This window comes from Snodgrassella alvi wkB2 (assembly GCF_000600005.1).
Classification (GTDB): Bacteria; Pseudomonadota; Gammaproteobacteria; order Burkholderiales; family Neisseriaceae; genus Snodgrassella; species Snodgrassella alvi.
This window is the reverse complement of sequence record NZ_CP007446.1, coordinates 1,323,201-2,245,946: the sequence shown is the minus strand read 5'-3', so window position 1 is coordinate 2,245,946 and position 922,746 is coordinate 1,323,201. Positions and strand designations below refer to the sequence as shown.

Annotated in this window: 809 protein-coding genes, 23 tRNA genes, 1 other RNA gene and 2 pseudogenes (1 of these 835 cut by a window edge); 464 read left to right on the top strand and 371 right to left on the bottom strand. The window is 41.1% G+C overall.

The features are described 5' to 3' along the window. Positions 1-700: 700 nt before the first annotated feature. Together SALWKB2_RS12735 and SALWKB2_RS10245 are read right to left on the bottom strand one after the other, a co-directional pair. The gene (locus SALWKB2_RS12735; RefSeq protein WP_370530648.1) at positions 701-913 is read right to left on the bottom strand and encodes a GNAT family N-acetyltransferase; all 213 of its coding nucleotides are present in this window, start codon (positions 911-913) and stop codon (positions 701-703) included. Positions 914-1,445: 532 nt separating this feature from the next. Continuing rightward, positions 1,446-2,363: a DMT family transporter gene (locus tag SALWKB2_RS10245; protein ID WP_025331583.1), complete on the bottom strand. Its 918-nt coding sequence runs from the start codon at positions 2,361-2,363 to the stop codon at positions 1,446-1,448. A gap of 603 nt (positions 2,364-2,966) precedes the next feature. On the opposite strand from SALWKB2_RS10245, the gene SALWKB2_RS10240 reads away from it, so the two are divergent. The 3 genes from SALWKB2_RS10240 (at position 2,967) to SALWKB2_RS10230 (ending at position 4,373) form a co-directional block, all read left to right on the top strand. Next, the gene (locus tag SALWKB2_RS10240) at positions 2,967-3,560 is read left to right on the top strand and encodes a DUF2975 domain-containing protein (RefSeq protein ID WP_025331582.1); all 594 of its coding nucleotides are present in this window, start codon (positions 2,967-2,969) and stop codon (positions 3,558-3,560) included. 12 nt (positions 3,561-3,572) lie between these two features. Further along, positions 3,573-3,800 carry a helix-turn-helix domain-containing protein gene (locus SALWKB2_RS10235; RefSeq protein ID WP_025331581.1) on the top strand — a complete coding sequence of 76 codons (228 nt, stop codon included), beginning with the start codon at positions 3,573-3,575 and terminating at the stop codon, positions 3,798-3,800. Between the two features lie 102 nt (positions 3,801-3,902). Beyond that, on the top strand, positions 3,903-4,373 hold the full coding sequence (locus SALWKB2_RS10230; RefSeq protein WP_025331580.1) for a hypothetical protein: 471 nt from the start codon (positions 3,903-3,905) through the stop codon (positions 4,371-4,373). A gap of 40 nt (positions 4,374-4,413) precedes the next feature. Here the strand turns inward: SALWKB2_RS10230 and SALWKB2_RS10225 are convergent, their stop codons facing one another. The 7 genes from SALWKB2_RS10225 to SALWKB2_RS10195 all read right to left on the bottom strand — a co-directional run bounded on the left by SALWKB2_RS10225 (position 4,414) and on the right by SALWKB2_RS10195 (position 13,146). Continuing rightward, positions 4,414-5,181, bottom strand: a complete 768-nt coding sequence (locus SALWKB2_RS10225; RefSeq protein ID WP_025331579.1) for an SDR family oxidoreductase — start codon at positions 5,179-5,181, stop codon at positions 4,414-4,416. A 20-nt stretch (positions 5,182-5,201) separates the two neighbouring features. Further along, on the bottom strand, positions 5,202-6,365 hold the full coding sequence (locus SALWKB2_RS10220) for an isochorismate synthase (protein ID WP_025331578.1): 1,164 nt from the start codon (positions 6,363-6,365) through the stop codon (positions 5,202-5,204). A 163-nt stretch (positions 6,366-6,528) separates the two neighbouring features. Further along, positions 6,529-7,317 (bottom strand): 4'-phosphopantetheinyl transferase family protein, encoded by a 789-nt coding sequence (locus SALWKB2_RS10215; protein ID WP_025331577.1) that lies wholly within the window; start codon positions 7,315-7,317, stop codon positions 6,529-6,531. A 63-nt stretch (positions 7,318-7,380) separates the two neighbouring features. Next, the gene (locus tag SALWKB2_RS10210; RefSeq protein ID WP_025331576.1) at positions 7,381-8,973 is read right to left on the bottom strand and encodes an ATP-binding cassette domain-containing protein; all 1,593 of its coding nucleotides are present in this window, start codon (positions 8,971-8,973) and stop codon (positions 7,381-7,383) included. Then, the gene (locus SALWKB2_RS10205) at positions 8,970-10,571 is read right to left on the bottom strand and encodes an ATP-binding cassette domain-containing protein (protein WP_025331575.1); all 1,602 of its coding nucleotides are present in this window, start codon (positions 10,569-10,571) and stop codon (positions 8,970-8,972) included. The genes SALWKB2_RS10210 and SALWKB2_RS10205 overlap by 4 nt, the downstream gene beginning before the upstream one ends. 54 nt (positions 10,572-10,625) lie before the next feature. Continuing rightward, positions 10,626-11,501, bottom strand: coding sequence for an isochorismatase family protein (locus tag SALWKB2_RS10200; protein ID WP_025331574.1), 876 nt, complete (start codon positions 11,499-11,501; stop codon positions 10,626-10,628). Between the two features lie 31 nt (positions 11,502-11,532). Continuing rightward, positions 11,533-13,146: a (2,3-dihydroxybenzoyl)adenylate synthase gene (locus SALWKB2_RS10195; protein WP_025331573.1), complete on the bottom strand. Its 1,614-nt coding sequence runs from the start codon at positions 13,144-13,146 to the stop codon at positions 11,533-11,535. A 221-nt stretch (positions 13,147-13,367) separates the two neighbouring features. Here SALWKB2_RS10195 and SALWKB2_RS10190 point away from each other — a divergent pair, with 221 nt between their 5' ends. Further along, positions 13,368-16,232, top strand: a complete 2,865-nt coding sequence (locus tag SALWKB2_RS10190) for a condensation domain-containing protein (protein WP_038649053.1) — start codon at positions 13,368-13,370, stop codon at positions 16,230-16,232. Positions 16,233-16,293: 61 nt separating this feature from the next. Beyond that, positions 16,294-17,610, top strand: coding sequence for a putative histamine N-monooxygenase (basC, locus tag SALWKB2_RS10185; RefSeq protein WP_202806258.1), 1,317 nt, complete (start codon positions 16,294-16,296; stop codon positions 17,608-17,610). Positions 17,611-17,667: 57 nt separating this feature from the next. On the opposite strand, the gene SALWKB2_RS10180 is transcribed toward basC, so the two are convergent. From SALWKB2_RS10180 to SALWKB2_RS10160, 5 genes are all read right to left on the bottom strand, one after another. Continuing rightward, on the bottom strand, positions 17,668-19,932 hold the full coding sequence (locus SALWKB2_RS10180; RefSeq protein ID WP_025331570.1) for a TonB-dependent receptor: 2,265 nt from the start codon (positions 19,930-19,932) through the stop codon (positions 17,668-17,670). Between the two features lie 112 nt (positions 19,933-20,044). Beyond that, complete coding sequence (locus tag SALWKB2_RS10175; protein ID WP_025331569.1) at positions 20,045-21,031, bottom strand: siderophore ABC transporter substrate-binding protein; 987 nt, start codon at positions 21,029-21,031, stop codon at positions 20,045-20,047. After that, positions 21,028-21,804 carry an iron ABC transporter ATP-binding protein gene (locus tag SALWKB2_RS10170; protein ID WP_025331568.1) on the bottom strand — a complete coding sequence of 259 codons (777 nt, stop codon included), beginning with the start codon at positions 21,802-21,804 and terminating at the stop codon, positions 21,028-21,030. The genes SALWKB2_RS10175 and SALWKB2_RS10170 overlap by 4 nt, the downstream gene beginning before the upstream one ends. Then, positions 21,801-22,748 (bottom strand): iron chelate uptake ABC transporter family permease subunit, encoded by a 948-nt coding sequence (locus SALWKB2_RS10165; protein ID WP_025331567.1) that lies wholly within the window; start codon positions 22,746-22,748, stop codon positions 21,801-21,803. The genes SALWKB2_RS10170 and SALWKB2_RS10165 overlap by 4 nt, the downstream gene beginning before the upstream one ends. Continuing rightward, positions 22,745-23,686, bottom strand: coding sequence for an ABC transporter permease (locus SALWKB2_RS10160; protein WP_025331566.1), 942 nt, complete (start codon positions 23,684-23,686; stop codon positions 22,745-22,747). The genes SALWKB2_RS10165 and SALWKB2_RS10160 overlap by 4 nt, the downstream gene beginning before the upstream one ends. A 430-nt stretch (positions 23,687-24,116) precedes the next feature. Here SALWKB2_RS10160 and SALWKB2_RS10155 point away from each other — a divergent pair, with 430 nt between their 5' ends. Next, positions 24,117-26,216, top strand: a complete 2,100-nt coding sequence (locus SALWKB2_RS10155; RefSeq protein WP_025331565.1) for a condensation domain-containing protein — start codon at positions 24,117-24,119, stop codon at positions 26,214-26,216. A gap of 63 nt (positions 26,217-26,279) precedes the next feature. Here the strand turns inward: SALWKB2_RS10155 and SALWKB2_RS10150 are convergent, their stop codons facing one another. Then, on the bottom strand, positions 26,280-28,157 hold the full coding sequence (locus tag SALWKB2_RS10150) for an AMP-binding protein (RefSeq protein WP_025331564.1): 1,878 nt from the start codon (positions 28,155-28,157) through the stop codon (positions 26,280-26,282). A gap of 533 nt (positions 28,158-28,690) precedes the next feature. On the opposite strand from SALWKB2_RS10150, the gene SALWKB2_RS10145 reads away from it, so the two are divergent. Together SALWKB2_RS10145 and SALWKB2_RS10135 are read left to right on the top strand one after the other, a co-directional pair. After that, positions 28,691-28,972, top strand: coding sequence for a hypothetical protein (locus tag SALWKB2_RS10145; RefSeq protein WP_144353298.1), 282 nt, complete (start codon positions 28,691-28,693; stop codon positions 28,970-28,972). 261 nt (positions 28,973-29,233) lie between these two features. Further along, positions 29,234-29,527: a hypothetical protein gene (locus SALWKB2_RS10135; RefSeq protein ID WP_025331561.1), complete on the top strand. Its 294-nt coding sequence runs from the start codon at positions 29,234-29,236 to the stop codon at positions 29,525-29,527. A gap of 157 nt (positions 29,528-29,684) precedes the next feature. Here the strand turns inward: SALWKB2_RS10135 and SALWKB2_RS10130 are convergent, their stop codons facing one another. Both SALWKB2_RS10130 and SALWKB2_RS10125 read right to left on the bottom strand, forming a co-directional pair. Next, positions 29,685-29,978 carry a hypothetical protein gene (locus SALWKB2_RS10130; protein ID WP_025331560.1) on the bottom strand — a complete coding sequence of 98 codons (294 nt, stop codon included), beginning with the start codon at positions 29,976-29,978 and terminating at the stop codon, positions 29,685-29,687. Positions 29,979-29,980: 2 nt separating this feature from the next. After that, positions 29,981-30,916 carry an RHS repeat domain-containing protein gene (locus SALWKB2_RS10125; RefSeq protein ID WP_051506492.1) on the bottom strand — a complete coding sequence of 312 codons (936 nt, stop codon included), beginning with the start codon at positions 30,914-30,916 and terminating at the stop codon, positions 29,981-29,983. Here SALWKB2_RS10125 and SALWKB2_RS12405 point away from each other — a divergent pair. After that, the gene (locus tag SALWKB2_RS12405; RefSeq protein WP_025331559.1) at positions 30,893-31,093 is read left to right on the top strand and encodes a hypothetical protein; all 201 of its coding nucleotides are present in this window, start codon (positions 30,893-30,895) and stop codon (positions 31,091-31,093) included. The two genes, SALWKB2_RS10125 and SALWKB2_RS12405, sit on opposite strands and share 24 nt — an antisense overlap. A gap of 94 nt (positions 31,094-31,187) precedes the next feature. On the opposite strand, the gene SALWKB2_RS10120 is transcribed toward SALWKB2_RS12405, so the two are convergent. After that, positions 31,188-31,637, bottom strand: a complete 450-nt coding sequence (locus SALWKB2_RS10120) for an SMI1/KNR4 family protein (protein ID WP_025315295.1) — start codon at positions 31,635-31,637, stop codon at positions 31,188-31,190. A gap of 9 nt (positions 31,638-31,646) precedes the next feature. Next, a complete protein-coding gene (locus SALWKB2_RS11740; RefSeq protein ID WP_051506491.1) occupies positions 31,647-32,477 on the bottom strand; it encodes an RHS repeat-associated core domain-containing protein in 831 nt (276 codons plus the stop codon). Between SALWKB2_RS11740 and SALWKB2_RS12590 the strand changes: the two genes are divergently transcribed. Then, positions 32,478-33,059 carry a hypothetical protein gene (locus SALWKB2_RS12590; protein ID WP_051506489.1) on the top strand — a complete coding sequence of 194 codons (582 nt, stop codon included), beginning with the start codon at positions 32,478-32,480 and terminating at the stop codon, positions 33,057-33,059. A 59-nt stretch (positions 33,060-33,118) separates the two neighbouring features. On the opposite strand, the gene SALWKB2_RS10110 is transcribed toward SALWKB2_RS12590, so the two are convergent. From SALWKB2_RS10110 to SALWKB2_RS10090, 5 genes are all read right to left on the bottom strand, one after another. After that, positions 33,119-33,499 carry a hypothetical protein gene (locus tag SALWKB2_RS10110; RefSeq protein WP_025331557.1) on the bottom strand — a complete coding sequence of 127 codons (381 nt, stop codon included), beginning with the start codon at positions 33,497-33,499 and terminating at the stop codon, positions 33,119-33,121. A gap of 3 nt (positions 33,500-33,502) precedes the next feature. Next, positions 33,503-34,183 carry an RHS repeat domain-containing protein gene (locus SALWKB2_RS12650; RefSeq protein WP_269146759.1) on the bottom strand — a complete coding sequence of 227 codons (681 nt, stop codon included), beginning with the start codon at positions 34,181-34,183 and terminating at the stop codon, positions 33,503-33,505. A gap of 125 nt (positions 34,184-34,308) precedes the next feature. Then, positions 34,309-34,812: a hypothetical protein gene (locus tag SALWKB2_RS10100; RefSeq protein ID WP_025315292.1), complete on the bottom strand. Its 504-nt coding sequence runs from the start codon at positions 34,810-34,812 to the stop codon at positions 34,309-34,311. Further along, positions 34,812-39,191 (bottom strand): RHS repeat-associated core domain-containing protein, encoded by a 4,380-nt coding sequence (locus tag SALWKB2_RS10095; protein WP_025331555.1) that lies wholly within the window; start codon positions 39,189-39,191, stop codon positions 34,812-34,814. The genes SALWKB2_RS10100 and SALWKB2_RS10095 overlap by 1 nt, the downstream gene beginning before the upstream one ends. A 234-nt stretch (positions 39,192-39,425) precedes the next feature. Continuing rightward, positions 39,426-39,501: transfer RNA gene (locus SALWKB2_RS10090), tRNA-Phe, on the bottom strand. 285 nt (positions 39,502-39,786) lie between these two features. Here SALWKB2_RS10090 and ampD point away from each other — a divergent pair. The 4 genes from ampD to galU (SALWKB2_RS10070) all read left to right on the top strand — a co-directional run bounded on the left by ampD (position 39,787) and on the right by galU (SALWKB2_RS10070) (position 45,125). Next, positions 39,787-40,371: a 1,6-anhydro-N-acetylmuramyl-L-alanine amidase AmpD gene (gene ampD, locus SALWKB2_RS10085; protein ID WP_025331554.1), complete on the top strand. Its 585-nt coding sequence runs from the start codon at positions 39,787-39,789 to the stop codon at positions 40,369-40,371. Between the two features lie 106 nt (positions 40,372-40,477). Further along, positions 40,478-41,728, top strand: coding sequence for a cell division protein ZipA C-terminal FtsZ-binding domain-containing protein (locus SALWKB2_RS10080; protein WP_025331553.1), 1,251 nt, complete (start codon positions 40,478-40,480; stop codon positions 41,726-41,728). 91 nt (positions 41,729-41,819) lie between these two features. Next, a complete protein-coding gene (gene ligA / locus SALWKB2_RS10075; protein ID WP_037394192.1) occupies positions 41,820-44,246 on the top strand; it encodes an NAD-dependent DNA ligase LigA in 2,427 nt (808 codons plus the stop codon). Positions 44,247-44,252: 6 nt separating this feature from the next. Continuing rightward, a complete protein-coding gene (gene galU, locus SALWKB2_RS10070; RefSeq protein WP_025331551.1) occupies positions 44,253-45,125 on the top strand; it encodes a UTP--glucose-1-phosphate uridylyltransferase GalU in 873 nt (290 codons plus the stop codon). Positions 45,126-45,218: 93 nt separating this feature from the next. Here the strand turns inward: galU (SALWKB2_RS10070) and SALWKB2_RS10065 are convergent, their stop codons facing one another. Beyond that, positions 45,219-45,623, bottom strand: a complete 405-nt coding sequence (locus SALWKB2_RS10065; RefSeq protein ID WP_025331550.1) for an EthD domain-containing protein — start codon at positions 45,621-45,623, stop codon at positions 45,219-45,221. Between the two features lie 75 nt (positions 45,624-45,698). On the opposite strand from SALWKB2_RS10065, the gene SALWKB2_RS10060 reads away from it, so the two are divergent. Next, positions 45,699-46,040, top strand: coding sequence for a MerR family transcriptional regulator (locus SALWKB2_RS10060; RefSeq protein ID WP_025331549.1), 342 nt, complete (start codon positions 45,699-45,701; stop codon positions 46,038-46,040). Between the two features lie 79 nt (positions 46,041-46,119). Here the strand turns inward: SALWKB2_RS10060 and rtcR are convergent, their stop codons facing one another. Next, the gene (rtcR, locus tag SALWKB2_RS10055) at positions 46,120-47,751 is read right to left on the bottom strand and encodes an RNA repair transcriptional activator RtcR (protein ID WP_025331548.1); all 1,632 of its coding nucleotides are present in this window, start codon (positions 47,749-47,751) and stop codon (positions 46,120-46,122) included. Positions 47,752-48,070: 319 nt separating this feature from the next. Here rtcR and SALWKB2_RS10050 point away from each other — a divergent pair. The 3 genes from SALWKB2_RS10050 to SALWKB2_RS10040 all read left to right on the top strand — a co-directional run bounded on the left by SALWKB2_RS10050 (position 48,071) and on the right by SALWKB2_RS10040 (position 51,271). Further along, a tRNA-Trp gene (locus SALWKB2_RS10050) sits at positions 48,071-48,145 on the top strand. 273 nt (positions 48,146-48,418) lie between these two features. After that, entirely contained in the window at positions 48,419-49,993 is a 1,575-nt protein-coding gene (locus tag SALWKB2_RS12580) for a slipin family protein (protein WP_025331547.1), read from the top strand. A gap of 45 nt (positions 49,994-50,038) precedes the next feature. After that, positions 50,039-51,271, top strand: coding sequence for an RtcB family protein (locus tag SALWKB2_RS10040; RefSeq protein ID WP_025331546.1), 1,233 nt, complete (start codon positions 50,039-50,041; stop codon positions 51,269-51,271). A gap of 85 nt (positions 51,272-51,356) precedes the next feature. Here SALWKB2_RS10040 and gyrB read toward each other — a convergent pair whose 3' ends face one another. From gyrB to dnaA, 3 genes are all read right to left on the bottom strand, one after another. Then, a complete protein-coding gene (gene gyrB, locus SALWKB2_RS10035) occupies positions 51,357-53,747 on the bottom strand; it encodes a DNA topoisomerase (ATP-hydrolyzing) subunit B (RefSeq protein WP_025331545.1) in 2,391 nt (796 codons plus the stop codon). A 309-nt stretch (positions 53,748-54,056) separates the two neighbouring features. Beyond that, complete coding sequence (gene dnaN, locus SALWKB2_RS10030) at positions 54,057-55,160, bottom strand: DNA polymerase III subunit beta (protein ID WP_025331544.1); 1,104 nt, start codon at positions 55,158-55,160, stop codon at positions 54,057-54,059. Between the two features lie 15 nt (positions 55,161-55,175). Next, positions 55,176-56,798 carry a chromosomal replication initiator protein DnaA gene (gene dnaA, locus SALWKB2_RS10025; protein WP_025331543.1) on the bottom strand — a complete coding sequence of 541 codons (1,623 nt, stop codon included), beginning with the start codon at positions 56,796-56,798 and terminating at the stop codon, positions 55,176-55,178. A 222-nt stretch (positions 56,799-57,020) separates the two neighbouring features. Between dnaA and rpmH the strand changes: the two genes are divergently transcribed. From rpmH to yidC, 4 genes are read left to right on the top strand one after another with little or no spacing between them, the layout of a single operon-like run. Further along, positions 57,021-57,155, top strand: coding sequence for a 50S ribosomal protein L34 (gene rpmH / locus SALWKB2_RS10020; RefSeq protein WP_004283944.1), 135 nt, complete (start codon positions 57,021-57,023; stop codon positions 57,153-57,155). A gap of 8 nt (positions 57,156-57,163) precedes the next feature. After that, positions 57,164-57,523 carry a ribonuclease P protein component gene (rnpA, locus tag SALWKB2_RS10015; RefSeq protein ID WP_025331542.1) on the top strand — a complete coding sequence of 120 codons (360 nt, stop codon included), beginning with the start codon at positions 57,164-57,166 and terminating at the stop codon, positions 57,521-57,523. After that, on the top strand, positions 57,520-57,729 hold the full coding sequence (yidD, locus tag SALWKB2_RS10010) for a membrane protein insertion efficiency factor YidD (protein ID WP_025331541.1): 210 nt from the start codon (positions 57,520-57,522) through the stop codon (positions 57,727-57,729). The genes rnpA and yidD overlap by 4 nt, the downstream gene beginning before the upstream one ends. Before the next feature lie 19 nt (positions 57,730-57,748). Further along, the gene (gene yidC, locus SALWKB2_RS10005) at positions 57,749-59,404 is read left to right on the top strand and encodes a membrane protein insertase YidC (RefSeq protein WP_025331540.1); all 1,656 of its coding nucleotides are present in this window, start codon (positions 57,749-57,751) and stop codon (positions 59,402-59,404) included. A 130-nt stretch (positions 59,405-59,534) separates the two neighbouring features. Here the strand turns inward: yidC and SALWKB2_RS10000 are convergent, their stop codons facing one another. Further along, positions 59,535-60,230 (bottom strand): OmpA family protein, encoded by a 696-nt coding sequence (locus SALWKB2_RS10000; protein WP_025331539.1) that lies wholly within the window; start codon positions 60,228-60,230, stop codon positions 59,535-59,537. A gap of 317 nt (positions 60,231-60,547) precedes the next feature. Between SALWKB2_RS10000 and cysS the strand changes: the two genes are divergently transcribed. Both cysS and rpmE read left to right on the top strand, forming a co-directional pair. Then, the gene (gene cysS, locus SALWKB2_RS09995; protein WP_025331538.1) at positions 60,548-61,957 is read left to right on the top strand and encodes a cysteine--tRNA ligase; all 1,410 of its coding nucleotides are present in this window, start codon (positions 60,548-60,550) and stop codon (positions 61,955-61,957) included. A 259-nt stretch (positions 61,958-62,216) separates the two neighbouring features. Beyond that, on the top strand, positions 62,217-62,432 hold the full coding sequence (gene rpmE, locus SALWKB2_RS12005) for a 50S ribosomal protein L31 (RefSeq protein ID WP_037394224.1): 216 nt from the start codon (positions 62,217-62,219) through the stop codon (positions 62,430-62,432). 353 nt (positions 62,433-62,785) lie between these two features. On the opposite strand, the gene SALWKB2_RS09990 is transcribed toward rpmE, so the two are convergent. Then, positions 62,786-63,748 (bottom strand): urea transporter, encoded by a 963-nt coding sequence (locus SALWKB2_RS09990; RefSeq protein ID WP_025331537.1) that lies wholly within the window; start codon positions 63,746-63,748, stop codon positions 62,786-62,788. 454 nt (positions 63,749-64,202) lie between these two features. Between SALWKB2_RS09990 and SALWKB2_RS09985 the strand changes: the two genes are divergently transcribed. Continuing rightward, complete coding sequence (locus SALWKB2_RS09985) at positions 64,203-64,679, top strand: hypothetical protein (protein WP_025331536.1); 477 nt, start codon at positions 64,203-64,205, stop codon at positions 64,677-64,679. Positions 64,680-65,178: 499 nt separating this feature from the next. After that, positions 65,179-66,156, top strand: a complete 978-nt coding sequence (locus SALWKB2_RS09980; RefSeq protein ID WP_025331535.1) for a TerC family protein — start codon at positions 65,179-65,181, stop codon at positions 66,154-66,156. A gap of 102 nt (positions 66,157-66,258) precedes the next feature. Here the strand turns inward: SALWKB2_RS09980 and SALWKB2_RS09975 are convergent, their stop codons facing one another. After that, positions 66,259-66,810, bottom strand: coding sequence for a flavodoxin family protein (locus SALWKB2_RS09975; protein ID WP_025331534.1), 552 nt, complete (start codon positions 66,808-66,810; stop codon positions 66,259-66,261). Between the two features lie 486 nt (positions 66,811-67,296). On the opposite strand from SALWKB2_RS09975, the gene SALWKB2_RS09970 reads away from it, so the two are divergent. The 3 genes from SALWKB2_RS09970 to SALWKB2_RS09960 all read left to right on the top strand — a co-directional run bounded on the left by SALWKB2_RS09970 (position 67,297) and on the right by SALWKB2_RS09960 (position 70,260). Beyond that, positions 67,297-68,688, top strand: a complete 1,392-nt coding sequence (locus SALWKB2_RS09970; RefSeq protein WP_025331533.1) for an NAD-dependent succinate-semialdehyde dehydrogenase — start codon at positions 67,297-67,299, stop codon at positions 68,686-68,688. Positions 68,689-69,018: 330 nt separating this feature from the next. Next, entirely contained in the window at positions 69,019-69,801 is a 783-nt protein-coding gene (yaaA, locus tag SALWKB2_RS09965) for a peroxide stress protein YaaA (protein WP_025331532.1), read from the top strand. Between the two features lie 120 nt (positions 69,802-69,921). Further along, positions 69,922-70,260, top strand: coding sequence for a zinc ribbon domain-containing protein YjdM (locus SALWKB2_RS09960; protein ID WP_025331531.1), 339 nt, complete (start codon positions 69,922-69,924; stop codon positions 70,258-70,260). A gap of 118 nt (positions 70,261-70,378) precedes the next feature. Here the strand turns inward: SALWKB2_RS09960 and SALWKB2_RS09955 are convergent, their stop codons facing one another. From SALWKB2_RS09955 to hutW, 3 genes are read right to left on the bottom strand one after another with little or no spacing between them, the layout of a single operon-like run. Continuing rightward, positions 70,379-71,023 carry an NAD(P)H-binding protein gene (locus SALWKB2_RS09955; RefSeq protein WP_025331530.1) on the bottom strand — a complete coding sequence of 215 codons (645 nt, stop codon included), beginning with the start codon at positions 71,021-71,023 and terminating at the stop codon, positions 70,379-70,381. Positions 71,024-71,033: 10 nt separating this feature from the next. Next, a complete protein-coding gene (hutX, locus tag SALWKB2_RS09950; RefSeq protein WP_025331529.1) occupies positions 71,034-71,537 on the bottom strand; it encodes a heme utilization cystosolic carrier protein HutX in 504 nt (167 codons plus the stop codon). Positions 71,538-71,577: 40 nt separating this feature from the next. After that, on the bottom strand, positions 71,578-72,960 hold the full coding sequence (gene hutW, locus SALWKB2_RS09945; protein ID WP_051506487.1) for a heme anaerobic degradation radical SAM methyltransferase ChuW/HutW: 1,383 nt from the start codon (positions 72,958-72,960) through the stop codon (positions 71,578-71,580). A 362-nt stretch (positions 72,961-73,322) separates the two neighbouring features. On the opposite strand from hutW, the gene SALWKB2_RS09940 reads away from it, so the two are divergent. Together SALWKB2_RS09940 and SALWKB2_RS09935 are read left to right on the top strand one after the other, a co-directional pair. Continuing rightward, positions 73,323-73,961: a hypothetical protein gene (locus SALWKB2_RS09940; protein WP_144353297.1), complete on the top strand. Its 639-nt coding sequence runs from the start codon at positions 73,323-73,325 to the stop codon at positions 73,959-73,961. 447 nt (positions 73,962-74,408) lie between these two features. Then, positions 74,409-75,491 carry an ADP-ribosylglycohydrolase family protein gene (locus SALWKB2_RS09935; protein ID WP_025331526.1) on the top strand — a complete coding sequence of 361 codons (1,083 nt, stop codon included), beginning with the start codon at positions 74,409-74,411 and terminating at the stop codon, positions 75,489-75,491. 54 nt (positions 75,492-75,545) lie between these two features. On the opposite strand, the gene SALWKB2_RS09930 is transcribed toward SALWKB2_RS09935, so the two are convergent. Continuing rightward, positions 75,546-77,051 carry a glucosyltransferase domain-containing protein gene (locus SALWKB2_RS09930; RefSeq protein ID WP_025331525.1) on the bottom strand — a complete coding sequence of 502 codons (1,506 nt, stop codon included), beginning with the start codon at positions 77,049-77,051 and terminating at the stop codon, positions 75,546-75,548. A gap of 424 nt (positions 77,052-77,475) precedes the next feature. Beyond that, positions 77,476-79,317, bottom strand: a complete 1,842-nt coding sequence (glmS, locus tag SALWKB2_RS09925; protein ID WP_025331524.1) for a glutamine--fructose-6-phosphate transaminase (isomerizing) — start codon at positions 79,315-79,317, stop codon at positions 77,476-77,478. On the opposite strand from glmS, the gene SALWKB2_RS09920 reads away from it, so the two are divergent. After that, positions 79,307-79,579, top strand: a complete 273-nt coding sequence (locus tag SALWKB2_RS09920) for a hypothetical protein (protein WP_025331523.1) — start codon at positions 79,307-79,309, stop codon at positions 79,577-79,579. The two genes, glmS and SALWKB2_RS09920, sit on opposite strands and share 11 nt — an antisense overlap. 173 nt (positions 79,580-79,752) lie before the next feature. Here SALWKB2_RS09920 and SALWKB2_RS09915 read toward each other — a convergent pair whose 3' ends face one another. The 6 genes from SALWKB2_RS09915 to SALWKB2_RS09890 form a co-directional block, all read right to left on the bottom strand. After that, positions 79,753-80,025 (bottom strand): FeoC-like transcriptional regulator, encoded by a 273-nt coding sequence (locus SALWKB2_RS09915; protein ID WP_025331522.1) that lies wholly within the window; start codon positions 80,023-80,025, stop codon positions 79,753-79,755. A gap of 145 nt (positions 80,026-80,170) precedes the next feature. After that, positions 80,171-82,495 (bottom strand): Fe(2+) transporter permease subunit FeoB, encoded by a 2,325-nt coding sequence (feoB, locus tag SALWKB2_RS09910; protein WP_025331521.1) that lies wholly within the window; start codon positions 82,493-82,495, stop codon positions 80,171-80,173. Beyond that, on the bottom strand, positions 82,492-82,734 hold the full coding sequence (locus SALWKB2_RS09905) for a FeoA family protein (RefSeq protein WP_051506485.1): 243 nt from the start codon (positions 82,732-82,734) through the stop codon (positions 82,492-82,494). The genes feoB and SALWKB2_RS09905 overlap by 4 nt, the downstream gene beginning before the upstream one ends. A gap of 326 nt (positions 82,735-83,060) precedes the next feature. Continuing rightward, a complete protein-coding gene (gene glmU, locus SALWKB2_RS09900; protein WP_025331519.1) occupies positions 83,061-84,431 on the bottom strand; it encodes a bifunctional UDP-N-acetylglucosamine diphosphorylase/glucosamine-1-phosphate N-acetyltransferase GlmU in 1,371 nt (456 codons plus the stop codon). 81 nt (positions 84,432-84,512) lie between these two features. Beyond that, positions 84,513-84,782 (bottom strand): hypothetical protein, encoded by a 270-nt coding sequence (locus tag SALWKB2_RS09895; protein ID WP_025331518.1) that lies wholly within the window; start codon positions 84,780-84,782, stop codon positions 84,513-84,515. 72 nt (positions 84,783-84,854) lie between these two features. Beyond that, the gene (locus tag SALWKB2_RS09890) at positions 84,855-85,499 is read right to left on the bottom strand and encodes a pyrimidine 5'-nucleotidase (RefSeq protein ID WP_025331517.1); all 645 of its coding nucleotides are present in this window, start codon (positions 85,497-85,499) and stop codon (positions 84,855-84,857) included. Between the two features lie 97 nt (positions 85,500-85,596). Here SALWKB2_RS09890 and SALWKB2_RS09885 point away from each other — a divergent pair, with 97 nt between their 5' ends. The 4 genes from SALWKB2_RS09885 (at position 85,597) to fba (ending at position 90,422) form a co-directional block, all read left to right on the top strand. After that, positions 85,597-86,604, top strand: a complete 1,008-nt coding sequence (locus SALWKB2_RS09885) for a thiamine ABC transporter substrate-binding protein (RefSeq protein ID WP_025331516.1) — start codon at positions 85,597-85,599, stop codon at positions 86,602-86,604. Between the two features lie 145 nt (positions 86,605-86,749). Further along, positions 86,750-88,300 carry an ABC transporter permease gene (locus SALWKB2_RS09880; RefSeq protein WP_025331515.1) on the top strand — a complete coding sequence of 517 codons (1,551 nt, stop codon included), beginning with the start codon at positions 86,750-86,752 and terminating at the stop codon, positions 88,298-88,300. Next, positions 88,294-89,229, top strand: a complete 936-nt coding sequence (locus SALWKB2_RS09875) for an ABC transporter ATP-binding protein (protein WP_025331514.1) — start codon at positions 88,294-88,296, stop codon at positions 89,227-89,229. The genes SALWKB2_RS09880 and SALWKB2_RS09875 overlap by 7 nt, the downstream gene beginning before the upstream one ends. A 128-nt stretch (positions 89,230-89,357) precedes the next feature. Then, on the top strand, positions 89,358-90,422 hold the full coding sequence (fba, locus tag SALWKB2_RS09870; RefSeq protein WP_025331513.1) for a class II fructose-bisphosphate aldolase: 1,065 nt from the start codon (positions 89,358-89,360) through the stop codon (positions 90,420-90,422). 100 nt (positions 90,423-90,522) lie between these two features. Here the strand turns inward: fba and hpaC are convergent, their stop codons facing one another. From hpaC to ffh, 5 genes are all read right to left on the bottom strand, one after another. Next, on the bottom strand, positions 90,523-91,053 hold the full coding sequence (gene hpaC, locus SALWKB2_RS09865) for a 4-hydroxyphenylacetate 3-monooxygenase, reductase component (protein ID WP_025331512.1): 531 nt from the start codon (positions 91,051-91,053) through the stop codon (positions 90,523-90,525). Between the two features lie 4 nt (positions 91,054-91,057). After that, on the bottom strand, positions 91,058-91,507 hold the full coding sequence (hpaR, locus tag SALWKB2_RS09860) for a homoprotocatechuate degradation operon regulator HpaR (RefSeq protein ID WP_025331511.1): 450 nt from the start codon (positions 91,505-91,507) through the stop codon (positions 91,058-91,060). A 313-nt stretch (positions 91,508-91,820) separates the two neighbouring features. Further along, complete coding sequence (locus SALWKB2_RS09855; RefSeq protein WP_025331510.1) at positions 91,821-94,667, bottom strand: valine--tRNA ligase; 2,847 nt, start codon at positions 94,665-94,667, stop codon at positions 91,821-91,823. Between the two features lie 421 nt (positions 94,668-95,088). Next, positions 95,089-95,136, bottom strand: a complete 48-nt coding sequence (locus tag SALWKB2_RS12730; protein ID WP_370530647.1) for an SEC-C metal-binding domain-containing protein — start codon at positions 95,134-95,136, stop codon at positions 95,089-95,091. Positions 95,137-95,444: 308 nt separating this feature from the next. Then, entirely contained in the window at positions 95,445-96,803 is a 1,359-nt protein-coding gene (ffh, locus tag SALWKB2_RS09850) for a signal recognition particle protein (RefSeq protein ID WP_025331509.1), read from the bottom strand. 224 nt (positions 96,804-97,027) lie between these two features. Between ffh and SALWKB2_RS09845 the strand changes: the two genes are divergently transcribed. The 20 genes from SALWKB2_RS09845 to SALWKB2_RS09740 all read left to right on the top strand — a co-directional run bounded on the left by SALWKB2_RS09845 (position 97,028) and on the right by SALWKB2_RS09740 (position 112,769). Beyond that, positions 97,028-97,828 carry a cytochrome C assembly family protein gene (locus SALWKB2_RS09845; protein WP_025331508.1) on the top strand — a complete coding sequence of 267 codons (801 nt, stop codon included), beginning with the start codon at positions 97,028-97,030 and terminating at the stop codon, positions 97,826-97,828. 49 nt (positions 97,829-97,877) lie between these two features. Continuing rightward, the gene (locus SALWKB2_RS09840) at positions 97,878-99,275 is read left to right on the top strand and encodes an MFS transporter (RefSeq protein WP_025331507.1); all 1,398 of its coding nucleotides are present in this window, start codon (positions 97,878-97,880) and stop codon (positions 99,273-99,275) included. 80 nt (positions 99,276-99,355) lie between these two features. Then, positions 99,356-100,348, top strand: a complete 993-nt coding sequence (locus SALWKB2_RS09835; RefSeq protein ID WP_025331506.1) for a nucleoside hydrolase — start codon at positions 99,356-99,358, stop codon at positions 100,346-100,348. 238 nt (positions 100,349-100,586) lie between these two features. Beyond that, positions 100,587-101,426: a MurR/RpiR family transcriptional regulator gene (locus tag SALWKB2_RS09830; protein WP_038649038.1), complete on the top strand. Its 840-nt coding sequence runs from the start codon at positions 100,587-100,589 to the stop codon at positions 101,424-101,426. Between the two features lie 143 nt (positions 101,427-101,569). After that, the gene (locus SALWKB2_RS09825) at positions 101,570-102,028 is read left to right on the top strand and encodes a hypothetical protein (RefSeq protein WP_025331505.1); all 459 of its coding nucleotides are present in this window, start codon (positions 101,570-101,572) and stop codon (positions 102,026-102,028) included. A 97-nt stretch (positions 102,029-102,125) separates the two neighbouring features. Next, entirely contained in the window at positions 102,126-102,779 is a 654-nt protein-coding gene (locus tag SALWKB2_RS09820) for a YiiX/YebB-like N1pC/P60 family cysteine hydrolase (RefSeq protein ID WP_038649035.1), read from the top strand. 485 nt (positions 102,780-103,264) lie between these two features. Next, entirely contained in the window at positions 103,265-103,972 is a 708-nt protein-coding gene (locus SALWKB2_RS09815; RefSeq protein ID WP_038649031.1) for an AzlC family ABC transporter permease, read from the top strand. Next, positions 103,965-104,267, top strand: coding sequence for an AzlD family protein (locus SALWKB2_RS09810; protein ID WP_025331502.1), 303 nt, complete (start codon positions 103,965-103,967; stop codon positions 104,265-104,267). Before SALWKB2_RS09815 ends, SALWKB2_RS09810 begins: the two co-directional genes overlap by 8 nt. Before the next feature lie 343 nt (positions 104,268-104,610). Beyond that, a complete protein-coding gene (locus SALWKB2_RS09805; RefSeq protein WP_025331501.1) occupies positions 104,611-105,210 on the top strand; it encodes a nitroreductase family protein in 600 nt (199 codons plus the stop codon). 1,824 nt (positions 105,211-107,034) lie between these two features. Then, positions 107,035-107,295, top strand: coding sequence for a hypothetical protein (locus tag SALWKB2_RS09795; protein ID WP_025331499.1), 261 nt, complete (start codon positions 107,035-107,037; stop codon positions 107,293-107,295). 342 nt (positions 107,296-107,637) lie between these two features. After that, positions 107,638-107,889, top strand: a complete 252-nt coding sequence (locus SALWKB2_RS09790; protein ID WP_025331498.1) for a hypothetical protein — start codon at positions 107,638-107,640, stop codon at positions 107,887-107,889. A 43-nt stretch (positions 107,890-107,932) separates the two neighbouring features. Continuing rightward, entirely contained in the window at positions 107,933-108,133 is a 201-nt protein-coding gene (locus SALWKB2_RS09785; RefSeq protein ID WP_144353296.1) for a hypothetical protein, read from the top strand. 221 nt (positions 108,134-108,354) lie between these two features. Beyond that, on the top strand, positions 108,355-108,615 hold the full coding sequence (locus tag SALWKB2_RS09780; RefSeq protein ID WP_025331496.1) for a hypothetical protein: 261 nt from the start codon (positions 108,355-108,357) through the stop codon (positions 108,613-108,615). Positions 108,616-108,836: 221 nt separating this feature from the next. Then, on the top strand, positions 108,837-109,097 hold the full coding sequence (locus SALWKB2_RS09775; protein ID WP_025331495.1) for a hypothetical protein: 261 nt from the start codon (positions 108,837-108,839) through the stop codon (positions 109,095-109,097). A 222-nt stretch (positions 109,098-109,319) separates the two neighbouring features. Next, a complete protein-coding gene (locus SALWKB2_RS09770; RefSeq protein WP_025331494.1) occupies positions 109,320-109,580 on the top strand; it encodes a hypothetical protein in 261 nt (86 codons plus the stop codon). A 234-nt stretch (positions 109,581-109,814) separates the two neighbouring features. Then, on the top strand, positions 109,815-110,093 hold the full coding sequence (locus tag SALWKB2_RS09765; RefSeq protein WP_144353295.1) for a hypothetical protein: 279 nt from the start codon (positions 109,815-109,817) through the stop codon (positions 110,091-110,093). A 564-nt stretch (positions 110,094-110,657) separates the two neighbouring features. Further along, positions 110,658-111,317 (top strand): VENN motif pre-toxin domain-containing protein, encoded by a 660-nt coding sequence (locus SALWKB2_RS09760; protein ID WP_025331492.1) that lies wholly within the window; start codon positions 110,658-110,660, stop codon positions 111,315-111,317. Between the two features lie 57 nt (positions 111,318-111,374). Continuing rightward, positions 111,375-111,929, top strand: a complete 555-nt coding sequence (locus tag SALWKB2_RS11995; RefSeq protein WP_025331491.1) for a DUF6883 domain-containing protein — start codon at positions 111,375-111,377, stop codon at positions 111,927-111,929. 7 nt (positions 111,930-111,936) lie between these two features. Next, positions 111,937-112,134 (top strand): DUF4926 domain-containing protein, encoded by a 198-nt coding sequence (locus SALWKB2_RS09750; protein ID WP_025331490.1) that lies wholly within the window; start codon positions 111,937-111,939, stop codon positions 112,132-112,134. 266 nt (positions 112,135-112,400) lie between these two features. Further along, the gene (locus SALWKB2_RS09740; RefSeq protein WP_025331488.1) at positions 112,401-112,769 is read left to right on the top strand and encodes a hypothetical protein; all 369 of its coding nucleotides are present in this window, start codon (positions 112,401-112,403) and stop codon (positions 112,767-112,769) included. On the opposite strand, the gene SALWKB2_RS12725 is transcribed toward SALWKB2_RS09740, so the two are convergent. Continuing rightward, the gene (locus tag SALWKB2_RS12725; RefSeq protein WP_370530646.1) at positions 112,749-112,970 is read right to left on the bottom strand and encodes a SymE family type I addiction module toxin; all 222 of its coding nucleotides are present in this window, start codon (positions 112,968-112,970) and stop codon (positions 112,749-112,751) included. The genes SALWKB2_RS09740 and SALWKB2_RS12725 overlap by 21 nt on opposite strands. A gap of 294 nt (positions 112,971-113,264) precedes the next feature. Here SALWKB2_RS12725 and SALWKB2_RS09735 point away from each other — a divergent pair, with 294 nt between their 5' ends. The 16 genes from SALWKB2_RS09735 to SALWKB2_RS09655 all read left to right on the top strand — a co-directional run bounded on the left by SALWKB2_RS09735 (position 113,265) and on the right by SALWKB2_RS09655 (position 138,866). Further along, positions 113,265-113,675: a hypothetical protein gene (locus SALWKB2_RS09735; protein ID WP_025331487.1), complete on the top strand. Its 411-nt coding sequence runs from the start codon at positions 113,265-113,267 to the stop codon at positions 113,673-113,675. Then, a complete protein-coding gene (locus SALWKB2_RS09730; protein ID WP_025331486.1) occupies positions 113,645-113,995 on the top strand; it encodes a hypothetical protein in 351 nt (116 codons plus the stop codon). Before SALWKB2_RS09735 ends, SALWKB2_RS09730 begins: the two co-directional genes overlap by 31 nt. A gap of 483 nt (positions 113,996-114,478) precedes the next feature. Then, positions 114,479-114,745 (top strand): hypothetical protein, encoded by a 267-nt coding sequence (locus tag SALWKB2_RS09720; protein ID WP_198431269.1) that lies wholly within the window; start codon positions 114,479-114,481, stop codon positions 114,743-114,745. Between the two features lie 218 nt (positions 114,746-114,963). Further along, entirely contained in the window at positions 114,964-115,185 is a 222-nt protein-coding gene (locus SALWKB2_RS09715; protein ID WP_025331483.1) for a hypothetical protein, read from the top strand. Positions 115,186-115,389: 204 nt separating this feature from the next. Next, on the top strand, positions 115,390-116,973 hold the full coding sequence (locus SALWKB2_RS12395; RefSeq protein ID WP_025331482.1) for a VENN motif pre-toxin domain-containing protein: 1,584 nt from the start codon (positions 115,390-115,392) through the stop codon (positions 116,971-116,973). After that, entirely contained in the window at positions 116,974-117,264 is a 291-nt protein-coding gene (locus tag SALWKB2_RS09705; protein ID WP_025331481.1) for a hypothetical protein, read from the top strand. A 643-nt stretch (positions 117,265-117,907) separates the two neighbouring features. After that, the gene (locus SALWKB2_RS09695; RefSeq protein ID WP_051506483.1) at positions 117,908-118,093 is read left to right on the top strand and encodes a hypothetical protein; all 186 of its coding nucleotides are present in this window, start codon (positions 117,908-117,910) and stop codon (positions 118,091-118,093) included. A gap of 1 nt (position 118,094) precedes the next feature. Next, a complete protein-coding gene (locus tag SALWKB2_RS09690) occupies positions 118,095-118,427 on the top strand; it encodes a hypothetical protein (RefSeq protein WP_025331479.1) in 333 nt (110 codons plus the stop codon). Between the two features lie 149 nt (positions 118,428-118,576). After that, a complete protein-coding gene (locus SALWKB2_RS11985) occupies positions 118,577-118,933 on the top strand; it encodes a colicin D domain-containing protein (RefSeq protein WP_025331478.1) in 357 nt (118 codons plus the stop codon). Beyond that, positions 118,930-119,196 (top strand): colicin immunity domain-containing protein, encoded by a 267-nt coding sequence (locus tag SALWKB2_RS09680; RefSeq protein WP_025331477.1) that lies wholly within the window; start codon positions 118,930-118,932, stop codon positions 119,194-119,196. The genes SALWKB2_RS11985 and SALWKB2_RS09680 overlap by 4 nt, the downstream gene beginning before the upstream one ends. 200 nt (positions 119,197-119,396) lie before the next feature. After that, the gene (locus tag SALWKB2_RS09675; protein ID WP_025331476.1) at positions 119,397-119,633 is read left to right on the top strand and encodes a hypothetical protein; all 237 of its coding nucleotides are present in this window, start codon (positions 119,397-119,399) and stop codon (positions 119,631-119,633) included. Positions 119,634-119,692: 59 nt separating this feature from the next. Further along, a complete protein-coding gene (locus tag SALWKB2_RS09670; RefSeq protein WP_198431270.1) occupies positions 119,693-120,130 on the top strand; it encodes a hypothetical protein in 438 nt (145 codons plus the stop codon). Positions 120,131-121,012: 882 nt separating this feature from the next. Beyond that, positions 121,013-122,779, top strand: a complete 1,767-nt coding sequence (locus SALWKB2_RS09665; protein WP_025331474.1) for a ShlB/FhaC/HecB family hemolysin secretion/activation protein — start codon at positions 121,013-121,015, stop codon at positions 122,777-122,779. Positions 122,780-123,051: 272 nt separating this feature from the next. Further along, a complete protein-coding gene (locus tag SALWKB2_RS09660) occupies positions 123,052-132,957 on the top strand; it encodes a two-partner secretion domain-containing protein (protein WP_025331473.1) in 9,906 nt (3,301 codons plus the stop codon). An 18-nt stretch (positions 132,958-132,975) separates the two neighbouring features. Next, positions 132,976-133,152 (top strand): hypothetical protein, encoded by a 177-nt coding sequence (locus SALWKB2_RS12275; protein ID WP_158500020.1) that lies wholly within the window; start codon positions 132,976-132,978, stop codon positions 133,150-133,152. Positions 133,153-134,198: 1,046 nt separating this feature from the next. Then, the gene (locus SALWKB2_RS09655; protein ID WP_025331472.1) at positions 134,199-138,866 is read left to right on the top strand and encodes a hypothetical protein; all 4,668 of its coding nucleotides are present in this window, start codon (positions 134,199-134,201) and stop codon (positions 138,864-138,866) included. 126 nt (positions 138,867-138,992) lie between these two features. Here the strand turns inward: SALWKB2_RS09655 and SALWKB2_RS09650 are convergent, their stop codons facing one another. After that, entirely contained in the window at positions 138,993-139,505 is a 513-nt protein-coding gene (locus tag SALWKB2_RS09650; RefSeq protein ID WP_025331471.1) for a ClbS/DfsB family four-helix bundle protein, read from the bottom strand. 339 nt (positions 139,506-139,844) lie between these two features. Between SALWKB2_RS09650 and ubiU the strand changes: the two genes are divergently transcribed. Genes ubiU through ubiT form a run of 3 tightly spaced genes read left to right on the top strand, consistent with a single transcriptional unit; the run spans position 139,845 to position 142,219 of the window. Beyond that, positions 139,845-140,855 carry a ubiquinone anaerobic biosynthesis protein UbiU gene (gene ubiU, locus SALWKB2_RS09645; protein ID WP_025331470.1) on the top strand — a complete coding sequence of 337 codons (1,011 nt, stop codon included), beginning with the start codon at positions 139,845-139,847 and terminating at the stop codon, positions 140,853-140,855. A 16-nt stretch (positions 140,856-140,871) separates the two neighbouring features. Next, complete coding sequence (locus tag SALWKB2_RS09640) at positions 140,872-141,795, top strand: U32 family peptidase (protein ID WP_038649765.1); 924 nt, start codon at positions 140,872-140,874, stop codon at positions 141,793-141,795. Then, positions 141,782-142,219, top strand: coding sequence for a ubiquinone anaerobic biosynthesis accessory factor UbiT (ubiT, locus tag SALWKB2_RS09635; protein WP_025331468.1), 438 nt, complete (start codon positions 141,782-141,784; stop codon positions 142,217-142,219). The genes SALWKB2_RS09640 and ubiT overlap by 14 nt, the downstream gene beginning before the upstream one ends. A 75-nt stretch (positions 142,220-142,294) precedes the next feature. Here ubiT and ubiG read toward each other — a convergent pair whose 3' ends face one another. The 4 genes from ubiG to SALWKB2_RS09615 form a co-directional block, all read right to left on the bottom strand. Continuing rightward, a complete protein-coding gene (gene ubiG / locus SALWKB2_RS09630) occupies positions 142,295-143,044 on the bottom strand; it encodes a bifunctional 2-polyprenyl-6-hydroxyphenol methylase/3-demethylubiquinol 3-O-methyltransferase UbiG (protein ID WP_025331467.1) in 750 nt (249 codons plus the stop codon). Between the two features lie 5 nt (positions 143,045-143,049). Then, positions 143,050-144,672, bottom strand: a complete 1,623-nt coding sequence (locus tag SALWKB2_RS09625) for an ArnT family glycosyltransferase (protein ID WP_232348086.1) — start codon at positions 144,670-144,672, stop codon at positions 143,050-143,052. A gap of 154 nt (positions 144,673-144,826) precedes the next feature. Next, a complete protein-coding gene (locus SALWKB2_RS09620; protein WP_363119075.1) occupies positions 144,827-146,239 on the bottom strand; it encodes an amino acid permease in 1,413 nt (470 codons plus the stop codon). Positions 146,240-146,549: 310 nt separating this feature from the next. Further along, positions 146,550-147,620 (bottom strand): metallophosphoesterase, encoded by a 1,071-nt coding sequence (locus SALWKB2_RS09615; protein ID WP_025331464.1) that lies wholly within the window; start codon positions 147,618-147,620, stop codon positions 146,550-146,552. Between the two features lie 306 nt (positions 147,621-147,926). Between SALWKB2_RS09615 and SALWKB2_RS09610 the strand changes: the two genes are divergently transcribed. After that, positions 147,927-148,002: transfer RNA gene (locus tag SALWKB2_RS09610), tRNA-Arg, on the top strand. A gap of 314 nt (positions 148,003-148,316) precedes the next feature. Then, positions 148,317-149,210, top strand: a complete 894-nt coding sequence (locus SALWKB2_RS09605) for a DMT family transporter (protein WP_025331463.1) — start codon at positions 148,317-148,319, stop codon at positions 149,208-149,210. Between the two features lie 95 nt (positions 149,211-149,305). Here the strand turns inward: SALWKB2_RS09605 and SALWKB2_RS09600 are convergent, their stop codons facing one another. The 3 genes from SALWKB2_RS09600 to SALWKB2_RS09590 all read right to left on the bottom strand — a co-directional run bounded on the left by SALWKB2_RS09600 (position 149,306) and on the right by SALWKB2_RS09590 (position 151,627). Next, positions 149,306-149,629: a rhodanese-like domain-containing protein gene (locus SALWKB2_RS09600; RefSeq protein WP_025331462.1), complete on the bottom strand. Its 324-nt coding sequence runs from the start codon at positions 149,627-149,629 to the stop codon at positions 149,306-149,308. 777 nt (positions 149,630-150,406) lie between these two features. After that, the gene (locus SALWKB2_RS09595) at positions 150,407-150,634 is read right to left on the bottom strand and encodes a ChaB family protein (protein WP_025331461.1); all 228 of its coding nucleotides are present in this window, start codon (positions 150,632-150,634) and stop codon (positions 150,407-150,409) included. 336 nt (positions 150,635-150,970) lie between these two features. Beyond that, positions 150,971-151,627, bottom strand: coding sequence for a protein-L-isoaspartate O-methyltransferase family protein (locus tag SALWKB2_RS09590; protein ID WP_025331460.1), 657 nt, complete (start codon positions 151,625-151,627; stop codon positions 150,971-150,973). 590 nt (positions 151,628-152,217) lie between these two features. Between SALWKB2_RS09590 and tpiA the strand changes: the two genes are divergently transcribed. The 4 genes from tpiA (at position 152,218) to SALWKB2_RS09570 (ending at position 154,580) form a co-directional block, all read left to right on the top strand. Continuing rightward, positions 152,218-152,973 carry a triose-phosphate isomerase gene (gene tpiA, locus SALWKB2_RS09585; protein WP_025331459.1) on the top strand — a complete coding sequence of 252 codons (756 nt, stop codon included), beginning with the start codon at positions 152,218-152,220 and terminating at the stop codon, positions 152,971-152,973. Between the two features lie 14 nt (positions 152,974-152,987). Next, entirely contained in the window at positions 152,988-153,350 is a 363-nt protein-coding gene (secG, locus tag SALWKB2_RS09580; RefSeq protein ID WP_025331458.1) for a preprotein translocase subunit SecG, read from the top strand. A gap of 19 nt (positions 153,351-153,369) precedes the next feature. Then, positions 153,370-153,455: transfer RNA gene (locus SALWKB2_RS09575), tRNA-Leu, on the top strand. Positions 153,456-153,590: 135 nt separating this feature from the next. Continuing rightward, on the top strand, positions 153,591-154,580 hold the full coding sequence (locus SALWKB2_RS09570) for a tyrosine-type recombinase/integrase (protein ID WP_025331457.1): 990 nt from the start codon (positions 153,591-153,593) through the stop codon (positions 154,578-154,580). Here the strand turns inward: SALWKB2_RS09570 and SALWKB2_RS09565 are convergent. From SALWKB2_RS09565 to SALWKB2_RS09470, 20 genes are all read right to left on the bottom strand, one after another. Then, entirely contained in the window at positions 154,569-154,838 is a 270-nt protein-coding gene (locus tag SALWKB2_RS09565; RefSeq protein ID WP_025331456.1) for a hypothetical protein, read from the bottom strand. The genes SALWKB2_RS09570 and SALWKB2_RS09565 overlap by 12 nt on opposite strands. 82 nt (positions 154,839-154,920) lie before the next feature. Next, complete coding sequence (locus tag SALWKB2_RS09560; RefSeq protein WP_025331455.1) at positions 154,921-155,391, bottom strand: class I SAM-dependent methyltransferase; 471 nt, start codon at positions 155,389-155,391, stop codon at positions 154,921-154,923. Positions 155,392-155,414: 23 nt separating this feature from the next. Next, complete coding sequence (locus SALWKB2_RS09555) at positions 155,415-155,870, bottom strand: hypothetical protein (RefSeq protein ID WP_025331454.1); 456 nt, start codon at positions 155,868-155,870, stop codon at positions 155,415-155,417. A gap of 22 nt (positions 155,871-155,892) precedes the next feature. Further along, positions 155,893-156,786 (bottom strand): DNA-methyltransferase, encoded by an 894-nt coding sequence (locus SALWKB2_RS09550; protein ID WP_025331453.1) that lies wholly within the window; start codon positions 156,784-156,786, stop codon positions 155,893-155,895. A 41-nt stretch (positions 156,787-156,827) separates the two neighbouring features. After that, positions 156,828-157,508: a hypothetical protein gene (locus tag SALWKB2_RS09545; RefSeq protein WP_025331452.1), complete on the bottom strand. Its 681-nt coding sequence runs from the start codon at positions 157,506-157,508 to the stop codon at positions 156,828-156,830. Between the two features lie 65 nt (positions 157,509-157,573). Continuing rightward, entirely contained in the window at positions 157,574-157,876 is a 303-nt protein-coding gene (locus SALWKB2_RS09540) for a hypothetical protein (RefSeq protein ID WP_025331451.1), read from the bottom strand. 58 nt (positions 157,877-157,934) lie between these two features. Further along, a complete protein-coding gene (locus SALWKB2_RS09535) occupies positions 157,935-158,405 on the bottom strand; it encodes a single-stranded DNA-binding protein (protein ID WP_025331450.1) in 471 nt (156 codons plus the stop codon). A 10-nt stretch (positions 158,406-158,415) separates the two neighbouring features. Continuing rightward, the gene (locus SALWKB2_RS09530; protein ID WP_237749807.1) at positions 158,416-159,063 is read right to left on the bottom strand and encodes a translocation protein TolB precursor; all 648 of its coding nucleotides are present in this window, start codon (positions 159,061-159,063) and stop codon (positions 158,416-158,418) included. Position 159,064: 1 nt separating this feature from the next. Next, on the bottom strand, positions 159,065-159,949 hold the full coding sequence (locus SALWKB2_RS09525) for a recombinase RecT (RefSeq protein WP_025331448.1): 885 nt from the start codon (positions 159,947-159,949) through the stop codon (positions 159,065-159,067). Between the two features lie 29 nt (positions 159,950-159,978). Next, complete coding sequence (locus SALWKB2_RS09520) at positions 159,979-160,383, bottom strand: zinc-finger-containing protein (protein ID WP_025331447.1); 405 nt, start codon at positions 160,381-160,383, stop codon at positions 159,979-159,981. Between the two features lie 225 nt (positions 160,384-160,608). Further along, the gene (locus SALWKB2_RS09515; protein ID WP_025331446.1) at positions 160,609-161,520 is read right to left on the bottom strand and encodes a recombination-associated protein RdgC; all 912 of its coding nucleotides are present in this window, start codon (positions 161,518-161,520) and stop codon (positions 160,609-160,611) included. A 67-nt stretch (positions 161,521-161,587) separates the two neighbouring features. Next, positions 161,588-161,818, bottom strand: a complete 231-nt coding sequence (locus SALWKB2_RS09510; protein WP_025331445.1) for a hypothetical protein — start codon at positions 161,816-161,818, stop codon at positions 161,588-161,590. Between the two features lie 37 nt (positions 161,819-161,855). Continuing rightward, a complete protein-coding gene (locus SALWKB2_RS09505; RefSeq protein WP_025331444.1) occupies positions 161,856-162,173 on the bottom strand; it encodes a hypothetical protein in 318 nt (105 codons plus the stop codon). A 134-nt stretch (positions 162,174-162,307) separates the two neighbouring features. Then, complete coding sequence (locus SALWKB2_RS09500; protein ID WP_025331443.1) at positions 162,308-162,964, bottom strand: hypothetical protein; 657 nt, start codon at positions 162,962-162,964, stop codon at positions 162,308-162,310. Between the two features lie 32 nt (positions 162,965-162,996). Next, positions 162,997-163,440 carry a hypothetical protein gene (locus SALWKB2_RS09495; protein WP_025331442.1) on the bottom strand — a complete coding sequence of 148 codons (444 nt, stop codon included), beginning with the start codon at positions 163,438-163,440 and terminating at the stop codon, positions 162,997-162,999. A gap of 64 nt (positions 163,441-163,504) precedes the next feature. After that, positions 163,505-164,194 carry a bactofilin family protein gene (locus SALWKB2_RS09490; RefSeq protein WP_025331441.1) on the bottom strand — a complete coding sequence of 230 codons (690 nt, stop codon included), beginning with the start codon at positions 164,192-164,194 and terminating at the stop codon, positions 163,505-163,507. A 43-nt stretch (positions 164,195-164,237) separates the two neighbouring features. Next, positions 164,238-164,588 carry a hypothetical protein gene (locus SALWKB2_RS09485; protein WP_025331440.1) on the bottom strand — a complete coding sequence of 117 codons (351 nt, stop codon included), beginning with the start codon at positions 164,586-164,588 and terminating at the stop codon, positions 164,238-164,240. 95 nt (positions 164,589-164,683) lie between these two features. After that, entirely contained in the window at positions 164,684-164,905 is a 222-nt protein-coding gene (locus tag SALWKB2_RS09480; protein ID WP_025331439.1) for a hypothetical protein, read from the bottom strand. Between the two features lie 479 nt (positions 164,906-165,384). Beyond that, entirely contained in the window at positions 165,385-166,125 is a 741-nt protein-coding gene (locus SALWKB2_RS11725; protein WP_025331438.1) for a S24 family peptidase, read from the bottom strand. 110 nt (positions 166,126-166,235) lie between these two features. Continuing rightward, entirely contained in the window at positions 166,236-166,970 is a 735-nt protein-coding gene (locus SALWKB2_RS09470; protein ID WP_025331437.1) for a S24 family peptidase, read from the bottom strand. Positions 166,971-167,129: 159 nt separating this feature from the next. On the opposite strand from SALWKB2_RS09470, the gene SALWKB2_RS09465 reads away from it, so the two are divergent. From SALWKB2_RS09465 to SALWKB2_RS09270, 39 genes are all read left to right on the top strand, one after another. Next, positions 167,130-167,351, top strand: a complete 222-nt coding sequence (locus tag SALWKB2_RS09465; RefSeq protein ID WP_025331436.1) for a transcriptional regulator — start codon at positions 167,130-167,132, stop codon at positions 167,349-167,351. 12 nt (positions 167,352-167,363) lie between these two features. Beyond that, positions 167,364-167,573 carry a helix-turn-helix domain-containing protein gene (locus SALWKB2_RS09460; RefSeq protein ID WP_025331435.1) on the top strand — a complete coding sequence of 70 codons (210 nt, stop codon included), beginning with the start codon at positions 167,364-167,366 and terminating at the stop codon, positions 167,571-167,573. 8 nt (positions 167,574-167,581) lie between these two features. After that, positions 167,582-168,475 (top strand): helix-turn-helix domain-containing protein, encoded by an 894-nt coding sequence (locus SALWKB2_RS09455; RefSeq protein ID WP_025331434.1) that lies wholly within the window; start codon positions 167,582-167,584, stop codon positions 168,473-168,475. Next, positions 168,475-169,116 carry a hypothetical protein gene (locus SALWKB2_RS09450; protein ID WP_025331433.1) on the top strand — a complete coding sequence of 214 codons (642 nt, stop codon included), beginning with the start codon at positions 168,475-168,477 and terminating at the stop codon, positions 169,114-169,116. Before SALWKB2_RS09455 ends, SALWKB2_RS09450 begins: the two co-directional genes overlap by 1 nt. 14 nt (positions 169,117-169,130) lie before the next feature. Further along, on the top strand, positions 169,131-169,391 hold the full coding sequence (locus tag SALWKB2_RS09445; RefSeq protein ID WP_144353293.1) for a hypothetical protein: 261 nt from the start codon (positions 169,131-169,133) through the stop codon (positions 169,389-169,391). Continuing rightward, positions 169,384-169,734 carry a hypothetical protein gene (locus SALWKB2_RS09440; RefSeq protein WP_025331431.1) on the top strand — a complete coding sequence of 117 codons (351 nt, stop codon included), beginning with the start codon at positions 169,384-169,386 and terminating at the stop codon, positions 169,732-169,734. The genes SALWKB2_RS09445 and SALWKB2_RS09440 overlap by 8 nt, the downstream gene beginning before the upstream one ends. Then, on the top strand, positions 169,664-170,011 hold the full coding sequence (locus tag SALWKB2_RS09435; protein WP_025331430.1) for a hypothetical protein: 348 nt from the start codon (positions 169,664-169,666) through the stop codon (positions 170,009-170,011). Before SALWKB2_RS09440 ends, SALWKB2_RS09435 begins: the two co-directional genes overlap by 71 nt. 2 nt (positions 170,012-170,013) lie before the next feature. Continuing rightward, positions 170,014-170,613 (top strand): DUF1367 family protein, encoded by a 600-nt coding sequence (locus tag SALWKB2_RS09430; protein WP_025331429.1) that lies wholly within the window; start codon positions 170,014-170,016, stop codon positions 170,611-170,613. A 2-nt stretch (positions 170,614-170,615) separates the two neighbouring features. Further along, the gene (locus tag SALWKB2_RS09425; RefSeq protein ID WP_025331428.1) at positions 170,616-170,909 is read left to right on the top strand and encodes a DUF1364 domain-containing protein; all 294 of its coding nucleotides are present in this window, start codon (positions 170,616-170,618) and stop codon (positions 170,907-170,909) included. Positions 170,910-170,919: 10 nt separating this feature from the next. Then, positions 170,920-171,444 carry a hypothetical protein gene (locus SALWKB2_RS09420; protein ID WP_025331427.1) on the top strand — a complete coding sequence of 175 codons (525 nt, stop codon included), beginning with the start codon at positions 170,920-170,922 and terminating at the stop codon, positions 171,442-171,444. A 243-nt stretch (positions 171,445-171,687) separates the two neighbouring features. Further along, complete coding sequence (locus SALWKB2_RS09415) at positions 171,688-172,248, top strand: ParB/Srx family N-terminal domain-containing protein (RefSeq protein ID WP_025331426.1); 561 nt, start codon at positions 171,688-171,690, stop codon at positions 172,246-172,248. Next, complete coding sequence (locus tag SALWKB2_RS09410) at positions 172,227-172,910, top strand: ATP-binding cassette domain-containing protein (protein ID WP_025331425.1); 684 nt, start codon at positions 172,227-172,229, stop codon at positions 172,908-172,910. The genes SALWKB2_RS09415 and SALWKB2_RS09410 overlap by 22 nt, the downstream gene beginning before the upstream one ends. Further along, complete coding sequence (locus SALWKB2_RS11980; protein WP_080690463.1) at positions 172,850-173,296, top strand: GNAT family N-acetyltransferase; 447 nt, start codon at positions 172,850-172,852, stop codon at positions 173,294-173,296. The genes SALWKB2_RS09410 and SALWKB2_RS11980 overlap by 61 nt, the downstream gene beginning before the upstream one ends. Positions 173,297-173,319: 23 nt before the next feature. After that, entirely contained in the window at positions 173,320-173,781 is a 462-nt protein-coding gene (locus tag SALWKB2_RS09405) for a helix-turn-helix domain-containing protein (protein WP_025331424.1), read from the top strand. Beyond that, positions 173,756-175,042 (top strand): terminase large subunit domain-containing protein, encoded by a 1,287-nt coding sequence (locus tag SALWKB2_RS09400; protein WP_025331423.1) that lies wholly within the window; start codon positions 173,756-173,758, stop codon positions 175,040-175,042. The genes SALWKB2_RS09405 and SALWKB2_RS09400 overlap by 26 nt, the downstream gene beginning before the upstream one ends. A gap of 4 nt (positions 175,043-175,046) precedes the next feature. After that, positions 175,047-176,453, top strand: a complete 1,407-nt coding sequence (locus tag SALWKB2_RS09395) for a DUF4055 domain-containing protein (protein WP_025331422.1) — start codon at positions 175,047-175,049, stop codon at positions 176,451-176,453. Further along, the gene (locus SALWKB2_RS09390; protein ID WP_025331421.1) at positions 176,425-177,378 is read left to right on the top strand and encodes a structural protein; all 954 of its coding nucleotides are present in this window, start codon (positions 176,425-176,427) and stop codon (positions 177,376-177,378) included. The genes SALWKB2_RS09395 and SALWKB2_RS09390 overlap by 29 nt, the downstream gene beginning before the upstream one ends. 45 nt (positions 177,379-177,423) lie before the next feature. Next, entirely contained in the window at positions 177,424-178,194 is a 771-nt protein-coding gene (locus SALWKB2_RS09385) for a DUF6651 domain-containing protein (protein WP_198431282.1), read from the top strand. Positions 178,195-178,208: 14 nt separating this feature from the next. Beyond that, a complete protein-coding gene (locus SALWKB2_RS09380; protein WP_025331419.1) occupies positions 178,209-179,183 on the top strand; it encodes a major capsid protein in 975 nt (324 codons plus the stop codon). Positions 179,184-179,193: 10 nt separating this feature from the next. Then, entirely contained in the window at positions 179,194-179,571 is a 378-nt protein-coding gene (locus SALWKB2_RS09375) for a hypothetical protein (protein ID WP_025331418.1), read from the top strand. After that, positions 179,552-179,962: a DnaT-like ssDNA-binding protein gene (locus SALWKB2_RS09370; protein ID WP_025331417.1), complete on the top strand. Its 411-nt coding sequence runs from the start codon at positions 179,552-179,554 to the stop codon at positions 179,960-179,962. Before SALWKB2_RS09375 ends, SALWKB2_RS09370 begins: the two co-directional genes overlap by 20 nt. A gap of 1 nt (position 179,963) precedes the next feature. After that, positions 179,964-180,320 (top strand): hypothetical protein, encoded by a 357-nt coding sequence (locus tag SALWKB2_RS09365; protein ID WP_025331416.1) that lies wholly within the window; start codon positions 179,964-179,966, stop codon positions 180,318-180,320. Then, positions 180,317-180,772 carry an HK97 gp10 family phage protein gene (locus SALWKB2_RS11720; protein WP_025331415.1) on the top strand — a complete coding sequence of 152 codons (456 nt, stop codon included), beginning with the start codon at positions 180,317-180,319 and terminating at the stop codon, positions 180,770-180,772. Before SALWKB2_RS09365 ends, SALWKB2_RS11720 begins: the two co-directional genes overlap by 4 nt. A gap of 2 nt (positions 180,773-180,774) precedes the next feature. Continuing rightward, a complete protein-coding gene (locus SALWKB2_RS09355; protein ID WP_025331414.1) occupies positions 180,775-181,158 on the top strand; it encodes a phage tail terminator-like protein in 384 nt (127 codons plus the stop codon). Positions 181,159-181,160: 2 nt separating this feature from the next. After that, on the top strand, positions 181,161-181,709 hold the full coding sequence (locus tag SALWKB2_RS09350) for a hypothetical protein (RefSeq protein WP_025331413.1): 549 nt from the start codon (positions 181,161-181,163) through the stop codon (positions 181,707-181,709). Positions 181,710-181,750: 41 nt separating this feature from the next. After that, positions 181,751-182,101, top strand: coding sequence for a hypothetical protein (locus SALWKB2_RS09345; RefSeq protein WP_025331412.1), 351 nt, complete (start codon positions 181,751-181,753; stop codon positions 182,099-182,101). An 11-nt stretch (positions 182,102-182,112) separates the two neighbouring features. Further along, positions 182,113-182,328 (top strand): hypothetical protein, encoded by a 216-nt coding sequence (locus SALWKB2_RS09340; RefSeq protein ID WP_143555382.1) that lies wholly within the window; start codon positions 182,113-182,115, stop codon positions 182,326-182,328. A 255-nt stretch (positions 182,329-182,583) separates the two neighbouring features. Continuing rightward, on the top strand, positions 182,584-183,165 hold the full coding sequence (locus tag SALWKB2_RS11715) for a hypothetical protein (RefSeq protein WP_025331409.1): 582 nt from the start codon (positions 182,584-182,586) through the stop codon (positions 183,163-183,165). A gap of 2 nt (positions 183,166-183,167) precedes the next feature. After that, on the top strand, positions 183,168-185,300 hold the full coding sequence (locus SALWKB2_RS09325; protein ID WP_025331408.1) for a hypothetical protein: 2,133 nt from the start codon (positions 183,168-183,170) through the stop codon (positions 185,298-185,300). 1 nt (position 185,301) lies between these two features. Then, positions 185,302-186,810: a hypothetical protein gene (locus tag SALWKB2_RS09320; RefSeq protein ID WP_025331407.1), complete on the top strand. Its 1,509-nt coding sequence runs from the start codon at positions 185,302-185,304 to the stop codon at positions 186,808-186,810. A gap of 86 nt (positions 186,811-186,896) precedes the next feature. Continuing rightward, positions 186,897-187,694 (top strand): J domain-containing protein, encoded by a 798-nt coding sequence (locus tag SALWKB2_RS09315; protein ID WP_025331406.1) that lies wholly within the window; start codon positions 186,897-186,899, stop codon positions 187,692-187,694. 661 nt (positions 187,695-188,355) lie between these two features. Continuing rightward, the gene (locus SALWKB2_RS11710) at positions 188,356-189,213 is read left to right on the top strand and encodes a Rha family transcriptional regulator (protein WP_051506478.1); all 858 of its coding nucleotides are present in this window, start codon (positions 188,356-188,358) and stop codon (positions 189,211-189,213) included. Positions 189,214-189,290: 77 nt separating this feature from the next. Continuing rightward, positions 189,291-192,758, top strand: a complete 3,468-nt coding sequence (locus tag SALWKB2_RS09305) for a tape measure protein (protein ID WP_025331404.1) — start codon at positions 189,291-189,293, stop codon at positions 192,756-192,758. A 94-nt stretch (positions 192,759-192,852) separates the two neighbouring features. Next, positions 192,853-193,419, top strand: coding sequence for a hypothetical protein (locus tag SALWKB2_RS09300; RefSeq protein WP_144353292.1), 567 nt, complete (start codon positions 192,853-192,855; stop codon positions 193,417-193,419). 65 nt (positions 193,420-193,484) lie between these two features. Next, positions 193,485-194,054: a hypothetical protein gene (locus SALWKB2_RS09295; RefSeq protein ID WP_025331402.1), complete on the top strand. Its 570-nt coding sequence runs from the start codon at positions 193,485-193,487 to the stop codon at positions 194,052-194,054. After that, the gene (locus SALWKB2_RS09290) at positions 194,051-195,145 is read left to right on the top strand and encodes a hypothetical protein (RefSeq protein ID WP_025331401.1); all 1,095 of its coding nucleotides are present in this window, start codon (positions 194,051-194,053) and stop codon (positions 195,143-195,145) included. The genes SALWKB2_RS09295 and SALWKB2_RS09290 overlap by 4 nt, the downstream gene beginning before the upstream one ends. 65 nt (positions 195,146-195,210) lie before the next feature. Beyond that, on the top strand, positions 195,211-195,687 hold the full coding sequence (locus SALWKB2_RS09285) for a hypothetical protein (RefSeq protein ID WP_025331400.1): 477 nt from the start codon (positions 195,211-195,213) through the stop codon (positions 195,685-195,687). Next, entirely contained in the window at positions 195,687-196,019 is a 333-nt protein-coding gene (locus SALWKB2_RS09280) for a hypothetical protein (protein WP_025331399.1), read from the top strand. Before SALWKB2_RS09285 ends, SALWKB2_RS09280 begins: the two co-directional genes overlap by 1 nt. Before the next feature lie 527 nt (positions 196,020-196,546). After that, positions 196,547-197,086, top strand: coding sequence for a TIGR02594 family protein (locus tag SALWKB2_RS09270; RefSeq protein WP_025331397.1), 540 nt, complete (start codon positions 196,547-196,549; stop codon positions 197,084-197,086). A 294-nt stretch (positions 197,087-197,380) separates the two neighbouring features. On the opposite strand, the gene SALWKB2_RS09265 is transcribed toward SALWKB2_RS09270, so the two are convergent. Both SALWKB2_RS09265 and SALWKB2_RS09260 read right to left on the bottom strand, forming a co-directional pair. Beyond that, a complete protein-coding gene (locus tag SALWKB2_RS09265; protein WP_038649015.1) occupies positions 197,381-198,460 on the bottom strand; it encodes an XRE family transcriptional regulator in 1,080 nt (359 codons plus the stop codon). Between the two features lie 163 nt (positions 198,461-198,623). Further along, entirely contained in the window at positions 198,624-198,908 is a 285-nt protein-coding gene (locus SALWKB2_RS09260; RefSeq protein ID WP_025331395.1) for a hypothetical protein, read from the bottom strand. Between the two features lie 936 nt (positions 198,909-199,844). Between SALWKB2_RS09260 and SALWKB2_RS09255 the strand changes: the two genes are divergently transcribed. The 9 genes from SALWKB2_RS09255 (at position 199,845) to SALWKB2_RS09220 (ending at position 210,449) form a co-directional block, all read left to right on the top strand. Continuing rightward, entirely contained in the window at positions 199,845-201,869 is a 2,025-nt protein-coding gene (locus SALWKB2_RS09255; RefSeq protein WP_370530641.1) for a prolyl oligopeptidase family serine peptidase, read from the top strand. Positions 201,870-202,117: 248 nt separating this feature from the next. After that, positions 202,118-202,357 (top strand): acyl carrier protein, encoded by a 240-nt coding sequence (gene acpP, locus SALWKB2_RS09250; protein ID WP_025331393.1) that lies wholly within the window; start codon positions 202,118-202,120, stop codon positions 202,355-202,357. Between the two features lie 95 nt (positions 202,358-202,452). Next, a complete protein-coding gene (gene fabF / locus SALWKB2_RS09245; RefSeq protein ID WP_025331392.1) occupies positions 202,453-203,700 on the top strand; it encodes a beta-ketoacyl-ACP synthase II in 1,248 nt (415 codons plus the stop codon). Between the two features lie 326 nt (positions 203,701-204,026). Next, positions 204,027-205,004, top strand: a complete 978-nt coding sequence (locus SALWKB2_RS09240; protein WP_025331391.1) for an NAD(P)H-dependent glycerol-3-phosphate dehydrogenase — start codon at positions 204,027-204,029, stop codon at positions 205,002-205,004. A 94-nt stretch (positions 205,005-205,098) separates the two neighbouring features. Continuing rightward, the gene (locus tag SALWKB2_RS09235) at positions 205,099-205,431 is read left to right on the top strand and encodes a hypothetical protein (protein ID WP_025331390.1); all 333 of its coding nucleotides are present in this window, start codon (positions 205,099-205,101) and stop codon (positions 205,429-205,431) included. Further along, entirely contained in the window at positions 205,424-205,726 is a 303-nt protein-coding gene (locus SALWKB2_RS09230; protein WP_025331389.1) for a cell division protein ZapA, read from the top strand. The genes SALWKB2_RS09235 and SALWKB2_RS09230 overlap by 8 nt, the downstream gene beginning before the upstream one ends. A 6-nt stretch (positions 205,727-205,732) precedes the next feature. After that, positions 205,733-205,912, top strand: a non-coding RNA gene (ssrS, locus tag SALWKB2_RS11975) — 6S RNA. A 458-nt stretch (positions 205,913-206,370) separates the two neighbouring features. Beyond that, a complete protein-coding gene (gene dnaE / locus SALWKB2_RS09225) occupies positions 206,371-209,817 on the top strand; it encodes a DNA polymerase III subunit alpha (RefSeq protein ID WP_025331388.1) in 3,447 nt (1,148 codons plus the stop codon). A 323-nt stretch (positions 209,818-210,140) separates the two neighbouring features. Further along, a complete protein-coding gene (locus SALWKB2_RS09220; RefSeq protein ID WP_025331387.1) occupies positions 210,141-210,449 on the top strand; it encodes a GIY-YIG nuclease family protein in 309 nt (102 codons plus the stop codon). A gap of 38 nt (positions 210,450-210,487) precedes the next feature. Here SALWKB2_RS09220 and SALWKB2_RS09215 read toward each other — a convergent pair whose 3' ends face one another. Next, on the bottom strand, positions 210,488-211,504 hold the full coding sequence (locus SALWKB2_RS09215; protein WP_025331386.1) for a L,D-transpeptidase: 1,017 nt from the start codon (positions 211,502-211,504) through the stop codon (positions 210,488-210,490). A 116-nt stretch (positions 211,505-211,620) separates the two neighbouring features. Between SALWKB2_RS09215 and rlmD the strand changes: the two genes are divergently transcribed. From rlmD to SALWKB2_RS09200, 3 genes are all read left to right on the top strand, one after another. Continuing rightward, positions 211,621-212,934, top strand: coding sequence for a 23S rRNA (uracil(1939)-C(5))-methyltransferase RlmD (gene rlmD, locus SALWKB2_RS09210; RefSeq protein WP_025331385.1), 1,314 nt, complete (start codon positions 211,621-211,623; stop codon positions 212,932-212,934). Positions 212,935-213,100: 166 nt separating this feature from the next. Next, the gene (locus SALWKB2_RS09205) at positions 213,101-213,676 is read left to right on the top strand and encodes a YceI family protein (protein ID WP_025331384.1); all 576 of its coding nucleotides are present in this window, start codon (positions 213,101-213,103) and stop codon (positions 213,674-213,676) included. Between the two features lie 314 nt (positions 213,677-213,990). Continuing rightward, entirely contained in the window at positions 213,991-214,437 is a 447-nt protein-coding gene (locus SALWKB2_RS09200) for a GNAT family N-acetyltransferase (protein WP_025331383.1), read from the top strand. A gap of 97 nt (positions 214,438-214,534) precedes the next feature. On the opposite strand, the gene SALWKB2_RS09195 is transcribed toward SALWKB2_RS09200, so the two are convergent. Genes SALWKB2_RS09195 through SALWKB2_RS09175 form a run of 5 tightly spaced genes read right to left on the bottom strand, consistent with a single transcriptional unit; the run spans position 214,535 to position 217,355 of the window. Then, on the bottom strand, positions 214,535-215,296 hold the full coding sequence (locus SALWKB2_RS09195; RefSeq protein ID WP_025331382.1) for a peptidylprolyl isomerase: 762 nt from the start codon (positions 215,294-215,296) through the stop codon (positions 214,535-214,537). A gap of 55 nt (positions 215,297-215,351) precedes the next feature. Beyond that, the gene (locus SALWKB2_RS09190) at positions 215,352-216,218 is read right to left on the bottom strand and encodes a peptidylprolyl isomerase (RefSeq protein ID WP_025331381.1); all 867 of its coding nucleotides are present in this window, start codon (positions 216,216-216,218) and stop codon (positions 215,352-215,354) included. A 39-nt stretch (positions 216,219-216,257) separates the two neighbouring features. Beyond that, the gene (locus SALWKB2_RS09185) at positions 216,258-216,533 is read right to left on the bottom strand and encodes a BolA family protein (protein ID WP_025331380.1); all 276 of its coding nucleotides are present in this window, start codon (positions 216,531-216,533) and stop codon (positions 216,258-216,260) included. Beyond that, positions 216,526-216,819 carry a YciI family protein gene (locus SALWKB2_RS09180; RefSeq protein ID WP_025331379.1) on the bottom strand — a complete coding sequence of 98 codons (294 nt, stop codon included), beginning with the start codon at positions 216,817-216,819 and terminating at the stop codon, positions 216,526-216,528. The genes SALWKB2_RS09185 and SALWKB2_RS09180 overlap by 8 nt, the downstream gene beginning before the upstream one ends. Further along, positions 216,819-217,355, bottom strand: a complete 537-nt coding sequence (locus SALWKB2_RS09175; protein WP_025331378.1) for a septation protein A — start codon at positions 217,353-217,355, stop codon at positions 216,819-216,821. Before SALWKB2_RS09175 ends, SALWKB2_RS09180 begins: the two co-directional genes overlap by 1 nt. Before the next feature lie 431 nt (positions 217,356-217,786). Between SALWKB2_RS09175 and SALWKB2_RS09170 the strand changes: the two genes are divergently transcribed. The 9 genes from SALWKB2_RS09170 (at position 217,787) to accD (ending at position 228,967) form a co-directional block, all read left to right on the top strand. Beyond that, complete coding sequence (locus SALWKB2_RS09170; protein WP_025331377.1) at positions 217,787-220,147, top strand: FimV/HubP family polar landmark protein; 2,361 nt, start codon at positions 217,787-217,789, stop codon at positions 220,145-220,147. 470 nt (positions 220,148-220,617) lie between these two features. Beyond that, positions 220,618-221,469 (top strand): tRNA pseudouridine(38-40) synthase TruA, encoded by an 852-nt coding sequence (gene truA / locus SALWKB2_RS09160; RefSeq protein ID WP_025331375.1) that lies wholly within the window; start codon positions 220,618-220,620, stop codon positions 221,467-221,469. 37 nt (positions 221,470-221,506) lie between these two features. Then, the gene (locus tag SALWKB2_RS09155) at positions 221,507-222,130 is read left to right on the top strand and encodes a phosphoribosylanthranilate isomerase (RefSeq protein WP_025331374.1); all 624 of its coding nucleotides are present in this window, start codon (positions 221,507-221,509) and stop codon (positions 222,128-222,130) included. Between the two features lie 819 nt (positions 222,131-222,949). Continuing rightward, a complete protein-coding gene (trpB, locus tag SALWKB2_RS09145) occupies positions 222,950-224,152 on the top strand; it encodes a tryptophan synthase subunit beta (protein WP_025331372.1) in 1,203 nt (400 codons plus the stop codon). Between the two features lie 18 nt (positions 224,153-224,170). Beyond that, a complete protein-coding gene (locus SALWKB2_RS09140; protein ID WP_025331371.1) occupies positions 224,171-225,349 on the top strand; it encodes an MFS transporter in 1,179 nt (392 codons plus the stop codon). A gap of 89 nt (positions 225,350-225,438) precedes the next feature. Then, entirely contained in the window at positions 225,439-225,714 is a 276-nt protein-coding gene (locus tag SALWKB2_RS09135) for an ACT domain-containing protein (protein ID WP_025331370.1), read from the top strand. A gap of 9 nt (positions 225,715-225,723) precedes the next feature. After that, complete coding sequence (locus tag SALWKB2_RS09130; RefSeq protein WP_025331369.1) at positions 225,724-227,085, top strand: PFL family protein; 1,362 nt, start codon at positions 225,724-225,726, stop codon at positions 227,083-227,085. 156 nt (positions 227,086-227,241) lie between these two features. Next, positions 227,242-228,027, top strand: a complete 786-nt coding sequence (gene trpA / locus SALWKB2_RS09125) for a tryptophan synthase subunit alpha (protein WP_038649010.1) — start codon at positions 227,242-227,244, stop codon at positions 228,025-228,027. 67 nt (positions 228,028-228,094) lie between these two features. Continuing rightward, a complete protein-coding gene (gene accD / locus SALWKB2_RS09120; RefSeq protein ID WP_025331368.1) occupies positions 228,095-228,967 on the top strand; it encodes an acetyl-CoA carboxylase, carboxyltransferase subunit beta in 873 nt (290 codons plus the stop codon). 108 nt (positions 228,968-229,075) lie between these two features. On the opposite strand, the gene SALWKB2_RS09115 is transcribed toward accD, so the two are convergent. Together SALWKB2_RS09115 and SALWKB2_RS09110 are read right to left on the bottom strand one after the other, a co-directional pair. Further along, positions 229,076-229,423, bottom strand: coding sequence for a DUF488 domain-containing protein (locus tag SALWKB2_RS09115; protein WP_025331367.1), 348 nt, complete (start codon positions 229,421-229,423; stop codon positions 229,076-229,078). A gap of 219 nt (positions 229,424-229,642) precedes the next feature. Further along, positions 229,643-230,497 carry a DsbC family protein gene (locus tag SALWKB2_RS09110; RefSeq protein WP_025331366.1) on the bottom strand — a complete coding sequence of 285 codons (855 nt, stop codon included), beginning with the start codon at positions 230,495-230,497 and terminating at the stop codon, positions 229,643-229,645. 299 nt (positions 230,498-230,796) lie between these two features. Here SALWKB2_RS09110 and SALWKB2_RS09105 point away from each other — a divergent pair, with 299 nt between their 5' ends. The 3 genes from SALWKB2_RS09105 to SALWKB2_RS09095 all read left to right on the top strand — a co-directional run bounded on the left by SALWKB2_RS09105 (position 230,797) and on the right by SALWKB2_RS09095 (position 233,504). Beyond that, complete coding sequence (locus tag SALWKB2_RS09105; RefSeq protein ID WP_025331365.1) at positions 230,797-231,594, top strand: 3'-5' exonuclease; 798 nt, start codon at positions 230,797-230,799, stop codon at positions 231,592-231,594. A 58-nt stretch (positions 231,595-231,652) separates the two neighbouring features. Continuing rightward, positions 231,653-232,516, top strand: coding sequence for a prephenate dehydrogenase (locus SALWKB2_RS09100; RefSeq protein WP_025331364.1), 864 nt, complete (start codon positions 231,653-231,655; stop codon positions 232,514-232,516). Positions 232,517-233,093: 577 nt separating this feature from the next. Further along, positions 233,094-233,504 (top strand): ACT domain-containing protein, encoded by a 411-nt coding sequence (locus SALWKB2_RS09095; RefSeq protein ID WP_202806257.1) that lies wholly within the window; start codon positions 233,094-233,096, stop codon positions 233,502-233,504. A 124-nt stretch (positions 233,505-233,628) separates the two neighbouring features. Here SALWKB2_RS09095 and SALWKB2_RS09090 read toward each other — a convergent pair whose 3' ends face one another. From SALWKB2_RS09090 to SALWKB2_RS09075, 4 genes are all read right to left on the bottom strand, one after another. Then, positions 233,629-233,898, bottom strand: coding sequence for a hypothetical protein (locus SALWKB2_RS09090; protein WP_025331362.1), 270 nt, complete (start codon positions 233,896-233,898; stop codon positions 233,629-233,631). Positions 233,899-233,958: 60 nt separating this feature from the next. After that, positions 233,959-235,167 carry an MFS transporter gene (locus SALWKB2_RS09085; protein ID WP_025331361.1) on the bottom strand — a complete coding sequence of 403 codons (1,209 nt, stop codon included), beginning with the start codon at positions 235,165-235,167 and terminating at the stop codon, positions 233,959-233,961. Between the two features lie 220 nt (positions 235,168-235,387). Then, a complete protein-coding gene (locus SALWKB2_RS09080; protein WP_025331360.1) occupies positions 235,388-236,269 on the bottom strand; it encodes a LysR family transcriptional regulator in 882 nt (293 codons plus the stop codon). Positions 236,270-236,546: 277 nt separating this feature from the next. After that, on the bottom strand, positions 236,547-237,050 hold the full coding sequence (locus SALWKB2_RS09075; protein WP_025331359.1) for a phenolic acid decarboxylase: 504 nt from the start codon (positions 237,048-237,050) through the stop codon (positions 236,547-236,549). Between the two features lie 120 nt (positions 237,051-237,170). On the opposite strand from SALWKB2_RS09075, the gene SALWKB2_RS09070 reads away from it, so the two are divergent. Beyond that, positions 237,171-238,046: a LysR family transcriptional regulator gene (locus SALWKB2_RS09070; protein WP_025331358.1), complete on the top strand. Its 876-nt coding sequence runs from the start codon at positions 237,171-237,173 to the stop codon at positions 238,044-238,046. A gap of 47 nt (positions 238,047-238,093) precedes the next feature. Here the strand turns inward: SALWKB2_RS09070 and SALWKB2_RS09065 are convergent, their stop codons facing one another. Then, on the bottom strand, positions 238,094-238,558 hold the full coding sequence (locus SALWKB2_RS09065; RefSeq protein WP_025331357.1) for an Lrp/AsnC ligand binding domain-containing protein: 465 nt from the start codon (positions 238,556-238,558) through the stop codon (positions 238,094-238,096). 177 nt (positions 238,559-238,735) lie between these two features. On the opposite strand from SALWKB2_RS09065, the gene SALWKB2_RS09060 reads away from it, so the two are divergent. The 9 genes from SALWKB2_RS09060 (at position 238,736) to metG (ending at position 249,384) form a co-directional block, all read left to right on the top strand. Further along, complete coding sequence (locus SALWKB2_RS09060) at positions 238,736-239,992, top strand: D-amino acid dehydrogenase (protein WP_025331356.1); 1,257 nt, start codon at positions 238,736-238,738, stop codon at positions 239,990-239,992. 257 nt (positions 239,993-240,249) lie between these two features. Then, positions 240,250-241,308 (top strand): alanine racemase, encoded by a 1,059-nt coding sequence (gene alr / locus SALWKB2_RS09055; RefSeq protein WP_025331355.1) that lies wholly within the window; start codon positions 240,250-240,252, stop codon positions 241,306-241,308. A gap of 119 nt (positions 241,309-241,427) precedes the next feature. Continuing rightward, positions 241,428-242,585 carry a succinyl-diaminopimelate desuccinylase gene (gene dapE / locus SALWKB2_RS09050; RefSeq protein WP_180297654.1) on the top strand — a complete coding sequence of 386 codons (1,158 nt, stop codon included), beginning with the start codon at positions 241,428-241,430 and terminating at the stop codon, positions 242,583-242,585. A gap of 10 nt (positions 242,586-242,595) precedes the next feature. Next, positions 242,596-243,594, top strand: coding sequence for an ornithine carbamoyltransferase (gene argF / locus SALWKB2_RS09045; RefSeq protein WP_216353325.1), 999 nt, complete (start codon positions 242,596-242,598; stop codon positions 243,592-243,594). Between the two features lie 35 nt (positions 243,595-243,629). Continuing rightward, positions 243,630-244,853, top strand: a complete 1,224-nt coding sequence (locus tag SALWKB2_RS09040; protein ID WP_025331352.1) for a multidrug effflux MFS transporter — start codon at positions 243,630-243,632, stop codon at positions 244,851-244,853. Positions 244,854-244,923: 70 nt separating this feature from the next. Next, complete coding sequence (pheA, locus tag SALWKB2_RS09035) at positions 244,924-246,000, top strand: prephenate dehydratase (protein ID WP_025331351.1); 1,077 nt, start codon at positions 244,924-244,926, stop codon at positions 245,998-246,000. A gap of 63 nt (positions 246,001-246,063) precedes the next feature. Then, positions 246,064-246,669, top strand: coding sequence for an LOG family protein (locus tag SALWKB2_RS09030; protein ID WP_025331350.1), 606 nt, complete (start codon positions 246,064-246,066; stop codon positions 246,667-246,669). After that, entirely contained in the window at positions 246,663-247,226 is a 564-nt protein-coding gene (locus SALWKB2_RS09025; RefSeq protein ID WP_025331349.1) for a ubiquinone biosynthesis accessory factor UbiJ, read from the top strand. The genes SALWKB2_RS09030 and SALWKB2_RS09025 overlap by 7 nt, the downstream gene beginning before the upstream one ends. Positions 247,227-247,326: 100 nt before the next feature. Continuing rightward, positions 247,327-249,384 carry a methionine--tRNA ligase gene (gene metG / locus SALWKB2_RS09020; protein WP_025331348.1) on the top strand — a complete coding sequence of 686 codons (2,058 nt, stop codon included), beginning with the start codon at positions 247,327-247,329 and terminating at the stop codon, positions 249,382-249,384. Positions 249,385-249,529: 145 nt separating this feature from the next. Here metG and SALWKB2_RS09015 read toward each other — a convergent pair whose 3' ends face one another. The 4 genes from SALWKB2_RS09015 to SALWKB2_RS09000 form a co-directional block, all read right to left on the bottom strand. Continuing rightward, the gene (locus tag SALWKB2_RS09015; protein ID WP_025331347.1) at positions 249,530-250,816 is read right to left on the bottom strand and encodes a dicarboxylate/amino acid:cation symporter; all 1,287 of its coding nucleotides are present in this window, start codon (positions 250,814-250,816) and stop codon (positions 249,530-249,532) included. Between the two features lie 336 nt (positions 250,817-251,152). Next, positions 251,153-251,229, bottom strand: a tRNA-Pro gene (locus SALWKB2_RS09010). 82 nt (positions 251,230-251,311) lie between these two features. After that, positions 251,312-252,025, bottom strand: coding sequence for an SAM-dependent methyltransferase (locus tag SALWKB2_RS09005; protein WP_025331346.1), 714 nt, complete (start codon positions 252,023-252,025; stop codon positions 251,312-251,314). After that, positions 252,022-252,612, bottom strand: coding sequence for a Maf family protein (locus SALWKB2_RS09000; RefSeq protein WP_025331345.1), 591 nt, complete (start codon positions 252,610-252,612; stop codon positions 252,022-252,024). Before SALWKB2_RS09000 ends, SALWKB2_RS09005 begins: the two co-directional genes overlap by 4 nt. A 51-nt stretch (positions 252,613-252,663) precedes the next feature. Between SALWKB2_RS09000 and SALWKB2_RS08995 the strand changes: the two genes are divergently transcribed. The 8 genes from SALWKB2_RS08995 to fabG all read left to right on the top strand — a co-directional run bounded on the left by SALWKB2_RS08995 (position 252,664) and on the right by fabG (position 258,767). Continuing rightward, entirely contained in the window at positions 252,664-253,167 is a 504-nt protein-coding gene (locus tag SALWKB2_RS08995; RefSeq protein WP_025331344.1) for a YceD family protein, read from the top strand. A 32-nt stretch (positions 253,168-253,199) separates the two neighbouring features. Next, positions 253,200-253,379 carry a 50S ribosomal protein L32 gene (gene rpmF / locus SALWKB2_RS08990; RefSeq protein ID WP_025331343.1) on the top strand — a complete coding sequence of 60 codons (180 nt, stop codon included), beginning with the start codon at positions 253,200-253,202 and terminating at the stop codon, positions 253,377-253,379. A 163-nt stretch (positions 253,380-253,542) separates the two neighbouring features. Next, positions 253,543-254,070: a phosphoribosyltransferase gene (locus tag SALWKB2_RS08985; RefSeq protein WP_025331342.1), complete on the top strand. Its 528-nt coding sequence runs from the start codon at positions 253,543-253,545 to the stop codon at positions 254,068-254,070. Between the two features lie 9 nt (positions 254,071-254,079). Then, positions 254,080-255,099 (top strand): phosphate acyltransferase PlsX, encoded by a 1,020-nt coding sequence (plsX, locus tag SALWKB2_RS08980; protein ID WP_038649732.1) that lies wholly within the window; start codon positions 254,080-254,082, stop codon positions 255,097-255,099. Between the two features lie 79 nt (positions 255,100-255,178). Continuing rightward, positions 255,179-256,141, top strand: coding sequence for a beta-ketoacyl-ACP synthase III (locus tag SALWKB2_RS08975; RefSeq protein ID WP_025331341.1), 963 nt, complete (start codon positions 255,179-255,181; stop codon positions 256,139-256,141). 24 nt (positions 256,142-256,165) lie between these two features. Then, the gene (locus SALWKB2_RS08970) at positions 256,166-257,029 is read left to right on the top strand and encodes a hypothetical protein (RefSeq protein WP_025331340.1); all 864 of its coding nucleotides are present in this window, start codon (positions 256,166-256,168) and stop codon (positions 257,027-257,029) included. Between the two features lie 38 nt (positions 257,030-257,067). Then, entirely contained in the window at positions 257,068-258,012 is a 945-nt protein-coding gene (gene fabD, locus SALWKB2_RS08965) for an ACP S-malonyltransferase (protein ID WP_025331339.1), read from the top strand. 11 nt (positions 258,013-258,023) lie between these two features. Then, positions 258,024-258,767, top strand: coding sequence for a 3-oxoacyl-ACP reductase FabG (gene fabG, locus SALWKB2_RS08960; RefSeq protein ID WP_025331338.1), 744 nt, complete (start codon positions 258,024-258,026; stop codon positions 258,765-258,767). Positions 258,768-258,844: 77 nt separating this feature from the next. Here the strand turns inward: fabG and SALWKB2_RS08955 are convergent, their stop codons facing one another. After that, positions 258,845-259,795, bottom strand: coding sequence for a CysB family HTH-type transcriptional regulator (locus SALWKB2_RS08955; protein WP_025331337.1), 951 nt, complete (start codon positions 259,793-259,795; stop codon positions 258,845-258,847). A 466-nt stretch (positions 259,796-260,261) separates the two neighbouring features. On the opposite strand from SALWKB2_RS08955, the gene SALWKB2_RS08950 reads away from it, so the two are divergent. Together SALWKB2_RS08950 and SALWKB2_RS08945 are read left to right on the top strand one after the other, a co-directional pair. Continuing rightward, a complete protein-coding gene (locus tag SALWKB2_RS08950; protein WP_025331335.1) occupies positions 260,262-260,990 on the top strand; it encodes an OmpA family protein in 729 nt (242 codons plus the stop codon). A 406-nt stretch (positions 260,991-261,396) separates the two neighbouring features. Then, the gene (locus SALWKB2_RS08945; protein WP_025331334.1) at positions 261,397-262,194 is read left to right on the top strand and encodes a C40 family peptidase; all 798 of its coding nucleotides are present in this window, start codon (positions 261,397-261,399) and stop codon (positions 262,192-262,194) included. Between the two features lie 201 nt (positions 262,195-262,395). Here the strand turns inward: SALWKB2_RS08945 and SALWKB2_RS08940 are convergent, their stop codons facing one another. Continuing rightward, positions 262,396-263,073 carry a phytanoyl-CoA dioxygenase family protein gene (locus SALWKB2_RS08940; RefSeq protein ID WP_038649729.1) on the bottom strand — a complete coding sequence of 226 codons (678 nt, stop codon included), beginning with the start codon at positions 263,071-263,073 and terminating at the stop codon, positions 262,396-262,398. Between the two features lie 573 nt (positions 263,074-263,646). Between SALWKB2_RS08940 and SALWKB2_RS08935 the strand changes: the two genes are divergently transcribed. Beyond that, positions 263,647-264,744 (top strand): hypothetical protein, encoded by a 1,098-nt coding sequence (locus tag SALWKB2_RS08935; RefSeq protein ID WP_025331332.1) that lies wholly within the window; start codon positions 263,647-263,649, stop codon positions 264,742-264,744. Between the two features lie 425 nt (positions 264,745-265,169). Here SALWKB2_RS08935 and argG read toward each other — a convergent pair whose 3' ends face one another. The 3 genes from argG to ychF form a co-directional block, all read right to left on the bottom strand. Then, positions 265,170-266,522, bottom strand: a complete 1,353-nt coding sequence (gene argG / locus SALWKB2_RS08930; RefSeq protein ID WP_025331331.1) for an argininosuccinate synthase — start codon at positions 266,520-266,522, stop codon at positions 265,170-265,172. 40 nt (positions 266,523-266,562) lie between these two features. After that, positions 266,563-267,828, bottom strand: coding sequence for a tyrosine--tRNA ligase (gene tyrS, locus SALWKB2_RS08925; RefSeq protein WP_025331330.1), 1,266 nt, complete (start codon positions 267,826-267,828; stop codon positions 266,563-266,565). A 453-nt stretch (positions 267,829-268,281) separates the two neighbouring features. Continuing rightward, positions 268,282-269,373: a redox-regulated ATPase YchF gene (ychF, locus tag SALWKB2_RS08920; RefSeq protein ID WP_025331329.1), complete on the bottom strand. Its 1,092-nt coding sequence runs from the start codon at positions 269,371-269,373 to the stop codon at positions 268,282-268,284. Positions 269,374-269,635: 262 nt separating this feature from the next. Here ychF and SALWKB2_RS08915 point away from each other — a divergent pair. Next, positions 269,636-269,712 (top strand) — tRNA-Met (locus SALWKB2_RS08915). A gap of 230 nt (positions 269,713-269,942) precedes the next feature. Here the strand turns inward: SALWKB2_RS08915 and cysE are convergent. From cysE to sppA, 4 genes are all read right to left on the bottom strand, one after another. Next, positions 269,943-270,737 (bottom strand): serine O-acetyltransferase, encoded by a 795-nt coding sequence (gene cysE, locus SALWKB2_RS08910; RefSeq protein WP_025331328.1) that lies wholly within the window; start codon positions 270,735-270,737, stop codon positions 269,943-269,945. Between the two features lie 29 nt (positions 270,738-270,766). Then, on the bottom strand, positions 270,767-272,263 hold the full coding sequence (gene rng / locus SALWKB2_RS08905; protein WP_038649004.1) for a ribonuclease G: 1,497 nt from the start codon (positions 272,261-272,263) through the stop codon (positions 270,767-270,769). A gap of 217 nt (positions 272,264-272,480) precedes the next feature. Continuing rightward, positions 272,481-273,551 carry a quinone-dependent dihydroorotate dehydrogenase gene (locus SALWKB2_RS08900; protein WP_025331326.1) on the bottom strand — a complete coding sequence of 357 codons (1,071 nt, stop codon included), beginning with the start codon at positions 273,549-273,551 and terminating at the stop codon, positions 272,481-272,483. A gap of 259 nt (positions 273,552-273,810) precedes the next feature. Further along, entirely contained in the window at positions 273,811-274,770 is a 960-nt protein-coding gene (gene sppA, locus SALWKB2_RS08895) for a signal peptide peptidase SppA (protein ID WP_025331325.1), read from the bottom strand. Positions 274,771-275,214: 444 nt separating this feature from the next. Between sppA and SALWKB2_RS08890 the strand changes: the two genes are divergently transcribed. Beyond that, positions 275,215-276,864, top strand: a complete 1,650-nt coding sequence (locus SALWKB2_RS08890; protein WP_025331324.1) for a dihydroxyacetone kinase subunit DhaK — start codon at positions 275,215-275,217, stop codon at positions 276,862-276,864. 169 nt (positions 276,865-277,033) lie between these two features. Further along, positions 277,034-277,915 (top strand): UTP--glucose-1-phosphate uridylyltransferase GalU, encoded by an 882-nt coding sequence (gene galU / locus SALWKB2_RS08885; RefSeq protein ID WP_025331323.1) that lies wholly within the window; start codon positions 277,034-277,036, stop codon positions 277,913-277,915. A 32-nt stretch (positions 277,916-277,947) separates the two neighbouring features. Here galU (SALWKB2_RS08885) and SALWKB2_RS08880 read toward each other — a convergent pair whose 3' ends face one another. Next, the gene (locus SALWKB2_RS08880) at positions 277,948-278,943 is read right to left on the bottom strand and encodes an RluA family pseudouridine synthase (RefSeq protein ID WP_025331322.1); all 996 of its coding nucleotides are present in this window, start codon (positions 278,941-278,943) and stop codon (positions 277,948-277,950) included. 565 nt (positions 278,944-279,508) lie between these two features. Between SALWKB2_RS08880 and SALWKB2_RS08875 the strand changes: the two genes are divergently transcribed. The 3 genes from SALWKB2_RS08875 (at position 279,509) to SALWKB2_RS08865 (ending at position 285,900) form a co-directional block, all read left to right on the top strand. Further along, positions 279,509-282,268 (top strand): Rne/Rng family ribonuclease, encoded by a 2,760-nt coding sequence (locus SALWKB2_RS08875; protein WP_025331321.1) that lies wholly within the window; start codon positions 279,509-279,511, stop codon positions 282,266-282,268. A gap of 518 nt (positions 282,269-282,786) precedes the next feature. Next, a complete protein-coding gene (locus SALWKB2_RS08870) occupies positions 282,787-283,884 on the top strand; it encodes a porin (RefSeq protein WP_025331320.1) in 1,098 nt (365 codons plus the stop codon). A gap of 867 nt (positions 283,885-284,751) precedes the next feature. Next, positions 284,752-285,900: a porin gene (locus SALWKB2_RS08865; RefSeq protein WP_025331319.1), complete on the top strand. Its 1,149-nt coding sequence runs from the start codon at positions 284,752-284,754 to the stop codon at positions 285,898-285,900. A gap of 177 nt (positions 285,901-286,077) precedes the next feature. Here the strand turns inward: SALWKB2_RS08865 and SALWKB2_RS08860 are convergent, their stop codons facing one another. Next, a complete protein-coding gene (locus SALWKB2_RS08860) occupies positions 286,078-286,641 on the bottom strand; it encodes a DedA family protein (protein ID WP_025331318.1) in 564 nt (187 codons plus the stop codon). Positions 286,642-286,731: 90 nt separating this feature from the next. Next, the gene (gene pyrE / locus SALWKB2_RS08855; RefSeq protein ID WP_025331317.1) at positions 286,732-287,370 is read right to left on the bottom strand and encodes an orotate phosphoribosyltransferase; all 639 of its coding nucleotides are present in this window, start codon (positions 287,368-287,370) and stop codon (positions 286,732-286,734) included. 76 nt (positions 287,371-287,446) lie between these two features. On the opposite strand from pyrE, the gene SALWKB2_RS08850 reads away from it, so the two are divergent. Continuing rightward, a complete protein-coding gene (locus SALWKB2_RS08850) occupies positions 287,447-288,232 on the top strand; it encodes an exodeoxyribonuclease III (protein ID WP_025331316.1) in 786 nt (261 codons plus the stop codon). 285 nt (positions 288,233-288,517) lie between these two features. On the opposite strand, the gene SALWKB2_RS08845 is transcribed toward SALWKB2_RS08850, so the two are convergent. From SALWKB2_RS08845 to atoD, 6 genes are all read right to left on the bottom strand, one after another. After that, positions 288,518-289,912 carry a sigma 54-interacting transcriptional regulator gene (locus SALWKB2_RS08845; RefSeq protein WP_025331315.1) on the bottom strand — a complete coding sequence of 465 codons (1,395 nt, stop codon included), beginning with the start codon at positions 289,910-289,912 and terminating at the stop codon, positions 288,518-288,520. Positions 289,913-289,932: 20 nt separating this feature from the next. Further along, positions 289,933-291,753, bottom strand: coding sequence for a two-component system sensor histidine kinase AtoS (gene atoS / locus SALWKB2_RS08840; protein WP_025331314.1), 1,821 nt, complete (start codon positions 291,751-291,753; stop codon positions 289,933-289,935). Positions 291,754-291,965: 212 nt separating this feature from the next. Further along, positions 291,966-293,147 (bottom strand): acetyl-CoA C-acetyltransferase, encoded by a 1,182-nt coding sequence (locus SALWKB2_RS08835; RefSeq protein ID WP_025331313.1) that lies wholly within the window; start codon positions 293,145-293,147, stop codon positions 291,966-291,968. 19 nt (positions 293,148-293,166) lie between these two features. After that, positions 293,167-294,513 (bottom strand): TIGR00366 family protein, encoded by a 1,347-nt coding sequence (locus SALWKB2_RS08830; RefSeq protein WP_025331312.1) that lies wholly within the window; start codon positions 294,511-294,513, stop codon positions 293,167-293,169. A 5-nt stretch (positions 294,514-294,518) separates the two neighbouring features. Next, positions 294,519-295,175, bottom strand: a complete 657-nt coding sequence (locus SALWKB2_RS08825) for a 3-oxoacid CoA-transferase subunit B (RefSeq protein WP_025331311.1) — start codon at positions 295,173-295,175, stop codon at positions 294,519-294,521. A gap of 12 nt (positions 295,176-295,187) precedes the next feature. Continuing rightward, positions 295,188-295,844 (bottom strand): acetate CoA-transferase subunit alpha, encoded by a 657-nt coding sequence (gene atoD, locus SALWKB2_RS08820; protein ID WP_025331310.1) that lies wholly within the window; start codon positions 295,842-295,844, stop codon positions 295,188-295,190. A 674-nt stretch (positions 295,845-296,518) separates the two neighbouring features. Here atoD and SALWKB2_RS08815 point away from each other — a divergent pair. After that, a tRNA-Asn gene (locus SALWKB2_RS08815) sits at positions 296,519-296,594 on the top strand. Between the two features lie 2 nt (positions 296,595-296,596). Next, positions 296,597-296,672, top strand: a tRNA-Lys gene (locus SALWKB2_RS08810). A gap of 198 nt (positions 296,673-296,870) precedes the next feature. Here SALWKB2_RS08810 and SALWKB2_RS08805 read toward each other — a convergent pair. The 8 genes from SALWKB2_RS08805 to SALWKB2_RS08770 form a co-directional block, all read right to left on the bottom strand. Then, complete coding sequence (locus SALWKB2_RS08805) at positions 296,871-298,073, bottom strand: Wadjet anti-phage system protein JetD domain-containing protein (protein ID WP_025331309.1); 1,203 nt, start codon at positions 298,071-298,073, stop codon at positions 296,871-296,873. 153 nt (positions 298,074-298,226) lie between these two features. Next, positions 298,227-301,610 carry an ATP-binding protein gene (locus SALWKB2_RS08800; protein ID WP_025331308.1) on the bottom strand — a complete coding sequence of 1,128 codons (3,384 nt, stop codon included), beginning with the start codon at positions 301,608-301,610 and terminating at the stop codon, positions 298,227-298,229. After that, positions 301,603-302,397: a DUF4194 domain-containing protein gene (locus SALWKB2_RS08795; protein ID WP_025331307.1), complete on the bottom strand. Its 795-nt coding sequence runs from the start codon at positions 302,395-302,397 to the stop codon at positions 301,603-301,605. The genes SALWKB2_RS08800 and SALWKB2_RS08795 overlap by 8 nt, the downstream gene beginning before the upstream one ends. Next, on the bottom strand, positions 302,394-303,845 hold the full coding sequence (locus tag SALWKB2_RS08790) for a DUF3375 domain-containing protein (protein WP_025331306.1): 1,452 nt from the start codon (positions 303,843-303,845) through the stop codon (positions 302,394-302,396). The genes SALWKB2_RS08795 and SALWKB2_RS08790 overlap by 4 nt, the downstream gene beginning before the upstream one ends. Before the next feature lie 602 nt (positions 303,846-304,447). Beyond that, the gene (locus tag SALWKB2_RS08785) at positions 304,448-304,993 is read right to left on the bottom strand and encodes a cysteine hydrolase family protein (protein ID WP_025331305.1); all 546 of its coding nucleotides are present in this window, start codon (positions 304,991-304,993) and stop codon (positions 304,448-304,450) included. Between the two features lie 525 nt (positions 304,994-305,518). Beyond that, positions 305,519-308,425 (bottom strand): type III restriction-modification system endonuclease, encoded by a 2,907-nt coding sequence (locus SALWKB2_RS08780; RefSeq protein WP_025331304.1) that lies wholly within the window; start codon positions 308,423-308,425, stop codon positions 305,519-305,521. Between the two features lie 2 nt (positions 308,426-308,427). Continuing rightward, positions 308,428-310,398 carry a site-specific DNA-methyltransferase gene (locus SALWKB2_RS08775; RefSeq protein ID WP_025331303.1) on the bottom strand — a complete coding sequence of 657 codons (1,971 nt, stop codon included), beginning with the start codon at positions 310,396-310,398 and terminating at the stop codon, positions 308,428-308,430. Between the two features lie 472 nt (positions 310,399-310,870). Continuing rightward, a complete protein-coding gene (locus tag SALWKB2_RS08770; RefSeq protein WP_025331302.1) occupies positions 310,871-312,739 on the bottom strand; it encodes a site-specific DNA-methyltransferase in 1,869 nt (622 codons plus the stop codon). 802 nt (positions 312,740-313,541) lie between these two features. On the opposite strand from SALWKB2_RS08770, the gene SALWKB2_RS08765 reads away from it, so the two are divergent. Then, positions 313,542-314,129 carry a type I restriction-modification enzyme R subunit C-terminal domain-containing protein gene (locus SALWKB2_RS08765; protein WP_025331301.1) on the top strand — a complete coding sequence of 196 codons (588 nt, stop codon included), beginning with the start codon at positions 313,542-313,544 and terminating at the stop codon, positions 314,127-314,129. A 212-nt stretch (positions 314,130-314,341) separates the two neighbouring features. On the opposite strand, the gene SALWKB2_RS08760 is transcribed toward SALWKB2_RS08765, so the two are convergent. The 9 genes from SALWKB2_RS08760 to SALWKB2_RS08720 form a co-directional block, all read right to left on the bottom strand. Beyond that, a complete protein-coding gene (locus tag SALWKB2_RS08760; RefSeq protein WP_025331300.1) occupies positions 314,342-315,604 on the bottom strand; it encodes a Y-family DNA polymerase in 1,263 nt (420 codons plus the stop codon). After that, positions 315,588-316,985 carry a 3'-5' exonuclease family protein gene (locus tag SALWKB2_RS08755; protein ID WP_025331299.1) on the bottom strand — a complete coding sequence of 466 codons (1,398 nt, stop codon included), beginning with the start codon at positions 316,983-316,985 and terminating at the stop codon, positions 315,588-315,590. The genes SALWKB2_RS08760 and SALWKB2_RS08755 overlap by 17 nt, the downstream gene beginning before the upstream one ends. A gap of 10 nt (positions 316,986-316,995) precedes the next feature. Then, positions 316,996-317,619 (bottom strand): LexA family protein, encoded by a 624-nt coding sequence (locus SALWKB2_RS08750; RefSeq protein ID WP_025331298.1) that lies wholly within the window; start codon positions 317,617-317,619, stop codon positions 316,996-316,998. Positions 317,620-317,828: 209 nt separating this feature from the next. After that, positions 317,829-318,071 (bottom strand): hypothetical protein, encoded by a 243-nt coding sequence (locus tag SALWKB2_RS08745; RefSeq protein ID WP_025331297.1) that lies wholly within the window; start codon positions 318,069-318,071, stop codon positions 317,829-317,831. Between the two features lie 34 nt (positions 318,072-318,105). After that, positions 318,106-318,711, bottom strand: coding sequence for a Maf family protein (locus SALWKB2_RS08740; protein ID WP_025331296.1), 606 nt, complete (start codon positions 318,709-318,711; stop codon positions 318,106-318,108). Positions 318,712-318,869: 158 nt separating this feature from the next. Continuing rightward, on the bottom strand, positions 318,870-319,862 hold the full coding sequence (gene acuI / locus SALWKB2_RS08735; RefSeq protein ID WP_025331295.1) for an acrylyl-CoA reductase (NADPH): 993 nt from the start codon (positions 319,860-319,862) through the stop codon (positions 318,870-318,872). Positions 319,863-320,032: 170 nt separating this feature from the next. Continuing rightward, a complete protein-coding gene (gene acuR / locus SALWKB2_RS08730) occupies positions 320,033-320,653 on the bottom strand; it encodes an acrylate utilization transcriptional regulator AcuR (protein ID WP_025331294.1) in 621 nt (206 codons plus the stop codon). Between the two features lie 49 nt (positions 320,654-320,702). Beyond that, positions 320,703-321,545, bottom strand: a complete 843-nt coding sequence (locus SALWKB2_RS08725) for an SDR family NAD(P)-dependent oxidoreductase (RefSeq protein WP_025331293.1) — start codon at positions 321,543-321,545, stop codon at positions 320,703-320,705. 205 nt (positions 321,546-321,750) lie between these two features. Beyond that, on the bottom strand, positions 321,751-322,710 hold the full coding sequence (locus SALWKB2_RS08720; RefSeq protein ID WP_025331292.1) for a PhoH family protein: 960 nt from the start codon (positions 322,708-322,710) through the stop codon (positions 321,751-321,753). 242 nt (positions 322,711-322,952) lie between these two features. Between SALWKB2_RS08720 and hisB the strand changes: the two are divergent. The 13 genes and pseudogenes from hisB to SALWKB2_RS08655 form a co-directional block, all read left to right on the top strand. Continuing rightward, positions 322,953-323,543, top strand: a pseudogene (hisB, locus tag SALWKB2_RS08715) (imidazoleglycerol-phosphate dehydratase HisB); the annotation flags it as partial. A gap of 527 nt (positions 323,544-324,070) precedes the next feature. Beyond that, positions 324,071-324,718 (top strand): imidazole glycerol phosphate synthase subunit HisH, encoded by a 648-nt coding sequence (gene hisH / locus SALWKB2_RS08710; protein WP_025331290.1) that lies wholly within the window; start codon positions 324,071-324,073, stop codon positions 324,716-324,718. A 49-nt stretch (positions 324,719-324,767) separates the two neighbouring features. Beyond that, positions 324,768-325,505: a 1-(5-phosphoribosyl)-5-[(5-phosphoribosylamino)methylideneamino]imidazole-4-carboxamide isomerase gene (hisA, locus tag SALWKB2_RS08705; RefSeq protein WP_025331289.1), complete on the top strand. Its 738-nt coding sequence runs from the start codon at positions 324,768-324,770 to the stop codon at positions 325,503-325,505. 146 nt (positions 325,506-325,651) lie between these two features. Beyond that, entirely contained in the window at positions 325,652-325,981 is a 330-nt protein-coding gene (locus SALWKB2_RS08700; RefSeq protein WP_025331288.1) for a hypothetical protein, read from the top strand. A gap of 34 nt (positions 325,982-326,015) precedes the next feature. After that, the gene (gene hisF / locus SALWKB2_RS08695; protein WP_025331287.1) at positions 326,016-326,783 is read left to right on the top strand and encodes an imidazole glycerol phosphate synthase subunit HisF; all 768 of its coding nucleotides are present in this window, start codon (positions 326,016-326,018) and stop codon (positions 326,781-326,783) included. 51 nt (positions 326,784-326,834) lie between these two features. After that, positions 326,835-327,251, top strand: coding sequence for a phosphoribosyl-AMP cyclohydrolase (hisI, locus tag SALWKB2_RS08690; protein WP_025331286.1), 417 nt, complete (start codon positions 326,835-326,837; stop codon positions 327,249-327,251). Positions 327,252-327,263: 12 nt separating this feature from the next. After that, positions 327,264-327,611 (top strand): phosphoribosyl-ATP diphosphatase, encoded by a 348-nt coding sequence (locus tag SALWKB2_RS08685; protein ID WP_025331285.1) that lies wholly within the window; start codon positions 327,264-327,266, stop codon positions 327,609-327,611. An 84-nt stretch (positions 327,612-327,695) separates the two neighbouring features. After that, positions 327,696-327,896 (top strand): Sec-independent protein translocase subunit TatA, encoded by a 201-nt coding sequence (gene tatA / locus SALWKB2_RS08680; RefSeq protein ID WP_025331284.1) that lies wholly within the window; start codon positions 327,696-327,698, stop codon positions 327,894-327,896. Between the two features lie 9 nt (positions 327,897-327,905). After that, entirely contained in the window at positions 327,906-328,382 is a 477-nt protein-coding gene (gene tatB, locus SALWKB2_RS08675) for a Sec-independent protein translocase protein TatB (protein ID WP_025331283.1), read from the top strand. A gap of 13 nt (positions 328,383-328,395) precedes the next feature. Further along, positions 328,396-329,163 carry a twin-arginine translocase subunit TatC gene (tatC, locus tag SALWKB2_RS08670; RefSeq protein ID WP_025331282.1) on the top strand — a complete coding sequence of 256 codons (768 nt, stop codon included), beginning with the start codon at positions 328,396-328,398 and terminating at the stop codon, positions 329,161-329,163. A gap of 111 nt (positions 329,164-329,274) precedes the next feature. Then, positions 329,275-331,083 (top strand): PglL family O-oligosaccharyltransferase, encoded by a 1,809-nt coding sequence (locus SALWKB2_RS08665; RefSeq protein WP_025331281.1) that lies wholly within the window; start codon positions 329,275-329,277, stop codon positions 331,081-331,083. Between the two features lie 162 nt (positions 331,084-331,245). Beyond that, positions 331,246-331,929, top strand: a complete 684-nt coding sequence (locus SALWKB2_RS08660; protein ID WP_025331280.1) for a response regulator transcription factor — start codon at positions 331,246-331,248, stop codon at positions 331,927-331,929. Positions 331,930-331,971: 42 nt separating this feature from the next. Beyond that, complete coding sequence (locus SALWKB2_RS08655; RefSeq protein ID WP_025331279.1) at positions 331,972-333,402, top strand: sensor histidine kinase; 1,431 nt, start codon at positions 331,972-331,974, stop codon at positions 333,400-333,402. Positions 333,403-333,534: 132 nt separating this feature from the next. Here SALWKB2_RS08655 and yihA read toward each other — a convergent pair whose 3' ends face one another. Then, the gene (gene yihA, locus SALWKB2_RS08650) at positions 333,535-334,182 is read right to left on the bottom strand and encodes a ribosome biogenesis GTP-binding protein YihA/YsxC (protein ID WP_025331278.1); all 648 of its coding nucleotides are present in this window, start codon (positions 334,180-334,182) and stop codon (positions 333,535-333,537) included. A 274-nt stretch (positions 334,183-334,456) separates the two neighbouring features. Between yihA and SALWKB2_RS08645 the strand changes: the two genes are divergently transcribed. After that, positions 334,457-336,022 carry a TerC family protein gene (locus SALWKB2_RS08645; RefSeq protein ID WP_025331277.1) on the top strand — a complete coding sequence of 522 codons (1,566 nt, stop codon included), beginning with the start codon at positions 334,457-334,459 and terminating at the stop codon, positions 336,020-336,022. A 63-nt stretch (positions 336,023-336,085) separates the two neighbouring features. On the opposite strand, the gene SALWKB2_RS08640 is transcribed toward SALWKB2_RS08645, so the two are convergent. The 8 genes from SALWKB2_RS08640 to SALWKB2_RS08605 all read right to left on the bottom strand — a co-directional run bounded on the left by SALWKB2_RS08640 (position 336,086) and on the right by SALWKB2_RS08605 (position 341,637). Then, positions 336,086-336,289 (bottom strand): glycine zipper 2TM domain-containing protein, encoded by a 204-nt coding sequence (locus SALWKB2_RS08640; RefSeq protein WP_025331276.1) that lies wholly within the window; start codon positions 336,287-336,289, stop codon positions 336,086-336,088. 194 nt (positions 336,290-336,483) lie between these two features. Further along, positions 336,484-336,822 carry a ribosome hibernation-promoting factor, HPF/YfiA family gene (hpf, locus tag SALWKB2_RS08635; RefSeq protein WP_025331275.1) on the bottom strand — a complete coding sequence of 113 codons (339 nt, stop codon included), beginning with the start codon at positions 336,820-336,822 and terminating at the stop codon, positions 336,484-336,486. Between the two features lie 64 nt (positions 336,823-336,886). Next, complete coding sequence (gene rpoN / locus SALWKB2_RS08630) at positions 336,887-338,263, bottom strand: RNA polymerase factor sigma-54 (RefSeq protein ID WP_025331274.1); 1,377 nt, start codon at positions 338,261-338,263, stop codon at positions 336,887-336,889. Positions 338,264-338,269: 6 nt separating this feature from the next. Continuing rightward, a complete protein-coding gene (gene lptB, locus SALWKB2_RS08625; protein ID WP_099048791.1) occupies positions 338,270-339,013 on the bottom strand; it encodes an LPS export ABC transporter ATP-binding protein in 744 nt (247 codons plus the stop codon). A 9-nt stretch (positions 339,014-339,022) separates the two neighbouring features. Beyond that, complete coding sequence (gene lptA / locus SALWKB2_RS08620) at positions 339,023-339,526, bottom strand: lipopolysaccharide transport periplasmic protein LptA (protein ID WP_038648995.1); 504 nt, start codon at positions 339,524-339,526, stop codon at positions 339,023-339,025. After that, on the bottom strand, positions 339,507-340,091 hold the full coding sequence (gene lptC / locus SALWKB2_RS08615; RefSeq protein ID WP_038648992.1) for an LPS export ABC transporter periplasmic protein LptC: 585 nt from the start codon (positions 340,089-340,091) through the stop codon (positions 339,507-339,509). The genes lptA and lptC overlap by 20 nt, the downstream gene beginning before the upstream one ends. Further along, positions 340,088-340,621 carry a 3-deoxy-manno-octulosonate-8-phosphatase KdsC gene (kdsC, locus tag SALWKB2_RS08610; protein WP_025331270.1) on the bottom strand — a complete coding sequence of 178 codons (534 nt, stop codon included), beginning with the start codon at positions 340,619-340,621 and terminating at the stop codon, positions 340,088-340,090. The genes lptC and kdsC overlap by 4 nt, the downstream gene beginning before the upstream one ends. A 41-nt stretch (positions 340,622-340,662) precedes the next feature. Then, positions 340,663-341,637, bottom strand: a complete 975-nt coding sequence (locus SALWKB2_RS08605) for a KpsF/GutQ family sugar-phosphate isomerase (RefSeq protein WP_025331269.1) — start codon at positions 341,635-341,637, stop codon at positions 340,663-340,665. Between the two features lie 206 nt (positions 341,638-341,843). Here SALWKB2_RS08605 and tal point away from each other — a divergent pair, with 206 nt between their 5' ends. Further along, entirely contained in the window at positions 341,844-342,899 is a 1,056-nt protein-coding gene (gene tal / locus SALWKB2_RS08600) for a transaldolase (protein WP_025331268.1), read from the top strand. Positions 342,900-343,405: 506 nt separating this feature from the next. On the opposite strand, the gene SALWKB2_RS08595 is transcribed toward tal, so the two are convergent. Beyond that, positions 343,406-345,112, bottom strand: coding sequence for a formate--tetrahydrofolate ligase (locus SALWKB2_RS08595; RefSeq protein WP_025331267.1), 1,707 nt, complete (start codon positions 345,110-345,112; stop codon positions 343,406-343,408). Between the two features lie 445 nt (positions 345,113-345,557). On the opposite strand from SALWKB2_RS08595, the gene SALWKB2_RS08590 reads away from it, so the two are divergent. From SALWKB2_RS08590 to SALWKB2_RS08570, 5 genes are all read left to right on the top strand, one after another. Continuing rightward, positions 345,558-346,496, top strand: coding sequence for a retron St85 family RNA-directed DNA polymerase (locus SALWKB2_RS08590; protein WP_025331266.1), 939 nt, complete (start codon positions 345,558-345,560; stop codon positions 346,494-346,496). 2 nt (positions 346,497-346,498) lie between these two features. After that, positions 346,499-348,127, top strand: a complete 1,629-nt coding sequence (gene ptuA / locus SALWKB2_RS08585; RefSeq protein WP_025331265.1) for a retron Ec78 anti-phage system effector ATPase PtuA — start codon at positions 346,499-346,501, stop codon at positions 348,125-348,127. 13 nt (positions 348,128-348,140) lie between these two features. Next, the gene (ptuB, locus tag SALWKB2_RS11705; RefSeq protein WP_025331264.1) at positions 348,141-348,785 is read left to right on the top strand and encodes a retron Ec78 anti-phage system effector HNH endonuclease PtuB; all 645 of its coding nucleotides are present in this window, start codon (positions 348,141-348,143) and stop codon (positions 348,783-348,785) included. 862 nt (positions 348,786-349,647) lie between these two features. After that, a complete protein-coding gene (locus SALWKB2_RS08575) occupies positions 349,648-350,811 on the top strand; it encodes a sugar transporter (RefSeq protein ID WP_025331263.1) in 1,164 nt (387 codons plus the stop codon). Positions 350,812-350,869: 58 nt separating this feature from the next. Continuing rightward, the gene (locus SALWKB2_RS08570) at positions 350,870-351,925 is read left to right on the top strand and encodes a nucleoid-associated protein (protein WP_202806256.1); all 1,056 of its coding nucleotides are present in this window, start codon (positions 350,870-350,872) and stop codon (positions 351,923-351,925) included. Between the two features lie 428 nt (positions 351,926-352,353). Here the strand turns inward: SALWKB2_RS08570 and SALWKB2_RS08565 are convergent, their stop codons facing one another. The 4 genes from SALWKB2_RS08565 to SALWKB2_RS08550 form a co-directional block, all read right to left on the bottom strand. After that, a complete protein-coding gene (locus SALWKB2_RS08565) occupies positions 352,354-353,940 on the bottom strand; it encodes a phosphoethanolamine transferase (protein WP_025331261.1) in 1,587 nt (528 codons plus the stop codon). 307 nt (positions 353,941-354,247) lie between these two features. Further along, positions 354,248-354,322 (bottom strand) — tRNA-Arg (locus SALWKB2_RS08560). 48 nt (positions 354,323-354,370) lie between these two features. Beyond that, positions 354,371-355,345, bottom strand: coding sequence for a polyprenyl synthetase family protein (locus tag SALWKB2_RS08555; RefSeq protein WP_025331260.1), 975 nt, complete (start codon positions 355,343-355,345; stop codon positions 354,371-354,373). A gap of 402 nt (positions 355,346-355,747) precedes the next feature. Further along, positions 355,748-356,113, bottom strand: a complete 366-nt coding sequence (locus tag SALWKB2_RS08550) for a serine hydrolase (RefSeq protein WP_025331259.1) — start codon at positions 356,111-356,113, stop codon at positions 355,748-355,750. Positions 356,114-356,361: 248 nt separating this feature from the next. Here SALWKB2_RS08550 and rplU point away from each other — a divergent pair, with 248 nt between their 5' ends. From rplU to obgE, 3 genes are all read left to right on the top strand, one after another. Continuing rightward, positions 356,362-356,670 (top strand): 50S ribosomal protein L21, encoded by a 309-nt coding sequence (gene rplU / locus SALWKB2_RS08545; protein ID WP_025331258.1) that lies wholly within the window; start codon positions 356,362-356,364, stop codon positions 356,668-356,670. A 20-nt stretch (positions 356,671-356,690) separates the two neighbouring features. Beyond that, on the top strand, positions 356,691-356,963 hold the full coding sequence (gene rpmA, locus SALWKB2_RS08540) for a 50S ribosomal protein L27 (protein ID WP_025331257.1): 273 nt from the start codon (positions 356,691-356,693) through the stop codon (positions 356,961-356,963). Positions 356,964-357,139: 176 nt separating this feature from the next. Beyond that, complete coding sequence (gene obgE / locus SALWKB2_RS08535; RefSeq protein WP_025331256.1) at positions 357,140-358,273, top strand: GTPase ObgE; 1,134 nt, start codon at positions 357,140-357,142, stop codon at positions 358,271-358,273. An 88-nt stretch (positions 358,274-358,361) separates the two neighbouring features. Here obgE and SALWKB2_RS08530 read toward each other — a convergent pair whose 3' ends face one another. Then, complete coding sequence (locus SALWKB2_RS08530; RefSeq protein ID WP_025331255.1) at positions 358,362-358,916, bottom strand: hypothetical protein; 555 nt, start codon at positions 358,914-358,916, stop codon at positions 358,362-358,364. Positions 358,917-359,238: 322 nt separating this feature from the next. Between SALWKB2_RS08530 and SALWKB2_RS08525 the strand changes: the two genes are divergently transcribed. The 6 genes from SALWKB2_RS08525 (at position 359,239) to argJ (ending at position 365,706) form a co-directional block, all read left to right on the top strand. Further along, the gene (locus SALWKB2_RS08525) at positions 359,239-359,748 is read left to right on the top strand and encodes a HugZ family pyridoxamine 5'-phosphate oxidase (protein ID WP_025331254.1); all 510 of its coding nucleotides are present in this window, start codon (positions 359,239-359,241) and stop codon (positions 359,746-359,748) included. An 86-nt stretch (positions 359,749-359,834) separates the two neighbouring features. Then, positions 359,835-361,364, top strand: coding sequence for a ubiquinone biosynthesis regulatory protein kinase UbiB (gene ubiB / locus SALWKB2_RS08520; RefSeq protein ID WP_038648989.1), 1,530 nt, complete (start codon positions 359,835-359,837; stop codon positions 361,362-361,364). A 237-nt stretch (positions 361,365-361,601) separates the two neighbouring features. Further along, positions 361,602-362,363, top strand: a complete 762-nt coding sequence (locus SALWKB2_RS08515; RefSeq protein ID WP_025331253.1) for a phosphatidylserine decarboxylase — start codon at positions 361,602-361,604, stop codon at positions 362,361-362,363. Between the two features lie 75 nt (positions 362,364-362,438). After that, positions 362,439-363,614 (top strand): GTPase HflX, encoded by a 1,176-nt coding sequence (gene hflX / locus SALWKB2_RS08510; protein ID WP_025331252.1) that lies wholly within the window; start codon positions 362,439-362,441, stop codon positions 363,612-363,614. Positions 363,615-363,645: 31 nt separating this feature from the next. Then, a complete protein-coding gene (gene pssA, locus SALWKB2_RS08505) occupies positions 363,646-364,428 on the top strand; it encodes a CDP-diacylglycerol--serine O-phosphatidyltransferase (RefSeq protein WP_051506468.1) in 783 nt (260 codons plus the stop codon). A gap of 60 nt (positions 364,429-364,488) precedes the next feature. Continuing rightward, positions 364,489-365,706, top strand: a complete 1,218-nt coding sequence (argJ, locus tag SALWKB2_RS08500; RefSeq protein WP_025331250.1) for a bifunctional glutamate N-acetyltransferase/amino-acid acetyltransferase ArgJ — start codon at positions 364,489-364,491, stop codon at positions 365,704-365,706. Between the two features lie 52 nt (positions 365,707-365,758). On the opposite strand, the gene SALWKB2_RS08495 is transcribed toward argJ, so the two are convergent. Then, positions 365,759-366,118, bottom strand: a complete 360-nt coding sequence (locus tag SALWKB2_RS08495; RefSeq protein WP_025331249.1) for a RidA family protein — start codon at positions 366,116-366,118, stop codon at positions 365,759-365,761. A 259-nt stretch (positions 366,119-366,377) separates the two neighbouring features. Between SALWKB2_RS08495 and ybaK the strand changes: the two genes are divergently transcribed. Beyond that, the gene (ybaK, locus tag SALWKB2_RS08490; RefSeq protein WP_025331248.1) at positions 366,378-366,866 is read left to right on the top strand and encodes a Cys-tRNA(Pro) deacylase; all 489 of its coding nucleotides are present in this window, start codon (positions 366,378-366,380) and stop codon (positions 366,864-366,866) included. A 67-nt stretch (positions 366,867-366,933) separates the two neighbouring features. On the opposite strand, the gene SALWKB2_RS08485 is transcribed toward ybaK, so the two are convergent. Then, the gene (locus SALWKB2_RS08485; RefSeq protein WP_025331247.1) at positions 366,934-367,971 is read right to left on the bottom strand and encodes an NADH:flavin oxidoreductase/NADH oxidase; all 1,038 of its coding nucleotides are present in this window, start codon (positions 367,969-367,971) and stop codon (positions 366,934-366,936) included. 244 nt (positions 367,972-368,215) lie between these two features. Next, positions 368,216-369,400, bottom strand: coding sequence for a class I SAM-dependent methyltransferase (locus tag SALWKB2_RS08480; protein ID WP_370530640.1), 1,185 nt, complete (start codon positions 369,398-369,400; stop codon positions 368,216-368,218). A gap of 253 nt (positions 369,401-369,653) precedes the next feature. Between SALWKB2_RS08480 and mraZ the strand changes: the two genes are divergently transcribed. The 20 genes from mraZ to SALWKB2_RS08380 all read left to right on the top strand — a co-directional run bounded on the left by mraZ (position 369,654) and on the right by SALWKB2_RS08380 (position 394,329). Further along, on the top strand, positions 369,654-370,109 hold the full coding sequence (gene mraZ / locus SALWKB2_RS08475) for a division/cell wall cluster transcriptional repressor MraZ (RefSeq protein WP_025331245.1): 456 nt from the start codon (positions 369,654-369,656) through the stop codon (positions 370,107-370,109). Beyond that, positions 370,106-371,050 (top strand): 16S rRNA (cytosine(1402)-N(4))-methyltransferase RsmH, encoded by a 945-nt coding sequence (gene rsmH / locus SALWKB2_RS08470; protein ID WP_038648986.1) that lies wholly within the window; start codon positions 370,106-370,108, stop codon positions 371,048-371,050. Before mraZ ends, rsmH begins: the two co-directional genes overlap by 4 nt. 24 nt (positions 371,051-371,074) lie before the next feature. Then, positions 371,075-371,347, top strand: a complete 273-nt coding sequence (gene ftsL / locus SALWKB2_RS08465) for a cell division protein FtsL (protein WP_025331244.1) — start codon at positions 371,075-371,077, stop codon at positions 371,345-371,347. Between the two features lie 69 nt (positions 371,348-371,416). After that, the gene (locus tag SALWKB2_RS08460; protein WP_025331243.1) at positions 371,417-373,159 is read left to right on the top strand and encodes a peptidoglycan D,D-transpeptidase FtsI family protein; all 1,743 of its coding nucleotides are present in this window, start codon (positions 371,417-371,419) and stop codon (positions 373,157-373,159) included. Between the two features lie 76 nt (positions 373,160-373,235). After that, entirely contained in the window at positions 373,236-374,714 is a 1,479-nt protein-coding gene (locus SALWKB2_RS08455) for a UDP-N-acetylmuramoyl-L-alanyl-D-glutamate--2,6-diaminopimelate ligase (protein ID WP_025331242.1), read from the top strand. A gap of 22 nt (positions 374,715-374,736) precedes the next feature. Beyond that, positions 374,737-376,095: a UDP-N-acetylmuramoyl-tripeptide--D-alanyl-D-alanine ligase gene (locus tag SALWKB2_RS08450; RefSeq protein ID WP_025331241.1), complete on the top strand. Its 1,359-nt coding sequence runs from the start codon at positions 374,737-374,739 to the stop codon at positions 376,093-376,095. Between the two features lie 150 nt (positions 376,096-376,245). Then, the gene (gene mraY, locus SALWKB2_RS08445) at positions 376,246-377,331 is read left to right on the top strand and encodes a phospho-N-acetylmuramoyl-pentapeptide-transferase (protein WP_025331240.1); all 1,086 of its coding nucleotides are present in this window, start codon (positions 376,246-376,248) and stop codon (positions 377,329-377,331) included. Positions 377,332-377,395: 64 nt separating this feature from the next. Continuing rightward, the gene (gene murD, locus SALWKB2_RS08440; protein WP_025331239.1) at positions 377,396-378,742 is read left to right on the top strand and encodes a UDP-N-acetylmuramoyl-L-alanine--D-glutamate ligase; all 1,347 of its coding nucleotides are present in this window, start codon (positions 377,396-377,398) and stop codon (positions 378,740-378,742) included. After that, a complete protein-coding gene (gene ftsW, locus SALWKB2_RS08435) occupies positions 378,739-379,893 on the top strand; it encodes a putative lipid II flippase FtsW (protein WP_025331238.1) in 1,155 nt (384 codons plus the stop codon). The genes murD and ftsW overlap by 4 nt, the downstream gene beginning before the upstream one ends. A 37-nt stretch (positions 379,894-379,930) precedes the next feature. Continuing rightward, a complete protein-coding gene (murG, locus tag SALWKB2_RS08430; RefSeq protein WP_025331237.1) occupies positions 379,931-380,998 on the top strand; it encodes an undecaprenyldiphospho-muramoylpentapeptide beta-N-acetylglucosaminyltransferase in 1,068 nt (355 codons plus the stop codon). A gap of 78 nt (positions 380,999-381,076) precedes the next feature. Next, positions 381,077-382,489 (top strand): UDP-N-acetylmuramate--L-alanine ligase, encoded by a 1,413-nt coding sequence (murC, locus tag SALWKB2_RS08425; protein WP_232617002.1) that lies wholly within the window; start codon positions 381,077-381,079, stop codon positions 382,487-382,489. Positions 382,490-382,554: 65 nt separating this feature from the next. Further along, positions 382,555-383,466 carry a D-alanine--D-alanine ligase gene (locus SALWKB2_RS08420; RefSeq protein WP_025331235.1) on the top strand — a complete coding sequence of 304 codons (912 nt, stop codon included), beginning with the start codon at positions 382,555-382,557 and terminating at the stop codon, positions 383,464-383,466. Beyond that, positions 383,450-384,226, top strand: a complete 777-nt coding sequence (locus SALWKB2_RS08415) for a cell division protein FtsQ/DivIB (RefSeq protein WP_025331234.1) — start codon at positions 383,450-383,452, stop codon at positions 384,224-384,226. The genes SALWKB2_RS08420 and SALWKB2_RS08415 overlap by 17 nt, the downstream gene beginning before the upstream one ends. A 42-nt stretch (positions 384,227-384,268) precedes the next feature. Continuing rightward, positions 384,269-385,504 carry a cell division protein FtsA gene (ftsA, locus tag SALWKB2_RS08410; RefSeq protein WP_025331233.1) on the top strand — a complete coding sequence of 412 codons (1,236 nt, stop codon included), beginning with the start codon at positions 384,269-384,271 and terminating at the stop codon, positions 385,502-385,504. Positions 385,505-385,618: 114 nt separating this feature from the next. Then, the gene (ftsZ, locus tag SALWKB2_RS08405) at positions 385,619-386,797 is read left to right on the top strand and encodes a cell division protein FtsZ (RefSeq protein WP_025331232.1); all 1,179 of its coding nucleotides are present in this window, start codon (positions 385,619-385,621) and stop codon (positions 386,795-386,797) included. 346 nt (positions 386,798-387,143) lie between these two features. Then, the gene (gene parC / locus SALWKB2_RS08400; RefSeq protein ID WP_025331231.1) at positions 387,144-389,462 is read left to right on the top strand and encodes a DNA topoisomerase IV subunit A; all 2,319 of its coding nucleotides are present in this window, start codon (positions 387,144-387,146) and stop codon (positions 389,460-389,462) included. Between the two features lie 6 nt (positions 389,463-389,468). Then, positions 389,469-391,043, top strand: a complete 1,575-nt coding sequence (locus SALWKB2_RS08395; RefSeq protein WP_025331230.1) for a two-component system sensor histidine kinase NtrB — start codon at positions 389,469-389,471, stop codon at positions 391,041-391,043. Continuing rightward, complete coding sequence (locus SALWKB2_RS08390; RefSeq protein ID WP_080690460.1) at positions 391,036-392,520, top strand: sigma-54-dependent transcriptional regulator; 1,485 nt, start codon at positions 391,036-391,038, stop codon at positions 392,518-392,520. The genes SALWKB2_RS08395 and SALWKB2_RS08390 overlap by 8 nt, the downstream gene beginning before the upstream one ends. Next, positions 392,520-393,281 carry a class I SAM-dependent methyltransferase gene (locus SALWKB2_RS08385; RefSeq protein WP_025331228.1) on the top strand — a complete coding sequence of 254 codons (762 nt, stop codon included), beginning with the start codon at positions 392,520-392,522 and terminating at the stop codon, positions 393,279-393,281. The genes SALWKB2_RS08390 and SALWKB2_RS08385 overlap by 1 nt, the downstream gene beginning before the upstream one ends. Before the next feature lie 70 nt (positions 393,282-393,351). Then, a complete protein-coding gene (locus SALWKB2_RS08380) occupies positions 393,352-394,329 on the top strand; it encodes a hypothetical protein (protein WP_025331227.1) in 978 nt (325 codons plus the stop codon). A 70-nt stretch (positions 394,330-394,399) separates the two neighbouring features. Here SALWKB2_RS08380 and amgK read toward each other — a convergent pair whose 3' ends face one another. Continuing rightward, positions 394,400-395,404 (bottom strand): N-acetylmuramate/N-acetylglucosamine kinase AmgK, encoded by a 1,005-nt coding sequence (amgK, locus tag SALWKB2_RS08375; RefSeq protein WP_025331226.1) that lies wholly within the window; start codon positions 395,402-395,404, stop codon positions 394,400-394,402. A gap of 59 nt (positions 395,405-395,463) precedes the next feature. Between amgK and SALWKB2_RS08370 the strand changes: the two genes are divergently transcribed. From SALWKB2_RS08370 to SALWKB2_RS08315, 12 genes are all read left to right on the top strand, one after another. Beyond that, positions 395,464-397,800: an LPS-assembly protein LptD gene (locus tag SALWKB2_RS08370; RefSeq protein ID WP_025331225.1), complete on the top strand. Its 2,337-nt coding sequence runs from the start codon at positions 395,464-395,466 to the stop codon at positions 397,798-397,800. Further along, the gene (locus SALWKB2_RS08365) at positions 397,800-398,759 is read left to right on the top strand and encodes a peptidylprolyl isomerase (RefSeq protein ID WP_025331224.1); all 960 of its coding nucleotides are present in this window, start codon (positions 397,800-397,802) and stop codon (positions 398,757-398,759) included. Before SALWKB2_RS08370 ends, SALWKB2_RS08365 begins: the two co-directional genes overlap by 1 nt. 135 nt (positions 398,760-398,894) lie before the next feature. Then, complete coding sequence (gene pdxA / locus SALWKB2_RS08360; RefSeq protein WP_025331223.1) at positions 398,895-399,887, top strand: 4-hydroxythreonine-4-phosphate dehydrogenase PdxA; 993 nt, start codon at positions 398,895-398,897, stop codon at positions 399,885-399,887. A gap of 75 nt (positions 399,888-399,962) precedes the next feature. Further along, entirely contained in the window at positions 399,963-400,763 is an 801-nt protein-coding gene (locus tag SALWKB2_RS08355) for an ABC transporter ATP-binding protein (protein ID WP_025331222.1), read from the top strand. Next, complete coding sequence (gene mlaE / locus SALWKB2_RS08350; protein WP_025331221.1) at positions 400,763-401,539, top strand: lipid asymmetry maintenance ABC transporter permease subunit MlaE; 777 nt, start codon at positions 400,763-400,765, stop codon at positions 401,537-401,539. The genes SALWKB2_RS08355 and mlaE overlap by 1 nt, the downstream gene beginning before the upstream one ends. A 24-nt stretch (positions 401,540-401,563) precedes the next feature. Then, entirely contained in the window at positions 401,564-402,073 is a 510-nt protein-coding gene (gene mlaD / locus SALWKB2_RS08345) for an outer membrane lipid asymmetry maintenance protein MlaD (RefSeq protein ID WP_025331220.1), read from the top strand. Positions 402,074-402,130: 57 nt separating this feature from the next. Beyond that, positions 402,131-402,727 (top strand): MlaC/ttg2D family ABC transporter substrate-binding protein, encoded by a 597-nt coding sequence (locus SALWKB2_RS08340; protein ID WP_025331219.1) that lies wholly within the window; start codon positions 402,131-402,133, stop codon positions 402,725-402,727. Positions 402,728-402,729: 2 nt separating this feature from the next. Beyond that, entirely contained in the window at positions 402,730-403,014 is a 285-nt protein-coding gene (locus tag SALWKB2_RS08335; protein ID WP_025331218.1) for an STAS domain-containing protein, read from the top strand. Next, a complete protein-coding gene (locus tag SALWKB2_RS08330) occupies positions 403,011-403,931 on the top strand; it encodes an MlaA family lipoprotein (RefSeq protein WP_025331217.1) in 921 nt (306 codons plus the stop codon). Before SALWKB2_RS08335 ends, SALWKB2_RS08330 begins: the two co-directional genes overlap by 4 nt. A gap of 78 nt (positions 403,932-404,009) precedes the next feature. Further along, positions 404,010-404,372, top strand: coding sequence for a hypothetical protein (locus SALWKB2_RS08325; RefSeq protein ID WP_025331216.1), 363 nt, complete (start codon positions 404,010-404,012; stop codon positions 404,370-404,372). Between the two features lie 222 nt (positions 404,373-404,594). Further along, positions 404,595-405,218, top strand: a complete 624-nt coding sequence (locus tag SALWKB2_RS08320) for a lytic transglycosylase domain-containing protein (RefSeq protein ID WP_025331215.1) — start codon at positions 404,595-404,597, stop codon at positions 405,216-405,218. An 84-nt stretch (positions 405,219-405,302) separates the two neighbouring features. Next, a complete protein-coding gene (locus SALWKB2_RS08315; protein WP_025331214.1) occupies positions 405,303-405,839 on the top strand; it encodes a single-stranded DNA-binding protein in 537 nt (178 codons plus the stop codon). 252 nt (positions 405,840-406,091) lie between these two features. Here the strand turns inward: SALWKB2_RS08315 and SALWKB2_RS08310 are convergent, their stop codons facing one another. After that, positions 406,092-406,526, bottom strand: coding sequence for a hypothetical protein (locus tag SALWKB2_RS08310; protein WP_025331213.1), 435 nt, complete (start codon positions 406,524-406,526; stop codon positions 406,092-406,094). A gap of 647 nt (positions 406,527-407,173) precedes the next feature. Between SALWKB2_RS08310 and greA the strand changes: the two genes are divergently transcribed. After that, a complete protein-coding gene (gene greA / locus SALWKB2_RS08305) occupies positions 407,174-407,650 on the top strand; it encodes a transcription elongation factor GreA (RefSeq protein ID WP_025331212.1) in 477 nt (158 codons plus the stop codon). Between the two features lie 86 nt (positions 407,651-407,736). Here greA and yhbY read toward each other — a convergent pair whose 3' ends face one another. Continuing rightward, positions 407,737-408,027, bottom strand: a complete 291-nt coding sequence (yhbY, locus tag SALWKB2_RS08300) for a ribosome assembly RNA-binding protein YhbY (RefSeq protein ID WP_025331211.1) — start codon at positions 408,025-408,027, stop codon at positions 407,737-407,739. Positions 408,028-408,325: 298 nt separating this feature from the next. On the opposite strand from yhbY, the gene SALWKB2_RS08295 reads away from it, so the two are divergent. The 6 genes from SALWKB2_RS08295 to SALWKB2_RS08265 all read left to right on the top strand — a co-directional run bounded on the left by SALWKB2_RS08295 (position 408,326) and on the right by SALWKB2_RS08265 (position 415,658). Continuing rightward, a complete protein-coding gene (locus tag SALWKB2_RS08295; RefSeq protein ID WP_025331210.1) occupies positions 408,326-408,880 on the top strand; it encodes a hypothetical protein in 555 nt (184 codons plus the stop codon). Between the two features lie 177 nt (positions 408,881-409,057). Further along, a complete protein-coding gene (locus SALWKB2_RS08285) occupies positions 409,058-409,678 on the top strand; it encodes an RlmE family RNA methyltransferase (protein WP_025331208.1) in 621 nt (206 codons plus the stop codon). An 86-nt stretch (positions 409,679-409,764) separates the two neighbouring features. Beyond that, positions 409,765-411,807: an ATP-dependent zinc metalloprotease FtsH gene (gene ftsH, locus SALWKB2_RS08280; protein WP_025331207.1), complete on the top strand. Its 2,043-nt coding sequence runs from the start codon at positions 409,765-409,767 to the stop codon at positions 411,805-411,807. 752 nt (positions 411,808-412,559) lie between these two features. Beyond that, on the top strand, positions 412,560-413,420 hold the full coding sequence (gene folP, locus SALWKB2_RS08275) for a dihydropteroate synthase (protein WP_038649692.1): 861 nt from the start codon (positions 412,560-412,562) through the stop codon (positions 413,418-413,420). Between the two features lie 182 nt (positions 413,421-413,602). Then, positions 413,603-414,946: a phosphoglucosamine mutase gene (glmM, locus tag SALWKB2_RS08270; protein WP_025331205.1), complete on the top strand. Its 1,344-nt coding sequence runs from the start codon at positions 413,603-413,605 to the stop codon at positions 414,944-414,946. A 37-nt stretch (positions 414,947-414,983) separates the two neighbouring features. Beyond that, positions 414,984-415,658 (top strand): DedA family protein, encoded by a 675-nt coding sequence (locus SALWKB2_RS08265; RefSeq protein WP_025331204.1) that lies wholly within the window; start codon positions 414,984-414,986, stop codon positions 415,656-415,658. A gap of 71 nt (positions 415,659-415,729) precedes the next feature. Here SALWKB2_RS08265 and plsY read toward each other — a convergent pair whose 3' ends face one another. Continuing rightward, positions 415,730-416,332, bottom strand: coding sequence for a glycerol-3-phosphate 1-O-acyltransferase PlsY (gene plsY, locus SALWKB2_RS08260; protein ID WP_025331203.1), 603 nt, complete (start codon positions 416,330-416,332; stop codon positions 415,730-415,732). A gap of 58 nt (positions 416,333-416,390) precedes the next feature. Between plsY and folB the strand changes: the two genes are divergently transcribed. Together folB and SALWKB2_RS08250 are read left to right on the top strand one after the other, a co-directional pair. Further along, complete coding sequence (folB, locus tag SALWKB2_RS08255) at positions 416,391-416,750, top strand: dihydroneopterin aldolase (protein ID WP_025331202.1); 360 nt, start codon at positions 416,391-416,393, stop codon at positions 416,748-416,750. A gap of 33 nt (positions 416,751-416,783) precedes the next feature. Then, a complete protein-coding gene (locus SALWKB2_RS08250; protein ID WP_025331201.1) occupies positions 416,784-417,404 on the top strand; it encodes an NAD(P)H-hydrate epimerase in 621 nt (206 codons plus the stop codon). Here SALWKB2_RS08250 and SALWKB2_RS08245 read toward each other — a convergent pair. Further along, positions 417,401-418,024 carry an NUDIX hydrolase gene (locus SALWKB2_RS08245; RefSeq protein ID WP_025331200.1) on the bottom strand — a complete coding sequence of 208 codons (624 nt, stop codon included), beginning with the start codon at positions 418,022-418,024 and terminating at the stop codon, positions 417,401-417,403. The genes SALWKB2_RS08250 and SALWKB2_RS08245 overlap by 4 nt on opposite strands. A 155-nt stretch (positions 418,025-418,179) precedes the next feature. Here SALWKB2_RS08245 and SALWKB2_RS08240 point away from each other — a divergent pair, with 155 nt between their 5' ends. Further along, positions 418,180-418,335, top strand: coding sequence for a hypothetical protein (locus tag SALWKB2_RS08240; protein ID WP_202806255.1), 156 nt, complete (start codon positions 418,180-418,182; stop codon positions 418,333-418,335). Between the two features lie 126 nt (positions 418,336-418,461). Here the strand turns inward: SALWKB2_RS08240 and hemN are convergent, their stop codons facing one another. After that, entirely contained in the window at positions 418,462-419,847 is a 1,386-nt protein-coding gene (gene hemN, locus SALWKB2_RS08235) for an oxygen-independent coproporphyrinogen III oxidase (RefSeq protein ID WP_025331199.1), read from the bottom strand. 263 nt (positions 419,848-420,110) lie between these two features. On the opposite strand from hemN, the gene fnr reads away from it, so the two are divergent. After that, positions 420,111-420,851: a fumarate/nitrate reduction transcriptional regulator Fnr gene (gene fnr / locus SALWKB2_RS08230; protein ID WP_025331198.1), complete on the top strand. Its 741-nt coding sequence runs from the start codon at positions 420,111-420,113 to the stop codon at positions 420,849-420,851. A gap of 128 nt (positions 420,852-420,979) precedes the next feature. On the opposite strand, the gene SALWKB2_RS08225 is transcribed toward fnr, so the two are convergent. From SALWKB2_RS08225 to SALWKB2_RS08205, 5 genes are all read right to left on the bottom strand, one after another. After that, complete coding sequence (locus tag SALWKB2_RS08225) at positions 420,980-421,762, bottom strand: BUD32 family EKC/KEOPS complex subunit (RefSeq protein ID WP_025331197.1); 783 nt, start codon at positions 421,760-421,762, stop codon at positions 420,980-420,982. Positions 421,763-421,829: 67 nt separating this feature from the next. Further along, positions 421,830-423,146 (bottom strand): NAD(P)/FAD-dependent oxidoreductase, encoded by a 1,317-nt coding sequence (locus SALWKB2_RS08220; RefSeq protein WP_038648969.1) that lies wholly within the window; start codon positions 423,144-423,146, stop codon positions 421,830-421,832. A 77-nt stretch (positions 423,147-423,223) separates the two neighbouring features. Continuing rightward, positions 423,224-424,105 carry an ABC transporter permease subunit gene (locus tag SALWKB2_RS08215; protein ID WP_025331195.1) on the bottom strand — a complete coding sequence of 294 codons (882 nt, stop codon included), beginning with the start codon at positions 424,103-424,105 and terminating at the stop codon, positions 423,224-423,226. Beyond that, positions 424,098-425,066, bottom strand: coding sequence for an ABC transporter permease subunit (locus SALWKB2_RS08210; RefSeq protein ID WP_025331194.1), 969 nt, complete (start codon positions 425,064-425,066; stop codon positions 424,098-424,100). Before SALWKB2_RS08210 ends, SALWKB2_RS08215 begins: the two co-directional genes overlap by 8 nt. A gap of 19 nt (positions 425,067-425,085) precedes the next feature. After that, complete coding sequence (locus tag SALWKB2_RS08205) at positions 425,086-426,216, bottom strand: ABC transporter ATP-binding protein (RefSeq protein WP_025331193.1); 1,131 nt, start codon at positions 426,214-426,216, stop codon at positions 425,086-425,088. A 523-nt stretch (positions 426,217-426,739) separates the two neighbouring features. Here SALWKB2_RS08205 and coaBC point away from each other — a divergent pair. Further along, positions 426,740-427,936 (top strand): bifunctional phosphopantothenoylcysteine decarboxylase/phosphopantothenate--cysteine ligase CoaBC, encoded by a 1,197-nt coding sequence (gene coaBC / locus SALWKB2_RS08200; RefSeq protein WP_370530639.1) that lies wholly within the window; start codon positions 426,740-426,742, stop codon positions 427,934-427,936. An 82-nt stretch (positions 427,937-428,018) separates the two neighbouring features. After that, positions 428,019-428,480: a dUTP diphosphatase gene (gene dut / locus SALWKB2_RS08195; RefSeq protein ID WP_025331191.1), complete on the top strand. Its 462-nt coding sequence runs from the start codon at positions 428,019-428,021 to the stop codon at positions 428,478-428,480. A gap of 146 nt (positions 428,481-428,626) precedes the next feature. Here dut and ppk1 read toward each other — a convergent pair whose 3' ends face one another. The 9 genes from ppk1 to aroQ all read right to left on the bottom strand — a co-directional run bounded on the left by ppk1 (position 428,627) and on the right by aroQ (position 437,339). Continuing rightward, positions 428,627-430,687, bottom strand: a complete 2,061-nt coding sequence (gene ppk1 / locus SALWKB2_RS08190) for a polyphosphate kinase 1 (RefSeq protein WP_025331190.1) — start codon at positions 430,685-430,687, stop codon at positions 428,627-428,629. A gap of 86 nt (positions 430,688-430,773) precedes the next feature. After that, positions 430,774-431,388 (bottom strand): serine acetyltransferase, encoded by a 615-nt coding sequence (locus tag SALWKB2_RS08185; RefSeq protein ID WP_202806254.1) that lies wholly within the window; start codon positions 431,386-431,388, stop codon positions 430,774-430,776. Positions 431,389-431,394: 6 nt separating this feature from the next. Then, positions 431,395-431,667: an oxidative damage protection protein gene (locus SALWKB2_RS08180; protein ID WP_025331188.1), complete on the bottom strand. Its 273-nt coding sequence runs from the start codon at positions 431,665-431,667 to the stop codon at positions 431,395-431,397. Between the two features lie 62 nt (positions 431,668-431,729). Next, positions 431,730-433,067, bottom strand: a complete 1,338-nt coding sequence (gene argA, locus SALWKB2_RS08175; protein ID WP_025331187.1) for an amino-acid N-acetyltransferase — start codon at positions 433,065-433,067, stop codon at positions 431,730-431,732. After that, a complete protein-coding gene (locus tag SALWKB2_RS08170; protein WP_025331186.1) occupies positions 433,064-433,864 on the bottom strand; it encodes a hypothetical protein in 801 nt (266 codons plus the stop codon). Before SALWKB2_RS08170 ends, argA begins: the two co-directional genes overlap by 4 nt. A gap of 121 nt (positions 433,865-433,985) precedes the next feature. Next, positions 433,986-434,882 (bottom strand): 50S ribosomal protein L11 methyltransferase, encoded by an 897-nt coding sequence (prmA, locus tag SALWKB2_RS08165; RefSeq protein ID WP_025331185.1) that lies wholly within the window; start codon positions 434,880-434,882, stop codon positions 433,986-433,988. A gap of 91 nt (positions 434,883-434,973) precedes the next feature. Further along, positions 434,974-436,332 carry an acetyl-CoA carboxylase biotin carboxylase subunit gene (accC, locus tag SALWKB2_RS08160; protein ID WP_025331184.1) on the bottom strand — a complete coding sequence of 453 codons (1,359 nt, stop codon included), beginning with the start codon at positions 436,330-436,332 and terminating at the stop codon, positions 434,974-434,976. Between the two features lie 45 nt (positions 436,333-436,377). Continuing rightward, a complete protein-coding gene (gene accB, locus SALWKB2_RS08155; protein ID WP_025331183.1) occupies positions 436,378-436,839 on the bottom strand; it encodes an acetyl-CoA carboxylase biotin carboxyl carrier protein in 462 nt (153 codons plus the stop codon). 41 nt (positions 436,840-436,880) lie between these two features. Then, the gene (gene aroQ, locus SALWKB2_RS08150) at positions 436,881-437,339 is read right to left on the bottom strand and encodes a type II 3-dehydroquinate dehydratase (RefSeq protein ID WP_025331182.1); all 459 of its coding nucleotides are present in this window, start codon (positions 437,337-437,339) and stop codon (positions 436,881-436,883) included. Between the two features lie 253 nt (positions 437,340-437,592). Between aroQ and queA the strand changes: the two genes are divergently transcribed. From queA to pntB, 6 genes are all read left to right on the top strand, one after another. Continuing rightward, a complete protein-coding gene (gene queA / locus SALWKB2_RS08145; protein WP_025331181.1) occupies positions 437,593-438,633 on the top strand; it encodes a tRNA preQ1(34) S-adenosylmethionine ribosyltransferase-isomerase QueA in 1,041 nt (346 codons plus the stop codon). Positions 438,634-438,650: 17 nt separating this feature from the next. Beyond that, entirely contained in the window at positions 438,651-439,037 is a 387-nt protein-coding gene (gene gloA, locus SALWKB2_RS08140; protein ID WP_025331180.1) for a lactoylglutathione lyase, read from the top strand. A gap of 239 nt (positions 439,038-439,276) precedes the next feature. After that, positions 439,277-439,594, top strand: coding sequence for a quaternary ammonium compound efflux SMR transporter SugE (sugE, locus tag SALWKB2_RS08135; protein WP_025331179.1), 318 nt, complete (start codon positions 439,277-439,279; stop codon positions 439,592-439,594). A gap of 142 nt (positions 439,595-439,736) precedes the next feature. Further along, entirely contained in the window at positions 439,737-440,678 is a 942-nt protein-coding gene (locus SALWKB2_RS08130) for a siderophore ABC transporter substrate-binding protein (protein WP_025331178.1), read from the top strand. A gap of 346 nt (positions 440,679-441,024) precedes the next feature. After that, positions 441,025-442,560 (top strand): Re/Si-specific NAD(P)(+) transhydrogenase subunit alpha, encoded by a 1,536-nt coding sequence (locus SALWKB2_RS08125; RefSeq protein ID WP_025331177.1) that lies wholly within the window; start codon positions 441,025-441,027, stop codon positions 442,558-442,560. A gap of 12 nt (positions 442,561-442,572) precedes the next feature. Further along, entirely contained in the window at positions 442,573-443,952 is a 1,380-nt protein-coding gene (gene pntB, locus SALWKB2_RS08120; RefSeq protein WP_025331176.1) for a Re/Si-specific NAD(P)(+) transhydrogenase subunit beta, read from the top strand. 213 nt (positions 443,953-444,165) lie between these two features. On the opposite strand, the gene mog is transcribed toward pntB, so the two are convergent. Then, the gene (gene mog / locus SALWKB2_RS08115) at positions 444,166-444,741 is read right to left on the bottom strand and encodes a molybdopterin adenylyltransferase (protein WP_025331175.1); all 576 of its coding nucleotides are present in this window, start codon (positions 444,739-444,741) and stop codon (positions 444,166-444,168) included. A gap of 71 nt (positions 444,742-444,812) precedes the next feature. On the opposite strand from mog, the gene moaC reads away from it, so the two are divergent. Both moaC and SALWKB2_RS08105 read left to right on the top strand, forming a co-directional pair. Further along, positions 444,813-445,298, top strand: a complete 486-nt coding sequence (gene moaC, locus SALWKB2_RS08110) for a cyclic pyranopterin monophosphate synthase MoaC (protein WP_025331174.1) — start codon at positions 444,813-444,815, stop codon at positions 445,296-445,298. A gap of 1,275 nt (positions 445,299-446,573) precedes the next feature. Continuing rightward, positions 446,574-447,335 carry an XRE family transcriptional regulator gene (locus SALWKB2_RS08105; protein ID WP_038649681.1) on the top strand — a complete coding sequence of 254 codons (762 nt, stop codon included), beginning with the start codon at positions 446,574-446,576 and terminating at the stop codon, positions 447,333-447,335. Between the two features lie 232 nt (positions 447,336-447,567). On the opposite strand, the gene SALWKB2_RS08100 is transcribed toward SALWKB2_RS08105, so the two are convergent. Continuing rightward, positions 447,568-447,840, bottom strand: a complete 273-nt coding sequence (locus SALWKB2_RS08100; RefSeq protein WP_025331172.1) for a DksA/TraR family C4-type zinc finger protein — start codon at positions 447,838-447,840, stop codon at positions 447,568-447,570. A gap of 449 nt (positions 447,841-448,289) precedes the next feature. Between SALWKB2_RS08100 and SALWKB2_RS08095 the strand changes: the two genes are divergently transcribed. Continuing rightward, a complete protein-coding gene (locus tag SALWKB2_RS08095) occupies positions 448,290-448,619 on the top strand; it encodes a four-helix bundle copper-binding protein (RefSeq protein ID WP_025331171.1) in 330 nt (109 codons plus the stop codon). Between the two features lie 180 nt (positions 448,620-448,799). On the opposite strand, the gene dapB is transcribed toward SALWKB2_RS08095, so the two are convergent. Beyond that, positions 448,800-449,612 (bottom strand): 4-hydroxy-tetrahydrodipicolinate reductase, encoded by an 813-nt coding sequence (gene dapB, locus SALWKB2_RS08090; RefSeq protein WP_025331170.1) that lies wholly within the window; start codon positions 449,610-449,612, stop codon positions 448,800-448,802. 3 nt (positions 449,613-449,615) lie between these two features. Next, complete coding sequence (locus SALWKB2_RS08085; protein ID WP_025331169.1) at positions 449,616-449,975, bottom strand: outer membrane protein assembly factor BamE; 360 nt, start codon at positions 449,973-449,975, stop codon at positions 449,616-449,618. A 129-nt stretch (positions 449,976-450,104) separates the two neighbouring features. Between SALWKB2_RS08085 and fur the strand changes: the two genes are divergently transcribed. The 3 genes from fur to dapD are packed head-to-tail and all read left to right on the top strand — an operon-like array spanning position 450,105 to position 452,191. Continuing rightward, on the top strand, positions 450,105-450,539 hold the full coding sequence (gene fur / locus SALWKB2_RS08080; protein ID WP_025331168.1) for a ferric iron uptake transcriptional regulator: 435 nt from the start codon (positions 450,105-450,107) through the stop codon (positions 450,537-450,539). Positions 450,540-450,568: 29 nt separating this feature from the next. Then, a complete protein-coding gene (gene aat, locus SALWKB2_RS08075) occupies positions 450,569-451,357 on the top strand; it encodes a leucyl/phenylalanyl-tRNA--protein transferase (protein WP_025331167.1) in 789 nt (262 codons plus the stop codon). Between the two features lie 15 nt (positions 451,358-451,372). After that, complete coding sequence (dapD, locus tag SALWKB2_RS08070; RefSeq protein WP_025331166.1) at positions 451,373-452,191, top strand: 2,3,4,5-tetrahydropyridine-2,6-dicarboxylate N-succinyltransferase; 819 nt, start codon at positions 451,373-451,375, stop codon at positions 452,189-452,191. Between the two features lie 73 nt (positions 452,192-452,264). Here the strand turns inward: dapD and SALWKB2_RS08065 are convergent, their stop codons facing one another. From SALWKB2_RS08065 to SALWKB2_RS08055, 3 genes are all read right to left on the bottom strand, one after another. Continuing rightward, positions 452,265-452,552: a hypothetical protein gene (locus tag SALWKB2_RS08065; RefSeq protein ID WP_025331165.1), complete on the bottom strand. Its 288-nt coding sequence runs from the start codon at positions 452,550-452,552 to the stop codon at positions 452,265-452,267. Beyond that, positions 452,549-452,965: a phage holin family protein gene (locus SALWKB2_RS08060; protein ID WP_025331164.1), complete on the bottom strand. Its 417-nt coding sequence runs from the start codon at positions 452,963-452,965 to the stop codon at positions 452,549-452,551. Before SALWKB2_RS08060 ends, SALWKB2_RS08065 begins: the two co-directional genes overlap by 4 nt. 86 nt (positions 452,966-453,051) lie before the next feature. Then, entirely contained in the window at positions 453,052-453,366 is a 315-nt protein-coding gene (locus SALWKB2_RS08055; RefSeq protein ID WP_025331163.1) for a DUF883 family protein, read from the bottom strand. Between the two features lie 222 nt (positions 453,367-453,588). Here SALWKB2_RS08055 and SALWKB2_RS08050 point away from each other — a divergent pair, with 222 nt between their 5' ends. The 5 genes from SALWKB2_RS08050 to SALWKB2_RS08030 all read left to right on the top strand — a co-directional run bounded on the left by SALWKB2_RS08050 (position 453,589) and on the right by SALWKB2_RS08030 (position 457,318). Further along, positions 453,589-454,452 carry a phosphoribosylaminoimidazolesuccinocarboxamide synthase gene (locus tag SALWKB2_RS08050; RefSeq protein ID WP_025331162.1) on the top strand — a complete coding sequence of 288 codons (864 nt, stop codon included), beginning with the start codon at positions 453,589-453,591 and terminating at the stop codon, positions 454,450-454,452. Between the two features lie 578 nt (positions 454,453-455,030). Continuing rightward, complete coding sequence (locus SALWKB2_RS08045; RefSeq protein WP_025331161.1) at positions 455,031-455,828, top strand: polyamine aminopropyltransferase; 798 nt, start codon at positions 455,031-455,033, stop codon at positions 455,826-455,828. Between the two features lie 64 nt (positions 455,829-455,892). Next, complete coding sequence (locus SALWKB2_RS08040; protein ID WP_025331160.1) at positions 455,893-456,228, top strand: (2Fe-2S) ferredoxin domain-containing protein; 336 nt, start codon at positions 455,893-455,895, stop codon at positions 456,226-456,228. 5 nt (positions 456,229-456,233) lie between these two features. Next, on the top strand, positions 456,234-456,869 hold the full coding sequence (locus SALWKB2_RS08035; protein ID WP_025331159.1) for an alpha/beta hydrolase: 636 nt from the start codon (positions 456,234-456,236) through the stop codon (positions 456,867-456,869). A 266-nt stretch (positions 456,870-457,135) separates the two neighbouring features. Further along, positions 457,136-457,318: a YdcA family protein gene (locus tag SALWKB2_RS08030; protein WP_025331158.1), complete on the top strand. Its 183-nt coding sequence runs from the start codon at positions 457,136-457,138 to the stop codon at positions 457,316-457,318. Positions 457,319-457,458: 140 nt separating this feature from the next. Here SALWKB2_RS08030 and purM read toward each other — a convergent pair whose 3' ends face one another. The 5 genes from purM to rpsP form a co-directional block, all read right to left on the bottom strand. Beyond that, the gene (gene purM / locus SALWKB2_RS08025; protein WP_025331157.1) at positions 457,459-458,493 is read right to left on the bottom strand and encodes a phosphoribosylformylglycinamidine cyclo-ligase; all 1,035 of its coding nucleotides are present in this window, start codon (positions 458,491-458,493) and stop codon (positions 457,459-457,461) included. Positions 458,494-458,876: 383 nt separating this feature from the next. Then, positions 458,877-459,242 carry a 50S ribosomal protein L19 gene (gene rplS, locus SALWKB2_RS08020; protein ID WP_025331156.1) on the bottom strand — a complete coding sequence of 122 codons (366 nt, stop codon included), beginning with the start codon at positions 459,240-459,242 and terminating at the stop codon, positions 458,877-458,879. 13 nt (positions 459,243-459,255) lie between these two features. Further along, the gene (trmD, locus tag SALWKB2_RS08015) at positions 459,256-460,002 is read right to left on the bottom strand and encodes a tRNA (guanosine(37)-N1)-methyltransferase TrmD (RefSeq protein ID WP_025331155.1); all 747 of its coding nucleotides are present in this window, start codon (positions 460,000-460,002) and stop codon (positions 459,256-459,258) included. Then, positions 460,002-460,514 carry a ribosome maturation factor RimM gene (gene rimM, locus SALWKB2_RS08010; RefSeq protein WP_025331154.1) on the bottom strand — a complete coding sequence of 171 codons (513 nt, stop codon included), beginning with the start codon at positions 460,512-460,514 and terminating at the stop codon, positions 460,002-460,004. The genes trmD and rimM overlap by 1 nt, the downstream gene beginning before the upstream one ends. Before the next feature lie 16 nt (positions 460,515-460,530). Further along, positions 460,531-460,779, bottom strand: a complete 249-nt coding sequence (gene rpsP / locus SALWKB2_RS08005; protein WP_025331153.1) for a 30S ribosomal protein S16 — start codon at positions 460,777-460,779, stop codon at positions 460,531-460,533. Positions 460,780-461,184: 405 nt separating this feature from the next. Here rpsP and SALWKB2_RS08000 point away from each other — a divergent pair, with 405 nt between their 5' ends. The 5 genes from SALWKB2_RS08000 (at position 461,185) to groL (ending at position 466,605) form a co-directional block, all read left to right on the top strand. Beyond that, entirely contained in the window at positions 461,185-462,144 is a 960-nt protein-coding gene (locus SALWKB2_RS08000) for an acetyl-CoA carboxylase carboxyltransferase subunit alpha (protein WP_025331152.1), read from the top strand. Further along, entirely contained in the window at positions 462,122-463,435 is a 1,314-nt protein-coding gene (gene tilS / locus SALWKB2_RS07995) for a tRNA lysidine(34) synthetase TilS (RefSeq protein ID WP_025331151.1), read from the top strand. Before SALWKB2_RS08000 ends, tilS begins: the two co-directional genes overlap by 23 nt. Before the next feature lie 80 nt (positions 463,436-463,515). Beyond that, complete coding sequence (locus SALWKB2_RS07990) at positions 463,516-464,112, top strand: sigma-70 family RNA polymerase sigma factor (RefSeq protein ID WP_025331150.1); 597 nt, start codon at positions 463,516-463,518, stop codon at positions 464,110-464,112. A 497-nt stretch (positions 464,113-464,609) separates the two neighbouring features. Continuing rightward, positions 464,610-464,897 (top strand): co-chaperone GroES, encoded by a 288-nt coding sequence (gene groES / locus SALWKB2_RS07985; protein ID WP_025331149.1) that lies wholly within the window; start codon positions 464,610-464,612, stop codon positions 464,895-464,897. A gap of 61 nt (positions 464,898-464,958) precedes the next feature. Continuing rightward, the gene (gene groL, locus SALWKB2_RS07980) at positions 464,959-466,605 is read left to right on the top strand and encodes a chaperonin GroEL (protein ID WP_025331148.1); all 1,647 of its coding nucleotides are present in this window, start codon (positions 464,959-464,961) and stop codon (positions 466,603-466,605) included. Positions 466,606-467,230: 625 nt separating this feature from the next. On the opposite strand, the gene SALWKB2_RS07975 is transcribed toward groL, so the two are convergent. Continuing rightward, a complete protein-coding gene (locus tag SALWKB2_RS07975; RefSeq protein ID WP_025331147.1) occupies positions 467,231-468,499 on the bottom strand; it encodes an MFS transporter in 1,269 nt (422 codons plus the stop codon). Between the two features lie 139 nt (positions 468,500-468,638). Between SALWKB2_RS07975 and SALWKB2_RS07970 the strand changes: the two genes are divergently transcribed. Next, positions 468,639-469,520, top strand: a complete 882-nt coding sequence (locus SALWKB2_RS07970; RefSeq protein ID WP_025331146.1) for a LysR family transcriptional regulator — start codon at positions 468,639-468,641, stop codon at positions 469,518-469,520. A gap of 50 nt (positions 469,521-469,570) precedes the next feature. On the opposite strand, the gene SALWKB2_RS07965 is transcribed toward SALWKB2_RS07970, so the two are convergent. The 6 genes from SALWKB2_RS07965 to SALWKB2_RS07940 form a co-directional block, all read right to left on the bottom strand. Continuing rightward, on the bottom strand, positions 469,571-471,100 hold the full coding sequence (locus SALWKB2_RS07965) for a class I adenylate-forming enzyme family protein (RefSeq protein WP_025331145.1): 1,530 nt from the start codon (positions 471,098-471,100) through the stop codon (positions 469,571-469,573). After that, complete coding sequence (locus tag SALWKB2_RS07960; protein WP_099048807.1) at positions 471,100-471,927, bottom strand: SDR family NAD(P)-dependent oxidoreductase; 828 nt, start codon at positions 471,925-471,927, stop codon at positions 471,100-471,102. The genes SALWKB2_RS07965 and SALWKB2_RS07960 overlap by 1 nt, the downstream gene beginning before the upstream one ends. Positions 471,928-472,236: 309 nt before the next feature. Then, positions 472,237-472,698 carry a hypothetical protein gene (locus SALWKB2_RS07955; RefSeq protein ID WP_025331143.1) on the bottom strand — a complete coding sequence of 154 codons (462 nt, stop codon included), beginning with the start codon at positions 472,696-472,698 and terminating at the stop codon, positions 472,237-472,239. A gap of 714 nt (positions 472,699-473,412) precedes the next feature. Beyond that, a complete protein-coding gene (locus tag SALWKB2_RS07950) occupies positions 473,413-474,123 on the bottom strand; it encodes an EcsC family protein (protein ID WP_025331142.1) in 711 nt (236 codons plus the stop codon). A gap of 69 nt (positions 474,124-474,192) precedes the next feature. Further along, complete coding sequence (gene rnhA / locus SALWKB2_RS07945) at positions 474,193-474,630, bottom strand: ribonuclease HI (protein ID WP_025331141.1); 438 nt, start codon at positions 474,628-474,630, stop codon at positions 474,193-474,195. A 31-nt stretch (positions 474,631-474,661) separates the two neighbouring features. Further along, positions 474,662-476,068 (bottom strand): FAD-binding oxidoreductase, encoded by a 1,407-nt coding sequence (locus tag SALWKB2_RS07940; RefSeq protein ID WP_025331140.1) that lies wholly within the window; start codon positions 476,066-476,068, stop codon positions 474,662-474,664. Positions 476,069-476,197: 129 nt separating this feature from the next. Between SALWKB2_RS07940 and SALWKB2_RS07935 the strand changes: the two genes are divergently transcribed. The 6 genes from SALWKB2_RS07935 (at position 476,198) to purF (ending at position 481,713) form a co-directional block, all read left to right on the top strand. Further along, complete coding sequence (locus tag SALWKB2_RS07935; protein ID WP_025331139.1) at positions 476,198-476,557, top strand: hypothetical protein; 360 nt, start codon at positions 476,198-476,200, stop codon at positions 476,555-476,557. A gap of 6 nt (positions 476,558-476,563) precedes the next feature. After that, on the top strand, positions 476,564-477,049 hold the full coding sequence (locus tag SALWKB2_RS07930; protein WP_025331138.1) for a protein YgfX: 486 nt from the start codon (positions 476,564-476,566) through the stop codon (positions 477,047-477,049). A 4-nt stretch (positions 477,050-477,053) separates the two neighbouring features. Continuing rightward, a complete protein-coding gene (folC, locus tag SALWKB2_RS07925) occupies positions 477,054-478,358 on the top strand; it encodes a bifunctional tetrahydrofolate synthase/dihydrofolate synthase (RefSeq protein ID WP_025331137.1) in 1,305 nt (434 codons plus the stop codon). A gap of 43 nt (positions 478,359-478,401) precedes the next feature. Then, complete coding sequence (locus SALWKB2_RS07920; RefSeq protein WP_025331136.1) at positions 478,402-479,580, top strand: SPOR domain-containing protein; 1,179 nt, start codon at positions 478,402-478,404, stop codon at positions 479,578-479,580. A gap of 14 nt (positions 479,581-479,594) precedes the next feature. Continuing rightward, positions 479,595-480,092 (top strand): CvpA family protein, encoded by a 498-nt coding sequence (locus SALWKB2_RS07915; protein WP_025331135.1) that lies wholly within the window; start codon positions 479,595-479,597, stop codon positions 480,090-480,092. Positions 480,093-480,177: 85 nt separating this feature from the next. Then, on the top strand, positions 480,178-481,713 hold the full coding sequence (gene purF / locus SALWKB2_RS07910) for an amidophosphoribosyltransferase (RefSeq protein ID WP_025331134.1): 1,536 nt from the start codon (positions 480,178-480,180) through the stop codon (positions 481,711-481,713). Positions 481,714-481,893: 180 nt separating this feature from the next. Here the strand turns inward: purF and SALWKB2_RS07905 are convergent, their stop codons facing one another. After that, the gene (locus SALWKB2_RS07905; RefSeq protein WP_025331133.1) at positions 481,894-482,964 is read right to left on the bottom strand and encodes a zinc-dependent alcohol dehydrogenase family protein; all 1,071 of its coding nucleotides are present in this window, start codon (positions 482,962-482,964) and stop codon (positions 481,894-481,896) included. Between the two features lie 305 nt (positions 482,965-483,269). Then, entirely contained in the window at positions 483,270-483,851 is a 582-nt protein-coding gene (locus tag SALWKB2_RS07900; RefSeq protein WP_025331132.1) for a ferritin-like domain-containing protein, read from the bottom strand. A 619-nt stretch (positions 483,852-484,470) separates the two neighbouring features. Here SALWKB2_RS07900 and SALWKB2_RS07895 point away from each other — a divergent pair. The 4 genes from SALWKB2_RS07895 (at position 484,471) to SALWKB2_RS11700 (ending at position 490,103) form a co-directional block, all read left to right on the top strand. Then, positions 484,471-487,533, top strand: coding sequence for a S8 family serine peptidase (locus SALWKB2_RS07895; protein WP_025331131.1), 3,063 nt, complete (start codon positions 484,471-484,473; stop codon positions 487,531-487,533). A 243-nt stretch (positions 487,534-487,776) separates the two neighbouring features. Beyond that, a complete protein-coding gene (locus SALWKB2_RS07890) occupies positions 487,777-488,244 on the top strand; it encodes a YcxB family protein (protein ID WP_025331130.1) in 468 nt (155 codons plus the stop codon). Positions 488,245-488,992: 748 nt separating this feature from the next. Then, a complete protein-coding gene (locus SALWKB2_RS07885; RefSeq protein ID WP_025331129.1) occupies positions 488,993-489,694 on the top strand; it encodes a hypothetical protein in 702 nt (233 codons plus the stop codon). Then, a complete protein-coding gene (locus tag SALWKB2_RS11700; protein ID WP_025331128.1) occupies positions 489,681-490,103 on the top strand; it encodes a hypothetical protein in 423 nt (140 codons plus the stop codon). The genes SALWKB2_RS07885 and SALWKB2_RS11700 overlap by 14 nt, the downstream gene beginning before the upstream one ends. An 80-nt stretch (positions 490,104-490,183) precedes the next feature. Here SALWKB2_RS11700 and hrpA read toward each other — a convergent pair whose 3' ends face one another. The 9 genes from hrpA to SALWKB2_RS07835 form a co-directional block, all read right to left on the bottom strand. Continuing rightward, on the bottom strand, positions 490,184-494,206 hold the full coding sequence (hrpA, locus tag SALWKB2_RS07875) for an ATP-dependent RNA helicase HrpA (protein ID WP_025331127.1): 4,023 nt from the start codon (positions 494,204-494,206) through the stop codon (positions 490,184-490,186). 282 nt (positions 494,207-494,488) lie between these two features. Continuing rightward, entirely contained in the window at positions 494,489-494,728 is a 240-nt protein-coding gene (locus SALWKB2_RS07870) for a hypothetical protein (RefSeq protein WP_025331126.1), read from the bottom strand. 11 nt (positions 494,729-494,739) lie between these two features. Further along, entirely contained in the window at positions 494,740-495,498 is a 759-nt protein-coding gene (locus tag SALWKB2_RS07865; protein ID WP_025331125.1) for an iron ABC transporter ATP-binding protein, read from the bottom strand. 60 nt (positions 495,499-495,558) lie between these two features. After that, positions 495,559-496,515 (bottom strand): iron chelate uptake ABC transporter family permease subunit, encoded by a 957-nt coding sequence (locus tag SALWKB2_RS07860; protein WP_051506563.1) that lies wholly within the window; start codon positions 496,513-496,515, stop codon positions 495,559-495,561. Between the two features lie 7 nt (positions 496,516-496,522). Continuing rightward, positions 496,523-497,491 carry an ABC transporter permease gene (locus SALWKB2_RS07855; RefSeq protein ID WP_025331123.1) on the bottom strand — a complete coding sequence of 323 codons (969 nt, stop codon included), beginning with the start codon at positions 497,489-497,491 and terminating at the stop codon, positions 496,523-496,525. A 91-nt stretch (positions 497,492-497,582) separates the two neighbouring features. Then, entirely contained in the window at positions 497,583-498,551 is a 969-nt protein-coding gene (locus SALWKB2_RS07850) for a siderophore ABC transporter substrate-binding protein (RefSeq protein WP_025331122.1), read from the bottom strand. Positions 498,552-498,632: 81 nt separating this feature from the next. Next, complete coding sequence (locus tag SALWKB2_RS07845; protein WP_025331121.1) at positions 498,633-499,439, bottom strand: siderophore-interacting protein; 807 nt, start codon at positions 499,437-499,439, stop codon at positions 498,633-498,635. A gap of 1 nt (position 499,440) precedes the next feature. Then, positions 499,441-500,382: an alpha/beta hydrolase gene (locus SALWKB2_RS07840; protein ID WP_025331120.1), complete on the bottom strand. Its 942-nt coding sequence runs from the start codon at positions 500,380-500,382 to the stop codon at positions 499,441-499,443. Between the two features lie 315 nt (positions 500,383-500,697). Next, a complete protein-coding gene (locus SALWKB2_RS07835) occupies positions 500,698-502,926 on the bottom strand; it encodes a FepA family TonB-dependent siderophore receptor (protein ID WP_025331119.1) in 2,229 nt (742 codons plus the stop codon). A gap of 430 nt (positions 502,927-503,356) precedes the next feature. Between SALWKB2_RS07835 and SALWKB2_RS07830 the strand changes: the two genes are divergently transcribed. The 5 genes from SALWKB2_RS07830 (at position 503,357) to SALWKB2_RS07810 (ending at position 507,566) form a co-directional block, all read left to right on the top strand. Beyond that, positions 503,357-504,100, top strand: a complete 744-nt coding sequence (locus SALWKB2_RS07830; protein ID WP_157785000.1) for a hypothetical protein — start codon at positions 503,357-503,359, stop codon at positions 504,098-504,100. A gap of 282 nt (positions 504,101-504,382) precedes the next feature. Beyond that, positions 504,383-504,832, top strand: coding sequence for a pilin (locus SALWKB2_RS07825; RefSeq protein ID WP_025331117.1), 450 nt, complete (start codon positions 504,383-504,385; stop codon positions 504,830-504,832). A 150-nt stretch (positions 504,833-504,982) separates the two neighbouring features. Further along, positions 504,983-505,444: a pilin gene (locus tag SALWKB2_RS07820; RefSeq protein ID WP_025331116.1), complete on the top strand. Its 462-nt coding sequence runs from the start codon at positions 504,983-504,985 to the stop codon at positions 505,442-505,444. Positions 505,445-505,591: 147 nt separating this feature from the next. Beyond that, positions 505,592-506,053: a pilin gene (locus tag SALWKB2_RS07815; protein ID WP_025331115.1), complete on the top strand. Its 462-nt coding sequence runs from the start codon at positions 505,592-505,594 to the stop codon at positions 506,051-506,053. A gap of 523 nt (positions 506,054-506,576) precedes the next feature. Continuing rightward, positions 506,577-507,566 carry a sulfatase-like hydrolase/transferase gene (locus tag SALWKB2_RS07810; protein ID WP_144353290.1) on the top strand — a complete coding sequence of 330 codons (990 nt, stop codon included), beginning with the start codon at positions 506,577-506,579 and terminating at the stop codon, positions 507,564-507,566. A 186-nt stretch (positions 507,567-507,752) separates the two neighbouring features. On the opposite strand, the gene waaA is transcribed toward SALWKB2_RS07810, so the two are convergent. The 3 genes from waaA to SALWKB2_RS07795 form a co-directional block, all read right to left on the bottom strand. After that, positions 507,753-509,042, bottom strand: coding sequence for a lipid IV(A) 3-deoxy-D-manno-octulosonic acid transferase (gene waaA, locus SALWKB2_RS07805; RefSeq protein ID WP_025331113.1), 1,290 nt, complete (start codon positions 509,040-509,042; stop codon positions 507,753-507,755). A gap of 136 nt (positions 509,043-509,178) precedes the next feature. Continuing rightward, positions 509,179-512,658 (bottom strand): chromosome segregation protein SMC, encoded by a 3,480-nt coding sequence (gene smc, locus SALWKB2_RS07800; RefSeq protein WP_025331112.1) that lies wholly within the window; start codon positions 512,656-512,658, stop codon positions 509,179-509,181. A gap of 125 nt (positions 512,659-512,783) precedes the next feature. Then, positions 512,784-513,191: a MerR family DNA-binding protein gene (locus SALWKB2_RS07795; RefSeq protein ID WP_025331111.1), complete on the bottom strand. Its 408-nt coding sequence runs from the start codon at positions 513,189-513,191 to the stop codon at positions 512,784-512,786. A gap of 116 nt (positions 513,192-513,307) precedes the next feature. Here SALWKB2_RS07795 and SALWKB2_RS07790 point away from each other — a divergent pair, with 116 nt between their 5' ends. The 4 genes from SALWKB2_RS07790 (at position 513,308) to SALWKB2_RS07775 (ending at position 519,552) form a co-directional block, all read left to right on the top strand. After that, on the top strand, positions 513,308-513,508 hold the full coding sequence (locus SALWKB2_RS07790) for a heavy-metal-associated domain-containing protein (RefSeq protein ID WP_232335929.1): 201 nt from the start codon (positions 513,308-513,310) through the stop codon (positions 513,506-513,508). Between the two features lie 38 nt (positions 513,509-513,546). Continuing rightward, a complete protein-coding gene (locus SALWKB2_RS07785; RefSeq protein WP_025331109.1) occupies positions 513,547-515,757 on the top strand; it encodes a heavy metal translocating P-type ATPase in 2,211 nt (736 codons plus the stop codon). Between the two features lie 286 nt (positions 515,758-516,043). Beyond that, positions 516,044-517,795 carry an ABC transporter ATP-binding protein gene (locus SALWKB2_RS07780; protein WP_025331108.1) on the top strand — a complete coding sequence of 584 codons (1,752 nt, stop codon included), beginning with the start codon at positions 516,044-516,046 and terminating at the stop codon, positions 517,793-517,795. Further along, positions 517,795-519,552: an ABC transporter ATP-binding protein gene (locus tag SALWKB2_RS07775; protein WP_025331107.1), complete on the top strand. Its 1,758-nt coding sequence runs from the start codon at positions 517,795-517,797 to the stop codon at positions 519,550-519,552. Before SALWKB2_RS07780 ends, SALWKB2_RS07775 begins: the two co-directional genes overlap by 1 nt. Positions 519,553-519,975: 423 nt before the next feature. Here the strand turns inward: SALWKB2_RS07775 and SALWKB2_RS07770 are convergent, their stop codons facing one another. Continuing rightward, positions 519,976-520,581, bottom strand: coding sequence for a TetR/AcrR family transcriptional regulator (locus SALWKB2_RS07770; protein ID WP_025331106.1), 606 nt, complete (start codon positions 520,579-520,581; stop codon positions 519,976-519,978). Between the two features lie 205 nt (positions 520,582-520,786). Between SALWKB2_RS07770 and SALWKB2_RS07765 the strand changes: the two genes are divergently transcribed. The 3 genes from SALWKB2_RS07765 to SALWKB2_RS07755 all read left to right on the top strand — a co-directional run bounded on the left by SALWKB2_RS07765 (position 520,787) and on the right by SALWKB2_RS07755 (position 527,743). Then, on the top strand, positions 520,787-521,797 hold the full coding sequence (locus SALWKB2_RS07765; RefSeq protein WP_025331105.1) for an SDR family oxidoreductase: 1,011 nt from the start codon (positions 520,787-520,789) through the stop codon (positions 521,795-521,797). A 254-nt stretch (positions 521,798-522,051) separates the two neighbouring features. Next, positions 522,052-523,284: an MFS transporter gene (locus tag SALWKB2_RS07760; protein ID WP_025331104.1), complete on the top strand. Its 1,233-nt coding sequence runs from the start codon at positions 522,052-522,054 to the stop codon at positions 523,282-523,284. An 838-nt stretch (positions 523,285-524,122) separates the two neighbouring features. Next, positions 524,123-527,743 (top strand): SIR2 family protein, encoded by a 3,621-nt coding sequence (locus SALWKB2_RS07755; protein WP_025331103.1) that lies wholly within the window; start codon positions 524,123-524,125, stop codon positions 527,741-527,743. A 112-nt stretch (positions 527,744-527,855) separates the two neighbouring features. Here SALWKB2_RS07755 and SALWKB2_RS07750 read toward each other — a convergent pair whose 3' ends face one another. The 6 genes from SALWKB2_RS07750 to SALWKB2_RS07720 all read right to left on the bottom strand — a co-directional run bounded on the left by SALWKB2_RS07750 (position 527,856) and on the right by SALWKB2_RS07720 (position 535,733). Next, positions 527,856-531,686, bottom strand: coding sequence for a DUF3683 domain-containing protein (locus tag SALWKB2_RS07750; RefSeq protein ID WP_025331102.1), 3,831 nt, complete (start codon positions 531,684-531,686; stop codon positions 527,856-527,858). A 295-nt stretch (positions 531,687-531,981) separates the two neighbouring features. Further along, on the bottom strand, positions 531,982-532,668 hold the full coding sequence (locus SALWKB2_RS07740) for a DUF799 domain-containing protein (protein WP_025331100.1): 687 nt from the start codon (positions 532,666-532,668) through the stop codon (positions 531,982-531,984). Then, positions 532,668-533,024 (bottom strand): DUF4810 domain-containing protein, encoded by a 357-nt coding sequence (locus SALWKB2_RS07735; protein WP_038648955.1) that lies wholly within the window; start codon positions 533,022-533,024, stop codon positions 532,668-532,670. The genes SALWKB2_RS07740 and SALWKB2_RS07735 overlap by 1 nt, the downstream gene beginning before the upstream one ends. Positions 533,025-533,056: 32 nt before the next feature. Continuing rightward, complete coding sequence (locus SALWKB2_RS07730; protein WP_025331098.1) at positions 533,057-533,719, bottom strand: CsgG/HfaB family protein; 663 nt, start codon at positions 533,717-533,719, stop codon at positions 533,057-533,059. 113 nt (positions 533,720-533,832) lie between these two features. After that, positions 533,833-534,579, bottom strand: coding sequence for a pseudouridine synthase (locus SALWKB2_RS07725; protein WP_025331097.1), 747 nt, complete (start codon positions 534,577-534,579; stop codon positions 533,833-533,835). Then, entirely contained in the window at positions 534,576-535,733 is a 1,158-nt protein-coding gene (locus SALWKB2_RS07720) for a THUMP domain-containing class I SAM-dependent RNA methyltransferase (protein WP_025331096.1), read from the bottom strand. The genes SALWKB2_RS07725 and SALWKB2_RS07720 overlap by 4 nt, the downstream gene beginning before the upstream one ends. 203 nt (positions 535,734-535,936) lie before the next feature. Between SALWKB2_RS07720 and SALWKB2_RS07715 the strand changes: the two genes are divergently transcribed. Further along, positions 535,937-536,221 (top strand): YciI family protein, encoded by a 285-nt coding sequence (locus SALWKB2_RS07715; protein ID WP_025331095.1) that lies wholly within the window; start codon positions 535,937-535,939, stop codon positions 536,219-536,221. Between the two features lie 122 nt (positions 536,222-536,343). Here the strand turns inward: SALWKB2_RS07715 and SALWKB2_RS07710 are convergent, their stop codons facing one another. After that, positions 536,344-537,402 (bottom strand): bifunctional transcriptional activator/DNA repair enzyme AdaA, encoded by a 1,059-nt coding sequence (locus SALWKB2_RS07710; protein ID WP_025331094.1) that lies wholly within the window; start codon positions 537,400-537,402, stop codon positions 536,344-536,346. 335 nt (positions 537,403-537,737) lie between these two features. Between SALWKB2_RS07710 and SALWKB2_RS12135 the strand changes: the two genes are divergently transcribed. The 7 genes from SALWKB2_RS12135 (at position 537,738) to SALWKB2_RS07675 (ending at position 551,010) form a co-directional block, all read left to right on the top strand. Next, positions 537,738-540,764 carry an SEL1-like repeat protein gene (locus tag SALWKB2_RS12135; RefSeq protein ID WP_025331093.1) on the top strand — a complete coding sequence of 1,009 codons (3,027 nt, stop codon included), beginning with the start codon at positions 537,738-537,740 and terminating at the stop codon, positions 540,762-540,764. 313 nt (positions 540,765-541,077) lie between these two features. Then, positions 541,078-543,141, top strand: a complete 2,064-nt coding sequence (locus SALWKB2_RS07700; protein ID WP_025331092.1) for an SEL1-like repeat protein — start codon at positions 541,078-541,080, stop codon at positions 543,139-543,141. 168 nt (positions 543,142-543,309) lie between these two features. Next, positions 543,310-544,500, top strand: coding sequence for an SEL1-like repeat protein (locus SALWKB2_RS07695; protein WP_025331091.1), 1,191 nt, complete (start codon positions 543,310-543,312; stop codon positions 544,498-544,500). A gap of 175 nt (positions 544,501-544,675) precedes the next feature. After that, entirely contained in the window at positions 544,676-546,070 is a 1,395-nt protein-coding gene (locus tag SALWKB2_RS07690) for a tetratricopeptide repeat protein (RefSeq protein WP_025331090.1), read from the top strand. A 270-nt stretch (positions 546,071-546,340) separates the two neighbouring features. Continuing rightward, on the top strand, positions 546,341-547,414 hold the full coding sequence (gene mutY / locus SALWKB2_RS07685; protein ID WP_025331089.1) for an A/G-specific adenine glycosylase: 1,074 nt from the start codon (positions 546,341-546,343) through the stop codon (positions 547,412-547,414). Between the two features lie 440 nt (positions 547,415-547,854). Beyond that, positions 547,855-550,545 carry a magnesium-translocating P-type ATPase gene (gene mgtA, locus SALWKB2_RS07680; RefSeq protein WP_025331088.1) on the top strand — a complete coding sequence of 897 codons (2,691 nt, stop codon included), beginning with the start codon at positions 547,855-547,857 and terminating at the stop codon, positions 550,543-550,545. A 222-nt stretch (positions 550,546-550,767) separates the two neighbouring features. Further along, on the top strand, positions 550,768-551,010 hold the full coding sequence (locus SALWKB2_RS07675; RefSeq protein ID WP_025331087.1) for a helix-hairpin-helix domain-containing protein: 243 nt from the start codon (positions 550,768-550,770) through the stop codon (positions 551,008-551,010). A 101-nt stretch (positions 551,011-551,111) separates the two neighbouring features. Here the strand turns inward: SALWKB2_RS07675 and SALWKB2_RS07670 are convergent, their stop codons facing one another. The 8 genes from SALWKB2_RS07670 to SALWKB2_RS07635 all read right to left on the bottom strand — a co-directional run bounded on the left by SALWKB2_RS07670 (position 551,112) and on the right by SALWKB2_RS07635 (position 562,173). Further along, the gene (locus SALWKB2_RS07670) at positions 551,112-552,380 is read right to left on the bottom strand and encodes a glycerate kinase type-2 family protein (protein WP_025331086.1); all 1,269 of its coding nucleotides are present in this window, start codon (positions 552,378-552,380) and stop codon (positions 551,112-551,114) included. A 31-nt stretch (positions 552,381-552,411) separates the two neighbouring features. After that, positions 552,412-553,269 carry a LysR family transcriptional regulator gene (locus SALWKB2_RS07665; RefSeq protein WP_025331085.1) on the bottom strand — a complete coding sequence of 286 codons (858 nt, stop codon included), beginning with the start codon at positions 553,267-553,269 and terminating at the stop codon, positions 552,412-552,414. A gap of 567 nt (positions 553,270-553,836) precedes the next feature. After that, the gene (locus tag SALWKB2_RS07660) at positions 553,837-554,289 is read right to left on the bottom strand and encodes a hypothetical protein (RefSeq protein WP_025331084.1); all 453 of its coding nucleotides are present in this window, start codon (positions 554,287-554,289) and stop codon (positions 553,837-553,839) included. Between the two features lie 583 nt (positions 554,290-554,872). Beyond that, positions 554,873-555,271 (bottom strand): DUF3592 domain-containing protein, encoded by a 399-nt coding sequence (locus SALWKB2_RS07655; protein ID WP_025331083.1) that lies wholly within the window; start codon positions 555,269-555,271, stop codon positions 554,873-554,875. A 219-nt stretch (positions 555,272-555,490) separates the two neighbouring features. Then, on the bottom strand, positions 555,491-555,688 hold the full coding sequence (locus SALWKB2_RS07650; protein WP_025331082.1) for a hypothetical protein: 198 nt from the start codon (positions 555,686-555,688) through the stop codon (positions 555,491-555,493). Positions 555,689-555,842: 154 nt separating this feature from the next. Beyond that, a complete protein-coding gene (locus tag SALWKB2_RS07645) occupies positions 555,843-556,292 on the bottom strand; it encodes a DUF3592 domain-containing protein (RefSeq protein WP_080690458.1) in 450 nt (149 codons plus the stop codon). Positions 556,293-556,441: 149 nt separating this feature from the next. Then, positions 556,442-560,335 (bottom strand): translocation/assembly module TamB domain-containing protein, encoded by a 3,894-nt coding sequence (locus tag SALWKB2_RS07640; RefSeq protein WP_025331080.1) that lies wholly within the window; start codon positions 560,333-560,335, stop codon positions 556,442-556,444. Then, complete coding sequence (locus tag SALWKB2_RS07635) at positions 560,335-562,173, bottom strand: autotransporter assembly complex protein TamA (protein ID WP_038649639.1); 1,839 nt, start codon at positions 562,171-562,173, stop codon at positions 560,335-560,337. Before SALWKB2_RS07635 ends, SALWKB2_RS07640 begins: the two co-directional genes overlap by 1 nt. A gap of 338 nt (positions 562,174-562,511) precedes the next feature. Between SALWKB2_RS07635 and kdsA the strand changes: the two genes are divergently transcribed. Further along, the gene (kdsA, locus tag SALWKB2_RS07630; protein ID WP_025331078.1) at positions 562,512-563,351 is read left to right on the top strand and encodes a 3-deoxy-8-phosphooctulonate synthase; all 840 of its coding nucleotides are present in this window, start codon (positions 562,512-562,514) and stop codon (positions 563,349-563,351) included. Between the two features lie 81 nt (positions 563,352-563,432). On the opposite strand, the gene SALWKB2_RS07625 is transcribed toward kdsA, so the two are convergent. Beyond that, entirely contained in the window at positions 563,433-563,999 is a 567-nt protein-coding gene (locus tag SALWKB2_RS07625) for an adenine phosphoribosyltransferase (RefSeq protein WP_025331077.1), read from the bottom strand. 195 nt (positions 564,000-564,194) lie between these two features. Here SALWKB2_RS07625 and SALWKB2_RS07620 point away from each other — a divergent pair, with 195 nt between their 5' ends. Further along, on the top strand, positions 564,195-566,405 hold the full coding sequence (locus SALWKB2_RS07620) for a RelA/SpoT family protein (RefSeq protein WP_051506559.1): 2,211 nt from the start codon (positions 564,195-564,197) through the stop codon (positions 566,403-566,405). A gap of 128 nt (positions 566,406-566,533) precedes the next feature. Here SALWKB2_RS07620 and SALWKB2_RS07615 read toward each other — a convergent pair whose 3' ends face one another. Continuing rightward, the gene (locus SALWKB2_RS07615) at positions 566,534-567,310 is read right to left on the bottom strand and encodes an N-acetylmuramoyl-L-alanine amidase (RefSeq protein WP_025331075.1); all 777 of its coding nucleotides are present in this window, start codon (positions 567,308-567,310) and stop codon (positions 566,534-566,536) included. Positions 567,311-567,776: 466 nt separating this feature from the next. Between SALWKB2_RS07615 and SALWKB2_RS07610 the strand changes: the two genes are divergently transcribed. Beyond that, positions 567,777-569,684, top strand: coding sequence for a phosphoethanolamine transferase (locus SALWKB2_RS07610; protein ID WP_025331074.1), 1,908 nt, complete (start codon positions 567,777-567,779; stop codon positions 569,682-569,684). 2,535 nt (positions 569,685-572,219) lie between these two features. Here SALWKB2_RS07610 and uvrC read toward each other — a convergent pair. Both uvrC and SALWKB2_RS07590 read right to left on the bottom strand, forming a co-directional pair. Further along, positions 572,220-574,082 carry an excinuclease ABC subunit UvrC gene (gene uvrC / locus SALWKB2_RS07595; protein WP_025331071.1) on the bottom strand — a complete coding sequence of 621 codons (1,863 nt, stop codon included), beginning with the start codon at positions 574,080-574,082 and terminating at the stop codon, positions 572,220-572,222. Positions 574,083-574,186: 104 nt separating this feature from the next. After that, the gene (locus SALWKB2_RS07590) at positions 574,187-574,633 is read right to left on the bottom strand and encodes a DUF4124 domain-containing protein (protein ID WP_025331070.1); all 447 of its coding nucleotides are present in this window, start codon (positions 574,631-574,633) and stop codon (positions 574,187-574,189) included. A gap of 182 nt (positions 574,634-574,815) precedes the next feature. On the opposite strand from SALWKB2_RS07590, the gene guaB reads away from it, so the two are divergent. The 4 genes from guaB (at position 574,816) to carB (ending at position 581,749) form a co-directional block, all read left to right on the top strand. Continuing rightward, positions 574,816-576,276 (top strand): IMP dehydrogenase, encoded by a 1,461-nt coding sequence (guaB, locus tag SALWKB2_RS07585; protein WP_025331069.1) that lies wholly within the window; start codon positions 574,816-574,818, stop codon positions 576,274-576,276. Between the two features lie 307 nt (positions 576,277-576,583). After that, the gene (gene carA, locus SALWKB2_RS07580) at positions 576,584-577,717 is read left to right on the top strand and encodes a glutamine-hydrolyzing carbamoyl-phosphate synthase small subunit (RefSeq protein ID WP_025331068.1); all 1,134 of its coding nucleotides are present in this window, start codon (positions 576,584-576,586) and stop codon (positions 577,715-577,717) included. A 57-nt stretch (positions 577,718-577,774) separates the two neighbouring features. Continuing rightward, positions 577,775-578,455: a leucine efflux protein LeuE gene (gene leuE, locus SALWKB2_RS07575; RefSeq protein WP_025331067.1), complete on the top strand. Its 681-nt coding sequence runs from the start codon at positions 577,775-577,777 to the stop codon at positions 578,453-578,455. Positions 578,456-578,527: 72 nt separating this feature from the next. Continuing rightward, positions 578,528-581,749, top strand: a complete 3,222-nt coding sequence (carB, locus tag SALWKB2_RS07570) for a carbamoyl-phosphate synthase large subunit (RefSeq protein ID WP_025331066.1) — start codon at positions 578,528-578,530, stop codon at positions 581,747-581,749. A 154-nt stretch (positions 581,750-581,903) separates the two neighbouring features. Here carB and SALWKB2_RS07565 read toward each other — a convergent pair whose 3' ends face one another. Beyond that, positions 581,904-582,734: a hypothetical protein gene (locus SALWKB2_RS07565; protein WP_025331065.1), complete on the bottom strand. Its 831-nt coding sequence runs from the start codon at positions 582,732-582,734 to the stop codon at positions 581,904-581,906. Between the two features lie 98 nt (positions 582,735-582,832). Further along, on the bottom strand, positions 582,833-583,657 hold the full coding sequence (locus SALWKB2_RS07560) for a hypothetical protein (RefSeq protein WP_025331064.1): 825 nt from the start codon (positions 583,655-583,657) through the stop codon (positions 582,833-582,835). Between the two features lie 274 nt (positions 583,658-583,931). Between SALWKB2_RS07560 and SALWKB2_RS07555 the strand changes: the two genes are divergently transcribed. The 4 genes from SALWKB2_RS07555 to SALWKB2_RS07540 all read left to right on the top strand — a co-directional run bounded on the left by SALWKB2_RS07555 (position 583,932) and on the right by SALWKB2_RS07540 (position 586,720). Next, complete coding sequence (locus tag SALWKB2_RS07555) at positions 583,932-584,684, top strand: Nif3-like dinuclear metal center hexameric protein (protein WP_025331063.1); 753 nt, start codon at positions 583,932-583,934, stop codon at positions 584,682-584,684. A gap of 158 nt (positions 584,685-584,842) precedes the next feature. After that, the gene (locus tag SALWKB2_RS07550; protein WP_025331062.1) at positions 584,843-585,448 is read left to right on the top strand and encodes a glutathione S-transferase N-terminal domain-containing protein; all 606 of its coding nucleotides are present in this window, start codon (positions 584,843-584,845) and stop codon (positions 585,446-585,448) included. A 24-nt stretch (positions 585,449-585,472) separates the two neighbouring features. Further along, positions 585,473-585,922, top strand: coding sequence for a ClpXP protease specificity-enhancing factor (locus SALWKB2_RS07545; protein WP_025331061.1), 450 nt, complete (start codon positions 585,473-585,475; stop codon positions 585,920-585,922). A gap of 510 nt (positions 585,923-586,432) precedes the next feature. After that, positions 586,433-586,720, top strand: a complete 288-nt coding sequence (locus SALWKB2_RS07540) for a hypothetical protein (RefSeq protein ID WP_025331060.1) — start codon at positions 586,433-586,435, stop codon at positions 586,718-586,720. A 118-nt stretch (positions 586,721-586,838) separates the two neighbouring features. Here the strand turns inward: SALWKB2_RS07540 and SALWKB2_RS07535 are convergent, their stop codons facing one another. Next, the gene (locus SALWKB2_RS07535) at positions 586,839-587,438 is read right to left on the bottom strand and encodes a DUF2238 domain-containing protein (RefSeq protein ID WP_025331059.1); all 600 of its coding nucleotides are present in this window, start codon (positions 587,436-587,438) and stop codon (positions 586,839-586,841) included. 434 nt (positions 587,439-587,872) lie between these two features. Here SALWKB2_RS07535 and ahpC point away from each other — a divergent pair, with 434 nt between their 5' ends. Both ahpC and ahpF read left to right on the top strand, forming a co-directional pair. Further along, entirely contained in the window at positions 587,873-588,439 is a 567-nt protein-coding gene (gene ahpC, locus SALWKB2_RS07530; protein ID WP_025331058.1) for an alkyl hydroperoxide reductase subunit C, read from the top strand. 158 nt (positions 588,440-588,597) lie between these two features. Beyond that, complete coding sequence (ahpF, locus tag SALWKB2_RS07525; protein WP_025331057.1) at positions 588,598-590,166, top strand: alkyl hydroperoxide reductase subunit F; 1,569 nt, start codon at positions 588,598-588,600, stop codon at positions 590,164-590,166. A gap of 266 nt (positions 590,167-590,432) precedes the next feature. Here ahpF and cueO read toward each other — a convergent pair whose 3' ends face one another. The 10 genes from cueO to gmk form a co-directional block, all read right to left on the bottom strand. After that, positions 590,433-591,983: a multicopper oxidase CueO gene (gene cueO / locus SALWKB2_RS07520; RefSeq protein WP_025331056.1), complete on the bottom strand. Its 1,551-nt coding sequence runs from the start codon at positions 591,981-591,983 to the stop codon at positions 590,433-590,435. Positions 591,984-592,154: 171 nt separating this feature from the next. Then, a complete protein-coding gene (locus SALWKB2_RS07515) occupies positions 592,155-598,070 on the bottom strand; it encodes an autotransporter outer membrane beta-barrel domain-containing protein (protein WP_100115205.1) in 5,916 nt (1,971 codons plus the stop codon). A gap of 968 nt (positions 598,071-599,038) precedes the next feature. Then, a tRNA-Ile gene (locus SALWKB2_RS07510) sits at positions 599,039-599,114 on the bottom strand. A gap of 101 nt (positions 599,115-599,215) precedes the next feature. Beyond that, positions 599,216-601,171, bottom strand: a complete 1,956-nt coding sequence (gene rpoD / locus SALWKB2_RS07505) for an RNA polymerase sigma factor RpoD (RefSeq protein ID WP_025331054.1) — start codon at positions 601,169-601,171, stop codon at positions 599,216-599,218. Between the two features lie 60 nt (positions 601,172-601,231). After that, a complete protein-coding gene (dnaG, locus tag SALWKB2_RS07500; protein ID WP_025331053.1) occupies positions 601,232-603,016 on the bottom strand; it encodes a DNA primase in 1,785 nt (594 codons plus the stop codon). Positions 603,017-603,098: 82 nt separating this feature from the next. Then, positions 603,099-603,542 carry a GatB/YqeY domain-containing protein gene (locus SALWKB2_RS07495; RefSeq protein WP_025331052.1) on the bottom strand — a complete coding sequence of 148 codons (444 nt, stop codon included), beginning with the start codon at positions 603,540-603,542 and terminating at the stop codon, positions 603,099-603,101. 173 nt (positions 603,543-603,715) lie between these two features. After that, a complete protein-coding gene (rpsU, locus tag SALWKB2_RS07490) occupies positions 603,716-603,928 on the bottom strand; it encodes a 30S ribosomal protein S21 (protein WP_025331051.1) in 213 nt (70 codons plus the stop codon). A gap of 274 nt (positions 603,929-604,202) precedes the next feature. Continuing rightward, entirely contained in the window at positions 604,203-606,731 is a 2,529-nt protein-coding gene (locus tag SALWKB2_RS07485; protein WP_025331050.1) for a RelA/SpoT family protein, read from the bottom strand. 15 nt (positions 606,732-606,746) lie between these two features. Next, on the bottom strand, positions 606,747-606,950 hold the full coding sequence (gene rpoZ / locus SALWKB2_RS07480) for a DNA-directed RNA polymerase subunit omega (protein WP_025331049.1): 204 nt from the start codon (positions 606,948-606,950) through the stop codon (positions 606,747-606,749). 50 nt (positions 606,951-607,000) lie between these two features. Then, positions 607,001-607,612, bottom strand: a complete 612-nt coding sequence (gene gmk, locus SALWKB2_RS07475) for a guanylate kinase (protein WP_025331048.1) — start codon at positions 607,610-607,612, stop codon at positions 607,001-607,003. A 157-nt stretch (positions 607,613-607,769) separates the two neighbouring features. Between gmk and SALWKB2_RS07470 the strand changes: the two genes are divergently transcribed. The 3 genes from SALWKB2_RS07470 (at position 607,770) to SALWKB2_RS07460 (ending at position 610,688) form a co-directional block, all read left to right on the top strand. Next, entirely contained in the window at positions 607,770-609,395 is a 1,626-nt protein-coding gene (locus SALWKB2_RS07470; RefSeq protein ID WP_025331047.1) for a CTP synthase, read from the top strand. Between the two features lie 147 nt (positions 609,396-609,542). Then, positions 609,543-610,040: a DUF3465 domain-containing protein gene (locus tag SALWKB2_RS07465; protein WP_025331046.1), complete on the top strand. Its 498-nt coding sequence runs from the start codon at positions 609,543-609,545 to the stop codon at positions 610,038-610,040. 72 nt (positions 610,041-610,112) lie between these two features. After that, complete coding sequence (locus SALWKB2_RS07460) at positions 610,113-610,688, top strand: HdeD family acid-resistance protein (protein ID WP_025331045.1); 576 nt, start codon at positions 610,113-610,115, stop codon at positions 610,686-610,688. A 98-nt stretch (positions 610,689-610,786) separates the two neighbouring features. Here the strand turns inward: SALWKB2_RS07460 and SALWKB2_RS07455 are convergent, their stop codons facing one another. The 9 genes from SALWKB2_RS07455 to pilM form a co-directional block, all read right to left on the bottom strand. After that, entirely contained in the window at positions 610,787-611,980 is a 1,194-nt protein-coding gene (locus SALWKB2_RS07455; RefSeq protein ID WP_025331044.1) for an amino acid aminotransferase, read from the bottom strand. 108 nt (positions 611,981-612,088) lie between these two features. Further along, a complete protein-coding gene (trmB, locus tag SALWKB2_RS07450) occupies positions 612,089-612,796 on the bottom strand; it encodes a tRNA (guanosine(46)-N7)-methyltransferase TrmB (RefSeq protein WP_025331043.1) in 708 nt (235 codons plus the stop codon). Between the two features lie 61 nt (positions 612,797-612,857). Beyond that, complete coding sequence (gene aroB, locus SALWKB2_RS07445; protein WP_025331042.1) at positions 612,858-613,940, bottom strand: 3-dehydroquinate synthase; 1,083 nt, start codon at positions 613,938-613,940, stop codon at positions 612,858-612,860. A 6-nt stretch (positions 613,941-613,946) separates the two neighbouring features. Next, the gene (locus tag SALWKB2_RS07440; RefSeq protein ID WP_037394431.1) at positions 613,947-614,489 is read right to left on the bottom strand and encodes a shikimate kinase; all 543 of its coding nucleotides are present in this window, start codon (positions 614,487-614,489) and stop codon (positions 613,947-613,949) included. A gap of 247 nt (positions 614,490-614,736) precedes the next feature. Next, positions 614,737-616,920 (bottom strand): type IV pilus secretin PilQ, encoded by a 2,184-nt coding sequence (gene pilQ / locus SALWKB2_RS07435; protein ID WP_025331040.1) that lies wholly within the window; start codon positions 616,918-616,920, stop codon positions 614,737-614,739. A 36-nt stretch (positions 616,921-616,956) separates the two neighbouring features. After that, the gene (locus tag SALWKB2_RS07430; RefSeq protein WP_025331039.1) at positions 616,957-617,496 is read right to left on the bottom strand and encodes a pilus assembly protein PilP; all 540 of its coding nucleotides are present in this window, start codon (positions 617,494-617,496) and stop codon (positions 616,957-616,959) included. A gap of 51 nt (positions 617,497-617,547) precedes the next feature. After that, positions 617,548-618,198 (bottom strand): type IV pilus inner membrane component PilO, encoded by a 651-nt coding sequence (locus SALWKB2_RS07425; protein WP_025331038.1) that lies wholly within the window; start codon positions 618,196-618,198, stop codon positions 617,548-617,550. A 14-nt stretch (positions 618,199-618,212) separates the two neighbouring features. Next, entirely contained in the window at positions 618,213-618,860 is a 648-nt protein-coding gene (locus SALWKB2_RS07420) for a PilN domain-containing protein (protein ID WP_025331037.1), read from the bottom strand. Between the two features lies 1 nt (position 618,861). Next, positions 618,862-619,908 carry a type IV pilus biogenesis protein PilM gene (gene pilM, locus SALWKB2_RS07415; RefSeq protein WP_157785022.1) on the bottom strand — a complete coding sequence of 349 codons (1,047 nt, stop codon included), beginning with the start codon at positions 619,906-619,908 and terminating at the stop codon, positions 618,862-618,864. Between the two features lie 180 nt (positions 619,909-620,088). Here pilM and SALWKB2_RS07410 point away from each other — a divergent pair, with 180 nt between their 5' ends. The 13 genes from SALWKB2_RS07410 to SALWKB2_RS07350 all read left to right on the top strand — a co-directional run bounded on the left by SALWKB2_RS07410 (position 620,089) and on the right by SALWKB2_RS07350 (position 638,013). Further along, a complete protein-coding gene (locus SALWKB2_RS07410; protein WP_025331035.1) occupies positions 620,089-622,437 on the top strand; it encodes a penicillin-binding protein 1A in 2,349 nt (782 codons plus the stop codon). 338 nt (positions 622,438-622,775) lie between these two features. After that, a complete protein-coding gene (gene ppk2, locus SALWKB2_RS07405; RefSeq protein ID WP_025331034.1) occupies positions 622,776-623,702 on the top strand; it encodes a polyphosphate kinase 2 in 927 nt (308 codons plus the stop codon). 161 nt (positions 623,703-623,863) lie between these two features. After that, positions 623,864-625,123 carry a glutamate-5-semialdehyde dehydrogenase gene (locus SALWKB2_RS07400; protein ID WP_025331033.1) on the top strand — a complete coding sequence of 420 codons (1,260 nt, stop codon included), beginning with the start codon at positions 623,864-623,866 and terminating at the stop codon, positions 625,121-625,123. A gap of 221 nt (positions 625,124-625,344) precedes the next feature. Then, positions 625,345-626,199, top strand: coding sequence for a protease HtpX (gene htpX / locus SALWKB2_RS07395; RefSeq protein ID WP_025331032.1), 855 nt, complete (start codon positions 625,345-625,347; stop codon positions 626,197-626,199). 346 nt (positions 626,200-626,545) lie between these two features. Further along, on the top strand, positions 626,546-627,733 hold the full coding sequence (locus tag SALWKB2_RS07390; RefSeq protein WP_025331031.1) for an acetylornithine/succinyldiaminopimelate transaminase: 1,188 nt from the start codon (positions 626,546-626,548) through the stop codon (positions 627,731-627,733). An 11-nt stretch (positions 627,734-627,744) separates the two neighbouring features. Next, positions 627,745-628,461, top strand: coding sequence for an SIR2 family NAD-dependent protein deacylase (locus tag SALWKB2_RS07385; RefSeq protein WP_025331030.1), 717 nt, complete (start codon positions 627,745-627,747; stop codon positions 628,459-628,461). 78 nt (positions 628,462-628,539) lie between these two features. After that, complete coding sequence (hemC, locus tag SALWKB2_RS07380) at positions 628,540-629,472, top strand: hydroxymethylbilane synthase (protein ID WP_025331029.1); 933 nt, start codon at positions 628,540-628,542, stop codon at positions 629,470-629,472. Next, a complete protein-coding gene (locus tag SALWKB2_RS07375) occupies positions 629,469-630,197 on the top strand; it encodes a uroporphyrinogen-III synthase (RefSeq protein WP_051506465.1) in 729 nt (242 codons plus the stop codon). Before hemC ends, SALWKB2_RS07375 begins: the two co-directional genes overlap by 4 nt. A 56-nt stretch (positions 630,198-630,253) precedes the next feature. After that, positions 630,254-631,633: a uroporphyrinogen-III C-methyltransferase gene (locus tag SALWKB2_RS07370; protein WP_025331028.1), complete on the top strand. Its 1,380-nt coding sequence runs from the start codon at positions 630,254-630,256 to the stop codon at positions 631,631-631,633. After that, on the top strand, positions 631,630-632,832 hold the full coding sequence (locus tag SALWKB2_RS07365; protein WP_025331027.1) for a heme biosynthesis HemY N-terminal domain-containing protein: 1,203 nt from the start codon (positions 631,630-631,632) through the stop codon (positions 632,830-632,832). Before SALWKB2_RS07370 ends, SALWKB2_RS07365 begins: the two co-directional genes overlap by 4 nt. A 59-nt stretch (positions 632,833-632,891) precedes the next feature. After that, positions 632,892-633,956 (top strand): uroporphyrinogen decarboxylase, encoded by a 1,065-nt coding sequence (gene hemE, locus SALWKB2_RS07360; protein WP_025331026.1) that lies wholly within the window; start codon positions 632,892-632,894, stop codon positions 633,954-633,956. A 202-nt stretch (positions 633,957-634,158) separates the two neighbouring features. After that, positions 634,159-635,652, top strand: a complete 1,494-nt coding sequence (gene cls / locus SALWKB2_RS07355; RefSeq protein ID WP_025331025.1) for a cardiolipin synthase — start codon at positions 634,159-634,161, stop codon at positions 635,650-635,652. A gap of 264 nt (positions 635,653-635,916) precedes the next feature. Beyond that, complete coding sequence (locus SALWKB2_RS07350) at positions 635,917-638,013, top strand: TonB-dependent receptor (protein WP_025331024.1); 2,097 nt, start codon at positions 635,917-635,919, stop codon at positions 638,011-638,013. Between the two features lie 76 nt (positions 638,014-638,089). Here SALWKB2_RS07350 and SALWKB2_RS07345 read toward each other — a convergent pair whose 3' ends face one another. The 6 genes from SALWKB2_RS07345 to SALWKB2_RS07320 all read right to left on the bottom strand — a co-directional run bounded on the left by SALWKB2_RS07345 (position 638,090) and on the right by SALWKB2_RS07320 (position 643,864). Further along, on the bottom strand, positions 638,090-639,205 hold the full coding sequence (locus SALWKB2_RS07345) for a Tim44 domain-containing protein (RefSeq protein ID WP_025331023.1): 1,116 nt from the start codon (positions 639,203-639,205) through the stop codon (positions 638,090-638,092). Positions 639,206-639,703: 498 nt separating this feature from the next. Next, the gene (locus SALWKB2_RS07340; protein WP_025331022.1) at positions 639,704-640,345 is read right to left on the bottom strand and encodes a trimeric intracellular cation channel family protein; all 642 of its coding nucleotides are present in this window, start codon (positions 640,343-640,345) and stop codon (positions 639,704-639,706) included. Position 640,346: 1 nt separating this feature from the next. Next, positions 640,347-641,045: a 16S rRNA pseudouridine(516) synthase gene (locus tag SALWKB2_RS07335; RefSeq protein WP_025331021.1), complete on the bottom strand. Its 699-nt coding sequence runs from the start codon at positions 641,043-641,045 to the stop codon at positions 640,347-640,349. Positions 641,046-641,082: 37 nt separating this feature from the next. Next, positions 641,083-642,540, bottom strand: a complete 1,458-nt coding sequence (locus tag SALWKB2_RS07330) for a sodium:proton antiporter (protein ID WP_172349901.1) — start codon at positions 642,538-642,540, stop codon at positions 641,083-641,085. Positions 642,541-642,702: 162 nt separating this feature from the next. Continuing rightward, a complete protein-coding gene (locus tag SALWKB2_RS07325; RefSeq protein WP_025331020.1) occupies positions 642,703-643,278 on the bottom strand; it encodes a DUF1415 domain-containing protein in 576 nt (191 codons plus the stop codon). Between the two features lie 103 nt (positions 643,279-643,381). Further along, positions 643,382-643,864, bottom strand: a complete 483-nt coding sequence (locus SALWKB2_RS07320; protein WP_025331019.1) for an Lrp/AsnC family transcriptional regulator — start codon at positions 643,862-643,864, stop codon at positions 643,382-643,384. Positions 643,865-644,497: 633 nt separating this feature from the next. Between SALWKB2_RS07320 and SALWKB2_RS07315 the strand changes: the two genes are divergently transcribed. From SALWKB2_RS07315 to SALWKB2_RS07305, 3 genes are all read left to right on the top strand, one after another. Further along, complete coding sequence (locus tag SALWKB2_RS07315) at positions 644,498-645,685, top strand: MFS transporter (protein WP_025331018.1); 1,188 nt, start codon at positions 644,498-644,500, stop codon at positions 645,683-645,685. A gap of 301 nt (positions 645,686-645,986) precedes the next feature. Continuing rightward, a complete protein-coding gene (locus SALWKB2_RS07310) occupies positions 645,987-647,168 on the top strand; it encodes an FAD-dependent monooxygenase (protein ID WP_025331017.1) in 1,182 nt (393 codons plus the stop codon). Between the two features lie 36 nt (positions 647,169-647,204). Beyond that, positions 647,205-648,368 carry an FAD-dependent monooxygenase gene (locus SALWKB2_RS07305; RefSeq protein WP_038648938.1) on the top strand — a complete coding sequence of 388 codons (1,164 nt, stop codon included), beginning with the start codon at positions 647,205-647,207 and terminating at the stop codon, positions 648,366-648,368. A gap of 616 nt (positions 648,369-648,984) precedes the next feature. Here the strand turns inward: SALWKB2_RS07305 and SALWKB2_RS07300 are convergent. The 8 genes and pseudogenes from SALWKB2_RS07300 to msrAB form a co-directional block, all read right to left on the bottom strand. After that, positions 648,985-649,075, bottom strand: a tRNA-Leu gene (locus tag SALWKB2_RS07300). A gap of 42 nt (positions 649,076-649,117) precedes the next feature. Beyond that, positions 649,118-649,192: transfer RNA gene (locus tag SALWKB2_RS12210), tRNA-Cys, on the bottom strand. A 19-nt stretch (positions 649,193-649,211) separates the two neighbouring features. Further along, positions 649,212-649,285 (bottom strand) — tRNA-Cys (locus tag SALWKB2_RS07295). A 40-nt stretch (positions 649,286-649,325) separates the two neighbouring features. Next, positions 649,326-649,401: transfer RNA gene (locus SALWKB2_RS07290), tRNA-Gly, on the bottom strand. 30 nt (positions 649,402-649,431) lie between these two features. Further along, positions 649,432-649,507: transfer RNA gene (locus SALWKB2_RS07285), tRNA-Gly, on the bottom strand. A 30-nt stretch (positions 649,508-649,537) separates the two neighbouring features. Beyond that, a tRNA-Gly gene (locus SALWKB2_RS07280) sits at positions 649,538-649,613 on the bottom strand. Between the two features lie 107 nt (positions 649,614-649,720). Next, positions 649,721-650,293 carry a CDP-diacylglycerol--glycerol-3-phosphate 3-phosphatidyltransferase gene (gene pgsA, locus SALWKB2_RS07275; RefSeq protein ID WP_025331015.1) on the bottom strand — a complete coding sequence of 191 codons (573 nt, stop codon included), beginning with the start codon at positions 650,291-650,293 and terminating at the stop codon, positions 649,721-649,723. 238 nt (positions 650,294-650,531) lie between these two features. Continuing rightward, positions 650,532-651,524 (bottom strand): annotated as a pseudogene (gene msrAB / locus SALWKB2_RS07270) (bifunctional peptide-methionine (S)-S-oxide reductase MsrA/peptide-methionine (R)-S-oxide reductase MsrB); the annotation flags it as partial. A 146-nt stretch (positions 651,525-651,670) separates the two neighbouring features. On the opposite strand from msrAB, the gene SALWKB2_RS07265 reads away from it, so the two are divergent. From SALWKB2_RS07265 to rfbD, 5 genes are all read left to right on the top strand, one after another. Next, positions 651,671-652,159: a GNAT family N-acetyltransferase gene (locus tag SALWKB2_RS07265; protein ID WP_025331014.1), complete on the top strand. Its 489-nt coding sequence runs from the start codon at positions 651,671-651,673 to the stop codon at positions 652,157-652,159. 389 nt (positions 652,160-652,548) lie between these two features. Then, positions 652,549-653,004, top strand: a complete 456-nt coding sequence (nrdR, locus tag SALWKB2_RS07260; protein ID WP_025331013.1) for a transcriptional regulator NrdR — start codon at positions 652,549-652,551, stop codon at positions 653,002-653,004. A gap of 105 nt (positions 653,005-653,109) precedes the next feature. Beyond that, entirely contained in the window at positions 653,110-653,703 is a 594-nt protein-coding gene (locus SALWKB2_RS07255) for a hypothetical protein (protein WP_025331012.1), read from the top strand. 3 nt (positions 653,704-653,706) lie between these two features. Further along, positions 653,707-654,849: a bifunctional diaminohydroxyphosphoribosylaminopyrimidine deaminase/5-amino-6-(5-phosphoribosylamino)uracil reductase RibD gene (gene ribD / locus SALWKB2_RS07250; protein WP_025331011.1), complete on the top strand. Its 1,143-nt coding sequence runs from the start codon at positions 653,707-653,709 to the stop codon at positions 654,847-654,849. 174 nt (positions 654,850-655,023) lie between these two features. Next, positions 655,024-655,884 (top strand): dTDP-4-dehydrorhamnose reductase, encoded by an 861-nt coding sequence (gene rfbD, locus SALWKB2_RS07245; RefSeq protein WP_025331010.1) that lies wholly within the window; start codon positions 655,024-655,026, stop codon positions 655,882-655,884. Between the two features lie 56 nt (positions 655,885-655,940). On the opposite strand, the gene SALWKB2_RS07240 is transcribed toward rfbD, so the two are convergent. Together SALWKB2_RS07240 and SALWKB2_RS07235 are read right to left on the bottom strand one after the other, a co-directional pair. Further along, the gene (locus SALWKB2_RS07240; RefSeq protein ID WP_025331009.1) at positions 655,941-656,384 is read right to left on the bottom strand and encodes a DNA polymerase III subunit chi; all 444 of its coding nucleotides are present in this window, start codon (positions 656,382-656,384) and stop codon (positions 655,941-655,943) included. A 10-nt stretch (positions 656,385-656,394) separates the two neighbouring features. Next, a complete protein-coding gene (locus tag SALWKB2_RS07235) occupies positions 656,395-657,804 on the bottom strand; it encodes a leucyl aminopeptidase (protein WP_025331008.1) in 1,410 nt (469 codons plus the stop codon). A 133-nt stretch (positions 657,805-657,937) separates the two neighbouring features. Between SALWKB2_RS07235 and lptF the strand changes: the two genes are divergently transcribed. After that, positions 657,938-659,047, top strand: coding sequence for an LPS export ABC transporter permease LptF (gene lptF / locus SALWKB2_RS07230; RefSeq protein WP_025331007.1), 1,110 nt, complete (start codon positions 657,938-657,940; stop codon positions 659,045-659,047). Continuing rightward, complete coding sequence (gene lptG / locus SALWKB2_RS07225; RefSeq protein ID WP_025331006.1) at positions 659,047-660,135, top strand: LPS export ABC transporter permease LptG; 1,089 nt, start codon at positions 659,047-659,049, stop codon at positions 660,133-660,135. Before lptF ends, lptG begins: the two co-directional genes overlap by 1 nt. 604 nt (positions 660,136-660,739) lie before the next feature. Here lptG and SALWKB2_RS07220 read toward each other — a convergent pair. The 3 genes from SALWKB2_RS07220 to SALWKB2_RS07210 are packed head-to-tail and all read right to left on the bottom strand — an operon-like array spanning position 660,740 to position 665,686. Next, positions 660,740-662,059, bottom strand: coding sequence for a TolC family protein (locus tag SALWKB2_RS07220; RefSeq protein ID WP_025331005.1), 1,320 nt, complete (start codon positions 662,057-662,059; stop codon positions 660,740-660,742). Further along, a complete protein-coding gene (locus SALWKB2_RS07215) occupies positions 662,059-663,486 on the bottom strand; it encodes an HlyD family type I secretion periplasmic adaptor subunit (protein WP_025331004.1) in 1,428 nt (475 codons plus the stop codon). The genes SALWKB2_RS07220 and SALWKB2_RS07215 overlap by 1 nt, the downstream gene beginning before the upstream one ends. A gap of 34 nt (positions 663,487-663,520) precedes the next feature. Beyond that, positions 663,521-665,686 (bottom strand): type I secretion system permease/ATPase, encoded by a 2,166-nt coding sequence (locus SALWKB2_RS07210; RefSeq protein WP_025331003.1) that lies wholly within the window; start codon positions 665,684-665,686, stop codon positions 663,521-663,523. A 485-nt stretch (positions 665,687-666,171) separates the two neighbouring features. Between SALWKB2_RS07210 and SALWKB2_RS07205 the strand changes: the two genes are divergently transcribed. The 6 genes from SALWKB2_RS07205 (at position 666,172) to SALWKB2_RS12645 (ending at position 679,156) form a co-directional block, all read left to right on the top strand. Next, positions 666,172-668,838, top strand: a complete 2,667-nt coding sequence (locus SALWKB2_RS07205) for a calcium-binding protein (RefSeq protein ID WP_025331002.1) — start codon at positions 666,172-666,174, stop codon at positions 668,836-668,838. Positions 668,839-669,111: 273 nt separating this feature from the next. Then, positions 669,112-670,101: a hypothetical protein gene (locus tag SALWKB2_RS07200; RefSeq protein ID WP_025331001.1), complete on the top strand. Its 990-nt coding sequence runs from the start codon at positions 669,112-669,114 to the stop codon at positions 670,099-670,101. Between the two features lie 83 nt (positions 670,102-670,184). Next, complete coding sequence (locus SALWKB2_RS07195; protein ID WP_025331000.1) at positions 670,185-670,406, top strand: hypothetical protein; 222 nt, start codon at positions 670,185-670,187, stop codon at positions 670,404-670,406. 51 nt (positions 670,407-670,457) lie between these two features. Beyond that, entirely contained in the window at positions 670,458-671,447 is a 990-nt protein-coding gene (locus SALWKB2_RS07190) for a hypothetical protein (protein ID WP_144353291.1), read from the top strand. 382 nt (positions 671,448-671,829) lie between these two features. Further along, a complete protein-coding gene (locus tag SALWKB2_RS07185; protein WP_025330998.1) occupies positions 671,830-672,816 on the top strand; it encodes a hypothetical protein in 987 nt (328 codons plus the stop codon). Between the two features lie 103 nt (positions 672,817-672,919). Then, positions 672,920-679,156, top strand: coding sequence for a calcium-binding protein (locus SALWKB2_RS12645; protein ID WP_025330997.1), 6,237 nt, complete (start codon positions 672,920-672,922; stop codon positions 679,154-679,156). Between the two features lie 434 nt (positions 679,157-679,590). On the opposite strand, the gene SALWKB2_RS07175 is transcribed toward SALWKB2_RS12645, so the two are convergent. From SALWKB2_RS07175 to SALWKB2_RS07160, 4 genes are all read right to left on the bottom strand, one after another. Continuing rightward, complete coding sequence (locus tag SALWKB2_RS07175; RefSeq protein ID WP_025330996.1) at positions 679,591-681,111, bottom strand: catalase; 1,521 nt, start codon at positions 681,109-681,111, stop codon at positions 679,591-679,593. A gap of 292 nt (positions 681,112-681,403) precedes the next feature. Continuing rightward, the gene (gene erpA, locus SALWKB2_RS07170; protein ID WP_025330995.1) at positions 681,404-681,751 is read right to left on the bottom strand and encodes an iron-sulfur cluster insertion protein ErpA; all 348 of its coding nucleotides are present in this window, start codon (positions 681,749-681,751) and stop codon (positions 681,404-681,406) included. Positions 681,752-681,805: 54 nt separating this feature from the next. Then, positions 681,806-682,852: an N-acetyl-gamma-glutamyl-phosphate reductase gene (gene argC / locus SALWKB2_RS07165; RefSeq protein WP_025330994.1), complete on the bottom strand. Its 1,047-nt coding sequence runs from the start codon at positions 682,850-682,852 to the stop codon at positions 681,806-681,808. A gap of 31 nt (positions 682,853-682,883) precedes the next feature. Further along, complete coding sequence (locus tag SALWKB2_RS07160) at positions 682,884-684,755, bottom strand: potassium transporter Kup (RefSeq protein ID WP_025330993.1); 1,872 nt, start codon at positions 684,753-684,755, stop codon at positions 682,884-682,886. Positions 684,756-685,196: 441 nt separating this feature from the next. Between SALWKB2_RS07160 and rimP the strand changes: the two genes are divergently transcribed. The 4 genes from rimP (at position 685,197) to rbfA (ending at position 690,598) form a co-directional block, all read left to right on the top strand. Then, a complete protein-coding gene (gene rimP / locus SALWKB2_RS07155; protein WP_025330992.1) occupies positions 685,197-685,679 on the top strand; it encodes a ribosome maturation factor RimP in 483 nt (160 codons plus the stop codon). A 47-nt stretch (positions 685,680-685,726) separates the two neighbouring features. Next, a complete protein-coding gene (nusA, locus tag SALWKB2_RS07150) occupies positions 685,727-687,214 on the top strand; it encodes a transcription termination factor NusA (RefSeq protein ID WP_025330991.1) in 1,488 nt (495 codons plus the stop codon). Between the two features lie 10 nt (positions 687,215-687,224). Further along, positions 687,225-690,146 carry a translation initiation factor IF-2 gene (infB, locus tag SALWKB2_RS07145; RefSeq protein ID WP_025330990.1) on the top strand — a complete coding sequence of 974 codons (2,922 nt, stop codon included), beginning with the start codon at positions 687,225-687,227 and terminating at the stop codon, positions 690,144-690,146. An 80-nt stretch (positions 690,147-690,226) separates the two neighbouring features. Further along, positions 690,227-690,598, top strand: a complete 372-nt coding sequence (gene rbfA, locus SALWKB2_RS07140) for a 30S ribosome-binding factor RbfA (RefSeq protein WP_025330989.1) — start codon at positions 690,227-690,229, stop codon at positions 690,596-690,598. A gap of 77 nt (positions 690,599-690,675) precedes the next feature. Here rbfA and SALWKB2_RS07135 read toward each other — a convergent pair whose 3' ends face one another. After that, on the bottom strand, positions 690,676-691,161 hold the full coding sequence (locus SALWKB2_RS07135) for a YbhB/YbcL family Raf kinase inhibitor-like protein (RefSeq protein WP_038648930.1): 486 nt from the start codon (positions 691,159-691,161) through the stop codon (positions 690,676-690,678). Between the two features lie 216 nt (positions 691,162-691,377). Between SALWKB2_RS07135 and SALWKB2_RS07130 the strand changes: the two genes are divergently transcribed. After that, positions 691,378-692,070: an alpha/beta fold hydrolase gene (locus tag SALWKB2_RS07130; protein ID WP_025330987.1), complete on the top strand. Its 693-nt coding sequence runs from the start codon at positions 691,378-691,380 to the stop codon at positions 692,068-692,070. 78 nt (positions 692,071-692,148) lie between these two features. Here the strand turns inward: SALWKB2_RS07130 and SALWKB2_RS07125 are convergent, their stop codons facing one another. From SALWKB2_RS07125 to eno, 3 genes are all read right to left on the bottom strand, one after another. After that, positions 692,149-692,526 (bottom strand): SpoIIAA family protein, encoded by a 378-nt coding sequence (locus tag SALWKB2_RS07125; protein ID WP_025330986.1) that lies wholly within the window; start codon positions 692,524-692,526, stop codon positions 692,149-692,151. Positions 692,527-692,819: 293 nt separating this feature from the next. Next, positions 692,820-693,140 (bottom strand): cell division protein FtsB, encoded by a 321-nt coding sequence (gene ftsB, locus SALWKB2_RS07120; RefSeq protein ID WP_025330985.1) that lies wholly within the window; start codon positions 693,138-693,140, stop codon positions 692,820-692,822. A 30-nt stretch (positions 693,141-693,170) separates the two neighbouring features. Next, positions 693,171-694,454 (bottom strand): phosphopyruvate hydratase, encoded by a 1,284-nt coding sequence (eno, locus tag SALWKB2_RS07115; protein ID WP_025330984.1) that lies wholly within the window; start codon positions 694,452-694,454, stop codon positions 693,171-693,173. Positions 694,455-694,914: 460 nt separating this feature from the next. Here eno and SALWKB2_RS07110 point away from each other — a divergent pair. Further along, positions 694,915-695,007: transfer RNA gene (locus SALWKB2_RS07110), tRNA-Ser, on the top strand. A gap of 303 nt (positions 695,008-695,310) precedes the next feature. Beyond that, the gene (locus SALWKB2_RS07105; protein ID WP_038648926.1) at positions 695,311-697,290 is read left to right on the top strand and encodes a ligand-gated channel protein; all 1,980 of its coding nucleotides are present in this window, start codon (positions 695,311-695,313) and stop codon (positions 697,288-697,290) included. 207 nt (positions 697,291-697,497) lie between these two features. On the opposite strand, the gene SALWKB2_RS07100 is transcribed toward SALWKB2_RS07105, so the two are convergent. The 12 genes from SALWKB2_RS07100 to leuC all read right to left on the bottom strand — a co-directional run bounded on the left by SALWKB2_RS07100 (position 697,498) and on the right by leuC (position 708,136). Next, positions 697,498-698,265 carry a TatD family hydrolase gene (locus tag SALWKB2_RS07100; RefSeq protein ID WP_025330982.1) on the bottom strand — a complete coding sequence of 256 codons (768 nt, stop codon included), beginning with the start codon at positions 698,263-698,265 and terminating at the stop codon, positions 697,498-697,500. Positions 698,266-698,309: 44 nt separating this feature from the next. Then, positions 698,310-698,747 (bottom strand): ProQ/FINO family protein, encoded by a 438-nt coding sequence (locus SALWKB2_RS07095; RefSeq protein ID WP_025330981.1) that lies wholly within the window; start codon positions 698,745-698,747, stop codon positions 698,310-698,312. A gap of 101 nt (positions 698,748-698,848) precedes the next feature. Then, on the bottom strand, positions 698,849-699,964 hold the full coding sequence (gene aroC, locus SALWKB2_RS07090; RefSeq protein ID WP_025330980.1) for a chorismate synthase: 1,116 nt from the start codon (positions 699,962-699,964) through the stop codon (positions 698,849-698,851). Positions 699,965-700,217: 253 nt separating this feature from the next. Next, positions 700,218-700,472 carry a hypothetical protein gene (locus SALWKB2_RS07085; protein ID WP_038648923.1) on the bottom strand — a complete coding sequence of 85 codons (255 nt, stop codon included), beginning with the start codon at positions 700,470-700,472 and terminating at the stop codon, positions 700,218-700,220. 401 nt (positions 700,473-700,873) lie between these two features. After that, complete coding sequence (locus tag SALWKB2_RS07080; RefSeq protein WP_025330978.1) at positions 700,874-701,410, bottom strand: PqiC family protein; 537 nt, start codon at positions 701,408-701,410, stop codon at positions 700,874-700,876. Continuing rightward, positions 701,410-703,047 (bottom strand): intermembrane transport protein PqiB, encoded by a 1,638-nt coding sequence (gene pqiB, locus SALWKB2_RS07075; RefSeq protein WP_025330977.1) that lies wholly within the window; start codon positions 703,045-703,047, stop codon positions 701,410-701,412. The genes SALWKB2_RS07080 and pqiB overlap by 1 nt, the downstream gene beginning before the upstream one ends. Beyond that, entirely contained in the window at positions 703,034-704,371 is a 1,338-nt protein-coding gene (locus tag SALWKB2_RS07070; RefSeq protein ID WP_099048803.1) for a paraquat-inducible protein A, read from the bottom strand. The genes pqiB and SALWKB2_RS07070 overlap by 14 nt, the downstream gene beginning before the upstream one ends. Positions 704,372-704,479: 108 nt before the next feature. Next, the gene (gene leuB, locus SALWKB2_RS07065; RefSeq protein ID WP_025330975.1) at positions 704,480-705,550 is read right to left on the bottom strand and encodes a 3-isopropylmalate dehydrogenase; all 1,071 of its coding nucleotides are present in this window, start codon (positions 705,548-705,550) and stop codon (positions 704,480-704,482) included. 91 nt (positions 705,551-705,641) lie between these two features. After that, positions 705,642-706,283, bottom strand: coding sequence for a 3-isopropylmalate dehydratase small subunit (gene leuD, locus SALWKB2_RS07060; protein ID WP_025330974.1), 642 nt, complete (start codon positions 706,281-706,283; stop codon positions 705,642-705,644). 66 nt (positions 706,284-706,349) lie between these two features. After that, on the bottom strand, positions 706,350-706,490 hold the full coding sequence (locus SALWKB2_RS11695; RefSeq protein ID WP_051506459.1) for an entericidin A/B family lipoprotein: 141 nt from the start codon (positions 706,488-706,490) through the stop codon (positions 706,350-706,352). Positions 706,491-706,508: 18 nt separating this feature from the next. Next, a complete protein-coding gene (locus SALWKB2_RS11900; RefSeq protein WP_078474712.1) occupies positions 706,509-706,634 on the bottom strand; it encodes an entericidin A/B family lipoprotein in 126 nt (41 codons plus the stop codon). A 95-nt stretch (positions 706,635-706,729) separates the two neighbouring features. Next, positions 706,730-708,136, bottom strand: a complete 1,407-nt coding sequence (gene leuC, locus SALWKB2_RS07055) for a 3-isopropylmalate dehydratase large subunit (protein ID WP_025330973.1) — start codon at positions 708,134-708,136, stop codon at positions 706,730-706,732. Positions 708,137-708,743: 607 nt separating this feature from the next. Here leuC and gshA point away from each other — a divergent pair. The 10 genes from gshA to SALWKB2_RS07005 all read left to right on the top strand — a co-directional run bounded on the left by gshA (position 708,744) and on the right by SALWKB2_RS07005 (position 718,180). Beyond that, the gene (gene gshA, locus SALWKB2_RS07050; protein ID WP_025330972.1) at positions 708,744-710,102 is read left to right on the top strand and encodes a glutamate--cysteine ligase; all 1,359 of its coding nucleotides are present in this window, start codon (positions 708,744-708,746) and stop codon (positions 710,100-710,102) included. A 95-nt stretch (positions 710,103-710,197) separates the two neighbouring features. After that, entirely contained in the window at positions 710,198-711,208 is a 1,011-nt protein-coding gene (gene trpS / locus SALWKB2_RS07045) for a tryptophan--tRNA ligase (protein WP_025330971.1), read from the top strand. Between the two features lie 70 nt (positions 711,209-711,278). Beyond that, complete coding sequence (gshB, locus tag SALWKB2_RS07040) at positions 711,279-712,250, top strand: glutathione synthase (protein ID WP_025330970.1); 972 nt, start codon at positions 711,279-711,281, stop codon at positions 712,248-712,250. A gap of 50 nt (positions 712,251-712,300) precedes the next feature. Then, complete coding sequence (locus SALWKB2_RS07035; protein ID WP_025330969.1) at positions 712,301-712,708, top strand: diacylglycerol kinase; 408 nt, start codon at positions 712,301-712,303, stop codon at positions 712,706-712,708. Positions 712,709-712,855: 147 nt separating this feature from the next. Beyond that, positions 712,856-713,782: an AEC family transporter gene (locus SALWKB2_RS07030; RefSeq protein ID WP_025330968.1), complete on the top strand. Its 927-nt coding sequence runs from the start codon at positions 712,856-712,858 to the stop codon at positions 713,780-713,782. 164 nt (positions 713,783-713,946) lie between these two features. Further along, complete coding sequence (locus SALWKB2_RS07025; RefSeq protein WP_025330967.1) at positions 713,947-714,879, top strand: DMT family transporter; 933 nt, start codon at positions 713,947-713,949, stop codon at positions 714,877-714,879. Positions 714,880-714,906: 27 nt separating this feature from the next. After that, positions 714,907-715,824 (top strand): LysR family transcriptional regulator, encoded by a 918-nt coding sequence (locus SALWKB2_RS07020; protein ID WP_025330966.1) that lies wholly within the window; start codon positions 714,907-714,909, stop codon positions 715,822-715,824. A gap of 294 nt (positions 715,825-716,118) precedes the next feature. Continuing rightward, positions 716,119-716,976 carry a diaminopimelate epimerase gene (gene dapF / locus SALWKB2_RS07015; protein WP_025330965.1) on the top strand — a complete coding sequence of 286 codons (858 nt, stop codon included), beginning with the start codon at positions 716,119-716,121 and terminating at the stop codon, positions 716,974-716,976. Next, entirely contained in the window at positions 716,973-717,626 is a 654-nt protein-coding gene (locus SALWKB2_RS07010; RefSeq protein WP_025330964.1) for a DUF484 family protein, read from the top strand. Before dapF ends, SALWKB2_RS07010 begins: the two co-directional genes overlap by 4 nt. Next, the gene (locus SALWKB2_RS07005) at positions 717,626-718,180 is read left to right on the top strand and encodes a hypothetical protein (protein ID WP_025330963.1); all 555 of its coding nucleotides are present in this window, start codon (positions 717,626-717,628) and stop codon (positions 718,178-718,180) included. Before SALWKB2_RS07010 ends, SALWKB2_RS07005 begins: the two co-directional genes overlap by 1 nt. Positions 718,181-718,289: 109 nt before the next feature. On the opposite strand, the gene SALWKB2_RS07000 is transcribed toward SALWKB2_RS07005, so the two are convergent. Continuing rightward, complete coding sequence (locus SALWKB2_RS07000) at positions 718,290-718,505, bottom strand: hypothetical protein (RefSeq protein ID WP_025330962.1); 216 nt, start codon at positions 718,503-718,505, stop codon at positions 718,290-718,292. A 1,067-nt stretch (positions 718,506-719,572) separates the two neighbouring features. Here SALWKB2_RS07000 and SALWKB2_RS06995 point away from each other — a divergent pair. After that, positions 719,573-721,228 carry an electron transfer flavoprotein-ubiquinone oxidoreductase gene (locus tag SALWKB2_RS06995; protein WP_025330961.1) on the top strand — a complete coding sequence of 552 codons (1,656 nt, stop codon included), beginning with the start codon at positions 719,573-719,575 and terminating at the stop codon, positions 721,226-721,228. A 77-nt stretch (positions 721,229-721,305) separates the two neighbouring features. Here SALWKB2_RS06995 and SALWKB2_RS06990 read toward each other — a convergent pair whose 3' ends face one another. After that, positions 721,306-721,557: an NGO1151 family protein gene (locus tag SALWKB2_RS06990; protein ID WP_025330960.1), complete on the bottom strand. Its 252-nt coding sequence runs from the start codon at positions 721,555-721,557 to the stop codon at positions 721,306-721,308. A gap of 142 nt (positions 721,558-721,699) precedes the next feature. On the opposite strand from SALWKB2_RS06990, the gene SALWKB2_RS06985 reads away from it, so the two are divergent. Then, on the top strand, positions 721,700-722,635 hold the full coding sequence (locus tag SALWKB2_RS06985; protein WP_148295347.1) for a hypothetical protein: 936 nt from the start codon (positions 721,700-721,702) through the stop codon (positions 722,633-722,635). Between the two features lie 169 nt (positions 722,636-722,804). On the opposite strand, the gene SALWKB2_RS06980 is transcribed toward SALWKB2_RS06985, so the two are convergent. After that, entirely contained in the window at positions 722,805-723,134 is a 330-nt protein-coding gene (locus tag SALWKB2_RS06980) for a carboxymuconolactone decarboxylase family protein (RefSeq protein WP_025330958.1), read from the bottom strand. A 99-nt stretch (positions 723,135-723,233) separates the two neighbouring features. Further along, positions 723,234-723,710: an RNA polymerase sigma factor gene (locus tag SALWKB2_RS06975; RefSeq protein ID WP_269146758.1), complete on the bottom strand. Its 477-nt coding sequence runs from the start codon at positions 723,708-723,710 to the stop codon at positions 723,234-723,236. Between the two features lie 608 nt (positions 723,711-724,318). Between SALWKB2_RS06975 and SALWKB2_RS06970 the strand changes: the two genes are divergently transcribed. Then, positions 724,319-724,394 (top strand) — tRNA-Thr (locus tag SALWKB2_RS06970). A 291-nt stretch (positions 724,395-724,685) separates the two neighbouring features. On the opposite strand, the gene SALWKB2_RS06965 is transcribed toward SALWKB2_RS06970, so the two are convergent. Both SALWKB2_RS06965 and SALWKB2_RS06960 read right to left on the bottom strand, forming a co-directional pair. Then, a complete protein-coding gene (locus tag SALWKB2_RS06965) occupies positions 724,686-725,663 on the bottom strand; it encodes a bile acid:sodium symporter family protein (protein ID WP_025330957.1) in 978 nt (325 codons plus the stop codon). 302 nt (positions 725,664-725,965) lie between these two features. After that, entirely contained in the window at positions 725,966-727,561 is a 1,596-nt protein-coding gene (locus SALWKB2_RS06960) for an inorganic phosphate transporter (protein ID WP_025330956.1), read from the bottom strand. Between the two features lie 117 nt (positions 727,562-727,678). On the opposite strand from SALWKB2_RS06960, the gene thiE reads away from it, so the two are divergent. Next, positions 727,679-728,305, top strand: coding sequence for a thiamine phosphate synthase (gene thiE, locus SALWKB2_RS06955; protein ID WP_025330955.1), 627 nt, complete (start codon positions 727,679-727,681; stop codon positions 728,303-728,305). 214 nt (positions 728,306-728,519) lie between these two features. After that, a complete protein-coding gene (hemH, locus tag SALWKB2_RS06950; protein WP_025330954.1) occupies positions 728,520-729,527 on the top strand; it encodes a ferrochelatase in 1,008 nt (335 codons plus the stop codon). 72 nt (positions 729,528-729,599) lie between these two features. Here hemH and trhP read toward each other — a convergent pair whose 3' ends face one another. Continuing rightward, positions 729,600-730,967: a prephenate-dependent tRNA uridine(34) hydroxylase TrhP gene (gene trhP / locus SALWKB2_RS06945; protein WP_025330953.1), complete on the bottom strand. Its 1,368-nt coding sequence runs from the start codon at positions 730,965-730,967 to the stop codon at positions 729,600-729,602. A gap of 179 nt (positions 730,968-731,146) precedes the next feature. Between trhP and recO the strand changes: the two genes are divergently transcribed. The 9 genes from recO to tssH all read left to right on the top strand — a co-directional run bounded on the left by recO (position 731,147) and on the right by tssH (position 741,738). Continuing rightward, positions 731,147-731,878 (top strand): DNA repair protein RecO, encoded by a 732-nt coding sequence (gene recO / locus SALWKB2_RS06940; protein WP_025330952.1) that lies wholly within the window; start codon positions 731,147-731,149, stop codon positions 731,876-731,878. 580 nt (positions 731,879-732,458) lie between these two features. Next, positions 732,459-732,962: a type VI secretion system contractile sheath small subunit gene (gene tssB, locus SALWKB2_RS06935; protein WP_025330951.1), complete on the top strand. Its 504-nt coding sequence runs from the start codon at positions 732,459-732,461 to the stop codon at positions 732,960-732,962. Between the two features lie 21 nt (positions 732,963-732,983). After that, positions 732,984-734,516: a type VI secretion system contractile sheath large subunit gene (tssC, locus tag SALWKB2_RS06930; protein ID WP_038648915.1), complete on the top strand. Its 1,533-nt coding sequence runs from the start codon at positions 732,984-732,986 to the stop codon at positions 734,514-734,516. Positions 734,517-734,581: 65 nt separating this feature from the next. After that, a complete protein-coding gene (locus SALWKB2_RS06925) occupies positions 734,582-734,845 on the top strand; it encodes a PAAR domain-containing protein (protein ID WP_025330949.1) in 264 nt (87 codons plus the stop codon). Positions 734,846-734,872: 27 nt separating this feature from the next. Next, positions 734,873-736,216, top strand: a complete 1,344-nt coding sequence (tssK, locus tag SALWKB2_RS06920) for a type VI secretion system baseplate subunit TssK (protein WP_025330948.1) — start codon at positions 734,873-734,875, stop codon at positions 736,214-736,216. After that, complete coding sequence (locus tag SALWKB2_RS11690; protein ID WP_025330947.1) at positions 736,206-736,847, top strand: DotU family type IV/VI secretion system protein; 642 nt, start codon at positions 736,206-736,208, stop codon at positions 736,845-736,847. Before tssK ends, SALWKB2_RS11690 begins: the two co-directional genes overlap by 11 nt. 8 nt (positions 736,848-736,855) lie before the next feature. Then, a complete protein-coding gene (locus SALWKB2_RS11685; RefSeq protein WP_025330946.1) occupies positions 736,856-738,466 on the top strand; it encodes an OmpA family protein in 1,611 nt (536 codons plus the stop codon). A 34-nt stretch (positions 738,467-738,500) separates the two neighbouring features. Continuing rightward, on the top strand, positions 738,501-738,986 hold the full coding sequence (locus tag SALWKB2_RS06905) for an Hcp family type VI secretion system effector (RefSeq protein ID WP_025330945.1): 486 nt from the start codon (positions 738,501-738,503) through the stop codon (positions 738,984-738,986). A 61-nt stretch (positions 738,987-739,047) separates the two neighbouring features. Further along, on the top strand, positions 739,048-741,738 hold the full coding sequence (gene tssH / locus SALWKB2_RS06900; protein ID WP_025330944.1) for a type VI secretion system ATPase TssH: 2,691 nt from the start codon (positions 739,048-739,050) through the stop codon (positions 741,736-741,738). Positions 741,739-742,191: 453 nt separating this feature from the next. Here tssH and SALWKB2_RS06895 read toward each other — a convergent pair whose 3' ends face one another. Together SALWKB2_RS06895 and SALWKB2_RS06890 are read right to left on the bottom strand one after the other, a co-directional pair. Continuing rightward, positions 742,192-743,421, bottom strand: coding sequence for a hypothetical protein (locus tag SALWKB2_RS06895; protein ID WP_025330943.1), 1,230 nt, complete (start codon positions 743,419-743,421; stop codon positions 742,192-742,194). A 303-nt stretch (positions 743,422-743,724) separates the two neighbouring features. Continuing rightward, positions 743,725-744,918, bottom strand: coding sequence for a hypothetical protein (locus SALWKB2_RS06890; RefSeq protein ID WP_038648912.1), 1,194 nt, complete (start codon positions 744,916-744,918; stop codon positions 743,725-743,727). 388 nt (positions 744,919-745,306) lie between these two features. Here SALWKB2_RS06890 and SALWKB2_RS06885 point away from each other — a divergent pair, with 388 nt between their 5' ends. Then, positions 745,307-745,522 carry a DUF4177 domain-containing protein gene (locus SALWKB2_RS06885; protein ID WP_025330941.1) on the top strand — a complete coding sequence of 72 codons (216 nt, stop codon included), beginning with the start codon at positions 745,307-745,309 and terminating at the stop codon, positions 745,520-745,522. Next, entirely contained in the window at positions 745,515-745,730 is a 216-nt protein-coding gene (locus SALWKB2_RS06880) for a hypothetical protein (RefSeq protein WP_025330940.1), read from the top strand. Before SALWKB2_RS06885 ends, SALWKB2_RS06880 begins: the two co-directional genes overlap by 8 nt. A gap of 323 nt (positions 745,731-746,053) precedes the next feature. Here the strand turns inward: SALWKB2_RS06880 and xerD are convergent, their stop codons facing one another. From xerD to rph, 8 genes are all read right to left on the bottom strand, one after another. Beyond that, positions 746,054-746,953 (bottom strand): site-specific tyrosine recombinase XerD, encoded by a 900-nt coding sequence (gene xerD / locus SALWKB2_RS06875; RefSeq protein WP_025330939.1) that lies wholly within the window; start codon positions 746,951-746,953, stop codon positions 746,054-746,056. Then, entirely contained in the window at positions 746,947-747,405 is a 459-nt protein-coding gene (locus SALWKB2_RS06870; protein WP_025330938.1) for a methylated-DNA--[protein]-cysteine S-methyltransferase, read from the bottom strand. The genes xerD and SALWKB2_RS06870 overlap by 7 nt, the downstream gene beginning before the upstream one ends. Continuing rightward, positions 747,398-747,844, bottom strand: a complete 447-nt coding sequence (locus SALWKB2_RS06865) for a peroxiredoxin (protein WP_025330937.1) — start codon at positions 747,842-747,844, stop codon at positions 747,398-747,400. The genes SALWKB2_RS06870 and SALWKB2_RS06865 overlap by 8 nt, the downstream gene beginning before the upstream one ends. A 36-nt stretch (positions 747,845-747,880) precedes the next feature. Further along, positions 747,881-748,264, bottom strand: coding sequence for a cupin domain-containing protein (locus SALWKB2_RS06860; protein WP_025330936.1), 384 nt, complete (start codon positions 748,262-748,264; stop codon positions 747,881-747,883). A 71-nt stretch (positions 748,265-748,335) separates the two neighbouring features. Then, positions 748,336-749,574, bottom strand: a complete 1,239-nt coding sequence (locus SALWKB2_RS06855; protein WP_025330935.1) for an MFS transporter — start codon at positions 749,572-749,574, stop codon at positions 748,336-748,338. Positions 749,575-749,585: 11 nt separating this feature from the next. Beyond that, positions 749,586-750,515 (bottom strand): tRNA 2-thiocytidine(32) synthetase TtcA, encoded by a 930-nt coding sequence (gene ttcA, locus SALWKB2_RS06850; protein ID WP_025330934.1) that lies wholly within the window; start codon positions 750,513-750,515, stop codon positions 749,586-749,588. Positions 750,516-750,624: 109 nt separating this feature from the next. Beyond that, positions 750,625-751,866, bottom strand: a complete 1,242-nt coding sequence (locus tag SALWKB2_RS06845) for an aspartate kinase (RefSeq protein WP_025330933.1) — start codon at positions 751,864-751,866, stop codon at positions 750,625-750,627. A gap of 203 nt (positions 751,867-752,069) precedes the next feature. Then, complete coding sequence (gene rph / locus SALWKB2_RS06840) at positions 752,070-752,807, bottom strand: ribonuclease PH (RefSeq protein ID WP_038648908.1); 738 nt, start codon at positions 752,805-752,807, stop codon at positions 752,070-752,072. Positions 752,808-752,969: 162 nt separating this feature from the next. On the opposite strand from rph, the gene SALWKB2_RS06835 reads away from it, so the two are divergent. After that, positions 752,970-753,842: a YicC/YloC family endoribonuclease gene (locus tag SALWKB2_RS06835; protein ID WP_025330931.1), complete on the top strand. Its 873-nt coding sequence runs from the start codon at positions 752,970-752,972 to the stop codon at positions 753,840-753,842. Positions 753,843-753,946: 104 nt separating this feature from the next. On the opposite strand, the gene dapC is transcribed toward SALWKB2_RS06835, so the two are convergent. Both dapC and SALWKB2_RS06825 read right to left on the bottom strand, forming a co-directional pair. Then, positions 753,947-755,134 (bottom strand): succinyldiaminopimelate transaminase, encoded by a 1,188-nt coding sequence (dapC, locus tag SALWKB2_RS06830; protein ID WP_025330930.1) that lies wholly within the window; start codon positions 755,132-755,134, stop codon positions 753,947-753,949. Between the two features lie 153 nt (positions 755,135-755,287). Next, positions 755,288-756,457: an NAD(P)H-dependent flavin oxidoreductase gene (locus SALWKB2_RS06825; protein WP_025330929.1), complete on the bottom strand. Its 1,170-nt coding sequence runs from the start codon at positions 756,455-756,457 to the stop codon at positions 755,288-755,290. Positions 756,458-756,797: 340 nt separating this feature from the next. Between SALWKB2_RS06825 and SALWKB2_RS06820 the strand changes: the two genes are divergently transcribed. Continuing rightward, positions 756,798-757,325 (top strand): C40 family peptidase, encoded by a 528-nt coding sequence (locus SALWKB2_RS06820; protein WP_025330928.1) that lies wholly within the window; start codon positions 756,798-756,800, stop codon positions 757,323-757,325. A 55-nt stretch (positions 757,326-757,380) separates the two neighbouring features. Beyond that, positions 757,381-758,586: an acetate kinase gene (locus tag SALWKB2_RS06815; protein WP_025330927.1), complete on the top strand. Its 1,206-nt coding sequence runs from the start codon at positions 757,381-757,383 to the stop codon at positions 758,584-758,586. Positions 758,587-758,813: 227 nt separating this feature from the next. On the opposite strand, the gene SALWKB2_RS06810 is transcribed toward SALWKB2_RS06815, so the two are convergent. Next, positions 758,814-761,501, bottom strand: coding sequence for a calcium-binding protein (locus SALWKB2_RS06810; RefSeq protein WP_025330926.1), 2,688 nt, complete (start codon positions 761,499-761,501; stop codon positions 758,814-758,816). Positions 761,502-762,278: 777 nt separating this feature from the next. Next, entirely contained in the window at positions 762,279-762,836 is a 558-nt protein-coding gene (hemG, locus tag SALWKB2_RS06805; protein ID WP_080690455.1) for a menaquinone-dependent protoporphyrinogen IX dehydrogenase, read from the bottom strand. Between the two features lie 124 nt (positions 762,837-762,960). Here hemG and SALWKB2_RS06800 point away from each other — a divergent pair, with 124 nt between their 5' ends. Next, complete coding sequence (locus tag SALWKB2_RS06800; protein ID WP_025330924.1) at positions 762,961-764,679, top strand: proline--tRNA ligase; 1,719 nt, start codon at positions 762,961-762,963, stop codon at positions 764,677-764,679. 148 nt (positions 764,680-764,827) lie between these two features. Here SALWKB2_RS06800 and nadE read toward each other — a convergent pair whose 3' ends face one another. After that, the gene (gene nadE / locus SALWKB2_RS06795; protein ID WP_025330923.1) at positions 764,828-765,619 is read right to left on the bottom strand and encodes an NAD(+) synthase; all 792 of its coding nucleotides are present in this window, start codon (positions 765,617-765,619) and stop codon (positions 764,828-764,830) included. 181 nt (positions 765,620-765,800) lie between these two features. On the opposite strand from nadE, the gene SALWKB2_RS06790 reads away from it, so the two are divergent. From SALWKB2_RS06790 to SALWKB2_RS06775, 4 genes are all read left to right on the top strand, one after another. After that, positions 765,801-766,160, top strand: a complete 360-nt coding sequence (locus tag SALWKB2_RS06790; protein ID WP_025330922.1) for a gamma-butyrobetaine hydroxylase-like domain-containing protein — start codon at positions 765,801-765,803, stop codon at positions 766,158-766,160. 69 nt (positions 766,161-766,229) lie between these two features. After that, on the top strand, positions 766,230-766,967 hold the full coding sequence (gene ubiE, locus SALWKB2_RS06785; RefSeq protein ID WP_025330921.1) for a bifunctional demethylmenaquinone methyltransferase/2-methoxy-6-polyprenyl-1,4-benzoquinol methylase UbiE: 738 nt from the start codon (positions 766,230-766,232) through the stop codon (positions 766,965-766,967). A gap of 72 nt (positions 766,968-767,039) precedes the next feature. Continuing rightward, positions 767,040-768,482: an aminoacyl-histidine dipeptidase gene (locus SALWKB2_RS06780; protein WP_025330920.1), complete on the top strand. Its 1,443-nt coding sequence runs from the start codon at positions 767,040-767,042 to the stop codon at positions 768,480-768,482. 217 nt (positions 768,483-768,699) lie between these two features. Further along, positions 768,700-769,887: an LD-carboxypeptidase gene (locus SALWKB2_RS06775; protein ID WP_025330919.1), complete on the top strand. Its 1,188-nt coding sequence runs from the start codon at positions 768,700-768,702 to the stop codon at positions 769,885-769,887. 41 nt (positions 769,888-769,928) lie between these two features. On the opposite strand, the gene SALWKB2_RS06770 is transcribed toward SALWKB2_RS06775, so the two are convergent. Next, positions 769,929-770,378: an RrF2 family transcriptional regulator gene (locus SALWKB2_RS06770; protein WP_025330918.1), complete on the bottom strand. Its 450-nt coding sequence runs from the start codon at positions 770,376-770,378 to the stop codon at positions 769,929-769,931. 87 nt (positions 770,379-770,465) lie between these two features. Next, the gene (gene hmpA, locus SALWKB2_RS06765; protein ID WP_025330917.1) at positions 770,466-771,683 is read right to left on the bottom strand and encodes an NO-inducible flavohemoprotein; all 1,218 of its coding nucleotides are present in this window, start codon (positions 771,681-771,683) and stop codon (positions 770,466-770,468) included. A 307-nt stretch (positions 771,684-771,990) separates the two neighbouring features. On the opposite strand from hmpA, the gene lgt reads away from it, so the two are divergent. Then, entirely contained in the window at positions 771,991-772,842 is an 852-nt protein-coding gene (lgt, locus tag SALWKB2_RS06760) for a prolipoprotein diacylglyceryl transferase (protein WP_025330916.1), read from the top strand. Positions 772,843-772,927: 85 nt separating this feature from the next. Here the strand turns inward: lgt and SALWKB2_RS06755 are convergent, their stop codons facing one another. From SALWKB2_RS06755 to SALWKB2_RS06735, 5 genes are all read right to left on the bottom strand, one after another. Next, entirely contained in the window at positions 772,928-775,288 is a 2,361-nt protein-coding gene (locus tag SALWKB2_RS06755; RefSeq protein WP_025330915.1) for a DNA translocase FtsK, read from the bottom strand. A 112-nt stretch (positions 775,289-775,400) separates the two neighbouring features. Continuing rightward, the gene (locus SALWKB2_RS06750; RefSeq protein WP_025330914.1) at positions 775,401-776,516 is read right to left on the bottom strand and encodes an anhydro-N-acetylmuramic acid kinase; all 1,116 of its coding nucleotides are present in this window, start codon (positions 776,514-776,516) and stop codon (positions 775,401-775,403) included. Continuing rightward, positions 776,516-777,280 (bottom strand): exodeoxyribonuclease III, encoded by a 765-nt coding sequence (xth, locus tag SALWKB2_RS06745; protein ID WP_025330913.1) that lies wholly within the window; start codon positions 777,278-777,280, stop codon positions 776,516-776,518. Before xth ends, SALWKB2_RS06750 begins: the two co-directional genes overlap by 1 nt. A gap of 75 nt (positions 777,281-777,355) precedes the next feature. Further along, positions 777,356-778,687, bottom strand: a complete 1,332-nt coding sequence (locus SALWKB2_RS06740; RefSeq protein WP_025330912.1) for a M23 family metallopeptidase — start codon at positions 778,685-778,687, stop codon at positions 777,356-777,358. A gap of 79 nt (positions 778,688-778,766) precedes the next feature. Next, a complete protein-coding gene (locus tag SALWKB2_RS06735; protein WP_025330911.1) occupies positions 778,767-779,993 on the bottom strand; it encodes a YihY family inner membrane protein in 1,227 nt (408 codons plus the stop codon). 126 nt (positions 779,994-780,119) lie between these two features. Here SALWKB2_RS06735 and wrbA point away from each other — a divergent pair, with 126 nt between their 5' ends. Beyond that, positions 780,120-780,719 carry an NAD(P)H:quinone oxidoreductase gene (gene wrbA, locus SALWKB2_RS06730; RefSeq protein ID WP_025330910.1) on the top strand — a complete coding sequence of 200 codons (600 nt, stop codon included), beginning with the start codon at positions 780,120-780,122 and terminating at the stop codon, positions 780,717-780,719. A gap of 20 nt (positions 780,720-780,739) precedes the next feature. Beyond that, positions 780,740-781,480 carry an oxygen-insensitive NADPH nitroreductase gene (gene nfsA, locus SALWKB2_RS06725; RefSeq protein WP_096766258.1) on the top strand — a complete coding sequence of 247 codons (741 nt, stop codon included), beginning with the start codon at positions 780,740-780,742 and terminating at the stop codon, positions 781,478-781,480. Positions 781,481-781,553: 73 nt separating this feature from the next. On the opposite strand, the gene SALWKB2_RS06720 is transcribed toward nfsA, so the two are convergent. From SALWKB2_RS06720 to SALWKB2_RS06710, 3 genes are read right to left on the bottom strand one after another with little or no spacing between them, the layout of a single operon-like run. Continuing rightward, complete coding sequence (locus tag SALWKB2_RS06720) at positions 781,554-782,717, bottom strand: SGNH/GDSL hydrolase family protein (RefSeq protein ID WP_025330908.1); 1,164 nt, start codon at positions 782,715-782,717, stop codon at positions 781,554-781,556. Continuing rightward, entirely contained in the window at positions 782,707-783,915 is a 1,209-nt protein-coding gene (locus SALWKB2_RS06715) for an SGNH/GDSL hydrolase family protein (RefSeq protein WP_025330907.1), read from the bottom strand. The genes SALWKB2_RS06720 and SALWKB2_RS06715 overlap by 11 nt, the downstream gene beginning before the upstream one ends. Continuing rightward, positions 783,902-785,407, bottom strand: a complete 1,506-nt coding sequence (locus SALWKB2_RS06710) for an MBOAT family O-acyltransferase (protein WP_025330906.1) — start codon at positions 785,405-785,407, stop codon at positions 783,902-783,904. Before SALWKB2_RS06710 ends, SALWKB2_RS06715 begins: the two co-directional genes overlap by 14 nt. 697 nt (positions 785,408-786,104) lie before the next feature. Between SALWKB2_RS06710 and SALWKB2_RS06705 the strand changes: the two genes are divergently transcribed. From SALWKB2_RS06705 to SALWKB2_RS06695, 3 genes are read left to right on the top strand one after another with little or no spacing between them, the layout of a single operon-like run. After that, on the top strand, positions 786,105-787,100 hold the full coding sequence (locus SALWKB2_RS06705) for a cation diffusion facilitator family transporter (RefSeq protein WP_025330905.1): 996 nt from the start codon (positions 786,105-786,107) through the stop codon (positions 787,098-787,100). Between the two features lie 44 nt (positions 787,101-787,144). After that, positions 787,145-787,798, top strand: a complete 654-nt coding sequence (locus tag SALWKB2_RS06700) for an HAD family hydrolase (protein ID WP_025330904.1) — start codon at positions 787,145-787,147, stop codon at positions 787,796-787,798. 25 nt (positions 787,799-787,823) lie between these two features. Beyond that, on the top strand, positions 787,824-788,522 hold the full coding sequence (locus SALWKB2_RS06695; RefSeq protein ID WP_025330903.1) for an aspartate/glutamate racemase family protein: 699 nt from the start codon (positions 787,824-787,826) through the stop codon (positions 788,520-788,522). Positions 788,523-788,592: 70 nt separating this feature from the next. Here SALWKB2_RS06695 and SALWKB2_RS06690 read toward each other — a convergent pair whose 3' ends face one another. From SALWKB2_RS06690 to SALWKB2_RS06665, 6 genes are all read right to left on the bottom strand, one after another. After that, positions 788,593-789,477, bottom strand: a complete 885-nt coding sequence (locus SALWKB2_RS06690; RefSeq protein ID WP_180297657.1) for an NAD(P)H-hydrate dehydratase — start codon at positions 789,475-789,477, stop codon at positions 788,593-788,595. Positions 789,478-789,500: 23 nt separating this feature from the next. Continuing rightward, the gene (glnD, locus tag SALWKB2_RS06685; RefSeq protein ID WP_080690453.1) at positions 789,501-792,065 is read right to left on the bottom strand and encodes a [protein-PII] uridylyltransferase; all 2,565 of its coding nucleotides are present in this window, start codon (positions 792,063-792,065) and stop codon (positions 789,501-789,503) included. 2 nt (positions 792,066-792,067) lie between these two features. Then, positions 792,068-793,306: a multifunctional CCA addition/repair protein gene (locus tag SALWKB2_RS06680; RefSeq protein ID WP_025330900.1), complete on the bottom strand. Its 1,239-nt coding sequence runs from the start codon at positions 793,304-793,306 to the stop codon at positions 792,068-792,070. 253 nt (positions 793,307-793,559) lie between these two features. Further along, complete coding sequence (locus SALWKB2_RS06675) at positions 793,560-794,873, bottom strand: SLC13 family permease (protein ID WP_025330899.1); 1,314 nt, start codon at positions 794,871-794,873, stop codon at positions 793,560-793,562. 338 nt (positions 794,874-795,211) lie between these two features. Beyond that, a complete protein-coding gene (locus SALWKB2_RS06670; RefSeq protein ID WP_025330898.1) occupies positions 795,212-796,540 on the bottom strand; it encodes an SLC13 family permease in 1,329 nt (442 codons plus the stop codon). 783 nt (positions 796,541-797,323) lie between these two features. Continuing rightward, entirely contained in the window at positions 797,324-797,506 is a 183-nt protein-coding gene (locus SALWKB2_RS06665) for a hypothetical protein (RefSeq protein WP_025330897.1), read from the bottom strand. 307 nt (positions 797,507-797,813) lie between these two features. Here SALWKB2_RS06665 and SALWKB2_RS06660 point away from each other — a divergent pair, with 307 nt between their 5' ends. Together SALWKB2_RS06660 and ribA are read left to right on the top strand one after the other, a co-directional pair. Further along, entirely contained in the window at positions 797,814-798,518 is a 705-nt protein-coding gene (locus SALWKB2_RS06660; protein WP_025330896.1) for a GAF domain-containing protein, read from the top strand. A gap of 5 nt (positions 798,519-798,523) precedes the next feature. Beyond that, on the top strand, positions 798,524-799,147 hold the full coding sequence (gene ribA, locus SALWKB2_RS06655; protein WP_025330895.1) for a GTP cyclohydrolase II: 624 nt from the start codon (positions 798,524-798,526) through the stop codon (positions 799,145-799,147). A gap of 376 nt (positions 799,148-799,523) precedes the next feature. Here the strand turns inward: ribA and SALWKB2_RS06650 are convergent, their stop codons facing one another. Both SALWKB2_RS06650 and SALWKB2_RS06645 read right to left on the bottom strand, forming a co-directional pair. After that, on the bottom strand, positions 799,524-802,952 hold the full coding sequence (locus tag SALWKB2_RS06650) for a PilC/PilY family type IV pilus protein (protein ID WP_025330894.1): 3,429 nt from the start codon (positions 802,950-802,952) through the stop codon (positions 799,524-799,526). 393 nt (positions 802,953-803,345) lie between these two features. Next, on the bottom strand, positions 803,346-806,705 hold the full coding sequence (locus tag SALWKB2_RS06645; protein ID WP_025330893.1) for a PilC/PilY family type IV pilus protein: 3,360 nt from the start codon (positions 806,703-806,705) through the stop codon (positions 803,346-803,348). Positions 806,706-807,586: 881 nt separating this feature from the next. On the opposite strand from SALWKB2_RS06645, the gene SALWKB2_RS06640 reads away from it, so the two are divergent. The 4 genes from SALWKB2_RS06640 (at position 807,587) to SALWKB2_RS06625 (ending at position 808,249) form a co-directional block, all read left to right on the top strand. Next, a tRNA-Val gene (locus SALWKB2_RS06640) sits at positions 807,587-807,662 on the top strand. Positions 807,663-807,694: 32 nt separating this feature from the next. Next, positions 807,695-807,771, top strand: a tRNA-Asp gene (locus tag SALWKB2_RS06635). Between the two features lie 28 nt (positions 807,772-807,799). Beyond that, a tRNA-Val gene (locus SALWKB2_RS06630) sits at positions 807,800-807,875 on the top strand. Between the two features lie 289 nt (positions 807,876-808,164). Continuing rightward, positions 808,165-808,249 (top strand) — tRNA-Leu (locus SALWKB2_RS06625). 404 nt (positions 808,250-808,653) lie between these two features. Here the strand turns inward: SALWKB2_RS06625 and argS are convergent. The 3 genes from argS to metX all read right to left on the bottom strand — a co-directional run bounded on the left by argS (position 808,654) and on the right by metX (position 812,390). Beyond that, complete coding sequence (gene argS, locus SALWKB2_RS06620; RefSeq protein WP_025330892.1) at positions 808,654-810,375, bottom strand: arginine--tRNA ligase; 1,722 nt, start codon at positions 810,373-810,375, stop codon at positions 808,654-808,656. 282 nt (positions 810,376-810,657) lie between these two features. After that, entirely contained in the window at positions 810,658-811,254 is a 597-nt protein-coding gene (metW, locus tag SALWKB2_RS06615) for a methionine biosynthesis protein MetW (protein WP_025330891.1), read from the bottom strand. Next, positions 811,251-812,390, bottom strand: a complete 1,140-nt coding sequence (metX, locus tag SALWKB2_RS06610; RefSeq protein ID WP_025330890.1) for a homoserine O-succinyltransferase MetX — start codon at positions 812,388-812,390, stop codon at positions 811,251-811,253. Before metX ends, metW begins: the two co-directional genes overlap by 4 nt. A gap of 81 nt (positions 812,391-812,471) precedes the next feature. On the opposite strand from metX, the gene SALWKB2_RS12720 reads away from it, so the two are divergent. Beyond that, on the top strand, positions 812,472-812,654 hold the full coding sequence (locus SALWKB2_RS12720; protein ID WP_025330889.1) for a protein MIGRI: 183 nt from the start codon (positions 812,472-812,474) through the stop codon (positions 812,652-812,654). Between the two features lie 72 nt (positions 812,655-812,726). Here SALWKB2_RS12720 and SALWKB2_RS06605 read toward each other — a convergent pair whose 3' ends face one another. Further along, on the bottom strand, positions 812,727-813,704 hold the full coding sequence (locus tag SALWKB2_RS06605) for a malate dehydrogenase (protein ID WP_025330888.1): 978 nt from the start codon (positions 813,702-813,704) through the stop codon (positions 812,727-812,729). A 220-nt stretch (positions 813,705-813,924) separates the two neighbouring features. Here SALWKB2_RS06605 and SALWKB2_RS06600 point away from each other — a divergent pair, with 220 nt between their 5' ends. The 11 genes from SALWKB2_RS06600 (at position 813,925) to SALWKB2_RS06550 (ending at position 826,297) form a co-directional block, all read left to right on the top strand. Then, positions 813,925-814,689 (top strand): GntR family transcriptional regulator, encoded by a 765-nt coding sequence (locus SALWKB2_RS06600; protein WP_158500018.1) that lies wholly within the window; start codon positions 813,925-813,927, stop codon positions 814,687-814,689. Between the two features lie 141 nt (positions 814,690-814,830). Then, the gene (sdhC, locus tag SALWKB2_RS06595; RefSeq protein WP_025330886.1) at positions 814,831-815,211 is read left to right on the top strand and encodes a succinate dehydrogenase, cytochrome b556 subunit; all 381 of its coding nucleotides are present in this window, start codon (positions 814,831-814,833) and stop codon (positions 815,209-815,211) included. Then, entirely contained in the window at positions 815,208-815,555 is a 348-nt protein-coding gene (gene sdhD / locus SALWKB2_RS06590; protein ID WP_025330885.1) for a succinate dehydrogenase, hydrophobic membrane anchor protein, read from the top strand. Before sdhC ends, sdhD begins: the two co-directional genes overlap by 4 nt. A 2-nt stretch (positions 815,556-815,557) precedes the next feature. Then, positions 815,558-817,327, top strand: coding sequence for a succinate dehydrogenase flavoprotein subunit (sdhA, locus tag SALWKB2_RS06585; protein ID WP_037395298.1), 1,770 nt, complete (start codon positions 815,558-815,560; stop codon positions 817,325-817,327). A 12-nt stretch (positions 817,328-817,339) separates the two neighbouring features. Then, entirely contained in the window at positions 817,340-818,044 is a 705-nt protein-coding gene (locus SALWKB2_RS06580; RefSeq protein WP_025330883.1) for a succinate dehydrogenase iron-sulfur subunit, read from the top strand. Further along, the gene (locus SALWKB2_RS06575; RefSeq protein WP_025330882.1) at positions 818,044-818,295 is read left to right on the top strand and encodes an FAD assembly factor SdhE; all 252 of its coding nucleotides are present in this window, start codon (positions 818,044-818,046) and stop codon (positions 818,293-818,295) included. Before SALWKB2_RS06580 ends, SALWKB2_RS06575 begins: the two co-directional genes overlap by 1 nt. A gap of 78 nt (positions 818,296-818,373) precedes the next feature. Beyond that, positions 818,374-819,657, top strand: a complete 1,284-nt coding sequence (gene gltA, locus SALWKB2_RS06570; RefSeq protein WP_025330881.1) for a citrate synthase — start codon at positions 818,374-818,376, stop codon at positions 819,655-819,657. Between the two features lie 187 nt (positions 819,658-819,844). After that, positions 819,845-822,667 (top strand): 2-oxoglutarate dehydrogenase E1 component, encoded by a 2,823-nt coding sequence (locus SALWKB2_RS06565; protein ID WP_025330880.1) that lies wholly within the window; start codon positions 819,845-819,847, stop codon positions 822,665-822,667. Positions 822,668-822,733: 66 nt separating this feature from the next. After that, positions 822,734-823,951, top strand: a complete 1,218-nt coding sequence (gene odhB / locus SALWKB2_RS06560) for a 2-oxoglutarate dehydrogenase complex dihydrolipoyllysine-residue succinyltransferase (RefSeq protein WP_025330879.1) — start codon at positions 822,734-822,736, stop codon at positions 823,949-823,951. A 151-nt stretch (positions 823,952-824,102) separates the two neighbouring features. Continuing rightward, entirely contained in the window at positions 824,103-825,515 is a 1,413-nt protein-coding gene (gene lpdA / locus SALWKB2_RS06555; RefSeq protein WP_038648902.1) for a dihydrolipoyl dehydrogenase, read from the top strand. A 221-nt stretch (positions 825,516-825,736) separates the two neighbouring features. Then, a complete protein-coding gene (locus tag SALWKB2_RS06550) occupies positions 825,737-826,297 on the top strand; it encodes a TIR domain-containing protein (RefSeq protein ID WP_025330878.1) in 561 nt (186 codons plus the stop codon). A gap of 77 nt (positions 826,298-826,374) precedes the next feature. Here SALWKB2_RS06550 and SALWKB2_RS06545 read toward each other — a convergent pair whose 3' ends face one another. The 6 genes from SALWKB2_RS06545 to SALWKB2_RS06520 form a co-directional block, all read right to left on the bottom strand. Continuing rightward, the gene (locus tag SALWKB2_RS06545) at positions 826,375-826,785 is read right to left on the bottom strand and encodes an RNA-binding S4 domain-containing protein (RefSeq protein ID WP_025330877.1); all 411 of its coding nucleotides are present in this window, start codon (positions 826,783-826,785) and stop codon (positions 826,375-826,377) included. A 108-nt stretch (positions 826,786-826,893) separates the two neighbouring features. Further along, positions 826,894-828,132, bottom strand: coding sequence for a nicotinate phosphoribosyltransferase (gene pncB, locus SALWKB2_RS06540; RefSeq protein WP_025330876.1), 1,239 nt, complete (start codon positions 828,130-828,132; stop codon positions 826,894-826,896). Positions 828,133-828,521: 389 nt separating this feature from the next. Beyond that, positions 828,522-828,959 (bottom strand): PaaI family thioesterase, encoded by a 438-nt coding sequence (locus SALWKB2_RS06535; protein ID WP_025330875.1) that lies wholly within the window; start codon positions 828,957-828,959, stop codon positions 828,522-828,524. Further along, a complete protein-coding gene (locus SALWKB2_RS06530) occupies positions 828,956-829,435 on the bottom strand; it encodes a PaaI family thioesterase (RefSeq protein WP_025330874.1) in 480 nt (159 codons plus the stop codon). Before SALWKB2_RS06530 ends, SALWKB2_RS06535 begins: the two co-directional genes overlap by 4 nt. 58 nt (positions 829,436-829,493) lie before the next feature. Next, a complete protein-coding gene (locus SALWKB2_RS06525; protein ID WP_038648898.1) occupies positions 829,494-830,327 on the bottom strand; it encodes a segregation and condensation protein A in 834 nt (277 codons plus the stop codon). An 8-nt stretch (positions 830,328-830,335) separates the two neighbouring features. Further along, complete coding sequence (locus SALWKB2_RS06520; RefSeq protein ID WP_038649568.1) at positions 830,336-831,109, bottom strand: tRNA threonylcarbamoyladenosine dehydratase; 774 nt, start codon at positions 831,107-831,109, stop codon at positions 830,336-830,338. 102 nt (positions 831,110-831,211) lie between these two features. Between SALWKB2_RS06520 and SALWKB2_RS06515 the strand changes: the two genes are divergently transcribed. Next, the gene (locus SALWKB2_RS06515; RefSeq protein ID WP_025330871.1) at positions 831,212-831,682 is read left to right on the top strand and encodes a universal stress protein; all 471 of its coding nucleotides are present in this window, start codon (positions 831,212-831,214) and stop codon (positions 831,680-831,682) included. A 136-nt stretch (positions 831,683-831,818) separates the two neighbouring features. Here SALWKB2_RS06515 and SALWKB2_RS06510 read toward each other — a convergent pair whose 3' ends face one another. The 4 genes from SALWKB2_RS06510 to trkA form a co-directional block, all read right to left on the bottom strand. Next, positions 831,819-832,361: an isochorismatase family protein gene (locus tag SALWKB2_RS06510; protein ID WP_025330870.1), complete on the bottom strand. Its 543-nt coding sequence runs from the start codon at positions 832,359-832,361 to the stop codon at positions 831,819-831,821. 107 nt (positions 832,362-832,468) lie between these two features. After that, positions 832,469-834,337 carry a lytic transglycosylase domain-containing protein gene (locus tag SALWKB2_RS06505; protein WP_025330869.1) on the bottom strand — a complete coding sequence of 623 codons (1,869 nt, stop codon included), beginning with the start codon at positions 834,335-834,337 and terminating at the stop codon, positions 832,469-832,471. A 50-nt stretch (positions 834,338-834,387) separates the two neighbouring features. After that, positions 834,388-835,893: a TrkH family potassium uptake protein gene (locus SALWKB2_RS06500; RefSeq protein WP_025330868.1), complete on the bottom strand. Its 1,506-nt coding sequence runs from the start codon at positions 835,891-835,893 to the stop codon at positions 834,388-834,390. A 12-nt stretch (positions 835,894-835,905) separates the two neighbouring features. Beyond that, positions 835,906-837,303: a Trk system potassium transporter TrkA gene (gene trkA, locus SALWKB2_RS06495; protein WP_025330867.1), complete on the bottom strand. Its 1,398-nt coding sequence runs from the start codon at positions 837,301-837,303 to the stop codon at positions 835,906-835,908. A gap of 364 nt (positions 837,304-837,667) precedes the next feature. Between trkA and SALWKB2_RS06490 the strand changes: the two genes are divergently transcribed. From SALWKB2_RS06490 to SALWKB2_RS06475, 4 genes are all read left to right on the top strand, one after another. After that, the gene (locus SALWKB2_RS06490) at positions 837,668-838,567 is read left to right on the top strand and encodes a M48 family metallopeptidase (protein ID WP_025330866.1); all 900 of its coding nucleotides are present in this window, start codon (positions 837,668-837,670) and stop codon (positions 838,565-838,567) included. A 233-nt stretch (positions 838,568-838,800) separates the two neighbouring features. Next, complete coding sequence (gene acnB / locus SALWKB2_RS06485) at positions 838,801-841,386, top strand: bifunctional aconitate hydratase 2/2-methylisocitrate dehydratase (protein ID WP_025330865.1); 2,586 nt, start codon at positions 838,801-838,803, stop codon at positions 841,384-841,386. A gap of 327 nt (positions 841,387-841,713) precedes the next feature. Further along, the gene (gene cysK, locus SALWKB2_RS06480) at positions 841,714-842,646 is read left to right on the top strand and encodes a cysteine synthase A (RefSeq protein ID WP_025330864.1); all 933 of its coding nucleotides are present in this window, start codon (positions 841,714-841,716) and stop codon (positions 842,644-842,646) included. Positions 842,647-842,819: 173 nt separating this feature from the next. Next, positions 842,820-843,311, top strand: coding sequence for a hypothetical protein (locus SALWKB2_RS06475; protein ID WP_025330863.1), 492 nt, complete (start codon positions 842,820-842,822; stop codon positions 843,309-843,311). A gap of 483 nt (positions 843,312-843,794) precedes the next feature. Here SALWKB2_RS06475 and SALWKB2_RS06470 read toward each other — a convergent pair whose 3' ends face one another. From SALWKB2_RS06470 to SALWKB2_RS06455, 4 genes are all read right to left on the bottom strand, one after another. Continuing rightward, on the bottom strand, positions 843,795-844,226 hold the full coding sequence (locus SALWKB2_RS06470; RefSeq protein ID WP_025330862.1) for a carboxymuconolactone decarboxylase family protein: 432 nt from the start codon (positions 844,224-844,226) through the stop codon (positions 843,795-843,797). Between the two features lie 462 nt (positions 844,227-844,688). Next, the gene (locus SALWKB2_RS06465) at positions 844,689-845,180 is read right to left on the bottom strand and encodes a peptidylprolyl isomerase (RefSeq protein WP_025330861.1); all 492 of its coding nucleotides are present in this window, start codon (positions 845,178-845,180) and stop codon (positions 844,689-844,691) included. Positions 845,181-845,232: 52 nt separating this feature from the next. Further along, positions 845,233-846,201: a class 1 fructose-bisphosphatase gene (locus SALWKB2_RS06460; protein ID WP_232616994.1), complete on the bottom strand. Its 969-nt coding sequence runs from the start codon at positions 846,199-846,201 to the stop codon at positions 845,233-845,235. A 288-nt stretch (positions 846,202-846,489) separates the two neighbouring features. Next, positions 846,490-847,338: a 23S rRNA (adenine(2030)-N(6))-methyltransferase RlmJ gene (locus SALWKB2_RS06455; protein WP_025330859.1), complete on the bottom strand. Its 849-nt coding sequence runs from the start codon at positions 847,336-847,338 to the stop codon at positions 846,490-846,492. Between the two features lie 185 nt (positions 847,339-847,523). Between SALWKB2_RS06455 and SALWKB2_RS06450 the strand changes: the two genes are divergently transcribed. Further along, on the top strand, positions 847,524-848,210 hold the full coding sequence (locus SALWKB2_RS06450; protein WP_025330858.1) for a glutathione S-transferase family protein: 687 nt from the start codon (positions 847,524-847,526) through the stop codon (positions 848,208-848,210). Positions 848,211-848,269: 59 nt separating this feature from the next. On the opposite strand, the gene SALWKB2_RS06445 is transcribed toward SALWKB2_RS06450, so the two are convergent. The 3 genes from SALWKB2_RS06445 to SALWKB2_RS06435 all read right to left on the bottom strand — a co-directional run bounded on the left by SALWKB2_RS06445 (position 848,270) and on the right by SALWKB2_RS06435 (position 850,611). Beyond that, complete coding sequence (locus SALWKB2_RS06445) at positions 848,270-849,331, bottom strand: beta/alpha barrel domain-containing protein (protein WP_025330857.1); 1,062 nt, start codon at positions 849,329-849,331, stop codon at positions 848,270-848,272. Positions 849,332-849,547: 216 nt separating this feature from the next. Further along, positions 849,548-849,997: a large conductance mechanosensitive channel protein MscL gene (mscL, locus tag SALWKB2_RS06440; RefSeq protein ID WP_025330856.1), complete on the bottom strand. Its 450-nt coding sequence runs from the start codon at positions 849,995-849,997 to the stop codon at positions 849,548-849,550. 269 nt (positions 849,998-850,266) lie between these two features. After that, positions 850,267-850,611 carry a hypothetical protein gene (locus SALWKB2_RS06435; protein ID WP_025330855.1) on the bottom strand — a complete coding sequence of 115 codons (345 nt, stop codon included), beginning with the start codon at positions 850,609-850,611 and terminating at the stop codon, positions 850,267-850,269. Positions 850,612-850,903: 292 nt separating this feature from the next. Between SALWKB2_RS06435 and SALWKB2_RS06430 the strand changes: the two genes are divergently transcribed. From SALWKB2_RS06430 to SALWKB2_RS06410, 4 genes are all read left to right on the top strand, one after another. Continuing rightward, on the top strand, positions 850,904-855,220 hold the full coding sequence (locus SALWKB2_RS06430) for an RHS repeat-associated core domain-containing protein (RefSeq protein ID WP_025330854.1): 4,317 nt from the start codon (positions 850,904-850,906) through the stop codon (positions 855,218-855,220). Positions 855,221-855,230: 10 nt separating this feature from the next. After that, positions 855,231-855,509: a hypothetical protein gene (locus SALWKB2_RS06425; protein ID WP_025330853.1), complete on the top strand. Its 279-nt coding sequence runs from the start codon at positions 855,231-855,233 to the stop codon at positions 855,507-855,509. 137 nt (positions 855,510-855,646) lie between these two features. Continuing rightward, the gene (locus SALWKB2_RS11895) at positions 855,647-856,531 is read left to right on the top strand and encodes an RHS repeat domain-containing protein (protein ID WP_198431222.1); all 885 of its coding nucleotides are present in this window, start codon (positions 855,647-855,649) and stop codon (positions 856,529-856,531) included. A 14-nt stretch (positions 856,532-856,545) separates the two neighbouring features. Continuing rightward, positions 856,546-856,854, top strand: coding sequence for a hypothetical protein (locus SALWKB2_RS06410; RefSeq protein ID WP_198208113.1), 309 nt, complete (start codon positions 856,546-856,548; stop codon positions 856,852-856,854). A gap of 49 nt (positions 856,855-856,903) precedes the next feature. Here SALWKB2_RS06410 and SALWKB2_RS06405 read toward each other — a convergent pair whose 3' ends face one another. Next, complete coding sequence (locus tag SALWKB2_RS06405; protein WP_025330849.1) at positions 856,904-857,986, bottom strand: IS481 family transposase; 1,083 nt, start codon at positions 857,984-857,986, stop codon at positions 856,904-856,906. 75 nt (positions 857,987-858,061) lie between these two features. Between SALWKB2_RS06405 and SALWKB2_RS06400 the strand changes: the two genes are divergently transcribed. Beyond that, positions 858,062-858,382 carry a DUF7716 domain-containing protein gene (locus SALWKB2_RS06400; protein WP_025330848.1) on the top strand — a complete coding sequence of 107 codons (321 nt, stop codon included), beginning with the start codon at positions 858,062-858,064 and terminating at the stop codon, positions 858,380-858,382. Positions 858,383-858,636: 254 nt separating this feature from the next. Here the strand turns inward: SALWKB2_RS06400 and SALWKB2_RS12540 are convergent, their stop codons facing one another. Continuing rightward, positions 858,637-859,032: a hypothetical protein gene (locus SALWKB2_RS12540; protein ID WP_232616975.1), complete on the bottom strand. Its 396-nt coding sequence runs from the start codon at positions 859,030-859,032 to the stop codon at positions 858,637-858,639. Between SALWKB2_RS12540 and SALWKB2_RS11890 the strand changes: the two genes are divergently transcribed. The 8 genes from SALWKB2_RS11890 (at position 858,925) to SALWKB2_RS12205 (ending at position 863,647) form a co-directional block, all read left to right on the top strand. After that, positions 858,925-859,587 carry an RHS repeat-associated core domain-containing protein gene (locus SALWKB2_RS11890; protein WP_306216489.1) on the top strand — a complete coding sequence of 221 codons (663 nt, stop codon included), beginning with the start codon at positions 858,925-858,927 and terminating at the stop codon, positions 859,585-859,587. The two genes, SALWKB2_RS12540 and SALWKB2_RS11890, sit on opposite strands and share 108 nt — an antisense overlap. A 2-nt stretch (positions 859,588-859,589) precedes the next feature. Further along, entirely contained in the window at positions 859,590-859,889 is a 300-nt protein-coding gene (locus tag SALWKB2_RS06385) for a hypothetical protein (protein WP_025315290.1), read from the top strand. A gap of 158 nt (positions 859,890-860,047) precedes the next feature. Further along, positions 860,048-860,842 carry an RHS repeat domain-containing protein gene (locus tag SALWKB2_RS11675; protein WP_025330845.1) on the top strand — a complete coding sequence of 265 codons (795 nt, stop codon included), beginning with the start codon at positions 860,048-860,050 and terminating at the stop codon, positions 860,840-860,842. 3 nt (positions 860,843-860,845) lie between these two features. After that, a complete protein-coding gene (locus SALWKB2_RS06375; RefSeq protein WP_025315281.1) occupies positions 860,846-861,262 on the top strand; it encodes a hypothetical protein in 417 nt (138 codons plus the stop codon). 524 nt (positions 861,263-861,786) lie between these two features. Continuing rightward, a complete protein-coding gene (locus tag SALWKB2_RS11670) occupies positions 861,787-862,557 on the top strand; it encodes an RHS repeat-associated core domain-containing protein (RefSeq protein WP_051506456.1) in 771 nt (256 codons plus the stop codon). Then, positions 862,557-863,042: a CPCC family cysteine-rich protein gene (locus SALWKB2_RS06365; protein ID WP_025330843.1), complete on the top strand. Its 486-nt coding sequence runs from the start codon at positions 862,557-862,559 to the stop codon at positions 863,040-863,042. Before SALWKB2_RS11670 ends, SALWKB2_RS06365 begins: the two co-directional genes overlap by 1 nt. 64 nt (positions 863,043-863,106) lie before the next feature. Next, positions 863,107-863,379: a hypothetical protein gene (locus SALWKB2_RS06360; protein WP_025330842.1), complete on the top strand. Its 273-nt coding sequence runs from the start codon at positions 863,107-863,109 to the stop codon at positions 863,377-863,379. A gap of 10 nt (positions 863,380-863,389) precedes the next feature. Continuing rightward, positions 863,390-863,647 carry a hypothetical protein gene (locus SALWKB2_RS12205; protein WP_144353279.1) on the top strand — a complete coding sequence of 86 codons (258 nt, stop codon included), beginning with the start codon at positions 863,390-863,392 and terminating at the stop codon, positions 863,645-863,647. Here SALWKB2_RS12205 and SALWKB2_RS06355 read toward each other — a convergent pair. After that, positions 863,597-864,678, bottom strand: a protein-coding gene (locus tag SALWKB2_RS06355) for an IS3 family transposase (protein WP_370530638.1) whose coding sequence is annotated in 2 segments (ribosomal slippage) — positions 863,597-864,435 and positions 864,435-864,678 — 1,083 coding nt in all. Because the reading frame shifts where the segments join, the coding sequence is not laid out codon by codon here. The two genes, SALWKB2_RS12205 and SALWKB2_RS06355, sit on opposite strands and share 51 nt — an antisense overlap. Before the next feature lie 138 nt (positions 864,679-864,816). Between SALWKB2_RS06355 and SALWKB2_RS12200 the strand changes: the two genes are divergently transcribed. Next, entirely contained in the window at positions 864,817-865,215 is a 399-nt protein-coding gene (locus tag SALWKB2_RS12200) for a hypothetical protein (protein ID WP_148295346.1), read from the top strand. A gap of 23 nt (positions 865,216-865,238) precedes the next feature. Here SALWKB2_RS12200 and SALWKB2_RS06340 read toward each other — a convergent pair whose 3' ends face one another. The 5 genes from SALWKB2_RS06340 to SALWKB2_RS06320 all read right to left on the bottom strand — a co-directional run bounded on the left by SALWKB2_RS06340 (position 865,239) and on the right by SALWKB2_RS06320 (position 869,704). Continuing rightward, positions 865,239-865,760, bottom strand: coding sequence for a hypothetical protein (locus SALWKB2_RS06340; RefSeq protein WP_025330841.1), 522 nt, complete (start codon positions 865,758-865,760; stop codon positions 865,239-865,241). 678 nt (positions 865,761-866,438) lie between these two features. Next, a complete protein-coding gene (gene fabI / locus SALWKB2_RS06335) occupies positions 866,439-867,248 on the bottom strand; it encodes an enoyl-ACP reductase FabI (protein WP_025330840.1) in 810 nt (269 codons plus the stop codon). 157 nt (positions 867,249-867,405) lie between these two features. Next, a complete protein-coding gene (gene trxB / locus SALWKB2_RS06330; protein WP_025330839.1) occupies positions 867,406-868,362 on the bottom strand; it encodes a thioredoxin-disulfide reductase in 957 nt (318 codons plus the stop codon). Between the two features lie 134 nt (positions 868,363-868,496). Continuing rightward, on the bottom strand, positions 868,497-868,688 hold the full coding sequence (locus SALWKB2_RS06325; protein ID WP_025330838.1) for a zinc-finger domain-containing protein: 192 nt from the start codon (positions 868,686-868,688) through the stop codon (positions 868,497-868,499). Between the two features lie 92 nt (positions 868,689-868,780). After that, on the bottom strand, positions 868,781-869,704 hold the full coding sequence (locus tag SALWKB2_RS06320) for a branched-chain amino acid transaminase (RefSeq protein WP_025330837.1): 924 nt from the start codon (positions 869,702-869,704) through the stop codon (positions 868,781-868,783). Positions 869,705-870,033: 329 nt separating this feature from the next. On the opposite strand from SALWKB2_RS06320, the gene SALWKB2_RS06315 reads away from it, so the two are divergent. From SALWKB2_RS06315 to pyrF, 3 genes are all read left to right on the top strand, one after another. Next, complete coding sequence (locus SALWKB2_RS06315) at positions 870,034-870,375, top strand: LapA family protein (RefSeq protein WP_025330836.1); 342 nt, start codon at positions 870,034-870,036, stop codon at positions 870,373-870,375. Position 870,376: 1 nt separating this feature from the next. Then, entirely contained in the window at positions 870,377-871,561 is a 1,185-nt protein-coding gene (gene lapB / locus SALWKB2_RS06310; RefSeq protein ID WP_025330835.1) for a lipopolysaccharide assembly protein LapB, read from the top strand. 223 nt (positions 871,562-871,784) lie between these two features. Further along, the gene (gene pyrF / locus SALWKB2_RS06305) at positions 871,785-872,513 is read left to right on the top strand and encodes an orotidine-5'-phosphate decarboxylase (protein WP_025330834.1); all 729 of its coding nucleotides are present in this window, start codon (positions 871,785-871,787) and stop codon (positions 872,511-872,513) included. 76 nt (positions 872,514-872,589) lie between these two features. On the opposite strand, the gene ubiM is transcribed toward pyrF, so the two are convergent. Then, a complete protein-coding gene (gene ubiM / locus SALWKB2_RS06300; RefSeq protein WP_025330833.1) occupies positions 872,590-873,804 on the bottom strand; it encodes a 5-demethoxyubiquinol-8 5-hydroxylase UbiM in 1,215 nt (404 codons plus the stop codon). Positions 873,805-873,959: 155 nt separating this feature from the next. Here ubiM and SALWKB2_RS06295 point away from each other — a divergent pair, with 155 nt between their 5' ends. From SALWKB2_RS06295 to prmB, 4 genes are all read left to right on the top strand, one after another. Beyond that, a complete protein-coding gene (locus SALWKB2_RS06295) occupies positions 873,960-874,595 on the top strand; it encodes a Smr/MutS family protein (protein WP_232617016.1) in 636 nt (211 codons plus the stop codon). A gap of 238 nt (positions 874,596-874,833) precedes the next feature. Beyond that, positions 874,834-875,346, top strand: coding sequence for a DUF2062 domain-containing protein (locus SALWKB2_RS06290; RefSeq protein WP_051506454.1), 513 nt, complete (start codon positions 874,834-874,836; stop codon positions 875,344-875,346). 4 nt (positions 875,347-875,350) lie between these two features. Further along, positions 875,351-875,857 carry a hypothetical protein gene (locus SALWKB2_RS06285; RefSeq protein ID WP_025330830.1) on the top strand — a complete coding sequence of 169 codons (507 nt, stop codon included), beginning with the start codon at positions 875,351-875,353 and terminating at the stop codon, positions 875,855-875,857. 76 nt (positions 875,858-875,933) lie between these two features. After that, positions 875,934-876,839 (top strand): 50S ribosomal protein L3 N(5)-glutamine methyltransferase, encoded by a 906-nt coding sequence (gene prmB, locus SALWKB2_RS06280; RefSeq protein WP_025330829.1) that lies wholly within the window; start codon positions 875,934-875,936, stop codon positions 876,837-876,839. A 44-nt stretch (positions 876,840-876,883) separates the two neighbouring features. Here the strand turns inward: prmB and SALWKB2_RS06275 are convergent, their stop codons facing one another. The 3 genes from SALWKB2_RS06275 to clpB all read right to left on the bottom strand — a co-directional run bounded on the left by SALWKB2_RS06275 (position 876,884) and on the right by clpB (position 881,525). After that, a complete protein-coding gene (locus SALWKB2_RS06275) occupies positions 876,884-877,357 on the bottom strand; it encodes a CYTH domain-containing protein (RefSeq protein ID WP_025330828.1) in 474 nt (157 codons plus the stop codon). Between the two features lie 98 nt (positions 877,358-877,455). Then, a complete protein-coding gene (locus tag SALWKB2_RS06270) occupies positions 877,456-878,775 on the bottom strand; it encodes a serine hydrolase domain-containing protein (RefSeq protein ID WP_198431241.1) in 1,320 nt (439 codons plus the stop codon). A gap of 176 nt (positions 878,776-878,951) precedes the next feature. Continuing rightward, positions 878,952-881,525: an ATP-dependent chaperone ClpB gene (gene clpB, locus SALWKB2_RS06265; RefSeq protein WP_025330826.1), complete on the bottom strand. Its 2,574-nt coding sequence runs from the start codon at positions 881,523-881,525 to the stop codon at positions 878,952-878,954. Positions 881,526-882,324: 799 nt separating this feature from the next. Here clpB and SALWKB2_RS06260 point away from each other — a divergent pair. The 3 genes from SALWKB2_RS06260 to SALWKB2_RS06255 all read left to right on the top strand — a co-directional run bounded on the left by SALWKB2_RS06260 (position 882,325) and on the right by SALWKB2_RS06255 (position 884,662). Beyond that, positions 882,325-882,627: a hypothetical protein gene (locus SALWKB2_RS06260; RefSeq protein ID WP_038648885.1), complete on the top strand. Its 303-nt coding sequence runs from the start codon at positions 882,325-882,327 to the stop codon at positions 882,625-882,627. 1,318 nt (positions 882,628-883,945) lie between these two features. Continuing rightward, complete coding sequence (locus SALWKB2_RS12195) at positions 883,946-884,239, top strand: hypothetical protein (RefSeq protein WP_084585071.1); 294 nt, start codon at positions 883,946-883,948, stop codon at positions 884,237-884,239. A gap of 120 nt (positions 884,240-884,359) precedes the next feature. Further along, entirely contained in the window at positions 884,360-884,662 is a 303-nt protein-coding gene (locus tag SALWKB2_RS06255) for a hypothetical protein (RefSeq protein ID WP_025330823.1), read from the top strand. 131 nt (positions 884,663-884,793) lie between these two features. On the opposite strand, the gene SALWKB2_RS06250 is transcribed toward SALWKB2_RS06255, so the two are convergent. Both SALWKB2_RS06250 and yaaA (SALWKB2_RS06245) read right to left on the bottom strand, forming a co-directional pair. Next, positions 884,794-884,884, bottom strand: a tRNA-Ser gene (locus SALWKB2_RS06250). A gap of 107 nt (positions 884,885-884,991) precedes the next feature. Next, a complete protein-coding gene (gene yaaA / locus SALWKB2_RS06245) occupies positions 884,992-885,774 on the bottom strand; it encodes a peroxide stress protein YaaA (RefSeq protein ID WP_025330822.1) in 783 nt (260 codons plus the stop codon). A 210-nt stretch (positions 885,775-885,984) separates the two neighbouring features. On the opposite strand from yaaA (SALWKB2_RS06245), the gene SALWKB2_RS06240 reads away from it, so the two are divergent. From SALWKB2_RS06240 to SALWKB2_RS06230, 3 genes are all read left to right on the top strand, one after another. Next, a complete protein-coding gene (locus tag SALWKB2_RS06240) occupies positions 885,985-887,169 on the top strand; it encodes an O-succinylhomoserine sulfhydrylase (RefSeq protein WP_025330821.1) in 1,185 nt (394 codons plus the stop codon). Positions 887,170-887,327: 158 nt separating this feature from the next. After that, positions 887,328-887,657 (top strand): thioredoxin TrxA, encoded by a 330-nt coding sequence (gene trxA / locus SALWKB2_RS06235; protein WP_025330820.1) that lies wholly within the window; start codon positions 887,328-887,330, stop codon positions 887,655-887,657. Between the two features lie 724 nt (positions 887,658-888,381). Continuing rightward, positions 888,382-889,644, top strand: coding sequence for an MFS transporter (locus tag SALWKB2_RS06230; RefSeq protein ID WP_025330819.1), 1,263 nt, complete (start codon positions 888,382-888,384; stop codon positions 889,642-889,644). 105 nt (positions 889,645-889,749) lie between these two features. Here SALWKB2_RS06230 and SALWKB2_RS06225 read toward each other — a convergent pair whose 3' ends face one another. The 3 genes from SALWKB2_RS06225 to aroA all read right to left on the bottom strand — a co-directional run bounded on the left by SALWKB2_RS06225 (position 889,750) and on the right by aroA (position 893,665). Further along, positions 889,750-891,138: a phosphomannomutase/phosphoglucomutase gene (locus SALWKB2_RS06225; protein WP_025330818.1), complete on the bottom strand. Its 1,389-nt coding sequence runs from the start codon at positions 891,136-891,138 to the stop codon at positions 889,750-889,752. Positions 891,139-891,230: 92 nt separating this feature from the next. Further along, entirely contained in the window at positions 891,231-892,271 is a 1,041-nt protein-coding gene (ruvB, locus tag SALWKB2_RS06220; protein WP_025330817.1) for a Holliday junction branch migration DNA helicase RuvB, read from the bottom strand. Between the two features lie 80 nt (positions 892,272-892,351). Then, positions 892,352-893,665 carry a 3-phosphoshikimate 1-carboxyvinyltransferase gene (gene aroA / locus SALWKB2_RS06215; RefSeq protein ID WP_038648882.1) on the bottom strand — a complete coding sequence of 438 codons (1,314 nt, stop codon included), beginning with the start codon at positions 893,663-893,665 and terminating at the stop codon, positions 892,352-892,354. A 193-nt stretch (positions 893,666-893,858) separates the two neighbouring features. On the opposite strand from aroA, the gene SALWKB2_RS06210 reads away from it, so the two are divergent. The 15 genes from SALWKB2_RS06210 to hfq all read left to right on the top strand — a co-directional run bounded on the left by SALWKB2_RS06210 (position 893,859) and on the right by hfq (position 908,237). Continuing rightward, positions 893,859-894,476: a hypothetical protein gene (locus SALWKB2_RS06210; protein WP_025330815.1), complete on the top strand. Its 618-nt coding sequence runs from the start codon at positions 893,859-893,861 to the stop codon at positions 894,474-894,476. Positions 894,477-894,649: 173 nt separating this feature from the next. Continuing rightward, positions 894,650-895,324, top strand: coding sequence for a (d)CMP kinase (cmk, locus tag SALWKB2_RS06205; RefSeq protein WP_025330814.1), 675 nt, complete (start codon positions 894,650-894,652; stop codon positions 895,322-895,324). 224 nt (positions 895,325-895,548) lie between these two features. Then, on the top strand, positions 895,549-897,234 hold the full coding sequence (rpsA, locus tag SALWKB2_RS06200; protein ID WP_025330813.1) for a 30S ribosomal protein S1: 1,686 nt from the start codon (positions 895,549-895,551) through the stop codon (positions 897,232-897,234). A gap of 6 nt (positions 897,235-897,240) precedes the next feature. Beyond that, complete coding sequence (locus tag SALWKB2_RS06195) at positions 897,241-897,558, top strand: integration host factor subunit beta (RefSeq protein ID WP_037395076.1); 318 nt, start codon at positions 897,241-897,243, stop codon at positions 897,556-897,558. 147 nt (positions 897,559-897,705) lie between these two features. After that, on the top strand, positions 897,706-898,866 hold the full coding sequence (gene zapE, locus SALWKB2_RS06190; RefSeq protein ID WP_025330811.1) for a cell division protein ZapE: 1,161 nt from the start codon (positions 897,706-897,708) through the stop codon (positions 898,864-898,866). A gap of 88 nt (positions 898,867-898,954) precedes the next feature. After that, positions 898,955-899,380, top strand: a complete 426-nt coding sequence (ndk, locus tag SALWKB2_RS06185; protein ID WP_025330810.1) for a nucleoside-diphosphate kinase — start codon at positions 898,955-898,957, stop codon at positions 899,378-899,380. A 78-nt stretch (positions 899,381-899,458) separates the two neighbouring features. Next, a complete protein-coding gene (locus tag SALWKB2_RS06180) occupies positions 899,459-900,220 on the top strand; it encodes a hypothetical protein (protein ID WP_025330809.1) in 762 nt (253 codons plus the stop codon). Positions 900,221-900,319: 99 nt separating this feature from the next. Next, positions 900,320-901,402 (top strand): 23S rRNA (adenine(2503)-C(2))-methyltransferase RlmN, encoded by a 1,083-nt coding sequence (gene rlmN / locus SALWKB2_RS06175; protein WP_025330808.1) that lies wholly within the window; start codon positions 900,320-900,322, stop codon positions 901,400-901,402. Between the two features lie 4 nt (positions 901,403-901,406). Then, positions 901,407-902,171, top strand: a complete 765-nt coding sequence (gene pilW / locus SALWKB2_RS06170) for a type IV pilus biogenesis/stability protein PilW (RefSeq protein ID WP_025330807.1) — start codon at positions 901,407-901,409, stop codon at positions 902,169-902,171. After that, positions 902,171-903,061, top strand: coding sequence for a RodZ domain-containing protein (locus SALWKB2_RS06165; RefSeq protein ID WP_025330806.1), 891 nt, complete (start codon positions 902,171-902,173; stop codon positions 903,059-903,061). The genes pilW and SALWKB2_RS06165 overlap by 1 nt, the downstream gene beginning before the upstream one ends. Position 903,062: 1 nt before the next feature. Then, positions 903,063-904,331: a flavodoxin-dependent (E)-4-hydroxy-3-methylbut-2-enyl-diphosphate synthase gene (gene ispG, locus SALWKB2_RS06160; RefSeq protein ID WP_025330805.1), complete on the top strand. Its 1,269-nt coding sequence runs from the start codon at positions 903,063-903,065 to the stop codon at positions 904,329-904,331. A gap of 66 nt (positions 904,332-904,397) precedes the next feature. Further along, positions 904,398-905,690 carry a histidine--tRNA ligase gene (hisS, locus tag SALWKB2_RS06155; protein ID WP_025330804.1) on the top strand — a complete coding sequence of 431 codons (1,293 nt, stop codon included), beginning with the start codon at positions 904,398-904,400 and terminating at the stop codon, positions 905,688-905,690. Next, positions 905,690-906,316 (top strand): YfgM family protein, encoded by a 627-nt coding sequence (locus SALWKB2_RS06150; protein ID WP_025330803.1) that lies wholly within the window; start codon positions 905,690-905,692, stop codon positions 906,314-906,316. The genes hisS and SALWKB2_RS06150 overlap by 1 nt, the downstream gene beginning before the upstream one ends. A 135-nt stretch (positions 906,317-906,451) precedes the next feature. Then, positions 906,452-907,903, top strand: a complete 1,452-nt coding sequence (der, locus tag SALWKB2_RS06145) for a ribosome biogenesis GTPase Der (RefSeq protein WP_025330802.1) — start codon at positions 906,452-906,454, stop codon at positions 907,901-907,903. An 85-nt stretch (positions 907,904-907,988) separates the two neighbouring features. Next, positions 907,989-908,237 carry an RNA chaperone Hfq gene (gene hfq, locus SALWKB2_RS06140; RefSeq protein WP_025330801.1) on the top strand — a complete coding sequence of 83 codons (249 nt, stop codon included), beginning with the start codon at positions 907,989-907,991 and terminating at the stop codon, positions 908,235-908,237. Between the two features lie 50 nt (positions 908,238-908,287). Here the strand turns inward: hfq and SALWKB2_RS06135 are convergent, their stop codons facing one another. The 7 genes from SALWKB2_RS06135 to SALWKB2_RS06105 form a co-directional block, all read right to left on the bottom strand. Next, positions 908,288-908,620 (bottom strand): SMR family transporter, encoded by a 333-nt coding sequence (locus SALWKB2_RS06135; protein ID WP_025330800.1) that lies wholly within the window; start codon positions 908,618-908,620, stop codon positions 908,288-908,290. 259 nt (positions 908,621-908,879) lie between these two features. Further along, positions 908,880-909,557: an epoxyqueuosine reductase QueH gene (locus tag SALWKB2_RS06130; RefSeq protein WP_025330799.1), complete on the bottom strand. Its 678-nt coding sequence runs from the start codon at positions 909,555-909,557 to the stop codon at positions 908,880-908,882. Between the two features lie 129 nt (positions 909,558-909,686). Beyond that, complete coding sequence (gene tpx / locus SALWKB2_RS06125) at positions 909,687-910,184, bottom strand: thiol peroxidase (protein WP_025330798.1); 498 nt, start codon at positions 910,182-910,184, stop codon at positions 909,687-909,689. Between the two features lie 289 nt (positions 910,185-910,473). Continuing rightward, positions 910,474-910,974 carry a dihydrofolate reductase gene (locus SALWKB2_RS06120; protein ID WP_025330797.1) on the bottom strand — a complete coding sequence of 167 codons (501 nt, stop codon included), beginning with the start codon at positions 910,972-910,974 and terminating at the stop codon, positions 910,474-910,476. A gap of 5 nt (positions 910,975-910,979) precedes the next feature. Beyond that, on the bottom strand, positions 910,980-911,774 hold the full coding sequence (locus SALWKB2_RS06115) for a thymidylate synthase (RefSeq protein ID WP_025330796.1): 795 nt from the start codon (positions 911,772-911,774) through the stop codon (positions 910,980-910,982). Between the two features lie 36 nt (positions 911,775-911,810). Then, complete coding sequence (gene dusA, locus SALWKB2_RS06110; protein WP_025330795.1) at positions 911,811-912,884, bottom strand: tRNA dihydrouridine(20/20a) synthase DusA; 1,074 nt, start codon at positions 912,882-912,884, stop codon at positions 911,811-911,813. Between the two features lie 171 nt (positions 912,885-913,055). Beyond that, the gene (locus SALWKB2_RS06105; RefSeq protein WP_025330794.1) at positions 913,056-915,626 is read right to left on the bottom strand and encodes an SEL1-like repeat protein; all 2,571 of its coding nucleotides are present in this window, start codon (positions 915,624-915,626) and stop codon (positions 913,056-913,058) included. Positions 915,627-916,054: 428 nt separating this feature from the next. Here SALWKB2_RS06105 and SALWKB2_RS06100 point away from each other — a divergent pair, with 428 nt between their 5' ends. Then, a complete protein-coding gene (locus tag SALWKB2_RS06100; RefSeq protein WP_025330793.1) occupies positions 916,055-916,249 on the top strand; it encodes a CsbD family protein in 195 nt (64 codons plus the stop codon). Positions 916,250-916,289: 40 nt separating this feature from the next. Here the strand turns inward: SALWKB2_RS06100 and SALWKB2_RS06095 are convergent, their stop codons facing one another. Beyond that, complete coding sequence (locus SALWKB2_RS06095) at positions 916,290-916,931, bottom strand: hypothetical protein (protein ID WP_025330792.1); 642 nt, start codon at positions 916,929-916,931, stop codon at positions 916,290-916,292. A 285-nt stretch (positions 916,932-917,216) separates the two neighbouring features. Continuing rightward, positions 917,217-918,401: an MFS transporter gene (locus SALWKB2_RS06090; protein ID WP_025330791.1), complete on the bottom strand. Its 1,185-nt coding sequence runs from the start codon at positions 918,399-918,401 to the stop codon at positions 917,217-917,219. Positions 918,402-918,643: 242 nt separating this feature from the next. Here SALWKB2_RS06090 and SALWKB2_RS06085 point away from each other — a divergent pair, with 242 nt between their 5' ends. Beyond that, complete coding sequence (locus tag SALWKB2_RS06085; protein WP_038648877.1) at positions 918,644-919,534, top strand: LysR family transcriptional regulator; 891 nt, start codon at positions 918,644-918,646, stop codon at positions 919,532-919,534. A gap of 166 nt (positions 919,535-919,700) precedes the next feature. Continuing rightward, positions 919,701-920,384: a JAB domain-containing protein gene (locus tag SALWKB2_RS06080; protein WP_025330790.1), complete on the top strand. Its 684-nt coding sequence runs from the start codon at positions 919,701-919,703 to the stop codon at positions 920,382-920,384. Between the two features lie 181 nt (positions 920,385-920,565). Here the strand turns inward: SALWKB2_RS06080 and SALWKB2_RS06075 are convergent, their stop codons facing one another. After that, positions 920,566-922,746: the 3' portion of a type I restriction endonuclease subunit R gene (locus SALWKB2_RS06075; protein WP_025330789.1), read on the bottom strand. The gene runs 882 nt beyond the window's last position; the window shows 2,181 of its 3,063 coding nt (coding positions 883-3,063); the start codon falls outside the window, past its right edge — the gene reads right to left on this strand; it ends in the stop codon at positions 920,566-920,568.

Below are 922,746 nucleotides of genomic sequence, written 5' to 3'. Positions count from 1 at the left end.
ATCAGCAGATAACCGACTCAGGAAATAATCTTCCGGAATAAACAATGACAAAGGTTTACCCAGCGTTAAATCCAATTAATGAAAAAGATACGCTTGAAAAATAAAAGCTTATAAATTCTTAATTATTAATTATCAATATTTTCAGAATAGATAAACGATTAACTTAATCTTGTAACTTTTTAATACAAAGGTATGAGCAAACTGAATAATTAATATTAAATATATAGAATTAACATGAAAAAATATAAATGTACTTATTTATAATTAACTTTAAACGTAAGAAATTAATGTAAAAATTAAAATAAAGAATAAAAATAAGAGAGAAACAGTAAACAATGCCATTTTATGGCTGTGAATGATAGAAAAAGAAATATTTGATATTTGCAAATTATTTAAAACGGATATTATTGCAGTGTGTCGATTACAGGAGAAATCAAAAAAGATAAAAAATAATTTGGATTTAAGAAAATTTAAATCCAAATCAGCAGAGATAAGAAAGTAAGACGAACAAATTAGCCGGTTAAATCATAAATTTTCATATCTCATTTTTTATCTGGCTCTAAAAAATAGTAAACAAATTGATCATCAATTTTATAACCTGACTTTTCATGCAGAGCTCTGACTTTGAGATTATCGATTGATGTGCATAATGGAATGCCGTTATAGGCAGAATTACCAGCGAAGTTTCTTACTTTTTCCATTAATGGGTGGCAACACCGCATCTTTTATGGCTTTTTATAATATATAAATCATTCAAAATGATAGTGGGTGATATAGCTAAAGAAGAATATGAAAAATATAACTGTATAAAACCACATGCTGTTTTATTATCGTAGACTAGAAAAATGATTGAATCATTGTTTATCAATCTTTCTTTAATGAGTTCTTTTGATTCAGATTGACAATCCCTAATACCATAAAATTCTCGATCTTCAATGAAAAGTTATGATATATCATCAAATTCGTTTAATGTTCTTTGTGGTATATTAAATAAGGTATCCATACGTTTACCAATAAAATAATGCTATTTAGATAATCAGCATTATGATATTAAACCGCTCCGTTTGGTTCAATATCTTATTTGTAATAGCATAGATTAATATTATAAAAGTGTAACTTTTCAAATTTCTTCAGAACGAATTTTAATTCTTGCGGGAGAAATCTATTAAATTTGTACATTGCAAATCAAAATTAATTTATATATTAGAATGAATCAACGGGTTTAGTTTTTTGGCTAAATTAATTCTATTATAGATTGCTTTTTTATCTTTAAAGAAAATTAGTTTTCAGGGTGATAAATAAAAGTGAATGCTATAAAACATCAATAAAAAATATATTAAAGGTGGAATTATGAATAGTGTATTTTCTGCCAGGGTATCAGCATTGCAGATTTTTTGATTAAAGATATGATAACTTACAAAAGAGTGATTACCTTTTGCTGATTTTTATTCTTTTAAAAAATAAGTTTTTAATAAACCCAATACATTATTAATCAGCATAATACCGGTAATAATTAACAGAGCACCGAGGAAAAAAGCATAGTCAGGTAATTCAGACAGAATCAGCCAGCCCATCAGCATGGCAAATATTGGCTCAGCTAATTCAGTTACCTGAACCTGAGCAGCGGATAAATAACCAAGTGCTTTGGTAGTACAGTAAAATCCCAGAATAGTAGGTAAAATGGCCAAAGCTATCAGCCCTGCGACGGTTTGCCAGTGAAAATCAAAAGGATTTTGCCGGAAGGTTGCTAAATAGGGGATAGCCAGATAGATCAGACCAAACAATAATAAAAATCTGGTCAGATAAATACCACCATGTAAACTGAATTTCTTAACCAATACACTAAAAAGCCCGTAACCGGCTCCTGCGGCACTGGCAAATATCAATAACAATAATGAGGCTTGCCCAGACCATGAAATAACGCTAATGCCGGCGATTGCAACAGCAACACCGGAAACGGCTGATATTTTAATTTTTTCATTTAATAATAAGCAGCCGAAAACTAGTGCAGCTATCGTAGCGGAAGCCATGAGTATCACGACTACATTCGCCGCACTGCCATGCCCGTAAGCGATTGTTTCAAAGAAAAACAAAGTAAATATTCCAAACAGAGCACACAGGCCAATATGCATCCAGATTTTTATATTATTATCTGATACAGGGGCAACTATCTGAATTTGCCGGGCAAATGGAGTACGTATCAAGAGTAGTGAAACAAAAACAAAAGCCAGAAACGTTTTATAAAACGCTATTTCATAAGGATTCAATCCACTGGCCATCAGTAATTTACTGATAATACCTATAGAACCATTTAGTGCGGCTGCTGATAGTGCAAATAAAATTCCGGCTAAAGCTTTAGGCATTATGGACTTTCTCCGATAAATCTTTCCACATGGCAGATTTCGAATACGCTGACTAAACTCAGAATCAGGTTCCGATCATTCATTCAAACTTGTAGCTATCTGACACGATAATTAAATAATCATATGCTAAAGCCAATATTCTATACTGTTTAACAAGTCTGTTTTTATAGTTTTAAGAATTCTTGATTGCCAGTCCCATCTCTCGGTTTCTGAATTTGTATTTACTGAATAATAGTCAGAACAGAAATACTTTTACTGGTTTTAATCTGGTTTTTATTTTAATTATGCTAAATAAATATATTTATCATCGCCGGTGCTGATTATTTTTATAACATTTGATAATGCAACCGAACAATTAAATGATTGTTTTATTCTGTAACGGTTTAATGGTTATCTGAAGATTAATTCTGTATCAGCAGGGAACAGGCTTAGTTCACTTTAGACATTAAAGCCGGCTGTTGTTTTATCTAGTTGATGAATAATTATAATAATTAATTTTATATAATAAATTATTATCGTTTTATTTTAATTTTTTATTGTTAAATTTACATTTACATGATATTGTATGCCTGGTTTTTATATTTTTATAAAAAGGTATTAAACATGAACACTGTAATGCTTGAAACACATTCCCGATTAAACCGTTATTGCAAATTAATGTCTCAGTTAACCCTGATTCCTATATTTTGTATAGGTATCGGAATGATATCTCCTTTATTATTTTATTTTTTTGATATTCATAATATCGGACTGAATTCCGGAGGATATTCATTTTTTATTACTCATAGTATGGGTGATGGTAATGCTGATATTGATATATCCAGACTTTCTCTATGGCAGGCAGTTTCTGCTACCTTAATTGATACCATAATCATTGCGATTCTGGCTTATGGTTTCGTTCAGCTCAGATTGCTGTTTCTAAGCTACAGTAAAGCAGATTATTTTTCTGTGAAATCAGCAAATTACTGTTATGCATTTGGTAAAGCTTTGGTGATTTGGGAGGTTTTACAACTGCTCTCAGAGCCTCTGCTATCGTTTATCTTAACGCTTAATAATCATTTTCCGGATCGGTATATTTCGATATCATTTGAAAGTAGTGATTTAATTCTGTTATTCCCTTCTATCAGTATTATGATTATCGGTCAGATACTAAAAAAAGCATGCCAGATTGCAGAAGAAAATAAGCAGTTTATTTAACAGGAGTTTAATGTGCCGATTAGAATAAATTTAGATGTTATGCTTGCTAAACGGAAAGTGAAATCAAAAGAGCTGGCTGCTGCTATTGGTATTACCGAGCAAAACCTATCTTTGCTTAAACAGGGAAAAGTAAAAGGCATCAGGCTAGCTACGCTGGAGGCAATCTGTCAGTATCTGGATTGCCAGCCGGCTGATATATTGGAATATATTAAAGATAATCACCCGGAAACGACATTATAACCTTTATCATGTCGTTTCATTAGCGCATTGTCATATTTTACCCATAAGAAAAACTAAAATAAAAATCGTATTTTATCTGTTTTCTTTAGATAAGGAGTGATTATGCTTGATATTGATTGGGAACCTGTAGATAGGAAATTAATAGATGAAAATAATTTGAAATTTCCTAGGTTCTATAGAAATAAGAAAACTGAGAAAATTTATTTATTTCTTAATAAAAATGAAGGTGTAATATTTGAACAAAAGATCTACAGTTCTAAACTAAAGCTATATCACTTTGAAATAATTGATCACAGGAATGATTTATCGGAATGTACAGAGGAGGAACTCTGGCAACCTATTGATGTCTGTTTATACAATAGCCTAAATTTTAAGGGTCAAGTAGTTATAGAACTCCCAGGTTCACTAGGAATTGTTACAGATAATACTTGGTTTTTAGTTTTAGTATCTAAATACAACCCTAAGTTAAGAAAGTTAAATTCTATGGAGAAAATTTTCACATGGAATTATGTGAAGCTAAACATTAGTCATACTGATGGAATCTCTATAGTTGAATATCAAAAAAAACTATAGATTTTAAGAAAATCTACAATCCGGAGAACATAAAAGCGAATCAGACGCCCAGTGTTGCTCCGCCATCTACAACAATTTCCTGCATAGTGATCTGCGCTGCTTCTTCAGAGAGCAGGAAAGAAACGGTATTGGCAATATCTGCCGGCTGAGCCAGTTTCCTGAGAGGAATGCCAAGACGATATTGCGTTAAGTCACCATCCAGTATTCCGGCCGGTGGTTCGTTGTCGGTCCATAATTGTTGTTGCATCGCTGTGAGGGTAGAGCCCGGTGAAACGATATTAACCCGGACATACGGGGCAACTTCCAGAGCAAGATTGCGGCAGAAATGGCTGAGTGCTGCTTTGGTGGTGGCATATAAACCCATCTCAGTGCGCGCCATGCGGGCACTGTTAGAGCTGACGGTAACAATACAGCCTTGTCGCTGCTGCCGGAAATGTGCGGCTAAATGCTGGCTGATGAATATGGGCGCCAGCAGATTAACATTCAGGCTGGTTTGCCATTGTGCCTCAGTGGCACTCAGCAACGGTGTAAGGATTAATACTCCGGCCACATTAACCAGACCGGTTATATTATATTGATTAATCAGTGTATTGAGTAATATACGGGTTTCTTCGAAAGCAGTGATATCCTGACTAATGCTTGTCCAGTAAGTCTGATACTGGGCTTCAATCATCTGTTGTACCGGCCAGCTCGGCGAATAGGGCTGTTTATCGATTCCGATAACATGATAGTGCTGTTCGAGCAGTTTAGTAACAATCGCAGCCCCTATACCCTGGGCTGCACCGGTAACGATAATGGCTTGCTGCATGGTTGTTTCTCCAGATAATGTTACTGTTGCTGAAATACATTGAGCATAGTTTGCATTTTGGCTTCGGTTTCAAACCATTCTGCTGCTGCGTCTGAGCCTGCAACGATGCCTGCTCCGGCATACAGGCGGATAATATTGTGATTCAGTAAGCCGTTGCGGATAGTAACGACCCATTCTCCGTTCCCGCTGGCATCCATCCAGCCATTCAGTCCGCTGTAGTAATGACGGTTATAGCCTTCATGATTGAGAATAAAGTCTCTGGCGATATCCGTTGGTGTGCCGCAAACGGCCGGTGTGGGATGCAGATGAAGTGCCAGATTAAGTGCATCGGGCGCATCGGCTTTCAGTTGCCCCTGAAAGACTGATGACAGATGAAACATGGTTGATGTAGTTAAAATTTCGGGTATTTCTGATGCCTGATACGTTGAGCAATAGCTGCTGAGCTTATGCCGGATATTATCGATAACCAGCTGATGTTCATGCCTGTCTTTGGCCGACTGATAAAGTTCTGTCTGCGTCTGGCTGTTGTATTCCGGAATAGCCGAGCGCGGTCGGGAGCCGGCCAGCGGGTTACTGCGTACCTGTTGCTGCTGGCGCGATAGCAGTAATTCCGGGCTGGCACCAAAAATATACTGGTCTTCTTCCACAGGAATCATAAATTTATAGGCATCAGGATTTTGCCGGATAAGGATATTCAGTAAATCCTCCGGGCTGTACTGCCGGGCAAATTCAAATTCTGTTGCCTGCGACAGCACAATTTTTTGCATTTGTTTATCCGCCATAGCACTTAAAGCCGTTTGAACACTGTGTTCGAATGCCTGACGCTCTACCAAAGATTTTTTGCGGATAAGTGAGTTTGCAGTTTTACCTGCTGAAGCAGTATTGTGCTCAAAGTGAGCTGGTGAAGTTTGATTAAATTCACTGTAAAAATTTAAGGTGCCGTTCTTTCTGGTATCAAATGGAATAGCAGCAATAAGAATGGGATTGGCATATCCCTGTGCTTTGATGTGATTAAAACAGTCGGCAATCTGCTGATTGCAGGATTCGGACTGATTAACCGGCATATGTATTTTGTGGATAAGATGTCTGGCACTGATGTGATGCTGACTGGTTGCAAAACAGGCAAACTGATCCTGAGATTGAATAGGAGAGCGGGAAACAGCGCTTGATTCTGTAATCGTCATTTTATTACCTGTAGACAGATGTGGGTTGTATGTAATGAAAAGTCTAGATAAATCAGGCTATGTAAGTTTGTTTATATTAATGCAAATAGTAATCATTATCAATAATTATAATAAAAATACAGAAAAATTTTCTGTTCTGGGCAAAATTCAGCCACAAGCTGTTTCAGATATATGCAATGGTTATTATTTTTTCTTTTGTGCAATGGAAATAAACTTCTGCTGTTTGCGGATTTGCATGGGTAAGCGGTGAATCAATCAGGAAATTCAGATATGAATGACGATACGACTGGAAAGCTATATCAGTAAAATTAATCAGTTTCTGATATTGATGAAACCATGCTTTGATAATGCTCTCTTTTGCTGAAAAAAGCAGCAGCGCCATCAGCGGCAGGTCAGTACTGTGTTCGGTTATATAGCGTAATTCGGCCGCCCGGAGAAACAGGCTCAGAGTGGATTTATGCTCATTCATAATACTCTGGTGCTGCCGGTATTCAATATCGATACCCAGAAAGCGGTGTGTCGGCTGTTTTTTCTGTACGCAGGCAATCGCCAGACATTGGCGCTGATTGCTGGTGTGGCTCAAACTTCCCTGTAAGGATTCAGGAAAAAGCGGCTGTCCCTGTGAACCTGTTTTCAGATTAAAGTTGCTGTAACCATACTGTAATAATGCATATTTTGCCGCCAGCCGGCCGGCTATAAATTCTGTCTGGCGTTTGTGCCGGCTTTGTCTGATGTTGTCCGGCAGAAAGATGTTATGTATCTGACCAATTTTATGCAAAACCGCTGTGTCGGCTAATGGCATGCATATCTGGTGAATGGTGTTATTGCCGATGCTGATTGTGTGATGACTGAATAATGCAGGCGAATCATTCACCGGCAATAGCAATTTTCTGCTGCCGGCAGAAGTGTCTTGCCGGCAGTCTGTTCTGCCCGGGTCTGATATAAATGACATGCATAGCCTGTATTTTAAGATATGGCGCTAATCAGTAGTATTTGCCTGAATCATATCTGGTGTTTATGTAATATCCGGCGATAAATCCAGAGTCAGGGTAGGCTGCCACGGAGCCGCACTGCGATGCGACACAAAAATCAGGGTGCGGGACTGGCTGAGTATAGTATCAATCAGTTGTTGTTCCGTGCTTTCATCCAGTGCTGATGTGGCTTCATCCAGAATCAGTATCGGCGCATGCTTGATAAGAGCACGGGCAATGGCTACGCGCTGCTGTTCGCCGCCGGATAGGGCAGAGCCTTGCTGGCCGACATATTGGTGAATGCCTTCATCCGTCCGGTCGATAACTGTTCCCAGCATACATTGTCTGGCAATAGCTTCGATTTCAGCATCACTGGCATCAAAACGGCCGATGCGGATATTGTCTGCCAGAGTGCCGGTAAAAATAATCGGGTTCTGAGCGACATAAGCCATATTGTCTGTCAGTGTCTGATAAGACAGTTGAGGCAGAGGAATGCCGTCTAATCTGATTTCACCCATAGCCGGATCATCAAAGCGCAGACATAGTTGCAGCAAGGTACTTTTGCCACTGCCGCTAACGCCGGCGACGTGTAAGCGCGCACCTTCGGGAATATCCTGATTAATGGTTGTCGAGCCGGTGATACAGTTCAGATTATGCAGAGATAACTGTGCATGCTTCGGGGTGCGCGTTTCTTCTGTTTCAGGCAGTACCGGCGGATGGGTAAGTTGCTGAAAGTGGCGCAGTGAGCTGATTAAGTCATTAATGCTCAGACCGGCAGTAGCCAGTGCACTTAATGGTGCGCCGGCGCGCCCCATCAGTAATAATACAGCCAGTATCAGGTATTCATCGTTCTGAGCGGACAAAATACAATAAACCGCCATGCCTGCCATGGGCAGCACATTAGCTAAAGTAGCTATCAGCGTTGCACTGGCTGCACTACAGTTAATTTTGCTTAGCAGGTTTTCCTGAGTGCTCCAGCGCTGCTGGATAGTATCCAGCGCATGAGCCGATCCTGCGGCTGTACGCAGCAGAGTAAGGTGTTCAACCAGTTCAATGGTTGCCGTGGTGCTGTCCAGTTCGGTCTGATGGCGTTGTGCATCAGTTTTATTTAAAGCATATTGTGCCCATACTTGTAATAGTAAGGACAGCAATATCATCGCCAGTGCAGCTAACATGATGCCTGTACCGGCAACAAAAGCCAGCCCGATACAGATAAATAGGGGCAGACAGGGCGCATGTAAAAACGTCTGCAACTGATGCGCCGGAATGCTCATGAAATTCGGAATTTCCTGTCCGGCAGTTTTACTGATAACTGCACGGCGCTGGTCATTAAACCAGGACAATTTAGCGCTGGACAGAGAACGTCCCAGTGCGGCAAATAAATCTCCGGCCAGACGTACGCCGGTAAGAAAGCCGTTACGGGTAACCAGTACCGTAATCACTATGGCAATAGCAGCACTAATCACTACCCACAGTGGCGACTGCTGATTTACTATAGCCAGAGCCAGTATGGTGTAAGCACATGCTTCCAGTACGGCAACCAGTATCCAGCCGATACTGACAGCAATCAGGCGGGGTCTGGTGGCGGCCGGTATGGTTTCAAAAAGGGAGTGTTTGTTGCCGGCTGCTGTATTCATGCCTCGCTCCTTAATGCTTCCAGTACCAGTTTTGCATCGGCTTTATCGGCCAGAGCCGGCTGGTGAGTAACAATGATAATGGTTTTATACGCAGTATGAGCCAGTTCCTGCAAAGCCTGAAATATTTCCCGGGCATTCTGATCATCCAGCGCACTGGTAGGCTCATCCATTAAGATAATTTCTGCCTGAGTGAGAAAAGCCCGTGCAATGCAAATACGTTGTTTTTCTCCGCCGGACAGGGTACGGGCAGGTGTTGATAAATCCAGATTCAGATTGGCTCTGGCCAGAGCCTGTTGCATGACTTCATCGCTGGCATCAGGAGCAGTTAAGGCCAGATTGGCACGAATCGTATTGTCTAAAACATCATATCCTTGCGGAATAAACAGAATCAGCCGGTGGCGGGTGTCGTCATGTAATGCAGACAGATCGGTCTTACCCAGTTGAACAGTTCCGGATGTCAATGGTATGTATCCGGCTAATGCATTGAGTAAAGTGGTTTTACCTGCTCCGCTGGGGCCGGTAATAGCGGTAATGGCGCCGGCGGGAAATGTGAAGCTGAGTTTGCGTAAAACCGGATGTTCTTCCTGAGAAAAAACTGCATCATGCATAGATAATACTGCCGGCTCCGGCAGATGATTTATGGTTCCGGCCGGTAATAAGGGCTGATGTAAAAATTTGGTCAGACGTCCGGCAGCAGCGCGTCCGGCTCTGATGTAATCAATACCATGCCCGAGACGTAATGCGGGTGTCACAATGGCCAGACTGAATAACAGAGTGGCAGCCAGAGTAGTGGTGTCCTGTGTATAACTGACCCAGTAGCCAATGGCAAATGTCGCTACTGCCTGTAGCATAGCAGTGGCGATGGCTGCCGGCGTGGCTGCCTTGGCTACCCAGTGCACCATATTGCGGGTAAATTTTTCAGTTGCTTCTGTATAGGCAGTTAATGCGCTGGAATGCTGCCCGTAAATACGATAAACCGGAATCCCGCGTACATATTCATCGGCCTTATTAATGATATCCAGCATTACCTGCATACGTGCGGTACCGTCACGCCGGGTCATACGCGGTATGATGATGAGATAATAAACCGAAGCAATCAGTCCGGGTAATAATACCCATATTGCCGATATGCCGATAAAATAAATAAGGATACCGATGGATAAAAGCGGAATAACCGTGAATACGGCAATCTCACCGGGTAAATGAGCCAGCATATGATGCAAACTGGCAACATCATCGGTTAGCAGCTGTTTAAGTGTCTGCTCATTCTGTTTAGCCAGTATATTGGACGGCAGGCGGATTAAATGCTGTGCCACTGTCCGGCGTAAAGCCGCCGCAAAGCGGCTTTCTGCCTGATGTGCCAGCCATGAGGACAAGGCTGTAAACAAAGCGGCCAGCAGCCAGCTGACCAGTGCATAATTCAGCCAGCACCAGCTCATGTTATCGATAAATTTAATGATAAACCACAGCCCTGCCAGCATAGCGATACCGGCAATTACGGCGGCAAATGTACCGCTTATCAGCCCGGGCAGGGCTACCCGCCACTGATGTGCCAGACCGGGCGGTATGCTCTTGCCGGATAGATTTAAATCAGTCATGTTTTATGTTCCCAAAGCTGTATGCAGCGTCCGGCTAATTATTTGCAGCCAATTCTAGGCTGAAACAGTTTTATTTTGTTTTTCGATGAGCTGCCACCAGTTGTTTAGTGAAGGCTGCTGACCCAGTACATCATAGCCAATATTGATGTCATACTGTTTCAGTTCTGCGGCAAACTGCATAATGCGTAAAGAATCCAGACCGTAGAGAATCAGGTTTTCTTCGGGGTTAATGGTTTCTTCCGGTATTTCCAGTAAAGTCTGAACTTTTTGTGTCAGCCATGCACGGGTAAGATTATTTGCTGCCGGTAACAATGCCTCTGTAGTAGTGACCTGCCCGCAACAGCCGGCAACATAATTTAACGCTTGCTGGTGTTGCTCCGCTGAGAAGTCAGCCAGTGCATCAGCTACAAAAAATACCTGAATATCCTGCATAAATGCTTCGGCAGCGGTAAGCATACAGCCGATATGCGCATAAACACCACCGATAATCAGCTGATCACGCTGCCAGTTATGCATGTGTGCCAGTAAATCTGAACGCTGAAAAGCGCTATAACGCCATTTGGTCAGTACGGTATCTTCCGGACGTGGTGTCAGGGCGTCAATTATTTTCTGCTCTTCAACAGGTGCGGTAGTAATACCCGCACCCCACATATCATTCAGCAGCGCCCGTTGCTGAGGATTCTGCTGATGCGGCTGGGCGGTATACACCACGGGAATCTGTTGCTGGGCAGCCCAGCTGCGCAAACTTTGCAGATTCTTTATCATTGTCCTGATGAGTGTGCTGTCCTGCTGATAAAAATTCAGAAAATAATTCTGCATGTCATGAATTAATAATACAGAGCGCGCAGTATCAGCTTCCCAGTTGGTTTTATTTTGCGGGATTTGTGCCAGAGCAGGCATCGGATAATCATCGATTTGTTTGATAGTCATGCTGTTTCTCGTTTCTCATTCTGATAATTATTCAGGCAGGATTTTGCTGAAAGGTTTCACGTAAGCGTTTTTTATCGGTTTTGCCGACGGCAGTAAGCGGCAGGCTATCAACAATGCATACCTGATCAGGCAGTTTGTAATGAGCAATACCCAGATTGAGCAGATGGCGTTTCAGGCTCAGAGCAGTTAAGTGCTGATTCTGTGACACAATAAATGCACAGCTCTTTTCACCAAAACGTTCATCCGTAATAGCCACCAGTGCGGCTTGGGTAACATCAGGATGGGTAATCATCAGTTTCTCAATTTCTTCAGCAGCAATTTTTTCGCCACCGCGGTTAATCTGATCTTTAACCCGTCCTACCACTTTCAGGTATCCGTTGCTGTTGCGCTGTACCAAATCACCTGAATAATAAAAACCTTCTGTATCGAAAGCCTGTGCATTGTGTTCAGGGCTCTGGTAGTAACCGCGAAAGGTATAGGGACCGCGTGTTTTCAGCATACCTGTTTCTCCGGCGGGCACTTCGTCACCGTTTTCATCCACCACTTTTACTTCATCATCCGGGCTGATAGGACGCCCTTGAGTAGTGACAATAAGCTCTTCGCTGTCATCCAGCCGCGTATAATTCACCAGTCCTTCCGCCATCCCGAATACTTGCTGCAACTGACAGCCGAAAACATTTAATACCTGTCGTGCCACTGATTCCGGAAAACTGGCACCGCCTACCTGAATTAATTGTAGTGAGTGCAGCTTTTCCAGTTGCTCAGGTGCCTGCTGTAACCACATAGATACGGCACTGGGTACAAGCGAAGCCATGGTCACCTGATGCTGTTCAATCAGGCTGAAACAGCTCAGAGGTTCAGGGCTTGCCGCCATTACCACACATCCGCCGGCATGAAATACACCCAGAGCGCCGGGTGAGCTCAGCATATAATTATGTGCTGCCGGCATGGCACAGAGTAATCGGGTATGCTGATTCAGAGCGCAGATTTCGGCACTGGCACGCACGCTGTAATCATAATCATTGTGCGTACGCGGAATGAGTTTCGGCGTACCGGTACTGCCGCCGGAAAGCTGGAAAAAAGCCACTTCATCTGCCGGCGTAGCAGCATAATGGCTGATATCAGATTGCGCAGTGGTATACCAGTCCGGCAGACTTTCATCATCAGCAAAGGCATTGAGCATTAAAGTTAAAGCCGGTGCCAGCTGTAAAGCAGCCAGTTCAGTCAGAAAATCATTTCCGCTGAATACTTCATGATGACGTGAAGCCACCAGCAGCCGGGGTTTAATCTGGCTGAAAAAACTCTTTAATTCATGCTGACGATGATTAAACAGTGCATTCAAAGGCACAATACCGGCTTTCAGCAGAGCAAAAAAGACAATATAAAATTCGGCAATATTAGGTAGCTGCACTAGTGCAGTATCACCTATGCCAAAGCCCTGTGCGCTCAGTCGGGCTGCCAGATTATCAGAAAGCTGATTTAACTGCGCATAACTGAAATGCCGTTCACCACAGATAATCGCAGTTGACTGCGGAAACTGTCTGGCTGTTTGTGTCAGAACGCGGGTTAACGGCTGATCCAGCCAGTAACCTTTCTGGCGGTATTTCCGGGCTAAATCTTCAGGCCAGTGTGTATAGCTAATCATCTTATCAGCCTTTTTTCTATCTGTTAAACCAGCTGAATCAGACAAAAATGTTGATTAATCAAAATAAATTGAATCATCCAACATTTTTCTGATGGTCTGTTCAGGGTTGCTAATTACGGTTTTCTGTAGTGATAAATTTTAGTTAAATGAAACTGGTAATCATTTTCATTTACCTGTATCATCGTCAAAAATCGTAAATTTGTCAACAGAGTAAAGAAATAATGTGTGAACTTACTTCAATGCAGTCTGCATGCTGGTTTGGGCGTGTGCATGACGCCATGCTGGGTGGTGTAGCTGCGCATCTGTATACCGAATTCAATGGCACTCAGCTGGATTTAGACAGGCTCAGGCAGGCAATTGAATGTCTGTACCGGCGGCATGAACTGTTACGTTTGCAACTGAATGCCGAAGGTGAAGTAAGGATCAGAGATACGCTGCCGCAAAATGTATTGGAAATAGATAATTTTTTACATTTATCTGAGGCACAGCAGCAACAGAAACTTGAAGACAAACGCCGACAATGGACACATCAGCAACTTAGTCTGGATGAAGGACAGACAGTGCGTTTTTCTGTCAGCCTTCTGGGTAATCAGGTTTTCCGCCTGCATATAGATGCCGATATGATTGCCGTTGATCCTTCCAGCTTCCGGATTCTGATGGAGGATCTGGCTCAGTTTTACGCAGACAGTACCGTCTGTCTGCCTTTACCGCCATCTTTTTATGACTGGCGCAACAGGATTCAGCAGGATCTGTACCAACGCCAGCAGCAACAGCGTGCTCGTCAGTGGTGGCTGTCACGCATGGATACTATAGCACCTGCGCCTGCTTTACCTTTAAAGCAACTAACCCCGGCCGGAGCACAGAGCACACGCTTAAGTGCAATTATCGGTGCAGAGCAGGCATTGCTGTTACGCCAGTTTGCCCGTCAGCAGCGGTTAACCTTTTCTGCTCTGATACTGGGGTTGTTTGCCTATACATTGGGCAAAGTCACCCATGATCGTGCTTACCGGCTTAATGTGCCGTTTTTCTGGCGGGAACCGCTTTTGCCTCATATTGACCGAACCATTGGTGATTTTGCTGATTTGGTGCTGTTAAATGTTGATATGACTGAAACGCCTGATCTGGAAACTTTTTGCCGGCGTCTGGCGACTGAATGGCGGCAATGTCTGGATCACCGGCAATTCAGTGGTGTTAATGTAATGCGGCGATTGTCACGTCATCATGCTACGCCGCAAAACGCACCGGTAGTATTTACTGCCGCAGTCGATTTACCTGAAAAAAATCTGTTCTCATCCAGGGTACATGAGCATTTTGGCAGTATGGACTGGTGTATTTCACAGGGGCCGCAGGTGGCACTGGATGCACAGTTTGTGCAGCTAAATAATGATTTACTCATTAATTGGGATATTCGTCTGGATGCATTAGCCGATACATGGGTAAACAAACTGTTTGAACGTTTTCTGACTCTGCTGAATACATTGATTGCGCAGCCGGAATATTTTTCACGCCCGTTAACTGAATTGAATCAGTACCTGAATATTACCGAGTCTGATGAAAAAGCCACCCCTTTAAACTCTCTGCAAAAATCCTATTTGTCCGGCCGAAGTACCGCTTTTGCGCTTGGCGGTGTGGCGATGCAGGAATTTCGCGAATATGCCGGAACCCTGGATTTACCCGCATTCAGGCAGCGTCTGGCTGATATGGTACAGCATCATGCCAGCTTAAGAACCTGTATTGATGTCAGGCGTTGTGTACAGTGGGTAAATCCGCAGGTAATTATTAATTTAACTGAAATCAATCTGTGTGGAGAAGAGCCGGCAGCAGCTACCGAAAAAATTGACAGTTTTCGCCGGCGTTATCAGCAGGAAATATTTGATTTACAGGAATCGCCGTGGGATATCACACTTTTTCAGTTATCCGCACAACAGTTTATTGTCTTTGCGCGCTTTGATGCGCTGATTCTCGACGGACGGTCTATTGCAGCGCTGATGTGTGAGTTATTCACAGATACGGAGCTGAAAGAGGCGCCACTGCTGTCTGAAAACAGGCAGCAACCGGATAGTCAGACTTATAACACAGCACTTGCCTACTGGCAGGCACAGTTGCAGCCTGTTACGAGCATTCCGCAATTACCCTGGAAACAACCTTTAGCGACACTGGAAACTTCACCCTATCAGCGACAAAGTGCCGTATTGCCGGCAAAGACATTCGATAAATTATGTCAGTCAGGTTTACGGCAGGGACTCTTTAAAAATTCCTTATTGATGGCGTTGATTCTGGCGGTATTAAATCGCTGGCAGCAGACACCCGGCCTGCTGTCGGCAGCGGTACCGGTTTTGCCGCTGTATGAGGGTGAATTCTCGAATCAATCCACTTTTGTTGTGGTCTGCTGGTCATCCGCAACCGGGTTTATCGAACAGGCGGCTAAGTTACAAAAGAATATGCTGGACGGTTTGCAGCATCTGGCCTTTTCCGGTGTGGACTTGGCAAGATTACTATTTGAGCAGCATGGCGAAGCACCGGTTTTACCAATCGTTATTACTAATGGATTATCGTGGCCGGTGTTACCGGCGGGTAGCGCAGTTCATTATGTTAACGGGTTAACTCAGACACCACAGGTAGCGATAGATATTCGCTTTATGCTCAGTGATGACGGCGCATTGCTGTTTAATATTGATTTTGCACAGGCTGCCATAGATGCAGCCATCATTCACGATTTTCTCGCAGTTCTGGTCAGCGTCTGTCAGCAACTGGCAGATCAGGGTCTGGAAAATATTGATTCCGTATTAAATCAGACATTATCCGGTATCACAATCAATCCGAATGGGCAGTGTGCTGATGCGCTTATCCGCCAAAGAGAACAATTAGAACATATTTACCGCGATACGCTGAATATCGAACAAACCATAGTTATTGAACATACCCGGCCATTCAGCCAGCTCGGATTACGCCCTGCGCATGTAAAAGAAATTACCAGCCGGATAAATCACAGTTTCAGACTGACTCTGAATCCGCGCCAGTTAATCGGCTGCCGCAATATGAAGGAAGTGGAACAACTGATCCGGGCAGAAATGGATTCAGTATAAAAGCATTACATGTTGTAAACATTTAAATACTTAACTATTTGTACATAGGGACGGAAGAAACATGGATATGAAACAAACGGATTTGGCAGGTATTGGGATTGGTCCTTTTAATCTGGGGCTGGCGGCATTATTATCTGGTCATTCAGAAGTCAATGCAGTATTTCTGGATAAAACGCCTACTTTTCACTGGCATGCTGGCCTATTATTGCCCGGTACCACATTGCAGGTACCCTTTCTGGCAGATCTGGTTACCATGGCTGATCCGTGTCATCCCTTAAGTTATCTTAATTACCTGTGTCAGCAGGGGCGCCTGTATCAGTTTTATTACTATGACCGTTTTCTGATTCCGCGTCAGGAATATGATGATTATTGTCGCTGGGCAGTACGCCAGTTGCCATCCTGTCATTTCGATGCCTGTGTCAAGGCAGTAAGTTATGATTATCGTCAGGAAAGATTTATTCTCGAAAGTGAATCTGCAGCCGGAGACAGACAGATTTTTTCCAGTAAAGATATTGCTGTCGGCGTGGGTACCAAACCTTACCATCCTGAGTGGCTGAAAAACACCAGCCATCCGCTGATACAGCATTCAGCGCAATTTACCTATATGCAGAAACAATTGCAGGAATGTAAACAGGTTACCGTGGTCGGGGCAGGGCAAAGTGCCGCTGAATGTGTGCTGGCTCTTTATCGCGCATTGCAGCCGGAACAAATCCGGGCAGGCGCGTCAATCCGCTGGATTACTCGTTCTGCCGGTTTTCATCCGATGGAGTTTTCCAAACTGGGGCAGGAGTGCTTTACTCCGGTATATATGCGTTATTTCCAGACACTGACACCGCAGAAACGGCGTGAAGTCAGTGCTGGTCAGGGGCAGCTTTATAAAGGAATCAGCTTTGCCACCATTGGCGATATTTATGATTTATTGTACGAACGAACCATTGCCGGTGCACCGGCAGGGCTGACACTATTTTCTAATTGTGACGTGCAGTCGGTAGAAATACTGCCTTCTGGCGTAATTAATATGACCTGTCTGCATACTCAGCTTAATCAGCAACAAACCATTCAGACAGATGCAATTGTGGCAGCCACCGGCTACCATCATCAGTGGCCGCAATGGTTTGAAGAGCTGAAAGGCAATGTTCTGCAAACAGATGAGCGCAATGACTATCTGGTTAATGAAGACTTTACCGCTGTACGCTGCGATAGTGGTAAAGGGCGGATTTTTATTCAGAATGCCGAAATCGCCAAGCAGGGGGTTGGTTCACCTGATCTGGGTATGGGCGCAACCAGAAATGGTGTGATTATTAATCAGCTTCTGGGCAGGCAATATTACCGGGTACCGGAATACTCGGCCTTTCAGCAATACGGATTACCGCAATAAACTGCTGCTTATAAAAAATCGCCCGAGAGGGCGATTTTTTAACAGGCCGGAAATTTTTTAAAAATCATACGAACCGGATAAAAGGAAAGTTCTCGGTGCACCTAAAGACAGATTGGACAGGCGCGGCATGCCCCAATATGCTTTGTTGGTTACGTTCTTCACTTCTGCGCGCAACGTAAACGGATGGCCGGATACTTTGGCATTGTAGCGGGCGCCAATATCAAATACGGTATGACCGGGTACCGATAAACTGTTTTCCTGATTCAGATATTGTTTCGATACAGCTGTCGCATTGGCAGAAAGAGTAACAATGCCGGCTGCGGCTTTAATATCCCATTCTGCACCCAGCTTACCCTGTAGTTTAGCCACACCCGTAGCGATATTGCCTTCATTGGCATGTTTTGCCAGTTTAGTCAGCTCCGGTTTAATGTAGCTGGCACCGCCTATCAGACGTACTGTCTCAATCGGCGAGGCTATAAACGTCCATTCAATGCCGCGGTTACGCTGCTGACCGCCGGATGTAAACTCATTGGTTCTCAGATCAGTATAACTATTGGGTTTTTTGATGTTAAATATACTCAGAGAATTAACCAGATTGCCGTAATCCCATTTTATCCCCAGTTCAGTCTGCTTGGTTTTATACGGAGCAAACACCTTGGGATAATTAGCTGCTGTGATGGGGGCTGAATCACCCTTGGTCAAACCCTCAATATAATTGCCGTAAAGTGATACATGATCTGTGGCTTTAAACAGAAGAGCCACGCCCGGAGTCAATGCGTGTTTTTTGTATTCAGTTAAAACAGGTTTACCCATCAGGCTCAGATTATCACTTTTGACTTCCTGATAGCGCAGACCTAAAGTCAGCTGCAGTTTATCATCCATGAACGACATAATGTCGGCCATCCCATAGCTTCTGAGTTGCAGCGAGCTTCTGGAAATTGGCGGAACATCAAAGGGTACAGACTTACCCCATGTCGGATCATACATATTGGTTATCCATGTAGCCCATGGAATACTTCTGACACCGAAATCATGCTGATTATGCTTGTAGTAAGTAGTATTAACCACCCATTGATGATTTACCGGACCAGTATCGAACTGACCTTTAAAGCCCACATCTGCTGATTTCTTGTCCAGATCAAATGCCAGCTGCGCTATTATGGTCTGAATGGTGCCTTTGTTATCCAGTAGATTGGCTGAAGTAGCACCATTGTATTTATAATTGGTTTTACTGCGCCCGAAAGCCGCATAAGCAGTAATATTGTCTGTAATATCAAATTCACCGCGCACCATAGCTCCTCGGTCTTTATTGCTGACATAAGACCAGTCGGGGTTAATCAGCGTTTTCGGATTTGGTGGTGAGGGTACTTTCATATTTTTACCCAGATTGATACCGCGTACTACTCCGTCCACTTTGTCATTGGCCATATAGATATCGGCAGAAACCCGTGCACGGTAGCCGCGCCAGTCCATTCCTATTGAACCAAGCTGGGTTTTCAAGTCCTGTTTTCTTACAGGGCCGGAACCATCCTGATAAACCCCGTTAACCCGAATCCCGAACTGTTTGTTCTGCCCGAACCGGCGGCTCGCATCAACCGTTCCGCCCCATTGTGAATCAGACATATAGGTAGGCGTTATCCGCAGCAGAGGCTCATCACCTGCACGCTTGGATACTAGATTAACTGTGCCGGCAACAGAACCGGCAGGCGGCATACCGTTTAACAGTGCGGACGGTCCTTTCAATACCTCAATGCGTGAAAACATGGCCGGCGGTGTACGGTAATAGGGGGCAATACCAAATAAACCGTTCATCGACATATCGTTGGTGTCAGACTGAAAGCCGCGGATATAGTAATTTTCACTCCAGCCGCCGATAGCGCCATTGGTAAATACCGAAGGGTCAGTAGCAGCAATGACATCAGTGACATTTCTTGCCTGAGAATCCTCAACGAATTTATTGGTATAGCTAACGGTATTAAATGGCGTTTCCATCGCAGTTTTATTGCCAAGAAAACCAAGACGGCTGTCTTTAGCCACAAAACCGCCGGAGTAAGTTGTTTTTCCGCCTGCTTCCACCACCACATCAGCCAGAACAGCTTCACCAGTGGATTGAGTATTCTCGGTAGCTGTTTTTTTCACTGCAGGTTTGGCTTTATCATCAGCCGGTTTCGCATATATAACCGGAGTGTAAAGCAGCATGGCGCTGGCAATACTCAATATCAGCGCTTTGGGTGAGGAAGTGAACGGATGCAGAAAATTTTTGCTTCGGTGTCTGACCGCAGGCAAAGCCTCTTGCCTGCGGTGATGTGCGTGTTTACCCATAGATTTCTCCTTGTTAACTAAACTCACGCAATACATTTAACGGATGGATTTATTGGTAGGGTCTGGTTTTCTTATTTATACAGCTTATTATTCTGCTGTAATTGAAACAAAGTTATTGATAGCCTTTCACCACATCCTGCATAAGCAGTCGCATCGAAGTAGGGCTGGCTCCGGTGGTATACCATGCATCGGCATCCACAAAGACTACCCGGTTGTTTTTCCATGCTTTGGTAGCGCGTAATAACGGATTAGTTACCTGTGCAGCGCTAATCACCGGCTGATGCTCCATAACTGAGGTACGGTCAATAATGTACAGAATGTCCGGATCAGCCCGTTTAATAAATTCACTGGAAATCGGCTGTCCGTGCAGGCTGGTGCTGAGGTCATTACTGGCCGGTTTAACCCCCAGATCACTGAAAACGAAGCCGTAGCGTGAATCCACCCCGTAATTACTGAAAGAGCCATTGTTATAGAGTACTACCAGCGCTTTTTCCGGCCGGTCTTTAGTCACGGCACGAACTTTACTGACTTCCGTATCCAGCTCAGCAACCTTGGTGCGGGCTAAATCTTCACGATTAAAAATCTTACCCAGAGTCAGCAGATGATTTTTAATGGTGTCCAGATGCCCGTGTTCGCTGTTATTGAAATTGATTTCATAATAGAGCGTAGGTGCAATCTGTGTCAGTTCCTGATAATGGTCTTTCTGAATCGGAGTCATTAAAATCAAATCAGGTTTCAGAGTATGGATACGTTCCATATTCGGCTGCACAATGCCGCCTAAATCGGCAATATCATCATGATTCTGTTTGTATTTATCCAGAAAATGCGGAATAAAATCCTTGGGCATTCCGGCAACAGGCACATTTAACTGATCTAGAAAGTCCACTTCATTCATATCCATTGCGGCTACACGCTGCGGAGTGTGATCAATTGTAGTCGTACCAAGCTGATGCTTGATAATAAGCGGCTCACTACGCTTCTGTACCGCAGGCGAAGACGCAGAAGCCGGCTTTTTATCACAGCCGGATATGGTCACCATTGTTGCTACTGCAATCAGCCCCAGCAGACTGACAGCACATTTTTTGAGTTTCCCGTTCATATTTTACCTTTCGACTTTTGAAAATACTGACAGACATAACCATGTTTATTGTGACTAATTTCAAAATCCAGCTCATACAGTTCACTCAGGCGTTCTTCAGTAATGACTTCCTGAGCAGGACCGCTGAAACTTAACTGTCCCTGTTTTAATGCGACAATATAATCTGAATAATTTGCAGTAAAATTAATATCATGCACCACCATAATGACAGTTTTCCGCTGCTCTTCACTCAAACGCCGGATTGCTGCCATGATTTGTACTGCATGATTCATATCCAGATTGTTTAAAGGTTCATCTAGCAGCAAAATTTTGGTTTCCTGAGCAATAGTCATCGCCAGAAAGGCCATTTGCCGCAGCCCGCCGCTTAATTCATCTATATACACATCACGCAGGGCACTGAGCCCGAGAAAATCGATTGCCTCGTCCATAACCTGATGGTCTCTGGCTGAGAGTACCCCATGCCCGTAGGGAAAACGGCCGAACGACACCAGCTCCTTAACCGTCAGCCGCAAACCGAAATAAGGAGATTGCCGTAGTGTCGCGACCAGACGGGCATAATCAGCAATGCGGATGCCGGCAATATCCTGCTTATCAAACAGAATATTGCCTTTAGTCGGCGAAAGCAGCCGTGCCAGAATCATCAGCAGAGTGGATTTCCCTGCACCATTGGGGCCAATCAATGCAATCACCTGCTGCATCGGCAGCTCCAGATTAATATTGTTCAGCACCGGCCGATGACCATATACTTTGGAAATATTCTGAATAGAAATCATGCCATTCCTCGATGACGGACAATAAGCAGCAGAAAATACACCCCGCAAATCAGATTAATTAAGATACTGACTGTCGTTTTATAATTAAACACATGCTCCACCAGAATCTGTGCAATCAGAAACACCGCAATAGCTACCGCACTGGCAAATAACAGAATCCGTTTATGCTGATAATGGCCGGCGAAGGCATAAGCCATATTGGCAATAAATACCCCCATAAAGGCAGTCGGACCAACCAGACTGGTCGAAACAGCGACCAGTACAGCAATCAGACCGAATCCCCAGCGCACATAACGGGCATAATCGACACCAAGCGAAACAGACTGTTCCTCTCCCAGAGCCATCACATCCAGAGTAGTCAGATACGGATATCCCACCAGTCCTACAGCCAGCATGGCGACAAAAGCATATAAAAGCGTCTGCGTTTCGGAATGATTAAAAGATGCATAATTAATTCCCTGAAAAACAGAAAATTCGCCCGGGCTGATTTTAAGGACAATAAACTGCGTTAATGTGGTGATAACCATAGTCAGCACCATACCGAACAAAAGCAATAACCACAGACTGTGGCGTGCACGCGGCAGCAGATAATGATGAATAAGCCACGAATAAAACAGCATTAATCCGACTGAAGCAAAAAAATTCCCGTTCAGCCCCAGCAGCCCCAGACTGCTTTGTCCCAGAAAGAACAGCAGCAAGACCTGCCAGAACAGATATACTGCCTCATAACCCATAATTGCCGGAGTCAGAATCCGGTTAGTTACCAGCGTCTGAAACACCACAGACGAAACCGCAATACAAATACCTGCCAGCAAAATAGTAGCCAGACGCAGTAATCGCTTGGGCAGCACATATTCAAAATCAAGACCGGAATCAAACAGCATAAAAAATACCGCCAGTCCGGCAATACAGGCGCAAAGCAGCCAGAATTTGCGATTCATCATCGTAGCCCCCGTAAAATCAGCAGCAAAAAGACAATGCCGCCAACTGCACCGGCAGTAAGGCCAATAGGTATTTCAAAGGGGTAGATCAGCAAACGACCAGTAATATCACATCCCAGCAGCAGGCATGCCCCGCCCAGCGCGACAACGGGTAAAGTTCTGGCTAAATGTTCACCGTATTTAATCGCCACCAGATTCGGAATCACCAGACCGATAAAAGGAATAGAACCAACCGTAATCACCGTAGTCGCAACAGTAACTGATACCAGCATCAATCCAATAGCCACAGTCGTTTTATAGCTTACGCCCAGACTGGCAGCCATCTGCTGCCCCATACCCACTACAGTAAACCGGTTGGCAAATACATAACTCAGAATAATTACCGGCACAAGCACATACAGCAATTCATAATGCCCCTGCACCACACGGGAAAAATCTCCCAGCAGCCAGCCCTGAACATTTTGTAAAAGATTATTTTTATAGGCATAAAACTCAGCTGCAGCACTTAAAACACAGCCATACATCAGCCCGATTACCGGAATCAGCACAATCTGCTGATAGCGGATTCTGGCAATAATCCAGATGTAAATCAGTCCGGCAACAAAGCAGAACAGCAGAGCTGCCAGCATCTTACTCAGCACACCGGCAGAGGGAAGCAGTACCAGCGAAACCAGAATGCCGAGTTTGGCTGCATCCAGCCCGCCGGCTGTTTCCGGCTCCACAAATTTATTGCGGACAATATGTTGCAGAATCACACCACCGATAGAAAGCCCCATACCTGTGAGCACAATCGCAATCAGACGGGGAAAGCGGCTGGCTTTGACAGTTAACCAGTCAGCATCAGAACCGGACAGCAGACCTGTCCATGAAACCGGATCAGTGCCTACCAGCAAAGACACAATACATAAAACAATAAATACACTGATCAGAATACGGTACATCAGTGATATATCCTGCTACAGCGATGACTGATTACAGCCGTGGTTACAAAGTCATCACCATATAAAACCGTAAGCCGGTAAGCTAAATTTTGCTCCGGCATCGGCTGATACAGACTCAGCATTGATTCTCCTCAGGAAGTGCTCTTTATGTCGATCCGCAGCTTATGCTGCTGTTTTACAGCATAAATCAAAATATTAAATAAAATTAAAAACAATTAAAGTTGATGAAAATGAAAATCAATTGTATTATGCTTTTAAATGTATTGTAAAGTATTATTAATAAAAATAAAAATTCTGACTCTGATAAACAGAGCAGGCAGATAGCACAAATCTCTTCCGATGTTAATTTAAGTTAACTGGTTAAATAATTATGACCAGAATGAGTACAGACAGTCATGAATAACTGATACGGCAAGAGAGGATTAATAATATGTTAACGTTAAATACAGATTCTGCTCCTTCTATCGCAAATGAGCACGAAGAATTTATCTGGATGCAACAATTGCAGGAACCGGAGCAGGTGAAATATCAACTGGCAGTGTGGCAGGTAAACCCATATCCGGATTTAGCTATACTGCATAAAAGCATTGTGCATTTACTGGAAATCCATTCAGACTTAAATGTTCGCTATCAATTTACCGATGACGGAGATTTATATAAATATCCCGATACTGATTTCTCAGCTTGTATCCAAACAGAGCAAATACAGGAAAAACAGCTTGTTACCCTTCTGGCGCAACTGATGCAGCAGTCATGGCAGCCGGAAACAACACCCCCCTTTCTGGTTACAGTAATCAGCACAGAAAACAAAGTTTTTCTGGTTTTGCGTTTACATCCGATACTGGCTCAGCAATTTACTCTGGATGATTTAATTCAGGAGGTTCAAGCTGCTTATACCAGCAGCACCGGAGTACCGCATCAGCTCGAATTATTGCCTTTAGATTTAACTGTACTGAATATACCGGACACACCGGCTCAGCCTGAAAATACAGAATCGCTGCCAGACATCATACTGGCAGAATTCAGAAATACACTGGCAGAACCCGATATGTCTGCTGACGATGATTTTTTTGATTTTGGCGGACATTCACTACTGGCAACACGGGTGATTGGTAATTTACAAAAAAATCATGGTATTAAATTGAATTTTAATGATTTTTTTAAATCGCCTACGGCAGGCGCACTGGCAAAAATTGCCCGTCAGCAGCAGCCGGCAGTATCCGCAGCCGAAGTACAGCCGGATCAGAGTGCGCCATTAACACTGGCACAGGATTTTCTATGGCAGGCATACAGTGCCTTTGATTTCAGCCCTATTTACAATTTACCGTTTGCCATCGAATTTCAGCAGCCGGTCAATGAAGAAATCCTGCATCAGGCATTTAATGATTTAATCATACGCCATATCGGCTTGCGTACCCTGTTTAAAACCGATAAACAGCAAACCAGACAATATACAGTTCCCGTAGCCGAACTTAACCAATATAAATGGTTCTGGCCGGTCAGCGACAGCCATGGAGTAACACTGTCCAGTGAAGCGGCGTATAAATTTGATCTTACTCGTGAACTGCCTCTCAGAATCCGGCTGTTAACAGCAGATAACGGCAACACAGTTTTATCGTTTCTGGTACATCACATGGTAATAGATGAATGGTCTTTAAATACCATCATGACTGATCTGAGCCATGCTTATGCCGCACGGCTGCAAGGGCAGGCACCGGTATGGGCAAATACCGTACCCGCTATTCATGAATTTGCATGCAGACAGCAGCAAAACGGTATTAACCGTCAGCATCTTGACTACTGGCGCAGCCGGTTACAAGGAGCAAAAAAAGGCTTAACCCTGAACACAGACGCCATCACTTTGCCGGAAAATACTGCTCCGCAGGTGAAATGGCTGGAAATCAGATTTGATTCTGCTTTTCATCAGCATATTTCCGCATTTGCCAAACTTCATCATGCTTCAATATTCAGCGTGTTTTATACCGCTATTGCCACCATACTGCAAAAAGAGGGTGATTTAGACGAAATCGTCATCGGCACCTCAGCATCCGGCCGTACTGATCCCAATTATTTTGATACCGTTGGCTACTTCACAACCATGGTTGCCCATCGTACCCGTTTTACCCCACAGCAATCCTTTACCGCATTGCTGGCAGATACCAGTGAACAAATCAACGAATCCATGGATTATGCCGACATTCCGATTAACTATATTCAGCAGGCTTTAGGTATTCCTGATAACGAAGGATTAATGTTTGATGTTTATATTCACATTCATTCAAACAATGCCTTAAATGGTCAGCTAAACACAGCCCGGGGTGCCATACCTTACCGGCAGATATTACCGGAGCGCAATGAATCCATGTTCGGGTTGCACTTCGAAATTATGGAAAATCAGATTAACAATCAGTACAGCCTGAGCATGATTATTACCTATCAGGCACATCGTTATCCGACTGTACTGGTCGAGAGAATAGCCACCGAAGTGCAGCAGCTGTTAAATGATCTGGCTAAACAGGCATCGGCATAAAGATTCAGATAAACAAAGTACTTAAATTTTTTAAGTACTTTGTTTAATGATTTCCGGCAGATATTATTCAGGCATTCTCCTGCTTATCTCATTCACCACATCCTGTATTGTTTTACAGCGTAGCAAAACAGCCGTATCCAGCCGGATATCAAACTGTTGTGTAAGCTTGTCTGAGAGCATAATTAACTGTTTCAGACGCATACCAGTATTCAGAATTTCAGTTTGTGCAGAAATATTCACAGCATTTTCTGCTGTCTGAGGCTGGCATTCACGAAAAATAGCCAGAATATCATCAGTTACAGCCTGTTCTTGTGTCGCTGTCACTTTGGCCTGTGGCGGCATAGCCTGATACAGGCGTTCCTGTGCCATCTGCTGTATCAGTTTACGGTCTACTTTAACATTACGGGTTAGCGGAATTTCTTCAATCATCAGCCATCTGGTCGGAATATGTGATTTCGGTAAATCAGCCATTAAGCATGTTTTCAAAGCATTAATATCCGCATCGGGCTGATTAGCCGGCAACGTATACACCGCCACCAGTTCATGCATTTGTGTTATCGGGTGAGTACAGCACACCACCAGACTGTCCTGAAAATAACCGGATTTAGCCAGTGCAGCCTCAACCTCGGCCGCAGAAATCCTCACACCTTTTATTTTCAGATAACCTTCAGTACGTCCAGCAAAAATAATATTGCCATCATCTCGCATATACCCCAAATCACTCATGCGAAAAGCAATTTTTTCTTCATCACATCCCAAAGACACAAAATCCCCGGTTTGCAACTGACCATTGAGCAAATAACCGTTAGACAGATTCACGCCCGACATATACATTCGCCCCACCTCACCAATAGCACATGGTTGTAACTGCTCATCCAGAATATAATATCGGTTATGTGCCAGTGCTTTACCATAAGGAATCACATCAATATCTTCAGCAGTGATTTCATGCCATATACTCCAGATAGTTGTTTCCGTCGGACCGCCTAACGAGAACAATCGCGCCTGTGGCAGTTGCCGGCGCAAAAACTGAATCAGACCTGGCTTAATATAATCACCACCTTGTGCAATCAGGCGTAAAGACTGCAATTGTTCTTTACTGGCAACGCTGCACAGCATATCCACAATAGCCGGAACACTTACCCAGATACTAATATTATGAGCTGTCAGTAATTCCGCCCATGACATTGCATCCTTAGCCTGTGCCGCAGTAGGAATAACCAGAGAAGCACCAAGAGCCATTGCCCCAAAAACATCAAAAACCGACATATCATGATGAAAGGGCGTTACTGCCATCAATACATCATCCTGATCAGCCTGCCACCGGCTGATGGTTTGTCCGAGTACATTGGCAGTCGCCAGATTATTCAGTACCACACATTTTGGCGTTCCCGTACTGCCGGAAGTATATAAATAATAGGCTGCTTCAGTATTCAGCTGATAGCAGCATTTCGGATGATTGAAACCCTGTGCAGTCAGAGCCTCATCAATAAGTACATATTGCCGACCGGTTACCGGCGTTTTGCTAATCACCAGATCCGTCAGGCTATTAGACAGTAAATAATCTCGTCTGGCTTCTGGTGCATCCATATCAACCGGTAACCAGATAATACCCATCAGAGCACAGGCCAGAACCGCATAAACATGCTCAGCACTTTTAGGCAGACAAATTGCCACTACCGCACCGGCACGTAATTTTTTTTGTTGCAGTGCAGCCATTACCTGAGCCACATTTTTACCCAGCTGAACGTAACTGATTGCTTTACCATCATAGAACAAAGCAGTTTTATCTGGCGGATAATCAAACAGATTATGCCGGATAGAATCAAGAAAGCAGAATGCATCTGCCGCTATCTCATCGTATTTCCCGCTATACTGAAAACTATCCCGATTAGATTCAAAGTTATCCTGTTGCTGTAATTCAGAGCTGTCAGATTGCATATAAACTTTCTCCCGTTTATTGTTGTCGGCTGCTACTCAAATGAGTAATGATAAAAATAGAATTTCAAATAAATTACTTCACCGCAGAACATTTTATACAGAGTTAACTTTTTTTAAAAGATAATAATAATTATTTTCATTTATAAGAAAAATTTTAATTTCAATCATTTATTCAGATTATCGATAGCAACTTTCAGGCAAATAATCATTCATCAAACTCAGTAGCTCAGCAATTGAACCGGGCACAGCCGGTAATGTTTATATAAAAAGTAATTCCATACAAAAAATAGCACCGGCAGGCACACATTCATCGATTAAATTAAATCATAATAAAAAAAGACTTATTAATTAAATTGAATGACAAAATCTGGCTCAGGTATAATGACTTATCGTATTTTTCATAATAGAAAATCGAAAAACATACCTAAAATTATATAAAGGGTTATAAGAAGAAATATAAATATGTTTATCATAATGCAAAGGATAATAAACATATAATTTATATAATGATATTGTTAAGAAAAAATTTCAATATGAAAAAAATTATTTTAAAAATTTCACTAATAATTTTATTATGTGTATGTACTAATTATACATATAGCCTTAATAATAGTTATTATAATTATAATAGATTAATAGAAGACAGATTAACAGAACAGACAACTGAAAAGGAACATATAGTAAGAGTTTTCAGTGATTCAAATTTAATAATGAGTGAAGATGAAAAAATCTATTTTTTAGGATGTGATTTCAAACATTCAGAAGAAAATAAACAAGAGATCAATAATCGATTAAATAAAAGTGATTTTTTTTAGGAACTATAAAAATGAATTAAAAAAATATCATTTGACAACAAATAACTTTAGTAAACTTTATTATAGAAATAATAATGACTCATTAGAAAATAATAGTGATTCATCAGACCTATGTAACGAATACAGTAATATTAATATTATACTGCTTGATAATAATGAATTGATGATACCTTATAAAAATCAACTGGTTTTCTTTCATCGTTTATCTAATGAAGATGAAAAAAAATCAATGATTTTTATAATAATGGGAAATGCGTAGACATGCCACAGAAAGAAATCATGGAGTTTGTTGAAGTTCGCTATTATCAACACATGTCAATTTTAGATGTGTATGATGCAGTGAGTACATATCCAGCATATATTTTTAGGGAGAAAATTGGAATAGGTGAAAATCGCTCGGTAACTTATGAAGATAAGGCAGTTGATGTTGAGTATAAATGGAAAGGAAAGAATAAGTTAGAAATAATACAGCATTTTGAAGGCGGAGAAACGTCTTACATTTTTAAACACAAAAAAAATGGGACAAAATTGACAACTATTTATTCTGCTGATTAATAAATAGATCATATCCGAGTCGTAATCCAACTGAATTAAATCCTCATTATGTAAAGTCATATAATTTATATTATTACGATTTTATTAAGTAGATTTTTAATAAATATATTTATAATCAAATAATTCAATTTTAAATAATTATTATACGTTTATAGTATTATTTCATTTTTACCAATAAATCTCCTGGATATAATCTAATTCTATTATCTTCGTATATATATTCTATCCATAATTCTTTGTTATCAGATTCACAATCGTTTATTATTCTATATTCTGAATATCCTGTATTCATTTCAATAATTGGTACAATTTTGTCTATTTTACCTTGTATCGTATTTTGGGATAAAAATAAAGCAATTTTTTTTAATAAATTTAATTTTATTCTTAATTCATAGTTACTACCTTTTAAAGAATTAATCTCGTTATCAATATGGTTAATGATATTTAACATTTCTATCTTTCTATATAAATTGTGGCTTTCTCACCATTAGGTGTTAGTACATTAATATGAGGGGTTGTTTGGTGTGGATGCCCGCTTGGTAAGCTCTCATGTCCATGTAAAATTCCATCTTTATTAAACTGATAGTCTTTATGATATACAGCATTGTTACCTTTTTCCGAAGATCTTAATTTAAAATCTTTCTTTTGCCTAGACGTTTTAATTGCTGATTTGTTTCCTGCACCAGTTACTTTACGTGCATTTGGGAAAGCACCATATAATACCTGATCTGCTTCCTTAAATGAATTAACTGTTACATCATTTCCGGCGCGTAAATCTTTAATTTTATTATTTATTTTTTTTGGGGTAAAGGATTTATTACATTGTAATCCCCACGGATCAATCCAAGTCAACCCATTAGGCGCATACTGATACAGATTAAACCCACCCAGCAATCCAATCGGATCCGGCTGGGTAAAGCGGCCTGTATCCGGATCATAGTACCTGAAAGTATTGTAGTGCAGTCCGGTTTCTCTGTCTAAATACTGTCCCTGATACCTTAGGTTCTGTTGTATCTCTCTATGGGCAATCTCCTGTATCGGTTTGCCCCACAGCTGGTATGAGCATTCCCACACAATTTCACCGGCTTCATCCGTCAGTTCCTCCGGCATGCCGTTCAGGTCGGTATGGAAGTAGTAGATGTGTTGTTCCTGATTACCGTTTCTGTCTATCCGTGCCAGCGGTTCATAGCTGTCTTCGTCAGTATACAGATACAGGCTCTGCCGTTTGTCTGCGCTGCTTTCCTGAATCATCTGCAGCCCGTCCCACAGGAAGGTGGTGCGATTGCATGGCTTGCCGTCACGGTCCAGCCGGTGTTTTTCAATCCGCCGGCCGAGGGCATCGTAGACGTAGCCGTAGCGTTCAGTATGGTTCAGCTGTTCGATACACACTTCGGTCAGGCGGTGTTCGGCATCGTAATGGTAATACTGGGTACCGCTGGCGGTCTGTTTGCTGCGCGTACGTCCGTGTTCGTCGTAGCTGTATTTCAGTCCGCGGAAGCTGAGCAGCTGATTAAAACGGATCAGGTTCTGAAATGCAGGAGCTGGTTACAGCGAATCAGGTTGTAGTTGCTGTAGTCTTCTCTGTATTTACTGTCCAGCAGGTTGGCAGCGGCATCATATTGCAGGGTTTCCCAGTATCTCTGGTTGCGACAGTCTTAATTTACGTCCGTAAGTTTACATATTCTTCAAAAAAAAATCTGAATGACGGTGCAAGAACGTTTGATATTTTTCTTGAGAAAAGATCATAATTAACTATTTGTCCATAAGTATTTTTCCTACAATCAACACACCAACATACATCGTCATCTTTAAAATAAATAACTGCCATATCTGATGGTAACGAGTATTCCTTTCGACACTGACAAGTATCATAATAAATAGCTCCTCCAGACTCAGCCAAGGCATCATTATCAACTATGCCTGATATTTCTTCACCAACAACACCTCCGCCACCAACCAATAAAATAAATTCTTTTAATTCATTTGGTAACGACAAATTTAGCTTATTTTCAAGTATGTTAATTTGTGATTCATCACAAGCTCCAAGCCAATATACTTCGTCTTGAGCGCCATGATTTAAACGCGTAACAAGATTTTTAATATCACCCATATAGTTACCTCACATAAAATCCAATGCTCTTAATTTCCAATATTCTTTTCTGAATTTATTATACTGCCTATCTAGAGCAGATGTATTTCTAAAGCTCCCTCCATTTTCAATTAATCCATGAATTTGCTTATGATATTGTTTGTGAGTTGAGGAAACTAACTCGACCATTGGGCCGGGTTCTTTTCCTAATATATGATGAAGGTTCATTTGTTTTCCATCTGGGCCTATTGGAGCATATCCATTCTTCATTAAGTCTAAGTTTGTCCACCCCTCATTTACTTTTGACTTAATAGATGGATGCACTGATGGATGTACAGTTTTTGGAGTACCCGGATTAATATCTAAAGTATTTTTATATACCTTACGACCAAGAACATTATTAGGCTGATACTTTCCTGATGCTGAACCACAACTTAATCCAAACGGATCAATCCACGTTAATCCATTCGGCGCATACTGATACAGATTAAAGCCACCATTTAACCCAATCGGATCCGGCTTGGTAAAGCGGCCTGTATCCGGATCGTAGTATCTGAAAGTATTGTAGTGCAGGCCGGTTTCTCTGTCCAAATACTGTCCTTGATACCTCAGGTTCTGTTGTATCTCTGTATGAGCAATCTCCTGTATCGGTTTGCCCCACAGCTGATATGAGCATTCCCACACAATTTCACCGGCTTCATCCGTCAGCTCCTCCGGCAAGCCGTTCAGATCGGTATGGAAGTAGTAGATGTGTTGTTCCTGATTACCGTTTCTGTCTATTCGCGCCAGCGGTTCATAGCTGCCTTCATCGGTATACAGATACAGGCTCTGCCGTTTGTCTGCGCCGCTTTCCTGAATCATTTGCAGCCCGTCCCACAGGAAGGTGGTGCGGTTGCATGGCTTGCCTTCTCGGTCCAGCCGGTGTTTTTCGATCCGCCGACCGAGGGCGTCGTAGACGTAGCCGTAACGCTGGCTGCGGCCTGTTTGCTCAATGCGTACTTCGCTCAGGCGGTGTTCAGCATCGTAGTGGTAGTGCTGGGTTGTGCCGATGGTCTGTTTGCTGGCAGTTCTGCCGTGCTCGTCGTAGCGGTAGTGGTGTCCTCTGAAATGCAGGAGCTGGTTACAGCGAATCAGGTTGTGATTGCTGTAGTCTTCTCTGTATTTGCTGTCCAGCAGGTTGGCAGCGGCATCGTATTGCAGGGTTTCCCAGTATCTCTGATTACGGCAGCCTTCGATTCTGCCGGTGTGATCATAGCGGTAATCGGTCTGGCCGTGTTTGCTGTGTTTTTTGCTTACCAATCGGTCGAGGTTGTCGTACTGGTAGCTGCGTTCGATGAGGATATCAGGCAGGATGGGATTCTGATTGCGCCGTATCTGTTTGTGTTGCAGCCGGCTGTTGCGGTCGTATTTGAACTGGGTGTTCAGGCATCCCTGAGTACGTAATACTTCGCGGTGCAGGTTGTCGCGATGTATTTACTTCCAATATGCATAGTTAAATAAAACTAAGACTCATATAAATAATATGAATCTTCTGTTAAATATAGAACTTCCTTTTTATTATTACTCAAAATCGGCGAAATTAGAAATTCTCGCATATCGCCAATATTTATTGATTTTTGAATAAAATTTATTAGCTCACTTTTTGAGACTTTAAACATTTCTCCTTTTATTATTATTTTTTTTCCTTTATAAGAAACTAATTTATGTGCAATATAATATTTTTCCTTTGTGAAAAAAGGAATTAAGTCAGAAAAGGAGGTTGTATATAATAATAAATTTCCTGTATGTATAATATTTAGCATACTCAGAAAAATATCATTTTTCTCAAAGTCTGAAATAATTTCTTTATTAATTAATTGTTTAAATGAATAATTATTTTTCATAATTTAATTTGGAATATCATAAAAAATATGACCATCCGTTCCATTGTTATACCATTTAATATGCGGAGTATCACCAAAACCGCTTTCTGGACTCATGTGTTGTTCGTATCCTTTAGGATATTTAGCCACACCATCAGGTCTAGAACTTTGAGTATGCGCTTTATAACGGTTCATATTTCCTTGAGCTTCTTTTAAAAAAGCTTTAGCATCAGTACTTGATTTAACTTTTACCTGAAATTTATCACCAGCTAACAAGGCTGCCTGTGTATTTTTTATTGCTAATTTCCATTCTTTTGTTCCTCTTTGAATAGGCTTCATTTTAGAGGCAGCCGAATTAAGCTTGCCTTTATAAGCACTAGATCCACAACTCCACCCCCAAGGATCAATCCAAGTCAACCCATTAGGTGCATACTGATACAGATTAAACCCACCCAGCAACCCAATCGGGTCTGGCTGGGTAAATCTACCTATATCCGGATCATAATACCTGAACGTATTGTAATGTAAGCCAGTTTCTCTGTCTAAATATTGTCCCTGATATCTGAGGTTTTGCTCTATGGGTTCGTGTTCGATTTCATGAATCCGCTTTCCCCATAACTGAAAGCTACATTCCCACAGTATTTTACCGTTTGCATCGGTAAGTTCTTCCGGACAGCCATTCAGGTCGGTGTGGAAGTAGCGGATATGTTGTTCTTGGTTGCCGCTTGCTTCTATGCGAAACCGTGGTTGATTGCTATCTGTGGCGGTGAGGATAAAGAAATTAATTAAGCCATATAGTACCTACTACTTAAGCTTTATAATTTCCATTATTACTTTAGATATTTACGATTTTCTATAGCGTAATTATTACTATTCCATATTCTTAATTCATAAAAATTCTCTGTTGGTAAAATTGAAAACCCAAAAGAGTTATTTATGGCAACTAGCAAACACTCTAGCGTCTTGTTACTATTCTTTACTTTAATATTCCAAAATAATATTGGATTTTGCTTAATGTTATTAATATGCAATTTTAAATAATAATATGTATTACAAGTGATAATTTGGAAAACTACTAAATCATTATTATCAATACTACTCAAAAAATCACAAAATCGGTTAAATAATAAATTTTCATTTACTGATAAATCTACTGGCTGATATTCAATATTATCAATAAATTTTGACAAAAAGACATTATAATCATGCGACTCAAACGTTATCGAGTTGCTGTTATTATCAATCCGTAATTTATTTGAGATATTTTGAAGAATTGCTTTTTTTTCTTTTTTAATAACTGATAATTTCAATTTTTCTTTTAAAGATAATGACATTATTTTCTGCCTTTAGCGTTTGTAATTCCTGTCATATTTTCAGGAATATGTCCACCATGTTGATTATATCTTACTTTTGGTTGGAGAGGATCACCGTGCAAATCATCAGCAGTATGAAAATGAGGGCCGCGACCAAATTTATCTTCCTCGTGTAAAATAATGTATTTCTTATTTCCATCAACTTTATACTCCCAAACCGTTCTGTTTTCATACTTATTATCATAAACCTTTACTGGTTTTGGAGTATTTGTATTACGAGGAATTCTTAATCTCCGTTTTGCTTCTCTAAAGGCTGCTTTGAAACTTGTATTACTACACATCAAACCAAACGGGTCAATCCAAGTCAACCCATTAGGCGCATACTGATAAAGATTAAATCCACCGGCCAACCCGATTGGATCCGGCTGGGTAAAGCGGCCTGTATCCGGATCATAATACCTGAAGGTATTGTAGTGCAGTCCGGTTTCTCTGTCTAAATACTGTCCCTGATACCGCAGGTTCTGTTGTATCTCTGTATGAGCAATCTCCTGTATCGGTTTGCCCCACAGCTGGTATGAGCATTCCCAGACGATTTCTCCAGTTTCATCCGTCAGCTCCTCCGGCATGCCGTTCAGGTCGGTATGGAAGTAGTAGATGTGTTGTTCCTGATTACCGTTTCTGTCTATCCGCGCCAGCGGTTCATAGCTATCTTCGTCAGTATACAGATACAGGCTCTGCCGTTTGTCTGCGCTGCTTTCCTGAATCATCTGCAGCCCGTCCCACAGGAAGGTGGTGCGGTTGCATGGTTTGCCGTCACGGTCCAGCCGGTGTTTTTCGATCCGCCGGCCAAGTGCATCGTAGACGTAGCCGTAGCGTTCAGTATGCTCCAGCCGTTCGGTATGCACTTCGGTCAGGCGGTGTTCGGCATCGTAATGGTAATACTGGGTACCGCTGGCGGTTTGTTTGCTGCGGGTTCGTCCGTGTTCGTCGTAGCTGTATTTCAGTCCGCGGAAGCTGAGCAGCTGATTAAAACGGATCAGGTTCTGATTGCTTTCTTCTTCACCGCGTCTTCTGTCCAGCAGGTTGGCCGCAGCATCGTACTGCAGGGTTTCCCAGTACGCTTCGTTGCGGCAGCTTTCGATGCGTCCGGTCACGTCGTAGCGGTAATCACTTTGTCCCTGCCGATTGTGTTTTTTGCCTGCCAGCCGGTCTAGATTGTCGTAGCTGTAGCTGCGGTCCAGTATGATATCCGGCAGGATGCCTGCTCCCGGTCGTTTGGTCTGTTTGCCGGTCAGGCGGCCGGTGCGGTCGTATTGAAAACTGGTATTCATTCTGCCCTGGCTGCGCAGGGTTTCCCGATGCAGCAGGTCACGCTCGATGTCGCTGATAATCTGGCCGTCCAGGTTAATCTGGTGCAGATGGCCGGAACCATAATACAGTTTATTGATGGTACGTCCGTCCGGCAGGGTGGTGGCGATGCGGTTGCCCAGTTTGTCATACTGATGCTGCAGAACACCCTGTGCAGTGGTTTCGCTCAGCAGGTTGCCCATTATGTCGTAGCTGAAGCTGATCAGTTCCGGTTCGGCTTCCGGCAGTAAACCGGCGGCTTTAAAGCCGACTTTGAGTAGATTGTCGGCTTCATCATACTGATAGGCAGTGGTGCCGTCGGGGGTGTATTTGCCAATTAAGCGCCCGACGGCATCGCGTTTGAAGCGGTGTTCAAGCTGATGCGGGCTGCCAGCTGCAAAGCGCACGCTGCTGACGTTATCGAGCGGGTCGTAGCTTAGCTGCTGTCTGCGTCCGTCCAGATCGGTCTGTTCGGTCAGGCGGTCGCCGGCATCATACTGAAACCGGTACTGTTCGCCGTTTTCGTTGGTCAGGGCGGTAAGGCGGCCGTAGGCGTCGTAGCTGAAGCCGAGCTGACGGCCGGCGGCATCGATGCGGGTATGCACCAGTCCGCGCTGGTCGCGGCGGTAGCGGGTGGTGTGGCCAGCCGGATCGGTATAGCTTTGTAGCTGGCCGGCGGCATTGACGCTGTAGTGTTCCTGCCTGCCGTCCGCCAGGGTGGCGCCAATGAGCTGGCCGGCTGCATTGTACTGGTATTTGCTGCTGTTACCGATGGCATTGGTGATACTAGTGAGGTTACCAGCGGTATTGTAATAGAAATGGGTGATGGAGCCGGAACAGTCTACATGCTGGATCAGCTGGCCATTTTCGTTCCAACGCAGATGTTTGTTGCCGCCGCGTGCATCGGTGATGCAGACAACCTGGCCGTGCCGGTCGTACTGGTAGTGGGTATGCTGCTGTAACGGGTCGGTGACGGTGAGCAGGTTACCACGCTCGTCGTAGTAATAGCGCCAGCTGCTGCCATCGGGGTCGACGCTGATGGTCGGCAACGCCCAATGCGGCAACCACTGGGTCTGGGTGGTTCTGCCCAGTGGGTCGGTTTCTTCGGTTAACCGACCCTGTGCATCGTAGCTGTAGTGCCATTGTCCGCCCTGCTGATCGGTTATGCAGGCCAGCCTCTGGTAATCATCCCACTCTAATTCACAGCTTTGTCCGAGGGCATCGGTGTAGCGGGTAACTTGATAGTATTCGTTGCAGTAATATTTGCTGATGCGGCCGAGGCTGTCTTCTACTGTGGTCAGGCGTTTATCTAAATCATAATGGAAACGATAGTCTTCCAGTCGCTGACCGTCGGCTTCGCTCCAGTGCCGGGTTACTCGCCATGCGGTCTCTACATCTGCTGTGCTGAAGTGGCTCCACTGATAATAACACTGCAAGCCAGTGGGCAGGCGGTGGTAGGTCATGCGCCGGTCGCTGTTGTAGGCAAATTCGCGGGTCTGGCGGTTCTCTGCATCAAAGACCTGTTGCAGGTCACCCTGTTCGGTGTACTGGTAACGGTTCAGTAAGCGGTTGCTGCCGTCGCTCAGCTCTTGGCGGATTTCGGTCACGCGCTGCGGATGGCGCTGATCCTGATAGTGCAGGCTGATGCGGGCGGCGTTGTCGTTATCGGCAATTTCGACGATGCGGCTATGGGAATCGCGGTAGATAAGTAACTGGTTGTCGTTACGGTCCTGCACCATGCTCAGCAGCAGACGTTTGGGGTTGTTGGGATCAGGTTCGAACAGGCGGTAGAAGCCGTTGTCATCTTCAATTACCCAGCGGTCCTGTTCGCCGCGGCGGACGGATAAATTCTCGTTAAGACCGCGTATGCCTTTACCTGGCTGGATGGGTTCGATTTCGATACGCCGCCCTTCTTCGTTGATATAGACGGCGGCACAGGAACCATCGGGCTGTGGATCGATTTCCATTTCGATTTCATAGTCAACACTCCAGCCGGCACCGAACATGTTGTGGGTGCGGGTGTCGACGCTGCTATAGAAACGCTGCCATTCGAAGGGCAGGTGAGCCGGCAGGGAGAAGTCGAGCTCTTCGGGACCGAATAGGAGTTTGGCACCGGTTGGCAGATGAACCGGATTACCTCTGAAGGGTTCTATAGCTTTTGAGACAATATAACCAATAGCAGCAGCTTTAATAAAACACTCTGCAAATCGACCTAATTTGGAAATCAATTTTCCTTTTCGGAAAAACAGTGCTGCAATGGTGGCTATCAGGGCAATGGGATGTTTGCCGCTTTTAATTTCGCGGACAACAACAGACTCTCCGCCGATACGTACATTGTTAGAGACTTTGATACCACCTTTGTAGTCATCGGTGACTTTGGCTTCGCAGGTACTGCGGTCATTGCTGCGTACCGCCGGCTGGCTGTTGATGTAGACTTTTTTAGAGCCTTCGGCCATATATTCTGGCGCTCCGGAGATGGCTTCTATAACAGCACTGACAACACTGTTGGTACCAGGCCCGGGCTCAAAAGACGGATGCTTCTTACAAATAATTTTATCGTCTTCTCTGGGTTCAGTTGTATTCGGATCCGGAGAGGCAATGGTAGGTCTGAAAAAGTCGCTTACAGCCTGCCCTAAACCCCAGAGTATGTTACCGGCTATATCGATAAAACTTTCAGGCTGTTGCGGTGCCTGTTCGGTTTCTGCTTTTTTTACTATGCCGGCAGCACGGGCGGAAGGTAAGCTATTGGTGTGAGTATTTTGGGAGCCAGTTTTAATCCTGCCATCTTCGGATGGTGACAATAAGCTGCTGACAAAATCTCCAGCTTGTGTGATTTTTTTTTCTAATACTATGGAAGCAACAACGCTAGCAATAACTCCTACAACACATGCAGCAGTACCGGCACTACCGATTAATAATACTGCTGCGCCAAAGCATGCACCCGCTAAGACGGTTTCACAAACCACTTCAACAGCAGCGCCAATAATATCAGCCAGTAATGAAGTATGTAAAAGAATGTCCCCTTCACGGGCTGCCCAGTATGCCTGTCCCATAGTAATTTTTTCTGTTGATGTTTGTTTTATTCGTTATTTTTTAATTTAAATTAACAAATATTTAATAATTTTTAATTATTATATCACAAATTTATTAATAAAAATGGTTTAGATAATGTTGCGTAATTAGAAAATCAATACCGGAATTGAATATTTATAAGATTTATTTAAGGAAAAAAATTGAATTTTTGTTTTTATGCAGTTAAAAAAATAACCGCATTCAGCGGTTATTAATGGTGGCCAGAGGCAGGATCGAACTGCCGACACACGGATTTTCAGTCCGTTGCTCTACCGACTGAGCTATCTGGCCATCGGGGAAGAGTGCGCATTAAACCAGATATATGCCGGCTTGGCAAGTGTTTTCTGTGTTCTCTTATCTATGTCGCTGTTTATTTGTTGGAAAAATTGGTTATTTTGCTGGTTTTACATGTGTTATTTTGAAATTCTGTATGTTTAATAAGGTCTTTTTTTCTTTTTTCAGAATACACACAGGAAACGATTGCTTAGCTTGGATTTCTGTCTGATTCTTCACAAAAAGTAGACGCCGGATAAGAGCTGTATTAAGGTAAACACTTTTATTACAAGGGTGAAGAGGATGCAGGGCGAACAAAAGCCGGTATGGAAAGATGGCTGGTTACAGCAATGTATTCATGTACCGTCACCAAATTTCAGCCGGCGTCCGGCACAGACTGAGGTATCGCTGGTGGTATTGCACAATATTTCTTTACCACCGTTTGAATACGGGCAGCAGGCAGTACAGCGTTTGTTCACTAATCAGATTGGTGCTGCTGAACCGGATGATTTTATGCGTTCATTAACCGGATTGCGGGTATCCAGCCATTTTCTGCTGGAGCGGGATGGAACGATAATTCAGTTTGTTTCCTGTGATGACGCGGCTTTTCATGCCGGAATATCACGTTTTAACAGCAAGGATGGCTGTAATGCGTTTTCAGTCGGAATTGAGCTTGAAGGCTGTGATTTCGAACCGTTTACGCCATCTCAGTATACGCAGTTGTATGCATTATTGCAGATGCTGTGTGCGCATTATCCGATTCAGGCGATTACCGGCCATCAGCATGTGGCACCGGGACGAAAGTCGGATCCGGGGCATTTTTTTGAATGGGATATGCTGCGCAGTAATGGTTTACCGATAGTGACAGAATATCAGTGGCTTTTGTAGTTTATGGCTGCCGGCAGGGGTATTTTTAGTTATAATTCCATTCAACTGTTAATTAAGTTGCGGTTTTCGCAAATTGTCTGGTAGGAATGTAATGAGTGATTCTGTAATGATTGTGCTGGTGATAGGTGCTGCGATTATTCTGTTGGTACTGGCCTATAATATTTATCAGGAAAGCCAATACCGCAAACAATTGCGCGAACAGTTCGGGCATGCCAATAAAGATGCTTTACTGGACAGTCAGGTCAATTCGGTACGGGATGGTGCAGAGGCACAGTCTGTAATGAATACTAAAACTGTGCCGCCGGCTGAGGAAGCAAATAAAACTGATAATTCATCCGCCGAACAATTTGAGACTTCGGCCACTGATGAAAAAGTTATTGATGGCACAGTTTCGGAAGAAGAGAATGTGTCTGCTGTGCAAGCGGCATCTTCTGCTCCTGATAACGTTGCAGCACCGGAAAATTCAGCAGCACATATTGATATGGCGCCATTATCACGCACGGTTCCGGTAAAGGGACGTAAAGCTTTGCTGGATGTGCGGGATATGTCTAAACAGCCGCTACCGTGGTTTGATGTACGTTTTGATTATCTGGCCTATATTGCGTTGTATCAGCCGAAAGAATTACATGCAATGCCGCGATTGAGTAGCCGTTCCCGTTTCCGGCTGGTGGGCTGTACGATGGATGACCGTTACCAGATAGCTGAACCGATTCCCAGTGTTTATTATCAGGGTTTTGTGGTTGGTCTGCAGGCAATCAGCCGCAGTGGTCTGCTTACTCATGAAGAGCTGGCGCATTTTGGCGAACAGGCCAATCGTTTCGCTGAGCAGATGGATGGTCAGCTGCTGTTAACGGATATTAATACTTTTCTGGATGTGGCGCGTCCACTGGATGATTTGTGCGCAAGGGTTGACCAGACAATTGCGATTCATCTGGTATCACGTACGAATGTCAGCGGAACGGAGCTGCGTTCTGCGGTTGAGAAACAGGGCTTTGAGCTGGGGCATGATGGTGCATTTTTTTATGCTGATACTGATGGCGAGCCTTTGTTTAATATTGTTACGCTGGATAACACACCATTTACCTCTACTTTGTTAGCAAATCAAAATTATCGCGGATTCAGTATGTTGTTTGATATAGTACATATACCAAACGGCGAGAAATGTTTTGATCAGTTTATGGATATGGCTGTGAAATTATCCAGTCAGCTGGGTCTGGATCTGGTTAATGATAAAGTGGAAGAGTTATCCACAGAGTGGTTGCGTGAGGTACGCCGCTATGTAGTTGACCGGCAAAAGGAAATGAAGCAGGTTGATCTGGAGCCGGGAAGTGAACTGGCCAAAAGACTGTTTTCCTGATATTGCCTGAATATTTTAAATTTATAAAGAGATGGCAAGCCGCAGAACGGGGTTTGCCATTTCTTTTTCCTTTTCCTGAAGGATAGCTGTAATGGATTCAGTAAGCGAACAGCAAATTATTGATTTAACCGCTCTGCTCAATCGTTATGCGCATGAGTATTATGATCTGGATGCACCTACTGTGCCGGATGCGGAATATGACCGGTTGTTTCGCCAGTTGCAGGCTCTGGAAGAGCAATATCCGCAATGGCGGCAGCCGGACAGCCCGAGTATACGTGTAGGCGGGCAGGCACAGCAAAAATTTGCTGCTGTGGTGCACCAGATTCCGATGCTGTCACTGAACAATGCATTTTCACCACTGAATGATAATAATCAGTTCGACCATAGTGAGATGTATGCTTTTGATAAACGGGTACGTGATGGTCTTGGTGTTGAGCCTGAATATATTGTTGAACCAAAGTTTGATGGTCTGGCAATCAGTTTGTTGTATCGTGACGGTCTGCTGGTACAGGCATCTACGCGCGGAGATGGATATACCGGCGAGGATGTTACTCAGAATGCGCGCACTATTGTTAATATTCCATTGCGTCTGCAGGGTGATCAGGTACCGGATGTGCTGGAGGTACGCGGTGAAGTGCTGATGCTTAAAGCCGATTTTGACCGGCTTAATGCACATCAGCAGGCGGAAAATCAGAAAACTTTTGCCAATCCGCGTAATGCAGCGGCTGGCAGTTTACGCCAGCTGGATCCGAAAATAACGGCACGCCGGCGCTTGCATTTCTATGCCTACGGAATTGCCAGACTGGATGAGCGTTTTGCGGTAAATAGCCACAGCGAAGAGCTGGCATTGCTGGCTCGTTTGGGGCTGACTGTACCGCCACAGGATAATTTGTGCTATCAGGCTGATATTGGGAAAGTGCTGGCTTTTTATGAGCATATTTTTCAGATACGTGCAGATTTGCCGTTTGGCATCGATGGTGTAGTGATTAAGGTGGATAATCTGGCTCTGCAGGAGCAGCTTGGCTATGTAGCCCGTGCTCCGCGTTTTGCTATTGCCCAAAAATTTCCGGCAGAGGAAATGCTGACTACGGTAGAGGCTATTGATGTACAGGTGGGACGTACCGGTGCAGTAACACCAGTAGCACGGCTGACGCCGGTATTTGTAGGTGGTGTTACAGTTACCAATGCAACTTTGCATAATGAAAGTGAAGCACAGCGCAAGGATGTACGTGAGGGTGACACGGTTATTGTGCGCCGTGCCGGAGATGTTATTCCTGAAATTGTATCTGTGGTGCTGGCACAGCGTCCAATGGTGGAAAAACCGGCGGCAGATTTGCTTACTCCGCCTGAAGCTGTACCGAAATATCCGCCGTTCCGTATGCCAGAAAATTGTCCGGTTTGCGGTCATGAAATTGTCCGTGAAGAGGGCGAAGCAGTGGCTCGTTGCAGTGGCGGAATGCTGTGTCATGCTCAGCGGGTGCAGTCGCTAATTCACTTTGCTTCACGTCGCGCCATGGATATTGAAAATCTCGGTGACCGGCAGATTGAACAGTTAGTAACACAGGGCAAAGTCCGTCATTTTGCTGATGTTTATCATTTGCAATTGGCCGATTTGCTGGCAATGAAACAGCAGGCTAAACAGGAAGCAGGAGAAAGCTCAGCAGAGTCGGTGACAAATGAACTGGAATTATCTGCAACTGATAAAGCAGGCAAACAGCAGCCATCCAGATGGGCTGAAAATATTCTGGCCGGTATTCAGGCCAGCCGGCAGCGTCCTCTGGCTAATTTAATTTATGCTTTGGGTATTTTTCATGTTGGTGAGCGTACAGCAAAACAGCTGGCACAGGCTTTCGGTGATCTGGCTACGCTTACTCAGGCTACTGAGCCGTTACTGGCCTGTTTGCCGGATATCGGTAAGGTGGTAGCACATTCGGTAGCCTATTTTTTCAGTCAGGAAGATCAGACCAGTCAATTGCAGGAATTACTTGATGCCGGTGTGCAACCGCAGACAGAAACACGTCGCACACCGCTGGGTAAATACTTTACTCCTGAGCGGATACTGGCTCGTTTACCCTGCGCTAGTTTAACGGAAGCGCGGGCACAGAAGCTGTGGCAACTGGCGGGTAAGGACTGGTCACAACTGTTAACTGATAAAGCCTTGCCGGAAAGCTGGCAGAAATGGTGCAGCCAGCCTGAAAATCATGAATTACTGCAAAAGACAATTGAGTTACGTGAACAGCTGCTTAGCGGAGAGACGGAGGAAAAGACGTCATCGGTTAATGAAGCTGTAGCCGGTAAAACTTTTGTGTTAACCGGTACTTTACCAGACTGGTCACGTGATGTGGCACAGCAGCATATTGAAGAAGCCGGTGGTAAAGTGAGCGGCAGTGTATCGAAAAAAACTGATTTTGTGGTGGCCGGAGCAGAGGCGGGCAGCAAGCTATCCAAAGCTGAGGCACTTGGTGTTACTATACTGGATCAGGCTGCACTAATGACTATGCTGGGAATTAAAGAGTAAATCTGAATGAAAGCTGAACCAATCCGTAAGTGTGTTTTTCCGGTGGCCGGTATGGGGACACGGTTTTTACCGGCTACTAAAGCCAGCCCGAAAGAAATGTTGCCGATAGTGGATAAACCACTGATTCAGTATGCGGTAGAAGAGGCTGTTGCTGCTGGCTGTACTGAACTGGTATTTATTACCGGCAGGAATAAGCGCTGTATTGAAGATCATTTTGATAAGGCTTATGAACTGGAAACAGAGTTGGCTTACCGCAATCAGAATAAATTGCTTGATTTTGTGCAGGATATTCTGCCGCCCAATGTGACTTGTCTGTATATTCGCCAGCCGGCCGCACTGGGGTTGGGGCATGCGGTTTTATGCAGTCGGGCAGCAGTGGGTAAAGAAGCCTTTGCTGTGGTGCTGGCAGATGACTTGATTGATGCACACCCAGGTGCGTTGAGCCAGATGATGAATGCGTATTACCATACGGGTTGTAATGTCATTGGTGTAGAAAATGTTGATCCGCTGCAGACGGGTGCTTACGGTATTGTCGAGATTAATCATCAGAATGATTTTGATTATGTAAAGAGTATTGTCGAAAAACCACATCCGGATGAAGCACCCTCACATCTGGGTGTGGTTGGGCGCTATATTTTGTCTGCACGAATTTTTGATTTTCTGACTAATTTACCGCTGGGTGCTGGTGGAGAAATTCAGCTGACTGATGCTATTGCACGGTTGCTGACTGAACAGAAAATGATTGCGTATGCTTTTGCCGGCAGACGTTATGATTGCGGTGATAAGCTTGGTTATCTGGAAGCAACAGTGGCCTATGGTATGAAACATCCTCTGGTAGGAGAAGATTTTAAAAAATTATTGCAGCGCATGGTGTGTTAACGCAATACCGGAATTCATACGTAAATGTATCTAGTTTTGTTATTTGCCTGCCTGCTGTTTTGCCGGCAGGCAAGTTTTTTGCCTGACTCTGATTCAGCGCAATGGCATTGTCTGAAAATTAGTGTTGCTAATAATCAGGCGTTCTGTTGCATACCAGACAACTGATTGTGTGTGATTAACAAAGCGCTTTTCATCTTCCATTAATGCGTTTAATGCCTTTACGGCTTCTGGTGAAGACCGGTTTTTCTGCATGCTTTCCAGATTCTGCCACCATATTTCAGCCATGCCGTCAAAAACAAAATTTTGAGATTGACGCCCGTTTTGTATTATTTTATCCAGCTCGGGATAACGGTGCGGAATGGTTTGTACATAGCGGGTAATATTTAAAACGTTTTGCACAGAAGCCACTAGCGGAGCATGATGATCGATCCAGTATTGGTCAAATTCTTCATAAGTAATATTGGGCAGGCGTTTTACTAACATGGTTAACTTAATCATTTTCTTTCTTTCAGTTTGTGGGTTGTGCGAATAATGATAAAGTTTCACAGTAGTGTTAAAGTCAACAGAGTAAAAATGAAAATCAGTGAATTAGCCAGAAAAAGCGCAATCAGCCCTAGAATGCTGCGCTATTATGAACAGGAAAAATTGCTGACACCGGCGCGTACACAATCCGGATACCGTGAATACCAGCAGGCAGATGTAGAAAGGGTAAAATTGATTCAGCAGCTCAATAATGCCGGTTTTTCGTTAAAAATTATCCGGCAAATACTGCCTTGCTGGCATGAGCAAAACAGTAAATTTGAGCCTTGTGAAATTTACCTGAAAAATATTAATCTGACGTTAGAAAAGATTGAACAACAAATAGATATATTAATACAAACACGAACCCGCCTGCTTAATATGATAAATAAATAATGTATTTTTGTGTATTTTATTTCGTATAATAGCTGCTGAAACTCAAATAAGAAATAATGATCACAGGCAGGAAATAGCGTTAATTGCCTTTACTGATGCTGTCTTTTATCTGCTCCCAGCTTAAATCAAATTTGGCCAGATATTTTTTCAGCCTGTCTGCATCATTGGCGCGCTGTTTTTGTGCTCTGGATACAGCAAACAAATACCGGCCGGCTTCGGATAGAGTTCGGCTTTTCCGGCATACTTCAATGACTTTTTCCAGCTGATACCGGTCAAATTCATCAATTTCAGCCGGAATCAGCGCATCAGAAAGAGTTACCTGCTGCCAGTGTATCTGTAAACGCCGGATTTCATTTTCAACTTGTTCCAGAGTGATGTTTCCTTGTATGGATAAAGTAGCCATACGGGTAATGGAAGCAGTGAGCTCACGGAAATTACCCGGCCATGTTGCCATAGCCGATGTGGCAAACTGAATATAACGGTCTCTGGATTGCTGATTAAAACGCGGCATGGTACCGTACTCCTGCGCAAATCGTGCCAGCTCAAAATCAATATTCGGTTCGATATCTTCTTTACGTTCGGCAAGTCCCGGTAGCTGGTAACTCCATAAATTGATACGTGCGTATAAATCCTCTCTAAAAGTACCGCGGATAATTGCCTGTTTTAAATCTTTGTTGGTTCCGGCAATCAGCTGAAAGTTACTGGATACCAGTTTGTCTGCACCTAGCGGATAAAATTGTTTTTCCTCAATCGCCTTTAAGAGAATAGCCTGTTCATCCAGCCCCAGTTCTCCGATTTCATCCAGAAACAGAACGCCGTTATCCGCCTGTCTGAGTAAGCCGTTTCTGCCCAGACTGGCACCAGTATAAGCACCTTTGATGTGACCGAACAGTGTAGACATGGCATTATCGCTACTCAGGGTAGCGCAGTTAATTTCTACGAATTGTCCGGTAATCTGATGCTGGTTCAGTTTAAGCCGGTAAATTTGCCGGGCAAGAAAAGATTTACCGGCACCAGTGGGGCCGCATAGCAAAATAGGCGCATGAGAGCGGCTGGCAACCTGTTCTATTTCGTTGATTAGTTGATTGTAATGCCGGTTTTTTGTCGCTATACCTGATTTGAGCAGTTCTGTTGCTTGATTAGCATATTGCTGGAAGCGAGTCAGAATCTGATCGTAACGGTTCAGATTCAGGTCAATGATGTTTATTTGTCCGCTGGGGTACAGTGGCTGATTTGCTATAGGTTCTGCGGCAAGGTTTTCCGGCGATGCTAACGGTTTGGCCGGCGGCGAGGGTTGTAACAGTCTAGCAGGATAAAAGCGTGATTCTGCCAGTAAGAACCAGCAGATCTGCATTACATGGGTACCGGTGGTAATATTCAGATAATAATTTTCTTGCTCATTATTAAAAGTATAGTTTTTGGCAATATCCAGTAAACAGGTATACACCTCTTCAAAATCCCATGGATCCTGTATCTGAACTGGAATCGGGTTCACCTGTGTATCCGGGGCAATGGTTTTAATATCCTGAATAATGTCTTCGAGTAGTTTGCTGTCCTGAGTGTGATAAATCAGTTCCAGGCGATAAACCGGCCATTCCGGATGATTACAGATATCAATAGTAGGGCGCCAGCGTGTCCAACGTTTTCTTCCTTTGCCTCGCTGGTCAAGTACATTGCCTAAAAAACCGAATACAATATTTTTCTTGTCCATTATTTATTATTAGTTATATAAAATTAAATAAAATTATATAATATTTTATAAAAAATTACGAAAATAAAACTAAAAGTACTTTATTGAAAATAAAATTATTTATTTATTTTTGTAATAAAAAACAATATATTAATAATTTTATTTTAGAAATTTACGGACTTGGTACGGTAATTGCAATAAGGATATTGTCTGAAATACATACTGTTTTTACGGCAGCAGGGTACATTGCGAATGGAATTAAATTAATCGAAAGACTGATTTATTCGCATTATCAACATGTATTCCCTGGTATGAAAGACATTTCCTTCCCCCGGAAAATTTTTGAATAGCTCAGAGGTAGAGCAATTGGTACCAAACCAATCTGTCACGGGTTCGACTCCTGTTTCAAAAGCCATATTGTAGTAATTTGTTGTTTGAGCAATACCAGCCAGTAAAGGGAAATAAGCAAAGCAGTAAAGCTAAGGCACGAAAAAACCGGTTAACCGCACAGAATAAACGGATTAATGATTCTGTCCGGGTAAAAAAACCGGATAGCAGGCAAAAAATTGATGAGCCATAAGCAGTTAGTTGAATGTTTAAAGATATCAGTTTTCCCCTGTTATTTCGTTACTTAATCCGTTTGATTGTGTCTCTTCTCTTTGCTGGCTGCCAAAAAAGGAGATTTAATATGTTGAATATAATTAATGTGAAAAAAGGTGAGCTGGCCGTTGTCACTAAACGCGGTGAAATTAATACTATCATTACCGCAGGCCAGCATATTTTCTGGGATCCTTTTGTCAACATTACTCATTATCTGGTGGATTTAGCTGATACTAAGATTGAATCGGCTATTGCCGAAAAACTGCTCAATTTTTATCCGCAGCTGGTAGAAAAATATTGTCATTATGTCAATGTGGCTGATGATGAGATTGTGCTGCGTTATGAAGAAGAAATGCTGGTAGAGATTATTCAACCCTCTACTAAAGCATTGTACTGGAAGAGTTATAAGGAACAGGCAATTAAAAAAGTAACTTTGGAGCAAGGGTACCGGTTGTCTGATGAAGTTGCTATGGAAATTATTCAGGCAAAAAATACCGGCAGATTAATTGAAGGTATCGATCACATCAAACTGCATTATTTTACCGATGAGCAAATTGGTACGCTGTTTGTTGATAATCAGTTTGTACAGATTATTCCGCCTAAATCCGTAATTGGTTTATGTGAATTCAAACATAAGCTGGTACTGGGTAAATTCAAACTACAGGATAACCGTATTGATGATTTGCTGGCGGCAACAATTGAACAAAATGCCCCGCAGCAGATGGCAAAATTCTGTATTCAGATGCAGGTAGGTGCTAATCAGGCCGGTTTACGCTTTGAAGATGATTTACTAGTGGAAATTCTGCCTCCGGGAACCAAACGATTGTACTGGCAGAATAACTGCAAGCAACATATGCAGCTTATTGAGCTGACTGACGATTTTCAGCTTTCTGAGCAAATGGTACAGCAGCTGTTACAGCCAAAATTACGTAAAAAAGAAGTGACTGGCGATAGTAGTGTATTGATTGCACAGGTACCGGCATATCATGTTGGCGTATTAAAAGTTAATGGTAAAGTAGAACGGCTGCTTAATGCAGGTATTACTGCTTACTGGCGTTTTAATCGTGAAATCAGTGTTGAAATTGTCGATACACGTTTGCAGACAGTGGAAATATCCGGTCAGGAAATTTTAACCCGGGATAAAGTCAATCTGCGTATTAATCTGGTAGCCAGCTGGTGTTACACCGATGTGTTAAAGGCGTTTGCCAGAATTGCGCAGCCAATGGAGTTATTGTACCGGCAATTACAATTTGCATTACGGGAAGCGATTGGTACTCGCAGTCTGGATGAATTGTTGGAAAACAAAAATTTAATCGACGAGGTGGTGAATGCTCATATGCAGATGCATATGACGGGTTATGGAATCGAAACGGTCAGTGTTGGCGTAAAAGATATTATTTTACCGGGAGACATGAAAACCATTCTGGCACAAGTAGTAGAAGCAGAAAAATCTGCACAGGCGAATGTTATCCGCCGGCGGGAAGAAACTTCTGCTACCCGTTCCTTACTGAATACAGCCCGGGTAATGGAAAATAATCCGGTTGCTTTACGCTTAAAAGAAATGGAAACACTGGAAAGAATTGCTGAACGAATCGATAAGATTTCAGTTGTAGGCGGTTTGGATCAGTTATTGCATGGTTTGATTAATATTCAGGCGCAATAGCATACATCCGCTAATTAATTTGCTAAAAAATAATGGAAGTTAAAAATGCAAAAGCAAGAATTTGAAGTATTAAAAGAAAATAAAACACGTCCGGTAAAAATGTGGACAAAAGGTGTGCCGGTAGAAGATGTGGCTAAAAAACAATTGCTCGAAACTGCACAATTACCTTTTATTTTTAAGCATATTGCGGTTATGCCAGATGTGCATCTGGGAAAAGGCTCTACTATCGGGAGTGTGATTCCGACTGCTGGTGCGATTATTCCGGCTGCTGTCGGCGTGGATATTGGTTGTGGAATGATGGCGGTACAGCTGTCACTTACCGCTCAGGATCTGCCGGAAGATTTAATGTCATTACGTCTGGCTATAGAAAAGGCGGTACCGCATGGTTCCACTCTCAATAATGAAAAGTACGATAAAGGAAGCTGGCAAAATCCGCCACCGATTGTACAGGAGTACTGGCAGCAGCTTTTGCCCGGATTTGAAAAACTGACCAGTAAATATCCGTGTTTTTTAAAAGCGAATAGTTATAGTCATTTGGGAACCTTAGGCGGCGGTAATCATTTTATTGAAGTTTGTCTGGATGAGTGTGATCGCGTATGGATAATGCTGCATAGTGGTTCACGCGGTATTGGTCGTGCAATAGGTAAATATTTCAGTGAGCTGGCTAAAAAGGAAATGAAAAAATATTTCATTGATACCTATTTGCCTAATAATGATCTGGCGTTTTTAGTAGAAGGAACCGAATACTGTAATGATTATCTGAAAGCGGTGCACTGGGCACAGGAATTTGCCCGTTTAAATCGTGAAGTGATGATGCACAATACTATCGCTGCTATACGCAAAGTAATCAATGTGCCGTTTACTACGCATTTACAAACTGTAAACTGTCACCATAATTATGTACAGAAAGAGCACCATTTCGGTAAAAATGTTTTTGTTACGCGTAAAGGAGCTGTTTCTGCACGAGATGGTGAACTGGGAATTATTCCGGGTTCTATGGGAACAAAAAGTTATATTGTGCAGGGGCGGGGGAATGCAGAAAGTTTTCATTCCTGTTCCCACGGTGCAGGCAGAGTTATGAGTCGTGGTGAAGCTAAACGGAAATTTACTGTTGCTGACCAGATGCAGGCTACGGCTCATGTAGAGTGCCGTAAAGATGCTGAAGTTATTGATGAAATTCCTATGGCGTATAAGGATATTGACGCAGTAATGCAGGCGCAACAGGAATTGGTGGAAATCAAGCACCAGTTACGTCAGGTTATCTGTGTTAAGGGCTGATATTATCCGGATAATCAACTGCAGAATATTTTTGTATAGAAAAAAGGATGGCAGACAATGCCATCCTTTTTCAGGTATTTAAAAACTAAATATCAACCTGAGCATTTAGAGCGTTGTTTTCGATAAATGCACGACGAGGTTCAACTTCGTCACCCATCAGGGTAACAAATACATCATCTGCCGCCATCGCATCTTCGATTCTGACTTTCAGTAAACGGCGTACTGAAGGATCCATTGTAGTTTCCCATAATTGTTCGGGATTCATTTCACCCAGACCTTTATAACGCTGAATGTTAATTTTTTCCTGTGCTAAATCCATCAGTAATTCCAGTGCCTGGGCAAAGCCGGTTACAGTGGTGGTCATATTACCTTTAATGACTTCAATTGGTACGTCAGCAATACCGCTTAAAGTGGTCGCTGTCTGCCGGATAATTTGATAGGCGCGGCTTTCAACAAATTTTTGATCCAGATAGCTGACCATATGATTCCCATGCAACTGACGAGTAATTTTAATCATTTGTACTTCATCATCTGCACCAATGCGTTCCAGTTTGAGGTTGTCGTCATTAACCAGTGCGGTTAATGTTTGCACAGCTTTTTCTGTACTGCTTACAGTGCTTAAATCCAGATTCTCATTCCAGAGAAGCAGGGAATTAAGTACATTGTTGTCAATGATACGGCTTTCACGCGCAATCATACTTTGTGCCAGAATCAATTGTTTGGCGATTTCGGCCAGAGCATTACCTTCCAGAGTATTTTCGCCAATAATTAATTGAGCATTATTCAATGCCAGACTGAGCATGAACTGATCTTTTTCAAACTCGTCTTTCAGGTAGTTGTCTTTTTTGCCATATTCCACTTTATACAATGGTGGCTGAGCAATATATACATAACCGCGTTCAACCAGTTCAGGCATTTGCCGGTAGAAGAAGGTAAGCAGCAGGGTACGGATATGCGCGCCGTCTACATCCGCATCGGTCATGATAATTATGCGGTGATAACGCAATTTTTCCGGGTTAAATTCTTCTTTGCCTATACCGGCACCCAGTGCAGTGATTAAAGTTCCAACTTCCTGACTGGCAAGCATTTTTTCAAAACGGGCTTTTTCTACATTCAGGATTTTACCTTTTAAGGGCAAAATGGCCTGAAATTTACGATCACGGCCTTGCTTGGCAGAACCGCCTGCCGAGTCACCTTCGACCAGATACAATTCTGATAAAGCAGGATCCTTTTCCTGACAGTCTGCCAGTTTGCCCGGCAGCCCCAGACCATCCATTACCCCTTTTCTGCGGGTAATTTCGCGTGCTTTGCGCGCTGCTTCACGTGCACGCGCGGCATCAACAATTTTGCTTGTGATGATTTTTGCCTCTGCAGGATTTTCTTCCAGAAATTCAGACAAGGCTTTACCGAGTACTTCATTCACTACGGGACCTATTTCACTGGAAACCAGTTTGTCTTTGGTTTGTGAAGAAAATTTCGGGTCAGGCAGTTTAACAGACAATACGCAGGTTAAACCTTCACGCATATCATCGCCATTAGTATCTACTTTGGCTTTTTTGGCAACTTCATTGGCTTCAATGTAGTTGTTGATGGTTCGGGTCATAACCTGACGCAGGGCGGTTAAATGGGAGCCGCCATCGCGTTGCGGAATATTATTGGTGAAACACTGTACGTTTTCCTGATAGCTGTCGTTCCACTGCATGGCACATTCCACGCTCATGCCATCTTTCTCACCGTTGGCATAGAAAACTTTATTGTGCAGAGCCGTTTTATTCCGGTTCATGTATTGTACAAAGCCGGCTACACCACCGCTGAATGCGAAGTTTTCGTGTTTGCCATCACGTTTATCAAAGAGTTCAATACTGACGCCGTTGTTCAGGAAAGATAACTCGCGGATGCGTTTGGCCAGAATATCAAAATGATAATCGATATTACCAAAGGTTTCGGTACTGGCCAGAAACTGAACACGTGTACCCTGTTTGTCGGTATCACCGACAACAGCCAATGGAGCAACTGCATCCCCGTGACGAAATTCTACAAAATGTTCTTTGTGATTACGGTAGATGGTCAGACGGAGCCAGTCAGAAAGTGCATTAACTACAGAGACCCCTACACCATGCAGACCACCGGAAATTTTATAACTGTTGTTATCAAACTTACCTCCGGCATGCAGAATGGTCATGATTACTTCAGCTGCTGAGCGATGTTCTTCCGGATGCATATCGGTAGGAATGCCACGGCCATTGTCTTCAATAGTAATGGAGTTATCGGCATTAACTGCTACGGTAATATGATCACAGTATCCGGCCAGTGCTTCATCAATGGCATTATCCAGAACTTCGAATACCATATGATGTAAACCCGTGCCATCCTGAGTATCACCAATGTACATACCGGGACGTTTGCGAACAGCATCCAAACCTTTTAATACTTTGATACTGTCGGCACTGTAATCTTCAGGGTGTTGATCTATCATAAGAATTCTTTACTAAACTTGGCAGCGGTTATGCTGTTAAAGGTCATTTATAACTGTTATTAATTATAAAAAACGTTAGTGGTATAACTGTATAACAGGCCTGTTTGAGGGCAATAAACCAAAAACTTATTATAGCATAAAATCGGTTTTTTTTCAGCCCTGTGCTATATTTAAGATTATGTTTTATCTGATGTTTATTGGAAGATAAGAATGCTGATTGTAAATAATAAACTGCCGTAAACCAGACTGAGCTATTAAAAACAGAAAGCTGGCGTACGGCAGTAACCGGATTTAAGAGTGCATGGATATTTAAATCCGCATGGGCATAACTATATACTTAAAGTTGGGATTATTCGGGATGGTAAACAGTGTTGAACGGTTTGCATCACCAAAAGCAAGTTGTAAATCTTCTGCATGTAAATTACGCAATACATCCATCAGATAGTTGATATTAAAACCGACTTCCAGTGTATCTCCCTGATAAGCAATTTCCAGCTCTTCACGAGCTTCTTCCTGTTCGTTATTGTTACAGGTCACGCTTAGTAATCCGGGCTGGATTTGCAGGCGGGCACCGCGAAATTTTTCATTGGCAAGAATGGCTGCCCGTTCCAGTGCACCAAGCAGCTCGGTACGGTTGGCCAGAAAGATTTTATCGTTATCCAGTGGAATAACTCGGTTGTAATCCGGAAATTTACCATCCACGACTTTAGAAACAATAATGGTGTCATTACAACGGAAACGTACCTGATTGTTCAGCAGTTCAATCGTGATTGGCTGTTCGGGGAAGGTAAGCAGCTTAAAGAGTTCCAGCACGGTTTTACGCGGCAGAATAACTTCTGCTTTGGGTAAATCGGCTTCAATATTGCAGGCTGCATAGGCCAGACGATGTCCGTCTGTAGCGACCAGACGCAGCTGATTGCCTTCTGTCTGCATCAGCAGACCATTCAGATAATAGCGGATATCCTGAATGGCCATGCTGTATTGTACCTGAGACAGCATTTCACGAAATGTTTCCTGTGGCAGGCTGAAGCTGGCATCAATATTTTCGCCCACACTCATTAATGGAAAATCTTCGGCCGGCAGGGTTTGCAGATTAAAACGGCTTTTGCCTGCTTTCAGCACCAGACGGTTGTTATTCCAGTCCAGAGAAACGATTGCGCCGGCCGGTAAAGCCCGCAGGATATCCTGCAGTTTTTTGGCATTGGTGGTAATGCGAAAATCTTCTGCTTCGCTTTTGGGGCCGATGGTATCAATCTGAATTTCCAGATCGGTTGCCAGAATCTTGATTTGCCCCTGATGGTTTTCCAGTAATACATTAGATAATATCGGTAATGTATGACGACGCTCTACAATACCGGTTACTGCCTGCAGCGGTTTGAGTAAACTGTCACGTTCTGCTTGTAATATCAGCATATTTTGTTCCTTGGTTTAATCTCGCAAAATCATCATTAAGGTTTCATACGCTTTGGTTGTTTCAGCATCATCCTTGCGGAGTTTGGAGATACTTTTTACCGCATGCATAACTGTGGTATGGTCGCGGCCACCAAATCCGCTGCCAATAGCGGGTAAACTAAGCGGAGTAAGTTCTTTTGCCAGGGTCATGGCCATCTGGCGCGGGCGTGCCAGATTCCGGGTACGTTTTTTCCCTACCATATCACTAATGGTAATCCCATAAAATTTTGCTACTGTATTCTGAATGTGTTCCAGGGTCATAGGTTTGTGGTTAACAGCCAGAATATCCTGTAATGCTTCAGTAGCCAGCCCTACATCAATCGGGCGGCTGGCAAAACGGCTTTGTGCTACTACCCGCTTGAATGCACCTTCCAGCTCACGCACGTTGCTGCGGATATGTTTGGCAATAAAAAATGCGGCTTCGTCCTCAAGCTTCACCTGAGCCATCTCAGCTTTTTTCTGCAAAATGGCTACGCGCATTTCCAGCTCCGGCGGTTCCAGTTCCAGACTCAGCCCCCATGAGAAGCGGGATTTCAGGCGATCGTCCATGCCGTCTATATGAGTAGGCAGCGTATCACAGGTAAGGATAACTTGTTTTTTTTCGTCAATTAAATGGTTATAGACGTAAAAAAACTCTTCCATGGTACGGTCTTTACCGGCAATAAACTGTACGTCATCCATAATCAGTAAGTCTACCTGCTGATATTGCTGGCGCATGGCATCAAAAGATTTGGCGTGGAATGCATTCATGATGCCGCGAATGAATTCATCAGCATGAATATAGCGTATTTTTACTTTGTTGTCGGTGGCAAACAGCTGGTTGCCAATAGCCTGTACCAGGTGGGTTTTACCCAGACCGGTACTGCCATAGATAAAAAACGGGTTGTACATGCTATTGCCGGGATTTTCTGCAATCGACAGCGCAGCAGCGTGAGCAAGACGGTTCCCTTTACCTTGTACTAGAGCAGCAAAAGTATGTTCAGGGTTAAGGTTGGTATCAGTATAGCGGGATTTTTTACCATTTTCATGTGCTGAATCAGAGGTGGCCACTGATTCGCCAGCCTCAGGTTTTTCTGTAGCGGTCTGTTTGCTGTTTTCTTTTGTTTCGGCAGTAGCACTTGCGCTTTTGGTCTGGGTGTTTCGCAGGCGTTTGGCAATAATGTCCTGAGCAGATTCGGTACGTTTTGCCGTTGTCTGTGGTTTGGTTGAAACTTCAGAATGAATTTTATTGGTATTAACTGAATCCGGTTTAATATCAGCCGGCTGTTCAGCGACATTTAAGTCTGGTTCTGCAGTCTTGACCGGTGAATTGTTTCCTGCCGGTATTGCCTCAGTGGCAGCCTGCAGCGATAGTCCCTGTCCGATTTTCAGAATTAATGGAGTGCTGCCGTCTGGCAGAACAGATTGTCTGGCATTTTCGATAGCTGGCCAGAAACGCTCGCGGATATGATTGAAGGTAAAAGTATTACGCGCAAAAATAACCCAATTGCCATTTTCTTCGCCCACAGTTAAAGGTGCAATCCACATCTGGTATTGCTGAGAAGGTAAGCTTTGTTTTAATTGCAATAGGCACTGAGGCCAAAATTCTGTCAGGGTCATTCGTGAAGCTTAAATTTATCTGTCAATCGGAGCTGGCTGAAGGCTGGAAACAATAAGTGCCTATTATGCTAATTATACGCAATAAACAAATTTCTGACCATGATTTGCACTTTACACCAGCACAGCTCCCGTAAAGCTTTGCTACAGATTATATTGATTGACAAAGTGCTGTTCTTGTTGTGTAATGCTACGTTTTATTTAAAGTTAATTCGGGAATAAATTATGAAACGCACTTATCAACCATCCGTTACCCGCCGCAAACGCACTCATGGCTTTCTGGTTCGCAGTAAAACCCGTGGCGGACGTGCTGTACTGGCTGCCCGCCGTGCCAAAGGCCGTAAACGTTTGGCTGTGTAAGAACAAGAATGGATTATCATTTTGGCAAAAAATATCGCCTATTAAAAACGGATGATTTTTCATCCGTTTTTGCATTACGTTGCCAAAAAAGCCGTGCCTGGATTCAGGTTTTTCAGGCACGCAATAGTTTAGGTTTCCCGCGTTTGGGGCTGATAGTAGCCAAAAAAGTTGCCAGACGTGCTAACCGGCGCAATTATATGAAGCGCTTAATACGCGAATGGTTTCGCCTGCATAAGCATGAATTGCCGCCGGTAGATATAATCATTCGTGTACGCCAGCCGTTTCGGCATGCTGAGTACGCTGGCGTAGTCAGGACTTTACAGCAGCTGCTTATTACAGCTGACAGGTGTAAAGCATCTTCGCAATGAAATATTTATTGCTGGGTCTGATCCGGTTCTATCAGTATGCCATCAGCCCGCTGTTACCACCGCGCTGCCGCTACAATCCAACCTGTTCGCAATATGCCGTACTGGCGCTGCAAAAATACGGGTTAATGAAAGGTAGCTGGCTGGCGATAAAGCGTATTTGCCGCTGTCATCCATGGGGTGGTTGCGGTCATGACCCTCTTCCTTAGCGAGTAGACGGAATACACTATGGATTTCAAACGATTATTGATATTTTTTGTGCTGACCATGGCGATTTTGCTGGGTTGGGAAAAATTATACCCGCAACCCGAAAAACAGCCAGCTGCACAACAAACATCATCCACCAGTAACAGCAATTCTTCTACTGGTGTTGTTGCCGAGAGTGCCCTGAGTAAAACAGAGCCGGTAACAGTGACTACTGATACTGTTAAGGCTGTTATTGATGAAAAAAGCGGCGATTTACGCCAGCTAACTCTCAATAAATACAAGGCCACCAGTGATGCCAGCAAGCCTTTTGTATTGCTGGATAATGGTGCAAATGGTCATCAGTATGTTGCCCAGTCGGTATTATTAAACCGTCAGGGTGATTATCAGTTTAAAGATCTGACATTTACAGCTGCGCAAAAACAGTACACGCTTAATGGTGACAAACTGGATGTGCGTCTGACTGCTGCCGAACAAAACGGTGTACAGGTTAGTAAAATTTATACATTTACTAAAGGCAGTTACTTGATCGGGCTGCGCTATGAAATTGCCAATCACAATGCTCAGCCATTACAAATGGATGTAGCTTACCGGGTACTGCGGGATGATAAGGAACCTGAAGGTACAGGCTATTTCGATCACACTTATACTGGTCCGGTACTGTATACCCCGAATGGTAAATTTGAAAAAGTAGCCTTTAAAGATCTTGACAGTGATTACACCTCTGGTCGTGATCAGGCAGATTATCAGCGTAAAACCAATACCGGCTGGATTGGCATGACCCAGCATTATTTTATGACTACCTGGATTCTGCAGCCGAAAGAAGGTAACAGTGTTTGTGGTACCAGCGACTGCCAGATAGATATCAGAAAACGCAGTGATGGTCTTTATTCTGCCGGTGTACGAGTACCGCTGAAGGATATTGGTGCTAACTCCACCGGCAGTTTCGGTATTTCCCTGTATGCCGGTCCGCAGATTTATTCTGTCATTACTAAAGTAGCTGATCATTTGCAGATGATTAAAGACTACGGCAAAGTATCGCTGTTTTCTTCTCCTTTATTCTGGTTGCTGAACTGGTGGCACAGTCTGGTACAGAACTGGGGCTGGGCGATTATCCTGCTTACTCTTACTGTCAAAGCAATTCTGTTTCCGCTGACACATGCCTCATATAAATCGATGGCTAAGATGCGTGCTGTGGCTCCGCGTTTGCAGGCATTGAAAGATCAGTACGGTGATGACCGTATGCGTATGCAGCAGGAAATGATGTCGCTGTATAAAAAGGAAAAAATTAATCCTGTTGGCGGTTGTTTGCCTATGCTGCTGCAAATTCCGGTATTTATTGGTTTGTACTGGGCATTGTTTGCTTCGGTAGAATTGCGCGGAGCTCCATGGATTGGCTGGATTACCGATTTAGGCCGTCAGGATCCTTACTTTATTCTGCCTGTGCTCATGGCACTGACTATGTATTTGCAAACATTTATGAATCCGCCGCCAACTGATCCGGTTCAGGCGAAAATGATGAAAATCATGCCAGTAGCTTTCTCTGTAATGTTTTTCTTCTTCCCGGCAGGGCTGGTTCTCTACTGGTTGACGAATAATATTCTGACTCTGGCTCAACAATGGTTTATCAATAAACGTATTGAGCGACAGGCCAAACTGCATCGTTCACTGGATATATAAAATACAGTCTGAAAAAAGCACTTCATGTTGAAGTGCTTTTTTTATTTGCAGCTTGATTGAATAAATATACCAAATTTTAATTGTCTGACCGCAGAAGCTGCTGTAGTAAACAATCAGGCATATTCAGTAATTACTGAACGTAGGTTGTAGTTTGCTGTGTGGTTGTAGTCTGAGCCTGCTGTACTGGATTTAACCGGATTTCCACACGGCGGTTTTGTGCACGTCCTTCAACAGTTGCATTGCTGGCAATAGGATTGGCAGATCCGTATCCGTTAGCACTGATACGGTTATAAGCAACGCCACGGGAAGTCAGGAAATTTGAAACTGATTGTGCACGGCGCTGTGATAACGGGATGTTAATACTGTCATTACCTGTGCTATCAGTGTATCCGGCAATAGTGATGGTAGTATCTACATATTTAGCCAGTACTTCAGCCACAGATGACAGAGAAGAGGTAGCCGCGCCACTTAATTCTGAACTATTGGTCGCAAATGTCACATTTTCAGGCATAGTCAGTTTAATCTGGTTACCCTCACGCTGAACTTCGACATTGGTATTAGCCAGTTTCTGGCGTAACAGTTTTTCCTGATAATCCATATAAGCGCCAATACCGGCTCCGATAGCACCGCAACCAAGTGCGGCATTACGTGCACCGCGGCTGTTATGAGTAATCGCGCCGACAATGCCGCATACGGCAGCGCCGCTTAAACCATATACTGCTGTTTTACTGGCATGAGACTGACCGGTAGACGGATCGGTAACACAACCGGTTAAAGCAAGGGTGGTAGCGGCTGCAAGTGCAGCCAGTGGTTTCATAATAGTCATACTTACTCCTTCTCTTGAATATAAGCTTGATTATGCTTTTCACAGTTTCTGTTTTATGCTTTCTATAGTAGAAAAGCAAGAGTCATGCTTTTTTGGCAATATGATGTACTGAAAAGAAAAATGGTTATATCTATATGATAAAAAGATAAGTTTTTGGTTGAAAACTGCTTTAGACCATAATAATTATTGGCTATAGTACCGTTCAGACTACTATAATTAACTTTTTAAGCTGGTTATATCTTGAAAACAACCAGTTTAACCTCATACAAACTAATTACCTTAGTACAGTGCTACCATTTTAGCCATTTGGAAACGACATGCTCAGCTTGTATAACACTTTAACCAGAAGCAAACAAGAATTTACACCGATTAATCCGCACCAGGTGCGTATGTATGTGTGTGGTATGACTGTTTATGATTATTGCCATCTTGGTCATGCCAGAGTAATGATTGTATTTGATCTGGTGGCGCGCTGGTTGCGGGAATTGGGTTATCAGCTTGATTATGTACGCAATATTACTGATATAGACGATAAAATCATTGCCCGTGCCAATGAACGCGGGATTAGTATTACTGAGCTTACCGATTATTATATTCAGGCCATGCACGAAGATGCAGCCGCTTTGGGTGTACTGCCGCCAGACCACGAACCGAGAGCCACGCAATATATCCCGCAAATGATTGCTATGATTGAAGATATCATTGCTAATAATAAGGCTTATATGGCGGATAATGGCGATGTTTTTTATGCGGTACGCGAGTATCCGCAATACGGTCAGTTAAGCGGGAAAAGTCTGGATGATTTACGTGCCGGAGAACGGGTTGATGTTGACGGACATAAACGGGATCCGTTGGATTTTGTGTTGTGGAAATCAGCCAAGCCGCATGAGCCCGCATGGGACAGCCCGTGGGGCAGAGGACGCCCGGGATGGCATATTGAATGTTCTGCCATGAGTAAAGCACTACTGGGTAAAAATTTTGATATTCATGGAGGTGGTGCTGATTTACAGTTTCCTCATCATGAAAATGAAATTGCTCAGAGTTGCGGTGCAGAAAAAAACGGGTGCTGTGAAGAGCATAATCATTTTGCCAGCCATGTTAAATATTGGTTACATAATGGATTTATTCGTGTGGATAATGAAAAAATGTCTAAATCACTTGGAAATTTCTTCACTATCCGCGAAGTGTTGCAAAAATACGATGCTGAAGTTGTGCGGTTTTTTATTTTGCGTGCACATTACCGCAGCCCTCTGAACTATTCGGATGCTCATCTGAATGATGCAAAAGGTGCATTAACCCGCTTATATACGGCACTTAAAAATACAGCTGCGGCAGAAGTGGCAGTACATGCTGACTTAAATGATTACACGCGCCGTTTTTATGCAGCCATGAATGATGACTTTGCTACCGTTGAAGCTGTAGCAGTATTGTTTGAGCTGGCTAATGAAATTAATAAAACACATGACGCCGAACTGGCAGGATGTCTGAAAGGGCTGGCAGGTTTACTGGGCTTGTTACAACGTGATCCGGCTGCTTTTCTTCAGGGAGAAGTGGGGGAAACGGTTCAGGGTCTGGATAGCGCAGCTATAGAAGCGCTGATAGCTGCACGGCAGCAGGCTCGTGCAGAACGTAACTGGGCTGAATCCGACCGGATTCGTGATGAGCTTACGGCAGCCGGTATTGTATTGGAAGATGGTGCCGGCGGGACTAGCTGGCGTCGTGCTTAAATTTGTATACAGCACAGCCTTAAGTCTCAGACCGGGTGTATTTTTGTAATGCATTATGGTCTTGACAGCAATGTTAGACTTAAATAGTGGGATGTGAGGAATCCGGTCGTTTCATATCGTTTTAGCTGTGAAGAAGAGTAGCTGCTATATACTGATTCACTTGAAAATCTTACTCATGCGAGTATAATTACCCGATTCTGGACATCCGTTTCAAGAGGTACAGGCACAACCCCTGTGCCCGCCAACCAAGGACGATATTATGAATAACAGCATTCAACCGAACTACCATGATATAACCGTGACTTGCTCTTGCGGTAACACTTTTGTAACTAAATCCGCAATGGAAAAAGATACTTTCAATATCGAAGTATGTTCTGCATGTCACCCTTTCTACACAGGTAAACAGAAAATCGTTGACTCTACCGGTCGTGTGGATAAGTTCAATCAGAAATACGGCAATATGTTCAAACGTTAATTCTTATTTGCAACATGTTGCACCGAAAAAGACTGCCACCAGGGCAGTCTTTTTTATCAGATAATCTGATGTTGTGTTCAATACAGTAGCAAAAATAGCCAAAAAATTCGAATATTTTACTGGTTTGATTATTTCAAGCGGGTATACATTTACCTTTCATATTACGAAACTCTTTCTTGATATTTCCGCGCAAAATTGTGAATTTGCATTTTCTGATTCATAGTTAGTAAAAAGCATTGATTTAATCTTGTTTTACCGGGATCGCTGTTTTCTGTTACCTATCCAATTTTAAAATCTGAAAAATACAAATTTTTCTTATTTTTCTTTTATTCAATATATAAAATCGATAAACGCTAACGCTGGCTTAAAGTTTGATTGGTTAATAACCATAACCAGCTGACTAGTACAAAAGGTAAGGTTAATACAGGTATGGCAAACGGCTTCAGTATTGTGGCTAATGCGGCCTGAGTAAGAACAGTAAAGATAATACCGAAGACGATATAAATATTGGTTTTAAAATCCTGATTATTACTGAAAGTAGCCAGTGTGATAGCTGTCAGGATTGCATTAAAAGAATAGAGTCCGAGAGAGATCATTTCTATCTGACTGCCATATAACAGTGCAATACCGATGGCCAGTAAAGAACTGGCCAGAGCATAGATAGCCATTCTGATTGAATTGACTGCCAGTCCCGCCAGAAAAATGACACCTGCCAGCGCACTGTTAAATAAAAAGACTTCGGCAATGCCCAGTATACTATCCGGTATCAGATGCAGAAGATTAAAACTTGAAATCTGTGCAGATAATTCCGTAGACGGTTCGCGTATCAGTACTGAGAATGATGGTGTAGCCAACAGATACAGCCATGTAATCAACACAAATGGTATTGTCAGACAGGGTAAGTACCATTGCTGTAATATTGAGCTGAATGCTTGTGTAATAAATACTGATAATATGGCAGCAAGTATGATACTTAGCCATAAATACAGTGAATTTTCGCAGAAAACAGATAAGGCGATACCAATCAGACAGGCATTGAAACCATAAATTCCTTGCAGCCAGGCTTTGCGGTTCAGCTGGTACAGGTAAGCTATTGCATTGGCACAGACTACAGCAAGTAAGCAGGCCAGAGCAGTTTGTGGCTTACCGGCACTGTAACTGCCAAATAGTATGCCTATTGAAAAGATTAGCCCGGAAACAGGATTGTTTTGCAACATAACCTGTCCGTAGCTGCGCAGGATAACATCAATAAACTGACAAAGATGATTGGTACTGGTTAACTGATGCCAGTACTGACGTACTGAGGCTGTGTTCATCTGATTTCTCCTTTTTATTTTTACTTTAGCTGAACAGATAAATTACTATCAGCAGCGGTAACTATGAATATTAGAATGATTATAAAAGAGAATAAGCGATAGTTGGGTTGCAGAAGTATAAAAATGTAATTATCCCGTATCTATTCAGGCGAAATAGTATCTGGCAGAATGTAATAGATATTTATATCAGGGCGTTATTTGTCTGTAACAAAAAATACGCGGATGCAAGGTTGCTATTGAACAATCTACTGAATAATATTTCAAATATAATCCGGAATAATTAAAACGAATTTCATATGAAATTTATAAAACTAAGCAAATCAGATAAGTTTGATTTATATCTAATGAATAAAGAATAAACCTGAATATTAAGTAATAAAAAATACTAAATATTGTAAGTTAATTTATTTTTTTGTAATAATAATAATTCCCAGTATTAGATATGGAAATAAATATGAAAATTTTGAAAACAGTGTTGTTATTATCCCTGAGCATGATACTTTTTGGGTGTGGTAACTCGAAGCAGGCAGAGCCAAATAAAGCAGGTAGTGAGGCAGTACAGTCAGATGCTAGTAAGTCTGATAACAATAAATTAGATGATGATACTATTCAGAGCTACTTTAGCGAGCTTAAACGGCAACTGCCTATGAGAGTTTCCTCAACTACCCAGCTGGTCGATCTCACTATTGGAAATAATGTAGTAGATTATAAATATGTAGTAACAGGAAATAAAAAAAATTTCTCATCATCTAATGTTCAGAAAATGACTAGTGATAACTTAAAAAATAAATATTGTGAAAATAGAGATCCTGATCTCGTGAAATTAAGAAATTCATTTCCGGATGGCATTAATCATCATTATTATTTTAAAGATGAAGATAAAGAATTATTTAGTGTACATTTAGTACCATCTGATTGTGATGCTAAATAAATTGAAACAGATAATGTGAAAGTAATCATCATAACAGGGTGTTCAGCCCTGTTTTTCTTTTATTATTCATCATTAATTATTTAAACTTTGCCGGTTTTATAGTTTTAAAAGGTTCAGTTCCGGAAAACAGGCCGGATGCGAAAATCAAAAAACATAAATTGCCAGCAGACTAATTTATATCCGGATATGAAAAATAGTAAAGCTGGCTTTGTAATCTTATAACCAAACTGAATTATTATATTTAACTATTAGAAAATCATGTACGGCATAGATTATCTGTTCCGCTAAAAATAATTCTGAATATCTTCTCTTGATTCCTGGCAGAGGCGGAATGCAGAATCTGCTTAAAACAATTATCAGCAGGGGGGATTATCTTTTCTGCCGAATATGCTATTGTTCGAATAGCAGCCGGTATAAAGCCATTTACCTGACTGCTGATTCTGATAACTGGTATGGTTACCAGATTTTTTATGATAAAAATATTTAGCAGGAAAAACTTATGCAGCTACACCTGAATTCTGTCGGTACACCTTTATTCTATGGCGTATTTATCGTGATTGTCATTGTGATGATTGCAATTGATATGCTTACATTGAAAAAAGAGGGAGTGCATCGGGTTAGTACCAAAGAAGCTCTGCTATGGACAACAGTCTGGATTACTGTCTCTCTCGGATTTGCTGCCTGGCTGTATTTTGAGCTGGCACATAATCCTGCCGCCGGTCCGGCTATAGCAGCAGATTCGGTGATGGATTTTCTGACAGGTTATGTTTTGGAAAAATCACTCTCAGTCGATAATATCTTTGTATTTATTCTGATATTCGGTTATTTCAAAGTGCCGGCTGAGTACCAGCATCGTGTTTTGCTTTACGGTGTACTGGGCGCTATTTTACTACGCGCCATTATGGTGGCTCTGGGTGCAGTACTGGTCAGCCGTTTTGAATGGGTATTGTATCTGTTTGGTATATTTTTGCTTTATAGCGGGATTAAGCTGATGCTGCCTGAAAAGGCGGAAGATAAAGGTCTGGCCGATAATCCGCTGATAGGCTGGCTGCACCGGTATATGCGTGTTAGCGGGCAGTTAAACCGGGAAAAATTCTTTACCGTTGAAAACGGTCAGCGTATGGCAACTCCTTTGCTGCTTACTTTGATTGTGATTGAATTAAGTGATGTTGTTTTTGCTGTTGACAGTATTCCGGCAGTATTTGCCGTCACCACTGACCCATTTATTGTTTTTACTTCCAATATCTTTGCGGTACTGGGGCTGCGTGCGATGTATTTTTTACTCGCCAATGTAGTAGAAAAATTTATCTATCTCAAATACGGGCTGGCTGTGGTTTTAACTTTTATTGGCGGCAAAATGCTGGTGGCCAAATGGTGGCATATTCCTTCTTTTGCTTCACTGACTGTCGTGTTTAGTGCTTTAATGATTGCTATACTTGCTTCATGGTGGAAAACCAGACAACAACCATCAGCTTAATTAATAATAGGTGATATTTATTTAAACAGCCTGTTATCTGTTACTGCCATTAACCGGCAAAAACAGATAACGGGCTGAAATTCGAAATTAGCTTAAAAACGATTAAGCTAATTTATTGATGATTTCGCTTACCCGTGCTACGTAGATTTTAACGGTTTCAATATCGCCGCGCGGAATTTCATCTACGCTGGCATCTGCCGGTGTTTGTATCAGCGCTCCTCCAGAGCCTCCGAGTACATTAATATCATTACGGTCTGCTTCTTTGTTATTGGCCGGTAACAGTCCCAGACTTACCCAGATACCGCCGTGCTGTGCGGCCAGTGTCTGCATCCAGAGAAGCGTAACCTGTTTGTCACCGTTAAAGCTGGCACTATTGGTAAATCCGCCAAATACTTTATTTTGCCATGCGCGCTCTGCCCACAGTCCTGAAGTGGCATCAGCAAATTTTTTGAATTGCCAGGGTACATTGCCCATATAAGTAGGTGCGGCAAAAATAATCCCTTTGGCGTCGTGAAGCTGTTGCCACTGATCATTGTCCAGATCACCATTAGCATCAATTTCAACCAGTACTGCATCGGTATCTGCAGCGGCTGCTTCAGCTATTTTACGAGTATGACCGTAACCGGAAAAAACCACTATCGCCAGTTTACTCATTTGTACATCCTTATGAATGATTAAATGTTAAAACAGTTTATGCGTGCTGTGCTGCTACTGCAAGAGAGTTTCAGGAAACAAAAATTTCGATTATTGCCTGCGAAGAAATTATTGACTGATGCATTATTATCCTTGCACATACCAGTTGCTATGGTATTTAGCTAATACACTAATGCACTAATGCACTAAGACAGCATGCCGGGATTTGTTAGTTTACGGTACGCTTGCTGTTGTGGTAAATTATTGTTAAACTCAATTAATACATAATCATGCTAAAGTGATAACAGACAGGAAAATTAATGTTGCCGGTAGCCTGTATCAGGCTTACAAAAGATAATTAACAGCGGCAGCACACATCAGGCACATAACCATTTCTTCATAGTAAACACTGTAATTGTTTCAGAACCTGCCCGTACCGGCGGCACACCAAAAATAGCCAACAGGGCAGTAACCGTGGTGTAACTTTTACTCATGAGAGGTAATTATATGGCGTACGCTAGTACCAATCCTTATACCGAGCAACAGGTAAAGGCATTTTCTGATACTACCGATATTGAGCTGGAAGCAGCATTAAATCATGCTGATGCCGCTTTCCATCAGTGGAAAACTACTACATTTGCCCAGCGTGCGCGTATTCTGCAAAACGCTGCTGATATTCTGCGGGCTAATATTGAAGAATATGCCAGTTTACTCACACTGGAAATGGGTAAACTGTTTAGTGAAGCTAAAGCAGAAACTGAGCTGTCAGCACAGATTCTTGAATATTATGCAGTTAATGCTGAACGGCAGCTTCAGCCGGAAGTGTTACCGGTTACATCCAATAAAGGTAATCGTGCCCGTATTGAATTTGCTCCGCAGGGTATTATTCTGGCTGTTGAGCCATGGAACTTCCCTTATTACCAGATAGCACGTATTGCAGCCCCGCAACTGGCTGCCGGTAATGTGATTGTGCTGAAACATGCTTCTAATGTACCTCAGTGTGCAGCGAAAATGGAGGCGATGTTCCTTCAGGCCGGTTTAATGGCCGGTGCTTTCCAGAATCTCTATCCAACTCATGCTCAACTGGCCAAAATTATTGCAGATCCGCGTGTACGCGGTGTAGCGCTGACTGGCTCTGAAAGTGCCGGTGCCATTGTTGCCGCTCAGGCCGGAGCCGCAGTGAAAAAATGTACCCTCGAACTGGGTGGTGCAGATGCGTTCATCGTACTCAATGACGCAGATATCGAAAAAGCAGCTAAATGGGCTGTCTTCGGACGTCACTGGAATGCCGGTCAGGTATGTGTCAGTGCCAAGCGTATTATTGTAGAAGATGGTGTATACGACCGTTTCCTGAGTTTGTATCGTCAGGGTGTGCAGCAATTGCGCATGGGTGATCCGATGGATGCAGCCACAACACTGGCTCCTCTGTCTTCACGTTCAGCCGTTACTGGTTTACAGCAGCAGCTGGATGAAGCAGTTAAGCTTGGTGCGCACGCTGAGGAAATCCCGCTGGATATGCCTGCTCAGGGCTGTTTCTTCCGGCCGGTTATTCTGACCAATATTCAGCCGGATAATCCGGCACGTCACTGGGAATTCTTTGGTCCGGTTTCTTCAATTTACCGTGCTAAAGATGCAGCACACGCTATCGAGATTGCTAACGATAGCCCGTACGGATTGGGCGGATCTATCTTTACTGCTGACGAAGAACGCGGTGCACAGCTGGCTCAGCAGATTGATACCGGTATGGTATTTATTAATCATCCAACCATGGTAAAAGCTGATTTACCTTTCGGTGGGGTGAAACGTTCCGGATTCGGACGTGAATTACTGGATCTGGGCTTAAAAGAATTTGTTAATGCTAAGCTGGTAAGTATTGCCGATATTGACGGTGAATTCTAAGCAGAGCAAATAAAGCAAAACAGGGCTGACAGTGTGCAGCCCTGTTTTTTATCTCCGGCCGTCAGTAAATTAATTTTTTCTTTATTTTCTCCATTGTAGTTAGCAATCTGTTTTTCGGTTCAGTAAAGTGTTTACCTGGAGAGACATATACGTTACTGAAATGTAATATATATGTAGCATTATGCTAAATTCGGGCTATTGTGTTCTGCTGACAATATTTTCTCAGGTAAAGTGGTGATATCGAGTTTTTATGCATTATCTGATTGATAATAATATTTTATTTCACCATGATGAGCATAAATGTGTACCAGTGATTGAACAGGAGGCCGTATGTTAACCATTATCGCTGCACCCACCAGTCAGGATTTTGCTAATCCACGCCTGAGTGAAAAGTATACTCAGCCACAGTTTCTTAAACAGAGCGAACAGTTAGTACATTATTGTCGTAAGCTAAGTGTGAAACAGCTGGAGGAATTGATGCACATCAGCTCGCATCTGGCTGAGCTTAATCAGCAGCGTTTTCAGGACTGGCATACGCCATTTACCCCTGATAATGCTTTACAGGCGATTTTTGCCTATAGTGGTGATATCTACACCAGCCTGAAAGTCAGTGATTTATCCCTGCATGAACTGGATTATATGCAAACCGCTGTATGTATTCTTTCCGGTTTGTACGGCATATTGCGTCCGCTGGATTTAATCCAGCCCTACCGCCTGAGCATGAATGTACGTCTGGAGAATCCTGAAGGTATTAATTTGTATCACTTCTGGCATGAAACCCTGACCAGCCATTTGAATCAAATCGAAACTGAAACCATCATTGATTTAGCTTTTGATAATTATTTCAAAGCAATAGATAAGGATAAACTTAAAGCACAGGTAATTAAACCGGTTTTTCTGGATGAAAAAGCGGGTAAATACATGAATGTTAATGCTTATGCGAAAGAAGCCATGGGATTGATGACTCGCTTTATTGTACGCAATAAACTGCACTCACCTAAAATGCTGCATGAATTCAATGAGCATGGTTACCAGTTTGTTGCACATGAATCAAGTGAGGATGAACTGGTGTTCAAACGTTCAGAAAAAACAGCTCAGCAATACCGTAATTAGGCATATTATTCAGTATAGCTGTGCAAAAGCTGCAAAAAAAGCAGAGCAAGTACATAAAAATGTGGTAGTTGTAGCAAAATTAGGTACAATCGCCGCTTTTACCATCGCAAAGGTGTAACCATGTCTGAATCAACCCCAATCTGCCCGCAATGTGCCAGCGAACAGAATTATTTTGATGGTAGCTTTACTGTCTGCCTGGAATGCGGACACGAATGGGATGCTGCCAGCAATACCGGCTCATCACAAGAGCTTGATGTTAAAGACAGTAACGGTAATCCGTTGTCGACTGGTGACGACGTTATTCTGATTAAAGACCTTAAGCTTAAAGGTAGTAGCACTGTTCTGAAAAAAGGTGCCAAAGCTAAAGGTATTCGTCTGGTTGAAGGCGATCATGAAATTGATTGTAAAATTGACGGCATGAAAATCATGCTTAAAGCGTGCTTTGTGAAAAAGGCCTGATATTTTTTTAAAAAGGTACGTACACAAAACCCACCATGTCTGCCAATTTTTAATTGCAGATAAGGTGGGTTTTGATCTGTGGATAACTAAGTTATCCACATACAGGCGCAAATATGCTCTAATTATTGTCAGAAGTTAACCTCGGATCAACGACTGCATAAATGCGGTTGTCCAGAACACTGGCACTGATTCTTTGCATAATGATATTAGCCAGTTCAGTACGATGAATAAAACCATGTACCTCCTGCTGATAAAAACATTTACCTGTGCCAGTAACGTCACCATTAGATAAACCGCCCGGACGCAGAATTTCATAATTCAGCTTACTGGTTTGCAGCCATACTTCTGCCAGAGATTTTTCCCGTACAGCATGCCCGAAAGCAGTTTTTGCGCGTTCAGACATAGTATGCCATGAGTCGCCGCAGCCCAGAGAGGTAACCAGCAGCATCCGGGAGATACCAGCTTGTTCAGCTGTATCAATAATCAGGCGCTGTGCCAGATAATGTGCGCCAGCTGATCCACCCAGAGTAGAAACAATTATGGTATTGGTACCGGCAAGCCGGCATATTTCTTTGACACTGGATTCATCGGTAGCATCACCAACCACAGTCTGCATACCCTGCCGGTTTAATTCAGCGGCAAAAGCGGCATCGCGTACCAGTGCCGCGCAGCACCATTCAGATGATTGCTGTAATGCCAGCTGTAATACCTGATAGCCGGTGCCTTTTTTAGGGCTCACCCCGAACAATAATAGCGTTTTCATCAGTTTTTCCTTAGTCCGGACGGAAACGTTGAGCCAGAATTCTGAATTTATCTAATTGCTGTGCTTTTAATTGTCTTTGTTCATCACGTCCGACAAAAATTTTAAACATAGCTTCACCCTGACGGTTCAGAAAAATTATTCCCGCGGTAGCCATATGCATAAAACTGCGCTCAACAAAAGCGATATGTGCACAGTTTTCTGCCCGGATATGCCCGCCGAATGCTTGCTTATGCTGCAAATTGAAATAACCGGCACCATATTTTCCAGCTGGCAGTTCACCGGAAAATTCAGCAATAATATCCGGAGTGTGAACCAGAAAAGTAATTTCACCCCATGTAAGTACTTCCTGCCACACAGTATCAAATTGACTTCCGTCTGTCATCACTGCATCAGGCATGGCTTCAATTACTGCGGTTAAACTAGTCTGATATTGCCGGGCAATCTGTTCCAGCGTACCTTCCGGGTTACTTTGCATGAAAAGTTTAAGATTATTACTTGCAGACTGTTCAGTCATTTTTATTTCCTTAAATTAAAACTGTTTTGACGCTGAGATATTACGGAGCAGCGGTATGCCCTGGCGCGGGTTTTCCGCTTTGGCGCATCTGCATCATTTTTTCCTGCCGCTCAAGATGTTCCGGATTATTCAAAGACAATAGTAATTGCTGCAAAGCCTGTAACAGATTGCTCGACCAGAAACGGCCTGATGGTGTTAGCAACAGACAGCGTGCATCATTGACGAGTAAACCCGCCTGCTGCCATTGTTCCAGTAATGGATCCAACAAGTGAGCCTGTGTTGTCAGTGCAGCTAAATCAACCCGGCCCTGTTCTATACCGGCCTGAAGCTGATATAACCATTCCCCTGGTAAAGATTGGCCGGTAAGCATCATCAATGGTTTTTTGCCTTGTTTCAGCTGTGTGTAGTACTCAGCCAGATCGCGTTGCAGCATAAATGACTGACCGCCCAGCCGGCCACCGGCACCGGAGCCAAATGCAAAGAAATCAGCACCCTGCTTAATTAGCAGATTATATAAATTTCGTTCACGTGTGGTTTTAGCCCAATGGCTGTTACTTAGCTGCATCCAGCCCTGCCGGCGTAAAAAAGCTTCACCCTGTAAATAAAAATGACATTTATCCGCTACTGAAGGTAATTCAAGTTGGCCGTTTTCCACCCGCTTAGCCAGCGGTGTGGAAGAGAGCAGATTTAGAGCATACAAATCCACACCATCCAGCGGCAGGCCGGCAGCAAGTTCTAAATCTGTCTGCCAGCTCTGAGGCGTCTGCCCGGGTAATCCAAACATCAGATCGCACACCAGTGCTACACTGTCTTTAGCGGCAATTCGTTCAAATGTTTCTATAATCTGTTCACGTTTGGATAAGCGTCCGAGCTTCTGACGAATATTGGTATCGAAAGTCTGAATACCGATTGAAAACCGGTTTGCACCTGCCTCTATATAACTATCTGTACGTGCCTCATCGAAATCAGAAATTCGTCCTTCAATAGTAATTTCACAATCAGGTGCAAGAGGTAATGACTGTTTCAGTAAACTGATTACCCGGGCTAGCTGACCGGCGGGCAGAGCGGATGGTGTACCACCTCCGAAATAAACCGCATGAATGGGTGCAGACTGTAATGCCGGATTGTTGATTTCCAGAGTGATTTCGGTTAGTAAGGCATCAATATATGCTTCAGTATCAAATTTGCGCAGCAGATTCTGGTAAAAACCACAAAACTGGCAGTGAGTATCACAAAAGGGGATATGAATATAAATCAGCCTTTTATTGCCGGTAAGTTTGGTTTGCTGTAATTGTTGCCATTGCTTTTCGATATCTTCCGCAGCCAGTGGCATACTTGCGCGTAATGGCATCACAGCCCGGCGATCCTGAAACGGTAAACCAGAACATGCAGCATAATAACGGCTTAAATCCAATGATTTCATAACACAGACATAAATTGAAAGCTGCAAGAATTAAATAATAATTATTATCATATGGCAATGGTTTTATGACCATGTATACTTAACAATATCCTGTTTATTGATACATATCAACAGACTTGAATATGCCAATAGAAATGTTTATTCTGTAGAATAATTGTGCAAAAACTATTTTATGCGTGCTGGAATTCATCTATCAATGATTAAAGGTAAAAATTAGATGGATTAGTTAAAAGAAGAGAAGATGAAGCTAAATTTTTCGAAAAAGGATTATAGTAATGAAGAAAATTCTACTAATTATATTAATATTTATGAGTAACAATGTTTTTAGTTCTATTAGTCCAATAGAGAGGATGTTCATTGATATGGATAATACTATAAAACATAATTCAACTATAATAGATAAATTATCTAAAATTCTTTTAAAAAAAAATATTGATATTTTTCAGGAGGAATGGGAAAGTGAGTTGTATAAAAAATGTAACTGGGTAAGTGATAATATTGATGTTTACCGCTTTGGTCAGGAGGATAAATTCAGTTATCCAGACTGTTTAATTAGCGAACAAAATTCTTTTATTAATGAATTAATTTTATTGATATATCATAATAAGATACCAGTAAATATTAAATTACAAAAATACATCACTGAAATTCCAGAGCAAAAACAATATAATATTTATTTCAATCTATTAACAGAGAAATATGCTTCAAAATTTTGCAACACATTTTATACTTCAACAGATATTAATGATTGTATGAATCGTTTCCTTTTAACTCAATATCAGCCCGAAGAATATGGATTTAAGCTTACAGTGGATAAGAGTTATCTATATGATTCTCCAAATTTAAAAAATAAAACAAAAATATATTTAATTAGGGAGGATAAAATCGAATTATTAAATTATAAAAATAACTTTTATGAGATCGAATATACAACAAAAAAAAATAAGATAATTAAAAAATGGCTTCACTGTTCTGCTATTGATGCTTGTATTTCTGATTAATAAAATTAATCTTAAACGGCAAGAGAAATATTTAAAATAAATGTTTCTCTTGCAAACCTTAATTTAGTTGTTGCTAAAAATTATTTATTATCATCAAACGGTTATCTATGGGTAAAAAGAATGCGGCTGAATTAGATGGTAGTGTGAATAAATTTATCTTTCTGAATTAAAGCTTGATAAGCTTAAAACTGAATTTATAAAAATCAATATTGATTAAAGTTCTGATTTTTGAATTAATTGTATTTATTAAATGGTAATTATATAAACTCTGTATTCTGACTATATATTTAATTGGCAGCAGGTTATCTTTATGGCTAAGCATTATTATTGAATATTCTGAAAATAAATAAAAATTTGATAATCTCAACAGTTAAAACAGGAATTAATAAAGAAAATACTGTATAGTTAACATTTGTAAATTTATTATTCATCCACCGGAAATAAATTATGCAACAAACCCAGTCTGTCCGGCAGATTACCGGATTGCTTATTGGTACCGCAGTTGGTGATGCAATAGGGCTGGCCCGTGAGGGTATTGCTCCTAAGCGGGCCAGACGTATGTTTGGCGATAAAATTCAGCACAACCTGATTGTTACTCCATGGGGAAGAATAGGGTTATGCAGTGATGATACTGAGCATGCAGCGATGGTGGCACAATGTCTGCTAAGCTGTAAGCTGAATCCGAAGGATTTTAGTAGCCGGCTGGGCAGAGGCATGAGGCGATGGTTTCTGACCATGCCGGCCGGTTTGGGTATGGCTACTTTAAAAGCCTGCCTGAAACTGTGTCTGGGTATCAATCCGGCTAAAAGCGGTAATAATTCTGCCGGTAACGGAGCGGCTATGCGTGCACCGGTGATAGGCTGGTTTTTTGCCGGTAATCCGGACATCATGCGTGAATGCATTCATGCAGCTACCATCATAACTCATACTGATCCGCGTGCAGAAGAAGGCGCATGGGTGATTGCCATGGCTGCCGGCTATGCCAGCCGGCAACAGTCTGAGGTGTCTGCTGACAGTTTCTTTGCTGAGATTATGCCTGCGCTAAGCGGAGAGCAGCTTATCAGTCACTTGCAGCTGGCTCAGCAGAAACTTAAGCAGCAGGCTCAATTGCATGAATATCTGCTGGCGCTGAAACTGGAAAAAAAAGGAATTACTGGCTATATCAACAATACCGTGCCTGCTGTTATCTATGCATGGTTGCGCTATTATGGTAATTACGAACAAACCGTCAGTGCATTAATACAAGCAGGCGGGGATACTGATACCACGGCAGCCATTGCCGGCGCTCTTGCCGGTATTTATGTGGGCGAAACAGGTATTCCGGAACAATGGCTGCAAGGTGTGAAAGAATGGCCGATGAGTATGGATTATCTGCGCAAACTCTCGGTGGCACTGGCTGACAGAAAACATCATCCGAAACAGATTATCAGTCTGAAACAGCCACCATATGTTTTCTTATTATGCAGAAATATACTTTTTTTCTGCATAATCATGCTGCATGGTTTCAGACGGCTGTTACCGCCGTATTAGGCAATAAATACTTTATTGCTGAACCATTAAACAGATAAAAACAGGCCGATGATTTTATAAACACTGTTTCGGTATCGTATTTTCCTTAACGCCGTTCGGGCAAAAACCTACGCTTTGTCCGAGTTTTACTACTACCACATCCTTTATCTGGAAAATACTGCCTTTCTGCGGCCACACAGGTGCGGCATAAACGGTATTTAAATCAGATTTAATATCATCATAGGATGCGGGAATGATAGTGGCAATTTCGGCTTTATTCATAAATGCAGATATTCTTACGGAATTACCGCTATCCCAGTTAAGAAATGAAGCACCAAACATATCTGAATTATTTGGTCTGTTTACGCGTTTAATATCCATCGCACCAAAGAAATATACTTTGACAGGGGCATCCGGAGATATTTTTATTTCTTTGGCGATATCACTGGCAATAAATGAAGCCAGCCGATAATCTTTATTGTAGGCAATATAGTCTGTATAAAATAGGTTACTGGAACAGGCCATACCATATAAAAATGAAAAAGCGGCCACTGCCCATAAATGTTTATTTTTTCGGATAATAATAAAACCAATCAATCCTGCAGAGGCAAAGAATACGGCAAAACTGGTCATTGTTCTGGCTGGCAAGCCTTTGCCGACAACAATATTCATACAGAACAAAGTCAGAATGCTTAAAAGTACATAAAACCCATATCTTGCTTTTCTTTTTAACGGATACAGGAGTGGCAAAATTAAAAATACAAACGCAATTAAAAAGGTATTTAATCCGTAGGGTGCTTTTAGAGTGAAATAGTGCTCTATAGAACGTCTGATCTTTTTTAAGCTTTGTACGGGGGAGTGATTAAACCAGGTAACAATATCGCTTAAATAAGATTCAGTCTGCAGATGATAATAAATCAGAATTAATTTTCCCAGTACAAAATACAATATTAATCCGATAACTGAGGAAATACATAATGCAGCTATCAGTTTTAAATGCCGGGTATTTTCTGTACCTCTGACCTCATCGATTAATAAATATGCAATCAGCAATGAGTAAGGGAGAAAGATTAATGATTGATAAATAGCTATTGAATAACAGATCAGAAAGGCCGGAAAAATTACGGTATGCAGAAAGGAATTTTTTCTGACAATCAAGTATACGGCAACAGATGACAGTAATATTGCTGTGGCCAGTGTGTCACACTGGTTCAGAAACTGTAACTGATAGGCAAACTGTACAGATGAGGCATATAAAACAGTAAAGAAAAGCGATTGATTCAGATTTAAACAAAATATTTTTACAATTACCGTGCACGAAGCGGCCAATAAAATAAACGTCAGAATTTCAGTGAAAAAGGGGATAAAAGGTTCCGGATAAATACTGGCTTTCAATAAGGCATGTCCCCATCTGCCAATTGCGACAGTATGCAAAATGTTGTTATTGAATTCTTCATCTATAGACAAAGAAAAATGAGTAAGCTCAAAGCCGAAAACAAAAATATAGATGATTAATGCGGACAGAAAAGAAAATACGGCAATCTGGTGTTTATTATTCTGGTCTGGCTGCAAAAATTGCATTCAATGTCACCCTTATTAAAGTAAAGCTTGTTGTTTAATAATCTATATTTCTCCGGAATATTTGTCGCTGACATAGAATCTTGAATAAACCGAAGCTTTCTTTTATATGGAGAAATTATAATTCAATTTGATTTAATCAGTTACTCTATATAAGAAGATTGAAGCTAATAAAACTATTTTTAAAGTAAAAAACAAAATATAAAGTTGATTTGAGGTTTTATGCTAAAAATATAATAAATAATGCTGGTATTAGTTTTTAAATAATTATATGTAATAAAAACGCTGATTATTCAATGAAAATGCAGATTAATTAGGATATTAAGTGGCTCAGGTTTTATTTTAATATATTTTAATTTAAGGAAAATTAAACGCCCTGTTGTTATTCAACAGGGCGTTTAAGAATTAAAAAGCGTTCACAGGCTATTTATTCTACGGTCACCGATTTTGCCAGGTTTCGGGGTTTATCTACATCAGTGCCGCGGGCCAGTGCGGTGTGGTAGGCCAGTAGTTGTACCGGTATGGTGTGTACAATCGGAGAAAGTACGCCCATATGGCGCGGGGTACGGATAACGTGTACGCCTTCATCGGCACTGAATTCGCTGTCCAGATCGGTGAATACAAAGAGCTCGCCGCCGCGTGCGGCTACTTCCTGCATATTGGCTTTGACTTTCTCGAGCAGGCTGTCATTAGGTGCAATCACCACTACAGGCATATTCTGGTCTACCAGTGCCAGAGGGCCGTGCTTAAGCTCACCGGCCGGATAAGCTTCGGCATGAATATAGGTAATCTCTTTAAGTTTCAGAGCACCTTCAAGGGCGATGGGGTAATGAATGCCGCGGCCTAGAAACAGTGCGTTATTTTTAGCGGCAAACTGATTTGCCCAGCCGGCAATTTGCGGTTCGAGATTAAGTACATGTTGCACGCTGCCAGGAAGCAGGCGCAGCTCATTGGTATATTGCTCTTCTTCTTCAGGGGTAACCAGTCCGCGCATTTTGCCCAGTGTTACCGCCAGTCCGAACAATGCCACCAGCTGAGTCGTAAAGGCTTTGGTAGAGGCAACACCGATTTCGGCACCGGCGCGGGTATACAGTACCAGTTCACTTTCGCGCGGCAGAGCCGATTCCATTACATTGCAAATAGAAAGGCTGTGCTGCATGCCCAGTGACTGGGCATATTTAAGCGCTTCCATGGTATCAAGTGTTTCGCCGGACTGAGAAATCGTGATGACCAGCTGTTCCGGATCGGCAATAACTTTGCGGTAGCGGTATTCACTGGCAATTTCGACGTCTGTCGGTATTTGCGCAATGGCTTCCAGCCAGTAACGGGCAGTGAGTGCGGAGTAGTAGGAGGTACCGCAGGCAAGAATTTTAATGTTACGGATTCGCTCAAAGATGCCGGCAGCACTGGCGCCAAAGTTTTCCGGCTCAAAGCCGCCTACCAGAAATACTTCGGCGGTGTCGGTGATGGCTTTGGGCTGTTCGTGAATTTCTTTTTGCATGAAATGGCTGTACAACCCCAGTTCGAGCGAAGCTAAGGACAGTTCAGACATTTTGATTTCACGTTCTGCCGGCTGATCGTGTTTGTCGAGCAGAATATCAATGCCTTGGGTGGATAGCTGAACAAGGTCGCCATCTTCGAGAAAGACAACACGACGGGTATAGGCAATAACGGCGGAAACATCGGAAGCGATAAAGCTTTCATTTTCACCCAGTGCTACTAACAGCGGACAGCCCATACGCGCAGCCACAAGTTTATCGGGATTGTCTCTGGCAATAACGCCGATGGCATAGGCACCCTGAAAACGTTTGCAGGCAGTTTGTACCGCCTGAAACAGGTTGCCGGTGCTGGTGTGGGTGTATTCGTAATGGATGCTGTGAGCGATGACTTCGGTATCAGTTTGGGATGTGAATTCGTAACCCAGTGCCTGCAGCCGGCTGCGCTCACTTTCAAAGTTTTCGATAATGCCATTATGAACAATGGCAATCATGTCGTTAGAAATATGCGGATGAGCGTTGGGTTCGGTAACACCACCGTGTGTTGCCCAGCGGGTGTGACCAATACCCAGTCTGCCTTGGAGTCCGGCAGCCTGAGCGGCTTCTTCCATAAATTTAACGCGGCCGACACGGCGTACGCGCTCAATACCGTCCGGTGTCCATACGGCAATGCCGGAAGAGTCATATCCGCGGTATTCCAGCCGTTCCAGACCGCTGGTAAGAAATTCTACTACGTTATTCTGTGCGCGAATGGCGCCAACTATGCCACACATGGTTTATCCTTTTTCAACAGGCATGGTTGCAATGCAATTACGGTTTTTTTACCTGGCTGGAATGCGGCTATTGCGGTTTGCGGGTTATGCCGTGTTGATTCCAGTTTTTGTGTATCGTCTGCCTGATGATGCTGTTTCAGTTTTATTTGAAATGAAGATTGTAATGGAAACGGCGGATTTGTACAGTAAACTTTGTTTACAGCCTGCTGTACAAACAGACAGATATGTTTATGCTAATGGTTTTCAGGATGATGTTGGGTAGATAAATTATCTTTATATATCAGATATTTTATTCATTTGTTCTGTGAGTATCATTAAGTATCTGGTTTAGGGATATGTTAGTGGTATTGATTTATGCCGGCAAATTGTTAGTGTGTTTTCACCTGAAAAGACAGTTCTGCATCCAGGTAAGTCAGATTTAAAATTTTTGCCGGTTCAGGCTAAGCGGGTAATCGGAAAGGTTCTGTCCGTGCCGGTGACGGCCTGATAAATTTTTCTGGCACCTTCAGGACAAATAAAGCAGTCGCTGCATTTACTTTGCTGACAGGAAGGCTGGTAAGGACCTATCTGGCGGATGATCCCTTTTCTGAGCCAAAAATTAAGCATTTGCTCCATGGCACTTTCCTGCACCTGAAAATGGCGGGACAAATCCTGCAGGCTGGCTTGTCCGATAGTGATAAGGTAGTCACGAATGGCAGTGATAAGCATATCCGGTAGTTCCTTTATCTGGGTTGGCTGATGGTTTGTTCCTGCTGTCTGGATAACTGAATGCAAACAGATAGTGATGATTTTGCAAATATCACTATCTGTTCAGGTAAATAAGTTTTGGTAATTAGTAAAAATGCCTGATTGCTCAGTGACAGCAGCTACTCTTGCTGTGCGGGCAGTTTTTCATGGTTATCTGGCAAGTCTGACGCCGGCTGCCGATAAATTTCATACTGCAAACAACAAGAATAAACAGGCAGGCTACTCCGCCAATCCAGTATGCGGCGCTGGTATTGTGACTAAGCTGGTGGTACTGGTAGTAAATGGTGGCACAGCTCCAGCCGGTAAAGAATGTCCAGCCGGCTACAAACAGCATCCAGCGTCCGCCGGCTTCACGGTAAATGGTGCCTAGCGCAGCCGCACACGGTGTATATAGCAGGATGAATATGAGATAGGCCATTGCAGCAGCACTACTGCCGAAAGAGGTTTCCAGTTTGGTTACTGTGCGTCCGGTCATGTCCATATCCTGCTGTACGCTGTCAGCACTCTGATTCAGCGCACTAAAGCCCAGAGGATCGAGAAAGGAACCGGCCAGCTCGTTTAAGTTGGCTGGTATGGTGTTCAGGGCTTTGATGACACCGGACTGAAAATTAAAGGTTTCTTCTCCGCCATCCTCTTCCGCTTTCATGGAGTACAGGGAGTTGAGGGTGGCAATGACGGCTTCTTTGGCAAAGATACCGGTAAATATACCTACCGTAGCCGGCCAGTTTTGTTCATTGATACCCATAGGCGTGAATACCGGGGTAACTTTCTGACTGGCAACCGACAGTACAGACTGGCTGCTGTCATTGTGACCGAATGAGCCGTCGCTACCCAGTGAGTTAAGCAGGCTGAGAATGGTTACCATAAGTACGATGGCCTGTCCGGCACGGAAAATAAATCCTTTCAGACGTGACCATGTCAGGTAAAGCATGCCGCGCAATGTGGGCAAACGATAAGCGGGCATTTCCATAATAAAAGGGGTAATGTCACCGGGCAGCAGGGTGTGCTTGAGAATAATACCGGTAAGAATGGCAACACCGATACCGAGCAGATAAAGGATAAAAACCACGGTTGAGGCATTTTCAGGAAAAAACAAAACAGCAAACAGGGTGTAAACCGGCAGTCTGGCACCACAGGACATAAAAGGTATCATGCTGATAGACATGAGACGGTCACGGGCGCAGTCCAGTGTGCGGGTACCCATAATGGCGGGTACACCACAGCCGAAACCGACCAGCATAGGAACAAAGGCTTTGCCCGGCAGACCAATAGCACGCATGCCGCGGTCGACTACCATTGCGGCACGCGCCAGATAGCCGGAATCTTCGAGAAATGACAGGCACAGAAACATGGCTGCAATAACCGGAATGAATGTGGCCACTGTTTGAACACCACTGCCGATTCCGTTGGCCAGAATAGCAATCAGCCACTCGGGAGAGCCAAGTCTGGTTAGCAGGGCGGAGAAGCCATCGACAAATATGGTACCAAAGAGAATATCGAAGAAATCGATAAATACAGAGCCGAATTTAACCGCTACCATAAACATCAGGTACATGACCAACAGAAAAAACGGTATGCCGGTATAGCGGCCCAGAGTAATACGGTCAATTTTATCGGATAAGGACAGATTTGCTTCACGCGGCTTTTCAATTACAGAGCGGCTTAGCTTATCGATGGCATCATAACGGGCGCTGGCAAGGGCAACGTCGATTTCATGGTTACACCAGTCAGACAGGGCATCACGGCATTGTTGCAGGATATGTTTTTCGGTTTCAGTAAGAAAAACAGGGTTCTGTTTAAGTAATAATTCGATCAGTGCCCACTGGTCGAGTTGGTGTATGGCACTATCGGCCGGAAGCTGAGCCAGATAGCTGTGGATAATGGTGCTTTGTTTGCTACCAAGAGTATCCAGCTCGGGATGGGCAGCTACGGGATTGATGATGGCCTGTGCAATTGCCTGTTTAAGTTGCGGTATTCCGGTTTTTCGTGCAGCGGAAATGGCGATAACCGGACAGCCAAGCTGTTTGCTCAGTGTGCTGATGCTGATATTTTCCCCTATGTTATGCAGGGCATCGATCATGTTGAGAACCACCAGCATTGGCCGTTTGAGATCGAGCAACTGAAAAGTCAGGTACAGACTGCGTTGCAGATTAGTGGCGTCGATAATGTTGATTATCAGGCTGTCTGGTTCATTGAGAACAAACTCACGCGCAATCATTTCATCTTGAGAAGCAGCTATGTCGAGGTTTTCTATGGCATAGGTACCGGGCAGGTCGATGATTTCTACCTGTTGCTGGTTTATCTGGATACTACCGGTTTTGCGTTCTACAGTTACCCCGGGCCAGTTTCCTACCTGCTGGCGTGAACCGGTAAGTGCATTGAAAAGCGTACTTTTGCCGCTATTGGGATTGCCGATTAATGCTATTTTCATTGTGTTGCCTCAACTACGCCGATGGCTTGTGCTTCACTGCGCCGCAGGCATAGGTAAAATCCGCGGGTTTTGATTTCCAGTGGATCGCCTAATGGTGCTGTACGGATTACGGTAACGTGGCTGCCGGGGGTAATGCCCATGGCTAACAGACGCCGGCGAAAAGGCAGAGATTCGGGCAACAGTCGGGTTATAACTGCCGGCTGACCAAACGGTAGTTGATCAAGAGTAAGTATTGGCACTGCGATTGACCTTCAGTAGTAGGTAAGGTGTCTTTGTTATTATTGGGAATCATTTTTATTGTGCATGATATTACTTTTGCCTGTTAATTTGCTTGTATGAATGGCTAAGAGAAAATGCTTTATTTAGTGATTTTGTGAAGAATATAGTGAGTAAAGTGATTATTTTGCGAATTATAATTATTTTGTGTATTTTTTAAACGCAGATATGTAATGCTTTTGATTAAAGTATACCGGGTTTGGTGAAACAGATGTAAAGGCGAGAAAGAATGGTGAATACAGATAATCAGCCCGGCAGGCAGAATAACACTGGCGGGCTGATAAAGAGATTATTTTTCGTTGTTTTTTTCTGGTCGCTGCCATTCTGACAAAGTTGTCTGGCGACTGCGTGACAGTGTCAGTTTGTCTGGCGGGCAGTTTCTGCTCAGAGTACTGCCGGCACCGGTGGTGGCACGGTCACCTATGGTGATGGGCGCAATAAGCATATTGCCGGAACCGATGCGGACATGATTGCCAATGGTAGTACGGTATTTGTTAACTCCGTCATAATTACAGGTGATGGTACCGGCACCAATGTTGCTGTTTTCGCCAATAGTGGCATCGCCCAGATAGGTAAGATGATTGGCTTTGCTGCCGTAGCCAATAGTGCTGTTTTTAACTTCGACAAAATTACCGATATGCACTGCGTCACCAATCTGTGCCTGCGGTCGCAGGCGTGCAAACGGACCAATCCGGGCATCGCTGCCAATATTGCAGTTTTCCAGATGGGAATTGGGGTGAATGATGGTACCGGAGCCGATGGTGGCGTTTTTAATCACACAATTGGCACCAATGGAAACGTTGTCACCAAGATCTACACTCCCTTCCAGAATGACATTAATGTCGATTATTACGTCTTGCCCGTGGGTTAGCTGTCCGCGTAAGTCGAAACGGGCAGGGTCACGCAGGGTTACGCCAGCCTGAAGCAGTGCCGTAGCCTGCTGCTGTTGCAGGATGCGCTCCAGCTGTGCCAGTTGCAGTTTGTTATTAACGCCGGCTGCCAGCCATGATGCACGCACTTGCAGCGGATGAACGGGAATATTGTCCTGCCGGGCCAGTGCAATGACATCAGTCAGGTAGTATTCTTGCTGACTATTGTTATTTTGCAACGCATTGAGCCATTGGGTCAGCTGACAATTGGGCAGTACAAAGATACCGGTATTGGTTTCGCAAATGGCTTTTTCCTCTGCACTGGCATCTTTTTCTTCGACAATGGCGACAACATTGCCATGTTGACGGATGATGCGGCCATAGCCGGCCGGATTGTCGAGAACATCTGTCAGTAATCCTACGTCTTTACCGGCGGTGCTGAGTAATTCTTCCAGTGTTTGCTGATCGATAAGGGGTACATCGCCATACAGAATCAGAGTGCGTCCGCTGTCGGATAAATATGGCAGAGCCATTTTGACTGCATGGCCGGTACCCAGTTGCTGATCTTGTTCCACCCAGCACACGTCTGCCTGAATTCGTTCCCGTACCAGCTCTTTACCGTGACCAATAACGACGGTGATATTGTCCGGATGCAGACTCTGTGCGGTGTTAATAACACGTTCCAGCATGCTGATACCGCCGATTTCATGCAAAACTTTGGGCAGGCGTGAATACATCCGGGTACCTTTGCCGGCTGCAAGGATGACGATATTTAAGGGTGAATTAGCCATAAATTTGTATATATTAAGATGTGAAAACGGGCTGTCGGTAATCTGGCATGATTCCGGCAGCCCTGTACTGATGTATCTGAATTATTCGGCACTACTGTTTGAATCTGACCAGTGTGTGTGTGCCGGTAATTTTTCGTCTGCATCCCCTACAGTGGGTTTCATCACGTGTGGTTCGGGGCGCATGCTGTTATATCGCATATTGTGTGAGTAGGTGCCATCCTGATAAACCACACGTGTACCCGGTTCATATTTCTGGCGCAGTTTTGTCTGTCCGCTGGCATCCTGATAGGTTTCCCATGTGCAGCCACTGATGGCCAGTAGACCGCAAATTAAACAGATTCCGGCACGCATGGTGTTGTCCTTTGAGGTTAGTCGTTTGTACAGGGATATTGTAGAGAATTTGTGTGCCTGCGTATAGTTGCTTTATAACAGAGACGGGGCAATCTGTAGCAGACTGTGCATATCCGGTACAGCAGCATCGATTCCGGCAGCCGGATGGCTGTGTGTTCCGAACCATACTGTTCGCATGCCCAGTGTATGTGCTGTTTTCAGATTGGACAGGCTATCGTCTACCATAATGCATTGCTCAGGGCGGATATGCAGCTGCCGGCACAGACTGTGGTAAGCATGCGGATGAGGTTTGTAAAGCATTTGTACATTATCAGTACCAAACAGGGCATGGAAATGTGATTCAATTTGCATGGTACTGATCAGTGCCTGTACATAATGGCTGGGACCATTGGAAAAAACGACTTTATAGCCGGGCAAATGGGTCAGGGTATGCTGTATTTGCGGCACAGGCTGCAACAGAGGCAAAATTTGCTCCAGAGGGTGACACGCCAGCAGAAATTCCTGAAGATTGATTTCCGGATGGTGTTTTTGCAGTCCGGCCAGTGTAGCGCCATAATCCTGCCAGTACTGCTGACGCAGCCGGGAAGCGGCAATATCGTCGATATTCAGGGTGGTGGCTATATAGGCTGTCATGTGCTGATTGATAATACCGAATATGCCTGCATCAGCCTGATGCAGGGTATTGTCGAGGTCAAATAGCCAGTAATGAGTTGTCATGATTTGTAAGATGGAGTCAGATTTTTACTATAAACGTCTAAAACGGGTATGATTGTATATGAAGAATACCTAATGATTTTAATGGCAGGAGACCGGAATGAAAGCAGGTAAGTGGTTAATCGGAGTGCTGTGTCTGTTACTCAGTATGATTGTACAGGCACAGACAGAGGTACGTCTGGCTGTACATGATTCATTTGCTTTACCTAAAAATGTTCTGGCTCAGTTTGAGCATGATAATAATGTGAAACTGACTGTGATTAAAGTCGGTAGCGGAAATGAAATGCTCAACAAGCTGATTTTAACTCGTGCCAAACCAATTGCTGATGCAGTATATGGTCTGGATAACAGTAATATTGCCAAGGCTCAGCAGTTTAAACTGTTTGCTCAGGCACAGCCGTCTGGCCGTCCGGTTAATGTTTCTCTGCCGCAGGCTCTGGCAGTGGATTACGGCTATATTACGATTAATTATGATAAGGCATGGTTTCAGAAACATGGCAAAGCTGTGCCGCGCTCGCTGGAAGAACTGGCCAGCCCGGCTTATCGCGATTTACTCGTTGTGCCCAGCCCGGCCACTTCCAGTGTGGGGCTGGGTTTTCTGCTGGCGAATATTGGCGGCTTAGGAGAGCAGGGCACCTGGCAATGGTGGGCTAAAATGCGCCAGAATGGTGTAAAAGTGACTAAAGGCTGGAGTGAGGCCTATTACACTGAGTTTACCTTGAACGGAGGCAGCCGACCGATGGTGGTAAGCTATGCTTCCAGTCCGATAGCAGAAGTTTATTATGGTAAGGGTAAATACAAAACACCGCCAACTGCCGATTTACGCTTTAAAGGGGCAGTGTTCCGTCATATAGAAGGCGCTGCGGTGCTGAATCATGCCAGTCAGCCTGCACTGGCCGCTAAACTGGTGCAATATCTGCAAAGTAATCAGGTACAGAATGCCATTCCGACATCCATGTGGGTTTATCCGGCTGTAAAAGACGTGTCTTTGCCACCGGTATATGCTCATGTAAAAATTCCGACTACGGTAACACAACCAAGTATGGCTGATATGGCAGCTAAGCAGCAAAGCTGGGTTAAACAATGGGTAAAGGTAGTGCAGCGCTGAACAAATAACCTGTACTGTCGCCATGCGGCTGTTTATTGCGGCCGGAGTAAGAAATAAAAACAGGGCATGGATATGCCCTGTTTAGTTATACAAATACTGAATCAGAGGTAATCGTCTGGTAAATAAAGATGTAAACGGTATTGGGATGAAAGTTGTCAGTTTCGGGCAAAAATTGCTGCCGGTGCTGTTTTCATTACTGCCGCTGTTTTTTTTGCTGGCTGTGGTGCTGTTACCATTGCAGGCAATGCTGCAACAAACGGATGCAGACAGTTTCCGTATGGTGTGGCAGGACGAATATATGCGTCGTTTACTGGGTTGGACAGCTTCACAGGCTGCTATCAGCAGCGTGCTGACGTTGTTGCTGGGTGTACCGGTAGCATGGACGGTTACCCGTTTGCAGTTTAGCGGCCGAAACTGGGTGCTGCGTTTGTTAATGCTGCCGTTTGTAATCCCTACTTTAGTAGCCGGTGTGGGTATTCTGGCATTGTTCGGGGCACAGGGTTTATTGTGGCGCGGCTGGGAAGGTACGCCATGGCTATTGTTATACGGTAATGTATTTTTTAATCTGCCGGTAATGGTACGTGCCGGCTATCAGGGTTTGTGTCAGGTACCGGCAACACGTATGTATGCGGCACAGACACTGGGTGCCGGAACGTGGCAGCGCTTTGTCAGGATTGAAATTCCGCAGATGCTGCCATGGCTGGCCGGTGGTATGTGTCTGGTGTTTTTGTATTGTTTTTCCGGATTTGGTCTGGCTTTATTGCTTGGCGGTGAGCATTACATTACGCTGGAAGTGCAGATTTATCAGCTGATAGCTTATGAGCTGGATATGGCACAGGCAGGTGTGTTGGTGTTGTGGGTACTGGCCACAACTTTTCTGTCCGGTATTATATATGCGGTTCTGAGTAGATATTCTGCTCAGAAGGCAGTGATACAGATGTTGCCGCCGCAATTACCGACAACCGGGCAGAAAGCCGGACTGGCACTGGCTTTGCTGCTGTTGCTGGGGTGTTGTGCGCTGCCGCTGCTGGCTGTGTGCTGGCGTGCTTTGCTGGCTGGCAGTTCATGGCTGGTATTACTGGAAAGTACAACGTGGCAGGCAGTACTGAATACTTTAGGCTTTACTTTAATGGCAATCATGCTGGCATTACTGCTGGGTTTTTTGCATGCAGCGCTGGCAAAGCGGCTGATGTGGGTGCGCAGTCTGACATTTTTACCATTTATGGTATCACCGGTGTGTGTGTCATTCGGGCTGTTGTTGTGTTATCCCGGCTGGACAGCATCATTCAGTATGCTGATATGTACGTATGCGCTGCTGGCTTATCCGTTTATTACCAAGGATGTACTGGCCGCATGGGACAGTTTGCCTGACAGTTATACACAGGCTGCGCGTACACTCGGTGCCGGCCGCATGCAAGTATTGCTGTATGTTATTGTGCCTCTGTTACGACCGGCTTTGCAGCGCGGGTTGGTGCTGGCTGCGGCTACCTGTATCGGTGAGTTTGCGGCTACGCTGTTTCTGTCGCGGCCGGAATGGCAGACGCTGACTACACTGATCTATCATTATCTGAGTACCGCCGGACGGGATAATTATGACCGTGCGATGGTGCTGACCTTACTGCTGATGATGCTGACTATACTGATTTTTGCGTTAGTGGAATGGAGTAAGGACAAAAAGGAAACGCATCTATGCTGAGCTGGCAACAAATTAATAAAAAATTTTCCGATAAAGTTGTTGCCGCGGATTTAAGTCTGGAGGTGGCCGACGGTCAGCTGGTAGCGGTACTGGGAGAAAGCGGCAGCGGTAAATCAACTTTGCTGAATATGGCTGCCGGTCTGGTACAACCTGATAGCGGCAATATTTTTATTAACGAAGAAAATATAACTTTTTTATTGCCGGAACAGCGCCGTATCGGGCTGATGTTTCAGGATTATGCTTTATTGCCGCATCTGAATGTGTGGCAAAACGTGGCTTTCGGACTGCGTATGCATAGAGTAAGCAAACCGCAAGCACAACATCAGGCCATGCAAATGCTTGCCGAGGTGGGGCTGTCTGAAGCAGCTGCCCGGCAGGTAGATGTATTATCCGGCGGAGAGCAGCAACGGGTGGCACTGGCCAGAGCACTTGTTCTGCAACCACAGGCATTGTTGCTGGACGAACCATTTTCAGCGCTGGATACAACATTGCGCGCCAGTTTGCAGCAATTAACTGTGCGTTTATTGCGTCAGCAAAAATGTCCGGCTGTACTTGTTACTCACAGCCCGCTGGAGGCTTTTGCGCTGGCTGATCGTATTTGTCTGCTCAGGCATGGCCGCTGGATACAGCAGGGTACCGCTGCACAATTGCTGGCACGACCGGCTGATGCATGGGCTGCGCGTTTACTGGGTTGTGATAATGTCAGCGATATTTGTTACATTCCGCAAAACGCTCTGCAATATGATCCTGAAAACGGAACACAGGTACAGGTAACAGAAGTATGTTTAACAGCCCGATCATATGATGTACAGTTGCTGCATCCGCAATACGGAATATTACGCTGGTGGCTGCCGCTGCATTATGCTGTGCAGGCAGGAGACTGGCTGCCATTAACGGTACAGCATCAGAAAATTGTTTTCTTTCAATAATACGGTGTCTGTTTGGCAGTAAACTGAATTAGTGAAAGAATGCATGCTCATGCCTACAAAAACGGTGCATAGTGGTATAATTGCGCCGATTTTTTTACCAATTATTGCAAGTACACACGGAGAACCTCATGGCTTTAGTTTCTATGCGCCAACTGCTCGACCATGCTGCGGAAAACAGTTATGGTCTGCCGGCGTTTAATGTCAATAATCTTGAACAAATGCGTGCGATTATGGAAGCGGCCGATGAAGTTAACGCTCCGGTGATTGTGCAGGCCAGTGCTGGTGCACGCAAATATGCCGGTGCCCCGTTTTTGCGGCACCTTATTCTGGCTGCCATTGAAGAATTTCCGCATATTCCGGTTGTGATGCATCAGGATCATGGTGCGTCACCGGAAGTATGTCAGCGTTCAATTCAGCTGGGTTTTTCATCAGTAATGATGGATGGTTCGCTGCTGAGTGATGCCAAAACACCTTCCACTTATGAATACAATGTAGATGTCACTCGCAAAACTGTCTATATGGCACATGCCTGTGGTGTATCAGTAGAGGGTGAAATCGGCTGTCTGGGTAATCTGGAAACCGGAGATGCCGGTGAGGAAGATGGTGTAGGTGCGGCAGGTAAACTCAGCCATGAACAGATGCTTACCAGTGTAGATGAGGCAGCGCGTTTTGTACAGGATACGGGGGTTGATGCTCTGGCCATTGCTATTGGTACCAGCCATGGCGCCTATAAATTTACCCGTAAGCCGACAGGGGAAGTACTGCGTATCGACCGCATCCGTGAAATTCATGAACGTTTACCTAATACCCATCTGGTTATGCATGGTTCCAGCTCAGTACCGCAGGAATGGTTACAGGTGATTAACGAATTTGGCGGCAATATTCCAGAAACTTATGGAGTGCCGGTAGAAGAAATTGTCGAAGGTATTAAATACGGTGTACGCAAAGTTAATATTGATACAGATTTGCGTCTGGCCAGCACAGGTGCGATCCGCCGTTTTCTCGCTACGCATCCGGCAGAATTTGATCCGCGTAAATACTTTACTGAAACCATTAAAGCCATGAAGCAAGTTTGTATTGATCGTTATGTAGCCTTTGGTGCTGCCGGTCATGCGAGCCAGATTAAGCCAATTTCTTTGGAAAAAATGGCAAATCGTTACGCAGCCGGCGAGCTGGTACAGATTGTAAAATAAGTATTTTCACATGTAATAATGGACTGTTCGAGAAAGGACAGTCCATTATTGTTTGTATACTGCTTTTTAGTTTATCTGCCGGTGTGGCAAGAAAATTGATTCAGACACAGTCTGCTTCACAAAATGGTATGGCAGTCTGAGTAAACCGGCGCTGAAAATACAGTAATCCCTGATTTTCCTGTGAATTAATATTTATATGCTCAACTGCTACATAAAATACGCTGTGGCTGCCCATATCATGGCTGTCGACAATATGCCCGTGCAAATGCGCCAGTGCTCCTACTAACTGAGGCTGGGCGGAGTGGTGATGATTTTGCCAGTCGTTTTGCAGAAAACGCTCGGTTACCGGAACAGATGTTATTCCGGCAAAATGTTCCGCTACATCCTGCTGAGATGAAGCCAGAACGTTAACACATAAACGCCCGTTGGCGCGGAGAACCGGTTGTATACGGGCGTTGCGGTTAATGCATAATAATAAGGTAGGAGGTGTATCTGTTACCGATGTGACTGCGGTAAGGGTGATGCCATAACGGCCGGCTGAACCTTCGGTAGTAATAACATGTACTGCTGCGGCAACTTTTGACATCGCTTCACGATATTGTAAAGCTACGGCTGACGGTGGTTGATTCATTTTATTAAGTTTCTGGTTCTTCTTTATCAACAGCAATATTGGTAAATTCTTTCAGCATATTGCCTAGTTGATGTAATTTTTCCTGAGTATAACGCTGTTCCAGTACTTTGTACCGTGCATCTACTGAACGACACAAATCTTCATACAATTTTTCTCCGGTCGGTGTCAGCTTGAGAAAAACCCGTCGCTGATCATTGGACGGTTTAAGACGGACTACATAATCCAGTTTTTCCAGTCTTGTCAGGATACCAGTCAGGCTTGGGCGAAGAATGCATGCCTGTTTAGCTAAATCCTGAAAATCCATGATACCATTTTCTGCCAGTAAACGGGTAATACGCCATTGCTGATCAGTGATACCGATATCATTCAGCATCGGACGAAAATGAGATAATAATGCTTCACGAGCCTGAATCAAGACAATGTTGAGGGACGAGTATTTAGATGTATTAATCACCTGTTTGCTCCAATCTTTCAGTATATCTGGTTCATATAACTTTTCAATATAAAGCGAGAAAGTTATTTTTTACGAATTTTACATAATATTATTATAAATTTGAATAATTATGTGTAAATAAATTACAAAACAAGTACATTGTATTTAATTAGTGGTTTGTTTTAGAATAAAAATTTATTTTTTTGCTGATTATTGCAATATTCTTGAAGTCAAAAAAAGAAACCACCAACCTTAATACATGAAAGTAATAGCCGGATTTATCCGGCTGCTACCTGTATCTGTGGTTTGGTGGTTTAGAAGAAATAATTTATAATTAATTGTATTTTTGTAACTGTAAAGCAATTTTAGACATTCTGTCCTGTAGTTGAGCCAGTTCAGTACGGTCTTTTTCTACCAGATGTGCAGGTGCCTTGTCGGTATAGCCTGGTTTGGCCAGCTTTGCTTCAATTTTATCGATATTTTTCTGTAGTTTTTCTGCTTCTTTTTGCAGTCGTGCCGTTTCAGCAGCTTTATCCACTTCGACTTTCAGCATCAGGCGCGCCCCTTGACATACTGCTACCGGTGCATCATCACTTTCTGGCAAATGGGTTACCTGTTTGGCTTCACTCAGACGTGCCATCAGTGGCAGATATGGAAGAATTTCACCCAGATCGGTATTGCTTTCAACCAGTAAAGGCACTTTTACACTCATCGCCAGCCCCATTTCACCACGCAAATTGCGAACTGAATTAACCAGCTCCTGCAAATAATGCATCTGATTTACCGCATCAGCATTATTCAGACTGCTGTCAGCCTGTGGCCATGCGGCCAGCATGATGCTGTCAGTATGTTTTGCGTTAGCCAGTGGTGCAATGGTCTGCCACAGTTCTTCAGTGATAAACGGCATAATCGGATGCAACAGACGCAACACTACTTCCAGAACGCGTAATAGTGTGCGCCGTGTTGCACGCTGCTGTGCTTCATCACCACGCTGCAACTGAGTTTTGGCCAGTTCTACATACCAGTCACAGTATTCATTCCAGATGAATTCATATAAGGTCTGAGCAGCCATATCAAAGCGGTAGGTGTCCAGTGCTTCACTCACTGCTGAAATGGTTTGCTGCAAACGGGTCAGCAGCCATTTATCAACAAAGCTGTAACTTAGCGGCAGACTTTCATCCTGCCCGCAATCGTGATTTTCAATATTCATCAGCACAAAACGGCTGGCATTCCACAATTTATTGCAGAAATTACGATAGCCTTCGGCACGTTTGAAATCGAAATTGATACTGCGGCCCAGGCTGGCATAGCTGGCCATAGTGAAACGCAGAGCATCAGCACCGAATACCGGAATGCCGTCAGGAAACAGTTTTTGTGTCGCTTTAATTACCTGCGGCGCTTTTTCCGGGCGGCGCAAACCGGTAGTACGTTTAACCAGCAGGTTTTCCAGATCGATACCGTCAATCAAATCCACCGGGTCAATGACATTGCCTTCAGATTTGGACATCTTCTTACCTTCATGGTCACGCACCATGCCATGAATATATACATCATGAAAAGGTACTTTACCGGTGAAGTGGGTAGTCATCATAATCATGCGTGCTACCCAGAAGAAAATAATTTCATAACCGGTTACCAATACCTGAGAGGGCAGAAATGCCTGCAATTCCGGTGTTTTTTCCGGCCAGCCAAGAGTAGAAAACGGCACCAGAGCTGAAGAAAACCAAGTGTCCAGTACATCTTCATCACGGGTCAGAACCGCATCTTCACCCGCCTGTGCCTGTGCTTCGGCTTCATTACGCGCTACATAAACGCGGCCGTTCTGGTCGTACCATGCCGGAATCTGGTGACCCCACCACAACTGGCGGGAGATACACCAGTCCTGAATATTGTTCATCCACTGGTTATAAGTATTAACCCAGTTTTCCGGAATAAAGCGTACTTGTCCGCTTTCCACTGCATGAATACATTTTTCAGTCAGAGTTTTACCTTTAAACTCTGATTCCGGTTCAGGGTTGGCAACATTATTATCAGCACTGCGGGTCATAGCCACAAACCACTGACTGGTCAGCATTGGTTCGATTACACTGCCGGTACGGTCACCTTTAGGTGTCATCAGTTTGTGTTCTTCCACTTTTACCAGTAAACCCTGAGCTTCAAGGTCTGCGACCATCTGTTTGCGTGCAGCAAAACGATCCAGTCCGGCATATTGTGCCGGTAATGTAATACCAGCCTGAGCCTGACCCTGAAAATCAAATACTTCTGCCTGTTGTAGTATTCTGGCATCCAGACTGAGTACATTAATCAGTGCAGTCTGATGACGTTTACCCACTTCATAGTCATTAAAATCGTGAGCCGGTGTGATTTTAACGCAGCCGGTACCAAAATCTTTATCTACATACTCATCAGCAATTACCGGAATAGTGCGGCCGGATAACGGCAGCACCAGCTGTTTTCCGATGAAACCGGCATAACGTTCATCATCGGGATGTACGGCTACGGCTACGTCACCCAGCAAAGTTTCCGGACGGGTAGTGGCAACAATCAGAGCGTTGTCCGGATTATCGGCCAGCGGATAACGGATATGCCACATATGGCCGTTTTCTTCGATATTTTCCACTTCCAGATCTGATACAGCTGTACCCAGTACCGGATCCCAGTTTACCAGCCGTTTACCGCGATAAATCAGACCCTGCTCAAACAGGCGTACAAATACTTCGGTAACCACTTCGGCACGCACATCGTCCATTGTGAAATATTCACGGCTCCAGTCTACAGAGCAGCCGACACGGCGCATCTGTTCGGTAATGGTGCCGCCGGAGAATTTTTTCCAGTCCCAGATTTTGGCAATAAATGCTTCCCGGCCTAAATCATGGCGGGTAATATTTTCTACCGCCAGCTGGCGTTCCACCACAATCTGCGTAGCAATACCGGCATGGTCAGAGCCGGGAATCCAGCACACATTTTCACCTTTCATGCGGTGATAACGGGTAAGGCCATCCATAATGGTCTGGTTAAATGCATGCCCCATATGCAGGGTGCCGGTTACATTAGGCGGTGGCAGCTGAATAGCGAAAGAAGGTTTGCTTAAATCCAGTGACGGTGCAAAATAGCCGCGTTGTTCCCATTGCTGATATAAACGGGTTTCGATTTCACTCGGAGAATATTGGGTGTTTAACATGGTTACGAATTGGAAAAAAACAAAAAATAAGATTCTGATTATAACTCATGCGCTGAGGCAAGGTTTAAGACGATGCGCTTTTGTCAGAATCCAGATATCAAAATAAACAGTCTTATTTTGAAAATAGAGGATAAATCGAATAAACAGTTAATTATTAAGCAAATGCCATAAATGAAAACTATGAGTACAGGCGGATAATTAACTAATAAATATATATTTCTGCTGCCTTATCTGTTTATTATCTGTGCAGGCGGGATAAAACTGTGCAGAAGCCCAATCAATTATCCCCCGGTATGCGTAGAATACAGGGGGAGTAATTAAAAGTGGATTAAATCAGTAGCAGTGATTACTGGCAGACATCAGCGGAAGTAGTCATGTCTGTTGCTGCCATCGAAAGCAGCCGGTTTTCAGACAACACTTCTTAAAAGCTGCGACCCGAGTTGCATGGACAGGGATCATTGCGCCCCAGCTTTTCATGCAGAACTTTGTCACCATGAACAGTTCTTATCAGTCCGCGTTTAACGTTGGTTTCTGACGGGAAACCTCTGCGGCGTTTGCTGGTTGGCTCAAAAAAAGCCTTTATTATTAAATTTGCGCATTATCGTACTCCTTTTTAAGATAATGTAATTAAACAGCAATCTTAAATTGCTCGGAATATTTTACAGTAAAGATATAAGATTATCTATGCCGGATGCTTGTCATAAGCTATCTTCAGGAGATAGCAGAAAATAAAAAACTGCCTGAATCTGAATTCAGGCAGTGTATTAAAAATACAGGTTATTGCGGCATGATACCTTTCATGCCTTTGGCCAGACGCATCAGTTTACCCATACCGCCCTTGGTAAATGATTTCATCATTTTTTGTGACTGCTCAAATTGTTTGAGCATTTTATTCACTTCCTGCACGGTAACGCCGGAACCATTGGCAATGCGGCGTTTACGGCTGGCTTTAATTAGCAGCGGATTGGCGCGTTCTTTGGCAGTCATTGAGTTGATAATGGCTTCCACACGACTCATGGCTTTTTCTGCCGTGCCTTCCGGCACCTGTTTGGCCATTTGTCCCATATCGCCCGGCAGCTTAGACATAATGGATTCAATTCCACCCATTTTACGCATCTGCTGAATTTGTGCTTTAAAGTCATTCAGGTCAAAACCTTTGCCTTTATGCAGTTTTTTTGCCATCTGCTGCGCGGTTTTTTCATCAATGCCTTTTTGCACATCTTCAATCAGTGAGAGTACATCTCCCATGCCGAGAATGCGCGAAGCCAGACGATCCGGATAAAACGGTTCCAGCCCGTTGATTTTTTCACCTACACCAATAAACTTAATCGGTTTGCCGGTTACATGGCGTACAGACAAAGCGGCACCCCCACGGGCATCGCCATCCATTTTGGTTAATACCACACCTGTCAGAGGCAGCGTATCATTAAAAGCCTGTGCTGTATTTACGGCATCCTGACCCTGCATGGCATCTACTACAAACAGAGTTTCTACCGGATTAATCGCTGTATGTATCTGCTGGATTTCATCCATCATTTTCTGGTCAATAGCTAGCCGGCCGGCAGTATCCACCATCAGTACATCATAAAAATGTTTTTTGGCATGATCCAGAGCATTTAATGCAATGGTCACCGGCTGTTCACCTTCGTGTGACGGGAAAAAATCCACTTCAACCTGTTGTGCCAGCAATTTTAGCTGCTCTATTGCCGCCGGACGGTATACGTCGGCAGAAACCACCAGGATTTTTTTCTTCTGCTCATTTTTCAGCAGTCGGGCCAGTTTGCCTACCGTAGTGGTTTTACCTGCCCCCTGCAAACCTGCCATCAGAATCACGGCCGGTGGAACTGCGGCCAGATTCAGACTGCTGTTTTGTGTGCCCATCAGTTCGGTAAGGGCATCGTTTACCACACCAACAAAAGCTTGCCCGGGTGTGAGACTACCAATGACTTCTTGCCCAACTGCACGTTCTTTTACCGAAGCCATAAACGTTTTTACAACTGGTAGGGCAACGTCTGCTTCGAGTAATGCCATACGTACTTCACGCAGGGCATCTTTGATATTGTCTTCACTCAAACGCGCCTGTCCGCGCAGAGTTTTCGCGATTTTACTAAAGCGATCTGATAGATTGTCTAACATCGAAACCATCTCCGGCTAATTGTAAGCAGCCTGTATATGTTCGGTGAAAATTGCCTGTTGCCAGTCAATTCGCACAATAAATAGGTATGATAAGTAGCAATTTGGTTATAAAATGGCACCCCGTTGCTATACCTGCCTGTATTTTTTAGCAGGCATAGCAATAATAAATACCTATTTTACACTACGCGCGCCAATTTTTGGCGCGCTATTGCTGCGGAAAAATCATGAGCTTATTGCTGCTGGTGCTTATTCTTGCTTATGTCGTGCTTTCTGTACTGGCATGGCGGTTCTGGCAACGTCATACTGATGTGCCTTATCCGTTGCGGGGTGAGCAGTTACTGTTACTGCTGATATTGCTGCTGCATACCTTTGTTGTATGGCAGCCAATGTTGCAGCAGCATGTACTGCTGGTGGGGTTCGGTCAGGCACTCAATCTGATTACCTGGTTAATGGTAATGCTGTATTGGGTGGGCAGTTTTCGCTATCGCCTGCAGGGATTACAGCTGGCGCTGTTTCCCTGTTCGGCACTCGTACTGTTGATTGCCTTACTGCTGCCCGGGCAGGCTATTGCTTACCCGATGCACAACACAGCATTCATGATACATGTTTTGTCGGCATTGCTGGCTTATGCCCTCTTTGGCATTACAACCCTGCTGGCTATGCTCATGCTGGTACGCAATCATTATCTGCACCGGCGTAAAACTGTTCCGCAGCAATCATTCCTGCCGCCTTTGCTGGCTATTGAAAAATTAATGTTTCAAGGCCTGCAGGCGGGTTTTGTGCTTCTGACTATAGCGGCTGTCAGCGGCACAGTATTTTCCGAAGCTGTATTTGGTGAGCCGGCACGTTTTAATCATAAAACGGTATTCGGCGTGCTGTCATGGATAATCTATCTGGTTATCCTGCTCAGACATCATATGCAGGCATGGCGCGGGAAAAAAGTGGCATGGTGGGTTATTGTGTCATTTGTCAGCCTGATGCTGGCTTATTTTGGCAGCAAGTTTGTGCTGGAAATTTTGTTTTAATCTTTTTTGTAACTAGTTTCACCCTGATTTGTAACCATAGGATATTTGAATGAGTGACTTACAATCGTCAGTTGACAGCCCGAAACAGAGCGCAGCTGAACAGCGTTTAGCCACACCTGAAGGACGACGGGAATTTATTAAGGCAACACTTTCCTGCTGGCTCGGAACCACCATGGAGTATGTGGATTTTGCTTTATACGGTCTGGCCGCAGGGCTGGTATTTGGAGATGTGTTTTTTCCCGAATTAACGCCTGCAATTGCTCTTCTGTCCAGTTTTGCCACTTATTCAGTCGGCTTTGTTGCCCGCCCGATCGGTGCCATATTTTTTGGCCGTCTTGGCGACCTTAAAGGACGTAAATTTGTACTGGTAACCACTATTGCTCTGATGGGTATTTCCACTACGCTGATTGGTCTTATCCCTAGTTATGCCACTATCGGGATATGGGCACCACTTCTTTTAGCTGTACTGCGTTTTATGCAGGGCTTCGGGGCCGGAGCCGAACTTTCCGGTGCTACAGTTATGCTGGGAGAATATGCTCCACCTAAACACCGCGGTCTGATTGCTTCTATTATCGGTATCGGTTCTAACAGTGGTACACTGGTCGCTTCGTCTGTCTGGCTGCTGGTGTTAATGCTGGATAAAGAAGATGTAGCCAGCTGGGGATGGCGGATACCATTTATTCTCAGTGCACTGATAGCTATTGCCGCTACTCTTATTCGCCGCCATGTACGGGAAACTCCGGTATTCGAGCAGGAACAAAATGAAGTTAAACAATCCCGGGTGCAAAAAACTGAAATATCAGCTTCACAAACTACGGTGGCAGCTGAAAAAACTTCCTTTCTGGCACGTAATAAAGCATTTTTTGTTATGCTTGGCTTGCGTATCGGTGAAAACGGCCCATCTTACCTCGCACAGGGATTTGTTATCGGCTATGTGGTCAAATTTCTGAAAGTGAATCAAACTGTTGCTACTTCTGCGGTATTTGTTGCGTCTTTATTAGGCTTTTTTGTGATTCCGTTTGCCGGCTGGTTATCCGACCGGTTTGGCCGTCGTATTGTTTACCGCTGGTTCTGTTTTCTGCTGATGCTGTATGCTGTTCCGGCTTATATGTTTCTGGAAACACGGGATCCTTTTATTGTAGCCAGTATTATTGTTATTGGTATGTGTCTGGCATCACTGGGTATTTTCGGTGTACAGGCAGCCTATGGAGTAGAGCTGTTCGGGGTGCGTAACCGTTATTCCAAAATGGCTCTGGCTAAAGAGCTCGGAGGCATTATGTCTGGTGGTATTGCGCCATTAGTTGCCTCAGCATTGCTGGCTCAGTATGGTACATGGTGGCCGATTGCAATTTATTTTGCAGCAATGGCAGGCATTGGCTTTATAACTACATTCTATGCTCCGGAAACTCGCGGACGCGACCTGAATGCAGTAGAAGACGCTATTTAACTGCTTTAACAAATTGATAGAATCACCAATAACGGAGTCAGCTACTGACTCCGTTGTAATTGAAGCATAGGTAAATATTTATGAAGCGTATCGTAATTGACTGTGATCCCGGTAATGGTGTTGCAGGCGCGAATGTAGATGACGGGCTGGCACTGGCGCTGGCGCTGGCTGCAGATTCAATTAAACTGGAATTAATTACCATTGTGGCCGGTAATACACCACGGGATACCGGTTTTCAGGTAGCGCACCAATTAATGCAGGAATTGAATCAAAGCATCCCGGTAGTAAAAGGAGCTGCTCAGGCATTGCTTGAACCGGCTGCCCCATGGCGTGAACAACTGGATAATAATGTACGCAAACAGGGATTATTGTCTTTATGGGACAATCTGCCACCTCTGCCGCCATTAAATGATCACAGCGCGCCACATGCGGCTCAGGCAATTGGTGAACTGGTGTGTAAGAACCCCGGTGAAATTACCGTGGTGGCTATTGGTCCGTTAACCAATATTGCCCATACCATCCAGCTTTATCCTGATTTTGCCCGGTCTGTTGCCGAAATAGTCATCATGGGCGGTGTATTTCAGCTGGACAGCTATCTTAAGGACACCAACTTCGCTGTTGACCCGGAAGCAGCCAAAATTGTTATCGAAAGTGGAGCCAATATTACCCTTGCACCGCTGGACGTAACTACACAGACACTGCTCACCCATCAGGATCTGGATAAACTTCAGAGCTTTGCCAATCCGCTTGCAGATTTTATTGTCCGTACATCACGTCCGTGGATGGACTATTCTATTCAGACACGTCAGCTGGCCGGTTGCTGGATTCATGATGTATTGTGTGTCGCCAAGCTGATTGATGAAAGTATTGTTACCAGCTCACCTTATATTGTTGATGTATCCACTGCGCGTGACTGTACCCGTGCCAGCAGCCGCCGCTGGAAAGAGGGTGCACTCAGACTGACTGTCGGTATGCCCCCAGTCAGTCATCAGCCTGTTAATGTAATGGAGCAGGTAGATAATCAGCGTTTACTTGAAATTATATTTAATGCATTAGGTCAGTATCGCTGCTAGAAAATATTAGAATATCTTACAGTAATAACAAAAATCTGTTCTAAATACCGCTATAATAAATATTTATGGTTTTAATAACCATCATGATAACGATAATCCACATCAAAATATTGCATTTGTTTATTTCAGTGTTAGGATAGGCACGCAATACAAGAGAAATCAGCAGGTTTACCATGTATAAATTAATTATCAATATTTCTCTTCCTGTTTTGTGGCAACAACAAAACAGGAGAGCATAATGTTAGCCAAAATCAGTCAGAAATTACCTGAATTATCTTCAGCGGAACGCCGGGTGGCTGAATGTGTACTGGCGCAGACCAAGTGGTTCGTACACGCAGCTGTAGCCACTATTGCCAAAGAGGCACGCGTCAGCCAGCCTACGGTTATCCGTTTTTGCCGTACCATGGGCTATAGCGGGTTACCTGAATTTAAACTCAATCTTTCCGCCAGTATCGGCCATGACGGTATGCCGTATGTTCATGAAGAGCTTAACAGCACCGATTCTATGCAGGATGTGCTGAATAAAGTTATAGCCAGTACCGCAGCCACGGTGCTTGGCAGCCGTAAATCCCTTAATGCGGCTGACTTGGAAACCGCAGTCAGGCTGATGGCCAAGGCTCGCCGTATAGAATTCTATGGGGCAGGCAATTCAGGTATTGTTGCAATGGATGCTCAGCACAAACTTTTCCGTTTTGGTTTGTCTACAGTTGCTTATACTGATAGTCACGTACAACTGATGGCTGCTGCCGTATTGTCACCACAAGATGTGCTGGTTGTTATTTCGCATTCAGGTTCTTCACGAGATTTACTTGATGCAATTAAAATTGCCAGGGGTAACGGTGCAAAAGTAATCGCTCTTACCCGTGCCGGATCACCCGTCGCACAAGCCTGTGACTGTGTCATTAGTGTTGTTACCCCTGAAGACAGCGAAAAATATACCCCGATGATTTCCCGTCTGCTGCAGCTGATGGTAGTTGATATGCTGACTATCGGCCTGGCCTTGCATCTGGGCGAAAATGTAAGCGAAATGCTGGCAAAAACCAAGGCAGGGGTTAAGCTGAAATTTTTACAAAATTAATTTCAGCAGAAAAACAGCTTTTGGTATGATTTACTATCAGCCAATATGATTACCTGGATAAAGTTTCTGCCGGTTGTCAGCGGGTTTCATTGCCCCCTCAGGCACGGTATTTATCTTAAATTATTACAACGAAATGAGCGCTAGTGAGTAACAAAACCCGTCAAATTAAACGTCAGACCGAACAGCAGAAAAACGTTAAAACTTCAGGAGTGGCTACGCAGCAGAAAAGAGGCTCTGCCATCCTGGTAGGCATTATTGCTATTTGTCTGCTTGCCGGAGGACTGTATATCGGCGGCTGGTTTAATCTGGTTACGCCGGCACAGATTCAGCAGTGTGAAACAGCAGTCAGACAAACATTTCCACAGGCTGCTGATCAGAATGTCTTGCTGCCCAAATGTAATAATCGCCATATGATTGAAGGTATGAGCAGCCCGGGCAGCCAGAAACTGAGTTCTAAACAGATACTGGACAGTCTGGATGTGGGCAAAACTGTTGATTTAGTTTCCATGTTTATCGGTGGTGCGCTGATTGGTGCGGCTATTGCTGCATTTGCTGCCAGCTACCGTATTTTCCAGCGCAAGCTTGGTAAAAATACTGATTGATTTAAAAGCGTACTTTACAGCCTCATTCTATAAATACTGGTTAATCAATGTATATGCAGTATAATTAATCATTATTTACTTAAGATATGGTTTGTACATGAATAAAAAAACTATCCGTTTATTGCTGGCTCTGGTGTGCAGTTTATTCTTCAGTCTGAATGTCTATGCCCAGAAATCCTTTAAACCGCAAAATGGTGATCTTATTTTTCTGGAAAAGTGTGATGGCGGTATGAATAGTGCCATTAAGGCCGCTACCAGTGGTCTGGCCGGATATAATTTTACTCATGTCGGAATTGTCTGGCAGAAAACCCCAAATCAGTTTTTTGTTATTGAAGCCACTACTCCTGAAGTCCGCATCACATCCCTGAAAACATATCTGCATCCCAAAAAACAGTGTCAGCCGCGAGCAGTAGTGGGCAGATTGAAAGCACCTTATCAGGCACTGATTCCTTCTGCTTTGATTTATGCACAGCAAAAAGTAGGTAAAAAATACGATGATGCCTTTGATATCACTAACGATCAGTATTACTGTTCTGAGCTGATTTATCAGATATTCAAGGAAGCCAATAACGGGCAGGAAGTATTCCCTTTACGCGCAATGACCTTTAAGTCTAAAGATACTGGTGAATTTCCTGATTACTGGGTAAAGCATTTCCAGAAAATGGGTATTCCGATACCTGAGGGTCAGCCCGGAAATAATCCGGGCGATATGTCCCGCTCTGATTTAATTGATATTGTTCATTATTATTAGTCATTAACCAACAGACCGGCATTAATTATGCTGGTCTGTTTCATTATAGAAACTAAACTTTATCCGGCACATACCAAATTAACCAATCGCTAATCATGAGTCAGATAAACGGATTAATACAGATATCCGTACTATTCCTGAATAATGAAAATTAATAGCATCAAAAATTTTATACCGAGTTAGCTGTCTTATATTTATGATTAGCAAAATGACATATGTATTTTTAAAGACAGAAATTTATATATTAATTCAGCATCATTCTATTAATAGAATAGAAAAGCGAATAGATAAAATAATCCAATTGTAATTAACTTGCATAAAAAATTCAGAAGTAGATTATTATTAGCGCATAAAATTATTTATTTGTATCGAGTCCGTCCGCTTAAGCTGTATTTCATTATCAATATTGGTATTTTATGTTTACGTTGTGTAAATATCCTTTTTATAATACACAACACTAAAATTACACCGGAAAGCACTAAACAGTGTCATCGTCTGCCGTATTACAACCAAAACAGGAATTTAAGAGAGGGTTGATTACCGCTTTGCCGGTTATGCTGAGTTTTATTCCGTTTTCACTGGTTTTAGGTGCGCAGGCAATTCAAAAAGGAATGAGTACCGGTGAAATTTCACTGCTTACTGCGGTAAACTTTGCCGGTGGTTCCGAATTTGTAGCGGTTAATCTGTGGACTTCACCCCCGCATTTAATCTTGATTGCTTTAATGACACTACTGGTAAACAGTCGCCATATTCTGATGAGTGCAGCACTGACACCTTATCTAAAAGATCTGCCCAGACGAAAAGTATTATCTGCGTTGTTTTTAATGTGTGACGAAAGCTGGGCACTGGCATTTACTGATGCGAAAAACTCACCAAAGCAGAAATTCAGCTATTATTTTTATCTTGGTGCCGGCATAGGTCTGTATGTCGTCTGGGTCGGATTCACAACTGTGGGTGCACTTATCGGGCCGGTAATTGGCGATGTTACTCATTACGGCTTTGATATGGCCTTTGTGGCAGTGTTTCTGGTTTTACTCAAAGGAATGTGGAAAGGTTTTACTGCAGCTATTCCATGGCTGGTGAGCCTGCTGGCGGCGATTGCTGGCTATCTTTTCCTGCCTGGTGCATGGTATGTATTACTGGGTACAATAGCAGGCTTAACTGTAGCTTTTATCATGGCAGCGTATGATTGATTTATCAGCTTTACTCACTATTCTGGCCATGGCGGTAGTTACTTACATCACCCGAATCAGTGGTTATCTGTTATTACGCAAGCGTAAGCTTAGTCCGCGCCTGGCCAAAGTCCTTGAATCCATCCCCGGCTGTGTCCTGATTGCCGTAATCGCTCCTGCCTTTGCCACAACCAATCCGGCTAATCTTTTGTCCGTTATCATCACGATATTACTGGCGTGGCGATTTTCACTGTTACCAACAGTGGTGTTCAGTATCGCTATTACGGCTTTTTTGCGTCACTATCTGCTCAGCTAAATACCGCATATTCCTGACCCAATAACAGTAATAATTTATAAAAATATATTAAAAACAGTCTGTTTAATAGAACAAATCTGGCATTTTCATAGAAATAAAAAAATCAATTCCTGTAAGGAAATACTGTGTAACAACGACTTCAAACCGGCGCAATTATCATCAATTCCGATTTATTTTGTTTGTTATGTTCTGTTTTTTAAGAAAATAAAATTTATTAATATCTTTAATGAATAATTTTTGTACTGATAAACAGGGCTGGGTAGACTTAAATTTTTCCGCTAGTATATCAATGTATGTTGGAGTTAATTTATTAATTTAATTGCATAATGATAAAGGAAAGAACATGAATAATACATTAATAGAAGCCATTGAAAAACGTCGTACCCAGTATGCACTCGGCAGGAATATTATTCAGGCACAAGAAGAAATAACTGCTTTAATAGAAGAAGCCATTAAACTGTCTCCGTCAGCTTTTAATTCGCAAAGTTCACGTGCTGTAATCCTGTTTGGTCAGCAAAGTGAAAAATTTTGGCATATTGTCATGAATGAATTGCGTATCATAGTACCTGCAGACAAATTTGCCCCCACAGAAGCCAAAATTAATAGTTTTGCGGCTGGTGTCGGTACCATATTATTTTATGAAGATCAGCAAATCATCACCAGCCTGCAACAGCAATATCCCAACTATGCTGAGCAGTTTCCTGTCTGGTCGGAACAGGGAAGCGGTATTGCCCAGTTTGCAGTCTGGTCTGCTCTGGCAAATGCCGGCATCGGCGCCAGCCTGCAACACTATAACCCTTTGCCGGATGCGGCAGCCGCTAAAGAATGGCAGATACCGGAAAGCTGGAAACTGCGTGCCATGATGCCTTTTGGTTCCAATGAAGCACCTTTCCCTGAAAAAAGCTTTATTGATGATACTGAGCGATTTAAAGTATTTTACTGAATCAGATAATCAGATATCATTTATAAAATAAATTCTGTAATATCACCGGCCGGATTAGAATTTCTGAGATCCGGTCAAATTTTTAGCTTTTTTCCGAGCAGAATCATTCTTGAATATAATTCTGATATTTACTGTAGCTTTACAGTAATCCAAGTTTATCAAAAATAGATAATATTGGTTACAGATATTAATAACAGGAAGATATAAAAGCCTGTGGTATTAGATATTTAAGAGAATGAGATCTGGATTTAAGTATCCTGTGGTAGTTAACATAATATTATATAAGGGAAGAGAAAGACAAATATGAGATGGATTTGGAAACATAAAATATTTAGTGTATTTATACTTTTATCATTGTCTATTTCAGGTTAAGCAATATGGTTTATATTTATATTTACCGGCAGAATTGATGATCAGTATGGAACATATATATTTAAATATGATTATTATGGAGACTCTGGTATCGAATATGAACTTCATCATACTAGTAATAAGCATAACTACCATGCACTTGTACCTAATTATGTGAAAAAAGGGGACAGTATATTTTTTACCTATATAAACGGTACTTTCGATGAAGGATTCTGTTATTATGAGAGAAAAATATATTTAGGAAAAATTGATTTAAAAAATAATAAATTAGAAAATAATATAAACATTAATTTATATTTTTATAAGTATTCTTATTAATATAATTATAATTAAATTATTTTAATATTCTAATGAAATAATACTTTGTTTTACACAAAATTGGCGGGGATTACCTGTCAATTGTTTATTAACAAGTGAATTGAGATTATTATCGACTAGATACCTTCAACCATTCTTTAATGAAGCGCCATATACCCCAACAAAAATTTATAATCAAAAATGAAAGGAAAGATGAAGTCAAAAAGAGTATCAAACCATCTGTTATAGTAATAGGCCCCTTGTTAAATATTAAGAGAAATGCAAACATAACAATATTTAAAATAATAAAAGAAGTCCAATATAGTTTCCTTTTAAAAGTATCTTTTGACCATCCTAATTCTATAAAACCTCTACAAAATTCTTGAATGATATTTCCTGCAATGTGAGCAATAAATTCGCCTGGCATATAATAAACTTATAATATATAAAAGGATTATAATAAATAATTTCGCGGTATATAGCAATATTATAAGGATAGTAGTAATTTCGGAATTAGGATTAAGAATAAATATATTAGAATATAACATTGCTTATCTTCCTAATTTTCAAAGTATAATTGGTTAACAAAGTTTAAACATAAAACAAGAATAAGCTATCAATCTCCGAAAAATATATTTACAGGAAAAGAACTCGATCAATATGGTGCTAAAAGGTTTAACAAATATTTATTGTTACCGGTGCCGGACGATGCAGACCTTTTAACATGTATTATTCATTATCGGTTTATATAGTCTTGCTTAGGATATGATAAAAAATTATCCAAAAATTTATTTTGTCAGCTGGGTAATTCAAATTGTATTATCATATATTTAATAATGATTAAATTTAATCATTTATTAAAACTATTAAATTTGATAGGAGCAGGTTTATCCTCCCCAACTATCAGCATAGGCGGGATAGCAACAGCCACAGCCAGCCCTGTAGTTTTATACCAGATAGGACATTTGAAAGATAGTTTTGGCAGAAGTATAGACGCTAATAGTAATTAGCCAGTTAAAAAGAAAAATATAAATCCTTATTATTTAGATTATAAGAAAAAAAGATTTGAAGGTACAATGCAAAATAAAAACAATATAAACCTATCAATCCCGATTCTGGTAAGGTCAACTAAACTTCAGAAAGGAGTGCATTATCATGAAATACCACATTAAAATTATATTCCTGTTAAGTATGTGTTTGTGCTTGGAGGGTTGTATGGACGCAGCTATAAGATTCTGGAATGGTCCGGGCTGGATATCAGCAGCACATAAGAAAGCTAGTAAGGAATGTTTTGAAGAGCTTGAATTAACTGTGCCTGACCCACATGACCCTCAGGGTTCTGAAGCAAGGAATGAATGGATGGCTAACGTTTATGGACCTGCAAGAATAGAATGTATGAAGAGAAAAGGTTTTTAAAAATTGTTGAGTATCATATTAGAATTAAGTTTCTGATAGATATGAATTTGTGCTTGGATAATTGAATGGACTCAGCTATAAGTTTCTAAAACGCCTCTAGCTGAATATTAGCAGCATATGATGAAGCTGAAAATGAGTGGTTGACTAACGTTTGTACACCTGCATCAATAGCATGAATAAGAAGAAAAGTTTATTAGTCTCAGACAAATTTTAAATAGACAAAAATGGAGTATAAAGTGGCAAGTAATATTAAGAAATTTAGCTTAGCTGGATTTGTTATATTATGAGGATGCAGTACAGATACTTTACGGTTTGAGATAAAGAGTAGAAAACAAATAATTCATGTATTCGCATAGTAGTTATTTCAGAGAAATACCTTATAAATTTTTGAAAGATAGTTATGGCAGAAATATAGATAAGAATGGTAATTTAACAGGTAATATTGAAGTTAATAATCCTTATTATAAAGATTTTAGAGACAAGTGGTTTGAAGGTCCAAATCATAATAAAAATGATACAAACCCATCAATACCGGTTCTGGTAAGGCCAACGAAACCTCAGGAAGGAGTGCATTATCATGAGACACCACATTAAAATTATATTCCTGTTAAGTATGTGTTTGTGCTTGGAGGGTTGCATGGAGGCAGCTATAAGATTCTGGAATGGTCCGGGCTGGTCATCACCAGCAAGAAATAGAGCTGATCAGGAATGTTTTGATGAGCTTCAATTAACTTTGCCTGACCCACATTACCCACCGGGTTCTGAAGCAAGTAATGAATGGCTTAGTAAAGTTTATACACCTGCATCATTAGAATGTATGAAGAGAAAAGGTTTTTAAAAAATGTTTCTATAATGGTTCAAGCTGGACATTAACAGCTTATGATTTTCTAATCTGATAAATTAACCTTGAGCTGAATTTTATAATAGTAATATTAAAAGAGTGAATACAGGACTGTATCGATATCTAAAAAATGATTTTTGCATAATAGTGCAACTGAAATAAAAGAAACTAGTCTATTCTGGTAAGGCCAACGAAACCTCAGGAAGGAATGCATTATCATGAAACACCGCATTAAAATTGTATTTTTGTTAAGTTTATGTTTGTGCTTGGAGGGTTGTATGGAGGCAGCTATAAGATTCTGGAATGGTCCGGGTTGGTCATCACCAGCATATAAGAAAGCTGATCATGAATGTTTTGATGAGCTTCAATTAACTGTGCCTAAACCTAATGTCCCCTTGTATTCTGAAGCATATACTGAATGGCTTATTAACGTTTATACACCAGCAAGAATAGAATGTATGAAGAGAAAAGGTTTTTAAATTAAGTTTCTATAATGGTTCAAGCAGGACATTAACAGCTTATGATTTTGTAATCTGATAAATTAGCCTAGAGCTGAATTTTATAATAGTAATATTAAAAGAGTGAACACAGGGCTGTATCGATATCTAAAAGATGATTTTTGCATACTAGTGCAACTGAAATAAAAGAAACTAGCCTATTCTGGTAAGGCAAACTAAACCTAAGGAAGGAATGCATTATCATGAAACACCGCATTAAAATTATATTTTTGTTAAGTGTATGTTTGTGCTTGGAGGGTTGTATGGAGGCAGCTATAAGATTCTGGAATGGTCCGGGCTGGTCATCACCAGCAGAAAACAAAGCTTATCATGAATGTTTTGAAGAGCTTCAATTAACTGAGCCTGACCCACATGACCCCCAGGGTTCTGAAGCAAGGAATGAATGGATGGCTAACGTTTATATACCTGCAACAACAGAATGTATGAAGAGAAAAGGTTTTTAAAAAATGTTTCTATAAATGGTTCAAGCTGGACATTAACAGCTTATGATTTTGTAATCTGATAAATTAGCCTTGAGCTGAATTTTATAATAGTAATATTAAAAGAGTGAATTCAGGGCTGTATCGATATCTAAAAGATGATTTTTGCATACTAGTGCAACTGAAATAAAAGAAACTAGCCTATTCTGGTAAGGCAAACTAAACCTAAGGAAGGAATGCATTATCATGAAACACCGCATTAAAATTATATTTTTGTTAAGTGTATGTTTGTGCTTGGAAGGTTGCATGGAAGCAGCTATAAGATTCTGGAATGGTCCGGGCTGGTCATCACCAGCAAGAAATAAAGCTCATCATGAATGTTTTGAAGAGCTTGAATTAACTTTGCCTGACCCAAATGACCCCCAGGGTTCTGAAGCAAGGAATGAATGGATGGCTAACGTTTATGGACCTGCAAGAATAGAATGTATGAAGAGAAAAGGTTTTTAAAAATTGTTGAGTATCATATTAGAATTAAGTTTCTGATAGATATGAATTTGTGCTTGGATAATTGAATGGACTCAGCTATAAGTTTCTAAAACGCCTCTAGCTGAATATTAGCAGTATATGATGAAGCTGAAAATGAGTGGTTGACTAACGTTTGTACACCTGCATCAATAGCATGTATGAGAAGAAAGTATATTAGTCTCAGACAATTTTTAAATAGACAAAATGGAGTATAAAGTGGCAAGTAATATTAAGAAATTTAGCTTAGTTGGATTTATTATATTGTGTATATTATGTGGATGTAGTACAGATGCTTCACGATTTGAGAAACTGCTAGCATTAAACGGATATCAGGGTAGTCGGGTAGTAGTATATCCTTCTGGCTGGTATGCTGAGCCACCTGCACAATATTTGGTAGATGAACGTGGACGTTATATTGATGCGAATGGAAATTATACTGATCATCCCGTAGAAAATCCCTATTACAGAGATTATATAAAACGTTTTAAGAAATAATAAATTTGCATGAGCATTAATTATAATAAATGATATTGTCATTATCGGTTTATTTTATTATAGAAATAAACTTTGGGAAAGAAGTAAAAGTGAGGGTAGCGGGTACTTATTTGAAATTTATATAAAATAAGGTAATAAATGCATTGATATTATTGATAAAACCAATAACAATTTCATGTGATATTATCATGATAAATATTAGTATAAATTGGTAAGAAGAATATTATGCAGATCAGAACCTCCAGAAATAAAAGAGCTGAGAAAGCAAAATATAAAATATTGTATAGATTTAGCAAATAAGCCGGAAAACCGGGTTGCAAGAGTCGGTTATCCAAATGAAGTATGGAATCAATCTATGTATTTTAAGTGTATGAGAGACAGAGGGACACCAGTATATGGTTTTGAATCTGAGAATTGAATCTGGGGTGGAATGCAGAAAAAAACGTGATGAAGAGCGAAAGGTAAAAGAGTCATGTAAGTATTGCTAGCCTGATATATTAGCCCTGTGTTTAATTTGATAATAGTAATATTAGAAAATTGAACACAGGGCTGTATTGATATCTGGTGGCTTTATATGAAATTGGTCAATCTTTTAAAGATAAAATTACAGAAAACAGTACTGCGCATCTTGTAGCACATGCAATATTAAGAGCAGTGGGCGGCAGTATGGCTGATGTAGCACAGGGGAATCAGGCCGGGCATACGGCGGTTGATAATAATGCGCTTCGTAACAGTAAGGGGGAAAGTAAACTTAACACTCAGGAAAAAATATTAAATGAAAAACTGAAAAAAGCAGGTGTACAAAGTGCGGATGATTATCAAAGAAAATATGATGCATGCAAAACAGATCAGTGCAGGATTCAGGTTGAAAAAGAATATTTAAAGGCCTCTGATGAAGCAAATAAAATCATATTGAATTTGTATATGACAGGACAAATAACAGAAGAAGAATCCAAAATATTATTGACAAGCTATGCTAATAAAATGATGAGGGGGGCTGGAGAAAGTCAGCGTAGGTTTGGTTCACGCATATTTGATTTAAATGCAAATGAATGGATACCAGCGAGCGTAATTGGCAATGCAGATTTCAACCAAATTACAATGTTAAATCTAGTCAAAAAAATGAAACGCTCTGGAGCTTCTGACGAACAGATAGCCTTAAGGGTATTTCAATATGAAATTGATGGGAGCTACAAAGGATCAGTTAATATAATGCAACAGTAAGTTGATACATTACTCAACTCAGGAGTTAGTGTTGAAACAGTTATACGTGCACTGAGCATGAAAAAAGGAAGGAGACTAACCAATGACGAAATAGGTTTGATAAAAAATAGATATTCTGTAATGATGCAAAAGCAGGGTTCTAAAGCAAAAGCCGGAAAGGGGACGAGTGCTGTAGATGATGTTGCTACAATAACCTCTAAAGATAAACTTTCAGGACCAACAGCGAATTGGAACAATTACACCCATGCAGAGGCTGTAATTAAAACAGGAAACTCTGGGAAGCTAGCAAATGCAGATAAAGCAGTAATTGATCCGAATAAAGTTACTTCTTATGCATTAAATACCGAGCATCCCGTAGGGGGAAACAAAGCAAAAGTTTTTGAGTCAGCTTTAGGATATAACCAATCAAACGCAAATGATCTAATATCAAAAATACAATCGGGAGCAAAAACAAATACAGCCATTCTAGGTAAAGCAGATAATCATGGTCAAAGAATTACTATTGATATGCCAATTACTGGACCGAATGGGAAAACAGCAACTGTTCGAACTGGTTGGATATATGATCCTGGATCATCAACACCTAGATTAACAACACTCTATGTAAAGTGAAGATATTATGAAATATTCCCTTTTTGATACAGTAAGTTTAACTGAAGATATTCCTGAGTATAATCTGAAATCAGGAATGATAGGTGCAATTATAGATGTTTATACTAAACCCGATGAATCATATGAAGTCGAGTTCTGTGATGAGAACGGTAGAACAATAGAGATACTAGCCTTATCACCAGATAAATTATCCAAGGTAAGCTAAAGCAATCCCCACCTAACCCGTGGGGATTTTGTTTTACCTCTTAGCTCAGCCCCTCAATCCTGATAATCAACAGCCTCGGCTGTACATCAATGATGACTGGCTGACTGGTGGTAAAGCAGGAAAGGGAATGAATGGTAATTCTCTGAATGGAATTTTTGGCAAAACTACCCCAAAAAGACTATTTACGGTAAGCAATATGCGTCGATTGGAACAAGCCAAGTGCGGGAGAGAAAGCGACAATTATTAATAAACCAAAGGAATAAAAAATGAATAAGATTAAATGGATAACTCAGGCGATAGCGCAGCCTTGTGAAGTACAGAAAAGTTTATTTCCTGATTTTGTGAACGTTGCGGACGAGCTGGCTGTTGAGTGGGAAATGGCTTTAGATGAATTAAATGATCCTTTGGTCGCATCTTCTTTCACGTCTGAGCAAAAATTGGCAATTAAACAGTTAGATGATTATATGTTATCTATAAGTGGAGCACCTAACATCCAATACTGGAACAACGATGCGCTTTGTCAATGTGCTGAGTGGAAAAATATGAGAGAAATGGCTATGGCGATATTACTCATCATGGGATGGGAAATTACCGTACCGGCAAAACCTGTTGCTCTATATATCAATCACAGTTAAATATAAGATCCTAGCCTGTTGTATAGCAATCCCCGCCTTAACTCGCGAGGATATTGTTTTACCTCTTAGCTCAAGCCCCTCAATCCTGATAATAAACAGCCCATGTTGCGCATCGATGATGACTGGCTGACCGGTGGTAAAGCCAAAGGCTTCTAGCCAGCAGCCTTTAATAGGTAGTTGCGGTCTGGGGTTGGGTCCTATGGCTTGGGGTGTTAACCAATGGTGTAAAATCGTTCGGTGGGTTGCAGTGCCTTAGCCATAGTTAACTCCTGTGAAGTTAGTTTTGGTTAGCAGTGGTAGCAGGTTGCCGCCTATTATTGCTGCTTACTTATTGTTTTATTATTCTTATTTAGTCAGTAATTTAATCTGATTCTTGGTTAAAAGGCATCTAAAAATCTCTTAATCACGGTTTGTTTTCTTCTGGTAGCTTCTCAATCTTTTGAAACGGGTTTAAAAACTCATGGTCTTTTAATCTTGACTTGGTAGCTTGGTCTTGTGCGCCTTCTAGTATCTAATGCTAGAAAAGGGACGAAGCTTGAAATAGATCCAAAAAAATTTGATTATCTTTATGGCAAAGTAAATAGCGGAGAACATAATACTGCTCGCTCAACTCAATTATCCCAAATGATGAGACGGCTTGGGCTACCGACTAATGAATCAGGTACAGCTATTTTAACTGAACACTTTAATAAAGTAGTAAATACAAAAGGTAATGTTATTAATAATGACAAAAGAGGTTCTCAGAGTTTTAAAGTTAGAGAATATTTCTTAATGGGTCTATCAGGAAAAGGTACTATATTACAAACGTCATTTGAGATTATGCCAGATGGTTCGCGTAGATTTGTAACAACAATTCCAAAAGAAGGAAAAAATAAATGTTTATTCAATCTTTTCCAGATGAAATAAATTTGTTAGCTTTTTTTGAGGGAGAACCTATTTTTCAGAATACAGAGGATTTACACTTTGCATACAAATATACTGATCAAAATGAAATGTCTTTGATTTTTTCGTTTAGTGCAACTGGAGGTTGGATACAAACAATTATAGAGTATAAACAGAAAAGAATAGCGCACAATCTAATGGAGGGTGTGGAATACTTTAAGATAGAAAAAGATGTAGATGGTGAATACCTAACGACCGAAGTTGTACTAGAGGATACAAGAACAAAGGTTGATATAAGATTACAACCTTTTATTTCTACTGAATTTTCAACATTAATAAGATGATTAATTGATCTGTCTTTGATTTAATCATAGGGTTGATATTATCAAGGACAGATCTATATTACTTTATTTTAGATAGGCTTCTCAATCCTGATAATCAATAACCACTGTTGCGCATCTATGATGAATGGCTGAGCGGTGGTAAAGCAGGAAAGGGATGAATGGTAATTCTCTGGAATGGAATTCTTAGCAGAACTACCCCAAAAAGACTGTTGTCGGTAAGTAATATTCGTCGATTGGAAACAGATTATATTCACAACATGCAGTTGATAGGATGCAACTACCAGAGTTAGGGCTCCCTGCCGGTACAGTTGGAGCTGGTCGTAACATTTCTCCTAATATTGTAGAGCACACTATACAAAATGGAACAAAAACCAGTTCAATGGTTAATGGTGTAAAAAGGACTGTATATTGGAGTGGTGATGTAGGTGTTGTTACCGAAAGGAATAGTAAAGTTGTAGTGACCATTCTAAGAAGGAGTGAAAAATGATGAATTGGATATATCCTGATGTTATTAATAATCTTAAAAAAAAATGTGATTCTTATTTAAATAAAAAAATTAGTTTGGATGAAATACAATCTAGTATTTATGAAGCTGAGCATCAGATATTGGCATTAGAAGAAAAATGGTTAAGAGAATTGCTATTTGATGCAGAAAATCAAATTGAATTAAATCGTTATACGATAGATAGTGAAAAGTTAGAACAATCTGTTGAACCTATTATCAAAAATATAATGACTAAAATATCATAATAAGAATAATTTCTACCTAACTATTAGAGATTCTAATTATTATCTTTTAGACTTATATAGCAAGTTGAGTAAATAATTTACCCTACTCTATTGTTATGGTTATGAACATACCAGCATAAAATCTGAGCTTCTCCAATTCAACGACCATTCATGGTCAGTTGAATTGGAGGGCTAGGTCTGACCAGACTAGGTGTATATAACAAATGGTATAAAGTTATTTGGTTATAGGAAAAGTTGCTACTACTATTGATAAAAATAGTGCAAAACTAGGTTTTGAACATAACTGTCGCGGAGAAGAGATGATTAGTACTTCTAATTTGGATGATTATTATGATTATGAAAAAGATCCAACAGTAACTGAAATACCGCTTCAAAGATATGCTGTTATATGGCAGTATCCTAGTTATGCATGTATTTATCAAAATCAAAAGCATCAGTAATACTCAAAAAAATAAATATTTATTGAATAATGTAATTAATCGTATTGATTAAAGTATGGGATTTTAAAACCTAGCATCCATACTGATATCAGCAGCGAAGATTATGCTGATAAGGCCGGATATCTGCATAATAACTTTGATAAAGATAAGGTACAGAAAGAGCTGGATTTACAGCGTGAAATCAGTCAGGAATTCAGCGATAACATGCAGACAGCCTCTGCCATAATAAACAGTAAAAAAGATGCCCTCAAAGAAAAACTGAAAAATACAGCACTGAGTCCGGAAGAACGTGAAAAATATGAAAAAGAACTGTCGCAGTGGAATGCAGGCGGATTACTGTTAAATGTGATAGGAGCAGGCCTGTCCGCCCCGACTAACAGCATAGGAGGGATAGTGGCGGCCACAGCCAGCCCGATAGTTTCATATCAGATAGGGCAGTACTTTAAAGGAAAAGATGCAGAAGGCAGCACTGCGCATCTGGTGGCGCACGCAGTAGTAGGAGCAGCAGTAGCGGCAGCAGGAGGAAATAATGCACTGGCTGGCGGACTGGCTGCGGCAGGAACAGAAGCTCTGGCGCCGGTAGTATCGAAATGGCTGTATGGCAAGGAATCAAAAGATTTAACTGCAGATGAAAAAGCCACGGTTTCATCAATCATAGGGTTGGCTGGAGCAGCAACAGGAGCGGCAGTAGGCGGCAGCATGGCTGATGTGGCACAGGGGAATCAGGCCGGGCATACGGCGGTTGATAATAATGCACTTCGTAACAGTAAGGGGGAAAGTAAACTTAACACTCAGGAAAAAATATTAAATGAAAAACTGAAAAAAGCAGGTGTACAAAGTGCGGATGATTATCAAAGAAAATATGATGCATGCAAAACAGATCAGTGCAGGATTCAGGTTGAAAAAGAATATTTAAAGGCCTCTGATGAAGCAAATAAAATCATATTGAATTTGTATATGACAGGACAAATAACAGAAGAAGAATCCAAAATATTATTGACAAGCTATGCTAATAAAATGATGAGGGGGGCTGGAGAAAGTCAGCGTAGGTTTGGTTCACGCATATTTGATTTAAATGCAAATGAATGGATACCAGCGAGCGTAATCGGCAATGCAGATTTCAACCAAATTACAATGTTAAATCTAGTCAAAAAAATGAAACGCTCTGGAGCTTCTGACGAACAGATAGCCATAAGAGTATTCCAATATCAAATTGCTGGGAGCTACATAGGGTCAGTTAGTATAATGCAACAGCAAGTTGATACATTACTCAACTTAGGAGTTAGTGTTGAAACAGTTATACGTGCACTGAGCATGAAAAAAGGAAGGAGACTAACCAATGACGAAATAGGTTTGATAAAAAATAGATATTCTGTAATGATGCAAAAGCAGGGTTCTAAAGCAAAAGCTGGAAAAGGGACGATAAATCAACAATATCTGGAAGAAATGTCTAAGAATGGCGTTAAATTCTCACCTGAAAATATTTTGAAAGTTGAAAAATTAGCTGATGGTAAAATAGTTTTTCTTGAGAAAGGTAATTCATCGGCAGGGCTCCAACATATTGTAGAACGTCATGCCAGTGATTTTGCAAAAATAGGGGTTTCAGAATCACAAATACCTAATGTAGTTATAGACACTGTATCCAAAGGAAAGATTATTGGTTATCAAGGAAAAGGAACAGGACGACCAATTTATGAAATTACGATTAATGGACAAAAACAAAGAATAGCTGTTACAACTGGAAGTAATGGTTTTATTGTTGGAGCAAATCCTGCGGGGAGTAAGTAAATGAAGAAAATAAAATTAATGGCTGATTATGAATGTTATCCATTGTGGATTGATTCGGATAATGAAGTTGGAAATATTGATCCTGATTCCTTACTAATCAGTGATTCTCTCAAAAATGAGTTAAATAAGTGGTCAGATGACTATGATAAAACGTTGAATTCAGATAACCCGTTAGAATCTGGATTTAAAACTATTAATGAAGAAATAGCCTTTAAAGAAAAAGGGAAATGTTTACAAGAAAAATTACAAATAGAATTAGGTAATAATTACGACGTAATATATCAATCCTAGCAACTAGATCCCTTTACATTACTGGGATCTAATATTTTCCTAGAATGTACAAGAAATAAACATGAGTTTCAGTTTCAAAACTGGGTGTGTAGCTTGTCTGGGTTACTGAGGAAGATATAAGAAAATAATATGTTATTAATGATATCCGTCATCTTTTTGCTAAGTATGATTTTTTTAATTAAAAATCCCATATTGAATCAGTTAGTAATTTGCTCTACATTAAACCTCTTGAACAAACCCATTCAGACGAAGGGCGATATATCTACTTCTGACGATGGTCTTACTCATGTGGGCAGAGAGTTAGCCGTAGCAGGAGACAAAATAATACGTATGGGTGACAGTAGTTATAATTTCCATCATAAGATATGTTTGTCTCAATACATCAACCATCAACAAAGTGGTCAGAGTATCACCGCATAGGTCAGATTAACCAGTTTTCAGGAAATCGAATGCTGGAAAGGGGACTGGTGTTACAAATACTGAAAAACTAACTGGCGGTGCGGCTAGAGCAGAACAATATTCAAGTAATTGGGCTACAGCAAGTCTTGATAAGGCTATTAATGAGTTTGCAGGCTCAAATCCAATAATAACTACAACTGAAAAAGGAAAAAGAATTTATACTAATCCAACAACAGGTATACAGGTGGTTGAGGATTTGTCTGGAAACTACTTCCGAATTTATAACCCTAATATTTCGGGAAAAAGAGCTTATTTGGATTTGAATGGTAATATTCCTAACAACAAATTATTAGAGAATGGAAAAGAAGCTGGCCGAAGTCAAGGTGAATATAATGAGGCAACTCATTTTAATATAAAAAGGAATAAATAGTATGAAAAATATATCCGTTCCAGTAAATAAAAGTGCAATGGAACGCCTAGATTTAGATAATTGTGTGGATGGTGATTTGATTGAATTAATTCTTGATGAAGATAATTATAAAAATCTCTTAGAGAGTAATGTTATTAATCAACTTAATAATGAATTAGATATAAATATTGATGATTATGAAGATGAAAAGATAATCGATCTTGATAAGCTTATTAAGGCTAAAAGTATTATTCAAAATTCAATAGTATCAAATAATAGCGAAGCGTTGATTCAATTATTAACTCAAGTTGATAATGCAATAAAATATAAAACAGGTCTATTTTTTTATTTTTAAATTTAGAGGTAATAGTAAAGTCCTCATCTGAATCCTGTTAGGATCTTACTTTGATGTCTATACTTTTATCTCAAGTTTGATAACTAACAGCATTCAACAAGCGAATAAAAAAAGTAATTTTTGATGAGCATGTAGTAAATGAGAAAGGCTTGGGGAATGCTGGAAAGAGAACGAGTGCAAATTCTCTTGCCGGTGAATTAACGGGAATAACGCAAAAGCAACTAGATAAGAAGTTTAAGCATGCGGCTGATTTTGGAATAACAACAACAAAGAAAAACCCGGAAACTCTTGGTCAATATGAAACTGCAATCAAAAATCATATGGGAGACTCGGCAACCAAACCCCAAGGTACTTATGGCTTTGTAAAAGACTCAAAAGTATTTTTTAACTCAAGTACTAATAATGCAGTTGTTCTTGATAGCTCTGGTAATTTTGTTACAGGATTTAAGCTTACGCCAGGAACCGCACAGTATGATAATTATATGAAAAATGGAGTATTACGATGAGCCTTATAGCATTAGAATTTGCTAAATCGTTTGTTAATGGAAGAATAACAGCTCAAGTTTTTGCTGAGGCTTACATTGAGCTCTATCGAATAGAGCGAGATAACGGTTTACTTCTCAAAGATGAAGACAGTGTTAGCGAATGTTTATCAACTATTTTTTGTCTAGCCGATCTTTATAATCCAGATTCTGATAAAGAAGAATATGAATTAAATGATAAACAACTTATTGAGCAAATTGAGCAAGAGTTGAAAAAACTAAATTAAAAAGCTCCCCCGCCTTAACCAGCGGGGAGCTTTTATTGCTTTTTAGACCTGCATCGCAAGTTCAATAATTAACTTATGCTGGAAAAGGAACGACCGTAATAAATCCTGATGAAATCAGATTTTCACAGAATACGGTTTCTTATAACAAAACTGAACGAGGAACTACTTTAAAATACACTTATGATGATCTTGTCTCTAGAATGAAAAAAGATGGTTGGAAAGGCGATTCTGTTGATGTCATAAAAATGCCAGATGGCAAATTAACAAATATGGATAACACTCGAATTCTTGCTGCAAGAGAAGCAGGTACTAATGTTAAAGCAAAAGTTCATGATTTTAATGAAAAATTAACTCCGGAGATTCAAGAGCTTCGAGGTCGGGAAAAATATAATACATGGGGAGAAGCAATTAAAGGGCACATAAACAAACAATCTTGAGGCTTTGGAAAACAAAATCCAAATGGCTCGAATCAATCTCCAAAAATACAAGGTAAAAAATGATGTCTAATATATTTTTATATAATACCCCAATACTTCCTGATGGTTTTGTTTTTCCTCAAAGTTATATTGACACAGTAAAATCTAATAACATTATTGATTTAGAACCATGGGATTTTTTATGCAAAGATATCGGAAAATCTTTAAGTTATTATGGAGCACTACTCATTGAATATAGAGATCAACCTTTAATACCTTTTGCTATTGCTAGTGATGAATCAGGTTTTTTTAATGATGGATATGTTGTTTTAGCCTGTTTTGATGGAAGTGATAAAAGTGGGGATCCAAAAGTTTATTTTCATGATTATGGCTATAGTTATAGTGGTGAAGATCCGGTTAGGGGTAAACAATATTATTTAGAAAATTTTTCAGCATGGCTCGAATCAGCGAAAGAAGAGTCAGCACAATATAAAGCAGATACGACTGAACCTGAATAAAGTTATTTAATTATTAAAAACTGAGATGGAGCTTGTTTAGTTAACCAAACCCCATTATCAGATAAATAAAATTTAAAGCCTTGTTGAAACATCAATAAGGCTTTTATTTTAATTACTACCATGTCGTTGTTCAACTAACAGGGTAATTTGTTCATCAATGAATAAATACCTGGGATTAATTCTCGTGCTTTAATTGAATCGATAAATATAGTACAGATAAAAAATAATTATAGAATCGGTATTTTCTATTAATTGGTATTTTTAGTGTAAACATCTAATTATGAAAAACAAATTATATTTAAGTGAAATTATGACTAAGAAAAACACTACTCACTAGATAAATCTAATTTATCTATTTTATGAAATTAGTATTATTGGCTAAGTTATAAATTGAAACATTTAAGATTAATATTATGATTAGTCATATTAATTAAAACATGAGAAAAATTTGAGAATTTCTAACGGAAAAGTGAGAGATTATCTAATGTATTTATTAAAGTGAGTACGTTATATTTACTTTAAATTAGATTAAATATATTTAATTTTGGAGATTTATATCAAATTTACAACAAAACTTGTCCATTAACTAAATTTATATTTAATCTTATTTGAAACAATAATTTAATTTTAATTATTGAATATCTGATCAGAAGGGCGGAGAAGAAAATTATCATAGATGATTTATTGCATATAGAATAATTATTCAATTAATATATTGAAATATATATAAAAATTTAATTTATATAAATTGTTTTTCAGATAAATATCTAAATAAAATTTTCTTATTAAAATATTTTTATTACAAATAAATTAGTTAAAAAATTTGTAGAGTTAATTTATGTATTATATTATTAATTAAAACAAATATTTGTAGATAATGTGATGAACATCAGTAAAAACCTATTATTTTTAAGTCTACTGAACGGGGTGATATATCAGACGTATGCTGCACCATCGTCAGGTCCGGCTAATCCGGCAGATATTGAACAGCAGCAGATTATTCGCGAACAGCAAAGGCTGAAACAATTTCAGGAAAAAATGCAGCCTGAAGTCAATGTGCGATTACAGCCTCCGCAAATTGAAGGTACGGTTAACGGTTTACCTCAGGATGAAAAACCATGTTTTGCCATCAGAAGCATCAAGTTAAATGGTGATCAGGCACAGCGGTTTCAATTTGCATTAGATAAAGCTATTTATCTGAGTAAATTCAAGCCGGGATTGTGTCTGGGTAGCAATGGTATTAATTATATTATGACACTGGCGCAGAATGCAGTAATAGACAGGGGATATACTACTACACGCATTCTGGCCAGCCCGCAGGATTTAAGTACTGGTGAGCTGGTATTGACAGTTATTCCGGGACGAATTCATGAAATTCGTTATAACCTTGATAATGCTGATCAGACACATGTAAACCGTATTCGTCGTATTCAGAATGAATTTCCTGCCAGATCTGGTGACATATTGAATCTGCGGGATTTAGAACAAGGACTGGAAAACCTGAAACGCGTGCCGACAGTAGAGGCGGATATCCAGATAGTACCGGCTGAAGCACCGAACGAAAGTGATGTGGTTGTTTCATGGTCGCAGCGTAAAGTACCAGTACGTATCAGCTTTAATGCAGATGACTCAGGCAGTCATGCTACCGGACGTTATCAGGGCGGTGTAACTTTATCTGTTGATAATCCGTTAGGTCTAAGTGATCTGTTTTATGTGAACTATAACCATGATCTGGGTAGTAAAGACAGTACAGTAGATATTGATGGTAATCGTACCGGTAGTGGTACACACGGCTATTCCCTTCATTATTCAGTACCGGTAGGAAACTGGCTGATAGCTTTTAACCAGAATTATTACCGCTACCATCAGGCTATAGCCGGTTATAACCAGAATTATGATTATAACGGCAGCAGTGAAAATACAGATTTGGGGATAACCCGAATGATATATCGTAACAGTCACCGTAAAATTGATGTAAGTGCCAGAATATGGCGGCGTAAATCACATAACTATATAGACGATGCTGAAATCGAAGTACAGAGAAGACATACGGCAGGCTGGGCTATAGGGCTGAATCATCAGGAATATTTAGGAAATGCCATACTTAATCTGAGTGCAGGTTATAAGCGCGGAACCGGTGCAGACCACAGTTTACGGGCGGCAGAAGAAGAATTCGGTGAAGGCACCTCGCGGATGGAGATAATCACACTGGATGCTTCACTGATGAAGCCGTTCAGGGTAGGAAAATATAACTTTAGCTATGACACCTCGTTTCACGGGCAGTGGAATAAAACCCCGTTAATTACTCAGGATCAGGTATCAATAGGCGGGCGCTACACTGTGCGGGGATTTGACGGAGAGCTTACTTTGATGGGAGAGCAGGGCTGGTACTGGAATAACAATCTGAACTGGCAGTATTTACCGAGTCATCAGGTATATGCAGGGATAGACGTAGGGCATATAACGGGAAGAACAAGTGAAATGCAGTTAGGAAAGACACTGGCGGGTACAGTAGTGGGTTTTAAAGGTCAGGTAAAGGCTGGCGGGAACTGGTATTACGACGTATTTATGGGAAAGCCGATTTATAAACCGCAGCATTTCCGCACAGACAAAACTACATTCGGATTTAATCTGAATTATTCACTTTAGAGCTGTAATACAAATTTATTCAAAATATAGCGTTGATTATGAAATAAAGAGGATTGCATGATGAATAATAGAGTTACCGGAAAAATTACGAATAATCGATCAATTAATAATTATTTTTTTGTCATTATTAGAATTTTATTCTGCTGATATACGTTTGATTTTAATCTGAATAAATTTATTTAATATTTGGCTTTTTCTGAATAAATATTAAGACAATATTCCAGTTGGTTTTGAGAAATTTTAATTAAATATACTCTTCAAAGGGCAGGAAAATGAATAAGAATCTTTTTAAGGTAATTTTCAATAAAAAACGCGGGCAAATGATGGCTGTTGCGGAAAATACTATTCGTGAAGGAAAAAGTACTGCAGACAGTACTGCCGGTAGTACCGCAATAATGAATAGCAAAATCAAGATTGCAGGTTTGCCTGTTCTGGCTTGGTCTATTCTGCTGGGTTTCGGTTTATGCACTCTAGTTATTGATTCCAGCCGAGCAGGTTCGATTCATGCTGATACTTCTGCACCGAAAAATCAGCAGCCGACCATTTTGCAAACAGCGAATGGAACACCGCAAATTAATATTCGAACACCTACTAAAGGCGGAGTTTCAATTAATCAGTTCCGGCAGATGGATGTAGACAAGAAAGGCGCTATTTTAAATAACAGCCGAAAAAATACGGCAACCAGGCTGGCCGGCTGGATACAGGCCAATCCATGGCTGAGTAAAGGTGAAGCCAGAGTTATTGTTAATCAGATTAATAGTACCAATCCCAGCCAGCTGAATGGCTATATAGAAGTAGCCGGCCGGCGTGCAGAAGTAATTATAGCCAATCCGGCGGGGATAAATGTGAATGGCAGCGGATTTATTAATGCAGCAGGAGTAACGCTGACTACAGGTAAGCCGCTAATCAGGAATGGAAATTTAGACGGCTTTGAAGTCCGGCAGGGTAATATCAGTATCAGTGGAGACGGTCTGAATACTGGTAGCAGTGAATACACACGCATTCTATCGCAGGCCGCACAGATTAATGCGGGTATCTGGGCAAATAATCTGAATATTACAGCAGGAAGCAATAATACAGATGCACAGGGAAATATAACTGAGTCTGTACTGACCTCTGCAGAGAGTAAACCTTTAGTAGCTATTGATGCAGGCAAACTGGGTGGTATGTATGCCGGTAAGATTGTACTGGTCAGTACTGATAAAGGCGTTGGTGTTAATAATGCGGGGCAGATTTATGCCGGTAATGGTAATTTAAGCATAGATGCTAATGGTTACCTGAGCAATAGCGGTAGTATTGTCGTTTCTGATCAGAAATCTTCTGGTGCTGATATTGCCAGTGTTTCCCTCAATGCTGACAGAGTAACGAATAGTGGAACAGTTTCAAGTCAGGGGAAAATGCTGGTTCATAGTGAGCAGTTAGAAAACAGTGGTTTACTGACTACTGCGGATGAAATCAATATCCGGCAGCAAAAACTGCATAATCAGGGAGAAATTAATGCCGGTCGGATAGATATTATTGCAGATAATATTCATAATCAGAACGGGAAGATTATTCAGACCGGTACTCAGGGTTTAACGCTGGATCTGAATAAGCTGGATAATAGTAATAATGGCCTGATTGGTTATGCCCCTGAGCCGGATAAGCCTGCTCCGTCTGACCCGGAGCATAAACCGGAAACGGCAATACCTGCTTCTCCTCCTACTACAGCCGCTGGTAGCGGACAAACAGTCTCTGCTGTTAATACCCATAAAACACAATTTGAAACCGGAAAAATTATTAGTAGTGAGGGAATAATTAATGATAATGGTCAGATTATTGCCAATGGCGGTATTGATTTAACCTCGAAGACTGGTCTGAATAATCATGGCAGTCTGAATCTGAATAAATTAACGGTAAGTGGTGAAATATTTGATAATTATCAAGGTAAGCTCAGTGCCCGGCAGGCATTAATTAATACCAATAGCATTGATAATCATCAGGGTGAAATTACTACAACAGAATTATTATCGGCAAAAAGTGGCAAACTGGATAACAGAAAAGGTAAATTACAGTCGGTAAAGGATATTAATATAGACAGTGCCCAGCTGGATAACAGTGATAATGGTCTGATTGCGGCTCAGGAACAGCTAAGCATACAAAGTAAAGATATAAATAACAGTCTGGACGGAAAAATTCAGTCCGGTGCATCTCTTAAACTGAGTACGAATAACCTGAATAACCGGCAGGGCAGTATTGATAGTAATAGTCTGATATTAAAAGCCAATATTGTTGATAACAGTAAAGGTGCTATCCGGACAAACCGTCAGTTAAAGGCACAGATTGGCAACAGCCTGAATAATCAGGGCGGAGAATTCGGCAGTGGCGAAGATATATTACTCAACAGTGAAGGCGAAGGCCGTCTGATTGTTGATAACAGTGACGGCGGAAAAATCATAGCGAATAAAAATGCCTATCTGAATACAGAAAGTATTAAAAATAATAAAGGGATAATAAGCAGTGAAAATCTGGATCTGAAGGCAGCACGCGCAGAGAATACAGCAGGGGGTGTTATTCAGGCTGGTAAACAGTTAAAGGCGCAGATTGAAGAAAAGCTGGATAACACAGGAGGAAATATTGTAAGTAATGAAGAATTACTGCTGAATGCTGACGGACAAAGTAATCTGGTATTGAATAACAGTGAAAACGGCAAGATTCAGGCCGGCAAACATGCAGTTATTCATACGACGACACTGGATAACAGCAATAATGGCAGTATAGATGCAGACAGTATTGATCTGACAGCAAACAGTGTAAACAATGCTGCCGGAGCGATACGGGCAAATCAGCAGTTAAAGGTACAGATTGGCAACAGCCTGAATAATCAGGGCGGAGAATTCGGCAGTGGCGGAGATGTGTTGCTTAACAGTGAAGGTGAAAGTCATCTGGCTGTTGATAACAGTGACGGCGGAAAAATCATAGCAGGTAAATATGCCTATCTGAATACAGAAAGTATTAAAAATAATAATAAAGGGATAATAAGCAGTGAGAATCTGGATCTGAAGGCAGCACGCGCAGAAAATACGGCAGGGGGTATTATTCAGGCTGGTAAACAGCTAACGGCGCAGATTGATGAAAAGCTGGATAACACAGGAGGAAATATTGTAAGTAATGAAGAATTACTGCTAAATGCTGACGGATCAGGCAATCTGGTATTGAATAACAGCGCAAATGGCAAGATTCAGGCCGGCAAACATGCAGTTATTCATGCATCGGCACTGGATAACAGCAGTAATGGAAGTATAGATGCAGACAGAATTGATTTGATAGCGGATAGTGTAAATAATGCAGCCGGAGCTATCCGGACAAACCGCCAGTTAAAGGCACAGATTGGCAGCAGCCTGAATAATCAGGGCGGAGAATTTGGTAGTGGCGGAGATGTGTTGCTCAACAGTGAAGGCGAAAGCCATTTGACTGTTGATAACAGTAACGGCGGAAAAATCATAGCCGGTAAAGATGCCTATCTGAATACGGAAAGTATTAAAAATAATAATAAAGGGATAATAAGCAGTGAAAATCTGCATCTTAAGGCATCGGTAAGTTTAAACAACAGTACAAATGGTGTGATTCAGTCGGGCAAAGAGGCTGTAATTCAAGCATCGACACTGGATAACAGTAATAATGGCAGCATAGATGCAGACAGTATTGATCTGACAGCAGATAGTGTAAACAATGCAGCCGGAGCTATCCGGACAAATCAGCAGTTAAAGGCACAGATTAGCAATAGTCTGAATAATCAGGGCGGAGAATTCGGCAGTGGCGGAGATGTGTTGCTCAACAGTGAAGGCGAAAGTCATCTGGCTGTTGATAACAGTAACGGCGGAAAAATCATAGCCGGTAAAGATGCCTATCTGAATACGGAAAGTATTAAAAATAATAATAAAGGGATAATAAGCAGTGAAAATCTGCATCTTAAGGCATCAGTAAGTATAAACAACAGTGGAAATGGTGTGATTCAGTCGGGCAAAGAGGCAGTAATTCAAGCATCGACACTGGATAACAGCAATAATGGCAGCATAGATGCAGACAGTATTGATCTGACAGCAGACAGTGTAAACAATGCAGCCGGAGCTATCAGGACAAATCAGCAGTTAAAGGCACAGATTGGTAATAGTCTGAATAATCAGGGCGGAGAATTCGGCAGTGGCGGAGATGTGTTGCTTAACAGTGAAGGCGAAAGCCGTCTGGCTGTTGATAACAGTAACGGCGGAAAAATCATAGCCGGTAAAGATGCCTATCTAAATACGGAAAGTATTAAAAATAATAATAAAGGAATAATAAGCAGTGAGAAGAATCTGGATCTGAAGGCAGCACGCGCAGAGAATACAGCAGGGGGTATTATTCAGGCTGGTAAACAGTTAAAGGCGCAGATTGACGAAAAGCTGGATAATACGGGAGGAAATATTGCAAGTAATGAAGAGTTACTGCTAAATGCTGATGGTCCAGGCAATCTGGTATTGAATAACAGCGCAAATGGCAAGATTCAGGCCGGTAAAGGGGTAGTTATTCAAGCATCGACACTGGATAACAGCAATAATGGCAGTATAGATGCAGACAGTATTGATCTAACAGCGGACAGTATTGATAACACTGCTGGTAACATTCGTGCCAATAAGCAGCTAAATGCACAAATCAATCAGAAACTGCTTAATCAGTATGGACAAATCAGTAGCGCAGACAATGTAAATATTCATGATCAGCTGCATAATACTTTGGAAATTGATAATACCAATAACGGTAAAATTCTTGCTGGAAATGATTTAAATTTACAGGCCAAAAAACTGGATTATGCCAGTACTGACGATGCTGGTATAGCTGCCGGTCATGATGCATCTATAGATTTAACAGATGATTTTAATATTAACGGGAATATAAGTGCTAATGCTGGTCTGAAATTGCATAGTAATGGTAAAATAATTAATAATCATAATGTTATCGGTGATAGTGTTATTATTGATGCCAGCCGGATAGATAATCAGGCAGCCGGTACTATTCAGAGTAATAAGCATACAGAATTAAATGTGCAGGACAGTGTAATTAACCGAGGTCTGATAAACAGTAATGGTCTGACTCTGATTCAGGCTGGAAAACTTGTAGATAACGTTGGTACTGGACGCATTTACGGAGACCATGTGGCGATAGGTACCGGCAGTCTGTTAAATCGAGAAGAAATAACAGGTAATGAAACTAAGGCAGCAATTATTGCTGCACGCCAGCAGCTGGATATAGGTGCCAGAGATATAGTCAATAAGGAGCAGGGCTATTTACTCAGTGAAGGTGATCTTGCTATTGGCGGAAAGCTGGACAAACAATATCATGCTACCGGAATGGCCGATAGTCTGATAAACAGCAGTGCGCGTATTGAGGCAAAAGGTAATGGAAATATTGCTGTAAATGAATTACGTAATCTGAATAATCATTTTACTCTTGAAGAGTATCTGGCAAATCCTGAGCAGCATATTCAACAGTATTTATTCCCCGGTCAGACAGAGAAATGGACAGAGGGAGTGGACGGGCATTACAATGAAAGAAAGAAGAAAAATGAACATTCTGAATTTTATTTTAATGATGGTCGTCCTATGGCCAGAGAGGAAAAAACTGGTATCACATGGTGGGATTTTAACCGCAAAACTTATAAACAGCGTGTCAGTGAAAGCAGACCGGGTGAAATTATTATTGGCGGTAATTTAAATATAAGCGGCAGCCATTGGGAAAATAATAACAGCCGGATTCTGGTAGGCGGTAGTCTGATTGGTGCAGATTCTTTACAGTTGGATAATATTGAAAGTAAAGGTCAGCAGCGTGTGGTTGATACCGGTACATTAGGCGGATATAAAAAAAGTAAAAGTGGTAGCTGGCCGAACAGGCGTACTGAATATAAGCGTAAAGTAAGAGGTCAGATAAACGAGACCACAATCACGACTATTGATCTTGAACAACCTGTTAGCATTATCCAGCAACATATGAAAGTTGATTCTACAGACAATACCATTATTGGGGTAAACAATAATACCGGTAACATAGAGAATGCAGGAAGTGTATATACGGGTAGTTCATCTATTGGCAGTTCCAATAGTAAGCATACAGATACAGTCAATGTTACGAGCAATAATTCAGTTAAAGATAATGTCAATGCTGATAAGACAGGCAGTAACGATTACAATATGTCAGCTAATAATCAGCCTGTAGATGATAATAAGACTGATAGTGCAAAGGTTCCCAGTATTAAAACACTTACCAGTCTGAATAATAAATTACCTAATAATAGTTTGTATCATATTGATCCGGATAATAAAGGTTATCTGGTTGAAACCGATCCGGCATTTACCAATAAAAATAAATGGCTTAGTAGCAACTATATGTTAGAAGCGCTGGGTCAGGATCCGGAAAAAATACAGAAGCGCTTAGGGGATGGTTATTACGAACAAAGACTGATTAATGAACAAATAGATCAGTTAACCGGTTATCGCCGCCTTGCAGGATATGACAGTGATGAAGATGAATATAAGGCATTAATGGATGCTGGTGTAAGCATGGCGAAAACCATGGGACTGGTACCGGGAATCGCTCTGAGTGCCGATCAGGTAGCACGCCTGACCAGTGATATTGTCTGGATGGTAAGTCAGACTGTTACTATGCCTGATGGAAGTCAGCAAACTGTACTGGTCCCGCAGGTATATCTGATGGTGCGTGACGGAGATTTAAATACTGCCGGTGCATTAATCAGTGCTAATAATATCAGTCTGCATACTAATAAGGATATTAATAATCAGGGTACAGTGGCCGGTCGCAGAATTGTAGATCTGGGTGCACATAATCTTAGTAATAGTGGTCTGATCAGCGGGCAAAATGTGCTGCTTAATGCAACTGACAATATTGATATTAATGGCGGTACCGTTCAGGCACAGAATTTTCTTGGTCTGCAGGCAAAACATATAAATGTTAACACTATCACGGCAACTCACGGTGATGAGCGCAATGGCGGTACCGTGATTGATCGTGTGGCAGGACTGTATGTAACAGGCAATAAAAATGGGATTTTGGCAGTTAATAGTGTAGAGGATCTGAATTTTCATGGTGCCAATATTGTGAATACAGCAACCAACGGTCTGACTCAGCTGGCCAGCAGCAACGGAAGTGTCAATCTGGGTACGGTTCAGACTGCAAGTCACACCGGTTATGGTGAACTCAGTGCCAGGAACCATCTGGCACTGGATCATAAAGATGAAAGAGGAACTCAAGTTATTGCCGGAGGTGATGTTACATTATTTTCTGGCAATACTGTTAATATCCGGCAGAGTGATATTAACAGTACTAATGGTGATATTAATATTTATGGTAATAAAGGGGTTAATATTACCGAGGGCAGAGCAAAAACAGATCTGGATGAGGCTCATTACAATAAAACAAGAGGAACTTTTTCCACTAAAAAAAGTATAGATAAATATCAGAAACATAATGATGAAGCAGTAAGCAGTAATATTACCGGTAGCAATATCCGTATTGGTAGTGAACAGGATATTAATATCCGCGGCAGCAATGTTATTGCAGATAATCAGACTTTATTACATGCCGGTCGTGATATTAATATCGAGGCAGCTGAGAATCAGTATCAGGTACAGGAATATCATGCCAGAAAAAAATCCGGTCTGATGGGTAGTGGCGGGTTTGGTTTCTCTATTGGCAGTCAGAAACAAACCGATGACATTGCCGGAAATTCCCTTATTCATAGCGGCAGCAATGTTGGCAGTCTGAAAGGTGATACGATTATTGTTGCCGGTAATCGTTATACGCAAAGTGGCAGTACAGTTTCTTCCCCTGGAGGTAATGTTGCTGTTGTAGCTAAACAAATAAATGTGCAGGCAGCTCAGGATCAGTACAGCACCGATTATGTGCATACTATGAAGCAAAGTGGTATTACAGTAGGTGTAAACATACCTGTAGTTGGTGCTATTCAAAAAGCCGGAACTGCAATTGAGCGTACAAATAAAAGCAAAAATGATCGTATCAATGCTATGGCTGCCTTTAATGCCGGTATGGACACATATAAAGCAGGTAGTGCTGTTGCGGATATTGCCAATAATCCCCAAAATGCTATGAATGCTAATGTCGGTATAACAGTTGGTCAGCAGAAGCTTCGTATGGAGAGTCACACGAAAGATACTGTAGCCTCTGCTAGCCGCATTAATGCTGGTGGAACAGTCAATTTACTGGCAACGGGCGCAGGCAAAGACTCTAATATCAACATCATCGGATCAGATGTGGCAGGCAGCAGAGGCACACACTTACAAGCAGATAACGAAATTAACCTGCTTGCAGCAGAACAAAGCCACAGCGAACGCAGCAGTAATAAATCCAGCGGCTGGAATGCTGGGGTGGCTATCAGCTATGGCTCTGGTGGTGCATCTCTGGGTGTTACAGCCGGGGGCAATCTGGGTAAAGGCCATGGTAACGGAGACGAAACCAGCTACCGTAACAGCCATGTCGGCAGCAGCAGCGGCAGTACCAGTCTCAGTAGTGGCGGTGCTACCAACATCATAGGTGCACAGGTAATCGGAAAAGGCGTAAGTATAGATGCAGCCGAGCTGAACATAGCCAGTCTGCAGGACAAAGCCAAATATGACAGTAAACAGCAGAATATCAGCGGGCAGGTTACTGTAGGCTACGGTGCATCGGGATCGGCCAGCTATAGCAAGAGCAAAATCAAGGCCGATTATGCCAGTGTCACTGAACAAAGCGGTATAATAGCTGGAGATGACGGCTATCAGATTAAAGTCAAAGGCAATACAGATCTGAAAGGGGCCATCATCACCTCTGCCAGTGCCGCAGAAGCAGCAGGTAAAAACAGCCTGATTACCGGCAGTCTTACCAGCAGTGACATCAAAAATCACAGCGATTACAGTGGTAGCAGCATTGGTATTGATGTCAGTGGCAGTATAAGTGCATCTAAACCAGAGCGAAGTCAGTCAGACAAAAAAGATAATACCAATAATAAAGATAGTAATAACAATAACACTAATTCCGATAAGAAGTGGTCTGACAGTAATAACACCTCACTTGGACTTGGTCATGATAGTGATCACGACAGTAGTACTACTCATAGTGGTATCAATACCAGCAATATCATCATTACAGATGAAACAGCGCAGCAGCAGAAAACTGGTAAAACCGTAGCAGAAGCCATAGCAGCTATTCATACTGACACCAGCAGCGAAGATTATGCTGGTAAGGCTGGCTATTTGGCCAACAACTTTGACAAGGAAAAAGTGCTTAATGAATTAAATATTCAGGTAGAAGTTACTAAAGAATTCCGTCAGAACAGCCTTGGATTAATTAACTCTTATATCGATTCCAGACAGGCAGAGCTGAGGAAAAAAATCAAAGAAGAAACATCAGAAGAAAATAAAACAGAACTGTATAAAGAGATTTATAAACTGCAATATCAGCGGCGTTTACTGGAAACAGTAGTCAATATACTGGCCGCTGATCCAACTGCTGCCATTACTCAGGGTACTTTACAGCTGGCAGCCACTAAGTTACGTGAAGAAAGTCTGGCCAATTCCAGAAAATCGCCTGGAATAGTAATTAACAAGGAAACTGGAGAAGTAATGAATAATGTTTCCTATGATAGTGGATATTTTGATGGTGTTAAGCTTGGTGGGGTACGATTGCATTTAGATATTATCTGTGGCAGCGATAATGGACGTTGTGAAACAGATGATATGAACAATCTGAAAAAAGATGAACATGGTAATTATATATTTAAAGGAGATTCTAAGTATCCGACGTTTGCTGATCTAATGAAGGATACAACAGAGGTGGGTGGTATGTTTGGTCTTACCGGCGGCTTCCAGCCGGTGCAAGGTGGCTGGTATCTGCCCGGGCTGACGATTCCGTATAATAAGGGTGATTTCTCTGATGATTTGATAGAATCCTTTGCCGGAACACATGATTATCTTGGCGGACAGATATGGGGCTGGTATGGGGATGACGGAAACACTTCACGCAACCGTAATCCGTTTCAGAATATAGCATCAGATACGACAACATATGTAGCAATACCCGCCTCAGCACCGGCTGCTTTGGCTGATTTTCTGAATTCAGATATGTTTCAGTTATTATACAAATTAGGAAAATAACAATGAAATTTAAAAAATTTGTTATGTTTCCGGGGCTATCAGAAGATAGATGCTATTGGTCATACCAATGTACAACAACAGGAATCTGATGTGATCTGTGGTGTAAGAGATTTAAGGAGCGATAATCTGGATTTAAAAATTCTGTATCGTGATATGACAGAAAATCGAGTTACACCACGTCAGCATGGTTTATAATTTGCTGATATGTAAAAAAATTCTGAAAAATTGTACAAATAAGGAAAGGCTATCCGGATTTTGTAATTAAAAAACATTTCCGATAAACTAACTGAGCATGATTATTGAAAGGATATCAATGAACAGATGCGAGGCTGAGAAAAAAGACAGTAATGATGCCTCGCATAACCATAATGAATTTTAGAATGCTGAAGGATTCCAAAAAATATGCTAGAAATTTAGCAAAAAGATAATGCGTGCAGTCTGTTATAGAAAGCCCTCGGTACAGGAGTAGCAGCTCCGGTCTGTAATTGTAGTAAAGAGATCCGTATCTGGGATTTCCACAAAACTATATGGGAATACAGTAGTAGCTTCTAATCCAGATATTTACCGTGACTAAGAACCGTCTTTAGAAATGTAGCAGAATAAAATCTGTAATCAGCCTACGGTAATTTGTATGTTGCTGTTAATAATTCTGCTTTAGAAGTTATTTCCGGCCGGATAACGTAAAAAATAATCAGAATCATGCAGATACTGATTCATGAAATCAATGGCAAACGCTATTTTGCATTTGAAGAAAAGCAACTTAGGCAGAAATGAATCGCTAAAATCTGTTTACTTATATTTGTCGGTATCAGTGTATGTCTGAGCGATTGCCGTGTAATAAACTTGCAGAATAGTGAATATGCAGAGAGAGCAGTAATAAAAAAATTTAAATGATGAACAACATATTTGTTCTGAGTATAAAAAATCGCGGAACACCTACATATGCAACTTATTCTTCAATGCAACAGGAACAATTGGGGGCTGAGTTCAAAACAAAAAGTAAAAATTAATAATGTATGTATTGATAGTCTGATATATCAGTCGAGTATTTAATTTTTATGGTAATGGTGTTGAAAGCTGAATACAGGGCTTATTTTTCGTTGAAATAAAGTGATCTTGTACATATATAGATTAAACGTAAAAAGTTGGCGTTTTATATTAAATGTTATTCTTTAATAAGAGATTTATTATGAAATGCAAATCATATTATTAGTAGATATCATTATTTCAGAGAAAATAAGATGGCAGCAGAGAGTGGTGGGTATGCAGATAAATTCGGTAATCGCTATGAAGCTAATTGGGTAGCCTATCAGCTGGTTCGCTTACTGGAAGAAAAAATTATAAGTGTTGTCGTTGAGCCGTTAGGTCCTGATGGGCAAGGAGTGGATATCCTTATTAATAAAACGGACGGTACCGCTGAATACCATCAATGCAAAATGGGTAAAGAGGATAATAAGGAGTGGACTCTGGCTCATTTACATAGTTCTGGTATTTTATCTAATGCATGGCTTCAGATAGAGCAAAATAATGAATTTTATCTGGTTTCTCCTTTAAGCTGTAAAACCATCAGTGATCTGAGTGATAGTGCGTTAAACAGTAATGGGAATCCAGAGGATTTTCTGAAATGGCAGATAAATGTCAGCCAGAAACGTAAAAAAATTTTTGAAGATCTATGTAATTATCTGAATCTGGACATCACCTGTCTGAAAGATGTATCCCGAGCAATTAATTTTCTACAAAAATTTAAAATTGAACAATTTAAGTTTACAAAAACAATTGAGGATTGGCTGGAATTCAGAATTTCCCAGTTATATTCTGATAATACAGATGATATATTAAGGTTTTTAAAAATTTATCCGGTTGATAAAGATAAACTACGTACTGAAATAACACCCTTTCTTTTACAGGGAGATTTAGAAAAAAGCGGATTTAACCGCAGAGTAATGCTTTCGGATACACGCATAAAGACAGCGATTGATAATTTGTCTGAAGAATTTAATAATTCGATTTGCTCCTCACCGGTTGCTAATTTGATTAACAGAAAAAATGAAGTACAGCAATTATCTGATTCAATACAAAGCAATGCTGTCACATTACTTACTGCTGAGGCCGGCTACGGCAAAAGTTTTTTATTACTGCAACTGCATGAATATTTGCAACAGCAGAAAATTATTTCAGTGCCGATTCGTCTGGATAGAAGAATTCCGGCAACAAATCTTGAACAATATGGAATATCTCTTGGTTTTCTTGCTTCACCGGTTTATTGTCTGAGTAAATATGCTGCTGCCCAAAAAGTTGTTTTTATCCTTGATCAGTTAGATGCCATTCGCTGGACTGCGATGCATTCAAGTCAGGCACTGGAAATCTGTCGTCAATTTATTAAACAGATCATTTATTTAAGAAAAGAAAATAAAAATATCAGTGTAGTACTGGCAGCACGAACATTTGACATTAATGAAGATATCGCATTATCCAGCTGGATAAAAAGCTTAGATAATGAATGCAGGAAAATAAATCTGGCAGAATTAGATGAGAATACCGTAAATGATTTAGTGTCACCTTATGAAAATTATTCTGATCTGCTATCAGAAAAAAAGCGTATTTTGCGAATACCGTTATGGCTGGGATTTTATTTATCCATTGCCAGTAATAATCATAATTCGGTAACAAAATTAAATAATAAACTGGAGCTGATACAAGAATTTATCAAAGATCGTATGCAAGAAGTGGAGCGCTGTAGTGTTAGTAGTTCAGAGGCTCATGCACTTGCAGATTCCATTTCTCAGCTAATGATGAAAAGCTGCCGGTTAATTGTATCAGAATCTTTATTACCAGTAGAAATGCAAAAACAGCTCAAAGCTTTGATATCAGTTGGATTACTGAACAAGCAGAATGAGCAGATAAGTTTCCGGCATCAGGTATTATTTGATTATCAGATTGGTTTTAGTCTGTATCAGACTGCAATGCTTTCTGTGGAGAATTTATTAGATGCTATAGGAAGCAGAGAAGAACAGACATTAATGAAACGGGAGCAGCTGAAATATGCTATGAATCTGTTGCTGCAAATGAACCAAGAATCTTTCTGTAATTGTGTAAACGCTATTTTATTTACTGATGATATCAGGTTTCATTTAAAGCATCTTGTTTTGTACTCTATTAAAGACATTCAGGAACTTAAAAAACCAGCACGTAAACTGATTGATAAAATTATTACTGAGCCTGAATTCTTAATGCAATTTTTGCAGAATGCCAGCTTCGGTAATAGCTATATTGTCAGATATCTGATTGAGGCCGGATATATTGCCGGATGGTTACAAAATACAGATCAAGTATTGGTAGATTCAACAATAAATTTATTATTTTCAGTAGTAAATATAATACCTGAATTAGTGGTAAAAGAAATTACTCCTTTGGTTGGTTTGTCTGATTCACTTGATGCCAAAATATATAATTTATTACCCAGAGATATAGAAAATGATGCTGATATATTGTTTGATTTAAGAAAAAAAATAATAAAATCAGGATATCAGTCATATTCGATAAACTGGAACAATCTTGCAAAAAAATATCCACAACGAGCTCTGGATATAATTAGCATCATACTGGCTCAGCATCAGCAGGAGTTATCCGGAATATCAGATCCTTTTGACACCGAATACATAATGAAACCTTTCATGTCTAAGTGCTATTGGTCAGAAAATGATGATAATGTAATTCAAATGGTCATGTTAATACCGCAAGTTGTGTTAAAATTTCTTTTGAAATATATAAACAATATTTTGCCGTCTAATTCAGAAAAAGTTATTTTTAATCAATGGATTGATAAATTTCAATGCGTTTTAGAGAACAAAACCAGTCTACAACTAACTATACTGAAAATGATAGAGGTAGCTGGAGGCCAGTTGCAAGACAGACCAGAAGAGCTTATTAAACTGATTAAGCCTTACCTAAATCACCCTAATTTTATTTTTATACACATAATAGCTAATCAGTTATTCAATCTTCCAGCTAAATATGCAGATATGGTGATTTGCTGGTTATTAAAAGAACCTCAACAAAGATTAAGTTGTGGTAATTTTTGGATTGAATCCGAATGGGCTTTGGCTGGGAAGCTGATTGAAAAATTTTCTCCTCATTGTTCAGAGGAATTATTTAAGCAATTAGAACATACTATTTACTATATACCGCCATTAAAGGATATTGAGTATATTAAATTGCAATTGGCAAACAGAAAGAATGGAATTTTTGAACACTATTGGGGACATGCGCAATATTTTTTACTGCCGAAATTGGACCGTAAACGTCTCAAGCCTGATACATGTGAATTAATAGCTGTATTGCAGCGAAAATTTGGGTTTTATAAAAATGAAAATTATAACGGTATAGTATTTGGTCATAGTAGCTGGTTCACTTCCCCATTACCCAAAGGAAATTGTTTGTCTGATAAAAACTGGCATAAATTAATATTAGCACCAGCACTTAGACTAAATTCTGATAAAGAAAAACAGAGAAATGAAAAATTTATAATAGCTAAATCAAAAATTCAAAAACTTGCTTGTGATTTTGAAACTAATGTACGCAATCAGCCATCCCGATTTGCCAGATTTGCCCTGACTTTACCTGTATCTATTCATAAAGAGTTTATTGTAGCTTTATTTTCTGGCTTGGCAGAAACTGATAGAAATAAGATAGCTAAAGATTTTCAGGCAGAATGGCAGCCCTGTCCGGTGGAGCTATTAGAAAAGATTATTTTACATTTTTATAATCATGTGTCTGAATTAAGTTTGGTTAGCATGTTAGCCAATAGAGAGGATAATATTTCAAAATCACTAATTGATATGTTATGTAATCTGGCAAAATTTTCTCCGGATCCAAAACCTAATACATTATCAGTATATACTTCAGGTCAGAATAAATGTGCTAATTCTGTAAATATTGAGGAACTTCACATAAATTCCTTTAATTGTGTCCGAGGCAATGCTTATCATGCATTAGCTAAAATATTCAGAAAAAATAAAGAATTTGCATTGGCTAATCTGGACTTAATCCAGGCGGCTATCAATGATGAACATCCGGCAGTACAAATCACTTCTACTGCTCTTTTGCTATCCATTCTGAATTCTAATGAAGATTACGCACATAAAAATTTCTTTATTTTATGTCAGAAAAATATTATTTTTTCTTGTTCTCCAGAAGCAAATTATTTTTTCAATTCCGGGTTTGGAGGACCTTATGAATATTTATATATCGAACTGGTATTAAATATGCTTAATTCCGATAAGTCCGAAGTTAGAATGCTGGCTGCTAAACAGATATATGCCAGATGGTTTTTTAGTAATTTGTTTACAGACGAGTTGCAGCAAGTATTGAATGGAGATGATGTTTTAAAAAATGGTTGTACCGATTTTATTATACAAATTCTGGAAAATGATAAATATACAGATAAGATAGAGAAAATTGAATTTGCTTATGAAAGGTTGCTAAATGATGAAAATATTGAGATAGTCAGAAAATTAGGTCGTTGTATAACCAGTAAAAATTATTGGACAAAATCAAATTTTCAGAAATTATTCAGTATTTTTGTTAATTCCCGTGCCGCGATTTATTGCATAAATGAATTTTGCTGGACTATAAATAATTACCCTGCAAAATTAACTGATTTATGTCCTTTATTATTAATTTTAGTGGAAAATATTAATCGTCGTTATCAGAGTGAAGTATTTCGGGATTCTTGGCAGGATGAATCCAATTTGATAACAGCCATTCAGAGAATTTATGATGAAGCAATAGAGGACGAGGATAAAGAAACAATGAATATATGTCTGGATATATGTGACGAATTATTTAAATTGAGACCTTATACAGCGTTAAAAATTACAAAAAGTCTGGATAATGATGTACTGGTTTAAATGCGGAATGATTATTTAATAAAAGGTCAAAAATTAAGTTGTAATTAATAATAAGGCAATAATTATGTCTGAATCATATTCAGGTGTTATCTGGCTATCGTGACCAGATTATTGCTAATAATTAATTTATTCTTTGATCTGTTTCAACAATTTATTCAATCGTCCTGTGGCATTTTTATAAGGGGAGGAGGTATTAAACTGAATCATGCGTCCGCGTGTGTATTTTTCATGCCAGGGTGAGCCATACAGCTCTTCATTACTAAAGCTATCAATAAGTGAAATCAGATTCTTTTTGTTGGTCTCCAGAAGCGAGAGTAACTGTTTGAAATCGGTAATGTCCTGATAATCACGATAAAATTTCTGTGCCAGTAATCCCAGTTGATTCCATTTATATCCTGCTTCCGGAAAGGCAATTTTCTGCCCTGACTGTTCCTGTTTATGCCATGACAGCACCAGTTCTCCCCAGCCAATTAAATAAGACACAAGCTGTGCAGCACTCATCATTGTACCTTTAGCATGGCCTTCCATCAGAGGCAGATAGGCTTTCTGTTCAGGTACAGCAGCCAGCTTTTTGGTCAGTAGTGTATAGTTTTTATTAATTGCTTCAATTAGTTCCTGTTTTGATTCTGGTATTGCCATTTGGTTCTCCCTACCTTCAGACATTAACTATATAAACTATGTGGTACAGCATAACATATTTTATGGCAGATAAATGGAGGCGCTATGATGATTCGGAAAATAAAACTACGGCAAAAGGCAGCTTATTTATACAATCATTCTTATGTTCACTGTTATTTTTATTAAACTTTTTATTTATTTATGTATCTTTTGGTTAAATAAATATTAAAAATATTTTGATTTAATTTTTGCTTGTTTATTGTCAATAAATTCGATTGTATTAAATGTTTTAATCCTGCATTTGTGCAGGTATTGATACCTGCTGATTGATGTTTTTATTTATGGGGTTGGTGAAAACAGATGAGTAGGAAAATACCTGAACTGGTGTGCCCGGCAGGTAATTTACCGGCGCTGAAAATGGCAGTAGACCATGGAGCGGATACGGTTTATATGGGGCTGAAGGATGCAACTAATGCACGCAATTTTGCCGGTCTGAATTTTGACTATAAGTCAGCCGCTGAGGGAATTGCTTATGCACATCAGTACGGGCGTAAGGTGCTGATGGCAATTAATACGTATGCACAGGCCGGCGATGTACTGAAATGGCAGCAGGCTGTGGATACAGCGGCTGAGCTGGGCGTGGATGCGGTTATTCTGGCTGATCTGGGGATGCTGGCTTACGCGCGAAAAACACATCCTCAGCTGGCATTGCATATGTCGGTACAGGGGTCGGCTACGAATTATGAGGCGATTAATCTGGCTCAGGAGCTGTTTGGTATCAAACGGGTGGTATTGCCGCGGGTGCTGACTTTACCTCAGGTGGAACAGGTAATTAAACATACTTCTGTAGAAATTGAGGTGTTTGGGTTTGGCAGTTTGTGTGTGATGGTAGAGGGACGCTGTCTGCTTTCAAGTTATGTGACGGGAGAGTCGCCTAATACTTTCGGTGTGTGTTCACCGGCAAAATATGTTCGCTGGGAGCAGTATAACAACGGGATGGATGCACGGCTGAATAATATTCTGATTGACCGGTATGGTGTGGATGAGCCGGCCGGTTATCCGACTTTGTGCAAAGGGCGGTTTCAGGTAAATCAGGAAACGTATTATGCGCTGGAAGAACCAACCAGTCTGAATGTTATAGAAATTTTGCCGCAATTGCTGGAAATCGGTGTGGCGGCGATTAAGGTGGAAGGCAGGCAGCGCAGTCCGGCCTATACAGCTCAGGTCACTAAGGTATTACGGCAGGCTCTGGATATGGCAATACAAAGTCCAGAACAGTTCAGTGTTAATCCGTTGTGGCAGCAGGCACTGGCCAAAGTCTCAGAAGGCCAGCAGGTAACGCTGGGTGCTTATAACCGGCCGTGGAAATAATAAGGGAATGTAGATGATGCAACAGGGTAAACTGGCTTTATCGTTAGGGCCGATTCTGTTTTTCTGGCATAAGCAGCAGATTGTGGATTTTTACCGGCAGATGGCTGAGCAGCCACTAAAAACGGTTTATATGGGTGAGACGGTATGTTCCCGCCGGCAGGAGCTGAAAGTAGCCGACTGGATTGATTTGGCTCATGATGTGGCTACCAGCGGGCATGAGGTGATTTTATCTTCACAGGTGCTGCTGGAGAGTGAATCTGATTTAAAGCGGCTGCGTAAACTGACAGAACAAGCTGATTTTCAGGTAGAGGCTAATGATCTTGCTGCGGTGAGGCTGCTGCATGCAAAGGGAATTCCTTTTGTTGCGGGGCAGGCACTGAATATTTATAACGAGCAGACGCTGGCATTGATGCAGTCGCTGGGGGCTTATCGCTGGATTGCTCCGGTTGAGCTGGGCGCAGACCGGCTGGCCAAGATGATTGCGGCAGTGCCGGATATGACCTGTGAGGTATTTGGCTGGGGAAAATTGCCGTTGGCTTATTCTTCACGCTGTTTTACCGCACGGCATTACAATCTGAAAAAAGACAGTTGTGAATTCAAATGTCTGGAACATGCTGATGGTCTGCTGCTGAATACACGCGAAAAACAGGCTTTTCTGACTATTAACGGGATTCAGACAATGTCTGCCGGCTATCATTCTTTACTCGCCAGTTATCAGCAGCTGATGGCTATTGGTGTGAAATATTTAAGAATTTCTCCGCAAAAAGAGTATATGGCGGAAGTGATTGAATTGCATCAGCAGGTTCTGGACGGAGCAAAAAAAGCAACTTCTGCTTTATCTGAGCTCAAAATGCATGCAGGTAATGTACTGGTGGATGGTTACTGGCATGGTAAAGCCGGAATTAATCAATGCGAAGGGATGATACATGCAGGTGCCTGATAAAGTAATGCCGGTATTTTTGAAAAAGATAATTTCAGTACTGCCGGCAAAACCACCGGCATGGGTATTGGTTAATACCTTAAATCAGTTACTTAGAAGAGAGATATTACTGGCAGATATGTCTTTGCTGGCCGGACGTCATTTCCGGATTGTGGTATCGGATTTGGGGCTGGATTTATGTTTCAGTGCCGACAACGAGCGTTTTATGGCTGCTGATGCTGCTGGTGTGGTGGATTTGTGTCTGAGTGCCAATACCGCCGATTTTATGAAGATGCTGTTGCGGCAGGAAGATCCGGATACGCTGTTTTTCAATCGCCGGCTGAAAATCGAGGGTGATACAGAGCTGGGATTGGTGGTAAAAAATCTGCTCGACAGTATTGACTGGTCGACTGTTCCTGTTATGAAGTCACTGGTAGGGCAGTAGCTACAGGCGGTGATTCAGGAACAGTTACAGCAGCCGGTATCTGGTTATGATACCGGCTTTTTAAACAGGCTGTTATTAATCTAAAGGACGGCGGCAGGCAATCATGTAATTGACATCCAGACTGTCGGTAAGGTGATAGCGTCTGGTTAACGGGTTGTAGGTAAAGCCACTGCTACCCAGCCATTCCAGACCAGCCTGACGACACAGGCGTGCCAGTTCTGCCGGCGTGATGAATTTGCGATGATCATGGGTGCCATGCGGCATCAGTTGCAAGATGTATTCTGCTGCAATGATGGCTTGCATATATGATTTGATATTGCGGTTGATAGTGGAAAAACAAACTACGCCGCCAGGTTGGACTAATTGTGCGCAAGCATGCACTACACTGCCCGGATCGGGTACATGTTCCAGCATCTCCATACAGATAACTGCTCCGAAGCCGGCCGGCATTTCTGCGGCTAAATCTTCTACACTGACCATACGGTAGCTTACGTTGCCGACATGTTCCTGCATAGCGTGTAACTGGGCGATTTTCAGGGATTTTTTGGCTAAATCGATACCAGTAACGCTACTGGCACCGGCTTTTGCCATGGCTTCACTCAGAATTCCGCCGCCACAGCCTACATCCAGTACATCTTTACCGGTCAGCCGGGCATAACTATCAATAAAACTGAGCCGCAAGGGATTAATGTCATGCAGAGGTTTAAACTCGCTCTCTTTATCCCACCACTTATGTGCCAGCTGGCTGAATTTGTCGATTTCGCCGGCATCGACGTTGGCGGGTGTGGCCGGCAGACTGGTTTGTTGCTCTACTGGAGTATTCATAATTGTTATTCCTTTGTTGCAGTGGATTTAACCCACAAGGCGATGATGTTGTTTTTTTCACGCGGACGGGCACCAGACCAGATTTCATGCCATTCAGGCGGCGGAGTGGTTTTGGAGTCTCTGCTGATCAGACGATAGTTACAGTGCGGATTATCCGGCAGCAGAGGAATCCAGCTATATTGCTGCCATGCAATACGCATGCTAAAGCTATTCTGGTTAACACTGATGCAGTCATGCATATTAATAAAAGCCTGTTGTTGTTCTTCGCTCAGACTGTTTTGCATTTGCTGGACAACCGGCCGGGCGGATTTGGCTGCATCCAGCCATGGTAAGAACAGAGTAAGCAGCAGAGACCACACCAGTAATACGCCGGCAGCCCAGTTAGTGACTGCCTGTCTGCCGCGGATATGCTGTCGGGTAATGGCCCATAGCCATAATGGTGTCAGTACGCAGGCAACAATGACCGGAAAGTAGTTTACATCGTAGCGGTAGTACGGGCTGAAATAAACTGCCCGTTCGGCCAGTTTGGCCGGCCAGCCGTAATTCATGGCAATAAAGCCCAGCCAGAGAAATACAGCCAGAAAGCCGAAAGCCATAATGCCGAACCAGTTGAGAAATGCTATGGCGTTGCGACGCAGGGCATCCAGCTGTGCTGCTCCTAATACAGCCAGCGGTGGCAGGAGAAATACTAATAAATCCTGATATTGCTGTGGCAGCAGAGCAAATACAAGCAGAGACAGGCTCAGCCAGATAATACCGAGAATACCCCAGCGCAGATTGTTCAGTTTACAGCGTGTGGCTGTCCAGATGGCTAATGGCCATGCAGGAAAAGCAAACCAGATAAGATTTTTCAGGTAATACCCAAGTGAGAAATGTGCCTCAAAATGGCGGAAACCGCCGAATGGTGCGAGGGCATGGTATTGCCACCACAAATTGAATATATTGGCAGCGGTCTGATGTAAAGCCAGTGGCCAGATCAGCATCAGCGGTAAAGCACAGAGCAGGGAGATGAGTAATACCAGATGGTAGCGCCTGCTTTGCCATTTCGAATGCAGCAGCAGGCTGAATGCGATCAGAATCAGCAATAGCGGCCAAAGTAAACTGCCGGTTAAAGACAGAACTGCCAGACCGCCGCCGAGCATCATGCTGGCCATCATAATACGTCGTTCCGCCAGCGCAAAACCATACCAGCACATGGATGCACCAAGACAGAGAATCATGCTGTCGTTAATAAAGTGTGCCGGAATCAGCAGACCGGTACATCCTAATAAAATCAGTACCGCAATCCGGCCATAGCCACGCCCAAGAAATTCGCGTGCGGAACCGCCAATACAGGAAAACGTGAGTACTATAAGGATAACATTGGTAAGGCGGGTGGCTTCATAGACATCCATCCGTTTCGGGCTGAATAAGTGCTGACATAAGACTGCCAGCCATGTATATAAGGGAGAAGCTTCCCAGTTTATCTCACCAAAAATAGTCGGAACTGCCCAGTTTGAAGTTTGCCACTGACTGACGGTAGTAAACAGATAAGGTTCACCCGGTGTCCATAAATCATGATGCAGTACACCCGGCCACAGCCACACAAATACCAGTAACAGCAGCAGCCATGAACGTTTTTTGTTCATGTGAGGTGAACTGCCGGATTTTGCGGGGGTATAGGTAAGCATGAGATTCTGACTGCAATAAATGATAAATCAACGGGCTTAATGTTAGCTGAAAATGCAGCAGGCAGCCAGTTGTGGCTGCCTGTAGTCTGTATGATTAATGTAAATACCGGTTTTAATCGATATGTTTGCTGAGATTCACCTGGTCGAGAGGTACTTTACGAGTATGGTAGCGTAACTTGTGATACAGATAGAATGCTGCGAATACCGGCAGCCCCATATAAGTGATGGCAAAGCGCTGCCATTTAAAATCACCATGCAATAGTAACTGGCTGTCCTGTCCGATTATCACCAGAATACACAGTAAAAGCGCCAAAATGGGGCCGAACGGAAACCATTTGGCACGATAAACCAGAGAATTCACATCATTACCCTGCCGCACAAAAGCACGCCGGAAACGATAGTGACTGATGGCAATACCCAGCCAGGCAATAAAACCGGTAAGACCGGATGCCGCAACAATGTATTCGTATGCACCTTCATCGACACTTTCCAGCAGGAAAATAGCCAGTACGACAATTGCTGTTGCCAGCAGTGCCAGCACAGGTACACCGCGACGGTTTACTTCAGCAAAAGTACGGTGAGCCATGCCGTCTTTACCCATTGCATACAACATACGGGTAGATGCATAAAGACCGGAATTGCCGGCAGAAAGAATAGAAGTCAGAATCACAGTATTCATTATGGCTGCGGCAAAAGCCAGACCGGCACGCTCAAATACCAGTGTAAAGGGCGATTTTGCAACCTGATCCACATCTGCACCAAGCAGAGCATCGCTGTTATAAGGAATAAGCAGACCAATTACCAGCATGGCTAGAATATAAAAAATCAGAATGCGCCAGAAAACCTGTTTGATTGCTTTGGGAATACTTTCCTGCGGGTTTTCTGACTCACCGGCAGTAATACCGATAAGTTCTGTTCCCTGAAATGAGAAACCGGCAATCAGAAATACACCGAGTACGGTAAAAAATCCGCCCGACCAGCCATGTCCGAGAATCGGTGCGTCGCCGATAGTGAAATTACTTAAGCCTATATACTGGCCGCCAAGAATACCGAAAATAGTCAGTACACCCACGCCCAGAAACACAATTACCGTAACTACTTTAATCAGAGCAAACCAGTATTCTGATTCGCCGTAGGCTCGTACAGATAAAATATTCAGCAGAAATACGAGAGCAAAAAACAGCAGACTCCAGCTCCATGCCGGCATAAAGCGCAATGGTTCCCAGTAGGTAATGACCAATGAAGCTATGGAAATATCGGCTGCAACGGTAATTACCCAGTTAAACCAGTAGTTCCAGCCCAATGCAAATCCCAGTGACGGATCCACAAAACGGGCGGCATAGGTAGAGAAGGAACCGGAGGTAGGCAGATAAGTTGCCATTTCCCCGAGCGAGGTCATCAGGAAATACACCATAACCCCGATAGCCATATAGGCGAGCAGTGCTCCTCCCGGCCCGGCATCGTGAATGGCACTGCCGCTGGCCATGAATAATCCCGTACCAATACTGCCGCCAATGGCAATCATTGACAGATGGCGGGTTTTCAGATGGCGTTTAACTTGATTGGAAGAGGAATTGGCGTCTGTCATTCTGGTATTGAATAAATAATCTCTGGTATACATGAATGTATGGCTGTATCCGGCATACATTCATTACTCTGATACCGGCATAATGATGCAACGGCACCATCTGAAACAATGTCCAGTGTGCTATACCAAAGTGGATTGCAGATTAATGTATAAACAGCATTTGCCGGAGTTATTATCCTTTTTGCATATACTGTTTTGCTGTAAAAACGTTTATTATAACAAATGTATTGTTGACTGGCAGGATTATTCAGCGATTGCGTTCAGCAGGGCAGTATTTACCACTATTTAACATGATGAGATTTTCCGGCCAGCGCAATGCGGCCAGATGCATCCGGCTGTCTGCCGGTAAGATGGCATTTCTGCGCTCACGCCAGCGGGCACCTATGGAAAAATCCACACAGAATACCTGTTGCTGCTTACCCAGCCAGTGAGTCGGCGGTTCCGGAAACAGATCTTTGCGATGTTCGGCCACGCCTGCTGTACCATACCAGCTGCGCCAGTAATGCCCGATAATTACCGCCACCGGATCAGTATATTGCTGCCACCACGGTTTTCTTACCGTAAATCGCCAGCGGCCGTTTATATAAAATGGTTGCTGAGTTAAAGCCTGAATACCGCTGGTCAGTGCACGTATAGGATTATGGCAGCTACGTAATAAATCATAATGAGCAACACCGGGCTGAAATGGCATGGTGTAGTTTTCATCTTCCAGTTCTGTTTTTAGCTGCTGTGTTTCCTGTATATAAGATTCGTACCATTCAGTCTGGCGGAAATCATCAAAAAAACGGTTCTCCCAGTAGTGATACTGTTTAATCAGAGATTTTTCGCCACAATGAATCAGTTTATCAATGCTGTCCGGCAGCCATGCGGCATGTACAATGCGTAAATCGTCGCGTTGCAGAATCAATGGCCATTGTGCCATGGTTTCCTGTAGTTGCCTGCGCTTGTCTTTCGGATAATGCTGCCATGGTGCAAAACGTGTTTCGTCCTGCGGACGGTTGTCAAAATACCAGCCCGAACCGTCTTTAGGATCATCAATCAATAAATTCAGTTCATGATTGCCAATGATAGTAAATGCATTTTCAGCTGCGACTGCTTGAATTACCCAGTCGAGTACAGCCGGACTATCCGGTCCGCGATCACATAAATCGCCGACAAATACCAGTTTTCTGCCATGTTTATGCCGTCCGTTCTCATCATAACCGAGAAAGTGCAATAATTGCTGTAAAGCTTCCCATTCGCCATGCACATCACCAATAACATCCAGTGCAGTACTGGCAGGAAGAGGACGGATAAATGAACATGAATCAGAATACATATATGTGGCCTGTCAAACAGACCTGACAGCTGTCTGTAGGGATATTTCTTTGTTATAAAACAAAATTTAATGCACCAAAGTTATTAAACATAGCACAAAAATTTTACGTATGCCAAATTTACTGCAATTAATCTCTCATTTTGTGTGATTATTACCAGTATGAATAAAAATATGAATAAAATATTTAATTTCATATGGTTGCTTTTTAGAAACAGGCGGAGGATAATTTTTATGTTATATGGATATAGATTGCTTTTGCCAAACTGTCTGATTTGGGCTAAAATCTGCCACTCTTAATATTTATCAGCATCCATAGCTCAGTTGGAAGAGTGTCGGTTTCCGAAGCCGGAGGTCACAGGTTCGATCCCTGTTGGGTGCACCAGAATTTTTTTAAGGGCTTTTAGTTTTGCTAAAAGCCCTTAAATTTTATGTGTATCAATTATTTTTGTTGATCAAGATATTTGATTTTAAATAACCTGTTACATTCTTTAATCATCAAATTATAATTGTTGCTATCATAATGTATTCATAATTATCTATCATATTGTTACAAAGACATTGAGTAATACATTCTGAACCATTTGCCTTACCGGAAAAAATTTATTAATTATTTAATTTAATATCAATAAAAGTTCAAACTGTTTTGGATAAAAAAATTCTTATGGTATTTGATTTGTATAAATAGAGAGATTTTTCATGCTAGTGTCAAAAAAAGCCCAAGGGCATTTGATTGCGTTGTTTACGATATTTATCTGGGGAACAACCTATATTTCCACCAAGGTTTTACTGACAGAATTCAAACCTATAGAAATTCTATTTTTCCGATTTATGTTGGGTTACTTTACACTGTGGATTCTGGCTCCTCATTTTTTGAGCTGGCAGGGCATCAGGAAAGAGCTTTTGTTTATGGCTGCCGGTTTTTGTGGAGTCACCTGCTATTTTTTATGTGAGAATATTGCATTAACTTATACAACAGCTTCTAACGTGGGGGTAATCGCCAGTCTGGCTCCGGTATTTACCGCCATTTTAGCGATGTTCTTTTTAAAAGCAGAAACACCTTCTCTGCGTTTTTATATTGGCTGTCTGCTGGCAGTTTTTGGTGTGGTCTTAATTAGTTTTAATGGTACGTTTGTTCTTTCTCTGAATCCGCTCGGTGATTTTCTGGCAGTTGTAGCCTGTCTGTTCTGGGCTGGCTATTCGATTTTAACCAAAAAAAGCAGCAGTTTTGATTGCAATATTATTTTACTTACCAGACGCTTCTTTTTTTATGGTTTGATTCTGATGTTGCCTGCATTGTATTTATTTAATTTTGAATGGGGACTGGTACGTTTTTATAAGCCGGTTAATATGCTTAATATCCTGTTTCTAGGAGTAGGTGCTTCTGCAATCTGCTTTGTTTCATGGAATTATGCAGTTAAGTTAGTCGGGGCTGTTAAAATCAGTATTTATATTTATTTAGTCCCTATTATTACAATAATCAGTGCGGTAATTATTTTGAAAGAACCATTTAACTTAATTGCTGCTGTGGGTACATTGCTGACACTAAGTGGCGTGGTATTGTCACAGGGTAAGAGAAGTAAAAAGCAGTAATTACTATGTATTCTGATAATAATTAGAATTTTACTGTGCCAAAAAAAGCTCCATGAATTAAGGAGCTTTTCAATTTAAATTGTCAATGCTGATAATTAATAGGTTGGTACACTTGCATCTACTTCATGTGACCATGCATTGATACCGCCGTTGAGATTATAGAGATTTTCAAAGCCGGCTTCCTGCAGATATAAAGCTACCTGCATGCTGCGCATACCAAGGTGGCAATATAAGACGATGGGTTTATCATCCGGTAATTCATTCTGGCGTAACGGAATCATATTCATCGGAATATGTATAGAACCGGGTATAGCTGCATACTGAACTTCATTATCTTCCCGAACGTCGAGTAAGACAAAATCCTGATTTTGCTGTTGCCATTGCTGTAATTGAACAGCGTTCAATGTTTGGATACTCATATTATAAACTGATGTATGAAATGTCATTTATGGTTTAAATTATAGAAACTGATTTATTCCTCAGATTCTATTCGTACATATTCAACCATAAAATTGGATAATTTATCTACCTCAATGTATTCTCTTACTATAGCAAGAGTAATTTAAGCGTTTAGATTGTTACGATTATATTGCTTAATCAAAAATCTTCCGTTTGTTTTTGTCTTAAACTGAGTCAGTATTCATAATTTAAAGCTTTCGCTAAAATAGTGATAAAAATCTTCATTTGAAAGTTTCTGACAAACCATCTTGAAACTCTATCATGGTTTTATCTCTTTTCAGTTTATTCTGTCTGACTTTTTAGTATGTCCTATTTCTAATAAGAAATTCACTGTCTCAGTATGTGGTTTTAGAGGAAAGTAATGCGTATACCGCGCTAATTACGACAATGTTTTGTTAAATGGCATATATATAATCACTATACTTTGTTCTAGTGATGGTTGATAGTAATCAGACGATAACTGAAAGAGGATAAAACCAAAGCAGGTTTTGGTTTGATACATGAAATGTAATATTGACTAGTGATTCATCTGGCGGGCAGGATGGTAAAAGAAATGTGTTCTCATAATTATCATTTGAGATACACACTATGCTTTGGAAAAGAGACTTACACCTGCATCCCGACAGTGTAATTAAAATAGAATCAACAAATTGATTGCCTTAAATGCAGGTTTGTGCTGCTTTTTTGTCGTTTACTCTTGCAGATTATTGCTGGTGGTATTAAGGCAATCACAAAGATTATTTGGGCTGCCACTTGCCATCTTTACCTTTATGGTAAGTTTTTTCTACTGCCGCCCACGCAACTTTATATGCAATGGTTTCGGCATCGCTGTTATCGCGGCGTTTTTTCGGATCCTGATATTCCTGAATTGCGTGATTAAAAGCTTCTTTGAAAATATCCTGTGCATGTTCAGGCAATGCCTGTTTTACTGCTGCCGGTAAGTCTGCGCGGGTTTGATAAGGCATGATTCTGCTCCTGAAGATAAAATTATTTTAAATATTACCAGAGCAATGTAATAAGTATTCGAAATTTCGGAATATCTTTTTTATTTTACAGTTTTTAAAACAATGTGTTGCTGTTTTTCAATATACTGGCTTATGGTTGCCGGGATTGCTATTCAAAGTAGTATCAGACAAAAAGATGAAAAATAAATTTATCAGTTAAATACTGATATTAATTAAAGTTTGCGGATGATTATTGATAGCCTGTCAGGTGTATATTGTCTTAAAAAAAGAATTTTCTGATAGCAGCACAATTTTCAAAATGATAAATTGCGCTGCTTATTTTGAATTAAAGCTTGTTCAGAATTTAAACTGACTTGGTGCAGGTATTTCTAAGCTATGTAGAGCTGGTGCTACAGTTTCAAATAAAACAGTTTCTTTAAGCTGATTATTCTGGCGTTCAAATAAAATAGCACGCATTACCGGCGCTTCACCAATAATAGCAACCATGCGACCATCCTCTGCCAGCTGATTCAGTAATAAATCAGGTAGTTTGGGTAATGAACCGCCAACATAAATGGCACTGAATGGTGCGCCGGGGAGTTTATCCGCCAAGCCATCGCAGGTTTTATAGCTAATATTGGTATAGTCCATATCGCTAAGTATTAACTGGGCGCGCTGTTGTTGTTCAGCATCAATATCAACACTGATTACTTTACCGGCCATTTTTGCCAGTATGGCTGTAGCATAGCCGGAACCTGTACCGATTTCTACTACAGTATCGGTCAGATTAAGTTTCAGTGCCTGAATCATTCTGGCTACGACTTTGGGTTCAAGCATTTTGCCACCGTTAGCCAGCCCGAGTGCCTGATCTGTATAGGCTACTTCCTGCTGCTGAGGCAGGACAAAACGTTCACGCGGAATGTCGGACAGGACATCCAGTAAATCAAAATCTAATACGTCCCAAGGACGGATTTGCTGCTCAACCATGTTATAGCGGGCGGTATTGAAATCCATGTCTGCTCCGAAATGCTGATACCCGCCGGGCGGGTGGGTAGTAAGTGGGTTCAGAAAAGCAATATGCTCTGTTATTAGACTATTGTATACGAATATCGTTTAAGTTGATTATAAAACTATTTACGGTGCGGCAGTAGGGTATTGGTGAATCAATTCTGCTGTTCAGATTACAGGTAGTCAGACAGAATCATGTCTGATGCTTTTTCTAGCATGGAAAAAAATCATATGGCTATTTATTCAATACGATATAAGATAATTGTTTTTAATTTGTTTTTATCTGTTTTTTGGGGCAGATAAGTAGATTTCCTTATGGCTGTTTTCTATTATTTTCTTTCTATTAGAAGAGATAAAGAATAAATCTGGTCAACAGAATTATTTTAATGAAGTTAAGACAATATTTATCTAGGGTTAAATGTGTATAGTTGCAGTTAAACATGTGCTTAATTCTGAGTAATGACAAGGCACAAATGGTAATTTTCCGTTACAATGCCGCCATTTTAAAGCTGAAGCTAATTTATGGCATGAATAATAGCTTTCTGTCATAGCCATACGCTCAGGTTTGGCATGTTATTTGTCTTAAGGGAAAATATATGTGGCAGCAAAAGTGGGTAATAGGTAATTGGAAAATGAATGGCAGTAATGCAGCTAACCGCACGCTGCTGCAAGAATTGCTTCAACCTGTAAACGCGGCTGCGGCACAGGTATATTGTGGTATTGCCGCCCCGAATGTTTATCTTGCCGGTATCAAAGAATTTGCTGCCAATACAGCACTGGCTGTAGGCGCGGAAGATGTCAGCCGGTTTGCTGTTAATGGTGCTTTTACCGGTGAAGTAAGTGCACAGATGCTGGCTGATGTCGGAGCACAGTTTGTGCTGGTCGGACACTCGGAGCGCAGACAGTATTTTCAGGAAGATAATACTATTCTGCTGGAAAAGATGCAGAACAGTATTGCAGCAGGATTGCTGCCTATTTTGTGTGTAGGCGAAACACTTGCCGAACGGGATGCCGGACAGGAAGAGCAGGTAGTAGCTGCACAGTTGTCTTTGCTGGCAGAGGCAGATCTGAGTGAAGTAGCGGTGGCATATGAGCCGGTATGGGCTATAGGAACGGGGAAAGTTCCGGTTACAGAACAGATTGCCGCCATGCATGAGTTAATTTACCGGCAAATCTTGTCTTTATGTGGTAAAGATGTTAAAATCCGCGTCCTTTATGGCGGTAGTGTCAATGCGGGCAACGCGGCTGAAATTCTGGCTGTGTCACATGTTGACGGTGCTTTGGTTGGCGGTGCCTCATTGCAGGCTGACAGTTTTGCCGCTATTATTCAGGCTGCATATGCGCCTGCTTGATAAAAGTTGATATCATGGAAGCATTTAAAACCCTTATTTTAATCGTGAATATTTTCGCGGCGCTGAGTGTTATTGTGCTGGTGCTGATGCAGCAGGGCAAAGGTGCTGATGCGGGCGCGGCATTTGGTTCCGGTAGTGCTCAGGGTGTTTTTGGTGCAGCCGGCAATGCAAATTTCCTCAGTCGCAGCACAGCAATTGCTGCTACTGTATTCTTTGTTACCTGTTTAGCTTTAGGCTATATTTCCACACACCGGCACAGCGGACTGGATTTTAGTAATGTGAAACCGAAACAACAGGTAGTAGTACCGGCAGCTACACCTGCCAGTGCGCCAGCCGTACCGGCGAAACCGGCACAAAAACCGCTGATACCGGAATAAACAGTTTTTACAGTTAATTGCCGACATGGTGAAATTGGTAGACACGCCATCTTGAGGGGGTGGTGACCTCAGGTCGTACGAGTTCGAGTCTCGTTGTCGGCACCATATATGTTATTAGAAATAATAACTTACAAGGGTATTGTGACAAATTTGTGACAATACCCTTTTTCTATATAGCAACTTTCAAACGTCACTGTTTTGGGTTATGGTACGCCCTCTTTATTCAGTTTCTTTAATTCTATGGCTTCTATCTTCAAACGTGGGCAAAAATTTACAGCACGTGTTCGCCTTAAAGGCAAAGAAATAACTAAAACGTTTTCTTCTAAAGCAGAGGCGCGAGAGTGGGCAGCGCAAGCTGAATCAGATATCAATAACCGCCGCCTAGGACTTACTCCTAAAAATATTACAGTCGGCGACCTCATCAGACGCTATCTGCAAGAAGTAACACCCTCCAAGCGCGGAAGCAGAAGTGAGACGCTTAGACTAAATAGAGTTTTAAAAACAGATTTAGCCAATGTTCTTGCTTCGGAGCTTATGCCTGTTCACGTTGCACAATGGCGTGATGATCGTCTGAAGCAAGTTCAATCTCCCAGCGTTGCTCGCGAATTAACCACTATTTCTAGTGTATTTAAATATGCGATGAAAGAGTGGAATCTGATCAATGATAATCCGGTAACTAAAATAACCCGTCCGCCCTCAAACAAGCCACGCACCCGGCGACCAACAGAGGAAGAAATAAACCGTATCTGTATGTGGTGCATGTATGACGAAGATACGCCGCCAAAATTAACAATACAGCGTGTTGCATTGGCTTTCTTGTTTGCAATTGAAACAGCTATGCGCGCAAACGAGTTATGCAGTCTGGTCTGGGATGATATAGATTTTAGTCGACGAGTTGCGCATTTGGAGGTGACAAAGAATGGTTATTCTCGCGATGTCCCACTATCCAAAAAAGCAATAAAGCTACTTTATCAACTTCAATCTGTTAATTTGCTATCTGTGTTTGACCTTAGTGCTGATTCATTAAGTACGTTATTTCGGCGCGCCCGTGATTCTTGCGGAATTTCAGATTTACATTTTCATGATTCTCGGCGCGAGGCATTAACTAGAATGTCGAAAAAGGTTAATGTAATGGATTTAGCCAAAATTTCCGGGCATAGAGATATAAAGATTCTGCTTAATACATATTATGCTCCAGACGCAGCTAATCTGGCGGATTTACTTGATTAATTGCTTACGCTTAGCATAAGCCTTTACCTCTGCAGGAATCCATAGAGAGTAGGCGGTTTTATTAACTTTAACAGGTGGCGGAAAATCAGGTTTACAGGCAATGCGGCTTTTGAAGTGACCAACTGAACAGGAAAAAAATTGTGCGCATCTCTCTGCGTTCCATAAATTGCTATTATCATTCTGGGCATTAATGAGCGCGTCTAGCTTGTTTAAAAGGGTAGTATAAAAATCACTTATATCATTTTGTGTAGTTTGCATTTTGTCACCTGCTAATAAAAAACCAGCTATTGCTGGGACGTGTTCATTAATAATGCTTAATTAAAAAGCCGCTTTTAAGCGGCTAATTTTTCATAAAAGTAAACCAATGTGTACCGCCGTGTCTTTTGGTTACATGGCCAAACAGTGGCTTATATGGAGTAAGAGATAAAATATCCTTAATTTTAATTTGTGTTTCGTTCCATTTGAAAATTAATGTCCCATTAGGTTTTAATACGCGAAAGCATTCAGTAAAGCCTTGTTTTAAATCTTCCTGCCATCTTTGGCCAAGCTTTCCATATTTTTTAACCAGCCATGATTTATCACCTGCTTTTTCCAAATGAGGAGGATCGAAAACCACAAGATAAAATGTATTATCATCAAATGGCATTTGAGTAAAATCCATGAGAATATCAGGATTAACCTCAAGAGTACGCCCATCGCATAAAACAGTTTTTTCTTGTCTCTTGTCACCATATAAACAGCGTTTATCGTGTTTATTAAACCACATCATACGGCTACCACAACATGGATCTAATACGGCGTGAAATTCCATAATAATCTCCATTAAAAAAGCCGCTATTCAGCGACTAGGGGTTTTTGACTGCTTTTACGAACTTCTCTCAGCCATTCTCTTAAGCGTTCACTAAGTTTTTTTGTTTCATTAAAGTAATCTATATCTTCTTGCCGTATGGCTATTGGAATATGTACAGTGCGTCCATTTATGAGTATATTGCCGTTGTTATGGTATTTAGCTATTAAATCTAAGACTTTTTGTAATACTTCTATTTCTTCTGGGGTTACGCGCCCTGTATAGTAATCATTTTCATCAATGTAACCCTCTTCATATAAATACCAGTCTGCTTCATCAATAATCTCAGTGGCTAAGAGAGGGAATTTTGTAAATCCATCGAATTCAACTGCCTCAAGAATATTCCCGGCTTCTGAATCAAATAAATAATCGTTTAATGTGTCATAAGTATAATTGGTATTTTTTGTTCTGAATAAGATAACGGTTTGCCTATTTGTTTCCATTGTTTACTCCTTGATACAGATGTTAAATAGCCATCATATGCTGGCTGTTTTCATTTAGTATTTTGGTTTGTAATTTGATAATTCTGTCTGTTTGAATATCTTTGTTTTCTTCATTCAACTCGCAGCCAATCCAGTTCCTTTTTAACCCAGCTGCAACGCCGGCTGTGGTACCACTACCCATGAAAGGATCTAAAACGATGTCCCCTTCTTTGCTACCTGCTAAAATAGTAGGAGTGATTAAATCAGGAGGAAATGCCGCATGATGTTTGATGTGTGCAGTTTGTTTAGCTAATGTCCATACGCTTCTTTTATTTCGTTCTTGATTTTTAAGGTATACGGTTGGTTCTCTGATGGCTTTATAATCAAAATAGTATTTCCTTTCCTTAGATAATAAAAAAATGTATTCATGCGCTCTGGTGCACTTGTCTGTTGCGGGCTCAGGCATAGGATTTGTCTTGTTCCAGATAATATCCTGACGTAAATACCAACCTTTATTCTGTAAGGCGAAAGCCACCCGCCACGGAACTCCAATTAAATCTTTAGGCTTTAAATTTCCAGACAATGGAGTTTTCTTAAGCTTGCCTGATACATTGCCTTTGTTTGCAGCCTGCATTCCAGTAGGATAAGCCCGATTATCGCTATATCGTCCTTTGCCACTTCCTGCATAGCTATCGCCTAAATTCAGCCACAAGGCACCATTATCGGCTAGTAAATCCCATACAATATCAAATACGCTAACAAGCTTTTGTACATACTCTTCCACGGTATCTTCTATACCGATTTGACCAGGTAAACCATAGTCACGCAGCCCAAAGTAGGGCAGTGAGGTAACGCACATTTGTATTTTGCCTGCATACTCAGGTAAAAGAGATTCTAGGCATTGCTCGGCATCACCAAATAGGCAAGTATTGATCATATTAATCTCTCTAAATGAAAAGCCAGCGGTTAGCTGGCTAGTTATTGTTTATCTGGTTCAGGTTTTTTCGTCGTGTCTAGTATTGGCGGGTTAATTAATTGCCTCATTGCTGTACTTGCCCGTATAGCTCCAAGCATATTGGAGAACAAAAGCCTATCATTTAACAAATATTCAAATTCGCTGTTGTAAATAATATATTTATAACCATCTTTCGCTGTAACATCGGCCACATATACTTTGGTGCCATTCTGTGGTGCTTTAGTAAGAGGTTTAAAATAATTTTGTGCGGTTTCTTTGCGCAGAAATTGTACTAAGCCCTTAGCGGCGTTAATTGCTCCCTCTTCGGTTGCATGTAAAATATGATTTTTAAATAGTTGTTTATGTAATTTATCCGAGGAATCATATGCAATGGAGTTAGACCAAAAAGGATAAAGAGAATTGCTAATCCAAACGGTTTGCCCCTCTCTTGGCTCATTTTCCATAAAGCCAAATTTTTCTTGATTCGATGCAAGATATTCAATAGCTAATAAATGAGCTTGGTCGGCTTGTTGCCATGTAGGAAATGCATGATTAAGATATGCATAATGTGAATCGAGAGAATCACCAGTCCATATCCATACGGAATAACCCATAGAGACAGTTAAATCTACATAATAATAGGTTTGGCCAGCAGTAAAAGGTCGCCATACACCTGTGCATTCAAATTGAAATTCAGTATTCATTTTAATTCTCCAATAAAAAAGCTACTATTTTGTAGCTAGTTTTAATTTAATATTTAGCGTTGAAGTTAATCATCATAAGGCATGTAAACGTCTCTTTCTTCTGGAGGCTTTTTAACTTTTCTAGGTTGATTGGGGTATTCATTTCCCAAAAGGTTAAATGGTGAAAAATACCAAATTACCTCATAATATAAATCTTTACCCACTTCTAAAACAGAGGCGACAATAAAACGTAATTGATCAAATTCAGGGATTTTTTGTTCGCTAACTTTCTTAAAATTTTCAACTAAAAAGATAATTTCTTCTCTCGTTAATTCTTCTTCATTAATTAATTTCTCTACAATTCGCTCTTTTTCTTTATCAATATCCATCTATGAATCCTCCAAAATAAAAGCCAGCTAGGTGCTGGCTATGTCTTATCTGTATTATTTAAAACGGGATATCGTCATCAATATCATCTATTGTTGGGGTTGTTGGTGTTTGTTGAGGTGGTTGCCGGCGTGGTGCCGCTGGCGGTAGGTTCGATGATGTAGGTGGTGCAGCGTTATTGTTACCAGAATCAAAACCATCATTACGATCACCCAGCATTCTCATTTCATTGCCGATAATATCGTATGCGGTACGTTCGATACCATCTTTACCGGTATATTTACGGCTCTGAATTTTGCCCTCAATAAACACTTGGCTACCTTTACGTAAATACTGACCGGCTATTTCGCCCAATTTACCAAACAGAGTAATATTATGCCATTCAGTACGTGTCTGGCGCTCTCCATTACGGTCGCGCCACTGTTCATCAGTAGCTAGCGAGAAATTCGTTATAGCGTCGCCATTGGGCATATATCGTGTCTCAGGGTCGCGCCCAAGGCGACCAACTAGAATTATTTTATTAACTGACATAATAAATCCTTTATGCGACCTGTTTTATCAGAAAGTCATAATATTCCTGGCAAATTTCGACTTTTTCTTTAATCTTTTCGATTGTTTTTTCATCTCTTGTTACCGTAACCGTTGTTAACCTCTTAGCGATAGGAATATCTTCAACCGCATCAATCAACATGGCCGGATTATCGTAAGTGCCCAGCAGATTTTCAGGGCAGGGGAATAGCCAGAAATCTATATCAGCTTTATCACAATCAAATAGCCACATATAACCCTGCATCTGATAGATATATCCTGCTTTTTCTGCCTTTTTTTGTGCCTCTTCAATAAAAAACGGGTGAGTGCCTATGTCCCAAGAACACTTAGTATCAATAATTAAACGTTCTTTAGGGTCATAAATATCACATTCACCTGTGATCCAGTCGTTTTCTAAGCGCGTCTCATTTTTCGTATATTTTTTACAGCGATGCAGCCCGCTTGCCTGAATTGCCGTATTTTCAAGCACCTTTCCCTTTTCCGTTTCCTTACTGCCTTGGAATTTAGTAAAGTCGAATAAAGATTCTTTGGCTAAATTCATTAAACAGGTTTTGGCTGTATCAGAAAGCGGACTGCTTTTAGTTCTGCTATCGCCAATGATCTGGCTAATCATTGAGCACCGTATTTTTATATTTCCCATATTAAAGCTCCTCAATAATTACCCGTTGTTCAGGTGTAAATTCATATTTGCCGTTTAGGACATCAGCTTTTTCAATCTCTCCAGTCGTGATGTTATCAATGATTTTTTTCATTAATTCATCATCTACCGGCATTGACAGGTCAAGGACGCCAGTTTGATTGTCCAGATAGTCAAAATTTTCTTCAGTTACATTTTCAATTACAGACTGATCGGATAAAACAGCTTTTTGCATTTCAATAGACAAGGGTGCTTGTCTTGATAACAGTAATTTGGTTACTGTTTTCAAGGCCATTTGCTCGTAATTATCAGCCCATACACCAGAGTTTTTTCTGTATGACTGGCTGTAACGTTTGGCATGCTTGTCAATTTGTTCTCTTGACATATACAGCTCAGCAGTAAAGCCGTTTATTAGCTTGAAGTAAGCATAAAACCCGATTGGCTGTTCTTTCTCGTCCGGATCAATAGCCCAGTTAAATTTAAATCCATTGATAAGATCTTTTTCTATCAACTGATCTTTATAAACAGGAAGAGACACCAGTCGTTCAAATTGCCCGGAACGCTGCGCAAGCTGAATAAATCCCTTGTAACCCAATTGGAACTGGGCTTCAACGTGCCCTGTTTTAGAGTTCTTATAAGGTACCAAGTACGCAAAACCAAGATTATTATTAATTGGCAGGTTAAGCGTTGCAGCCATACATGCCGCATTGAAAATTGACATGGGTTCGGCATTAAGCAGCATTGGATTACTGTTAACAATCTGCATGATTGATGTTGCGAAGCTTGCAGAGTTTTTATCTACCAGCTCTTGTATTTTTTTCTGTGTAGCAGGTAGTTGCAGAAATGCCTTGATATTAATTGCTTTTTGTACAGCAGGGCTATTACTCATTATTAATTCTCCAATAAAAAACCAGCTATTTAGCTGGCTGGGAATCGTTCGTTTAAAAATTTAATGGCTTGCTTACATCTATCTTCGTTAAATAGTCCGACATGGCATTGACTGATCCTGATGTTCAGGTGTTTTGCCAGTATTCTGTAAACATCTCTTCGTTTTAATTTTTTTGTTTGCCACAATGGATCAAGAATACTATGGACATATGACCGCCATTTTCTTAGTTCTGCATTAGCGAGACTACCCAAGGGGAGAGTGCCGTCACTTTTACCTGCATTGCGGACATGTGCGCCTTTTTTATGGCAGCCTACATAAGCATCACAGGCAGCGCATAACCAAAAATTGCGATCATATAAATCCGGGCGGTGAGGGTAGATTTTGTCACCTGTTACTAACGCTGCATCTTTGCCGCAGTACGGACATTTCAGCATTGTGTAGTTCTCCTTAAGTTTGATTATTCGAATGGCCGCTTACGGCGGCTAGTCGGCACGTACTACTGGAAGAGCAGGCCAGTCACGTGCTGCACGCTGTTACTTCCGCCACCTGCGTGCTGGGCGGTGCTATAACCGAATAAGCCTATAATCATCTAAGCTTCGCATTATCTTTTAAACCCCATTAATACACAGGCTTTAGGACTGGTTAAAATTTCTGATAATTTATTCTGGGATTAAGCCACCTAAATGATCGATTAATTCTGTGATTAGCTCGCTTAATGCCTCTGCCATCAATATTTGTGAAGTAAACGTGAGACTTTCTATATCATCTCCCTGTGATGCTGCCTCTTCTTGTATTACATCCAGAAACTGAATGCGTTTCAGAGTGAAATTCTGTGTGAGAACAAAACGGACTCTATCCTGCCAAGTTAAACCTAATTGAGTAACAATTTTGCCGCTTCTGAGTAAATTGTTAATTTCTTCAACAGTTAAATCATGACGACTGATTTTAACTACCGGCGCAGCATCACCTAATCCCTTAAGCTCACAATCACTGTCCAGCTCAAAATGTCCTGCCGCGCTACCTCGTAATAACCATTCGGTTATCAGACTGCCAGGAGATTGCTTAGTGCGCGGCTGCTTCGCCTCTAGTCCGCCTAGTGCCTCACGTAATTTCGTGAGCAGTATTTCAGCGCGAACACTACTAGCCTGATTAATCAGTAAAAATCCATACTTAGTATCAATAATTGCATCAGTATTATTACTTTTAGTAAAAGCACGAGGTAACAAGTCATCAGTAATGGTGTCTTTTAATTCCTGCTTTTCCTTACGGCCTACTTTTCGCCTCTCAGTTTCACGAATCTCATTAATTTTTTCGTCAAGAATATCCCGCACCACAGCTGCCGGTAATACTTTTTCTTCTTTTTTTAACGCAATGCGCCATATATTCTGAGCCGGAAACACTATATCTGAGCCAAACGGTACAGGGTTGGCAAAACCAATACTGTCCCAATCCAATCCCGTACATGGTTCAAAAGCGACTTTTTGTAATTTTTCTGCCAGTATTTCTAAATCCGGCATTTTGTCTTTGTTTAGAATATACAAACTTAACTGCCTAAAATATGGATTATTCATATTGTTTTCTCGCAATAATAAAGCCAGCTTTTAGCTGGGCAGGAATGTCAACAACCATCACCTAAAATCATTTAAGCTCTGCATCACCTTTCATGCGTTCGCTATCACTCATACGCGCATATGCATCAGCTAACCGTTTTACTTCCAGATCTGCCTGGTATTCTTTCTGCTGCATTTGTCTGGCTGTATAACTGCGCTGTATCTCTAATTGCTCCTTATCAGACAAAGCAGGGGATACTGAAAGAGAAGCAGACATTAAAAAAACTGCAATAAATGCAGTTATAGAATTTTTAATCATGTACAACTCCCTCATTGTTGCTGTTGCATGGGTTAAATTATTGAGTAGGGATACCTTTAAATCGGAAGTATTTCATTTTTGGTTTGTCTGTTTTTTCATTGATAATGACTTGGCCTTTTTCGTTTTTCACTCTGTCTAATTTAGCAATGTATAAACACCTGACCTCTGGGTACGATTTTGCTAATTCAATAAACTCTAAACACTGTTCTTCAGATGAAAACTCTGGAGATATCTGATACGCTCCAGTATCTTTCTTAAACGCCCGCATTGCAGTTTCATCTGATATTTTGTATTTGCAACATCTATACTTTCTGGCTCTTTCTTTTTGTAATGATTTTCCATATACAGCAAACATATATCACCTCTATAGCTAATAAAAAAGCCAGCTAATGCTGGCATGTCTACTAATCCACACAAGCACACTTGTTTAAATGTGCTTGGATTGATTAGCTTGGTTGCAAAATTAAAGCCACTGTACAGTGGCTTTAATCATTTAGGAATCGTAGAGTTAATTTGTTTTAGCATGGCTCTACCGGCGCGTAACGCATGTTTCTTTTTAGAAAAAAGTAGTCCAAGTTTTAAATAGCGAACATGGGCAGAGAAATTGGGGTGCCACTCCAACTCATCAACACCAGATTCAAAACCAAAATGTGGGTAATAAACAATGGTTCCAGGCTTCGGAATTTCTGTTAAGAATTTATATTTAAGTCTTTTATACTCCATAGCCAAAGCTTTTGTTATTATTTTTGAGGCTTCTTTAACCATATCTGAATTATTATAAAGTAAACCTCGTTTTAATAATAATTGATGTTCTCCATCATTGGGGATAAAGGGCGTACTTACGGAATCTTCCGTATCGCCATCCATATCAATACCATACCAGACTATAGTTCCCGGCTGAGGTTCAGACGTAAGGTACTTTAATTGTTCTTTGTGGGATGTAATGAAACGCTTTATGAATTTAGCAGCGCGTTTAACGGCTTTTTCGGTTGCATAAACTCTATGAGATTTTAGCCAATGGTATTCATTAATCTCGCCTTCCCATGTAAGTTCCATATAAAAGCAGGAACCTCCATCAGGAGTTAAAAGGTAGTATGTTTGACCAATCTTTGGAGCATTTTTTAAGGATTTAAATTTCTTAGTCATAATTAGTTTTCCTAAAAATTAAAGCCCACTGTTCAGTGAGCTTTTTTGTATTCCTCTTCTAAGGCTTCAGTTATTAAATTTATGTCTTTTACTAAGTCCTCACGAGTTCTATAAAGCCAGTATCGTTTTAATAGGCTTTGATGCCCTTCATAATTAGGGTCAAAATATATAGATGTGACGCTAAGCTGGCCGCTATCCATATTTAGATTAAACCACACTTCGGCTCCGGCTTCGGGTTCAGATGTCAAATAGTTTAATTGTTCTTTATGCGATATGTAGAAGCCCTTTAGGAATTCGGCAGCGTTTTGAGCATCCAACCAATTTGCATAAACTCTATGCAAGGCAAGCAATCTTTTTTCTAAATCTTTATTTCCCCACTTAAATAATGAATAAAATAGGTTTTGCTGAATATGCAAAACATAACATTCTTGCCCTAACTCAGGAGCCTCTACTAAATAATTAACTTGTCCAGTCATTTCGAATTCCTTTTTATTGCAGGTTATAAACCTCAATTAAAAAGCCAGCTATTTTTAGCTGGCTTTATTTATGTTCATCAGAACGTTTATAAGTAATCTTTCCTTTAACTCTACCACCATTAATATTTTCAATAGTGAAAGTGTTAACGTCTCCCTTAATCCATCCATCATCGTTGATAATTTCATCAGCATCAACATCACCACCGATATAACCGTCCTTGAGATTAATAACCTTAGCTTCAGCATTTCCTAAAATCTGAGCAGAATCACGCAAGCTTATACTATTAGCTACAGTATCCCCGATAATAAAAGCACAATCACTCATGATAATAGAATTAGCGTTAATTCGTGTCTGAATATCTGCTCCTCCACTAATATCAATCTTATCAGCATTCACAAAGGCGGCGAGGATGCTGTGCAGTTTGTTGCCTGTTAATTTCCCATCTACCTTAAGACTTCCTTTGATGTAAATACACCATTGAGTAGAAAGATCGCCTTTAATATGGACATCATTGGGATAAAAAAGATTACCTACAAAAGTATTAAGCACTAAAGGTGGATAAATAGGAGGCAAGCGATCCACTAACCATTCTCCAAAATCTGTATAGTCTAACTCTTCGCATCGCTTTAATACCTCTAAAGCTTCTCCACCATTAGGGAAATGCTTTTTAAAAGCTCGAAGCCATCCTTTACAAGCTTTCATTTCTGCAAGCCATTCTTGAGTAACTATAAATTCTTCTTTTTTAGCTTCCATTTTTATTCTCCAATCAAAAGCCAGCTAGGTGCTGGCTTTTGATTTAATTAGCATGCGTGAAAATATAATCAGTTACTACTTTTTCTGCTCCCGATGACAGATTGCTTATTAGTTCTCCTACTGTCATCTCTTTATTGCAGCCCGATCCAATTGCCTTAACTATTTCATTTATAATCTTGTCCGCTTCATTAGAATATTTTGTACGATACAATTCACCAAAAGCTTCCGCTGCAATATCTATCAGATTATCGTCTTCAAGCTCTTCCAGTATTTCTTGTTTCTTTTCTTGGGCTGCGTCACTTGCTCTTTGCGAATCTTCTTCATACTGCATCATTTCCCAGTATCCGGCAGGTTCTGGGCTGGTGACATTTTCATTACTGTAAACATGAAACATTTTTCTTACTCCTTTGATTTTTATAAGCTCAAAAACTAAAGCGCACTCAATTTACTAATTGAATGCGCTGCGATTTTTGGGCTTTACTGGATTGCTTAACCTGTAATTGTGATATCTACGGGTTCCCAATCTTTACTATTTGCACAAGAGACCCAATCATGTGAAATTTCTCCAACGTTGAACCCGGCTCTCTCAGTAGTAGAAATAACAACTCCATGGTTTTTAGAAAAAAACAGAACAATAAATCCGGACTCTGGATCTCTGCGACCAACCGGATATTTAATTTGTTCCTCAGACCACTCAGTAACTTCCAACATAACCAACTCCTTTCAAATATATCTAAGTGATAGCAGTATTTAAATTGACTGCTACGAGTTTAAAAACTAAAGCGCACTTACCATTGATAAATGCGCTACGATTTTTAAACTCATTAAAAAGATCAATAAACAATACATTTTGCTATCAACTTATGAAGCGTGGCGACCTAGCCTGTATTTCCTTTTGCTTCCTTTCCCCAGTTCTTTTTCATACTGAGGTCATCGGTGTCTGTGTTTGTTCGATGGTTTAATTATACCTAAGGTAAATAAAAGTGCAATAAAAAATAGTCTAAAGGTTTAAATTTTTACATTGGTTTTGTACCAGATTTGCTACTATTTAAGAAAATACTGTGGTGGATTTTTCACAAATTAATTAATATTCAATTGATTTTTAAGAAAAATCCTTTTAGGTTTAATTTTTAATACACATAAAAAAAGCGCACCCTAAAAGGTTGCACTTTTTTGAAAGAAAAATATTTTTAGAAGCGGCGTAAAGACCAAACTCTTGTTACTTTAGCCAATACTTGTAAATCTACTTTATCTTTAACTGCTATTTTTTGATTCGAGTATTTATCATTATCATTGATAATATGTATTTCATCGAAAACCCTTTGTAATCTTCTTATCCTGATATTTGATGAACCTGATAACAGATATACGCCATCATTAATAAATTCTTTTATTGAAGTATCTACAAATAAAACATCGCTTTCATTCAGTGTAGGAAACATGTTATCGCCAAAAACCGTAACAAGGGCAATATCATCTAGTTTCAAACCAAGAAGGTGTGTAACCGCCCAATTTCGATCTATGTCTAAGAGTTTAATACTCTGGTTATTTATATCCGAGGATTTATAAAGTAAGTGCTTCTCAATATCTAATAACCGAAATTGCACGGACTCTGCTGCATCATGCTCTTGCTTAACCTGATAAGCAGGTATTTTGGTCAGTTCTGATTGAATAGAATATTTAATAAACTCACCTTCCTGTACTGGCTGATCAAACCACCCGCGCTCAAACCCTAGCAGTTGTTCGATTTGTCTGATTGACTTTGTTACCTGATGCCAAGATATCCTATTTTCGTCATCTGTTTTTAAACTATTAATCCAGTCTTGTATTAAAACAGCATGTGAATTAATAACCTCTGCCAACTTGGTTTGCCCGTATCTTTGCACCAGCATTTCCAGTCGCTCTGCATATGTTTCCTGTATCGTTTTCATTGAATTGCTTTCAAAATCATGCCTGAAAGCGGAGTATAAAAACTAATACGGTGAAAATATGTATACAATAAGTTTATTTTCGAGGTGATACAAAAATTAATAACAGTTAACTAAATAAATGCAGACCACCAAAAAACACGACCAATTATACTGATATCTTCCAGGTTAACTTCTTCATCAGGGTAAGCGTTGGTGTTGTAACTTTGGAGTAAAACGCTGTTACTGGATTTTTTTCTTAAAATTCTAATTTTCAAAAGTCCATTATGATTTATAGCGTACAGTATATCATCGCGAAGAATCTTATCCTCGCAATTTATACCGACGGTCGCACCATTAGGAATTGCGGGAGCCATACTATTACCATCTGCCAAAATACAAATAGCACACGACGGATTAATATTATTTTTGCTAAATGTAAGACGTGAAAACCGCAATTTTTGATTGTTGTAATTCTGAATATTTTCTGTAAAGCCATTTTTAGTTTTAAGTCGAATATCAGTATAAAGGGGTAATTCAACTTCAGTTTTATCTAACGGGATAGTTGTATCAGCTGATTCAATCAATCCAATAGACGACTGTGAATTAACGGTACTGTTTGAATTAGTTACATTTTCAATTTGTGTTTCTTGGTTTTCAATCTTTTCAATAGGAATATCAAACCAGCCGATACCAAGATTAAGTGTTTTTTCTATGTTTAACGCTAATGCATCTCCAATTGGCTTGCGTTCTTTTACTAGTGCATTTACTTGAGCATTAGATCTATTGATTGCTCTTGCAAATTTAGTCTGGCTTCCTTCGAAATCCCGTTCAATTAAATATAAAAGTCGTTTAGTTCTATTATCCATTTGTAATCCATTTAATTAAAAGGGCAAATTATACATTGTTTACCATTGATAAACATCTAGGATTTTATTTTCTTTTGTTTATACCAATAGTTTACTTTTATTAAAAAAATCATTATTATTTGAACCTATAGTATATTTATATTAAACTGCGAGGTATAAATGGAACTGAAATCCTATCTTTCTCAAGAGCGTGGTCGAAGTACCAATATGGCAAGAGCTTTAAATACAAGTCCTGGATTTATAACGATGATTGCAAATGGAAGAAAAGCAGTTCCTCCGCAAAAAGCGGTAGCTATTGAGCAATACACCAATGGGATAGTGACAAGAAAAAATTTGCGCCCGTTAGATTACGCCAAGTTCTGGCCTGAATTAGCTGATTAAAAAGGATTAATGATGGATTCCCAATCAGAACAAATCCTGAAATACCTACAGGCAGGTAACGCTTTAACGCCCTTAGAAGCCTTGCGTAAATTCAATTGCCTGAGACTGGGTGCGCGTATCTACGATTTACGACAGAAAGGTTATGTCATTAATTCATTAATCATAAAAGATGACATATCAGGGAAACGATACGCCCGTTATTCACTGGTTAGCTTAAATTAAGGTGAAATATGAGTATTAAATTAATGTCCAAGGCATGGGAGCTGGATTTATCGCAAGGTGAAAAGCTAGTTTTATTAGCCTTGTGCGACCATGCGAATGATGATGGCGTTTGCTATCCAAGCCAGGCATTTCTGGCAAGTAAATGCAGCATGAGTTATCGCTCTGTAATTAATCAAATTAAGCGGCTTGAAAGCTGCGGTATTTTAACGTCTGAACGCAGACAAAAAGCTGGCAGCAGACAGAGTAACTCATACACAATCAATTTGAATAATTATAAAAGCCAATGTGAAAATTCTGCACATGCAGAATCTGCACATGCAAATTTTGCACATGCAAATTTTGCACATGCAAATTCTGCACATGCAAATTCTGCACCTGCCAATGTGCAAAATACGACAGAGTTATGTGCAAATTCTGCACATTCCTTTAAAGAAGAACCATCAATTAACCATCAATTAGAACCATCAGATATTGGTGACGGGGTTACACCCGCGTCACAGGCAGGGTTGCCGCAAAAGAAAACAGCGCAGAAAAAATCGCAAGCTAACCCTGATAATGTTGTTTGTTGGGAATCATACGCAAGAGCCTATCGCAATCGGTACGGGGTGCTACCAGCCGCTAATCAAAAAACCCGGGGGCAGGTCGCAATGCTGGTTAAGTACGTTGGCAAGGAGGTTGCGCCATCTCTGGCTGAATATTTTCTATCGCACAACGGGAGCTGGTTTGTGCAATGCCGACATGAATTTGGATGTTTACTCAAATCCTATCAGCAGGTGTTGACGGACATGCAGAGGGGTGAGCAGATGACCCAAATCAAGGCTAGACAAACTGAGAGCACGCAAAGTAATTATGAGGCTGCCAAGAGCGCGCTAGCCAAACTGCGAGCAAAAGGGGTGGCGTAATGAATGATGAAAAAATCATGCAGGCAATTGCCGTGACCGCCGAGCTAACAGGCACGCAATTATCTGATAACGCTATGCTTGTGATGGCTGAAGACTTGCTAATTTATCCGCTGGATAAAGTTTTAATCGCGCTAGAACGCTGTCGACGAGAGCTAAAGGGCAGATTAACACTGGCAGCAATACTGGAACGCGTAGACGATGACTGGCAATCCGCAGAAGAAGCATTTAACACCTTGGTTGCAGGCTGGGAGAACGAACACCTATCTATCCTAACAACTCACACAGCTATGCATGCAGCAGAAAGCGCATCAGCACTATTCAACATAGGGGACAAATACCGTGCAGGGCTTGCGTTCAAAACCGCATATGAGCGCATAGTCAGCGAGAAAAAAGCAAAAGGTATACAGCCAGACTGGTACGTTAGCGCAGGGCTTGATAAAGAACAGTTAGCGCAACTAGTCACAGAAGCAGCGGCAACTGGAAAAATTACAAACGATTATGCCTTGGCTTTACTGCCAGCAGGCGAAGAGCGCATGAATATTGAAGCCGGAAATCTTCTAACCGATAAACAAAAAGAAGAGGGCAAAGCCCGGTTAGGAAATCTGCTTAATTTAATAACGCAAAAATGCGCGCTGAATTAACAGGAGATCATATCGTGTCTGAAAATACCTGTATAGCTTGCCGTCACTGGACGCTAAGAGAGAAAAATAATAAAGGCGAATATGTCCCCCACGAAATGGCGGCACTCGGATTTGGCTATTGTGCTCATGATGAAAAATGGCACTATTTCCCCGGTCACAGAGAATGTGCAAACAACAAATTTGAGCCTATAGCCGAAGATCTGAGAATAAAGCGCGAAGAGTGGGAAGCCCGAAATAATAAGCGGAGTAAGTATGTCAGGAGGCAGCATGGATAAGCAGCCGGATGATTATGTTGAATCCCCTTATGAACAATATCAGGCATGCAGAGCCTTATGGGGAATGGTCATTATTCAGGCATTGCAGGACGCTACTGAAGCTATAGGCGATTCCAGAGATCTGGATAGGGCAGTTAGGCTGGAAATGGGTTATTTCAGGAGTAGAGGTTTTCAAGAAGTCTGCGCTCTAGCAGAAATCTATATAAGCCCGGATGACATTGAAGCAAAGCCGCGTGGCTTAAGAAACTGGAAAAACAAATACTGGAGAAAAGATGTCAAAAAATTTTTACGCACTGGGAAGATTAAAAACCGGACAAAAAAACAAAACAGAAGAGGCATATGAGCTGGAAGTATTAAAGCCGGCCATGCAGGACGGATCAGTAAGCTGGTACCGGTTTGAAAGCGTAAAACTCAGGCTAGCAGATAACACCTTTTACACACCGGATTATTGCGTTATGCGCAGTGACGGCACTATGGAAATGCATGAAGTAAAAGGCTTCTGGCAGGATGATGCAAGGGTAAAAATCAAAGTAGCCGCTGATATGTACCCGCTTAAATTTATTGCGGTAAAACGCCAAGCCAAGAAGAACGGCGGAGGCTGGAGCATTGAGGAATTTTAATCATGGAATTAGTAGCAGTTAAGGCAGTTGATAACAGCTTGCGACCAGTTACAGCAATTGATGCCGATAGCCTCAAAGGATTTAAAGTGGGCCAACCGGTAAAGATACAAGTAACAAGACAAAAAGACCGGAGCCTGTCTCATCACCGTTTATTCTTTGGTGGCTTACTGCCTTTTGCTTTTGATTACTGGCAACCGGCAGGCGGAGTTATTAGCCCTAAAGAACGGGATGTTGTGCTGTGGATAGCTAAGAGGCTGGATAAGTTCGCCGGTAATAAAGGCATTATTGTTACAGCCGCAGAGGAAGCACTTAACTTACTGGCTAAAAAGCGCGCCGAAAAACTGCCCGTTATAGACAAAGACATTGATTCATTTCGTCGCTGGCTAACTATTGAAGCCGGATATTTTAATATTTGCGTAACACCGGCTGGTGTAGTGAAAGAGCCTAAATCAATCAGTTTTGCCAGTATGGATCAGGACGAGTTTAACGCCTTTTATAAAGCCTGTTTTAACGTTTGCTGGAACATGATTTTATGTAACCGCTTCTCTAGTGAAGATGAGGCGCAGCAGGCTATTGATCAGCTTTTATCTTTAGGGAATTAATCATGAGCAAAATAACCCGATCAGCACGAGGACAGCAATGTCAGGTATGCATGCCCGGTATTTGTAACGGTAACTCTGAAACAGTGGTTTTCGCTCATTACAGGCTGGCAGGCAGTTGCGGTACCGGAATTAAACCCAGTGACCTTTTAGGCGCATACGCATGCAGTGCCTGCCATGATGAGGCAGATAGAAGAACAACAATACTGGATGTAGAAACCGCTCATCTGTACCACGCAGAGGGCGTGCTGAGGACGCAACTGCTACTAAACAGCCAGCATTTGATACAAATAGCTTAGGAGCTGAATAATGTATGAATCAATAGATCACATGCTGTGTGAAGTGTTTTTCATAAAAAATACGCTAATCATGGGCAAAAGTAATTCAGCGCGCATTGAGGAATGGATTAAATCCAGAGGCGTAGTCGACAGAAGTAAATCAGGGCTAAGCCAGCATGATATGCATGCAAACAGTTCCATGCTGTTAACCCGTGTAGAGCGTATTTTAAATGATATTGAATGGACGCTGATTAATGCAGAATACGGCTATAACCTGTCCGGTATTATTGATTTAACAAACTACGTATTAGCCAGAGATTCATATATTCAGCCGTTAGAGTGCGATACCTTGCTGGAATACCTTTTTACCAAGAATAAAACCTATATACAGCTACAGGATAAATTCGACTGGGGTGCACAGAGGCTGAACAGGAAGTTATCCCATGTTAAAACCATCATTAACAAGCTGCATTGTGACTGTATAGATAAGCTAGAGGTCGGAATGGGTGATATTTTGGTTAAATTAGGTAAAAATTTGGAATATTCAAGCTTTTAGCATTGAAAAAGCGGGAGTGAAAATTTATAATTATGCTATGTTTCGGATAAGACATAAGATAAAGATATATAAACCTTATTCGCGCGATTCAGTATCCATATTAATCAGCCAAAAAGGCTGGTTTTTTGTTGGGTTAAGTAGCAAATTACTTATATTACATATGATATTAATTTATAGCGGGTTGGCTAATAGCTAATCCGCTTTTTTGTTGGTGTTTTATTTTTCAGGGTTAAGCAGTAGTTTATGACGGGCAGTAAAAATTTAGTTGTAGTGTATCAGGATGTAAAACAAATTAACGCGTATGTGAATAATAGTAGGACGCATACGCATGAGCAGATCAATCAGGTAGCTAATTCAATCAGGGAATTTGGTTTCACTAATCCGATTCTGATTGATGAGCAGCACAACGTTATAGCAGGGCATGCGCGGCTTGAGGCTGCGATAAGTCTAAGCATGAATGAGGTGCCTTGTATTATTCTGCACGGGCTTACAGAATTGCAAAAGAGAGCATATCTGATTGCAGATAACCAACTGGCTTTAAATGCCGGGTGGGATTTAGATATTTTGCGCGCTGAAATTGAGGCATTAGAACTCAATGAGTTTGATATTGATTTACTGGGATTTGATGAGGATTTTTTCAAAGATCCGGTAAATGAAGTTACTGACTCCAAAAAGCCACCTAAAGAACAAGTCTTGGAGACTAAATTAGTGGTTGAGGTTGAAGTTGCCGATGAGGTTCAGCAAGAAGAAATATTTAATGAATTATCTGCCAGAGGGTATCAATGCCGCATTTTAGCTTTGTAAGGAAACACACCCCAAGTAAGTCATTTAGAACGCAATCAGTTATAGATAAATTTGATTTAAGTGACGAGAATCACACCATTACATTTTCAGGAAATATAGATTTGCCGGCTAATTGGCAAATAGGGCTTATTGTTGGAGCTAGCGGAACAGGTAAAACAACCATAGCAAGAGAATTATTTGGTGATAATTATGTTACTGAATTTAATTACAGTAATAATTCTGTAATTGATGATATGCCTGCAAACAAAAGTGTTAATGAGATTTGTTCTGTATTTTCCTCAGTAGGTTTTTCATCGCCTCCATGCTGGGTTAAACCTTACCATGTATTGAGCAACGGGCAGAAAATGCGAATTGATCTGGCTAATGCAATTTTAGCTGAAAATAAAATGTTTGTTTTTGACGAGTTTACTAGCGTTGTAGATAGACAGGTTGCACAGGTTAGTAGTTATGCTGTTCAAAAGGCAATAAGAAAATCAGACAAGCAGTTTATTGCTATTAGTTGTCATTATGATGTAGAGGACTGGTTATTGCCTGATTGGGTTTTTGATACAAATTTAATGGAGTTTAGATTAGCTGGTAAAAAAAAAGACCGCCGCTCCGAATGCAGGTTAAACGTATCGACAAAAGCCACTGGCAGAGTTTTAGCAAATATCATTATTTAAGTCATTTTCATATTGCAGCAGCAAAATGTTATGGCGCATATATCGAAAATGAATTAGTTGGATTTTGTAGCGTTATGCGTTTCCCTCACCCTAAGTTAAAGAATCTCATAAAAGTGCATAGGCTGGTTGTCTATCCGGATTATCAGGGGTTAGGAATAGGTATGCGATTGTTAGAAATTGTTGCTGATAACTATATTCAACATAATCAATTCGGGATAGTTACCTCATCGCCTCAGTTAATAAAGTCCTTAAACAATAGCCCGAAGTGGGGGTTAATAACACAGGGAAGAAATGCACGTGGAAACGGAAAAATTAATGGAAGCAAAAGGACTAAAAATACTGATAGCAGACATCGATACACAACATCATGGCGATATAAAGGATAACAAAGAAATAAGGGATTAATAACATGGCAAGACCAACAGACTACAGGCAAGAGTATGCCGAACAGGCACGCAAACTGTGTCTGTTGGGTTTTACTGATAAGCAGCTAGCCGCTTTTTTTGGTGTAAACGAAAGCACGATTAATAGATGGAAAGATAAATATCCTGAATTTTGCAAGTCCATAAAAAGCGGTAAGGTTATCGCAGATGCACAGGTGGCAGAATCGCTGTTTAAAAGAGCTACGGGCATCGAAGTAACGGAAGTAGAGGTGCGCGATGACGGCAAGAAAAAGGTTAAGCGTGTAACTAAAAAACACATACCGCCTGATTCTACTGCCCAGATATTCTGGTTAAAGAACAGGCAGCCTGAACTATGGCGAGATAAGCCCACAGTCGAAAATCCAGCACAGGAGGCGGTACCGGTGCAAATTATTGTGCAGACCGTGGATGCAAGGGCAAGTAATGACAACGATTACACCGATACTTAATACTCCTCAATCCAGATTCTACAACCTAAATAAGAAATTCAGGGCGTTTGTTTCAGGGTTTGGCGGCGGGAAAACATGGGTAGGCGGATCTGCAATGTGCGCGCGTTTCTGGCAGTTCCCTAAAGTAAACCAAGGTTATTTTGCTCCGACATACCCGCAGATCAGAGATATTTTTTTTCCTACTATAGAAGAGGTGGCGTCTCAATGGGGGCTCAGGGCTGATATTAAGTATGCTAATAAAGAGGTCGATTTTTATGAAGCTGGGACCAGCATCTACCGTGGCACAACAATATGCCGTTCAATGGATAAGCCAGACACAATTGTCGGCTTTAAAATCGGGCATGCTTTGGTTGATGAGCTGGATACGCTTAAAAAAGAAAAAGCCCTCCAGATCTGGAATAAAACAATTGCCCGTCTGCGTTATAAGATACCCGGCTTAACAAATGGCATAGATGTAACCACTACACCAGAGGGTTTTCGCTTTGTTTATGAGCGGTTTGTTAAGGATATCAGAGAAAAGCCGGAGCTGGCCCAGTTTTACGGATTAATACAGGCAAGCACTTTTGATAACGCTGCTAATCTGCCTGATGATTATATTTCCTCGCTATATGCCAGTTATCCGCCTGAACTAATCAAAGCGTATTTAAACGGGCAATTCGTCAATTTAACATCTGGTGCGGTTTATAACTGCTTTGACAGAGAGGCAAACAGCACTACAGCCACGATAAAAGAGGGAGAACGGCTGCATATCGGTATGGACTTTAACGTACTGAAAATGGCCGCGGTTGTTTACGTTTTGCGCAATGGGATTCCGTATGCAGTTGATGAACTGGTTGATGTGCGTGACACGCCGGAAATGTGCAATTTGATTAAAGCGAAGTATCCGGACCATCAGATTGATATTTACCCAGACGCCAGCGGACAGAACACCAGCAGCAAAGATTATTCAAAATCTGATTTATCGATAATCAAAAAAGCCGGTTTATCCGTTAGGGTTGGGAAATCCAACCCAGCCGTTAAGGATCGGATTAATGCGACCAATGCCATGCTGCTGAATGCAAACAAAGAAAGGCGCATGTTTGTTAATCCGCAAAAATGCCCGCGTTTTACAGAAGCATTAGAGCAGCAGGCATATGACAAAAACGGTGCGCCTGATAAATCCAGCGGTATCGATCACGTGATAGATGCCGGCACGTACCCGATTGCGTATTTGTACCCAATACAGAAACCGGCACATGGCCGGTATGATCTCAGGATGTAGTTATATGAGTAATAACCCAGATTTTAAATCCGAAATAGTTCGGCATATGCATGGCATTAATGAAAAGATTAACGCTTTATTAGGCGGTACTCAGGCTATGCGTCGTGCCGGGCCAAGGTTTTTGCCTAAAGAAGAAGCCGAAAGTGACGAAAAATATAATCGGCGTTTAAAAATGTCTGTGTTATATCCGGCTTACGAGCAAACAGTGGCACAGATGGTAGGCAGAACATTTGCTAAGCCGCTGATTATCGAAAAGGTCGCCGATAGCTTAAAAGAGTATTTAGCAAACTTTGATTTAAAAAATAACAATATTGATGTGTTTTGCTCCAAATGGTTTTATGACGCAATGGCACATGGTGTCAGTTATGTAGTTGTCGACTATCCGCCTGCAGATGATAACTATACTGTTGCAGATGTTAAGCGGTTAGGTTTGCGGCCATATGTAACGCATGTACCCTTTAATAGCGTATTAGGCTGGCGTAGCGAGACCATACAAAATATAGAGGTATGTACGCAGTTCCGTTACCGGACGGCTGTATTAGAGCCTGATGGTGCTTTCGGCGAGAGGATAACAGAACAAATTACTGTTATGACACCAGGTAAAGTCACTGTTTACCGAAACGGGGAAAACGGCTGGACACTACATTCTGAAAAAGAGCTGAGAATAGGCGGCAAGCCGCTGGATTATGTGCCGGTGGTTGCTTTTACACCAGAACGCATAGGTTTTTTTGCAGGTAAGCCGGTTTTAGAAAATCTGGCAGAGTTAAATATACGCCATTGGCAGGCGCGCAGTGATCAGGATTATCTGTTGCACTTTATCAGCGTCCCGCTCATGTATTATTCAGGTGACCGCGAGGTATCCGAACTCACCTCAGGTGTTGGCACCATGCTGCAATTGGGAACAGATGAGCAGATAGGCTATATTGAGCATAGCGGGCGTGCTGCTGAAGCAGGTTGGACAGGGTTAGACCGAATTGAATCTGATATGAAAGTTGCCGGTGCTAAGCTGTTAACCCGTACCAAGCTGGCTATGACCGATTCGCAGGCAAAAGAGGAGCAAAGCAAGGAAATCAGCCTGCTGCGACATTACGCAAATTTATTTGAAAGCGCGATAGACAGCGCATTGGATATGATGTCTAAGTGGCTAAGCAGTAATGAACAGAGCCACGTTGAAATTAGCGGCAATTTAGAGACTGATGATACCGTTGAGGGTATGAATGTAGTTATTACATTAAATACCAATGATATCGTTAGCAGACAGACCGTTTTTGAAGAGGCTAAGCGGCGCGGGGTTATTTCCAATCAGGCAGACTGGGAAGAAGAAAAGAAGCGTCTGGAAGCTGAACAGGACGCCGTAAACGCGCCTCAAATGGATTTTAGCGATGACAACCAACCAGCAGATAGCAAATGAGCTGATAACACGCCAGCTTGATGTGATCCGTGTTGAAACAGGGCTTGAAAATGACTTACAGAGGCAGATTGGGCAGTTAGAGAGAAATATTGAAGTCCTGATCGCTGGTGTTGATTTAACTGCGCTAAATAAAACGCAGTTAAAGCAGTTGCTGAAACAAATCGAACTGGCTATTGATGATTTTTACAGTAGTTGTGAAGAACAAATACAGCAGACGATAAACGACATAGGTGACAATGAAGCCAGCTATCTGCCACGTTTATTTATATCAGTTACGGATGACAATAGCGGAATTAAACATCTCTCAGATGCGCAGACAACCAGCCTAACGGCTGGTATTTTATTGGGCGGGCTAACCCTGAAAGAAACATTTACAGCACAGAAAGCGCAATTATTTAGCGCAATTAAACGCCAGATCAGAACTGGTGCAGTTGATGGACTGATACCTGATCTGGCTGGCGTTTTCAAAAAGGCTAATAACTGGATTAAGGCTACAGTACCCACAGCGGCCGGAGCAATCAGGAATCAGATTATTTATGCCTTTGGTCGTATGAATAGCAAGGTGAAAGGATGGCGGCATTATTCAATAATTGACGAAAGGACATCAGCAATTTGTTTTAGTCGTAACCATTTAATATGGGACAAAGATAAACAGCCTATCGGGCATGATCAGATTTTTCAGCTTCCGCCTTTGCATTGCCGGTGTCGCAGCAGTGTGCTGCCGTTAACCGATTTACAGGCAGAATTCGACGGAATGACAGGTGAAAAATGGATTAATTCCCGTTCCTTAACTCAATTACAGGAGCAATTCGGCAAAGGGATCGGCAAAATGCTGAAAACAGGTAAGGTGAATGTCAGCGATATCGTTAAAAACGGCGGCTTACAGTCTATGACCCTTAACGAATTAAGAGAAAAGTATCAGTAGTAGTTTTTAATTTAACACCCGGACCGCTCAGGCGGTCCTTTTTTTATGCGAACAGGAGAAAAAATGCTTTTGAAGTTAAAACTTGATGACGCCGGTCATGTCGTTGTGCAAGACGGGAAGCCGGTTTATGTGAACGAAGACGGAAAGGAAATCCCATATGATGTAAATCAGGCTAACAACAAAATCAAAGAGCTTTGCAACGAAGCCAAAACACACAGAGAAGCTAAAGAGGCGGCCGAACAAAAGCTCAGGCAGTTTGATGGCATTGAAGACCCGGAAGCGGCGCGGAAAGCTATCGAAACGTGCAATAACCTTGATAGCAAGAAATTGATTGATGCCGGGGAGGTAGAGCGGCTTAGGGCAGAAATCAATAAGGTCGCAAATGCCAGGATTGAGGAAGCAAATAAGAAAACGGAAATAGTAACGCAGCGACTTTACGATGAAAAGATAGGCGGCAGCTTTGCCCGTTCAAATTTCATTAAAGACAAGCTCGCTATACCTGCTGATATTGCTCAAGCTGTTTTCGGCAAAAATTTCAACGTGTCAGGTGATAACAGGATTATCGCTAAAGACAATAACGGCAATGAGATTTACAGCCAGATCAATCCGGGCGAGCCTGCCGCTTTTGATGAAGCTCTCGAAATTCTGGTGGGCAATTACAAAAACAAAGACAGTATTTTGCGGGGCAATCAGGCAACCGGCGGAGGAACAACCTCAGGCAATGCAGTAGCAAAAGGCATACCAGCCACTTATGCAGAATGCAAAACACCAGAGGAACGACGCTTATTTATCCAGACTAAAGCAGCAAATAACTAATAACAGGGAGTTTTATGCCATTTGATCTTGAAGTTTTTAATAGTGAAACCTACACCGCGATGACAGAAACGGTGGATCAGGATATCAACAAATTCAATGAAGCCTCACAAGGGACGATAACGTTAATTAATCGGCCGTCCAGAGGTGATGAGGATATTAAATCCAGCTTCAAAGGCGTTGCTGATCTTATTCGACGGCGGAATGTCTATGGAGACGGAACAGTAAACTCTGTCCGTTTAACCCAGACAACAGAAAACAGCATTAAAGTAGCGGCAGGCACGCCACCTGTTGAATACTCACCAAGTCAATATACTTGGATTCAACAGAACCCGACCGATGCAGCGATAGTGATTGGCGAACAATTAGGCAAGGCACGTCTGGCTGATATGCTGAATACTGGCATTATGTGTGCCGTGGCGGCTATTCAGAATAATCCAAAAGCAATGCGAGAAAGTAGTGTTAATGCTGCTGCGCTACCCAATACAGCCGCATTATTTGGCGATCGTGAAAGCGCAATTAAAGTATGGGTTATGCATTCGGCTTGTGCCTCAGATTTACTCAATCATGCTTTAAATAATTCTGAAAGATTATTCTCATACGGAACGGTAAATATCACCAAAGATGTAGCAGGACGAATATTTATTGTGACTGATAGCCCATCGCTGGTAACGGCTACAGATCCGAATGACCGCGAATCCATAACAGGTTATAACACCTTAGGCTTAACCGAAAGCGGCATTGTAGTAAGTGATAACGCAGACTATAAATCAGCAATACAAGATCTTCTTGGCAGGGAAAATCTGGGCGTTATGCATCAATCCGAATGGTCGTATAACGTAGCCGTTAAAGGTTATAAATGGGATATTACTAAAGGCGGTGCTTCCCCGACGAATCTTGCACTTGCGACAGGTACCAACTGGATGCAGGTACCCGCCAGTGTTAAAAATACTGCCGGTGTACTGGCTAAACTTGAACGTACATATATTTAAAAGGCAAATTATGGCTAAAAAATTATATTTTATGTATGGCTTAGACCCAGTAAAAGTACAGGAAGCTGAGAGTAAAGGCTATCTTGTACGTGATGTCAGTATGTATCGTGACGGGGATAGTATAGAGCTATGCGACGAAGCAGCCGGAGAAGTGCCGGAGCCTTACAAGCAATTTGTAAGGCAGGACGAAGCCGTAAGTGATACCGGCAAGAATGCAGAGGGAAGCAGTACGCCCAATACGGTTAAGGAGCTGAACGAAGCCTTGCTGAAAATGGGCGTAGAAATACCGCCGGCAGCTAAGAAAGCCGAACTGTTAGCCTTGTATCAGCAGCATACGCAATCGCAAAATGCGGGCGATGGTGAGCAAAATGATCAGGGTGCCGAGTGATAGCTATGTCAGTATAGAGCGGGCGGACGCTTATCATTCTATTCGCCCGTCACAGGCGGAGTGGGCAGCTTTAGAGACAAGCCAAAAGGAATTGCGGCTTGTTGCTGCCTCAGATTACATAGATGCCTGTTACCGTTTGCGCAATGACCTGAATCGGAAGATGCGGGCAGGAGACGAGGCTGTTATTGAGCCGGTATATAAAGCCGTTTGTGAGCTGGCGTTAAAAAACGGGCTGTTTGATAATGGTGAACAAAAACGGCGGGCGGTAACAGTGGCGGATATCTCGGTTACTTACAGTGACAGTACTGGTGTGCGCTTTGAATATGTAGATGCATTACTTGCACCGTATATTAAAAGCAGCTTTAACCAGATACCGGTTTTACGAGGGTGATATGACTTTCGATTATAAAGAACTTGGGATTATTGCCGTTGAGCTGCTAAAAGAGTTCGGGCAGCTTGTTACTATCATGCGAAAGACTGGCGAGCAGTATGATCCTGCTACAGGCACTAATCAGCAGGTAATAGAGACTTATACCGGCTATGGCTGCGCTTTTCATTACAGTAACAATGAAATTGATGGCATGCGCATTTTGACTGGTGATATGGTGGTATTGTTGGAAAACATGGCCACCACACCAGTTATCGGCGATAGTGTACTGGTTAACGATATGGAAATGCGTTTAATCAGTATTGAGCGTGTAAGCCCTGCTAATATTGATGTAATTTATAAATTGCAGGTACGTCAATGAATTCGTTTGCTTCTCAAATAGAGGCAATGCTGAATAAGGCGCGCAATAAGGCTGATAATATTGTTTCAGAAGCTGTACTGGATTTGCAGCAGCAAATGGTTGATGCCACACCTGAGGATACAGGGCAGGCTAAATCTAACTGGTTTGTTGAAGCGGATCAGTGCAGCGGTAAAACAACCAAAGACACCAGTAAGGGCAATTTAGCGGAAGCCAGACAATTGCTGTCGCGCCTGAAAAGCGGTAAATCCCGTCCTGCCTATTATTATTTGTTCAGCAATTTGCCCTATATCCGCGTGCTGGAGTACGGGCTATATCCTAACCCGCCTAAAGTTCCGACAGGCAAAACGGTTAACGGTTACTCCACTCAGGCACCGCAGGGCTTTTTCCGTCTTACAGTTGCCGGATGGCAGCAGACGGTACAACGAATTGCTGAGGCGAAGAAAGACGAATAATAATGCTATTTAATCATATCAGTAACGCATTGGAGCAGCGGCTTGCCGCCTTACCCAACGCGCCACCAGTTTACTATGACAACCAAGTCCCTGAGATTCCCCCTAAAGGGGCTTTTTTTATAGCCAAAAATCTGCCTAAGCCGACCATTATAGACACGCTTGATGCCACTGAAATTTACAGTGGCATTTTTAGTATCAACGTTTATACACCGGCGGGAACAGGTAGAGCGATGGCAGAAAACTATGCAGATGCACTGCATGGTTTTTTCTTTAATAAACGATTTAACGGATTGCTTACATCAACAGTGAGCTGCTCACAGGGAATGACTACTGCAACGCATTACATGGTCAATGTAAGTATCCGCTATCAAACAATTACGGAGTAAATATGGCGACATTAGCACGCGCAATTCCGTCCGACGGATTAGTGATGCAATTCTCTTTTTATGATTCGAAGAAACAGGAATATGGTGAGAATATTCAGCTTTGCGGTCATGACAGCTATGATTTTAAAGATGGCAAAACTGATAAGCACGACACAACAGATTTTTGCCAGGCAGCTAAAGGCACAAAATCATTTATGGCGGGGGCTAAAGACAATGGCACATTATCCATTAACTTAAAGCGTTTTGACCCCAGACAGCCGGCTTTAGCTGCTTACATGAATGCGCTAGTCAATAGCCTGTTAAAGGTGAGGGTGATTTACTGCGACCCTAATGCAGAAGCGATAGATGTGGATGTCTGCACTTTTTTCTGTCAAAAGGAAGTCAATCCGAGCTGGAATAGCAAAGTTGGGGAGGTTTTAGGGGGCTCAATGGAATTATCAACCGTTGCCGATGCTGCGTGGACAACGGAAAACTATACGCCGGAAACTCCCAATATCCCTGAAACGCCGGAAACACCTGAAAACCCTGGTAAATCGCAAAAAACCAAATAAACCGCAGCCGCTTTAAGCGGCTTTTTTAATGGAGATTAAAAATGAAGAATGCCCTAAAAATTGACTGGAGTAAATTTGCAAAACCCAGCATTAAAACAGTTCAAATAGATAACTATGGAAGTATTGATTTAAAAGCCGAAATGTCCGGTCAGGATCTGGTTGAATATTACGATGTTATTTTATCGCACCATAAAAACGATTCTGTTAACAACGCTGTATTGTCTGCGCATTTAGTCCGTCTGATGGTAGTAAATGAAGATGGCGAACCGGTTTTCCAGAGTGTTGAAGATGTCCTGAAGTTGCCATCAGAACTCATTATGGCGATAGCAAGAAACATTCAGGGCGAAAAATCTTTATCCGACGGGAGTATTGATTCAGAAGCAAAAAAATAATGGAACAGCCCATGCGAAGAATGCTGTTAGCGTTATCGCGTGAGCTGCATACGCCGTTATTCGTAGTAGCAACATGGCCGAAAAGCGAGATATTAAGCCAGATTGCTTATAACCTAACCCAGAATGAAGATTGGCGCAAAGAGTATGAGCGCAAACAGGTTATAAAACTGAGTGCAAAAGAACGTGCCGAACTAGCTAAAGAAATGATGGGTCAAGAAAGCGGTTAAAAAAATGAGTTGCTGCGGAAAAAAGCCAGCACCAAGTGCTTTTATAACAGCAAGAAATAAAATCAGTACATTTGTTGCGAATTATCGTGAACGCCTGGAAATTTGCGGCAATTGTACTGATTTAAAGCGGTTTCATTCTATTGTGCCGCTTGGAACTCCTGCTACAAAAGGCGACAGGTGCGGCAAATGTAATTGTTATGTTATTGCTAAAGCGGCTTTAACTAATCAGAAATGTCCTAATGGGAAGTGGTGAATATGTTTACATTCTGGCTAGATCCTGAAATGACATCAGAGGCAACCAGTCCATATCCTGTTACTTACAATGGCACAGGATCAGTGGATATAGTTTTGTATTATGGCAGTAATGATGCTCAGGAAATGGTGGTATCCGTTACAGATGCGCCTATTACGCTTACACCGGTAAGTATGCTTGAGAAGTGGAAGCCTAGAAAATACTACAAAGCGGGAGAGATTATTGAGCCAACTGTTTCAAACGGTTTTATGTACAAGTGCACAACACCAGGCAGCAGCGGTGATGGCGAGCCGGAATGGGGAGCAGGGCACATCGGGACCACGATTAATTCCGGAACGGCGCAGTTTACTCATTACGGGGCAAAGTTTGTACCCAGTGATGTGCGGCTGGCATTAAACAGAGCCGGACTGGATAAAGCGGATGCTGGCTCCGGTGTTAGTCTTGGCAAAAGTTTGCAGGGCGGCTCACCGGTTGCAATTTACATGCGCCTAACTAACCGTTTTACGGACGTACGCAACGACAGTACAGATCCGTGTATTTATATTGGAACAAATAAGCTTCGATTTAGCAAACAGGCAATTTAATCATGTTAAATAATTCAGCTTTGAGCCATGCGGTGCTGGCAACAGATACGGCAGACGGCGAATCAGTGCTACTGCTGGCATTAGGGCAGTCTGTGGAATCGCGCGAGGAAACAGGCATGCTGCTGGCGTTGTCTCAGTCTGTTATTGATGAGCATGAAACGGAAACCAGATTACTGCTGGCACAAGTTGTTAATTATGAAGTTGATGGAATGTTGCTGGGGTTGGCACAAACAGTTGCAGGAAACGTCTCATTTGCGCCCATGAATGGCTTGCAGTCGATCGGGCTGGATTATCAGAATTATGCGGTAAAGGTGTATATCAACGGTGATGAGATAGATCCGTGCAAACTAATGCGCAGTTGTGAAATCAACTATACCGAGGGCGAATCTGCTAAAGCCACTTTATATCTTAAAGAAGAATGCGGCGAAGTGGATATGTACCTTTACTATAACCAGCCAATAACGATTTACATTCAGAACAATAAATATTTTTATCCCTTGTTTACAGGGATTGTGGATACGCCTGATATTGATTTTCTGAAATACACAAGGACATTAACGGCAAGCAACGACCGCAGCAGTTCAATTGAAAAACTGGGTACAGATACTATCCGTAAAATCGGTTACTGGTGTGAAAGTGTTTTCGGGGAGTTATCAAACTATGAAACACTTAATGCTGAACTCACAGACAGACTAAGTACTGTTCCTGCGTCTTTTGACTTTGATGCGCGCGGGCAGGCAGTTTTAACCGGATGGCTGCCTAAAGCTAAAGCAGACTGGACGTTAACTAATTGCGATTGTTATGAGCGGCAGGTTAGCTTTAAGCTGGGTGGCGCAACATCGTTAGTCAATCGCGTAGAGATAGAAGTACACCATCAGTTTGACCGCCTGTTTCATCGTGAGAATTATTTTGAGTATATTTATTGCGGCTTTCAAAATGATATTGATTACATCAAAAATGTCCGACATGAGGGGCCGCCGCCTAAATATGATGATGTTTACAGCGCAGCAACCGGTGGCGGATGGCTGGTAGGTAATTTCCGTGCAAAGGGTACGCCGCCCAGCGGATGGTATGGCACAACCTATTTCAGCGCGACTGATTATGAATATCAGTACCAGCCAACCGGTGATAAAGACGCAAACGGCAACCCTATTGTTAACGTTGTGCAGGTTGCAAAAACCACGGCAAAAGGCGATTTATATGCTATGCGTGCGAGCTGGACGGCTATGCGCCGCTGGAAACAGGGGATTGATGAAAAGTATCAGCTCGTGATCACTAATACACCTTCAATTCAGTTGCATGGCGTAAAAAAGGAAAAATTAAGCTTCACGATTAAGCAGGATGCCGATAAAGACAAGATTGCCAAAAACTGGGGGAATGAAAAGAAATATTTCAGGCCAATGGGGACCAGCCAGGCAAACGGTGATTACACCATTAATGTCGATAATATTATTCCTGATGAATATGCACGTGCAATGCAGGTTATTTATCATGTTGCATATACAAAGATACTGGAATCACACCGGCACAATGAGCTTAATTTAATTACTAAGTTTGCACCGGCAATTAGCCTTGATAATACCATTTTTGTTAATACAGACAGGTTTAAGGGTAATGTTAAGGTTAAAAGTTATACGCATAAGATGGATTTTTTATTCTTAACTAGCGAGACAGATATCACAGGCGCATGTTTTATTAATCCGCTTAGTAATAATAGTAATTTAACCTTAACGCCTAATCCGCCGCCACGTCCCGAATTACCTTTGTCCACTTATAACCCTTATATCGTCCTCAAAGATTATGTGGTGCCTTTTGGTGTGAAGATTATTGAGAATGATCCGGACAGTGACAAAAATCCTGATGAGACTGAAAGCCAGCCAGACAAACCTGCAGGCGGCGATTCAATTGGCTCAGGGAAATCATCGTTTAAGCTTTATCGCTGCCAGGGTTATGTGCGTTATGAAACCGGTTTTTATTATTACGATCGGCCGGTAAAGCGCGGCTATGCATTTCGTGTTCAAACTGAAGATATTGAGCAGGCAAGTACCGATACGGCAGAAATTGACGCTGGCGTAACGGATTACGAAGTAACTGTGCCCAATAATGATATTCATGTATCTATAAGGTGTTATTAGTATGAGCAATAAGCAGCTTCTGGATAATTTAAAAAAAGTATTAGGACTTACGCCCAAATACGAAAAGCTGGACCAGCGCCCACGCGTACTAGGTGGAGTGGGTTTATCTAAAATGCCGGCTAAGCAAAAAGAGGGTAAAGCCTGTCTGAAAAGTACGGATTTACTGAGCTTTGACGATGCCGGCAAGCCATCTACAGAAAACGCACAGATTATAGAGGGTTTATTTGACATCAATACCGGACGCCAGTTTCGGGTTTTTCTTGATCCTGCCGCGGAAATATGTCCGGACAGTAAAATTAGTCATTTTAGCCAGAATACATGGTACAAATTGCAGTTAAAAAATCAGTACAGGGCAACGCTTAAACGATTGCTTAATGAATATGATGCGCCGATATCTGTAAGAACATGGTGGCCGCCGCTGGATGTGCTCACCGCACCGTTAGCGGGCGGGCAAATGTCCATACTTAGGGCGGATTACGGCATGGCCACCCTGGATGGGGTAGTTTATAAAATGCTAACGCAGAACGAATTAAATGCACCGGCATTTTTTAGTACCGTCCCCTTGTTTTCCGGCCTATTGAAAAAAAGCCCGGAGCAGTACAAGCAAGCCGTTGAGGAGATTAATAACTACTTTTGCGGTTATCTGAACGAAGCCAATCAATACAACGATTCATCGTGGGCTGAGCTGTATTTCCGTTATAGCGACCGGACAGAATTCGAAATAAGCAGCTGGGACAGTAAAGCAAAACAGATAATTGATTCTACTGAGAAACGCGAAGGGAAAAAAATTCCGCGCAGAGATGAGGTTGAACAATATTACAAATGGACGTGCGCCAGTGCGCCGTTGACTTACTGTGCCGTTATTGACCACCAGTCACTTTCTGCAGACGAAGCATACTGGGGCATCGCGCCGGAGCCGCTAGGCTTATACGATTCGCGCTGGAAATGTGCGGACGACTTAGCCATAGGCGTGGATTTAATCAGCGATTATGCCCTAAAAAGTGCCGGCCTTAACTCTAAGGACGATGTGAATGCTGGTAATGCGTCACAGGTGAAATTTGCTGATCACTTTATCCATTGCTTTGAAGATTCAGACGGCGTGCAGCAGTTCATCGGCGGCAAAGATATCAGTCTGTACTGGCGTGATAAGTACGACGAGGACGGGAATCCGACCACTGATAAGGATTACCAGCTGTTTACTACGGTCAAAGGCGACGGAATAACCCACCTGTGGAGCCTGGATATTTATCCGGACAAAGGCATTATTGACATGAAATTTGATCCGGTTAATGCAAAATTTATTCCTATGCACCCGGTTACGCCAGATCTGTTACCAACTGGCTTGAATGATTTAAGCGGATTAAATATGCAGGATAAAAACGGGAATTTATATGCGCTCACATTGAGTGCAGACGGTTTCCAGCTCCATTGCGCTTTAACGGGTAAGATTTGGGATATTCGGCACAATGAGTATATTTTGATTGATTCTGCCTCTAATAACCCTGCCTGAATATGATGCATGCCTGTGTAAATTCTCATTAATTTTGAAACGGGTTTATGTTATTCTTTGCATATTAAAATTAAAGGATAACAGCAATGGCGTTTGTGAATTTATATGCGCTTTTGGGAGTTGAGCCAACAGCAACAGAGACAGAGATAGTAAAGGCAATGCGGCAGTTGGCGCAGCTTCAATTAGTATCTTTAGAAGATCTGAAGCTTTGTAAAGATACCCTGTTAAATCCTGAGGAACGCAAAAAATACAATGCGCAGCTATTTGCTGAATATCCGGAGGTGTTAGAGGAGTTAACTAAACCAAAAACAAAGGATAAGCCAAATACTCAGGCGGTAGAGAAAGATAGGGATATTGAAGAGGATGCATTAAATGAGCTTAGCTTAAAAAAACCGTTATTAGCTCTGAATTCAAAAGCAATGCCTATCTATAATGAAAATACTGGTGAGGTAAGATTAACATTTGTCGGACAAAGTTTTTTTCCTTTGATAGTTGGGTTTTTTACGCCTTTACTGATTGGGGATTTTATTGGATTCTTAATGTGTTTAGGTTTGTATACTGTACTTGCTATAGTAATAGGCATAATGCTCGGTATGTTTGGAGTATTTATGATGGCATTTATATTCAATGTAGTATTGTGTCTGCAATATTGTAATTTTTACACTTTAAGAAAAATTAAAAGCGGTTTTAAGCTATGCGGTACGGTTGAGCAGAAAAAAATAGCAGCAAAGTGGTTAAAAATAAAATTAACTCCTAACAATACTATTTCTAACATCCCTAAAATTATTTACGAACAAAAATCAGTTATAGATATAATTTTCGCGGTGATTATATGGTTTTTCATTATTTTGACAATATTTGTACAAATAGCATTGTTAAGTTGATAATTTAATTTTATAACCAGTTATTTAAATTCATTGTCGCAAAAAATGCCCGTAAAGATTCGTATTCTTTGCGGGCTTTGTTATTCAAGGAGTGTATATGAAAGCTATTAATTTCACACCCAAAGGATTACGCAAAACCATGTGGACGGCTACGTTAATTATTCTGATGATTATAATTGCGTGGAGATTGCCTGAGATTATCAGCGCAATTAGATAATCGAATGGTTGAAAACAAAGGCATCATAGCTATTTCCCAAAATCGGGAAATAATGGTAAGTCTTTGATTTTCGCTAGAAGCCGAATTTTCGGCCGTTAGGGAGATAAATGTAAATTATTGATTATTCCTAGAAACGTAAAATTGCGTTTCTAGGAATAAGTAACCATCTTAATGTTCAGATTGACAAATTCGTTTAGGCTTGGCATTATTTAATCCGAGGTTTCAAAGCCTTTAACAAGCGGTAATCACCCCGTCAGCGTGATTTTTTTGTGTCCATGATTCTATCAATGTCTACTAATCCAATTGACATATGATTCCTTTATGGCCGAGAGGGTGAAGAATACAATACCCGCAAGGGGAATAATTCCAGCCTACTTGTTAAGGTCTTTGAACCTCTCGGCCACCCTTTTGGGTTAATTTCAAGATATTAACAAGGAATCTATCATGAATGCAGTAGCTATCGACTTTGAGCAATTCGTTCAAATTAACCATTCCAAGCCAGTAACAACCAGTGAATTTGTAGCCAAAGCATTTGGTAAAAAGCATTGTGACGTTTTGCGCAAAATTGAAGAAATTTTCACGCAAGTACCTGATTCTTTCGGAGAACGTAATTTTGCGTTGCTCGAAAAAGAGGTAAAAAGTAATCTTGGTAATGGCACTTATAAAACCAACTTATACGAACTAACAAAAGATGGTTTTATATTATTGGTAATGGGTTTTACCGGTAAGAATGCTATGTCAATCAAAATAGCTTACATTAATGCGTTTAATGCTATCGCGGAAAAGCTCAGACGGATTCAGGCACAACAGCATGTATCAATCAGCCACCTAATCAGTAAAGAACAGGCAGATACAATACAACGCGCAGTAGAAGAGCGCAGCCAGCGAACAGGCGAGCCGTATCAGAAAATATATGCTTGTTTGCATACCTATCTGAACATCGACAGTTACAGAGCCATGCCGGTTGAACATTACACCGCTGCACTGAAATACTTGGAAAGCATACCGAATGCGCCTGATATGTTTAAATCTGCTGTTGTTGAAAACAATGTTTTGCGTACCATCAATGCAGACGGACGCTGGCTGGTAATTGTTAAAAATAACAGAGTTACATATGCAGAGAATATCAACGGTTATAACTGTATCAAGACTGATGTGTTTAAAAAACTGTTGATACAGACAAAGCAACAGGCAGAGTATCTGATGGAGCTGGCAAAACGCATGAGAGTAATATACGGAGAATGCGACAGCTCAAGGCTAGATCGCCCGATTGAAGAGCTGCACTCTAAGTTTATAATTTGATTGTATAAAAATTCAAGCCAGCCATGCGCTGGCTTTTCTATTGCAGCCTTCGGGCTGCTTTTTTATTGGAGCTTATCATGTCTGATATTGCAGAATTAACCGCAGTAATACGCATAGATGATGTGCAGTTTGCTAGTGAACAGTCGCGTTTAATTAAGTTATCAGATCAGCTAAATATAAAGTTTGATCAGATAAAGCAGACCGTGAGCGGCTACGCAAAAAAAATCAATACTGCCTCAGTAGAGATAAAACGACTAACTAAGAATCAAAGTAGTTTGGCATCTTTTACTGATGTGACTGCTGCTGCTCTGAATAAAAGTAACACCAGCCTAAGCAAGGCATCTGAAAAGTATAAACGCCTGAGTAAAAGCGTTTTGCAGGCAAAATCCGCCTTTGATGCTTTTGCCGGTGTTAGTGTCGCTACAGCCTCACTAGGCACGGTCGAACAGTTTCGTAGCGAGATTAATAAACTTAAAGACGACCTTAAAATCAAAACTGATTTGGCTGTAAATATCAAAATGGGCGATTCTGCCGGCTTTGTAACTGAGCATACAAAGGTACTTAACCTGCTTGATCAGGCAACTACCAAAGTTAATTTAGCAACTAAAGCATTCTCAGAATATAACCAAAAATTCAAAGCTTTAAACACCATTACTAAAAACTGGTTGCAATCGCAGGAAAAGGCCGGCACAAACATTGAAAAAATGACTGCCGCTGCTGAGCAAAATGCTGCCGTTACCAGTAAATGGACGCAGAATCTGCAAGCGTTACAGAAAGAAGTTACGCAATTAAAAGTATCATCTAAAGAGATGGCCAGTATAGGGCTTGTTCCCGGAAGTGCTAACGAAGTAAAACATGTGCGCGGAGAAGTAGAAAAGCTGAAAGGCGAATTAGATAAGGTAAAAGCAACAGCTCCTGAATTGAAGAATGCCTTTTCCAGTATTGCTAAATATGCCATCGGTGCCTTTAGTATAAATGAAGTTAAAGGCATGATGGATGCCTATACCACTTTGACTAACCGCATCAAGCTGGTTACTAACTCAGAAAAAGAGTTAAAAGAAGTAAGGGCTGAATTAGCGCGTATTTCAAGCAGCACAGGACAGAATCTGGACGCTACCGCAGCTATTTATCAGCGATTGGCACAGGCTACTGATCAGACCGGCTTATCAGGTGAGAAGCTGCTCACTATTACTGATCTTGTTAGTAAGGCTATGGTAATCGGTGGCGGCAGTGCCCAGTCTCAGGAAAATGCCCTTATCCAGTTAGGGCAGGCTATGGCGTCTGGCAGATTAAGCGGCGAAGAGCTTAACTCTGTTCTTGAACAGGCACCCGGTTTGGCAATGGCAATTGCTAAAGGCATGGGTGTATCTGTTGGCGCCTTAAAAACATTAGGCAGCAGTGGCAAGATTACATCACAGCAGCTTGCTGATGCTATCCTGAAGCAATCTACACAGATTCAGTCTGATTTTTCAAAAACCAGCCGTACAATTGATCAGGCATTGCAAAACATCAAAACGCAGTTAACCATGTTCATAGGAGGAAGTGGTGAAGCAACCGGTGCCGCTAAGATATTAACGACTGCTTTGCAGGCTGTTGCCAATAACATTGATTTAATTGCTACGGCGGTAGTTGGCTTTCTGGGACTAAAACTTGCGGCATATCTGCTGGCTACTACTGCCGAAGTGGCTGCCTTTACTGCATCACTGGTGTTACAGGCCAGCGTAGCAACAAAAGCTGCACAAGCTAATGGTGTATATGCTGCTTCACTTGGTGCAATAAAAAGTAGTGCTGCTGTTCAGAATATTTTATCTATAAAAGATAGTGTAAAACAGTTAGGAGTGGCTATTACGGCATTGCGTGCAACTGCTATTGGCGGATTTGCAACGGTTGCAAGCGTTGCGGCTGCTGCAACTTTTTCAGTATATGAAGCCGGCAAGTCTATAAATGCATTACTTAATGACCAAGACCCGCATAATACGCTTAGCAATACATTTGATAGCCTTTTAAGAAAAGTTGGATGGCTTACAAATGATGTTGATACGTTAGGTACCCGTTTATATGATTTGTTACATAATGCGGCTGGTAAATTTCATCTTAGCGGCTTATTTAGATTGAAAACAGATGAAGAAGAAAATGCAGCCAAAGAAAAGGAGCAGCAACGAAAGGAATATGAAGCCAAACAGAAAGACCCAAAAACAGCAGATCTGAGTAAAGAGGCTGTTGATATAAAGGATAACTTGCAAAAACTGGCTAAAAACACAGAAAAAGCCGCAAATGAGCTTGGAAAATCTAAAGAGCAATTAGCTAGAGAAAATGCTGATAGGTTGTTGGAGCAGTTTAAATCCAAAACCCAAAATGCAGAAGCAATTAAAGCTGCTGAAGAGTATACAGCCAGAGCTAAAGCGGCAGCAACCAAGCTTGAAATAGGCGAGCTTAGCCAATCAATAACCGAAGCACATGCCAGAATTGCTGAAACAGTTAAAAACTTTGGTAAGACATCTGAGGAAATTGAAATCTCTAAGCAGCAAATAGCCTTGGAAACAATGGCGCGGAAAGGTGCCACGGCGGTTGAAGTAGAAGCAGCAAAAGCAAAGATTGAAGATACCAAAAAGCTATATGATCATCAAAAGGCGTTAGAGGCTGAGCAGAAAAACCGCGAAGAAAACACCAAATACATACAAGACATGAAGACTAAGGCTGCGGAACTGGCAGCGGAAGTATCAGGTGGTAAGGATGGATTAATTGCTTTTCAGCTCGCTGTTAAAAATGCATCAGCAGAAACAATCCGCCAGGCTCAGGTTACTAACAAGGTAGTGGAGCAGCTCCATGCGCAGTTACAGATTACACAGACACTAACAAGTTTGAGTGATCAGGTAGCTAAGCTTGGAATGAATGATACTCAGAAACAGCTTTATGACCTGAAAAAGCAGGGCGCGACATCTGAGCAACTGAATATGGCTAAGTATTATCTTGACCAGATAGAGCGTGATAAACAATTGCAGGACAAGACCCGCAAAGCCGCTGAAAAATTAGATACGGCGGCTGTTTCTTTAACTGAAACAGCAAAATCAGTCGGGAATATCAGCATGTTCAGCAAAGAAGCCCGCGCCAGAGAGGAGGCAGAATGGGATAGAAAACGACAGGAAGAAAAAGACAGTAGCGCAATCGGCTTTTTTACCGGTAAGGAGCAAGTTGATAACCTGACTGTGGGCAAACTGAATTTACCCGATTTCAATAAAGATCTGGGACTTGCCGGGCTAAAAATTGACGGGAAAGGGGATGCCAAAGGGAAAATGTTTGAGCTTATGCAGGCTTCAAAAATTGAAGCGCAGAATCTGTTTGTTAGTAACAAGATGGCTTCTGAAACCAGTAGCAGAACACCAGAAACCAAACAGAAATCCGGACCCGTAGAAACACTGAAAATAGATTTTTCTTATAACGGCAAAAAGATTATGGGAGAAGTGCTGGCTAATCCAAATTTTACAAAAGCATTGCGTCACTTTTTCGAAAATATGATAGCAGATCTGGCAAAAAATCTGGCTTGATTTAATGCCTTTTCAAACAAGTATAAGTACACCGGTCGGCAGGCCGGTTTTTTTATGAGGATTAAAAATGTCTTTCACTTTTTACAGGGACGAGATGATGACAATCACAGCAAACGATTCTTATCAGCTCGATTTTAACGGAGCAGGCAAAACCGAGTTCCGGCTGTATTTCGGCAGCCCGTACAGTCACGAAACGCTGAGGCCGGTATCGGACCAGCAGATAATGCTAATACTCAATAGCTGCTTAAAAAAATGGCAACCTAACTACAGTTACAGCATCGGGAATATCGTTGAGCCGACTATAGCTAATGGCTGCATGTATCAGGTATTAGATAATGACCGTACCAGCAGCATTGAGCCGGAATGGAGTACTGTCCCAAACACCCAGTGCAGTTCCGGCAGAGTAACCTTTGCCAATCTGGGTGAGAAATTTCAGCCAGACGACATCAAAATGTCATTAACACATGACGGATTAGACAAGGCTGCACCGGGAACTGCTTTGCAACTAGGAGAACAGCTTAAAGGGGGCAAATCCATTCCTGTTTATTTCAGGATAAACAATCCAAGCAGCGCTGCGCGCAGTGATCGCTCAGATCCAAGCGTTAGCCTTAGTTTGAATGCTACGATCACTGAAACAATTGCACATACAGGAACGTTATAAATACACAATCTCCATAGGTAATCTGAATCTGTTAAAAGAGGCAGATAATATTGTTTGGTACAAACATGAAACACTATATCAACAACTTTAATGCATCGCTGCTAGAAGCACTGGCCGAGGATAAACAACTTACCCGGTTAGTCTTAGATGAAAGCGCAACCAAAAAAATAACCGCCGTATTGCCACGCTGTTACAACCAGTCCAGCCCTGAGCATTACATGCGCCTGACCTTGCAGAGTATGGACGGGGCAAGCTATGAACTGATAGACATCTGTAACAGCGGCGGGAAATTATCCATCTGGCGTGCTGGCATGGAAGGTACCGCATGCAGCGCATGGCCGGCAGGCACGCAGGTACTGTGTGCGGCGACTGCGGCCAGCTTTGGTAACGATGGCGGAACGATTGTTATTGAGCGTGAAGCCGCAATTAACGACCAGTTAAACGCCCTGGAAATTGACGCATCGAACGGACGCAATCAGGTATTACTGGCCGGTGAAGATGAATCCGAAGACTTGCCGATTGTGATTATCAACATGAAAGACGGTGACGAAATGCTGCTGGAGTTTAAAGGCATTAACACTATCGACGAATTGCCGGTAGTCCTGAATGCCAGCCGCCTAGCGAGGGAAATATGAGCGTATTTGTGAAAATCTATGCCCATCATGGCTGGCGGTATTACCTGCCACTAGGTGTAGTTAAGCCTGAGCCGGTAACCGTCCTGCCGTTTACCGCTGCCGAATATGATAATAACTGCGTCTGGATAGATCAGCTAACCGGGCGAAATCTGCTGGCATACGACGATATCGAGCAGACAGAGGGAATATATAAAATCATTGATAATCAAAACGCATTGCTGCTTAACAGCTACCGCAATGATGATAATTACCCATCTGATGACTCAGTCAATGCCTCCGGACTGTTTGGCAACGCGCTAACCATGCGTATTAAGCCGGGACAATTTCCGGATAGCTCAATGCTGCTGTGTGTGCTGTACGGCCAGAAAGGCCGCAACAGTGAAAAGTTAATGATTGCAGTTGAAAATTACCAGATTATTACGTATTACATGGCGCTGAATGATGAGGACAATATCAGGAAAACTGAAACCGGCATTTACATCAATGACAGCGACCAGTGGGCGAGTATCGGGTTTAATTTTTGCAGCAATGCCGATGCAGGGTTGGCTGGTGTATATGTCAATGGCGAGTATGAAGAAGTGAACATCTTGCCGCTGCAGCAATTTGATCAATTCCGGATATTCAGTCTCACAAACTGGGAGATGGCCTATTATGAAGACGCGAAAATTTACCCGTTTAACGGGGCTGTCTGTGATGTGCAGGTATTTAAAAGCCCGCTAAGCGGCGAGGAGTTCGGCGCCATTCTGGACAAATACGATGATAGCGAAGATATTGGCACGCCCTTCACCGAATTTGAAACCGGCGGCGAACTGATGAAGATGTTTATTAATGTGATTGCGCCCGAAGTGCCGCCAAACCCGGGCAGTGGCATCGGTAACGGAGATAACAACAGCAACGATAACAATGGCAACAATGGCAATGGCAACGATAACAACGGTAACGATAACAACGGCATCGGTAACGGCGGCATCGGTAACGGCGGCATCGGTAATGGCGGCAACAATGGCGATGGTAATAATGTGATTTACCCGCCGCCGCCAGACCCGGACAGCGGGGACAGCGGTAAAGAGAGACCATTGCCGAACGGATAATTTTAATCAGTGATTTCAACAATACAGGCTGCCTGCGGGCAGCTTTTTTATGGAGTAAATGTGTCATGACAAAAGCGATTAAATGGTTTTACTGGTTACTGGACTTCCGGTTTTTACCGGACAGACTGCAAAACTGGCTGTTTGGTACCGGCACGCGAATAATCGAAGTACTGAACGGATTCGCTATGCTGGGTTTTGCGCTAGTGTTCGGCCTGCATGGTGACGAGATAATTAAGGAGGATTTATACGGCAAATTCCCGCATTTATACCCTAAGGTGTTCGTTACTATTCTGATACTAGTTGCCATCGGGCAGTTATTTACTGCCTTTTGTCATTCCAGCCGCAGCAATATTCTTTCCGGTTGCTGCCTGCTGTGGTCGGCGTTGATTTGGTTTGTGATATCCGGAACGTTTATCGCCGCCTATCCGCCACTGTCTACAGGTATGACCACATACCCGCTGATTGCCATCATATGCGCACTGGCCGGCAGGAATCTGATTAAAAACACCCAGCAGGCAGAAGATAAAAAAGGCGGGAAATAATGAATGAAGTTTTTACACTGTCCAACTGTTTCGCCCTTGCCGGCGGCTTTCTCGGCTCGCTGGTAGTATCTGATTATCGACGCTATGGTATAATGCTCACCGTGACATTCATCATTATAGGCATGGTTTTTTCAGCCGCAGTAACAGAGTATTTCTTTACACAGGATCACCCGTGGCTGTTTGCCGGTGCCGGTGTATTTGCCGGTATGGCTTCTAAATCTCTGTTAGACGCATTCAAAGCAACTGCGCCTAAGCTGGCTAAAAAACTGATTAATGCTGTGTGTAACAGGGCGGAAAAGATAATCGGTGATACAGATGATAAGCAGAAATAGGGTGCCGGCTGCATGGCTTTTTTAGTCGTTTTTACAAGATAAATATTTGAATTATATAAATATTCAATCATGCCGGCTGGTAGGCTAACTTGATTCTGTTACGCAATCAACTGCTATGATGCATAGGTTTGGGTACCACCCTAAATTTATAATTATCAAATAGTTATGGGTGAATATGAGTGATTTGGGTACCACTCTGTTTTAGTATCAACTGTTATAGTGATTTGATTATGTAACAGATTCAAGCCGGCTAAATGCCGGCTTTTTTTAAGAATATTACATCACAACTACCTGATTCTTTTATCCAATCCAATTTTGGATTGGTTGAATATATTGATGGTAAAGGCCAACTTCGCCCAATGTATGAATGGCAAAAAAAATACCCTCAACACGGAGGAGTTTTTGAGGGCTTTAAATGTACTAAAGGGGAAACATAAATTAATAATATATAAACAAGTTTAAATAGTCAATACACAGCAGCCGTTATGGCTGCTTTTTTGTTTGTGAAAGGTTTAAAAGGTTAACTAATGAAAGAATTAACATGGATTAGTGAAGCACGTAAATACATCGGCTTGCGTGAGATTAAAGGCACTAAACACAACCCGACAATCATAAAATGGCTTGATGATATGGGGAAGTACGGTACGGAAAGCAAAGCATGGTGGCGTGATGATGAAACACCCTGGTGCGGTTTATTTGTCGGGCATTGTTTGGGTGAAACCGGGCGGTATGTGGTCAAAAACTGGTTCAGGGCAAGAGAATGGGATAATGCTCAATTAATGACTAAGCTGGATAAGCCCGCATATGGCTGTATTGTTACCTTTACTCGGCAGGGTGGCGGTCATGTTGGTTTTGTTGTTGGCGTAGATGCAAAAAACAATTTGATGGTACTGGGCGGCAATCAGGGGGACGAGGTCAAAATTGCTGCTTTTTCACGCAGTAGGGTAACCGGTTATTACTGGCCTAGCATATGGTCTGGTAAAGCAGTTAAATCATCTCCTTTACCTGGTCGATATGCGCTCCCTGTTTTAACTTCTTCCGGGAAACTCAGTACTAATGAGGCGTAATTATTAAAAAGTAAAGCCAGAGTTTTGGCTGGCTTTACTTTGATACAGTGAAAAAATAATTTCAGGATGAACTCAGTGAAGTTGCAGCTTCACTGAGTTCGAGAGGTAGACGGAATTTTCTCCATCTTCTGTAAAAGACAAGATCAAAATAATTTTGCACTCTTACTAACATACAATGCATTAGTAAGTGTACATTAATTTATATACTTCGTCTATTTTATCTCAATTTTAAAAGTGCTAAAAAGCCAGCTAGATGCTGGCTTAAACATACTTGGGTGAGAGGGGGACTACAATCTATTTAACAACTCTAAGCTGATTTCTTGAGTTTTTTGTTAACTTGAATATTAGATCTGAAATGTCATTTTCATGTATATTTAATTGGTTTGCGATATCTTTTATTGAGATGTTGTCTTCTTCTAATAGGAGAAGTAATTTTTCCCAAACCTTTGATGTTTCTTTCTTCATTGGTCTTGGTTCATTTGTTCGGTATTTCAGTTGAGCGAACTGTGGGCATAATACTCTGTTATATACCCATTCTGTAATCATATTTAAACTATACATCCGAGACGCTAATGCCGTAATAGATACACCAAATATTGCCTTTAGGTTTAAAAGTTGCTCAATACTAATTTGAGTAATTTGATATTGGCGTAAAGCCTGTTCTGGCATCAAAAATGCCGCCGCAAAAGTATTAGCGTCTTTTTCTATTTGCCTGGTATCTTCGCCATCATTGTTATTAGCATTAAAGGAACCATCATGTTTCATACTTGAAGTATCGCGAATTAAATGTCCTAATTCATGAGCCGCATCAAATCTGCTTCGTTCAGCCGATTTTTGATTATTGAGAAATATAAAAGGAGTGCTATTATTCCATACACAAAAAGCATCTATCTCTTTCGCCTTTACAGATATAGAAAAAATTCTTATACCTTTTGATTCCAGTAGTGCAATAAGATTAGGAATAGGTTTATTACCTAAGCTCCATTCTAACCTTAATATCTGTGCGGCTGTTTCAGGCGGAAGAGAGGATAAATCAGGAAGATTTGCTGTTTTTAGTTCAAACTTTTTATTAATCCAATCATCCAAAATAAAAGCAGTTACACCATAGCTTAAAGCCATTTTTTTGTATTTTGCAGGCATTCTGGCATAAGATCTAAAACTGACAGCATGCTCACTAATAACAGGTAAATCATCCCTTTTAAAAAAATCAGGAGAGAATTTTAAGATTCTCCCCAATGTTTTTAGATCAGGTTCACTTCTTCCTTTAAGATAATTAGTTATTGTTCTAGGTGTTACCTCCATCATTTCCGCCAGATCTGCTTTTGATAATCCGCGTAGATCTAAAGCAAATTTAAGTTGATCTGGATTGAACATTATGATTACCTCTTATCTATAGCTAATAAAAAAGCCAGCTAATGCTGGCATGTCTACTAATCCACACAAGCACACTTGTTTAAATGTACTTGGATTGATTAGCCTGAGTTCAAAATTAAAGCCCACTGTTTAGTGGCTATATTTCAATTTAATAATTAATAAGTTAATCCTCACAACGTACAAAAGATTCAACAGGTTCCGTTTCTTTTTTAACTCTACGAGGCTGGCTTTCAAATTTCTTACTACCATCAGTATTAGATTCCAGACAAGTTACTTCATAATATAAATCGTCACCTACCTCAAAAACGAAGGAGCGGAGGATACCATCAGGATCTGCCTCAATAATACTGTCATGAACTTCTTTAAACTCATATACCATAAATCCGATTTCTTCTTGTGTTAAATCTTCTTTATTAGCTAATTTACTCAGAATTTCTTGTTTAATCACTTCAACTCCTTTCTTATTTCAGGTTGTAAAACTCAATTAAAAGCCAGCGGTTAGCTGGCTTGGGTTAGTTAATCAGGTTTAGTTAATCAAATTGGCATTGTCTGCTTTAGTACTTAACGGATTAGCTTGTACAACTTCAACCGTGGTGGAGAACACCACAGTTGAATTCTGGCAAGTTTTCTATCCCAGCAATCGTCATAACCATCAGAATAATTAATTGTGTTCATAATAAGCCTCTTTAGTTTCAGTGGAGATTACAATAACTTTAACTCAGTTATGGTGCTACCCACCATAACTGGAATTCGTGAATTACATTCAGTCGTTGTGATGTCCACAACAACTGGATTTTAGAAATTTCACCCAACCGTTTCGATCTCCGTAACGGTTGAATTCTACTAGTTTGATTCAGTTGTTATGATGTGCATAACGACTGGATTTTGTGAACTTCTCAGTTTACACATCTGGTACTATCGATTCATGAGTGTATATACTATATATATAGTATATATATAAGTGTCATTTAAAAGGTTCCTATTGTGTGACAGTTTTGTGACACAAAATTAATTTAATATGTATTAATATGTTGTTTTATGTGTTTTCTGAAATTAAGCGGAAAGCCAGTAAATACGGGGATTGTGGCGATATTTGGCGATATAATGCGCCTTGTGTAAAATAGCCGCGTTGCTCGTTGTCGGCACCATATAAAAATTAACAATTTATATTTTGTACATCGTATATACGAATGTGTGTTGCTAGTAAAAAGCATAATGAAATTATATTGTTGATTTTATTTAAATAATAGGGCAGCCTGTCTGGGCTGCCCTATTTGTTTATATTTATATTTGTATACCGTCTGATTCGTCCGGCCAGATAAACAGTCTGCTATATCAGAAGTGTTATATGGATTAAAAGATATAAATTATTGGAAAAATGAAGATGACAGATGCTGATCCTTTTGTGCATTTTGAAGACCTGGATAATGAACTGACTCAGACTTTTATTCAGCAGGCAGATGCAGCTGCTCAGGCTGAGTTTGCATCGAGTGATGAATATACAGCGGTGCGCGATGATATTGTGACAATGTTGCAGGATGAGCAGCAAATTCCTTTTTGTCAGGAACACCGTGCACGTATGTATCATTTTTATCAGTCAGCGGAATTTCCGAAGGGTGTGTACAGAGTATGTTCTGCGGCCAGTTATCGTGCAGGTTTGCCTGAATGGGAAATTTTGTTTTCAGTAGCTGATTTTGATTCTCTGCTTAATGATAATGTGTACTTACAGGGAGTGGCTCATTATGTGCAGGCACCGGAGCATGTATTAATCAGTCTGAGTGCGGGCGGATCTGATGCTGCTTATACAATCGAATTTAATCTGGCTGAGCGTAAAGTTGTCGAAGGCGGTTTTCATTTTCCGCTCAGTAAAAGCATTATTAGCTGGCGTGATACTGAAAGCGTATGGGTATGTCCGGCCTGGGATGAGCGGCAGTTAACGCAGGCGGGCTATCCCAGGCAAGTGTGGCTGATGCGCCGCGGACAATCTTTTGCAGAAGCACTGCCGATACTGGAAATGGCAGCAGAAGGCATGATGGTTAATGCCTGGCGTTATCTGGATAGCCAGGGCGCACCGATTGATTTACTTGAAGCAGCAGAAGGGTTTTATCACAAACAGTATTATCAGGTACTGGCTGATTTTAGTGTTAAACCGCTGGGATTGCCGGATGATTGTGAATTGATGGGTTATCTGTACGGGCAATTGCTGGTGCAGTTACGCAGTGACTGGCAGCGGGCAAATAAATCCTATCCGGCAGGCAGTCTGGTGGCAGTGAAGTTGCATAAAGGTAAGCTTGGCGCGGCTGAGCTGATTTTTTTACCAACTGAAACTCAGGCTATTGAAAATATTGAAACTACACGACGGTTTGTGCTGGTGTCCATACTGGATAATGTGCATAGCCGCTTGCTGGCATGGCATTTTGCAGATAGCCGCTGGCAGGAAATTACTTTGCCGAATTTGCCGGAAGGTGCACTGGAAATTACTGATCAGCCGTGGGGCGGTGATGTGGTGTATCTGGCAATCAGTAATTTTCTTGAGCCTCTGACTTTATATACGCTGGATATACATCTGGGTGAGTTGTGTGTTATGCGCCGCCAGCCACGGCAATTTAATCCGCAAGGAATGCAAGTACGGCAATTTAATGCAGTTGCAGCTGATGGCACATTTATTCCTTATTTTCATGTTGGTAAACAAATCGGTGAGGATACGCCAACAATTGTTTATGTGTATGGTGGTTTCGCTATGCCGCAACTGCCGTATTATCTGGGCAGTATTGGTAGGCACTGGCTGGCCAGAGGCTATGCTTTTGTGCTGTCAAATGTCCGTGGCGGAGGCGAATTCGGACCATTATGGCATCAGGCTGCTCAAGGGATTAATAAACATATCAGTGTTGGTGATTTGCTGGCTGTGCTGCATGATTTATATAAACATCATCGAGCTGTGGCAGCACATACAGCGATACAGGGCGGTAGTAATGGTGGTCTGGTAGTAGCATCTGCTTTCTGCCGTGAGCCGCAGAGTATGGGGTCAATGGTGTGCGAAGTGCCACTGACAGATATGTTGCGTTACCCTTATCTTTCAGCAGGTTCTTCGTGGATTGATGAATACGGAAATCCTGAGAATTCTCAGGAAAGACCGGCATTAAAGCTGCTTTCTCCTTATCATAATTTGGGTGATTTGCAACACTATCCGCCGGCATTGATTACTACTAACCGGCACGATGATCGTGTGCATCCGGCACATGCACTGAAATTCTATGCGCGTCTGCGGCAGCTGAAGCAGAGGGTATGGCTGGCAGCACCTGATACTGGCGGGCATGCCGGTGGCGGAACACAGGAAAATACAGCAGCGGAGCTGGCTCTGATTATGAATTTTTTATATAAAACTATTGTTAATAATGATTCAATATAAATCATATTGCTTGTCGCAAAAAATCAGGCTGTGCTAATATGGCTGCCGCTTGCTGTTAAATTTGCACTTGGGTGATAAGTAAAAGTGCGGTGAAAATCACTGAAAACCATGGAAAAGACGGCAAAAAACAATTTAAATGGAAAACTCTATTTTTATTAGGTACAATAATATCAACAACTAAAAAAGTTGATTTATTCAATTAACCCTGTCCGCACTTACTGCCGGGCAAAGAAAAGAAAGATCAGTCAATGGATAATAATATCGAACAACGTGTGAAAAAGATTGTTGCAGAACAATTAGGCGTGAGTGAAGCTGAAGTAAAAAATGAATCTTCTTTCCAGGAAGATTTGGGTGCTGACTCACTGGACACCGTTGAATTGGTAATGGCTCTGGAAGAAGCTTTTGGTTGCGAAATTCCGGACGAAGAAGCTGAAAAAATTACTACCGTACAACAAGCTATCGACTTTGTTGGCGCTCACTTGAATTAATTCCGTGTAGTGTTGGTCAAATTCAAATTCCTCTGTCGAAATAAGGCGCTTTTTTCGTCTGATTCGGTAGAGGTTTTTTTCTTACGAGCAAAATTATGAGTAAAAAAAGAGTAGTCATTACCGGCCTGGGTCAGGTATCTCCTGTGGGTAATGATGTAACCACAGCATGGCAAAATCTACTTGCAGGTAAAAGCGGCATTGGCACTATTACCCATTTTGATGCTTCGTCTTTAGTTTGCCAGATTGCCGGTGAAGTTAAGAATTTTGATGTAACTCAGTACATCAGCGCAAAAGAAGCACGCAGAATGGATTCGTTTATTCATTTTGGTGTAGCTGCTGCGATGCAGGCAATTGCAGATGCCGGACTGGATGATATACCGGGGCTGGATAAAACCCGGGTAGGGGTGAATATCGGTGCCGGTATCGGTGGATTACCTGCGATTGAAGCAACGGCACGGACTGTTGTGGAACACGGGGCACGTAAAATTAATCCGTTTTTCATTCCCAGTTCTCTGATTAATTTGATTTCCGGTCATGTTACTATTCTTAAAGGCTATCAGGGACCGAGCTATGGTATGGTTTCAGCCTGTACCACCGGTGCGCACAGTATTGGTGATTCAGCACGTCTGATTAAGTATGGTGATGCAGATATTATGATAGCCGGTGGGGCAGAGGCGGCTATTTGTGAGCTGGGTGTAGGTGGTTTTGCTGCAATGAAAGCATTATCAACCCGCAATGATGATCCGGCTACAGCATCCAGACCATGGGATAAACAACGTGACGGCTTTGTGATGGGTGAAGGTGCCGGGGTAATGGTGCTGGAAGAGTATGAGCATGCACGTAAACGCGGTGCCAGAATCTATGCTGAACTAGTGGGTTTTGGTATGAGTTCAGATGCATATCATATTACTGCGCCCAATACTGAGGGGCCGGCACTGGGTGTGACCCGTGCTCTGAAAGACGGTGGTTTAAACCCTGAAGATATTGATTATGTGAATGCTCATGGTACATCGACCCCGCTGGGTGATGTAAATGAAACCAATGCATTAAAACTTGCTTTGGGTGAGCATGCTAAAAAACTGGTTGTGAATTCAACTAAATCCATGACCGGCCATCTGCTGGGCGGTGCCGGCGGTGTGGAAGCGGTATATACAGTAATGGCTATTCATACCCAAAAATCTCCGCCAACAATCAATATCTTTGAACAGGATATTGAAGCGGGATGTGATCTGGATTATTGCGCCAATGAGGCGCGTGATTTGCCGATTCGTGCAGCTATTTCCAATTCGTTTGGTTTTGGTGGTACGAATGGTTCACTGGCGTTTAAACGCTTTGAGGATTAATCATTTTTAAATGTATTTTATGAGCACAGGTTGTCTGACAACAGGCAGCCTGTGTTTTTCTATTCATGCAGCTATGATTGAATTGAGCGGATTAATACCCGAAGCGCTCTTTGCAGACTGGTGCATGATGTGAATCAGCTGTATTCTGCTAATTTGGTACGGTATTTCAGGCAGCCTGAGTCTGAGTTTTTGGATACAATATGCTTCGTTAAAGCTGTTTGTGCCGGTAATGAATGAAATGCTGTATTTGTAAGTAGCCTGGCTTCTGAAAGTATTGAGAAACAGGGTAGTTATCTGCTGATAGTTTGTTAAAGGGAATATTTGACATGAATATTGGTGTGCTGGGTGCCGGAGCGTGGGGAACGGCTCTTGCCATTCACTTTTCTCTGCATGCACACAAGGTCTGGTTATGGACACACAATATCCGGCATGTGCAGCAATTACAGCAGGAGCGGGTAAACAAACGGTATTTGCCTGATTTTGTTCTGCCAGAAAATCTTTCTGCTGTTGATGCATTTGCGCCGGCAGATTTAATCATTATTGCCACACCGGTATCTGCTTTGCGGGAAAGTGCCCGGAAGCTGGTTGAGGCCGGTATGGGTAAAGTACCTGTTATTGCAGCCTGTAAAGGATTTGAACAGCAAACCGGCTTGTTACCGCAACAGGTACTGGCAGAGGTTATGCCCGAGAATAACTGCATCGGTGTGCTGTCCGGACCAAGTTTTGCACAGGAACTGGCTCAGCAGTTACCTTGTGCTGTTACGCTGGCATCGGAAAATTTTGCCTGGATTCAGTCTCTGGCGGCTACACTGAATAATACTGTTTTGCGTTTATATGCGAATGCTGATGTGATCGGGGCGGCTGTAGGCGGGGCGGTAAAGAATGTCATGGCTATTGCAACGGGGATTGCAGATGGTCTGCACTACGGGATTAATGCCAGAGTGGCATTAATGACACGGGGTATGGCAGAAATATCGCGTCTGAATCATGCTCTGGGTGGTCAGGCAGCAACGTTAATGGGCTTGTCCGGTATGGGGGATTTAATTCTTACCTGTACGGGATCGCTGTCGCGTAATCGCCGGGTAGGTTTATTGCTGGCAGAGGGTAAATCACTGCCTGAAGCATTAACTGAACTTGGACATGTCGCCGAAGGTGTATATACTGTAGAAGAGGTTTGCAGGCAGGCGGATTCACTGGGGGTAGATATGCCGATTGCCAATATCCTGAAACAGCTGTTTCATGGTCGTACTGAGGTACAGGCAATGGCAGAAATTCTGATGGAAAGATCGCCTAAAGCGGAATAATAATTATTTGTTATAACGAAAAATAACCGAATTAGCAGTACTGATAAATCAGGTAATTCATGCTGCATTAATTAAGGACGGAAGCGGGTAGGGAATGGAAAATCAATTAGAACAACTGGAAGACAGTGTTAAGCGACTGGTAATACAATTCAATTCTCTTTTGGCAGAAAAACATCAGCTGACTCAGCAGCTGGCAACTGCAAAAGAACAGTTACACAAACAAAATGAAGATTTTCAATTAGAACGTGAACGGATACGTAGTCAGCATGAGAAGGAAAAGTTTCATTTACAGGAAAGCATGCAAACTACTATTGACGGGCTGATTGCTGAAAAGAACCGATATACTTCGGTAGTGAAAGCATCCAGTGATGAGCTGCGGCGGTTGCTGCAACGGCTACCTCAAATGCAGGAGGATTTAAATGGATGAAATTCAACAGGTTCGTGTGGAAATTCTTGGTCGTCCTTTTAATATAGGCACGCCCAGAAGTGAACACGAAACGTTGATGCAGGCAGTAAAAATGCTGAATGAAAAAATTACTGCTATTCAGAGTTCCGGAAGAATTGTTGAAACAGATAAAATTGTAATTATGGCTGCGCTCAATCTGGCTCACGATCTGCTCAAACTGACCGTGCACGGAAACTTGGCAATTGGCGATTATGAGCGTAAAATGCAGGATATGATACAGTTGTGTGAAAGTACACTCACACTTGTGGTAAAATAAAGTTTTCTTCCCCTGCGGTGTTCGTAAGGACATATATTCCTTTGAACCAATAATTCGCTTTTTTGGCGGTTGGGTAATGGTGGGCGTGAGCATTCCCTGTGAATGAACCCGAAGCCATTCGATACTGCCAGCCTTGTCCTCAAGGTTCAAGCGGATGGCGTCCAAACCGGCACCTGCGGGGGAAACTTTCATAAACAGGCTGTCTGATGATTCAGGCAGCCTGTTTTCATTAGTCGAGTTGGCCGGATGTATCAGTTAGCTGCGTAACACTCGCTGAATTTCCAAGCTCCGGCGGCTCAGTTAAATAACAAAGGTTTTATGGGTAGTTTGGTGGCCGGATATATTTCTTTCAACTGTAGAAGTATGAATTAATGCTTTTTGGTCTGTATATTTATATTACTATCCGCTTTACTACTGCTGAATAATCAACTAGCCAGTTTTTACCCCAGATTATTGCTGTTCACTTGAACAAATCAGGTAAAATTAACGCTGTAATAATGTGCTTGTGCACTGGCTGATCCACTGAATGCTGTTATTTGTAATTTTCAGTATATTGCTTAGAAAGCTGAAAGTTCAGCCGGCCGGTTTTCTCTCATTTTATTTCGGATAAACCAGATAACAATTGTTCTGGTATGAAAAGTACTATGTCCAAAAATTTTTCCTATGTTCCATTGCGTCTGCATACTGAATTTTCTATTGAAGACGGTATTGTACGGATTAAAGAGGCAGTTAAAAGAGCCAGTGCTTTGGGAATACCTGCATTAGGTATCAGCGACCTGATGAATGTATTTGGCATGGTGAAATTTTATAAGGCATGCCGTAATGCGGGAATCAAGCCGATTATGGCGGTAGATGTGCGTCTGGAGAATCCGGAACAGCCGGATAAGCCTTTTCGCCTGATGCTTGTGGTTAAAAATCATGCAGGTTATTTGCGTCTGAATGAGTTACTGACAAATGCTTATGTGGGTGAAGACCGCAATCCGCATCAGGCAATAGTACGTCAGCAGTGGCTGGCAGAAGGAGACAATACTGGCTTAATCTGTTTATCTGGAGCACAGTATGGTGAAATTGGTCAGGCTTTACTGTCACAGAAACCTGAGCAGGCTGCACAAGCTTTAATTAAATACCGGCAATGGTTTGGTGATGGTTTTTATCTGGAAGTGCAGCGTTTGCCTGAGCGGCCGGAATGGGAAGCAGTGGTAGCGGGTAGTGTGGCACTGGCGGCTGAGCATCAGATAGCCGTGGTGGCAACCCATCCGGTACAGTTTATGGATACTGATGATTTTCAGGCACATGAAGCTCGGGTCTGCATTGCCAGCGGATATGTACTGGCTGATAAACGCCGTCCGCATGATTTTGTGCCCAGTCAGTATTTTGTTACGCCTGAAGAGATGGCGGCACGTTTTGCCGACATACCTGAAGCTTTATCCAATACAGTTGCTATAGCTCAACGCTGTAATCTGACGCTGACACTGGGGAAAAACTATTTGCCGCTTTTTCCGACACCGGAAGGGATGACGCTGGACGATCTGTTGGTTCAGCTGAGTAATGAAGGATTACGTGAGCGCATGTCATTTCTGTATCCGGATGAAACTGAACGAGCACAGAAAATGCCGGAATATCAGCAGCGACTGGATTATGAGCTGGGAATTATTATTCAGATGCAGTTTCCCGGTTATTTTCTGATTGTGCAGGACTTTATTAACTGGGCTAAGCAAAATGGCTGTCCGGTAGGTCCGGGACGTGGTTCTGGTGCCGGTTCGCTAGTAGCGTATTCATTGAAAATTACTGATTTGGATCCGTTGCGTTATAACCTGCTGTTCGAACGTTTTCTGAACCCGGAACGGGTATCAATGCCGGACTTCGATATTGACTTTTGTCAGGAAAACCGTGGTCGGGTTATTCAGTATGTACGCCATAAATATGGTGTGCCTGCGGTAAGTCAGATTGTTACTTTCGGTACGATGTCGTCGAAATCTGTGGTACGCGATGTCGGGCGTGTGCTGGATTTACCGTTTGGTTTGTGTGACCGTTTGTCTAAACTGATACCGGTTGAAGCAAATAAACCACTCAGTCTGACAAAAGCAATGGAAGCAGAACCGCAAATCCGGCAACTATTGCAGGAAGAAGAAGCTGAAGAGCTAATGACGCTGGCACTGAAACTGGAAGATCTGACGCGCGGTCTGGGTATGCACGCAGGCGGGGTGCTGATGGCTCCGGGAAAAATTGCCGATTTTTGCCCGATTTATCAGGCAAGCGGTGATGATGCGTCTCCGGTTTCGATGTTTGATAAGGATGATGTTGAGCAGATTGGTTTGGTGAAATTCGACTTTCTCGGACTGCGCAACTTAACCATCATCGAAATGACGCAAAAATTTATTCTGGAAACCACTGGTCAGAAGGTTGATGTTAATCATATTCCGCTGGACGATGCAGAGACGTATGCCAGTATTTTTGCCAGAGGTAATACAACAGCAGTATTCCAGTTTGAGTCGGTGGGTATGAAAAAGATGCTGGTGACAGCACGTCCGACCAAGTTTGAAGAAATTATTGCGTTTGTGGCTCTGTATCGTCCGGGGCCGATGGATCTGATTCCGGATTTTATCCGGCGTATGCATGGTGAGGAAAAAGTAGAGTATCTGCATCCAAATCTTGAACCGGTATTAAATTCTACTTACGGGGTGATGGTTTATCAGGAACAGGTAATGCAGGCGGCACAGGTTTGCGGCGGTTATACACTGGGTGGTGCCGATTTGCTGCGTCGTGCTATGGGTAAGAAAAAAGTTGAGGAAATGGTGAAGCATCGCGCCATTTTTGAGGCTGGTGCCGCTGAAAAAGGCATAGATAAGCAAACGGCCAATGAAATTTTCAATTATATGGAAAAGTTTGCCGGCTATGGTTTCAATAAATCGCATGCTGCAGCTTATGCTCTGGTGTCTTATCAGACTGCATGGCTCAAATGTCATTATCTGGCTGAGTATCTGGCCGGTACGATGTCCAGTGAATTGACTAATACGGATCAGCTGAAAATTTTTGTTGATGATGGTATTGAAAACGGGATTACTTTCCTGCCACCGAGTATTAATGAATCCTTTTACCGGTTTACTCCGAATAATAAAAAGCAGATTCGTTATGCACTTGGAGCAATTAAGGGAACTGGCGAAGGTGCCGTAGAGGCCATTGTACGTGCGCGCGAAACAGGTGGTGCATTTACAGATTTATTCGATTTTTGTCAGCGAGTAGATCGCCAACATCTGAATCGCCGTACGATTGAGGCTTTGGTACGCGCCGGTGCCTTTGATGAATTGAATCCGAATCGGGCTCAGTTGCTGGCCAATATCGGTCTGGCGATGGAGAATGCTGAGCAGGTGGCTGCCAATGCGAATCAGGGCGGGCTGTTTGATATGGTTGAAGATGCTATAGAGCCTTTACAAATGGAAAAGGTAGCACCATGGTCACTGGCGGTAAAGCTGGCTGAAGAGAAACAGGCAATGGGTTTTTATTTTTCCGGCCATCCGTTCGAACCATATGCTGATAAAGTACGTGCACTGGTTAGCAGCAAACTGGCAACACTGAAACCATCTAATAATAAGCAGAAAGTAGCCGGTTTTGTTACCGGTGTCCGCTATATTATGGGAAAACGCGGTAAATTTGCTGTGGTGCAGCTTGAGGATGGTACCGCTAAACAGGAAGTTGTAGTAGCGGGGCAGGCACTGGAAGAATACGGAGCCAGCCTGAAAGCAGATCAGGTATTGATTATGGAATGTAAGGTTGCTGTTGATGAATACAATGGCGGTGACGGATTACGTATCACTGCTGATGATGCATTCACGCTGGCGCAAGCCAGCGCCCGCTATGCACGCAGTCTGCATTTACACATTACTGCAGATACTCCTGTCGGACAATTGGCCAGATTACTGGAACCATACCGTGAACAGCAGGCTCATGTGCCACTGAAATTTTGCTGCCGGCATCAGCAGGCATATGGTGAATTGCGTGCGGATAGAAACTGGCTTATCAAGCCTGAGGCTACCTTATTTGATGAACTGTATACCTTGCTAGGCGATGAGGCGGTACAGGTGAGTTTCTGAGTGTAAACCGAAAAATTGAGCGTATTTATGTACGATAAGTACTCTCTTGTCTGAGTGTATGATAAAAATAATTATTTTAAATTTTATGTGTTATTGGTAAATGTTTAAGAACATCGGCGAAGCGCGGCCAGGTGTTCGGCCTGTATTCAGTATCTGTAAAATTTGAAATTATCGGTTTTTGCTTAAAATCATATTATTTTATTGCTGTGAATTAAGTGTGTTTATTATTAACACGCTGTATATCATAATTTTTACCGGAGTTTGGAATAACTGAATTTCAATCAGTCCGGGATTGCGGTTTATACTGAACTATGAAGCTGATTTTGTCTGCATCTGTTCTGAATGCATTACCCCCCTTACCTCAGACAGATGCTGATTGGGCTGTCTATTTTTTATACTGTGCTAATGATACATTTTATTGCGGGATAACTAATCGGCCGTTAAAGCGCTGGCAGGCGCATTATGCGGGTAAGGGGGCAAGATATACACGCATGTATCCGCCACTTGAGATGCGTCTGATTTGCCGGAACATTACTAAAGCCGCTGCAGCACGATGTGAATATCGGCTGAAGCGGCTTAAATCTTCAGACAAGGCAGTTTTATGGCAATTGCTGGAAAATTATCTTCCTTAAAACTGAGTTTATATATCAGTTAAACTGCTAGTCCGATGTTACATCAGAGAATCAAAACCCTCATCGGATGAGGCAGGAATGGTTGTAATTGGAACCTTCTTTACTGATGTGGGTTGTTTTTTTGCAGGTGTGGTGGTTGGATGTAACGGAGTAATATTTTGTTGCTTAGGTGTTTCGTCCGTGTCCTCATCTACTTCAATACTACTGCTTTCCGGTGTGATTTCCTGTTTAGAATTGATATTGTCTGGATTAACGTTTTTGAATTCTACAGTTTCACCTTTACCGCTTGTCCACTGTAGTGAGCTCAGATTGCCGCTAACTTTGGTTTTGCCAGTACTGCAGGTAAGACAAATCAAAGTATTGGCCGGTTTGCCCAGAGCATTGTTTAAACGTTGCTGGTCAACCCGAAGCTGATGCTGTTCTGCCCATGAACTGATACTCTGGTTTAAGAGCTTTCTGTTCAGATTTCGTTTATTATAAGGATCGCGATAAACGGCAATCCAGATATCATTTTGTTCATCTGTGTTAACTGATACCTGCTGGTAAATGACGGCAGCATCAGCACCGCTTTGTACTGTTGCGGCAAAATCCAGTGCATTCGGGCTGCGTAAACGCACACAGCCATGGCTGCGTACCCCGGGCACACTACTGGGTACATTGGTACCATGAATGCCAAGCCCCAGCCGCGGTTCACCAAGACGGACAAATACGGGACCAAGTGGGTTATTCGGGCCGGGTGGTACAGATTTCTGTACAGCTTTACCGCTGGCTGCCATTTCTTTCTGGATACTAAGCGGAACACTCCAGGTAGGCTTGTTTACTTTGGCACCAATTTTGTATTCACCCAGCGGTGTTTGTGTGCTGGCTTTACCTACAGTTATGGGATAAGTTTTAATTAATTTTCCGTCCTGAAACAGAAATAGCCGCAATTGCGGAACATTCAGGATAACTTGCTGTCCCTGACTGGGTACTGCGTAGTCAGGCATGGGAATGGCAGCATATGCACCTGTGGAGATAAGGGTAGTGGCCACTGCATAAAGTATTGGTTTTAACATTATTCTTAAAATCCAGTATGGCAATATGGATATAATCATAACGTAATTTGTCTGTAATGTGAGAAATTAAATACAATTAAATTTATTTAAGTTCATTTCTGGCTTGAGGTTATAGCTTGGAACAACGATTTACAGCACAAATTACAGACTGGAATCAGGAAGGGCGCGGCGTTGCCCGGGTAGACGGTAAGGCGGTATTTATTGATGAGGCATTACCGGGTGAATTAGTAGAATGGCAGCCGGTGCGGATAAAAAAATCCTATACTGAAGGTAGAATTAGCCGAATACTGATGCCGGCTAATGCTCGTGTACAACCGCCTTGTGATTATTATGCTCATTGTGGCGGTTGTAACAGCCAGCATATTGAGTTTACTGCTCAGGTGGCACTAAAACAGCGTGCATGGCTAAGTCAGATGCGGCGTCTGGGTAAGGTTCTGCCTGATGAACTGATGCCGCCTGTTTATGGTTTAGCATGGCATTATCGCCAACGAGTGCGATTACGTGCAGTCTATGATAAAGGCCGGTTAAAGCTGGGTTTTCAGGCCAGACAAAGCCATGCAATTATAGATATTGATTATTGTCTGGTATTACCTGAGGTAGTGTCGAAAGCTTTAAAACCAATTAAGCTGTTTTTACAAAACTGGTCTGCAAATACGGTTAAGGGCATTATGCTGCATCAGGGTAATGATGCTATTGCACTCACTATACAGACTGATGTGTTAAACCAGCCCAAGCGTATGCAGATTGATGGTCTGCTGCAACAGTTACAGCAGCAAAGCGGTTATGTGTGGCAGTGCTGGTTACAAAAAGGTAATAAAACCACTTTAATATCTTCATCTGCGACTGCGATTCTTGCTTATCGTCTGCCTGAATATCAAATTGAGATTCCATATCAGCCTGAAGATTTTACTCAGGTTAATCATGTGACTAATGCGCTTATGGTACAGCGGGCAATACAATGGTTGCAGCCATGTGCCGGCGAGCGGATTATTGACTGGTTTTGTGGTTTAGGGAATTTTAGTTTACCGATTGCACGGATGCAGGCAGAGGTGCTGGGTATTGAGGGTGTTGCTGCCATGTGTCAGCGTGCTGCGCGTAATGTCAGGCATAATGGTTTGGCCAAACTTGTACGTTTTCAGCAGGCTGATCTTTTTGCTATGAGTACGCAGCGTCTGCGTGAGCTGGGTTATGCGCATAAATGGTTGCTTGATCCGCCACGTGCAGGTGCTCAGGCATTGATACAGTCTTTAAATGAAATTGAAGAGCGGCTGTTACCACGCCGGATAGTTTATATTTCCTGCGATCCGGCTACTCTGGCACGAGACGCAGGTTTACTCGTTAAGCGCGGTTACCGTTATCGCGCCGGCGGTATTATGAATCTGTTTGCGCAAACAGCACATGTGGAGTCGATCGCTGTATTTGACTGGTAAAACAATAATAATGAAACAGGTAAAATTATCTGTTTAGTTAAAAGTAGATGAATATCCTGTAATTATTTCATGACAAGAAATAATATTTTTACTCTTCGAGATGTTGTTATCTGGTTATTCACGTTAATATTGTTGCTGTCAGACTAATGTTTAGAGGTGTTTCTTCATGAATAAATTGGCCAGTATTTTGATGGCAGCGTTGCTGGGAATAACCGTGCCGGCTGTAGCTGCAAATTATAAAATCGATCCTTTGCATGCCAATGCCCGTTTTACACTTGATCACTTTGCAACCTCCAGTAATGTGGGTGGTTTTTATAATCTTAATGGTGAACTTCAATATGATGCTGGTGCGAAAACTGGTTCTGTAGATATAACTATCCCGCTTAGTACTCTGGATACTGGCCGCAGTGAGTTCACGAAACACCTGCAAAGCGAAGCTTTTTTCAATGCGGCAAAGTATCCGAATCTGCGTTTTTCTTCACAGGACTGGATTTTTGATAAACAAGGCAAGGTCAGAGCATTACGCGGCCAGCTGACTATGGTCGGACGAACTCATCCTGTGACATTACGGGCAACTAAATTTAATTGTTATAATAGCCCTATGACTCAATCGCAGGTGTGCGGCGGTGATTTTGAGGCTATTATTGATCGCTCACAATGGGGGATCGATGAATATCTGACGGCCATGCCAGCCAGCCGGTATGTTAAAATTAATATTCAGATTGAAGCAGCCAGACAGTAAACTAACTGGGTAATTTACACGGATTATCTGTTTTAATAGCAGATAATCCGTTTGTGCTTTGCACAATACTCAGTTTTTAGCCGGTTAGGTATTTAATATACCGGATTGTAATACTTAACCGAGCGCATTTTGATTAAAAGGGTTGCTTTTATTGAAAACAATATTAGATCACAGAGCGGATTTTAAGCTAGAAACAGGTGTAAAGCTGAAATGTTGATTCAAAGATTTGATATTGGTACTCTGTTAATATTATGATTAGGGTTATGGTGTGAATAATCAGATATTCGTTCTTAATGTAAAAGGTGGAAATCGTTATGTGGTGTATCAAAAAATTTAATGAAATTTCATCACACGATTTTTTTCATATTGCTCGCTTGCGTATCGATACTTTCATAGTAGAACAACAACGTATTTATCCTGAGCTGGATGATTGGGATTTGCAGGCTAAACATGTTTATTATCAGCGGGACGGGCAGATACTGGCATATGCACGAATGTTTCTGGCTGGTGTTCACTTTACCTTTGGCCGGTTTGTGATACATCCAACGGTACGCGGTACCGGATTGGGTGATCAGCTGGTTAAGCTCATTCTGCATTACGCAAAAAATCATTATGCTGAATATCCGGTTAAAATTGAGGCTGACCGGCGAGTACTTAAATTTTATCAGCGGCATGATTTTCAGATACAGGGAACGCCCTATATTTCTAATGGAATCCCTTACGTACAAATGCTGTATCAGCCAAAAAAAACAACGGGCTGAACAGGGTCGGTTATCAGAACTTGTTTATCGTAGTGATTAATATTCTGGCAATAGAAAAAACCGGTACGATTGTACCGGTTTTATTTTTCAGCAAAACTTATTGATCATTCAGACTAATACCATTTTTTTGTAAAAGCTGATTAATTTGTTCCTGTACCTTTTGCTGTTTGGCCTGTTCACGCAATTGCTCTTTAATCTGATTAAATGCAGGTGCGTTAGGAGCCTGACGCATACCGGCTACTTTCAGCAGAAAAAAATGACCATCAATGTTGATGACATTAGGTGATATCTGACCATTTTTCAGCTGAGAAGCTAACTGAGCAAATTCAGGCGGTAACTGTTGCGGGTTCATCCAGTTGCTGGCAGGAGCTTCCGGATTAACCTGTTTGTACAGGGTTTCGTAAGCCAAACCTTTTTTCAGTTTAGTTAAGCCTTCTTCAGCCGCTTCTTTGCTTGGAAAAACAATTGGCAGTAAATTGATTTCCTGACTCACTTGTTCATATTGCCGGCGCAAATCACTGTCGTTGATTTCAGTTTTGGCAGCCAGATAATCCACATACTGGGCAGCATAAAATTGTGCCTGTACATTTTGCCATGCAGCCTGAGTATCAGGTTGTTTATCGAGCCCCGCCTTAATAGCTTCAGCTTTTAATATTTCAGCTGATTGCAGGCGCAAGGTGATTTCTTTCTGAATTTCTGCCTTATCCGGTGCCGGAGCATCTGGCTGAGTCTGCATCTGACGCTCAATCTGTTTCAGCATAACGTTAATACGCTGGCTGTCAATTTTGGGTGCATCAGCAAAAGCGAGCCCGGCCGCCATGATACTCAGCCCGGCCAGCCAAGGAATGCTTTTTTTCATGTTGAGTATTCCTTATTTTATCTTCTGATTAGTCAATTAAACCAGAGTTAAATTATTATTTGATTGTTGCATTTTTATAAAGCTGATCAATTGCCTGTGCTATTAAAGCGCTTTGCAGACGGCGTGACAGAACAGGTGTCATTTCTTTCTGACTCGGCAGTTTAACATTGCGCTTATCGTTTACATAGAATACAGCATATATATTGCTGTTACCCTGTACTGGTGTGGCAGTGTACTGACCTTTTTTCAGGTCTTTAATGGCGTTATAAACCGGAGTGGCACTTTCCTGTAAATCTTTAATGGCAACGTAACCTTTAGGAATGCCTCCGTTTTCGCGACCGGCAGGATCAATAGTGTATTCTTTAGCTACAGTGCTAAAGTTTTTATTCGCTTTTAACTGAGCAATGGCTTTATTTGCAGTATCAGCATCACGGGTAATGATTTCACCTAATTGTACTTCCTGTGTGCCGCTGTAATATTTGACCATGTCGTTATATGCATTACTTACATCCTGAGGTTTTACCGGATTGTTTTTTGCCACGTTGGCCAGATAGGCCTGAGTCAGCAAATTGTCTTTAAAGAAAGACCATTCTTCTTTGAAACCCGGTTTTTTATCATCGCCCAGACGTTTAGCTTCAGCTTCAGCCTGACTTAATGCTTTCAAGTATTCAGGGTCTTTATCCAGATTCTGATTTTTTGCAGCCTGAATCAGCAAAATACGGGTAATCAGGCGGTTGGTAATATTTTTACGCAATTCAGGGGAATCCTGAATCTGATTCTGGCTTTCCTGTACCAGTATGGCTACCTGGTTATCGACTTCTTTGCTGTCAATTTTGGTTCCGTTAACAGTGACTACTGTCTGAGCAGCAGCCATACCGGTTAATCCAAACATAATGGCAGCAGCAATAAATTGTTTTTTCATGGTTAACTCTCTTTTAGTTTAAGTAGATAAAGTAGATTATTATCTGGTTAAATATTCAATGTTTGTGCATGCCCTGATGCTTAAAGCATGAATGGTATTTGTTCTGAATAAATCTTCAAGTAATTGATGGATCTTACGCTGTCGGGCCAGACGTGATAAACCGATAAAAGCATCGCTGACAATCAGCAGGCTGTAATGTCCGCCACCCCTGTGACCTTTATGTCCTGCATGTAAATGACTGTCATCGGTCAGTTCCAGTTGCTGCGGAGCCAGTATTTGCAGACGCGTTTGAATAATAGTCTGAATATCAGTCATTTGGCAGAATTTTTTTAAAAGGGCGGATGAGAATTTCTTCAAATACTCCGGCATCAACGTAAGGATCCTGCTCAGCCCATGCCTGAGCTTCATCCAGAGATTCAAATTCGGCAACAATCAGACTGCCGGAAAAATGGCTGTCATCGTCCGGGAGGGGATTGGGGCCTGCCAGAACCAAACGGTTTTGTGCCTTTAGTTCTTCTAAACGCGCCAAATGTTTTGGCCGTGCTTGCATACGTGCTTCGTGACTGTTATCGGCATCAGTGGCCATTAACATAAACAGCATTACAACTCATCCTTTTTAGTATACTGACTAATATATACTGCTTGTCCAATAAGAAATAAAAATAATATGGTGGTACTGCCAAAGAGTTTGAAATTAACCCATTGTGCTTCTGTAAAGGTATAAGCCACCCAGAGATTAAGCGAACCCAGTGCCAGCAGAAATACTACCCAGATATAAGTAAGTTTACGCCATGCAGGTTCAGGCATATTTATTTCTTTGCCAATGGTACTTTTCAGTACATTTTTACCACACAAATGTGAAATCATCAGACCGGCGGACATAACCCAGAACAGGACGGTCGGCTTCCACATAATGAAGTGCGCATTTTTTAAAATTATAGTCGCTCCGCCCAGTATGACGACCAGTAACAGACTAACCCACTGCATTGTTTGCAGGCGCCGGTATTTAAACAGGCACCACACAGCCTGAATAATACCTGCTGCGACGGCTACTTCGGTGGCAAGAATAATATTTTTAGTTAAGGCATAGGTAGCAAAGAAAAGAATGACTACCAAAAATTCAAATGCAGCTTTCATTATCAGGACTGGATATCTTTATTTTCCGGTTACGGGTTAAATTAAAGGTGACAGATAGATGCCATGATACCCTGAGTTTTTACACTTGGCACGTGTTAAAGCAAGGTATTAAACAAAATTTAACTATTGTTGTATATTGGTTTCAGACCTTCCTGAGTGTGGTTCGTATGAAAATGTCCACAGATAAATACAGTTAGAAAGCAAATCAGGTACAGGTAAGTTGGCATTAAAGTGTCGCAAAAGCTATTATAGCGTGAGATAATATAAAAACAGGTTTAGTGAAAGTTAAACGCCAATTGCATTTATTTAAGTATACTTGTAGAAATTTTCATAATGAATAGGCACACGCCTGACGGCATTGGTGCATTACCGGTGAGGGTACGGGATTGAAAAACGCAAATAATTTAAAGATCATCGCACTGTCTTTATGTATGTTGGCCAGTGCACCTGCATGGGCAGGTCTGGGTAGCTTACAGGTTAATTCGGCGCTGGGAGAGCCGTTCTCAGGTAGTATTGTGGTAACTGGTGATGAAGCCAAAGCAGCATTACACGGGCGGCCTGCTGTTTCCGGAGCTCCGTTACAGGTGCGTGTATCAGCACAAGGACAAAATGCCATAATTCATTTGCGCTCCAGTAAACCTGTGCATGATCCGATGCTGACTTTCAGTCTTGTTACCGGCAGTCAGGGGCGGCAGTATACTGCGTTGCTGGATCCACCTGAACGCCATCATTCGGCTGGAAAAAATAAAGCAACCGGCAAACATCCTAAATCTGTACATTCTGCACCAGTGCGTTCTGCAAGAGAAAAATCTGCAGCACGGGCTGCTGTAGCACTGCAAAACGGCCTTGCTTCCGAAAATGCGGTAGTGAAATATAATGTCGATAATAATGAAACCCTGATGGATGTTGCGCGTAAGGTACGGCCGCAGGGACTGAGTTTAGAGCAGACCATGCATGCTATACAGGTTGCTAACCCGAATGCTTTTCGTAACGGTAATCCTGATTTGATGTATCGCAATATTAGTCTGAATATTCCTTCTACTTCACAGCTGAAAAAATTATCCAAAGTACCACTTAAAACAGCTGTAAAACCGGAAGTGACACAAAATACAACACCGGCGGTAACAAAAGAAAAAGACAATCCCAAAGTAGCCGCTAATACCAGAGATACGGCTGCGTCGGAAGCTCAAACTAAAGAAAACACTGTTAAAGCAGAAACATCAGCAGCGTCTTCAGTTCCTGCTCAGGCTTCAGCCACTATTCAGGCTTCAGAAGTTGCACAGGCTTCAGCTCCGGCTGCAAGTGCGGCATCTGTGGTGAAGGCAGTACCTGTACAGCCTAAAGTTAATACACAACCTGTTCAGCCTGCAGAAGAACCGGCTGAAGAATCCATGCTGCCTTCATGGTGGTCATATGCTCTGGCCGGTTTGGCCGGTGTTCTGTTGATTGCTGCCTTACTCTGGCAACGAAGCAGAAAACGCAACAGCATAGAATACAGTACTGAGTATGATGAAGATGATGATGTGGTATTTGAGACTGAACCTTCTGTAGTCAGTCAGTCTACGTCTACATCTACATCTACATCTACATCTGTACCAGCTACTACAGCTAAAACAGCTGCGGCTGCTACAGCAGTAACGACTACAGCCAGTGCTGCTGCAGATGACGACGACTGGTCGTGGCTGAATGATGCCGCAGCATCGGATAAACCGGCTCAGGCAGATAATAAATCTGTTCCTGCTAAGGAAGTACATTCAGAGCCTGTATCACAGGTACCTGATAAAAAAGTAACAGAAGCCAAGCAGGAAGAAGACGATACTGACTGGCTGAATTTCAATTTCACTGATGATACACCTGCAACTAGCGCAGATACGGCTGCACCGTCATCTGCTGAGCTGGATAGTAATGACGATTTATCATGGCTGGATCAGATTGATGAAACTGAACAGCCCGAAGTTCTGACTTCGAATGAACCGGCTGTTACAGAACCTCAGGAAGAGGTGGCAGACAATACGGATTTTGAATGGGTAGTTGCAGAAGAGCAACATCCGGATGAATCTCAGGCTGAAGCACATCAGGATTTTGTGTTACAGGATAACGCATCATCAGATAGTGATTTACAACCGTCAGATATATCCTTCAGCTCTGATTTGGATGTCGTACAGCCCGAACAGCAGTCTAAACCGGCAGCATCAGAAGATGATTCATTAAATTCTCTGGCTGATTTGCAGTGGGATGAAGACTTTAAATTTGATGATGAATCTAAACAGGATACTTCTGCCCCTGAAGAAGTGCATTCTTCTATTGAGCAGACTTTGGCTCCGCATGATCAGCATGCATTTGCAGCAGAAGATGATGCTATTTCCACAGATATTGATTGGGATTCATTAGGAATAAGCGATGATTCCGACAATCAACCTGTTGTTGCTCCTGAGGCCGACACGGAAGAAATTGATATTCCGTCCATGGACTTTGCGCTTGAAGACGATAAATCTGAACCGGCACCAGCTGTTAATGCAACTGCTGCACCAACAGGGCCGACCTCTTCATTTGCTACCGGTGATGGTGGGCAGGACTGGCTGGAACAATCAGCTGAACCTGAGCAGGTTGATAAACCTCTGACTCCTGAACAGCAGGCTATTCCATTACAAGCCAAGCTGGAACTGGCAAAAATGTATCTGGAAATGGATGATGCAGTTACTGCTCGTCAGACGTTGCGTGAATTGGTTGATGAAGCTAATGGCGCGATACTGGCAGAGGCACAAAATCTGTTACAGCAATTAGGTGGCTAATTCTCCTTGCTTTGGTTGAATTGTCAGCTGCATTAATTTCTGTATCTGAAACACTAAATAGCCGAATTCTGTTTATGGAATTCGGCTATTTTATTTGCTGTAAATTTGCCGTATTTTTTAATATATATCACGCATATAAATTTCAGTTATTAATTGATTTTATTGCAGGTTATAAATTTGCTTTTAAGGTGTATCAGCTTATGAAACAAGCTGAATATAATTGTTAAGAAATAGGGTAGTGGTGCGTAATGGCGCGCAGATACGGGCATTGTAGCCAGATAAAATCATTCTGAACTAATATATATTCTGATTTGACTGGACTATTAATAATGTAAGCGATTTATTACCAGGCAATTTTTTATTGCTGCTTTGCAATGAGCAATTACATAGGTTTCAAATATGAAAGCAGTTAACGGCTATGCGATAATATTGTATGTGGTTAATGTGATTTATTTGGATTTGAAACAGGCATGGTTGCTAACAGAGAAGAAAATCAGGTGATTACGCATGAAGGTGGTTTGCCTGTACAGCGCTGGGCATTAACTCTGGCTTATGATGGACGTGCCTTTCACGGCTGGCAAAAGCAGCCGGATGGTTTGTATACTGTTCAGTCGGTTCTGGAAGATGCTTTGAGTTCCATTGCTGCTGAACAAATCAATGTTGTGGTAGCAGGACGTACCGATGCCGGTGTTCATGCAACGGGGCAGGTGGTACATTTTGATACGTGTGCGCTGCGAAGTGCCGAAGCATGGTTGCGCGGTACGAATACAGCGATGGATAAAAATATTCGTATTATCAAAGTACAACCGGTAGCCGCTGAATTTCATGCCCGTTTTGACGCATTCGGGCGGCGTTATCGTTATATGCTTGAATCCAGCCGAGTACGTATGCCGCAACTGCGTAGCCGTGTCGGCTGGACTCACTATCCGTTAAATATGGCGCTAATGCGTGAAGCTGCGGCAATGCTGGTGGGAGAACATGATTTTTCCAGTTTCCGCTCCAGTGACTGTCAGGCTAAATCACCGGTAAAAACTTTATATAAACTAAACCTTGTCGGCAGCCCGGAATTAATGGCGATCGATTTTTATGGCAGTGCGTTTTTACACAATATGGTACGTAATATTGTTGGTGCTTTGGTGTATGTGGGTGCAGGTAAATTGAGTGTGGCCGGCTTTGCTCAATTACTGGCAGCCAGAAGCCGGCGGCTGGCACCACCAACATTTATGCCGGACGGATTATATCTGACCGGTATTGATTATCCACAGCAATGGGGTGTGGAAACAGCTGCTTTACCCGTATGGTTGTGGCCATATCTGGATTAATGCCAATATTGCGGGCAAGTTTGAAAAGGGGCAGAGGATGAAAATTCGAAGCAAGATTTGCGGGATGACCCGCGCTGAAGATGCAATACTTGCTGCCCGGCTTGGGGCAGATGCAATCGGACTGATATTTTTTTCTGGCAGTAAACGCTGTGTCTCTATTGAACAGGCGCAGGCAATTACTCAGTGTATACCTCCGTTTGTAACAGTAGTCGGGTTGTTTGTTAATGCTGCTACAACTGAAGTACAGGAAGTGCTGAGGTATGTGCCTCTGGATGTTCTGCAATTTCACGGGGATGAAAATGCTGAATTCTGCCGTCAGTTTCAGCGTCCGTATATTAAGGCAATAAGAGTAGGTGAAACAGCTGATATTGAAGCTGCGGCAGCTACATATACAGATGCCCGTGCTTTGCTGTTTGATGCAGCTGTTGCCGGGCAGTATGGCGGTACAGGTCAGACTTTTGACTGGCAGATGCTGCCTGACAGGCTGGATATTCCATGGATACTTTCTGGTGGTCTGAAACCGGAAAATATTGCTTTGGCTATCAGACAAAGCAAAGCTATGGCTATTGATGTATCCAGTGGTGTGGAAGCATCGCCCGGAATTAAAGATGAGCAAAAAATGCGGGCTCTGATGGCGGCTGTTAATCAGTTTTCTGAATAAGTAATAATCTGATTTTATAATAAAAAATAAGAATTTTTATGCGGTATTTATTATTATGGCATAGAAACTGAAAGCAATATCCGCAAGCCTGAATTTTATTCAGTTTATTACTGAGCAATAAAAATATATTTATAAGGTAAGTGCGGTTCTGGTTTTGAAGATGAAAAGCCAGAGAGTGAAATCATCCTGTTTGAATATTATTTTTGTACTCAAACCAATATGGCTGAAATGATTGAGCTTGTGGATATTCTGGTGCTGAAACTGGCTATTTTACGTTTTATTGACAGATCATCATAATAGACCCGATAAAAATAATACTAACCAGTACGACTGATTTATTTTTCTGTTTTAAAACAGAAAAATAAAAGAAAATTTTGTATCGTGATTCTATTTTTCCAGATTTTTATTGGAAGTAATGTCTTGATGTTGGTGCTAGATTATCAGACAGCCGATATTGGTTTTATTAAGATTGGGTTTTTAAATAATGACAGCTATATCAATAAGCATGTAATCAAGTTCATGTTGTTATTTGAAACAGCGCTTATTTATGAATTTAACAACCTGTATTTTTATTGGTTTTCGTTTTTAATATTGTATTGTCTGATACAAAGCATTTATGCTGTTCTGCCGCGGTATGCTGATATCTTTCTGGATAGCAGGGTTTATATTGGTGATATCGGGATTTTTTATTAACACAGAAGCAGAACTCTTTTATTTATTCCGGATTAAGTATGGATAACGGGATAATGGATTTAAAAGGTGATAATATGACCGGATAGTTTTACTTTGCGGGTAAATTGTCGCTCAATGGAAAAAAATATGGAAAATTATCACTATCCTGACGAACAGGGCTTTTTTGGTGAGCACGGCGGGCTGTTTGTATCGGAAACACTGATTGCAGCTTTGACTGAATTAAAACAGGTTTATTATGCAGCGAAAGCTGATCCGGCATTCTGGGCACAGTATCATGAGGATTTAAAATATTATGTAGGCCGCCCCAGTCCGGTTTACTATGCACGGCGCTTGTCTGACTATCTGGGCGGAGCACAGATTTATCTGAAACGAGAAGATTTAAATCATACCGGTGCACATAAAATTAACAATACGATCGGTCAGGCTTTACTTGCACAGCGAATGGGTAAAAAGCGCGTTATCGCTGAAACCGGTGCTGGTCAGCATGGTGTGGCCTCTGCTACGGTAGCCGCGCGTTTTGGTCTGGAATGTACGGTGTTTATGGGTACTGAGGATATTCGCCGTCAGGCACCGAATGTGTACCGGATGAAGCTGCTTGGTGCTCAGGTGGTTGGGGTGGATTCCGGCTCATGTACGCTGAAAGATGCCATGAATGAAGCATTGCGTGAGTGGGTGGCACGGGTGGATGATACCTATTATATTATTGGTACCTCAGCCGGTCCGATGCCTTATCCGGAAATGGTGCGAGATTTTCAGTGTGTTATCGGAAATGAAGCAATACAGCAGATGCAGGAAGCTATCGGTCGTCAGCCTGATGTAGCAGTAGCCTGTGTCGGCGGCGGTTCGAATGCGATTGGTCTGTTTTATCCTTATATTAATGTGACTGAAACTCGTCTGGTAGGGGTTGAGGCAGGTGGTCTGGGCTTATCCGGTTCTCAGCATGCCGCGCCTATCAGCTCGCACAGCCCGATGGGGGTATTGCACGGATTCCGGGGTTATCTGATGCAGGACGAAAACGGACAGGTGATGAATACTCATTCTGTTTCCGCCGGTCTGGATTATCCCGGTGTGGGTCCGGAGCATGGTCTGCTGCATGATATTGGCCGGGTAGAGTACGAAGCCATGGGCGATGAAGCTGCTATGGAAGCATTTCATTTGCTGTGTCATAAGGAAGGTATTATTCCTGCACTTGAATCCAGCCATGCGCTGGCATGGGCGGTAGCCAATGCACCGAAAATGAGTCCGGATGAAGTCATTCTGGTGAATCTGTCCGGCCGGGGGGACAAAGATATTAATACGGTTGCCCGGCTGGACGGAATTAGTCTGTAGTAAATATTTGTTGTATGTATGAATAAGAGTATTAAACTGTCTTCCGGTCAGATTTTTATGATGGCTCTGGCCATCGGTCTGGCCGTAGCCAGTAATTATTTTGTCTTTCCGCTGATAGAAGTAACTGCACGCTATTTCGGTATGAATGTTGCCAGTAGCGGCATGCTGATTACGCTGACGCAGCTTGCTTATGCGCTGGGGCTGATTTTTCTGGTACCGCTGGGTGATTTGCTCGATAACAAAAAGCTGATTGTATCGCTGTATGTTGTAGTGGGTATCAGTGCGCTGCTGATAGCATTTGCTTCTGATTTATGGCTGTTTATTGCCGGTCTGGTGATGGTCGGCGCCTTTTGTACGGTGGCTCAGGTGCTGATGCCGCTGGCCGCCAGTCTGTCAGAACCCGAACAGCGCGGGCGGGTAATCGGTACGCTGATGAGCGGGCTGTTACTGGGTATTCTGTTGTCACGTACTTTTTCCGGTATGGTTGCCCATTGGTGGGGCTGGCGTACAGTATATATGCTCGGTGCGGCAATGCTGCTGTTAATGGCACTGATTTTGCAATGCAAACTGCCTCATGTACAGCGTGAACACAGTACTCTGGGTTACTGGAAAACGCTGGTATCAGTTTGGTCGTTATTATGGCGTACACCGTTATTGCGGCAGCGTGGTGTGCTTGGGGCGCTGGATTTCTGTTTGTTTTCAGTGTTGTGGACACCATTGACGTTATTGCTCAGCCATGCACCTTATCATTTCAGTTTGAGTACAATTGGTTTATTTGGTTTATTTGGTGCGCTGGGGATTTTTGGTTCCAATGTAGGGGGCTGGGCTGCGGATAAAGGCCACACTTATGCGATGACAATAGTTTGTGCCTTACTGTTTTTGCTTAGCTGGTCACTATTGTATGCCGGAGGGGTGCATTTATGGGCATTGATCGGCGGGGTAATTTTGCTGGATTTTGCGATTCAGGCATTACATATCAGTAACCAGTCGCTGATTTATCGTTCTGATCCGGCGCTCAAAGGCCGGATTACTTCCGGTTATATGAGTATGTATTTTATCGGTGGTGTACTCGGCTCACTTGCTTCTGCTATGGCTTATGCACATTATGGCTGGAACGGGGTTTCGTTGCTGGGCGGGGGAGTGGCAACGCTGATTTTGCTGTGTGCACTATTCTTTAAATGTGAACGTATATCTTAAATCTGTGCTGCTGAACTGATCTGGCTGCCGGCTGGCGACGGATTAGTTTCTGTGGTTGGTAATAATTATTATTGTGAATAGGATTATTTATGTCTAATCATGCTGTGATGACAGTGATTGGTAAAGACCGTATTGGTATAGTTGCTGAGGTAGCCACGCTGCTGGCAGAGCATCAGGTTAGTATTGTGAATATCAGTCAGCAGTTAATGGATGATTATTTCACTATGATTATTCTGCTGGATGCGGAAAAATGTACTTTACCGCGCTTAGAGTTCAGTAAATTTCTGGATAGCGAAGGCGAAAAACGGGGATTGCACATCCGTGTGCAGGATGAAGCATTGTTTAATGCCATGCACCGGATTTAGGAGTTATTTATGTCTTTTTCTATTCAGAATAATGAAATTCTGGAAACTGTACGAATGGTATCCGACCAGCATTTCGATGTGCGTACGATAACTATTGGCATTGATTTACATGATTGTATTGATACAGATATCAAGCGCCTGAATGAAAAAATTTATGCCAAGATTACCCGTGTCGGTAAAAATCTGGTACAGACGGCAACTGAGCTGTCGGCTAAATATGGTGTACCAATTGTGAATCAGCGCGTTGCTGTAACACCTATTGCTCAGATTGGGGCTGCCACCGGTGCTGATTCTTATGTATCGATAGCACAGACACTGGACAAAGCGGCAAAAGCCATTGGTATTTCGTTTATCGGCGGTTTTTCTGCATTAGTACACAAAGGAATGAGTGCTGCCGATGAAATATTAATCCGATCAATTCCTGAGGCTATGGCCTGCACAGATGTCGTATGCAGCTCGGTAAATATCGGTTCTACCCGTGCCGGTATTAATATGGATGCTGTACGGCTGATGGGGGAAACCATCCGCCAGACTGCGGCAATCACGCCGGAAGGTTTTGGCTGTGCCAAACTGGTGGTTTTTTGTAATGCAGTGGAAGATAACCCGTTTATGGCCGGTGCCTTTCATGGTTCGGGAGAAGCAGACTGCGTCATTAATGTCGGTGTATCCGGACCGGGCGTGGTATGTGCTGCGTTGCAGAATACACAAGGGCTGTCCCTGACTGAAGTTGCCGAGCTGGTGAAAAAAACCGCATTCAAGATTACTCGCGTGGGTGAACTGATCGGCCATGAAGCCAGTAAAATGCTGGGTATTCCGTTCGGTATTCTGGATTTGTCTCTGGCACCTACTCCGGCAGTGGGGGACAGTGTTGCCCGGATTCTGGAAGCGATGGGGCTGAGTGTCTGCGGAACGCACGGCACGACTGCGGCACTGGCATTACTGAATGATGCTGTGAAAAAGGGCGGTATGATGGCTTCAAGCGCAGTAGGCGGACTAAGCGGTGCGTTTATTCCGGTATCTGAAGATGAAGGTATGATAGCAGCGGTAGAAGCCGGTGTGCTGACTCTGGATAAACTGGAAGCTATGACGGCGGTGTGTTCGGTCGGATTGGATATGATTGCTGTGCCGGGCGACACTCCGGCCAGTACATTGGCGGGAATTATTGCTGATGAAGCCGCTATCGGCCTGATTAATAGTAAAACCACAGCCGTGCGGGTGATTCCGGTTACCGGTAAGGATGTCGGTGATTACGTAGAGTTTGGCGGTTTACTCGGTCGAGCTCCGGTTATGCCGGTGAAATCCGGTTCCTGTGAGGTATTTATTAATCGTGGCGGACGAGTACCGGCACCGGTGCAGTCAATGAAAAATTAAGGAATGTGCTGTACCGCATGGTATGATGCAGGCTATGATAATCAGCACTGGCAGTGTTGCAGGCAGATAAAATCTGGCTGTCCGCAGGGAGCGGCAGAATGATGGCTGGCTGAATCAATATACTGCTAAAGTGTTCGGAAATGAGTTGAGAACATAATGAGTAGAATTCAACATACGTTTGAGCAGCTGCATGGACGGACTGCTCTGGTATCGTATATCACTTGTGGTAATCCGGATCTGGCTACAACAGTACAGCTGATGAAAACGCTGGTAGCCAATGGTACAGATATTATTGAACTGGGTGTGCCTTTCTCTGATCCGATGGCCGACGGGCCGGTGATTCAGTCAGCTGCCGAGCGTGCTTTACGCCAAAATGTGTCTCTGAATGATATATTTCAGGTGGTCAGACAGTTCCGGCAGGAAAATCAGACGACACCAGTGGTGCTCATGGGTTATCTGAATCCGGTTTATCATATGGGTTATGAACGTTTTGCCAGTGCTGCTGCGCAGGCTGGTGCGGATGGTGTGCTGACTGTAGACTGTCCGGCCGAAACAATTGATGATTTGCATGAGCAGCTCAGGAAATACGGGCTGGACTGCATTTTTCTGATTGCCCCTACTACCACTGATGAGCGGATTAAACTGATTGGCAGTAAGGCCAGTGGTTTTGTTTACTATGTATCACTTAAGGGAGTGACCGGTTCATCACAGTTGGATACGGCCGAAGTTTCGCGTAAAATTGATCATTTACGCCAGTTTATACAGGTGCCTATCGGTGTGGGTTTTGGTATTCGCGATGCCGACAGTGCCCGCCGTATCGGAGCAGTAGCGGATGCCGTAATCGTTGGCAGCCGCTTTGTGCAGACAATAGCCGAGCATATTGGTCATGAGGCCGAAGCTCTGGCTCCTGTTGTCGCTGAGCTCAGACAAGCTCTGGAATAATCTGTGTAACATCCTAATTCTGTATGGCGGCCTGTTCCGGCTGCCGGCAATAACCGGGAATAAAAGAATGAGTTGGTTAGATAAAATCCTGCCGCCTAAGATTAAAAAAGATGCAGCGGTTAAATCCGCAGGTATCCCTGAGGGATTGTGGCAGAAATGTCCGTCCTGTGCGGCAACTTTATATGCCACGGATTTGAAAAAGAATATGGAAGTGTGCCCGAAGTGCGGATATCATAATCCGGTGTCAGCACGGGAACGTATCAGTATGATGCTGGATGAAACCAAACAGTATGAAATTGGTAAAGACATCAAACCAGTTGATATTCTCAAATTCCGTGACAGCAAGAAATATACTGACCGCTTAAGTGCTGCCCGTAAGCTGACGCAGGAAGATGATGCGCTGCTGGTGGTACGCGGAACCATGAATGGTGTACCTGTGGTTGTGGCCGCTTTTGAATTCAATTTTATCGGCGGTTCAATGGGTTCTGTTGTGGGTGAGCGCTTTGTTCGCGGTGTACGTGAGGCAGTGAAACATAACTGCACCTTTATCTGTGTGGCTGCTTCCGGCGGTGCACGCATGCAGGAAGGTCTCAATTCATTAATGCAAATGGCTAAAACCTGTGCTTCATTACATTTGCTTGCTGATAAATCACTGCCTTTTATATCAGTATTAACCAATCCGACTATGGGCGGTGTGTCTGCCAGCTTTGCGTTTATCGGTGATGTTGTTCTGGCTGAACCGAATGCTCTGGTTGGATTTGCCGGTCCGCGGGTGATTGAACAAACTGTACGTGAAACTTTACCGGAAGGCTTTCAGCGTTCGGAGTTTTTACTGGATAAAGGGGCAATCGATCAGATTGTTGACCGGCGCGAATTAAAAGATCGAATTGTTCGACTGATTGGTTTGTTACGCTCAGAAGCCAGTGCGGATGCCGCCTGACACAGTTTGTATCTGTATAATAGAATAATGGTTATAGCAATGCCCTGATATGTTTTTCAGGGCATTTTTATTGATAGAGACTAAAAGGATACATCAGTTAATTTTGAGCTATGCCTGTAACTGTGCCAGTAATACCGGTACATGGCTGTGGTCAATATCTTTGGCCGCCGTAAGCAGCCATAGTTGCTGATGCTGCTCATGCAGTTGTATCAGTGTGCGCAATGCTTCCTGTTGTTGTGGCAGGCTGAGTTCCTGCTGATACAGCCGGCAAAATTCCTGATAATGATTTTCAGGATTCTGGTGCAGCCATTTTCTGAGCTGGCCGGACGGGGCAACAGCTTTAATCCACTCAACTCCGCTTAGTCTGATTTTGCTGATACCCCGTGGCCACAGACGGTCTATTAATACTGCCGGTTGCTGATGCTGATAGGTATATACACGTTGAATGTTATACATGGCGATTGAGCTTAACTCTATAAATTATCAATCATAATTTTCAATATCTGTATCGGCAAGCATGGCAGTGTACCAGTAGCAGAATAGGTAGGCTGATGTGGTAAAAAACTAATACTCAATATCGGCCGGTGTCATGGTTCCAATGTAATAATCCGTATTGTGTATCGTAACAGAAAATTAAAAAGCAGCCGGTACGGCTGCTTTTTTCTATGAATAATGCTATTTCTGATTTTTATTCAGTTCCTGCTCTAACTCATTTTTAAGCATTAGCCCTGAAATGGTTTTGCCATTCGGGAAAACCAAGGTAGGTGTGCCATCAAAGCCATATTTATTGCCCAGTTTTATGATGTCAGCTACCGGATTATCACAATTGGCAACAGCAGCAGGTTCTTTGCCCTTGCGCATCCACTGAGTCCATGCGGTTGTACGCTCTTTCTGACACCATATCTGCACAGCCTTTTTCTGTGCGTTCGGATGTAAATCAGGTACCGGCATCAGGAAAGTATAGACAGTAATATTGTCTATCTGGGCAATTTCTTCTTCGAGTTTTTTACAGAACGGACAGTCAGGATCGGAGAATACAGCCATTACTCGCTGACCATTACCGCGAACCTCTTTAATTGCTTTTTCTAATGGCAATTCTTTAAAGTCTATTTTGGACATATCGCTGACTCGCTGTTCGGTAAGATTTTTCCGGTGTTCCAGATCAATCAGATTACCAATCATAACATAGGCAGCATTTTCATCAGTATAAATAATCTGATTGCCGGTAATGACTACTTCATAAATACCTTGTAACGGTGTGGTATATACACCCTGTATATTTAATTCAGAACCCTTGAGCATTTTGCTCATTTTACTGGCTAGATTGGCATTTATTTTTTTACTGATTTCCGCATCAGCCGGGCGACCCGCGTCAGTTACATTATTGGCTGCTGATACAGATGCAGTTGTACTACCTGAGGCCGATTTTGCCGCAGAATCAATATTATGTACAGGTGTACCGTCGCATGAAGCAATTAGCGGTATGGCCAGTAGGGGTGCAAGCCATTGCCATAGATAAGATTTTTTCATATTGAAATTCTTTTTCTGTCTGTTAATGTATGCCCTGACTGAGAAAGGCATAAAAGTATCCAAGTGGGAAGTTTTGCTATTTTATCGCTAAACAGGATAAATCCGGCAGAACGCCAGACTAGCTGAAAACAACGAAATCTATAGTCTGTTTTATCTGCTTTTATGCAAGGCCTGTCCGGCTACGCGTTAGTATAAAGCAATCATGTTATAAGTGTAATGTTGTTTTGTAGTTAAACGGCTGGCGCAGCCAGTAGCTTCATGCCACAATACTTATTCGATAATTAATGTGAATTCTTGCTATGACTCCGATTTTGGCTTTCGACATAGAAACTGTGCCGGATGTAGCCGGCATTCGTGTTCTGAATCATTTGCCGGCAGAGGTCAGTGATGCTGATGTGGTGGAATTTGCCTTGCAGCAGCGACGAGCCAAAACCGGTAACGATTTTATGCAGCTGCATTTGCAGCAGGTAGTGGCTATTTCCTGCTGTATGCGCTGGGGTACGGATAAAATTCATGTGGGCAGTATCGGAACACCGGAAGACAGCGAAGAAACTTTAATTGCGCGTTTTTTTGAGCTGATTGAAACTCATACACCTCAGTTGGTGAGCTGGAACGGTGGTGGCTTTGATTTACCAGTATTACATTACCGTGCTTTGATTTATGGTATCAGTGCGGCACGCTACTGGGATATGGGCGAGGGTGATTTTGGCGACAGCCGAGATTTTAAGTGGAATAACTATATCAGCCGCTATCATACACGCCATTGTGACTTAATGGATTTACTGGCTTTATATCAGTCCCGTGCCTGTGTACCTCTGGATGATATGGCCAAATTATGCGGCTTTCCGGGAAAGCTGGGTATGGACGGTAGCAAAGTCTGGGCAGCTTATCAGCAGGGCGAGCTGGTACAGATCAGGCATTATTGCGAAACCGATGCAGCCAATACTTATTTAATGTATCTGCGCTTTAATCTGTTACGCGGTTTCCTGGATGCAGACGAATATGAGCAGGAAATCCGTTGTCTTAAAGGTTATCTGAGTACGCAACAGGCGGCACACTGGCAGGAATTTCTGAGTGCATGGGGCAGATCGGTCTGATTATCAAAATAAATAAGCCGAAAACTGAAATGATGATTTGTATGAGATGTTTTCTGAGATGAATATGCGCAGGCTGGTGCTGGTCGGAGTGGGGCTGATTGGCGGTTCGCTGGCACTGGATTTAAAACGTGCCGGACTGGTTGCTGAAGTAGCCGGCATTGATATCGATGCCGATAATCTGACTCGTGCACTGGAACGGCGGGTAGTTGATTATACCTATACGCAGATTAATGCAGAGAGTGTGGCAGAAGCCGATATGGTGCTGATAGCCACTCCGGTGAATACTTTACCGGCAATTTGCCGTCAGCTGGTTCCCTATTTATCTGAGCATTGTATTGTTACTGATGTGGGCAGTACCAAGCAGCTGGCATTAAAAGCCTTTGCTGCTGAATTACCGCATCATTATCCGCGCTGTGTGGCCGCTCACCCGATTGCCGGTTCAGACCGGCATGGTGCACTGGCGGCGCAGTTTGGTTTATTTGCCGGAAAAAAATGTATTGTTTGCGCTCATGAACAGCAGGACGAAGCTGCATTACATACAGTTGTTGCTATGTGGCAGGCTGTACAGGCGCAGATTTATCATCTGGATGCGGCACGACATGATGCAATTTTTGCCGCTGTCAGTCATTTACCGCATATGCTGGCTTATGCATATGTACACCAGTTGGCCGAAGCAGCAAATGCCGATGAATTGTTGCAATTTGCCGGCAGCGGATTTCGGGATTTTACCCGCATTGCAGCCAGTAATCCGCAGATTTGGACAGATATCTGTCTGGCTAATCGTCAGGTACTGTCTGGCTTACTCCAGCAGCAACAATATGAACTGGCATATTTACAGGACTGTCTGCAACAAGGGGATGCACAAAAGTTGACTGCTTTTTTTGCAAAAGCACAGAAAATACGCGAAGACTGGCATAATTAGTATTTATAAACCGAAGTCAGCGGTAATGTTGTCTGACGACGGTTTATTTTGGGCTAAGTTATGGTTAGATAAAGTGTTTTTTTATGCTGTTTGCGGTATAAAGATATGTGCAGTTAATGAATTTTGCGGTATTTTTAATTAAAATAACTATATTTTGTCGAATTAATACAAAATATGACTTGCTATGCATGCGTAGTTGAGGCATAATTCGCTTCGTTAAATCAGCTCCTAGTTGGTTTAACAGTTTCTCCTCTATTTCTCCTTTGTAGACTTGGCGCACACTTAATCGTGTGCGCATTTTTTTATCTTTTTTTCTTTATGCTAATGGGATTTTAAAGCAGATGGTGTGTATTAATATTTTTTTGATGGCTGAGTAAATATAGCCTGATGTTTAGTTGCTTTCAGCTTCGGTGACAGAATTGTTCATTATGGCTTAAGTAAGTAAATTTGCCAGACAGATACTGGTAATCAAAGGTATTCGGTGCTGTCATGCAAATAGAATTAATGCTAGGATAAATTCTTTTGACCAATTTAGTCATTAGATGACCGGTTTGATTGTTTCTGAGGATACTTTGATATGGACGCTAAAATCTCTGGTGAAAGTAATCTGCAAATTTTGCTGCAATCTGCTTCACCGCAGCATAATCCGGGCAAATATGTATTTTGTACTGTACAGCAGCCTGCATCAGCATTGCTGACCGCTGCTGTGGCGATTATGCAGGAAAACGAAGGTACTACACTGGTTTTACCGCAGGCAGTTGCTGATGAATATCAGCTGAATTATGAATATATTGCTGGCTGGATTACATTAATGGTGCATTCTTCGCTGGCTGCTGTCGGGCTGACTGCTGCATTTGCGCATGCACTGGCACAACAGAATATCAGTTGTAATGTTATAGCCGGTTATTATCATGATCATATTTTTGTAGCTGATGATGATGTGCAGCAAGCTTTGGTTATTCTGAATAATCTGGGTCAGGCATCATAGTCAGCTTATGCGATAGAAAAACCATGAATAATGATGTTCAATAACGGTGTTGGTGGTTTTGTTGAGCTGAGAAAGAAAATAATTTTGACTGTTTCTATGCTTTGCTGAAACCAAGTTCAGGTATTCAGGAGCTTATCAGTACGTAACCAAGCTGCGTAGCTGTAACACTGACTTGCATTCGTTCTTTTAACGTAGGGAGTGTTTTTAAAGTTTGGGCAGCAATCGTATCGACCCATTGATGCCATTCGGCATTAATTTTAGGATGATCATTCCAAAAGGGGGTGTCGCCAGAGACTAAAGGTTGTAATGCCTGACTCACTGTTGATGGATTTGGAAAATGTTGCATAGCCACTTCTGCTGTGTTTGCAAGTGTTGTTTGTACAAAAGTTAGCATAAACACTAAAGCCGTAAACTTGAATTTTATTTGTGATCCTTTTTATCTATATGAGATTGATTAAGCAAGGTTGCCTGTTGCTTTTTTATATAAACTAAAACACAAGGCGGTAATGATGGCACCCATAATACAAATAATCGTCGCCGTGATAAAAATGCCACTAAACCCTAATTGGTCAAAGGTCATTCCACCAACACCAGCCGCTAAACCAATGGAAAATTGAATCGCGGCAACCGATAATCCACCAACCAGTTCAGCTTTATCAGCAAGCGTTCGAGTGATCCACGTTGACCAACCAACAGGGATAAATCCAAACACAAATCCCCAAGCAATCACTAATGTAGTATCCATAGCCACATTATCAGAACTTAAAAACCTATATTTAATAAATAAGAGCATGGCTATAGCGGCTAAGACTAAATGAATGGCGATCATCACAGGTCTAAAAAATCGGCCAAGTAGTAAACCCGCAACAAAAGTTCCGATGCAATTAGCGATACCAAACACCAATAAAATAAGGGTTAACGGACCGGCTTGTAGTGCTAAATTGTGCTCTAAAAACGGTCGCAGATAAGTAAAAAAGAGGTGATAACCTCCATAACTAAAAATTGTACCGATAATGCCAAGAAAACACCAATTTTGCTTAAATAGGGCAAACATATTTTTAAAATTAGTGCTTTCACGCGGCGGTAAAGATGGTAGGGTAAGCCGTTGCCAAACTAGCGCGATAAAACTTAACGCCGCAGCAATAAAAAACACATTACGCCAACCGACTAAATGACCTAAATAACTGGCAAGAGGCAGTGAAATAATCGTTGCAACCGACACTCCGGCATAGACAATACTTAATGCCCGAGGAATATCTTTACTCGGCGCTAATTGTAATACTACAGCAGATGCCATTGACCAAAATCCGCCAACACAAATCCCTAATAGCGCTCGACCAATCAGCATAATGAAATAATTAGGCGCAACAGCAATGAACAAATTGGATAATACTAATAAAATAGAAAAAGTGAGTAATACTACCCGACGATTAATATTTTGGGTCATGGGTGCGAGAACCAGACTGGTGACTACTGCAAAAATCCCCACCATTGTGACGCTTTGGCCTGCTTGACCTTCAGTAATATTGAAATCTTGTGCGATAGGTGTTAATAAGCTAACGGGAATAAATTCCGCGGTAATCAAACTTGTTACCCCGATAAATAGCGAGAATATTGCTCCCCAATACGCCGTACTTGGGGAATTTAATGTGTTATCTGACATGGTTAATCCCATTATTCTATTAAAGACGAATGAATTGAATGGGTCATAGTCTAAATAGCAGCTAAAGATATGTAAATTACTTATATTTTATGGTTATTTATGCCTTAAAAGCATGGGTATAAGCTGTATTTAATGTCATTAATATCAATAAAAAGAAGTCATAAGAATAAGCTCAGCAAAATAGGAGAATCATTTTGCTCACTTCTATATTCAGAGGGATTTATTGAGAAAAAGCCTGTTTCATTCGCTGTAAACCGATTTCAGCTGCTTTTGAAAAAATTTGATAACGTTTCCAAACTATGTGAATATCAACCGTTAATTGTGGCTCTAAAGGTTTAAAACAAAGATGACTATTACCAGTCGTGTTAATCAGCTTATCAATACTTAATGCATAACCCATGTTTTTTTCAACCATAAGTGAGGCATTGTAAAGTAGGTTATATGAGCCAATCACATTGAGTTTATCTAAATCACGTTTTAACCAGCGCGTAATTCGGATATCGACTTCTTTCTGTTTAGAGATAATAAGTGGCAAGTTCCATAAATCGCTAGGTCTAATCACATCTTGATGCGCAAGTGGACTATCTTTACGCATTAATACTCCCCAAGTATCTTTTTCGGGCAATAGTAACGACTCATATTTGCTAATATTTTCCACACCAATTAATAATCCAAAATCGAGTAAGCCTTTATCGATACGTTCTGTTACTTCATCAGCATCACCACTATAAATATGCACATGAATTTGCGGATAGTCGTGTTGTAATGCCTTAACAACCTCAGCAATTAATCCCATGGCATGGGTTTCACCACAGCCAATATAGATATCGCCACTGATTTCCTCAGCTGAGGTTTGAAACTCTAATTCAGTTTTTTGCACTAATTCCAAAATTTCTTCAGCACGTTTGCGTAAACGCATACCTTCATCGGTTAAGGTAATTTTACGACTGCCTCGAATAAATAAGGTTTTACCCAACTCTTGCTCTAATTCAGCCAGTTGACGAGATAATGTTGGCTGAGTCAGATGTAAATACTCAGCAGCCGCAGTGATACTTTCCTCTCTAGCAAGAGCTAGAAAATAACGTAATACTTTGATATCCAAAATGACCTCACATACAACTATTTTTTATGCTTAAAAAGTATAACAATAATTAAGTTATAGGAAAGAGGCATGTTGTTTTTATGTACAGTTCGAATGTAGAGTTATGTATAGTTAAAATGTAGACCATACATATAATTTTACCGGTCAGTAAAAAATAACCATGCTAAGTGTTAACGCTACTATAGTTATCTTTCTGTATTTAAAAACAGGGGTTTTTGCCAAATAAACAGAACAGGGCAGACAATTTATCGTCTGCCCTGTGGCTCAGGATAAGTAATTAATGGTGATGCGGAAAGTCTGCCGGTAATTCGCTGGCCGGACAGTTAATAACGTTTTCATTATTTTCGCCGCAATCTTCAATAAAAGTAATGGTAGCAAATTCGTCAATAACTTCTGTCGGATAAACTGGGCCCGCTTCACGATAAGCTTCCATTTGTGCAATATGCTCGTTCTGGAAACAAACAGTATGTTCGGGATTATTCATTACCCAGCGCGGGAAGAAGATGGTGCCGTGAAATAATTTGTCTTCCAGATTGATAATCAGGCTGACATCTGTACCGGTAGGTTCTGTCCATGAAATTTTATATACGCCGGCTGCTACGCGTACCAGATAAACTTTCTGATCTTTTACCCAGCGGTTACCCACCAGACCGCTATGAATACGATAATCGATGGTAGTGGCATTTTTAACATAAACTTCGTAGTTCCAGCCATTGTCGTAGGTATAAACCAGATGTTTACCAAGAATGTTACTTAAATCGGCAGTATCAAATGCAGGCATTTTTTCACCTTTTGAATTGAAGTTAATCTGAATAAAACAAATGAAGTGTAAACCTGTATTTATCTGATGAATAACGCTAATATTGGTTTAAACCGTTCCAAAATTTCGATTGATTAAGTAATGAAAACAACGCTGGAGCAATGGCAGTTATTGCAGGCCGTAGTCAGTTACGGCAGTTTTGCCCGCGCCGCTGAAGCTTTTAATCGCAGCCAGTCTTCGCTAAGTTATCAGCTGACGCTGATGCAGGAGCGTCTGGGGGTAACGCTATTAACTATTGTCGGCCGTCGTGCAGAACTGACGGCATCCGGACAGCAGTTGCTGGCACAGGCATTACCACTGTTGCAGGGGTTTGAAGCACTGGAAAATCGTTCCCGGGCTCTGAAACGCGGAGAGCGGGCAAGATTAGACCTGGTAGTAGACAGTATTTTTCCTAAAGATCGTCTGTTTTCAGCATTGCGCTGTTTTCAGCAGGCTTATCCGTCTACTCAGATACATCTCACAGAGGTATTGCGCAGTGAAAGTTGTGCTATTTTGCAACAGCGGCAGGCGGATGTTTATATTATCACCCCAAGTGCTGAGATGATGAGGCAGGGTAAGTTATTGCTGGAGGTGAATTTTGTAGCAGTTGTGCGGCATTCGCACCCTTTACTGGATTTACCGGCACCATTGAGTCAGGATGTTCTGATGCGTTATCCGCTGATTGAAATTGTTAGTCGTGAACAACAGCAACTGCCTTACAGGCAGATTACTGCATCTGAAAACTGGACATTCACCACGATTGAAACAGCTATTGAGGCAGTCAGTCAGGGGGTGGGGTATGGCTGGCTGCCGGAAGAACGGATTAAAAATCAACTGGTCTGCGGAGAATTAAAATTATTGCCATTGCGCCAGGGTATGTGCCGTGCAACACCGGTTTATTTATTTCTCAATCAGGAAGAAGAACAGCTGGATGATGAAACTGCATTGCTGGTAAAGTATATTCAGGATGCTGAATAAGTATACAGCTGCGTTGTAATGGTACCGGACATAATGCAGCCAAAGATTTATTCCAGATGCAACATCTGTTCTTCCTTCACTTCTTCCATAACAACATAACTGCGGCTTTCAGCCGCCGCGGGCAATTGCAACAGAATATTACCCAGCATGTTGCGGTAAGCGTGCATATTCGGCAGGCGAACTTTTATCAGGTAGTCGTATTCACCGGAAATCAGATGACATTCGAGCACATGCGGAATAGTCAGAACTTCACGCCGGAAGTCTTCAAAAATATTGCCGGATTTAGAGCGCAGTTTGATTTCAACAAATACCAGCAGGCTCTGATTCAGGGCACGAGGATTGAGGCGGGCGTGATAGCCGGTAATAATATTTTCCCGCTCCAGCCGCCGTACCCGTTCGGTAACAGGTGTGGTGGAAAGACCAACCTTATCGGCCAGCTCGGTCATGGTCATCCGGGCATTTTTCTGAAGCAGGGACAAGATTTTCATGTCCACTTTATCTATAGGGTGCATGGTTTTTGATAGTATGAATGTGAGTATTTATTAAAATACTCCATTTTTTTGTTTAAATAAAGTGAAATTCACTATCAGGCTTTGTTTACACTAGGGAAAGTAACTGAATTAAGGTATTTGTGAAATTTGTGGTTAAACCAATAGGTTATTCCGGTTAATTACCAGAGAGAGGATATTATGAAAGTGCTGATTATGGGAGCCGGTATTGTGGGGGTAAGTACTGCATGGTATCTGGCTAAAGCAGGACATGAAGTCACTGTGCTGGAGCGCGCTGATCAGGCCGCAATGGAAACCAGTTTTGCCAATGCCGGTCAATTATCATATGGTTATACCACTCCGTGGGCAGCACCCAATATTCCGGCTAAAGCATGGAAATGGCTGTTTAAAGAACATTCCCCTTTGCTGTTTCGGCCTGATGGCAGTCTGTTTCAGCTGCAATGGCTCTGGCAGATGTACCGTAATTGTAATGCCCGAAGCTATGCTACTAATAAAGAACGCATGGTGCGGATTTCCGAGTACAGCCGTGCGATGTTACAGCAATTGCAGGCAGAAGAAAATATTCAGTTTGAAGGCCGCAGCAAAGGTACCTTACAGATTTTCCGTACAGAAAAAGAGGTTATCGATTCCCGTTCTGATGTGGCTGTTTTACAGGAATTCGGTGTGCCTTTACAGGAGCTCAGCAGTGTTGCTGAATGTACCCAATACGAGCCCGCACTGGCACATATGACCGGAAAGCTGGCCGGTGCCCTGTATTTACCTCAGGACGGCACGGGTGACTGCCATTTATTTACTACTGAGCTGGCCAGAAAATGTGAAGATCTCGGTGTAAAATTCCTCTACAGGCATGCTATTACTGAAATACAGCAGGATAAATGCAGTATTAAGGGTGTTATGGCCAATGGTCAGTACTTTACTGCCGACCATTATGTTTGTGCTCTGGGCTGTTTTAGTCGCAGTATGCTGAGCGGACTGGGTATTAATTTGCCGGTATATCCGGTTAAAGGTTACTCACTCACTATTCCGATTACCGATGAAGCAAAAGCACCGGTTTCTACTGTGATTGATGAAACTTATAAAGTAGCAGTAACGCGTTTTGATAAACGTATCCGTGCCGGTGGTATGGCTGAGTTGTCTGGTTATCGTATTCATCTGAATCCTAAACGTAAAGCGACACTGGATTTGGTGGTGAATGATTTATTTCCGGATAGCTGCCGGACTTCGGAAGCTTTTTTCTGGAGCGGTCTGCGCCCGATGACACCGGACAGTACGCCGATTATAGGCGCCAGCCGTTTTGTGAATCTGTCTATCAATACCGGACATGGTACGCTGGGCTGGACAATGGGGCTGGGTTCGGGAAGAATTCTGGCTGATTTGATTAGTGGTGTTAAACCGGAAATTGAAACCAGTGATTTATCGCTGGCTCGTTATGTTTAAGCAAGTTAAGAACGATTCGGGTAAATTTTGCTCTTATCGGTGCTTATTTTGTCTCGTTTGTCAGGGCAGACAGAAACGGTAAAATTTTTTATCATAATATTAATATATTATTAATTTATCTGATACGGCTGGCAGTTATGGTGATATATGAAATTCAGATAGGGATAATGATAAAATTTTATTACTGAAAGCTGTTGCTGCATGGCGGCTTTGCTTAAATAATGAAATTTGATAATCAGGATAACAGGGGAGCAATGATGCGTCCGTTAGTTGCGCAGATTCGTTTGAATCACTTGCGTGATAATTTTCTGGCTTTAAAGCAGATGCATGGCGGCGGCAAAATGCTGGCCGTGGTTAAGGCCAATGCTTATGGACATGGCGCTGTGCGTTGCGCGCAGGCACTGGCTGATATAGCTGATGGTTTTGCGGTAGCCTGTATCAGTGAGGCAGTGCAGTTGCGTGAAGCAGGTATACAATTACCGATCATCATGCTGGAAGGGGTTTTTGCTGCTGAAGAATATGCTCTGGCAGACCGTTACCAGTTGTGGCCTGTAGTGGGTAATTTATGGCAGCTGGAAAGCTTACTGGATTATGACTGGCAGAAACCGGTAACAGTATGGCTGAAAATGGATTCCGGTATGCACCGAACCGGCTTTTTCCCTCATGATTATGCACCTGCCTATCAGGCTCTGATTCAAAGCAGTAAGGTAGCTGATGTGGTGAAAATGACCCATTTTGCCTGTGCAGATGAGCCGATGAAAACCATGACGGCTGAACAGATTCGTACTTTTGAGCTGACCTGTGCCAATTTGCCCGGTGAGGTAAGTCTGGCTAATTCAGCTGGCATAATGGCCTATCCGCAAACACAGTGCGGCTGGGGACGGGCGGGGCTGGCTCTTTATGGTATTTCGCCGATGGGTGGTGCTGATAGCCGTTTCAAGCCGGTAATGCGGCTGGTAAGTAAAGTATTCGGAGAACGGGTTTTGCAGATGGGAGAACCGATTGGTTATGGTGCCAGTTATGTCACTACCCGTTCAACCCGTGTCGGGCTGGTGGCCTGCGGCTATGCTGACGGCTATCCACGCCGTGCGGCAACAGGCACACCGGTGGCAATTGACGGGGTACGCAGTTGTGTTCTCGGTCGGGTTTCCATGGATATGATGACAGTTCAACTGGATGACCACCGGCAGTCACTCGGCAGTGAAGTGGAATTATGGGGTGATGTTGTTAATGTAAATGAAGTAGCCGCCGCCGCCGGAACCATTTCCTATGAGCTGCTGTGTAATGTTAAACGTGCTGAAATGGTGTATGAATAAATGGTATGGATTGTCAATTATTGGGTAAATGTTTGGCAAGACAGAAAAATTGGTTTATAAAGATGTAATATGTTCTCAGGCAGCCTTTCAAGCTGCCTGAAGTTATTTTTTTTGAGTTTATGATAATGGAAATAGAAACACTGAAACTGGCCAAAGATTTGATAGCACAGCCATCTGTCACGCCGGATGATCATGGTTGTCAGCCGCTGCTGATGAGCCGTCTGACAGCACTGGGATTCAGTATTGAAACCTTCAGATTCGGGGAAACGGATAATTTTTATGCCGTTTACGGCCGGCAGGGGCCGCTGATTTGTTTCGCCGGACATACTGATGTAGTACCAACCGGCGATGAAAGTCGCTGGACTTCGCCTCCGTTTACACCTGTAGAGCGTGATGGATACCTGTATGGGCGTGGTGCTGCCGATATGAAAAGCAGTATTGCAGCTTTTGTGACCGCTTGCGAACGCTTGCTGGCTCAACAACCTGAATTGCCGTTGCGTCTGGCTTTGCTGATTACTTCTGATGAAGAGGGTGACGGACACGATGGTACCAAACGTGTGGTCGAAGTTTTAAAAGAGCGGGGAGAGCACATTGATTACTGCATTGTGGGTGAGCCTACGGCAGTTGATACACTGGGGGATATGATAAAAAACGGACGACGTGGTTCTTTGTCGGGTACGCTGCAGGTGCACGGACGTCAGGGACACATCGCTTATCCTCATCTGGCTGCCAATCCGGTACATCTGGCTGCTGCGGCACTGGCTGAGCTAACTGCCACGCACTGGGATGACGGAAATGCTTATTTTCCGCCTACCGGATTTCAGATTTCCAATATTCATGCTGGTACAGGCGCTACTAATGTAATTCCCGGAGAGCTTACCGTACAGTTTAATTTCCGGTTCTCAACGGAATCGACAGCGGAAAGTCTGCGCCGGCAGGTACATGCCATACTGGATAAATATAATTTAAACTATGATTTGCAGTGGGCTTTGTCCGGAGAACCGTTCCTGACCGCTGCAGGACGTCTGACTACGGTAGCACAGGCCGCCATTGAGCGTGTTTGTGGTGTGAATGCTCAATTATCTACCACAGGCGGTACGTCAGACGGTCGCTTTATTAAGGCTATCGCCAGCGAATTAATAGAACTGGGTCCGGTTAATGCCACGATTCATCAGATAGATGAGTGTGTGGATATTGCCGCAATAGCTCAGTTATCGGCTATTTATGAGAATATGCTGCAACAGCTGGCACAGGCTGATTTTACTCATGCTGCATAAGGAGAAACTAATGGGGATGCTGAAACAGAAACATTTTTTAAAACTGCTGGATTATACGCCGGCAGAAATTCAGACGCTGCTTGATCTGGCTGCCAGCCTGAAAGCTGAAAAGAAAAATGCAGCGGAGCAGCCGCGTCTGACTGGTAAAAATATTGCTCTGATATTTGAAAAAACATCTACCCGTACCCGTTGTGCTTTTGAAGTGGCTGCGCATGATCAGGGTGCACATGTGACTTATCTGGACAGCAGTGGCAGCCAGATAGGGCATAAAGAAAGTATCCGTGATACTGCACGGGTTCTGGGGCGCATGTATGACGCGATTGAGTATCGTGGTTACGGACAGGAAATTGTTGAGCAGCTGGCTGAATATGCCGGAGTTCCGGTGATTAATGGTCTGACCAATGAATACCATCCGACGCAAATGCTTGCTGATTTGCTTACTATGAAAGAAAACAGCAAAAAGCCTTTGAATCAGATTGCCTATGCTTATGTGGGTGATGCCCGTTACAACATGGGTAATTCTTTGCTGGTTGCTGGTGCCAAAATGGGTATGGATGTACGTATTGGTGCACCGCGGGCTTTCTGGCCGAATGACGCTCTGGTAGAACAGTGCCGCTCAATTGCAAAGCAGACCGGTGCACGGATTACATTAACTGAAGATGCAGCCGCAGCTGTTGATCAGGCTGATTTTATTCATACCGATGTCTGGGTATCAATGGGAGAAGCGAAAGAAACCTGGAAAGAACGGATTGAGCAGCTCAGACCTTACCGCGTTGATGCACGTCTAATGGCTGCCAGCAATAATCCTGAAGTGAAATTCATGCATTGTCTGCCGGCAATTCATAACCGCGATACTCAGGTAGGACAGTGGCTTTTTAATGAGTTTTCTCTGGATGGTGCCGAAGTAAGTGAAGAAGTATTTGAAAGTGTTGCTTCTATTGTTTTTGAACAGGCAGAAAACCGGATGCATACCATTAAAGCAGTATTGGTAGCATTATTAACTACCTGACCGGGGCAGGCCTGTAGTAAATGGAAAGAATGGTTATGAAAACATCCCCCAATCAGTTACCTATTAATCCGCATTATCTGGCATTATTGTTGTCAGTAATGGTGGCTATTATGCCGTTTTCCACAGATATTTATTTATCTTCTGTACCGGAAATGGCGACTTCTTTACATGCACCGATTGATCAGATTGAACGCAGTCTGGCCAGTTTCATGTTTGGTGTTGCGCTCGGACAATTGCTTGGGGGGGCAATATCCGATATTAAGGGGCGCAAAATCATTGCTATGATTGGTCTGAGTGTCTATCTGGTGTCAGCTATTGCTATTGTCTTTATTCACTCAGCCGGAGAGTTGCTGTTCTGGCGCTGGATTCAGGCACTGGGCGGCGGTATGGCCACTGTTACAGTTGGTGCAACTGTACGTGATTTCTTTCATGGCAATGAAGCCGCGAAAATGTTTGCCACCATTGGTATTATTACTCTGGCTGCACCACTGGCTGCGCCCATGCTGGGTACAGCACTGGCTGCTCTTGGCGGCTGGCGGGTTATCTTTATATTTCTGCTGGTATATGCTCTGGCCGTACTGATTTGTGTATGGCGGTTTATGCCACAGGTTAAAATGGATATTCAGCCATTGGATAGCAAAGTTTTTCGCAAGATAAAAGAAAATTTTTCAGTGGTTTTTCATGAACGCGAAGCGTTGGGATTTATGTTTTTTCAAACTGCTGCTTTTGCAGCCATGTTTGTATTTCTGACTGAATCTTCCTTTTTGTACATGAATATATATGGTCTTAGCCCGCATCAGTATTCATGGGCCTTTGGTGCCAATGTGATTACTATGATGCTGTTTAACCGGGTAACAGCCTATCGTCTGCGTACTACGCCGGCTCGCAACATTTTGCTTGGCGGTGTGCTGTTGCAGTTAAGCTGTAATTTATTATTAACCATTGTGGTATGGAGTATGGATCGTCCGCCTTTCTTCCTGTTACTGTTGCTGATTATGTTTTCAATTGGTTCACAGGGTTTGATTGGTTCCAATACTCAGGCGTGTTTCATGAGCTATTTTCGTAAAATTGGTGGCAGTGCCAATGCTGTACTGGGAACAATGCAGTTTCTGATTGCCGCTACTGTAGGCTGGCTGACTACACTGCTGCATAATGGTTCGACACATGTGATGCCGACAATGATGCTGATTTCCACCAGTTGTGGTGCCGTATTATTATGGGCTTTATCACATACCGCATGGCAAAAAAAACATAAATAATAACGGGCAGCCCGCAGTAGGCTGCCTTTTTCTTGTTTTTTCGAATAAACTATTAATAACACTACTAATTATGTCTGATAACGATAAACTCAAACCACACCGCGACGCAATAGACCGGATTGACAGTGAAATTCTGCGTTTGTTAAACCAGCGAGCCACTCATGCTCAGGCCATTGGTACATTAAAGGGGGAAGGCATAGTGTACCGTCCTGAACGTGAAGCAGTCGTTTTACGCCGGATTCAGGAACAAAATCCGGGACCATTGTCCGGTCAGGCAGTTGCCCGTTTACAGCGGGCGATTATGAGTGAATGTCTGGCACTGGAACGACCGTTAACTGTCGCTTATCTCGGACCTAAGGGTACATTTACCGAACAGGCTGCTATTAAACATTTCGGTCAGGCTGCACAGACACATCCGTGTACTTCAATTGATGAATGTTTCCGTCTGGTCGAAGCGCAGCAGGCCGATTATGTGGTGACACCTGTCGAAAACTCTACTGAGGGGTCGGTGGGGCGCAGTCTCGACCTGTTATTAACCACGCCTTTGAAAGCCTGTGGTGAAGTCAATCTGCGCATTCATCATCAGCTACTGCGTGCTGTAGCATCGCAACAGGATATCACTAAGGTTTATGCACATGCTCAGGCACTGTCACAATGCCGGAACTGGCTGGATAAAAACCTGCCGGAGCAGGTAGCCCGGATAGCTGTTGCCAGTAATGCAGAAGCAGCACGACTGGCTGCCGCAGACAGTAGTGCAGCGGCCATTGCCTCAATGATGGCTGCCGATTACTATCAGTTGCAGATACTGGCTCAGAATATCGAAGACGAACCAAATAATACTACCCGTTTTCTGGTATTAGGGCGGAATATTACGACCAGCAGCGGTAAAGATAAAACATCACTGGTTGTGGCTGCGCCCAATAAAGCTGGTGCCATGCATGATTTACTTCAGCCTTTTGCAGATCATCAGGTATCTATGACAAAACTAGAAAGTCGTCCCAGTCGTGGTGGTTTGTGGGAATATGTGTTTTTTATCGATATCGAAGGTCATCAGCAGAATGAGGATGTGGCAGCTGCATTGGCTGTCTTGCAACAGCGTTCAGCTTTTCTGAAAATAATTGGTTCTTATCCGCAGGCTGTGATTTAAATGCAAAGTTAATATTTATCTGAAGCAGATACCATTGACTTCTGGCATGGAGATAAAACAAATATGAAAAATATTGTTGTATATTGTGGTTCTAATCTGGGGCAGAACAAAGCTTATTTCGACGCAGCTCAGCAGCTGGGACAGGAAATGGCTCAGCAGGGATACCGTCTGGTTTATGGTGGCGGCAATATTGGTCTGATGGGTACGATTGCTACTGCTGTACTGGAACATGGTGGTGAAGTTATTGGTGTTATTCCGAGTTTTCTCAAAAATCTGGAAGGTGCGCATCCGGGGTTAACCGAATTGTATGAAACCACCAATATGACCGAGCGCAAAAATAAAATGATTGAACTGGCTAACGGCTTTATTGCCATGCCCGGCGGACTGGGAACTTATGAAGAACTGTTTGAAGTTCTCTCACAAGCTCAGCTGAAACTGCATCCCCATCCGATAGGAATTCTGAATGTAGCCGGTTTCTTTGATCCCTTAATTCAAATGCTGCAAAATACAGTCACTGCCGGTTTTATGCCGCCGGAAAACATGGATTTACTTTGTCAGTCCGCCAAACCAGCGGAGCTGCTGGAACAAATGCGCCTCTGGCAGCCGCGTGATGCAGTTAAATGGGTTACTCCGCAATGGGCGCAGCAAACCAGAGAAACTTTATGCTGACCTTAGCTGTACTTAATCACCTTATCCAGCAGAATGTGGAACTTAAAGTGCGCTGGCAGCAATACCGGCAACGGGTTGTAGCGCTGGTGTTGCCTATGCTGACTCTTAAAGGGCGCATTGATGATCAAGGATTCTGGCAGGAAGATTCTGCCGAAGCTGAAACCACCATTATTATCGCTCCGACAGCTCTGACTAAAATGCTCAGTGGTGTACAGCCGGGAGTGGGTGACGTACAAATTACTGGTGACCGTACTTTTGGTATGGCGATTTTGCCGCTTATACAGGCATTGCGGTATGACTGGCGTGACGATCTGGCCAGACTGCTTGGTGATGCTGTGGGCGGAAAGGTGGCGCTGGAACTGGAGAGTCTCTATCAGCAAGGCTGCGCTATTGGTCAGAATATTGCAGCACAGGTCGCAGATTATGCACAGGAAAGTGATGCGATTGTGGTCGGGCAGAAGCAATTACAACGTTTTTCTGCTCAGGTCGAGACATTACGTGATGATACAGCCCGACTGGCCGCCCGAATTTCCCGCTTGCAGCAGAAAACTGACTAATATTCCGGCACGTGAGTGGTTTATGAGCCGTTACTGTAGCAGAGAAACGGCTCTGGTATAATTTCAACGATTTTTACTAGATTCTAACGATACATCAATCATGACAAAACAACGCAAAATACTGGTTACTTCAGCCTTGCCCTATGCAAACGGTAATATTCATCTGGGACATATGGTTGAACATATTCAGACTGATATCTGGGTGCGTTTCCAGAAAGCACGCGGACATGAATGCTATTACGTCTGTGCAGACGATACGCATGGTACGCCGGTCATGCTGGCGGCACAGAAACAGGGAATAACACCGGAAGAAATGATTACTCAGGTACGTCAGAATCATCTGGCTGATTTTACCGGCTTTGGTATTGGCTATGATAATTATTACAGTACGCACTCACCTGAAAATAAAGCTTTATCACGCAGCATTTATCTGGCTTTAAAAGCCAATGGAAAAATTGAAAGCCGTACTATTGAGCAATTATTTGATCCGGAAAAAAATCTGTTTCTGCCCGATCGTTTTGTTAAAGGTGAATGTCCGAAATGTCATGCACAGGATCAGTATGGTGATAATTGTGAAGTATGCGGCACTACTTATAGTCCTACCGAACTGATTAAACCGTATTCTGCTATTTCCGGCGCCACTCCTGTATTGAAAGAATCTGAGCATTTCTTCTTTAAACTCGGAGAATGTGCGGATTATCTGAAACAGTGGACTGCCGGCAGTACCAAGCTGAAAAATGGTCGCGAGCAGCCGCATTTGCAGGCAGAAGCCCTGAATAAAATGAATGAATGGTTGCAGAACGATAGCCTGAGTGATTGGGATATCAGTCGTGATGCGCCTTATTTCGGCTTTGAAATTCCGGATGCTCCCGGTAAATATTTTTATGTGTGGCTGGATGCACCTATCGGCTACATGGCATCATTTAAAAACCTTTGTGAACGTCTGGGCATTGATTTTGATCAGTGGTTCTGTGCTGATACTGATACCGAAATGTATCATTTCATCGGTAAGGATATTTTATATTTTCATGCATTATTCTGGCCGGCTACTTTGCAATACGCCAATCTGCGGGCACCAACAGGCATATTTGCACACGGTTTTCTCACGGTAGACGGACAGAAAATGTCCAAATCACGCGGTACTTTTATCACAGCCCATTCCTATCTTGAGCAGCGACTGAATCCCGAATGGCTGCGTTATTATTTTGCAGCCAAACTCAATAGCAGAATTGAAGATCTGGATTTAAATCTGAATGATTTTATCGCCCGGGTTAATAGTGATTTGGTTGGTAAATACATAAATATCGCCGCACGTGCTGCCGGATTCATCAGCAAACGCTTTCAGGGAACACTGGCTGATGTTAGCAACAGCGAGCTGTTACCACAGCTACAGGCGCAAAGTGAAAATATTGCTGCCAGCTTTGAAGCACGTGAGTATGCGCGTGCCTTACGTGAAATCATGGCATTAGCTGATGTGGTGAATGAGTATGTCGATGCCAACAAACCATGGGAGCTGGCGCGACAGGAAGGACAGGAGACACGTTTACAGCAAGTATGCAGTGAACTGATTAATGCTTTCCGTATTCTGACCGTATATATGTCACCAGTATTGCCTAAGCTTGCTACAGAAGCAGCCGCTTTTCTGAATGTGGCGCCATTAAGCTGGGCTGATAGTACAACCTTATTACCTGCCGGTCATCACATCAATGCATATCAGCATCTGATGCACCGGGTGGAACAGAAACAGATTGATGACCTGATTGCCGCGAATCAGCAGAATATTCAGACAGTTGAGACTGCTGCTGAAACAAAGTATGAGCCTGTGGCAGATACGGCTTCATTTGATGACTTTATGAAAATCGATATGCGTGTTGCCAAAGTGTTGACATGCGAAAAAGTCGAAGGCAGTAGCAAACTGCTCAAATTTCAGCTTGATCTTGGTTTTGAGCAGCGCACAATATTCTCTGGTATTGCCGCCAGCTATCCTGAACCGGAAAAACTGACTGGAAGAATGGTCATTGTGGTAGCCAATTTTGCGCCGCGTAAAATGGCAAAATTTGGCATGTCTGAAGGGATGATTACTTCAGCAGCCGGTAATGGCAAACTGTTTTTACTGGATGTGGATAGTGGGGCTGAACCGGGTATGAAGGTCGGCTGATTATCTTGCTGAAAAACCAGACCAGCTAATATTGCTGGTCTGGTTTTTTATTTATGAATCAAAAAAGTGATGAGATGGTTAATCTCATCACCTGGTATAAGGAAATCAGATTTCTGTAAGCAGAATTTTAAGCTGTATGAAGTGCTTATTTCAGTACTTCATGTAAACGTTCTTCATCAAGGCTTTTTTCCCAGCGCGCAACCACAATAGTGGCACAGGCATTACCTACCAGATTAGTCAGAGCACGACACTCAGACATGAATCGGTCAATACCCAGAATCAGTGCCATTCCTTCCACCGGTACAGAAGGTACTACCGATAAGGTTGCAGCCAGAGTGATAAATCCTGCTCCTGTTACACCTGCGGCGCCTTTTGAACTTAACATGGCAACCAGTAACAGCAGTATTTGCTGTTCCAGTGTCAGGTCAATATTACATGCTTGTGCAATAAATAATGCCGCCATGGTCATGTAAATATTGGTACCGTCCAGATTAAACGAATAACCGGTTGGTACTACCAATCCGACAATTGATTTTTTGCAGCCAGCTTTTTCCATTTTCTGCATCAGTGTGGGCAGGGCGGCTTCAGATGAACTAGTACCCAGTACCAGTAACAGTTCTTCCTTAATGTATTTGACCAGCTTGATAATCGAAAAACCGTTATAACGGGCTACAGCACCCAGAACAATCAGAATAAACAGAACGGAAGAAATATAAAAAGTCAGAATCAGATAGAGCAGATTACCAATAGAACTAATACCGTATTTACCTATGGTAAAAGCCATGGCGCCAAATGCACCTATCGGGGCTGCACGCATCAGAATAGATACCATTTTGAAAACGGGTGCCGATAAATCCTGAAATATATTAATCAGTGGGCGGGCTTTTTCTCCAATCAGTGCCAGTGAAATACCGAACAGAATAGCAATAAACAGAGTTTGCAGAATATTGCCATTGGTTAGCGGGCTCATGGCAGTAGTCGGAATAATATCCATCAGAAAGCCGGTCAGGCTGGATTCATGGGACTTCTGCACATATTCGTTTACCTTGGCACTTTGCAGTGAGCTCGGGTCAATATTCAGACCATGTCCCGGCTGGGCAATATTGGCCACGACCAGCCCGATAGCCAGTGCCAGAGTAGAGAAAGTAAGAAAGTAAACCATAGCCTTGCCGGCGACCCGCCCCATGGTTTTCATATTGGTCATCTCGGCGATGCCGGTTACCACGGTAAGAAAAATAACTGGGGAGATGATCATTTTCACTAATTTGATGAAAGCATCACCTAAAGGTTTCATGCTTTCGCCAACAGTAGGGAAAAAGTTGCCAAGTAAGATACCAATAATAATGGCAATAATTACCTGTACATATAGGATCTGATACCAGCGCTGTTTTTTCGGTGGCGGATTCATTTCCTCAATTTCGAGTGGTAACATGTTTACCTTTCAATGGGTTGTGTTTAAAGGCTACAGTTTTTTAACGTTATTATGTAGTAGGATGTAACATAATTGGCTGATTATAAAGCCTACATAACTTAACAGAAAAGCATTATTAATTACTAAATAAGAACCATGAGACAAAAGGATGTATGATAAGAAAATTTTTTATAGAAAAATAGATGGTTGTATTAGGAATTGACGATAATTTTCTATCGTGTTTTTGAAGTAAAAAATAATTTATATTATTTAATTTAAGATAATTTCATTCAAAATAAATTTATTTTAGTTATAAAAAAACCGTCTGCTTGAAATAAGCAGACGGTTTGTAAAATATGGTCGGAGTGAAAGGATTCGAACCTTCGACCCCCTCGTCCCGAACGAGGTGCGCTACCGGGCTGCGCTACACTCCGAAAGAAGTTGTGCATTATAGGCAGCGACGAAGACATTGACAAGAGTGAAGCGCAAATTAATTTCAAAAAATATCAGTTACAATTATCCGGCATAAACAACGAACAGACATGGTCTTTTTTTCAGCAGTGGCAATGCCGGCATTTTTCGCCATGCTGCAATATTCTGACTAATAATAGTTTGGGTCGGCATAGTTAAATCTGCAGCAATGCACAAACGGGTTTCAGGATGTAAAGTCGCTATGGCATCAGCCAGTAAAGCATCATTACGGTAAGGCGTTTCAATAAAAAGCTGAGTTTCATTTTCCTGTCGTGAGCGCTTTTCCAGAGTATGCAAACATTCAATACGTGCGTTTTTTTCAGCAGGCAGATAACCTTTGAAAGCAAAACACTGTCCGTTGGCGCCAGAAGCCATCAGAGCCAGCATGATACTGGACGGTCCCACGAGCGGCATTACAGTAAACCCGGCCTGATGTGCCAGTGCCACCAGCTGGGCTCCCGGGTCTGCAACAGCCGGACAGCCGGCTTCGCTGAGTAATCCCATACTGCGACCGGCCTGCAAAGGTTGTAATAACTTAGCAATATCCCGCTCAGGAGTATGTTCATTCAAAGTGCACAGATTCAGCTCACGAATCGGTGTTTGCACACCGAAGGCTTTTAAATGAGCCCGTGCTGTTTTTTCTGCTTCAACAACGAAGTCAGTCAGGTTAACAATGCATTTTTGTTCATGCGCAAGCAGACACGGTGTATCCGCATTTCCCAGCGGTGTCGGGATCAGATAGAGTACAGGACTGCTCATAAAATATTCATTCCTTCTGCCAGCAGAAAATCCACCAGACGAAAAACCGGTAAACCAATCAGTGCATTCGGATCGGTGCTTTCGATGCGTTTAATTAGTAAAGCGCCTAATCCTTCACTTTTTGCCGCGCCGGCACAATGTACAGCATCCGGTTCACGACTCAGATAATGCTTAATCTGCGCCTCAGTCAGTGAACGCATCATGACGCGTGTTTCATCAATATGCTGATGCAGGCGGTTTTCAGCAGCGTTCAGTACCGCAAGTGCACTGTAAAATATCACTTGCTGACCACTCAAATAGTGTAACATCTGTTGTGCTTTTGTTACGGTTAGTGGTTTGCCCAGTTGCTGCTCGCGACATAGCGCAACCTGATCGCAACCGATAATCAGAGCATCCGGATAAAGACTGGCTAGAGAGTATGCTTTGCCGCTGGCCAAACGCAACGCTGTTTGTGGTGCGGTTTCAGCAGAAAGTGGCGTTTCATCAAAATCAGGTTTAACCGCGTCAAAAGGGATGTTTAACTGCTGAAGTTGTTGCTGGCGAAAACGGGAGCTGGAAGCCAGAATCAACTTTTTCTCTCTTGGCATAAGTGCGAACTCATTGACATTATAAAGTTTAAATTATATCATCCGCCGTTTATGTTAGACCCTATTTTGATTGATACGGCCACGTTCACACGTGAACAGCAGCAACGCAGCGGTCAATTGCAGCTTCAGGCACTTGACCGGCGGGTTTGGTCGCATGAACTTTTAGCGCAACGCGAAGGCATTATCCAGTATCAGGTTTGCGGTGGTATTGACCGCTGGCAGCGTCCTTTTCTCGACATCAGTGTGGAAGGTCAGCTGGAACTGGTGTGTCAGCGCTGTTTACAGGCAGTTTCCTGGGCGCTGAATGACCAGTCGCATGTGGTGCTGTTTACCAGCGAACAGTTGCTGGACGAGGCCATGGCCGCTGATGAAACACTTGAAGGCGCGGTATGGAGTGCAGAATATAATCTTGCTGCACTGCTGGAAGACCAGATTTTAATGGCTATTCCGGTTGCACCGCGACATGAAGACTGTGATCACACTCTGGCAACCCAAACCAATCAAGACTCAGGTAATCCTTTTGCCAGACTGGCAGGACTGAAAAGCGGCCACTAACGAATTAACTTACATTACCCAGGAGCTTTAACATGGCAGTTCAACAAAACAAAAAATCACCTTCAAAACGTGGTATGCACCGTTCACACGATGGTCTGACCGCTGTACAGGTTTCTACTGATACCACTACCGGTGAAGTACATTTGCGTCACCACATCTCTCCAAACGGTATGTACCGCGGACGTAAAGTAGTCAAAGCCAAAGGTGAATAATTTACACCTTTGATTATTCAATACGTATGAAAGCCAGACATTGCATCTGCAATCACTGGCTTTTTTGTATCCAATATTAGCAGGGTAATTATCCTGCTAAAATAAACTGCTTCCACTTTCCCGGCAGCCTCAATGGCCTGCTTTACACTGACTCGGGTTTCCCATGAAAAAAATCTGGTATAACTACGAAGACATACATCGTGCCATTAAACAGCTGGCAGAAAAAATTCAGAAATCAGAGCATTCATTTGATGCAATGATCGCTATCGGTGGTGGTGGATTTATTCCGGCACGTATATTGCGTAGTTTTTTGAATATTCCTGTATATACTGTTACTTTGTCTTATTATGACGTTAACGACTGCCCGACTGACCAGCCGCAGAAAATACAGTGGACCAATGGTTTTGACGAAAAATTAAAAAACAAAAAACTACTGATTGTTGATGAAGTGGATGACAGCCGGGCTACGCTCGAATACTGTATTCGCGAATTACAGCATGAAGGATTCCAGCATCTCGGGGTAGCAGTACTGCATGAAAAGCGCAAACCCAAAAAAGGGGTATTGCCGGCAGATTTACCTTTTTATAGTGCAATACAGGTTGATGACTGGTGGATTAACTATCCTTGGGATGCGCTTGATATTGATGAGCACTATGAGCATGTTGCAGCCCAAGCTACATCAGAGGCATGATCTATGACCCTGAAAACTATTGCTGTAGATGCCATGGGCGGCGATTTCGGTCTGGATATAACCATTCCGGGAGCGCTGACATTTTTACAGCAGCAAACTGACGCTGCACTGATTCTGGTTGGTGATGAAACCAAAATCAGAAATGTATTAAAAAAAGCTAATGCTTCCATGGAGCGGATTACCATTTGTCCGGCCAGTGAAGTGGTAGGCATGGATGAAGAACCGACTTCTGCGCTCAAGAATAAAAAAGATTCTTCGATGCGTGTGGCCATCAACCAGATTAAAGAAGGTCTGGCACAGGCAGCTGTATCGGCCGGCAATACCGGAGCACTGATGGCAACTGCCCGCTTTGTATTGAAAACCATTGATGGTGTTGATCGTCCGGCAATTGCTAAATTCCTGCCCGGACGCAATAATCATATGACACTGGTACTGGATCTGGGTGCCAACGTCGATTGCAGCAGCACCCAGCTTTTGCAGTTTGCTATTGTTGGTAGCCAGCAGGTGGCGGCACTGTTTCCTGAAAATACGCAGCCAAGAGTAGGTTTACTTAATGTCGGTACCGAAGACATCAAGGGTAATGCGGCTGCTAAAGAAACTCATCAGCTTTTACAACGCAGTGATCTGAATTTTGTCGGCAATGTTGAAGGTAATTCTATTTTTACAGCTGAAGTTGATGTGCTGGTAGTTGATGGTTTTACCGGTAATGCAATGCTCAAAAGTATCGAAGGAGCGGTAAAATTTGCTGGTTCAGTTGTTAAAGAAGAGTTTACCCGCAGCTGGTTTAATAAACTGGCCGCATTAATTGCATTACCAACATTAAAGGGATTTAAGCGGCGTCTTGATCCGAGGCGTTTTAATGGTGCCATTTTTCTGGGATTACGTGGTGTCGTAATTAAAAGCCATGGCGGTACGGATGCTACAGGTTTCTGTTTTGCCCTGCAGGAAGCTTATAAAGCCATTAAGGCAGATTCAATCACTAAAATCCAGGCCGGTGTTGTACGTCAGCTGGCTGCACTGGAAGAATAAATCACCTTGTTGCAAAGGCAGACAAGTCAAACGACTTTGTTTTAAAATATGCTCTTTGCCGTAAATTAAAGATTATGCCATGCTGAATGCCCATATTCTGGGTACAGGCAGTTACCTGCCTGCACGCCGCCTGACTAATGATGACCTGAGCAAATTTGTTGATACCTCGGATGAGTGGATTGCAACGCGTACCGGTATCAAAGCACGTCATATTGCCGCAGAAAATGAACAGACCAGTGATATGGCTGTTTCTGCAGCACAGATTGCGCTGGCCGACGCAGGCATTGATGCCAATGAAATTGATCTCATTATTGTGGCTACCTCAACTGCGGATATGACATTTCCTGCTACTGCCTGCATTGTGCAGAATAAACTGGGCATTTCTGGCTGTCCGGCATTTGATGTTCAGGCAGTCTGTGCTGGATTCATGTATGCCATGGCTACTGCCAATGCTTATATTAAAAGCGGTATGGCCAGTAAGGCACTGGTTATCGGTGCGGAAACATTCAGTCGTCTGCTTGACTGGAGTGACCGGCGTACCTGTGTGTTGTTTGGTGACGGTGCCGGTGCAGTTATTCTGGGTGCTTCCGAACAGGAAGGCGGTATCATCCATACCAAATTACAGGCTGATGGTAATTACAGTCATATTCTGCAAACACCGGGAAAAATTGCAGCAGGAAAAATTGAAGGTTCACCCTATCTGTATATGGACGGGCAGGCTGTCTATAAGTTTGCAGTAAAAGCGCTGGCCAATATTGCAAAAGAAGTCATTGATCAATCCGGTTTACAGCCGTCTGATATAGACTGGATTATTCCGCATCAGGCCAATCTGCGCATTATCGAATCTACTGCACGCCATCTTGGTGTATCAATGGATAAAGTTATTGTTACCCTTGCTGAGCAGGGCAATACTTCTGCTGCCTCTATTCCGCTGGCACTGGATGAGGGAATTAAATCCGGTCGGATCAGGCGCGGTCAGACCTTGTTGCTTGAAGGTATCGGAGGTGGTTTTGCCTGGGGTGCGGTTACCTTAAAATATTAATATTGTTCCTATCAGGATCGGATTATGCTATCTCAATCTGCGTTAGCCAATATGTATCCGGTTGTAATGTCGCCCAGTCATGACGGGCGGTATTTTGGTAATTATGTACAGTCATTGCTGGCTTTAGTTGCTGCGCATACCAGTGCAGGTTTTCCAATACAGGTATTTATGCATCAGGGTGAAAGTCTGATTACCCGTGCACGGAATAACTGTGTTGCAGAATTTCTGTCGCATCCGGAATGGACGCACTTATGCTGGATTGATACTGATATCGGTTTTTCACCGGAAGCTTTTCAGCGTCTGCTGCTGGCAGATCGCGATATTGTTGCAGGTGTTTATCCGCTCAAGCGTGAGTCATGGCCGGATGAAGGTATTCCTGAGCATATGACCCAGCAGCAGTTTAATGCCGCTTATACTCGCTATACCATCAATATCAGTAAGGCAGATACTAATCATGAGGTGCATGTACAGGTAGATGATGAAGGCTTTATTGAGCTGCCAGAGGCACCGACCGGATTTATGGTTATCAAGCGGGAAGTATTTATCCGGCTGATGGAAGCTTATCCTGAGTTGCAATATCAGCCTGATTCTATCGGTGTTACTGATAGGGGATATCACTATCGCTTTTACGATTGTCTTGTTGATCCGGTGACGAAGCGTTATTTATCTGAAGATTTTAGTTTTTGCCACTTATGGAATCAGTTAGGCGGTAAGATTTATGTTGATGCACGCTCTAACCTGACTCATATGGGTAACAAAATCTATCAGGGGCCTTTTGCCCAGTCATTGGAAGCTAATCTTGCTTACGCAATAGGTGCCCCGGCAGGTGCCAAAATGTTTCTGCACCACGAACAGCCATTACAGACCAATCAGCCTCCGGCACAATAAATGTCCGGACATTAGTTTTATTCAATTCAAGGAAGATCATGAGTATTGCTTTTTTCTTTCCCGGACAGGGGTCACAAAGTCTCAATATGATGTCCGGCTTTAATGATATGCCAGTTGTTAAAGAAACATTTGAACAGGCATCAGAAGCACTTAATCAGGATTTATGGACATTGATGAACGGGGAAGACAGCACAGCCCTGAACGAAACCGTTAATACTCAGCCCCTGATGCTGACTGCCGGCATTGCCACATGGCGTGTATATCAGCAATTGCATGGTCAGTTACCTGTGATGCTGGCCGGGCACAGTTTAGGAGAATACACTGCGCTGGTCGCTGCCGGCAGCCTAGCATTTCATGATGCTGTGAAACTGGTTCGTCTGCGTGCACAATTAATGCAGGAAGCTGTACCAGCCGGAGAGGGTGCCATGGCCGCAATACTGGGACTGGATGATGATATCGTGCGTCAGGTATGTTTACAGGCACAAAATGAATTATCCGGTACAGTGGCCGAAGCCGTAAATTATAACTCACCCGGTCAGGTAGTGATTGCCGGAACTGCTGTTGCCATTAATCGTGCCTGTGAGCTGGCTAAAGCGGCCGGTGCCAAGCGTGCACTGCCGTTACCAGTATCCGTGCCTTCACACTGCTGTCTGATGAAACCAGCTGCAACCAAACTGGCAGCGGCCATGGAGCAGATCAATATTTCAAAGCCACAAATTCCGGTATTGCATAATGTTGATGTTGCGGTGCATTCAGAACCAGAAACAATTAAACAGGCTCTGGTACAGCAGTTATATTCACCTGTGCGCTGGACTGAAACAGTAAGCAAACTGGTGGCTGACGGAATAACAGAATTTGCTGAATGCGGTCCGGGTAAAGTGCTGGCCGGACTGGCTAAACGGATTGATAAGAGCGCCAGTTGCGTTGCATTAACCAGTGTGCAAAGCATAGAAAGTTTTATTGCTGCACATGTTGATAGCTAAAGGAATAAGTTATGAATCAGGATTTAACAGGTAAAATTGCGCTGGTAACTGGTGCTACCCGTGGAATTGGCGCCGCTATTGCCCGTTTTCTGGCAGAAAAAGGTGCTAAAGTAATTGGTACAGCCACTTCTGCTGCAGGTGTGACTAGCATCAATGAAGCACTGGCTGATTTTGGCGGAGAAGGGCGGGAATTACGTATCGCTGAAGAAAACAGTATTGAAAATCTGATTGCCGACATTGAAAGTAATATCGGTAATATTGCCATACTGGTTAATAATGCCGGTATTACCCGTGATAATTTGCTGATGCGCATGAAAGAATCAGAATGGGATGAAATCATGCAAATTAATCTGAAATCTGCTTTCCGTGCCAGCAAAGCAGTCACTCGCAGTATGATGAAAGCACGCTGGGGTCGGATTATCAATGTAACTTCTGTAGTTGGTTTTATCGGTAATGCCGGTCAGGCTAATTATGCTGCTGCCAAGGCCGGATTAGTCGGATTCAGTAAATCAATGGCGCGAGAAGTGGGCTCGCGCGGGATTACCGTAAATTGTGTAGCTCCTGGTTTTATCGAAACCGATATGACAAAAGTTTTACCGCAAGAGCAGCGTGATTTTTTTGCTGGGCAAACGGCATTGAATCATTTTGGAACTGTAGAAGATGTGGCCGCCGCAGTTTTGTTTCTGGCTAGTGAAGAAGCTCGTTACATTACCGGACAGACGCTGCATGTGAACGGCGGAATGCTGATGCCCTGATATCAGTTAAAGTATTTACAAAGCCATTTTTATCATCTGATAAAAATGGCTTTGTTTTGTATCGGGGATAAATACTATTAAATTGAAAAATCTTCTTCGTAAGAAGAATACAGGGCAGATTCAATCCGCGACCGTGTTAACCCAGGAGCGAATAAGGCCAGAAACTCATAGCCAAAACCACGCAGATAAACATCCTGTCTGAGTATTATCTGGATAAAGGAAGGTTCAAACAGATGTTCTGCACTAATCTGCTGTAAACCTTCATCTTGTTTACTGTCAAAAGCCATGGTGGCCAGCAATCCGATACCCAGTCCCTGAGCAACATAAGTTTTAATGACATCCGTATCGGCTGAAGCCAGTTTAACTCTAGGTAACTGATAGCCTTCCTGAGTAAAAGCACGGGCGATTTTAGATTGTTCAGCGAAAGCAATATCATAAGTGATGAGCGGATAAGCTGTTATGTCTTCGAGCCGTAATGGCCGCTTTAAATCAAGCAGAGGATGATTATCAGGAACTACGATACTGCGATTCCAGGCTTTACAGCTCAATTTGCGTAATTCAGGATGCTCACTTTCCATTTCCATACCAATGGCAAAATCTACTTCTCCCTCCAGCACCATATGACTAATGGCTTTAGGGCTGGCTGTATGGATGCTCAGCTGTACCTGCGGATAACATTCAACAAACGCTGAGATAATTTTTGGCAGAGCATATCGGGCCAATGTATGTGTGGTGGCAATGGTCAGGGATCCAATATTCTGGTCGGCAAATTCTGTACCAATACTTTTAATATTCTGTACTTCACGTAAAATCCGCTCGGCAGTTTCCAGAACAATTTTTCCCGGAGCTGTCACTGCAACCATGCGTTTCCCGTGGCGAATAAATAACCGTACGCCCAGTTCTTCTTCCAGCATGCGTATTTGCTTGGAAATACCAGGCTGAGAAGTAAACAGTACTTCCGCTGCTTCTGAAACATTCAGATTCTGACGATAAACTTCAACTGCATAACGTAACTGTTGCAGCTTCATAGTATTTCAGCCCCTTTTAGGTTTGGAGTTTTTAACTGTCGCTCAAATACAACAAAAAAGCTTCTTTATCTGCATCATAACTCAATTTACCCATTCTGACATGGAACACTTTCACTCTAAGCTTAACATTTTTACACGTTAATCCACCTGTAGCAGACCCTTAAGATAATAGAAGCTTGCTTGTTGTTTTCATGCAACTTAATTAGGGTAAACGCGTGAATTTAGTTGTAAATAAGTGACACAAAGCTATTTTTTAGGCATGATGCACAGTTAGGAAGCGGGTCGTCTAGCAGCTTCGCCTTGGTAGTTTGCATATTGACAGTTTATGCTGCGGTTTTTTATAGTATAGACTTGATTTACCAAGCTACCCGCCCGGTTTGAGCGGCCTGTAAATGGTATTTGTGTATTGATCAGACGAATTTCAGGCTGAATCAGCACATAACAAATTTTTTGATGAGGGAATAACATGACCAAACAGCTAAAATTGAGCGCATTGATCGTTGCTATGGCTGCTTCAACTGCCGCTTTTGCCAATGGTGTTGTACCGGGTGCCGACTGGACCGGTGAACCTGCTGGTGCTTACAATGGCTATACTACCAGTTCTGCTCCTGAAAAAGGAACTGGCGAAATTATCGTCACCCGCGAAAATGGTGCCGATGGTACACCTGAATGTGTGAAGAACCGTTTCAACAACGATCAAGAACCAACTCTGGGTAACAATTGTGGTCACCCAATTGCACAGGCTGCTCCAGAAGCACCTAAATTTGTTGATGAAACAGTATCTTTGTCTGCTAACTTCCTGTTTGGCTTTGATAAATTTACCCTGCGTCCTGAAGCGATCGATACTCTGGATCAGTTGGCTACCCGTCTGGCAGACAGCAGCGTACAGGTTGTACGTGTTGAAGGTCATACCGACTTTAAAGGTTCAGATGCTTATAATCAGACTTTGTCTGATCGTCGTGCTAATACTGTTGCTCAGTATCTGGTTTCTAAAGGCGTTCCTGCTGGGAAAATTTCAGCAGTCGGCTTGGGTAAATCTGAAGCCCGCATGACTGAAACTTGTCAGCGTGAAGTTGCTAAATTAGGCAAGAAAGTTTCAGCTGCTAAGAAACGTACTGCTTTAATCGAATGTATTGCACCTGATCGCCGTGTAGATGTGAAAATCCGCACTCAGGTAGCTAAAAAAGTTAGATAATTTTTCTAATTTTATATTGATGAAAAACCCTGCTTAAAGCAGGGTTTTTTTATGCCAATAAAAATTTTAAAGAAATCAGAATATCTGTATATCCTTTGTATAGAAAATTGATAGTTTTATTTGACAATAATAGGTTGGATGAGCTGGTATCAATTTAAAATCATCAGAATTGTATTACTTTAAAATATTCTCATATAAGTGAATAATTATTAATAAAGTGTTAATATGCATGTTGGTAAAAATAAAATATGATTGATATGAATTATTTGTTCATTATTTTTAATAGTAACGGTTTTTCGAATATACAAATAATATATAAATAAAAATGGCATATTCATTTATAACTAAGTAAACATTAAATCTATTTAATGATAAGTATTCAGTAAAATATAAAATCATTTCATCTATGAAATTTTTTAAATTCCTGTTTTTAATTTTATGCTGTAATTTACTTTTTGCCTGTACCGCACAGTTTCAGCGAGTTCCTAATGTTTCGGGTGAAAAAAAACATGTATCAGTAAAATTTCAGCGACAAAATACTGCGCCACAGACAGGAGTAGTATTGGTTCAGCCGATGGATTTACAAAGAGGTGATATTTTATTTTCTGCCGACTCAAGTCTCAATTCCCGTGTTTTGCGCTTGTTTGGTAATACTTCGGTTAGCCATGCATTTTTGTATTTAGGAGATGGAGAAATAGCAGAAGCCGTGGGTGGTGGTGTGCATATTATGTCTCTGGCTGAAAGCGTTGATGAAAGTCCGTTACTGGCCGTTTATCGCCATCCGCAGCTGAATGATTTACAGGCTGAAAAAATCCGTGAATTTGCCAGAGCAGAGGCTGGCGGGAAATATAATTATATGGGGATTATCAAGCAGACACCTTATACAGTTACCCGTAAAGTGTGTGAATTGCCAGTTATTCCGCGAGCTTTTCGCCATTTGTGCCTGAATACCATGGCTGTAGTACAGGTAACGCCTTTTTCTTCAGATCGTTACTTTTGTTCGCAACTGGTTGTCGCTGCCTATAATTATGCAGGATTGCCTTTAACCAAAACGCCGGCTGAATGGGTTGCTCCCGGGGATTTATTACATATGCGTGCCGGTGATATCCCTTCAGTTGTACCATTATATCCATTACAGTATATTGGTCATTTACGCTGTAAAACCTCTTTATGGCAGCGCAATTGTTCCCTGGCAGATATTTAATATTGATAAACTCCAGATATCTGCCTGATGGAGGATATAATCAAATTATTTATCAAATAAGTTAAGTAATTAAACGTATTTGATTTAATGAATAATAAATATGTATTTTTTGCTTTCAATAGATTAAATTTATTATAAAAATTAATAGTATTCGTTTTGAAATGAGTTATATCTGAATCCTGAGTAGTTGTGCTGAGAGAATCAAATACAGAATTGAAAAGGAATAATTTCAGCCAAATCTCCGGGCGCGTATAAAAAGTGTAGTACCCGTCTGCCATTAGTCTGAATAGCTTTTGAGGAAGAATGCACAATAAGTGGTCGCATGATAACAGCTCCTCCTTTCGACAGGGTACATTCCTGCTCGCCTTTTTGGTCTCGAAGCTGTGGTAGCGTTGATTCATTGATTCTTCCATACTGATGAGTACCGGCAACTACTTTAAGCGGACCATGCTCGTGCTGGCAATCATCTATGTGTAGCCTCACAGCTACCAGTTGCTGCATATATTGTGCAGGAGGTTGTACAAATAACATATTTTGTTTATGAGACCAGCCAGTAAACTGAGTATCAGAAAACTGATGTCTGACTGCTATGCTTAAATCCTGATGTAAAGGTACCAGCCAGTTTTTATCGGTAGATTTTTTGAATAATGTGCATTGGATAGCCACCGGGTTTATTGGGAGCAAGGAAGTAAGCTGAGTATTATTTTTCAAATTGTTAGCAAGTATCTGACACCATGGTTGTGTCAGAAGCTCACGACTGCCGGCAGTAGTTAAATTAATCTGTTCTAATTGTTGTTCTATATCTGTTAATTGCTGAGGAGTAATTAAATCATTGATAACTGCGTAACCATTATGTTCAAAATAATCACGTATTTTCATTATATTTTCCGTTTGTATTTGTTTATCTGAATTAATATTGATATATTCCATTTTTATCAGGATTAGGTAGATCCTATTTATAGGATAATATGTTGATATTTTCCATTATTTATTTAAAATGATTTATTTGTACTATTTATCTATACTATAGTTTTTCAAGGTAAGCTGAATATATATTTCTTACAATAGTTAATTTCTTTCCTAATTAAATTAAATTGATTAATTTCTGTATCCCATAAAATAGCCCCAGACACTATATCAAGTTTTTATGCTGTCATGTCAAAGATTGGTAGTGCTAAGCCTGTCAAAATATGTGTTTATGTCTTCATATGGCTAAAAAACTTGAATTGATCTTTATTTTTTTGCTCGTTTGTGGATTGAATTCAGTCAAGTATATGATTTATATATGTTATAAACTATCATTCATCATTAAGATATTGTATAAATGAAAATTTATTTATAGCCTGATATATATCATAAAAATTATGATAAAAGAAAAATATGACCAATTTTTAACTTATACTCAGGCACTTATCTGGTATGGTTTTTATCAATCAATTAAGGGGGAGCTTTATGTTTTTTAAAAAATTCTGGAGAAAAAAATCAAATTCTGATATTCAATCAGTACAAGATAAATCAATCGCTCCAGATAAAATATCTGTTGCTATTCAAACATTCTGGACACAGGTAAAAGCATCTGAGCAAACATTTAATACGCTAGAGCCAATCTCTATCATGGAAAATCTCAATAATCTTTTAATAGATAATCAATTAAATGTTATTGCTGAGCTTACACGAGGAGATAAAAAACATCATAAAATAATTTTTACGGCTGAAGGCCGAATTGAGCTGTTTGAGCTGGTGATACGAATCGTTAAAAATGCACCGGATCTGAATTTTTTTGAAATAGAAGCATTTAGGACGCGGATTGAAAATCTGGATGCATTCTCTATAACGCATCATGATCATTCTCTTTCATTGAGCCCGGCTGATTTATTGATTTATCATCATAAAGAATATCGCAAAATCTCTTTGGAAATTGCGTTTGGTAAAACTATTCCTGAAGAGAAGAAGCAAATCGCCCAGTCGACTGCATTTATCTTGCTTGATCATGCATTAGGAGAATATGATTTTTCTATTAAAATCGGGTGTGTCAACTTTTTAGAAATTCCCAAAGAGGCAGCCGCTGTACCTCTTATTGAATTTGTAACGGTGTTTGATCAGTTATGGCAAGATAAATTAAAGCATACAGGTATTTTTCCTCTTTCTGATAAAGAGGATAGATGGAATGTATTTGAAATCATTGATCAAAATGATCCTGATAACAAAAGACTTGTGCAAAGAAATGAGACAGCCGATGTATTGGTAGGTGATTTCAATTATTGCTATGCTTTAACTATAACAGCCGATGTGGATAGTAAGGAAAATTTATCTCTGGTTTATGAGCTAGAAGATACTATTAATCCGGCTCTACGATTTAATAAACAGGGCATTCATTGTCAAAATACCTTTTATCAGGGCGTAAGAACCATGTTATGGCATGTACAGGATAAACAATCAGCTATCGCATTGGCACAACGTCTGGCAGACCAGTATAAAACCCTTTCAGTTAAAATTGAGTGCGAATTTGATCCGGGCTGGTCACAATATTTAAGTTGGGTAGAAAAATAAAGATAACAATAGTTTTATTTTTCTATTAGTTATCTTTGAAAAATTTTATATTTCTTCTCATTCCAAAAAGGATGAATTAACAAATATTCTTTCTTATAACAATATAAAAAGCCCGATGGGTTGGTTGAAGCTGTTTCGCGACAAGTAGGAATTAGCGGAACAAGCTATAGTAAAAAGGAAATTAACAGTAAGGAATACTGTTCGCGGTATCTCAGAGAGGAAGATAATATTGAAGAAGCATGGATTTTACTACCTTCTAATCATTTAGCATATATTAATTCTGGTACAGCCGGGGGCTACTATAGATACGGTTTGTTCTTTGATAAATAATTAAATCGTATTATTTATTGTTGCAATTTATTATGTGAGTAAATAAAAAACCGGATAATAAATTAATATTATCCGGTTCTAGAAATGATAGATTTTTATAAAATATCTTTTTTATCAGTTAACTGAGGTAGCAGTGCATCCTGACTTACTGATAATAGCCCGCTCTGAGTATATATACCCAGTTTATTACGGGTATCGATAATATCTAGATTACGCATGGTAAGCTGGCCGATGCGGTCGGCAGGAGAAAAGGCAGCATTATCTACTTTTTCCATGCTTAACCGCTCCGGCTGATAAGTAAGATTGGATGATTCGGTATTGAGAATAGAGTAATCATTACCGCGGCGTAATTCCAGCGTAACTTCACCGGTAATGGCTTTGGCTACCCAGCGTTGCGCAGTTTCACGCAGCATAAGTGCCTGTGAATCAAACCAGCGTCCCTGATACAGCAGTCTGCCCAGACGCAGACCATTAATACGGTACTGTTCAATCGTATCCTCGTTATGGATGCCGGTAAGCAGGCGTTCATAAGCAATATGCAGCAATGCCATTGCCGGTGCTTCATAAATACCGCGTGATTTAGCCTCAATAATACGATTTTCAATCTGGTCTGTCATGCCAAGACCATGCCGGCCGCCAATACGGTTGGCTTCCAGAATCAGCTCTACCGGATCATGGTATTCAACACCATTTAAAGCTACCGGTACACCTTCTGCAAACCGCACACTTACTTCTTCAGCCGGAATGTTTACCTGTTCATCCCAGAAAGCCACGCCCATAATCGGCTGTACGATTTTCATGCTGCTATTGAGCATTTCCAGATCTTTAGCTTCGTGGGTAGCACCGAGCATATTGGAGTCGGTTGAGTAGGCTTTTTCAACAGACATTTTATAGTCAAAACCCTGAGCAATCAGAAATTCAGACATTTCATGCCGTCCGCCCAGCTCATCAATAAACTGTTGATCCAGCCATGGCTTGTAGATGCGTAAAGCCGGATTGGTTAACAACCCGTAGCGATAGAAGCGTTCAATATCATTGCCTTTATAGGTGGAACCATCTCCCCATATATGTACATCGTCTTCTTTCATTGCGGCTACCAGCATTGTGCCGGTAACAGCCCGTCCCAGCGGGGTAGTATTAAAATAAGGCATACCACCTGTATGTACATGGAATGCTCCGCTTTGTATTGCAGCAATACCTTCATGCGCCAGCTGTGTACGGCAATCAATCAAACGGGCTTTTTGAGCTCCGTATTCAAGTGCTTTTTGCGGAATTGCATCATAATCATCTTCATCAGGCTGTCCCAGATTAGCTGTATAGGCATAGGGTAAAGCGCCTTTCAGTTTCATCCAGAGTAATGCTGTAGAGGTATCCAGCCCGCCGGAAAAAGCAATGCCGACTTTTTCGCCAACGGGCAGGTGTTGCAGAATAGTGCTGTGGTTACTCATATTAACTCCCTTGAGTGATGTATTTGCAAAATATGAAAATTTATTGCCATACCAGTAGTGCATGGTTGCGTTTACCACGCCGCAAAATGGTGTAGTGCCCGAAACGTTTATCATTGCTGCTGAATACGTAATCAGCACTGTCAATTTTTTGCCCGTTAACCATGACTGCTCCCTGACTGATAAAGCCGCGTGCTTCATTATTGGATTTGGCCAGTGACGCAGTAGTTAAGGCCTGCACGATATTGATGGATTCGGTGACCGGAAATGCTGGTAAGCCATCCAGAGATAATTGCTGAAAATCGCTTTCAGTAAGTGCACTCTGATCTTCGGCAAACAGACTGGCAGAAATACGCTGAGCTGCAGCCAGAGCTTCTTCACCATGAATCAGGCGGGTCATTTCCTCTGCCAGAATGCGCTGTGCCTGTGGCTTACTGTCACTAGCCTGATCGCTGGCTTCAATGGCTTCTATCTCTGCCACACTGAGGAAAGTAAAATATTTGAGGAATTTATATACATCCGCATCAGCAACTTTTAACCAGAACTGATAAAACTGGTAAGGAGAGGTTTTTTCTGCACTCAGCCAGACTGCACCACCTTCGGTTTTACCAAATTTTGTTCCGTCAGCTTTAGTTACTAGTGGTAGTGTCAAACCATAAACGGTAGCCTGATGCAGCCGGCGGGAGAGGTCAATCCCTCCGGTGATATTACCCCACTGATCCGAACCGCCGATTTGCAATACGGCACCGTGGCGGCGATACAGTTCAGCAAAATCGTAACCTTGGAGCAGAGCATAGGCAAATTCGGTAAATGAAATACCTACATCATCACGGCTTAGACGCTGTTTTACTGACTCTTTGTTCAGCATGGCATTTACAGAAAAATGTTTGCCGATATCGCGCAGAAAATCCAGACAATTCATGCTGCCGAACCAGTCAAAATTATTTGCCATAATGGCGGCATTGTCACCACTGAAGCTAAGGAATGGTTGTAGCTGCGCGCGTATTTTGGCTACCCAGTCCTGTACGGTTTCTAAAGTGTTGAGTGAACGTTCCTGTGCCTTGAAGCTCGGATCACCAATCATACCAGTGGCACCTCCTACCAGCGCAATTGGTGTATGTCCGGCCAGTTGAAAGCGGCGTAAAACCAGAATAGGTAACAGGTGACCGATATGCAGACTGTCGGCTGTCGGGTCGAAACCACAGTACAGAGTAATTTTCTTTTCGTTTAATAATGTATCAAGAGCCTGAGCATCAGTGGTTTGAGCTATCAGGCCTCGTTGCTGTAAGTCGTGAACAACGCTGGTCATGGTTGGATTTTGTTCTTTCAAATTAAATAAATTGGCTAAAATAAAGTTTGTCTGGCTCAGACTGCTCATAAAAACAAAATAGCAATATCATATTTTTGCTGGTTTTGGGTGGTTAGTCTGTTTTACCGCCTAATAATAATGATGCATTATTTTACACGATTTGTTTATTGCTGCATTTGTGGTTGTAATAAATAGATAATTCATTAGTTTGGTAGTGGCCGGAAATACTTTTTCAGTTTCTGTTTATAAATTGGTATGGTGATATTTATAATAGATAAATCATATGGATAATCAATATCAAGGCTGATTTTTATTGGTTGCCGGCAGATAGTTTAGATAACCGAACCGATGGGATTCGATATGTCAGGCTAAAAAATAAATTTATTATTAACCGAAATGCATAAACCAGCTACATTCTGGATAAGAATATAGCTGGTTTAAAGAGATTAATGGTTATACGTTAAACAGAAAATGAATTACATCACCATCATTTACGATGTATTCCTTGCCTTCAGCACGCATTTTACCGGCCTCTTTAGCTTTGGCTTCACCTCCGCAGGCAATGAAATCTTCGTAAGCAATAACCTGAGCACGGATAAAACCACGTTCAAAATCGGTATGAATAACACCGGCAGCCTGAGGGGCTGTATCGCCTTTATGGATGGTCCATGCTCTGACTTCCTGAACGCCGGCAGTAAAATAGGTTTGCAAACCGAGTAAGTCGTAGCCGGCGCGAATCAGGCGATTCAGCCCTGGTTCTTTTAAACCCATTTCTTGCAGAAATTCGGCTTTATCAGCCTCATCCAGATCGGCAATTTCGCTTTCCATTGCTGCACATAGTGCAACAACAGGTGCATTTTCATGTGCCGCCAGTTGTTGCAGACGTTCCAGATGCGGGTTGTTATCAAAGCCGTCTTCAGCTACGTTGGCTACATACATTGCCGGTTTTACAGTAAGCAGACATAAAGGTTTAATCAGTGTTAGCTCATCCTGATCGAGTCCTGCCGAGCGTACGGGTTTACCTTCAAGTAGATGTTGTTGTAAGCGTTCCAGAATGGCCACCAGTTTTTGTGCTTCTTTATCACCGGATTTGGCTTTTTTGCTTTCGCGTATGATGGTTTTTTCTACACTGGCCAAATCTGCAAGTGCCAACTCGGTACCAATGACTTCAATATCCGAAATCGGATCTACCTTTCCGGAAACATGCACAATGTTATCATCATCAAAGCAGCGCACAACGTTTACGATGGCATCAGTTTCACGGATATTGGCCAGAAACTGATTACCCAGACCTTCGCCTTTACTGGCTCCGGCTACCAGTCCGGCAATATCGACAAATTCAACGATGGCCGGCTGGGTTCGTTTGGGATTAACGATTTTAGCCAGTTCTTCCATGCGATCATCCGGCACTTCAACAATACCGACATTAGGCTCAATAGTACAGAAAGGATAATTGGCAGCTTCAATACCAGACTGGGTAAGGGCGTTAAACAGGGTAGATTTGCCTACATTGGGTAAACCCACAATGCCACATTTCAAACTCATGATATTCCTTGAAAACAGGCGATATTTAAAAATGGCTGAATTGTATCATAAAGCATGCAGATACCTGTGCCAAACCGGTAAAACACTGTGTTATTCTCCTTTAAATGCGCATTTATCGCTCTTTAAACGCCAGATAAATACTGTATGAATTGAAGTCATATAAAATGATTTATAAAAACAATAAAATAAAAATTTTTTCTTTTTGAGTGCTTGCATAATCAGAAAAATATCGTATAATTGCGTCTCTCTTGAAATGAGATACGGCGAATTAGCTCAGTCGGTTAGAGCAGAGGAATCATAATCCTTGTGTCCGGGGTTCGAATCCCTGATTCGCCACCAAATAAATCGCAAGCTCTGGTTGAGTTTGCGTTTTTTATTATCTATGTTATTTTATTCATATGGCATATAATTTGATTGCCCTGACTGTTTCCTGCGCAGATGTTTTCCGGATTTATTGGTAAACTGTAAAATACAGGCAGCTGTTTATTTTGCTGCCTGTGATCTTAAATACAGATTTATGTAGAATTTTCTGGTTAACATTAACTATTGCGTACTTTTGCTTATTCAAATTAAATTCTTTGATCCATTTCCTGAGCAGGACTTTCATGATTATCTGTTTTGCTGATAACGCGCGCAGGTACGCCTACTACTGTTGAATATTCCGGAACATCATTAACTACGACACTGCCGGCACCTACTTTGGCGCAGGTATGTACACGAATATTGCCTAATACAGAGGCATTGGCTCCGATCATGACACCGTCACTGATTTTCGGATGCCTGTCACCGCTTTGTTTACCGGAGCCACCCAGAGTAACACCGTGTAACAGCGAAATATTATTACCCAGCACCGCTGTTTCGCCAATAACCACACCCGTACCGTGGTCAATCATAATTCCATAGCCCATTGAAGCAGCAGGATGGATATCAACTCCTAAAACTTCTGAAGCACGATTTTGTAAAAAATAGGCTAGAGTATGGCGATTCTGTTGCCAGAGCCAGTGGTTAATGCGATGGGTCTGTATGGCGTGAAAACCTTTGTAATACAATAATGGTAAACTATAGGTTTCACAGGCGGGATCGCGTTCATAATAGGCAACAATATCTGCCAGGGCTGCATGAATAATAGAAGTATCCTGATGTAAGGCCTCCAGATAAATCTCGAATAATGCCCGCGCATCCATTACAGCACTGGACATTTTGGTAGACAGATGAAAGGCCAGCATGCGGGCAAAATTTTTATGACGTAATACACTCAAGTGCAGAAAGCTGGCCAGTATAGGTTCATTGCTGACTGCTATTTCGGTTTCATGACGAATGGTTTGCCACAGGTTTTCAGCCTGAGCAGCATCAGGTAAATTCATATGTTTAATTTCTCGTTTGCAGATTAAATTTATTGAATCACAATATCATATTGTTCCTGAGTGTAAGTGGTTTCTACTGCCAGAGCAATCGGCTTGTCAATAAAATCACTTAGCATTTTCAAAGAATCGGCTTCCTCATCCAGAAATAAATCTATGACGCTGGGAGAGGCTAGTATGCGCAATTGCTTAATATCAGGACGACGTGATTCGCATACTATTTCGCGCAAAATCTCATAGCACATAGTTTGTGCTGTTTTGATGCGACCACGCCCCTGACAGACAGGACAGGGTTCACACAGTATCTGGGTCAGATTTTCCCGGGTACGTTTGCGTGTTAGCTCTACCAGACCTAAACTGGTAAAACCGTTAAGTGTAACGCGGGTACGGTCGTAGGCCAGCGCTTGAGCCAGCTCGGTCAGAATTTCCTGCTGGTGTGTTTCGTTGGTCATATCGATAAAATCAATAATGATAATTCCCCCCAGATTGCGTAAACGCAGTTCACGTGCAATCACATGGCAGGCTTCCAGATTGGTTTTAAAGATAGTTTCTTCAAAATTGCGTGCGCCGACAAAACCGCCCGTATTTACATCAATGGTAGTCATAGCTTCTGTCGGCTCAATAATAATATAACCGCCAAAATCCAGATTCACCCGTGGTTGCAGAGAGCGGTTAATTTTGGCTTCGATATTGTATTTTTCAAATAACGGACAATCATCCTTAAATAATTGCAATTTATCCAGTGCACCCTGAGAATAATTCGTGGCAAATTCGTGCATGCGTTGATAATGGCTGGTTGAATCCACAATAATGTGATTGATATTGTCACTGTACATATCACGCAATACACGTAAACTCAGGGGTAAATCCTGATACAGTAATGTTTCAGGCGGACAGGTTTTGGATAGTTGCTGAATATGCTGCCATCGCTTGGTCAGATAATTGATATCAGCCTGCAATTCTGCATCAGTGGCATTTTCGGCACTGGTACGGATAATATAGCCATGGGCAGCATCCGCCGGTAACAGATTTTCCAGCCGTTCACGTAACTGGTTGCGTTCCTCTTCGTCTTCAATACGCTGTGAGATGCCGATATGCTCATCCTGAGGCAGATATACGAGAAAACGTCCAGCCAGTGATATCTGGGTAGACAGACGTGCGCCTTTAGTATTAATCGGGTCTTTGATGACCTGTACAACAATTGATTGTCCTTCATGCAGCGTGTGTTCAATACGCTGAATCTGCTCTGGTTGCTGACGCTGCTCGAGTACATCAACAATATGCAGAAAAGCGGCACGTTCCAGTCCGATATCAATAAAGGCGCTTTGCATACCGGGTAATACACGGCGCACCACACCCAGATAAATATTGCCTACCAGACCATGGCCGCAATTACGTTCAATATGAATTTCACACAACGTATTTTCTTCCATTACGGCTACTCTGGTTTCTTGCGGAGTAATATTTACCAGTACCGTTTCAGCCGGCCGCTGAATATCCTTCGGCAGCGATATGTCGCTGTTATGCATGATGGAGCTTTCAATTTAATCAAATCACTTTGTGCAGTCTCCATCTGTACAGATAAAAACTGTACAAAGTAATCTGGTCTGTTTGTATAGTGCGATTGACATCATAGCGCAGGCAAGAGTTTCCTGCCAAACGCAGTTGCATACAGTTGTCTGGCAAAGTAGTCTGCTAATAAATATAAAAACTTAAATTAGTAGTATTTATGTAATAGCACACCCGTTATTTTAACCGTGAGCAGCTCTTGATACATTCGGCAACTAACTGAGGACCACGAAAAATCAGACCTGAATATAACTGGACGGCGGCAGCACCAAGACGGATTTTTTCTGCGGCATCCGCTCCGGTTATAATACCCCCTGTACCGATAAGCGGAATTTGTGTATTAATGTGTGCAGATAACTGATTCAGAACGTAATTACTCTGTGTCTGTACGGGATGACCAGACAACCCACCAGTTTCCTGAGTAAATTTATGCGTACCCAAAGGAGTTTTGTCTATAGTAGTATTGGTGGCAATAATTCCGTCTATTTGAGTATTCAATGCAACCTCTGCAATGGCTTCAATTTGCTCTTCATCCAGATCAGGAGCAATTTTGATGGCAATAGGCACATAGCGGCTTTGCTGAGTAGCCAGCTGGGCCTGACGGTTTTTGAGGTGGTTTAATAATCTGTCCAGCTCTCCGGCACTTTGCAGGCTGCGTAAATCACGTGTGTTGGGTGAAGAAATATTAACAGTGACATAACTGGCATGTGGGTAGGCTTTTTCCAGACAAATCAGATAATCATCCACTGCTTTTTCAATCGGTGTGGCAGCATTTTTGCCAATATTAATCCCCAATATGCCGCGATACCTGCTATTTGCAATATTATTGATTAAAGTATCAATACCATAATTGTTAAAGCCCATACGATTAATAATTGCCTGTTGCTTTGGTAATCTGAATAACCGCGGCTTAGGATTGCCTGCCTGAGGTAGAGGTGTCACAGTGCCTACTTCTATAAAACCAAATCCCAGCATAGCAAGTGCATCAATATATTCACCATTTTTATCCAGACCGGCAGCCAGTCCTACAGGATTGGGGAGCGTTAGTCCCATCAGAGTTGTAGTATTGTTAATATTGTTGTCAGGAAAAATACCATTGGTATTTTTCTGCATGAATGAGAAGCCTGGTTTGCATCCCAGTAAAAAACCACAATGATAACGATGTAACCATTGCAGCGATTTTAATGTCAGGTAATGGGCTTTTTCAGGATCCAGTCTGAATAGCAATGGTTTAATAATAGGATACATGATATTGATGATTGAAAAAGGAAGAAATATTATAACCAACAACACTATCAATTCGGGTGGAAAATAATCAAATTCGGTATGCGTAGGTGAATAAATTATTTAATTGCTGCTGATAAATATTTTATGTTTTATAACAATAACCTCTTCATCTGATGATATATAACAATATACCCGTTTATGGTTCTGTAATTCAGAGCAGAAAGCATAAACGGGCATAATAATCAGAATATCTGTTAATTAGTGTGGTTATTGACAGATATCACCATGGTTTATCAGTCATACCCTGAATATTCTGCTGTAATGTGCTGCCTATGCTTCGTCCGAAGCGTTTCCAGCTGGTTTCAGCAGTGTAATCTACCAGTTCCGGAGCTTTAATAACATCGCGGGCAACTGTGTAAATATTGCCAAAATCATCTACTAGTCCGACTGCTTTAGCTTCTTCACCGGTATAAGCACGACCGCTGAATATGTCCGGATTATCAGCAACTTTTAATCGGTCACCACGCCCCTGCTGCACCGCCTGAATGAATTGCTTATGAATACTGCTTAGCATTTGTTGCCAGATTTCCGCCTGTTCCGGGGTTTCCGGCACAAATGGATCACCCATGTCTTTATTGTTGCCGGCTATTTTTACCCGGCGTTTAATTCCAAGTTTGTCGATCAGACCTGTAAAATCAAAACTGCTGCCAATAACACCGATACTGCCGACAAGGCTGGACGGATCTGCATAAATTTTATCTGCAGCACTGGCAATATAATAACAACCGGAGGCACACATATCCTCAGTTACAACATATAAAGGTATCTTCGGATGTTTTGCTTTCAGGTGTCGGATTTCTTCATAGGCAATACTGGAAATGACCGGTGAGCCGCCCGGGCTGTTGGCACGAATGATAATGCCTTTAACATTTTTATTCCCATAGGCTGTTTTAAGGCTTTTACGTAATAATTCTGCCTGATTATTCTCGCTGCTGATCACACCACTTAGATTAATAACTGCTGTGTGCGGACTATTAGGTATTGAGCTTCCCATCGCTGCTGTAATGATAAAAATAATAATGCACAGCCAGAGTAATCGCCAGACCCAGCGCCAGATTCGATTGCGCCGTTGTTCGCGGTATACTTCAAGTAACAGCTTCTCCAGCATATTGCGTTCCCAGCTGCTATTTTTTTCAGGATTGCCATTTGTCGACCCTGATCCATTAATTTTGATTGTCATTTGCTTTATTCTCTGCTGTTAGTCTGTGTCAGTCTATTCTGTTTCTGTCAGCTCTGTTGATTGTGTAAAGTGGTTTATATCTGAAATTAAACCAGAATCTAATTATATCTGAATTAATATTTGTCTATGTTCTTATTGTTTAAGAATTCGGGTCAAGCTTTATCTGTATGAGTGTCTAAATTATAATAGCGCAGCTATTAGCCGGAGCAAGTTAAATCAGACGATAGTTAGTAAGCTGAAACAATAGAATAAAGGAAGTTGTTGTACTACATCCGGTACTGTATTTTATAGATAAATTTAAACATTGTATCGAAACTGAAGCTGAGTCTGTTGGTACTGATATCTGTATATTCGAAGGATGAAATCGATTAGTCCGTTTAATGTGCTTAGTCTGTATTCAGCATCATTCATGTTTGTCATTTTGTAATTAAAACTTGGAAAATCATGTCCAGATTCTTTTTTAACGACCGTAAACAACTGGTTAATGAGGCGATTGAGGGTTTAATTATTTCCGCACCTGAAGGTAACCTTGTCAGGCTGGATACGGACCCGGCAATTCGGGTAGTGATGCGTAATGACTGGGATAAAAGCAAAGTAGCAGTTATTTCCGGCGGTGGTTCCGGTCATGAGCCCGCACATGCTGGTTTTGTTGGCAAAGGTATGTTAACTGCAGCAGTGTGCGGAGATTTATTTGCTTCGCCCAGCGTCGATGCGGTATTTAGCGCAATTATGGCGGTAACGGGTGAACAAGGTTGTTTGTTAATTGTCAAAAATTATACCGGAGACCGGCTGAATTTCGGACTGGCGGCAGAAAAGGCTAAAAGTCATGGGATAAATGTGGAGATGGTTATTGTTGCAGATGATATTTCTCTGCCGGAAAACAGACAACCCCGCGGTATTGCCGGTACAGTACTGGTGCACAAGATAGCAGGTTATGCGGCAGAGGAAGGTAAATCCTTATCTCAGGTACGCGAGATAGCACAGCAAACCTGTGATAATTTGTATAGCTTAGGTGTAGCCATGCAGACCTGTAATTTGCCGGACTATACAGAAGAAAGACGAATTAAAGCTGGACAGGTTGAACTTGGTCTGGGTATTCATGGCGAACCGGGTGCTTCAGTAGAGGATACACACAATAGCAAAATACTGATCGATACACTGGTTCAGGCATTATCAAAGTCAGCCGGGGCAGGCCGTTTTGCTGTTTTAATTAATAATCTGGGCGGTGTGTCTGCGCTAGAAATGGCCGTACTGACACGTGAGTTAGCGCATTCAGCTATTAGTAAACAGACAGATTTACTGATTGGTCCTGCATCACTGGTAACTTCCTTGGATATGAAAGGTTTTTCACTTTCCTTGCTTAAGCTGAACGATTACTTTAGTAAGGCACTTAATGCGCCCGTAGAAACACAGGGATGGCAGAAACCCGTAGTTTTACAGCCACTAAAAACCGTAGTATGTGAAACTGAATATAAACAGTCAGTTTATATTCCATCCGAAAATGCCCGGATAGCAGAATATATTACTGTCATTACTGATACTTTGATCCGGCTGGAAAATCAGCTTAATGCTCTGGATGCAAAAGTAGGTGATGGCGATACTGGAAGTACATTTGCTCATGCTGCTCATGCTATAGCCTCGCAGCTGGCACAAAAACACCTACCGTTAAATGATTTGCCTCAACTGTTGTTGTGCATTGGCGAGCGACTGTCTGTTGTTATGGGTGGTTCAAGCGGAGTATTGATGTCGATTTTTTTCACCGCAGCCGGTCAGAAATTACAGACAGGCGGTACGCTGGTAGATGCATTATTAAACGGGCTGGCACAAATGAAACATTATGGTGGTGCAGATATAGGTGACCGAACTCTGATTGACGCATTACAACCGGCGTTAGATGTATGGCAGAACCGGAATTTTTCTGCCGCCATACAGGCAGCCAGAGAGGGAGCAGAAAAAACTGCTGGTATACATAAAGCCGGAGCAGGGCGTTCATCTTACGTTAATCAGCAAAATCTCGCCGGAGTGCCTGATCCGGGGGCAGTGGCAGTGGCTGAGGTGTTTACTGCACTGGGTAAGTTACAGATTAAGCTGTAAAATGAAGGTTAAAGTGTTTAGATATTACTCATAAATTAATTTTGATTCTGAATAATAAACGGGTAATATCTATGACATATTTTATGTTAAATTAAGCTAGTAATTTTTTGTTTTAAAATAATATTATTTTAAATAATATATTTATACTATTTTAATAGGATAGAATTAGATGAAAGCAGTAATTCCTGTAGCAGGATTAGGTACACGTATGTTACCAGCCACAAAAGCTATTCCAAAAGAAATGCTGACTGTGGCCGATAAACCATTAATTCAATATATCGTTCAGGAATGTGCTGCTGCAGGAATTAATGAAATTGTTCTGGTTAACCATGCATTTAAAGCGGCAATTGAAAACCACTTTGATACAGCATTTGAGTTGGAAACACAGTTGCAGAACAAGGGTAAAATGACATTATTGGATGAAATCCGGAACGTATTACCTCGTGGAATGCAAATAATACAAGTCCGTCAAAGTGAAGCTAAAGGTTTGGGTCATGCAATGCTGTGTGCTCGTTCAGTTATTGGTGATGAACCATTTGCTGTTTTACTGCCAGATGTGCTGATAGATGAAAAAGCCTGTAATCTGGCTACAGATAATCTGGCTGCAATGCTAAAACAGTTCCGGACTACACAGCGCAGCCAGATTATGGTTGAAGGTGTACCGATGAGTGAAGTTAATAAATACGGTATTGTTAATTGTAATGGTCAGCAGGCTGACTCTGGAAACAGCATCAGGATGAGTGCCATTGTCGAAAAACCTTCAACAGAACAGGCTCCGTCTGATCTGGCTGTGGTTGGCCGTTATGTACTTTCAGCCGGTATCTGGTCTAAGCTGGAAAAAACACTGCCCGGTGCAGGAGGCGAGATTCAGCTTACTGATGCCATCGCCGCCCTGATGCAGCAGGAAGCTGTAGATGCTTTTGTGATTCAGGGTTATTCACATGATTGCGGTAACAAACTTGGCTATATGAAAACTTTCATTGAATATAGTCTGCGTCACAATCAATGTGGTACCGCACTCAGACAATGGCTGCAGCAGCAAGCATTTTGATACAAGCCGATACAGATAGATATAAACATCGTTTACATTTTGCCAGGTGTTTTTGGCAAATGATTCAGGAATAGTTGCAGATCATCCGGTAAAGGAGCGGTAAGCTGTAAAATATCGCCACTAACCGGATGAGCCAGCGTTAATTCAGCAGCATGTAAAAACATTCTTTTCAGCCCGGCTTTTTGCAGGCGCTTATTTATCTGATAATCACCATAACGCTCATCTCCGGCAATAGGGCATAACTGTGATTGCATATGAACACGTATCTGGTGGGTGCGGCCAGTTTTAAGTGTTGCTTCCATAAGTGTTAATGCTCTGATGCCCAGATGGTGTAATTGCTCGCCAGCATAACGTTGCAGTATCCGGAACTGCGTATGTGCCCGTTGTCCTTCCTGAGTATTGCCGGCGATACGTACCATTTTTTCTCCTTGTGCACCGGTATATTTCAGTAGTGGAAGTTTAACTTGCCGTATATTTTCCGGCCAGTTGCCAATGGCCAGAGCCAGATACACTTTATGCGGATGATTCTGGCGAATTGATTCATGCAGTTTGACCAAAGCACTGCGTTTTTTGGCTATCATCAGCAAGCCACTGGTATCTTTATCCAGCCGGTGAACCAGCTCCAGATAACGGGACTCAGGGCGGGCGCGGCGCAGCTGCTCAATGACGCCAAAACTAATACCACTGCCGCCATGTACAGCAATACCGGCTGGTTTGTTAATCACAAGTAATACATCATCTTCATAAACAACCGTAAATTTCTGAGCCGGAATAGCCAGAGTTGTTGCGGATGCGTGTCTGGCTGCAATGCGAATAGGAGGTAAACGGATCTCATCATTGACCTGAATCCGGTCTGTTCCTTTACAGCGTTTTTTGTTCAGCCGGACTTCCCCGCTACGAATAATGCGCTGAATATGACTTTTCGGTACTCCTTTTAATTCCCGTATTAAATAATTATCCAGTCTCTGACCGGCACTTTCTGCACAGACAGATAAAAACTGCACTGAATCTTTGCTTAAAACCGTCATATTGCTTATAATCCGTAAGCTTTTATAAATAAATAAAAGTCATCAGTGGTCATGGCCAAATATCGTGTTGGCAGACTGAACTGAACTAAAAATGGCCGCATTTTGCCCGAAGCTGAAAAAGTGCCTGAAAGCGCAATTTGGCTGTAAATAATGAAATGTTAACGTATTTACCGGAAAAACGCACTGTTGCAGGCGTATTTCCCCGTGTTGCTGACCAGCCGTCAGCAGCAAGGGTTAGTGATTAAGTTTGACTCCATCAGGTGGCAAGCCACGGCTTCAGACGTGATCAGGCAGGACAAAACCTGAAAACGCAGCCGCTAATGTGCCCGAGCACCTGACAGAATAACAGAAGAATGGCTACCCCAGTTAAGTGTCCAATCCATACTGATCGGATACCGGACACACCCTGTTTAGCAGGAATTATGATGCTGAATGGCGGATATGATCTTTACACCTTCTTTATGATGAAAGCCTGTTTAGTTTGCCGCGAATGACTTAATCGGGCAAGGCTATGGGTGTCAAATACTAATTACAACGCCTCGTCAGTGCACACAACGAGGTTTTCATGAAACGAATGTTATTCAATGCTACACAGGCGGAAGAGCTGCGTGTGGCTATTGTGGATGGGCAAAGTCTGCTTGACCTTGACATCGAAACGCTGGGGAAAGAACAGCGTAAAGGCAATATCTATAAAGGTGTCATCACCCGTATCGAACCTTCTCTGGAAGCATGTTTTGTAGACTATGGCACAGACCGTCATGGTTTCTTACCATTTAAAGAAATCTCACGCAGCTATTTTCAGAATTATGAAGGTGGCCGTGTCCGGATTCAGGATGTACTTTCAGAAGGTATAGAAGTCATTGTACAAGTGGAAAAAGATGAGCGCGGTAATAAAGGCGCAGCTCTGACCACTTTTATCAGTCTGGCCGGACGCTATCTGGTACTGATGCCGAACAATCCGCGTGGCGGCGGTGTTTCCCGTCGTATTGAAGGAGAAGACCGGCAGGAGCTCAAGCAGGCAATGAGTGAGCTTGATACACCGCGCGGAATGAGCCTGATTGCACGTACAGCCGGTATTGGACGCAGTACCGAAGAATTACAGTGGGATCTTAATTATCTGATTCAGTTGTGGCGGGCAATTGAGCAGGCGGCACAGCAGCATAGTGAGCCTTACCTGCTGTTTATGGAAAGTTCCTTACTTATTCGTGCCATTCGCGATTATTTCCAGCCGGATATCGGGGAAATTCTGATTGACTCTCAGGAAGTGTATGATCAGATTCGTGAGTTTATGTCTTATGTGATGCCAGCCTATATTAACCGGTTGCGGCATTATACCGACCATATTCCGCTGTTTTCCCGTTTTCAGATAGAGCAGCAGATTGAGTCTGCGTTTTCGCGTGAAGTTGCTTTGCCATCCGGTGGTGCTATAGTTATCGACCACACCGAAGCATTGGTATCCATAGATGTTAACTCTGCCAGAGCAACCCGTGGTGCGGATATTGAAGATACTGCTTTCAAAACCAATATGGAGGCTGCTGAAGAGGTTGCACGGCAGATGCGTGTGCGTGACCTGGGCGGACTGGTAGTTATCGACTTCATTGACATGGAGAACAGTAAAAATCAGCGTGATGTAGAAATTACCCTGCGTGAAGCGCTGAAAAAAGACCGTGCCCGGGTACAAATGGCTAAATTGTCCCGCTTTGGTTTAATGGAATTATCCAGACAACGCCTGAAACCATCATTGGGAGAAAGTAGTCATACCATTTGTCCGCGCTGTGCCGGCACTGGTTTTATCCGCAGTATTGAATCAACTGCATTACACATCCTGCGCATCATTCAGGAAGAGTCAATGAAAGATAACACCGCTGAAGTACGGGTACAGGTACCGGTGGATGTGGCTACTTTTCTGCTGAATGAAAAACGTGCTGAACTGTTTGGTCTGGAAGAACGCCTGGATGTATGTGTATTGCTGATTCCGAATATTCATCTGGAAAATCCGCATTACAGCGTGACCCGTGTACGTACCGATAATGTGGAAGAAAATACCGTTCCCAGCTACCATCAGGTACAGGAACCGGAAAATATAGGCGAACTGCCTTTTTCTATTGGTCAGAATAAACCGGTTAAGCCAGAGGCGGCTGTTAAAGGAATTCATCATACTCAGCCTGCTCCGGTTATTGAGAAAACTGCTACAGGTAAAACTGAATCAGTAGGTATGTGGAAAAAACTGACTGGCTGGCTGGGTAATCTGCTGGGTGGAAAAGCGGTTGAATCTGCTGCATCAGATCGTACGGTAGCAGAAAAAACTGTCAAAACCACGCATCAGAAAAAAAATCAGAAATCACAGACACAAGAACGCCGTCAGGCACGTGCCGGCCGGTTGGCTAAAAATACTGATTCAGCCTCCAAAAGTAATAGTACCAATAACAATAAAGTATCAACTGATCCGGAAATAACTAATCGGTCAGCCAGTGAGAATCGTAACCGGCGTGAAGAAAAGCGTGCTGACAGATATGCAACTGCACAGGCAGATACAGTAGCTGATTCAGTTCAGGAACAAAATACTTTTAAACAGGAGCAGAATACCTCGCGCAGACGTCGTCAGCGGACATCAGGCAAAAATGAAATGCCTGTGCAACAGGTTAATATAATTAATCCGGTTGACGAAACTCAGACCGGAGATCCTCTGATTATTACTCTGACAGATACTGGATCGAAAAATGAACGGCATAAAGCACGGCATGATAAAAACAGCCGTCGACAGAATGGTAAGAAAAAACGCAACTACATTGTTTCTGCCAGAAAAATAAGTCGAAATATTGATATTGCTGCTATTACTGCGCAAATACAGTTAACTGCTGAGCATGTACTCAATCCTGAAAAAGATATTCATCGTATTAGTATTTATTCAGCGCAACCGAATACGTTGAGTGAAACTCATGATGTAATCGTGCAAAATGCAGTCGCACAGGCAAAGCAGGCTATTACACATGTGCTGGCACAGTTAGAAACAGAGCAGCAATTATCTGCTGTTGATAAAGCAGATATTGTTGGTACTGAGACTATTATTCGGACTCAAGAGGCAATTACAACTGAGCCTGAAATAATGATTACCAGCACAGATGCAGATAACAGTTTGTGCCGTATTGCTGAACAAGGCGGGCTGATACTGGTTGAGACCAGTGCGGATAAGGCAGTTTTAACCGGTAATGATGCAGAGCCGGTTCCGGTGCAGTCTAAACTGCGGCGTAAAGATATTATGCTTAGCAAGACGGATGCTGCTGTCACACCGGCAGCCATGGAACAGGTTGAAACCAGAGCATAGACAGATGTGCGCGCTTTTGGTAGCTAAATGATTAGTATTTCGTTTGTATGAATACCATCAGCGCTTCTGAGAAAATATCATGCTGAATTAAGAATGATATTTATAAATTACTTATTAATTTATATAATACTGGTAACCAATTAAGCAGTTATTGGAACGTATTTTGCACAGGTGACAATAAGTTACCTCTGATACAATAGCTGCTCAGACTGATTATTTAATTCAGTTATTGTGTTGAAAAAGTGCAACACTTTTAAAAACTGAAAATATTTTATTTTAATGGATTATTTTATATATAATTCATTGAATATAATTGAAAATATTGTTATTTACCTATTATTTGCCGCAGTAGGATTGGTCAAAAGTGTTGTGTGTTTGCAAATGAATTTGTTTTTTTGCAACTAAAGCATTATATTGACAGCCATGAAATCGCTAATGCGGCGATTAATGCAAAACTTTAAAAGCTCTTCATTAGGTTTTTGAAGTTTGTTTTTTCGACATAGAAAAGGAATACAGCAATGAAAAAAACCCTGATTGCTTTGGCTTTGACCACTTTGCCGGTTGCCGCTATGGCTGAGGTTGTTTTGTATGGCCAAATGAAAGCAGGCTATGAAGTTTCTTCTACTAAAACCAGTGGCGAAACCCGCGGTCCGTACCAGAATGGTATTGGTGACTACGGTTCACGTATCGGTTTCAAAGGTTCTGAAGACCTGGGTAACGGTCTGAAAGCTATCTGGCAGGTTGAATCCCGCATTCATTTGGGTAATAGTAATGGCGGATCTGATGGCTGGGCTAACCGTGACTCTTTCTTAGGTTTGGAAACTAAATACGGTACTGTTCGCGCTGGTCGTATCAGCAATCAGATGAATGCTAATATGGACATCGTTGATGCATGGGAATACAACAATGAAGCATTGGGTCTGGGTAAATTCACCCGTACTGATGCCCGTTATGTAGGTATTGCTTATGATTCTCCGGAATGGGCTGGTTTCAGCTTCAACTTATTGTACTCTCCGCGTGATAACGTAAACGGTGGTGATCGTCCTGCTGAGTACGCAGCTGGTATCGGTACCGGTGAGAAATACAGCCTTGGTTTGAACTACCAAAATTCTGGCTGGTTTGCTAAATACGGTTTTGACTACCTGAAAAATTCTGCTGTTAAAGTTGATGATGATCTGACAACAGATCTGAAAGATGGTCAGGTACACCGTGTTGAAGGTGGTTATGATGCCAATAATTGGTTTGTAGGTGTTGGATATCAGTATACTAAAAACACTACTTCATACTACAGAGGTTTAAAAGAAGCAAGTGTTGGTAGCATTGGTGACCACAATTTAACTTTGGATAACCAGGGACAGGAAGCAGCTCTGACTGTTGGTTATCACTTTGGTAATATTTTCCCGAAAATTTCCTATGCTCATGGCTGGGATGTAAAAATTAACGGTGACAAAGAGAAAAACACCAAATACGATCAGGTTGTGTTAGGTGCTGATTATGACTTCTCTAAACGTACCACTGCTAACGTACAGGCAGGCTGGTTGCGTGAAGGTAACGGCGAAGGTCTTGGTAAAGACAAAACTACCGCTGTCGGCGTTGGTCTGAAACACACATTCTAATTAGTGTTTAATTCTTACTGATTAGTATTTGAGTCTAATCCCTGATTGAAGAACGGTTTAGTTTGTTCTTCAATCAGGGATTAATTTTTTAACAATATAAATAAAATGCTATCCCAAATTATTTAACAGCTGGTTCTTCTGCATTTCATTCTCGGTATTCCTTTCAGAATTTCGGTATGAATACATCGAAACCTAATGATTAAAGTTATATCTAAATAAATCATTTTTAGATAAATAAGTATGGAAACACTCTGATAAATTATTGATATAGAAAAACTAAATAGAAATTATTATTTTTATAAAAAATATAGATATTGATATTACTGAATTATTAGATTGTGATGAGTATATACTGGTATAAGTTATTATTTAAATTCAATAATTATTTGTAATTAAGTTCAGAAATCAATGAGAATTCAAAAAAAATAAACCAGATATTTATCTTAACAGTACTGGTTTAACTGAACACAATTAAAAAATGGTTTAGCAGTATTGTGGTTCCGGTCAAGGATATTTATAAATTAATTCTCCGGTTGTTGTAAATGACTTTTCTATACAATTCTTTTCTGAAGCATAAAAAATGTATTTTTAATATTTATTAAAGTGAATTGGTGTTTTTTTTAGTTACTATTATTGTAGTATCTAAGAATATAATCAGCTTTTAAATACATTTCTAATATTTATTTTACCTATTCTTTAATGTGGAAAATTAACTGAATCAATAATTAGAATCAGTGGTTTGCTTTTTTATTACCCGACCAGTATATTCCGCACACTCGTCGTAATGGCGATTGATGTAAAACTTCAAAAGCTCTTCATTTGGTTTTTGAAGTTTGTATTTTTGACGTTGAGACTAGGAATACAGTAATGAAAAAAAACCTGATTGCTTTGGCTTTGACCACTTTGCCGGTTGTTGCTATGGCAGATGTTGTTTTATACGGCCAAATGAAAGCAGGCTATGAAGTATCTTCTACTAAAACCAGTGGTGACAGCCGTGGTCCGTACCAGAATGGTATAGCTGATTATGGTTCACGCATTGGTTTCAAGGGTTCTGAAGATTTAGGTAATGGTCTGAAAGCTATCTGGCAGGTTGAGTCTGCTATCCATCTGGGTAATAGTAATGGTAAAGCTGATGGCTGGGCTAATCGTGATTCTTTCATTGGTTTTCAGTCTGAATTCGGTACTGTTCGTGCCGGTCGCATTAGTAATCAGATGAAGGCCAATATGGATACAGTTGATCCATGGGAATACAACAATGAAGTACTGGGTTTAGGTAAATTTACCCGTACCGGTCAGCGTTATGTAGGTATTGCTTACGATTCTCCGGAATGGGCTGGTTTCAAATTTAATGCATTATACTCTCCGCGTGATAATGTAAATGGAGGTGATCGGAACAGTGAGTATGATTATGGTATGGGTGCCGGTGATAAATACAGTATCGGTCTGAATTATCACAATGCCGGATATTTTGCAAAATATGGTTTCGATTATCTGAAAAATTCAGCAGCTATAATTACTGAATCCGGTAACACTAAATTAAAAGACGGTCAGGTACATCGCGTTGAAGGCGGCTATGATGCTAATAATCTGTTTGTAGGTGTAGGTTACCAATATACCAAAAATACCAGCTCTTATTTCAATGGTTTAAAAGGTGCTTCTATTCCTGTAGGCGTAAATGAGCAGGGTAACTTAATCAGCATGAATGTTGGTGATCATAATGTAACCTGGGATAATCAGGGACAGGAAGCAGCTCTGACTGTTGGTTACCACTTTGGTAATATTTTTCCGAAATTCACTTATGCCCATGGCTGGGACATTAAGTTGGATGGCGATAAAATGAAAAATACCAAATACGATCAGATCGTATTAGGTGCTGATTATGATTTCTCTAAACATACTACTGCTAATGTACAGGCTGGCTGGTTGCGTGAGGGTAATGGCTACAATGAACTGAACGAAAGCAGAGGTAAAAATAAAACTACTGCATTTGGTGTTGGTCTGAAACATACTTTCTAATCAGGCTTTGTTAGCTGATTTTAGAATAAACCCCGCTGCTGCGGGGTTTATTTTTTATATCCGGTAAATCCAACCAGCTAATTATTGAAATAAAATATATCTGTATTTTGTATCTGCAATCAGATTTGCATAATTATTTAATTACTGATTTTGCTTAAAGCCGTTTTTGTTTCTGTTTTATTTATTACGATGCCGTTTGATATACCAGTATATCAGCAAAGCAAATACAGCTACTATCAGAATAACAACAAAGAGCAGTTTCGTGTATTGTTGAAACTCTGCAAACAGCCATTGCGCTGATTGTCCGAACAGATAACCAAAACTAACGATAATGGTTGCCCAGAGTAAAGCGCCCAATGCATTAAATAACAGAAACCGATGGAATGTTACTTTACTCATACCGATGGCAATCGGGCCGGCAATACGCAAACCATACATGAAGCGTACTCCGATAATAATGACAGAGCTGTGTTTACACAGCAAACGATCGGTTTTGGCTACCATCGGATCCAGTTTAGGGAAATGCTGCAATAGGTGTTTACCGTAATAACGGCCGAGCAAAAAACATATCTGGTCACCCAGCATCCCGCCACCTGCCGCGCACAGGATTGAAGGTAAAAATAACAAATAGCCTTTGTGTACGAAAAAGCCGGCCAGGGTCAATATGGTTTCACCTTCAAGAATGCTGCCGATAAATATGGCCAGATAGCCATAGTGATTCAGTAATTGCTCAACATTCATCTGTTTAATCGGGTTAGAAAGAAATCATTTGTTTAACATAAGGTTGTTTGAACCGTTCTGGCAATCTGTTTTGCCAGAACTAGACAAAATTTACACGCCATATTGCCGACGGTAATCAGCTACCGGCTGGCGATAATCAGCCAGTGTTGAATCATTTTCTAATAACAGCAGTAAATCTTCCAATGTGGCAATGGCCGTTACCGGTATTTGATACTGTTGTTCGACTTCCTGAACAGCGGATTGATTTCCCTGACCTTTTTCCATGCGGTCAAGTGCAATGGCTACACCTGCGGTAACCGCGCCTTCATGCTGGATGATGGCAACCGATTCACGAACGGAAGTGCCGGCTGAAATAACATCATCTATAATCAGTACACGACCTTTAAGCGGTGCACCAACCAGTACGCCACCTTCGCCATGGTCTTTTGCTTCTTTACGGTTATAGGCATATGGTACATTACGCCCTTCTTCCGCCAGCATCATGGCTGTTGCTGCGGCCAGAATAATGCCTTTATAGGCCGGTCCGAACAGCATATCAAATTCAATACCGCTGGCAAGAATCGAGCGTGCATAAAAACGTGCCAGTTGCAGAATACTATAGCCATCATTAAACAGTCCGGCATTGAAAAAATAAGGTGATTGTCTGCCGGCTTTGGTTGTGAACTGGCCAAATTTTAAAACATGCTGTTGCAGAGCGAAGTGCAGAAAATCCTGACGGAAATCAGACATAATGATCCTTAATGGTAAAATGGCAGATTAAAAATTTTAAGATGTAAATTTTATCATTAATCGAAAGGACATGCGGATGCGCATTATTTCAGCCAATGTAAATGGAATACGTTCAGCTACCAGTAAGGGTTTTATTGATTATCTGGCGCAGGCACAGGCTGATATTGTGTGTGTTCAGGAATTAAAAGCCCAGGAAGCGGATATGACTGAGCAGATGAAGCATCCGCTGGGTATGTATGGTGCGTGGCATACCGCAGTGAAACGCGGCTATAGTGGTGTGGCAATTTACAGTAAACAGCAGCCTGATGATGTGCAAATCGGCTTAGGATGGGAAGATTTTGATCATGAAGGCCGCTATGTACGTGCTGATTTTGGCAAGCTCAGTGTTATTTCAGTATATCTGCCTTCCGGAAGCAGTTCGGAAGAGCGGCAGCAGGCTAAATTCTGTTTTCTGGATAAATTTTTACCGGTTCTGCGCGAATTACAAGCCTTACAGCGCGATATCGTAATCTGTGGCGACTGGAATATAGCGCACCAGAATATTGATTTAAAAAACTGGCGCGGCAATCTGAAAAATTCCGGTTTTTTGCCGGAAGAGCGCGAATGGCTGAGTCAGATTATCAATGAGCTTGGCTGGGTAGATATCTGGCGTACGCTGTATCCTGAGATTCCCGGTTATACCTGGTGGAGCAATCGGGGGCAGGCTTATGCCAAAGATGTAGGCTGGCGTATTGATTATCAGATGGCCACGCCGGCATTGGCTGCCTGTGCACAAACTGCTACGATCTATAAAGAAGAAAAATTTTCTGATCATGCGCCTTTGATTGTTGATTATAACTATCAAATAAAGTGCACAAAGTAATGCAATTGGTTTTCGGCTGTCATATATAACAATCTGATCAGCAGGTAGCCTGCGTAACCAGTAATATATTTAATCCGGCTGCCAGTGAATAGGCAGAAGCGGGTAGGGCTGCATGCTTTATCCGTTTATGATAAATTTTATTTCCCATCGCTACATTAATTGCATCCGTATAAAGCGTTCAGTAAACGCCTGTATATTGATTGTCTGATGGCAGACTGATATTTGCCGTGGTAATAAATATGGGAATATCAGGAACCGGTATTCATGGAACTGAGTTAATGTGATTTAATTAATGGTTTCTACAATATCGTATTCCTGCATTTTATATAATAATGTTCTTTTGCTGACGCCTAGTGAGCGGGCGGTATTTTCCCGGTGTCCGTTATTTAGTCTCAATTCATTAATGATTAATTCCTTCTCATAAATTTTGACTTTTTCTTTTAAGGTAGCACCAAGCTGTTCATCTTCACTAAAATCAGGATGAAAATCAGGTGTTTTTTTATGAGCAATAATTTGTGCAGGCAAATCTTGTGGATAGATAAACAATCCGTTGGACATGACTACTGCATGTTCGATGGCATTAGACAATTCACGCACATTGCCCGGCCATGGGTATTGATTAAGTACTTCTACCGCACTAATCGAAAAATCCAGTAACTCCTTATTATTTTCATGGCAAAACTGATTGGCAAAATAGCGCGCCAGCAGCATGACATCATTTTTCCGGTCGCGTAAGGGGGGTAAGCTTAATTCCATTACGTTCAGTCTGTAGAATAAATCTTCGCGGAATTCACCAGTGCTGATCATATCCTGAAGGCTGCGATTGGTAGCGGCAATCAGCCTGAAATCAGTTTTAATTAATCTGCTGCCACCGATTGGTTCGAATTCTCTTTCCTGGATTACCCGCAGAAGCTTAACCTGAAGATTGGTTGACATTTCAGCTACTTCATCCAGAAAAAGTGTACCCTGGTGTGCCCGCTCAAATAAACCAATCTGGCGTTGATAAGCGCCGGTAAATGATCCTTTTTCATGCCCGAATAAAGTACTTTCCAGCAAGGTTTCCGGTAATGCACCGCAGTTTACTTTGATAAACGGGCCGGTTGAGCGGGTACTGTAATAATGAATGGTTTTGGCTACTAATTCTTTACCCGTACCGCTTTCACCAGTAATCAATACGGTGGTTTTGGTTTGTGAAATTTTGGCAATATTGCGACACAGTTCCATCATATTCGGACTGTTAGTCAGAATATGCCCCTTATTATCCGAGCTGAATAATTCTATTTTTGGCGATAAATCCATTCCCTCTTTTTTAGCTTTGCTCAACTCCAGGGTACGTTTTATCAGTGCTTTGAGTTCATTCAGGTCAAAGGGTTTAACAATATAATCAATTGCACCGAGTTTTAATGCTTCTACCGCTGTATCCACACCGGCATAGGCAGTCATAAGGATAATGGATATATCAGTATAGTTCTGTTTAATTATTTTCAGTGCTTCCAGCCCGCTCATCTGAGGCAGGCGATTATCCATTAAAATTAAATCAACCGGCTGCTGTTCTAAGGTTTCAATAGCGTCTTCTGCATTATCAACAGCAATAACCTGATAATGTTCCTGCGATAAAAAAATAGATAACAGTTTGCGCAGATTTAATTCATCTTCGACAATTAAGATTTTTTCTGACATAAATTCCGGATTATTGTGTATCAGTTAACGGGAAGTGCTACTTCAACCGTAACACCATTGCTGTGCTCATTATTTTTAATGCTAATTTGCCCTTTATGTGAGGAAACTATTTTCTCTACCATGGCCAGACCCAGTCCGGTACCAGAAATTTTAGTGGTAAAAAATGGTGTAAAGATTTTATCCATTATTTCGCTTTTAATGCCTTCACCATCATCCTTTATCCGGATTAACTGATACTTTTGGTTAGCAGACATTAATGTAGAGATTTCAATGTTGCCCTGATCACTGACTGCCTGGATGGCATTGATTAATAAATTCAGTATTGCTTGTTTGATTAATTCTTTATCCAGATACAATGGCGGTAACTGGCTGGCTAATGAAAGAGTCAGGACGATGTTATTTGAGCGGTGAGATGAATTAACCAGTACCAGCACTTCATTAATCAGGTCGTTTAATTGTACCGAAACATAATAATTTTTTGAGGGTACTGAGAAATCAAGTAGCTGCTGAATTACCTGATTAATCGAATCTACTTCTTTCAGAATAATATCAAGATATTCATTTTGCTCAGCACGAGGTAAATCATTTTGCAGATATTGCACGAAACCGCGTACTGCAGCCAGCGGATTGCGGATTTCATGGGCAATGCCTGCCATCAGCTCGCCCAGTGCCACCAGACGTTCGGTTTGCTGGATTAACTTTTCTACTTCTTCCCGTTCGGTGATATCTTTAAAAATAACGACGGCACCAATAATATTGCCCTGATAATCTTTCAGATGGCTGGTGCTGGCTGAGATTCGGATAATTTGCCGGGCAACCGGGAAATCTACTTCCACACCGACATGATCGATACCATTATATAAAGTATCCAGTAAAGGACTTTGAAAATTTTTATCATCAACTATGGTTGAATATGGCCGGCCAAGGACTTGTTCCAGCTGATAGCCGGTGATTTTTTCTGCAGCCGGATTTAACATGGTAATAAAGCCATTATTATCCACAGTAATAACTGCATCCAGTGTGTTTTCCAGAATCAGCTCGTTGATGGTTTTGGTTTTTCTGAGCTTTTCGGCCAGACTGTTAATTCCGCTGACAATTTCATTCAGCTCACCGCGTATAACTGGCAGACGCCTGTCCAGCGAGAAGGGGAGTTTTTCCAGCCCTTGTTTGATTATATTGATATCAGTATTCAGTTTTCTGGATAAAACAGAAGCAATACAAATACAGCTCAGCATACAGATCAGGCTGATAATAATGACATTTTTATCAAATACAAACGCCTGCTTTTCAATGTCATCCAAAGTTTCATTAGCCCAGATATAGCCAATTATCTGATTATTGCGCACAATGGGAATCATGGCATTCATGATATTGCCGCGGACTTGCTGTCCGGTTTCGACCATATGCCGGCCGCTGGTCATGACTTCACGCCCTTTATGCTCAGCCGGAATAGATTTACCAACATTCACACCATAGGCTGACTGCGGGGCATACAACACAATGGCATCTAATTGTTTATGATAATAACCGGCTGCAATATTCGGCATGTCTTTCAGCAGCGGTTCGATTTTAGGAGAGAGATACTGATTAAGCTGGGTAATTTGTTGTGTTCGGGGCAGGCTTTTATCCACTTGCTGGTAAGCATCACCTAAAAGCAAATCCAGAGTTTTGGTAATGGCATAAAGTTTATGGCTTTTTTCCTGTCTGAGAAGTTCGCGCCCTTCTTTATCAATTAGAACGGCACAGACAAAAATTGAAAAACAGGATAGGAAGGTCACCAGTAAAAAGATACGGGCACTGATTCGTTCCGGATATAGGCGCTGAAGAAAACTGGTGTTCATAAGTGCTCAAATATCCATAATTATCAATAAAATATTTTTAATATCCGGCTGATACACAGCCAAAATATTTATCTGAATTAATTTTAGATTATCAGATGAATTATGCAAATTAACAAGTCAGGCGATATCGGATAAATTCATTACCACCTGACTGATTAACCTAATCATAGGTCTGTTAACCAGACATAACTCTTAGTTTGACCGGATTATCATTAACAGCGTTCCAGAATAACAGCCGTACCTTGTCCGCCGCCAATGCATAATGTTGCCAGTCCCAGCTGTTTATCACGATGAAGCATAGAATAAAGCAGGGTAACCAGAATACGCGCACCGCTGGCGCCAATAGGATGACCCAGGGCAATGGCACCACCATGAATATTGGTTTTGTCCATGTCAAAATTCAGCTCGCGTCCGACACCGAGGAATTGAGCAGCAAAAGCTTCATTTGCTTCGATTAAATCGATATCAGACAGCTGCAGTGCTGCTTTTTGTAAAGCCAGCCGGGTTGCCGGTACCGGACCCATTCCCATTATGCTCGGATCAACGCCGCCAGAAGCATAGCTGCGAATATATGCCAGTGGTTTTAAGCCTAATTCTTTTGCTTTGGTTTCAGACATCAGCACAAGAGCAGCGGCACCGTCATTAATACCGGAAGAATTACCCGCAGTCACTGTACCGTCTTTTTTAAACGCCGGTCTGAGTTTTGCCAGACCTTCCGCCGTGCTGTCTGCTTTGGGATATTCATCCTGTTTGAAGATAATATCGCCCTTGCGTGAGCTGATGGTGACCGGAACAATTTCTGCTTCAAAGTCACCATTGTTATTAGCTTCCGTAGCCAGCTTTTGAGAACGCAGTGCCAGTTCGTCCTGTTCCTCACGGCTGATAGAATATTGTTCAGCAATATTTTCTGCGGTAATTCCCATATGGTAATGATTGGTAGCACAGGTTAATCCGTCATTCACCATGGTATCGTACAATTCGGCATTACCCATTTTCAGCCCCCAGCGGGCTTTACTGCCAAGCAGATAGGGTGCCTGAGACATATTTTCCATACCGCCGGCGACAACAATATCGTTGTCACCGGTTAAAATACTTTGTGTGGCCAGTACGATTGATTTAAGCCCGCTGCCGCATACCTTATTTACAGTAAAAGCCGGTACGCTGCTGGGAATACCTGCATTCAGTGCAGCCTGCCGGGCAGGATTCTGTCCCAGTCCGGCCTGAAGCACATTACCCATAATCACTTCATTTACCGCACCGGCATCCAGTGCAGCACGTTTTAAAGCTTCGTCAATAACAACTTTCCCCAAATTAATGGCACTGACAGAGGCAAGTGAACCATTAAAACTGCCGATGGCGGTGCGTGCAGCACTGACGATTACAATTTTTGTCATAATAAACTCCCTTTTTTAACTAGAAAAAGTACAGACCAATCAGGAATATCGGCGTAGTGAATATCAGCGCTGTCATACAATATCCCATAATGTCACGCACCCCGAGACCGGCAATAGCCAGTGCAGGTAATGCCCAGAATGGTTGCAGCATATTCATCCATTGTTCGCCGTAGGCAATTGCCATCGTAGATTTACCTAAATCAGCACCCAGAGCCTGTGCGGCAGGAATCACGAACGGGCCTTGAATAACCCAGTGGCCGCCACCTGACGGTACGGCAAAATTAATAATGCCGGAGCTGAAGAACGTCCAGATAGGGAAGGTATCCTTACTGGCAATATTGATGAAAAATTCAGTGATAAGACCACCCAGACCGGAATGTTCCATCATCAGCTGAATACCCGCATAAAACGGAAACTGAATAATAATACCGGCTGTGCTTCTGGCTGCATTGGAGACAGCACGCATGTACGCCATAGGTGTACGGTGTAACAAAACACCGGCAGTCAGGAAGATCAGGTTAACGGTATTAATGGTGATATTAAAACCATTATGATAGAAGTAAATCAGCAGATAACTGATACCCAGAGCACCTACCAGCAAAGAAAGCAGCTTACTTTCTTCCATTTTTTCAGCTATGGTAGCTGTTTTCCGGTCAAGCTTACGCTGAAAATCAGGTTCCGGAGCCAGCAGTTCAGGATTAACCACATTCACCTTACCGTCAGTTCTGACCATAAACCGCACCAGAAGAGGTAAACAGATAATCAGCATAGAAGTAATAAAAATATTACTGGCTGAAAACATGGTCTGAGAAATCGGCACAATACCCTGCGGATTAGCGTCACTAATCATAAAGTGTGCAACAGGATTCCCCGGAGTTGCCGCCATTAAAGGCATTGACCCGGACAAACCGCCACCCCATGTCATAAAAGCAATATAAGCACAGGCGATCAGTAAGCCATAATCCACATTCTTAACCTGTCTGGCCACTTCCTTTGCCAGCATGGCACCTACAACCAGACCAAACCCCCAGTTTAAAATACAGGCAATGCAGCCGACAAAAGTAACCAGCATGGCTGCCTGTGTAGGAGTTTTGGCCAGAGAGGCAATAGATACCAGAACAGATTTCACCGGAGGTGAGCTGGCTAAGGCATGGCCGGTAACCACAATCAGAGCCATCTGCATACCAAAGGCTAGCAAATTCCAGAAGCCGTCCCCCCACATTTTTATCAGACCCAGAGGCTGTGAATCAGTTAATCCCCAGGCCATGAAAAAAATGATAAAAGTAAGCAGTAAAGCAAATATCAGCGGGTCAGGCAGATATTTACTGACCAGATTAGTCGTATGTCTGGATAAACGTGAAATCATAAAACTTATGCCCCTGTAGCAATGGACATCGTTTTCAGATTATCCGCAACAATAAACTCTGCCGTGGTGTGCGCTTTTACAGTATCAACATCCACACCCTCAGCGGTTTCAATCAGATACATTTGACCGTTTATAAATTCAAATACAGCCAGCTCAGTAATAACCATGCTGACTTTACCTTTCGCAGTAAGCGGCAAAGTGCATTCCGGCAATATTTTCGGCTCACCGGTTTTAGTACAGTGTTCCATGGCAATAATTACCTTTTTCGCACCTGTAACCAGATCCATAGCACCGCCCATACCCGGCACCATTTTGCCCGGTACCATCCAGTTAGCCAGATTGGCATGCTGGTCAACTTCCAGTCCGCCAAGCACACAGGCATCGACATGACCGCCGCGAATCAGCATAAAAGAAAATGCACTGTCAAACATCGCCGCACCGGGAACAATGCCGCAAGGCTGACCGCCTGCATTAACAATATTCGGTTCATCAACTGTTTTAGGCCCCAGCCCCAGAAAGCCATTTTCTGATTGCAGCGTAATATTGATACCTTCAGGCAAATAATTCACCACCTGAGTTGGTAAACCAATCCCCAGATTAACAACATCTCCGTTACGTAATTCCTGAGCAACACGGCGAGCAATTAATTCTTTTTTATCCATTGTCTTTATTCCTTAATCGTTAGTGCTAACCATAAAATCAACTAATGCTGCCGGTGTCATCACCGCATCAGGATGTATCTGGCCGACTTCTACCAGTTCATCAGCCTGAGCAATCACCGTGTCAGCAGCGGTAGCAATCAGCGGATTAAAATTACGTGCAGCATATTGATAGACCAGATTACCGTTGTAATCAGCCTTATGCGCATGAATGATGGCTAAATCAGCACGGATTGGCAGCTCAAGTAAATACTCACGATTATTAACAGATAAAACTTTCTTGCCTTCAGCAACAATCGTACCCACTCCGGTAGGTGTTAAAACTCCGCCCAGTCCGGCACCGCCGCAGCGAATCCGTTCAGCCAGCGTACCCTGAGGTACCAGCTCAACTTCCATCTCACCGGCAATCATTCTTCTGCCTGTTTCACGATTGGTGCCAATATGGGAAGTAATCACTTTTCTGACCTGATTATTATTAATCAGCGGTCCGACACCAGTGTCTACAAAGGCTGTATCATTTCCGATAAGTGTTATATCTTTAATACCCGATTCCAGAATTGCATTAACAATCTTTGACGGCGTACCACACCCCATAAAACCGCCAAACATAATCGTCATACCGTCTTTAAGAAAATCCCGGATTTTATCGGTAGTGATTAATTTTGTTTGCATCAACGGCTCCTTGTTACACGTTAAAAATTCATCTATGCTTAAAAGCAAGCCACTTTGCTATTGCAATTTGTATACCAGATTGGAATAAGGAAAATAAAATAATAAAATATTGATTTATATATAGAAATTTTATATGACAAAAGATTTTTAAATAAACTTGGCGCAGAAAATTGCACTTGCGTGCAAAAAAAATTGCACGATTAAAGATTTATTATTTATTTGACATTAATAATAAGTAAGAAATTATATTGATTTTAGTTACATCAGCGGACAAGAAAATAAAGTATCAGAATAATCTGGGAAAATAATTAATATTATGATTTATTGGATAAATAATTCTATATTGATAAAAATACTTTCAGTTTATTTTTATCATAAATTCTTCAGGAAAAATCCGATAAAGAAATTTGTACAAGGAAAAACTATATAGTATCTGCTTGGCGTGAATAGAACATAATATATTTTATCAATTTTCTGGTCTGAACTAAGAAGCGCAGAACCTGAATACGTTTATTAGAGTATAAAAGCAAATAGAATTTAAGCTATACAACCATATTTACAATTAAAAATATAGAACTACCAATGATTTGTATTTATTAGGCCGTTTTTGAGGCTTAAAATGGCTAAAAAGGCTTGACGAGTTTAATATCGCCCCCTATAATGCGCTCTTCCTTTCCCTGATAGCTCAGTCGGTAGAGCGACGGACTGTTAATCCGCAGGTCCCAGGTTCGAGCCCTGGTCGGGGAGCCAAAGGGTCGTTAGCTCAGTCGGTAGAGCAGCGGACTTTTAATCCGTTGGTCGAGCGTTCGAATCGCTCACGACCCACCAGATTTCTTTATCAAGCTGTTTTAACTGATAAATATAATGATGAAACCGTACCAATAATTATTTGGTACGGTTTTTTTACATTAGAAAATGTAATATATATTTTAAAAATCTAGGTGAGTGTTCGAAGGTGAAAGCTTTAATTTTAAAATGTTATGATATTTATTTTTATAATAGAGCTTAAATTTTAATAATTGCTAATTAAAAATTTTGATTATTTTTCCACTCTTTTAATTTTTTATGGATATAATCATTTGGTAATTTTTCCTGTTCTAATCGGTTAGCATTGTATTTATTGGATTGTAAAACAATAAATAAATCTTTTTCCGATAAATCTAAGTTAACAGGAATATCAGAATAAGATTCTGATTCAGTTACCATATTGTTTTTATATAATTTTAATGTTTCTTCATCCATCATAAGTGTTTGAATATGAGGACAGAAGGTTTTTGATAGACTTAATATTTTTAATCCCCAGCTATCAATATCTCCCCAGTACGCTACTCTTTTATTTTTTAACCATTGTGCACTAAGCCAATTCACATTATTACCGCCACCAATAACTGCAATCGTATCAGGTAATTCTGGTAGGGATAAACCAGATTGAATATTTTCTACTACTAAAATGTTGTTGGCGGGTAATTCATAATGGGTTAGGGTATGCTGATCCATTTGTAAGATAGGCAAGCCAGCTAAAGATTCTTGTGTTTTTTTGCATAATGGTTTAACTATTAACCAGCCTTTAGGATTGTCTAAACATCCTAGCCATTTCAATAAATTACCAGCTTGTGCAATTGCATTGTTGTAGAGAACATCAAGTAAAGCACTCACTAAGATTTTATTATTTTCCAAAAACTTGGTATCAATACCTTTCAAAGGTAAGGAACGCAAATATAAGCCTTTCCCCATACTTGGAGTAAGTTGCTGTAATAAACTAGTAATGTTAATTGATTCCTGAGGAGTTAATTGTTCAACTATTGATAAATGTTGAATTAAAATTGGATAAAAGCGTTGGTCGTATGTCGTTAATGGTTCAATTATCTTGCTTAGCTTTTCAATTTTTTTTTCAATATCAGGCCCTAGAAATTCAAATAGTTCTTTCAGATTATTAAGAATTAAAGTTACAGGAATGCGTTGTAAACCTAAAGTATTGTATTTTTTATCTTGCCACTTTATCCAATGCTGTTGTGGAAAATCTTTCCATTGATTAATAAAATTTTTAAAATACATCATATTATCAAGTATCTGGTCACCAGTTGGTGTGCCTAGAGATATTTCAATTGGAAACTTTCGTTTATGCATTAAACGCTCTTTGAGATTCTTTTGTTTATCCCATTCTAGCTTTTTAATATGGCTGTAAACCTCATCGGGTAGTTTGCCCCAATTTTCATTTAATTGTGTCATAAGCAGTTTATTATTATGTACATCACTCTAATCAAGATTGTTATACTCATATTGAGATTATTTAATAACATTTATGCGTATTTAGAGAATAGAAAAGAAACTTTCTTAATGCATATTTAGATTACACTATAATACATAATATCAAATCCATAATTATTGCGTTGAAGTGATCTCAATACCAAGAGATTTGGCTTGTTTCATAATTTCAGAATTTTTAATTAACTCACGTTGGGCGTCTATTTCTTCCCATGTTACTTCACTTAAGCTACTTTCATGTGTTTGTTGGTTTCGCTCAGCAATAAGCAGGGAACGAGCTGTTTCACGTGCTAGATTAAGGTTTTTATATGGTGTAATTAAATTAACGTGTATATGCAATGCTTTAAATACGCGCAGCACCCTCCGACTAACTGACTCAGCTGTATTAGAAAATGCTTCGTCTAAAAATACTGTGCAATATACGGGTTTATCATATCCATCTGGTGTAAGTGCGTAGGCGAGACTAGCAGCAACTATAGTGCCTGCAAATGATTCTTTTTCACCACCTGATTTACCACTAGAAGATTCAAGCACATCTATAACAGCTCCAGTTTGATTATCTAGCTCTTCAGCAAAAAAAGACATCTGATAACGAGGGTCAAGTAGACGTAGGCTTTCTAATGTATGTGCTGCGAGATTGCTGGCTTTATCCAGTTGTGAGACTATTTCTTTTAATATATTAAATCGTCGTTCATGGTCATCACTAGTAAATAAGCTTAGAGCATTTTTAAGTAATTTTGAAAATTCTATTACATTTGTATATTGTTCAATTTTGATATTTAATTTTAGGTAAGTATTTTTTCTGAATTCCGTACGTTTTAATACTGTATTAATTATCTGAATACGTTCTCTAATTTCATCTTTTTCAGCCTCTAATTGTTGCTGAATTCTTGCTAATGATTCAGTTGCATGTTTATTTAAACGTTCTTTAAAGCGTTCTTGTAACTGAGGCAATCCTTCTTGCTCCAGTTTGAATAGGTGATTGATATAATCTTCAATATAAGAAATGTCTGGAATCCAATCATTAGCAATAATAGGCCATTGTTGTTGGAAAGAAGACATGATTTTAACTATCTCTTTTCCTATATTTTCTTTTTTTTGATTTGTTTTTTTCAGGGATTCGTCAATTTGTTTGTAATAAAAATCTTGTTGCTCTATTACTAATGGCAAAGTATCATCTTTGTATTGTCCAATACGATGATTTAACATTAATCTTATATCGTGTTCAATTCCTTGATCTGAATCTTTTTGTGCCTGCTGAAGCAATACGTTTAAATTGTCTTTTTGAGTATTGTGACTACCTTGTTCTTTGTATAACTTTTTAATTTCATCTTGTAAATTTTCATAAGCGTTTTTGGCCTCTTTCCAACGTAATTCAGCTTGTTCTAAGTCGTCACCATTTTGTAACTCTGTCAGTTTTTTTTGGATGCTATCAACTTCAGCTATACACCGCGGTAAATTGATACTTTCCCAGCTATATTTTTGTAAATTTTTCCATAGTTCTATTTCCTGTTCAATAGTTTGCAAATCATTACGCTTTTTCTGAGTAAGCGTATTTTGTTTTGCAATATCTTCTGTTAAAGAAGACAACTCCTGTTCTAATATTGCTAATCGGGCTTTATTAGAAAATCCAAGTTGCCAAGATTTTTTATCATTGATTTTATTTTGGTCTTTTTTTTCAAAACGACCTTTTTCCAGATGAACTAAACCAGCCTGTGTTATGGAAAAAGGGGTTTTATCTAACTGTTCAGTAGAATCTACACAAGTTAAATCGAAACGCTCCAAATGTTTCTTTAACCAGTCACGATAAGGATGATCACGCCAAATCAACTTGTGTAAATAGCCTTCAGGTTTAAATTCGATTTGTGACTTTAATTTTTGAAATGATTCTGGTACAACTTGTACTCTAACATGTAGGCCTGTATGACGAGTATTTAACCAGCGTGTTACCTGTGAGAAAACATTATAAGGGACTATCATTGTGGTTCTGAGTCCACCTAATGCTCTTTCTATTGCTCCTTGCCAGATATTTTCGCTTTCTTTGACATTAATTAATTCACCAATAAAGCGACATTGTTCAATTGTTAAATTTAAATCTGTGATCATTTCGTCGCGTAGTTGCTGAAATCTGAATGCAATATTAGAATCAGGTCTTAACTTTATTTGGTTAATTTGTTCTTCGGTCTGATGATATTCACTCATTAAGTTGTTTAATTGGGCACGGATTTGAGCAAAATTAACTAGTGCATTTTCTTTATTCTGATCCAGATTTTGTAATTTGTCTGTTGCCTTTTTTTGATTATTTTCAAAATTTATCTGAATTAGTTCTGAATTTAGACCTAATGTTTTGGTTTCCCGTTGATATATTGATGCTTGTTGGTTTATGCGGCTATAGTCTTCTTTTGCTTTTACAAGCTCTCTTTTTAAAGACTCAATACTATCGCCGCCAGCTTTTAGATAAGCGGCATGATATGATTCAATCTGTTGATTTATGTTTAGCTTATTTTGTTCTTGTTCGTTAATTTGTTGCTGTAAAAAATCAATTTGTTGTTGTAATTCTTGAAGCTTATTTGTATACAGTTTACTTTTTAGTTCACCAAAATAAGGAATTAATCCATTTTTTTCTTGTTCAAGTTTATCCAATATTTGTATACATTTAATAAAAGATTGATTGTGTTCAGGTAATTGACCCAAATGTATATATTGTTTTTTGACATCAATTAGCTCGTTATGAGTAGCTTCTAATGCCGAAAATTCTTTTACAACATTACGAGCTTCTTCTTTAATTTGGCTTGATTCCAGTACTAATTCACGAATAAGGGTTGTTAAATCATCGATTTTTTTCAAACCCAAAGCTCGGGATAATAGGGCTGGAGCATTTTTATTATCAATATGTAGCAGTTTACGATACATTGCTTGATAGCCATCAAAAATGTTATTTGAATAAATAATGGTTGCATCATTACTTAAATACTGCTTAAGAGTATGTCGCTTACCATCTTTAAAATGTTCTAGTAATTCTTTAAGTTGAAGATTACGATTAGCAATAACATAGTGACGATAAATATCTGCAGAAGATGTTGCTGTTGGCTCAGCCCAAAATAATACTGCTAGTGTAATGTAATTACCATTGTCAGCCTTGTAACAGGCTCGTAGACCAGTAATAACTGATTGGTCTCGCTTGCTTTTTACTTTTGTTTTGCTGCCGTCATGTGCTGAACCGAAATTACCGCGCATATAGGAAAGTAATGTTCTATCTTTACTATCTCCTTGAGCTGCAGCAACGTTGAAACTAGCACGTCCAGCAGGCAGCAGTAATGCCATTAATCCATCAATAAATGTGGTTTTACCTGAACCATTATCTCCAGTAACTAATGTCCCGATAGGATCAATTTTGGCCGTATGCAAACCATGAAATGATCCCCAGTTATATACAGAAAGTTCATTTAAGCGAATTTGACCAACGTTGAATGGCTCATTATCAATTATGGATTTATTCATTTGATTCTTCTTTCACTGTATCTGCTTTATCTGACTGCACTTTTTCACTTAGTTTTTTATATTCTAAAAGCATGTTTTCTAAAAAGTTAGCATTCACAACATAACGGATGATAGGTGTAATTTCATAACGGTCATCACTGCCACGTACGTTAGCAAGGATATGGCGTTCTTTCATGCGGTTTAATGCCGCATTAAGGCTTTTCCTTTCGATGGTTGAATGATTTGTTATGGGTGAAAAAGGTTTTAAAAGTTCTTCAATATGCTCAAAACTAATAATTATTTTACTTTCACCGACTGTTTCTCGGTCCTGAAAGTATTTACGTAAAACAAGTAATATCAATGTGTCGTGAACTGTTAGTTGTCGCCTATGAATTAATGGTGATATTTCATCATTTTCTTCTAACGTTTCACTCATCTGTGCTACGTAAGCTACCCCTGTAGTTGGATCTAATATTAATTTTAGATATATATTGGCTAAGTAAGAATCAATTTGAACATGGTAATGACTGATAATAGAAAAAAGATTATTTTTTTGTGAAGCTAAAATAACACCATTTTTGAGCAGAGCTACTAAAGCATGTTTGGCTTCTTTGGGAAGTAAGCTGGACTCTGGTTGTGGATTATTATCAGATTGTAATAATGGTGATTGTGTTGTTTCAATTTCTACTTGGTTTTGAATAGACTCATCAATTGTTGGACTAATTGGATCACTAGTAACCATTTTTTCACAAAATTGATCAAAAAATTCACCACCTGATGTTGATTTATTATTTTTTTCTTCGTTCATAAAGAAAGCTCTTCCAAATTGTCGGGAAAAAGTGAGGCGCTGAGTAAATATTTAGGTAGGGTAGCTTTGATTTGAATACCCTGCTTATCTTGAATAATAATAGACTCTTTTTCATTTAAGTCAGTTGCTTGAATATGTTGCGCAATTCTCAAATAGGCTACTAATTCTTCTAGTCCAAAATTAATTGGTTTTTTTTCAACTAGGCCAGCTATAGTTAATGGTCCAAAGGTACAAAGATTATGATAGATTGAATCAGCTACTTCTTTAATTTGGATGGTATCTAATAAAGTTAATACTGTTTCACTCGGGACTACTGAATTTGTATGCTCAGTGATGTCAGTTATTTGTATAGCAGCGATTGGTTCTTTTAAGCATATTGAATCGGGAGAGTTAATTTCGATATTACCAGTAGGTAAAATTAAGTTGGTAGCTTGTTTAAGGTTAATATTATTTTTACTGAAATTAACTGCTAACTGTTCAAGTTGTATTATGAGTCGATCAACAGTTCTTTTTTCCTGTGCTGCGCCACTTTTTATGTAAGTTTTCAAATTTTCTTCTGTTCGACGACGAATTTGAAATATATGTTCACTTTCTTGAGTGAGCTCCTGTAATAGACGTTTGAGAAATTTTCGTTGTCGTGGTTGTAAATAGTTGTCTGAAATTTGGTTAAGAATAATATCTAGTTGTTCTTTGAATTCGGTTGAGCGGTTTGAATCACAAAGCAGCTGAAAAAAACTTTCAAATGCACTACCTGCATCGCTTTGAGCAAGTAAAGCTTCTTGATCCATAGTTGCTTGCAATACTTCTCCGCGATTATTATCTTTCTCTATCATTTTGATGCGAATTTCTTGATCCAGACGGCGAATCTCATCTTCAACATAGCGAAAATCATTGGTTAATACTGAAGCAAGTTGGTAGATTTCTCTCAATCTTTCCCTTCGTTGTTGGTCAGATAATGTATTGATACCTCTAGTTTGTATGATTGTAATCTCTTTTTCCAGCTCAGCTTTACGTTGATTAAGTAAGGCAATTCTTTCTTCAGGATTTTCGTTTAATGCGATAACCAGTTCTCTAACAGCCTCTTGTACAATACGTAGATGTGAAGCACTGGTGTTTATGTTACGCTCATCAAAGCTTTGACAAAAACGTAATGCAATTTCGCATGTATCTGTTTTGGTCAATTTATTGTCCATCTCACGTAACCAGCCATCTTTGACCCATTGATTAATATAAATAGCTGCTGGTGTATCGGCATACCAGTGGTTTTTTTCCAACTCTGCATCTAATAAAATGCGAGCCTGACTATAGGATATTTCGTTTTGTCCAGACGAAAATACTTGCTCAATAAAAGCTAAAATGAGAGGCGCTGTAGTTGCTCTAAGTAATTTCCAGACCTTGTTTTCTTCATAAAGTCGCCTATATTTTGCTAGTGAATGTGAAAAGTTCATTACCTAGTTTTTATACTCTATTGGAAATCTAAATATTAACTTTATTTTAAGTATAAAGCATATATTTAGAATATCTAAAACTGATTATTTAGGTGATTATTTACTTTTTTACAACGAATTCAGGAATGATTGTTAAAGTAAATATAAATTTTAATAAAGAATTTATTTTATATATTAATTTTTATTTTAATTACTAATTTAAGCACTAAATTATATTATGGGCTTATTTACCAATTATTGATTTGTTATTTATTATATCGATATTGTTATGATTTTAATTTTTACAGATAATTAGAGTTGTTATTACTATATATCATTATAGAATTCTTCTCTGAATGGTTCTATATAAAGAGTTTTGCTCAAGTGGTTTTGTTTATGTAGTAGATTTCTGATATTTTACTGTGATGTGTAGAAAGTTTCACCTGTATTAATTAATCATTTATTTTTGTATATTTTGTGATTTCAGTACAGAATAAACGAAAGTAGGGTGGTTATAGCTAAAAGCTATATTTTTAAATAGGTATATAGTTTTTACTGGGAAAATAATCAGTCAAAATTGAAAATGAGTTGTTTAATTGCCCTGTTATATTGTTTGTAATTAATCAGATTATGGTGGCTCCTAAAGTATTCTGAAAGTGCTTTAATGCCCATGAATGTCCTACAGGGTCAAAGCTGGCAACAGCATGCTGATGAACGACGATTTGATAATTAAGGTTATATGCATCAACTGCTGTATGTAATACACAGATATCTGTACATACACCGGTTAAATGTATTTCGGTAATATTTCTTTCACGCAGACGTAAATCCAGGTCTGTTCCGCTGAATGCAGAGTAGTGGCGTTTATTCATCCAGTAAACTTGCGGATTGGTTTGATTGGCTGTGTACAACTGTTTTAATGAACCATAGAGATTCTGACCGTTGGTACCTATGATATTGTGCGGCGGAAATAATTTATTTTCCGGATGGTATTTATCATCAGGTTCATGCGCATCAATTGCAAATACGACAAAATCTTTCTGCTCAATAAACGTTCTGGTCAGATTTACCATTTCATTTTCTATGACTTGGCCAGCCTGACCAGTTGTCAGTGCTCCGTCTGTGGCAATAAAGTCGTTGGTATAGTCGATTGAAATAAGTGCTTTCATATGTCATTCATCAAATTGTTATTGTTGTCTGAGCTCTGTGAATTATAAATCATAAGTTAAACTGATTTAATTTTTATTGTGTCTTTTGGTATTTGTATAATTTTATTTTTTAGTCAAGGTTAAATTCGCGAATTCGAATTCCGTGTTTCGCTTTAACTTTTCTTCCAAAGACTTTCATTAAAGTACATAACTTTTGAAATTACAGTATTAACTGTAAATTTATCTTCCGTTAAAGACCATTATCATTCGCTTAAAGTAAGTACATTTAAGTCCACCGATAAATTTATCGGCAAATAGTGATAAGACCAACGCTATATTGATCCTAGACAGCAGTATAACTGGGTATTTTACCTTCTTATTTCGTCGTTGTTATAGGCTGGGTGAGTATTTAGTGATTACACCGTGCTGTTTCTTTAAGTTATAGAAGTTTGTGCGGTTTACGTTCTATCCCTTGCTTTTTTAATTATGGATACTGGTCATATCCCATTCTGAAGTAGCGTAGGGTACAGATAAAAGCTCCTTCACCTAAATATTTCGAATCAAATTATAAATAGTATCATTAGCAAATTGTGTTTTAAACTCAACTTTAATAGATTTACTTATTTGACTGAATAGTGCTTGTGCATGTTTTATCTTACGTTCTTCTTCAAGTCTTAAACTATCCTTCCCATCTACATTTTTTGTTTCGATAATAAAGTTTAAATAATCATCTTTTGTCGTTTTGACAATATATGCAAAGTCTGGAGAGTACGTGTATCCACCTGCTACCGGGATCTTAATGGAGTTCTTCGGTATCTTTGTAAAAACAGCTACAGACTGAATCTCTCCATCTGTTATGTTGAGCCTTTCAAGCTCTGAGTCATAAAAGACTTCTTCAAAAAGATAAGAATCCAACGGTGGTTTTGTGTTGTCATTCAATATACCAAGATCACTTGATAATACCTTACTCACAGGCACGCCGTCTGCATTAGTGAATTTTGTAGGATGAATTGAACCTGAAATCACATTATATCCAAGGCTGAATTTGTTAAATGAATTGTTCAACAGATATTTGCTAAAACCAGATTTAATTTTTCTGATTGTTTGAATGTTCAGGTAGTCAGTGATATTGATAATGTCTTTTATTTCACAAAATACCTTATGCAAGGTATCGTGTTTAGCAAAAATAGTTTGTGATAAGTTATCAAGAAATTCCCGATAGCTCATTGTGTTTAGTTTAGCAAAGTTATCATCGTCACTGACGATACTTTTCGACATTGCCGTATCATTATGAATATAAATTCTATCAATGCGAGTATGAACACCTGATTTAGTAAATCTTTCTGTTTCTTCGAGCATGAATGACTTGAAAATAGATAAGAATTCGTTTTCGCTATTTATTTTATACTCAATTACTGCTTTTTGATTGATCAAATCCCAAAGCTCTTTCAGTTCACTGAACTTGCCAATACGCATTTTAGTGCGTCTTTTTCCATCGGTGGCTTTTTTGATTTTGCTTGGTTTCAATCCGGCAGGGAATGCAGCCGGATATTTGGCTTTTAAGCGACTATAGGCATTGGAATCTTTGAAGTTGTCATTATCATCAATGATCTCTCCATCAAAAATTTCATTCATGAGTGTTCTGGATGAAAGCTCAGGATACTGAGATAGGATTTTATCCTTAAGCTCCTGAGTAAACTTACTCGGAACGGTTTCTTTGAAAGAGCTATCATTGACCTCTTTGACAAGAGAATCGACAAAATCTTTTTCTGTAAAATCAACATAATAGTTGAGAGTAAAATTGCGGTCTTTCACACGACACATATATTCATTCACTGGAAGACGTAAACCACGCCCTACCTCTTGAAGTTTAGATGTGGTGCTACCACTCGAACGGAGTTTACAAATCTGAAAGACATTTGGGTTATCCCACCCCTCACGCAACGTCCATTTAGAGAAAATGAAACGGCGAGGATTTTCTAAAGACAATAGAAGCTCTTTGTCATGAAGGATTTCATTGATCTCCTGCTCAATTTTTTCATCTTTATCATTATTATCTTTTGAAAAATAACCACCATGAACAGAAGATATATCCTTAACAGTTTTTTCAAGGTAGTTTCTATAAAACTCATCTTTCTCTATTTTTAACAATTCATTAGCTTCTGCCAAAACATATTCTTCGAACTTAGTTTTCAGACTTCCGGCAATATCATTACCATCACGATAGCCTTCAATATCATCAATGAAGAAAAGAGTAAGAGGCTTTATGCGTGGCCTTTGTGTCAGATACTCTTTTTCTAATTTAAAGTGTTCTTTGACAGCTTTACGCATCATGTTATCCGCAAGTGTCTGAGCGTAAGAATAGGGGTTTATCGAGTTACCAATTTTTAGCTCAATACCATTACTCAACACTGCTGTAGTCTTGTTTAAAGCATCAAGAGTTAAATCATGGATCGCACTATGCGTTTTAGATAGTGATTCACCTTTGGCTAATTTAAACGTTTTTTTATTGCTATTTTCATTCAGTTCAAATGTAGCTTCTTTTCCGTCAGATTTGACGAACTTGAGATTGGCATTATCCTCACCGACAATATCCTCAATGTATGCATCAATACCTTTAACAAGATCTTCATTGAATGCATCCACGGCTGTAAGACGATAAACTAAGTTCTTATAGCCTTCACTAAAGGTTGCGCCATAGCGGATGATATATTGTGCATTAAATTTTTCAATATTTTCCCATGTCTTTTTAGCCGTAGGAAATTTATGAGGCTCATCAATGATAATGAATGGTTTTATCGCACTAAGTGCAGAAAATGGAGTATCAAAAAGGTTATCAAACAAACTAACATCATAAGTGTCAGTTAAAGACTTTGAGTTAATCATCCCTGAGTTGATCACAAGAACGTGTATGTATTTCTTATTAAAATTACTTGCTTCAACAAAATCATGGATAGCTTGAGGCATGTATGATTTTGCATTTTTACCTGAATTTTTCTGACTTTCAACAACGTAAGTCTTTAGTTCACGCTCGTAATCATCTCGAAAGTGTTCTTTTAGAGCATCACTTTTTAAAAAGTTTACTGTTCCGGCTTTGATTGATAAGGTAGGAACAATGATGATAAATTTGTTAATGCCAAATGATTTGTTCAAGTCAAAAATTGTTTTGGTGTAAGTATAAGTTTTACCTGTACCTGTCTCCATAGAAACATCAATCACATTACTTTTAGCATCGTAATTATCTTTTGAATGTTCAATACCATTGAACTCCTGGACTTTTTTTAAGTTGTTGTAGTATTGTTGTTCAGATAGATTCAGTTCTGGATTAGCTAACAGGCGAATAGCAACGTGATCCGTCTGCTGAGGTATGGCGGATACAAAGACATTCATCACCGCATCTACGCCAGCCTTTTGATGAGGTAAATTCTTTTCGAATATGAACCCTTTAGACATGATTAGTTCCTTACCACCAAATCTAAATCAATAGATTTTTTATTCGCATAATTTTTTAGTGCTTCATTAAGTTCCATCTGTTTCGCACTTTCGAAGTTGCCGCCATAAAATACAACTTTGTTAGGGGCAAAGTCTTTGTCTGAATCCAGCTTTTGAAGTAAAGCTTTCAGTGCTTTACTGGTGAAATTAGGCGCAATCAGATACAGACGACCATCACACAAGTGCGCTTTATAACCATTAAGATCAACATCTTCAATAGGTGCTGTTAACAAACTGCCATCATACAGGCACCATGTAGTCAGTAAGGAGTCATATTGTCCAGGAGTCAATACAACATCATCAAAGAAGGTATGGTTCGATAACGTAAGCTCTGACTCATCTTTTGTACGGAAATCATTAACTGTTTCAAAAATTTTAAAACCTAGATCTCCTCTGTAATCAGGGTGTTTATTTTTAATTTTCTCAGAGGATTTGAGTAATCTTGCTTTTGTAATTTCAAAGATATTTTTATACCCAGCTCTATAAGCTTCTGACTTTTCTTTAGTCTCCTCTGGAAGTTGAATACAAATGAATTTTAGCTTCTTCTCTTCATTGCAGTTCATATTATAGATTGCATGAGCAGTAGATGCTGATCCAGCAAAAAAATCGAGCACAATATCTTGATGTTCAATATTTAAAGCCTTAAATATTTCAGATAATAACCCCACATCCTTCGGGTTTGTAAAGATGTCTTTCTGACCAAATAAGTTTTTCAACATATTTGATGCTACGCGTCCATCTTTAAATTTTATACTGGTCAGACTCTGAAACTCAGTATCCTTAAGATAGGTTTTATTGTTAGGAACTATAGTGTGGTCTTTGCCAAAATGTATTCTATTTTCACTGATTTTACGTTTCATTGTATCCTCAATAAAACGCCAGCCCCCAGCAGGTTTTTTACAAGGCTTTTTTGTTATTGGATGGATTATGTCGTAGAAATATCCATTGGCTGGTTTAGATAAGTCTGCAGGAAAATACACACCATTTTCATCCATCCAACTATAGTGTTTATTATTAGTTATCGGGTTCGATTCTGGCAAATTTTTATACCACTGTAATGCCTCTTTATGGATAGACTCCCAATCACTTCCGTGTTTTTTTCTAAAACCTTCAAATGTCTTATAGATTTCATCTAACCCTTCTTTTTTCTCACTCCATTCACCAGAATTATGCACTTTACTTTTAACATAAAATAATAAGTACTCATGCTGGATTGAAATATAGGCCTGATCGTTTTTACTGCTATTTTTCCATACTATTTCACCAGCGAAGTTAAACTCGCCAAATACTTCATCACATAATATTTTTAAGTTTGCATGTTCATTTTCATCAATTGAAATACAGATTATTCCATCATCTTTTAAAAGCTCACGAGCTACATATAAACGAGGATAAATGAATGTAAGCCATGCACTATGGCTACTTGAACCTTTGACAGTAAAATCTAGGATACGTACGGCTTCATCAAGATCTATACCAGCCAGTTCGGAAAGCTGTTCAGGTGTAAACTTGCGATCATCGTTATAGGCGAATCCATCAGAACCAGTGTTATATGGCGGGTCAATGTAAATTATCTTCACCTTTTCAGCATAAGCATTAACCATATGCTTCAATACTTCGAGGTTATCCCCTTTGATTAACAGATTCTGACTGTTCTTGTTCTCTTCACGTTGGTTATGGTCTTTATCTTCGGTTAGCAACGTCTTTGGTGGTAGGTTAGCCAACAGACGGGCATAGGATTTGCCAAGCCAGTTTAAGCTGTATGACTCTTTAGAAAGTTCAACATCCGATGATTTGACGATCTCAAGAAGTTTTTCTTGAATGAAAGCCCCGTTTTTATCAAAGCATTGAGGGAAATTGGCTTTTAAAACAGCAAGTTGTTTACTATTTGCGGTTTCAACTTCTGAGAAAAGTGTTTCTGTATGAGTGTTCATGTATTACCTGATTATTTTATTTCTTAGCCATACATACTTGATGAAAATAAATGATAGGTTGAAGTTATGGTTTTAAGCTGGTTGGAAAATTAATTCTCTCTAATAAGTTTTATCTGCTCCCATTTTAGTGGACAGATTTATTAAATTATTCTGTCCATTTATTTCCGAATTGAACAGATGATAAATAATTTAAATGTAAATATTTTTTTACATAGTTATAGTACCTAAATATGCTATAAAATCATTGAATTAGCCTGTGTTATATCATCTAACTTATGTCAATAGATCTATTCTGTTTTAAGATTATTAAAGAAGTTTTAACCACTACATTATCATAACAAATGCCTTTATGGCTAATGCTGCATTTCAAACCTTAAGCAGTTAATATGGCTTGGCAATCATCACAATACCGTATCCACGCCGGCCTTTTGATGTGGTAAATTCTTTTCGAATATGAACCTTTTAGACATGATTAATTCCTTACCACCAAATCTAAATCAATAGATTTTTTATTCGCATAATTTTTTAGTGCTTCATTAAGCTCCAACTGTTTCGCACTTTCGAAGTTACTGCCATAAAATACAACCTTGTTAGGGGCAAAGTCTTTGTCTGAATCCAGCTTTTGAAGTAAAGCTTTCAGTGCTTTACTGGTGAAATTAGGCGCAATCAGATACAGACGACCATCACACAAGTGCGCTTTGTAGCCATCAAGATCAACATCTTCAATTGGCGTTGTTAACAAGCTACCATCATATACACACCATGTCGTCAATAGGGTGTCATACTGTTCAGGGGTCAGTACAACATCATCAAAAAAAGTATGGTTAGAAAGCGTTAGTTCAGAATTATTTTTTGTTCGAAAGTCATCGATTGTTTTAAATATTTTAAATCCTAAATCTCCCTTATAATTAGGGTGTTCAGATTTTATTTTTTCTGCAGATTTAATAATCCTGACCTTAGTTATATCAAAAATAGTTTTGAATCCATTAATAAATGCTTCACTATCCAATTTGCATTTTTCAGGTATTTGAATAGAAATGAATTTTCTATTGGAATTTTCTTCTGTATTTATATCAAATACAGCGTTGGCTGTAGTTCCTGAACCAGCAAAAAAATCCATTATAATATCATTCTTTCTACTGGATATCTGTAATAGTTTTTTTATTAACTTTGTGGGTTTTGAATAATCAAAACCTCCTTTAAATCCCAAAAGATTATCGATTTCTTTTTTAGATAGTGAAGTATCTCCAGCAAAAACTCTAGTAAATAATGTTGTAGGAACAAGTCCATCCTGCACTTCAGAAAGGAATCTTTTAACCATAGGGTAGCTATCACCTTCCCCCCATGATATTTCATTATCTGCTATTTTTTGGTTTATAGTTTCCTCACTAAAAACCCAGTATCTGTCTTTAGGTCTAGATAATACAACACCATTAGGTTTTTTTATTTTATAATCAGCTTTATACTCATTATGTGCTGTTATAGGATCTAACTTCCAAGGACCTTTAGGATGATTATCTGGATTGTTGTATGCCGATAGATCATCTCTGGGTAGGAGAACACGATCCCATTTTGTTTTATCTTTAGCAAAAACAATTATATGTTCATGGCTAGTTGAGAAATGTTTCGCTGAGTTTTTTCTCGTATGAACCTTTTCCCAAACTATGTTCGCTAAAAAATTATACGAGCCAAATACTTCATTACAAAGAATCTTTAATTCCGAAGCTTCGTTGTCATCAATTGATATGAATATAGCACCATTTTCTGATAATAATTCTTTTGCAATATATAATCTCGGGTACATAAATGTCAGCCATGCGCTATGACTGCTTGAACCTTTTACAGTAAAATCGAGGATACGTGTAGCTTCATCAATATCGATACCTGCCAGTTCGGAAAGCTGTTCAGGTGTAAACTTGCGATCATCGTTATAGGCAAACCCATCAGAACCTGTGTTATATGGCGGGTCAATGTAAATCATCTTCACCTTTTCAGCATAAGCATTAACCATATGCTTCAATACTTCGAGGTTATCCCCTTTGATTAACAGATTCTGACTGTTCTTGTTCTCTTCACGTTGGTTATGGTCTTTATCTTCGGTTAGCAACGTCTTTGGTGGTAGGTTAGCCAACAGACGGGCATAGGATTTGCCAAGCCAGTTTAAGCTGTATGACTCTTTAGAAAGTTCAACATCCGATGATTTGACGATCTCAAGAAGTTTTTCTTGAATGAAAGCCCCGTTTTTATCAAAGCATTGAGGGAAATTGGCTTTTAAAACAGCAAGTTGTTTACTATTTGCGGTTTCAACTTCTGAGAAAAGTGTTTCTGTATGAGTGTTCATGTATTACCTGATTATTTTATTTCTTAGCCATACATACTTGATGAAAATAAATGATAGGTTGAAGTTATGGTTTTAAGCTGGTTGGAAAATTAATTCTCTCTAATAAGTTTTATCTGCTCCCATTTTAGTGGACAGATTTATTAAATTATTCTGTCCATTTATTTCCGAATTGAATAGATGATAAATAATTTAAATGTAAATATTTTTTTACATAGTTATAGTACCTAAATATGCTATAAAATCATTGAATTAGCCTGTGTTATATCATCTAACTTATGTCAATAGATCTATTCTGTTTTAAGATTATTAAAGAAGTTTTAACCACTACATTATCATAACAAATGCCTTTATGACTAATGCTGCATTTCAAACCTTAAGCAGTTAATATGACTTGGCAATCATCACAATAATATTGACCACAACTATCACCATGAACAATCACTTTGCTTGGGTAAGCATGTTGAGGCATTCCCATGGTTAATGTTTGGCATACCAATGAATGCTACATCTTTGTATTCATTACTAAAATAAATAACTTATTAATATTTGGTTACTTATAGAAAGACATCATCGAAGATTAAGATGAAAGCGCCAAGAAATTTAATTTATTACTATTTAATATTTAACTGAGTTTATTGAATAAATCTAAAAAGCAAGTAAAAGCCAAAAGAGTGTTGTTAATTTAGTACAGGCACTCTATGAGAAAGGTACTATTAAAGAGATTAAAGAGAAAATAGCAATTATTAAAGAGGTATTAACAGATAGTTTCTGGCAAACACTAGAACTGGATAAACTTGAGTATGTGCGTGTTGAGTTGCGTGATTTAATTAAGCATTTAAAGGACGATGCTAATGGTCAAACATTTAATGTAGATATTGAAGACTTTATTGAATATATAGGTGAAACAGAAAGCTTATTTTCTGTGAAAACTTACAAACAACGTGTTATCGATTATTTAATTGAAAACTCCTGGAATCCCGTTATTCAAAAAATACGTAATCTTGAGCCTATTACTCGTGCTGATACTGTTGAACTTGAAAAAGTATTATGGAACGAACCTGGAACAAGAGAGGAATATAATAAATTTACTTTTAATACCCTAGCGGGTGGCAATGTAGCTGCCTTTATACGCTCCATTGTTGGTTTGGATAAACAAGCCGCTGAAAAACGTTTTAGTCAGTTTTTATCCGATAATCAGCTTAATTCACAACAGCAAGAGTATTTAAAAACCATTATAAATTATGTGAATGAAAATGGTGATATCACTACTGATGTATTGATCAATGAGTCACCTTTTGACAGCTATGACTGGCAGGAAGTGTTTGGCGATAATGTAGCCTTTATTTCAAAATATGTTAATACCTTACACTCAGTTATTGTTGCGAGTTAGTATAAGATATAAATAGAACTACCTAAAAATACACTTTGTAATAGTGAATTAGTTTTTTCCGTCTCGATATAACATATCTTTCATTCTGACAAGAAATAACGATGTATCGAATATGACATTGTTAACTGATTTAACCATCTGTAAATTCTAATCTGCACTGAAAACCTATTCTCTAAAAACGATCTTGGTTATGGATAGTCTGTGTAAAGTATTTATATAGTTAATATTTCTTTAAATCTGGTTGTAATGCAATTGCTTAGCTGAGTTCGGGTCATAAGCCAGTTGCCGGATTGCAGTTCGCTGCCAAGCCGGATGCTGCTGCGGCCGTAGCGGCTGATGATGTTGTCCCATGCTCTCATTAGTTCAGGGCGGTGATTGTGCTGGCTGTGACAGAGTAAATCTAACTGTCGGAATGTGTGCTCTGGTTCGATGCCACTCAGTTCAATTCCACATTTTTTATATTCGTAGCCGGGACGGTAGATGCTGTTTAACAGGTGCCGGGCAATGTGGTTAAGGGTGAGTGTATCGTTACTGGCCTTAGGCAGTTTGGTAATCCGGTACCCGTTGTATTGTGGCAGGTCGTGGCGAAAGCGGTTGGTGTAGATAAATACACCAATGATATGTGCCTGACTGTTTTGTTCGCGCAGTTTGGCTGCTCCGGCGGTAATGTGATGGCTGATGGCCGCCTGTAAACCGTCAAGATTGGTGACTATGTTGCCGAAGCTGCGGCTACGGACGATATTCTGGCGACCGACTTCTTCTGTGATGAGTTCGCTACAGGGAATTCCCTGCATTTCCCGCTGGGTACGTTCGAGTACAACACCAAATTGTTTTCTTAAGGTTGGGGTATGGGCATTGATGAAATCCAGAGCGGTGTGAATGCCTTGGGAAGCGAGTTTGTGACCGGTTCTGCGGCCGATACCCCAGATTTCGGTAACCGGTTCGCTGGCAAGGGCTCGTTGTCTGATATTCTGATTCCAGTCTGTCCAGACAACAACGCCATTGAAGTGATGGCGGTGGCGTTTGGCCAGATGGTTACAAAATTTAGCTAGTGTACGGGTAGGGGCAATGCCGACACATGTCGGTATACCTACCCACTGCTGGATACGGGAGCGGATATTGTGGCCGAGCTGATGCAGGTTGTTCAGACCGTGCAGGCTGGCAAAGCATTCGTCGATTGAGTAGATTTCAATGGCCGGTACCAGTGAGGTGATGGTGCTCATCATGCGTCGCGACAGGTCGGCATACAGCTCGTAGTTGGACGAGAAAACGATTAGTTTGCCTTGCCGCACGAGGTGCTGAATCTGAAAGTAAGGTACGCCCATTCTGATGCCCATGTCTTTGGCTTCATTGGAGCGGGAAATGACGCAGCCATCGTTATTGCTCAGTACGATAACGGGTTGCTGCCTGAGTTCGGGGCGATAGGCTTTTTCACAGGAGCAATAGAAGTTATTGCCGTCAATCAGGGCAAACATGGGCAGGATTCAGGGCTTGCAGCAGATGTTTATGCTGACGGATGATTTGATAGATGTCGCGATCAAGCTGTCCTTGCGGCTGATTGAGCAGGGTTTGCAATTCGTCGGTATTGCCGGCACTGCCCAGATAAATCCAGTGGTGAAAGATGTGGTATTTGTGCTGTTCTTTTATATAGGCGTAACTACTAAACGGCCATGCAGCCAGTTTAATTTTCTGTAAGGCCAGTGCAAGTTTGAGGTTGTGCATGTCGGCGGTAATTTTGTTGATACAGGCACCACTGCACTGATGCAGCTGATGACGGAAGCAGGGACGGTTATTGCTGCCTTTTTCGATCCCCAGAGTTTGCAGGCACAGATCGGTGTTGCTGATGATGTTTTTAATGCTTTTCTGTGCATCGCTTTTGCTGTGAAACAGGCCGTAATAGTGCTGTTCGCGGTTAAGCTGAACGTGGCGCATGGGAACAATGCTCAGGGTGTTGTATCCGTTAGTATTGGTATGCAGCCGGAAGCTGAACAGGTCTTTCTGACGGCGCAGGCGGCGGTTGAGGATGGGCTGGCGCTGCTTAATCTGGGCTGATTCGGTGAGCAGGGCATCCAGTTCACCGCTACAGGGGATAATGTCGATTTTTCTGGCTTGCTGTGACAGGCTCATTTCTTTGCTGTTGTGTACATCCTGACTGAAATGGCTCATCAGGCGGGTTTTAACTTGTTTGCTTTTGCCAATATACAGAGGAATGTCGTTGTCACCATAAATAAGGTACACGCCGTAATCGTCGCTGATGTTATCCAGAACATCGCTGTGCAGGTGAGCGGGCAGGCTGGGGCGCTGCATGATGGTTTTACAGGCCTGATGCAGGATGTCTGCGGGAAAGTTGTGTCTGAGCTGCTGCCAGAAGTCGTAGATAGCCCGGGCATCGGCAAAGGCCCGGTGACGGTTTTGCATGTCGATGTTGTGGCGGGCAACAATTTTGTCCAGTCCGTGATGTTTGTGTTCGGGATAAAGCAGACGCGACAGTTTAACGGTGCATAGTTGCTGCGGGTTGAATGTTCTGCCCAGACGTTTGAAAGCAGCTTTGATGAAGCCGTAATCAAAACGCACATTGTGCGCTATAAAGATTCGCTCTTTGAAGATGGCTGCCAGCCGGTCGGCAATTTCATTATCGAAATAAGGTGCTTTTTCTACCATTTTATTGCTGATGCCGGTAAGAGACTGAATAAAAGGCGGAATGCTGGTATCGGGATTAAGCAGGGTATGAAAAGTTTGTGGCTGCTGCTGTCCGGCTTCTGTGTAAATAACTGCGATTTCGGTAATACGGTCACTGGTGGTGCGTCCGCCGGTAGTTTCGATATCGACAAAGGCAAGTTGCTGATCTGAAAACATGGCTTCTGGGTTAGCGGATGTGTTTGATAACGTAGGTTACGACGCCGACGATGGCAAGGGTGTCGCCTTCTTTTAAGCTGAAATTGGGATAAGACTGACTGCTGTTTTCGGAGTGTAGTTCAATGCGGCTGTTATCCAGTTTGTACAGCCGTTTGATGGTAAATTCATTACCTAAATCGGCCATGACGATATCACGGTGTTTGGGTGTGAGGGAGCGGTCGATGATAAGCAAATCGTTACGGCTGATACCGGCATCCTGCATAGAATCACCACCGCAGCGTACGGCAATGGTGGCAGCCTGATTTTTTATCAGGTACTGGTTGAAGTCCAGATAATCGCTGATATAGGGTTCTGCCGGGCTGGGAAAGCCAGCGGGAATGGTTTCGGTGGCTAAGGGAATGTTGAGCCGCGTGAGGTTGTCGGCTATTTTCCAGCAGTCGGCAGGCAGATGCTGTGCCGGTCGCAGCGGGGTAGCGACCAGCTGATTCATCAGGTGTTCTACTGCCGGTATCAGGCTGACGGGAATGCGTTTGACTATTTTGGGTCCGGCAATTCTGGCTTTGCGTCCGGCGCCGGCTCTTACGCCGCCATGCTGATTGTGTTTTGCTGCTGTATCAACCACAATTGTGCTCATCTTGATTAAGTTATTTAATCAAGAATGGTAGATTTTTGATTTTTCTGCGTCAATTATGCCTGCTGCGGATGGCTGGTAATGGTTTGTTTTTTATCTGTTATGCTGTCGGATATTACCCATGCTAATCAAAGCTAACTTATTTTATAGTTTTGAATTGGTTTGTATTGATGTTATCGAATGCAGATAAATTGTGATGGCAGACAATAAGTTTACTGATGTTGTGCAGGCAGGGAGGCAGGACGGGCCGGATGGCTGTTTGAGCCTGAAGCGTTACTGGCTGAGTTTATTTCATCCGTAATCCGGTCCAGGGTAGTGGTGGTTTCCATGTGAGTACTTTGGATATCCGAAGCGGTGATAGCTGCGGCTTCACTGACGCTGTGTGTGCTCTCATTATGTGAACAGGCTGTCAGGCAGATAAGTGTAAGAGTGAATAGTAGAAGAGAAATTTTCATGATAGTTGTACGGATGCTGATTTAATGCTGCCTATTATGATCGGGTAAGTGGTGTACAGCCACATTGGGTGAGCAGCTGAGTAGTTTCGTATACAGGCAAACCCATGATGCCGGTGAAGCTGCCGCTGATATGCTCGACCAGCATTCCGCCCAGCCCTTGAATACCGTAAGCTCCGGCTTTATCCAATGGCTCACCGGTAGCAATATAGGCGGCAATCTGTTCATCATTTAAGGTGGCAAAACTGACTGTACTGGTTTGCAGGGTCTGAAAGGTTTGATTTTGCCAATAGATGCAGACTGCTGTATGGACATGATGTTGTTGTCCTGACAGCAGTTTAAGCATACGAGTTGCGTCGTTGATATTTTCCGGTTTACCAAGAATCAGGTTATTCAGGCTGACGGTGGTATCGGCACTGATAAGGGGAAACTCTGGTGGCTGCTGTTTGTTTTGCTGCCAGGCATTGAGTGCTGCACTGTTTTTCATGCTTGCCATGCGCTGAACATAATCTGTGGCGTTTTCATCTGGATAGGGGGTCTCATCGATCTCTGCATTTAGCCGCAATACATGGTAGCCAAGATTAATGAGGATTTCATGCCGGCGCGGGCTGCCTGATGCAAGATAGACGGTTAGCGGATTCATTGATACAGGATGATTATGTATGGTTGAAATTGACTACGGTTATTTTAGTATTGCTTTAAGTTAGCATGTTGCTTGTTAACAATATAATAAAAGATTATGCCGGATATTTGTTAGCTGCAAGTCATATCCGGTAGCAGATTAGGTTTACTATTATCGGTTTAATGGTTTACATCGACAATAAATCGTCCTCGGATTTTACCACTAATGATATCTTCTGCAATGTCGCGACACTGATTCAGCGATATGGTATGCGCGATATTTTCTAATTGCTGAATGTCTAGATGTCTGGCAAGAAAATCCCAGGCTGCAATACGTTTTACCCGTGATGCCATCACGCTATCAATACCTGCCAGGGTAATACCTCGCAAAATAAATGGTGCAACTGTGGCCGGAAAATCCATACCCTGCGCCAGTCCACAGGCGGTAACAATACCACCATACCGGATTTGTGCGCAGATATTAGCCAGGCTATGAGAACCAAGCACGTCAATGGCTGCCGACCATTGTTCCTTTTGTAATGGTTTGCCTGTATCAGACAAGGTTTTGCTGTCGATAATATGCTGCACACCTAGTTGCTGCAGATAATCTGTATCGTTGATTTTGCTGGTAGCTGCGGTAATGGTATAGCCCAGCTGGGTGAGTAACATAATCGCCACTGATCCGACACCGCCGGTGGCTCCGGTAACCAGAATATTACTCTGTTCGGGAGTAATGCCGTGTTCGAGTATACGTTGTACACACAAGGCTGCTGTATATCCGGCGGTTCCGATAATCATGGACTGTCGGGCAGTTATGCCTGCGGGTAGGGGGATAAGCCAGTCTGCATTGAGAAAAGCACGCTGGCTCATGCAGCCCCAGTGGGTTTCTCCACAGCCCCAGCCATTTAAAATCACTTTATCTCCGGCTTTGAAATGCTTACTACTGGTGCTAATAACGGTTCCGACACCATCTATACCGGGAATCATCGGCCATTGCCGTACCACAGGTCCGCTGTTGGTAATAGCCAGAGCATCTTTATAATTCAAACTTGAATACTGCACCTCAATCAGGGTATCACCTGATTGTTGCATCAGGGTGTCTTCACTAATATTGTGGATGTTGCAGAAAAATTCAGTCTGATTTTTTTCTAAGAGTATGGCTTTGGATAGCATGATGATATTCCTGTTGCAGTTAACTAGACGAATGGTTTATTTTTATTATAGACCGGTTGTCTAGTTGTAAGTAATTATTGCCGAATCTATCCAAGTATAAGGGATTTTGATTAAATTTCAGTTAAGTAGAGTGTTATTAATTATGGCTGGCAACAGATATTGGAAGCTGACTAATGGTTTTTTATCAGATTAAAAAACTGTTCGGTAAAGATATCCAGCGGCGTTGCATTTTTGAGTAATTTGGCACGGCTGACTGCACCTTCCCAGCCAAGCCAGAAGAAGTAAGCCAGTTTTGTGCAGTCTGTTTGTGAACTGATTTCTTGCTGCTGTTGCGCCAGCTGCAAACAACCGGCTATTTTTTCCTGCCAGTTGTGCAGGATGTTATTGAGTAAAGCAGGATAATTTTGTGGCAGAAGAGATTCATCCTGCATTAGTTCACCCACCAGACAACCTCTGTTGAAATGATATTTGGCCATGCTGGTTTTGGCATCTGTGCAGAATGCATTAATTCTGGCCAGTGCGGAAGAGATATTCTGGTTTAATAAATGTTGTTCCAGTTTTTCAGTAAAAAAGTGGTCGTAGTATTGGAGTATGGCTATGCCAAACTCTTCTTTACTCTTGAAATAGTGATAAAAAGAACCTTTGGGTACGCCTACCTGTTTCAGTATGCTTTCAATATTGGCACTGATGTAGCCGTGTGTGGTCATGGCTGCTACGCCGCTGCGGATAAGGGCGATTCTGGTGTTATTACCTTTGCGGGATAATGAGGGTGTACTGAATAATTCTGTCATTGTTATAAGATTTTTGCGGGCTGGTTGGGACAAATGGCTGTGGCAGGGGTCAGTTTGATTTTCCCTGTTTTCTGACGGCAGTGCGACATAGCCAGTCCAGACAGCTGATGGGCAGGAATTTTTTCAGATACCAGAAGAGGTGTGCCGGTACGGTAACCGGGTAACGTGCTTTAGGTTTGCTGGCATTGAGTGCACGGGCGCAGACCTGGGCGCATTGTTCGGCAGTCAGTGTAAATGGTGCGACAGAACCGGCTGCCTGCAGGCGGTTGAGCTGTGCCTGATAGGCGGCACGATGCACGCTGTTTTCAACATCTATATATTGTTTGAATTTAATCAGTGCATTGGGACGAAAGCGACTGGTGATTGGTCCGGGCTCAAGCAGGCTGATATAAATACCACTGGCATGAGTTTCATGACGCAATGTATCACAAAGTCCTTCCAGTGCAAATTTACTGCTGGTATAAGCACTGCGCCAAGGCATGGCTGCATAGCCCAGTATGCTGGAATTTACCAGAATACGGCCATGCTGCTGACGCCGGAAAATTTTCATTGCTGCGTTGATGCATTGCCATGTGCCGAATACGTTGGTATTAAACTGTTCCTGTAAGGCTGCCCGGCAAAGATCCTCGGCTGCGCCTGTCTGTCCATAACCGGCATTGCAAAATAAAGCATCAAGGTGGCCGAATTCGGCTATTACGGTTTCGATAGCTGCCTGTATCTGTTCATCATTGGTAATATCCAGTTGCAGACTGTGAAAACCTTCTGAACGTAAGCGCTCTACATCTTCTGCCCGACGGCAGCTTGTATAAACGTGCCAGTTGTCTTGTCGCAGAAGCTGAGCAGTTGCATACCCGATACCACTGGAACAGCCTGTGATCAGAATAGTTTTCATCATATTTATGTCGGTTGGAATTTAGTTACCGGATGTAGTTTAACATGCCGGAAAATGGATATGTCCGGGTTGTTTGACAGTTATGCTGTTGGCAGCAGGCGGTAAAATATCATTTTCCTGTCTGTGCGGAATATGCAGCTTCTGCCGATAATCAAATTATTTTATTGCGTTATCAGCGTGTTTTGTTTAATCGTTAATTAAAAGATTACTGTTCTTTTTCAGCTGCTTCATCATAAGCGTCAACAATTTTCTGTACCAACGGGTGGCGTACTACGTCTTCGCTGGTGAATACGTGAAAATAAATCCCCTCAATGTTGCTGAGTTTTTCACGCGCATCTTTCAGACCGCTTTTGATATTTTTAGGTAAGTCAATCTGGCTGATGTCACCGGTAATCACTGCTTTGGCTCCGAAGCCGATACGGGTCAGGAACATTTTCATTTGTTCCGGTGTGGTATTCTGGGCTTCATCCAGAATAATATAGGCTCCGTTAAGTGTGCGCCCGCGCATATAGGCTAAAGGTGCAATTTCAATCAGCCCTTTTTCCAGTAGTTTGGTCACACGGTCGAAGCCCATCAGGTCATAAAGGGCATCATACAGAGGACGCAGATACGGATCGACTTTTTGTGCCAGATCGCCCGGCAGAAATCCGAGTTTCTCTCCGGCTTCTACAGCCGGACGAACCAGTACGATACGTTCTACCTGATGTTTTTCAATGGCATCTACTGCGGCAGCGACGGCAAGATAGGTTTTACCGGTACCGGCAGGGCCCAGCCCAAATACGACATCATGTTTTAATAATGCCTGTATATAACCGTTCTGGCGCGGGGTGCGTCCGCTGATGTTGCCGCGGCGGGTGCGCAGTGTCCAGACTTTAGGTTCATGGTGGTCTGAGTTTTCCTGGGTGGTGGTTTTGGCTTCTACCGCAGCTAAGTGGATGTCACTATCGCTGATATCGCGCTCACGCGCTATGTTGGACAGATTCTCCAATGCTTTTACTCCTTGACTGATATGTTCTCCGCTTAAGGTAAAATGGTCAAAACGACGGGTAATTTCAAGATCCAGAGCTTTGCCCAGGCTGATAATGTGCTGGTCTAATACGCCGCACAGGCGTTGCAGAGAAATATTGTCTATCTGATGTAACTGATAATGGCTGGTTTGACTCATAATTACAATAAATAAAAAGATAAATATTGATTTTAATATGTAGTCAGGCTGATCGAAAGCAAGAGAGGATGATTTGATAATATTTTATCCGATAAAAGTGTTTTTTGTGTTTGCTTAAAGAAAACACCGGCTGACCTTGCCGGCAGAATTGAGTTGATATAGATTGTAGGTGTGGTGGAGAAATGCTGCAGGCAATTTATACTACTGCATATATAAATAATTCTGAAATGGAACATTGCATGCGAACTGCGACAATTACGCGTAATACCAGTGAAACAAAAATACAAATAAGTATTAATCTTGATGGCACCGGTGTAGGAAATTTTGATACCGGAGTGCCTTTTCTGGAGCATATGCTTGATCAGATTGCCCGTCATGGGTTGATTGATCTGGATATCCGTTGTCGCGGAGATCTGCATATTGATGATCATCATACCGTTGAAGATATTGGTATTGCGCTGGGACAGGCGTTAAAACAGGCACTGGGTGATAAATGCGGTATTATGCGTTATGGACACAGTTATGTACCGCTGGACGAGTCTTTGAGCAGGGTGGTGCTGGATTTATCCGGTCGTCCCGGTCTGGTGTATAACGTAGAGTTTACCCGGGCGTTAATCGGTCGGTTTGATGTGGATTTGTTCAGTGAATTTTTTCATGGTTTAGTGAATCATGCCATGATGACTTTGCACATTGATAATCTGCGTGGTCTGAATGCTCATCATCAGGCAGAAACGATTTTCAAAGCGTTCGGTCGTGCTTTGCGAATGGCTGTTACACAGGATGAGCGAATGGCAGGGGTGATGCCGTCGACGAAAGGTACGCTGACTGCATAATGGTTTTGTATAGATTCTAATCCGCTGGTGTGTATACATTGGCGGATAAATTTATTTGTCGGACTGTACGAGTAATTATGAAACCATCTGCAATAATTTATTTTGCAAATCACAATTACTGATGGCTGTCTTATATACGTTATGTTGTATTTGAATTGATTGATTACAGTTTCTATGTGCTTGTGCAATCAATTGCTGATAAATATGCCGGTTATTTATATCTTCAGGATTATTTCTTTACGGTCAGCTGTTATTGAATTTAACGGATAAAAATAAATAAAATCAGTCGCCGGATAATAAAATTCTGATGGATAATATGGAAATAATCAGCATAATTGCTGATAAATATGTGTTTTTTTAGCAAGATTATGGCTACGTATCATAATCTGCCAGTTTCAGATTTTCAGCTATCCGGTGTTCATGTATGATAACAAGCTGTTTCTTTGCAGGCAGCCCGTTAGTGATAACCGGACTCCGGATAAACTTTTGCTGCAGGTATGTTCAGTTGATTTTATAAAGATATGAAGATGAAAGTAGCCATTGTCAATTATGGTATGGGAAATCTGCATTCAGTGCTGAAATCTGTACAGGCAGCAAACCAGTTACAGCAGATGCAGGCAGAAGTTATTCTGACAGCCGAACCGGATGAGGTATATCAGGCTGATAAAATTATTTTTCCCGGTCAGGGGGCTATGCCGGATTGTATGGCTGCTTTGCAGCGGAGCGGATTGGCTGATGCACTGGAAGACGGATTGCGGCGCAAACCGTTTTTTGGTATCTGTGTTGGCGCGCAATTGCTGTTTGAATGTAGCGAAGAGGGTAATACGGCCGGATTAGGCTGGTTTCAGGGTACGGTACCGCATTTTCAGGCTGCATTAAGTACTGATGGCAGACCACTGAAAATACCGCATATGGGCTGGAACCGTGTACATCAGATGCAAGAGCATCCTTTATTTGCTGGTGTGGCTCAGGATGAATGGTTTTATTTTGTTCATAGTTATTATCTGCGACCAGAGGATCCGTCAATTATTCTGGGTACGGCTGATTATGCCGGTGATTTTGCCTGTATAGCAGGCAGAGATAATGTTTTTGCTACACAGTTTCATACTGAAAAAAGTCATGCGGCCGGTTTGCAGCTGCTGGGTAATTTTTTGCGGTGGGATGGTACGTTTTAACTGAAGTAAAGGTACCGGTGTTTAACTCGTCAGTATATTTAAATTTAATATGTTATTGATTCCAGCGATTGATTTAAAAGGCGGACGGTGTGTGCGTCTTCAACAGGGGCTGATGGAAAAAGCCACTGTATTTTCTGATGAGCCTGCACAGATGGCTGTGCACTGGTGTCAGCAGGGTGCGCGTCGTTTGCATTTAGTTGATCTGGATGGGGCTTTTGCCGGAAAACCAGAAAATATGACCGCCATCAAAGCGATACTTGAACAGGTAGCGGATAATGTGCCTGTACAGCTTGGCGGTGGCATTCGTGATTTGCATACAATTGAACAATATCTGCAGCTGGGACTGAGTTTTGTCATTATTGGTACAGCAGCTGTGAATAATCCCGAATTTGTGCGTCAGGCATGTGCAGCTTTCCCCGGACAAATTATTGTCGGGCTGGATGCTAAAGATGGCATGGCTGCCATTGATGGCTGGGCAAAAGTGACAGATATCCATGTTACTGAGCTAGCCAGACAGTTTGCGGATGATGGTGTTAACAGCATTATCTACACTGATATTGGTCGCGACGGAATGATGAGTGGTGTGAATATTGATGCCACAGTTAAACTGGCACAGGCTGCTTCTGTGCCGGTTATCGCATCCGGCGGGGTGAGCAGTATGAAAGATGTGGAAGCTTTATGTGCCGTAGCCGAGCAGGGTGTTACCGGAGCTATTGTAGGACGCGCGATTTATGAAGGTTCACTTGATCTGGCCGCAGCACAGCGGATGGCTGATCAGTATAAGTAATAAATTTTGCTGACAGTGCTTGATCAGAATATTTTCTGATAATCTGATTTTGTATAAATTAATAATAATCATATAGGACTCGATTAATACCGATAGCCAATATGATTTTTGGACTGTAACTGTACAGGTAATCAGGGAGGACGTTTATGGTTAGCATCTTAGGTGCGGTAGTAATAGTTTTATGGCTATTGTTTACAATGAACCGCCCGAGACAGACTTTTTTTCAGGCCAGTATATTTACGATGGCGATGATGGTATTCAGCAGCATCATAGAACATGCATGGCCGGAAGTTAACAATGTCTGGTTAGTAGGATGGATAGCACAATGGGTATTTGTATTCATTGTCATATGGCTCTTTGATATTATTGCTGTAAGTACTACCAGTGCCGTGATTTATACATTAGTTGTGGGTATTGTTTACTATTTTTATCAGAATCATATTTTTGCTCTGGTTGCGCAGTGGCTAGGTAAATGATTGCTGCTCAGTAGCAGAGAAAGATGGCATTATTATGGCTTTAGCCAAACGTATTATTCCCTGTCTGGATGTTGATAACGGGCGAGTAGTTAAGGGAATTAATTTTGTTTCTTTGCGTGATGCCGGTAGTCCGGTTGAGGTAGCACAGCGTTATAATGATGAAGGTGCTGACGAGCTGACTTTTCTGGATATTACTGCCAGTTCGGATAATCGTGATACGATTTTACATGTTATTGAAGCGGTAGCCAGCCGAGTGTTTATTCCGCTGACAGTAGGGGGCGGCGTACGCAGTGTTGAAGACGTGCGCCGCTTACTTAATGCCGGTGCTGATAAGGTATCAATTAATACCGCAGCAGTGACCAATCCTGAACTGGTTAGTGAAGCCAGTGCATTTTTCGGTAATCAGGCAATTGTTGTGGCGGTAGATGCTAAAGCAGTCAATGCCGAGAATACCTGCTGGGAGGTTTTTACTCATGGCGGACGCCGACACACCGGACTCGATGCAGTAGCCTGGGCACAGGATATGGCCTTACGCGGAGCCGGTGAAATTTTGCTGACCAGTATGGATCGTGATGGTACCCGTGCAGGGTTTAATTTACCGTTAACCCGGGCTGTAAGTGATGCTGTGTCGGTTCCTGTTGTTGCATCAGGAGGTGTGGGCAATATTGAACATTTGATAGAAGGTGTTCAGGAAGGTCATGCTGATGCTGTACTGGCTGCCAGTATTTTTCACTTTGGTGAAGTACGTATTCAGGATGCCAAGATAGCCATGAAACAGGCCGGTATTGAGATGCGTATCTAATCTAGCTGCCGATAATGGTTGTATGTTTACCTGAAAATAAGGACAATTGCAGTGTTTGATACGCTTCTGGATGCGATAAAGTGGGATGATAAAGGTCTGGTTTGCGCGGTGGTGCAGGACAGGCATACTCAGCGCGTTCTTATGGTGGCATGGATGAATGCCGAAGCTTTGCGTCAGACAGTAAGTACTGGTCTGGCTCATTATTACAGCCGGTCACGCCAGCAGCAATGGATGAAAGGTGAACAGTCCGGGCATACGCAAAAGGTATATGAAATGCGGCTGGATTGCGACGGTGATGCACTGGTGTTGCTGGTTGAGCAGTCCGGAGGTATTGCCTGTCATACCGGACATGCCAGCTGTTTTTATCGTGTTTATCATGATGGTGACTGGCAGAGCACTGACCCGGTTATCAAAAATGAAAATGAAATATATACATGTCCTGCCAAAGGACACACACATACTGATTAAAGAGGAAGCAGGATGACACAAGTGCCGGAAAAAGCAGATTTTTCCAGAGTATTAACTGAACTGGCTGATGTGCTGGACAGCAGACGTGAGGCTTCACCACAAACTTCTTATGTTTCTCAGTTATTGCATGCCGGTGAAGATAAAATCCTGAAAAAAGTTATTGAGGAAGCCGGTGAAGTATTAATGGCATCCAAAGACGGAGATAAACAGCATTTAGTTAAAGAAGTTGCTGATGTCTGGTTTCATACGATGGTGTTATTAACTTATCATCAGATTCGGGTTGAAGATGTATTGCAGGAATTGCAGCAGCGGCAAAATGTGTCTGGTCTGACTGAAAAATCCAGTCGCCAGCCACAGTAATTACAATGGAATTTTAAATATGCGCAGCTGTGAGTAAACAGCAGGCGCATGTTTTTTTAGGCAGTTGAAGTAAAGGATAACATCATGGGCAGTTTTTCAATTTGGCATTGGGCTTTGGTATTACTGATTGTTGTACTGGTTTTTGGCACCAAAAAATTACGTAATCTTGGTAAAGATCTGGGCGGAGCTGTACACGATTTTAAGCAGGGACTGAACGAAAGTGACCGGGAAAGTACAAAAAATGATGATGTAATCGAACATAATAAAGACGACAGCAAAGTGTAGAAAGCATTTATGTTTGGTTTGGGGTTTGGTGAAATTTTACTGATTGCTGCTGTGGCTCTGGTTGTACTCGGACCGGAGCGGCTGCCCAAGGTAGCACGCAGTGCCGGTCTCTGGGTCGGGCGCATTCAGAATTTCATTAATAATGTTAAAACCGAACTGAGTCAGCAGGCCGGCGTGGCAGAATTCAGGCAGGCGCGTGACAGTATTGAAGCCGCAGCCCGTTCTTTTGAGCATGATATCAATGCCAATGTGCATAGTATCCGCGGGGAAGTAGATGCACTTAAACGTCAGCTCTCTAAAGATGAACAGCAGGCTGAAACAGACAGTACGCCTGAGTTCTCTGGGTCGTCACAAAATTATCATTTGCCGGTAAGGGAAGCGCCATTGCTGCATCGGGTGTCGTTACGCCGGCAGGCTCTGCAACGCCGGCGGGATATGCGACCGCGGCACAGCATTACTCCTAAACTGCGGGTACGCCGACATTGATGGATAACCGATTGTGAAGCAGGTTGAAGAAAATACTGAATTGACGCTGATTGATCATTTGCTGGAATTGCGTCGCCGCTTGATGTGGATTCTGGGAATTCTGCTGCTGTGCTTTGCAGTTTTGGTGCCCTTTGCGCAAAAAATTTATACTTTTGTAGCTGAACCATTAATGGCGAATCTTCCGGCAGGTCAGCATATGATTGCCACAGAAGTGATTGCCCCGTTTTTTGTGCCGTTAAAAGTAACACTAATGGCAGCATTTCTTTTGACACTTCCACATACACTGTATCAAATCTGGGCTTTTGTGGCACCTGGTTTGTACAGACATGAGAAACGTCTGATACTGCCATTACTGATTGCCAGTGTTTTATTATTTGCTTTAGGTATGGCATTTGCCTACTATCTGGTTTTTCCGGTTATTTTCCGTTTTCTTACCGGTGTTATTCCTGTCGGTGTCAGTATGGCAACTGATATAGATAAATATTTGTCTTTTATTCTAGGTATGTTTGTAGCATTCGGAGTAACATTTGAAGTGCCTGTACTGGTGATTCTGTTAAACAGAATCGGAGTAGTGTCTGTTCAGCAATTGAAAAAAGCCCGTGCCTATGTGGTGGTAGGTGCTTTTGTTGTAGCTGCCGTAGTGACTCCACCGGATGTGCTGTCGCAAACATTACTTGCTATACCGCTGATTCTTCTTTATGAAGTAGGAATTCTGGTGTGTCGCTGTTGGGGTAGTAGTAACAAAAAGACTGCTTTAACAGTCCACTCGGGAAGAGAATAGTTTTGTCACTTTTGCTTTTTTACTGAAATAACAGGCTGCCTGAGAATTTTCAGGCAGCCTGTTTAATAAATAATATAAGCCGGCTAATGATGTTATTCGTTGGAGAGTTGTATGAATCAGTCACAAATTGATTCGTGTCCGAGTATTTGCCGTCTGTCCACACTGATATGGTGGCTGGGGATGCTGACTTTATGCATTGTGCCATTTATGTCGAGTTGGCGGGTAGGTACGCTGTCAAGCTTTTATCTGGAAGCCGGGACGTTATTTTTTGCTCTTTGTCTGACTGGATTAACGGTACTGACACGCAAAACTCAGTTTTCATTTCCTCCTGCCTGTATCAGTCTGCTATTGCTCGCTTTTTTGCTGATGCTACAGGCAAGAGTTATGCATCTTACTTATATCAGCCAGTCTGATCTGACTGCTCTGGTATTTGTAGTAATGGCTTTGCTCGCATGGGCTGCACGGGCATGGGTGATTCGCATAGGCCAGACTCAGGCTGTCACTATTCTGGCGATGGCTCTTGTACTGGGTGTACTACTACAGTCAATCGTGTGTGTAATGCAGTTTGCTGATATTGCAGACCGGATACCGGGAATATTGCGCGGTCCGGGTAATCATTACATCTATGGTCAGCTGGCACAGCGCAATCATCTCGGGCATTATCTGATGTGGGGCGTGCTGGCACTGTGCTTTTTATGGGAACAGCGACGTCTGCCTAACTGGCTGGTATGGGTTTTATTAATCTGGTTTACCGGCATTATGGGACTGATCGGTTCACGGACAATTGTTGTCTATGTGCTGGTAATAGGACTGTCACTATTTTTCTGGCGCTGGCGTGCCGGCTCTGCAGCGAATCGCCTGTTGCTGATGCTGGGTATTGCCATAGGTCTGGTATTGCTGTTTCAGCTGATATTAAGCCCATTATTTGACATGTTGCTGCATATCAATTTTCAATCCGGAACAGCACGGCTGGAACAGGGTGGATTTGCCCGGTCTGGCAGACAAATGGAGTGGCATAAGGCCTGGCTGATATTTCAAAGCGCTCCGTGGTTTGGTTATGGCTGGGGCAGTTATTCATATCAGGGCTTTGCTATTGCAGATGTTTATCCGAATGGTTTTCGTCAGTATGAAAATACTGTGCTGTTTACTCATTGTCATAATCTGGTACTACAATTACTGGCTGAAACAGGCATAGTCGGACTGCTAATTGTCAGTGCCTGCTTTTTATGGGTTATCTGGCCTCATTTACGTAAAGGATTTAATCCGGCATCAATTGTGCTGATCAGTATGATTCTGGTGTCTTTATGCCACAGCATGCTGGAATATCCGCTGTGGTACAGCTATTTTCTTGCTGTGTTTGTTTTGTTTGTGGCACTAACGCCTGTATCACAGGAGGACTTGAAACGGTCTTGCCGTCCGGCGTCCGGCCGCGTAAATCAGTTCTGCGCCATAGTGGTATTGATTTCGATGGTTCTGCTTCTGTGGCAAATGATGAACTATCAGCGTTTTTTAAAAGTGCGTGCTGAACGTAATCTGCCCCAGGCTGAACAAGTAAGCCGTATGCATGATTTGCGTAATCAAATGTACTTTCTTCGTTATTATGTAGACATGGCAATTATCGAAAAGTTGAATGTTACTGATTCTTTTTTACCTTTATGGGGTAAACAGGCTGCATTACTTGCCGGACGGTATCGCCCGTATAGCAACACTTTCATGCGCGGATTTTACTTAGAGCAAGCACATCAGAATAATGAGGCTAAAGAGTGGTTCAGCCATGTAAGTCATTATTATCCTGTACTTGTTCCTGGTTTTATAAGCAGATTTAAACAGCAGCCTCAGGCCGTGGCAGTAATACCACAATTGCAACAAGATTGCCTGAAATATCAGCAGCAAAGCATGCAGAAAGTGAATTGTTTATAGAGTTCAGACAAATATTTAACATAGTGCTTTTTAATGAAAAAATGAGAAAAAGCCTTGTTATTGTAAAGATAATCTCAACCTACATGTTAAGATACAAAGTGTAAATATAGTAAATTCGTCTGTAGTCAATACAGACAACGCACTTCCATTTAGGAGGATGATATGAATCGCGTATTATTAATTGATGATGATAATTTGTTGACTGAACTGCTCACTGAATATCTGACAGCAGAAGGTCTGGAAGTCAGCCGCGTTGCTGATGGTGAAGCCGGTGTTAAAGAAATTTTAACCGGTCAGTATGATGTAGTGGTTCTGGATTCCATGATGCCGAAAATGAACGGTCTAGATGTATTGAAAACGGTACGGGTTCAAAGCAAGATTCCGATTATTATGCTAACCGCCAAAGGCGATGATATTGATCGCATTATCGGTTTGGAAATGGGTGCGGATGACTATGTGCCGAAACCTTGTCAGCCGCGTGAATTGCTGGCTCGTATCAATGCTATCCTCCGCCGTACACATCAAAGTCATGACAATGACCAGAATGGCATTCCGAACAGTATTGCAGCCAGTGGTGTAGTACTTTATCCGGCTAAACGTCAGGTTACTATTGAAGAAGAACCACTGGAGCTGACCAGTACCGAATTTAATCTGCTGGAAGTTCTGATGCGTCATGCCGGACAGGTAGTTAGCAAAGAAACACTGTCTCTGGAAGCACTAGACCGGAAGCTGGCTAAATTTGATCGCAGTATCGACGTTCATATATCCAGTATTCGTCATAAGCTGGGCAATGCTAGTCTGATTCAGACTGTGCGTGGTCTGGGTTATCTGTTTGTAAAAAACTGAACCAGTGGATACAGGCTGTTAATAAACAGCCTGTTCTGATTTATGAAACTGTTCCCCCGTATCTTTGCTACTTTTTGTGCTGTTATTGTTTGTGCCATTTTTGTGGCCAGTTCTTCATTCTGGCTGGTACAAAACACTTTAGCCGAAACACGGTTTAAACAACAGCGCAATTTTGAAGAAAATCTGCTGAGCAGCACCATGAATGCGTTTCAGGCACGTGGTGATGCCGGTATACGCGAACAACTGGTTGAGTGGGGGAATAGTCCGGGTGGCGAAAACCTGTATGTTATTACTGGTGACAACAAAAACGACATACTAGGGCGCCCTATTGATCCTGAGGATATCGATAAAGCACATGAGTTCGCTTTGTCACATCCGCACTCAAAACTCGTACAGATTGCCTATAATTCACTGGGTGAAGAATATCTCTTCATGATTCGCGGCTGGAACCATGAACGTACTCCACGCCCGCCGAGCCCGTTTTTTATTCCTGGTTTACCCATTGCACCAGTCTGGCACGAATTTATTATTCTCAGCTTTATTATTGTTGTAGGTTTATTAACAGCCTATATTCTGGCTAATAATATTACCCAGCCAATCCGCGTATTGTGGCGCGGGATGGATCGTCTGGCTCACGGGAATTTGCAGACCCGTGTTTCTCATCAGCTATCAGAACGTCGTGATGAACTGTATTCTCTAGCCGTGCAGTTTGACAATATGGCAGATAAACTACAGAAGCTTGTGGAAAAAGAACGTCACCTGCTGCACCATGTATCGCATGAAATGCGCTCCCCGCTGGCACGCATGCAGGCAATTATTGGTTTAATTCACGTACAGCCACAAAAACAGGAACAACACTTGCAGCGTTTGGAAAGTGAACTGGGGCGTATGGATTTACTGGTAGGTGAACTGCTTACCTTGTCACGGCTGGAAACCTCTGATTTGCCTATTACGCTGGAACCTTTGTCTTTGGTGCCGCTAATCAAACAAATCGTGGAAGACAATCAGGCCATAGCCATGCAACATCAGCAGACTTTATCATGGCAGTGTGATATTCCTGATACTGCTATGGTAAAAGCCAATGAAAGCTATTTATATCGGGCTTTTGATAATGTTGTGCGTAATGCCATTAATTACAGCCCTGATGGCAGTGAAATTAAGGTTTATCTGCATGAGGGTGGTAAACAGCAATGGCAGGTTGATATCAGTGACAATGGCCCCGGTGTAGCAGAAAATCAGTTACCGCATATTTTTACTGCTTTTTATCGTGCAGACAGTAGTGCTAATAAACCGGGTACAGGTTTAGGATTGGCGTTAACCAAACACATCATCGATCGCCACCATGGCAAAATTTATGCAGATAATCAACAACCCAAGGGTTTAAGTATGCATTTTTTACTGCCTAAATTTACGCCGAGCAGAAACAGGAACCGCCAGAAAAATAAAAATCAGTTGCCTGTAGCCAACGGATAAAGTTATTTATACTTATCCGGCTGGCAGGTTCTCTCCAAAGAATACGTTGTAGTTGTATGTAAACTGCTACTATTTAAATTTCAATATCGATATGGTTTTAGTCTGGCAGATGTATAGTACGACAGATAACTATTAATCTGTGGTTCTCTGGTCTGGTTTTTCCGCGTCTGTTATCAGATTAGTTTGCTGGGTAAACCAGTCAGTGGCAATTTGATTGACCTCATCTATACCTTGCTTTTTCAGACTGGAGAACAGTTGTACCGTAACTTGTTGACGGGCAATGTAAGGTTGAAGTGCTTTTTTCACACTGGTCAAGGTTTTAATTTGATCGTTTTTTGATAATTTATCTGCTTTAGAGAGCAAAATATGGACAGGACGCCGAGTTACCGCGAAAAAATCAAGCATTTGTTTGTCCAGCTCTTTAAGCGGGTGGCGGGCATCCATAATCAGAATCAGCCCGACCAGTTGCATGCGTGTTTGTAGGTAATCGCCCAGTAGTGTTACCCAATGTCTGCGGATTGCCTCAGGTACCTGAGCGTAACCATAACCGGGTAAATCCACCATAAACCCGCCATTAGTCAGTTCAAAAAAATTAATGTGCTGGGTACGGCCTGGAGTTTTGGATACATAAGCCAGACGAGTATGATTAGTCAGTGTATTGATTGCGCTTGATTTACCCGCATTGCTGCGACCGACAAAAGCAATTTCAGCAGTTGTTGCGGGCAGGTCTTTCAGATGATTAACGGTTGTATAAAAACGGGCGTGACGAAACAGATTCATGAGTAATTAAAAAAATAGTAAGGTGATAGCATACCATATTTTGAGCCCAGTTCGGATTCAGCTATTTATGTAAATGCTCGCTTTCAGGCGAGGTACTTGATTTTTTGTTTTATGCTGCTAAACTGCATTTAAGATTATTTTAAGGAAACTTTCAGATGGAAGACGAGGTCTCGAGCAGTTGTATCGTGCATGTAGACGTGTTTTTTCTCTGATTTAAGGCAGCCTTGCTCATGTAGCAGGCTGCCTGTTTGTATTTAACGCATAGGAAAAGAAAATGGATTTTAGCTGGTTAGGAGAACCGGCCACATGGGTAGGGCTGATTACCCTGATAATTCTTGAAATCGTTTTAGGTATCGATAATCTTGTATTTGTAGCCATACTGGCGAATAAAGCCAGTCCGAAAAAGCGCGACCATGCCCGTATAGCTGGTTTGTCTCTGGCAGTGCTGATTCGCATTCTGATGCTGGCACTGATGTCTTTTATCATTACCCTGACCAAGCCCTTTGTACATATCAGCGGTTTTGCCATTTCAGTTAAAGATCTGATTATGTTCGGTGGCGGACTCTTCCTGCTCTATAAGGCAACAACTGAGTTGCATGAACGGCTGGAAGGGCATACTGCTATGGCGTCAATTACCAATGTCTCCGTTTATGCCAGTTTCTGGAGTGTGGTATTACAAATTGTCGTTCTGGACGCAGTATTTTCACTTGATTCAGTCATTACCGCTGTCGCCATGGTGCAACACATTACAGTGGCAATGCTGGCCGTGATTATTGCTATGGCAATGATGATTTGGGCAAGCGGACCATTAACAGAGTTTGTAAATCGCCATCCTACAGTAGTGATGCTGTGTCTGGGCTTTTTACTCATGATAGGGTTCAGCCTGATTGCTGAAGGCTTACACTTTGAAATACCTAAGGGTTATCTGTATGCCGCTATTGCTTTCTCCATTCTGATTGAGATATTTAATCAGATTTCTACCCGGAATACCCGTCGTAACGATATGATTGGCCGCTCTTGGCGTTATCGTACCGCTGATAGTGTGCTGGGTATGATGGGACTGCGTGAAAAAGAGCTGGCTAAAAATGGTACGCAAACTGATGATGACGAACATTTTGAAGAAAATGAAAAATCCATGATTCGCAGCGTGCTTACTCTAGCCGAACGTCCGATAATGGGTGTCATGACACCGCGCAGTGATATTGAACGTCTGGATTTATCTCAGCCGCGTGAGCAGCAGTGCCAACAATTACAAAGCACACCATTTTCACGGCTGGTGGTAGTAGGAAAGGCCGGAATTGATGAGCCGCTGGGATTTGTAAATAAAAAAGATTTACTTAACCAGTTATTAAGCGGAGAACAATTAAATATTCAGGCTGCATTACGGCAGCCGCTGGTCTTACCGGATAGCAGCACTGTACTTGATGCTATGGAGTTGTTTCGTTCGCGAAGTGCTGATATTGCGCTGGTAGTTGATGAATTTGGCGCTGTACTCGGACTGGTTAGCATGAAAGATTTAATGGAAACGATTGCCGGTGATTTTCCAGAAGAGTATGAGCGTGCCGATGCGCCCAGTATCCAGCAAAATGCCGATCATAGCGTTACTGTAGACGGCAGTCTTGAATATGCTATTTTGGCTCAGCATCTGCATTTGCCTACCTTACCGGAAGATGCTGAGTACCATACTGTAGCCGGATTAATTATGGAAGAAATGCAGGATATTCCGGATGTCGGAGATACTATTGATTATGCCGGTTACCGTTTTGAAGTATTGAACAAAGACGGGCACCGTCTGGAACGGGTACGTATCAGCAAAATTGAACAGCCGGAATCTGAATAACCCAATTGATAGCCATACAAAAGCCTGCTGATAACAGCAGGCTTTTTTCGTTAACTAATTTGATTATTGAATCTGGCTACCGATAACGCCACCCAGAGCAGCACCACCTAAAGTAGCACCAGTATCTTTACCTAACAGATTACCAGCCACACCCCCTACTACTACACCGGCAGCAGTATTACGCTGAGCTGGGGTCATATCAGCACAAGCAGAGAGAGAAGCAGCTACTGCAGCTATTAAAGCCAGTGTTTTTAGACTTGATTTCATGTTAATACCTCTTTCTATTCAGAATAAAGAATTGCGTGTTAATTAATATTTATACGTTACCTATAAACTATTTAACTACAAATAAAATATTATTTCAAAGTTAATTATATACCTTTAGCAAAGCAGTTTAGTAAAAAAAAACTGCAATCAAAATCACAAATGCATTTTAGAGAAATATTCAAAATATCTGCCGATTATTCAAGTTCAGTAGCAGTATCCGTGTCAGTACATATTTCGGGTGTCTGGTGTGAAGGCTGCCTTTTTTCTTTATATTTAATCACAGCCCTGTCCAGTTTATCCATCAGACAATCGATAGCAGCATACATATCATTATCCAGACATTCAATATGGATATCTTTACCGGAAAGATGCAAATCAATTTCAGCTTTTTTCTGTACTTTAAATACAGAGAAAGTGACAGTTGCGCTGATGACCTGATCGGCATGACGGATAATGCGCTCCAGTTTATTCAGTGTGTAGTCTTTCAGAGCTGCGGTAACATCAAGATTCTGTCCGATAAATTTAAGATTCATAGCCTGATCCTTTTTAAAGGGTTTAGGAAAAAACAGAATAAATTTTATGGAAGTTAACTGAAAATTAATGATTACTGTACTGTACTTTACGTTGGTGCGCCGGAGGAATTTTCAAGTCCTCACGATATTTTGCAACTGTGCGCCGGGCTAGATTAATACCCTGCTTAGCCAGCTGATTTACCAAATGTGTATCAGAATAGGGATGTTGCGGGTCTTCTCCGTTAATTATACTTTGCAACAGTGATTTAATTGCTGTCTGACTGTTACCTGTTCCATCATCCGTTGCTGCAACAGACTGATTGAAAAAATAGCGTAGAGGAAAAACACCTTGTGAACAGGTCAGGTATTTCTGATTGATTGCCCGTGAAACAGTACTCTCTGCCAGTTCGAGAGCCTGAGCTGTTTCTTTAATGGTTAAGGGAGCCAGCGCCAGAGAACCAAAACTGAAAAAATCCTGCTGTTGCTGCAAAATCCATTCGCCCAGACGTTGCAGAGTGGTTTTACGCATCTGCAGGCTGTGAAGACACGTTTGTGCTTCCTGCCATTTGTTTTTACACATAGTATCCATCTCTGTGCTTTTTTGCTCTATCCACTCTTCGACACCGGGTTCTATTCTCAGCTGAGGAAAAGTATCATGCAAAAGGCGTATCTGCCATTTGCCACTCTTATTGATATAAACTTCCATATCAGGGCGTACAGACAGAATACCATTACGATCAGGTAATCCGTAACAGGGATAAGGATTTAGTGCGCCAATGAGTTTACAGGCTGCTTCAAGTGTGTTTGCAGAAAACTGGGGCAGTTGCCGGCAAAGTTGTTTAAACTGATGGGTACTCAGCCACTGACCAAAGTGTTTGCTAATCAGTAAGCGCGCGCAGGTATGAATTTCATCATTATCGACAGATTCGTCAGACAGATTTTCCAGTTGCAGTAACAGGGATTCCTGTAAATTCCGAGCACCAACACCAGTAGGCTCAAACTGCTGCAGAATCGTCAGCGCCTGTGCCAGCTCTGTTTCGTCCAGCCGCCATTCCAGCGGTGCATTTTCTACCAGATCAGTTAAACTGCTGTCCAGATAACCCTGCTCATTCAGATTCTCTATCAGAAAATACACCTGTGCTGCCGTAACGTCATCCAGATCGTATTCACATACCTGCCGGCGCAGCAATTCATACATATCAGGATTGTCGGCCAGCGTGTCCCAGACATCACTTTCGTCTTGCATAATACCCAGCTGTGGCGGCTGTACATACTGAGTATCAGAAAAGCTGTCTTCAGATGTATTTTCTACTTCCTCAAGAAAAGGATTATCCGCCAGCCAGCCGGCTACCAGTTCCTGTAATTCCAGCGTAGACAGCTGCAACACCTGTAGCGATTGTTGCAGCTTCGGACTAAGGCGGGTGGTAAGACTGAGTCGGAGATGAGTAGCTGGCCTTTGCATAAGCAGTTAATACTCGAAATGCTCACCCAGATAAACAGCGCGTACCTGTTCATTATTAACCAGCTCTTCCGGGACACCGGAAGCCAGTACACTGCCCTGGTTAATAATATATGCACGGTCACAGATGCGCAGGGTTTCACGGACATTATGGTCTGTAATCAGTGTGCCGATACCACGCTGTTTCAGGAAAGAAATCAGATTCTGAATATCGATCACTGCAATCGGATCAACGCCGGCAAATGGTTCATCAAGCAGAATGAAGCGCGGGTTCATGGCCAGAACCCGTGCAATTTCAGCACGACGGCGTTCACCGCCGGACAAAGATTGTGCAGTATTGTTGCGCAGGTGCTCAATATGCAGGTCGGCCAGCAGCAGCTCCAGCTGTTCGGCTCGTTTTTCGGGTGGATAGTTAATTTCCAGAATAGCTTTGATATTCTGGGCTACTGTCATTTTACGAAAAATCGAAGCTTCCTGAGGCAGATAACCTAAACCAAGTCGTGCACGTTCATAAATCGGACGGTGAGTAATTTCTCGATTATCAAGCATAATACTGCCACCATCAGCTGCAATCAGACCTACAATCATATAGAAGCTGGTAGTTTTACCGGCACCATTCGGGCCAAGCAGACCGATTACCTCGCCACTGTTGACTTCCAGTGCGACATCATTAACTACCTGACGCTGTTTAAAACTTTTTTGCAGACCGCTGACACGAAGCTGACTTGGCGGCACAGTAGGCATTACATTCATGAGTATGGATTATTTCTTTTTCTGTTGCGGTTGGATAATAACGTGTACCCGGCCTTTAGGCGCGCTTTTAACGGTATAAACCTCAGTATTGGTGTTATAAACAATTACTGCACCGCGTGCCATATCACCACCACGGTTTACCTGAGCATTACCGGTAATCGTAACAATACCGCTCAGGCTTTCATAATGTACATTATCTCCGTGACCGGTTACCATGCCATCTTTTTCCAGCTGCTGTCCAAACGTAGCAGGCTTGCCATCAGCAATAATTGTCTGGTTACCGGCATTATCCTTATGTGCAGTGATACGGGCTGCATTCATATACATACTGCCCTGCCGCATTTTTACATTACCGGTAAATATGGTTGTCTGATTCTGTTTATCCAGAGAGCCCTGATCGGCTTCAATCTGAATAGGTTGCTGCCGGTCACTTTCCAGTGCCCATGCATGCATACTGCCGGCAAGCAGACAAAAGACTGCTAAAATTTTGCCGTTAATGAGAGTGCGGGTCATAAATAATCGCCTTTACGCGTGCGGGTAAATTCAGAAAGCCGCGTTGTTTGTCGTATTCGAAACCTTGTGATGTACCGTGAGATATACCATACTGGTAAGAAACCTGTGCATCAGTTTTGATTACCTGAGTTTGTGTATCAACATGTAATACACTGGTTTCCAGCTGTCCTGCCGGTTCATTTCCCACCGGATTTTTGTTCCAAACTACCTGTCCCAGTAAATCTACCTTGCGGCTGTCGGTATAGTACTGTCCGGTATTGGCCTTAATACGATAAAGTTCAGCACCGTTTTTATATAGTCCCATATTGGGATTATCAATATAAATAACAGTTTGCTGCGGAAACTGCCGGGCAGCTGTGGCGTGAATGGTTTCACTTAACTGACCGTGCTCATCAAATCGCTCACCGTCAATCGAATTAATCACATACTTAGGTTCTTTCGGATTCAGGGGAATTTCCACTGTCTTGATCTCAGTAATCCGGTCCAGCCAGAAGCTTATGCCGCCAAGGGCTACTGCCAGAATCAGCGGAAATGCCCAGTTACTGCGGCTGCGAATCACATTCATGCCAGATACTCCGCCATATCCTGAGCCAGAAAGCCCTGTGCATCCAGTAATAAATCACAGACTTCACGTACTGCACCGGCTCCGCCGGGCGCACGGGTAACATAATCAGCATGCTGTAATACCAGCGGATGAGAACCGGGTACTGCAACTGCTAGCCCGCAATGTTTCATAACCGGTAAGTCTACGACATCATCGCCGATATAAGCACATTGCTGCTCATCTAAACCAAGCTGCTGCAATAATTGCCGATAACAGCTGCGTTTATCCGAAATACCTTTAAAATAATATCCGATGCCAAGCTGCTGTACCCGGATACCGACAGAGGGTGCGTCGCGTCCGGTAATAATTGCCGTTTGAATGCCGTGGCGGTGCAACATCTTCAATCCGTGGCCGTCAAGTGTATGGAATGATTTGATTTCCTCGCCGTTATCACGGATAAAAATACGACCGTCAGTCAGTACGCCGTCTACATCCATAATAAACAGCCTGATTTTCCGGGCAGCTTCAACCACCGCACTGGCAGACATCATCGTATTCATCGGCATTCCTCAGTCATAACATTCTCACGCATTTAAACAATCCGTGCCTGTAATAAATCATGCATATTCAGTGCACCAACCGGACGATTATTTGCATCAATTACTGCCAGCCCGTTTACATGATTCTCCTGCATGATTTTCAGGGCTTCCGTCGCCAGCCGGCCGGCAGTGATGGTTTTAGGAGTATGTCCCATTACATCAGCCATCAGCCATTCCTTTAATTCCCGGTTATCCTGAAATAAACGGCGTAAATCACCGTCTGTAAATAAACCGCAAAGCTCTCCGGCAATATTGACTACCAGCAGCATCCCCAAACCTTTTTCACTCATGGTAACAATGGCTTCACGCAAAGGCGTATCTTCCTGTACCAGAGGCATATCTTGGCCGCCATGCATAACATCAGCCACTGTTAATAACAGGCGTTTACCCAAACTGCCGGCAGGGTGGCTCAGTGCAAAATCTTCAGGGGTAAACTGGCGTGCACGCAGCAGTGCCACCGTCAGCGCATCGCCCAATACCATTACCGCCGTCGTACTGGATGTTGGAGCCAGCCCTAACGGACAGGCCTCCTGTGATACATGAGCGCATAAATGGATATCCGCATGTTTTGCCATGCTTGAACTGGTTTTACCAGTTATACAGATCAGCTGCACATGCTTACGTTTGATGGCCGGTATCAGTGCCAGAATTTCCTCGCTTTCACCAGAATTGGATAATGCTATCAGCACATCGCCATCAACAATCATACCCAGATCGCCGTGTCCTGCTTCAGCCGGATGTACAAAATAAGCCGGTGTACCAGTAGACGCCATTGAAGCGGCAATCTTGCGCCCGATATGGCCGCTTTTGCCCATACCGGTGATAATCACCCGTCCGCGGCAGTCGAGAATGGTGGTTACTGCCTCAGCAAAATGCTCATCCAGATTATTGGCAACTTCACGTATCGACTGCTCTTCAATAGCAAAAACTTCTTTACCCCAGCCTAAATATTTATCCTGTAAATTCATAACATCATCAGCAGTAATAATAAGCAAACGAAAACACAATAAAGTTAACCGGATTATAACCTGATACCGGTTATTTTGTTTGCTTCGGAACTTGTCAAATTACACCATCCTCGTTAGAGTAATCCATAATTCATGAATAACCAGTTTAATCGATTGATTAACCTTAATAAAACATATCTAACGTATATTTACTATAAGGAAATAATATGGCCGTATTAGCACAAGTCAATACATTGGGGCAGCAAATCTGGCTGGATAATCTTTCCAGAAACCTGATTCAATCAGGTGAACTGGCACACATGCTTGAGGCGGGTATCAGTGGCGTGACTTCCAATCCGGCCATTTTTCAAAAAGCTTTTGCCAGCGATACACTTTACCAGAATGATATTAACCAGCTAAAACAGCAGCCGCTGTCCCCCAAACAGCGTTATGAACAACTGGCCGTGGCCGATGTACAGGCTGCATGTGATGTCTGTCTGCCCTTGTATGAACGCAGTCAGGGTAAAGCCGGATTTGTCAGCCTTGAAGTGGCGCCAGATCTGGCCGATGATGCTCAGGCTACCGTTACCGAAGCCCAGCGACTATGGGAAGTTCTTAACCGACCCAATGTCATGATAAAAGTACCAGCAACAGACAGCGGAATACAGGCATTAACCACACTGGTTGCACAGGGCATTAATGTTAACCTGACCCTGTTGTTTTCTAAAACCCAGCTTAGCAAAGCATGGCAGGCACACGCTGCCGGCATTCGCCAGCGTCTGGCACAAAATCTGCCGGTTAACCGTATTCAGGTAGTCGCCAGCTTTTTCCTGTCCCGCATTGACAGCGCTCTGGACATTACTCTGCCGGAATCTTTGCAGGGTAAAACCGCCATTGCACTGGCCAAAACAGCTTATGCTGAATGGCAGGAATTTATCCAGAGCCGTGAATTTACCGATCTGGCTGCACAGCAGGCAGCACCATTGCGTTTGCTATGGGCATCCACAGGGACTAAAAATCCGGCGTATTCCGATGTTTGCTATGTAGAAAATATTATTGGTGCTGATACCATTAATACCGTACCCACCAACACGCTTAATGCCTTTATCGATCATGGACATGCCGATACCACACTGACACAGAATGTGCAGCAGGCTAAAAACGTACTGATTGAAATTCAGAAGCTGGGTATTAATCTTGAATCCCTCGCAGTGCGCTTACAGCAAGAAGGCTTACAACAGTTTGTGGATGCATTCGATGCATTACTGCAACCTCTGGCTTAAACGGAATAAATAAAACACAACAGACATACGGAAATCTGAATTGTGGCTTACCGGTTAGACTTATCAGAATAATCGGTAAGCTTTTTATAATTTTAGATTAAAAAAAGCACATTGAAAATACATTTGTAATATAAAACTTAAAAAAATATTAATTTAAATGATAAATCACACTTAATAATTTAAAGTATAGATAAATTAATTAACTTTTAAATTTATATTTAATGATTTTCAACTTTAAAACTAATAATAACATCTATAGTTTATAATCTAAACGTAAATAATAATCAGAACAATACCATATAAGCCGCGCTGAATTAATCTTAACCTTATAATCGGTATTGCAGCCAGCTTTTGGCCATAACCCATAATCTTTATCCAAGGCTCAGATGTTCATGGCTGCTGAATTCAGACTAATATACATAAAAATGCCACAAAAGCATAAAACTCTTGTGGCATAAGTATGAATTGTCACTCAGACGGCAACCGGCCGGCGACTCTGTTTAATTTTAATGTAAACCGACAATATTGCCCTCAGCATCTATATCAATCTGTTGATAAGCAGGCAGAGTACCCAGCCCTGGCATAGTCATCACATTACCCGCATATACACGGATAAAGCCCGCACCGGCTGATACTTGTAAACGGGCAATTTCTACATCAAAATCTGTCGGAACATTTTTCAGATTCGGGTCTGCACTGATAGATAATGGTGTTTTCACCATGCATAACGGTAAATGATCAAGCTTAAGCTGCTTGATTTCTTCAATATTCTGCAACGCCTGTACAGACAGATTAGCCTGACGCGCTCCGTATTTCTTCACCATGGTCTGAATTTTTTCCGGCAGCGGCATATTGTCAGCATAGGGCAGATTAACCGAATTTTCCTGATTGCAGGCAGCGACTACATGCTGAGCCAGAGCCTGAGTACCCGCACCACCCTGAGTAAACGCATCACTGATTTCACATGCACAGGCACCGTGTTCCAGCGCATACTGGCGTACAAAATCCAGCTCTTCCTGATGGTCGTACGGGAAGCGATTAATAGCCACAATCACAGGCAGGCCATAGCTTTTCGCATTCTGAATGTGCCAGCCCAGATTAGCACTGCCTTCAGCCAGCAGTTCAACATTACACTGAGTAACTTCTGCCGGTAACGGCTGACCCGGCTTAATATTAAACCGGCCGCTATTCGATTTCAGACTGCGTACCGTGGCTACCAATACAACGCATGAAGGCGCCACACCTGTCTGGCGATATTTAATATTAAAGAATTTCTCCATGCCCATATCAGAGCCGAAACCAGCTTCTGTTACCACATAATCCGCCACTTGCAGGCCGACCATATCAGCCAGCACCGAAGAATTACCATGAGCAATATTGGCAAACGGTCCGGCATGAATCAGTACAGGGGTCTGTTCTGCCGTCTGCATCAGATTCGGATTAATCGCATCTTTCAGTAACACCGTCATCGCACCAGCTACCTGAAGTTTTTCTGCCGTAACCGGATTGCCCTGAGTATCATAAGCCAGAATAATTCGCCCGATACGCTGGCGCATATCCTGTAAATCCGTCGCCAGAGCCAGAATCGCCATTAATTCGGACGCAGCAGAAATCTCAAATCCGTCTTCACGTTCCACACCATTAACACCACCGCCCACACCTACTTTAATCCGGCGCAATGCACGGTCGTTGTGGTCGATTACCCGTTTCCAGACAATCCGGTTTTTATCAATATTCAGCCGCGGCAGCTTGGTTTGTGCCGTAAACTCCTCGCCCAGATGTTCTTCATGGTATAAGCGTGCATCCAGAGCCGCAGAGGCCAGATCATGGGCCGCTGTAATAGCGTGAATATCACCGGTTAAATGCAGATTCAGCTTTTCCATCGGTAAAACCTGTGCCTTACCGCCGCCGGCTGCTCCGCCTTTTACCCCGAATACCGGTCCCAGACTGGGCTGGCGGATACAGGCAATTGCTTTCTTACCGATAAAGTTCAGCCCCTGACTCAGCCCGATGGTGGTTACTGTTTTACCTTCTCCCAGCGGTGTCGGCGTAATAGCAGACACCAGCACCAGCTTACCCTGTTTGCTATCCGGCTGAATTACCTTCAAATCTACTTTGGCTACCTCATGGCCGTAAGGAATAAGGTATTGTTCGGGAATGCTGCTGTTGCGGGCAATTTCGGTGATGGGGAGTAGTGTTGGGCTAGAAGCCATATGAAATTTCCTTATTATGAAATTTAGTTTTTACACAGGAATAAATTAACTTTTATAGCTTTTAAAGATTAAAGAATTTTTTAATAAAGTATATGTTATATAAAACCTTCTAACCCTTACTTTAACAAATTATGTCTTTCTGCTACAAATTTGTCTTATAAACTAATACATATATTTCTGATTAAATAAAGAAATAATTGAGAGAAGCTTAAAAATAGTTGATAAAATATAACAATATATATATTATAAATTTAATCTTTAGCGTTACAGACTTTATTGTCTAGTCTGGTGTTTAGCCGGACTCAAATTTATTGTGTGGATTTGGTTGCGAAATAACCAGTTTCTCATTCGAAACTGTTTATTTCGCTTCCTTTAGTAAAGATTAAAAGCCCAGAGTATTATTGCTTATGGGCTTTTTGTACTTATTTATATTAGGTGCGTGAAAATGAAAAATATAACTAAATATGCAAAAAGTCTGGATTTATCTGTTGAAAATCTGCAAGAATTTCTGCTAAACGCTCCTAAAATGTATAAAGTTTACAAAATACTTAAACGAACTTATGGCTATAGAACAATTGCACAGCCTACTAAACAATTAAAAGAATATCAGCGTCAATTTACTAATCTTTTTACCCAATACTTACCAGTACATGATTGTGCTATGGCTTATCAGAAAAACAAAAACATTCAAAAAAATGCAGAAATTCATAGAAATAATTCCTACTTATTAAAAATGGATTTTGAGAATTTTTTCAATTCTATTACCCCTGATTTATTCTGGAGTGAGTGGGAAAGTGCCAATTCAGATATGTTAGATAAAGATGAAAAATTATTATTTTCTAGACTTTTGTTTTGGGATCCCAATATAAAAAAAACAAAACAGGAAAATTTGATTTTAAGTATTGGCGCGCCTAGTTCACCTTTAATTTCAAATTTTGTTATGTATCGATTTGATGAATTAATAAAAGAATATTGCGTGTGTATTGAAGTTAATTATACCCGTTATGCAGATGACTTAACATTTTCAACAAATAAAAAGAATATACTTTATACAATCCCAGCTGAAGTAAATAAAAATTTAAAAAATCTATTTAATAATAAATTGAGGGTAAATAACTCGAAAACAATCTTTTCTTCCAAAGCACATAATAGGCATATAACTGGTATTACTATTACAAATGATAATAAATTATCTCTAGGAAGACAAAGAAAAAGATATATACGAGCATTAGTACATCAATATAAATATACACAGTTAGAAAAGGACGATATACAATATTTGAAAGGTTTATTGAATTTTTGTAAGAGTGTAGAAATTAGTTTTATACATTCACTAGCGCATAAATATGGTTATGAAGTACTAAAAAATATTATGAAGGAATAGGTATGCAAAGTATGGGTAATACTAGTTCTTTACGAAATTTGAAACAAAATTCTGAGAATGGAAATATATTTTCCACTTTCCAATTATATGAGCTATCATTACTATCTAAATCATCTGATTTAATTGAGAAAAAAAATTATTATTTTCAGAAATGTGTTGAATTTTTAGAAACCACAACACAAAAACATGATAATACTAATGATTATATAAGCCCTAAAAATCAATTTATTTTAGATTCTTTGGTTTTAAAAGATATAAGAAAATTTCATTCTTTTAAAACAAAATTTGAACGGGATTTAACCGTCATAATTGGAGAAAATGGCTCTGGTAAAACTACCATTTTAGAATGTATAGCAAAATCTTTAAGTTGGATTGTGGCAGGTTTAATTAAAGAAAATGCTAATGGTGACCGAATTGGTTATAGTGATATTAAAAATGAAGCAGAAGATTATGGAGAAATACAAACTAATTTTAAATTTGGAGAACAACGGTGTAGTGGCTCCATTGCGCGAGCAATTAAAGGAATGAGTGAGAAAAAGGATAGCTCAGTCAGCGATTTAAAGTTTTTAGCTGGTATATGGCGGGTTATCAATAACCAGCAATTAATTAATTTGCCATTATTTATATTTTATTCAGCTAAACGGTTTATAGGAGAATTTGACCGTACTTCAGAACAAATAAAAGATCGAGAAAATCGATTTGATGTTTATAATCAATGTTTAAAAAATGAAATTAAATTTATTGATTTTAAACAATGGTTTATTTATTTGTACAAAAAAGGAAAAAATATCCATTCAAATGATGCAAACGGTCTTTTAGAAAAAAAAATTAAACTAATTCTACATAAACAAGGTCAGAATGCAACTTCTTTATTGAGTCTGTTAGAAGAACACTTTCAAGTTGATGATGTAAACTTAAACGCAGAAAAAAATAATGCACTAGATAAGATTAAAACATTACAAAAAGCCATAACTGAATGTATACCAGAAATAAAAGAGATATATGTAGATATATCATCTGGTGTCGATGAAATCTATGTGCATATAAATGAAAAAAAAATCAATATTAATCAATTATCTGATGGTCAAAGAACATTTTTAGGTATAGTTGCAGATTTAACTTATCGTCTGTTAGTTCTGAATCCTAATCTAGAAAATCCATTAAATGGTCAAGGTATTGTACTTATTGATGAGATAGAATTACATTTACATCCTAAATGGCAGCAACAAATACTAATTAATCTAACTAAAATTTTTCCTAACATTCAATTTATTGTCACAACACATAGCCCGCAGGTACTTTCAACTGTTTATAAAAGGCAAATTAGACAATTAATAGAATTAGCTAATGATGATTATGATGTGCAGCAGCCAGAATTGCAAACAAGAGGAGTAATGAGCTCTGATATTTTGGAAAGAATTATGGGAACATACTCTATTCCTGATGTAAAGGAATCTAATGATTTAAATAAATTACAACAGTATATACAAGAAGATAAATATAATACCCCTGAGGCAGAGCTATTGTACGATAGCCTAAAAAAACATTTTGGGGATAAACATCCAGAAATGTTAAATTGTGATAGATTAATTCAATTTAGAAAACTGATTGCGAAAAATAAATTCAGATAAAATATAATTGATTATGAAATATATACAGCGTACTCGGGAACCGCAAGCGTTGGAAAGCGCTAGAAAAAAATATTCTTCATGGAATGAATTGAAAAGAAATGATCACGATACTTATAACATAATTGCAGAAGAGCTCTATAGCATGCAGGAAGAATTATGTGCTTATTGTGAATGTAAATTAAGAAAAGAAGAAAAAAACTATCATGTAGAACATTTTAAATGCCGTCATCAATTTCCCAAGAATGAATTGGAATGGAATAATCTTTTTCTTTCCTGTAACGATAAAAATACTTGTGGGAAACATAAAGATAATTCTAAAACAGAGAATTATGATGTAAATCATCTAATAAAACCTGATATTGAAACTTATAATCCAAAACAATATTTTACTTACATATTGAATGGGAAAATTAGGGTTAGGTCAGATTTAAATTGTAGAGATGCACATAAAGCAGAAGAAACAATAAGAGTTTTCAATTTGAATGAAATTAATTTAGTTAATAGAAGAAAAAAAATTGGTAATTTCTTTACACAGATGCTCAATAGCCAGGATTATAATGACAATCCTGAATTTTTAGGAAATTTATTTAGACAAATGGATCAGTTTGAATTCCCTTCGTTTATTGATTCTCTATATTGTGCTGATCCGAATAAATAGCATTGCATAGTTTATTTTAAATTTTTATTTAATTTAAATATTTTTATTGAGGTAAAAGATTATTTGAAAATTTAGAAAAGCTTGATTTTACTTTCCGGCTAATAAGAATCGAATGTAACTATTTCCTAAAATGGTATAACAAGAAAATAGAACATTTTCAATGGTATTTTCAAAGAGAATTTCCATTTTAAAAGAAGCTGAAGCTGGCATTCCTATCAAAGAACTTTACCGTAAATATGCTAATGTATGCCGAACTAAGTTTACCTTTTCAGCTCCAGCAAGAAATAATAAGAAAAGCTACCCTGCCGACGGCAGTTCGTAAGAGTTGAGCATAAGTGCTAGAGCCACAACTAAATCAACAAAAAAATTCACATGATTGCTGTTCTTTTTGTTGGCTATTGGTGTTTTGAAGCAGCAGCGGTAGCATAAAAAAATATTGACGATAGACCTCTGCACCGCTTTATTTATTTTCCTAAAGATATGGTTGCATATGTGCGTAGTCAATTAACATCATAATAGCACAAAGGAGCTAATATATGACCTTCCTCTCAATTATATTAGCTCACTTGAAACTCTTTAAACTGCTTTCTTTATTTAGTGTAAATAAATATTATTTTTAATGTTAAAAATAATATTTAATCTAATTAATTCCTTTATTGATTCAATAATTATTGACAACAAAATTTGTTTCCAACAATTTTAATAAATTATGTATTACTAAGTGACTAGGATAAATTACTGAATTTTAATTGATTGATAAGTTGATTGGTGGCGTTAATGCTAGCATACCAATTGAGCTTTTAATGGTTAATCTCCAGTTATAATTACCAACAATTAATTTATCCCGTCGTTAAGTAAAATCATGAACAATGCTAAAAAGCGCTCTCAGATATGGTGGTCGATTCTTTGTTTAGCTTTTGCCGGATTTATTTTCAATACCACCGAATTTGTACCGGTTGGTTTACTGCCTAATATTGCAGAAAGCTTTTCGATGGATGTCGCTCATGCAGGGTTATTATTAACGATATATGCATGGGCAGTATCATTACTATCCTTACCCTTAACCGTCTTAACATCCAGAATGGAGCGCCGCAAGCTCCTTATTTTGCTGTTTTGTTTATTTATCGGCAGCCACTTATTAGCTGGTTTTGCCTGGAATTTTTATAGCTTAATGACAGCTCGTATTGGTATCGCTTGTGCACATGCTGTATTTTGGGCTATTACCACGCCTTTAGCTGTTCAATTGGCGCCGAATGGCAAAAAAGCCAAAGCGATGAGTTTTATCGTAGTTGGCACATCAATGGCAACGGTGCTCGGTATTCCTATTGGTACCAAAATAGGGGAATTAGTCGGTTGGCGTGTAACATTTTTATGTATTGGTGGCATTGCCTTTGGTATTTTAGTTTTATTGATTTATTTACTTCCTAAAGTTCCTAGTATAAATACTATTTCAATCAAAAATCTGCCAAAAGTGTTAAAACGCCCGGCCTTACTCAATATTTACTTATTAACAGCTATTATTATCACAGGACATTTTACTGCCTATACTTACATCACACCATTTATGATGAAAGTAGGCGGATTCAGTCAGGAAATTGTTGTCCATCTCTTATTGGTTATTGGATTTTCGGGCATGATTGGTAGTGTTATTTTTACTCGATACGCAAGTAAATATCCGACAGCGATATTAGTTGTCCCCGTGATATTATTGACGGCGTGCTTATTATCTCTCTATTTTAGCTCATTTAGTCTCTATACCGCGATGATACAAGGCGTGATATGGGGATTAGCCATTACCATTATTGGTATGGTCATGCAAAGTAAAGTGATCGATGCAGCGCCCGATGCGACTGACATTGCCACGTCTGTTTATTCAGGCATTTATAATATAGGTATCGGTGGAGGAGCCTTTGTCGGCAGCCAGGTATTAGTGAAACTTTCAACTCATTATATTGGGTTGGTTGGTGCTATTTTTGTTCTCCTTGCGTTAATACTTTTTTTCTTGTTATCCAGAAAAGCTTGGTAAAAAGCAAATAAGCGCAGATATAACCAGCGCTTATTAATTTTGTTTATTGATTATAAGAATGTTTGAATCTATGCCGAAATTTGTTCTTGGAAATATTAGTAGATTGATCATACACAGTGTTGGCAACAAAAGTACTGCGGATGGTGTGCGGCTGTGTGATAAATTAAGTAATTATGAAAATGTGGAAGAAACACTTAATAAATTAATTACTTCCAATTTTAAATTTGATGAGTTGTATCAGTTTCATTTTTTTCCTGATTTAGAGCTCAATCCGGTTTATACCATTATCAAAGCCATGTTTGAGCATACAGATATTGATGATTTTATTAATCAGTCTAAAAATATGGGGCGTTATCTGTATGAAAAAAGTAACCATCCGCAAATTAAGCCCGGAGAATTAGGCGTATTTTATCTTGCCGACTGTACGGTAGATGATGAAGTAGTGGATTGTATTGGCATTTTTAAATCAGAAAACAAGCAGAAAATTCTGAAAGTTGAAGACCGGCAGAATGGTTATGATTTGGCTGATATTGAAGGATTAAGCATCCAGAAGCTGGATAAAGGCTGTCTGATTTTTAATCTGCATTCAGAGCAGGGCTATCTGGTTGCTGTTGTGGATAATACCAACAAACATGCAGAGGCTAAATACTGGACTGAGGATTTTTTAAGTATCAGACCTGTTAATAATGAATATCATCAGACTACTCAGATTATGGAAACAGCCAAGCAATTTATTGCTCAGACCATGGATACTGATGATGAGGCGAGTAAATCAGAAAAAATCGGTTTGCTGAACAGGTCTGTTGATTACTTTAAAAATAATGAGCAGTTTGATTTGCAGGAGTTTGAGCAGCGGGTTTTTGCAAATGATGATCTGATTCAGCAATATCAGGATTTCAGCCAGAATTATGCGCAGGAAAATCAATTAGAACCGGTAAAAAGCTTTGCTATTTCTCCAAAAGCCGTAAAAAAGCAGGAGAAGTATTTTAAAAGCGTGGTGAAGCTGGATAAAAATTTTCATATCTATATCCACGGTGGTAAAGATATGATTGAAAAAGGGCGGGATGAAGACGGGCGTAAGTTTTATAAAATTTATTATCAGCAGGAAAAATAGTAAACCTGACTTATTTAGTATTTTGGATTGTCTGCAAAATAGAATGACGATAAATCTGACAAAATAATGTCAGATTTATCGTGTTTGTTTACAAAGAGAGTAACTCTCTAATAAAAATTTATTTACCAAAAATATTACTAAGCGTTAAATAAGTATATTGATAAAATTGTTAAAAAATTTATGGTAGTAAGAGTGATTTTACTCTTATCAGCCTGCAACTGAATGTAAGTTTATGCAGAAAGTGGTTTCTAGCCAATAAAACAAAAGCTGGTTTCTGTAATATTAGAAATTGAAAATCTTCGAATCTAGCAGAAAATACAGCTATTTTTATAGCAAAAGAAATTAATTCAAAATTTTTAATCAATAAATTCCTATGAATGTATGACTAAATTAGTGATATTAATATATCCGTAAATGGAACTTATTTATTATTGATGTTTTATATTTACACTAGCCGAATTAACTTCAATATCAGTTATGGGAGGTTGATTTTTTACTAAATCAGAAAGACGTCTGTATTTTTTCCAGTAAATAATCGGATTAGAATTATCCGGAAGTTTATCAGCATAATAGAAGGTATAATTCTCATTCGTTACATTTGTTTTTATGTTAATGAAAGTAGAGTACAAATCAATTAGATTTAATCCGCTAATCACTTTTTTCACCAGAATATGTTTTTTTTCATCCGGAGCTAAATAAAACAATGGTACTTGATATTCTTGTAATAAACCACCCAGATCATGAAAAATACGATCTGGTTCAACCGATAACCCGTGATCTGAAAAATACATTAATTTATATTTTTTTCCTTTCATAAGTTCTGTCAGTTTTTTTATAAATAAATCTAATTTTTCAATGCTTGCCACATAGCAGCCAGCTTGATTATTCAATTTAAAATTTGATTTAAAATCATTAATTTGCGAGCATATTGGTTCATGAGAGCCCATCATATGTACAAAAACTACTTTTTTATTACTGTTTTTGTTTATTATTTCCGAAACAATGGGTAACATATGATCATCATCATTAAAGCTAGTATAGTATGGACCTTTTTTTAAAAATTTGGATTTATCAGTTGTACCAGCTAATGCAGAAAAAATATTATCTCCATATTCACTTGTGCCCTGATTGCTAACCCAGTAAGTCTCATACTCGGATTTTTTTGCTAAGGAAACGAAATTAATTTCCCAGTCAATCTTATTTTTCTCAGGATAGGCTTTAAATAAAGTTCTAGTTAAGGATTGTTCTGTATTCGGACCAGCAGCCACTAATCCATCAATAAAAATTCCATTGGCTGTATTTAAAAAAGGAGTTGTATTGAGAGGGTAGCCATATACGGATAAATAATCTTTTCGTACAGATTCACCGATTACGACTAAAAATATTTCAGTATTATCATCTTCATTTAACCGACTTACCCGAATATTGTTATTATTACTGCCAATATATTTTTTCATTTCTTCATGTATTGAATTTATTTCTTGATATGCAGATATGACATTTTTTAAAAATGCGCTATTATTTACTTCCAGGTTCTGATAAGAAATGCCGAGTAAAGTTATTATATAAAAGAATATAAAGCTCATTACTGAGACAAATTGTGAAATTTTATTTTTCTTAATTTTTTGTGTTTTTATAATTTTATTTAAATAATAAATTAAACCTTGAATAAATATAAATACTACAGTGATTAAAATTTGCTGTTTGACAGCCATGAGATAACCAATAATTTCAAGTTTATTAGTTTGTAATAGTGGCATTAATAAATCAGCTGTTGGTTTGCCGTAATTTATCCCTGTAGGAAAATAAAATGATAATACGGAAAACGTAACTAACAGACTTATTAAAGTAAATTTATTTGCCGAACTTAATATGTAACAACCTAAAAATAATAAACCAGTAGAAATAACTGTATGATCAAAATCATAGTAATAACCTAAACCATATACAAGAGCTAAAGTGGATATAATATATAAAATAGGTAATAAAACTAAGGCTGTTTTTCTGGTTATCACTCATATACCCCAATTATTTATTTAAAGCATCTAGGTAAGAAATTTTGCTATGTGCTTAAATAGTTTATTGATTTGTATTATGAAATTAATATTTGATTTCACTAAGCTGTTAATATTAGTTCTTAATGATAAATCTTTTTATCATATTATAATAAAGTTTTAGGTATAGTTCTCCGGTTTTAAATGAATCATAATCCATTTGTTAATAAGCGATTTGTAAATAGCACATTGATAATATATATAAACACAGAGTAGAGATGATATTTTTTAATGTGTCTGTATCTAAGATGTATAAATAACAATTCTTTGGTCCCGCCGACAGGAATCGAACCTGTATCGCACGCTTAGGAGGCATGTGTTCTATCCGTTGAACTACGGCGAGACATTTTAAAAACAGGGCTATGGCTGAAATCTGCCATAGCCCGTTATTTTAAGAGATTCGGGCTAAAGATGCCAAGGCTAAATCTCGCATAGCCTGGGTGGTTTCATTAACCGGTAACTCATCCAGGCAGTTAATTGCGGCATCTACGGCTTTTTTTGCCTGCATAGTGCAATAAGCCAGTGCATCAGAGTTGATTACGTGATCGTGAATTTTGTTGAAATAGCTGCGGTCGGCGTGTTCCAGAGCATGGCGTACATCGGCTTTGGCCGCAGCACTGCCCTGATTAAGCAGGTAAATCAGCGGCAGGGTAGGTTTGCCCTCAGCCAGATCGTCGCCGACATTTTTACCAATGGTTTCTACATCACCGGCGTAATCCAGTACATCATCGATAATCTGGAAAGCTGAACCCAGATATGTACCGTAATTTTTTAAAGCCAGTTCCTGTTGTTCTGTAGCCTTGGCAAGTATGGCACCTACTTGTGCTGCTGCCTGAAAGAGTTTGGCGGTTTTGTATTCGATTACCTGTAAATACTGTTCTTCAGTGACATCAATATTACCAATATTCATCAGCTGCATGACTTCACCTTCAGCAATGATATTGGTGGCTTCTGCCATCACTTTGAGAATACGGAGGCTGCCGGAGCCAACCATCAGCTGGAAGGCTCGTGTGTAGAGAAAATCGCCCACCAGTACAGCAGCGGCATTGCCAAACAGATTGTTCGCAGTTTCCCGGCCGCGGCGCAGGTCGCTTTCATCCACTACATCGTCGTGCAGCAATGTGGAGGTATGGATAAATTCCACCATGGCGGCCAGTGAAAAAAGCGGGTCTTCTGTATAGCCCAGAGCTTTGCCGGCAAGGATGGTAATTATCGGGCGCAGGCGTTTACCGCCGGCACTGATAATATACTGGCCTATTTGTGAAATCAGGACAACTTCGGATTCAACAGCACGGTTGATTACCGCATTAACACGGTTTAAGTCTTCAGGCAGGTGTTTCTGGAAATAAGGCAGGTTCTCAAGCATGTGTTTAGTGTTTCTGCAACTGGTAATGATGATGTGTTTTAGCCATGTGTCCCCGAAACTGCCGGGCACTTTTGTGTATTATTATACTTGAAATTCATTTGGGAAATGAGAAAAGTTAGATTGGGTTAATAAAGATGCAAATGTGAATCGGTCAGGTAAATTATGCTGATGTATACACAGGCCGGAACAGAAATTCTATGCTCAAAGCGGTGCATCCGTCAGAAATGGTAGTATATCCGGCAGCTGGTTAGCAGTTATGCTGCAATACTTGTAAAGTATTTTTGTGTGTTTGTACGGTAGACCGGAGAGCAAATTTTATGACAATGGATAATTCAGCTCAAGTCTGGGTATGGTAAATTATTAATATAAATCAGTTATGTAGTACTTCGCCATTTTATCCATTCATTTAGCGGAACTTAAAGCATTATTTAAAGAAGTTAATGCTAAAATAAATTGCATAAAATCAGGTGGATTACCAACCGTGCCGGAACCACCTGAATGATAGGTTTCAGGATTAAATATGCGTTTCGGATTATAGGATAAAATCCAGTTATTCCAAGATTCATCTAATTGCATGCAATAAGGGCTTGGCATGGGGAGTGGCTGCGATAAAGCATTATGATAGTGAGTAACCGGTTGGTGATTATCCGGTAAGGTAAAACCGGTATTTGTTATATTTAAGGGAATGGTTATGCTGTTTTTTATTATTTCCTCTAATGATTGTTGAGTGACAGCAGTTAATACGCCATCTAAGACATCTAATGTCATAGTTTGAGCGGCTTGCTTTGGCTGTAACCAGTCTGTGAATGTAACGAGTCTTGCATATGCCCGGCGACACTATAAATAGCTTTCGGCAGGGCTTAATTTTTAATTGACTTAACTAATCTGAGCTATATATGCCATGAGATATTTATTATTGTTTTGACAGTAAAATCATGCGTTGATATAATCGCGAATTCCGTTTTTTGCGGAAATTTAATTTTTGTTTTTTAATTGAATTCCTATTGGAGTTGAGTATGTACGCGGTCGTAAAAACCGGCGGTAAACAATATAAAGTTGCCGTTGGCGAAAAATTAAAAGTAGAACAGATACCAGCAGAACTCGACAGCCAGATCGAACTGAATGAAGTTTTGATGATTGCTGACGGTGAAGCGGTGAAAGTGGGCACGCCTTTTATTGAGGGCGCTAAAGTAACCGCTAAAGTGGTTGCACATGGCCGTCACGATAAAGTACGTATTTTCAAAATGCGTCGTCGTAAACACTATCAGAAACGTCAGGGTCACCGCCAGAATTTTACCCAGATTGAAATCGTGGCGATTGCCTAATTGAGTGAAGGAATAACAGAATGGCACACAAAAAAGCAGGCGGTAGCTCCCGCAACGGTCGTGATTCAGAAGCCAAACGCCTGGGCGTTAAAGCCTTTGGTAATGAGCTGATTCCGGCTGGTTCAATTATTGTTCGTCAGCGCGGTACCCGTTTTCACGCAGGTGAAAATGTAGGTATGGGTAAAGACCACACTCTGTTCGCTAAAGTGGATGGTTATGTGGAATTTGCTGTTAAGGGCGCGCTGAACCGTAAAACCGTAAGTGTGCGTCCGTATACCGGCGCAGACGAGTAAGTTTTTACTGATGTTAAGCCCTGCCTTGTCTGGCAGGGCTTTTTTGTTATCAGGTCAGCTGGTGTGAAGAGGCAGCACAGATATTCTGTACTTTGGCTATAATCATGCTATGAGGTGTTCACAAGGGTATTACTGAGACTGGTTGCCCGGCATAAATATTGCAAACTGAGAATGATATGAAGTTTATTGATGAAGCAAAAATCGAGGTAGTTGCCGGCCGCGGCGGCAATGGTGCGGCCAGCTTCCGCCGCGAAAAATTTGTGCCTAAGGGCGGCCCCGATGGCGGTGATGGCGGCAGAGGCGGCAGTGTTTGGGCTGTAGCCGATGAAAATATTAATACTCTGGTGGAATATCGTTTTGTTAAACGCTATCAGGCCAAAAACGGTGAAAAAGGTCATGGTTCAGACCGTTATGGTCGCGGGGCTGATGATATTGAGTTGAGAATGCCGGTAGGTACGCTGATTCGTGATGTTGATACGGAACAGGTTGTGGCGGATTTAACTCATCATGGTCAGAGGGTATGTCTGGCTAAAGGCGGTAAGGGCGGCTTAGGTAATATTCATTTTAAATCATCAGTAAACCGTGCTCCTAAGCAGGCTACACCCGGTGAAGAGGGTGAAGCACGCAGTTTATTGCTGGAGCTGAAAGTACTGGCGGATGTGGGTTTGCTCGGTATGCCGAATGCGGGGAAATCTACGCTGATTAGTGCAGTTTCGGCTGCACGGCCAAAAGTGGCTGATTATCCGTTTACAACGCTGCATCCTAATCTGGGGGTAGTACGCAGTGATGACAATCACAGTTTTGTTATGGCTGATATCCCAGGTTTGATTGAAGGTGCTGCTGAAGGTGCCGGTTTGGGGCACCGGTTTCTGAAACATTTGTCGCGTACCGGTTTGCTGCTGCATGTGGTGGATCTGGCTCCTTTCGATGAAGGTGTGGAACCGGCAGCAGAGGCGCTGGCGATTATTGAAGAGTTACGCCGTTATGATGAGGCTTTGCACGATAAGCCGCGTTGGCTGGTGTTGAATAAAATTGATATGCTGGCTGATGATGAGCGTGCCGAACGTGTGGCTCAGTTTCTGGCAGATATTGGCTGGGATTACCCGCAGCCGGATGATCGGTTTGAATTTGATCTGACAACCCCGCGGGTATTTCAAATCAGTGCACTGGCACGTGAGGGTACGCAGGAGCTGGTGCAGACCATACAGCGTTATTTGGATGCAAAGCATGAATTACTGGCAAAACAGCAGGCTGAACAACCTGTTGTGGCGGAAGTGCCGACTACAAACGGGTTGATACGGCCGGAATAATTATGCTATTCGGCTAATTGATGTAGCCACCTGTTACAGGTGGCTTTTTTGTATTGGAATGAATCAGAAAATTGATGGTACTGAAAAATTAGTTTGTCTTATTTCTGAAAGAACGGCGGCGGATAAAACGATATATCAATTGCAGGAGCAAGACGCTGACTAATGCCAGAACGGCAGCCATTGATATCTGATCTATTGTATATACCGTTGATTTTATCGGTGTGACTGTGCCGGCGGTAGCCTGATAGGTGGCAATGGTAATGCTGCGTGATGTACGCAGGCTGGTTCGTATCAGCTGTTGTTGTGCGTTTTGTTCAATAACTTTATAACTAAAGGTATCGTTATCATTTTTCTGTTTGCTGCCGTCAGGCTTTTTAGCCAGAAAAGTGGTATTGGCTAGTGTGTACTGCTGAACGTAAGAATAGGGCAGGGCAAGAAAGGAGCCGTCCGGTTCAAAGGCTGCAATAGTCAGATCGCGGTGCCATGGTTTGTGATTGGCCGCAGTTCTGCTGTCCTGACTGGCAAGCAGGAAAATAAATAAAATAAAGAAGCCGCAAAATAAAATCAGTTTAAGCAGTCGCTGTTTAAACTGACCGGAACGCTTCTGAGGCTGACTGGCTGCCGGATTATGCTGAGTACTCATGTAACTAACCACTGCTGATTGATTAAATTCAGTCTGAATAATGTCTGAAAGGTAATTTTACCTAATTTTTGGCCTGTGAAAGCTTATTATATTGTTATTAATACTCTGATACGGGTAAATAATTACCGATTTTATTGATTTTAATGGCATTCTGATTTGATGATTTATTTGTGTTCATCTTTTTTTCCGTGCCCGGTATGTTTGATAATGATGCCTCGCCGATGATAAATAATGGTATGACGGTCAAATGGAATTTGAATTTTTAGATGGAAATTATTATCATTAATTTTGGTTATTGTTAATCTGATACAGGAATGAGTGTATGAGTGAGCAACAGAATGTCGCTGAGCTTCAGGCTGCTGTAACACGTTTACAGCAATTAAATTCTCTGGTTCTGGCTACGGTAGCACAGGATGGTACCCCTCAGGCAAGCTATGCGCCTTTTGCTGAATATGATGGTTGTCTGTATATCTTACTATCCGGTCTGGCACCGCATACACAGAATTTGCAGCAACAGGAGCAGGCCAGTGTGATGCTGATTGAAGATGAAGCTTCGGCACGCAATATTTTTGCCCGTGCCCGGCTGAATTATACGGTATCGGTTACGGTAATTGAAAAAAACACAGCTGATGGCATTGCCGCTTTGCAAGCAATGAAAACAAAACTAGGCAATACAGTAGATGTGCTGTCTGAATTGCCGGATTTCATGCTGTTTCGTCTGCAACTGGAAAAGGCTCGCCTTGTAACTGGCTTCGGCCGCGCTTATGTCTTTATGCCGGGTAAGGTTGATGGAGCAATACAGCTGACTGAAAAGAATGCTAAAACAGTGTGATGTCGCTGTGCGCAGCGATTGCTCGGTAAAGGTGGTTAAAATCCCGTACAATAGTCGTTTTATTCGGACAAACCGGAGCTGCGTGCATGTGGTGTTGGCCTAAACGAATTTGGGTAATTATCCATACGGTGTATGTATATGGTCTGCTGGATCTGGTTCAGCAGCATGTACATCCGTCATGGCTGCAAAGGCTGATACGTTTACTGCCGCGCGGACACAAATACCGGCAGCTGGATGCAGCGGTACGGTTGCGTCTGGCTTTGGAGAGTCTGGGTCCGATTTTTGTTAAATTTGGTCAGGTATTATCCACCCGGCCGGATTTAATCCCTGCTGATTACGCGCGTGAGCTGGCCTTGCTGCAGGACAGGGTGCCGCCGTTTGCCAGTGATGTGGCAATCCGGGTGATTGAAACTGAGCTGGGCAGGCCGCTGGCAGAAATTTACGCCCGCTTTAATCCGCAGCCGGTAGCCAGTGCGTCTATCGCTCAGGTTCATGAAGCCTATTTATTCAATGAGGCCGGTGGTATCGGTCAAAAGGTTGCAGTAAAAGTTCTTCGTCCTGACATCGCGCCGGTTATTGATCAGGATTTAGCACTGATGGCTGTAGGAGCGCGCTGGGTAGAATGGCTGTTTGCAGATGGCAAACGCTTAAAGCCACGCGAAGTAGTCGCAGAGTTTAAGAATTATCTGCATGATGAGCTTGATCTGATGCGAGAAGCCGCTAATGCCAGCCTGCTCGGGCGGCAGTTCAGTAAAAGCACTATGCTGATTATTCCGGCTGTTTACTATAATTATTGTGCGCGTCGGGTGCTGACAATTGAATGGATGGACGGTACTCCGGTTGCCAGTACCGATAAGTTGCGTGAAAAGAATATAGATTTGCACCAGCTGGCACGCTATGGGGTAGAAATATTCTTTACTCAGGTATTTGACAACGGTTTTTTCCATGCGGATATGCATCCGGGCAATATTATGGTCGCAGATGACGGCAGGTATATTGCACTGGATTTTGGTATTGTCGGCACGTTAACAGATTATGATAAGCGCTATCTGGCAATTAATTTTTTGGCGTTTTTCAATCGTGATTATCATCGGGTGGCTACTGCGCATGTGGAATCCGGCTGGGTACCGGCAGATACGCGGGTAGAGGAGCTGGAAGCAGCAGTGCGTGCTGTATGTGAACCGATTTTCAATAAACCGCTGGCAGAAATTTCTTTTGGTATGGTGCTGATGCGGTTGTTTGAAACCAGTCGTCGTTTTAATGTGGAAATTCAGCCGCAGTTGGTGCTGCTGCAAAAAACATTACTTAATATAGAGGGGCTAGGAAGACAGCTGGATCCTCAGCTGGATTTATGGGCAACTGCCAAACCGTTTCTCACCCGCTGGATGCATAATCAGATTGGTCTGAAAGCGCTATGGAAAACGCTAAAGCAGGAAGCACCAGACTGGGCGCAAATGCTGCCTGCACTGCCACGTAAGCTTAATGCCCTTGTAGATGAAAAGCGTCAGCTTGAATGGCGTGATGCCTATATTCATCTGCTGCGTACACAGCGGCAGCAGAATTTCTGGCTGGCGGTAATTGCTTTGGTGATGCTGGCAGTTTTTCTCTTTAAATAAAATTTAACTGTGTTTTTAATGTGAAATTATCGGATATCAGCTTGCTGTGCTGAGATGGTAACCGTTACGGTTTAGCTGGTCTTTGGTTAATAATTGTACTGTTTTTATATTGTTCTTATGCTGAAATCTGCTTATAGTTATATGCGGTGCTTTAAGGTACAGATTTCGGGTTATAATTTTGTCATTGTTTTAGCTCGCGGTTCATCCGCAGTATCTCATCTGTAAAGGAGTAGCCTTGTGTCGCGTGTGTATCCTTATCCTTTGATTGCTAAGGAAGGCTGGCCGTTTATTATTGGCAGCCTGGTGCTGAGCATATTAACTTTTTTCTGGTGCGGATGGTGGTCGCTGCCTTTATGGATGCTGACAGCATTTGTGGTGCAGTTTTTTCGTGATCCTGCCCGTGATATTCCTGCAAATCCCGAAGATGTGTTGAGTCCGGCAGACGGACGTATTGTGGTTGTGGAAAAAACTACCGATCCGTACCGTGGTGTGAATGCTCTTAAAATCAGTGTATTTATGAATGTATTCAATGTGCATTCTAACCGCAGCCCTATTGATGGCAAAGTGGAGCGTGTAGATTATTTTAAAGGCAGCTTTCTGAACGCTGCGCTGGATAAAGCCAGTGCACAAAATGAACGTAATGCAGTCCTTGCGGTAACCAAAACCGGCCGGCCGGTAACATTTGTACAGGTCGCAGGTCTGGTAGCACGGCGTATTCTGTGCTACGTAAATGCGCATGATTTATTACATCGCGGTGACCGCTATGGTTTTATCCGCTTTGGTTCGCGGGTAGATGTTTATTTGCCGGAAGATGCTACTGCGCTGGTGGCTATTGGTGATAAGGTCAGTGCCAGCAGTACAGTACTGGCAACTTTGCCATTGCAGGTTCCTGATATCAGTGCTGAACCGCAAAGTAATACTGAAGAACATGCAGATCTGGTCACAGAAGCTGCTAATCGGGCAGCAGCTGCCGCACGGCATGTACTGTCTCAGGAATAAAGGCTATTAATTGTTATACAGGCTGTTTGTCCTTTGTAAGGTCAGGCAGCCTGTTGTCGTTCAAACCGGTAAATGATGAGCAGATTCGATAAGACCAATTTATCTGAGCAGCAGCCAGAGCGGGTGCTGCTGGTAGGGGTATTGCTGGATAAGGATTTTCCGGTTGCTGCCGGGCGCCGGACAATATTGTTTGAGTCGGCACTGGCTGAAGCTGAGGAACTGGTACGTGCTACCGGAGCAGATTTAGTGGAAGTTGTTCCGTGTAAACGTCAGCAGCCGGACAGTGCATTGTTTGTAGGTAAAGGCAAAGCAGAAGAACTGGCACAAAAAGTAGCTGAAGCCGGAATTGATCTGGTGGTCTTTAACCATGCGCTGACGCCTACGCAGGAGCGTAATCTTGAAAGGCTGCTCCAGTGCCGGGTATTGGATCGGGTTGGCCTGATTCTCGCTATCTTTGCCCGGCGTGCACAAAGTCAGGAGGGGCGCTTGCAGGTGGAGCTGGCTCAGCTGGTTCATTTATCCAGCCGGCTGGTGCGTGGTTATGGTCATTTGCAGAGCCAGAGAGGCGGTATTGGTTTACGCGGCCCGGGTGAGACACGTCTGGAAACTGACCGCCGTCTGATCAGGCAGAAAATTACCCGTCTGCGCCAGCAATTGCAGCAGGTGCGCCGGCAGCGGGCAACTCAGCGTAAAAGCCGGTATCAGGGTACACTGCCGGCCTTTGCGCTGGTGGGCTATACCAATGTAGGCAAATCCAGTTTGTTTAACCGTTTAACCAAAGCTCAGGTCATGGCAGAAGACCAGTTGTTTGCCACCCTGGATAATACAGTGCGCCGTTTGTATCTGAATGACCAGACCAGTGTTTTATTATCCGATACTGTGGGTTTTATTCGCGATTTACCGCACGGACTGGTAGCTGCTTTTGCGGCGACACTGGAGGAAACTGCGCTGGCTGATGTACTGCTGCATGTGGTGGATATTACCCATCCGGAATTTGAGCGGCAAATAGATGCTGTGAATACGGTATTACAGGAAATTGATGCAGAAAACATACCGCAGCTGATTATTTATAATAAAATTGATAAATTGTCTGCTGAACAAAGAATGCAGGGGATTGTGCGTGATATACATGGTCGTCCGCAGGCTGTTTATATATCGGTACAGGATGGCAGCGGACTGGATGATTTACGTACAGCTATGATAGAAATGGCAGGTATGAAATATGCACAATATAATAAACAGGATGAGTAATTAATATTGCCTGTTGAGGATTTAGCTGAATATGACTCAAGAAAAAAATGATGTAATTAAACCAAATCGCCCACATCGTCCGAACCGGCCCCGCCGGCTGCGTGATAACAGTATTTACTTGCTGCCTAATGCATTTACGCTGGCAGCGCTGTTTGCCGCTTTTTATGCCATTACACAGTCGATGCATGGTCATTATGAAGTTGCAGCGATTGCGGTATTTATTTCTATGCTGCTGGATGGCATGGACGGGCGGGTTGCCCGTCTGACTAACAGTCAGAGTGCTTTTGGTGAACAGCTCGACAGTCTGGCTGATATGGTAAGTTTCGGGGTGGCACCTGCCTTGATTGCGTATAAATGGCAGTTATTTCATTTTGGTAAAATCGGTTATTCGGTAGCATTTATTTATTGTGCCTGTGCGGCTTTGCGGCTGGCATTGTTCAATACTCTGATTGGTAAAGTAAGTAAGAAATGGTTTATCGGAATTCCCAGCCCGACGGCAGCTGCACTGGTAATCGGCTTAATCTGGGTAAGCCATACTTTTCAGGGTTTACCTCATGTAGACTGGTTGTGCCTGATTATTACTCTGTTTGGCGGTTTATCCATGGTGGTTCAGATACCGTTCTGGTCATTCAAGGAAATTAATGCTTATCGTAAAGTACCTTTTTTTGTAATGATTCTGGCTGTTATTGGCTTACTGGTAGTGACATGGGAACCATCAGTAGTGCTGTTTGCCTTTTTCCTGCTCTATAGTTTGTCCGGTTATGTGATGTTTATCTGGCGCTTGCTGACTAAACGCAAATTTCAGCCGGAATAATGATGAGCACTTTCTATTGCTGAAAAAATAAGCTGATATATTGATTAAAGGAGAATAGTAATGGCAGTTAATTTGTCCGTGCCTGGTGATGAGCAGATTTTAGCCATTGACGGCGTGCAGGTATTTGTCGGACAGGCCGGAATCAAAAAACCGGAACACGATGATTTAACGCTTATTGTGCTTAACGGGATAAACAGCATCGGCGCTGTATTTACCCAAAACCGTTTTTGTGCTGCACCGGTGCAGATTGCTAAACAGCATCTGGCTACAGACGCCGGAGTGCGTGCACTGGTAATCAATACAGGTAATGCCAATGCCGGTACAGGCAAACAAGGGCTGGATGATGCGCAGTTGATATGTGATAAGGTAGCACAGCAGATTGGTTGCAGTGCATCAGAGGTTTTACCGTTTTCTACCGGTGTGATTCTCGAACCTTTGCCGGTAGATAAAATTGTGGCTGCTTTGCCGAAAGTGAAAGTTGTACACTGGCCGCGGGCTGCTGCTGCCATTATGACTACGGATACTGTTCCTAAAATGGCCAGTCGTACAGTTTATATTGACGGGCATAAAGTACGTTTCACTGGTATTGCCAAAGGTTCCGGCATGATTCATCCGAATATGGCTACTATGCTCGGATTTGTGTTTACTGATGCGGCTATAGCCCAGCCATTGTTGCAGCAAATGGTAGCTGAAGTGGCAGCCACATCTTTTAATGCAATTACTGTGGACGGAGATACTTCTACCAATGACAGTTTTGTGGTGGTAGCTACAGGTAAGTCTCAGCTGGGGCGGATAGAGTCAGTAGCCGGAAAGGATTACTTAGCCGTCAAAACTGTACTGGCTGATCTGGCGCTGGAACTGGCGCAGGCGATTGTACGTGATGGTGAAGGCGCAACCAAGTTTATTACTATTGATGTACGCAATGCTCTGACTGAAGCAGAGGCCAGACAGGTAGGCTATGCTGTTGCCCGTTCACCATTGGTAAAAACAGCTTTTTATGCCAGTGACCCGAATCTGGGGCGTATTTTGTGCGCAATCGGTTATGCAGGTATTGCTGATTTGGATGTGGCAGCAATTAAGGTATATCTGGGTGAAGTGCTGGTGGCAAAAAATGGAGGCCGGGCTGCCAGCTATACAGAAGAGGCTGGTCAGCAGGTAATGGCACAGAATGAAATTACAGTAACCATTGATCTGGCACGTGCGGAAGCACGGGCAAAGATTTACACTTGTGATTTATCCAGAGAGTATGTGACGATTAATGCTGATTATCGCAGCTAAGCTGTGCTGAAGCAGCAATTACTGAACCCGCGTTTAACGCGGGTTTAGTGCTTTAAAGGATTTCTTTTTGTACAGCTGTTAGTTTGATTTCTACTTTCCAGTTTGAGTTAGCAAGCGCAGCCTGTATACAGGCTCGTGCCGGCGCTCTTCCCGGTGTAACCCAGCTATCCCATGCCTGATTCATGCCTTCATATTCCTGCATATTGCTCAGGTAAATTACTGCTTCACAAATATGTTGCTTGTCACTGCCACATGCTTCCAGAATAGTATCTATCTGTGCCAGAACATTGGCAGTTTGCGCTGTGATGTCGGCATCTTCATTAGTCGGAACTTGTCCGGCAAGAAATATCAGGCCGTTAACAATGGTGGCTTCTGCCAGGCGGTTACCGCTCTCGTAAAATTTAATACTCATAAAATTCAATACCCATATACTGGTTCTTGTGAAAATAGCCTGAGCTACAATGTTATCTGTTAATGCAAGAATTTATTTTGTGGCCGGGCAATACTGGCCTGAAAAGAAAAAACAGACAGCAAAAGAATATAAGCAATGCCTTTTTATATCAATACTATCTTCTGAATTTATTGAGATATCGCTATATGATAACCATCATTTTTCACTAAGTAGTAAAATAATAATCCGTTATCTTTGCCTGAGTTGATGAGAATAATTGATGAGTAAAAGTAAATTTCCGGTTACTCCTGCTATCCGTTTTTTGCGTGCTCACCAGATACCGTTTGAACCGCGTGAGTATGCTTATGTTGAGCATGGCGGAACAGCACAGTCAGCATTAGCGCTTGGCGTAGACGAGCATGCAGTGATTAAAACCATTGTGCTGCAAAATGAGCATAAGCAAGGTCTGATTGTGCTGATGCATGGCGACCGGCATATATCTACCCGTCAGCTGGCACGTGAGCTGGGTATGAAGCATATAGAACCAGCCAGCCCGCAGCAGGCTAATAAATGGACTGGTTATCTGGTTGGTGGAACCAGTCCTTTTGGCAACAAGGCCGGATTACCGGTGTATGTTGAAAAAAGTATTTATTCTTTGCCATTGATTTATATTAATGGGGGTAAGCGTGGATTTCTGGTACAGATGCAGCCAGAATATCTGGCCTGCCTGCAGCCGCAATCAGTGCAGGTGGCAACAGAGACGGAATAATATTGACTAATGAACACAGGCCGGACGTGAAAGTCTGGCCTGTTTGTTTGCCGGCTAATAAAAATTTTTATTTAATTAGTCCGCGCTGATAAGAGTTATTAAAAGGCTGATAATTATGATCATGCAGCAGCTGGGCTGCTTCGGTTAACCAGTTGGTATTACGTAATAACACCCTTCCTTCCATAATCAAATCTGCCTGACCGGTTTGTAAAATATATTCAGCCAGATCAGGGCTATCCAGCAGGCCAACGGTTGCTACCGGAATATTGACTACTTGCTTCATGGCAGTCGCAAAAGGTGTCTGATAACCGCCATGCACCGGGATATCCGGAGCATAATCCATAACACCGCCGGTGGAAACATCGATAACATCTATGCCGTCACGTTCTAGCCACTGACATATTTCCTGCCAGTCGGCAATACTGTTTTGCTGACCGGTTTTATCATAGTCGGATAGAGACATGCGTACCCATAATGAACCGGAAAATACTGCACGCATTTCGAGAGTAATTTCGTGCAGCAGACGATAACGATTCACTAAAGAACCGCCATATTCATCGGTACGCTGATTGCTCAGCGGTGAAAGAAATTCACTGATTAGATAACCATGTGCAGCATGGATTTCAATTACATCCACACCGGCTTGCCGGGCTCGTCTGGCTGCAGCGATAAAATCTTCTTTGATTTGTGTGATTTCCGGTTTACTCAATGCTTTTGGCGTTTTCGAGCTGCTATTAAAAGGAATAGCACTTGGTGCAACTGGCTGTAATGCATCTGAAGCTTTGCGTCCGGCATGTGCCAGTTGCACACCTACTTTGCTGTTCAGATAATGTAGTGAATCAACCAGCTGAGTGAATTTTTCTGTCTGACTATCATCCCATAAACCTAAATCGTGTTTGGTAATCCGTCCGTCCGGCTGTACGGCAGTGGCTTCTATAATAATCAGACCGACATTGGCAATGGCACGTGCGCCATAATGTGCAAAATGAAAAGGTGTAACGATACCATCTTCCTTTTTTACTTCATACATGCACATTGGTGCCATAACTACCCGGTTTTTCAGATTTAAATTACCAATGGTTATAGGAGATAATAATAATGACATTGATTGTTCCTTTTGATTATCTGATTCCTGATTGGGTGCAGTAAGTAATGTATAAAAACAATATTTAGATTATTTTTATTGATTTATTACTTCTTATCCAGTTCTCTGAATGATATCTGACAAGCAGATACAGCCTGCTATCAGCAGATATTTCATCAAGTTCATCATATAATAATATCTTGTTTGATAAACATAATTAATTATTATTTACTTACAAATAAAACTTATTTGTAATTTAAATTATCTATAATTTGTGACACAAATCCCCATATATGAATCCCTGCCAGTCTACGTCAATATCTTTTCCAAATGCGATGACTTTAAATAATTCGCCCATTTCATGTGCGTCCAGCAGGGTATGACAGGCCGAAGCAGTCTGAATGTATGCATTTTCTTCCGGTTTGCCGGTTTTTGCGAGTAATTCGGTTATACCTAGATTAAGCAGAAATGTTGCCTGATTGGTATAACCAATTAAGTCCAGATGATTATCAATGCCGGCATCAGCAATACGGGTGAAATTAACATGTGCGGTTAAGTCAGTGAGTCCGGGATAAAAGAACGGATCATGGACAGTATGATGCCGGTAGTGGCCGATTAACGTACCCTGATGGCGCTGAACATGATAATACTGTGCTGCGTCAAAACCATAATCAATCCATATCATTGCTCCGCGTTTCAGCTTTTGTGCCAGTGTTGCTACAAAGGCATATTGTTGCGGATGCAGCTCAGACTGATAAGGTTCTGCTGTATCAGGGAAAGTTTCCATGACCTGTTGTATTGCTGCGCTGGTAGCAGGTTTATCCTGCCAGACAAACTGGTTATTCAGCCAGCTAACGCCCATTTCTGTTATCTGATTTGCCTGACGGCGATAGACCGGAACAGGCATGGCATCCAGAACTTCGTTGCCTATCAGGATACCGTCAAACTGTTCAGGCAACTGAGTCAGGTGTGTAACTTTATGTATCTGATCAGGTGCATGAGTCTGAATATATTCCCTCTGACGCTGCGCCAGTTCTGCAGAAAGTTCAATAATGTAATAGTGCTGAAAGTGCTGGCTGTGCAGAGCTGGTAATACAGATGCTGCCAGATGACCGGTTCCTGCACCGAATTCATAAATATTGCCTGCTGTTTGTGGCAATAGTGCATCTAATTGATGCGCCAGCGTCTGCCCGAACAAAGGAGTCAGAACAGGTGCAGTAATAAAGTCGCCATCACGACCGAATTTTTGTGCTCCGCCGGTGTAATAACCATAGTCAGGCGTATACAGTGCCATTTGCATGTAGTCGGCAAAAGAAAGCCAGTTATTTTGCTGCCGGATTTTCTGCTGAATAAGTTCAGACAATTTCTGCGAACTGATTAATGCGGCATTTTCAGGAGTGGGTAAATTATCCATAGGATAGATGATGGAAATTGTAAAGAAGATGGTCATTATAAACGCTGATTTTGGCTTATGTTGACCTTGGTCAAGTGTCTGAAAAGGCACATAGGGACTGGATTGGATGATTAGTAAAATAATGATTTGATTTAAATATATTTTTGTATTTTAGATTGCTTTTATTCGGCTTCGGAATTTGACTGGATTACATTGACCCTGTATGCAAAATTGCCTTATAGTGTGAATAAGTGTGTAAAGGTGTGGCGAAGTGGGGGATAATCCCGTTATATTGAATAGGAGCTGAACAGTGTTTGGCGGCGCGTATGAATTAAGTATAGACAGTAAAGGACGACTGGCGATTCCGGCCAAGTTTCGTGATTTGCTGGCGCGTCATTTCACTCCGGTACTGGTTGCTACACTGGAAAAGCGCACACATTTGTTACTGTATCCCGAGTCATCATGGCGCAGTGTGGAAGCTCAGCTGTTACAGCTTCCTGTGGCAGGCAACAGAGTATTGCAGGCCTATCAGAATTTACTGTTGCATAATGCGGATACTTTGGATTTAGACAGTGCCGGCAGAGTATTGCTACCGGCACATTTGCGCCGTCTGGTGAATTTTGAGCGTGAAGTTTATGTTGTGGGTCGTGCCAACCGCATTGAAGTGTGGGGCAGGGCATTATGGGAAGAGCAGAATAATGCTGCACTGGATATGGATGAAGATATGCTGGCGGCAGAGTTGGGTAAGACTCAACTGCAATTATGAGTGAACAGATAAATAATGGCGGTCATGTTACCGTATTACTGAATGAAGCAGTTGCCGGTTTACAGGTACAGCCGGCCGGCGTGTATGTTGACGGAACTTTTGGCCGTGGCGGCCATTCGCGTTTGATTCTGTCTCAGCTCGGGAAAAACGGGCGGCTGGTTGTTTTTGATAAGGATCCGCAGGCGATTGCTGTAGCACAGGAACTGGCAAGGCAGGATGCACGGGTACTGGTTGTACATGAAGGTTTTTCTGCATTAAAGCGGTCGTTACAACAGCTGGGTATCAGCCGGATAAATGGCGCCTTATTTGATCTGGGTATTTCCTCTCCTCAGATTGATGATGCAGGTCGCGGTTTCAGCTTCCGCTTTGATGCACCGCTGGATATGCGTATGGATACTACGCGCGGACAGTCAGCAGCCCAATGGCTGGCTGTGGCAGAAGAGCAGGATATACACGAGGTAATTAAAAATTATGGTGAAGAGCGGTTTAGTCGCCAGATTGCACGGACAATTGTGGCGCAGCGGGAACAAATCCCGATTACCACAACCGGCCAGCTGGCGCGCCTCGTCGCACAGGTCGTCCGTACTCGTGAACGCGGACAGGATCCGGCCACACGTACCTTCCAGGCCATTCGCATCTTTATTAACCGTGAACTGGAAGAAATAACTGTGGTACTGCCGCAAGTGATGGAATGTCTGGTTGCCGGCGGACGGATGGCGGTGATTTCATTTCATTCACTGGAAGACCGGATTGTAAAAAGATTTATGCAGCAGCACAGCAAGCCGGCTCCTTTACCACGCTGGGCAGTAGTTAAAGAAGCAGAACGTGAGCAGCCGCCGTTGCGCCTGATAGGCAAGGCGCAAAAACCTGCTCCGGTAGAAATTGAAGTTAATCCGCGAGCCCGTTCAGCGGTGTTACGGGTAGCAGAACGCAGTTATTAAATAAAGACTAATAGTTGATTAATTATGAATAAAATCAACATTATTTTGCTTATATTGGTACTAATCTCAGCTTTTGCTGTTGTAACAGTACAGGATCGTTCGCGTCAGTTTTTTATTGCGCTGGATAAAGCGCAAAAAGGGGAAAGTCTTTTGAACGAAGACTTTAGTCGCTTAAAGCTAGCGCAGGCAAAGTTATCTAATCATCAGTTGATTCAGGATGCTTCAGCCCGGCAGAATTTGCATTCGCCGTCATTGGCTGAAACGCAGATGCTGGCTGCGCCGCGCCCGGTTAAGTAATGAAGTGAAGGGTCAGGGATTAATGGAGTACTGCTTCAGGCAGTATTTCCGGCAGTGGAACAAACTACTATGTTAATTAAAAACGATTATAAGCCACGCATGCTGCCCCGTGAGGTAAAACAGGCTAAGCCTGTAACCACTAACGGGCGGATTGTATTGGTATTAGGTGCTCTGGCTATAGCTTTTGCTATGCTAATCGGACGTGGTATCTACTTGCAGACTGAGAAACATGAATTTCTGAAAGAGCAGGGTGATCAGCGTTTTGTCCGTACTCTGCCGCTTACTGCTACCCGTGGCACAATTACTGACCGCAACGGAGCCGCACTGGCCATCAGTGCACCCGCAGATTCTTTATATGCAGTGCCCTCTGCCATGGAGCAGATGCCGACAGATACTCAGATTCAACAGTTATCTGCATTAATTGATGTACCGGCGGCAACCATTAAAAGCCGCCTTAGCCGTAATAAAGACTTCATTTATCTGAAAAGGCAATTGTCGCCGGAGGTTGCTGAAAAGGTTGCTGCACTGAATATTAAAGGTCTTGCCTTTCAGCATGAAAGTAAACGCCATTATCCGATGGGACCGATTTTTTCCCATATTATCGGTTTTACTAATATTGACGGTAAGGGGCAGGAAGGACTGGAATTATCGCGTGAAGACAGTCTGCATGGTATTGATGGTGCTAAAGTTGTTTTGCGCGACAATAAAGGTAATATTGTTGACAGTCTGGATTCTCCGCGTAACCGTCTTCCTCAGAATGGTACGGATATGGTGCTGTCTCTGGATCAGCGGATTCAGTCAATTGCATATGAATCATTAAATAAAGCAATGCAGTATCACACTGCATCAGCCGGTTCAGTTGTAGTTCTGGATGGTAAAACCGGTGAAATTCTTGCTCTGGTAAATTCACCGGGATATGACCCTAATAATCCGGGTGCCACCGATAGTGATGCACGCCGTAACCGTGCGGTAACTGATATGATTGAACCGGGTAGTGCGATGAAACCGTTTACCATTGCTAAAGGGCTGGACAGCGGAAAAATCAAACCAGGCAGCGGTTTTAATACTTTACCGTATAAAATCGGACCGGCAACAGTACGGGACACGCATAATTATCCTTATCTGGATGTGGGCGGTATTATTCAGAAATCATCTAATGTCGGTACAAGTAAAATTTCTGCAATGTTTACGCCCGAAGAAATGTACAACATGTATACTTCTGTCGGTTTCGGACATCGGATGCATTCCGGTTTTCCGGGTGAAACACCGGGAGTAGTACGTGACTGGCATAACTGGCGGCCGATTGAGCAGGCTACTATGTCTTTTGGTTATGGTATACAGATGAGTCTGCTCCAGCTGGCACGGGCATATACTATCTTTACCAATGACGGTGCGCTACTGCCAGTGAGTTTTCTTAAGCTGAACAGTGCCCCGCAGGGTGAGCAGATTATCCAGCCAAAGACTGCAAAGGCAGTACGCCATATGATGATTGCTGTAACTCAGCCCGGTGGTACCGGTTTGCAGGGGGCAATTGACGGGTATGATGTAGCCGCTAAAACAGGTACTGCGCGAATGCTGGTAGACGGACACTATTCTGATTCCAAGCATATGGCTACATTTATCGGCTTTGCACCGGCAGACAATCCGCGAGTTATTGTAGCAGTCAATATTCAGAATCCTACTACTAATGGTTATTACGGAGGGCCGGTTGCCGGTCCGGTATTTCATGATGTAATGGTTGGTACTCTGAATGTGCTTGGTGTTTCTCCGAGCAGACCGGTAAAATCTGCGCCACATTCTGAAACGCATTAATCTGAAGACAATCTGTGTGTTTGGACAGATTGTCTGTCTGTTTGTACCCGATAAAAATGTTTGAATCGACAGTATTATGTTTTCCCTGAAAAAAATTTTGCCTGAATATCATTTAAGTGCTGAAACAAGCCGGTTGATTGCCGGCCGTACACTGCGGGTGGATAGCAGAAAGGTACAGCCCGGAGATGTATTTGTAGCCTGTCAGGGTGAGTATAGTGATGGTCGTGATTTTATACAGGCTGCTATTGATAATGGTGCAGAATTTGTTTTCTGGGATGATGATGGTCAGTTTGTATGGCAGACCGGCTGGAAAGTAGCGAATGAGGCTGTAAAAGATTTACGTCAGCGTGCCGGACTGGTGGCTGCTGCCTGTTATGACTATCCGGGCAGAAAGCTGAGTGTCTGGGGAGTGACCGGAACTAATGGTAAAACGTCAGTGTCACAATGGCTGGCGCAGGCTTCCGATATTCTTGGCAAAAAATGTGCCATTATGGGTACGGTAGGGAATGGATACTGGCAACAGCTGAAAGATACTACCAATACTACTATGGATGCGGTATCCAATCAGACATGGTTACGTGATTTTGCTGAAGATAATGCTGTAGCCGTAGCCATGGAAGTGTCCAGTCATGGTCTGGATCAGAGCCGTGTCGTTGGTGTCCCTTTTACCAGTGCTGTTTTTACCAATCTGACCCGGGATCATCTGGATTATCATCATAGCATGCAAAGTTACGGTGATTGCAAGGCTTCATTGTTTTACTGGCAGGGGCTGAAACACGCCATTATTAATATTGATGATGAGTTCGGCTATCGGTTATGGCAGGATTTATGCCGTGATTGTCCGCAGTTAACTGTACTGGCTTATGGTTTTCATGCTGATGCAGATATTCATATTAGTCAATTTCACGCTTCAGCATGTGGTATGCAGGTGCATTTGCGTACGCCGTGGGGAAACGAAGTAGTACATACACGTTTACTGGGTCGGTTTAATGCTCAGAATCTGGCAGCCTGTATAGGTGTATTGTGTGCTAATGGTTTTACTTTTAATGAGGTAATTGCTGTCTGGTCGCAGATTAATCCTGCTACCGGACGTATGGATTGTCTGATGGGAAGTAATCAGCCGCTAGTGGTGGTTGATTATGCTCATACACCGGATGCACTGGAAAAAGCATTATCGACTTTGCAGGAAATTAAACCTGACGGAGCGCATTTGTGGTGTGTTTTTGGCTGTGGCGGAGACCGTGATGCAGGTAAAAGACCATTAATGGGAGCCGCAGCCGATGCAGGAGCAGATTATGTTATCGTAACCAGCGATAATCCGCGTACAGAAAATCCGCAGGCAATTATTAACGATATTTTGCCCGCTGTTGCTGAACCGGTGCTGGTAGAAGCAGACCGCAAATCTGCGATTAATTATGCTGTAAATCATGCAGCAGTTGACGATATTGTTCTTATTGCAGGAAAAGGTCATGAAACCTATCAGGATATCGGTGGTCAGAAGCAGCATTTTTCAGACTTTGAAATAGCACGGTCAGCTTTGCAACAGCGAGTCTAAAGTTTTGTAATTGCTTAATAATATGTCAAATTTAGATCTTAATTTTATTTATCAGACTTTTGGACAAGTGTTACCTGATAATAATCAGCCGGTCACACGGGTAGTTATTGATAGTCGTCAGATTCAGCCGGGTGATGTATTTGTAGCCATTAAGGGTGAACGCTTTGATGGTCATGATTTTGTTGATGAAGTGCTCGCTCAGGGAGCTCAGTTGTGTATTGTCAGTCGCTCAGACTGGCAAAATAAGGCGAAATGTCTGGTAGTTGCAGACACAGAAAAAGCGTTGGGAGAGCTGGCACAGGCATGGCGAATGCAGGTTAATCCGGCATTGCAAGTGTTTGGTATTACCGGTTCAGCAGGTAAAACCACGGTAAAAGAAATGCTGGCTACAATTTTGCGGCATCATGCAGGTACTAGTGCGGTTCTGGCTACTGCCGGTAACTTTAATAATCATATTGGTTTACCGCTGACATTATTACAGTTAAAGCCGCAGCATCGCTATGCTGTGATTGAAATGGGTATGAATCATACCGGAGAACTGAGTTATTTAACTGGTCTGACCAAACCGGACTATGCTCTGGTTAACAACGCACTGCGTGCTCATATCGGCTGCGGTTTCTCAGATGTTGCTGATATTGCCCGTGCTAAAAGTGAAATTTATCAGGGGCTGAATGCGAATGGAACCGGTTTTGTTCCTACTGATGATGGTCAGTCAGATATTTATATTTCAGCTTTGCAAGGTAAGCAATGTGTCCGCTTTGGTACAGAACAGGGTGATGTATATGCCGGCAATATTGTACTGCAGCCATTAAGTGTCTGTTTTGATTTGTGCAGTCCGCAAGGGGTGGTTAATTTACAAATACCGGTTCCGGGATTGCATATGGTACATAATGCTGTGGCCGCCTGTGCACTTGCTCTGGGTGCCGGTTTGCCCTTAGCGGCATTACAGGGACTGAAATCATTTGAAAATGCTAAAGGCAGATTGCAACAAAAGCACAGTGTGCATGGCGCTCTGGTAATTGATGACACTTATAATGCTAACCCGGATGCATTTAAGGCAGCTGTCGATGTTTTGGCGGCTTTTCCTGCGCCACGAATTATTGTGATGGGTGCTATTGGTGAGCTGGGCAATAATGCTTCTGCTCTGCATGCAGAGGTAGGTGCTTATATACGGGCACGCGGTATTGATGCGGCATTTTTTATTGGTGACGAAGCGCGGTTTGCAGCAGAAGCTTATGGTGTACCGGATGCATTTTATACGAATCGAAACAAACTAATTGATGATTTACGTGCATGGGATCAGCAGACAGCTACCATTCTGGTAAAAGGTTCAAGGTTTATGCATATGGAAGATGTAGTACAAGCAATAACACAGAAATAAATTATTGCTAACTCTCGTCAAGTAGTGCTGAACGACTTAAAATAGCCGTTTTTATCCGGCTCAGGCTATTTGGATGATTATGCATCATTCATATAGCAATAAATTATTTAATAACGGTTATGGCTTTGGCTGTGACAAGGGAAAACAACCATGCTGTTGTGGTTAGCAGAAATTTTTCACTATTGGATAAATGGTTTCCATTTATTTCAATATACTACCTTTCGTGCCGTAATGGCGGCACTGACTTCCATGGGGCTGAGTCTGGCATTCGGTCCATGGATGATTCGCAAATTAACTCAGCTCAAAGTAGGGCAGGCTGTTCGCGATGACGGTCCCAAAACCCATCTGGTGAAAACCGGTACACCAACTATGGGCGGTACACTTATTTTACTGGCTATCACTGTTACCACATTATTATGGGCTAATCTGGCCAACATTTATATCTGGATACTTTTGCTGGTTATGCTGAGTACCGGTGCTCTGGGTTTTTATGATGACTGGAAAAAGGTAGTTTACAAAGATCCGCACGGGGTTTCAGCCAGATTTAAAATGATCTGGCAGTCTGTAGTGGCTCTGGTAGCCGGTCTAGTGCTGTTTTATGTGGCACACTTAAGCTCTACAAATACTTTTATTGTTCCTTTTTTCAAGGAAATTACTTACCCGCTGGGTGGCATTGGTTTTGTTATTCTGACTTATTTTGTCATTGTCGGTACTTCTAATGCAGTAAATCTGACTGACGGACTGGACGGGCTGGCTGCTTTTCCTATTGTGCTGGTTGCTGCCGGTCTGTCAATTTTTGCTTATGTCAGCGGTCATGCTGAATTTGCTCATTATCTGCAGCTGCCGCATGTCCCCGGTGCGAATGAAGTTATGATTTTCTGCGCTGCTATTTGTGGTTCTTGTCTAGGATTCCTGTGGTTTAATGCTTATCCGGCACAGGTATTTATGGGAGATGTCGGTGCACTGGCTTTAGGTGCAGCTTTGGGTACGATAGCTGTGATTGTGCGTCAGGAAATTGTGCTGGTAATTATGGGCGGCTTATTTGTTGTTGAGGCAATGTCTGTCATGCTGCAGGTAGGTTCATATAAATTACGGCGTAAACGTATTTTTCTGATGGCACCGATTCATCATCATTTTGAACAAAAAGGCTGGAAAGAAACTCAGGTTGTAGTACGTTTCTGGATTATTACCATGATTCTGGTACTGGTTGGTTTAGCTTCCCTGAAAATCCGTTAGTAGTCAGATAAGCAGGATCAGACGATATACATTTGGGTTAAATTTAGTGTAGGACTTAACCATGATTGACTGGCGTAATCAAAAGGTTTTAGTTGCAGGGCTGGGGCGTACCGGAATTTCAATGCTGGAGTTTTTAACTCAGGCAGGTGCTGATGTAGCTATTTATGATGCCCAGCCTGATGCAGAACAATTGCAGTCTTTAACTGGGCGTCATCAGGTTGCCGTATATACCGGAGAGCTGGCAACAGTGTTTGAACAGCACCAGTTTGATATTCTGGCTTTAAGCCCGGGAATCAGTCAGCGTCAGCCTGCTATTGTTGATTTTAAACGTGCCGGCGGTGTCGTACTGGGTGATGTGGCTATTCTGGCTGATTTACTTGAAAGCAGTAACAGTAAAATTATTGCAATTACCGGTTCAAACGGTAAAACCACTACTACCAGTCTGGTGGGTTTTTTATGTGCGCAATGCGGACTTGATACAGTGGTGGCAGGTAATATTGGCACCCCAGTACTTGAAGCCTATCTGGAGCGCGCAGGTAAAGCAGCAGATGTCTGGGTTCTGGAATTATCGAGTTTTCAGCTGGAGACTACCCCCTGCCTGAATGCGACTGCTGCCACAGTGCTGAATCTATCAGAAGACCATCTGGATCGCTATGATGATTTTCTGGATTATGCGCATAGCAAAGACCGGATTTTTCGTGGCCAGGCCATACAAGTGTTAAATGCCGATGATGTTTTTTGTCGTGCTATGGTACGGAATAACCGGCCGGTGAAATGGTTTTCTTTACAGCATAATACTGATTTCTGGTTGAATAAAGATATGCTGTGTGCCGGTAATGAACCATTGCTGGCTTGTGATGCTCTGTCTTTACAGGGTACACATAATGCGGCCAATGTTTTGGCTGCATTTGCTTTATGTGAAGCCATTGGCTTGCCGCGTGCACAATTGCTTCAATATGTGCCCACTTTCAAAGGTTTACCGCATCGTGTGGAAAAAGTAGCCGAAGTGAAAGGTGTGACATTTATTGATGATTCCAAAGGTACTAATGTTGGTGCTACCTGTGCTGCATTGCTCGGGTTGGATAAACCTATTGTGCTGATTGCGGGCGGACAGGGTAAAGGTCAGGATTTTACTCCGTTGCAGGCTGCATTACAGGATAAGGCACGTGCAGTTTTACTGATTGGTGTGGATGGTCATCAGCTTGGTGCAGTTCTCGGACAAGCCTCCTATCCGATAGAGTACTATGACGATTTGCCGCACGCTACTGAACGTGCTTTTGAACTGGCTCATCCGGGAGATATTGTGCTGCTTAGTCCGGCTTGTGCCAGCTATGATATGTTTAAGGGTTATGCACATCGCAGTGAGGTATTTATTGCCAGCGTCCGTCAATTGCAGGGTAGCGCAGCATGATTACTGAATCACGTCTGCTGGATCGCAAGCTATTGCGACGCGGATATACTTTTGATCAGTCACTGTTATGGATGGTGGTATTGATGGCCAGCTTCAGTCTGATCATGGTTTACTCGGCCTCAGTTGCGTATGCAAAGCATGATGGCGGCAGTACTTATTTTTATCTGATTCGTCAGGCTATTTTTCTATTGTGCGGCGGCGTACTTGGTTGTGTGGCTGCACGTATTCCTTTGCGAACATGGAAAAAGCTGACACCACTGGTGTTGCTGCTCAGTATCGTGCTGTTGATTCTGGTGCTGGTAATGGGTAGAGAAATTAACGGTGCCAAACGTTGGATTAATGTAGGGATGGTTAATATCCAGCCTACCGAAGTTTTTAAACTGGCGATAATTTTGTATTTATCCAGTTTTTTTACCAGACGTGCTGAAATCTTGAAAGAATTCAAAAAAGTCTGGTTTGCAGGTATTCCGGTAGGACTTGGTCTCGGGCTGATTATGCTGGAACCGGATTTTGGTTCATTTGTAGTGGTTTCTGTTATTGCGGTAGGCTTGCTTTTTCTGGCTGGTTTACCGTTTCGCTGGTTTATGGCTGTAGTAGGTTTTGGTTTGCTGGCCATGGTTATGCTGGTGCTGTTTGAGCCTTACCGTATGGCACGTGTAGCCGGTTTTCTTGATCCGTGGGCAGATCCCCTGGGTAAAGGTTATCAGCTTACGCATTCATTAATGGCAATCGGGCGCGGCGGCTGGTTTGGTGTCGGACTGGGAGCCAGTCTGGAAAAACGTTTTTATTTACCTGAGGCTCATACGGATTTCATTCTTGCGGTCATTGGAGAAGAATTCGGTTTTGTCGGTATTCTGGTATTAATGTTTTGTTATATCTGGCTGGTAGTCCGTGCTTTTTCCATTGGTAAACAGGCTCGAGATTTAGAGTTGTTTTATGGCTCTTTCGTCGCCAAGGGTATTGGTATCTGGCTGGGTATTCAAAGCTTTTTTAATATTGGTGTGAATATTGGCCTGTTACCGACTAAAGGGCTGACTCTGCCTTTACTGTCATATGGTGGTTCAGCTGTTATGATTATTTTAATCAGTGTGGGTTTGCTGTTGCGAGTGGATTATGAGAACCGGCGTGTGATGCGTGGATTCAAAGTATAAATAATCACAGAACTCTGATAGTTTTGACGGGAAAATAATGAGTGTAAAAACTTTCATGGTCATGGCCGGCGGAACGGGCGGACATATTTTTCCTGCGCTTGCAGTTGCTCAGGCATTACAGGCACAGGGTCATCGTATTATCTGGCTGGGTAGTGACGGGGCAATGGAAACCCGTCTGGTTCCGCAGTACGACATACCACTGGAAACCCTGGCAATCAAAGGAATACGCGGTAACGGGCTAAAGCGTAAGCTAATGCTACCTTTTACCTTATTAAATACCATTGCGGCAGCACGTCAAATTATTCGCAGGCATCAGGTAGATGCAGTCATCGGTTTTGGTGGTTTTGTTACTTTTCCGGGCGGTATAGCCGCAAAGCTATGCGGTTTACCCTTGATTGTCCATGAACAGAATGCGATTGCTGGTTTATCTAATAAAGTGCTGGCTCATTTTGCCAATCAGGTAATGTATGCATTTCCACAAGTATTCGCAAATGAAAACGGACTGGTAGGTAATCCGGTACGTGCTGATATTGCTGCATTACCACTACCGCAACAGCGCTTTAACGGTAGAAATGGTGAGCTGAATATTCTGGTAGTTGGCGGAAGTCTGGGCGCTGATGTATTAAATCAGATTGTGCCGCAGGCTGTGGCTTTGTTACCTGCTGAACAGCGTCCGCGACTGCTGCATCAGTCCGGACGAAATAAACTGGCACAGTTAGAGCAGAATTATGCTCAGTGCGCAGTAGAGGCGCAATGTGTTGAATTTATCACAGATATGGTATCAGCCTATCGTAACGCCGATTTGGTGATTTGCCGGGCCGGTGCACTGACAATTGCTGAATTAACCGCTGCCGGAGTCGGGGCAATTCTGGTGCCTTATCCGCATGCGGTAGATGACCATCAGACAGCTAATGCACAGTTTATGGTTAAAGATGGTGCGGCAATATTATTACCACAGACGAATCTGAATACGCAGACATTAATGGCTACGCTGGCCGATTTATCGCGCGAACGCTGTTTAGACATGGCGATTAAAGCACGTGCGCTGGCTCAGCCTGACAGTGCGGCTAAGGTTGCGGCAGCAGCGCTAGCGAGTATCCGTTAAATTTTGATTGAGCCGGATGAATTGTTGCAGACTCGAGCTATCAATCACAATTCAGACTGGCAGGAAAAGTTATAAAGTATGAAAGAAAACATGAAAGACCGTATCCGCCATATTCATTTTGTAGGGATTGGCGGAACCGGTATGTGCGGTATTGCAGAAGTTTTACATAATGAAGGTTATCAGATAAGTGGATCTGATTTGGCTGATAATGCCGCAACCCGGCATTTACGGGCAATCGGGGTACATATTTGTTCTGGACACAGTGCTGAAAATATTACTGGTGCAGATGTAGTAGTGACATCAACAGCCGTTAAAAAAGATAATCCGGAAGTGGTAGCGGCGCAAGAACAAAAAATTCCGGTAATTCCGCGAGCCATGATGCTGGCTGAAATCATGCGCTTTGGTCGCGGTATTGCCATTGCCGGTACACATGGTAAAACCACAACAACCAGTTTAACTGCTTCTGTACTGGCAGCAGCGGGGCTGGATCCGACTTTTGTTATTGGTGGTCGGTTAACTGCAGCCGGAACCAATGCCAAGCTGGGTAAAGGTGAATATATTGTTGCTGAAGCAGATGAATCAGATGCTTCGTTTCTGTATCTGACACCTTTATTTACGGTTGTTACCAATATTGATACCGATCATATGGATACATATGATCATGATGTAGAAAAACTACATCAGGCGTTTGTGGATTTTGTGCATCGCATGCCGTTTTACGGCAAAGCCTTTTTATGTATTGACAGTGAGCATGTGCGCCAGATTTTACCGTTGATTCAGAAACCTTTTGTTACCTATGGTTTGGATGAAGGTGCTGATTTATATGCAACTAATATTGTTGCCGATGGTGCACAAATGCATTTTGATGTCCATACGCGTAAAAAAGGCATAAAACCGTTTAGTGTGACGGTCAATATGCCAGGGCGGCATAATGTTCTGAATGCACTGGCTGTCATCGGGATTGCACTGGAGATTGGTGTCTCAGTACCGGCAATTCAGCTTGGGCTGGAAAGTTTTGCAGGTGTGGGTCGCCGTTTTCAGCAATACGGTGAGATTGCATTACCGAATGGTGGCGAAGCGTTACTGATTGATGATTATGGTCATCATCCTGTTGAAATGTCTGCAACCATAGCTGCTGCACGAGGTGCCTACCCTCAGCGTCGTCTGGTCGTAGCATTCCAGCCACACCGGTATACACGTACACGGGACTTGTTTGAAGATTTTGTTCAAGTTTTGAGTAAAGCTGATGGCGTGGTTTTAACGGAAGTATATTCTGCTGGTGAAGACCCGATTGTGGCTGCTGACAGTAAGGCATTAATGCGTGCGATCAGAGTGCTGGGTAAAGTTGAGCCGATTTATGTGGCAAACGTAGACGAAATGGCGCCCACGTTATTAAATGTCTTGCAAGATGGTGATGTTTTGCTCAATATGGGTGCCGGCAGTATTAACAAAGTACCTGCTATGCTTACCGGAATGTCTGCTGCAGTATAATGACTACAGTTTAATTATTTCACATACTGTTCTTATTAAAAGAAAAACAGGATTAATGACAAACAATGAGTGATTTTGGTAAAGTTGCCGTACTGATGGGCGGTTTCTCCAGTGAGCGTAAAGTCTCACTGGCTAGTGGTGCATCAATTCTTACTGCATTGAAAAGCCGAGGTATAGATGCACATGCATTTGATCCGTCTGAGCGGCCATTGTCTGAACTGGTCAGTGCCGGCTTTGACCGGGCTTTTAATATTCTGCATGGCTCTTATGGAGAAGACGGAGTTGTACAGGGGGCATTGGAAGCATTTGGTATTCCTTACACCGGTTGCGGAGTTGCGGCCAGTGCGCTGGGTATGGATAAATTCCGTAGTCGTCTGGTCTGGCAGGGAGTTGGTTTGCCTTGCGTACCATTTATTGTGTTGCATGACGATAGTGATTTTGCTGCGGTAGAAGAAGAATTGGGTTTACCTTTATTTGTTAAGCCGGCAGCAGAAGGCAGTAGTGTGGGTGTGGTGAAAATCAGGCAGACTGGTGAGCTGGCACAAGTTTATCAGCAACTGAAACAGTACCATGGTGAAATTCTGGCTGAACGGGCAATCGAAGGTGGTGAATATACATGTGGTATTCTTGGTGAACAGGTATTGCCCAGTATTCGCATCGTTCCGGCAACAGAATTTTATGATTATGAAGCTAAATACCACCGCGATGATACCGAGTATCTGTGTCCGGCTGATCTGACACCTGCGGATGAGCAGTATATGCGTGATTTGACAGCCCGTGCTTTTAAAGCATTGGGTGGTCGCGGATGGGGGCGAGTAGATTTTCTGCGTGATGCGGACGGTACAATCTATATTCTGGAAGTTAATACTGTACCCGGTATGACCGGACACAGTCTGGTGCCTAAAGCTGCACGTGAAATTGGCTTGAGTTTTGAAGATTTGTGTGTTGAAATTTTAAGTCATGCGACTTTGGGATAATGCACAAGCCTTAAAACGGCTTTACCGGTGGTTATATATATGTGTATTGTTCTGCCTGCTGGCAGCAGGCGGATCCTGGCTGGTGCATTCACCATATTTTCCGGTCCGGCAAATTCAGGTAATACATCCGTTGAAGCATTTGCAGTCGGCCGAAATTGAACAAATCAGCAGACAGTATTTGCAGGGTAATATTTTTACTGCAGATGTGAGTGCGGCACAATCTGCACTGGCTAAACTACCCTGGGTATATAAAGTACAGGTAAAACGAATCTGGCCGGATACGGTACAGCTTGATATCAGGGAACGGGACCCTGTTGCACGCTGGAATGACCAGCAGCTGGTGGATACTGACGGACAGATATTTAATGCAGTAGTTCATGAGCAGCTGCCGGTATTTGTTGGAAGCAGCGGTTCTGCTCGCTACATGACCGTACATTTGTTAACATTCGAAAATTTGTTGCAATCAACAGGTCTGCATATTCAGCAGTTGCAGTTAAGTAATCGTTCTGCCTGGCAGCTGACCTTAAGCAACGGAATTACCCTGAAACTGGGGCGGGAAAAGGTAGAACAGCGTTTGGCTCATTTTGTCTGGGCATGGCTACAGGTTTTACAGAAACAGGCCAGTAATATCGATTATATAGATTTGCGTTATCCGGATGGTTTTGCGTTACGGTACAAAAATAAGGCTAATTCAGCTGCAAGTACCAGAACAGTAAATGCATCTGAAGTGGCGGATCAGTATGAAGCAAATCTGGATTGATCCGGACAGACCGATTGATTATTTGATTTTAAAGTGATGACCATGGTTAAAGGTAAAAAATACATCAGTGCACTGGATATCGGCACTTCAAAAGTAATCGCTCTTATTGGTGAGGTTCAGGAAGATAATGAAATCCACATTGTTGGTTTAGGACAGGCCCCGTCGCGTGGTTTGAAAGCAGGTATGGTGACCAACATTGAAACCACTGCACAAGCAATCAAGCAGGCCATGGAAGAAGCGCAGATGATGGCTGATGTACAGGTAGACTGTGTAACAACCGGTATTGCAGGTAATCATATTCGCAGTTTCAATTCACAAGGTGTGGTTAAAATCAAGGACGGAGAGGTGAGTCAGGCTGATATTGACCGTGCAATTGAAACAGCCAAAGCTGTCAATATTCCGCCGGATCACGATATTTTACATACAGTAGTGCAGGAATTTATTATTGATAATCAGCCGGGTGTGCGTGAACCCATTGGCATGAGCGGGGTTCGTCTGGACACGCGCATACATATTATTACCGGTGCTGTAACAGCGATGCAGAATATCCAGAAGTGTGTCAATCGCTGTGGTTTGCAAATCAATAAAATGATATTACAGCCACTGGCCAGTGGTCAGGCAGTACTGACTGAAGATGAAAAAGATCTGGGTGTCTGTGTTATTGATATCGGTGGAGGCACTACAGATATTGCTGTATATACTAACGGAGCTATCAGGCATACAGCTGTTATTCCGGTGGCAGGGGATTTGATTACCAAAGATCTGGCACAAGCGTTGCGTACACCCCACAGTGCAGCTGAATACATCAAAATCAATCATGGAGTGGCACTGGCAACCATGGACGGTCTTGATGATATGATTGAGGTGCCCAGTGTGGGTGACCGTAATCCGCGCCAGATTTCGCGTCGGACACTGGCAAGTGTAATTGGTCCGCGCGTGGAAGAGATTCTGGAACTGACACTAAATGAATTGCGCCGTTCCGGTTTTCCTGAGGATGTGCTGACTTCAGGCATAGTTCTTACCGGCGGAGCATCATTATTACCTGGAATGGTCGAGCTGGCAGAGGATGTATTTAATCTGCCAGCCCGAATTGGTGTGCCGCAGGAAATGGGTGGTGTCTCAGAACGGATTCGCAATCCGCGTTATGCTACTGCTATTGGTCTGTTACAGTCTGCCTGTGAAGAAGAAAACAAAACAGACATGCCTGTGGCAGCAGCTTCTGAACCGAAAGATTCATGGCTAAAAAAATTACAGACTTGGTTTAAGAACAATTTTTAACTCAACTCAAACATTAAATGACAGAACTTTTGCGCATTGTATATAACTGTCTATATAATGATAGCTATACAAGGGCAGATGACGTTTATGCATAGGTTTTGTCAGGAGACATAAATGCAATTGGTATATGATGTTGTGGAGACGGTAGTTGGTGCTGCAGTTATCAAAGTCATTGGTATCGGCGGTGGTGGCTGTAATGCTATTAACAATATGGTGGAAAATGCGGTTGCCGGTATTGAGTTTATCAGTGCCAATACTGATGCACAGTCTTTACAAAACAGTAAAGCATCTAAACGCATTCAGCTGGGCAATAATCTCACCCGTGGTCTCGGCGCAGGAGCCGATCCGGAAATTGGCCGTAATGCAGCAATGGAAGATCGCGAAGCATTATCTGATGCTATTCGCGGAGCGAATATGCTGTTTATCACCACTGGTATGGGTGGTGGTACAGGTACAGGTGCGGCTCCGGTAGTTGCAGAACTGGCAAAAGAGATGGGTATTCTGACTGTTGCTGTTGTTACCCGTCCGTTTGAATATGAAGGAAAACGTATTCACGTTGCTAATAACGGGATTGAGATTCTTAAAAATACCGTTGATTCACTCATTGTGATTCCAAATGACAAATTAATGTCAGCACTGGGTGAAGATGTGAGTATGCGTGAGGCTTTTCGTGCGGCAGATAATGTATTGCGTAATGCGGTAGCCGGAATTGCTGAAGTCATTACTAATCCGGGTATCATTAATCTGGATTTTGCCGATGTGAAAAATGTCATGAGTATCATGGGTATGGCCATGATGGGGTCAGGCAGTGCACATGGTGTTGACCGTGCCCGTATTGCTACTGAACAGGCTATTGCCAGCCCGCTTCTGGATGACGTGACTCTGGATGGTGCACAGGGTGTGCTGGTTAATATTACTACCGCACCAGGCTGCCTGAAAATGTCTGAATACAAAGAAATTATGTGCATGATTGATGAATATGCACATGATGATGCCGCCCTGAAATACGGTACTTCTGAAGATGCCAGTATGGAAGAAGGCGAAATCCGCGTAACCATTATTGCTACCGGATTGCAGGAACAGAAAGTTTTACATCACCAGCAACCAAGCAGTTTGCGTGTTTTGCAAACCGTACAAGCCACTGGTACTGAAGATGCCTATCCGGATATCGGAAGTGTGGTACGTTCAGGACGCAGTGCACGCGGGATGAATCTGGCTGCTGCTGATTTCTCAAATCAGTCTGTGCTGGATGACTTCGAAATTCCGGCAGTCATTCGCCGACAAGCTGATTAATTGATTAAAGTTATTAAAGCTGTCCGGGCTAAGCTCCGGACAGCTTTTTTATTTTTAAAATCAATATATATAATTTAAATGCGATATATTGCTGGCATAAGAAAGTTTTTTAAAAAATTAGATAAAAAGTTTATTCTTTAGAAAAAAGTGTAATTTCTGCAAAGTTTGTGTTGTATTAAAACCAACAATATTTTACTGAAATGATAATGGTTTTTATAACATGAATTTCTGTTTTGTTATTTCATCAAACCAAAAGCAGTAGTTTTGGGTATAAAAGCAAAATCCTTTACAATAGGTAGCTTAGATAATCTGTTCCACAGAAGAATTTAATTAAGTCAGAATAAGTATGAGTGAATCTATTCAACAATCAGACCGCAGTGATGATCATCTGTTACTTGGTCAGTATGCAGAACGTGCTTACCTTACCTATGCCATGAGTGTGGTAAAAGGGCGGGCATTACCAGATGTGGCTGACGGGCAGAAGCCGGTTCAGCGACGCATTCTGTATGCTATGAAAGATATGGGGCTGGCTCAAGGTGCCAAACCGGTAAAATCCGCCCGCGTAGTTGGTGAGATACTAGGTAAATATCATCCGCATGGTGATTCATCTGCTTATGACGCTATGGTTCGGATGGCGCAGGATTTTACCTTACGTTACCCTTTGATTAACGGTATTGGCAATTTTGGTTCACGTGATGGTGACAGCGCAGCAGCTATGCGCTATACCGAAGCCAGTTTAGCACCGATTGCTGAATTGCTGTTATCGGAAATCAATATGGGGACTGTGGATTTTGTGCCCAATTATGATGACAAATCTTTTGAACCCTCTGTATTACCAGCACGCCTGCCAATGATATTGCTTAATGGCGCCTCAGGTATTGCAGTAGGTCTGGCAACTGAAATTCCTTCACATAACTTGCGCGAAGTCAGCGCAGCTGTTGTGGCTCTGTTGAAACAGCCTGAGCTGAATTCGGCAGCCTTAATGCAGTATTTACCCGGTCCTGATTTTGCCGGTGGTGGTCAGATTATTACTGCACCAGAGGATATTCAGGCAATTTATGCACAGGGTAAAGGCAGTATACGTGTGCGTGCCCGTTATGAAATTGAAAAACTGGCACGCGGACACTGGCGGGCTATTGTCACGGAGTTACCTCCCGGTACTTCTGCGCAAAAAATTCTGGCTGAGATAGAAGAACAGACTAATCCCAAACCGAAAACCGGTAAAAAAAATCTCACTCAGGAACAGCAGAATACGCGCACATTAATGCTATCACTGCTTGAGCGGGTGCGTGATGAATCAGATAGTCAGGAACCAGTGCGTCTGGTGTTTGAACCGAAATCCAGTCGTCTTCAACCTGAAGAATTTATGAATACTTTGCTGGCACAAACCAGTTTGGAAGGGAATGTGCCGGTCAATCTGGTTATGATGGGGCGGGATAATAAACCGGCACAAAAGAATTTATATCAGATTCTGCGTGAATGGTTGGATTTTCGGATACTGACTGTAACCCGGCGTTTGCAATACCGTCTGGAACAGGTGGAAAAACGTATTCATATTTTACATGGGCGGCAAACGGCATTTCTTCATATTGATGAAGTCATCAGGGTTATCCGTGAATCAGATGAACCCAAAAATGAATTGATGTCTGCATTCGGTTTAAGTGAGATACAGGCGGATGATATTCTTGAAATCCGTTTACGTCAGCTGGCCAGACTGGAGTGGATTAAACTGGAAACAGAACTTAATAAACTACAGCAGGAACATGATCAGTTAACCACCCTTCTGGAAGATGATAAAGCTAAAAAACGACTGATTATCAAAGAAATTGAGTCTGATACCAAAATCTATGGAGATGACCGGCGTACACTGATACAGCCGGCAGAGCGGGCTACGCTTACACGAACTACTGCAGATGAACCAGTTACGCTGATATTGTCACAGAAGGGCTGGCTGAAAACGCGTGTAGGACACAATCTGGATTTAAGCCAGACTACTTTCAAGGAAGGTGACGGTCTGCTTCAGGCAGTAGAGGGACGTACAGTCTGGCCGGTAGTTTTACTTGATTCGCACGGGCGAGCCTATAGTGTGGATGCTGCCAGTATTCCGGGCGGACGTGGTGATGGTGTACCTGCAGGTTCATTGGTTGATTTAGATAAAGGTGCCAGAATTGTAGCTATGCTCAGTGCCTTGCCGCAACAGCATTATGTACTGAGTAACAGTGGCGGATATGGTTTTGTGGTTGCATTTAAAGATATGGTCAGCCGTACTAAAAACGGTAAAGTTGTTATGACGGTTAATAGTGATGAGGCATTGCTGCCGCCGCTTCCTGTACCGTCTGCCTGCCTGTCTGTAAACGGGCAGACTCAACTTATTGCCATCTCCAGTGCCAATCGTCTGCTGGCCTTTCCATTACATGAATTGAAAGTGATGGCTAAAGGCCGTGGTCTGCAAATTATGAGTTTACCGGCTAATGAGAAACTGCTTTATCTTACTCTGACAAATAAATCGGAATTTAAACTGGAGACTCAGGGAAAACGTGGCGGACGCTATCAGGAAACCTTACGCGTTCAGGATATTCTTAATAAACGCGGACATAAAGGTAAGGAATTAAGCGTTTCGGGTGATATCGTTGCCGTCTATGGTGATCTGGATAACGGAAACTAAGCCGGTATGAAAACGTATATAAATGGCTGGCCGCAATATCTGGACAGGCTTTCTGCTTTGCTCAATATTGCGCGTATAAGTCTGCTGTTTTCAATTATGACGTTTTATTTGCTGACCCGCAGTATGGATGAGCCCGGTCTGGCTGTACCCATATTCAATAAAATTGAACTGTATAGCTGGGCAGCGCTCTACGGTATTCTGATTGTCTTTTCCATGCTGGTGCCACGCTGGCAGAATCAGCCGGATGCACTACCAAATGTTAATTCTGCTGTAGACATTACCATGATAGCCTGGCTGATGAATATGGGTGGAGGAGTGGATAGCGGTTTTGGTATTTTACTCCTGCCATTTGTCGGTTCGGCCTGTTTGTTCAGCCGTGGCCGGTATCCGATGATTTATGCCGGTTATGTAACTTTACTGATTGTCATCATTACCTGGACGCAGCTAAGCCGTAATGGTTTTGCTAATCACAGTATGCGGATATGCATTATTGCCATCATGCTGATTGCCGCTGTCTTTCTTGTGGCCGGTCTGACTGCCTATGCCGCTACTTTACTGGCACGTTCACAAAGTTTGCAAGATCAGCAGTCAAAAATGCTGGACAGTTACCGGAATTTGCTCGACCGTGCTTTTAATTATGTACAGGAGGGGGTAGTTGTACTGGATGAAAGCGGTCTGGTGTGGCTGATTAACCGGAAGGCGCAGAATTATTTCCCGATGCTGCTGGTTGATAAACAAACTGCTTTATTTCGTCAGGTTATGCATTACTGGCATACTGAACAGAAAAATATTTTCGAAATAAACTGTACACTGAATAATTGGCCGATGAGGGTGCATGCACGCTTGTTACAGGAAGCAAATACACCTTTACTGATGTTATCAATGCGTTCGCGTACTGAAATTGATAAGGAGGCTATGGCCATTAAACTGGCCTCATTAGGCCAGTTAACGGCTAATCTGGCTCATGAAATTCGCAATCCGATGTCTGCAATAAGACAGGCCAATGAATTGTTACAGGAAGAAAAATATGATTCGACACGACTGCGGCTGTTTAATATTATAGAAAATAATATCAGTCGTATTGATAAAATGCTTGAAGATATCAGTATGCTGAACAAGCGGGATAAAAAAAATAAGCAGGCAATTGATTTGCGGGTATTCTGGACTGCCTTTTTGCAGGAATTTATACTGATCAGGCAGCAGGCCGTAAATTGTATTGAACTACAAGCCGATAAAGGAGATTTAATCGTCTGGTGTGATTCGGTACATTTGCAGCAGATTATATGGAATCTGATGAATAATGCATGGCGTCATAGTTTGCAGAATAAAAATGCTATTCGTGTTATTTTTTGCATAGAAGAGCAAAATGAAATTTCCATTACTGTAATTGATAATGGGGCTGGTGTCAGTGCGGAAAATCAGTTGCAATTGTTTGAACCATTTTTTACGACTGAACCCAGTGGCACTGGTCTTGGATTGTATGTGGCGCGCGAGCTGGCTCAGGCTAATCATGGTCAGTTAATTTATCGCCCTGAAGTTAATGGATTTGAATTAACCTTGCCAAGGATGGTTGATGAATAATAATAATCAGATGGACTTAGAAAAGCCGGTACTGATAATAGATGATGAAGCCGATATTCGTGATTTAATGGAGTTAACCCTGATTAAAATGGGTTTGTCCGTAAAAACTGCCGCTGGCGTAGCTGAGGCAAAAAAGGCTTTACGTACGCATGCTTTCTCCCTGGTGCTAACGGATATGCGTATGCCGGATGGCTCCGGGCTGGAGATTGTTGATTATATTACTGCCCATAATCTGGATATTCCGATTGCAGTTATTACCGCTTACGGAAATGCAGCGCAGGCTGTACAGGCACTGAAAAATGGTGCTTTCGATTACTTACAAAAACCCATTACTCTGGCGCAGCTGCGTACTCTGGTTAAATCTGTTATTACAATCAATAATACTGCCGAAACCGAAATAGATAATAAAATGGTAACCGCATTTAAACAGTCTGAAAATAAACAAAAAAATGAAGATACTTCCGCAATGGTTAACGAACAGCAGGTACGTGAACGTTTACTGGGTAATTCTCCGTTAATAACAGAAGTACGTCAGTTGATCAGCAAGCTGGCTAAAAGTAACGTGCCGGTATACATTGCCGGAGAATCAGGCAGTGGTAAAGAGCAGGCAGCGCGCAGTATTCATGAACAGTCAGAACGCAGAGACAAGGCATTTGTTGCTGTAAATTGTGGTGCCATACCTGAAGCATTGATGGAAAGTGAGTTTTTTGGTTATAAAAAAGGCAGTTTTACCGGAGCAGAATCAGATAGGGCTGGTTTTTTTCAGCATGCGGACGGCGGAACATTATTTCTGGATGAAGTAGCTGATTTACCACTATCGATGCAGGTTAAATTATTGCGGGCCATTCAGGAACGTGCTGTACGCCGGATTGGCGAAATGGAAGAAAAACAGGTTGATGTCCGTATTATCTGTGCAACCCATAAAGATTTAAATGCTCTGGTTGAATCAGGTCAGTTTCGTCAGGACTTGTTTTATCGTTTGAATGTTGTATCTATTACCATGCCGCCATTACGTGAATTACGTGATGATTTGCCGCAGTTAATTCGGGTTTTACTGCAACGAATTTTGCATGATGAAACCATGACATTAACACCGGAAGCAAAAAAAGCACTGTTGCAATACAGTTATCCCGGTAATTTCCGTGAATTGGAGAATATTCTGGAACGTGCTATTGCACTGTCGAAAAATCATATTATTGAGGTAGATGATTTACAGATTCATAGCTATCAGCTGGATAATCCGCGTACTGAATCTGCAGAGAATGCCGGCAGTAATCTATCCGCAGATAGTAATGAGGAAATTGAGGATTACCAGTTCGGAAAAACTCAGATACAGGATTATTTGGATGAAATAGAGAGAAAAATCCTGGAACAGGCTTTAGCGCAAACCCGATATAACCGAACACAGGCCGCCAAATTACTGGGTATCAGTTTTCGTTCTATGCGTTACCGGATGGAACGGTTAGGGATTGTCTGATGGTAAAGCCTCTGATTTTAACCGGTCAGATAGCAGATAAAACTGATCTGATCACTCCTTTACAGAAATTGCTAGCCAGTAAAAAACTCTGTTATCAGCAACAACCACCCGAACAGGGATTATATCTGATATACGAAAATGACAGTCTTGCTTTAGCTAAATCCGGGCAAAAAGGGGTCGTGCGGGTTGATTTTGTAGAAGGTACTGCACGGCACCGGCGGCTTTTTGGTGGGGGAGAATTACTGGCACGTGCTATTCAGGCCAAAAACCGGCCGCTTGTCTGGGACGCTACCGGAGGTTTAGGTCGGGACGCTTTTGTAATGGCATCATTGGGACTGGAAGTTGTGGTATTTGAACAGAATCCTTATGTATATGTTTTATTTGCGGACGGGCTGAAACGTGCGATGGTTGATAAACAGACTGCGCATATAGCACAGCAGATTCATCTGCATTATGGCAGTATCACTTTACCAGACGCGGAACAAAAACAGATACCATTGCCTGATGTAGTCTATCTGGATCCGATGTATCCGCAAAAGCAAAAAGCAGCAGCAGTAAAAAAAGAAATGGCTTATTTTCATGAATTGCTGGGTAATGCGGATATGAATAATGATCAGGCTTTATTACTCGCAGCACAGAAATTAGCCCGAAAACGGGTCGTGGTAAAAAGACCAGCTAATGGTGCAGTTTTAGCAGGAAAGACACCGGCTTTTCAGTATTTTGGTAAAACAACGCGATTTGATGGGTATATGCCTTTGTAGTTTTAAGGAAGAAATCAATTTTGTGAATCTGAATTATTTTGTTTAAACTTAATACAGGGGAGAATAACAATTGGCTAGAAAAATCTGGGCATATGCTAAAGATAAAAATCAATGTTTTATCTGCGAAAATCAATCTTTGCAGCCAAAAATTTTTTATATCTGGGATGTTCTGAGATTAAAAGAACAAAATTTTAAAAAATATCTGGAATTAACGTTTTACTCAACGGAATACGATGAAATTAATCGTCTGGAGTTAATTCCAACTGAACATGGCTTTTTTCGGTATAAATCCGACGAAATTGATGAAAACAATAAAGAGTCTATTTACCATTCTGCAGCGACAGTGATATTACTGGAAATGCCTGTAATTAAATTTACTATTGATAAAAATAAATATATTTTAAATTTTTCAAAATTTTTAGTTGAGCCGTGTCTTCGATTTAAGCATTTCGATCAAGATGAGGAAAAATATTATCCCGACCTTGTTGGCTATTTTTCTTCTGAGTGTGAATTGCAGGAAAAATGGAAAGGATGTCTGGCTATAGAGGTTGTTTATACTAATGCTTGTTATTCTAAAAAAATACACTCTTTTGAAAAGAATCATATACCGATCATTGAAGTGAGTATTTCAAAAAAATTAAAATTAGAGACAGAGTTTGGCGGTGAAATAAAATTTACAGTTGCAGATGTTGAAAACTATTATTTCTCACTAAAGAAGATTTTTGAGAAAAATGTATATGGTAAAATACGTTCAGATCCGGTGAATCATAAATTTTATACGGATAAGATTATTTCTCTTGAAGACGCATATAAGCGTGAATTAGAAAATAAGCAGCTATTAAATGATAATGAACAAGCAAATTTAAAAAGAGAGCTTAATTATATAAATTTAAAGTACGAAGAAATGAAATCTGAAGCATCACATTTACACAATTTACTTGAACAAATGAAACAACAGGAATGGCACTTAAATAACCGGTTAAATAATTATGCAGTAATGGGATTTTGGCAGAAACTAAAATTTTTATTTAATATTTCTGCAGATTAAATAATAAAGCTGCTTAGGAATTAAGGCAGCTTTATTATTTCTTGGCAGATATTTAATCATTTTGATTTAATTAGAAAGTATAACCTGTCTGAACTTCTTCTGAGCCAATTAATTCAGTAATTAATTGCAGTAGCGGGCGCAATTCACCATAACGGCGGCTGGTTTTGCGTAAATATTTCAGGAAGCGATGAATTTCACCGCGATATTTATCTTTACCATCGCGGTAATATAAGCGGGCAAAGATACCGGCAACTTTCAGATGGCGCTGTACACCCATCCATTCAAAATCACGGTAAAACTGATCAAAATCAGTACGTACCGGTAATCCGGCAGCTATTGCTTTTTCCCAGTAACGAATGACAATGTCAAGTATAAATTCTTCGTCCCATTCGATAAATGCATCACGTAATAGTGATACTAAATCATAAGTAATCGGACCATACAATGCATCCTGAAAATCAAGAATACCAGGTCGGTCGCGGGTAAGCATGATGTTTCGAACAATAAAATCACGATGTACATAGACCAGTGGCTGTGACAATATTACCGGTAATATATTGTTAACTGTTTGCTGCCATAACTGTTGCTGTTTCTCAGTTAATGATAAACCAAGTTCTTTCTGAACATACCATTCAGGAAAAAGTTGCATTTCCCTTTTTAGTACGGCTTCATCATATAATGGTAGTTGATCCGGCTGGCTTGAAAGTTGTAGTTTGATGAGTTCATCAATGGCTTCCAGCAGCAATACTTTGTGTACTTCAGCACGTTTATCCTGTTGCAGTGCAGCCAGATAAGGGGTATTACCAAAATCTTCCAGAGCCATAAATCCTTGCTGTGTATCCAGATGATAGATTTCGGGAACATTAAGAGCCTGAAAAAGCTTTTGTACCTTAATATATGGCAGGATACTCATTTTATCCGGAGGGGCGTCCATACAGATTACTGTACGGTCGTCAGTAAAAGTAGCGCGGAAATAGCGTCGGAAATCAGCATCAGCAGCTGCAAAACTAAGAACAAATTCCTGTTGCGGATAGCAGGTATGAAACCATTTTTTTAATTCAGATTCTCGTTGCATGACATTTTTCAGGTTAAAATAAACACTATTTTAACTGGCAAAGCCGTTTAGGTGATACTTTGTCCTACTTATTCTCTCCAAAACCATTAGCTCTGGCCTTAACAACGGTTTTTTGTACTTTGCCCGGGTTTGTTCTTGCGGCCTCACCTTTGTCTATGGGCGAAGGAAATGTTTGTACAGCGCCACAGCGACCGAAAAATTTTGTTAAACCTGTACAAAGCAGCGGTGAAGCTAATCCGGGTACTGATGTTACCCGGGTTGTGGCTGACGATGTCAACGGGCAGTCACAGGTTCAGGTACATGCAAAAGGGAGTGTCATTATTGAGCGTAATGATGTCACTTTGAATTCAGACTGGGCTGATTATGATCAGGAAAGCCAGATTGTTAAAGCTGGTGATCACTTTACTTTAGATAATGGTAAGGGACGTGTTACTGGTGAACATGTTACTTACGACATGGCTAAAAGTACGGGTGTCGGTGATGCCGGCCGCTTCGAAATGGAAAATGATAACCGGCGTCTGCAAGGTGTTGGGGACGAGATACAGATGGGTGGTAAAAATCGATATCGTCTGCAAAGTGCTAAATTCAATACCTGTAATCCGGGCGATGACAGCTGGTATATCCGTTCAGGCAGTATTGATCTGGATTATGATAAAAATGTTGGGGTAGCCCGTAATGCAACGCTGGTATTTGGCGGTGTTCCTCTGTTTTATACACCATGGATCGATTTTCCGTTAAACGGCAATCGTAAAAGCGGGTTTCTGACGCCTACACTTAAAGGAGGATCTGACGGCTTTGAAATAATGGCTCCTTATTATCTGAATCTAGCTCCTAATTATGATGCAACTATCCGGCCGCATTTTATTAGCAGCCGTGGTCTACAGCTGGGTGGTGATTTCCGTTACCTGCAGCCGACTTATCAGGGACAGATTAGTGCTGACTGGGTGCCGAATGATCAGAAAAGCAGTCACAAAAATCGTGCTGAAATTGATTTTACCCATTCCCAGAGATTAGCAAAGGGATTAACCGGCGGTATTGACTATCATCAGGTCTCAGATGATGATTACCGGCGTGATTTCTGGAGCGGAGATAATGGCAGTTCTAATCTGAACCGGCAGGCATGGCTGAATTACCACCGAGATTTATGGGGCGGGACATTTGATGGCAGTTTAATGGTGCAAAAATATCAGACACTGGCCTCAATCAGTGGATATAAGGATCAGCCTTACTCACGTTTACCTCGTTTATCTGCTACGTGGAACCGTTATTTTGGTAATCATTACGCAGTCAATGTCTATGCTGAAGCAACCCGTTTTGAGGGCAGGGAAACTGGTCATAAAGACTGGTGGATACATAAATATCCCAATGGTACCCGTCTGGTGTTATTGCCAACATTTACTGCTGACTATTCCAATAACTGGGGGTATATCCGGCCAAAACTGAGTTTTCATGCCACTCATTATGATATGAACCGGCAGGATAATCAGGATAGCCGCAGTATGGATCGTGCCGTACCTTTACTTAGTGTGGATTCAGGCGTGACCTTTGAGCGTTTATGGAAAAACAATCGATTAAACAAGGGATATATTCAGACACTGGAACCACGTCTGTTTTATACCTATATACCGCGACGTAATCAGAATGATATGCCTTTGTTTGATACAGCCGAAAACAGTTTTACTTATGATCAGTTATTTCATGAAAACCGTTATTCAGGACAGGACAGAATCAATGCGGCTAATTTTATGACAACGGCGCTGCAATCTCGGATATATGATAGTACTAACGGTATTGAACGTTTCGCAGCCGGTATTGGTCAGCGCTTTTATTTCCGTGATGATAACGTCAAACTGAATGACAACACGCCTAAAAATAAAGAACGCAAACGCTCTGATATGGTGGCTTTTGGACGTGCTGCCCTGAGCGAGCACATCACAGCTGAAACTAACTGGCATTACAATCAGGATTTAAAAACATCTGAAAGTTATAACTTTGGCATCCGCTATACACCGAATGCAGGTAAAACTATCAGTGTTCGCTATAAATATGGTCGTTATGAAAATTTATACGATGATGTTTATGGCAAAATGCGTACAATAGATGTCGGTGTTCAATGGCCGCTAACCCGTAATTACTATCTGGTTGCACGGCAGGATTATGATTTTAATAGTAGTACATCTCTGAATCAGACAGTAGGGATAGAGTACCAGAGTCCATGTCATTGCTGGAGTGCCGGACTGGTAGGTTCCCGCTATACAGATGATTACAAAAAACGCAAAACCGCCGTATTATTCCAATTGCAGTTGCGTGACCTGACAGGTATGGGAAATGGTTCCCTCAATCAGCTCACTTCACAAATTCCCGGTTACAGCAATACTTATGAGGTAAAACATTAATGAAAAAGATACATTCTTGGCTGGCAGCAACTATGCTGGCTGTAGTATTGCCTTCGGCAATGGCATTGGATATCAAACCAGTTGATAACATTGTGGCAGTTGTCAATGATGATGTAATAACACGTCGCGAGCTGGACTTAGTAGCAGCCCAGATGCGTTCACAGTTACCAAAAGGACAAAATATCAGTAATGCAGATTTACACGAGCAGGCACTTGCACAGCTGATACGTAAGGATTTACTGGTGCAAGCTGCCAAGCGCTCCAATATCCGCCTGACTAATGCCGATGTAAACGAAGCAATTGAACTGTTTGCTTCACAACGCCATATGACAGTTAAAGAGCTGATTCAGCGCATTGCTAAAGAAGGTGTGAATGAAGATCAGCTGCGCCGCACCATAACGGAAAACCTGCTGGCACAGAAAATTGAACAAAGTGAAGTAATGGGCAAAAGTCAGGTCAGTGATGCAGAGGTAGATGATGCTATTGCACGTGCCCAGCAGGAAGGGCGACCATTGCCGCCACCGGTTACAGCCTATTCCTATCATGTGCAACATATTCTGTTGAAAAACGATAACGATATCACACGAAAACTGATTGAACAGATTGCTCAGCAGGCACGTTCCGGTGCCTCATTCGATCAGCTGGCACGGCAGTATTCTCAGGATGGCAGTGCACAAAATGGCGGAGATCTGGGCTGGATTATCGATGGTGAGACTGTGCCGCCATTCGAAGCTGCGGTGAAATCATTGCAGCCGGGTCAGATATCCATGCCGGTGCGTACTCAGTTTGGCTGGCACGTAATCCGTCTGGTGGCTGTCAGAAGCAATGACAGCCCGCAAGAACGTCAGCGTAACGGGATGCGTGCAGTACTGGTACAGGAAAAACGCGAAATTCTACTGCAAAATTTCCTGAAACAGTTACATGATCAAGCCTATATCAGTATTCGTCCTTTGGATTAACTGCATAAAAACAACTTTTCTGCAATGCGTGCAGCCGGTATCAGTGTCGAAATGTCGAGTTTGTATATTCTGATAGCTAAGTATTTTTTATTGATTTTTCTGTGAAAAATATCATTATAATTCTGGCTTATTTTTATGAAGAATCAGTTAATTATTGCTGTTACTAGCGGAGAGCCGGCAGGTATCGGGCCAGATATCTGTCTGGATCTGGCCAGCCAGGACTGGCCGCAACGCATTGTGGTATTGGGAGATATGCAATTATTGCAGCAGCGTGCGGCACAACTGAATAAAAAAATTACCATACAGGCTTATCAGCCAGATAGTAACAAACCTGTATCCGGAGTACTGGAAGTTTGTCATATTCCAGTTCAGGTATCTGTTCAGGCAGGAAAATTAAACATACAAAATGCTGCTTATGTATTGCAATTACTGGACAGAGCATATACTGGCATAGAACAGGGTGAATTTGCTGCTATAGTCACTGCTCCGGTTCATAAAGGAATTATCAACGATAGCGGTATTGCTTTTAGCGGCCATACGGAATATCTGGCTGCTAAAAGTACTACTTCTCAAGTAGTAATGATGCTTGCCGGTGGCGGTCTGAGAGTGGCTTTAGCCACTACGCACTTACCACTGCGGGCAGTAGCAGATACCCTGACACTTGAATTATTAACCGAAGTACTAACTATTCTGCATCATGATTTGCAGACAAAATTCGGGCTGATACAGCCGCGTATTCTGGTTGCCGGTCTCAATCCGCATGCTGGTGAAGGCGGTCATCTTGGAAATGAAGAAAATGATATTATTATTCCGGTAATCAGCCAGTTACAACAGCAGGGTATGCAAATAACCGGACCATTTCCGGCAGATACACTGTTTCAGCCTTTCATGCTTGAACAGGCTGATGCTGTTCTGGCTATGTATCATGATCAGGGATTGCCGGTATTAAAATATGCAAGTTTTGGAGAGGGCGTTAATATCACTCTGGGACTGCCTTTTATCCGCACCTCAGTGGATCATGGTACTGCGCTGAATCTTGCCGGTACTGGTGAAGCAACCTGCAGCAGTTTATTTGCAGCAATTCATGCTGCAGTGGATATGAGCAGACACTGGAAAGCAGAGCAGTAATTACGCACTTGTATTTGATAAATACCAACAGACATCATAAAATCTAAGTTGCTATACGGCATGGGAATTCTCAATATGGCTACGCCGTTTATTGAAATGAAAAATGTGGTTTTCGCTTATGGCGACCGACCCATTTTAAAAAATATTAATTTTAAACTGGAGCAGGGCAGTTTTACCGCTATTATGGGTAGTTCTGGAAGTGGTAAAACAACCTTGTTGCGTTTAATTACCGGTCAGATCAGTGCACAACAGGGGCAAGTATTGATCAATGGTCGTGATATTGCCGAATTCAGTCGTGAAGAACTGTATTACCATCGCCGTAACATGGGCGTATTGTTTCAGTTTGGTGCTTTGTTTACGGATTTATCAGTATTCGATAATGTTGCTTTTCCAATGCGGGAACATACTGATTTGCCGGAAAGCATGATACATGATCTGGTGGTCATGAAACTGAATGCAGTTGGATTACGCGGGGTAGAGCAATTAATGCCGTCCGAGCTTTCCGGTGGTATGGCAAGACGAGTAGCACTGGCTCGTACAATTGCACTTGATCCGGCATTATTGCTATATGATGAACCATTTACCGGCCTGGATCCGATTTCACTCGGGGTAATAGCCAGTCTGGTAAGTAAGGTCAATAAAGCCTTACAAACTACCAGTGTAATGGTGACACATGATATCCAGCAATCTCTGGATATTGCCAGCCATGTGGTTTTTCTGGCACACGGTGAAATTATTTTTTCCGGTTCACCGCAACAAATGCGTGAACTGGATTCACCATGGATAAATCAGTTTATTCATGGTCAGGCAGACGGCCCGGTAGCATTTCGTTATCCGGCTACCACCACCTTACAACAGGATTTAGACATCGCGTGATGAAAGCAATCGAGCAACTGGGTGCAAAAACCCTGAGTTTTGTCCAGCATCTGGGGCGGGCAGCATTATTTCTGCTTGCCGCCTTGCTGCGCAGCGGAACAGTTTTACGTCGTCCGCGCCTGATGATCCGGCAAATGTATTTTTCCGGTGTTCTTTCTATTATCATTATCGCAGTATCAGGACTGTTTGTCGGAATGGTACTGGGGTTACAGGCCTACACACAGCTGGCTAAATTTAAATCTGCAGATATTCTTGGTTATATGGTGGCTGCCGCCATGCTGCGCGAGCTTGGTCCGGTATTGGCTGCGATACTGTTTGCCAGCAGTGCCGGTGGTGCAATGACCAGTGAAATAGGTTTAATGAAAACCACTGAACAACTGGAAGCCATGAATGTCATGGCTATTGATCCGGTGGCGAGAGTTATCGCCCCACGTTTTTGGGCAGGTGTACTTTCCATGCCTTTACTGGCTTCAATATTTAATGTGGCCGGCGTTTATGGTGCTTATCTGATTGGCGTAAAATATTTTGGCATGGATAACGGCGTATTCTGGGGTCAAATGCAGAATAATCTTGATTTTTACTACGATGTTGTAAATGGTTTAATTAAATCATTGGTATTTGGCGTAGTTGTTACTCTGATAGCTGTTTATCAGGGGTTTTATGCAAAACCGACATCAGAAGGTATTTTGCGCGCCAATACACGTACTGTTGTATCCAGCTCATTAACTATTCTGGCAGTGGATTTTATGCTGACCGCTCTGATGTTTACCAAATAGGGTGCAGATTAACAAGGTAATGATATGAAAAAAAACAGTCTGGAAATGCTGGTTGGTCTATTTGTTTTAATAGGCATAGTGGCAATTCTATTTTTATCTTTTCGGGTAGCCGGCGGTAATGGTATCGGCTCTTCCCAGCCTACATATACTTTATCGGCCTCGTTCAGCGATATTGGCGGTTTAAAAACACAGGCGCCTGTCAAAGCAGCCGGTGTTGTGGTTGGCCGGGTAGACAGAATTGTACTTGATCCGAAAACTTACTGGGCTAAAGTGACTTTAAAAATTGATAAACAGTACCAGTTTAGTACTGACACTTCAGCGCAGATTCTGACTTCAGGTTTGCTTGGCGACCAGTATATCGGACTGGAGCAAGGCGGCGACCCGGATAATCTGGCCGATGGGGATAATATTACTATTACCAGTTCAGCTTTGGTGCTGGAACAGTTAATTGGTAAATTTATGACCAGTTTTGCTGAGGGTAATGCCAAAAGCGATAATAAAAAAACAGATACTGCTGCTTCTGCAAGTGAATAAGTAAAAGTAACAGTAGATAAACAAATTTGATTTAATTAAAGGAATATATTAATGAAACTGAATAAATCTTCATTTTTCGGGGCGGTAAGTATTGCGATTATGAGCATTAGTATGGCATTTGCTTCACCACAGCAGGCAGTAAGCCAGCTTAAAGACAATGCTACTCAGGTATTGAATATTTTAAGTTCAGCCAATGGTAAAAATGATAATCAGGTACGCCGTCAGGCTGAAAACTATGCAATTCCGTATTTTGATTTTGAGCGCATGACTGCACTGGCGGTAGGTGCTCCGTGGCGTACCGCCAGTACTGCACAGCAGCAGGCATTAACTCAGGAGTTTAAAACCCTGTTAATCCGTACTTATTCCGGCACTATGCTGAAATTTAAAAATGCTCAGGCAAATGTATACAGTAATCCTGTCGTTAATAAGGGCGGACGCGAAATCATTGTGCGTGTAGATGTTACAACACCTAACAGTAAACCAGTACGTATGGATTACACCCTGTATCAGGCTGGCAATATATATCGTATTTACAATGTAGCTGTAGAAGGTGCCAGTCTGGTGACTGTATACCGCAACCAGTTTAATCAGACTATCAGCCAGAAAGGCATAGATGGTTTAGTAGCGGATTTACGTGCCAAAAACGGTAAATAATCATGCAAACCAACGTGCAGGGTAAAACCCTGATGATTCATGACAAGGTAACTATGGGTACAGTAGGAGAAAACGATTTCAAACGTTTCTGTGACTATATCCAAACCGGACAAATAGAAAAAGTGGACGTCAGTGGTGTAACCGAAGCCGATTCTGCCTGCGTGGCATTACTCGTGGCGGCTAAGCGGCTGGCGCACAGACAGAAATTTATGTTGCACATCGCCGGTGTGCCGGCGGGACTCATTACCCTGATGGCACTTTACGGTGTAGAGGAATCATTACAATGAGTAGTAAGAAAAAGTTGCTAACAGGCTGTGTACTGCTTGTGCTCAGTCAGGCTGGCTGGGCGGCAGCAGAACAGACCTATACTTATAAAGATCCGTATGAGGGTTATAACCGGGTGATGTTCAATATTAATGATCATCTTGATCGTTATATCATGACACCGGTTGCCCGCGGTTACCGAAAAGTCACTCCTTCACCTGTGCGTACAGGCGTCAACAACTTTTTCAATAATCTGCGCGATGTAGTAAGTTTTGGCAGTAATCTGCTGCGACTGGATATTGAGAAAGCCAGTACAGATTTCGTGCGCGTTGGTATTAATACTACATTTGGCCTGGGCGGTTTACTGGATATTGCTGATGCAGGCCGGATTCCGAACAACAAAAATACCCTTGGTGATACCTTTGCCTCATGGGGTTGGAAAAACAGTAATTACTTTGTTTATCCTCTTTTGGGTCCGTCGACAGTGCGTGATAGTATCGGAAGTACCATTACTGATGTATTCCCGATAGAAAATGCTATTTTCAAGGAAGATGCTGTACGCTGGAGTCTTACCGGTCTGAATGGAGTGGCCTCGCGTGAAGCATTGCTGGATGTAACCGATAGCTTGAATGATGCCGCACTGGATCGCTATACATACATGCGTGATGTATATATGAAATTGCGTAACAATCAGGTAGGCGGCTCATTGTTTCCGGCAGATGATGACGATGATGACGATATAGATAATCTGGTAGCTCCGGGTAGTGATAATGCCGTTACCCAGCCGGCTTCTGTATCATCAAGTCAATCTGTTAAAAAAGTAACTGAATCAGATGATAATGTTCCGGCAACAACTGATTCAACACCAGATAAAAATACAGGCGACAACTTGACTGAATCTCCGGTTTCAGCAAGTCAGTCCTATTGGAATGTGCATTAAACGTTAGTATTTTATAACAGTAAAAAGTATCATTCCGAAAACTGAAATTCAGATCAGTATAAAACAAGGAATAAGACTATGTATGAAGTTAACCGCAGTGTATTTTTGCTTGTTCCGCTTGAACCATTCTGGGCCTGGTTGCAAAAATTGCCTGATATTGATCTGGAACAGTTATCTCTGGATATTCTGCAACAGGATGCCAATGCCTATCTGACTTCCGCCAGTGAAGATATAGATAGCTTGTGGGTTGAAATCGAACAGCGTTATGAGGATATCTTTGCAGCAGAACTGGCTGACTGGTGTGAGGATGAAAACTTGTGGCCTGATTTGAGCTTTGAAAATTTCAGAAACTGGTTTGGTGTACAATTTTCCACAGTAGTAACTGATCTGGCACAAGAAGAACTGGCGCGTGAAGCTTTTGTACCGATCGCCCTGAGTTAAGCAGTTCAGCTGTTATATCATGAAAAAAGCCAATATTGATATTGGCTTTTTTCTTTAAAACAGTTGTCTGGTATGGATTCTGTGAATTGAAAAACTCATATTGTCATAAAAATTACTGTATAAATTTTAAAATATCTAACTATATTTAATATAATCAATTAAAATTACCTATCGTAATCTTGCAATCAGTTTGTATACGATACACAAACGGAATTAAATTATATGCCGTACAGAAATAAATCTGTCTCGCGACGCCGGCTGTTACAGGCAGGCAGTGCTACCTTACTGGGGATAGCTGTGCCGCGTATAGTGCTGGCAGGTGCACAGCGTGAAGAAACCCTTTCTGATGATGTTGCTTCGATCATGCGCAATGCTGTTAATAATGCCAATCCTCCGCGCCTGATTTTTTCTTCGCCTTCAGAGGCCAGCCGCTGGCTAAATGCCATGTCGGGTCGTCTTGCTTTACATATTCCTGATGATTATGCACGTAAACGTTTATTAACCAATATTCAGTATGAATCAATGCGTGCCGGTCTGGATACACAGGTTATACTTGGCCTGATCGAAGTAGAAAGCCGTTTTCGTCAATATGCTATCTCCGGAGTAGGCGCCCGCGGTTTAATGCAGGTAATGCCTTTCTGGGTAAAACAAATTGGTCGTCCGGAACATAACTTATTCGATATTCGCACTAACTTACGTTACGGATGTACTATCCTGCGTTATTATCGAAATCGTGAGAATGGTAATATGGTAAGAGCGCTGGCGCGTTATAATGGTAGCTTGGGGCGTAGTACTTACTCGAATGCTGTTATCAATGCCTGGCAACGGCACTGGCAATGGGCCTGAATTCCCGGCATTCTGCGATATTTGTAATCTTTTAATTATGGGTTGTCATCTTGGACAGCCTGTATTCATTATTAGGAAACCACCATGTCTGTTAATAAAGTCATCCTGGTTGGCCGTCTGGGTCGTGATCCTGAAACACGATATATGCCCAGCGGAGATGCAATAACCAATTTTTCCATAGCTACTGATGAACAGTGGCGTGACCGTAATGGTGAACGCCAGACTCGTACTGAATGGCATAATATTACTCTGTTCGGTAAATTGGGTGAGATAGCCAGCCAGTATTTGCGTAAAGGCAGTCAGGTGTTTATTGAGGGCAGGATTCAGAGCCGTAAATATACCGGTAAAGATGGTATCGAACGCACCGCATACGATATTATCGGCAGTGAAATGAAAATGCTGGGCAGTCGCAATGACAGTGCTTCCGGCTCAGGTAATAGCTATGATCAGATGAATAGCGGAACCAACTACGCACAGGGAGGAGGTAACTATAATCAGGACGGTTATGATGCTGCACCTGCTGCTTCCAGTCCGCCACCGGCAGCTCCGCGCCGTCAGGCACCGCGACCGGCACCTACTCCTGCTCCGGTAGATGATATTGATGACGATATTCCGTTTTAATAACAAAGAATAGCATTGAATCTATTTTAAATTGATAAAAACCTGATAATTTTTATTAATCAATTTTATACCTTTCAGAGAAATATCTTTGAAAGGTATTTTATTTAATGAAATATTAATAATTAGATTGGATAGTGTTTATTTTTATGTTGATTGGCTGTCAATCAGATAAAATAATTAAATTTAGCTCTCAAGTTATAGTCAGGACTATTATTTATATAATAAGTTAATATTTAATGATTAAATAAATGTTTAAAATAAAGCATCTTTATACCAGATTACATGGTCTACCAGAACCCATTGATCCTGTTTTTTCTCATACCAGATAGTTAAATTTTCATCTTGATTGCAAGACCACGTTACTTCTCTGATTATAATGTCTCTGTTTTCAATTTCTTTTTCTGTAAATGTATTTCTTAAACTAATTCTGAATTCTGAAATCACACCATCTCCTTTGCCTAAAATAAAAGTACTATCTGTTAATGGCGGGTATTTTGATACTAAAGTATTAACTGGTATCTGTTGTATTTGATTTAAATTTATATTTTTTTCAGTAATAAATTCTGTATTTACATTCAAAGTATCTGTTTTATAGCTTGCTTCTAATGATTTAGTTTTATTACAGGCAGATAACAATATTACTAATAGCATAGCTACAAAATTTTTATTTATTTTAAATAGATTCATATTGAAATAATTTTGGATTTTTAAACGGGATTATTTGATTAAATATAAAACAAGAGCGAAAGGATATACTAATAGCCTAATTTAAATCTAATTAGCGTAGTGATGTTGAGTATTTTATCAAAAACCAATTAATGTATATATTTTTTAAATAGTTAGTGGCATTATTTTTTATGGTAATTTTGTTCTGATAAATTTCAGCAAAAAATTTATATCTGGTTAATTCTCCTTATCAGGTGAAACTGAATTTTTTAAACTTCATAAAAGAAAGCTGAATTGATTTACTATATATTATGAAATAACTAAAAGATTAGATAACTGAGGCATAAATTAATAAAATAATTAAAATATGTATACATTTGTTGAATATATTTAAATAAAGTTTGGAATTTAGATAAATCTGGCGATGATTGGTTCGATTAATCAGATTAATGAACATACAAAGCCACAGTATTGATGATGAATATTATGGCAAATTAAATTAGCTGATTATTCTATGAAATAGTCGTTATAAACGTTGCTATTTTATACCGGTCTGCTAAAATAGCACCTATGGAACAGCGCAAGCCGCCAAAATCGGGCGGCTTGCTTTTTGTTATTAATACGAAATACCGTTGATGCATTCTGCAACGGTATCTTGGAGAAATATGATGCAAAAAATTCCGTTGACCGTAATTGGTGCTAATTTGCTGAAACAAGAGCTACAAGAGCTTAAAAGTGTAGCTCGGCCGGCTGTAATTGAAGCAATTGCTGAAGCACGTTCGCATGGCGATCTGTCGGAAAATGCAGAATATGAAGCTGCTAAAGAAAAACAGGGCTTTATTGAAGGCAGGATTGCTGAAATTGAGCACAAGCTTTCCCTGGCGCATATTATTGATCCAAAAGAAACCAATGCTGATGGTAAGGTGGTTTTTGGTGCTACAGTGAAAATGCAGGATCTGGAAACCGAAGAAGTAGTGAGTTACCAGATTGTGGGTGAAGATGAGGCAGATATTAAACAGGCTAAAATTTATGTCGGTTCACCTATAGCACGTGCTCTGATTGGTAAAGAAGAGGGTGATGTGGCAGAAGTTCAGGCACCGGGCGGTATTCGCGAATATGAAATTCTTGAAGTGTTTTATATTTAATTTATCTGCATTTAAAAAATTGTTTACTGTTTTACAGAAACTAGCCGGATAAAATAAAAGCGATTCATGTAATGAATCGCTTTTATTTATTCTGCCGGATTCTCTTTGCGGCGGAATAATATTAGTTGTTTGCCAATATGCTGAATTAATTCGGCATGAGTAGCTTTACATAGTTCTTCTGCAATGGCTATACGCGCTGCACGATCGTCACCTGCTACCTGTACTTTAATCAGTTCATGTGCATTAAGATTACGATTGGTTTCGGTGATTACTTCAGTAGTCAGTCCGTGCTGACCAATCAGTACTACTGCATGTAATTGATGTGCACGAGCTTTTAATGCCATTTTTTCTTTACTGTTTAATTTATCTGTTGCCATTTTACTTTCCGGATTAATTACGATCTGATTAGCCTGTTATTCAAGTTAGATTCAGAGTTGAGCTATTTTAAATGAGACAGACGATTTTTTATAGTTGAGAGGTCTTGTATATTTGTATTGAAAATAAAAATTCAAAATCAGTATATTAATAAGGTATTTCTTATTTTAATTAAAATAGTAATTTATAAAACATTCAGGTATATTTAATTTCTGTGATATTTGTTTATTGTTGGTAATATTTATTCTATTTTAATTAGTTAGCAAAAATTAATATCTTTTCCGTTAAGTCATTATAATTATGAAATTTTCGCAGATTTTGTGCCTTGGCATACTGAGAGTTCTGGATACCTTTATTTTCAGATTAGTTGCAGGGCTTGGGTTGTGCGTGGTTTGTCTGCCGTTAGTGTCGCATATATATACTAGAAGCAGCATCAAAAACCAATCTCATTATCCTTTTGAAGTTGCGGTATTTCAGTCTGATGGTACTTTTACTCAGGTAAATTATAGTACTAATAGAGATTTTAAACCGGAAAATACGTCATTTCTGGCCAAATTCCCCAGTGGGCAGGATAAATCATCAGATGGTAATTATTCCTTCAGTTATAAGGTACTTAAAGAGGAGCCACAGCTTCAATTGATTGAGATTGAAACTATTGACCTGGAAAATGATAGAAATACATGGGCAACATATGTTGCTACGGCCGATACTATCATGCCATTGAGTACCAGAATTGAAACCCCTGCTTATCTGCCGCTATGCGCTCTTATAGCTTTTATTCTGGTGCAGCTAATGAAACAATTTATCAGATATGTGCGCTGGTGTTTCACTATGTCAATCTATTCAGATGAGTAATTTACACTACAAAAAAGATTTGGAATAAAACCTGAGGAACAGGTCTGATTAATTGCTGAGTATAGCCGGCGGATAAAATTATTTATGCTGATGAATTTATCTTTTATATAAGGGGAAATGCTGTATTCTGCATCAATTTCACGATACAATGTGGTGATTTTTTCAAGAATTTGCATCATGGGTGTTCGCTCTAAATCTTCCAGTGCATGGCTCAACGAGCATGTTAACGATCATTATGTTCATCTGGCTCAAAAAGAAGGCTACCGTGCACGCGCAGCCTATAAGTTGCTGGAAATCAATGATAAGGATCATCTGATACGACCGGGTGCGGTAGTGGCTGACCTTGGCAGTGCTCCGGGTAGCTGGTCGCAGGTTGCGGCCAGGCTGGCTGGTACGGCAGGACAGGTATTTGCACTGGATATTCTGCCTATGGAACCAGTGACGGGTGTACGTTTTATTCAGGGTGATTTTCGCGAGAATGACGTGCTGGCAAAATTTGAAACTTTGCTGGATGGTTGTGAATTGGATCTTGTAATTTGTGATATGGCACCCAATATGTCTGGCAATAACATTACTGATCAGGCACGCAGTTTTTATCTGGCAGAATTGGGTCTGGAGTTTGCTCAAGCACATCTCAAACCGGGTGGTGATTTTCTGGTGAAGGTGTTTCAGGGAGCAGGTCTGCAAGAGTTTCAGCAGGCTATGAAGGATTGTTTTGCTCAGGTAATGGTTCGCAAGCCGAAAGCATCCCGTGACCGCTCGAGCGAAATTTATTTGCTTGGTCGCGGTAAAAAATAGTAGTTATAGCCAATGCTATATGAAGATGTTGGCTATATTAACTATTCTGAACAACAATTAATTAACCTCCTTAGGAGTTTCTGACAGTGCGGAATACCGTAAAGAATCTTTTGGTCTGGCTGGTGCTGGCGTTAGTATTAATGGCCGCATTCAATGCCATTACTGAGAAAAAAGAGAGTAAACAGCAAATTGAATACTCTCAGTTTATTCAGCAGGTTAACAAGGGTGAGATTGCCAGTGTAAATATTGAAGGTTCAGTGATTAATGGTCTGCAGCTGAAGGGCCAGCGTCATGATAAATCTTCTTTCATTACCAATGCACCGACACCGCTGGAAAATAATTTTGTTAGTAATCTGATAGCGAAAAATATTCGGGTTAATGTGATTCCGGAAGAAAAACCGGGTATTTTGACTAATATGTTTATCAGCATATTACCTATACTGTTGCTGATTGGTGTATTTTTTTATTTCATGCGCTCCACACAAGGCGGCGGAGGCAAGGGTGGCGCCTTTTCTTTTGGTAAAAGCCGTGCCCGATTACTGGATAAAGAGTCTAATAAAACAACCTTTGCTGATGTAGCTGGTTGTGATGAGGCTAAGGAAGAAGTGCAGGAAATTGTGGATTATCTGCGGGCGCCACAGCGTTATCAGACACTTGGCGGACGTGTACCGCGCGGTATTCTGATGTGTGGCAGACCGGGTACAGGTAAGACTTTACTGGCTAAAGCGATTGCCGGCGAAGCTCAGGTGCCGTTTTTCAGTATTTCCGGTTCCGATTTTGTAGAGATGTTTGTTGGTGTGGGCGCATCGCGTGTTCGCGATATGTTTGAGCAGGCAAAAAAGAACGCTCCCTGTCTGATTTTTATCGATGAAATTGATGCGGTAGGACGCCAGCGTGGTGCCGGTTTGGGTGGTGGTAATGATGAACGTGAGCAAACGCTGAATCAGCTGCTTGTGGAGATGGATGGTTTTGAAAGCAATACAACAGTTATTGTGATTGCGGCAACTAACCGTCCGGATGTGCTTGATCCTGCTCTGATGCGACCAGGCCGTTTTGACCGTCAGGTAGTGGTACCGTTACCGGATATCCGCGGACGTGAACAGATTCTGAAAGTACATGCTGCTAAAGTGCCTCTGGATAAATCAGTGGATTTACCTGTGCTGGCACGTGGTACTCCGGGTTTTTCCGGCGCTGATTTAGCCAATCTGGTAAATGAGGCTGCTCTGTTTGCAGGTCGTCGGAATAAGACCAAAGTAGACATGAGTGACTTTGAAGATGCTAAAGATAAGATTTACATGGGTCCTGAACGCCGTTCCATGGTTATGCATGAGGATGAGAAAAAAGCCACTGCTTATCATGAATCAGGTCACGCTGTTGTTGCCGAAACACTGGATTTTACAGATCCGGTACATAAAGTAACGATTATGCCCCGCGGGCGTGCACTTGGTCTGACCTGGCAGCTGCCGGAACGTGACCGCATCAGTATGTATGAAGATCAGATGCTTAATGAGATTTCAATTCTGTTTGGTGGTCGTATAGCTGAACAGTTGTTTATTGGTCGTGTGTCTACTGGTGCTTCTAATGACTTTGAACGTGCTACTCAGATTGCGCGTGATATGGTAACCCGTTATGGTATGTCCAAAAAAATGGGACCAGTAGTATATGGTGAAAATGAAAATGAAGTGTTTCTCGGGCGCTCTGTAACGCAATCGAAAAATATTTCTGAAAAAACCATGCAGGAAGTAGATGCTGAAGTACGTCGCATCCTTGATGAGCAGTATGAAATTGCTTATAAAATTCTGGATGAGAATCGCGATAAGATGCATACCATGGCTAAGGCTCTGATTGAATGGGAAACCATTGACCGTGATCAGGTACTGGAAATTATGGCCGGTAAGCAGCCTAGTCCGCCAAAAGATTTCAGTGAAAATATAGTTAAGGATGGCGATACTGAGCAGCCGTTAGCTGAGACTGAAACTGAAGCTAAGACTGATGCGGTAGCTGAAACCGAAACAGGTGCTAAAGCGGATGGAGCAACTCAATCCGAAACTAAAGCTGATGCTGTGGCTGAGGATGCAGATAATACTGAATCTAAAGCATCTGCACCTGAACAGAAATCACAGGACTAATTAATGTAGTTATATGATTTTTAACGGCAGCAATAGCTGCCGTTTTTTCTATGTTTTATCTGAAAATAAGAGGCACAAAATATAATAGTAATACTGAAAATAGTTATTCTGGTATATAGGTATATGCTATTTTGGTTTATCTGAATTGTTGAAAATCATGGTAATTTGAGGCAGGAAGATTCTGTATTATGTAAATGATAAAATACTGGCAAAAGCTGGTGTGATAAATTCAGCCAAACGGTTCATTCATGAAAGTAGTAAATCAATATTTCCCGTGGGGGCAAATATTCTTTCATTTATTAATCTGGCTGGTTTTAAAATAGATGAATTTATAAATTGAATATTTCTCTATTATTATCAGTTATAAATGTGAAATCAGAGCAATTATGATGGTTATATTGAGTCCGGATTATTTATATAACTCAGATAATGACAGGATATTTAAATCTTGAGATTTATCAATTTATTTTTACATCAAGGTATTCTGTCTTAGTTCTGATAGCAATTCTGGTTGTAGTTCAATATATATCTTTGCTAATTTCAATATTTTTTGATTTGCAATGATTTTTAATAGATTTTATGTTTTTGTTATTTTCAGTGAGTCTGAATTTGTACTTTGCGAATAAAAAATCGAGATGCGAAGAGAAATAACTTTATCTGGCTGAGCAGAATTTATTGTTAGTATTATGGGTTTAACCACAAATACAGACTGTATGATTATTTGATAAATGTTAAGAGATTATGATTTAAGTATGGATAATTCTGGTCAAAATTACTGGCAGTGCGGGCGTTTTCAAATTGATTTGGCTCAGCCGAAAATTATGGGAATCGTCAATTTAACGCCGGATTCATTTTCAGATGGCGGAAGTTACAGTACTTCTCTGACTCTGGCATTAAAGCATGCGGAACAGTTATTAAAGGATGGGGCGGATATTCTGGATATTGGCGGAGAGAGCTCCCGTCCCGGATCTGATTTTGTTTCACCTCAGGATGAGTGGAAGCGTATTGAGCCGGTATTAACAGAGTTGGTTACCTGGAATGTACCATTAACTGTTGATACACGCCGCACATGGGTAATGAGTCAGTTACTTGAGCAGCAACTGGTTGACGGAATAAATGATATTCAGGCACTGGAAGATGCTGGTGCAGTGGATTTACTAGCGCAGCAGCAGAATATTGGTGTGTGTCTGATGCATATGCAGGGACAGCCGGAAAATATGCAGCATAATCCTGAATATCAGGATGTGGTTACTGAAGTTGGTCAGTATTTGCAGCAACGGGTATCTGTGTGTGAACAGGCTGGGATTGAACGTTTGCGTCTGACAATAGATCCGGGTTTTGGTTTTGGTAAGAGTCTTCAGCATAATATTGCATTAATGCAGCACTTTGCAGACTGGCATGCGGCCGCCGGTTGTCCGGTACTGATTGGGGTATCACGTAAAACGATGATTGGTTTACTGACTGATGAAACTGAACCAAGACAACGGGTTGTTGGAAGTGTGGTGGCGGCAGTAGCAGCCGTGGCACGCGGTGCAGCAATTATACGGGTACATGATGTACGTGAAACACGTCAGGGTTTACAGGTATGGGCGGCCCTGGGCGGAAGTATTTAACAAGATAGGTTGCAGATTGTCAGCAGACGCGGGCTGCGTTTTTATTATGTAATCTGAGTAGAGTTTAATCGGATTCAGATTTATTGTGAACCAGATAGTTTTCAAATAACATTTTATTTACTGACTGAACAGCTATGCCTGTTCTACAATAATAGTCTTGAATTAATCGGTCGGAGCAGGTGATGGCAAAAAAATATTTTGGTACTGACGGGGTGCGTGGTGAAGTTGGTAAGTTTCCGGTAACCCCCGAATTTGTACTGAAATTAGCGTATGCTGCCGGACATGTACTGGTACAACATGGAACTGATCATCAGCCTACTGTGCTGATTGGTAAAGATACAAGAATTTCCGGTTATATGCTGGAAGCAGCAATGGAAGCCGGCTTTACAGCAGCAGGGGTAAATGTACTGCTTACCGGACCATTACCTACACCGGGTGTGGCTTATTTAACCCGTGCACTGCGTTTGGATTGCGGGGTGATGATATCTGCTTCACATAATGCTTATCATGATAATGGTATTAAATTTTTTGCAGAAGGCGGAGTCAAGTTAAGTGATATTCTGGAGCTGGAAATTGAAGCAGAGCTGGAAAAGCCGGTAAAAACTGTCCCCTCCAGCGAACTTGGCCGCGCACGGCGCATAAATGGTGCTGTTGACCGTTATATTGAGTTTTGTAAATCTACTTTTCCGAATCATTTGAATTTGCGCGGTTTGAAGCTGGTGGTAGATACGGCAAATGGTGCAGCCTATGCTGTGGCACCTAAGGTATTTCATGAGCTGGGTGCAGATGTGGTCTGCATCGGCGATCAGCCGGATGGTTATAATATCAATCTGAAAATCGGTGCGACATATACTAAGTCACTACAGGCAGCAGTGTTACAGAATGAAGCCGATTATGGTATTGCGCTGGATGGTGACGGCGACAGGCTGATGATGGTAGATAAATTCGGCAAAGTCTATGATGGGGATGCGCTGATTTATGTAATTGCCAAAGCTCGTGCTGCAGCAGGCTGTCTGGATGGCGGTGTAGTGGGGACGGTTATGACCAATCTTGCTATGGAACTGGCGTTTAAGCGGCTGGGCATTGACTTTGTCCGCGCTAAAGTAGGCGACCGTTATGTTCTGGAACAGCTGCATCAGCATCAGTGGTCACTGGGGGGAGAAGCTTCCGGTCATATAGTTTGTCTGGATAAGCATAATACCGGTGATGGAATTATTGCAGCTTTACAGGTCTTTGCAGCCTTACAGGTTTTACAGCAGGATTTAGCCAGTATACTTACTGACTGGCAGCCTTTTCCGCAAACTATGATTAATGTTCATATTGAGCCTGATCAGGACTGGCAGAGTATTGCGGCGCCGGTAGCTGATGAGGTGATGAAACAGCTCGGAGATAATGGACGTGTGGTACTTCGCCCGTCAGGAACAGAACCGGTGGTGCGGGTTATGGTAGAAGCTCGTCAGACTGAAGTTGCGCGTCAGGCAGCTGAAAAAATTGCCAATGCAATTAAGTCGGGTTTGGCAGAATAAATCTGTCTGACAGGAATAAAAAAAGAACGGGCATTTTATGTTTGCATTGCTGGAAGCTTTTTTTACTGAGTATGGCTATGCAGCGGTATTTCTGGTATTGGTCGCCTGCGGCTTTGGTGTGCCGATACCGGAAGACGTAACGCTGGTTGCCGGTGGTGTTATTGCCGGACTGGGACATGCGCATATTCATACCATGTTTATGGTAGGTATGGCCGGTGTTCTGGTAGGTGATGGTATGATGTTTAGTGCCGGACGCGTATTTGGGCATCGTATTCTGAAATTTCGTTTTGTTCAGCGGGTAATGACGCCTAGGCGCTATGCTCAGGTACAGGATAAATTTGACAAATATGGTAGCTGGGTATTATTTATTGCCCGTTTTCTGCCCGGTTTGCGTACCCCGATTTATATTACCGCCGGTATCAGCGGGAAAGTTTCTATACCGAAATTTTTGCTGATGGATGGTCTGGCCGCAATGATTTCAGTACCCGTGTGGGTGTATCTGGGTGAATATGGTGCGGAAAATATTGACTGGCTGATGCATAAGGTGCATCAGTTCCAGGCAGTTGTGTATGTTGTGATTGGCGTTGGTGCACTGGCACTAGTCTATTACTGGTGGAAAAAGCGTCAGCGTATCCAGTTTTTTAAACGTAAAATTGCTGAAATTCGTCAGCGCAGGCGCAATCGTAAGCAGCAAAAACAAAATTTGAAGTAATACGCCTGAAATAAAGAAAAAGACAGTTGAGAAAACTGTCTTTTTTTATTTATGGCCGCTATATTAATTTATTATTTTTTTTCGCCGATTTTACCTTCACGACCGCTGAACAGATTTTTGATATTGCTTTTATGCCGGTAAAGAACCAGTATATCAATCACTATAACAGCAATTACCCAGCTTAACTGAGGCATAAACCACCAGGCAGCAAACGGGCTGATCAGAGTAGCTATTAATGCAGCCAGTGAAGATACTTTGAAACCAAAGGCCATAATCAGCCATACTGCTGCACAAATAAGTGCAGTAGGCCATGATAAAGCCAGGAGTACACCCAGTGCAGTAGCTACGCCTTTACCACCTTTAAATTTGAAAAATACCGGCCACATGTGGCCAATGAGAACCACTACGGCAATTATGGCAATGGTATTGCTGTCCAGTTGCCAGACCGTCTGATAGTGTTTTGCCAGCCAGACGGCCAGCCAGCCTTTGAGTGCATCGCCTAACAGTGTAAGAGCAGCGGCACTTTTTTTGCCTGTACGCAAAACATTGGTAGCACCGGGATTGCCGGAACCATAGCTGTGCGGGTCGGGCATACCCATACAGCGTGAAACAATAACGGCAAAAGACAGAGAGCCCAGTAAATAGGCACCGATAATTGCAAGGTAATTGACCATAAAGCGGTTTCTTTAGTCTACAATCTGAGGGTTTGCATTTTAGCTCAGTAGGTTGGACATGGATACTATCTTTTTACACGGCATGACTGCGCAAACGCTGATTGGGGTATATCAGTGGGAGCGGCAGCAACAGCAAACATTGTTGCTGGATGTGGATATTGGTACAGATTTTCAGCAGGCAGCGCAAAGCGATAATATTGACGATACGATTCACTATGCCAGAGTGGCTGATGATTTGCGAGAGGCACTTGCTGAACAGGAATTTTTGTTACTGGAAGCTCTGGCAGAGTATGTGGCGCAGTTTATATTGAACCGTTACAGGGCATTATGGGTGCGGGTGAAAGTAGTGAAGCCGGGTATTCTTGCTGGTATTAAGGAAGTGGGCGTACAGATTGAACGCCGGAATACCCAATTGTGATAATAATCTGTTTTTCCTGCTAAAGGACAAGATATGAATACACCGGTCTGGACTGTGGCACAGATGAAAGCATGGGAGGATACACAGAATCGAAAAGGTTTGAGTTATGCCCGAATGATGGAACATGCAGGAAGCCGTGCAGCCAAGGATTTATTATGTCGGTTTCGTTCCCCGCAGCATACACTGATACTGTGTGGTAAAGGGAATAATGCAGGCGACGGGCTGGTACTGGCCCGAGTATTGTCTTTACATGGCTGGCCGGTAACGATTTTGTTTTTACAGGGACAGCAATTATCAGCTCTTGCAGAAGCCAACCGGAAATGTCTGCCGGTTACTGTAGATTGTATTGATGTTTCGCAATTGCATACTGTGCTGCCGTCTGTGCATCTGGTTGTGGATGCTGTTTATGGTACTGGTTTCCATGGTGAGTTACCTCAGGCTATTGAACGTTGTTTTGCCGTAGTCTCTCAGGCAGATGTGTTTAAGGTGGCGCTTGATATGCCCAGTGGTGTGGCTGGAGATGGCGAAGAAATAGCTGCCGGAAGTTTTCAGGCACAGCTTACTTATGCTTTTCAGGCCCTGAAACCGGCACATTGTCTGGAGCAGGTAAGACAGTTATGCGGAGAAATAGTACGTATTGATTTACTGGATTAGTGTTGATGGTTTTGCCTGCTCCATACCTGATAGCATTGAGCCAGGTGTAATAGCATGCATGCAGTAGCTCCCCAGATATGCCGGTTCTGATAATGTAAATGATATACCTTAAGCTTAAGTTGCTGATATTGAGTAATACTATGCTGGTATAGCCCGCTATCCAGAACAACAGATAAGGGTACAGGGAATATTTCGCTAACTTCTGACGAGTTGAGCTGCCAGTGCAGAGATGAATTGGTCCAGGCCAGAACAGGAACAACTTTGAAACCGCTGGGCAGATAGCATTGAGGTAAGGTTCCGACCAGCTGCCACTGATTACGAATCAGTCCGGTTTCTTCTTCGCTTTCGCGAAATGCTGCACTGATGCTGCTTTCATTATTTTCCAGTTTGCCTCCGGGAAAAGCGATTTGCCCGCGGTGCTGGCGTAGTTGCTGACTGCGCTGAGTAAGCCAGATTTGCGCGTTACCATGATTCCAGTCAACAGGCATCAGCACCGCAGCGCAGCGAAAATTAACGGGCAGATGCTGTAATGCATCCTGGCGCTGATTAAGTATGGCAGGCAGTGTACTGGTGCTTGCGTAATGTAAAAACTGTTTCAGCTTATCAGGTGTAGTAAACATTTTAATGATGCCAGACTGTTCTTTTTTCAGGTTACTGAGTAATTTATATATCGTTCAGACATAAATGACCAGAATAATTTTAAGGAGGATTAATCAGTGGTTACCAGAGAGTGATTGAAGCACTGAAGTACTTAGGCGGAGCTGGCTGGCTAAGGATGTCAGTAAATAAATATGAGCAGGAGTTGAAAACATCCGGAAGTATGCTTTATACCTGGCAATATGATTTACGTTGGGCTGCTCAGCAATTGCGTAATGAGAAAAAGTTAAAACCAGTTCATAAACGGCGTGATTTACCGTGGGAACTGGTTTAATTTTAAAACAGTAAAATTGGTTTGCAGTTAAGTAAATAGCGATGGCGGACAGTTGCAGTATTTATTAATTTTGGCAACGTTATTTATCTTGCTGATAAAACGATGGTAACTGTTGCGGTTTGATTATTATAATGTACGCGAATACTGGGCTTCGGTGCGCTTCTGGCGCAAATAGTAGTCAAATACCATGGCGATATTGCGAATCAGCAGCCTCCCTTTGGGTGTAACCTGTAAATTCTGATCACTAAGATTGAGCAAGCCAAGCTGTTGCAGATGCTGTAAATCAGTCTGCTCAGCAGCAAAGTATGTTTGAAAAGGCTGCTGCATGGCATGGCTATAATCAGTGTAATTAAGCTGGAAGCGGCACATTAAATCCTGAATTACACGCCGGCGCAGTAAGTCGTCTGCATTAAGCTGGTAGCCGCGCATAACCGGCAGGCGGTTTTCATCCAGAGCCTGATAGTAGGCAGACAGTTCTTTTTCATTCTGGCTGTAGATATTGTTGATTTTGCCGATGCTGGATACGCCGATGGCGATTAAGTCACAGTCTGCATGGGTTGAGTAACCCTGAAAATTGCGTTGCAGACGGCCTTCAGATAAGGCAATGGCCAGTTCGTCATCAGGTTTGGCAAAATGATCCATGCCGATAAAGATATAGCCCTGCTGTAACAGATATTGAACGGTGTTTTGCAGAATATCCAGTTTAACACTGCTGTCGGGTACGGCTGATGTGTCAATACGCCGCTGTGGTTTGAACAGATGCGGCAGATGCGCATAGTGATACATGGCAATGCGATCCGGCTGCAGAGTCAGTACGTGATCCAGTGTGCAGCGCATAGAGGCTTCAGTCTGGTGCGGTAAACCATAGATTAAGTCGACACTGACAGAGTGAAAACCATTAGCTCTGGCTGCCTCAATGACTGTCCGGGTTTCAGCTTCGCTCTGGATGCGGTTAACGGCCTGTTGTACCGCCGGATTGAAATCCTGAATACCGACGCTCATCCGGTTAAAACCGAGTCTGCCCAGATGAGCTACAGTTTCAGCTGTCACTTTACGCGGGTCGATTTCAATTGAATATTCCCCCTGCTCTGACAGGGTAAAGTAGCGGCTGATACTGGCAAAGATATGACTGAGCTGGTCATCATTCAGAAAGGTTGGTGTACCGCCGCCGAAATGTAATTGTGCCAGCAGCGGTTTACCCTGCCAGTTTTGTGCCAGCAGTGCCAGTTCTTTATCCAGATACCGGATATATATATCGGCACGGCTGGTATCTTTGGTAATAATTTTATTACAGCCGCAATAGTAACAGATGGTATTACAGAAAGGCACATGTACGTACAGGGAAACTGGTTTGTCACCAATATTTTGCTGTAAAGCAGTTTGTAACTGAGTTGCGGTGAATGAAGTATTAAAACGGTCTGCTGTAGGGTAGGAAGTATAACGCGGGCCGGAAGACGGTAAGGAAGCAATAAGGGTACGGTCGAATTCTATGTTGATGCGTGGTGTGTTCATTGGATAATGATGGTTATTCTTGTGTTGGTCTGGTGAAATAGATAGGAGTGATAACTATTTATGGTAGAATACATCCGGCAGTAAAGTAAAGCAGTGAAAACATAATAAGCCAATTTTTTTATTAAATCAGGGTCTGAAGGAAATTCAATTCACTTTGTCTATAACAATACTATATTGGATAGTTTTTAAAAAATTGATTTATATCAATATGTTTGTTATATGATGTTCTGGGCAAAGTGTAATCAGTAATTATTAAATATATTATGATTAGATTGTATAAACAGGGTGAAATAGTACAGAAATTATGCGAAAAATGTTCTTTGCATATTCTCTGTATGCCGGTAATGCTTAAAGAGCGGGAACTAACCGATTTAGGAGCGATTATTCGTCAGAGTCGTCGTTTAAAAAAAGGGGAGTATCTGTTTCGTGCCGGTGAACCGTTTGATGCAATATTTGCCATACGAACCGGTTTTTTTAAAACCATGGTTAATAGCCGGGACGGACGAGATCAGGTAACTGGTTTTTTTATGTCAGGTGAATTGTTGGGGCTGGACGGTATTTGTCATAATGTTCATGGCTGTGATGCAGTAGCTCTGGAAGATAGTGAGGTATGTGAGCTACCATTCACTAATATGGAAGATGCCGGTAATATTTTGCCTTCATTACAAATACATTTTTATCGTCTGATGAGTCAGGAAATTCTGCGTACTCAGGAGCTGATGCTGATGCTGGGTAATATGCGTGCAGAAGAGCGTCTGGCTGCGTTTCTGGTGAATTTATCTCATCGTCTGAGTTTTCGTGGTTTTGCTGCAAATGATTTTATTTTGCGTATGTCACGTGAAGAAATTGGCAGCTATCTGGGGCTAAAGCTGGAAACAGTAAGCCGTACTTTGTCTAAATTTCAGCATGAAGGCTGGATAAAAGTTGAGCACAAGCATATTCAGTTATTAGAACCATGGATGTTGCAGAAAATGGTGATGCATTGTCAGCGGGCTGCAAGCTGAATTCAGTTAATGCTTAAAAAAGCTGTAGCATGTTATTGTTGCTACAGCTTTTTTGCTTGATGAGAAAAATTATTTTATATACCTGAGTTTGCAATATCGATCATGATTGTGCGTTAGCCGGGCTTATTTCAGGCGTATCCGGCCATCGCGGCAAGCTTAAGTGTGTCTTTACCATAAAATTTAGCCTTTAGATGACGCATCCAGCGGATTTTATGTAAGCTTTTGTTGACAATACTGCTTACTTCATCAGGTTGATTATGCAGTACGCTATGCCATAATTCTTTAGCCGGAACAGTTACGCCGAATTCCTGCATTAAACGTGCACCTGAGTGCAGATAGCATAGCCAGTCGCGGGAATGGCATTGCGTTAATGTCATCGCGGATAAAGGATCATCTTCGAAATCGATAAAGCCTATGCTGTCCTGATTAATGTAAATCATATTGCGCGCAAAAGTTTCACTCAGGTATTGCTTGCGTTTATGTACATCTTCGATGGCGTTAAGACCAAGCTGCCAGCGTTGCAACAGAAGTTCAGGCTGATGCTTACAGTGTTTCCATTCTTTTTCCAGATTGTGATCGCCAATATGACTAATCATCAGTGCATCCGGTTGTTGCGCCAGAATGGCAGGAACCCGCACTCCTGCTGAGGCCAGAGCCCGCAGACGGGATGCTTCGGTTTGCAGTGCAGGTATTCCGCCCAAATTGGGTACAGGTTGCAGCATGTGAATACCACTTATTTTCTGAGCTATTTTTAATAAGTGATAGCGCCAGGCACTATTGCGTGCACCAGCTTGCCGTACCCATACTTTTTCGCCGTTAGTCAGTATATGGCTTTGCATCAGGCCGGTTTGTATGAGCAGGCACTGTTGTAATGCATGCTGATAAAAGGCAGAAGAGTCGGAAGCGGTCATGAAGCCTGTTGCTTGAATTCAAAAACGGGTATTGATTGTACTATAGTTAAGTTTATAACTCTTAAAATTAAGGTAATAAATCTTTTAGACGGTAATAACCTGTTCCTGCCCATTGTATGGGCAGGCGCAGTAAACTGCCACCGGGAAAGTTGTGATGTATAATTTTTTCAAACATGCTCAGGCGGCTGTCATCACCACTGATTGCCTCAGCAATAATCTGCCCGCCCATACCGGCAGCAGCCACGCCATGTCCTGAAAATCCTTGTAAAAAATAGAGTTGCGGGTTAAGACGCCCGAAATGGGGCAGGCGGTTCATGCTGATATCAACCAGACCACCCCAGGCATAATCAATTTCTGCATCAGCCAGTTGTGGAAATACTTTAAGCATGTCACGGCGCATACTCTGAATGAGTTGCAGCCGGCCTGGTTCACGACCGGAATAATTCACTTTACCTCCGAATAACAGGCGGTTGTCTGCACTCAGACGATAATAATCAAGTACAAAACGGGTATCACATACTGCCATGTTATTTTTGATGAGTTGCTGAGCACGTTCCCCAAGCGGCTGGGTTGCAATCATGTATGTACCTACAGGCAGGATTTTGGCTTCGAGTGCCTTTATAGGTGCTTGCCGGAGACTGCGGGTAAAGGCATTGACAGCAATCACGAGATTTTTGGCAATGATATTCCCGTTTGGTGTGGTAATCCGGTATCCGTGCTGCCATGTTTCCAGCGAAAGCATAGGGGAATGTTCAAACAGCAATGCTCCGGCACGGGCAGCTGCACGAGCCAGTCCAAGTAAGTAGTTAAGTGGATGTAAATGTCCGGCCTGATGGTCAAAAATCGCGCCGGTATAGCGTTCACTGGCCAGTTGCTGTTGCAGCTGGTTTGAATTCCATACTTCATAATCATGAAAATGGTAGTGTTCTGCAGCTTCTTTCACCCATTCAGTTAAGGCACGCAGCTGGCGCGGCCGGATAGCTGCATGAGCGTAACCGCGTTGCCAGTCACAGCTGATTTGGTAGGTTTGAATCTGTTGTTCAATCAGAGTGACAGCTTCACGGCTCCACTGCCAGAGTGTTTGTGCATTTTTCAGTCCGATCATGCCGGCCAGATTGCTCATTTCAGCAGCGTAACCATAAATGACCTGACCGCCGTTACGGCCGGAGGCGCCATAACCGATTCGGGCGGCTTCGATAAGTGCTACACTATGCTGCTGTTGTGCCAGTGGCAATGCAGTACCGATTCCGCTCAGTCCGCCACCAATGATGCAGGTTTCCACTTCAACAGTACCTTTTAAACTTGGATAGTGGCTGTGGTCATTACAGCTGGCTGTATAGTAGCTGTCAATGCGTTCTGTATCTGGCGGTATGTAGGTAGACATAGTTACATGATTAAACTGATTAGGAAGATGAAAAACTGGCAGCTAACCGAAATCAGATAGCTGCCATGTATGCATTTTTATTTGTTAGCCTCAAGTAACTGGCTCTGTCGATAGGCTTCTGCCATTTCCCGTTCACGTCGGGTATTTTGCCGCATCATGAAGTAATTAATACCTATAACCAATGTACCTACCAGTGCAATGATGATGGTGGCCAGTACATTCATTTGCGGATCCAGACCCAGTTTGATTTTTGAAAATATAATCATTGGCAAAGTGGAAGAACCCGGACCGGACAGGAATGATGTAATGACTAAATCATCCAGCGACAGCGTAATGGACAGCAGAAAGCCGGATGCAATAGCCGGAGCAATTGAAGGCAGTGTAATCAGAAAAAATACCTTTAATGGCCTCGCACCAAGATCCTTGGCTGCTTCTTCCAGTGACTGATTAAGCTCAGACAAACGTGAGCGGATAATAACAGTTACATAAGCCATACACAGGGTGGTATGACCAAGCCAGATAGTAAAAAAACCGCGTTCAAAATACAGAAAGCTAAAAACACTGTTTTGCAGCAATATCTGTACCTGAATAATTAACAGCAGCATGGACAAACCGGTAATGATGTCCGGCATAACCATTGGTGCAGAAACCATACCGGCAAACAAGGTATTACCACGGAAACGTTTGATGCGGGCCAGTGCGTAGCCGGCAAGTGTTCCCAGAATGACTGCGGCTGCCGCCGAGCACAGAGCAATGCGTACTGAAAGCCACGCAGCATCAAGTATCTGTTCATTTTGTAATAATTTACTGTACCACTGAGTGGAAAAACCTCCCCAGACAGTGACCAGTCGCGAATTATTGAATGAGTAGATAATCAGGACAACCAAGGGTATATACAGAAATGCCAGCCCCAGAAACAGCATTACTCTGAGAAACCAGGATGATATGTTTTTATGCATGGCTGGCTCCTTCTTCAATTTCCCGGTTTTCATAACGATGGAACAAGGTAATCGGAATCACCAGTAACAGCACCATAATAACAGCAACTGCTGACGCCAGCGGCCAGTTATTCTGATCGAAGAAAGCCTGCCACAGTACTTTACCAATCATCAGATTTTTTGGTCCGCCTATCAGTTCGGGTATCACAAACTCACCAACTGCCGGAATAAAGACCAGCATCGAACCGGAGATAATCCCAGCTTTGGATAGTGGCAGAGTAATGGAAACAAACGCTTTAATAGGACCGGCACCGAGATCGGCAGCGGCTTCCAGCAGGCGGTTGTCCAGTTTTACCAGCTGAGTGTACAGAGGCAGAATCATAAAGGGCAGATAGGTATATACCATAACCAGATTCAGTGAGAATGAGTTGTATAGCATATTCATCGGGTTGCTGATGAGTCCCCATTTGATCAGATAAGTATTAATAATACCGTTATGGCCGAGCAGGCTCATCCATGCATATACACGCAGCAGAAATGATGTCCAGAAAGGCAGCATAATGGTAAGCAGCAGACCGTTACGGATCCTTTCCGGAGCCCGGGCGATAGCATAGGCTATCGGATAACCCGCCAGCAAACAGATAAGTGTTGTAGTGAAAGCTGTTTTAATTGATAACCAGTAAGTCAGCAGGTAAATGTTATCGCCTAGATTGCCAATAAACATTTGTCCGAGAGAATGCCAGAAATCATTGAAAATGTCGGCATAATTCTGGTAGCTGACCAGAATATTTACCCGTCCCATTTCTGCATCTACATGATACAGCGGAGTATAGGGCGGGATAGCAATATCCTGTTCGGCAAAGCTGATTTTAAGTACGATAAAAAATGGGATAAGGAAAAGTACCAGTAGCCAGATGTAAGGGATGCCGACAACCAGTCCCTGTGTCGGGCGCAAGCCTTTGAGGCGGTTAAACCAGTTCATGTTTAAGCTCCCGCGCCAATTAATGGGTCAGAGGACTGACCTGATTATCCGGCCAGCTGATGTAAACTTTTTCTTCCCAGGTGGGCATAGGAATGCTGTATTGTTCCCAGTATGAGGACAACACCTGACTTTTGATAATTTTGCCGGAAGGCAGCTGGATATGAAAAATACCGAAGCTGCCGAGATAGGCAATTTCTTTGACAATTCCGGCTGACCAGTTATATTCCTGCTGAGGTTGCTCGCGATAGATGTTGATATCTTCAGGACGAATAGACAGCCAGATTTTCTGATCTTCCGGTCCGCTGATACCGTGCCCCAGATAAACCAGTTGCTGCATTTCGGGGCAGTGAATAATGGTATGGTCGGCACCGTCTTCAGTCACTTTGCCTTCCAGAATATTGGTTTCGCCCATGAATTCAGCTGTAAAGCGGCTATTCGGATAGTCGTAAATATCAGAAGGTGTGCCAACCTGTTGCAACTGTCCGTCCGACATGATGGCAATACGTGAAGCCATTGTCATGGCTTCTTCCTGATCATGAGTAACCATAATACAGGTAGCACCTACTTTTTCGAGAGTATTCACCAGTTCCAGCTGGGTTTGCTGGCGCAGTTTTTTGTCCAGAGCGCCCAGAGGCTCATCTAATAAAAGCAATTTAGGGCGTTTTGCCAGACTGCGTGCCAGCGCAACGCGTTGCTGCTGACCACCGGAAAGCTGGTGAGGTTTGCGTTTGGCGTATTTGCTCATTTGTACCAGACGCAGCATTTCTTCTACCCGTGCACTGATTTCATCTTTGGGCAGTTTGTCCTGCTTTAATCCGAAAGCGATATTTTGTTCGACCGTCATATGCGGAAACAGGGCATAGCTCTGAAACATCATATTGATAGGGCGGTCGTAGGGTTGCAGTTTAGTAATATCTTCACCATCAAGGATAATCTGTCCCTGAGTTGGTGTTTCCATACCGGCGAGCATGCGTAATAAAGTCGATTTACCGCTGCCGGAGCTGCCGAGCAAGGCGAATATTTCGTTTTTTTTGATGGTCAGATTAATATGGTCTACAGCGTAATTATCGCCATAGGTCTTGACGATGTCTTTAATCTGTAAGTAATGTGCTGGATCGGCACCGGGTCTGGTGATTGCGTTTTCGCTCATAATTAAAGGTTACTCCAGAAAAATCGTTCCAGCCAATGCTCGGCATATGGATGTTTACTGTAATGTTTAAAGAACGGTGCAAAAACGATTCTGCTCCTGCTTTAGGGGACGCATTGTATGCAAGCATTTAGTATGGGGCAATGAAATTTAAGTGTTAATACGTTTAAATTCTCCACTTAGAGTATAACTTTGTATGTAAACAGGGATTTAGCGGTACTTTTTAAATTGAATAAAATTTTGTTAGGATTGAGCTAAAGTACGGTCTGACAGAGAACATGCTGTCTGGCAGGCTGAATATTGCCTAGTGTATCATGTAATTATTGGCTGCTATATTCATTTAAATCTGATCTACTCAGCGGTTGTATCTGATAATGAGATTGTACTGATTTCAATTATAAAATGTGAATGTGAGTATAAATGGATTATGCAAAAAATTTTCCTTATAATTAAATAGTTTGTTTTATTTTTTCTGACTGGGTTAAATGAAAATTCGGTAGATATCTGTTAACGGCCGGTCAGAACGATGGATGTAAAAGTAATGAAGAAAAAGGTGTTGCTGGGTATTTGTGGTGGTATTGCTGCATATAAATGTTGTGAACTGGTGCGACTGCTTAAAAAAGCCGGACATCAGGTTAATGTTGTGATGACACAGGCAGCTACTGATTTTGTCAGTCCCACTACTTTTCAGGCACTGAGCGGAGAACCGGTATTACTGGATACTCATGATGCTGCCGGTGGCAACGGGATGGCTCATATCAATCTGAGTCGTCAGACAGATGTGATGCTGATTGCACCGGCTTCTGCCAATACGCTGGCGAAAATTGCGCATGGAATGGCTGATAATCTGCTGACAACTCTGGTAGCAGCCCGTACCTGTCCGCTGGCTGTTGCGCCGGCAATGAATGTACAAATGTGGAATAATCCGGCTAATCAGCGCAATCTGGCTTTATTACGTCAGGATCAGATAAAAATACTCGGACCGGCAGTTGGTGAGCAGGCCTGTGGCGAAACTGGCAGCGGACGGATGCTGGAAGCGGCTGAACTGGCGGAATTGCTGGCAGATGTCTGGACACTGCCGGTGCTGGCTGGTAAACGTGTGCTGATTACAACCGGGGCAACCTTTGAAGCCATTGATCCGGTACGCGGTATTACCAATATTTCCAGCGGACAGATGGGTATGGCTCTGGCACGTGCCTGCCGTGCGGCCGGAGCAAGTGTATCTTTGGTTTACGGACAGATTAATACGTCAGTGGCAGCAGGGCTGGCTTACACTGAACAGGCTGTCAGCGCAGATTCTATGCTGAATGCAGTCGAGCGTTTATTGCCACAGCAGGATGTGTTTATTTCTGTAGCAGCAGTGGCTGATTACAAAGTAAAAAACCGCAGTGTACAAAAACTGAAAAAACAGCCGGGGCAGGCTGTTCCTGTAATCGAACTGACTGAAAATGCCGATATACTGGCAACTGTAGCCGGCCGGCCGGATGCTCCTTTCTGTGTCGGCTTTGCAGCAGAAAGTGAGCATGTTCTGGAACATGCGCGTGCTAAACGGCTGAAAAAAGGTGTGCCGTTACTGGTAGCCAATGATGTGAGTCAGGCTATGGGTAAAACGACCAATCAGGTAATTTTACTTGATGACGAGCAGGAAACGGCTTTACCGCAAATGAGTAAAGCGGATACGGCTGCGGCTATTGTTGAACGGCTGGCACAATTATTGCCGTGACAGTAAAAGGCTGTTACTGATGTGTTATAAGGGCGTGCTGTCCTGATATTTTTAATGATCTATTATTTAAAGACTGGTTTTTATGAGTGCTTCTGAGTTATCTGTACAAATTAAAATATTACATCCGTCAATGGCAGAACAATTACCTGAATATGCGACGATTGGTTCGGCCGGACTGGATTTACGTGCCTGTATTGAAGCACCGGTTACTTTGCAGCCGGGAGAAAGCTTTCTGCTACCGACCGGACTGGCCATACATCTGGCTGATCCGGGATATGCAGCTCTGATATTGCCGCGTTCCGGTCTGGGGCATAAACATGGAATTGTACTGGGTAATCTGGTTGGTTTAATTGATTCGGATTATCAGGGAGAATTAAAAGTATCGTTGTGGAATCGCAGTCAGGAAGCGTATGTGATTGAACCTCTGGCACGGATTGCTCAGATGATTATTGTGCCGGTTATGCAGGCAGCTTTTACCGTGGTTGATGAATTTACGCAAACCAGCCGCGGAGAAGGCGGTTTTGGTAGTACCGGACATCAGTAATTTTTATTTAAGTAAACGAAAAGCAAGGTATCCGGATGGATAACCTTGCTTTTTTTTGCCATGGCACTGGCTAAAACTGCTTACTACACAATTAATTCAGCATTCTGACCGGCCATTCGGTAGTTTTAGGTTTGAAACCAGTATTATTACTGGCGATAACGCTCAATAAGCATATTCTGCATATTGGTTACTGACTCTTTCTCTGCTGGTTTAATGCGTTCATACTGGCCATCCGGCTGCATCAGCCATGCACACTGATTATCAGCCAGCGCAAGCATCAGAGTTTCCTTGATTATACGTTGTTTTAGCTCAGGTGTTTCAATCGGTGTACAAATTTCTACACGACGGAACAGATTTCGCCCCATCCAGTCGGCGCTGGATATCCATAGTTTAGAATCACCGCCATTTTCAAAATAAAATACTCGCGCATGTTCCAGCAGCCGGCCGACTATAGAACGTACACGGATATTTTCTGATAAGCCTTTAACACCCGGACGCAGCACACATATTCCGCGTACTATCAGCTCAATTTGTACACCGGCCTGGCTGGCTGTATATAGGGCATCGACAATAGAAGGCTCAACCAGTGCGTTCATTTTAGCAATAATACGAGCTGTTTTGCCGGCTTTTGCCTGCTCAATTTCGTTATTAATGCTGTTGAGAAGCATTTTGTGCAGAGTAAACGGGCTTTGTGCTATTTTATGCAGATTATTGGGTTGTCCCAGACCGGTGATTTCCATAAATACGGTATTAACATCCACGCTGATATCCTGATTGCAGGTCATCAGACCCAGATCAGTATAAATACGGCTGGTGCCCTGATGATAATTACCCGTACTGACATGAGCGTAGCGTTTCAGCCTGCCGTCTTCACGACGGACTATCAGTGCCATTTTGGCATGAACTTTATAACCGAAGACTCCGTATACGACATGGGCACCGGCAGCTTCAAGCTGACCTGCCCAGTTCAGATTGGTTTCTTCATCAAAACGGGCCATCAGTTCAACCACCACAGTAACCTGTTTGCCTGTCAGTGCTGCTTTCATCAGTGCTTTTACCAGGTCAGAGTTACTGCCAGTGCGGTAAATGGTCATTTTTATCGCAATAACCTGAGGGTCATCAGCTGCCTGCTGAATCAGACGAACTGTAGGTTCGAAAGACTGATAGGGATGATAGAGTAAGATATCGCGCTGGCTGATGATGCTGAACATATCGCGATTTTTATTCAGAATGGCCGGTGTGCCGGGAATAAATGGCGGAAATTTTAAATCATTGCGTTCAACCATATCCGGTACGGCCATCAGTCGTACCAGATTTACCGGACCGTTTACCCGGTATAATTCGTCGCGCCCCAGATGAAAATGGCTAAGCAGGAAATCGTAAACGTGTGCCGGACAATTATCGGCTACTTCCAGCCGGACACCATCTCCATATTGTCTTCCCTGTAATTCACCAGCAATTGCCGTGCGCAGATTTTCCAGATCTTCTTCATCAACACTTAAGTCGCTGTCGCGGGTAAGGCGAAACTGATAGCAGCCTTTAACGCTCATTCCGGTGAAGAGTGTATGCACATGAGCATGCAGGATTGACGACAGAAATACAAAACCATCATGTCCGTCACATAATTCCTTAGGCATTTTCAGTACTCTTGGCAAAATACGCGGAGCCTGAACGATGGCCATGCCACCGGTACGCCCAAAAGCATCTTTACCTTCCAGTTCTACTGCAAAATTCAGTGATTTATTCAGTAAACGCGGAAAAGGATGCGAAGGATCCAGTCCGATAGGGGTCAGAATGGGTAACAGTTCATTTCGGAAGTAATCAGCCACCCACTGGCGTTGTGCCTCACTCCATTCACTGCGCGGATAAAAAGATATGCCTTCACTACGCAGTGCCGGAATCAGCTCATCGTTAAACAATCTGTATTGCTCGGCAATAATGGCGTGAGCTTCTTCGGTTACATTGGCAATGACTGTATCCGGTAGTTCGCCATTGGCCAGAGGAATATGTGGTGAGAGTTCACGGGTACGCCGCAGCCATGCCATCCTTACTTCAAAAAATTCATCCAGATTGGAAGAAACGATACATAAAAACCGTAAACGTTCGAGTAAGGGTACCTGTGTATCCTGTGCCTGTGCCAGAACGCGACGATTGAAAGCCAGCAGGCTAAGTTCACGGCAAAGTAGATGTGGCTGAATTTCGGACATTGGCTATACCTGTAACTGTCATTAAGGGTAAGAATTTGTCAGTCTGGTGTTAATGTTACTAACATTGGCACTGTTTTGCTGACAGGTCAAGCTTCATTTGTATTTTCTGTCGGCCAGCGGTTGTGGATATATTGTCCCGGATTCTGGTAATTCAGTACTTTAGCGTAATTGCCGGCAGCTGTGGCATTTGCCGGAATATTTTTAGTCACAACACTGCCGGCGCCAATAGTGGCATTGTCACCAATCTGTACATTTTCAATCAGATTACAATTGGGTCCGATGTAGACGTTATTACCGATACAGGCTGCAGGTCCGTTGTTAGCGCCAATTACTGTATAGGGGGAAAGATTGACATTATTACCCAGTCGGGCACTGCTATTGATAATCAGCGGGCCGCCATGACCAATGTACAAACCATAACCCACTGCTGTGCGCGGGCTGATAATGATGCCGCTGCGGCGTTTTTGCCATGCATACATGGGGTAGGCAAGTTTGCGCCATATTCCCGGTACGGAGGCCAGCCTGAGCCAGAAAGTAAAGCGGAACCCCCGGTTAAACAGATAATGACGAATAAAACTAGACCAGTCTGTACGGCCGCTATAACGAAACAAATCACTTTTAATAAGCTCGATAACCATAAAACAGTGCAAAGATGTCGGGAAAATAAAAGGCTGTTCGTCTCTGTGAAATCGAACAGCCATTAGTTTTTATTCCTGAGGCGGTGTATAACCACTGATTTGATCGGCACCCTCGCCGAAGAAATAATTTTCCATTTGCTGTGTAATGTACTGACGGGCGCGGGGGTCGGCCAGACTAAGGCGGTTTTCATTAATAATCATGGTTTGATAACGTAACCAGCCATCCCAGGCTTCCTGTGATACGTTATTGTATATGCGTTTACCCAGTTCATTGGGAAATGGCGGAAATTTCAATCCGGGCGCTTCTTTGCCCAGTTTAACGCAATGCACCATATGGCTCATGTGTTTTCCTTTGTGTCATTCAGGGAAAAATACAGATTGTAGAATATTTTGCAGGAGTTGGTTTAAAGCTGGCGGCAAAATATTTTCGACTGGCGTTTGTTACTGGTGTACTGTTGCTGCCGCTCTAATGGTAATTGTTCCAGGTGAGCACTGATAAATCCGCGTTCGACAAACCAGTCACCAGTATGTGTGCTCAGAGCAAACAGTTCTTTTAGCTGTAATTGCTGTGCCTGTTTAATAACATGAGTCAGCAGCAGTTCTCCGTAGCCGCGGGCGCGGGCATTCGGTGAAACAATCAGACACGCCAGCTCACCGGCATTTGCTTCAGGATAAACATGTAAAGCAACACAGCCATAAACATAACAATCCTGCTCAAGCACAGAAAATTCATGAATATGGTTTTCCATGTATTCACTGTCACGCGGTAATAAAATACCGGCTGCTTCCAGTGGCGCAATCAGTTGCAGGATATCACCGATATCTTTATTAGCAGCCGGCCGGATACGCATAAAGGGCGCTTTAGCCATGGCTGTGCCGCTGCCTTCACGGGTAAATAATTCCTGTAACAGGCTGCCATCCTGAAGACCGGACAGAACATGCACCCGTTGAACGCCGTGTTCAAGTACATGGGCTGCTGTCTGTAACAGCTCTGTCTGGCGTCTGCTTCCGGTGTTTTGTGCCAGCAGACTGGCAATTTCAACACAGTTCAGTTCACTGATGGTTTGTTGCTGTTCATCCAGTAAACCCTGCTGTGTGCCCAGAAAGATGAGTTTTTCTGCGCTGATGGCTTCTGCCACAGCCTGTGCAACTTCATTTACCTGCAAACGATATGACTGACCGCTAAGCGAATGACCGATCGGGCTGATTAATACCAGCTGATTGTGAGCCAGACGCTCTTCGATAGCGGCCGAATCTACTTTGCGAACACAGCCGCTGTAGCCCATATCTGTTCCGTTAATTACGCCTAGAGGCTTGGCGCGCAGGAAATTCCCTGCAGCAATACGCAGGTTCGGAGTGCTGTGCTCCATAACCTGTGTAGGTATCATAGATAGTGCTGCTTCCAGATTGAAGCGTGCAATTCCGCTGGCCTGTTTGACTAATTCCAGAGCAGCATTATCCGTAACCGGATTTTCATCTATGCTGATTGCAGTATCACTGCCAGCTATGGCCTGAATATACTGACTGCAACCGTGAATAAGAACCAGCCTCATACCGAGGCTGGTTAATAAAAGTATATCGGCGGCCAGTGCTGCGAGTTTGTCGCTTACCAAAACATGGCTACTAATTGCTAAAACAAGCGTTTTACCATTCAGATGGTGGATATAAGGTGAGGCCTGACGAAAATCGTGAACAAACTGGTTACTTTTAAAAATTTCTTGATTACCTGCATGAATGTTCATTTTACTGCCATTAAATAAAATAACTGCATCATCAGTACAGTTAACGCAACAATGGTTGCCAGAGTCCAGTTAAATTCTTTGGACAGTTTATCCTGCTGATGATGTAAAAATTCGGTTTTGGCATGGATGGCATCGGTTTTTTCGATTGCATCATTAAGCAGTAATGGTACATCTGCCTGATTTGGATTGTCATTAGGCAGTAAGGTAAAAACAAGATTATTCAGGTTATTCACATTACTGTTCATGGAGATGCTGGTGGTGTTTTCTTCAGGCACATGGACTGGTGTATTGACTATTGGCGGAGCTTCTTTTACCGGCTCTGCTACAGGTGGCGGGTTGCGCAGTAATTCACTGCTGGCCAGCTGCGGCTGCGGCGCAGACGAGTGTTCCGGTTCCGGTTCAATTACCGTTGGCACGCGGATTTCAACTTTATTGGCTACTTGATTTAATAAAGTATTCAGATTCGGTCTTTTATCAATAACCGCAGTATTTTTTGGTGTTGGTGCACTGGTAAATATCTGACTCTGGGCATTTCTGCTGTTGGTCTGATTTAAATTCAGAGCATTTTGCAGTAAATCCATTACTTCACTGGCACTGGGTACCTGTTGTCCGGAAGCTGCCGTATTATTTTTGCTTCCGACCGGTGGGGTGACATTTTTATTCGTACGGATTTTGGATACAACTGTAAATCTGTGCTGGCATTGTTCACACACAACACGTCCTCCATCACGTGGCGGTGTTGCTACGATATTTTCTGCATGGCATTTGGGACAAATAACAGTAATTGTTTTAGACATGATTTTTCAGCAAACCAAATAGTTAAAAAGGAAGCAATTAAGTACTGTCAGAAGCAGATAGCCGTGTTATCGCATTAGCATGTCATGCCGGTATTTTCAGATAAATAGCAGAACCGGACAATTATGCTCTTTTACGGCCACTAATACATACCCACCCGTCCAGTGTTTTAGGTGAGTTCAAATCAAACCACTGACGATATATTCCACTGAGCTCTTCTGTTTGTTCTGCCAGAATACCTGACAGGACAATTTCACCACCGGTACGGGTACGTTCTGCCAGCATTTGAGCCAGCATGCGTAACGGATTAGCCAGAATATTTGCAACAACGATGTCAAATTTCTGACCGGCTGGCAAATTATCCGGAAGATAAAATTCAGCACTAACCTGATTTTGTGCAGCATTATCCTGACTGGCACGGATTGCCTGCGGATCAATGTCTACACCACAGGCACGGCCGATACCCAGTTTCAGTGCGGCAATCGTCAGAATACCTGAACCACAGCCATAATCCAGCAGAGTTTCACCACTGCGCACATGCTTATCCAGCCATTGCAGGCACAGCCGGGTAGTGGGGTGACTCCCGGTACCGAAAGCCAGCCCCGGATCCAGTTGCAGATTGATGACCCCCGGTTGAGTTGGCTGGTTATGCCATGATGGCGTAATCCATAAGCGCGAAGAAATCTGAATCGGGTCAAACTGAGACTGGGTCAGCCGTACCCAGTCCTGCTCAGGAATGGTTTCAAGATAGTACTGTGGTTTGGAAATAGCACATTCCTGTGCCGCTGTAGAGACAACGGAATCAATATCAGTATTTTCATCAAACAGTGCCACAATGTTACTTTGCTGCCACACCTGTTCGGTTGGCATATCAGGTTCGCCGAAAATCGGCTGTTCATTATCATTGCCTGCATTGGCATCTTCAATGGCTGTACTTAATGCGCCGTTTTCAATCAGTGCATCGGAGAGCTTATCCACCTGATCTTGTGTAACTGTAATAACAACTTGTTGGTAGTGCATGGCTTTTTTACCGTAACTGGATGTTTTATAAAACTTCAGGCAGCCACCGCGGCTGCCTGCAAACAAAAGCGCAATGTATGCTTATTGTAAATTATTTTTGTGATTCTTTGTGTTTTTGTAACCATTGTTCAAGATAATGAATACTTTCACCACCATGAATGAAACCCGGATCAGCAAAAATATCACGGTGCAGGTTGGTATTGGTTTTAATACCGGTGATGGCCAGCTCCTGCAGGGCAACACGCATTTTGGCGATAGCTTCATTACGATCACGCCCGTGGGTACAAACCTTACCAATCATGCTATCGTAATAAGGAGGTACGGTATAGCCCTGATAAATATGGCTGTCAATGCGCACACCGTTACCACCGGGCTGATGGCAGCTGGTAATCAGGCCGGGGCTGGGAACAAAAGTATACGGGTCTTCGGCATTAATCCGGCATTCAAAAGCATGTCCTTGTAAACGGATATCTGCCTGAGTGTAGGATAGAGGCAGACCGGAAGCTACACGGATTTGCTCCTGCACAATATCCACACCGGTAATCAGCTCAGTAATAGCATGCTCAACCTGTACACGGGTATTCATTTCAATGAAGAAGAACTCACCATCTTCATATAGAAATTCAAATGTACCTGCACCACGGTAGCCGATGCGCTGACATGCAGCCACACACGCGCTACCAATACGTTCGCGTTCTTCCGCAGTGATAAATGGCGCCGGTGCTTCTTCAATGACTTTCTGATGGCGGCGCTGCATAGAGCAGTCACGCTCACCCAGATAAATGGCATTGCCATGTTCATCACACAGTACCTGAATTTCAATATGGCGCGGTTTCTGCAGATAGCGCTCCATATACACTGCAGGATTACCAAAAGCAGCACCGGCTTCAGTACGGGTCATTTCTACTGCGGCCAGTAAATCCTCAGCCTTTTCAACTACGCGCATACCGCGACCGCCGCCGCCGCCTGATGCTTTAATAATGACCGGATAGCCTACCGCAGCACCGATTTTTTCAATTTCCTGCGGATCTTCCGGTAATGCACCATCTGAACCGGGTACACAGGGAACACCGGCAGCCTGCATTGCCTTTTTCGCAGAAACTTTGTCGCCCATCTGACGTATGGTTTCCGGACGCGGACCGATAAAAACGAAACCGGACTGCTCCACCTGTTCTGCAAAACCATCATTTTCTGCCAGAAATCCATAACCGGGGTGAATGGCATCAGCATCGGTAACTTCAGCAGCGGAAATCAGAGCAGGGATATTCAGGTAACTTTGGGCGGAACTGGCCGGACCAATACAAACAGATTCATCAGCCAGCTTAACGTGCAGAGCATCACTGTCGGCTTCTGAATGCACAGCCACGGTTGCAATACCCATTTCATGGCAGGCGCGCAGAATGCGCAGCGCAATTTCGCCACGATTGGCAATAAGAACTTTTTTTAACATGAGGCAGTACCTTGTAAAAAAGGGGAGTTATGACTGATATTAAGATTACTCAATAATAAACAGCGGTTCACCAAACTCTACAGGCTGCCCGTTGGATACGAGAATTTCTTTGACCACGCCACTGTGATCAGCTTCAATTTCATTCATCAGTTTCATGGCTTCGATGATACACAGAGTGTCGCCGGCATTAACGGTTTGCCCCACTTCAACAAACGGTGCAGAAGTCGGACTTGCTGCCCGGTAAAAAGTTCCGACCATCGGTGATTTCATCGCTTTGCTCAGATCAGGACCGGCTGCCGGTACGGCTGCTGCGGGAGCAGCTTCTGCCGGAACTGCTGCTGGTGCAGCCATAACAGCCGGCTGTTGTTGTACTGGTGCAGAATATACTGGCTGAGCAGCAGTAGTGCGGGTAATGCGTACCTTTTCCTCACCTTCAGTCACTTCGATTTCAGCAATGCCTGACTCTTCTACCAAATCAATGAGTTTTTTAAGTTTACGTAAATCCATATTATGAACCCTTGTGTGATTGGACCTGATCGCAATAGGTATTAGTGTTGGCGATCTGTCTCTTGAATGTATTCAATTGCGCGGTGTAACGCTGCCTCATAACCGTATACGCCCAGACCACAGATTACCCCCATGGCAATATCGGACAGATAGGAATGGCGCCGGAACGCTTCGCGTGCATGTACATTTGAAATGTGTATCTCAATAAATGGTTTGCCGGCAGCTGCAAAAGCATCACGAATGGCTACGCTGGTATGAGTAAATGCACCCGGATTAATAATAATAAACCGGGTATCATCAGTTAATGCAGCCTGAATGCGTTCTGTCAGAACATGTTCGGCATTACTTTGCAGTGTTTCCAGTGTTAGGCCGGCTGCCTGTGCCTGTACAAGCAGTTTCTGATTAATGTCTGCCAGTGTGGTATGGCCATATATATGCGGCTCCCGTAACCCTAAAAGATTCAGATTGGGGCCGTTTAAAACCAGAATTGAGGCACTCATAAATTAATTGTTTATCGCAAAATTGCGCCATTTTTGCCGAAAATGCGCGCAAATGTCCAGTATTTTCGTAAAAATTCACTATATAAACTACAACTGTTTTCCCGTATAATAGTCTGGCAGCCTTATTTTGCGTGCTTAATAAACTGATAAGCCGGATATTTAAACTGTGGCTGATAAGGGTAATATGCTACTGCTTCGCAGTCTGTGCAAGCCGGCTTATAATATGTCTTTTGCCTTTTTCGGGCACATATACATGCATATTAATGATTTTGATTTTGATTTGCCACCGGAACTGATTGCCCAGCATCCTCCGGCTGAGCGCGGCAGTAGCCGTCTGCTGGTGGCTTTGCCCGGGCAGTCTCCGGCAGACAGTGAATTTATCCGGCTGGCAGATTATGTGGCAGCCGGTGATGTTCTGGTATTTAACAATACCCGTGTAATGAAAGCCCGCCTTTTTGGCCGTAAAGCCAGTGGCGGTCAGATTGAAGCATTGATTGAACGAGTGCTGGATAACCATACTGCTCTGGCGCATGTGCGTTCGTCTAAGTCGCCCAAACCGGGTACAGAACTGATTTTCGAAGGCGGATTACATGCACAGATGCAGGCGCGACAAGGTGAGTTATTTGTACTGCATTTTTCCGGCGACAAAACTGTATGGGAGCTACTGGAAGCTCACGGCCATTTGCCATTACCACCATACATTACCCGTTCGGCTGATCACGACGATGATGAACGCTATCAGACGATTTATGCTAAATATGAAGGAGCAGTAGCTGCCCCTACCGCCGGTTTGCACTTTACCGATACTATTTTGCAACAATTGCGAGATAAAGGCGTGCACCTGACCGAAGTAACTTTACATGTGGGTGCAGGCACCTTTCAGCCGGTGCGGGTAGAAAATATTGCTGAACATCATATGCATAGTGAATGGTATGACGTGAGTGAGGAAGTTGTAGCAGAGATTGAAGCGGCACAGGCGCGAGGAAATAAAATCTGGGCGGTAGGCACAACAGCAGTTCGCGCACTGGAGTCTGCAGCACGCAGCGGAAAATTACAGGCAGGCCAGGGCGATACCAATATTTTTATTACGCCGGGCTATGAGTTTAAGGTAATTGACCGCATGATTACCAACTTTCACCTGCCTAAATCAACTTTACTCATGCTGGTAAGCGCATTTAGCGGTTATGATGAAATTCGTGCCATTTACCAGCATGCCATTGGTGCCGGATACCGCTTTTTCAGTTATGGCGATGCCATGCTGCTGGGTAATCTGGCAAAAACAAAAACAGAATAAGATATAAGGAACATAACATGAGAATGTTGCATACTATGCTGCGAGTAGGTGATCTGGATAAATCACTGGCGTTTTATCAGGATGTGCTTGGTATGAAACTGCTGCGACGGGAAGATTTTCCCGGCGGACGTTTTACTCTGGCTTTTGTCGGCTATGGTGAAGAATCTGACAGTACCGTACTGGAATTAACCTATAACTGGGATACACCTACTTATGATCTAGGTACAGGATACGGACATATTGCTATTGAGGTAGATGATGCTTATGCTGCCTGTGATGCTGTGCGCGCTAAGGGCTGTCGTGTAACCCGTGAGGCCGGACCCATGCAGCATGGCACTACTGTCATCGCATTTGTGGAAGATCCTGATGGCTATAAAATTGAATTCATTCAGAAGAAGAAATAAGTTCGCAGCATTATATTGATTATAACTGTGGCAGACTGAACTGCGATCAGTATCTATATCCTGACAGATGGTTTATAGCCATCTGTTTTTGTTCCAATGGAGTTTTGATTGCTTGACGCTGATTCAGACTGCCTATTATGATGCCATTATTCATATGCTTATTTATGCATCCGTTCGGGACGACCCGGCCGGTAGATTCTCACGCAGGACGGCCTGCATCAGCCTTAACAGGAATCATTATGGCTTGGGTGTCATTATTGCTGGCCGGCATACTTGAAATAGTCTGGGCAATTGGTCTTAAGTATTCACAGAATTTTACTAAATTCACTCCGAGTATCATTACATTGGCTGCTCTGGTTGGCAGCTTTCTTCTGCTGGCACAGTCCATGCGTTCATTACCGGTAGGTACAGCTTATGCAGTCTGGACTGGTATTGGCGCTGTTGGAGCAACCATTGTCGGTATCATTGCTTTTAAAGAACCGGCTGGTGCCATGCGTCTGATTAGCCTGACACTGATTATTGCCGGTATTATTGGTCTGAAACTGGGCGCACACTAAATTCATACTGTCCGGTAAGTTATAATATCCGCTTATTAAATTTATATTAAGCCGGATTGTATTGCAAAGCTGGACATTTATATTAAATAATGATAATAATTATCATTATTTAATAATTTAAAATTCAAGGGGTAATTCAGTTATGAAAAAAATAATAACGCTGGCTGTGGCATCGGCTCTGATGATGGGGTTAAGTGCCTGTCAAAGCACTGCACCGTCAATTAACCTTACTCAGGCTGGCGAAGAAATTAAGATACCGGTACAACCGCAAAAAATTGTTGTGATGGATTTCGGTGCTTTAGATACGCTGGATGCGCTGGGTGCCGGCAACCGCGTTATTGCTGCGCCGGTAAGTAATATTCCGGCTTATCTGCAACAATATCATAATGCACGGGTACAGGATTCAGGCAAAATGAAGGAGCCGAATATTACCGGTATTAAAGCTGCCAGTCCGGATCTGATAATCATGAGCGGAAGGCAGAATAATTTCTATAAAGATTTAAGTGCCATTGCACCTACACTCAATTATTCAGTTAATGCCGGTGAAAATTATTATTCTGCGGTCAAGAATCAGATCAGATTGCTGGGGAAAATTGCCGGCAAAGAAGTACTGGCGCAGGAGCAGTTGAATGCACTGGATTTAAAAATGGATGCAGCCCGTCAGCTCGCGCAGCAATCCGGTAAAAAAGCCATCGTGGTATTACATAATGATGGAAATGTGATGCTGATGAATCAGGGTAGCTATGCTGCGCTGATATTCGATGAATTACATGTAAAACGGGCTGTAAATGCCAATGCTCTGCCTGTACCGGATAAAGCTGAAAATGGCCGGCCGGCACGTATAATGGTTGATAATCAGTTTATTGCTCAATATCATCCGGATATTATTTACGTTGTTGACCGCAGTAAAGCAATAGGCAATACACCGATGCGCAGCGATTATTTTGATAATAAAGTTATGCAGAATGCAGGTACACAAATCGTTAATCTTAGTGCTGACTTGTGGTATTTATCCGGCAACGGGCTGGAAAGTCTGAACCGTCAGATTGATGAAGTTATCCGGCCGCTGAACAGCATGAATTAAATTTTGTTCTTGTCACATTATAGCCAGCCGTTATTACTAATGGCTGGCTTTTTTATTGAAAACAGATAATAGCCTATCCTGATAATAAACATTATTGATAAAGACATATTATATGTAAATGTAATTGTTAAATTTTTTAAATAAGACACAAATAATGACCTGAATAAAGGTTTTATTGCTGTGTTTTCGATAATATAGTGGTTGTAAACAACAAAAAATATTATCTTCTGATAGTTATGGGTTAGGCAGGCAGTCTATACTGATTAACTCAGAGCAAATATATCAGAGCAGACAAATATTTACAGTTAAAACTATTTTACGGCACCTTCCTCGGAAAGGAATAAGAATGAAGATAGGTATTCCACGCGAATCTCTTGCCGGTGAAACCAGAGTAGCGGCTACGCCGAAAACCGTTACCCAGCTAATTAAATTGGGGCATGAAGTTGTTATTGAGCATGATGCTGGTAAGGCCGCCAGCTTGTCTGACGGTTTGTATCAGGAAGCAGGCGCAACAGTGGCCGATGCAGGCACTGTCTGGCAGTGTCCGCTAATATTTAAGGTAAATGCACCGAATAAAGAAGAAATTGCCGCCATGCAGTCCGGCACGATACTGGTCAGCTTTATCATGCCGGCGCAGCAGCCAGAGCTGGTACAGCAGTTACAGGCGAAAAAAATTACCGTACTGGCAATGGACATGGTACCGCGGATTTCACGTGCACAGGCAATGGATGCATTGTCGTCAATGGCTAATATCAGTGGCTATCGGGCGGTAATTGAAGCTGCTGAAAACTTTGGCCGTTTCTTTACCGGCCAGATTACTGCTGCCGGTAAAGTTCCTCCGGCAGAAGTGCTGGTGATAGGTGCAGGGGTGGCTGGTCTGGCCGCTATTGGTACAGCCCGTCAGCTTGGTGCCGTGGTTAATGCATTCGATACCCGCCCTGAAGTTGCTGACCAGATTGAGTCTATGGGTGGTAACTTTCTGCAACTGGACTATCAGGAAGAAGAAAGCAGTAGTGGTGACGGCTATGCTAAAACCATGAGTGCTGCTTATATTGAAGCAGAAATGAAACTGTTTGCCGAACAGGCCAGACAAGTTGACATTATTATTACAACTGCTGCGATTCCAGGAAAACCTGCTCCCAAACTGATTACCCGGGAGATGGTAGACAGTATGCGTGAAGGTTCGGTAATCGTGGATCTGGCCGCTGCTACCGGTGGTAACTGCGAATATACCGAACCCGGTAAAATTATTACTACAGCCAATGGGGTGAAAATAATTGGTTATACCGATATGGCTAACCGTCTGGCCGGCCAGTCTTCACAGCTTTATGGCACAAATCTGGTTAATCTGGCACGCCTGCTTACACCAAATAAGGATGGTGAGCTGGCATTAAACTTCGAAGATGTGATTATCCGTAACATGACTGTTACTCATGAAGGCAACAGCATGTATCCGCCACCACCGATTCAGGTATCCGCCGCGCCGAAAGCCGAGCCGAAAGCTACAGCTCCGGCTCCTGTTGCGACAGCACAGCCGGCATCAGCAAACAAAAAAATCATCTGGGCAGCAATTGCAGTCATACTGATGTTGTGGATAGGTGCGGTTGCTCCGGTAGCTTTTCTGAATCACTTCATGGTATTTGTACTTGCCTGTGTAGTGGGTTACTTTGTGGTATGGAACGTGAACCACGCCCTGCATACCCCGTTAATGTCGGTAACTAATGCCATATCGGGTATTATTGTAGTAGGTGCATTGCTGCAAATCGGGCAGGGACATGGTTTTGTATCGTTGCTGGCCTTTATTGCAGTAGCGATAGTCAGCGTTAATATCTTCGGTGGCTTTGCTGTTACCCGCCGTATGCTCAATATGTTTCGTAAATAAGGGGGAAACGGTATGTCTCAAGGTATCGTAACTGCTGCATACATCGTTGCTGCAGTATTGTTTATTCTGAGTCTGGCCGGACTCTCACAGCAGGAAAGTGCCAGACGTGGCTGTTATCTGGGCATAGCAGGTATGGCTATTGCGCTGATTGCTACGGTTTTCAGTGAAAATGCGCATGGTCTGGGCTGGGTGATTATTGCCATGGTTATTGGTGGTGCAGTGGGTCTGCAACAGGCTAAGAAAGTGGAAATGACCCAGATGCCGGAGCTGATTGCTATGCTGCACAGCTTTGTCGGATTAGCTGCCGTACTGGTGGGTTTCAACAGCTATATCGACCCTCATGATGTAGACTCAGACATGTTCACCATCCATCTGGTTGAAGTATTTCTGGGGGTATTTATTGGTGCAGTAACCTTTAGTGGTTCATTAGTAGCATGGGGAAAACTGAATGGTAAGATTGCCAGCAGCCCCCTGCAACTGCCACACCGGCACCTGCTCAATCTGGGCGCACTGGTATTGTCATTTTTACTGATGCTGTGGTTCGTAGGTGTTGGCGGTTCCGGTTTTGCCCTGATTGTCATGACTTTGATTGCACTGGTATTCGGTTATCATCTGGTCGCTTCGATTGGCGGAGCAGATATGCCGGTGGTCATTTCCATGCTGAATTCTTATTCAGGCTGGGCTGCTGCTGCTGCCGGTTTTATGCTTGATAACGATTTACTGATTGTTACCGGTGCATTAGTCGGTTCGTCCGGTGCGATTTTGTCATATATCATGTGTCAGGCGATGAATCGCAAATTTCTGTCTGTAATTGGCGGTGGTTTCGGCTCAGCGCCGCTAGCCGCAAACAGTGACAATGTACCAGCCGGCGAAGTTCAGGAAATCAAACCGGAGCAGGTAGCAGATACACTGAAAAATGCACATAGCGTCATTATTACGCCGGGATACGGTATGGCGGTAGCTCATGCACAAAATGCAGTGGCCAGCATTACCGCCAAACTGCGCCAGCAAGGTATTAATGTCCGCTTCGGGATTCATCCGGTAGCCGGACGCCTGCCCGGACATATGAATGTATTACTGGCTGAAGCAAAAGTACCTTATGATATTGTACTGGAGATGGACGAAATCAATGATGATCTCAGCGATACTGATGTGGTACTGGTGATTGGTGCCAATGATACAGTCAATCCGGCAGCAGTAACCGATCCGAATAGTCCTATTGCCGGTATGCCGGTATTGCATGTCTGGGAAGCCAAAAACGTGATTGTATTTAAACGTTCCATGCAATCCGGTTATGCAGGTGTAGATAATCCACTGTTTTATGAAGAAAATGTCAGAATGTGTTTTGGTGATGCCAAAGCTACGCTGGATGAAGTGGATAAAAATATTTAACAGTGAAAAAACAGTCTGGTCATTTACCAGACTGTTTTTTATTAAAGCTCGATCAATACAAATCTTAAGAAATTCAAAATAAATCTGGATATTATCCTATCTGCTAAAAATTACAGAATGTTATTTATTGGATAAAGAATCACACCTTTCCATTTTCCGCCAATTAAATTCATTGCCAAATTAATTGGTCTGTGAACATCAGGCATTATCTAATCAGCGCTTGGGTAATACTACCGGACAAAAATCGGAATCTGTACGGATAAGCGGGCCGCCAACTGCATCTACTGCAATAGGTATTGAAGCAAAAATACCCGGTATCAGGGTTTTCCCCTGTTCATCTTTTACGCCCCCCAGCGTTTCTGCAATTGCAGATGGTTTACCGGGTAAATTCAGAATAAGACTATTGCCACGCAGTACCCCTACCTGACGCGATAAAATAGCAGTAGGAGTGAAATGCAGACTAATTTGCCGCATTAATTCACCAAAGCCCGGAATTACCCGGTCGGCTACTGCCAGCGTTGCTTCCGGAGTTACATCGCGTAAATAAGGGCCGGTGCCGCCGGTAGTCAGAATCAGAGGGCAGGCATCTTCATCGGCAAGCTGAGTCAGAATACTTTCAATAAGTGGCTGTTCATCCGGAATCAGGTGCTCAACAAATTCCAGAGGATTCAATACCGCACGCTGTAACCATTTTTTCAGTTCAGGCAAACCCTGATCCGTGTAGACGCCAGTAGAGGCCCGGTCACTGATAGAAACCAGACCAATTTTTAATAAAGACAATGTATCCATTTTCAGAGCTCATCCAGCATTACAAAGACAATTATTGTAATATAGACCCTTTAGCCTGTCAGTGAAGCAAGATGAATTCAGACGAGTTAACACATTTCAATAACCGTGGCGAAGCTCATATGGTAGATGTGGGAGCCAAACCGCATAGTAAGCGCATTGCCATTGCAACTGGTATTATCAGTGTCAATGAAACTGCGTTTAATAAAATACGCAATGGTGACAGTAAAAAAGGGGATGTGCTCGGTATTGCACGAATTGCCGCAATACAGGCATCTAAACAAACCAGTAATTTAATACCTTTATGCCATCCGATAGCACTTACCCGGGTTAATGTTGATTTCAGTCTTGATGATGAAAAACGCAGTATTACTATTTGTGTACAAACAGAAAATACGGGGCAGACCGGAGTTGAAATGGAAGCATTAACTGCTGCCAGTGTCGGACTGCTTACTATTTATGATATGCTCAAGGCAGTAGATCGCAGTATGATTATCAGCAATATCTGTCTACAACACAAAGAGGGCGGTCAGTCCGGTACCTGGCATCGCCAGTCCTGATACTGCTAAAATAAATATAAACGAATAGTCACTGAAAAATAAAATAGTTGCCTGAGCAATTTAGTCTTAGAAATATTCTGTCAGTGACTTTAAATAAGCAAAGTTACTAATAATAAAATAGCTATGGTAATAAACTGTACTCAAACCGTCTATAACATTGAAGATAAATTGTCTTAGATCCTATTCTGCTACAGATGGATTGCATCAGTATTATCATTAAATCCAGCAAAGCCAATCTGTAAGTCACCTAAATTAATTCTCTGCTATTTGAAAGCTTCGCCTGTCTTCTCGTATCTAATTTAATTATTATTAAATACAAAGCGTGTTGATTAAACAGAACGCTGAATAAAAAATTTCCGCTTATCTGAATCTTCAAATTTATACTGATAATGAGTTAATAGTTTGATTTCGCTATGATTTATCTATGCATTTGTAGGTTGTAACTTGATTTATAGTTACACATTAAAAAATTAATATAAAAAGTGAAGTGTTAACTTTATATATACTTTTTAGTTATAATAAAAAAATTTAATAGTATAATCAAAATCAATGAAAAATAAATGAATTTGCTGTTTTTGTTTACAATTTAATTTTCCAAAAAAATTTTGGAAGTTTTATTTGTATATTAAAGAAAATTTTAGTATTGGAAATATAAAACTATAAATATAAATATAAATTTACTGATTGAAATTTATTTAAAAATTAATCAAAAATTAAGTTTTAAAGGGTTTTTATGGAGGTTTATTTTAAGAGTATTTATTTTGAAATAATAGTAAAATACTATATGTTTAACAAAAAATTCACATATAATGACTTGAAAAATATTGCTTTAGGTTAAACAATTGTTTCAGAAAATGTGATATTTTATTTTATTTGGTCAATTTTTTTATACAAAAAAAGTACAAAGACACGAAGTCACCCATTTTCTGGCATTTCCTTGCGCATGACAAAATGGTATTATTCATTCAGTGCCAAGCAAGCAAAGTGAATGTTTAGCCAATGTACGTTATTTAATATTAAATGCAATACTGTAAGTGAATAGTATTGCATTAACGTTAAAAATTTAACGTTAAATTTAATTATATTAAAGTAATTAGTTAATGCTCCTAATATATTTACATACTAAATTATATAGTAAAAGTTATATTTTGCAAGTTTTAATTTAAATAATGTACCAAAATGTTGCTTTTTTATAATTTTAAAATTGTAAATTATTGTTTGCAAATATATTTTAAATTTGACCTTACATATTTTTTATTTGAAGGTAATTCCCATATGGAAAATTTTAACGTCGGCTTTGCCTCTAGAATGCAGGAAGTAGTAGATATTCTGAAAAGTGTTTCTGAATTAGCAAGAAGAGTAGGGGTTGCTTATCCGACTGCATCTAAATGGGTTAAAGATGGTGCGGAACCAGGTGCCGAAAATTTAATTAAAATAGCTGATGCTGCACAGGTAAATCTATTATGGTTAGCAAAAGGTGAAGGACCTAAATTTGAAAAGGACAGAGAAAATAATCAAAAAGATTGCTATGCAACGCTGTCCAATCCTTTATCTGTGAATACCGGTGCTCACCTCAGTGAAAGCAGTTGTGATTATGCCGGCCGCTCAAATGAAATATATGCCGGAGATTATGCATTTATTCCAGAGTATTCTTTGCAGAATTCATATGAAGTCAATGCAAGTGAGAGTAATGTTTTATGCACATTTGCATTTAATCGTATCTGGCTGAAAAATATCCTGAATGTAGATCCGCAAAAACTGAGTACCTTTATTATCAAAGATGACAGTATGGCCGGAATACTTAATCACGGAGATCATGTACTGATTAATCATGATAAAAAAGAAGGTGGTGATGGTCTGTATGTATTGCGTATAGGAAATAATATACAGGTTAAGCGTACACAGCTGAAACCGAATAATCAATTACTGGTTACTTCTGCTAATAAAGAATACGAAGCATTTACTATTGATCTGAATAATCCTGAGGAAAATTTTGAAATCATTGGTAAAGTAGAATGGTACTGCAGAAAAATCTGAATGGTACTGATAATTCCGGCATTGAAATGAGGTGTTATTGTCTGACTCAATTTATATGGCGGTATTAATACACAATCAGATCATTACCGGCAAAATCTCTGTAAGCGGATTAAAACAGACAAACTGCTTTATTTTTTACTTTTAATACTTATAATACTCAGTATTATTTATTTTATTCAATCAAATATACAAAATTGGCAAATGTATTTTCATTTTGTTATTTATACTGAATTTAGCGTAACTGGCTGTCTTTGCTGCCACGCCGGTTATATAAACTGAATGTTTTCTGCATTTCCTTATCGCGTTCGGCCTGACAGTGAACACAAAAACGAACACCCTGAATAGCCTGACGACGTCCGATAGGAATTGCTTCGCCACATTCTTCACAAAATTCTGCGCTTTCATCTGCTGTATCTATTTGCTGGCGAACATGATTGATGGCATCTTCTATTGTGCTTTCAATCTGCTGATTTACCGCATCATCTGATGCCCAGCCGCCGGCCATAATAAACTCCTTCAAAATAATAGGTTATTAATATGGAGTTATATTGTCTTATTTCAATATATTACTGATTAATATAGATATTTATTGATAATGTAAAGAGGGGACGAATCTGGATTACTGGATTTTTATGATCAAACATAAAGTTAATCATTGAAACGGTTTTAATATTTTACTTTGAAAATAATCAATCTGCTTTATGAATGGCTAATTAGAAAATAAAAATTTATATTCTGAAATTATTTTTCTATTATATTTTGCTTACTTACGTGAATAAACAATTTTCACCTGTTATTTGGCATATGAAATACAGATTCGGATAAAACTTAAATTAATCTATCTAAATCATAATTTTATTTACCTGTAAATGGATTGCAATATGCGCTATGGTTTTATAGACTGATTTTGATTTCTCTTGTTAAATCAAAATATTGCTGAATAGGATATCAACCATGGATGCCCAGAAATTTAAAGAATGTATAGAAGCCTGTAACCGCTGTATTGCTTTATGCCAATATTGTTCTACTGCCTGTCTGCAGGAAGATGATGTCAAAATGATGGCTAAGTGTATTCATCTGGATATGCAATGTGCGGCTATGTGCACACTTGCTGTTAATTTTATGTGCATGAACAGTGCTTTTATCGTACAGGTGTGTCAGCTGTGTGCTGAAGTTTGCCGTGCCTGTGCTCAGGAATGTGGTCGTTTTAAAATGGATCACTGTCAGCGCTGCGCTGAAGCTTGTAATGCCTGCGCGGATAAATGTATGGCTATGGCTGCATAAGTAATGAAGTATGTATTGCAAAATTTTTAAGCCATTGTTTCTGTCAATGGCTTTTTTTATGGTTGTTATGTTATTGAAAATATAATTAATTCTATACCGTTTTTAGTTTTAAAATGTCTAAAATAAACAGGGTTAGCCAGATTAATAGCTAACCCTGTTTACTGTGTTAGTCAGATTGCTTTATTTCAGACCAAGTACATCCTGCATATCAAACAGACCATGTGGGTGCTGACGCAGCCACACTGCCGCCCGGACAGCACCATTAGCGAAAGTAGCACGGCTGGAGGCTTTATGGCTGATTTCAACACGTTCACCATCAGTTGCAAACAATGCCGTGTGTTCGCCGACAATGTCACCGGCGCGGATAGTTGAAAAGCCGATTGTCTGCGGGTCACGCGCTCCGGTATGTCCTTCGCGCCCGTAAACGGCACAGGTTTTTAAATCACGACCTAGTGCATCGGCAATTACTTCTCCCATGCGCAGAGCAGTACCGGAAGGAGCATCAACTTTATGGCGATGATGAGCTTCGATAATTTCAATATCGTAGCCTTCATTTAATACCCGGGCAGCGGTATTAAGCAGAGCAAAGGTCAGGTTGACACCCACACTGAAATTAGGGGCAAATACAATGCCAATTTTTTCAGCGGCTGAGGCAATGCGTTGTTTACCTGTTTCATCGAAACCGGTCGTGCCGATAACATCATTGACACCAAGCCGTTCACAGATAGCCAGATTATTCAGTGTGGATTCCGGTTTGCTGAAATCTATCAATACATCGGTATTATCCAGTACTTTTTCCGGGTCGTGACAAATACTAACGCCCAGCTCAAGACCGATAGCAAACCCGGCATCAAGACCGATAGCAGGGGAAGCATCGTGTTCCAGGGCACCGCTCAGAACACAATCCTGGCGCTGACTGATGCTTTGAATAAGGGCTCTGCCCATACGCCCGTTGGCACCGGCTACAGCAATTCTTAAACGTGATGTAGACATGTTTTACTCCGTTACAGGTACAGGCTGAGCAGTTAAAGCATCACCTTCGGCATGTATCAGTTTTCCGTTGGCATCAAAGTAAAGAGTCAGCTTCTTCTCTTCCTGAATTTCATTGGCACGGGTTATAACAAACAGATAATCCCAGCGGTTGGCATGAAACGGATCACGGAGTAAAGGAGTGCCAAGCAGCATTTGTACTTGTTCACGGCTCATACCGGGCTGTAAAGAGTTCACAACATTCTGGTCGAGCTCGTTACCCTGAATAATTTTCAGTTTGTACGACGGAATTTGTGTCAGTTTTGCTGTGGAGCATGCGCTCAGGCCTAGAACGGCCACTGCCAGCAGGCAGTATATTTTTTTCATACTGATACCTCTGATCCGGGACGAAACAGTTAGCAATGGCGATGGCGACATTGTATGACACCCAGTGGGCAATTGCCTTAAAAGTGCGTATTATAGCGAGTATTATTACTTAGTGGTGAAATAAGCATCATGAATAGCAATGTAGCTCAATTAAAAGATAACGGTTTAAAGGTTACTGGCCCCAGACTGAAGATTCTGGAGCTATTTGAAGCCCAGCCTGAACTGCATATGAGTGCAGAAGATGTATACCGGCGCCTGCTTGATGAAGGCGTGGAAATCGGTGTGGCCACCATTTATCGTGTGCTTACCCAGTTTGAACAGGCTAATATTCTGTTACGCCATCATTTTGAAACCGGTAAAGCTGTATATGAATTAAATCGCGGCGGTCATCATGATCATCTTGTATGCATTAAATGCGGAAAGGTAACTGAATTTTGCAGTGAAGAAATTGAAAAGCTGCAAAAGAAGATTGCTGATGATAACGGCTACCGTATTGTTGACCATGCCTTATATATGTATGGTGTATGCACTGAGTGCCAGCAGTTTGACAATAAATATCTCTGAAACTGAAATAAAGGGCAGGATATTCAAGTATGAAACAGCCTGAATACCGCTTACGTGTTCCGGTTCTGAGCAGGAATAATCTGGATTTTCCAGATATTGAAACTGCACAGCAACAACGTGACGGATTGGTGGCTGTTGGCGGCGATTTATCTCCTGCCCGAATACTGGCTGCATACCGGCAGGGTGTTTTCCCTTGGTATTCACCTGATGAGCCTATTATGTGGTGGTCTTTTGCGCAGCGGATGGTACTATTTCCGGCAGAGTTGAAAATCAGTCGTTCTCTGGCGAAAAATCTGCGCAATAAGCCTTATGCCGTGACCATGAACTATGCTTTCCGGCAGGTGATTGCCAACTGCGCCCAAACGCCGCGCCCCGGACAGAACGGTACATGGCTGAGCGCAGAAATGCAGCAGGCTTACTATTCGTTACATCAGCAGCAGTATGCTTGTTCATTTGAATGCTGGTATCGGGATACAGATGGCAATACTATTCTGGCTGGAGGCTTATACGGCGTGCTGATTGGGCAGATATTCTATGGTGAATCCATGTTTGCTCATGCTTCGGATGCTTCCAAAATAGCTTTTGTGCATGCCGTGCATTATTTGCAGCAACAGGGCGTACCGCTGATAGATTGTCAGGTTTACACTGATTACTTAGCCAGCTTTGGTGCCCGTAAAATTCCTTATGCTGAATTTGCAGCCTTTCTGCATGAGTTTAATCCGCGTTCACTGGCACAGCCAGACTCTTTCAAATCACAGGTACTGGCAGATAATGGTGTTATACCCTTACCCAGAGATAATCCGGAACTGAATTATTGATTATAGGAATATTGTATGTCTTTACAACAAGTAATTGAAACTGCTTTTGAAAACCGTGCTGAAATTACTCCGGTTTCTGTAACTGCCGAAGTAAAGGAAGCTGTAGCTGAAACTTTACAGCAACTGGACAGCGGACATCTGCGTGTGGCTGAAAAACAGGGTAATCAGTGGCTGGTAAATGAATGGGCCAAAAAAGCAGTATTGCTGTCTTTCCGGATTAGTGACAATGTACTGGCAGATGATGCAGTCAATCGCTATTTTGATAAAGTACCTACTAAATTTGCCAACTGGACTGGCGCAGATTTTCAGCAGGCAGGCTTCCGTGCAGTTCCGGGTGCAGTAGTACGTGCCGGCAGTCATATTGGTAAAAATGTAGTACTGATGCCTTCATTTGTTAATATTGGTGCATTTGTTGATGAAGGTACGATGGTTGATACTTGGGCAACGGTAGGTTCCTGTGCTCAGATTGGTAAACATGTTCACCTGAGTGGCGGGGTAGGCATAGGTGGTGTACTGGAACCTTTACAGGCAGCACCAACAATTATTGAAGATAACTGTTTTATCGGCGCCCGTTCAGAAATTGTTGAAGGGGTAATTGTCGAAGAGGGCAGTGTAATTTCGATGGGTGTATTTATTGGTCAGTCTACTAAAATTTATGACCGTGAAAGCGGTGAAATCAGTTATGGCCGGGTACCAGCCGGTTCTGTTGTGGTTTCAGGCAGCCTTCCGGCAAAAGATGGCAGCCATAGTCTGTATTGTGCAGTAATTGTCAAAAAGGTAGATGCCAAAACCCGTGCTAAAACCAGTGTTAATGATTTACTGCGTGGAATCTAAGTTCTTTCAGGTTTTATAAATAAAAGCCTCTTACTTGCTGGTAAGAGGCTTTATCTTTATTATCTGTTGTATTTTAACGTATATTGCGGCTAATTTTATTGGCTATCAGGGTAGCCGCGGTTAATACAACACCCACCAGCAGCTTGTTGCGCCAGCGTTTGGGTTTGTTCGCCAGCTTAAGAGCTAAACCTCCTGCCGGAATTTTATCCACAATATTCAGCGAGCGCTGCCATAAACGTGATTTATGGGTATTATCACCATTCCTGAGCTGCTCTGCGAGTAATTTTAATCTCGTACCTTGTGCCTGTATGTCCAGCAATTCGCGTTGCTGTGCGATATTCAGCTTATCAGATTTACTCATGGTCGTCTGTGTTCTCCATTGGCTTCATGCTTGCCGGTATGTCTGAGATAGCTTAGATCTTCACTCATTGCATCCAGTGTTTTTGTCATAAACTGGCTTTGCTTGCGTAACAATTTAATAATTAATATAGTCAGAAGCAGAATCAAAAGTAAAAACAGAATGGCAAGACCAAAAAATACCCATACTTTAGCCTGAGGGGAAAGTACAGTATTCAGACCGAATAATAAACTGATGAATCCCAGAAAAAACATTACTCCGGCAAGTACAACAAGTACCATCAGTACAATAATACTTTGCAGCTGGGCAATCGCATCCAGACGCAGCATACGTAAGCGAATCCATAATAACTCAGTGCCGTAAGTCAGCCAGATTTTCAGCTGGCGCAGGTCACGACCAAGATTGCCTATACTCATGGTATATTATCCGTTAAAAAGTAAATTATATTCAGGCAACCGATCGTCAGACCAGATTGCCTGAATGAACTTATGCCGTAAGTTGTTTAGTGTCTGCAACGTCCCAGCAACACACCGGCAAGAAAGCCTACTGCGGCAGCAACACCCATAGCATAGTATGGTTGTTCATGTACCAACTCATCAGTGCGTTCAGCTGTAGCACGGGCTTTTTCTGCCAGTGTACTTTCGATATCGCACAGTTTGGATTTGGTATTGCTTAGTTTTTTACGAAACTGATCTTTCAATGCTTTAGCCTGATCAGACCCGTTGTCGCCGGCGTTTTCATATAAATCTTCAACTTCATCCAGTACAGAACGTACTTCTTTCATTAAATCTTTTTTTTGTGAATCAAAATCAGCCATGGCAATTCTCCTTCCAATTGGCGTGGAATTTATCTACGATTTAACATCAGCAACCGGCTTAACCCTTGCAGTACGGCAAACAGACTGTCGGTTGTATTGCAATATCGGTTAAAATAATCATTGGCTGCTAACATTTGTTGCACAATGATTACCTTAGCACAAGGTTATTGATTTGCACAGGTATATTATATTGGCGATTAACCGCTTGAATAGAGGTAGATGATGACTGAGCTGGCGCTGGAAAAAATATATTCGGGTAAAGTACGCGATTTGTATGCAATTGACGAGAAACGCATGCTGATGGTAGCTACAGACCGCTTATCGGCTTTTGATGTAATTTTACCTGAACCTATAACAGGAAAAGGCGAAATTCTTACCCAGATATCAAATTTCTGGTTTAAAAAACTGCAACATATTATGCCTAACCATTTTACTGGTGAAACAGTTTATGATGTGCTGCCACGCCAGCAGGCTGACAAAATTGCCAAACGGGCAGTTGTGGTAAAAAAATTAAGCCCGTTGAAAATAGAAGCTATTGTTCGCGGTTATCTTTCTGGCAGTGGCTGGCGTGATTACCAGCAAACCGGAGCTGTTTGCGGAATTAAATTGCCAGCGGGATTACGGGAAGCTGAACAATTACCTGAGGTGATTTTTACTCCATCAAGTAAAGCTGCTGTAGGCGACCATGATGAAAATATCAGTTTGTCACAATGTGCTTCTCTGCTGGGAGAAGAACTGACAGAGCAGGTAAGTGCTAAGGCGATTAAGCTATATTCAGAAGCCGCGGATTATGCTCGCAGTAAAGGCATCATTATTGCCGATACCAAATTTGAATTCGGTTTGGATGAGAATGGTGTTTTGACGCTTATGGATGAAGTGCTTACCCCGGATTCCAGCCGTTTTTGGTCTGTAGACAGCTATCAGGTTGGTAGCAATCCGCCTTCATTCGATAAACAGTTTATCCGTGACTGGTTGGTAGAGTCCGGTTGGAATAAACAACCACCGGCACCACATATACCGGCAGACATAATTGCCAAAACACTGGCTAAATATGAAGAAGCCCTGCATCTGATTGCCGGAGCATAAAATATTATGAATGGCAGGCAAGCGGTCCTGCCAGTATCATCCTATGTATATCAGCTCATACTCTTTCCGACAGGAATATTGAGTAGCCGGGGATGGTTTGCCTGCTTTTATTGCTGATTTAGAGCACCATTATCGGATTGTGCTTTGCTTGTGATTTTGCTGATAACAGCACTAATCAGTCTATTGACCTTATTCTGTATCTGTACTTGTTAAATCTTACAACACAGATAGCTATTAAATTACCCCTTGGATATTTTACAAATTTTATGATAGGTAGTTTGTGATTCAGCAATACAAATGGAAACACCGGATTTATAGGTTGCAGTACCAGAAAATTGATTCAATAAACCATTTGCTATCTAAAGTGACATAATACTTTATAAAACAAAAAATCTGTTATAACTATATAATACACCACCAACTGGCCTCACTATATTTGCTGTTTATTCCAGTCTTATCAGTGAGGCTAATATTATTTTTACACGGTTTACTGCTAATCTGATATTGAATATTATCAGACTGCATATTAGCCATCCGGCCAATTGCTACTTTATTGTTATCTGATGACGGAAATTACTATGCCACAACACCCCTATCGTCGTTTACGTCCTGCGCACTATGAGTTACCTGAAGTAGGCATATCCGAATCAGGCAATATACGTTCTCTCCATCTGGGTACGTCTACTATACAAAGTTCTATGAATGTCGATGATCCGGCAGAACTGGTGTTATCGTATAGCCGGGCTATGATGGCATGGTTATTGTTTGCCGACAGTATGCCCCGGCATATTACCCAAATAGGTTTGGGCGGTGGCTCATTTGCACGCTGGATAGATGCTTACCTGCCTGATGCCTGTCAGACTGCTGTCGATATCAACCCTCAGGTTATCAGTATTGCCCGCAGTATGTTTGAGCTGCCATTTGAGGGCGAAAAATTCGAAATTATTGAAGACGACGGTGCCGAATACATCAAGATACTGCGGGGAAATACAGATATCATTCTGGTTGATGGCTTTGATGGTGAGCAGATTATTGACAGTCTGGTTGCTGAACCTTTTTTTGAGGATTGTCGTCAGGCACTGAGTGAGCATGGCATCTTTGTTACTAACTGGTGGCAGGGTGACAAACGGTTTCAGACTTTTGTGCGCCGGTTACGTAGTGTATTTGACAACAGAGTACTAATGGTGCCGGCTGAAACTCATGGCAATATTGCCGTACTGGCCTTTCAGCAGCCTCCTTCAGTACGTGACTGGGATAAACTGAAAAAACGCGCTGCACAGCGTGCAATTGAATTTAATCTGGATTTGCCTGCTATGCTGGCTTCAATTAAAGCTCAGCAATCACACAGTAATCGTGTGCTGACATTTAATGATTAAATATTTCATACTGGCAAAATGGATATTGCCGGTGTGAGCAGAAACAAAGAATAAAGGAAAACCCGTGAGTTATTATGCTAAACATCTTTTTGTCTGCACCAATCGCCGAGATAATCCGTGTCGCCAGAGCTGTGGAGACGATGATGTTGGTGCAGATGCAGTTGATTATCTCAAAGGCCATGCTAAGGACATGGGGCTGATGGGAGTAGGTAAGCTGCGTATCAGCAGTGCCGGCTGTCTTGGCCGGTGTGATGAAGGGCCGGTTATGGTGCTTTATCCGCAGGGGCGCTGGTATACCTATGTAGACGAAAGTGACCTACAGGAAATATTGGATGAAGAACTGGCAAACGATCGTGTTGTTACACGATTGTTAATGGATAAACATGAAAGTAATGAGTAAATCTGATGCTGAAGCAACAACCGAACATCTGGATTAACGGGCCGGCAGGACGGCTTGAAACTATTTATTTACCTGCGCAGGGTACTGCATGCGGTGTGGCTGTAATTAATCATCCTAATCCTTTACAAGGCGGGCTGAATACCAATAAAGTGGTACAGACAGCAGCAAAAGCACTTACAGGAATGGGTTTTCACTGTTATCTGCCTAATTTGCGTGGTGTGGGTAATAGCGAAGGAGAGCATGATTATGGTCGCGGTGAAGTGGCGGACTGCCTTGCCGTGGTTGACTTTGCCCGTGCTCAGCATCCAGAAGTTAGTAAACTGGTATTATCCGGTTTTTCTTTTGGTGGCTATGTAGCCTTGTTCAGCGCGCTCACTGCAAGACCGGATGCCTTATTGCTGATGGGTCCGGCTATAGGTATGTATACCATTGATGCACCCAATGCCTATAATCCGACTACTACATTACTGATTCATGGTGAAAAGGATGAAGTGGTACCGTTGCAGAACAGTCTGAACTGGGCTGAAGGGCAGGACTTGCCCGTATTGGTTGTACCCGGTTCCGGCCATTTTTTTCATGGTAAACTGATTTTACTGCGTCAATGGATTGAAAGGCTACTTCCTGCATTATTGACGAAATAAACGATGATATGTCTTTTGTCGGCAATCAACTGATGTTGGCAAAAGGCTATATTTAATTATTACAGTTTTTAAAAAATATAAGCTATTATTATTTCAACTAACTGATTCTATTATTTTCTTAATAATCAATCTTCATAAATAGATTTTAATATTTAATATATACATGTTTGATTAAAATCAAATATTAATATATGCATAAATTGCATTTAATTTTAATATTTAATTATAATAAATTTACTTATTAAAGATAAATAACAGGAGAAGCAATGAAAAATTGGGTTTTAGCTTTTAGTGCTGCTATTTTTATGTTTAGTGTATTTAACCCAGCTAATGCCAGAGGTCGTGAACCATGTTCTGGTAAAAAAGGGGGTATTTCCCATTGTGCCGGTACAAAATTTGTATGTAATGATGGCAGTTACAGCGCTTCTAAGAAAATTTGCAGGCGTTAATATATCATTTATAATATTTATTATAACATAGTAAATAGGCAGCCAGACGTGGCTGCCTGTGTTTATAAGTTTATAGTATTACTAAGAAAATATTCTTAACCTGAAATTTATAAATTTAAGTCAGTTATTAAAATTATCCTTTAATTTATCTGGGTTTGATGTTCGTCACTCTGACGAGAACGAATACGACCTATCTGATAAACAATTTCGCCTTGTTGCTGCAAAAATTTCTGTATCGCATCTGCATCTTCTGCACTCACTACCAAAACCATACCAATACCGCAATTAAAAGTGCGGTACATTTCCTGAGTTTCTACATTTCCAGCTTGTTGCAGCCATTGAAAAAGTTTGGGTAATGGCCATGATTGAGAATCAATGGCTGCAACGGTGTTTTCAGGAAGAATGCGGGGTACATTTTCACTGATACCGCCACCGGTAATATGAGCCATACCTTTGATGGTAAATTGTTTTAGTGCCGCCAGAATAGGTTTTACATAAAGCCGGGTCGGGGCAATGATTGCCTGGCGCAATGTTTTACCCTGATTAAATTCAGCATCAAGTTCAGGCTGGGCACGTTCGATAATTTTACGAACCAGTGAGTAGCCATTGGAGTGAATACCGTTTGAAGCCAGACCTAATACAACATCACCTGCAACAATGCTGCGTCCGTTAATTACCTGTTCTTTTTCTACAACGCCAACTGCAAAGCCGGCCAGATCATATTCGTCATCGGGGTACATACCCGGCATTTCTGCAGTTTCACCACCTATCAGTGCACACCCGGACTGTTCGCAACCGGCTGCAATGCCTTTAATAACAGCGGCGGCACGTTCAACATCTAGTTTGCCGCAGGCAAAATAATCCAGAAAGAATAATGGCTCTGCCCCTTGTACCAGAATATCATTGACACTCATGGCTACCAGATCAATGCCTACGGTGTCGTGCTGATCCCATTCAAAGGCCAGTTTCAGTTTGGTACCTACACCATCGGTACCGGAAACCAGTACCGGGTGGCGATATTTCTGGCTAATTTCAACCAGAGCACCAAATCCGCCCAAATCACCTAATACTTCAGGCCGCATGGTACGTTTAGCAAATGGTTTAATTCTTTCAACCAAAGAATCACCAGCATTAATATCAACACCGGCATCACGATAACTCAGGGACTGGCTCATTTGGTGTGTTTCCTTTGGGTAAGACAAAGCAAGTTAAATTAGGATGGAGTAAACCAAAAACCGGATAATTTTAACATTTTTCACCTTTTGCCGGTGTGTAAATTATTAGAGTTTGTGAGCAGAGGATAGGCGTGGCTAGCATTCACAGATTTGGATTATTTCTGTCAGAGAAATTAATTTTTAAAAATTCAATTATCTATTCAGTATTTTTTATATAACACTATTTCAATAAATATTTATTGATTATTTCATGCTATTTAAAAGCCCTGACATTTTCTGTTTTACTAGTTTGACCGAAAACATAAAGAAAAAGGCCGAATCTGATGATTCGGCCTGAGTATATTAGCTCTGCCGCAGGCAGCTAATAGTAATTGTAAATACTGTTAGGCTTTACGAGCCGGCAGTTTTTCACGGATACGGGCTGCTTTACCGGTTAAGCCACGCAGGTAGTACAGTTTGGCACGACGTACATCACCACGACGTTTAACTTCGATTTTTTCAACGGCTGGAGAATATAACTGGAATGTACGTTCTACACCTTCACCGCTGGAAATTTTACGAACGATGAAGTTGCTGTTCAGACCACGGTTACGACGGGCGATTACAATGCCTTCATAGGCCTGTAAACGGGTACGGCTACCTTCAGTAACACGTACAGAAACAACCACGGTATCACCTGGTGCAAAAGCCGGAATTTCTTTATTCAGGCGAGCGATTTCTTCTTGCTCTAATTGTTGAATTAAGTTCATATTAAGCTTCCTATTATAATGGGATATCCCGTTCCTCTTGTCTGATCGTTTGCAAGAGTCTGGATTCCTCTGGGGTTAATTCACGATCGGCCAGTAAATCCGGACGGCGTGTCAGTGTGCGCCTGAGCGCCTGAGTTAATCGCCACTGTGCGATTAAAGCATGATTACCGCTACGTAGAACGTCGGGAACTGTCTGCTGACGAAATTCTACCGGACGGGTGTAGTGTGGGCAATCAAGTAAACCATTGGCAAAAGAATCTTCTACTGCTGAGCGTGTATCGCCAAGTGTGCCGGGTAACAAACGGATTACTGCATCCATTAACATCATTGCCGGCAATTCACCGCCGGAAACCACAAAATCACCAATACTGATTTCGGTTACTTCGTTGCTGGTCAGGATGCGTTCATCAATACCTTCATAGCGGCCGCACAGTACAATCAAAGCTTTTTCTCTGGCCAGATTTGCTGTCTGTGCGTGATTCAGTGGCTTGCCCTGCGGACTCATATAAATCAGTCGTCCTTCGGGACAAGTCTGTCTGGCTGTATCAATGGCTGCCTGTAAGGGCGGGGCCATCATAATCATTCCCGGACCACCACCAAACGGCCGGTCATCAATATAACCCAACGGGTTATCAGCGAACTGGCGCGGATTAATGGTGGCAAATTCCCATATACCTTTTTGTAATGCACGACCGGTTACGCCACTGCCGGTAAGGGCGGTAAACATTTCCGGAAACAGGGTAATGGCCTGAATGTGCATCAGTAATCACTGCCCCAGTCAACAACAATTTGCTGTTGAGGCAAGTTAACTTCATCAATGTACTGTGAGACAAAGGGAATCAGTTTACGGCCAAAAGCACCATCTACTACCAGTACATCATGCGCACCGGTTTGCATTAATGAACTGACAGTCCCCAGATTTTCCTGTGTACGGTTATGTACCTGCATTCCGATCAGGTCTGTCCAGTAATACTCATTGTCATCGGTTTCGGCAAAGTTGGCGCGGTCTATTTCGATGGTAAAGCCGCGCAGTAATGCTGCGCTGTCACGATCGGTTATGCCGTCAAATCTTACCTGTAATTCATCGCCGCTGATTTTGCTTTCGGCTATGCTTACAGTTTTAATCTGGCCATCTTTACTCAGCTGCCATTGCGGATAGTCGAGTAGGCTATCGGTATATTCAGTATCAGAATGGACTTTCACCCAGCCTTTTACTCCGAACACACCTTTTATATAGCCCATTGCTACCCATTGTGGCTGTGTACTATTCATTTGCTTTACTGCTAAATCAGGCCGCAGCCTTTTGTTCTTTAACCAGCTTGGCAACAGCTTCGCTTAATTGCGCGCCCTGACCAATCCAGTGGTTCAGACGGTCTGCGCTCAGACGTACGCGTTCCTGTTTCTCATTGGCAACAGGATTGTAAAAACCAACGCGTTCGATAAAGCGGCCGTCACGACGGTTGTGAGAGTCTGCTACGACAATGTTATAGAAAGGACGGTGTTTAGAACCACCGCGAGCCAAACGGATAACTACCATAGTGTATTCCTTAGTGAAAAAATCGAAGTAATTTTATTCTGCCAAGATAACAGAAAATCGCTAATTTTAGTGGGTAATTCCTAGTCTTGGCAAGCTGTTAATGCATATTTGTTGCGTATATAGTGTTTCGAATCTGCTTGTTATCGGATGTTTATTTAATTAGCATTGCTGCTGAGGCATGTGGTTTAAGTTGTTGCTATATCTGTTTAAATTGATAGAAAACGCTAAAGTGTGATTCGGATGCGCAGGTGGCTGTAGAGATGTTTTTTTATAATTATATTATATAAATCATATTGTTATTATTATAATCTATAATTGTGCTATCAGGTTTTTATTAATAAGGGCTGCATAGCTTCATTTCTTCGCGTATCATAGCTGATACATGTTTTTGCGGATATTTTAACAATGAAACAGATTTTTTTGGATTTTGAACAACCTATAGCTGAACTGGTACAGAAAATTGATGAATTGCGCTTTGTACAGGATGAATCAGCTGTGGATATATCCGAAGAAATCGCGCGCCTGAAAAAGAAAAGCGACGATTTAACCAAAAATCTTTTTGCCAAACTGACGCCGGTGCAAATTTCGCAGGTATCCCGTCACGCACAGCGTCCGTATACCTTAGATTATATTGATGCTCTGTGTACAGATTTTGAAGAATTGCACGGGGATCGTGCGTTTGCTGACGATGCCGCCATTGTTGGCGGTTTGGCACGCTTTAATGGTGAAAGCGTAATGGTTATTGGTCATCAGAAAGGCCGTGATACCAAGGAAAAAATTCGCCGTAATTTTGGGATGCCTAAGCCCGAAGGATACCGTAAAGCTTTGCGTCTGATGAAGCTGGCAGAAAAATTTCAAATTCCTCTGCTAACCTTTATTGATACACCGGGAGCTTATCCGGGCATCGGAGCGGAAGAAAGAGGGCAGTCTGAAGCCATCGGCCGTAATTTATACGAGCTGGCACGGCTGCGTGTACCGGTTATCTGTACAGTGATTGGTGAAGGCGGTTCCGGCGGGGCTCTGGCAATCGCTGTAGGTGATTACATCAATATGCTGCAATTTTCGACTTATTCAGTGATTTCACCTGAAGGTTGTGCATCTATTCTATGGAAAACCGCAGAAAAAGCTCCGGAAGCTGCTCAGGCTCTGGGGATTACTGCCAAACGCCTGCATGATTTGAAATTAATTGATACTGTGATTGAGGAACCTCTGGGAGGAGCACATCGTAATTATCCGGAAATTATGCAACGGGTAAAATCGGTGCTAACCCGTCAGCTGCAAGATGCTAAAGGCAAACAGTTGTCGACATTGCTAAGCCGGCGTTTTGATCGTCTGATGAGCTATGGTCAGTTCAGCGGTAAGTAAATTATGTGAGAGTATTGCACAACAATGGTCAGCCTCTATGGCTGACCGTTGTATTTTGGCAGTGGGTCTCAGCGGTGGGTTGGATTCAGTGGTATTGTTACACGCGCTGACTCAGTTGCGTGATAGCCTGCCGATACAGATATCTGCAATTCATGTGCATCATGGTTTGAGCAGATATGCGGATGAGTGGGCTGCATTTTGTGAGCAATTATGCGCATTGTGGTCAGTTCCGCTGCAACTGGTCAGGGTAGATGTGCGTGCGGCCGGAGAGGGATTGGAAGCCGCTGCGCGTAAAGCACGTTATCAGGTTTATGCTGATAGTGAGGCTGATGCGGTAGTATTGGCGCATCACAGAGATGATCAAATTGAAACTTTTTTTTTGGGGGCTCTGCGCGGTGGCGGTTTACGTTCGCTTTCAGCTATGCCGGCGATACGTTCATTAACTGAACATACTGTTATCTGGCGTCCGCTATTGCATTTTTCCCGGCAACAGCTCAAGGCATATGCAGATGCCGCAGGACTTGGACATATTGAAGATGACAGTAATAGTAATTGTGCCTATTTACGCAACTGGCTGCGTCTGGACGGTTTGCCATACTGGCGCAAACATCTGCCACATCTGGATAGCCAGATAGAAGCGGCTGTAGAACGTTTACAGGATGAACTGTCCTTATTAAATGAAATAGCTGAAGCTGACTGGACTATGCTGCATGCGCAGCAAAAAGGATTTCAAATACCGTTATGGCGTAATTTAAGTGAATCACGCCGTCGGCAGCAATTGCGTTTATTTGCGCAAAAGCATTGTTTGGGAATGTCTACGTCTGCGGCTCTAACAGAATTTGCACGACAGTTGATGGAAAGCAAAAATGGAGCACAATGGGCTTTACCGCATGCGCGTGTGGTCTATTATGATTCCAGATTATGGATTGATAAGTATGATGTAAGCGGGCAGTGGCACTGGTATGGATTGTTACCGGTGTCCAGTCAGAAACTGGTTACTGCCCGTTATCTGCAATGGAACCGGCATCCTTTTGGTTTGGCGGAAACTGATGCTGCGTGGAGAGTGCGTCAGGCAGATAATGAAGATACTATTGTTCTGAGAGGAGGAAGAAAAAAAGTTAGAAAATTATTACAAGAAAGGAAGATCCCTCCTTTTATGCGTGTTGTCTGGCCGGTTTTATGTGACTCAGACAATCAGTGTATCGCTGTTATTAATGTTGCTGTTAGTATTGACAGGGGTGTAACTGACGGATGGATGCCAATTATGGAGGACTTGCCTCTAAGGCTGTAAAACTTTAAGGCTGATACTAGATTTATCGCAGATTCAGCTGCTGATTGATGCAACAACAATAATGACTAGAGGATAACAAAATGCATGATGATTCTACCCGGCAGGTGGAAGAGCAGGTGTTGGTGCGAAGGGCTCAGCAGGGTGATGCTCAGATTTTTAGTTTGCTGGTCAGAAAGTATCAGCGTCGTTTAAAACACTTTCTGCGTCGTTTTACTCATGATGAGCAAACAACGCTGGATGTGGTACAGGAAACATTTCTTAAAGCTTATAAAGCTATGCCGCAATTTCGTGCCGGAAGTCAGTTTTATACGTGGCTTTGCTGTATTGGTATGAATACGGCTAAGTCTATGGCAGCTGTTTACGGACGTGAACCGCAAATGATTACTGAGATTATGGATGAGGACGGAGATGAAACTGATGTACTGGAACATTTGTCAGATTATCAGACTCCGGAGGATTTATTACTTAATCGTGAGCTGATTGATGCTGTTGATGAAGCAATTAATCAATTGCCGGCCAATCTGCGTCAGCCGATTATTTTATCAGAGATAAATGGTCTGACCTATGAAGAAATCGCTCAGGAATTAGGCTGTCCGGTAGGTACAGTGCGTTCACGTATTGCACGTGCCCGCGAAACGTTATCAGCCCAGATTGATACCAGATTTGAAAGAAAATAAGTCCCTCTGTAAATTGAAATTCTGATTTTCAGAATTTGGTAAAATAATTCTGGTAATTAAGTTAATCAGCATTATTTGGCATTTCACCACTTATATTTTAATCTGGTATATATACTTAATATTATGCAAAAAACAGTTTATCTGTAATTAGCAGATAAACTATCTTTTTTCTTGATGTGTTACCTGTGTCCGGAATCTGTCCGGCGGGCTGAGGTAATATATTTGCTCTGTCTCAAATTAATTTATCGGGTCGAAACGGGATGCAGGAGATTTGCTTGTAATTGCAGCTATCTGTCTGTAATAACTAAGATAATTTGTCAAATTCGCTAAGTATTTGTAAGAGTAAGGAAAAAAATTATTTCACTTACTCTTGAATTGCGGCGAGCCAGCCCTACTTTAAGTAACGAATAAATTTATATTTACGCCCCGCTGAAAATGCGGGTTTGTATTAACCAACTTTGCTGTGCCTCGGGCACTAAAGATGTGGAGAAGATAATATGACTATTCGTCCTTTGAATGACCGCGTTGTCGTAAAACGCCTGGAAGCTGAAGAAAAAACTGCTTCTGGTATTGTATTACCCGGTTCTGCTGCTGAAAAACCTGATATGGGTGAAATAATTGCCGTAGGTAATGGCAAACTGCTGAAAAACGGCGATCGTCAGAAACTGGATGTTAAAGTTGGCGATAAAGTAATTTTCGGAAAATACAGCGGCCAGACTGTTAAAGTAGACGGTGAAGAGTTGCTGGTAATGCGCGAAGAAGATATTTTCGGTATCGTTGAATAAATTATTTATCCAGAAATTTAATTTTATTGCGTAATTAATTATTAAAAATTAGGAGTTGCAAATGGCAGCAAAAGACGTGAAATTCTCTGACGAAGCCCGTCAGAAAATGGTTGCTGGTGTCAATGTATTGGCTGAAGCGGTAAAAGTAACTTTAGGCCCTAAAGGTCGTAATGTATTGCTGGATCGTGCCTTTGGCGGACCGCACATCACTAAAGACGGTGTGTCTGTTGCTAAAGAAGTAGAATTGAAAGACAAATTCGAAAATATGGGCGCACAGCTGGTTAAAGAAGTTGCTTCTAAAACCAATGACGTGGCTGGTGACGGTACCACTACTGCAACTGTTCTGGCTCAGGCTATTGTTACTGAAGGCATGAAATACGTTACTGCCGGTATGAATCCGATGGATTTAAAACGCGGTATCGATAAAGCTGTTGAAGCTGTTATTGCCGAACTGAAAAATATTTCTAAACCGGTTCCGGAAAAATCTAAAGAAATTTCTCAGGTTGCTTCTATTTCTGCCAATGCAGATGAATCTATCGGTGAAATCATTGCCAAAGCCATGAATGAAGTGGGTAAAGAAGGCGTGATCACTGTTGAAGACGGCAAATCACTGGAAAATGAAGTGGAAGTTGTTAAAGGTATGCAGTTTGACCGCGGCTACCTGTCTCCTTACTTTGTTACTGATGTAGAAAAACAGATTGCCGGTCTGGACAGCCCGTATATTTTGCTGTTTGATAAAAAAATCTCTAACATCCGCGATTTGCTGCCTGTTCTGGAACAAGTGGCAAAAACCAGCCGTCCGTTGCTGATTATTGCTGAAGATGTTGAAGGTGAAGCTCTGGCTACTCTGGTAGTAAACAACATTCGCGGCATCCTGAAAACCGTTGCTGTTAAAGCTCCGGGCTTTGGTGACCGTCGTAAAGCCATGTTGCAGGATATTGCTATCCTGACCGGTGGTACTGTTATTGCTGAAGAAGTTGGTCTGTCTCTGGAAAAAGCTACTCTGGAAGACTTAGGTCAGGCTAAACGTGTAGAAGTTGGTAAAGAAAATACTACCGTGATCGACGGGCTGGGTGACAAGGCTGCTGTTGAAGCACGTGTTGCTGAAATTCGCAAACAGATTGAAGTGGCTACCAGCGACTACGATAAAGAAAAATTGCAGGAACGCGTGGCTAAACTGGCCGGCGGTGTGGCAGTAATTAAAGTTGGTGCTGCTACTGAAGTTGAAATGAAAGAGAAAAAAGATCGCGTGGATGACGCCCTGCATGCTACCCGTGCTGCGGTAGAAGAAGGTGTGGTAGCCGGTGGTGGTGTTGCCCTGCTGCGTGCCCGTGCTGCGATTAAAGACCTGAAAGGTGCTAATGCCGATCAGGAAGCCGGGGTGAAAATCGTACTGAAAGCAGTTGAAGCACCATTACGACAGATTGTTGCCAATGCCGGTGATGAACCAAGCGTTGTAGTAAACAATGTGCTGAATGGTTCTGATAACTACGGCTATAACGCAGGTACCGGTGAGTATGGTGATATGCTGGAAATGGGTGTACTGGATCCGGCTAAAGTTACTCGCACTGCTTTGCAGCATGCTGCTTCTATCGCTGGTCTGATGCTGACTACTGATTGCATGATTACCGAATTACCGGAAGATAAACCTGCTGCTCCTGATATGGGTGGCATGGGCGGTATGGGTGGCATGGGCGGCATGATGTAATAGTCGTGTCTGGCTAACTAGTCAACATATAGCTAATAGTGAGCATAACAGGTGTTATGCTCACTATTTTTATATTGAATAGTTTAACTATAATAATGGCCAGATGCTTCAGATTTTATGATCCACATATCAGACAAAGTAACCATTCTTTTGCTGTTAAATGTGTTGATGATGATATTGTGTAAAAGTACAGTATTAGCCACACCTCTTTTGTTAGTAATTGCTTATTATTAATTTTTCAATGTGTTAACTATGCTTTAGTTTAAAGCAGATTTATAAGCTTTATACCTTTTAATGTAGCTATTAGTTTTTTACGTCTGTGGAAAATATCTTTATTTCGATTTGATTTTTTTCAATAAATCTTAGTCAATAAGAACGTTATATAGCTGAAATATTGTTAAATGGAACTTTTATCAATATTTCAGCTCATATCATAAAATGACTAATTATCATAATGTGAAAAATGAAATTTCAAATCTAAAAAACTGTTTGGCTATTTTCAAAATAATCTTCATAAATCAATTCAAAATTTGATAAATTAAATTTATCGGTAAAATCACCAACAAAAAATTCAGTCTGTTTTATGCAGAGTAAAGCAGGATGGTACATTCTTATGAATAAAAAATTATTTTTCAGATGATGAATTCTCAAATAAGAAATAACTTATTGCGCAAATAACAGCCATGACTGCCCAAACGCCGACCCAGGAGAATTGATGTAATAGCCATGGAATTATGGCTGGAGTTGCAAACAGAATGAAAAATACTACTGTATTAGCCATGGCTAATACGGTTGCAACACTCTTTTGTCCGGCAACTGTAGCCAGTTCGGTATATCCGATTCCATGCCAGGAAGAAATTGATATACCAGATATAAGAATAATGAAACTAACAAAGTAGGCAAAATGATGTATATTGAGTTTATATGAAAAATAAGTAAATACGGTAAGGGCTGCGAATAAGATGAATGAAAGGGCTGTAACCGCTTTCAGAAAAAATTTTCTATTTCCCCTTTTATCTGTATAAAAGCCACTACCGATACGTGTTGGTATTGAACTGATTTGTATGAAAAATAGTAGAATACTGATATATCCAATACTTAATCCGGCAAAATCGTGCAAGAAAAGCATTGAAAATGTCATCAATGCAAACTGTGGCGCACATAAAATACCTACAGCTAATACAATGCGCCACACTTTCAATGATTTCATTGGCTGAGTTGATTTATTTTTGAGTGATTGTGTTATATCCGGTGTTTTGCGTTCACTCTCACTATCTGGATCAATAATCCATAGATAGCTGAATAATGCAGCCAGAATACAAATAAATGCCGATATAAATAGTGTGGTCGAAAATCCATAATGAATTGATATGTAAGGGTAGAATAATGCTCCCAATGCATAACCAAGTGGTACAGCTGCCTGTCTTACACTCATTGCTAAGCCGCGTTGCTGTGGTTTAAACCATTGTATGATCGCTTTGCCACTTGAACCATTTACACTGCTCCCAAAAAGACCGACGACTAGTAAACCGGCACATAAAATGATACTTATTGAAGTGTGTGATGATATTTTTGCAAAATAAGCCAGGGTGAAAAGAGCTATGGCAGTTGTGGACAATCCTGTAATTAATATCGGCCGATCTCCGAAGCGATCGGTGGCAATTCCCCAGGGTAATTCACTTACAGCAATTCCAAAACCTACAATGCCCATTAAAAGCCCTAATACAGATGTTGGGATATGGTAATTATTACGTAGAATAATGGAGGCTGCAGGTACGCCGCCGATAACAAAAGTAAAGCATGTATTAGCGAATGCACCTGTAAATAAAACTTTCCATTTATGGTTATCAGAAAAAATATTTTTATCCGGCAATTTGTTTGAATTTAAAGACATTGATGAACTCCTTTTTTCCAGAAAATAATAGCTAAAATTTTTTATATCTGTAAAACAGGATTTTTTGATTTATTTATAACGGAAAATCCGATATATTAAAGAAATCTAATGACACTAACCGATGAAGACTGATTACACTATGGAAAAACTTGATTTAGAAATTCTTCACACATTTGTTGTCATTGTAGAAATGGGCAGCTACACGAAAGCTTCGAATATTTTATTTAAATCTCAATCGGCTATCAGTGAGCAAATCCAAAAGCTTGAGGTATTTTGCGATGCACAATTGCTGCATCGTGGCAGATACGGCGCGAAACCGACAGCTATTGGTGAAAAAATGTATAAGCATGCAAAAAAGATATTATCTTTAAATGATAATATCATAAATGATATTAGAAGCCATGATTCGGTATATGAGCTGACACTTTCAATTACAGATTATTTTATGCCTGCCACGATAGCATCTGTATTAAGAGGGCTACGTGACCAATGTCAGAATATTCAATTTAATGTCTCAATTCAGAGCAGTTCAAAAATGCTTCTTGAACATACTCTGGAACAATATGATATCGCTTTATTTATTCATTTAAACGGACAGCGATTACCCGATAATGATAATTTTATGATTGTAGGGCATGAACCGCTCGGCTGGGCTGGCTCGAAAGATCTTAGTATAACCGGATCTGATCCGCTGCCAATTATAACTTTGCCAAAAGGCTGCTTATTACAAAAATTAGCTATAGATAAATTAGAAAATAATAAAATATCTTATAATTTATCTCATTATGCTTCCAGTGTTATTGGTATGCAGTCTGCTATTGAGGCTCAATTAGGCATAGGCTGCCTGAACAGATCGTCAATGTCTAAGAAATTTATCGATTACACCGATATCCTAAAACTTCCGGCATTACCAGATATTGATTATATTATGTATTATAAATCGGAGAAAAATCCTTTTATAAATACGATAAAAGGATTAGTTGAGCGGGTAACAAGCAATGATAATGCTTTCGAAAAATAAAAATTTTTAAAAATATTATTATGCTTATCAGTACTGGTGTTTTCGCTAACTCAGATCTTAGATAATTCATAATATCGATTGATCAGTTGTTTTCTGTCAACTTTGCCAATATGAGTCATGGGCAATTCGTCAATGATATATATTTTTTTTGGCATTTGGTAACGTGCAATTTGTGGTTTTAACCAGTCTATTAAAGTATCTTCGGTTTGTTCAGTATGCGCTGCTAATACCACAAATGCCACTAATCTCTGTCCGAATTCCTCATCATTAACACTAATAACGGCTAAGTCGTTAATGTCAGGATGGTTAACTAAGCATTGTTTGAGTTCGAATGGGTAAACATTTTCACCACCTGAAACTATCATGTCATCAGCCCGACCATTTAGATAATAATTATTTGTACTGTCTTTTTGAACTATATCACCAGTAGCTGTCCAGTTTTTGCCCTGAGTGGACCACGCACATTTGATATAGAGTTCACCTTTTATCGCATCCTCTTTGCCATTGTTCATTAATTTGGCTGATAGTCCTTTAACAGGCTTACCTAGAGTTGATGGGTGAGTGATCAAATCATCCGGCGTTGCAATCAAGCATATTCCAGCTTCCGATGTGCCATATAAGTTAAATAACACTTTACCAAGTTGATTAATTGTTCGTTGAACCAGTGTGACAGCAATTGGTGCGCCGCCGGTGATGATGCATCTTAAACTACGTAACTGCGTTACAGAATAATTCATCATTCGACTGAGCATTAAGGGAACGAGGGTGATAACTTCAATGTTATGTTTGTTAATAAGTTGACAAACTTTGGCGGCATCAAAGCGTTTATTGATAAATATAGTGGCACCTAATAGTACCGACATACACAATGTCGCAATACCAAAACCATGGTAAATCGGTGTTGCTATATAGATTCTGTTATATTTGCTCAGGTTTAATTTCATCAGCAATTGATAAAAAGGACTGATAAAATTTTGTGCTTTACTATTGCGTCCTGCCATTTTAAAACGTCCTGTTGTACCACTGGTTAACACAGTAAGTTTATTAAAATGGGTAACTTTAAGATTGCCGGAATAGGGGGGCATCTTATCCTTTAAGAGCGAGTAAATGGAAATTTGCTCCGGATGATCTGTTGGTAATGATTTGACATCAATTAAGATAGGAATTTGAGGATCATGTATGATCCAATCAAATTTTACCGCATCTTGTATATTTTGTAATTGCTTGGCTGATAGTTCTGTATTGAGTAAGTAAATATCTGCACCTAGCCGGGCAATAGCAAAGAGAGTTTGAATCATAATAGTATGATTACTTGCCATTATGGCTATTTTTTGATGCGGTTTTATGTCACAATGCGCTGCTAATTTTTTGGCTAAATGCTGCGACTGCGTATAAAGTGTATGATAATTTATACAATTGTCATTTTCATTAATGGCGATTTGGTCTGGGCTCAGCTTCTGACGTACATAGAGCAACGCCATTAAATTCATTCCAACCGAACGAAAACTCATTAATAAATAAAAAATTCCTTTAAAAGTCAAAAATTTAATGGTGTATAGCGCTTTGATTGTTTTTATCATCATTTTCTCTTAATGTAATAACAATTTAATTTAAACCAGATGCCATTAAACAGGACGCCGGCCAATTGCACTATCATCGCCCACCATGGTTTATATTGGCGTTTTTGTGTTTGTAATAAATAACTTATAATTGTAGCAGCTTGCTTTGGCTGTAATGCAGGTAAGTTCTGATAAGCTTTGGTCGGCTCGATCATCCTTGTTTTTACTAAAGGTAAATATGCTGTCGATACTTTGATTTGCCGGTTTTGTAATTCAGGCATTGCTGAACGCAGCCATTGATCGAATGCCGTTTTTGAGGCTTGATATGCTGACCAATTTACCGCTGGCGCAAACAACACATTGACAGCCGAAACGTTAATGATATGTCCTTTACTTTGCTGTAATTTGGGGATAAGTGCAAGGCATAATTGTACCGGAGTCAGGTAGTTTAATTTTATAGTTCGTTCAAAATCATGCTGGCGATCTAACGATTGCATGACCGGGCGACAAATCGATTTACCGGCATTATTAATAAATATATCAACAGGTAAATTTTGTATATATTTTATGAATCCATCAAGTTGTTCCTGATCACGCAAATCAGCTGCATAAATGTCAGCTTTAGCTTTGCTCATAGTGAGCCGTTGCTTTAATTCGCGCAGTTTATCAACTGTGCGCGCAACCAATATTAAGTTGCAATCAATATCGGCTAAAAGATAACAAAGCGACTCTCCAATGCCATAACTGGCGCCTGTTATAATGATAGTTTTATGTTTTAACCGCTGCGTTAAACGGCGGATATTAGGTTTATGTACATAAAACAGCAAAAAGTTAAGCAGTTTAATCAAAGCAACGGATTTCAATTGTAAATAATATGAACAGCAGCATGAAGGTAGCAATTAATAAATCAATAGGTTATTTATTTTTGTTACGTCATCATTTTAATTTCATATGTTAAGTAATTAGTCTGGTTAAATCCTGTCCTTAGCATGGATCAATAAAGCAGGCAATCATCATGACGGAATAAATAGCGGGAATGTAAATCATCCTAGAATATCATATATTCCAAAAAGATAAACAAACCTTGCCAAAGATAGGATAAAAAATTAATGCTACAAGTTTAATTGAAAACTTTATAGATTTAGTAAATGAAAAAGTTATATGCCTATAATATAGAATGAACCATACTTTTGTATAGTTACATCAATCCAGGCTATAAAATCGATAATCATCTGAGAAAGCAAAGGCTTGGATTTAGAAAACTTGTGAGCCGTTTCTTTTAAATAATCGTCTTCTAGCATACAGACAAAACGAAAATCAAATAAATCACTTTTAAGTTCTTTTAAATTCTGGGCTTGATCAACTCTGGTCTTAAGCCTTAATAGTGCCGGTTTTATAAGTAGCCATTGTTCTGTATTAACTTCGGTGATTCCCCAATGCCCATATTCACCGTATTTAGGAACATACTCGTATATAATGCCCTCAATAAAGCTGAACGCTCCTTCTGTCAGGTATTTAGATGTAGTACTGTAGACGGCTTTTTTATTAGGGGGTATGGCGAATTCAAAAATAAGCCCGCCTATGTTCTTATAATATGATTGTAAATTAAAATTAATCATGCACACACCATTATATTTCTCAAATGAGATTAAAACTGTATTAAATACAGGTACACTGAATATATTTTTAATTCAATTAATATATTATTTTAAATGGAAATTTGATTTATTTTAAAAAAAATTCAACTAGATACTGAGTTATATTTTAGGTGAAAAATTAGGTATTTTATACATGTATTTATAGCTTAATTATAAATAATCATTGCAGTTGTGTTATTGTCTTTTCAATAATATTAAAATATTTTAGCATGAAATAAAAAAAAACGGTTTAATTAAATTAATATGTTTTTTCCATAAAATTTCTTCGAGTCCACAGTTACCAGCTTTGGCTAAATATTAAATTCTTCTACGCCGATACCAAAACTTTTCGAACAATATGTTTTCTATGCTTGATAGTACTATTAAGGTAGTTAAGAAGTGGGTGGGTGATAATAATTTATAAAGAAATTAAAGCTTTATTCAGCTGGTTCTACGCCACGGTTAGCCAGTTCATCAGCTTTTCTTTAGTATGCAGCTTTTATTACAGGTCTGATGATGAACTGATTGTTTGATTATCAAATTATCGGAAGATAAACCTGCTGCTCCTGATATGGTTGAAATGAATGGCAAAATATAATGTTACCTTAAACATTTAAATACAAAAAAATCCAAATAATTATTATTTGGATTTTTTGTTAATGGAAATAATTTTAACAAATAAGAAAATTGAAATAACTATTTAATTTCTATTACATTGGAATTTGACTCAGAATATACTTCTTTTAGAAAAAAATCTCTGGCGGCATTCCCAATAAGATTTGTTGTAACGCCATCAAATGTTGCACCTACTAATCCACCTACAAAAGGTACAGCTTTTGTCAAATTTATTACTCCTGTCTTTCCAGCTTTAGTAATGAGTCTAAATCCGATAGCTTTATTAATATTATTAATAATATCTCTAGTTACGTATTTTTGTATCATTGCAACAGTACATTTTTCCGCAATTGTTACGCCAGCTTGTTTTAGAACTTCTATAGTATTATTTCCTGCAAGACAAGCAATACATAATGTTCTTACTTGATCCTCGCTTAATTCATGTTCATTTACGCTAGAATTATATTTACTTATGCAAGCTATAGCAGCAATCATCCTTAATTGAATATATATACTTGAAATTAAATTGGCTGGTATTGAAACAGGCAGTGTTGTTATACCTCCTAAATTTGTAATAAATCCTCCTGTTGCTGCTTTAGCATTTTGCCATCTTATAAGACTATTAATAGCTTCTAATTTATTATAGTTGTTTGATTGTAAGTATTCTTTAGCTAAATCCTCTGCTCTTCCTATACCACCAACTCCATTAACTGCCTTATTATATGCCCATATAAGTATTTCTGGCATTTTTTTTTGTAAATCTTCGTCCTTATTAATAATAGAATTATCCATCAAAATCTCCCTTATTGAAGTAGAAATTTTATTTCAAAATAATATTGTTTAAATTTACAAATAAAAAGATTATTTAAAAAAAATTTGTACACCTTTATTAGCCAGTTCATCAGCTTTTTCATTTCCCGGATGTCCGGCATGACCTTTAACCCAGTGCCAGTGTACCTGATGCTTACTTACTTCGCTGTCCAGTGCCTGCCACAGTTCAGCATTTTTTACCGGCTGTTTTGAGGCAGTTTTCCAGCCGCGTGCTTTCCAGTTATGAATCCATTCCTGCATGCCGTTTTTAACATATTGTGAATCTGTGTAGATGTTAACAATACACGGGCGTTTTAATGCTGCAAGTCCTTGAATTACAGCTGTGAGCTCCATGCGGTTATTGGTGGTATTAGCCTCACCGCCGAAAAGCTCTTTACTGTGGCTGCCGGATTGTAAAAATGCTCCCCAGCCACCCACGCCGGGATTGCCTTTGCAGGCACCGTCGGTATACAGAGTAACTTCACTCATATTCATAGTTGATTTAAAAATGCTTACTATATCACGTATGCACAGGTAAAACTTTTCCGGGATTCAGGATACCTTCAGGGTCGAGGCTGTGTTTTTGTGCCTGCATCCATTTGATTTCTGCATTACTGCGAACACGTGGCAGCCACTGATTTTTTAACTGACCAATGCCATGTTCGGCAGCTATACTGCCATGGTAGTTTAATACCTGTTCATATACGACTTTATTGATGTTTTCTTCATATTGATAAACATCATTATTCATAATATCGGCAATAAAAACGTTGTAATGCAGACTGCCATCACCGAGATGGCCGAATAAAATGGTCTTGGTTTGCGGAAAGGTTTTAATCAGTTGTTGCTGGCAGTTTTCGACAAAGTCAGCAACATGTTCTATCGGAACGACAATATCATGCTTAATACTAGCTCCGAGGCTGCGTTGTGCAGCAGATATGTTTTCACGCAAGCTCCATAAATGCTGACGTTCTGTTTCAGACTGAGCAATAACTGTATTAAGCCAGTTACCTTGTTCCAGTACGCTGATTAAGGGATCGGTTAAATTTTGTGCCGGCAGGCTATCGCTCAGTTCTACCAGAATATGCCAGCTCGCATGAGTTGGTTCGCGTAACTGACTATAGCTGGCTGACAAACTCAGAGCCGCCTGACTGATTAGTTCAAAGCTGGACAGGCGCTCGGCAAAGTGATTTTTCAGTGCGGCTAACAGACTGGTGGCAGCGTGAATATTGTCTACGCCAATCCATGCTGTTAATACACTTTGCGGCGGAGCAAACAGTTTTAGTGTGGCTGCGGTAATAATCGCCAGTGTGCCTTCACTGCCAATGATTTGCTGACGCATTTCATAGCCACTGGTGTTTTTATGCAGTGGATACAGGTGACTGACCAGTTCGCCATCAGACAGGACATATTCCAGACCCAGTACCAGATCACGCATTGTGCCATAACGCACTACATTCAGACCGCCGGCATTACAGGCAATATTTCCACCTATCTGACAGGAGCCTTCACTGGCCAGACTCAGGGGAAAATAGCGATTGGCAGTTTGAGCGATTTTCTGTACTTCAGCGAGTATCATGCCGGCTTCTACGGTAATGGTGTTGTCAGCCAGATTGAGTTTGCGCATGCGGTTAAGTTTACTTAACGAAAGGATAATTCCTTTACCGGCAACAGAAGCATGCGGTGTAGCACCGCCGCACAAGCCGGTATTTCCGCCTTGCGGAGTAACAGGAATATGCTGCTGATGGCAATAGCGCATAATCTCCTGTACAGCGCTAACGGTATGCGGTTGTAATACTGCAAAAGCCTGTCCATGATAACGGCCGCGCTGGTCGGTACAAAACGGTTCGATAAGCTGATTGTCAGTGAGGATTTCATCAGGCGTAAGGATTTGCTGAAACCGGGCTAGATGAATGGTGTGAGGCATGGCAGTTAACTCTGTAGACACTATAAGCTGATTGTACGGTAATTAAAAATTGCGGGGCGGTAAATATACGCTATCGCTGAACGTTTACAGTACAATATGGTTATTCAGTAATATTAGTAAGGATAGGGCATGTATTTTGTTGATCGCAGTGCTGTTGTGCTGAAACCTGCTCAGGCTTTTCTCGACTGGCTGAAAAGTACCAGTGATGATTTGCCTGAGTTAACTTTGTCACAGCTACAGAGTAATTGTACTACATTGCTGGTACCGGAATTTGAAACTCCGGAACAGGTCATTGGTTATATTGGTGAACGCTTTAATCTGATTTTTGAGGCAGAGCTGTCTGCATGGGAGGTTGAGCGTAAGCTGTGGCCGGTATTGGATATTGATCAGTTCTGGAATTTTTTTACAGTAGAAGTACATGATATGGTACTGGATCTGGTAGATACAAATATACATATATCTCCGGTATATGGTGAAGAACAGGTTTAGTATCTGATGATGGCGTGTGTTGTGCGGCTGAAGCCATCCCGATGTGCTTTTTATCTGGCGGTGATTATGCATGTACTGACACTAGTGGCTATTGTGTTCTACAGCACAGGCTGGTTGTGTCTGGTATGGCTGCTGGCATGGTTATTATCTGCATTATGGGCAAGTTATGGCTTGCGGCAAGGTAGAGTCAAAAAAATTGAAATCAGTCCACAGGGGCAGGCTTCACTGCTATTTACACAGGGCAAAGCTGCAGTACCGGCTAAACTGTGTTGCAGTGGTATTGTTATCAGAGCAAATATGATGGCTTTACACTGGCAAACTTCGCGCGGCTGCGTATACCAGCTTTTGCTACCGGATATGACCGATGCGCAGGCATGGCGAAGATTACAAGTATGGGTACGTTGGTGTCAGCCAAACAATACACAATCTGTTTTGAGGCAATCAATCTTGAATAAGGTAATCCGCAGGCTCAGGCTGAAGGATAAGAATTAAAATAATGGCAGAAAAATTTCATGCAACTGGTTTGTCTTCATGGCTGCAACATTTGGAAAATGGTGTGGCCGGCGGCGAAATTGAAATGGGGCTGGCCAGGGTAGGCGCTGTCCGTGACCGGATGGGTTTAAAGCCGGTATGTCCGCTGATTGTTGTTGGCGGAACCAATGGTAAGGGTTCGGTGTGCGCTTATCTGACACAGATTTATCATGAAGCCGGTTATCGGGTTGGTACCTTAACCAGCCCGCATTTGTTACGTTTTAATGAACGTATTGCGATTAATGGTGAAGCTGTTGCTGATGATTTGATTGTCAGTGCGTTTGAGCATATAGAGACAGCACGGGCTGAGATACCGTTAACCTATTTTGAGTTTAATACGCTGGCTGCCGTAGATGTATTTATACGCCAGCAGGTAGACGTAATGATACTGGAAGTAGGGCTGGGCGGGCGGCTGGATGCTGTCAATATATTTGATGCCGATGTGGCGGTGATTACCAGTGTTGATTTGGATCATGAGGCATTTCTTGGTGATACAGTAGAAAAAGTGGCATTTGAAAAAGCAGGCATTATGCGTGCTGGAAAGCCTGTAATTTGTGCTCAGATTCCTGTACCGCACAGTCTGTCATCGCATGCTGCAGAGGTGGGGGCAGATTTACTTTTGCTTGGTCGAGATTTTGATTGCCATAAGATGGAAATGCAGCAGTGGTCGTATCGTTTTCATCCGCAGAAAAGTAGTTTGTATACAGGTGAGCATGCCCGTCATGCTTTACCGATACCTGTATTGCGCGGTAATTTTCAGCTTAGTAATGCAGCTTGTGCATTAACTGTGCTGGAATGTTTGTCTGAACGTTTGCCTCTGGATATTGGTGCAATTAAACGCGGATTGTTGCGCGTACGCCATCCGGGAAGATTTCAGGTGTTACCCGGACGACCGGTTACGGTACTGGATGTGGGGCATAACCCTCATGCAGCAAGGGCATTGCGCAGCAGTTTGATTGCTTTACCCTATGCAGAAAAACGTATGGCTGTATTCAGTATGCTGGCTGATAAAGACATTGATGCGGTTCTGGAAATTATTAAAGATCAGTTTGATTGCTGGCTGATAGCTCCGCTTGCTTTGCCACGCGGTATGACTATACAGGCTTTACAAGAAAAATTTATTCAGCATAATATTACTGCTGTGACAGCTTATCCTGATGTTAAAGAAGCTTATCAGGCTGCTTTATCAGAGGCCGGTGAGAATGATAGAATCGTTGTATTTGGTTCGTTTCATACAGTAGCAGAAATAATAGATTTATCTTCAAGGTAAATTCTGAAAATAGAAACGATAAGGTCAGAGGAGTTAGTGATTAATGAATGCACAGGAAAATTATGAACAGCTGAAACGGCGCAACAGGCGCCGTTTGGTAGGTGCATTAATTATGGTAGTTATTGCTGCTATATTGCTGGTTATTATGCTGAGCCGTCGTACGCCTCAGTCTGTACCGGCACCGCAGCTTGAAGTCAGAACTGCTTCGTCAGAAACAGCTTCTGGCACAGCAGGTATGGTGTCTCAGGCGAGTGTTGCGCAGGCACAGTCTGCTTCAGCTATAGTACTGGAACCGGTAACGGCGGCAAGATCATCTGCGGTAAATACAACTGTCGGTTCGGGTAATGCATCTGCGGCATCTGAACATAAACAGGAAAACAGTATATCCAGACCTGTGATGCGTGAAGAAACAACACATCCTAAACCTGTCTTGCCGGCTAAAATAAATAATACACCGGTAAAAACTCCGGTACCGTCAGAGCGACGGCCGAATGATACTGATTCAGCAGGTATCAAACCGTCTTCTGAAAGAAAGATTGTTGAAAAAAATAACAGACAACAAGTACATACTGAAGCAGTACCAGTTGTTAAACCAAAACCGGTTATCAACAGAACTCCGGTAGAAACAACAGAAAAAACTAAACAGGTTCTTGTTAATACGGTAAGCAGTAACCGCCCTAAAACTGAACCTGTAACAGTAAAGCCGGTGAATAAAACACCAGCCAGTACAGTTGATACTACACCTGTAGTAAAAAACAGAAGCGAAGTTGCTAATACAGAAAAAAAACCTGTGTCTGCAACACCTAAACCAATAAATAAAAATCCAGTACCCGTAAAACCGGCATCGACAGCAAAACCGGCAAATAATACGGCAGGCGGTAAGCTGACACCGCAGCAGATATTGGAAAATAAAGCAGCCGGTACGGTGTCTAAAAATTCTGCTTCCGGTCAGAATCGAGGCAATGCTACCAGTAGCAATAATAAACCGCCTGTTGAACGAACGGTGATTCAGATTGGTGCCTATACCACTGAGGCGCAGGCCAATCTGGTACAGCAAAGACTGTCTGTTGCCGGTGTCACTACCAGTATCAGTAAAAGTCAGACTAGTAAAGGCACACTGTATCGGGTACGCAGCCAGGTTTATAATAATCGCAGTCAGGCTTTGCAAAATCTGGATAAAGTGCATGCTGCAGGACTGGACGGACTGGTAATTGGTTTATAGGAAGTTGGTATTGCATGACCCTTTTTGATGTGCTGGCTCTCGGCCTGATATTGTTAACAACTTTGGTTGCTATGATGCGCGGGCTGGTGGGCGAAATAGCTTCACTGTTATGCTGGGTGGTTGCATTTGTCGGAGCCAAGTTGCTGGCCGCACCTGTGGCTGATATGGCTTTTACGACTATGCAGCCACGGGCATTGGCTGTTTCATTATCATATGTGATGGTATTCGGTGTTTTGTGGATTATTCAGCGTCTGATGCGCACAGTGATTACTTCAGCATTGAAATCGATCGGGCTTGGCGGAGTTAACCGTATGCTGGGCGCCTGTTTCGGTGCGATTAAAGGAATTATTATTGTCACTTTAGTGGTGCTGATATGTTCTTTTACTGATTTGCCGAAATCTCCTGTGTGGCGGGATTCATTTACAGCAGGCATGTTTGAAAGGCTGGCGATGGTGGCGGTGCCTTATCTGCCGTCTTTTCTTGCTGATAAGCTGAATTCACCATCGGTATAACAGCATGAACATAAGTAACCGAATACAACGCGCGTTTTTAATAACAAAAAACGCGCGTATTTATTTGTCTTGAATGGAGAAAGTAATGTGTGGTGTATTGGGTATTGTGGCACATGAACCGGTAAATCAGCTTTTGTATGATGGTTTACAGATGCTGCAACATCGCGGACAGGATGCTGCCGGAATTGTTACCGCTGAGGGTACTATGTTTCACATGCATAAAGGTCGCGGTATGGTACGTGATGTATTCCGTACCCGTAATATGCGAGAACTGATAGGTAATGTTGGTATTGCTCATGTCCGTTATCCGACAGCCGGAAATGCCAATTGCAGTGCTGAAGCGCAACCTTTTTATGTAAATTCCCCTTTCGGAATTGTGCTGGCACATAATGGTAATCTGACCAATACCGAGGAGTTATTTAAAAATGTCTGTTTTACTGAATTACGCCATGTAAATACCCGCTCTGATTCTGAAGTGCTACTTAATGTACTGGCACGAGAGCTGGAAAATCAGGTTGGGAATCGTACTGCACTGGCTTTATCGGATATTTTTGCCGCTGTGGCCGCACTGCATAAACGAGTGCATGGTGCGTATGGTGTGGTGGCATTAATTGCCGGTTATGGTTTACTGGCTTTTCGTGATCCACTTGGTATCCGGCCTCTGTGTCTGGGTAAAAGGGAAGAGAACGGTCATACAGATTATGTCGTTGCTTCTGAATCTGTGGTTTTCCCTAGTCTGGATTATGAGCTGGTAAGGGATGTGGCACCCGGTGAAGCTATTTTTATCAGTAATGAAGGCCAGTTATTTTCACAGCAGTGCGCACAGGAACCTCATCTGATGCCCTGTCTGTTTGAATATGTATACTTTGCCCGCCCGGACTCTGTAATCGACGGAGTATCGGTATATCAGGCTCGTCTGAATATGGGGGTAACACTGGCAGAAAAGGTAAAACGGACACTGGATTTAGCAGACATTGATGTAATTATGCCTGTACCGGACACCAGCCGTCCCAGTGCTATGGAGCTGGCTTTGCATTTGAATAAGCCTTACCGGGAAGGACTATTTAAAAATCGTTATATCGGCCGGACATTTATTATGCCCGGGCAGGCTGTGCGTAAAAAATCTGTGCGGCAAAAGCTTAATCCGATGAATTATGAGTTTAGTGGTAAAAAAGTTCTGCTGGTAGATGATTCTATTGTACGTGGTACAACCAGCCGGGAAATTGTGGATATGGTGCGTGAAGCAGGAGCGATAAAAGTTTACTTTGCTTCTGCTGCGCCGGCTGTATTGTTTCCGAATGTTTATGGTATCGATATGCCAACCCGGGAAGAATTGATTTCATACCGGCGTAATGCAGAGCAGGTGGCTGCGGAAATTGGTGCCGATGGTGTTGTATTTCAGGATCTGGATGATTTAAAAGAGGTAGTTTTAAAGCTGAATCCGCAAATTGAAGGTTTTGACAGTTCTTGCTTTGACGGCCGTTATATTACGGGTGATGTTGATGAAGCTTATCTGCAACATCTTTCTGAGAATAAAAATGCATTAGCCACTTCTTTTGTGGTTCCCAGTTTGATTGAACACAGTGTCAGCGTGCAGGAAGATGAGGATGAAGAAGAATAAACTGATATTTTAAATTCTACGGCGAATCGGATAAATAACAGAATTGCTGAATATTCGATTTTTCAGCGGATTTAAAGAGATAATCATTTTGTAAACAGACAGTAATAAATAAAGCAGCCTTAATGGCTGCTTTATTTATTAGGGCAGATTTACTTAAAGCTGTTATCTGATCGGCAGTATTCAATAATCAATAATAACTTTCATGGCTTTTTCATCTGCTGCATGCTTAAAGACATCATAAGCTTTTTCCAGTTCATTAAAGTGGAAGTGGTGTGTAGCCAGCTTTTCCATCGGCAGTTTGCCTGAGCAACAGGTTTTCAGCAACATGCCGGTAGTATTGGCATTAACCAGACCTGTGGTAATGGTAAGATTTTTAATCCAGAGTTTTTCCAGCTCAAAGTTGACTGACTGCCCATGTACACCTACGTTAGCCAAGTGTCCGCCTTCTTTTACCACACGCTGACAGATATTCCATGTGGCTTCAAGACCTACAGCTTCCATAGCGCAGTCTACTCCGCGGCCGCCGGTGTACTCCAGAACACGTGCTACTGCGTCTTCACTGGCAGAATTAATGATTTGCGTGGCACCCAGCTCTTTTGCCATATGCAGGCGGTTATCATCCATATCAATCATGATAATCTGGGAGGGAGAATATAGTTGTGCGGTCAATAAACAACTCATTCCTACCGGGCCGGCACCGACAATGGCTACTGTATCGCCGGGTTTAACATCACCATATTGCACACCGATTTCATGTGCAGTAGGTAAGGCATCTGACAACAAAACGGCCACATCTTCATTTAAATTTGCCGGTAATCGGTAAAGTGAATTATCTGCAAAGGGAGTACGTACGTATTCAGCCTGAGTACCATCAATCATGTAGCCCATAATCCAGCCGCCACCACTCTGGCAATGTGCATAAAGCTGTTTCTGACAGTTTTCACAAGTACCACAGCGGCTGACACAGGAAATAATGACTTTATCGCCTTTTTTAAAATTTTTAACCGCACTGCCTGTTTCTTCAATAATACCAATCCCTTCATGCCCGAGAATGCGACCGTTGAATTGACCGTCTTTTTGAATGGCGGTTTGTTCAATCTCTGGATTTTTTCCTTTCCAGATACCCAGATCGGTACCGCAAATAGTTGTCCGGGTTAAACGAATGATTGCATCAGTTGGTTCGATAATAACTGGTTTAGTACGTTCTTCAAAACGAATGTCACCTGCTCCGTAGTACACCATTGCTTTCATGTTGTTTACTCCATAAACTATTGAAAAATAATCCAGATATATTTCTGGAAACCTCTTAATATGATTGTAGTGCAAAGAGATTCACACCACAATTTACCTGAGTATTTTCTTTAAAAGGTTTGTCGGAATATTAATTTGCCTCAAGTTTGAGCGATTTATCGCTATAAAGATAAATAGAATTATGTCATAATAGATAGTTTGAAATAATAATAAATATAAAATTCAAACATACACTATTAGTCGGAAAAACAGTTTGAAAAAATCCGCAGACTAACTACGGATTTTTATGTTAAACCACTAAATTATTAAATTATTTTTTTTGATACGGGTTTGCCATCCAAACCTTCCATCATGTCGGATAATTCGTCTGCATGATCTTCTTCTTCAGCAAGAATATGTTCGAGTATGCGTTTAGTAGTGGTGTCATAATCGCTGACATACATAATGGCCTGCCGGTAAAGATCAATCACAATACGTTCTGCAATCAAATCTGACTCTACCATATCCCGTAAAGTTTCTCCCTCAATATATTCTGTCGGTGAACGCTGAATAAACACATCCGGATTTAAATCCGGTTCACCGCCAAGCTGGGTAATACGTTCAGCCAGCATAGCTGCATGTTTTTGTTCTTGTTCTGCATGTTCCATAAATTCTTCTTTAACGGCATCCATAAACAGGCCGGTTGCCATGTAGTAATGTCGCAGATAACGCAGTACACACACCCATTCTGAAGCCAAAGCTATATTAAGCAGTTCGATTACCCGTTCTACATCCAGCTCATACGTAGAAGTAATCGGTCCGTCTTCATAATTTTTGCGTGCATTTTCCCTTAATTCTTCAGTTGTGCTGAATTTAATATCTCTTTTTAGCGGTTTGCGTTTGTTCATGCTTATCTCCTTATTTATCTAAACAAGTTACGGTTTGTTGCCTTGTGTTCCTTTTATAACGGTAACTGATTGTATAAGTTGTTGTCTATGAAAGTATTTTTAATATAAGTAATAATTAGCTGAATTTAATCGCATATTGTTTATTTAAATGTTTTCTTCTAAATATTTAATATATCAAGTCAAATATAATTAATTTATAAAGCATATATTTATGTTTTATGAGTAAAAAATTTAAAAAATATTATTCTTTATGCGTAAAAATTTTATTTTTTTTAATGAGATACTGCATTAATGCCTTTCAGAGCCAGTATTTCGCCGGTTTAAATCAATATTGTAAATAAAGCTATAAATTATTTATTTGGTATATTTATTTGTAATTTACCAATCTAAAATTAAATACATAATAGTACGAAATATTAAAATAGATAAAAAAAATCTTATTTGGTTAATAAACATATAGACAAGTAAATCAGTAATTTAGACCATGTATCATGCCTGAATGCTAAACCCGAACTGAATAAGCAAATCAATGTTCATTAAGGTTATCAAGAAATATTAATAAAAATGAAATTTAAATTTTTATATTTATTTTTCAAATTAAGATAAAGGAACAGCCAGTATGAAACATTCAGCTTTAATGCTTAAATCAATAGTGATTGCTGTTTCATTTGCTTTAACGGCATGTGGTGGCGGTGGCAGTGGTGTTCATTCTAATTCTACAGAAACTGGCGGTAAACCGGGCGGAACCGATCCCGGTACCGGAAACCAGACACCGGGAGACGGAGAAAATACACCGAATGTGCCTTCACCAGTTACTCCTCCTCCGGTTACTCCTCCTCCGGTTACTCCTCCTCCGGTTACTCCTCCTCCAGTTAATCCAGATCCAGACAAACATGAGCCGGTTGATCCGACTCCGATAGATCCGGCTGATAATATTCCTGTTCCTTCATCCAATCCGTCGAGAATGGACAGTACTGAATCAGCAATAAAAGTTCCGTTGAGTAAAAATCAGTATCCCCGCAGTGTATACGGTGAGGATAATACACAGGCTAACCTGCTAAATCTGAAAGATGCACGGGATCAGGGGCTGGATGGTAAGGGGGTGAAGGTCGGTATTGTTGATTTGCCAGTCGATGTTAATCATCCGGCTTTACCTGACAATGTTGTTGATCTGGGACAGTTCGGGACACCTTATAATGGTAATGTTTACCCGCATGGTGATGCGGTAGCTTTAAATATTGCCGGAAAAGATATCAGGGGTAAAAAAATCGGAATTGCTCCGGAAGTGCAAATTTATTCAGCCAGTGCAACAGATAGCCGTGGGCCGGGATTAATCAATTTACTGGCTACCATAAATGCGTTTAACGCGCTTGATAAGGCTGGCGTGAAAATCGTCAATAACAGTTATGGCGCTAATTACTATAGTAATAAGCAATGGTATACTAATGTAGCTAAAGCTTATTTAAATGCAAATAATCCTGCTGATAAATCTGCATCCTATATCGGTCGTTTTGTTTCTCTGGTTCGGGATGATATGCTGTTTATTTGGGCAGCTGCCAATGATGGGCAAAGTCAGCCCAGTATTGAATCATTATTTCCTTTAATTGAACCTGAATTGCAGAAAGGCTGGATCGTTGTTGCTGGTGTAAATAGCGATAATACAATTCAAAAGTCTTCCAACAGATGCGGCGATACTAAAAATTGGTGTATGGTAGCTTATTATCAGTATGAGATTGCTAATTTATACGCAAAGCCCGGCGATGATATTAATGCATTGCCACTAACCTATATCACAGGCACTTCATTTTCTGCTCCGCAGGTTACTGCCGCTGCGGCACTGCTTAAACAAAAATATCCCTGGATGACCAATAATAATTTACGAACCACATTACTGACGACGGCCACTGACCTGGGCGCTAAAGGTGTAGATTCGGTATATGGCTGGGGACTGCTGAATATTGGTAAGGCGGTTAACGGACCGGCACAATTTGCCTTCGGTGATTTCTCAGCAAATGTAACCGACGGCAGCTATGTATTCAGTAATGATATCAGCGGGCAAGGCGGGCTAATCAAAGATGGTACCGGAACACTGATATTGCAGGGTAATCATACTTATCAGGGTAAAACGCAGATTAATTCCGGTACGCTGGCCGTAAATGGCAGTAGCCAGTCTGCAACGCAAATTGGTAAAGATGCTGTTTATCTGGTTAAAGGCTTCACTGGTTCAGTAGATAATTCAGGTACATTTATTAGTCGGGATGCCACTGTTAATGGTAGTTTTAACCAGACGGCAGCGGGTACTTTTCAGACCAGCCTTGGTAGCCGAACTACTGTCAATGGTACTGCCAGTCTGGCCGGCAGATTATATTTCGATGCGCTTAAAGCCGGTTTTGTGCCTCAGACAGGGATAAAAGTAGCTGTTATTAATGCACAAAAACGCTTGGGTGAATTTGACTCAACTGAATTTTCCGGTGGAATTCTGCTAGATGGTAAAACGGTTTACGATGACAATAACGTAGATTTTGATATTACTCGTATTTCTGCACAAAAAGCTGTTATGGATAATGGTCTGTTAACCCGCAGTATTGCCGATCCGGCAATAGAGTCCGCTGCCAGAGCTGTGGATACGGCTTTCAGCCAGCTGGATGGTATACCCGCGGCGGACCAATATAGTGAACAGGATAAAGAATTATTCGATGGTGCGGCCAGAATTCAGAATGTACAGTCCGCTCAGAGTTTAAGGCGGTCGTTATATTCTTTATCCGGTGCGGTTTACAGTAACGCTAATATGGTCAGCACTCTGACATTAGGAAAACTGAATAGTGACTTTATGTCATCAATTCAGAATAACTCTGATGAGGTTAATGTGATTATGGAATTTAATCATTCACAGAATCGCTGGAATCCCACTGTTGTCAGAGGAAAACAGAATACTAATAGCGGTATATTCGGTATCAGTAAAAAATTTGGTAACGGATTATCTGCAGCGCTGGCCTATACTTTTCAAGATACCGGCTGGAATGAACAATATGGCAATGCTGATATTAAAACCAATGGTTTAATTGCTGGTTCATTTTATGCGCCAGACCGATGGAACGGTGCCTACATATCCGGCAGTTTTGGATACAACCGTTTTTCCAATGATGTCAACCGGCGAATATGGCTGGGTGAGTCGTCAGAAGCAACGGGAGCAAAAGCCAAAGGTAACGTATGGCAACTGGCTTTTAAAGGAGGTAAAGCATTTTATCTGAATCAATTGATCCTAACACCGCAGCTAGGTTTGAGATATGATTATTTGCAACAGAATCATTTTAGTGAAGACGGGGCAAACGGTTATGGTTTATATGCCCGAAAGCTTAATAAAGGTGTTGTAGCTGGTTCGGCCAGTATTCTTACTCAATATCGTTTTGGTATACGGGATACTGTGTTTGATATTTTCGGACTGCTGGGTATTGAGCATGATTTTCGCGACAGAGAATATGCAATGAGCGGAGGTTTTGCCGGAATACACGGAAATGAACGTTCCGGTAAATGGGCTTCAGCAAAAACACGCTGGAATGCTGCTGTAGGTGGAAACGTACAGATCAGCCATAATCTGAAAGCAGGTATTCAGTATCAGTATGAAAATGGCAGCCACTGGCACAGTAATTCAGGAATGGCAAACTTAAAAATCACTTTCTGATTATGATAAGTAGTAAAACGGATAATTAACCGGATTTCAGGTTAACTAAAATCCTTTTTTTAAGAAATTAAAATTTTAATTTAACAGAATGCTGTCTGACTTGAGGATTTATTGTCGATGTTAAGTTAACAAATAAATGTATAATGTAATGGCTAAAATGAAAAAATCAGACGTTAAAAAAAATTTATATAGTGGTAAGTAAAACATCAGTAATTATAAATTTATTTTTACCGGATTAATCCTATGATTATTAAAATAAATACTAAAGCCTTTTATGCTTTTATTATGACTCTTCCAATATTGATTATAGTAATTGGTATTGATGCTTATAATATTTATATAAATAGAATAACAGTTTCTCTGATAATTCTGAATATTATAACTATTTTCTATCCGATATTTAAAATCAAGGATGAATTTGAAAAAATAGGAGGATTTGGCAATTATATTATTGAAATTACTTCTGAGTGCCTGACAAAAGAAAAAAAAGGAAATAAGACATACTTTGAGTGGCAGGATTTTTATTCAGTGATTAAATTTCACAATAGAATTTATTTGTATTTAAAGAGAAAAAACTCTATCAGATCATATAGACGTTTAATATATTTGGATAGAAAAGACTTTAGCAGTAAAGATGAATTTGATGCCTGCTTCGAAAATTGTAATACCTATATAAAAAAGCAAAAGTATAAAAATTTGATTAATTTGTAAAAAAACCACAAATAATTTACTTAAAATTAACAGTTATTTATGAGGAAATTTTTTTATTCTGTTTTTAATGAAGTGAGAAAAATAGAATAGATAATAGATAAAAAAGAATAAAATTTTAGTAATGTAAATTGATTTCTGACTATATATAAAAAAAGAACCCGGCATTTAAAAATTTATAAGCCGGAATGTAGGAGAAAAGCTTATAAACAAAATGACCGGGTCAGGGAAATAAATAGCTTAGATATTCAGATATTAATAATATCAGTCAAATTAATTTATGTCTACAAATATTTTCTTATTATTACTGAAATATACAAAATATTTTGAATATAGTTTTGATATATATATAAATATTTTTAAAACTGTGTTATGAATGATGTTAAATCAGAAATTAATGTAATGTCTAATATTGTAAATTACTGATTTTTATTATAATTTTTTTATATAAGCTGACTTATTAATATGTGCTGGGAAATAGCTTTTAGTGTCAAGAAGCTGGTTGAAGCAGGAAACAAAAACTTTACCAGATATATCATTAGGTATTTATTTGCATAATAAGCTGAATGCCAGACATAAATTTATTCAAATAAGGTTAGCTATGCTTTTTTATTGCTGTTTTAATGAGTATGTAGCTATTTTTTATATTTTTTAATATTTTAGGGTAATTGTAAGATATTGAGTATTTAAATTTATTTTGGCTATACTGATTGGATTATGCAATATTGGTTTATAAGGGAATTTTGCGAATATGGCTATTTTATCTGGAGCCAGAACAGTCCGGAAGGTGGCCTGTGATCATCGTCAGAGTATTCTGGCATTTAGCACAGGTAAGAATGCTGTTGCTGCGTATCTGGCAATCAGGGATAGTTTTACTAAGATTTATCCCTATTATTTGTATCTGGTGCCCGAGCTGGAATTTGTAGAAGAACAGCTTGATTTATATGAACGCCAGTTTAATTTCAAAATTACCCGTTTGCCGCATCCTGTACTGTATCAGATGCTCAGTGCACATGTTTTTCAGCCACCATCTAATATATCTGTGATTGATAAGGCAAATTTGGTGAATTTTGATTTTGCCGATATCCGCCGGATGATGTGCAGAAAATTTAATTTACCGTCCAATACACCGGTAGCGAATGGTACCAGAGTGGAACATAGTTCCAAACAGCGCCTGAGTATGCAGAGACACGGATCGATTGTGAAGAGTCAGAGTCAGTATTATCCAGTATGGGACTGGAAAAAAGGGGATTTGCTCCGCTGTTTTAAGCAGCATAACATCAGGCTGGGAAGTGATTACAGGGTGTTTGGCTGCTCATTTGATAGTCTGGATTTACGTTTTTTGTTACCTGTTAAAGAACTCTATCCGAAGGATTACCGAAAAATTCTGGAGTATTTTCCGCTGTGTGATTTAGAAATTTATCGCTGGGAATGTGCTAATGGAAAAAGATAAAACAATGAAAATTAAAGTATCTGCACAATCTGTTTATAACAGAGGAAGGCAGAGAGGTAAATCCGGCCCGGTTTCATGTTCAAAGCATGCTGACAGGAATACAGATGCAGATGCATTAGAGCAGATGAGAGGGCTGAAAGAAGAGTTTCAACAGGTTAAAAAAATGCCTGCGCAGCTCAGACAAAGAGTGACTGACAGTGAATACTGGTGTGCTGTCTGTTTTCAAACCTATGAACAGTTGATGGTTTTTCTTGGTGAAATAACAGTACCGGTTTTTGAAAATAAGTATATTGACGGGCAGTTACTGGCACAGAAAATGGGTATTGAGCTGCCCCCGGCCGAAGTGAGATTTCGATTGCCCGGTTATATAGATAAAGATTTCCAGGAGTTGGCAGATGAAAAGAAATAGAAATCTGTGTCATAACTGCCGGTAAAACGGACGGGATAACAGCTCTGTTTTTCTGAACAGAGCTGTTTTATTGAGTACATTTATAAAATAGCCGTGCGTTTATCCCATTCTTTGCTCAGACGTTTTGCTGAAACCGGATAGGGTGTTTTCAGCTCCTGTGCAAAAAGAGAAACGCGCAGTTCTTCCAGCATCCACCGGAATTCGGCAATGGCAGCAGGTACCGGCTGATTTTGTTGCCGGTATTGCTGTACTTTTTTTTGCCAGGTATCAGTAAGTTCCTGAATGTCGTTTTCCCGTGCATTATCACGTGCCGGATTACTGCCATATTTATCCATACGCCTGAGCATGGCTTGCAGATAAACCGGCAGACGCGGCCACTGCTGCCATGGTGTAGCACTGGCAAAACCCGGATAAACCAGACTGTTCAGATGCTCACGCAGAAGCGGGGTTAACGGGTGTTTACCCAGATGGCTGCTGACTTCAGTATAAGCCTGCGCTGTTTGCAAAGCATATTGATTAACAGCTTCTTTAACTGCCGGTAAACGGCTGCGGGCACGTTTTATCTGTTCTTTAAAAGCTTTTTCATCACGCGGTAGTTCATCTTCACCTATCAAAGCCCGATCCAAAACGGCATGAGTCAGGTCTTCACGCAAAGTATCAGTACCCAGGTGTTTAAGCAGCATGGCGATTTGAGTGAAGTCGGGCAAACCTTTATTTAGGTCTTTAACCTGTTCTTTCAGTTGCAGACTCATCAGAGCAAGTACACCGCTGCGGTGTGCCTGTTCAGCAGCTGCCGCTGTATCAAACAGCCTCAGGGAAATACTGCCGTTTTTTTGCAGTTGCAGGCCGAGATAGCCGGTAAGCTGTTGCTGAGCACGGGCAAATTTGATGCTCTCCGGTAGTTTACCTATATCCCAGCTGGTAATGTTATCTCGCTCAAACTCATTACTGTTGTCACGGAAAGTAACCGCAGCCGCCTGTCCGAGCTGTTGTTGCAGGCTGATAAGATCACGACCGCTGGCCAGTTCTGTGCCGCTGTCATCAATCACCTGAATATTGAAATAACAATGTGCCGGCAGTTGCTGGGTTTGCCAATGTTCGACGTCTATCTGGTTAAGCAGACGCATGTCTCCGGCCTGACGGGCAATGGCCTGTGCCAGCTGAGGCAGTAAAGGCGCATTGATATCAGGATGACTGCTGAGAAATGTAGTGATGAAATCAGGTACAGGCACGCAGATACGGCGAATTTGTTTGGGTAAGGCTTTTATCAGTAACTGCAGCTTTTCTCGAATCATGCCGGGAACCAGCCATTCCAGTCTGGATGCATTGATGCGGTTAAGCAGTGGCAGAGGCACAGCTATAGTGACACCGTCAAATGGATGATGGGGTTCGAAACGGTAGCTGAGCGCACAGCGACCATCTGTAGTATCAAGATATTCCGGAAACTGGCTTTCAGTAACATTACTGGCTGCATGTTGCATCAGGTCGTCACGGCTCAGATACAATAGTTTCGGATTTTCTGCCTCAGCTTGTTTACGCCACATTTCAAAGGTACGGATATCGGCCAGCGGTAGAATACGGCCTTTGTTTTCTACATTTGCCGGCAAACGCTGGTCGTAGAAACTGAACAGTGCTTCTTCATCTACCAGTACATCCTGCCGGCGTGATTTATGTTCCAGTTCGGTGATTTCTTCGATCAGTTGATGGTTATGCCGGAAAAAAGCTGCTTTAAGATCGCATTCCTGTGCTACCAGTGCACTGCGAATAAAAATTTCGCGTGCTTCTTTGGCATTGATGCGCCCATAGGCGACCGGGCGGCGAGGCAAAACAGTGAGACCATAAAGAGTAATGCGTTCACTGGCCACCACTTCACCGCGTTTCTGTTCCCAGTGTGGCTCAAAATAATGATAGCGCAGAAGATGAGGTACTTCGCTTTCAATCCATTCCGGTTCAATCTTGCCGACATCACGGGCATAAAGTCGTGAGGTTTCGGTTAGCTCAGCAGCAATAATCCATTTAGGCTTACTTTTAAACAGAGCGGATGCCGGAAAAAGGTGAAAATGAATTCCTCGTGCACCGGTATAGTCGTGGCCTTCGGGGCTTTTCAGTCCGACATTGGCTATTAGTCCGGTTAGCAGGGCACGGTGAATTTGTTCGTAGCTGGCTTCTTTTACCTGTTGCCGTTGCTGACGCTGCTGTCGGCGGACGATTTGCTGCTGTTTGAGTTTTGCGGATAAGTCCTGATCACTGCTGTCAGTTATGGCTGGACGGGGATGATTGTCTGGTAATTGCCGGTAAGCACCGGCCTTATCGGTAAGTTCCATATCTATGGCAATCTGTGCCAGCTGGTGATGCAGCTCGCGCCATTCGCGCATACGCAGATGAGAAAGAAAATATTGATGACACCACTGCACCATCTGACGATTGGATAATCCTTTGTCACGTTCGCGCTGATAGGAGTCCCAGATATTCAGATAGGCGAGAAAATCCGACTGCTTATCGTTAAAACGTTCATGCGCTTTGGCAGCAGCTTCGCGAGCTTCCAGTGGTCGTTCGCGCGGATCCTGAATCGACAGCGCAGCCACGATAACCAGCATTTCGGCAACGCACTGCAAGCGTTTCCCTGCCAGCAGCATGCGGCTGATACGCGGGTCTACTGGCAGACGTGCCATTTGTTCGCCAAGTTTGCTTAGCTGATTATGTTCATTTACTGCGCCCAGTTCGAGCAATACCTGATAGCCGTCATTGATATAGCGCTGGTCAGGTGCTTCGAGAAAGGGGAATGCACTAACATCGCCGAGTTTCAGGCTGATCATGCGCAGGATTACAGCCGCCAGATTACTGCGGATAATTTCCGGATCTGTAAAGGCAGGGCGCTGATTAAAATCCTGCTCGCTGTAGAGGCGTATACAGATACCGGCGGCAACGCGACCGCAACGGCCGGCGCGCTGACGTGCCGCAGCCTGACTGATAGGTTCGATATGTAGTTGTTCGACTTTAGCTCGGGCTGAATAGCGTTTAACCCGTGCCAGTCCGGTATCGATAACATAACGGATACCGGGTACGGTGAGTGAGGTCTCGGCAACATTGGTAGCCAGTACGATACGCCGCTGACGACCATTGGGATGAAAGATTTTATGCTGTTCGGCTGCTGACAGGCGTGCAAATAGAGGCAGAATCTCATCATTGCGACGCAAAGGTGATTGCTGTAATGCATGTGCTGCTTCGCGAATTTCTCTTTCACCCGGCAGAAAAATCAGAATATCACCTTCACCTTCTCGTGCCAGCTCATCTGTGGCATCGACGATGGCATCATTGATTTCTATTTCAGCTTCGTCTGCATCTGTGGTGTGCAGCGGACGGTAACGTACTTCTACCGGATAGGTACGTCCGGATACTTCAATCACCGGTGCTGCTACACCGTTCTGTGTGAAATGTTTACTAAAACGTTCAGCATCAATCGTAGCTGAGGTAATAATGACTTTCAGGTCCGGGCGCCGTGGCAGCAGTTGTTTGAGATAGCCAAGCAGGAAATCAATGTTCAGGCTGCGTTCATGCGCTTCATCAATGATGATGGTATCGTAAGCACTGAGAAAGCGGTCGGTCTGGCTTTCTGCCAGCAAAATGCCGTCAGTCATCAGTTTGATGTAGCTTTCCGGCGCGGTTTTATCATTGAAGCGCACTTTATAGCCGACATGCTGTCCGATCCGGCTATACAGTTCTTCAGCAATTCGTTCGGCTACTGAGCGTGCCGCCAGCCGCCTTGGCTGAGTGTGACCAATCAGTCCGGCTACGCCACGGCCAAGCTCAAGACAGATTTTCGGTAACTGGGTGGTTTTACCGGAACCGGTTTCACCACAAACGATAACGACCTGATGCTGACTGATTGCCTGCTTGATTTCTTCGCGTCTTTCATGCACAGGTAAAGTGTTATCGTATTCGGGTACAGGCAGTCCGGCCAGACGTTGCAGATAAGCCTGATGAGAGCGCTGGTAACGGCTGTTTACTTTTTCCTCGCCACCGAAACGGGCAGGATTTTTGCAGGCTCGATACAGGTAATAGCGGTCTTTACTCAGGATTTGGTTAAGTTCGTATACAGACATGGCACAGAGATTGCCGGAAAATTAGTAGTATGTGTATTATACCAAATCTGCCAAAACTGCTTTTTTACAGGCATTCCATGGCAGATTTATATCTCAGAATCAAATAAAGATATAGATGAACAACAAGATAATAAGAATACAGATTTTTAATTGCTATGCGGAATAATTATTAAGTCTGGGCAGGAAAGCAGCAGAAAAATTATTTTAATAAACACGCTGGTACTAAGTTATGCGGATTAGCATAACTTTCAGTTTGGCTTTTGGCCTTGAATTTATGCGTTTTTAGTGATGCGGGTGTTGCCGGCGCCAGATTTTCGCGCCAATTATAATAAATACGCCAAACAGAAAAGTACACACCAGCCCCATAAAAATGAGCATAATCCGTGCCATTGACATCCGTACGGCTGCATCATCTCCCAAAAACAGCCAGATAAACCATGCAGCCAGTACGACAAACAAAGCAATCATGGCAGTAATCAGCCCCGTCATTTTGCGTGAACCGGGGGTATTATTGTTTTGCATAATAAAGCCTGCTAGAAGTGATGGATAACAAGAGGTTTCCCTTTATGGCTGACAACTTCTGTATCCAGATTAAATATGGTTTGAATATGGTCTACAGTAATAATATCTTCTGGTGTACCTTGCATAACAATCTGCCCGTCTTTAAGAGCAACAATATGATCAGCATAGGCTGCTGCCATGTTGATGTCGTGAACCACCATAATGGTAGCCAGACCTTGTTCGCTGGTCAGCTGGTGTAACAAACGCATCAGCTCACGTGCATGATACATATCCAGATTGTTAAGCGGTTCATCAAGAATAACATGTTTGGTTTGCTGGCAGAAAGTCATGGCTACCAGTGCGCGCTGGCGCTGTCCGCCGGAAAGTGCACTAAGATAACGCTGTTGCAATGGTTCCAGCTCAAAGCGCTGTAAAGCCTGATCAACAATTTGCTGGTCTTCTGCTGTGATGCGTCCCTGATTATGCGGATAGCGGCCAAACAGTAATAAATCACGTACGGTAATACGGCTCTGTATGTTGTTCTCTTGCGACAATATAGCCAGTTTTTTGGCTATGGCAGTTGATTTGCTGTGGCTGACTTCAAGGTCATCAATATGGATATTGCCTTCCTGTAAAGGTTGCAGGCGGGCAATCAGCGAGAATAGTGTAGATTTACCTGCACCATTGGGACCAATCAGCGCAGTAATGCTTTTATCCGGAATATCAAGATTAATATCGCGGAGAATGGGTGTACCGTTGATGTGGTGGTTAACATTTTTTATGGTAATCATAATGCAGTCAGGTTAAATCGGTGCAAAAAATGGTGATGATAAAAAAGCTACTGTTGCAGCCTAGCGTTTGCGTTTTAATACCAGCCACAGAAACACAATGCCGCCGCAAAATTCAATAACGGCACTCAGTACGCCCTGCATCCCAAGCAGCTGCTCAAATATCAGCTGTCCGCTGACCAATACCAGTGCCGCAACCAGAAATGCTGCCGGCAGCCGCAGCTGATGTTTCATATCGGGGGTGCAGGTATTAACCAGTGCGCATATCAGTAAACCGAAAAAACTGACCGGACCGACCAGTGCAGTGGAGACCGAAACCAGCAGAGCAATCCATAACAAAATGCTGTGGCTCAGCCGTACATAGTTAATACCCAGTGCAATAGAGGCATTACGTCCGAGCATAAGAACATCGAGCTGATAGCGCATCCGCCAGATCCAGACTGTACTGAACAGCATGATACTCATGCCGATAATCAGCATGGTGACATTCACGGAGGTAAACTGAGCAAAATAGCTGGTTTGAGCAACCGTAAACAGAGTAGGGTCAATCAGGCGTTGCAGCAGACTATTGAAACTACGAAACATGACTCCGAAAATCATACCAGTGAGTATCAGTCGGGCCAAATCACCGTTACTGTTCCGGGTTAAAGTACGAAACAGCAGGAGCGAGGCAACCATCATTATTGGTGCTTCGATAACAAATTTGCTCAGCACACTCATACTGGTGAATCCTACTGCACCGAATACAAACAAAGTAATGGTTTGCAGCAACAGATAAAGCGAATCGTAGCCAAGTAATCCCGGTGTAAGAATAGGGTTATGGGTCAGAGTCTGGAAAAGTAAAGTGGATACACCAACTGCGTAGGCAACAGTAAGCAGCATCAGCAGCTTTTTACCGCGCAGTTGCAGTACAAAATCCCAGCTTCCTTTAACGCCATATGTCATAAACAGAATACTGGCAATAATTAACAGAATACCGAGCACACCGAAAAAACGTGCACCGGAGCGGTGTGACGGCATGATGGAATTAAACTGCATGTACAGAAGGCTTTCTAAACAGCAAATACAGGAAAATCACGGTTCCGACAATACCGAAAATCAGAGACACCGGTATTTCATAAGGCGGGTCGATAGTGCGGCCGATAATGTCACAGATCAGCAGAGCGTTGGCACCCAGGAGTGCAACTGCGGGCAGATTCTGACGTAAACGGTCACCTGCCAGTCGGGAAATAATATTAGGCACTACCAGCCCGATAAAAGGAATCTGTCCGACTGTTACCACGACAATGGCAGTAATCATGGCTACGGTAATCAGGGAAATCCACATCATTTGTGCATAATTGATACCGAGGCTGGTGCTGATATTCTGTCCCAGTCCGGCAATGGTAAGCCGGTCAGCCAGAAAATAAATAACTAATGTCATCAGACCGGTAATCCACAGCAATTCGTAACGTCCGGCGAGTACTGCAGAAAAATCACCGGCAAACCACACCGCCAGCAATTGCAGGGTATTGGTTTCCACACCGATAAAATTCACCAGTGCTTCAATAATACTGCCATAGATTATGCCGATTAGCGGAATCATCAGTTGCCGGTGTGCAGGCAGACGCCGAAATAAAAATAAAAACAGCGTCATCCCCAGCAAAGCAGTCAGACTGGCGCAGCTCATTTTGGTCAGCTGACTGGCCTGCGGCAACCAGATGGAGACCAGTAATACCCCAAGTGCTGCACTTTGGGTAGCACCAACCATACCCGGTTCCAGAAAACGATTGCGCAATACTATCTGTAACACCATACCCGCTACGGCCAGTGTGGCACCGGTGAGAATAATCGCCAGAGAACGGGGTAAACGGCTATACAAGAGCAAAGAACGGGTATCATTACTGATAAACAGATCACCCCAATGAAAAGAAGCTGCACCAATACTAATGCTGATAATCAGTAAAATAGGTAACAGCAAAAAATTGATTGCATTAATCTGAGAAGAACGAAGCATATGACAGAAAAATTACAGACAACAGGTTTGCGCTAATGCTGCATATTTATGCAGCATAGCGAAACCTGATTATCGTGAATAAAACTCCGGCTTAGTGTGACATTGCCGCTTTAATATTGGTCAGATCAGTTTTCATTTGCTGTACGCCGCCTGCGGCCAGATAAGATGCGCTGCTCAGATAAATAACGTGACCTTCTTTCCATGCTTTAGACTGACGTACCAGATCATTATTCAGTACAGCCTGAGCGGTTTTACCTTCTTCACCGATGGCAGCAGTACGGTCAATAACGAATAACCAGTCCGGATTGATTTTCTGTACGTATTCGAAAGAGACAGACTGACCATGCGGAGAAGCCGGAATGCTGGTATCTGCAGCCGGTACGCCAACCTGAGTATGAATCCAGCCAAAGCGAGAGGAAGAACCAAATGCTGAAAGTTTGCCGGCATTAACCATCAGAATCAGACCAGTGCCTTTGCCTTTGGCTGCCTGCTGGGTTTCATTAAGCAGATTCTGAATATCATCATGCAATTTTTTCGCTTCAGCTTCTTTCTTAAACAGCTTACCGTAGCTATCAAGCATTTTCATGCCATCGCCAATTAAATCCTGTCCGCTGTCAGACATATCGATAGTAGGAGCAAGGGCAGCGAGTTCATCATATTTCGGAGCAGTACGACCAGCGATAATAATAAGCTGTGGTTTCAGTGCATTAAGTGCTTCCATATCCGGTTCAAATAAAGTACCGGTATTGTTTACCGTTTCCAGAGTTTGCTGCAGATACGGTACCAGCACTTTTTTCGGGGCACCAATAACCGGCACTTTCAACGCCTGTAAATCATCCAGTGTAGCCATATCAAATACCACAACTTTAGACGGATTCTCCGGTACGGTTATTTCTCCGCGGGCAGTATTTATTGTCACTGTTGGTCCGTTAACAGCAGTTGCAGCAGCAGACGAAGCATTACTGGCAGTGTGATTCTCATTGGTTTTTTCGCCACAGGCAGAAAGCAGAGACAAAGTTAAAACAGACAAAGCAAGAGGTTTCCAGCAAGATTTAATCATTTTTCAGTATTTCCTATCATTATCGTTTGCATTAATTATACCGCCTGAACAAGGCTAAAGTTAATTTTCTTGAACAGGTATCTATTTATCAATAAATCTGTGCCGTGCTTCATGATAACTTTCTTCATTTTCTCCCTGATGCCAGTAGGGGACGGCATAATGGCGCTGAGGCGGTAATTGCCACTGTGTACGCAGCAATTCACGCAGTGGCTTAATCAGTGCTGCTTCACCGGCAACCCAGGCAAAGTCATCATCATTCAACGGGGCAAAACTGCTTATATGCTCTACTACAGCAGGAATCTGGCTCAAATCACCAAAAAAGGTATGCAGATGCATTTTTTCAGGTAACGGGAATGATGCAGGCAGATCTTCTGCCTGCGGTAATAACAGCACAACGTCACCGCTCGCATCAGCGGCAATATCTGTTAGCAGAGATTCAATTGCCGGAAGAGCTGTAATATCACCGGCAAATAAATAGCGTGACGCTGTTTTCAGCATTGGATTCGGTCCGCCGGGGGAAGAGATTCCAAGAATATCTCCTGCCTGAGCATGCTCGGCAAAAGATGAAGCGGGTCCGGTGTCTCCGTGTTTAACAAAATCAATACTTACCGTACACGACTGTGCATCATAATTGCGAATAGTATAGGTACGCACAATCGGTTTATTATCCGGCTCAGCCCAGTTAAAACCATGACCGGAAAACTGGGGTAATTGTGGTGTTATCTGACCATCCGGTGCCAGAAATATTTTGATATGGGCACCATTGTACTGATGCGGATAATCGGTCAGCTCCGGACTATGCAAAACCAGCCGGCGTAAATTCGGGCTCAGATCGATAATATCCTGAACGCGTGTCAGATAAGCCTGATGTGGTGAACGTTTATTCATTTTATTGCCTGATTACTGGATAAAATAATGCCTGCTGCAGGCTTTTGCCAAACAGGCTGCCATGATTTTCCTGCGGATAGTGTTCATATCTGATAGTTAAATCAGTTTTTTGCTCTAATTCGTTAATGAGTTTGTTAATCAGACCGGCATATCTGGCTGTATGCTCATTGCGTATGCGGATACGTGCGGCCGCCTGAGGATTTTTCGGTAATTTACCGGCTTTGAGTTTGCTGCTTAAAACCCACAGACTGCTGCCGGAAAAAGCCACCTGACGTTTAAGCATGGTTTCAGCTTCCTGCTGTAACAAATCGCCGTGTAACCAAACGGACGGATCGGCAGCAATATAGTGCTGAAAAAGATTAGGCTGAGTAAACAAAGTATGCATAACCATCAGCCCGCCGTAAGAGTGCCCCCACAGAGTTTGTGCATTGGGATTAATCCGAACCTGTTGATTTACTGCCGGCATAATTTCATTCTGAATTAAATCCAGAAATATATCAGCCCCGCCGTTTATTCTAGTTGAATCAAGAGGATCGGTATTGTCATTGTCCGGCGCAATGGTGTAATCGTAGGCCCGTGCCTGCGCATCAAAGCGTTTATCTGTGGCATAGCCAATCAGTACCAGCACCGGAGGTTGAGGCTGTGCAGACAGTGCCCGCATATTTTCCGGCGTCAGAAAATCCAGTGCAGCATTTCCGTCCAGAATATAGAAAGCAGGAAAACCCTCTGCAGGAGCTCTGCGGTCGGGGGCTGCTATATAAACCCGGTAATGACGCTGTCTGTCTGCAGAAGTAAACGCAAGCGTATTAAACAGATAGCCGCTGTCTGATTGCTTTAATGCAGCAAAATTAGCTGGTTCATTCAGATTAGGCTGAGCTTTGGCTGTGTTGTGCAAGATTAAGGCCGTAAAAAACAATAAAAGAAAAATAATAATCTGGCGCATATTTAATCTTTCCGTCAGTTGATTGGTGTTACAGAACATATGGAGACAACAGGACGGGTGTGTGGTAAGATTTTGTTTCTGCATGGTAAAATTAATCGAATACCAGTTAAAAATATTGCCGGATCAGGTGGTTTGGTTAAAGTGCAGTCAGATTGAATAACCTTTGTTTGTTTACTTAATAAAGTTGCTCATTATGTGTAAACAATAATCATTACTATTTATGATAGTAACTGAAATTGATTGATAAGTCACGGTGAAAAATAATTTGCTTATAAAAAACAGGCTGCCCGAATGGCAGCCTGTTCGCAAAAAGGATCAGAAAGAAACTTTCATACTGCCCCATACTGCTCTGCCGCGTTCATTGTATGTATACGCAGTGCCGCGCAGTGTAGAGGCGTAGATACGTTTATTGAATATATTTGACATTCCGGCTCTGATACTAATATTTTTATTTACAGCGTAGCCGGCGGAAATACCCCAGATACCATAACTGCCGATTTCTTCTCCGCTTAAACCGGTAGTTCCTTTTCCTCCGTTACCGATACCTGCCTCAACAGGATTTACCGGTACTGTGCGCGGTTTCTGGCGACCATAGTAAGTATAGGTAAGTAATGTGTCCCATTTTTCTGCAGGATTCCAGGCCAGAGACGAATTAATCGTATACTTAGGGATGACAGATAAAGGATTGCCGGTTTCCTTATTTTTGGAATTAAACATATAAGTAAAATTGTTTACCCATTTCCATTTGCTTGAAAACGGCAGGGTTAAATTGCCTTCCAGTCCTTCTACCAGCGCTTTACGGGTATTGGTCCATTGAAAATAATCATATCCGCCTGAGTGTGAATTTGTATCAGTACTATCTGTGAATATAATCTGCCGGCCGGCTTCAATCTTATTTTTGTAATCATTGCGGAAATAAGCCAGAGAAGCCAGATAACCATTTTTATTAAATTCAAAACCCAATTCTTTATTAATACTGGTTTCAGGTTTGAGATTACTGTTACCTATCAGATAGCAGCCACGGCCGCTTCCGGAAGAGGTGGCACAACCATTGCCTTTACTGTACAGCATATAACTGTCTGTACTCTGGTACAGATTCGGAACTTTGTAGGCACGTGCTATTCCGCCTTTAATCAGCCAGTTCGGATGAAGCTGCCATGACAGATTAACACCGGGGCTGACATTGCCGCCCGTTTTATTATTGTGATCATAGCGCAGCATTGGTACCAGTTTTAAATAATCGGTCAGACTGATATTGTCTTCCACATAGCCGGCCCAGCTACTTAGTGATGGCGTGTGGTTGGCCGGAGCCGGATAAACTGCTCCGGGAAGAGGTATACGGCGCAGACCATCCGGATCATCCAGTTTATCGTACTGATATTCTGCACCCATAGTCAGCACGTGCGATACACCTAATGTAAACGGAACGTGTATTTCACCCGTCAGGCGTTTTGTGGTCAATGTACTGTCTTTATAAGTAATATCTTTGCTGCCCAAATCCTGACACAAGCCTTCAGGACCACCTGACAGAGCTTCAGAGCAGTGGCTGTTGGTAGTTTTATCGTATTGTGCTACCAGCTTGCTGTCGCCCCAGTCCCATACACCTTCATGAGTCAGTGCAAAACTCTGGCGGTATACTCTGCGGGTTTCCTTACCATATAAACTTTGGGTGTAATCAGTCTGTACATTATTGGGACCATCACCGTTATAACGATTGCCCTGCCGGCTGTAGGTAGTATCCAGTTTCAGAGTTTGTGCCGGAGACAGGCGCCATGCCAGCCGTCCGCCAATATCTTTATTAATCAGACCTTCCTGTCCGGCAGCCAGCGATTTGCTGCCTTTATCATTCGAACGCTGATTAATGAATGGTGAATCCGCATCAGTACTGTTCAGATTGCCATATATCCGAAAGCCGAGTACATCTTTAATAACCGGACCGGACAAATCAAAGCCGATACGATGTGTATCGCCTTCTTCTTTATCTGCCGGCAAATTCATAAACGCATTAATAGAACCGTGAAACTCATTACTGACTTTTTTTGTCACAATGTTCACTACACCGCCAGCTGCACCAGAACCATAGCGTGCGGCAGCTGGTCCGCGAATAACTTCAATTGATTGAATTTCTGCTGCCGGTACCCAATTGCTGTCGCCAATGGTGTCACGCTCACCGCGCCAGCTCATGCGTGCACTGTTGCGCGAAGTAACCGGCCGGCCGTCAATCAGTATTAAGGTATTTTCCGGACCCATTCCGCGAATATCAATCTGGCGTTTATTGCCATGCTGACCGGAAGCAGTATTACCAGTCAGATTAACGCCGGGCATTGTACGCACCAGCTCAGAAATATCATTGACCGGTGTTTTGCGTTCAATATCCTGACTATCAAGTTTAGAAACGCCGAGAGACTGTTTAACCTGCTGTTCGGCGGTGACGTAAATATCGTCCAGCTTTGCTGTATTATCCTGAGCATAAACAGTGCTGCCGGTAAAAAGAATGAACGGAATCAATGCCAGTTTAAAAGAAGGAAAAGGGTGATCAGACATACTATTGAGCTACGAAAAGAGAAAAATTGATAAATCTGCGAATAATAATGAATACCATTATTATTTTCAACTAAAACCATACTGATTAAACAAAAATACAAATTCATACTTAATCAGTATAATAACTATCGGTACTTACATAATTCAGTTTAATGTGACAAAATTTGACACATTTGGCAAATAATCTATTCAGTGAGATGATGAGAAATGTATATTGATAAATTAAGAAATTAATTTATTTAAAAGAAATTGACAGAAAATTTTGTTTTAGGCTGGATATTCAGCAGAAAATGTAATTTGACAGGCATATCTTTATCAAAATAAAAATACATACAAAGAATTGAAATTAAAACAGAAAATAATCAGCCAAATGAGAAAATCAACTTTTTATATTTTTCAGTATATTTTTTTATTGTTATTGATTACAGGTGTGTTACCTGCGCAAGCAGAAGATTCTGTTTCAAATTCCTTTAATACAACCGGACAAGTAAAAATATTGCCGGTGACTCAGACTTGTACAGGTAAACCATGGCAACATATTGTATGGGTGCATGTACATGATAATGAAGAAACAGCGCGTCAGACCGCATTAATGGCATTAAACCAGATTCAGCAGGGCTGTCTGCTGGATTTTCGCCATGGTGGCAGCCGGGAAATTAGGATACAAACAAATGATGTAAATTATTATTTTGATCCAAATAGAATTTTTACTGAAACCGGTCGGAAGAACGCATTAAAATGTTTGCGCGGTAATTGTGCTCAGGCAAGAGAAGAGTTAACTCAAGAGGTCGACGGTTTTCTGAATCAGTATATGATTCACGCCAAATTGATTGTTGCTTTGCATAACAATCATCCAAGTGGATTATCCATACGAAACTATGTGCCTGGTGGCTCAATGGCGCATGGAATGAGCCAGGTAGCGGTCAGTCCTGATAAAGATCCTCATGATTTTTTCTATGTTACTAGTCAGCGAGCCTTTGAGTTTTTGTCCGGTCGGAGTTTCAATGTCGTTTTACAGAATAATCAAACTGTTCGTGATGATGGTTCATTATCAGTATGGGCAGCCCGGCAAGAGATTGATTATATTAATTCTGAAGCCGGTACAGGAAATCTGGCCAGTCAAATGGTTATGCTTGCAGCAGTATGGGCGTATATGCAGGAATATTATCTGTAATTTTCTAGATTAAGTAAGTCCGGACAAAGTTATCTAATTTACAATTATATCCGACAAATATAATTGTCTAACTATTAATAATAAAAAACTTAATTTATAAATTTTGTCAAAATATTAATTAAAAATATATATTTAAATCAATTTATTGTAAGATAAAAAATACATATTTGATTTTTTAATTAAAATAAATAAATTCTTGTATTGAATAATCAAATATAATAATGAATATTACATTTGCAAATCAGTCGGACAATCAATCAAATTTAAACGCACAAAATCATCATGAGCTTAAATCACCAGGGTTTTACATTAATTGAAATAATAATTGCTATAGCAATAATAGGGATACTGACTGCCATTGCCGTGCCTACTTATATGGATTACAGTGCAAAAGCTCAGCTTGCTGAAGCAGCAGATTTGGCAGGAAACCTGAAAGCGCAGGTTTTAGATAGTTTACAGAACCAAAAATGCCGGGCACAAAATCCATCAGAGTATAGTTATAAAGGAAAATACGGAATTGCAGAGATTACGACAGAATTTCCTGTCGTGAATGCTCAGCATTCGGCTACTGCCAGAACAGGCTGTTCTATTCGATATACGGTATATTCGCAGAATGCTTCATTTGTTCTGGTAAATAAATATCTCGAATTGGATGTACTGAGGAACGGAACATTAAAACTCAATAACGGTACTATAGAACAGAAATACCTGCCTAAAGCTTTGGTTATTTAATCAGCCGCAGCATCATTGTTGAATTTAAATGAATCTGTATACAAAATTTTGGATAATACAGATTTAATATTCTTTCGAAAATACATGTTATTTTAAGAAAATGGTATGTGTTTTGCTTTCATTTCTTTAAATATCTGATTTCGTCTGACAATGAAAATATATCTATTAGAAAAAGGCTTTACTTTAATTGAGTTAATGATCGTTATTGCTGTAATCGGGGTGCTGGCGGCTCTAGCGCTTCCTGCTTATAATGATTATATAGCTCGGACGCAAGCTAGTGAGGCTTCGAGTATGGCAGGGGTATTGAAATTACAAATTTTTGAAAACCTGCAAAATAATACATGTTTTGATTCGGGAACCAATTCTGTTGTGAGTCAGACCGGTAAATACGGTACGGCTACTATTGGTGGTAATGCATCAATATCATCAGGGGCTTCGGCTAATTCGGTTACGGGATGTACAATTACTTATAAAGTAAAAAGTACAGAAGTCTCTGCTGCTATTGCAAATAAAATATTGGTAGTGGATGTTTTGAAAAACGGATCCTTACGTAAAAATAGTGCTTCAACCATAAATAATAAATATATTCCAAGAGCATTTCTAAATATTTAAAATTTAAAAATCAAAATATTATCTTACAGATACATTTTTGTATTTAAAAAATAATTAAATTTTAAAACTTGGCATGAAATTTGCTCCAGTATTATATAAATTGATGTATTAATGAATTTTCAACCGTTTTGTAAGATGGAGAATAATATGAAAGCATTCCAAAAAGGTTTTACTTTAATTGAATTGATGATTGTAATTGCAATTATCGGTATTCTTGCTGCAATTGCCGTACCTGCTTACTCTGATTATATTGCCCGTTCTCAGGCTTCAGAGGCTTCCAGCCTTGCTGCTGGTCTGAAAACTCAGATTATCGATAATTTGCAGAATAATAATTGTATGTCAGGTGACAATAATGCACTTGATACCACCATTGATGAGCAGACTGGTAAATACGGTGTAGCAAAAATCGGTGGTTCTGCTAAAACCGGCAGTCTTTCTGCTAACGCTGCAACAGGCTGTACAATTACATATACAGTAAACGCAACCAAAGTATCTGCTTCTATTGCTACTAAGACCTTAGTATTGGATGTATTAAAAAATGGTTCACTGAAGAAAAATACTTCTTCAACTATGCCTGATAAATATATACCTAAAGCATTCACAATCTAAATATTCAGGAAATGTATACATACAAAGCCGCGGTAGCGGCTTTTTTTTCATTAAGCATATATACATATGAAACGAATTAAGTATGAGTTTTGATAAGAATTTTCCAACAATTATTAAAATAGCAAATCTGTTAAAGTGTTATTTTCCATTACGATTTTGGATTTTTTTATTACTTTATTTAATAATAACCAATGGTTTGTTCTGGCTGGCTCATATTTTTGTTTACTCTGAAAGATATATTATTGTTTTAGAGTATATATGGATTTTGCCCTTAATATTTCTGCGCAGGCGCTGGTCACTGATATTGTTTGCTCTGGTATACACGGTAGTATATATATTTGATATTCTGTACTGGATTAAACAATTTTATCATTATGATAATATTGTCGAGTTTATTGAGATTTTACGTTTTATTCCTCATGCCCCGAAATTATACTGGTTATTTATAGCAATATTTGTTCTGTATTTAGCAATAAGTCTGTTTCTCATACTTAAATATATTGTCCGGCTATGTTCTGGCAGAATGATATGGTCATTGGGCATACTGTATCTGATTTTTGCAGTTTTCTTCTTTGATTATCGCGGGGTCAATCTATCCAATCGTTATCAGACAACTGGCTGGTGGGGAAGTTATTATGAAACGATTCAAAATCTGAAATTTAATCATGAATTTTTCTGGCGAGGTACGGTTAAACCGGAATTTTATGACTGGCCACACGGCGGTGTGTTGCAAAAGCAGATTGATATGCAGAATCCGCCCAAAAAAATACTGTTCATTCTGAATGAATCGTGGGGAACGTTTATACCTGAACACGGAGCAGTTAATCCGTCTGTTGATGCTCCGTTAATAAATATCCCAAATGTGCAGTTAATTGCACAGGGAGAAAATCCCGCACTGCACAGTACTATTATGGGAGAACTGCGTGAGTTATGCGATTTAAAAGCTAAAAGTTCTAATTTTATTCTGGGTCCGTTTGATAAATTCAAACAATGTGTTCCTATACACCTGCAAAAAGAAGGTTATCTGGTTCAGGCTTTTCATGGTTCATATTCTAAAATGTATGACCGTAAAGACTGGTATCCGCATATGGGTCTGCAAAACGCCCGTTTTTTCCCGCAATTCAGTAATATCAAACAATGCCATTCATTTCCCGGGGCTTGTGATTATAATATTGTGCATGATGTGTCTGCTGCAAATAAAGCTGCGCAGGGCAAATCATTTATCTATTGGCTGACACTCGACACTCATCATCCGTATTCTGAAAAGGATATACTTGGTAATTATACTTATGATTGTAAACAGCCGATATTTGACGGCCGGCAGGAGGCATGCCGGAATCTGAATTTACAGCATCAGTTTTTTACTGTGCTTGCCAATGAAATTAAGGCCGGAGGTTTTAAAGACACAGACATAGTGATTGTTGGTGATCATAGCCCGCCAATTATCCTGGATAAATATAAGGACAGTTTTAAGGAAGATTCTGTGCCATTTATTCATGTACGTGTACATTAATGTAGCTTAGCATTAAAAAAGCCGGACAAATTTCTATTGTCCGGCCTTTTTTATTTGCTTAGAAAATTCAGTATGCAGTTTATCGGCCAAATATAAAAGTTGTTAATTAATATTAATAGAAATCAGTATTTATCTAAGATTTTCTATGCTCTCAGTTCAATTTTAAATCTCTGATTTTTTTAAAATTCAACTAGCTGATGGTTTATTGGTATGGCTGGCCAGACAATCATAAATGATTTGTGCCATGCGTTCACTTGCTCCCTGATGCTGCCGGATAAAGGCTTGTGCACTGGCAGACATCTGCTTTCTTTGCTGTGAATCATCCAGCAAAGCCAGGGTTGTTGCTGCCCAGTCTTCTGCAGAATGAATTTGCTTAGCTGCGCCGGCGGCAATTGCTTTGGGCGCGGCGTCGGCAAAATTATAGGTAGAAGGACCAAACAGAGTAGGGAGTTTGCACACAATCGGTTCGATAATATTATGGCAGCCGCTGTCGACCAGACTTCCGCCTACAAAGGCAATATCGGCACATTCATAGTAGGCAAACAGTTCGCCGATACTATCTCCTATCCAGACCTGAGTCTGTTCGGCGATATTCTGGTTATCACTGCGTTTTTGGGTAATAAAATTCAGTTTTTCGGCATATTCGTAAGTTGGCTGAAAGCGCTCAGTATGACGCGGAACGATAATCAGCAGGATATTGCCGGTTTTTTGTTTTGCCCATGCATCAAGCAGTAACTGTGCTTCGTCTGTGCCGTGGTAAAAACGGGTACTGCTGCACACAACTACCGACCTGTTGCCAATACGCTGTCTGAATGTTTGTGCCAGTTCAGCCATTTCTGCCGGCGGAGTAATATCATATTTGGTATTACCACAGACCTGAATATTGGCAGCACCGATTTGTTTAAGCCGCTGAGCATCCGCCTCAGTCTGGGCGTAACAGCCGGTTAACTTGCTCAGAGCCGGCGCAACCAGTGAGCGTACTCTCAGATAACCGTGCAGAGACTTTTCGGATAAGCGCGCATTAGCCATAAACAGCGGAATCTGATTGTCGGCGCAGACATTAATCAGATTCGGCCAGATTTCTGTTTCCATTAATACGCCGAATACAGGCTGGTGATCCCGGATAAATTGTTTAACCCAGGATTTTTTATCATAGGGCAGATAACGGCATTGTGCTTCAGGAAAAAAATGCTGTACCGTGGCACGACCGGTAGGCGTGGTTTGCGTCATCAATAATGGTTTATCCGGAAAATGTTTTTGCAGCGCACGGATAAATTGTAATGAAGCACGTGTTTCACCAACAGAAACCACATGAACCCAGATGCCGTGTTTTACCGGATCGGGATAAGGTTTGCCGAAACGTTCAGACCAGTTAAGCGCATATGCCGGTGCCAGCGCAGCACGCCGGCGTAAATATCTGCGTAAAAAAGGGGGTGCTATCTGCCATAAGATTTGGTATAAAAAATTCAGTAGCATAGGTATTGCTTGTAATGATCTGTTGCAGAGAATTATAAATTAAAAAAAGACTGATTATCAGGAATGATTCAGTAAGCATGAGTTGAAAAAGCAGAAGCTGTATTGTGTGGTTAGTGCCATTCTGTTATCTGCGAACTTAAGCTTCAGCCATATCCAGTGCCTGACGGATATTGACTTCAACAATACGCGAAACACCTTTTTCCTGCATGGTTACCCCTACCAGCTGCTCGGCCATTTCCATCGTCAGACGGTTATGGGAGATATACACGAACTGAGTCTGTGCCGACATTTGCTGAACCAGATTGCAAAAACGGCTGGTATTGGCATCATCCAGCGGAGCATCTACTTCATCCAGCAGACAGAACGGAGCAGGGTTAAGGCTGAACAGGGCAAAGACCAGACTCATGGCAGTTAAGGCTTTTTCTCCGCCGGAAAGCAGATGAATAGTACTGTTTTTCTTGCCCGGCGGGCGTGCCATAATGGATACGCCGGCGCTGAGTAAATCATCGCCGACCATATCCAGTCTTGCCTCACCACCACCAAATAAGGTAGGAAAGTAGCTTTGTACTTTTTCGTTTACCGCATCAAAAGTAGTTTTAAAACGGGTTTTGGTTTCTTCATCAATTGTACTGATGGCTTCTTCCAGTAAGGCAATAGCCGCCTGTACATCCGCTGTTTGTGTCTGATAATACTCAGCGCGCTCATGTGCTTCTTCCAGCTCCTGTAATGCCGCCAGATTAACCGCACCCAGTGCATTGATTTTCTGTGCCAGTGCCGCAATTTCCTGATTTAATTCCGGTACAGCCTGCTGTGAATGATTAAACAGTTCGGCTAATGCCTCCAGATCAGCCTGATTCTGTTGCAGAGTTTCGTGAAAACGTCTGGCATTCAGCAAGGCTTCCTGTTGCTGCAGCAAAGCAGTCTGAGTATCGGCCTGTAACTGCGGAAGCTGGCTGTTGAGATTGTGCTGCTGTTGCTGTATGTGCTGTAATTGCTGCTGGAGCTGCTCAAGCACTTGCTGTGCAGTTGTACACTGTTCAGTAGCTGCATCGATTTGGGTATTCAGTTCTTCAGTTTGCAGAGTTTGTTCGTCTTCCATTTCCTGCTCGGCAATCCCGAGTGCAAGCTCGCTCTGACGTTCCTGCCAGCGTTCCGTTTCGCGTGCAATACGCTGCTGTTCCTGTGTGGCAGTCTGAATCCGCTGTTGTAAGCGTACTATAGCCATTTCTACCAAACCCTGCTGCCGTCGCGCTTCCAGCAATGCCAGCTGGCTCTGTTTCAAAGTTTGCTGCTGGTTTTGCTGGCTGGCAGTATGATTTTGTAATTGCGGACGCAATTGTTCTACCGAGAGTGTAAGATTTTCAGTATCAGCCTGCGTTTGTTGCTGCACATGCTGCTGTTGCGCCAGCTCACTGATGATTTGTGCGCTTTCCTGCTGAATATGTTCCTGCCGCAGTTGCCCCTGGCTGGTGCGTGCCAGTAACTCAGTAGCCTGAGCAGAGGCTGTTTGCCAGCGCTGTTGCTGCTGTTTAAGCTGTTGCTGACACTGATTCAACCGTTCTTCCGTGTTCTCAAGGTTGCGCTGCGCCAGCTGCATGGTTTCTGCAGCCTGCTGCAAAGGTTGTTCCAGTGCTAGCAATGCCTGTTGCTGTTCGCGCAATTGCTGCTGCTGTTGCAGCAGACCGGTGCCATTATCTTCAGCATACAATGTCACACTGATGGCATCTATGCAGTGGCCTTCAGGAGTAATAATAAGCTGTTGTGCCTGTAAATCAGTCTGTCCGAGCAAAGCCTCTTCCAGTGTTTCTGCACAAAATACCTGTCCGAGCCAGTATTGTATGGCTTCGGAAAATGGAGCCTGAACTTCTATATGCTGTAAAAGGGCATTTGTTGCCCATTTTTGCCGGTTGGTTTCAGCTGCCTGATTGACCCAGACGGTTGTGTGTTCTGGCAGAGTATCTCCAGGTTGCAGCTGTTCGGTATACAATGCCTGTAGTCTGTGTCCGAGGACAACGGTTGTCGCATGCTGCCATTTTTTGGCAACCTGCAAATGTTGCCATAATAAGGGAATATTACTATCGGTTTCTTTTTCAGTACTGCTGCGTTCAGCTTGCGGAAGCATGGCTGTTAACGCTTCTACCTGCGCGCTAAGAGTAAGCTGCTGTTTGTCCAGTTGCCGGTATTGCTGCTGAGCCAGAAGCAGTGCTTCCCGTGCGCTTTCACGCTGCTGTTCATATTGCAGCAGGTTCTCTTCCAGCGTAGTTACAATCTGTTCCAGCTCTGCTGCTGTCTCACGGGCGGTTTCCAGCTCTCCGTTTTGCGGTAAGGCCAGTTGCGTCAATTCTTCTTCCAGACGCTGCCGGCGCTGCTGCAATTGAGCAATGGCCGCTGTCGCATGCTGGTGCTGCTGTTGTTTGATGGCCAGTTCACGTTCCAGACGTGCCAGCTCATTTTGCTGGTTCTGACGAGTGCGCTCGCCCTGATGAGCCAGTTCTTCCAGTTCCGGCATGCGCGCTTCATGTTCCGCGGCCTGTAAAGCCCATTCTTCACGCTGTAATTGCTGTTCTTCCAGCTCTGAACTGGCCGATTCCAGTTGCTGCTGTTGCTGAATATTTTCATTGTGCAGGCGTTGCAGCTCAGTTTGTGCCTGAGTCTGTTCACGAGCAATACGCTGCTGCCAGTCACGCCGGTGGCGAATCTGTTCTTCTAGCCGTGCCCATTGTTCGCGCAGGCCGGCACGCTGCATTTCAGCTTCGCGTACTCGCTGTTGCTGTTCCTGTTCCTGTTCACGCAGCTGCTGTAATTGCTGTTCCAGTATTTCCAGTTGCTGCTTTAGCGATTCCTGTGCATTGCCATGCTGCTGGTAAAGTGTTGTGGCACTGTCTGCCTGATGCAGAGCCTGCTGCCACTGGCTGTAATCAAATAAATTCTGTTTATCGGCTATCTGAGCTTTCAGCTCCTGATAGCGTTGTGCGGTATTTGCCTGTCGCCGGAGTTTTTCTACCTGACGATCCAGCTCGCTTTGTAAATCGGCCAGTCGTTGTAAATGTTCACGGGTATCGGCAAGACGATTTTCGGTTTCACGGCGGCGTTCTTTGTATTTAGACACGCCGGCGGCTTCTTCGATATGGGCACGCAGCTCTTCCGGCCGTGCTTCAATGATGCGGGAAATCATTCCCTGCTCAATGACGGCGTAACCGCGGGCACCGACACCAGTACCGAGAAATAAATCGGTAATATCACGGCGGCGCACAACCTGATTATTAATGAAATAAGTAGAATCGCCCTGGCGGGTCAGCTGGCGTTTTATCGCCACTTCGGCATATTGTCCCCATGCTCCCTGAAGCTGGCCGTCACTATTGTCAAATACCAGTTCGACACTGGCACGCGGTGCCGGACGGCGGGTATTGGCACCATTAAAAATCACGTCCTGCATGCTTTCGCCGCGCAACTGCCGGGCGGAAGCTTCTCCCAGAACCCAGCGCACAGCATCAATCACATTGCTTTTGCCACAGCCGTTTGGTCCGATTACCGCTACCAGTCTGCCCGGTACCGCAATCGTGGTGGGATCAACAAAGGATTTAAAGCCGGAAAGCTTGATATGGGTAAGACGCATAGCAACAATAAAGCCCGGGAAAAGTGCCGAAAAGCGACTATTTTAGCTTGTTTTAAGTAAAAAGACAGTTTTAGTTACTATGAATAACAGCCAGTCCTGAACGGATAACACAAACCGGAGCCGGCTTAACTGTGATTACCGGCATAACCATGCTTATCCAGCCCGTCGATAATCGCACAGTGTGGTGAAGCATCACCGCCACAGCGGTTGTACCAGTTTTCCAGAGTCTCTTTCATGCTGGATAAATCATTAATTTTCTGGTTAAGACGCTGTATGTGCTCGCCTGCCAGTGCTTTGACATCAGCACTGGTGCGTTGCGGATTGTTGCGTAATGCAAGCAGCTGGGCAATCTGTGCCAGCGAAAAATCTACTTCGCGGGCATGTCTGATAAAGCACAGTGTGGCAATATCGGCTTCACTGTAATCGCGATAGCCGTTACTCTGACGCACAGGCTGAATCAGTCCGGCAGCCTCATAATCACGAATGGTTTTACTGGATAAACCGGTTAATTTTTCTGCGGCACTGATATTCATAAGATAAAAATCTGAATTTGCATATGTAAAGCTTGACTCTATCACAGTGTTAAGGTTTAAGCTGTACTTTATCTACTTTTTATTAAACCCGAATCCATAAGGAGACAGAAATGCAAATGGTTCAGTTTAAAATTGACGGTATGACCTGCGAAGGTTGTGCCAAAAGTGTGACATCAGCACTACAGGGCAGCCCGGGTGTGGAAACTGTGGCAGTTAATTTTGCAACCGGTATTGCCGATATTGGCTTTGACGACAGCCTTACTAACGTAGATACCCTCAAAGCCGCGGTTGAAGCTGCCGGTTTTGATGTAGTTTAATCCTCAGATATGCGGCTGGAAAACAGAAGGACAGAACCATGGAACAAACTCAGCACACTAACGGCAATACAGCCGAAACAGCGCGCTTTGCCATTGAGGGCATGGACTGTCAGGCCTGTGCCAACCGCATAGAAAAAGTATTGCGCCGGCAGCAGGGTATTATTGCTGCCGATGTAAACTTTGCCAGTGATGAATTACAAACCTGTTTTGACAGTAAGCTGCTGAGTACAGCCGATATAGTTCAGATAGTGGCAAAAACCGGATTTAAAGCCACAGCCGTAACCAGCGCCAGTATCGAAGCACTGGCTGAAATGCAGAATGAGGAGCATAAAACGACAGCGATACCGTGGCGTCTGGCAGTTATCTGGATCATTGCTCTGCCTTTTGTTATCGGTATGCTGGGCATGCTGCTGGGACAGCACTGGATGCTGCCGCCATGGTGGCAGTTTGTTCTCGCTTCGATTATCCAGCTTGGTCTGGCGTGGCCGTTTTACAATAGTGCGATTAAATCCCTGCAAGGCGGCGTAGCCAATATGGATGTACTCGTGTCTCTGGGCACGGTCGCTATCTGGCTCTATTCCAGTATTATGCTGTTTAATCATCAGCATGGTGCGCATCAGTATATTTATTTCGAAGCCAGCGTGATGGTAATTGCCTTTGTTTCGCTGGGCAAATATCTGGAACAGCGGACTAAAAAACAAAGCCTCAACAGCATGAGCATGCTGCTGCAACTGACCCCGAAAATGGTGCGCAGACAAACAGACAACGGCTGGCAGGAAGTACCGCTCAGCCAGATACAGAAAGGTGACATCCTGCAAACCAATGCCGGCAACCGCATCGCTGCCGATGGCATTGTGCACAATGGTGAAGCATGGTGTGATGAAAGCTATCTCACCGGTGAATCTAAACCATTACTGAAACAGGCTGGTGATAAAGTACTTGCCGGTGCATTACTGAGCAACGGCAGTATCACCTATCAGGCACAGACCCTTGGCAGTCAGACTCTGCTGGGTGACATGATGCAGGCACTGGCGCAGGCACAGGGCAGTAAAGCACCGATTGCACGGCTGGCTGATAAAGTATCCATGGTATTTGTGCCTGCCGTAGTTGCCATAGCCGTATTAACTTTTATTCTGAACTGGTGGCTTGGTGGTGATTTTAACGAAGCAGTGACCCGCGGTGTAGCCGTACTGGTAATTGCCTGTCCGTGTGCGCTGGGTCTGGCCACACCGGCCGCGATGATGGTGGGTATGGGGCGCTCGGCGCGGTACGGAGTATGGTTTAAAGATGCAGCCTCACTTGAGCGTACCAGTCAGGTCAATACGGTTGTACTGGATAAAACCGGCACTCTTACTCAGGGTAAACCTCAGATTGTTGCCCAGTGGCGAAATCCTGCTTGTCAGTATGATGCGCAAACTATTCTGCAACTGGCTGCCGCCGCTGAACAGCTCACCACTCATCCGCTGGCGCAAGCAGTGATTCAGGCTGCTGAACAGCAAAACCTGCCGGTACTGACCGCCAGCAATAGCCACAGCGAAATCGGGCAGGGTACACAGGCGCAAGTAGACGGTTATGGCGCGGTAAAAGTCGGCAATCCTGCCTGGTGCGGTTTCAGCATACCCGGGCAATTACAGCAGCAGGAAATCTGGCAGATTGCCAGTATTGTGGTTGTCGCTATTAATAATGAAATAGCAGGTGCATTTGCTATTGCTGATGCTTTAAAAGAAGACACTGCCAGTGCAATTAAACGCTTACAGCAGCAAAATATTGATATTCATATTATGAGCGGCGACCAGCGCAGTGTAGTTGAATATATTGCCAGACAACTGGGTATCAGCTATTATCAGGCAGAAATGAATCCGCGTGCTAAAGCCGAAGCGGTGAGAGCGCTGATGCAGCAGGGCAAGGTGGTAGCGATGGTCGGCGACGGTATCAACGATGCGCCGGCACTGGCCGCGGCGGATGTCAGCTTTGCCATGTATGGCGGGGCAGATGTGGCCACCAATACTGCTTCAGCTACGCTGATGCGCCATTCGGTGACTCAGGTAGCCGATGCGCTGGCTCTGGCTCACGCTACTGTACGCGTTGTTAAACAAAACCTGTTTTTTGCTTTTTTCTATAATATTCTCGGTATCCCGCTGGCCGCAATTGGCTGGCTCAGCCCGGTAATCGCCGGCGCGGCAATGGCGATGAGCTCGATTTCAGTATTGCTTAATGCTTTGCGACTGCGAAAAAGCAGGCTGGACTGAATAATAAATTTTCTGTGCAGGCAGATAAATCGCTGCTTGCATAACAATAAAAATAAAAATATCAGTTTCTTAACCCTACCAAAAAAATCTGCAACTAAAGTAGTAGCTACTTTGGCAATGTATTTTTTTATCTGTCTGATTGTAAATAATTTATCAGATGATAATCAATTGCCGGATATATGATTTAAAAGAATCATAACTTAACGAATAATCAGAAAAAAACAGCTTTTTTTCTATTCGGATTTTTTTATTGCATGATAGATATGGGCTAAGGAGAAACTTTATTATGAATCATACGGATATATTTCTGCCAGTAAAGAATAAAGTATCTTATTCTATATTTTTGGCATCAATTGCTCAGGTGCTTAAACTGAGTATCTGGCTAATGTTGATCTGGGTCCTGTACCAATTAATGTTGGATGCCAGTGTCTTCCCGGGACTGCCCATTCTCTCTCTGCTTGTGCTGAGCATTCTTTTTTATACGCTGAGAACTTATGCCCACGATAAATCTCACTATGCGGCATTTGAACTAGAAGAAATATTACGAACCAGGCTTATCAAAAAAATCAATCAATTGCCAATTGAAACGGTTAGAAACATGGGCAGTGGGAATCTTGTTAAAACATTAATTGATGATATTAAAGAATTACATGCTTTTGTGGCTGATGCTCCGCCTTTAAAAGCTGAGGCATTCGTTACCCCAATTTTTACCTTACTCGTTTTATTTATCTTTAATTGGGTCTTTGCAAGCATTGTATTTGCAATCACTTTAGTTACTTTTCTGCTGCTGAGTTTTATCATGAAAAAAGCTAAGCTTTTAAAGGAAAGCTATAACAATGCAACTATTCAAATCAACGGTAAAATCATTGAATATATTCAGGGAATGAGTGCGGTAAGAACATTTGATGCCGGGGAGGGGGCATTCGGTCAATATCAAAAAGCGCTGGAAAATTATAGTCAGGTGGTCTTTCATTGGTTGCAATCTATGCGATTGTCTACAAAAATTGCCCGCAGCCTTTTCTCTGCTATGCCGATGAGTATCATATTAGTTGTTGGATTGAGCATAGCCCAGCTAAATGACCAAATCTCTTTTATCGCGACGTTCTGTTTTTTATTGCTGGCGATCGGTATTGCAGAAAGTGTTTATCCTGTGATGAGCCTGTTTCAGATATTACAAAAGTCAAAGGCAGCAATAGAAAGGATATTTGAAGTTGAAAATCTGCCAATTTTAAAGGCTCCCTCCAACCCTCTATTACCTGACAATAATGAGATTATTTTTAAAAACGTTGGGTTTTCTTACCAGAATTCTGGCACTGTTTTATCCAATATCAATATCAAAATTCCTGAAAATTCATTTACTGTTCTTATTGGTTCATCTGGTTCTGGCAAGACAACGCTGGCTAATCTCATTCCTCGCTTTCTTGATACAACCTCTGGAACGATAACTTTAGGTGGCGTGAATATAAAAGATATTGAATACGCTGAACTTATGTCGAGAATCTCATTTGTCTTTCAGGATAACTTTTTATTCTCGTGTTCGATCGCCGATAACATACGCTATGGGTTAAACGGTATCTCTGACGATGACGTTATTGAAGCCGCCAAAAAAGCTGAAATTCACGACTTCATTCTGACCCTTCCTGAACAGTATAACACTCTGGCAGGAGAAAGAGGGCAGCTATTATCAGGTGGTCAGAAACAGAGAATCACCATTGCCCGGGTTTTTCTGCAAAATCGACCAATCGTTATTTTAGATGAACCGACGGCTTTTTCTGATGCCCGAAATGAAGCTTTGTTGTTAAAAGCCTTTAACCGTCTAATTGATAGAAATAAAACTGTCATTATGGTAACTCACCGCTTATCGACGATTGTCAATGCCGACCAAATAATATTATTGGATAAAGGGATGATTAAAACTCATGGGACACATAATGATTTAATCGAAAATTCTAGTGACTATAAATTGTTGTGGCAAGAGTATAACAAAGCAAAAAGTTGGTCGATTCCAGTCAATAATTTGGCTGATGGAGAAAAGTAATGAAAGAGTATATTAATACATACACACGCACAACAAAATCATTGCTGACAACGTATACTGGCTTAATCAATGCGGCAGGTAAGCAAAAGAAAATATTGATCCGCAGTCTGATTTATACTGTGATTTCCTCTTGTCTGTTTGGCGTTTCGCTGGTTTTACTATACCCCTTATTTGCTGCGCTAGAAGCCAAAAATATTACTGCAACACTCACTCATTTAATTATTGTCGTTGTTCTACTGGTAGGTAGTTTTATTTTTAAGGTGCTTTGTGAACGCTATGATGCGGATGGTTATTCGACCTTAGCCGTTACCGAGCTAAGGGAAAAATTAGGCAATAAGTTACGTAATATTTCCTTAGATTATTTAAGTCAGTTTAGATCTGGCGAAATAAATCACCTTATGATGCAAAGCGTAAATGAAGCGGCAGTATTTACATTTATGCTACTCAATATCATCATTACCGGCGTGGTTATACCACTGTCAGCTGCAATTGCCTTGTTATTTTACAGCTGGCAACTTTCTTTGATGATGCTCTTGGTTTTTCCAATGGCAATTCCACTCTATCTGTGGCGCAGGAAGGCCTATCGCAGAGGTTTTAGCATTCTGGCAGAGGCCAATGCAAAATTAAAAGGTGAAGCTGTCGAGTTTGTACAAGGACTTGATGTATTAAAATCGACAGGCCAAACCGAAGAAAAGATGACAGAATTTGTTAAGGTGACAACAGATGTGGCAAATATACTGCGCATTGGTACGAAAAAAGGGGAAAAACCTAATTTAATTATAACCATCGTGATTCAAGCTGGTTTAATCCTTATCATCTCGTTAGGTGCGTATTTGGTGAATGCTGCAACCATTTCTTACCTCTTGCTAGCCTGCGTGTTATTAATCGTTGCCCGTTCCACAGATGTATTAAACTTTTTTGTACAAATGTCATCGATGCTTGAATCATTGGTTATAGGGTATGAAAAATTGCAGGAACTGTTGAATGCACCGTCATTACCTGAAAAAAAGGCAGAGATTATGCCTGATCACTATAATATTGAATTTGAAAGAGTTAACTTTTCGTACCGGGGTCAGGACAAGTACGTACTTAAGAATATATCCCTTCATATTCCGGAAAAAGCATTAACCGCTCTGGTCGGTGCCAGTGGCTGCGGTAAGACTACAATAACCAAGCTTATTCTCCGGTTTGCTGATGTAATATCAGGCAGTATTAAAATCGGTGGTATCGATATACGACATATGTCTCAGAGGCAGTTAATGAGTCTAGTCTCTGTCGTATTTCAGGATGTTTATTTGTTTCAGGACACCATTATTAATAACATCAGAATGGCAAAATTATCCGCTAGTGACGAGGAAGTCATCGAAGTTTGTAAACAGGCAAATTGCCACGAATTTATCCAGAATTTTCGCGACGGTTATCAAACACAACTGAATGATATTGGCAAAAGTCTCTCTGGTGGGGAGAGGCAACGTATCTCTATTGCCAGAGCCATTTTGAAAAATGCACCTATTCTTATCCTCGATGAGCCAACTGCCGCTCTCGATACTGAGAATGAACTGGCAGTGCAAAAGGTGATTAATAAGCTCGTACAAGGGAAAACAGTATTAGTTATTGCCCATCGGCTTTCAACTATCATCGGAGCTAAGCAAATTGTAGTAATTGATAAAGGCGAAATAGTGGAAAGTGGTACTCATCAGCAGTTATTGCAACAAAATGGGATTTATAAGGAGTTTTGGCATCTCCAGCAAAATTAACCTCATCTGCTACCTTCTGCAAATTATGAAGTTATACAACTTAATGTTTTGCAATATTCTTAGTCGTTTGCTTATTGACTTTGAAATTGGGTAGTAAATTTTTAGAAAATTCCTTATTGTAAGTTTGATATGCAAAAGAGGACATTGTCTTTATCGTTTATTTGTTTGTTGATAATGGTTTTTCAGACCAGATTGGTTTATTTCTTATCTATCCGAGTATTCCTTCTTTTATTAACGTCTAGGTAAGAGCTCACAACGATCAAAAAACTATCTACGGTTAAAATTCCAGGCGCATATTGAATTGATGATGAGTTTACCTTATCCATTCGCAGAGTAACTGAAGGCACTATGGTAGTGAAGATTTAAATATGACATGCTTTAAGGAAATATCAACGGAATATCGATGCTCTTTTAGTGTCTATATTAGAGAGTTTTAATAGCATATTTTTCTTTTTCGATTAGTGAGTAAAGTACATGCTTAATTTGCTCACCAGGATTGCTGGCATTTTGTAAGATCAGTCCTTCGGTGAGGGCTATAAATATTTGAGCTAAAGATTCATTAGGTAAAGAGGGTTGTACTCCTTCTGATTTGAAAACAGCGCATATGATTTCACCTAGCGATTTATTGTTTTCCCGTTGCAGTTGGTTGTAGTACTGTTTGAAGTTTTGATCTCTGCTGGCAATAAGCTGCATTTCTATGTCTAAAATAACACAAATGGTGTTATTTTTTATTTGATCAACATAGCTGTTTAATCCATTTATCGAGATGGTATTATTTTCATTATCAATAGCAAGCGCTGATTTTAAGCTTAACCTTTCTTCTGATTTAAGTTTTTCTGTGAGTTGTAGTAATAAATCGTATTTGTTTTTAAAATTTGAGAAGAAAGCACCTTTTGAAAAACCTGCGCCTTCACTTATCGAGTTGATGCTTGTTTTATCAAAACCAAATTTAATAATTTGTTCTATTGCAGCTGCAAATAACATTTCTTTAGTTTCTTGCTGTTGCTGTGCTCTCGTTTTTCTTTGCATACTTTATGTACTTCGCTACTTCATGTATTCCAAATATTTATACACTTTAAAACTGTTTTAAAAACGATAAATTATTTGATTAATAAATATTGCCATTTCTAAAAGATTAGAATAACATATATTTTTTGAGATACCAATTGGTATCTGAATTCTGTCTGGTATTTTACTTGTGCCGAACTAGGGCTATTTAATAAGGATTTTAGAAATGAATGTAGTGTTTGTAACAGGTGCAACAGGATTATTAGGCAGTAGTATTGTAAGAATTTTGATTGATCGCAATATTAAAGTAAAAGTATTGGCAAGGTCGGTAGAAAAAGCTAAAAAGCAATTTCATAGTCCTTTAGTTGAGATAATTGAGGGAGATATGTTAAACATAAAAGGCTTTACTGCGCATTTAAAAGGATGTGATGCTTTATTTCATTGTGCGGCTTTTTTTAGAGATAATTATAAAGGTGGCAAGCATTGGGATGAACTTTTTAATACGAACGTAAAGGGTACAGAACAAATATTAGAAGCAGCCTATGCAGCAGGAATCCGTAAGGCAGTTTATACCTCATCTATTGCAACTTTGTGTGGTAAAGAAGAGGAGTTAATTGATGAAACCATGCAACGCCCTGTAGAGGGTAGTGATAATTATTATAAAAGTAAAATTTTAGCAGAAGAAAAAGTTAAAGAGTTTTTAAGTAATCATCCTGATATGTTTATAACCATTGTATTACCTGGTTGGATGTACGGTCCTTTTGATATGGGACCAACTTCATCTGGGCAATTAGTATTAGATTATGTTGCTAGAAAAATGCCAGGTGTATTACCTGCAAGTTTTTCAGTCGTTGATGCTAGGGATGTTGCAGAACATCATATTGCTTCTTTAGAAAAAGGTAGAAGTGGTGAAAAGTATCTTGCAGCAGGGCGTTATATGGAAATGAAGGATATTTTTAAATTACTTGAAAAAAGCACGGGTGTAAAAATGCCAACTAAGCTTATCCCTTTATGGTTATTAAAGGCTATTTCAATGGGGCAGGAAATTTATCACGTATTTACACGTAAACCTATTTTATTAAGTTATTCGTCCGTGAATTTGATCGGAAATGAATACAAGCGCACACATTTTAGTCATGAAAAGAGCGCTAAGGAATTAGGCTGTCAATTTAGACCTTTAGATGAAACGTTTACAGATGTTGTCACTTGGTACAAAGAAAATAATTACATTTCTTAATAATTATTAGGTACTATATTATTTCTGTTGGGTTCATCTATCGTCTATTACCAATTTTGGGGCTGTATTAGGACCAGTTTGTACAAACCGTATGTATTGCTTCACGGTTAATCAACCCTTACCAAATAGCGATGGTTACCCATTTACTTTTTCAGCAATCCTGGTATTGATATGCTTAATCCCGCTCTCTACAGGATTAAAAATAGCAATCGCTGGACATAATTAATCTTTGTCACGTTGAGGTTTGTAATAAAATGTCCCATAAAGAGATCAAAAACATCCCCAAACAGATTCAGAAATTATTTTTTACTTTATATTACACGAGGTATATTATTGGCTCTGGATTTTTGGCTAGTGGTTTGTTTTTAATTTTACGCAATAAAGGTATTGCGCTGGATAAATTAAGCCTTATTCCACTCATGTCTTTGCCACTTAGCTTTAAAGTGTTATGGGCGCCGTTTATTGATAAATATTTAAAAACATCTTCAGGCCATTATCGGAACTGGCTGTTGATTGCGCAATTTTTGATGATATTGGGTTTATTTGCGATTGCTTTTATTGATCCGGTTAATAATTATTTATTAGTTTTGTTGGCCATTTTATTTTTTTCATTTATTATCCTCACGCAAGATTTGGCGTTGGCAAACTTAACCAGCAACATTTCTGAAGAGCATGAGAGAGGTCTTATTGCTAGTCTAGATGTTAGCGGTTTTATGTACGGCAATATTATTGGTGGGGCCATTGTGTTGGTGCTATATTCTTACACAAGCTGGAGTGTCTGCATAATTTTTCTCTCTGGGTTTTTGGCATTTTCATTTCCATGGAGGCAAATATGGTTTTTTAATGAGTATAAGTTCAGTAAAAACAGTCGTATTTCTGAGACTACTGACAAAAATTATTGGAAGAATATTGTTTCAGTCTGGAAGGGAAAGAAAAGCTGGTGTGCTTTGCTGGTTATTATCCCTTTTGGCATTTCTCCCTCTTATAATCTGATGCCTCTAGCGCTGCTTGATAGCGGCTGGTCGTTAGCTAATACTGCCCTTTTGCTAAAATTATTCGGTACGATGATTTTGGTGATAACTATTTACGTTGGTATTCGTCAGCTTAGAAAATTGACCCGGAAACAAAGCTTGTCGTTTTCTATTATATTCTATGCTTGCTGTTTATTGTCATTTATCCCTATCTCGCTTGGTCATAATAATGCCTTGTTAGTTTATTTTTCATTTTTCCCGTACTTTGTTAGTTTGCAGTTTGTTCGTACCTGCCTATATACCATTATTTTGGATAATGCTGCCAGTAGTGTAGCACCGACTACAGCCGCCAATGCTCAGATGGCAATTTTGGGGGGCTTTGATTTAATCGTTGCATCCTTAAGTTTTTATTTTGCTCAAAAGTGGGGATATTTTGTCATAATCACTGGTTCTGTTGTGATCGCTTTTTTTGCCGCATTTTTGGCAACCAGAGTCGTCCAAAATCAGTCCGATTAGCATTAACACTATAGCTATTAAAACATTAAGTAACACGATTACATTCAATCAACAAAATTTTTCTATCAAAAAAATTATTTGAACCGTCCGTTACTTATTTGCAGCAATAAATTATTTAGCGTATTAGGAAATTTACTGAGCAAAAAGATGTGGCTAACTCTTATAACAGAGAAGAGTCAGATAATATCTTTTCGACTTTAATCATTCCTGAAACGCCCGCAAGTATCGAATCCTATATTGATAATGTAAAAAATACTATCATTCCTATTTGGTCTCATTGAGCAAACCGAACGTATCCAGGGCATATGACCAGCCCCATGCCATCGTTAATTCAAGAAATGGGTCGATTAATCCAGACATTAAATCAAATTATAGTTAAGCTGGAAACCAGCAGAAGATTAACACTGCCAGAGCATCAGTCGCTTAAATTATTGCATAAGGCAGTATTTAACTATAATGATGATTTTTAAGCGGATGTTAATCAGGATTTTAGTATAACACCGAGGATTTTTACTAATAGCCAGTTTGATTACTACGCTTAATTTTTTTAAAACTAAGCTTGTTTATGCAAGCTGGAAATTATTTCTTAGCTTCTGCTAACCCATGTTAAATTCAAGCAGCCGGAATAGGGATATTGACAGCTATAACAGTGTTTTTTAGAGTAAAATTACACTTTATTGATGCTGATTACACTATAGATAAGCCGTGTTTGTTTGATTAAGTCAGTTTTGAAATTTACAGCAGCTATTTTGCTGAACTAGCAGTAAATTCGCTTAACAGAAAATGTTTAACATGGTTTCTCAATGTATTAATTGATTTCTCAGAGGGGAGACAGACTATGACCGAAAGAGATATTACCAAAATAACTGATTATCCCTTAATTCAAAAGCTGGCACAGGCATTGTGGCAGAGTGAAGATTATGGTCATGGGGTAGCCATTATGGTTGGGGCGGGTTTTAGCCGCAGTGCTGCTACAACACAGGATATCAATAAGAAAATGCCAATCTGGGCAAATTTGGCTAAAAAAATTGCTGAAGAACTTGGAGAGGAGGAGCATACAGATGCTTTACGTCTGGCACAAATGTATCAGGATTACTTTGGTAAGCAGACACTGTATGATTTATTGAAAAATGAAATTGATGATGAAATATGGCAGCCGGCAGAGCTTTATCAGCAGTTATTAACTTTACCCTGGACTGAAGTATTAACCACAAACTGGGATACATTGCTGGAGCGTGCGGCCAGAGATATACATGAACCTATCTATGATATTGTCAATAAACAGGAGGATTTAGCCTGCTGTCATTCCCCCCGGATTGTAAAATTACATGGCACAATTAATCTCAGTAGCGATTTGATTTTTACCCAGGAAGATTACCGTCATTATCCGAAGAAATACGGCATTTTTGTTAATTTTGTCCGGCAGGTGTTTGTAGAAAACGAATTATGCCTGATAGGTTTTTCCGGTGATGATCCGAATTTTCTCCAATGGATAGGCTGGGTAAGGGATAATCTTCAAAGCAATGCGCGACGTATTTATCTGGTAGGTGCATTGAATTTATCTTCTGCTAAACGTAAGTATCTGGAAAGTTTGAATGTAGCACCTATTGATTTATTTGAGCTTGTTGCCGATATCGATAATAGAGATTTAAAACATAAAACAGCAATTGAATTGTTTTTAACACAACTGTCAAACTTAGAGGTAAAGAAAGTCTGGGATTGGCTTCCTAAACAATTCGATGAAATTATTAAGCTTTATTCACGTAACCAAGGAGAAATAAAAATAGATGAAGCTCTTTCCGCTTTAAGAAAGGATAGAGAATCATATCCAGAATGGATTATTTGTCCTAATCCTTTAAGAGTTTATGTAGAGATGCAAATAAATAAATTCTGGTTTTTCATTCCTGATATTTTTAAACAACAAGTAAATATTAGAAACCAGCTTCTTTATGAATTGGTATGGAGATATGGAATAATTTTTAATTTTAATATTAATAAAAATATTCGAACCATATTACTGGAAATATGTGAACCTGATGTTAATAGTGGCTTATCTGTAAAACAGCATTTAGAAATAGCTTTATATTTACTTAAATGTACTCGGTTCATAAAAGAAGATTCTGACCAGCAAGAGATTATAGATAAAACTGCAAGAATCTTAAGAGAAAACAGCAGATATTGGAGTGAAGGGCTTGTTGAACTTTATTATCATCAAATTCTTGTAGCACGGGATAAATTGAATTATCCACTGATGGAAGAATTAGTAAATACAATTCAGGGGGTTGATCCAATATGGAAACTAAGGAAAGCATTTATTTTATCGGAAATAGCTTGCTATGAAGAAAGCATTGGTTTAATAGATGAAGCTTATACAGAACTTGTACTCGGATATCGTAATAATAGAAATTCAATTTTTATTTTATCAAGATTAGCATGGGCTCATATGCTGAAAAGTATAACAGATCGTGTACAGCATAAACATAAGACTTTAATATTTTCGGGCTCAAAGTATAGTCAGCAAAATTGTAATCCATATGACATAATTGATTATTTAGAAGCAAAGTTATCAGAATCTATTAAATATAAAAAACAGCCAACATATGTAGAATCTTTCGATTCGGGAAAAATTATAGAAAATTCTCCAACATTAAAATTTAACTCTGTTATTGAAATTCCTCCAGCAATTTTGTTTGATAATATCTGTAATATTGTCGGTTTATCTATTCAATGGCCTAATTTGATATATATTAAAAAAATTTTAATTGATATGGTTAATCTTGTTGAAACAAATTATTGGATGAAATTTTTTTTATTAATAAAAATTAGTGATAACAGTGAATTTGAACAATTAGAGAAAATATATAATAGAATAACAATTGCTCAATTAACCTATGATGAGGTAGATAAAATTGTAAAATGCTGCTCCGAAGCAGTAGAGTATTGGAAAAATAAAATAATAAAGGAATATGGTAATAACAATAAAATAGAATATTTGATCAATTATTTATCAAATTTTATTAAAATTTTAGCCAGATTCCAACTCCGGCTTTCATCAGAAGAAGCAAAAAAATATTATAGATTGGCTTTAGATTTGTATAAAAATAATTGGCCTTTCTATATGATTTTTGAAAACTCAATAAGTGATCTATTAAATTATTCATTGCAAAGTATTCCTACTAAGCAACATCATGAACTTCTTACAGAGGCATTACAGTTTCCTATAAACAATAAATTGTTGAATCCTATAATTCAGCATCCTGGTAAACGTAAAGCTGATAATCAACTTGATTATGCAATTAATGAATTAATTAAATATATAAATTATTCATCTAGAATCAATTTAAAAATAGTGGATCGCATTCTTCCTTTGATAAATAATAAATTTCTTTATGAGAATGAAGAAAAACAATTGATTCTAAATCTATATGGAAAAAATCCTGATTATCAAGATTTACTTCATCACAATAACATTTTTTGTCCCGATTTTTTTCTAAAAATTCCACCTAGAAAAAACATAGAACAAGTATACAGTTTAATTATTGATATGGTATTTACAGTACCACCTTCTGATGATTTAGACTTTTTAGAGAAATTATTAATTATACTTTTATGGCAAAAAAAAGAATTAAAACCTGATATCAAGATAATAATCGAATATTTCGATTATTTTACAGGTTGGGAATATGATGAACAACAAAATAAAGAAAAGATGCTTATTTCTGTTTCTGAATTTGTAAACCTAAAGAAAAAAATAAAATTAGAATGTATAGGTTGTATTTTATATTATCTAGTACAATATTTTCCTAAAGAATATTTAAATAAAGATAATTTTGAAAAATTTTATTCTTTCTATATAGAAAATAATGGTTTTTTAGAAAAATATTACACAATTAGGACATTTGTTCCTTTTGTATTAAATAATTCCCAATTAGATAAAGAAGTAATAGATATAATTAAAATGGGATTGAGAAGCAAAAATGAACTAGTAGTTTGTGATGCAGCTAAAGCAATTCTCGAATGGGGAAATAAATTATCAGATAGAATCGTGATACGTCCGTTAATTAATAAATTGATTAACCATGTAGAGTCAGTAAAATTAGTAGGCATAGTAAATATTTTACCAGTTATCAATGAGATGCTGAATCAAGGCTGGCTAACTAATGATGATATTAATATTTTAATTGAAAACTTACCAGAAATTTATAATGAATGCGACTATAGATATATTACTGATAATAATACTATAGAAATTAGCTTATTTCCCACAATTCGGGCAAGATGTGTGAAACTAGCGCGGGATATTCTGAAACGAAGTAATCAATTAAATTTAGACTTACAAGATATATTGGAAGAAGCTAAAAATGATGCATTGCCAGAGGTGCGTTTTGCTGAAACTGATGAATTTTATGAACAAGCTAATCCGCTAAAGCATATTAATTTGCTAGGCCATATTCATTAAAGTGCCAATGAATAAAATATTTATATTTTAGTGCTTAATTTTCAGCTATAGAAATCAGACTTAATAAAAAAGGTTGCTACTTAGTAAAGTAGCAACCTTTTTTTAATCCTATTTACAGTAACACCCGCTCAATCCCTCCGTTACTGGCTTTCTGCACAAATTCATCCTGCCAGTTTTCGCCCAGTATATGTTTGGCCATTTCAATCACTACATAATCGGCCTTGATATTTGCATCATCAGTATAGCGACTCAGGCCTTGCAGGCAGGCGGGGCAGCTGGTGAGGATTTTTACCGGTTCACCCTGAGGCAGCTTGGCTTTGCCTTTTTCAATTTCCTCCTGTTTGCGGAAGCGTACCTGTGTGGCGATATCCGGCCGGCTGACGGCAAACATGCCGGATTCACCGCAGCAGCGGTCTGACAGAGGTACGTTCTGCCCCATCAGCTCATTCACAACTTTTATCGGCTGTGTGATTTTAATCGGGGTATGGCAGGGGTCGTGATACAGGTATTGCCGGCCTTTTACGCCGTTCAGTTTCAGCCCTTTTTCCAGCAGGTATTCATGAATATCGAGTATGCGGCAGCCGGGGAAAATTTTATCGAAGTGATAATCTTTGAGCTGGTCGTAACAGGTTCCGCAACTTACGACTACGGTTTTGATATCAAGATAGTTCAGGGTATTGGCTACACGATGGAACAGTACGCGGTTGTCCATGGTGATTTTATCGCCTTTGTCTTTATTACCGCCGGCGGTTTGCGGATAGCCGCAGCACAGATAGCCCGGCGGTAAGACGGTTTGCACGCCTACATGCCAGAGCATGGCCTGAGTAGCGAGACCTATCTGGCTGAACAGTCGCTCGGAGCCGCAGCCGGGAAAGTAGAAAACGGCTTCGGCTTCATCGCTGATCTGCGGATTGCGGATAATCGGTACGGTGGTGCTGTCTTCGATATTCAGCAGGGCACGGGCTGTTTTAATCGGTACGTGGCGCGGTAAAGGGCGGTTGATAAAGTGTATTACCTGTTCGCGGATTTCCGGCTTGGCAGTGGTAGCACGCGGTGCGGTTTTCTGGCGCTTCAGCCAGCCAAGGCTAAAGTGCTTACCCATTTCATAGCCCCAGTTTTGCAGTCTGAAGCCGGCTTTAACGACGCCTGTACGCAGGGCTTTGATGGTTCTGGGGTCGGTGGCGTTAAGAAAGGCCATGCCCATGTAGACGGTGGGATTGAATTTCTTTTTACCGGCTTTGCGCAGGTAGTTGCGCATGGCTACGGTGACGTCGCCAAAGTCGATTTTTACCGGACAGGGTTTTATGCAGCGGTGACATACAGTACAGTGATCGGCCACGCTGTTTAGTTCATCAAAATGTTTCAGGGAAACGCCGCGGCGTGTTTGCTCTTCGTACAGGAAGGCTTCGGTAAGCAGACCGACACCCAGAATTTTATTGCGCGGTGAGTACAGCAGGTTAGCGCGCGGTACATGGGTACTGCACACGGGTTTACATTTACCGCAGCGCAGACAGTCTTTGATGGAATGGGCAATTTTACCCAGCTCGGACTGTTCCATAATCAGGGATTCTACGCCCAGCAGCTCAAATGAGGGTGTATAGGCTTTGTCGAGGTTGGCACCGGGCATCAGTTTGCCGCGGTTAAAATGGCCGTGCGGGTCTACCTGCTGTTTGTAATCCCAATAGGGCTGCATTTCTGCCTGTGTCAGGTAGTCGATTTTGGTAATGCCGATGCCGTGCTCACCGGAAATAACGCCGTTAAGGCTGCGTGCCAGTGCCATGATGCGGTCTACGGCATGATGGGCGGTTTGCAGCATGTCGTAGTCGTCGGAATTAACCGGAATGTTGGTATGGACATTGCCGTCACCGGCATGCATATGCAGGGCAACGAAGACACGGCCGCGGATGATATGGCGGTGAATTTCGTCGAGTTTTTCCAGTATCAAGGTATCGGTTTTACCGCTGAATATTTCGGCCAGTGGCTGCATGATGTCGCGTTTAATGGATACGCGCAGATGAAAATCACGCATGGCGATAAAGCAGCTCTGGTCGCCAGCCGGTTCGTTGTCTTCGAGTTTTTGCGGAAACTGCTGCAGATAGTCGGCCAGTGGTGTGTCGAGATGGTTGAGCAGCCATGTCCAGCGGGTCTGGATACCGGTGATGTAATCAAGGGCATGCTGTTTGCGGGAGCCGAGCAGCTCGGCGCTGGAAAGGTCGGTATCGAGTTTATCTACTGGCAGTTTGGTTTGCAGATATTCGATGATGGCCGCGCACAGGGCAAGTTTGTTCTGAATCGACAGCTCAATGTTGATGCGTTCGATACCGTCGGAATAGCTGCCAAGCTGTTCAAGAGGGATAACAACGTCTTCATTGATTTTAAACGCGTTGGTATGGCGGGCGATGGCGGCCGTACGTGAGCGGTCGAGCCAGAAAGTTTTGCGTGCTTCAGGGGTAACGGCGATAAAGCCTTCGCCGCAGCGGGCGTTGGCCAGCCGCACGATATGAGCTGCTGCTGCCTGTACTTCATTTTCATCATCTGAAACGATGTCGGCCAGTAATACCATTTTCGGGCGGCCTTTGCCTGCTGCCTTGGTGGCGTAGCCTACGGCGCGCACGTAGCGCCAGTCGAGATGCTCCAGCCCCGCCAGTTTGACGGTTTTATGGTTAAGCATGTAATTGCGCACTTCGACGATGGACGGGGTGGCATTGGCTACGGTGCCGAAAAACTCCATACAGATGGTACGGGTGTATTTAGGCATGCGGTGTAAAACAAAAGCAGCAGAGGTGATGATGCCATCCGTGCCTTCTTTCTGCACACCCGGTACACCGGCAAGGAATTTATCGGTAACGTCTTTACCCAGACCTACTTTGCGGAAACGCTGCCCGGGTACTTCGAGACGCTCGGTTTTAAGGATGCTGTAGCCGTCGTTATCAAGGGTATGTATGTCAAATATGGCGGTGGTTTCGTCGTGGATTTTGCCGAAATTATGGCGTACACGTTCTATTTTCAGCCATTGCCCCTGCGGGTTGACCATTTTCCACCACGCCAGATTATCCAGAGTGGTGCCCCATAATACGGCTTTTTTACCGCCGGCATTCATGGCTACGTTGCCGCCGATACAGCAGGCATCGGCTGATGTCGGGTCTACGGCAAAAACCCAGCCGGCAGCACTGGCGGCTTCTTCTACACGGCGGGTAACTACTCCGGCACCGCAGGTAATTACCGGATAAGTGCCTTCCAGCCCGGGCAGTTGCTGTAAGGCAACCGGGCTGTACTGGTCAAGTTTTTCGGTATTAATCACGGCGCTCATGGCGTCCATCGGAATGGCGCCACCGGTATAGCCGGTACCGCCGCCACGCGGAATGATGGTGAGCTCCAGCTCAATTAAAGCGCGTACAAGCGGTGCGACTTCTTTTTCGTGATCCGGGTTGATAACTACAAAAGGGTATTCAACACGCCAGTCGGTAGCATCGGTAACGTGGCTAACGCGCGCCAGCCCGTCGAACATAATGTTGTCTTTGTGGGTGATTTTACGCAGGCGGTTGAATACCTGTTCGCGTTTGCTGCGGGTTTTACCAAAGCTGCTGTCAAAATCGCTGATAGCCTGCTCGGTGCTTTTTATCAGCTGCTCGACCATCTGGTTGTTGTCGCGCCGTTTCTGAATTTCGCTGAGGCGATGGCGCATTTCTTTAACCAGCGCCAGCTGGCGGTGCTGGTGTTCGAGCAGGTCGTCAATTAGGTAAGGATTGCGGATAACTGCCCAGATATCTCCGAGTATTTCAAACAGCATTCGTGCTGAGCGGCCGGTTCGTCTTTGCTCGCGCAGCTGTTGCAATAAATCCCATGAATGGCTGCCGAGCAGGCGGATGACTATTTCCCTGTCGGAATAGGAGGTGTAGTTATAGGGGATTTCGCGTATACGCTGACTGGCTTGTGTGCTCATTAAACGTGTTCCGTTCCGCTCTGCTGGCGTTAAATTGGTAAGGCTGTAAATTGGTTATTTTAACTGTTTACTTTACTTTTCGCAGTTTTGTCTGATAACAATTTAGGTGAAAACAGTGGTAATGGCAATGGAAAAATCTGCTGGTTTGATGGTATTTTGTTTCATGTACCCGTTTTTAAAGGTGCATTTTATTATTTGGCCGGATGCTTTCCGGCTTTTGGGTACTTACAGTTTAAGTGCAGAATAATTGATTGGCATGTAAGTCTGTAAAGATGCTTTTATTGAGAGAGGTAAGTTAATTTACGGATTCAACGGGGATAACCGGTTTTTTATATCCGGGGTTGTAAGGTCCGAAGAGTATGCCATTAGTTTCCTCAGCTGACAGTAAACCGGTATCTACTGCACCGGCAACGATATAAGCTTTATCGGAGACTTTATTTGAAATCTGTGTAATCACGGCATTGACCATCAGTGAAAAAATGTCATTGTTGCTATTATTACTGGAATCTATGGTGATATTTTTTTCTCCGCTCCAGATAATCGAACCGTTTTTAGCATCTATCAGTTTGGCTTCTACGGTAACTGTGGTAACGCTACTAATTACTTTGTATTTTGTGCCATAGTCTTTTACGTTTAAGTAGAGGATGGCATCAGGATTGTAAATCTGTCTGATTTTGTTTATGTCTATTGCCTGAATTTCAGCTCCATCATTCAGACCATTGTCTTTAAATGTTTCATTAACCAGAGCTACAGGAAAGACATAATAACCTGATTCAGCTAATGGTTGTGTTGTCTGAGCTAATACAGCATATGGTGCTTTTGTATCAACTGAGGAGCTGGTGGGCAGTAATACCAGAATAGAATGCGGATCACTTTGCCGGAATTTGCTGTAATCATGCGGCTGTGGCTGGTAATGAGAGGTGGAACAGGCGAAAAGTAAAGTAGTAACCGCCAGAGAAAGCAGTAATTTGAAAAAGCGCATTATGATTTATCTTTGTCAATATTTTTTAACAGGAAGTTCATATAAGTTGCTGATTCGGGAAAAGCGGCTTTTTCTTTTTCAAACTGAGCTTTAGCACCGGCGCGGTTGCCGGCCTGTGCATACAGCATCCCCAGATGTGCATGGGCTCCCGGTGCCGGCTTACTGTGATGACTGGCGGCATCAATAAAATATTTTTCCATACCGGCAATCTGTTCTTCCAGTGAGGTTTTACCGTCCAGTGCCTGATATTGCAGTTTGTGATAATCACCCCAGTAGTAAAGTGTGGCAGACTGACTCTGATGAGCGCATACAGCCAGTATCAGGGTCGCGATGGCGGTTGTTATTATTTTTTTCATTTCGGATTTGATGTGTGCAGAAAGGTTTTATGTTAAGGCTGAGGATTCCATTGTCCTGATTCAATGCCATTAACCAGATTGTTTACTGCTTCTCGAATGGCTAAATCAAGCACTTTTCCGTTAAGGGTTCCGTCATAGCTGGCATAGCCGCCGGTACCGAGTATTTCGCGTGTGGAAAGTTTGAATTCTCCGGCACCCTGACTTGAATAAACGATTTCTGCTGTTTGCACATCAATGATGTTAAGGGTAACTTTGGCATAGGCTACCTGAGTTTTTCCCTGACCAAGAATGCCGAATAACTGTTCATCACCTATAGTTTTACGTCCGAATTCTGAAATATCACCAGTTACAATGTAGCGCGCGCCCTTGAGCTTTTGTTGCATACCGTTGATATTGGCTTCATTACGGATTTCATCCAGATTAGTACGATCCAGAACAATAAAACGACCTGTTTGCTGTAAATCAGTCATCAGAATGGTTTTCGCCTGACTGGTAAGCTGATTATTGCTGTTGCTGAAAATACCGCCGCCCAGATTACCACGGCTGTCAAACTTCCCTACAGCCAGCTGAGTTTTTATGCCGTTGTATGCTTGCTGATAAGTGGCTACTTTGGGAGTGTTGATTACTTGTGATGTTTCTGTTGCACAAGCGGATAGCAGGCTGGCACTCAGCAGGGTAAGATAAATTTTTTTCATATTGAGCTGCATATATTATTTCTTCAGCTTGTATCTGGGAAAATATTGATGTTAAAAGATATTATTAGTATTTTCAATTAAATATAATTTATATCCGTTCAGGTTGCAGAGTATCAGAATTTTTCCTGCGGGCTTAAATAACGCCATTGTCCCGGTGGCAGGGCACCCAGTTTGATTTTACCCATGCGTACCCGTTTCAGACCGGTTACACGTAAGCCTACCAGTTCACACATGCGCCTGATTTGGCGTTTTTTACCTTGTTTAAGTATAAAACGCAGCTGATCCTGATTTTGCCAGCTGACTTTAGCCGGCCGCAGTTTTTCACCGTCAAGACTTAATCCGTGGTTCAGCAGAGCCAGACCGCTTTCACTCAGTTTACCGGTTACGCGTACGAGATATTCTTTTTCGATACCACTATTTTCACCGATCAGCTGCTTGGCAATACGCCCGTCCTGAGTGAGTACCAGCAAGCCTACTGAATCGATATCCAGACGGCCGGCCGGCGCCAGATGGCGTGTATGCTCCGGCTGAAACTGAATCCGGCTTTTGTCTTCCTGCCAGTGGTTGGCTTCGGTAATCAGCTCAACGGCCGCACGATAACCTTTTTCCGGCTGCGCGCTGACAAAGCCTACTGGCTTATTCAGTAGAATGGTAACGCGTTCGGCTTGCTGACGGTGCGCCTGCCGGTCGAGGTCGATGCGATCACTATTAAAAACTTTTTGCCCAAGTACGGCAGTTTTACCATTAACTTTTACCCAGCCCTTTTCAATATAGTTGTCTGCTTCACGGCGTGAGCATAAACCCAGTTGCGCCATGCGCTTTGACAGACGCTGAGCTTCGTTTTGTTCTGTAGTTGTCATGCTTTATGCTCTTTTTGTCGATTAGAACCGGCTACCATATCCAGCAGGAACAGGCGGCAATCCAGATTACCGTTAAACAATGGGATTTTACGTTTTGGCGACAGACGCATCAGTTTGGGCATATCACGGTCGGCGCTGAACATACCGATCAGCCAGCCGGCAAAATGTTGTTTCAGCCAGCTGCCTAATTGGGGATATAAAGCATGTAAGAGCTGAATTTCAGAAAGGCGGACACCATAAGGCGGATTGCTTATCATGATGCCGTTATTCCCGTTCGGATGGGTATCCAGGGCATCTGTTACCTGCCATTGAATATATTGCTCCATACCGGCATAGCGGGCGTTGTCCTGAGCCAGTCTGATTAGCCTGCTATCAATATCTGCTCCGAAAACCGGTGCAGATGGTTGGTGTATGGCTGCCTGAGCAGCGCGACGCAGCTGCTGCCATAAATTATCATTATAATTATTCAGCTTTTCAAAACCGAAAGCACGTTCTAGCCCGGGTGCTGTGCCGGTGGCAATCAGTGCGGCTTCAATGGCAAGGGTACCACTGCCGCAAAAAGGATCCATGAAGGGCTGGCTGCCGTTATAGCCGGCCAGTAACAGTAAACCGGCTGCCAGATTTTCACGTAATGGTGCTTCACCGGTGTCACTGCGGTAGCCGCGTTTAAATAAGGCTTCACCACTGCTGTCCAGATAAACAGATATTTCGTTTTTTTCAATAAAGACATGAATGCGGATATCCGGACGAAATTTTTCTATACTGGGGCGGCGGCCGGTTTTATCGCGAAATACATCGCAGATAGCATCTTTTACTTTGAGGGCAGCAAAATTAAGGCTGTTGATTTGTGCCTGTTTGCCTTCAATATGAATTTTGAAATTTTTATCTATGTCAAACCATTCAGGCCAGCAGATTTTCCTGGCCAGTTGATAAATTTCGTTTTCGTTGCGAAAGTGGCCGGTAGTCAGACGGATAAGTACCCGGCTGGCTACACGGCTGTGCAGATTAATTTTGTATACGCTGGCTAAATCACCTGTAAGTGCGATACCGCCGTCACGATTATGAATCTGCTCACAGCCCAGGGTAACCAGTTCCTGATTTAATATGGTTTCCAGCCCGCGCGGACAGCTTACGAAAAGAGAATATGAATTCATGCAGTACTTTATTTAAAGAAGATAGGACATGCTAAATTGGTTTGCGCATGTATAAATAGTATGATTGTAATATTGAAGTTTATGTGCTGACTATTGTTTATGTTTTCGGGCTTGCAAATTTGAGTGATTAAGCGTGAAGATAACCTTAAAGATGAAAAGGGACAAGAAGTCTGTATATGTCTAATTAATCGGGGATAAATACCATGTTTATTTTTAAACTGCATTATTTGAAGTCGATAGAAGAAGTAGAAAAATATTTGCCTGCTCATCTGAATTATTTGCAGGAATACTATGATAGTGGTGATTTTATTGCTTCCGGCCGGCAGGTACCGCGCATCGGCGGAGTTATTCTGTGCCGGGCGGCCAGTAAAGAATCGGCGCAGTCTATTATGGTTAAAGATCCGTTTTACATTCATCAGATTGCCGAATATGAACTGATTGAATTTATACCGACAAAATATGCATCAGGTTTTGAAGCGTTTATTTAAAAAATATTTTCAGAATGATGTTTACTTGTTTTTTTGTGTTACAGGCAGATAAACGGTAAATCATCATTATGCTGACGCTCAAATCGCATTACTGGTTTTATTAGCCTGATGTGTAAACAATTTTATGATTTAAGATTACTTTTTTCATGGTCAATCAGCCATTTTTTACGTTCCAGCCCTCCGCCGTAGCCGGTTAATTTACCATTGGAGCCGATTACTCTGTGACAGGGGATAATAATAGCAATACGATTGAAACCATTGGCATTGGCTACCGCCCGGACAGCCTGAGGATTATGCAGTTTTTCTGCCTGTTGTTTATAGGTGGTGAGTTCTCCGTAGGGGATCTGTTTGAGACAATTCCAGACTGCCTGTTGAAAATCAGTGCCGGGAGTATGTAGTGGAATAGAAAAATATTTTCGTTTTCCTTCAAAATATTCCTTAATTTGAATTCTGGTCTGAATGATATGTTCATTTTCACCAAAAATAATTGTGGCATTCAGTAATTGCTGTAATTGTTTAAACTCTGTTTCTAACATCCGCCGGTCGACAAATTCCAGCAAACAGACTCCCTGTTGCGTGGCGCAGACAAACATCGGACCTATAGGCGTGGTCAGCCGGTTAATAAGTATGATATTGTTGTTTAAATGGCTGGATGGTGAGTTTTTAGCAATTTTTTTATAGATATAGCCAAAGCCGCTTAATGATCCATAACCATTATCGAAAGCGACATCTATTATTTTTTTACCGGTTTTCAATTCCTGATATGCCTGATTAATTCGGTACATTCTCTGATATGCCTGAAAAGTAATTCCATAATTTTTTTTAAACCAGCGGCGAACAATTTCCGGACTGATTTCATGTGCTCTTAATACGGAATCAGAAATTTTTATCTTCGGATTCTGAGTAATCATTTTTATGGCATTAATAATCTGTTCGGGTGCCTCATTGGCATTTTCAGTCGGTCGGCAAATTTTACATGGGCGGTAACCTGCATTCAGAGCTTCTTTGACTGTATAAAAAAATTCTGTGTTTTCTAATTTAGGCTTTTTTGCTCTGCATGTTGCGATACAAAATATTGAGGTGGTTTTCACACCTGCATAAAAAATACCAACATAACTTTGATCTTTTGTGAGTAAGGCCTGATAGTATTTTTTGATTTCATTTATCTCTGTAACTGGCATTTAAAATATACTTTCCTGTATTTTGTGAACACTGTAAACCAATTCATCTGCCTGCAATGGTGTAGTTAAATTACTTTTTATGCATAATTTCATTAGGCTTATTTAAAGTTAAAAGATTATGTAATTAGGTTCTGGAATGAGCATAGCTAAATTTGCTCCGATGTAGTTTCTGCTGATGTAGCAGTAAATAAAAAGATATTAAAAATTAATGCTGACAATAACAACCGAAAAATGGATAACTATTTTTATAATTTGAATTATTAGATTGTATGATTTAATCTCTTTGTAATTTAAAATAAAAATATTGTGAAAATAATATAAATCGGTTTTGCAAAATGAGTAATGAAAAGATGGAAACAAAAAAATCAGATAAGTTTTTAAGTACTCTGGAAGCAGCTCAAAAAGGAGATGCGGATGCACAATTTGCTCTGGGTCTTATGTATGAGGATGGAAAAGGAACAGAGCAAAATTATGTAGCTGCCTATAAATACTATAAACTTGCTGCAGACCAGGGAAATATTGATGCACAAGTCAATTTAGGTCTTTTATATGCGTATGGTAATGGCGTAGAACAGAATTATGAAAAGGCAGCTGAATATTATGCAGCTGCAGCTGCGAAGGGAGATGCTATTGCCCAGTATAATTTAGGTCTATTGTATGAAAATGGTGATGGTGTAGAAAAGAATTATGCAAAAGCATTTGAATGTTATGCAGCTGCGGCTAAGCAGGGAGATGCTATTGCTCAGTATAACTTAGGTGATTTGTATTATTTCGGTAAAGGTACAGAACAGAATTACACTAAAAGCTTTGAATATTTTCAGTTAGCTGCGCAACAAGGTAATAGTGATGCACAATTTTCTCTTGGTCTTATGTATGAGGATGGAAAAGGAACGGAGCAAAATTATACAGAGGCATATAAATACTATAAGCTGGCTGCCGAACAGGGAAATATCGATGCACAAGTCAATTTAGGTAATTTATATTGCTTTGGAAAAGGAGTAGAGCAAAATTACACTAAAAGCTTTGAATACTATCAGTTAGCCGCGCAACAGGAAGATGCTACTGCTCAGCGTTATTTAGGTAATTTATATTACTTTGGAAAAGGAGTAGAACAAAATTACACTAAAAGCTTTGAATATTATAAATTAGCCGCGCAACAAGGTGATAGTGAAGCACTATACACTTTAGGATATATTTATGACGTTGGAGAGGTAATTGCTCAGGATTATGCAGAGGCACATAAATATTTTAAGCAGGCTGCCCGGCTCGGAAATATTAGTGCACTATTGAGTTTAGGTATTCTATATGAATATGGTCAAGGTGTAGAGCAGAATTATGAAAAGGCAGCAGAGTATTATTCAGCTGCAGCAGCACAGGGACATGCAAATGCTCAGTGTAATTTAGGTGTATTGTGTGAAAATGGCGAGGGTGTAGATCAGAGCTATGAAAAGGCAGTTGAATATTATTCAGCAGCAGCTGAACAGGGAGATGCTGTTGCCCAATGTAATTTAGGTAGATTGTATGAAAATGGTGATGGTGTTGAGCAGAATTATGAAAAGGCGGTTGAGTATTATTTGGCTGCAGCTGCACAGGGAGATGCTGCTGCCCAATTTAATTTGGGTGTATGCTATGAAACGGGCGATAGTGTAGAGCAGAATTATGAAAAGGCAGCAGAGTATTATTCAGCTGCAGCAGCACAGGGACATGCAAATGCTCAGTGTAATTTAGGTGTATTGTATGAAAATGGCGAGGGTGTAGATCAGAGCTGTGAAAAGGCATTTGAATATTATTCAGCAGCAGCTGAACAGGGACATGCTGCTGCCCAGTGTAATTTAGGTAGATTGTATGAAAATGGTGATGGTGTAGAGCAGAATTATGAAAAGGCGGCAGAATATTATGCAGCTGCAGCTGAACAGGGATATGCTAATGCCCAGTGTAGTTTAGGTATATTGTATGAAAATGGTGATGGTGTAGAGCAGAATTATGAAAAGGCAGCAGAGTATTATTCAGCTGCAGCTGAACAGGGACATGCAAATGCTCAGTGTAATTTAGGTGTATTGTATGAAACGGGCGATGGTGTAGATCAGAGCTGTGAAAAGGCGGTTGAATATTATTCGGCTGCAGCTGAACAGGGAGATGCTGTTGCCCAGTGTAATTTAGGTAGATTATATGAAAATGGTTATGGTGTAGAGCAGAACTATGAAAAAGCGGCTGAGTATTATAAATTTGCTGCGCAACAGGGGGATAGTAATGCCCAATTTAATTTGGGTTTATACTATGAAAAGGGCGATGGTGTAGATCAGAGCTATGAAAGGGCGGCAGAATATTATTCAGCTGCAGCAGCACAGGGACATGCTGCTGCCCAATGTAATTTAGGATTTTTATATCACAACGGCGATGGTGTAGAGCAGAATTATGAAAAGGCAGCAGAGTATTATTCGGCCTCAGCAGAACAGGGAGATGCTGCTGCCCAGTGTAATTTAGGTATATTGTATGAAGATGGTTATGGTGTAGAGCAGGATTATGAAAAGGCAGCAGAGTATTACTCAGCAGCGGTAGCACAGGGATATGCTGTTGCTAAGTATAATTTAGGTATATTGTATGAAAATGGTTATGGTGTAGAGCAGAATTATGAAAAGGCAGCAGAGTATTATTCAGCTGCAGCAGCACAGGGAAATGCAAATGCTCAGTGTAATTTAGGTGTATTGTATGAAAATGGCGATGGTGTAGAGCAGAATTATGAAAAGGCAGCAGAGTATTATTTAGCAGCAGCTACACAGGGACATGCTGTTGCCCAGAGTAATTTAGGTAATTTATATTGCTATGGTAGAGGTGTAGAAAAAAATTACAACAAAAGTTTTAAATATCATCAGTTAGCTGCGCAACAAAACTATGGTGAATCACAATATCAACTAGGTTTGATGTATTGTAAAGGTCTTGGAGTAAAACTGAGTAAGATTAATGCTTATAAATATTATTTACAAGCATCTACGCAAAAGCATGTTAATGCCGAGAATGAACTGGGATGCATGTATGCTGAAGGTAAGGGAATAAAACAAAATTTTAAAATAGCAAGGGATTATTTTTATTCAGCCGCCAGAAAAGGACATAGTGGAGCACTAAATAAGTTAGGACTTATGTTTCTCTCAGGAAATGGTGTACGGCAGAATTATATGAAAGCAGTATATTACTTTTGTTTGGCAGCAAAACGAGGTGAAACAGAGGCATGGCACAATTTAGGAATAATGTATGCCGATGGTCAGGGTGTGAAAAAAAATAAACGCATTGCCCGGCAACTGATCAAAAGAAGCGCGGTATACAAAAAAACGGGGACACGTAGATTTTATCAGCGATTAATCTAAAACTGATGGAAGAAATAAAGCGTAGTATTCAGGCTGAATAAACATTACTGTATTAAAGTATGATTGAAAAATTAAATAGAATTAATTCGATGATTAATGATATTTAAAAAAAGTCTGAAATCCGATATTTTAAAAGCAGATTTTTTATATTCACTGTTTATACTCAATACAAATATTAAGAATGATTGCTAATGATATATAAAATGATGACTATTTTTGTTATTGGTATCAGCATTTAGGTTTATCTGTATTTTATAAATACAATAAATTGAGAATATTTTAAAAGCAACCTTGTAAAAGGAATAATAAGTATATGGAAACAAAAAAATCAGATAAATTTTTAAGTACTCTGGAAGCGGCTCAAAAAGGAGATGCGGATTCCCAATTTAACCTGGGTGCTATGTATGAGAACGGAGAAGAAACAGAGCAAAATTATGCAGAGGCATATAAATACTATAGGCTGGCTGCCGAACAGGGAAACATTGGAGCGCAAGTCAATTTAGGTTTATTTTATAGCGAGGGTTATGGCGTAGAGCAGAATTATGAAAAGGCAGCTGAATATTATGCAGCTGCAGCTGCACAGGGAGATGCTATTGCTCAGTATAATTTAGGTCTATTGTATGAAAATGGTGATGGTGTAGAACAGGATTATGCAAAAGCATTTGAATGTTATGCAGCTGCGGCTAAGCAGGGAGATGCTATTGCTCAGTATAACTTAGGTGATTTGTATTATTTCGGTAAAGGCACAGAACAGAATTACACTAAAAGCTTTGAGTATTGTCAGTTGGCTGCGCAACAGGGTGACAGTGATGCTCAATTTACTCTGGGTATCATGTATGAGAAAGGTAAGGGAACAGAGCAAAATTATGCAGAAGCATATAAATACTATAAGCTGGCTGCCAAGCAGGGAAATAGTGATGCACAAGTTAATTTAGGTATTTTATATGAAAATGGTGATGGTGTAGAACAGAATTATGCAAAAGCATTTGAGTGTTATCAGGCTGCCGCTGAGCAAGGAAATCCTATCGCTCAATATTATGCAGGTAGTATGTATTATTATGGTAAAGGTGTAGAACAAAGCTTCATTAAAAGTATTGAATATTATAAGTCAGCTGCGGAACAGGGAAATAGTGATGCCCAATTTACTCTGGGTATCATGTATGAGAAAGGTAAGGGAACAGAGCAAAATTATGCAGAAGCATATAAATACTTTAAGCTGGCTGCTGAACAAGGAAATATTAGGGCACAAATCAATTTAGGCACTTTGTATTATGAGGGTAAGGGTGTAGAACAGAATTATGCAAAAGCAATTAAGTATTATCGATTAGCTGTGCAACAAGGTGATAGTGATGTGCAATTTCATCTGGGTAATATGTACAGAGATGGAGAGGGGACAGCACAAGATTATACTGAAGCATATAAATACTATAGACTGGCTGCTGAACAGGGAAATATTGATGCACAAATTAATTTAGGTATTTTATATAAGTATGGTTTTGGTGTAGAACAGGATTATGCAAAAGCATTTGAGTATATTGCAGCAGCTGCTGAGCATGGAAATGCCACTGGACAGTGTAATTTAGGTGATTTGTATTATTTCGGTAAAGGTGTAGAACAAAATTACATTAAAAGTATTAAATATTATAAATTAGCTGCGCAACAGGGTAATAGCGATGCCCAAAATAAACTGGGTGTTATATATGAATGTGGACGGGGAATAGAACAAGATTTTGCAGAAGCATACAAATATTATAAGTTTGCAGCAGAACAGGGAAATATTGATGCACAATTCAACTTAGGTGATTTGTATTATTTCGGTAAAGGTAGAGAACAGAATTACGCTAAAAGCTTTGAATATTTTCAGTTAGCTGCGCAACAAGGCAATAGCGATGCACAATTTTCTCTGGGTCTTATGTATGCAAAAGGAGAAGGAAAGGAGCAAAATTATACAGAGGCATGTAAATATTATAAGCTGGCTGCTGAACAGGGAAATATTGATGCACAAATTAATTTAGGTATTTTATATGAAAACGGTGATGGTGTAGAAAAGAATTATAAAAAAGCATTTAGGTATTATCTGGCTGCCGCTGAGCAAGGAAATCCTATCGCTCAATATTATGCAGGTAGTATGTACTATTATGGTAGAGGTGTAGAACAAAGCTATATTAAAAGTATTGAATATTATAAGCTAGCTGCGGAACAGGGAGATAGCGATGCACAATTTGCTCTGGGTCTTATGTATGAGGATGGAGAAGGAACGGAGCAAAATTATACAAAGGCATATAAATACTATAAGCTGGCGGCAGAACAAGGACACTCTGGAGCTCAGCATAATCTGGAGCTTATGCAAGAAAATGGTTTTGGAATAAAGAAATAAAAGTATTTTCAGAAAATTTATAAAAAAAGTAGTACAAAAATCTTTGATGATGTCTGAATGCTATATAACTTTTTTATTATTGATCTCTATGATTGAGGTTATTTATATTTGCAGATAAAAATATTCTGAAAAAGTTTAAAAGCTTACTGTAAAAGGAATAATAAGAAGATGGAAACGAAGAAATCAGATAAATTTTTAAATACTCTGGAAGCGGCTCGAAAGGGGAATGCGGATGCACAATTTGCTCTGGGTGTTATGTATGAGGATGGAGAAGGAACAGAGCAAAATTATGTAGAAGCATATAAATACTATAAATTGGCTGCCGAACAGGGAAATATCGATGCACAATTCAATTTAGGTTTATTGTATAGCGAGGGCTATGGCGTAGAGCAGAATTATGAAAAGGCAGCTGAATATTATGCGGCTGCAGCTGCACAGGGGGATGCAGCCGCTCAATGTAATCTGGGTATATTGTATAGTGATGGTTATGGTGTAGAGCAGAATTATGAAAAGGCAGCTAAGTATTATTCAGCTGCAGCTGCACAGGGAAATGCAAATGCTCAGAGTAATTTAGGTATATTGTATGAAGATGGTTATGGTGTAGAGCAGAATTATGAAAAGGCAGCTGAGTATTATTTGGCTGCAGCTGCACAGGGAGTTGATATTGCCCAAAGTAAATTAGGATTTTTATATTACAACGGCTATGGTGTAGAGCAAAATTATGAAAAGGCGGTTGAGTATTATTCAGCTGCAGCTGCGCAAGGAGATGTTACTGCCCAGTATAACTTAGCTAATTTATATTACTATGGAAAAGGCGTAGAACAAAATTATACTAAAAGTATTGAATACTATCAGTTAGCAGCGCAACAGGGTAATAGTAAGGCACAATTTACTTTAGGATATATTTATAAAACTGGTGAAGGTGTTGCTCAGGATTATGCGGAGGCATATAAATATTATAAGCTGGCTGCAGAACAGGGAAATAGTGATGCACAAATTAATTTAGGTATTTTATATGAAAACGGTGATGGTGTAGAACAGAATTATGCAAAAGCATTTGAGTATTATCTAGCTGCCGCTGAGCAAGGGAATCCTATTGCTCAATATTATGCAGGTAGTATGTATTATTATGGTAAAGGTGTAGAACAAAGCTTCATTAAAAGTCTTGAATATTATAAGCCAGCTGCGGAACAAGGAAATAGTGATGCACAATTTGCTCTGGGTTTTATGTATATAAATGGTGAAGGAGCAGAGCAAAATTATGCAGAGGCATATGAGTACTTTAATCTGGCGGCAGAACAAGGACACTCTGGAGCTCAGCATAATCTGGAGCTTATGAAGAAAATGGTTTTGGAATAAAGAAATAAAAGTATTTTCAGAAAATTTATAAAAAAGTAGTACAAAAATCTTTGATGATGTCTGAATGCTATATAACTTTTTTATTATTGATCTCTATGGTTGAGGTTGTTTATATTTGCAGATAAAAATATTCTGAAAAAGTTTAAAAGCTTACTGTAAAAGGAATAATAAGAAGATGGAAACAAAAAGTTCAGATAATTTTTTATGTGTTCTGGAAGCTGCAAAAAAAGGAGATGTTAATGCCCAATTTACTATTGGATTAATGTATTACAAGGGTGCAGGCGTTGAGCAGAATTATATTAATGCTTTTAACTATTTTAAGTTAGCATCTGAACAAGGTGATAGTGGTGCTCAATATAATTTAGGCGTGATGTATTACTATGGAGAAGGAGTAAAACAGGATTTTACAAAGGCATTTTATTATTGCCGGTTATCTGCTGAACAAGGGAATGAAGATGCTTTGCTCAGTCTGGCAAACATGTATGAAAAAGGTAATAGTCTTCAGCAGGATTATGATAAAGCTATATATTATTATCAGCTAGCCTCTGATAGAGGAAATATAAATGCACAGTTTCATTTAGGATATGTTTACTATAATGGTATAGGGGTAGAACAAAATTTTGCGCAGGCATTTAAGTATTATCAACTGGCTGCTAAACAAGGACATGCCGATGCTCTGACTAATCTGGGTATGATGTATAGCGAAGGTTCAGGCGTCAAACAGAATCACAAACAAGCCTTAAAGTACTTTCATATTGCAGCTTTAAAGAATAGTCCGGAAGCACTATTTAATCTTGGTGCATATTACAGATATGGCTATGGTGGTATTGAACAAAATGATACCGAAGCTATTAAATATTATAAATTAGCGGCTGATCAGGGTAATGCAATTGCACAATATAATCTGGGCGTAATTTATGAGTTTGGTCAGATTGTCCCGGCTGATTATTCTAAATCAGTTAAATATTATAAACTGGCAGCCAAAAAAGGGTATTCTTACGCTATCTATAATTTAGGGCTGATGCTGTTTAATGGTAAGGGTATTGAACAAGATTATCAGAGAGCTGCTCAGTGTTATCGTCTTGCTGCTAAAAAGGGATTGGCAGCTGCACAATATAATATGGGATTAATGTATTTCAAAGGTACAGAGATAGAACAGAATTATGAAGAGGCTGTCAAATATTTTCAATTAGCGGCAGATCAGGGAAAAATTGGTGCTCAGGCTCATTTGGGGTATTTGTATAGTGAGGGAGAGGGTGTTAAACAAGATTATATAAAATCATTAAAATACTACCAATTGGCTGCCGACCAGGGAGATTCGTTCTCACAAAATAGCTTAGCTAATATGTATGAGAATGGTGAAGGAGTGAAACAGGACTTTGCAAAAGCAGCCAGATATTATCAGCTGGCGGCTAAACAGGAAAATGCAGATGCTCAGTATAATCTGGCCTATATGTTTTTGAATGGTACCGGTGTCAAACAAAATAAACGGATAGCTAAAGAATTATTCGGTAAGAGCTGTAAAAATGGTAATCAGGAAGCATGTGAAATATACAATCAATTGAAATAAAACCATATTGGTTATCATGGATATTATTTTTTCATTTTAAAACTATGAATTCTGAAATTTTTTTACAGTAGATTTTAATAAGTAGTCACTATTATTTAAATTTTATATCATGAAATTTAACCCTATTGATAATATTTTTCTGTTTATGCTTATGAAATAATTTTGCTTTTCTAAAGCAGATTCTTGTTTTATGTCTATAATCACCCATATTAGTTTATTACCTGAATTATTCAGGCTGATCATGATTTTTTTATGTTAAATTAGGGTGTTATGAATAAACAAGCAGTGCAGGAAGCGGAGTTTGCTCCTCGCCTGGTAAGCTGGCAGCGTCAGCATGGCCGGCATGGTCTGCCATGGCAGTGTCGTGAACCATATAAGGTATGGTTATCGGAAATTATGTTGCAGCAAACGCAGGTGTCCACGGTACTTGATTATTATCCGCGCTTTCTGGCTGCATTTCCTGATGTCCGAGCACTGGCGGCGGCTGATGAAGATGAAGTGCTGGGTTTGTGGCAAGGGCTGGGCTACTACAGTCGTGCACGCAATTTGCATAAGGCTGCCAGGCAAGTTATATCTGAATTTTCGGGAAATTTTCCACACAGTCGTGTGGAATTACAATCTTTATGTGGTGTAGGTCGCAGTACGGCAGCAGCGATTGCTGCATTTTGCTTTGATGCACGCGAAACCATTCTGGATGGTAATGTAAAGCGGGTATTGTGCCGGGTTTTTGCTCTGGACGGTGATATTGCGAATAAAGCTTTTGAAGATCAGCTCTGGCGCAAAGCAGAAGCTTTGCTGCCACTTAATGCTGTAGATATGCCGGCTTATATTCAGGGGCTGATGGATTTGGGTGCAACGGTATGTAAGCGCAGTAAGCCAATATGCTGTTCATGTCCAATGAACGATCTGTGTCAGGCATATGCCCAGAACCGTATTGCTGAATTACCGCGTAAGAAAAAAGCTGTAAGTGTAAAAAATTTATCGTTATATTGGCTGGTTTTACGTAACTGCGATGGTGCGATATTTTTACATAAACGTCCTGCCAAAGGAATATGGGGTGGTTTATGGTGTGTACCATGTGCAGACAGTCTGGATGATTTGTATAAACTTGCTGCAAAGTTTGGTTGTACTGCTGAAGATTTAACTGAAGGTATTGAATTCAGTCATCGTTTAACTCATCGTCAATTGCTTATTCTGCCTTTTGCTGCTCAGATAAATACCGGGCAGAATGCTGCATCTTCTGCAATTGCTAGTGAGTGGGTATCAGCTGATAATCTGAATGCGTATGGTATCCCTAAACCGTTATATGATTATCTGAACGTAAAACAGAGCAGTCTTTTCTAATTTGATTATCATGCTAATAGTATAATTTTAACCGCTATTTTGCTGCGTAAATTTATTTTTTAAATTTGTCTGTTTTATGTGCGTATTATTGTTATTAATATTATATATTGTGAATAATATTGTTTTTTGTTTTGTATAGCGTAAATATAATTGACGCTGACATCACAAATATGTATAAACGCTATCTTGCTGAAATATTGCTGTCTTTCAGATTTTTTAGTTATTCAGACGGAATAAAGAAGGGAAGGCTGTTATTTCAGTAAGGTGTGCTTAATTCTATTTATTAGGTATCTGATTATTTAACCGGGAATAAAACAATGGAAGAAGATTCGAGTCGACCGTTTATTTTATTAAAACAACAACTGCAACAAGGCCGTTGATGTTTCCGGGTTAACAGTATCTGCCGACTGGGAAACATCATGGTCGGTGAGGTACTGTTTATGAAAAAATTTAAAAAAATCATTTCTCAACCAGTAGTAATCAAGGCTGTGCTGGAGTCCCGCAATAGTCTTGACCGTACGCTGTCTAATTTACAGACCAGTTTAAATGGTCTGACTGAGCAGGATGTTAAAGAAAGACTGATCAGTTTTGGCAATAATGATGTAGCGCACGATAAAGCACCATCAGTCTGGCTGCAATTATTACTAGCCTTTAAAAATCCGTTTATTTTTGTTTTACTGGCGCTGGCTTTGGTAAGCTTTTTCACTGATTATCTGATTCCTTTGCATAATGGCGAAGAAACCAGTGTAAGCGGTATTACAATAATTCTGGTAATGGTTCTGCTCAGTGGTGTACTCAGTTTCTGGCAGGAATATCGTTCCAATAAAGCTGCACAGGCGCTGAAATCTATGATCAGCACCACTGCCACAGTAGTGCGCCGCAGCCATAGAGATATCAATGCAGAACAGCTTGAAGTACCGATTAAAGAAGTAGTACCGGGAGATATTATTTTGTTATCTGCCGGCGATATGGTACCGGCTGATGTGCGTCTGATTGAATCACGTGATTTGTTTATCAGTCAGGCTGTACTGACCGGTGAGTCTATTCCGGTAGAGAAATCTGATACTCTTGGTATGAATAGCTCGCTAGCTATTGAAGAGCAGCCATTATCAGCTGATCCGCTGGATGCAGAAAACATCTGCTTTATGGGTACTAATATTGTCAGTGGTACGGCTAAAGCTGTGGTTGTGGCAACAGGAAATGATACCTATTTTGGCTCTCTGGCCAAATCCATTGTCGGTACACGCAGCCAGACTGCGTTTGATCGCGGTGTAAACAGTGTAAGCCATCTGCTGATTCGTTTTATGCTGGTTCTGGTACCGGTGGTGTTGCTGATTAATGGCTTCACTAAGGGGGACTGGGGTGATGCTGCCCTGTTTGCACTTGCTGTTGCTGTCGGGCTGACTCCTGAGATGCTGCCCATGATTGTCAGTGCCAATCTGGCTAAAGGTGCTATGGCCATGGCACGGCGTAAGGTAGTGGTAAAACGCCTGAGTGCTATTCAGAATTTCGGTTCAATGGATATTTTATGTACAGATAAAACCGGTACATTAACTCAGGATAAAATTATTCTTGAGCATTACACGAATATTCATGGCAATAATGATAGTGAAGTTTTGCAACTGGCCTGGTTAAACAGTTCCTATCAGAGCGGTATGAAAAATCTGATGGATAAAGCCATTGTGCGTTTTGCACAGGAGCCTGAAAACAGGGCGGGTATCAGCGATGGTGGTTATCATAAAATTGATGAATTACCGTTTGATTTTATTCGCCGGCGTTTATCTGTGGTTTTACAGGATGAAGAACAGCGCCATGTGCTGATTTGTAAGGGCGCAGTGGAAGAAATGCTGTCTATTTCCAGCCGTGTTTATGAGCACGGAGAATATTTGCCATTAGATGCAGCGCGGCGGGAACAATTGCTGGCTTTAGCTGAAAGCTATAATAAGGAAGGCTTTCGGGTACTGGCGATTGGTAAAAAATACATTACTGCTGAAGCCCAGAAAGAACAATATGCAGTTGCTGATGAAACTGAGCTTACTCTGTTCGGCTTTCTGACATTTCTTGATCCGCCGAAAGACAGTGCTGCACAGGCTATTGCTGCGCTGAGTGAAAATGGTGTGGCTGTTAAGGTTTTAACTGGTGATAATGCGATTGTTACCCGTAAGATTTGTTATGAAGTAGGAATTGAAGCCGGACAGCCTTTACTAGGTAGTGAAATTGAGGCTCTAAGTGATGAGGTACTGAAACCTCTGCTGGAAAAACATACTGTATTCGCCAAACTAACACCATTACAGAAATCACGGATTATTCGTCTGCTTCAGGAAAACGGACATACAGTCGGTTTTCTTGGTGACGGTATCAATGATGCTCCGGCTCTGCGCGATGCCGATGTCGGTATTTCTGTGGATACGGCTACTGATATTGCCAAAGAATCGGCTGATATTATTCTGCTGGAAAAAAGTCTGATGGTATTGGAAGAGGGGGTAATCAAAGGACGTGAAACCTTTGGCAATATTATTAAATATCTGAATATGACTGCCAGCTCTAATTTTGGCAATGTGTTTTCAGTATTGTTTGCCAGTGCGTTCCTGCCGTTTCTGCCTATGCTGGCTATTCAGTTACTGATTCAGAATCTTCTGTATGATTTTTCTCAGCTATCATTGCCGTGGGATAAAATGGATGAGGAATTTTTGCGTAAACCGCGTAAATGGGATGTATCCAATATCAGCCGTTTTATGCTGTTTATCGGTCCTATTTCCTCTATATTTGATATCAGTACTTTTGCGCTGATGTGGTTTGTGTTCCATGCTAATGCGCCGGAAGTGCAGAATCTGTTTCATTCCGGCTGGTTTGTAGAAGGTTTATTGTCACAGACTCTGGTAGTACATATGCTGCGTACCCGCAGAATACCGTTTGTACAAAGTACTGCTGCTTTACCGGTATTGCTGATGACAGGGTTAATTATGGCTATTGGTATTTATATTCCGTTTTCGCCGATTAGCAGCTGGATCGGGCTGGTACCGCTGCCATGGCAATATTTCCCCTGGCTGGTACTGACACTGGGTTGTTACTGTGTTGTGACTCAGATAGTGAAACGCTGGTATATTCGCCGTTTCGGACAATGGTTCTGAATATTATGTAAAAAAGCGAGTTGAGTACTCGCTTTTTTCAGGTCTGAATCAGACAGGGACAAGCTAAATACTGATTTTATTGCCTGAATACTTTTATCAAAATGAGTATTAAGAACTGACTGTTTTAAGATTGAATCTGATTATTTTTCAGTTTGCTTTATGACTGATATTTATAGTATTTTAAATCATATTGAAGTTATTATATTCATAAAAGGGAAATAAATGGCATTTACTGAAACTGAAAAAGCGGCTTTGCTTACTGTAAAAGGGGTAGGAGAAAAGGTAATTATGCGTCTGGAGCAGATGGGTATTGATTCATTGGATAAGCTTGCCCTTGCAAACCCGCAGGATATCACTGAGCAGGCAGCCAGTCTGGTTGGCAGCAGCTGCTGGAAAAATAGTCCGCAAGCCAAAGCAGCTATCACTATGGCAGTAGATTTTGCGCGCGGAAAAATTCAGAAATGAGTAAATCTGTATAGTTTAGAGCAATTAACTACTGTATGTCTGATAAAAATATATTATTTATTAACAACAATTTATCAGGTTAGTTTTTACTATTATTTAATTTACAGCACTAAGATCGCACGAAAGTCATTGATATTGGTTAATGTCGGGGTTGTCACCAGTAGTTGTCCGGTTGTGCTAAAAAAATCATATGCATTATGATTATTCAGCATGTCTTGTGCTGATATTCCGCCCTGTTCAGCACGGAGTAATGTATCAGGTGTTATCCATGCTCCGGCATTATCTTCGCTGCCATCAATACCATCTGTATCGGCCGCCAGTGCATAAATATTGTTTGCTCCATTCAGAGCAATAGCCAGTGCCAGTAAAAATTCAGTGTTACGACCACCGCGTCCTTGTTGCCGGTTTAGGGTAACAGTGGTTTCTCCACCGCTGAGAATCAGCAAAGGTTTACTGCGCTGATGCCGGTTTTGCTGAAACAGAGCGATTCCGGCTATCACCTGAGCCACTTCCCGTGCTTCGCCACCTATACGGTCTCCCAGATACAGTACTTCAACTTCCTGATTGATTGCCCAATTTTGCACGGCAGTAAATACCTGATCAGGGTTAATAATTATATGAGCACTGCTGTTTGGAAGATTTTTAGGTGTTTCTGCATCAGCTTTGTTTAAATAGGCGATAACACTTGCAGGGAGGTCGATTTTGTATTGATTAACGATACGTTTAATATCAGCCAGCGTGGTAGGATCGGGCACACCTGCGCCGGAGCCTATGGTACTGATATCATCACCAACTACATCTGAAATAGCCAGGGTGGTGATATGTGCTGGTGCTGCTGCGGCAGCCAGTCGACCGCCTTTGATGCGGGAAAGATGTTTCCGCAGTGTATTCATGGCGTCTATGGGAACACCATTACTAAGTAACTGGCGGTTAATATATTGCTTATCAGCCAGTGTGATGCTGCTAACAGGCAGTGTGGTCAGAGCGGAAGCGCCACCTGAAACGAGATAATAAACCTGATCCTGCGGATTTAATCCGCTAACAGCATTAAGTAAGGCCTGAGCAGCAGTCTGTCCGGCAGAGTCCGGCAGGGGATGACTGGCTTCGAGTACTTTGATATGCTTTGTAGGGGTAGTGTGTCCGTAGCGGGTAACAACGACACCGGATAATGGCGGATAGTCTTGCGGCCATATTCTTTCCCATTCAGCTGCCATGGCAGCAGCAGCTTTGCCTGCACCGACAACTATCACTCGTCCGCATGGATTGGTCTGTGGTAACCAGTTACTCATTTTATTCACCGGACTGGCTTCTTCGATCGTATAGCGAAATAATTGCTGTAAAAAGCTGATGGCATTGTCGTGGCTGAGCATACTGTTTTCCCCTTAGACTTTATATTGGATTTTAGCGGTTTTTAGTAGTTTCAAATTTTTCTGCCAGAAAATCAATAAAACTACGCACTTTAGCGCTGAGAAATTCACGATTCATATAGGCTGCATACAGTGTATGGCTTTCCGGACAAGCGATGTGTTCGATGATTTCTAAACGTTTTTGTTGTATATCTTCTCTCACCATCCATTCAGGCAAGTATGCCAGTCCCATATGATTAAGCGCCATCTTGTGTATTAGCAGAGCACTGTTACTGGTACAGGCAGGAATAAGCGGTAAATCAAGATGAACGTATTGTGGTAACAGACCATAATGCTGTTTCAGGTCTGCTACAGTATGCGGCATGCCGTATTTTTGCAGATATTTCGGGCTGGCTACCCATAAAAAATCAATGCGGGTAATGGGTTTAACAATGAGATTGGGTTCAGGGTTATTGGTGACACGTAAAGCAAGATCGATACCCTCTGCAACCAGATCGGTACGCCGGCTGTCCAGGTTGATGGATAAACTTACCTCCGGAAATTGCTGCCGGTATTCTGATAGAATTTCACCAAACTGGCGTGAAGCACACCAGTTAGGAGCGGTAATTTTAAGTAAGCCCTGCGGTTTGACCGTACCAGCCTGTGCAACACGTTTGGCTTCGGTAAGTGTATCCAGTGCTTCTACACAGCGATGATAGTATTCCTGTCCGGCTTCGGTAAGGCTGATGCGACGGCTGGTACGGTTGAGTAGTTTAGCCTGAATGTTTTTTTCCAGATGATGCAGGTGTTTACTGGCCATCGCAGTAGAAATATCCATAAATTCAGCTGCTTTAGTGAAGCTGCCTAACTCTACTACGTAACGGAAAACCCACATGCTTTGTAATGTGTCCATTCTGTTTCTTTTAAGGAAATAATTATTTAATAAAAATGATATCGTTTCTTTTTAGTAAATTCAATACACTATTTTCATGTTTTTTATGAATGAATGGCAGAAATTACTATGTTTGAGATAGATAAGATTCATACTATGGAGGCTGAGTTTGCTTTGGGGTTACTACGTATAGTCGTAGCATTTTTATACATACAGCATGCCACGGCAAAATTTTTATAGCGGCGATTTTCAATGACTGACGGGAATGGATCAATAGTGTTATTTTTGATAATAAGTATTGCCGGTATGCAGGAATGACTGGGAAGTTTTCTGTTGCCGGCGGTGGTCATTTTTAAGACGGAAAATCGGTTTCAATAATTGCAGATTGTTACTTAAATGGCATTTTAAGCAGATGCCGGTGCTAGCGATAATTTTATGTATCTGCTGAAATAATTATTATAAACCTGGAATTATGTCTGATAAAAGTTATAAAGGTTTAATTGGATTGGATTTTTTAGGAATATATGCCAATTTCATTAGAAAAAAGATTATTTATTTTGTACTGAATTTTTTTATTTAAAACTAATGCTAATATCTTTTTTTAGATTTCCAATAATCCGGAGTTGATTTAGATTTTCGATAATAATAAATTGCAGTAATAATAATCATAAAAGATAAAAATAAATAACAATAAAACTCAAATTTACGGCTATGATTGCCTTTGATATCTGCTACTTTAGGAAAAAATTTACTATAGATAATTTTAATTGTATTACCAGGAGATAAGTGATAATCGCTACGAATATTTGTAATATAAGTTTTATTGTGTTTGTCGGTATATATAACTGTCAGTATATAGACTTCCCCAGTTTTTCTTGAGGAAAAGATAGATTCTTTGGAATCTATTACCGTAGCGAATGTTTCTTCACTGTATCTGGAAAGTATGAAAAGTAATTTTGCATCATATAAAGTTGTACCTATAATCTCAAAGCTAAAAAATATGGCAACCACTAACAAAAGTATTTTTTCTATTTTACTCATAATATAAAGAATAATAATAAATATTTACATATTAAATTAATTAAATAATATAATTTATTTATTTTTACAATTCAAGCAATATATAGAATGTTCAGAGTATTTCAAACCATGTGTCGGTTGTGTGCTCTGAACATCTTTATCAGTGATGACTTAATCAAAACGGCGGATATAACGAATTTCATTCCGGCTGATCCGGTACCTATGCGCACAATATTCTGATAATGGCGATTTTTATAACTGACGAGACTGGATCAATAGCATTTCGATAATAGGTGTTGCTGATATGCTGGAATGATTAGAAAATTTTCTGTTGCTGACGGGTCTGTTTGTGCGGGCTGAGTGGTTTACTGTTGTTGGTCGTTTTAAGACAGAAAATAGGTTTAAATAATTGCAGATTGTTACTTAATTGGCATTTTCAGTAGACACAGGTGTCAGTAATAATTTTATGTATCTGCTGAAATAATTATTATAAACCTGGAATTATGTCTGATAAAAGTTAAATTGGAATAGATTGGATTTTTTTTCAAGAATATAAGCTAATATCTTTAGAAAAAAGATTATTTATTTTGTATTAAATTTTTACTTAAAGCTTATGCTTATATTTTCTTTTGGATCTCCAAAAATTTGGACTGGATTTGAATTCCTGATACCCTTGAATTGTAAGAATAATAAAAATAAAGCAAATATATAAATTTATATTAAATTTCTTTTTGCGCAAACTGTTGTCTTTGCGATCGGCAACTTGAGGAGAAAATTTATTATAAATAATTGTAATTTTATCGCCAGGCTTCAAGCTATTTTCGGTTTTGATAGTATTTGTAATATAAGTTTTATTATATTTATCAGTAAATTCGGCTGTTACTAAATAATATTCACGATTTCTATAGACATAGGATTCGCTAGTTACTATCGTAGCTAATGTTTCTTCCCCATGTCTGGCAAGTCCGAAAATAATTTTCGCATCGGAGAAAGTTACAGCCATATATAGTGCGGTAAGGACTATAAAGCTGATATAGCAGGATATTATTATTATTTTGTTTATTTTTTTCATAATAAGGAGTTAATAACAGATATTTATATATAAAATTCATTGTACTAATATAATTTATTTATTTTTACAATTCAAGTAGTATATAAAATGTTCAGAGTATTTTAAACCATGTGCCGGTTGTGAACTCTGAACATTTTTATCAGTGATGACTTAATCGAAACGGCGGGTATAGCGGATTTCACCTCCGGCCGATCCAGTACCTATGCGCACTATGCTTTGCAGTGCACGGCTAATCTGATAGATGATGCTGATGATCTGGGTCGCACTTTCAATTCCATACAGATAACAGATATAAAGATTATCAGACAGATGTTTGTCGATTGTGATGACCTGTTCTGTAGGATTCATTAGTAAAGCTGCTCTGTCTCTACTAGGTAACCAAAAACCTATACATTTTGTAATGTATCCATTCTGTTTCTTTAAAGGAAATAATTATTCAGTAAAAAAGATATTGTTTCTCGTTAGTAAATTCAATACACTATTTTTTTATCTAAAACTGATATTAATATCTTTTTTTAAATTTCCAATAATTTGGATTGGATTTAAATTCCTGATAATAATAAATTACAGCAATGATAATCATAAAGGAGGCGAATAGTTCTGCAGAAAAATTATTTTTACGGTTATGGTTGCCTTTGATATCGGCTACCTGAGGAGAAAATTTATTATAGATAATTGTAATTTTATCGCCGGGATTTAAGTTTTTATAGGTTTTAATATCATTTTTGATATAGGTTTTATTATATTTATCGGTATATTCGACTTTCAGTATATAGGCGACTCGCCCACGTCCTTCGTCATGGGATTTGGTATCTATTACCGTAGCTGATGTTTCTTCCCCGTGTCTGGCAAGCCCGAAAATAAATTTCGCATCGGATAGAGTTAAAACTATAATCGAAACGCTAAAAACTATGGCAGCCACTGACAAGAGTATTTTTTCTATTTTTTCCATAATAAAACTATTATAACAAACATTTACATATAAAATTAATTAAATAATATAATTTATTTATTTTTATAATTAAAGCAATATATAAAATGTTCAGAGTATTTTAAACCATGTGCCGGTTGTATACTCTGAACATTTTTATCAGTGATGATTTAATCAAAACGGTGGGTATAGCGGATTTCACCTCCGGCCGATCCGGTACCTACGCGCACAATGCTTTGCAGTGCACGGCTAATCTGATAAGTAATGCTGACGGTCTGGGTCGCACTTTCAATTCCATACAGATAGCTGATATAAAGATTGTTAGACAGATGTTTGCCGATTGTGATGGCCTGTTCTGCAGGATTCATTTCGCCAGTCTGACTATTTCGGGTTTGCTGGCTGGTAAGGCCGATTTCGTCAAGTAAACCAAGCTTGTCATTCAGGCCTCCGGCAAGCCAGGCACTGGCCGCAGCTGCAATGGCGGCTTCGTCACCGGCGCTGCCGCTGCTGGGACGATTGAGTATCAGCCACGATAGTTTGTCTTTTTCACTCATGGCTTCATTGGCTATCAGATTAATACGCGGGCTATCCAGCCGTCCGAGTGCTTCAACACCCGCACCAACCTGTGAATAACGGCGTTTGGCACGTATTTTCAAATTGGGATTATCCATCGGACCTACGAAAGAAATGGTACTCCCTTGCTGAATAACCAGATCCTGTCCGTAAGCTTTATATTGTCCGCGGACAACGTTTACTGTACCTACAATTTGAACTGTGCTGCCCGGATTGGCAGTAGCAGTAAGCTGACCGCCAAGCAGAACGTCAATCCCTTCAGCACTGAAACGGAAAGCATCATTCATGTCTAAATCAAGATTGAGCCGGATCGGTGTAGGACGTTGCTGTTCTGCTGTCTTTTCGCGACCCAGTACGACAACATCGTCATCTAACTGTGGCATTCCTGATTTTTGCATACCAAAGAGACCTTTATCGACTTTTAGTTTGCCGTTCAGAACAATTCCGTGTGCAATAGTATACAGTAGCTGAGTATTTCCGCTTATGGTAAGGCGACGGTTTATCTGATCAAATATATTGTAATGGTCAAAGTGGGCAGTAACGTTAATATCTGGAGTGAGTTTGGTCATATCTACTACGCCACTGAGTTTAATAGTTCCGTCACGGCGCGCAAAACTAAGATTGTCAATTAACCAGCGCCGCCCCTGAAAGTGGCTTTTAAGGTTGCCGTTTTCAAGAATAGTGCCGTTGGCCTGATCTCGGTAGTAAAGGTTATTACCGGTAAGCGTACCATTAAGCAGAGGTTCATTCAGATGTCCGCTGATGCCGGCTTCGGCATGCATATTGCCCTTAAGCTGCATACCAATGGGCAGAAGATTGCGAATAGTGCTCAGATCAGGGCTATCAAGTTTTATACGTCCGCTGATGGGGGCAGTACTGACTTTGCCGTTATTGTCAGGAGTAATAACCAGTGTGGCATCTGTAGTTCCATAACGGGTAATACCACTCAGATGATTATTGATATGACCGTTCTGGAATTGTGCATCCAGACGTACATTTTGTAAGCCAAGTTTCTGCTGATGCTGTGGCAGGGTAATGTCACCGCCCTGCTGGTATAGTTTCAGATAGCCCTGCATGTGGCGACTGTAACTGAAGTTCCAGTCACCACCAATGATCAGGTTTTGCTCAACGGGTAATTCTATGACGTTGTGTAATTCGTGCAAAGCCAGATTGCTGGCTGAACCACGGGTAATCAGACCTTTATCTTTATCCCAGTTCAGATTATTCAGAGTTAAGTTACCGTTCAATGCAGCCCAGCGTGCATTTTGCATGCTGACATGCTCGGTTCCGGCCTCAAGCTGAATAGGATTGAGCAGTTTCAAATTAAGTGCGCCACTTATATCCAGAGCATTAACTCGTCCGCGCCACTGATAATGCTGGTCCAGACCACCATGCGCACTGAGATTAAAATGGTAAGCTTTGCCATCCAGAGTCAGATTGCTGCTACCCTGAAGCTGATGCTGGCTGCCGCGGCCATTGATTTTAATGTCGGTGCTGTTAATGACTGTGGGTTTTTCGCTGGTGCTGCCGGCGATGCTAATATGATCTGCATTCAGGTTAACCAGTAATGGCTGATTAATATCAGGTGATCCAAGAAGTTTAAAATCCAGCTGATTAATGTTAAGTAGTTGAGCAATTTGCAGGTTGCGTGCCGCACCAGTAAGATTTGCTGTAATTTTTTTGGGTTCTCCGGCGATAAAGCCTTTGGTGCTGAGCAAACCTTTCATGCCTAATCCGAATAATCCCAGATTGGGTGCATTGATATCAAGATTAAGCTTGTCACCTTTTTTACCAAAACTGCCATTGGTAGCTATCCGGTTCGGGCCGGCATTCAGGTTAATACTGGCCTGTTCCAGATGCTGATTGCGATAGCGGATGACGGCTTTGCCTGAAAGAGGTGCACCGGAAAGAATGCTGTTATGCCAGAGCATGTCAACCTGAATGGCAGGTTGTTGTGCCAATTGTCCGTTAACGTTGATATGTCCGTTGATACTGCCTGCCGGAAAATCTGAATTAACTTTGGCGGGATTAAAATTGTTGCTGTTAATGGCCAGCTGGATTGCTTTATTCTGATACAGTGCCAGACTGCCTTTGGCATTAAAGCTGCCGCCGCCATTGGGGGTGATGTTCAGTTTATCGAGTATCAGGGTTTGCTGATGTTTCTGTTCATCAGTAATAATCTGAATCGAACCCTCGCTGTCGCCTTTTTCACTGGACAGAAGCCATTGGGTAGTCAGACCGTTGAAACTGCCGGATACACGAATATGACCATTAAGTGAACCGGGTAGTGGTGTAGCCAGAGCATCGCTGGCGTAAATACGTAATAATTGGCTGTTGATATCGAGTTGTCTGGATGCACTATCGATATTTCCGCGGGTGATGATTTGTCCCTGCTGAAGCAGACGTGTAGTTAATGCCGGTAAGATAAGTTTGCCGTTATTATCGATGTTAATGTCACCTTCAATACTGCGTACAGGTAAACCGCCATGTTTGGCATCGTTGTAGGCCAGTGGCTGTTCATTCCCAAGCTTAATATGTCCGGCAAGCTGACCTTTGCCGTTGTTTACGGGTGCCAGATCTAAATTGAGATTCAGATCGGCAAATGGTAAGTTTGCATTAAAAGCAGCCGGATTAATATGGCGGCTTTGAAGATTCAGGCTGATGATTTTATGATTGAGTTGCAGTGCATACGGTCTGATGATGGCATGGGTACGGAAATGAATATTTCCGCCGTCCAGGCGGGCAAATATATCTGGCTGTTGCAGACTACCTTTGATGAGCGCAGCACTTTCAACCGCAGTTTTATCAATGGTGCCGCTTCCGTTCAGCTGTCCGCTCAGTATAAAGGGTGTCTGAGTGGTAATGGCTGCATTGCCGTGGATGTTCTGCCATGGTGTATTCAGCTCACTGAGAATAAGCTGATGTTTGTGATAGTCAAAAGTGTAACTGGCCTGGCTGGCAAGCAAAACTGGCGTTTCTTTTTTACCCAGTGTGAATCCACCAAGCTGAATGTTATCAATAATAACTTGTAATGGCAGACTGATGCTGTTGGGTAGGGTAGGAACGGGCTTGGGTTTGGGTACACTATGGTCTATATAATTAATTTTACCAACATCGAGCAGCCGTACGTGGAAGCGACGTCGCCATAATTCACGATTATTCCAGTCAAGACGTACTTTATCTATGGATAAATCAAAATCGCGATGGCTGACGTGAATATCTGTGCCGGAAAACCCGCGCCAGATAGTGCCGGTCAGATTTTTTGTCTGGATGTGCACCCCAAACCATTTCGGGACAGTATGTACACCAAAACGCAGACCGGATTCTGTACCAATCAGCCAGCATAATAGTGCCACAATAATAATAAACAAAGCCAGCAGAGAATACAGACTGGTTTTCAGCCATGATTTCCAGCGTGGTTTACGCGGGGGTAAGGAAGGCAGCGTGGCGGGAACTGGTGTTTCGCCTGAGTTGATAGTAGTTTCAGCCATTAGAATTTAGTTCCCAAACTGATAGACCAGCGCCATTTTTCATCATGATGGCCATAGGCTATATCAAAGGCAAACGGGGCAACCGGATTAAACCAGCGTACTCCGAATCCGCTGCCATGACGCCATTGCATGTCGCTGAAGTTTTTCGATACCGAACCGGCATCATGAAAAAGCGCCAGAGAAAAATCCTTATACACTGGAATCTGGTATTCAACACTGGCTACAGCCAGTGTACGGTTAGGTAACACTGAATTATGTGAGCTTTTAATACCGATACTGTCTATTTCATAACCACGTACGCTATTGGCACCACCGGCACGGAACATCAGCACAGAAGGTACGTTTACTGCATCACCGGTATGTACATAGCCAATCTGGCTGCGTAAAAACCATGTTCCGTATTTTTTGTTTTCAGGGGTGAAATAGTAGCCGCCACTGGCTGTAATTCTTTGCATGGATGCCGATGAAATCAGTTTACCCAGAGTGGTACCTACCTTACCTTCCAGATAATAACCATTAGCCGGTCGCAGCTGGGTTTCAATATTCTGACGTTTCCATGAAGCTGTCACCATAGTGGCATAGCTGTGTCCGAGATCAGGTCCATTTTCAATTTTGCTGCTTTCAGTAACGTATTCAATCCCGATCCGTGAATCAATTCCGTCACGGTCTCGAACCTTCCACATCCCGCTGGATAAGGCGCGGCTTTCCAGATGCTGGACAGTAGAGTAGGTATAGTTAAGATTGCTGGTCCAGTAGTGACCGCGATTGTCACGCGGCTGGCTCAGACCTAAACCGAAAGTAGTTTCATAGCGGTCTGTATCCAGCAAGGTTGAGCCGACAAACCCTTTATGAAAAACATTATAGTGGTCATACCCACCGCGAAAACCCGGACCGTTTTTGGTGTCATAACGTAAACCAAAGGTCAGCTTCTGGCGTCGCATTTCACTGACTTTCACCAGAACCGGCACCTGATTATTTTCCATATGGTCGAAATCTGCACTGACTACGGCATTACCATAATGGCTGTCCTGTTCCAGTGCCTGCTGATAGTCCAGAAGTTTGTCCAAATCATAGGGAGAGCCGGAAGCAAAACTGGCCATACCAGTGACGATTGAAACAGGATATCGTTCATTTCCGCTAACGTGAATATCACCAAAGTATACAGGCTGCTTACTGTCAATTGTGAGAGACAGTTCTGCCTTATTTTTTTGCGGATCAATAGTCGCACGGCTGGCGTTAATGGTTGCCAGCGGGTATTTTTTGCGCACAATAGCGCTGAGAACAGAAGATTTACTTGCAGACCAGTTACTCTGAGTAAACGGGTCACCTACAGGCAGCACCCAGTTATCAATAGCAGTTTTGTAATAGTTGGTCAGATTATCATCACTGGTTACGTCACCAATCAGAGAAACGTCGACATTTTCAATACGGGTCAGCGGACCGGGCTTTATATGGATAATGTAACTATTACTTTGTTTCTCCAGATTAACTTCAGCATTGAAGTATCCCTGAGTTTCCAGCATGGTTTGCGTTTGCTGAGGTGCTTCTTCTGCCAGAAAACTGAGCTGCTCATCATCCAGATCTTCAATCAATTGCTGAGTAATCAGAGGCAGATGATCATTAATCAGTTTTTTTAAGGATGAATTGTTAATATCTATGGTTACAGGAACTCGAGGACTTTTTGGTGTCTGAGGCTGTTTTTTTTCCTCAGATTCCTGTCCGTGCAGTAATCTGTGCAGCAGGCCGGTTTTGGGTGGCGGAACATCATCATCAGTATCATCACTGTCTGCTGGCAGGCTCACAGCCCACACCATGGAGGTAATGGACGACAGTAACATACTTAAAAACAGCCATTGCAAGCGCTTCTGCGTGAAATATACCAAAATCAGTCCTGTTTCAGAAAGTTAAAACATATGTCAGTTTTTGCAGTCTGTTTATATCTGCTATTGTAGCGTGAAACTGAAATTTCATCCTATGCCTTGAATGACACAGATATTCTATATTAATGTACAAACAAATTTAAAGTCATGATAACAGGTTTATTGAAATGTTAAATCATCAAAGCTGTTTACTGACTTGGACGAATGTCTGACATTTTTGTAGAATAAATAATTTAGGTTAATATGGATTATGTTATCCATTCACCCGAATTTACTGAGGATTAATTGTGGCCGGAATTATTCGTGTAGGCAATATTGAAGTAGCCAACCATTTACCGTTTGTACTGTTTGGTGGTCTGAATGTACTGGAAAATCTGGATTTAACAATGCGCACATGTGCACATTATGCAGAGGTTACCCGTAAACTGGGTATTCCGCTGGTTTTTAAGGCCTCATTCGATAAAGCCAACCGCTCTTCCATTCATTCCTATCGCGGAGTAGGGCTGGAAGAGGGAATGAAAATTTTTGCTGTGGTTAAGCAGGAATTCGGTGTGCCGGTAATTACCGATGTACATGAACCCTATCAGGCTGCACCGGTAGCAGAGGTTGCCGATGTATTGCAGTTGCCGGCGTTTTTAGCCCGTCAGACTGATTTAGTGGTGGCACTGGCACAAACCGGTAAAGTAATTAATATCAAAAAACCTCAGTTCCTAAGCCCGCACCAGATGAAGAATATTGTTGAAAAGTTTTATGAAGCCGGCAATCAGCAGCTTATTCTATGTGAGCGTGGCAGCAGCTTTGGTTATGATAATCTGGTAGTTGATATGCTGGGCTTTGGTGTGATGAAAAAAGTTTGTGCTGATTTACCGGTTATTTTTGATGTAACCCATGCATTGCAGCAACGTCAGGCTGATGCCGCAGCATCAGGCGGGCGTCGCAGTCAGGTACTGGATCTGGCATTAGCCGGTATGGCTACCCGGCTGGCCGGTTTATTTCTTGAATCACATCCTGATCCGGATAAGGCACGTTGCGATGGTCCTAGCGCTTTACCTTTGGATTTGCTCGAACCATTTCTTGCTCAGGTTAAAGCTGTGGATGAGCTGGTAAAAACCATGCCGGTACTGGATATTAACTAAATAAGTATATTTTTGCATAAAAAAGCAGAGCGTTTTGCTCTGCTTTTTTGTTGATCAGGTAAAAGTTCAACCAGAAGGATTTTATTGCTCAACAGAACCGGAATTCTGGTACAGCGTAAACAATGGTACTCCTTCATCTCGAATTTTTTTGCCGCCGGGCAAATCAGTAAATTCGATAATGGCAGCTGCCTCTACTACTTCAGCACCCAGTTTACGAATCAGTTTTACACCGGCATTCATCGTACCTCCGGTGGCAACCAGATCATCTACCAGCAGCACACGAGTACCCGGTTTTACCGCATCAGTGTGCATTTCGATGGTTGCATGTCCGTATTCCAGTTCGTAACTTTCCGCAATAGTAGTAAAAGGAAGCTTGCCTTTTTTACGGATAGGAACAAAACCGACATTCAGCTGATAGGCAAGAGCAGCACCGATAATAAAACCGCGTGCATCCAGACCGGCTACAACATCAATTTTCTGATCCATATACCGGTAAACCATTAAATCTACCAGCAGACGGAAGTACTGCGGGCTTTGTAATACCGGAGTAATGTCGTGAAATAAAATTCCTTCCTGCGGCCAGTTCGGAATTTTGCGAATTTTTTCGGCCAGCGCGTCAACACCTATGACTTCGGGATGAGTCTGCATTATAAATCCTTTAAAAATAAAGACTATATGCGAAAGCTATAAACGCGGGACGAGCGAAGTTATTTGCATATAGTGTATGCGAAAGTTGCGCATAATAGCACTATTCCTGTTTTTCTACAGCCTAATATGAAGCATAAAATGGTCTGTTTTGGTAAAATGGTCGCCATAATTTACACAAATCAACAGGTTGATAACATGGTTAGCACGCCTGATCAAGCTCTTGTCACCAATCCATGCTTACCGTGTGTCTGGTTAGATGATTATATTGCCACCTTACCAGCGGCGATGGGAGTAATGCTCCGGCATGCCCAGAGTTTGGTAAATAACAGCTATCCCAAAGACGCGGTAACCTTTGCCGGTGAAGATCTGTATATCAATTTAATGGCTGCTGCTAAATCGGTAGCAGATATGGATTTGATGGCTGATGCTGTTGCCGCCACGATGCTGAGCTGTCTGCCCAATTATGTCACTGACTGGAAAAATATTGTCAAAGAAGAATGTGGTGACAGTGTGATGCAGCTGGTTGCGGGTTTGTATCAGGTACAGAAGCTTACTTATTTTGTCAGCATCAGCCCGCTGGCTACACAGGAGGAACGGCAGCAGCAGGCTGAAGCAATGCGACAGATGTTACTGGCGATGGTATCGGATATCCGGGTCGTATTGATTAAACTTGCTATGCGCGCCCAGACCATGAGTTACCTGAGTAAAGTCACAGACGAAAAATTAAAAAAGGACGTAGCTAAAGAAACCATGACAGTTTTTGCTCCTCTGGCCAATCGTCTGGGTGTATGGCAGCTGAAATGGCAGCTTGAGGATTTAAGTTTTCGTTATCAGAATCCGGATGAATATAAGAAAATTGCCCGTCTGCTGGATGAAAAGCGTACTGAGCGTCTGGACTATATTGAACATTTTGTTGATACCCTCAGACAGCAACTGAGCCGCCTGAACATGCATTTTGAAGTGGCCGGACGACCAAAGCATATCTATTCCATTTACCGTAAAATGGTAAAAAAGAAACTGAGCTTTGATGGTTTGTATGATATACGGGCCGTACGCATTCTGGTGGATACAGTAGCAGACTGTTATGCCACTCTGGGAATCGTGCACAGCTTATGGCAGCCTATACCGGGTGAGTTTGATGATTATATTGCTCATCCTAAGCCCAATGATTATCAAAGTTTGCATACTGTTGTTGTCGGGCCTGAAGACAAAGGTGTGGAAATCCAGATTCGAACTTTTGATATGCATCGTTATGCAGAGTTTGGAGTGGCCGCTCACTGGCGCTATAAAGAGGGTGGCAAGGGTAATGAAGCCTATGAACATAAAATCGCATGGTTACGTCAGTTGCTCGACTGGCGCGAAAATATCGCCGAAAACGATAGTAGCCGTGAAGATCTGTCACGTGCTTTTCAGACAGAACTGTTTAACGACACTATTTATGTTCTGTCTCCGCATGGCAAGGTATTCTCTTTACCGGCTGGTGCCACACCGATTGATTTTGCCTACGCATTACATACAGATATTGGTAACCGTTGTCGTGGTGCCAAAGTAGACGGACAGATTGTCCCGTTATCCACACCATTGGAGAATGGTCAGCGGGTTGAAATTATTACTGCACGCGAAGGTAGACCATCGGTTAACTGGCTGCATGATGGCTGGGTGAAAAGTAATAAAGCCATTAGTAAGATTCGTGCGTTTATCCGGCAGCAGAACGGTGAATCCATACGGGAATCAGGACGTGCTGCGCTGGAAAAACAGTTAGTAAAAATGCAGGTGCAGCCAAATATTCATAAGCTGGCTGAAGCTCTGGGATTTTCCAGTGCAGATGATTTTTATCTCTCTATGGGGCATGGTGAAGTTTCCGGTCGCATGATTCAGAAAGCAGTCGATACTTTACTGGAAAAACCGGAAGCACCGGTAACAGAAAATCATTTAGTCAAACGAAGTAAAATTAAGAAAAATTTTGGTGGTGTTCTCGTGGATGGTGAGGCTGGTTTATTTACGACACTGGCTAAATGCTGCAAACCGGCATTCGGAGACAAAATTATTGGTTTTGTAACACGGGAACGTGGTATCTCAATCCATCGCAGCAATTGTTCTTCGTTTCAATATCTGGCTCAGATTTCTCCGGATAAAGTATTACCTGCATCCTGGGCAAGTGATTCAGCCGGGCAGGTTTTTGCTATTGATATCGAAATTCGTGCCAGAGACCGCAGTGGATTATTACGCGATATTTCTGAAACACTGGCACGCAACCGGCTTAATGTTACTGCGGTACAGACGTTATCACGTGATATGGAAGCTCAGTTGCGATTTACTGTTGAAGTACAGCAGGTAAATGATTTACCCCGGGTACTTAGCCACCTGAGCGATGTTAAAGGTGTACTCTCAGTAACCCGTTTATAAGCAATTGCTATCCGCTGCGGATAAATTATCGGTTTATTTATCATTCATCTGAAAAAGCCACGGACTTAATGCTTATGTTCGTGGCTTGTTCAAACTGCTTAACATCTGCTTCTTTTTAGGTAAGAGTTTTATGCCCCCGGAAAATATTTATCAATTAAAGCGTATAAAATAGCAACCGTTTCGCAATCCACTCTTCCGCTATAGTCTGTCGGACGGAAATGCAGTTGAAAAGCACGTATCAGTTTGTTGAATTGTTCAGCATCAGCGTCAGCACCGGTGATATCGTAACCATAACGATTTAATTGTTTTAAAATGGTTGCATTATCAGGTATCCCTTGTTTTGTGAACTGCTTTAAATAATTTAATTTGGTTTTTGTATCAAACCAGGCGCCAATTCCAGCTTTGTACAGTTCTTTCCATGGAAAGGCCGCACCCGGATCACTTTTGCGTTGTGGTGCGATATCTGAATGGCCAATAACATGAGTTGGCGTAATGTCCGGATAACGCTGGAGAATATTCAGAGCTAGTTGTTTGAGCGCTTTAATCTGATTTACTCCATAGGATGGAAAAGTAAATATACCGTTATTATCGGTAGCCAGATTAACAACTTCTATACCTATGGAAGTATCATTCAGATTACTACGACCTTGCCAGCTACTGACACCTGCATGCCAAGCCCGGTCTGTTTCTGCCACCAGATTAAAAATACGCAGTTCTTTAAAGCCGGCTGCCTGATAGCTTGCTTCTGCTTCATCCGGAATCAGATAATGAATACTCGTATTTGGACCGATGAGTGATTTGATCGAATCAGCAAAATTTTCAGCAGTATAATGCAATATTAAAAAACGTACACGCTGGTTAAAACTGTTTATAGAGCGATAGCTATTGTAGTCAATATGATGCATATTATTTTTCTCCTTTATATTATATTGATAATTTGTTTAATTTTGTATGAATAAGATATTGGTAATTAAAGATTTGTTATTTACTAATCTAAATTTATAGATAATGCTAATAAAATTTATTTTTAAATTAAATATTTATTAAGCTTTTATGTATGGATAATTATAACATTATTAATATAAAAAGTAAATATTAATTTATTAGTATGTTAATTATATTGTTTTTATATGTAAAGGATATTGTTTTTATATGTAAAGGATATTGAATGATATGCTATCTTTACCATATATATTCAGGTATAATTAACCCAGTCAAATTTTATTTAAGAAAAGATTTATTTGATTGATTATTTTGAAAGTTTTTATTGATTGTTATTTCAATAAATTATTTTATTACAAAATAAAAAATTTAAAGTTTATATGAAAGTAAAGATTAATCTTTCTTTGTTCAAAAGGTAAAGTTTTTATTATGTTACGAAAGAATATATTATTATATTTTTTATATATTGTATCATCTATCATTTTATTATTCGGGCTTGGTTATACAAAAAATTGGGAAAATAAAGATATAATTGTTGGTTTGATATTTTTGGGTTGTTATATCTTTGGTACTAAATACAGATTTACATCAATAATTTTATTGGTTACTTTTTCTGTTTTATCTTTTTATTTTCCAACTGGAATTATTTATGGCAAGCCGACAGAAGCAATTTTAATATCCTTAATACAAACCAATAAATTAGAAGTTATTGGCTATTTAATGGCTATTAAATATGAAATATTTTTATCTGTTTTATATATAATTATCCAATTTTTTATATATCAAATAACAAAAAAAGAAAAATATAAATTTAAATACTTTACTATCATCGCATTTATATTTTTATATATAGTCAGTTTATTTGGTATCTCAGTTAATCATCATGGTATAAATAGAAACGCCTTTTTAAAAAATTCAATAGATTCATGGAAAGTTATTCGCAAACAAAAAGAAGAACAACGAATAAATTTAGGTGATAGTAGAGCAATTAAAATAGAAGGTAAAATAGATAATAATGATGATACAGAAATAAGGGTAGTTATTATTGGAGAGTCGGTACGTAGAGATTATATGTCAGTATATGGTTATCCCAATAACACAACTCCGTTTCTTAATTCAGCAAAAGGTATTTTTATTAATGGATTTGTATCACCTGGGCCAAATACAGTTTCCTCATTATCACGGATGTTGTTTAAAGCTAATCCAAATGAAAATCAAATTTTATGGGGTATTAATGTCATTTCTCTTGCAAATAAATCTGGATATGAAACATACTGGATTAGTAATCAAGGAGTAAATGGATGGGGTGATGATTTACTTTTTAACTTATCCAAATTAGCAAGTTCGGCACATTTTTTAAAAAAAGGCGATTTTGATTCTGGTGCAAATGATGATATTGAAATGTTACCCGTATTTTCACAAATAATAAATAAAAATCAGAATTCGAAAGTTATATTTATTCATATGATGGGTTCTCATGAACCAGTATGTAAAAGATTAGGAGAATTTAAACCTAGTTTTAATATAAATAGTGAAGCTGGTTGTTATGCAGCTACAATAGAAAAGCTTGATTCATTTATTAAACTCATAACTGAAAATTTAAAAGGGAAAAAATATAAATTGATGTATTTTTCTGATCATGGACTGTCTGTTGAAAAAAAACATTCTTTTCATGATGTAGATTTATATGAAGAGTATCAGGTTCCTTTATTTTATTTAGATTCAAAAGAAGAAAAACATATTAATTTTAATAAAACGATAAGTGGTTTAAATTTACTAGATATATATTCATCATTTATCAATGTAAAAACAAATGTTACCAATAGTGATTATAGTTTTAAATTATTAGATCAGATACAAAATGATCCAGACCCAATTATATACTGGGAAAAATACAAACATATTTCGAGTATACAAAAGAAGCAACCTGCTATAACTGATATTGATGCGGATTTAATTTTGAAAAATGTTAAAAAATTAGACCAAAATCTTCAACTTTCAGATAAGTGTTTTGGGTCTATTGAGGATGTTGAGATTGCTTATCCATCAAATCAAAGGATTTATAGAATATCTGGATGGGCTGCTTCTGATAAAGAAATAAAGCCATTATCTGGAACAGTTGGAAGTTTTATTATAAATAATAATAAAATAATTTTTATAGAAGGAGAGCCAGAATCTAGAATTGATATTCACAAACATTTTGAAGTTCCGAAAGAAATAAGTAGTTTTTATGGGATATCAAGTTATTTAGATAAGAAATATATTAATCCACAAAATAAAATCTATTTTGGTTACAAAAATCAATACGGTAATTATATTATTTGTAGATCTTATTGATAAATATAAATTTAAACAAAATAACCTACAAAAGTAGGTTATTTTGTTTTAAAAAAAGCCAAAGCTATTTACTAATCAAAATAAATGAAATATTCCTAATATCTCTGGCTCTATACACTAAATAGTTAAAGAAAAGACAGAATTTTTCTATAAACTTCCTTTTTAAAAAGTAGAATTGACAGATGTTTAAATTAATTTTGGCATTGAAGAAAATATGTTTGCTAGTAGAATAGAAAATTATTTTCTGATAATTCGACTATTCTTATACTTAATATTTAGATTATTGACTTTAAAAATTATTTACTAATTAATTTTATTATATTTGCGGAATAAAACAAAAGTAATTTGAATATTTTGGCAAGAAGTAAAATAAAAAAACGAATAAAGATACACAAGCAGAAAATTTCACCTGAAATGAAAACAAGTTGTATAAGTTGTGAAGATTCTATAAAAAATAATATACCGTTAATAAAAAACAAAAAGAGGCAGTTTATCAGAGATAATCCGGAGCTGCTAAGTAAAGAAATAAATGAAAAGGATTCACTATTTTCAATATTAAAAAAAATATATTTTACAGGTTTAATAGTAGAAACAGATATAATCAATATAAAAGTTAAAAAATTAATTCCGAGCAGAATTAAGTTTAATTTTCCGATTCCAAGCAAAAGCTTGAATTGGTAAGTATAATCACCAATAGAATAGTAAAATCCAATCATGCAGATTATAACTAATGAGTAACTAGTTAAAAACATAAATAAATCTTCGGATACAAGTCTATAAGAAGAAATCTGAACATTTTTTTCTGCCCGTAAAAAATATTTTATGATTTTTATATTTATTAGTATAAAAAAACTGACTGCCCAGCAATATAAAATGAAATATATCATTAAACCATAAATAGTGTACGCTAAATCTCTGTCGATACCTAATAAATAAACAACAAAGTGAAATAGCAAAATCAAACCAATGTTAAGTGCTAATTTAAAAAATAAAGATTTAAAAGAAGATAATTGATTTTTGCTGTTGCGAATGAAAATAGTTTTAGTCGTTTTGAACAAAAAAAAGAAGTATAAAAAGAGAATGAAAGTTATTTCCATCAGAGCCAAAACTGACTCTCGTGTAAAAAATTCATTTATATCTCTAAAACCAGTAAGGAGTTGGAGTATAATGAAAAAAACTATTGTAAATATTAAATAGTTAATTAAAAATCTGATCAATTTTCTGCGATTTAAGTAATGCTGAATCATATTTAAATTTTATTGTCAATAAAAATTATTTTATTATATATAAATCTTTTTTAAATTAAATATATTTAAATGTTGTGGTTTGATTTAAATCATATATATAATTGATCATTATATTGATGAGTCAGTTATCTTAATTGCCTTAAATTACAGCGACTGGAAAATAATATTATCTACTGCTGAACTCATTAAAATGTTTAGATTTATCACTAGCTGTTTGTATATTATGAATGACTGTTTAAAAATTAATTCTGGCTCGGGCTATTACATTTCTAATTAAAATGCTGCATTTGGTGCTGATGTTATAAATAATTGAACACGGAATAAGTATATTGATTCTTAATTAAATATATAACGATACAAGTCATCATATTTATTTTGCAGTAAGTATTGAGTGAATTTCATCTGCTTTTTTCCGGAATTAATTAGTTAAAATTTTTATCATTAAGCTGAACGTAAGAAAAGCCATTTGATTATTTTGGCGAAAAATAAAATTAAAAAACAGATAAAGATACAAAAAGAACAGCAGAGAATATTTAACTAAAACAATATCTGTTTGATTATAATAGGCACTTAATAATCTATAACCCAAAATACTGATAAAAAAGGTAATAAGAAATAGTGTGAAATTAAACAGTAAAAATTTAAATGAAAGTGATTGTTTATTTTCAGTTCGGAAAAAATTGCTTTTAAAGCTCTAATAACTATAGAAAATAAAAAATTAATCAGTGCTATTAAACCTAAAAAAAAACTTGCGCCTGATCGTTCACATTCATCATAAAAATAAAATTACTCCAACTGAACACAGTATAAATATAAAATAGCTGACAAATAATATTAAATAATTTCTAGATAATTTTTTATGCAAAGAAATTTGAATTATTTCCGTTTTTTTATTATTTCATTTAACAGATTCAAAGATAATTATATTTATGTATTCTTTTTATGTAAAGAAAAAAAATATTTTAGTTGGATTCTGGGTAAAATTTTCTGCCTTCTGTACGCTGTCTGTAAGCTGGTAACACTGGTAACATTACCGGAAATTATTAATAATATCCGGTATCTCTGGTTTCCAGTCATCAGTATGTAGTTTAATGAAGAGATAAATATTATTTTGACAAATTTCTGAAAATACCCGGTATTATCTAAAGATGATATTTAACACAGGCAGCAATGTTTCAGGCATTCCATAATTGTATATTCAGTATTGTAAATAAAATTTCTGGATATTCCGGTATTGTTTATTGGTAATATTAATAAATCTTATAATAATCAGATTGATATATTTGTACTAATGTAAAGCATCATATATCTTTTCGGCCAGAGCAAGGCTAATACCTTCCGTCTGACTCAGATCATGCACACTGGCAGCAACCACGCCGCGCAAACCCCCAAAACGAGTTAATAGTGCCTGACGCCTTTTGCTGCCAATACCCGGTATGTCGTTGAGTGAAGAAGTGACTCTTGCTTTCGCACGTTTCTGCCGATGGCCGGTAATGGCAAAGCGGTGAGATTCATCCCGGACAGTCTGTAACAAATGCAGAGCTGGATTGTGCGGTTCTACCCTGATATTGCGCTGCTGATGCGGAATAATCAGCTCTTCCAGTCCGGCTTTACGTTCCGGACCTTTGGCAATGCCGACTATCGGAATATGAATACCCAGTTCCTGCCATACATCCAGAGCCATATGTACCTGACCTTTGCCTCCGTCTATGAGCACCAGATCCGGCCACGCACCGATACTGTCATCATTATCTGCCAGTCGTCCGTAGCGACGGGTTAATACTTCGCGCATGGCGGCATAATCATCACCAGCCTTTGCGGTTGTAATGTTGTAGCGACGATATTTGGCAGGCTGCATAGCTTCATCTTCATATACTACACATGAAGCAATAGTAGCTTCGCCCTGAGTATGGCTGATATCAAAACATTCAATCCGGTTGAGATTTTCTGCATCCATATCCAGCAGTTGAGCCAGCGCTTCAATACGGTGTTGCTGGCTATGCTGCTGTAAACGATGCTGTTCAATAGCCATATGTGCATTGCGTTCCGCCATATTCAGCCACACGCGCCGTTCACCTACAGTTTTATGGATAAACTGAATCTGTTTACCGTTTTCGTTGTTCAGTGCTTCACACAGGCTTTTGGGCAGCTGAAAATTACTGATAATGATATCCGGCTTATTTTTACCCAGATAGTGTTGTGCAGCAAATGCCTCTCCATAGTGATTGAGTTTTTCGGCAACACGGTAGCGAGTATCTGGAAAAAAGTTTTTATCCCCGACATGCCGGCCGCCGCGAATGCTAACCCAGTGAATACATACAATATCATTTTCTTCAGCCAGCGCAAGAATATCAATGTCATTGTGACGAGCCTGTTTGCTGTCTATAAATTGCTGAGACTGCATTAGCCCCAGTGCCTGAATCTGATCTCGCACCTGTGCTGCCGTTTCAAAATCCAGCTGTTCAGCAGCATGTTGCATTTTGGTATGCAAAGAAGCAGTCAGCTCACTGGTTTTTCCCTGCAGAAAGCTGATCGCAGCTTTAACACTGCTCTGATAATCTTCAACTGTGATATGCCCTGTACATGGACCGGAACAACGCTTAATCTGATAAAGCAGACAGGCACGGTCGCGATGCTCAAACACACTATCTTCACAAGTACGCAGTCTGAATACTTTCTGTAATGTCTGGATGCTGTTACGTACCGCATAGCCATTAGGATAAGGACCGAAATACTGGTTATTTTTTTTCAGACTGCCGCGGTAATACGCCATTTGCGGGAACTGATGTCCGCTCAGCATCAGATAAGGATAGCTTTTATCATCCCGGAACAGAATATTGTATTTCGGCGATAATGCCTTAATAAAGTTATTTTCCAGAATCAATGCTTCTGTTTCTGAATGAGTGGCTGTAATTTCAATTCGCGCCACTTGTTTCACCATAAGCTGAATCCGGGGCGATAAATCGGTTTTCTGAAAGTAGCTGCTGACACGGCGTTTCAGATTCACTGCTTTGCCCACATATAATACTTTATCATTTGCATCGAGCATGCGGTATACACCCGGCACTAAAGGCAGGTTTTTAAGAAACAGAGCTATATCAAATTTATTACTGTCAGCATTGCTGGATGATGTGGCTGTGGTATTGGTCATAGTAATGGTATATCTGGTTAACAACTATGTATGCAGCCATAAAAAAATCCATAAGCTGCGTAAACAACTTATGGATAAGGAGTAAAATAGTCAAGAGTAAAAATTTATTTACAATTCAGTCGTACATCTTCATCATAACGTTTAATCAGCGCATCGCGATTATTGGTGCGCAGACTGTCAGCCATTTGACGGTTCATCTGCGAAGTTTTGCAGGCGGCTTCACGGTTTTTCTTGTTTTGTTCTTCAATTTTTTTGTTCCGCTCATCTGTCAGCTTGTTCTGTTCTTCAATTTTACGGTTAAGTTTTGCCTGCTGTTCTGCTATTGAATCAGAACTGGCTTCAGCATTAGGCTGAGGTGCGGCTACAGGTGTGGCAACCTGTGTGCGCACATTAAAACGCTGAGTTTTAGCAGGTAAAAGATTAACTGGGGTGTCTGAGTATTCATTTACGCCTTTGTTATCACGCCATGTATATACCTCCACAGCACCTGCTATTAATGTGCTGCCCATCAGTACCATTGCCAGTGACATTTTCAGTATTTTGTGACGCATGTTTACTTTTCCTTGGGTTTGAAAATATATGTTTTGACTATTATACGATAAAAAAAACCAATGTTTGCCAATTGACCGGTTTATGTAAAAGTATATTTTGCGAGTGTGTCGTATATTTGTTAAAATTGCCCGCCAATTCCCTTATCTGAATTTCTTCTCATCCTCTAAAAAGAAGCCCTAAAATGCGTATAGTCGAAAAAGCTTACACTTTTGACGACGTGCTGCTCGTACCTGCTCATTCTGAAGTACTGCCGCGCGACGTTATTCTAAAAACTCCGCTTACCCGCAGGATTCATCTGAATTTACCCCTGGTTTCAGCGGCGATGGATACGGTTACTGAGGCTAAGCTGGCTATTTCCATGGCTCAGGAAGGCGGTATTGGCATTATTCACAAAAACATGAGTGTTGAACGACAGGCACGTGCCGTAGCCAATGTTAAACGATATGAAAGCGGAGTGGTCAAAGATCCGGTAACCATTACACCTGATACGCTGATTGGCGATTTAATTGGTCCCGGGCGTAAATACAAAGTTTCCAGCTTACCGGTACTGGAAAATGGCAAAGTTGTTGGTTTGGTTACTAACCGGGATTTACGTTTTGAACGTAATCTGCAGCAAAAAGTATCCAGTATTATGACTCCGCGTGAGCGTCTGGTTACTGTAAGTGAAACTACCAGTATCGATGATGCCCGTGAATTAATGCATACACATAAAATTGAGCGTGTGCTGGTTGTGAATGAAGACTGGGCGCTGAAAGGTCTGATTACAGTAAAAGACATATTAAAAAACACAGCTTTTCCTAATGCCAATAAAGACAGTGAAGGACGGCTGAGAGTAGGCGCTGCAGTAGGAGTCGGAAAAGACACAGACGAGCGGGTAGCTGCACTGGTACAGGCCGGAGTAGATGTGCTGGTGGTGGATACAGCACATGGACACAGTCAGGGTGTAATAGAACGTGTACGCTGGGTAAAACAGCATTATCCGGATGTAGATGTCATTGGCGGTAATATAGCAACAGCAGCTGCTGCGCGTGATCTGGTTGCAGCCGGAGCGGATGCAGTTAAAGTTGGCATTGGGCCAGGTTCTATCTGTACAACCCGTATAGTAGCCGGTGTAGGTGTGCCGCAGTTAACCGCTATTCATAATGTGGCTACAGAACTTGCCGGTACCGGCGTGCCGCTGATTGCTGACGGTGGTATACGCTTTTCAGGTGATCTGGCTAAAGCACTGGCAGCCGGCGCCTCTGCGGTAATGCTGGGCGGTATGTTCGCCGGTACTGAAGAAGCGCCGGGCGAAATCGAGCTTTATCAGGGACGCTCTTATAAATCCTATCGTGGTATGGGTTCAATGGGAGCCATGAGCCAGGGCTCATCTGACCGCTATTTTCAGGATAATGTCTCCAGCGCTGATAAATATGTGCCAGAGGGCATTGAGGGACGAGTACCTTACAAAGGACCAATCAGCCAAATTATCCATCAGCTCGTTGGCGGATTACGCTCCAGTATGGGCTATCTGGGCTGTAAAACCATTCATGAGATGCATGATAAGGCAGAATTTGTTGAAATTACCGCAGCAGGTATGAGTGAGTCGCATGTACACGATGTGCAAATCACCAAAGAAGCACCGAATTATCATGTACGCTAAAATAATGTTGTAAAATTTGCAGTCAGTCTAAAGGGCAGCCGGCGGGCTGCTCAGCAGATTAATAAAAATTTTCTTTTTTATTTAGTAATATCTGCATTGCCAAAGCAGAGAAGATTAGCTAAAATGCATTGCTTTCATGGCAGTGTCAGATATTATGTCTCTGCCATAATCAAGCACGTAGCTCACGCTTTTTGCGTGAAGTGGCGTGTTTTTTTTTGCCTGCAACTGGTAACTGGAAGCACGATTATTAATCCATAAAAAACAGATTGTCGTTATTGACGGTCTATTAAATACACAGGACTCATCCATGACTACAAGTGCAATTCTGGTGTTGGCTGACGGTTCCGTATTTCATGGTGTCAGCATTGGCGCAGCCGGGCAGGCAGTTGGTGAAGTAGTCTTCAATACTAGCATGACTGGCTATCAGGAAATCCTCACTGATCCGTCTTATACTCAGCAGATGGTGACTCTTACTTATCCGCATATCGGCAATACCGGCATCAATAGTGAAGACACTGAGAGTAAACAAATTTATGCTTCCGGATTAATTATTCGCGACTTACCTTTATTGCACAGTAATTTTCGTGCGCAAGAAAGCCTGTCCGATTATCTGAAACGTCAGCATACTGTGGCAATCGCAGATATTGATACCCGACGCCTTACCCGTTTGCTGCGAGATAAAGGTTCACAGGCCGGCTGTATTCTGACTGGCGCTGATGCAAATAAAGAACAGGCTCTGGAAATTGCACGTGCTTTTGGCAGTATGGCCGGAAAAGATTTGGCACGAGAAGTAAGCTGTTCTGCAAAATATGAATTTACTCAGGGTGAATGGCAGCTGGGGCAGGGTTATGTTCAGCCGCAGGAAGCCGGATATCATGTGGTTGCCTACGATTTCGGGGTAAAAACCAATATTTTGCGTATGCTGAGTGCACGGGGCTGCCGTCTGACTGTGGTTCCTGCTACTACACCGGCAGCTGAAGTACTGGCATTGAATCCTGACGGCGTATTTCTGTCTAACGGACCGGGTGATCCGGAACCCTGTGATTATGCCATTAAAGCTGTACAGGAAATTCTGGCACATAAACTGCCGCTATTCGGTATTTGTCTGGGACATCAGCTGCTTGGTCTGGCCTTAGGGGCGAAAACCCGCAAAATGCCTTTTGGTCATCACGGAGCCAATCATCCGGTACAGGATATGGATACCGGCCGGGTTGTGATTACCAGTCAGAATCATGGTTTTGAAGTAGATGCAGATACTTTACCGGAAAATGTTCGTATTACTCATAAATCGCTGTTTGACGGTTCACTACAAGGTATTAGCATGACCAGTCAGCCGGCTTTTTCATTTCAGGGACATCCGGAAGCCAGTCCGGGCCCGCACGACGTTGCCTACCTTTTTGACCGCTTTATCGAACATATGCAGGCGGCAAATAAAAATTAATTGCGTGATATTACGAACTACATTTATTGAGAATAGTAAAAAAGTACAGGAATCCCCATGTTTGGTATTACTGATCTGGGAACGTATATTGTCGGTGCCATAGCAATTGTTCTGCTGCCGGGACCAAATTCAATGTATTGTCTGGCCATGGCCGGAAAATATGGAGCACGGGCTGCTTATTGTGCGGTTGCCGGAATATTTCTGGGTGACAGTATTTTGATGTTGCTTTCAGCTTCAGGTGCAACATCAATTATCAAAACCATACCTGCATTGTTTTTAATACTGAAACTGGTCGGTGGTTTGTATTTGTTTTATCTGGGCTGGCAGTTGCTGCGTTCAGCTCTTAAGCAATGGAACAGACGTCAGCAGGCTGCTGCAGATGTTTTCAGACAATCATTGTGTGAGCCGGCACAAGCCAGTAAACCGCTTCCGGCACGTCATTACTTTCAGCATGCTTTGCTGCTCAGTTTGTTAAACCCGAAAGCAATTTTGTTTTTTCTGGCTTTTTTTGTTCAGTTTGTTGATCCGCATTACGCACATCCGGCTTATAGTTTTCTACTGCTGGCTATTATTTTGCAAATTTTCAGCCTGACTTATCTAAGCGTACTGATATTCAGTGGTTTATCGCTGGTCAAGTGGTTTCATCACTATCAGCGTCTGGCTGCCGGGGCAGTAGCCACAATCGGGCTGATGTTTATTGCGTTTGCACTGAAATTATGGACGGCAAGTATCGAATGACCGATTGATTGCCAGAAAATCAATCCTGCCGTACCGCTAAATTAACAGATAATTTTTGATAAAGGTATCAGTATGCCTAAGCGCACAGACTTAAAATCTATCCTAATTATTGGTGCCGGTCCTATTGTAATTGGTCAGGCATGCGAGTTTGACTACTCTGGAGCTCAGGCATGCAAGGCATTGCGTGAAGAGGGCTATAAAGTCATTCTGGTTAATTCCAATCCGGCTACGATTATGACAGATCCGGATATGGCTGATGTTACTTACATTGAGCCGATTATGTGGCAGACAGTGGCAAAAATTATTGAAAAAGAACGTCCCGATGCCATTTTGCCAACGATGGGCGGACAAACGGCACTCAACTGTGCCCTTGATCTGGCACATAACGGTATCCTGAAAAAATATCAGGTAGAACTGATTGGTGCATCCGAAGATGCAATTGATAAAGCAGAAGACCGCGGCCGTTTTAAAGAAGCAATGAATAAAATCGGTCTGCATACCCCGAAATCCTTTATTTGCCATAGCATGGAGCAGGCACTGGAGGCACAGGCACAGGTTGGATTTCCTGCATTAATTCGCCCGTCTTTCACCATGGGCGGCAGTGGCGGCGGTATTGCCTACAATAAAGATGAATTTATTACTATTTGTGAACGTGGTTTCGATGCTTCACCTACTCATGAATTACTGGTCGAACAGTCTGTACTGGGTTGGAAAGAATATGAAATGGAAGTGGTGCGTGACCGTGCCGACAATTGCATTATTATCTGTTCAATAGAAAATTTTGATCCGTGCGGCGTACATACCGGTGATTCGATTACAGTAGCTCCGGCACAAACACTGACGGATAAAGAATATCAGCTGATGCGTGATGCCTCTCTGGCAGTGCTGCGTGAAATCGGTGTGGATACCGGTGGCTCTAATGTGCAGTTTGCTGTTAATCCGCAAAACGGCGAAATGATTGTGATTGAAATGAATCCGCGTGTCAGCCGTTCTTCTGCTCTGGCTTCTAAAGCTACCGGTTTTCCGATTGCCAAAATCGCAGCTAAGCTGGCAATAGGCTATACACTGAATGAATTGCAAAATGATATAACCGGCGGACGCACACCAGCTTCCTTTGAGCCTTCCATTGATTATGTGGTAACCAAAGTTCCCCGTTTTGCCTTTGAAAAATTTCCGTCCGCAGATGATCGCCTGACGACACAGATGAAATCAGTCGGGGAAGTAATGGCTATCGGCCGTACATTTCAGGAGTCTGTTCATAAAGCTCTGCGCGGTCTGGAGGTTGGTCTGAGCGGCTTTGATTGCCGCAGCAGTGACCGTGCAGCCATTCAGCGTGAACTGGCTAATCCCGGTCCTGAACGGATACTGTATGTCGCTGATGCATTTCGTGCCGGCTTTTCATTAGAGGAAATCTATACAATTTGTGCTATTGATCCGTGGTTTCTGGCACAGATTGCTGATCTGGTTAGCGAAGAACAGAAACTGACAGCGATCAGACTGGAAGATATCGATTACAATTATCTGCGTAAACTCAAACGCAAAGGTTTTGCTGATAAACGGCTGGCGCAATTGCTTAATCAGGATGAAGCCAGTGTCAGACAGCATCGTTATGCCATGAATCTGCATCCGGTTTTTAAACGCGTAGATACCTGTGCAGCTGAATTTGCGACCGATACTGCCTATCTGTACTCAACTTATGAAGAAGAATGCGAAGCGGAACCGACACAGCGTAAAAAAATTATGATTCTTGGTGGCGGACCAAATCGTATCGGTCAGGGTATTGAGTTTGATTATTGCTGTGTACATGCTGCATTAGCATTGCGCGAATCCGGTTTTGAAACCATTATGGTGAACTGTAATCCTGAAACCGTTTCGACAGATTATGATACTTCTGACAGATTGTATTTCGAGCCGCTTACCCTTGAAGACGTACTGGAAATCTGTCATACCGAACAACCTGACGGTCTCATTGTGCATTATGGCGGTCAGACACCTTTAAAACTGGCTAATGAACTGGTAGCTAATGGTGTCAATATTATCGGTACCTCAGCCGATGCCATTGATGCAGCAGAAGACCGTGAGCGTTTTCAGCAGATTCTGCACAAACTGGGATTGCGTCAGCCGGAAAACCGTACAGCACGTACAGAGGCAGAGGCACTGCAACTGGCTGAAGAAGTTGGTTATCCGCTGGTAGTACGGCCATCTTATGTACTTGGCGGACGAGCTATGCAGGTAGTGCATTCATCTAATGAATTACAAACTTATATGCGCGAAGCTGTACAAGTATCCAATGATAGCCCAGTATTGCTTGATTACTTTCTCAGCCACGCTATTGAAGTAGATGTAGATTGTGTATGTGATGGCAAACAGGTGGTTATCGGCGGCATCATGCAGCATGTGGAACAGGCAGGTGTCCATAGTGGCGATTCAGCATGTTCCATTCCGCCTTATTCGCTAAGTGAAGATATTCAGAATGAAATTCGTCGTCAGACAGCAGCCATGGCAATGGCTTTAGATGTAGTTGGTCTGATGAATGTGCAGTTTGCGGTACAGGATGATATCGTTTACGTACTTGAGGTCAATCCGCGTGCTTCACGTACTGTTCCATTTGTATCTAAAGCCACAAGTGTGTCTCTTGCTAAAATCGGAGCAAGGGTTATGGCCGGTATCTCATTGGCCGAACAGGGTTACACACAAGAAGTTATTCCTGAATTTTTTGCAGTTAAGGAAGCCGTATTTCCTTTTATTAAATTTCCCGGCGTAGATACTATTCTCGGACCCGAAATGCGCTCTACCGGTGAAGTAATGGGTGTCGGTGAAACATTTGCCGAAGCATATTTAAAAGCCCAGCTCGGAGCGGGTGAACGTATGCCGACTATTGGTAAAGTGTTTCTGGCTGTACGTAATGAAGACAAACCTGCTGTTGTTCAGGTGGCAACCAATTTTCAGTCGCTCGGATACGGACTATGTGCCACTCGCGGGACAGCAGCTTTTCTGGCTGAGCACGGAATCAATGTGCAAGTGGTGAATAAGGTAACTGAAGGGCGCCCGCATATTGTGGATGCCATTAAAAACGGTGAGATTGCTCTGGTTGTTAATACTGTCAGCAGTGATGTACAGTCTATTAAAGACAGCCATTCAATCCGCCGTAGTGCACTGAATATGCGTATTCCTTTATATACCACTATCGCAGGTGCTTTAGCGATGAGTGAAGGTGTAAGCCGTTTATCCCGTACTGATGTTTACAGTATTCAGAATTTACATCAGCGCATAAAGACAGCTCTGCAAAACTAATTATTTCAAGATAAAAAGCTGCCGGTTGCATCATTAGTACCGGCAGCTTTTTATCTTAATAATATATTGAAAAATTAATTTTATATGGTGAGGAATTAATAGTTTTAGTGTTTTCTATAATCAAATATCAGCAAGAGTAACTATATGGCTATTCTTAATGATTCTGGTCTGTAACTACTTTACTGTGCTGATGGATATAATCCAGAATACGGTTATTATTCTGAATAAAACCCAGTTGAATTTCCGGATGATCAAGTAAGCTTTCATTGTGCTTATATATTTGAATTAATCCATCAGCAAAATAGTTCTGGCTTACTGGTGGTTTATACTTCCCATGTAGAAATCTCGAGGAATATACAGTGTAAGCAACACTAAACTCTTTATCTAAAACAGAATAAATATCAATTTGATGCGGAAAAGCATTGTATTCATCCTTAACATCAAATGGCCAGAAATCAATTCTTAAATCTTGTTGATTGGTTTCGGATTTATTAATAAACATAGTTTGTTTTCCTGAAATACCAATATAATACAATTCCTGATTATTTTTCTTTTCTTTTAATCGGAATCGGTAATTTTCCCGTTTGAACCAATGATTTCCATATTCCAGTTTTTCTGCTTTTATATTGCGATATAACGGTGCAAAACTGAGGCCTACAACAGGCTTAGAAAAATCAGGACATCGATGAATTGCTTCTTCATCATTGGGAAAACCTGATAAAGTAGGTAAGGCAAATATAACTGCTGCTGCCTTTTGCTCGACTATACCATCAATAATTTTATTTTTTATACTAAAACCAAACATGCAGCGCGGCAGGGTAATCTCCAGTTTTTTACCTGATACTTTTGATGGAATGCGCACAGTAATCTCTGTGGTGTCTGTCATTATCCGTTGTTCCTCCATTTTTTTAATTTTGTCCTGTTCACTGCTGCCATTAAAGCAGCCGGTTAAGCATAAAAGCAGTATACAAAGCCAATATTTCATATTTTTATCCGTAATAATATAATTTTATTAATTTATTTTGCTTTAAGACGTTTGAAATAAAATCTGAAAATTTTAAAAATTTTTAGCTAATGCACTAGCTAATCAACGACTTTACTGTGCTGATGGATATAATCCAGAATACGGTTATTATTCTGAATGAAACCAAGTTGAATTTCCGGGTGATCAAGTAAGCTTTCATTGTGCATATATATTTGAATTAATCCATCAGCAAAATAGTTCTGGCTTACTAGTGGTTTATTCTTCCCATGTAAATATCTTGAAGAATATATCGTATAACTTAAACCAAACTCTTCGTATAATACAGAATGTATATCAGTCTGATGTGGATATGAATCATCTTTATTATTCGAGTCAAAAGGCCAAAATTCAATGCTAATATCTTGTTGACTACGATCAGATTGATTAGCAAATATGGCTAATTTCCTATCAATGCCAGCACGATATAGTGCCAAATTATTTTTTTGTTCTTTAATAGAAAATCTAAAGTATTGCTGTTTTAACCAGTAATTTCCATATTCCAATTCAGTTTTGCCTACTATGGGAAACAATGGGAAAATACCTAATGTTGTAATTGGTTTAGAAAAATCAGGACATTGATAAATTGCTTCTTCATTATTAGGGAAATCGGAAAATGTAGGTAACTGGTACATAATGCTAACAGCAATTTCTTCAACCTTTCCATCAATAATTTGATGTTTCAGATTTGTACCAAAGAAACAGCGAGGAAGTGTAATTTCTAACTTTTTATCCGATACTTTTGACGGAATACGGACAGTAATCTCTGTGGTGTCTGTCATTATCCGTTGTTCCTCCAATTTTTTAATTTTGTCCTGTGCACGATCATTGTTGCTGTTAAGATATCCGCATAAACTTAAAATTAATAACAAAAACAATGTTTTCATTTTGATATTCCAAAAAATCTGCGAGCTTTTAAATTTAGTACTACATTATTTTAATAAATATTAATATAAAATAACATTTATTTGGTTAATCACAAAGCATATAAATATTTTATTTAAAGATAATGATTTTTTATAATTTCATATTCAGTCAGCTGTATTCAGACATTTTCAGCTTTCTCCCTGTGCTTGTTAGTATAATGACTTTATTGAAATAAGAATAAAGCTATGTATTAACAAAGCAGACTGCAATGTTTTGCACGATTAAAGGAAATTTATGGCTTTCAGAAAAGAAATTTTAGGCTGGTGCGCTCAGGAGCTGGCGGTTGCTCAGTTTCGAGATTACAGCCCGAATGGGTTACAGATAGAGGGCAGGGATGAAGTTAGCACTATTGTTTGTGCTGTCACTGCCAGCCAGGCTGCTATTGATTTTGCCGTAAAACAGCAGGCAGATATGCTGCTGGTTCATCATGGTATGTTCTGGAAAAATGAAGCGGCTGTAATTACAGGCTGGAAAAAACGCCGTATTCAGACATTATTAGCCAATAATATTAATCTGGTTGGCTATCATTTACCGCTGGATGCGCATCCGCGCTTAGGGAATAATGTGCAGCTGGCTCAGCGTTTAGGCTGGCAGATTACCGGCTGTGGCGGTGAACAGAATTTAATTCAGTACGGTGCTTTAACCTATGAGCAAACTGCAGAACAGCTGGCTCAGGGGATTGAGCTAGGCCTGAATCACAAACCCATATTGTTATGTGCTGACAAACAACAACCAGTACGCAGGCTGGCCTGGTGTACCGGCGGCGGCCAGAGTTTTTTTCAGCAGGCTATTGATGCCGGGGTTGATGCATTTATTACAGGTGAAATATCCGAACCGCAATACCATCTGGCTCAGGAATGCGGAGTGGTATTCATCGCGGCAGGACATCATGCTACCGAAAGATATGGTATTCAGGCACTTGCCTGTGCATTAGCCAGTGAATTCGGGATTACTCAGCAGTTTTTTGACGAGCCTAATCCGGCTTAAATGAATTTTGTGTGATTAGCGGTAATTTATATAATAAAAATTTTAATAAACATAAACTTAAGCTATTTTTCTGGTAAAAATAGAGTCATTTGTCTATAATTGGATAATTCTTAAACACCACACTGTATTGATTATACAGTAATTCTGGGAAACTAATTATGATGACATTATATGCGGGTATTACTTGCCCGTTTAGTCAGCGTTGCAGCTTTGTGCTTTATGAAAAAGGCATGGATTTTGAAATTAAAGATGTAGACGTTTTCAATAAGCCGGAAGATCTGGCCGTGATGAATCCGTATAATCAGGTTCCTGTTCTGGTTGAACGTGACCTAATTTTATATGAATCCAATATTATTAATGAATATATTGATGAGCGGTTTCCGCATCCGCAGCTAATGCCGGCAGACCCGATTATGCGTGGTCGCGGCCGTCTTGTTTTATATCGTCTGGAAAAAGAACTGTTCAGTCATGTACTGGTGCTGGAAAATCCTGAATCAAGTAATAAGGAAATGAACAAAGCCCGCGAAGCCATTACTCAGGGCTTAACGATGCTGGCTCCTGCATTCACTAAAAACAAATATATTATCGGTGATGATTTCTCCATGATTGATGTGGCGCTGGCTCCGCTTTTGTGGCGTCTGGATCACTATGATATTAAGCTGCCAAAATCAGCTGCGCCATTGCTTAAATATGCGGAACGTATTTTTCAGCGTGAAGCGTTTATTGATGCCTTAACACCTGCCGAGAAAGCGATGCGTCGTTAAATTATCCTGACAAAGGGGAGGACAATGAACAAGCTGAACACCAAACCGTATATTCTGCGGGCACTGTATGAATGGGCGCTGGATAGTGGTTATACACCGCATATTGCTGTATGGGTAAATGATAAAACTCAGGTACCGCTTCAGTATGTAAAAGACAATGAAATTGTGCTTAATATCGGGCCTGTAGCCGCACATAATCTGAATATAGATAATGAATGGGTTAGTTTTTCTGCCCGTTTTGGCGGCGTTTCTCATGATATATGGATTCCGGTTGGTCATGTAATCAGTCTTTTTGCCAGAGAAACTGGTGACGGCATGGGGTTTGATGTAGAACCTCTTACTGAAAACAGTGAACACCCGACAGCAGGCGAGGATAACACCGTATCTGAAAGCCAGCCTTCTGTATCAGAGAGTTTACCTGCAGATGACAGTAATAAATCTGGTGCGAAAAAAGGTTTGAAAATAGTTAAATAACGATTGTTATTAATAGAATATCTTCTTAGCAGATAAGAAGTAATTTGTTTATTGATAAACAAGGCTGAAACTGACTGATGGTTTCAGCCTTTTTAATTTTTTAAGATTCAGACTGATAACATTTTATTCTATTTATACCTAATAAAGTGTGGCAAATAAATCAGTTCTTATAGCTAATAAGTATATATAAATTTGATGAAAGGTTAGCCGTAATCTGAACAGACAGTAAATAAAATTTTTGAAGCTATGCAGTTTTAAAACTATATATATATTTGAATATTAGTTATAAATTAAAAATATTTAGAATATGTCATATAAATAAATTGATAATTTTGCGGATGTATATCTGATTAAATATGCGTTAACAAAATTTTTTCAGAGTTATTCTCTTATATCAATTTGTTAAAATAGTACTTCATTACGAGTGTAATACCGGTTAAAATAGCCTTGTCTTGAAATTTGACATTACAATAATATTCATTAGCTTTACATTTACTGGAGTTTGAACACATGAACCAAACTGCTGAATTTGCAACAAACAGTAATGAACTAAGTGTACAGCTTGCACACAAAGAGCAAAAATTTAAAAGAGTAAAGTTCTATTTTAACGTCATATTTGCTTTGTGTTTTCTGGTATTTGCTGTGGGTCTGGTCTGGATGAATACCATGGCAATTGCCAGCTCATTCATTACGGCTATGATGTTTGGTATGGCCTATCTGGGCGTAATTATGATATTTGAAGAAGATATCAAAGAATTGAAAATCAAACTGGAAAAAACACAATCTGTTTCCGCCTGATTACCTGAGCTTTAAGAGATGGCAGCTTTAGTCAAAGCTGCCATGCAAGACTAATCAGATACTTTGCTGTTATCAGTTGGATCCGATCTGATTTTTACTTGTAATGGTAACTGCGGTTTTAACGTGATGGTCTCCGTAAGTGCCGTTTACTAAAATAAAGATAGATAAGCATGGTGCTGCAACCTATCAGACACCAAAGCATATCTTTCTGTGTATCCCATACATCGCCCTGTGTGCCAAGAAAAGTGACAGCTTCCTGATTACTCAGTATGGCTACCAGCCACTCAAACAATTCGTATATGGCGCTAATCGTCATGCAGACACAACCACTCAAAAATATCACCCAGCCGCGGTAGCGTACAATTTGTAATCTCCATAGTAATTCACTGGCTATAATAGCTGGTGAAAAACCCTGAAAAAAATGTCCAAGCTTATCGTAATTATTACGTGTCCAGCCAAATACACCGCGTAGATAATTAAATACCGGCTCTTCGGCATAAGTGTAATGTCCGCCAATCAGTAATATAATTGCATGAACTAAAACTACCCAGTACATAAGCTGACTGAAACGAAAACGGGAATAGGTGAATACAAGAAGTATCAATCCTAGCAATGCCGGAAAAACTTCAAGCCACCAGGTAGGGTAGTCATGCGGCTGATAAGCAGACCATATGAGTACCAGTATAAATATTATCAATTGCAGAATATGTGTTTTCATACCATACATCACCTGCAAATATTCAGTAGCAGAATTAAACTGAAACTAAAAAGTGAAAAAATTTTTTGCCGGTATCAATCTTAATTTGACTTCTTTTTTTATGATAATCTGTATATTAATCTTGATAAATGCACAGGGCAAATATCAGTAATGTGCAGCATACAAGCTGTGACCGGTTTAGTTACAACAATTTTAGATTTTGGCAGAGTAACTCCCATACAGCTAATGGCTGTTTATAATAGTTTTTATATATGAATTTAGTGTATTTATCTGGTTTGTAAGTTATTTTTATAATCCTGAAAATATAATACATTGTTTTTTATGAAAAATAAAAACTATCGATTACATAAAATCATTTGATTATATTTATTGAGTAAATTTGTGTACTATACATCCATCGATTAATTCAACCTGTACATTCAAGGAGATATTTCATGGTTGCTAATGTTAACACTGAAATCAAACCGTTCAATACCACTGCCTTTCATAATGGTAAATTTGTAGACATCAGTGATGCTGACGTAAAAGGTAAATGGTCTATATTCTTTTTCTATCCGGCAGATTTTACTTTTGTTTGTCCTACTGAATTAGGTGATCTGGCTGACCACTATGAAGAATTGCAGAAACTGGGCGTAGAAGTTTACTCTGTTTCTACCGATACTCATTTTACTCATAAAGCATGGCACGATGCTTCTGACACAATTGCCAAAATTAAATACTTTATGCTGGGTGACCGCAATGCTACCCTGACAACTAATTTTGGTGTACTGCGTGAAGGTCAGGGTTCCGCTGACCGTGCTACATTCCTGGTTGACCCGCAGGGTATTATCCAGTGTGTGGAAGTAACTGCTGAAGGTATCGGTCGTGAAGCTTCAGATCTGGTACGTAAAGTTAAAGCTGCACAATATGTTGCTTCTCATCCGGGTGAAGTTTGTCCTGCTAAATGGAAAGAAGGCGAAAAAACTCTGGCTCCTTCTCTGGAACTGGTTGGTAAAATCTAACACACTTAAATACACACATCAGAAACTTACTGTTAAATAAACAGTCATTCAGCCCGAATACCGGCTGCGGTATCCGGGCTTTTTACTAAAACAAAAATGCAGGCTATCAAAAACAGAATATCTATAGTTTATTTTTATTAATGTAATGGAGCAGTAAAATGTTAGACGACACTTTGAAAAACCAACTAAAAGCTTATCTTGAATATGTAACCAGACCGGTTGAAATAATTGCTACGCTGGACGAAAGTAAAGGTGCTCGCGACATGCTGGCACTGTTACAGGAAGTAGAGGCGTTAAGCGATAAAGTCAGTCTGCGTACCGATGGTCAGTCTGAACGTAAGCCATCTTTTGAAATCACTAATCCCGGTGTGCATACAGGACTGGTTTTTGCCGGTAATCCGATGGGGCATGAATTCAGTTCACTGGTACTGGCTTTATTGCAGGTGGGCGGTCATCCATCTAAAGAAGCAGAATCATTACAGCAACAAATTAAAAATTTGCAGGGCAGTTATCACTTCGAAACTTATTATTCTATTACCTGTCACAATTGTCCGGATGTTATACAGGCATTGAATCTGATGTCTATTCTCAATCCGAATATCAGCCATACAGCTATTGACGGAGCATTGTTTCAGGAAGAAATTGAAGCGAAACAGATTATGGGTGTGCCGGCCGTTTTTCTGAATGGTGAACCATTTGGTCAGGGCAGAATGGAACTGGCGGAAATTGTTGCTAAACTGGACAGCAATGCCGCCAGTGCGGCAGTTGATGAATTAAATGCAAAAGCACCGTTTGACGTGCTGATTGTGGGCGGGGGACCTGCCGGTGCTGCTGCCGCTGTATATGCAGCACGTAAAGGTATTCGTACCGGTATTGTGGCCGAACGTTTTGGTGGTCAGGTTCTCGACACGCTGGATATTGAAAATTACATATCAGTTTTACGTACCGACGGTCCGCGTTTTGCCCATGATCTGGAAAGCCACGTACGCAGTTATGATGTCGATATTATGAATTTGCAAAGAGTTAGTGCGCTGGTACCGGCTAAAACTACAGGCGGACTGATTGAAGTACATACAGAAAGTGGTGCTGTTTTAAAATCGCGTACAGTTATCCTGTCTACAGGTGCACACTGGCGCTCAATGAATGTGCCCGGTGAGCAGGAATACCGTACGAAAGGTGTGACTTATTGTCCGCATTGTGATGGCCCGTTATTCAAAGGCAAAGATGTAGCCGTAATTGGTGGTGGTAATTCCGGTGCAGAAGCTGCCATTGATCTGGCTGGCGTTGTTAAGCATGTTACTCTGCTGGAGTTTTCCGGCAAAATGCGTGCTGATGAAGTATTACAGCAAAAATTGCATAGTCTGCCTAATGTTCAGATTATTATGAATGCTCAGACTACAGAGGTAACCGGCGAAAACGGCAAAGTTAATGGTCTGAATTATCTGGATCGGGTAAGCAATACAGAGCATCATCTGGCATTGGAAGGTATTTTTGTTCAGATTGGTTTATTACCGAATACCGGATTTTTGCAAGGTACAGTAGACTTAACTGAGCCAATGCACGAGATTGTAATCGATGCTTTTGGTAAAACCAGTGTGCCGGGTGTTTTTGCCGCCGGTGACTGTACAAACGTACCCTATAAGCAGATTATTATTGCTGCCGGTGAAGGTGCTAAAGCGGCATTAAGTGCTTTTGATTATCTGATTCGTACCAGTGCAGCTAATTAATAACTGACATAAGAAACCACTCAAAACCAATCGTTTTGAGTGGTTTATATTTTTATCGGGATATTATCAGACCTGATACGATGACACTTATGGAATATTATTGAAAAGATCATATATTTTCATGCCAGAATTTCATTGTTTATGCTAATTCGGCTTATGGAAAAATATTTATTGGCGCAGCTAATTTAACGTTTTATTAATCCATAAGTATTATTAGCTTCAGTTTTTAAATATCTGAAAAAATTCAGCTTGTAACGAACGCATATTCAGACAGTAAACCCCAGCATCATCCCGGTATCTTCATGTTCCAGTATGTGGCAATGAGCCATGTAAGGAAAACTTGCTGGCGCACTGTGGTTGAATTTCACCAATACCTTACTTACACCACCTTCTACCCGTACCGTATCTTTCCAGCCTGAGCGATGAGCAGCAGGCGGTTGTCCGTTTTCATTAAGAATGCGAAACTGAGTACCATGAATATGAAACGGGTGCAGCATCATATCGCCTAAACCGGATATTTCCCAGCACTCATATTTCCCTTTACTGGCGGCAAATGCCGGCTTATTCATATCAAAAGTCTGTCCGTTAATCCTGTTGGCATGCATTAAATCTAATGCGTTTTTATCCGTGTGCATATTATGCATCATTTCCATATGAGACTGATGCATAGACATATGCTCCATTGGCATAGCTGATTTTCCCGCCAGTTGCTGTAAAGCCTGCATACCCATACTGTCCAGCTCAGGATCCATAGACAGCTGAAAATGGCGGTGTACAAGCTGAGACAGAGCCGGTAATACAGGCAGAGAGCTGGTAAGCTGATCGGGTAAAGATGCATCATTACGCGAAGAAAGTACAGATACACGAACTATCGGGCAGGGCTGATCAAAAGGCGGCAGATTCATGCCCATCTGTTTTACCGGTAAAGTAAGCAAATCAAATGCTTTACCGTTACTGGTGTCAACCATTACTTCAAAACGTTCACCGGGCAATACCGACAGGCTGGACACCGTTACCGGCTGAGGCAGAAAGCCACCGTCACTGGCAATAACATATAAAGGGCGGCCATCACTACAGGCAAAGTTCAGTGTTCTGGCATTACAGCCATTAAGCAGACGTAATCGCAACCAGCCACGCGGCGCGTTATGCTGCGGATATATCTGACCATTACACAGCAGAGTATCTCCAAACCAGCCTATGGCAGCACTCATAACATCAAGCTGATAATCAATTTGTCCGGCTGCATTAAATTTTTTATCCTGTACGATCAGAGGAATATCATCTAATCCCCAGTTTTTGGGGATAGGCAGACCAGTACTGACAGTATCTTCCAGCAACAGCAAACCTGCCAGCCCCATTGCTACCTGACGTCCGGTCTGCCCATGCTGGTGCGGGTGGAACCAACATGTTGCAGCAGGCTGGCTTGAGGTAAATTCAATTACTCGTGCTTGTCCGGCTGGGATACAGGCCTGAGGTCCGCCATCTGCTTCACCCGGTACTTCCAGACCATGCCAGTGTACTGTTGTGGCTTCAGTTAATTGGTTTTGCAGTTTTATCTGTACCGGTTTGCCCCGGAAAATACGTATAGCAGGACCAAGCAAAGCACCATTATAGCCCCATGTCTGCGTCTGATATTTGCCAAAACGGCTGGTGCCCTGCTGAATAGTGAGCTGAATCCTGTTATCTTTACCGGTATCTAATAATGGCGGAATAGCCAGTACCGGTAAATCCAAAGTATTCAGAGCATAAGCAGAAAGCGGTAGCGTAGCTGCGGCGCTTACCATGGCCGAATATCTGAGGAAGTCTCTTCTGTGCATAATGATTCTTATGAAGAAAAAGAACAGCTTAAACCTTCACCTAAGTTGAATGTCAAGCCTGTTTTGCTGAAAAGAAAACCAAAGAATATTTAAACAGAAACAGGGCACAGCATTAAATGCTGTGCCCTGCAGAAAGCAGCAGTAACCATATGGCTACTGCCGGATAATGCATTATAACCAGGTATATTTATAACCCATAGTACCTTTAAAGCCTTTGCGTTTATCACTGCCAAAATTTTTCTCGTAACGGATATCGCTGTAGAAATCACTTTGACGGGTGATTGGCAACTGAATACCCAGACCGAGTTCGCCCCAGGTTTTCGCATACTCTTCTTTCAGACTGTCACGACCAATATCAACTGATTTTGGATTAACAAAATCATGCCAGATATTCGCGATACCATAGAAAGAGGATGACGGCAGGTTATCACGGGTATCACCATTATAGCCGAAACGCATACCTACACGACCGCGCAGTGCAGACGGATCATGCTGGTCAACATGGCGGATCCTGTCATTAAAATCATCCAGAGACAGATACTGGTATACCAGCTGAGCCTGCGGCTCTACAAACCAGTTATTTCCATAAACAATAAATGATTTACCTGTTTCAGCTGATAAAGCTGCACCCCAGCCGTTCTGATGTACAGATTCGTTCGAACGGGCATTGTATTTATTGCGCAGATAAGTTACCTGACCAACAAGATCCACATAACCGCCATTATTGCCGTAGAAGGTACCATAACCGCCAACACTTACTGCATCCGTACGGCCTTTACCCGTGTAATGGTCATCAACAATATAACCATTCTTAGCACGGTACTCATCGCGGAAATCATTTTCATTATGGCCATAAGCTACATAGCCACCAATATGCCGACGTGTTCCGGTTTTCTCATTTTCATCCAGAATAAAATCATGACCAATCTGTAATACAGATTGATTACCAGCGGTATCCAGACGTTTTTTACCATCTTTATCCAGATGTTTAACCAGAACTCTGCCCCATGTCTGCTGCTGATCATCACCAAGAGCAGTATTATTTGAGCCGGTGATATTGTAAGTCTGGTTTTCACCGCGGCGCTCATGTAATGTACCAACCGTGGTAAAGCCAAGTTCCATATCTGCTGTAGGCATCTGCACATAACCGGAAACCGGTTCTGCATAAATTGGTACTTCTTTTATGGGTGGTGCTGGCGGAACAGGCTTATCAGAAACAGTAGGTCCGGGTGGAACAGGCACAACAGGATCAGGTGTTTTAGGTTGTGCGGTTAATGTCCATGCATAATCAGTTCCTGAAGTAGTATCTATTTTTTTAAGCTGAGCTTCGCCGGCATTAGTAGTCGGAGCGGAACCGGTAAAATCATTGCCGCTACTCTTACCGGCTACATGTACCACAACTGCAGAATGAATAGGAATCTCTTTCAGGGTTACATCGCCATAGATACCTTTTTCGTTTAATGTACGCACTGTTGTAGGGGCACCGTCTACATCGCCATGAATATCAATGCGGTCGCTATAAGAAGTGCCATCCTTATTCCATACAGTATTAACACGCATCAAACCGCCACCGGTATAGTTACCATTAACAGTGATAGTATGGTACTGGTCTTTGTCTCCGGCATTAACTTCAGATACTTGCGGAAATATAATTGTCCCGGTAGTGTTTTTCAGCTTTGTTAATACAGAGTTTCCAGTATTGTTCCAGATACCCTGATTATCCAGATCTAATATCCCCGAACCGGAATTTGTTGTCACGCCGGTAAAGGTTCCGGTATTTGTGGCAGAAATAGATCCTGAGTTAGCGTTAATCAGCTTACCTTTGAATTCCTGTTTATTTTTAAATGTAATTCCGCCTTCACTGCTTTCAGTATTATTGGTTATATCCGTTTCCATACTACTGTTATTGGTTATATCAATAATACCACCACTAGTATTGCTGATTGGTCTGTTCAAAGTTTTATTATTGATAATAGTAATTTTGCCATTACCAGTATTCTGAATTTGTCTCAGACTAGTATCGTTAATCCTTACACTGGGATTATTATTAACTACATTAGCATCTACATCACCATTGTTAGTAAATATAATGGATCCGGAACCATCATTATTAATATTGCTGTTTAATACAGCTTCATCCTGATTCGTAATGGTGATATTACCAGCACCACTATTAGTAATATCACCATTAATAAAGCCGTCTTTATTGTTTTTAATCAATATATTAGCAGTGGTATCATTTATTTTATCACCGGTATTGGTGATAGAACCGTTAAGTGTACCGTTATTGGCAATATTAATGGCACCAGCACCTCCATTAAGAATAGCGTTGGCTATCTCACCATCATTGTCCAAGATGATAGTACCGGTATTGTTATTAGTAATCTCACCGGTAATACGGCCAATACGGCTTATTATAGAACTGGTATCTTTGGTATTTTTAATATGGATATCGCCTGTTCCCTCATTTTTGATAGAGCCGTTTAACTCCTTATTGTTGGTGATCTCAATATTATAGCCATCAGTACGCTTATCACCGGTATTGGTGATAGTGCTGTTTAAGGTTGTGTCATTAGTAATACTAATATTACCAGTATTCTGATTGGTAATAGAGCCGTCAAAGTTCTTTCCTCTATTGGCAATATCAATGGTACCAGTATTCTGATTGGTAATAGAGCCTTTAAAGGTATTTCCATTATTGTAAATACCAATGCGGCCGGTACCAGTTGCATCATTATCATTATCAATGTTACCTAGAAAATCGCCGTCATTATCATTCTTAATGGTAATACTACCACCGGAATTAGTAATTTTTAGAAAGGTATCAGCTTCACCATTTTGACCAGTTTTACCAACCTTACCGCTGTTTTCGATAGTAACCCGGCCGTGATTTTTGTTAGTAATATCGCCCTCAATAGTAGAATTGTATGCCTTGTTGTTAATAGTAATATCACCATTATCATTGGTAATATGGCTATTAATTTTAGTATTTTCTTCATTGTTGTTAACAGTAATCTTACCTGTATTAAAACCACTGTTATTATGAATATCGCCGGTAAAAGAAGAGCCTTTTTTATTGTTGTTTACAACAATACTACCATTGAGATTTTCAATAGTGCTCTTTAACTCTTTATTGTTATCAATCAATATATTATCAACATTATTTTTAGTACCGGTATTGGTGATAGAGCCACTAATGATACCGTTATTGATTAAAGAGATACTGCCTGTACCATTATTTTCGATATAACCGTCAAAGGTACCAAAGGTATTGTTATCGATGATATTGTTGTTGGTTAAAGAGATACTGCCTGTACCCTTATTTTTGATATAGCCGCCAATGGTACCGGTATTGGTAATCTTAATAGCACCAGTATTCTGATTAGTAATAGTACTATTAACAGTACCCGCCTCCTTATTATCCAGAGCAATAGTACCATTGCCATCATTATTAATAGTGCTGTTTAAATCATTATTGTTTTCAATCAATATATTAGCAGTAGTATCATTTATTTGATCACCGGTATTTGTGATAGAACCGCCAAGGGTACCTTTATCGTTATTGATAATATGAATAGTACCGGCATTACCAGTATTTGTGATAGAGCCGCCAAGGTTACCGTTATCGTTATTGGTAATATTAATAGCACCAGTATTCCGATTAGTAATAGTACTATTAACAGTACCCTTATTATCCAGAGTAATTATGCCGGTACTGGTTGCATCGTTATCAATGGCACTTTGAAAATCGCCGACCGCTGTATTGGTAATGTTAATCTTACCATCTTTGGAATTAGTAATTTTTTTAGAGGAATCAGTCTTACCGCTGTTATTGATAGCGATATTACCATTGTCTTTATTATTAATATCGCTGTTTAAAACACCATTGTTGGTGATATCAATATTGTTGGCGGCGACAGTACTTGCATTACCGGTATTGGTGATAGAGCCACTAATGGTACCATCATTGGTAATCTTAATAGCACCAGTATTCTCATTGGTAATTTCACTATTAACATTACCGTCCTTGTTATTGGTAATGTCAATCTTACCAGCATTGGAATTAGTAATTTTAGAGGAATTAGCCTTACCGCTGTTATTAATAGCGATATTACCATCCTTAGCATTAGTAATATTACCGTTTATAACAGAGCTGGCTGTATTATTGTTAACAACAATACTACCATTGCCTTCATTATTAATATTGCCGTTTAAATTTTTCTTGTTATCAATAAATATATTAGCAGGAATCTCTGCATTGGGATCATTTACTTTTATTTCATCACCGGTATTTGTGATAGAGCCATTAAGGGTACCGTTATCGTTATTGGTAATGCTAATGGTACCAGTATTTGTATTAAGAATATCGTTGTCTATAGTACCGGTATTAGTAATATTTATCAAACCTGTACCGGAATTTTCAATCTTTTTCGGCGGGGTATTATCGGAAATTTCAGTCTTGCTCTGGGTATTATCGGAATTTTCAATCTTTTTCTTCTTGATATCACCGCTGTTCTTGATAATAACTTTACCGTTATCTTTATTAAGAATATCGCTGTCTATAGTACCGGTATCCGTATTAGTAATATCTATCAAACCTGTACCGGAATTTTCAATCTTGTTCGGTTCAGTATTGCTCTGGGTATTATCAGAAATTTCAGTCTTGCTCTGGGTATTATCGGAAGTTTCAATCTTCTTCTGTATATTACCGCTGTTATTGATAATAACTGTACCGTTATCTATATTAGTAATGTTACCGGCAATAGTACCAGTACCATCGTTATCAACATTGATAATACCATTTTTATTATTTTTTAAAACTGAATTTTTATCAGATTCAGAAATTAATTTCCCAGAATTAGTTACTTTTAATATTCCAGATGAATTATGAACAATGGTATCAACGTTACTCGTTGTAGTCCCGGCTGCTTCGTTTGTAAAAGTTGCGTTTTCACCTAATTTTGTATCAGTTGAAATTACAGTATTTTGACCATTATTTACCGTTAGAGTACCATTATTTTCAAAAATTCCTTCGTTTCCAATGATGACTCCTGTAGCATCTTTAAAGTTATCTTCATCATCATCTTTAATTTTAATATCAGCTCCACCGTTAGCTGTATATTTTCCGTTTGTGATAGAAATAGCAGATACGTTTTCAGGTTCTTCGATAGTTTCTGAATCAACATGAGTCGTAATATCAGTTTTACCTTTGACTTCTATAGATCCGCCTTCGATTGTAATCGCAGAATTTCCCTCAGGAATATTTCCGGATGTAATGGTTAAATTATTCTTAACAGTTATAGATGAATTTTTTGACGTTTGATGAATTGCATAATTTTTACCTCCTTGATCTATAGTTATGTTATCGGCTGTAATACTACCACCGTTTATATTATCTATTGATGAGTTTGAATTACTAGCTTCAGTTTTGGATGTAATCGTAATGTCTCCATTAACATATATCTCACCATTATCATTTTTTATACCGTTAGTGAAACCATTGTTACTTGTATCAGTAATTTTTATACTACCTTTATAATCTTTACCTTTAGCAACATTTAATACAGACCCGTCTGAATTCGCAATAACATTCGCTGAATTACCGGAACTATTTGCTTCCAGGTTTCTATCAATTGTTACTTTTGAGTTGCCTGCAATAGCTAAAGCGCTGGCGTCTGATGAATTACCTTTACTTGTAGTCTTTATATTTGTAGCTTCTAGTGTAGATTCTCCATTTACATTAATTACTTTTTTGACTTTATTTTTTCCAATGGCTTCAATTTTTTTATCTTCTTCACCTGGTAACTTTTCTAACTTTGCGCCATCTGATGCAGAAATTTCGGTATAAGTTGTTCCGTCTGGTAACGAAGGTAACGAACATGTAGAAGGTCCTGAAACTACAACACTTCCTGCGTTATTGTCACAGGGAACAGTATCAGCAGCATATGAGCCTAAACTGGTTAAAGCAAGGGCAACAGCTGCAGCGATTTTGACACAGTTATTTTTAGTTTTACCACGTACCAGTTCCGAGCAGGCTACCCATGTCTGTGTTGCTTCACTCCATTTGGATTTATAAATGTTATTCATCGGTTTTCCTTGATTATGCAGGTATTTAAAAATAAACAGTAGCTGTAAATTTACAAATTTGTTTATTTGCACACTAATTGCTAATTAACAAATAAAAATAATCCTATACGAAATAATTATAGAAGATATGTTATATCCTATTCAAATAAGGTTAACTTTATGATAACAACATTAGCGGATAGCATTGCCGAAAAGTTGATCAAAATTTTTTAGAAAAATAAGTGTTTTCATAAAAATACAAAGCAAATATGCTATATGATATTTTGATGTGTAAAAGAGCAGGTTTTATATTTCATAAACTAACATTCTCCAGATTAATAACGCTGGATGTTACGGGTAGAATTATAAATGTTAATAAAAGTTTTTGTTATTTATTAGTTTTTGTGTTTTATGCTTAAGTAATATTACCGGTTTTAAAGCCAGTACTGACGTGAGATTTACGGATAATTAAAAAAAATATAAAAATCAGAAATAAGTGTATTAATTGTGCAACTATATGCATGTAAAAATGAATTTATTCTAATATTTATTATATTTATGTTAATTTTTAAAATATGATTAGTTGATTTGCCAAAGCTAAATTCGGAGAAATGTATCTGTTATAAAGTAAAATTAACCAATTGCTTTTTTATGATGAACAAATGTTAAATAAAAGTTACTGTTTTAATGTAAATATCATTCGGACTGAGATATATTCAGCTAGACAGATGATAAAAATCATAATTAAACAATTATTTGGTAGCCATAGTTTAAAATATTGTTTGTAGAATATTATAAATATAATTTTTAGCTCAGAGTTTTTACAGGATATGTTTTCAGTGAGTATTGAATGAAAATTCGTGCCTGTATAATAAAATTTATAGTATTTATTATTTATGCAGATTATTTTAATAAGCTATAAAAAAGCCGCTGAAAGCGGCTTTTTTGATAAAAACTCTGTTTTCTGATACAGAATTTTATGGGTTATTTGGTGGGTCCAGTGGGGTTCGAACCCACGACCAAGGGATTATGAGTCCCCTGCTCTAACCCCTGAGCTACAGACCCGTAAGCTGCATATTGTAACCAATACAGATGGGTATTGCAAGGTTTTACATAAAAAATCATCCGCTCTTGGCGGATGATTCTGGTTTTAAACTAAAAAATGTTTATTGCTTGTTTTCGTCACTATCAAGAAAGCTTTTCAGCCGGTCAGAGCGGGTAGGGTGGCGCAATTTGCGCAGGGCTTTTGCTTCAATCTGACGGATGCGCTCACGGGTAACATCAAACTGTTTACCCACTTCCTCAAGTGTATGATCGGTATTCATGTCGATACCGAAACGCATGCGCAGTACTTTGGCTTCGCGCGGAGTCAGGCTTTCAAGTACATCTTTGGTTACTTCGCGCAGACTGGAGTACATGGCCGCATCTGCCGGTGCAACATTGTTGGCGTCTTCGATAAAGTCGCCCAGATGAGAATCATCATCATCACCAATCGGAGTTTCCATTGAAATAGGCTCTTTGGCAATTTTCATGATTTTGCGGATTTTGTCTTCCGGCATTTCCATCAGCTCAGCCAGTTTGGCAGAATCAGCTTCTTCGCCGTTTTCCTGCAGATACTGGCGGGAGATACGGTTCATTTTGTTGATGGTTTCAATCATGTGTACCGGAATGCGAATGGTACGCGCCTGATCGGCGATAGAGCGGGTAATTGCCTGACGGATCCACCATGTGGCATAGGTGGAAAATTTATAGCCGCGGCGATATTCAAATTTATCTACGGCTTTCATCAGGCCGATATTACCTTCCTGAATCAGGTCGAGAAATTGCAGACCGCGGTTGGTGTATTTTTTGGCAATGGAAATCACCAGACGCAGGTTGGCCTGAATCATTTCCTGTTTGGCTGCGGCAGTTTCCTGCTCGCTTTTCACCATATTTTTGTTAATCTGTTTAAGCTCATCCAGTGAGATCTGGGCAGACTGCTCCAGATTGGCCAGTTCGGTCTGTTTTTCGATGATGGCATACTGAAAACGGCGCAATGCTTCATTCCATACGCGGTTCAGGGAGAGTTCTTCATCTACCCAGCCCAGGTCGGTAGTACGATTGGTAAAGCTTTTAATAAAATAGTCGCGTTCCATGTGGACGCGGTTCAGGGCAATATCGCGAATCTCGCGTTCAAGCTGTCTTACCTGATTAACGCGCATACGCAGATTGTCGCACAGGCTTTCAATCTGACGGGTAGCGAAACGCACCTGTAGCAGTTGTTCGGCGATTTCCTGCTGTAATTTCAGGTAATCGTCATGGTGACTGCCTTTTTCCTGTAAGGTGGCAACCATGGTATCGTACAGGCTTTGAATACCATCGAAATGTTCGAGTGTTTTCTGGCGCAGTTCTTCAAGGTTGGCTGAAGCGGCCAGTGCTGCACTCTCTTCATCATTTTCTTCATCATCAACGTCTACACTGTCATCACTGTCATCAGTAATTTCGGTGTCTTCGTTTTTGGTATCCAGACCAATGCCCAGTTCATCCAGCAGCTCTTCATGCGGGTCGACAATGGCTTCGACTATTTCGTCTACTTTGATTTCGTCTTTGCGCACGGCATCAATCAGAGCAAGTATTTCTGCTACTGATCCCGGACATGCGGAAATGGCCTGAATCATGTTACGCAGGGCATTTTCGATTTTTTTGGCGATGATGATTTCATCTTCACGGGTCAGCAGGTCTACCTGTCCCATTTCACGCATATACATGCGTACCGGATCGGTGGTTCGTCCGAATTCGTTGTCGGCATTAGATAGTGCTGCTTCTGCTTCTGCTACTGCGTCGTCATCGGTCATGTTGGCGGTGTTGTCGCCCATGAGCAGACTCTCGGCATCAGGAGCTTCTTCTGTAACCTGAATACCCAGACCGGAGATCATCGATACAATGTTGTCAATCTGATCGGCGTCAGACATTTCGTCGGGCAGGGCATCATTGATTTCGGCGTAGGTAATATAACCGCGCTCTTTACCCTGAATAATCAGCTGACGCAGGCGGGCACGCTGTTCTTCTGCGGTTAACGGGCGAGTATCATCCTGTTCCTGACTGGTATCAATAGTGGATTTCTTAGGTGTGGAGTTTGCCATATTTTACTCGATGTATTCACAACGACTTTGTCGCTGCAAGCGTTTACAATAACCGCCGGTTTATACTGACGGCATTTTGGACGGACTTAAAAGTAGCAGTAGTAACTGTTTTTCGTCGGCACTTAGTCGCTCATGCTGGAGTTTGCGCTTCAACGCATCAATCTGCTGTGTTTTAAGGTTGTCCAGTAATTTTTGCATGCCCTGTCTGAATGTGGTGCAGTCATCTTCATTGCCTGGCTGCATGACATCCGGTGAGTCCATGTAATCATGAATAATCTGCCGGATAACGGGTTCAAATTCAGTATTACGCATCAGTTCCAGCACGGCACCACTGTTTAACGGGGTAACGGAGGCTTGAATACGTTCAGCCAGCGCGGCGAGGCATGCATAATCGCCGTGCAGGTCCAGATATTCTGGTAGTTCTATATATACGGCCCATTGCGGATTTATCAATAGCGCGCGTATCTGCTTTTGCACTAATGACATGACTGGCGGCTGCCGGAAAGTATTGCGGGGTAATTGATAACTTTTCTGTCTGATAGTCTGAGGTCTGGGCAGTTCCTGCCCGAGCAGTTGTGCCAGATTGTGTTCATCAATACCTACTTTCCGGCTAAGTTCCTGACGCAGCAGAAAAGAAAGTGCCGGTGCTTTGATTTGCGCCAGTAAAGGACTGGCGGTTTTAATCAGCTCCGCTTTGCCTTCCTGTGTATCCATATCAATATTTTCTGTCAGTACCTGCCAGAAATAGGCTGATAGCGGCAGACTCTGGTTGAGTAATGCATCTTCAAATGGTTTTAATCCATAGCTGCGTACATAACTGTCAGGATCGTGTTCTGCCGGTAAGAACAGAAAGTGTAAAATTTTGTCGTCTTTTAACTGGGGTAAGGCATTTTCTAAAGCCCGCCAGGCTGCTTTTTTACCTGCGCTGTCGCCGTCAAAGCAAAAATAGATATGGTCGCTTTGTCGCATCAGTAAGCGCACATGTTCGGCGGTGGTGGCTGTACCGAGTGCGGCTACTGCATAGCCCAGACCAAACTGTGCCAGGGCAACTACGTCCATATAACCTTCTACTACCAGTACACGCTGTGCTTCTTTAATGGCAGCACGTGCTTCATACAAGCCATACAGATTACGCCCTTTATCAAACAAGGGAGTTTCAGGTGAATTAAGATATTTAGGTTCGCCTGAATCCAGAATGCGCGCACCAAACCCGATAATCTGACCACGGGTACTGCGGATTGGAAACATAATACGGTTACGGAACCGGTCGTAATGGCGGTCGTCTTTGGTAATGACCATACCGCTGTTTACTAGTGCATTGCTTGGATAGGGCTGGAATACTTTTGCCAGTGCCTGCCAGTCATCAGGTGCATAGCCCAAACCATAATGAAGAATGATTTCATCGCTCAGGCCGCGCTGCTGTAAGTAATTCTGAGCACTTGGCGAGGTTTTAAGTTGTTGCTGGTAAAAGGTGGCGGCATCAGCTGTGGTTTGTTCCAGTGTCTGCTGTTGCTGTTTAAGGGCTTTATGTGCCTGTGAGTTGTTGTTGCCAATCTGTCTGGGTACGGTCATTCCGATCCGGTCGGCCAGAAATTGCACAGCTTCCTGAAAGCTTAATCCTTGATATTCCATGATAAAGCCAATGGCTGAACCATGTACGCCGCAGCCAAAGCAATGATAAAACTGTTTGCTGGGGCTGACAGAAAAGGAAGGAGATTTTTCTTTGTGAAAAGGGCAGCAGGCCATGTAGTTGGCACCGCTTTTTTTTAACGGTACAAACTCTTCAATTACATCGACGACATCAATTTTATTTAATAATTCGTCAATAAATTCACTGGGAATCATGCCAACTATGCCTGCTATCTTCAATATGAAAGATTGGAAAATGGTCTTTCTGATCTGCTGTTATGGTTAATGCAGATAACTTTTAGTTTAAAAGCTGTTTGATTTTTTTGCTGACTTCACTCATGTCAGCTTTACCGGCCAGTGTTTTTTTCAGTACACCCATAACTTTACCCATATCACTTGGCTGCGCAGCGCCTGTGCTGGTTATGGCTTCTTTAATTGCTGCGTCAATTTCAGCTTCGTCGAGCATTTTGGGCAGATAATTCTGGAGCAGATCGATTTCTGACTGTTCTTTTTCTGCCAGATCAGTTCTGCCAGCCTCGGTATACATGCGTACAGACTCTTTGCGCTGTTTAACCATTTTGCTGATAATAGCTGTGAAGCGTGTATCGTCTACTTCGATTCGTTCATCTACTTCGATCTGTTTTATTGCAGCCAGTGCCATTCGAATGGTGGACAGGGTAGCTGAATCATGATTGCGCAAGGCAGTTTTCATATCTTCTTGCAGTTGTTGTTTCAGGCTCATAATATTGCTCGCAATAAATAAAAATTAAATTAGTTTAGTATGATACTGCTAAAATTGCGGTGCTTCAGATAGTTATTTCTGTAAAATGCAAATACCGCAAGCAATAGCCTGCGGTATTGTTTTCAATTGTATTTATTTCCGGTTACCAGAAAATGATAAACCGGAGCTACCAATTAATAGAATTTTGGTGGCAATTGCTGGCTGCGCAAGCGTTTCTGTAAACGTTTTACGGCTGCTGCTTTTTTACGCTTACGTTCAGTAGTTGGTTTTTCGTAAGCTTCACGAGCACGCAGTTCGGTCATTAGACCGGTTTTTTCAACAGAGCGTTTAAAGCGACGCATCGCAACTTCAAAAGGTTCATTTTCTTTTACACGTACAGAAGGCATGTTTTTTCCTGAATAAATGAGTTCTGATGCTGATTACTATTAATCAGCTAAATATTTAAATATTGCCACTTAGGGCTAGGGCGGTGTTTACGGTACCGCATAACCGTTTACAACATCACCTCCTAAGGTGTAAATAATGGCTATATCTGTAATAAACAAAGTAATAACAGACATAGGTTTATTTTAAAAATAAGGCAGAATTATGTCTGATTAAATATCGTTCGTCAAGATGATATTTAACGGATATATATGAATATTTATCAGGAAAGATTGTTCAGACGCGGTTTACGCGGCGAATCTGAGGTACAGAGTGCAGATCCCGTGTAATCTGGTTCAGCTGGTCTAAATCTTTTACCTGTAAAACAAAGCGAAATTCGATAAATCCCTCAATTCCCTCAAGTTTTTTCGATGTTGTTTCAACCGACTTGATATCTCCGCCATTGGAGGAAATAGCCTGAGCAATAGTAGCCAGTAAGCCATGACTGTCGATTGCATTCAGACACAGTGTTGTTTGATAGTTGCTTGCCTGCATAATATCCCAGTTAGCATCAAGCTGAAGCTCAGGGTCTGTTTTCAGAATGGTGTTGCAAGTGTCACGATGAATAATGATTCCCTGATCTTTGATTAATAGGGCTTTAATAGTATCGCCGGGAATAGGGTGGCAGCATTTGGCCAGATGAATATGGGTAGATTCATTACCGGTAAGATTAATGGGTGCCAGTTTAATAGTGTTGTTAAAGTGTTCTCCGGCCAGCTCTGCGATGTGCATGGCTATGGAAACCGGTTGCAACAATCCCATACCAACTTCGCACAGGATATTTTCAAAGGAAGTATTTTTCTGTTGTAAATCGGCCAGATATTTATCTTTCAGGCTGTCTGAAAGTAAAACGTTTTCCGGTAACAGGCTGGAGAGTGCTTTTTGTAATAACTTCTCACCCAGACGGATAGCATCTGAGCGATTCATTTTTTTAATCTGGCTGCGAATGGCACTGCGTGCATGGCTGGAAACGGCAAAATCAAGCCATGCCGGGGTAGGATGACCATTGCTGGAGGTAATGATTTCTACTGTATCACCAGTGTGCAGCCGGGTACGTAATGGCATGAGATTGTGATTAATACGTGCTGAAACAGTGCGATTACCAATTCCGGTGTGAACTGCATAAGCAAAATCCACCGGTGTGGCACCTTCCGGTAAGGTAATGATTTTGCCTTTAGGGGTGAAAACGTATACCTCGTTTGGAAACAGATCAGTTTTTACATGTTCAAAGAATTCAATGGCATTGGCACTATGCGCCTGAATATCAAGTATGCTTTGCAGCCATTGATTAGTACGCATCTGAGCCTGATCAAAGCTATTCTGCTCACCATCTTTGTGCATCCAGTAACTGGCTATACCGCGTTCGGCAATGGTATCCATCTCATGTGTACGAATCTGTACTTCAATTGGCAGACCATACGGGCCTACCAGTATGGTATGCAGACTCTGGTAACCATTATTTTTAGGGATGGCGATATAGTCTTTGATTCTTCCCGGCTTAGGCTTGTAAAGATTATGCAGTACGCCTAAAGCGGTATAGCAGGCTGGTATATTATTAACGATAACTCTGAATGCATATATATCCATTACGTCGGCAAAATGGAGATTTTTCCGGCGCATTTTTTCATATATGCTATAAAGATTTTTTTCTCGGCCTCTTACCTGTGCCTCGATATTGGCACTAACCAGACGCTGACTGAATGCGCGCAGTACTTTTCCTACAACGTCACGCCGGTTACGTCGGGATGACTGAATAGCTTTGGCGAGTACTTCATAGCGATGCGGATATAAATGCTTGAATGCCAGGTCTTGTAATTCGCGATAAACATGGTTTAATCCGATGCGATTGGCCAGCTGCGCATAGATTTCCATGGTTTCCTGAGCAATACGTCTTCGGCTGGCTGGTTTTTTTGCTGACAGTGTGCGCATATTGTGCAGCCGGTCTGACAGCTTGACAATGATCACCCGTACGTCCTGAGTCATTGCCATAATAAGCTTGCGGAAACTTTCAGCCTGTGCTTCCTGCTGGCTGTTATATTCCAGTTTTTCCAGTTTAGATAGACCGTCAACCATATTGGCTATGGTTTCTCCGAATACGGCTATAATTTCTTCTTTGGTGGTACCGGTATCTTCCAGCACATCGTGTAATACACCAGCGCATAAAGCCTGAATGTCTACATGCCATTCAGCCAGTTGTGTCGCCACCGCTATGGGGTGGGTAATATAGGGCAGACCACTATTGCGAAACTGTCCCTGATGTGCAGTTGCACCGAATTCGCAGGCTTTGCCAAGTAATCGCAGATCATCTTTTCCGAGGTAGGATGCGGTGTGCAATAATTTATTCTGTGCCTCGGTAATAATGGCATGATAGCTGTTTTCTATTTGCTGCTCGCAGCATTTAAGTTGTGAAGCAATATCTGTATATGCTGAGGTATTAATTTCGTTTAAAATTTTCATCCCCACCTGTCCTAATGCATGGCTTGGCAGGTGAGAGTCTGAAGTACCTAAATCTTCAAAAGCAATTTTGATTAAAACGGCAGCAAGAGCCTGTACTCTGTGCAGATTTTGTGCAAGAGATGTAGTAATGGCAAAACTGCGTTCCAGTAATGCAGTTTTGCCAGTTTTGTCTGCAAGAGAATATATATAGGCGCATGCCTGTTCCAGCAATTCCCAGCGTTCCTGTTTATTCAGATATTCTGTATGTGCGAAAAGATTATCCCGCCATTGGTTTACTGGTGGTTTATAAGGCACGCTGGGGGGGTACATGGCTGTTTGCCTGTATTATTTTTGCTGGTTAAGTAATTCTGTTCCGATTTGTCCGCCGGCAATTTCGCGCAAGGCAATGACAGTCGGTTTATCATGATCTTCTTCGACCAGTGCAGTAGCGCCGTTGGCAAGCTGACGGGCGCGTAAAGCAGCTATCATGGTCAGGTCAAAATGATTCGGAATACGTCCGATACAATCTTCTACAGTGATACGAGCCATAATCTGAGTTCCATTCCTGATATCAGGATAAGTAATAAAAGGTAAATAAATTATTTTTCGGATAAAATTTGTATAATTGTCTGGCTTTGTGCTTTGGCACGCAAGCCAACTGAGCGAATAATCGCCAGCAGGTCATTTTCTGCTTGAGTAATCTCTTCATTAACAATCACATAATCGAATAACAGGCTTTGCTCTATTTCTTCACGTGATTTTTCCAACCGGTAGGCTATTACATCTTCACTATCCGTGCCTCTGTTTCGCAGACGTTCGTTCAGTTCAGCCATTGAAGGAGGCAAAATAAAAATGCTGGTGGCTTCCGGTAATAAACGGCGGATCTGTTCAGCACCCTGCACATCTATTTCCAGAATAACGTTATAGCCCTGTTTTGATAATGACTCAACAGCTTTTAAACTGGTGCCATAATAATTACCATAGACATTTGCATGTTCTATGAAAGCATTGGCAGCAATCATTTGCTCAAATTCATCACGGCTGACAAAATGGTAATGAATGCCATTTTGCTCTCCATCTCGCGGCATTCTGGTGGTGTGGGAGATAGAAATACGGATATCAGGCTGACAGGCACTCAGACGTGAAACCAGAGTGGTTTTGCCTGTTCCGGAAGCGGCGGAAACAATGAAAATATGTCCAGATTGCAACATAATAAAAATTTAGCGGTTACGGTGATTAATTATGCCACAACCGTGATTATTGCGCCAATCTGGAGATAATATTCTTACTCTTTATGCGACTGGGCAGTATCTTTCATTTCATGCTATTTTCGGCTAAAATGCTTAATTCAATTTCCTGCTGATTGTCATGACCAAGTTTATTTTTGTAACTGGCGGTGTGGTCTCTTCACTGGGTAAAGGCATTGCCGCTGCGTCTACTGCTGCTATTTTAGAATCCCGTGGTTTAAAAGTAACCATGCTCAAACTGGATCCGTATATTAATGTTGATCCGGGTACAATGAGTCCTTTTCAGCATGGGGAAGTATTTGTTACTGATGATGGTGCTGAAACAGATCTGGATCTCGGGCATTACGAGCGCTTTATTGATGCTACAATGCAAAAGCGCAATAATTTTACATCCGGCCAGGTGTATGAAAGTGTAATTCATAAAGAGCGCCGCGGTGATTATCTGGGGGGTACGGTTCAGGTTATTCCCCACATTACTGATGAAATCAAACGCAAAATTCATGAAGGTGCTGCCGGTTTCGATGTGGCGATTGTCGAAATCGGGGGTACAGTAGGTGATATTGAGTCTTTGCCTTTTCTAGAAGCCATCAGACAAATGCGCAGCCAGCAGGGACGAAGCAATACTCTTTTTGTTCATCTTTCCTATGTACCGTATATTGCGGCCGCAGGTGAGATAAAAACCAAACCGACCCAGCATTCCGTTAAAGAATTACGTGAAATCGGCATTCAGCCGGATGTACTTATCTGCCGTATGGACCGGCCGATGCCGGAAGAAGAAAAACGTAAGATCGCTTTATTCTGTAATGTTGAAGAGCGTGCGGTTATAAGCTGTTATGATGTTAATAGCATTTATGAAGTGCCGGCAATGCTTCATGATCAGGGTATTGACAATATTATCTGTGAGCAGCTGCAACTTAATGTTCAGCAGGCCGATCTGACTGCATGGAATAAGATTGTTTATTTAGTACAACATCCGAAACACAAAGTAAAAATTGCCATGGTCGGCAAATATGTCGATTTAACTGAATCATATAAATCTTTGTCGGAAGCTTTAAAGCATGCCGGTATTCAGACCGAAACTGAAGTAGATATTCATTATATAGATAGTGAAGCTCTGGAAACAGAAGGAACGGCCTGCTTAGAAGATATGGATGCCATACTGGTTCCCGGTGGTTTCGGTACGCGTGGTGTTGAAGGAAAAATCGCTGCTGTTCGTTATGCGCGTGAAAAGCAAATTCCTTATCTGGGTATCTGCCTGGGCATGCAAATCGCGCTGATTGAATATGCACGTGATGTGGCTAATCTGGATGGAGCCAATTCAACTGAATTTGATCTGAAAACCCAGCATCCTGTTGTTGCTTTGATTAGTGAGTGGCAAGACAGGGACGGGCAGATTGAAAAGCGTGATGTTAATACTAATCTTGGCGGTACGATGCGTTTAGGCGCACAAGAAGTTAAACTGGCTGACGGCTCATTGGCGAGAAACATTTATGGTAATGAGTTGATTCGCGAGCGTCATCGTCATCGTTATGAAGTTAATAACTATTATGTGCCACAGTTAGAACAGGCTGGTTTGGTTATTGGCGGTGTATCTACCGGACATGAGCGTTTGGTTGAAACAATTGAATTACCGAATCACCCTTGGTTTTTCGCTTGTCAGTTTCATCCTGAGTTTACTTCAACACCAAAAAATGGCCATCCTTTGTTTACAGCCTTTATTAAAGCAGCATTAGCTTATAAAAAATAAATTATTATAGTTTTTATTAGAATCAGGCTATCCGAGTGCTCGGATAGCCTGATTTTTTTATTTATATCAACATTAATTTTGCTAACGCTGATTACATTTTGTATGATGAAATAAATTGTTACTAATTGCACATCAAAATTTTTACTTATGAAGAAAGTAATTTTGCTGGTTATTGTGGCGCTGGGATTATGGTTGTGGTTGCAAAGCACAACAGACGAACGGCCAAAAAGTCAGGCACAGGAACAGGTAATTAATTCTTTTAAATCTATGCGGCATAGTTTTACTGCTGCACCTGCTGCAAGTAATCCAAAGGAAAGTGTGTCGATTGAGCAAGCTCAAAAAGAAAATCTTGATAAAGTACAGGTATATGGAGAAGGTAAAGTTATTAAAACATTACCTGATGATAATAAAGGCAGTCGTCATCAGCGTTTTATACTGCGTACAGGTACAGATAGTACGGTTTTAATAGTGCATAATATTGATATAGCGCCGAGGCTGAATGATTTGCAGCGTGATGACACAGTTGGCTTTTCAGGTGAATATATCAGTAACAACCGTGGCGGATTAGTCCATTGGACACACCATGATCCAAAGCATCGGCATTATGATGGCTGGCTGTTATATAAAAATAAGCGTTATCAATAGCAATCGTTTATTGATATCTTATCCATTAATATTTTATCATTTAGAAATGGACATTTAATTAAAGGAAATATTGTGAATAATTTTACATTTCGCAGTCCGTTAGCTAATTTACTTTCAAAAAATTGGTGGATAGTACTTTTACGTGGGATTGCTGCATTGATTTTTGGGTTGCTAACGTGGTTCTATCCATTCATAACTATAATGGTCATGGTTATATTCTTCGGTGTTTATGCTTTAATAGATGGTGTAATGGGCGTAATCATTTCTATTAATGGTCGAAAAAGTCATCAGGATTGGTGGTTAATGCTGATTTGGGGTATTGTAAGTATTCTGGCCGGTATCCTGACATTTTTTGTTCCGGGAATTACCTGGCTGGTTTTAATTACATTTATTGCTGCTTGGGCTTTGATATCCGGTATATTCCAAATTATAACTGCAATACGTCTTCGCAAAACTCTTCAGGGTGAATGGTGGATGATTATTGCCGGTATCTTATCGGTTTTGGTGGGTGTTATTCTGTTAATTGATCCAGTGCAGGGCGGTATAGCATTAACCTGGGTAATTGGTGTTTATGCAGCATTATTCGGTGTCATGAATATTGCATTGGCTTTCCGGTTACGCCGGTTTGCTATTCATCAAGTCAATTAAGAAATTTACTTTGTAATTGAATTTATTGTGTTGGTAATACAAATAATGAAACTGGCTGACTAGTTAATAATCAGCCAGTTTCAATGTTCAGACACTAATTACTTTAATACAGCAACCATTGCATTGGCTACGTATTCTATATTACTGCTATTTAATCCAGCCATGCACATACGACCATTTTCAACCATATATACACCAAATTCGCTTTTCAGACGTTCAACTTGCTGCGGATTCAGACCAGTGAAGCTGAACATACCCCGTTGTTTTACAAAATAGCTGAAATCGCGCTCTGGGAATTTTGCTTGTAAGACTTCATGCAAACGGCTGCGCATAGCGCGAATACGATCGCGCATCATATAGACTTCCTGTTCCCACTGCTTGAATAATTGACTATTGTTCATTACACGGTCAACGACATGACCGCCGTGAGCAGGAGGGCTTGAATATAAACGGCGTACAGTAAATTTAAGCTGACTTTGTACAAGACGGGCTTCTTCAGCTGTCGGGCAGACAATACTCAGACCACCCACTCGCTCGCCGTACATTGAAAGATTTTTAGAAAAAGAGTTGCTGATATAAACACATAAGCCTAAATCAACAGCTTTACGAATAGCATAGGTATCGGTTTCTATATCGTCACCAAAGCCCTGATATGCTATATCCATAAAAGGGATAAGCTGTTTTTGTTTGATAATCTCAAGCAGCTCATCCCATTGTTCTTGGCTTGGATCTACACCAGTGGGATTATGGCAGCATGGATGTAACAAAATAATATTGCCTGCATCCAGTTGCTGAAGGAATTGTTTTAATTCTGTAAATTTAATGCCAATTGTTTCAGGATCATAGTAGGGGTATTTTAGTACCTCTATACCTGTACCCTCAAAAATACTGATGTGGTTACCCCAGGTAGGATTGCTGACATAAACTTTTGCCTGAGGAAACCAGCGGTGAATAAATTCAGCACCGACGCGCAGTGCACCAGAACCACCAAGGCTGGCAATGGTAGCAACTCGTGCACTTTTAATAGCTTCATGTTCACTGCCAAGTAATAATTTCTGGCAGGCCTGGCGATAACCGGGCAGTCCGTCCATAGGCAGGTAATCATGTGGTAAATTTTCTTTAACCAGTTGCGATTCTACGGTGCTAACGCATTCCAGTACCGGGACATGGCCGGTATCATCATAATAAACGCCAACACCCAAATTTACTTTCTGATTACGTGAATCTTGTTTGTATTGATCCATCAGACCCAGAATGGGATCGCCCGGATAGTATTCGACATTCTGAAACATCTCAGTTCCTTAGAAGACAGCAATATTATTTAACAGAAAAAAGAATTGCCGCAATGCAATCAGGTTGATTGTACCTTAAATGTCTTTACTTTTTATTAATTCTTGATGTTATTTTTTTACAAAAATCAAATCCCACACACCGTGTCCCAGACGTTTTCCGCGTGCTTCAAATTTAGTTTCCGGACGGTAGGCCGGAGTGGCAGCAAAATCTTCAGCAGTATTTTGTAAATCAGGGAAGCCGGATAGCACTTCAAGCATCTGATCGGCATATTCCTGCCAGTCGGTAGCCAAATGGATATAGCCGTTTGGTTTCAGTTTGGGAAGTAATTGGGCAATAAAAGGTATCTGAATCAGACGTCGTTTATTATGGCGTTTTTTATGCCATGGATCAGGAAAGAAAATATGAATCCCATGCAAACTATTATCATGGAGCATGTAATTGACGACTTCCACCGCATCGTGGCGCATCACCCGTATATTCTGAATATTTTGTTCCTGAATCAGTTTTAGCAGATTACCTACGCCCGGACCGTGTACATCAATAGCCAGAAAATCACACTCAGGCAGGTTTTGGGCAATTGCAGCTGTTGCTACTCCCATCCCAAAGCCAATTTCCAGAATTTTTGGTGAAGGACGATTGAAGATGATATCTAAATCAATTTGATTTTGGTTAAAATCAATACCAAACAGTGGCCATTGAGTATCAATGGCACGCTGCTGGGCAGCTGTCATATGGCCTTGACGAAGAACAAAACTGCGGATGCTGCGCTTATGATCGTGATTATTTTCCGCCTGGAGATCGGATTGATTAGTCATACTTTATCTTGTGTTTAATGTAAAAGTCGATGATAGAATTAGGCGCAGATTCTAACATGCTTCACAAGATATAGGGTTTCAGAGTTGTGGCTAGTGTTTCGGTTACAATATCATCAGCTATCATTGCCTGCCCAAGTTGTTTGAGTGCAACAAAACGTAATTTTCCATCAATTACTTTTTTATCATGGCTCATATGTCCAAGCCATGCCTTAAGTGACATCGCCGGAGGGAGAACGGGTAGCTTGGCCTGATTTAATAATGCAATAACACGCTCCGTATCTTTTTTGTTCAAATAACCCAGTTGCTCAGATAAACGGCAGGCAAGTACTGTACCGGCAGCCACAGCTTCTCCATGCAGCCAATTACCATAACCCATTTCTGCTTCGATGGCATGGCCGAATGTATGTCCCAGATTTAAATAAGCACGGATACCGGCTTCTTTTTCATCGGCACCCACAATTTCAGCTTTCATCTGACAGCAACGATAAACGGCTTCAGCTAGTATTGATGGATTCTGTGCCATTAATGCGGTGATGTTATTTTCCAGCCATTGAAGAAATTCGATATCACCTAATACGGCATACTTGATTACTTCTGCTAAACCGGCAGAAAACTCACGTGCTGGTAATGTTTGCAAACTGTTTAAGTCAATAAATACGGCTTGGGGCTGATAAAACGCTCCAATCATATTTTTTCCTAAAGGATGATTGATTGCTGTTTTACCGCCAACAGATGAATCTACCTGACTGAGCAGTGTTGTAGGAATCTGGATAAAAGGTGCGCCGCGCTGATAGGTCGCAGCGGCAAAACCAACCATATCGCCAATTACACCTCCTCCTAAAGCCAATAAGGTGGTTTGGCGTTCGGCACGGTTTTGCATCAAACCATCATAAATTAAATTGAGAGTTTCCCAATTTTTATACCGTTCTCCATCTGGCAGAATAATACTGAAATATTCATAGCCTGCCTGATTCATGATTTGCTGCCATTGAGGTAGATACAATTCAGCAACGGTTACATTGGTAACAATAACAATCTTATGATTTAAATAAGGAGCAAGAATATTTTGTGCGGATTTCAGCAGATCACTGCCAATAAATATCGGGTATTGGTGTGATGCAGTTGCAACAGAAAGGGTATACATGATGGGTTATAAAAGAGAGAGTTGTTGAGAGGGGTATCGCAATAATCGAATTAATCGATTAATAGTCCTGGAGCTATAAGGACTGTCTACATCTATTATGGTATGGGCTGTTGCACGATAGATAGGATCACGTACGGTATACAGCTCTTGCAATTTTGCCAGAGGATCAGAAACTTGAAGTAGTGGTCGGTTTTTGTCGTGCTGAATTCTACTTAACAGTATTTCTGGTTGTGCATGTAGATAAACAACGTGACCATTTTGTTGCAGTTTAAGTCGGTTTTCGATTTGTAAAATAGTACCGCCACCAGTGGCAATAACAATATTTTTTTGCTGCACTAGCTCGCTGATAATGGCCGCTTCCCGAAACCGAAAACCGGCTTCTCCTTCAACTTCAAAAATAGTGGGAATAGATACGCCAGTACGTTCACATATTACTTGATCGCTATCATAAAAATCGCGATGTAATTTTGTTGCCAGTTGTTTACCAAGAGTAGTTTTGCCTGCTCCCATCAAACCGATCAGAATCAGATTGCCAGCTATATTATCCATGTCTGTTATTGTAACTGAGAGCTGTAGTTTATGCATTAGTAAACTGATGTGGATACTTGATGAATAGCTTAATCTGTAAATGAGTATATTTCTGTTTTTTTAACTTTAAAAAATAATAGTGAGAAAAGTAGTTATATTGGATAAATAGAAAATATAACTTTATTAAATATTTTCTCCTTATCAGTATTTAATAATTAAAAAGCCAGCCTGTTTTACAGGCTGGCTAAGTTTTTGGTGAAAAGGTTAATTAATATTTCAAAGGTGCGCTGGAAGAATCAACTACCCGAGGTGTAATGAAAACAAGTAATTCATTACGTTGCTGGGTATTCTTTCTGTGTTTAAATAAATTACCAATGCCCGGAATATCACCTAATAAAGGTACTTTATCTATACTATTTTCATTATTTTCATTGTAAATGCCGCCAATGATTAATGTTCCGCCATTTTCAATCATGGTCTGAGTAACAACATTGCGTTTTTGCATACAGATGTCGCCTGAACGAAGTACATCCGGTGCGACATTTGAACAGGCAATCGGACGATCATTCTGTACATTCAATGTCATAATGATATTGCCGTCAGGAGTAATCTGTGGTGTTACCTTCAACCCCAAGACAGCATCTTTGAAACTGGTTGAGGTGGCGCCGCTTGAAGTAGCTTCCTGGTACGGCACTTCATAACCCGATTCAATTTTGGCTTCTTTACGGTCCTGAGTTAATACACGGGGTGAAGAAATAATTTTGGTTTTACCTTGAGCCTGCGATGCTGAAAGTTCCAAAGCTAACGCACCTGAAGCAAATTTATGTACCCAGGATACAACGGAAGTAGGATTAGTTACACCCAGATTAATATTTGGAAATCCAAGTTCAAAATTCGGATAACGGGTCGTACCTTTACTATCATCCTGAAGAGAAACTGTACCGCCAATATCAGTATGGGTAGTTCCTCTAGTATAACCGAACTTGGTACCTAATTCACGCGCGAAACTATCTGTAGTTTCAACAATTCTTGCTTCAATTAATACTTGCTGAGAAGAAATATCAACCTGAGCTATCAGTTTTTCAAATTTTTTAATTACACTACTAATATCAGTAATAATTAAAGTGTTAGTTGCCGGATCGAGTAAGGCACTACCGCGAGAACTCAGAATACTTTTACTATCGTTTGAGCTACCGTCATCTGACAAATGCAATATTTTTTTAAAGTCCTCTACACTGCGGTATTTGAGCTGGAACGTCTGAGAAATTAACGGACCTAAATCATCCAGTTTCTTTTGTTGTTCAAGAGAGGCTGTATCTCTGGACATGAATTCATCACGCGGAGCAATATTGATAACATTTCCTTCACGGCGCATATCAAGATTTCGTGTTTCCATAACCAGATTCAGAGCCTGATCCCAGGGAACATCTTTCAATGAAATGGTCATTTTGCCTTGAACGCTGTCACTGGCAACGATGTTCATGCCGGATTCTTTTGCCAGAATTTGTAAAATAGTGCGGACATCAATATCCTGAAAATCCAGAGATACGCGTTTACCTTTAAATGATTTATTATTAGCTTGTATTCCCTTATTTTCTACATCAAATTTGCGTGAAATCTGCAGGACAAGATTATTGCCGCTTGTCATTTGAGTATAGTCCCAGTCACCCTGCATCTGAATGCTAACTTCAGTGTCGTTACCGATTCTGCGTAAACGTATGGCTCGTACCGGTGTACTGAAATCGGTAACATCTAAGTTACGTTGCTGTTCAGTTAATAAGGGAACATTTTTATAGGTTAAAGTAAGAGTCGCTGCGTTACTTTTAATGGTAGGCTGTGCTTTACCATTCAGTCCGATAATGGAAACCACACCATTACCGTTTTTTCCTTTCTGGAAATCTACATTAACCGGCACCGGATCAGCAACATTGTAGGCACTATCAGCTGCACTGGAAGTCTGACGGTTAACTACTTGTTCAGTTATATTAGATGCCGGATAAGGTGCATTGAATACCGGAGCAGGATCGGCAGGAACAGGAGCTTGTTTATTTTTTGCTTTGTTTTTAACCGGAAGCGGGTCTTGTACATAAACCCAGACTTCATTACCTTTTATGGTTGCATTATATTGTGCTGCTTTTGATAATGAAAGCATGATACGTGTTCGGTCGGCTGTCTGACCAGCTTCAATTTGCTGTAATACAGGATCATCAAATTTGAGCAGATTCTGCGGTACGGTTAAACCGGTACTCGCAAAATCCAGTGCAATACGTGCAGGATTTTCGGTTGTAAATCCTCTCGGTAGTGCCGGGTCTTTATCAAAATGAATTTTAATCAATCGTTGTTGATTTTGCAGTGCACCAACATTAATAGCAGTAATATTTCCTGCCATTATACTCTGACTCAGTAAACCCAGACCCAGAGTGGATAAAATAGATATGGTTTTAATTTTCATATTTGGTACCTTTTATTCTTAAATGGGTTACTTGTATCAGTCGTCTTGTTCGGATGTTTCCGCTGAGGCGCTGTCTGCAGCCTGTAAAGGTAAGCTGGCACGATGTGTTGTCCAATTACCGTACGAGTCTTCAACTAATTCTGTAATAACAATTTCATCTTGCGTTATTGCTGTAATACGTCCGAAGCTTTGTCCGAGATAATTTCCCACATTAACGGTATATACATGTCCGTTTGCAGAAATAAATGCGGAAGGAGCTTTACCTGCACCCTTTATCAATCCAACGTAATGTAATTCATCTAATGAGAAATTTTCCAGAATTTGTTTAGGCCGGTTTAAATCTGGTGCATTCGAACCCTGAACCCCGGCTTTAAATCTTGCCGGATCAAAAATATTCAGTTTTGGTTGTACAGGTGGAGTATAAGTTGGCTGAATATTTAACTTGGTTTCATTGGGTTTAACATTTTGAGTTTTTACCTGCTGTCTGGTGTTTTGCATCCATTCATCTAAATCTTCATTTGCTGAAGAACAGGCACCTAATGCGAAAAGACCAAGAAAAAGTAAATATTTATTCATAATTTATCCGTTGCATATATGTTATAAAGTACTGTTTTACAGAAACTAGGCTTATTTTTTATCATTGTTCTGTGCTTTTATTTCTGCATCGGTTAGTGCTTTATAGGTATTGGCAACCGCGTTCAAAGTAAGCGTATTATCTTTTTCATTCCGTTTGATAACAATTGAGTTTAACGTTACGATTCGTGATAATTTTCCTACATCGCGGAGAAACTGGCTAATCTGATTGTAATTGCCTGTCAGGGTAATGTTGTAAGGTAATGTTTGAATTACCTGCAGTTCAGACTTTTTGTCAGTTTGATTATCTGATTCAGTATTTTGGACCTGAGCAGGTGTTACACTGTCCATATTTAGTCCGTTTTTGGTTGCGCATTCATGTAATTCCTGAATCAGATTCGGAATTTCAGCCTGTGTTGGCAACTGCTTTAATAATATATTAAATGAGCCATTAATAGAATCCAGTTCTGCTTTTAAAGCATCCAGATGAGCTGCCTGTCTACTTTTTTCCGTATATGTCTGTTTCAGTGTTTCCTCTTCCTGCCGCAGCTGACTGATTTGTTCATTCAAACCACTGTAAACAAAGAAGTAGGCGAGAATTAGAATAATAACAATGATTGCTCCGGCAATACCTAATTGTATAGGCTTACTTTGCTGAGGTAGGGAGTTTAAATTAATTGCTTTCAAATCAATATTTTTTGCCATGTTCAACTGCTCCTTCAGTTTGATGCGGCTGCTGCATCAGACGCTGCCTCATTTTGATCTGCAGTATCTCTTGGGATTGGATTAGTATTCTGATTTGCCTGAGTAATGTCATATGGTTGCCCAATATTGCTATTCAGAGAAATACGAATGCTGAATTCTTGTACATTATTTACCCGTTTAATATTGAGTAATTCTGGAGTGCTGAATAATTGTCCTGGTATTGCATTCATAAATGCAGCAGTTTTAGCGTCACTGAATGCTTTACCATTGACTATGTAGGTAGAGGAATTCTGAGCTTCAATACTGGTTATGTACAATCCCATAGGTGCTACGGTATTTAATGTATCCAGTATACGCGCGGCTTCAAATCGTTTGTTTGATAGTTCTTCAACTTTTTCCTGTCGCGCGATAAAGTTCTTACGTTCTTCCTGCAGCTTGGAAATTTCTGCTATTTCTGAATCCAGTTTTTTAATACCGTTCTCTAAAACCAGATTACGGCTTTCCTGGCTGCTTACTCTGCTTTCAACAGCCAGATAGCCGAGGAAAGCCAGACCGAACCCAATTAGAGCAGCTCCGGCTAATAATGTCTGAAATTGCTTTTTTTGCTTGGCTTGTAATGCTTCGCGGTAAGGCAGCAGGTTAATTTTTAATAAAGGTAACATCTTATAATCCTCTTATAGCCAGACCAAATGGAACGGTTAATAAACTGCTGTCTTGAAGTAATTTCGTCTGTGGGATGTTATCACTTGGCTGTGCCAGTAATACAGGGTTGATTTGCTGTGCAGGTATACGTGTTTGCTGAGTAATATTTTCAGTAAATTCATTAGCACCTTTATTGCCATAGCCGAAAATCAGGATTTCATCAATTTCATTTTCCTGACTGGCTGAAGTAAAGTAAAACTGCAATACCCTCTGTATTTCCTGAATAAACTGTTGCTGGAACGGCTGTGCCACAGCTGTATTGTAATCTTCAGGTTTGGATGGATTATAAAGCATGTCCCATGCTTCTTCTTCGGTAAACTGATAATTGCGTCTTAAAGACTGCATCAAATGATCATAGCCAAGATTAATTTCCTGTTTGTAGAGTAACTTACCGTGGCACATGATAATTGCCTGAGTTTCACTGTAATCAATGTTGAAGACAGCAACACATTTATTGGTAAGTTCCGGTTGTCTAAAATTAATCCATGTGATGGCACTATTCATTATCGCCATTAAATCTACATCCATCTGGCTGGGTATTATTCCGGCATCAGTATAGACATCCATCAGTATATTTACATCATCCCGCTTACCATTAACCAGCAAAAGACATTCTTTTCCCTGATCGTTTGTATCAATCTTCTGATAATCATAACTGACTTCATCCAGAGAGTCATATTGACTCAGTTCAGCCATAATTTGTTCTTCTTCGGTATACTCTGTATCCAGATCACGGTCGAGGAATTGGACTGACACCTGCTTTTGTGAAATTGCCGCTGTAATGTTCCGGCAATTACTTTGTAGTTTTTGTTTTGCCTGTTGTAGGTAAGCAACAAGTTCTTCATGATTTTCTATACTGCCATTACCTACAATATTTTTTGGTAGAGGGACAACAACGTATTTTTCGAGACGAAATTGATTTAAACTGCGTGCATTTAATAGCACCATATTAATGCTTTTATCAGTAATACTGATACCAAGACTTTGTCTCGAGGATGTTGTGGCCACCTTCTTATTCTTTGAATTTATTTTGAAATTATTCAGTTTCATGAAAGGGCTTTCTGTCTGTTTATCAAACGGGTAATGTCGGGTGTTGAAAATTACTGTTCTGTGTTGCTAACAAAATTAAGACCAAAGTTTACTTTATTTTGGATATATTTCGCAGCCTTAAATGAAAATTAGTTGATTATGATTAGAAAATTATTACTTTCAACCGTAGGTTTGCTTGCCGGGCTGGCGCTTTTTGCTGTCGGTTTGCTGGCAGTAGCGATTATGGTTACCTATCCGAAGCTGCCTTCTCTGGAAGCAGTGACGCATTATCAACCCAAACTGCCGCTTACAATTTATTCGGCAGATAATAAACTGCTGGGGCAGTTTGGAGAGGAAAAACGTGCTTTTACAAGAATCAATGACTTTCCTCAGGTGCTGAAAGATGCAGTGGTAGCCGCTGAAGATAAACGTTTTTATGATCATGGCGGAGTCGATTTTATTGGTGTAACCCGTGCTTTGATTACAAATCTAACTGGTGGTGTGCAATCTGGTGCCAGTACGATTACTCAGCAGGTAGCACGTAATTTTTATCTGACTAATGAGCGCACCTATACGCGTAAATTTAATGAAGCGCTTCTTGCTTACAAGATTGAACAGAAATTAAGTAAAGATCAGATTCTTGAGCTTTATTTTAATCAGATTTATCTGGGGCAGCGTGCTTATGGGTTTGCTGCCGCTTCTCTTGTTTATTTTAATAAGCCGGTACAAAAACTGGACTTGGCAGAAGCAACGATTTTGGCTGGTTTACCTAAGGCTCCTTCCACCTTTAATCCTGTTGTAAATCCGCAACGGGCTAAAATGCGCCAGCGTTATATTCTCAATAATATGGTGGAAATGGGCAAAATTACACAAGCTCAGGCTGATGCTGCTTTTGCAGAACCATTAAATTACGTTCATTATCAACAACCTATAGATCAGAATGCGCTCTATGTTGCTGAAATGGTTCGCCAGCAAATGTATGAAAAATATGGTGATGCAGCCTATACACAGGGATTTCGCGTTTATACAACAGTCAATTCACAGGATCAGGCTGTAGCAACTGAAGCATTGCGTAAAACATTGAATAATTTTGATAGAGGTTCGGCTTACCGTGGAGCGGAAGGATTTTTTGACCTGAGTAAAATCCCGGAAGATATTCGTGATGAGCAGATAGAACAGTATCTGGCAAATCGTTCTGCTGTAGACGGTATGTTGCCGGCTGTAGTAACTGAACTTGGTTCAAATTCAATTGTGGTGTACATAGGTGGTGTAGGTGAAAGCAGAATTAGCGGTAGTAGTTATAACTGGATTAAACGAACCATTAATAATGCGAAACTGGATGACGCTGCCGTACGTGTGGGCTCAGTAGTACATGTACGAGGTGATGGTAAGAGTTATCGAATTGTACAGCAGCCGGAGCTTCAGGGGGCGATTGTTGCTCTGGATGCTCAGACTGGAGCTGTAAAAGCTTTGGTAGGTGGTTATGATTTTTATCGTCGAAGTTTTAACCGTGTGACTCAGGCCAAACGTCAGCCTGGTTCTTCTTTTAAGCCTTTTATTTATTCAGCAGCTATTGCTAAAGGCTTCACGCCGGCGACGGTGGTAAATGATGCTCCGATTGTTATGCCGGGAATGGGTGCAGGCGGGCGTGCTTGGACACCTAAAAACTCAGACGGTCGTTATGCTGGGTTTATCACGTTACGTCAGGCCTTAACTGCATCCAAAAATATGGTTTCAATCCGTATACTGATGGCTATGGGTGTTGACTATGCCAGACAATATGTCCAGCATTTTGGTTTTCGTCTGGATCAGATTCCGAATAGTCTATCCATGGCACTTGGCAGTGGTGAGGTAACGCCAATGCAGATGGCTGAAGGTTATGCTATTTTTGCTAATGGTGGTTTTAAAGTTTCCAATTATGTGATTGACCGGATTTATGACAGTCGTGGTAACCTGCGTGCGCAAATGCAACCATTAGTTGCTAAGCAAAATGCGCCACAGGCTATTGATCCGCGCAATGCATTCATTTTATATCACATGATGATGGATGTAGTTAATCATGGTACTGCTTATAGTGCACACGCACTTGGGCGTAGCGATATTGCAGGTAAAACGGGTACAACTAATGATAATAAGGATGCTTGGTTCGTAGGCTTTAATCCGAACATCGTTAGCGCAGTTTATATAGGATATGATCGTCCGCGCAGTATGGGGCGTTCAGCCTTTGGGGGTACAATTGCTGTACCGGTATGGCTGGAATATATGCGTTATGCATTAAAAGGTAAACCTATAGTTAATACACCTGTTCCAGCTGGTATTATTCAGAAATCCGGAGAATATTTTCTTAAAGAACATCAGACAACTAATCCTGATTTGCCATTGGATAATCGTGCTGACGGACCGGTAACGGCCAAAACGAATGGTAAAAGTGGTGATGTTGATGATGCTGGAGAAGTACCAGTTGTCCCCAAATCTGGTACTAATAGTCAGTTAGACTCATTATTTTAAAATTTTATATTAATAAAATTGTAATTTACTAAATTGGGCAATCATTCGGATTGTCCATTTTTATTAACTGTTGAAATATAAATATATTAAATCATTAATATTTAATTAATTAATAATGTTCTTAAAATTCAATGTGTAAAATATATTTTTAAATATATAAATTTGAATTTGGGAATAGTATATCTATAAATATATAAAAATTATATCAATAGTTTGTTTTAAATTTGTCATATTGTTTGGTGTAATTGCATAACATTGAGTTACAATGTTTAAACGAATTATCACAATCTTTAAAATAAATTTTATGCCTGATTTTGGTTTAAAAAGAAAGGAACAATATGAGTGAGCAACAATCACAGACTGAGCAGTCTGATGAAATTAGTACGAATGATAAAGAAGCAAGATTGAAAGTTTTTGAGAGAAGTGTATTGGAAGGCAGGCATACTGATGAAGATTCATCTACAGCGCCTTTACCTTCAAATTATCCTTATCGTACCCGGATGAGACGTTCAACATATGAGCGAGAAAAAGCCAAATTGCAAATTGAACTCTTGAAAGTGCAAAACTGGGTTAAGGAGTCGGGTCAGAAAATTGTATCTTTATTCGAAGGCAGAGACGCAGCGGGTAAAGGGGGAACGATTAAACGCTTTATGGAGCATCTTAACCCTCGTGGTGCACGGGTAGTGGCTCTTGAAAAGCCTACTGAAACTGAAAAGGGTCAATGGTATTTTCAGCGTTATATTGAGCGCTTGCCTACAAGTGGTGAAATGGTATTTTTCGACCGCTCCTGGTATAACCGTGCCGGTGTGGAACGTGTAATGGGCTTTTGTCAGCCTCATGAATATTTGCAGTTTATGCGTCAAACTCCAGAATTGGAGCGTATGCTGGTAAATAGTGGTATATATTTGTTTAAATTTTGGTTTTCTGTTTCCCGTGAAGAGCAGTTACGTCGTTTTATTTCACGGCGGGATGATCCTTTAAAGCACTGGAAACTTTCTCCTGTTGATATTCAGTCTTTGGATCGCTGGGATGATTATACCGAAGCTAAAAACGATATGTTTTTCCATACTCATACCGGTGATGCGCCATGGACAGTAATTAAATCTGACGATAAAAAACGCGCACGACTCAATTGTATACGCCATTTCCTCACTGAACTTGATTATCCGGGCAAGGATATCGCTGCAATAGGTGCAGTAGATAATTTGATTGTATTAAAACCTCAGACTCAGTTTAAAGATTCAACAGATACGCATATTGATTAATTGTTTCGTTGTAAGACAATTTCGAAAGAGGATTTAATTAACATATCATATAATTTTTAATGGGTATGCAAGGGTTGTTTTAGTTGGGTAAATGTATCTTGTGTGATTTTATATGAGAATACGAATGATTTTTGTGTTGTCTTTGTAGAAAGTAGATTTGCGTGGAATTAACCAAGTATATTACTGAAATGGCTAAAGCAGCCAAAGATGCTTGTTATGCTCTTAATATGGCATCTACTGCACAGAAAAATCAGTTATTGTCATTTATTGCATCGGGTCTGTCTGCTGAACGAAATAGGATTCTTGCTGCTAATGAAACTGATATAAGTGCAGCACGAAAACAGGGAATAGATACTGCTTTACTTGATCGGTTGCAACTTAATGAAAGCAGGATAGCGGCAATGATTGATGGTGTACATCAGGTTGCTGCATTAGCGGATCCTGTGGGTGAAATGGATGAGTTTCGTGTACTGCCTAATGGTATTACGCTCGGTAAAATGCGTGTGCCGTTAGGTGTAATAGGTATGATTTATGAATCTCGCCCGAATGTGACTCTGGACGCAGCCATATTATGCCTGAAAACAGGCAACAGCTGTGTGTTACGGGGTGGCAGCGAAGCAATCAATACTAATAAGGCAATCGCTTCGGTCATTACATCATCATTAAAGCAAGCCGGTTTACCAGAAAATGCTGTTAATCTGCTGACTAATACTGATCGTGCCGGTGTGGATATACTGGTGGGTTTATCTGAATATATTGATGTAATTATTCCGCGGGGCGGTAAAGGTCTGGTGCAGCGGGTAAATGAAAAAGCACGTATACCGGTTATCAAACATTTGGACGGTATATGCCATGTGTATATTGATGCTTCTGCAGAGGCAGAAATGGCGATTAATATTGCTGTAAATGCAAAAACATCGCGTTACGGAACATGTAATACTATGGAAACTTTACTGGTTCATGTTAGCCGTGCAGCAGAGTTATTACCTGTACTTCAACAAAAATATGCAGAAAAAGGTGTTGAGTTACGAGGCTGTAAACTTACTCAGAAAATTTTGCATAATGATATTATTCCAGCTTCAGAAATTGATTGGTCAACTGAGTATCTGGCTCCGATTCTTTCAATAAAAGTAGTCAATGATGTTAGTGAAGCCATCAGTCATATTAATTACTATGGTAGCCATCATACAGACAGTATTATTACAAATGATTTATCTCATGCGCAGTTATTCTTACGTATGGTAGATTCATCTAGTGTCATGGTGAATGCGTCAACTCGTTTCGCTGATGGGTATGAATATGGCTTAGGCGCAGAAATTGGAATTTCTACTGACAAAGTCCATGTACGCGGTCCGGTGGGTTTATATGGTTTAACCAGTCAGAAATGGATCGTTATGGGGCAAGGGCAAGTACGTCTTTGAAATTTTAGCGCTATAATATTATTCAAGCATATATTTATATATCATTATATGCTTATTATTATAATTTTAGGTTTTGATTTCGAAAACTTTTAAATAATTGATTTATGAACTTATAAATAAAATATCAGTTTTCAGATTAAATGAAAACTGAATATTATTATTTTTTATGTCACTGATATTATTGTACTGATGAATTTTTACAGAAATTAAAAGGGCATAATGTGAAACGTATTGTATTGTTTATTGTTACCAATCTTGCAGTCATCATTGTTATTAATGTTGTTCTGAATATTCTTTGTGCACTTTTAGGTATTAATATTTATAGTAATGGCAATGGTATTTTGTTATTACTGGCTGCTGTTGTAGGTTTTACCGGTTCTATTATTTCTTTGATAATGTCCAAAACGCTGGCACTTAATTCCGTTAATGGACAGATTATCGGTCAGCCGCAAACAGCTGCAGAGGCATGGCTGTTAAATACAGTTGCCAGTCTGGCTAGTCAGTGGAATATTGCTATGCCCGAGGTGGCTATTTATGATTCTCCTGAACCTAATGCTTTTGCTACCGGAGCTACACGTAACAGCTCACTGGTGGCGGTAAGTACTGGTCTGCTGCATAATATGTCGCAGGATGAATTAGAAGCCGTGCTTGCTCATGAAATGGCTCATATTGGCAATGGAGATATGGTGACAATGACATTGTTGCAGGGAGTGGTTAATACTTTTGTTTTTTTCTGGGCTAACCGCATTGCTGATGTTGTAGCCCGAAAAGAAGATGGGGAGGTATCTCATAGTATTTATTATCTGGTAAGTATGATTTTGCAGACAGTGTTCGGTTTTCTGGCAAGTTTAATAGTTATGTGGTTTAGTCGCCAGCGCGAATATCGTGCAGATGCGGGAGCAGCACGTCTGGTGGGTGCGCCTAAAATGATAGCAGCACTGCAAAGATTAAAAGGTGAAACCAGTCATTTACCTGCTGGTATGCAGGCTTTTGGAATTGCCAGTGAAACTGCTGATGCTCTTTTCAGTACTCATCCGACACTGGATAACCGGATTAATCGCTTACGTCAGATGTGATATTAATATGATTGAAGTAGTTTTTATTTTGTCAATCTGACAAATCTGAATTTTAATCAAGACTGATTTTTAAAACTCCAAGTTAATTAATGGATTGTGCTTGTATCTGTTTTAGTGAAAAGAATTTCAAATTTAATTATTAAGCGGCAAAAAATATTGATATATTTTGATTAAATAGCATACATATTTGAATTTATTATTATCTAAGTGGTAATCTTGTATTGTTTATACAAAATTTAGTTGTTTTGTGGCTATATTTTAATTCATCAGACTTTAATTCATGATTGCTGTAACAATATATAATTTTACAAATCAAATTATGTTTTTATAATAAATAGAGAGAAAGATGCACAACTACTTAACCCCGAATTTTACTTTTGCACCTATACTGCCGGATCATGCACAGGGCAGTCGGGTGTGGGATGATAATGGTCAGGAATATATAGATTTAGCCGGCGGTATTGCTGTTAATGCACTGGGGCATTGCCATCCTGCGTTAATTCAGGCACTGACTGCACAGGCACACAAGCTTTGGCATATTTCTAATATTTATACAACACAGCCGGCACAGGATTTGGCAAAAAGACTCGTAGAAAATACCTTTGCTGAGCAAGTATTTTTCTGTAATTCCGGAGCAGAAGCCAATGAGGCTGCTTTCAAGCTGGCTCGCAAGTATGCACGAGATCATTTTGCCGGAACTGAAAAACATGAAATTATAGCTTGTGTAAACGGATTTCATGGACGTACTTTGTTTACGGTATCAGTAGGCGGGCAACCTAAATACAGTAATGATTTTGCACCTTTACCTACCGGAATTAAACATATTCCGTTTAATGATTCCTCAGCCGTTCGGGCAGCTGTTAACGATAAAACCTGTGCAGTAGTCATTGAACCTATTCAGGGGGAAAGCGGAGTATTGCCGGCAACTGAAGAATTTTTGCAGGCAGCCAGAGAGGCTTGTGACCGGCATCAGGCTTTATTGATTTTTGATGAAGTACAAACAGGTATGGGGCGGACGGGAAAACTGTTTGCCCATCAATATTATGATGTTCAGCCGGATATAGTTTCCAGCGCCAAAGCTTTGGGTTGTGGTATTCCTATTGGTGCAATGCTGACCACAGCTCATATAGGGAATAGTTTTACGCCGGGCAGCCATGGCAGTACTTTTGGTGGTAATCCGTTGGCCTGTGCCGTCGGCTGTGCTGCATTTGATATTATTAATACACCGGAAACAATGCAGAATGTGCTTCAGCAAGGGAAAAAATTACAGGCAGGTTTGCAGGAACTTGCTGAATCAACTGGCGTATTTTCTCAGGTAAGGGGTCAGGGATTACTACTTGGCTGTGTTATGTCTGAGGCATATTCCGGAAAGGCTGCTCAGTTAATGCAATTGGCTTTACAACATGGTTTGCTGGTTTTGGTTGCCGGTAATAATGTCTTGCGTCTGGCTCCGAGTCTGTTATTGAGTGATGCTGATTTACAGGCAGGATTACAACGACTGAAAGCAGCGATTACGGCTTTTATACATATCTGATGATGGAATTTATGCCCAACTCAAACAGACAGCATATTGTTGTATTAACCGGATCCGGTATTAGTGCTGAAAGCGGTTTACAGACTTTTCGTAATCAGGGAGGTTTGTGGGAGGGTGAACGTGTAGAGGATGTGGCAACACCGGAGGCATTTAAGCGTCAGCCATTATATGTGCTTAATTTTTATAATCACCTAAGACGTCAACTGCTAAAAACCGAACCCAATTCTGCTCATGTTGCTCTGAAACGTCTGGAAGATGGTTATGATGTAGATATAATTACTCAAAATGTAGATGATTTGCATGAGCGAGCCGGAAGTACTCATGTTTTACATTTACATGGTGAGTTATTAAAAGCCAGAAGCTGTGTTGATGAAAATTATATTGTGGATTGCCTGGAGGATCAGAACGTAACAGATGTAGATGTTAATGGTTTTCCGATGAGGCCGCATATTGTCTGGTTTGGTGAGGCAGTGCCTATGATTGAGCAGGCTATACAAGTGATGCGTTCAGCTGATATTGCAATTATCATTGGCACTTCCTTGCAGGTTTATCCGGCCGCTGGTCTAATCCGGTATATACCACCGAACGCTGAAATTTACCTTGTTGATCCCCAGCCGATTGATGGCTTGCAAAATGTACAGATTATTCGCGCCTCGGCTCAGACTGGTGTATCTGGTCTTGTTAATGAATTACTGCAACGTCCTGAAGCACATTCTTTATCCTGCTGATACGGGTGGTATATCAAAATCAAATTTTAGTTAGTGCTAAAATTTCTGTTCTGATTTTTTTGATTCTTGTAAATTAATATGACAAAAAATGATTTAGTCATTGCCAGCCGCGAAAGCACTTTGGCTATGTGGCAGGCTCATTATGTACAGCAATGTCTTCAGACTGCATATCCGGGGTTATCTGTTGAAATTCAGGGTATGACAACCCGGGGTGATCAGATATTGCATCAGTCTTTATCCAAAATAGGTGGTAAGGGATTATTTATAAAAGAGCTTGAGTTAGCCTTGCAAAAGGGAACAGCAGATATTGCTGTGCACTCTCTTAAAGATGTTCCTATGCAACTTCCGGATAACTTTATCTTGGCAGCAATAACTGAGCGGGCTAATCCGTTTGATGCATTTGTTTCTCATCAGTTTAGCTGTTTGGCTGATTTACCAGCTAATGCCATAGTCGGAACTTCAAGTCTGCGTCGGGAAGCTCAGATTAGGTTGCTGTATCCTGATTTGCAGGTAAAGCCTCTGCGGGGTAATGTGCAAACACGTCTGGATAAACTTGACAGACAGGAATATGCTGCAATTATTCTTGCTGCAGCCGGTCTTGAGCGACTGGGTTTAGAGCAGCGAATTCAGTGTATATTATCTCCAGAAATATTGCTGCCAGCTGCCGGTCAGGGGGCGCTGGCTATAGAGGTTGCCGCTCATCGTGAGGACTTACTGACTTTATTACAACCATTACACCATCCTGTTACAGCAGCCTGTGTTACTGCAGAACGTACTCTGGCACGTGTACTTGGTGGTAGCTGTCAGGTACCGCTGGCAGCGTATTGTACTGAGAAATCCGGCATGCTTGAGTTACGTGGTTTAGTGGCATCTGTAGATGGTGTAACAGTGTTGCAAGCCAGTGAAAAGGCAAATATTAGTGAAGCAGAGCAACTGGGTTTGATGGTTGCACAGCAGCTCGCTGATCAAGGTGCGCAGCAGTTAATTAATGATGTTTTATCTACCCGATGAATACTTTACCATGTCTGGTGCTAATGCGTCCGCCGCTGGCAGCCACTGCTGATATAGACTGTTGCATTCATTATGGCTGGCAACCTATTTTACTTGAATATCTGCAATTACAGACACAATCAGCGGCTTTAAACCGGCTATCTGGTCAAAGCCAGAGTCAGAATATTATTTTCTGGGTTAGCCCGAGTGTTGTACATATTGCTGCAAATTATGTTTCCCGTTCTGATAAATTAATACATGTGGCAGTGGGTGCTGCTACGGCATCAGCATTATCCGGTTATGGATTTAAACAGATTGTTTATCCGGAAAACGGACATGATAGTGAAGCAGTTTTACATTTGCCTGTATGGCAGCAGCGTAAAGGTAAATTGCTATTTGTTAGAGGTATAGGCGGCCGCGACTGGCTGATTAAGCAACTGCATCAATTAGGATGGCAAATTGAGGTAGCAGAAGTATATCAGCGAAATCCGGTACCTATAAACTGGTCAGTTATTTCAACACAGGCTGAACAGGGAAATTTGAAGGCAGTGTATATGACGACAACTGCCGCAGTCCGGGCGTGGTTTACTCAATTACCTCCGGATTTGTACGCAGTTAGCAAAAGCTTGTTATACTTAGTTCACCATCCGCGCATAGATGCTGCGTTATCCGGATATGGAGTCCAGACACTTCATGTTCCGGACTTATGTCGCGGACTGGCACTTTTGCATTCACGCAGCACCTGATGATATTTTCTTCAGTAGTGCTGTTAACCTATTATATAAAGTAGGGAGTATACCGAATGAGTGAACAACAGAATGCACAGGCTGGCCAGCCTCCTGAACAGGAAAAGCAGCCAATGCTGGTGAATAAACAAGGCGAAGTTAGTGCTCCGCACGAATCGGCTACTTCTGCGGTTACTGAAGCTACCAATAAAGATCAAAACACGACACATCAAACTATGAATTCCCAAAAAAACAACACAGTATCAGATGCTTCTGCATCTAGTATTCCTGTTCAGCCATCTCCGGCAAAACAGTCGCAATCCGGCTCAGGTAAGGGAATTGCTCTGGGCGCACTGGTATTATCATTACTGGCTCTGGGAGCCAGTGGGTTTTTATTTGTTGAAGGACAGAATCAGCTTAAAAACCAGCAGATACAATTTGATCAGAAAATCGACAATGCTGGAATTAGTGCCAGCAAAACAGCTGTTTCAATAGAAACCAGCCTGACACGCATTGATGAGTTAAGTCGTCAGTTGCAGGAAATTCAAACCCAACAGAAAACTCAGGGTGATAATGTAGACCGGCTTACCCGTGCCTATCAGGAGCTGGTAAAAAATCGTACTGACTGGCTGGTTGATGAAATAGAAGCTACATTGAATCTTGCCTCTCAGCAGTTGCTGATTTCCGGTAATGTTCCTGTTGCAGTTAATGTACTTGAAAGTCTGGATGGCCGGCTATCCCGCTTTGACCAGCCGCAATTGCTGCCTATCAAAAAGGCTATAAGCACTGATTTGGAAAATCTGAAAAACCGGCCTTATCTGGATGTTGCCAGTGTTTCATTGCGTCTGAATCGTCTTGAGTCTGCTATAGCAGGTCTGCCGTTAGTAGTTGAAAGTCAGTTACAGCCCGGAGTGACAAGTAATACACCGGTAAATCCAAATGCTTCATGGTGGCAGCGTACATGGCAAAATACTTTGCACTCTTTACGCAGTATGGTAGAAGTGCGTCACATTAATCACAATGATTCAATGCTAATGTCGCCTGAACAGATATATTTTGTACGTGAAAATCTGCGGCTGCGATTGCTGGATGCACGTATTGCTCTGATTCAGCGTCGCGGAGAAGTCTATGTTGCTGATTTAAATGGTGCAGAAGCTGCTGTTAAGCAATATTTTGACAGTGGTTCAGCAGCAACGCAGTCGTGGCTGAAAGAATTAACTCAGTTAAAGACACTTAACGTGCAAACTAGTCAGGACAATAGTCTGTCAGCCAGCCTGGCTGCTGTACGTGAATACCAGAATCAGTCTGGAATGGATATGTCAACGGCGTTGCCGGATTTAAGTGCATCATCTGCCAGCAATGTACCGGTACATACCGAACAACAACAGGCTAGCCCTATAAACAGTAATAATGCTTCTGCAGCGTCATCTTCCAGACAAGGAGACCATTCATTATGAGATCTCTATTATGGTTGATTGTTCTGTTTATTGTTGCAGTGGGTGTCGTACTGGGTGCGAAATATTATAGTGGTGATGTGTATATTGTAGTTGAGCAAACTCTGATACGTATCAATCTGCAGCTGTTTATTGGTCTTGTGCTGCTAACGGTAGTGCTGTTGTATATATTTTTACGCATTGTTATGGGTTTTGTGCATTTACCGGGTCACTGGCATCACTGGCGTATCAATCATCAGCGCCATCAGGTTGAAACAGCATTAAATCATGCTGGTTTAGCCTACTTTGAAGGTCGCTATCAGTTTGCTGAGCGTGAGGCTGAGCGGGTCTTACGTAATAAACAGGGGCAACACAGTCGTGCTCTGGCCTTATTACTGGCTGCGCATAGTGCTGATCAGATGGATGACAGTACAACACGAGACCGTTATTTAGATGAAATTGCAAAGTTGCCGGAAAAACAGCAGCTTTCCCGCTATTTGCTTCTGGCTCAATCAGCTTTATCACAGCACAATGATCAGCAAGCCAGAAGTTCATTGGAAGCAGCAGCCAAAATCAATCCGAATTTAACCCAGCTTGTTAAGCTGCAGTTACGATATGACTGGGAAAAGCATGATGCTCAAGGTGTTTTGGAAGCAGTTGATAAATTAAGCCGCGCAGGGGCGTTAAGCGAAAGCGAACAGAATAATTACCAATACTGGGCTTATCGACAGTTACTGGCAAATGTTAAAGAGCCGGGTGAGCTGAAAAGCAATCTTAATTTGATTCCGGTAGATGAACGTGAAAGTACACTTAGTGCAAATATTGCAGAAAAATATCTTCAGCTAGGTATGTATACTCAGGCATTGAAATGGGTAAAAAAATATTATCCGCGCACTCATGATGCTTCACTATTACCTGCATTTAATCAGGCCAATCAATATCTAAGCAGTAAAGAACAGCAAAAAAATATGGTAACCGTTGATAAGTGGTTACAACAAAATCCGCAAGACCCAGACTTACTATTGTTGATGGGTGAGTTAAGTTATCAGCAACAACTGTGGGGAAAGGCAAAAACTTATCTCGAAGCCAGTTTGCAGGCCAGTAATAATAATATAACCAGATTGTTATTAGCTAAAGTACTGGAGCAATCCGGTCAGAGCGAGGCTGCCGAGCAGCAGCGTAATGAAATTCTCGCTACGATTGGTAATAATGATGAGTTGTAATTTTTAGTTTTATTTAACAGGCGGTTGGTACTGTATGTACTAACTGCCTGAGGTTAATTATGGCAGTTTTACATAACGATATTTTTTTACGTGCTTTACTAAAGCAGCCGGTTGAATATACGCCGGTATGGTTAATGAGACAGGCTGGACGCTATTTACCGGAGTACAGAGAAACACGGGCGAAAGCCGGCAGTTTTCTTGCACTTTGTCATAATCCAGCGCTGGCTACAGAGGTGACTCTTCAGCCATTGGAGCGTTTTGCACTGGATGCTGCTATTTTGTTTTCCGATATTCTCACTGTACCGGATGCAATGGGGCTGGGTTTGCATTTTGTCGAAGGTGAAGGACCTAAATTTACTCATCCATTGCAGCATGAAAACGATGTGACACGTTTACAGGTTCCTGATATGAACCGTTTGCGCTATGTGTTCGATGCTGTTCATAGTATACGTAAAGCTTTAAACGGTCGTGTACCATTAATTGGTTTTTCTGGCAGCCCTTTTACATTAGCCTGTTATATGGTTGAAGGACAAGGCAGCCGGGATTTTCGTTTATTGAAAACCATGCTTTATCAGCGACCGCAATTGTTACACCGGATACTGGATATTAATGCGCAGACTGTAACTGCTTATTTGAATGAACAGATAGCTGCAGGTGCACAGGCCGTACAGATTTTTGATACATGGGGCGGAATTCTCAGCGATAAAGCTTTTCAGGAGTTTGATTTACGCTATCTGCAACAGGTCATTTCAGGCTTACAGCGTGAAGCAGATGGTCGTCGGGTACCAATCATTATATTTACTAAAGGCGGTGGCCAGTGGCTGGAACAATTAGCTGCACTGGGTGCTGATGCGTTAGGTGTGGACTGGACTGTCAATTTACAGCAGGCACGTCAGTTGGTCGGACAGCAGGTGGCGTTACAGGGAAATCTTGACCCGCTGGCTCTATTTGGTGATTCAAAAAGTATTACAGACGAAGTTAAACGTTTACTTGCTGCTTACGGTGCTGGCAGCGGACATGTATTTAATCTGGGTCATGGTATCAATCAATATACTAATCCGGAAATGGTGAAATGTGCAGTAGATGCGGTACATCGCATTTCTGCAGAATATCATCAGAATTAATTATTTGTATTTCAGAGAATATCAATCAATTCTGAAACAAATAATTGATGTGAATAATTACTTGCTATTTCTGGCAGTCACAGACTAAGTTTTCTGTACCTGCCAGAATTTTTTATCTGATATTTATCTCTATTCATTATATAGATTATTTATCCATTTATAATCTACTATATTCTAGACATTAAATAATTGGTTTACTTATATGTTACATGATATACCCTGGGCTGAAATTCTTGTTGTATTACATGTGATTGTGGTTACTGTTCTGGTAGTGAGAGTGTTATACCATCAGCGTAATACCGGAGTTTCCGTTGCTTGGATTCTGATGTTAATGGCTTTTCCTTTAGTCGGGGCTGTAGGCTACTTGTTAATTGGCGAACCCAGGCTAGGTTCACGCCGGCTACGTCGTCAGAATGAACTGGTGAAATTTTATCAGGGATTCAGTAATAAATATCTGCATAATTTCAATCAGCATGCTTGTAGTGGTCTGAATGAGCGTTATCATGGTATCAGTTTGATTGCAGCCGATAAAACCGGATTTGAGGCTACCGAATACAATCACTTAAAGCTTCTTACCAATGATGAAGAAATCATTGCCGCCATTCGTTATGATATTCAGCATGCGAAAACAAGCTGTTTACTGGCTTTTTATATTGTTGATCCGCAGGGAGAAATTATTAAACTGCTGAATGATGCCATTGCAGCAGCACAACGAGGTGTGGTTACCAGTATGCTGGTTGACAGTATTGGTAGTGTAAAATTCTGGCGTAGTGACTGGCCTCAGCGTTTACGCAATGCAGGTATTACTTTGACTGAAGCTTTACCCGTTCAATTATGGCGTACTTTTCTTGTACGCGCAGATTTGCGGAATCATCGTAAAATTGCGGTTATAGATCAGAAAATTGGCTATACCGGCAGTTTTAATCTGGTCGACCCGCGTTTTTTCAAAAAAAATGCCGGTGTCGGACAATGGGTTGATGTAATGATGCGTTGTGAAGGAAGTCTGGTACAACCTCTGGCCGCAGTATTTGCCGGTGATATGGCAGTAGAAACTGAATCGAATTTAATGCAGGTACAGCAATGGGTAGACAGTTACGGTAAACAGGCGCTCCTGCATAATCTGCAAGTTGCACAACAGGAGCAAAGTGGTGTAGTAGTACAAGTGATTCCTTCAGCACCTGAACAAGGCAGTCCGGTTATTTACGACACAATTGTTAATGCAATCCACGCCGCTACACGACGTATTATTATTACGACGCCTTATTTTGTTCCGGATGATGCTTTGCTGCTGGCTTTAACTACGGCTGCTACCAGGGGAGTGGATGTTACTCTGATTGTACCGGAAGCAGTGGATTCAATGCTGGTGAAATATGCTTCACGTGCATATTATCCAAGACTATTACAGGCTGGGGTGAAAATTGCTTTGTTTAAGGGCGGGCTGTTACATGCTAAAACTTTAACTGTAGATAGTGATTACACTTTGTTTGGTACTGTAAATATGGATATGCGCAGTTTTTATCTCAATATGGAAATTAGTCTGGCAATTTATGATGAAAGTATGACTGAAACAGTAGTGGCGTTACAGAGTACTTATTTGAAAGCTTGTGAATATATCGAACTGAAAACATGGCAGGCTCGTTCAAAGTGGTGGGGGCTGGTGGAGAATACAGTGCGTCTGGTTGGTCCATTGTTATAAATTTTAATAATGAAAAAGCTGCCGGCTGAAAACCGGCAGCTTTTTTACCTGATTATTTTCTATCAGCGTTGAAAAAAAGTATTTTCAGAATGTGATGTTTTAAAATATTAATAAGATAATATTATGTTTAGGAAAATATAAATTAATCTACAAGCGATATTTTTAATAGTTTATTGACAGTAAATATTCATAAGTGTTATCTGTCACGGTTAGTTAATTTTATAATAATTTTATATTAATATTTTTAATTTAAGAATAGTAGTTATGATACACACACATCTGAAAATATTAGTTCTGTCACTGACAGCGCTGCCATTTATGGCTTATGCCAATGATAAAAATGATGAAGCAGATTTGCCGGATATCGAAGTCACTGCTTTACGCACTAATTCAAAATGGCTAAATACTACAGCTTCTGTTTATACTGTAAATGCAAATACACTCAAAAATACGCCTAAAACTAATATCTCTGACGCTTTGAAAGCTATTCCGGGTTTACAAGCTCTCGAAAGAGAAAATTATGCTCAGGATATGCAAATATCCATGAGAGGTTTTGGTGCCCGTTCGACATTCGGTGTTCGCGGAATCAGGATTTATGTTGATGGAATTCCGTCTTCTATGCCTGATGGACAGGGGCAGACATCCAATATCGATTTAAATTCTCTGGAGAAAATTGAGGTACTTGGCGGACCTTTTTCTTCTTTATATGGTAACTCTTCTGGAGGAACTATTCTCGCGACAACCCGTGAGGGTACAGGTAATCCGAGTGTCAGTGTTGGTTTTAACACGGCGCGTTTTGCTAAGCAGCAAACTTCATTTCAGTTACAAGGCGGAAGTAAAGCGGCGAGTTTACCGGCATATAATATAAGTTCAAGTTACTTTGATACCAATGGTTACAGGGAACATAGCGACGCAAGAAAAGTCCTCAATAACGCAAAATTTACTTGGGATTTAAATGATGGCAGTACATTGAATTGGGTACTTAATCAGGTTCGTATCCGTGCTGCTGATCCCGGAGGACTGACACGTAAACAGTGGCAAGAAAATCCACGTCAGGTAGCTCAGAATGTCAGAGATTATAATATGCGTAAAGAAATTGACCAAAGTCAGACCGGTCTGACGTGGGATAAATCAATCAATGAGCATAACAGTTTATATGCTATGGCGTATGCTGGCCGGCGTCACGTTGTGCAGTACCAGTCAATTCCGGTCAAAGCTCAGACAGCTCCTAAACATGCCGGAGGTGTTATCGATTTTACCCGTCATTATTATGGAACCGATATTCGCTGGCTGAATACAAATACAATACCTAATCTAACTTTGATTGGAGGTGTGGCGTTTGATAAGGAAAATGAGGACCGACAGGGCTATGATAATTTTAATAGTACGCATTTAGGGGTTAAAGGAAAATTACGTCGTGATGAGGATAATACCTTATGGAATTTAGATCCTTATATTCAGTTTTCGTGGAAATTTTTACCTGAATGGCATTTAGATGGCGGGTTACGCTATAGCAATGTGCATTTCAGAACACGTGATCATTATCTGGCTAATGGTGATGATAGTAGTACTATGCGATACCATAAACTGTTGCCCGGTATTTCACTAGGCTGGAACTTTAGTAATCAGGCAGCAGCCTATGTTGCTTATGGTAAAGGTTTTGAAACACCGACATTTACTGAAATGGCATACAGACCGGATGGACAGGCTGGTTTTAATCGTAATCTTAAGCCTTCTAGCAATGATACAGTTGAAGCAGGACTAAAATTTGAACAGCCGTGGGGCCAACTGACAGCTACAATTTTTCATACTGAAACTCACAATGATATTGTTTCTGCGGTTTCATCTGGCGGCAGAAGTACGTTTCGTAATGCTGACCGGACGAAAAGATATGGTAGTGAATTATCTTGGCAAAAGAAGTTGTGGCAGGATTTACAAGTTCAAGCCAGTTATTCCTATGTGGATGCGAAGTTTGATAGTGAGATAGCAGCACAAGGTAAAGCAGCCGCTGTTAGCAAAGGTAATAAAATTCCGGGAGTTGCTCAAAATCAGTTTTATTTAGGATTTCAATGGCAACCTAAGCAAGGGTGGCAGGGGGGTATGGATATCCGTTATATGGATAAAATATATGTTAATGACAGCAACAGTGATTATGCACCTGCTTATGCTCTTGCTTCAGCGAATATCGGCTATGAATGGGTTCATCGCGGCTGGACAGTAAGCAGCTATGCACGTATAGATAATATATTTAATCGCCGTTATGCTGGATCTGTGATTGTCAATGATAGTAATGAGCGATATTTTGAACCATCACCTAAACGTACATTCAGTACCGGAATTAATATTCGTAAAATGTTTTGATTGAAAAAAAGCACTGATATTTCAGTGCTTTTTAATATTTAAATATAATTGCTAGTTAAATATGTGCAAGTGAGAATTAATCCTGCTGTATACCTGCAATCAGCCAATCCTGCTGACTACCCATAGGTTTAACAAAATGCCATACTTCACTGAATGGTTGCTGTGCACTACCCAGCTCTTCACTCACTAATCCACTAAAACGTACACTGGCAATATACTGACCATTTTCCTGAGTGCTATCTACCAGTTCGGCATTAAGATTACTGAATTCAGCAGTTTCATGATTATTTATAATATCATTACGGATATCTGCGAACATATCTGAAGTAAAGTAACGGCGGATTTCTTCCAGATTTGAGGCATTGTTCATTGACTGAACATGATTAAAACGTTGGCGTGCGAAACGCAGAAATGCGTCTGGATTACTTCCGTCTGCCATGCCAGATAAATTGTTTGTCATTAAATTATTATTGCTTCCAATATTTTGTCCGAAAATATTGGTACTACTACTGTTGCTATTATTGTTTAATGAAGTGAAATTATTAGGCTTGGTATTTCCGGCATAAGGTATATTTGACTGATTATTCCTTTTAGCGGCAAAACGACGGTAAAGATAAACACCACCAAATACAATAATAAGTAACCATAACCAGCTAAAGCCACTTTTAGGTTCCGGTTGTGATTGTTGCTGTACCTGTGGCTGATCAGAATTGGTAGATTGAGTAGCGGCTGCATTATTACTATCAGTAGCATTCTCACTATAATTACCATCAGCATTTGTCACAGGTGCATTGGTTTGTTGCTGGTTATGATTAGCCATTGCATGACCTGCAAGTGCCCCAATAGCGGCACCAGCTACACCTGCACCAATTACCCGACCGGTATTGCTACCGCGCGGCTGTGTCTGACCAGAATAATTGTTCTGATTATCAGAGCGATAATCATTACGTCCGGAGTTAGAGTAAGAACGTGACATACCTGCATTATTGCCACCGCCAAGTCGGCTGGAAGAAGAGTTTGCATAGTTGCCGCGATTGGATTGGTAGGATGAGCCAGAATAAGAGCTGGAGTAACTTGAGCGGGACATTCCACGGTTACCGCCACCGCCAACTCTTTTGGCTTCAGCCAGTGGACTCAGTGTCAGGCTGAGAATAACTGCAGAAGCAATATAACGTAATTTTCTATTTTCCATCACTTGGATACTTTCTTATCTATAATATTAAAACTAACTTTACCGTACATAGCGCTGAAAAATAAGATTTCAAGCAAAGAAATAGTTATTATTTAATCTCTTTTACGGTTTTATGGTTGCTTTTGCAAATAAAAGACAGCATTGTAGCGCATGAAAGAATGATAGTCATATTGGGTTATCAAAATATTTATCATTAAATCATAGTATGAGTTCAGAAGAAGATTAATAAAATAGTGATAATTTATCAGAACTAATATTTTGTTTGTATTTATCAAAATACAAAATAGCTTCTTCTATCGGTAGAAATGACTGATAAAAATTGCAGATAAAAAGAACCCTCTGTGCCAAGGGGAGAAGCAGCAGAGGGCCAAAATAATGTTTCGACAAGAGAATACTGAAAAACCATTTTAAATCTTTAATTTATACGCTTGTAGCTGCGTATGAACATCATCTTAATGACTTAGACTGTTTTTTGCAGCGAAAGTTCTTGTAGTTTTGTTATATTTTGTAATTTTTCTTCTTTTGAAATCCCGGCAGGGTAATGTTGTAATGATAAGCGAGTAAACGGCTTAGTACACCACCAATAAACAGCAAATTAATACTTAATGGTGTAACCATTTTCCAGTGATCCAGCAGGCACAGAAGTAAGCCAAGTAAAATAGCAATGGTACCGTAAATATCACTACGTAAAATAATGGGTACTTCGTTTACCAGTATGTCGCGAAGTATCCCACCGCCTACAGCTGTTACAAATGCCAGTGTAATTACACCAAACCAGTTTAATTCAAGATCTAGACCAACTTGTGCACCTGTCAGACTGAATGCTGCCAGCCCAAGAGCATCAGCAACAACAAACCATACCGCAAGTACACGATGACGATGATATTGTAAATGGCACACCCATGAAATTAATAATGTAATAAAAATAGTCCACAATGCTGTATTACTTTTAAAAATCATAGGAATATGACCGACCAATGCATCACGCATCATGCCGCCGCCTACCGCAGTAAGTAAAGCTACAATGACCACCCCGAGAATATCAAGTCTTTTGCGAAAACCAACCAGATAACCTGATACGGCAAAAGCGACTGTTCCGATAATATTGATTAGTTGGAAAATAATATCTGTATTAAGCATGTTACATTAAGCCGGACTCAGGTTGAAAAAAACGCCATCCGCCAGCAGGTAAATCTTCAGTCTGCCATAGTCCGAAAGCACTGCGATGCAAGGCAGTAACACGATTGCCGGCTGCAGCTATCATCCGTTTTACCTGGTGGTATTTACCTGAAGTAATGGTAAGCTGTAAGGTATGCGGATCAATTAACTCAGCGGCCTGTGCAGTTACCGTTTCGTTATCATCGTGTAACAAGACCCCGTTTTTTAAAATAATACATAGTTTTTCGTCTGCAGCATGCTTCAAACTAACACGATAAATTTTTGGAAGTTTATGTTTTGGTGACGTGCAACGGTGATTAAACTGACCATCGTTAGTCAGGATTAATACGCCGGTTGTATCTGCATCTAACCTGCCTACAGCCTGCATGTCCAGATGACGCAATGGCTCTGGTAATAAACTAAAAACACTCGGATAAAATTGTGGTTTATGCGAAGTTTCATAATCAGCGGGTTTATTGAGCAGAATATAAAAATAAGGAAGAGGTACTGGAATCAGACTCACGTCATCAATATATAAACTGCTTACCGCTTTCGGGTCGATATCCATTTGAGCATGATTGCAGAGCGTATCATTAATTCGTACAGCATCGTCGTCAATTAATGCCTGACATTGCTTGCGACTGCCCAAACCTTGTGCTTGCAGGTATTTCAATAATTGCATAACTAAATAAACCTTAATGGCCGGCTATTCCGATAAGTTAAAAAAACAATAAAGTATCCAGTAAAAAAACCGGAATAAGCAGAGTAACAGACCAACTCATGTAGCCAAAAAAGCTTGGCATAGTAATTCGATGTTGCTCGGCAATAGATTTAACCATGAGATTAGGAGCATTACCAATATAACTGAGCGCCCCCATGAATACTGAACCCATAGAAACCGCCATTAATGTAGAAGGTAAATGTTGCATTAGTAAAGCAGCATCACCTCCAGCAAGATTGAAAAACACTAGATAGGTAGGCGCATTATCCAGGAAGCCGGATAATAAACCACTTAGCCAGAAATAGAGAGTGTTTACAGGTTCTCCATTTTGCTCGATTAAATTTATCAGTATTCGGAAACTTCCTGACTGTCCGAGTTGTAATATAGCCATTACAGGAGCAATAGTTATGAAAATTCCGATAAATAATTTACCTACTTCAATCATAGGTGCCCAGTTAAAGTCATTTTGTCTGCGTAATTTCGTTGGTGTTAATTTTAGCGAGCATAAAGTAATGATGAGCAGTAAACCATCACGTATCCATGCAACTAAACTGGTTTCAATTCCGTAAATATTCCATACCGGTAAATTTTTACATAATCCGGAAATCAATATTACTCCAGTAACTGCAAATAATAACAATAAGTTGGCTTTACCCTGAATAGACCATGAAGAAATACTGTTCTGAACTTTATCATTAGTAATAATTTCACGTTGCCATAAATAGTAATCAATACAAAAGAAAATAAATAGTAAAATCAGAGTATTGATAATTACGGGCAAAAGCATGTGAACGAATGTCCACTGAAAACCAACACCTTTCAGAAAACCCAGAAATAATGGCGGGTCTCCAAGCGGGGTTAATCCGCCACCGATGTTGGCCACTAGAAAAATAAAAAATACCACAAGATGAGTTCGATGGCGTCGCTGTGCATTGGCCCGCAATAAAGGGCGGATAAATAGCATGGCAGCACCAGTTGTACCCATGATTCCGGCCAGAAGTGTACCTGCTGCCAGAATCAGTACATTGAGTTTTACACTGCCATTACCATTATGCTGAATAAGAATACCACCGGAAAGTGTATATAAAGCCAGTAGTAAAAGCATAAATGGAATATATTCCTGTAACAATGCATGTATGGTAATAGATAAACCAGCTGAAACATTATAGTAGCAGCTCAGAGGTATCAGAAATGCAGCACACCATACACCGATAATTTTTCCACTATGACTATGCCATGTTTTAGGTATCAATATCGGACACAAAGCTATAGACAAAAGCAAACCGATAAAAGGAAAGCACCACCATAAACTCAATTCATGGGCAGGTAAGCCGGCAGCCAGTACAGGAAATGGTAATAAACTAACGATAAATAAAAATATTAATTGCAGTATTCGATTGCCTTGCTTTAATAAAGAAAAGGCAAACTGTACAACAGAAGGGTTAACTGGCGTCATTCTTGATAGTTTACTATTTAAGCAAATAGAGATTTTAACAATAATTTCGTATGGTGTTAAAAAGTAAACTCGATAAAAAGTAAGCTATTAATAAAAGATTTAGCATGATAGTTCAGAGGAAAGATTCGAATTTTACAATTTGATATGAAGTTTAAGATTAATTTATTTTGATTTTTGCAACGGGTATTCGATTGCTAATTTTGTCCAGCCTTCCATTCCCATTTCACGTAACAATGCTTTGTTACGTTCATATATGGTTGCAGTATCAGGAAATGCCGCAATCGCTTGATCAATACTACTTTCACGTATCAAGTGTAAAATAGGATAGGGACTGCGATTAGTATAGTTACTGATATCATCCTTAGGTTCATCAGCAAACTGAAATTCAGGATGAAAAGGGGCTATTTGTATGATGCCATTTGCTCCAATCTCCTGAAGTACATCTTCTGCTAAAGTTACAGCATCCAGAAACGTCTCAAAATCTGTAAATAATGAAGGTTCGACAATTAAAGTGGTTTCTGTTTCGTGTGCCGGCGTTTGTAACAACAACTGAATTTCCTGCTCTATGAATTCCAGAAATGCATCAACATGTCTGGCATGGCTTATGCTAAACCGCAATCTTTTTAAATTGTAAGGTTTTCTGGCAAAAGGGCAAAGATTAAGTCCGATTACTGCCTGTTCCAGCCAGTGGCGGCAAATAGCAATAATTTCTTCATCCTGATTATAAATGACAGACATATGTATTTATCTATGTAGATAACAGACGCTCAAGCGTAGCATGAATTCTTAAACAATTAAAACATTCTTTACTATTAGTTTATTAAAACTAATTTTGAGTTTTTTAGCCTACATTTAAATGTTCCAGCGGTAACGAAGTAGTTGTTTTAATCTCTTTCAGTACAAAGCTGGATTTGGCATCTTCCACTCCCGGAGTTGCCAGTAAAGTTTCCAGTACGAAGTGCGAAAAAGCATTCATATCTGAGAAAAAAGCCTGAAGAATGTAATCAGACTCCCCAGTGAGTGCAAAACAATTAAGCACCTGAGGCCAGCTTTGAACAGCAAGAGTAAACTCATCACGGGACTGTTTACTTTTATTAACTCTAACCCGAATAAATGCCTGCAAACCCAGTTCTACATGATAAGGGTCCAGAAGAGCTGCATAACGGCGAATAATCCCCGATTCTTCAAGCTGCTTTAACCGGCGCAGACATGGCGATGGTGATAAAGCTACTCGCTCGGATAGCTCAACATTAGTAAGACGACCATTATCTTGTAAAACTTGCAGGATTTTCAGGTCGGTTTTATCTAAAAAACTTATTGCCATGATACAAGGATCCTGAGGATTATTGTCGCAGCGATGAAACAGGCGGCGATAATAAATTAAAGTTAAAGTTTATACAATTTATAAGATTGCACTTAATTACACAAATTTATTTTATTTTGACATTAATTTAAAATTAATACTAGTTATTCCAAATGCTTTTTAAATATCTAATCCCCTTATTACTATAAAAAATGTTGATACTATTCTACTTTCTTGAAATATATTATTCAGTTTAAAGTTGTAATATCTGTATATTATTGCTAATTGAAGTTTACACGGATAATAACCATTAAATGCAATAAATAAAATGATATTGTTTAATTAGTTGATTGATATAAATATTTTTATATAGGTAATATTTATTCATATTTTTGTAAGCGTATAAACTCAATTTATTAACGGTTTATTTTTTAAGAAATTAATAATTAATAATAACTATATAAAGAATAAAGTGATATTATCCAGAAGTTTAAATTACTGCAAATCTGAAAAGCTATAATTACACTGAGAGGTATAATAAATAAAATACATAATATAACAAATTTTAAAATATTTTGTTTAACCATTATTTGAAATAATCAGATTAATTATTATATGTTATTCAGATAATTCTAATAAATAGTTTGCATTATAATGAGTAAACCACTTACACCTTCAATCACTCCAAAACTGAATCTGGCCTTAATTATAACAGTGCTGATTACCGGTGCTCTGGCTTTTATTCAGGTTTACGCTATTCAGTCAGTGTTACCTGTATTGATGCAGGAGTTCCATGCCAGTGCTGCTGCAATAGGTTCAACTGTAGGAGCGACAATTTTGGCTGTCGCATTAACGTCTCCGTTTTTAGGAATGATTTCAGATGCTTTCGGACGCAAAGCTTTTATTGTAGGTTCGGTTTTTTTTATTGCTATTCCTACTTTAGCATTGTCTTTTGTGCACAGTATCAATTGGCTATGGTGGTTGCGCTTTGCTCAGGGTGTTGCAGTACCCGGCATAACTGTCGTTTTACTGGCTTATTTAGGTGAAGAATTTTCTGGTAATACACGTATCAAACTGATGAGCTTTTATGTTTCTGGTACGGTATTGGGTGGTTTCCTTGGCCGGTTTCTGATGGGATACCTCACAGACTTTATGGGCTGGCGTCATGCTTTCTTAATAATGGGTATTATCAGTATATCTGGAGCGGTTCTGGTATGGAAAAATCTTCCTGCATCGCAAAAATTCGAGGCTAAACCACAGATTTCAACAGCATTAATAACCTTATGGCATCATTTACATAATCGGTATATTCTTGCAGCTTGTGCATTGGGTTTTTGTGTTCTGTTTTCTCTGGTTGGTTGTTTTACCTATATCAATTTGTATCTTGATCAGCCGCCATATAATCTAAGCAGTTCACAATTAGCTAATATTTTTGCCGTATATCTGATTGGTATGATTATTACTCCATTATCTGCTCGGTTAATTGTCAAATTTGGTACCAATCTAACTGTATTAATAGCTATGAGTTTATCCATTTTGGGTGTGCTGATAACCCTGATGCATCCGTTATGGGTTATTGTACTGGCACTGGCTATTATGAGTAGCGGTATTTTTATTACACAATCGTCTACTATTACCTATATTTCTGCCAATGTAACAGAAGGCCGTTCGCTGGCTTCCGGTCTGTATTACATGTGCTATTATGCAGGCGGTTTTGCCGGCTCATTATTATGTGGTCATGCCTTTGAGAGTGGAGGGTGGTTTATGACTGCTGTTGTACTAATTAGTGTACAGTTGCTGGCAATGCTGATTGGTGGTGTGTTGATGCGAAAAAAAGCATAAACAGAAACATTGAAACCATATAAAGCACCATTTTTATAATGATGTTTTATTTTGTATATTTTTCGATTTAGTAATTGTATCTGTCGAAATAAATTTTATCAATTTATAAACTATTAAGTAAAAGAGTAATATTTATTTCATTATCAGGCTGAAGAAGTTGGAGTAGAACTTTAGTGCTTGAAAAAAGAATTACATATTAGCTTAGCAAGAATTTTATTTAATCTGACTGGTAAATAAGATTTATGTTTCTATATGGATAAATTACGTTAGAATTTGACTGTCTTGATTAAGAGTACTGCTTATGCAGCCATTATCACATTATCCGTTTATTATTATCGGTGCAGGCCCTGTTGGCATGCTTACTGCTTTGTTGTTAAAACAGCAGAATCAATCGGTTTTATTACTGGAGGCCAGAGCTGCTGACAGTAATCTGAATGATCAGCGTACTCTTGCTTTGTCATATCATAGTATCCAGACTTTCCGGCAGGCCGGAGTATATCTGCCTGATGAAATGTTGACTTTTATCCGGCAGGTACATGTTTCACGGCAGCATCATTTTGGTCGTGTACTAATGTCAGCACAGGATATAGGATTACCTTATCTTGGAGCGACGATTGATTATGTCAGATTATTACAGGCTTGTGAAACAGCATTACAAAAAAACAATATATCTGTGCAATGGCAAACAACTGTTGAACAGGTACAAAGTACAACTCATTGGGCTTCAGCACAGTGTTTTTATCAGCAACGAAGGCATAACTTAACTGCACAATGGCTGATTCTGGCAGAAGGAGGTGAACTGGCTGCCGGTTTGCCGAATATAAAAGTACACACCCATGATTACCGGCAGCTGGCTTTAGTTAATACTCTAAAGTTCGAGGCAGGCAATCATGCTATTGCCTATGAACGTTTTACTGAAAATGGACCGCTTGCTTTATTACCTTATAGAAATGATTTTCGACTGGTCTGGACATGTACTCATGAAGAAGCATTGCAACGAGAGCTGTGGAATGTGGCAGAATTTAATCAGCAGTTACAGTCTGTAATGGGAGATCGCTTAGGTCATTTAGAGCAAATGGGAACGCCGGCAACTTTTCCATTGAAATTACGTCAGCTTAACCAGGTATATAGCCAGAGAGTAATTTGCATTGGAAATGCTGCCCAAACCATGCATCCAGTTGCTGCACAAGGATTGAATCTCGGTGTTCGTGATGCCGAAATGTTAAGTGCAACATTTGGTAAGACAGATAAAATTTCTCTTAATGATAGTTCTTTAGCCGGAAAATATGCACGAATACGTGCTTATGATGCTCGTGCAGTTGTAGGCTTTACGCATATTCTGGTACAACTGTTTGATCATGCTCACAGCGGGCTGGCATATGGACAAAGTATGGGTATGAGTATTTTGGGATCAGTGCCTGTTTTGAAGCATAAGTTTACCAGGCAGCTGGTTTTTGGAGTAACTCCTCATCCCGATATCTAGAATAAATACTATTGTTTAAACGATATGGAAAGCAAAATGAGCATAAACACACAATATGATTTTGATGTCATTATTCTAGGTGGAGGGTTGGTTGGTGCAACTTTAGCTTTAGCTTTACATCAGCAAGGTAAAAAAATTCTTATCATTGAAAAAAAGCCACCTCAAACAGATTTGCTCAGTCTCTCTCAGTCTTGGGATGCCCGTATTTATGCCATTAGTCCGACTAATCAGCAATTTTTCAATAGATTAGGAGTTTGGCCGGAAGAAAGAGTACAAAAAGTAAGCCATATGGAGGTTTATGGTGACGGTAATGGATGTATTAGTTTTGACGCCTCCAGTATAAATGTACCTTGTTTAAATTCAATGGTTGAAAACCGCTATTTGCTGGCAAAATTGTGGCTAGCATTGGAGGAAGAGGGGGTAGCAATAGTCAGTAGTTGTCCTCAATCTGTGATTACCGATGTATGGTCGGCAAAGATAACTCTGGAAAATGGTCAAACTTATTGCAGTCAGCTAGTGGTTGGTGCAGATGGAGCTAATTCTTGGTTGCGTGAGCAGGTTGGCATTGAAGTAAACGCTTCTCCATATCGGCAACAAGGTATTGTTGCTAATTTCAATACGGAAAAACCACATAATGGATGTGCTTATCAGTGGTTTCGTGGTAGTGATATTCTTGCTTATTTGCCTTTGCCGCAGCAGCAGATTTCTATCGTATGGTCGACATCTGACCCAGAAAGTTTGACGAAGCTGGATAAAGAAAGTTTTGCACGGGAAGTTGCTTTGGCAGGTAATCAAAAGTTAGGTGAACTAACACTAACCACTCCTGTGTTCAACTTTGACCTGATAATGCGACAGCCTAAAAAAATTGTCAGCCAAAGAATTGCTCTGATTGGGGATGCAGCTCATACTATTCATCCATTGGCCGGACAAGGCGTAAATCTGGGTTTTGCAGATGTGCAATGTCTCAGTAACTTACTGACAAATGCCAGTGATTCGGGTATATGGTCTATTCTCAGGCAGTATCAGCGATCAAGATTATTAGCAGTAAGGCTGATGCAATATAGTTGTGATGGTTTATTCAAATTATTTGCCAATGACTATTTTCCTGCCATTGGCTGGGTTCGTAATAAAGGATTGAATCTGGTGAATTATTCAGGCTTAATTAAAAAAAGAATGATTCGGGAAGCAATGGGTTTATGATTTAATAATAAAGATTTGTTGCTAAAGATAGAGTAATAATGACTGGATTAAGCAATAATGAAATTATTTTTATATTCTCAATTTATATTTCAATTTATAGCTAATCATAATTGAGAATATAGATTTGTATGAAAAATTTTGCTTTATACAATAGTAGTATTGAATAAAACATTTATCTAACATTGGAATTTCGCTAATTTTATTGTTACCAACATAAATTAGATAAATTTGCTGGCTTTTTATCTCTGTAGTTCTTTATCAGTTTTGCTATTGGCTGCGTATGCCTGAGGGATTAGCTACTTCGAATTCAGTGCCTGTTTTAGAGTTCTATACGCTTCACCCAGCTTTAAATTCATGTTTTTTAAATGCATGGTTATTAAAAATAATAAGTATAGTTTGATTACTGCTTTTCTAAATTTTATAAAATATGTTAGAGCATGTTCTTTATGTATAGGAATATATGTAAGAGGTAGAAAATCATCAATAGAATTTCAGGTATCAATTTAATGTTTGTATGTCACAGAGCAGTTGAAGAAGCAAAATATACAAGTGTGTATTTCTTGAAATATAAATGTAAAGAATCCAGATACATCTAAGTATATCTGGATTCAATAAATGGTGCCCGGAGCCGGAATCGAACCGGCACGGCCGTTTTAAGAGCCGACGGATTTTAAGTCCGTTGTGTCTACCAATTTCACCACCCGGGCGGGTAGTTTTTAATGCACTTTTGTGCATATTTGTGTGCTGTATGGAGGCGGGGGCACGGATTTAAACCGGCCTGCACAGCTTTGCACACTGTGGCATAGTCACTCTGCCACCCCGCCATAAAACTTTAATATAATCTGGAGGCGGGAGTCGGAATCGAACCGGCGTACACGGATTTGCAGTCCGCTGCATGACCACTCTGCCATCCCGCCTTATATATTACTCAATCGGGTAGAGCAACTATTATAAAACTGGAGCGGGAAACGAGTCTCGAACTCGCGACCTCAACCTTGGCAAGGTTGCGCTCTACCAACTGAGCTATTCCCGCAAATTCACTTTATACATGTGAACATGTTTTTGGAGCGGGAAACGAGTCTCGAACTCGCGACCTCAACCTTGGCAAGGTTGCGCTCTACCAACTGAGCTATTCCCGCAAATTCACTTTATACATGTGAGCATGTTTTTGGAGCGGGAAACGAGTCTCGAACTCGCGACCTCAACCTTGGCAAGGTTGCGCTCTACCAACTGAGCTATTCCCGCGTTGTTCATTCGTACTGAATGAAGAAGCAACATTATATCGATGAAAAAAAATGTGTCAAGATTATTAATACATCTGATGAAGTATTTTTTGCTTTCACTATGATTTTTTAGGATTTAAATTCTTTCGTTGCCATCTTTAAATAATACAGCATTGACCAGATAGTAAGGATACAGGCTATAAGCATAAGAATATTTCCAAATATCCATAACAAATTGGGTTCTGCTAATGGTGGAGAGGTGAGTAGTAAAAGAAAAATAGCTGCCATTTGTGCCGCGGTTTTAAATTTTCCCAATTTGGCTACGGCAACACTATTTCGTTTGCCAAGCTGAGCCATCCATTCCCGTAAAGCAGAAATGGTAATTTCACGACCGATGATAATCATGGCAAATATGGCATAGGTGCGGCCGGTTGCTACAAGTAATATCAGAGCAACAGCTACCATTAGTTTATCCGCAACCGGGTCAAGAAAAGCACCAAAATTAGATGTTTGTTTCCAACGACGTGCCAGATAACCATCAAACCAGTCAGTTATTGCAGCTACGGCAAAAAAGCCTGCTGCAAGCCAGTTAATGATCTGGCGATCACTAATCCAGTCTGCTGGCAAATAAAATAATAAAGTAAATATTGGAATGATAAGGATACGCAACCAAGTGAGCAATATCGGAAAATTCCATGGCATAACGGGGTGTCCCTGACAAGTTATGATTTGGTTGCTTATATGATACCGCTTTGAGCGCTTTAAGGTGATTTTTTATTATTGATTGATGAATGTATCTCTGGATAAATTGTTGTGATAATTTTATATTTTTATTTAAATATTTAATTATTAATTATGTTTTGATAGTAATTCATACTATTGGAAACTACAGCATCGGACAGCAAAGATAGTTTATATATCCTGTCCGATGCTGAGGAAGTTACTTCACCATGTCTTTATAGGCAGCATAGCCGGCAGCATCCATCTCTTCATAGGGAATGAATCGTAAACTTGCTCCGTTGATGCAATAACGTAATCCACCACGATCTTGCGGACCATCTTTAAATACATGTCCTAAATGTGAGTCTGCATGCTGACTACGCACTTCAGTTCGCTGCATGCCATGACTGTTATCTTCATGTTTACTCACTGCTTCGGATTGTATTGGCTGACTGAATGCCGGCCAGCCGCAACCGGAATTAAATTTATCCCGTGAGCTGAAAAGTGGCTCTCCACTGACAATATCTACATAAATCCCAGGGACAAACAGTTCATCATACGGATGACTATACGGACGCTCAGTGCCTGCATTCTGAGTAATTTGATAAGCTTCTTCACTCAGTTGCTGGTGTAAAGTGGCTGCATCAGGTTTGTGGAAAGCATTTGCATCATATAATGTTGTGGAAGTCTGCGATGGTGGCAATTCAGGCAGAGGCTCTCGGGCTTTTCGTAAATCAATATGACAGTAGCCTTGTGGATTTTTGTCCAGATAATCCTGATGATATTCTTCAGCGGGGAAAAATTGTTGTAAAGGCAAGTCTTCTACTACGATAGGTGCAGTATAACGCCCTTGTTCAGCTTTAATCATTGCCTGAATGACATCATGGTCAGCCGGATCTGTATAGTAAATACCGCTGCGGTACTGGGTGCCTGTATCGTGTGCCTGACGATTTAGGGTAGTAGGGTCTACAATCCGGAAAAAATGCCGCAGGATATCAGTTAAAGAGATGATATCTGCATCATATTTAACCTTTATCGTTTCAGCATGGCCTGTGTCCTGATTGCATACTTCTTCATAGCTTGGATTATCAGTATGACCGTTGGCATATCCGGCCTCGGTTTCAATCACGCCATTTAAACGCTTAAAATAGCCTTCCATACCCCAGAAGCAGCCGCCAGCTAAATAAATAGTTTTTAGATTCATGATGTTATTCCATATATTTGTGTGGTTTATTTGTACATGCTAACACCAGCATGTGTTGAATAAAAGATGTTGTTTTGCTTAATTATGTTTAAGTGATATAAAATCTCTGACTTATTTTGATAAATTGATGCATTGTCATATTGGTTAAAGATCATATGAGTATTATTACTTATTTACGTCCTGCGAGACCGGAAGACTGTGAAGATATTTATAATGCTCATCGCTATGCTGTTCAGTATACCTGTGCACGTAAATATGATGAAACAGTATTGAAAGCATGGTTGTCATTATTAAATATACAAAGCTATTTGCATACGCTGGCAGATGCTAATAAAGCTTTATGGGTGGTTGATTATAAAGGCCATATACAAGGCTTTTTTCAGATGGATTTAGTAGAAGCTCAACTGGATGCTTTATATATCCATCCTTTCGTACATAATCAGGGTTTGGGAACTGCTTTGTTGCAGCGTGCTGAAGATGTTGCCAGTCGTGCAGGGCTGGGTATGCTGAAGCTCTATGCATCGCTTAATTCCGTAAAATTTTATGAAATTAATGGTTATACTTCATTAGGTGAATGTGCATTGCCACTCAATCGTGAAGTTACCGTTAACTGCTTACTGATGCGCAAATATTTAATTGAGTGATGTGCTATAAACAATATTTAATACTTAATACAGAAAATGAAAATTTAAAATTAATGGTTTGAATAATTATTAAATTTATTTTTATAAATTGTTTGTTTAACTAAATTGTTGATAGTAAATTTCTATTTCTCTTTTTTTTGAGTGTGTTGGATTATCCAATAATTATAATGTGCCTATTTTTTAATCAATAAAAAATAATCAATATAAATCAATATTATATTGTAGTTATCCCCATATTTTACCTAAAGTTTTGCGCTGAATTTTGTGTACAGGTGGATAAGTTATCTATAATTGATTAAATCATTTGAATTTACAGAACAAAGAAGCTTGCCAGCAGTGGTACTGCCTGCCACAATAGCTATTCAGTTTAATATTTATTTTGTATTTATATGAAATGTCCTTTTTGCCAGCATAACAATACACAGGTAATTGATACACGTCTGAGCGAGGGTAATAATAGTATTCGCCGACGTCGTCGCTGTCTGGCTTGTGATTGTCGGTTTAGTACGTTCGAAGTAGTTGAAATGCGGATGCCATTGATTATCAAACGTACCGGAGAAAAAGTTTTGTTTGATCCGGCTAAGTTGTATACCAGTATCAGCAGGGCATTACATAAACGGCCAATGGATAGGGAAAGTATTGAAAATGCAGTGGCAGAAATAGAAACTAATCTTTATCACATGGGGGTTAAGGAAGTTCCCAGTCAGATGATTGGAGATATGGTCTTGAGTTTACTGGCTAAGCTGGATGAAGTTGCTTATGTGCGCTTTGCTTCTGTCTATAAAAGTTTTCACGATGTTTCGGAGTTTACTCAATTAATTGCTACTTTAAAAAATACCAATTAGTTATATCAGCCCTTGAGAAGAGTATTGTTTTGTTCGCTGCATTCGGCGCTAATTCTTGTTATACTTTGTAACTATTATGCCTTGTCATGAAAGCTTAAATATATCATGTTGAAATCTCGTATAGGGTTGTGTGTAATACTATTTTTATTGGGTTTATCTGCTTGTACAAAACAGGATACTTCTGTAACTATGGATGCAAGCGATACTCAGACTGCCAGTAGTAGTGCTGCATCTGCTGATGAACCTGCTGCTTCTGCTACTCAGACTCTGACCAGTAAAGACAATAAACTCAGTATAGTAGTAGACGGAGATTTTGCTGATGTACTGGATAGTGCAACAGACTGGGTAGATCCGGCACAATTAAATAATCTTACTTTATTACAGCATGATGACAGTAGTAATATCACTTTGGCAGTAAATAACTTAGGTACATTAAAAATTAAACCAGATGAATATTTTAAAAATCTGGCTGACAGTCTCGAGCATAATAGTAGTATCAGTAATATCAAAGTAGGTGTCGCTACTGTAAACCGTATGAATTATCGTTTCAGTCATCAGCAAAATGGTACGTTGCTAAATGAAAGCTGTGTTGCACTGACTGTGGATAATAATCTTTATTCAGTATGCGCCAGCAGTGAGAGTGCCGACTATAATGCACTTGCTGGTACTTTAAAAACCATAAATGTACAGAATAATTAAAAAATGAGCTTTTCTGAGCTTGATGCGAAATTTATGCAAACCGCCCTTGAGCTAGCCTGGCAAGGGCGGTTTTCTACCAGTCCTAACCCGCGAGTAGGCTGTGTTATTACTCATGGCGAACAAATTGTGGGTCAGGGATTTCATGTCTGTGCAGGACAGCCTCATGCGGAAATACACGCATTACATCAGGCCGGATATCTGGCAAAGGCTGCTACTGCCTATGTAACCTTGGAACCATGCAGTCATACAGGCCGGACAGGACCATGTGCTCAGGCATTGATTGATGCTCATATTAAGCGTGTTGTTGTTGCTATGAGCGATCCAAATCCATTGGTAAAAGGTAATGGGTTACACATGCTGCAAAAGGCAGGTATACAAGTCGACAGTGGTTTGTTTGCACAACAGGCGCGTGAACTGAATTCTGGTTTTTTATCCAGACAGGAAAGAAATAAACCTTATATCAGATTGAAGATAGCAGCTAGTCTGGATAGTAAGACAGCTCTAAGTAATGGTTTAAGCCAGTGGATTACTGGAGAGGTAGCGCGTGATGACGTACAGACATTACGTGCTGAAAGTTGTGCCATATTAACTGGTGTTAATACTATACTGGCAGATGATCCTCTGTTAAATGTACGTCGTTTTTCGACATTAAGACAACCGTTGCGTATTATTCTGGATAGCCGCTTACGTCTTACACCTGAATATCAGGTAATTCAGGACACTAAAAGTCCTACACTGATCATTACTACTGTCACAGATAGCGCTAAAAAAGCCATTTTTGCATCTTATCCGCATGTTTCTATTCTTACAGTACCTGCAAATTTGCGAGGACAGATTGATTTACAAAAACTTTGGGCAATTCTGGCTAAACGTGATATTGGTTCGATATTGGTGGAGGCAGGTTCTATATTGAATTCAGCATTGCTGACAGCTGATGCAGTTGATGAAATCATTTACTATCAGGCTCCCAAAATACTCGGAGCTAATGCGCGCAATGCTATTGAAATATCGGAAAATCCAAATGCTTTAACAGAGCAGAAATGGCAGACTGTTGATGTAAAAGTTTTAGGTCAGGACTGTCGCTGGTTATTGCGTCATCGTGAAAGTGCCGAATGGTTAGTAGGTAAAGCTGCTTCAGATGCATAGTTAGCTGCATATCAAATCAATTCTTCTGAGTAAAAATGTTTAGTGCTGAAAATAAACTTTCAATATGTAACAATAAGCTTATTTTATGTAAGCATAATTTTTAAACGTGATTTAACATTATCGTTGTAAATATATTCATTTTTCTATTGGCAATTTAAAATAAAAGGTTTCGCCATGCGTATTTTATTAACAGGTTCAAAAGGTCAGGTAGGTAGTTGTTTAAGAGACAGATTACCGGAAAGCTGGGAGCTGATTGCCAGTGATTCTCAGACTCTGAATATTACTGATGCACATAATGTGCTTAATATGGTGAAAACTTTTGAACCGGATGTGATTATTAATGCGGCAGGGTATACCAAAGTTGATGCTGCGGAAGCAGATATAGACAAAGCTTTTGCTGTAAATGCAACAGGAACACTGAATCTGGCTCAGGCTGCGCATTCCATTGGTGCACGTCTGATTCATATATCGACTGAGCAGGTATTTGATGGTCATCATCATGTCATTCTCACGGAAAATATGGCACCTAACCCTTTGAATGTATATGGGCATAGTAAACTGGCGGGTGAACTACTGGCTTTAAATGCTCATGTAGATGCTGTGGTTATTCGTACTTCATGGGTTTATAGTGAATACGGACATAATTTTGTGAAAATTATGTTACAAAAAGGATTAGAAACACCCAATATGCGGGTTGTTGATGATCAGATTGGTTGTCCAACCTATGCCGGAGACTTGGCTGAAGCCATTATACGTCTTGCAGCCTTACCTCATTCCCCGCGCGGTTTATTACATTTTGCAGGAAGTCAGCAGATGAGTTGGGCAGAATTTGCTCAGCGTATATTTACTGAAGCGGCAAAAATTGACGAAAGGTATAATCAGGTTAAGGTAGAACGTATTGCCACAGCTGATTACCAGTCAGCAGCTAGAAGACCTGAGTTTGGTATTCTGGATAGTCGTACCTTGCAAAATATGCTTCCGCAACCGGTTACTGATACACCTTTAGCACATATTGTTGAAAAATTGATGAGATAAAAAACATAAATGAAAGCGGGTTAACTGATAACCCGCTTTTTTGATAACTGCTAGTTTTAGTTTTGCGTCCTCATATCGAAATGCTCAACTTTAAATCCGGCGCTCCGATAAGTGCGAAAACGTTGACGTGCAGCTGCAATTTCATCCAGATCATTACTTACCAGTTCTAATACACGTTCTGGTTTCCGGGGGGCATTACACCAGTATGCATCTGCAAGATTAATAACAACATAATCTTTTTCTATTACTGGTAAATCTTCACCATAAGCCAGTAGTACTGCCTGTAAACCAATTGGTTGAACATGTTGTGGTGACCAGATTTCATGTGGAATAAAACTTGCGGGTTGAAATGACCATAAAGCATGATCCAGTTGATTAACACGGCTTACATCATCACACCAAATCAAAATATTTGAACCACTTTTAAATACTTTATGCGTCAGCCGGCATGTAAATGAAACGGGGTCTGTAATGTGAGTATAAAAAGTAGTTGTGGCCATATCTTTTTTCTCAGGATTGCTGAATCAGATACTCAAGCAGAAGCGGAACAGGACGACCTGTCGCACCTTTATTATTGCCGGAATTCCATGCCGTACCGGCAATATCAAGATGTGCCCAGGAGTAAAATTCAGTAAAGTATGAGAGAAAAGCAGCAGCCGTAATCGTTCCCGCAGGACGACCGCCAATATTTTGTAAATCAGCAAAGTTGGATTTTAATTGTTCTTTGTAATCCTCAAATAATGGTAGTTGCCATGTTTTATCATTAATACTGTCTGCTGCTTGTAATAACTGATCGATTAATTGCTGATTGTTACCTAATACACCTTGTGCAACATGTCCTAAAGCGATGATACAGGCTCCAGTAAGGGTGGCAACATCGATTACTGCTTTAGGCTGGAAGCGTTCAGCATAGGTAAGTGCATCACATAATATCAGTCTGCCTTCTGCGTCAGTGTTTAAAACCTCAATATTTAAACCATTCATAGCCTGAACAATATCGCCTGGTTTAACAGCATTGCCTGAAGGCATATTTTCACAAGTTGGGATTATTGCAACGAGGTTTAATGGTAGTTTGAGTTTTACTGCAGCTGCAAAAGTACCAATAACCGAAGCCGCACCACACATATCAAATTTCATTTCATCCATGGCAGCACCCGGTTTAAGAGAAATACCACCAGAATCAAAAGTAATACCTTTGCCAACCAAAACTACCGGCTTATCTTCGGTGTTCGAAGCTCCATGATATTGCAATTCAATAAGATAAGCTCCGGCCGTGCTTCCCTGTGCAACAGACAGTAAAGCATTCATACCCATTTCCTGTATTTCGGTTTCGTTTATGATTCTTGCACTGGCACCTAAATCATTGGCAATCTTGGCAGCAGAAGAAGCCAAATAGGCCGGAGTACAGATATTTCCCGGTGCATTGCCTAAATCTTTACAGATATTCATACCATAGATAATAGCTTCGGCCTTGCTAAGGTGGTTATTGACAGGGTGAACAGTCTGATAATTGATTTTTTCAAGTAATACTGGCTTAGAATCTTTTTTGAATTTATCAAAGCAATAGACCGCTTCGCCAACAGCAATTGTAAAAGCCTGTACCCATTTCTGGGCAAGTATTTCCGGCAATTTGCTTAAATCTATATTGAGTGATGATTGCTCTTTGGACCAGCTGGCAGCTTTTGCAGCCAGTTTCTGGATACTGGCATAATCATCTTTATCGATGTTTACTACAGCTAAAGCCTGTAAAAATTCATCTTTTACGGTGTGTGTCGCAATAAAATCCTTTTGCTGCTGTTGTAATTGAGTTAACAAAGTATTAGCCAGATGTTGTTCTGGTTTGCTTTCTTTGCAATACACAAATAGTAAAGAACAGTTGTTTTGCGGCTGCAATTGTTCCGCATTTATGCTAAATTCCATATTTTCCTATCCTATTTTATAAGGGCATTGTATATATTCTGTACGAATCATGCGTTAAGCAGAACCGGATGCACTTATTGTAACGCAGGCTGCCGCTAAAGTAAGGACAGTCGCACATGTGTTTAATTATCTTATGATTTATCAACGCCAATTTATTAAAGAATTATCATGGACTGCCGTAGGCATATTCGTGATCTTATTGGTAGTACTGGTAGCTACACAGGCAATCAATCTGCTGGGTCGTGCCGCCAGTGGCCGTGTAGCCATTGATGCAGTGTCTGCGTTAATCGGATTCTGGACAATTGGCCTGACACCTGTACTGCTTATTCTGACAGCTTACATCAGTATCATCACGGTACTTACACGTTATTGGCGTGATAGCGAAATGGTGATCTGGCTATCCAGTGGCTTATCATTAAGAAACTGGATTATTCCTTTAATGAAATTCGCTATTCCGTTTGCAGTTTTGGTGGCAATAGTTTCCATGCTCATTCAGCCTTGGGCAGAGTGGCGCAGCCGTGAGTTTGCGGAGATACTGAAACAAAAACAGGAAATGTCATTACTGGAACCCGGGGTATTCAAAGAAATTGGCAAAAGCCATCCGCGAGTTTATTTCATTGAAACATTTGACCCTGATAGCGGTCGTGCCAGTAATCTTTTTGTTCGTGAAAAAGAAAAAAATGGCAAGGAAAGTTCGATTTTTGCGAAAAAAGGCGAATTTAAACAGGATGGAGAGAAACGTATTCTTACTCTTGAAGACGGTTTTCGCTACTATGGAAAGCCCGGACAGGCTGATTATCAAAGAGCTTCTTTTGACAAAATGACACTGATTATCAGTGTTAATACAACCGTTATTGATCCAAAACAGAACCGGCATACTATTCCTACTTCTGCATTATTTGCTAGTAACAAACCCATTTACAAAGCAGAACTAATGTGGCGCTTATCATTACCGATTAGTGTTATTGTACTTGCTTTAATGGCTTTACCATTATCCTATTTTAATCCCCGTACCGGACATACATACAATATTCTGATTGCAATTGCAGTATTTTTAATTTATCAAAATGGCCTGACCTTTCTGCGAGATCTGGTAGAAAATGGTCGTATACCTTTCTGGCTAGGCATATTTCCAATGCATCTAATGATGTTTATGCTGTTTCTATTCTTATTACGCTGGCGTGACTTCCCATCAGCTTCTTTTAAAACAGCGTTTACATCATTACTGGGAGGACGGTCCTGATGCGTTTGCTTAATCGTTTTGTCATCAGCCAAATGACTGTTTATACTTTATATGCATTATTGGCACTGGTAAGCTTATACAGTTTTTTCGATATTATGGGTGAAATCAGCCATGTTGGTGACGGACGTTATACTGCCGATAAAATGCTGTATTATGTTCTTATGCTGATTCCGACACATGCTTATGAGCTTATGCCTCTGGCTGTACTGGTTGGTGGTCTGGTTTGCCTTAGTCAAATGGCCAGCAATAGTGAATTTACTGTAATCAGAACATCTGGAATCAGTTTGTCTAACATTATTAGTATGATGCTGCAATTTGGATTGTTCTTTGCTGTCATTGCTGCGTTGCTTGGTGAATATATTGTACCTAGAATAGGTCCTTATGCAGAACAGTACCAATTACATGCGCGTCAGAACAGCATCAGTGCCGGGGATAGTGGTATATGGTTAAAACAAGGAAAAGACATTGTAAACGTAGCTGAAATGCTTCCGGATGGCAGCTTAAGAGATATCAATATTTATCGACATGATGAAAATTTTCAACTGACTGAAACTTTACATGCTTTCAGTGCTAAAGTGGATGTTCATTCTACTGAAGGTAAAAAATCTAAATGGCATTTGAATCAGGTAGATCAGTCATTATTGGGTAAAAAGCAGATTTCTGTAAATCATATTGAAAATCTGGATTGGAAAATGTCTGTTAATCACCAGCTTCTCAATATATTGCTGGTAGCACCAGAACAAATGTCAGCTATAGCTCTTTCAACTTATATCAAACATCTGAAGCATAATCATCAACAGACAACACGCTACGAACTTGCCTGGTGGAGAAAGATTGCCTATCCATTGGCGTGTATGGTTATGGCTTTGGTAGCGCTGGCATTTACGCCTCAACAAAACCGGCATGGGAATATGGGTCTGAAACTATTCTATGGAATATGTTTAGGACTATTATTTCATTTTTCCGGAAGACTGTTTGGATTTACCAGTCAGTTATATGGAGTGCCGACTATAATTGCTGCATTTTTGCCTACACTTCTTTTTCTGTGTCTGGCTGTTTATCTGATTCGAAGACAGGAAAAACGTTAATATCCATTTTTGTATTTAAACTTTATACGCCTGAACCTTAAAATGTTAAGTGATAGTTACTAATTTCGATAAGAAAATTAAATGGATATTGTTTTTATGGTAAATCTCATTGAATAATTTATTAATTGCTAAGAAGAATATTGATGAATTAGTTTCTAAGTGTTATTCAATAGAATTTTAGCAAATAATTGACGGTAAAAAGTTTGGCTATAGTGAGTTTATTTTACATATAAAAAATTCTAAGCGAATTAGGAAATTATATTTATATTTACCAGTTTGTAAAAAGTTACAATACCTGAAAATAGTTTTAGTGAATTTGAGATTTTTGCTTTATTTATAATCGAAAATAAAAGATTATTGTCTGTAAAGAATTGACTCAACAGTTAATAGGTAATTTAAATGATTGAGATTTTAATTCAATACATTAATTTTTAGTAAACTCTAAAAATTAAATAATATTTTTATTTAAATAAAAATTGATTTAACATAAAAATGAAAATTCAAATAAAGTAACAAATTTCTCTTAAGTAGCTATCAATTAAATATCAGAGAAATTGATAGCTACTTAATCTAAGGTACTTAATAAGATTAATTATAGAATTGCTTAATACAGCAATTTATGTAATTTTTTTTGTTCTGTGGGTTGAGTCAAAATCCCTGCACTTTGCAGAAGCTGAATATACGTTGTTATATAACCATACTGGGCTTCGGCTAATTTTTGCTCAGCATCAGCCTTAGCCTGTAAAGCCTGTAATTCATCCAGATTACTGCGTATGCCTACTTTACGACCTAATTGGGTAGCTTCTAGTTTTACAGAATTCGCTTTTAATAATTGTTGCTGTGCCTGAATCTGATAAAGATTGCCTAATGTAGTCTGATAAGCCTGATTAACATTAAGTTCAATTTTACGTTCAGTTGCAATTAATAAAAATTTATTTTGTTGCTCTTTTGCTGCTGCTTCTTTAATTTTACTGTGGATTAATCCACCAGTAAATAAAGGCATTGAAAGCTGGACTGTAACAATCCCGCCTTTACTGCGAGTACCATGATCCAAACCATAAAATTGCTGAATCTGATGATTGTCCTGATAACCGCCATTAATCGTTAACTTCGGCCAGTTTTCTGCTTTAGCTGCGATATAAGCTTGTTTAGCATTTTCTAAAGCCAGCTTTTGCTGCTGCCATTCCGGATTATTTGTTTGTGCTGTATTTATCCAGTCTGCTTTGCTTGTTTTGCCCAGTAAGTCGCCAAAATCTGTATGTCTTAAACGTTTAATTTGCTTCGGATCAAGGCCGGTGATATTAGCCAGATTATTTTGAGCTACCAGCAGATCGGTCATTGCACTAACTTTTTTTGCACGCGCTGCTTCATACCCAGCCTGAGCTTCGTTTGTATCCAAAATGGTGGCTGCACCTTTATTGAATAGAGCTTTGGACTGTCTGATTTGCATTGCATAGGCTTCTTTTTCTTTTTCAATTGAAACTAGTTTATCTTCAATGAGTAAGACCTGAAAATAAGCCTTAGCAACATTAAATAGCAAATCTTCTTTTACATTTTCCAATTGCCAGTCAGCCATATTGGCGGTAATTTTACCTTGCTGGTATTGTGCCCATTTAGTTTTATCAAACAGAGCCTGACTTGCCTGAACATTCCAGCCATGAGTCTGGGTTGTACTGGATAGAGAGGGAGGCTGCTTCTGATAGATATAATTGCTATTTACCTGAGGGAGCAGAGCAGCACGTGTTTGTGCCAGTTGTTCTTTTTGAGCATCGCGTTCACTTTGAGCTGCTGAAAAATCTGCAGAATAGTTTATTGCAGCCTGCCAGGCATCAAATAAATCGAATGCCTGTACAGGAGCAGAAATAACACTGTATCCAATATAAATACAGAAAGTTTTCCAAATAGTAAAAGTATATTTTTGCATCAGCGTTCTCGCATACTTTCATCAACTTTAGTTTGCAGCGGGCTTAACAAATAAGTGATAACGCGACGCTTCCCGGTTTTAATTTCTGCAGTTACATTCATACCGGCTGTTAAATTCACTTTTTTACCATCTATCATCAGATAATTTCTGTCCAGAACAATAGTAGCAGCAAAAACCAGCCCCAGCTTTTCATCTTCAATTGCATCAAAACTTACATTTTTTACTTTACCGGTCAGGTATCCATAGCGAGTATAGGGAAATGACTCAATTTTAATAATGGCACTTTGTCCTGCTTTAACAAAACCGATATCTTTATTTGGAACAAGTGCTTCGATTTCCATCTGATCCTGATCCGGCACAATAACCATAATTTGCTGAGCAGCTGTAACGACACCGCCTATAGTATGTGTGGCCAGTTGCTGCACCGTACCGTCGACAGGTGATTTCAATGTCATTAATTGTTTACGCTGTAACGCTTTATCAGTTGCTTCTGTTAGTTGTTGAATTTGTTCATTGGCCTGACGCAATTGATCGAGTGTATCGCGTCTAAGGGTATTAGTCTGTAACTGTCTGTTTTGCTCTGCTTCGCGTATGCTTTCCTGAATTTGACGAAGCTGACTACGCTGGCTGGCTAAGTCATTTTTATTTTGAATAAACTTGCTTTCCTGCTCGTAATAAGCATGTTTGGATACAAAATTTTGTGCCAGTAAGTCCTTATAATCAGCTGTACGACGTTGCTCAATGGCTGTAGTTTGTTCAAGTTTACTTACCTGTGACTGGGTTCCCTGTAACTGTGCCTGATGTTCGCGCAGTACAGTCTGCAATTGGGCATCCTGAGTAAACCATGTTTGGAACTGATTTATAGCTAATGATTGTGCTTCCATAATCTGATCAGGAGTCAACTGCCATTTTGTTGCTAGTTCATGATCCAATACAGGAGGTTGATGTGTATCAACAGCACGAATCACCGCTTCCAGACGTAATTTATTTAAACGTGCGGCCTGCAGGGATTTTTCTGACTGAGCATAATCACTGTCAGAACCAATACCACTTAGCTGAACTAATACTTGTCCGCTTTTTACATGATCGCCATTTTTGACTGCAACTTTATCGACAACAGATGTTTCAAGCGGCTGGATAACTTTACTGCGCCCGCCTGGGGTAGTTTTACCCATTGCTACAGCAACAATATCCAGTTTGCCAATTAATGCCCATAATAGTGCCAGCACGGCAAACAGAATAATCAGCCTTGCCGTCCATTTAGGTGCGGCAGAAACAGGTGTTTCAGTTAATTCAAGATGCGCCGGTAAAAAAGCACGTTCGTCTTCATCTCGTTTAGGAGGATCCAATTGAAAACGTACCGCCCAGACATTTTTCCAGACTGTGCTATATCGTTGTAAAAAATCTTTAAAAGCTTGAAAGCGAATGCCCATATCTTATTTTCTTATTTTGAATTTAATGTCAGCTGTTTTGCAGTTGATATAAATAGCGATAGTAACCATTTGGTTTTTCCAGTAACTCCTGGTGAGTACCTTCTTCTACTATGCAGCCTTTATCCATGGCTATAATACGATTGGCCATACGGACTGTAGACAGACGATGTGCAATAATTAGTACGGTACGTCCTTTGCAGATAGCCTGCATATTTTTCATAATAGCTCGTTCGGATTCATAATCCAGAGCACTGGTTGCTTCATCAAGAATCAAAATACGCGGGTTGCCTACCAGAGCCCGGGCAATTGCTACTCGTTGCCTTTGACCTCCTGAAAGGCCAGCGCCCTGTTCTCCAACTATAGTGTCATATCCTTCCGGCAGCTCCATGATAAATTCATGTGCGCCGGCCATTTTAGCAGCATACATTACTCTTTCCAGCGGCATGCCCGGATCAGCAAGAGCAATATTGGCACGGATACTCTGATTGAGTAGAACGTTTTCTTGAAGCACCACACCTACCTGACGCCGTAACCATGCCGGGTCAGCCAACGCCAGATCATTACCATCAACTAAAACCCGCCCCCGCTCCGGTGTATATAAACGCTGTACCAGCTTGGTTAGAGTGGATTTACCTGAACCAGAACGCCCGACAATTCCCAGAATTTCTCCGGGCCGGATATTTAAACTCAGATCCCGTAATATTTCTGCACCATCAGGCCGGTAGCGAAAAGAAATTTTTTCAAATTCAATTTGTCCTTTAATATTGGGGAGAGCCATGCGCGAAGTTGGATTTTCCGTCGGAGTATTCAGAATATCTCCTAACCGTGATACCGATATCCCCACTTGCTGGAAATCCTGCCATAGCTGTGCCAGCCGGATAACAGGAGCCGCTACTTGTCCTGCAAGCATATTAAATGCAATTAACTGACCTACAGTCAGATCGCCCTTAATTACCAGATGCGCACCGAGCCATAATGTAACAACTGTAACCAGTTTTTGGATAAACTGTACACCTTGTTGTCCGATAGTAGCCAGCCGGGCAACGCGAAAACCGGAATTGACATAAGCGGCCAGTTGCTGATCCCAGCGTCTGGTCATCTGTGGTTCAACGGCCATTGCTTTAATGGTACCGACAGCAGTGACTGATTCAACCAGAAAAGACTGATTATCGGCATTGCGGGCAAATTTTTCATTCAAACGAGCACGCAAAATCGGGCTGATAGTTGCAGACCAGATGGCATAGCAGGGCAGGGAGATAACAACTACCAATGTTAGCCAGCCACTATAAAACCACATAACCAGCAAGAAGATAAAAGAAAAACATAAGTCTAAAACAGAAGTTAATGCCTGTCCTGTTAGGAAATTCCGGATTTGTTCCAGTTCACGCACTCGTGCAACGGTATCTCCCACTCTGCGATGCTCAAAATAAGCCAGAGGCAGACTTAACAGATGTCTGAATAATCGTGCACCTAATTCAACATCAATACGTGATGTGGTATGAGCAAATATATATGTACGTAATCCGCTTAGCACGACATCAAAAATAATGATCACCAGCAATGCAATAGTAATAACATCAAGTGTAGAAAAGCTGCGGTGAACTAGAACTTTATCCATTACCACCTGAAAAAACATAGGTGTAACAAGTGCAAAAAGCTGAATAAAAACGGATACAACCAGTACTTCCAGAAAGATACGCCGGTATTTGATAACAGCCGGAATAAACCATGTGAAATCAAATTTGGCCAGTTGACCAAGTATTGATGCACGGGAAGTAACCAATATAAGCTGTCCAGAATAGCGTTGGGTAAATTCTTCTTTCGTAAGGATAACCGGTTTACCCTGTTCAAGATCCTGAATTAAATAGCGATCACCATCTATTCTAGCCAGAACAAAATGCTGTCCGTCATCCCGCCAAACAACTGCAGGCAAAGCCACAAGATGCAGACGTTCAACATTATGCTTTACCAGCCTGGCTTTTAATCCCAGTTCTTTGGCTGCCAATAGCCATTGCTCACTGTTTAAATCCCCTTTTTCAGCATATTTATGGGTAATATCGGCAGGATTAACTGCCAAACCATGAAAATGGGCAATAAGTACGAGTGCAGTAACCGCTATATTGGGTTTTTGAAAACTATCTGATTTTTTTAAAGAATCAGATTTTGAAGGCAGAGACTCAGGTGATAATGACATAGGTATTAAAAATATCTTAATTTAAGATGACAAATTAACATAAATAATAACAAAAATATACTCAAAAGAAACAATATGATTTAATTGTTTAGTACTTAATTATATTGGATCAAATTTAATATATATATATATGAATAAAATTTATATTTATTTGACCTGATACTATATATTGTAAAATCTTGTTGATATTAATCTAGAATTTTAGTAGTCTGTTTTAAATCAGATTTTGTTTATCTTAATATAATATAAAAAAATAACTAAGTTCAGATAAAAATATTTTTTAAAATACGAACTAGTATTTTAGTCCTTATTAATATAAAAAAATGATATTCAGATTATTTTATTTAAGAAGTTAAATGTAGAGTTGTATTTATTGTTTTGTTTATAAAGTAAAGGGGGGGTTTATATAAATAGAAATTAATTATTAGAATGCAAATATTAAATTTAACTTTTGTATTAATTTTTTTTAATTAAGGATTAGCTATATGAATGCGTTAATAAAAGAATACCAATATCAGAATACGAGCTCAATATTTTCAGATAATGTGAACCTAATTGAAGGAAGTGATAAAGATGATGTTTTATCAGGAACAAGTCAGGATGATACTCTGATAGGAGGTGCTGGAAATGATAATTTATATGGAGGAGAGGGTAATGATACCTATGTCTTTGCCAAAGGACATGGTAAAGATTATATTTCTGACAGTGCAGGAGAATCAGATACGATTCAGTTTTTAGATATCAATTTCGATGAAATTAAGTTCAGGAAAAATGGAGATAACCTGATTATTTATGGTTATAACGAAGGAGATTCAGTAGAAATAAAAGGTTTCTTTAATGGCTGGGTAAATTATTCAATAGAGAATTTTGTATTCAAAGATAGAACAGTTACATTAGAGCAGCTTCAGAAAGAAGGAATGGAGTTGTATGGAACATCAGGAAATGACAGTATTTATATACCAAAAGGCAAAGGGATACTGCATGGCGGAGATGGTAACGATACACTTAGTGCCAGCCAACATGATAACGCAAATGACACACTGGATGGTGGGGCTGGTAATGATACCCTTTATGGATATAAAGGAGATGATACTCTGATAGGAGGTACAGGGGATGATAATTTATATGGAGGAGAGGGTAACGATACCTATGTCTTTGCCAAAGGACATGGTAAAGATTATATTTCTGACAGTGCAGGAGAATCAGATACGATTCAGTTTTTAGATGTCAATTTTGATGAAGTGAAATTTTACAAAGATGGAAATACACTGTTTATTTATGGCTATAACACGGGAGATTCAGTTGAAATACGAGATTTTTTTAATTCGACTGGAAGTAAAGCTATAGAAAATTTTATATTCAAAGATAGAACAGTTACGTTAGAACAGCTTCAGAAGGAAGGAATGGAACTGTACGGAACATCAGGAAATGACAGTATCTATATACCAAAAGGCAAAGGGATACTGCATGGCGGAGATGGTAACGATACACTTAGTGCCAGCCAGCATGATAACGCAAATGACATACTGGATGGTGGGGCTGGTAATGATACCCTTTACGGATATAAAGGAGATGATACTCTGCTAGGGGGTGCTGGAAATGATACCTTATATGGAGGAGAGGGTAATGACACCTATGTCTTCGCCAAAGGACATGGTAAAGATCTGATAATTGACGAAGCGGGTGAAGCAGATACGATCCAGTTTTTAGATGTCAATTTTGATGAAGTGAAATTTTACAAAGATGGAAATACACTGTTTATTTATGGCTATAACACGGGAGATTCAGTTGAAATACGAGATTTTTTTAATTCGACTGGAAGTAAAGCTATAGAAAATTTTATATTCAAAGATAGAACAGTTACGTTAGAACAGCTTCAGAAGGAAGGAATGGAACTGTACGGAACATCAGGAAATGACAGTATCTATATACCAAAAGGCAAAGGGATACTGCATGGCGGAGATGGTAACGATACACTTAGTGCCAGCCAGCATGATAACGCAAATGACATACTGGATGGTGGGGCTGGTAATGATACCCTTTACGGATATAAAGGAGATGATACTCTGCTAGGAGGTGCTGGAAATGATACCTTATATGGAGGAGAGGGTAATGACACCTATGTCTTCGCCAAAGGACATGGTAAAGATCTGATAATTGACGAAGCGGGTGAAGCAGATACGATTCAGTTTTTAGATGTCAATTTTGATGAAGTGAAATTTTACAAAGATGGAAATACACTGTTTATTTATGGCTATAACACGGGAGATTCAGTTGAAATACGAGATTTTTTTAATTCGACTGGAAGTAAAGCTATAGAAAATTTTGTATTTAAAGATAAGACAATTACCCTAGAGCAGTTCCAGAAAGATGGAATGGTATTACATGGTACTGCCGGCAATGATAGTATTTCGCTTGATACAGGCAGAGCAATATTATTCGGAGAAGATGGAGACGATATTCTCAGTGGCGGAAAATATAATGATGTTTTAGTTGGTGGTAACGGAAATGACATTTTACAAGCTTATGGAGGAGATAATACATTAATAGGAGGAACGGGTAATGATGATTTAAGAGCAGATGATGGAAAAAATATATTTGTAGGCGGAGCTGGAGATGATTTTCTTTCCGGTAGTGGTGGTGATGACATATATATATTTTCAAAAGGTCATGGAAGAGATTTACTTATTGATGGAAATGTGTTGTTACAAGATAAAAATAGTAAAGAAGATACGATAATATTTACAGATGTGAATGTAAATGAAGTTGTATTCAGAAAAGAGGGAGATTCATTGTTTCTTCTAGGTTATAATTTAGGTGATTCTATTGAAATAAGAGGTTGTCTTTCTAAAAATGCTGGAAATTATGCTGGAATAGATAAGTTTGTTTTTAAAAATCAACTAATTACATTATCTGAACTTTTTGCTGTTTTTGAACGAAATAAAAATAAAGATGGTGATTACTATTTTTATACTGGAAATAATGTAAATCATAATGACATAACCGGTCATCCTCTGGTCACTCAACAAGTTCAACAGCTTGTTAATGCAATGGCAGGATTAAATACAAATGCAATAGATGATGTGCAAATGTGTGAATTATTAGAACAAAACAGATTACTGAGTAATATTGCAACCAGTTTTGACAAATAATTGAAATTTAATTATTAAAGTCTGTGTAAAATAACCTGTGATTAATATTAATCACAGGTTTATAATATATTTGACAAAGATATTGGTATAAAATAAAAGCCTGATATTAATTATAAAAATTTTGAAAAATATAAATCCAATATCTTATTAAAAATTATTTTATATATAGCAAATATAAAAATTATACTCGGGTAAATATTAATTTTGAATATTTTATTAAATGGTTTATTATTTGCTTATTTAAAAAATTTTTTCTAAAGGGATATATTAGCAATGTTTGAACTTATGTTGGCCTGGATTCTGATTGGTATAATCTTAATCATTTTAATATTACTATATTGTCTAGTAAAGATAATAGGTAAAGTACAGATTATTGCAAAAAATAATCCCAAAAAAACAAAATATATAGTAATAGTTTTATCCATGATATTAATTATTGCAGGAGGATTTAAAATAAAAAAGCTATATTATGAAAGACCTCCCTATCGCTTCTGGTATGAATTATTAGAAAAAAATTCTAAACCTTTTTACATTTCACAAAACAAGTTTGAGGAAAAGAATAGAGAAGGATACTGCTGGCGAGACAGGACCTATTACACCAAAAAAGAGCTTTGGCATAAAGCAATGAAAAGCCTGATAGGAAAAATCATATATGAAAATAAATTATATTGGGAAAATAAGATGAAGAATATGGATGGTCAGTTTTTACTTACTTATCGTCAATGTACCAGCTCGGATAATTGCAGAGTATGGCAAGTACCAGTTGATCTAACAAATCAGAAGCTTAATAATTATATAGGTGTTCAAGATAATTATTTGGATAATATTAATGAACTTATTAAATTACCAAAAGTACAGACTTTTATATATGACTCAGATAAAAATTATATTAATTATAATTTTGGATTAGAAAAATTTATTTTAATACACCGAAAAACAAGTGAAGATTCTATTAAATTATATGGGAGTGATTGTTGTACAGTATATAATAAATCTGAATGGCAATTAATGAAGAAAAGAAAAAATTATGTCTTAGCATATAAAGAATCGATTTTTGATACTTTTGTAGAAGAATCAAGAATTCCTCCAGATGAAGATATAAATTCATTGGGAGTAGGTAATTATTATTTTGGTATAGATGGTTTTTTACCAAAAACTAAAACAAACTATTATCCGATAAATTATCCGTATGAAGTATTTTATTTAAATAATTGTGGCGATATTTTATATAAACCATATTTTTATAGAACAAATAAAATATAATTATATGACAAATGTGATATAATTTATAAAGATTATCAATAATAAGTATATTAATCTAAAATTTTATATAAAAGTATAAATATATGACTTATGAATTAGAAAATTGGAAAGATTTAGTGAGTGTAGATGAGATTCTCGCCAGATATTTATGGAATCAGGAGGCAGCACCGTCACCTTCAGAACTAGTTGATGATAAGTGGATACGAGATACGGGTGCTAAGGGAAATGCTTTGATGATCGATGCACAGGAATATATGACGCATGGTGGTGGGTGTTTTGTATCGGCAGCTAATTTTAAGTTGTAAATAGTTTTTATAAGTAATAGTTCTTTCAGCTTAAACAAATGAAATGCATATGTGCATGGAGAATATAAAGGTATGTTTTTGATATTTTTTGGAATTATCACAATCTATTTTGTCTTACCCTTACTTAGTGCTTGGATTCTGGATAAAGTAATATCTTTAGCAAAAGCACACCCAAAACCGGCAAAATATACATTAATAACTATGTTCATTATATTGATGGTAGCAGCTGGCTTAAAAATACGAGATATATATTATGAAAAATCGCCATATTACTTCTGGAATGAATTAATGCGGAAAAATCCTAAACCATTTAATGTATCACAAGAAGAATTTGAGGCTAAGAACAGGGCTGGGTATTGCTGGCGGGATAAAAAATATTATAGCAAGGAAGAGCTATGGTCTAAGGCGATGAAAAGTTTTACTGGGCGAATGATATATGAAAATAAATTATATTGGGATAATGAGGTAATAGATGCTGGAGGACATCCAAGACCAACTGCAGCTGATTGTAGACGTTCTCAAGGTTGTAGAGTATTGAAAATTCCTATAAATTTGTTTAATCAGGAATTTAGAAAAGATAATATTGAGACAAAAAATAGTTTTTGGGAAAAAATTGATGGACTAATTAATAATACTAAAGTGCAGAGTTATAAATTTGCCTCAGATGAAGCTTATATTAATGATGATTTTGAGTTAAAAAACTATATTTTGATACATAAATTAGATAATCAAAATTATTTTTCTGTCTATGCTAGTAATAGCTGCTGTACTGTTTTAAATAAATCGGAATGGTCATTGATAAAAAATAAATATAAATTAATATATGCTAAAAATGATATGGGAACATTTGTAGAAGAGTCGAGAATTCCGGTCGACATAGATATTAACTCTTGGGGAGTAGGAAATTTCTATTTAAGTGTTACAAAATCTTATTATTTTGATATTGAAAACTTTAAAGAGGGAGATGAATCTGTATTACCTGAAGATATATTTATTTTAAATAACTGTGGCGATATTTTGTATAAGCCATATTATTATTAAGTAAAATTTTGTTTAAAATAATAATATGTAAATAATATTAAATTTATTATTGTTGTGTTAGATATTTAATTTCAATATTGAGTGTTAATATGGGTATATGACGTGAATGCAGGTAAAGATTTAGTGAGTGTAGATGAGATTCTCGCCAGATATTTATGGAATCAGGAAACAGCACCGTCACCTTCGGAACTAGTTGATGATAAGTGGATACGAGATGCGAGTGCTGAGGGAGATACCTTGTGATCGATGTACAGGAATATATGACGCATGGTGGTGGGCGTTTTTATCGGAAGCTGATTTTAAGTTGTAAATAGTTTTTATAAGTAATAGTTCTTTCAGTTTAAACAGATGAAATGCATATGTACAGGGAGAATATAAAGGTATGTTTTTGATATTTTTTGGAATTATCACAATCTATTTTGTCTTACCCATACTTAGTGTTTGGATTTTGGTTAAAGTAATATCTTTAGCAAAAGCACACCCAAAACCGGCAAAATATACATTAATAACTATGTTCATTATATTGATGGTAGCAGGTGGCTTAAAAATACGAGATATATATTATGAAAAATCGCCGTATTACTTCTGGAATGAATTAATGCGGAAAAATCCTAAACCATTTAATGTATCACGAGAAGAGTTTGAGGTTAAGAACAGGGCTGGGTATTGCTGGAGGGATAAAAAATATTATAGCAAGGAAGAACTATGGCATAAGGCGATGAAAAGTTTAACTGGTCGAATGATATATGAAAATAAATTTTATTGGGATAATAAAGTAACTAATGTCGATGGCGAATTTTTACCAACTGCAGATGATTGTAGACGTTCTCAGGGTTGTAGGGTGTTCAAGATTCCGATGAATCCAGATAAAGAAAAATTTCTAAAAGATGATATTGAAAATGAAGATGATTTTCGGAGAGTACTTGATATATTAATTAAACATAATGAAGCGGACAGCTTTATATTTGCGTCGGATAAAAATTATATTAATGATGATTTTAAGTTAAAAAACTATATTTTGATACATAAAAAAGATAATCCAAATTATCTTTCTGTCTATGATAGTAATAGCTGCTGTACTGTTTTAAATAAATCAGAGTGGTCATTGATGAGAAAAAACTATATTTTAAAATATATCGGAATGGAAACAGCAGTATTTACGGGAAAATCTAAAATTCCCATTGATATTGACCTTAACTCTTGGGGGGTAGGTAATTTTTATTTGAGTGTTACATATTCTAAATCAATAACTTTGCCAGAATTTGTAGCTAAAGATAAAAGTAAAACTTTTAAGGATACCAGAAGAGTTTATTTGTTAAATAATTGTGGCGATGTTTTATATAGACCAAATTATTGGTGGCGTAGGTAATTTAGAATAAATTACATATTAAAACTTTAATTATTTTTTTGTTAATATAAGTTTTAATTTGTTTAATCTGTGGTTTTAAATATTAAATAAAAGGGGTAATAACATGGCTTATGACGTGAATGCAGGTGAAGATTTAGTGAGAGTAGATGAGATTCTCGCCAGATATTTATGGAATCAGGAAACAGCACCGTCACCTTCGGAACTAGTTGATGATAAGTGGATACGAGATGCGAGTGCTGAGGGAGACGCCTTGATGATCGATGCACAGGAATATATGACGCATGGTGGTGGGCGTTTTGTATCGGCAGCTAATTTTGAGTTTTTTAAAAATTTCTTTTCTTCAGAGTTTTCGGCTGGCAGTTATGATTTTATTTCCATGTGGAATATATTAAAAGCGGACGATCCTCTTAGCCCAGAAATAAGCAATGATAAAAAGATAAAGAAGTTTACAAAATCTATTAGTCAATATACTACTGGTATTGGATCTAGTGATTACTTAACTCGTGCCTTTATTTTTGGTTCAACAGGTTTTACTATTGATTTTGATTCAATAAAATTTGTGGTTAAAGCGGATGGCACAAAGGAAATTCAAGGGTTAAAAATAATTCCATGTGAAGATAATTTTGATTTTGATTCTAAAAACGGGGTTGCTAATTACTTAAATGAAGATTTTAAAAAAGTGATCGATCCCTTTGGTATAGGCAGAACGGTACCGATTAAATTTACAGGAGATGTGTCCGCCGTTACTGTGACAGATAAAGATTTTGCTCAATTGAAGAAAACTAAATTAGAGCAAGAAGATATCGATAAAGTTGGTCTTCTAACAACACCAGCTTATTTAGCTGTAATTTGGAAACTAATCAAAGAATCTCCATCTATTAATTTTAGAGATTCCTTGGGAAGAAAAGTTATTTATGATGCAGATAGTAAATTTCACAATGGTATTTTAGAGGCCGAATCTATAGATGATATTGGAATGGTATTTAATGGCCCTGGATCTGTATTAGTTGGTGGTGGTGGTGAAGATGATTTAATAGGTTGCGATGGTGATGATTTGTTAATGGGCGCCAGTTCCTACTCATATGAAAAAGATCTACTTAAGGGAAAAAACGGATATGATACTTATATTGTTGATACCATGGATGTTATTGAAGACTCAGATGGTTCTGGAGAAGTATATTTAAGAGATGGCAGAAATAAATGTCTTGTACCAATCAGCAGCTATAAAGGTAATAAATTAACCGGTGGTGTTCATGCTGAAAATGATCCTGAAAATACTTACTATGGTGGCGGAATCAAGTATTTTTGGGAAGGCGGGGATTTAATTATTAATGATGGATTGATCATAAAAAATTTCAGAAATGGAGATTTAAATATCCGGCTGAGAGAAAAAGATGATACTCGGCCGGATTTCAAGGATGCGGAGAATATCAGATCACCTATTATCATTGATATGAATGGAGATGGTGTAAAAACTACTGCACAAGGTAAGCATACATATTTTGATCATGATGGAAATGGTTTTGCAGAGAATACTGGCTGGGTTGATAGTAATGATGCACTACTGGTTTTAGACTGTAATCAAAACGGATTGATTGATGACGGAAAAGAGTTATTTGGCAGTAATACTTTATTATCTTCTGGTAAAAAAGCACAAAATGGATTCGAAGCCCTAGCTGAATTTGATGAGAATCGAGATGGTGTAATTGATACTGCTGATTCAGTGTGGTCGAGATTACAATTATGGCAAGATAAAAATCAGAATGGTTTAGTTGATGAGGGAGAATTATTGTCGCTGAGTAATACTCAGATTACAGCTATAGGACTTAATTATCTGAAAGGTGATAAAAAAGATGAGAATGGTCATGAGCACAGAGAAACATCTCAAGTTACCTGGGCAGACGGGCATCAGACAGATGTAACAGATGTATGGTTTAAGGTAGATAAAGGAGATACTTTTAATACTGATTACTTGGCAATTGATAAAGATATAGCGAAATTACCTTATATACAAGGCTTTGGTAATGTATCAGATCTGCATACTGCTATGCAGAAAGATGCTGTTCTAAAGGAAATGGTTAAAGCTTATCTGACAGCTGATACTAAAACACGTGAATCACTACTGAACAATTTGATTTATAGATGGACTGGTTCTGAACAGGTTGATCCCGTAAGTCGAGGAAAATATATTGATGACGCACGGAAGTTGGTAACTTTAGAAAATCTAACCGGTTCAGATTTTTTAGGTATTTGGTGCTCAGGAAGACTTGATTCAGATCCTCATTCACACGCAGCACCTATACTTATTAAGGAGTTTAATAAATTTGCAGAATATGTTTCCGCCAGTTTATTGGCCGAAGGAGTATATAAGGAGCTATTTTTCCCAGTTATTCTGGCGCAGTGGAATGCTGAACAGCAAAAAATCGGATATGATTACTCTAAGCTAGATCAAGAGCTTGTAAGATTAGTTGAAAATAATCAGCTGGCCGAAGCTAGAGAATTGATGCAAATTGATAAGAATCTGGGGAAATATAATAGTGCAGCGCGGGAAAGGCGGCAAGCCAATCTATTGAAAGTAGCTCGTGATAATGGATTAATAGCTCAACTTTATGGTGAGATAGATAATATTTTTATTAGTTCAAATGGAAATGATAGCTTTAATGGAAACGAATGGCAGAAAGATCGCTATCTATTTCGCTCAGGCCATGGGCAGGATGTAATAAAAGATTTTGGATATGTCAGTGAAAAAAGTAAGCGCAATGATTTATGCTTTGAAGGAGCCAAGCTGGCAGATACACAGTTTGTACGTTTGGGCAATGATTTAATTATAAAGGCGTATGGAACGAGTGACTCAGTAACCTTATTGGATTATTTTAATAGCGATAATCGTGCATTTAATTTTGTATTTGATAATGAAACGATTACTTATGAAGAGTTGATGAGTCGATACACTTTTACTCATAGTGGAGATGATGGAGATAATAAGATTTCCGGCTGTGATGGAAAAGACATTTTGAGCGGAGGAGCGGGCAATGATACTTTATGGGGAGGAGCTGGCGATGATATTTTGGATGGAGGCGAAGGCAATGATATTCTGGAAGGAGGAGAAGGTTACGATATTCTGATAGGGGGGACAGGCAATGATATCCTGAAAGGAGGAGATTGGCATAAAGACCGTTATGAATTTGAGGCAGGTCATGGTCAGGATGTAGTTAAGGATGATGGTAGAGATTCTAAAGACGATCTAAATGCTCGTAATGAATTGGTATTTAAAGGAGCGAAACTGGCAGACGCAGAATTTATCCGCTTTGGAACAGACCTGATTATTAAAGCGTATGGTTCAACAGATTCTGTGACTCTCTTAGGATATTTCAGCGATAGTTATTACAGCAGATCGTTTAATTTTATATTTGATGATCAGAGCGTTACTCCCTATATAGACCCCATCTGGGGCAAAGGCAGTGATGATATTCTGACTGGTGGAGATGGTGATGATATGCTGAATGGATTAAATGGTGATGATATTCTGAATGGAGGAGCTGGTGATGATATTCTGAATGGAGGGAATGGTGATGACATTTTAAATGGAGGCGTTGGCGATGATATTCTGAACGGAGGAGCTGGTGATGATATTCTGAATGGTGGCACTGGAAATGACTTTCTGAATGGAGGTGATGGGGGTAAAGATCGTTATGAGTTTGAGACTGGGCATGGCCAAGATGTGATTAATGACCAGGCTTATGATTCACAAGGTTATCAGTTTGGATCTAATGACGTAGTATTTAAAGGAGCCAAACTGGCAGACGCAGAATTTAGTCGATCAGGGAACAGTCTAGTTGTTCGAGCGTATAAATCAGCAGATTCGGTAACTTTATTGGATTATTTCATACATAATAATTATAAGGCTTTTATCTTTATATTTGATGATCAGAGTATTTCTTATGATAATGTTATAAAAGACTATATTTTCACTCAGAATGGAGACGGAAAAGACAACGTTATTTTTGGCTGGCAAGGAACTGATATTCTAAATGGGGGGATGGGCAATGACACGCTATGGGGAGGAGCTGGTAATGATATTCTGAATGGAGGCGAAGGCAATGATATTCTGGAAGGAGGAGAAGGTTACGATATTCTGAATGGTGGTGCTGGAAATGATATTCTGAATGGCGGCTATTGGCATAAAGACCGGTATGAATTTGAGGCGGGGCATGGTAAAGATGTAATCAATGATAGAGGTGATGACAATTATCCTGAAAACTATAATGATTTAGTATTTAAGGGAGCCAGTTCGGCAGATGCAAAATTTTTGCGATATGGAGATGATCTGGTTATTCAGGCGTATGGATCAGCAGATTCAGTAACTCTACCTGATTACTTCATCAATAAATACATTGTTAACAGAGCATTTAACTTTATATTTGATGATCAAACTATCATTTATAAAGATATCTTAAAGCACTTTACGATTAATCAGAGCGGAGATGAGAAAGACAATGAGATTAGTGGCTGGGATGGAAAGGATTTGATTAACGGAGGAGCGGGTAATGATGTTTTAGGTGGAGGATATGGCGATGATATTTTAAATGGAGACGAAGGCAATGATACTTTATGGGGAGGAGCAGGCGATGATGTTTTAAATGGAGACGAAGGCAATGATAATTTAAATGGAGGTACAGAAAATGATATTCTGAATGGAGGAGCTGGCGATGATATTCTGAATGGAGATAAGGGTGATGACATTTTAAATGGAGGAGTTGGCGATGATATTTTGAACGGGGGAGAAGGCTATGATATTTTAAATGGGGGCGCAGGCAATGATATCCTGAAAGGAGGAGATTGGCATAAAGACCGTTATGAGTTTGAGGCGGGGCATGGTCAGGATGTAGTTAATGATAAAGGTGATAACTATTATTCTGAATCCTATTTGAAAAAGCGTAATGACCTTGTATTTAAAGGTGCCAATCTAGCAGAAGCAAAATTTTTGCGATATGGAGATGATCTGGTTATTCAGGCATATGGATCAGCAGATTCAGTGACTCTACCTGAATACTTCAACTATGATAACAGATATAGCAGAGCATTTAACTTTATATTTGATGATCAAACTATCGTTTATGAAGATATCAATAAGCACTTTACGATTAATCAGAGCGGAGATGAAAAAGACAATGTTATTAACGGCTGGTATGGTAAAGACATTTTGAGCGGAGGAGCGGGCAATGACACTTTATCAGGTGAATATGGCGATGATATTTTGGATGGAGGTGAAGGCAATGATATTCTGGAAGGAGGAGAAGGTTACGATATTCTGATAGGGGGTACAGGCAATGATATCCTGAAAGGAGGAGATTGGCATAAAGACCGTTATGAGTTTGAAGCAGGTCATGGTCAGGATGTGATTAATGATAAAGGTAGAGATTATGAATTCACAAAACATGAGCGAAATGATGTTGTCTTTAAAGGTGCCAAGCTGGCAGATGCAAAATTTATTCGCTCTGGAACCGATCTGGTTATTCAGGCGTATGGATCAATAGATTCAGTGACTCTACCTGATTACTTCAACAATAACAGCAGCGCATTTAACTTTATATTTGATGATCAAGCCATTACTTTGGAAGATATCAAAAAAGATTATGCCTTCATCCAGAGCGGAGATGAAAAGGATAATATTATTTCCGGCTGGCAAGGAAACGATATTCTTATCGGAGGTGCAGGAGATGATGTTCTAAACGGTGGTTCTGGTAATGATATTCTGAATGGCGGTGTCGGTAATGATATTCTCAATGGTGGTAACTATGAAAAAGACTGTTATGAATTTGAAGCCGGTCATGGTCAGGATGTGGTGAATGATTTAGGCTATATGGATAAAAAAAATAAAGATCAACGTAATGATTTGGTGTTTAAAGGCGCTAGTCTGGCCGATGCTGAATTTATCCGTTCTGGTAATGATTTAGTCATTTATGCATATGGATCAGCAGATTCAGTGACCTTACCTGATTATTTTAATACTAAAAATAAAAATAGCCGGGCTTTTAATTTTGTGTTTGAAGATAAAAGCGTTACCTATGAAGATATGAAGAAAAATCGTTCCTTTGGTGTAACTAAAGCTAAAAATGGAAATGATATTATTAATCTACGGAATATTGCTTCCAGTGATTTGGCAGATAACACACCACTTAAAGGTAAATTTATTTCTAATCATAGTAATGATCCTTCAGCACAGATTCAGAATTTACTTTCAGCCATGGCAGGATTTACTCCCGCTATTGATGATAGATTAAATTCGGTGGAGCCGATACAGCAATCTATGCATTTAACAAGTGCCCCTGCTTATTGAATAAATTGGTTTATTTATTAATTAAGCCTAGGTAATAAAATACCCGTAATTGCTGATTACGGGTATTTTTATTGTGCATGAAATTATCTGTGGAAAATTTAGAATAAAGATAAATGTTAATTTAATGCAGAATTTGAAGGTTTAAAATAAGTCGATGATCGATGAATAGTCATTAAAGAAATTCAGGTAATTAATATTATGAATTTTAAATATTAAAATATTTTGATACATTTTTATGTTGTAGTTTAATTTATAGTTTTTCATTCCCTTTATATAGAACATTTTTCTGATTAAATTATTGTAATGTTTTAGTTGTTTATGAATCCGGATTAATAAAGATTTTAGTTTTAATAAATTATCTAACGGAAATATATTTCTATATAAAAATCCTTAAACGTTATTGTTTAAGGATTTTTATCAATTAATGATTAAGTTTAAATCAGAACAGCGCATCCCTGTGCCGGGTCACTGCTGCGTGCTGCTATGGCTGCTTCTACAGTCATGCCCAGTGCTTTGGCTACGCCTGCACCATAGTCCGGATGGCAGGCATTGCAGTTACGAATATGTCTGTATTTGATAAAGTCAGGTGCATCACCCATAGCTCGTGCTGTGTTTTCAAATAGTACCTGCTTTTGGTTATCATTCATTAAGTTAAATAAGGCGCGGGGCTGGCTGAAATAGTCATTATCGTCTTCGTGAAAATTCCAGAAATCAGCATCACCATGTATTTTAAGCGGAGGTTCGCGAAATTCAGGCTGTTCCTGCCATTGATGGAAGCTGTTAGGCTCATAATGGGGCAGACTTCCATAATTGTCATCTACCCGGGTTGTACCATCACGATGGTTACTGAAAACGGGACAGCGTGCTTTATTAACGGGTATCTGATGATGATTGACCCCTACACGGTAGCGGGCAGCGTCTGCGTAATTATATAGACGTGCCTGTAAAACTTTGTCAGGAGAAACACTGATTCCCGGCACCAGATTACTAGGAGCGAAAGCTGCCTGTTCAACGTCAAGATAATAATTATCCGGGTTGCGGTTTAGTTCGAATTCGCCCACCTCGATAAGCGGATAATCGCCATGCGGCCATACTTTAGATAAATCAAACGGATGATAGGGTACTTTTTCAGCATCGGTTTCCGGCATGATTTGGATATACATTGTCCATTTAGGAAAATTACCGGATTCGATAGCATTGTAAAGATCGCGCTGATGGCTGTCGCGATCTTGTCCCATGATAGTGGCGGCCTCTTCATCGGTAAGGTTTTTAATTCCCTGTTGAGTGCGGAAGTGAAATTTAACCCAGAAGCGTTCTTTATTAGCGTTAATGAAACTAAATGTATGTGAACCGAAACCATGCATATGCCGGTAACTGGCCGGTATGCCTCTGTCGGACATGGTAATGGTTACCTGATGAAATGATTCCGGCAGTAAAGTCCAGTAGTCCCAGTTATAAGTAGGGCTGCGCAGATTGGTACGGGGGTCGCGTTTGACGGCTTTATTAAGGTCTGGAAATTTACGCGGATCACGCAGAAAAAATACAGGTGTATTATTGCCTACCAGATCCCAATTGCCCTGTTCGGTATAAAAGCGCATGGCAAAGCCGCGGATATCGCGCTCAGCATCTCCGCCACCGCGTTCAGCTGCTACTTCGGAAAAGCGTACAAACATTTCGGTTTTTTTGCCAATTTGGCTGAATAGTTTGGCACATGTATATTTGGTTATATCGTGGGTAACTGTGAAAGTACCAAATGCACCTGAGCCTTTTGCATGCATCCGGCGTTCAGGGATAACTTCACGGACAAAATTGGCCAGTCTTTCGTTCAGCCATAAATCCTGAGCCAGTAAAGGACCGCGTGGTCCGGCTGTAAGACTATTCTGATTATCAGAGACAGGCGCCCCCTGATCTGTTGTGAGATGGGTTACCGGGCATTTTTTTATATCATGGTTCATGGTAAAGCTCCTTGTTAATTTGTTATTAAAAAAGGCCTTTACTGCTTTTGGCTACCCAGATGATTATAGGCTTTTGAATAAAATATGATGTTAATATTTTGTTATTTTATGTTTTATTGTAAATAGAAATTATTTTTAATATTGTGTGAAATTTTTAATGTATTGAGTTTTAAAGTGAACAATTTTTGGTTATTGCTGGTTGTTGCCCATAAATAAACCAGCCTGCTTTGGCTGGTTTAGAAAATTAATTCAGTTGTTTGAGTAAAGAAATCTTGCTATATAGTCGATTCACTTAAACAGAGAAAGACGAGCCACAACCACAGGTGGTAGTTGCGTTAGGGTTGCGGATAACAAATTGTGAACCGTGCAGACTTTCAGAATAATCGATTTCTGCACCAACCAGATATTGATAACTCATTGGATCAATCAGAAATGTTAAGCCATCTTTCTGGATTTCAAAATCATCATCATTAACGATTTCATCAAAAGTAAAACCGTACTGGAAACCTGAGCATCCCCCACCTGTTACGAATACGCGCAGTTTCAGGTCTGGATTGTTTTCTTCTGCAATTAAATCTTTTACTTTGGTACAACAGCTTTCAGTAAAGATAATCGGTGTTTCAATATCGGTTTCTGACATGGTGTAGTCCTTTTAATAATATGTGCATACTTGATTGTCTATCCTGCTGACCGGTTATGGCAAGAGGGGAATAAGATTTAATCCGCTTTTTTCATCAAGCCCGAACATGATATTCATATTCTGTACAGCTTGTCCGGCTGCACCTTTTACCAGATTATCAATTACAGAAAGAATAATCCAGGTATTATTCTGCGGCGCAGGTTGTATACTGATGCGGCAGAGATTTGCTCCGCGGACTGAGCGGGTTTCAGGTGTGCTGCCAGCAGGCATGACATCAACAAACGGGCTGGATTGATAATAATCGGCAATCAACTGATATGGGTTGCAACCTTCTTTTACTTGAATATATATGGTGGCATGCATGCCGCGAATCAAGGGCGTCAGATGAGGTACAAACACCAGACTGTTACCTGAATTAGGTTGTAAAAGATTCAGTGTTTGCCTGATTTCCGGTAAATGTCTGTGTCCGCTGATACCATAAGCTTTGAAATTATCGCTGCATTCTGCAAACAAGTTACCGGTATTTGCTTTGCGACCAGCACCAGATACTCCTGATTTACAATCGGCAATAAGTGGCATGTTATGAATCAGACATTGTTGCTGCAATAAAGGTAACAAAGGCAGGCTGACGCAAGTCGGATAGCAGCCCGGATTGGCTACCAGCTGCGCCTGAGTAATGGCAGTACGGTTCAGTTCCGCCAAACCATAAACAGCTTTTGTGATCCATTCGGGACTGGCATGAGTAAACGAATACCATTTTTGCCAGACTGCTACATCTTTGATACGGTAATCTGCAGACAGGTCGATTACTTTAACTCCCTGTGTCAGTAATAATGGAGCCTCATGCATGGCTACACCGTTAGGTGTTGCAAAAAATACTAGGTCACATTTACTTAAGTCGGCCTGATCGGGATGTTGGAAAATCAAATGATCATAGATGCCACGCAAACTGGGAAAATAATCGCTTAGCGTTGTTCCGGCAGTGCTGCGGCTGGTAACGGTGATGATTTCAGCTTCCGGATGCTGTGCCAGTAAACGTAATAGTTCTACACCAGTATAACCTGTGGCTCCGACTATGCCGATTTTAATGCTCATATGGATCTCTCATGAATCTTTTGCAATTGCTGTGTAGTTAAATCACGACCTGAGCGCCGAGTTCGACGACGCGGTTAGCCGGTATATGATAGTAATTACCGGCTGAAGCACTGTTTTTATATAACCATTTGAAAAGGCGTGCACGTAACCGCCCCATATTGCCATGTTTGGTTTTGGCGGCAACAACAATGCTGTCGTGCGACAGAAAAAATGAGGTATCCATGGTATCAAGTTTAATCCCTTGTTCAGCCATCAATTTCAGAATATGGGTGATATTGGCTGTTTCCTGAAAACCATAATTGGCGATGACTCTGGTAAACCGGGGACCAATCTGTTTCATGGCAATACGGTCATTATCGGCTACATAGGGTATTTCTTTGGTTTTGACGCTGAGTAATACATTATAACTATGCAGTACTTTATTGTGTTTCAGATTATGCAGGAGTGCTCGCGGAATGCTGAACGGGTCGGAAACCATGAATACTGCATTGCCGGAAACAATCTGAGGCGGGTAGTCGTGCAAGTTTTCAACAAAATTATCCAATGAAAATTCCTGATTTTGCTGTGCCTGAAGCAATTGTGCCTGTCCGCGACGCCATGTTGAGAATAATGTAACCACAATCAGGGCTACCATTACCGGGAACCAGCCGCCATGAATTAGTTTTAGTAGGTTACTGCTGAAGAAAACCAGATCAAAACACAGGAAAACCGAAGTAAGCAGTAAGGCAAGCGGGATTGGCCAGCGCCAGTTTTTAATCATCACTACACAGAACAGACATGAGGTAATAACCATGGTACCCGTAACCGCAATACCGTAAGCTGAAGCCAGATGTTCTGAATCGTGAAAAGCCAGTACTACTAATGTGACTGCTACCAGTAACAGCCAGTTAACCAGCGGCAGATAAATCTGACCAACTTCTTCATTATTGGTATGGATAATATTCATGCGCGGGGCAAAGCCAAGCTGTATTGCCTGACGGGTAAGTGAGTAGGCTCCGGCAATAACGGCCTGACTGGCAATAATAGTTGCAAAAGTAGCCAGTATAATTAATGGTATCAATAGCCAGTGCGGTGCGCTGAGAAAAAACGGGTTATTAATTGCATTAGGATTATGCAGAATCAGGGCACCCTGACCCAGATAATTGATAATCAGGCTAGGTAAAACAATTTTTATCCATGCTGTCTGGATTGGTTTACGGCCAAAATGTCCCATATCGGCATAGAGGGCTTCTGCACCGGTTACAGCCAGTACAACGCAGCCAAGTCCGATAAAACCGTCCCAGCCATGATTAATAGCAAAATTAATTGCATAGAAAGGGCTGAACGCAAGAATAATTTTCGGAGCCTGAACTATCTGATACAGACCTATCAGTGCAATAGCGCTAAACCAAATCAGCATAACCGGACCAAACAGTGTACCGATTTTGTGTGTACCTTTTTTTTGAATTAAAAAAAGTCCAAACAAGATAATTAATGCTATAGGCATAACATAAGGGCGGAAGCCTTCACTGATTACCGTTAACCCCTCTGCAGCGGATAAAACCGATACGGCCGGTGTAATCATGGCATCACCGTAAAAAAGGGCGGTGCCGGTAAGCCCCATCATCATCACAATCCATACAGGTTTACCCTTTAGATGCTGCATTGCCTGCTGCATCAGTACAACAACGCCGCCTTCACCATTATTGTCGGCTCGTAGAATAAATAGAACATATTTCAGAGTAACGATCAGGAGTAATGACCATACAATCAAAGACACAAAGCCCAGTACATTAGTTTCTGTGGGAGCGATTGTAGAAGCGCGGAAGCTTTCTTTTAAGGCATACAGAGGACTGGTACCAATGTCACCGTAAACAATACCCAATGCAGCCAGTGTCATTGCGGTATTGGCAGAAAACTGTTTACGCATTTATTTACCTCTTGTGATTATAGGGGTGTGCAGTTTAGTCTTAACGTCAACTTTAGCCAATCCCTTAAGTGTGAGTTTCTTTAGTTTTTTATCCATTAGTCATAGCGACTTATAACTAATTCATATTAATTTTGTGCTTTTGGATATGATGCAGATACATCATTTATCAGTATATCTGAACGAAACGGTAAATTGTTGACATTATTTCATAATTAGTTATGAAAAATTTACATAATGTTAATTATTATGATTGATTTCAGACAGTGATTATACTGTGCTGATGATGCAATTAATTGATATGTTTGTGCTAATCGGTATTAATTTTAAATTTGAATAATGGCAGGTGGTTTCTTTTTTTTCAACAATGAGTTAAAATAAAGAAATTTTTCGAATTATTGAGAAATGGCCCTAAGGCCATTTTTTTGTTTTTATGGAGCACAGATGGATATTCAGGGCATTTTAGAAAAAACTTTGCCGGGTCTGGGCTATGAGCTGGTTAATTATGAGCTGACTGCTCAGGGGGATTTACGCGTCTTTATTGATAAGGCGGAAAGCGGTATTTCCCTGGATGATTGTGTTGCGGTCAGTAATCATTTAAGCCGGGTATTGGCTGTAGAGGATGTGGATTATCAGCGTCTGGAAATTTCCAGCCCGGGCTTAGACCGTCCTTTAACCAAACCGGCAGATTTTACGCGTTTTGCCGGGCAACTGGCCAAGATTAAGACACGTTTGCCTATAGACGGGCAGAAGAATTTTATTGGTCGGATTAATGGTATTGATGAAAACGATTTAATCAGTATTACGCTGGAAGAAATTAATGAAGCGCGTCGAGCCAAACGTGCTGCTGTGGCAGCCGGTAAGACGGTTTTAATAGAATGGCAGAATATTGATAAAGCACGTTTAAAACCAGAATTTGATTTTTAAATTGAAATTTCATATTTTTGTAAGCAAAGGCTTACAAGGAGAATTAAATGAGTCGTGAAATTTTACTACTGGCCGAAGCTTTGGCGAGTGAAAAAAATGTAGATACAGAAGTAGTATTCAGCGCGCTGGAATTTGCTCTGGCCAGTGCGGCAAAGAAAAAAACTGAGCGTGAAAATATGGATGTGCGGGTGGCGATTAACCGCAATACCGGCGATTACAGCAGTTTTCGCCGCTGGCTGATTGTGGCTGATGAGGATTATACCTATCCCGATATTCAAAAAACCATTGAAGAGATTCAGGAAGAAATTCCGGGAACTACGCTGCAGATTGGTGAGTATTACGAAGAACCAATCGAAAATGTGGAATTTGGCCGGATTGGCGCACAGACAGCCAAACAGGTTATTTTGCAGCGCATTCGCGATGCAGAACGTGAACAGATTTTAAATGAATTTTTACAGCGTAAGGATAGCCTGGTTCTGGGTACGATTAAACGTGTGGAACGACACGGTGCAATCGTGGAAATTGGCCGTCTGGAAGCACTGTTGCCGCGAGATCAGATGATTCCGCGTGAAAACTTCCGTAATGGTGACAGAGTACGGGCTTTGTTTTTACGGGTAGACCAGATTGGTAACCGCAGTCAGGTTATTCTGACACGTACTTCGCGAGAATTCCTGTTAAAACTGTTTGAAATGGAAGTGCCAGAAATTGAAGATGGTCTGCTGGAAATCAAGGAAGTAACTCGTGATCCGGGTTTACGTGCCAAAATTGCGGTGAAATCCAATGATGCACGTATTGATCCGCAGGGTACTTGTATTGGTGTACGCGGTTCGCGTGTCAATGCAGTAACGGAAGAGTTAGCAGGTGAGCGTATTGATGTAGTGCTGTGGTCGCCTGAAACTGCACAGTTTGTGATTAATGCGCTGAGCCCAGCAGAAGTAACTCGTATTCTGATAGATGAAGATCATCATTCTGTTGATGTCATTGTGGCAGAAGATCAGCTGGCCCTGGCAATCGGACGTGGTGGACAGAATGTACGTCTGGCAGCCGAACTAACAGGCTGGCAGCTGAACATTATGACTGTGGATGAGGCTCAGGAACGCCATGAAGCTGAAGATAAAGCCGTACGTGAGCTGTTTATCAACAACCTGGGTGTTGATGAAAACGTAGCTGAGGTACTGGTTCAGGAAGGCTTTACCAGCCTGGAAGAAGTGGCTTATGTTCCTGTTCAGGAAATGCTGGAAATTGAGGGTTTTGATGAAAGTACTGTAGAAGAATTGCGTAATCGTGCCCGTGATGCCATTTTAACCCTGGCCATTGCCTCTGAAGAGCAGTTAGAGCACATGGATGAAGATTTGAAAAATCTGGAAGGTGTTGATCAGGAAATGCTGCATGATCTGGCCAATGAAGGAATTAAGACCCGTGATGATCTGGCTGAATTGTCAGTAGATGAACTGATTGAAATTACAGGCATTGATGAGGAAACCGCCAAGAAAGTGGTGATGGCAGCACGCGCCCACTGGTTTGACGAAGTATGAGGGTACGCGAATGAGTAATCAAATAACTGTAGAACAATTTGCCTCGGAACTGCATTTATCAACCTCAAGGTTGCTGGAACAGTTAGCCGAAGCAGGAGTACACAAACAGGCGGCGTCGGATAAACTGACAGCTGCAGATAAAAAACAGTTGCTGGTTTATTTAAAGCAGTCTAATGGTAGTCAGTCTGCCGGTACCATCACACTGAATCGTAAAAAACCAGCTGAAAAAAGTACTGTTGGCGGTGTTGAAGTTGAAACCCGCCGGCGGCGGCGTATTGCTGTACCGCCGGAAGAACAGGAAGCCAGACAAGCAGAAGAAAAACAGAATCTTCCGCATCCTGAATCCGAACCGGTGAAAACAGTAGATACTGAGGCTGAAGAACTGGCAAGAAAGGCTGCTGAAGAGCAGGCTGAAGCGCGACGCAGAGAAGAATCTGCTGCGGCAGCAGCTGCAGAAGCAGCGCGTCTGAAAGCAGCAGCGGCGGCCAGTAAAACCGAACAGAAACCTAAAGTGGAGTCTGTGCAGACAGAAGTGGTAAAACAGGAAGTGAAACAGCAACAGAACGCAGCAGCTCAACCTGCAGAAGTACCTGCTGATAAAAAGCCAGCAGCAGACAAAACTGAGCAGTCTAAATCCAAGCGCAACAACCGTAACCGGAATGCGAAAAAAATTGATTTGGCTGCACTTAAGGCTGAAGCAGCTAAGCCGATTATCAGTCCTGAAGAGCAGGCTCAGCGTGATGAAGAAGCCAGACGTGCTGAAGCCATGCGCGCTCATCGTGAAATGTTACTGAAACAGAAACAGGAACGTCAGGCACGGCGCGAAGCAGCTAAACAGCAGGCTAAGGAAGAAAGTAAAGCAGTTAGTGAGCAGAAAACTGCTGAAGTGCGTTCGGCTAAGCCAACTGAGAAAAAACCGGTGAGCAGTAATGCACCGAAAGCAGCAGAAAACGTGTCTGAATCAGCAGGCCGGCGTAAAAAAGATGAGCAGCGTCATCAGCGAGAAGACGATATGCCAAAAGGTAAATCAGCGCGCGGTGGTAAAAACCGGCGCTCGGCAGATGCGGCTAACTCAGAAGAGGGGCGCAGCAGCAGACGAGGTGGTAAAAAAGGTGGTAAGAAACAGCTTAAACTGGAACCGAATCAGCATGCCTTCCAGGCACCTACTGAACCTGTAGTTCATGAAGTGCTGGTGCCGGAAACCATCACAGCTGCTGAGCTCGCACACAAAATGGCTGTTAAGGCTGCAGAAGTGATTAAAACCCTGATGAAGATGGGTATGATGGTGACCATCAACCAGTCACTGGATCAGGAAACTGCTCTGATTGTAGTAGAAGAAATGGGGCATATTGGTAAGGCTGCTGCAGCTGATGATCCTGAAGCCTTTCTGGATGAAGATACTACCGTTACTGAGGCTGAAAAATTACCCCGTCCGCCGGTGGTTACTGTGATGGGGCATGTAGACCATGGTAAAACATCCTTACTGGACTATATTCGCCGTGCCCGTGTTGTGCAGGGTGAAGCAGGTGGTATTACACAGCATATTGGTGCCTATCATGTGGAAACACCGCGCGGTGTGATTACATTCCTGGATACACCGGGACATGAAGCATTTACTGCTATGCGTGCCCGCGGTGCGCAGGCTACCGATATTGTGATTCTGGTGGTGGCTGCTGATGATGGAGTAATGCCTCAGACTATTGAAGCCATTGCACATGCTAAAGCTGCTAAAGTACCTTTAGTAGTGGCTGTAAATAAGATTGATAAAGAAGGCGCCAATCCTGAACGTATTCGTCAGGAACTGACAGCACATGAAGTCATCCCTGACTCATGGGGTGGTGATGTACAGTTTATTGATGTTTCTGCCAAACAGGGCACCAATATTGATGCATTGCTGGAAGCAGTATTGCTGGAAGCAGATGTTCTGGAGCTGAAAGCTCCGGTAGATTCTGCTGCTAAAGGTATTGTTGTCGAGTCACGTCTGGATAAAGGGCGTGGTGCGGTAGCAACCTTGCTGGTACAAAGCGGTACATTGCGTAAAGGTGATGTTGTGCTTGCCGGTACGACTTTTGGTCGCGTACGTGCCATGGTAGATGAGAACGGCAAAACCATTACTGATGCCGGCCCGTCTATCCCGGTAGAAATCCTGGGCTTGTCAGATGTACCTAATGCCGGTGAAGATTTTATTGTACTGGCCGATGAGAAAAAAGCACGTGAAATTGCTCTGTTCCGTCAGGGTAAATATCGTGATGTACGACTGGCTAAACAGCAGGCCGCTAAACTGGAAAACATGTTTAACAACATGGGTGAAAATCAGGCGCAAAGCTTGCCGATTATTATTAAAGCAGATGTTCAGGGTTCTTATGAGGCCTTAGCAGGAAGTTTACGTAAACTGTCTACTAATGAAGTACGGGTTGATGTATTGCATAGCGGTGTAGGTGGTGTGACAGAATCTGATGTGAATCTGGCTATCGCCTCGGGCGCAGTAATCATCGGCTTTAATGTACGTGCTGATGCCACTGCACGTAAACTGGCTGAACATGAAGGTATTGAGATCCGGTATTACAATATCATTTATGATGCTATTGATGATGTGAAGGCAGCTTTAAGCGGTATGCTAGCACCAGAACAAAAAGAAAATGTGATTGGTACAGTAGAAATTCGTCAGGTTATTAACGTATCAAAAGTGGGTAATATCGCCGGCTGTATGGTAACCGATGGTTTAATCAAGCGTGATTCTCATGTTCGGTTAATCCGTAATAATGTGGTTGTACATACAGGTGAACTGGCTTCATTAAAACGCTTTAAAGATGATGTTAAGGAAGTACGTCAAGGCTTCGAATGCGGTCTGATGCTGAAAAACTTCAATGAAATTATGGAAGGTGATCAGCTGGAAGTCTTTGAGGTAGTTGAAGTTGCCCGTAAGCTTTAAAATGATTTAGGGTATAACAGGCAGCCAGAGAAGTTTCCGGCTGCCTGAATTTACTGGCCTGATCACAGAAAGGAATGATTATGCGTAAACCTCAGCGTGGTTATGCTCGTCAGGATCGTGTTAAAGAGCAGATTATGCGTGAACTGGCCGAACTTGTACGTGTTGGTCTCAAAGATCCGCGTGCTGGTTTTATTACAATTAATGAAGTAGAAGTAACCCGCGATTATAGTCATGCTACTATTTATTACACTGTGCTGGATGACAGTACCCGTGCTGTAACCGAAGAAGCACTGGAACATGCTAAGGGTTATTTGCGTAGCGAACTGGCTCGTCGAATAACTTTATTCCGTACACCTGAGCTGACGTTCATTTATGATGACTCGCTTGAACGAGGTATGAGTATTTCGCATTTGATTGATAAAGTTTCTAAAGAAAAACCGGTTGAAGATTAAATGAAGCTTAAAAAAAGAGGTTGTCCAAGATTGGACAACCTCTTTTTATATTATTTAACCTGATTTATATTATGAATTTAGCGGCCATAGTGAACCATTACTGAGGCTTTGGCAATGGCATGACTATTCACTACAAAACCCGTATAACTAGTAGTTGCATCCTCGGGTAAATCAATTTTATCAGTATTCAGAGCATAAACAGTAAAAATATAACGATGGGGCGGATGACCTTCTGGCGGATAAAAACCCGAATAACCTAAAGTTCCGCTATCGTTACGTAGCTGACGTGTTCCGGCAGGTAAATTCTGCCCACCTTTTGCACCAGCATTTCTTTTCAGTTCAGTTAAGTCTTTTGGCAGATTAATCGCCATCCAGTGCCACCAGCCTGCACCTCCTGTAGGGGCATCGGGATCATGGCATTGAATTGCAAAACTTTTGGTTTCAGCTGGTGCATTTTCCCAAATTAAAGCAGGAGACTGGTTATCACGATCACTTTGATAAGAGGAATCAACAGTATCGCCGTTTTTGAATTCAGGACTGGTTAAGGTAAATGTATTTGGCATTATATTTCTCAATGTCATTAGAAGATAAGATAGTGGTGATTTAATTTTGCTGGATAAGGTTGATTAAGTCAACGCAATGTAAGAATAATAAATAATAATGAAATTAGTTAAAAGGGTTTTAGATTGGTAGCAAAATAATTGCAAACATTAATTTGGCTGATTGATAAACTGTTATAGAATATCTGTCCAGTGGTTTGCTCTATTGAGACTATCAAGATGAAAGAAATATTACCTTGGGTATGCATTCCTGGTTTTATGCTGGATGAAACATTATGGGATGATATGAAAGCTAATTTGGCTGAATCCCAGCCGTTATTATGTGCATCACTGGCAAGCGGAGACAGTATTGCTACTATGGCAGAAAATATTGCTGTTTCTGCTCCTGAACGTTTTGTGCTCATTGGTTTTTCGCTTGGCGGCTATGTTGCAAGAACACTGGCCGCCCAGTATCCGCAGCGGGTTGCTGCCCTTGTCTTAATTGCTACTTCATTGCGTGAGGATACACCACAGCAATACGCAGCAAAGCAAAATACTTTAAAAATTCAGCAGCATCTAAATTTTCGTGGTTTGGGACATAAAGCTATAATTCAGACGTTGCGACCTGATAATCAAAATAATCAAGAGATGATTAGCAGAATCCGGCAGATGAGTGAACGTTTGGGTTTTGATGTGTTAAGCAGACAATCTTTGCTAAACCGTAAAACTCCGACAGGTCAGAAAATTTCCTGCCCGACTTTGATTATTGCTGCTGCGCAGGATCAGATGCGCTCTATCGATGAAGCTAAGGAGTTGCAGGAATTTATACCACAGGCTAGTTTGAAAATAATCGAAAATAGCGGGCATATGTTGCCACTGGAGCAACCGGAAATATTGGCTGAAACGATATCCGGCTGGCTCAATCAGCTTTGATGTAATTAAATTTAATTAAAAATATTTTTGGTTTTATCAGTTAAATATATTAAGTGTGCTTACTGATGAATAAAGCAGTTAATTATTGCGGATGGCATTTGAATTTTGTGTATTCTGTTCCAGCCATTTTTGCGCTGTAGCTGTATCACTAAAGTATCTGAGTCGTTGCAAAGTTAGTAAATTAGCAAGACGTATACCTATACGAATCCAAATATCGTCAACGACAATAGCAGTGCGACCAAAATCATGGGCATGCTGACGCAGAAATCTGAGATGTTCTAAAGCCATATCTATAGTGAAATCTTTCATCTGGCTCAGATCAAGTAACAGATTAGGTAAATGAATGTGTTCAATGGCTTTTAACAAAGCATTTTCCAGCTGATAAAAGTCTTCTAGTGTAAATTCATTGTATAGTACAACGTCTAAACCGTAACTTTTCTGATGGATAGAAATCATATATTTGCCTTTAATACCCAGAACAATTTATCTTACCTGATTCAGCAGATTTTAAAATATCATACTAATTGATTAATATATTGGCTATGATTCTTTTAAGTCTATTCTGATATTGATTAGAAAATTTTAAAAGCTGTGGTATTGATACAACCAAACTATAGGTTGATGGATTTTATTAGTCAAATTAAATCATCTGTTGGAAACAGAATATATTGCAATTTATTGCTATAAAATAAAACCAGCGGTTTTTGGTACTAAAAACTGCTGGTTTGGTAATGTCAAAGTGTTTTTCTTTATCTTTGAGGAATATTATTTTGATTATTTGTAGTAGTTACAAGTGTGCCTGAAGGTGCAAAACGATAGAAAACTTCGCCATCCTGTATATAACCCAGTTTATCCCGGGCCATTTCGTTTATCGCATCTTTTCCATCGGCGAGATCTTTAATTTCGGCGGTAAGAGCACGATTACGCTGTATCAGGGTTTCATTACTGGCATTCTGATTTATGACGTTGTTCTCCAGATTCCACATATCGTGCCAGCCGCCATGCCCCATCCACAAGTCGTATTGTAAACCGGCCAATGCAAATAACAGTACCCAGGTTACCCACTTCATTTTATTTGCCTATAATATTCCATATCAGAATTAGCTAAGCTGATAAAAAGCTTTTTTACCGGGATAGTAGGCTGCAGAACCAAGTTCTTCTTCAATTCGCAGCAACTGATTATATTTCGCAATACGATCAGAGCGTGAAAGTGAACCAGTTTTAATTTGCATGCAGTTTGTACCTACAGCCAGATCAGCTATGGTGCTGTCTTCGGTTTCGCCGGAGCGATGGCTCATTACACTGGTATAGCCAAAGCGTTTGGCTAAATCTACCGCTTTAAGTGTCTCGGACAATGTACCAATCTGATTGACCTTAACCAGAAGTGAGTTAGCCAGACCCTGGGCTATACCTTCGCTTAAAATAGCCGGATTGGTGACAAACAGATCATCACCAACCAGCTGTACTTTTTTACCCAGACGTTCTGTCAGAAGTTTCCAGCCTTCCCAGTCATGTTCGCTCATGCCGTCTTCAATAGACACAATAGGGTATTTGTTAACAAGGTCAGTCAGATAGTCAGCAAACTCGGCACTGGTCAGGCTCAGATTTTCTGCAGTTAATTCATAATTCCCGTTTTTGTAAAATTCACTGGAAGCGCAATCCAGAGCCAGTACGATATCTTTACCAGGAATATAGCCTGCTGCCTCTACAGCAGACAGAATCAGCTGAATGGCTTCTTCATGGCTGGCTAAATCTGGCGCAAAACCGCCTTCATCACCAACACTGGTAGACATACCTTTATCATTACATAATTTTTTCAGATGGTGAAATACTTCAGCGCCACAGCGCAATGCCTGACGAAATGATTCTGCGCCCACCGGCATAATCATGAATTCCTGAATATCAAGGCTATTATTGGCATGTGCACCGCCATTGATAACATTCATCATGGGAACAGGCATGGACATTGGCCCGGCACCGCCTATATAACGATATAGTGGTAAACCGGCATCTTCTGCTGCAGCACGGGCAACTGCCAATGAAACTGCCAGCGTAGCATTGGCTCCAAGGCGACCTTTATTATCAGTACCGTCCAGATCAATCATAATCTGGTCGATATAGCTTTGTTCACTGGCATCAATGCCAATAAGTGCCTGTGCAATTTCATTATTAACATTCTCTACAGCCTGTAATACACCTTTGCCCAAATACCGCTGTTTATCGCCGTCACGCAGTTCCAGTGCTTCTTTTTCACCGGTAGACGCGCCAGAAGGCACGGCAGCTCTGCCCATTACCCCAGATTCAAGCAGAACATCACATTCAACTGTCGGGTTACCGCGTGAATCCAGTATTTCACGCGCAAAGATGTCAATAATTGCACTCATGCAAGTCTCCAGAATTTTAAATTTTATATTGTTATGCGATAAAGACTACAAACAATAATTTTGCCAGTCATCGGGTTGACCAGATGGTTAAACTTTGTATTATACCGGAGGCTGAGTATGAGAAAAGGGTAATTTACACATGATTTTTTGAGCGGTAAATTAAATAGAACAATCAAGTAGCATATGCTTATTATATAAAAGTAAACAAATTGTTTTCTGTTAAAAGTGCTTTGGAGAATCAGCTAAAACTCTCAGGAAGTGATGGTGGCTATATATCAGCTTTATCTGAGATCGGGATTTTAGTAAAGCTCAGGTTTGTATCCGTCAGTGGTTTATAGGCGTAAAGAAAATATTGTTTACTGCTATGGTGTTAGCAAATAGGCCACCTTTTCGGAGATTTTTTTGTATATTTTTGTTTGACAGTTAAGAGTTGATTAGGTATAGTTCGCAACTTCTCTACGGAGAGTTGGCCGAGTGGTCGAAGGCGCTCCCCTGCTAAGGGAGTATACGGGCAAAACCTGTATCAAGGGTTCGAATCCCTTACTCTCCGCCATATTGCAAAAAATCCCTGAATTAAATTTCAGGGATTTTTTATTTACTGGTTTTAAAATGAGAGTATATATCGCTATTGGTAAATCTTATTTTTAAATCATTGAGTTATGTCATTACTTACCATGACATAATACCTACCCCAACTCAAATGGTATTCTTTTTTATATTTTGTCAATAAATCTGATGCTTTTTAGGTATATTTATGTTAAATTATATAATGATTACTATTATCATTTAAATGAATTTAACTAAATAATTTATTTAAATTTTATTAAAATAAATTCGTCAGAGGTCCGTCTTCATTATGCGTAAACTGGTTCATCATTCGTTTTCACTGGCATTACTCTCAACTTTAATATCTCCGTTATATGCTGCAGAAGCAGAACTGGATGATGTAGTGGTAACAGCTTCAGGATTTAAACAACAGGCAAAAAATGCAGCAGCATCAATAACTGTGATTAATGCCAAAGAACTCGAAACTAAGGAATATCACGATGTCACTGATGCTTTGCTGGATGTGCCAGGAGTGGTAGTAACCGGTGGTGGCAGTACGAAAGATATCAGCATCCGTGGGATGTCGGGTGCTTATACTATGTTGTTGATAGATGGCAAACGGGTAAATTCGCGCGGGGTTCGTCCTAATTCTGATGGTCCGGGAATTGAGCAAGGCTGGATGCCACCAATTTCAGCGATTCAGCGGATTGAAGTGATTCGTGGTCCTGCTTCAGCTTTATATGGATCAGATGCAATGGGTGGGGTGATTAATATCATTACCAAAAAAACAGCTGCTGACTGGACTGGTTCAGTTAAGGCAGATGCTACTATACAACAGCATAGTAATAGCGGTAATACTCTGCAAAGCAGCGTTTATGTTTCCGGTCCGTTAATTCAGGATAAATTAGGTATCCGTGTTAATGCAGGATATTCTCACCGCGATGAAGATAAATTTATCGGCGGCTATAAAGAACAGCGTATGCGCAACGGTGATCTGGTTCTGTCCTGGACACCGGATGATAAAAATACAATTGATTTTGAATTAAACCGAAGTTTACAGAATCGCAATGGTAAAGTAGGTAAAACAATTGATACAGCACCGCGCAGGGGTGTAAAACCTACAGATGATTACACGCTGTATGATCGCAATCAGTATAGTATTACTCATCGTGGCTACTACGATAAAATTGATACTCAGACATATGTTCAGCGTGAGGAAAATGATAATCCATCACGTGATATGCATGAAAAAAATACTATTTTTAATACCCAGACTCAGTTTCGCCTGAATAAGCATACTTTGAGCATCGGCGGCAGATGGCAACGGGAAGAACTGAATGATACGGGTAACCAGCTTGTTATTAACGGGCGGCGGTTAACTCATCTGGAGCGTGATTCCTGGGCAGTTTTCGGACAGGATGAATGGCGTATCGTACCAACATTTGCACTGACTGGTGCAGCACGACTGGATCATGATGAAAATTATGGTTCTGAGATCACTCCAAAGTTTTATGGTGTATGGACGCCTAATAAAGAATGGACAATAAAGGGTGGTTATTCCCGTGGTTATAAAGCACCTGCACTGCGTGCAGCATCAGATGGCTGGGGGCAGGTAACCGGTGGTGGATATTCTAATGGTATTATTATAGGTAACTCAAATCTGAAACCGGAAAAATCAGATAATTTCGAAATCAGTTTCAACTGGGATAATAACCGTAATCTTTCTGCTGGTTTAACTACTTATTATACAAAGTTTAAAAACAAAATAACGGAAGTACGTACCTGTCAGGGTAAGGCCGGTTCAAATGCCTGTTCTTGGCGTAATGAGTATTTTGACTTTATCAGTCAGCGCGAAAATGTGGATAAAGCAGTTTTACGCGGTATAGAAGCAACATTTGGCTGGAAAATTACACCAAAAGTAGACTGGTCTGCGAATTATACCTATACACATAGTGAGCAGAAGAGTGGTCAGTTTAGTGGTAAGCCATTAAATGAAATGCCGAAAAATATGTTTAATACCACGCTTAACTGGAATGCGACGGAAAAATTATCTACATGGGCCAGATGGAATTTCCGCAGCAGAACTTCAGATTATCTGTCACGGACCTCAATGGCAATTGGTAAGCCATCATATGGTTTTGTAGATACAGGATTGGTATTTAAACCGAAAAAAGATCTGATTTTAAGTGGCGGTATTTATAATATATTTGATAAAAGAGTTGATCAGAAAGATTATGGTCGTACTCTGGATGGGCGCCGTTATAGTATCAGTGCACAAGTTAATTTCTAATCCGAAGTTATTGCTGTTTCAAAATAATTTCTTATTATTAATTTTTGAAAAAGTATAAATCTGCCAGCTTTCCATTGTTGAAAGCTGGCAGATTCCTAATGATGAATAGTTATTTAAATTTCTGTATATGAGTACTAAGCAAAAAACATTCTAGTGTTATTCATGCCTTTCACCAATGATTCTTTCAGTTAATAAATAATACTGAGACTAAGTTTTTTGTGAAATAACTTGAAACGTATTTTTGCTAGTAATGGAAGCTATATCCTGCCAGTGACTATTGCGCAAGCCGGCTATGATTTCAGCAATCTGGCGTAAATTATCAGGAGTGTTATTCTGATGCGGCAGAGGAGACATATAAGGTGCATCAGTTTCGATTACTATATGTTGTAAAGGTAGCTTTTCGGCAATGTGCCGAATTTTTTTTGCCTGTGTTCGTAATAATAAAGAACCAACACCAATAAAAAAACCATGCTTAATCCAAGCCTGTGCTTCTTCCATACTGCCGGAAAAGGCATGAGCAATCCCGCCAAAAGTAAATTGGCAACGTTTAATACTGTGTATGCAAGCATCGGTAGCATGGACGTTATGAATAATGACAGGACGCTGCAGAGATTTGGCCATTCTTAGTTGGGCTTCAAAACAGTTAATCTGCAAATTTTTGTCTGCTGTGTTATTTATTCGTGCAAAATCCAGACCAATTTCTCCCATCATAATATCTGGATGTGTATGTAGTAATGATTCGAGTTGATTGAGTGCAGAATCATTGTGACTGTTGATATACCAGGGATGAATGCCTATTGCCGCATATATGCAAGAATAAGCTTCTTGAAGTTCGATGGTTGTCAGCCAGTCAGCAGGACTGGTAGCGGGTACGAGAAAATGACCAATATGTTTATCAGCAGCCTGTTGCAGTACTTGGGTTAAATTTTCTGTCAGGGGGCTGTGATTGAGATGGCAGTGGCTGTCAAATAGCATGAGAATAAAAAACACGAGCTTGAGGGCTCGTGTATCTGCTGGTATCAGTTCTGTGATGATTCTTCGCTGCTACTGCTATGATCAGTTTCAGCTTTTGCAGAGGGGGTTTCTGCGACTTCAGTTGCTGATGCCGGTTTTGCTGTCTGCATAGAGGGATGCTGTTTAGCAATAGCCTGCTCTTCTGGTGAAACTTCACCTTTAAAGCGGTTATTCAAATCAAAACGCTTTCCTCCGCGTGCCAGAGATTTGATATATCGCGGCCGGCGGCAGTGATTGGCCAGAACGCGTGCTATAAGAGCAGGATCATATTGTGGTAATGCAGTAATTAAATCCTGATCAATGCCGATTGCCAATGGTTTAAAATGCTTAAATACATCATATTTGCGATAGATATGTTCGGCAATCATATCAGTTTGCTTTTTTTTGCTCATGGTCTGTACAGCTGATTTCAGGGCTGCACCCAAAGCGGTTTCTTGACTCATAAAGTTACTTCCTTGTGGGTTTATGGCCATTTCAATGAAATAATAATGAATTAAATCATTGATACAGATGATAACTTTGCAGTTATGGCTATAAAAAATATTCAGATATTAGCTTCATCAGATAAATAATGAGCAATATCAGGTGTATCTACGTGAATATCAGCATTTTGTGCACGCTGGCGTAAAGCATGATCCATGAGAACCAAAGCAAGCATTGCTTCGGCAATTGGCGCTGCGCGCAGTCCGACACAAGGATCGTGACGACCTTGGGTCGATAGTAGAACCGGCTTGCCATGAATATCTATTGAATGACGAGGTGTGGCAATGCTGCTGGTAGGTTTAATGGCCAGATTAATGTGTATGTCCTGACCACTGCTGATGCCTCCTAATATACCGCCGGCATTATTAGATCTAAATCCTTCAGGTGTCAGCTCATCTCCATGTTCACTGCCTTTTTGGCGTATACATTCAAAACCTGCACCTATTTCTACGCCTTTAACTGCGTTAATGCCCATCATGGCATGAGCTATATCGGCATCAAGACGATCGAAAACCGGTTCACCCAGTCCGACCGGAACATGACGAGCAGTAACATGCAGTTTGGCTCCGATGGAATCACATGCTTTACGTATGCTATCCATATATTGTTCCAGTTCTTGAATCTGGCTTTTATTGGCGACAAAAAAAGGATTATTGTTTATATAGGCATAATCTTCAAAAGAGATATTTTTTTCACCAATCTGGGTGATATGGGCAATTATTTCAGTATTAAAATGCTGACGTAACCATTTTCTGGCTACTGCGCCTGCTGCTACCCGGGCAGCTGTTTCACGAGCTGAGCTACGTCCGCCGCCGCGATAATCTCTGATACCGTATTTATGCCAATATGTGTAGTCCGCATGTCCGGGGCGGAAACTCTGAGCAATATCACTATAATCTTTACTGCGCTGATCAGTATTTCTGATTAATAAAGCTATCGGTGTGCCGGTGGTTTTTCCTTCAAATACGCCGGAAAGAATTTCGACAATATCTGCTTCACGACGCTGAGTAACATGGCGGCTGGTACCGGGTTTACGTCTGTTCAGATCATGCTGAATATCGGCCTCATTTAAAGCCAGTCCCGGCGGACACCCGTCTATGATACAACCAATTGCAGCACCGTGGCTTTCACCAAAGGTGGTAACAGTAAGGATTTGTCCGAAAGTATTGCCGGCCATAAGTTTTACTCTTACATTTTCAGTATCAGAAATAATTTTGCTGTTGAGTTTAGCATGGTTTATACGGTTTAGGCATAATTTGTCTGGCAGTTCGTTTGTTTTTGGCGCAGATGCTTTGATATGGTTATAAATTTACCTTTTTTACCAGAAATTTTTGTCTCTTATCAACAGAAATAAGGATGTGATAAGCCTGATAAGTAAAAAATATGTTAAATGGATAGTAAAATTTAATAATGAATCAAATGTAATATTTTTATTTATTGATAGGCTGTTTTTTCTGATCGGTTGTTTTTGCTGCCGGTTTTTCAGGCTGGCCGGATGGTTCTGTACCGGCTATAACGGGTGGTTCTGATGGTACGGGCTTGGTTCTAATCGGAAAGTTAATTGTCGTACCAAGACCAAAATTGTGATTGCCACCACCAATACCGACTGCCACATTAGAAGGCATGCCAATACTGCATGCTCCAACTAGAAGTAAAGCAATAAGGGAAACGAGTTTTAATCTCATAATTCTCTTCGGATAGAAATATTGTTTTATTATAAATCTTTCTGGTTATCTGGCGAATTAATTTATGGTGTCATTAGTGTAATTTTGTTATCTGGAGATTATAGAATAAAAAATCATTTAGCTGAAAGTATCATTATTAATATAGAGAATATCAATATTTTTACTGATTTATATTATTGTTTTATCTATATTTATTAAATATGGCATTAAAAGAATAATTTTTTATTATTATAAATGATGGGGTATTGATAAATTCCCCATCATAGCTCATCTCATCTGCATTTTCATTTACTGAATTGCCATCTTATGCACTTGAATTAGTAACGGTATGTCCCGTTTAGAAAAAAATTGTCAAATGTGCTTATTAGGCCAAACTGCGATCCTGGTTAGTATTGCAATAATTAATTATATGGAGCAATGCTTTTAGCTACATTACTGAGTCCTTGAGCCAGAGCATTAACCATATTATTGTAGCCATTGCCTTGCTGAGGTAGCCGGACATTAAAGTTCTGACCTTGTTCATTATTAATACCCTGCCAGCTGCTGTAACCACTGATGTAGATATAACCATCATAGCTACCTTGAAAAGACTGTATATATACAGTTAGTGTGGTTTTAGTTTTATTTTCAGGAGTAAACAGATAGCGAATACTTTGTTTATTAAGTTCATTGGCCAGTGTCTGACTAATTTCATCGCCAAGATCATCAGCCCATAGATGCTGCTGGGCAAAGTGCAGAGTTGTCGGACTGTCCTGATAAACTAAATTCCCCTGATTAAGGCGCTCAGCCAGTACCACTTTAAGTTGTACCGGAATTCTCTGGCTGCCGGCCGGTAATTGATAGTTACTGCCGGGTAGCTGATAGTAGGTAATCGGATTACCGGCACATGCACCAAGCGTCAGACTGACAGCACAGACAAGTGGTAACAAAATTTTCATTATCTGGCTCCTTTTGGCTCCGGATCATGCCCGCGACGATTAAAAATCAGGGCATTGGGTTGTTGTTTCAGGGTTTTCAGTGTTGGCTGTGCATCTTTCAGGGTGCTGTCAATACTTTTCAGAGTTTGCTGAATATCACCATATAGAGGTGAGGTGCTGGATACACCTTGTAATGTAGTCCGTAATTCTTTCAGAGTAGCCGCCAGCTCAGCAGGTAGTTGCTGAGTTTTATTTTGTGATAACAAGCGGTCTGCACTGGCCAGAGTCGTTTTTAATTGCGCCAGTGTCATATCCAGCTGTTTCATGGTGCTTTCTATAGGCAGCTTATTCATTTTGGCTAATAGTGCAGTCAATTGATTCTGAATCATATCAAGTCCGGTATGGGTGCTGCTGATAACGGTATATCCCTGATATTGTGCTACTGGTTTAAACAGTGATTCTCCCGCTTGCGCCTGAGATAAACTAATATACTGATTACCAGTAATCAGATTGTCTTTTTCCAGAGATGCAGATAACCCCAGATTAAGTGCCTGCTGGATTTGCTGCTGCCAGATTTTATCATCCTGTTTGCTGGCATTTATTTCCATACGTCCCGGTTCAATACGCAAACGTACAGGTATCCAGCCATGCTGGAAGAGTTTATGGCTGTCATTCGGGGCAAAGTAAGGTACATCTGCAACAGAACCGATATTAATACCCTGATATTCTACCGGAGCACCAACGCTGAGTCCGCGTACAGATTGCTGGAAGAATACAACATAGTATTGGGCACGGTTTGTCGGCAGGTTATCCAGTTCCCGTTCGCTATTGTAGAGAGTAAATTCGGTATTGTTGGCAACAGGATTGCCTTTACCCTCAAACATGGTTTTGAATACGATTGCACCGGAGAGCAGTGCGGGTATGGGGGCTGAATCAATATGTACACCGCCGCCAGAAGCAGTAACCTGCAGGCCGGTCTGTAGCCAGAATTTAACTTTGTCGCCTATCAGGCTGTCATACGGACTATTGATGTAGACCTGATAATGTACACTGTTATCTTTAGGGTCAAAATAGGCTTTTTCAATTTGTCCGGCACTGATATCTCCGTAAAGTACCGGGCTGCCCGGATTAAGCAGCTTGTCACTGTGGCCTTTCAGACGCAAACGTATACCACTTTGCGATATGGCAGTAACCGGAGGTAAATCAGCAACTGTAAATGTTTCTGCTCTTTCTTTGCTGTGCCCCGGAGTAAAAGCGATATATGAACCGGAAACTAAGGTATTCAGGCCGGTAATACCACTCTGATCTATGCGTGGTTTAACAATCCAGAACTGAGTGTCTTTACGTAGCATATTTTTGACGTCAGCGGTCATCTGCGCTTTGATTTGTACGCCTTTTTCATCTGGGCTGATTCTGATTGCAGTAACTTTACCGACGGTGACGTTCATGACTTTAATGGTAGTCATGTTAATTTCAATTCCGTCCGCATCTTTTATATACAAAGTAATTTCCGGCCCTGTATGGCGCAGATGTTGAAAAAGCAGCCATGCCCCGGTTAATAATGCCAGCACCGGAATAATCCATACCAGTACGTTAAAGGGTGGATTACGTTTTACTGTGGCAGTTGCCTGCGGCGTCTGATTATCAGATTGGCTCATGATGAGAATGCCTTTTACTGCTGTTTTTATAATGAGGTTTATGGTGTTTTCTTTGTTGTACTGCTTCATCCCAGAGTAAACGCGGGTCGAAACTCAGTGCAGAAACCATGGTCAGGATGACAACTGCACAAAAGTAAATGGTGGCAGCACCCGGGGTTACATTAGCCAGTGGTGTGGAAAATGCCGACATGAGAATGATAACGACAAATATATCAATCATTGACCAGCGCCCGATTGATTCGGTAATACGGTAGAGTATGGTTAATTTGTGTGCAGACATTAATGGCCGGTAAGCAGCAGAATACAGTAGAACCAGCATAGAAATAATTTTCAATATGGGAATGGCCATACTGGCACTGAATATAACAACTGCAATTAAAACGTCACCATCATTCCACATGTATTCTATACCATCAAGAATGGTACTAGAAAGATTGGTGCCCGGCGAGCGGGTAATCATCATCGGCAATAAATTAGCCGGTATATAGAAAATAATGGCTGCCAGCAGAAAGGCCATACTAATGCTCAGACTTAACGGTTTACGGCGGCTCAGATACGAACCGCAGACGCTGCATACATTCAGGCTGGCTGGTTGCTCAAAAAGACAATAATTACAGTTGATGGTATCAGCACTATTGTTCTGTAAAACAGGATCATTGCCGGTAAGGCGCTGTATCTGATAAAAAATCCAGTGTTCAGGTACACCCTGAGAAGTGCGGATAAGTAAAATGGCCAGTACCATCATCAGCCAGAAAGCAAGTCCGAAATGAATTTGTGCCATACCACTGATTTTAATATAAGCTACCAGTGTGGCAATATAAAATACATCGACCATAATCCAGTGGCGCAGACGAACCAGTGTACGGGTAGCGTATAGCATACCGGGTAATATCTGCCGGTAGCGCAAACCTGTGTATACGTACAGACACAATAACAGAAACAGTATCGGCGAACCAAAAGTTAACAGGAACATGACTTCCGCCAGCAAAGAATAATCCTGCTGGGCCAGTGTCTCAACCATATACGGAATAGTTAGCTCTACATGTATGCCAAGTAAATCTATGCTCATGTATAACTGTGTATACACAATTAACATGATAATTAATGAAGCAATAGCATAAGCTGTTGGCGTATCCAGTGGATGATGTTCAATTCTGACCAGATGCTGCCTGCAACGGGGGCAATGAGCATATTCGCCGGGAGTCAGCGAAGGAATAGACAGAGAAAGACCACAGCAGGGGCAGCCAACATGATGTGCCGGCAGGCTGCCATCTGGCAAGTCAGTTAATGAAGTTTGCGCCTGTTGTGTGGAACGGTAGCTCAAGATATCAAATTTCAATTATAAAAATAGCTATATAAAAAATAACTTAACAGAGATATAAATTCTCTGTTAAGTTTAATATACGTAATTTAATGATAATGTGCAATTATCTTATAACGCAGCAAGTACGGCATCACCCATCTGGCTGCATGAAATACGCGTACAACCTTCTTCAAATATATCACTTGTCCGCAAACCTTGTGCCAGCACTTTGCCTACAGCTGCTTCGATTCGCTGAGCTGCATCTTCGTTATTCAGGCTGTAACGTAAAAGCATCGCTAAAGAAAGTGTAGTAGCCAGTGGATTAGCCAGATTCTGACCGGCAATATCAGGAGCAGAACCATGTGAGGGTTCATACATGCCCTTACCGGTTTCATTAAGAGAAGCGGAGGGCAGCATACCAATAGAGCCGGAAAGCATTGAAGCCTGATCAGAAAGAATATCACCGAAGATGTTGCCTGTTACGATAACGTCAAATTGCTTAGGTGCTTTAACCAGTTGCATGGCGGCGTTGTCTACGTACATATGGCTAACACTGACATCAGGATAATCTTTACTCATTTCTGTAATGATTTCACGCCATAATTCTGTTGTTTCCAGAACATTAGCTTTATCAACGGAACAAAGTTTTTTGTTGCGTTTTTGTGCTGCTTCAAACGCAATTTTACCGATACGGCGAATTTCACTCTCACTGTAACGCATGGTGTTGATACCTTCGCGTTCACCGTTAGCTAATGTATGAATTCCGCGCGGTTCGCCAAAATAAATATCGCCGGTTAATTCACGCACGATAAGAATATTCAGTCCGGAAACTACTTCCGGTTTTAATGTAGAAGCATTGGCCAGTTCTGGATAGAGGATTGCCGGACGCAGATTGCCAAAAAGATTGAGGTCTTTGCGTATGGCCAGCAGACCGCGTTCGGGGCGTAAAGAACGTTCCAGTTTATCGTATTGAGGACCGCCGACTGCGCCAAGCAATACTGCATCTGCCTGACGACAGATATTCTGAGTAAATTCAGGGTAGGGATGTCCGTATTCATCATAGGCTGCTCCGCCCAATGGTGCATACTGATAATCTGCATCCAGCCCCTCTGCAATCAGTTTGTCCAGAACGCGTACGGTTTGTCCGATGATTTCCGGTCCGATACCGTCACCGGGAAGAATAGCAATATGTTTGCTCATTTTATTCTTTCTGCTTATCGATTAATGACTGATAATTTTGAGTCGTCAGTTAGTTTTTCAGAGTATAAATGATTGAAAATTTCTGATTCAGTCAGGACTGATACAGCCATGGTTGCTGTTGCTTATGTTTATTTTCATATGCTTTGATAGCATCAGCATGTTGCAATGTCAGTCCGATTTCATCCAGACCGTTGAGCAGACAGTGTTTGCGGTGTTCAGTAATCTCAAAATGATAATGTTTTCCGTCTGGCGTGTTAACAGTTTGTTCCGGCAGATTAATATTTAGCTGATAACCTTCGTGAGCTGTCACATCATGAAATAAGAGATCAACAGTTTCTTCAGGCAGAACGATAGGCAATAAACCATTTTTGTAGCAGTTATTGAAAAAGATATCAGCGAAAGAAGGTGCAATAATGGCACGGAAGCCATAATCATCCAGAGCCCAGGGAGCATGTTCACGGCTGGAGCCGCAACCGAAGTTTTTCCGTGTGAGCAGAATTTGCGCGCCCTGATAACGTGGCTGATTAAGCACAAAGTCTGGATTTAGCGGACGTTTACTGTTATCCATACCTGGCTCACCATGATCCAGATAACGCCATTCATCAAATGCATTCGGCCCGAAGCCGCTGCGTTTAATGGATTTAAGAAATTGTTTGGGAATGATTGCATCAGTATCTACATTAGCGCGGTCAAGAGGCGCTACGAGTGCAGTAAGAGTAGTAAAAGATTTCATGCGGTATTTAAGTATTTTATAGTTTATGATTGAATTTTATGCAAGCCCTTGCGGGCTTGCATGCAGTTACATTTCTGAGCGTACGTTGTCAGAAGCATTACTTACAGCCTGACCGCCGGCAGAAATATCGCGGCCTACACCGGAAACAGTATGACAACCGGCCAGAAAACCAACAATAGCAAGACTTAAAAGCATTAATTTTTTCATGATCTTATCCTTGTATTGTTATCTGTTGGCAGCATTGGATAAATGTTGACCACCAGCTTTGACATCCTGTCCCACGCCGTGAATTGTGTGGCAACCAGTAACTACGGCCATAACCATTGCAGCAATTAACAACATTTTTTTCATACCGTACTCCTTCAACAAAGATAAATATTAACAAATTCAATCAGAACTACATGCTTATCATGCACTTGCTGGATTAAAACTGCAAGTTATTCACTTTATATCTGTCGCACATCGGTAAAATGTCCGGTAATGGCAGCAGCCGCTGCCATCGCCGGACTAACCAGATGAGTACGTCCGCCGTTGCCCTGTCTGCCTTCAAAATTCCGGTTAGACGTTGAGGCACAGCGCTCCTGCGGCTGTAAACGGTCTGCATTCATGGCCAGACACATTGAGCAACCTGGTTCACGCCACTCAAATCCGGCTGCTGTAAAGATTTTATCCAGTCCTTCTGCTTCTGCCTGCTGCTTAACCAGACCGGAACCGGGCACAATCAATACCCTTTTTACATTATCTGCTTTGTGATGTCCTTCTGCGACACTGGCAGCAATGCGTAGGTCTTCAATTCGTCCGTTTGTACAGGAACCAATAAAAACAACATCAACCGGAATCTCATTAACTGGGGTACCAGCTGTTAATCCCATATATTGTAATGCGCGCTGCATACCTTCCCGTTTAACCGGATCAGTTTCTGCAGCAGGGTCTGGTACTTGCTGATTGACTGCAATCACCATTTCGGGCGATGTTCCCCATGTTACCTGTGGTTCTATATCTGCAGCATTAAAGTGATAGGTTTTATCAAAATGTGCGCCTTCATCGGATACTAAAGTGTGCCAGTAGCTGACAGCCTGATCCCACAGTTCACCCTGAGGTGCAAAATGACGGTCTTTAATATAATCAATAGTTGTCTGGTCGACGGCAACCAGACCGGAGCGGGCACCGGCCTCAATGGCCATATTGCATAAGGTCATGCGGCCTTCCATAGAAAGATTACGTATAGTCTCGCCGCCAAATTCAATTGCATAGCCTGTACCGCCGGCTGTGCCAATTTGCCCGATAATATATAAAGCAATATCTTTGGCTGTGATACCTGTTTTGAGGGCGCCATCGATTTTAATCAGCATGGTTTTTGATTTTTTCGCAGTAATACACTGTGTTGCCATCACGTGCTCTACTTCTGATGTGCCAATACCATGAGCAAGTGCACCGAATGCACCATGTGTAGAGGTGTGTGAATCACCGCATACTACAGTCATCCCGGGTAAAGTTGCTCCCTGTTCAGGTCCGACAACATGCACAATACCCTGATTGATATTTTTAAACGGATAATATTTCTCTACACCGAATTCGCGAATATTTTTATCCAGTGTATTGACCTGAAGTTTGGATATCGGGTCAGTAATTCCTTCGTCCCAGTGATCGGTCGGTGTGTTATGGTCAGCAGTGGCCACAATGCTTTGTTCACGCCAGAGCGGACGGTGAGCAAGTTTCAGTCCCTCAAAAGCCTGCGGACTGGTTACTTCATGTACAAGATGGCGGTCAATATAAAGTAAAACTGTACCATCAGCCTGTTCTTGGACAATATGGCTATTCCACAGTTTTTCATACAAGGTTTGTGCATTCATTGTAGTAGCTTTGTTTTGTTATGTTTTATGTGTGATGCATCTTAATACTGTTAAGGTGGTTTTACAAGTATTTTGTCTAAAAAATAAAATTTTGGACTAAAATAAGCAAAATTATCGAATACTTTAGACTAAATGTCTAATTTGCCTGTTTGAATGCTCTATAAATCATTTGATTTAAGCTGGTTAATCTGAATCATGTGTGGTGAAGACTATAGATAATAGTTGCTGTTTTATAAAGATTAGAAGTTATTGGTTTCAAGCTGGCTGGCACTTTTTCAAATAATAGTAAGCGATGCTTTTATCTGGATATCTGTGTTAACTTAATAAAATGTGTTTATATATTCGGTAGTAATCAGAAAAAAGTATGTACAAAGGATAGTTTATCTGTTGATATCTAAATTTTTATATTAAAAAATTAATATTTTCATTGTGTTATATTCTTATGACTGGTTTGGTTTATATTTATGGCTGCCTGCTTGAATCTGTCTGAAAATAAAACCTTTAGTTGAGCTAAACTTAAAAAGAATACCCTCTGAACCGGCAAAATTATATAGAATACCGCATGTGCAGCAAAAATGCTGGGTATGAATGTAGAAAGGAATGAAATATGAGTTTACCTGATGTAGCCTCAGCGCATCGTGAAGAATTGCAGGATTTTGAACGTGCAATTTTAGCCAGTCAAACACAGATTGAATCATGGTTTCGTGCTCAATGGCGACATCACCACGCTCCTTTTTACGGTTCTGTGGATATTCGTAACAGCGGATATAAATTAGCCAGCATAGATATGAATCTGTTTCCGGGCGGATTTAATAATCTGAATCCCGTTTTTCTTCAGCTGGCATCAGTAGCAGCACAGGATGCCGTAGAACGTGCCTGTGCAGATGCACAATCAGTTTTACTGATCCCCGAAAATCATACGCGCAACACTTTTTATTTACAAAATGTCTATGCGCTGTATTCTATCTTGCGCCATGTCGGATTAGATGTTCGTATCGGAACACTGAATCCTGAGATTACAGAGGTTACCACGCTGGAAACGGCGCTGGGTGATCACATTACGCTGGAACCGGTACAGCGACAGGGCAATCTTTTACAGCTGGCCGACGGTTTCACCCCTTGCATGATTCTCCTGAATAATGATTTATCTGGCGGTGTGCCGGAAATATTGCAGGGTCTGGAGCAAACATTATTGCCTCCGTTAAAAGCAGGGTGGACTACAAGGCGTAAAAGTACACATTTTCAGGCCTATAATCAGGTAGCTTCTGAGTTTGCACAATTAGTAGGTATAGATGAGTGGACAATTAATCCTTACTTCGAAGTATGCAGTGGTCTGGATTTTACCAGTCATGAAGGAGAAAACCGGCTGGCTGAAACTGTCGAAAGATTATTGCAGCGTATTCAGCACAAATACGATGAGTTAGGTATTCAGGATAAACCATTTGTTATTGTTAAAGCCGATGCCGGTACTTATGGTATGGGTGTCATGAGTGTGCATTCTGCTGAAGAAGTACGCGGTTTAAATCGTAAAAAACGTAATAAAATGGCTAAAATCAAAGAAGGCCTGGAAGTAAGCGAAGTAATTGTACAGGAAGGAATTTATACTTATGAAACGCTGAATGGGGCAACAGCCGAGCCTGTGGTATATATGATGGACCGGTTTGTCATTGGTGGTTTTTACCGGGTACATCAGGATCGCGGACCGGATGAAAATCTTAATGCAGTTGGTATGCATTTTGTACCATTACAATGCAATATTGCTTCTCTGGATACTCAGAGCGCTGAAGAAGCAGCCAGCAAACGGGAATTTAAACCATGGGAACAGCTGGGCATACCGCAAACAGAAAATGTCACTCAGGCCAGAGATTGTGAAAGTATCCGCTTATATGTTTATGGTGTGCTGGCCAGACTATCACTTCTGGCTGCAGCCATTGAGTTGGAAAATATGTCTGAACCGGCGGTTTAATTTATCCGGATCGATTATATGATTTGCTGAATGTTAAAAGTATGAAAACTGGCTTCAGTATTAATAAAAATTTATTTTTAAAGTAAGTGTTTATAATGAAAAAAATTCGTGTTTTAACTGGCGTAACGCCAAGCGGAGTTCCGCATCTGGGTAATTACGTAGGGGCAATTCGTCCGGCAATACAAGCAAGTATGAACTCAGAAGTAGAATCTTTTCTGTTTTTATCTGATTATCATGCGCTAATTAAATGTCATGAGCCTGAAAAAGTCCATGAATCTACCAAAGCAGTAGCAGCAACCTGGCTTGCCTGCGGTCTTGATCCGGAACGGACAACTTTTTATCGTCAGACTGATATTCCTGAAGTAATGGAGTTGAACTGGATACTTACCTGTAATACAGCCAAAGGTTTGATGAACCGGGCACATGCCTATAAAGCTGCGGTACAGGAAAATGCAGAAAAAGGGCAGGAAGATCCGGATCACGGAGTTGAAATGGGGCTGTTCTGTTATCCGATGCTGATGAGCGCGGATATACTGATGTTTAATGCGGATAAAGTACCGGTAGGGCGTGATCAGATTCAGCATCTTGAAATGGCGCGTGATATTGCCGGACGATTTAATCATCGTTATAAACCGTTATTTACGTTACCGGAAGCTCAAATTGATGACAACGTTGAAACTCTGGTAGGGCTGGACGGCCGGAAAATGAGCAAAAGTTATGGCAATACCATTCCATTGTTTGAGTCTGAAAAAAAGTTGCAGAAAGCTGTTAATAAAATTGTTACCAATCTGAAAGAACCCGGTGAAGCCAAACAACCGGATGAAAGTCCGCTGTTTGATATTTATAAAGCATTTTCGACTCCGGCAGAAACTTTACAGTTTACTCAGATGCTGGCTGACGGGCTGGCCTGGGGTGAGGCTAAAAAAATTCTGGCTGCAAAAATTAATGAAGAACTGGCTGAAAAACGTGAACGTTTCGAGCAGCTTAACGCACAACCATCCTTAATTGAGGATATTTTGCAGGCTGGAGCAGTAAAAGCACGTCAGACAGCAAAACCTTTGCTGGAAGCGGTACGTGAAGCTGTGGGTATCCGCTCACTCAAATAAATAGCGTGGTAATTATCCGGACGGGAATAATTTTATCCCGGCCGGATAAAAATTCTAACAGGTAAATTCAATGAAAATCTTATTTATTGCAGACCCGATGGCGAGTTTCAAGACTTATAAAGATACGACTTATGCCATGATGCGCGAAATGTCTCAGCGGGGCTGGAAATTGTTTCACACCTTAGCCGGTGACTTGAGTGTGCAAAATGAGTATGTGACAGCAAAGGCAGATGAATTTGATTTTATTGAAGCAAAAGATAAATATGACCATGCATGGTTTAATGTTTTATCTCAGCAGCAATATACCTTAAATAGTTTTGATGCAGTAATCATGCGTACAGATCCGCCTTTTGATATGCAGTATCTGTACGCTACTCATTTGCTGACACTGGCTGCTAATCAGGGTGCGCATGTATATAACAGTGGTCAGGCTATGCGTGATTTTAATGAAAAACTGGCTATTCTGAATTTTCCTGAGCTTACCGCACCAACACTGGTTACTACCCGCGCTGCAGATATACGTGAATTTTTAACCCAGCATCATGACATTATTATTAAGCCTCTGGATGGTATGGGAGGAATGGGTATCTTTCGTCTGACGCTAAGTGATCCCAATATCGGCAGTATTCTGGAAATGCTGATGCATCTGGATAGTCGAACTATCATGGCGCAACGTTATATTCCAGAAATTGTGCATGGTGATAAACGTATATTGGTTATTGGCGGAAAAGTCGTTCCGTATGCGTTGGCTCGTATTCCGCAGCAGGGTGAAACGCGCGGAAATCTGGCTGCCGGAGGAAAGGGTGTGGCTCAGCCATTGAGTGAACGAGATCAGCAGATTGCAGAAACACTTGCTCCGGAACTGGTACGCAGAGGGATTTTACTTGCCGGTCTGGATGTTATTGGTGATTACCTCACTGAAATTAATGTAACCAGCCCGACGGGTTTTCAGGAAATTACCAGTCAAACTGATTGTAATGTACCGGCACTTTTTGCTGATGCAGTGGAAGAAGCCGCCCGCTTATATGGCTCTCCGGTTTAATACTTAAAAACTCAATTAAAAATTCAATATAACTAGGATAATATCTGATCATGCCTGAAAATAATCAATCGTTTGCAACATCGATTAAAGGTAAAAAGGGCTTACGCCGTATATTCAATGCCTATGGTTATTCTCTGGCGGGTTTGAAGGCAGCTTGCAGTGAATCGGCTTTTCGCCAGCTGCTGGCATTAAATAGTGTATTGATTGTACTTGTATTTGTACTGGATTTTGGTAGCCTGACACGAATGGTATTAATCATGGCATCGTTTTTAAGCTGGATTGTGGAATTATTTAATACTGCTATTGAAGCTGCAGTAGATCACACTTCGCTAGAAAAGCATCCTCTGGCAAAGCGAGCCAAAGATACGGCTTCAGCAGCTCAATTGTTAACCATGCTATTGCTGGCTATATTATGGTCAATGGCATTGTGGCGCGACTATTTTGTAAACTGGTTTTAAGTCATAATTAAATTTAGGATCAGGGCAGAATAATTACATAATAATGACAGCCCGATTCTGAAAAATATTGCCAAACTATTTACATTTTCTTCATATAGCAGAATATATACATATCTGGCAGATATACTGAGAAGGAAAGGGCAGACAATGCATTTTTTGCTGATTTTATTACCGGTGTTTGGTATTTTCGTCACTGGTTTTATCGCTCAGAAGACATTGAAATTTGATATTGCTGGTTTATCAAAAATGTCTTTGTATATTCTGTCTCCCTTTCTGGCTTTCAAAACTTTCTATAATCACCCGCTAACTAGTGCTTATGTTTATTATGCTTTTTATGTTCTGGCATTGTCTGTCGGACTGATTATACTGGTTTATCTCTGGTCGGCATTTTGTCATTATAAAAATCAGGATAATTGTGCTCTGATTCTGGCTTCATGCTTTATGAATAACGGTAATTATGGCACTCCGGTAATTCTGGTATTTTTTGGTAGTGCCGGTTTTGATATTGCTGTTATTCTGATGGTATTACAGCAATTTATTATGAGCACCATCGGCACTTATTATGCTGCTAAAGGCAGTAGTGATGTTGATGGTATTAGCCAGAATACCGTACTGAAAAAAGTCTTAAGAATGCCGATTATTTATGGCGCATTGTTCGGATTAATATTTCAATTACTGCATATTCCTTTAAGTAAGGAAATTATGCTGGCAGTGGGCATGATCGGGGATTCATCTATTCCGGTAATTATGCTGATTCTGGGCATGCAGCTGGCTACATTGCATATCAGGCAGATTGAAGCAGCCAAAATCAGTTTTGCGCTGGTTATCCGATTACTGATTTCACCACTATGGGCAATGCTGCTCGTATATTTTATGCCAATAGATCTGATGGCTAAAAAAGTGCTTATAGTGCTGGCGGCAATGCCTACCGCGGCTAACACTACATTACTGGCTGTCCAGTTCAATACCAGACCACAGCTTGTATCTACAGCCACCTTTATCAGCACGGTTTTAAGTTTAATTACTTTGCCTGTTGTTCTGATGCTGGTTCAGCCTCCGGTTATGCATTTATAAATAATATAAATAAAATTCTTACAAATGCTTCTGGTTGAGATATCTCTGTATTTAATAACAGTTATTACCTGATGTAATAACTGTTATTCCGGCTGCTGTAATGCACTTTTACCTGAGAACTGCTATAAAAATAAAAAATTTAATACTGAATCAGGTTTAATGATATGAAAGTCAGTCAGCAGCAAAATTATAAAAGTATTTTATATTTATTAATCACGGTTGCAGGCTGGGGAATTATGTATCCTGCCTCAAAACATGCTGTTTCTTCTGGTATTGATGGTTATTATCTTACCTGTATTCGCTATGTTCCTGGTGCCCTGCTGGTTAGTCTGGTATTAATTATTCAGGAAGGAAAACAAAGTTTTCGGACAGAAAATAAAACTTTGCAGCTTTGGTTTTTCGGTAGCGTCGGTTTTGCCGGATTGAATTTTTTTACATTTATCGGTATAGGATTCTCATCAGCCGAACATGCAACCATTATTCTGGCTTTAATGCCTTTATTATCCCTGATTTTATTTTCAATAATTCATCGCATTTTGCCGGATTTTCGCACAATCATCTGCATGCTATTGGCTTTTACTGGCATTGTTCTGGTGATTACCGATGGAAATTTTAATCATTTACTTGCCTCATCAAGTTTAATCGGCGACATATTATTACTCACAGCAACTGTTTGCTGGGTAATATATACTTATTTTGCCAATACGATGATTTCAAAATATGATTGGAGTGCATTGCGTGTAACTGCTCTGAACTCTTCATTAGGAATGTTAACTATCATAGCAATAACTATGATTGCGACTTTGCTGGGATATGCCGGCAGACCGGAAATGAAAGCCATATTAGCAAGCGGACTGGATATTTTTATACTGATTATCACTGCGCTGGTTATCATTAGCTGGAATGCCGGTATTAAAGGTCTGGGTGCAGTTAATGGTATTTTGTTTGTTAATCTGGTACCGGTTATTTCATCTGTTATCGGTATTTTTCAGGGACATAAAATTTCTGCAGTAGAAATGTGCGGTATGGCTATAACTTTGGTCGCGTTGATGCTGAATAATATTTGTATGCGAAATAATCAACAGACTAATGATTAGATTCAAATGACTTAAAACATTATCATAATGAAAAAACGTTTAAAAAGCATGCATATAGCTAGTCTTGAATTATTTTTGACGGCTGCTGAAAATGAAAATTTTTCTACAGCAGCACAATATCTGAATATTACACCGGCAGCAGTCAGTCGTTCAATTAAGCGTCTTGAGGAAAGAATAGGGGTTGAATTATTTAGTCGCAATACCCGTAAAACAAAATTAACGCCAGAAGGACGAATTTATTATACAAAATGTACTGAAGTTCTGGAGTCATTAATCAGTACCGAAAAGGCACTGAAAGTAAACAAAGAGGCAATTTCCGGTAGATTGAAAATAAGTGTTCCGGAAACTTTTTTTAATTATAAAATAATACCCTATGTAAAATGCTTTTGTGCACAGTATCCGCAGCTTAAGCTTGACTTTCATGTAACTAACCGCAATATTGACTTTGTAACGGAAACTTATGATGTTGCTGTAAGACTGATTCAGTCGGATACCAGACTGGAACCATTTTTAGTTAAAAGGAAACTATATTGTGCTACATCCGGTTTGTTTGCCAGTCCTGAATATTTGTCTGAGAATAATATAATATATGAACCGGCTGATATTCAAAATCATAAGTGTATCAATTTCAGTATCAGCCAGAATAATAAAAAATTTTCATGGAAATATATAGATAAAAGCACAACATACAATAATGGAACTGAACAGATACACGTATTTGACAGTATGCTGGCAACAAAATTTCTGGCCATTAATGGCAATGGTATTGTTCAGCTTTTTCGATTTGCTGTTCAGGAAGAGTTACAATCCGGCAAGCTGGTCGAAATATTACCGGAATGTTCTCAGGATAATCAATGGGAGTTTTGTTTTCTTTATCCGCAAAGCAATAAAAATTCGGCAAAACTACGGGTTTTTATTGATTATTTCAGTAAACAAATAAAATAATCAGTTTTTCAGCATAATTTATATAAACAGATTTATTTATCTGAATAGGTTCTGTTTGATAAATTACCAAAATCTTTTGCTGCTGTTTTCTCTTGCCGGCAAAATAATCGGGCTATTCAGGTTAATTGTAAATAAAATAGCTGGTTTAGTGATCAGTAACGCCTGTTTTCAAGATAATTGTATTTTTTCCGGATAAAGATATTTGCTAATTAGTTCAGTGCAGAACTTATCGTTACGGTGATAAATCGGTATCATAGCTGCTTAAACCAGTTGTGATGACAGACTGAATGGCATATGACTAAACTAAAATTTACTAAAATGCATGGTTTGGGTAATGATTTCATGGTGATAGACGGAATTAGCCAGAAATTTTATCCGGATACAGCTCCAATCGCTGCCTGGGCTCAGCGCCATACAGGGGTGGGATTTGATCAGCTTCTGCTGATTGAAGCACCGCAGACACCGAACGCTGATTTTCGTTATCGTATTTTTAATGCAGATGGCTCCGAAGTAGAGCAATGTGGTAATGGTGCACGCTGCTTCGCCCGTTTTGTTTATGATAAAGGATTAACCAGCAAAAAACAGATTGTGGTAGAAACTGCCGGCGGAATAATTGTGCCGCGATTGAATGAAGATGGGCTGGTAACAGTGGATATGGGTATACCATTGTTTGCACCAGAACAGATTCCGTTTGCAGCTATTGATGAAAATGATGCCAAGAGTATCAGCCATGAACTGGTTGTCGGAGCTGATACCGTTAGTGTGACCTGTATCAATATGGGTAATCCGCATGCAGTGGTGGTTGTAGAAGATATTAATCATGCGCCCGTGCACCGGCTTGGTGCAGCCATTGAAAGTCACAGACAGTTTCCTCAGCGGGTTAATGTCGGATTTATGCAGATAAAAGAGCCACGAGAGATTTATTTGCGTGTGTTTGAACGAGGTGTCGGAGAAACACAGGCATGCGGTACCGGTGCCTGTGCTGCGGTTGTAGCCGGAATCAGTCTTGGCTTACTGGGTGATGATAAACCGGTACAGGTGAATTTACCCGGCGGGCAGCTATCAATAAGCTGGCAGCAGAAACCTGATGCGCATGTCTGGATGACCGGGCCGGCAGAGACTGTATTTGAAGGAGAGATAAATTACTTATGAGTATTAAGGAAGCTGAAGTACTAAAATTTTTACATGCACAGCCACAGTGGTTATACGAACATGCTGCTGAATTTAATCTGCGCCCGATTGAAAGCAAAATATTGTCATTTCAACAGGGCAAAATGCAGGTAATGCAGCAAAAAACTGAAAAAATGGCCTCACAGCTTATTCAAATGCTGGGCGATGCTAATGCTAACCATACATTAATGGCCAAATTTATGGCGTTTACTCAGCGTCTGCTTATCGTCAATACACTGGCACAATGGCAGCGAGCCATCAGCGATGGATTAAACAATGAATTTACTTTACCTTATCATGCACTAATCATCACTGCGGATATTCCTAAAAATGTTCGTGTACCTGTAAATTTACATGTGAATGAGAAATTTAAAGTTATTAGTAAAAAATTAACTTCTCCTGTTTGTGGCGCTTTACCAGTTGCTGCTTTACTGGAATTATTGCCTGAACAACCGCGACTGGAAAGCTTTTTGCAATTACCTTTACGCTGGAAAGAACAGACGCTGGCTATTCTGGTAATTGGGCATGAAGATGAAGCACATTTTTCCCCTGATATGTCTACTGAATGGGTCGCAGCTATAGCTGATAATATGGCGGCTGTGCTTGCACGTTTGCTGAAACTGGTGCGTTAATGGGTACGCTAATCAGTTATGCAGTTGTATTGGTATATACAGGAGTATTTGTCTGGCAATGCTATAAATACCGTATTTATGGCTGGCTGGTTGTTTCACTGGTACTCTGGATAATTCTGGCCGCAATGAGTAGCCTGATATTACCGGGTATTGCTGATTTATTTAAGCCACTAAATCTGTATTTGATGCCAGTGTATATCTTACTCGGTTCATGTTTTGCTCTGCATCGGCGCGATCAGCTGAAACAAAGTGCATATTTAACTGCGTTGCTGTATGGTGGCTGGTTGCAGTTTAGTGCCTTGGTTGTTTGTTTGGTTTTGGTATTATGCTTAGTGAAAAATGTTATCCTGCAAATTCCATTACTGGTCACTTTATTCCAGATGTTTGTCTGGCAACCGGTTTTCTGGATAGGAAGTCAGTGGATAATAATGCTTCTGCTATTTTTACGCAGTACAGAAACTGAAAAACCTCTCTGGAGTGTACGAACTGTATTATTTTTCTGTTTATTTGAACAGTTGTTATATTTGATGATGAGTTTCAGAGGCAAACTGTAAAAAAATTTTAATCAATACAGGTTGCTTGAATAACTTTATTATATTACTCGATACGATTAAGCAACAAAAAAGCCAGACTTTCCAGTCTGGCTTTTTTGATTTCTTGTGCTTAGTTAGAAGCAGCAGAAGCTTCAGAAGCTACAGCAGGAGCAGAAACTTCAGATGCCGGAGCTGGAGCAGGTTCAGAAGCCGGAGCTGCTTCAGAAGCTGTAGCAGGAGCAGAAACTTCAGATGCAGCAGACGCAGCTGGAGTTTCATTTTTATCATTGCAGGCAGCCAAGAACAAAGACATCAGAGCTGCAGCAACTAATAAAGATTTTTTCATGATTATGTACCTTAACTTGTATCAAAAAGTATTACTTTAGTGATGGAAATCCAGTTTTTGCACACTATATCATTCGTCAATAAATAGCTATAGTGCGCATAACTTGTGCAAAGCGAATTATGCCCCGCCTTGCAAACTAATGCAATCAGCCAAGTGTGTATTTTCGTTAAATAAGTAGTTTCTTTGATACATGTATATAGTCTATATAGTCGAAAACATGGATTGATAGTGTATTTACTTCTACTCGCGCCCATAGAAAGGTGTTGTAATTTAAAATATAAAGTATTGATAAATTTTAATAAAAATAAATATTAAGCAACAATATTATTATTAAAAAGTAATTATGTGATTAAATTATTAGTAATCGAAAAAGTTGCTTTTTTACAACAAATTTACATGTTTGTTGTTTTATATACTCAATATCCGATTAGCGTTTACTAACAGTGGTGATATTTGATGAAAAGTAATAGAAAAAATCAGCTATATTTTACTGATGGGTTTAATTTATACATAACTATATAATATTTATATTTTTTATTTAAATATAAATTATTAATATCGTTGTGACTGTAATTCTACGATGGATAATTTACATAGATTGTTGAAGAGCATATCTGATAACAGATATATTTTGTTTCTTTCTTGAAGGCTTGAAGGGCTGATTAATTTCTTGCTGTTATATTTATAGTTTTTACGGTTTTTATTGTGAAGTATTAATAGTTAGCAATGATGCAAGTCGTTTAAACTTTTTTAAGTAGAGTGAAAAACGGCTTCCAAATCAACAAAATTTACATTAAATACTTTTATAAGATAGTGGTAATTACGGGTAAGTTTAATTTACCTGCTTTCATCAATATTTATTATTTGATTAAAAATGTTCGAAATTAATTCTATATATAATATTTTATCTGCTTGATTACTAAATTAATATATAAATTCGTTAATCAGTGTAGTCGATATATCTAGTCATTGTTCGATATAATGCCAGTTTTTATTATACGGTATATATATATTGTTTATGTCTGCCGTAGATTTAGTTATTATTGTTTCAATGCAGGAAATCGACCATGACAGAATCCATAGAACGTGAAAGCATGCATTATGATGTTGTGATTGTTGGTGCTGGACCGTCTGGATTAGCTGCTTCCATACGATTAAAACAACTTGCAGCTAAAGAGCAACGTGACATTAGTGTATGCATTGTCGATAAAGGTTCTGAAGTGGGGGCGCATATTCTTTCAGGAGCCGTCATTGATCCGCGTTCATTATCTGAACTGATTGAAAACTGGCAAGAAAAAGGCGCACCTTTAACCTGTGCAGTTAAAGAAGACCGGCTGCTGTTTCTGACTGAAAAAAAAGCTTATCGTTTACTTACTCCGTCCAGCTTTAATAATCATGGTAATTATATTATTAGTCTGGGGTTGTTTTGTCGCTGGCTGGCACAGCAGGCTGAGGAAATGGGAGTAGAGATTTATCCCGGTTTTGCAGCTGCAGAAGTTCTTTATCATCCTGATGGTTCCGTACGTGGAATTGCTACCGGTGATATGGGACTGAATAAAGACGGACAACCGGGAAGTAATTATCAGCAGGGTATGGCGTTACTGGCAAAACAAACTATATTTGCTGAAGGATGTCGAGGCTCGCTTACCAAAACTTTAATCCGGCAGTTTCAGCTGGATAAAGATTGTCAGAATCAGACTTATGGAATTGGTATCAAAGAATTGTGGTCTATTGCCCCGGAAAAATCCAAACCGGGCACCGTCATTCATTCAATTGGCTGGCCGCTTGACCGGAAAACTTATGGTGGTTCATTTCTTTATCACTTAAATGATAACAAAGTTGCTGTCGGGTTTGTGGTTGGACTGGATTATCAGAATCCGTATATGTCACCATTTTCTGAAATGCAGCGCTATAAAACCCATCCGGCTATCCGGGAGGTGCTTGAGGGTGGTACCCGTATTGCTTATGGGGCACGTGCATTAAGCGAAGGTGGATTGCAAAGTTTGCCTAAACTGACTTTTCCTGGTGGCGTGCTTGTCGGTGATACTGCCGGTTTTCTGAATGTTCCCCGAATCAAAGGCATTCATGCGGCAATGAAGTCAGGTATGCTGGCTGCAGAGGCTATTGCTGAGGTATTAAAAGAGGAACATGTCAGTGATGATAGTAATACTGAAGCAGTGAAATATAGTGAATTGTTTCGAAACAGCTGGCTGTATCATGAGTTACATAAAGTACGAAACATCCGGCCGTCATTTAAATGGGGGCTGTTTGGCGGTCTGGCCTATAGCGGACTTGAAGAATATATTTTCAGAGGTAAGGCACCGTGGACGCTACGTTATCAAAGTCCGGATTATGCATCTTTACGCAAAGCGCAAGCATGCCGGCCTATTGATTATCCCAAAGCCGATGGTAAATTAACCTTTGATCGTACGAGTAGTGTTTATCTTGCCAGTATCAGCCATGATGAGAATCAGCCCGTACATTTAAAATTGAATAATCCTGAGCTGGCAATATCCGTTAATTATCGTGAATATGCCAGTCCGGAAACACGCTATTGTCCGGCTGGTGTTTATGAAATTGTAGATCAGGCCGGTGAACCGCATTTACAGATCAATGCGCAAAACTGCGTGCATTGCAAAACCTGTGATATTAAAGACCCTGAGCAGAATATTAACTGGGTTTGTCCTGAGGGTGGATGCGGGCCCAATTATGCAGAGATGTAAGAAAATAATAATTTATTTTATCTGAATCTATCTAATTAAACAGGCTGGCAATTATATTATTGCCAGCCTGTTTAGGTTTAATGTTCACGTTCGTGAAAAAAAGTATAAGTGGCATCGTGAAATAATTCTACTTGCGGATTTTCCTCATACTGTAATTCCGCAATTTCATTATCAAAAGCCGCGCGTATGGATTCAGTAGCCAACTCAGCTATGTCTGCAGGCAGCGCACGCAGCAGACCTTTAATTGCGGTGGCCAGCACTCGGTTTTGCATCATCAGAGCCTCGTTGCTTTCTTCCAGAAACTCTATTCGCTGCTCAATGGTACTCATGTGTTATTCCTAATTTAATTGAACACTATGTAGTTTATTTTAGCATTTTAACCTATAAAAGTTGCTATAATTACTCAGATATGGCTTACATAAAAATATGCACAGCCAGTTAAAATATACCGGACTGATCAGAAGTGGGGGCATGGTGAAAAATCAGTATGAACAACAAAATCAATTTGTTTTTACTTTGAGTGATGATCTGCCTGAACAGCAATCTGTCGCTAATTCAACTGTCAGCCCTGCAAAAATGGCTACAGAGACTATGCCCGAATGGGAGCGCAGTCTTGAGCAGTTGCGCCAGCACAAAAAAAAGCAAGATAGCCGGTCAAACAGTCAGGAAGAAGTCATATCAGATGCACCGCCGTTATCTATACCTAAAACCAGAAGACGCCCGCATGATTTCAATGTGCCTCCGATAGTTACCAATACGATAAAAAATCGCAGCAGACAACCTGAGCCAGAGCCTAAAATGGTATCTACATCCCAGCCTGCTGAAGTTTTACTGGATCCAGTACAGCGTGAGCGGGTTTATCGGGCTTATCTGAAACAATGGCAGCAGCAAAGTACACTAGAAGCGCAAAAGCAGGAATCTGCATTAAATGATACAGCCTTGCTTATTCAGGAAGACTGGCTGGCCGCACAAAACTGTTTACAAAGCGCTCCTGTTGATGAAAATCTGCCCTCAAACTGTACTATCCAGCTAAAAGGTAAACAGTCTACTGTTATACCAACAGAAGTAAGCCGGCAAAATACAGAAGATGAGCTTTCTGCTACCAGCGATAATGGCCAGCCGATCATTCATGTACATATGCATGTCATAGAACCGCGAGGTACAGCTAACAGGGCAGTAACCTGTATTTCCGAGCAGGCTTTACTGCAACAGTTAACTGAAAAATTACGTCCACATCTTACTGATGTATTAGCAGGTATGGTTCGTGTTGCAGTACAAAAGCATACAGCTGGTTTAGTAACCACATTACAGCGTGAATTAATGGCCGAAGTACCCGGAGCAGTAGAGGATGTACTGCAGCATAATCTGACACAGGTCATGAATAATTTTAAGAAAAAACAGCGCTAAATCAGGTCTTGCTTTAATGTAATATTTATAGATAATGCAACTGAGTACACTAGCCATTCGAGTGTACTCAGTTTTATGTGCTAATTAGAAATCCAGAAAATTTAAATAGCTGCACCTACAAAGTATATACATAAGTATTTATTACTGTTTTACTAAATCAACTATTTTATTACTCAAATAAACGCATTGCCAGCAAACCATGTGCCATGGTTGCGCCTGCTTTTACAGAAGCTGAAATTGAAATTAATTCTGCTAATTCTTCTTCACTTACTCCTGCTTGTTTTGCTCCTTTAATATGAACATCAATACAATATGCGCATTGTGTAGTGAGTGCTACGGCTAAAGCAATTAACTCTCTTGTTTTTATCGGAATATTTCCTTCTCTGCGTTTGATGGTTTTATGGTCAAAATCTATAAATGCCTGTGTTTCTTCGGGTGCATATTTTAATAATGCAGCAGTGTATTTAAAATCATTGCTTGATTGATATTGATTAGTCATTTTATCTCCCAGTTTAAATTTAAAACTAACATTCCTGATAAATTCTCTGCGAAAAGAACAAAGCTATTATGTTGTCTATAAATTATTGAATTTAAATTTTTATAAATTAATTTTTTCTTTTACCATTAATCTGGCACGGTGTAAGCGACTTTTAACTGCTTCAACTGTGATGCCAAGCTTTTCAGCAACTTCCGGCGTGGAGTACTCTTGAATATCCCGCAAAATCAACACCTGCCGGTAAATCAAAGGTAAAGAAATAATTGCATTAGTTAGATCTATTTTAAGATCGATATCTGCAGAAGATGCAGACAGCTCATCAATATCTGCCCGGTTTTCGATGTTTTTGGATTGTCTGACTTTAAATAAACGATAACATTCTCGTTCTATAATTCGAAATAACCAACTTGTAAAAGAAGAGATAGTTTTCAGCGTACCGATTTTTCTATGTAACTGCCATAATGTGAATTGCACAGCATCTTCAACATCTTCTGTTGTGGAACAAGTTCGTCTGGCAAATCTTCTGATGTCAGGTTGACATACTAACAATAACTGATTAAGTGCATGTGCATCACCCAGACAGGCACATTTAATGAGTTGCTATCTGTTTTGTTTCATTTTTTATCCATTGTATCCTGCTTAAAATTAATGCTGAATAAGCCTGAATAAATATCTATTTTTATCAACATATCTGTATAGAGTGCTAAATATACAGAATGGATTCAAAAATTTTGATTAAATTTTTAGAACGAAGTTTATTATTCAGACTGAATTGGAAAAATCTAATATTGAATGAACATTGATTATTAAAATTTTTTTATAAATATCTGATTAAAAATAAATCTGAGAGAAGATAATTGATTATGTGGTTTGACCGAAATGCGGCTAATATCAATTTTTAAATCTTTTATTAATTTATTGAGATACAAAAATTAATCTCGAAGAAGAAAATAAAATATAAATTATTTTAGATAAAATCTGAATATTTTTAATATTCAATTCAATTATTAAAAGCCCCATTAAAAATTTCAGGTATAAAGCGCAGAAATAACTTGGGGCTCAATTAAACAGATATTATATTTATGGTCAAAACTATTATATTAACAAATAAATAAAATTGTATAGCAATGGTGAGTATAGAGCGATTATGCTATACTGCGTGCCATTCAGAGTATTCTTAATCGGAAGCCAGTATAGCTCAGTTGGTAGAGCAGCGCACTCGTAACGCGAAGGTCGTAGGTTCGATTCCTATTACTGGCACCATAAGATAAAATAAATCAATTAGTTACAGTTATTTTATCCCAAACTCGTGACTACTAGTCTATTCACAGCAGCTACTTTTAAACCTAATTGTTTCAGCTTATAGTATACCTATATTTTTGATTTATGCCATTGTATCAAAATCAAGTAAATACCATATTTGCAGCATTATTGAGTGATTTGATGTAAATAGATTAAGTACCAGCAAATCTTATTGCTGGCACTATGATATAAAGATTATAAAAAACCAAATAGCAAGCTTTATTAGAAATAAAACCTACACTCGAAGGTAATCTATTCCGTTTTATTCAAACGTGCATAGCGTTGTGCCAGTACTGCACAGATCATTAGTTGTAACTGATGAAAAATCATCAGTGGTAATAGCATAATGCCTACTATGCTGGCAGGAAAGAGTACATTGGCCATGGGTACGCCATTTGCCAGACTTTTCTTAGAGCCGCAAAAGACAATAGTAATTTCATCAGCACGGTTAAAGCCCAATGAACGGGCAACCAGTGTATTAATGCTGATAACCAGAAACAGAATCAACAGACTCAGAATCACAATCATACCAATTGAGCCTAGATTAACTTTGTGCCATAGTCCTTCAACAACAGCATCACTGAATGCTACATAAACGACTAAAAGAATCGAACCGCGATCAGTCCGGTTTATCCATACTTTATGTTTATGAATCCAATTTGCAATTAATGGTCTGGCCAGATGGCCTAAAACGAACGGCAGCATTAGCTGTAATAAAATCGATTCGATAGCAGCTGTTGTGTCCACGCTGTTGCCACTGGTGGGCATCATTAGACCAACCAGTACAGGTGACAGGAAAACGCCCAGAATACTGGAAGCAGATGCACTGCATACTGCTGCTGCAACATTTCCGCCGGCAACAGAAGTAAAAGCAATTGCGGACTGTACTGTAGCCGGTAATGCGCACAAATACAGAAAGCCCAGATACAGTTCGGGAGAGAGCCAATGGGGAACCAGTATACGCAAACCTAAACCGATTAGCGGAAATAAAATAAATGTGCTGCAAAATACAACTAAATGTAATCGCCAGTGTCTGATACCTTCTGTAATCGCCTGCCGTGACAGCTTTGCACCATGCATAAAAAATAGTAAGGCAATGGCAACTGTGGTCAGATAACTAAAAAATGTTTTTGTGCTGCCCTGACAAGGTAAAACAGTAGCTGTACCTACAACCGTTAACATTGCCAGCAAAAAGGGATCTATATAAAATTTTTTAAGCAGGTTATTCATTGGCAACAACCAGTTTGTGCTGAGTTTGTGACAAAAGTCATCATTTTAGCTTAAATGGTTGAATAAAAAACAGCCAGCGACTAAGTTAAAAAGATTTAATCTGATTTTAAAATTACTTTTTAAATTTAAGAAATCTGGAAAAAAGTATTAAACGAAATTTAATAACGACTATTTTTAGTGTCATTCAAAATAGAGTTAAATTTATTCTATAAAATCCGGGAAAATTTACATTACACAATCGCTTTAGTCATAATGAAACCGGATAAGCATATTTATCCGGTTTCATTATGATAATTGTTAATTTAAAAAAATGAATTGAGTCCCAAAAATATCAATACAGATAAAACTGCAGCAGAGGGCAGGGTAATTACCCAGGCCAGTGCAATTGGTTTCATCAATTTCCAGTTGGCATTACGATTAACCAGTCCTATACCCAGAACAGCCCCAACCAGAATATGTGTACTGGATACCGGCAGCCCCATCAGTGTAGCCAGCATCACAATAGCTGCAGAGGAAAGCTCTGCTGTGAAGCCAGAAGCAGGGTGCATTTTGGCCAGATTGGTACCAACAGTCTGGATGACTTCTTTGCCAATAAACCATAATCCAACAATCAGTGCCACACCAAATGTTATCATCACTGGTGCCGGAATCATGGCATTGGCATCTATACCTATATCACCGGTACGGATAATATCCATAATGGCGGCAAACGGGCCAACTGCATTGGAAATATCATTAGCGCCGTGACTAAAAGCAAAGCCGGCAGCAGTAAATACCTGCATCCAGCTGAACATCAGAAAGGTTGATTTGCTTAAATCTTTGCGCCTTAAGGTTTTGGCGTAAATGAATGTGGCCATCCAGATTAATGCGCCAATCATGATGATTAACAGGAAATTGGTAATCACAGATAAACCAAGATGCAGATTAGTCAGCCCTTTAAATAACATCATAGCGGTAATCATCATGCCGCCACAGGCTGAAATTAAGGGTACCCAGCTATGCAGTGCCTTAAATGCGTCGATGTTATTTTTACGGCTTTCGATATCTGCCAAACCTTTATAGTAATCTGATTCGAGCTCTTCGACGCTATAATCAGGATCACTGTAATTTTCGGCATCACGGGCTATAGCAGAGGAAATGCGAATTTTCTCGGTTTCACTTAGCTTTTCAAACCAGATTTTGTGTTTTTCTTTATATGCTTTTTTTTCCTGCTTAATTTCTTTTAAAGCTATAACCATCCGGTCATTGTAGTCCAGTACATGCTTTTTTATCTGGCTGAACAGGATATAAGAAAATGCACCTCCTAAAACAGGTGAGATAACCCAGGACAGACCAATTTCTCCCATTTTGTTCCATTGAATTAAATCCAAAGCGCTGCCATTACCCGTTATCAAATAGCCTAGACACAATCCGCCACCCACCAGTCCGCCTATCAGCGAGTGTGTTGTTGAAACCGGTAAACCTTTTTTGGAAGCAATTAACAACCAGATTGCCGCCGCCAGTAATGCTGCCAGCATGACATTAATGCATTGTGAAGGTGTTAAATGCATGGCACCAAGGTCTATAATGCCGTGACGAATTGTTTTTGTTACTTCGCCGCCGGCAATAACCGCACCAGAAACCTCAAAAACAGCCGCTATACCCAATGCCTGCGGTATTGTAAGGGTTCCGGCGCCTACACTGGTACCAAAGGAGTTGGCAACGTCATTGCCACCGATGTTAAATGCCATGAAGGCGCCAAACAGAGTGGCAATAACAAATAATAATGGAGAATGATGGTTGGTATATCCAAGCCCCCAATAAATAAAGTATGCAATTGTGCCGAATAATAATGCAGCAAAAGTATAATTAACCCGGGTGATCAGGGGAGAGCGAACAGAGGATGCGTCTGAGGCCATAATATATTTGTAAAAGTGGAAAGTTCAGTACAGACATCTGCAAACATTATTGTGTGTATGCAGTGCTGCGTGAAAAAACTATCATTATAAAGATTTTTATTTCAAAAGGAATATTTTATGTATGCAAATTCGTTTTTACCTATAGTTGCTCCGCTGAAATTCTATGCTGTTGTTCCTACTGCGGATTGGGTAGCGCGGATGGTCGATGCAGGGGCCAATACTGTGCAGCTGCGTAATAAAACTCTGATTGGTTCAGCATTGTACCGTGAAATTCAACGCAGTGTCGCTTATGCAAAAGATACACCTACACAACTATTTATCAATGATTTCTGGTGGGAAGCTGTAGATTGCGGTGCGTATGGGGTGCATCTCGGACAGGAAGATCTGGACAGTGCTGATTTAGTAATGATTCAGAGTTCAGAGTTAAGGCTGGGGGTAAGTACACATTCGCCAGCAGAACTGAGTAAAGCATTAGCAGTTAAACCAAGCTATGTAGCCTGCGGGGCAATTTTTCCTACTACAACCAAAACTATGCCTACTGAACCTCAGGGATTGGACAAATTAAAGCAATACGTGATTCAAGCCGGAAATACACCTACAGTTGCTATTGGTGGAATTGATTTAAATAATGCACGCGATGTACTGGCTACCGGCGTAAGCTCTCTGGCTGTAGTTCGTGCTGTTACTGAATCAGCTGATCCTGAAAAAGTAGTAAAAGACTTTCAGGCGCTTTGGGATAAATAAAGATTTACCAGTCTTTTGTAAACTAAAGTAGTTTTATCAGGGTGAGCAGGGGATTAGGTTAAGCACAGATAATCGCTGCATCAGGTCTGTTGCAGAGGTAATGCCTGATGTCAGTAAAGTATATAACTGGTGAAATTGCTAACAAGCAGAAGATATAGGCTATACTCGCAGTACTTTTATCTGATTGACTGATAATTGATTGCTGCCAAATATTATGTCAAAAATTTTTCTTTCTGAACCAAAAACTTCTAAACCGGCAATTGGTGTTTTATTGCTGAATCTCGGTACACCTGCTGCACCTGAACCTCAGGCTGTACGCCCGTATTTACGCGAATTTTTATCCGACCAGCGTGTAGTCGAATTACCGCGTTTTTTATGGCAGTTAATATTACGCGGGATTATTTTGCCTGTTCGCGGGCGTAAAAGTGCCCACGCGTACAGCACCATCTGGCAGGAGGCTGGTTCTCCTTTATTAATCGGAACACAACTACTTAGTGCTTCTTTAGCCAGTGCTATGCCAGACGGTGTTATTACCCGTTTTGCTATGACCTACGGACAGCCCAGCGTAATTGATGTTATGCAGGAAATGAAACAGCTTGGTGTGCAGAATTTGCTGGTGTTGCCGTTGTATCCGCAATATGCGGGTTCCAGTAGTGGTGCTGCACTGGATCAGGTATGGCGGGTGATGCTTAAGCAGCGTGTACAAATGGCAGTACGAAGTATCACCGGTTTTTATGCAGATAACAATTATATAAAAACACTGGCCAGACATATTCAGACATACTGGCAAAAGCATGGCAGAGGGCAATGTTTATTAATAAGCTTTCATGGTATACCAGAGGCTCAGCATCAGGCTGGCGATAGTTATGTTGAGCATTGTAAAACCACGACCCGTTTACTCACAGAAGAACTTGGTTTGCAAGCAGATGAATACCGGCTGGCATTTCAGAGCCGCTTTGGCTATGCACCCTGGGTCGGACCAAGTACTCAGGATTTGCTTATCCAGCTTCCTCAGGCCGGAATCAGTAGACTTGATGTCGTATGTCCGGGTTTTGTTACCGATTGTCTGGAAACACTTGAAGAAATCAATATTCGTGGTAAAGCAGACTTTCTGGCGCATGGCGGAAAACAGTTTCAGTACATTCCCTGTATGAATAGTGAGCATGAATGGGTTGAAATACTGGCTCCGCTTGTGAAGCAGCATTTACAAGGCTGGCTGTAAATTACACAAATATAGAAACGGATAATAAAAAAGCCATAGTGTAATATCACTATGGCTTTTTCAGCAGCTAATTTAATTAGCTTCTGCCTGGGGAATAATGCGTGCAATCAGTGCATTATCTTTGCCAAGCATTTGTGGAATTTTTACTTCAATTCCGTTTCCGGAAGCCACTTCTACCGGATAGCCCTTACGAGTCATTGCTTCAAGGCGGATAATCTGATTACCGCCCGGATGAATAATTTCCAGCTGGTCACCAAGGCTGAATTTATTTTTTACCTCAATGGTTGCCCATCCTTCAGAATCAACAGCCGTAACTTTGCCTACATACTGACTTTGTTTTGATAAAGAATGTCCAGAAAGGTAATTCTGGTACTCTTGTGTCTGATGCCGTTCCAGAAAACCAGTGGTATAACCCCGGTTGGCTAATCCTTCGAGTTCTGCCAGTAGGCTATAATCAAAAGGTTTACCTGCAACTGCATCATCAATAGCACGCCGGTATACCTGTGCTGCCCGCGCTACGTAATAGACTGATTTAGTCCGTCCTTCTACTTTTAAAGAATCTACACCGATTTCTGCCAGTTTAGCGACTTGTTCTACCGCGCGTAAGTCTTTGGAATTCATGATATAGGTGCCATGCTCATCTTCCATTATGGGCATCATATCACCAGGCCGGTTTGCTTCTTCAATCAGATAGACTTTATTTGCCAGCGGGTGACGTTGCTGGTCATTTAAGCCATATAATGCATTATCAGCCAGACTTTTCGCCTGATTAAAGTCAAAACCGGGTAATAATTGAGCATCGCCGCTGTCGCTATCAGCCGTATTGTGTACTTTATAATCCCAGCGGCAAGCATTAGTACAAGTACCCTGATTAGGATCACGATGATTAAAATAACCGGAAAGCAGGCAGCGGCCTGAATAAGCAATACACAAAGCTCCGTGAACGAATACTTCCAGCTCAATATCCGGGCATTGCTGCCTGATTTCGGCAATTTCATTAATACTGAGTTCGCGCGACAGAATAATACGTTCTATGCCGATACTCTGCCAGAACTGTACCCCCCATGCATTGGTGGTATTAGCCTGAACAGATAAATGAATTGGTATTTCCGGCCATTTTTCACGCACTTTCATAATAAGACCCGGATCAGCCATAATCAGCGCGTCTGGCTGCATAGCAATAATCGGTTTCATATCGGCCAGGTAAGTTTTCAATTTTGCGTTATGTGGCAAAATATTACTGGCCAGAAAAAATTTCTTTCCGCGTGCGTGTGCTTCAGTAATACCCTGTTCCAGTACTGGCAGATGTGCAAATTCATTATTACGTGCGCGCAGAGAATAACGCGGTGTGCCGGCATAAACAGCATCTGCGCCATAATCAAAGGCTGTGCGCATCCGCTCCAGTCCACCAGCGGGCAATAATAATTCTGGTGCTTTCATGGGTATTTAAACTTTCCTGATTATTTCGAATACATTCAGGCAGCCGGCTTTAAAATAGCCGGCTGCCTGAAAAATATAGTCTATATTGTTAATAGAATTATCCGCTTTTTCCTGAACATGGTCAATTGCATGCCATAACCAGCTATAATTGAAAAATCTACATCTGACATAAAACGGCTATGTCTAATAATCGCATCAATCATCAACCTGCTTTCTTGCTTACCTCCCGTCCATGGAGTGAAAGCAGTCTGCAAATTGAAGTATTTTCCCGGGATTATGGCAGAGTAGTGATGCTGGCGCGCAGTGCGAGGCGCCGGCAAAGTGAATTGCGAGGTGTACTCGTTCCTTTTGTGCCGCTACAGCTATCCTGGTATGGGAATAATGAATTGAAAACTCTGCACCGGGCAGAATGGATAGGCGGCTGGCCTCAGCCTCAGAATCAGGCGTTATTCAGTGCCATGTATGTAAATGAGTTGGTACTAAAACTAACAGCCCGGGAGGATCCATTACCTGATATTCACGCGGCACTACATACCGTCCTACAACATATTTCAAACGGCGAACACTTATCTGCATTGCGTTATTTTGAGTGGTCATTACTGCGTGCTTTAGGTATTGCTCCTGATATTAGTCAGGATAGTCAGGGGAAGGAGATCATTAATCATGAACGCTACTGGCTGCGCGCCGAACATGCTCCTGTTTTATTGATGCAGGCACAGATGACAGCGCAGGAAAATGGTATTGTTGTTCACGGACACACTCTGAATGCATTAAATAACCGTTCACTGGCTGAACAGCCTGAATGGCATACCGAGGCCATACGGCTGACACGTATGCTTCTGGATTTTCGTTTGCCTGAAGGTATCCTTAGCCGGCGAGTATTAAAACAATTACAGCAATATACCGTATAGGAATAAAGAAATCTGGTTTGAAAAATAAAAAAAAAGTGAATTCACAATTAGGTTATAGTTTTTTTCTATAAAATTTTATTTTATGATCAATAAAATAATCGTGCTTTGTTTAGTTGAATTGAATAAAAAATGTTCAGAATATTATCAGCTAAATATTATATTCATTTAGAAAATAATTATTTATATATATATCTAATTAAATTAATAATTATAATTTTTCGAAATCTAATATTTGTTATGGCTAATATTTAACCAATTTTAAAATAGATAAAATCTATGGAAAAATTTGTTAATAAACGACAGGTGATATGATTTTTATAATCAATATAGCATTAAATTTTATAAAATTATTTACTTGGTAACCAAAATAAGTCAAAATAAGTTAAAACATGTATATATGGGCAGAATACAATTTAATTTAACTTTCAATTAATTTTAAGCTGTTGTAACTTAATTATTATTAAATTTTTTAAACAAAATTTATTGAAAATTTTCATTTTGCTATATATTCCGTATCAAAACGCAGTAATGCAATGACTCTGATCTATTATCAGTATTCAAATTTCAACAAGGAGTAATCATGTCAGAAAGTTTTCAGAACGAAGTACCACCAGCACGTGTCAATATTAAACTGGATTTACATACAGGAGGCGCTAAAAAACAAGTTGAATTACCTTTGCGTTTATTAGTGGCTGGCGATTTCAGCTTCAAAGAAAGCGATACTCCGCTGGCAGAACGTGAAAAAGTTTCAATTAATAAAAACAACTTTGATGCAGTGCTTGCTGAAATGAATCCAGCCGTAAAACTGTCTGTTCCAAATGCTCTGGCTGATGATAATTCCGAAATTCCTGTGAATCTTGAATTTAAATCAATGAAAGATTTTCACCCTGAACAGATTGTTCAGCAAGTACCTGAGCTGAAATCGTTGCTAGCTATGCGAAATCTGCTGAGAGATTTGAAGTCCAATATTCTTGACAATGCAGTTTTACGCAAAGAACTGGAAAAAATTCTGCAGGACAAAAATCTTTCTGATGAGTTGCGCAAAGAACTTGAAGCAATCTCACCGATCATTTCTAAAGAATAAATACCGCAGAGGAAAATTAGTATGCAAAAAAATATGCAGAATGCTGGTTCCGTTAAAAAAGAAAATGCTGTTCAACAGTCTGTTTATGAATCATTATTTGATAAAATAAATCTGAATACCGTCTCTACAGCTCCCACTTTTGACCATTACACCAATAATACAGCATTATCTGAATCTGCTACCAATGAACGTATCTCAGTAGCGATCAACGTATTCCTGAAAATGATTCAGGACAGTGCCCAAACTGTAGACAGACTGGATAAATCCTTACTGGATTTCCATATTGCCAAGTTGGACAAATTAATCAGCAATCAGTTAGATAATATTCTTCACCATCCTGAATTTCAGGCAATTGAAGGTACATGGCGTGGTCTGAAATTCTTAGTAGACCGTACAGATTTTCGTCAGAATGTAAAAATTGATGTACTTGATGTTTCTAAAGATGCTCTGATTCGGGATTTTGAAGACTCACCGGAAGTCATCCAAAGCGGTCTGTATAGCCATACTTACATCAATGAATATGACACCCCGGGCGGACAGCCTTTTGCCTCAATCATTTCGGCTTATGAATTTGACCGCTCCCCTCAGGACATTGAGCTGCTCAGAAATATTTCAAAAGTTTCCGCTGCTGCACATATGCCATTTATTGGTTCTGTAGGTCCTCAATTCTTTGGTAAAGAAACAATGGAAGAAGTTGCCTCAATCAAAGATATCGGCAACTACTTTGACCGTGCTGAATACATCAAATGGAACAGCTTCCGCAATACTGATGATGCCCGCTATATCGGTCTTACTTTACCGCGCTTTCTGGCACGTTTGCCTTATGGCAGTGAAACAGTACCGGTACGCAGTTTCAATTACAGTGAAGAAGTTAAAGGTCCTGATCACAATCGTTATTTGTGGGCTAATGCCACCTTTGCATTTGCAGCCAATATGGTAAGAAGCTTTATTAAGAATGGCTGGTGTGTTCAGATTCGTGGTCCGCAGGCCGGCGGACTGATTGAAAATCTGCCGATTCATTTATATGATCTGGGTTCCGGCGCACAAATGAAAATTCCGACGGAAGTATTAATTCCTGAAACACGTGAATTTGAATTTGCCAATCTGGGTTTTGTGCCATTATCGTTCTACAAAAATCATGATTTTGCATGTTTCTTCTCTGCAAATTCAACACAAAAACCAGCCCTATACGATACCAAAGAGGCGACTGCCAATAGCCGTATCAATTCACGTCTTCCTTATATTTTCCTGCTGTCACGTCTGGCTCATTATCTGAAACTGATTCAGCGCGAAAATATCGGTATGACAAAAGACCGGCGTGTTCTGGAAGTGGAAATGAATAACTGGATACAGAATCTGGTGACAGAAATGACTGATCCAAGTGATGAGCTGCAGGCTTCACATCCGTTACGCCAGGCAAAAGTAGTAGTAGAAGATATTGAAGATAATCCGGGTTTCTTCAAAATTAAACTATTTGTCATTCCGCACTTCCAGATTGAAGGTATGGATATTAATCTTTCATTAGTATCTCAAATGCCAAAAGCTAAAAAATAATCCGGTATAAGCGAGAAAATCTACCGATAGTTCCCTATCGGTAGATAACAATAAAGGATTGCTAAATGTCACGCGCTATTATTTGTAAGGGAGATACCACTACACATGGTGGGGTAGTACTTGAAGGTGATCCTATCGCAAAAATTGAAGGAAGACCGGTAGCTCGTAAAGGCGATAAAGTTAGTTGTCCGAAATGCAGTGGTACTCATTACATTGTAGAAGGTGATCCCAAGCTAACAGTAAAGGGGCGTCTTATGGTTCTCGAAAACATGAAAACCAGCTGCGGTGCTCGATTGTTATCCAAACAATCATTAGCTAAATGTGAATAATCTATCTAATTTAGAACAGGTTGTAAGTTGAAAATCATCAATCCGATTTGGTACGAGGGTACCTTACTGCTGCCACAAATTTTCCAGCAACAGGAATTACTGCAACAGGCAAATGCTTTTAGCATAATGCAGTGTACGCGAATTATGCCATGGGGCGTAATGCGTATAGAAATAGACACTAATAGTCTCACTCTGAAAAAGCTTAAATTATCGGATTGTGCAGTATCATTTCAGGATGGTACTTGGTTTGATTCACAGCAGATGCAGTTTCTGCCACCTGCCCGTGACTTGTCACAATTACCGGATGATATACTCGAAACAACAGTATATTTAACATTACCTGAACTAAATACCGTAGGCAGTAATCTGCTTGAAAACAGCAGTAATGCACCACTACGATTTTCTAAACAATTTGTTTCGGTTACTGATCTTTACGGTAGCCAGCAAACAGAAATTGCAGAAAAAAGATTAAATTTCAGCCTGAAATTCTCACATGAAAACCGTCAGAATTTTTTGGCAATACCCATTCTTCGTCTGATTAAAAATCAAAATAATATCTGGCAGCTTGATGCACAATACATACCGCCAGTATTCTTTATTGGTAGCAATATTTTTCTAATGGAGATGCTGTCAAGACAGATACAAATTCTGCTTAATAAAAGTCAGCGTCTTGGTTCATTACGAAAAGAACGTAATCAGCAATCAGCAGACTTTCTTGTATCTGATATTTCATTATTCTGGCTGCTGAACATACTCAATCAGTCTATACCGGAAATGGTGCTGTTACAAACACATAAAAATATTGCACCAGAAAACTACTACATTTTACTAGCACGTTTGGTTGGAAGTCTGCTGTCGTTTTCAATTGAATCCAGTATCAAAGACATACCGCAATACGATCCGTTTAATTTAGGTACAACATTCATCCGGTTAAATGAAATGCTTATAGAGCTGCTGGATACTGTTATACCTACAGTACTGGTACTGGTGGATCTTGAAAAAGTTGGTAATACCCGCTGGATTGGTCATCTGTTAGATGCACGTCTGGATGAAAACACAGATTACTATATTTCCGTTCGTGCCAGTGTTCCGTTATATGAACTTCAGGAACGCTTTCCGAAACTATGTAAGATTGGTTCACCTGATGATGTTGAGCGAATTCTGCCGTCAGCATCCAATGGTATTCCATTAAGAATGATGCAGCGTTTACCCAGCGCGTTACCCATGCGTTCAGAAGCTACCTATTTTGCATTAGATAAGTCGCACCCGGGCTTTAAAGCCATGATAGCAGCCAGATCATGCTGTATTTATTCACCTAATTCATTTGATGGATTAAATATCGAATTATATGCGGTGCCAAATGAAGAATAACGAAATTCCAGATTACGTACGGGAAAATTTACGTAATTATATTTTATTTGTAACGCGCTTAAGCATGGGACATGCCATTCAGGATATGGATGAAGTGCAGTTGCTTGCTATTCATTTTGTTTCAGAATTTGATCAGAAACTGAGTGAAAATCACCTGCCTGAGCATGTGCGAAAACAAATAAAGTATGCATTGTTTGCACTTGTTGACGAGCTTGCATTACGCTTTTTAGACAGCAAAAGTAAATCAATTTGGGAAAGCAGCCCGTTACAGGTATCCCAATTTGGTGAATATGATGCTGGTATACAATTATTTGAAGATATTCAGACTGAATTGCATAAACCGGATCCGTCATTCTGGCTGTTAAGTGTCTGGCAGCTGGTATTTGCTCTTGGATTTAATGGTAAATATTTATTCGAAGAAACACATGCTCGTAATGAACTCATCACCAAAATTGATTCGCATCTGCCTGAAATAATTATTCCTTCTCTTCAGACTGATCGAAAATTGCGCCCGATTACTATACGGTCTTTTTCAACAGTGAGCTGGTGTTTAGCTTTTCTGGTGTTCACTATAGTTATATATCTGGTGCTTAATAAATATCTCAGTAATCTGGTTGCCAGTATTGGATAAGGTACCAAATGAGTAAACGCATTTATTACACATTACTGCTTGTCTGGATTGTTTGCCTGTCGCTATATTTTATCTGGCAAATTTGGGATATATACTGGGTAATCAAAATATGCCTCAGTATACTCATAGTACTGGCATGCGGATTTCTGTGGTATCAGAATCAATTCTGGTTTCGCAAGCAAAGTGCAGTAAGTCTGTACAATATACCTAAATCCCAGCGCATCATTCTCGTAGCAGGCGATGATATATCTGATTGGATAGAATCTTCTGAACGCTGGAGACTGTTGCGTGATTCAATGTGGATCAGGGTCGAAGACTGTGCGCAGTTAATCAGTATTTATCAGAATCTGGATGAACAGAATAAAATTGCTAACGGTATATTTTTGATACTTAATCCAGATAAATATCCTCATGTGGCAGCACTGGAGCAGCGTATTTCACAATGGCGGCAGGAAATCGAAACCATTCAGGCTTCATACAAACGCCGCCTGCCGCTGACATTGGGTATCCATACCGATCTACTTAATGAAAATCTTGATTACTGGCCTGAAAACAATAGTAATCAGCTTTGCAGGGAGCGTACTGATGTGCAAGAGTATTTTTCCTGTTTACAAAAACAGCTGGATAGCAGAGCAGCTTTGAATGCCCAACAGCCGGAACATCTGGATTATAGAACCACATCCACACTTTATCTGAATCAGCAATGGCTCAGTAAATATGTGATTAAAAATTTGTTGCCGGAAAAATCATATCGTCATTCTCTGTATATGATGTCATGTGTCTGGTTAAACAGTTTCAATACTAATCAGCAAGCAGACTGGCGTAAATTTGAAATTGAAAAAACAGGATTTGTTAGTCCGGTTCATACTTTTATAGTTAACGGTCTGAAAAATTTTCCGGTTATTGAGAATAGCTTTGTACGCCAGCACTATTTAAGTAAAGGTGCAAAATATCTGTGTTACGCAATTGACTGTTTCCTGCTGTTCATTCTCATTGGTACTGGGTATTCGTTTGTTCAAAATAAAAAATGGCTGCAGGAAGTTATTGCTGCTCATCAGCAATATATAGCGATACCTCAGCACCTTGAAAATGAACGTCTGGACAGTATTAAAAATTTAAAAATCATTCAGCAGACATTACAGGACTATAAGACATTCGGTGAACCCAGAAGAATGGGATTCGGTTTATATCATGCTACCGAATTATTAGCAGTTATCAATAAAGACATAAATTCTTTCCAGATGGAGAAGCAGAAAAAACAAATTATCCGTTTAGATACCACAGCATTGTTTGACGTAGGTCAGAGTCAGCTTAAAGCGGATGCCAAACTGGTTTTACAAGGGGTATTAACCTGGGTACAGGCGAACCCGAATAAAAGAGTACTAATAGATGGTCATACCGATAACACCGGAAATGCTGCCAGCAACAAAACTCTGTCATTTCACAGAGCTGAAGCTGTACGTGACTGGCTAGTGAGTGCATCCACCTTTCCGGAAGACCATTTTACTGTACAGGGATATGGGGATAGCAAACCCATAGCAACCAACGACGACCCGCAAGGGCGTAGTAAAAATCGTCGTGTCGAAATTACCTTGGTTGATATGAATCATACCGACTAATGTAATATTTATTAACTAATTAAAGGATATTCATATGGCAATTCCTGCTTATTTATGGATCAAGGATGACGGTGGTTCAGAGGTTAAAGGCTCTGTAACTGTACAGAATCGTGAAGGCTCAGTAGAAGTATTGGCATTCGATCACGAAGTTTATATTCCTACTGACGGCAATACCGGTAAACTGACAGGTACTCGTGTACACAAACCTATTTCCTTTGTAAAAGAATATGATGCTTCTTCACCATATCTTTACAAAGCAGTAACTAATGGTCAGAACCTTAAATCCCTGGAATTTAAATGGTATCGCATTGACGATGCAGGTCAGGAGAAAGAATATTTCAACACCCTGCTAGAAAATGTGAAAGTAGTGGCTGTGCGTCCTAAAATGCACAACATTAAAGAAACCAGTAAAGAACGCTATAACCATCTTGAAGAAGTGGAATTGCGTTACGAAAAAATCACCTGGGCTTACAAGGATGGCAATATTGTTCATTCCGACAGCTGGGTTGAGAACCGTTAATTTTAATTAACTCAAGGCGCACGCATCTGTGCGCCTTTTTATGTATTTAGCCGGAGCCGTAATGAAAGATTCAATGCAATTATTAAGAAAACTCAATGAAAATTGTGCACGGGCACTGAATGAGGCTGCTAACTTCTGTTTAAGCCGTGGCCATCATGAAATATTGCCTGAACATTTTCTCGTCAAATTACTTGAAACAGATAATAATGACCTGAATCTCTTATTGCGCCAGAACGAAATCAACGTCAACCGTTTGTGGGATGACTTGCTGGCCGGACTGGATAAACTGCCCTGGCAGCGAGTACCTCAGAAACCTGAGCTTTCACGCGCATTACTTAAATGGATAGAACAGGCATGGATGCTGGCATCTATTGAACACGGACAAGAAGAAGTCCGCTCATTGCATTTGCTTGAAGCTATCCAGAAAATTCCTAGCATCTTTACACTTACAGATTTATGGCAGTTACTGATATTCAGAGCAGGACAACTGGCTGAAGCAGGACGATGGCTGGATAAATACTCAGTTGAAGCAAACACAGAAAATGATGCGATCTTCACCAAGAGAATAGATGCCGATAGTAAAACAGCAGAACCTGCTGAAACACCAGCCACACAGAATATACTCAATACCAGTAACTTACAGGATAAACAATCGCCGGCAGAACAGGAAGCCTTGTCGCGCTTTACCATCGATCTTACTCAAAGAGCCAGAGACGGATATATTGATGCAATTTTCGGGCGGGATGAAGAAATCAGCCAGATAGAAGATATTTTGAGCAGACGGCGTAAAAATAATCCAATATTGGTTGGCGAACCGGGAGTAGGTAAAACAGCACTTGTTGAAGGGCTGGCATTGAAAATCGCCAATGACGAAGTGGGCAGCCATCTGAAAAATACCCATATTCTTGCTCTTGATATGGGACTGTTACAGGCTGGTTCCGGCTTGAAAGGTGAATTTGAGCAGCGTCTGAAAACGGTAATCGAAGCCATTCAGCATGCTTCTGAACCAACCATCCTGTTTATAGATGAAGCTCATACCATTATTGGTGCCGGTAATCAGGCCGGAGGGTCTGATGCAGCCAACTTACTCAAACCTGCACTTGCCCGTGGTCAGTTGCGCACTATCGCAGCAACCACCTGGTCTGAATACAAACAATATTTTGAAACCGATGCTGCTCTTGAGCGCCGTTTTCAGCCAGTAAAAGTAGATGAACCGGATGATGAAAAAGCCTGTCAGATGCTGCGCGGTATTGCTAAACTCTATGCAGAACATCATCAGGTGCATATTAAAGATGATGCGATTAAAGCCGCTGTTACATTGTCACGCCGGTATTTACCGGATCGTCAGCTTCCTGATAAAGCCATCGATTTACTGGATACCGCTGCAGCTAAAGTCAGACTTGGTATGCAAACATTACCACTGAATCTGATTAAAAGAATCTCCCTGCACAGCGCACTTCAAGAAGAAATCGACCGTCTGCAACAGGATATTCTTCTCGGACACCAGATAGATAACGAAAGATTGGAGCAGTGCCGGCAGCAGCTACAGCAATTAGATCAGGAAATAGAAGAAGAAAAACAAAAATTTGTTCAGGAACAGGAAGCTGCTCAGGCAGTACTGGATGCGCGTACAAAAGATGAGCATAAAAGCAATCTGCATACACATAATCAGTCTTTTCAGCAATTGCAGCAAAACATTAGCCTGGATGTGGATCAGCAAGTCATTGCCAGTGTAATTAGTGAATGGACAGGCATTCCTGCCGGTCGCATGCTGGATGATGAAATTGAGCGTCTGATGACCTTATCTGAACAGCTTAACAGTGAGGTAATTGGTCAGGAAGACAGCGTTAGTAGTATTGTTAATCATATTCGTACCCAGAAAGCCGGACTTGGCGAACCCAACAAGCCGCTTGGAGTATTCCTGTTAACAGGTACATCCGGCGTTGGTAAAACCAGAACAGCCAAAGCACTGGCCAGATCACTTTTTGGTAGTGAAGACACAATGATTACCATCAATATGTCTGAATATCAGGAATCACATACAGTAGCTCAGCTTAAAGGTGCGCCTCCGGGATATGTGGGCTATGGCAAAGGCGGAGTCCTTACTGAAGCAGTACGTAAGCGTCCTTATTCAGTAGTACTGCTAGATGAAATAGAAAAAGCCCATCCGGATGTGCTTAATATTTTCTATCAGGTATTTGACCAGGGTGTTATGCGAGACGGAGAAGGGCGCATCATCAACTTCAAAAACACCATTCTGTTGATGACATCCAATCTGGGCAGCGAAGCTTTACAAAATGCTCCTGATGCCGATTTACCAACCCGACTGGAACTGGTCGATCAGCCCATCCGGGAAGTTCTTGCTCCTGCTTTGCTCGGGCGTATGAATGTACTGGCTTTTCGTCCGTTATCTGCTGACGATATGCAGATTATTATCCGTCAGCAACTAGACCGCATTGCAGCTAAAATTGCAGCTCAGTTTGCTGTTACCTGTGAGTATAGTAATACACTGGTAGTGGCGCTGGCGCAAACAACAGCCGGTCATGATTTGGGCGTACGCTATTTTGAACAGATGTTGCAGCAGCAAATTGTCCCCGAACTGGCCAGACAATTATTGCTGGAAAAGCAGCAAGGTCAGAATAGTGCCTATATCCAGCTTGATTTGGGAGAGCAAGGCGTAGTCATCACTTTGAGTGATGAACCATTAAAAGAGGTGGCAGCTGAAACAAATAGCGAAAATCAGCCAATATAACTTTTAATCACCGAATATAGTAAAAAGGGCAGATTTAAGTAAGTATATGTCCTTTTTACTATTCATATATCAGCATATTAGTTTTTAATTTGGCTATACTTTGAAACTAATAAGCTACAGATTGAATTATTATCGAATAAAAATTGTGTTTGAATTAAATTACCCAGATTCTTTGTTTATATTTTGTTTGTAAATAGACGAATTTATATTTGCCAAAATGTGTACTGAGCCATTTAGGCATAAGTATTTGCAGTTGGTTTGTTATATATTAAACGTGTAGAGTAGTTTATTATGAATAACAATAGAAAAATCAGTTAAAGTATACCCTGCGTGATTAATTCAGTCTTTATCCATATTTTGACATAACATTCAGAAAAAATTATCAATATAAAATAGCCAGTATGTTTTAGTATACTGGCTAAAAATACTTGAAACTGATAAATTGAATTTTAATTAATTGAGCTCAGGTCGAGACATTATATTAATTGAATTCTGCGGCGTAGGTGGCTGCATAGTAAATTTAGGGTTTGTTGTGTATTTTAGGTGGATTTTGGTATCTATTTTTACTGTTCCATCTATACTTTCCACCTCCTTAGGAAATGCTAGCTGTTCACGGATGCCTATAATTCTTCCTTTCAAATCAAAATAATAATTATATTGTATGGGGTTTTGATTATTTTTGAATTGCTTTATAACTCCAAAATAGGGATTTTTAAAAACGCCGCTGTCATCAGAATCATGTTCATCAAAAAAATAAGAATTAAAAGTAGAAGTGAATTCGTCAATTATATTTTGTAATGCAGCATAATCCTCAGGTTTATATTTACTATTCTGATCAGCTTTGTCTGCAGCCTCTTTTAAAGCCTTTGAAAGGCTTTCAAGCATTGTATTATCAATTTTCTGCATTAGAGCGTAGTCTACATTCAGATTAACCTGATACTTTGCTTTCAGTGTTTTTCCATACTCATCAACGTTTACTTTTTTGAATGCATCGCGATCAATTGCTGCATAACCATCATCAATTGATTTTGGTAAGCTTTTTAACAGATCGGATAAAGGCATATTTTTTATTTGAGATTTTAGTACAGCTAATTGTAAATATTTGTCACCAATTACCATTCTAGTATGAGGTATTTTATCTAGCAAATGTGTAATAGCGGAAACATCTGTGTATAGAGATAGATTTTTGAAGTCTATATAGGTAGGAAATTTAAAAGAAACCAGTACATTTTTGTTTTCATAACGAACTTCCGGAATTATTTCCATTTGCCCTTTTCGGATATCTATAGCGCCAGTAAAGGGTACTGAAAAGGATTGACTGAATTGCTCAAAAAAAGGTGCCAAAGAATTTTTTGGTTTTGATTCATCATCATCATCATCATCATCTGCTTCTGTTTGAGGTAGTGATTTTGATGCAGTATTTAGAAGATTGTTATGTGTTTCATTAGTTTTGTTTATTTCAGATGTATCAGAAGAAATTTCATCTTCATTGTTTGTATTAGGATTAATATGATATTCTCCTTGAAAAGAACCACTGAAGTTCAAGCGGTTATCTTTTAAAATCATTTGCTGGACACCAGTCCGCACCATTTTATCCGGCGAATTGTCATTTATGTGGCTGCATGCTGAAACTATCCCGGCTACAGCCATTGTTAATATTAATTTTTTAAAATTTAACCGCATAAAACATGAGTCCCTTTAAAATCAAATTAACAAATCAAATTATTAATTATTGTATTTTAATTGCAAATATATAGATAGTAAAATTAATGGTATCTGTATTTGCAGACAGTTTGGTATATATCAAATGAATAAAATAGTTGTTATAACAATAATTATAAAAAATCAGCCAGAATATATCTGTTGGGATTAATTCTGTCTGGATTTATGTTTTGAAATAACATGTAATAAATAACTTATTAATGGAAAAAGCCAGTATGTAAAACATACTGGCTAAAAAATCTATAAATCAGATAAGAAAATTAATCAGTACCAACCAAGACGAGATCCCATATTGATTGAGTTTTGTGGTGTAGGCTGCATGGTGAATTTAGGGCTTCCGGTGTAATCCATCCGAAATTTATAATCTATTCTGATTGTTCCTTTTGGCTCTTCCATACCTGTTATTGCCATTGGAAGGTCAGTCTTAAAGCGTACACCAATAATGCGACCTTTTGAATCAAAGTAGAAATTATTTACCATTAGATTAGATTTATTTTTGAGCTTCTCCAAATAAGCACCCATAGGAGTATCTGCAAGAGCATTATCACTATCGGAATAAATTGAAGCTAAAGCGTCAATTATATTCCCCAGTAAAGCGTAATCTTCTGGTTTATATTTATTATTCTTATCAGCTTTGGCTGCTGTCTCTTTTAGAGCCTTAGAAAGACTTTGTAGAAGTACAGTATTATATTTAAGGCTTGAAGCATAGTCTGTATTCAGATTAACCTGATATTTTGCTTCCAGTGTTTTTCCAAATTCGTCGACATTTACTTTTTTGAATGCGCTCGGATCAATTGATGCATAACCGTCATCTACAGATTTAGGTAAGCTTTTTAATAAATCTGCTACAGGTATGTGTTGTGCTTTATCCTGCGGTACAGCGAATTGCATATATTTGTCACCAATTACCATTTTATTGTTAGGCATAGTGTCTGACAAATGTGTAATTGCAGAACCATCGAGATATAAGGACAAATTATTAAAATCTAAATAGGTAGGAAATTTAAAAGAAATCAGTACGTTTTTATCTTCATAACGGACTTCAGGAATCACTTCCATCACCCCTTTTTTCATATCTACAGCACCAGTGAAAGGTACGGAAAAAGATTTACCGAATTGTCCTAAAAATTTCCCTATAGATTTGTTATACAAATCCATTTGTTTGCGGTGATACTCTGTTAATTCTGAAGTATCATCATCATCATATTCTTCTGATGCAGAAACTTCTGATGCAATTATTGGTTCGGTTATTTCTGAAGAACTTTTATTTTCATTATTCTGAATAATAAATTCTGTCTGATAAGAACCACTAAAATTAAACTGATTGTCTTCTGTCATAATGCGCTGAATACCAGTGCGCACCATTTTGTCAGGGGATTTTTCAGTTTTATTACCACATGCCGAAACCATACCGGCAACAGCCAGCATTAATATTATTTTTGTAAATTTCAATCTCATAAGAGCCCTTAGTTCAATAAACAAATCATATTGTTAATAATTGTATTTTAATTGTAACAAAATGACCAGAAAAAAATTAACAAATTACAATTCTAATCAGATATTATAAAGAGAACATTATCGCTTATATTATTCAGATTAGACTATATGAATAATATACATTACCTTTGTTTTATAAGATTTATAATCTTTTAATCATTGTTTTAGATGATATACATAGCCTATTTCAAAATTTTAAGCTGAACATCTGTTAAAATCATTTTAAAAAGTAATTGCAAAAATATATTAAATATATGATAAAAAGGGTAAATTATTAATTGTTTTATTGAGAAAAATAATTTATAATTCATAAAATTTTTATAAAATTGGTTTAAATTTTGGAGTTTTTATGAAAGAATATAAAGTTGTTATTTATCAGGAAGGTGCTCTGGCTTCTATGTTTCTGGGCGCGGCAAATGCAGATCCTGTAAAATTTTCCAACTTTCTAAATCGAAATGCTAAAGAAGGATGGCGTGTAGTAACAATGGAAAAAGATATGCGTCGTCTATTTTTATTGTGGAGAAGAGAAGCTTATTTATTAGTAATGGAGAGAGATATTGGTTAAAAAAGCCGGATTAGGATGCCTTTATATTTTCATATTCTGGTGTGTCTTATTGATGCTGGAATTATGGTGGGACATTTTTCCTGCTGAAATTTTTCTAAAAATATCTATATCTTTAGGAATTTTATTCTTTGCTTTGTTGGCGATAGCCGTGGTTCTTGATCAGTTGAACTCAGATAAAAAGCTAAAAGATAAAAATTATTTAGAATAATATTTATTTTATACTTGAAAATCCAAGTTTAATATTAAATAAACTAGTTAAAATTTTAAATGATTTCGAATCGTTTAAATTAAGTATAAATATTAGTTAATTTATTATTTCACTTGGTTTATCTTTTTTCTAAGTGGTTAATATTTTTATTTTAAAATTAAATAGCTTTGTCATTTAATTTGATTAAGCTTATAAAGTGTTATGTATTTGCGCAGTTTATATCAAGTTGTGAACAGTTTTTTATTACTTCTTCAATAAATAAAAACAAAATTTCTGGATTTATAATCTCTTACTCTATACAAAGCAGAATAAACAAAAATTTTTTATCCACGCGGATGATGCTGATGCACAATCTGTTTTAGGCGTTCATTGGCAACATGTGTGTAAATTTGTGTTGTGCCGATATCAGCGTGTCCCAGAAGCAATTGCACTACACGTAAATCTGCACCATGATTAACAAGATGCGTAGCAAAAGCATGACGCAAACCATGCGGGCTAAGATGATGGATGCCGGCTGCATTAGCATATTTGGTCACAATCATCCAGGCCAGCTGCCGAGTGATGGCTGTTTTTTTCTGACTGACAAATACTGCATCACAGGCACGTCCTTTAAGTAAAGCAGGGCGGGCATCCGTAAAGTAATTTTCCAGCCAGTCGGTTGCTTCTTCCCCTAATGGAACCATACGCTGTTTATTTCCTTTTCCGATGGTACTTAACAGGCCGTTTTGTAAATCGATTTCATTGATTCGTAAGTTAACAGCTTCGCTAACTCTCAATCCAGTAGCGTACATAAGTTCCAGTAAGGCTTTATCACGCAGACCCAGAAAGGTTTTGGTATCAGGGGCTGCTAATAGAGCATCTATCTGTGTTTCGGAAATAATATCCGGCAAGTATTGCCCTTTTTTAGGCATTTGCAGCTGTTCGGTTGGTATATCCTGACGGCGGTTATATTCATGCATCCAACTGAACAGACGTTTACAGGCTGATAATGCCCGTGCCTGTGAAGATGGTTTTTCACTGGGAATAAATACAGCAGATGCAAGTGACAAAGGGTCTACATTCAGCCAGTTCAGATGTTCGGCTTGTATGCGACGAGCAATTTTATTCAAATCCCGCCGGTAACTTTCCAGTGTATTGAATGCCAGCTGTTCACTAAGCCAAAGATGTTCGAGCAATGACTCGATTGGTTCAAGTAGTTCTGCCGGTAAAGTATCATTTACCATGTTGCTCCTTCGTGTTTAAGCAGCCAACGCTTTATATTTAGTTCAAAAGCATTAGTACTGAGGCTGAACCCTCCCAGACCACTGGCTGATACAACCCGATGACAAGGAATAATAATTGGTAACGGGTTTTTACCACAGGCCTGACCTACGGCTCTGGGTGAACTGTTTAGCACACGCGCGATATCTCCGTAAGTGGCAATCTGACCATAGGGGATATCGGCAATAACCTGCCAAACTTTTTGCTGAAATGCAGTGCCGTCAGTGGAAGGAGGATAGTTAAATTTTTGCAGGCTGCCATTAAAATAGGAGTCAAGCTGCTTTGCCCAGAATCCAGTCAGGTTAGGTAAGGCTTCGGAAAAGGGTGTTTGCCAATGGATAGCCTTTAATTTTTGCTCAGGACTGAATTCCAGTTTTAATGAGCAGCAGGGCGCTTGATATGAGTAACTAGGCATGCTGTTGCAGTGTATTTAAAACAATTTGGGCGTGACCGGCCGCTTTAACTTTACGCCATTCCTGTGTAATTTGCCCGTCCTGATTCAGGATAAAGGTACTTCTTTCAATACCGAATACCTTTTTACCATACATGTTTTTCTCTTTAAGTACATCAAATTGTCTGCATACTGTTTCTTCACTGTCTGAAAGCAGGGTAACGTTGAGTTCATATTTGCAGATAAAATTATGATGGCTTTTCATACTATCACGGGAAATACCAATTACATGGTAACCCAGTTGTTTGAATTGGGGCAGTAAAGCACTGAATTCCTGTGCTTCGGTTGTACAGCCTGGTGTGCTGTCTTTCGGATAGAAATAAACCACAGCTGGTAAATGTTCTGCAATATTAAAGTTATTGCCTTCGGTATCCGGAAGTGTAAACAGCATAGATTGAGACATTATTTATTTTCCTTTGTATATATTGATTACCTTGGATTAATCGCGAATAAAAGCCGTAATCAGAGGAACATCGCCAATTAGACGACTGCAGTGTCCATGAATATTTGAGTCGAAGGTAATGCCTTCAGGTAAAGTATCGGCAGAATAAAAATGTTCTCCGGCACTAAAGCGGCGGATACTACCATCGCGCAGTTCGATTTCCATCACTCCTTGTAATACTATCAGCCATTGTGGTTTACTAGTGCAGTGAAAATCACTTTTAAAACCCACCGGACTGTAACGTAATTGTAACCCTTCTGCATTAAACCAAGGTGATAACTGGCTTTTTTCATTACCTTCGTTTAATTCAATTTTTTCTTCTTTGAAGCGGGCAAAACCATCACTTCCGGTATATAAAATTACTTTAGTGAATGTTGTCATAATTTCTACTCATGGCCTAATGGTAAAAAAATCAGTGCAGAGATGTATATCTGCACTGAAAGAATGATAAATCAGCCTATAACGCCAAGATTGTCATCATTGGACGGGGTATTATTGTGTTTGGGAAGCAGCCATAAAGTGGCAATGATGTCCAGAAGGTAAATAGATGCCAGCAAACATAAGGCAACATAAAATGACCATTCTTTGACCAGAAAACCGATAACCAGTGGCCCTAATCCGCCAATGCCACGGCCCAGATTAAATAATACATTCTGAGCAGTTGCACGCACATGCGGGGGGAAGTTATCAGAAATCAGTGCTCCATAGCCGCCAATCATGCCATTGACAAATAAGCCCATAATGGCACCGCATATCAGTAATGCAGTGGGGTCCTGCAACTGTGCATATTGTGCCACCATGATAAAAGAACCAATCTGGTAAATCAGAAAGATTTTCCAGCGGGCAAAATGGTCGGCCAGAAAACCAAACAGCCAGATACCGATAATCATGCCAATAACGGTGACCGCAGTCCAGTTGCCGGAATCTGTCAGGCTGAATCCGAGTTTTTTGGCAAGATAACTGGGCATCCAGATCATTAAACCGTAATAACCGAAATTTTGTACGGCGCAAAGGATAAATATGCCCAGACTGGTTTTAGCTGTCTGACGGTCTTTAACCAGTAATTTAAGACGCGCAGAAAATGACAACTCACCATTTGCTTTATGTTCGCGGGTAAATTGTTCCGGTTCATTGGTATCATGACGAATAAAGTAGGATACGATAGCCGGAAATAATCCTACGACAAACATGCCGCGCCAGCCGATATGCTGAAGCAGAAATGGTGTAATAAAGGTAGCCGCCAGTACGCCCAGCTGCCAGCCGATACCGACGAAGGCTGATGCGCGATTACGTTTTGATGCAGGCCATACTTCTGCAATCATAGCCATACCGATACCGAACTCTCCGCCCAGCCCCATACCTGCCAGAGCCCGGTAAATAAGCAGATCGTAATAACCTTGTGCAACCGCACACAGACCAGTAAAAACGGCAAACATGAGAATGGTTAGCGATAACATGCGTATCCGGCCGAAGCGATCACTTAAATGTCCGAAAACGATACCGCCGACAACAGAACCGATTAATGTCCATGTTACCAGTGAACCTGCCTGAGAAGGATTCAGTCCGAGATCAGCACTGATGGCGCTGAGCATAAAACCGAGTATCAGCAGGTCAAAACCATCCATGGCATAGCCACTGATAGCGGCAACCATAGCTTTTGCAGGAGTTAATTTTTTTCTTGGTTGTTTCATAAGGGGACTTACTATCGAGAATCTAAAATGTTAATAACAGTTTTGCCTGCACCGGCAGGCTGATTAATATCACCGGTCTGTGCTGGTGTTGTAATTGGAGAAAAATGTTCACGGTCAAAGGCAATATCGCCGCCATGTGGCAGTTGTTGTCCACGTTGCAAGCCGGCAAAATTGAATAAATGATAATCAGCCAGATGCGAGGGTACGATGTTTTGCATGGCCGAAAACATGGATTCAATGCGCCCGGGAAACTGTTTGTCCCATTGCTGGAGCATATCTTTGATAACCTGCCGTTGCAGATTGGGCTGTGAGCCACACAGGTTGCATGGAATAATTGGAAATTCCAGCATTTGCGCATACCGGATCAGATCTTTTTCTTTAACATAGGCTAAGGGTCTGATGATGATATGTTCACCGTTATCTGACAGCAGTTTGGGCGGCATGGCTTTAAGTTTGCCTCCGTAAAACATGTTCAGAAACAGGGTTTCCAGAATATCATCGCGATGGTGACCTAAAGCAATTTTGGTACAGTTATTTTCTTTGGCTACCCGGTATAAAATACCGCGTCGCAAACGGCTGCACAGGCCACAGGTAGTTTTGCCTTCATCTATTACCCGTTTGACTACGCTATAAGTGTCTTCTTCAATAATTTGAAACGGAACGCCAAGACTTTGCAGATAATCCGGCAGTATATGTGCAGGAAAACCAGGTTGTTTCTGGTCGAGATTAACTGCAAGAATTTCAAATTGTACTGGTGCAGATTTTTGTAATCTGAGCAGGATGTCCAATAATGCATAGCTGTCTTTACCACCGGAAAGGCAAACCATGATTTTGTCGCCGTCTTCAATCATCTGAAAATCATTAATAGCAGCGCCAACCTGATGACGAAGTCTTTTAATCAGTTTATTGTTTTCGTATTCGCGTTTTGGTGTATGAGACATGGATATAGCACTAATTTATGCAAATACCTGCAATTGTACAATAATTAAAGGCCGGCAGATGTGACTTAGCCGGCCTGTGTTAATTTTTACATGAATTAAAAAGAAGTTTTCAGCCTTTTTTTACTGGTTCTTTATCAAGCTCAAACACTTGGTGCAGTACACGGGTGGCCAGCTCCAGATATTTTTCATCAATTAACACGGACACTTTGATTTCAGAAGTAGAAATCATCTGGATATTGATATTTTCTTTAGCCAGAGTACGGAACATGGTAGAAGCAATGCCAACATGTGAACGCATGCCCATACCGACTATTGATACTTTACATACGGTATCATCGCCGCAGACTTCACGCGCTCCTATTGTTTTCTGCACTTCATGAAGAATATCCAGCGTATTCTGATAATCACTGCGTGGTACGGTAAAGGAAAAGTCTGTGGTTCCTGCTGAGCCGACATTCTGAATAATCATATCCACTTCAATATTGGCATCGGCGACAGCTCCCAGTATCAGTGAAGCCATTCCCGGCGTATCCGGTACCCCGCGCACATTAATTCGTGCCTGATTTTTATCAAAAGCAATACCGGATACTGCCGCATGTTCCATCATATTCTGATCCTCTTCAAATGTGATTAATGTGCCATTACCGCTGTTTTCCAGACTGCTTAATACGCGCAGCCGCACTTTATATTTACCGGCAAACTCTACTGAGCGGATTTGTAATACTTTACTGCCCAGACTGGCCAGTTCCAGCATTTCTTCAAATGAAATGGTATTGAGACGGCGCGCTTCCGGTACGACACGCGGGTCGGTGGTGTATACGCCATCCACATCAGTATAGATCTGGCATTCGTCTGCTTTCAGTGCTGCTGCCAGTGCTACTGCTGAGGTATCCGAACCGCCGCGACCCAGAGTGGTAATATCATTGTTGGCATTAACACCCTGAAAACCGGCTATGATAACAACTTTGCCGGCATTGAGATCTGTGCGGATGCGTATCTCATCGATCGCATCAATGCGTGCTTTGGTATGAGCACAATCGGTTTTAACGGCTACCTGCCAGCCAGTATAGCTCTTTGCGTCTACGCCAATACTGTGCAAAGCCATGGCAAGCAGACCGATAGTGACCTGTTCACCTGTTGATAAAACAACGTCCAGTTCACGCGGATTGGGCTTTTCCTGAATTTCATGTGCCAGTGCAACCAAACGGTTGGTTTCTCCGCTCATAGCGGATACAACCACTACTACATCATCACCATTGGCTCTGGCTTGTGCTACACGACGAGCTACATTTTTTATACGTTCAACTGTTCCTACTGATGTACCGCCGTATTTCTGTACGATTAACGCCATAATACTGCTTGCTTTCCGGGTTGTTATAATGTCAAAAAAGGACAGGTTGTGTTAACCCTGCCTGCTTAAATATCCTGTCGGACATTCTTTTTAGCATTTTTATCATGCAAAAACAAGCTGCTGAGTTAGTATTTTGTCAGGTTCAGGCAGCTTGTTTTAAATAGTGTTTAAATTCGGAAAATAGGTGATTGTATTTTTGTGAATTAATTTTCAGCCAGTGTTTGTTGCTGAGCAGCAAGAATTTGTTTAATTCCTTTTTGTGCCAGGGTGATTAAATCATTTAACTGACCGATACTGAAAGTAGCTCCTTCGGCTGTACCCTGAATTTCAACCAGCTGCTGTGAGGCGGTCATCACTACATTAATATCCGCATCACAGGATGAATCTTCAGGATAATCCAAATCGAGCAGGAGGTTACCGTCAATCATGCCAACAGAGATAGCAGCTACAGCTTCACGAATCGGATTTTCACTGATTAAGCCTGTTTCCAGTAATTTTCTGACTGCCAGAGCAAGAGCAACATAAGCGCCGCTGATGCTGGCGGTGCGTGTGCCTCCGTCGGCCTGTATAACATCACAGTCAATCAGTATCTGGCGGCTGCCCAGTTTTTCTAAATCTACGACTGCCCTTAAGGAACGGCCAATCAGGCGCTGAATTTCCTGAGTTCTTCCCGATTGCTTTCCAGCTACTGCTTCGCGGCGCATACGGCCATTGGCAGAGGCGGGCAGCATGCCATATTCTGCTGTTACCCAGCCACGACCCTGATCTTTTAAAAAGCCGGGTACATTTTCATCAATAGTTGCTGTGCAAATTACTTTAGTATTACCGCAGCAAATCAATACAGAACCGTCTGCCTGTGCGAGGAAATCAGGCACGATACTAAGATGACGCGGCTCATCGTCAGCACGTCCGGAACGATTGGATATTGGTGTGTTTTTCATACTTAGAGACTTTGTCGGGAGATGAATGCAGAATTATATAACCAGTGTGTTGCGATTCATATCAATTAAACCTTTTATGGATTAAGCCGTTTTCGTTATACTTGATTTAATTGCCAGTTTGAATATAACCCGGCAGGAATAAACGGTTTAAGGAAAATATATATGTTATACAGTATGACTGGCTATGCAAATGCTTCAGAACAATGTGGAAATCGCCAAATCAATGTTGAGCTCAGAGCAGTTAACCATCGTTATCTGGATATCCAGTTTAAAATTGCAGAAGAATTACGTCCGTTTGAAGGTAAGATGCGTGAATTAATCAGTTCTCAGGTGACACGGGGTAAACTGGAATGCCGTATTCAGATTCAAACTCTGCCCAGCGAAAGTACTGATGATTTACCGGTTAATCACAAACTGGTAGAACAACTGGCATCATTTAATCAACAGTTGCGTCGCAAGTATAAAGATTTAGGTAAATTAACTGTTGCAGATATTTTGCATTTCCACGGTGTTCTTGTGGCGCCAACGGAAGACGAGGAAATATTACATAACGGTGTACTGACTTTATTGGGACAAGTCCTCACCGAATTTAAAGCAGCGCGGGCTCGTGAGGGTGAAAAACTGCAGCAGCATTTGCTGGATCGTCTGAATGATATGACAGATATCGTGGCAGCTATGCAGCAGTTATTCCCGCAATTATTGCAGGACTATATGAATAAGGCTGAAGCCCGTTTGCGCGAAGCAGTGGCTCAGGTAGATGCAGAGCGCCTAAAACAGGAATTCGCATTGTTTATGCAAAAAGCTGATGTAGATGAAGAACTGAATCGTTTAAATACGCACATAGCTGAAGCACGACGTCTGATAGAAGAACATCGCGGCAGCGTGGGTAAACGTCTGGATTTTCTGATGCAGGAACTAAATCGCGAGGCCAATACGCTTGGCAGTAAAGCAATAGCCATTGAATGTACACAGGCATCAGTTGGGCTTAAAGTACTGATTGAACAAATGCGCGAGCAGGTACAGAACGTAGAATAAACAATAGCTGTTTATGCCATACTATTAAAAACCAGAATTGCTTTTAAAATTGAAACTGGCAATTCTGGTTTTATTTTAATTCCAGTATCTGTTTGAAACCAATTCTAAAAAGCCAGTTTGACCATACGATTGGCGGCTTCAACACATTCTTCGACACTGGATACCAGTGCGATTCGCACAAAGCCTGCTCCGGAGTTACCGTATGGTGTATTACGGGCAAGATAACGTCCCGGTAATACACGAATCGCTGCTTTTTGCCATAATTTCTGTGTAAAGGCTAAATCATCACAATCGGGAACATTCAGCCACAGATAGAATGAAGCATCAGGTTTATGCAGAGCAAATTTTTGCTGTAATATCGGAATTACTTTATCAAATTTTTCCCGATACAGATTACGATTGGCAATGACGTGTTCTTCATCATTCCATGCTGCAATACTGGCGTATTGTGTGGGCAGACTCATGGCACTGCCATGATAGGTGCGGTAGAGCAAAAAATCAGCCAGAAGTTTACTGTCACCTGCTACAAAACCGGAACGCAGACCGGGTGCATTAGAACGTTTTGACAGGCTGGTAAACATAATCAGACGGTCGAATGTCCGGCCTAATTGACTAGCCGCCTGTAATGCACCCAGAGGCTTATTATCATCATCAAAGTAAATTTCTGAATAGCACTCATCTGACGCAATCACAAATCCGTATTTGTCCTGTAAATCAAATAGTTTTTTCCATTCGTCCAGATTCATTACTGCGCCACTGGGGTTGCCCGGAGAACAAACGAAAACCAATTGTACTTTTGGCCATGTATTCTGATCGATTTCCTGCCATTGCGGCATAAAATGTGGAGCGCGGCAATTGACATATTCTACCCGCGCGCCAGCCAGCAAAGCTGAACCTTCATATATCTGATAAAAGGGGTTCGGGCTGACAACTACAGGCTGATATTCAGTATTGTTATCAATGATGGTTTGAGTAAATGCAAATAATGCTTCTCTGCTGCCCAACACGGGTAATACTTCAGTATCAGGATTAATTTTTACTCCTGAGTAGCGGCGCATAAGCCATTGAGCACAAGCCTGACGAAGCTCAGGAATGCCGGCAGTAACCGGATAGGCTGCAAGTCTGTCCAGATGCTGAATCAGTGCATCAGTTAAAACCGACGGGGTAGGGTGTTTGGGTTCACCAATATGTAATGATATAGGCTGGAGATCAGCCGGTGGTTCCAGACCATCCATTAATTTACGTAATCTGGCAAAAGGATAGGGCTGTAACAATTCCAGTTTCGGATTCATAATCGTAAATACAAATTATTGTAAATGCTTTGATACTACCACCATTCAAATTACTGCGGCAGTAAATATTCATTTTTAGCTCCGGAAAATACCGGTTACAGACAAATAAAAAGCCACATGCATGCATGTGGCTTATGAAATTGTTCAGCAATTTCAGGCAGATTTCTGGACAGCCTGAATTTCGCCGGTCAGTAAATATTCAATGGTTTCTTTAACAGTGCGCATAGCTGAACCGAATGGCAGCGGATCTTTACCACGGAAAAATAAACCTTTGTCAGTTTCTCCGCGCCAGGCTGCAGCAAGTTTCAGATCAATACAGAATTGTCCGACTTTTTCCAGACCATCACGTAAACCGCATACAGACAAACAGTTAATCCCCTGCGTACAGCGCCGCGGGTCTGCTTTGGCATTAGCCTGTAATACGCTTTCACGTTTCAGATAGCTATCCAGAAATTTAGTTTTAACGCCGCGTGCCGGCAAGCCGGCTACCGACATGAATTCTACAATTTGTTCGCCTTCGGCACCGGCGAGAGTTTTTTTGAAATTGATATGAGCATCACCTTCCTGAGTTACAGCAAATGCTGTACCGATTTGTACAGCAGCTGCACCCCATTCTTGTAAGGCTACAGTGATTTTCTGAAAATTAGCCATCCCGCCAGCAATGATCAAAGGAATTTTTTCCCGTTCCAGATCAAGTTTTTTAAATAATTCGAATGTTTCAGTCAGTACCCGTTTAAATTCAAAACGTTCATCATTAACACCGGCAACAGTAGCTGCACCAAGATGCCCGGCAGCATGGGCGGGATGTTCGATTACAATTGCATCAGGCAGACGGTTCTTTTTCATCCAGCGTTTAAGCACAATACCAATACCGCGTGATTCCGACAAAATAGGCAGCAAAGCAACATCAGGAAAATTTTCAGTCATATCCGGCAAGTCCAGCGGCAGACCGGCTCCCATTACAATTGCATGTGCACCGGATTCACAAGCCTGCTGTACCATAGCATGATGGTCTTTAACCGCTTTCATTACATTAACGGCGATCATTCCGCGTCCTTCAGACTGGGCAAGTGCGGATTTGATTTCACGATCAAGTGCAATCCTGTTTAAGGTATCGTATTTTTCCTGTGTAGGATTTTCTTTGGACTGCTCAAGTAAATCGGGATGCAAATGACGTAAATCCACGCTGGCAATCGTTCCTACTCCATTTTCTCGTGCTACTGCACTGGCCAGACTTGAGGCGGAAACACCTACGCCCATACCGCCCTGAACAATCGGAATGAGATGATGATTGCGAATAACTAGTGGTGCAAATTCCTGCATATTGCTTCCTGTATTTTGTTTAGTAAGCGATGCTTTAAAGTATTGCTTCGAATAAAAGCCTGTAATTACAGTAAAAAACGTTGGAAAGCATTTTAATTCAGCTGGCTTTTATCAATTAGTGCTTCTACTCTATTCTTGCACAAGGACACTGTCAAGAGATTAAAACTTCTCAGAGCGATATGGCTTTCTCAAAATGGTAAAATTTGTATGATTTGTACGACAAGGTTAGTTAATGTAATGATTGTCATTTAAGCCTTAATGCTTAGAGCAATTATTACCAACTCATGTTATATTCACTCAGTAAGCATGATTCAGGTAATCACAACAGGGTAAATAACTAATGGTTACATGTAATGCACAGCGGCGTGCTGTTTTAGGTGCGCTTGTTTTATTTCTTTCTGCCTGCAGAAGCAGTAGTCGAAAAATAGTTCAGTCTGGTACTCAACCCCGTCTGGCTCCTATTCGAATTACTAAAGTCAGTCATCAGGCAGGGAGTCAGGAATTGCTGTTGCATAGCATGAGTCTGATAGGTACACCCTACCGTTATGGCGGCAGTAGCCGGGGTAGCGGATTTGATTGCAGTGGTATGGTGCAATATGTTTACCAGCAGGCATTGCAGGTAAATCTGCCTCGTACCGCACGTGATATAGCAGCTGTTTCCGCCCCGATCCGCACAAAAGATTTGCAGGTTGGGGATTTGGTGTTTTTCAACACTTCGGGGCAGGCTTATTCACATATGGGGCTGTATATTGGCAACGGTGAATTTATTCATGCGCCTTCCAGCAACGGTGTTATCCGCACTGCCAGACTGGACCAGCCTTATTTTAGCCAGCGTTTTACAGGTGCACGCACGCTGTTTGCCCGCTGAATAAAATCAATTATTCATTTTGAATTTAATAATCACGATATAACAGGACAACAACATGAGTGAGCAGGATTTAGTATTGGTACTTAACTGTGGCAGTTCTTCAGTAAAAGCCGCAGTAATGGATTTAGCCGAAAAAGAAGTTTTAATGAGCTGTCTGGCTGAAAAAGTAGGTAATACTGATGCTTTCATCACCTTTAAAATCAATGGTGAAAAACATAAACACGCCTTAACCGGCAATCATGATCACGTTGCAGCTGTAATGGCTTTGCTGGAACAGTTAAAAGATCTGGGCTTATATGACCGTGTTAAAGCCATCGGCCATCGTGTCGTACATGGCGGCGAACGATTTACTCAGTCTACAGTGATTACTCCTGAAGTAATGCGTGATATTGAGGCCTGTATTGTACTGGCTCCATTGCATAATCCTGCTCATATTCTGGGCATTCAGGCAGCACAGCAGGCGTTTCCCGAGCTGCCGCAGGTAGCAGTATTTGATACAGCATTCCATCAGACTATGCCTCCGCATGCTTATCATTATGCTATTCCATCAACACTGTATACCCGTTACGGTGTACGCCGTTATGGTGCGCATGGTACCAGCTACCGTTATGTTGCTCAGGAAACCGCAGCATTTTTGCGCCGTGATATTAATGAAATGAGCATGGTGATTGCTCATCTGGGTAATGGCGCCTCTATTACCGCTGTTAAAAACGGTCGTTCACAGGATACCAGCATGGGACTGACTCCGCTGGAAGGTCTGGTTATGGGTACCCGTTGCGGCGATATCGATCCGAGTATTTTCTCTTTCCTGGCTGCGAATGCCAAAATGAGCATTGATGAAATTACCGAAATGCTGAACAAAGAAAGCGGTATGCTGGGTTTATCCAATCTTTCCAACGATTGCCGTATGCTGGAAGAAGCTGCTGCTAACGGACACAAAGGTGCCGAGCTGGCTCTGGATGTATTTGCCTATCGTCTGGCTAAATATGTGGGCGGTATGATGGTTGCCTGCGGCAGTCTGGATGCATTGGTATTTACTGGTGGTATTGGTGAAAACTCAACTACAATGCGCGAAAAAGTAGTTAATTATCTGAATGTATTTGGCATGATTCTGGATCATGATGCCAATATGGAAGCCTGCTTTGGTACACCGGGTGTGATTAGCACAAAAGACAGTAAAGCAGCAGTTTTGGTTATTCCGACTAATGAAGAGCTGATGATTGCTCAGGATACTGCCCGTTTAACAGGGATGCATGTGTAAAGAAATGAATTCGAAACAGTGAAATAACTGTGAGATATTCTTAAGACTTTTAAAACAGGCTTTGTATGATTACAAAGCCTGTTTTTGTATAACATTTTATTTATTTAAATAAATACTTTAATATTTCATGAAAAATATTAAATCAGATATCAACTAATAATGAAAAAGGAATCCATAAAATGGATTCCTTGAGAAGCAGATATTATAAATAAATAACTATTTATAATTTAATTCCCCCAATATGAAGAAATAATTGCCTGCTGATTAAATTGCATTTTTTGATTATCTGTAGTGGCAATATCATGAGTACTCGCAGTAAAACTCGACATGGCATTTACTAACTGTTCAACTTGTGAAGCATAAATTTCCTTACCATCAGCAGTGGTTATACTATATTGACGGTTATATTCAGAAACAAACCAGCTTTTTACTATAACCTGATCAGAAGTACCGATATGACTGATAATTAAATCATTTCCGTTTTGACTAAACCATAATTCTCTGCTGTTATAGTCTTTAAAGGCAAGAATATCGCCTTGTTGTCGGTTTATTGCTATATCTTCAACAACATCTCTGCCATGATTAGCGTTGAAAACATATAAATCTCTTTCAAAGTTACCGCCGAAAAGATAATCATCGCCGGCACCGCCATTCAGTATATCGTAACCTTCTTCTCCAAAAAGTGAATCATTACCTTCTTCACCATAAAGGGTATCGTTACCCTGTCCTCCATAAATGTAATCATTGCCCTTACCGCCATAAAGAATATCATTCCCTTTTTTACCATTGATAATATCATTACTATCCCAGCCGGTAAGTACATCATCATTATCAGTACCCTCCAGTACAAATGTCATTTTTGCAATATCATTTGCAGTTATTGTTTTATCTTCAAAGATAAAATTAAATGCTCGTGTACTTGCATAACCGGAGATGAAGAAATCAGTAAGAGTAACTGAATCATTATTGCCATAAGCCTGTATGACTAAATTGTTTCCTGAACGGCTGAATCTGGCATCAGCAGCAAAAGCTTTTTCAAATTTAACATCATTATAGTTATTGTGATCGGAAGACAAGCTTTTATCATTGATAATGTCATTACCGTGACCTGTCTGAAAGATATAAAGGTCTTTTCCTTCACCGCCAGCCATAACATCATTACCAGTACCACCAATCATAACATCGTAGCCGTCTCCTCCCAGCAGGATATCGTTACCATTGCCGCCGTATAGCTTGTCATTGCCGGCTTCGCCGTTGAGTATATCGTCGCCGTTGCCGCCATACAGAATATCATCACCCAGCCCGCCATTAATAATATCGTTACTATCCCAGCCATGTAGTACATCATTACCATCGGTACCATTCAGAACTAATGTCATCTGGGCAATTGCTTCCGCCGGAAGAGTGATATCCGCAAAGATAAAGTTAAAAGCGCGTGTGTCTGTACTATCTGGTTTAAAAAAGTCTGTGAGAGTAACCGAATCCTGATTACCATAAGCTCTGATAATTAAATTATTTCCTGAACGGCTAAAAATGGCATCTTTGAAGAACGCATTTTCAAATACAACATCATTGTACTTTTCATGATTTCTGTCTTCATAACCTTTATCATTAATAATGTCCTGACCGTGTCCTGACTGAAAAATATAACGATCTTTTGCCCAATCACCGCCATTCAGAATATCATTACCTGCACCACCGTTAAGAATGTCATATCCGGCATTGCCAATCAGCGTATCGTTACCATTACCTCCGATAAGAATGTCATTTCCATCGCCGCCATCGATATAATCGTCACCGTCTCCGCCATCTAAATAGTCATTACCATTATCACCGCTAAGAAAGTCATTTCCATCGCCGCCGTTAAGAATATCATTTCCATATCCGCCGTACAGCCTGTCATTACCCAGTCCGCCATTAATAATATCGTTGCTGTCCCATCCCTGCAGTTCATCATCACCGTCAGTACCATTTATGATAAATGTCATTTTTGCAATATCGACTGCAGTTAATGTTTTATCTTCAAAGATAAAATTAAATGAACGTGTATATGAGTTATGAGTAATAAAGAAATCGCTAAGAGTAACTGAATCATTATTGCCATAAGCCTGTATGACTAAATCGTTTCCAGAACGGCTGAATCTGGCATCTGCAGCAAAGGCTTTTTCAAACTTAACATCATTATAACTATTACTATCAGAGGACAAGCTTTTATCGTAGATAATGTCATTACCGTGGCCTGTCTGAAAGATATAGAGGTCTTTACCTTCACCACCAGCCAGAACATCATTACCAGTCCCGCCAATCAGTATATCATAGCCATCATCACTACCAAGCAGAATATCGTTACCGTTGCCGCCTATAAGTACATTATCACCATGTTCGCCAACGATATAGTCGTCGCCATCGCCGCCATTAAGAATATCGTTACCATTGCCGCCATATAGTTTGTCGTTACCGGTACCACCGTTAAGAGTATCGTCGCCGTTCCCGCCATACAGAATATCATTACCAGCTCCGCCATTAATAATATCGTTACTATCCCACCCATGCAGGACATCATCGCCATTAGTGCCATCCAGTGTGAATGTCATCGCTGCGATATCATTGCGATATAAAACTTTATCGGCAAAGATAAAATTGAAAGCACGGCTATCAGCATTATCAGTATTAAAATAATCCGGCAGGATAACAGCATCTGTTGCACCATATGCTTTGATTACCAGATCATTACCGGAGCGGGTAAAAATAGCATTAGCTGCTTTAGCCTGCGAAAAAATAAGATCATTATATTGAGATATATCATATTCATTACCTTTATCTTGTATGATACTCTGTCCATGACCTGGCTGGAAAACATAGCGATCTTTTGTCCAGTCGCTCCCGGTTTGTATTTTTTTAACAGTTTTAATCATTTCTAGCTCCTTATAGTTTTTGAAAATAAATATTAAAATTATTTATAGTCAGTAAATATTTTTCAATTTAAATAATATATTTTTAAACATAAATGTTAAAAATTTGCTAATTTGTCGTGGTAGATAATAAACTATAATATTTATATATTAAAGTTTATTAGTTTATAATTATATATTTTGGTTTATATTTTTTCTGTATCTGTTTAAAACTGTTGTATTTTTATTTACTTTGATATTGTTTCAGGTTCATGTTTAATTGTGTATTGATAACCATAAAAAGATAGGTTAGTTTATATGTTTATGAATTTTATTTTTAAATTTTCTACTGTTACTATATATAAATATAAGAAAATTTACTTTAAAATATTTAGGTAAAATATTTTTATTAAATTAGAAATATCTGAATATAAAATCAATATAATGTCAGAACGTATAAATATAATTCAATTGTCTAAATAATACCGATTAAATATTAAGTTCTAAAAAATATTTATTTGAGATTTTTTACATGAAAATAATTTAAAATTAAATTTTATATATAAAAATGATTTTATTAAAAATATTTTCATTTATTATTAAAAATAGTGAATTAGTAATCAATATTAAATTTAAATTTCATAATACTGAGTTTTTATAATCTATTATTTAAGGTTTTTTAATTAAAAGATTAGATTTAGATAAAGCAAATATAAGTATTTATAAAAATGCTATAAGAATATGGGTGTTAAGCTGATCGAAACGGATATCAATTTTTGTGAATAATGCTATTATAATATTTTATAATTTGAGTATTTGTTCGCCAAAATCCCGCACCTTTTGCCAGTCGGTATATTCAATATGGGCATCCAGACGGGTTTCGCCTTTATTCAGTTTCATAACCAGACGCATCATGTAGCGGTCGAGCAGGTTATATTTGGCATAGTGCAGCTCTCCGGCAAAAATTCCAATTAACTGAGGGCGCCATGGGCTTTTGGTAAAAAATTTACGTGTGTAGGTGTGTGTTTGCGGTGTACTGCGATGAGGTTTGTTAGCCAGTATGCTGACGCTGAAAAAGGCACTTGGGGTGTTGTTGAGGATTTGCTGATGGCGTTCTATCCAGGGTGCCAGCTGAGAAGCGTAGTGTCCGTAGCGGATAGAGGCACCAATGATGATTTTATCATATTCCCCCTGCTGAATAAACGGATCATCTGCTAGATTAATCATATCAACTGTGATGCCGGCAGTAGTCCATTGCGCTTCAAGTGTCTGGGCAATTTTAAGGGTATAGCCAAAACGGCTGCTGTATACAAGCAGATATTTCATGGTGCACAGATTCAGATAAATAAGGTTTATCATATCACGTCTGCGGGCTTTTACTCAGGGTAATTATTTAAAGCTGATTTTGTTTATTCAGGTATAAGATATTGGCTTTTTTACTGCGCGGAGACTGGTACAATGGCGGCTGTTTTTGGAGATATATATGAAAGCCAGTCAGTTTTATATTTCAACGTTAAAAGAGGCTCCGGCCGAAGCGGAGTTGGCCAGCCATAAGCTTATGCTGCGTACCGGAATGATCCGGCGTCTGGCCAGCGGATTGTATACATGGATGCCGATGGGGTTGCGGGTACTGCGCAAGGTTGAACATATTGTGCGGGAAGAGATGAATCGTGCCGGGTCGATTGAATTGCTGATGCCGGTAGTTCAGCCTGCTGAATTGTGGCAGGAAAGCGGCCGCTGGGCATTTTATGGTAAGGAATTATTGCGTATTACTGATCGTCACGAACGTGAGTTCTGTATGGGGCCGACTTGTGAGGAAGTAATTACGGATATTGTGCGCAGTGAAATTCGCAGCTACAAGCAGCTGCCACTGAATTTTTATCATATTCAGACTAAATTCAGGGATGAGGTACGGCCACGGTTCGGGGTAATGCGTGCCCGTGAGTTTGTTATGAAAGATGCTTATTCATTCCATACCTCATTTGAATCATTGCAACAGACTTATCGGGATATGTTTGATGCCTATTGCCGCGTTTTTGACCGGCTGGGACTGGATTATCGTCCTGTGGCAGCAGATACCGGCAGTATTGGCGGAACGGGGTCGCATGAGTTTCAGGTTCTGGCGGAAAGTGGTGAGGATGTTATTGCCTATAGTGATACATCTGACTATGCAGCTAATGTTGAGTTGGCTGCTACTTTGCCATTATCAGGAGAACGCCGGAGTGCAGGGCAGGCTTTAAGCAAAGTTCATACGCCGAATGTACGCAGTATTGAAGATTTAGTGGCATTTTTAAACATTCCGGTTGAGCAAACTCTGAAATCGCTGGTTGTTGAGGGTGAAGAAGAGGGAACGGTAGTATTGCTGCTGGTTCGCGGAGATCATCATCTGAATGAAATCAAGGCTGAGAAGCTGGCAGGAGTAAAAGTACCGTTAACTATGGCTTCTGTGGCAGCTATTGAAGCAGCTTTCAATGGCGCACATGGTGGTTCGCTTGGTCCTGTGGGCTTTAAGGGTAAGGTATACGCCGATTTTGCTACTGCAAAATCTGCAGACTGGGTAATTGGTGCTAATGAAGACGATCATCATTACACAGGCTTTAATTTTGGCCGTGATGCAGCAGAACCGGAATTTGCTGATTTACGCGAAGTAATCGCCGGTGATCCTAGTCCATGTGGAACCGGAAGTCTGAAGCTGGCCCGCGGAATTGAGGTTGGCCATGTGTTCCAGTTACGGACTAAGTATTCTGAAGCTATGCAGGCTACTGTTCTGGATCAGAACGGTAAAAATGTTGTGCTGGAAATGGGGTGTTATGGTATCGGGATTACGCGTGTGATTGCTGCGGCAATTGAACAGAATAATGATGAACGCGGTATTATCTGGACAGAAGCTATGGCACCGTTTACGGTGGTGATTGTGCCGATGAATTATAAAAAGTCAGCTGATGTAAAAGCTGCCGCAGATAATTTGTATGCGCAATTGCAGCAGGCCGGAATAGATGTGCTGCTGGACGATCGTGATGAACGTTCCGGTGTATTACTGCATGATTCTGAGCTGATTGGTATTCCGCACCGGATTGTGATTGGTGACCGTGGTCTGAAAGCGGGTAAGGTAGAGTATCAGGCACGCAGGGATACTGAAGCTACTGAGCTGGCCGTTGATGCAGTAGTGCCGCATATTTGTGCTTTATTCAGCCGTAATTAATATTTTACATGTGTACAGACCGGATGTTGTGCGTCTGGTTTTGGCTGATTATTATTAAAAAATAATAATCTGATTTGATAATGTAATTATGGTTGCAATTTGAAGATTACTAAATAAAAAACCAGATTTTGCAATCTGGTTTTTTCTATTATTTAAGTAATTCGTCCGGAATCTTGCATACCGGAATCGGGTTGATTTTATGCTGCATGGCACGATGATAACGTTCATAAATAGCAAATACTTCGCGCTCGCGGCCGGTAAAATCGTCTATTTTATGAGTATCGTAGACACTCATAGCCCATTCGAGCTCAGGATAGGTTGCACCAATTTGCTCTTCATCGGTTTTATCGGCATCCCATAATCCATCCGTAGGCGGAGCATCAATGATATTCTGATCTATGTTCAGTTCTTCAGCCAGTGTATATACCTGACTTTTAAGCAGATCGGCAATCGGGCTGAGATCTACGCCGCCATCGCCGTATTTGGTAAAGAACCCGACGCCGAAATCTTCTACTTTATTACCGGTTCCGACCACAAGCAGGCCGCGTTCCTGAGCGTAGTAATATAGTGCAATCATGCGCAGGCGGCTGCGTGCATTGGCCAGTGCCAGCTGGGTTTGTTCATCTTTATTGTCACCAATGTCTACCGCCATGGTAAATGAGTCAAAGGTGCGGGTAAGGTCTACCCAGTGTTCTTCTATGTTGTTATAACGGCTTTTCAGCTGACGAATATGCTCCTGTGCCCGTGCTATCTGATTAACTTTCTGATGAATAGGCAGTTCCAGTACTAATGTGGGCAAGCCTGTTCTGGCAGCAAGAGTTGAGACTACGGCAGAATCGATACCGCCGGAAACGCCTACAACAAAACCTTTGCATTTTGCCTGAGTGGCATAATCACGTAACCAGTTAACAATATATTCAATGATGGCTGCTGTTTGCATGGTGTATTCTTTCGCTGATTATTGAGCAGGATTAATATACTTCTTTAAGCTTTGCCTTGCAAAGGGTCTGTTGCGGCTGTTGCTGCCGGCTTATGTATTTAATCTGATTGGGCAGTAAGTGGTATATTAGGTTAGAATAGGTATAGTTTGTTAATGTCTTGTGACGGAAAAAAATAGTTATATGCAGGATATGGTACCAGCTGAAATCCGCTTAAGTCAGAACCGGCAGAGATTACGGCTGGTTTACGGAGCAAAAACATATGAGCTTGAGGCTGAGTTTCTGCGGGTATTTTCACCCAGTGCTGAAGTGCGCGGTCACGCGGCGGGGCAGGAAGTATTACAGACAGGTAAGCGTGATGTAACGATTACTGCTTTGTCTCAGGTTGGTAATTATGCTTTGCGTATTGCATTTTCAGACGGACATGATACAGGGTTGTATGACTGGGATTATTTGTATGATCTGGCTGTTAGTCAGGCAGAACTCTGGGCAGGTTATGAAAAGCAGTTACTTCTTGCCGGTGCCAGCCGTGACCCCGACTGATTTGCGGTTATTCGGATGCAGGCAGCCGGATAAGTTTATTTGGGCAATATTTAATTCTGAAAGTGTGGTATGAGCGATCACAAAACTCATTTTGGTTATCAAACTGTTGATGAAGATGAAAAAGCGGGTCGTGTTGCCGGTGTATTCCATTCGGTGGCCAAAAACTATGATGTGATGAATGATGTGATGTCCGGCGGTTTACACCGGATCTGGAAGCACTTTACCATTACCACAGCTCCGGTACGTAAAGGCGATAAGGTACTGGATATTGCCGGCGGTTCAGGTGATTTGTCGCGCGGCTGGGCTAGACGGGTAGGACGCAGCGGTGAAGTCTGGCTTACTGATATTAATTCTTCTATGCTGACAGTGGGTAGGGATCGTTTGCTTAATGAAGGGCTGGCATTGCCGGTGGCTCTGTGTGATGCAGAAAAACTGCCTTTTCCGGATAATTATTTTAATCTGGTGTCGGTATCGTTTGGTTTGCGTAATATGACGCATAAAGAAGTGGCACTGGCGGAAATGTATCGCGTTTTACAACCCGGCGGTACTTTGCTGGTACTGGAATTTTCTCATGTATTCAAGCCGCTCAAGCCGGTTTATGATTTATATTCATTTAAGATGCTGCCGCTGATGGGTAAGCTGATTGCCAAAGATGCAGACAGCTATCAGTATCTGGCAGAATCAATCCGTATGCATCCTGATCAGGAAACGTTAAGAAAAATGATGCTGGATGTAGGATTTGATAGTGTGAATTATCATAATTTAACCGCTGGCGTGGTGGCTTTGCATAAAGGGGTTAAGTTTTAGTTTGTCAGTTGACACTGTGTTCAGGCTGCCATATGGTGGCCTGATTTGTTTTATATGTGACTGGATAATGTTATGAGTGAAATTGAACAATTACAGCCGCAGCCGGTATGGCAGTGGTTTGCGCGTTTGTGTGCGGTACCGCGTCCGACATTTCATGAACAGGCTGTGCGGGAAATGCTGGTTAAGGCAGCACAAGAACATGCTCTGAAAACAGATATTGATGCTAAGGGAAATTTGCGTATTTGCAAACCTGCCACTGCGGGTATGGAAAATTGTGTGCCGGTAGCCATTCAGGCGCATATGGATATGGTGGCACAAAAAGGTGCTGATTCGCAGCATGATTTTCAGCGTGATCCGGTGCAGACCCAGATTAAAGAAGGCTGGGTTTGGGCTAATGACACGACCCTCGGTGCTGATAATGGTATCGGTCTGGCTATGGGGCTGGCAGTAATATTCAGTGAAGATATTGCGCATCCTGAATTAACGCTGATTGTTACGGTTGAAGAAGAAATCGGTATGGGCGGAGCAGAAGCGCTAAGTGCGGATTGGTTGCAGATGCCCTATCTGATTAATCTGGATACCGAAGAAGCGGGTGAGATTTTTATTGGTTGTGCAGGTGGTCGTGATGCCAGTATGACCTTACCTCTGAACTGGCAAGCCGGTAAGCTGTCTGCATGTACTGTTCGGGTGTCCGGTTTGCGCGGTGGTCATTCAGGCGTGGATATTGATAAAAATCATGCCAATGCTAATGTATTGCTGGCACGGGTGCTGTCCGGTTTGTATGCACAGATACCTTTTGCTCTGGGTTCATGGCAGGGTGGCGAGCTGCGCAATGTAATCACGCGTGAGGCTCAGGCTGTGATTGGCCTGGACGCTGATACAGCACGTACAGCTGTTGCACCAATTGCTGCTTTTATTGCTGCAGAATGGGCAGAAGAAACACAGTTGGATATTGAAGTTTTACCGGCAGAGGATCTGACTCAGGCCGCTACTTTGGAAAGCACTCAGAAAGCGCTTGATTTGCTGCTGGCTGTGCCCAATGGTGTAATGCGCATGAGTGAGCAGTTTAAGGGGATTGTGGAAACTTCTTCTAATATGGGGGAAGTGAAAACCGGAACCGATGGTTTACTGATACATTGTCTGATGCGTTCGCTTCTGGAAACACCTAAAGATGAATTCAGTTTGCGTCTGGCTGCATTAGCGCGAATGGCCGGGGCAAATCTGGAGTTAACAGCAGATTATCCGGGCTGGGCACCGAATGCAGACTCTCCTTTACTGAAACTAACCAGCACTATTTTTGCCCGTCACTATGGTAAACAGCCACCGTTGCAGATTATTCATGCCGGACTGGAATGCGGGATTCTCAGTGGTAAAGCACCTCATCTGGATATGGTGTCATTCGGACCGACAATACGTGCAGCACATTCTCCTAAAGAGCGGGTAGAAATTAAAGCTGTGGCTGAATGCTGGTCTGTTTTGCTGGATTTACTCAAATCTATACCGCCACGGCAGTAATCAGGTTGTCGGTTGGTACTGAAAAGGCATGGCAGTGACATGCCTTTTTGCTATTTTTTTGCTGCTATTCTTTGTAAACAGGGATATAGTAAGCCTTAGCCGGTTTGTACCGGCATAAATAATTTTGGTTCTGACTATTGTTAATCAGAATGAATTACTTTTACAATGGCCCATATATTTTTGTCCGGACAATCTGCCGGATCAGGAAGTGAGTTTTATGGATACTCAACAAAATAGCCGTCGTAATTTTCTGCGTGCCGGCGCTGCTTTTGCAGGTGCCGGTCTGTTGCAGGCTTGTCGCAGCAATCCGAAGCCTGACGTCAAAACAGCATCAACACCTAAAGTACCTGTGCAAACCAATAATAATCTTAATACTATGCGTATTTTTGCCTGTTCCGGATTTGGTGAAAGTGTCAGCCGGAGTGAGCTGGCAGCCCAGCGTCTGGCTATAGCCGGTTTTGCCGTGAGTAATCAGCAGGCGTTTATGCGTCGCTATCAGCGTTTTTCCGGCAGTGATGCTGAGCGCGCTGCAGATTTGCAGGATGTTGCTATCGGCCGGGTACCTGTACCGAAGGTGCTGATGGGGCTGCGTGGTGGATACGGGGCGATGCGTATTCTGCCTCTGGTTAACTGGTCTTCTCTGGGTGCAAGAATGCGTGAGCAGGGCACTTTACTGTATGGCTACAGTGATGTTACCGCTGTGCAACTGGCATTGCTGGCTCAGGGGAAAATGTGCAGCTTTGCCGGACCAATGCTGTATAGCGAGTTTGGCAAACCACAGATGAGTTTATTTACCACCCGTTCTTTTATTGAGAACAGCTGTAATCCGAAAATGTCGGTTACAGTTGCCGATATGCAGAATTATCAGATACGGGCTGAGGGTATTTTGTGGGGAGGCAATCTGAGTGTGTTATCTGCGCTCGCCGGCTCTCAATTTATGCCACAGGTGAATGGCGGTATTTTGTTTATTGAAGATGTGGGTGAACAGCCATACCGGATAGAACGCATGCTTCAGACGTTGTATCTGAGCGGAGTACTTGCACGACAGCAGGCAATTATTCTGGGTAATTTCCGTATGGGCTCGATTCGTGATGTCTATGATAGTAGTTATACTTTGAATTCTGTGATTCAGACGATGGCAAGGCTGACAAAGGTTCCGGTACTAACCGGATTTCCTTTTGGGCATATTACTGATAAGGTTACCTTTCCTCTGGGCGCCAAAGCAAGTTTGTATTCTACCAGTAATGGTGGTTATCAGATTGATTTCAGTGATTATCCGGTTTTGAATCCTTCTGTACTGGCTTTAAATACGCTGCTTCCGCAACCGCCTGCCGTTGAGGGTTTACTTAACGGATCTGCTGCGCCTGCTAATGATTCTACATCTGAAACCGAAGATACAATGTGATTATTCAGGGAGTAATTTGTTAGCTTGAATTTTCAGCTGATTTATTCTGGCTGCTCCAGCCATTTGATAATTGCCTGATTATCAGCCGGAGCATTGAGCTGACTGAGGGTATAGCGGTTCAGGGAATGATAAAAGGCTTGCTGCGCTTCGCTGAATAGTTGGGGAAGATAGCAAAACTCTGCCATTGAGCATGGGGGTTGCCGGCAGTTGATTAAATGAGGAGTCTCTGATGAGGCCAGCTCCAGTGCCTGAACAATATCACCCAGTTTGAGCTGATAGCTGGATTCAGCCAGTTTTATACCGCCTTTTCTGCCCTTAAAGGAATCAATCCAGCCGCTCTGTGCCATGAAATATACAATTTTTACCAGATGATTTTTAGATACGCTGAGCTGTCTGGCCAGACTTTCTACGGTAGAAAGTCTGTTCTCAGGCAGGTATTGTAAAGCTAATAATACGCGTAGGCCTAAATCGGTAAAACGGTTTAATTGCATGGCAGACTGTCAGACTAATGGAAGGTCAATTTTGCCTGTTTTCAGCTGCCATGAAAAGATTTCGTTTAAATAATTTCAAAATGGTTATTATGCTGCCAGCTGGCTGAATCCGCCTGTACCGAACAATTCCATGAAAATCTGGTTTTGTGGTATTTGTAAATCACGCAGAGCCTGATATTGTGCATGCATAAATTCTATCGGGCCGCAAATATAATAGTCTGCATCAGCAGGCAGTAGTGAGCTGTCCAGCTCGGATAAATTCAGACGACCAATTTTATCAGCCGCTAATTCTTTACCCGGGTTTTCACAGGCCAGATAGCTGCGCAGGTTAGGCATGCTTTGCTGCAATTCGGTGATATGCTGGTGCATTGCCAGTACATTACTGTTGCGGCAGGCATGAATAAAACTGATTTGCTGATGCGGATTTTCTTCTGCGGCAAGGGTATTCAGAATAGCAATCATGGGTGTGATACCAACACCTGCGCTAATTAGAACAGTATTTTTATGCGGATGGTGGAGTATAAAAGTACCTGTTGGGTTGGTTACTTCCAGTTCATCACCGATTTGGTAATGCTCATGCAGAGTTGTAGACACATAACCTTCAGCATGTTGTTTGTCACCAATTTCTTTTTTGACGCTGATGCGGAAATAGTTCGGGTGATTGCTGTCGGAAAGTGAGTACTGACGCGGTTGCCGGATGCCTAGCTGAGGTACCATAACCCGAACGGAAATATACTGACCGGGCTTATACTCCGGCAGCGGGCTGTTGTCTGCCGGTTGCAGATAAAAAGAGGTAATCTCGCTGCTTTCAATCTGCTTATCAACTATTTTAAATTTTTTCCAGCCATTCCAGCCGCCTTCAGTTTGATCTTGTTTCTTATATAGATTTGCTTCTGTGGTAATAAGAATGTCGGCCAGTTGCTGATAAGCGGCAGTCCATGCTTCTATCAGTTCGCTTTCCATGGGGACGTTCAATACCTCACTGATGGAGTGCAGCAGATTGGTACCAACAATTGGATACTGATCCGGCTGAATATCCAGACTGACATGCCGGTGAGCGATCTGACTAACTGCATCGCCGAGGTTCTGTAATTTGGTAATGTTTTGAGCATAAGCCAATACTGCACTGGCCAGTGCATGTGGTTGCGCATCATTGCGCTGGTTGCCAAGGTTAAATATTTCTTTTAGGTCGGGGTTATTAGTGAGCATCCTGTTGTAAAAGTAGCGGGTTAGTTCAACACCGTGTTCCTTTAGGGTTGGAATAGTAGACTGAACCAGTTCGATTTGTCTGGTAGTAAGTTGCATGATTGTTCTCCCGAAAATTTTGTATAATTTAATATGTATATAAAATACATATTTTATATTAGGCTGCTTAATAACAGCTGTCAATAAATACTGAATCAATTAAATGAATAATTTTTCTATTTCAATCTGTTCGGTATTGCTATCAAGGGATGAAATGCGGAAAGTGGCGCATAGATTGGCTAATATGAGTTAAACTGTCTGTTATTTTGGTTGTGGTATTTCTGGTCATTCCGGTTGTTATTCAGAATAGGGTGACAGGCTGTTGTGACTGATGAAATAAGCAGGATATCTGAGGAATGCTAAATTTATGATGATCCATCCGAATTTTGATCCAGTATTGATACATCTGGGTCCTCTGGCCATTCGCTGGTACGCATTAAGTTATATTGTTGGTTTTTGTTTGTTTATCTGGCTGGGAAGCAGACGGATTAAAAGCGGGCAGACCATATTTACCAATGAATTGCTGGAAGATTTATTTACCTGGGGTGTATTCGGCGTGATACTGGGCGGGCGTCTGGGCTATGTGTTGTTTTATCAGTCTGCGTACTATTTTAATCATCCGCTGGATATTCTGAAAATCTGGCAGGGTGGTATGTCGTTTCATGGCGGCTTTATCGGAGTGCTGGTCGCCATGTGGCTGTTTTCCCGCAAACACAAGGTTAAATTCTGGGCGGTAGCCGATTTTGTGGCGCCGCTGATACCACTCGGACTGGCATGCGGCCGTATCGGTAATTTTATTAACGGCGAGCTGTGGGGGCGTGTTACCAGTGCTGATGCTTTCTGGGCAATGGGTTTTCCGCACGCGCATGATGATGATGTTGCGCTGGTGATGCAGGATCCGCAAAAATGGCTGCCGGTATGGGAAAAATTTCAGATGCTACCGCGCCATCCTTCACAGCTGTATGAATTTATGCTTGAAGGAATTGTGCTGTTTGTGATTATGTGGCTGTTTACCAAAAAACCTCGTCCGCTGGGGCAGGCATCTATGCTGTTTTTACTAGGCTACGGTGTATTTAGGTTTATTGTTGAGTTTGCGCGTGAACCTGATGACTATCTGGGTTTGCTGGCGATGCATATGTCTATGGGGCAATGGCTCAGTCTGCCGATGATTGTGATTGGCGCAGTCGGATTCGCTTATACTTATAAAAAAGCAGCTTAAACTGAATTTATAAAGCTGTTAAAGCCGCAATAAAATATATTTATTGCGGCTTTAATTATTGGCAGACAGAGAAGGGTATTAATCTTTACAGACTGTCTTTATGTGCCAGAATCCGCCGGCTGCCGCCCAGCTCGGCAGGTGAAACGATGCCTGCGGCTTCGAGTGCTTCCATCAGATTTGCAGCACGGTTGTAACCTATGCGCAGGTGGCGTTGTAAAGATGAAATAGATGTTTTACGGGTTTCCAGTACAAAGGCTACCGCCTGATCGAATAATTCGTCACTGTTGGCGTTCGGATTAACCTGATTAACATTGGTCTGAGCAGCCTCTCCCGATAATAGGCCTTCTACGTATTGGGCAGGAGCTTGCTGTTTAATGAAGTTAACGATGGCATGAACTTCATCATCGGAGACAAATGCACCATGCAGACGGGTTGGTTCAGCCTGTCCGGGCGGTAAAAACAACATATCACCTTTACCCAGCAGGTTTTCAGCACCCATCTGATCCAGAATGGTACGGCTGTCAATTTTGCTGGATACCTGAAATGAAAGCCGGGTGGGAATATTGGCTTTAATCAGTCCGGTAATCACATCAACGCTCGGGCGCTGTGTTGCCAGTATCAGGTGGATACCGGCAGCACGGGCTTTTTGTGCCAGCCGGGCAATCTGCTGTTCTACTTTTTTGCCTTCTACCATCATCAGGTCAGCCAGCTCATCAATAACAACCACGATATAAGGCAGTTTATCCAATGGTTCCGGATCGTCCGGATTGGTACTGAATGGGTTAACCAGTGGCGTTGATGCTACTTTGGCAGCTGCTACTTTGTCATTAAAGCCGGTAATGTTGCGTACTCCGACATGCGCTAACAGCCGGTAACGTTTTTCCATTTCGGTAACACACCAGTTGAGTGCCTGAGCTGCTTCTTTCATATCGGTAACTACCGGAGCAAGCAGATGCGGAATGCCGTCGTATACGCTTAATTCCAGCATTTTCGGGTCTACCATGATAAAGCGTACTTCGTCCGGCTGTGCTTTGTATAAAATCGACAGAATCATGCAGTTAACACCGACAGATTTACCAGAGCCGGTAGTACCGGCAACCAGTAAATGCGGCATTTTCGCCAGGCTGGCAATCACGGGTGCACCGGCAATATCTTTCCCCATAGCCATGGTTAATTTATCAGCGGCTTCATGAAAGATTTTTGCGCCCAGAATTTCTGACAGCAGAACGTTTTGGCGTTCTTCATTAGGCAGCTCAATGCCCATTGTGGTTTTACCGGCGATGGTTTCTACAACACGCACGCTTTGTACTGAAAGGGAGCGGGCCAGATCTTTATTAAGATTGACTATCTGGCTGCCTTTTACTCCTTGTGCTGGCTCGATTTCATAGCGGGTAATAACCGGGCCGGTAGTGGCACTGGTCACTTCTACTTCGACGCCGAATTCTTTCAATCGGGATTCGATGTGTGCAGCCATTTGCTGCAAAAGCTCGCTGTTAACCACAGCAGGCTGACCGGAGGGTTTGCTGAGTAATTCTGTATCCGGTAAGTGAATCAGACCATTATCACTTTTTACTATAGGTTCAGATACCGGTGCCGGTTCTGTTAAGTCCTGTGCGACGGGTACTTCTGTACGTACAGCCACGGTTTTACGGTTGCTGGTGGTAAGTTCGGGCGGTTCGATATTTTTTGCTGTAATATTTTTGGCCTGTCTGACTACACGCCGGACGGTTTTGTTGTTAGGAAATTCGGTAATTAACCGCTGCGGCCGGCGCAGTAATTTGCACCAGAACCATTCAAACTGTGCACCGAGTTTTTCGATTACGGTTAACCACGATACCTGCAATAACATTGACAGCCCGATCAGCATCATAAATATACTAATAATCAGACCACCGGTCATACCGAAAAACTGATGTAACAGTTTTCCGAAACTCTGCCCGGTTAAACCTCCTGCACCAATAGGCAGAGTATTCTCAAGCATACTGGTAAATACCAGATTTTCTAGAGTAGGGCTGAATACCAGAAGTACAGCTAAACCACTCAGAGCCAGCCAGCTGCTGTAGGGTTTACTGTCAACGCTGGTGTTAAGAGAGCGTGCATTGAGCGGACGAAAGCTTTTATACAGGGCGATAATGGCAGCAATAATTAACCACCAGACAGATAAACCGAAAATGTAGTAGCCGATATCAGACAGCCATGCTCCGGTAAGACCGGCCAGATTATGAGTTTTATTAATTTGTGCAATACCGCGTGACCATGCCGGATCAGCCATATCAAAGCTGGCTAATGACAGTATGACAAACAGGGTAATCATAAGCGCCAGCAGCCAGAAAATATCATTAATGAGGTTCATTAACCATGGCTGTCTGGGTTTGCTGATTTCCTGTGGTTTGAGTTTTTTCGGTAACTGCTTGCTCGGAGCAGTTTTTTTTCGTGTTGTGGCCATAAATGTTGCAGCTTAATTTGGTATTTTTATCAGAAATTAACTGGTTATTATACGTTCTGTTAGGCTCTGTATCTGATATTAGTAACAGGATTTAACGGTTTTTTGCGGAGTATCAAACCCAGTAACCGCAGCCGGGAATACGTGCGCCATGAGCACCCGTAGCATAATGAGTGGCTACAGGCTGACGCTGATACCAGCATGCAGCCAGCCAGGCAAAGGCAGAAGCCTCAACCAGTTGTGCCGGAAGTTGTAAAGTATCGGTGCTGTATAGAGATATCCGGTGTAATTCAAGCTGCTGTGCCAGTGTTTGCATCAGAAGCAGATTTTGAGCCCCGCCGCCACATGCATATACGCTGCCGGCATCAGGTGCGGCATTTATAATGGCGTTTACTGCACTGTGTGCGGTTAGTTCAAGCAGAGTGCGTAATACATCTGCGGGATTTTCCTGTCCGTTAAGATACTGGCTGAGCCAATCGAAACTGAATAAATCACGGCCGGTGCTTTTGGGATAAGGCTGGCTGAAATAGGCATGGCTGAGCATGGCTTGCAGCAATGGCTCAATTGTCCGGCCTTGTGCGGCCAGTGTGCCGTTAAAATCAAATTCTTGCTGCCAGTTTTGCTGTACCCATGAATCCATCAGCATATTGGCCGGACCTGTATCGAAGCCGAATGCCGGCTGGTGTGGTTGCAGAACACTGATATTGGCAATGCCGCCTAGATTCAGAACCACACGGCATTGCTTTTCATCAGCAAAAACTGCCTGATGGAAGGCCGGTACCAATGGCGCACCCTGACCACCGGCAGCCAGATCGCGACTGCGAAAATCACCTACTGTGGTAATACCGGTAAGTTCGGCCAGTAGTGCCCAGTCCATTAGCTGAATACTGTAATGCTGTTCCGGTACATGACGTATGGTCTGACCGTGACAGCCCAGTGCTGTTACGGCTCGTGCTTCGGTTTGTGCTGTACTGAGCACTGTACTGACAGCCTGAGCATTCAGGCGTGCTAGCTGCTGTGCCAGTACGGCTGCCTGTGCCAGTTCGTTCTGCTGTGGTATTTGTAATGATAATAGCTGCTGCCTGAGTGTTTCCGGGTAGGCGACAAATGCATGTGCACAGACACCCAGCCATTGAGTACCGGAAAGCTTGGCCAGTACGGCATCAATACCATCCATGCTGGTACCTGACATCAGGCCGATATAGTATTGAAAAGAAGGTGTGCTGTTCATCAGGCGAAAGTAGCCATTACCGGTGCATGATCACTGGGGCGTTCCCAGCCGCGGGCTTCGCTGTCTATCTGTACTTCACGCAAAGCCGGCAATAACGCATTGCTGATCAGTATATGATCTATGCGTAAACCAAGTTTGCGTTTAAACATATTCATACGATAATCCCACCAGGTATAGTTTGTGCTGTCCGGATAAAGATAATACAGACTGTCTGTTAATCCCAGATTCAGCAACTGCTGAAACCAGCTGCGCTCCTGTGCTGAACACAATACTTTGTCCTGCCATTTTACCGGGTCATAAACATCTGTATCGTGTGGTGCGATATTAAAATCGCCCAGCAATATGGTTTTGGGATGTTGTGCCAGCTCAGTGTTGATATAGTTATTCAGTGCCGCAAACCAACACTCTTTATAGGCAAATTTTTCGCTGCCTACAGCCTCACCATTGACGCAATAAGCACAGATAATTCTGACATCATTAACCGTTGCCGCAATAATACGTTTTTGCGGTTCATTCAATTCGGGAATATCAACTGTTACGTCCTCAAGAGGCTGTCTGCTGAGTATGGCAACGCCATTATAGGTTTTCTGTCCGTTCCATGCTGCATGATAGCCGATTTGAGTAAATTCAGTTTCCGGGAATTTATCCTGCTCAAGTTTCAGTTCCTGCAAAGCCAGAATATCCGGCTGGTTTTCTTCGAGCCAGCGCAGCGTATGCGGCAGACGCACATTGAGGGAGTTCACATTCCAGGTGGCAATTTTCATGATGGATTCTGTTTCAGCAAAACGGGTATTGTATGCGTAAAGTTTGGTGAGTTCCAGAGCAGATACCGCTATCAGTTAATCCAGCTGGGCAATGGTAACATTCAGATTACGAAAGCCGGATAACTGCTTATCCCAGTGATGCTGTTTCTTTTTGAAGTCAGCCAGTTCACGTGCATTCAGGGTGCGGGTCGGCAAGGCAACGCTGGTCGGATTTACCGGCTGTCCGTTAATCCGGACTTCGTAATGCAGATGCGGGCCGGTAGAAACGCCGGTACTGCCTACGTATCCGATAATATCTCCAGCCTGTACATGCTGACCAACACTTAGATTGGCAAAAGCACTCATGTGTCCGTACAGGGTTTGCATGCTGTCATTGTGCCGAAGCACAACTGCATTGCCATAGCCCCCTTTGATACCAAAGCTTTCAACAGTACCATCCGATGGAGCATGTATGGGTGTTCCGCTGGCAACAGCATAATCGATACCGCTGTGCATGCGCAGAGTTTGCAGTATCGGATGAAAACGTGTACCAAAGGGGGAAGAAATTCGTGCACCATCGACTGGTACACTGGAAAATCCTTTGCGCAAAGGTTTACCATTTACATCATAGTACTGACCGTTACCATCATTACCAGTATCGTAATAATAGGCATGATAAATATTGCCATTGTGGCTGAATTCTGCTGCGCGTATATCACCTGTTGCCAGTTCCTGACCGCGATAATACAGGCTGTCGTAAATCAGGCGGATAGTATCGCCACTTTGCAGCGAGTTAATATCAATTTTGTCTTTGAAAATTTCACGCAGTGATTCTCTGATTTCTACCGGAATACCTGCTTGTGCCAGTGCTCCGCGTGCAGAGGTCTTAACGACAACAGCTTTAAATGTCGGCAGGGTTTCAGTATCCACTGCGCTGATATCGGCATTCCAGTTATTACCGGTTTTTTTCAGTGCCACCAGATTTTTTTCGCCATTATCATCATCATTAAAAAATTGAATGTCGGTGAGGAGGCCATTGTTATCCGTGCGGATACTGAAAACCTGATTGACCTGTAAATGCTGTACCTTATTTTTGATGATGTTAAGACTGGTAATGCGCTGAATTTCAGCAGCACTGATACCAAAGCGGCTTAGTACCATGTTAATCGTATCACCGGGCTGGACGATTTCGTCCCGCCAGAAATTCTGTACAGGTGCCTGGGTTTTAATGTTAACCGGAGCCAGTTTGAGAGTTATATGCTTCGGCTGATAACGATCTGAATTGTGTTTACGGCCGGATATGAGTACAACCAGTATAATCAGAAGCAATACGATTGCCCCGGCAATACCACACAAGAGTTTTGGTTTGGCGGCTATTTTCTGTTTTAACTGCTTAAACAAGGCTGATGATTGAGTTAACAGGGACATGGTTGTGTATCGGGCAATCCATCCTAAAACAGGTAAATGTAAAACTATTTATCTGAAATTACCAGTGTCAGAATAATTTTTATGATTGATTTTGTGTTTGCTGTTGTAGTTGTCTTGCCCATCGGGACAGACTGATATTCAGTTGCTGTAAACATGGCTGTAGCAGGGTGTTTACGGAAGTTGCTACGGCTGAATTGTGATTAGGCTGATAAATAAATAGTTGATACAAATCTGACAGCATGATTTTATCCGGATCTTTTTGCAATATCCAGCCGTCACTACAGTAAGCAATATAATGCTGCTTTTCGAGTTTAGAAAGTATCTGGTCTAAATGTTTATCACTGATTCCGAACTTTTGCTGCAACAGACAGGATTTGACAGCCTGTCCTTGTTGCTGAGCTGTTACCAGCTGATACAACAGATCAAGTGCATTTTCAAATGGCTGATACTGACGTAGATGGCGGAATCTGTCCTGATGCCAGTAGGGCAGAGAAGAGGTAAGTACAGCACCGGCAAGTAACAGCAGCCATAATAAATTCAGCCAGATTAAAAATACCGGTATTGCTGCAAATGCACCATATACTTTCTGATAATTGCCGAAATAGGTAACAAAAATAGCAAAGCCGCGCCGCAATAAATCCAGCCCCACTGCTGTGATGAAAGCACCCAGCAGAGCATGCTGCCATCGAACAAAACAAAATGGTACCAGTTTATATAATAAAAACAATAAAATGGTGAATAGTGCCAGATTGGTGATAATTTTAAAAAGTGTGCTGTAAAACGGTATCTGATTGGCCATATTGGCCGGATTAGATAATAAATTAATAAAAGACAGGCTCATCCCCAGCACGACCGGTCCCAGGGTTAGCAGTGCCCAGTAAATCAGAATACGAATCCATAGTGGTCGCTGATCGCGTGCTTGCCAGATTTGATTAAATGCATGCTCGATTGTCTGTATCAGCATCAGTGAGGTAATAATCATAAAACTGATACCGACAGCAGTTAATCCGCTGGCTTTATCCCGGAAGTCATACAGATAGTCACTGACAGAATCGGCACCGGCAGCTGGTACAATAATATGGGTCAGAAACTGATTAAAGCGTGTGGCCATATCTGCAAACATGGGAAACGCATTAATGACAATAACAGTAATAGTAAAAAAAGGTACCAGTGCCAGCAGCGTAGTAAATGTCAGGCTGGCGGCAATAAGCGGCAGCTTGCAGCGCTGATAGTTATGCGCAACAAACAATAAAAACTGTGGCAGGCGCTGCTGTAAATATTTGCTTTTAAATAATTGTATATTCATGGCGACTCCTCACATGGCTGATTGTAACCAAAAAGAGCAGACGGCGCAGACTTTCCGTGCAGGCTGGTCAATTTATGACACTTACGGCACAATAATAGCCTTCAGACAATCTTCAAGGAGCAGTATATGGCCGATTTACCTATTTTGGTGGTGTATTACAGCCTGTCAGGCAGTACCCGTAATCTGGCACTGGCACTGACTCGAGGTGCAGACAGTGTAGAAGGGTGTGAAGCTTTGTTACGCACTGTACCGAAAGTATCGGCTGTATGTGAAGCAACAGCAGCGGAGATTCCGGATGAAGGAGCGCCTTATGTTACTCTGGATGAAGTTCAGAACTGTGCAGCGCTTGCTCTGGGCAGTCCGACGAGGTTTGGAAATTGTGCTGCACCAGTTAAATATTTTCTCGACAGTACCAGCAGCCTGTGGCTGGCGGGAAGTCTGATTGGCAAACCAGCCTGTGTATTTACCAGTACCACCAGTTTGCATGGTGGTCAGGAAAGTACGCTTTTAAGTATGATGACTCCGCTTTTGCATCACGGGATGCTGTTGTGCGGTATTCCGTTCAGTGAACCACAGCTTAATGGTACCCATAGTGGCGGAACACCTTACGGTGCCAGCCATGTGGCCGGTCATGATAATAATAGCCAACTAAGTGCTGAAGAAGAGGCACTGGCTTTTGCGCAGGGTAAACGGCTGGCTGAACTGGCGCTGCGTCTGAAACGCTAAAATTAATATCAGGAATAATCATGAGTTACCACACCAATCTAAAGAGTGAAGCTACTTTACCGACTATTTACCGTCATCGCTCCATCCGTAAATTTACTGAAGAAGCTTTAACGGATGAGCAGCGTGAAGCGATCTGGGAAGCCGGTCGTGCTGCTTCTTCATCCAGTTTTATGCAGAGTACCCAGATTATTCGCGTCACAGATGCAGAAAAACGTGCGGCTTTATGTGAAGTTGCAGCCAATCAGAAATACGTACGTACTGCTGCAGAATTCTGGGTATTTTGTATTGATTACACAAAACACAGGCAGGCTTTTCCTGAAGCCCAGCTGGACTGGACTGAAGGATTAATTCTCGGTGCTGTGGATGCCGGTATCATGGCACAAAACTGTCTTCTGGCAGCTGAATCAATGGGCTTGGGCGGTGTGTATATTGGTTCTCTGCGTAATGATGTCGCCCGTGCGGCAGAAATACTGGCGTTGCCGCCATTAACTTTTCCGCTGTTCGGCATGTGTATCGGGCATCCGGCTCAGGATCCGATGTATCGTCCCCGTCTCCCTCTGGAAACACTGGTGAGTGAAAACCGCTATAAGGCACTTGATGCAGCCAAACTGGCTGCTTATGATGAACAGCTCACTGCTTATTATAAAGAGCGCAGTGGTCTGGATCTGAACTGGAGTAAGGCTGTGACTAACAATTTTTCTCAGCCTTTACGTCCGCAGATTCTGCCATTTTTGCATCAGCAGGGGCTGGCGAAACGTTAAACAGACTGAATAAAAAATAACCGGTTTTGCAGGATAATTACCCGCAGAACCGGTTTTTTATTTAAATGTAGAATTACTGCTGCTGACGCATGGATAAAATACTTTCACCCAGTGCCTGACCAAGGCGCTGATAACCTTTTGAGGTAAAGTGAACACCATCATTGCGGGCCAGTCCCTGATTAATCCATGGTTTCATACTGCATTCACCACCCATTACTGCTTGCCAGTCCCAGAAAAATACCTGCTGGCTTTGTGCCACTTCTTTTTGCATTTCCTGTAATTCAGTGAGTTTTTCCGGTCGTACGCCGCATGAGCCGGCTGTACTTTTCAGACTTTCCGGTGCGCCAAGAATCATAATGGCGCTGTTGGGAGAGGCTGCACGAATGCGGTTAATAGTTTCAATCAGATTTTGTTTAACGGTTTCAATCTCAACTCCGTTATAGGCTTCGTTGGTACCGTAGGCAAGAATAATCAGGTCGGGAGCAATAACATTCAACTCCTGCTGCCATGCCTGAGTATTCCAGCGTTGCCACTGAGTAAGCTGCGCACCATTAATCCCCAGAGCAGAAAATACCACACCCTGACGGTTTTGATTACGTACCCACCAGCCTCCTATGGCTGTCTGAAAATTCATACCTGCGGTAACGGTAATCGGAAAACGTGCGTTAAACTGACTGAAATGCCATTGATTATCTTTGGGTTGTGCGCCAAGAACAATCTGTTTACCGTTACTGTCGGTAATCGTTAAATCTTCATCATTTGGTCCCTGACGGATAGTGACGGTAACTGTTTGTTCGGCTTCGGGCTCTCCGCGTGTTCTGATGGTCATTACTGACCCCACGGAAGGAACAGCTACCAAACCGCCAAGTGCATAATTCTGGCTGGTATCGGTACGGCTGGAAATAGCCTGCCAGCCCTGATTCTGGTAGGTAAAACGCGCCAGACGTAAACCCGGAAACTGAGTCGGCATAGCCCAGCCGGGACCGCCATTGCCTAATTGCTGCTGTAAGTACACACGGGCAGCGTCAGTAAGGTAATCCGCTGCTGTATGTGAATCACCGATTTGCACTATATTGATACTTTTTTTCTGTAATGCCTGGGCAATCTGTGCGGCATGATTATTCTGCGAAGATGCTGATACCTGTTTGCGGGCAGATTGTGCCGGAGCCGGATCCGCTGAGCAGGCCATAATGAAAAGGCAGCAGCCCAGAATGGCAAGATGCTTTTTACTGTACATTTGTTGTATCGTTATCCGTAATTTGTGCTGGCAGATTGAAGCGGTTAAAAATATTTCTGGCAATAATTTTTTGCCCAGAAAGTGTGAAATGAATCCCGTCTGAACTTCGGGTTTTAATTTTCTTTCCATCAGCTTGTGTTACCGTATCATAAAATTGATCACCATTACTACCCAGCATTGCACGGGTATCTACGACATATCCATGATTTTTGCTTACTTCATCGGCAGTAATCTGACGCAGATAAATCATTTGTTCATTCAGTTTTTGCTTTCTCATATCCGGCGGAGTCAGCCACAAAACGGTGACCTGATGCTGTCGGGCGCTATCCATAATGGTTTTGATGTGGCTGCGGTAAATACTTTCCCATTGAGGAGATGCGAAGCTGACAAATCTGCTGCCGTTATGCGGATCAGGAATATCCCATGGATCATTCGGTCCGAGAAACATAACCAATATTTTGATATGCGGATTATTATCCAGCGTATTTGCAATAGTCTGCGGCCAGTTAAAGAAGCCCGGATAGGTTAATCCGGTACTCTGTTTGCTCAGGTTGATACTTTTAATACCATAAACATCACTGAGCCATTTTTGCACATGCGGTGCCACCCCCTGCATTAATGAATCACCGGCAAAAAACACTTCATCAGTAGCTGTAAGCGTAAAGGCTGCCTTCATATCATTTTCTATTGCTGCTTTTTTCTGGGCTAACCGATGCTGTTCCTGTGCAAGTTTTAGTTGTTGCTGCAATTTGGCTTTATAGCTGTCCGTATAGGCGTAATTATCATTAAAAGCAGTGATGGTGCTGAGGTTAGCAGACTTGATAGACTGATTAAGCTGGCTGACACCGTTATTAAGTGCTTCACCAGCATGGCTGCCTGTTTGCCACCATGCATACTGTTTTAGTTTCGTTAAAATACTGTTGCTATGGTAAGTTTGCTGATAATAGGCGATGATTGAGTTTTGCATCAGCCATAATGCAATACCGGCAGTAATGATGAAAACAAGCAGTACAAAACGAAATTGCTGTTTATTGCTTTTCTTCGGCTGCTCTTTGGTTTCTGTTTCTTCACTCTCAACAACAATAGGCATTGTTGTAATGGTTTTTACACTAACTACAGGTACTTCCTCAACATGAGGATACTTTTTTTTCTGTTTATTGTGGTAAGAAGGCACGCGGCGGTATTTAGAAGTTGGCATAAATGAATCCCGGAATACCTGTTGGCGCGCAAATTAATACCAGAACCACTAACAGTAATAAAGGAAGAATCAGACGGTATCGTGGCAGAGAATCCGCGCGCTTGTATAACATATTGGTAAATTTTGCCAGAAATGGATACAGTATCCATGCCAGCAATAACAAACTAAAAAAATAAAACGGATTGGTACTCAGAGGTACATTGATATTGTTGTAAAACAGTGCGTGTAACAAAAGCAGAGCATCATTAAGTGTAGGTGCGCGGAAAAAAATAAAACAAAAACATACAAAATGTACAGTCACAACTATGCTGATAATTTTAGCTGGCCGGCTGCTTTTACTCAAACCGTCGCGAGCTTTATTGAATTCACAATGACGCAGACGACTGTACAGCCAGTCGCCCAGATTAAGCAAGATCATCCCGGCTGCATGCAATAAGCCCCAGATTAAAAAATGCCAGCCTGTCCCGTGCCAGATTCCGGATAATGCCATGGCTATCAGCAGGTTAAGCTGGGTGCGCGCCATTCCATGTCGACCGCCGCCCAACGGGATATAAATATAATCCCGTATCCAGGTTGATAAGCTGATGTGCCAGCGCAGCCAGAATTCGCGGATATTATGTGCCAGTAATGGTGCGCGGAAATTTACCGGAAGGCGAAATCCCAGTAGCAGCCCAATCGCTATCATCAGGTCACTGTAACCGGAAAAATTAAAAAACAGCTGAACAGTATAGCCATATATGGCAGCCAGTATTTCCAGACTATGATATTGCATGGGATTAGCAAATACCGGATCTACCCAGTTGTCGGCAATCCAGCCGGACAGCCACCAGTTTTTCATTAAAGCCATTACAATCAGACACAATGCCAGAGTAGGTGCCAGAATTCTGCGGGGTTGCGGAGTATAGATTTGTGTTGCCATGCCGCAGGGCTGTTTATATATATCCGTTAACCCGCGTGCATCGTAGGCGCGTGCAATCGGGCCTGCAGTAATAGTAGGGAAAAAAGCCAGATGCAGAGCCAGACCCGGTAATGTAAAAACTTTACCGGCAGGCTGATTGTGGCATCGCTCCTGATAAAGCGAAACCAGATAGCTGATGGCCTGAAATGAGTAGTAGGACAGTCCAAGCGGTAATATGATACCCGACAGCCAGTCGGAACTCAGTTTCAAACTATCCAGGCCATAGCTGACAGACGTACGGAAAAAATCAAAATATTTCCATAATGCCAGATTCAGAATAGTGCATATGATTGCAGTTATCAGCCATATTCTGGGTTTAGCGGCATGAACTATTCGTACAGATGTGGCATAAATAAATACCGTGAATAGCAGTAATGCAATTAGTGCCTGTATTTTTCCGCACAAATAAACAATCAGATAACTGGTGCACAGTAAAAGCAGATTTTGCAGTTTCGGTTTGCTGCCCAATAGCCAGTAAAGACAGAAAAAGGCAATAAATGAAAGGCCGAATTCAATAGATATAAAACTAAACATGAAACAGATAAACAGTCAGAAAGTAGTGATTGTTAAACCATGCCAAACATAAATAATAAGAAAAGCAACAGTTGAGAATCAGTTAATTCATGTTTTTGCTTAAATCCGGATTATTTCCGGCAGCTAATATATGCATACAATATTCGTTTTGTAAAAGCATATAATCAATCAATGATCCGGTATTATGAATAAGCTTGCAAAAAATCTCACATTACCAGAATAAACAAGTATTCTCAGTGTGAATGAAAACTACATATTCATAAAATATAAACACTTCAAACCGGAATATGTATTCTTTTCGCTTAATCTGAATTGGCTGTCAATTCTCAAGTCTATTAATGATTCAGTAGCTCACTGAACATGACTTGTACAAACAAGTATTTTACCTTGATATGTGAAACAATGTAAGGAAATTAATAAATAAAAATTTATTATTTAAATAATAAACATATTAAAAATATTTACTGCTTTTGCTGATATCGATATTTGTCAGCACAAAGCCTGAGTAAACACCGGCAAAATTTCTGTGTTTTCTGCTATTATCAACTTACGTAAAAATTTATTGCCGGTATGTATAAATATTAACTATGGATTCCAGAATGTTCTGAGCTGAAATCTGCTGATATTCACATTTGACTTTTACCATATGTCAGGGTTTAACGTATTAATGGTATCAGACAATATTTAAAGGAATACTATGCACGAACATAACCATACACATGAGCATGAACATGAACATGATGAAGCTCATCATCACCATCACCATCATCATCTTGGTGCACACAGTGCAGATAAAAAAGTTTTAAGTATTTCACTGCTGATTATCGGTGCATATATGGTGGTAGAGATTATTGGTGGTTGGTTAACCAATAGTCTGGCACTGCTGTCGGATGCTGGTCATATGTTTTCGGATGCACTGGCGCTGGCATTGTCGTTAATCGCATTTCACCTGAGTGAGCGGCCGGTAAACGGTCGGCAGACCTTTGGTTATAAACGCTTTGAAATTATTGCGGCGGCAGTAAATGGTCTGGCGCTAATGGTAATTGCAGTTATGATTGTTTATGAAGCCATAGGTCGTTTTGTTAATCCGCCGGATATCGCTACCCGGGGCATGCTGGTTATCAGTACGATTGGTTTGCTGGTAAATATTATTATTGCCTGGTATATGCACAGCAGTAGTGAGACAGAACATAATGTAAACATGCGCGGAGCGTTTCTACACGTACTGGGTGATTTACTCGGTTCTGTGGGTGCTATTGCCGCAGCTGTACTGATGATGCTGTTTGGCTGGCGCTGGGCTGACCCGGTAGCAAGTATAGTGGTAGCCTGCCTGATTGCTTACAGTGGAATCGGAATCCTGAAAACCACTTTGCGTATTCTGATGGAAGGCACACCGGATGCAATTGAGCTGGAACAGCTGGGCAGAGTGATTCAGGATATGCCGGGAATTAAAGCTGTACATGATTTACATGCCTGGACCATTACCAGCAATATGAATGCTTTGTCCTGCCATATTGTTGTTGATGGTACATTAACGATAACGGAAGCAGAGAAACTGGTTAATGAACTGGCAGAAGTATTGCTCAGACATGATATACATCATGTTACGGTACAGACAGAAAGCGCAGCCCATAAACACAGCAATAATCTTTTATGCTGTATCCCTTCTGTTGCCGGTCAGCATGTTCATTAATACAATATAATCAGATTATCAGACCATATTTCAGGTAGAAAATCATGATTAAAGCTGTGTTATTTGATCTGGACGGTACCCTGGCCGATACGGCGCCGGACTTAGGGATAGCCCTTAATAATGTGCTGCAAAAGCAGAATTTACCGCCTAAAACTATGGCAGAGATTCGTCCGGTTGCCAGCCATGGCGCAGCAGGACTGATTAAACTCGGTACAGGTATGCAGCCTGATAATCCTGCGTTTGCAGCTTTGAGGCAGGATTTTATGGCTGAGTATGAACTGCATTTTACTGATCAGACCGTTTTATTTGGCGGCATCAATGAGTTATTAGAAAAACTGGCTGAACAGAATATAATCTGGGGGATTATTACCAATAAGCCGCATGTTTTTACTGACCGTCTGGTACCAAAGCTCGGATGCAGTATTGAACCGGCTGTAATCGTAAGCGGAGATACCACCAGTGCGCCGAAACCCAGTACCGAACCCATGTTCTATGCCTGCCGTCACATTGGCGTAGCTCCCGAAAATTGCCTGTATATCGGTGATGCAGAGCGTGATATGCAGGCAGGACGCAATGCCGGCATGATTACAGTGCTGGCGAACTGGGGATATATCGGTGCAGAAGATAACATATCGCAATGGCCAGCCGATTATATTGTTGAGCAGCCAAAAGAAATTCTTCAACTATTAAATAAATAATTTTTTAAACGAATAAGGGGAAAACATGAAAACCATTGGTTTGCTCGGTGGCATGAGCTGGGAAAGTTCTGCTGAATATTACCGCATGATTAATGAACAAGTACGTGAGCGTCTTGGTGGTACGCATTCAGCCCGCAGCATCATGTTATCTGTTGATTTTGCTGAAATCGAAGCTTTGCAGCATCAGGGACGATGGGATGAACTGGCTGAAAATATGTGTACAGCAGCACGTCAGCTGGAGCAGGGCGGAGCACAGTGTATTGTAATTTGTACCAATACCATGCATCGTATGGCTGAACAGGTACAGAATAGTATAACAATACCTTTGCTGCATATCGCTGATGCAACGGCTAAGCAAATTTGTAGCCAGAAACTGCAAAAAGTTGGCTTACTGGGTACCGAATTCACCATGAAGCAGGATTTTTATAAAGGCCGGCTTACAGAAAAATTCGGTTTAGAGGTATTGATTCCTGACGATAAAGATTGTCAGACAGTACATAAAATTATTTATGAAGAGCTGGTATCAGGTATCATACGTGAAGAATCACGCCAGCAGTACCGGCAGATTATCCGGCGTCTGGCTGATAAGGGTGCTCAAGCCATCATTCTTGGCTGTACCGAAATTATGTTACTGGTTTCGCAGGATGACAGTCCGGTACCGGTATTTGATACTACGGCAATTCATGCTACTGCAGCAGTAGACTGGGCTTTAACAGATAAATAATGCAGTTTCCGAAATATAAAAGCGGATAAGCTGATAAAACAGATGGCTATCTAACCATCTGTTTTGTTTTTCAGACAGATTCAGTTAAACGGTTGCGCAGCCAGCGTGCAGCTGTAGCTATTTCACCGGCACATAAACCTATAGGGCCGGTATCATTGGCAGCAAGAATATCTGCCGCAGCACCATGTAACCATACTCCGGCTGATACTGCCTGCTCCGGTGGGATTTGCTGAGCCAGCAAACTGCCGATTATGCCAGCTAAGACATCACCGCTACCTGCTGTTGCCAGTCCCGGATTGCCGGTTTCATTTTGCTGTATCTGGCCGTGAGGTGAAACAACCAGACTCTGATGACCTTTTAAAACTATCCATGTTGAATATTTTTGCGCCAGCTGGCGTGCGGCCTGATAACGGTTATTCTGAATTTCATTAATACTGCATTGCAGTAAGCGTGCAGCTTCTCCCGGATGCGGCGTTAAAACAACATTTTGATTATTTTGCCTGCCAGTCAGTAAAGCAGGCTGCTGAGCAAGTAAATTCAGTGCATCGGCATCGACTACCATCATATGCTTCTGTTGCAGACATTCAGTCAGTGTTGCCAGTGCCGTAGTTGAGGTACTCAGACCACAGCCAATCACCCATGCGGTAATATCGGAACGGTGTAAAAGTCGCTCGGCGGTATTTAACATAATTTCTGGCTGCTGGCTTAGTATTGGCATTGGTAATGCCGGTTGCTGAAAACCAAGCCATACTTTACCGCAGCCACAATGCAGTGCAGCTATTCCGGCCAGAATAATCGAACCGGCCATGCCTTCTGAACCACCCAGAATACCCAGCGTGCCAAACGTACCCTTATGGCTCTGAGATGGACGCTGCTGACACAATGCAGGAAACTGTCTGTTTGCCTGCCGTTGCCACTGGCTGAGAATATTTTTATCAATCTGAAAACTGTTCATTATCTGTTTCCCGTTATCACTGCTTAGCGCAGTAATTGATCCAGAAGGGCATTTTTAAGCTGCAATTGCTGTTGAGTATCGGCCAGTTGAGGCGCATATACCAGAAAACTGTCTTCTACCCGTTCATCCAGAGTAGTGATTTTGGCAAAGCGAATACTGATATTTAAATCGGATAAAACAGCAGCAATGTTGGCAAGTAAAAAACGCCGGTTTGCTGTAATAATGTGCAGGCTGTACCAGCCGGGATTATCTTCTTCATCAATACTGATTCGCGGTGCAATCGGAATATGACGGCTACGCCGGCTCAGACTGGCCGGATTACTCGCAGACATCGGCAATTTACCATTTACAAACTGATTAAGCGCCAGCTCGGTTTTATTCTGAATGGTGAGATAATCATTCGGGTTGAGATTCGGCGGAAATTGCAGAATAAAAGTATCCAGAATAAAGTTGTGTTCGGTGATATAGGCACGGGCAGTCAGAATGTTCATCCCTGCTTCACTGAAAACCGAAGCCAGCTCAGTGAAGAGTTTCGGGCGGTTAGGCATATAAACCATCACCTTCAGGGTATCATTATCTGGTAGCATCTGGCTGTGCGCCTGAGCCTGCTGTTCGTAATTAATAATTTTTGATAAATGCCATAAAATATCCTGCCACTCATGGCGGGCAAAATAAGCCTGACCGAGAATATGCCACAATTGGCGCTGCTGTGATTCGCTGATGTGATATTGATTTAATTCATGCATTGCCTGCTGCCGGCGGTCAAGAATAGTCGTGTGCCGGTTGCTTTGTTTACCATTGAGCTGATGCAGCGTGGCTTTATATAAATTTTCCAGCAAACTGGCTTTCCATGAATTCCAGATTTTCGGATTGGTGCCCCGGATATCTGCTACGGTCAGCAGATATAAAGCAGTGAGCCGTTCAACAGTTTTAACCTGTTTGCTGAATCGGGTAATCACTTCAGGGTCCTGAATATCTTCTTTCTGCGCTGTCATAGACATCAGCAGATGCTGTTCTACCAGCCACGCCAGTAAATCGCTTTCTTCACTATCCAGAAAATGATCTTCGGCAAAGGAGCGGGCATCGGCCACGCCTTTTTGTGCATGGTCACCACCACGGCCTTTAGCAATATCATGAAACAGTGCAGCCATATACAAAATATGTTTGCGTGCAAAAGTATGCATTAATGTTGCGGCAAAAGGCAGTTCATGGCTATGCTGTTCCATGGCCAGACGCCGCATATTGCGTACAACCATTAAAATATGATCATCTACCGGATAAATATGAAATAAATCATGTTGCAGCAGACCGACTATTTTTCCCCATGCCGGCAAATACCGGCCGAGCACACCATACAGATTAATAAAGCGCAATAAATGAGTCAGACCCTCTCCGTGTTTGAAGAATCCGGCAAAGCATTCGCGATTTGCCGGATTCTGATAAAACTCTTCATTCACTAGCTGGTGTGCAGCCGCCCACCATACTCGCAGGGTTTTTGGTGCCAGACCAATTATGTCATTGTGTTCCTGAGCAACACGTAAAATGGTAAATATATGCTCAGGCTGTTGCGAGAAAAGTTCAAGATTATGCACCGCCAGCATATTACCTACCTGATAATAATGCTGATCCAGATTAACCACCACACGCGGCAGAGAAGCGTAAACACGGTCGCGCAGCATAGGTACCAGAATACCACTGAGTTGTTTCACGCCTTTTAGTGCACGATAAAAATCATGCATTAGTTTTTCACTGGCCCGGGAATTTGCATCATTGCGATAACCAAGATTCTGTGCTACCTGAGTTTGTAAATCAAAAATCAATCTGTCTTCAGCCCGTCTGGCAGTCAGATGCAGCTCAATACGGATTCTGGCCAGCTGTTTCTGGCAGCTCAGTAACAGCCTGGCTTCAGTTCGGTTCAGAATAGCATTTTTCATCAGCTGATGAATCTGAGGAGGTAATCCCTGAACTTTTGCCAGCCACAATAAAGTATGAATATCGCGTAAACCGCCCTGAGTAGTTTTTACATTGGCTTCCAGCAGACTGGCTTCACCGGCCGCTTTGGTATAACGTTGCCGCTGTTCCAGTATTTTACCTTCGATAAAAGCAGCCACATCCCGCTGTAAATCAAGCTGATGAATCAATTCAGCAGCCAGATCCTGCCGGCCGCATAAATACCGGCTTTCCAGTAAGGCTGAATCACCCGTTAAATCAACCCGGGCACTTTCACATAACTCATTAATTGTTCCCACCTTAGGGGCGGGCTGTAAATGGATATCCCATAATATTTGAACAAAAGCACCAATTTTCTGCTGAATATCGTCATCAATCGGATTTCTGCTGACAATAGCAATATCCATATCCGAATACGGATACATTTCGCCGCGTCCGAATCCACCTATTGCCAGCAGACACATTTCTTCTTCGGCAAACAACTCCTGCCACAGTGTAGACAGCACATCAGCAATTACTCCGGTATGCTGGCGAAAATAGACAAACGGATGCCTGCGTTGCCGGTATATTTCTGCCGCTTGTTGTTTGTGCTTGTGTAGCTTGTCCGACAACTGAGTAATAAGTGCTGAAGATGACATAATTAATAGCCGTGTAGTTGAGATTGACAATATGCATTTTGTATCGGGCGAATCTGATTCAGCCTTGCCTGATCGATTGCCTGAGCTATCTGCTGCGGTTCAGCCACTGTCCGGGCAATTGATGCTGCATCAATTGCCATTGCCGCAGACTGTAAATTTAGCCAGTGCTGTTGCTGAGGATATGGCTGATGTTCAAATCTGAGGCGTCCGCGTATATCAGCGAGGCATACACGCAAAATCTGCCTAAATCGATCCGGACGGCGCAATGCATCGGTTTTTTTCAGAATATCCAGTGTCGTTTTGGGTTTAAGCTGACTGACACTATGTAACCTGATATGATATTCACATACCAGTAATGCCAATTGCGCACAGGCTTTGGGTACCTGCCAGCGCCGGTTTACCGCTTCTACAGGTTCTATTCCGGCATAATCATGTCCGGGGTGGCGTGGTAATTTATTTGCCGGAGTCAGTGCTTTGCCCAGATCATGAGTGAGAGCAGCATAACGTTCTTCCAGTGAATAATCATTTTCAGCAGCATACTGCAGACACAGTAAAGTATGCTCACCGGTATCTATTTCAGGGTGGAAATCAGCGCGTTGCGGTACGCCGAATAACGCATCAACCTCTGGTAAAATTACTTTCAGCGCACCGCAGGCACGTAAAACGTCTATCATCAGCCGCGGATTCTTTTCCATCAGCCCTTTAGCCAGTTCCTGCCATACCCGTTCGGCAACCAGAGCATTTACTTCACCATTATTTACCATCTGGCACATCAGTGCCATAGTTTCATCGGCTACTTTAAATCCATAACGCGCGGCAAAACGGGCAATGCGCAAGATACGTACCGGGTCTTCTGCAAAAGCAGGGCTGACATGACGTAATATACCGCAGCGTAAATCAGCCAGCCCGTTATACGGATCAATCAGATTACCCGATGCATCTTCGGCCATAGCATTAATAGTTAAATCGCGTCGTTGTAAATCCTGCTCCAGCGTCACATCTGCCGCTGCATGAAAAGTAAAACCATTGTAACCGGCAGATACTTTACGTTCGGTACGCGCGAGCGCATATTCTTCATGAGTTTGCGGATGCAGAAATACCGGAAAATCCTTGCCTACGGGCTGATACCCAGCTTCCAGCATTTTTTTTGCATCTGCGCCAACCACTACCCAGTCGCGGTCGACCACCGGACGCTGCAGATACTTATCTCTTACTGCGCCACCAACCAAATAAATTTGCATAGAAATATAAAAAAGTATTAACAGAAAACAGATGATTATTGTGCCGTAGTCCAATCAGCTTGTTAACTGGTTTTTTGCAAACAGACTAGCTGTCTGTTCCGTCAGCCAGCATTAATAAGTAAAACAGCCTTTGGAAAAAAGCAGGCTGAATCCAAATCATCTTAAAGAATATTTAACAGGTAGATAAATATCTGCTGTGCAGAAATATAAAACGCTCTGCTTTAAAGCAGAGCGTTTTTAAATAATATTGATATTACATCATCAGAGCCGGAACAATCATAGCTAGTCCGGGAAAAAACGGTACTGTAGCAAAGGCAATAATCAATAAACGTTTGAACATCATTTCCTGCTGTTTTTCTTCGGTCACACTTACCACCAGAGTACCGGCAATATGAATCGGATTAACGACACTGAGCATAGCTGGTGCCGCACAGGCAGTCAGAATCAAAGAGATTTGCGGAGAATCGCCAAAAATCGTAAATACCATCGGAATCATCAAGCTGATAACACCTAAAGTAGAGGACTCCACATTACTCAGGAACGTAGTCAGGTAAGCGAGCATAAACAATAAAGCAATTTTACTGCTGGTCATACTGAGCAGACCTTGTTCTACCGCTTTCATTGTATTTACCTGCATCATGGTACCGATGAAAATCAGCAGACCACTAATAACCACTACAGCATTCCATGGGATTTTTTTCACAAAATCTTTACTTTGCTGCGTAAAAAACAGCATCATAATTACTGCCAGCGTCAGAGCAGTCAGACCGACATTGGCTTTAGCAAATATCACTAATATCAGAAAAATCAATACAGCAATAGTAGAACAGATTGCATAAAATGGCTGTAACTGATGGTTATCACCATTTTCCTGTTTAATTGGTTTTAGCAGTACAAAGCCTTTTTCAGGCGCTTTAGAATCACTTGTTTCGACTACTCTTTTATCCTGAAATACAATTTGCAGGGCAATAACCAGCACAAAACTGATTAACATTCCCAGAAACCAGACCAGCCACGGACTATACTCAACATGTGCTTTTTTTGCTGCATCCAGAATAACCTGACCAGTAGGATTAATAGGTGAAAGTGCACCGGTATTGGCACCAATAATTGCTGCCATTTCACAGATGAAAAATAATCTGGGATGTTTTCTGCCTAAAGCAGCAATAACCGGAACCAGCAACGTTATCGATGCCGTAGAAAAGGCACCGGCTGTCGAAATCGCAAATCCGATAAAATAGCCAATCCAAGGAACAATATTAGTGCGATGCCCCATTTTTGCGTAAATCTGATCTGTAAACCAGCTTAAGCCACCGCTTTTTTCCAGATGAGCAAAAAGTAAGGACACACCGATTAACAGCGTTACAATGGCTCCGGGAAAATGGCTGAGTACATCCTTGCTGCTCAAGACTGTATTTGTATCAGAACCATCAGCAATTGCAGTTGTCGCCATAACCATTATCGCCGCAGCACTAAATCCTAAAAGACCAATATTGACGTGTCGCCATACTGCCAGAACCAAAATCACAACCAATAATATAAGCGATAAAATTTGTGGTAAGTTCATAAAGTGTCCTGAATGGTTATTGTTTCAGAATGAATATGCTGAAAATCGCACAATAAATAACATTTGTATTTATTTCGGATTCAGAGAACTCTTCAGCCTGCAGCTAATATACGGATATCATTAAATTGTCATATAATTAGATTTAAAAAATATATATTCTTTATAAAATAATATAAAAAATCACTTTTTATGTAAAGTAAAGTATAAGATATCTTTTTTAATGTTAAATCAAGGAGAATAAATTTGTTAGTCTGAATTCAGATATCTATATACAGTACTGCCATGAGAATCCTGTAACCGGCTTTAACAGGAGCCAAACGGCAGCATTTAACTTAAAGCTAAAGCATCACTGCCGGCAAAATCATTGTTAATCCCGGAATAATCGGAACAATGAAAAAAGCAATGGTTAGCAGACGCCTGAACATTGCATCCTGCTGCTTTTCATCGGTATAACTTACCACCAGCGTACCGGCTATATGAATCGGATTAATCACACTGAGTAAAGCCGGTGCTACGCAGGCAGCCAGAATCAGCGACATATGCGCTGAACCGCCGAATATCGTAAAAATCATAGGTGTCATCAGACTGATCACACCAATAGTAGAAGATTCAACATTACTCAGACTGGTAGTTAAATACGTAATAATGAATAATAAAATTATCTGATTGGTAGTCATACCGAGTAAACGGTTTTCTAATGCATCCATGGTATGTACCAACATCATCGTACCAATAAACACCAGTAAACCACTGATTACTACCACAGCATTCCAGGGGATATTTCTGGCTAAATTTTTACTATATTCCGGAAACAGTAACAGCAATAATACAGCCAGAGAAATTGCTGTTAATCCCACGTCAGTACCTGCAAATACCACCAGAGTGATAAAGAGCAATACAGATAATGTTGAGCAGATTGCATAGGCAGGATTTAGTTGTCCTTTATCATTATTATCAATAGCAACTGGTTTCAGTAAAGCCAGACCACGAGCCGGTTTTTTTCCATTCGTACTGTCCTGCATGCGACTAGGACTAAAAATTATTTGCAATACCAATACAGTACTGACACTAACTATTGTGCCCAGTAACCATAACAGCCATCCGTTAAAACTGACCTGGGCATGATTTGCAGAGTCACGAATAACCGTACCTACCGGATTAATCGGAGATAAAGCACCAGTATTGGCGCCTACAATTGCAGCGACTTCACTGATGAAGAATATTTTTGGCATACGTCTGCCTAAAGCCGCAATAACCGGTACCAGTAATGTAATTGTCGCAGTAGAAAAAGCGCCGGCAGTAGAAATAAACAAACCAATCATGTAGCCAACCCACGGAATCAGTAAAGTATGTTCACCAATTGCCTTATATACTTTATCCGTTAGCCAGCTCAGACTTCCGCTGCGTTCGAAATGCCCAAAAAGCAGCGATACACCAATGAGTAAAGTAACAATTGAACCCGGAAAATGCTCGAATACTGATTTAGAAGTCAGTAGGAGTGCCGGGTCTGGTGCTGTCGCTGAACCAGTTACCGCATAGAATTGTGTTGCTGTAACCATTACTGCGGCTGCACAAAAACCCAGTAAGCCAATATTTACATGCCGCCAGATTGATAATACCAATATCAGTACCAGCAATACTAAAGATAGTATTTGTGGAAAAGTCATAAAAAAAATCCGTAACTTATAATTTATTTAATAAATTAAATATTTAAAATGTTTAAGTTTTAATGGATCAGATTAATCATGTACTGTATTTCTTCATGGATCAATACCTTCGATGTGTGTGAACAATATATTATTTTTTCTTTAACTTTATAACTATTATCCATAACAAATATTATTATCAATTAATTAGCTTTATTCAGCCAAAATAATAATGATAAAAACAATATTGATGCTTATAGTTAATATAGGTATTAAATATCTGTACAGCCGTAAAGTAAAGTAATTTATCAGACAAACTTAAAAATTAAATTTTGATTCAGATAGTGTTTGAAATCGGATATTAAAATTTATTAATAAAAAACATAAACTAAGCATAAAAATAAAATAAAGTACATCAGTTTCGGTGTTGCATATTTATGCAGAACGTTTATCCGGATTCGGAGCAAAACCAGTTTAGTTTATCGTTTTAAGCGGAAATATTGAATCAGAGAATAAAAACAGCTTGATATTCAAAGAAGATTTGATGATTCAGACGGAACTATGATAAAACGAAATAAACAGATTAATATCAAAGTATTCAATCAATTCGGTCTGTTGTAAGATTTTTTTCTGAAAAAAAGCGGCAAATAATATCAACTGATATAAGTTTGATTTTTATAATCAAGTAACATGATCAGGATTAAAGAAAAAAAAGCTGCCTGATTACATTGATACAGACTGTAAATATAGTTTATCCGAAAAAAAAACATACATATAATCAGGCAGCTTAATAACAGAAAATATTTAATGTTTACCGTCTGGAGTCCTGTTTTTTAATTTCCAGGTATTACCCGGATGCTGGGTTGGAGGTGCTTTTTCATGGTCTTTAATCGTGGCAAAATTTTCCAGCTCATGACCATGCTGATCAACTTCCTGATAAATCCCGCCATTGGTTCCGGAGTTATCGCCGGGTTTAAGATTGCTCATATACAACTCCTTTTCAATAATTACCGTGAATCTACGGTAGCTTTATTATTCTTTTAAATTTTAAATAATACAAGTACTTAACTATAATTTAATTAGTTATAATTAAATTAACACAGTAAATTCTATTTAGGTAATGAAAAGTAAATTACTTAGTGCCAATACTGCCATAATAATGTCGGTGCTGCCTATACCGGATAAAATGAATAAAAAATATAAATTGCTTTAAAATGCCTGAGCTTTTGCTATCCGGTATCTGCATCGTTTTCGGTTACAATACCTGTTTGCAAAGAAAAAAGTAAGGAAGTGTATGACATGCGCTCAGGTGCGTGATTACTTGCAAACGCAAGGCTTGGAATTACCAGAGCAGGAAGTCCGGATGGCAATGCTGGTTGCGCAATCTGTACTGGAGCTTGCTCAGGCAGAAATCGATATGTCTGTGCTATGGTATGAAGAAAACGGATTTAGTCTGGCTCGTAAATTCAATTTAAGTCCAGATTCGCTATACCAGATTCATCCGGCAGACTTATTTACAGCCAATGAGAACAGTGCATATACCTTGCGCCAGCTATATCTGGCTTTAGATTCAATAGCAAGCCGGCATCATAATGATGTATTTGCTTTGTATTTATATGAAGGAAATAATGAAGCAGGGGAGTTATGCCGGCTACTGGCACGCGGGTATCATTTTCCCGCTGTATTAAACTGCGATCAGCAGCAGGTAAATCAGTATTTGTTTGCACGTACAGCTTCTACTGGCTGGCTGAATCAGATAAATAATGTACAAATGTGGATTAATGACAGCAGTCTGACAGGACAGCAAAGCGGGGCTTCACAGCTGGCTGTTCCTGTTACCGGTGAAGAAGGGCAAGTACTGGGTGTATTGTTTGCTGCTCATCAGCAGCAAGATGCCATTACCGATACAGAACTTATCGACTGGATTGCCCTGGCAATGGTAATTACACCACTGATGCATAATTTGCATAACGCTGCCACAACATATACCAAGGGATAAATATTATGTCAAAAATATATCAAAACCAAATACAAGATAATAGTCCTGTACGCTTTATTGCTTCCTGCCGTTTACCAACGCAATGGGGTGAATTTACCATGCACGGATTTGAAGATGTACGCAACAGGCAGGAACACATTGCTCTTACTGTAGGTGATATTTCTACAGGAGAAGATATACTCGGACGAATTCATTCTGAATGTCTTACCGGTGATGCTTTATTTTCCAAACGCTGTGATTGCGGCCCCCAGCTTGAAGCTGCGATGAAAGCAGTACAAGAGGCAGGAAAAGGTGTAATTATTTATTTACGTCAGGAAGGCCGGGGTATAGGCTTACTGAATAAAATCCGGGCTTACAAACTTCAGGATGAAGGGCTGGATACCGTAGAAGCAAATCTTGCTTTAAATTTACCCATCGATGCCCGTGATTTTTCTTTGGCCAAACATATTCTTGATCATCTTGGCATACAGTCTGTACAGTTAATGACCAATAATCCGCAGAAAGTCGATACACTAAAAGCACTCGGTATTCATGTAACTAATCGTGTTCCCTTACATGTCGGACAAAATCCTGAAAACCGGCATTATTTGCATACCAAAATGGAAAAACTCGGACATTTTGCGGATTAATCTGATTAAATGACATCGAGGATGTTCTTCATAATATTTTTGTAATTAGTTAAATATTATGGATTAAATTTAAAATTTTAGAAAACAGTTACTGTGAAAACTGCAATTGTGTGCGGAAAATGAAATAAAGGCAAAAATTGCAGCTGAACGGTTTCAAAAGCTTTAAATATTACGTGAATCACAATCTGAATTATTTTTGAATGTAGCATATCATTCTGTTAATACTCTTTGATTCACATCTGGTGATATCACCAAATACAATCAACTCATCAGTATCATTACCCATAAATAATAAATTATCCCCTGAAATTTTATACAGGTAAAATTTCAGGGGATGAGTGTAATGTTTATGTTCAGATGAAGTTTATGAATCTTCTTAGCTTAAATAACCAGTTTTAATTTCTCTCCATGATAAACGATTGATGCTGACAGGGCACATAACAACCCCCTCAATCTCAAATTTATTACCTTCATTATCCATCCCAATAGGTTTTTTTCGAAAACAATTATTTGGTTGTCTTCGCTTTTTAGGATCTTCCTCTTTACCCGAACCTCCGGCATCCAAAGCATCAACAAATCCATCATTTGTATTTGAAACCATCATTCCAGTAGCTTCATCCATTTTAGAACTGTTAGCAAGTGAAAAGTCTGAGTTTACTACAATGTGTGCGTCGTTTTCGGTTAATGCTCCGCCTGTAAGTGCATTAAACTGAGTAAGACGACTAACAAGATTTGTTTTTTCAACCATTGTTGAATCTTCACAAGGATCATTCAATTTACCATTTTGGCTAACGGAGTATGATCTTGTCATTACAATACCTGTTGTTATTAATTTTTGTACTGACTCTGTTACGCGTTCTCCGTCTTTATTCAGGTTAAAATACCAGCCCTTATCTTTTTCTGATGAAAAAGGTTTGTTGGTCAGATAACTATAATCATCCTTATATGTCATAACCTGTTGCACTAACGAACTTTTGTTAATTAACATATTTGTTTGTTCGTTGTAATTATCGTAAATTCCATACATGGTTTGTTGCTGCAAACTATCACGATCAGACTGATAAATATCACTTCCTGTTCCAAATACAATGACCAGTTTGTTTTTTGCTAAGGGATCTTTCAGGTTTTCGGCAGCTCGATAGACAGCCGGAGCAATCGTTATAGGTGCATTAGCTGAAAAAATCTTTTTTACAGTCCATTTGTTTGGATCCGGGCTTCTGAAATCAAATCTATAAAGATTTCCTTTATAATCACCAGCATATGCAAGATCGGTAATCCCGTCACTATTGATATCCACAGCTGTAGGGCTGGACAATCCGCCACCATCTTTTGATGCAATCATTTTTTTAATTAGGGTACCTTTTTGATCACCTGTTTGTTGATAACTATCTATGCCTACATCAACACCTAATGCATCATAGATATACAATGCGGATTCATCATTAGAATCTTTAGAGTTATAACCATTACTGATTATAGCTGTTTGACGAAGATGGTCTGTTATTGTTGTATCTGATGCATCTGTATCTCTGTTTACCCTTATTCTGGCAATTGCGGGCTTACCAATAGTATAGCCGAACTGATTATTTGCACCGCTTGGTGTCTGAAACAGCGATACATTGTTATACCAACCAGCACTGCCAATATTATCTGCAGCAATGTTGTTACCAGTAACGATATCCTGTCCGCCAATATTAATAGCAAATGCTCCGCGCCCTGCCTGTCCCATTGTTGATACCATAAATATTTGGTTTACGCCTGGTTTGTCATCTCTGTCGGAGGTTTCTCTTACTACGATCCCCCCGTTTAATAGATATCTGTGAGGATGTTTAGAATCTTTACCATAATCATTATCTAGCATATCCTTATAATAGTGACCAACTATATCACTTCCATCACTACTGTCCCGTTCAATAGACATTGGCATATAATTAAATTTAAGATCATACGGATGATTCGAATTATCTGCTGCACGGAAAACATATACCATTCCATCATTAGCCGAAGTGACGAGATATTTCTGTTTATTAAACTCAACTCCACCTGCTGTTACAATAGTATTATCAATAATATCACCCATATTACGGGCATTATCCGGTCGCTTACGATAACCTAAAACGAAGCCATCCTGCTTAATTTTGTCATCATCTTTGGCACGGCTCAACCAAGTGAGCAGACCATCAAGCCATTCTTTTTTATTTTTATCAGCATTCGTACTAATTTCAAATGAGTTATTATCCAGGCCTTGATCTGGTGTCAGATTTGAATATAAATAAGTAGTCTTGCCATTATTAATTAATAGCTTTCTATTAGTAAAAGATGGTTGCACTTTACAATCATTTTTATCGACTGTTTGTCCTTTGTCTTTTGAATTTTTATTAGTTAAATCATGTAAGCAAATCTGGCTACTCCAGTTACCGGTTTCAATTTTAGCTGTAATGCCCAGATCATTTGTTGATGAGCTTGAAATACCCATACTTGGAGCATTTGTCGTTACATTAATTACATCAGTTTTTACTTCTTTATTAATTTTGTCAAAAATAGTTTTAAATGCTGCTATGATTTCATCTCTAGAATTTGCGTTAAAGAAATTACCTTTAGGATGAAGTCCTTTTGGTGTTGCACCATTTTCGAGATAGAAATAAGCACGATCATCTCTATCATCATCTTTTATTTTATCATCCGGATCGATGTTAGCAAGTGCAAATCCGATAGTATATGTTTCAGCAATTTGATAGAAGGGTTTCTTTGTAATATTATCTATTGAATTCCACGGTTTGCCTGCATCATCAGTTGTGCGCAAATACTTTGAAATCCCCGGCGTTACAGTACCACCACTTCCTGAATAATAATTTTTGCTATATATATACGGACCAAAACCAACTGGAATTCCATCTGGCTTTCCAGTGTCTGTATGAGCTTTTGGGTCTGCTAATTTATCTGTATAAAAACCCAGTCTGTCTATCATCTGAGGCGCATCTCTTTTTCTAAAAAAAGTATCTCTCTCAGCACTTGTAGCGAAATTTTTGTCAAAAAATTCATCTAAATCTTCGTTTGGTTTGTTAGTGAAGTTTTTATCTGAAGTTGAATAGTCAGCAGTAGCCAGACCATCACTTAAGAGGATAATATAAGATCTTTGACAACGGTATTTCAATTGATTCATGACCAGATTTCTTGCAACTACAGGGAACTGTTGAGTAGTTGGGGTACCGCATGGTGCATCTAACTTATTTATTTTCTCAATCATTGTTTTAAATTCAGATGGATTAGAAGTATCATGAAAACTATTATTCCACTGGTTTGTTTCGCTGCATAAAGGACGTAATGCGAAATACATTTTATCCCGATTGTCGGTAACTATAGTATTGAGAATTTCTTTAGCCGCATCTATTCTTTTGTATCTCTTACACTTCCATCCTTCGTTTTTAGCAAGAAGTGCTTCTTTTTGATCGAAAGTTAAATTCAATTTCCAGCCAGGTCTGCCGTCCCATAAATCACTCGCTCTTCCTTGAATACATTTATAAAAATAGCGTTTTCTAGCTGGTTTTCTAGTTGGATCATTTACTAATCCTTTCAGCATACTACCAGAATCATCAATAAATAAAGCAATATTAGGCTTTACGTTGTAAGCTTCCTGAGTAATAGATTTTTGCTGAAGTCGTAAAGGTGTATCCGCGAAAGAATTTGCTGTAGCATAAGTATATGGTGCCATAAGAATACCTAAGGCTCCAGTAACAGCTGAAACTAAAACTTTTTTACCTTTAGGAAATCTGGGTTTCCTGTTATTTTTAATCGCAGTATTCATGCTTTACCTTGCTAAGCTGATAATAGATGTTAAATAGATTCAGGCGAAAATTAAATTTCGCTAAAATCAACATACGAATTTTAATGTTATATTGTTTGATAATATAAGTAAAAATAATCTATAAGTCAATAAAATTGAAATGTATTTCATTGTGTAATTAAATCTGTGGTTTATATATATAATATTTCTCTTAAATTGACTTTATATAATTATGTATGTATCTAAAAATTAAAATTTTAAAAAAAATATTAATTTTATTTGGCTACATAAAAGGAATGTTTTCTGATTGAACCGAATTTATTGGTATTTTGTATATTTGTTATAAAAATGCCGATTAAACTATATAGCTTAATCGGCTAAATAAATTAAAAGTTGTAATTAATATAAGTTTGATTAAAGATAACTTTCTTTTATTTCACGCCATGAAATCCGGTGAATTATGATCGGACAACGCGGAACATTAATAGTTAATTTATTCCCGTCTGTTGTCGCTGCTATCACAGCGGCACGCGAGCAGTTTTCTACCGGAGGAGATTTTTCAGTTAATGGTTTTTGGGTATATGAGCCGCCGATATCGATATTATTATTGCCTGAAACGGTAAAACCAAAAGGTCCTTCCGTACTCACGCTACTGCCTGCTGGCGCTGCTTCATCAAATACAAAATTCGGATCTGTGCGTTGTAATGCGCCCCCGGTTTTTACATTAAACTGAATTTTACCGGTGGTAACGGAATTACGCTGGACGACAGAAGTAATCTTGCACGGATCAGGCAGTTTATTTTCTTTTTCTACATTATAAGTGCGCGATATCACTGCGCCAGCATAAGAAACAATTATCGGTTTGGTTACAACACGCTCACCGGTGTTTTCTTTGAGATTAAAATACCAGCCTCGATGAACTGCCGGGTTTAGCGGATAGTTACTCAGTAAACGGTAATTGCCGGCTTGGATAAATTCTTGTTTTACCAGACTGCTTTTGCTGATTTCGTGCACTTCTTGCTGGCTCAGATCGTCATAAATGCCGTATACACTTTGCTGAGCTTTATTTGTCAGGTCTGACTGATAAATATCGCTGCCTGTGCCAAAAGTAACAATTGCTGTTGGTATTTCGCTGTTTGTATGCTGTGCTCCTTTTGCTTTAAGAAGAAATACTCCGGGGGCTGAAGTGATGGGGCCATCAGCAGTAAAGATTTTATATACTTTCCAGTTTGACGGATTAGGGGCACGTAAGTCAAACCGGTACAAATTACCCTGATAATCGCCCGCATAGACAATATCAGCTACGCCGTCTCCGTTTATATCGATAACTGTCGGGCTGGAAAGGCCGCCGCTGCCATTAGGAGCAACCAGTTTGGCAATTAAATCTCCTTTTTTGCTGCCGGTATGAGTATAGGCCTGAGTGCCTACATCTATACCCAGTATGTCGTAAATATATAAAGCTGATTCAGGTGAGGGTTTGGCTGTGATATCCTGAGCCAGGGACGGGGAGTAGTTATAGCCATTGCTGATAAATGCAGCCTGACGTATATGGTCTGTAATAGATGAATCTGAGGCATTAATATTTGAATTGACCCGCACTCTTGCAATGGCAGGTGTACCGACAGTATAACCAAACTGATTGTTTTTTCCGCTGGGTGTCTGGAACAGGAAAACATCTTCATACCAGCTGGGCGATTGCATGTTGTCTCCGGCTAATGGCCTGCCGGTAATAATATCGTATCCGCCGATATTGATGGCAAATGCGCCTCGTCCCGCTTGCCCGAGGGTAGAAACCATAAATATCTGCTGTGGTCGCCCGTTGCTGCCATCTGTCTGTTGTACCGTCATGCCTCCGTTAAGCAGGAAACGATGAGGAAAATTATCATTAGCACCATAGTTTTTGCTGGTTAAATCCTTGTAATAGTGAGCAACCAGATCAGAACCGTCATTACTCTGCCTTTCAATCCCCATTGGCATGTAATTAAATTTTAAATCATAAGGAAATTTGGAATTATTACTCGAGCGGAAAACATAGACCATTCCGTCATTAGCTGATGTAATCAGATACCGCTGGCGGTTATTTTCTATATTGCCGGCTGTAAGAATCGGATTATCTATAATATCTCCTAAATCCCGCGTATTCCCGAAGTCTGGCAGCGAGCGGCGGGTACGATAATCCAATACAAATTCATTTTTTTTCTGAGTATCAGCAGTCAGTGAACGATTTAGCCATGCTAGTAAGCCATCGTGCCATTCATTACGATTTTTATTATTGTTGCTGATTTTAAATGTGCTGTTATTAAAGCTGTTAAGGCTTTCGTTAAAGAGATGTGTATATTTACCATCATTAAGCAATAATTGCCGGTTGCCGTATGTAGGCCGCATCGGGCATGAGCTGCTGTCATTTTTGGTATTGATATCGTAAATACAAATCCTGCTGCTCCATGAACCGGTTTCAACCTTGGCGGTAATCGACAGATTACCCTGGTTGGTATTGGAAATGGCTACAGTCGGAGCTGTTGTAGTAGTCTGAATGGTTGATGCGGTCATTTCTCCTTTGATGGTTTTAAATATTTTTTCAAAAGCGCTGATAATTTCATCACGGGAATTTGCGTTAAAGAAACGTCCGTTAGGATTGGTTGTTTCATTGTATTCGCCACTTGGCGTTGCGGCATTTTCCAGATAAGGAATGGCGATTTTGGCTTCGTTTGTATTGCGCTGCCCGAGGCCTACTCCGATGGTGAATGTTTGTGCAGTTTGGCGAAAACGTTTTTTTGTTTTTGGATCAACTTCATTCCATGGCTGACCCGCATCATCAGTTTTTTTTCGCACTGGTGAGGCATTAATGGATTTACCGGTTGAGCTATAGTAATCACTGGTGTAGATGTAGTCACCAAAGTTATAGTTATTGAGCCTGTCTGTATAGTATTTCAGACGCAGCGGTTTATTGGTATTGTGATTGCGGGCAAGAAAATTTAAGCGATCGTTATTAGTTTCAAAATCCCGATCAAAGTAGCTGTCGTAGCGTGAATCTGTATTTTTGGTGAAATTTTTATCTGAAATAGAATATGTATTATCAGCTTCACCATCACTTAGCAAAATAATATAAGATTTTTGGCAGCGATATTTCAGTTTGTTTATTACCAGATTGCGCGCAATAACAGGAAACTGGCGTGTAGTGGGGGTGTCGCATGGTGTTTCCAGTTTTTTGATGTTATTTAGCATGCTTTCATAATTGGCCGGATCAGAAGTGTCATAAAATTTATTGAATTTTTTCTGGTCACCGGTGCCGCACATCGGGCGAAATGCAAAGTACATATCATCATGATATTTTTTGATGATATCTGTCAGTACTTCTTTAACGGAATCAATACGCCGGTAGGTATCACAGCTATATCTGACTTCTGAGGTATTTTTGGGTTTTTTTGTAAATCCGTATTCATAACTACCAAATGGCGGCCATTTGCCCCCTTTACCATCCGGATTGGGAATCCATTTACTCACTCGACATTTATAGGTAATCGGTACGATGTTCATAGACATACTGCCTGAATCATCGATGTAAAAGGTAACATTGGGTTTAACGCTATATGACGAAGTAGTAATGGATTTACTTTGCAGATGCAGCGGAATATCAGCAAAGATATTTGCCGCAGCCAAAGCTGACGGAATAGCAAAAAGATTAAAAATGCCCAGGACTGTGCGGCACAAAGTTCGACCGGATGTGATGTGTTTTGTTCCGGTAATTTGGAATTTATCTTTTTGTTTTTTCATGGAATTCCTTGTTCAGTAGCTTCTGTTGCTTACTTTTAGTAAATTCTTAGGCAATTAAGCTTTTTATGTGACAGACAGAAAATAAAATATGAATGTGCAGCTGATTGTCAGATAAAATATAAAGATTCAAATAAAGGGTTATATTTAACTTTCCGGTGATAGTTACTCAGGAAAGCTCTCAGTCATGCTTCTGATTCAATACCGATGGCATTAATATGCCAAATAACTTATTTAGCAATTTTATGCTATTAATGTTTGAATCTGAAAAATTAAAATTTATAGTTTATTTTAGAAGAAGATTGATTAACTTTGATTAGTTTATGCTAATAAATTAGCGTAAAATTTATAATTATTGCTATTTATCTATTTTTATCATTGTAAACTGTTATTTAATTTTATATAAATAATTTTTTTATTTCTATTTAATAAATATTTAAAATCATTATTTTAATGTTATTAATTTATTTTAAAATTAATTTTATGGATTTTTAGCAATTTTATTGCTTAGAATATGATAATAAGCGTTTGTTGCTGTAAATATTGTATTTGGTTTTATATATTTTTTTTAATTTTAGGTGAATATGAAAGTATTGTTTGATATAACAAAAGTTCTATATGCCTTGGTTTGTTTTGCAGGTATATAGAATATCGTTTTCCACTTTCAATATAGAGATAATAGGGAAAGGAACAGAATTTTATATATTGAATATCTGAATCAAACAGGGCATCTAACCCATGCTATTGGTTAATCAATAACAAGTTTCAAGTGCCCTAAAATTTAAATTTAAAAAACAGTAAACTAAAAAAAATGTGCAACATTGCAATAAAAAGGGCTTGCTGTGTTTCTTACTCTGTGATTAAATACGCGCCTCGACAGCACAGGGTGATTAGCTCAGTTGGTAGAGCGTCTGCCTTACAAGCAGAATGTCGGCGGTTCGACTCCGTCATCACCCACCAGTTTTCTGTTTTATGCATTGCATAAAATTTGCGCGGTGGTAGCTCAGTTGGTTAGAGTACCGGCCTGTCACGCCGGGGGTCGCGGGTTCGAGCCCCGTCCGCCGCGCCAATTTCATATTTGCTGTTTTCTTTCTTAGGGGTGATTAGCTCAGTTGGTAGAGCGTCTGCCTTACAAGCAGAATGTCGGCGGTTCGACTCCGTCATCACCCACCAATATTTTTTTCTCCTGATTTCTGATTCAATTAAATTCTTGGTTGTTAGTGAGCTATTTGTTTGCTTTTTTTATATGCAATCAAACTATCTGTGCTGGTGGCATTCATGGCAGATAATCAGTTTGTAATATTCAGGCTGTTATTATTTTATATTGGGCACTAAGAAACCTCCCGGTATTTATGTTCATTCACAGCTTATTTGCATCTGTCTGTATATGCTTAAGATATTTCACTTGGCACAATTTGCAAACTAACCTATAATTCATCGCTCAATCTTTTACTGATTGATTGCGGATATGGCGAAATTGGTAGACGCACCAGATTTAGGTTCTGGCGCTGAAAGGCGTAAGAGTTCGAGTCTCTTTATCCGCACCATCGAATTTTAAAGATATCTTATAAGTTAAGATATCTTTTTTTATTTCTACTCAGTCTGTCTGAACACTAACTAAAAACTACTTAGAAATTTTTTATCTGCTGTCAATTTTGTATTTTAAGTATAATTATCATTGGCATGATATTCGAATTTACCTGAATTCGAAGTTAAATTAATTCTATATATACTGTTGTAAGCTTTCATTGACAGGTATTGATACAGGTATATATTTTATGCGTAAGGTATGGTTTACGGATAAATAATATTTATCAATAGGTAAGATTCCAAACAGTATATTGTAGATATTGTCTGACTGATTTTGAGCTTCTTTGTCAGTTGAAACAAAAATGCACCATTATATAAATTTAAATGGTGCATTTTTATTTTGCTGATATGTTTGTTTTAGTTACATGGTTTCAAGTGTATCTATACCTAATAATGCCAGACCCTGTTGCAAGGTTTTGCCGGTAAGGCTGGTAAGCTGCAACCGGCTGTTGCGAGTGGCTTCGTCTGCTTTGAGTATCGGGCAGGCTTCATAAAAACGGCTGAACAGGGTGGCAATCTGATACAGATAAGCGGCGAGATAGTGCGGATAAGAGGTATTGGCAACACTATCCAGAACATCTTCAAATTTAAGTAATTCTACAGCCAGTTGCTGTTCCATGGCTTCGTTCAGGGTGATCGCAGCATTGTTATCCCAGGTGCCTGCTTTGCGAAAAACACTTTGTACCCGAGTATAGGCATATTGTAAGTAAGGAGCAGTATTGCCTTCGAAAGAGAGCATGCTGTCCCAGTCGAATATGTAATCACTGGTACGGTTTTTGCTTAAATCTGCATATTTTACGGCACCTATGCCTACGACTTCACCTATATGTGCGATTTCATCGGCGCTCAGTTCAGGATTTTTGCTGGCAACCAAGGCAGATGCACGTGTTACAGCTTCGTTTAGTAAATCCATTAATTTTACAGTGTCACCGCTACGGGTTTTAAACGGTTTGCCGTCTTTACCCATCATGGTACCGAAAGGTACATGTTCCGCATGCACGGTATCAGGCAGCCATCCGGCTTTACGGGCAACTGTAAATAATTCATCAAAGTGCAGGCTTTGGCGTGCATCCACAACATATAACAATCTGTTGCCGTGCAAGGTATTAATCCGGTAACGCAGACAGGCTAAATCGGTGCTGGCATACAGGAATCCACCATCTTTTTTCTGAATAATAAATGCTGCCGGTTCATTGTCCTGATTTTTAAACTCATCCAGAAAAACAACTTTAGTGCCGTCACTATCAACGGCAATACCTTTGGCAAGAAGTTCATTTACAGTTGATTGTAACTGATCATTATAAAATGATTCGCCGGTTACATCGGCTGGTAAAAGTTTTAGGCCAAGTTTTTTATAGACCGCCTGAGCATGTTGCAAAGAGGTCTGTACAAACTGTTGCCACAATGCCAGTACGCTGGCATCTCCGCTTTGAAGTTTAACTACGTAATCACGTGCTGTGTCGGCAAAGTTTTTATCTTCATCAAAGCGTACTTTGGCATTACGATAGAATTGTTCTAAATCCGCCAGTTCGAGATCTGCACGTCCGTTTTGCTGTTGTTCTATTAGGTAGGCGACCAGCATACCAAATTGTGTGCCCCAGTCACCCACATGATTTTGGGCAATAACTTTATGTCCGAGAAAAGTAAGTACCCGGTTGAGGCTGTCTCCTATGATGCTGGAGCGTAAATGACCTACGTGCATTTCTTTAGCCAGATTGGGTGATGAGTAATCTATAACTATTGTTTGTGGCTTACTGTTTCTGGCAATGCCCAGATGCTCATCCTGCAATGAGTCCTTAATATATTGTGCCAGTTTTTCAGGGCGAAGTTTTAAGTTAATAAAACCAGGGCCGGCAACTTCTGCTGTGGCAATCAGTGGGTTCTGCTGTAATGCATTGGCAACTTTTTGTGCCAGTTCGCGAGGGTTTTGTCTGGTTTTTTTGGCGGCACCCATGACGCCGTTAATCTGATAATCGCCAAAGTCACGATTTTTGGCTGGTTGCAGAATAATTGGCTGGTCTGTGAGCCCGTTTGCGCTAAATGCTTGTTCAACTTCAGCTGCAACAAGTTGATGTAATTTCATGTTGGTCTAATCAATAGGAAAATGGTTCATTTTCGCATAAATAAGCGTAAATCGCATTAGCGCAGCACAATGAATAAACGGACTTGACGGGAATAATACCTAAATTAGTTAAGAAAAATTTTCTGTGGCTATATAAGAATACTATATAGATAAATGAATTGGTAATTATCAATCAGATTAGCTGATTTATGCTGAATATGATTTGTGCGTTTTTAGTGTATAAATGGATAATGTTGTTAAAGTATACCGGATACCAGCCGGTATACTTTAACTGTGTAATGATCAGCCTACGCGATAAAAGGCCAGACTACCAAGCAAGTTTGGCCAAAGAGAAATGCGTTTATTTCCACTCATCACCGCACGTTGCAAAATTTTTAAATGATTTTTGGCACATAATTTATCAAAATCCTGAAGGGTGCACCAATGAATGTTCGGGGTGTTATACCATTGATAGGGCATGCGTTCGGATACCGGCATATGTCCGCCCAGTGCGATTTGCAGGCGGTTGCGCCAGTAACCGAAATTGGGAAAGGTGACAATAGCTTCTGCGGCGACTCGTTTCATTTCCTGCAGGATGTTTTCGGTATTTTGCATAGACTGAATGGTTTGGCTCAAAACGATAATGTCAAAGCTGTTATCATTAAAATGTTGCAAACCGGCTTCCAGATCAGCCTGTATTACGTTGATGCCACGTTGCATAGCAGCTAATACGCTATTGGTATTAATTTCTAATCCATATCCCTGACAATTTTTGTGTTTGACTAGTGCGGCCAGCAGTTCTCCGTCTCCGCAGCCTAAATCCAGTACACGACTATTGGGTGTAATCCAGTCGAAAATCATTTGCAGGTCATCACGCAGTGGTACTGATGATATGTTCATTGTGTTAGTTCAGTGGCAATATTGTTGAAATAAATGCGGATAGCTGCCTGATAATCAGCATCTTCCATTAAAAAGGCATCATGTCCGTGAGCTGATTTAAGAGCAATATATTGCACGGATTTGTTGGCTGCTACCAAAGCATCCAGTAATTCCTGTGAGCGTCTGGGTGAAAAACGCCAGTCGCTGCTGAAGCTGGCTATCAGTATTTTTGCCTGAATTGCCGATACTGCGGCTATCAGATTACCATCATAATCACGCGCCGGATCAAAATAATCAAGTGCTTTTGTCATCAGTAAATAGCTATTGGCATCGAACACTTCAGCGAATTTATCGCCCTGATAGCGAAGATAGGATTCAACTTCAAATTCAACGTTGTAATCATACTGGTAGTTTGGTTGTCGCATCTGACGCCCGAATTTTTTACCTAATCCGTCTTCTGCCAGATAGGTAATGTGTCCCATCATACGAGCGATACGCAAACCTCGTCGCGGAATTTTCTGCTGTTGCGCGTATTGTCCCTGACAAAAATCCGGATCGGTAAGAATGGCTTGTCTGGCTACATCATTAAAGGCAATATTTTGGGTAGATAATCGTGGAGCTGAGGCAATAATCAATGCATGTCTCAGGCGTTGCGGTTTGTCGATTGCCCATTGTAATGCCTGCATTCCGCCCAGACTTCCGCCCATAACCGCAGCCCATTTATCAATGCCGAAGCGGTCGGCCAGCATAGACTGACTTTCTACCCAGTCCTTTACGGTTACCATCGGAAAATCAGCACCGTAAGCTTTTCCTGTGTCCGGATTGATACTCAACGGACCGGTGCTGCCGTGACAGCCGCCCAGATTATTTAAGCCGACAACAAAAAAACGATTGGTATCAACAGGTTTTCCCGGACCAATCATATTATCCCACCAGCCGGGGTGTTTATCATTTTTACTATGGTAACCCGCTACATGGTGATTTCCTGACAGTGCATGACATATTAATACCGCATTACTTTTGTCTGCATTAAGTGTGCCGTAGGTTTCAATCATTAATTCAAACCGGGGCAGAATACAACCGTTTTGCAGGGTGAGCGGGCTGTCAAAAGACCACTTTTGCGGGGTTACAATGCCAATGCTGTCTATTTCTTTCATAGGATTAGTTAAAAGAATAGAAAACTGGCATTATAACGACTTTGTCTGGTTTGCACAGATATAACGTGTTTTGGAAAATAAATGATAGGCCGTTTGCTGCGTCTGTTTCTTTTTGTAATGTTATTGGGTGTTTTGCTTAAGTATTTACTCGGAAGGCAGCAAAAACAGACGCTCGGATACTGGGTAAACTGTCTGGCACTGGTGTTGATAGTAATTAGTTCGCTAATATTGCTGATATTTGTATTTAAATCTATCTTGTATTAATCAGCATTAATACAAACAGGTGATAAAAAAGCCGGTCTGATGTTTCAGGCCGGCCAGAGATATTTTCAGTATTTAAAGTAAGCTGCTCACTTCTGCTTTTTCTTCTTCAAGTTCAGCCAGTGTCTGATTAATACGCTGCTGACTGAATTCATCAATAGGTAAATCCTGGACAATAGTGTACTCGCCATTTTCACAAGTCATGGGAAAGCCGAATACTATTTCTTCCGGGATGCCATAAGAACCGTCTGAGGGTACGCCCATAGTAACCCATTCTCCATTACTGCCGATTACCCAGTCATGAATCTGATCGATAATTGCATTGGCGGCACTGGCAGCAGAAGACAGACCACGGGCTTCAATGATGGCTGATCCGCGTTTGCCTACTTTAGGCAAATACTCTTTTACATACCAGTCCTGATCATTAATCATTTCTGCTACGTTTTCATTATCTATCCGGGCAAAGCGGTAATCAGTGTACATGGTAGGACTATGATTTCCCCATACACACAGCTGTTTTATTTTGCTTACTGGTTTATTAATTTTTTCTGCCAGCTGACTAAGTGCGCGGTTCTGATCCAGACGCATCAGTGCGGTAAAATTTTTTGCCGGTAAATCAGGGGCAGACTTCATGGCGATATAAGCATTGGTATTGGCAGGATTACCTACAACAAGGACTTTCACATCGCGGCTGGCCACTTTATTCAGTGCTGCACCCTGTGTTTTGAAGATTTCGGCATTGGCCTGTAATAAGTCGCTGCGTTCCATACCTTTACTGCGCGGACGTGCACCGACGAGGATAGCTATATCTGCATCTTTGAATGCCACTTCAGGATCATGAGTCGCAAACATATCGGTGAGCAGGGGAAATGCGCAATCCTGTAATTCCATCATTACCCCCTGGGCAGCAGTTTGCGACTGAGGCAAATCAAGCAATTGCAGGATAACCGGAGTATCAGCTCCCAGCATGTCACCGCTGGCAATCCGGAACAGTAAAGCATAACCAATCTGACCGGTAGCACCCGTCACGGCAATGCGTACAGGTTTTTTCATAACATATCCTCTTAAAATAAAAACACGACTATAAATATTTTTTCTTGTCTTAAAGGTATTTAATATGTCTGTACTACAAGAATTTGGGCTGTATGATAGCAAAATTATTTTCAAAATTAAATTAATTGAAGTAATAGATTGATGCTTTTTTGAGAATATTAAGTGAGTTTTTCTGTGTTATCTTATGTCTTATATAAGACTTTATTTACATGAGTTTGAAATGTCGTACAATAGATTTAAAATCAGTTCGCTTAAAAGACACATTCCTTTATATCAGTCTGTAATGCAGCGGGTTTTTCATTTGCTAGCTGATGGTGATTTCAAGCCTGGTCAGCCTTTGCCCAGTGAATGGGATCTGGCGAGGCAGTGGAATGTAAGTCAGGGAACTGTGCGTAAAGGTTTGAGTGAACTGGCGGCGCGGGGTATTTTACAGCGTTATCAAGGGGTAGGAACCTTTGTTACTCAGCAAAACTGGGACTGGGGATATTATCCTTTTACTGAAATTCCGGTATTGCAACAGGCTAAAACTGAACAAGTTTGGCCGGTAGCTGAAGTTCTGAGTGTGACTGTTGCTGTTGCGGATGAAGAAACTGCTATGCAGTTAGGTATAAAAATCGCAGAACCGGTATGGAAAATTATGCTGCTATGGCGTACCGGTTATATTGAAGTGGCGGTGGATGAATTATTTTTACCTGTTGCGTTATTGCAGGATTTAAATGTACGTTTTATGCGCCGCCGCCGTAGTTTTTATGCTTTTTTGTTGCTTGAGTATGATGTTTTGATGGATACTTCGCGACAATGGCTTTGGCAGACAGTTTTGCGTCCTGAGATTGCCAGACTGTTGAAGGCAGATATGGGTTCGCATGCCCTTTGTATCGGGCGTTTGAGCCAAAGTGTCGACGGTGTTCCTTATGAATGGCGCCGGCGTTATTTACAACTTGGAAATCAGTCTTTGCAATTAAGTGGCAGCTCTGCTGAGTACTGATACCGGTATTGTAAATAATTGGTGTGTAGTAATGTTACCTGTTTGTTAAAAACTGGGTCAATTGCAGTAAATTTCGGTTGGGTGCGGCTTTGGCCGCTGGTTTTGAGTTTATATCTTCTAATAATACAAGAGGAGTCACCGATGCAAAAAGAAAGGCCAGTGTATCTGGATATACAAAAGATACGATTACCCATTCCGGGTCTTGTGTCTATTTTTCATCGTTTTAGTGGTATCGCGCTATTTATCTGTATTCCGCTGTTTTTATGGCTGTTTTCAGGTACGCTTTCCCATGAATCTGCGTTCAATACTTATCAGGAGCTTGTGCATCATCCTTTGGTGAAGTGCATTCTTTTTGTTCTTTTGCTGGCATATGTTTACCACAGTCTGGCCGGTGTGCGTTTTTTGTTTATGGATATTCATAAAGGTACAGAACTAAAAACGGCACGCGCTTCGGCTAAAGCGGTGGTTATTTGTGCAATTGTATTGTCCGTTATTATTTATGGAGCGTGCTTGTTATCATGATTGATCGTAAATTAGCTGGCGCGCACTATGGTCTGCGCGATTGGATTATGCAGCGTATCACGGCAGTAATCATGCTGGTGTACTCAGTCTTGTTTTTAATTATGATTATCTGTTTACCGCACAGTTATCAGGAATGGCAGTGTTTCTTTGCTCAGACGTGGGTTCGTCTGATAACACAGATTTTTGTGCTGGCACTGGTATTGCATGCATGGGTTGGTATACGTGATTTGTGGATGGACTATATCAAACCAGCAGGTTTGCGCCTGTTTTTGCATGTTGCCACTATCCTGTGGCTGGTTGGCTGTCTGATTTATTCTGTTAAAGTGATTTGGGGGGTAGCATGAATATGCCCAAGAGTTTGCCGGTACGTCGTTTTGATGCAGTAATCGTAGGCGGCGGTGGTGCAGGGCTTCGTGCCGCTCTGCAATTATCTAAAGCAGGTTTAAATACAGTAGTGCTGTCTAAGGTTTTTCCAACCCGTTCTCATACGGTAGCTGCCCAGGGCGGGATTTCTGCTTCGCTGGGTAATGTACAGGAAGACCATTGGAACTGGCATATGTACGATACCGTTAAAGGTTCCGACTGGCTGGGTGATCAGGATGCAATCGAATTCATGACACGCCGCGCTCCTGATGCTGTAGTTGAACTTGAACATATGGGTATGCCGTTTGACCGGGTTGAATCCGGCAAAATTTATCAGCGCCCGTTTGGCGGACATACTGCTGAGTTTGGTAAACGTGCTGTAGAACGTGCCTGTGCAGTGGCAGACCGTACCGGCCATGCAATGCTGCATACCTTATATCAGCAAAATGTGCATGCAGAAACTCAGTTTTTTGTGGAATGGGCTGCTCTGGATCTGATTCGGGATTCAGAAGGTGTGGTAATCGGGGTTATTGCAATGGAAATGGAAACGGGTGAAGTTTTCATTTTGCATGCAAAGGCTGTACTTTTTGCTACTGGCGGTGCCGGACGTATCTATGCTTCTTCTACCAATGCCTATATGAATACTGGTGATGGTCTGGGTATGGCTGCCCGTGCAGGCATTCCTCTGGAAGACATGGAGTTCTGGCAATTCCATCCTACTGGTGTGGCGGGTGCCGGGGTGTTGATTACTGAAGGTGTGCGTGGTGAAGGCGGTATTCTGCTCAACAGTGAAGGCGAGCGTTTTATGGAACGTTATGCGCCAACTGTAAAAGATCTGGCCTGTCGTGATGTGGTGTCCCGTGCAATGGCTATTGAAATTCATGAAGGCCGTGGTGTAGGTAAAAATAAAGACCATGTACTGCTGAAAGTGGACCATCTTGGCGCAGAAAAAATTATGGAAAAACTGCCGGGTATCCGCGAGATTTCCATTCAGTTTGCCGGTGTGGATCCAATTAAAGATCCGATTCCGGTGGTTCCGACCTGCCACTATATGATGGGCGGTATTCCTACTAATTATCATGGTCAGGTGGTAATGGCCAAAGGTGATGATCTGGAAGCTCCGGTTCCTGGTTTCTATGCAGCAGGTGAATGTGCATGTGCTTCAGTGCATGGTGCAAACCGTCTGGGTACTAATTCTTTACTTGACCTTGTGGTGTTCGGGAAAGCCGCCGGCGATCATATGATTGACTACATCAAAAAGCAGGTAGCACACCGTGAGTTGCCGGCAGATGTTGGTGAAAAAACACTTGCACGTCTAAGCCGTCTGGAAAATCAGACTAATGGTGAAGAGGTATCTGAAGTACGTAATGATTTGCAGCGGTGTGTACAGTCACATGCCGGGGTATTCCGTACAGATGCTCTGCTGAAAGAAGGAATTGAAAAAATCAATGAAATTGCCGAACGTGTAGCCAAAACCCAGATTCATGATAAGAGTAAGGTTTGGAATACTGCACGGCTGGAAGCGCTGGAGCTGGATAATCTGATTGAAGTGGCTCAGGCGACCCTGGTTTCTGCTGAGGCACGCAAAGAATCACGCGGAGCACATGCTTCCGATGATCATCCGAACCGTGATGATGAAAACTGGATGAAACACACATTGTACTACGCTGAAGATCAGCATCTGGAATATAAACCAGTACACACTAAACCTCTGAGTGTGGAATACATAAAACCAGCTGAACGCGTTTACTAAGGAACTATCAAGATGGAAAAAATCCGCTTCCAGGTGTACCGCTATAATCCCGATGTGGATGATAAGCCGTACATGAAAGATTATGAACTCGAAATTGAACCGACTGATGTGAAGCTGTTGGATGCGCTGATTAAACTTAAAGCGCAGGATGACAGTTTGTCATTCCGCCGTTCCTGCCGCGAAGGTATTTGCGGTTCTGATGGTATGAATATTAATGGTAAAAATGGTCTGGCATGTCTGACCGATATTCGCAGTCTGAAACAGCCGATAGTGTTAAAACCGTTACCTGCTTTGCCGGTTATCCGTGACCTGATTGTCGATTTTACTCAGTTCTTCAATCAATATCATTCAATTAAACCCTATGTGATCAATGATACAGCTGCTCCGACACGTGAACGTTTGCAGTCACAGGCTGAGCGTAAAGAGCTGGATGGTTTATATGAATGTATTCTGTGTGCCTGCTGTTCTACTTCATGTCCTTCTTTCTGGTGGAATCCTGACAAATTTGTTGGTCCTTCAGGTTTGCTGAATGCTTACCGCTTTATTGCTGATACTCGTGATACGCGCACCAATGAACGTCTGGACAATCTGAATGATCCTTACCGTCTGTTCCGTTGTCATACGATCATGAACTGTGTGGATGTTTGCCCTAAACATCTGAATCCGACACGTGCTATTGGTAAGATTAAAGATTTAATGTTGAGAAGAGCTATCTGATGCAGGATTTTGATGATAATGCCAAACGTCGCATACGCTGGCTAACCCGACGCGGTTTACTGGAGCTGGATATTATTCTGGGCCGGTTTATGACACATGCTTTTGATCAGTTATCTAACGAAGAGTTAGCTGTGTTTGTGGCGTTAATGGATTTGCCTGATCCGCAAATTCTGGCGTTAATCAATCAGTCTGAGGGTTGTACTGACTCTGAATTTGAGTCTGTTCTGGCTAAAATCAGGCAGGCTCAATAGCTGTAAACACATTGCTTTTGTTAACGTATTTAAGTTTAGTTTATTTAAATAGAAAAATTGAAAATTAAGGAGTTATGGATGACTAAGAAAGCTATACTGAGCATTGAGGGGCAAGAGCCTTTTGAGATGCCGGTTTTGTCTGGCAGTTTGGGTCCGGATGTAGTGGACATTCGTAAACTGTATGGTGAGACCGGGACATTTATGTTTGATCCCGGGTTTACTTCAACCGCATCCTGCGAATCGAAAATCACTTTCATTGATGGTGAAAAGGGGCAGTTATATTATCGGGGATATCCTATTGAGCAGCTGGCTGAACACAGTGATTATCTGGAAACATGCTATCTGCTCGTATATGGTGAATTACCTGATGCAGTCGAAAAACAGAAATTTGAACTGGGTGTTTTGCGCCATAATATGGTGCATGAACAATTAACCTGGTTTTTCAGGGGTTTTCGTCGTGATGCTCATCCGATGTCAATGATGGTCGGGGTAGTAGGTGCACTGGCTGCATTCTATCAGGATAGTCTGGATATCAATAATCCAGAACACCGCCGAATTGCGGAATACCGCATGATTGCCAAGATTCCGACTCTCGCAGCTATGTGTTACCGCTACTCAAAAGGATTGCCATTTAATTATCCGCGGAACAATCTGACTTATACCGGTAATTTCCTGCATATGATGTTTGCTAAACCAACTGAGGATTATGTTGTTAATCCTGTGCTGGAACGTGCTTTAGACCGGATTTTCATTTTGCATGCGGATCATGAGCAGAATGCATCTACTTCTACAGTACGCATTGCCGGCTCTTCCGGAGCCAATCCGTTTGCATGTATTGCTGCCGGCATTGCCTGCCTGTGGGGACCTGCCCATGGTGGTGCCAATGAAGCAGTATTGAAAATGCTGGATGAAATTGGTGATATGTCCCGTGTTGAAGAATTTATGCAGGGAGTTAAAGAAAAGCGTTATCGTCTGATGGGTTTTGGACATCGCGTGTACAAAAATATGGATCCGCGTGCCAAAATCATGAAGCAGACATGTGATGAAGTGTTAAAAGAACTGGGATTGCATGATAGCCCTAAATTCAAGCTGGCAATGGCTCTGGAAAAAATTGCGCTTGAAGATCCTTATTTTGTTGAACGCAAGCTTTATCCGAACGTGGATTTTTACTCTGGTATTGTGCTGAGTGCTCTGGGTATTCCGGTAACTATGTTTACCGTGCTGTTTGCACTGGCACGCACAGTAGGCTGGGTATCACACTGGCACGAAATGATAGCTGACCCGAATCAGAAAATCGGTCGCCCGCGTCAGCTGTATACAGGCTCCGCTCGGCGCGATTATCTCCCGGTGGATAAACGCTAGTTATTTATGTATTCAGGCAGCTTTATTGCTGCCTGAAGCATACTGATGCTTCATCACCATGCTTATACGTGGTGATCTGGAATCGGTATGTTGATATGCGGTAATCTGGAATCGGCAATCGATTCTTTATTGGTAGGGGATAGTGATATTCCTGTTTTATTAGTTTGAGGTAAAAAGGATTTTTACCATGATGGAAGAACAAACCAATCTTTCTTATTTATATGGTGCCAATGCTCCTTATATTGAGGAGCTTTACGAGAGCTACCTAAAGGATCGTGATTCAGTTGACGAATACTGGAAAGATTATTTTGACAAAGTAGCTGCATTACCGGGCTATGTTGCCAAGGATATACCGCAATTACCGATTCAGGAATCTTTTGTTAATCTGTCCAGACAGCATGCTGCTACTCAGGGTAGTGTTGATTTAAATGTATTGCAAAAGCAGGTATCAGTATTAAATCTGATGAACGCTTATCGTATCCTCGGTGCGCGTAATGCAAATCTGGATCCGTTAAAACGCCGTCCTAAAGAATATCTGGCTGAACTTGATCCGGCACAATACGGGCTGACTGCGGCAGATATGTCTACTAAATTTTATACCGGCAGCGATTTTGGAAGCAGTCCTAAACTGCCTTTATCTGAAATTATTAACCGCCTGGATCAGACTTATTGCAGCACCGTGGGTGTGGAGTATATGCACATTACCCGGCCGGATGAACGCAACTGGGTACAGGAGCGGGTGGAAAAAGATTTATCAGTTTCCAGTTATACGCCTGAACACAAACGTCGCATTCTGAAACAGCTGACTGCGGCTGAAACGCTTGAACGCTATTTGCACACCCGTTATGTCGGTCAGAAACGCTTTTCGCTTGAAGGTGGTGAAAGTACAATTGTCGCCCTTGATTATCTGATTCAACACTGTGGTAGTCAGGGTGTTGAAGAGGTTATGATTGGCATGGCACATCGCGGCCGCCTGAATGTGCTGGTAAATATTCTGGGTAAAGAACCCCGTGATTTATTCAGCGAATTTGAAGGTAAATATACAACTACTTTGCCAAGTGGTGATGTGAAATACCATATGGGTTTCACTTCTGATCTGGCTACAGGTAACGGGCCTTTACACGTTTCACTGGCTTTCAATCCTTCTCATCTGGAAATTGTTAACCCTGTTGTCGAAGGGGCAGTACGTGCGCGGCAGAAACGCCGCGGTGAATCCGGTCGTAATGCGGTATTGCCGGTATTGATTCATGGTGATTCTGCATTTATTGGTCTGGGTGTCAATCAGGCTAATTTCAATCTGTCACAAACCCGCGGCTATACTACTGGCGGTACTATCCATATTGTTATCAATAATCAGATTGGTTTTACGACTTCTGATTTACGTGACACTCGTTCTACAGTTTACTGCACAGATCTGGCTAAAATGGTTGATGCGCCGATTTTCCATGTGAACGGTGATGATCCTGAAGCTGTTAGCTATGTAATGGGTCTGGCAATGGATTACCGTAAGTCTTTCGGTAAAGACGTGGTGGTGGATATTGTCTGCTTCCGTAAACTGGGTCACAACGAAGGTGATGATCCGATGCTGACTCAGCCAATGATGTATAACAAAATTCATCAGCATCCGGGCACCCGTTCTCTGTATTCTGATCGTCTGGTAAGTGAAAATGTCATTACCAAAGAACAGGCTGAAGGGCTGATTCAGGCTTATCGTGATGCACTGGATAAAGGTGAGCATGTTGAACAGACTACTCTGACTGATTATAACCATAAGTATGCAGTAGACTGGACACCTTATATGGGTACTCACTGGAATCATCCGGTTGAAACCGGTATTCCTGCTGCTGATATTAAACGTCTTGCTGAAAAATTTACTGCATTGCCGGAAGGGTTTACTCCGCATAATACGGTGAAAAAAATGCTGGCCGGTCGTATGGCGATGGCAGAAGGTACGCAGCCGGTAGACTGGGGTATGGCAGAAACTCTGGCTTATGCCAGTCTGGTAACTAATGGTAATGGTGTACGCATTTCCGGCGAGGACTCCGGTCGTGGTACTTTCTCACATCGTCATGCAGTACTGCACGATCAGAAACGTGAAAAAAGTGATGCCGGTGCTTATGTACCATTGCGTAATCTGAGCGAAAATCAGGCTTCTTTCTTAGTAATTGATTCTATTCTGAATGAAGAAGCTGTATTGGCTTATGAATACGGGTTTGCCTGCAGTGCGCCAGACCAGCTGGTTATCTGGGAAGGGCAGTTTGGCGACTTTGCTAATGGTGCTCAGGTTGCCATTGACCAGTTTGTCACTTCCGGTGAAACCAAATGGGGACGTTTATGCGGTCTGACGGTCATTCTGCCGCATGGTTACGATGGTCAGGGTCCGGAACACTCTTCTGGTCGTCTGGAACGCTGGTTGCAATTATGCTCTGAAGAGAATATTCAGGTTGTCATGCCGTCTGAGGCTTCTCAGATGTTCCACCTGCTGCGCCGTCAGGTATTACGTCCATACCGTAAACCACTGGTTATTTTCATGTCTAAACGTCTGCTGCGCTTTAATGAATCTATGAGCCAGCTCAGTGACTTTACTGAAGGCCACACTTTCCGCCCGGTTATCGGCGATCAGGTTGAAGGTAATGAAAATAGTGTTAAGCGTGTGATTTTGTGTGCCGGACAGGTTTACTACGATATCAATAAAGCACGTCTTGAACGTGATCTGGGTAAAGACATTGCGATTATCCGCGTAGAACAGTTATATCCGTTCCCGTACGAACAGCTGGCTGCTGAACTGAGCCGTTATCCTAATGCAACTGAAATTCTTTGGGCTCAGGAAGAACCGAGAAATCAGGGTGCCTGGTTCCAGATTCGTCATCGCATTGAAAAGATTGCTGGTAGCAAGCAAAAAGTTATTTTTGCAGGCCGTCCGGCTAGTGCCTCACCAGCAGTGGGTTACATGAGTAAACACGTTGCCCAGCTTAAACAGCTGGTTGATGATGCGTTGGACTTAAAGTAATCCGAATCTGTTATGAATAACTGGCCACTGTAGTGGTGGCCGATACCCTTTTTTTAGGAGTAATCCATGATTATTGATGTAACCGTTCCTATGCTTCCGGAAAGTGTGACCGAAGCTACCCTGATGACCTGGAATAAAAAAGTGGGTGATTTCGTACAGCGTGACGAAAACCTGATTGATCTGGAAACAGATAAAGTTGTACTGGAATTACCAGCTCAGCAGGCAGGTAAACTGGTTGAAATCATTGAAGCAGATGGTGCTACCGTAACTGCCGGTCAGTTACTGGCAAAAATCGATACTTCAGCTACTGCTGAAGCCGCTGCTCCAGAAGCAGCCGCTGCTGAAACTGCTCCGGCAGCTGCTGCAACTCAGACTGCCGCTCCGGCTAATCAGTCTCAGGCTGGTGTTGCAATGCCTGCTGCTGCCAAACTGGCTGCAGAAAAAGGTGTGAATACTGCTAATATTCAGGGTTCAGGCCGTGACGGACGTGTACTTAAAGAAGATGTTGCCGCTGCTGCTTCAGCTCTGGCTGCTGCTCCGGTTATGGCAACCGGCAAAGCTTCTGCACCTTCTACAGCCGGTGAACGTGTGGAACAGCGTGTACCTATGTCGCGTCTGCGTTCTCGTGTTGCTGAGCGCTTATTACAGTCACAGCACGAAAATGCTATTCTGACAACATTTAATGAAGTGAACATGAAGCCGGTTATGGATTTACGTAACCGTTATAAAGAACAGTTCCAGAAAGAGTATGGTGTTAAACTGGGCTTTATGTCTTTCTTTGTTAAAGCTGCTGTTGCCGCATTGAAAAAATATCCGGTTGTTAATGCTTCTATTGATGGTACTGATGTTGTATACCATGGTTATTTTGATATTGGTATCGCGATTGGCAGCCCGCGCGGTTTGGTAGTACCGATTCTGCGTGATGCAGATCAGATGAGTATTGCCGATATCGAACAGGCTATTCATGATTATGCAGTTAAAGCGAAAGACGGCAAGCTGGCACTGGAAGACCTGACTGGTGGTACCTTCAGTATTACTAATGGCGGGACTTTCGGCTCTATGATGTCTACACCGATTATTAATCCGCCTCAATCTGCTATTTTAGGCATGCATGCGACTAAAGAACGTGCTGTAGTAGAAAATGGTCAGGTTGTTGTACGTCCGATGATGTATCTGGCTCTTTCTTACGACCACCGTTTGATTGATGGACGTGAAGCCGTACTGACTCTGGTAGCGATTAAGGATGCTCTGGAAGATCCTGCCCGTCTGCTGCTTGAACTGTAAGCAAATAAACTGGCTGCTATAGTTAGTATTTTTATCTGGCAGGCAATAATAACAACCGTAATGATGGCCGCCACACATTATCAAATGGCGTTTGTGCCGCATTACGGTTTATTTTATCAGTCAGAAATATTCATGATTGAAAGGAATTTTAATGTCTCAATTTGACGTTGTGGTAATTGGTGCAGGTCCTGGCGGCTATGTCGCTGCTATTCGTGCAGCTGAGCTGGGCTTTAAAACTGCTTGTGTTGATGCCGGCTTGAATAAACAGGGTGATGCACCGGCATTGGGCGGTACCTGTCTGAATGTTGGCTGTATTCCTTCTAAAGCTTTATTACAGACCAGTGAAAATTACCATGCAGCGCAAACTGAATTTGCCGAACATGGTATTGATGTTCAGGTTAAAGGCTTTGATGCAAAAAAAATGATTGAACGTAAAGATGCCATTGTAAGTAAACTGACTAATGGTATCGGTTTTCTGTTTAAAAAAGATAAAGTAGAAAGTATTTTTGGCCGGGGTTCTCTGCAAGGGCAGGCTGATGGTTTATGGCAGATTGAAGTTGATACCAATGGTAACAAGCAACAGATAACTGCCAAACATGTAATTGTGGCGACAGGATCTTTACCTCGTCCGCTGCCTTTAACTGAAATTGACAATGTTAATGTACTGGATAATGAGGGTGCGCTGAATCTGGAAGCGGTGCCGGCTAAACTGGGCATGATTGGTTCCGGTGTCATCGGGCTTGAAATGGGTTCTGTTTGGAATCGTCTCGGTTCTGAGGTGACTATTCTGGAAGCAATGCCGACATTCCTTGCTGCAGCAGATCAGCAGGTAGCGAAAGAAGCTTTCAAAATCTTCACCAAAGAACAAGGTCTTAATATTCACCTTGGTGTAACAGTTAATGAAATTGTTAAAGGTGAAAACAATGTCACTGTTAAATATACAGTTGCTGGTGAAGAAAAAACTGAAACTTTTGATAAACTGGTTATTGCTATCGGTCGTATTCCCAATACTAACGGTCTGAATGCTGAAGCTGTTGGTCTGCAAAAAGATGAACGTGGCTTTATTGTTGTTGATGATGAATGCCGCACCAGTTTGCCAAACGTCTGGGCGATTGGTGACGTGGTTCGTGGTCCGATGCTGGCGCATAAAGCTTCCGCTGAAGGCGTTGCTGTGGCTGAACGAATTGCCGGTCAGAAACCTTTTGTAGATATGAACACTATTCCTGCAGCTATGTATACTCATCCGGAAATTGCATGGGTTGGCCAGACCGAAGAACAGCTAAAAGCTGCCGGTGTAAAATACAAAAAAGGTCAGTCCAGCTTTGCTGCCAACGGCCGCGCGCTGGGTATGGGGCAGGCTAAGGGATTTGTGAAAATTCTGGCTGATGCAGATACTGATCGTGTACTGGGTGTGCATATTATTGGACCTGTTGCATCAGAACTGATTGCCGAAGCCGTTATGGCTATGGATTTCAAAGCTTCCAGCGAAGATATTACCCGAATTGTTCACGCTCATCCTACTTTATCTGAAGTGACTCATGAAGCAGCATCTTCAGTTAAATAAGTTTTAAATAATGTCCAAAAACAGCCCGTATCCGTGAGGATACGGGTTTTTTAGTGGATTATTTTGTTTTGCTTTATTTATCTATTTATCTATTTATCCTATTTATTTGTCCTATCTATTTGTATTATATAATTATTTTTGTATGTTTTTGTTTTGTTTTATTGTAATATCTGTAATATTGCTATTTTATTCATTAGAAAAAACTAAATCAGGGAAGAAATATGGCGCATAATTACAGTATTTTTCATGTTGAAGAACCGTTCAATGAGCTATCTGCGGGCGCTTTAGCTCAAAAGGACTATTATTATTATAATCAGTTAAGAACATGGAAATTTAAGGATGAACTTTTTCCTTTTAATGATATACATCATAAAAAATATGATGTCCGTGACGGTAGCGACTGGGACAGTGTGTTAAAACCTCGTATTAAAGAGCGTCTGGACAAAGCTGATAATATAATTTTGTTTTTGAGTGAAAATACTTTTCAGTCCAGAGGGGTAAGAGAAGAACTGGAGTATGGTATAGGATATCTGAAATTACCGGTTATTGTGCTGTATGCAGATATACAGGATAAAAAATTTATGATGGTAGAAGGGAAAAAAGACATGAGTTTTAAGGTACATTATTTTATAAATAAGTTACCCTTATTCAAACAATTGAAATCGCAAGTTCCTGTATTGCATGTACCGCTAAACAAAGAAATGGTATCTAAAGCCTTAAAGAAAAATAATTTTGTTAAAAATAGTCATCTCAGTCCGAATAATTATATGCTTAATGATTAAAATATAATTATTTTAAGTCGTTATAAATTTCAATGTATTTTAGAATCTGAATATTATTACTTATCAAGGTTAAGGATTTATTCCTGCCAGTGTTTTTTTATTTTATCAAGTGCTCTGCGATCACGTTTGGTGGGTCTGCCGTCCGGATATGCAGCAGTTATCTGACTTGCCTGATTTAAAGCCCTAATCTCTTCACGCTTAGCGATGCTGTTGTTATCTTCGCTATAAAGTAAACGGGCTTCAGGAGCAGGGCGGCGCATATGATTTAATCGTTTTACCTGAATTTTATAAGGAAGAGAATTTAGAGTTAAATCAATGGTATCACCAATCTGAATATTCTTACTGTTTTTGACTTTGGCGCCGTTGACCTGTACCCGTCCCAATTCGATGTGTTTTTGAGCCAGTGCGCGGGTTTTAAAGAATCTTGCAGCCCAAAGCCATTTATCCAGACGCATTGCTACTGTGCTGATATTGTTGCTGTTATTCATATAATTTATATATTCCTGCTTGTAATCTTTATTTATTTTAGTTGCTGATAATTGTTGGATTAAATAATTTAGCTTATTTAAAGCAGATTTTGCGCGAAATGTATCAGTTTAATCCGGTTTAACAGAAATTTTGTCGGTTATATTGAAAACCTGACGTAAATAAGCCAAAAAAGTGCTGTTATCTGTCATGGTTTTACCCGGCGAATCCGATATTTTGGCCACAGACTGACCATTACATTCAACAAGTTTTAATACGATATTCAACGGGGTTAAACCCATATCATTGGTAAAATTGGTGCCGATACCAAAGCTGGTTTTAAAACGGCTGTTAAAATGAATATATAAGTCCCACGCGCGTTGTAAATCCAGACTGTCGCTGAAAGTCAGCATTTTGGTACGGGTATCTATTTTAAGTTTCTGATAATGGGCATAGGCTTTTTCACCCCAGATATACGGATCACCGCTATCATGGCGCAGCCCATCAAATAATTTGGCAAAATACAGATCGAAATCACACAAAAATGCATCCATGCCGACTACATCTGTTAAGGCAATACCCAAATCACCACGATACTCATGTACCCAAGCTTCCAGTGCCGCTTTCTGAAAATCACGTAATCGGACATCTAAAGCCTGAAAAGCCTGCAAAAATTCATGAGCCATAGTGCCAATCGGAATCAGATTGAGTTCTTTGGCGATATGTACGTTGCTAGTTCCTCTGAAAACGCCAGGAGCCGCCTCATGAAGGGTTTTAATCACATGTTTTTGCCATGAATAACGATAACGCCTCCGGGTACCAAAATCGGAAACAACAAAAGGAGAGTTGTAATGGTGCTGTTCATTAGCATAGTGGTGAATCAGTTCGGCCTTTGCTTGTAGTCGACGCTCTCCCTCTGCCAGTATTTCCGGAGATTCCAGCCGATGAAAGTACAATTCGTTAACAATAGACAGCACAAATATTTCGAAAAACATCGCTTGAATAATCGGTCCTTCAATGCGGATATTCAGGTATTGATTATCATCTACAGATGTTTTGATAAAACGCCGTTTTAGTTGAAACAGCTCCATATAGTCGACGAAATCACTTTTAATAAAGCGCAGGCTGCGCAAATATTGCAATTCATCTTCAGTGAATTTCATCTGGCATAGTCGGTCAAGCTCCCAGTCAAGTTCTTCTAAAATTTCACCAAGCGGGTAGGCTGTTTCATGATTGTTACGGCAACGAAACTCATAGACACCGGTTGCCTGAGGGAATTGATGCAATACTACCTGAAGCATAGTGAATTTATATAAATCTGTATCCAGTAAAGACTGGATAATGGGCGGACGGTTGGTATCTATGGTCATATTGCTGGAGCAATTCATAAAAATAATTAATATGTATTATGCAGAAATATATGTACTGAATTCTGTTTCAGGATTGTTACAGAATTTTTTATCCGCATCTCAAAATTTGAGCTCATTCATTTAACAATCCTCATTTATTCGGGTCTAAACTTTCCGCTTCTGTTTCCATTTGAGAAATGGGTTTTATCAGCATAGTTGTAATCTTTACCCGGCTGCTGTGCAGTTCGTTTGAATAACTGTAACATGATTTATTATTACAGTTGCGTTGCTTGAATATAATTTACTATCAGTATTGTTTCTGATCTGCTTTGGATTTGCTTAAACTGGGATTGAACTTCATTTCATGTTCAGCCGAGATTTAATACTGTTTACTTTTGAAAAGCTTTTTATCAGTTAGCAATTGCTGGCATTTGCAGATGTGCTCGTGCAAAAGCAATGGGTTTATCTGACTGAGCCTGCCACATAGTTGCAGTAACATGTGAAATGCGCTTTCCGGCATGCATAATTTCACATTGTGCATAACTGTCTACAGGCTTACCGCTTAATAAATAATCCGTTGAGTAGTCAATAATCTGGGCAGATTCTTGCAGGTTTTGCTGCTCCATCAGATATAAGCTGATACAACTCTGTAAAAAGCCGCCAATCAGCCCCCCATGCAGTGCAGGCAGGAAAATGTTACCAATATTTTGTCTGGCAAAAGGCAAGCTGTACAGACGTTTATTAAGGCTATCCGTACCAATTTGCAGATTGATTGCTGCACAGTACGGTATGCACTGATGAGCTTGAATAGTTAGCTGTTCATCCAGTTGAAAAATTGTTGGGTTCATTTTGCCTGCTCCTGTTGCAGATACGCCTGTAATGCTTGCTGTTCTGCTTGGGTTAACGGGTTATGAATAAAAGTAGACATTCCCAGTGCAAATGGCCGGGTTTCATCATTTTGAAAGCAATGGCTGCGGATAAAGGCAATTGAACCTTCCTGCCGGTAACAGTGTGCACGTACATGTATAGGCTGATCAGGCACTGGCTGCATCAGATAATCTATGCGCATATCCAGTGTAGCAGTTGTTTCAAACTGTTGAAACAATGCTGCTAATGTACAGGCGGAAGCCATATCTACCAGAGTAGTAATAACGCCGCCATGAATATTGCCGGTTTTCGGACTTTCCAGCAATTCGTCGCGCCAGTCTACCGAAATAACAGGTTCATCAGAACTACTGTCACCGTAGATTTTTAACCAGCGGCAATGCGGAATATTTAAGTAATGATTAAACAGAGTTTGAAATAATACAGGGTTAGCAGGCATAAGATTATCCTGATTGGAATATTAACTGTTATATTAGGGTTTTTTACAGTTATTGTCACTAGAATGCTGGTTTATTAATCAATTCTTGATTGTTGCCGGATTCGATACAGGCAGTCTGGATAGAGATCGGATCTCCGGTACTATGCTGGGTAATAAATACAAGCCCTTCTTTGGCCAGTTCCAGTAATGCTATGAAAGTGGTTACAACCAATGCCATACTGTCGTTATGCTTAAAGAGTTCTGTGAAATAACAGTGCTGCCGGGTTTGCAGAAAGCGCAGGACAACGGTCATCTGAGCCCGTACTGATAATGTTTCTTTGACCACATTATGGCTCCGATTGTGCTGAGAGCGGGCAAGTATCGCCAGCCATGCCCGGGATAAATCAGCTACTTGTACATGCGGTGGTTGCGTTACGGCTACCAGTTCAACTGGTAACCATGCCCAGCCGAAATCACGTCCGGCACGGGGTAAAGCATCCAGACCGGCTGCAGCCAGCTTCATTTGCTCATAGGCAAGCAGACGGCGAACCAATTCAGCACGCGGATCGGCTACTTCTTCTTCACTGGCGGGCGGAGCAGGGAGAAGTAAACGGGTTTTAATTTCAATCAGCACCGCAGCCATTAGCAAATATTCAGCGGTTAAATCCAGCTCATGCTGTTGCATCTGATGAATATAGGATAGATACTGCTCAGTAACAGTAAGCATAGGAATATCCAGTACATCAATATTTTGCTTACGAATCAGATACAGTAATAAATCCAGCGGACCTTCAAAGCTTTGTAATACCACTTGAAGTGCATCCGGGGGAATAAACAGATCCTGTGGAATTTCGGTAACAGGCTGCCCGAAAAGCATAGCAACGGTTTTATCCGCTATACTTTCTTTACTCATGTTATGGTTCAGTGTTTGCACAGATATTCCAGACAAGCCTGAGCACAGCGCAAACCGAAGCTGGCTGTTACTACCATAGAGGCACCATAACCGGCGCAGGAAAGACCTTGCGGAGCAGTTTGTTCTGTTAGGCAGATACCGGACTGAGGCAGAGTTATAGTTTCGCTGGAATAAATACAGGGGATGTGCATTTTATCTGCTGGCTGACGGCTAAAACCATAGTGTTTACGTAATGTATAACGCATATTTGCCAGCATGCGGTCATGGGTTACTCTGCTTAAATCAGCGCATTGAATCAAACCGGCATCTTTTTGTCCGCCTGCTCCACCGGAAACAATAAAAGGCTGGTTTCGGGAGGTAAAAAATGCAGCCATAGCCGCTTTTACGCGTACCTGATCAATAGCATCTATTACGAAATCAAACGGCCGGCTGAATATATGTTCGATATTATCTGCTTCCACAAAATCTTCAATGCAGTTAATCTGACAATCTGGATTAATATCAGCAATACGTTCGGCCAGAGCTTCGACTTTGGGCTTGCCAATCAGGCTGATTAAGGCCGGAAGCTGGCGATTGATATTTGATTCGGCTACATTATCCAGATCAATCAGAGTTAGATAACCAATACCACTTCGTGCCAGAGCTTCTACTGCCCATGAGCCGACGCCGCCCACTCCGACTATACAAACATGAGCCGAGGCAAAACGCTGAAGACAATCTTCACCGTACAATCTGGCAATGCCGCCGAAGCGACGTTGATAATTTGCAGAAAAAGTGAGTATTTGCGACACGTGAATTAAATCCGTAAAGCTGTTTTAGGCAGGTAGTGGTATTATACTGTATCTGCCAAGTGATTCGAATTGCTAAAAAGATAGGAGGGTTTCATGTATAGACATTTACTGGTAGCGGTAGATGGCAGCCATACTTCAGAAAATGCTTTAGATCATGCTATTGGTCTGGCTAAGGGGGAGGATGCAGAATTAACTGTCGTGAATGTTGCCAATCCGACTGAATATATGGCTTTGGCTCCTGAATTTCTGCAACATGAAAGTTATGAAGCTGCTGCGTTGTCAGAAGGCAATACTGTACTGGATGCAGCAATCGAAAAAGCAAAAGCAGCTTTACCGGAAAATAAAATTCACCGGCATTTGCTGATTGCCAATAAAGGGGCAAGAGAAATGGCTCAGATGCTGGTTGATTACGCTGACGGACATGGCAGTGATCTGATTATTCTCGGTACTCACGGACGCAGTGGCCTGATGCATTTATTAATGGGTAGTTTTGCCGAAACTGTCATGCGTGAAACTAATCTGCCGTTACTGATTATTCGCAGTGAATCCAAAAGTGAAAGTTAAATAGTTTGATTTTATGAATTAAGTATAAAGTCACAGATGAAAAATAAAGCTGAATCCGTATCAAATCGGGTTCAGCTTTTTAGCTATTTATCTGAATTGCATTAACCGCACAATAACTTAAAAGTATTCTGGCAATTTAGCGAATATATTTTTTATGAATGTCTCTGAATAGCGGGTTATTGGCACTACCCAGCCATTCAAATGCAATCATTTCACGGCTGACAATTTCACAACCGGCCGCCTGCATACGTGCCAGACCTAATTTAACGTCTTCCGGTTTGCGAGAGCTGACGGCATCAGCAACCACGAATACCTCATAGCCATGTGCGCGCAGATCCAGGGCTGTCTGCAGCACACAGATATGAGCTTCAATGCCAGATATGATGATCTGGTTAGCCTGTTGCAAGCTGTCTTCATTCAGCACACCGGTAGCATATACAGAAAAACTTTGTTTCTGGACGATTCTTGCTTGTGGTGCAGCAGTGATGATTTCTTCACGAGTTGCACCGATTTTATCGACACAATGTTCACTGATTAGGGTAGGAATCGCCATATCATGCGCCAGACCGGCCAGCCAGATATTATTGGCCAGCAATTCTTCAGTGTTGTTTAAAGCAGGCAACAGGCGGGTTTGTAAATCAATCATTAATACTGCGGAACGTTTACTGTCTAACAACATAATGTGCTTTCAGAAAGGTTAAATAATCTGCATGTAAATTATGCAGTATTTATATGTAGCTTAAGGTAAACACAGGTTAATCAGAGCAATGATGCTCGCTGGCTGTATTAGCGGGCGGGAACGGTACCCATGCGTTCTGTCAGGGTGGTTCTGGGTTCACCAAACAGATTGGCGTAATAAGTTGTATTGGCCATTACATTTTTAACATAAGTTCGCGTTTCATCAAAAGGTATCGTTTCCGCATAAATTGCTCCTTCGAGAGGCGTATTGGCCTGCCAGCGACGAGCACGTCCAGGGCCGGCATTGTAGCCGGCTGTAGCCAGTACTTCATCGGCAAATTGTTTACGTACGCTACTCATATACCATGTACCCATGCGAATGTTTCCGCTCATGGTATACAGCTCACTGCTGTCCATGCCCAGACGTTTGGCTATATCACGGGCTGTAGCCGGCATAACCTGCATCAGTCCGGTCGCGCCAACACTGGATCGTGCACCTATCATAAAACGGCTTTCCTGCCGGATTAAGCCATATACCCAGGCAGGATCGATGCCGACTTGCTGAGCAAACGGAACAGTCAGTTCTTTAAATGGTGCCGGATAGCGCAATTCATAATTAAGCTGGTTATCAGCCCGGTCTGCACTATAGATACTCATTTCATAAAAACCATTGTTTTCGGCTAATGTTGCGGCAGCAATTAAGGTGTCATCATTGAAATTACGTGTCGCATAGCGCCATTCCTGCTGAGCCTGACGCCGCATTGTCCAGTTGTTTTCAGCCTGTGCAGTTTTAAATAAAGTCAGGGAGCGGTCAATATTGCCATCAGTTGCTATTTTGCTTTGAATTTGCTGGCTACTTTTAGCAACAGTGTTTTGAACACTTGCTTTGCTCCCGAGTGCTTCTTTTGCAAGCAGAGAATAAAAATTGTGTCCGCGTTTGGCAGTTTGTTCGAATATTTCCCGTGCCTGATTATTTTGCCCTAAAGCACGGTAGCTGCGTGCCAGCCAGTACTGCCATGTAACCTGTTGCTGCAAAGCTTCCGGCATGCTACGAATAATATTATTCAGTTTCTGCCAGCGTTGTAACCGCAGCGCAGAACGGGCATACCATTCCCACATTTCATTATTCATCTGAGCCGGATCGGCACGGTCGAAATATGTCAGTGCATTTACTGAATTCAAACTATAAGCCTGAGCCAATCCCAATTGCCCCCAGCCAAAACCGATTTGTTCTTTAGTCAGACTGGCTGATATTTGCATTAATGTGTTTGCAGCACTGTCTTTACTGCGGTTTTCTTTGCTAGTTACCTGATATAACAAAGCTTCCTGTGCGCCTTGGCTGTTTCCTGCGCTGGCATTCAACGGATCAGGTAAAGGACTGCCCAAAGCCTGAGCCAGATTACGTGCATTTGTAATTTGATTCAGTGCAAGCAGATAGCGTACACGCCGCCAGCCATTTTGTGCATTAATTTGCTGGCTGGCAGCTGCTTGTACAAGCAGGCGATTGCATCCTGTCGGCAGATTACCCGTTTCCTGGCTCAGACTAGCGATCAGGCTGGAATCACTTTCTATACCGCCTTGTACCGCATAGCAACGGGTTTCCATATCACGGGCATTTTTATCCAGTAAAGCATATTGCTGACGAAAAACAGCCCAGTTTCCCCGTTTCCCCAATTGCTGTAACCAGTTATTACGAATACTGTTACTCATTGCACTGTCCGGCTGACGGGCCAGGAATTGAGCAGGTAATACATCATCTCCGTCTTTAACTGCCTTAAGGGCATTCTGATATTGCTGGAAGCTGCTGATAATTTTATCCGGTGTTTCGCTAGCCTGAGTTCCCGGCAGAACCGCATTACCTGTATTAGTATTGATTGGCTGGACAGCTACTTCATGCTGATTGCTGCATGCTGTTATTAAAAGCACAGTACCAGAAATCAGACGATGCCGTTGAACTAATAATTTTGATTTCAGCATCATTAAATGTTTTATCAATTTTTTTCCTTCACTTTTTCTCATAATGTAATTTATTTTTTCCAGTAAGCTGGCGTAAAGAGTATAAAAACAGTAAAAATTTCCAGACGGCCAAGTAGCATAATCATAATACATAACCACTTTTGAATGTCTGAAAGAAAAGCAAAATTATTGGCCGGTCCTACAGCACCCAGTCCGGGGCCGGCATTAGTAATACAACTTATGGCAGCGGTAAGTGCAGACAGAAAATCCAGTCCGCTGATCATCAGTGCAAAGCTGAATAAAATAATAGTCAGCACATATACAAATACAAATGCCATTACTGTCAGTGCACGCCGGTCAGGAATGTTGCTGCCGTTTATTTTAACCATACTGACAGCATTTGGATGCAGCATCAGCAGCATTTCTCTCAGACTGAATTTAAATAATACAATAGCTCGTACCGTTTTAATACCACCACCGGCTGAACCGCCATTAGACAGTATATTGGACAGAAAAAACATCCATAATGAAGCAATTAAAGGCCATTTAGCAAAATCGGTATTTGAGTAACCGTTTGCCAGCCCGATTGAAATCAGATTGAAACTGGTGTAGCGAAATGCTTCTGAAAAAGAATAAAAGCTATGCCACCACAGATACAGGCTGATACCGACAATGCTGAATAAGAGTACACATAATAAAACTCTTACCTCTTCATCACGCCAGTAATAACGTAATGAGCCTTTCTGTAATGCATTAAAATGATTACTGAAATTGATTGCGCCTAATAAGGTAGCAATACTAAGAATTATTTCAATCGGAACGGAATGAAAATAGGAAATACTGTTGTCGTGGGTAGAAAATCCGCCCAGTGAAAAAGCGGACATGGCATGACAGACAGCATCAAACCAACTCATTCCGGCCAGACGCAACGCCAGTAAAGCGACTATAGTAAATAAAACATAGACACCCCATAAACGTTTAGCCGTTTCAGAAATACGCGGTGCCATCTTACTGTCTTTATTTACACCGGGTATTTCTGCTTTAAATAGCTGTGTACCTCCTACTCCTAGCATTGGCATCACCGCAACAGCCAGTACAATAATACCCATGCCACCCAGCCAGTTAAGCATGTGTCGCCAGAAATTCAATGATGGCGCAAGTGAATCCAGACTGGTAATAATGGTAGCACCGGTAGTAGTCAGCCCTGAAATAGCTTCAAAATAGGCGTTAGTAAAGCCTAGTCCGGGTAAATAAATATAAAAGGGCAGACAGGCGATCAGCGCAAAGCCAATCCACAGCATAAATACAAGTGTATAACCATCACGCGGTCGCAATTCACGGTTATAGCGCATGGTTAATAACCATGCTACTACACATACACTCATGCAAATGCCGGCAGTAAAAGCAAAGGCTGGAAACACATGATCCATATAGATTAAAGAAACAATCGTCGGAGCAAGCAGTAACAAGGAAAACAGAAAACCGGTTTTAGCCACAATATGTGCCGTAGGCGCAATTTTATTTAGAAAACCTGATTCCTTGTGATGCAAAACAAAGCGATTGGTAAAATGGCTCATAGTCTGGCAGCCTTAAGCAAAAAAGCCCAGTTTGACCTGAATCATTTTTTCCAGATCCTGAACAGCCTTACGCCGAGCGATAAAAAATATAACATGGTCTCCATCTGCAAGAACTGTATCCTGATGATACATAATTATTTTTTCATTGCGAATGACTGCGCCAAAATAACAGCCGGCTGGCAGTCGCAGCTGAGTCATGGTACGACCGATTAACTTAGATGTATGGCGATCACCGTGTAACACTACTTCAATCGCTTCTGCAGAACCGCGGCGTAACGGATAAACTGCCATAATATCGCCCAGATGTACATGAGTCAGGATAGAACCAATCGTAATTAAATGCGGAGATATCACAATATCAATGGCACTTCCCTGCAATAAATCAACGTAGCTGGAGCGATTAATAATCGCCATTACTCTTTTTGCACCGAGATTTTTAGCCAGCATTGCCGACATGATATTATTTTCATCATCATTAGTAAGCGCACAGAACACATCTATTTCATCGATATATTCGTTTTCCAGCAGACTTTCGTCAGATGCATTACCTACCAGCACAAGAGTATTGTTCAGGTTTTCTGCCAGCCATTCGGCACGGTTTTGTTTCCGTTCAATAATCTTGATATCCAGCTTGGTTTCCAGTTGTTTGGCAACGCGATAGCCAATATTTCCGCCACCGGCAATCATAATCCTGCGAGTGCGTTTATTAATCGGACGCAGCTCACGCATGATGTTTTCTAGATAGGCTGTGGGTGTAAGAACAAAAACCTCATCATCTTCCTGTATGACTGTACTTCCGGTGGGAACGAGCAGATGATTGTTGCGGTAGATAGCACAAATCTGACAATCTACACCTTCTTCCAGATGCTGTTTCAGATTACTGATGGGCTGATTGACCAGCATACCGCCATTCTGAGCACGAATTACCAGTAAACGAATTTTGTCGTGTGCAAATCGCAGAATTTGCAGCGCACTGGAATGTAGTAATAAATTGACAATTTGCTCTGTTACCAGTTGCTCTGGACTAATGGCTTCAGTGATATTGAATAAGTCCAGACTAGTTTTGTAATTATTATTACCGGTTTCGAATTCAACAAAATCGCTGTATCGAACCCGGGCTATACGGTTAGGTGTATTGAATAGAGCATAGGCAATCCGGCAGGCTGCCATATTGGTTTCATCATTCTGAGTTAATGCTAATATCATGTCTGCATCTTGTGCACCGGCTGCGGACAATACAGAAGGCCAGGCACCATTGCCTACAATAGTTTGTACGTCAAGGCGTTGGTTAATTTGCTGCAAGGCACTCTCATTGATATCAATAATAGTAACATCATTATTGGTCATTCTGGCCAGATTACTGGCAATAGTTGAACCAACCTGCCCGCAACCGAGTATCAGGATTTTCACGTTATTTACATCACTTCAGTGGTACCTTCTTTATTGTAGCCTTTGTGCTGAATGGTGGAAATATTGGTGTAAAACTACGACACTTATGTTAATTAAATATTAAAGATAGCAGAAAATCCAAATAGATTTAAAACTGATAAGAATAATATTTAAATAATTGAATCTATGTATTAATAATAATTCAGACGAACACGGATGGCGGTTGAAAATTGCAGTATGGAATACTTCAATGTATTATTAAGTTAAATTAATCATATATAAATTAATGTAATACAATACAATAAAACCCATTATTACATTTTTAGCTAAATGTAAGACATTTAAAAGTGTTAATTTTCAATTTACTTTTATACTTGGATAAATTATGAATTTAATCAGGCTTAAACCGAAATTAATTACTCTGGCATCTGTTTTAATGGCTTTGAGTGGTTGCGCTCAGGTTGCAGAAGTAATGGGTTATGATACTCAGACATTAAATGCCGCTGCTGCCAAAAGTTATACTCAGATGATAGGGGAGGCTAAAGCCAACGGTGAAGTTGAAACTAATACTCCTGTTGCGAAGCGTGTAAATACAATATTTCAGCGATTAGTACCTTATGCTAATGAAGCTAATCAGACAGGAGTTCCATTTGACTGGCAGCTTAATGTAATTAATAGTGAAATACCAAATGCCTTTGCAATGCCAGGTGGAAAAATGGTGGTTTATACCGGTATTGTTAATCGTCTGAATCTGAGTGATGATGAAATTGCGGCAATTATTGGTCACGAAATGACGCATGCTCTTCAGGAGCACAGCAAAAAAGCTGCCGGTCAGCAAATTCTGACTAGTGTTGCTCTTGAAATAGGTAGTTCTGCCTTACAGTCAAAAACAGGTGCCAGTGCCAACAATGTAGGTATTTATAAAGATGTTTTAAATCAGTTTGGGCTAACTCTGCCTTTCTCACGTCATCAGGAAAGTCTGGCAGATGCCGGCGGGCTGAAACTAATGGCACAGGCTGGATATGATCCGCATGCAGCCATTACGGTATGGGAAAAAATGAATAAAGTTATGGGTAACAACCGTGGTACAAGCTTACTCTCTACTCACCCGAGCAATGATGCCCGTATTAATGCACTGAAGAAAATGCTGCCAGAGGTATTACCTGTTTATGAACAGGCAAAACAAAATAATCTGACAATGCAAAAAACCGGGATTAGTCAAAGTAAAAACACACAGGGAAGTGGTGCGCGAAAAGGAACCACTAAAAAGAAAAGTCGTTCCTGAATTTAAATAAATAAGATTGATTTCTTCAGATTAAATTCTGTCCTATATTATTTTCAGCAGCCTGTCTGAGGCTGCTTTTATTTTAATCTTTACATTTTCTTATCCTGACTACATTCGACTACAAATTGTTTCAATCGTCCCTGTTTTCGGTTATCATTCATATTATTGCATTGGGAATGCATAATAAATTTACAAGAAAAATTTAAAAAACCATTACATTAAGGACATTCAAGATGTTAGAAGCCTACCGCGCAGCCGCTGCTGAACGCGAAGCACTGGGTATTCCGCCATTGCCGCTTACAGCTAAGCAAACAGAAGAGTTGGTTGAATTGCTGAAAAATCCTCCCAAAGGAGAAGAAAAATTTCTGGTTGAGCTGCTGTCGCATCGTGTACCGCCGGGTGTAGATGATGCATCTAAAGTAAAAGCATCCTTTCTGGGCGCAGTTGCAGAGAAAACAATTACCAGTCCGTTAATTACACCGACTTTCGCTGTTGAATTGCTGGGTACCATGCTGGGTGGATATAACGTCCAGCCTTTAATAGAATTTCTTGATAATGAAGAATTGGCTTCTACTGCAGCCAATGCCTTAAAACATACCTTACTGATGTTTGATGCATTCCACGATGTAGAAGAAAAAATGCGTGCTGGTAATCAGTATGCAAAGGAAGTCATTGAATCATGGGCTAATGCAGAATGGTTTACTGCGCGTGAAAAAGTTCCGGAAAAAATCACGGTTACCGTATTTAAAGTAGTAGGTGAAACCAATACCGATGATTTATCACCTGCACCTGATGCGTGGAGCCGTCCGGATATTCCTTTGCATGCACTGGCTATGCTTAAAAATCCGCGTGAAGGTATTCAACCCGATAAACCGGGTGAGGTAGGACCAATCAGACAACTGGCTGAACTGAAAGCTAAAGGTAATCTGGTTGCCTATGTAGGTGATGTGGTTGGTACAGGTTCGTCACGTAAATCAGCAACAAATTCCGTAATCTGGCATACCGGTAAAGATATTCCTTATGTACCGAATAAACGCTTCGGAGGCGTATGTCTTGGTGGCAAAATTGCTCCGATTTTCTTCAACACACAGGAAGACTCAGGTGCATTGCCTATCGAAGTTGATGTATCCAAATTGGAAATGGGCGATGTAGTTGATATTTTGCCTTATGAAGGCAAAATTATCAAAAACGGCGAAACTGTTGCTGAATTTGAATTGAAATCTCAGGTAATTCTGGATGAAGTTCAGGCGGGTGGCCGTATTAATCTGATTATTGGTCGTAGTCTGACTGCTAAAGCCAGAGATGCATTAAATCTGGGGCATTCAGAAGTTTTCCGCTTGCCACAGTCTCCGGCGCCAAGCACTGCCGGCTTTACTCTGGCACAAAAAATGGTTGGCCGCGCTTGTGGTTTGCCGGAAGGTCAGGGTATTCGCCCGGGTACTTATTGTGAACCACGTATGACCACAGTCGGTTCACAGGATACTACAGGTCCTATGACCCGTGATGAGCTGAAAGATCTGGCCTGTCTGGGGTTTAGTGCGGATTTGGTGATGCAATCTTTCTGCCATACCGCCGCTTATCCGAAACCAGTTGATGTTAAAACCCATAAAGAATTGCCGGTATTCATGTCTTCACGCGGTGGTGTGGCACTACGTCCGGGAGACGGCATTATTCATTCATGGCTGAACCGCATGCTGCTACCCGATATGGTAGGTACTGGTGGTGATTCGCATACACGCTTTCCGTTGGGTATTTCATTCCCCGCAGGCTCCGGTCTGGTAGCTTTTGCTGCTGCAACCGGTGTTATGCCGCTGGATATGCCGGAGTCAGTACTGGTACGCTTCTCCGGTAAAATGCAGCCGGGTATTACTTTGCGTGATTTGGTTAATGCTATTCCCTTACAGGCTATCAAAGAGGGTTTACTTACCGTTGCCAAGGCAGGTAAAAAGAATATTTTCTCTGGCCGAATTCTGGAAATCGAAGGTTTACCGGATTTGAAAGTTGAACAGGCCTTTGAGCTCACAGATGCTTCTGCAGAGCGTTCAGCTGCCGGCTGTACGGTAAAACTGCACAAAGAACCTATTGAGGAGTATCTCAAATCCAATATCGTATTGCTGAAAAACATGATTGCCAATGGTTATCAGGATGCACGCACACTGAAACGCCGTATTGAAAAAATGGAGCAATGGCTGGCAGAACCGAAATTACTTGAAGCTGATGCAGATGCAGAATATGCTGCCATTATCGATATCAATATGGATGAGATTAAAGAGCCTATTCTAGCTTGCCCGAATGATCCGGATGATGTGAAAACCTTGTCTGACGTGGCTGGTACACATATCGATGAAGTATTTATCGGCTCATGCATGACAAATATTGGTCATTATCGTGCCGCCTCAGCATTACTGGATGGTAAATCTGATCTGCCAGTCCGGCTGTGGGTAGCTCCTCCTACCAAGATGGATGCCAAAGAGCTGTCTGATGAAGGGTATTACGGTATTCTGGGTCGGGTAGGTGCGCGTATGGAAATGCCAGGCTGTTCTTTATGTATGGGTAATCAGGCACAGGCAAGAGAGGGATCAACTGTCGTTTCAACCTCTACCCGTAATTTTCCGAATCGACTGGGTAAAAATACCAAGGTATATCTAAGCTCAGCCGAACTGGCAGCCATCTGTTCAAAACTGGGACATATTCCGAATATCGATGAATATCGCGAAAATATTGCCATTATCAATGATAAAGGTATTGAAATTTATCGTTATATGAACTTCAATGAAATTCAGGAATATGTAGATGTAGCGGCTAAAGTAGATGCCTAAGATGTAACATATATACTGATTGCTTTATAAAAGGCTGCCGGTAACGACAGCCTTTTTATTGGCTTAAATTTTTTATGGCAATATCAAACCTGAATAAACTTTCTGTTTGAGTAGTTTTCAAAATGTTAAGATTAAATAATTTTTCAGATTACTGTTATAATAATTGATAGCATTTTAGCAATAATATTAATATTTTAAGCCTACATCATATATATTTAGTACGCCTATATAAATATTAATTGTATCTATCCGCATATAAATTATTTAGGCTGGTCACAATTTTCATCTAAGATAACAAAGATAGTTTCTCATGACGAAGGATAATAAATGAATATCGCCTCTAGCATCACCGATTTAATTGGTAATACACCACTGGTACAGTTGAATCGTCTAAGTGCGGGTTTACCGGGTAAAGTTGTAGTCAAACTGGAATTTTTTAATCCGGGCAATAGTGTTAAGGATAGAATAGCAGCCAGTATGATTGATGCTGCAGAAAAGGCCGGTAAAATTCATTCTGATACAGTGATTGTAGAGCCGACAAGCGGTAATACCGGTATTGGGCTGGCTATGGTTTGCGCTGCACGCGGATATAAACTGATTATTACCATGCCGGAAACAATGAGTAAAGAACGGCGTATGTTATTGCGTGCTTTTGGCGCTGAGCTGGTATTAACGCCCGGAGCAGAAGGCATGTCTGGTGCCATTGCCCGTGCACAGGCTTTCGTTGATTCAGACCCGAAAAAATATTTTATGCCGCAACAGTTTGAAAATCCGGCTAATCCTGAGATTCACCGTGAAACTACTGCGCAGGAAATATGGCATGATACCGATGGCAAAATCGATATTTTCGTAGCCGGTGTCGGTACAGGAGGTACCATAACCGGGGTAGGGGAAGTATTGAAAGAGAAGAAACCTGAAGTAGAAATTTATGCAGTTGAACCCGAAGCTTCTCCGGTATTGTCCGGTGGTTGCAAGGGGCCTCACCCGATTCAGGGTATTGGCGCGGGTTTCATCCCCAAAACTCTGAATACCAAAATATATGATGGTATTATTGAAGTGCCAAACGAAGTTTGTTTTGATACCGCTCGTGACATGGCATCTAAAGAAGGTATTCTGGTCGGTATATCTTCCGGTGCTGCCGTATGGGCTGGCCTGCAGCTTGCAGCTAAACCGGAAAACAAAAATAAATTGATTGTAGTTTTAATTCCTTCTTATGGTGAGCGTTATCTCTCTACACCACTATTTGCAGATCTAGCTTGATAATTTATTTGTCTGAATAATGCCGAACCAGAAAACAACTGGTTCGGTTTTTTATTACAGTCATGGCTGTGTTACAATTGTAAACGATATATGTACAGCCACACGCTTAAGCTAGCTGGCTTTTAATTTTGTTTTAAGCAATATTTTCAAGCAATATACTGAGTAAACAAATGATGAAAAAAACATTAGCATTATGTGTCGTTGCAGCCTTTTTGGGTGGTTGTTCATCTGTTAATAACCCTTTAACGGCTAAGAATAATAAAGAAGTTAAACCAGTACAGGTAGTAGACGGTACTGCAAATAACGAATTTCATTTAGCCAGCAGTCATTGGTCTGATGTGGCTCGAATTCGTGATGAAGCTACCCGCCTGAGCTTTCAGGTTTCACAGGGAAGCATGACCAAAGTTCAGGCTGCGCAATTACTGGATCAGTTCCGCATTGCTCAGGTAGGACATAACATGGTAGATGATGACATGTATGCCATTTATTTACGCAGTGTGGTCGAAAGTCAGCAAGGTTCAATTGATACAGCCCAGTCGAAAGCATATATTCAGAATGCCTTATCAGGCTGGCAGCAGCGCTGGCCGGTAATGCGCTCCAAACCGGCTAATCCGGCATTCACTAATTTCCTGATGGAAGTAATGAATATGAAGCCACTTCAATAAATCATTTTATATAGCTAAATACCCTGCCAAAATAGTTTAGCAGGGTATTGTTTTATTCATAGATACAGTTTTATTTGTTAGCATAAAAAAAGCAGCCTTTAAAAGACTGCCTGCTGTGAAAAAATGAACTTAATTACTTAATAAGTTAGGTGAGATTTTAGCAGCCTGAAATAAAGTAAATTCTAAATCAACAAGATCATAAACACAAAATGGATCTGACTTCATAATGTTTTTGACTTCTTCAATTGAATCACTCATTACTATGCCGCAACGCTTTTAATGACTTTATATAAAAATTTAATGAAAAGCTTTTGTAGTCCTTCCCTTAGGTATAATAAATTCTTTTTCAAGATAGTTATAGTCTGCATCACTATTTGGATAAGTACTTAAGGCCTTAAAAAAGAAATTACCAGCACCTAAACTCTGATTCCTAAAAACTACACCTTACTTAAGTCAACTATTCAACATTGCCCATAATGCACCTCATTGCCGCATAGAAATGGCAAGTCTGTTCATTCCATTCATCAGCGATATTGCAAATGTAAGGTCAGATATCTCTGTATCATTGAAGAAATTTTTTAATAACTCAAACGACTCATCATCGGCGTGGCTTGTCGATATTAGCGTTAACTGTTCTGCCCAGTTCAATGCCGCTTGTTCTTTTTTAGAAAATTGATCACTAACACGCCATCCTGCCACTTCAGATATGCGGCGTTGCGTTTCACCAGCTTTTAGCAGGGAATTTGTATGTAGATTCAGGCAATATGCGCATCCATTAATTTGAGAAACTCTGAGATAGACTAACTCAATAAAATTCTGATCTACAACGCTTTTCTCAAGGGCGACTTTCACGGCTCTAAAACCACTCATGAGTTCTGGTGATAAGTCAAAATATTTCATTCTAAGATTTTTCATGTTCTCATCTCCTTATTATCATTATTGTTTGCTAAATATATTAATAACGCAGCGGCATAACTAAGTATAACATTAAAATTAATCATCATTTTTACCACAAATAATATTAATATATTTGCAATAATAATGATTTTGTTCTTTACGTTAATAATATCACCAGTTTTATTGTCTAAAGGACCTGATGCTATAAACCCATTTTTAGCAAAATATTAATCTAAAATTTATTATGTTCTTCAAATTTAGCTACTAATTCTTCCAACGTTTTTTAAGTTTGAAAGTTACTATATTCATTAAGTCTTCCTTGTATTTTAATTATTGAAGTAAATCTTTAGCAAAATTTTTCATTGCCGAAAAATTTTGCTTATGAAGACTTCATTAATTATACAAAAAAGAGTTAAAAAAGCAGTTAATTGCTGTTTTAAAATGCATCAGGATTATCTAATGCATTTATTTTAATGTTATTTAAACAATTTCAGCTTTTTCAATAATCACATTTTCAACTGGTACATCCTGATGCGGGCCATGATTACCGGTTTTGACGCCTTTAATCTTATCAACTACATCCTGTCCTTCAACTACCTTACCAAATACAGCATATCCCCAGCCGTGTAAATCCGGTTTAGTATGGTTCAGAAAATCATTATCTTTTACATTGATGAAAAATTGTGCGCTGGCTGAATGAGGCTGCATGGTACGAGCCATTGCAATAGTATAGCGATCATTTTTCAAACCATTATTGGCTTCATTTTCAATCGGTTCATGAGTGGGTTTTTGTTGCATATCTTTATCAAAGCCGCCACCCTGAATCATAAAACCATCGATAACCCGGTGAAAAATGGTTCCATCATAAAAGCCTTCACGAACATAGCGTTCGAAATTTTCAGCAGTTTTGGGTGCTTTCTCATGGTTAAGCTCAATACCGATAACACCAAAATTTGTAGTTAATTTAATCATTAAAATCTCCTGAGGGAGTAAAATAAAAAAATTGCAGAAGGATCTGCAATGGTTAGTCTGCATTATGCATAGCAGTAACGTAGTCTACTTCTTCCTTGCTGCCAAGTACAACGGCTACACGCTGATGCAGGCCTTCTGGCTGAATATCAAGAATGTTCTGACGGGTGTTTGTAGCAGCCCCTTGAGCTTGCTCAACCAGTAAACTCATAGGATTTGCTTCATACATTAAGCGTAGCTTACCAGGTTTATCAGGGTTGCGATTATCCTGCGGATAAGTAAAGATACCGCCACGAATAAGAATCCGGTGCACCTCGGCTACCATCGATGCCACCCAGCGCATATTATAGTCTTTTCCGCGACAGCCACTTTTACCTGCTAGCAACTGAGCAATATAATTTTGCATAGCTGGCTGCCAGTGGCGCTGATTAGACATATTAATAGCAAATTCAGCTGTAGATACTGGTATCTGCGGATTTTCCTGAGTCAGTTGAAACTGGTTATGTTCATTCAAAGTAAACATGGCAATACCATGTTTCAATGTCAGTACCAGAATGGTTTGCGGTCCGTACAGCACATAACCACTGGCAAGCTGTTGCCGGCCGGATTGTAAAAAGCTTTCTGTAGTAAGCGCACCATCTGGTTTAGCCAATACTGAAAAAATAGTCCCGATGGATATGTTCACATCAATATTGGAACTTCCATCCAGTGGGTCGAATAACACCAGAAATTGTCCATTCTGACTAGCTGTAACAAATGAATCCTCTTCCTCGCTGGCCAGTCCGGCAATAGCCGGATTAGCAGAGAGGGTATCAATCATAATTTGATTGGATAAAACATCCAGTTTTTTCTGCTCTTCACCTTGTATATTACCTGTATGAGCACTGCCCAGAATATTATCCAGAGCGCCCAGACGTATTTCACGATTAATGTGCAGACAGGCCTGACTAATGCTAGTAATCACATCAGGCAAATGCGGTGTAACAGCATATTTTTGCTGCTGCTGTTGCAGATAATCAGACATTAAAACAGACATGCGAATACTCCCTTTTAAAACTCACTATTATTATACATTTCTTAAGTATTATTCAGCTCGTTTAATCACTATGTACATTAGATTGTATTTATCTTTGAATGGTTTTTTCAGAAAATCAATGAAATTATTCAGCGCTAATGATTGCGGATTTCCACTTTAATCCGACCTTCTGATTTCTTTATTACAGACCGGATACACCCAGCATGAAAGCTTACAGAATAGCTTTAACTTTTCCAGACTAAATAACAGACTCTGCCAACCATACCTTATTTATATTCAGGCAATAACAGAGTTAAGAACGAAATGTGCGCTGTCATCCTGAGCCAGTAGCCGAGTCATTGCCGGTAATACCTTTTCCAGTATCCCGGGCAATGTGTACGGCGGATTGATAATAAACATACCACTGCCGTGCATACCAAAACCATCCGGGCGTGGTGCGTGTACATACAATTCTGCCTGAACAAAATTATCGGGAGCCAGTTTTTGCAGATTTTGGGGTAATTTCAGACTTTCACCACGGCTCAGACATGGATACCATATTAAATAACAGCCACTAGCAAATTTTTTCAGGGCGGTCTTAAGCGTGTCTGTTAATTGTTGGTAATCTTGCTTTAATTCATATGGCGGATCAATTAACACTACTGCACGTCGACTTGGCGGGGGTAGCATAGATAGCAGACCTTTAAAGCCATCATCGCAAAACACTTGAGCACGGTTTGGCTGTTTAATATTACGCATATTATTACGCAATAGTTCTGCATCCGCGGGATGTAATTCAAAAAGGCGCAGACGATCCTGTTCGCGAGCCAGAGCCTGAGCCAGCCATGGAGAGCCGCAATAAAGATTTGTATCATCTGGCAGGCAGGAGACAACAGCATTACGGAATTGTTTTAAACTATTATCCAGATTAGTTGCAGCCAGAAGTCGCCCGATTCCCTCCCTGTATTCACCAACCTTCTGAGCTTCTTTACTGATCAGACTATATAGCCCTGCACCTGCATGAGTATCAACATAGCAAAAAGGTTTGTCTTTCAGTTTGAAATATTCCAGTACTGTCATCAGACAATAATGTTTAAGAATGTCGGCATGATTACCGGAATGAAAAGCATGGCGATAGCTGAGCATGTGCAATAACTGCTGTAGGACTGATTAATTTAGCCTGTTATTGTACCGAATTTACCGGCACGGGCAAAAAAATCTGTATTAAAGCACTTTTCTGATTTATCTTTTCCGTGCGCTAGATTACACAAGATTAAGCTGATACTATGCTTAATCAATTATAAAATATGACTACTAAAAGAGAAAAGCGAATGAATTACACACTTTATATCGGCAATAAAAATTATTCTACCTGGTCAATGCGGCCATGGGTAGTCATGAAGCATTTTCAGATAGATTTTACTGAGCATCTGGTACGCTTTGACAGTTTTGCACCCGATTCGGTTTTTAAACAAACCATACTGCCGCTCAATCCTTATGGTACTGTGCCTGTATTAATAGATGATGATCTGATTGTTAATGATTCTCTGGCAATTTGTGAATATCTTGCAGAACAACATCCGGAACTGGCATTATGGCCGCAAGACTATAAAGTCCGTGCCAGAGCAAGAAGTATAGTGGCTAAAATGCATAATGGTTATAATCATATACGCCGGCATTTACCCATGAATATTGAGGCAGTGCTGCCTGAAATCGGCCAGATTATCCTGCGGGATTTTCCCAATGTAAAACAAGAAATTGATTTCCTTGATCAGCATTTGTCATCATTTCTGGCTGTATCTGAAGGGCCGTTTCTGTTTGGTAAATTCAGTATTGCCGATGCTTTTTATGCACCCATGTGTTTAAGATTAAAAGGTTTCCAAATTCATACTTCAGCAATCCTGACTGATTATATAAATGCATTATGTGTCAATGAAGCAGTAGCAGCATGGATTGCCCAGGCACTTGAAGAAAAAGATTTTATTGCTATGGATGAACCTTATCGCATAAAGCGATGAAAAAATTCTTTACATTTAAAGCAGACAGCCTGATCAACTTCTGGCTGTCTGCTTTTATATTATTTATTCAGACTTTTCTTAATTTCAATGGCCAGCTGCGGATTCCACATGGCACCAGTGGCACTCATCACAGCATCAGCTCCGGCGGCACGGTAAGCCTGATAATGTTCAGTACAGCTTACACCGCCAACACCAATAATCGCAAAATGGTTTTGCAGACGGGCTCTTAATCTGGCCAGACGTTCTACCATTTCTAATCCAGCCCAGCGGATGGCATCACCACAAACACCACCGGTAGGCCGGTCTGTGCCTAAAGCAGGTTTACCATCTGCATCAACCGGTCTGGCTGATAACGTATTTATAGTACTGTAGCCGTCAATTACTCCGTCTAGCTTACTTAATAAGGGGAAGATAGCATTATCATCTGCAAAATACGCCAGTTTCAGAAACAAAGGTTTATCCGGAACAACATTTTTAATTTCTTTAGCTATCCGCTCCACTTTGTCAAAATCAAAGCACAATAATTTATTTACACCTTCATTCGGACAGCTTAAATTAGCTTCCAGTATCGGTGCCTTTGTTTCATTTACCAGAACGGCCGTTCGGGCATAATCTTTTTCTATACTGGATTCATTACCTGGTGTTCCCTGAAAGCTGCCGATAACATATTGACCTTTCTGCGCAGACTGAATTGCTTCTGCCATATCAGCCTGCCAGATATCGGGATTATAAGAAGGTACGCCAAAAGAATTTGTTATAGATAAAGGCTGAGTGTACTGATTATCAGCAAGAACAGTATCCACATTAGCAGAAAGCTTACCGGCAGGATGAATAGATAGTACATTAGGCAACGGGTGGCTGGCCTGAGCTCGGCTTCGGACAGTTTTATAAACACATAAATCAAAACCATGCTTAAATGCAGCCCGAATAAAATTTGCATTTAACAAAGGTCCGGCAGGAATACCAAAAGGTAAATTAACCTCCATATTCAGAAAACGTTCAGGCTGGCTTTGAATATCAGCAGATACATTTAAATTTCTGAAATCACCGAAAGGCCCTTGATGATAATTATCTTCATAGCTTAATAAAGGGTTATAAAACGGAGTCGGGCTATTTTGCATTGTTATTCCTGTTAGTTTAAATTATTTTCTGTGGCATATTGAGTAAATATTTAATACGCACACTTATCCATTGCCTGCCTGAAAATATATATATAATTCGCTGGCGCAAAAAAAGCTACATACAATTTGTAGCTTTTATCAATCGTCTCAAAAACTCAGATTTAGTTTGATAACTTGTAGTGTACACCACGATTTAAAACATAATAATGTTTTAAATTAATTTAACTCAGATGTGCAATTCGGGCAGCGTTTTGCCTGAATCGGAATATCTGTACAGCATTGCGGGCACTGTTTTGTAGTAGCTTTCGGGGCAGGGCTTTTATGCAGTTTGTCGATTCCTTTGACAACCAAAAAAATCGCAAATCCAATGATTACTAAACTAATAACAGTATTGATGAATAAACCAATATTGAGTGTTACCGCACCAGCAGCCTGTGCCGCACCCAGTGTTTCATACGGGCCCGGATATTTAGAACCACTGCGTAAAGTGATAAATAAATTGGAAAAATCTACCCCGCCAATCAGCAGACCAATTGGTGGCATAATGACATTATCTACCAGTGATTTCACCATATTAGTAAAAGCAGTACCCACTACCATACCGACAGCCAGATCAATAACATTGCCTCGTAATAAAAAAGCTTTAAACTGTTCAATAAATTTCATGTTTGCCTCCATAGTTGGCCTGAAAATCAAGTATTTGGCTTTTTCATAGTAGCGCGATAAAGCAGGCAGTCATACCAGAGCTAAGTTATTCAATGTAAAAATAATAAAAGAAATAACTTAATTAAGAATAAATTAAGTTGGCTAAAGAGAATAGGACAATTAAAACAGATAGCTGCAACTTAAATTGTTAATCTGATTACTTTATATACAGTTTGCTAACCAGATTAGTAGCATAATAAAGCTAGTCAGGTTTTGTTTATTAGCTTGGTTTAATTTTCAGATTTCTTAATATCTGAATATTTAAGTTCAATAATAGAATATTCGCACATATCCATATAATGCATACAATGGTCTATCGCTTCATCCATGACTTTTCTGTCAGTTGCATGCGTTGCCTTCATAAATGCCCGGAAATTTTTCTTTTCCATTTTACGCAGAGCAGATTTATTACAAATATTCAATTCCTGACAATAATCACGCTGTACCTGCTGTTTAATAAATTGTTTTACTGCTTTTTTCTGTCCCAGAGAACCATCGTAATCCATCGGATGAATAAATTCAGCCCGTGCAATTGCAGAAAATAATAATGTTAAAAATAATATGTTTTTCTTCATTAAATTCCGCTTTCTGCGTTTTTATTTATTATTGAAAAATTAAACATAAAAAATAATAAATTTCAATAGATATGTTATTTAAATAAGTAATTTTATGGTATTTGTAATTAAATTGGAATTGATTAAAATTATTTTCATATTATTTTAATAATATACAAAAAAATACAATATAAAATATAATAATTATATATGTAATTTATAGTAAAAATAATATAATATTACTTATTAGATTTCAACTATTTAAATGTAATATTCGCAGCGATAAATACTCAATTAAAAAAGGGATGCGGCTATGGGGGAAGCATACTGGGCTGCCAGGAAGGATGATATTCTTTTACATACTTCAATATGGGCTGATATAGCAGGCGCAGCAGTCGAGCTAGCTTGTTACGGAGCTATAAGTTTGATACCCGGTGGTTTGATAGTGTCTGCTCTGGTCGGAGTGGCTGTTGAACTATCCGGGCTTGGTTCTGTCATATCAGATTTGGCAGATGCAGTCAGCGGGCTATTTCCGCCGGTGGAAGACGGAATAATTTTTACAGGTTCAGCCAATACTCATACCAATAGTAAGCCGGCAGCCCGGGCTGCGGGTATTTTAATTGAAGAAGTTGCCGGCGAACCTGAACAACCTGAAAGCTTTATCGATACCGCAAAAAACATCTTAAAGAATTTCGGTGAAAATCCTGTACAGTCAATCACAAAAGCTGCTCAGGAATTCATGAGGCCAACCGTAGATTCACCACAGCAACCGGTGATACCTCAAAACGAAGATACCATTACCTGTGCCAAACATCCTTCCCCTGTTTCCTCACCTGAATATCTGGCCGAAGGTTCTAAAAAAGTCTACATTAACAGCCAGCCGGCAGTACGCAGCAATGACCGCAGTACCTGCGAAGCCAAAGTCACTGATGACTGTGAAGGTGGTATCAAAGTTTCTAATAATGTACGCATTGGGGGCGAATCGGTTGTCGTACGTGAAATTAGAAGCGGTAAACATCCTATAGGTCAATTAATTTCTTTAGCTACATTAATTTTTAATCGCAAAAAAATCTGTAGTTCATTTGGCTGTTTCGGACTGGGATTTATGCTCGATTCTGCCGCTAGCTATACTGGATCTAAAATAGCAGCAGCTCTGAATAAAGGTAATCCTGTCCACCTGCCAACCGGTGCCAAAATGCTTGGCGGTCCCGAAGAACTGGACTTCTCCCTGTCGGCTCACCTGTCCTTCGAATGGCAGCGTTTCTACAGCAGCGTCGATACCCGCACCCACAACATGTTCGGTGCCGGCTGGAGTGTCGGCTATGAAATCGAAATGGAAATCGACCCGCAGCCCGACGGTTCCTGCGCCGCCGTCTTTACCGACGAACAAGGTAGGCGGCTGGAAATCGAGCCCATGCAGCCGGGTGAGAATATGCGTGGTCTTAACGAAAATCTATCCATCTATCGTGGCGGGCAGGACCGTTGGGTAATTGAAGATGATGATGGTTTGTACCGTTTGTTCGAGCCCGATCCCGGCAACCCCAAACGTCTGCTGCTTAGCATGCTGCAGGACCGCAACGATAACCAGTTACTTATCTACCGCGATTCCCATAGCCGCATCGTCGAAATTGCCGATAACGACAACGCCGCCCGCATCAGCCTGCACTATCAGGATCAGCGCCATCCGCAGCGCGTGACCGAAATCCGCCAGGAGCTGAGCGACGGCAGCAGCCGCTTACTGAACCGTTACCAGTACACTGAACAGGGTGACCTGCAACAGGTCTTTGATGCCGAGAACCGCCAGACCCGAGAATTTGCCTACAACACCGACCGGCGCATGATCTACCACCGCCTGCCCACTGGCTTGCAGTGTTATTATCAGTGGAGCTACTTCAGCACAGTAGCGGCAGAGACCGCATGGCGGGTAACCCGGCACTGGAGCGAAGCCGACGGTCAGCGACAGGAAGACTATCGTTTCCATTATGATTTAGATAAACGCCTGACCACAGTAGAGGACAGCCTGGGTCGTGTTAGCGAACATTACTGGAATGAAATTTACCAGATTACCCGCTACACCGATGCCCTTGGTCAGACCACCGAATTTGAATGGAATGAATATGAGCAGCTGGTCTGCATGACCGATCCGCAGGGCGGACAATGGCGCTACAGCTATGATGAACAAGGACGCGAAACTGCAGAAATCGACCCACTGGGCAGAACTACCCAGACCCAGTGGTTGCCGCACTGGGCGTTGCCGACCATCAGCGTCGACCCCGACGGCAGCAGCTGGCGCTATTACTACGACGAGCGCGGTAACCTGCTCACCGTTACCGACCCGTTACAGCAGCATACCCGTTACCAGTACGACCGACACGGCCAGGTTGTCTGTATCACCGATGTACGCGGCGGCAACAAATACCTGCGCTGGAACGAAAACGGCCAGCTTATCCAGCATGTAGACTGTTCCGGCTCCATCACCCATTTCTATTACAATACCGCTGGTAACCTCACCAGCATCACCAATGCCATCGGTAACAGTAGCAAATACCAGTACAACGCAGCCGGCCAGCTCATTGGCGCCACCCTAGCGGACGGACGGCAGGAACACTACAACGTCAATGCCGCCGGCCAGCTACAAAGCTATACCGATCCGGCCGGCCACACTACCCGCTACCGCCGCGACCAGCGCGGACTGGTGCATACCCGCATCGATGCTGCCGGCCGTCAGCTCGGCTTCAGCTACGACGCCTACGGACGTCTTACCGCCCTGACCAACGAAAACGGCGAACAGTACCGGTTTCAGTATGATGCCGGCGACCGCCTGACCGAACAGACCGATTTGGACGGGCGTAAACAGCAGCTGAGCTACGACCTGCTCGACAACGTCAGCAGCGTACGCTTTGCTGCCGGCAGCCCGCATCAGCTTGAACACCGCTTCAAACGCGATGCTGTCGGGCGCTTAATTGGCAAATACACCCCCGACGGCACCACCGCCTACCAGTATGACAAAGTCGACAATCTACTCAAAGTCGGCTTTAAAGCCGCCGGTTTACTGCCGGAAGCCGAACCGGAACTGATCAGCTTCAGCTACGACATAATGGGCAACCTGCTGAGCGAAACCACTGCACAGGGTGTTCTGCAGCATCAGTATGACAAACTGGGCAACCGCATCGCCACCACCCTGCCGGACGGACGTACCATCAATAAACTGTATTATGGTTCCGGCCATCTGCACCAGATTAACCTGGACGGCCAGATTATCAGCGACATCGAGCGTGACCTGCTGCATCGGGAAACCCTGCGCAGCCAGGGCAGAATGAATACCAGTTTTCAATACGACCGCACCGGCCGCCTGACCGGCAAACAGACCAAACGTCCCGGAGCGGGCATCCTGCCGGATATCATACTGGATCGCAGCTACAGTTACGACAATCTGGACCGGCTGGTAAGCAAAAAACACAACCGACAGGGACAAAGTGATTACCGCTACGACGTAACCGGACGCATCGAAAGTTGCCGCAACGAAGCGTACTGGGAAACCCTGCAGTACGATGCTGCGGCCAACCTGTTGGATAGAAGACGCGGTGAAGAAGAAAGCAATCAGAACCTGATCCGCTTTAATCAGCTGCTCAGCTTCCGCGAACTGAAATACAGCTACGACGAACACGGACGAACCCGCAGCAAACAAACCGCCAGCGGTACCCAGTATTACCATTACGATGCCGAACACCGCCTGACCGAAGTGCGTATCGAACAGCTAAACCATACTGAACGCTACGGCTACGTCTACGATGCGCTTGGCCGGCGGATTGAAAAACACCGGCTGGATCGTGACGGTAAGCCATGCAACCGCACCACCTTCCTGTGGGACAGGATGCAGATGATTCAGGAAAGCAGCGCAGACAAACGGCAGAGCCTGTATCTGTATACTGACGAAGGCAGCTATGAACCGCTGGCGCGGATAGACCGGACCGGTAATCAGGAACAACACATCTACTACTTCCATACCGACCTGAACGGCATGCCGGAGGAGCTGACGGATGAAGCCGGTGAAATCGTCTGGGAATGCTCATACCAGCTGTGGGGCAAACCGATACGGGAGATTGCTCATACAGAGATACAACAGAACCTGAGGTATCAAGGACAGTATTTAGACAGAGAAACCGGGCTGCACTACAATACTTTCAGGTATTATGATCCGGATATAGGACGCTTTACCCAGCCTGACCCGATTGGGTTAGCCGGTGGCTTTAATCTTTATCAATATGCGCCTAATCCGCTAATGTGGATTGATCCATGGGGATTGCGCCGTAGTTGTACACCTAAACGTACTAAACATGTACCAAATCGTCATATAAGGCGACATAACAAAATTGGTAAAAGTAAATATAATTCAAAGGAAAAAAATTATTTCCAATCTAAAAGTAAATATAAAAAACCTAATCAATATCGTAAGCTAGAAAATAGAACTATGAAAAATCCAGATAGAGTTATTCAACAACGTGGTGGAAGAATTCGTTATGAAAAGGACTATGATCGTGTAATAGGTACAAGGGGAGAAAAAGGGCATATTGTTATTTATGATCCCAAAAAAGATAAAATAATTACATCTTATCCAACCAATGAATAGGGTTAATATAATGTTAAATTTTTCATATTTATCTGATACTGATGGAAGTAAACCATCGTTACTTTTAAGCGACAAAAGTATTGAATTGTTAAATGATGCACTTTTCTATTTAGAAAAAAAAACTGGAATTTATATTGATCCTTATGGTACAACAAAAGTTTATCCTGACCATCAAAAAATCCTAATTAATTATTTATCAAATAATAAAGACAATGAAATAAAAAAATTATTAGCTTATTTGAAAGAAGCAGTTTCTCAAGATGAAGTAATACTAGCAGATGGAGATTAAAAATTGAGTATTCAGTTAAAAAATTATAATTATTAAGATATAAATATCAGTACAATACTCACGGACATACCTGCAGCAAACAAACCGTCAGCGGTACCCAGTATTACCATTACGATGCCGAACACCGCCTGACCGAAGTGCGTATCGAACAGCTGAACCATACTGAACGTTATGGCTACGTCTACGATGCATTCGGCCGGCGGATTGAAAAACACCGGCTGGACCGAGACGGCAAGCCATGCAACCGCACCACCTTCCTGTGGGACAGGATGCAGATGATTCAGGAAAGCAGCGCAGACAAACGGCAGAGCCTGTATCTGTATACTGACGAAGGCAGCTATGAACCGCTGGCGCGGATAGACCGGACCGGTAATCAGGAACAACAAATCTACTACTTCCATACCGACCTGAACGGCATGCCGGAGGAACTGACGGATGCAAACGGTAAAATACTGTGGGAATGTAGCTTTCAGTTATGGGGAAAGCGGATTCATGAAATCGAACACGAATCAGTAGAGCAAAACCTCAGATATCAGGGACAGTATTTAGACAGAGAAACTGGCTTACATTACAATACTTTCAGGTACTATGATCCGGATATAGGTAGATTTACTCAGCCAGACCCGATTGGGTTGCTGGGCGGTTTGAATCTGTATCAGTATGCGCCTAATGGGTTAACTTGGATTGATCCACTTGGTTTAATGCTCTTATATAGAGGTATGAATCTTGCAGAATACGATGAATTAATGAAAACTGGAAAGTGGACATCACCTCCAAGCACCTTAGAAGGAAAATGGTTTGCTGAGTCCTATAAAGATGCTGTTACATGGGGTGAAAAAATGGGACATGGTGGTGATTTCCGTGTCGTTCAGGTTAGCGTTCCTGATAATATAGCAGATGCAGCCTATAAAAATCCTCGATTAGATGGTATAGGAAAAGCTAGATTTATTGATAATGTAGTCCTTAATAAGGCTAAAATAAAGCCTAAATGGAGTAAATATATACATCAACCAAAATGTTAACGAGGAGAAACAAAATGGAAAATTGCAGAGTTAATGTCAAAATTTATTGGACCCCTATACAACAAGGTGGAAAAAAAACTCTTCCCCTAAATATAAAATACTATGTTATTACTAAACCAATGGAAGGTAAAAATGGCGATATTTCATCTTGGTCATTAGTATTAAATGTTAAAAGTTACGAGCTAGTAGAATCCACTCAAAGAATAGGTTTAGGAGAAGCCTATTTTTTAATGGAAGATGCACCAAGCTTTTTACTTAAGAAAGGATTTATGATGAATATTTATGAAGGACCTAAACTAGTTGGTACAGTTGAAGTTCTATGACTATTTATACTTATGTGTACTAGCTCAAACTTAATCTGACAAATACTACCTACTCATCGGCATTCGTTCTAACACAATGACTGTCTGATGAGTAAAATAAATTCTCTAGCTGCTTTTCTTTAGCCAGTCCTTTTGTCTCTACCCAAGTTTGCCAAGGTGTCTTACCATAACAGTATTTCCCTGAATGTGCTCTTTCCCGATTGTAAAACTCTAGCCAAAGCTCAATATCTTGTTGTATCTCTTTCAGTTCTGTATATATTTTACGTCTAAACATAACATCATAACATTCGGTCTTCATCGTCTTATGGAACCGCTCACAGATACCATTCTTTTGCGGACTGTAAGCTTTTGTTTTCGTATGCTCTATATCCTCCAAATTCAGATACAGTTCGTATGCATGACGCTCTTTATGACCGTTATACTCACTTCCTCTATCCGTCAGAATTCGTAAAAGCGCTACCTGCTCATTATCAAAAAATGGTATCACTTTATCATTGAGCATATCCGCAGCAACTAAACTGTTTTTCTCCGTATATACTTTAGCAAATGCCAGTCTTGAATAGGTATCAATAAACGTTTGTTGGTATATTTTCCCAATCCCTTTAATATGACCAACATAATATGTATCTTGTGCGCATAAGTAACCAGGATGCTGGGTCTCAATTTCACCTTGTACCTCTCGCGCTGCTTTCGCTTTCTCTAAAGCTTGTAGCTGGCTTTCTGTTAACACAAGCCTTTCCTGAGCTACTTTTGTTTCCAGAGCGATCAGCCTTTTTTTGAAGCTTTCTAAATCGTGGCGTAACCAGATTGAACGTACGCCGCTACCAGAGACCATTATTCCTTGCAGACGTAGCTGATTAGCTACCCGATGTTGCCCATAAGCAGGAAATTCATAAGCCATATTAACGACAGCCTGCTCAATATGAGGCTCTACGCGATTTTTCTCTATAGGTTTTTTGCGACTTATTTCCTGAAGAGCTAATTCTCCACCCTGTTCATAGAGTTTTTTGAAGCGATAATAGCTGTCGCGACTATATCCCAAGACTTTACAGGCTTGCTGAACGTTACCTAACTGTTTAGCGAGTTCTAAAAGTCCTAATTTTGGTTTAATTATTTTTGCAGATTGATTCATTACTGACACTCCATTATTGGTTTAAAATACACTAAATGTCAGATTAAATAAAGACTACTACAAGTGAGAAAAAATATGAAACTGATATCAATTCGAGAAGTGCTCTCTAATCCTGATAAAATCCCTCAAACTTGGTTTTATCTTCCTCCAGATAAAACTACTTGGAACCTCGATACACTAGGTGTTTTTTCATTGGATAGTTGGGATTTTCCTCCAGATTCGGATGAATACCTACCAAAGCAAGTTAAAAATGATAGTTGGATAGAGACTTTAGATGGTGCTAGTATTGAAGATGTTATTGATTATGCTAAACAGCAATTAGATAATGCATCATTAGAAGATTTATTCAAGTCTTTTATGTTTTACTACGAAAATGATGCGTTCATGGATTTTTAATGAAAATTATATTATTAACCTCTTTAAATATGTAAAGCTAAATTTTAGTTATTAATCTATTAATTTAGCGTGTAATTTATTACCTAGGTTAAAGCAATCAAAATTAGTACAATATTTGTTAACTTAAAGAAGACATTGATTCGTTATTAAATGACTGAAAAAATTACAAAAGTATTTTTTCAGTCATTTGATTTTAATTACTAATTAAAGTCTATTCATAAGAGTAAATTGTAGTACAAATCTAGACAGAGTATTCAGTAAAAAAACACAGCAAACACGGCCAGACCGATTACCGCTATGATCACACCGGCAGAATCGAAGGCTGTCGCAATCAGAGATACTGGGAAACCCTGCAATATGATGCCGCTGCCAACCTGCTTGACAGCAAATACCGAGAAGACTACAGCAATCACAACCTGATTCGCTGTAACCAGCTCCTGCATTTCAGAGGACACCACTACCGCTACGACGAGCACGGCAGAACTCAGACCAAACAGACCATCGGCACAACCCAGCACTACCACTACGATGCTGAACACCGCCTGAGCGAAGTACGCATTGAGCAAACAGGCCGCAGCCGGCGTTACGGCTATGTCTACGACGCCCTTGGCCGGCGTATCGAAAAACATCAGATAGACCGCGAAGGCCAACCCTACAACCGTACCCGCTTCCTGTGGGACGGCTTAAGAATGATTCAGGAAACCGGCTTACATTACAATACTTTCAGGTACTATGATCCGGATATAGAACGCTTTACCCAGCCAGACCCGATTGGGCTGCTGGGTGGGTTTAATCTGTATCAGTATGCGCCTAATGGGTTGACTTGGATTGATCCGTGGGGTTGGAGTTGTACTCCCAATAAAATTAATTTAACGAAAGCTGGTGTCAAACATGTAAAAAATAGACATGTTGGAAATAAAATTGGTTGGGAGCATAAAAGTAAATGGACTTTGAATAATGCTGAAATGAAAAGTACTGTAAGAAATGTTTTTAGGAAACCAGATAGAATAATCAAAGATGGTGACCGATTTATATATGAAAAAACAATGCCTAATAAAATAGTAGGCGTCACTCCCGAAGGTACCAACTTAAATAAAGCTAGAGTTGTAGTGGAGTCTAATGGTGATTTAGTTACTGCCTTTCCACAAGAAGTATTTAAAGATATGAAAGTAACAGATATTTTAATTTTTTCAAAGCAGAGGTAATTATGGGATTGGATATATTAGTAATTTTTGAGAATGGAGATAATAATAATTTTGTTATGAGTGAAGAACTACATTCTGAAATATTTAGCTCATCAACCCGCTGGAGTAGTTTTAAAGAGTTAAAAAAAATAAAAGATTACTATAAAGTAGATATTAATTTTAATTCTAAGTGTTCCAATAGCTTTTTGTCTGAATTGGTTGAAATTAGAGAAAGGATTAAAACTAAGAGGAATGAACTTGATAAATTAATAATTAATCTAGATAAAAGGAAAATAAAGAAATTAAGGATAACTGGAGATTAAAATTCATTAAATGTGTTCAACATTATAAATAATTTTGCAGCATTATGCGATTTATACAGGTGCTGAAAAAGTGTACTTGACCAGAGTATGGAAAACATCAGATAGACCGCGAAGGCCAACCCTACAACCGTACCCGCTTCCTGTGGGACGACTTAAGAATGATTCAGGAAACCGGCTCGAATCACTCCACCAGCCTGTATATCTATACAGATCAGAACAGCTACGAACCACTGGCGCGGATAGACACAGACGGCAACCAAGAACAACACATCTACTACTTCCACACCGACCTGAATGGCTGTCCGGAAGAACTTACCGATGCAAACGGTAAAATACTGTGGGAATGTAGCTTTCAGTTATGGGGAAAGCGGATTCATGAAATCGAACACGAACCCATAGAGCAAAACCTCAGATATCAGGGACAATATTTAGACAGAGAAACTGGCTTACATTACAATACGTTCAGGTATTATGATCCGGATATAGGTAGATTTACCCAGCCAGACCCGATTGGGTTGCTGGGTGGGTTTAATCTGTATCAGTATGCGCCTAATGGGTTGACTTGGGTCGATCCGTGGGGATGGAGTTGTGGTGTTGTAAAACCCCGAAAAGCGTCTCAATTGCCTGTAACAAAACCAGGAACAAAAGCATGGCAAAAAGCAGTAGAAAAATTAAGGATGGCTAGAGGACATGCAACTGATAATGATGGCAATAACATTCACAATATACGTGTTCCAAATCAGCGCGATGCTCGACAGCTAATTGAAGAGGCTTTTGGTAAAGGCTTTCCACATAATAAACCTCAAACCAAAACTGGAAACCGTGGCTATGAATATCATAGACCTCCAGAATCTACAGTCCCATTTGATAATGATCTTCAACACATAAAATGGTATGACTGGCAGACTAAACAAGGGGCAGACGGACATGTATTTTATGATATATGGAATTAATTTATGGACCTATTATTTTCGACATATACTCATTTTTTTGGTACAAACATTGAGCACGATAAAGCAATAGAAATTAGAAAAGTTATTATTCATACTTTCAGAAAACCTTTTATTAAAAAAGATATGAAGACTCATGGTCCTTTATGGAATCAATATATAGCGCCCAAAGGAGCGATTGATATTACTAATCTTGATACAGATAAAAATATACAGGGTTATGTATTAGTCGATGGAAAAGGAAAAAATATGTACTTATTTTTATCTTCTTTGAAAAATTTTTTATCATATCTAGAAAATAGAAATGATGGTTTATTTCCTGCTATCTATTTTGTTAATAAAGATTTTACCTTTTGTCTTGGAGAAAATGGCGAAAGAGGGACAATGCAACCTATTTATGTTTATAAAGGGGTAAAAATCTAATAAAAGCGGTGATTTTATTATTAAATACGATGAAAATGGAATATAAGTTTTATTAATAGATGAGTTAATTGCGGATATGGCTAGAAGAGATTGATGTCTATAACTAGTTATATATCAATTATATGTTTTTTGAATAAAATAAAGAAATTCTTATAGGTAAACAAGATATTTTAGAAATATGCTTTTATTTTTTACTTTAACATCTCAGGGATATTATGATTTTATGAATTATACTATATATTATATTAATAATATATCATATAGTTATAGCTTTATAATGATTCGACTCTTAGAGAGCATAGAAAAATTTAAATTAAATAACAAACCAAACAGACCATCGGCACAACCCAGCACTACCACTACGATGCTGAACACCGCCTGAGCGAAGTACGCATTGAGCAAACGGCCGCAGTCAGCGTTACGGCTACGTCTACGACGCCCTTGGCCGGCGTATCGAAAAACATCAGATAGACCGCGAAGGCCAACCCTACAACCGTACCCGCTTCCTGTGGGACGGGCTGCAGATGATTCAGGAAAGCAGCGCAGACAAACGGCAGAGCCTGTATCTGTATACTGACGAAGACAGCTATGAACCGCTGGCACGGATAGACAGAAACGGTAATCAGGAACAACACATCTACTACTTCCATACCGACCTGAACGGCATGCCGGAGGAACTGACGGATGAAGCCGGTGAAATTGTGTGGGAATGCTCATACCAGCTGTGGGGCAAACCGATACAGGAGATTGCCCATAGAGAGATACAACAGAACCTAAGGTATCAGGGACAGTATTTAGACAGAGAAACCGGACTGCACTACAATACTTTCAGGTACTATGATCCGGATACGGGCCGCTTTACCCAGCCTGACCCGATTGGATTAGCCGGCGGATACAATCTTTATCAATATGCGCCGAATGCGCTGATGTGGATTGATCCATGGGGGTGGAGTTGTGGTATTGCCGATTCTATAAATTGGAAAGGTTTTAATCCAAGAAAAAATCCATCAACAGGTAAAAAAGGATTACAAACACATTTTGAGAAGCATGGACACGAGTTTGGCAATATTACTCAAAATGAATATCTAATAAAAGCTAAAGAATTTGCAGGCAAACCTTTAACTTCGACAATGCAGGAAACACAAGTTGGTAATTATGTAATTAAATATGATAAAAGTACTGGTGAAATGTTTGTAGGTCATATAAAACAAAGAGAGATTCGAACTTATTATATAGATGATAAGCGAAGTATAGATCCATTCCAAGATGCAATTAACTTAGCGCGAGAAAAATAATGTGTATAGAATTTCTTCATAGTGAAGTAGTAAATTTTTTAAATTATAACTCTTTATTTACTTTAAATTTAAAAGATAGAACAATTACATTATATGAAGATGGATTAATCGATGAAGAATCTGCAGAGTTGTCTAAGAAGCAAATATTTAATAAAGAAATTTTGTATTCCTATCAAATCTCTCCTTTAATTAGAAACAAATACTTAGAAAGTAAAATTAAAGAAATTACCGGTAATGATATAAAAATAATTGATCATCCAGATAGTGAAATTACTGGTATTTCTTGTATCTCATGTAGATACATCGTATACGAAAATTTTGATGAATCTATTTTTGAAATATGCCCAGTTTGTTATTGGCAAACAGATACACTGGATGAACATGGATATAGTAGATTAAATAAAGCTTATTTAAGTACTTATAAAAATACTTCTTCGTGTAAAGAAAAAATAAAGCAATTTCAAGATATCTATGTAAGAAAATAATATATTTATATAATTAGTATGATTACAAGTACTAAAATCAGAAAAAAATGCAAAGCAAGCATTATTGGGTAATAAAAAATTGCAAGTAAAAGTTCAATCGAGTACTGATGCTAAAGCCTTCTTAAACGAAGTTCATGGAAATATGAATCGTTATAAAGCACATACACAAAATAGAAGGTCTGATGGGGTAGCTATATATCCTAAAGGATATGAACAGCATATGAGTCAAGAGGATGGTATAGTAATACTCCACACATTAAATGATATAATAGAAGAGAAAATTGGTATACTGAGAAAAAAATCAGAGAGATTTTATAAAAAAATTAGCAAATGTTAATGGAGATATCATGCAACAAGTATATGAACTTATACCTTCATCAAATGAAAATAGTGGTATCAAATTTGGTGGAGGAGCATTTATTGATGGCCAGTGGCCCCAAAATCCATTAGGTGAAAATTTAACATTATTATTCACAATTGATAATGATAAATTATCTGACTCTATTAGTGGAATTGTAAATACCCCATTGTTAGCACACAAACCAAGTAGAAAATCATGCTATTTGTTTCATGTTTCTATATTCAATTGGTGTCATATTATTTAATGCTTCATGCGGTCTTTCTGTGTTATATATTTCTAACCATTCTTCCGTTATTTTTCTTGCTTGTTCCAGATTTTTGAATAAATACAAATCTAATACCTCCGTTCGATATGTTCGGTTAAATCGTTCTATATAGCCGTTTTGATAAGGACTACCAGGTTTAATGTAATCTATGCTTATTCCATGTAATTTTGCCCAGCTTGTGAATCTATTGGCAGTAAATTCTGCTCCATTATCAACTCGTATTTTTAATGGATAACCATGATATTGAGCCAGTCTATCTAAATACCGGGTAATTCTACCTGCCGATAAACTGACCGCAATATCAATGCCTAATGCCTCACGATTAAAGTCATCAATAACATTAAAGGTTCTAAATCTACGATGATTTTCAGAACGATCACTCATAAAATCCATTGACCAACATTCTCCCAGACGACTTGGTACTGATAATGGTTGTGGATAACGCTGGGGTAATCGTTTATTTCGTTTAGAGCGAATGTTGAGTTTTAATTGACAATAAACCCGATAAACCCGTTTATGATTCCACTTATATCCCAGTTTCCTGATTCGATGAAAACACTTAGGAAATCCCCAACGTAAATGCTTGTCTGTTATTGACTTGAGTAACGAAATAATCCTAGAGTCATCTGCCGATTTAGGTTGGTAGTAGTAAGCACAGCGACTTAAATTCACAATGGCGCAACTCATTTTAATTGTCACACAGTATTGTGATTGAAGTGTTTGTGCCCAACACTTACGAACTGACGTCGGCACTATAGCTTTTTTATTATTTCTTGCTGAAGCTGAGAGGTTAAGCTTAATTCGGCATACATTTGTTTGAGTTTACGATTTTCAGCTTCCAGCTGTTTTAAGCGCTTAATATCCGAAGATTGCATACCGCCATATTTATCTCGCCATTTATAAAAAGTAGAAACGGCCATACCATATTTACGGCAAAGCTCTTTGACAGAGATGCCAACTTCAGCTTCATTTAAAATAGATACAATTTGATGCTCTGAAAATTTTTTCATATTGAAATTCTCCTTAAAAATATCATAGAGAATTTTCTACTTTCTTGCTGTACTATTTTAGGGGATAGTTACAGAATTAATCTTCCTAAAGCTAAATATATTTCCGTATTTTCAACATATAATGAAAATAGATATTTCTTGGACGATATTGTTTATTCCGGTGATGATGCAGAACTTGATCACTTAAAATCAGGATTTACAAGAGTAACGCTAACAGACATATCAAAGCTATGCGAAAATAGTAATAACCTTGTTCCTCAATATCTTGAATTAAAAAAAACACAATTAGAGAATAGTGATTATCCAACATTTTCTTTTTTGTCAAATAAAATACCCAATGGAATTGTTGCGTGTGAAAAATTAATGCATGAATATGATTTTATTGGTCAATTATATTCATCAGATATTCCAGTTCATGATGGTGGAGCATTATTTTTATCTGATGCTATTGGGTATTTATTTTTAAAAAAGAAAATTGATGATTTTAATAATGCGGGTCTTTTTTTTTGCTCAAACGGCATAATTATTTTAACATAACTATCTAACTGCACCGCGAAGTATCACGCACTCAGGGACGCCTGAACACCCAGTTCAAATACGACCGCAACAGCCGGCTGCAACGCAAACAGATACAGCGCAATCAGAATCCCATCCTGCCTGATATCCTCATCGAACGCAGCTACCAGTACGACAACCTCGACCGATTGGTAAGCAAAAAACACAGCAAACACGGCCAGACCGATTACCGCTATGATCACACCGGCAGAATCGAAGGCTGCCGTAATCAGAGATACTGGGAAACCCTGCAATACGATGCCGCTGCCAACCTGCTGGACAGCAAATACAGAGAAGACTACAGCAATCACAACCTGATTCGCTGTAACCAGCTCCTGCATTTCAGAGGACACCACTACCGCTACGACGAGCACGGCAGAACTGCCAGCAAACAGACCATCGGCACAACCCAGCACTACCACTACGATGCTGAACACCGCCTGAGCGAAGTACGCATTGAGCAAACAGGCCGCAGTCAGCGTTACGGCTACGTTTACGATGCCCTTGGCCGGCGTATCGAAAAACATCAGATAGACCCGCGAAGGCCAACCCTACAACCGTACCCGCTTCCTGTGGGACGGGCTGCAGATGATTCAGGAAAGCAGCGCAGACAAACGGCAGAGCCTGTACCTGTATACCGGTGAAAGCGGCTATGTATTGCTGACGTGTTATGTAATTAGCATAATTAGATTAGCATAGCCAGAATTAGTAATATAAAAAACAGGAGAAAGAATAATGTTTAATGATAAATTCAGCTGAAGCAAAGATTTTGTGGTAATGTATTATGCAACTGCAGATAAATTGCCTAATAAACAGATATTTATTCAGTCTAATTAAGAAAAAGCTATTTTTAGAAAAAAGTTAATAGTAACTTCTGATAATATTTAAAGAGGAATTTATAAAGGATTCAACAATAAGATAGATTTTGATACATCTTTAGAAAAAGTCAAACCTGAACAGGTTTGACTTTTCTGATTGCTAAGATAAAAATATATGATTAAAATCAATCATCTATAAGTATGACGCTTATAATTTATATGAAGTAATAAAATATACGATTTTATGTAAGGGTAAAAATTGAGTGTTAATTATAAGTTTGATTAATTAAGCAACTTTACTTTAGTATTATACTATTGAGCAGTACTAAAATTTATGCCAAATCATAAATAATTATTCAATTTGTACCCCTGCAATTTAGTTGTAGTTTAGCTGTTATGAGTACTTACCAGATCTTCCGGTACGCCCAGAGCATTGATACTGTAACCGCCATCAACATATGTGATTTCGCCTGTGATACCTGAAGCCAGATCTGATAACAGGAAAGCAGCAGTATTTCCAACTTCATCAATAGTGATATTACGACGAATTGGATTTTGTGCGGACACATGAGCCAGCAAACGGCCGAAATTGGCAATGCCTGAAGCAGCAAGAGTTTTAATCGGGCCTGCTGAAATACCATTGCATCGAATTCCTTCCTCTCCGAGGCAGGCTGCTGTGAAGCGGATACCTGCTTCTAATGATGCTTTAGCCATGCCCATTACATTATAGTTAGGTATGGCACGTACTGCACCAAGATAGGTCAGGGCAAGAATAGAGCTGTTATGGCCACTCATTAACGGACGGGCAGCTTTAGCCAGTGCAGGCAAGCTATAAGCAGATACTTCATGAGCCGTCATAAATGCTTCGCGTGTAATACTATCCAGAAAATCCCCGTTTAAGGCTTCTTTTGGTGCAAAAGCAATAGCATGTACCAGACCATCAAGCTGTGACCAGCTTTTCCCCAAATCAGAAAACAACTGACTAATTTCATCATCACTTTGTACATCACAGCGATATACCAGTTCTGAACCCAGTTCGGCAGCCATTTTGCGTACCCGGTCTTCGAGTTTGTCAACAACATAGGTGAAAGCCAGTTCTGCTCCCTGTTCACGACAGGCTTTGGCAATGCCATAGGCAATAGAGCGTTCAGAAATCATACCGGTGATGAGGATTTTTTTGCCTTGCAAAAAGCCCATAATTATTATCCTTGAACGTGATTTGTGTTTAGCTTAAAGGTCGCATTATAACTAATATTTACTTTTACGCGAAATATAGCGCTAGAGTAGAAACTTTAAAACCGGCTGATGTGATGACATTCAGCCGGTCAATATATAACTAAATATAACTAAAAAATTATTCAGTTAATCCGGATAAATAATGGTCTGCATCGAGTGCAGCCTGACAGCCTGATGCCGCGCTGGTAATAGCCTGACGGTATATGTGGTCTTTCACATCTCCTGCGGCAAATACGCCAGGAATATTTGTTGCGCCGACGTTGCCATCATTACCACCTTTGGTAATGAGATAACCCGTTGCATCCATATCCAGCTGACCTTTAAAAATTTCGGTGTTGGGCTGATGGCCAATAGCAATGAATATGCCGGTTACTGCCAGAATTTCACTTTCATTATCGGCATAATTGATGCGTACTGAGTTTACTCCTTTGTCATCACCAAGAATTTCATCAACTGTTGCATTAAGTTTAAGAATGATTTTGCCTTCTTTTACCCGCTCCAGTAATCTGTCAATCATGATTTTTTCAGCACGAAAGTTGTCACGGCGATGTATCAGAGTAACGGTACGTGCGATATTTGCCAGATACAAAGCTTCTTCAATCGCAGTATTACCCCCGCCGACAACAGCTATATCCTGTTCTTTGTAGAAAAAGCCGTCACAGGTAGCACATGCGGAAACGCCTCTGCCGGCAAAAGTTTCTTCACTGGGTAATCCCAGGTACTTGGCAGAAGCACCCGTTGCAATGATTAATGCATCACAGCTGTAACTTCCCATATCACCAATAAGAGTAAATGGGCGCTGCTGTAAATCCACCTGATTGATATGGTCAAAAATCATATTGGTACCAAAGCGTTCGGCATGTTCCAGAAAACGCTGCATCAATTCAGGACCCTGCACACCATTAACATCAGCCGGCCAGTTATCTACTTCAGTTGTTGTCATCAACTGACCACCCTGTGCCATACCGGTAATCAGTGTAGGTTTCAAGCCTGCACGGGCTGCATAAACCGCAGCTGTATAACCGGCAGGTCCGGAACCAAGGATAATTAATCGGCTGTGTGTGAGTTCGCTCATGACATTTCCTTATTATTTGGGCAATACTAGGTAGGATAAATGGAGGTAACTGTACCACAATATCAAAAAAGAATTAAATTCTCCAATTTCGATTTAATAGAGTAGTTATTGGTTATCTGCACGCCTGAACAAAGTTAGTGATGATTGTCAGCAATACCATCCAGATGATATTGTTTGCCACAATAGGGGCATTCAATACTACTGTTAGATTGAATGGGTAAAAATACTCGGGGATGGCCATTCCATGTTTCATGTTCCGGGCCGGTACATATCAATGGTAAATCATGCGGTGTAATGGTTTTAACTGATTGGGCAGTATTACTCATAATTATTTCCCTTGGTTAAGCTGAGAGCTAATCATACAAAACAGGCCTGATTACAGCAAATAATGTTGTAATCAGGCCTTTTATTCAGATAATTAAATGATATAAGTCAGCCAGGATTCATATTTGGTATTTTTGCCATGAACAATGTCAAAATATCGCTGCTGAATCTCTGTAGTCAACGTACCGCGGGAGCCACAGCCAATTATGCGACCGTCAACTTCACGGATAGGTGTGACTTCAGCTGCCGTGCCTGTAAAGAATACTTCGTCTGCGCAATAAACTTCATCACGGGTAATATGCTTTTCAGTAACGGTTAAATTCATATCAGCTGCGATAGCCATTACTGTACGCCGGGTAATCCCATCTAAAGCTGCATCCAGAGCCGGTGTGTAAAGTTTGCCATCATTGACAATAAATATGTTTTCCCCGGATCCTTCAGCAACAAAACCGTTTGAATCCAGCATAATTGCTTCATCATAGCCATTACGGGTAGCTTCGGTATTAGCCATAATAGAATTCATGTAGTTGCCATTGGCTTTGGCTTTAATCATGGTGATATTGGGGTGATGACGGGTGAACGAGCTGATTTGCACGCGAATACCCTTTTGCATACCTTCTTCGCCAAGATAGGCTCCCCATGGCCAGGCAGCTACAATTACCTGTACATCATTTTGATCTGGAGCTACGCCCAGTTTGTTTGAACCATAAAAAGCCATAGGTCGAAAATAGCAGGAAGCCAGTTTGTTGGCTTTAACTACTTCAATGTGAGCCTGATTGATTTCTTCCATTGTGAATGGCAGATGCATGCCAGTAATTTTGGCGGAGTTAAACAGACGTTTAGTATGATCCTGTAAACGGAAAATGGCTGTTCCGTTTTGCGTTTTATAAGCACGTACGCCTTCGAAAACCCCCATACCATAATGCAATGTATGAGTTAAAACATGAGTTTGAGCATTTCTCCACTCAACAAGATTACCATTAAACCAGATAAAACCGTCTTGGTCGGCCATAGACATAATAAAACTTCTCCAAAATAAGACATTAAGCTGCGGTGGCCGGAACCCTGTGTTGCAATGGATAGGGCAATGCAGGATTGATGACTAGGCAGTACAAAAAATAATGGTAACAACAGCTGTTGGACTTATCTTTAGCCGATAGCCGCTGTTACTTTATATAAAAGTAAATATTATCACTGCCTGTTTTGCTTGCCAATGCTGAAAGCAGGGGGCAGTTTTTGCTAAAAAGGCGTGAAATCGTTTAAACTGTGTTGCTTCCTCAATAATCCGGCTTGTATCTGACGTCTGATTAAACCTTCAGAAAACAGTACAGTGTAAGGTGAATAAGTATGAAAATTATTTATGCATTAATAAAAATAGTGGTGTTGCTGATATTGTTGCTGCTTGCTGTAAGCAATACACAAATGACTGCATTCAATTACTTACCCGGACAAACTGTCAATTTGCCATTAATTGTCCTATTACTGATATTTTTTATTATTGGTGCTGTTTTTGGTGTGTTTGCCATGTTTGGGCGATTATTACGTCTGCGCAGTCAGGTCAATCAGTTACAGGCTAAGCTCGATAAACAAATTAAGGCAGCCGCTCAGGCAGTACATACTGAAAATCTTGCCACTACTGCTACTCAGTCACAATCCGGTAATTCTGATCAGAAGAAAGTAAATAATTAATATGGATAGTAATGATTTCTGGATGTGGCTGGCACCAGTTATTTTGTTACCTGTATTTTTTGCTATGGGCTGGTTTGCTGCCCGGGTAGATATGCGGGCAGTGCTGAAACAGGCGAAAGCCATTCCGGAAGGATTTTATAAAAGTCTGGATGCCCTGGCTGAGAATAAAAGTGCGGTTGCAGTACGTGAGCTGGCTGAGGTTGTCGATCAGCAAAATGATGCCCGTCAAAGCACTTATGAGCTGCATCTGACATTAGGGAAGTTGTACCGTCAGCGTGGTGAAAATGATAAGGCCATCGCTTTACATCAGAAATTACTGGAGCTACCGGAAACTATCGCAGAACGTCGTGATATTGTCGCTTTCGAGCTTGGCCAAGATTATCAGGCCGCCGGTCTGGTAGACCGTGCCGAGCAGATTCTGGTTGGTTTGCTTAATGGCAGTAAAGCCAGACAGGCACGGCAGATATTGCTGAATATTTATCAGCAAGATCGGGACTGGGAAAAAGCCATTAAGCTGGCAGAAGAACTCAGTACCGGAGACCAGACTTATCAATTTGAAATTGCTCAGTTTTATTGTGAGCTAGCTCAGCTGGCTTTGTATCAGTCTGAGTACAATAAAGCACGTGAGTATATTTTTCAGGCTCTGGCAGTCAATCGCAAATGCAGCCGGGCTAATATGATTCTGGGTGATGTTGAACTGAAACAACAAAATTTTCAGGCTGCTGTAGATGCTTATAGCGCTATTGAAAAACAGAATTATGAATATCTCAGTCTGGTAGGTGAGCGTTTATATGATGCCTATGATGGAATGAATAAAGCCGCAGACGGTCTGGAAGTTCTGATTGGTTTTGCCCAAACGTTTCCGCAGCTGGATTTATCTGGTGTGATATATGAAAAGTCTTTACCTGTATATGGTGAAGACCGAGCTACCGAAATTGTTATTGATCTGGTGCGGCGTAAGCCTACTCTGACCGGAACTTACCGTTTACTCGGCGTTTTACAAAATACTATCAGTTCGAAGTGGAAAGCCGAAGTTGATATGATGCGTTCAGTAGTGGGCATGCAGATGCAAAAATCTGTGATGTACCGTTGCCGCCATTGTCATTTTAAATCTCAGGTATTCTTCTGGCATTGCCCGGCCTGTAATAAATGGGAAACATTTACACCAAATCGTATTGATGTGTAGTTGGCTGATAAATCTAATCTGTTGCTGAATATTTGGTCTGATGTACAGAAATTCTGCACAGAATCAGTTACAGATGATTTTTTAAAATCATAAATGACTTTTAAAAATAATATGATATTAAATTAGAGTTTAATATCATATTTAATATTTCTATGAATAAGTTTTTAGCAATATACATATATGTGTATTGTTAAAGACAATATTGAATGATGACTTGCGGAATATGAATCCATTGATGCTTGATACTACTTTAATGAATCAGAAAGCTAAACCTGTTATTGTGGCACTGGATTTTGCCAATGCTGAAACAACGCTGGATTTTGTTCGTCAGTTAGACCCGGATTTGTGCCAGCTTAAAATAGGTAAAGAACTATTTACTGCTACTGGCCGCTATCTGGTTGAGCAGCTTGTATTACAAGGCTATCGGATTTTTCTTGATTTAAAATACCATGATATTCCCAATACTGTAGCCTCTGCCTGTAAAGTGGCTGCTGATATGGGAGTGTGGATGGTAGATATGCATGCATCGGGCGGCCGAAGAATGATGGAAGCTGCTGCTGAAGCTGTTAGTAATTGCAGCCAGCCGCCATTATTAATTGCAGTAACGGTATTAACCAGTATGACTCAGAATGAACTGGCAGAAACCGGTATAAACTCACCTATAGATGAAACAGTTATTCGTCTGGCTGAATTAACCCGGCAATCCGGTCTTGATGGGGTGGTTTGTTCTGCTCAGGAAGCATCTTTATTACGCGGACAGCTCGGGCAGGATTTTTTACTGGTTACGCCCGGTATCAGATTACAAAATTCAATTACAGATGATCAGCGGCGTATTATGACTCCGAAAGCAGCTTTAGCAGCAGGCAGCAGCTATCTGGTAATGGGTAGACCGGTAACGCAAAGCCAGAACCCGATTGAGCTATTGCAACAAATTAATAACGGTCTGATTTAAGTAAAAAAATTTTGATAAAAAATAGCTGCTAACACATATACAGTTAGCAGCTATTTTATTGGTTGTATAAATTGGATTATCCGGTTAGCTGTTTGCTAATCAGTTTTTTCACCGGAGGCAGATTATTGCTGATACGCAATACCAGTGAACGCATCAGTCGGGCAGGGTGGCTGTCGTTAGTAAATAAAGACACCATAGCGTTAGTTCCGTGATACAGAATCCGGGTATGAGGCATATGCTGTCTCTGGTATTGAGCCAGTAATGTCTGACTGCCAATATCTTTTCCTTTAGAGACGGCTTCATTAATCAGTTTGGACAATATGCCTACTCCGCTTAGTCCAAGATTAAAACCATGAGCTGTTACCGGATGCATACCAACTGCCACATCTCCAATAAGCGCACTGCGCTGAGCATAAAATGCATTGGCATGGACGCCGACAAGCGGGTAATGATGAACAGTGCTAACCAAATGCATCTCACCTAGTTTACCTTTGAGCTGTTGGGTAATATCTGCGGCCAACTCAGCGGGAGACATGGCCAGAATGTCACCTGCATGTTCATTATTAATAGTAACAACACAATTAGTGAGATTTTCTTCAAGTGGCAGTAGAGCAAGAGTACGCCCGTAATGGAAACACTCCAGTGCAGTATGCTGATTACTCAATGTATGCTGCATTCGGAAAACAATTACTGTACGCCCGAAATCATGAATCTGAGCCGAAACACCCAACTGGCGGCGTGTGTTGGAAAAACGGCTATCGGCAGCAACAAGTAATTTCCCTTTGATTAGCCGGCCATCATCCAGCTTGGCTTCAATTTGATTTGCATGATCATTTTTTACATCAATAATACTATGGCCAGTAATAATATTTACATTATTAAAGGCTTTGACTGCTTCGTATGCAGCACGCCGGATATTATGATTACTGATTAAAAAACCCAGTGTATTGGCCGGTTTGCCGCGAGCCATTGTTGGCTGTTCAAAATGGAGCTGATAGTTAGAATAGCCGTTAATTACTTTAGCATCACGCAAAGGATAAATTTCATCTGGTGCAATTTTGTCCCACATATCTAACTGCTGCATTAATTCCTTTGAATAATGTGTTAGAGCAATTTCCCTGCCATCAAAAGGAGGGTGCGCCAGTACAGCCATTTCCTGTTTTTCAACTACAGTAATTGAAAGCCCTGATGGAGCTAAAGCGCGTGCCAGACTTAAACCAGCAGGTCCGGCTCCGACGATAATGACATCAGTTTCTTTATCTGAGTATGAAGACACATTATTTGCTGCCATAAAATCCATTCCTGAATGAATATATTCAATACAGCGTTAGAATAACTGAAAATGAACTTGAATCCTATATCCGTTTGAAAGAAAGTTAATAAACGTCAAGCTTAACTCTTAAATTATTGCTCTGTTAAAATCATGGTAATAGGATTTATATATGAATGATTATACAAATGGTTAAAAACTCATTTCAGGATCAATTGCAGCAACTGGGTAAACAGGCTAAAGCGAAACGTCTGGCAGAAGAGCAGCAGGCAAAAGAAGTACAAAAGCGCCAGACAGATGTCAATTTTGCTGAAGCAATCGGAAAAGATATTACGCCGTTAAAGGCAAGAAATCAGTTTCAGCATCCGCGTGATACCAGCCCGATTAAATTGCGAACCCGTCAGGAAGAATCAACAGACGAAAGCAGCTATTTTTATGTTGGTGAAAATCAGAATGATACTGCACCGCCAGTATTCAGTAAAAATGGTCGCGGTACGGCTGATATTAAGCGTTTGCAGGCGAAGCAATGGCCTATCGTAGCTTATGTGGATTTACATGGCTATCGTCAGGATGAAGCCCAGGAAGTATTGAATGAATTTATAGATTATATTCAGCAATATGGAGTAGTTGGTGAAATAGTCCATGGCAGTGGACTGGGATCAAAGGATTATCAGCCTGTATTGAAAACACTTGTACGCCGCTGGTTAATGGCACACCCCGAAGTGCTGGCTTATGCCCAGCCAAATGAGCGTAATGATGGTGCAGTATATGTGCTGGTTAAAAAGAAGCATCGTGCGTTTGAACGGAAATAAATTTGTGTTTAATTACCTGTTTTAACCAATCAGCATAAAGTAAAAGTGAAAATCAACAGAATCAGGTTAAACCGGATATTGGTATTGAGTTATTATCATCGCAAATATCTGATTTTTTTGTTTGATTTATAATTAAAAAATTAGGTTATGTTTTTTAGTATGATAATCTGTATTGATAATTTTCAAATTTGGTCTCAGCAAGATGATAAATAGAAGCCTGACCAAATGGATTCAGTATATGCGGCAAAAAATGCCAACACAGGCATCATTATTTGCTTCTCCATGGTTTAAACCATTTGCACGCTGGTTTGACAGGCCATATTACTGGCAGCTCAATCGAGAACGTGCTGCCTCTGCTGTAGCTGTTGGCATGTTTTGTGGTCTCATGCCCGGACCTACCCAAATGCTTACAGCTCTGATAGTGGCTTATGTGGTACGCACACATTTACCCGTAGCACTTTTAACTACACTGTATACGAATCCGCTAACTTATATACCCTTATATTACTGTGCTTATCAGATTGGTGAGGGCTTATTATATGGTCAGTGGGGCAAAGCCATGCCTGAACTGCCAGAGTTTAAATTAGGTCATCTCGGGACTGAATTATGGCAATGGTTGATTCAGTTTGGTAAGCCTTTACTTTTGGGTGTGCCAGTATTGGGCATGATACTCGCAACCCTCGGATATATTGTGGTTTGGAATGGCTGGCAGTGGTTTGCCCGCAGACATGTGACCACCATTCAGAAATAAAGACATGCAAAGATCATTAACGGATAACGAGTTGAGGTTGGTCAGAAAGTTTCTGGGTAATGCAGCAGACTGGACAAAAGTGCAGATAGTACGTGATGCATGGTGGCTAGTACATCCGCATGCTGCCATAACATGCGGAAATCATATTATTTTTCCGGCGGCATATTATGTTGATGATTTTACTCAGTCAGATTTGAGCATGCAAGGCTGGCTGATGCATGAGCTTATGCATGTCTGGCAAAGCCAGCATGGTTTTCCAATTTTATTTGCCGGAGTCTGTCTTGCACTTAAAGCAGGCTACTATCAGGCTCGTGCCTACCGGTATCCGCCTCCGGAAACAATTATCAGCCTTAATCAGCTGAATATGGAGCAACAGGCGAATATAGTACAGCATTATTTTCTGGCATTAAACGGTGATAAACGGTATCAGCATTCACAGGTGGATTTTCGTCGCTTGCTTAAACCGCTTATCAGACATCCGGATAATCGTAGTCTGTTACCGCATTATTAACAGCGGCTTTAGCTGGTTATTTTAAATAACTTTTTAACTGTTATAATTCACACTTGTTTTATTGCCGGAGTGATACATGTCTGTATTTGAAGCAGCAGCGCAGCAACTGCATACTGTACGTGATTTTTTACGCTTTACTGTGAGTCAGTTTCAAGAGGCAGAATTATTTTTTGGTCATGGAAATGATAATGCCTATGATGAAGCTGCCTACCTGATTTTACATACCTTACATTTGCCACTGGACACATTAGAGCCGTTTCTTGATGCCCGTTTGCTCGACACAGAAAAGTCACTGCTGTTACAGCTTGTTCAACGCCGTACCAGTGAACACATACCAGTGGCTTATCTTACCCATCAGGCATGGCAGGGAGCATATGAATTTTATGTTGATGAAAGAGTAATCGTGCCGCGTTCATTTATTTATGAGCTTTTAGGTGCACCGCTTCATCCATGGATTGAATATGATGAACTGGTACACAGAGCACTGGATTTATGCACGGGCAGCGGTGCACTGGCTATTCAGATGGCGGACATTTATCCGGATGCGATGATTGATGCAGTAGATATCAGCCTTGATGCGCTTGAAGTGGCAGGTATGAATATTGAAGACTATGGATTAGAGGATCGAATCAATCTGATTCATACCGACCTGTTTACCGGTATTGATACAACTTATGATTTAATCGTGTCAAATCCGCCCTATGTAGATGCCGAATCAGTTGCACAATTGCCAGAAGAATATCTGCATGAGCCAGAACTGGCATTAGGCAGCGGGATTGATGGTCTGGATGCTACTCGGCAGATTATTCAGCAGGCTGCCAGATATCTTAACCCAAAAGGGGTATTGCTGGTTGAAATCGGGCATAATCGCGAAGTACTGGAGCAGGCATTTCCGGAATTGCCATTTACCTGGATGCCTACCAGTGGCGGAGATGGTTTTGTCTTTTTGCTGACACGCGAACAATTGTTAGGTGAAGCATAGATTAACTGTGATATATCTGGTTAGATTGTTCAGAAGTCCGCAAATTAAGACTTATGCCACGATGTAAAAGGCTTTCTGACCAGATTATTATTGTAATATCTGGGATCATCCGATACTTCCTGTCCTATCCAGTCTGGAAAAATAATATGCTCATCAGTGTGGTTTAATTCAACTTCAGCCACAATCAGGCCTTGATTCACACCTAAAAATTCATCAATTTCCCAGATAAGTCCATTTAAAGGTATGCGGTAACGATATTTTTCAATTATTGGCTGTTCTGCCATATGAGTGAGCATATGTCTGGCATCTGCAACCGGAATTGAATATTCAAATTCGGTACGGGTAATGCCACGATTTGTGCTTTTAATCGTTAGCCATGCTTTATCATCACAAACACGGATACGTACGGTGCGTTCTTTAACCGTCGATAAATAGCCCTGACAAAGATGCTTAGCTGATGCCAGATTCCGCCACGCATTGCCTACTACCAGAAATTTACGTTCAATTTCCTGTGCCATAATAAAATTTTATGAATCAACCTATATGCTAAAAAAGCACCAGAAACTGTTTGGCAGTCAACTGGTGCACAGATTTGTGTCAGGCTGAATAATAACAGTTATGATGCAAGTCTGTTAGCAATTGCATTAAACATTAAAGATGCTTCCAGTGGCTGCTCCAGAAAAGAGGGCTCAGCTTTAGGCCAGGTAGACCATTGTACAATAACCAGCTTCTGTTTCTGATTAACCATAATAATCTGTCCGTAAATTCCTAAAGCCCACATGCTGTCCTGACTGTTCAGCCCTGTTTTTGGAGAAACATCATTTACAGTAGCTGGTACACTATTATTCCACCATTCATAGCCATAACTTCCTTCCGGATGCAGTTTGCTGACTGAATTTTTCGCCTGATTCCAGTTACGGGAATCTTTAACCCAGTTTTTAGGTAAAATCTGCCTGCCATCTGGCAGCGTACCATTATTCATTACGAAAAGGCCAAATTTACCCCAGTCTTCAAGCGTGGCATTAAATCCGTGTGCACCCACATCATGTTGTCCCACGGTATAACTGTGCCACACACCATCTCTGCTCATACCGAATGGTTGCCAGATTTTATTCTGTAGATATCGGGCAATACTTTCACCAGTTGCTTTTTCAAGCGTGTCTCCTAGCAGCCATGCACCACCAGATGAATAAGACCATGCTTTACCGGGCTTAGCATATGATTTGCGGCCGGGTGCTTTTACCAGACTGTTAACGCAGGTATAAGTATCAGGATTGGCCTCACATTGAGTAAGTTGTGAAAAATCAGATTTCGGATCAGTGTAATCTTCGTTCCAGTTCACACCAGAAGTATGTTGAAGCAGTTGACGAATCGTCACGTGCTCCCATGCAGTTCCCCGCACATCAGGATTATATTTAACTATTTCATCATTCAGTGATTTGATTTTACCTTCTTTAAGAGCAATACCTACTAGTGTAGAAACCACAGATTTACCCACTGAGCGTGATGCCCAGAGTGTAGTAGGATTATTACCATTGGCGTAATAATCCCATACTACTTTGCCATCTTTAATTACCATCATTCCAGTTACATTATTACGCTTTAAATAATCTTTTAGCAGATATGACTGACCATGAATCTGATAATTTACATTAGACAGATTTTGAGGCGCTCTGGGCAGTGGCAGGCCATGAGCAGCGTGAAAAACATCACCGGGATAAGAGCGATAGTCATTACGAAAGCCAATTGCCCGTTGTTGCTGATTCCAGCTTAACATGTTTTTGACATCCGGTAATTTTTTGTCCAATGGAGCAGGGCAATTGTTGAGACCTAATGATTTACAGCTATTTGGCGTAGTTGCTGCATGAATGTTAAAACTGGTAGTTAAACACAGAGTTAATAAAGCAGTTTTAAAAGTTTTATTTATCATTTTCATAAAATATTCTGTATATCATCTAAATTATTATCAGGTATCTTAGAAGCTATAAATGCCACCAATAATTAAAGGGATAATTTCAATGATTTTGGTTAATTAATTATATAAAATAAAGATATAAGGTTGATTTGAAATTAAAAAAAAACCTGCTTTACAGCAGGTTTCTCAATTAATAATCAGGCAAAAGTCAAAATACCATCCTGAGCCGTTAACATAATTGTACTGTTAGGAGCATAGTCTCCAGCCAGTAATTCTTTAGCCAGTGGATTTTCGATTTCAGTCTGTATAGCCCGTTTCAGAGGACGTGCGCCATAGACCGGATCAAATCCCACCTTAGCCAGTACATCCAAAGCGGCATCATCAACCTGTAAATGTAAATCCATTTTTTCCAGACGCTGACGCAGACCGGCAAGCTGGATATTAGCGATAGCACGAATATTGGATTGGTTAAGACTATGGAATACAACAACTTCATCAATACGGTTAATCAGTTCAGGGCGGAAGTATTGTTTAACTTCATCCATTACTACTGCCTTAATCGCAGCATAATCATCGCTTTCCATTTTCTGGATTTCCTGGCTGCCAATATTGGAAGTCATAACGATAACCGTATTTTTGAAATCAACTGTACGTCCCTGACCATCAGTTAAACGACCATCATCCAAAACTTGTAACAAAATGTTGAATACATCCGGATGAGCTTTTTCAACTTCATCCAGCAAAACCACACTATAAGGATTGCGGCGTACCTGCTCAGTCAAAAAACCACCTTCTTCATAACCAACATAGCCGGGAGGCGCACCAATCAAACGCGCAACGGAATGTTTTTCCATATATTCCGACATATCTACGCGAATCAGATGGGTTTCGCTATCAAACAAAAAGCTTGCCAGAGTTTTACACAACTCTGTTTTACCTACACCGGTGGGGCCGAGGAACAAAAAGCTGCCATATGGTTTATTCGGGTCTGATAAACCGGAGCGTGAGCGGCGGATTGCATCTGCTACAGCGCGTACAGCTTCATCCTGTCCCACTACACGTTCATGCAATACTTCTTCAATTCTCAATAGTTTTTCCCGTTCACCAGCCATCATTTTGGATACCGGAATACCGGTCATACGCGAAACAATTTCGGCAATTTCTTCTGAGCCTACTTTAGTGCGTAGCAGCTTGTTAGGCTGATTATTCTGCTGCCCGTTGTCAGCAGCCTGTAACTGGGATTCAAGCCGGGGTAATTCTTCATATTGCAGCTTGGCCACTTCTTCCCATTTACCATTACGCTTAAGCGCATCCATCTTAACTTTTAGCTGATCAATCTGCTCTTTAATTGTAACGCTGCCTTGAGCTTTGGCTCGTTCTGCTTTCCAGATTTCATCCAGATCAGCAAACTCACGCTTAACATTATCCAGCTCTTCATCCAGCAGTGCCAGACGCTTTTTGCTGGCTTCATCATCTTCTTTCACCAGAGATGCGCGTTCAATTTCCAGCTGTATTTCACGGCGTTTAAGCTTGTCCATACTTTCAGGCATAGACTGGCTTTCAACTTTAATTAATGATGCAGCCTCATCAATCAGGTCAATGGCTTTATCTGGTAAGAAACGGTCGGTAATATAACGATTAGATAATTCAGCAGCAGCTACAATTGCCGGATCAGTGATTTCTACGCCATGATAGATTTCGTAGCGTTCCTGTAAGCCACGTAAAATGGCAATGGTATCTTCAACTGTCGGTTCTTTTACCAGTACTTTCTGGAAACGACGTTCCAGAGCAGGGTCTTTTTCAATATATTGACGATACTCATCCAATGTTGTCGCGCCGATGCAATGTAATTCACCCCGTGCAAGAGCCGGCTTGAGCATATTACCTGCATCCATAGCACCATCGGCTTTACCGGCTCCTACCAGTGTATGTATTTCATCAATAAAAATAATGGTATTGCCTTCGTCTTTAGCCAGATCATTAAGTACTGCTTTCAGGCGTTCTTCAAATTCACCCCGGAATTTTGCACCGGCAATCAAACTAGCCAGATCCAGTAAAAGCAAACGCTTATTTCGCAAAGAATCTGGAACTTCATTATTCACAATTCGTTGAGCCAAACCTTCAACAATAGCAGTTTTACCTACACCCGGTTCACCGATGAGTACAGGGTTGTTTTTAGTACGCCGTTCAAGCACCAGAATAGTGCGCCGGATTTCATCATCTCGCCCGATTACAGGATCCAGCTTACCCGAACGTGCTTTTTCAGTCAGGTCGGTTGTATATTTTTTCAACGCTTCTCGTTGATCTTCTGCGTTAGGATTATCCACACTTGCGCCTCCGCGAACGGCATCTATCGCCGAATTCAATTTATCTTCTGTAACACCAGCCTGTTTCAGAATACGTCCGCATTGTCCGTTTTCCTGAACAGCGCCAAGCAAAAACAACTCGCTGGCAATATAAGCATCATTACGTTTAATAGCAGCTTTATCCATCAGATTGAGAATGTGCTGCAATTCAGTACTGGGTAAGATTTCACCACCCTGACCGGATACTCTGGGTAAACCATTAATAGTAGAGTCAACCTGCTGTTTAACCTGTGCAACATTTGCACCAGCCTGGGTAAGTAAAGCAGCACAGCCACTATCATTATCATTCATTAAAGCCTTCAATATAAATACGGCTTCCAGATAACCAGCATCCTGTCCTAAAGCAAGACTTTGTGCATCTTGTAAAGCTTGCTGAAACTTTGCGGTAAGCTTATCGAATCTCATCAAAATTTCCTTTAGTTATATTTTCATTAACAGATATATTGGTATCAGAAAATTAATGTCAAGTACCAGTATGGATAAATATTTTGATTAGATTTAAATTATTGATTTATAAAAAATCAACCTAAATATATTTAATATTTTTTATTTATGTTTATTGAAGAATTCAAGTCTCAATTTCCTACTTTGTATAATTTTATAGTGCATCATCAATATTATTGAAACAAAATTTATACAAATAGAAATTGTGAGCGTTTGTCAGGATGCTTTTAATTCAAAACGTCTGGAGCTACTGAACTTGAATTTCAATTATGTTGTTTTACTTTTTCAATTTACTTAATGAAGTAAAATTGTTTTAAAAACATATATATATGATTGGTTATTTTTATTATTCAGCCTTTATTATCATTTTAAATTCCTTCAGAATTTCACAATTTTTGTGAGTATATCTGTGGATAACTATAAAAAAACAAGGTGAATCAATCCAATTTAAGCGTGATTAATTTTTGTGCAATTGCTTTGCTTATATCTCTAATATTTTGAGAAAAAAGTACTTGAAATTTTGATTCAGAATTTTAAATTTCTCTATTCCCGTATTTGTGAGAATAAAGATAAATTTTTTAACGAATGTAATATCAGATATTTAGATTAATAATATCTGAATAACTTGAATATTAATTCAATTTTTCAATGCTAATTTCTGTAAATGGTGTAAAATTTAGATATTGAGATTTTTTTTAATATATTAGCCATGAGAACTGAAGAGTTTAATAAATGCCGTGAATTTCTTGAAGGGCAAATCATGCGAACTCCTGATAATAAAGAGTTGATTGCTACTTATCAAAAATTGCTCGAACTGAAAAGCATTTATGATACAGAAATTCATATATCAATGCTGGATAAAAAAGCCCGGAAAATGGAGTTTCAGCAACATGTTCAGACAAGTTTATCTTCAGGATCCAGTAGTACTGAAGATAATGCCGAGCTGAAAGATGGTAATTCCAAATATTCTGAACTACAACAAAATCAACCTAATTTGATGTCAAATCAAACAAACTGGTATAACTATCAGCGAATCAAGCATCATGATTTCGGAAATAGTTAATTAGTTTCACATGGTAGAGTATAAAAAATATGTCTATGATATGTATGTTAAAATTGTAAAATAAAAGTTTCATGATATCGACGCAAAACTTTTATTTTACATATCACAATTATTTGCTGTATCTTTTAAAAACTATAGTAAGAATTTAGTTTTTTTATAAGTAGATAATCTTTCGTATAGAGTAGTCATTTCTACTAATATTTTCTAGCTAAGACAGTCTATGCAGTTTTCTGCTATTTATCCCATTAAAGCATTAATATCAAAAATTTTTTTGATAATTGGCAGAAATATTGCCAACCAAGAATAGTGAAATGAGTGGTAAAAATTATTTATTTCATTATGCAATTTACTTAGACTTATTCTTATAAAATATTCTAATATTTTGGAAATAACTGTGATCAGCAGGTTAAAGGTTTTGCTTAAGGCTTATCAGTCTTTATCTTAGCTTTTTTACAATCTACTTTCCTTTTTAATGTGTAATTCAATGCAGTATTTTATTTTTTATCTTCGACTTTAAGCTAGATAAATGAAATTTGAATAAAATTATCGTAGTAATATATCCGTTTTATAATTATTTAGTCTGTTAAAGTTGATTAGCATAGGACGGCATGCCGTAAACGGTGCAGAAAGACTGCCTCTGCGCATCGTTGGGAGATTCTGGGTATAAGTGGTGCGCGTAGCTGACGGACATGATAGAAAGACAATGGCAAGTCTATAGTGCATCGGTAGGGAGAACGACTAGGCAGTTAACCTGAAGTTTCGTTGATCGAAGCTCGCGACAAGACCTGCTAACTTTGTAAATAAGTTTGAAGCAGTATATCGACCCATCGAACAGAGAAACAAGACTGCGAAGCCTTGCGCATTCATTAATCGAAGGTAAAGACGTTCCGCGAATGCGCCCTAGTCGTGATTGTGAACGATTCGCGCGAACCCAAGTACGCATGCAATGGAAATCGAAGCTTCAAACCTACGCTTAACCGATTACTGTCGAACCTATCGTAAAAATATTATGAAGTCCGATGTTATCACCGTGCTTAAATCTATATGGCAGACGAAGATTAAAGAGAGAACTACCTTCACGGGTGCATCGAAACCATCTTGGATTATGCAAAAGCGATGGAATACTGCGAAGATGACAACCTCGTCGCAGGGAAGAGAGCGCTAGGACCAATACTTGGCAAGGTAGGTTGAGAAGTGAAGGCGCAACTATCCTTATCCTACCGCGAAATCAGCATGTTTATTGTCGACTGCGTAAGCACGAAAACATGTCATCGCGCGCCAGCCATGAAAGCGAAATTGGGAATATAGCCGCGAACAGGTGAAGCAAGCAGGCCGTCCGGCGAAGGTGCGTGCGGCGATGCTCGAAAGCAATGACGTTGCCGGTGTCATCTTTCATTCGCGCGGCTTCCTTGTTTGCTTCAATGCCAAAACCCATTCGAAGTTTCGTTACGATACGATGAAAAGTTGGGTTTCAGACGTCAACAAGCGCATGACAGACAGCATCGCGCATCGGGAACTTGCGTTGAAGTTCGACAAGATCATCGGCAGCGTTCGCACCAGCTTCTACAACCCGACGCTTGCGGCGAAAGCTTCGACGCGCGTTCGCATCTGAATTCCCAGTGCCAAAGGGACTTCGCCCGGCCATTGCACCGGGCTTTTTTCATTACCACTCTTGAAGAGTGGGTATTTGGCCCCAAGTAAGAAAAAACTTGACAACCAGAAGGAGTTCTAGATGCCTGCGATCCAAAAAAATAACCTGAACTACACCGATTACAGTTGGACGGCTGTACCGGGCGACGATCCGAAGAAAAAGGTAGAAGACGCTGACCGCTTTAGCCGAAAGGAAGGCTATGAGGTGCTTGACCTGCTGAACTCGCTCAAAGGGGCAAACAACGTCGATCTTTCGGTTCGTACCCGCCAAATTTGCGAGTGGATGATCCACGAAAAATTGCCATCCAACATTCAGGGGCGCTCTAAAGTTATCAGTTGGATCGCGGCAAACTACTCGGGACTGTCCAGTCAGTACCCTTACTGATAGCAATAAAAGCGAGGATGTGGCACGTCCATCGACAAGAATGAAAAAGCCCACAACAGGCAATCTATTGTGGGCTTTTTTGTGGGGCAAAACCAAGAATGCAACTTAACCGCTTGATTTTATTGAATATCTGGCGGAAGCGGTGAGATTCGAACTCACGGAGGGCTATCAACCCTCGACGGTTTTCAAGACCGTTGCATTAAACCGCTCTGCCACGCTTCCGTCTTTGAAGATGCGCATAATAGACGATTAATACGGATTTGCCAAGTGTTTTGTATAAGCAAACAGCAAATTTCTGGTTAAATCGTTCATTTTATTTTTGATTAAATTTAGTGATGGCTGTTTTCTTCTCGCAGGAATACCCACTCTGATTCACTGGATGAAGCTTTATCATAATAATAGCCATCATAATCGAATTCTTTTAACTGTTCCGGATCTGTTAACTGATTTTCTGCCGCGAAGCGCATAAACAACCCTCGCGCACGCTTGGCATAAAAGCTGATAATTTTATATTTACCGTTTTTTTGATCTTTAAAAACAGGTGCAATAACAGGTACAGATATTTTTTTAGTATTTATTGCTTTGAAATATTCTTGTGACGCGAGATTAATAAGTACTTTATATTCTTCTGACTGTATATTCTGTTCAATGGTGTTGGTAATGATGTCTCCCCAGAAAGTATATAAATCTTTGCCGCGAGCATTTTTAAGTTTAATACTCATTTCTAAACGGTAGGGCTGAATTAAATCTAAAGGTTTAAGAACACCATATAAACCTGACAGAATAGACATATGTTGTTGCAAATAATCTAACGCAGATTCAGTTAAATGCAGCGCATCCAAGCCTTCATAAACGTCACCATTAAAAAGATATACAGCCTGTTTGGCGTTTTCAGGTGTAAAAGGGGGTTGCCAGTTATGATAACGTTCGGCATTTTGTAAAGCGAGTTTATCGGAGATACTCATAAGAGTAGCAATTTCGTGGGGAGCCAGTTGTTGTAGTAATGGCATCAATAGTTGTGCCTGATCCAAAAGTTTAGCTTGCGTATACTTTTTGGTAGGAATCTTTACTGTTTCATTTAATTTTTTTGCTGGTGAAATGACAAAATACATTTTTTATCCTTATTTTCAATTATTTTTTCCAAAATATATAAATTATCAAAATGCATGATAAACATATACCGAGGCACTACTATTTGCTTGATGTATGGGGCTTGAAATAAAGAATACTATATTCTTAATTTATAAAAGCCGGTTATTTGCACAATTATAAAAAAAGCGGCACAATTCTTTACTCAATATTTATAGATAAATTAAATAATCATGTCTACTTTACAATTGCATCCTGAAACTATCGCCATCCGGGGTGCTAAGGAACAAACTCCTTTCAATGAACACAATTCTGCACTGTTTCTGACCAGTAGTTTTATGTTTGAAAATGCAGAAACTGGCGCATCTTTATTTGCCGGTTCTACACAGGGTTATACTTATACACGTACTAATAATCCTACTGTTGCGGCTTTTCAGGCAAGGGTGGCTCAGCTCGAACAGGGAGAGGCTGGTCTGGCAACGTCTACAGGAATGGCTGCAATCAATGCTACTTTTCTTGCTCTGTTAAAAGCTGGCGATCATTTGGTAGCCAGTAAAAGTTTGTTTGGAACCACGATTGGATTACTGAATAATATTTTGCCACGTTTTGGGATTGAAGTGACACTGGTAAGTCAGACTGATATTACTGAATGGCAGTCCGCTATCCGTCCTAATACCAGAATGCTTTTTGTTGAAACGCCGTCTAATCCGCTGAATGAACTGGCTGATATTACTAAACTTGCAGAAATTGCACATAATAATCAGGCTATACTGGTTGTTGACAATAGTTTTTTATCGCCGGCTTTGCAACAGCCGTTGCGACTGGGGGCAGATTTATCAGTCGAGTCTGCTACCAAAGCGATTGATGGTCATGGGCGTGTAATGGGGGGAGTTATCTGCGGCAGTGCAACATTGGTAAATGAAATTTTTTTACATGTCCGTACTACCGGCGAAGTATTGTCACCTTTTAATGCGTGGATACTCCTAAGTGGTTTGGAGACTTTGTATATCCGAATGGAAAAGCAGTGCGCTAATGCGCTGGAAGTAGCTCAGTTTCTTTCAACGCAACCACAGGTAATAACGGTACATTATACTGGTCTGTCTAATCATCCGCAGAAATTACTGGTGCAAAAGCAACAGCAAGGTGGCGGAATTGTTGTAGCTTTTGAAGTTAAAGGTGGTGAAAAAGCTGCCTGGCAGGTAATTGACATGTTAACTCTGTTTAGTAAAACCGGAAATCTGGGCGATGTTAAATCAACTGTCACTCATCCATGGACGACTACACATGGCCGTATGCCTCCGGAAGCCAAGCTGGAAGCCGGAATTCAGCCCGGACTGATTCGCTTATCTGTCGGTTTGGAGCATGCCTCTGATTTGAAAGCTGATTTAGCTAATGCATTAAGTAAGATAAATATTTGATGTATTGAAAATAATTTTCAGATTAATTTAAACAGCTATTAGTGTATTGTATACATGGTATCTAATTATCATATAGTCAGTTAGTTTTATTTTACTATTGCATTGATAGCTGATTAGCTATATTTTATATAGAAACCCGATAATAAAAGGAAACCATAATGAGTAGCGATTTAATTGTTCATGTAGGTGATGGCAATTTTGATAAAGAAGTTTTGCAGGCGAATGTACCGGTACTACTGGATTTCTGGGCTCCATGGTGTGGGCCGTGCAAAATGATTGCGCCAATTCTGGACGAATTGGCTTCGGCTTATCAAGGTAAGCTGAAAATTGTAAAACTTAATGTAGATGAGAATCAGGATACTCCTGCTAAATTTAATGTTCGTGGTATACCCACATTAATGATATTTAAAGATGGTGCCAGTATTGCTACAAAAGTTGGAGCTTTGAATAAAGGACAACTGGAAGCATTTATCAATGCATCTATTTAATAATTTCTAACTAAATTAAGAATTATTTCGTGCTTTTGAAAGACTAAATCATATATAAGCCAAATAAATAGCTTAATATGATTCAGTTTTTCAAAAGCAAAATTTTTTATTATTTGTATTTATCTATTATTTTGTAGCTGGCAGGTTTTTCAAAATTTTCTCTAATCCATTAACTGCAAGTTTATTTGTATAAACTGAATAAATATTCTTATAATAAAGTTTTTTACTAGATTAATATAAAAATATATTTAATGTCTTATAATTTTATTATTTATTGAATTTAAATAATAATTAATCCATCACCAAAACATATAATACTATCGCTATCAATATTTATAATTCATAAAATATTTGTTTATGTATTAATCTTGAGCTTAATTAAAATTGTGTTTATAAAACTTCATTTAATACTTTTGTTCATGCTATGATGTTTTTTGTGTCCTGTGTAAATATGGTGTAAATCAAAAATCCGATAATTAGTGAAATATAGTTATATTTGTAAAATTGAACAGAATATTTTATTAATTTGACATTTTGAAAGCATAATATTGTTCTAATAATGCTTAAGTTTGATTAATGTTTTATTTTTTTGTTTAAATTAATGTAATTTAATTATATTTTTTCTTATTTTAAGTATTTGGGAACTTTATTGTGTACGTAACACGGGTTTTGTTAGAATGATTTTGTGATATTTCATTCGGAATTAAACGAAAGCGAGTACGCTATGAATCATAAATCCAATATGTCAGTTTCTCCACCAAATGCTGATCAATCCAGTGCATTAAATAAAACGTTTATAATTGCCTGGTTTATTTGTGCCATTTTTTATTTTGTACAATATGCATTGCGCTCGGCCCCAAGTATTATGCAGGCTGAAATTATAGACACTTTGCATATTTCTAAAGTTGAAATGGCTGGCATTATCGGTCTGTATTTTTATTCATATGCTTTCTTTGCGCTGGTATCAGGTGTGATGCTGGATCGTATCGGGCCGCGTTTTACTGCCTCGTTGGGTATTATTTTAGTTGCTATTGGTTGCGTACTATTCTGTTCCGGAACAGTTATTACTGCTCAATTCGGTCGATTCCTGCAAGGTGCAGGCTCCGGGCTTGCTTTTACCAGCGCGGTATTTCTGGCCACACGCGGTTTTCCGAAAAAATGGCTGGCAACTGCTGTCGGTATGACTCAGTGTTTCGGTATGCTTGGCGGATTTATGGGACAAGCTGTTGTATCGCCGATTATTAAAAATCAGGTGCTGACATGGCAGATGTTCTGGATAGTGGCTGCTGGTATACTGGTTGTAGTTTTCTTTGGTTCAGTGTTATCTACACCACGTACTCGTGAAGGTAAAATTGACTGGAGTGGTTTAAGCCATCCTTATATTGTGGTATTGAAAAATCCACAGTCTTACATTTGTGCTTTCATCGGTGCCATGATGTTCCTGCCTACCAATGTTGGTAATATTGCATGGGGAAATCAGTTTTTACAGGACGGACTGATTGCTAAAGATGATATAGCCTTACGTTTGGCAATGGTACCGCTAGGCTGGGTAATTGGTTGTCCGATTTTAGGTTATTTATCTGATGTAATTGGTCGCCGTAAGCCAGTTGTGATGGGTAGCCTTATTGCTATGGGCATTACTGGTGGTTTTATTGTTTACTTGCCTGATGTTATGCCGCCTTTTGTGATGGGTTTATTATTCGGTATTGCTTCCGGTGCGGCAATGATTCCTTATACGATGATTAAAGAAGTAAATCCTGATGAAGTTAAAGGTACAGCTACTGGTGTGATTAACTTTTTCGTATTTGTGATTAGTGCAATTATGACCAATATGTTTAATATTTTGATTGACCATCTGACAAAAGCAGAAGGTCAGCTGAATTTGAAAGTTTTCCAAACTGCTGACTATGTTTTTGTAGGTGGTTTGATTCTTGCATTTATCATGACAATGTTTGTTCGTGAAACCGGCAGTCAGGCTAAAAAATAATGTTTGAGCGGATATAAAAATCGGCTTTAAATTTAAAACGGCTACTTTATGTAGCCGTTTACTTTTATATATTCTAAGTCAGAAAATTATTGGACTAAAGAAAATTCAGTCCCAGTTTAAGTCCGGATTTTGAGCAATAACTGCTTTGAACTGAGCGATAATATTGGCTAAAGCTTGCTGATTATCAGCTTCAAAGCGTAATACTAGTACAGGAGTGGTATTGGAAGCTCTCATCAGGCCGAATCCATCTTTAAATTCCACACGCAGTCCGTCTATAGTGATGCGCTCAATCTCATTTTCAAATCGTGCATTTTGTGCCAGACTAGAAATAATTTCATGTCCGGTTTGTCCAGCCGGAACTGCAATATTCAGTTCTGGTGTAGAAACTCCTTCAGGTAGATCATTCAAAACAGCAGAAGGATTTTCATGTCTGGATAAAATTTCCAGCATACGTGCACCGGCATATAATCCGTCGTCAAAGCCTAGCCAGCGTTCTTTGAAGAATACGTGACCACTCATTTCACCTGCTAATAATGCATTGTGTTCTTTGATTGCTGCTTTGATAAAACTGTGACCAGTTTTGCTCATGATAGCTTCACCACCATGCTGTTCAATCCAGGGTTTTAATAATCTGGTGGATTTTACATCATAGATAATTTTTGCTTGCGGATTGCGTGCGAGAACATCAGCAGCAAAAAGCATTAGCTGACGGTCAGGATAGATAATCCGTCCATCTTTTGTTACAACACCAAGGCGGTCACCATCTCCATCAAAAGCTAGTCCGATTTCGGCATCGCTTTTTTGCAATACCTGAATTAAATCCTGTAAATTGGCGGGTTTAGCCGGGTCAGGATGATGATTGGGAAAATTGCCATCTACTTCGCAAAATAATTCCTGTACTTCACAGCCCAGAGCGCGATATAAATCGCCGGCATAGGCTCCAGCCACACCGTTTCCGGCATCAATAACAATTTTCATTGGTCGCCGGAGCTGAACATGATTAGTTATATAATTAATATATTCTGATGCAATAGGTAAGGAAACAACATTACCAGTATGTTCAGATTGAGCGGCAAGCTCGTCGGATTCGATAATTTTACGTAAAGCCTGAATATCATCTCCAGCCAGAGTAGTTCCAACCAGCATCATTTTAAAGCCATTATAGTCGGGCGGATTGTGACTGCCTGTAATCATGATGCCGCTGCCTTGGCAATGTTCAACAGCTGCAAAATACAGCATTGGTGTGGCAACCATACCTATATCGATTACATTGATACCACAGGCAGTAATGCCCTGAATCAGACTTGTTGCCAGAATCGGACCGGACAAACGGCCGTCACGTCCTATTGCAATCTGATCAACTCCTTTGCTGAGGGCTATTGTGGCAATAGCACGGCCAATCAGTTCGGCAGTATCTTTATTCAGTGAAACATCTACGATGCCGCGGATATCATATGCTTTGAATATGCCGGCATCTATCTGTTTGGTATTCATGTGTTTTTTCCTTGTTTGTTCCTGTATTTGGATCGAGGTATGTTTATATTTTATTGGTATTTGAAGATAAAACCGGAATATTGGTGCAACAATTAAGCTTTATTGCCGGGTGTAGGTAAACCAAAATGACTATAACTTAATTCAGTGGCCATGCGTCCTCGCGGCGTGCGCTGTAAGAATCCTTGCTGAATTAAATAAGGCTCGATAACATCTTCGATGGTATCAGTTGATTCACCAATTGCTGCGGCAATATTATCCAAGCCGACAGGTCCGCCTGAAAATTTGTATAAAATTGCTTCCAGATATTTACAGTCCATAACATCCAGTCCGGACTGGTCAATATCCAGCATTTTTAAAGCCGCATCTGCTGTAACAGCATTTATTTCACCCTGATGTTTTACTTCTGCATAATCTCGTACGCGTCTGAGCAGACGATTAGCGATACGCGGTGTACCGCGACTGCGTCTGGCTATTTCTGCCGCTCCGGTATTATCAATTTTGAGTTGCAGAAGCTGAGCCGATCGGCTCACAATCGTAGTTAAATCTGCATTATTATAAAATTCCAGACGTGAAACTATACCGAAACGATCTCGCAATGGGTTTGTTAACATGCCGGCGCGTGTAGTTGCTCCGACCAGAGTAAATGGCGGAAGATCGATTTTAACTGAACGCGCAGCGGGTCCTTCACCAATCATGATATCCAGCTGATAATCTTCAAGTGCCGGATACAATATCTCTTCTACTACAGGATTCAGCCGGTGAATTTCATCAATGAAAAGTACATCATGCGGTTCCAGATTGGTAAGCAGTGCGGCCAGATCGCCTGCGCGTTCGAGTACAGGTCCCGATGTCTGACGTAAATTGACCCCAAGTTCATGAGCAATAATATGTGCCAGAGTGGTTTTACCAAGTCCCGGCGGACCAAACAATAAAGTATGATCCAGAGCTTCGTGCCGTATTTTTGCTGCCTGAATGAATATTGAAAGCTGCTCTTTGGATTTGTGCTGACCTATATAATCTGATAACGCACGCGGACGTAGAGCTCGTTCGAGTAGCTCTTCCTGGGCTGAAGCAGTCTGCGGGCTGATGACGCGTTGTGGCTGTGCGCCTGATAGTTGATCTGTTTGTAACATGAGTAAATAAAAAAATAAATTATATCAATATTGAACTGAAACCTGAGTAAATGGAAAACAGACTAAGTAAAGTTATGATTTTAAACAGATGTGCACATGCTGGTAAAAACCTGAAAATATTCAGGAAAGGTCTTATTGACACATTGCGGATCATCAATATAGACAGGCGTGCCAAGTAAGCTAATAAGTGAAAAACACATGGCCATTCTGTGGTCATCATAAGTGCTAATATGAATATCTGAATGTAATTTTACCGGTGGTGTAATGCTGATGCTGTCTTCAGTCTCTAATACTGTGGCACCTAATTTACGTAATTCACAAGCCATGGCATTGATTCGATCAGTTTCTTTAACACGCCAGCTGGCAATATTGCGAATATGACAGGTACTTTTGCTGGCAAGAGCGACGATAGCCAGTGTCATAGCTGCGTCAGGGATATTATTAGCATCAATATCAAAAGGCAGAATGTTCTGATGTGGGGCACGGGATATTTCAATAAATTGTTTACCCCAGTGTACAGTTGCTCCGATTTTTTCAAGCTCTTGCACAAATGCTACATCACCTTGAATACTTTGATTGTCTATGCCATTGACACGAATAGGTTTTCCTGAAATTAAGCCGGCAGCAAGAAAGTAGGAAGCACTGGATGCATCTCCTTCCACATAAATTTGAGCCGGAGCATGGTAACGTTGTCCTGCATTCAGTCTGAATGTCTGATAATGATCATGTTCAACGTCTACTCCAAACTGTTTGAGCAGATTCAGAGTAATTGCGATATAAGGTTTAGAAATTAATTCACCTGTAACTTCGATAGTATACTTTTTACCTGTTAATGGTAGAGCAATGAGTAATGCAGTTAAAAACTGGCTGGAAACACTACCTTTAACACTAATATGATCAGTATTCTGTTGCCGGATTTCATGAATTTGTAATGGCGGAAAGCCATTTTGTCCTTTATACTCAATCTCGGCGCCTGTCATTCGCAATGCATTAACCAAATCGCCGATAGGACGTTCATGCATACGATTTACACCATGTAAATAATATTCACCGCCTGTTATCGCCAGTACTGCTGTTAATGGTCTGAATGCAGTACCTGCATTACCAAGAAATAAATCGGCTTTCTGTTTAGGAAAGTTACCCTGACATCCATATATTCTGATATTTAAACCAGAGTTAGTACTGTCTACGGGAAGATGTTCAATTCTAACGCCAAGTGTTTTCAGTGCTTCCAGCATATAGCGGGTGTCATCTGAATCAAGTAAATCATAAATTTCACTGACATTATCTGCCAATGCAGCAAGGAGTAAGGTGCGGTTGCTAATACTTTTGGAACCGGGCAGATTAATACTGGCAGGATGACAGGTACAGGCTTTTAAATGCAAGGTCTTCATGTATAAATTGGTAAATTTGAGGTATTTGATTGAAAGTTTATCAGTTAATTGTACTGTGGGATATGCATATCAATCGCAAACAGGATAAATATACATAAAATCGGGAACCATGAAGGAGTATAATTTAGCTGAGCAGCAGTAATATTGGTTATAATAGCAAATATATTAATATATTAATTTAGTAAGTATAAATATGAATTTTGATTGGCGCTGGTCTAAACCCAGTACAGTTTGGTTATTAATGATACTGGCTGTTCCTTTTGTTCAGCAATTACATATCAATCCTGACTGGGTATCCTATGTAGAAAATACACAAACCATTTTTCTGCTATTTTGTTTTTTATTTACTTTACTTTCAACTTTATGCAGTGGTTTAAAAGGAAAAGAAAAAGCATTCTGGCTCTGGGCATCATTATGGTGGCTGGTATTGCTGGGTCGTGATCAGAACTGGGGCAGGCAAACTTTTTCTGGATATTCTCATGCTGTATATCATGGAATTGCTGCTGTACTGATTTTAGGTCTGATTTTAATGTTGCTGTGGCCGCGGCTACGTGCAGGAATCCAGTATTATTACCACCAACCATTTCCTGTATGGAATTTCCTTTTGGCTGCAGCCGGCTTTCTGCTGGCTGATGCAATTGAACGTGGTCGCTGGATTGCACAGTTTATTTTGTTAAATCCGGTTTATGATGATATGCTTGAAGAATTGTATGAATGTCCGTTTATGCTTGCATTATTTACTGTCTCTGCAGTATTGCAATGGCGAACAATTATGCAGATGAAAAGATCTTTAAAGCAGATTAAGGTGTAATATTTCATTGATTCAGATAAAAATTGAGCCATCAGAGTTTGCTAACCAGTCTGATGGCTCATTAGTTTTTGATATAAATGATATCAGTTTGTGTTTAAAACGAATTTTATGATATATAAATATAATTTAGAACAATCTATAAGGCTGAAAAGAGCTTGTTAAAAGGTACTAATATGGTTGCAATACAATCAGAACCGCGATTAAAAGTAATTGCAATTGATGGTCCCAGTGCATCTGGAAAAGGAACGGTAGCAGCACGGGTGGCAGCTATTTTGTCCAGAGATTATCTGGATTCAGGGGCGCTTTATCGGTTAACTGCACTATATGCCCAGCAACAGGATATAAGCTGGCATAACGAACATGAAGTGGCTGCTCTTGCACAAGAACTTCCGGTAGTTTTCAAGAATGATTCGATTATTCTGAATGATAAGGATGTAACTTCAGCTATACGGACAGAAAGTATTGGCATGGGTGCATCTGCTATTGCGGCACTGCCTGAAGTACGGACTGCATTGTTACAACGTCAGCGAGATTTTTTAACTCCAAGAGGACTGGTTGCTGACGGAAGAGATATGGCTTCTGTTGTTTTTCCACAAGCCGAACTCAAAATATTTCTTACAGCCAGTGCACAAGTACGGGCGCAGCGGCGGGCTTTGCAGTTAGGTCTGGCTGTTGATGGTCCGGATTTTGTGCAAATTCTTACTGATATTGAAAAACGTGATCAGGCGGATCGTCAGCGTACTGTAGCACCGCTTAAGCCAGTCAGTGATGCAAAAATTTTAGACACTTCCTCTCTTAATATTGAAGAAAGTGTGAAAAAAGTACTTGATTGGTATCGAAAAATCTAAAATTAGGTTATAATTAAACTTTTTGTACTAACATTCTTAGCATTTCAACATTTGAAAATGTTTGAATTTTGTACTAAATAATTGTTTTACATGTTTTTATACTGACAGGCTTGTGATAGATGCCGGCAGTAATTATATGATTTGACTGGCACAGTCAGGGTGTGCCGGTTTTGATTAACTAACTTTTGTATCCCCTGACGATACCTGTTTGAGAACATAAATATATGACTATGGAAAATTTTGCCCAGTTGCTGGAAGAAAGTTTCACCTTGCAAGAGATGAATCCCGGCGAAGTCATCACCGCAGAAGTTGTTGCCATAGACAATAATTTCGTCACTGTGAATGCCGGTCTGAAGTCAGAATCTCTGATTGATGTGAGCGAGTTCAAAAATGCAGCGGGCGAGATTGAAGTTAAGGTTGGCGATTTTGTCACCGTAACTATTGAATCTGTGGAAAACGGTTTTGGTGAAACCAAGCTGTCACGTGAAAAAGCCAAACGTGCTGCTGACTGGATCAAGCTGGAAGAAGCCATGGAAAATGGTGAAATTCTGTCTGGCGTGATTAATGGTAAAGTCAAAGGCGGTCTGACTGTGATGATTAACAGCATCCGTGCATTCCTGCCCGGTTCGCTGGTTGATGTACGTCCGGTTAAAGATACCTCTCACTTTGAAGGCAAGGAAATTGAATTCAAAGTAATCAAACTGGATAAACGCCGTAACAATGTTGTGGTTTCACGCCGTGCTGTTCTGGAAGAAACTCTTGGTGAAGAACGCAAAGCCTTACTGGAAAACCTGAAAGAAGGTTCAGTAGTGAAAGGTATTGTGAAAAACATTACCGATTACGGTGCTTTCGTTGATCTGGGTGGTATCGACGGTCTGCTGCATATTACTGATCTGGCATGGCGCCGTGTTAAACATCCAAGCGAAGTGCTGGAAGTTGGTCAGGAAGTTGAAGCTAAAGTATTGAAGTTTGATCAGGAACGCAGCCGCGTTTCTCTGGGCCTGAAACAGCTGGGTGAAGATCCGTGGAATGGTCTGGCCCGTCGTTATCCGCAGGGTACCCGTCTGTTTGGTAAAGTTACCAATCTGACTGATTATGGTGCATTTGTGGAAATCGAGCAGGGCATCGAAGGTCTGGTACATGTTTCTGAAATGGACTGGACTAATAAGAATGTTCATCCAAGCAAAGTAGTTCAGATGGGTGATGAAGTAGAAGTGATGATTCTTGAAATTGATGAAGATCGTCGCCGCATCTCTCTGGGTATGAAACAATGTCAGGCTAACCCATGGCAGGAATTCGAATCCAACCATGAAAAAGGCGATAAAATCAAAGGCGTTGTGAAATCCATTACTGACTTTGGTGTATTTGTCGGCTTGCCTGGCGGTATCGATGGTCTGGTTCATCTTTCTGATCTGTCATGGACTGACGGTGGCGAAGAAGCTGTACGTCAGTTCAAGAAAGGTGAAGAAGTTGAAGCTGTAGTTCTGGCCATTGATGTTGACAAAGAACGTATTTCTTTGGGTGTAAAACAGCTGGCTGGCGATCCGTTCAGCAACTATGTCAGCGTAAATGACAAAGGCAGCATCGTAACCGGTAAAGTGAAATCACTGGATGCTAAAGGTGCTGTTATCGCATTGGCTGATGATGTTGAAGGCTATCTGCGCGCATCAGAAGTTTCAAATGATCGTGTTGAGGATATTCGCAATGTCCTGAAAGAAGGCGATGATGTTGAAGCTGTGATTACTACGGTAGATCGGAAAAATCGCAATATCAATCTGTCTATTAAAGCTAAGGATGCTCAGGAAAGCAGTGCTGCTATGCGTTCGTTGTCTACTAACAACAATGCTTCAGCCGGTACTACCAGCCTGGGTGATTTGTTAAAAGCTAAATTATCTGGTGAAAGCGAATAAGCGGTTATGACGAAGTCGGAATTAATGATTCGCCTGGCGGAATTATATACTGCTAATAATGATAGTACTGTATTAAATGCTAAGGACGTTGAGCAAAGTATTAAGATTCTTGTTGATACGATGACTCGAGCTTTAGCTAAAGGTCAGCGAATTGAAATTCGTGGATTTGGTAGCTTTGATTTAAATCACCGTCCAGCTCGTGTTGGACGTAATCCTAAAACAGGTGAAAAGGTGTCAGTACCGGAAAAATATGTACCGCACTTCAAACCTGGTAAGGAATTACGTGAACGTGTTGACAAAGCTCTCGTATCTAAAGATAAATAATTCTGTTTTATTTTAGATAGACGTTAACGCCGCAGTTTCTGCGGCGTATTTTTATTTTATGGTGGTCGGATGTTAAGTAGGTGTGCTAAGGTTACGTCTTTTAACTTTTGCTAAATACAATTCTGACATCTAGAAGAAATCAATTATATGGCCACATCAGTCTTTGTTGCTCCCGAATTTAATAATCAAAGTCCTCTTACTTGGTATCAGGCTGCAGAACAGCAACCCGGATTCATACATGATGCAGCTCAGTTACGTGCAATTAAACAACTGGACAGACTCTGGACAGAGTTGATGATGTTTAAACGTAAACGAAACCGCTTTCTCGGTCGTAGTCTGCGTTCGCCGCGCGCACCAAAAGGTTTGTATATGTATGGCGGAGTCGGGCGTGGCAAAAGTTTTTTAATGGATGTTTTTTTTGGATGTTTACCATATCGGCGCAAACGCAGGGTACATTTCCATGCTTTTATGGCAGAAGTACAGGAACGATTAAAAGATCATCATAGTCAGACTAATCCATTAAGTGCAGTCGCACAGGATATTGCTCGTGAAGTAAGAGTGTTGTGTTTTGATGAATTTCATGTCAGTGATATCGCTGATGCTATGATCTTGGGAAGATTACTTGAGGGCTTATTTGAGCAGGGTGTGGTTATGGTGGCTACGTCCAATTACGCTCCGTCTGAGCTTTATCCGCAAGGTCAGAATCGTTCCAGTTTTTTGCCTACTATTGCACTAATTGAAAAAGAGCTGACTATTTTAAATGTAGATGGCGGTGAAGATTATCGAATGCGAACATTAAAGCCGGCAGATATATTCTATATACCAGCAGATGCAAGCAGTGAACAAAAATTAACAGAGTTATTTCACAAAATTAATGGTGAACAGGAAATTACTGGCGGAGAAATTGAAATACTTGGGCGTAAATTACCGTACAAAGCAATTTCTGATACAACAATCTGGTTCGACTTCAATACATTATGCTGTGGTCCGCGCTCACAAAATGATTATCTGGAACTGGCAAAAAAATTTCGCGTATTAATTTTGTCAGACATACCCAAAATGGGATCTGGTCAGATGGCTGAAGCACGGCGGCTTACCTGGTTAATTGATGTTTTATATGATTATCGTATTAAGCTATGTGCCAGTTGCGAGGTCGCTATAGACGATATCTATACAGACGGCGATTTCGCCAACGAGTTTACTCGTACAGCCAGCCGTCTTACAGAAATGCGTTCAGAAGAATATTTAACTTTACCTCATTTAACACTTGATAGTGAAAATGCAAGTATAGGAAAAGATATTAAATAAGACTGAATTTTGTTAAAATGACAAGATATGTTTTTTGAAACAATTTTGCGGCAAAAAATTAGTATATTCAATATTTATGGAAACAAATATGACTATCGAGCGCACATTATCTATTGTTAAACCTGATGCAGTTGCTAAAAACGTTATCGGACAGATTTACAGCCGTTTTGAAAATAACGGGCTGAAAATTGTTGCTGCTAAAATGAAACATTTGTCTCAAGCTGAGGCTGAAGGTTTTTATGCTGTTCATAAGGAACGTCCGTTTTTTGCAGATCTGGTAAGTTTTATGATTAGCGGACCAGTGATGATTCAGGTGCTGGAAGGTGAAAATGCAGTCGCCAAAAATCGAGAATTAATGGGTGCAACTAACCCTAAAGAAGCCGCTGCAGGCACAATTCGTGCTGATTTCGCTGATTCAATTGATGCCAATGCTGTTCATGGCTCAGACAGCCTTGAAAATGCAGCTATTGAAATTGCATATTTTTTTGCAGCCGATGAGCTATGTGCTCGTTAATACTGTAAATAAATTTACTGAACTTAGTCCACCTGTACAGGTGGACTAATTTGTATAAATACAAGTAGGAGAAATAAAGTGTCTGATTTTTTTAATTTATCTGTTTTGAAATCGCTTCCGGTTCAGAAGTTTAATGAAACTAAACCATTTCCAAATCATTTATTTAAGGAAATATTACTACCCGAAGCATTTAATGAATTGTATAACAATTTTCCCAGTCTGGATCTATTTGAAAAGCATGTGAACAGACCGCGCGGAAAAAGCGGGCAGCGGCCTCATAATCGATACTATCTGGCATTTGAAAAATCTATCTATCATAAAAATGATCAGTCCGGACTTGGCGTAACCAAAATTGAGCAGTTGCCGAATGTATGGCAGGAATTTGTACGTGAGGTACAAACATCGGAGCCTTATCTGGAGTTTTTAAATCGTTATTTAAATCTTGATGAATATACTATTCGTTATGCATGGCATGTAGGTGAAACTGGTTCTGAAGTTTCACCGCACTGTGATAGTCTTGATAAAATCGGTACACACATTTTTTATTTCAATACTTCAGCCGACTGGGAAATTGAATGGGGCGGTTCCATTTTAGCTCTTGGCGGTAAAAAAACAGATAAAACGAATCCTGATATCAGTGATTTTGAAACGGTAGAAGGTTTTGATATCCGCGATAACAGCAGTTTTTTATTTAAAAATACTTCCGACGGATGGCATGCTACTGAAGTTTTGACTTGTCCTCCAAACCACTATCGTCGTTTATTTAATGTCATTGTTCAGAAAAAGAAAACGGAAAAACCACTGAAAAAAATATGGCATTATCTGTCTGGTAAAAATTAAAGAATTGTATAGATTGTTGAATAAAGTTGTATTATCAGCATAATAGAATGACTGAAAACCAGTTATTACTATTTATTGCTTACTTAATGTATTACCCTGATGAAGACCAATTTGCTAAATTTTGACTTACCCGGTTTAACTGCCCATTTTGCTCAAATGGGAGAGAAGCCTTTTCGCGCCAGACAAGTGATGCGCTGGATGCACTTAGGCGGAATAGCCGATTTTACAGATATGACTGATCTGGCTAAATCTTTGCGTCATAAATTACTGGATAATGCGGAAGTAAAAGTACCGGATTTACTGATTGAGCAAAAATCAGCTGATGGTACATGCAAATGGTTGCTTGATGTTGGTACTGGTAATGGTGTGGAAACGGTTTTTATACCGGAAGATACCCGGGGTACGTTATGTATTTCTTCGCAAATAGGCTGTGCATTGGAATGCATGTTTTGCTCTACCGGCAGACAGGGTTTTAACCGCAATCTGACCACAGCAGAGATTATCGGGCAGTTATGGTGGGCTAACAAAGCCCTTGGTGTTACGCCTAAGGATGAAAGAGTAATTTCCAATGTGGTTATGATGGGAATGGGCGAGCCATTAGCCAATTTTGATAATGTGGTGACAGCATTAAGTATCATGCTGGATGACCACGGCTATGGTTTATCACGTCGTCGTGTAACTGTATCAACCTCTGGTATGGTACCCCAGATGGATCGCCTGAAAGAAGTTATGCCTGTAGCATTAGCTATTTCACTGCATGCTTCTAATGATCAGGTGCGTGATAAACTCATTCCATTGAATAAGAAATATCCGCTTAACCAGTTAATGGCTGCATGTCAGCGTTATCTGGTAAAAGCACCGCGTGATTTTATTACCTTTGAGTATATTATGCTGAAAGGTATTAATGATGCTCCCGAACATGCGCGTGAATTAATCGCTCTGGTTAAAGATGTGCCGTGTAAATTTAATCTGATACCGTTTAATCCGTTTACCAATTCGGGGTTTGAGCGTTCAACAAATGAACGTATCCGTGTATTTCGTGAAATTTTGCAGGAAGCAGGTTTTGTAGTAACAGTCAGAAAAACCCGTGGTGATGATATTGATGCAGCATGTGGTCAGCTTGCGGGAAAAGTAAAAGATAAAACGCAGCGACAACAAAAGTGGCAACTTGTACAGGGATGATTCGATGAAAAAATTGGGGTTAACTCTATTATGTGCACTGGTATTATCAGCCTGTGCTACTGAGACTATGAACAAAAAACCGACAGCGGCACAGCGAGCCAGAGAGGTAGCACAGATTAAAACTCAGCTGGCGGTAGAGTATTTGAAAAATCAAAATTACCGTCAGGCTGTTGAAGCAATTGATGAAGCGATAAAAAATAATAGTAGTTCACTTGATGCATGGTTGATACGCGCTCAGATATGGCAGTATTTAAAAGAACCGGCAAAAGCAGAAGAGAGTTTTCAGCGTGCTTTGTCATTAGCATCAGATAGTGCAGAAGTAAATAATAACTATGGCTGGTTTGTGTGTGATGTTTTGAAAAAGCCGAATGCATCATTAGCTTATTTTGATAAAGCTTTGGCTGATCCGACTTATCCTACACCGGAAATTGCCCAGTTCAATAAAGGTATTTGCAGTAGCCGAATGGGGCAGTATCAGCTGGCTAACAGCTATTTTGAACGATCTTTGGCAGCTAATCCGAATTTTATTGCTGCAAAGAAAGAAATGGCTCGTAATAATTTGCTGGCAGGTAATGCTTCGGATGCCAATTATCTGTTTAAGCAGTATCAGAGTCAGATAAATAACTTATCTGCTGATGATTTATTATTGGGGTGGAGAATTGCAAGATCTTTGGGTAATATGCAGGCCGCTTACGAATATGAAGCACAACTGCGTAATAATTTCCCTTATTCTGCTGAGTTAGAGCAGGTTTCTACAGGAAAATTCTGATGAATGAGCAAACCAAAAACCCCGAGTCCAGCCCAAATGCAGCAGTTACTCTGGGAACATTACTTTCACAGGCACGAAAACAGAAAGGACTGTCTGTAGGTGAAGTTGCCGAACGTTTAAAACTGCCGGCACGGCAAATTGAGGCAATGGAAAGCGGTAGCTATAAAGGTTTGCCAGAAGCTGTATTCATCAAAGGCTTTTTAAGCTCATATGCCCGTTTGCTCGAAGTAGATGAAAAAGAACTGAAGCAATATTTTCAGCAGATTTTTCCTGCTGCCAGTCACTTGTCAACTTCAGACAGCAATAAAGTCGTTTCTGCAGATCTTGATTTCAAAGGTAAGCCGCAGCGTCGTCATTTTCCACGCTGGCTGATTGTTGTATTAGTAGTAATTTTAATTAGTGCAGTGGTATATGCATGGCAGACTAAATCTACCTCTGAAAATGCCAGACAAACTGCTACGGCCGGTCAGGAAGTATCTGTGCAAACAGCTTCTATTAGTGATATCGCTGCCAGCAATATTCGTGTTGTACCGATGACGGACAATGAACACACCGGTTCCCAGCCTGTTACCGAAGTTACTGCCGCCAGTCAGTCTGCTAGTACAAGCAATACTACAGATACGCAGGTTTCTCAGCCTGCTGTATCAGCTTCAGATACACTGGTAATAAAACTTGAAAACAGAAGTTGGTTGCAGGTAAGTGATAAAAATGGCAAGGTGCTCATCAGTCAGGTGGTAGATGCCGGTAGTACACATCAGTTTAGCGGGGCTGCTCCGTACAAAGTAATACTTGGTTATACCCCTGGTGCCAGTATCCGGTTTGCCGGAAAAGATATCGCTATTGAACAAAACAAGAAAAGAACCGCAGCAATGACGGTAGGTGGAAATTGAAATGACCTTGGCTGGAGTACGAAGGAAAACCCATCAGGTAAAAATTGATCATGTAGTTATCGGATCTGAAGCACCCGTCAGAGTACAGTCTATGACTAACACTGATACTGCTGATGCGGAACAAACAGCCATTCAGGTAAAAGCACTGGCAGATGCCGGTTCCGAACTGGTTCGGATTACAGTTAACTCACCTCAGGCGGCGGCCAGAGTATCTGAAATTCGCCAGCGTCTGAATGACATGGGCTGTAATGTCCCCTTAGTTGGTGATTTTCATTTTAATGGCGATCGCCTGCTTAAAGATTATCCGGATTGTGCAACAGCACTTTCAAAATACCGGATTAACCCGGGTAATGTGGGTAAAGGGGTGAAGGGCGATGAAAAATTTGCTTTCATGATTCATACAGCAGCAGAGCACAATAAAGCTGTTCGCATCGGAGTAAACTGGGGCTCGCTGGATCAGGCTCTTGCAAAGCGCATGATGGACAATAATCTGGCTTTAGCAACTCCTCAGCCTGCAGAATCAGTTATGAAAGAAGCATTGATTGTTTCTGCACTGGAATCTGCGCAAAAGGCAGAAAGTCTTGGTTTACCGGCTGACCGGATTATATTGTCTTGTAAAGTATCTAATGTACAGGATTTAATAGAGGTTTATCATAACCTTGCTTCCCGTTGTATGTATCCGCTGCATCTTGGTTTAACCGAAGCAGGAATGGGGAGTAAAGGTATCGTAGCGTCTACTGCGGCTTTGGCTATTTTATTGCAACAGGGTATAGGTGATACCATTAGAGTATCGCTTACTCCTGAGCCGGGAAGTGCACGGACACAGGAAGTAGTGGTTGCTCAGGAAATCCTGCAAACTATGGGATTGCGTTCTTTTACGCCGCTGGTAACAGCGTGTCCCGGATGCGGACGTACAACCAGTACCGTGTTTCAGGAACTAGCGCGGGATATTCAGCAGTATTTGCGTGAAAAAATGCCAGTATGGCGGCTGCAATATCCGGGTGTTGAAAATCTCAATGTAGCGGTTATGGGTTGTGTTGTTAACGGGCCTGGTGAAAGTAAACTCGCCGACATTGGCATATCTTTGCCCGGTACGGGTGAAACACCTGTTGCTCCTGTATATGTGGATGGCGAGCGCAAAACCACCTTAAAAGGCGAACATATGGCTGAAGAGTTTCTGGCCTTAGTAGAAGAATATATTCAGACCAATTATGGTGAGCAGGGTAAAAAGCGGGAAACAGCGAAAGTGATTCCGATTACGGCTTTATAAGATAAATATACTGTTATAGCTGTCAGCAGCTAATATAGTTTAATAGGGATATACAAATTAATTAATATGGGTCAGAAAATCCAGGCCGTTAAGGGCATGAATGATTTACTGCCAGTAGAGCAGAAAGATTTTAAACTGACATCTGCACTCTGGCAGGCGTTTGAAGACGTAGTGGTCGCATGGACACGCAGTTTTGGTTACAACCAGATTCGTACACCGGTTGTTGAGCAAACTGGTTTGTTTGTACGTTCAATAGGTGAAGAAACCGATGTTGTGGGCAAAGAAATGTATACATTTGCCGATTCCAACGACAAACTCAGCCTGAGCCTGCGGCCGGAAGGTACAGCCTCCTGTCTGCGTGCAGTTGTGGAGCACAACTTACTTTATAATAGTCCGCAAAAATTATGGTATATGGGGCCGATGTTCAGACGGGAGCGCCCACAAAAAGGGCGGTATCGTCAGTTTCATCAAGTTGGTGTTGAAGCATTAGGATTTAACGGCCCTGATGTAGATGCCGAGCTGATTGCCATGACTGCTAATCTCTGGGAACGGCTGGGTATTCGGGAATACCTCACACTTGAATTAAATACTCTGGGTAATCAGCAGGAGCGTACTGCTCACCGTACTGCACTAATTGCTTATTTACAACAGCATGAAGCCATTCTGGATGAGGATAGCCGGCGTCGTATGCATACTAATCCGTTGCGTGTGCTGGATACCAAAAATCCCGATTTACAGGCAATGGCGAATGCTGCGCCACGTCTTATAGATTATCTGGGCGCAGAATCACTTGCACACTATAATACTTTAAAAAATATGCTGGACGGGCTGGGTATCACATATGTAGAAAACCCGCGTCTGGTTCGCGGTCTGGATTACTATAATCTGACCGTATTTGAATGGACGACAACTAAACTTGGCGCACAGGCAACTGTATGCGGTGGTGGTCGTTACAACGGGCTGATTGAAGAGCTTGGCGGTAAACCAGCGCCGGCTATTGGCTTTGCATTGGGTATTGAACGTCTATTACTGCTTGTACAGGAATTTGGCAAACTGCATATTAACAATGTGCCTGATGTATATATCATGCATCAGGGAGAAGGAAGCAGTCTGATTGCCATGCAGCATGCCGCATTATTACGGGCAGCAGGTTTGAATGTTTATTTACACTGTGGTGATCAGAGTCTGAAAGCCCAATTGAAAAAAGCTGATGCCAGTGGTGCTGCAATAGCAGTAATCGTTGCTCAGGAAGAGCAATTAAACAATACCTTAACGCTTAAGAATTTGAGTTCTCATGAACAACAGACTGTTGCTGCCGAAGCAGCTTTACAGTTGATCCAACAATGGAAGAATGCATAATGGTTGTACATATTCAGGATGAACAGGAAGTTGCAAATTTCAAATATTTCTGGCAACGCTGGGGACGCTGGATTTTTGCTATACTGGTTATATTGTCATTGGCATATCTGGGTTATGTGCTGTATCAAAGTCATTTACGCAGTAATAATGAAAAAGCAGCAGAAGTATTTGATACATTTATTTCTCAGGCTAGTGCCAATAATTTGACTGAGAGTAAAAAAGCACTTGTACAATTACAGGAAAAATATCCTGATACCATGAATGCAACTCAGGCTACACTGATGATGGCCGGTTCAGCATTTGATGATGGTAAATATGATGAAGCCATCCGCCATTTGCAATGGGTTAAAGCCAGACAGCATGATGACTTATTGCAAACAATCATTGCGCAACGGCTGGCTACCGTATATTTACAGCAAGGTAAATACAATGAAGCATTACAGGCGCTGGATGTAAAAGTAACCAATGAATTAAAGCCGGTTCTGCTTGAAACCAAAGGTGATGTTTTACAGGCACAGAAGAAAAATACTGAAGCCGTTGCTGCCTACCAGCAAGCTTTGAATTTATTATCAAAAGATTCAGTACAACGCGAAGTCATCCAAATGAAAATAAGCAGTTTGAGTTAATCAATGCTTAATAAAACCTGAAATTCCGGCCCGAAAAACTGGCAGGAATTTCAGGTTTATCAGTTGTACTGAAAAGCTTGCCGCTGGCAGGCTATTGCTGTTTTAAAGCAATAGAAATTATCTGAAAGAATGAATATGAAACCAACGATTGTTCTGGTTGGTCGCCCGAATGTAGGCAAATCAACATTATTTAACCGCCTGACTCGTACACGTGATGCACTGGTTGCCGATTTACCCGGCCTAACCCGCGACCGGCATTACGGGCACGGCAGAGTGGGAAGTAAACCTTATCTGGTTGTTGATACCGGTGGTTTTGAGCCGGTAGTAGATAGCGGTATCTTATATGAAATGGCTCGCCATACTTTGCAAGCCGTAGATGAGGCGGATGCAGTTATCTTTCTGGTAGATGGACGTACCGGTCTGACACCACAGGATCAGATTATTGCCAACCATTTGCGCCAGAGTTCCCGGCCTGTATATCTGGCAGTGAATAAAGGTGAGGGCGCTAACAGACCAATTCTGGCAGCAGAGTTTTATGAATTAAGTCTAGGAGAGCCTATCGTTATTTCAGGGGCGCATGGTGACGGCGTGTATGGACTGATAGAAACCGTACTGGAAGACTTTCCCGAAGAAGAGGAACCGGTAAACAGCCATCATCCGGTTTTTGCAGTTATTGGTCGGCCAAATGTAGGCAAATCAACTTTGGTTAACGCAATTCTGGGTGAGGAGCGGGTTATTGCTTTTGACATGGCCGGTACCACACGTGACTCAATTCACATTGATTTCGAGCGCAACGACAAACCTTTTACCATTATCGATACTGCCGGAGTACGTCGTCGTGGCAAAGTAGATGACGCTATTGAGAAGTTTTCCGTTATTAAAGCAATGCAGGCTATCGAAGCGGCTAACGTAGCTGTACTGGTACTCGATGCACAACAGGATATAGCCGATCAGGATGCAACTATTGCAGGCTTTGCGTTGGAAGCCGGGCGTGCTTTAGTTGTTGCAGTAAATAAATGGGACGGAATAAGCGAAGAGCGCAAGCAACAGGTTAAACGTGATATAGCACGTAAACTGTATTTTCTTGATTTTGCCAAATTTCATTATATTTCGGCATTGAAAGAAAAAGGAATTGACGGGCTCTTCAGCTCAATTCAGGCCGCCTATGATGCTGCAATGATTAAACTGCCTACCCCGAAAATTACCCGCGTATTACAAAGTGCACTGGAACGACAACAGCCTCCGCGCGCCGGCTTAATTCGCCCTAAAATGCGTTATGCTCATCAGGGCGGCATGAATCCGCCAGTTATAGTCATACATGGTAATGCCTTACAGCATATCAGTGATGCTTATACCCGATATCTGACACAAACATTTCGCAAAGCATTTCATTTACAGGGGACACCTTTACGTATTCAATATAATGTAAACGAAAATCCATATCAGGAAAATGACAGCAAACCGGCGCAGCCATTGCGTCGTGTCAAATTAAGTAACCGAATTGCCAAGCGAGAACAGATAAAACAATCGAAAAAGCAGGTAAAGCGTAAAAATAAAGTCAGTTCAAAGAAAACAAATGCCCATTAATGTGATAGCATTGACACTGCTTTCTAAATCGCTGTACGCAGGTGCAGCTAAGCGATAACATAATCAAAAAAACAGGAGTAGCCAAATGAGCGCCAAAGGACAAATGTTACAAGATCCTTTCTTGAATGCACTGCGAAAAGAGTATGTGCCAGTTTCAATTTATCTGGTAAACGGTATTAAACTACAGGGTCAGGTGGAATCATTTGACCAGTATGTTGTACTTTTACGTAATACTTCAGTAACACAAATGGTATACAAACATGCGATTTCCACAATTGTGCCTGCTCGTGCAGTAAGCTTGCAGCATGAACCGAAACCTGCATCAGCAGAATAATACAGTCATACTGCATTAGCAAAAAAACCGTGGATTTCCACGGTTTTTTGCTAATGAGTCATCGATTTGGAAAACAGATTAATCACAATAACACCCGCCAGTACCAGACCGATGCCAATAATTGCCGGCATATCCAGCTTTTGTCCGAATTTGATCCAGGCTATGATTGATACACAAACAATGCCCACACCGGACCAAACTGCATAAGCAATGCCTACAGGCATAGTTTTCAGAGTTTGTGCAAGCGAATAAAACGAAATAATATAGCCCAGAACAGAGCAAATACTGGGCATCAGCCGGGTAAAACCATTACTCAGCTTAAGCATACTGGTTGCAAATATCTCAGCCAGTATAGCGATGGAAAGAAAAATCCATTGATTCATGTTTATCCTTCTCGTTACTGCATTAGTTTCCTTGTGCAGTTATATTACGTATGGTTGATATAAACTGAGTACAAATTTATCGAGTTTTACATAATGTTCAACAAAAAATTTCAATATCAGCTTGAATGAAAATAAAGCCATTCCTGAAAATTTAACCTGAACACTTTCCCATATAAAAACGGATTCAAGTCTGAATCCGTTTTTAGAGAGTAATACTGATGAAGTGACTCAAAATACAACCAATGATTAGCAAAAATACTTAAGCCTTTTCTTCAGTACCATAAAATTTCGTACCAATTTTAATGCTTTCTCTGCCATGCTCACGCCGCCAGGCATTGCTGTCACGTAAAGAATAAGCACAGCCACAATATTCCTGCTGATAAAACTGCTCACGCTTACTAATCTCAATCATACGCTGGCTGCCGCCGCCTTTACGCCAATTATAGTCCCAGTAAACAAGATTAGGATATTTTTCTGCTGCACGTTTGCCGCAATCGTTTATTTGCTGCATATTTTTCCAGCGGGAAATACCCAATGAGCTGGTAATAACCGAAAAACCATTTTCATATGCATACAATGCTGTGCGTTCAAAGCGCATATCAAAACACATAGTGCAGCGAATGCCGCGTTCCGGTTCAAACTCCATCCCTTTAGCGCGTTCAAACCAGTTGTCCATATCATAATCAGCATCAATAAAAGGAATATTGAATTTTTCCGCAAATGCCTTATTTTCATCCTTACGGATTTCATATTCTTTTTTCGGGTGAATATTAGGATTATAGAAGTAAATCGTATAATCAATACCAGAGGCCAGCATTGCTTCCATAACCTCACCTGAGCAGGGCGCACAGCAAGAGTGAAGCAATACTTTATTTTCCCCGTTGGGAGGAGTTAATTTCGGGCGCTGTATATCGGTAGTCAGTTTTTGTGGGTTCATTGATGTGATTTCCTGTTATTCTAGTTAAATATCTTTATCAGTAGATTTTAACAAAGCTGCCAGCGCAACGACATAGCCCGAAAGAAAAAAAGCGTTCAGATATCTGAACGCTTGTATGAAAAAGCCATTTTAAAGAGCGGCTAATGCCTGCTCGTAATCCGGCTCTGTCGCAATTTCAGCCACTAACTGACTGTATAAAACCTGATTATTTTCATCCAGCACAATAACCGCACGGGCACATAAGCCGGCTAAAGCACCGCTGCTCAGCTTAACCCCGTAGTTTTCCTTAAATTCAGGATGACGGAATGTTGACAGAGTTTTTACCTGATCCAACCCCTCTGCACCACAAAAGCGAGCCTGCGCAAATGGCAAATCGGCAGAAATACACAACACAACAGTATTAGAAAGATTGGCCGCAGCTGCATTAAAATGGCGTACAGATGCAGCACAAACACCCGTATCTACACTAGGGAAAATATTCAGTACTTTACGTTTACCGGCAAAATCGGTAAGCGATAATTCATTTAAACCGGCATCAGTCAGCGTAAAAGCTGGTGCTGTACTGCCTGCTTTTGGAAACTGACCACTGACTTCAACAGCGGTACCTTGAAGAGTTACTGTACTCATGACTGCATCCTTCTGATGTTTAATTTGATTAACAATGTGCAGGCTTATTGTGGGGGATTGGCAGGTAACTGTCAAAGATTATCTATGCTGATTATATGCAGTAAATAGCAGCAAATATAGCACCTGCATAAACGCAGAAAACCAACATTTTTCTGACAATTCAGCAAAAACGTAAATCTTAGAAAATACGACTGAGAAAATTTACAGCATCATCAATCAGCCAGTCTGCATTGCAGTCTCTGATTTCAGAGCAATCGGACTGAATACAAACTGGCTTGCGTAATAAAGCTTATTCAACACCAGACCGGCGTACATAATGCTGTAAATCATAAGCAATATTATTTTTACTGCTTACATGGCTGCTGCTTTCAGTTTGTTGCCAGATATCCGTATCAATTGCCGGAAAAAAAGTATCTCCGGCAACATCAACATGAATTCTGGTTAACCGCAAATCGGTAGCCAGAGGCATCGCCTGAGTATAAATTTGTGCCCCGCCCATAATAATAATTTCAGGGCAACCGGCTAATTGCCTGAGCGCTTCTTCAACACTGTGACACAAAATTGCTCCGCTGAATGTCTGCGCATCCTGCCGGCTGATAACATAATTGGCGCGGCCTGGAAGCGGTTTTCTGGGCAGCGACTCCCAGGTTTTACGTCCCATAACAACCGGCTTGCCCATAGTGTAACTTTTAAAAAATTCAAAATCTTCGGGCACATGCCAGGGAATACGATTATTTTCGCCAATACAGTTATTATCCGAAAGAGCGGCAATCAGCGTAATTTTATTCAGAGTATTCATACAGCTACAGGTGCTTTAATGTGGGCATCCGGATGATAATCAGTAAGCGTAAAATCTTCAAACTGAAAAGAAAATAGATCTTTTACATCAGGATTCAGATGCATTTGCGGCAATTTTTTCGGTGTGCGGCTTAACTGCAGTTTAGCCTGTTCAAAATGATTACTATATAAATGAGCATCACCCAGCGTATGAATAAATTCCCCCGGCTCTAAATCACATACCTGAGCAATCATCATCGTAAGCAGAGCATAGCTGGCAATATTAAAAGGCACACCCAGAAAAATATCAGCACTGCGCTGATAAAGCTGACAGGAAAGCCTGCCTTCAACCACATAAAACTGAAACAGAGCATGGCAGGGCGGTAAGGCCATCTCATCTACCAGTGCCGGATTCCATGCAGATACAATCAGGCGGCGGCTGTCGGGATTGTGTTTAATCTGTTGCAGCAGATTACTGATCTGGTCGATATGGCGGCCATCCGGTGCCGGCCAGCTGCGCCACTGATAGCCGTATACCGGCCCCAGATTACCATCAGCATCTGCCCATTCATCCCAGATAGAAACATTATGTTCATGCAAATAGCCGATATTAGTATCGCCGCGCAGGAACCAGAGTAACTCATAAATAATTGAACGTAAATGCAACTTTTTAGTAGTCAGCACAGGAAAGCCATCAGCCAGATTAAAACGCATCTGATAGCCAAAAACCGAGCGCGTACCCGTGCCGGTACGGTCTGCTTTATCTGTGCCACGGTCTAAAACATGTTGCATTAAGTCAAGATACTGTTGCATGCGGATTTATCCAAATAAAAACGGCCTAATTGTAACTTAAATCAACTCAGACTGGCTTGCGGCACTTTCTTTTACCGCCTGCCATGCTTCCGCAATCAGGCTGGCATTGTTATTTTTTAATAACGAAGCATCAGACAGCATCCTCCGCCACTGGCGCGCACCGGGTAAACCATGCATCAGACCCAGATAGTGCCGAGCCATATGGCGCAATGAAATATCCGGATTAGCCAGCTGCCGTTGAGCATAGTCAATTAACTGATTAACCAGGTCTTCATATTCAACAGCCGGCTGGTGACTGGCGTAAAATTCAGCATCCCAGCTGCGCATCAGCATCGGATTATGATAAGCCTCACGTCCGACCATTACCCCGTCAACATACTGCAAATGCCTGTGAATTTGTGCATTATCAGTAACCCCGCCATTAAGAATAATTTCCAGATCAGGAAATTCCTGTTTCAGACGATAAACATAATCATAACGTAAAGGCGGAATATCACGGTTATCTTTCGGCGATAACCCTTCCAGCCATGCATTGCGTGCATGAACAACAAAAATACGGCAGGCCGTTTTTTCACGTAGCGTACCGACAAAATCAGCCAGAGGCTGATAGGCTGTTTCCTTATCCAGACCGATGCGATGCTTAATCGTAACCGGAATATTAACCGCTTCCTGCATGGCATTTAAGCATTGTGCTACCAGTTCAACTTCACGCATCAGGCAGGCACCAAAAGCACCTTGCTGTACCCGCGGGCTAGGGCAGCCGCAGTTAAGATTAATTTCATCATAGTCATAACCGGCAGCAATTTTAGCAGCCTGTGCCAGAACTGCCGGCTCACTGCCGCCCAGCTGCAAAGCAACAGGTTGCTCCTGCGGATGATAGGCTAGTAATCTGTCACTGTTGCTATGGATGATTGCATTAGCATTAATCATCTCCGTATACAGCCACGCATTTCTGCTAATCAGTCTGGCCATATAACGGTAATGCCTGTCTGTCCAGTCCAGCATCGGCGCTACGGATAAAGTTCTTTTCGGTTTAGCATTTTGCCGGAGTTGATGTGCATCACTCCCTGCTGTATATTCTGCGGCAATTAACTGTTTATGTTCCTGCATAATCCGGCACTCTTTTAACACCGCCAAAGAAATACCGAACGGATATTTCCGGCCGGTATTTAGTCGGTTAAATTTCTGATACAGGCAGATTATACATGGGATAACCGAACTGCCAGTTTAGCAATAGCAGTAAAGTTGCTATTTTAATCAATTCTGCTGTTTTAGCCTGAATCAGCGCAGCGGCATTTCAGATTTAATCAGCTTAATTTCTCTTTCACGCCGTTTCTTTTTAAAATGATTTTGCAGCCATATTTTATGCTGCATTTTGCATTGCGGACCCAGATAAATATTATCAATATATTCTTCTACATACGTATATTCGACATACAAACTGTTAGCCGACTGATAATCCTGCGGTTCAACAATATTATCATCTGCGATATGAGTAATATAAATCATCCGGCACTCATCTTCATCTTCAAAAGCAGCATGTTTTATCAGGCAGGAAATGGGTAAAACCGCCAGACTGAGTAGTTCATGCAGATTGGAGATTTTTTGTAACTCGTGATTATTCGAAAGTTCTTCAATAAAATTTCGTATATCTTTTAATTTGGAACGAATTTTACTGATTTTACCAGATTCATCTAATGTACCAATATAATCATCCCATTCGCTATCAATAATTTCTGGTGTTTTTTCATTTTTATTTTCCAGATAAAAGGATTGTTTATTGCGTTTGGCTAACGCCATATACCCTGTTTCTGGATCAAAATACAGGCAACGGTATAAAGGCAAAAAGTGAAGATTATTATTACTTTCAAATTTTATTTGTTTATTTTCTAACGGGTTAATTGATTTAGTGCTATGTGATGAGATTATTTCGTTATTGATACTGCGTTCAGTATTCAGACCAAAAAAATCTTTATTAAAAGCAATACTGATACCGGAGCCAATAATGTTATCTTCATTACCGTATAAACGAAACTGATTCAGGCAATTATGATTAAAGGAGAAGCTGGCTAAAAAGCTTTTGATTTCATTATCAGGATGATTGTTGATATTCAGCCAGCTGGTTAATACCTGATTTTCACTGGGGTCATTCATAAAATCTACAATATTAAGCCGGAATTTACTGGGATTTTCACCTTTAAGCAAATTAAAGAGTACACTTGGCTTAGTATAATGAGCTACCCGACGTTCTGGCCATTTTTCGCTACATTTATTATTTTCTAATACATTAGAAACAAATAAAATATTTTTAATATCATTAGTCAAATTACATATATTTCTAATTTTAGCAAAGATTGTTTCATCAAGCTTTTCAAATTTCTTTTTATTAGAAATTAGACTGGAATTACTTTGCATTAACTTTAAAATAAATTGAGCACAAATATAATAATATGGATGACAATTAGAATAAGTTGCTGTTTTAGCAGCTTCCAAAAAGCAGCTTTGAGCTTCTGTAAAATTTTTAAAAGCTTTACTACTATACATTTTGCCTAGTTCGAATTTAGCTTGAACATACGCACCAGGACTATCTTGTTCAAAAACATTGAGATAATAAGCTTTAGCATTACTATAATTGTGTTTTATATCATAACAACAGCCTAAATTATACTGAGCATCAGCATAAGCTTCAGGATTGTCTTCTTTATTGATATTTAAAAAATATGTTTCAGCCTTATCATAATCGTGTATTATATCAAGATATATATACCCTAAACTAAACTGAGCATTAGCATAAGTTTCAGGATGGTCTTCTTTATTAATATTTAAAAAATATGTTTTAGCCTTATCATAATCGTGTATTATATCAAGATATTTAACTCCTAAATTATACTGGGCTCTAGCATAAGCTTCAGGATGGTTTTTTTTATTGATATTTAAAAAATATGTTTCTGCCTTATCATAATCGTGTTTTAAATTAAAATATATATTTCCTAAATTAAACTGAGCTCTAGCATAAGCTTCTGGATTATCTTCTTTATTGATATTTAAAAAACATCTTTCAGTCCTACCATAATCGTGTTTAATAATAAAATATATATATCCTAAATTAAACTGAGCATTAATATAAGCTTCAGGATCGTCTTCTTTATTAATATTTAAAAAACATTTTTCAGCCTTATCATAATCGTGTATTATATCAAGATATTTAACTCCTAAATTATACTGGGCTCTAGCATAAGTTTCGGGATCGTCTTCTTTATTAATATTTAAAAAATATGTTTCAGCCTTATCATAATTGTGTTTTATATTAAGATATATATTTCCTAAATTAAACTGAGCTCGAACATAAATATCAGGATTCTCTTCTCTAGTGATATTTAAAAAAACAGCTTCAGCCTTATCATATTGTTTTATATTAAGATATATATTTCCTAAATTAAACTGAGCTCGAGCATAAATATTAGGATTGTCTTCTCTAGTGATATTTAAAAGAACTGCTACAGCCTTATCATCTTGTTTTATATTATGATATTTATTTCCTAAACTCAATTGAGCTCGAGCATAAATATCAGGATTGTCTTCTCTGGTAATATTTAAAAGAACGGTTTCAGCCTTATCATACTGTTTTATATTATTATATATATCTTCTAAACTCAATTGAGCTCGAGCATAAATATAAGGATTGTTTTCTCTGGTGAGATTTAAAAGAATGGCTTCAGCCTTATCATCTTGTTTTATTTTATGATATATACATGCTAAATTAAACTGAGCTTGAGCATAAGTTTCCTTACCATCTTCACGGGTAATTTTATTTAATTCTTCGATTTGTTGATCTATATCTTTTTCTTCCATTACTAGTCCTATTTATTTATAGCTAAGCAATTAATTTGTATACTGTTAGTAATACTGCCTGATAGTAATCAAATATAATGAAATTTTTAACTTTGTCGAAAAAGGAACAAATTTATTAATTTACAATTTAACTAATAATAACAAAAATTAAACTTAATATCATAAAATTCATAATTATCTCCAGCTGTATATTTAGCCAGATGGATTTTTATTGATAGATAAAGAAAATTATAAATAAATTGATATTGAGTTAATTAACTACATGATTTGCCAATTAATTATTTTTATATGTAATTAGCTGCAAAAATTGGCGTTTTCCATTGCTTACCGCTAATTGTCTCTCTAAGATAAATTCTTGAAGGATAAGAATTTACTTGTGTTTAATTGAATACTGTTGCTTGCAGTAGACATACAGAATGGAGATGGTTATGAGCGATAACGGATTTGTAGATAAAGCCAAAGGCGAAGTAAAACAGAACGTGGGTAAAGTAGTGGGTGATACTAAAACACAGTCTGAAGGAATGGTTGATAAGGCCGTTGGCGGTGTGAAAGAAGCTGTGCATGATGTGGCTAATGCTATAGATGGCGCAGTAGATTCAATCAAGAAAAAATTTCAGGATTAATTTGTAAACTAAATAAAACCGCTCCTACGAGCGGTTTTATTTAGGAATTATCCTTAGTTGTTCGAATTAAATCAGGATATTTATTTATGATTCGGTTTGTAGCAGATACAACAACAGTATCTCTATACTTTATCAGTGCACAAAGAAATGTTGTTAATATAAATGGTACCATTAAAAAATAAATTACAATTTTTTCAAAAAAATTATTAAAGATAAAAAGAATTAGTCCTATTAATATTGATATTATGAATGAACTCCAAAAAAGGTAAGAAGGCCATTTATTGGCTGATAATACTTCCTTTTGAGTATTTGTTTTGTCATTGATCGAAAGTGAATTAAAATAGTAATAAGTTAATTCGCTTTCATTCCATATAATTCTTCTTATACCTTTATGCCAGCTACCTTGTGCAATATATAGATCAAATAATAAATTAATATCTTCACAATACTTTTGTTGCCAATTATCTATTTGGCTTAGCTCAAGGTATTTTAAATAGGGTATTGTAAATAGTGTAAGTTTTTGTTCCATAATACTAGCATTTTTATTTTTTAACTCTTTTCTTTTTTCTATTAAATACTTTGAAATTTTTATCATATCTTCTTCTGAAGGGATGAATTGATCATTGAAAAACTCTTGAATAAAGCTCTTAGGGATAATTTTGAGCACTGATAAGATATCCATATTACAAATTTCCTTTATATTGGTATTTACTTATCCGTAAAAAGGATAAACTATTTTTATTAGTGGATATTTAAATTTATATAATGAGTGATTATAAAAATCTGAAATATCTGCAATCAAGAAAAAGTTTCAGGATTAATTCTGAAAAATGTGCATAAGGCCGCTTATTTCAGCGGCCTTTGATTTGAATTTATATTTCTTTTAAATCAGACAAACTGGCTACAGTTTAAATTCTTCTGAATTGGCGGCATTAGATATAAAAATGTATAAGTACATATATTGGTTTCACTGAGCCGACTTATGCATCGTTTTGCTGATTAGTAATTGTAACAGGCTGAATAAATTGATCAAAGAGGCAATTAAATAAAGCATTTTCATATTGCCGAAATCAATAATTCCCGCTCCGATAATCGCCCCAATGCCTACGGCTCCATTAAAAATAGCTGCATAAATAGCAGAGGCGGGTAAAGCGTTATCACTTCCTGCCAGCCTGATTACCCATGCCTGAATACCAACAAATAATATGGCTACACCCAAACCCCACGCAAACACCAATACCATCAGTATGATTGGATTATGTGACAAGATTGCACTCAGTAGAATCAGACTGCCACAAATCAGTACTAAGCCTGCACCAAGTATATTTTTCAGATATCTGTCTATAAACAGACCACATAACAGATTACCAGCTACACCGGCTATACCGAATACAAACAGACAAACCGCAATCCAGTTGGCAGAAATAGCCATTTCTGCGGCCATAAATACTTCAATATAGGTAAAAGCAGCAAAATGGGCGATGATGGCAGCAGTAGCAATCAGATAAACTTGGCGTAACTGCTTAATCTGAAGAACTGCTGAAAATTGTTTTCTCCCCATTCGGGAAGTACCGGATACAGCCGGCAGGGTAAAAGCCAGAATAATTGCGGTCATTATGGCTAATACGCTCAGTAATAAAAATGATAAACGCCAGCCAATGGTGCTGCTAATCCAGTTAATAAGGGGAACACCGAGTATACTGGCTATTGAAACACCGCTGAATATAATTGCTGTGGCTCTGCCGGTATATTTGTCTGATACCAGTTGCGCCCCCATAGTGCCCGCCATCGCCCAGAATGCACCATGCGCAGCTGCACCGCACAAACGAGCGATTAAAAGTAAAGAAAAATGTTCACTAATAGCTGCAATACCATTCGATGCAGCCATCAGCAACATTAATACAATTACTACTGGTTTACGAGGCAGATGGCTGAATGTGGTAACTGAAACAAGAGCAGAAACAGCTCCCAGCCATGCATACAGAGTAACAACCAAACCGGTAGTACCGCTGTTTTGTCCCATAGATGAGGCTATAGCGGATAACATACCAATCGGTGCCAGTTCGGTACTCACCACAATAAATGACGCTATTGCAAGCATGCAAACAGCCATCCAGTTACGCCATTGTGTCTTATTTTCTGAATTATTCACTAAATCATTTCCTCTTTTGCAATCAATTTTTCAAACAGATAGAGTTCGGCCTGATATACAAACCTAAAAATTCGGCAGTTGTTCACATCCGGCTGAAAACAAATTGTATTGAGTTGTTATAAATCTGCTTTTAAACATAGTTATCAGCTTGGTGAAAGCAGCGTTAATTCAGTATACTTTGCGAAAATAGACAGATATATAGCTAAATCTGGTAACTGGTTTTCCAGAATCGGAAATCAAATATGAACAAAAAACTATGCTGGGATGATACTAAAGTATTTCTGGCAATCGTACGTGAAGGCACATTGAGTGGTGCTGCAAAGACATTAAAACTTGGCATTGCTACAACTTACCGCCGTCTGGAACGTATGGAAGAAGTGCTGGGATATAGGTTATTTATCCGCGATCAGCAAGGTTATAAGCTAACAGATGAAGGCAGAATACTCGTTTCGCAGGCAGAAATACTGGAACAGGCCGGACACGCGTTTGATGCCATGGCTACCGGAGTCAATGCCAGTGTCAGCGGGCACGTGCGTTTGGCTACGGCTCAGGGGCTGGCTGATCATCTTATTATTCCGGCTTTACCCAAGCTATACTCAGCACATCCTGATTTAACCCTGGAACTGGTTACTGGAGTATCAACTATCAATCTGCAAAGAAGATATGCTGATATGGCCTTGCGGCTGGTTCGCCCAGAGCAGGGTAAAGTAACCATCCGCCGTTTAGGCGAGCTTGGTTTTGGTTTGTATGCTTCTGAAAGCTATTTGCAGCGCAAACCGCTAAATAACGAAGAAACAATATTAAAAAACGCTGATTTTATCGGCTGGCCGGAAACACACCAGAACTTGCCGGCAGCAAAGTGGATAGAAAAAAACAGCCGTGGCAAAACCTGTTGTCTGACAGCCGGCAGCATGTCTGCACATATCAGTGCAGTTGAAGCAGGTATCGGAATGGGTGTCTTACCGAATTTTATTGCCTTAACCAAAAATCTGATTTGTGTTCGCAACGATATTGGCTGCAATCAACCCATTTGGCTAGTCATCCAATCCGACCTTACTAACTCCGGAAGAATAAGAGTGGTAGCTGATTTTCTGAGTAATTTAGTGCAAGAAAATAAAACTCGGCTTGGTTGAGCGGCCTATCCAGACAACAGATTTATTTCTTCACAACTCATTAAATTAATCAATTAATATGCAAAAATACAAACAATATATCATTGGTTTAGCAAATGCTGTTTACTTATAATAATGAGTAAACTATGTTATATTTTAGGTTAATGCTCTTAACTATAAACGATGTATGGATATTAAACTTGGCAAAAACGATAAGCGTTATATAGAAGGTTCAGATGATGTATTCAGCATCATGCAACGCGTACTTCTTCGTGAAAATAAGATAGACAAAGAAAAAGAGCATTTCTGGATTATCGGCATGAACGAAGCAGGGTATATCCTCTATATCGAATTAATTGCTTTAGGTTCAGTAAAGGCTGTTAATATAGAGCCTATGAATGTATATCGTGTTGCAGTGATGAAAAATGCGACACGTGTTATTGCTATTCACAACCATCCCTCAGGGCGTCTTGTCCCTTCCAAAGCAGACTTAGATATTACCGATCGTCTTATCCAGGTAGGCCGTATACTTAATATTACACTCGTTGATCATCTTATAATCAGCACAGAAGCCTATGAAAGTTTCAGAAGCATGGGCATTATGGATGATTTAGAGAAAAGTCTTACCTATGTCCCGACTTATCAGGTGGTTGAGCAGATTAGGAAAGAAGAGAAGAAGATTGCTAGAGAAAAACTAGCTTTGGAGAGAGATAAAACAAAATTAGCTAAGGAAGCTGAGAAACTGGCTCAAATACAAGCAAAGGCCCTTGCCAATGCACTGCTTGATAAGGGTGTCGATTTAAAAACAATTGCTAAGATTATGGAAATTACACCTAAAGCAGTTGAAAAAATGATTAACAATACACAATAACTATGTGTATTGTCTCATACTTGATCTAACATCTTTGTTATTCAAGATGTAATCAGATCAGAAAGTCGGCTCTACGCCATAAATGGGCATTGCTAACGCTATAGGTATAATTATCCATGGTAGTAGTCACTCTTGACCTGCCCAAGTATCGATACAACACGGCCAGTCAATTAAGTAAAACTCAATAATGCTCCTCTATATACCCGTAAGCCTTTTGGAATAGTTCCATATCTTTACCCAATCCAAATTGGGCCAGAGTCAGCAATAACGCCTTTTGGATTTCACGCGGGCCGCTATTGGAGTTCTGCCAGCCATCAAAGCGGGTGGCTTTGACGATTTTGTCGATTTGTTCAACCACATCTCCGATTAACTTAGGCGTAGACTCTGGACGGGTTTCCAGAAAAAGCTTGGTTAGAGCTTGCTTGTTATCTGCTTCTGTCACTGGGTGTTCACCAGTTTCGCGCTCTGCTTGCACTGTGTCCTTCGCAGCATCCAACAAGCCCTTTAACCACTCAATGGCTTTAATAACACCGGCCTCATAGTCCTGGCGAAGTTTTTCCAGTCGCTCGCCTAACTCCACAAATTTAGGCTCATGACTGCCCCGCAAGCGGCCCATAAGATCAATTTCCAATCTTTTAGCACGTTGCTCTTGCTCTTTTTCTGTCAGGGTAAAAATGGCGTGTTCATCCATGATCAACTCGTCGATATCATCGCGAATTCGATTAATATCAGTATGCTCATGGATCATCTTGATAGTTTCAGGGCCTAAAGCAGCCCAAACAAGCGCCCCCGTCTGGCCTACTGGACGCACTGACTCGTAAATTTGCGCTAACCACTTATAGTTTTGACGATACGGGCTTAAAAAAGGATCGGGGCTAATAGCTGACCATAACTTAGATAACACCCCAAAACAAGCGGCGAATTCATCGCGTTTTTTGTTAGTCGGTAAGCACTCTTGCGCGGCCATAATGCCTTCGAAACCCTCTAAGGTGCGGTCCACATTAGGGAAGAAGGACAAGCACTTATCTAGTTGTGCCGGTAATAACTTTTTAAAGGCCTCGATACCCTCTACGACACCATCAATTTCCTCCGGCTTATAAGCCAATGCGGTACGCAGATTTTCAAATACGCCGAGGTAGTCGATAATTAACCCCATATCTTTGCGAGTATCATCGGTTTCGTACAATCGGTTAGTCCGACACATGGCCTGTAAAAGGGTGTGATCGCGTAAAGGTTTATCCAAATACATGCAATAGCAGATAGGAGCATCGAAACCAGTTAACAATTTGGCAGTAACGATGATGAGCTGTAAGGGATGTTTTGGGTCTTTGTAGCATTCAATCAGTTCTTTTTGTACTTGGCTTTCCGCATCAATATTCTGCCAGCGCTCGAAATCCTCTTGTTTGATGGGTAGCTTTAACTCATCGTGCCACTTACGCCAATCGTTGTTGACCTTGTCTTTTTTATCGCCCTCTTTGGCTTTTATAGGGGCCTGATCAACGTTCATAACCACTTCAATCGCATCAAAGCCAAGCTTTTCACCGAGCAAGTAGTACATTTGCACACAAGCTTCGCGATCATATACCACTACCATGCCTTTCATCTTTTTCGGCTTTACGTGGCTGGTAAAATGTTTGGCAATGTCGCTACTAATGGCCGTCATGCGCTTGGGGGCTTTCAACATTATAGCCAACTTACCAGCACGTTTAGATAATGCCGCTTTTTCTTCATCGTCTAAGTCGTTTTCTTTAACCAGTTGCTTGAACTCTTCATTGATAGCGTCACGATCCACCCTCAGTTCAGCAAGGCGCGGTTCAAACTTAACCGGATTGGTGGAGCCATCACGGATCGATTGCTTATAACTGTAACGGTTCATATAGCGACCGGGATCTTCGTCGGCGCCAAACAATTTAAAAGTATTGCGATCGATGCCTGAAATGGGTGTACCGGTTAAACCATAGAAGTGGGCGTTAGGTAATGCCCAACGCATTTTCTCGCCTAAACCGCCTTCCTGGGTGCGGTGAGCTTCGTCTACAAGTACAATGATGTTATCTCGGCTGTTCAAACCATTCGGGTTGCTATCATCAATCTCGACATCTTTAAACTTAAAGATAGTAGTGATTAAAATGCCACGACTGTCTTGTTCAATATATTCGCCCAGCTTTTTGCAACTTTGTACTTTGATTAGGTTTTTAACGTCAGCACCACCAAAGGTTTCGTTGATTTGACTATCCAGGTCTCGCCGGTCCACCACGACCAATACGGTCGGATTTTTTAACGCATTGTCAGCACGTAACATTTTAGCGGCATAGAGCATCAGCAATGACTTACCCGATCCTTGAAAATGCCAAATTAGGCCTTT

What these genes read in the sequence shown, in the direction of transcription:
- SALWKB2_RS09895 (WP_025331518.1), bottom strand. Translation starts at nt 84,782, where the DNA reads ATGCGTGCCGGAATCTGTTTAATTTGCGGTCTACTGGCCATCAGTGGC.
- SALWKB2_RS09015 (WP_025331347.1), bottom strand. Translation starts at nt 250,816, where the DNA reads ATGTTACCACTCGAAATTGAGGAAATGAATCCGCCACCGAAAAAACAG.
- SALWKB2_RS12720 (WP_025330889.1), top strand. Translation starts at nt 812,472, where the DNA reads ATGATAGGCCGTTTGCTGCGTCTGTTTCTTTTTGTAATGTTATTGGGT.
- SALWKB2_RS08890 (WP_025331324.1), top strand. Translation starts at nt 275,215, where the DNA reads ATGTCCAGATTCTTTTTTAACGACCGTAAACAACTGGTTAATGAGGCG.
- SALWKB2_RS08740 (WP_025331296.1), bottom strand. Translation starts at nt 318,711, where the DNA reads ATGAATCCGCTAACCGTCTATCTTGCATCAGGCAGCCCGCGCCGGCAT.
- SALWKB2_RS08590 (WP_025331266.1), top strand. Translation starts at nt 345,558, where the DNA reads ATGAAAAATATAACTAAATATGCAAAAAGTCTGGATTTATCTGTTGAA.
- SALWKB2_RS10155 (WP_025331565.1), top strand. Translation starts at nt 24,117, where the DNA reads ATGTTAACGTTAAATACAGATTCTGCTCCTTCTATCGCAAATGAGCAC.
- SALWKB2_RS06990 (WP_025330960.1), bottom strand. Translation starts at nt 721,557, where the DNA reads ATGAGTACCATTGAGCAGCGAATAGAGTTTCTGGAAGAAAGCAACGAG.
- SALWKB2_RS06275 (WP_025330828.1), bottom strand. Translation starts at nt 877,357, where the DNA reads ATGGCACAGGAAATTGAACGTAAATTTCTGGTAGTAGGCAATGCGTGG.
- SALWKB2_RS07540 (WP_025331060.1), top strand. Translation starts at nt 586,433, where the DNA reads ATGAACCAAACTGCTGAATTTGCAACAAACAGTAATGAACTAAGTGTA.
- SALWKB2_RS08170 (WP_025331186.1), bottom strand. Translation starts at nt 433,864, where the DNA reads ATGTCTAAAACAATTACTGTTATTTGTCCCAAATGCCATGCAGAAAAT.
- SALWKB2_RS06720 (WP_025330908.1), bottom strand. Translation starts at nt 782,717, where the DNA reads ATGTACAGTAAAAAGCATCTTGCCATTCTGGGCTGCTGCCTTTTCATT.
- sdhA (WP_037395298.1), top strand. Translation starts at nt 815,558, where the DNA reads ATGCCCAAGAGTTTGCCGGTACGTCGTTTTGATGCAGTAATCGTAGGC.
- SALWKB2_RS06800 (WP_025330924.1), top strand. Translation starts at nt 762,961, where the DNA reads ATGAAAGCCAGTCAGTTTTATATTTCAACGTTAAAAGAGGCTCCGGCC.
- hutW (WP_051506487.1), bottom strand. Translation starts at nt 72,960, where the DNA reads ATGAAATCATTGGATTTAAGCCGTTATTATGCTGCATGTTCTGGTTTA.
- der (WP_025330802.1), top strand. Translation starts at nt 906,452, where the DNA reads ATGAAACCAACGATTGTTCTGGTTGGTCGCCCGAATGTAGGCAAATCA.
- SALWKB2_RS09500 (WP_025331443.1), bottom strand. Translation starts at nt 162,964, where the DNA reads ATGACTAAGAAATTTAAATCCTTAAAAAATGCTCCAAAGATTGGTCAA.
- SALWKB2_RS07790 (WP_232335929.1), top strand. Translation starts at nt 513,308, where the DNA reads ATGGTTCAGTTTAAAATTGACGGTATGACCTGCGAAGGTTGTGCCAAA.
- SALWKB2_RS08955 (WP_025331337.1), bottom strand. Translation starts at nt 259,795, where the DNA reads ATGAAGCTGCAACAGTTACGTTATGCAGTTGAAGTTTATCGTCAGAAT.
- SALWKB2_RS08205 (WP_025331193.1), bottom strand. Translation starts at nt 426,216, where the DNA reads ATGAGCGAAAACGCAATCACCAGACCCGGTGCCGATCCAGCACATTAC.
- truA (WP_025331375.1), top strand. Translation starts at nt 220,618, where the DNA reads ATGGTTGCTAACAGAGAAGAAAATCAGGTGATTACGCATGAAGGTGGT.
- SALWKB2_RS09315 (WP_025331406.1), top strand. Translation starts at nt 186,897, where the DNA reads ATGGCGTTTGTGAATTTATATGCGCTTTTGGGAGTTGAGCCAACAGCA.
- dapC (WP_025330930.1), bottom strand. Translation starts at nt 755,134, where the DNA reads ATGAATCCGAAACTGGAATTGTTACAGCCCTATCCTTTTGCCAGATTA.
- secG (WP_025331458.1), top strand. Translation starts at nt 152,988, where the DNA reads ATGGAAGCATTTAAAACCCTTATTTTAATCGTGAATATTTTCGCGGCG.
- SALWKB2_RS07455 (WP_025331044.1), bottom strand. Translation starts at nt 611,980, where the DNA reads ATGTTTCAGAATGTCGAATACTATCCGGGCGATCCCATTCTGGGTCTG.
- clpB (WP_025330826.1), bottom strand. Translation starts at nt 881,525, where the DNA reads ATGAGATTCGATAAGCTTACCGCAAAGTTTCAGCAAGCTTTACAAGAT.
- SALWKB2_RS10060 (WP_025331549.1), top strand. Translation starts at nt 45,699, where the DNA reads ATGAAAATCAGTGAATTAGCCAGAAAAAGCGCAATCAGCCCTAGAATG.
- SALWKB2_RS09375 (WP_025331418.1), top strand. Translation starts at nt 179,194, where the DNA reads ATGGCTAAAAAATTATATTTTATGTATGGCTTAGACCCAGTAAAAGTA.
- SALWKB2_RS08220 (WP_038648969.1), bottom strand. Translation starts at nt 423,146, where the DNA reads ATGTCTACCTACATACCGCCAGATACAGAACGCATTGACAGCTACTAT.
- SALWKB2_RS09095 (WP_202806257.1), top strand. Translation starts at nt 233,094, where the DNA reads ATGGACGCTAAAATCTCTGGTGAAAGTAATCTGCAAATTTTGCTGCAA.
- gshA (WP_025330972.1), top strand. Translation starts at nt 708,744, where the DNA reads ATGAGTTTACCTGATGTAGCCTCAGCGCATCGTGAAGAATTGCAGGAT.
- SALWKB2_RS06255 (WP_025330823.1), top strand. Translation starts at nt 884,360, where the DNA reads ATGCCTGCGATCCAAAAAAATAACCTGAACTACACCGATTACAGTTGG.
- pqiB (WP_025330977.1), bottom strand. Translation starts at nt 703,047, where the DNA reads ATGAGCCAATCTGATAATCAGACGCCGCAGGCAACTGCCACAGTAAAA.
- SALWKB2_RS09960 (WP_025331531.1), top strand. Translation starts at nt 69,922, where the DNA reads ATGTCTGAATCAACCCCAATCTGCCCGCAATGTGCCAGCGAACAGAAT.
- SALWKB2_RS07690 (WP_025331090.1), top strand. Translation starts at nt 544,676, where the DNA reads ATGGAAACAAAAAGTTCAGATAATTTTTTATGTGTTCTGGAAGCTGCA.
- SALWKB2_RS09780 (WP_025331496.1), top strand. Translation starts at nt 108,355, where the DNA reads ATGAAACACCGCATTAAAATTGTATTTTTGTTAAGTTTATGTTTGTGC.
- basC (WP_202806258.1), top strand. Translation starts at nt 16,294, where the DNA reads ATGGATATGAAACAAACGGATTTGGCAGGTATTGGGATTGGTCCTTTT.
- feoB (WP_025331521.1), bottom strand. Translation starts at nt 82,495, where the DNA reads ATGAAAATAGCATTAATCGGCAATCCCAATAGCGGCAAAAGTACGCTT.
- trmB (WP_025331043.1), bottom strand. Translation starts at nt 612,796, where the DNA reads ATGACTAATCAATCCGATCTCCAGGCGGAAAATAATCACGATCATAAG.
- acpP (WP_025331393.1), top strand. Translation starts at nt 202,118, where the DNA reads ATGGATAATAATATCGAACAACGTGTGAAAAAGATTGTTGCAGAACAA.
- ispG (WP_025330805.1), top strand. Translation starts at nt 903,063, where the DNA reads ATGACCTTGGCTGGAGTACGAAGGAAAACCCATCAGGTAAAAATTGAT.
- glmU (WP_025331519.1), bottom strand. Translation starts at nt 84,431, where the DNA reads ATGGCTAATTCACCCTTAAATATCGTCATCCTTGCAGCCGGCAAAGGT.
- purF (WP_025331134.1), top strand. Translation starts at nt 480,178, where the DNA reads ATGTGTGGTGTATTGGGTATTGTGGCACATGAACCGGTAAATCAGCTT.
- rtcR (WP_025331548.1), bottom strand. Translation starts at nt 47,751, where the DNA reads ATGGACAAGAAAAATATTGTATTCGGTTTTTTAGGCAATGTACTTGAC.
- SALWKB2_RS08045 (WP_025331161.1), top strand. Translation starts at nt 455,031, where the DNA reads ATGCCACAACACCCCTATCGTCGTTTACGTCCTGCGCACTATGAGTTA.
- rnpA (WP_025331542.1), top strand. Translation starts at nt 57,164, where the DNA reads ATGGATTATCATTTTGGCAAAAAATATCGCCTATTAAAAACGGATGAT.
- lgt (WP_025330916.1), top strand. Translation starts at nt 771,991, where the DNA reads ATGATGATCCATCCGAATTTTGATCCAGTATTGATACATCTGGGTCCT.
- SALWKB2_RS08000 (WP_025331152.1), top strand. Translation starts at nt 461,185, where the DNA reads ATGAAACAGATTTTTTTGGATTTTGAACAACCTATAGCTGAACTGGTA.
- SALWKB2_RS09460 (WP_025331435.1), top strand. Translation starts at nt 167,364, where the DNA reads ATGGATTCCCAATCAGAACAAATCCTGAAATACCTACAGGCAGGTAAC.
- SALWKB2_RS07465 (WP_025331046.1), top strand. Translation starts at nt 609,543, where the DNA reads ATGAAGAAAGTAATTTTGCTGGTTATTGTGGCGCTGGGATTATGGTTG.
- SALWKB2_RS07780 (WP_025331108.1), top strand. Translation starts at nt 516,044, where the DNA reads ATGAATCATACGGATATATTTCTGCCAGTAAAGAATAAAGTATCTTAT.
- SALWKB2_RS07100 (WP_025330982.1), bottom strand. Translation starts at nt 698,265, where the DNA reads ATGCTATTTGACAGCCACTGCCATCTCAATCACAGCCCCCTGACAGAA.
- SALWKB2_RS09385 (WP_198431282.1), top strand. Translation starts at nt 177,424, where the DNA reads ATGCGAACAGGAGAAAAAATGCTTTTGAAGTTAAAACTTGATGACGCC.
- SALWKB2_RS09175 (WP_025331378.1), bottom strand. Translation starts at nt 217,355, where the DNA reads ATGAAAGCTGCATTTGAATTTTTGGTAGTCATTCTTTTCTTTGCTACC.
- hutX (WP_025331529.1), bottom strand. Translation starts at nt 71,537, where the DNA reads ATGACTGAACAGTCTGCAAGTAATAATCTTAAACTTTTCATGCAAAGT.
- pssA (WP_051506468.1), top strand. Translation starts at nt 363,646, where the DNA reads ATGACTCAAGAAAAAAATGATGTAATTAAACCAAATCGCCCACATCGT.
- SALWKB2_RS07615 (WP_025331075.1), bottom strand. Translation starts at nt 567,310, where the DNA reads ATGCATCATATTGACTACAATAGCTATCGCTCTATAAACAGTTTTAAC.
- leuD (WP_025330974.1), bottom strand. Translation starts at nt 706,283, where the DNA reads ATGAAATCTTTTACTACTCTTACTGCACTCGTAGCGCCTCTTGACCGC.
- SALWKB2_RS07765 (WP_025331105.1), top strand. Translation starts at nt 520,787, where the DNA reads ATGAATGTAGTGTTTGTAACAGGTGCAACAGGATTATTAGGCAGTAGT.
- SALWKB2_RS08935 (WP_025331332.1), top strand. Translation starts at nt 263,647, where the DNA reads ATGTTTTTTAAAAAATTCTGGAGAAAAAAATCAAATTCTGATATTCAA.
- SALWKB2_RS06315 (WP_025330836.1), top strand. Translation starts at nt 870,034, where the DNA reads ATGAAAATTATTTATGCATTAATAAAAATAGTGGTGTTGCTGATATTG.
- SALWKB2_RS09270 (WP_025331397.1), top strand. Translation starts at nt 196,547, where the DNA reads ATGAAAGAATTAACATGGATTAGTGAAGCACGTAAATACATCGGCTTG.
- SALWKB2_RS06490 (WP_025330866.1), top strand. Translation starts at nt 837,668, where the DNA reads ATGAATTTAATCAGGCTTAAACCGAAATTAATTACTCTGGCATCTGTT.
- pncB (WP_025330876.1), bottom strand. Translation starts at nt 828,132, where the DNA reads ATGACCATAGATACCAACCGTCCGCCCATTATCCAGTCTTTACTGGAT.
- SALWKB2_RS09425 (WP_025331428.1), top strand. Translation starts at nt 170,616, where the DNA reads ATGAGCAAAATAACCCGATCAGCACGAGGACAGCAATGTCAGGTATGC.
- SALWKB2_RS09060 (WP_025331356.1), top strand. Translation starts at nt 238,736, where the DNA reads ATGAAAGTGCTGATTATGGGAGCCGGTATTGTGGGGGTAAGTACTGCA.
- SALWKB2_RS07305 (WP_038648938.1), top strand. Translation starts at nt 647,205, where the DNA reads ATGAGCATAAACACACAATATGATTTTGATGTCATTATTCTAGGTGGA.
- ubiG (WP_025331467.1), bottom strand. Translation starts at nt 143,044, where the DNA reads ATGAATACTCCAGTAGAGCAACAAACCAGTCTGCCGGCCACACCCGCC.
- SALWKB2_RS09115 (WP_025331367.1), bottom strand. Translation starts at nt 229,423, where the DNA reads ATGTATAACATTCAACGTGTATATACCTATCAGCATCAGCAACCGGCA.
- ubiE (WP_025330921.1), top strand. Translation starts at nt 766,230, where the DNA reads ATGAGCGATCACAAAACTCATTTTGGTTATCAAACTGTTGATGAAGAT.
- SALWKB2_RS07470 (WP_025331047.1), top strand. Translation starts at nt 607,770, where the DNA reads ATGACCAAGTTTATTTTTGTAACTGGCGGTGTGGTCTCTTCACTGGGT.
- SALWKB2_RS09395 (WP_025331422.1), top strand. Translation starts at nt 175,047, where the DNA reads ATGAGTAATAACCCAGATTTTAAATCCGAAATAGTTCGGCATATGCAT.
- rsmH (WP_038648986.1), top strand. Translation starts at nt 370,106, where the DNA reads ATGAGTGAACAGATAAATAATGGCGGTCATGTTACCGTATTACTGAAT.
- SALWKB2_RS08975 (WP_025331341.1), top strand. Translation starts at nt 255,179, where the DNA reads ATGCTGAATGCCCATATTCTGGGTACAGGCAGTTACCTGCCTGCACGC.
- SALWKB2_RS07855 (WP_025331123.1), bottom strand. Translation starts at nt 497,491, where the DNA reads ATGCTTCGTTCTTCTCAGATTAATGCAATCAATTTTTTGCTGTTACCT.
- yihA (WP_025331278.1), bottom strand. Translation starts at nt 334,182, where the DNA reads ATGAATCTGTTTCGTCACGCCCGTTTTTATACAACCGTTAATCATCTG.
- dnaG (WP_025331053.1), bottom strand. Translation starts at nt 603,016, where the DNA reads ATGATTCCCAGTGAATTTATTGACGAATTATTAAATAAAATTGATGTC.
- SALWKB2_RS08640 (WP_025331276.1), bottom strand. Translation starts at nt 336,289, where the DNA reads ATGAAATCAAGTCTAAAAACACTGGCTTTAATAGCTGCAGTAGCTGCT.
- SALWKB2_RS07935 (WP_025331139.1), top strand. Translation starts at nt 476,198, where the DNA reads ATGTATTTTGTTGATCGCAGTGCTGTTGTGCTGAAACCTGCTCAGGCT.
- gltA (WP_025330881.1), top strand. Translation starts at nt 818,374, where the DNA reads ATGACTAAGAAAGCTATACTGAGCATTGAGGGGCAAGAGCCTTTTGAG.
- SALWKB2_RS07975 (WP_025331147.1), bottom strand. Translation starts at nt 468,499, where the DNA reads ATGTCTTTAAATTCAAACAAATTGCCGGATAAAAATATTTTTTCTGAT.
- SALWKB2_RS08985 (WP_025331342.1), top strand. Translation starts at nt 253,543, where the DNA reads ATGAAAAAAATCTGGTATAACTACGAAGACATACATCGTGCCATTAAA.
- hemN (WP_025331199.1), bottom strand. Translation starts at nt 419,847, where the DNA reads ATGAACACACCACGCATCAACATAGAATTCGACCGTACCCTTATTGCT.
- SALWKB2_RS06695 (WP_025330903.1), top strand. Translation starts at nt 787,824, where the DNA reads ATGAAAACCATTGGTTTGCTCGGTGGCATGAGCTGGGAAAGTTCTGCT.
- sugE (WP_025331179.1), top strand. Translation starts at nt 439,277, where the DNA reads ATGGCTTGGGTGTCATTATTGCTGGCCGGCATACTTGAAATAGTCTGG.
- SALWKB2_RS11720 (WP_025331415.1), top strand. Translation starts at nt 180,317, where the DNA reads ATGAATTCGTTTGCTTCTCAAATAGAGGCAATGCTGAATAAGGCGCGC.
- folB (WP_025331202.1), top strand. Translation starts at nt 416,391, where the DNA reads ATGGATACTATCTTTTTACACGGCATGACTGCGCAAACGCTGATTGGG.
- SALWKB2_RS07760 (WP_025331104.1), top strand. Translation starts at nt 522,052, where the DNA reads ATGTCCCATAAAGAGATCAAAAACATCCCCAAACAGATTCAGAAATTA.
- SALWKB2_RS06980 (WP_025330958.1), bottom strand. Translation starts at nt 723,134, where the DNA reads ATGACTAATCAATATCAATCAAGCAATGATTTTAAATACACTGCTGCA.
- mlaD (WP_025331220.1), top strand. Translation starts at nt 401,564, where the DNA reads ATGAAAAAAAACAGTCTGGAAATGCTGGTTGGTCTATTTGTTTTAATA.
- metG (WP_025331348.1), top strand. Translation starts at nt 247,327, where the DNA reads ATGACAAAACAACGCAAAATACTGGTTACTTCAGCCTTGCCCTATGCA.
- SALWKB2_RS08485 (WP_025331247.1), bottom strand. Translation starts at nt 367,971, where the DNA reads ATGTCATTATTATTATCTCCTATAACCATTGGTAATTTAAATCTGAAA.
- ubiM (WP_025330833.1), bottom strand. Translation starts at nt 873,804, where the DNA reads ATGGCAGCAAATAATGTGTCTTCATACTCAGATAAAGAAACTGATGTC.
- SALWKB2_RS09505 (WP_025331444.1), bottom strand. Translation starts at nt 162,173, where the DNA reads ATGTTTGCTGTATATGGAAAATCATTACAAAAAGAAAGAGCCAGAAAG.
- prmB (WP_025330829.1), top strand. Translation starts at nt 875,934, where the DNA reads ATGTCTGTATTTGAAGCAGCAGCGCAGCAACTGCATACTGTACGTGAT.
- SALWKB2_RS06285 (WP_025330830.1), top strand. Translation starts at nt 875,351, where the DNA reads ATGCAAAGATCATTAACGGATAACGAGTTGAGGTTGGTCAGAAAGTTT.
- SALWKB2_RS06680 (WP_025330900.1), bottom strand. Translation starts at nt 793,306, where the DNA reads ATGCAAATTTATTTGGTTGGTGGCGCAGTAAGAGATAAGTATCTGCAG.
- SALWKB2_RS09005 (WP_025331346.1), bottom strand. Translation starts at nt 252,025, where the DNA reads ATGAGCAGTCCTGTACTCTATCTGATCCCGACACCGCTGGGAAATGCG.
- ychF (WP_025331329.1), bottom strand. Translation starts at nt 269,373, where the DNA reads ATGAGTTTGAAATGTGGCATTGTGGGTTTACCCAATGTAGGCAAATCT.
- uvrC (WP_025331071.1), bottom strand. Translation starts at nt 574,082, where the DNA reads ATGACCAATACCACAGCCACATCATCCAGCAATGCTGACAGTAATAAA.
- SALWKB2_RS06165 (WP_025330806.1), top strand. Translation starts at nt 902,171, where the DNA reads ATGAATGAGCAAACCAAAAACCCCGAGTCCAGCCCAAATGCAGCAGTT.
- SALWKB2_RS06195 (WP_037395076.1), top strand. Translation starts at nt 897,241, where the DNA reads ATGACGAAGTCGGAATTAATGATTCGCCTGGCGGAATTATATACTGCT.
- SALWKB2_RS09285 (WP_025331400.1), top strand. Translation starts at nt 195,211, where the DNA reads ATGACAAAAGCGATTAAATGGTTTTACTGGTTACTGGACTTCCGGTTT.
- xth (WP_025330913.1), bottom strand. Translation starts at nt 777,280, where the DNA reads ATGAAAATTGCCACCTGGAATGTGAACTCCCTCAATGTGCGTCTGCCG.
- SALWKB2_RS08655 (WP_025331279.1), top strand. Translation starts at nt 331,972, where the DNA reads ATGAAACTGTTCCCCCGTATCTTTGCTACTTTTTGTGCTGTTATTGTT.
- alr (WP_025331355.1), top strand. Translation starts at nt 240,250, where the DNA reads ATGCGTCCGTTAGTTGCGCAGATTCGTTTGAATCACTTGCGTGATAAT.
- SALWKB2_RS06270 (WP_198431241.1), bottom strand. Translation starts at nt 878,775, where the DNA reads ATGAAAATGATAAATAAAACTTTTAAAACTGCTTTATTAACTCTGTGT.
- SALWKB2_RS07375 (WP_051506465.1), top strand. Translation starts at nt 629,469, where the DNA reads ATGAATACTTTACCATGTCTGGTGCTAATGCGTCCGCCGCTGGCAGCC.
- SALWKB2_RS08745 (WP_025331297.1), bottom strand. Translation starts at nt 318,071, where the DNA reads ATGAAAATTTCTCTTCTACTATTCACTCTTACACTTATCTGCCTGACA.
- lpdA (WP_038648902.1), top strand. Translation starts at nt 824,103, where the DNA reads ATGTCTCAATTTGACGTTGTGGTAATTGGTGCAGGTCCTGGCGGCTAT.
- SALWKB2_RS08605 (WP_025331269.1), bottom strand. Translation starts at nt 341,637, where the DNA reads ATGAATTTACAGGATAAATATTTAGGCTGGGGTAAAGAAGTTTTTGCT.
- SALWKB2_RS09190 (WP_025331381.1), bottom strand. Translation starts at nt 216,218, where the DNA reads ATGAAAAAACAATTTATTGCTGCTGCCATTATGTTTGGATTAACCGGT.
- SALWKB2_RS08550 (WP_025331259.1), bottom strand. Translation starts at nt 356,113, where the DNA reads ATGACATTAGATGTCTTAGATGGCGTATTAACTGCTGTCACTCAACAA.
- SALWKB2_RS07785 (WP_025331109.1), top strand. Translation starts at nt 513,547, where the DNA reads ATGGAACAAACTCAGCACACTAACGGCAATACAGCCGAAACAGCGCGC.
- SALWKB2_RS06845 (WP_025330933.1), bottom strand. Translation starts at nt 751,866, where the DNA reads ATGGCGTTAATCGTACAGAAATACGGCGGTACATCAGTAGGAACAGTT.
- SALWKB2_RS06080 (WP_025330790.1), top strand. Translation starts at nt 919,701, where the DNA reads ATGGATATTAAACTTGGCAAAAACGATAAGCGTTATATAGAAGGTTCA.
- SALWKB2_RS07660 (WP_025331084.1), bottom strand. Translation starts at nt 554,289, where the DNA reads ATGAGTAAAATAGAAAAAATACTTTTGTTAGTGGTTGCCATATTTTTT.
- SALWKB2_RS06100 (WP_025330793.1), top strand. Translation starts at nt 916,055, where the DNA reads ATGAGCGATAACGGATTTGTAGATAAAGCCAAAGGCGAAGTAAAACAG.
- moaC (WP_025331174.1), top strand. Translation starts at nt 444,813, where the DNA reads ATGAATTCAGACGAGTTAACACATTTCAATAACCGTGGCGAAGCTCAT.
- SALWKB2_RS07890 (WP_025331130.1), top strand. Translation starts at nt 487,777, where the DNA reads ATGATTATTAAAATAAATACTAAAGCCTTTTATGCTTTTATTATGACT.
- SALWKB2_RS10245 (WP_025331583.1), bottom strand. Translation starts at nt 2,363, where the DNA reads ATGCCTAAAGCTTTAGCCGGAATTTTATTTGCACTATCAGCAGCCGCA.
- SALWKB2_RS07195 (WP_025331000.1), top strand. Translation starts at nt 670,185, where the DNA reads ATGACTTATGAATTAGAAAATTGGAAAGATTTAGTGAGTGTAGATGAG.
- rimM (WP_025331154.1), bottom strand. Translation starts at nt 460,514, where the DNA reads ATGAATAGTACACAGCCACAATGGGTAGCAATGGGCTATATAAAAGGT.
- tatB (WP_025331283.1), top strand. Translation starts at nt 327,906, where the DNA reads ATGTTTGGTTTGGGGTTTGGTGAAATTTTACTGATTGCTGCTGTGGCT.
- ftsZ (WP_025331232.1), top strand. Translation starts at nt 385,619, where the DNA reads ATGCAATTGGTATATGATGTTGTGGAGACGGTAGTTGGTGCTGCAGTT.
- SALWKB2_RS09690 (WP_025331479.1), top strand. Translation starts at nt 118,095, where the DNA reads ATGAAAAATATATCCGTTCCAGTAAATAAAAGTGCAATGGAACGCCTA.
- hemE (WP_025331026.1), top strand. Translation starts at nt 632,892, where the DNA reads ATGGCAGTTTTACATAACGATATTTTTTTACGTGCTTTACTAAAGCAG.
- argS (WP_025330892.1), bottom strand. Translation starts at nt 810,375, where the DNA reads ATGAAATTACATCAACTTGTTGCAGCTGAAGTTGAACAAGCATTTAGC.
- ribD (WP_025331011.1), top strand. Translation starts at nt 653,707, where the DNA reads ATGAGCTTTTCTGAGCTTGATGCGAAATTTATGCAAACCGCCCTTGAG.
- ftsA (WP_025331233.1), top strand. Translation starts at nt 384,269, where the DNA reads ATGGTTAAAGGTAAAAAATACATCAGTGCACTGGATATCGGCACTTCA.
- SALWKB2_RS09550 (WP_025331453.1), bottom strand. Translation starts at nt 156,786, where the DNA reads ATGATCAATACTTGCCTATTTGGTGATGCCGAGCAATGCCTAGAATCT.
- trmD (WP_025331155.1), bottom strand. Translation starts at nt 460,002, where the DNA reads ATGCACATTCAGGCCATTACCCTGTTTCCGGAAATGTTTACCGCCCTT.
- SALWKB2_RS09525 (WP_025331448.1), bottom strand. Translation starts at nt 159,949, where the DNA reads ATGAGTAATAGCCCTGCTGTACAAAAAGCAATTAATATCAAGGCATTT.
- sppA (WP_025331325.1), bottom strand. Translation starts at nt 274,770, where the DNA reads ATGACAATCAAAATTAATGGATCAGGGTCGACAAATGGCAATCCTGAA.
- SALWKB2_RS06835 (WP_025330931.1), top strand. Translation starts at nt 752,970, where the DNA reads ATGTTATACAGTATGACTGGCTATGCAAATGCTTCAGAACAATGTGGA.
- rpmE (WP_037394224.1), top strand. Translation starts at nt 62,217, where the DNA reads ATGAATAACAGCATTCAACCGAACTACCATGATATAACCGTGACTTGC.
- SALWKB2_RS07255 (WP_025331012.1), top strand. Translation starts at nt 653,110, where the DNA reads ATGTTGAAATCTCGTATAGGGTTGTGTGTAATACTATTTTTATTGGGT.
- tyrS (WP_025331330.1), bottom strand. Translation starts at nt 267,828, where the DNA reads ATGACCAGCGTTGTTCACGACTTACAGCAACGAGGCCTGATAGCTCAA.
- SALWKB2_RS09280 (WP_025331399.1), top strand. Translation starts at nt 195,687, where the DNA reads ATGAATGAAGTTTTTACACTGTCCAACTGTTTCGCCCTTGCCGGCGGC.
- SALWKB2_RS06895 (WP_025330943.1), bottom strand. Translation starts at nt 743,421, where the DNA reads ATGCGGTTAAATTTTAAAAAATTAATATTAACAATGGCTGTAGCCGGG.
- folP (WP_038649692.1), top strand. Translation starts at nt 412,560, where the DNA reads ATGGATAATTCTGGTCAAAATTACTGGCAGTGCGGGCGTTTTCAAATT.
- hisS (WP_025330804.1), top strand. Translation starts at nt 904,398, where the DNA reads ATGGGTCAGAAAATCCAGGCCGTTAAGGGCATGAATGATTTACTGCCA.
- SALWKB2_RS07840 (WP_025331120.1), bottom strand. Translation starts at nt 500,382, where the DNA reads ATGCGCCAGATTATTATTTTTCTTTTATTGTTTTTTACGGCCTTAATC.
- SALWKB2_RS08460 (WP_025331243.1), top strand. Translation starts at nt 371,417, where the DNA reads ATGTTAATTAAAAACGATTATAAGCCACGCATGCTGCCCCGTGAGGTA.
- groES (WP_025331149.1), top strand. Translation starts at nt 464,610, where the DNA reads ATGACTATTCGTCCTTTGAATGACCGCGTTGTCGTAAAACGCCTGGAA.
- SALWKB2_RS07750 (WP_025331102.1), bottom strand. Translation starts at nt 531,686, where the DNA reads ATGAGCACACAAGCCAGTCAGCGTATACGCGAAATCCCCTATAACTAC.
- SALWKB2_RS07235 (WP_025331008.1), bottom strand. Translation starts at nt 657,804, where the DNA reads ATGGAATTTAGCATAAATGCGGAACAATTGCAGCCGCAAAACAACTGT.
- SALWKB2_RS09355 (WP_025331414.1), top strand. Translation starts at nt 180,775, where the DNA reads ATGCTATTTAATCATATCAGTAACGCATTGGAGCAGCGGCTTGCCGCC.
- groL (WP_025331148.1), top strand. Translation starts at nt 464,959, where the DNA reads ATGGCAGCAAAAGACGTGAAATTCTCTGACGAAGCCCGTCAGAAAATG.
- SALWKB2_RS07365 (WP_025331027.1), top strand. Translation starts at nt 631,630, where the DNA reads ATGAGATCTCTATTATGGTTGATTGTTCTGTTTATTGTTGCAGTGGGT.
- SALWKB2_RS08795 (WP_025331307.1), bottom strand. Translation starts at nt 302,397, where the DNA reads ATGAACGAAGAAAAAAATAATAAATCAACATCAGGTGGTGAATTTTTT.
- ubiU (WP_025331470.1), top strand. Translation starts at nt 139,845, where the DNA reads ATGAGTAGGAAAATACCTGAACTGGTGTGCCCGGCAGGTAATTTACCG.
- SALWKB2_RS08335 (WP_025331218.1), top strand. Translation starts at nt 402,730, where the DNA reads ATGCAAACCAACGTGCAGGGTAAAACCCTGATGATTCATGACAAGGTA.
- SALWKB2_RS08525 (WP_025331254.1), top strand. Translation starts at nt 359,239, where the DNA reads ATGAGTGAGCAACAGAATGTCGCTGAGCTTCAGGCTGCTGTAACACGT.
- queA (WP_025331181.1), top strand. Translation starts at nt 437,593, where the DNA reads ATGCATATTAATGATTTTGATTTTGATTTGCCACCGGAACTGATTGCC.
- SALWKB2_RS08805 (WP_025331309.1), bottom strand. Translation starts at nt 298,073, where the DNA reads ATGACACAATTAAATGAAAATTGGGGCAAACTACCCGATGAGGTTTAC.
- SALWKB2_RS07010 (WP_025330964.1), top strand. Translation starts at nt 716,973, where the DNA reads ATGAGTATTAAGGAAGCTGAAGTACTAAAATTTTTACATGCACAGCCA.
- SALWKB2_RS08570 (WP_202806256.1), top strand. Translation starts at nt 350,870, where the DNA reads ATGTTTGAATCTATGCCGAAATTTGTTCTTGGAAATATTAGTAGATTG.
- SALWKB2_RS09985 (WP_025331536.1), top strand. Translation starts at nt 64,203, where the DNA reads ATGAAAATTTTGAAAACAGTGTTGTTATTATCCCTGAGCATGATACTT.
- yidC (WP_025331540.1), top strand. Translation starts at nt 57,749, where the DNA reads ATGGATTTCAAACGATTATTGATATTTTTTGTGCTGACCATGGCGATT.
- SALWKB2_RS10210 (WP_025331576.1), bottom strand. Translation starts at nt 8,973, where the DNA reads ATGAATACAGCAGCCGGCAACAAACACTCCCTTTTTGAAACCATACCG.
- yaaA (WP_025330822.1), bottom strand. Translation starts at nt 885,774, where the DNA reads ATGTATTTTGTCATTTCACCAGCAAAAAAATTAAATGAAACAGTAAAG.
- dapE (WP_180297654.1), top strand. Translation starts at nt 241,428, where the DNA reads ATGATAATGGAAATAGAAACACTGAAACTGGCCAAAGATTTGATAGCA.
- SALWKB2_RS10040 (WP_025331546.1), top strand. Translation starts at nt 50,039, where the DNA reads ATGCAAAAGCAAGAATTTGAAGTATTAAAAGAAAATAAAACACGTCCG.
- SALWKB2_RS07265 (WP_025331014.1), top strand. Translation starts at nt 651,671, where the DNA reads ATGAGTATTATTACTTATTTACGTCCTGCGAGACCGGAAGACTGTGAA.
- SALWKB2_RS09880 (WP_025331515.1), top strand. Translation starts at nt 86,750, where the DNA reads ATGAAAGTTGTCAGTTTCGGGCAAAAATTGCTGCCGGTGCTGTTTTCA.
- SALWKB2_RS09675 (WP_025331476.1), top strand. Translation starts at nt 119,397, where the DNA reads ATGAAAAAAGATGGTTGGAAAGGCGATTCTGTTGATGTCATAAAAATG.
- SALWKB2_RS08265 (WP_025331204.1), top strand. Translation starts at nt 414,984, where the DNA reads ATGTTTGCATTGCTGGAAGCTTTTTTTACTGAGTATGGCTATGCAGCG.
- tatA (WP_025331284.1), top strand. Translation starts at nt 327,696, where the DNA reads ATGGGCAGTTTTTCAATTTGGCATTGGGCTTTGGTATTACTGATTGTT.
- SALWKB2_RS08575 (WP_025331263.1), top strand. Translation starts at nt 349,648, where the DNA reads ATGAACAATGCTAAAAAGCGCTCTCAGATATGGTGGTCGATTCTTTGT.
- SALWKB2_RS07340 (WP_025331022.1), bottom strand. Translation starts at nt 640,345, where the DNA reads ATGCTTAATACAGATATTATTTTCCAACTAATCAATATTATCGGAACA.
- SALWKB2_RS08055 (WP_025331163.1), bottom strand. Translation starts at nt 453,366, where the DNA reads ATGGCTGATTTTGATTCACAAAAAAAAGATTTAATGAAAGAAGTACGT.
- SALWKB2_RS08390 (WP_080690460.1), top strand. Translation starts at nt 391,036, where the DNA reads ATGAATAATAATAATCAGATGGACTTAGAAAAGCCGGTACTGATAATA.
- SALWKB2_RS11700 (WP_025331128.1), top strand. Translation starts at nt 489,681, where the DNA reads ATGGAAAAAGATAAAACAATGAAAATTAAAGTATCTGCACAATCTGTT.
- SALWKB2_RS06505 (WP_025330869.1), bottom strand. Translation starts at nt 834,337, where the DNA reads ATGCTGAAATCAAAATTATTAGTTCAACGGCATCGTCTGATTTCTGGT.
- SALWKB2_RS07650 (WP_025331082.1), bottom strand. Translation starts at nt 555,688, where the DNA reads ATGAATCCTACAGAACAGGTCATCACAATCGACAAACATCTGTCTGAT.
- SALWKB2_RS06130 (WP_025330799.1), bottom strand. Translation starts at nt 909,557, where the DNA reads ATGAACCCACAAAAACTGACTACCGATATACAGCGCCCGAAATTAACT.
- SALWKB2_RS11725 (WP_025331438.1), bottom strand. Translation starts at nt 166,125, where the DNA reads ATGAAAACGATACAGGAAACATATGCAGAGCGACTGGAAATGCTGGTG.
- SALWKB2_RS09200 (WP_025331383.1), top strand. Translation starts at nt 213,991, where the DNA reads ATGTGGTGTATCAAAAAATTTAATGAAATTTCATCACACGATTTTTTT.
- SALWKB2_RS09510 (WP_025331445.1), bottom strand. Translation starts at nt 161,818, where the DNA reads ATGATTAAAAATTCTATAACTGCATTTATTGCAGTTTTTTTAATGTCT.
- SALWKB2_RS07905 (WP_025331133.1), bottom strand. Translation starts at nt 482,964, where the DNA reads ATGAAAGCAATGGTGTACTACGGAGCAGGTGACATTCGTTTTGAAGAA.
- SALWKB2_RS08780 (WP_025331304.1), bottom strand. Translation starts at nt 308,425, where the DNA reads ATGTCTAAAGGGTTCATATTCGAAAAGAATTTACCTCATCAAAAGGCT.
- pilW (WP_025330807.1), top strand. Translation starts at nt 901,407, where the DNA reads ATGAAAAAATTGGGGTTAACTCTATTATGTGCACTGGTATTATCAGCC.
- SALWKB2_RS07125 (WP_025330986.1), bottom strand. Translation starts at nt 692,526, where the DNA reads ATGATTTCTATCCATCAGAAAAGTTACGGTTTAGACGTTGTACTATAC.
- SALWKB2_RS06735 (WP_025330911.1), bottom strand. Translation starts at nt 779,993, where the DNA reads ATGAATATACAATTATTTAAAAGCAAATATTTACAGCAGCGCCTGCCA.
- SALWKB2_RS07370 (WP_025331028.1), top strand. Translation starts at nt 630,254, where the DNA reads ATGAGTGAACAACAGAATGCACAGGCTGGCCAGCCTCCTGAACAGGAA.
- ppk2 (WP_025331034.1), top strand. Translation starts at nt 622,776, where the DNA reads ATGAGTGAGCAACAATCACAGACTGAGCAGTCTGATGAAATTAGTACG.
- mgtA (WP_025331088.1), top strand. Translation starts at nt 547,855, where the DNA reads ATGAAAAAATTTAAAAAAATCATTTCTCAACCAGTAGTAATCAAGGCT.
- SALWKB2_RS07535 (WP_025331059.1), bottom strand. Translation starts at nt 587,438, where the DNA reads ATGAAAACACATATTCTGCAATTGATAATATTTATACTGGTACTCATA.
- SALWKB2_RS09875 (WP_025331514.1), top strand. Translation starts at nt 88,294, where the DNA reads ATGCTGAGCTGGCAACAAATTAATAAAAAATTTTCCGATAAAGTTGTT.
- aroA (WP_038648882.1), bottom strand. Translation starts at nt 893,665, where the DNA reads ATGAAGACCTTGCATTTAAAAGCCTGTACCTGTCATCCTGCCAGTATT.
- argF (WP_216353325.1), top strand. Translation starts at nt 242,596, where the DNA reads ATGGGGATGCTGAAACAGAAACATTTTTTAAAACTGCTGGATTATACG.
- SALWKB2_RS09365 (WP_025331416.1), top strand. Translation starts at nt 179,964, where the DNA reads ATGACTTTCGATTATAAAGAACTTGGGATTATTGCCGTTGAGCTGCTA.
- SALWKB2_RS07695 (WP_025331091.1), top strand. Translation starts at nt 543,310, where the DNA reads ATGGAAACGAAGAAATCAGATAAATTTTTAAATACTCTGGAAGCGGCT.
- ahpC (WP_025331058.1), top strand. Translation starts at nt 587,873, where the DNA reads ATGGTTGCTAATGTTAACACTGAAATCAAACCGTTCAATACCACTGCC.
- rpsP (WP_025331153.1), bottom strand. Translation starts at nt 460,779, where the DNA reads ATGGTAGTTATCCGTTTGGCTCGCGGTGGTTCTAAACACCGTCCTTTC.
- pgsA (WP_025331015.1), bottom strand. Translation starts at nt 650,293, where the DNA reads ATGCCATGGAATTTTCCGATATTGCTCACTTGGTTGCGTATCCTTATC.
- SALWKB2_RS08245 (WP_025331200.1), bottom strand. Translation starts at nt 418,024, where the DNA reads ATGTTTACTACACCTGATAAGCTGAAACAGTTTTTACATTACGCAAGC.
- SALWKB2_RS09665 (WP_025331474.1), top strand. Translation starts at nt 121,013, where the DNA reads ATGAACATCAGTAAAAACCTATTATTTTTAAGTCTACTGAACGGGGTG.
- SALWKB2_RS06865 (WP_025330937.1), bottom strand. Translation starts at nt 747,844, where the DNA reads ATGTCTCAATCTATGCTGTTTACACTTCCGGATACCGAAGGCAATAAC.
- SALWKB2_RS06925 (WP_025330949.1), top strand. Translation starts at nt 734,582, where the DNA reads ATGTCACGCGCTATTATTTGTAAGGGAGATACCACTACACATGGTGGG.
- SALWKB2_RS07895 (WP_025331131.1), top strand. Translation starts at nt 484,471, where the DNA reads ATGAAACATTCAGCTTTAATGCTTAAATCAATAGTGATTGCTGTTTCA.
- rpoN (WP_025331274.1), bottom strand. Translation starts at nt 338,263, where the DNA reads ATGCAAAGGCCAGCTACTCATCTCCGACTCAGTCTTACCACCCGCCTT.
- aat (WP_025331167.1), top strand. Translation starts at nt 450,569, where the DNA reads ATGAAACAGCCTGAATACCGCTTACGTGTTCCGGTTCTGAGCAGGAAT.
- SALWKB2_RS07860 (WP_051506563.1), bottom strand. Translation starts at nt 496,515, where the DNA reads ATGCCGTCACACCGCTCCGGTGCACGTTTTTTCGGTGTGCTCGGTATT.
- SALWKB2_RS06985 (WP_148295347.1), top strand. Translation starts at nt 721,700, where the DNA reads ATGGTGAAAAATCAGTATGAACAACAAAATCAATTTGTTTTTACTTTG.
- SALWKB2_RS08450 (WP_025331241.1), top strand. Translation starts at nt 374,737, where the DNA reads ATGTCAAATTTAGATCTTAATTTTATTTATCAGACTTTTGGACAAGTG.
- SALWKB2_RS09405 (WP_025331424.1), top strand. Translation starts at nt 173,320, where the DNA reads ATGGCAAGACCAACAGACTACAGGCAAGAGTATGCCGAACAGGCACGC.
- cysS (WP_025331538.1), top strand. Translation starts at nt 60,548, where the DNA reads ATGCTCAGCTTGTATAACACTTTAACCAGAAGCAAACAAGAATTTACA.
- SALWKB2_RS06385 (WP_025315290.1), top strand. Translation starts at nt 859,590, where the DNA reads ATGGGATTGGATATATTAGTAATTTTTGAGAATGGAGATAATAATAAT.
- ttcA (WP_025330934.1), bottom strand. Translation starts at nt 750,515, where the DNA reads ATGTCTCATACACCAAAACGCGAATACGAAAACAATAAACTGATTAAA.
- SALWKB2_RS07545 (WP_025331061.1), top strand. Translation starts at nt 585,473, where the DNA reads ATGAACAAGCTGAACACCAAACCGTATATTCTGCGGGCACTGTATGAA.
- SALWKB2_RS11900 (WP_078474712.1), bottom strand. Translation starts at nt 706,634, where the DNA reads ATGAAAAAAATGTTGTTAATTGCTGCAATGGTTATGGCCGTAGTTACT.
- erpA (WP_025330995.1), bottom strand. Translation starts at nt 681,751, where the DNA reads ATGTCAGAAACCGATATTGAAACACCGATTATCTTTACTGAAAGCTGT.
- SALWKB2_RS09615 (WP_025331464.1), bottom strand. Translation starts at nt 147,620, where the DNA reads ATGTATTCTGATTCATGTTCATTTATCCGTCCTCTTCCTGCCAGTACT.
- SALWKB2_RS08750 (WP_025331298.1), bottom strand. Translation starts at nt 317,619, where the DNA reads ATGAGCACAATTGTGGTTGATACAGCAGCAAAACACAATCAGCATGGC.
- SALWKB2_RS08180 (WP_025331188.1), bottom strand. Translation starts at nt 431,667, where the DNA reads ATGAGCCATATGGTGCATTGCGTTAAACTGGGCAAAGAAGCGCCCGGA.
- SALWKB2_RS12405 (WP_025331559.1), top strand. Translation starts at nt 30,893, where the DNA reads ATGGTTCAGCTGTTCGATACACACTTCGGTCAGGCGGTGTTCGGCATC.
- SALWKB2_RS06755 (WP_025330915.1), bottom strand. Translation starts at nt 775,288, where the DNA reads ATGGCCACAACACGAAAAAAAACTGCTCCGAGCAAGCAGTTACCGAAA.
- SALWKB2_RS07000 (WP_025330962.1), bottom strand. Translation starts at nt 718,505, where the DNA reads ATGAAAAAATCTTTATTAGTTGCTGCAGCTCTGATGTCTTTGTTCTTG.
- SALWKB2_RS06665 (WP_025330897.1), bottom strand. Translation starts at nt 797,506, where the DNA reads ATGAGCAATCTTAAACCCGGCGATAACTCCGGAACCAATGGCGGGATT.
- galU (WP_025331551.1), top strand. Translation starts at nt 44,253, where the DNA reads ATGAAAGCTGAACCAATCCGTAAGTGTGTTTTTCCGGTGGCCGGTATG.
- SALWKB2_RS07710 (WP_025331094.1), bottom strand. Translation starts at nt 537,402, where the DNA reads ATGCCAGTTACAGAGATAAATGAAATCAAAAAATACTATCAGGCCTTA.
- SALWKB2_RS06515 (WP_025330871.1), top strand. Translation starts at nt 831,212, where the DNA reads ATGTATAGACATTTACTGGTAGCGGTAGATGGCAGCCATACTTCAGAA.
- SALWKB2_RS07220 (WP_025331005.1), bottom strand. Translation starts at nt 662,059, where the DNA reads ATGCAAAAATATACTTTTACTATTTGGAAAACTTTCTGTATTTATATT.
- rng (WP_038649004.1), bottom strand. Translation starts at nt 272,263, where the DNA reads ATGCATAACAGCGACATATCGCTGCCGAAGGATATTCAGCGGCCGGCT.
- SALWKB2_RS08685 (WP_025331285.1), top strand. Translation starts at nt 327,264, where the DNA reads ATGACACAAGTGCCGGAAAAAGCAGATTTTTCCAGAGTATTAACTGAA.
- SALWKB2_RS09775 (WP_025331495.1), top strand. Translation starts at nt 108,837, where the DNA reads ATGAAACACCGCATTAAAATTATATTTTTGTTAAGTGTATGTTTGTGC.
- SALWKB2_RS10240 (WP_025331582.1), top strand. Translation starts at nt 2,967, where the DNA reads ATGAACACTGTAATGCTTGAAACACATTCCCGATTAAACCGTTATTGC.
- SALWKB2_RS10190 (WP_038649053.1), top strand. Translation starts at nt 13,368, where the DNA reads ATGTGTGAACTTACTTCAATGCAGTCTGCATGCTGGTTTGGGCGTGTG.
- lptC (WP_038648992.1), bottom strand. Translation starts at nt 340,091, where the DNA reads ATGAATGTGATTCGCAGCCGCAGTAACTGGGCATTTCCGCTGATTCTG.
- SALWKB2_RS09830 (WP_038649038.1), top strand. Translation starts at nt 100,587, where the DNA reads ATGTTAGCCAAAATCAGTCAGAAATTACCTGAATTATCTTCAGCGGAA.
- SALWKB2_RS10080 (WP_025331553.1), top strand. Translation starts at nt 40,478, where the DNA reads ATGATTGTGCTGGTGATAGGTGCTGCGATTATTCTGTTGGTACTGGCC.
- SALWKB2_RS07810 (WP_144353290.1), top strand. Translation starts at nt 506,577, where the DNA reads ATGATATGGTCATTGGGCATACTGTATCTGATTTTTGCAGTTTTCTTC.
- leuC (WP_025330973.1), bottom strand. Translation starts at nt 708,136, where the DNA reads ATGAATGCACAAACCTTGTATGAAAAACTGTGGAATAGCCATATTGTC.
- SALWKB2_RS07665 (WP_025331085.1), bottom strand. Translation starts at nt 553,269, where the DNA reads ATGGACACATTACAAAGCATGTGGGTTTTCCGTTACGTAGTAGAGTTA.
- wrbA (WP_025330910.1), top strand. Translation starts at nt 780,120, where the DNA reads ATGGCCGATTTACCTATTTTGGTGGTGTATTACAGCCTGTCAGGCAGT.
- SALWKB2_RS09540 (WP_025331451.1), bottom strand. Translation starts at nt 157,876, where the DNA reads ATGGATATTGATAAAGAAAAAGAGCGAATTGTAGAGAAATTAATTAAT.
- SALWKB2_RS06460 (WP_232616994.1), bottom strand. Translation starts at nt 846,201, where the DNA reads ATGTCTGATTATCTGCAACAGCAGCAGCAAAAATATGCTGTTACACCG.
- coaBC (WP_370530639.1), top strand. Translation starts at nt 426,740, where the DNA reads ATGGATGTAAAAGTAATGAAGAAAAAGGTGTTGCTGGGTATTTGTGGT.
- SALWKB2_RS09300 (WP_144353292.1), top strand. Translation starts at nt 192,853, where the DNA reads ATGATGACAATCACAGCAAACGATTCTTATCAGCTCGATTTTAACGGA.
- galU (WP_025331323.1), top strand. Translation starts at nt 277,034, where the DNA reads ATGAAAGCAGTAATTCCTGTAGCAGGATTAGGTACACGTATGTTACCA.
- SALWKB2_RS08050 (WP_025331162.1), top strand. Translation starts at nt 453,589, where the DNA reads ATGACTGAGCTGGCGCTGGAAAAAATATATTCGGGTAAAGTACGCGAT.
- SALWKB2_RS07200 (WP_025331001.1), top strand. Translation starts at nt 669,112, where the DNA reads ATGTTTGAACTTATGTTGGCCTGGATTCTGATTGGTATAATCTTAATC.
- nadE (WP_025330923.1), bottom strand. Translation starts at nt 765,619, where the DNA reads ATGCAAACAGCAGCCATCATTGAATATATTGTTAACTGGTTACGTGAT.
- SALWKB2_RS09920 (WP_025331523.1), top strand. Translation starts at nt 79,307, where the DNA reads ATGCCACACATGGTTTATCCTTTTTCAACAGGCATGGTTGCAATGCAA.
- SALWKB2_RS06660 (WP_025330896.1), top strand. Translation starts at nt 797,814, where the DNA reads ATGACATGCGCTCAGGTGCGTGATTACTTGCAAACGCAAGGCTTGGAA.
- SALWKB2_RS09255 (WP_370530641.1), top strand. Translation starts at nt 199,845, where the DNA reads ATGACAGATGCTGATCCTTTTGTGCATTTTGAAGACCTGGATAATGAA.
- SALWKB2_RS09785 (WP_144353296.1), top strand. Translation starts at nt 107,933, where the DNA reads ATGGAGGCAGCTATAAGATTCTGGAATGGTCCGGGCTGGTCATCACCA.
- SALWKB2_RS06230 (WP_025330819.1), top strand. Translation starts at nt 888,382, where the DNA reads ATGAATCATAAATCCAATATGTCAGTTTCTCCACCAAATGCTGATCAA.
- SALWKB2_RS06905 (WP_025330945.1), top strand. Translation starts at nt 738,501, where the DNA reads ATGGCAATTCCTGCTTATTTATGGATCAAGGATGACGGTGGTTCAGAG.
- ybaK (WP_025331248.1), top strand. Translation starts at nt 366,378, where the DNA reads ATGAGTAAAAGTAAATTTCCGGTTACTCCTGCTATCCGTTTTTTGCGT.
- zapE (WP_025330811.1), top strand. Translation starts at nt 897,706, where the DNA reads ATGGCCACATCAGTCTTTGTTGCTCCCGAATTTAATAATCAAAGTCCT.
- metW (WP_025330891.1), bottom strand. Translation starts at nt 811,254, where the DNA reads ATGAACATATCATCAGTACCACTGCGTGATGACCTGCAAATGATTTTC.
- ribA (WP_025330895.1), top strand. Translation starts at nt 798,524, where the DNA reads ATGTCAAAAATATATCAAAACCAAATACAAGATAATAGTCCTGTACGC.
- SALWKB2_RS06435 (WP_025330855.1), bottom strand. Translation starts at nt 850,611, where the DNA reads ATGAAGAAAAACATATTATTTTTAACATTATTATTTTCTGCAATTGCA.
- SALWKB2_RS09140 (WP_025331371.1), top strand. Translation starts at nt 224,171, where the DNA reads ATGAATAAGAGTATTAAACTGTCTTCCGGTCAGATTTTTATGATGGCT.
- SALWKB2_RS09090 (WP_025331362.1), bottom strand. Translation starts at nt 233,898, where the DNA reads ATGCTAACTTTTGTACAAACAACACTTGCAAACACAGCAGAAGTGGCT.
- SALWKB2_RS06465 (WP_025330861.1), bottom strand. Translation starts at nt 845,180, where the DNA reads ATGATTAAATTAACTACAAATTTTGGTGTTATCGGTATTGAGCTTAAC.
- SALWKB2_RS06550 (WP_025330878.1), top strand. Translation starts at nt 825,737, where the DNA reads ATGGCGCATAATTACAGTATTTTTCATGTTGAAGAACCGTTCAATGAG.
- SALWKB2_RS08865 (WP_025331319.1), top strand. Translation starts at nt 284,752, where the DNA reads ATGAAAAAAAACCTGATTGCTTTGGCTTTGACCACTTTGCCGGTTGTT.
- lptF (WP_025331007.1), top strand. Translation starts at nt 657,938, where the DNA reads ATGATTTATCAACGCCAATTTATTAAAGAATTATCATGGACTGCCGTA.
- SALWKB2_RS06410 (WP_198208113.1), top strand. Translation starts at nt 856,546, where the DNA reads ATGGAAAATTGCAGAGTTAATGTCAAAATTTATTGGACCCCTATACAA.
- SALWKB2_RS09845 (WP_025331508.1), top strand. Translation starts at nt 97,028, where the DNA reads ATGAGCTTATTGCTGCTGGTGCTTATTCTTGCTTATGTCGTGCTTTCT.
- pdxA (WP_025331223.1), top strand. Translation starts at nt 398,895, where the DNA reads ATGAAGAATCAGTTAATTATTGCTGTTACTAGCGGAGAGCCGGCAGGT.
- SALWKB2_RS06340 (WP_025330841.1), bottom strand. Translation starts at nt 865,760, where the DNA reads ATGTTTTTCGATACGCCGGCCAAGGGCATCGTAAACGTAGCCGTAACG.
- ahpF (WP_025331057.1), top strand. Translation starts at nt 588,598, where the DNA reads ATGTTAGACGACACTTTGAAAAACCAACTAAAAGCTTATCTTGAATAT.
- SALWKB2_RS07310 (WP_025331017.1), top strand. Translation starts at nt 645,987, where the DNA reads ATGCAGCCATTATCACATTATCCGTTTATTATTATCGGTGCAGGCCCT.
- ruvB (WP_025330817.1), bottom strand. Translation starts at nt 892,271, where the DNA reads ATGTTACAAACAGATCAACTATCAGGCGCACAGCCACAACGCGTCATC.
- SALWKB2_RS10100 (WP_025315292.1), bottom strand. Translation starts at nt 34,812, where the DNA reads ATGTCATTATCTTTAAAAGAAAAATTGAAATTATCAGTTATTAAAAAA.
- sdhD (WP_025330885.1), top strand. Translation starts at nt 815,208, where the DNA reads ATGATTGATCGTAAATTAGCTGGCGCGCACTATGGTCTGCGCGATTGG.
- SALWKB2_RS10200 (WP_025331574.1), bottom strand. Translation starts at nt 11,501, where the DNA reads ATGACTATCAAACAAATCGATGATTATCCGATGCCTGCTCTGGCACAA.
- SALWKB2_RS07675 (WP_025331087.1), top strand. Translation starts at nt 550,768, where the DNA reads ATGGCATTTACTGAAACTGAAAAAGCGGCTTTGCTTACTGTAAAAGGG.
- SALWKB2_RS06670 (WP_025330898.1), bottom strand. Translation starts at nt 796,540, where the DNA reads ATGACTTTTCCACAAATACTATCTTTAGTATTGCTGGTACTGATATTG.
- SALWKB2_RS06470 (WP_025330862.1), bottom strand. Translation starts at nt 844,226, where the DNA reads ATGAAAAATCTTAGAATGAAATATTTTGACTTATCACCAGAACTCATG.
- yaaA (WP_025331532.1), top strand. Translation starts at nt 69,019, where the DNA reads ATGTTAACCATTATCGCTGCACCCACCAGTCAGGATTTTGCTAATCCA.
- SALWKB2_RS06790 (WP_025330922.1), top strand. Translation starts at nt 765,801, where the DNA reads ATGCAGGATATGGTACCAGCTGAAATCCGCTTAAGTCAGAACCGGCAG.
- SALWKB2_RS09605 (WP_025331463.1), top strand. Translation starts at nt 148,317, where the DNA reads ATGCTAGTGTCAAAAAAAGCCCAAGGGCATTTGATTGCGTTGTTTACG.
- SALWKB2_RS07870 (WP_025331126.1), bottom strand. Translation starts at nt 494,728, where the DNA reads ATGCAAAACAATAATACCCCCGGTTCACGCAAAATGACGGGGCTGATT.
- mog (WP_025331175.1), bottom strand. Translation starts at nt 444,741, where the DNA reads ATGGATACATTGTCTTTATTAAAAATTGGTCTGGTTTCTATCAGTGAC.
- aroQ (WP_025331182.1), bottom strand. Translation starts at nt 437,339, where the DNA reads ATGAGTGCCTCAATTCTGGTTTTAAACGGCCCCAATCTGAATCTTTTA.
- SALWKB2_RS07775 (WP_025331107.1), top strand. Translation starts at nt 517,795, where the DNA reads ATGAAAGAGTATATTAATACATACACACGCACAACAAAATCATTGCTG.
- hrpA (WP_025331127.1), bottom strand. Translation starts at nt 494,206, where the DNA reads ATGTCTGTATACGAACTTAACCAAATCCTGAGTAAAGACCGCTATTAC.
- SALWKB2_RS09040 (WP_025331352.1), top strand. Translation starts at nt 243,630, where the DNA reads ATGAAAACATCCCCCAATCAGTTACCTATTAATCCGCATTATCTGGCA.
- purM (WP_025331157.1), bottom strand. Translation starts at nt 458,493, where the DNA reads ATGAGCCAGTCCCTGAGTTATCGTGATGCCGGTGTTGATATTAATGCT.
- SALWKB2_RS09085 (WP_025331361.1), bottom strand. Translation starts at nt 235,167, where the DNA reads ATGTCAGATAACACATTAAATTCCCCAAGTACGGCGTATTGGGGAGCA.
- lptB (WP_099048791.1), bottom strand. Translation starts at nt 339,013, where the DNA reads ATGAATGTAATGCCTACTGTGCCGCCAAGTCAGCTTCGTGTCAGCGGT.
- gshB (WP_025330970.1), top strand. Translation starts at nt 711,279, where the DNA reads ATGAAAATCTTATTTATTGCAGACCCGATGGCGAGTTTCAAGACTTAT.
- SALWKB2_RS07700 (WP_025331092.1), top strand. Translation starts at nt 541,078, where the DNA reads ATGGAAACAAAAAAATCAGATAAATTTTTAAGTACTCTGGAAGCGGCT.
- SALWKB2_RS09455 (WP_025331434.1), top strand. Translation starts at nt 167,582, where the DNA reads ATGAGTATTAAATTAATGTCCAAGGCATGGGAGCTGGATTTATCGCAA.
- SALWKB2_RS09430 (WP_025331429.1), top strand. Translation starts at nt 170,014, where the DNA reads ATGGAATTAGTAGCAGTTAAGGCAGTTGATAACAGCTTGCGACCAGTT.
- trhP (WP_025330953.1), bottom strand. Translation starts at nt 730,967, where the DNA reads ATGAAAGCACCAGAATTATTATTGCCCGCTGGTGGACTGGAGCGGATG.
- SALWKB2_RS07930 (WP_025331138.1), top strand. Translation starts at nt 476,564, where the DNA reads ATGATGGCGTGTGTTGTGCGGCTGAAGCCATCCCGATGTGCTTTTTAT.
- SALWKB2_RS07770 (WP_025331106.1), bottom strand. Translation starts at nt 520,581, where the DNA reads ATGCAAAGAAAAACGAGAGCACAGCAACAGCAAGAAACTAAAGAAATG.
- SALWKB2_RS07005 (WP_025330963.1), top strand. Translation starts at nt 717,626, where the DNA reads ATGGGTACGCTAATCAGTTATGCAGTTGTATTGGTATATACAGGAGTA.
- metX (WP_025330890.1), bottom strand. Translation starts at nt 812,390, where the DNA reads ATGAAAGAAATAGACAGCATTGGCATTGTAACCCCGCAAAAGTGGTCT.
- ptuB (WP_025331264.1), top strand. Translation starts at nt 348,141, where the DNA reads ATGAAATATATACAGCGTACTCGGGAACCGCAAGCGTTGGAAAGCGCT.
- dapD (WP_025331166.1), top strand. Translation starts at nt 451,373, where the DNA reads ATGTCTTTACAACAAGTAATTGAAACTGCTTTTGAAAACCGTGCTGAA.
- SALWKB2_RS07130 (WP_025330987.1), top strand. Translation starts at nt 691,378, where the DNA reads ATGAAAGAAATATTACCTTGGGTATGCATTCCTGGTTTTATGCTGGAT.
- SALWKB2_RS09100 (WP_025331364.1), top strand. Translation starts at nt 231,653, where the DNA reads ATGAATATGCGCAGGCTGGTGCTGGTCGGAGTGGGGCTGATTGGCGGT.
- SALWKB2_RS09205 (WP_025331384.1), top strand. Translation starts at nt 213,101, where the DNA reads ATGAATAAATTGGCCAGTATTTTGATGGCAGCGTTGCTGGGAATAACC.
- carA (WP_025331068.1), top strand. Translation starts at nt 576,584, where the DNA reads ATGACTACAAGTGCAATTCTGGTGTTGGCTGACGGTTCCGTATTTCAT.
- SALWKB2_RS09810 (WP_025331502.1), top strand. Translation starts at nt 103,965, where the DNA reads ATGATTGATTTATCAGCTTTACTCACTATTCTGGCCATGGCGGTAGTT.
- SALWKB2_RS06320 (WP_025330837.1), bottom strand. Translation starts at nt 869,704, where the DNA reads ATGTCTATGGCCGACCAAGACGGTTTTATCTGGTTTAATGGTAATCTT.
- SALWKB2_RS06825 (WP_025330929.1), bottom strand. Translation starts at nt 756,457, where the DNA reads ATGCAGGAATTTGCACCACTAGTTATTCGCAATCATCATCTCATTCCG.
- rph (WP_038648908.1), bottom strand. Translation starts at nt 752,807, where the DNA reads ATGAAAAACACACCAATATCCAATCGTTCCGGACGTGCTGACGATGAG.
- SALWKB2_RS09915 (WP_025331522.1), bottom strand. Translation starts at nt 80,025, where the DNA reads ATGCTTATCACTGCCATTCGTGACTACCTTATCACTATCGGACAAGCC.
- SALWKB2_RS07845 (WP_025331121.1), bottom strand. Translation starts at nt 499,439, where the DNA reads ATGAATAAACGTTCACCACATCAGGCTTATCTGACACGCGTTCAGGAT.
- SALWKB2_RS08970 (WP_025331340.1), top strand. Translation starts at nt 256,166, where the DNA reads ATGCTATCTCAATCTGCGTTAGCCAATATGTATCCGGTTGTAATGTCG.
- SALWKB2_RS06455 (WP_025330859.1), bottom strand. Translation starts at nt 847,338, where the DNA reads ATGCTCAGCTATCGCCATGCTTTTCATTCCGGTAATCATGCCGACATT.
- glmS (WP_025331524.1), bottom strand. Translation starts at nt 79,317, where the DNA reads ATGTGTGGCATAGTTGGCGCCATTCGCGCACAGAATAACGTAGTAGAA.
- SALWKB2_RS07210 (WP_025331003.1), bottom strand. Translation starts at nt 665,686, where the DNA reads ATGTCATTATCACCTGAGTCTCTGCCTTCAAAATCTGATTCTTTAAAA.
- SALWKB2_RS07990 (WP_025331150.1), top strand. Translation starts at nt 463,516, where the DNA reads ATGCATGATGATTCTACCCGGCAGGTGGAAGAGCAGGTGTTGGTGCGA.
- rpmF (WP_025331343.1), top strand. Translation starts at nt 253,200, where the DNA reads ATGGCAGTTCAACAAAACAAAAAATCACCTTCAAAACGTGGTATGCAC.
- gloA (WP_025331180.1), top strand. Translation starts at nt 438,651, where the DNA reads ATGAGAATGTTGCATACTATGCTGCGAGTAGGTGATCTGGATAAATCA.
- SALWKB2_RS06210 (WP_025330815.1), top strand. Translation starts at nt 893,859, where the DNA reads ATGAATTTTGATTGGCGCTGGTCTAAACCCAGTACAGTTTGGTTATTA.
- SALWKB2_RS12580 (WP_025331547.1), top strand. Translation starts at nt 48,419, where the DNA reads ATGTTGAATATAATTAATGTGAAAAAAGGTGAGCTGGCCGTTGTCACT.
- SALWKB2_RS09105 (WP_025331365.1), top strand. Translation starts at nt 230,797, where the DNA reads ATGACTCCGATTTTGGCTTTCGACATAGAAACTGTGCCGGATGTAGCC.
- dnaN (WP_025331544.1), bottom strand. Translation starts at nt 55,160, where the DNA reads ATGCTGATATTACAAGCAGAACGTGACAGTTTACTCAAACCGCTGCAG.
- hpaC (WP_025331512.1), bottom strand. Translation starts at nt 91,053, where the DNA reads ATGAATCAACCACCGTCAGCCGTAGCTTTACAATATCGTGAAGCGATG.
- SALWKB2_RS09840 (WP_025331507.1), top strand. Translation starts at nt 97,878, where the DNA reads ATGAGTGACTTACAATCGTCAGTTGACAGCCCGAAACAGAGCGCAGCT.
- SALWKB2_RS09680 (WP_025331477.1), top strand. Translation starts at nt 118,930, where the DNA reads ATGAGCCTTATAGCATTAGAATTTGCTAAATCGTTTGTTAATGGAAGA.
- cls (WP_025331025.1), top strand. Translation starts at nt 634,159, where the DNA reads ATGTTACATGATATACCCTGGGCTGAAATTCTTGTTGTATTACATGTG.
- SALWKB2_RS08595 (WP_025331267.1), bottom strand. Translation starts at nt 345,112, where the DNA reads ATGGCTTCTAGCCCAACACTACTCCCCATCACCGAAATTGCCCGCAAC.
- SALWKB2_RS11710 (WP_051506478.1), top strand. Translation starts at nt 188,356, where the DNA reads ATGAATGCAGTAGCTATCGACTTTGAGCAATTCGTTCAAATTAACCAT.
- SALWKB2_RS09515 (WP_025331446.1), bottom strand. Translation starts at nt 161,520, where the DNA reads ATGAATAATCCATATTTTAGGCAGTTAAGTTTGTATATTCTAAACAAA.
- cysK (WP_025330864.1), top strand. Translation starts at nt 841,714, where the DNA reads ATGAATATCGCCTCTAGCATCACCGATTTAATTGGTAATACACCACTG.
- SALWKB2_RS07565 (WP_025331065.1), bottom strand. Translation starts at nt 582,734, where the DNA reads ATGAAATATTGGCTTTGTATACTGCTTTTATGCTTAACCGGCTGCTTT.
- SALWKB2_RS07080 (WP_025330978.1), bottom strand. Translation starts at nt 701,410, where the DNA reads ATGAAAATTTTGTTACCACTTGTCTGTGCTGTCAGTCTGACGCTTGGT.
- mscL (WP_025330856.1), bottom strand. Translation starts at nt 849,997, where the DNA reads ATGAAATTTATTGAACAGTTTAAAGCTTTTTTATTACGAGGCAATGTT.
- SALWKB2_RS07795 (WP_025331111.1), bottom strand. Translation starts at nt 513,191, where the DNA reads ATGAATATCAGTGCCGCAGAAAAATTAACCGGTTTATCCAGTAAAACC.
- SALWKB2_RS06325 (WP_025330838.1), bottom strand. Translation starts at nt 868,688, where the DNA reads ATGAGTAATACTGCCCAATCAGTTAAAACCATTACACCGCATGATTTA.
- hemH (WP_025330954.1), top strand. Translation starts at nt 728,520, where the DNA reads ATGTCAAAAATTTTTCTTTCTGAACCAAAAACTTCTAAACCGGCAATT.
- SALWKB2_RS09435 (WP_025331430.1), top strand. Translation starts at nt 169,664, where the DNA reads ATGTCAAAAAATTTTTACGCACTGGGAAGATTAAAAACCGGACAAAAA.
- aroC (WP_025330980.1), bottom strand. Translation starts at nt 699,964, where the DNA reads ATGGCCGGCAATACTTTCGGACAAATCCTTACTGTTACCACCTTTGGT.
- SALWKB2_RS09380 (WP_025331419.1), top strand. Translation starts at nt 178,209, where the DNA reads ATGCCATTTGATCTTGAAGTTTTTAATAGTGAAACCTACACCGCGATG.
- SALWKB2_RS07655 (WP_025331083.1), bottom strand. Translation starts at nt 555,271, where the DNA reads ATGGCTGTAACTTTCTCCGATGCGAAAATTATTTTCGGACTTGCCAGA.
- SALWKB2_RS06775 (WP_025330919.1), top strand. Translation starts at nt 768,700, where the DNA reads ATGGATACTCAACAAAATAGCCGTCGTAATTTTCTGCGTGCCGGCGCT.
- SALWKB2_RS06150 (WP_025330803.1), top strand. Translation starts at nt 905,690, where the DNA reads ATGGTTGTACATATTCAGGATGAACAGGAAGTTGCAAATTTCAAATAT.
- SALWKB2_RS07385 (WP_025331030.1), top strand. Translation starts at nt 627,745, where the DNA reads ATGCCCAACTCAAACAGACAGCATATTGTTGTATTAACCGGATCCGGT.
- SALWKB2_RS09730 (WP_025331486.1), top strand. Translation starts at nt 113,645, where the DNA reads ATGTTTATTCAATCTTTTCCAGATGAAATAAATTTGTTAGCTTTTTTT.
- SALWKB2_RS10170 (WP_025331568.1), bottom strand. Translation starts at nt 21,804, where the DNA reads ATGATTTCTATTCAGAATATTTCCAAAGTATATGGTCATCGGCCGGTG.
- SALWKB2_RS10120 (WP_025315295.1), bottom strand. Translation starts at nt 31,637, where the DNA reads ATGGGTGATATTAAAAATCTTGTTACGCGTTTAAATCATGGCGCTCAA.
- accC (WP_025331184.1), bottom strand. Translation starts at nt 436,332, where the DNA reads ATGTTAAAAAAAGTTCTTATTGCCAATCGTGGCGAAATTGCGCTGCGC.
- SALWKB2_RS10175 (WP_025331569.1), bottom strand. Translation starts at nt 21,031, where the DNA reads ATGAACGGGAAACTCAAAAAATGTGCTGTCAGTCTGCTGGGGCTGATT.
- pntB (WP_025331176.1), top strand. Translation starts at nt 442,573, where the DNA reads ATGTCTCAAGGTATCGTAACTGCTGCATACATCGTTGCTGCAGTATTG.
- SALWKB2_RS06365 (WP_025330843.1), top strand. Translation starts at nt 862,557, where the DNA reads ATGTGTATAGAATTTCTTCATAGTGAAGTAGTAAATTTTTTAAATTAT.
- SALWKB2_RS07635 (WP_038649639.1), bottom strand. Translation starts at nt 562,173, where the DNA reads ATGTTACTGTCGTCCATTACCTCCATGGTGTGGGCTGTGAGCCTGCCA.
- fabI (WP_025330840.1), bottom strand. Translation starts at nt 867,248, where the DNA reads ATGGGCTTTTTGCAAGGCAAAAAAATCCTCATCACCGGTATGATTTCT.
- SALWKB2_RS06780 (WP_025330920.1), top strand. Translation starts at nt 767,040, where the DNA reads ATGAGTGAAATTGAACAATTACAGCCGCAGCCGGTATGGCAGTGGTTT.
- SALWKB2_RS09025 (WP_025331349.1), top strand. Translation starts at nt 246,663, where the DNA reads ATGCTGACCTTAGCTGTACTTAATCACCTTATCCAGCAGAATGTGGAA.
- SALWKB2_RS09195 (WP_025331382.1), bottom strand. Translation starts at nt 215,296, where the DNA reads ATGAAAAAAAGCATTCCTTGGCTGGCCGGGCTGAGTATCATGGCGGCC.
- aroB (WP_025331042.1), bottom strand. Translation starts at nt 613,940, where the DNA reads ATGTATACCCTTTCTGTTGCAACTGCATCACACCAATACCCGATATTT.
- gmk (WP_025331048.1), bottom strand. Translation starts at nt 607,612, where the DNA reads ATGTTGCAATCTGGACATATTTTCATTGTTTCCGCCGCTTCCGGAACA.
- SALWKB2_RS08720 (WP_025331292.1), bottom strand. Translation starts at nt 322,710, where the DNA reads ATGAGTCAAACCAGCCATTATCAGTTACATCAGATAGACAATATTTCT.
- SALWKB2_RS09235 (WP_025331390.1), top strand. Translation starts at nt 205,099, where the DNA reads ATGGAAAATCAATTAGAACAACTGGAAGACAGTGTTAAGCGACTGGTA.
- SALWKB2_RS08530 (WP_025331255.1), bottom strand. Translation starts at nt 358,916, where the DNA reads ATGAGTACTCAGCATAATCCGGCAGCCAGTCAGCCTCAGAAGCGTTCC.
- SALWKB2_RS11675 (WP_025330845.1), top strand. Translation starts at nt 860,048, where the DNA reads ATGATTCAGGAAACCGGCTCGAATCACTCCACCAGCCTGTATATCTAT.
- SALWKB2_RS08125 (WP_025331177.1), top strand. Translation starts at nt 441,025, where the DNA reads ATGAAGATAGGTATTCCACGCGAATCTCTTGCCGGTGAAACCAGAGTA.
- SALWKB2_RS10230 (WP_025331580.1), top strand. Translation starts at nt 3,903, where the DNA reads ATGCTTGATATTGATTGGGAACCTGTAGATAGGAAATTAATAGATGAA.
- SALWKB2_RS09970 (WP_025331533.1), top strand. Translation starts at nt 67,297, where the DNA reads ATGGCGTACGCTAGTACCAATCCTTATACCGAGCAACAGGTAAAGGCA.
- SALWKB2_RS06445 (WP_025330857.1), bottom strand. Translation starts at nt 849,331, where the DNA reads ATGCAAAATAGCCCGACTCCGTTTTATAACCCTTTATTAAGCTATGAA.
- SALWKB2_RS09820 (WP_038649035.1), top strand. Translation starts at nt 102,126, where the DNA reads ATGAATAAAAAAACTATCCGTTTATTGCTGGCTCTGGTGTGCAGTTTA.
- rpmH (WP_004283944.1), top strand. Translation starts at nt 57,021, where the DNA reads ATGAAACGCACTTATCAACCATCCGTTACCCGCCGCAAACGCACTCAT.
- SALWKB2_RS08770 (WP_025331302.1), bottom strand. Translation starts at nt 312,739, where the DNA reads ATGAACACTCATACAGAAACACTTTTCTCAGAAGTTGAAACCGCAAAT.
- dnaA (WP_025331543.1), bottom strand. Translation starts at nt 56,798, where the DNA reads ATGACCCTGACAGAATTTTGGCCTCAGTGCCTATTGCAATTAAAACAA.
- pyrF (WP_025330834.1), top strand. Translation starts at nt 871,785, where the DNA reads ATGAATCCATTGATGCTTGATACTACTTTAATGAATCAGAAAGCTAAA.
- SALWKB2_RS09640 (WP_038649765.1), top strand. Translation starts at nt 140,872, where the DNA reads ATGCAACAGGGTAAACTGGCTTTATCGTTAGGGCCGATTCTGTTTTTC.
- SALWKB2_RS09705 (WP_025331481.1), top strand. Translation starts at nt 116,974, where the DNA reads ATGAAGAAAATAAAATTAATGGCTGATTATGAATGTTATCCATTGTGG.
- SALWKB2_RS07965 (WP_025331145.1), bottom strand. Translation starts at nt 471,100, where the DNA reads ATGATAAAAACAATCAAAGCGCTATACACCATTAAATTTTTGACTTTT.
- hpf (WP_025331275.1), bottom strand. Translation starts at nt 336,822, where the DNA reads ATGAATCTTAAATTTATCGGACAGAATCTTGATGTTACCGCAGCTCTG.
- SALWKB2_RS09720 (WP_198431269.1), top strand. Translation starts at nt 114,479, where the DNA reads ATGATGAATTGGATATATCCTGATGTTATTAATAATCTTAAAAAAAAA.
- fabG (WP_025331338.1), top strand. Translation starts at nt 258,024, where the DNA reads ATGAATCAGGATTTAACAGGTAAAATTGCGCTGGTAACTGGTGCTACC.
- SALWKB2_RS07185 (WP_025330998.1), top strand. Translation starts at nt 671,830, where the DNA reads ATGTTTTTGATATTTTTTGGAATTATCACAATCTATTTTGTCTTACCC.
- atoS (WP_025331314.1), bottom strand. Translation starts at nt 291,753, where the DNA reads ATGAACACCAGTTTTCTTCAGCGCCTATATCCGGAACGAATCAGTGCC.
- SALWKB2_RS08825 (WP_025331311.1), bottom strand. Translation starts at nt 295,175, where the DNA reads ATGGATAAAAAAGAATTAATTGCTCGCCGTGTTGCTCAGGAATTACGT.
- SALWKB2_RS07105 (WP_038648926.1), top strand. Translation starts at nt 695,311, where the DNA reads ATGCGTAAACTGGTTCATCATTCGTTTTCACTGGCATTACTCTCAACT.
- SALWKB2_RS07610 (WP_025331074.1), top strand. Translation starts at nt 567,777, where the DNA reads ATGTTACGAAAGAATATATTATTATATTTTTTATATATTGTATCATCT.
- hisF (WP_025331287.1), top strand. Translation starts at nt 326,016, where the DNA reads ATGGCTTTAGCCAAACGTATTATTCCCTGTCTGGATGTTGATAACGGG.
- pheA (WP_025331351.1), top strand. Translation starts at nt 244,924, where the DNA reads ATGTCTGATAACGATAAACTCAAACCACACCGCGACGCAATAGACCGG.
- SALWKB2_RS09325 (WP_025331408.1), top strand. Translation starts at nt 183,168, where the DNA reads ATGTTAAATAATTCAGCTTTGAGCCATGCGGTGCTGGCAACAGATACG.
- yidD (WP_025331541.1), top strand. Translation starts at nt 57,520, where the DNA reads ATGAAATATTTATTGCTGGGTCTGATCCGGTTCTATCAGTATGCCATC.
- nfsA (WP_096766258.1), top strand. Translation starts at nt 780,740, where the DNA reads ATGAGTTACCACACCAATCTAAAGAGTGAAGCTACTTTACCGACTATT.
- SALWKB2_RS11740 (WP_051506491.1), bottom strand. Translation starts at nt 32,477, where the DNA reads ATGATTCAGGAAAGCGGCGCAGACAAACGGCAGAGCCTGTATCTGTAT.
- SALWKB2_RS07865 (WP_025331125.1), bottom strand. Translation starts at nt 495,498, where the DNA reads ATGATTACCATAAAAAATGTTAACCACCACATCAACGGTACACCCATT.
- SALWKB2_RS07970 (WP_025331146.1), top strand. Translation starts at nt 468,639, where the DNA reads ATGGAAAAACTTGATTTAGAAATTCTTCACACATTTGTTGTCATTGTA.
- SALWKB2_RS09415 (WP_025331426.1), top strand. Translation starts at nt 171,688, where the DNA reads ATGACGGGCAGTAAAAATTTAGTTGTAGTGTATCAGGATGTAAAACAA.
- SALWKB2_RS08035 (WP_025331159.1), top strand. Translation starts at nt 456,234, where the DNA reads ATGCTGAAGCAACAACCGAACATCTGGATTAACGGGCCGGCAGGACGG.
- acuR (WP_025331294.1), bottom strand. Translation starts at nt 320,653, where the DNA reads ATGACAGAATTATTCAGTACACCCTCATTATCCCGCAAAGGTAATAAC.
- SALWKB2_RS09305 (WP_025331404.1), top strand. Translation starts at nt 189,291, where the DNA reads ATGTCTGATATTGCAGAATTAACCGCAGTAATACGCATAGATGATGTG.
- SALWKB2_RS09535 (WP_025331450.1), bottom strand. Translation starts at nt 158,405, where the DNA reads ATGTCAGTTAATAAAATAATTCTAGTTGGTCGCCTTGGGCGCGACCCT.
- hflX (WP_025331252.1), top strand. Translation starts at nt 362,439, where the DNA reads ATGAGCAGATTCGATAAGACCAATTTATCTGAGCAGCAGCCAGAGCGG.
- SALWKB2_RS12135 (WP_025331093.1), top strand. Translation starts at nt 537,738, where the DNA reads ATGAGTAATGAAAAGATGGAAACAAAAAAATCAGATAAGTTTTTAAGT.
- SALWKB2_RS07720 (WP_025331096.1), bottom strand. Translation starts at nt 535,733, where the DNA reads ATGAATTCATATTCTCTTTTCGTAAGCTGTCCGCGCGGGCTGGAAACC.
- SALWKB2_RS09650 (WP_025331471.1), bottom strand. Translation starts at nt 139,505, where the DNA reads ATGGCAATACCAGAATCAAAACAGGAACTAATTGAAGCAATTAATAAA.
- SALWKB2_RS09935 (WP_025331526.1), top strand. Translation starts at nt 74,409, where the DNA reads ATGCAACAAACCCAGTCTGTCCGGCAGATTACCGGATTGCTTATTGGT.
- SALWKB2_RS08065 (WP_025331165.1), bottom strand. Translation starts at nt 452,552, where the DNA reads ATGAGTAAATCTGATAAGCTGAATATCGCACAGCAACGCGAATTGCTG.
- SALWKB2_RS06995 (WP_025330961.1), top strand. Translation starts at nt 719,573, where the DNA reads ATGACAGAATCCATAGAACGTGAAAGCATGCATTATGATGTTGTGATT.
- SALWKB2_RS08645 (WP_025331277.1), top strand. Translation starts at nt 334,457, where the DNA reads ATGGATTTTAGCTGGTTAGGAGAACCGGCCACATGGGTAGGGCTGATT.
- argJ (WP_025331250.1), top strand. Translation starts at nt 364,489, where the DNA reads ATGGCAGTTAATTTGTCCGTGCCTGGTGATGAGCAGATTTTAGCCATT.
- guaB (WP_025331069.1), top strand. Translation starts at nt 574,816, where the DNA reads ATGCGTATAGTCGAAAAAGCTTACACTTTTGACGACGTGCTGCTCGTA.
- SALWKB2_RS09885 (WP_025331516.1), top strand. Translation starts at nt 85,597, where the DNA reads ATGAAAGCAGGTAAGTGGTTAATCGGAGTGCTGTGTCTGTTACTCAGT.
- SALWKB2_RS08665 (WP_025331281.1), top strand. Translation starts at nt 329,275, where the DNA reads ATGAATCAGTCACAAATTGATTCGTGTCCGAGTATTTGCCGTCTGTCC.
- SALWKB2_RS12395 (WP_025331482.1), top strand. Translation starts at nt 115,390, where the DNA reads ATGCAGACAGCCTCTGCCATAATAAACAGTAAAAAAGATGCCCTCAAA.
- SALWKB2_RS10135 (WP_025331561.1), top strand. Translation starts at nt 29,234, where the DNA reads ATGCCACAGAAAGAAATCATGGAGTTTGTTGAAGTTCGCTATTATCAA.
- SALWKB2_RS10145 (WP_144353298.1), top strand. Translation starts at nt 28,691, where the DNA reads ATGAAAAAAATTATTTTAAAAATTTCACTAATAATTTTATTATGTGTA.
- SALWKB2_RS08870 (WP_025331320.1), top strand. Translation starts at nt 282,787, where the DNA reads ATGAAAAAAACCCTGATTGCTTTGGCTTTGACCACTTTGCCGGTTGCC.
- SALWKB2_RS11995 (WP_025331491.1), top strand. Translation starts at nt 111,375, where the DNA reads ATGAAAAAAGGAAGGAGACTAACCAATGACGAAATAGGTTTGATAAAA.
- SALWKB2_RS09065 (WP_025331357.1), bottom strand. Translation starts at nt 238,558, where the DNA reads ATGCACCCTATAGATAAAGTGGACATGAAAATCTTGTCCCTGCTTCAG.
- SALWKB2_RS08880 (WP_025331322.1), bottom strand. Translation starts at nt 278,943, where the DNA reads ATGACGGTTTTAAGCAAAGATTCAGTGCAGTTTTTATCTGTCTGTGCA.
- rpsA (WP_025330813.1), top strand. Translation starts at nt 895,549, where the DNA reads ATGACTATGGAAAATTTTGCCCAGTTGCTGGAAGAAAGTTTCACCTTG.
- SALWKB2_RS07350 (WP_025331024.1), top strand. Translation starts at nt 635,917, where the DNA reads ATGATACACACACATCTGAAAATATTAGTTCTGTCACTGACAGCGCTG.
- SALWKB2_RS06530 (WP_025330874.1), bottom strand. Translation starts at nt 829,435, where the DNA reads ATGCCTGCTAACCCTGTATTATTTCAAACTCTGTTTAATCATTACTTA.
- SALWKB2_RS06105 (WP_025330794.1), bottom strand. Translation starts at nt 915,626, where the DNA reads ATGGAAGAAAAAGATATAGATCAACAAATCGAAGAATTAAATAAAATT.
- SALWKB2_RS08225 (WP_025331197.1), bottom strand. Translation starts at nt 421,762, where the DNA reads ATGACCGCTTCCGACTCTTCTGCCTTTTATCAGCATGCATTACAACAG.
- SALWKB2_RS07820 (WP_025331116.1), top strand. Translation starts at nt 504,983, where the DNA reads ATGAAAATATATCTATTAGAAAAAGGCTTTACTTTAATTGAGTTAATG.
- SALWKB2_RS09340 (WP_143555382.1), top strand. Translation starts at nt 182,113, where the DNA reads ATGCGAAGAATGCTGTTAGCGTTATCGCGTGAGCTGCATACGCCGTTA.
- SALWKB2_RS06225 (WP_025330818.1), bottom strand. Translation starts at nt 891,138, where the DNA reads ATGAATACCAAACAGATAGATGCCGGCATATTCAAAGCATATGATATC.
- SALWKB2_RS09480 (WP_025331439.1), bottom strand. Translation starts at nt 164,905, where the DNA reads ATGTTGGAAGTTACTGAGTGGTCTGAGGAACAAATTAAATATCCGGTT.
- SALWKB2_RS07335 (WP_025331021.1), bottom strand. Translation starts at nt 641,045, where the DNA reads ATGCAATTATTGAAATACCTGCAAGCACAAGGTTTGGGCAGTCGCAAG.
- SALWKB2_RS06115 (WP_025330796.1), bottom strand. Translation starts at nt 911,774, where the DNA reads ATGCAACAGTATCTTGACTTAATGCAACATGTTTTAGACCGTGGCACA.
- SALWKB2_RS09410 (WP_025331425.1), top strand. Translation starts at nt 172,227, where the DNA reads ATGCCGCATTTTAGCTTTGTAAGGAAACACACCCCAAGTAAGTCATTT.
- argG (WP_025331331.1), bottom strand. Translation starts at nt 266,522, where the DNA reads ATGAGTAACCACAGCACTATTCTGCAACACCTGCCCGTTGGCGAAAAA.
- SALWKB2_RS06260 (WP_038648885.1), top strand. Translation starts at nt 882,325, where the DNA reads ATGCGAACTCCTGATAATAAAGAGTTGATTGCTACTTATCAAAAATTG.
- SALWKB2_RS08355 (WP_025331222.1), top strand. Translation starts at nt 399,963, where the DNA reads ATGGCTACGCCGTTTATTGAAATGAAAAATGTGGTTTTCGCTTATGGC.
- rpoZ (WP_025331049.1), bottom strand. Translation starts at nt 606,950, where the DNA reads ATGGCTCGTATCACTGTAGAAGATTGTATCGGACGTATTCCGAATCAT.
- SALWKB2_RS09465 (WP_025331436.1), top strand. Translation starts at nt 167,130, where the DNA reads ATGGAACTGAAATCCTATCTTTCTCAAGAGCGTGGTCGAAGTACCAAT.
- prmA (WP_025331185.1), bottom strand. Translation starts at nt 434,882, where the DNA reads ATGCACTACCAACAAGTTGTTATTACAGTTACACAAGATCAGGTGGAT.
- SALWKB2_RS09940 (WP_144353297.1), top strand. Translation starts at nt 73,323, where the DNA reads ATGGATAATACTATAAAACATAATTCAACTATAATAGATAAATTATCT.
- SALWKB2_RS10000 (WP_025331539.1), bottom strand. Translation starts at nt 60,230, where the DNA reads ATGACTATTATGAAACCACTGGCTGCACTTGCAGCCGCTACCACCCTT.
- fba (WP_025331513.1), top strand. Translation starts at nt 89,358, where the DNA reads ATGGCTTTAGTTTCTATGCGCCAACTGCTCGACCATGCTGCGGAAAAC.
- SALWKB2_RS09855 (WP_025331510.1), bottom strand. Translation starts at nt 94,667, where the DNA reads ATGTTAAACACCCAATATTCTCCGAGTGAAATCGAAACCCGTTTATAT.
- ffh (WP_025331509.1), bottom strand. Translation starts at nt 96,803, where the DNA reads ATGTTAGACAATCTATCAGATCGCTTTAGTAAAATCGCGAAAACTCTG.
- smc (WP_025331112.1), bottom strand. Translation starts at nt 512,658, where the DNA reads ATGCGTCTTACCCATATCAAGCTTTCCGGCTTTAAATCCTTTGTTGAT.
- SALWKB2_RS07420 (WP_025331037.1), bottom strand. Translation starts at nt 618,860, where the DNA reads ATGTTACCTTTATTAAAAATTAACCTGCTGCCTTACCGCGAAGCATTA.
- nrdR (WP_025331013.1), top strand. Translation starts at nt 652,549, where the DNA reads ATGAAATGTCCTTTTTGCCAGCATAACAATACACAGGTAATTGATACA.
- SALWKB2_RS06425 (WP_025330853.1), top strand. Translation starts at nt 855,231, where the DNA reads ATGTTAAATTTTTCATATTTATCTGATACTGATGGAAGTAAACCATCG.
- SALWKB2_RS07740 (WP_025331100.1), bottom strand. Translation starts at nt 532,668, where the DNA reads ATGCGCTTTTTCAAATTACTGCTTTCTCTGGCGGTTACTACTTTACTT.
- SALWKB2_RS08875 (WP_025331321.1), top strand. Translation starts at nt 279,509, where the DNA reads ATGAAACGAATGTTATTCAATGCTACACAGGCGGAAGAGCTGCGTGTG.
- ligA (WP_037394192.1), top strand. Translation starts at nt 41,820, where the DNA reads ATGGATTCAGTAAGCGAACAGCAAATTATTGATTTAACCGCTCTGCTC.
- SALWKB2_RS09555 (WP_025331454.1), bottom strand. Translation starts at nt 155,870, where the DNA reads ATGGAAACAAATAGGCAAACCGTTATCTTATTCAGAACAAAAAATACC.
- SALWKB2_RS06605 (WP_025330888.1), bottom strand. Translation starts at nt 813,704, where the DNA reads ATGAAAAAACCTGTACGCATTGCCGTGACGGGTGCTACCGGTCAGATT.
- SALWKB2_RS06740 (WP_025330912.1), bottom strand. Translation starts at nt 778,687, where the DNA reads ATGTCCCTGTTAACTCAATCATCAGCCTTGTTTAAGCAGTTAAAACAG.
- SALWKB2_RS07205 (WP_025331002.1), top strand. Translation starts at nt 666,172, where the DNA reads ATGAATGCGTTAATAAAAGAATACCAATATCAGAATACGAGCTCAATA.
- SALWKB2_RS07825 (WP_025331117.1), top strand. Translation starts at nt 504,383, where the DNA reads ATGAGCTTAAATCACCAGGGTTTTACATTAATTGAAATAATAATTGCT.
- SALWKB2_RS07735 (WP_038648955.1), bottom strand. Translation starts at nt 533,024, where the DNA reads ATGAAAAAAATAATAACAACCGCCATCGCGACCCTGATACTGGCTGTA.
- SALWKB2_RS09975 (WP_025331534.1), bottom strand. Translation starts at nt 66,810, where the DNA reads ATGAGTAAACTGGCGATAGTGGTTTTTTCCGGTTACGGTCATACTCGT.
- SALWKB2_RS09545 (WP_025331452.1), bottom strand. Translation starts at nt 157,508, where the DNA reads ATGAATACTGAATTTCAATTTGAATGCACAGGTGTATGGCGACCTTTT.
- SALWKB2_RS08320 (WP_025331215.1), top strand. Translation starts at nt 404,595, where the DNA reads ATGCCGTACAGAAATAAATCTGTCTCGCGACGCCGGCTGTTACAGGCA.
- fnr (WP_025331198.1), top strand. Translation starts at nt 420,111, where the DNA reads ATGATTAGATTGTATAAACAGGGTGAAATAGTACAGAAATTATGCGAA.
- SALWKB2_RS09795 (WP_025331499.1), top strand. Translation starts at nt 107,035, where the DNA reads ATGAAATACCACATTAAAATTATATTCCTGTTAAGTATGTGTTTGTGC.
- folC (WP_025331137.1), top strand. Translation starts at nt 477,054, where the DNA reads ATGGCAGAAAAATTTCATGCAACTGGTTTGTCTTCATGGCTGCAACAT.
- SALWKB2_RS08295 (WP_025331210.1), top strand. Translation starts at nt 408,326, where the DNA reads ATGAAATTTTCGCAGATTTTGTGCCTTGGCATACTGAGAGTTCTGGAT.
- SALWKB2_RS08755 (WP_025331299.1), bottom strand. Translation starts at nt 316,985, where the DNA reads ATGTTTTCAGATCAGCAACTTGCCTTTGTCGATATCGAAACTACCGGC.
- SALWKB2_RS07940 (WP_025331140.1), bottom strand. Translation starts at nt 476,068, where the DNA reads ATGCCTCACACCATTCATCTAGCCCGGTTTCAGCAAATCCTTACGCCT.
- SALWKB2_RS07330 (WP_172349901.1), bottom strand. Translation starts at nt 642,540, where the DNA reads ATGACGCCAGTTAACCCTTCTGTTGTACAGTTTGCCTTTTCTTTATTA.
- SALWKB2_RS08555 (WP_025331260.1), bottom strand. Translation starts at nt 355,345, where the DNA reads ATGCTTGAGAACCTGCCTTATTTCCAGAAACACCTGCCTGAAGACTTA.
- SALWKB2_RS08060 (WP_025331164.1), bottom strand. Translation starts at nt 452,965, where the DNA reads ATGAGTATAGGCAATCTTGGTCGTGACCTGCGCCAGCTGAAAATCTGG.
- tssC (WP_038648915.1), top strand. Translation starts at nt 732,984, where the DNA reads ATGCAAAAAAATATGCAGAATGCTGGTTCCGTTAAAAAAGAAAATGCT.
- SALWKB2_RS08830 (WP_025331312.1), bottom strand. Translation starts at nt 294,513, where the DNA reads ATGATTTCACGTTTATCCAGACATACGACTAATCTGGTCAGTAAATAT.
- SALWKB2_RS06750 (WP_025330914.1), bottom strand. Translation starts at nt 776,516, where the DNA reads ATGAACAGCACACCTTCTTTTCAATACTATATCGGCCTGATGTCAGGT.
- infB (WP_025330990.1), top strand. Translation starts at nt 687,225, where the DNA reads ATGAGTAATCAAATAACTGTAGAACAATTTGCCTCGGAACTGCATTTA.
- SALWKB2_RS07620 (WP_051506559.1), top strand. Translation starts at nt 564,195, where the DNA reads ATGGTTAGCACGCCTGATCAAGCTCTTGTCACCAATCCATGCTTACCG.
- SALWKB2_RS06475 (WP_025330863.1), top strand. Translation starts at nt 842,820, where the DNA reads ATGAAAAAAACATTAGCATTATGTGTCGTTGCAGCCTTTTTGGGTGGT.
- kdsC (WP_025331270.1), bottom strand. Translation starts at nt 340,621, where the DNA reads ATGATGTCTGCCAGTGCGGTGGTTGAAGCTGCCCGGAAAATCAGGCTG.
- SALWKB2_RS06600 (WP_158500018.1), top strand. Translation starts at nt 813,925, where the DNA reads ATGTCGTACAATAGATTTAAAATCAGTTCGCTTAAAAGACACATTCCT.
- SALWKB2_RS07425 (WP_025331038.1), bottom strand. Translation starts at nt 618,198, where the DNA reads ATGGCAAAAAATATTGATTTGAAAGCAATTAATTTAAACTCCCTACCT.
- SALWKB2_RS07815 (WP_025331115.1), top strand. Translation starts at nt 505,592, where the DNA reads ATGAAAGCATTCCAAAAAGGTTTTACTTTAATTGAATTGATGATTGTA.
- SALWKB2_RS09530 (WP_237749807.1), bottom strand. Translation starts at nt 159,063, where the DNA reads ATGGGAAATATAAAAATACGGTGCTCAATGATTAGCCAGATCATTGGC.
- leuB (WP_025330975.1), bottom strand. Translation starts at nt 705,550, where the DNA reads ATGAGCAAACATATTGCTATTCTTCCCGGTGACGGTATCGGACCGGAA.
- SALWKB2_RS07085 (WP_038648923.1), bottom strand. Translation starts at nt 700,472, where the DNA reads ATGAGATTAAAACTCGTTTCCCTTATTGCTTTACTTCTAGTTGGAGCA.
- SALWKB2_RS09740 (WP_025331488.1), top strand. Translation starts at nt 112,401, where the DNA reads ATGAATAAGATTAAATGGATAACTCAGGCGATAGCGCAGCCTTGTGAA.
- amgK (WP_025331226.1), bottom strand. Translation starts at nt 395,404, where the DNA reads ATGCAACGAGAATCTGAATTAAAAAAATGGTTTCATACCTGCTATCCG.
- gyrB (WP_025331545.1), bottom strand. Translation starts at nt 53,747, where the DNA reads ATGATAGATCAACACCCTGAAGATTACAGTGCCGACAGTATCAAAGTA.
- rplS (WP_025331156.1), bottom strand. Translation starts at nt 459,242, where the DNA reads ATGAACTTAATTCAACAATTAGAGCAAGAAGAAATCGCTCGCCTGAAT.
- SALWKB2_RS08285 (WP_025331208.1), top strand. Translation starts at nt 409,058, where the DNA reads ATGGGTGTTCGCTCTAAATCTTCCAGTGCATGGCTCAACGAGCATGTT.
- yhbY (WP_025331211.1), bottom strand. Translation starts at nt 408,027, where the DNA reads ATGGCAACAGATAAATTAAACAGTAAAGAAAAAATGGCATTAAAAGCT.
- SALWKB2_RS08660 (WP_025331280.1), top strand. Translation starts at nt 331,246, where the DNA reads ATGAATCGCGTATTATTAATTGATGATGATAATTTGTTGACTGAACTG.
- SALWKB2_RS07645 (WP_080690458.1), bottom strand. Translation starts at nt 556,292, where the DNA reads ATGGAAAAAATAGAAAAAATACTCTTGTCAGTGGCTGCCATAGTTTTT.
- fabF (WP_025331392.1), top strand. Translation starts at nt 202,453, where the DNA reads ATGAGTAAAAAAAGAGTAGTCATTACCGGCCTGGGTCAGGTATCTCCT.
- SALWKB2_RS08095 (WP_025331171.1), top strand. Translation starts at nt 448,290, where the DNA reads ATGGATGCCCAGAAATTTAAAGAATGTATAGAAGCCTGTAACCGCTGT.
- SALWKB2_RS09185 (WP_025331380.1), bottom strand. Translation starts at nt 216,533, where the DNA reads ATGACTGATATTCAGACTATTATTCAAACGCGTCTGCAAATACTGGCT.
- SALWKB2_RS08785 (WP_025331305.1), bottom strand. Translation starts at nt 304,993, where the DNA reads ATGAAAGCACTTATTTCAATCGACTATACCAACGACTTTATTGCCACA.
- cueO (WP_025331056.1), bottom strand. Translation starts at nt 591,983, where the DNA reads ATGCACAGAAGAGACTTCCTCAGATATTCGGCCATGGTAAGCGCCGCA.
- SALWKB2_RS07555 (WP_025331063.1), top strand. Translation starts at nt 583,932, where the DNA reads ATGGCTTTCAGAAAAGAAATTTTAGGCTGGTGCGCTCAGGAGCTGGCG.
- SALWKB2_RS07920 (WP_025331136.1), top strand. Translation starts at nt 478,402, where the DNA reads ATGAATGCACAGGAAAATTATGAACAGCTGAAACGGCGCAACAGGCGC.
- rpmA (WP_025331257.1), top strand. Translation starts at nt 356,691, where the DNA reads ATGGCACACAAAAAAGCAGGCGGTAGCTCCCGCAACGGTCGTGATTCA.
- SALWKB2_RS09135 (WP_025331370.1), top strand. Translation starts at nt 225,439, where the DNA reads ATGTCTAATCATGCTGTGATGACAGTGATTGGTAAAGACCGTATTGGT.
- SALWKB2_RS06965 (WP_025330957.1), bottom strand. Translation starts at nt 725,663, where the DNA reads ATGAATAACCTGCTTAAAAAATTTTATATAGATCCCTTTTTGCTGGCA.
- SALWKB2_RS10160 (WP_025331566.1), bottom strand. Translation starts at nt 23,686, where the DNA reads ATGTACCGTATTCTGATCAGTGTATTTATTGTTTTATGTATTGTGTCT.
- SALWKB2_RS06675 (WP_025330899.1), bottom strand. Translation starts at nt 794,873, where the DNA reads ATGAACTTACCACAAATTTTATCGCTTATATTATTGGTTGTGATTTTG.
- SALWKB2_RS09495 (WP_025331442.1), bottom strand. Translation starts at nt 163,440, where the DNA reads ATGACTGGACAAGTTAATTATTTAGTAGAGGCTCCTGAGTTAGGGCAA.
- SALWKB2_RS06885 (WP_025330941.1), top strand. Translation starts at nt 745,307, where the DNA reads ATGAAAGAATATAAAGTTGTTATTTATCAGGAAGGTGCTCTGGCTTCT.
- SALWKB2_RS06400 (WP_025330848.1), top strand. Translation starts at nt 858,062, where the DNA reads ATGAAACTGATATCAATTCGAGAAGTGCTCTCTAATCCTGATAAAATC.
- tal (WP_025331268.1), top strand. Translation starts at nt 341,844, where the DNA reads ATGGCCGTATTAGCACAAGTCAATACATTGGGGCAGCAAATCTGGCTG.
- greA (WP_025331212.1), top strand. Translation starts at nt 407,174, where the DNA reads ATGCAAAAAATTCCGTTGACCGTAATTGGTGCTAATTTGCTGAAACAA.
- SALWKB2_RS09560 (WP_025331455.1), bottom strand. Translation starts at nt 155,391, where the DNA reads ATGGAATTTCACGCCGTATTAGATCCATGTTGTGGTAGCCGTATGATG.
- SALWKB2_RS06135 (WP_025330800.1), bottom strand. Translation starts at nt 908,620, where the DNA reads ATGAATCAATGGATTTTTCTTTCCATCGCTATACTGGCTGAGATATTT.
- SALWKB2_RS06510 (WP_025330870.1), bottom strand. Translation starts at nt 832,361, where the DNA reads ATGTTGTTAGACAGTAAACGTTCCGCAGTATTAATGATTGATTTACAA.
- SALWKB2_RS09890 (WP_025331517.1), bottom strand. Translation starts at nt 85,499, where the DNA reads ATGACAACTCATTACTGGCTATTTGACCTCGACAATACCCTGCATCAG.
- SALWKB2_RS08700 (WP_025331288.1), top strand. Translation starts at nt 325,652, where the DNA reads ATGGTTAGCATCTTAGGTGCGGTAGTAATAGTTTTATGGCTATTGTTT.
- parC (WP_025331231.1), top strand. Translation starts at nt 387,144, where the DNA reads ATGAGTGAATCTATTCAACAATCAGACCGCAGTGATGATCATCTGTTA.
- SALWKB2_RS10130 (WP_025331560.1), bottom strand. Translation starts at nt 29,978, where the DNA reads ATGTTAAATATCATTAACCATATTGATAACGAGATTAATTCTTTAAAA.
- SALWKB2_RS09980 (WP_025331535.1), top strand. Translation starts at nt 65,179, where the DNA reads ATGCAGCTACACCTGAATTCTGTCGGTACACCTTTATTCTATGGCGTA.
- SALWKB2_RS06890 (WP_038648912.1), bottom strand. Translation starts at nt 744,918, where the DNA reads ATGAGATTGAAATTTACAAAAATAATATTAATGCTGGCTGTTGCCGGT.
- xerD (WP_025330939.1), bottom strand. Translation starts at nt 746,953, where the DNA reads ATGGTAAATGATACTTTACCGGCAGAACTACTTGAACCAATCGAGTCA.
- SALWKB2_RS06700 (WP_025330904.1), top strand. Translation starts at nt 787,145, where the DNA reads ATGATTAAAGCTGTGTTATTTGATCTGGACGGTACCCTGGCCGATACG.
- hemG (WP_080690455.1), bottom strand. Translation starts at nt 762,836, where the DNA reads ATGATAAACCTTATTTATCTGAATCTGTGCACCATGAAATATCTGCTT.
- cysE (WP_025331328.1), bottom strand. Translation starts at nt 270,737, where the DNA reads ATGAATTTACCTGATGCTGCTCAGGCTGAAAACCTGTGGCAAACCATT.
- SALWKB2_RS07325 (WP_025331020.1), bottom strand. Translation starts at nt 643,278, where the DNA reads ATGTCTGTCATTTATAATCAGGATGAAGAAATTATTGCTATTTGCCGC.
- SALWKB2_RS07020 (WP_025330966.1), top strand. Translation starts at nt 714,907, where the DNA reads ATGAAAAAACGTTTAAAAAGCATGCATATAGCTAGTCTTGAATTATTT.
- tssH (WP_025330944.1), top strand. Translation starts at nt 739,048, where the DNA reads ATGAAAGATTCAATGCAATTATTAAGAAAACTCAATGAAAATTGTGCA.
- SALWKB2_RS09420 (WP_025331427.1), top strand. Translation starts at nt 170,920, where the DNA reads ATGTATGAATCAATAGATCACATGCTGTGTGAAGTGTTTTTCATAAAA.
- SALWKB2_RS08315 (WP_025331214.1), top strand. Translation starts at nt 405,303, where the DNA reads ATGTCTGTTAATAAAGTCATCCTGGTTGGCCGTCTGGGTCGTGATCCT.
- SALWKB2_RS07885 (WP_025331129.1), top strand. Translation starts at nt 488,993, where the DNA reads ATGGCTATTTTATCTGGAGCCAGAACAGTCCGGAAGGTGGCCTGTGAT.
- SALWKB2_RS06290 (WP_051506454.1), top strand. Translation starts at nt 874,834, where the DNA reads ATGCGGCAAAAAATGCCAACACAGGCATCATTATTTGCTTCTCCATGG.
- SALWKB2_RS10065 (WP_025331550.1), bottom strand. Translation starts at nt 45,623, where the DNA reads ATGATTAAGTTAACCATGTTAGTAAAACGCCTGCCCAATATTACTTAT.
- SALWKB2_RS10220 (WP_025331578.1), bottom strand. Translation starts at nt 6,365, where the DNA reads ATGACGATTACAGAATCAAGCGCTGTTTCCCGCTCTCCTATTCAATCT.
- SALWKB2_RS07320 (WP_025331019.1), bottom strand. Translation starts at nt 643,864, where the DNA reads ATGGCAATAAGTTTTTTAGATAAAACCGACCTGAAAATCCTGCAAGTT.
- SALWKB2_RS08790 (WP_025331306.1), bottom strand. Translation starts at nt 303,845, where the DNA reads ATGAACTTTTCACATTCACTAGCAAAATATAGGCGACTTTATGAAGAA.
- SALWKB2_RS11715 (WP_025331409.1), top strand. Translation starts at nt 182,584, where the DNA reads ATGTTTACATTCTGGCTAGATCCTGAAATGACATCAGAGGCAACCAGT.
- SALWKB2_RS09350 (WP_025331413.1), top strand. Translation starts at nt 181,161, where the DNA reads ATGGCGACATTAGCACGCGCAATTCCGTCCGACGGATTAGTGATGCAA.
- SALWKB2_RS06085 (WP_038648877.1), top strand. Translation starts at nt 918,644, where the DNA reads ATGAACAAAAAACTATGCTGGGATGATACTAAAGTATTTCTGGCAATC.
- SALWKB2_RS07175 (WP_025330996.1), bottom strand. Translation starts at nt 681,111, where the DNA reads ATGAACCATGATATAAAAAAATGCCCGGTAACCCATCTCACAACAGAT.
- SALWKB2_RS08900 (WP_025331326.1), bottom strand. Translation starts at nt 273,551, where the DNA reads ATGTATCCTATTATTAAACCATTGCTATTCAGACTGGATCCTGAAAAA.
- SALWKB2_RS06565 (WP_025330880.1), top strand. Translation starts at nt 819,845, where the DNA reads ATGATGGAAGAACAAACCAATCTTTCTTATTTATATGGTGCCAATGCT.
- cmk (WP_025330814.1), top strand. Translation starts at nt 894,650, where the DNA reads ATGGTTGCAATACAATCAGAACCGCGATTAAAAGTAATTGCAATTGAT.
- hfq (WP_025330801.1), top strand. Translation starts at nt 907,989, where the DNA reads ATGAGCGCCAAAGGACAAATGTTACAAGATCCTTTCTTGAATGCACTG.
- eno (WP_025330984.1), bottom strand. Translation starts at nt 694,454, where the DNA reads ATGAGTGCAATTATTGACATCTTTGCGCGTGAAATACTGGATTCACGC.
- SALWKB2_RS09670 (WP_198431270.1), top strand. Translation starts at nt 119,693, where the DNA reads ATGATGTCTAATATATTTTTATATAATACCCCAATACTTCCTGATGGT.
- waaA (WP_025331113.1), bottom strand. Translation starts at nt 509,042, where the DNA reads ATGCTACTGAATTTTTTATACCAAATCTTATGGCAGATAGCACCCCCT.
- SALWKB2_RS08325 (WP_025331216.1), top strand. Translation starts at nt 404,010, where the DNA reads ATGTATGAAGTTAACCGCAGTGTATTTTTGCTTGTTCCGCTTGAACCA.
- ptuA (WP_025331265.1), top strand. Translation starts at nt 346,499, where the DNA reads ATGCAAAGTATGGGTAATACTAGTTCTTTACGAAATTTGAAACAAAAT.
- SALWKB2_RS06810 (WP_025330926.1), bottom strand. Translation starts at nt 761,501, where the DNA reads ATGATTAAAACTGTTAAAAAAATACAAACCGGGAGCGACTGGACAAAA.
- SALWKB2_RS07035 (WP_025330969.1), top strand. Translation starts at nt 712,301, where the DNA reads ATGCCTGAAAATAATCAATCGTTTGCAACATCGATTAAAGGTAAAAAG.
- SALWKB2_RS07440 (WP_037394431.1), bottom strand. Translation starts at nt 614,489, where the DNA reads ATGGATAATATAGCTGGCAATCTGATTCTGATCGGTTTGATGGGAGCA.
- glmM (WP_025331205.1), top strand. Translation starts at nt 413,603, where the DNA reads ATGGCAAAAAAATATTTTGGTACTGACGGGGTGCGTGGTGAAGTTGGT.
- SALWKB2_RS09570 (WP_025331457.1), top strand. Translation starts at nt 153,591, where the DNA reads ATGGCTTCTATCTTCAAACGTGGGCAAAAATTTACAGCACGTGTTCGC.
- murC (WP_232617002.1), top strand. Translation starts at nt 381,077, where the DNA reads ATGAAAGAAAACATGAAAGACCGTATCCGCCATATTCATTTTGTAGGG.
- SALWKB2_RS12645 (WP_025330997.1), top strand. Translation starts at nt 672,920, where the DNA reads ATGGCTTATGACGTGAATGCAGGTGAAGATTTAGTGAGAGTAGATGAG.
- SALWKB2_RS06870 (WP_025330938.1), bottom strand. Translation starts at nt 747,405, where the DNA reads ATGCCTAGTTACTCATATCAAGCGCCCTGCTGCTCATTAAAACTGGAA.
- dut (WP_025331191.1), top strand. Translation starts at nt 428,019, where the DNA reads ATGAGTGCTTCTGAGTTATCTGTACAAATTAAAATATTACATCCGTCA.
- SALWKB2_RS10205 (WP_025331575.1), bottom strand. Translation starts at nt 10,571, where the DNA reads ATGACTGATTTAAATCTATCCGGCAAGAGCATACCGCCCGGTCTGGCA.
- SALWKB2_RS09595 (WP_025331461.1), bottom strand. Translation starts at nt 150,634, where the DNA reads ATGCCTTATCAAACCCGCGCAGACTTACCGGCAGCAGTAAAACAGGCA.
- SALWKB2_RS07950 (WP_025331142.1), bottom strand. Translation starts at nt 474,123, where the DNA reads ATGGATAATTCTATTATTAATAAGGACGAAGATTTACAAAAAAAAATG.
- argA (WP_025331187.1), bottom strand. Translation starts at nt 433,067, where the DNA reads ATGAACATTCATGCAGGTAATCAAGAAATTTTTAAAAGTAACCAGTTT.
- SALWKB2_RS09110 (WP_025331366.1), bottom strand. Translation starts at nt 230,497, where the DNA reads ATGAAAAAATCTTATCTATGGCAATGGCTTGCACCCCTACTGGCCATA.
- SALWKB2_RS10215 (WP_025331577.1), bottom strand. Translation starts at nt 7,317, where the DNA reads ATGTCATTTATATCAGACCCGGGCAGAACAGACTGCCGGCAAGACACT.
- ndk (WP_025330810.1), top strand. Translation starts at nt 898,955, where the DNA reads ATGACTATCGAGCGCACATTATCTATTGTTAAACCTGATGCAGTTGCT.
- SALWKB2_RS07730 (WP_025331098.1), bottom strand. Translation starts at nt 533,719, where the DNA reads ATGAAAAAAATTTATCTTACCCTGCTGAGTGCCAGCCTGCTATCCGCT.
- SALWKB2_RS06860 (WP_025330936.1), bottom strand. Translation starts at nt 748,264, where the DNA reads ATGACAACATTCACTAAAGTAATTTTATATACCGGAAGTGATGGTTTT.
- SALWKB2_RS08310 (WP_025331213.1), bottom strand. Translation starts at nt 406,526, where the DNA reads ATGAATCTATTTAAAATAAATAAAAATTTTGTAGCTATGCTATTAGTA.
- SALWKB2_RS08105 (WP_038649681.1), top strand. Translation starts at nt 446,574, where the DNA reads ATGGAAAATTTTAACGTCGGCTTTGCCTCTAGAATGCAGGAAGTAGTA.
- SALWKB2_RS08775 (WP_025331303.1), bottom strand. Translation starts at nt 310,398, where the DNA reads ATGAACACTCATACAGAAACACTTTTCTCAGAAGTTGAAACCGCAAAT.
- SALWKB2_RS08250 (WP_025331201.1), top strand. Translation starts at nt 416,784, where the DNA reads ATGAATACACCGGTCTGGACTGTGGCACAGATGAAAGCATGGGAGGAT.
- SALWKB2_RS08760 (WP_025331300.1), bottom strand. Translation starts at nt 315,604, where the DNA reads ATGTTTGCCCTGATTGACGGCAATAACTTCTATTGCTCCTGTGAAAAA.
- SALWKB2_RS09075 (WP_025331359.1), bottom strand. Translation starts at nt 237,050, where the DNA reads ATGCCTGCATTTGATACTGCCGATTTAAGTAACATTCTTGGTAAACAT.
- rfbD (WP_025331010.1), top strand. Translation starts at nt 655,024, where the DNA reads ATGCGTATTTTATTAACAGGTTCAAAAGGTCAGGTAGGTAGTTGTTTA.
- rpsU (WP_025331051.1), bottom strand. Translation starts at nt 603,928, where the DNA reads ATGCCTTCTGTACGTGTAAAAGAAAATGAACCTTTTGAAGTTGCGATG.
- dnaE (WP_025331388.1), top strand. Translation starts at nt 206,371, where the DNA reads ATGTCCAAAAATTTTTCCTATGTTCCATTGCGTCTGCATACTGAATTT.
- SALWKB2_RS08950 (WP_025331335.1), top strand. Translation starts at nt 260,262, where the DNA reads ATGACCAAACAGCTAAAATTGAGCGCATTGATCGTTGCTATGGCTGCT.
- SALWKB2_RS08495 (WP_025331249.1), bottom strand. Translation starts at nt 366,118, where the DNA reads ATGAGTATTAAATTTTACGAGAGCGGTAACCGCCTGGCAGAAGCCACC.
- SALWKB2_RS09030 (WP_025331350.1), top strand. Translation starts at nt 246,064, where the DNA reads ATGAAAAATATTGTTGTATATTGTGGTTCTAATCTGGGGCAGAACAAA.
- SALWKB2_RS10195 (WP_025331573.1), bottom strand. Translation starts at nt 13,146, where the DNA reads ATGATTAGCTATACACACTGGCCTGAAGATTTAGCCCGGAAATACCGC.
- SALWKB2_RS08860 (WP_025331318.1), bottom strand. Translation starts at nt 286,641, where the DNA reads ATGAATGTTGAGCAATTACTGAATCACTATGGCTATCTGGCCATATTT.
- ftsL (WP_025331244.1), top strand. Translation starts at nt 371,075, where the DNA reads ATGAATAAAATCAACATTATTTTGCTTATATTGGTACTAATCTCAGCT.
- rnhA (WP_025331141.1), bottom strand. Translation starts at nt 474,630, where the DNA reads ATGAGTGAAGTTACTCTGTATACCGACGGTGCCTGCAAAGGCAATCCC.
- trxB (WP_025330839.1), bottom strand. Translation starts at nt 868,362, where the DNA reads ATGAGCGAACTCACACACAGCCGATTAATTATCCTTGGTTCCGGACCT.
- atoD (WP_025331310.1), bottom strand. Translation starts at nt 295,844, where the DNA reads ATGCAAACAAAATTAATCACTACCGATAAAATCCGGGATTTTCTTAAA.
- tssB (WP_025330951.1), top strand. Translation starts at nt 732,459, where the DNA reads ATGTCAGAAAGTTTTCAGAACGAAGTACCACCAGCACGTGTCAATATT.
- SALWKB2_RS08940 (WP_038649729.1), bottom strand. Translation starts at nt 263,073, where the DNA reads ATGAAAATACGTGATTATTTTGAACATAATGGTTACGCAGTTATCAAT.
- SALWKB2_RS09930 (WP_025331525.1), bottom strand. Translation starts at nt 77,051, where the DNA reads ATGCAATTTTTGCAGCCAGACCAGAATAATAAACACCAGATTGCCGTA.
- SALWKB2_RS06450 (WP_025330858.1), top strand. Translation starts at nt 847,524, where the DNA reads ATGAATTACACACTTTATATCGGCAATAAAAATTATTCTACCTGGTCA.
- SALWKB2_RS08130 (WP_025331178.1), top strand. Translation starts at nt 439,737, where the DNA reads ATGAAAAAAATAATAACGCTGGCTGTGGCATCGGCTCTGATGATGGGG.
- SALWKB2_RS09955 (WP_025331530.1), bottom strand. Translation starts at nt 71,023, where the DNA reads ATGAAAACGCTATTATTGTTCGGGGTGAGCCCTAAAAAAGGCACCGGC.
- dapF (WP_025330965.1), top strand. Translation starts at nt 716,119, where the DNA reads ATGACTAAACTAAAATTTACTAAAATGCATGGTTTGGGTAATGATTTC.
- SALWKB2_RS06715 (WP_025330907.1), bottom strand. Translation starts at nt 783,915, where the DNA reads ATGCCAACTTCTAAATACCGCCGCGTGCCTTCTTACCACAATAAACAG.
- SALWKB2_RS09170 (WP_025331377.1), top strand. Translation starts at nt 217,787, where the DNA reads ATGTTGGCCAGTGCACCTGCATGGGCAGGTCTGGGTAGCTTACAGGTT.
- SALWKB2_RS09520 (WP_025331447.1), bottom strand. Translation starts at nt 160,383, where the DNA reads ATGCTGAAATGTCCGTACTGCGGCAAAGATGCAGCGTTAGTAACAGGT.
- SALWKB2_RS10110 (WP_025331557.1), bottom strand. Translation starts at nt 33,499, where the DNA reads ATGAAAAATAATTATTCATTTAAACAATTAATTAATAAAGAAATTATT.
- SALWKB2_RS08480 (WP_370530640.1), bottom strand. Translation starts at nt 369,400, where the DNA reads ATGACCATCTTCTTTACAATTTCCATCATCTATCCTATGGATAATTTA.
- carB (WP_025331066.1), top strand. Translation starts at nt 578,528, where the DNA reads ATGCCTAAGCGCACAGACTTAAAATCTATCCTAATTATTGGTGCCGGT.
- SALWKB2_RS07390 (WP_025331031.1), top strand. Translation starts at nt 626,546, where the DNA reads ATGCACAACTACTTAACCCCGAATTTTACTTTTGCACCTATACTGCCG.
- SALWKB2_RS09600 (WP_025331462.1), bottom strand. Translation starts at nt 149,629, where the DNA reads ATGAGTATCCAAACATTGAACGCTGTTCAATTACAGCAATGGCAACAG.
- SALWKB2_RS12205 (WP_144353279.1), top strand. Translation starts at nt 863,390, where the DNA reads ATGCAACAAGTATATGAACTTATACCTTCATCAAATGAAAATAGTGGT.
- nusA (WP_025330991.1), top strand. Translation starts at nt 685,727, where the DNA reads ATGAGTCGTGAAATTTTACTACTGGCCGAAGCTTTGGCGAGTGAAAAA.
- SALWKB2_RS08850 (WP_025331316.1), top strand. Translation starts at nt 287,447, where the DNA reads ATGCGCATTATTTCAGCCAATGTAAATGGAATACGTTCAGCTACCAGT.
- sdhC (WP_025330886.1), top strand. Translation starts at nt 814,831, where the DNA reads ATGCAAAAAGAAAGGCCAGTGTATCTGGATATACAAAAGATACGATTA.
- tpiA (WP_025331459.1), top strand. Translation starts at nt 152,218, where the DNA reads ATGTGGCAGCAAAAGTGGGTAATAGGTAATTGGAAAATGAATGGCAGT.
- SALWKB2_RS06095 (WP_025330792.1), bottom strand. Translation starts at nt 916,931, where the DNA reads ATGGATATCTTATCAGTGCTCAAAATTATCCCTAAGAGCTTTATTCAA.
- SALWKB2_RS09440 (WP_025331431.1), top strand. Translation starts at nt 169,384, where the DNA reads ATGGATAAGCAGCCGGATGATTATGTTGAATCCCCTTATGAACAATAT.
- tpx (WP_025330798.1), bottom strand. Translation starts at nt 910,184, where the DNA reads ATGAGTACAGTAACTCTTCAAGGTACCGCTGTTGAAGTCAGTGGTCAG.
- ftsW (WP_025331238.1), top strand. Translation starts at nt 378,739, where the DNA reads ATGATTACTGAATCACGTCTGCTGGATCGCAAGCTATTGCGACGCGGA.
- SALWKB2_RS06820 (WP_025330928.1), top strand. Translation starts at nt 756,798, where the DNA reads ATGGTTACATGTAATGCACAGCGGCGTGCTGTTTTAGGTGCGCTTGTT.
- lptA (WP_038648995.1), bottom strand. Translation starts at nt 339,526, where the DNA reads ATGACCCGCACTCTCATTAACGGCAAAATTTTAGCAGTCTTTTGTCTG.
- SALWKB2_RS08725 (WP_025331293.1), bottom strand. Translation starts at nt 321,545, where the DNA reads ATGAAAACTATTCTGATCACAGGCTGTTCCAGTGGTATCGGGTATGCA.
- SALWKB2_RS06855 (WP_025330935.1), bottom strand. Translation starts at nt 749,574, where the DNA reads ATGAAACAACCAAGAAAAAAATTAACTCCTGCAAAAGCTATGGTTGCC.
- SALWKB2_RS08455 (WP_025331242.1), top strand. Translation starts at nt 373,236, where the DNA reads ATGTTTTCCCTGAAAAAAATTTTGCCTGAATATCATTTAAGTGCTGAA.
- SALWKB2_RS06710 (WP_025330906.1), bottom strand. Translation starts at nt 785,407, where the DNA reads ATGTTTAGTTTTATATCTATTGAATTCGGCCTTTCATTTATTGCCTTT.
- SALWKB2_RS07725 (WP_025331097.1), bottom strand. Translation starts at nt 534,579, where the DNA reads ATGACAACTACAGAACAAAACGAAGCTCAGCGTCTGTCAAAGCGCATG.
- SALWKB2_RS08995 (WP_025331344.1), top strand. Translation starts at nt 252,664, where the DNA reads ATGTTAGACCCTATTTTGATTGATACGGCCACGTTCACACGTGAACAG.
- SALWKB2_RS09215 (WP_025331386.1), bottom strand. Translation starts at nt 211,504, where the DNA reads ATGTTAAAACCAATACTTTATGCAGTGGCCACTACCCTTATCTCCACA.
- SALWKB2_RS09180 (WP_025331379.1), bottom strand. Translation starts at nt 216,819, where the DNA reads ATGCTGTTTATGTTAATGGCCACTGATGCCGATAACAGTCACGAAGCA.
- SALWKB2_RS08240 (WP_202806255.1), top strand. Translation starts at nt 418,180, where the DNA reads ATGTCAGTAAATAAATATGAGCAGGAGTTGAAAACATCCGGAAGTATG.
- SALWKB2_RS09805 (WP_025331501.1), top strand. Translation starts at nt 104,611, where the DNA reads ATGAATAATACATTAATAGAAGCCATTGAAAAACGTCGTACCCAGTAT.
- glnD (WP_080690453.1), bottom strand. Translation starts at nt 792,065, where the DNA reads ATGTCATCTTCAGCACTTATTACTCAGTTGTCGGACAAGCTACACAAG.
- rbfA (WP_025330989.1), top strand. Translation starts at nt 690,227, where the DNA reads ATGCGTAAACCTCAGCGTGGTTATGCTCGTCAGGATCGTGTTAAAGAG.
- mraY (WP_025331240.1), top strand. Translation starts at nt 376,246, where the DNA reads ATGCTGTTGTGGTTAGCAGAAATTTTTCACTATTGGATAAATGGTTTC.
- SALWKB2_RS10225 (WP_025331579.1), bottom strand. Translation starts at nt 5,181, where the DNA reads ATGCAGCAAGCCATTATCGTTACCGGTGCAGCCCAGGGTATAGGGGCT.
- SALWKB2_RS06535 (WP_025330875.1), bottom strand. Translation starts at nt 828,959, where the DNA reads ATGAACCCAACAATTTTTCAACTGGATGAACAGCTAACTATTCAAGCT.
- SALWKB2_RS09750 (WP_025331490.1), top strand. Translation starts at nt 111,937, where the DNA reads ATGAAATATTCCCTTTTTGATACAGTAAGTTTAACTGAAGATATTCCT.
- SALWKB2_RS06500 (WP_025330868.1), bottom strand. Translation starts at nt 835,893, where the DNA reads ATGAGCCATTTTACCAATCGCTTTGTTTTGCATCACAAGGAATCAGGT.
- SALWKB2_RS08415 (WP_025331234.1), top strand. Translation starts at nt 383,450, where the DNA reads ATGCGACTTTGGGATAATGCACAAGCCTTAAAACGGCTTTACCGGTGG.
- dapB (WP_025331170.1), bottom strand. Translation starts at nt 449,612, where the DNA reads ATGTCTACATCACGTTTAAGAATTGCTGTAGCCGGTGCCAACGGGCGT.
- SALWKB2_RS07915 (WP_025331135.1), top strand. Translation starts at nt 479,595, where the DNA reads ATGACCCTTTTTGATGTGCTGGCTCTCGGCCTGATATTGTTAACAACT.
- trxA (WP_025330820.1), top strand. Translation starts at nt 887,328, where the DNA reads ATGAGTAGCGATTTAATTGTTCATGTAGGTGATGGCAATTTTGATAAA.
- tilS (WP_025331151.1), top strand. Translation starts at nt 462,122, where the DNA reads ATGGTCAGTTCAGCGGTAAGTAAATTATGTGAGAGTATTGCACAACAA.
- mlaE (WP_025331221.1), top strand. Translation starts at nt 400,763, where the DNA reads ATGAAAGCAATCGAGCAACTGGGTGCAAAAACCCTGAGTTTTGTCCAG.
- hmpA (WP_025330917.1), bottom strand. Translation starts at nt 771,683, where the DNA reads ATGCAACTTACTACCAGACAAATCGAACTGGTTCAGTCTACTATTCCA.
- SALWKB2_RS06405 (WP_025330849.1), bottom strand. Translation starts at nt 857,986, where the DNA reads ATGAATCAATCTGCAAAAATAATTAAACCAAAATTAGGACTTTTAGAA.
- SALWKB2_RS06430 (WP_025330854.1), top strand. Translation starts at nt 850,904, where the DNA reads ATGGGGGAAGCATACTGGGCTGCCAGGAAGGATGATATTCTTTTACAT.
- hisA (WP_025331289.1), top strand. Translation starts at nt 324,768, where the DNA reads ATGTTATTGATTCCAGCGATTGATTTAAAAGGCGGACGGTGTGTGCGT.
- trpB (WP_025331372.1), top strand. Translation starts at nt 222,950, where the DNA reads ATGGAAAATTATCACTATCCTGACGAACAGGGCTTTTTTGGTGAGCAC.
- murG (WP_025331237.1), top strand. Translation starts at nt 379,931, where the DNA reads ATGAGTGTAAAAACTTTCATGGTCATGGCCGGCGGAACGGGCGGACAT.
- SALWKB2_RS07345 (WP_025331023.1), bottom strand. Translation starts at nt 639,205, where the DNA reads ATGGAAAATAGAAAATTACGTTATATTGCTTCTGCAGTTATTCTCAGC.
- SALWKB2_RS08215 (WP_025331195.1), bottom strand. Translation starts at nt 424,105, where the DNA reads ATGCATAAAAACATATCATCCTGGTTTCTCAGAGTAATGCTGTTTCTG.
- SALWKB2_RS08210 (WP_025331194.1), bottom strand. Translation starts at nt 425,066, where the DNA reads ATGAACTGGTTTAACCGCCTCAAAGGCTTGCGCCCGACACAGGGACTG.
- SALWKB2_RS08085 (WP_025331169.1), bottom strand. Translation starts at nt 449,975, where the DNA reads ATGAAAAAAATATACTGCCTGCTGGCAGTGGCCGTTCTAGGCCTGAGC.
- SALWKB2_RS09155 (WP_025331374.1), top strand. Translation starts at nt 221,507, where the DNA reads ATGAAAATTCGAAGCAAGATTTGCGGGATGACCCGCGCTGAAGATGCA.
- rimP (WP_025330992.1), top strand. Translation starts at nt 685,197, where the DNA reads ATGGATATTCAGGGCATTTTAGAAAAAACTTTGCCGGGTCTGGGCTAT.
- SALWKB2_RS11695 (WP_051506459.1), bottom strand. Translation starts at nt 706,490, where the DNA reads ATGAAAAAATTAATGCTTTTAAGTCTTGCTATTGTTGGTTTTCTGGCC.
- plsY (WP_025331203.1), bottom strand. Translation starts at nt 416,332, where the DNA reads ATGGTCAATTACCTTGCAATTATCGGTGCCTATTTACTGGGCTCTCTG.
- SALWKB2_RS09370 (WP_025331417.1), top strand. Translation starts at nt 179,552, where the DNA reads ATGATCAGGGTGCCGAGTGATAGCTATGTCAGTATAGAGCGGGCGGAC.
- dusA (WP_025330795.1), bottom strand. Translation starts at nt 912,884, where the DNA reads ATGCAGGAACATAAACAGTTAATTGCCGCAGAATATACAGCAGGGAGT.
- SALWKB2_RS09625 (WP_232348086.1), bottom strand. Translation starts at nt 144,672, where the DNA reads ATGAACAAAAAACGTTCATGGCTGCTGCTGTTACTGGTATTTGTGTGG.
- rlmN (WP_025330808.1), top strand. Translation starts at nt 900,320, where the DNA reads ATGAAGACCAATTTGCTAAATTTTGACTTACCCGGTTTAACTGCCCAT.
- acuI (WP_025331295.1), bottom strand. Translation starts at nt 319,862, where the DNA reads ATGCTATCCAAAGCCATACTCTTAGAAAAAAATCAGACTGAATTTTTC.
- SALWKB2_RS09000 (WP_025331345.1), bottom strand. Translation starts at nt 252,612, where the DNA reads ATGCCAAGAGAGAAAAAGTTGATTCTGGCTTCCAGCTCCCGTTTTCGC.
- SALWKB2_RS07240 (WP_025331009.1), bottom strand. Translation starts at nt 656,384, where the DNA reads ATGGCCACAACTACTTTTTATACTCACATTACAGACCCCGTTTCATTT.
- SALWKB2_RS11690 (WP_025330947.1), top strand. Translation starts at nt 736,206, where the DNA reads ATGAAGAATAACGAAATTCCAGATTACGTACGGGAAAATTTACGTAAT.
- SALWKB2_RS09230 (WP_025331389.1), top strand. Translation starts at nt 205,424, where the DNA reads ATGGATGAAATTCAACAGGTTCGTGTGGAAATTCTTGGTCGTCCTTTT.
- SALWKB2_RS07410 (WP_025331035.1), top strand. Translation starts at nt 620,089, where the DNA reads ATGATTAGAAAATTATTACTTTCAACCGTAGGTTTGCTTGCCGGGCTG.
- accB (WP_025331183.1), bottom strand. Translation starts at nt 436,839, where the DNA reads ATGGATTTACGTAAACTTAAAAAACTCATTGATTTGGTAGAAGAGTCA.
- SALWKB2_RS09470 (WP_025331437.1), bottom strand. Translation starts at nt 166,970, where the DNA reads ATGGATAATAGAACTAAACGACTTTTATATTTAATTGAACGGGATTTC.
- SALWKB2_RS07495 (WP_025331052.1), bottom strand. Translation starts at nt 603,542, where the DNA reads ATGAGCCTGAAACAACAACTGCAAGAAGATATGAAAACTGCCTTGCGC.
- ppk1 (WP_025331190.1), bottom strand. Translation starts at nt 430,687, where the DNA reads ATGTCCGAAATTCAGCCACATCTACTTTGCCGTGAACTTAGCCTGCTG.
- SALWKB2_RS06705 (WP_025330905.1), top strand. Translation starts at nt 786,105, where the DNA reads ATGCACGAACATAACCATACACATGAGCATGAACATGAACATGATGAA.
- fabD (WP_025331339.1), top strand. Translation starts at nt 257,068, where the DNA reads ATGAGTATTGCTTTTTTCTTTCCCGGACAGGGGTCACAAAGTCTCAAT.
- SALWKB2_RS07715 (WP_025331095.1), top strand. Translation starts at nt 535,937, where the DNA reads ATGTTTATTTTTAAACTGCATTATTTGAAGTCGATAGAAGAAGTAGAA.
- SALWKB2_RS09790 (WP_025331498.1), top strand. Translation starts at nt 107,638, where the DNA reads ATGTATTCGCATAGTAGTTATTTCAGAGAAATACCTTATAAATTTTTG.
- hemC (WP_025331029.1), top strand. Translation starts at nt 628,540, where the DNA reads ATGACAAAAAATGATTTAGTCATTGCCAGCCGCGAAAGCACTTTGGCT.
- SALWKB2_RS09990 (WP_025331537.1), bottom strand. Translation starts at nt 63,748, where the DNA reads ATGAACACAGCCTCAGTACGTCAGTACTGGCATCAGTTAACCAGTACC.
- SALWKB2_RS08845 (WP_025331315.1), bottom strand. Translation starts at nt 289,912, where the DNA reads ATGTCAGAAAAAATCTTAATTGTCGAAGATGAATTAAATCTGCGCAAA.
- thiE (WP_025330955.1), top strand. Translation starts at nt 727,679, where the DNA reads ATGTATGCAAATTCGTTTTTACCTATAGTTGCTCCGCTGAAATTCTAT.
- SALWKB2_RS09265 (WP_038649015.1), bottom strand. Translation starts at nt 198,460, where the DNA reads ATGTTCAATCCAGATCAACTTAAATTTGCTTTAGATCTACGCGGATTA.
- SALWKB2_RS07670 (WP_025331086.1), bottom strand. Translation starts at nt 552,380, where the DNA reads ATGCTCAGCCACGACAATGCCATCAGCTTTTTACAGCAATTATTTCGC.
- SALWKB2_RS07315 (WP_025331018.1), top strand. Translation starts at nt 644,498, where the DNA reads ATGAGTAAACCACTTACACCTTCAATCACTCCAAAACTGAATCTGGCC.
- SALWKB2_RS06690 (WP_180297657.1), bottom strand. Translation starts at nt 789,477, where the DNA reads ATGAACAGTTTTCAGATTGATAAAAATATTCTCAGCCAGTGGCAACGG.
- SALWKB2_RS07550 (WP_025331062.1), top strand. Translation starts at nt 584,843, where the DNA reads ATGATGACATTATATGCGGGTATTACTTGCCCGTTTAGTCAGCGTTGC.
- SALWKB2_RS08395 (WP_025331230.1), top strand. Translation starts at nt 389,469, where the DNA reads ATGAAAACGTATATAAATGGCTGGCCGCAATATCTGGACAGGCTTTCT.
- SALWKB2_RS08945 (WP_025331334.1), top strand. Translation starts at nt 261,397, where the DNA reads ATGAAATTTTTTAAATTCCTGTTTTTAATTTTATGCTGTAATTTACTT.
- SALWKB2_RS10095 (WP_025331555.1), bottom strand. Translation starts at nt 39,191, where the DNA reads ATGGGACAGGCATACTGGGCAGCCCGTGAAGGGGACATTCTTTTACAT.
- SALWKB2_RS09130 (WP_025331369.1), top strand. Translation starts at nt 225,724, where the DNA reads ATGTCTTTTTCTATTCAGAATAATGAAATTCTGGAAACTGTACGAATG.
- SALWKB2_RS06645 (WP_025330893.1), bottom strand. Translation starts at nt 806,705, where the DNA reads ATGAAAAAACAAAAAGATAAATTCCAAATTACCGGAACAAAACACATC.
- SALWKB2_RS11685 (WP_025330946.1), top strand. Translation starts at nt 736,856, where the DNA reads ATGAGTAAACGCATTTATTACACATTACTGCTTGTCTGGATTGTTTGC.
- SALWKB2_RS08330 (WP_025331217.1), top strand. Translation starts at nt 403,011, where the DNA reads ATGAGTAGTAAGAAAAAGTTGCTAACAGGCTGTGTACTGCTTGTGCTC.
- SALWKB2_RS06525 (WP_038648898.1), bottom strand. Translation starts at nt 830,327, where the DNA reads ATGAGTAAAGAAAGTATAGCGGATAAAACCGTTGCTATGCTTTTCGGG.
- SALWKB2_RS07485 (WP_025331050.1), bottom strand. Translation starts at nt 606,731, where the DNA reads ATGTACCCCCCCAGCGTGCCTTATAAACCACCAGTAAACCAATGGCGG.
- ubiT (WP_025331468.1), top strand. Translation starts at nt 141,782, where the DNA reads ATGCAGGTGCCTGATAAAGTAATGCCGGTATTTTTGAAAAAGATAATT.
- SALWKB2_RS08365 (WP_025331224.1), top strand. Translation starts at nt 397,800, where the DNA reads ATGAAAAAGATACATTCTTGGCTGGCAGCAACTATGCTGGCTGTAGTA.
- SALWKB2_RS09070 (WP_025331358.1), top strand. Translation starts at nt 237,171, where the DNA reads ATGAAAACAACGCTGGAGCAATGGCAGTTATTGCAGGCCGTAGTCAGT.
- SALWKB2_RS09770 (WP_025331494.1), top strand. Translation starts at nt 109,320, where the DNA reads ATGAAACACCGCATTAAAATTATATTTTTGTTAAGTGTATGTTTGTGC.
- SALWKB2_RS06240 (WP_025330821.1), top strand. Translation starts at nt 885,985, where the DNA reads ATGTCTACTTTACAATTGCATCCTGAAACTATCGCCATCCGGGGTGCT.
- obgE (WP_025331256.1), top strand. Translation starts at nt 357,140, where the DNA reads ATGAAGTTTATTGATGAAGCAAAAATCGAGGTAGTTGCCGGCCGCGGC.
- SALWKB2_RS09290 (WP_025331401.1), top strand. Translation starts at nt 194,051, where the DNA reads ATGAGCGTATTTGTGAAAATCTATGCCCATCATGGCTGGCGGTATTAC.
- pyrE (WP_025331317.1), bottom strand. Translation starts at nt 287,370, where the DNA reads ATGTCTGATTTCCGTCAGGATTTTCTGCACTTCGCTCTGCAACAGCAT.
- SALWKB2_RS09655 (WP_025331472.1), top strand. Translation starts at nt 134,199, where the DNA reads ATGGCAGCAGAGAGTGGTGGGTATGCAGATAAATTCGGTAATCGCTAT.
- SALWKB2_RS06580 (WP_025330883.1), top strand. Translation starts at nt 817,340, where the DNA reads ATGGAAAAAATCCGCTTCCAGGTGTACCGCTATAATCCCGATGTGGAT.
- trpS (WP_025330971.1), top strand. Translation starts at nt 710,198, where the DNA reads ATGAAAAAAATTCGTGTTTTAACTGGCGTAACGCCAAGCGGAGTTCCG.
- SALWKB2_RS08030 (WP_025331158.1), top strand. Translation starts at nt 457,136, where the DNA reads ATGAAAAATTGGGTTTTAGCTTTTAGTGCTGCTATTTTTATGTTTAGT.
- hisH (WP_025331290.1), top strand. Translation starts at nt 324,071, where the DNA reads ATGAAAGTAGCCATTGTCAATTATGGTATGGGAAATCTGCATTCAGTG.
- trpA (WP_038649010.1), top strand. Translation starts at nt 227,242, where the DNA reads ATGAGTAGAATTCAACATACGTTTGAGCAGCTGCATGGACGGACTGCT.
- ubiB (WP_038648989.1), top strand. Translation starts at nt 359,835, where the DNA reads ATGTGGTGTTGGCCTAAACGAATTTGGGTAATTATCCATACGGTGTAT.
- SALWKB2_RS08835 (WP_025331313.1), bottom strand. Translation starts at nt 293,147, where the DNA reads ATGACAAAAATTGTAATCGTCAGTGCTGCACGCACCGCCATCGGCAGT.
- recO (WP_025330952.1), top strand. Translation starts at nt 731,147, where the DNA reads ATGTCTAATAATCGCATCAATCATCAACCTGCTTTCTTGCTTACCTCC.
- SALWKB2_RS09490 (WP_025331441.1), bottom strand. Translation starts at nt 164,194, where the DNA reads ATGGAAGCTAAAAAAGAAGAATTTATAGTTACTCAAGAATGGCTTGCA.
- SALWKB2_RS06960 (WP_025330956.1), bottom strand. Translation starts at nt 727,561, where the DNA reads ATGGCCTCAGACGCATCCTCTGTTCGCTCTCCCCTGATCACCCGGGTT.
- SALWKB2_RS07430 (WP_025331039.1), bottom strand. Translation starts at nt 617,496, where the DNA reads ATGAATAAATATTTACTTTTTCTTGGTCTTTTCGCATTAGGTGCCTGT.
- SALWKB2_RS11980 (WP_080690463.1), top strand. Translation starts at nt 172,850, where the DNA reads ATGCAGGTTAAACGTATCGACAAAAGCCACTGGCAGAGTTTTAGCAAA.
- acnB (WP_025330865.1), top strand. Translation starts at nt 838,801, where the DNA reads ATGTTAGAAGCCTACCGCGCAGCCGCTGCTGAACGCGAAGCACTGGGT.
- ftsB (WP_025330985.1), bottom strand. Translation starts at nt 693,140, where the DNA reads ATGAAGTGGGTAACCTGGGTACTGTTATTTGCATTGGCCGGTTTACAA.
- SALWKB2_RS10165 (WP_025331567.1), bottom strand. Translation starts at nt 22,748, where the DNA reads ATGATGAATCGCAAATTCTGGCTGCTTTGCGCCTGTATTGCCGGACTG.
- SALWKB2_RS07095 (WP_025330981.1), bottom strand. Translation starts at nt 698,747, where the DNA reads ATGAGTCAAGAAACCGCTTTGGGTGCAGCCCTGAAATCAGCTGTACAG.
- SALWKB2_RS08420 (WP_025331235.1), top strand. Translation starts at nt 382,555, where the DNA reads ATGAGTGATTTTGGTAAAGTTGCCGTACTGATGGGCGGTTTCTCCAGT.
- SALWKB2_RS09240 (WP_025331391.1), top strand. Translation starts at nt 204,027, where the DNA reads ATGAATATTGGTGTGCTGGGTGCCGGAGCGTGGGGAACGGCTCTTGCC.
- SALWKB2_RS11670 (WP_051506456.1), top strand. Translation starts at nt 861,787, where the DNA reads ATGATTCAGGAAAGCAGCGCAGACAAACGGCAGAGCCTGTATCTGTAT.
- accD (WP_025331368.1), top strand. Translation starts at nt 228,095, where the DNA reads ATGAGTTGGTTAGATAAAATCCTGCCGCCTAAGATTAAAAAAGATGCA.
- SALWKB2_RS06545 (WP_025330877.1), bottom strand. Translation starts at nt 826,785, where the DNA reads ATGAATAACAGCAACAATATCAGCACAGTAGCAATGCGTCTGGATAAA.
- SALWKB2_RS06295 (WP_232617016.1), top strand. Translation starts at nt 873,960, where the DNA reads ATGATTATACAAATGGTTAAAAACTCATTTCAGGATCAATTGCAGCAA.
- SALWKB2_RS09390 (WP_025331421.1), top strand. Translation starts at nt 176,425, where the DNA reads ATGACAACCAACCAGCAGATAGCAAATGAGCTGATAACACGCCAGCTT.
- lapB (WP_025330835.1), top strand. Translation starts at nt 870,377, where the DNA reads ATGGATAGTAATGATTTCTGGATGTGGCTGGCACCAGTTATTTTGTTA.
- odhB (WP_025330879.1), top strand. Translation starts at nt 822,734, where the DNA reads ATGATTATTGATGTAACCGTTCCTATGCTTCCGGAAAGTGTGACCGAA.
- SALWKB2_RS06375 (WP_025315281.1), top strand. Translation starts at nt 860,846, where the DNA reads ATGGACCTATTATTTTCGACATATACTCATTTTTTTGGTACAAACATT.
- SALWKB2_RS07640 (WP_025331080.1), bottom strand. Translation starts at nt 560,335, where the DNA reads ATGGCTGAAACTACTATCAACTCAGGCGAAACACCAGTTCCCGCCACG.
- SALWKB2_RS07560 (WP_025331064.1), bottom strand. Translation starts at nt 583,657, where the DNA reads ATGAAAACATTGTTTTTGTTATTAATTTTAAGTTTATGCGGATATCTT.
- SALWKB2_RS06650 (WP_025330894.1), bottom strand. Translation starts at nt 802,952, where the DNA reads ATGAATACTGCGATTAAAAATAACAGGAAACCCAGATTTCCTAAAGGT.
- SALWKB2_RS09450 (WP_025331433.1), top strand. Translation starts at nt 168,475, where the DNA reads ATGAATGATGAAAAAATCATGCAGGCAATTGCCGTGACCGCCGAGCTA.
- SALWKB2_RS08385 (WP_025331228.1), top strand. Translation starts at nt 392,520, where the DNA reads ATGGTAAAGCCTCTGATTTTAACCGGTCAGATAGCAGATAAAACTGAT.
- SALWKB2_RS09620 (WP_363119075.1), bottom strand. Translation starts at nt 146,239, where the DNA reads ATGATTGCCATTGGCGGCAGTATTGGTACGGGATTATTCATGGCCAGC.
- mutY (WP_025331089.1), top strand. Translation starts at nt 546,341, where the DNA reads ATGAATAAACAAGCAGTGCAGGAAGCGGAGTTTGCTCCTCGCCTGGTA.
- SALWKB2_RS07900 (WP_025331132.1), bottom strand. Translation starts at nt 483,851, where the DNA reads ATGAACAAACGCAAACCGCTAAAAAGAGATATTAAATTCAGCACAACT.
- SALWKB2_RS07030 (WP_025330968.1), top strand. Translation starts at nt 712,856, where the DNA reads ATGCATTTTTTGCTGATTTTATTACCGGTGTTTGGTATTTTCGTCACT.
- SALWKB2_RS09590 (WP_025331460.1), bottom strand. Translation starts at nt 151,627, where the DNA reads ATGGATTTCAATACCGCCCGCTATAACATGGTTGAGCAGCAAATCCGT.
- SALWKB2_RS07850 (WP_025331122.1), bottom strand. Translation starts at nt 498,551, where the DNA reads ATGATTAAATCTTGCTGGAAACCTCTTGCTTTGTCTGTTTTAACTTTG.
- SALWKB2_RS06770 (WP_025330918.1), bottom strand. Translation starts at nt 770,378, where the DNA reads ATGCAATTAAACCGTTTTACCGATTTAGGCCTACGCGTATTATTAGCT.
- SALWKB2_RS06575 (WP_025330882.1), top strand. Translation starts at nt 818,044, where the DNA reads ATGCAGGATTTTGATGATAATGCCAAACGTCGCATACGCTGGCTAACC.
- SALWKB2_RS07135 (WP_038648930.1), bottom strand. Translation starts at nt 691,161, where the DNA reads ATGCCAAATACATTTACCTTAACCAGTCCTGAATTCAAAAACGGCGAT.
- SALWKB2_RS07025 (WP_025330967.1), top strand. Translation starts at nt 713,947, where the DNA reads ATGAAAGTCAGTCAGCAGCAAAATTATAAAAGTATTTTATATTTATTA.
- SALWKB2_RS09400 (WP_025331423.1), top strand. Translation starts at nt 173,756, where the DNA reads ATGACAACGATTACACCGATACTTAATACTCCTCAATCCAGATTCTAC.
- SALWKB2_RS09345 (WP_025331412.1), top strand. Translation starts at nt 181,751, where the DNA reads ATGAAGAATGCCCTAAAAATTGACTGGAGTAAATTTGCAAAACCCAGC.
- SALWKB2_RS07515 (WP_100115205.1), bottom strand. Translation starts at nt 598,070, where the DNA reads ATGAATAACATTTATAAATCCAAATGGAGTGAAGCAACACAGACATGG.
- SALWKB2_RS09835 (WP_025331506.1), top strand. Translation starts at nt 99,356, where the DNA reads ATGAAGCGTATCGTAATTGACTGTGATCCCGGTAATGGTGTTGCAGGC.
- rplU (WP_025331258.1), top strand. Translation starts at nt 356,362, where the DNA reads ATGTACGCGGTCGTAAAAACCGGCGGTAAACAATATAAAGTTGCCGTT.
- SALWKB2_RS08100 (WP_025331172.1), bottom strand. Translation starts at nt 447,840, where the DNA reads ATGGCCGGCGGCTGGGCATCAGATGATGCGGTAAATCAGCAGATTGAA.
- SALWKB2_RS07625 (WP_025331077.1), bottom strand. Translation starts at nt 563,999, where the DNA reads ATGCAGACTCATCCCGAAGTCATAGGTGTTGACGCGCTGGCCGAAAAA.
- SALWKB2_RS08185 (WP_202806254.1), bottom strand. Translation starts at nt 431,388, where the DNA reads ATGGCTGTTCGATTTCACAGAGACGAACAGCCTTTTATTTTCCCGACA.
- SALWKB2_RS08800 (WP_025331308.1), bottom strand. Translation starts at nt 301,610, where the DNA reads ATGAATAAATCCATAATTGATAATGAGCCATTCAACGTTGGTCAAATT.
- fur (WP_025331168.1), top strand. Translation starts at nt 450,105, where the DNA reads ATGAATAGCAATGTAGCTCAATTAAAAGATAACGGTTTAAAGGTTACT.
- rpoD (WP_025331054.1), bottom strand. Translation starts at nt 601,171, where the DNA reads ATGGCAAACTCCACACCTAAGAAATCCACTATTGATACCAGTCAGGAA.
- SALWKB2_RS09565 (WP_025331456.1), bottom strand. Translation starts at nt 154,838, where the DNA reads ATGCAAACTACACAAAATGATATAAGTGATTTTTATACTACCCTTTTA.
- SALWKB2_RS09485 (WP_025331440.1), bottom strand. Translation starts at nt 164,588, where the DNA reads ATGTTTCATGTTTACAGTAATGAAAATGTCACCAGCCCAGAACCTGCC.
- lptG (WP_025331006.1), top strand. Translation starts at nt 659,047, where the DNA reads ATGCGTTTGCTTAATCGTTTTGTCATCAGCCAAATGACTGTTTATACT.
- SALWKB2_RS09320 (WP_025331407.1), top strand. Translation starts at nt 185,302, where the DNA reads ATGAGCAATAAGCAGCTTCTGGATAATTTAAAAAAAGTATTAGGACTT.
- SALWKB2_RS07160 (WP_025330993.1), bottom strand. Translation starts at nt 684,755, where the DNA reads ATGCGTAAACAGTTTTCTGCCAATACCGCAATGACACTGGCTGCATTG.
- SALWKB2_RS09295 (WP_025331402.1), top strand. Translation starts at nt 193,485, where the DNA reads ATGAAACACTATATCAACAACTTTAATGCATCGCTGCTAGAAGCACTG.
- SALWKB2_RS07590 (WP_025331070.1), bottom strand. Translation starts at nt 574,633, where the DNA reads ATGCGTCACAAAATACTGAAAATGTCACTGGCAATGGTACTGATGGGC.
- SALWKB2_RS06815 (WP_025330927.1), top strand. Translation starts at nt 757,381, where the DNA reads ATGAGTGAGCAGGATTTAGTATTGGTACTTAACTGTGGCAGTTCTTCA.
- leuE (WP_025331067.1), top strand. Translation starts at nt 577,775, where the DNA reads ATGTTTGGTATTACTGATCTGGGAACGTATATTGTCGGTGCCATAGCA.
- SALWKB2_RS10150 (WP_025331564.1), bottom strand. Translation starts at nt 28,157, where the DNA reads ATGCAATCTGACAGCTCTGAATTACAGCAACAGGATAACTTTGAATCT.
- ampD (WP_025331554.1), top strand. Translation starts at nt 39,787, where the DNA reads ATGCAGGGCGAACAAAAGCCGGTATGGAAAGATGGCTGGTTACAGCAA.
- pilQ (WP_025331040.1), bottom strand. Translation starts at nt 616,920, where the DNA reads ATGAAAATTAAAACCATATCTATTTTATCCACTCTGGGTCTGGGTTTA.
- SALWKB2_RS10180 (WP_025331570.1), bottom strand. Translation starts at nt 19,932, where the DNA reads ATGGGTAAACACGCACATCACCGCAGGCAAGAGGCTTTGCCTGCGGTC.
- SALWKB2_RS07955 (WP_025331143.1), bottom strand. Translation starts at nt 472,698, where the DNA reads ATGATTAATTTTAATTTACAATCATATTATAAGAACATAGGCGGGCTT.
- SALWKB2_RS07835 (WP_025331119.1), bottom strand. Translation starts at nt 502,926, where the DNA reads ATGTCTGATCACCCTTTTCCTTCTTTTAAACTGGCATTGATTCCGTTC.
- SALWKB2_RS07755 (WP_025331103.1), top strand. Translation starts at nt 524,123, where the DNA reads ATGACCGAAAGAGATATTACCAAAATAACTGATTATCCCTTAATTCAA.
- SALWKB2_RS09660 (WP_025331473.1), top strand. Translation starts at nt 123,052, where the DNA reads ATGAATAAGAATCTTTTTAAGGTAATTTTCAATAAAAAACGCGGGCAA.